Origin of the sequence: Methanobacterium alkalithermotolerans (assembly GCF_018141185.1) — an archaeon.
Taxonomy (GTDB): domain Archaea; phylum Methanobacteriota; class Methanobacteria; order Methanobacteriales; family Methanobacteriaceae; genus Methanobacterium_F; species Methanobacterium_F alkalithermotolerans.
On sequence record NZ_CP058560.1, the window covers coordinates 807399 to 1647500 of the forward strand.

At 37.0% G+C, this 840102-nt stretch carries 831 protein-coding genes, 26 tRNA genes, 1 other RNA gene and 3 pseudogenes (2 of these 861 running past the window's edge); 353 read left to right on the forward strand and 508 right to left on the reverse strand.

Features of this window, described 5'->3' with window-relative positions; all coding sequences use genetic code 11:
* Positions 1-551, forward strand: the final stretch of a protein-coding gene (locus HYG87_RS03845) for an ATP-grasp domain-containing protein (RefSeq protein ID WP_211533908.1). The gene continues 574 nt to the left of window position 1, outside the view; 551 of the gene's 1125 nt are visible here — the last part of the coding sequence; its start codon lies beyond the left edge, outside the window; its stop codon occupies positions 549-551.
* Here the strand turns inward: HYG87_RS03845 and HYG87_RS03850 are convergent, their stop codons facing one another.
* A complete protein-coding gene (locus HYG87_RS03850) occupies positions 552-701 on the reverse strand; it encodes a hypothetical protein (protein ID WP_211533909.1) in 150 nt (49 codons plus the stop codon).
* Between the two features lie 128 nt (positions 702-829).
* On the reverse strand, positions 830-1234 hold the full coding sequence (locus HYG87_RS03855; protein ID WP_211533910.1) for a DUF61 family protein: 405 nt from the start codon (positions 1232-1234) through the stop codon (positions 830-832).
* A gap of 75 nt (positions 1235-1309) precedes the next feature.
* Here HYG87_RS03855 and HYG87_RS03860 point away from each other — a divergent pair, with 75 nt between their 5' ends.
* Positions 1310-1648 (forward strand): hypothetical protein, encoded by a 339-nt coding sequence (locus tag HYG87_RS03860; RefSeq protein ID WP_211533911.1) that lies wholly within the window; start codon positions 1310-1312, stop codon positions 1646-1648.
* Positions 1649-1664: 16 nt separating this feature from the next.
* Positions 1665-2117: a hypothetical protein gene (locus HYG87_RS03865; RefSeq protein WP_211533912.1), complete on the forward strand. Its 453-nt coding sequence runs from the start codon at positions 1665-1667 to the stop codon at positions 2115-2117.
* A 103-nt stretch (positions 2118-2220) separates the two neighbouring features.
* Here HYG87_RS03865 and HYG87_RS03870 read toward each other — a convergent pair whose 3' ends face one another.
* From HYG87_RS03870 to HYG87_RS03940, 15 genes are all read right to left on the reverse strand, one after another.
* Positions 2221-2604: a DUF22 domain-containing protein gene (locus HYG87_RS03870; RefSeq protein WP_211533913.1), complete on the reverse strand. Its 384-nt coding sequence runs from the start codon at positions 2602-2604 to the stop codon at positions 2221-2223.
* Entirely contained in the window at positions 2604-3245 is a 642-nt protein-coding gene (locus HYG87_RS03875; protein ID WP_211533914.1) for a V-type ATP synthase subunit D, read from the reverse strand. The genes HYG87_RS03870 and HYG87_RS03875 overlap by 1 nt, the downstream gene beginning before the upstream one ends.
* Before the next feature lie 30 nt (positions 3246-3275).
* Positions 3276-4673, reverse strand: coding sequence for an ATP synthase subunit B (locus tag HYG87_RS03880; RefSeq protein ID WP_211533915.1), 1398 nt, complete (start codon positions 4671-4673; stop codon positions 3276-3278).
* A 2-nt stretch (positions 4674-4675) separates the two neighbouring features.
* On the reverse strand, positions 4676-6427 hold the full coding sequence (locus HYG87_RS03885; RefSeq protein WP_211533916.1) for an ATP synthase subunit A: 1752 nt from the start codon (positions 6425-6427) through the stop codon (positions 4676-4678).
* A complete protein-coding gene (locus HYG87_RS03890) occupies positions 6424-6744 on the reverse strand; it encodes a V-type ATP synthase subunit F (protein WP_211533917.1) in 321 nt (106 codons plus the stop codon). The genes HYG87_RS03885 and HYG87_RS03890 overlap by 4 nt, the downstream gene beginning before the upstream one ends.
* Complete coding sequence (locus HYG87_RS03895; RefSeq protein WP_211533918.1) at positions 6741-7898, reverse strand: V-type ATP synthase subunit C; 1158 nt, start codon at positions 7896-7898, stop codon at positions 6741-6743. Before HYG87_RS03895 ends, HYG87_RS03890 begins: the two co-directional genes overlap by 4 nt.
* Before the next feature lie 15 nt (positions 7899-7913).
* Positions 7914-8537, reverse strand: coding sequence for a V-type proton ATPase subunit E (locus HYG87_RS03900; protein ID WP_211533919.1), 624 nt, complete (start codon positions 8535-8537; stop codon positions 7914-7916).
* A gap of 4 nt (positions 8538-8541) precedes the next feature.
* Positions 8542-9030 (reverse strand): V-type ATP synthase subunit K, encoded by a 489-nt coding sequence (locus HYG87_RS03905; protein ID WP_211533920.1) that lies wholly within the window; start codon positions 9028-9030, stop codon positions 8542-8544.
* Between the two features lie 15 nt (positions 9031-9045).
* Positions 9046-11031, reverse strand: coding sequence for a V-type ATP synthase subunit I (locus HYG87_RS03910; RefSeq protein ID WP_211534204.1), 1986 nt, complete (start codon positions 11029-11031; stop codon positions 9046-9048).
* Positions 11032-11041: 10 nt separating this feature from the next.
* Positions 11042-11356 carry an ATP synthase archaeal subunit H gene (gene ahaH, locus HYG87_RS03915; RefSeq protein ID WP_211533921.1) on the reverse strand — a complete coding sequence of 105 codons (315 nt, stop codon included), beginning with the start codon at positions 11354-11356 and terminating at the stop codon, positions 11042-11044.
* 65 nt (positions 11357-11421) lie between these two features.
* Positions 11422-12279 carry a citryl-CoA lyase gene (locus HYG87_RS03920; protein ID WP_211533922.1) on the reverse strand — a complete coding sequence of 286 codons (858 nt, stop codon included), beginning with the start codon at positions 12277-12279 and terminating at the stop codon, positions 11422-11424.
* Positions 12280-12378: 99 nt separating this feature from the next.
* Complete coding sequence (locus tag HYG87_RS03925; protein WP_211533923.1) at positions 12379-13221, reverse strand: fumarate hydratase; 843 nt, start codon at positions 13219-13221, stop codon at positions 12379-12381.
* 65 nt (positions 13222-13286) lie between these two features.
* A complete protein-coding gene (locus tag HYG87_RS03930; RefSeq protein ID WP_211533924.1) occupies positions 13287-14192 on the reverse strand; it encodes a peptidase in 906 nt (301 codons plus the stop codon).
* 169 nt (positions 14193-14361) lie between these two features.
* Positions 14362-15750, reverse strand: a complete 1389-nt coding sequence (locus HYG87_RS03935) for an MmgE/PrpD family protein (RefSeq protein ID WP_211533925.1) — start codon at positions 15748-15750, stop codon at positions 14362-14364.
* Between the two features lie 80 nt (positions 15751-15830).
* A complete protein-coding gene (locus HYG87_RS03940; protein WP_211533926.1) occupies positions 15831-17093 on the reverse strand; it encodes a tRNA(Ile)(2)-agmatinylcytidine synthase in 1263 nt (420 codons plus the stop codon).
* Between the two features lie 21 nt (positions 17094-17114).
* On the opposite strand from HYG87_RS03940, the gene HYG87_RS03945 reads away from it, so the two are divergent.
* On the forward strand, positions 17115-18083 hold the full coding sequence (locus tag HYG87_RS03945; protein WP_211533927.1) for a transcriptional regulator: 969 nt from the start codon (positions 17115-17117) through the stop codon (positions 18081-18083).
* A gap of 75 nt (positions 18084-18158) precedes the next feature.
* Here the strand turns inward: HYG87_RS03945 and HYG87_RS03950 are convergent, their stop codons facing one another.
* Positions 18159-18908, reverse strand: a complete 750-nt coding sequence (locus tag HYG87_RS03950) for a hypothetical protein (RefSeq protein ID WP_211533928.1) — start codon at positions 18906-18908, stop codon at positions 18159-18161.
* Positions 18909-19154: 246 nt separating this feature from the next.
* On the opposite strand from HYG87_RS03950, the gene serA reads away from it, so the two are divergent.
* Positions 19155-20726: a phosphoglycerate dehydrogenase gene (serA, locus tag HYG87_RS03955; protein WP_211534205.1), complete on the forward strand. Its 1572-nt coding sequence runs from the start codon at positions 19155-19157 to the stop codon at positions 20724-20726.
* 191 nt (positions 20727-20917) lie between these two features.
* On the opposite strand, the gene HYG87_RS03960 is transcribed toward serA, so the two are convergent.
* From HYG87_RS03960 to HYG87_RS03975, 4 genes are all read right to left on the reverse strand, one after another.
* The gene (locus HYG87_RS03960; protein ID WP_211533929.1) at positions 20918-21349 is read right to left on the reverse strand and encodes a Mov34/MPN/PAD-1 family protein; all 432 of its coding nucleotides are present in this window, start codon (positions 21347-21349) and stop codon (positions 20918-20920) included.
* Between the two features lie 86 nt (positions 21350-21435).
* A complete protein-coding gene (locus HYG87_RS03965; protein ID WP_211533930.1) occupies positions 21436-22182 on the reverse strand; it encodes a tRNA(His) guanylyltransferase Thg1 family protein in 747 nt (248 codons plus the stop codon).
* 128 nt (positions 22183-22310) lie between these two features.
* Positions 22311-23075 carry an aspartate dehydrogenase gene (locus HYG87_RS03970; RefSeq protein WP_211533931.1) on the reverse strand — a complete coding sequence of 255 codons (765 nt, stop codon included), beginning with the start codon at positions 23073-23075 and terminating at the stop codon, positions 22311-22313.
* A 78-nt stretch (positions 23076-23153) separates the two neighbouring features.
* Positions 23154-23474, reverse strand: coding sequence for a PRC-barrel domain-containing protein (locus tag HYG87_RS03975; protein WP_211533932.1), 321 nt, complete (start codon positions 23472-23474; stop codon positions 23154-23156).
* A gap of 255 nt (positions 23475-23729) precedes the next feature.
* On the opposite strand from HYG87_RS03975, the gene HYG87_RS03980 reads away from it, so the two are divergent.
* Positions 23730-24455: a tRNA-binding protein gene (locus HYG87_RS03980; protein ID WP_211533933.1), complete on the forward strand. Its 726-nt coding sequence runs from the start codon at positions 23730-23732 to the stop codon at positions 24453-24455.
* Positions 24456-24478: 23 nt separating this feature from the next.
* Here the strand turns inward: HYG87_RS03980 and HYG87_RS03985 are convergent, their stop codons facing one another.
* The 5 genes from HYG87_RS03985 to HYG87_RS04005 all read right to left on the reverse strand — a co-directional run bounded on the left by HYG87_RS03985 (position 24479) and on the right by HYG87_RS04005 (position 28717).
* Positions 24479-25891, reverse strand: a complete 1413-nt coding sequence (locus HYG87_RS03985) for a lactaldehyde dehydrogenase (protein ID WP_211533934.1) — start codon at positions 25889-25891, stop codon at positions 24479-24481.
* A 57-nt stretch (positions 25892-25948) separates the two neighbouring features.
* A complete protein-coding gene (locus HYG87_RS03990; RefSeq protein ID WP_211533935.1) occupies positions 25949-26140 on the reverse strand; it encodes a class III signal peptide-containing protein in 192 nt (63 codons plus the stop codon).
* 10 nt (positions 26141-26150) lie between these two features.
* Positions 26151-27083: a type II secretion system F family protein gene (locus HYG87_RS03995; RefSeq protein WP_211533936.1), complete on the reverse strand. Its 933-nt coding sequence runs from the start codon at positions 27081-27083 to the stop codon at positions 26151-26153.
* Between the two features lie 116 nt (positions 27084-27199).
* Positions 27200-28207, reverse strand: a complete 1008-nt coding sequence (locus tag HYG87_RS04000; RefSeq protein ID WP_211533937.1) for an aminopeptidase P family protein — start codon at positions 28205-28207, stop codon at positions 27200-27202.
* Between the two features lie 54 nt (positions 28208-28261).
* Positions 28262-28717 carry an HIT family protein gene (locus HYG87_RS04005; protein WP_211533938.1) on the reverse strand — a complete coding sequence of 152 codons (456 nt, stop codon included), beginning with the start codon at positions 28715-28717 and terminating at the stop codon, positions 28262-28264.
* A gap of 127 nt (positions 28718-28844) precedes the next feature.
* Between HYG87_RS04005 and ercA the strand changes: the two genes are divergently transcribed.
* From ercA to larE, 6 genes are all read left to right on the forward strand, one after another.
* Positions 28845-30005: an alcohol dehydrogenase-like regulatory protein ErcA gene (gene ercA, locus HYG87_RS04010; protein ID WP_211533939.1), complete on the forward strand. Its 1161-nt coding sequence runs from the start codon at positions 28845-28847 to the stop codon at positions 30003-30005.
* A complete protein-coding gene (locus HYG87_RS04015) occupies positions 29995-31500 on the forward strand; it encodes a PAS domain S-box protein (RefSeq protein ID WP_211533940.1) in 1506 nt (501 codons plus the stop codon). Before ercA ends, HYG87_RS04015 begins: the two co-directional genes overlap by 11 nt.
* Before the next feature lie 123 nt (positions 31501-31623).
* Positions 31624-32214, forward strand: a complete 591-nt coding sequence (locus HYG87_RS04020; RefSeq protein WP_211533941.1) for a site-2 protease family protein — start codon at positions 31624-31626, stop codon at positions 32212-32214.
* 32 nt (positions 32215-32246) lie between these two features.
* Positions 32247-33434 carry a YcaO-related McrA-glycine thioamidation protein gene (locus tag HYG87_RS04025; protein WP_211533942.1) on the forward strand — a complete coding sequence of 396 codons (1188 nt, stop codon included), beginning with the start codon at positions 32247-32249 and terminating at the stop codon, positions 33432-33434.
* 32 nt (positions 33435-33466) lie between these two features.
* Entirely contained in the window at positions 33467-34111 is a 645-nt protein-coding gene (locus tag HYG87_RS04030; RefSeq protein WP_211533943.1) for a TfuA-related McrA-glycine thioamidation protein, read from the forward strand.
* 16 nt (positions 34112-34127) lie between these two features.
* Complete coding sequence (gene larE, locus HYG87_RS04035; RefSeq protein WP_211533944.1) at positions 34128-35189, forward strand: ATP-dependent sacrificial sulfur transferase LarE; 1062 nt, start codon at positions 34128-34130, stop codon at positions 35187-35189.
* A 29-nt stretch (positions 35190-35218) separates the two neighbouring features.
* Here the strand turns inward: larE and HYG87_RS04040 are convergent, their stop codons facing one another.
* The 8 genes from HYG87_RS04040 to rimI all read right to left on the reverse strand — a co-directional run bounded on the left by HYG87_RS04040 (position 35219) and on the right by rimI (position 44964).
* Positions 35219-35641, reverse strand: coding sequence for a hypothetical protein (locus HYG87_RS04040; RefSeq protein ID WP_211533945.1), 423 nt, complete (start codon positions 35639-35641; stop codon positions 35219-35221).
* 1 nt (position 35642) lies between these two features.
* Positions 35643-36479 (reverse strand): CBS domain-containing protein, encoded by an 837-nt coding sequence (locus HYG87_RS04045; protein ID WP_211533946.1) that lies wholly within the window; start codon positions 36477-36479, stop codon positions 35643-35645.
* An 86-nt stretch (positions 36480-36565) separates the two neighbouring features.
* A complete protein-coding gene (locus tag HYG87_RS04050) occupies positions 36566-36997 on the reverse strand; it encodes a universal stress protein (protein ID WP_211533947.1) in 432 nt (143 codons plus the stop codon).
* A gap of 10 nt (positions 36998-37007) precedes the next feature.
* Positions 37008-38159, reverse strand: a complete 1152-nt coding sequence (locus tag HYG87_RS04055; RefSeq protein ID WP_211533948.1) for an amidohydrolase family protein — start codon at positions 38157-38159, stop codon at positions 37008-37010.
* Positions 38160-38262: 103 nt separating this feature from the next.
* On the reverse strand, positions 38263-39915 hold the full coding sequence (locus tag HYG87_RS04060) for a PKD domain-containing protein (protein ID WP_211533949.1): 1653 nt from the start codon (positions 39913-39915) through the stop codon (positions 38263-38265).
* A 188-nt stretch (positions 39916-40103) separates the two neighbouring features.
* Positions 40104-43283: a carbamoyl-phosphate synthase large subunit gene (gene carB, locus HYG87_RS04065; RefSeq protein ID WP_211533950.1), complete on the reverse strand. Its 3180-nt coding sequence runs from the start codon at positions 43281-43283 to the stop codon at positions 40104-40106.
* Positions 43284-43353: 70 nt separating this feature from the next.
* On the reverse strand, positions 43354-44436 hold the full coding sequence (carA, locus tag HYG87_RS04070; RefSeq protein ID WP_211533951.1) for a glutamine-hydrolyzing carbamoyl-phosphate synthase small subunit: 1083 nt from the start codon (positions 44434-44436) through the stop codon (positions 43354-43356).
* Between the two features lie 66 nt (positions 44437-44502).
* A complete protein-coding gene (gene rimI / locus HYG87_RS04075; RefSeq protein WP_211533952.1) occupies positions 44503-44964 on the reverse strand; it encodes a ribosomal protein S18-alanine N-acetyltransferase in 462 nt (153 codons plus the stop codon).
* A gap of 18 nt (positions 44965-44982) precedes the next feature.
* Here rimI and HYG87_RS04080 point away from each other — a divergent pair, with 18 nt between their 5' ends.
* From HYG87_RS04080 to cobK, 3 genes are all read left to right on the forward strand, one after another.
* Positions 44983-45366 (forward strand): UPF0146 family protein, encoded by a 384-nt coding sequence (locus HYG87_RS04080; protein ID WP_211533953.1) that lies wholly within the window; start codon positions 44983-44985, stop codon positions 45364-45366.
* 296 nt (positions 45367-45662) lie between these two features.
* Positions 45663-48182 (forward strand): calcium-transporting P-type ATPase, PMR1-type, encoded by a 2520-nt coding sequence (locus HYG87_RS04085; RefSeq protein ID WP_211533954.1) that lies wholly within the window; start codon positions 45663-45665, stop codon positions 48180-48182.
* On the forward strand, positions 48179-48952 hold the full coding sequence (cobK, locus tag HYG87_RS04090) for a precorrin-6A reductase (RefSeq protein ID WP_211533955.1): 774 nt from the start codon (positions 48179-48181) through the stop codon (positions 48950-48952). Before HYG87_RS04085 ends, cobK begins: the two co-directional genes overlap by 4 nt.
* A 44-nt stretch (positions 48953-48996) precedes the next feature.
* Here the strand turns inward: cobK and HYG87_RS04095 are convergent, their stop codons facing one another.
* Together HYG87_RS04095 and HYG87_RS04100 are read right to left on the reverse strand one after the other, a co-directional pair.
* On the reverse strand, positions 48997-50406 hold the full coding sequence (locus HYG87_RS04095) for a sodium/glutamate symporter (protein WP_211533956.1): 1410 nt from the start codon (positions 50404-50406) through the stop codon (positions 48997-48999).
* Between the two features lie 94 nt (positions 50407-50500).
* A complete protein-coding gene (locus HYG87_RS04100; RefSeq protein ID WP_211533957.1) occupies positions 50501-51742 on the reverse strand; it encodes a molybdenum cofactor synthesis domain-containing protein in 1242 nt (413 codons plus the stop codon).
* Between the two features lie 209 nt (positions 51743-51951).
* Between HYG87_RS04100 and eif1A the strand changes: the two genes are divergently transcribed.
* The 5 genes from eif1A (at position 51952) to HYG87_RS04125 (ending at position 56800) form a co-directional block, all read left to right on the forward strand.
* A complete protein-coding gene (eif1A, locus tag HYG87_RS04105; RefSeq protein WP_211533958.1) occupies positions 51952-52251 on the forward strand; it encodes a translation initiation factor eIF-1A in 300 nt (99 codons plus the stop codon).
* Positions 52252-52443: 192 nt separating this feature from the next.
* Positions 52444-53211, forward strand: a complete 768-nt coding sequence (locus HYG87_RS04110; RefSeq protein WP_211533959.1) for a serine protein kinase RIO — start codon at positions 52444-52446, stop codon at positions 53209-53211.
* Between the two features lie 217 nt (positions 53212-53428).
* Positions 53429-53995: a KH domain-containing protein gene (locus HYG87_RS04115; protein WP_211533960.1), complete on the forward strand. Its 567-nt coding sequence runs from the start codon at positions 53429-53431 to the stop codon at positions 53993-53995.
* A gap of 182 nt (positions 53996-54177) precedes the next feature.
* On the forward strand, positions 54178-55749 hold the full coding sequence (gene top6B, locus HYG87_RS04120) for a DNA topoisomerase VI subunit B (RefSeq protein ID WP_211533961.1): 1572 nt from the start codon (positions 54178-54180) through the stop codon (positions 55747-55749).
* A complete protein-coding gene (locus HYG87_RS04125) occupies positions 55742-56800 on the forward strand; it encodes a DNA topoisomerase IV subunit A (protein ID WP_211533962.1) in 1059 nt (352 codons plus the stop codon). Before top6B ends, HYG87_RS04125 begins: the two co-directional genes overlap by 8 nt.
* Before the next feature lie 315 nt (positions 56801-57115).
* Here the strand turns inward: HYG87_RS04125 and HYG87_RS04130 are convergent, their stop codons facing one another.
* From HYG87_RS04130 to HYG87_RS04145, 4 genes are all read right to left on the reverse strand, one after another.
* The gene (locus HYG87_RS04130; protein ID WP_211533963.1) at positions 57116-57616 is read right to left on the reverse strand and encodes a TIGR00288 family NYN domain-containing protein; all 501 of its coding nucleotides are present in this window, start codon (positions 57614-57616) and stop codon (positions 57116-57118) included.
* Between the two features lie 197 nt (positions 57617-57813).
* Complete coding sequence (locus tag HYG87_RS04135) at positions 57814-58272, reverse strand: GyrI-like domain-containing protein (protein ID WP_211533964.1); 459 nt, start codon at positions 58270-58272, stop codon at positions 57814-57816.
* Between the two features lie 111 nt (positions 58273-58383).
* Positions 58384-58469: transfer RNA gene (locus HYG87_RS04140), tRNA-Ser, on the reverse strand.
* 354 nt (positions 58470-58823) lie between these two features.
* Positions 58824-58908: transfer RNA gene (locus HYG87_RS04145), tRNA-Ser, on the reverse strand.
* 242 nt (positions 58909-59150) lie between these two features.
* Here HYG87_RS04145 and HYG87_RS04150 point away from each other — a divergent pair.
* The gene (locus tag HYG87_RS04150; RefSeq protein WP_211533965.1) at positions 59151-59792 is read left to right on the forward strand and encodes a class I SAM-dependent methyltransferase; all 642 of its coding nucleotides are present in this window, start codon (positions 59151-59153) and stop codon (positions 59790-59792) included.
* Between the two features lie 464 nt (positions 59793-60256).
* Here the strand turns inward: HYG87_RS04150 and katG are convergent, their stop codons facing one another.
* The 9 genes from katG to HYG87_RS04195 all read right to left on the reverse strand — a co-directional run bounded on the left by katG (position 60257) and on the right by HYG87_RS04195 (position 69230).
* A complete protein-coding gene (gene katG, locus HYG87_RS04155; RefSeq protein ID WP_211533966.1) occupies positions 60257-62431 on the reverse strand; it encodes a catalase/peroxidase HPI in 2175 nt (724 codons plus the stop codon).
* Positions 62432-62666: 235 nt separating this feature from the next.
* A complete protein-coding gene (locus HYG87_RS04160; RefSeq protein WP_211533967.1) occupies positions 62667-63716 on the reverse strand; it encodes an AI-2E family transporter in 1050 nt (349 codons plus the stop codon).
* A 212-nt stretch (positions 63717-63928) separates the two neighbouring features.
* Positions 63929-65245, reverse strand: coding sequence for an alpha/beta hydrolase family protein (locus HYG87_RS04165; protein ID WP_211533968.1), 1317 nt, complete (start codon positions 65243-65245; stop codon positions 63929-63931).
* A 64-nt stretch (positions 65246-65309) separates the two neighbouring features.
* Complete coding sequence (locus HYG87_RS04170) at positions 65310-65849, reverse strand: flavodoxin family protein (protein WP_211533969.1); 540 nt, start codon at positions 65847-65849, stop codon at positions 65310-65312.
* Positions 65850-65926: 77 nt separating this feature from the next.
* The gene (locus HYG87_RS04175) at positions 65927-66358 is read right to left on the reverse strand and encodes a CPBP family intramembrane glutamic endopeptidase (protein ID WP_211533970.1); all 432 of its coding nucleotides are present in this window, start codon (positions 66356-66358) and stop codon (positions 65927-65929) included.
* 143 nt (positions 66359-66501) lie between these two features.
* Positions 66502-67338 (reverse strand): carotenoid biosynthesis protein, encoded by an 837-nt coding sequence (locus tag HYG87_RS04180; protein WP_211533971.1) that lies wholly within the window; start codon positions 67336-67338, stop codon positions 66502-66504.
* A 147-nt stretch (positions 67339-67485) separates the two neighbouring features.
* Entirely contained in the window at positions 67486-68190 is a 705-nt protein-coding gene (locus HYG87_RS04185) for a class I SAM-dependent methyltransferase (protein ID WP_211533972.1), read from the reverse strand.
* Between the two features lie 206 nt (positions 68191-68396).
* Positions 68397-68747 (reverse strand): response regulator, encoded by a 351-nt coding sequence (locus HYG87_RS04190; RefSeq protein WP_211533973.1) that lies wholly within the window; start codon positions 68745-68747, stop codon positions 68397-68399.
* A gap of 45 nt (positions 68748-68792) precedes the next feature.
* On the reverse strand, positions 68793-69230 hold the full coding sequence (locus HYG87_RS04195; protein ID WP_249164915.1) for a GNAT family N-acetyltransferase: 438 nt from the start codon (positions 69228-69230) through the stop codon (positions 68793-68795).
* Between the two features lie 283 nt (positions 69231-69513).
* On the opposite strand from HYG87_RS04195, the gene HYG87_RS04200 reads away from it, so the two are divergent.
* Positions 69514-69717: a tautomerase family protein gene (locus tag HYG87_RS04200; protein ID WP_211533975.1), complete on the forward strand. Its 204-nt coding sequence runs from the start codon at positions 69514-69516 to the stop codon at positions 69715-69717.
* Between the two features lie 103 nt (positions 69718-69820).
* Here HYG87_RS04200 and HYG87_RS04205 read toward each other — a convergent pair whose 3' ends face one another.
* The 23 genes from HYG87_RS04205 to HYG87_RS04315 form a co-directional block, all read right to left on the reverse strand.
* Positions 69821-70600 (reverse strand): YoaP domain-containing protein, encoded by a 780-nt coding sequence (locus tag HYG87_RS04205; RefSeq protein ID WP_211533976.1) that lies wholly within the window; start codon positions 70598-70600, stop codon positions 69821-69823.
* Positions 70601-70749: 149 nt separating this feature from the next.
* Positions 70750-71430, reverse strand: coding sequence for a M23 family metallopeptidase (locus tag HYG87_RS04210; RefSeq protein WP_211533977.1), 681 nt, complete (start codon positions 71428-71430; stop codon positions 70750-70752).
* A 119-nt stretch (positions 71431-71549) separates the two neighbouring features.
* Positions 71550-71634 (reverse strand) — tRNA-Ser (locus HYG87_RS04215).
* Positions 71635-71689: 55 nt separating this feature from the next.
* Complete coding sequence (rpsJ, locus tag HYG87_RS04220) at positions 71690-71998, reverse strand: 30S ribosomal protein S10 (protein ID WP_211533978.1); 309 nt, start codon at positions 71996-71998, stop codon at positions 71690-71692.
* A gap of 46 nt (positions 71999-72044) precedes the next feature.
* On the reverse strand, positions 72045-73286 hold the full coding sequence (tuf, locus tag HYG87_RS04225; protein WP_211533979.1) for a translation elongation factor EF-1 subunit alpha: 1242 nt from the start codon (positions 73284-73286) through the stop codon (positions 72045-72047).
* 169 nt (positions 73287-73455) lie between these two features.
* Positions 73456-75648: an elongation factor EF-2 gene (locus HYG87_RS04230; RefSeq protein WP_211533980.1), complete on the reverse strand. Its 2193-nt coding sequence runs from the start codon at positions 75646-75648 to the stop codon at positions 73456-73458.
* Between the two features lie 52 nt (positions 75649-75700).
* Positions 75701-76261, reverse strand: coding sequence for a 30S ribosomal protein S7 (rpsG, locus tag HYG87_RS04235; protein WP_211533981.1), 561 nt, complete (start codon positions 76259-76261; stop codon positions 75701-75703).
* Between the two features lie 4 nt (positions 76262-76265).
* Complete coding sequence (locus HYG87_RS04240) at positions 76266-76691, reverse strand: 30S ribosomal protein S12 (protein WP_211533982.1); 426 nt, start codon at positions 76689-76691, stop codon at positions 76266-76268.
* 72 nt (positions 76692-76763) lie between these two features.
* Positions 76764-77195, reverse strand: a complete 432-nt coding sequence (locus tag HYG87_RS04245) for a NusA-like transcription termination signal-binding factor (RefSeq protein WP_211533983.1) — start codon at positions 77193-77195, stop codon at positions 76764-76766.
* Between the two features lie 5 nt (positions 77196-77200).
* Entirely contained in the window at positions 77201-77497 is a 297-nt protein-coding gene (locus tag HYG87_RS04250) for a 50S ribosomal protein L30e (RefSeq protein WP_211533984.1), read from the reverse strand.
* Positions 77498-77507: 10 nt separating this feature from the next.
* Positions 77508-78656, reverse strand: coding sequence for a DNA-directed RNA polymerase subunit A'' (gene rpoA2, locus HYG87_RS04255; RefSeq protein WP_211533985.1), 1149 nt, complete (start codon positions 78654-78656; stop codon positions 77508-77510).
* 55 nt (positions 78657-78711) lie between these two features.
* Positions 78712-81324, reverse strand: coding sequence for a DNA-directed RNA polymerase subunit A' (locus HYG87_RS04260; protein ID WP_211533986.1), 2613 nt, complete (start codon positions 81322-81324; stop codon positions 78712-78714).
* A 45-nt stretch (positions 81325-81369) separates the two neighbouring features.
* Positions 81370-83181, reverse strand: coding sequence for a DNA-directed RNA polymerase subunit B (gene rpoB / locus HYG87_RS04265; RefSeq protein ID WP_211533987.1), 1812 nt, complete (start codon positions 83179-83181; stop codon positions 81370-81372).
* 50 nt (positions 83182-83231) lie between these two features.
* The gene (locus tag HYG87_RS04270) at positions 83232-84776 is read right to left on the reverse strand and encodes a DNA-directed RNA polymerase subunit B'' (RefSeq protein WP_211533988.1); all 1545 of its coding nucleotides are present in this window, start codon (positions 84774-84776) and stop codon (positions 83232-83234) included.
* 108 nt (positions 84777-84884) lie between these two features.
* Positions 84885-85118: a DNA-directed RNA polymerase subunit H gene (locus HYG87_RS04275; RefSeq protein ID WP_211533989.1), complete on the reverse strand. Its 234-nt coding sequence runs from the start codon at positions 85116-85118 to the stop codon at positions 84885-84887.
* A 44-nt stretch (positions 85119-85162) separates the two neighbouring features.
* Positions 85163-85236 (reverse strand) — tRNA-Lys (locus tag HYG87_RS04280).
* Positions 85237-85247: 11 nt separating this feature from the next.
* Positions 85248-85319 (reverse strand) — tRNA-Asp (locus tag HYG87_RS04285).
* A 311-nt stretch (positions 85320-85630) separates the two neighbouring features.
* Positions 85631-85704 (reverse strand) — tRNA-Tyr (locus HYG87_RS04290).
* 92 nt (positions 85705-85796) lie between these two features.
* Positions 85797-85871, reverse strand: a tRNA-Pro gene (locus HYG87_RS04295).
* Between the two features lie 39 nt (positions 85872-85910).
* A tRNA-Thr gene (locus tag HYG87_RS04300) sits at positions 85911-85984 on the reverse strand.
* 196 nt (positions 85985-86180) lie between these two features.
* Entirely contained in the window at positions 86181-87419 is a 1239-nt protein-coding gene (locus HYG87_RS04305) for a phosphoglycerate kinase (RefSeq protein WP_211533990.1), read from the reverse strand.
* Between the two features lie 75 nt (positions 87420-87494).
* A complete protein-coding gene (gene tpiA / locus HYG87_RS04310) occupies positions 87495-88175 on the reverse strand; it encodes a triose-phosphate isomerase (protein WP_211533991.1) in 681 nt (226 codons plus the stop codon).
* A 263-nt stretch (positions 88176-88438) separates the two neighbouring features.
* Positions 88439-89275 (reverse strand): pseudomurein-binding repeat-containing protein, encoded by an 837-nt coding sequence (locus tag HYG87_RS04315; RefSeq protein WP_211533992.1) that lies wholly within the window; start codon positions 89273-89275, stop codon positions 88439-88441.
* Between the two features lie 1403 nt (positions 89276-90678).
* On the opposite strand from HYG87_RS04315, the gene twy1 reads away from it, so the two are divergent.
* The 3 genes from twy1 (at position 90679) to HYG87_RS04330 (ending at position 94024) form a co-directional block, all read left to right on the forward strand.
* Positions 90679-91599, forward strand: a complete 921-nt coding sequence (gene twy1, locus HYG87_RS04320) for a 4-demethylwyosine synthase TYW1 (RefSeq protein ID WP_211533993.1) — start codon at positions 90679-90681, stop codon at positions 91597-91599.
* Between the two features lie 172 nt (positions 91600-91771).
* Positions 91772-92659 carry a DUF1002 domain-containing protein gene (locus HYG87_RS04325; protein WP_211533994.1) on the forward strand — a complete coding sequence of 296 codons (888 nt, stop codon included), beginning with the start codon at positions 91772-91774 and terminating at the stop codon, positions 92657-92659.
* A 282-nt stretch (positions 92660-92941) separates the two neighbouring features.
* Entirely contained in the window at positions 92942-94024 is a 1083-nt protein-coding gene (locus HYG87_RS04330; protein ID WP_211533995.1) for a hypothetical protein, read from the forward strand.
* 310 nt (positions 94025-94334) lie between these two features.
* On the opposite strand, the gene sucC is transcribed toward HYG87_RS04330, so the two are convergent.
* From sucC to HYG87_RS04385, 11 genes are all read right to left on the reverse strand, one after another.
* Positions 94335-95438, reverse strand: a complete 1104-nt coding sequence (gene sucC, locus HYG87_RS04335) for an ADP-forming succinate--CoA ligase subunit beta (RefSeq protein WP_211533996.1) — start codon at positions 95436-95438, stop codon at positions 94335-94337.
* Positions 95439-95498: 60 nt separating this feature from the next.
* Complete coding sequence (locus HYG87_RS04340; protein WP_211533997.1) at positions 95499-96047, reverse strand: 2-oxoacid:ferredoxin oxidoreductase subunit gamma; 549 nt, start codon at positions 96045-96047, stop codon at positions 95499-95501.
* A 1-nt stretch (position 96048) separates the two neighbouring features.
* Complete coding sequence (locus HYG87_RS04345; RefSeq protein ID WP_211533998.1) at positions 96049-96912, reverse strand: 2-oxoacid:ferredoxin oxidoreductase subunit beta; 864 nt, start codon at positions 96910-96912, stop codon at positions 96049-96051.
* 34 nt (positions 96913-96946) lie between these two features.
* Positions 96947-98071 (reverse strand): 2-oxoacid:acceptor oxidoreductase subunit alpha, encoded by a 1125-nt coding sequence (locus HYG87_RS04350; protein ID WP_211533999.1) that lies wholly within the window; start codon positions 98069-98071, stop codon positions 96947-96949.
* Positions 98064-98270 carry a 4Fe-4S dicluster domain-containing protein gene (locus HYG87_RS04355; RefSeq protein ID WP_211534000.1) on the reverse strand — a complete coding sequence of 69 codons (207 nt, stop codon included), beginning with the start codon at positions 98268-98270 and terminating at the stop codon, positions 98064-98066. Before HYG87_RS04355 ends, HYG87_RS04350 begins: the two co-directional genes overlap by 8 nt.
* 271 nt (positions 98271-98541) lie before the next feature.
* On the reverse strand, positions 98542-98934 hold the full coding sequence (locus HYG87_RS04360; RefSeq protein WP_211534001.1) for a dihydroneopterin aldolase family protein: 393 nt from the start codon (positions 98932-98934) through the stop codon (positions 98542-98544).
* Positions 98935-98974: 40 nt separating this feature from the next.
* On the reverse strand, positions 98975-99694 hold the full coding sequence (locus tag HYG87_RS04365) for a class E sortase (protein WP_211534002.1): 720 nt from the start codon (positions 99692-99694) through the stop codon (positions 98975-98977).
* Between the two features lie 86 nt (positions 99695-99780).
* Complete coding sequence (locus tag HYG87_RS04370) at positions 99781-100698, reverse strand: hypothetical protein (protein WP_211534003.1); 918 nt, start codon at positions 100696-100698, stop codon at positions 99781-99783.
* A gap of 56 nt (positions 100699-100754) precedes the next feature.
* Positions 100755-102155, reverse strand: a complete 1401-nt coding sequence (locus tag HYG87_RS04375) for a DUF515 domain-containing protein (protein WP_211534004.1) — start codon at positions 102153-102155, stop codon at positions 100755-100757.
* Positions 102145-102873, reverse strand: a complete 729-nt coding sequence (locus tag HYG87_RS04380) for an archaetidylserine synthase (protein ID WP_249164890.1) — start codon at positions 102871-102873, stop codon at positions 102145-102147. The genes HYG87_RS04375 and HYG87_RS04380 overlap by 11 nt, the downstream gene beginning before the upstream one ends.
* A gap of 175 nt (positions 102874-103048) precedes the next feature.
* Complete coding sequence (locus HYG87_RS04385) at positions 103049-103708, reverse strand: archaetidylserine decarboxylase (protein WP_211534005.1); 660 nt, start codon at positions 103706-103708, stop codon at positions 103049-103051.
* 583 nt (positions 103709-104291) lie between these two features.
* Between HYG87_RS04385 and HYG87_RS04390 the strand changes: the two genes are divergently transcribed.
* From HYG87_RS04390 to hemA, 14 genes are all read left to right on the forward strand, one after another.
* The gene (locus HYG87_RS04390; protein WP_211534006.1) at positions 104292-104921 is read left to right on the forward strand and encodes a hypothetical protein; all 630 of its coding nucleotides are present in this window, start codon (positions 104292-104294) and stop codon (positions 104919-104921) included.
* Between the two features lies 1 nt (position 104922).
* On the forward strand, positions 104923-105996 hold the full coding sequence (locus HYG87_RS04395) for a rod shape-determining protein (protein ID WP_211534007.1): 1074 nt from the start codon (positions 104923-104925) through the stop codon (positions 105994-105996).
* Between the two features lie 113 nt (positions 105997-106109).
* Positions 106110-106736, forward strand: a complete 627-nt coding sequence (rnhB, locus tag HYG87_RS04400) for a ribonuclease HII (protein ID WP_211534008.1) — start codon at positions 106110-106112, stop codon at positions 106734-106736.
* A gap of 195 nt (positions 106737-106931) precedes the next feature.
* Entirely contained in the window at positions 106932-107771 is an 840-nt protein-coding gene (locus HYG87_RS04405; RefSeq protein ID WP_211534009.1) for a MotA/TolQ/ExbB proton channel family protein, read from the forward strand.
* Positions 107772-107835: 64 nt separating this feature from the next.
* On the forward strand, positions 107836-108231 hold the full coding sequence (locus HYG87_RS04410) for an ExbD/TolR family protein (protein WP_211534010.1): 396 nt from the start codon (positions 107836-107838) through the stop codon (positions 108229-108231).
* 56 nt (positions 108232-108287) lie between these two features.
* On the forward strand, positions 108288-108890 hold the full coding sequence (locus tag HYG87_RS04415; protein WP_211534011.1) for an IMP cyclohydrolase: 603 nt from the start codon (positions 108288-108290) through the stop codon (positions 108888-108890).
* Positions 108891-109033: 143 nt separating this feature from the next.
* The gene (locus HYG87_RS04420) at positions 109034-109798 is read left to right on the forward strand and encodes a coenzyme F420-0:L-glutamate ligase (RefSeq protein ID WP_211534012.1); all 765 of its coding nucleotides are present in this window, start codon (positions 109034-109036) and stop codon (positions 109796-109798) included.
* A gap of 110 nt (positions 109799-109908) precedes the next feature.
* Positions 109909-110808 carry a 2-phospho-L-lactate transferase gene (gene cofD, locus HYG87_RS04425; protein WP_211534013.1) on the forward strand — a complete coding sequence of 300 codons (900 nt, stop codon included), beginning with the start codon at positions 109909-109911 and terminating at the stop codon, positions 110806-110808.
* A 2-nt stretch (positions 110809-110810) separates the two neighbouring features.
* The gene (locus tag HYG87_RS04430; RefSeq protein WP_211534014.1) at positions 110811-111566 is read left to right on the forward strand and encodes a GTP cyclohydrolase III; all 756 of its coding nucleotides are present in this window, start codon (positions 110811-110813) and stop codon (positions 111564-111566) included.
* Between the two features lie 93 nt (positions 111567-111659).
* On the forward strand, positions 111660-112379 hold the full coding sequence (locus tag HYG87_RS04435; RefSeq protein WP_211534207.1) for an MJ0144 family RNA dihydrouridine synthase-like protein: 720 nt from the start codon (positions 111660-111662) through the stop codon (positions 112377-112379).
* A gap of 253 nt (positions 112380-112632) precedes the next feature.
* Entirely contained in the window at positions 112633-114234 is a 1602-nt protein-coding gene (gene atwA / locus HYG87_RS04440) for a methyl coenzyme M reductase system, component A2 (protein WP_211534015.1), read from the forward strand.
* 126 nt (positions 114235-114360) lie between these two features.
* Positions 114361-114834 (forward strand): methanogenesis marker 9 domain-containing protein, encoded by a 474-nt coding sequence (locus tag HYG87_RS04445; protein ID WP_211534016.1) that lies wholly within the window; start codon positions 114361-114363, stop codon positions 114832-114834.
* 25 nt (positions 114835-114859) lie between these two features.
* The gene (locus HYG87_RS04450; protein WP_211534017.1) at positions 114860-115498 is read left to right on the forward strand and encodes a precorrin-2 dehydrogenase/sirohydrochlorin ferrochelatase family protein; all 639 of its coding nucleotides are present in this window, start codon (positions 114860-114862) and stop codon (positions 115496-115498) included.
* A 21-nt stretch (positions 115499-115519) separates the two neighbouring features.
* Entirely contained in the window at positions 115520-116725 is a 1206-nt protein-coding gene (hemA, locus tag HYG87_RS04455) for a glutamyl-tRNA reductase (protein ID WP_211534018.1), read from the forward strand.
* 17 nt (positions 116726-116742) lie between these two features.
* On the opposite strand, the gene HYG87_RS04460 is transcribed toward hemA, so the two are convergent.
* The 3 genes from HYG87_RS04460 to HYG87_RS04470 form a co-directional block, all read right to left on the reverse strand.
* Complete coding sequence (locus HYG87_RS04460) at positions 116743-117459, reverse strand: DUF4013 domain-containing protein (RefSeq protein WP_211534019.1); 717 nt, start codon at positions 117457-117459, stop codon at positions 116743-116745.
* 36 nt (positions 117460-117495) lie between these two features.
* A complete protein-coding gene (locus tag HYG87_RS04465; RefSeq protein ID WP_211534020.1) occupies positions 117496-118617 on the reverse strand; it encodes an AAA family ATPase in 1122 nt (373 codons plus the stop codon).
* 853 nt (positions 118618-119470) lie between these two features.
* On the reverse strand, positions 119471-120304 hold the full coding sequence (locus HYG87_RS04470) for a TIM barrel protein (protein ID WP_211534021.1): 834 nt from the start codon (positions 120302-120304) through the stop codon (positions 119471-119473).
* Between the two features lie 133 nt (positions 120305-120437).
* Between HYG87_RS04470 and HYG87_RS04475 the strand changes: the two genes are divergently transcribed.
* Positions 120438-121676: a BaiN/RdsA family NAD(P)/FAD-dependent oxidoreductase gene (locus tag HYG87_RS04475; protein WP_211534022.1), complete on the forward strand. Its 1239-nt coding sequence runs from the start codon at positions 120438-120440 to the stop codon at positions 121674-121676.
* Positions 121677-121765: 89 nt separating this feature from the next.
* On the opposite strand, the gene HYG87_RS04480 is transcribed toward HYG87_RS04475, so the two are convergent.
* Together HYG87_RS04480 and HYG87_RS04485 are read right to left on the reverse strand one after the other, a co-directional pair.
* Positions 121766-122077, reverse strand: a complete 312-nt coding sequence (locus tag HYG87_RS04480) for a DUF1801 domain-containing protein (RefSeq protein ID WP_211534023.1) — start codon at positions 122075-122077, stop codon at positions 121766-121768.
* Positions 122078-122161: 84 nt separating this feature from the next.
* Positions 122162-123175 (reverse strand): phosphorylating glyceraldehyde-3-phosphate dehydrogenase, encoded by a 1014-nt coding sequence (locus tag HYG87_RS04485; RefSeq protein ID WP_211534024.1) that lies wholly within the window; start codon positions 123173-123175, stop codon positions 122162-122164.
* A gap of 309 nt (positions 123176-123484) precedes the next feature.
* Here HYG87_RS04485 and HYG87_RS04490 point away from each other — a divergent pair, with 309 nt between their 5' ends.
* Entirely contained in the window at positions 123485-124000 is a 516-nt protein-coding gene (locus HYG87_RS04490; RefSeq protein ID WP_211534025.1) for a hypothetical protein, read from the forward strand.
* Positions 124001-124030: 30 nt separating this feature from the next.
* The gene (locus HYG87_RS04495; RefSeq protein ID WP_211534026.1) at positions 124031-124489 is read left to right on the forward strand and encodes a GyrI-like domain-containing protein; all 459 of its coding nucleotides are present in this window, start codon (positions 124031-124033) and stop codon (positions 124487-124489) included.
* Positions 124490-124551: 62 nt separating this feature from the next.
* On the opposite strand, the gene pscS is transcribed toward HYG87_RS04495, so the two are convergent.
* The 8 genes from pscS to HYG87_RS04535 form a co-directional block, all read right to left on the reverse strand.
* On the reverse strand, positions 124552-125685 hold the full coding sequence (gene pscS, locus HYG87_RS04500) for an O-phospho-L-seryl-tRNA:Cys-tRNA synthase (RefSeq protein WP_211534027.1): 1134 nt from the start codon (positions 125683-125685) through the stop codon (positions 124552-124554).
* 146 nt (positions 125686-125831) lie between these two features.
* Positions 125832-126647, reverse strand: coding sequence for a radical SAM protein (locus tag HYG87_RS04505; protein WP_211534208.1), 816 nt, complete (start codon positions 126645-126647; stop codon positions 125832-125834).
* Entirely contained in the window at positions 126622-127824 is a 1203-nt protein-coding gene (locus HYG87_RS04510; RefSeq protein ID WP_211533141.1) for a hypothetical protein, read from the reverse strand. Before HYG87_RS04510 ends, HYG87_RS04505 begins: the two co-directional genes overlap by 26 nt.
* Before the next feature lie 89 nt (positions 127825-127913).
* A complete protein-coding gene (locus tag HYG87_RS04515) occupies positions 127914-128327 on the reverse strand; it encodes a hypothetical protein (protein WP_211534028.1) in 414 nt (137 codons plus the stop codon).
* A 77-nt stretch (positions 128328-128404) separates the two neighbouring features.
* Complete coding sequence (locus HYG87_RS04520; RefSeq protein ID WP_211534029.1) at positions 128405-129712, reverse strand: TldD/PmbA family protein; 1308 nt, start codon at positions 129710-129712, stop codon at positions 128405-128407.
* Positions 129709-130377, reverse strand: coding sequence for a phosphoglycolate phosphatase (locus tag HYG87_RS04525; protein ID WP_211534030.1), 669 nt, complete (start codon positions 130375-130377; stop codon positions 129709-129711). Before HYG87_RS04525 ends, HYG87_RS04520 begins: the two co-directional genes overlap by 4 nt.
* A 33-nt stretch (positions 130378-130410) precedes the next feature.
* Positions 130411-131457 carry a hydrogenase formation protein HypD gene (gene hypD, locus HYG87_RS04530; protein WP_211534031.1) on the reverse strand — a complete coding sequence of 349 codons (1047 nt, stop codon included), beginning with the start codon at positions 131455-131457 and terminating at the stop codon, positions 130411-130413.
* Positions 131458-131619: 162 nt separating this feature from the next.
* Positions 131620-132060, reverse strand: coding sequence for an HIT family protein (locus tag HYG87_RS04535; RefSeq protein ID WP_211534032.1), 441 nt, complete (start codon positions 132058-132060; stop codon positions 131620-131622).
* A 290-nt stretch (positions 132061-132350) separates the two neighbouring features.
* Between HYG87_RS04535 and HYG87_RS04540 the strand changes: the two genes are divergently transcribed.
* Positions 132351-132491, forward strand: a complete 141-nt coding sequence (locus HYG87_RS04540; protein WP_211534033.1) for a hypothetical protein — start codon at positions 132351-132353, stop codon at positions 132489-132491.
* A gap of 349 nt (positions 132492-132840) precedes the next feature.
* On the forward strand, positions 132841-133584 hold the full coding sequence (locus tag HYG87_RS04545; RefSeq protein WP_211534034.1) for a class I SAM-dependent methyltransferase: 744 nt from the start codon (positions 132841-132843) through the stop codon (positions 133582-133584).
* A 116-nt stretch (positions 133585-133700) separates the two neighbouring features.
* Here HYG87_RS04545 and HYG87_RS04550 read toward each other — a convergent pair whose 3' ends face one another.
* The 4 genes from HYG87_RS04550 to HYG87_RS04565 form a co-directional block, all read right to left on the reverse strand.
* A complete protein-coding gene (locus tag HYG87_RS04550; protein ID WP_211534035.1) occupies positions 133701-134072 on the reverse strand; it encodes a type II toxin-antitoxin system VapC family toxin in 372 nt (123 codons plus the stop codon).
* Positions 134069-134251 (reverse strand): AbrB/MazE/SpoVT family DNA-binding domain-containing protein, encoded by a 183-nt coding sequence (locus HYG87_RS04555; protein WP_211534036.1) that lies wholly within the window; start codon positions 134249-134251, stop codon positions 134069-134071. The genes HYG87_RS04550 and HYG87_RS04555 overlap by 4 nt, the downstream gene beginning before the upstream one ends.
* A 173-nt stretch (positions 134252-134424) precedes the next feature.
* Entirely contained in the window at positions 134425-135189 is a 765-nt protein-coding gene (locus tag HYG87_RS04560; protein ID WP_211534037.1) for an ABC transporter permease, read from the reverse strand.
* 61 nt (positions 135190-135250) lie between these two features.
* Entirely contained in the window at positions 135251-136195 is a 945-nt protein-coding gene (locus HYG87_RS04565) for an ATP-binding cassette domain-containing protein (protein ID WP_211534038.1), read from the reverse strand.
* A 168-nt stretch (positions 136196-136363) separates the two neighbouring features.
* Here HYG87_RS04565 and HYG87_RS04570 point away from each other — a divergent pair, with 168 nt between their 5' ends.
* From HYG87_RS04570 to HYG87_RS04580, 3 genes are all read left to right on the forward strand, one after another.
* Positions 136364-137731, forward strand: coding sequence for an MBL fold metallo-hydrolase (locus tag HYG87_RS04570; protein ID WP_211534039.1), 1368 nt, complete (start codon positions 136364-136366; stop codon positions 137729-137731).
* Between the two features lie 102 nt (positions 137732-137833).
* The gene (locus HYG87_RS04575) at positions 137834-138304 is read left to right on the forward strand and encodes a pyridoxamine 5'-phosphate oxidase family protein (RefSeq protein WP_211534040.1); all 471 of its coding nucleotides are present in this window, start codon (positions 137834-137836) and stop codon (positions 138302-138304) included.
* A gap of 56 nt (positions 138305-138360) precedes the next feature.
* On the forward strand, positions 138361-138843 hold the full coding sequence (locus tag HYG87_RS04580) for a TspO/MBR family protein (RefSeq protein ID WP_211534041.1): 483 nt from the start codon (positions 138361-138363) through the stop codon (positions 138841-138843).
* A 319-nt stretch (positions 138844-139162) separates the two neighbouring features.
* Here the strand turns inward: HYG87_RS04580 and HYG87_RS04585 are convergent, their stop codons facing one another.
* Positions 139163-139843 carry a DNA alkylation repair protein gene (locus HYG87_RS04585; RefSeq protein WP_211534042.1) on the reverse strand — a complete coding sequence of 227 codons (681 nt, stop codon included), beginning with the start codon at positions 139841-139843 and terminating at the stop codon, positions 139163-139165.
* Positions 139844-140150: 307 nt separating this feature from the next.
* On the opposite strand from HYG87_RS04585, the gene HYG87_RS04590 reads away from it, so the two are divergent.
* Positions 140151-140789, forward strand: coding sequence for a hypothetical protein (locus tag HYG87_RS04590; RefSeq protein ID WP_211534043.1), 639 nt, complete (start codon positions 140151-140153; stop codon positions 140787-140789).
* A gap of 257 nt (positions 140790-141046) precedes the next feature.
* Entirely contained in the window at positions 141047-141775 is a 729-nt protein-coding gene (locus HYG87_RS04595) for a hypothetical protein (RefSeq protein ID WP_211534044.1), read from the forward strand.
* Between the two features lie 165 nt (positions 141776-141940).
* On the opposite strand, the gene HYG87_RS04600 is transcribed toward HYG87_RS04595, so the two are convergent.
* Positions 141941-143293 (reverse strand): RNase J family beta-CASP ribonuclease, encoded by a 1353-nt coding sequence (locus HYG87_RS04600; protein WP_211534045.1) that lies wholly within the window; start codon positions 143291-143293, stop codon positions 141941-141943.
* A 525-nt stretch (positions 143294-143818) separates the two neighbouring features.
* Here HYG87_RS04600 and HYG87_RS04605 point away from each other — a divergent pair.
* On the forward strand, positions 143819-144553 hold the full coding sequence (locus HYG87_RS04605; protein ID WP_249164891.1) for an alpha/beta hydrolase: 735 nt from the start codon (positions 143819-143821) through the stop codon (positions 144551-144553).
* Positions 144554-144643: 90 nt separating this feature from the next.
* Here the strand turns inward: HYG87_RS04605 and HYG87_RS04610 are convergent, their stop codons facing one another.
* Positions 144644-146887, reverse strand: coding sequence for an Ig-like domain repeat protein (locus tag HYG87_RS04610; RefSeq protein ID WP_211534047.1), 2244 nt, complete (start codon positions 146885-146887; stop codon positions 144644-144646).
* Positions 146888-147252: 365 nt separating this feature from the next.
* Entirely contained in the window at positions 147253-148101 is an 849-nt protein-coding gene (locus HYG87_RS04615) for a UbiA family prenyltransferase (RefSeq protein WP_211534048.1), read from the reverse strand.
* Positions 148102-148274: 173 nt separating this feature from the next.
* Here HYG87_RS04615 and HYG87_RS04620 point away from each other — a divergent pair, with 173 nt between their 5' ends.
* Complete coding sequence (locus HYG87_RS04620; protein WP_211534049.1) at positions 148275-148928, forward strand: diacylglycerol/polyprenol kinase family protein; 654 nt, start codon at positions 148275-148277, stop codon at positions 148926-148928.
* Between the two features lie 26 nt (positions 148929-148954).
* Positions 148955-149512, forward strand: coding sequence for a nucleoside/nucleotide kinase family protein (locus HYG87_RS04625; RefSeq protein ID WP_211534050.1), 558 nt, complete (start codon positions 148955-148957; stop codon positions 149510-149512).
* 51 nt (positions 149513-149563) lie between these two features.
* On the opposite strand, the gene HYG87_RS04630 is transcribed toward HYG87_RS04625, so the two are convergent.
* Entirely contained in the window at positions 149564-149980 is a 417-nt protein-coding gene (locus HYG87_RS04630) for a hypothetical protein (protein ID WP_211534051.1), read from the reverse strand.
* A gap of 118 nt (positions 149981-150098) precedes the next feature.
* Between HYG87_RS04630 and HYG87_RS04635 the strand changes: the two genes are divergently transcribed.
* Entirely contained in the window at positions 150099-150875 is a 777-nt protein-coding gene (locus HYG87_RS04635) for a metallophosphoesterase (protein WP_211534052.1), read from the forward strand.
* 71 nt (positions 150876-150946) lie between these two features.
* On the opposite strand, the gene HYG87_RS04640 is transcribed toward HYG87_RS04635, so the two are convergent.
* The 5 genes from HYG87_RS04640 to mmp10 (HYG87_RS04660) form a co-directional block, all read right to left on the reverse strand.
* Complete coding sequence (locus HYG87_RS04640) at positions 150947-153148, reverse strand: DUF4350 domain-containing protein (RefSeq protein WP_211534053.1); 2202 nt, start codon at positions 153146-153148, stop codon at positions 150947-150949.
* Positions 153149-153273: 125 nt separating this feature from the next.
* On the reverse strand, positions 153274-153450 hold the full coding sequence (locus HYG87_RS04645; protein ID WP_211534054.1) for a hypothetical protein: 177 nt from the start codon (positions 153448-153450) through the stop codon (positions 153274-153276).
* 200 nt (positions 153451-153650) lie between these two features.
* Entirely contained in the window at positions 153651-154730 is a 1080-nt protein-coding gene (locus HYG87_RS04650; RefSeq protein WP_211534055.1) for a pentapeptide repeat-containing protein, read from the reverse strand.
* Between the two features lie 33 nt (positions 154731-154763).
* Entirely contained in the window at positions 154764-155315 is a 552-nt protein-coding gene (locus HYG87_RS04655; RefSeq protein WP_211534056.1) for an FHA domain-containing protein, read from the reverse strand.
* Positions 155316-155459: 144 nt separating this feature from the next.
* Positions 155460-156725 (reverse strand): methyl coenzyme M reductase-arginine methyltransferase Mmp10, encoded by a 1266-nt coding sequence (mmp10, locus tag HYG87_RS04660; protein ID WP_211534057.1) that lies wholly within the window; start codon positions 156723-156725, stop codon positions 155460-155462.
* 271 nt (positions 156726-156996) lie between these two features.
* Between mmp10 (HYG87_RS04660) and HYG87_RS04665 the strand changes: the two genes are divergently transcribed.
* The 3 genes from HYG87_RS04665 (at position 156997) to HYG87_RS04675 (ending at position 160344) form a co-directional block, all read left to right on the forward strand.
* Positions 156997-157836 (forward strand): MBL fold metallo-hydrolase, encoded by an 840-nt coding sequence (locus HYG87_RS04665; protein ID WP_211534058.1) that lies wholly within the window; start codon positions 156997-156999, stop codon positions 157834-157836.
* 47 nt (positions 157837-157883) lie between these two features.
* A complete protein-coding gene (locus HYG87_RS04670; protein WP_211534059.1) occupies positions 157884-158822 on the forward strand; it encodes a hypothetical protein in 939 nt (312 codons plus the stop codon).
* A gap of 427 nt (positions 158823-159249) precedes the next feature.
* Positions 159250-160344: an inositol-3-phosphate synthase gene (locus HYG87_RS04675; RefSeq protein ID WP_211534060.1), complete on the forward strand. Its 1095-nt coding sequence runs from the start codon at positions 159250-159252 to the stop codon at positions 160342-160344.
* Between the two features lie 51 nt (positions 160345-160395).
* Here HYG87_RS04675 and HYG87_RS04680 read toward each other — a convergent pair whose 3' ends face one another.
* From HYG87_RS04680 to nifH, 10 genes are all read right to left on the reverse strand, one after another.
* The gene (locus HYG87_RS04680; protein ID WP_211534061.1) at positions 160396-162339 is read right to left on the reverse strand and encodes a molybdopterin-dependent oxidoreductase; all 1944 of its coding nucleotides are present in this window, start codon (positions 162337-162339) and stop codon (positions 160396-160398) included.
* 38 nt (positions 162340-162377) lie between these two features.
* Positions 162378-162563, reverse strand: a complete 186-nt coding sequence (locus HYG87_RS04685) for a 4Fe-4S dicluster domain-containing protein (RefSeq protein ID WP_211534062.1) — start codon at positions 162561-162563, stop codon at positions 162378-162380.
* A gap of 97 nt (positions 162564-162660) precedes the next feature.
* Positions 162661-162978 (reverse strand): NifB/NifX family molybdenum-iron cluster-binding protein, encoded by a 318-nt coding sequence (locus tag HYG87_RS04690; protein WP_211534063.1) that lies wholly within the window; start codon positions 162976-162978, stop codon positions 162661-162663.
* The gene (locus HYG87_RS04695) at positions 162975-164489 is read right to left on the reverse strand and encodes a nitrogenase component 1 (RefSeq protein ID WP_249164892.1); all 1515 of its coding nucleotides are present in this window, start codon (positions 164487-164489) and stop codon (positions 162975-162977) included. The genes HYG87_RS04690 and HYG87_RS04695 overlap by 4 nt, the downstream gene beginning before the upstream one ends.
* Positions 164476-165954 carry a nitrogenase iron-molybdenum cofactor biosynthesis protein NifE gene (gene nifE / locus HYG87_RS04700; RefSeq protein WP_211534064.1) on the reverse strand — a complete coding sequence of 493 codons (1479 nt, stop codon included), beginning with the start codon at positions 165952-165954 and terminating at the stop codon, positions 164476-164478. Before nifE ends, HYG87_RS04695 begins: the two co-directional genes overlap by 14 nt.
* Positions 165955-166018: 64 nt before the next feature.
* Positions 166019-167407, reverse strand: a complete 1389-nt coding sequence (locus HYG87_RS04705; protein ID WP_211534065.1) for a nitrogenase component 1 — start codon at positions 167405-167407, stop codon at positions 166019-166021.
* 125 nt (positions 167408-167532) lie between these two features.
* A complete protein-coding gene (locus tag HYG87_RS04710) occupies positions 167533-169005 on the reverse strand; it encodes a nitrogenase subunit alpha (RefSeq protein WP_211534066.1) in 1473 nt (490 codons plus the stop codon).
* A 75-nt stretch (positions 169006-169080) separates the two neighbouring features.
* Entirely contained in the window at positions 169081-169449 is a 369-nt protein-coding gene (locus HYG87_RS04715; protein ID WP_211534210.1) for a P-II family nitrogen regulator, read from the reverse strand.
* A 62-nt stretch (positions 169450-169511) separates the two neighbouring features.
* Entirely contained in the window at positions 169512-169829 is a 318-nt protein-coding gene (locus tag HYG87_RS04720) for a P-II family nitrogen regulator (RefSeq protein ID WP_211534067.1), read from the reverse strand.
* A 15-nt stretch (positions 169830-169844) separates the two neighbouring features.
* Positions 169845-170672, reverse strand: a complete 828-nt coding sequence (gene nifH, locus HYG87_RS04725; protein ID WP_211534068.1) for a nitrogenase iron protein — start codon at positions 170670-170672, stop codon at positions 169845-169847.
* Between the two features lie 431 nt (positions 170673-171103).
* On the opposite strand from nifH, the gene oadA reads away from it, so the two are divergent.
* The gene (gene oadA / locus HYG87_RS04730; RefSeq protein WP_211534211.1) at positions 171104-172825 is read left to right on the forward strand and encodes a sodium-extruding oxaloacetate decarboxylase subunit alpha; all 1722 of its coding nucleotides are present in this window, start codon (positions 171104-171106) and stop codon (positions 172823-172825) included.
* A gap of 104 nt (positions 172826-172929) precedes the next feature.
* Here the strand turns inward: oadA and HYG87_RS04735 are convergent, their stop codons facing one another.
* The 4 genes and pseudogenes from HYG87_RS04735 to HYG87_RS04750 all read right to left on the reverse strand — a co-directional run bounded on the left by HYG87_RS04735 (position 172930) and on the right by HYG87_RS04750 (position 176031).
* On the reverse strand, positions 172930-173451 hold the full coding sequence (locus HYG87_RS04735; protein ID WP_211534069.1) for a hypothetical protein: 522 nt from the start codon (positions 173449-173451) through the stop codon (positions 172930-172932).
* 178 nt (positions 173452-173629) lie between these two features.
* Positions 173630-174325: pseudogene (gene queC, locus HYG87_RS04740) on the reverse strand (7-cyano-7-deazaguanine synthase QueC); the annotation flags it as partial.
* A gap of 30 nt (positions 174326-174355) precedes the next feature.
* Positions 174356-175561, reverse strand: a complete 1206-nt coding sequence (gene larC / locus HYG87_RS04745; protein WP_211534071.1) for a nickel pincer cofactor biosynthesis protein LarC — start codon at positions 175559-175561, stop codon at positions 174356-174358.
* A gap of 131 nt (positions 175562-175692) precedes the next feature.
* Positions 175693-176031, reverse strand: coding sequence for an MJ1244 family protein (locus HYG87_RS04750; RefSeq protein ID WP_211534072.1), 339 nt, complete (start codon positions 176029-176031; stop codon positions 175693-175695).
* Between the two features lie 62 nt (positions 176032-176093).
* On the opposite strand from HYG87_RS04750, the gene HYG87_RS10980 reads away from it, so the two are divergent.
* The 3 genes from HYG87_RS10980 to HYG87_RS04765 all read left to right on the forward strand — a co-directional run bounded on the left by HYG87_RS10980 (position 176094) and on the right by HYG87_RS04765 (position 178800).
* Positions 176094-177194, forward strand: a complete 1101-nt coding sequence (locus tag HYG87_RS10980; RefSeq protein ID WP_249164893.1) for a phosphatidylglycerophosphatase A — start codon at positions 176094-176096, stop codon at positions 177192-177194.
* Between the two features lie 154 nt (positions 177195-177348).
* On the forward strand, positions 177349-178158 hold the full coding sequence (gene cobS, locus HYG87_RS04760) for an adenosylcobinamide-GDP ribazoletransferase (protein WP_211534073.1): 810 nt from the start codon (positions 177349-177351) through the stop codon (positions 178156-178158).
* 102 nt (positions 178159-178260) lie between these two features.
* Positions 178261-178800: a tRNA (cytidine(56)-2'-O)-methyltransferase gene (locus HYG87_RS04765; RefSeq protein ID WP_211534074.1), complete on the forward strand. Its 540-nt coding sequence runs from the start codon at positions 178261-178263 to the stop codon at positions 178798-178800.
* Positions 178801-178868: 68 nt separating this feature from the next.
* Here the strand turns inward: HYG87_RS04765 and HYG87_RS04770 are convergent, their stop codons facing one another.
* Complete coding sequence (locus tag HYG87_RS04770) at positions 178869-179918, reverse strand: PQQ-dependent sugar dehydrogenase (protein ID WP_211534075.1); 1050 nt, start codon at positions 179916-179918, stop codon at positions 178869-178871.
* Between the two features lie 197 nt (positions 179919-180115).
* Between HYG87_RS04770 and upp the strand changes: the two genes are divergently transcribed.
* Entirely contained in the window at positions 180116-180751 is a 636-nt protein-coding gene (upp, locus tag HYG87_RS04775; RefSeq protein WP_211534076.1) for a uracil phosphoribosyltransferase, read from the forward strand.
* Positions 180752-180754: 3 nt separating this feature from the next.
* Here the strand turns inward: upp and HYG87_RS04780 are convergent, their stop codons facing one another.
* From HYG87_RS04780 to rplJ, 4 genes are all read right to left on the reverse strand, one after another.
* A complete protein-coding gene (locus tag HYG87_RS04780; protein WP_211534077.1) occupies positions 180755-181249 on the reverse strand; it encodes a fumarate hydratase C-terminal domain-containing protein in 495 nt (164 codons plus the stop codon).
* A gap of 153 nt (positions 181250-181402) precedes the next feature.
* A complete protein-coding gene (gene mfnA, locus HYG87_RS04785) occupies positions 181403-182572 on the reverse strand; it encodes a tyrosine decarboxylase MfnA (RefSeq protein WP_211534078.1) in 1170 nt (389 codons plus the stop codon).
* A gap of 60 nt (positions 182573-182632) precedes the next feature.
* On the reverse strand, positions 182633-184921 hold the full coding sequence (ppsA, locus tag HYG87_RS04790; RefSeq protein ID WP_211534079.1) for a phosphoenolpyruvate synthase: 2289 nt from the start codon (positions 184919-184921) through the stop codon (positions 182633-182635).
* A 163-nt stretch (positions 184922-185084) separates the two neighbouring features.
* Entirely contained in the window at positions 185085-185567 is a 483-nt protein-coding gene (gene rplJ, locus HYG87_RS04795) for a 50S ribosomal protein L16 (RefSeq protein WP_211534080.1), read from the reverse strand.
* Positions 185568-185901: 334 nt separating this feature from the next.
* Here rplJ and HYG87_RS04800 point away from each other — a divergent pair, with 334 nt between their 5' ends.
* From HYG87_RS04800 to HYG87_RS04820, 5 genes are all read left to right on the forward strand, one after another.
* A complete protein-coding gene (locus HYG87_RS04800) occupies positions 185902-186681 on the forward strand; it encodes an ATP-binding protein (RefSeq protein ID WP_211534081.1) in 780 nt (259 codons plus the stop codon).
* Between the two features lie 37 nt (positions 186682-186718).
* Entirely contained in the window at positions 186719-186946 is a 228-nt protein-coding gene (locus tag HYG87_RS04805; RefSeq protein ID WP_211534082.1) for a KEOPS complex subunit Pcc1, read from the forward strand.
* A gap of 61 nt (positions 186947-187007) precedes the next feature.
* The gene (serS, locus tag HYG87_RS04810) at positions 187008-188576 is read left to right on the forward strand and encodes a serine--tRNA ligase (protein WP_211534083.1); all 1569 of its coding nucleotides are present in this window, start codon (positions 187008-187010) and stop codon (positions 188574-188576) included.
* A gap of 33 nt (positions 188577-188609) precedes the next feature.
* Complete coding sequence (locus HYG87_RS04815; protein WP_211534084.1) at positions 188610-189050, forward strand: B-box zinc finger protein; 441 nt, start codon at positions 188610-188612, stop codon at positions 189048-189050.
* A gap of 5 nt (positions 189051-189055) precedes the next feature.
* A complete protein-coding gene (locus HYG87_RS04820; protein ID WP_211534085.1) occupies positions 189056-189400 on the forward strand; it encodes a DUF2085 domain-containing protein in 345 nt (114 codons plus the stop codon).
* A gap of 94 nt (positions 189401-189494) precedes the next feature.
* On the opposite strand, the gene HYG87_RS04825 is transcribed toward HYG87_RS04820, so the two are convergent.
* Both HYG87_RS04825 and HYG87_RS04830 read right to left on the reverse strand, forming a co-directional pair.
* Entirely contained in the window at positions 189495-190289 is a 795-nt protein-coding gene (locus HYG87_RS04825; RefSeq protein WP_211534086.1) for a peptidylprolyl isomerase, read from the reverse strand.
* Entirely contained in the window at positions 190262-191383 is a 1122-nt protein-coding gene (locus HYG87_RS04830) for a nucleotidyltransferase family protein (RefSeq protein WP_211534087.1), read from the reverse strand. Before HYG87_RS04830 ends, HYG87_RS04825 begins: the two co-directional genes overlap by 28 nt.
* Before the next feature lie 123 nt (positions 191384-191506).
* Between HYG87_RS04830 and HYG87_RS04835 the strand changes: the two genes are divergently transcribed.
* Complete coding sequence (locus tag HYG87_RS04835) at positions 191507-192799, forward strand: dihydroorotase (RefSeq protein ID WP_320055115.1); 1293 nt, start codon at positions 191507-191509, stop codon at positions 192797-192799.
* Between the two features lie 47 nt (positions 192800-192846).
* Here HYG87_RS04835 and HYG87_RS04840 read toward each other — a convergent pair whose 3' ends face one another.
* Entirely contained in the window at positions 192847-202200 is a 9354-nt protein-coding gene (locus HYG87_RS04840) for an isopeptide-forming domain-containing fimbrial protein (RefSeq protein WP_211534088.1), read from the reverse strand.
* Between the two features lie 254 nt (positions 202201-202454).
* Here HYG87_RS04840 and HYG87_RS04845 point away from each other — a divergent pair, with 254 nt between their 5' ends.
* Entirely contained in the window at positions 202455-202634 is a 180-nt protein-coding gene (locus HYG87_RS04845) for a CooT family nickel-binding protein (protein ID WP_211534089.1), read from the forward strand.
* 191 nt (positions 202635-202825) lie between these two features.
* On the opposite strand, the gene mvhB is transcribed toward HYG87_RS04845, so the two are convergent.
* The 5 genes from mvhB to hmdC all read right to left on the reverse strand — a co-directional run bounded on the left by mvhB (position 202826) and on the right by hmdC (position 208855).
* Positions 202826-204064 (reverse strand): polyferredoxin protein MvhB, encoded by a 1239-nt coding sequence (mvhB, locus tag HYG87_RS04850; RefSeq protein WP_211534090.1) that lies wholly within the window; start codon positions 204062-204064, stop codon positions 202826-202828.
* A gap of 19 nt (positions 204065-204083) precedes the next feature.
* Positions 204084-205505 (reverse strand): F420-non-reducing hydrogenase subunit MvhA, encoded by a 1422-nt coding sequence (gene mvhA / locus HYG87_RS04855; RefSeq protein ID WP_211534091.1) that lies wholly within the window; start codon positions 205503-205505, stop codon positions 204084-204086.
* On the reverse strand, positions 205505-206431 hold the full coding sequence (mvhG, locus tag HYG87_RS04860; RefSeq protein ID WP_211534092.1) for an NADH-quinone oxidoreductase subunit B family protein: 927 nt from the start codon (positions 206429-206431) through the stop codon (positions 205505-205507). Before mvhG ends, mvhA begins: the two co-directional genes overlap by 1 nt.
* Before the next feature lie 14 nt (positions 206432-206445).
* Positions 206446-206874: a hydrogenase iron-sulfur subunit gene (locus HYG87_RS04865; protein ID WP_211534093.1), complete on the reverse strand. Its 429-nt coding sequence runs from the start codon at positions 206872-206874 to the stop codon at positions 206446-206448.
* Positions 206875-207322: 448 nt separating this feature from the next.
* On the reverse strand, positions 207323-208855 hold the full coding sequence (hmdC, locus tag HYG87_RS04870) for a 5,10-methenyltetrahydromethanopterin hydrogenase cofactor biosynthesis protein HmdC (protein WP_211534094.1): 1533 nt from the start codon (positions 208853-208855) through the stop codon (positions 207323-207325).
* A gap of 381 nt (positions 208856-209236) precedes the next feature.
* Between hmdC and hmd the strand changes: the two genes are divergently transcribed.
* The 9 genes and pseudogenes from hmd to HYG87_RS04915 all read left to right on the forward strand — a co-directional run bounded on the left by hmd (position 209237) and on the right by HYG87_RS04915 (position 217278).
* Complete coding sequence (hmd, locus tag HYG87_RS04875) at positions 209237-210271, forward strand: 5,10-methenyltetrahydromethanopterin hydrogenase (protein WP_211534095.1); 1035 nt, start codon at positions 209237-209239, stop codon at positions 210269-210271.
* Positions 210272-210411: 140 nt separating this feature from the next.
* Complete coding sequence (gene hmdB, locus HYG87_RS04880; protein WP_211534096.1) at positions 210412-211458, forward strand: 5,10-methenyltetrahydromethanopterin hydrogenase cofactor biosynthesis protein HmdB; 1047 nt, start codon at positions 210412-210414, stop codon at positions 211456-211458.
* A 34-nt stretch (positions 211459-211492) separates the two neighbouring features.
* Positions 211493-211969, forward strand: coding sequence for a DUF3236 domain-containing protein (locus HYG87_RS04885; RefSeq protein ID WP_211534097.1), 477 nt, complete (start codon positions 211493-211495; stop codon positions 211967-211969).
* Positions 211970-212028: 59 nt separating this feature from the next.
* Positions 212029-212835: an SAM-dependent methyltransferase HcgC family protein gene (locus tag HYG87_RS04890; RefSeq protein WP_211534098.1), complete on the forward strand. Its 807-nt coding sequence runs from the start codon at positions 212029-212031 to the stop codon at positions 212833-212835.
* Between the two features lie 21 nt (positions 212836-212856).
* Positions 212857-213603 carry a Nif3-like dinuclear metal center hexameric protein gene (locus HYG87_RS04895; protein WP_211534099.1) on the forward strand — a complete coding sequence of 249 codons (747 nt, stop codon included), beginning with the start codon at positions 212857-212859 and terminating at the stop codon, positions 213601-213603.
* Positions 213604-213986: 383 nt separating this feature from the next.
* The gene (locus HYG87_RS04900) at positions 213987-214646 is read left to right on the forward strand and encodes a hypothetical protein (RefSeq protein ID WP_211534100.1); all 660 of its coding nucleotides are present in this window, start codon (positions 213987-213989) and stop codon (positions 214644-214646) included.
* Entirely contained in the window at positions 214624-215169 is a 546-nt protein-coding gene (locus HYG87_RS04905; RefSeq protein WP_211534101.1) for a FeGP cofactor biosynthesis protein HcgF family protein, read from the forward strand. The genes HYG87_RS04900 and HYG87_RS04905 overlap by 23 nt, the downstream gene beginning before the upstream one ends.
* A 134-nt stretch (positions 215170-215303) precedes the next feature.
* Complete coding sequence (gene sufC / locus HYG87_RS04910) at positions 215304-216062, forward strand: Fe-S cluster assembly ATPase SufC (RefSeq protein WP_211534214.1); 759 nt, start codon at positions 215304-215306, stop codon at positions 216060-216062.
* A pseudogene (locus HYG87_RS04915) lies at positions 216044-217278 on the forward strand (SufB/SufD family protein). The gene sufC and the pseudogene HYG87_RS04915 overlap by 19 nt, the downstream one beginning before the upstream one ends.
* Before the next feature lie 191 nt (positions 217279-217469).
* On the opposite strand, the gene HYG87_RS04920 reads toward HYG87_RS04915, so the two are convergent.
* The 20 genes from HYG87_RS04920 to mcrB form a co-directional block, all read right to left on the reverse strand.
* Positions 217470-217739, reverse strand: coding sequence for a PRC-barrel domain-containing protein (locus tag HYG87_RS04920; RefSeq protein WP_211534103.1), 270 nt, complete (start codon positions 217737-217739; stop codon positions 217470-217472).
* The gene (locus HYG87_RS04925; RefSeq protein ID WP_211534104.1) at positions 217736-218329 is read right to left on the reverse strand and encodes a TIGR00454 family protein; all 594 of its coding nucleotides are present in this window, start codon (positions 218327-218329) and stop codon (positions 217736-217738) included. The genes HYG87_RS04920 and HYG87_RS04925 overlap by 4 nt, the downstream gene beginning before the upstream one ends.
* 54 nt (positions 218330-218383) lie before the next feature.
* Positions 218384-219865, reverse strand: coding sequence for a methanogenesis marker 14 protein (locus tag HYG87_RS04930; RefSeq protein ID WP_211534105.1), 1482 nt, complete (start codon positions 219863-219865; stop codon positions 218384-218386).
* Positions 219866-219991: 126 nt separating this feature from the next.
* Positions 219992-220429: a universal stress protein gene (locus tag HYG87_RS04935; protein ID WP_256438698.1), complete on the reverse strand. Its 438-nt coding sequence runs from the start codon at positions 220427-220429 to the stop codon at positions 219992-219994.
* Entirely contained in the window at positions 220429-221388 is a 960-nt protein-coding gene (locus HYG87_RS04940; RefSeq protein WP_249164895.1) for a calcium/sodium antiporter, read from the reverse strand. Before HYG87_RS04940 ends, HYG87_RS04935 begins: the two co-directional genes overlap by 1 nt.
* A 180-nt stretch (positions 221389-221568) precedes the next feature.
* The gene (locus HYG87_RS04945; RefSeq protein ID WP_211534107.1) at positions 221569-222003 is read right to left on the reverse strand and encodes a universal stress protein; all 435 of its coding nucleotides are present in this window, start codon (positions 222001-222003) and stop codon (positions 221569-221571) included.
* Position 222004: 1 nt separating this feature from the next.
* Positions 222005-222961, reverse strand: a complete 957-nt coding sequence (locus HYG87_RS04950; protein ID WP_211534108.1) for a calcium/sodium antiporter — start codon at positions 222959-222961, stop codon at positions 222005-222007.
* 191 nt (positions 222962-223152) lie between these two features.
* The gene (gene mtrH, locus HYG87_RS04955; RefSeq protein WP_211534109.1) at positions 223153-224085 is read right to left on the reverse strand and encodes a tetrahydromethanopterin S-methyltransferase subunit H; all 933 of its coding nucleotides are present in this window, start codon (positions 224083-224085) and stop codon (positions 223153-223155) included.
* A 21-nt stretch (positions 224086-224106) separates the two neighbouring features.
* The gene (gene mtrG / locus HYG87_RS04960) at positions 224107-224355 is read right to left on the reverse strand and encodes a tetrahydromethanopterin S-methyltransferase subunit MtrG (protein ID WP_211534110.1); all 249 of its coding nucleotides are present in this window, start codon (positions 224353-224355) and stop codon (positions 224107-224109) included.
* 5 nt (positions 224356-224360) lie between these two features.
* Complete coding sequence (gene mtrF / locus HYG87_RS04965; protein WP_211534111.1) at positions 224361-224564, reverse strand: tetrahydromethanopterin S-methyltransferase subunit F; 204 nt, start codon at positions 224562-224564, stop codon at positions 224361-224363.
* A gap of 15 nt (positions 224565-224579) precedes the next feature.
* A complete protein-coding gene (gene mtrA, locus HYG87_RS04970) occupies positions 224580-225296 on the reverse strand; it encodes a tetrahydromethanopterin S-methyltransferase subunit A (RefSeq protein WP_211534112.1) in 717 nt (238 codons plus the stop codon).
* A gap of 12 nt (positions 225297-225308) precedes the next feature.
* Positions 225309-225611: a tetrahydromethanopterin S-methyltransferase subunit MtrB gene (gene mtrB, locus HYG87_RS04975; RefSeq protein WP_211534113.1), complete on the reverse strand. Its 303-nt coding sequence runs from the start codon at positions 225609-225611 to the stop codon at positions 225309-225311.
* A gap of 11 nt (positions 225612-225622) precedes the next feature.
* Positions 225623-226426: a tetrahydromethanopterin S-methyltransferase subunit MtrC gene (mtrC, locus tag HYG87_RS04980; protein WP_211534114.1), complete on the reverse strand. Its 804-nt coding sequence runs from the start codon at positions 226424-226426 to the stop codon at positions 225623-225625.
* Positions 226426-227124, reverse strand: a complete 699-nt coding sequence (gene mtrD, locus HYG87_RS04985) for a tetrahydromethanopterin S-methyltransferase subunit D (RefSeq protein WP_211534115.1) — start codon at positions 227122-227124, stop codon at positions 226426-226428. The genes mtrC and mtrD overlap by 1 nt, the downstream gene beginning before the upstream one ends.
* 12 nt (positions 227125-227136) lie before the next feature.
* Positions 227137-228015 carry a tetrahydromethanopterin S-methyltransferase subunit E gene (gene mtrE, locus HYG87_RS04990; RefSeq protein WP_211534116.1) on the reverse strand — a complete coding sequence of 293 codons (879 nt, stop codon included), beginning with the start codon at positions 228013-228015 and terminating at the stop codon, positions 227137-227139.
* Between the two features lie 52 nt (positions 228016-228067).
* The gene (gene mcrA, locus HYG87_RS04995; RefSeq protein WP_211534117.1) at positions 228068-229720 is read right to left on the reverse strand and encodes a coenzyme-B sulfoethylthiotransferase subunit alpha; all 1653 of its coding nucleotides are present in this window, start codon (positions 229718-229720) and stop codon (positions 228068-228070) included.
* Between the two features lie 18 nt (positions 229721-229738).
* Positions 229739-230488, reverse strand: coding sequence for a coenzyme-B sulfoethylthiotransferase subunit gamma (gene mcrG / locus HYG87_RS05000; protein ID WP_211534118.1), 750 nt, complete (start codon positions 230486-230488; stop codon positions 229739-229741).
* Position 230489: 1 nt separating this feature from the next.
* On the reverse strand, positions 230490-231086 hold the full coding sequence (mcrC, locus tag HYG87_RS05005) for a methyl-coenzyme M reductase I operon protein C (protein ID WP_211534216.1): 597 nt from the start codon (positions 231084-231086) through the stop codon (positions 230490-230492).
* A 10-nt stretch (positions 231087-231096) separates the two neighbouring features.
* Entirely contained in the window at positions 231097-231534 is a 438-nt protein-coding gene (gene mcrD / locus HYG87_RS05010; RefSeq protein WP_211534119.1) for a methyl-coenzyme M reductase operon protein D, read from the reverse strand.
* 34 nt (positions 231535-231568) lie between these two features.
* Positions 231569-232900 carry a coenzyme-B sulfoethylthiotransferase subunit beta gene (mcrB, locus tag HYG87_RS05015; protein WP_211534120.1) on the reverse strand — a complete coding sequence of 444 codons (1332 nt, stop codon included), beginning with the start codon at positions 232898-232900 and terminating at the stop codon, positions 231569-231571.
* Between the two features lie 361 nt (positions 232901-233261).
* On the opposite strand from mcrB, the gene mmp10 (HYG87_RS05020) reads away from it, so the two are divergent.
* On the forward strand, positions 233262-234515 hold the full coding sequence (gene mmp10 / locus HYG87_RS05020; RefSeq protein ID WP_211534121.1) for a methyl coenzyme M reductase-arginine methyltransferase Mmp10: 1254 nt from the start codon (positions 233262-233264) through the stop codon (positions 234513-234515).
* A gap of 134 nt (positions 234516-234649) precedes the next feature.
* Here the strand turns inward: mmp10 (HYG87_RS05020) and HYG87_RS05025 are convergent, their stop codons facing one another.
* The 3 genes from HYG87_RS05025 to HYG87_RS05035 all read right to left on the reverse strand — a co-directional run bounded on the left by HYG87_RS05025 (position 234650) and on the right by HYG87_RS05035 (position 237325).
* Positions 234650-235729 (reverse strand): metallophosphoesterase, encoded by a 1080-nt coding sequence (locus HYG87_RS05025; RefSeq protein WP_211534122.1) that lies wholly within the window; start codon positions 235727-235729, stop codon positions 234650-234652.
* 88 nt (positions 235730-235817) lie between these two features.
* The gene (locus tag HYG87_RS05030; protein WP_211534123.1) at positions 235818-236729 is read right to left on the reverse strand and encodes a methanogenesis marker 7 protein; all 912 of its coding nucleotides are present in this window, start codon (positions 236727-236729) and stop codon (positions 235818-235820) included.
* Entirely contained in the window at positions 236714-237325 is a 612-nt protein-coding gene (locus HYG87_RS05035) for a hypothetical protein (RefSeq protein ID WP_211534124.1), read from the reverse strand. The genes HYG87_RS05030 and HYG87_RS05035 overlap by 16 nt, the downstream gene beginning before the upstream one ends.
* 233 nt (positions 237326-237558) lie before the next feature.
* Here HYG87_RS05035 and comB point away from each other — a divergent pair, with 233 nt between their 5' ends.
* The 4 genes from comB to HYG87_RS05055 all read left to right on the forward strand — a co-directional run bounded on the left by comB (position 237559) and on the right by HYG87_RS05055 (position 241589).
* On the forward strand, positions 237559-238230 hold the full coding sequence (comB, locus tag HYG87_RS05040) for a 2-phosphosulfolactate phosphatase (protein ID WP_211534125.1): 672 nt from the start codon (positions 237559-237561) through the stop codon (positions 238228-238230).
* Between the two features lie 210 nt (positions 238231-238440).
* A complete protein-coding gene (locus HYG87_RS05045; RefSeq protein ID WP_211534126.1) occupies positions 238441-239610 on the forward strand; it encodes a TraB/GumN family protein in 1170 nt (389 codons plus the stop codon).
* A gap of 159 nt (positions 239611-239769) precedes the next feature.
* The gene (locus HYG87_RS05050; RefSeq protein WP_211534127.1) at positions 239770-239982 is read left to right on the forward strand and encodes a DUF1922 domain-containing protein; all 213 of its coding nucleotides are present in this window, start codon (positions 239770-239772) and stop codon (positions 239980-239982) included.
* Between the two features lie 14 nt (positions 239983-239996).
* A complete protein-coding gene (locus HYG87_RS05055) occupies positions 239997-241589 on the forward strand; it encodes a GTPBP1 family GTP-binding protein (protein ID WP_211534128.1) in 1593 nt (530 codons plus the stop codon).
* Here HYG87_RS05055 and HYG87_RS05060 read toward each other — a convergent pair.
* Complete coding sequence (locus tag HYG87_RS05060; protein ID WP_211534129.1) at positions 241586-242443, reverse strand: TIGR00269 family protein; 858 nt, start codon at positions 242441-242443, stop codon at positions 241586-241588. The genes HYG87_RS05055 and HYG87_RS05060 overlap by 4 nt on opposite strands.
* Positions 242444-242481: 38 nt before the next feature.
* On the opposite strand from HYG87_RS05060, the gene HYG87_RS05065 reads away from it, so the two are divergent.
* Entirely contained in the window at positions 242482-242784 is a 303-nt protein-coding gene (locus HYG87_RS05065; RefSeq protein ID WP_211534130.1) for an MTH1187 family thiamine-binding protein, read from the forward strand.
* Positions 242785-243046: 262 nt separating this feature from the next.
* Here the strand turns inward: HYG87_RS05065 and HYG87_RS05070 are convergent, their stop codons facing one another.
* Positions 243047-244141: a DegT/DnrJ/EryC1/StrS family aminotransferase gene (locus tag HYG87_RS05070; RefSeq protein ID WP_211534131.1), complete on the reverse strand. Its 1095-nt coding sequence runs from the start codon at positions 244139-244141 to the stop codon at positions 243047-243049.
* A gap of 377 nt (positions 244142-244518) precedes the next feature.
* Here HYG87_RS05070 and HYG87_RS10985 point away from each other — a divergent pair, with 377 nt between their 5' ends.
* A complete protein-coding gene (locus HYG87_RS10985; protein WP_249164896.1) occupies positions 244519-245487 on the forward strand; it encodes a transposase in 969 nt (322 codons plus the stop codon).
* Positions 245488-245516: 29 nt separating this feature from the next.
* Here HYG87_RS10985 and HYG87_RS05080 read toward each other — a convergent pair whose 3' ends face one another.
* Complete coding sequence (locus HYG87_RS05080) at positions 245517-246422, reverse strand: CPBP family intramembrane glutamic endopeptidase (RefSeq protein ID WP_211534132.1); 906 nt, start codon at positions 246420-246422, stop codon at positions 245517-245519.
* 146 nt (positions 246423-246568) lie between these two features.
* On the opposite strand from HYG87_RS05080, the gene HYG87_RS05085 reads away from it, so the two are divergent.
* The 4 genes from HYG87_RS05085 to HYG87_RS05100 all read left to right on the forward strand — a co-directional run bounded on the left by HYG87_RS05085 (position 246569) and on the right by HYG87_RS05100 (position 250277).
* Positions 246569-247735, forward strand: coding sequence for a tRNA (guanine(10)-N(2))-dimethyltransferase (locus tag HYG87_RS05085; protein WP_211534133.1), 1167 nt, complete (start codon positions 246569-246571; stop codon positions 247733-247735).
* 278 nt (positions 247736-248013) lie between these two features.
* Positions 248014-248610: a DUF4013 domain-containing protein gene (locus HYG87_RS05090; RefSeq protein ID WP_320055116.1), complete on the forward strand. Its 597-nt coding sequence runs from the start codon at positions 248014-248016 to the stop codon at positions 248608-248610.
* 246 nt (positions 248611-248856) lie between these two features.
* The gene (locus tag HYG87_RS05095) at positions 248857-249336 is read left to right on the forward strand and encodes an Lrp/AsnC family transcriptional regulator (protein ID WP_211534135.1); all 480 of its coding nucleotides are present in this window, start codon (positions 248857-248859) and stop codon (positions 249334-249336) included.
* Positions 249337-249380: 44 nt separating this feature from the next.
* A complete protein-coding gene (locus tag HYG87_RS05100; protein ID WP_211534136.1) occupies positions 249381-250277 on the forward strand; it encodes an MBL fold metallo-hydrolase in 897 nt (298 codons plus the stop codon).
* Positions 250278-250287: 10 nt separating this feature from the next.
* On the opposite strand, the gene HYG87_RS05105 is transcribed toward HYG87_RS05100, so the two are convergent.
* From HYG87_RS05105 to HYG87_RS05115, 3 genes are all read right to left on the reverse strand, one after another.
* Complete coding sequence (locus HYG87_RS05105; protein ID WP_211534137.1) at positions 250288-250572, reverse strand: hypothetical protein; 285 nt, start codon at positions 250570-250572, stop codon at positions 250288-250290.
* Entirely contained in the window at positions 250572-251066 is a 495-nt protein-coding gene (locus tag HYG87_RS05110; RefSeq protein WP_211534138.1) for a DUF2953 domain-containing protein, read from the reverse strand. Before HYG87_RS05110 ends, HYG87_RS05105 begins: the two co-directional genes overlap by 1 nt.
* 188 nt (positions 251067-251254) lie before the next feature.
* The gene (locus tag HYG87_RS05115) at positions 251255-251662 is read right to left on the reverse strand and encodes a GerW family sporulation protein (RefSeq protein WP_211534139.1); all 408 of its coding nucleotides are present in this window, start codon (positions 251660-251662) and stop codon (positions 251255-251257) included.
* Between the two features lie 107 nt (positions 251663-251769).
* Here HYG87_RS05115 and HYG87_RS05120 point away from each other — a divergent pair, with 107 nt between their 5' ends.
* The 5 genes from HYG87_RS05120 to cofG all read left to right on the forward strand — a co-directional run bounded on the left by HYG87_RS05120 (position 251770) and on the right by cofG (position 256377).
* Positions 251770-252819, forward strand: coding sequence for a histone deacetylase family protein (locus tag HYG87_RS05120; RefSeq protein WP_249164897.1), 1050 nt, complete (start codon positions 251770-251772; stop codon positions 252817-252819).
* Positions 252820-252825: 6 nt separating this feature from the next.
* Complete coding sequence (locus HYG87_RS05125; RefSeq protein ID WP_211534140.1) at positions 252826-253512, forward strand: DUF2100 domain-containing protein; 687 nt, start codon at positions 252826-252828, stop codon at positions 253510-253512.
* A gap of 247 nt (positions 253513-253759) precedes the next feature.
* Positions 253760-254710 carry a GTP cyclohydrolase MptA gene (gene mptA / locus HYG87_RS05130; protein ID WP_211534141.1) on the forward strand — a complete coding sequence of 317 codons (951 nt, stop codon included), beginning with the start codon at positions 253760-253762 and terminating at the stop codon, positions 254708-254710.
* A 100-nt stretch (positions 254711-254810) separates the two neighbouring features.
* Positions 254811-255251, forward strand: a complete 441-nt coding sequence (locus tag HYG87_RS05135) for a DUF2120 domain-containing protein (RefSeq protein ID WP_211534142.1) — start codon at positions 254811-254813, stop codon at positions 255249-255251.
* A gap of 22 nt (positions 255252-255273) precedes the next feature.
* Positions 255274-256377 (forward strand): 7,8-didemethyl-8-hydroxy-5-deazariboflavin synthase CofG, encoded by a 1104-nt coding sequence (cofG, locus tag HYG87_RS05140; protein ID WP_211534143.1) that lies wholly within the window; start codon positions 255274-255276, stop codon positions 256375-256377.
* Here the strand turns inward: cofG and HYG87_RS05145 are convergent.
* The 4 genes from HYG87_RS05145 to HYG87_RS05160 all read right to left on the reverse strand — a co-directional run bounded on the left by HYG87_RS05145 (position 256362) and on the right by HYG87_RS05160 (position 264554).
* Positions 256362-257006, reverse strand: coding sequence for a DUF429 domain-containing protein (locus tag HYG87_RS05145; protein ID WP_249164898.1), 645 nt, complete (start codon positions 257004-257006; stop codon positions 256362-256364). The genes cofG and HYG87_RS05145 overlap by 16 nt on opposite strands.
* Before the next feature lie 106 nt (positions 257007-257112).
* On the reverse strand, positions 257113-259635 hold the full coding sequence (locus tag HYG87_RS05150) for a PAS domain S-box protein (RefSeq protein WP_211534144.1): 2523 nt from the start codon (positions 259633-259635) through the stop codon (positions 257113-257115).
* Positions 259636-259673: 38 nt separating this feature from the next.
* Positions 259674-263423, reverse strand: coding sequence for a PAS domain S-box protein (locus tag HYG87_RS05155; protein ID WP_211534145.1), 3750 nt, complete (start codon positions 263421-263423; stop codon positions 259674-259676).
* Positions 263424-263828: 405 nt separating this feature from the next.
* Positions 263829-264554 (reverse strand): class I SAM-dependent methyltransferase, encoded by a 726-nt coding sequence (locus HYG87_RS05160; protein ID WP_211534146.1) that lies wholly within the window; start codon positions 264552-264554, stop codon positions 263829-263831.
* 424 nt (positions 264555-264978) lie between these two features.
* Here HYG87_RS05160 and HYG87_RS05165 point away from each other — a divergent pair, with 424 nt between their 5' ends.
* From HYG87_RS05165 to comE, 7 genes are all read left to right on the forward strand, one after another.
* Complete coding sequence (locus HYG87_RS05165) at positions 264979-266070, forward strand: formate--phosphoribosylaminoimidazolecarboxamide ligase (protein ID WP_211534147.1); 1092 nt, start codon at positions 264979-264981, stop codon at positions 266068-266070.
* 231 nt (positions 266071-266301) lie between these two features.
* Positions 266302-266934: an archaeal proteasome endopeptidase complex subunit beta gene (psmB, locus tag HYG87_RS05170; RefSeq protein ID WP_211534148.1), complete on the forward strand. Its 633-nt coding sequence runs from the start codon at positions 266302-266304 to the stop codon at positions 266932-266934.
* A gap of 95 nt (positions 266935-267029) precedes the next feature.
* Positions 267030-268937, forward strand: coding sequence for a beta-CASP ribonuclease aCPSF1 (locus HYG87_RS05175; RefSeq protein WP_211534149.1), 1908 nt, complete (start codon positions 267030-267032; stop codon positions 268935-268937).
* A gap of 123 nt (positions 268938-269060) precedes the next feature.
* Positions 269061-270089, forward strand: coding sequence for a phosphoribosylformylglycinamidine cyclo-ligase (gene purM / locus HYG87_RS05180; protein WP_211534150.1), 1029 nt, complete (start codon positions 269061-269063; stop codon positions 270087-270089).
* Positions 270090-270183: 94 nt separating this feature from the next.
* The gene (comC, locus tag HYG87_RS05185; RefSeq protein WP_211534151.1) at positions 270184-271209 is read left to right on the forward strand and encodes an L-sulfolactate dehydrogenase; all 1026 of its coding nucleotides are present in this window, start codon (positions 270184-270186) and stop codon (positions 271207-271209) included.
* 22 nt (positions 271210-271231) lie between these two features.
* Positions 271232-271723, forward strand: coding sequence for a sulfopyruvate decarboxylase subunit alpha (comD, locus tag HYG87_RS05190; RefSeq protein ID WP_211534152.1), 492 nt, complete (start codon positions 271232-271234; stop codon positions 271721-271723).
* 32 nt (positions 271724-271755) lie between these two features.
* Entirely contained in the window at positions 271756-272334 is a 579-nt protein-coding gene (gene comE / locus HYG87_RS05195; RefSeq protein ID WP_211534153.1) for a sulfopyruvate decarboxylase subunit beta, read from the forward strand.
* A gap of 6 nt (positions 272335-272340) precedes the next feature.
* On the opposite strand, the gene HYG87_RS05200 is transcribed toward comE, so the two are convergent.
* A complete protein-coding gene (locus HYG87_RS05200) occupies positions 272341-274128 on the reverse strand; it encodes a DNA-directed DNA polymerase (protein ID WP_211534154.1) in 1788 nt (595 codons plus the stop codon).
* Between the two features lie 241 nt (positions 274129-274369).
* On the opposite strand from HYG87_RS05200, the gene HYG87_RS05205 reads away from it, so the two are divergent.
* A complete protein-coding gene (locus HYG87_RS05205) occupies positions 274370-274918 on the forward strand; it encodes a COG1361 family protein (protein WP_211534155.1) in 549 nt (182 codons plus the stop codon).
* Positions 274919-275023: 105 nt separating this feature from the next.
* On the opposite strand, the gene HYG87_RS05210 is transcribed toward HYG87_RS05205, so the two are convergent.
* From HYG87_RS05210 to HYG87_RS05220, 3 genes are all read right to left on the reverse strand, one after another.
* Entirely contained in the window at positions 275024-276085 is a 1062-nt protein-coding gene (locus HYG87_RS05210) for an AI-2E family transporter (protein WP_211534156.1), read from the reverse strand.
* Between the two features lie 103 nt (positions 276086-276188).
* Positions 276189-276998: a dihydroorotate dehydrogenase electron transfer subunit gene (locus HYG87_RS05215; RefSeq protein WP_211534220.1), complete on the reverse strand. Its 810-nt coding sequence runs from the start codon at positions 276996-276998 to the stop codon at positions 276189-276191.
* A gap of 74 nt (positions 276999-277072) precedes the next feature.
* A complete protein-coding gene (locus HYG87_RS05220; protein WP_211534157.1) occupies positions 277073-277978 on the reverse strand; it encodes a dihydroorotate dehydrogenase in 906 nt (301 codons plus the stop codon).
* Positions 277979-278082: 104 nt separating this feature from the next.
* On the opposite strand from HYG87_RS05220, the gene HYG87_RS05225 reads away from it, so the two are divergent.
* On the forward strand, positions 278083-279285 hold the full coding sequence (locus HYG87_RS05225; protein WP_211534158.1) for an NOP5/NOP56 family protein: 1203 nt from the start codon (positions 278083-278085) through the stop codon (positions 279283-279285).
* 69 nt (positions 279286-279354) lie between these two features.
* A complete protein-coding gene (locus HYG87_RS05230; RefSeq protein ID WP_211534159.1) occupies positions 279355-280020 on the forward strand; it encodes a fibrillarin-like rRNA/tRNA 2'-O-methyltransferase in 666 nt (221 codons plus the stop codon).
* A gap of 267 nt (positions 280021-280287) precedes the next feature.
* Here HYG87_RS05230 and coaBC read toward each other — a convergent pair whose 3' ends face one another.
* The 16 genes from coaBC to HYG87_RS05310 all read right to left on the reverse strand — a co-directional run bounded on the left by coaBC (position 280288) and on the right by HYG87_RS05310 (position 293319).
* The gene (coaBC, locus tag HYG87_RS05235; RefSeq protein WP_320055117.1) at positions 280288-281568 is read right to left on the reverse strand and encodes a bifunctional phosphopantothenoylcysteine decarboxylase/phosphopantothenate--cysteine ligase CoaBC; all 1281 of its coding nucleotides are present in this window, start codon (positions 281566-281568) and stop codon (positions 280288-280290) included.
* Complete coding sequence (locus tag HYG87_RS05240; protein WP_211534160.1) at positions 281474-281971, reverse strand: KH domain-containing protein; 498 nt, start codon at positions 281969-281971, stop codon at positions 281474-281476. Before HYG87_RS05240 ends, coaBC begins: the two co-directional genes overlap by 95 nt.
* A gap of 341 nt (positions 281972-282312) precedes the next feature.
* A complete protein-coding gene (locus HYG87_RS05245; protein ID WP_211534161.1) occupies positions 282313-282867 on the reverse strand; it encodes a PsbP-related protein in 555 nt (184 codons plus the stop codon).
* Between the two features lie 153 nt (positions 282868-283020).
* Positions 283021-283557 (reverse strand): PsbP-related protein, encoded by a 537-nt coding sequence (locus tag HYG87_RS05250; protein ID WP_211534162.1) that lies wholly within the window; start codon positions 283555-283557, stop codon positions 283021-283023.
* Between the two features lie 47 nt (positions 283558-283604).
* Positions 283605-284234: a hypothetical protein gene (locus HYG87_RS05255; protein WP_211534163.1), complete on the reverse strand. Its 630-nt coding sequence runs from the start codon at positions 284232-284234 to the stop codon at positions 283605-283607.
* Positions 284221-285030, reverse strand: a complete 810-nt coding sequence (pheA, locus tag HYG87_RS05260; protein ID WP_211534222.1) for a prephenate dehydratase — start codon at positions 285028-285030, stop codon at positions 284221-284223. Before pheA ends, HYG87_RS05255 begins: the two co-directional genes overlap by 14 nt.
* A 29-nt stretch (positions 285031-285059) precedes the next feature.
* A complete protein-coding gene (locus HYG87_RS05265; protein ID WP_211534164.1) occupies positions 285060-286298 on the reverse strand; it encodes an RNA ligase in 1239 nt (412 codons plus the stop codon).
* 39 nt (positions 286299-286337) lie between these two features.
* Positions 286338-287162: a CBS domain-containing protein gene (locus tag HYG87_RS05270; RefSeq protein ID WP_211532174.1), complete on the reverse strand. Its 825-nt coding sequence runs from the start codon at positions 287160-287162 to the stop codon at positions 286338-286340.
* Positions 287163-287252: 90 nt separating this feature from the next.
* A complete protein-coding gene (locus HYG87_RS05275; RefSeq protein WP_211532175.1) occupies positions 287253-288092 on the reverse strand; it encodes a CBS domain-containing protein in 840 nt (279 codons plus the stop codon).
* Positions 288093-288120: 28 nt separating this feature from the next.
* Positions 288121-289059, reverse strand: coding sequence for a CBS domain-containing protein (locus HYG87_RS05280; protein ID WP_211532176.1), 939 nt, complete (start codon positions 289057-289059; stop codon positions 288121-288123).
* 295 nt (positions 289060-289354) lie between these two features.
* Complete coding sequence (locus HYG87_RS05285) at positions 289355-290161, reverse strand: CBS domain-containing protein (protein ID WP_249164917.1); 807 nt, start codon at positions 290159-290161, stop codon at positions 289355-289357.
* A 7-nt stretch (positions 290162-290168) separates the two neighbouring features.
* Positions 290169-290732, reverse strand: coding sequence for a CBS domain-containing protein (locus tag HYG87_RS05290; RefSeq protein WP_211532177.1), 564 nt, complete (start codon positions 290730-290732; stop codon positions 290169-290171).
* A gap of 10 nt (positions 290733-290742) precedes the next feature.
* Positions 290743-291444: a 7-carboxy-7-deazaguanine synthase QueE gene (locus HYG87_RS05295; RefSeq protein ID WP_211532178.1), complete on the reverse strand. Its 702-nt coding sequence runs from the start codon at positions 291442-291444 to the stop codon at positions 290743-290745.
* A 77-nt stretch (positions 291445-291521) separates the two neighbouring features.
* Positions 291522-292016: a 6-carboxytetrahydropterin synthase gene (locus HYG87_RS05300; protein ID WP_211532179.1), complete on the reverse strand. Its 495-nt coding sequence runs from the start codon at positions 292014-292016 to the stop codon at positions 291522-291524.
* Between the two features lie 245 nt (positions 292017-292261).
* Complete coding sequence (locus HYG87_RS05305) at positions 292262-292840, reverse strand: DUF366 family protein (RefSeq protein WP_320055104.1); 579 nt, start codon at positions 292838-292840, stop codon at positions 292262-292264.
* A 98-nt stretch (positions 292841-292938) separates the two neighbouring features.
* A complete protein-coding gene (locus HYG87_RS05310; protein ID WP_211532180.1) occupies positions 292939-293319 on the reverse strand; it encodes a PPC domain-containing DNA-binding protein in 381 nt (126 codons plus the stop codon).
* 40 nt (positions 293320-293359) lie between these two features.
* Between HYG87_RS05310 and HYG87_RS05315 the strand changes: the two genes are divergently transcribed.
* From HYG87_RS05315 to HYG87_RS05330, 4 genes are all read left to right on the forward strand, one after another.
* Positions 293360-294382 (forward strand): DNA polymerase subunit beta, encoded by a 1023-nt coding sequence (locus HYG87_RS05315; protein ID WP_211534225.1) that lies wholly within the window; start codon positions 293360-293362, stop codon positions 294380-294382.
* Positions 294383-294514: 132 nt separating this feature from the next.
* Positions 294515-295807 carry a homoserine dehydrogenase gene (locus HYG87_RS05320; protein WP_211532181.1) on the forward strand — a complete coding sequence of 431 codons (1293 nt, stop codon included), beginning with the start codon at positions 294515-294517 and terminating at the stop codon, positions 295805-295807.
* Positions 295808-295878: 71 nt separating this feature from the next.
* The gene (gene cas4, locus HYG87_RS05325; RefSeq protein WP_211532182.1) at positions 295879-296712 is read left to right on the forward strand and encodes a CRISPR-associated protein Cas4; all 834 of its coding nucleotides are present in this window, start codon (positions 295879-295881) and stop codon (positions 296710-296712) included.
* Between the two features lie 137 nt (positions 296713-296849).
* Positions 296850-297125, forward strand: a complete 276-nt coding sequence (locus tag HYG87_RS05330; RefSeq protein ID WP_211532183.1) for a hypothetical protein — start codon at positions 296850-296852, stop codon at positions 297123-297125.
* A 14-nt stretch (positions 297126-297139) separates the two neighbouring features.
* Here HYG87_RS05330 and HYG87_RS05335 read toward each other — a convergent pair whose 3' ends face one another.
* The 17 genes from HYG87_RS05335 to HYG87_RS05415 form a co-directional block, all read right to left on the reverse strand.
* Positions 297140-297796: a DUF5612 domain-containing protein gene (locus HYG87_RS05335; RefSeq protein WP_211532184.1), complete on the reverse strand. Its 657-nt coding sequence runs from the start codon at positions 297794-297796 to the stop codon at positions 297140-297142.
* A 206-nt stretch (positions 297797-298002) separates the two neighbouring features.
* On the reverse strand, positions 298003-298266 hold the full coding sequence (locus HYG87_RS05340) for an energy-converting hydrogenase B subunit P (protein ID WP_211532185.1): 264 nt from the start codon (positions 298264-298266) through the stop codon (positions 298003-298005).
* Between the two features lie 76 nt (positions 298267-298342).
* Complete coding sequence (locus tag HYG87_RS05345; RefSeq protein ID WP_211534226.1) at positions 298343-299341, reverse strand: respiratory chain complex I subunit 1 family protein; 999 nt, start codon at positions 299339-299341, stop codon at positions 298343-298345.
* A gap of 86 nt (positions 299342-299427) precedes the next feature.
* Positions 299428-300561, reverse strand: coding sequence for a hydrogenase large subunit (locus tag HYG87_RS05350; RefSeq protein WP_211532186.1), 1134 nt, complete (start codon positions 300559-300561; stop codon positions 299428-299430).
* A 76-nt stretch (positions 300562-300637) separates the two neighbouring features.
* Positions 300638-301084: an NADH-quinone oxidoreductase subunit B family protein gene (locus tag HYG87_RS05355; protein WP_211532187.1), complete on the reverse strand. Its 447-nt coding sequence runs from the start codon at positions 301082-301084 to the stop codon at positions 300638-300640.
* A gap of 33 nt (positions 301085-301117) precedes the next feature.
* On the reverse strand, positions 301118-301615 hold the full coding sequence (locus HYG87_RS05360) for a 4Fe-4S dicluster domain-containing protein (RefSeq protein WP_211532188.1): 498 nt from the start codon (positions 301613-301615) through the stop codon (positions 301118-301120).
* A gap of 43 nt (positions 301616-301658) precedes the next feature.
* The gene (locus HYG87_RS05365) at positions 301659-303020 is read right to left on the reverse strand and encodes a 4Fe-4S binding protein (protein ID WP_211532189.1); all 1362 of its coding nucleotides are present in this window, start codon (positions 303018-303020) and stop codon (positions 301659-301661) included.
* A gap of 70 nt (positions 303021-303090) precedes the next feature.
* Positions 303091-303336 (reverse strand): energy-converting hydrogenase B subunit J, encoded by a 246-nt coding sequence (locus HYG87_RS05370; RefSeq protein WP_211532190.1) that lies wholly within the window; start codon positions 303334-303336, stop codon positions 303091-303093.
* A gap of 38 nt (positions 303337-303374) precedes the next feature.
* A complete protein-coding gene (locus HYG87_RS05375; RefSeq protein ID WP_211532191.1) occupies positions 303375-303821 on the reverse strand; it encodes an MnhB domain-containing protein in 447 nt (148 codons plus the stop codon).
* A 1-nt stretch (position 303822) separates the two neighbouring features.
* Positions 303823-304101 carry an EhbH gene (locus HYG87_RS05380; RefSeq protein ID WP_211532192.1) on the reverse strand — a complete coding sequence of 93 codons (279 nt, stop codon included), beginning with the start codon at positions 304099-304101 and terminating at the stop codon, positions 303823-303825.
* Complete coding sequence (locus HYG87_RS05385) at positions 304094-304432, reverse strand: energy-converting hydrogenase B subunit G, EhbG (protein ID WP_211532193.1); 339 nt, start codon at positions 304430-304432, stop codon at positions 304094-304096. Before HYG87_RS05385 ends, HYG87_RS05380 begins: the two co-directional genes overlap by 8 nt.
* 105 nt (positions 304433-304537) lie before the next feature.
* Complete coding sequence (gene ehbF, locus HYG87_RS05390) at positions 304538-306031, reverse strand: energy conserving hydrogenase EhbF (protein ID WP_211532194.1); 1494 nt, start codon at positions 306029-306031, stop codon at positions 304538-304540.
* Between the two features lie 128 nt (positions 306032-306159).
* Positions 306160-306522, reverse strand: coding sequence for a cation:proton antiporter subunit C (locus HYG87_RS05395; RefSeq protein ID WP_211532195.1), 363 nt, complete (start codon positions 306520-306522; stop codon positions 306160-306162).
* Position 306523: 1 nt separating this feature from the next.
* A complete protein-coding gene (locus HYG87_RS05400) occupies positions 306524-306757 on the reverse strand; it encodes a DUF4040 domain-containing protein (RefSeq protein WP_211532196.1) in 234 nt (77 codons plus the stop codon).
* Positions 306750-307028, reverse strand: coding sequence for a cation:proton antiporter (locus tag HYG87_RS05405; RefSeq protein ID WP_320055105.1), 279 nt, complete (start codon positions 307026-307028; stop codon positions 306750-306752). Before HYG87_RS05405 ends, HYG87_RS05400 begins: the two co-directional genes overlap by 8 nt.
* 1 nt (position 307029) lies before the next feature.
* Positions 307030-307287, reverse strand: a complete 258-nt coding sequence (locus tag HYG87_RS05410; protein WP_211532197.1) for a monovalent cation/H+ antiporter complex subunit F — start codon at positions 307285-307287, stop codon at positions 307030-307032.
* Between the two features lie 72 nt (positions 307288-307359).
* Positions 307360-307671, reverse strand: coding sequence for a monovalent cation/H+ antiporter subunit E (locus HYG87_RS05415; protein ID WP_211532198.1), 312 nt, complete (start codon positions 307669-307671; stop codon positions 307360-307362).
* 329 nt (positions 307672-308000) lie between these two features.
* Here HYG87_RS05415 and HYG87_RS05420 point away from each other — a divergent pair, with 329 nt between their 5' ends.
* A complete protein-coding gene (locus tag HYG87_RS05420) occupies positions 308001-308396 on the forward strand; it encodes a hypothetical protein (protein WP_211532199.1) in 396 nt (131 codons plus the stop codon).
* 72 nt (positions 308397-308468) lie between these two features.
* On the opposite strand, the gene HYG87_RS05425 is transcribed toward HYG87_RS05420, so the two are convergent.
* On the reverse strand, positions 308469-309146 hold the full coding sequence (locus HYG87_RS05425) for a metal-dependent hydrolase (protein WP_211532200.1): 678 nt from the start codon (positions 309144-309146) through the stop codon (positions 308469-308471).
* A gap of 118 nt (positions 309147-309264) precedes the next feature.
* On the reverse strand, positions 309265-310011 hold the full coding sequence (locus tag HYG87_RS05430; RefSeq protein ID WP_211532201.1) for a succinylglutamate desuccinylase/aspartoacylase domain-containing protein: 747 nt from the start codon (positions 310009-310011) through the stop codon (positions 309265-309267).
* Positions 310012-310376: 365 nt separating this feature from the next.
* Between HYG87_RS05430 and HYG87_RS05435 the strand changes: the two genes are divergently transcribed.
* Together HYG87_RS05435 and HYG87_RS05440 are read left to right on the forward strand one after the other, a co-directional pair.
* Positions 310377-311555 (forward strand): argininosuccinate synthase, encoded by a 1179-nt coding sequence (locus HYG87_RS05435; RefSeq protein WP_211532202.1) that lies wholly within the window; start codon positions 310377-310379, stop codon positions 311553-311555.
* Between the two features lie 64 nt (positions 311556-311619).
* Positions 311620-311889, forward strand: a complete 270-nt coding sequence (locus tag HYG87_RS05440; protein ID WP_211532203.1) for a pro-sigmaK processing inhibitor BofA family protein — start codon at positions 311620-311622, stop codon at positions 311887-311889.
* A gap of 21 nt (positions 311890-311910) precedes the next feature.
* Here the strand turns inward: HYG87_RS05440 and HYG87_RS05445 are convergent, their stop codons facing one another.
* Positions 311911-313416: an NAD(P)H-hydrate dehydratase gene (locus HYG87_RS05445; protein WP_211532204.1), complete on the reverse strand. Its 1506-nt coding sequence runs from the start codon at positions 313414-313416 to the stop codon at positions 311911-311913.
* 96 nt (positions 313417-313512) lie between these two features.
* Here HYG87_RS05445 and HYG87_RS05450 point away from each other — a divergent pair, with 96 nt between their 5' ends.
* Entirely contained in the window at positions 313513-315456 is a 1944-nt protein-coding gene (locus HYG87_RS05450) for a 3H domain-containing protein (protein ID WP_211532205.1), read from the forward strand.
* 51 nt (positions 315457-315507) lie between these two features.
* Here the strand turns inward: HYG87_RS05450 and fhcD are convergent, their stop codons facing one another.
* From fhcD to HYG87_RS05465, 3 genes are all read right to left on the reverse strand, one after another.
* The gene (gene fhcD / locus HYG87_RS05455; RefSeq protein WP_211532206.1) at positions 315508-316401 is read right to left on the reverse strand and encodes a formylmethanofuran--tetrahydromethanopterin N-formyltransferase; all 894 of its coding nucleotides are present in this window, start codon (positions 316399-316401) and stop codon (positions 315508-315510) included.
* 276 nt (positions 316402-316677) lie between these two features.
* A complete protein-coding gene (locus HYG87_RS05460; RefSeq protein ID WP_211532207.1) occupies positions 316678-317772 on the reverse strand; it encodes a sensor histidine kinase in 1095 nt (364 codons plus the stop codon).
* 146 nt (positions 317773-317918) lie between these two features.
* Positions 317919-318401, reverse strand: coding sequence for a metallophosphoesterase (locus HYG87_RS05465; protein ID WP_211532208.1), 483 nt, complete (start codon positions 318399-318401; stop codon positions 317919-317921).
* A gap of 359 nt (positions 318402-318760) precedes the next feature.
* On the opposite strand from HYG87_RS05465, the gene HYG87_RS05470 reads away from it, so the two are divergent.
* The 5 genes and pseudogenes from HYG87_RS05470 (at position 318761) to HYG87_RS05490 (ending at position 322879) form a co-directional block, all read left to right on the forward strand.
* Positions 318761-318982, forward strand: a complete 222-nt coding sequence (locus HYG87_RS05470; RefSeq protein WP_211534228.1) for a TRAM domain-containing protein — start codon at positions 318761-318763, stop codon at positions 318980-318982.
* 286 nt (positions 318983-319268) lie between these two features.
* Positions 319269-320699 carry a TrkH family potassium uptake protein gene (locus tag HYG87_RS05475; protein ID WP_211532209.1) on the forward strand — a complete coding sequence of 477 codons (1431 nt, stop codon included), beginning with the start codon at positions 319269-319271 and terminating at the stop codon, positions 320697-320699.
* Between the two features lie 113 nt (positions 320700-320812).
* Positions 320813-321211: pseudogene (locus tag HYG87_RS05480) on the forward strand (potassium channel family protein); the annotation flags it as partial.
* A 9-nt stretch (positions 321212-321220) separates the two neighbouring features.
* Positions 321221-321871: a potassium channel family protein gene (locus tag HYG87_RS05485; protein ID WP_211532211.1), complete on the forward strand. Its 651-nt coding sequence runs from the start codon at positions 321221-321223 to the stop codon at positions 321869-321871.
* Positions 321872-321931: 60 nt separating this feature from the next.
* The gene (locus tag HYG87_RS05490; protein WP_211532212.1) at positions 321932-322879 is read left to right on the forward strand and encodes a metal-dependent hydrolase; all 948 of its coding nucleotides are present in this window, start codon (positions 321932-321934) and stop codon (positions 322877-322879) included.
* 23 nt (positions 322880-322902) lie between these two features.
* On the opposite strand, the gene HYG87_RS05495 is transcribed toward HYG87_RS05490, so the two are convergent.
* The 3 genes from HYG87_RS05495 to HYG87_RS05505 all read right to left on the reverse strand — a co-directional run bounded on the left by HYG87_RS05495 (position 322903) and on the right by HYG87_RS05505 (position 323831).
* Complete coding sequence (locus HYG87_RS05495) at positions 322903-323520, reverse strand: MBL fold metallo-hydrolase (RefSeq protein ID WP_211532213.1); 618 nt, start codon at positions 323518-323520, stop codon at positions 322903-322905.
* Positions 323521-323578: 58 nt separating this feature from the next.
* Positions 323579-323720: transfer RNA gene (locus tag HYG87_RS05500), tRNA-Trp, on the reverse strand.
* Positions 323721-323759: 39 nt separating this feature from the next.
* Positions 323760-323831: transfer RNA gene (locus HYG87_RS05505), tRNA-Cys, on the reverse strand.
* A 354-nt stretch (positions 323832-324185) separates the two neighbouring features.
* Between HYG87_RS05505 and HYG87_RS05510 the strand changes: the two genes are divergently transcribed.
* Positions 324186-324857 carry a TIGR00266 family protein gene (locus HYG87_RS05510; RefSeq protein WP_211532214.1) on the forward strand — a complete coding sequence of 224 codons (672 nt, stop codon included), beginning with the start codon at positions 324186-324188 and terminating at the stop codon, positions 324855-324857.
* 28 nt (positions 324858-324885) lie between these two features.
* Here the strand turns inward: HYG87_RS05510 and hjc are convergent, their stop codons facing one another.
* The 8 genes from hjc to HYG87_RS05550 all read right to left on the reverse strand — a co-directional run bounded on the left by hjc (position 324886) and on the right by HYG87_RS05550 (position 326960).
* Positions 324886-325293, reverse strand: coding sequence for a Holliday junction resolvase Hjc (gene hjc / locus HYG87_RS05515; protein ID WP_211532215.1), 408 nt, complete (start codon positions 325291-325293; stop codon positions 324886-324888).
* A gap of 75 nt (positions 325294-325368) precedes the next feature.
* The gene (locus HYG87_RS05520; protein ID WP_211532216.1) at positions 325369-325668 is read right to left on the reverse strand and encodes a hypothetical protein; all 300 of its coding nucleotides are present in this window, start codon (positions 325666-325668) and stop codon (positions 325369-325371) included.
* Positions 325669-325827: 159 nt separating this feature from the next.
* Positions 325828-325903 (reverse strand) — tRNA-His (locus HYG87_RS05525).
* 52 nt (positions 325904-325955) lie between these two features.
* Positions 325956-326039: transfer RNA gene (locus tag HYG87_RS05530), tRNA-Leu, on the reverse strand.
* A 96-nt stretch (positions 326040-326135) separates the two neighbouring features.
* Positions 326136-326210: transfer RNA gene (locus HYG87_RS05535), tRNA-Glu, on the reverse strand.
* Positions 326211-326230: 20 nt separating this feature from the next.
* Positions 326231-326304, reverse strand: a tRNA-Ile gene (locus HYG87_RS05540).
* A gap of 4 nt (positions 326305-326308) precedes the next feature.
* Positions 326309-326381, reverse strand: a tRNA-Asn gene (locus HYG87_RS05545).
* Between the two features lie 153 nt (positions 326382-326534).
* Positions 326535-326960: a zinc ribbon domain-containing protein gene (locus HYG87_RS05550; RefSeq protein ID WP_211532217.1), complete on the reverse strand. Its 426-nt coding sequence runs from the start codon at positions 326958-326960 to the stop codon at positions 326535-326537.
* A 325-nt stretch (positions 326961-327285) separates the two neighbouring features.
* Here HYG87_RS05550 and HYG87_RS05555 point away from each other — a divergent pair, with 325 nt between their 5' ends.
* From HYG87_RS05555 to hisE, 5 genes are all read left to right on the forward strand, one after another.
* Positions 327286-328293, forward strand: a complete 1008-nt coding sequence (locus HYG87_RS05555; RefSeq protein WP_211532218.1) for a radical SAM protein — start codon at positions 327286-327288, stop codon at positions 328291-328293.
* Between the two features lie 125 nt (positions 328294-328418).
* Positions 328419-329771, forward strand: a complete 1353-nt coding sequence (gatB, locus tag HYG87_RS05560) for an Asp-tRNA(Asn)/Glu-tRNA(Gln) amidotransferase subunit GatB (RefSeq protein WP_211532219.1) — start codon at positions 328419-328421, stop codon at positions 329769-329771.
* Positions 329772-329796: 25 nt separating this feature from the next.
* Entirely contained in the window at positions 329797-330045 is a 249-nt protein-coding gene (locus HYG87_RS05565) for a DUF504 domain-containing protein (RefSeq protein ID WP_211532220.1), read from the forward strand.
* A gap of 14 nt (positions 330046-330059) precedes the next feature.
* Entirely contained in the window at positions 330060-330878 is an 819-nt protein-coding gene (locus HYG87_RS05570) for a CBS domain-containing ParB/RepB/Spo0J family partition protein (RefSeq protein ID WP_211532221.1), read from the forward strand.
* Positions 330879-330880: 2 nt separating this feature from the next.
* Positions 330881-331171 (forward strand): phosphoribosyl-ATP diphosphatase, encoded by a 291-nt coding sequence (hisE, locus tag HYG87_RS05575; protein WP_211532222.1) that lies wholly within the window; start codon positions 330881-330883, stop codon positions 331169-331171.
* Positions 331172-331191: 20 nt separating this feature from the next.
* On the opposite strand, the gene HYG87_RS05580 is transcribed toward hisE, so the two are convergent.
* The 5 genes from HYG87_RS05580 to HYG87_RS05600 form a co-directional block, all read right to left on the reverse strand.
* The gene (locus tag HYG87_RS05580; protein WP_211532223.1) at positions 331192-331782 is read right to left on the reverse strand and encodes an NAD(P)H-dependent oxidoreductase; all 591 of its coding nucleotides are present in this window, start codon (positions 331780-331782) and stop codon (positions 331192-331194) included.
* A gap of 19 nt (positions 331783-331801) precedes the next feature.
* A complete protein-coding gene (locus HYG87_RS05585) occupies positions 331802-332605 on the reverse strand; it encodes a methyltransferase domain-containing protein (RefSeq protein ID WP_211532224.1) in 804 nt (267 codons plus the stop codon).
* Between the two features lie 85 nt (positions 332606-332690).
* Complete coding sequence (locus tag HYG87_RS05590) at positions 332691-332840, reverse strand: hypothetical protein (RefSeq protein WP_211532225.1); 150 nt, start codon at positions 332838-332840, stop codon at positions 332691-332693.
* Positions 332828-333664 carry an isocitrate lyase/PEP mutase family protein gene (locus HYG87_RS05595; protein WP_211532226.1) on the reverse strand — a complete coding sequence of 279 codons (837 nt, stop codon included), beginning with the start codon at positions 333662-333664 and terminating at the stop codon, positions 332828-332830. The genes HYG87_RS05590 and HYG87_RS05595 overlap by 13 nt, the downstream gene beginning before the upstream one ends.
* 80 nt (positions 333665-333744) lie before the next feature.
* Complete coding sequence (locus HYG87_RS05600; RefSeq protein ID WP_211532227.1) at positions 333745-334500, reverse strand: class I SAM-dependent methyltransferase; 756 nt, start codon at positions 334498-334500, stop codon at positions 333745-333747.
* A 77-nt stretch (positions 334501-334577) separates the two neighbouring features.
* Here HYG87_RS05600 and HYG87_RS05605 point away from each other — a divergent pair, with 77 nt between their 5' ends.
* Positions 334578-335027: a nucleoside deaminase gene (locus tag HYG87_RS05605; protein WP_211532228.1), complete on the forward strand. Its 450-nt coding sequence runs from the start codon at positions 334578-334580 to the stop codon at positions 335025-335027.
* Positions 335028-335176: 149 nt separating this feature from the next.
* Here HYG87_RS05605 and HYG87_RS05610 read toward each other — a convergent pair whose 3' ends face one another.
* Complete coding sequence (locus HYG87_RS05610; protein ID WP_211532229.1) at positions 335177-335641, reverse strand: flavodoxin family protein; 465 nt, start codon at positions 335639-335641, stop codon at positions 335177-335179.
* 123 nt (positions 335642-335764) lie between these two features.
* Between HYG87_RS05610 and HYG87_RS05615 the strand changes: the two genes are divergently transcribed.
* On the forward strand, positions 335765-336187 hold the full coding sequence (locus HYG87_RS05615) for a DUF3788 family protein (protein WP_211532230.1): 423 nt from the start codon (positions 335765-335767) through the stop codon (positions 336185-336187).
* 69 nt (positions 336188-336256) lie between these two features.
* Here the strand turns inward: HYG87_RS05615 and HYG87_RS05620 are convergent, their stop codons facing one another.
* Positions 336257-336874 (reverse strand): GNAT family N-acetyltransferase, encoded by a 618-nt coding sequence (locus tag HYG87_RS05620; RefSeq protein ID WP_249164807.1) that lies wholly within the window; start codon positions 336872-336874, stop codon positions 336257-336259.
* 295 nt (positions 336875-337169) lie between these two features.
* Between HYG87_RS05620 and HYG87_RS05625 the strand changes: the two genes are divergently transcribed.
* Entirely contained in the window at positions 337170-337871 is a 702-nt protein-coding gene (locus HYG87_RS05625; protein ID WP_211532231.1) for a 4Fe-4S double cluster binding domain-containing protein, read from the forward strand.
* A 314-nt stretch (positions 337872-338185) separates the two neighbouring features.
* Positions 338186-338524, forward strand: a complete 339-nt coding sequence (locus tag HYG87_RS05630) for a winged helix-turn-helix transcriptional regulator (protein WP_211532232.1) — start codon at positions 338186-338188, stop codon at positions 338522-338524.
* Between the two features lie 15 nt (positions 338525-338539).
* Here the strand turns inward: HYG87_RS05630 and larB are convergent, their stop codons facing one another.
* Entirely contained in the window at positions 338540-339313 is a 774-nt protein-coding gene (gene larB, locus HYG87_RS05635; RefSeq protein ID WP_211532233.1) for a nickel pincer cofactor biosynthesis protein LarB, read from the reverse strand.
* Positions 339314-339526: 213 nt separating this feature from the next.
* On the opposite strand from larB, the gene hypF reads away from it, so the two are divergent.
* Complete coding sequence (gene hypF / locus HYG87_RS05640) at positions 339527-341827, forward strand: carbamoyltransferase HypF (RefSeq protein WP_211532234.1); 2301 nt, start codon at positions 339527-339529, stop codon at positions 341825-341827.
* 166 nt (positions 341828-341993) lie between these two features.
* On the opposite strand, the gene HYG87_RS05645 is transcribed toward hypF, so the two are convergent.
* Entirely contained in the window at positions 341994-342491 is a 498-nt protein-coding gene (locus tag HYG87_RS05645) for an ArsR/SmtB family transcription factor (RefSeq protein WP_320055126.1), read from the reverse strand.
* A gap of 148 nt (positions 342492-342639) precedes the next feature.
* On the opposite strand from HYG87_RS05645, the gene HYG87_RS05650 reads away from it, so the two are divergent.
* The 3 genes from HYG87_RS05650 (at position 342640) to dnaJ (ending at position 346537) form a co-directional block, all read left to right on the forward strand.
* The gene (locus HYG87_RS05650) at positions 342640-343227 is read left to right on the forward strand and encodes a nucleotide exchange factor GrpE (RefSeq protein ID WP_211532235.1); all 588 of its coding nucleotides are present in this window, start codon (positions 342640-342642) and stop codon (positions 343225-343227) included.
* Positions 343228-343348: 121 nt separating this feature from the next.
* Positions 343349-345208 carry a molecular chaperone DnaK gene (gene dnaK / locus HYG87_RS05655; RefSeq protein ID WP_211532236.1) on the forward strand — a complete coding sequence of 620 codons (1860 nt, stop codon included), beginning with the start codon at positions 343349-343351 and terminating at the stop codon, positions 345206-345208.
* A 192-nt stretch (positions 345209-345400) separates the two neighbouring features.
* Positions 345401-346537, forward strand: a complete 1137-nt coding sequence (gene dnaJ, locus HYG87_RS05660) for a molecular chaperone DnaJ (RefSeq protein ID WP_211532237.1) — start codon at positions 345401-345403, stop codon at positions 346535-346537.
* A gap of 229 nt (positions 346538-346766) precedes the next feature.
* Here the strand turns inward: dnaJ and HYG87_RS05665 are convergent, their stop codons facing one another.
* Entirely contained in the window at positions 346767-347264 is a 498-nt protein-coding gene (locus HYG87_RS05665) for a hypothetical protein (protein ID WP_211532238.1), read from the reverse strand.
* A 118-nt stretch (positions 347265-347382) separates the two neighbouring features.
* Here HYG87_RS05665 and HYG87_RS05670 point away from each other — a divergent pair, with 118 nt between their 5' ends.
* Positions 347383-347631 (forward strand): DUF2769 domain-containing protein, encoded by a 249-nt coding sequence (locus HYG87_RS05670; RefSeq protein ID WP_211532239.1) that lies wholly within the window; start codon positions 347383-347385, stop codon positions 347629-347631.
* A gap of 80 nt (positions 347632-347711) precedes the next feature.
* Here HYG87_RS05670 and rnpB read toward each other — a convergent pair.
* From rnpB to HYG87_RS05690, 4 genes are all read right to left on the reverse strand, one after another.
* Positions 347712-348016: RNase P RNA component (gene rnpB, locus HYG87_RS05675), an RNA gene on the reverse strand.
* Positions 348017-348240: 224 nt separating this feature from the next.
* Positions 348241-348315: transfer RNA gene (locus HYG87_RS05680), tRNA-Met, on the reverse strand.
* Between the two features lie 74 nt (positions 348316-348389).
* Positions 348390-348896, reverse strand: a complete 507-nt coding sequence (locus tag HYG87_RS05685; protein WP_211532240.1) for a hypothetical protein — start codon at positions 348894-348896, stop codon at positions 348390-348392.
* A gap of 3 nt (positions 348897-348899) precedes the next feature.
* Positions 348900-349325 (reverse strand): hypothetical protein, encoded by a 426-nt coding sequence (locus HYG87_RS05690; RefSeq protein WP_211532241.1) that lies wholly within the window; start codon positions 349323-349325, stop codon positions 348900-348902.
* A gap of 186 nt (positions 349326-349511) precedes the next feature.
* Here HYG87_RS05690 and map point away from each other — a divergent pair, with 186 nt between their 5' ends.
* Positions 349512-350438 carry a type II methionyl aminopeptidase gene (gene map, locus HYG87_RS05695; RefSeq protein WP_211532242.1) on the forward strand — a complete coding sequence of 309 codons (927 nt, stop codon included), beginning with the start codon at positions 349512-349514 and terminating at the stop codon, positions 350436-350438.
* 14 nt (positions 350439-350452) lie between these two features.
* Here the strand turns inward: map and HYG87_RS05700 are convergent, their stop codons facing one another.
* The 5 genes from HYG87_RS05700 to frhA all read right to left on the reverse strand — a co-directional run bounded on the left by HYG87_RS05700 (position 350453) and on the right by frhA (position 354295).
* Positions 350453-350827, reverse strand: coding sequence for a tetratricopeptide repeat protein (locus HYG87_RS05700; protein ID WP_211532243.1), 375 nt, complete (start codon positions 350825-350827; stop codon positions 350453-350455).
* A gap of 63 nt (positions 350828-350890) precedes the next feature.
* A complete protein-coding gene (gene frhB / locus HYG87_RS05705) occupies positions 350891-351736 on the reverse strand; it encodes a coenzyme F420 hydrogenase subunit beta (RefSeq protein WP_211532244.1) in 846 nt (281 codons plus the stop codon).
* A gap of 12 nt (positions 351737-351748) precedes the next feature.
* Positions 351749-352579, reverse strand: coding sequence for a coenzyme F420 hydrogenase subunit gamma (gene frhG / locus HYG87_RS05710; protein WP_211532245.1), 831 nt, complete (start codon positions 352577-352579; stop codon positions 351749-351751).
* Positions 352580-352581: 2 nt separating this feature from the next.
* A complete protein-coding gene (gene frhD, locus HYG87_RS05715) occupies positions 352582-353058 on the reverse strand; it encodes a coenzyme F420-reducing hydrogenase, FrhD protein (protein WP_211532246.1) in 477 nt (158 codons plus the stop codon).
* A 19-nt stretch (positions 353059-353077) separates the two neighbouring features.
* Positions 353078-354295: a coenzyme F420 hydrogenase subunit alpha gene (frhA, locus tag HYG87_RS05720; protein WP_211532247.1), complete on the reverse strand. Its 1218-nt coding sequence runs from the start codon at positions 354293-354295 to the stop codon at positions 353078-353080.
* A 450-nt stretch (positions 354296-354745) separates the two neighbouring features.
* On the opposite strand from frhA, the gene HYG87_RS05725 reads away from it, so the two are divergent.
* The 4 genes from HYG87_RS05725 to HYG87_RS05740 all read left to right on the forward strand — a co-directional run bounded on the left by HYG87_RS05725 (position 354746) and on the right by HYG87_RS05740 (position 356149).
* The gene (locus HYG87_RS05725) at positions 354746-355186 is read left to right on the forward strand and encodes a PepSY domain-containing protein (RefSeq protein WP_211532248.1); all 441 of its coding nucleotides are present in this window, start codon (positions 354746-354748) and stop codon (positions 355184-355186) included.
* Complete coding sequence (locus HYG87_RS05730) at positions 355186-355899, forward strand: proteasome assembly chaperone family protein (protein WP_211534231.1); 714 nt, start codon at positions 355186-355188, stop codon at positions 355897-355899. Before HYG87_RS05725 ends, HYG87_RS05730 begins: the two co-directional genes overlap by 1 nt.
* 53 nt (positions 355900-355952) lie before the next feature.
* A tRNA-Arg gene (locus HYG87_RS05735) sits at positions 355953-356026 on the forward strand.
* Between the two features lie 48 nt (positions 356027-356074).
* Positions 356075-356149 (forward strand) — tRNA-Arg (locus HYG87_RS05740).
* A 99-nt stretch (positions 356150-356248) separates the two neighbouring features.
* On the opposite strand, the gene HYG87_RS05745 is transcribed toward HYG87_RS05740, so the two are convergent.
* The 17 genes from HYG87_RS05745 to HYG87_RS05825 form a co-directional block, all read right to left on the reverse strand.
* Positions 356249-357412: a TIGR00375 family protein gene (locus HYG87_RS05745; protein ID WP_211532249.1), complete on the reverse strand. Its 1164-nt coding sequence runs from the start codon at positions 357410-357412 to the stop codon at positions 356249-356251.
* A 210-nt stretch (positions 357413-357622) separates the two neighbouring features.
* Positions 357623-358396, reverse strand: a complete 774-nt coding sequence (locus tag HYG87_RS05750) for a proteasome assembly chaperone family protein (protein ID WP_211532250.1) — start codon at positions 358394-358396, stop codon at positions 357623-357625.
* Between the two features lie 41 nt (positions 358397-358437).
* A complete protein-coding gene (locus HYG87_RS05755; protein ID WP_211534232.1) occupies positions 358438-358608 on the reverse strand; it encodes an RNA-protein complex protein Nop10 in 171 nt (56 codons plus the stop codon).
* Positions 358605-359384, reverse strand: a complete 780-nt coding sequence (locus HYG87_RS05760) for a translation initiation factor IF-2 subunit alpha (RefSeq protein ID WP_211532251.1) — start codon at positions 359382-359384, stop codon at positions 358605-358607. Before HYG87_RS05760 ends, HYG87_RS05755 begins: the two co-directional genes overlap by 4 nt.
* Before the next feature lie 42 nt (positions 359385-359426).
* Complete coding sequence (locus HYG87_RS05765; RefSeq protein ID WP_211532252.1) at positions 359427-359612, reverse strand: 30S ribosomal protein S27e; 186 nt, start codon at positions 359610-359612, stop codon at positions 359427-359429.
* 8 nt (positions 359613-359620) lie between these two features.
* Positions 359621-359902 (reverse strand): 50S ribosomal protein L44e, encoded by a 282-nt coding sequence (locus HYG87_RS05770; protein WP_211532253.1) that lies wholly within the window; start codon positions 359900-359902, stop codon positions 359621-359623.
* A 236-nt stretch (positions 359903-360138) separates the two neighbouring features.
* On the reverse strand, positions 360139-360888 hold the full coding sequence (locus tag HYG87_RS05775; protein ID WP_211532254.1) for a DNA replication complex subunit Gins51: 750 nt from the start codon (positions 360886-360888) through the stop codon (positions 360139-360141).
* A gap of 69 nt (positions 360889-360957) precedes the next feature.
* Positions 360958-361692 (reverse strand): proliferating cell nuclear antigen (pcna), encoded by a 735-nt coding sequence (gene pcn, locus HYG87_RS05780; RefSeq protein ID WP_211532255.1) that lies wholly within the window; start codon positions 361690-361692, stop codon positions 360958-360960.
* Positions 361693-361955: 263 nt separating this feature from the next.
* Positions 361956-362675 (reverse strand): hypothetical protein, encoded by a 720-nt coding sequence (locus tag HYG87_RS05785; protein WP_211532256.1) that lies wholly within the window; start codon positions 362673-362675, stop codon positions 361956-361958.
* Between the two features lie 15 nt (positions 362676-362690).
* Positions 362691-363005 carry a transcription factor S gene (locus tag HYG87_RS05790; RefSeq protein WP_211532257.1) on the reverse strand — a complete coding sequence of 105 codons (315 nt, stop codon included), beginning with the start codon at positions 363003-363005 and terminating at the stop codon, positions 362691-362693.
* A gap of 58 nt (positions 363006-363063) precedes the next feature.
* A complete protein-coding gene (locus tag HYG87_RS05795) occupies positions 363064-363495 on the reverse strand; it encodes an NUDIX domain-containing protein (protein ID WP_256438699.1) in 432 nt (143 codons plus the stop codon).
* Between the two features lie 52 nt (positions 363496-363547).
* Complete coding sequence (locus tag HYG87_RS05800; protein WP_211532259.1) at positions 363548-364144, reverse strand: endonuclease dU; 597 nt, start codon at positions 364142-364144, stop codon at positions 363548-363550.
* A gap of 67 nt (positions 364145-364211) precedes the next feature.
* On the reverse strand, positions 364212-364472 hold the full coding sequence (locus tag HYG87_RS05805; RefSeq protein WP_211532260.1) for a DNA-directed RNA polymerase subunit L: 261 nt from the start codon (positions 364470-364472) through the stop codon (positions 364212-364214).
* Positions 364473-364524: 52 nt separating this feature from the next.
* Entirely contained in the window at positions 364525-365094 is a 570-nt protein-coding gene (locus HYG87_RS05810; RefSeq protein WP_211532261.1) for an exosome complex RNA-binding protein Csl4, read from the reverse strand.
* Positions 365095-365259: 165 nt separating this feature from the next.
* Entirely contained in the window at positions 365260-366252 is a 993-nt protein-coding gene (dph2, locus tag HYG87_RS05815) for a diphthamide biosynthesis enzyme Dph2 (RefSeq protein ID WP_211532262.1), read from the reverse strand.
* A gap of 18 nt (positions 366253-366270) precedes the next feature.
* Positions 366271-366831 (reverse strand): hypoxanthine/guanine phosphoribosyltransferase, encoded by a 561-nt coding sequence (hpt, locus tag HYG87_RS05820; protein WP_211532263.1) that lies wholly within the window; start codon positions 366829-366831, stop codon positions 366271-366273.
* Positions 366832-367046: 215 nt separating this feature from the next.
* Positions 367047-367829 carry a class I SAM-dependent methyltransferase gene (locus HYG87_RS05825; protein ID WP_211532264.1) on the reverse strand — a complete coding sequence of 261 codons (783 nt, stop codon included), beginning with the start codon at positions 367827-367829 and terminating at the stop codon, positions 367047-367049.
* Positions 367830-368069: 240 nt separating this feature from the next.
* Here HYG87_RS05825 and HYG87_RS05830 point away from each other — a divergent pair, with 240 nt between their 5' ends.
* From HYG87_RS05830 to HYG87_RS05865, 8 genes are all read left to right on the forward strand, one after another.
* Complete coding sequence (locus HYG87_RS05830) at positions 368070-369398, forward strand: signal recognition particle protein Srp54 (RefSeq protein WP_211532265.1); 1329 nt, start codon at positions 368070-368072, stop codon at positions 369396-369398.
* 79 nt (positions 369399-369477) lie between these two features.
* Positions 369478-370707 carry a tRNA pseudouridine(54/55) synthase Pus10 gene (locus tag HYG87_RS05835; RefSeq protein ID WP_211532266.1) on the forward strand — a complete coding sequence of 410 codons (1230 nt, stop codon included), beginning with the start codon at positions 369478-369480 and terminating at the stop codon, positions 370705-370707.
* Positions 370708-370916: 209 nt separating this feature from the next.
* A complete protein-coding gene (locus HYG87_RS05840) occupies positions 370917-371207 on the forward strand; it encodes a 50S ribosomal protein L21e (RefSeq protein WP_211532267.1) in 291 nt (96 codons plus the stop codon).
* Positions 371208-371211: 4 nt separating this feature from the next.
* The gene (locus HYG87_RS05845; RefSeq protein WP_211532268.1) at positions 371212-371544 is read left to right on the forward strand and encodes an RNA polymerase Rpb4 family protein; all 333 of its coding nucleotides are present in this window, start codon (positions 371212-371214) and stop codon (positions 371542-371544) included.
* Between the two features lie 75 nt (positions 371545-371619).
* Positions 371620-372198 carry a DUF655 domain-containing protein gene (locus HYG87_RS05850; protein ID WP_211532269.1) on the forward strand — a complete coding sequence of 193 codons (579 nt, stop codon included), beginning with the start codon at positions 371620-371622 and terminating at the stop codon, positions 372196-372198.
* A gap of 58 nt (positions 372199-372256) precedes the next feature.
* Positions 372257-373099: a 16S rRNA (adenine(1518)-N(6)/adenine(1519)-N(6))-dimethyltransferase RsmA gene (gene rsmA / locus HYG87_RS05855; protein WP_211532270.1), complete on the forward strand. Its 843-nt coding sequence runs from the start codon at positions 372257-372259 to the stop codon at positions 373097-373099.
* Between the two features lie 81 nt (positions 373100-373180).
* Positions 373181-373774, forward strand: coding sequence for a HemK2/MTQ2 family protein methyltransferase (locus HYG87_RS05860; protein ID WP_211532271.1), 594 nt, complete (start codon positions 373181-373183; stop codon positions 373772-373774).
* Positions 373775-373822: 48 nt separating this feature from the next.
* Positions 373823-374209, forward strand: coding sequence for a DUF488 domain-containing protein (locus HYG87_RS05865; RefSeq protein ID WP_211532272.1), 387 nt, complete (start codon positions 373823-373825; stop codon positions 374207-374209).
* Here the strand turns inward: HYG87_RS05865 and HYG87_RS05870 are convergent.
* From HYG87_RS05870 to HYG87_RS05885, 4 genes are all read right to left on the reverse strand, one after another.
* Positions 374206-375168, reverse strand: coding sequence for a tetratricopeptide repeat protein (locus HYG87_RS05870; protein ID WP_211532273.1), 963 nt, complete (start codon positions 375166-375168; stop codon positions 374206-374208). The two genes, HYG87_RS05865 and HYG87_RS05870, sit on opposite strands and share 4 nt — an antisense overlap.
* 76 nt (positions 375169-375244) lie before the next feature.
* Entirely contained in the window at positions 375245-376219 is a 975-nt protein-coding gene (locus tag HYG87_RS05875) for a tetratricopeptide repeat protein (RefSeq protein WP_211532274.1), read from the reverse strand.
* Positions 376220-376336: 117 nt separating this feature from the next.
* Positions 376337-376999, reverse strand: a complete 663-nt coding sequence (locus HYG87_RS05880) for a tetratricopeptide repeat protein (RefSeq protein ID WP_211532275.1) — start codon at positions 376997-376999, stop codon at positions 376337-376339.
* A 181-nt stretch (positions 377000-377180) separates the two neighbouring features.
* A complete protein-coding gene (locus HYG87_RS05885; RefSeq protein WP_211532276.1) occupies positions 377181-377660 on the reverse strand; it encodes a DUF308 domain-containing protein in 480 nt (159 codons plus the stop codon).
* A 711-nt stretch (positions 377661-378371) separates the two neighbouring features.
* Here HYG87_RS05885 and HYG87_RS05890 point away from each other — a divergent pair.
* Positions 378372-381566, forward strand: a complete 3195-nt coding sequence (locus HYG87_RS05890) for a PAS domain S-box protein (RefSeq protein ID WP_211532277.1) — start codon at positions 378372-378374, stop codon at positions 381564-381566.
* A gap of 26 nt (positions 381567-381592) precedes the next feature.
* Here HYG87_RS05890 and dapF read toward each other — a convergent pair whose 3' ends face one another.
* Positions 381593-382465, reverse strand: coding sequence for a diaminopimelate epimerase (dapF, locus tag HYG87_RS05895; protein WP_211532278.1), 873 nt, complete (start codon positions 382463-382465; stop codon positions 381593-381595).
* Positions 382462-383748 carry a diaminopimelate decarboxylase gene (gene lysA, locus HYG87_RS05900; protein WP_211532279.1) on the reverse strand — a complete coding sequence of 429 codons (1287 nt, stop codon included), beginning with the start codon at positions 383746-383748 and terminating at the stop codon, positions 382462-382464. Before lysA ends, dapF begins: the two co-directional genes overlap by 4 nt.
* Before the next feature lie 161 nt (positions 383749-383909).
* On the opposite strand from lysA, the gene HYG87_RS05905 reads away from it, so the two are divergent.
* Positions 383910-384314: an NUDIX domain-containing protein gene (locus HYG87_RS05905; RefSeq protein WP_211532280.1), complete on the forward strand. Its 405-nt coding sequence runs from the start codon at positions 383910-383912 to the stop codon at positions 384312-384314.
* A 26-nt stretch (positions 384315-384340) separates the two neighbouring features.
* The gene (locus tag HYG87_RS05910) at positions 384341-385780 is read left to right on the forward strand and encodes an MFS transporter (protein WP_211532281.1); all 1440 of its coding nucleotides are present in this window, start codon (positions 384341-384343) and stop codon (positions 385778-385780) included.
* A gap of 74 nt (positions 385781-385854) precedes the next feature.
* On the opposite strand, the gene HYG87_RS05915 is transcribed toward HYG87_RS05910, so the two are convergent.
* On the reverse strand, positions 385855-387030 hold the full coding sequence (locus HYG87_RS05915; protein WP_211532282.1) for an acetylornithine transaminase: 1176 nt from the start codon (positions 387028-387030) through the stop codon (positions 385855-385857).
* Positions 387031-387205: 175 nt separating this feature from the next.
* Here HYG87_RS05915 and HYG87_RS05920 point away from each other — a divergent pair, with 175 nt between their 5' ends.
* On the forward strand, positions 387206-387631 hold the full coding sequence (locus HYG87_RS05920; protein WP_211532283.1) for a peptidylprolyl isomerase: 426 nt from the start codon (positions 387206-387208) through the stop codon (positions 387629-387631).
* Positions 387632-387675: 44 nt separating this feature from the next.
* Here HYG87_RS05920 and HYG87_RS05925 read toward each other — a convergent pair whose 3' ends face one another.
* Entirely contained in the window at positions 387676-388215 is a 540-nt protein-coding gene (locus tag HYG87_RS05925; RefSeq protein WP_249164809.1) for a GAF domain-containing protein, read from the reverse strand.
* 153 nt (positions 388216-388368) lie between these two features.
* On the opposite strand from HYG87_RS05925, the gene HYG87_RS05930 reads away from it, so the two are divergent.
* Positions 388369-388632, forward strand: coding sequence for a hypothetical protein (locus HYG87_RS05930; RefSeq protein ID WP_211532284.1), 264 nt, complete (start codon positions 388369-388371; stop codon positions 388630-388632).
* 14 nt (positions 388633-388646) lie between these two features.
* Here HYG87_RS05930 and HYG87_RS05935 read toward each other — a convergent pair whose 3' ends face one another.
* Complete coding sequence (locus HYG87_RS05935) at positions 388647-389261, reverse strand: hypothetical protein (protein ID WP_211532285.1); 615 nt, start codon at positions 389259-389261, stop codon at positions 388647-388649.
* 20 nt (positions 389262-389281) lie between these two features.
* Positions 389282-390262 carry a DNA glycosylase gene (locus tag HYG87_RS05940; RefSeq protein ID WP_211532286.1) on the reverse strand — a complete coding sequence of 327 codons (981 nt, stop codon included), beginning with the start codon at positions 390260-390262 and terminating at the stop codon, positions 389282-389284.
* A gap of 285 nt (positions 390263-390547) precedes the next feature.
* Here HYG87_RS05940 and HYG87_RS05945 point away from each other — a divergent pair, with 285 nt between their 5' ends.
* The gene (locus tag HYG87_RS05945) at positions 390548-390877 is read left to right on the forward strand and encodes a rhodanese-like domain-containing protein (RefSeq protein ID WP_211532287.1); all 330 of its coding nucleotides are present in this window, start codon (positions 390548-390550) and stop codon (positions 390875-390877) included.
* Between the two features lie 674 nt (positions 390878-391551).
* Here HYG87_RS05945 and HYG87_RS05950 read toward each other — a convergent pair.
* From HYG87_RS05950 to HYG87_RS05960, 3 genes are all read right to left on the reverse strand, one after another.
* Positions 391552-391935, reverse strand: a complete 384-nt coding sequence (locus tag HYG87_RS05950) for an SHOCT-like domain-containing protein (RefSeq protein ID WP_211532288.1) — start codon at positions 391933-391935, stop codon at positions 391552-391554.
* Between the two features lie 24 nt (positions 391936-391959).
* Positions 391960-392319, reverse strand: coding sequence for a DUF2089 domain-containing protein (locus HYG87_RS05955; RefSeq protein ID WP_211532289.1), 360 nt, complete (start codon positions 392317-392319; stop codon positions 391960-391962).
* A 285-nt stretch (positions 392320-392604) separates the two neighbouring features.
* Positions 392605-393096 (reverse strand): hypothetical protein, encoded by a 492-nt coding sequence (locus HYG87_RS05960; protein WP_211532290.1) that lies wholly within the window; start codon positions 393094-393096, stop codon positions 392605-392607.
* Between the two features lie 181 nt (positions 393097-393277).
* Here HYG87_RS05960 and HYG87_RS05965 point away from each other — a divergent pair, with 181 nt between their 5' ends.
* Positions 393278-393562 carry a hypothetical protein gene (locus tag HYG87_RS05965; protein WP_211532291.1) on the forward strand — a complete coding sequence of 95 codons (285 nt, stop codon included), beginning with the start codon at positions 393278-393280 and terminating at the stop codon, positions 393560-393562.
* A gap of 211 nt (positions 393563-393773) precedes the next feature.
* On the opposite strand, the gene hisF (HYG87_RS05970) is transcribed toward HYG87_RS05965, so the two are convergent.
* Complete coding sequence (hisF, locus tag HYG87_RS05970) at positions 393774-394598, reverse strand: imidazole glycerol phosphate synthase subunit HisF (protein ID WP_211532292.1); 825 nt, start codon at positions 394596-394598, stop codon at positions 393774-393776.
* 148 nt (positions 394599-394746) lie between these two features.
* Between hisF (HYG87_RS05970) and HYG87_RS05975 the strand changes: the two genes are divergently transcribed.
* Together HYG87_RS05975 and HYG87_RS05980 are read left to right on the forward strand one after the other, a co-directional pair.
* Positions 394747-395457 (forward strand): DUF4013 domain-containing protein, encoded by a 711-nt coding sequence (locus HYG87_RS05975; protein WP_211532293.1) that lies wholly within the window; start codon positions 394747-394749, stop codon positions 395455-395457.
* A gap of 89 nt (positions 395458-395546) precedes the next feature.
* Positions 395547-395622, forward strand: a tRNA-Arg gene (locus HYG87_RS05980).
* 215 nt (positions 395623-395837) lie between these two features.
* Here HYG87_RS05980 and HYG87_RS05985 read toward each other — a convergent pair.
* Positions 395838-397631 carry a helicase C-terminal domain-containing protein gene (locus tag HYG87_RS05985; RefSeq protein ID WP_211532294.1) on the reverse strand — a complete coding sequence of 598 codons (1794 nt, stop codon included), beginning with the start codon at positions 397629-397631 and terminating at the stop codon, positions 395838-395840.
* A 171-nt stretch (positions 397632-397802) separates the two neighbouring features.
* Between HYG87_RS05985 and cobI the strand changes: the two genes are divergently transcribed.
* Complete coding sequence (gene cobI, locus HYG87_RS05990; protein WP_211532295.1) at positions 397803-398501, forward strand: precorrin-2 C(20)-methyltransferase; 699 nt, start codon at positions 397803-397805, stop codon at positions 398499-398501.
* 12 nt (positions 398502-398513) lie between these two features.
* Here cobI and HYG87_RS05995 read toward each other — a convergent pair whose 3' ends face one another.
* Positions 398514-399293: a V4R domain-containing protein gene (locus HYG87_RS05995; RefSeq protein WP_211532296.1), complete on the reverse strand. Its 780-nt coding sequence runs from the start codon at positions 399291-399293 to the stop codon at positions 398514-398516.
* A gap of 199 nt (positions 399294-399492) precedes the next feature.
* Between HYG87_RS05995 and HYG87_RS06000 the strand changes: the two genes are divergently transcribed.
* Positions 399493-400716 (forward strand): FprA family A-type flavoprotein, encoded by a 1224-nt coding sequence (locus HYG87_RS06000; RefSeq protein WP_211532297.1) that lies wholly within the window; start codon positions 399493-399495, stop codon positions 400714-400716.
* A gap of 90 nt (positions 400717-400806) precedes the next feature.
* A complete protein-coding gene (locus tag HYG87_RS06005) occupies positions 400807-401223 on the forward strand; it encodes a ferritin-like domain-containing protein (RefSeq protein ID WP_211532298.1) in 417 nt (138 codons plus the stop codon).
* Between the two features lie 43 nt (positions 401224-401266).
* On the opposite strand, the gene HYG87_RS06010 is transcribed toward HYG87_RS06005, so the two are convergent.
* Positions 401267-402628, reverse strand: coding sequence for an FAD-dependent oxidoreductase (locus HYG87_RS06010; RefSeq protein ID WP_211532299.1), 1362 nt, complete (start codon positions 402626-402628; stop codon positions 401267-401269).
* A 139-nt stretch (positions 402629-402767) separates the two neighbouring features.
* On the opposite strand from HYG87_RS06010, the gene arsM reads away from it, so the two are divergent.
* The 5 genes from arsM to HYG87_RS06035 are packed head-to-tail and all read left to right on the forward strand — an operon-like array spanning position 402768 to position 405389.
* Positions 402768-403523: an arsenite methyltransferase gene (gene arsM, locus HYG87_RS06015; RefSeq protein WP_211532300.1), complete on the forward strand. Its 756-nt coding sequence runs from the start codon at positions 402768-402770 to the stop codon at positions 403521-403523.
* A 17-nt stretch (positions 403524-403540) separates the two neighbouring features.
* Positions 403541-403900, forward strand: a complete 360-nt coding sequence (locus HYG87_RS06020) for an ArsR/SmtB family transcription factor (RefSeq protein WP_211532301.1) — start codon at positions 403541-403543, stop codon at positions 403898-403900.
* Position 403901: 1 nt separating this feature from the next.
* Entirely contained in the window at positions 403902-404279 is a 378-nt protein-coding gene (locus HYG87_RS06025) for a putative zinc-binding protein (RefSeq protein ID WP_211532302.1), read from the forward strand.
* A gap of 9 nt (positions 404280-404288) precedes the next feature.
* On the forward strand, positions 404289-404726 hold the full coding sequence (locus HYG87_RS06030) for an arsenate reductase ArsC (RefSeq protein ID WP_211532303.1): 438 nt from the start codon (positions 404289-404291) through the stop codon (positions 404724-404726).
* Between the two features lie 12 nt (positions 404727-404738).
* Positions 404739-405389: a DUF166 domain-containing protein gene (locus HYG87_RS06035; RefSeq protein WP_211532304.1), complete on the forward strand. Its 651-nt coding sequence runs from the start codon at positions 404739-404741 to the stop codon at positions 405387-405389.
* Between the two features lie 3 nt (positions 405390-405392).
* Here HYG87_RS06035 and HYG87_RS06040 read toward each other — a convergent pair whose 3' ends face one another.
* A complete protein-coding gene (locus HYG87_RS06040) occupies positions 405393-406349 on the reverse strand; it encodes a calcium/sodium antiporter (protein WP_211532305.1) in 957 nt (318 codons plus the stop codon).
* A 93-nt stretch (positions 406350-406442) separates the two neighbouring features.
* Between HYG87_RS06040 and HYG87_RS06045 the strand changes: the two genes are divergently transcribed.
* The 5 genes from HYG87_RS06045 to HYG87_RS06065 are packed head-to-tail and all read left to right on the forward strand — an operon-like array spanning position 406443 to position 408336.
* Positions 406443-406817: a DsrE/DsrF/TusD sulfur relay family protein gene (locus tag HYG87_RS06045; protein ID WP_211532306.1), complete on the forward strand. Its 375-nt coding sequence runs from the start codon at positions 406443-406445 to the stop codon at positions 406815-406817.
* On the forward strand, positions 406818-407177 hold the full coding sequence (locus HYG87_RS06050; RefSeq protein WP_211532307.1) for a DsrE family protein: 360 nt from the start codon (positions 406818-406820) through the stop codon (positions 407175-407177).
* An 18-nt stretch (positions 407178-407195) separates the two neighbouring features.
* Positions 407196-407798 carry a (Fe-S)-binding protein gene (locus HYG87_RS06055; RefSeq protein ID WP_249164810.1) on the forward strand — a complete coding sequence of 201 codons (603 nt, stop codon included), beginning with the start codon at positions 407196-407198 and terminating at the stop codon, positions 407796-407798.
* Between the two features lie 16 nt (positions 407799-407814).
* Entirely contained in the window at positions 407815-408138 is a 324-nt protein-coding gene (gene tusB / locus HYG87_RS06060; protein WP_211532309.1) for a sulfurtransferase complex subunit TusB, read from the forward strand.
* Positions 408139-408153: 15 nt separating this feature from the next.
* Positions 408154-408336 carry a hypothetical protein gene (locus tag HYG87_RS06065; protein ID WP_211532310.1) on the forward strand — a complete coding sequence of 61 codons (183 nt, stop codon included), beginning with the start codon at positions 408154-408156 and terminating at the stop codon, positions 408334-408336.
* 28 nt (positions 408337-408364) lie between these two features.
* Here the strand turns inward: HYG87_RS06065 and HYG87_RS06070 are convergent, their stop codons facing one another.
* Positions 408365-409522, reverse strand: coding sequence for a site-2 protease family protein (locus tag HYG87_RS06070; RefSeq protein WP_211532311.1), 1158 nt, complete (start codon positions 409520-409522; stop codon positions 408365-408367).
* 148 nt (positions 409523-409670) lie between these two features.
* Positions 409671-410888, reverse strand: a complete 1218-nt coding sequence (locus HYG87_RS06075; RefSeq protein WP_211534234.1) for a molybdopterin molybdotransferase MoeA — start codon at positions 410886-410888, stop codon at positions 409671-409673.
* A gap of 176 nt (positions 410889-411064) precedes the next feature.
* On the opposite strand from HYG87_RS06075, the gene HYG87_RS06080 reads away from it, so the two are divergent.
* The 3 genes from HYG87_RS06080 to HYG87_RS06090 are packed head-to-tail and all read left to right on the forward strand — an operon-like array spanning position 411065 to position 414350.
* Entirely contained in the window at positions 411065-411976 is a 912-nt protein-coding gene (locus HYG87_RS06080; RefSeq protein ID WP_211532312.1) for an ABC transporter ATP-binding protein, read from the forward strand.
* A gap of 17 nt (positions 411977-411993) precedes the next feature.
* Positions 411994-413193 carry an ABC transporter permease gene (locus tag HYG87_RS06085; protein ID WP_211532313.1) on the forward strand — a complete coding sequence of 400 codons (1200 nt, stop codon included), beginning with the start codon at positions 411994-411996 and terminating at the stop codon, positions 413191-413193.
* Between the two features lie 20 nt (positions 413194-413213).
* Complete coding sequence (locus HYG87_RS06090) at positions 413214-414350, forward strand: ABC transporter permease (RefSeq protein WP_211532314.1); 1137 nt, start codon at positions 413214-413216, stop codon at positions 414348-414350.
* Positions 414351-414357: 7 nt separating this feature from the next.
* Here HYG87_RS06090 and HYG87_RS06095 read toward each other — a convergent pair whose 3' ends face one another.
* The 4 genes from HYG87_RS06095 to HYG87_RS06110 form a co-directional block, all read right to left on the reverse strand.
* On the reverse strand, positions 414358-414924 hold the full coding sequence (locus HYG87_RS06095; RefSeq protein WP_249164811.1) for a diacylglycerol/polyprenol kinase family protein: 567 nt from the start codon (positions 414922-414924) through the stop codon (positions 414358-414360).
* A gap of 23 nt (positions 414925-414947) precedes the next feature.
* Positions 414948-417098 carry a phosphoribosylformylglycinamidine synthase subunit PurL gene (gene purL / locus HYG87_RS06100; RefSeq protein WP_211532316.1) on the reverse strand — a complete coding sequence of 717 codons (2151 nt, stop codon included), beginning with the start codon at positions 417096-417098 and terminating at the stop codon, positions 414948-414950.
* Between the two features lie 152 nt (positions 417099-417250).
* Positions 417251-420400 (reverse strand): isoleucine--tRNA ligase, encoded by a 3150-nt coding sequence (ileS, locus tag HYG87_RS06105; protein ID WP_211532317.1) that lies wholly within the window; start codon positions 420398-420400, stop codon positions 417251-417253.
* A gap of 285 nt (positions 420401-420685) precedes the next feature.
* On the reverse strand, positions 420686-421894 hold the full coding sequence (locus HYG87_RS06110; protein WP_211532318.1) for a methionine adenosyltransferase: 1209 nt from the start codon (positions 421892-421894) through the stop codon (positions 420686-420688).
* Positions 421895-422168: 274 nt separating this feature from the next.
* Here HYG87_RS06110 and HYG87_RS06115 point away from each other — a divergent pair, with 274 nt between their 5' ends.
* A complete protein-coding gene (locus HYG87_RS06115) occupies positions 422169-422546 on the forward strand; it encodes a DUF192 domain-containing protein (RefSeq protein WP_211532319.1) in 378 nt (125 codons plus the stop codon).
* Positions 422547-422591: 45 nt separating this feature from the next.
* On the opposite strand, the gene HYG87_RS06120 is transcribed toward HYG87_RS06115, so the two are convergent.
* From HYG87_RS06120 to HYG87_RS06135, 4 genes are all read right to left on the reverse strand, one after another.
* Positions 422592-422984 carry a HEAT repeat domain-containing protein gene (locus HYG87_RS06120; protein WP_211532320.1) on the reverse strand — a complete coding sequence of 131 codons (393 nt, stop codon included), beginning with the start codon at positions 422982-422984 and terminating at the stop codon, positions 422592-422594.
* Positions 422985-423127: 143 nt separating this feature from the next.
* Positions 423128-423820 (reverse strand): dihydromethanopterin reductase (acceptor), encoded by a 693-nt coding sequence (locus tag HYG87_RS06125; protein WP_211532321.1) that lies wholly within the window; start codon positions 423818-423820, stop codon positions 423128-423130.
* 31 nt (positions 423821-423851) lie between these two features.
* A complete protein-coding gene (gene glyA, locus HYG87_RS06130) occupies positions 423852-425120 on the reverse strand; it encodes a serine hydroxymethyltransferase (protein ID WP_211532322.1) in 1269 nt (422 codons plus the stop codon).
* A gap of 236 nt (positions 425121-425356) precedes the next feature.
* Entirely contained in the window at positions 425357-427336 is a 1980-nt protein-coding gene (locus tag HYG87_RS06135; RefSeq protein ID WP_211532323.1) for a CoB--CoM heterodisulfide reductase iron-sulfur subunit A family protein, read from the reverse strand.
* A gap of 331 nt (positions 427337-427667) precedes the next feature.
* Here HYG87_RS06135 and HYG87_RS06140 point away from each other — a divergent pair, with 331 nt between their 5' ends.
* Both HYG87_RS06140 and HYG87_RS06145 read left to right on the forward strand, forming a co-directional pair.
* Positions 427668-428795 carry an FIST signal transduction protein gene (locus tag HYG87_RS06140; protein ID WP_211532324.1) on the forward strand — a complete coding sequence of 376 codons (1128 nt, stop codon included), beginning with the start codon at positions 427668-427670 and terminating at the stop codon, positions 428793-428795.
* A 19-nt stretch (positions 428796-428814) separates the two neighbouring features.
* Positions 428815-430233: a sensor histidine kinase gene (locus HYG87_RS06145; RefSeq protein WP_211532325.1), complete on the forward strand. Its 1419-nt coding sequence runs from the start codon at positions 428815-428817 to the stop codon at positions 430231-430233.
* Positions 430234-430263: 30 nt separating this feature from the next.
* Here the strand turns inward: HYG87_RS06145 and HYG87_RS06150 are convergent, their stop codons facing one another.
* The 3 genes from HYG87_RS06150 to HYG87_RS06160 form a co-directional block, all read right to left on the reverse strand.
* The gene (locus tag HYG87_RS06150) at positions 430264-431172 is read right to left on the reverse strand and encodes an AEC family transporter (protein ID WP_211532326.1); all 909 of its coding nucleotides are present in this window, start codon (positions 431170-431172) and stop codon (positions 430264-430266) included.
* Between the two features lie 188 nt (positions 431173-431360).
* Positions 431361-432296, reverse strand: a complete 936-nt coding sequence (gene radA, locus HYG87_RS06155; RefSeq protein WP_211532327.1) for a DNA repair and recombination protein RadA — start codon at positions 432294-432296, stop codon at positions 431361-431363.
* Between the two features lie 37 nt (positions 432297-432333).
* On the reverse strand, positions 432334-434706 hold the full coding sequence (locus HYG87_RS06160) for an OB-fold nucleic acid binding domain-containing protein (RefSeq protein ID WP_211532328.1): 2373 nt from the start codon (positions 434704-434706) through the stop codon (positions 432334-432336).
* A 529-nt stretch (positions 434707-435235) separates the two neighbouring features.
* On the opposite strand from HYG87_RS06160, the gene hacA (HYG87_RS06165) reads away from it, so the two are divergent.
* From hacA (HYG87_RS06165) to mmp11, 7 genes are all read left to right on the forward strand, one after another.
* The gene (gene hacA / locus HYG87_RS06165) at positions 435236-436486 is read left to right on the forward strand and encodes a homoaconitase large subunit (protein ID WP_211532329.1); all 1251 of its coding nucleotides are present in this window, start codon (positions 435236-435238) and stop codon (positions 436484-436486) included.
* A 46-nt stretch (positions 436487-436532) separates the two neighbouring features.
* The gene (locus HYG87_RS06170) at positions 436533-437018 is read left to right on the forward strand and encodes a 3-isopropylmalate dehydratase small subunit (protein ID WP_211532330.1); all 486 of its coding nucleotides are present in this window, start codon (positions 436533-436535) and stop codon (positions 437016-437018) included.
* 32 nt (positions 437019-437050) lie between these two features.
* Entirely contained in the window at positions 437051-438043 is a 993-nt protein-coding gene (locus HYG87_RS06175; RefSeq protein ID WP_211532331.1) for an isocitrate/isopropylmalate family dehydrogenase, read from the forward strand.
* Positions 438044-438198: 155 nt separating this feature from the next.
* Positions 438199-439398, forward strand: coding sequence for a cysteine desulfurase (locus HYG87_RS06180; protein WP_211532332.1), 1200 nt, complete (start codon positions 438199-438201; stop codon positions 439396-439398).
* Between the two features lie 126 nt (positions 439399-439524).
* A complete protein-coding gene (gene ribH / locus HYG87_RS06185; RefSeq protein WP_211532333.1) occupies positions 439525-439935 on the forward strand; it encodes a 6,7-dimethyl-8-ribityllumazine synthase in 411 nt (136 codons plus the stop codon).
* Positions 439936-440212: 277 nt separating this feature from the next.
* A complete protein-coding gene (gene hisF / locus HYG87_RS06190; RefSeq protein WP_211532334.1) occupies positions 440213-440977 on the forward strand; it encodes an imidazole glycerol phosphate synthase subunit HisF in 765 nt (254 codons plus the stop codon).
* A gap of 53 nt (positions 440978-441030) precedes the next feature.
* Positions 441031-441963 carry a methanogenesis marker protein 11 gene (gene mmp11 / locus HYG87_RS06195; RefSeq protein WP_211532335.1) on the forward strand — a complete coding sequence of 311 codons (933 nt, stop codon included), beginning with the start codon at positions 441031-441033 and terminating at the stop codon, positions 441961-441963.
* Here the strand turns inward: mmp11 and HYG87_RS06200 are convergent.
* Positions 441960-443684: a glycosyltransferase gene (locus HYG87_RS06200; protein ID WP_211532336.1), complete on the reverse strand. Its 1725-nt coding sequence runs from the start codon at positions 443682-443684 to the stop codon at positions 441960-441962. The two genes, mmp11 and HYG87_RS06200, sit on opposite strands and share 4 nt — an antisense overlap.
* 230 nt (positions 443685-443914) lie before the next feature.
* On the opposite strand from HYG87_RS06200, the gene purE reads away from it, so the two are divergent.
* Positions 443915-444925: a 5-(carboxyamino)imidazole ribonucleotide mutase gene (gene purE, locus HYG87_RS06205; RefSeq protein WP_211532337.1), complete on the forward strand. Its 1011-nt coding sequence runs from the start codon at positions 443915-443917 to the stop codon at positions 444923-444925.
* Positions 444926-445417: 492 nt separating this feature from the next.
* Positions 445418-446698: a UbiD family decarboxylase gene (locus HYG87_RS06210; protein ID WP_211532338.1), complete on the forward strand. Its 1281-nt coding sequence runs from the start codon at positions 445418-445420 to the stop codon at positions 446696-446698.
* Positions 446699-446713: 15 nt separating this feature from the next.
* Here the strand turns inward: HYG87_RS06210 and amrS are convergent, their stop codons facing one another.
* The 4 genes from amrS to HYG87_RS06230 are packed head-to-tail and all read right to left on the reverse strand — an operon-like array spanning position 446714 to position 449636.
* Complete coding sequence (gene amrS / locus HYG87_RS06215; RefSeq protein WP_211532339.1) at positions 446714-447721, reverse strand: AmmeMemoRadiSam system radical SAM enzyme; 1008 nt, start codon at positions 447719-447721, stop codon at positions 446714-446716.
* Between the two features lies 1 nt (position 447722).
* Positions 447723-448784 (reverse strand): thiamine-phosphate kinase, encoded by a 1062-nt coding sequence (gene thiL / locus HYG87_RS06220; protein ID WP_211532340.1) that lies wholly within the window; start codon positions 448782-448784, stop codon positions 447723-447725.
* A gap of 38 nt (positions 448785-448822) precedes the next feature.
* Positions 448823-449266, reverse strand: a complete 444-nt coding sequence (cfbA, locus tag HYG87_RS06225; RefSeq protein ID WP_211532341.1) for a sirohydrochlorin nickelochelatase — start codon at positions 449264-449266, stop codon at positions 448823-448825.
* Positions 449238-449636 carry a Zn-ribbon domain-containing OB-fold protein gene (locus HYG87_RS06230; RefSeq protein WP_211532342.1) on the reverse strand — a complete coding sequence of 133 codons (399 nt, stop codon included), beginning with the start codon at positions 449634-449636 and terminating at the stop codon, positions 449238-449240. Before HYG87_RS06230 ends, cfbA begins: the two co-directional genes overlap by 29 nt.
* A 455-nt stretch (positions 449637-450091) precedes the next feature.
* Between HYG87_RS06230 and HYG87_RS06235 the strand changes: the two genes are divergently transcribed.
* Together HYG87_RS06235 and HYG87_RS06240 are read left to right on the forward strand one after the other, a co-directional pair.
* Positions 450092-451039, forward strand: a complete 948-nt coding sequence (locus HYG87_RS06235) for a hypothetical protein (RefSeq protein ID WP_211532343.1) — start codon at positions 450092-450094, stop codon at positions 451037-451039.
* Positions 451040-451059: 20 nt separating this feature from the next.
* Complete coding sequence (locus tag HYG87_RS06240) at positions 451060-452034, forward strand: hypothetical protein (RefSeq protein WP_211532344.1); 975 nt, start codon at positions 451060-451062, stop codon at positions 452032-452034.
* A gap of 7 nt (positions 452035-452041) precedes the next feature.
* Here HYG87_RS06240 and HYG87_RS06245 read toward each other — a convergent pair whose 3' ends face one another.
* From HYG87_RS06245 to HYG87_RS06260, 4 genes are all read right to left on the reverse strand, one after another.
* On the reverse strand, positions 452042-453403 hold the full coding sequence (locus tag HYG87_RS06245) for a magnesium transporter (RefSeq protein WP_394357450.1): 1362 nt from the start codon (positions 453401-453403) through the stop codon (positions 452042-452044).
* A gap of 35 nt (positions 453404-453438) precedes the next feature.
* Positions 453439-453987 carry a potassium channel family protein gene (locus HYG87_RS06250; protein WP_211534236.1) on the reverse strand — a complete coding sequence of 183 codons (549 nt, stop codon included), beginning with the start codon at positions 453985-453987 and terminating at the stop codon, positions 453439-453441.
* 133 nt (positions 453988-454120) lie between these two features.
* Positions 454121-455179, reverse strand: a complete 1059-nt coding sequence (cobJ, locus tag HYG87_RS06255) for a precorrin-3B C(17)-methyltransferase (protein WP_211532345.1) — start codon at positions 455177-455179, stop codon at positions 454121-454123.
* Between the two features lie 31 nt (positions 455180-455210).
* Entirely contained in the window at positions 455211-455741 is a 531-nt protein-coding gene (locus tag HYG87_RS06260) for a hypothetical protein (protein WP_211532346.1), read from the reverse strand.
* A 393-nt stretch (positions 455742-456134) separates the two neighbouring features.
* Between HYG87_RS06260 and HYG87_RS06265 the strand changes: the two genes are divergently transcribed.
* Both HYG87_RS06265 and HYG87_RS06270 read left to right on the forward strand, forming a co-directional pair.
* Positions 456135-457775 carry a DNA-directed DNA polymerase II small subunit gene (locus tag HYG87_RS06265; RefSeq protein ID WP_211532347.1) on the forward strand — a complete coding sequence of 547 codons (1641 nt, stop codon included), beginning with the start codon at positions 456135-456137 and terminating at the stop codon, positions 457773-457775.
* A gap of 83 nt (positions 457776-457858) precedes the next feature.
* Complete coding sequence (locus tag HYG87_RS06270) at positions 457859-458437, forward strand: class II aldolase/adducin family protein (RefSeq protein ID WP_211532348.1); 579 nt, start codon at positions 457859-457861, stop codon at positions 458435-458437.
* A 54-nt stretch (positions 458438-458491) separates the two neighbouring features.
* On the opposite strand, the gene HYG87_RS06275 is transcribed toward HYG87_RS06270, so the two are convergent.
* From HYG87_RS06275 to HYG87_RS06285, 3 genes are all read right to left on the reverse strand, one after another.
* Complete coding sequence (locus tag HYG87_RS06275) at positions 458492-458746, reverse strand: UPF0147 family protein (protein ID WP_211532349.1); 255 nt, start codon at positions 458744-458746, stop codon at positions 458492-458494.
* A 161-nt stretch (positions 458747-458907) separates the two neighbouring features.
* Entirely contained in the window at positions 458908-459930 is a 1023-nt protein-coding gene (locus tag HYG87_RS06280; protein WP_211532350.1) for a cobalt-precorrin 5A hydrolase, read from the reverse strand.
* Between the two features lie 89 nt (positions 459931-460019).
* Positions 460020-461033 (reverse strand): cobalamin biosynthesis protein, encoded by a 1014-nt coding sequence (locus tag HYG87_RS06285; RefSeq protein WP_249164814.1) that lies wholly within the window; start codon positions 461031-461033, stop codon positions 460020-460022.
* A gap of 26 nt (positions 461034-461059) precedes the next feature.
* Between HYG87_RS06285 and HYG87_RS06290 the strand changes: the two genes are divergently transcribed.
* Together HYG87_RS06290 and HYG87_RS06295 are read left to right on the forward strand one after the other, a co-directional pair.
* Positions 461060-461554: a DUF2299 domain-containing protein gene (locus tag HYG87_RS06290; RefSeq protein WP_249164815.1), complete on the forward strand. Its 495-nt coding sequence runs from the start codon at positions 461060-461062 to the stop codon at positions 461552-461554.
* A 1275-nt stretch (positions 461555-462829) separates the two neighbouring features.
* Positions 462830-463978, forward strand: coding sequence for an orc1/cdc6 family replication initiation protein (locus tag HYG87_RS06295; protein WP_211532351.1), 1149 nt, complete (start codon positions 462830-462832; stop codon positions 463976-463978).
* Positions 463979-464019: 41 nt separating this feature from the next.
* Here HYG87_RS06295 and pyrB read toward each other — a convergent pair whose 3' ends face one another.
* The 3 genes from pyrB to HYG87_RS06310 all read right to left on the reverse strand — a co-directional run bounded on the left by pyrB (position 464020) and on the right by HYG87_RS06310 (position 468077).
* Positions 464020-464940, reverse strand: a complete 921-nt coding sequence (pyrB, locus tag HYG87_RS06300; RefSeq protein ID WP_211532352.1) for an aspartate carbamoyltransferase — start codon at positions 464938-464940, stop codon at positions 464020-464022.
* An 83-nt stretch (positions 464941-465023) separates the two neighbouring features.
* On the reverse strand, positions 465024-465755 hold the full coding sequence (locus tag HYG87_RS06305) for a tRNA (adenine-N1)-methyltransferase (RefSeq protein WP_211532353.1): 732 nt from the start codon (positions 465753-465755) through the stop codon (positions 465024-465026).
* Between the two features lie 39 nt (positions 465756-465794).
* Positions 465795-468077 (reverse strand): DEAD/DEAH box helicase, encoded by a 2283-nt coding sequence (locus tag HYG87_RS06310; RefSeq protein ID WP_211532354.1) that lies wholly within the window; start codon positions 468075-468077, stop codon positions 465795-465797.
* A 241-nt stretch (positions 468078-468318) separates the two neighbouring features.
* Between HYG87_RS06310 and HYG87_RS06315 the strand changes: the two genes are divergently transcribed.
* A complete protein-coding gene (locus HYG87_RS06315; protein WP_211532355.1) occupies positions 468319-469509 on the forward strand; it encodes a cation:proton antiporter domain-containing protein in 1191 nt (396 codons plus the stop codon).
* Between the two features lie 15 nt (positions 469510-469524).
* Here HYG87_RS06315 and HYG87_RS06320 read toward each other — a convergent pair whose 3' ends face one another.
* From HYG87_RS06320 to HYG87_RS06335, 4 genes are all read right to left on the reverse strand, one after another.
* On the reverse strand, positions 469525-470712 hold the full coding sequence (locus HYG87_RS06320; RefSeq protein ID WP_211532356.1) for an aconitase X: 1188 nt from the start codon (positions 470710-470712) through the stop codon (positions 469525-469527).
* 147 nt (positions 470713-470859) lie between these two features.
* Positions 470860-472191 (reverse strand): single-stranded-DNA-specific exonuclease RecJ, encoded by a 1332-nt coding sequence (locus HYG87_RS06325; RefSeq protein ID WP_211534239.1) that lies wholly within the window; start codon positions 472189-472191, stop codon positions 470860-470862.
* Positions 472181-472582 carry a 30S ribosomal protein S15 gene (locus tag HYG87_RS06330; RefSeq protein ID WP_211532357.1) on the reverse strand — a complete coding sequence of 134 codons (402 nt, stop codon included), beginning with the start codon at positions 472580-472582 and terminating at the stop codon, positions 472181-472183. Before HYG87_RS06330 ends, HYG87_RS06325 begins: the two co-directional genes overlap by 11 nt.
* 54 nt (positions 472583-472636) lie before the next feature.
* Entirely contained in the window at positions 472637-473203 is a 567-nt protein-coding gene (locus tag HYG87_RS06335) for an XTP/dITP diphosphatase (protein ID WP_249164816.1), read from the reverse strand.
* A gap of 296 nt (positions 473204-473499) precedes the next feature.
* Between HYG87_RS06335 and HYG87_RS06340 the strand changes: the two genes are divergently transcribed.
* Positions 473500-473862 carry a hypothetical protein gene (locus HYG87_RS06340; protein WP_211532358.1) on the forward strand — a complete coding sequence of 121 codons (363 nt, stop codon included), beginning with the start codon at positions 473500-473502 and terminating at the stop codon, positions 473860-473862.
* Positions 473863-474054: 192 nt separating this feature from the next.
* Here the strand turns inward: HYG87_RS06340 and HYG87_RS06345 are convergent, their stop codons facing one another.
* Positions 474055-475689: a bifunctional N(6)-L-threonylcarbamoyladenine synthase/serine/threonine protein kinase gene (locus HYG87_RS06345; protein WP_211532359.1), complete on the reverse strand. Its 1635-nt coding sequence runs from the start codon at positions 475687-475689 to the stop codon at positions 474055-474057.
* A gap of 423 nt (positions 475690-476112) precedes the next feature.
* Between HYG87_RS06345 and HYG87_RS06350 the strand changes: the two genes are divergently transcribed.
* The 4 genes from HYG87_RS06350 to HYG87_RS06365 all read left to right on the forward strand — a co-directional run bounded on the left by HYG87_RS06350 (position 476113) and on the right by HYG87_RS06365 (position 483424).
* The gene (locus tag HYG87_RS06350) at positions 476113-480711 is read left to right on the forward strand and encodes a DUF11 domain-containing protein (protein ID WP_211532360.1); all 4599 of its coding nucleotides are present in this window, start codon (positions 476113-476115) and stop codon (positions 480709-480711) included.
* A 155-nt stretch (positions 480712-480866) separates the two neighbouring features.
* Positions 480867-481937: a nicotinate mononucleotide-dependent phosphoribosyltransferase CobT gene (gene cobT / locus HYG87_RS06355; protein ID WP_211532361.1), complete on the forward strand. Its 1071-nt coding sequence runs from the start codon at positions 480867-480869 to the stop codon at positions 481935-481937.
* 21 nt (positions 481938-481958) lie between these two features.
* A complete protein-coding gene (locus HYG87_RS06360) occupies positions 481959-482525 on the forward strand; it encodes a LemA family protein (protein ID WP_211532362.1) in 567 nt (188 codons plus the stop codon).
* Entirely contained in the window at positions 482525-483424 is a 900-nt protein-coding gene (locus tag HYG87_RS06365; RefSeq protein WP_211532363.1) for a M48 family metallopeptidase, read from the forward strand. The genes HYG87_RS06360 and HYG87_RS06365 overlap by 1 nt, the downstream gene beginning before the upstream one ends.
* A 129-nt stretch (positions 483425-483553) precedes the next feature.
* On the opposite strand, the gene uppP is transcribed toward HYG87_RS06365, so the two are convergent.
* Both uppP and HYG87_RS06375 read right to left on the reverse strand, forming a co-directional pair.
* A complete protein-coding gene (gene uppP / locus HYG87_RS06370) occupies positions 483554-484378 on the reverse strand; it encodes an undecaprenyl-diphosphatase UppP (RefSeq protein ID WP_211532364.1) in 825 nt (274 codons plus the stop codon).
* Positions 484379-484511: 133 nt separating this feature from the next.
* Positions 484512-485435 (reverse strand): branched-chain-amino-acid transaminase, encoded by a 924-nt coding sequence (locus HYG87_RS06375; protein WP_211532365.1) that lies wholly within the window; start codon positions 485433-485435, stop codon positions 484512-484514.
* A gap of 269 nt (positions 485436-485704) precedes the next feature.
* Between HYG87_RS06375 and HYG87_RS06380 the strand changes: the two genes are divergently transcribed.
* A tRNA-Val gene (locus tag HYG87_RS06380) sits at positions 485705-485776 on the forward strand.
* 39 nt (positions 485777-485815) lie between these two features.
* Here HYG87_RS06380 and HYG87_RS06385 read toward each other — a convergent pair.
* On the reverse strand, positions 485816-486610 hold the full coding sequence (locus tag HYG87_RS06385) for an EFR1 family ferrodoxin (protein ID WP_211532366.1): 795 nt from the start codon (positions 486608-486610) through the stop codon (positions 485816-485818).
* 114 nt (positions 486611-486724) lie between these two features.
* On the opposite strand from HYG87_RS06385, the gene HYG87_RS06390 reads away from it, so the two are divergent.
* Positions 486725-486796: transfer RNA gene (locus tag HYG87_RS06390), tRNA-Val, on the forward strand.
* Between the two features lie 89 nt (positions 486797-486885).
* On the opposite strand, the gene HYG87_RS06395 is transcribed toward HYG87_RS06390, so the two are convergent.
* Entirely contained in the window at positions 486886-487674 is a 789-nt protein-coding gene (locus tag HYG87_RS06395; protein WP_211532367.1) for a restriction endonuclease, read from the reverse strand.
* A gap of 226 nt (positions 487675-487900) precedes the next feature.
* On the opposite strand from HYG87_RS06395, the gene surE reads away from it, so the two are divergent.
* The gene (gene surE, locus HYG87_RS06400; protein WP_211532368.1) at positions 487901-488674 is read left to right on the forward strand and encodes a 5'/3'-nucleotidase SurE; all 774 of its coding nucleotides are present in this window, start codon (positions 487901-487903) and stop codon (positions 488672-488674) included.
* Between the two features lie 208 nt (positions 488675-488882).
* Here surE and HYG87_RS06405 read toward each other — a convergent pair whose 3' ends face one another.
* Positions 488883-489029 carry a hypothetical protein gene (locus HYG87_RS06405; RefSeq protein WP_211532369.1) on the reverse strand — a complete coding sequence of 49 codons (147 nt, stop codon included), beginning with the start codon at positions 489027-489029 and terminating at the stop codon, positions 488883-488885.
* Between the two features lie 192 nt (positions 489030-489221).
* On the opposite strand from HYG87_RS06405, the gene HYG87_RS06410 reads away from it, so the two are divergent.
* Positions 489222-489425: an LSm family protein gene (locus HYG87_RS06410; protein ID WP_211532370.1), complete on the forward strand. Its 204-nt coding sequence runs from the start codon at positions 489222-489224 to the stop codon at positions 489423-489425.
* An 88-nt stretch (positions 489426-489513) separates the two neighbouring features.
* Here the strand turns inward: HYG87_RS06410 and HYG87_RS06415 are convergent, their stop codons facing one another.
* From HYG87_RS06415 to HYG87_RS06430, 4 genes are all read right to left on the reverse strand, one after another.
* The gene (locus HYG87_RS06415) at positions 489514-490527 is read right to left on the reverse strand and encodes a methanogenesis marker 12 protein (RefSeq protein WP_211532371.1); all 1014 of its coding nucleotides are present in this window, start codon (positions 490525-490527) and stop codon (positions 489514-489516) included.
* Between the two features lie 33 nt (positions 490528-490560).
* The gene (gene ilvC, locus HYG87_RS06420) at positions 490561-491547 is read right to left on the reverse strand and encodes a ketol-acid reductoisomerase (RefSeq protein ID WP_211532372.1); all 987 of its coding nucleotides are present in this window, start codon (positions 491545-491547) and stop codon (positions 490561-490563) included.
* A 191-nt stretch (positions 491548-491738) separates the two neighbouring features.
* Complete coding sequence (gene ilvN / locus HYG87_RS06425) at positions 491739-492236, reverse strand: acetolactate synthase small subunit (RefSeq protein WP_211532373.1); 498 nt, start codon at positions 492234-492236, stop codon at positions 491739-491741.
* A 1-nt stretch (position 492237) separates the two neighbouring features.
* Positions 492238-493977, reverse strand: a complete 1740-nt coding sequence (locus tag HYG87_RS06430; RefSeq protein ID WP_211532374.1) for an acetolactate synthase large subunit — start codon at positions 493975-493977, stop codon at positions 492238-492240.
* A 419-nt stretch (positions 493978-494396) separates the two neighbouring features.
* Here HYG87_RS06430 and purD point away from each other — a divergent pair, with 419 nt between their 5' ends.
* The gene (purD, locus tag HYG87_RS06435; RefSeq protein ID WP_211532375.1) at positions 494397-495710 is read left to right on the forward strand and encodes a phosphoribosylamine--glycine ligase; all 1314 of its coding nucleotides are present in this window, start codon (positions 494397-494399) and stop codon (positions 495708-495710) included.
* A 274-nt stretch (positions 495711-495984) separates the two neighbouring features.
* Positions 495985-496887 (forward strand): ornithine carbamoyltransferase, encoded by a 903-nt coding sequence (argF, locus tag HYG87_RS06440; RefSeq protein ID WP_211532376.1) that lies wholly within the window; start codon positions 495985-495987, stop codon positions 496885-496887.
* Positions 496888-496980: 93 nt separating this feature from the next.
* Here argF and argS read toward each other — a convergent pair whose 3' ends face one another.
* The 3 genes from argS to ilvD form a co-directional block, all read right to left on the reverse strand.
* Positions 496981-498699, reverse strand: coding sequence for an arginine--tRNA ligase (argS, locus tag HYG87_RS06445; RefSeq protein WP_211532377.1), 1719 nt, complete (start codon positions 498697-498699; stop codon positions 496981-496983).
* A 93-nt stretch (positions 498700-498792) separates the two neighbouring features.
* Complete coding sequence (locus tag HYG87_RS06450) at positions 498793-499218, reverse strand: signal peptidase I (RefSeq protein WP_211532378.1); 426 nt, start codon at positions 499216-499218, stop codon at positions 498793-498795.
* Between the two features lie 40 nt (positions 499219-499258).
* Positions 499259-500914 (reverse strand): dihydroxy-acid dehydratase, encoded by a 1656-nt coding sequence (gene ilvD / locus HYG87_RS06455; protein ID WP_211532379.1) that lies wholly within the window; start codon positions 500912-500914, stop codon positions 499259-499261.
* A 184-nt stretch (positions 500915-501098) separates the two neighbouring features.
* Between ilvD and HYG87_RS06460 the strand changes: the two genes are divergently transcribed.
* On the forward strand, positions 501099-502340 hold the full coding sequence (locus HYG87_RS06460) for an MgtC/SapB family protein (protein ID WP_211532380.1): 1242 nt from the start codon (positions 501099-501101) through the stop codon (positions 502338-502340).
* Positions 502341-502367: 27 nt separating this feature from the next.
* Here HYG87_RS06460 and HYG87_RS06465 read toward each other — a convergent pair whose 3' ends face one another.
* From HYG87_RS06465 to rd, 3 genes are all read right to left on the reverse strand, one after another.
* Positions 502368-502691, reverse strand: a complete 324-nt coding sequence (locus tag HYG87_RS06465; protein ID WP_211532381.1) for a cupin domain-containing protein — start codon at positions 502689-502691, stop codon at positions 502368-502370.
* Positions 502692-502766: 75 nt separating this feature from the next.
* Positions 502767-504077 carry a hydroxylamine reductase gene (gene hcp, locus HYG87_RS06470; RefSeq protein ID WP_249164899.1) on the reverse strand — a complete coding sequence of 437 codons (1311 nt, stop codon included), beginning with the start codon at positions 504075-504077 and terminating at the stop codon, positions 502767-502769.
* Between the two features lie 96 nt (positions 504078-504173).
* Entirely contained in the window at positions 504174-504329 is a 156-nt protein-coding gene (rd, locus tag HYG87_RS10990) for a rubredoxin (RefSeq protein WP_249164818.1), read from the reverse strand.
* A 184-nt stretch (positions 504330-504513) separates the two neighbouring features.
* On the opposite strand from rd, the gene HYG87_RS06475 reads away from it, so the two are divergent.
* From HYG87_RS06475 to HYG87_RS06490, 4 genes are all read left to right on the forward strand, one after another.
* Positions 504514-505302 carry a TrmB family transcriptional regulator gene (locus tag HYG87_RS06475; protein ID WP_211532382.1) on the forward strand — a complete coding sequence of 263 codons (789 nt, stop codon included), beginning with the start codon at positions 504514-504516 and terminating at the stop codon, positions 505300-505302.
* A 229-nt stretch (positions 505303-505531) separates the two neighbouring features.
* Positions 505532-507364, forward strand: coding sequence for a threonine--tRNA ligase (locus tag HYG87_RS06480; RefSeq protein ID WP_211532383.1), 1833 nt, complete (start codon positions 505532-505534; stop codon positions 507362-507364).
* Positions 507365-507515: 151 nt separating this feature from the next.
* On the forward strand, positions 507516-508289 hold the full coding sequence (locus HYG87_RS06485; protein WP_211532384.1) for a ParA family protein: 774 nt from the start codon (positions 507516-507518) through the stop codon (positions 508287-508289).
* A complete protein-coding gene (locus tag HYG87_RS06490; RefSeq protein ID WP_211532385.1) occupies positions 508289-508642 on the forward strand; it encodes a hypothetical protein in 354 nt (117 codons plus the stop codon). Before HYG87_RS06485 ends, HYG87_RS06490 begins: the two co-directional genes overlap by 1 nt.
* Before the next feature lie 7 nt (positions 508643-508649).
* Here HYG87_RS06490 and HYG87_RS06495 read toward each other — a convergent pair whose 3' ends face one another.
* Entirely contained in the window at positions 508650-509765 is a 1116-nt protein-coding gene (locus tag HYG87_RS06495) for a radical SAM protein (protein WP_211532386.1), read from the reverse strand.
* Positions 509766-509889: 124 nt separating this feature from the next.
* Between HYG87_RS06495 and cfbB the strand changes: the two genes are divergently transcribed.
* The 5 genes from cfbB to HYG87_RS06520 all read left to right on the forward strand — a co-directional run bounded on the left by cfbB (position 509890) and on the right by HYG87_RS06520 (position 515019).
* Complete coding sequence (gene cfbB, locus HYG87_RS06500; RefSeq protein ID WP_211532387.1) at positions 509890-511236, forward strand: Ni-sirohydrochlorin a,c-diamide synthase; 1347 nt, start codon at positions 509890-509892, stop codon at positions 511234-511236.
* Positions 511237-511277: 41 nt separating this feature from the next.
* The gene (locus HYG87_RS06505) at positions 511278-512438 is read left to right on the forward strand and encodes an oligosaccharide repeat unit polymerase family protein (protein WP_211532388.1); all 1161 of its coding nucleotides are present in this window, start codon (positions 511278-511280) and stop codon (positions 512436-512438) included.
* Positions 512435-513505 carry a hypothetical protein gene (locus tag HYG87_RS06510; protein ID WP_211532389.1) on the forward strand — a complete coding sequence of 357 codons (1071 nt, stop codon included), beginning with the start codon at positions 512435-512437 and terminating at the stop codon, positions 513503-513505. Before HYG87_RS06505 ends, HYG87_RS06510 begins: the two co-directional genes overlap by 4 nt.
* Positions 513506-513612: 107 nt before the next feature.
* Positions 513613-514026, forward strand: coding sequence for a C39 family peptidase (locus HYG87_RS06515; RefSeq protein WP_211532390.1), 414 nt, complete (start codon positions 513613-513615; stop codon positions 514024-514026).
* A gap of 162 nt (positions 514027-514188) precedes the next feature.
* On the forward strand, positions 514189-515019 hold the full coding sequence (locus tag HYG87_RS06520) for a F420-dependent methylenetetrahydromethanopterin dehydrogenase (RefSeq protein WP_211532391.1): 831 nt from the start codon (positions 514189-514191) through the stop codon (positions 515017-515019).
* Between the two features lie 192 nt (positions 515020-515211).
* Here the strand turns inward: HYG87_RS06520 and HYG87_RS06525 are convergent, their stop codons facing one another.
* Both HYG87_RS06525 and HYG87_RS06530 read right to left on the reverse strand, forming a co-directional pair.
* Positions 515212-515613, reverse strand: a complete 402-nt coding sequence (locus HYG87_RS06525) for a 4Fe-4S dicluster domain-containing protein (protein WP_211532392.1) — start codon at positions 515611-515613, stop codon at positions 515212-515214.
* A gap of 88 nt (positions 515614-515701) precedes the next feature.
* Positions 515702-518137: a 4Fe-4S dicluster domain-containing protein gene (locus HYG87_RS06530; RefSeq protein WP_394357442.1), complete on the reverse strand. Its 2436-nt coding sequence runs from the start codon at positions 518135-518137 to the stop codon at positions 515702-515704.
* Positions 518138-518213: 76 nt separating this feature from the next.
* Here HYG87_RS06530 and cdhB (HYG87_RS06535) point away from each other — a divergent pair, with 76 nt between their 5' ends.
* Positions 518214-518726: a CO dehydrogenase/acetyl-CoA synthase complex subunit epsilon gene (cdhB, locus tag HYG87_RS06535; RefSeq protein ID WP_211532394.1), complete on the forward strand. Its 513-nt coding sequence runs from the start codon at positions 518214-518216 to the stop codon at positions 518724-518726.
* Between the two features lie 431 nt (positions 518727-519157).
* Positions 519158-523657 carry a cobaltochelatase subunit CobN gene (locus HYG87_RS06540; RefSeq protein ID WP_211532395.1) on the forward strand — a complete coding sequence of 1500 codons (4500 nt, stop codon included), beginning with the start codon at positions 519158-519160 and terminating at the stop codon, positions 523655-523657.
* Positions 523658-523783: 126 nt separating this feature from the next.
* On the opposite strand, the gene hisB is transcribed toward HYG87_RS06540, so the two are convergent.
* The 8 genes from hisB to HYG87_RS06580 form a co-directional block, all read right to left on the reverse strand.
* Entirely contained in the window at positions 523784-524359 is a 576-nt protein-coding gene (hisB, locus tag HYG87_RS06545) for an imidazoleglycerol-phosphate dehydratase HisB (protein WP_211532396.1), read from the reverse strand.
* Positions 524356-524559, reverse strand: coding sequence for a 4Fe-4S binding protein (locus tag HYG87_RS06550; RefSeq protein ID WP_211532397.1), 204 nt, complete (start codon positions 524557-524559; stop codon positions 524356-524358). Before HYG87_RS06550 ends, hisB begins: the two co-directional genes overlap by 4 nt.
* 55 nt (positions 524560-524614) lie before the next feature.
* Positions 524615-525310 carry a TOBE domain-containing protein gene (locus HYG87_RS06555; protein WP_211532398.1) on the reverse strand — a complete coding sequence of 232 codons (696 nt, stop codon included), beginning with the start codon at positions 525308-525310 and terminating at the stop codon, positions 524615-524617.
* A 92-nt stretch (positions 525311-525402) separates the two neighbouring features.
* Positions 525403-526974: a flippase gene (locus HYG87_RS06560; RefSeq protein WP_211532399.1), complete on the reverse strand. Its 1572-nt coding sequence runs from the start codon at positions 526972-526974 to the stop codon at positions 525403-525405.
* A 154-nt stretch (positions 526975-527128) separates the two neighbouring features.
* Positions 527129-527728 carry a flavodoxin family protein gene (locus HYG87_RS06565; RefSeq protein WP_211532400.1) on the reverse strand — a complete coding sequence of 200 codons (600 nt, stop codon included), beginning with the start codon at positions 527726-527728 and terminating at the stop codon, positions 527129-527131.
* 25 nt (positions 527729-527753) lie between these two features.
* The gene (locus tag HYG87_RS06570; RefSeq protein ID WP_211532401.1) at positions 527754-528080 is read right to left on the reverse strand and encodes a hypothetical protein; all 327 of its coding nucleotides are present in this window, start codon (positions 528078-528080) and stop codon (positions 527754-527756) included.
* Complete coding sequence (locus HYG87_RS06575; RefSeq protein ID WP_211532402.1) at positions 528044-528208, reverse strand: hypothetical protein; 165 nt, start codon at positions 528206-528208, stop codon at positions 528044-528046. The genes HYG87_RS06570 and HYG87_RS06575 overlap by 37 nt, the downstream gene beginning before the upstream one ends.
* A gap of 89 nt (positions 528209-528297) precedes the next feature.
* Positions 528298-529872: an MFS transporter gene (locus HYG87_RS06580; protein ID WP_211532403.1), complete on the reverse strand. Its 1575-nt coding sequence runs from the start codon at positions 529870-529872 to the stop codon at positions 528298-528300.
* Between the two features lie 202 nt (positions 529873-530074).
* Here HYG87_RS06580 and HYG87_RS06585 point away from each other — a divergent pair, with 202 nt between their 5' ends.
* From HYG87_RS06585 to HYG87_RS06600, 4 genes are all read left to right on the forward strand, one after another.
* Positions 530075-531280 (forward strand): cation:proton antiporter, encoded by a 1206-nt coding sequence (locus tag HYG87_RS06585; protein ID WP_211532404.1) that lies wholly within the window; start codon positions 530075-530077, stop codon positions 531278-531280.
* 17 nt (positions 531281-531297) lie between these two features.
* Positions 531298-532128 carry a pirin family protein gene (locus HYG87_RS06590; protein ID WP_249164819.1) on the forward strand — a complete coding sequence of 277 codons (831 nt, stop codon included), beginning with the start codon at positions 531298-531300 and terminating at the stop codon, positions 532126-532128.
* Between the two features lie 101 nt (positions 532129-532229).
* Positions 532230-532616 carry a hypothetical protein gene (locus HYG87_RS06595; protein ID WP_211532405.1) on the forward strand — a complete coding sequence of 129 codons (387 nt, stop codon included), beginning with the start codon at positions 532230-532232 and terminating at the stop codon, positions 532614-532616.
* Positions 532606-532983, forward strand: coding sequence for a DUF2283 domain-containing protein (locus tag HYG87_RS06600; protein WP_211532406.1), 378 nt, complete (start codon positions 532606-532608; stop codon positions 532981-532983). Before HYG87_RS06595 ends, HYG87_RS06600 begins: the two co-directional genes overlap by 11 nt.
* An 84-nt stretch (positions 532984-533067) precedes the next feature.
* Here the strand turns inward: HYG87_RS06600 and HYG87_RS06605 are convergent, their stop codons facing one another.
* The 14 genes from HYG87_RS06605 to HYG87_RS06670 form a co-directional block, all read right to left on the reverse strand.
* Entirely contained in the window at positions 533068-533583 is a 516-nt protein-coding gene (locus tag HYG87_RS06605) for a PH domain-containing protein (protein ID WP_211532407.1), read from the reverse strand.
* A 39-nt stretch (positions 533584-533622) separates the two neighbouring features.
* Positions 533623-534144: a hypothetical protein gene (locus HYG87_RS06610; RefSeq protein ID WP_211532408.1), complete on the reverse strand. Its 522-nt coding sequence runs from the start codon at positions 534142-534144 to the stop codon at positions 533623-533625.
* Positions 534107-534595 carry a hypothetical protein gene (locus tag HYG87_RS06615; RefSeq protein ID WP_211532409.1) on the reverse strand — a complete coding sequence of 163 codons (489 nt, stop codon included), beginning with the start codon at positions 534593-534595 and terminating at the stop codon, positions 534107-534109. The genes HYG87_RS06610 and HYG87_RS06615 overlap by 38 nt, the downstream gene beginning before the upstream one ends.
* Before the next feature lie 26 nt (positions 534596-534621).
* Positions 534622-535173: a PD-(D/E)XK nuclease family protein gene (locus tag HYG87_RS06620; RefSeq protein ID WP_211532410.1), complete on the reverse strand. Its 552-nt coding sequence runs from the start codon at positions 535171-535173 to the stop codon at positions 534622-534624.
* Positions 535174-535210: 37 nt separating this feature from the next.
* Positions 535211-535666, reverse strand: a complete 456-nt coding sequence (locus HYG87_RS06625; protein WP_211532411.1) for a restriction endonuclease — start codon at positions 535664-535666, stop codon at positions 535211-535213.
* A 59-nt stretch (positions 535667-535725) separates the two neighbouring features.
* Positions 535726-536109, reverse strand: coding sequence for a winged helix-turn-helix domain-containing protein (locus tag HYG87_RS06630; RefSeq protein WP_211532412.1), 384 nt, complete (start codon positions 536107-536109; stop codon positions 535726-535728).
* Positions 536110-536172: 63 nt separating this feature from the next.
* Positions 536173-539250 (reverse strand): type I restriction endonuclease subunit R, encoded by a 3078-nt coding sequence (locus HYG87_RS06635; protein WP_211532413.1) that lies wholly within the window; start codon positions 539248-539250, stop codon positions 536173-536175.
* A gap of 118 nt (positions 539251-539368) precedes the next feature.
* Positions 539369-540700, reverse strand: coding sequence for a restriction endonuclease subunit S (locus tag HYG87_RS06640; RefSeq protein ID WP_211532414.1), 1332 nt, complete (start codon positions 540698-540700; stop codon positions 539369-539371).
* Between the two features lie 3 nt (positions 540701-540703).
* Positions 540704-541558 (reverse strand): hypothetical protein, encoded by an 855-nt coding sequence (locus tag HYG87_RS06645; protein ID WP_211532415.1) that lies wholly within the window; start codon positions 541556-541558, stop codon positions 540704-540706.
* On the reverse strand, positions 541542-543080 hold the full coding sequence (locus HYG87_RS06650) for a class I SAM-dependent DNA methyltransferase (protein WP_211532416.1): 1539 nt from the start codon (positions 543078-543080) through the stop codon (positions 541542-541544). The genes HYG87_RS06645 and HYG87_RS06650 overlap by 17 nt, the downstream gene beginning before the upstream one ends.
* A gap of 147 nt (positions 543081-543227) precedes the next feature.
* A complete protein-coding gene (locus HYG87_RS06655; protein WP_211532417.1) occupies positions 543228-543680 on the reverse strand; it encodes a hypothetical protein in 453 nt (150 codons plus the stop codon).
* A gap of 99 nt (positions 543681-543779) precedes the next feature.
* Positions 543780-545000: a bifunctional 5,6,7,8-tetrahydromethanopterin hydro-lyase/3-hexulose-6-phosphate synthase gene (locus HYG87_RS06660; RefSeq protein WP_211532418.1), complete on the reverse strand. Its 1221-nt coding sequence runs from the start codon at positions 544998-545000 to the stop codon at positions 543780-543782.
* A gap of 169 nt (positions 545001-545169) precedes the next feature.
* Entirely contained in the window at positions 545170-545445 is a 276-nt protein-coding gene (locus HYG87_RS06665) for a hypothetical protein (RefSeq protein WP_211532419.1), read from the reverse strand.
* Between the two features lie 199 nt (positions 545446-545644).
* On the reverse strand, positions 545645-546937 hold the full coding sequence (locus tag HYG87_RS06670; protein WP_211534242.1) for a TrpB-like pyridoxal phosphate-dependent enzyme: 1293 nt from the start codon (positions 546935-546937) through the stop codon (positions 545645-545647).
* A gap of 226 nt (positions 546938-547163) precedes the next feature.
* Between HYG87_RS06670 and HYG87_RS06675 the strand changes: the two genes are divergently transcribed.
* From HYG87_RS06675 to albA, 8 genes are all read left to right on the forward strand, one after another.
* On the forward strand, positions 547164-548195 hold the full coding sequence (locus tag HYG87_RS06675; protein WP_211532420.1) for a DUF1786 domain-containing protein: 1032 nt from the start codon (positions 547164-547166) through the stop codon (positions 548193-548195).
* Positions 548196-548455: 260 nt separating this feature from the next.
* The gene (locus tag HYG87_RS06680) at positions 548456-549400 is read left to right on the forward strand and encodes an IS5 family transposase (RefSeq protein ID WP_211532421.1); all 945 of its coding nucleotides are present in this window, start codon (positions 548456-548458) and stop codon (positions 549398-549400) included.
* A 189-nt stretch (positions 549401-549589) separates the two neighbouring features.
* On the forward strand, positions 549590-550252 hold the full coding sequence (locus HYG87_RS06685; RefSeq protein ID WP_211532422.1) for a CehA/McbA family metallohydrolase: 663 nt from the start codon (positions 549590-549592) through the stop codon (positions 550250-550252).
* Between the two features lie 27 nt (positions 550253-550279).
* A complete protein-coding gene (locus HYG87_RS06690; RefSeq protein WP_211532423.1) occupies positions 550280-551071 on the forward strand; it encodes a DUF63 family protein in 792 nt (263 codons plus the stop codon).
* 195 nt (positions 551072-551266) lie between these two features.
* Positions 551267-552784, forward strand: coding sequence for a 2-isopropylmalate synthase (locus HYG87_RS06695; protein WP_211532424.1), 1518 nt, complete (start codon positions 551267-551269; stop codon positions 552782-552784).
* Positions 552785-552840: 56 nt separating this feature from the next.
* Entirely contained in the window at positions 552841-555648 is a 2808-nt protein-coding gene (locus HYG87_RS06700) for a PAS domain S-box protein (RefSeq protein WP_211532425.1), read from the forward strand.
* Positions 555649-555671: 23 nt separating this feature from the next.
* A complete protein-coding gene (locus HYG87_RS06705) occupies positions 555672-556436 on the forward strand; it encodes an ATP-binding response regulator (RefSeq protein ID WP_211532426.1) in 765 nt (254 codons plus the stop codon).
* A 230-nt stretch (positions 556437-556666) separates the two neighbouring features.
* Complete coding sequence (gene albA, locus HYG87_RS06710) at positions 556667-556942, forward strand: DNA-binding protein Alba (protein WP_211532427.1); 276 nt, start codon at positions 556667-556669, stop codon at positions 556940-556942.
* A gap of 152 nt (positions 556943-557094) precedes the next feature.
* Here albA and HYG87_RS06715 read toward each other — a convergent pair whose 3' ends face one another.
* From HYG87_RS06715 to HYG87_RS06725, 3 genes are read right to left on the reverse strand one after another with little or no spacing between them, the layout of a single operon-like run.
* Positions 557095-558294, reverse strand: coding sequence for an ABC transporter permease (locus HYG87_RS06715; RefSeq protein ID WP_211532428.1), 1200 nt, complete (start codon positions 558292-558294; stop codon positions 557095-557097).
* Between the two features lies 1 nt (position 558295).
* A complete protein-coding gene (locus HYG87_RS06720) occupies positions 558296-559303 on the reverse strand; it encodes an ATP-binding cassette domain-containing protein (RefSeq protein WP_211532429.1) in 1008 nt (335 codons plus the stop codon).
* A gap of 14 nt (positions 559304-559317) precedes the next feature.
* Positions 559318-559821 carry a PadR family transcriptional regulator gene (locus HYG87_RS06725; protein ID WP_249164820.1) on the reverse strand — a complete coding sequence of 168 codons (504 nt, stop codon included), beginning with the start codon at positions 559819-559821 and terminating at the stop codon, positions 559318-559320.
* A 226-nt stretch (positions 559822-560047) separates the two neighbouring features.
* Here HYG87_RS06725 and HYG87_RS06730 point away from each other — a divergent pair, with 226 nt between their 5' ends.
* Positions 560048-560797: a sugar phosphate isomerase/epimerase family protein gene (locus HYG87_RS06730; RefSeq protein ID WP_211532430.1), complete on the forward strand. Its 750-nt coding sequence runs from the start codon at positions 560048-560050 to the stop codon at positions 560795-560797.
* Positions 560798-560809: 12 nt separating this feature from the next.
* Complete coding sequence (locus tag HYG87_RS06735) at positions 560810-561448, forward strand: TMEM175 family protein (RefSeq protein ID WP_211532431.1); 639 nt, start codon at positions 560810-560812, stop codon at positions 561446-561448.
* A 1-nt stretch (position 561449) separates the two neighbouring features.
* Here HYG87_RS06735 and HYG87_RS06740 read toward each other — a convergent pair whose 3' ends face one another.
* Entirely contained in the window at positions 561450-561797 is a 348-nt protein-coding gene (locus HYG87_RS06740; protein ID WP_211532432.1) for a DsrE family protein, read from the reverse strand.
* Positions 561798-561948: 151 nt separating this feature from the next.
* On the opposite strand from HYG87_RS06740, the gene HYG87_RS06745 reads away from it, so the two are divergent.
* Positions 561949-562176, forward strand: coding sequence for a hypothetical protein (locus HYG87_RS06745; RefSeq protein WP_211532433.1), 228 nt, complete (start codon positions 561949-561951; stop codon positions 562174-562176).
* A gap of 3 nt (positions 562177-562179) precedes the next feature.
* Here the strand turns inward: HYG87_RS06745 and HYG87_RS06750 are convergent, their stop codons facing one another.
* The 5 genes from HYG87_RS06750 to HYG87_RS06770 all read right to left on the reverse strand — a co-directional run bounded on the left by HYG87_RS06750 (position 562180) and on the right by HYG87_RS06770 (position 565816).
* Positions 562180-562974 carry an HAD family hydrolase gene (locus tag HYG87_RS06750; protein ID WP_211532434.1) on the reverse strand — a complete coding sequence of 265 codons (795 nt, stop codon included), beginning with the start codon at positions 562972-562974 and terminating at the stop codon, positions 562180-562182.
* Between the two features lie 113 nt (positions 562975-563087).
* On the reverse strand, positions 563088-563726 hold the full coding sequence (locus HYG87_RS06755; protein ID WP_211532435.1) for a LysE family transporter: 639 nt from the start codon (positions 563724-563726) through the stop codon (positions 563088-563090).
* A gap of 47 nt (positions 563727-563773) precedes the next feature.
* A complete protein-coding gene (locus tag HYG87_RS06760; RefSeq protein ID WP_211532436.1) occupies positions 563774-563938 on the reverse strand; it encodes a hypothetical protein in 165 nt (54 codons plus the stop codon).
* A 72-nt stretch (positions 563939-564010) separates the two neighbouring features.
* Positions 564011-565003: an alanine dehydrogenase gene (gene ala / locus HYG87_RS06765; protein WP_211532437.1), complete on the reverse strand. Its 993-nt coding sequence runs from the start codon at positions 565001-565003 to the stop codon at positions 564011-564013.
* 108 nt (positions 565004-565111) lie between these two features.
* Positions 565112-565816, reverse strand: a complete 705-nt coding sequence (locus HYG87_RS06770) for a methyltransferase family protein (protein WP_211532438.1) — start codon at positions 565814-565816, stop codon at positions 565112-565114.
* A 245-nt stretch (positions 565817-566061) separates the two neighbouring features.
* Between HYG87_RS06770 and gatA the strand changes: the two genes are divergently transcribed.
* Together gatA and HYG87_RS06780 are read left to right on the forward strand one after the other, a co-directional pair.
* A complete protein-coding gene (gene gatA / locus HYG87_RS06775) occupies positions 566062-567444 on the forward strand; it encodes an Asp-tRNA(Asn)/Glu-tRNA(Gln) amidotransferase subunit GatA (protein WP_211532439.1) in 1383 nt (460 codons plus the stop codon).
* Positions 567445-567504: 60 nt separating this feature from the next.
* Entirely contained in the window at positions 567505-569016 is a 1512-nt protein-coding gene (locus HYG87_RS06780) for a nucleotide-binding protein (protein WP_211532440.1), read from the forward strand.
* Positions 569017-569019: 3 nt separating this feature from the next.
* Here the strand turns inward: HYG87_RS06780 and HYG87_RS06785 are convergent, their stop codons facing one another.
* The 4 genes from HYG87_RS06785 to sepS form a co-directional block, all read right to left on the reverse strand.
* Positions 569020-569748 carry an ATPase domain-containing protein gene (locus tag HYG87_RS06785; RefSeq protein WP_249164900.1) on the reverse strand — a complete coding sequence of 243 codons (729 nt, stop codon included), beginning with the start codon at positions 569746-569748 and terminating at the stop codon, positions 569020-569022.
* A gap of 109 nt (positions 569749-569857) precedes the next feature.
* Positions 569858-570535 (reverse strand): 3,4-dihydroxy-2-butanone-4-phosphate synthase, encoded by a 678-nt coding sequence (gene ribB, locus HYG87_RS06790; protein WP_211532442.1) that lies wholly within the window; start codon positions 570533-570535, stop codon positions 569858-569860.
* A gap of 64 nt (positions 570536-570599) precedes the next feature.
* Positions 570600-570974: a DUF120 domain-containing protein gene (locus HYG87_RS06795; RefSeq protein ID WP_211532443.1), complete on the reverse strand. Its 375-nt coding sequence runs from the start codon at positions 570972-570974 to the stop codon at positions 570600-570602.
* Positions 570975-571222: 248 nt separating this feature from the next.
* Positions 571223-572821 carry an O-phosphoserine--tRNA ligase gene (gene sepS, locus HYG87_RS06800; RefSeq protein WP_211532444.1) on the reverse strand — a complete coding sequence of 533 codons (1599 nt, stop codon included), beginning with the start codon at positions 572819-572821 and terminating at the stop codon, positions 571223-571225.
* A 284-nt stretch (positions 572822-573105) separates the two neighbouring features.
* Here sepS and tfrA point away from each other — a divergent pair, with 284 nt between their 5' ends.
* Positions 573106-574755 carry a fumarate reductase (CoM/CoB) subunit TfrA gene (gene tfrA, locus HYG87_RS06805; protein WP_211532445.1) on the forward strand — a complete coding sequence of 550 codons (1650 nt, stop codon included), beginning with the start codon at positions 573106-573108 and terminating at the stop codon, positions 574753-574755.
* A gap of 6 nt (positions 574756-574761) precedes the next feature.
* On the opposite strand, the gene HYG87_RS06810 is transcribed toward tfrA, so the two are convergent.
* Positions 574762-575445 carry an HAD family hydrolase gene (locus tag HYG87_RS06810; protein WP_211532446.1) on the reverse strand — a complete coding sequence of 228 codons (684 nt, stop codon included), beginning with the start codon at positions 575443-575445 and terminating at the stop codon, positions 574762-574764.
* A gap of 12 nt (positions 575446-575457) precedes the next feature.
* On the reverse strand, positions 575458-576753 hold the full coding sequence (locus HYG87_RS06815) for an amidohydrolase family protein (RefSeq protein WP_211532447.1): 1296 nt from the start codon (positions 576751-576753) through the stop codon (positions 575458-575460).
* Between the two features lie 147 nt (positions 576754-576900).
* Between HYG87_RS06815 and hisG the strand changes: the two genes are divergently transcribed.
* The 4 genes from hisG (at position 576901) to HYG87_RS06835 (ending at position 580575) form a co-directional block, all read left to right on the forward strand.
* Complete coding sequence (gene hisG / locus HYG87_RS06820) at positions 576901-577761, forward strand: ATP phosphoribosyltransferase (RefSeq protein ID WP_211532448.1); 861 nt, start codon at positions 576901-576903, stop codon at positions 577759-577761.
* A gap of 42 nt (positions 577762-577803) precedes the next feature.
* Complete coding sequence (locus tag HYG87_RS06825; protein ID WP_211532449.1) at positions 577804-578946, forward strand: ABC transporter permease; 1143 nt, start codon at positions 577804-577806, stop codon at positions 578944-578946.
* A complete protein-coding gene (locus tag HYG87_RS06830; RefSeq protein ID WP_211532450.1) occupies positions 578939-579634 on the forward strand; it encodes an ABC transporter ATP-binding protein in 696 nt (231 codons plus the stop codon). The genes HYG87_RS06825 and HYG87_RS06830 overlap by 8 nt, the downstream gene beginning before the upstream one ends.
* Before the next feature lie 161 nt (positions 579635-579795).
* The gene (locus HYG87_RS06835) at positions 579796-580575 is read left to right on the forward strand and encodes a fumarylacetoacetate hydrolase family protein (protein WP_211532451.1); all 780 of its coding nucleotides are present in this window, start codon (positions 579796-579798) and stop codon (positions 580573-580575) included.
* A 36-nt stretch (positions 580576-580611) separates the two neighbouring features.
* Here HYG87_RS06835 and HYG87_RS06840 read toward each other — a convergent pair whose 3' ends face one another.
* The 4 genes from HYG87_RS06840 to HYG87_RS06855 all read right to left on the reverse strand — a co-directional run bounded on the left by HYG87_RS06840 (position 580612) and on the right by HYG87_RS06855 (position 585253).
* Entirely contained in the window at positions 580612-581010 is a 399-nt protein-coding gene (locus tag HYG87_RS06840; protein ID WP_211532452.1) for a hypothetical protein, read from the reverse strand.
* A 68-nt stretch (positions 581011-581078) separates the two neighbouring features.
* Entirely contained in the window at positions 581079-583943 is a 2865-nt protein-coding gene (gene leuS / locus HYG87_RS06845; protein WP_211532453.1) for a leucine--tRNA ligase, read from the reverse strand.
* Positions 583944-584084: 141 nt separating this feature from the next.
* A complete protein-coding gene (gene cutA / locus HYG87_RS06850; protein ID WP_211532454.1) occupies positions 584085-584408 on the reverse strand; it encodes a divalent-cation tolerance protein CutA in 324 nt (107 codons plus the stop codon).
* A 50-nt stretch (positions 584409-584458) separates the two neighbouring features.
* The gene (locus HYG87_RS06855; protein ID WP_211532455.1) at positions 584459-585253 is read right to left on the reverse strand and encodes an NAD+ synthase; all 795 of its coding nucleotides are present in this window, start codon (positions 585251-585253) and stop codon (positions 584459-584461) included.
* Positions 585254-585484: 231 nt separating this feature from the next.
* On the opposite strand from HYG87_RS06855, the gene HYG87_RS06860 reads away from it, so the two are divergent.
* The 3 genes from HYG87_RS06860 to HYG87_RS06870 all read left to right on the forward strand — a co-directional run bounded on the left by HYG87_RS06860 (position 585485) and on the right by HYG87_RS06870 (position 588150).
* Positions 585485-586465 carry a TRC40/GET3/ArsA family transport-energizing ATPase gene (locus tag HYG87_RS06860; RefSeq protein ID WP_211532456.1) on the forward strand — a complete coding sequence of 327 codons (981 nt, stop codon included), beginning with the start codon at positions 585485-585487 and terminating at the stop codon, positions 586463-586465.
* Between the two features lie 240 nt (positions 586466-586705).
* Positions 586706-587731, forward strand: coding sequence for a H(2)-dependent methylenetetrahydromethanopterin dehydrogenase-related protein (locus HYG87_RS06865; RefSeq protein WP_211532457.1), 1026 nt, complete (start codon positions 586706-586708; stop codon positions 587729-587731).
* Positions 587732-587889: 158 nt separating this feature from the next.
* Complete coding sequence (locus tag HYG87_RS06870; RefSeq protein WP_394357451.1) at positions 587890-588150, forward strand: cupin domain-containing protein; 261 nt, start codon at positions 587890-587892, stop codon at positions 588148-588150.
* 28 nt (positions 588151-588178) lie between these two features.
* Here the strand turns inward: HYG87_RS06870 and HYG87_RS06875 are convergent, their stop codons facing one another.
* On the reverse strand, positions 588179-588811 hold the full coding sequence (locus HYG87_RS06875) for a cobalt-precorrin-7 (C(5))-methyltransferase (protein WP_211532458.1): 633 nt from the start codon (positions 588809-588811) through the stop codon (positions 588179-588181).
* Between the two features lie 145 nt (positions 588812-588956).
* Between HYG87_RS06875 and HYG87_RS06880 the strand changes: the two genes are divergently transcribed.
* A complete protein-coding gene (locus tag HYG87_RS06880; protein WP_211532459.1) occupies positions 588957-590144 on the forward strand; it encodes a redox-regulated ATPase YchF in 1188 nt (395 codons plus the stop codon).
* A gap of 104 nt (positions 590145-590248) precedes the next feature.
* On the forward strand, positions 590249-591322 hold the full coding sequence (locus HYG87_RS06885; protein WP_211532460.1) for an NAD(P)-dependent alcohol dehydrogenase: 1074 nt from the start codon (positions 590249-590251) through the stop codon (positions 591320-591322).
* A 6-nt stretch (positions 591323-591328) separates the two neighbouring features.
* Here HYG87_RS06885 and HYG87_RS06890 read toward each other — a convergent pair whose 3' ends face one another.
* From HYG87_RS06890 to sfsA, 3 genes are all read right to left on the reverse strand, one after another.
* Complete coding sequence (locus tag HYG87_RS06890) at positions 591329-593440, reverse strand: phage holin family protein (protein ID WP_211532461.1); 2112 nt, start codon at positions 593438-593440, stop codon at positions 591329-591331.
* Positions 593437-594294, reverse strand: a complete 858-nt coding sequence (locus tag HYG87_RS06895) for a metallophosphoesterase (RefSeq protein ID WP_211534245.1) — start codon at positions 594292-594294, stop codon at positions 593437-593439. The genes HYG87_RS06890 and HYG87_RS06895 overlap by 4 nt, the downstream gene beginning before the upstream one ends.
* A gap of 130 nt (positions 594295-594424) precedes the next feature.
* Positions 594425-595162 carry a DNA/RNA nuclease SfsA gene (gene sfsA / locus HYG87_RS06900; RefSeq protein ID WP_211532462.1) on the reverse strand — a complete coding sequence of 246 codons (738 nt, stop codon included), beginning with the start codon at positions 595160-595162 and terminating at the stop codon, positions 594425-594427.
* 197 nt (positions 595163-595359) lie between these two features.
* On the opposite strand from sfsA, the gene cfbD reads away from it, so the two are divergent.
* The 9 genes from cfbD (at position 595360) to HYG87_RS06945 (ending at position 603674) form a co-directional block, all read left to right on the forward strand.
* Complete coding sequence (gene cfbD / locus HYG87_RS06905) at positions 595360-596445, forward strand: Ni-sirohydrochlorin a,c-diamide reductive cyclase catalytic subunit (RefSeq protein WP_211532463.1); 1086 nt, start codon at positions 595360-595362, stop codon at positions 596443-596445.
* A 135-nt stretch (positions 596446-596580) separates the two neighbouring features.
* Complete coding sequence (locus tag HYG87_RS06910) at positions 596581-597585, forward strand: sugar phosphate nucleotidyltransferase (protein WP_211532464.1); 1005 nt, start codon at positions 596581-596583, stop codon at positions 597583-597585.
* A 71-nt stretch (positions 597586-597656) separates the two neighbouring features.
* Entirely contained in the window at positions 597657-598253 is a 597-nt protein-coding gene (hisH, locus tag HYG87_RS06915) for an imidazole glycerol phosphate synthase subunit HisH (protein ID WP_211532465.1), read from the forward strand.
* 186 nt (positions 598254-598439) lie between these two features.
* Positions 598440-599804: an AIR synthase-related protein gene (locus HYG87_RS06920; protein ID WP_211532466.1), complete on the forward strand. Its 1365-nt coding sequence runs from the start codon at positions 598440-598442 to the stop codon at positions 599802-599804.
* Between the two features lie 16 nt (positions 599805-599820).
* A complete protein-coding gene (locus tag HYG87_RS06925; RefSeq protein WP_211532467.1) occupies positions 599821-600258 on the forward strand; it encodes a hypothetical protein in 438 nt (145 codons plus the stop codon).
* Between the two features lie 146 nt (positions 600259-600404).
* Positions 600405-600476 (forward strand) — tRNA-Arg (locus tag HYG87_RS06930).
* Positions 600477-600559: 83 nt separating this feature from the next.
* Positions 600560-601915: a coenzyme F390 synthetase gene (ftsA, locus tag HYG87_RS06935; RefSeq protein WP_211532468.1), complete on the forward strand. Its 1356-nt coding sequence runs from the start codon at positions 600560-600562 to the stop codon at positions 601913-601915.
* Between the two features lie 73 nt (positions 601916-601988).
* Entirely contained in the window at positions 601989-603242 is a 1254-nt protein-coding gene (gene truD, locus HYG87_RS06940) for a tRNA pseudouridine(13) synthase TruD (protein ID WP_211532469.1), read from the forward strand.
* Positions 603243-603266: 24 nt separating this feature from the next.
* Entirely contained in the window at positions 603267-603674 is a 408-nt protein-coding gene (locus HYG87_RS06945; RefSeq protein WP_211532470.1) for a DUF126 domain-containing protein, read from the forward strand.
* A 14-nt stretch (positions 603675-603688) separates the two neighbouring features.
* Here HYG87_RS06945 and HYG87_RS06950 read toward each other — a convergent pair whose 3' ends face one another.
* The 3 genes from HYG87_RS06950 to HYG87_RS11000 form a co-directional block, all read right to left on the reverse strand.
* Entirely contained in the window at positions 603689-604084 is a 396-nt protein-coding gene (locus HYG87_RS06950) for a DUF5518 domain-containing protein (RefSeq protein WP_211532471.1), read from the reverse strand.
* A 112-nt stretch (positions 604085-604196) separates the two neighbouring features.
* Positions 604197-604373: a hypothetical protein gene (locus tag HYG87_RS10995; RefSeq protein WP_249164821.1), complete on the reverse strand. Its 177-nt coding sequence runs from the start codon at positions 604371-604373 to the stop codon at positions 604197-604199.
* The gene (locus tag HYG87_RS11000) at positions 604349-604546 is read right to left on the reverse strand and encodes a DUF5518 domain-containing protein (RefSeq protein ID WP_249164822.1); all 198 of its coding nucleotides are present in this window, start codon (positions 604544-604546) and stop codon (positions 604349-604351) included. The genes HYG87_RS10995 and HYG87_RS11000 overlap by 25 nt, the downstream gene beginning before the upstream one ends.
* 419 nt (positions 604547-604965) lie before the next feature.
* Here HYG87_RS11000 and HYG87_RS06960 point away from each other — a divergent pair, with 419 nt between their 5' ends.
* Both HYG87_RS06960 and HYG87_RS06965 read left to right on the forward strand, forming a co-directional pair.
* On the forward strand, positions 604966-606198 hold the full coding sequence (locus tag HYG87_RS06960) for a metal-dependent hydrolase family protein (RefSeq protein WP_211532472.1): 1233 nt from the start codon (positions 604966-604968) through the stop codon (positions 606196-606198).
* 233 nt (positions 606199-606431) lie between these two features.
* A complete protein-coding gene (locus tag HYG87_RS06965) occupies positions 606432-606722 on the forward strand; it encodes a hypothetical protein (RefSeq protein ID WP_211532473.1) in 291 nt (96 codons plus the stop codon).
* 73 nt (positions 606723-606795) lie between these two features.
* Here the strand turns inward: HYG87_RS06965 and HYG87_RS06970 are convergent, their stop codons facing one another.
* The 5 genes from HYG87_RS06970 to HYG87_RS06990 form a co-directional block, all read right to left on the reverse strand.
* The gene (locus tag HYG87_RS06970) at positions 606796-607713 is read right to left on the reverse strand and encodes a hypothetical protein (protein WP_211532474.1); all 918 of its coding nucleotides are present in this window, start codon (positions 607711-607713) and stop codon (positions 606796-606798) included.
* Positions 607714-607854: 141 nt separating this feature from the next.
* The gene (locus tag HYG87_RS06975) at positions 607855-608163 is read right to left on the reverse strand and encodes a hypothetical protein (protein ID WP_211532475.1); all 309 of its coding nucleotides are present in this window, start codon (positions 608161-608163) and stop codon (positions 607855-607857) included.
* Positions 608164-608294: 131 nt separating this feature from the next.
* Entirely contained in the window at positions 608295-609644 is a 1350-nt protein-coding gene (gene purB / locus HYG87_RS06980) for an adenylosuccinate lyase (protein ID WP_211532476.1), read from the reverse strand.
* A 50-nt stretch (positions 609645-609694) separates the two neighbouring features.
* Entirely contained in the window at positions 609695-609853 is a 159-nt protein-coding gene (locus HYG87_RS06985; protein ID WP_211532477.1) for a preprotein translocase subunit Sec61beta, read from the reverse strand.
* A gap of 202 nt (positions 609854-610055) precedes the next feature.
* The gene (locus HYG87_RS06990; protein WP_211532478.1) at positions 610056-610697 is read right to left on the reverse strand and encodes a DedA family protein; all 642 of its coding nucleotides are present in this window, start codon (positions 610695-610697) and stop codon (positions 610056-610058) included.
* 194 nt (positions 610698-610891) lie between these two features.
* Here HYG87_RS06990 and polC point away from each other — a divergent pair, with 194 nt between their 5' ends.
* The 4 genes from polC to HYG87_RS07010 all read left to right on the forward strand — a co-directional run bounded on the left by polC (position 610892) and on the right by HYG87_RS07010 (position 618874).
* On the forward strand, positions 610892-614185 hold the full coding sequence (gene polC, locus HYG87_RS06995; protein WP_211532479.1) for a DNA polymerase II large subunit: 3294 nt from the start codon (positions 610892-610894) through the stop codon (positions 614183-614185).
* Between the two features lie 225 nt (positions 614186-614410).
* Positions 614411-616720: an anaerobic ribonucleoside-triphosphate reductase gene (gene nrdD, locus HYG87_RS07000; protein ID WP_211532480.1), complete on the forward strand. Its 2310-nt coding sequence runs from the start codon at positions 614411-614413 to the stop codon at positions 616718-616720.
* A gap of 163 nt (positions 616721-616883) precedes the next feature.
* Positions 616884-618380 (forward strand): phytoene desaturase family protein, encoded by a 1497-nt coding sequence (locus HYG87_RS07005; RefSeq protein ID WP_211532481.1) that lies wholly within the window; start codon positions 616884-616886, stop codon positions 618378-618380.
* Positions 618381-618403: 23 nt separating this feature from the next.
* Positions 618404-618874: a nucleoside deaminase gene (locus HYG87_RS07010; RefSeq protein WP_211532482.1), complete on the forward strand. Its 471-nt coding sequence runs from the start codon at positions 618404-618406 to the stop codon at positions 618872-618874.
* Positions 618875-618911: 37 nt separating this feature from the next.
* Here the strand turns inward: HYG87_RS07010 and HYG87_RS07015 are convergent, their stop codons facing one another.
* From HYG87_RS07015 to HYG87_RS07040, 6 genes are all read right to left on the reverse strand, one after another.
* Positions 618912-620042 carry a hypothetical protein gene (locus HYG87_RS07015; RefSeq protein ID WP_211532483.1) on the reverse strand — a complete coding sequence of 377 codons (1131 nt, stop codon included), beginning with the start codon at positions 620040-620042 and terminating at the stop codon, positions 618912-618914.
* Positions 620043-620051: 9 nt separating this feature from the next.
* Positions 620052-620573 (reverse strand): UGSC family (seleno)protein, encoded by a 522-nt coding sequence (locus HYG87_RS07020; RefSeq protein ID WP_211532484.1) that lies wholly within the window; start codon positions 620571-620573, stop codon positions 620052-620054.
* 31 nt (positions 620574-620604) lie between these two features.
* The gene (gene lysS / locus HYG87_RS07025; RefSeq protein ID WP_211532485.1) at positions 620605-622182 is read right to left on the reverse strand and encodes a lysine--tRNA ligase; all 1578 of its coding nucleotides are present in this window, start codon (positions 622180-622182) and stop codon (positions 620605-620607) included.
* Positions 622183-622528: 346 nt separating this feature from the next.
* Positions 622529-623830 (reverse strand): phosphomethylpyrimidine synthase, encoded by a 1302-nt coding sequence (gene thiC, locus HYG87_RS07030; protein ID WP_211532486.1) that lies wholly within the window; start codon positions 623828-623830, stop codon positions 622529-622531.
* A 331-nt stretch (positions 623831-624161) separates the two neighbouring features.
* Positions 624162-625076 (reverse strand): carbohydrate kinase family protein, encoded by a 915-nt coding sequence (locus HYG87_RS07035; RefSeq protein WP_211532487.1) that lies wholly within the window; start codon positions 625074-625076, stop codon positions 624162-624164.
* 134 nt (positions 625077-625210) lie between these two features.
* Positions 625211-626074: a helix-turn-helix domain-containing protein gene (locus HYG87_RS07040; RefSeq protein WP_211532488.1), complete on the reverse strand. Its 864-nt coding sequence runs from the start codon at positions 626072-626074 to the stop codon at positions 625211-625213.
* Positions 626075-626283: 209 nt separating this feature from the next.
* On the opposite strand from HYG87_RS07040, the gene hxlB reads away from it, so the two are divergent.
* Positions 626284-626868 carry a 6-phospho-3-hexuloisomerase gene (gene hxlB, locus HYG87_RS07045; RefSeq protein ID WP_211532489.1) on the forward strand — a complete coding sequence of 195 codons (585 nt, stop codon included), beginning with the start codon at positions 626284-626286 and terminating at the stop codon, positions 626866-626868.
* A 75-nt stretch (positions 626869-626943) separates the two neighbouring features.
* On the opposite strand, the gene fdhD is transcribed toward hxlB, so the two are convergent.
* The gene (fdhD, locus tag HYG87_RS07050) at positions 626944-627699 is read right to left on the reverse strand and encodes a formate dehydrogenase accessory sulfurtransferase FdhD (protein ID WP_211532490.1); all 756 of its coding nucleotides are present in this window, start codon (positions 627697-627699) and stop codon (positions 626944-626946) included.
* 64 nt (positions 627700-627763) lie between these two features.
* Complete coding sequence (locus HYG87_RS07055; protein WP_211532491.1) at positions 627764-628081, reverse strand: carboxymuconolactone decarboxylase family protein; 318 nt, start codon at positions 628079-628081, stop codon at positions 627764-627766.
* A 233-nt stretch (positions 628082-628314) separates the two neighbouring features.
* Here HYG87_RS07055 and nuoE point away from each other — a divergent pair, with 233 nt between their 5' ends.
* Both nuoE and HYG87_RS07065 read left to right on the forward strand, forming a co-directional pair.
* A complete protein-coding gene (gene nuoE, locus HYG87_RS07060) occupies positions 628315-628779 on the forward strand; it encodes an NADH-quinone oxidoreductase subunit NuoE (RefSeq protein WP_211532492.1) in 465 nt (154 codons plus the stop codon).
* Positions 628780-628809: 30 nt separating this feature from the next.
* Entirely contained in the window at positions 628810-630666 is a 1857-nt protein-coding gene (locus HYG87_RS07065) for an NADH-quinone oxidoreductase subunit NuoF (RefSeq protein WP_211532493.1), read from the forward strand.
* 18 nt (positions 630667-630684) lie between these two features.
* On the opposite strand, the gene HYG87_RS07070 is transcribed toward HYG87_RS07065, so the two are convergent.
* Positions 630685-631530 (reverse strand): hypothetical protein, encoded by an 846-nt coding sequence (locus tag HYG87_RS07070; protein ID WP_211532494.1) that lies wholly within the window; start codon positions 631528-631530, stop codon positions 630685-630687.
* A gap of 380 nt (positions 631531-631910) precedes the next feature.
* Here HYG87_RS07070 and HYG87_RS07075 point away from each other — a divergent pair, with 380 nt between their 5' ends.
* The gene (locus HYG87_RS07075; RefSeq protein WP_249164823.1) at positions 631911-632435 is read left to right on the forward strand and encodes a DUF2115 family protein; all 525 of its coding nucleotides are present in this window, start codon (positions 631911-631913) and stop codon (positions 632433-632435) included.
* A 146-nt stretch (positions 632436-632581) separates the two neighbouring features.
* Here HYG87_RS07075 and moaA read toward each other — a convergent pair whose 3' ends face one another.
* Positions 632582-633508: a GTP 3',8-cyclase MoaA gene (moaA, locus tag HYG87_RS07080; RefSeq protein WP_211532495.1), complete on the reverse strand. Its 927-nt coding sequence runs from the start codon at positions 633506-633508 to the stop codon at positions 632582-632584.
* A gap of 52 nt (positions 633509-633560) precedes the next feature.
* The gene (gene mobB, locus HYG87_RS07085; protein ID WP_211532496.1) at positions 633561-634253 is read right to left on the reverse strand and encodes a molybdopterin-guanine dinucleotide biosynthesis protein B; all 693 of its coding nucleotides are present in this window, start codon (positions 634251-634253) and stop codon (positions 633561-633563) included.
* 281 nt (positions 634254-634534) lie between these two features.
* Here mobB and fdhF point away from each other — a divergent pair, with 281 nt between their 5' ends.
* The 8 genes from fdhF (at position 634535) to HYG87_RS07125 (ending at position 643502) form a co-directional block, all read left to right on the forward strand.
* On the forward strand, positions 634535-637231 hold the full coding sequence (gene fdhF / locus HYG87_RS07090; RefSeq protein WP_211532497.1) for a formate dehydrogenase subunit alpha: 2697 nt from the start codon (positions 634535-634537) through the stop codon (positions 637229-637231).
* Between the two features lie 237 nt (positions 637232-637468).
* The gene (locus HYG87_RS07095; RefSeq protein WP_211532498.1) at positions 637469-637924 is read left to right on the forward strand and encodes a 4Fe-4S binding protein; all 456 of its coding nucleotides are present in this window, start codon (positions 637469-637471) and stop codon (positions 637922-637924) included.
* Positions 637924-638970 (forward strand): tungsten-dependent formylmethanofuran dehydrogenase subunit FwdF, encoded by a 1047-nt coding sequence (gene fwdF, locus HYG87_RS07100; RefSeq protein ID WP_211534247.1) that lies wholly within the window; start codon positions 637924-637926, stop codon positions 638968-638970. The genes HYG87_RS07095 and fwdF (HYG87_RS07100) overlap by 1 nt, the downstream gene beginning before the upstream one ends.
* Before the next feature lie 16 nt (positions 638971-638986).
* A complete protein-coding gene (locus HYG87_RS07105; protein WP_211532499.1) occupies positions 638987-639232 on the forward strand; it encodes a 4Fe-4S binding protein in 246 nt (81 codons plus the stop codon).
* A complete protein-coding gene (gene fwdD / locus HYG87_RS07110; protein ID WP_211532500.1) occupies positions 639232-639615 on the forward strand; it encodes a tungsten-dependent formylmethanofuran dehydrogenase subunit FwdD in 384 nt (127 codons plus the stop codon). Before HYG87_RS07105 ends, fwdD begins: the two co-directional genes overlap by 1 nt.
* 33 nt (positions 639616-639648) lie before the next feature.
* Positions 639649-641370, forward strand: a complete 1722-nt coding sequence (gene fwdA / locus HYG87_RS07115; protein ID WP_211532501.1) for a tungsten-dependent formylmethanofuran dehydrogenase subunit FwdA — start codon at positions 639649-639651, stop codon at positions 641368-641370.
* Entirely contained in the window at positions 641367-642182 is an 816-nt protein-coding gene (gene fwdC, locus HYG87_RS07120) for a tungsten-dependent formylmethanofuran dehydrogenase subunit FwdC (protein ID WP_211532502.1), read from the forward strand. The genes fwdA and fwdC overlap by 4 nt, the downstream gene beginning before the upstream one ends.
* A 21-nt stretch (positions 642183-642203) precedes the next feature.
* Positions 642204-643502, forward strand: coding sequence for a formylmethanofuran dehydrogenase subunit B (locus tag HYG87_RS07125; RefSeq protein WP_211532503.1), 1299 nt, complete (start codon positions 642204-642206; stop codon positions 643500-643502).
* 52 nt (positions 643503-643554) lie between these two features.
* On the opposite strand, the gene HYG87_RS07130 is transcribed toward HYG87_RS07125, so the two are convergent.
* The 3 genes from HYG87_RS07130 to HYG87_RS07140 are packed head-to-tail and all read right to left on the reverse strand — an operon-like array spanning position 643555 to position 646448.
* Complete coding sequence (locus HYG87_RS07130; RefSeq protein ID WP_211532504.1) at positions 643555-644328, reverse strand: ABC transporter ATP-binding protein; 774 nt, start codon at positions 644326-644328, stop codon at positions 643555-643557.
* Positions 644325-645362, reverse strand: a complete 1038-nt coding sequence (locus HYG87_RS07135; RefSeq protein WP_211534248.1) for a FecCD family ABC transporter permease — start codon at positions 645360-645362, stop codon at positions 644325-644327. Before HYG87_RS07135 ends, HYG87_RS07130 begins: the two co-directional genes overlap by 4 nt.
* A gap of 15 nt (positions 645363-645377) precedes the next feature.
* Positions 645378-646448, reverse strand: coding sequence for an ABC transporter substrate-binding protein (locus HYG87_RS07140; protein ID WP_211532505.1), 1071 nt, complete (start codon positions 646446-646448; stop codon positions 645378-645380).
* Positions 646449-646732: 284 nt separating this feature from the next.
* Between HYG87_RS07140 and HYG87_RS07145 the strand changes: the two genes are divergently transcribed.
* Together HYG87_RS07145 and HYG87_RS07150 are read left to right on the forward strand one after the other, a co-directional pair.
* A complete protein-coding gene (locus tag HYG87_RS07145; RefSeq protein ID WP_211532506.1) occupies positions 646733-647548 on the forward strand; it encodes a DUF11 domain-containing protein in 816 nt (271 codons plus the stop codon).
* A gap of 440 nt (positions 647549-647988) precedes the next feature.
* On the forward strand, positions 647989-648693 hold the full coding sequence (locus tag HYG87_RS07150; protein ID WP_211532507.1) for an ABC transporter substrate-binding protein: 705 nt from the start codon (positions 647989-647991) through the stop codon (positions 648691-648693).
* Positions 648694-648899: 206 nt separating this feature from the next.
* On the opposite strand, the gene HYG87_RS07155 is transcribed toward HYG87_RS07150, so the two are convergent.
* From HYG87_RS07155 to HYG87_RS07165, 3 genes are all read right to left on the reverse strand, one after another.
* On the reverse strand, positions 648900-649964 hold the full coding sequence (locus HYG87_RS07155) for an ABC transporter ATP-binding protein (RefSeq protein ID WP_211532508.1): 1065 nt from the start codon (positions 649962-649964) through the stop codon (positions 648900-648902).
* A 1-nt stretch (position 649965) separates the two neighbouring features.
* A complete protein-coding gene (locus HYG87_RS07160) occupies positions 649966-650652 on the reverse strand; it encodes an ABC transporter permease (RefSeq protein WP_211532509.1) in 687 nt (228 codons plus the stop codon).
* A 72-nt stretch (positions 650653-650724) separates the two neighbouring features.
* On the reverse strand, positions 650725-651651 hold the full coding sequence (locus HYG87_RS07165; protein ID WP_211532510.1) for a substrate-binding domain-containing protein: 927 nt from the start codon (positions 651649-651651) through the stop codon (positions 650725-650727).
* 124 nt (positions 651652-651775) lie between these two features.
* Between HYG87_RS07165 and HYG87_RS07170 the strand changes: the two genes are divergently transcribed.
* Entirely contained in the window at positions 651776-651985 is a 210-nt protein-coding gene (locus HYG87_RS07170; RefSeq protein WP_211532511.1) for a TOBE domain-containing protein, read from the forward strand.
* A 2-nt stretch (positions 651986-651987) separates the two neighbouring features.
* On the opposite strand, the gene HYG87_RS07175 is transcribed toward HYG87_RS07170, so the two are convergent.
* The 8 genes from HYG87_RS07175 to HYG87_RS07210 all read right to left on the reverse strand — a co-directional run bounded on the left by HYG87_RS07175 (position 651988) and on the right by HYG87_RS07210 (position 661675).
* Positions 651988-652659 carry a BUD32 family EKC/KEOPS complex subunit gene (locus tag HYG87_RS07175; RefSeq protein WP_211532512.1) on the reverse strand — a complete coding sequence of 224 codons (672 nt, stop codon included), beginning with the start codon at positions 652657-652659 and terminating at the stop codon, positions 651988-651990.
* Between the two features lie 35 nt (positions 652660-652694).
* Complete coding sequence (locus HYG87_RS07180; protein WP_211532513.1) at positions 652695-655181, reverse strand: hypothetical protein; 2487 nt, start codon at positions 655179-655181, stop codon at positions 652695-652697.
* A 122-nt stretch (positions 655182-655303) separates the two neighbouring features.
* On the reverse strand, positions 655304-656305 hold the full coding sequence (fwdF, locus tag HYG87_RS07185; protein ID WP_211532514.1) for a tungsten-dependent formylmethanofuran dehydrogenase subunit FwdF: 1002 nt from the start codon (positions 656303-656305) through the stop codon (positions 655304-655306).
* Positions 656306-656309: 4 nt separating this feature from the next.
* Complete coding sequence (locus tag HYG87_RS07190; protein WP_211532515.1) at positions 656310-656501, reverse strand: 4Fe-4S binding protein; 192 nt, start codon at positions 656499-656501, stop codon at positions 656310-656312.
* A 185-nt stretch (positions 656502-656686) separates the two neighbouring features.
* On the reverse strand, positions 656687-656974 hold the full coding sequence (locus tag HYG87_RS07195; RefSeq protein WP_249164824.1) for a DUF2097 domain-containing protein: 288 nt from the start codon (positions 656972-656974) through the stop codon (positions 656687-656689).
* A gap of 126 nt (positions 656975-657100) precedes the next feature.
* A complete protein-coding gene (locus HYG87_RS07200; protein ID WP_211532517.1) occupies positions 657101-658807 on the reverse strand; it encodes a DUF128 domain-containing protein in 1707 nt (568 codons plus the stop codon).
* An 81-nt stretch (positions 658808-658888) separates the two neighbouring features.
* On the reverse strand, positions 658889-660220 hold the full coding sequence (glnA, locus tag HYG87_RS07205) for a type I glutamate--ammonia ligase (RefSeq protein WP_211532518.1): 1332 nt from the start codon (positions 660218-660220) through the stop codon (positions 658889-658891).
* 510 nt (positions 660221-660730) lie between these two features.
* Positions 660731-661675 carry an IS5 family transposase gene (locus tag HYG87_RS07210; protein WP_211532421.1) on the reverse strand — a complete coding sequence of 315 codons (945 nt, stop codon included), beginning with the start codon at positions 661673-661675 and terminating at the stop codon, positions 660731-660733.
* Between the two features lie 375 nt (positions 661676-662050).
* On the opposite strand from HYG87_RS07210, the gene HYG87_RS07215 reads away from it, so the two are divergent.
* Positions 662051-663295 (forward strand): ammonium transporter, encoded by a 1245-nt coding sequence (locus HYG87_RS07215; protein ID WP_211532519.1) that lies wholly within the window; start codon positions 662051-662053, stop codon positions 663293-663295.
* 14 nt (positions 663296-663309) lie between these two features.
* Complete coding sequence (locus HYG87_RS07220) at positions 663310-663648, forward strand: P-II family nitrogen regulator (RefSeq protein ID WP_211534249.1); 339 nt, start codon at positions 663310-663312, stop codon at positions 663646-663648.
* 249 nt (positions 663649-663897) lie between these two features.
* Here HYG87_RS07220 and HYG87_RS07225 read toward each other — a convergent pair whose 3' ends face one another.
* Complete coding sequence (locus HYG87_RS07225) at positions 663898-664650, reverse strand: HesA/MoeB/ThiF family protein (protein ID WP_211532520.1); 753 nt, start codon at positions 664648-664650, stop codon at positions 663898-663900.
* Between the two features lie 291 nt (positions 664651-664941).
* Positions 664942-665050 (reverse strand) — tRNA-Met (locus tag HYG87_RS07230).
* A 136-nt stretch (positions 665051-665186) separates the two neighbouring features.
* Between HYG87_RS07230 and HYG87_RS07235 the strand changes: the two genes are divergently transcribed.
* On the forward strand, positions 665187-666017 hold the full coding sequence (locus HYG87_RS07235; protein ID WP_211532521.1) for a methanogenesis marker 8 protein: 831 nt from the start codon (positions 665187-665189) through the stop codon (positions 666015-666017).
* A 46-nt stretch (positions 666018-666063) separates the two neighbouring features.
* Here the strand turns inward: HYG87_RS07235 and HYG87_RS07240 are convergent, their stop codons facing one another.
* Positions 666064-666444, reverse strand: a complete 381-nt coding sequence (locus HYG87_RS07240; protein WP_211532522.1) for a CBS domain-containing protein — start codon at positions 666442-666444, stop codon at positions 666064-666066.
* 47 nt (positions 666445-666491) lie between these two features.
* Here HYG87_RS07240 and thiC (HYG87_RS07245) point away from each other — a divergent pair, with 47 nt between their 5' ends.
* From thiC (HYG87_RS07245) to HYG87_RS07270, 6 genes are all read left to right on the forward strand, one after another.
* Positions 666492-667763 (forward strand): phosphomethylpyrimidine synthase, encoded by a 1272-nt coding sequence (thiC, locus tag HYG87_RS07245; protein WP_211532523.1) that lies wholly within the window; start codon positions 666492-666494, stop codon positions 667761-667763.
* Positions 667764-667894: 131 nt separating this feature from the next.
* Positions 667895-668173 carry a glutaredoxin family protein gene (locus tag HYG87_RS07250; RefSeq protein WP_211532524.1) on the forward strand — a complete coding sequence of 93 codons (279 nt, stop codon included), beginning with the start codon at positions 667895-667897 and terminating at the stop codon, positions 668171-668173.
* Positions 668170-668688 (forward strand): ferredoxin-thioredoxin reductase catalytic domain-containing protein, encoded by a 519-nt coding sequence (locus HYG87_RS07255; RefSeq protein WP_211532525.1) that lies wholly within the window; start codon positions 668170-668172, stop codon positions 668686-668688. Before HYG87_RS07250 ends, HYG87_RS07255 begins: the two co-directional genes overlap by 4 nt.
* Before the next feature lie 173 nt (positions 668689-668861).
* Positions 668862-669671: a helix-turn-helix transcriptional regulator gene (locus tag HYG87_RS07260; RefSeq protein ID WP_211532526.1), complete on the forward strand. Its 810-nt coding sequence runs from the start codon at positions 668862-668864 to the stop codon at positions 669669-669671.
* A 282-nt stretch (positions 669672-669953) separates the two neighbouring features.
* The gene (locus HYG87_RS07265) at positions 669954-671609 is read left to right on the forward strand and encodes an ATP-dependent DNA ligase (RefSeq protein WP_211534252.1); all 1656 of its coding nucleotides are present in this window, start codon (positions 669954-669956) and stop codon (positions 671607-671609) included.
* A gap of 135 nt (positions 671610-671744) precedes the next feature.
* Positions 671745-672143 (forward strand): OB-fold nucleic acid binding domain-containing protein, encoded by a 399-nt coding sequence (locus tag HYG87_RS07270; protein ID WP_211532527.1) that lies wholly within the window; start codon positions 671745-671747, stop codon positions 672141-672143.
* A gap of 10 nt (positions 672144-672153) precedes the next feature.
* Here HYG87_RS07270 and HYG87_RS07275 read toward each other — a convergent pair whose 3' ends face one another.
* Together HYG87_RS07275 and HYG87_RS07280 are read right to left on the reverse strand one after the other, a co-directional pair.
* A complete protein-coding gene (locus HYG87_RS07275; RefSeq protein ID WP_211532528.1) occupies positions 672154-673161 on the reverse strand; it encodes a UPF0104 family protein in 1008 nt (335 codons plus the stop codon).
* Positions 673158-673841, reverse strand: a complete 684-nt coding sequence (locus HYG87_RS07280; protein ID WP_211532529.1) for a glycosyltransferase family 2 protein — start codon at positions 673839-673841, stop codon at positions 673158-673160. Before HYG87_RS07280 ends, HYG87_RS07275 begins: the two co-directional genes overlap by 4 nt.
* A gap of 138 nt (positions 673842-673979) precedes the next feature.
* Between HYG87_RS07280 and HYG87_RS07285 the strand changes: the two genes are divergently transcribed.
* Together HYG87_RS07285 and glmM (HYG87_RS07290) are read left to right on the forward strand one after the other, a co-directional pair.
* A complete protein-coding gene (locus HYG87_RS07285; RefSeq protein WP_211532530.1) occupies positions 673980-675398 on the forward strand; it encodes an STT3 domain-containing protein in 1419 nt (472 codons plus the stop codon).
* A gap of 78 nt (positions 675399-675476) precedes the next feature.
* The gene (glmM, locus tag HYG87_RS07290) at positions 675477-676835 is read left to right on the forward strand and encodes a phosphoglucosamine mutase (RefSeq protein ID WP_211532531.1); all 1359 of its coding nucleotides are present in this window, start codon (positions 675477-675479) and stop codon (positions 676833-676835) included.
* A 50-nt stretch (positions 676836-676885) separates the two neighbouring features.
* On the opposite strand, the gene HYG87_RS07295 is transcribed toward glmM (HYG87_RS07290), so the two are convergent.
* The 21 genes from HYG87_RS07295 to HYG87_RS07395 all read right to left on the reverse strand — a co-directional run bounded on the left by HYG87_RS07295 (position 676886) and on the right by HYG87_RS07395 (position 699624).
* On the reverse strand, positions 676886-678190 hold the full coding sequence (locus HYG87_RS07295; RefSeq protein ID WP_211532532.1) for a GMC family oxidoreductase N-terminal domain-containing protein: 1305 nt from the start codon (positions 678188-678190) through the stop codon (positions 676886-676888).
* Positions 678191-678207: 17 nt separating this feature from the next.
* Entirely contained in the window at positions 678208-678810 is a 603-nt protein-coding gene (locus HYG87_RS07300; RefSeq protein WP_211532533.1) for an L-2-amino-thiazoline-4-carboxylic acid hydrolase, read from the reverse strand.
* A gap of 7 nt (positions 678811-678817) precedes the next feature.
* A complete protein-coding gene (locus tag HYG87_RS07305; protein WP_211532534.1) occupies positions 678818-681625 on the reverse strand; it encodes an SDR family oxidoreductase in 2808 nt (935 codons plus the stop codon).
* Positions 681625-682875 (reverse strand): polysaccharide pyruvyl transferase family protein, encoded by a 1251-nt coding sequence (locus HYG87_RS07310; RefSeq protein ID WP_211532535.1) that lies wholly within the window; start codon positions 682873-682875, stop codon positions 681625-681627. Before HYG87_RS07310 ends, HYG87_RS07305 begins: the two co-directional genes overlap by 1 nt.
* 110 nt (positions 682876-682985) lie before the next feature.
* Positions 682986-684281, reverse strand: a complete 1296-nt coding sequence (locus HYG87_RS07315; protein WP_249164825.1) for a threonine/serine exporter family protein — start codon at positions 684279-684281, stop codon at positions 682986-682988.
* Between the two features lie 96 nt (positions 684282-684377).
* The gene (locus HYG87_RS07320; protein ID WP_211532536.1) at positions 684378-685022 is read right to left on the reverse strand and encodes a YkgJ family cysteine cluster protein; all 645 of its coding nucleotides are present in this window, start codon (positions 685020-685022) and stop codon (positions 684378-684380) included.
* 50 nt (positions 685023-685072) lie between these two features.
* Positions 685073-686206, reverse strand: a complete 1134-nt coding sequence (locus tag HYG87_RS07325; protein ID WP_211532537.1) for a tetratricopeptide repeat protein — start codon at positions 686204-686206, stop codon at positions 685073-685075.
* 41 nt (positions 686207-686247) lie between these two features.
* Positions 686248-686946, reverse strand: coding sequence for an anaerobic ribonucleoside-triphosphate reductase activating protein (locus HYG87_RS07330; protein ID WP_211532538.1), 699 nt, complete (start codon positions 686944-686946; stop codon positions 686248-686250).
* A 69-nt stretch (positions 686947-687015) separates the two neighbouring features.
* The gene (hisC, locus tag HYG87_RS07335) at positions 687016-688122 is read right to left on the reverse strand and encodes a histidinol-phosphate transaminase (RefSeq protein ID WP_211532539.1); all 1107 of its coding nucleotides are present in this window, start codon (positions 688120-688122) and stop codon (positions 687016-687018) included.
* Between the two features lie 132 nt (positions 688123-688254).
* Positions 688255-688731, reverse strand: coding sequence for a gamma carbonic anhydrase family protein (locus HYG87_RS07340; protein WP_211532540.1), 477 nt, complete (start codon positions 688729-688731; stop codon positions 688255-688257).
* Positions 688732-688803: 72 nt separating this feature from the next.
* Positions 688804-690081, reverse strand: coding sequence for a bifunctional sugar-1-phosphate nucleotidylyltransferase/acetyltransferase (gene glmU, locus HYG87_RS07345; RefSeq protein ID WP_211532541.1), 1278 nt, complete (start codon positions 690079-690081; stop codon positions 688804-688806).
* A 77-nt stretch (positions 690082-690158) separates the two neighbouring features.
* A complete protein-coding gene (glmM, locus tag HYG87_RS07350; RefSeq protein ID WP_249164826.1) occupies positions 690159-691535 on the reverse strand; it encodes a phosphoglucosamine mutase in 1377 nt (458 codons plus the stop codon).
* Between the two features lie 2 nt (positions 691536-691537).
* Entirely contained in the window at positions 691538-692770 is a 1233-nt protein-coding gene (locus tag HYG87_RS07355) for a 2,3-bisphosphoglycerate-independent phosphoglycerate mutase (protein ID WP_211532543.1), read from the reverse strand.
* 20 nt (positions 692771-692790) lie between these two features.
* On the reverse strand, positions 692791-693468 hold the full coding sequence (locus tag HYG87_RS07360; protein WP_211532544.1) for a TIGR00297 family protein: 678 nt from the start codon (positions 693466-693468) through the stop codon (positions 692791-692793).
* Between the two features lie 43 nt (positions 693469-693511).
* On the reverse strand, positions 693512-694099 hold the full coding sequence (locus HYG87_RS07365) for a 30S ribosomal protein S3ae (RefSeq protein ID WP_211532545.1): 588 nt from the start codon (positions 694097-694099) through the stop codon (positions 693512-693514).
* A 465-nt stretch (positions 694100-694564) separates the two neighbouring features.
* Entirely contained in the window at positions 694565-694897 is a 333-nt protein-coding gene (locus HYG87_RS07370) for a NifB/NifX family molybdenum-iron cluster-binding protein (protein ID WP_211532546.1), read from the reverse strand.
* 23 nt (positions 694898-694920) lie between these two features.
* Positions 694921-695655, reverse strand: coding sequence for a class I SAM-dependent DNA methyltransferase (locus HYG87_RS07375; protein ID WP_211532547.1), 735 nt, complete (start codon positions 695653-695655; stop codon positions 694921-694923).
* A gap of 19 nt (positions 695656-695674) precedes the next feature.
* Positions 695675-696244 carry a flavodoxin family protein gene (locus HYG87_RS07380; RefSeq protein ID WP_211532548.1) on the reverse strand — a complete coding sequence of 190 codons (570 nt, stop codon included), beginning with the start codon at positions 696242-696244 and terminating at the stop codon, positions 695675-695677.
* 423 nt (positions 696245-696667) lie between these two features.
* Positions 696668-697438 (reverse strand): S-methyl-5'-thioadenosine phosphorylase, encoded by a 771-nt coding sequence (gene mtnP, locus HYG87_RS07385; protein WP_211532549.1) that lies wholly within the window; start codon positions 697436-697438, stop codon positions 696668-696670.
* 128 nt (positions 697439-697566) lie between these two features.
* A complete protein-coding gene (locus tag HYG87_RS07390; RefSeq protein ID WP_211532550.1) occupies positions 697567-699015 on the reverse strand; it encodes an RtcB family protein in 1449 nt (482 codons plus the stop codon).
* A gap of 153 nt (positions 699016-699168) precedes the next feature.
* Complete coding sequence (locus tag HYG87_RS07395; protein WP_211532551.1) at positions 699169-699624, reverse strand: archease; 456 nt, start codon at positions 699622-699624, stop codon at positions 699169-699171.
* 223 nt (positions 699625-699847) lie between these two features.
* Between HYG87_RS07395 and HYG87_RS07400 the strand changes: the two genes are divergently transcribed.
* Positions 699848-700027 carry a hypothetical protein gene (locus HYG87_RS07400; protein ID WP_211532552.1) on the forward strand — a complete coding sequence of 60 codons (180 nt, stop codon included), beginning with the start codon at positions 699848-699850 and terminating at the stop codon, positions 700025-700027.
* A 54-nt stretch (positions 700028-700081) separates the two neighbouring features.
* Here the strand turns inward: HYG87_RS07400 and HYG87_RS07405 are convergent, their stop codons facing one another.
* Positions 700082-701209: an ORC1-type DNA replication protein gene (locus HYG87_RS07405; protein WP_211532553.1), complete on the reverse strand. Its 1128-nt coding sequence runs from the start codon at positions 701207-701209 to the stop codon at positions 700082-700084.
* Between the two features lie 84 nt (positions 701210-701293).
* On the reverse strand, positions 701294-702028 hold the full coding sequence (locus tag HYG87_RS07410) for a 6-hydroxymethylpterin diphosphokinase MptE-like protein (RefSeq protein WP_211532554.1): 735 nt from the start codon (positions 702026-702028) through the stop codon (positions 701294-701296).
* 320 nt (positions 702029-702348) lie between these two features.
* Between HYG87_RS07410 and HYG87_RS07415 the strand changes: the two genes are divergently transcribed.
* Positions 702349-703503 (forward strand): pyridoxal-phosphate-dependent aminotransferase family protein, encoded by a 1155-nt coding sequence (locus HYG87_RS07415; protein WP_211532555.1) that lies wholly within the window; start codon positions 702349-702351, stop codon positions 703501-703503.
* A 42-nt stretch (positions 703504-703545) separates the two neighbouring features.
* On the opposite strand, the gene HYG87_RS07420 is transcribed toward HYG87_RS07415, so the two are convergent.
* Positions 703546-705156: a thiamine pyrophosphate-binding protein gene (locus tag HYG87_RS07420; RefSeq protein WP_211532556.1), complete on the reverse strand. Its 1611-nt coding sequence runs from the start codon at positions 705154-705156 to the stop codon at positions 703546-703548.
* Positions 705157-705406: 250 nt separating this feature from the next.
* Between HYG87_RS07420 and acs the strand changes: the two genes are divergently transcribed.
* Positions 705407-707359 (forward strand): acetate--CoA ligase, encoded by a 1953-nt coding sequence (acs, locus tag HYG87_RS07425; protein WP_211532557.1) that lies wholly within the window; start codon positions 705407-705409, stop codon positions 707357-707359.
* 31 nt (positions 707360-707390) lie between these two features.
* Here the strand turns inward: acs and HYG87_RS07430 are convergent, their stop codons facing one another.
* Together HYG87_RS07430 and HYG87_RS07435 are read right to left on the reverse strand one after the other, a co-directional pair.
* Positions 707391-707849 carry a dCTP deaminase gene (locus tag HYG87_RS07430; protein ID WP_211534255.1) on the reverse strand — a complete coding sequence of 153 codons (459 nt, stop codon included), beginning with the start codon at positions 707847-707849 and terminating at the stop codon, positions 707391-707393.
* Between the two features lie 178 nt (positions 707850-708027).
* Positions 708028-708540, reverse strand: coding sequence for a type 1 glutamine amidotransferase domain-containing protein (locus HYG87_RS07435; protein WP_211532558.1), 513 nt, complete (start codon positions 708538-708540; stop codon positions 708028-708030).
* A gap of 100 nt (positions 708541-708640) precedes the next feature.
* Between HYG87_RS07435 and dmpI the strand changes: the two genes are divergently transcribed.
* A complete protein-coding gene (dmpI, locus tag HYG87_RS07440; protein WP_211532559.1) occupies positions 708641-708829 on the forward strand; it encodes a 4-oxalocrotonate tautomerase DmpI in 189 nt (62 codons plus the stop codon).
* Positions 708830-708851: 22 nt separating this feature from the next.
* Here the strand turns inward: dmpI and HYG87_RS07445 are convergent, their stop codons facing one another.
* On the reverse strand, positions 708852-711164 hold the full coding sequence (locus tag HYG87_RS07445) for a PAS domain S-box protein (protein ID WP_211532560.1): 2313 nt from the start codon (positions 711162-711164) through the stop codon (positions 708852-708854).
* Between the two features lie 168 nt (positions 711165-711332).
* On the opposite strand from HYG87_RS07445, the gene HYG87_RS07450 reads away from it, so the two are divergent.
* Positions 711333-712034 carry a class I SAM-dependent methyltransferase gene (locus HYG87_RS07450; protein ID WP_249164828.1) on the forward strand — a complete coding sequence of 234 codons (702 nt, stop codon included), beginning with the start codon at positions 711333-711335 and terminating at the stop codon, positions 712032-712034.
* Positions 712035-712128: 94 nt separating this feature from the next.
* Here HYG87_RS07450 and ftsY read toward each other — a convergent pair whose 3' ends face one another.
* The 14 genes from ftsY to HYG87_RS07520 all read right to left on the reverse strand — a co-directional run bounded on the left by ftsY (position 712129) and on the right by HYG87_RS07520 (position 720039).
* Positions 712129-713370: a signal recognition particle-docking protein FtsY gene (gene ftsY / locus HYG87_RS07455; protein WP_211532561.1), complete on the reverse strand. Its 1242-nt coding sequence runs from the start codon at positions 713368-713370 to the stop codon at positions 712129-712131.
* Positions 713371-713796 (reverse strand): prefoldin subunit alpha, encoded by a 426-nt coding sequence (pfdA, locus tag HYG87_RS07460; RefSeq protein WP_211532562.1) that lies wholly within the window; start codon positions 713794-713796, stop codon positions 713371-713373.
* 4 nt (positions 713797-713800) lie between these two features.
* Positions 713801-714031 carry a 50S ribosomal protein L18Ae gene (gene rpl18a / locus HYG87_RS07465; protein ID WP_211532563.1) on the reverse strand — a complete coding sequence of 77 codons (231 nt, stop codon included), beginning with the start codon at positions 714029-714031 and terminating at the stop codon, positions 713801-713803.
* Positions 714028-714702 (reverse strand): translation initiation factor IF-6, encoded by a 675-nt coding sequence (locus HYG87_RS07470; RefSeq protein WP_211532564.1) that lies wholly within the window; start codon positions 714700-714702, stop codon positions 714028-714030. Before HYG87_RS07470 ends, rpl18a begins: the two co-directional genes overlap by 4 nt.
* Positions 714703-714718: 16 nt before the next feature.
* On the reverse strand, positions 714719-714964 hold the full coding sequence (locus HYG87_RS07475) for a 50S ribosomal protein L31e (protein WP_211532565.1): 246 nt from the start codon (positions 714962-714964) through the stop codon (positions 714719-714721).
* Positions 714965-714975: 11 nt separating this feature from the next.
* Positions 714976-715131, reverse strand: a complete 156-nt coding sequence (locus tag HYG87_RS07480) for a 50S ribosomal protein L39e (protein WP_211532566.1) — start codon at positions 715129-715131, stop codon at positions 714976-714978.
* A gap of 68 nt (positions 715132-715199) precedes the next feature.
* Positions 715200-715790 carry a DUF7411 family protein gene (locus HYG87_RS07485; protein ID WP_211532567.1) on the reverse strand — a complete coding sequence of 197 codons (591 nt, stop codon included), beginning with the start codon at positions 715788-715790 and terminating at the stop codon, positions 715200-715202.
* 9 nt (positions 715791-715799) lie between these two features.
* Positions 715800-716123, reverse strand: coding sequence for a DNA-binding protein (locus tag HYG87_RS07490; protein ID WP_211532568.1), 324 nt, complete (start codon positions 716121-716123; stop codon positions 715800-715802).
* A gap of 44 nt (positions 716124-716167) precedes the next feature.
* Positions 716168-716605, reverse strand: coding sequence for a 30S ribosomal protein S19e (locus HYG87_RS07495; RefSeq protein ID WP_211532569.1), 438 nt, complete (start codon positions 716603-716605; stop codon positions 716168-716170).
* A 14-nt stretch (positions 716606-716619) separates the two neighbouring features.
* On the reverse strand, positions 716620-716913 hold the full coding sequence (locus tag HYG87_RS07500; RefSeq protein WP_211532570.1) for a YhbY family RNA-binding protein: 294 nt from the start codon (positions 716911-716913) through the stop codon (positions 716620-716622).
* Positions 716846-717217, reverse strand: coding sequence for a ribonuclease P protein component 4 (locus HYG87_RS07505; protein ID WP_211532571.1), 372 nt, complete (start codon positions 717215-717217; stop codon positions 716846-716848). The genes HYG87_RS07500 and HYG87_RS07505 overlap by 68 nt, the downstream gene beginning before the upstream one ends.
* A 239-nt stretch (positions 717218-717456) precedes the next feature.
* A complete protein-coding gene (locus tag HYG87_RS07510) occupies positions 717457-718014 on the reverse strand; it encodes an adenylate kinase family protein (RefSeq protein WP_211532572.1) in 558 nt (185 codons plus the stop codon).
* Positions 718015-718075: 61 nt separating this feature from the next.
* Positions 718076-718852 carry a sulfide-dependent adenosine diphosphate thiazole synthase gene (locus tag HYG87_RS07515; RefSeq protein WP_211532573.1) on the reverse strand — a complete coding sequence of 259 codons (777 nt, stop codon included), beginning with the start codon at positions 718850-718852 and terminating at the stop codon, positions 718076-718078.
* A gap of 92 nt (positions 718853-718944) precedes the next feature.
* Positions 718945-720039, reverse strand: a complete 1095-nt coding sequence (locus HYG87_RS07520; protein ID WP_211532574.1) for an OBG GTPase family GTP-binding protein — start codon at positions 720037-720039, stop codon at positions 718945-718947.
* Between the two features lie 155 nt (positions 720040-720194).
* On the opposite strand from HYG87_RS07520, the gene HYG87_RS07525 reads away from it, so the two are divergent.
* Positions 720195-720572, forward strand: coding sequence for a CBS domain-containing protein (locus tag HYG87_RS07525; RefSeq protein ID WP_211532575.1), 378 nt, complete (start codon positions 720195-720197; stop codon positions 720570-720572).
* Between the two features lie 301 nt (positions 720573-720873).
* On the opposite strand, the gene HYG87_RS07530 is transcribed toward HYG87_RS07525, so the two are convergent.
* From HYG87_RS07530 to HYG87_RS07550, 5 genes are all read right to left on the reverse strand, one after another.
* Complete coding sequence (locus HYG87_RS07530) at positions 720874-723462, reverse strand: STT3 domain-containing protein (RefSeq protein WP_211532576.1); 2589 nt, start codon at positions 723460-723462, stop codon at positions 720874-720876.
* Between the two features lie 264 nt (positions 723463-723726).
* A complete protein-coding gene (topA, locus tag HYG87_RS07535; protein ID WP_211532577.1) occupies positions 723727-725871 on the reverse strand; it encodes a DNA topoisomerase I in 2145 nt (714 codons plus the stop codon).
* Positions 725872-726017: 146 nt separating this feature from the next.
* Positions 726018-726197 carry a hypothetical protein gene (locus HYG87_RS07540; RefSeq protein ID WP_211532578.1) on the reverse strand — a complete coding sequence of 60 codons (180 nt, stop codon included), beginning with the start codon at positions 726195-726197 and terminating at the stop codon, positions 726018-726020.
* A 77-nt stretch (positions 726198-726274) separates the two neighbouring features.
* Positions 726275-727765: a phosphoserine phosphatase SerB gene (serB, locus tag HYG87_RS07545; RefSeq protein WP_211532579.1), complete on the reverse strand. Its 1491-nt coding sequence runs from the start codon at positions 727763-727765 to the stop codon at positions 726275-726277.
* A gap of 11 nt (positions 727766-727776) precedes the next feature.
* Positions 727777-728322 (reverse strand): TATA-box-binding protein, encoded by a 546-nt coding sequence (locus HYG87_RS07550; protein ID WP_211532580.1) that lies wholly within the window; start codon positions 728320-728322, stop codon positions 727777-727779.
* 532 nt (positions 728323-728854) lie between these two features.
* Here HYG87_RS07550 and HYG87_RS07555 point away from each other — a divergent pair.
* The 6 genes from HYG87_RS07555 to fen all read left to right on the forward strand — a co-directional run bounded on the left by HYG87_RS07555 (position 728855) and on the right by fen (position 734328).
* Positions 728855-729268 carry a hypothetical protein gene (locus HYG87_RS07555; RefSeq protein WP_211532581.1) on the forward strand — a complete coding sequence of 138 codons (414 nt, stop codon included), beginning with the start codon at positions 728855-728857 and terminating at the stop codon, positions 729266-729268.
* 86 nt (positions 729269-729354) lie between these two features.
* A complete protein-coding gene (cyaB, locus tag HYG87_RS07560; protein WP_211532582.1) occupies positions 729355-729891 on the forward strand; it encodes a class IV adenylate cyclase in 537 nt (178 codons plus the stop codon).
* Between the two features lie 317 nt (positions 729892-730208).
* Positions 730209-731384, forward strand: coding sequence for a homocitrate synthase family protein (locus HYG87_RS07565; protein ID WP_211532583.1), 1176 nt, complete (start codon positions 730209-730211; stop codon positions 731382-731384).
* A 90-nt stretch (positions 731385-731474) separates the two neighbouring features.
* On the forward strand, positions 731475-732728 hold the full coding sequence (gene hacA, locus HYG87_RS07570; RefSeq protein WP_211532584.1) for a homoaconitase large subunit: 1254 nt from the start codon (positions 731475-731477) through the stop codon (positions 732726-732728).
* A 63-nt stretch (positions 732729-732791) separates the two neighbouring features.
* Positions 732792-733328, forward strand: coding sequence for a chorismate pyruvate-lyase family protein (locus HYG87_RS07575; RefSeq protein ID WP_211532585.1), 537 nt, complete (start codon positions 732792-732794; stop codon positions 733326-733328).
* Positions 733329-733341: 13 nt separating this feature from the next.
* Positions 733342-734328, forward strand: a complete 987-nt coding sequence (gene fen, locus HYG87_RS07580; RefSeq protein ID WP_211532586.1) for a flap endonuclease-1 — start codon at positions 733342-733344, stop codon at positions 734326-734328.
* Positions 734329-734351: 23 nt separating this feature from the next.
* On the opposite strand, the gene HYG87_RS07585 is transcribed toward fen, so the two are convergent.
* From HYG87_RS07585 to HYG87_RS07610, 6 genes are all read right to left on the reverse strand, one after another.
* Positions 734352-736367 (reverse strand): IGHMBP2 family helicase, encoded by a 2016-nt coding sequence (locus HYG87_RS07585; RefSeq protein ID WP_249164829.1) that lies wholly within the window; start codon positions 736365-736367, stop codon positions 734352-734354.
* A gap of 27 nt (positions 736368-736394) precedes the next feature.
* On the reverse strand, positions 736395-737042 hold the full coding sequence (locus tag HYG87_RS07590; RefSeq protein WP_211532587.1) for a DUF2119 domain-containing protein: 648 nt from the start codon (positions 737040-737042) through the stop codon (positions 736395-736397).
* Positions 737043-737080: 38 nt separating this feature from the next.
* Entirely contained in the window at positions 737081-738334 is a 1254-nt protein-coding gene (ahcY, locus tag HYG87_RS07595; protein ID WP_211532588.1) for an adenosylhomocysteinase, read from the reverse strand.
* A gap of 296 nt (positions 738335-738630) precedes the next feature.
* On the reverse strand, positions 738631-740823 hold the full coding sequence (locus HYG87_RS07600; protein ID WP_211532589.1) for a CDC48 family AAA ATPase: 2193 nt from the start codon (positions 740821-740823) through the stop codon (positions 738631-738633).
* 248 nt (positions 740824-741071) lie between these two features.
* On the reverse strand, positions 741072-742376 hold the full coding sequence (locus HYG87_RS07605) for a prephenate dehydrogenase (RefSeq protein ID WP_211532590.1): 1305 nt from the start codon (positions 742374-742376) through the stop codon (positions 741072-741074).
* Positions 742377-742434: 58 nt separating this feature from the next.
* Entirely contained in the window at positions 742435-742797 is a 363-nt protein-coding gene (locus HYG87_RS07610) for a hypothetical protein (RefSeq protein WP_211532591.1), read from the reverse strand.
* A 253-nt stretch (positions 742798-743050) separates the two neighbouring features.
* Here HYG87_RS07610 and HYG87_RS07615 point away from each other — a divergent pair, with 253 nt between their 5' ends.
* A complete protein-coding gene (locus HYG87_RS07615) occupies positions 743051-744112 on the forward strand; it encodes an mRNA surveillance protein pelota (protein ID WP_211532592.1) in 1062 nt (353 codons plus the stop codon).
* A gap of 87 nt (positions 744113-744199) precedes the next feature.
* The gene (locus HYG87_RS07620) at positions 744200-745081 is read left to right on the forward strand and encodes a cell wall biosynthesis protein (protein ID WP_211532593.1); all 882 of its coding nucleotides are present in this window, start codon (positions 744200-744202) and stop codon (positions 745079-745081) included.
* A 10-nt stretch (positions 745082-745091) separates the two neighbouring features.
* Here the strand turns inward: HYG87_RS07620 and HYG87_RS07625 are convergent, their stop codons facing one another.
* Positions 745092-746771, reverse strand: a complete 1680-nt coding sequence (locus tag HYG87_RS07625; RefSeq protein WP_211532594.1) for an ABC1 kinase family protein — start codon at positions 746769-746771, stop codon at positions 745092-745094.
* A gap of 187 nt (positions 746772-746958) precedes the next feature.
* Here HYG87_RS07625 and HYG87_RS07630 point away from each other — a divergent pair, with 187 nt between their 5' ends.
* Positions 746959-748017, forward strand: a complete 1059-nt coding sequence (locus tag HYG87_RS07630; protein WP_211532595.1) for a glycosyltransferase — start codon at positions 746959-746961, stop codon at positions 748015-748017.
* A 166-nt stretch (positions 748018-748183) separates the two neighbouring features.
* Here the strand turns inward: HYG87_RS07630 and HYG87_RS07635 are convergent, their stop codons facing one another.
* Positions 748184-749497, reverse strand: a complete 1314-nt coding sequence (locus tag HYG87_RS07635; protein WP_211532596.1) for an FAD-dependent oxidoreductase — start codon at positions 749495-749497, stop codon at positions 748184-748186.
* 242 nt (positions 749498-749739) lie between these two features.
* Between HYG87_RS07635 and HYG87_RS07640 the strand changes: the two genes are divergently transcribed.
* Positions 749740-749994 (forward strand): HypC/HybG/HupF family hydrogenase formation chaperone, encoded by a 255-nt coding sequence (locus HYG87_RS07640; protein ID WP_211532597.1) that lies wholly within the window; start codon positions 749740-749742, stop codon positions 749992-749994.
* 126 nt (positions 749995-750120) lie between these two features.
* On the opposite strand, the gene HYG87_RS07645 is transcribed toward HYG87_RS07640, so the two are convergent.
* Complete coding sequence (locus HYG87_RS07645) at positions 750121-750624, reverse strand: amino acid-binding protein (RefSeq protein WP_211532598.1); 504 nt, start codon at positions 750622-750624, stop codon at positions 750121-750123.
* 174 nt (positions 750625-750798) lie between these two features.
* Between HYG87_RS07645 and trpE the strand changes: the two genes are divergently transcribed.
* From trpE to trpD, 7 genes are read left to right on the forward strand one after another with little or no spacing between them, the layout of a single operon-like run.
* On the forward strand, positions 750799-752166 hold the full coding sequence (gene trpE, locus HYG87_RS07650) for an anthranilate synthase component I (protein ID WP_211532599.1): 1368 nt from the start codon (positions 750799-750801) through the stop codon (positions 752164-752166).
* Positions 752163-752783, forward strand: coding sequence for an anthranilate synthase component II (locus HYG87_RS07655; protein ID WP_211532600.1), 621 nt, complete (start codon positions 752163-752165; stop codon positions 752781-752783). The genes trpE and HYG87_RS07655 overlap by 4 nt, the downstream gene beginning before the upstream one ends.
* Complete coding sequence (locus HYG87_RS07660) at positions 752780-753664, forward strand: indole-3-glycerol phosphate synthase TrpC (RefSeq protein WP_211532601.1); 885 nt, start codon at positions 752780-752782, stop codon at positions 753662-753664. Before HYG87_RS07655 ends, HYG87_RS07660 begins: the two co-directional genes overlap by 4 nt.
* Positions 753657-754484 carry a phosphoribosylanthranilate isomerase gene (locus tag HYG87_RS07665; RefSeq protein ID WP_249164830.1) on the forward strand — a complete coding sequence of 276 codons (828 nt, stop codon included), beginning with the start codon at positions 753657-753659 and terminating at the stop codon, positions 754482-754484. Before HYG87_RS07660 ends, HYG87_RS07665 begins: the two co-directional genes overlap by 8 nt.
* Positions 754477-755658, forward strand: coding sequence for a tryptophan synthase subunit beta (gene trpB / locus HYG87_RS07670; protein WP_211532602.1), 1182 nt, complete (start codon positions 754477-754479; stop codon positions 755656-755658). Before HYG87_RS07665 ends, trpB begins: the two co-directional genes overlap by 8 nt.
* Positions 755655-756518 carry a tryptophan synthase subunit alpha gene (gene trpA / locus HYG87_RS07675; protein ID WP_211532603.1) on the forward strand — a complete coding sequence of 288 codons (864 nt, stop codon included), beginning with the start codon at positions 755655-755657 and terminating at the stop codon, positions 756516-756518. The genes trpB and trpA overlap by 4 nt, the downstream gene beginning before the upstream one ends.
* Complete coding sequence (gene trpD / locus HYG87_RS07680) at positions 756493-757560, forward strand: anthranilate phosphoribosyltransferase (RefSeq protein ID WP_211532604.1); 1068 nt, start codon at positions 756493-756495, stop codon at positions 757558-757560. The genes trpA and trpD overlap by 26 nt, the downstream gene beginning before the upstream one ends.
* 85 nt (positions 757561-757645) lie before the next feature.
* On the opposite strand, the gene HYG87_RS07685 is transcribed toward trpD, so the two are convergent.
* The 13 genes from HYG87_RS07685 to comA all read right to left on the reverse strand — a co-directional run bounded on the left by HYG87_RS07685 (position 757646) and on the right by comA (position 768728).
* Positions 757646-757718, reverse strand: a tRNA-Ile gene (locus HYG87_RS07685).
* A 221-nt stretch (positions 757719-757939) separates the two neighbouring features.
* On the reverse strand, positions 757940-758482 hold the full coding sequence (locus HYG87_RS07690; protein WP_211532605.1) for an AAA family ATPase: 543 nt from the start codon (positions 758480-758482) through the stop codon (positions 757940-757942).
* A gap of 9 nt (positions 758483-758491) precedes the next feature.
* Positions 758492-758785 (reverse strand): metal-sulfur cluster assembly factor, encoded by a 294-nt coding sequence (locus HYG87_RS07695; protein WP_211532606.1) that lies wholly within the window; start codon positions 758783-758785, stop codon positions 758492-758494.
* 160 nt (positions 758786-758945) lie between these two features.
* Positions 758946-759854 (reverse strand): DUF5591 domain-containing protein, encoded by a 909-nt coding sequence (locus HYG87_RS07700; protein ID WP_211532607.1) that lies wholly within the window; start codon positions 759852-759854, stop codon positions 758946-758948.
* Between the two features lie 95 nt (positions 759855-759949).
* Positions 759950-761713 carry a thiamine pyrophosphate-dependent enzyme gene (locus HYG87_RS07705; RefSeq protein ID WP_211532608.1) on the reverse strand — a complete coding sequence of 588 codons (1764 nt, stop codon included), beginning with the start codon at positions 761711-761713 and terminating at the stop codon, positions 759950-759952.
* Positions 761714-761860: 147 nt separating this feature from the next.
* Positions 761861-762379: a TIGR00295 family protein gene (locus tag HYG87_RS07710; RefSeq protein ID WP_211532609.1), complete on the reverse strand. Its 519-nt coding sequence runs from the start codon at positions 762377-762379 to the stop codon at positions 761861-761863.
* A gap of 69 nt (positions 762380-762448) precedes the next feature.
* Positions 762449-762985, reverse strand: a complete 537-nt coding sequence (gene tfe / locus HYG87_RS07715) for a transcription factor E (protein ID WP_211532610.1) — start codon at positions 762983-762985, stop codon at positions 762449-762451.
* Positions 762986-763265: 280 nt separating this feature from the next.
* Positions 763266-764468, reverse strand: coding sequence for a transposase family protein (locus tag HYG87_RS07720; protein WP_211532611.1), 1203 nt, complete (start codon positions 764466-764468; stop codon positions 763266-763268).
* Between the two features lie 187 nt (positions 764469-764655).
* Positions 764656-765519 carry a coenzyme F420-0:L-glutamate ligase gene (locus tag HYG87_RS07725; RefSeq protein WP_249164831.1) on the reverse strand — a complete coding sequence of 288 codons (864 nt, stop codon included), beginning with the start codon at positions 765517-765519 and terminating at the stop codon, positions 764656-764658.
* An 86-nt stretch (positions 765520-765605) separates the two neighbouring features.
* Complete coding sequence (locus tag HYG87_RS07730; RefSeq protein ID WP_211532612.1) at positions 765606-766301, reverse strand: (Fe-S)-binding protein; 696 nt, start codon at positions 766299-766301, stop codon at positions 765606-765608.
* 60 nt (positions 766302-766361) lie between these two features.
* Complete coding sequence (locus HYG87_RS07735) at positions 766362-767060, reverse strand: GTP-binding protein (protein ID WP_211532613.1); 699 nt, start codon at positions 767058-767060, stop codon at positions 766362-766364.
* Positions 767061-767160: 100 nt separating this feature from the next.
* Positions 767161-767952: an ATP-binding cassette domain-containing protein gene (locus HYG87_RS07740; RefSeq protein ID WP_211532614.1), complete on the reverse strand. Its 792-nt coding sequence runs from the start codon at positions 767950-767952 to the stop codon at positions 767161-767163.
* Complete coding sequence (gene comA / locus HYG87_RS07745; protein WP_211532615.1) at positions 767952-768728, reverse strand: phosphosulfolactate synthase; 777 nt, start codon at positions 768726-768728, stop codon at positions 767952-767954. Before comA ends, HYG87_RS07740 begins: the two co-directional genes overlap by 1 nt.
* A gap of 355 nt (positions 768729-769083) precedes the next feature.
* Here comA and HYG87_RS07750 point away from each other — a divergent pair, with 355 nt between their 5' ends.
* The 9 genes from HYG87_RS07750 to alaS all read left to right on the forward strand — a co-directional run bounded on the left by HYG87_RS07750 (position 769084) and on the right by alaS (position 777949).
* The gene (locus HYG87_RS07750; protein WP_211532616.1) at positions 769084-769647 is read left to right on the forward strand and encodes a pyruvate kinase alpha/beta domain-containing protein; all 564 of its coding nucleotides are present in this window, start codon (positions 769084-769086) and stop codon (positions 769645-769647) included.
* A 203-nt stretch (positions 769648-769850) separates the two neighbouring features.
* A complete protein-coding gene (gene ftsZ, locus HYG87_RS07755; protein WP_211532617.1) occupies positions 769851-770987 on the forward strand; it encodes a cell division protein FtsZ in 1137 nt (378 codons plus the stop codon).
* A gap of 352 nt (positions 770988-771339) precedes the next feature.
* Positions 771340-771519, forward strand: a complete 180-nt coding sequence (locus HYG87_RS07760) for a protein translocase SEC61 complex subunit gamma (protein WP_211532618.1) — start codon at positions 771340-771342, stop codon at positions 771517-771519.
* Positions 771520-771818: 299 nt separating this feature from the next.
* Positions 771819-772286, forward strand: coding sequence for a transcription elongation factor Spt5 (locus tag HYG87_RS07765; protein ID WP_211532619.1), 468 nt, complete (start codon positions 771819-771821; stop codon positions 772284-772286).
* Positions 772286-772768, forward strand: a complete 483-nt coding sequence (locus HYG87_RS07770) for a 50S ribosomal protein L11 (RefSeq protein ID WP_211532620.1) — start codon at positions 772286-772288, stop codon at positions 772766-772768. Before HYG87_RS07765 ends, HYG87_RS07770 begins: the two co-directional genes overlap by 1 nt.
* Before the next feature lie 114 nt (positions 772769-772882).
* Positions 772883-773521 (forward strand): 50S ribosomal protein L1, encoded by a 639-nt coding sequence (locus HYG87_RS07775; RefSeq protein WP_211532621.1) that lies wholly within the window; start codon positions 772883-772885, stop codon positions 773519-773521.
* Complete coding sequence (locus HYG87_RS07780; RefSeq protein ID WP_211532622.1) at positions 773521-774531, forward strand: 50S ribosomal protein L10; 1011 nt, start codon at positions 773521-773523, stop codon at positions 774529-774531. The genes HYG87_RS07775 and HYG87_RS07780 overlap by 1 nt, the downstream gene beginning before the upstream one ends.
* Positions 774532-774613: 82 nt before the next feature.
* Positions 774614-774919 carry a 50S ribosomal protein P1 gene (gene rpl12p, locus HYG87_RS07785; RefSeq protein WP_211532623.1) on the forward strand — a complete coding sequence of 102 codons (306 nt, stop codon included), beginning with the start codon at positions 774614-774616 and terminating at the stop codon, positions 774917-774919.
* Between the two features lie 324 nt (positions 774920-775243).
* Positions 775244-777949: an alanine--tRNA ligase gene (alaS, locus tag HYG87_RS07790; protein WP_211532624.1), complete on the forward strand. Its 2706-nt coding sequence runs from the start codon at positions 775244-775246 to the stop codon at positions 777947-777949.
* A gap of 21 nt (positions 777950-777970) precedes the next feature.
* Here alaS and HYG87_RS07795 read toward each other — a convergent pair whose 3' ends face one another.
* On the reverse strand, positions 777971-778582 hold the full coding sequence (locus tag HYG87_RS07795) for an FmdE family protein (RefSeq protein WP_211532625.1): 612 nt from the start codon (positions 778580-778582) through the stop codon (positions 777971-777973).
* 227 nt (positions 778583-778809) lie between these two features.
* Here HYG87_RS07795 and HYG87_RS07800 point away from each other — a divergent pair, with 227 nt between their 5' ends.
* The 3 genes from HYG87_RS07800 (at position 778810) to fbp (ending at position 782593) form a co-directional block, all read left to right on the forward strand.
* Entirely contained in the window at positions 778810-780066 is a 1257-nt protein-coding gene (locus tag HYG87_RS07800) for a methanogenesis marker 16 metalloprotein (RefSeq protein WP_211534262.1), read from the forward strand.
* A gap of 15 nt (positions 780067-780081) precedes the next feature.
* Entirely contained in the window at positions 780082-781242 is a 1161-nt protein-coding gene (thiI, locus tag HYG87_RS07805; protein ID WP_211532626.1) for a tRNA uracil 4-sulfurtransferase ThiI, read from the forward strand.
* A 253-nt stretch (positions 781243-781495) separates the two neighbouring features.
* Entirely contained in the window at positions 781496-782593 is a 1098-nt protein-coding gene (fbp, locus tag HYG87_RS07810; protein WP_211532627.1) for a fructose-1,6-bisphosphate aldolase/phosphatase, read from the forward strand.
* A 56-nt stretch (positions 782594-782649) separates the two neighbouring features.
* Here fbp and HYG87_RS07815 read toward each other — a convergent pair whose 3' ends face one another.
* The 3 genes from HYG87_RS07815 to pgsA form a co-directional block, all read right to left on the reverse strand.
* Positions 782650-783327, reverse strand: a complete 678-nt coding sequence (locus HYG87_RS07815) for a DUF434 domain-containing protein (protein WP_211532628.1) — start codon at positions 783325-783327, stop codon at positions 782650-782652.
* A 113-nt stretch (positions 783328-783440) separates the two neighbouring features.
* Entirely contained in the window at positions 783441-783674 is a 234-nt protein-coding gene (locus tag HYG87_RS07820) for a DUF357 domain-containing protein (protein ID WP_211532629.1), read from the reverse strand.
* A gap of 24 nt (positions 783675-783698) precedes the next feature.
* Positions 783699-784277 (reverse strand): archaetidylinositol phosphate synthase, encoded by a 579-nt coding sequence (gene pgsA, locus HYG87_RS07825; protein WP_211532630.1) that lies wholly within the window; start codon positions 784275-784277, stop codon positions 783699-783701.
* A 49-nt stretch (positions 784278-784326) separates the two neighbouring features.
* Here pgsA and HYG87_RS07830 point away from each other — a divergent pair, with 49 nt between their 5' ends.
* From HYG87_RS07830 to HYG87_RS07840, 3 genes are all read left to right on the forward strand, one after another.
* The gene (locus tag HYG87_RS07830; protein WP_211532631.1) at positions 784327-784929 is read left to right on the forward strand and encodes an L-threonylcarbamoyladenylate synthase; all 603 of its coding nucleotides are present in this window, start codon (positions 784327-784329) and stop codon (positions 784927-784929) included.
* Between the two features lie 142 nt (positions 784930-785071).
* On the forward strand, positions 785072-785779 hold the full coding sequence (gene radB / locus HYG87_RS07835; RefSeq protein WP_211532632.1) for a DNA repair and recombination protein RadB: 708 nt from the start codon (positions 785072-785074) through the stop codon (positions 785777-785779).
* 333 nt (positions 785780-786112) lie between these two features.
* Positions 786113-787270, forward strand: coding sequence for a pyridoxal phosphate-dependent aminotransferase (locus tag HYG87_RS07840; RefSeq protein WP_211532633.1), 1158 nt, complete (start codon positions 786113-786115; stop codon positions 787268-787270).
* A 136-nt stretch (positions 787271-787406) separates the two neighbouring features.
* Here HYG87_RS07840 and HYG87_RS07845 read toward each other — a convergent pair whose 3' ends face one another.
* Positions 787407-789185, reverse strand: a complete 1779-nt coding sequence (locus HYG87_RS07845; protein WP_211532634.1) for a ribosome biogenesis/translation initiation ATPase RLI — start codon at positions 789183-789185, stop codon at positions 787407-787409.
* Positions 789186-789568: 383 nt separating this feature from the next.
* Positions 789569-789775: a histone family protein gene (locus HYG87_RS07850; RefSeq protein WP_211532635.1), complete on the reverse strand. Its 207-nt coding sequence runs from the start codon at positions 789773-789775 to the stop codon at positions 789569-789571.
* Between the two features lie 265 nt (positions 789776-790040).
* On the opposite strand from HYG87_RS07850, the gene pth2 reads away from it, so the two are divergent.
* From pth2 to HYG87_RS07875, 5 genes are all read left to right on the forward strand, one after another.
* Positions 790041-790382 carry an aminoacyl-tRNA hydrolase gene (gene pth2 / locus HYG87_RS07855; RefSeq protein WP_211532636.1) on the forward strand — a complete coding sequence of 114 codons (342 nt, stop codon included), beginning with the start codon at positions 790041-790043 and terminating at the stop codon, positions 790380-790382.
* 93 nt (positions 790383-790475) lie between these two features.
* Positions 790476-791132 (forward strand): amino acid kinase family protein, encoded by a 657-nt coding sequence (locus HYG87_RS07860; RefSeq protein WP_211532637.1) that lies wholly within the window; start codon positions 790476-790478, stop codon positions 791130-791132.
* Positions 791133-791294: a zinc finger domain-containing protein gene (locus HYG87_RS07865; protein WP_211532638.1), complete on the forward strand. Its 162-nt coding sequence runs from the start codon at positions 791133-791135 to the stop codon at positions 791292-791294.
* Positions 791295-791491: 197 nt separating this feature from the next.
* Complete coding sequence (locus HYG87_RS07870) at positions 791492-791761, forward strand: elongation factor 1-beta (RefSeq protein ID WP_211532639.1); 270 nt, start codon at positions 791492-791494, stop codon at positions 791759-791761.
* Between the two features lie 11 nt (positions 791762-791772).
* On the forward strand, positions 791773-793020 hold the full coding sequence (locus tag HYG87_RS07875) for a tripartite tricarboxylate transporter permease (protein ID WP_211534264.1): 1248 nt from the start codon (positions 791773-791775) through the stop codon (positions 793018-793020).
* A gap of 66 nt (positions 793021-793086) precedes the next feature.
* On the opposite strand, the gene HYG87_RS07880 is transcribed toward HYG87_RS07875, so the two are convergent.
* Positions 793087-794106, reverse strand: a complete 1020-nt coding sequence (locus HYG87_RS07880; RefSeq protein ID WP_249164832.1) for a 50S ribosomal protein L11 methyltransferase — start codon at positions 794104-794106, stop codon at positions 793087-793089.
* Positions 794107-794337: 231 nt separating this feature from the next.
* Between HYG87_RS07880 and HYG87_RS07885 the strand changes: the two genes are divergently transcribed.
* Entirely contained in the window at positions 794338-795750 is a 1413-nt protein-coding gene (locus tag HYG87_RS07885; RefSeq protein ID WP_394357452.1) for a CpaF family protein, read from the forward strand.
* A gap of 108 nt (positions 795751-795858) precedes the next feature.
* Complete coding sequence (locus tag HYG87_RS07890; protein ID WP_211532641.1) at positions 795859-796917, forward strand: type II secretion system F family protein; 1059 nt, start codon at positions 795859-795861, stop codon at positions 796915-796917.
* Between the two features lie 34 nt (positions 796918-796951).
* On the opposite strand, the gene cbiQ is transcribed toward HYG87_RS07890, so the two are convergent.
* From cbiQ to cbiM, 3 genes are all read right to left on the reverse strand, one after another.
* Complete coding sequence (gene cbiQ / locus HYG87_RS07895) at positions 796952-797743, reverse strand: cobalt ECF transporter T component CbiQ (RefSeq protein WP_211532642.1); 792 nt, start codon at positions 797741-797743, stop codon at positions 796952-796954.
* Between the two features lie 85 nt (positions 797744-797828).
* Positions 797829-798113 (reverse strand): PDGLE domain-containing protein, encoded by a 285-nt coding sequence (locus HYG87_RS07900; RefSeq protein WP_211532643.1) that lies wholly within the window; start codon positions 798111-798113, stop codon positions 797829-797831.
* The gene (cbiM, locus tag HYG87_RS07905; protein ID WP_211532644.1) at positions 798106-798747 is read right to left on the reverse strand and encodes a cobalt transporter CbiM; all 642 of its coding nucleotides are present in this window, start codon (positions 798745-798747) and stop codon (positions 798106-798108) included. The genes HYG87_RS07900 and cbiM overlap by 8 nt, the downstream gene beginning before the upstream one ends.
* A gap of 390 nt (positions 798748-799137) precedes the next feature.
* Here cbiM and cdhA point away from each other — a divergent pair, with 390 nt between their 5' ends.
* The 7 genes from cdhA to HYG87_RS07940 are packed head-to-tail and all read left to right on the forward strand — an operon-like array spanning position 799138 to position 807421.
* A complete protein-coding gene (gene cdhA / locus HYG87_RS07910) occupies positions 799138-801540 on the forward strand; it encodes a CO dehydrogenase/acetyl-CoA synthase complex subunit alpha (protein WP_394357443.1) in 2403 nt (800 codons plus the stop codon).
* Positions 801541-801559: 19 nt separating this feature from the next.
* Positions 801560-802072 carry a CO dehydrogenase/acetyl-CoA synthase complex subunit epsilon gene (gene cdhB / locus HYG87_RS07915; RefSeq protein WP_211532645.1) on the forward strand — a complete coding sequence of 171 codons (513 nt, stop codon included), beginning with the start codon at positions 801560-801562 and terminating at the stop codon, positions 802070-802072.
* Positions 802073-802124: 52 nt separating this feature from the next.
* On the forward strand, positions 802125-803519 hold the full coding sequence (cdhC, locus tag HYG87_RS07920; protein ID WP_211532646.1) for a CO dehydrogenase/CO-methylating acetyl-CoA synthase complex subunit beta: 1395 nt from the start codon (positions 802125-802127) through the stop codon (positions 803517-803519).
* A gap of 52 nt (positions 803520-803571) precedes the next feature.
* On the forward strand, positions 803572-804336 hold the full coding sequence (locus tag HYG87_RS07925) for an ATP-binding protein (protein WP_211532647.1): 765 nt from the start codon (positions 803572-803574) through the stop codon (positions 804334-804336).
* Positions 804337-804358: 22 nt separating this feature from the next.
* Positions 804359-805516 carry a CO dehydrogenase/acetyl-CoA synthase subunit delta gene (gene cdhD / locus HYG87_RS07930; RefSeq protein WP_211532648.1) on the forward strand — a complete coding sequence of 386 codons (1158 nt, stop codon included), beginning with the start codon at positions 804359-804361 and terminating at the stop codon, positions 805514-805516.
* 32 nt (positions 805517-805548) lie between these two features.
* Positions 805549-806922 (forward strand): acetyl-CoA decarbonylase/synthase complex subunit gamma, encoded by a 1374-nt coding sequence (acsC, locus tag HYG87_RS07935; RefSeq protein ID WP_211532649.1) that lies wholly within the window; start codon positions 805549-805551, stop codon positions 806920-806922.
* Between the two features lie 34 nt (positions 806923-806956).
* Positions 806957-807421 (forward strand): 4Fe-4S binding protein, encoded by a 465-nt coding sequence (locus HYG87_RS07940; RefSeq protein WP_211532650.1) that lies wholly within the window; start codon positions 806957-806959, stop codon positions 807419-807421.
* A 90-nt stretch (positions 807422-807511) separates the two neighbouring features.
* On the opposite strand, the gene HYG87_RS07945 is transcribed toward HYG87_RS07940, so the two are convergent.
* From HYG87_RS07945 to HYG87_RS07960, 4 genes are all read right to left on the reverse strand, one after another.
* Positions 807512-808861, reverse strand: a complete 1350-nt coding sequence (locus tag HYG87_RS07945) for a HEAT repeat domain-containing protein (protein ID WP_211532651.1) — start codon at positions 808859-808861, stop codon at positions 807512-807514.
* Between the two features lie 102 nt (positions 808862-808963).
* Positions 808964-811534, reverse strand: coding sequence for a glycosyltransferase family 39 protein (locus tag HYG87_RS07950; RefSeq protein ID WP_211532652.1), 2571 nt, complete (start codon positions 811532-811534; stop codon positions 808964-808966).
* A 280-nt stretch (positions 811535-811814) separates the two neighbouring features.
* Positions 811815-812963 (reverse strand): geranylgeranyl reductase family protein, encoded by a 1149-nt coding sequence (locus HYG87_RS07955; RefSeq protein WP_211532653.1) that lies wholly within the window; start codon positions 812961-812963, stop codon positions 811815-811817.
* Positions 812953-813129: a 4Fe-4S binding protein gene (locus tag HYG87_RS07960; protein ID WP_211532654.1), complete on the reverse strand. Its 177-nt coding sequence runs from the start codon at positions 813127-813129 to the stop codon at positions 812953-812955. Before HYG87_RS07960 ends, HYG87_RS07955 begins: the two co-directional genes overlap by 11 nt.
* A gap of 155 nt (positions 813130-813284) precedes the next feature.
* On the opposite strand from HYG87_RS07960, the gene HYG87_RS07965 reads away from it, so the two are divergent.
* From HYG87_RS07965 to HYG87_RS07985, 5 genes are all read left to right on the forward strand, one after another.
* Positions 813285-813367 (forward strand) — tRNA-Leu (locus tag HYG87_RS07965).
* 142 nt (positions 813368-813509) lie between these two features.
* A tRNA-Thr gene (locus HYG87_RS07970) sits at positions 813510-813582 on the forward strand.
* 151 nt (positions 813583-813733) lie between these two features.
* Positions 813734-814540: a metallophosphoesterase family protein gene (locus HYG87_RS07975; protein WP_211532655.1), complete on the forward strand. Its 807-nt coding sequence runs from the start codon at positions 813734-813736 to the stop codon at positions 814538-814540.
* 185 nt (positions 814541-814725) lie between these two features.
* Positions 814726-815367: a hypothetical protein gene (locus tag HYG87_RS07980; protein ID WP_211532656.1), complete on the forward strand. Its 642-nt coding sequence runs from the start codon at positions 814726-814728 to the stop codon at positions 815365-815367.
* 28 nt (positions 815368-815395) lie between these two features.
* On the forward strand, positions 815396-816325 hold the full coding sequence (locus HYG87_RS07985) for a phosphate signaling complex PhoU family protein (protein WP_211532657.1): 930 nt from the start codon (positions 815396-815398) through the stop codon (positions 816323-816325).
* Positions 816326-816343: 18 nt separating this feature from the next.
* Here HYG87_RS07985 and HYG87_RS07990 read toward each other — a convergent pair whose 3' ends face one another.
* Together HYG87_RS07990 and HYG87_RS07995 are read right to left on the reverse strand one after the other, a co-directional pair.
* Positions 816344-816613, reverse strand: a complete 270-nt coding sequence (locus tag HYG87_RS07990) for a 2TM domain-containing protein (RefSeq protein ID WP_211532658.1) — start codon at positions 816611-816613, stop codon at positions 816344-816346.
* 263 nt (positions 816614-816876) lie between these two features.
* A complete protein-coding gene (locus HYG87_RS07995) occupies positions 816877-817671 on the reverse strand; it encodes a citryl-CoA lyase (protein WP_211532659.1) in 795 nt (264 codons plus the stop codon).
* A 188-nt stretch (positions 817672-817859) separates the two neighbouring features.
* Between HYG87_RS07995 and HYG87_RS08000 the strand changes: the two genes are divergently transcribed.
* The 8 genes from HYG87_RS08000 to phoU all read left to right on the forward strand — a co-directional run bounded on the left by HYG87_RS08000 (position 817860) and on the right by phoU (position 824141).
* A complete protein-coding gene (locus tag HYG87_RS08000; RefSeq protein WP_249164834.1) occupies positions 817860-818678 on the forward strand; it encodes a phosphate ABC transporter substrate-binding protein in 819 nt (272 codons plus the stop codon).
* A 217-nt stretch (positions 818679-818895) separates the two neighbouring features.
* Entirely contained in the window at positions 818896-819723 is an 828-nt protein-coding gene (locus HYG87_RS08005; RefSeq protein WP_211532661.1) for a phosphate ABC transporter substrate-binding protein, read from the forward strand.
* Positions 819724-819813: 90 nt separating this feature from the next.
* A complete protein-coding gene (pstC, locus tag HYG87_RS08010) occupies positions 819814-820692 on the forward strand; it encodes a phosphate ABC transporter permease subunit PstC (protein WP_394357453.1) in 879 nt (292 codons plus the stop codon).
* 86 nt (positions 820693-820778) lie between these two features.
* Positions 820779-821588, forward strand: a complete 810-nt coding sequence (pstA, locus tag HYG87_RS08015) for a phosphate ABC transporter permease PstA (protein ID WP_211534268.1) — start codon at positions 820779-820781, stop codon at positions 821586-821588.
* Positions 821589-821591: 3 nt separating this feature from the next.
* Positions 821592-822344 carry a phosphate ABC transporter ATP-binding protein PstB gene (pstB, locus tag HYG87_RS08020; RefSeq protein WP_211532663.1) on the forward strand — a complete coding sequence of 251 codons (753 nt, stop codon included), beginning with the start codon at positions 821592-821594 and terminating at the stop codon, positions 822342-822344.
* Between the two features lie 4 nt (positions 822345-822348).
* Entirely contained in the window at positions 822349-823017 is a 669-nt protein-coding gene (locus HYG87_RS08025) for a phosphate signaling complex PhoU family protein (protein WP_211532664.1), read from the forward strand.
* Between the two features lie 16 nt (positions 823018-823033).
* On the forward strand, positions 823034-823480 hold the full coding sequence (locus tag HYG87_RS08030; RefSeq protein WP_211532665.1) for a DUF2226 domain-containing protein: 447 nt from the start codon (positions 823034-823036) through the stop codon (positions 823478-823480).
* Between the two features lies 1 nt (position 823481).
* On the forward strand, positions 823482-824141 hold the full coding sequence (gene phoU, locus HYG87_RS08035) for a phosphate signaling complex protein PhoU (RefSeq protein ID WP_211532666.1): 660 nt from the start codon (positions 823482-823484) through the stop codon (positions 824139-824141).
* 30 nt (positions 824142-824171) lie between these two features.
* On the opposite strand, the gene HYG87_RS08040 is transcribed toward phoU, so the two are convergent.
* The 7 genes from HYG87_RS08040 to porC all read right to left on the reverse strand — a co-directional run bounded on the left by HYG87_RS08040 (position 824172) and on the right by porC (position 828921).
* Positions 824172-825011, reverse strand: coding sequence for a fumarate hydratase (locus HYG87_RS08040; protein WP_211532667.1), 840 nt, complete (start codon positions 825009-825011; stop codon positions 824172-824174).
* A 145-nt stretch (positions 825012-825156) separates the two neighbouring features.
* Entirely contained in the window at positions 825157-825588 is a 432-nt protein-coding gene (locus tag HYG87_RS08045; RefSeq protein ID WP_211532668.1) for a 4Fe-4S dicluster domain-containing protein, read from the reverse strand.
* A gap of 10 nt (positions 825589-825598) precedes the next feature.
* Positions 825599-826093, reverse strand: coding sequence for a 4Fe-4S dicluster domain-containing protein (locus HYG87_RS08050; protein WP_211532669.1), 495 nt, complete (start codon positions 826091-826093; stop codon positions 825599-825601).
* A gap of 12 nt (positions 826094-826105) precedes the next feature.
* Entirely contained in the window at positions 826106-826972 is an 867-nt protein-coding gene (gene porB, locus HYG87_RS08055; RefSeq protein ID WP_211532670.1) for a pyruvate synthase subunit PorB, read from the reverse strand.
* A gap of 2 nt (positions 826973-826974) precedes the next feature.
* A complete protein-coding gene (porA, locus tag HYG87_RS08060) occupies positions 826975-828123 on the reverse strand; it encodes a pyruvate synthase subunit PorA (RefSeq protein WP_211532671.1) in 1149 nt (382 codons plus the stop codon).
* Positions 828123-828365: a pyruvate synthase subunit PorD gene (porD, locus tag HYG87_RS08065; protein WP_211532672.1), complete on the reverse strand. Its 243-nt coding sequence runs from the start codon at positions 828363-828365 to the stop codon at positions 828123-828125. The genes porA and porD overlap by 1 nt, the downstream gene beginning before the upstream one ends.
* A 25-nt stretch (positions 828366-828390) precedes the next feature.
* Positions 828391-828921 (reverse strand): pyruvate synthase subunit PorC, encoded by a 531-nt coding sequence (gene porC / locus HYG87_RS08070; RefSeq protein ID WP_211532673.1) that lies wholly within the window; start codon positions 828919-828921, stop codon positions 828391-828393.
* Positions 828922-829009: 88 nt separating this feature from the next.
* Here porC and HYG87_RS08075 point away from each other — a divergent pair, with 88 nt between their 5' ends.
* The 8 genes from HYG87_RS08075 (at position 829010) to HYG87_RS08110 (ending at position 835295) form a co-directional block, all read left to right on the forward strand.
* Entirely contained in the window at positions 829010-830584 is a 1575-nt protein-coding gene (locus HYG87_RS08075; RefSeq protein WP_211532674.1) for a dihydropteroate synthase-like protein, read from the forward strand.
* Between the two features lie 140 nt (positions 830585-830724).
* Positions 830725-831654 (forward strand): TIGR00269 family protein, encoded by a 930-nt coding sequence (locus HYG87_RS08080; protein WP_211532675.1) that lies wholly within the window; start codon positions 830725-830727, stop codon positions 831652-831654.
* Positions 831655-831778: 124 nt separating this feature from the next.
* A complete protein-coding gene (locus HYG87_RS08085; protein ID WP_211532676.1) occupies positions 831779-831979 on the forward strand; it encodes a MoaD/ThiS family protein in 201 nt (66 codons plus the stop codon).
* A 74-nt stretch (positions 831980-832053) separates the two neighbouring features.
* Positions 832054-832914, forward strand: coding sequence for a damage-control phosphatase ARMT1 family protein (locus HYG87_RS08090; protein ID WP_211532677.1), 861 nt, complete (start codon positions 832054-832056; stop codon positions 832912-832914).
* 63 nt (positions 832915-832977) lie between these two features.
* On the forward strand, positions 832978-833427 hold the full coding sequence (locus HYG87_RS08095) for a thioredoxin family protein (protein WP_211532678.1): 450 nt from the start codon (positions 832978-832980) through the stop codon (positions 833425-833427).
* 39 nt (positions 833428-833466) lie between these two features.
* Positions 833467-834081 carry a cytochrome c biogenesis CcdA family protein gene (locus HYG87_RS08100; RefSeq protein WP_211532679.1) on the forward strand — a complete coding sequence of 205 codons (615 nt, stop codon included), beginning with the start codon at positions 833467-833469 and terminating at the stop codon, positions 834079-834081.
* A gap of 100 nt (positions 834082-834181) precedes the next feature.
* On the forward strand, positions 834182-834997 hold the full coding sequence (locus HYG87_RS08105) for an NAD(P)-binding domain-containing protein (RefSeq protein ID WP_249164835.1): 816 nt from the start codon (positions 834182-834184) through the stop codon (positions 834995-834997).
* A gap of 91 nt (positions 834998-835088) precedes the next feature.
* Entirely contained in the window at positions 835089-835295 is a 207-nt protein-coding gene (locus HYG87_RS08110; protein WP_211532680.1) for a hypothetical protein, read from the forward strand.
* 97 nt (positions 835296-835392) lie between these two features.
* Here HYG87_RS08110 and HYG87_RS08115 read toward each other — a convergent pair whose 3' ends face one another.
* From HYG87_RS08115 to HYG87_RS08125, 3 genes are all read right to left on the reverse strand, one after another.
* Entirely contained in the window at positions 835393-836688 is a 1296-nt protein-coding gene (locus tag HYG87_RS08115; protein WP_211532681.1) for an adenylyltransferase/cytidyltransferase family protein, read from the reverse strand.
* 152 nt (positions 836689-836840) lie between these two features.
* On the reverse strand, positions 836841-837320 hold the full coding sequence (locus tag HYG87_RS08120; RefSeq protein WP_211532682.1) for a DUF308 domain-containing protein: 480 nt from the start codon (positions 837318-837320) through the stop codon (positions 836841-836843).
* Positions 837321-837415: 95 nt separating this feature from the next.
* A complete protein-coding gene (locus HYG87_RS08125; RefSeq protein ID WP_211532683.1) occupies positions 837416-838477 on the reverse strand; it encodes an archaeosine biosynthesis radical SAM protein RaSEA in 1062 nt (353 codons plus the stop codon).
* Between the two features lie 396 nt (positions 838478-838873).
* Between HYG87_RS08125 and HYG87_RS08130 the strand changes: the two genes are divergently transcribed.
* Positions 838874-839677, forward strand: coding sequence for an SPL family radical SAM protein (locus HYG87_RS08130; RefSeq protein WP_211532684.1), 804 nt, complete (start codon positions 838874-838876; stop codon positions 839675-839677).
* A gap of 82 nt (positions 839678-839759) precedes the next feature.
* Here the strand turns inward: HYG87_RS08130 and mer are convergent, their stop codons facing one another.
* On the reverse strand, positions 839760-840102 hold the 3' portion of the coding sequence (mer, locus tag HYG87_RS08135) for a 5,10-methylenetetrahydromethanopterin reductase (protein WP_211532685.1). The gene runs 623 nt beyond the window's last position; only the last 343 of its 966 coding nucleotides appear in the window; its start codon lies off the right edge, out of view; it ends in the stop codon at positions 839760-839762.

Here is an 840102-nt window from a genome sequence, read left to right on the forward strand (position 1 = left end):
CCGGTACTCAGTCACAGGCAATCCTGAGTAGCAAACAATTGTATGCTGAGGAAAACCCGGCATTACCCGAATTCATTTATGGAGGTAATATTACACCCTATCCCGGTGAGGATTCGGTTTTTAAAAAAGTAGCCCAGGAAGTTGTAGATGAATTGAAACTCACCGGTTCAAATGGAGTAGATATGGTAATTGCCAATGATGATATTTATATAATTGAAGTAAATCCACGACTACATGGAACTTTTGAATGTGCAGAAGCTGTCTTGGGAATAAATATGATGGAAGCCCATATCAGGGCCTGTGAAGGAGAATTATTATCAGTTTCTTCTCCTGAAAAATATGCCATAAAAAAGATTTTATTTGCAAAAAAAAGGTCATTAGTAGGGAATTTGAAGTACAACGGGGTTTTTGATCTACCTCTAGAAAATACCATTATAGAACCAGGACAACCACTGGTTACTCTTATTTGTTCCAGTGAAAACTTGTATAATTGCCTGGAAAAAATTAATAGAGCTACTTCCCATGTTGAAGGTAAGTTAAAAGAATTTTAATTAAATAATACCCAGAGCCAGTAAAATAAAGACAATGGTACCTATCACAATTAGAATAGTAGTTAAAACCATGGCAGCAGATAAAGCCAAAAAGGCCTTTGCCCTTCTATCAGGATCTTTTAAGTATTCCTTTATAGGATCTTTGCTCATATTATCACCAGAATTAATTAAAATATCTTTTAAAGAATAGATGATTGTATCAATTTAAATAATTATTCTAAAATTTATTTATAAATTATTAATAATGCAGCATCCTATTTAAAATAAATCATGAATATTTATTTTAATAAAAAAATGTACTGGGTAGTGGAGGGAAGTATTTTCCTTAAATTTTTTAAATCCGCCCTATATATAAACAAAGGATCACTGCATTCTTCAATCTTTAAAATTTTACATACAATCTCTGTTTCTAATTTACCAGAGATTTTTGCACCAGAATTCACTGACTGTATTTCCATATATATCGGTAATTTTAGTTTTTTTATATCCGAATCATCTAAGATTTTTTTTAGTAAATTTATTTCATCCTTTTTAAAACGGTGCCGGGTTCCATCGGATCCCACAACATGGGGCCTGTCTTCTTCCAATAATAATTGGAGTGTTTTTCTCCTTTTAGGGAGGTGTCGATTTAAAATTAAAATCTGTTTTTTTAATAATCGATGGGATCTATCATCCTCATTCATGTTTACATTTTAGAACTCTCTATATTAACTATTTTTATATGCCAGTAAGTACTTATAATAGAAGTGGTGGTCCTTGTGGAAATAGACCTGGAACAGTGCCGGGAAAATGATAAAATTAAAGAAATTATTAGTAAAAGCCAGCTCCCCATAAAATATATTAAATTGCTTTTAAGGCTTTCTGATGGAATATATCTTAATGCCATTAATTATAACGTGGCAATTAATAACAAAACTATAATAATTACTTTAATATCATCAAAACCAGATAATGAAAATGGTTTTTTTAATACTACTTCTTTAACCAATATATTTTATAAGTTAAGGGAAATGGAAAGGGAAAACCATGAAATTCAAACCAGCTGCCAAATTGATAAAGACCTCATAAATTTAGTTATAGAAATAAAAAACTCATAAAACTTAAGGGATTTAGATGGATATAGACGATTATAAAAATATTATTGCCGAAGTGGTAGATTTTGAAATAGAGATGTCCACCCTGGTACAATCCCGAAAAACCCTTTTAGAATTAAAGGAAAAGCGAGAAATATTGCTGGAAATGAAAAAGGATGTTGCAGAAGATATTCGATCTATAGAATTAGAATATTTGAAGCGTAGATGTAACATCCGTTCTCAGTTTGAGGATGAAGAAACATCCCGTATAACAAAATTTTTTAGCAGGAGTTCATCTCCAAGCCAAATGCGAGCCCGGGCTATGCGTCATCTGGAATCTGAAAGAAATACCAAACTGGAAGCTTATGAAGAAATTAAATTCACCACGGAGGATCTTATAGAACAAATCGAAGACGTAATGGTAGAAGTTTATACTTCCATGAAAAATATACTGGGAAATGTAGAAATAGAAATGGAAAGGAGTCCCACCTAAATAACTATTTTTAAATTAATATTTTAATGAGATTTTATATTTTTGTAGTTAAGGTTAATAATCCTCGTATTTTAATAAAAATTTAAAAAAAAAAATAAGGAACTCAGTGTGTGAGTTCCACTGGTAAAAGAATCAAAACACCCAGTAAATCTTCCTTTTGTATAGATCCATCCATTGCAGCTACAAAAGTAGCATGGTCCATGTTTCGATCCATACTTAAAGGTAGGGGAGTTTCCTCACCTGCAGCAATGGTGTGCCCCAGTTGGTTGGCGGCATAAGCACACATGAACGCAATATGGCTACCTGGTAAGGAGATTTTTTTGATTTTAATGGGTTTAACTTCTCCTGCTTTTATTTCCATATCTTCATCGGCAATTATGGCCCTCAGATTACCGGAGATTGTACCAATCTTAAAATCTACCAGCTCATCACGATATTGTTCCATGTCTTTTTTAACTTCACCCAGTCTGGTTAGAATTCTGACCATTACTCCATCTCCATGGATTTTTTAATTACTTTTAATCGAACGAAGTTTTCCCTTTCCATCTCTTCCAGTCTCATTTCAATGTATTTGACTGTATTTTCCAGACGGGGAATGATTATGTGTTCCAGGGCATTTACCCTTCGTTTGGTAGATTCAATTTCACCAGCTAAAAGTACAATTGTCTTCTCAATCTCACCCAGTTCGATGATAAGTGCCAGAGACTCTTCAAACTTTTTAGCAGCCTCATCCAGTTTTACAGATGTGTCAACAAAACTGTATCCCCTTTCAACTACTGTCCTTGAAGAAGATGTGGAATCCAGTACCGGTACCACCACTCCCATGATACTACGGGAGTCGATATCCAATTCAATAGACTCTTTAACTGACATGGCAGCTTTATTTACTGCTAAGTCACCCATTAATATTTGAGCGGTAGTAAGGTCTTCAAAAGCTTCCTTCAATTTTTCTTCTACATTTTCTCGGGATCCTTTTACCCTTTCCAGTATATTGAAAAACTCCATAATAAGAGCGTTACGCTTTTCTTTTAAAAGACTGTAACCTTTAATTGCGAGTTTTTCCCTATCTTTAAGCTTTAAAAGCTCCATCCTGGTAGGGTTAATCCCTTCAATCATTTCCTGTGCCATTTTATCCCTCTAAAAAGAAAATAGGAAATGTTATTCTTTTTCATAGTTAGGCAGGTATTTTGGTATATGTTCTTCCCGAACCCGTTTAAGTTCAGAAACAGGTAATAAACTCAGAAGTTCCCAACCTAAATCAAGAGTTTCCTGTATAGACCTATCTTCATCTCTACTTTGAGTAATGAATTGTTTTTCGAACTCTTCAGCAAATTTTAAGAATTTTTGATCCCTTTCAGTAAGTGCTTCTTCACCTACCACTGCCATCAGGTCTCTTAAATCACGGCCTTCTGCATAGGCAGAGTAAAGCTGATCAGAAACACCGCTGTGATCTTCTCTGGTTCTTTCATCACCAATACCCCCACTCATAAGCCGAGATAGGGAAGGTAGAACATCTACTGGAGGATAGATACCTTTACGGTGCAGATCCCTGCTTAATACTATCTGTCCTTCGGTAATATAACCAGTCAGGTCCGGAATAGGGTGAGTTATATCGTCTTGAGGCATTACCAGAATAGGCATCTGAGTAATGGAACCATCTTTACCATCTAAACGTCCTGCTCTTTCATATATACTGGATAAATCAGTGTACATGTAACCAGGATAACCTCTTCTTCCGGGTACTTCTTCTCGTGCTGCAGAAATTTCCCGTAAAGCTTCACAATAATTAGTTAAATCGGTTAATATAACCAGTACGTGCATATTATGCTCAAAAGCAAGATATTCTGCTGTGGTTAATGCCATACGTGGAGTAATAATCCTTTCGATGGCAGGGTCATCTGCCAGGTTCATGAATACTGTTACTCTTTCCAGTGCACCGGTTTGTTCAAAGTCCCGCATGAAGTAGTTAGCTTCTTCGTGAGTAATACCCATAGCAGCAAATATTACTGAAAATTCAGTTTCCTGGGCCAGTACCTTTGCTTGTCGGGCAATTTGAGCTGCCAGTTCATTGTGAGGCAATCCTGATCCAGAAAAGATAGGTAATTTCTGTCCTCTTACCAGAGTATTCATACCATCAATGGTTGAAATACCAGTTTCAATGAATTCTGCAGGGAATTCCCTGGCAGAAGGATTCATAGGACTACCATTTATATCCAGTTCCTTCTCAGGGATAATTTCTGGTCCACCATCAATAGGCTTTCCAGTACCATTGAATATACGGCCCATCATATCCAGGGAAACACCAATCTTAGCTGTTTCACCTGTGAATCTAACCTTGGTGGTGGCGGTATTCAAATCACTTGTCCCTTCGAAAACCTGAATTACTGCCAGATCCTCTTTAACTTCCAGAACCTGCCCCCTTCTATTTTCACCAGAAGGAGTTACAATCTCCACTATCTCACTGTAAGCAACACCTTCTACACCTTCCACTATCATTAGAGGACCAGCTACTTCAGTAACAGTGGTGTATTCTCGGGTTTTAATATTAACATTCATTTTTATACCTCACTGCATTGTTTTACAATTTTTTCCTGGATTTCTTTAACTTTGGCCTCGAATTCGGCTTCAGGAACAAATTTCATCCTACCAATATCTTCCTTAACCTGTAGATTGATGATGTCTTCTGAAGCAGCTCCTCTTTCAAGAGCAGCAATAGCTTTCTCCTGGAACATTATAATGGTCTGAAGCATTTTGTATTGTTTACCTGGAGAACAGTAAGTATCCACTTCGTGGAATGCGTTCTGTTGTAAGAAATCTTCCCTAATCATTCGGGTGGTTTCTAGAGTTATCCTTTCCTTATCAGGAAGTGCATCAGGTCCTACAAGTTGGACAATTTCTTGAAGCTCTGATTCTTTTTGTAATAGAATCATGGCCAAGTCCCTATTGGATCTCCATTCTGCATCAACATTAGCCCACCATCCCTGTACACTGTCTACATAAAGCGAGTAGCTCTGTAGCCAATCAATTGAAGGGAAGTGACGTTTATCAGCAAGAGAGGCATCCAGTGCCCAGAATACTTTGCATATACGCAAAGTGTTTTGAGTTACCGGTTCGGATAAATCCCCTCCCGGAGGTGAAACCGCCCCAACAACAGATACTGATGAAACTTTTTCTTCAGTACCCACAGTAGTCACTCGGCCAGCCCTTTCATAAAACTGAGCTAATCTGGAAGCTAAATATGCAGGGTAACCTTCTTCACCAGGCATTTCTTCCAAACGTCCGGATATTTCCCTCATAGCTTCCGCCCATCGGGAGGTTGAATCTGCCATTAAAGCCACGTCATATCCCTGATCCCTGAAGTACTCTGCGATAGTTATACCGGTGTATACACATGCTTCCCGAGCTGCTACTGGCATGTTAGAAGTATTTGCAATAAGTACCGTACGATCCATTAAAGGTTTACCTGTTTTAGGGTCTTCCAGTTCAGGAAACTCCTTGAGTACCTCTGTCATCTCGTTACCCCTTTCACCACAACCAACATAAACCACAATATCTGCATCGGCCCACTTAGCCAGTTGCTGTTGGGTAACTGTTTTACCTGATCCAAAAGGCCCAGGAATAGCTGCAGTACCACCTTTAGCAACAGGGAAAAAGGTGTCCTGTGCTCTTTGTCCAGTTATTAGTGGTATGTCTGGATCAAGTTTCTTTTTGTAAGGTCGGCCTTTTCTTACCGGCCATTTCTGCATCATTTGAACTTTTTCAACACCTTTTTCGGTTTCCACTTCAGCGATGTCTTGGGTAACCGTATATTCCCCTGGGGAAGCTATGGTTTTTAAAGTTCCAGAGATAGTAGGGGGTACCATGATTTTTTGTAAAACCGCAGAAGTTTCCTGAACTTCTCCGATAACGTCTCCACCCTGAACTTTATCTCCTGCACTGGCCAGGGGTTTAAAGGTCCATTTTTTATCCTTAGGCAATGATGGAACATCCACCCCTCTTTTAATGTAATCCCCGGCCACGATTTTAATTTTTTCTAAAGGCCTCTGGATTCCATCAAAAATAGATCCAATAATACCTGGTCCCAGTTCTACTGAAAGAGGACCCCCGGTACTTTCTACAATTTCTCCGGGTTTAAGACCGGCAGTTTCTTCGTAAACCTGAATGGTAGCGGTGTCGCCTTCCAGCTCAATTATTTCACCAATAAGTCGGTCTCCACCTACTTTAACCATCTCATACATCTGGGTTCCCTTCATCCCATCAGCGACGATAACAGGACCCGCTATTTTAATAATTTTTCCTTCTGTAATCATTTTACCATCTCAACCCCAATAACTCTTTTAATCAATTCCCTCATGGGATCTGTGGCCCTATCTGATGGGCCGGATTTATCTGGAATCTCAATTATCATAGGTAGTGCACTTGATTTGGTGAATTTTTCAATAACCTCTCTTAGTTCTTCACCTATTTTTTCGGTGATTATGATTATGGCTGTTTTTTCCTTAATCAGAGTGGTTAGAGTTTCTTCAGCCTCTTGTGTTGATTCAACAACGTAACCTTCTTTAATGCCTCCTAATTTGAAGCCAGTTACGGTATCAGCATCTGCTACTACTGCAATTGATGATTTCATATTAACATCTCCTTAATCACAGAGACAGGAAATCCAGATTCTCTTTTGCCCCGGACAATGACTTTTAAATTCTTAATTTCTACTTCCTTTCGGCTTAAGAAACCTATCATAGGACCTATTCCAAATGGTTTTTTTAATGATAGGGTTTTTGCAGTTTTTTGAATATATCCAGATAATGCTGCTTCAAAGGGAGCTATAGAACCTGTTTTATTATATTCGGCTAATGCATCAACCATAATAGTAGAATAATCCGTTCCTTCCAAGGCACTAATAACACCAGAGACATCTTCTGATTCCATAAGGTCCTTTAATTTCCAATCTCTAATTTGATATCCTTTAGAAATCATGTAAGGACTTATATCATCATATTTCAGTCCGTCGGCTTTGGCTCTGAGAATTATTTTTAGATTTGAAGCATCTACCTGGGTACCAATATATGGATGTAATAAGGTTGTGTTTGCATCAGATGGATCGGATACTGCTTTTAATAGATTTTCTAAATAATATTTATCCAGAGCAGCTTCCAGGGGTAGAACCATCCCTTTTTCTTCGTAATCTGTTAGGGCGTCTTCCAGTATCTGAGAGTATTCTGTACCCTCTAGACCTATAATTACCTCAGTTACAGATTTAACTTCCACCAGCTTTTCCACTACATCACTTATTTCACCAAAGGGAATTAATAGTTCCGCGGTCTTTTCAGGGTCAAGTCCTGCTTCTTTAGCAGTAATCAATGTTTTGATGTTACTTATATCCCATTTTTTAAGTAGAACGCGGAATACGTCTTTAATACCCCCCGGAGCTATCCTGGCAATAAGATCATGTGTTTCTGCCATTTGAATATCCAGCGCTTTTTCCAGTGGATATTTATCCACATATTTGGAGTACTCTGGAAAACCACGCAGGTAGTTTTTTACCTCTTCCAGATTTTCTGATTCGAGAATCTCTGAAAACTGTTTTTGGGTTATTAAACGTCCGATTCTTGCTCTAACTCTGGCATTAGGGTATGCGTAAGGGAACATTTCAAATACTGGCTTTATGGTAACTATAACTACAATAGCCCCTATAATGAACCCTGCTAATAATAAAAGACCTATAAAAGATTCAATAGAGGAGAAACCCATTGAGGTTACAATTGCACTAATGCTATCTGCCATAATTTATCTCCCCTATTATTCGAATAGTACCTTAGCAACTTCATAACGTAATGTTTTCTTGAAACGTTGCATTCTGGCCTCGATAGTATTATTTACCTCTATTTCACCATTTTTAGTTTTTAAAATGGCTCCTCCGATGGTATTTATATTATCACCAAGTTCCAGAGTGGTTTTCGTGCCTGTTTCTTTTTCAACTACAGCTTCAATATCGTTAAGGGAATCTTTAACTTTATCAACATCATCTACTTTAATTAGAACCTGTAATTCTCCTCCCCCACATTCCATAGAAGCTTCTGTAATAATCTCGATTAGAGATTGCTTGTATTCTGATGAAGATGTGGAAGCCAGAATCCTTAATTTTTCAAAGGCTTTCTGGAATGATTCCTCAATTACTTCTTCTCTAGCCTCCAGATCTGCTCTTCGAGCATTCATTTTAGCTTCAGAGATAATTTGCTGATATTTCATTCGAGATTGTTTCTGGGCATCATCCAGAATTTTTTCTTTCTCCAACTGGGCTTCTTTTTCTCCAGCCTCAGTTATTGAATTACTTTCTAATTGTGCCTCTTGAATGATTTCATCAGCTTTGCTCTGAGCTTCTTGAATTATGCTGGAGACAATTTTATCTGCCCCGGCGGTCATTTTATTAAGCTCCTAATATTCCACCAAATACCATCAACAGTATAGCAATCAGGAAACCATAAATAGCCTGAGTCTCAGGCAATGCAGTAAACAAGATACCCTGAGAGAACATGTCCGGATCTTCAACAACTGCTCCAACAGATGATGCAGCAGCCATACCCTGACCCATACCTGAACCTAAACCCGCAAAACCTATAGCAGCACCGGCACCTACAGCTACCAGACCTACTTCTACAGGTAAAGCAGTTTCTCCACCCAGTATTCCTCCAAATACCATTAACAGTATAGCAATCAGGAAACCATAAATAGCCTGAGTCTCAGGCAATGCAGTAAACAAGATACCCTGTGCAAACATATCTGGATCTTCAGCAACTGCACCTACACTTCCTGCTGCAGCCATACCCTGACCTAAACCTGAACCTAAACCCGCAAAACCTACGGCAATACCTGCGCCGATTGCTGCTAAAGCTGTACCTAATGCAATATCAACCATTTTTTTTCCTCCAAATTAATTCCTAACTTTTGTAAACTTTCTTTTAGCCTGGAAAGCTCTGAATTTAGAACTTCCACCAATGTAAAATTGTGCAAAGAATTCAACATAATGTAAACGAAGAGCATTAATAAATGCCCCTAAGGTCTGGAATGCCCCATTAGCAATATGTCCCAGAACGAATATTATGGGAGCTAAAATAAATCCAATATAAGGTACCATTTCACCAATTAAGCCTGTTAATATGTTAACAGTCATGGCAATACCTCCAGTAGCCAGTGCCAATGCAAGTAACCTGGCATAGGATAGTATGGTTCCTAAAAATCCGGAAATATCCATTAAACCGAACATTCCATTTAAGTAAATTAGCATAACAAAAGCCACGGCTACTATCGCTCCACCAATGTAGATGGAACCAAAGCCAGCCAAGTAACTGGCACCTAAAAGACCTACACCTAAAAGCATTAATAGCCACACAATCTGGCTTCCCACTGCTTGTTTGGTTTCTCCTCTTTTAAAGTTATTGTATGCCCCTAAAACCAGGCCCACAATGGTGTAGATAACACCGACAGTTAAAGCCATTATTAAGATGTTTTGAGGATACTTAAAAGCATCGACAGCCTCTATAACGGTGGGTAGTTCCCATACCAAGAAACGAGGGAAAAAGTCCCCTAGAAGCGAATTGGTAACCAGTCCCAGTACCGTGGCCCATATACCACAAGCAACCAGCACCAGACCCATATTTTTCATGGTCTGATTAACTTTGCCCATTCCCCGGTACAGAACCAGCCCCGCCAGCACAATTACTACTCCATAACCAGCATCTGTTAAACAGAAACCAAAGAAAAAGGGAAATACTAATGCTACCAGTATGGTTGGGTCAATTTCCCGGTAACTGGGAGAAGAATACATCTCTACAAATAATTCATATGGTTTTGCAAACCGCGGATTATCCAGATGAACCGGTACATCGTCCCCTTCAGGGTTTTCAACATCAACCACAGAATGGCCTTGGGTAGATTGTTCAATAGTCTCCAGGGCCTTATTCTCTTTTTTAACTGGAACCCAAGCTTCCAGCATCACAGTTTTTTTGGTTTCCCCGAAAGCGGAGAATATTTCATTTCTTTCTTTTTCAATTTCCAGTTGTTCTTTTAAGACCAGAAGATCATCTTCCCACTTTGAGGCAATATCTTTTAGGTCATTTAAAACAGAATTTCTCTCTTCTTTTAAGGCCTCCAGCCTATTATTTGACAGTTCAATTATTTCATTAGGCCTACCTGAGAGGAGAGAAATCTCATATCTTTCAAATTCAAGCCGCCTTAATACCCCGGCAATCTCTTCAGATAATTCTTTGAGAGATATGATCAAGATATTTAAGTCGGTTTTTGATTCTCCTGAGTCAGTATAGACCAGTATTTCGTCTTTCGATTGAGCGTATTCATCATGGAACTTTTGGTAGGCTTCTGTGGAAATTTTACCAGTTATCACTGATAAATATCTGGAATTTTTTAAATCATCAAAATTAATATCGAAGTTTATAAGTTTTTCAGCCGTTTGCAGCGCTGCTACTTTTTCATTTTTTTCAGCATCTATCATGGCTAATTTTTCTTCTATATTTCTGGTTTTACTTTCCACATTGCTGAGCATTGACTCAGCTTTATCCAAGAGAGCTTCGGCATCAATATCTTCAACTTCTCTTTTATCAAAGACTTCCGGACTGATGAAACCTTTCACCATATCTAAAATCCCGGCATCTTCCGAAGACACAGTTCCCAGAAAATCAACAATTCCAGTAGTCTTCATTAAAAGAGAGGATATTTTACCAGTATAGCCAGTAACCTTGGATGGTTTTAAAATTTGTGCCCACTCAGCGTCCTGTTGAATTCGCTCAGATATATCATGGATCTGCACAATTCCTTCCTCGTGCAAAGAGCGCACGACAGAATCAGAGTACTGATCCAGAGTTATTATTTTGAGTTTATGCATTCTCGCTGGTAAGAACATGGCACTCACACTACAGTACACTTTTTACAATAATATCTGAGGCCTCATCAACCTTGCTTAAGGAATTATTTTTGGTTACCCCAACTTCCTTTTTTGCCTGGTTAACAATATTCAAGGCCTCTTTTTTGGCTGTGGTTTCTGCATCAAAAATAAGTTTTTCAGCTTCTTCTTGAGCTTCCTTTTTAGCAGTTTCCATCATTTCCATGGATTTTGCCTTGGCCTCATCAATCATTTGAGCTGAATTAGTTTTAGAATCATTAATTAACTTATCAGCATCGTTTTCAGCTTTTTTAATCGTTGTAATAGCTTCCGATATCGTTATCATTTAATCACCATGGTTATGCAAAATCTATTTTGAGATATATTTATCTTTTACTATTTAGTTTTCTATTAATCCACCAATCTAGGAATACTATTTAAGGTTGCCATATTAATTTCATCAGCTGACCTGTTTTCTGCCCCATCATAATATATCTCTTCAATATCGAAAAATTTCCGGAAATCTGGTTCCCGGACCTTTTCTTCGTATACATGAGATATAAGGCCGGGTAATCTACCTATCATGAAAATTCCAGTGCCAGTTCTCCAGTTAAAGCCCATATCGGATAAAATACCTGAATTTGCCCCATCAATATTCATTTTGATGCCTTTTTTTTCCACCATAACCTCCTGTACTGCCATTGCCAGCCGGGTGTGATCTCCAATACAATCATATTCCTGTGCCAGCTGGATAAGGCGGGTAGCCCGGGGATCTTCAGAATGATATCGATGGCCAAAGCCCGGCACTTTATTTCCTTTTTCAATGTAATTATTCACAAATTCCTCTGCCATTACTCTTATATCAGTTTCTGGTTTTGAATTTTGAATAAATTCCTGGAAAGCCCTCATTGACTTCTCAATTGCTCCTGCATGATTTTTTCCAAAAGCTAAAAGACCTCCAGCAATACAAGCATGTACTTTCGATCCAGCAGATGCCATTAGACGGGCAGCCTGAGTACTGGGAGGAGTAACTCCATGATCACAAAATGAAACCAGTACGGCACTTAACATCTCTGATTCCTTTTTTTCAGGTATCTCACCTTTTATTAGTAAATAAACCATTTCTGAAAAAGAAATATTGCCAATGAGGCTCTCTTGAGAATAGCCCCGGGTAACGATATTATTAGGTTCAACTTTGGTGATGGATGTCCTCCATTTAGGGTTATTAATTTTGAATACATTCTCTAGTGATTCTCTTCCAATTGCCATTACTACGCACCTCTTATTAATAGGTGGTGAATTTATAAATCCAGATAAAAATTGAAATAAATATAATCTATTTATTGATAAAGCAACTTCCATCCTTATTTAAAACTCTATAATTGCTCTTCTAGGCTCCATACAACAGCAAGGCCTCATAGAAACAATTCTAACTCCGCTAGCCCTTTGAGGGCCAACCTTAACAAAGGAGCCCAACGCAGTTGCTGAGCCACCCAGGCCCAGAGGACCTACTTTAGTCCGGTTTATAGAATCAGTTATATAATTTTCTACAGGAGACTGTTGAGTTAAATCCCCATAAGCCATTGCCTTTAGCATTAAACTTGTAGCTTCAAAATGAGTTCTACCAATGCCTACTGCAGGGATACATGGAGTGCACCCTAACATTGAAACCTCTTTTTTCATCCATGTAACAACTTGCCCAAATACAATACTATTATCTCTCTTGTGGAAAACCCTATAAGTACTTGACCGTATTTCTGGCCCGCCCCCTAACATCAATATATGGATTTTAATCTTATTTCCTCGTATTGAATCAACTAAAAAGGCAGGAGGAGTTAGTTTTCCAGGATCTTCAAAAAGTCCCTTACTCTGTTCAATTCGCTGAATATCATCTCCTTTAACTGCCATGGGCCGTGCAGGCAGGTTTTGAAGACCTTTTTCTATTCCTTTACTTATATCTTCAAAAAAATTAACCGGTAAGGTGGTTTCATTTCCAATTTCCACTATTACATGAGGAATTCCCGTATCATCACACAAGGGAAGGTCCTTTTTTTCTGCAATTCTAGCATTTTCGAGCAAAATTTCTAGGGCCCAGATGGCATTTCCATTAGATTCTGCTTTAAGGGCATTTTGGTAGGCATTTATCTGATCCTGGCGAAATGTGGTGCTTGCTTTTATGACTGCTTTTTGAACCTGATTTATAAGAGTCATGATACCTCCTTTAATATTTATAAAAATTTCATAATAACCAAAATTTAAGGGAATTATACCTGCCATTAAAGAGGTATGGCCAGATCAGATGGCCCTTTTTTTGAAATTATGGCTTCCGGATAATATCGATCAATCATGGATTTCACCAGTGACACCTGTCTAATGCGCTCACGAGCCTGGGATTTAGTAGTATCCCAGCCGTGATGTCCTGCTACTGAGCCCCCAGTTTTAAGATAAACCGGTGCTGCCGCCTTAATTATATCCGGAACCTCGTAATGGCGAATAAAGCCCCCTGATGATTTGGGGTTTTCAGTATGTACATCAATGGAAATATCAATGGAATCTCTTAATGAGGCCAGCATGGGTATCTGCAAGTCCCGCACAGGATTAAATGAATCCGCCCCCAATTCTTCTAAAAGTCTGGCTGAGGCAGGATTACCATGGCCGGTGTGGGCCGATATTTTAAAGTGTACTTCAGAGGGTATTTCTCCATCAGCCCTTAATTTATTCAAAATCCAGAGCAATCCCTCGTCATAAATTACTATTCCCCTGATACCCAGATTTATGGCCCTTTTCACATCTTCAATAGCATAGACCAGGTTTTCATATCCTCTCAAACGATATCCTATTCTAGCTCCTTCTTTAGTTTGAGCAGATGCACTGGTATCATATGTGGCCCGGGGGCCAACACTTAAAAAAAGTTCTATACTTGCTTCCCTGGCTAAGTCACCCATTTCTTCTATTTCAGAATCAGTAAGTAACATTATCCCCTTGGTCTGGGTCACCCGGTGAACAACCAATTCATAATCATCTAAAGCATCAATTAAAGAATTTAAAGCTTCTGGTTTTTGAATTCCAGGAACTTCAAAACGGTACTGTGCCCCATCATCAAATCTCTTTTTTGATTCCACCATATTCATTGAAAACGATTTAATTCCCATCTTTTCTAAATATAACCTGGTTTTATTCATAGATTCACCTCCATATTCATTCCAAATGAATAAGTTAAAAATTTTTTAATTTTAGAAGAATAACTACTAATGCCTGATGAGATATGAGTAAATTTAGTCTAATTGCGAAAATGAAACTTTTCGCCAAAATTCGAATACTCACTACAATAAAATAGGGTTACCCTTTTTATCAATTAAAGTTACCCATAAGATACCGAATGGACAATGATTCCATTTCATTTAGGATTTCCAGTTTTCGAATATCATATCCGGAATTAAGAAACTGAAACTTATGGAGTATTTCTTCTTTGGTAAATGGATTTTCTGATTCTCCCTGAGGTAAAAGAGTAGTTTTTTCAATAGAATATCTATTTAATTCGTTTCCACCCATATTAATTTTATTATAGGTCACTGCAACTCTAGATGGTCTTTTATGAGGTTGAAGATGGTCTAATTTTTCATCTAATTCAATAGCAATTTTTTGACTCAATGCCCTGACTTCAGGTGAAATTTGACTAATTGCTTTCACATCATCCACCCCTAAATCACCCCCGCAAAGGGTAATGGCTATGGAAAGGGGTAAACTCTGTCTTAAAGATTCAGGAGTTTCCGGATAATAATTATCATGTTCAGCTGCTGTTTTATATGTTCGAACTTTTATATGATCAATCTGGTTAATATTAATTCTTTTTAATTGTAATTCTTTATAGATTTGACGGGCCGAGTCAATAGAAGAGTGTAAATGGCGACAGACAGGATATCTCTTTAAATAAACATCTTTAATATGAAATTGGCCTAAAAGAGAAGTTACATTATCTACTAAATCTTCTTTTTCTTTAATAGTTGAGCACATACACTTTAAAAAACCTTCTTTCCCCTCTAAAATACTGGATGGTCCTGTGAATCCTCTTTGGGCTAATAAAGCAGATATTACTCCAGAATGTGCTGCATGCCCTGCATGAAGATGTTTACCCATGCTACCAGAGTGACCTGATTCCAAAAGTCCTGCTGATTGAGTACCGGCCAGTCCCAGAGCATTGACAGTCTCTTCAAAATTCAATCCCAGAATCTTAGAAGCAGCCGCCGCTGCACCAAAAACTCCCAGGGTAGATGTACTATGAAAACCCTTATTCCGATGCACAGGATTAACCATAATACCAAGAACTATTGCCACTTCATAGCCAGCAACCATGGCCTCCAGAAATTCTTTTCCAGATTTATCATGATATTCTGCCAAGGCAAGAGCAGCAGGTATAACAGAACAACCAGGATGGAGCTGAGCAATTCTATGACCATCATCCAGATCCAGAGCATGAGCTGAAATCCCATTAATCAAACAACCTTCCAGTAATCCACCTCCACCATGTCCCAGCACAGTAATTTCTTTAGATAAATCCCCAGGGGATAATTTAATGGATTCCATTGTATCCCAGATAGCCTGTGAACTTTTTTCTCTGGAACCTCTCAAACTAACTCCTAAAAAGTCAGTGAAACATAATTTAGCTTTTTCCAGAGCAAAAAGAGGTATTCCATCGATATGGAGATTAATTATAAAAGATGCTAGCGAGGTGGTAATCATATGATGGTAATGATTTAAAGAAGTGAATAAAGTTTTTCATTTAAATTCCAGTAATGGATACAACATAATTAAAAATAAAATTAAATTTTAATATTCATTCTTATGAGAGGTTTAGAAAGGTGCCGGCGGGCAGAAGGAGGCACCTCATAAAAACCAGTTTTTAGGTCCCTTGCTATTTCATTACGTAGCTTTAATTCACTCCTGATTTTCTTGCCACAGCGGGGACATTTGTATCCTTTACCACAACCTGCCGATTTCATACGTTTTCCACAATCACATAATGGATTTTTCTCAATGTATTCTGGAGCTAATGATTTAATCTGAATTTTTTCCAGGTTTAAAGTTCCCTGGGAACCAATACCTCCATAAGCAGTTATATGGTCTCCAGGGCGTAATTTTTTAATTAGCTTCCGGAAGTCTTTGGTGGGTTCATAGGCGGCACATTGTATGCTTCCCGAATCATCTTTAAGTTTGAAAAAAACATGCCCTCCTTCAATATTCCATGGCATGTCTTCCACTTCTCCCGAAGCAATATAGCACCCGAATTTTTCCATTTCACTGATTTTTTTTATTTTCTGGAGATGGATATCCGTATGCTGATTTGTTTTAAATATACAATACCTATCCAGTGGTTCATCTATTTCTACCAGGTTATGGGCCTCGAGAACAGCTTCGGGACTTTCTCCACGAATCCCATATAAAATAGGACATGGAGTATGAGGTTCAATGGCCATGTATCCTCCATCCAGATTATCAAAGGTTTGAGGATATGTTTTTTGATCCATTACTTTAACTGATTGGGGATTTATCCTTCTTTTGGAGCAGTAATTTTTACTCTGGCGATAAGATAATAACTCATATGTAATGTCATTAAGAGGGCATCCAATCGCTGATAAAGCCCCTATAATTCCCCTACCTTTTTTAAAGCAATAAAAATCAGCTCCTATTTCTTCTGCCAGGCTTTTTGCTTCTTTTATGGTTATTATGCTGCGTATGGCCTTCAGAGCAAATGATTCTAGTTTTTGGTTTACGGCTCCCTGATAAAAAACCACCCCTGGATTGGTATTCTCGTTTTCCAGGCATGATAATTCTTCCACTTTTTTTAAAATAATTTTTTTTGCTTTTTCTATCTGATTGATAGAATCCAAAACCATTTTAAATGATGTGGCACCATTCCCCCTTGTTTTAAATCTGGCAAAAGGATTAAGCCGGATTAGCCTAGGATGTCCCTCCACTTTGAAACCACAATATTTAAGTTCATCAATAATTACACAAGTAATATAAGTTGTGCACATTCCTTCTGGGGAATCTGTGTCATCTATTCCCACGTAAATTTCATACATTTAGTCATCACCGGTGATCTTATGAATAATCCTGAAAGGATTCATGTACTTCAAGAAATAAATAATCTTTTATCCAATCATGGATTTGAAACTTCTCATATATATGATAGAAGTTGCTTTGATATGGTGGCCCGGAAGAAGTTATTGCTTCTCTTATTAAAGGTTTTAATTAACATTGACAGTATTAATGGATTGCAGGCAGATGCTATAAAGAAAGTTTCCAGTACTTTTTTGGGTTCGCCTCTTATTGTAGGTCTTAAATCCAAAACAGAATACCTGGAAGAAGATGTGGTTTATGAAAGACACGGCATCCCGGTTATTGGACTGGAAACCCTAAAAAATATGATTATCGACGAAGATTACCCTGAAATACTGGCAGATAGGGGAGGATACTACGTTCAAGTTAATGGAGAGGCCTTAAAAGATGTTCGTGAAGAATATAATCTTTCACTCAAAGATTTAGCTAATCTAGCCCATGTATCCCGTGAAACAATCTATAAATATGAACATGGTCTGGTACGGGCCTGTCCCGAAACTGCCATGATGCTGGAAGATATATTAAATCTCAAAATAACTATTTCTATTGATTTATTTAAAGTTCCAGATCAAAAAATTTGTGCAGATTCTCTGGAAAAACAAAATGAAGGAGAATCAAACTTGCTAATTGATCTGGGTTTTGGAGTTATGCCCACCCAGAAAACACCATTTGATGCCCTGGCCACCATGCAAAAACCCACTATTTCCAATAATAGAAATCCTCTAATTACCAATCTGGATAAAAAAAGAAACCAGAAAACGCTGCAAAAAATGGCAGTTAATTTAAAGGATCTTTCCATAGTCACTGGTTCGGATGCTGTTTTCATTATGGACCGTAAAAAGTCTTTTGAGTCTCTGGATGGAATCCCGGTGGTTAAAAGCTGGGAAATTGGTGAAATGGAAACTCCTCTAGAACTTATTAAATTAATAAGGGAAAGGAAAGAGTGTAGTTAAAAACCTCTCTTATGTAAAATTAGTTAATTATTTTTAAATTGGGATTTATATAAGTATAAAAAAAAGAATGGTGAGTTATTCATTAAATAACAGACTAAATGTCTGTTCTGCCTCTTTTTTAGATGCTATGCCCAGAGCAACAGCATCAACATAATCCAGTGTTTTTAAAAATTCAAAGGCATCTTCTGGAGTTAATATTCCTGCAGCCAGTATTTTTTTAGCAATTATTGTTTTATCAAGTTCCATAACCAGATTTCTAAGCTGTGATCTTTGATCTGGCAGGAATTCTTGAGTATCCATTAAATATCCCAGTTTATTGACTGGCATGAGATAAATTTCAAAATCATTTAATATAGGTGATTCTAAAAGAGATTGAGTGGTTTTAAAGGGAGTATGGGTAACCAGACCAGGGATTGAATTTGTATTTTTTATAATATCCAGATATTCTCCTAACTCTTCCCATTTACAGTTATCAGTTATATCAGCATGGAGTAACATTACGCTTGCTTTAAGGGATGAAAGCATTTCAATATCCTCCATTTCATGACCAGGGCGTATGGTTCCCACCACATCCATATAAAATCCATCATTCCCTGCCAGTTTCAGGGCCTGGATTACCGGCTCATAGGGTAGAAGCTGAATTCCCCGTATACCCATTTCATGTGATTTTTTAATAATTTCAGCCATGTTTTCAGGCTGGGAATACAAATCAAGTTGATAAAGACGGGCGCGATGTCCAAATTGAGCCGCGCCAATAAAAGGAGAAGTTCCTAAGAGTGTTTGAGGGATTTTTTTATTATTTACATGCAAGTAATCTTTGAACATATATTTAACTTCCTTTCATGGTTTTTAAATTAATTTTGAGTCATATTTATTTATATTCACTCAGTAGGGTGATGGATTAATAGATTTAAACATCAGATACCTTATTAAAGATATGATCAATTCCCCCTTAAATATAGCCCTATTGATTAAGGGAGTGAATTTTTAATAAATATAAAATGACATATTTAAATGTCTGCTTATCAATACCAATATTTAGAGAAAATATATGGTGAAATTATGGACCAAATGAAGGTAATTATTGCCGATTCAATAAATGAAAAAGGAATTTCCGATCTCAAAGAGGTAGCTGAAGTAACAGTAGCGACCTCCATTACTCCAGAAGAACTGGTAGAAGTCATAAAAGAATACGACGCTATTGTAGTTAGAAGCAGAACTAAAGTGACCCGTGAAGTAATTGAAGCAGGTTCTAAACTCAAGGTAATTGCTCGGGCAGGTGTGGGGGTGGATAATGTTGATGTTCAGGCCGCCACAGAAAAGGGGATAATGGTGATTAATGCACCTGAATCTACTTCAATTACAGTTGCAGAACATTCCATGGGTTTGATGATGTCCCTGGCCCGGAAGATATCTATAGCAGATAAATCAGTTAAATCAGGACAATGGGAAAAAAGCAAATTTATGGGTATTGAATTAAATAATAAGACCCTTGGTATAGTGGGAATGGGCAGAATAGGTTCCCAGGTAGTTATAAGAGCAAAAGCATTTAACATGGAAATTTTGGTTTATGATCCCTATATCAGTAAAGAAGCCGGGGCAGAAATGGGAGTAAGTGTGGTTGATCTGGAAACCCTGCTTAAAGAATCTGATGTCATTACCATTCACGTGCCATTAACTCCTGAAACCAGACACTTAATTTCCACCAGAGAAATGGAAATAATGAAAAACACCGCTTTTATCATCAACTGTGCTAGAGGAGGAATTGTTGATGAAGATGCTCTTTATTATGCTTTAAAAAATGACATAATAGGTGGAGCCGCTCTGGATGTATTTGAAAGTGAACCACCCCAAGAAAGTCCACTTTTAGAACTGGATAATCTGCTGGCCACCCCTCATATTGGTGCTTCCACTGCAGAAGCCCAGCGAGATGCAGCTTTAATTGTGGCCAATGAAATAATTACAGTTTTCCAGGGAGGTTCACCACGCAATGTATTAAATATGCCGGTGATGGATTCTAAGAATTTCAAAATCATGAAGCCCTATCTGGATCTTTCTGAGAAAATGGGAAGCTTTATGGAACAGGCCACTTCAGGAAACATAAAAAATATGGATGTAACCTACTGTGGAGAACTATCAGAAATGCCCCAGCAAGATATTTTAACCAGGACTATGCTGCAGGGTATTTTAAACCCCATACTAACTGAACCAGTAAATCTGGTAAATGCACCTTCTATAGCTCAAAATAGAGGAATTATAGTTACCGAAGGTAAACGCTGTGAATCAGAAGGTTATAAATGTATTATAAAATTAGAAATCAAGACCGATAAGGATGAATTCTCATTAGATGGAACTTATGTGGATGAACCGAAAATCATTAAAATCAATAATTACTGGGTAGATGTTAAACCAGAAGGAACCATGGTTATTGCCAAGTATCAGGACCTTCCAGGAACCATAGGTGCAATTGGTACCAAACTGGGAGAGCACGAAATTAACATTGCCACCATGCAGGTTGGACGCAAAGAAGTAGGTGGAGAAGCAATAATGGTTCTGAAAGTCGACCAGAGCGTTCCCCAGAGTGTAATTGATGAAGTTAAAAAAATGGACCATGTGGAAGATGCCGTGGCCCTGGAATTTTAATTAAATCCCATTTAAAATTCCAATACCTATTTTTTTAAAATAAAAATTTATTGCCTAATAATGTAGTTAAATAATTATAAATTCTTTTTTTTGTTAATTAAAGCTTAATATATCTCAATATATCATTTAACCATTAATATGCGAATAATTAAGAATAATTAGCATTAATCATTTTAGAATGACTGCTAAAATTAAACCACCTTAAAATCAGTTATCTCCCCAAAGGTATTATAGGCCACCATGCTCTCCAGAGTATAGGGTTGGGCAATTATCAGATGAAAAAATCCATTTTTAGAAAAAAAGATTAAATCTGCCCCAGAAGGATGAGCTGAAAATCCAGGATGGGAGTGTACTGATCCAACTGCCCCAGACATGGGTGGTAGCATGAAAATCTTCATAACTGCACCTTCATTAGATGTTTCTCCCGGTAGAAAAATCAGGCCATCAATATGTAAAACTTCATTTCTAATTTTCCCTGCCAGAAGAGCCACGAACTCCAGAGGGGCTGTTTTTTTTGATATCTGAATAATTTCATCCACAACTTCCTGATCTAAATGAACTTCATTGAATTTTTGTTTATTATTTCCAAAAATAAAGCTGAGTAAACGGTCCAGTATTCCCATGGTAGTACCTTAATAGTTTTTTTAAATTAGATAGGATTTAAGTGTAATAAAATTTATTGTAATTTAATTTTATGAAGGATTAAAACTCACATTTCCTGAAAAAAGTTCTGATTAAATACCGGAAGGTCCCAGTCAGTTATAATTTTTTTCCGGGTGGTTAATACCTCCTCCTTATGGAGGGGATTGTATCCTTTAATTTCTATTTCTCCCTTATATATCCCTACCCCTTTTCTTTGCCAGGCAGGTACTTTTGATATATTTATTCCTCTTTCAAATAATAAATCATGTATTTGGGCACTTTTTAGACCCTTTAATTGTTTCATAGCCTGATTTTTATCCATTTCATCCCTCAAGGTCCAGTAAGCATATCCATTAAGGCAATTTCTCCAGGATTCATCCTGCCGGGATTTAAAGTACTCCATTACCATCTCCGAAGAAAGAGAAATTACACGTGAATCAAAAGAAACTCTATTTAACATTCTGGGTTTAGATTTTTCTTCACCTGATTTTAATAAGTTTTTATTAAAGTTATGTAAAAATGACGAAGCCGTGAAACTGGCAAAAACTGAATCCATTTTTTCAACCCGGCCCGAGAATGGAACCTGATCCAGCAATACGTTGAACTCATCAGAAAAGGTATAGATAAAAGAAGGGCTGAATTCTCGCATGATAAATATGGCAGTATTCACCATGGCATCAACAAAAAGAGAGTCATATGGTTTTTCCAGTCCAAATTCATTAGAAAGTCTATGAAAACCCCTTCCATCCAGCCTTAAAATCAATTTAGACCCGCAAGGTACTTTCAAGTTGGAAAAAATTTCACATTCTTTCATAAAATACTAATTCCTGCTATATTTTAGTTATTGTAAATTTATAAAATACTGGATATATTTTTGAGATGAAATATAAATATGTGCTTTAAATTGATTTAGATTATTATAAATAAAAAGTACAATTAAAGTTAGGTTCCCACAATAAAATTTTCATTCAAACCCTTAAGAAGTTTTATAGCAGAATATGCAGCTAGAACACTTGTTTTAGGATTTATAGAACATCTAATATTCTTAGTGGTGGTTTTAAACTCCCCAAAGTCTCCCTGTACATTTACTTCATGTTCATTTCGATCCACATCCGGATCCACAATTATTTTAACATCCACGTCTATTTCGCAAGCTATGCTCAGGGCAGCAGCCACATTAATGTTTACAGGAAATCTTTGTACAGCCTCTGATGCTTTGCCCTCATATAGTATTTTTTCTTCATCAGTTTCAATCCCCAGTGACCGTGGAGGCTTTCTGGTGATGAGGGTTGCTTTATTTATATGGCCAATCGAAGCAGCTTTGATACCATCCAATCCAACTATGGCTCCGGAAGGGGCGTAAATTTTTGCATTATTTTCTTTGGCTTTCTTAATAAGCTCCTCTTTAAGGTTTTGATCCATTAATGCCCCTATGCTCATAATTATAACATTTTTACCCTTTTCCAGTATGAGAGGTACAATTTCACGTACCGCCAGGGGAGATGCAGATTCAATTACCACATCCACCTGTTCCAGCATATCTTCCAGATTTAAAACTACTTTGCCATTGATTTGTGAAGCTAAATTTTCCGCCCTTTCAAGGTCACGATCAAAAAAATATCTAAGTTCAACACCCAGTTTACCCTCCAGGGCAAAATTGGTAATGATATTCGCAATGGCCCCACAGCCCACTATTCCCACTATCATGAAATCACTGTTTAAAATGCATATTAATAGAATTAAGTTTTAGAAAAAAAGGGAGATGAAAAAATTATAAAAATAATATTATACTGGATTTGGTGCTTTTTCAGCCATTGCCGGAGATATGATTAATATATCACCTACAGCCTGGACCCTATCATAAGCAATATCCATCACACCTTCTTCTTTTAGTGGTCTGATTTCATCTGTTTCAGGAACTATCCTGATGCTCGTTCTAATTACTTCTTTAAGGCCCACATTTTTCTTATCCATTTTCATGGCCTTAACTTTAAGATTAGATACTCTACCCTTTTTAATATTCAGCACCACATCCTGTACTCGTCCCACATATTTTCCTTTAATTGTGTATATATCTAAACCATAGAGATTGGACAGCTCAACCATTTTTACACCACCAAATTTTAAGTAATTGATTCTCCTGGAGAAAATTTTAACCATTAAAATCCTTTATTATAAGATATTTTATCAATTAATACTTTAAATACTTTAGTATTGAAAATAGCAATTTATTTCCAGCAATATAATAAATTATGGTAATCTAATATAATCAGAATTTATAATATGGAATAAGGAGCATTAACTTCACAGGGAAGGTATGCTAATTAATAATTTATTTTAAAAATAATAAAAGGTGAGAACATGTGGGATACCAGTAAAGATTACCGCCTCCAGGTAGCCGAAAAATCTATTGAATTATTTTTAAGGACTATTGAAGGAAGAAATTTCAAGGGGCACTGGAATAAAAAAATGGCCAGAGATACAGCCCAGGAAATGGCCCGTGAATTAAAATATTTATCTTATTCTTATATGGAACCAGAAGCCATTGCAAAATCGCCTCAAATGGTTTCTCTTGAAGAGCAAGTGCATTCCATAGTTAATTATATGGGTGGAGAAAAATGGAAAGTGAAATTTTTAGATCAATCCACCCGGGCTGAGAGGGAAAAATTAGAAGAAAATATTGCAAAAGTTAGTTTTTTCTTTAATACTATTATGGGACTTAAAAAACGTATAATGCTGGGAAAAATCAAGGACCCCATTATAGGCATAGATATTAAGGTGGGGGAAATTATGAGTGTATCCCAGCACCCCCAGGCGGATAATTTAATTATATGTAATGTAAATTTAGGAGATAAAGCCATAACCGTAGTTACTAATGATATGGAAGTTCAAGAAAGTAATAGAGTTGCTGTTTCCATGTTACCCCCCAGTACTTTTATGGGTATCACCAGTGATGGTATGTTTTTAGGAGCTGGTGAAGGAATTTTAAAGGATGTTAAAGGAGCTAAAGGAGAAATGCCCCAAGGAATACCGCTAGAAGCGCTTAATGAATCCCGTAATATAGTGGAAGGATTTTTAAAAGAATAAAGTATAAGTAAGATATTGTCCATCTAAATGGTATTAATTACCACCAGTTTGGTGCGAACCATATCCTCCACCGCATATTTTACCCCTTCTTTACCCATTCCACTCATTTTAAATCCACCAAATGGCATATTATCCGTTCTAAAAGTAGATTGTTTATTTATCATTACCGATCCCGCTTCAATCTCTTTTGCTGCCTGCATAGCATGGTGGATGTTGCTGGTGAAAATACTGGACTGCAAACCATAAGGAGTACTATTGGCAATTTGAATGGCTTCATCTACTCCATTAACCCGTATTATGGGAGATATAGGGCCAAAAGTTTCTTCACTTACCAGTTTCATAGAAGGGGTAACCTGGTCCAGCACGGTGGGGCTGTAATAATTACCCTCCCTTTTTCCACCACATAATAACTCGGCACCCTCATTTAATGCCTCAGCAACTACTTTTTCCACATCAGATGCAGCTTTCTCACCAATTAGTGGACCAACATCGGTTTTTGGATCTAATGGATCTCCTATTTTCATTTTTCTGGTTTCTTTTACCATAAGTGCTGAAAACTCATCCGCCACTTTTTCATCCACAATTAACCTTTTTACGGCAATGCAAACCTGTCCTGCATAAAGATAGGAACCTCGAACAGCTCCTTCAACCGCTTTTTCTAAATCAGCATCTTCAAGAACAATCAAAGGATCGTTACCCCCTAACTCTAAAGTAATTTTTTTCATGGACGCCTGCCGGGAAATCAATTTACCCGTTTCTACACTTCCGGTAAAAGAAATTTTATCAATATATTCACTGGTAACCATTTCCTCTCCAATTTCACTTCCCCTTCCAGTAACTGCATTAACCGCCCCATCTGGAAAATATGGATACATAATTTCTAAGAGTTTAAGAATAGAAAGAGGTGCTTGAAGTGATGGTTTTAAAATTACAGCGTTTTTAGCAGCTAAAGCCGGGGCCAATTTATGGACTGCTAAATTTAATGGATAGTTAAAGGGAGTTATAGCTCCCACCACCCCTAAAGGTATTTTTAGAGTAAATCCAATGAATCCTTTGCCTCCAATTCCCGCATCCAGAGGGATTGTTTCACCATATATACGTTTAGATTCTTCTGCAGATAATTTTAAAGTTTCAACAGATCGTTTAACTTCATCCCGGGAGGCTTTTATTGGTTTTCCAGATTCCAGAGTTAATGATTTGGAGAAATCTTTCCAGTTTTTTGATAGTTCCTGGGCAATATCATCCAGGGCCATAGAAATTTTACGGGACGATATTTCATTTAAATCTTTTTTTGCACGGTTTGCCGCCATGATAGCCTTTTTTAAATCATTCTTATTCCCCAAAGGCACTTGACCAACTACTTCATCATTTGCAGGGTTAAAAACTTTTATTTTCTCTTTTTTATCTACCATCTTACCATCAATTATCATCTGCATAATTATTCCTCTAAAGGCTAACATGAAAAAAAAATAATTTAAAAAAAAAATCCGCAATTAAAATTTTTTTGTCAGGTTATTAATTTGATTGGTGACATTTTCCACATCAGTTTTTATAATCTCATCACCTAATCCAGTTAGATAGTTCTGATAATAAATTGCAGCCACAATCACTATTACTATCATCCCTCCAAAAATAAGGATAAGTTCTGCAGACCCTTGACCTTTTTCATCTATAATGAATAGCATTTAAGCACCTCTAAAATCCTACTAAAAGAATTCCAAATGTTCCGATAATATAAAATATGGCATAAGCTACAATAGCCAGAGGTATGGCAAATTTAACTCCTTTTTTTGCACTTCCATACATAATAATTCCAATTAAGAGTCCGGCTATAATGGAGTGAATAATAATGTATCCTCCCGCTGCCATGGTGGCTGCACCAGCTAAGGGGTTTTCTTTACCAACAGACTCCATAAAGTTAGCATAAACTCCAATCATTCCCAGAGCAAATGGTGCAGCTACAATTGCAGCTATAATTAAAAACATCACAGACATCATCACATTAGCTTTTCTTTCACGTTTTAATGCCAATACTGCTCTCAAATCTTCCGCCACAGTTTCAATAATATCTGAAAGACTTCCCCCTGCTCTTCTACCTTCCAGTATCATTCTAAAAGTCCTATCCAGATTTTTAGATTGTAATCGTTCACCCATGGATAGAATAGCATCATCAAAAGTTCTTCCGATTTTTATTTCAATTACTGCCCTTTTTAATTCATCAGTAAGTGGCCCACTGCCGTGTTTAGAAACATCCTCCAGAGCCGTTTCTACTCCAACACCTGCCCTTAAAAGGGAAGCAATTTGCCTCAAAAAGTCAGGAGTATTCTGTTCAATAGCATCTACCCTTTTTTCCATCATATAAAAAATATAGCCCCCCATAATGGCTGGAGGAATAAAAAATCCAATTATTCCTGCAATTAGAGCATTTACACCCACCAATGCTGAAACAAGTACAGCAAGGATGCTAATTCCAAAGCTGGCAATTAAAGCTAGAGTAATGACATCAGAAGCTTTTACATACATTCCGGTTCTGATTAAAATTTCTTGAATCCTTACCATGAATTTTTCTGGAATTATACTGTCTATTGCACCGGAAACCGGAGATAATATTTTAGGGATTGCAGCCACTTCATACACCTGACTCTATTCTATAATAATATTATGGTATTAAGTTATTTATATATACAGGTTTGAAATACAATTACAAAATTTCATATAAGATCAAGAGTTGTATCCATTGATATTTAGTCATTTATCACTGGAGGGAGCTTAGATAATTTACCTGCTTTGTTTTTTATTAAAACAATATCCTCAATCCTCACACCCCATTCACCCTCTAAATATATTCCCGGTTCTATGGTAATAACCATGTTTTTTTCCAGAGTTATTTCTTCCCGGGAGGATATGGAAGGTTTTTCATGAACTTGCAAACCTACACCATGCCCAGTTGAATGAATAAAGTTATCTCCATACCCATAGTCCTTGATTACGCTTCGAGCGATGTTATCTATTTCACAGGCAGATATTCCAGGTTTTATTGATTTAATTGCTTCTTTTTGAGCTTCAAGACAAATATTTAATACTTCTTCCTGTTTTTCAGTCTCAATTATGGTACGGGTGCAATCAGATGAGTAATTATCCCAAACAGCACCCCAGTCAATAAGTAAGGGATATTCCAGTTTATTGGAGGTAGGAAGGGCATGGGGAAGGCTTGAACGTGATCCACTTGCAACTATAGTTTCAAATGCTTCTTTTTGAGAACCATTCATTCTCATTAAATATTCAAGCTCAGCTGCAAGTTCCCATTCATTTTTTTTAAATTCTAGTTTATTAAATGATTTTTCAGCAATAGAAATGGATTTTTTTATGGAATTGATCTCATGTGATGTTTTTATCATACGAGATCTTTCAATTAGATCAGTGACTTCCATATTATAATTATTTTTTATCTTATTATAAAATCCAATTTTCATGGATTCCTCAATTCCCAGTTTAGATAATTTAAGCTCATTTAACATATTTTTCAAATCTTTAAATGAATTGAATTCCTGTAAAGGGATCCTGGAAGTTTCATTTGCTTCTTCACTATCCATTTTTGATACCAGTAACAAAGGTTCATCTTTTAGAACTAAAATTGAAAATCCTGAAGGTTTAAAGCCACTCATATAAAATATGTTTTCTTCTTGTAGTAACAACATAGCCGGGATTTCTTCTTTTAGCATCTCATCCAAAATATTATTTACTCTATCCATGTAAATAGAACTCCTTTTTATGAATAATCCTAAAATTAGTTTTAATATTTTGATTTAAATTAGTTGTTTTTGAATTAAATTTTTCAATTTAAGATGTGTTTTTTCAGGTATTATCCGCTGCACTGGCTGAGGAATATAACCAAAATCAGGGTCCTGGAAGTCTATATCATCGAATTTGACTTTTTTTTCATATCGGGGTATGAAATGCCAATGCACTTCTGGTTTTGGATTTTTAGACCGAAAAGCAGAATTTTTAAAGCAGCTCCAATTAAATAAAGTAGGATTAAGAGTTTTTGAAACTGCTTTTTCCAGCAAGATTACTAATTCTCCAAAATCAATCCATTCGTCTTTATTTAATTGATTTAAATCTCTGCAACTTCTTTTCAATGCAACTACACATGTTCCCAGGTATCTCTGAGAAGGGGCCAGGTAAATAATCCATTTATGGCTTTCATATATTTTTTCACCATAAAACCCCTCCCTCCCACAATATTCACAAGAGGTATGCATTAAATCACCACTACTTTTAATAAATGTAATTATTTAAACCATTCCCCTATCAGATAATATAATTATATCAATAAATTAATATAAGCATAGGATACAATCAACATGTAAAATCACTAAGGTGTAATTTATGGTTCAAGAAAGTTATCTCCGAAAATTTGTGGCACCTGAATTTATCTATGGATCAGGGGCCCGGCTTCTTGCAGGCCGATATGCAAAAAATTTGGCTGCAAAAAAAGTCCTTATTGTAACCGACCCGGGGATAATGAATCTTAATATCTTAGGTGACCTGGAAGAGGTTTTAATTGAGCAAAACCTGGAATATGAAATATATTCCAGCATATCGCCTAATCCTCGTGATGAAGAAGTTATGGATGGTGCTGCGGTTTTCAATAGCGAAGAATGTAATTTAATTATTGCTCTGGGAGGAGGAAGCCCCATGGATTGTGCTAAAGGTATTGGAATAGTTTCCTCTAATAGAGAGCATATACTTGATTTTGAAGGAGTCGATCAGGTCCCCTTACCTTCACCTCCTTTAATATGCATCCCCACCACAGCCGGCACATCTGCTGATGTTTCTCAGTTTGCTATTATTCTAGATTCTATAAAAAAAGTAAAAATTGCCATTATAAGTAAAACCATGGTTCCAGATGTGGCATTAATTGATCCATTTACCACCTTAACCATGGATAAAAAATTGACTGCCCATACTGGATTTGATGCACTGGTACACTCATTTGAAGCCTATGTTTCTAATGCCAGTTCCCATATTACCAATTTACATGCCCTTGATTCTGTGAGGCTAATTTCATCTAATATACTACCAACTATCCATGACCTCCAGAATCAAAAGCTAAGGTCAAAAATGATGATGGGAAGTTTAGAAGCGGGTTTAGCATTTTCAAATGCAAGTTTAGGTTTAATACATGCAATGGCACACAGTTTAGGTGGATTGTTGGACTTAGCTCATGGAGAATCCAATGCCCTGCTCATGGAACATGTTATTGATTATAATTTCTATTCCGTTCCTGAAAAATACCTGAAAATCGCCCGTGTCATGGGATTGAATCTAAAAGGCATTAGTTTAGATGAAAAAAAAGATTCTCTATTGAAGCATATTACGGACCTTAAAAATCAAGCAGGAGTAAATACTAATCTAAAAAAAATGGGTGTGAATAAAGATGATATCCATTCTCTAGCACTTAAAGCCATAAACGACCCTTGCATTGTTACCAATCCTCGAAGGCCTTCTGTAGAGGATATTGAGGAGATATACCATAATGCCTTCTAATGATTACCAGGAGTGGGATACCCTCCGGGAAAAAATTATTGGGTTAGGAGAACGTTCCATACAAAAAAGTTATTATCCCAAGTTACAGGAACAGTTAAAAGAATTGGAAAGGTTTAAAACTTTGCTTGATCACTCCAATGATGCCATATTTCTTATTGAAGTTAGTTCCGGGAAATTAATGGATGTGAACCAATCGGCATTTAAGCAATTAGGATACAATTATTCTGATATTATTGAAATTAATATTTGGGATTTAATTATTAACCCGGACCATAAAAAATTAAAAAAAATATTTGCCATCAGTGATAATAAAAAAAAATCCAGATGGACACTGGAAACAGAATTCATAAAAAAAAATGGCTCTATCATTCCCATGGAAGTAAGTTTAAATTTGGTACTTTTTAGTGGTGAAAAATATTCTGTGATGGTGGCCCGGGATATTACTGAACGATTAATTACAGAGAAAGCTCTTAAAAAATCAGAAGACTATTACCGAACTATATTTGAAAATTCAAGTGCCGGAATGATTATCCTGGAAAAAGATACCACCATATCTCTGGCTAATAGCAAAATAGAATCTCTTACCCATTATTCCCGAAAGGAGATTGAGGGGAAAAAAACTATTAAAGATTTCATATCCCCTGAAGATAGGGAAAAGATTATAAAAATCCACCAAAAAACACGTCAAGATTCGTTTAAAGTTTCTGAAGAGTATGAAACCGATATTATGGACCGTGAGGGAAACAAGAAGCATGTATTTATAACTTTAGCTTCTATTCCAGATACTAGTAAACTTCTAGTATCGATTTTAGATATTACTGATCGTAAAAAAGCAGAGGAAAAAATAAAAAGCTCCCTTAAAGAAAAAGAAGTTTTATTACAGGAAATCCATCACCGGGTCAAAAATAATCTGCAAATCATATCCAGCCTGCTTAATTTACAGTCATCTAATATCCGGGATCCTGTAGACTTAGAAATATTCCAGGAAAGTCAGTACCGGATTAAATCAATGGCTCTAATCCATGAGCAGCTTTACAGATCCCGTGATTTAGCCAGTATAAATTTTGCTACATATATAAAGCAAATCATGTCACATTTATTCCATTCCTACAGTTTTGATAATAAAAATATCAAATTGAATTTGGAACTGGAAGACATTAATCTGGAGATTGATACTGCAATTCCCTGTGGACTCATCGTCAATGAAATTGTGAGTAACTGCCTTAAACACGCATTTAAAGGCCGAGATAGTGGTGAAATAAAGATTGTATTTAAAGAAAAAAAAGGATTGTATCATTTAACCATATCCGATAATGGAATCGGATTTTTACTTAAAAAAATGGAAAATAGTTCATCTTTAGGTTTAAAACTGGTTCAAATGCTGGTTGATCAAATTGAAGGAGAACTGGAAATTGATAGTAAAATGGAAGTGGCTGATTCAGGAACTTCTTTTCATATAAATTTCCAGCAAGTGCAATACAAAAAGAGAATATGATTAATTATTAAAAAAGATTATCTTAAGGTAATATTAAAAATTATTTCAAATTGAAATATTGGGCAATTATAAACCCTGCCCCATAGAAAGCATTATATGTTAAAAATTAGTTTCTATTAATATATGGTAAAATTTAGTTCTAGAGAAATAAGAGATATAATCATTTCCATGCTGGTTATAGCAGCAGTGTTTTCATATGTCCTTTCCGGGAGAAATATTGAAATCGCAACTCAGTATTATTTTATAAGTTTAATTGGAGTAGGTTCTGGATTTGTACTCCATGAATTAGCCCATAAAATAATGGCCATTCGATATGGTTTCTGGGCAGAATATAGATTATGGATAGAAGGTTTATTCCTGGCTTTAGTTACTGCATATTTCGGATTTGTATTTGCCGCACCAGGAGCAGTTTATATCCATGGGACTTATATAAAAGACGAGGAGAATGGTAAAATATCACTGGCAGGACCAGTAACAAATATTATTCTGGCACTATTTTTCTTTGCCTTAATTCCCCTCTTCCCAGCCAATTCAACTGTGGGAGCCATAGCCTTTTTAGGCTACTACGTAAATAGCATTTTAGCACTCTTTAACCTGATACCATTCAGCGTGCTGGATGGTGCAAAAATATTTCGATGGAATCCTCTGGTATGGGTTTTAGCTGCAGGAATAGCTTTCTTCATGACATTTAATGCCATGTTTAATATAATCTAATTCAAATTCAAAAAAAAATAAGGGGATTGTTCATGTTTTCTGATATTCAGGTTAAATATTTTGGATGTACTCATCGAGCCCTGAAACCTTCCCAAACCATAAAAAATGTGGAAAAAAAATTAAAAACCGCAGGGGTTACCCGTGTAACTGAAATTACTCATCTGGACCGGGTAGGAATTCCAGTTTACTCTGCCATCCGCCCTACTGCCCAGGAAGGTGCAGTAAGCATATATGCAGGTAAAGGAGCAACCACCCAGCAAGCTAAGGCTTCAGCTATGATGGAATCCTTTGAAAGATATTCTGCAGAAAAGCAAGTATCAGATAAAAAAAGAATTGTCAAAGGTAGTTATGGGGACATTTCCAATAGTTTAAATCCCGAATCACTTATTTTACCCCATAAAATATCCTTAAATGAAAATTTAGAATGGATAGAATCACAGGATATCTTCTCTGAAGATAAAATTATGATTCCCGCTAATTCTGTTTTCCATCCGTATGAATGTAACCATGCCATTAACCTATTTAAATCCAATACCAATGGATTGGCTTCAGGCAATGTGCTGGAAGAAGCTGTATTCCATGGAATTACCGAAGTAATTGAAAGAGATGCCTGGAGTATATTTGAAGTTAAAAAAGAAAGTACCACTGAAATTGATTGTGATGGTGTTGATAACCCCATAATAACCGATTTAATGGGCAAATTTAAAAAAGCAGGGATTGAGATTAAGTTGATGGATCTTACTGCCGATATTAAGGTTACCACTATGGCGGCTGTAGCAGATGATGCTGTATTAAAAGATCCTGCCCTTTTAACCCTGGGAGTGGGAACTCATCTGGACCCTGAAATTGCAGCAATAAGAGCTATTACAGAAGTAGCCCAAAGTAGAGCTACGCAGATTCATGGAACCAGAGAAGATACTGTTAGAGCTGTTTTCATGAGAAAAGCCGGCTATGAACGTATGAAAAGAATAAATAGACATTGGTTTGGTGAATCAAAAAAAATAATTTGTCTGGATGAACTAAAAAATAAATCCTGCTCTTCTTTTAGAGAGGACATAGAAATTGCCACCAAAGAAATAAAAAAATGCGGGATTAAAAAAGCTTTTTATGTTGATTTAACCCGAGATGAAGTAAAAGTCCCTGTGGTTAGAGTTATAATACCTGGAATGGAATTATTTTCAGTGGATCCTGATAGGAAGGGAAAAAGGTTAAAAAATTAATTATTTAAGGTGTAATTGATTAGAGTGAAAAAATGCCAGTTTCTTCTCTAAAAATCATAGTTTTTACCGGGCCCTCTCTAAATTCTAAGGAGGGGATGAAGATTCTCAAAGCGGATTACCGGCCACCAATAAAAAGGGGAGATGTTTTAGAAGCATTAAAAGAATCTCCAGATATTATAGCTATTATCGATGGAGTTTTTCACCAGCAGCCTGCTGTGTCCCATAGAGAAATAATAGAGGCCCTTAATGCCGGGATTATGGTGGTGGGGGGGTCCAGTATGGGTGCGCTTAGAGCATCGGAACTGAATGATTTGGGAATGATCGGCATAGGATATGTTTATTCCCAATATAAAAGTGGAAAAATAGAATCTGATGATGATGTGGCTGTGGTTTTTAGTCCAGAAAACTGGGAACAGTTATCAGATTCACTGGTAAGTATTGATTACAATCTAAAAATAGCCTGTAAAAAAAAAATTATATCTAAAAAACACAGGGATAAGATATTAAATACTGCAAAATCAATTTATTACCCTCATAGAACTTATAAAAAAATATTTAAAGAATCTAAAATTGAATCTGATGTTATAAGAGAACTTTCAAATTTTTTAGATAGTCACCCCTGTGATATTAAACAAAAAGATGCCTTAGAAGTCTTAAAATATATCAAATCATTATAATTTTCAGGTGTTATTTATGGAATTAGAAGCCAAAATAAATACCATTCGGGAACTGCTTAAAAATAAAAAAATACTTTTAGCTTTTTCAGGTGGAGCAGATAGTACTGTGGTGGCAAAGATTGCATCAGAAGTAGCTAAGAGTGTTCTAGCTGTCACTATTGATAATGGGGTAATGCCTTCTAGTTGCATTCAGAATGCAGAAAATATTGCCCGGCAGATGGGAATAGATCATATGGTTATAAGTGAAGATTACCTTCTAGATGAACATTTTAAAGAAAATAAACCCAATAGATGCTTTATATGTCGAAATAAAATGTATAGTAAATTAGAAACAGTAGCCCAGGAAAAGGGATTTAAATGTCTGGTGGATGGTACCAATATTAGTGATTTACTTGAAGATCGACCCGGTATTATGGTAAATTATCAGAAAAATATTTTCAGCCCATTAGTAGAATCAGGTATGACACAGGAAGATGTTTTAGATTTTCTGAAAAAAGAAAATTTGGAATTTTCTACCTCCACCACCTGTTTAGCCACCAGAATATCCACCGGAAGTGAGATAACTACTAAAAAAATTAATCGAATTTCTTATGCTGAATCTTTAATTAAGAACTTATCTTCGGCAAATTTTATTCGTGTTAGAGATCAGGGCGATATGGGTATAATTGAAGTGGATTCCTATAGCAGTCTGTTAAATCCTAATACTCTCCAGCATATAGATAGTGAACTAAAAGCAGTAGGTTTTAAAAAAGTTGTTCTGGATATTGGAGATTCCAGTAAGAAGAAGAAAGATTTAGTGGTCTACAAGCCCTGCAAAGATGAATTAAATAAAATAATGTTTGAAACGGAACTGCCCTATCCTATTAATATTGAATTAACTTGCATTGAACTTGAAAAAATGGGAATTGTTAAATGTTCTCCTGGTATGGGTATCGCCATGCTGGAAGTGGAAGGTAGGAATGTTACTATCTTTAAAAAAGGAAAAATAGTTGCCAGAAGAGTTAAAGATCAAGAAGATGCTCAAAAATTATTAATTAAAGTTTTACCCAAAATCAGGCGTTTTGTAAGTGAAATATAGGTTTATACTGCCCTTAGGGATTAAAGAGTTTAAATAGTTTTTTGGATATTTTCATTTAGTTTGCGCCTGAAGCTACTTAACCTGGAAAAAGATCCCCTATCATCAGGCCCTTTTAGAATTAGAATATTTTCTGGCATGTGAAATTCTACATTATCTGCATATATCTGATTAAAAGTGATTTTTACCTGGGAAGATTTTTCCAGAGAATCATTAGTTTCCAGATTGTAATCTAAAAAGAGTTCCTGATGAGGTAAAACACCATGAATCGCTTTTTTGATCACAGATTCCAGTAAATCAAGGAAGGATTCAATTGCCGGTTTTTCCTGCCACCAGCAGTATCCCCATAGAAGTTTAAGCTGGATGGTGTGAAAGAATACTTCTCCCTGGCTTTTTGAGGCTACTTTGATTAAGCCAGTAGAAGTACTAATTTTTAATAGATTTGAGTTTTCCATCTTAATCAGTCAATGCTTTTATAAGATCGTTGGCTCTTACTAAACCCACCAGTTCACCTTCAACATCAATTATAGGGACCTGTTCGATATTGTTCTGCCTCATCTTCTTAGCACAATCAGAAACTGTAGTTCTAATGGTAGCCGTGACAACTTCAGAGGTGGCCACATCCTTAACTTCTTTATCAGAAAACTTAAGATGATTTTTTATAACATATAATACATTGGTACTATCCCATGACCATTTATCGCCCTCGGTCCCTACAGAAGTATTATGTACTGTACTTTCAGAAACAACTTCACTTTCATTGATGAAATCCGTTTCAGTTAGTATTCCTGATAATTTTCCATTATTATTAAGTGAAAATAAAACTTTTAAATGGAAGTACCGCATAATTTCAAAGGCTATATTTAGAGGTGTTCTCTCCCAGGTAGTAGGTGTGGTTTTTAGCATATAGCTTTCCAGAGGCTCATTAACCTCAATTTGAGATAAAGCTCGAGCCACCAGATCATATGATGTTATTATACCTACTAATTCCCCATTTTCAACTACTGGAACTCTCCTAATATTATTTTCCAACATTTTAGTCGCAACAACATTTACTTCTTCATCGGGAGAAGTTGTTATTGGATTTCTTGTCATTATAAGTGCTATTTGTTCTTCGTCAGGGTTTTCAACTAAATCTGTCCGGGTTACAATACCCACCACTTCCATAGTGCCTTCTTTGACCACTGGCACTCCAGAATAATTAGTCTCCCTCATGAGACTTAGAGCACTGGTTCTATTACCCGGTACTTTAATATAGTGTATTTCATCAGACATAACGTCCTTTACTAGCATTATTACACCAACTATCCTTAATTATCAAATATAATTATAAAAGAATTTTTTTATTTAAAATAAAATTAGTATAAAAGATTAATTCATTAGTGAACCACTAAAACCGGACAGCTGGATGATCGAACAACTTTTTCAGCTACACTGCCCAGTAAAAATCTATCCAGACCATGTTTTCCAGAAGTTCCAATAACCACTAAATCAATATCCTCCTCTTTGATGGTCTTCAATACTACATCTGCAGGAGAACCTTCTTCAGTTTTTAATGTTATCTTAACATCATTTTGGTCCTTTTCAACGATTTCATCAATCTTATCCAGAGATCTTTCAGCTTCTTCTTCCAGCATTTCCTTAATCCTTACAATCAAGTCATCAGCAGGAAGTCCTACTAAAGAAGATGTTTCCATAACTGCTAAGGCAATTATTTCTGCACCACTAGCTTTGGCAATCCATTGTGCGTGTTTTGCAGCCTTGTTAGCATACTCCGAACCATCAGTAGGCAATAGAATTTTCTTGTACATTGGTTCACCTCTAATATATTATGTTACCTTTTATTATCAGACATATTATATTTTTCGATTCAGTCCTATTTATAAGGGACAGATATGGGTGGGATGATAGCTGTTTTACTATCATTAAATCTGCTAATCTTCCTTCATCTAAAAACCCGGAATCTATGGGCAAGGCATGGGCAGCATTTGCGGTGGCCATTTTCAAAATATCTGCAGGGGAAAAATGAGATTTATAAAAGCCTCTGGTTAATTTTAATGCATATTCCATCTCTCTAAACATATTAGGGGAGTTGAACATTAAATTATCCGTCCCCAGGAGGGTGTTTATTTTATATTTCTGAAAATCCAGTAAAGGAGGAATACCTACTGCCAGTGCCCCATTAGAACGGGGACATGAAACCACCGGGACATTTTTTAAAGAAACTTCTCTTAGATCCCCAGATACTGGAGAATTTAAATGAATTAATAATTTAAAACCGCAATCCAGAGCCCTTTTAACCTCGCTTTTGCCGGTTTCTTTCACCGAATTATCCTGAACATCTTCATATTCTGCAACATGAATAGAAGAAATTTTACCCTGCTTTTTGCATTCCTGGGCAATTATAGATGCCACTTCTTCTCTTATTTCACCAAAACCACTGGGTGCCAGACCATCACAATACTTTAATAAATTTCTGGCCACTTTTTTAACTTTTGTTAAACTTGCTTCATTATCAAAAAAGATATCATCCCTGCCCAGGATGATTTTATGTATAGGGATATCTTTTCCTGCTTCTTGCAGAAGTTTTATTCCAGCAAGCCCCCCCTCCCGATAATCAACGAAAGTAGATGTTCCTGTGGATAGCATTTCCATCATGGCTTTTTTCATGGCCTGAATGAGATCATCTGAGCTTGAATTAGATAAAATCTGATGTTTAAGGCCATGCGGAGGTTTAACTATTTCTGCAATGCTTTTGCCATCCCCTACATCCATTGCCACCGCATCTCCAATATGTACATGAGCATTAACTAAAGCAGGCGATACAATGCACCCTGTCGCATCGATTTTATGTGATGAATGGACTTTTCTGGTGGTTTTTTCTATTATAATACCCTCTTCAATAATCAGATTAGCCTTTTGAGGATCTAAATTTTCCCCCCACAGTACCAGCCCATTTTCTATAACCAGCATAATCCACCATTTTAATAGATTCTAATCATGCAATATCATGAAATGTTTTTTTTTGATTTTTTAAAAAATATAAAATTTCCGGTTTTAAATCCTTGAATATTAATTAGAATTTCCTGAGATTATTATTTTCATTGCTTTCAGAAACTTTATTGAAAAAATCAACCTTTATACTGCCATTTTTATAAGAATAAGGTACTTTCAATGTTACAGAAGCCCCTGAAGCCAGACTGGAAGTATAGATATCTTTATAGTTTTTAGAGGAAGATTGCCCATACCATGCCCGGGTGTGGAAGTTTTTAGCAATAGCCGAACCCTGATTTTTGATGGTGACATATAAATAACGTCCTGATTTGCGAGAACTGGTTATTATTAAATCTGGTTTAGGAGTAGCTACTACTTTAGGAGGATTAATGGTAATTTTAGTAGATTTTGAACTTGATTTTCCAAAACTATCTGTGGCAGTGAGGGTAACTGTGTAGTTTCCACTTTTATTATAGCTATGGGTTAGGGAAGGTCCGCTGCCACTGGATCCGTCACCAAAATTCCATTTTAAAGAATTAATACTATCTCCTGTATCAGGGTCATAGGATGAGGATAAAAAATTAATAGGAGTTCCCGGAAAAAGATTAGAAGCATTGAACTTAAAATCAACAATAGGATTGCGATTTATAACTTCAATAGTCCGGCAATAGCTGGCACTCTGATTCTGATTATTCCAGACCGTATGATTAACCACGAAAATTCCAGGAGCATTATAAGAATAGTTAATGTTGTGAGGTGTATCTGAATAAAGAATATTTCCATCACCCCAGTTCCAGATATATTTTATCAGTGCATAAGGTGTATCATGGGATTTTTCAAAAAAAGTTATATTCTGGTTAATGTAATAAGGGCCTTTACTTACATCAAAAAAAGATACTGTAGAGCTTTTAATCCGTTTACTATTGTACCACTCTTCTGCTGCCTGGTTATCATAGGGAGTGGTTTCTATTGCAGTAGGAAAAGTCCCTTTCCAATCACCTACAAAAGCAGCATATCCTCCGGTATTTTTCCAGATAAGTGTTCCATTAAAAAGAGTACTTCGGGTTATTGTTTCCCAATTTTGAAGATTGGCCTCTTTAAAGTTTTCAGCACCATTTAAAAAGTCGTAAATTATTTCTGCACCATTCCATGCCGTAGCATAATAATTTGCTCCAGAACCAGTGAACATGCGGGAAAAGTTGTATATGGTTTCAATGGGATTGGCTACTTCATAGTTTTCTACCCATCCTGTAGAAAAGCATGCATGGAGAAATATAACCGGTATACCTGGTTTAAAGGGAGCATAAAATAATTCACCATTCCATCCTTCCCTCATTTTATCTTCCACACCCCATATCCATTTATAATCAGAATCAGAGGTGACTATAGCAAAGGGAGCTTTAGCAGAACCGCCCTTATTATTATAATTGCCAGTTTGATATCCACCATGACCGGCATAAATTATGGCATCAGCATTGAACATTCCCTTTAAAATATTTTTAGATGTAGCATTTTCCCTATAAAGTTCTAAAACTTCATAACCTCTAGATTTTAGAGTTTGTGCAAGTTTATTTGTCTCAGAATAAGAAAGTGGATAGTCATTAAAAGAATCCCCAATTATAAGTATATGGGCATCTGCTGTAGAAATGTTAAATGCTAAAGATGAAGCAAAAATAGTCACTATGAGTATAAAAGAAATTATTAAAGTTTTTATTTTTCGAGAATTATTCCACATTTTAATACACCGGCTGATAATCAAACCCTGATTAATCAATAATATTTGACTATATACCTAATAAATTGATGTTAGAATATTACTATTCCGAATAGAAAATTCTCTGGAGAGAGCATACCCCTATGAGCAAATATATAAAAAAGAAAAAAACACCCTGAATGGTGCATTTTTAAAGTATTTATCCAAATCTAGAGATTATGGTACTCTTTAAGAGACCTTACAGTAATTTTTCCGTTTTTAACTTCATTTATAGCATTTAAAGCCGCTCGAGCTCCGGCCAGAGTAGTTACATAAGGAATACCCAACTCTACGGCCATTCTTCGGATTAAATATCCGTCATCTGCAGATTGCTTGCCTGAAGGAGTATTTATTATCAGTCCAATCTCACCCTTGTTAATTGCATCCTGGATATTAGGTGATCCCTGACTTACTTTTCGTATGATCTCAATTTCAAGTTCATCTTCTACTGCTCGAGCAGTTCCACGGGTAGCCACTATTTCAAAACCCAGTTCATCGGCTTTTTTTACAATGTCTGTGATTTTATCCTTATCTGCATCCCGAACACTTATGAATATTTTACCTGTAGTAGGGAGATCCATATTAGCTGAAAGCTGGGATTTATAATAGGAGAGTCCGAAATTTTCATCTATCCCCATGCTTTCCCCGGTGGATTTCATTTCAGGACCTAAAACTGAATCAGATTCCGGTAACTTAATAAAGGGGAATACAGATTCTTTTACTGCCACGTGATCAATTTCTATCTGGTCTTTAAGACCATAGTCTTTTAATTTATGGCCCATCATAAGCATAGCTGCTATTTTTGCCAATGGAACTCCAACTGCCTTACTAACAAAAGGAACTGTTCGGCTGGCTCGAGGATTAGCTTCCAGGATATACAGTTTGGGCTCTTCATCAAGTTTAACTGCATACTGTATATTCATTAAGCCCACTACTCCCAGTTCAAGGGCTAGTTTAGTGGTAAAATCTTTTATATCATTTAAAATTTCTTCAGGAATAGTTTGAGGAGGTATAACGCATGCAGAATCTCCAGAATGAACTCCTGCCTCCTCTATATGCTCCATTATTCCACCTATAAATACTTCTTCTCCATCACAAAGAGCATCCACATCCACTTCGATGGCATCCTGCAGGAATTTATCAACAAGTATAGGGTGTTCTGGAGAAACTCTTACTGCTTCTTCCATATATTCCCTCAGTTCGTCATCATCATAAACTATTTCCATGGCTCTTCCCCCCAGGACATATGAAGGTCGAACCAGTACCGGAAATCCTATTTTTTCTGCTACACCCCGGGCATCTTCAAATGATTTTGCAATTCCATATGCTGCCTGGGGAATTTCAAGTTTTTCTAGTACCTGAGAAAATCTTTCCCTATCTTCAACTTTATCTATGCTTTCATGAGGAGTTCCCATTATTTTAACACCTTCTTGAGCCAGAGGCACCGCCAGATTAATGGATGTTTGTCCTCCGAACTGTACCACCACTCCCTCAGGTTTTTCTTTATCCACAATGTTTAAGACATCTTCCAGAGTTAATGGTTCAAAATAAAGTTTGCTGGATATATCATAGTCTGTACTCACCGTTTCAGGATTATTGTTGATAATGATGGTTTCAATGCCCTGTTCTTTTAAAGCCATGGCCGCATGAACGCAGCAGTAATCAAATTCTATACCCTGACCAATTCGAATTGGTCCGGCACCTATTATTATCACTTTTTTATTAGAAGAAACATCTACTTCATCTGCCAGACCATAGGTGCTGTAATAATAAGGTGTTTTGGCTTCAAATTCAGCAGCGCAAGTATCTACCATTTTAAAAGTAGGGATAATGCCCTCTTCATTTCTCAAGTTTCTGACTTCTTTCTCATCAACCTTACATATTTCTGATATGATCCTATCTGAAAAACCCATCTTTTTAGCTTTTAATAGCATCTCAGAGTCAAGAAACGGTTTAGATGATATTTCATTTTCTAATTCCAGGATATTCATTAATTTATAAAGGAAAAATTTATCAATAAGGGTAATCTGATGAATTTCATCCACTGAGATTCCCTGTTTCAAGGCAGTATAAACCTGAAATAGTCTTTCATCAGTAGGGTGGGCCAGCTGATCTTTAGTAAAGGGAACATCTTCAAATCCATAACGACCAGTATCAAGAGATCTGATGGCTTTATGTAATGCCTGCTCTATGGTACGACCTATTGCCATCACCTCACCGGTGGATTTCATCTGTACCCCTATCTCTTTACTGATTCCTTTAAATTTATCAAAGGGCCAGCGAGGTATTTTAGCCACCACATAATCAAGTGCAGGTTCAAATGATGCCGGGGTTTCTTTAGTTATATCATTTTGAATTTCATCCAGGGTCATTCCAATGGAAATTTTAGCAGAAATCTTGGCAATAGGATATCCTGTTGCCTTGGAAGCCAGGGCACTGCTCCTACTTACCCGGGGATTAACTTCAATCACCTTATATTCTCCGGTTTCAGGATTAACTGCAAACTGGATATTGCAACCACCCTGAATATTTAAAGCCCTTATGATCTTTATAGAAGCATCCCGTAGTTTATGATTTTCCAGATCACTTAGAGTTTGTGAAGGGGCCACTACCACACTCTCTCCGGTGTGGATTCCCATGGGGTCAATATTTTCCATATTACATATGATGATACAGGTATCGTTTTTATCCCGCACGACCTCGTATTCAAATTCTTTCCACCCTAAAACTGACTGGTCAATTAGTACCTGATTTATAAAACTCATATCCAGTCCACGGTTGGCAATTTCCCTAAGTTCGGCTTCATTATAGGCCACTCCTCCACCAGTACCTCCTAATGTAAATGCGGGTCGTACAATAACCGGGTAACCGATTTCTTCAACAGCTTTTATAGCTTCTTCCACAGATTCGACTGCTTTAGCTTTGGGTACCGGTTCATTGAGTTTTTTCATAAAGCTATCAAAAAGATCACGGTCTTCTACATTTCGTATAGTTTCAATACTCGAACCAATAACTTTTAATCCTTTCAGGGCACCTATTTGTTCCAGTCCAGTGGCAACATTAAGACCCGTCTGCCCCCCCATGGTAGGTAGTATTGCATCAGGTTTTTCCTTTTCAATGATTTTAGCCACGATTTCTGGGGTTAATGGTTCCACATACACGCTGTCTGCCATATCAATATCAGTTTGAATGGTAGCAGGGTTACTATTTACCAGAACTGTTTCTATTCCTTCATCTTGTAGTGATTTACAAGCTTGAGATCCAGAATAATCAAATTCCGCCGCCTGCCCTATTTGTATAGGTCCTGATCCTATTATGAGTACTTTTTTTATAGTCTGATCCTTTGGCATTACTATCCCCGTTTTTTCTTTTTTAAGAATAATTTTTATTATGATATTTAAATTTTCATAGATCGGTTGCCTAATATTCTTTCATTATTTTTATGAAGCTATCAAAAGTATATTTGGTGTCATTTGGTCCAGGCCCGGCTTCCGGGTGGTACTGAACCGCAAATATTGGTAATTCATTATGGTTTATTGCTTCAGGAGTCCCATCATTAAGGTTAATTTGAGTTATTTCCAGGGGTTGATTCTTTAGTGAATCAGGATCCACGGCAAAGCCATGGTTTTGAGAAGTAATAGAAACTTTTCCAGTAATTAAATCTTTTACCGGTTGATTAACTCCCCGGTGACCAAACTTCATTTTATAAATTTTTGCCCCAAATGCCAGAGATATTATTTGTAGGCCAAAACAAATCCCAAATATAGGTAATCGTTCTGAGAGTTTTTTTACAGTGCTTATGGATTCTCTCACCCTATTAGGATTACCTGGTCCGCTTGAAATTAGAACAGCATCAGGATCATAATCCATGATATCTGCAGGATCCGTATCATATGGTAAAACCACCACCCCCACTTCTCGATCAAGCAGGGCATTAATACTATTATTTTTTATACCACAATCCACAATAACCATTTTTTTCTTAAAGTCTTCACCCAGGATTTTAGGTTCGCGAACCCCCACCTTATCTACCAGATCCATATCCACAATGCTGGGCTGGGCTCTAGCCATCTGCAGCAATTCTTCATCGCCAATTTCCTCAGTACTGATTGCTCCCTTCATAGCCCCATGTTCTCTGATTTTAATGGTTAAAAAACGGGTGTCAATCCCACTTATTCCGGGAATTTCATATTCTTTTAAAAATTCAGATAATCCTTTTTCAGAAAGCATATGGGAAGGGTGAGTACATTCCTCCCTTACCACAAATCCTTCTGCTTTAATTCCATCGGATTGGTACCAATCCTTATTTATTCCATAATTACCCTGTAAGGGGTAAGTATTCATTAAAATTTGACCCTTATAAGAAGGATCAGTTAAAGATTCAACATACCCTGTCATTCCAGTGGAAAAAACAACTTCACCGGTTTTAACAGTTTCAAAGCCAAAACCTTCTCCTTTGAGTATTGTACCGTCTTCTAAAGCAATTTTTGCTTCTTTTGCCATTTAATCACCATTAGTTTAAATTTAGTTGGTTTAAAATAATTTAAGTGGATTTTTCAGATTAGATAGTTATTTCATATTCTGCGAAATAGAGTTATTATTGAGATTTTTATTCATTACAATTGCATTTTCTCCATCTTCATAATAAGCTGTAATTATTTTCTCTTCATTAAATCCCATGCTTTGATAAAAATTTCGAGCACCTTTATTTTCAGCCCTTACCTCTAATTTTATATTTTTCAATCCATACTTGGTAAACATATCCTCGGCCATGCCCACCAGTTGACTTCCCACCTGGTTTCGACGGTAATTCTGATCCACTGCCAGAGAAATAATATGTCCTTCATCTTCAAACCTGATCCAGAATATAATATAACCCTGTATTATATTATCTTGCTGGGCAACCAGGAATCCCGCCCCCAAATTATATATGTCTTTGAGTATACTTGGTGGATAAGGATCATCAAAAGACATTTCTTCGATTTCTAAAATCCTTTTAAGGTCTGGAAGTCTAAATTCCCTTATTATCATTATATCTCCGGCGATATCATGTGGAAAGATTTTGCAGTTTACATAACAAACAAATGCTCACCCTCGGATAAAGTAGTGGAAGTGGGGGTGGGGAAATTTAATCAGGTTTCCAATTACTTGAAAGAACATTATAAAATGAATATTATTTTAACTGATATTAAACCTTCCCATCAGGGTGTGGTGGAGGATGACATTACCAAACCCCAGCAAAGTCTATATGAAAATGCCAGTTTAATATATTCTATACGGCCCCCTGGAGAATTACACCAACCTTTAATGGATATAGCCGATAAAACGGGAGCTATTCTAATAATAAAACCACTAGCAAATGAGGATATCCTTACCAGTGAAAAAATGAGGTTGGTTAATTATAATAAAGCTTTTTTTTATATTTATCCGTAAACAAAAACGTTTTACCAGACTACTATTATTTTTTTAATTATAATTATGCGTTAAAAAGATCTTAAATAAGGTAGATACTAAATATGAAACAGAAAATTTCAGGATAAATAGGCATTAATAATTAAATCTACAGAAGTATTAATAAGTGATTACAGCAAATTATTAATAATATATAAAAGAATTTATAGAATCTGCCTCAATTAATAACTAATTATAATTTATCCTTTAATTCAATTAATCCTAATTTTAATGGGAGTGTATTTTTTATTAGTACCAAATGAAAAAAAGTGTTAACTATGAAATGGGAAAAAATGAATGTTAAAGATGTATTAAACACTCTTAAAACCAGTTTCGATGGTTTAAGTATAGATGAAGCCCGGTTACGACAGGAAAAGTACGGGAAAAATGAACTGGTAGAAGAAGAAAAAGATAGTCCCATTAAACTATTCTTAATGCAATTCATGGATATTTTAATTATCCTGCTGATACTGGCAGCTATAGCCGCCTATTTTGTAGGGGATGAACTCGATGCAGTGGTAATTCTAGCAGTGGTCATATTAAATACATGTATAGGATTCATACAGGAGTATCGAGCTGAAAAAGCCATGGAAAAACTGAAAGGTTTGATATCCAGTGAAGCAGTAGTTATAAGAGATGGTCAAACCATGGAAATTCCCACTTCTGAATTAACTCCTGGAGATCTAGTGGTGATTGAAGAAGGGGATAACATACCCGCAGATATTCGTTTAATTGAAACTTCTGAATTACTTATTGATGAATCATCTCTCACGGGAGAATCAGTTCCAGTTTCTAAAATCACCGAAATAGAAAATAAGGAAAATGAAAGAGAAGTAATGGCTTATATGGATTCATATGTTGTTTCTGGTCGTGGGAAAGGTGTGGTAATAGAAATAGGAATGAATACCTCCATTGGTAAAATTGCAGAAATGATACAGGAAGAAGAAGGTAAAACACCCCTCCAGGAAAAGATAGCCAGTCTGGGAAAAAGTTTAGGTCTGATTGCCCTTTTGGTAAGTGCAGCAGTATTTATAATTGAATTTTTCAAAGGAAGTCCTCTGGTGGAGACCTTCACCACAGCAGTATCCCTGGCTGTGGCTGCAGTTCCAGAAGGATTGCCGGCGATTCTTACCCTTACCCTGGCTTTAGGAATGCAGAGAATGGCGAAAACTAATGCCGTGGTAAGAAAACTTCTGGCAGTGGAAACTTTAGGGTCCTGTACAGTAATATGTACCGATAAAACCGGTACCCTTACCTTAAACCGGATGTCCGTCAGAGATACCTGGCTTACTTCACCAGAGAACGCCCTTAAAATCTGTGCTTTATGTAATAATGCCCGTTTATCTGAAGGGAAGGTAATTGGAGATCCTACCGATGGGGCTATACTTTTGTATGCTGAAGAAGAAGGGTATTCTCCAGAGGAACTTGAGAAAAAATATCCTCGAATTATGGAAATTCCATTGGATAGTACCCGAAAAAGGATGAGTACCATAAACCAGATGGATGATGAGAATTATTTGTTAACTAAAGGGGCTCCAGAAATAATACTGAAACATTGTAAATGGATAGAAAAAGATGGCGATTTAGTGGAAATGGGGCCTCAAGATCAAGAAGAAATAATGGGACTTCTAAATAAAATGACCCGCAATGCTTTACGGGTTTTAGCACTTTCATACCGTAAAATCAGCCCTGATGAAAATTTAGAAGAAAAAGACAGTCTGGAAAGAGATCTTATCTTCGTGGGGCTGGTGGGAATGATGGATCCTCCCCGCCAGGAAGCAACTGATGCCATAGAAGTGTGTAAAAAAGCAGGTATAAGTGTGGTTATGATTACTGGAGACCATCGAGACACCGCTGCAGCCATAGCTAGAGAAATCGGAGTCATTGAAGATGGAGGAAGGGTTTTAACTGGACCTGAATTAGAAAAACTTAGTGAAAGCGAATTTGAAGATATAGTAGAAGAAGTAAAGGTCTATGCCCGGGTTTTTCCAGAACAAAAAGTGCGTATTGTAGAAGCCCTGCAAAATAAAGATAACGTAGTTTCCATGACTGGTGACGGAGTAAATGATGCTCCCGCATTGAAGAAAGCAGCCATAGGAGTTTCTATGGGAATAACAGGTACTGATGTTGCTAAAGAATCTTCAGATATGGTATTGCAGGATGATAACTTTGCTACCATTGTACATGCCGTTAAAGAGGGGAGGACTATCTTTGATAATATTCGAAGATTTGTAAAGTTTCAGATTTCAACCAATGTGGGGGCCATTTTGACCATTGTTTCAGCCTCAGTATTGAATCTCCCTATTCCCTTCAATCCTATCCAGATTTTGTGGATAAATATTATAATGGATGGACCTCCAGCTCAATCTTTGGGGGTGGAACCTCCAGAAAAAAATATCATGCTCCGTAAACCAGACAAGGAAAATATTTTACCCCGCAAGAATTTACTACATATTATAATTGCCGGCCTGGTGATGGCAGTAGGGACTCTGGGTTTATACATATATCAGCTTTCTATAGGTATTAGTGAAATTCAAGCCAGAACCGTTGCTTTTACCGTATTTGTGATGTTCCAGATATTCAATGTCTTTAACTGTAAATCAAAAACTGGTTTTTCAAATCGTTTCTTAATAATTGCTATTAGTGTATCTTTTTTACTACAATTAATGGTAATTTACGTCCCTTTTTTGCAGGATATATTCCGTACAACTGCTATTTCCCCGGTAGACTGGGCTTTAATAATGGTGATATCCTCCTTAATTCTGGTTAGTGAAAAAATAGTGGAGAAATTTACATGAAAATCCTGGTAATGTCAGGAACCAGAGATGCCTTTGAAATTATAAATACACTTAAGGAGAATCCTCAGCTACATATTACTGCCACTACCACCACATCTTATGGATCCCAGATGGCAAAAGATTCCGGGGCTAATGAAGTGGTGCCCCACGGCCTCAAAAAAGGGGAATTGATAAATTTAATTTCAAAAAATAAGATTGATGTTTTAATTGACGCCACCCACCCTTTTGCTGCAAAAGCAACCATTAATGCCCTAAGTGCATCTAAAGCTACTAAAACATATTATATTCGATTTGAAAGACCCCAAATTGAAATCAAAGATAATCCATTAATTATTAAGACTTTTTCATTTAAGGAAGCATCCCGGGTAGCCTCCACTATGACTAAAGGTAATATAATGCATTTAGCAGGTGTATCAACATTAGGTGAGGTTCTATCCCACAATGACCATGATAAAGTGTTTATAAGGGTTTTACCTGTTCTTGATTCTGTGGAAAAATGTTTAAAAATGGGCCTTGAACCAAGCCACATAATAGCAATGCAGGGTACCTTCAGTGAAAATTTTAATAAAGCATTGCTGGAGGAATACAAAATTTCACTGATAATCACCAAAGAAAGTGGAAAAACCGGTGGAACTCCTTCTAAAATAGCTGCTGCACTGGAACTGGGCCTCAAGGCAGTTATTGTTATGCGGCCTTATATAAAAGAACTTGAAAATGAAAAAGTAGTTCAGAGTAGGGATGAGCTTTTAAATATTCTGGATAATAAATGATATTAATATTCAATATTCTTTTTTACACCGGGATAATAAATTTTCTATTTTTTTCTAAAGTAAAATAGCCCGATACCCATCCATAAGATAAGCATTATCAGGCAAAATATAAGTACTATTACCGGGCCAAATTGGAATATTAACGCTACTGATGCGGCAGTAAAAATTCCCCCTCCTACTATGGGTTCAAAAAGTAATTGTTTATATCCAAAGCCTTCCAGAGAAGGAGACTGGTTATCAGGGTCCGCCAGTTTCATTAAAAGAATTCCAGTGGCAGTCATACCCATGGATTGCCCGAAGTTACCTGAACCCCGTTCAAACCAGTAACTGGGAAACATGAGTGGACCCAAATAAATAAATGCAAACAGATTCCAGGTTATACCCACCAGGGCCAGAATAAAAAAGGGTATGATGTTTTCTCCAATAATGCCCAAAGAAAGGGTAGCAATGGCACTGACAATTAACACATCCAGTGAAAATCCCTGTATTCTTACAATTAAATCCCGGTCTAAAGTGCGGTAAATATCATATTTCTCCAGAAACATTTGCAGTATAATTCCCCCGATCATGGCAAAAGGGAAAAGGGGGATAAATTCTAAAACATAGGTTCCAGTTGAAGGGCCCCAGGTTAAATTTTCCATTAAAACCAGGGACTGTTGCATGATATACCCCAATCCAATGGCCACCCCCACATAGGCAAAATGCAGTGATAAGGGCTCTATAGATTCTGTTCTAGTAGTTAATTTACCTGCAGAAACTCTATTATCAAATTCAACAATTCCTGCCTGTTCTTTGAGAGATATTTCCCTAGCATTAGTAATAATTTCAGTTTTACCTTTTTTTACAGCGTAATTCATCAATATAATTCCCAAAATCACCCCAAAGATTAGACCTATGGTGGCCAGTCCCAGTGCTAAATCAGATCCACCTGCAAATCCTAATTCTTCAAATGTTCCAGCCATGCCTGCAGCAGTACCATGTCCTCCCTCAAATCCAATTTCTATTAAAGCCCCGGCCATAGGATCCAGGGCAAAAAAAGGTGTTAATATGAGCAGGGTAACCAGTATACCAAACACGTATTGTCCCCAGGCAATGGTTTGCCCATGGGCAATTTGTGGTCCAGCTATGCGCCAGAGTTCACGGATATTTGGAAGTTTATTACCTAAGAACAAAGAAGCAAATATTATATTAATAAAAAGACCGGGTAAGACAGCCCATACCAATAAAAATTCCTCGGGGAAAATTCCATTAGATAGAACTGAATTTCCAAACCCCAACCAGGTTATCATATTTCCCAGAACTTCAGGGCCTAAAAAAAGAGCTAAAAAACCTCCAATAATGGAACTAGGTAAAAAAAGTTTCTGAAGTGGTCTAGATCTTATCCTGATCCACTTGCCGATAAGTAACACTACCCCCAGAATTAGAAAACTCAGTGCAATCATGTTGGGTGACATGAAAAAAGATTCTATTTCATCTACTATAAAAAAAATATGATTCCTGGATCAGGATTAAATTTTTAGATATTTAAAATCATATAAGGCATTAATATTAATGGATTATATCATCAAAGAAGTAAACCTCTACTAAATCACCTTCAAGAATCATTTCAGTTGTTTTAGGAATTTTAATATACCCATCAGCTTCAGATAAACCAGTGATAGCTCCAGAATTCTTTAAAATAGGATTAACTTGACCTCCTACTATTTTAACCAGCAAGTATTCCATTCTACCCTGGGCAGAGTGAAATCTGGACGCCATGGGAAGTTTTATTTTGTCTGAAGGTTTGTAATGGGCCGCGCAGCCTGAAAAATTCTTTAAATAAGGGGCAATTAAAACATCAAGGACAATTAAAGCAGCAGTAGGATTTCCAGGAAGACCGATCACCATTTTATTATTGACCTCTCCAATTATAGTTGGTTTACCTGGTTTTATTGAAATTCCATGAACCATTACCTCCCCCATATCATCCATAACCTCTCGGAGTACATCTCCTGCCCCGGCAGAAGTTCCTCCTGAAGTGATTATTAAATCTGCATCTTCAAGAGAATGTTTAATTGCATTTTTAACAGCCGCGTATTCATCAGGGATTATTCCCTTTAATAGGGGATGGACACCATATGATTCCAGAGCACTGTAAATGGTGGAAGAGTTTACGTCATAAATTTTACCATATTCCAGATCTTCTTCAGGGAGAACAAGTTCATTTCCAGTTGAAATTACTGCCACCTTAAGTTTAGAACGTACTTCCACTGTAGAATATCCCAGTGCCGCTAAAACACCAATTTTGTCCGGGCTTAAAATTGTTCCCGCTTTAAGTACCAGTTCCCCCTTTTTAATATCCGATCCCCTTGCTGCAATGTGTTGACCGGGGTATGAACCAGTAAATAGTTCTATGTTTTCTTCATTTTTTTGGGAAAATTCCACCATTACCACCCCATCTGCTCCAGGAGGTATAGGGGCCCCGGTAGTTATTTCACTACAAAATCCAGATTTTATTTCTTTTTGAGGAGTACTGCCTGCCCTAACTACTTCTACAAGTTTTAACATGGCAGGATTTTCTTCAGTGGCGCCGAATGTATCCTGAGATTTAACCGCATAACCATCCATAATGGCCCGATTAAATGGAGGTAAATCCATATGAGCATGGATATCATGGCTTAAAACTCTAAATAAAGCTTCATTTAAAGATATTTTTTCAACAGATATGGGACTATAAATTCTCTCAAATAAATTTTTTACCACATTATGTGCCTTTGAAACATCTATTATTTTTAAAAACTCAGTTCCCATTATTAGTTCTCCTGAAGTTTAAGAATTTGCTTAAAATTTGAAAAATCATTTTATATCTAGAGAGAATTTTCCTAAAGACAGGGAAAATTGAAATAGCATACACGTTATATAAATCATTATATAAGTTAGGAATATTATAATTATTAAATCTGTACTTACGTTAAATAGGATTAGTTATATAAATTTTTATAAAATTAGGAGGAGAGTTTTTGAGTAGAGGATATGTACCCCAAGAACCAAGAAGAGTTAGAACCCCGCGTAGAGGAGAAATTCCTGCTGTGGTAGAACAAATATTAGGGCATGGTAAGTTAAGAGTTCGTTGTACCGATGGAAAAATAAGACTAGGCCGTATACCAGGAAAAATGAAAAAACGAATTTGGATCCGTGAAGGAGATGTGGTTCTGGTAAAGCCATGGGAATTCCAAAGCGATGAAAAAGCAGATATTGTTTGGAGATATACTAGAAATGAAGCGAACTGGTTAGAAAAAAGAGGTTACTTAACTCTTTAACCTTGAATCTTTTTTCACTTAAATTCAAAGAGATTTTTTAAAATCTAATAGAATTCTTCATTCATTAAAATTCATCATAGCAATTTTATTCCTCAGGCAGTAATTAAGATACTTGAATTGCATATAATATTCTATTTGCTTTTAAATTTCATTCTATATTAATTGTGATTAAATCTATAAGGAAACTATTAAATGGACCCGAAAGTATCCCGAGCAGATCGAGACCTTAGAAAAATGCTATCCGAAAAACGCATTAAAAGTGTTGAAGATCGAAGTGTGGGAAGTGAAATTTTTGACCAGCAGACTCTTAAAACCCTGTATAAAATGGCCAACAGTGGATATTTGAACATCTTAAATGGAGCCATAAGTACTGGAAAAGAAGCCAATGTTTTAAAGGGTATTCATGAAGATGGTCATTTCCTGGCAGTTAAAATTTATCGTATCAATACTTCTGATTTTAAAAAGATGCAGTACTATATCCAGGGAGATCCCCGTTTTAAAGTTAGAACTACCCACAAACGGCAATTAGTTTATGCCTGGGTAAATAAGGAATACAGGAATCTGAAACGTTCCCTGGAAGCAGGTATTGTGGTTCCAAAACCCATTATATCCCAAAATAATGTTCTGATCATGGAATTTATTGGGGATGACGATGGAAATCCTGCCCCTATTTTAAGGAATAAGGCTCCTGAAAATCCGGAAAAAGCATTTGAAAGCGTGGTAACGTCCATGAAAAAATTATACCATGAGGCTAAACTGGTCCATGGGGATTTATCAGGTTTTAATATATTAAATAACAATGAAGAAATGGTAATTATTGATATGTCCCAGTCGGTTGTGGTTGATCATCCCATATCCCGGGAACTTTTAGAAAGGGATATAGATAATATTATCCTTGATTTTAAAAAATTCGGTGTTTCTGCGTCCCATGAAGAGGTGAAGCAGAAAATTTTAGGTTAAAATCAAGAAAAATTTATAATGCTTTATTTACAGAATATATTCTGTGAATTAATTTAATACTCTAAAAAAGAGTTTTAAATCCATTTTTATTAAATCTTAAATTTTATAAAAAAAATTATACCTTTTTAGCCCCAATAAAAGGGCAGAAAATGAAAATATGTTGAAATTATATTCATCAATTAATTTAATAATCAAAAAAATTTCATGAGGTGAAATTATGCCCACCACAGAATATCTTAAAATTCCCCGGGAACGAGTAGGAGTATTGATAGGGAAAAAAGGAGAAGTAAAACAACATATAGAAAAATTAAGTCAAACTCAGCTGGATATAGATAGTGAGGCAGGTAATGTCTCCATAACCCCTCAGGAAGAAATGGAAGATCCTTTATCAGCCTGGAAAACACGGAGCATAGTCAAGGCCATAGGTAGAGGTTTTAATCCAGAAATTTCTCTGCGACTTCTTAATGATGACATGGCCCTGGTTGTAATCAAACTAAATGATTATGTAGGTAAGTCTAAAAAAGCTATGGCACGGCAAAAAGGACGAATAATTGGTAGAGATGGTCGAACTCGTCAAATCATTAAGGAAATGACTGATGTGGATATGTCCGTGTATGGAAAAACTGTATCTTTAATTGGAGATTTAGAAAGATTGATGATAGCTAAAGAAGCTGTGGAAATGATTTTAAATGGTTCTCGCCACAAGTCAGTATATGCTTTTCTGGAAAAGAAAAAACAGGACATGAAAATGAAGGCATTTAAAGAGACTATTCAATTAAAATAAAGTACTTAATTTAACCTTAATTTAATTACTTTAAAATGCAAGTATTTTAATAGTGTTAATCAGTTAATTATAATCAGGTCTAATTGGTATATATGAAATAAATTTATAATAATATTATTTTACAGTTAAAAATTAGTCCTGAAATTAAATTCTAAAATTAAAAAATATTTAGGAGGGTAATTTTGGCTAGACAAGCTGGAGAACTCTTTGAAGAGTTTCAAGAATTAACTGCATCAGAATTTTTCCGAAAGAATAAGCAGATGCTGGGATTTTCAGGTAAAATAAGATCTCTTACAATTGTTTTTCATGAATTAATAACCAATAGTTTTGATGCTGCTGAAGAAGCAGGTATACTCCCTGTAATAAAAATTGATCTTAAAAGAGTAGACAAAGATCATTATATTTTAAAACATATCGATAATGGTCCTGGAATACCGGAAGATTTTGTAACCCGGGTATTTTGTACCATGTTTGCTGGATCAAAATTCAGGAATATCCAATCAAGAGGTCAGCAGGGTTTAGGTTGTAGTGGATGTGTTTTACTTTCACAGATGACCACCGGTAAGCCCGCGAAAATTATCTCCGGATATAAAGAAAATGGTAAGCTTAAAGGCGTTCAGATGACCCTTAAAATGGATGTCAAAACTAATAAGGGACTCATACTGGATAAAAAAGAAGTTGAAGTTACTGAAACCGGAGTTTGTGTTGAATTACAGTTCAAGGATGTTTCTTACTCCTTATCTGAACAGGGAGCCTTTGAATACATCCGAAGAACCATGATTGCCAACCCTCATGCCCAAATAACCTTCCGGGACCCCACCGGACATAAATATATATTTAATAGAGCAGCGGAAATCATTCCTCCCCTTCCCAAAGAAGTTTTACCTCATCCCAGAGGAGTAACAGCAGATGATCTAATTTTCATGGCAAAACATACTGATAAGCGTCGTTTCAGAAGTTTACTCACCAGTTCTCTATCCAGAATGTCCACCAAAAGGGTAAATGAAATTGAAGAAATGACCGGTATTGACCTCAATAAACGCCCCAAAGATATGAAATGGGATGAAGCCGAGAAGATAGTGGAATTATTCGCTAAAATGGATTTCATGGCACCTCCTACTTCTGGTTTAATACCTATTGGGGCAGAACAAATAGAAAAAGGTTTAATTGAAATTCTTAAACCAGAATTTGTAACTGCCACCACCAGAAAACCAGTTACCTACAAAGGAGGAGTAGCTTTTATTATTGAAGCCGCCATTGCCTATGGAGGGCAGGCAGGCAGAGTGGTAGGAGAACAACGAAAAGCAGAAATAATGCGTTTTGCCAACCGGGTGCCACTCACCTTTGATCAGGGAAGTTGTGCCATAACTGAGTCTTTAAAAAGTATTGACTGGAAGAGATATGGTATAAAAGATCTGGAAAATGCACCGGTAACGGTATTTGTAAATATCGTGTCTACCAATGTGCCCTATTTATCCACCGGAAAACAAAGTGTAGCCCCTGAACCTGAAATTTTACATGAGGTACGTCAATCTTCCATGAAAGTAGCCAGAAAACTTCAAAAATATTTAAGGGCAAAAAAAGCTGCTAAGGAAGAAGAAATGCGTTCCAAAATTTTCGAAACCTATGTGCCCATTATTCTTAGAGAAGCTGCCAATCTGGCAGGCACCTCAGTTCCAGAATATGAAGAAGTCCTGGCCAAGGTAACCCGCAGGGCTAAGGCAGAACTACTGGGGGATACTTTAGATGAATAAAAAAGAAATCGCAGCTAACAAGCTTACAAGTTTAGGAACCAGTATCATTGAAGATGTAACTAAAAACAAAATCCCTAACATCCAGGTACCATCCAGAGGTACATCCAATATTGTTTTTGATGAACAAAAACGTCATTATGTATTAGGAGATCGGTATGGTAAACGTTCCCTGGGTAATGTGAAACAAATTAAAAAAATTGGCCAGATGGTTTACATGGCCAATTTCTGTAAAGATCTGGTGCAGCGTGAAAAAACCGCCACTTTAAGGGAGTTGTACTATGTTTCTGAAGGTTGGGACGTGGAATTTGGAGATCAGCAAGAATCTAACATTATTGGAGAGGATCTGGAGGTTACTCTGGGTATGACCCGGGAAGATCTTGGTCTGATGCCTGAGGAAGATGGAGCATCCGTATATGGAAAGATAACCCTTCAAGAAGACGACATTGAAATCAATGCCCTTCGCTCGGGTAAATCAGGTTACACCATATCCCCTACCATTGATGAGGTGGAATTTTTAGATCACGATGTAAAACGAGTTATTGCCGTGGAAACCATGGGTATGTTCCACCGGATGGTTCAGGAAGAGGCTTACAAAAAATTTGACACCCTGATTGTAGGATTAAAAGGACAGGCCGCCCGTGCTACCCGAAGATTCTTGAAAAGAGTGAATGAAGAGCTTAAATTACCAGTTTACATCTGTAACGACGGAGATCCATGGGGATTCCACATTGCCATGGTTATAATATCCGGTAGTGCTAAACTAGCCCATGTAAATCATCAACTGGCCACCCCCAATGCCAAGTTCCTGGGAGTTACTGCCAGTGATATCATCAATTACGACCTTCCCACTGATCCTTTAAAGGATATTGATGTGTTGCGTTTAAAGGAACTCTTAAAAGATCCTAGATACCGGGATGAAACCTGGAAAACTGAAATTAAAAAAATGCTTAAAATTGGTAAAAAAGCAGAACAGCAGTCTTTTTCTAAATATGGATTGGAATATGTTGTTGATACCTATTTCCCTGAAAAATTAGAGTCTATGGAAAATTAAAACTAAATTAACCTATGCCCTATATTTTAAGGGGCATTTTTTTATTTTTTTTAAATAATTTAATATTCAATTTTTGTTTTTAGTTGCTATTAAATAGATTTTAAACCTGAAAATTGATCATCCTAGAATAGGAATTTTAGAAGTTAAACTCATGGGAAGGATTTTAAGTTATACCTCTAAAATCATCCAGAAAATGAATAAGATTCATTAAGTGATTTAAAAAAAATGCAGAGTAAAATAAGTGATGTGTTTTTTAAATTTAAAATTATTAGTGTTATTAATGTCCCAAATTTAAATTTAGTGAAGCAGGGATTTCTAATGAATATTTTTATTAGGAATTTTTGAGTCAAATACAATTGCACTATCAGCTGAATTTTTTAAAGCAATACTTAATCCTGGTTCAGCTCCCACCAGTATGGTTTCTTTACCTTTTTCTTTGGCAATGTTTAATAATGGTAAAAAATCAGCATTACGGGTCATTAAAGCAATAATATCAATATGAGGATTGTAAATAAGTTCAAAAGCTTCAACTGCCAGTTGAACATCAATATCTCCCGCTACAATTAAAGGTGAAAATCCCTGATTAACAATGGCTTCAATTAGTTTATCAGAAGCATACTGGTTTAAAAGTACTTTACCAACTTTAATATTTCCACTTTCACTAATTAAATCTTTTACAGTCTCTAGATCAAGGTTAAATTCCTTTCTTAGCATATTAGGCCCATCAACAAGTAAACCCACATTTTTGCCCCCGGATTTCTTGGTTTTTAAAGGCAAATACTCTTTAAAGGAGGTTAATTTTTCCAAGTTACGCATTTTCATCCTCCATTTTATTTAATAAACTATTCAGACCCAAAAACAATGAAAAATTAAATTCCCTTATAAAAAAGCAAGGGACTGAATTTATAATAATTATATATTAATATTCCCCCCAGATATTAAATACCTATGCATAAATCTAGCCAGAATCCTGATTTTTGAAAATAGGAAAAAATAAAAGAGATTTTTTTATTCTACTTTTTATTAACCGGAAACTGAACTTCAGTTAGCAGATCCTCTGGTTTTTCCATAGATGGATCATTTAGATAGATTTCAGTAACAGGCCCCACGATTTCATAACTATTTTTTACAGCATAATCCGCCAGACCATGGATAACCGGCCCCACATCAGTATAAGGGCCTTTATGGATGGCACTTAGCACATTTTGAGGTTGTATTTCCTTAGTTTTAAATTTATCATCATGAGGAGCTTTCCCTTTAAAAGAAAACCCGATTTCATACTCCAGTTCTTCTTCTGGAACTTCTTCTGGAGAGTTGTAATATGTTCCATATACCATTCCCGTCATGGTTAAATTGTTCTCCATCAGCCAGCGGCCTACATCCTGGATATAGTCTGGAATTTTCTCATAGCTTCCCTGGCACATCCGATAGACCACTCTTACCTTTTCCCTGTATTTTTCCTTAATTTCCATTTAAACCACAATATTAATATGTTGATTCCAGTTAATATTTTTTCCCTGAGCAGTTAAAGAATAAGAAAAATCAATCCATAGTTTGCCCGGATAATTCTATTAAAAAATAAGCGCCGAGACTGGGATTTGAACCCAGGACGAGCAATAGCTCAACAGGATTTCGAATCCTGCGCCTTACCATACTAGACTATCTCGGCAATATTTTTATGTAAAATATAAGTTATATCTTCTTCAACCATATAGGTTTCCTTTAATAAATATAATATAAAAAAGGCCTATTCCCCTAATATTTTATAATATATTAGCTATTTGTATTCATTTTTAATAAAGCCTGCCCCCTTATCCTAAAAAATAGAATTAAAAAGGGGCGGATACAATAATACCTTCAAACCCCCACATAAATAATTTTTTTTCAATATAAAGTTCAATATCTTTTTGCATTAATATGGGGATAAAAATAAGGAAGTATGGATAGGAAGATATGACCTGGTTCAGGTAGTTATATTAATCCTGTACATTATATTAAATTTTGAATGGTAAAAAGTAAAAAACGCCGGGACTGGGATTTGAACCCAGGCGGAGCAAAGCTCCACAAGATTTCCAGTCTTGCGCCTTACCAGGCTAGACTATCCCGGCTAATAATCTGCTTAACTAAGAATTTCTGTTCATCTTATAAAAATATTTTCATTCAGGTCTTACAATCCTTATCTTCAAAAAAAAAACAGGTGCAAAACAATGCCATAGGAAAGTTAGGGCGGATGATTCATACAGAGAGGGGGCCTGATAAAAAAAACTTTAAAAATCCGAAATTAGATATAGAATTAAAATTAGGAATAATTTCAGGGTAGGAGAGATATTATATTTAATGGAGGTTTGGAGTGCATAGTCATAACCAGAAATATTACTGGGATAAAGTAGCAGAAGAAAAGGAATTCCCCACTCCCTTCCAGTTTGCTGAATTTAAAAAATATGTCTTAGAGGATATGAGTATTCTGGATGTGGGTTGTGGTTATGGAAGGACTCTGGCTCAACTAAAAAGTAAAGGATTTCATTATTTAAAGGGCATTGATTATTCCCAGGGTATGATTAACCGGGGTATGCGTCTTTATCCAGATTTAGATTTGATTAAAACTGATGGAGAAAAAATACCATATGGTGATGCTGAATTTGATGTGGTGATATTACTTGCAGTTTTAACATCCATTTATCATGATGATGATCAGAGAAAATTAATATCCGAAATTCAGCGGGTTTTAAAAAGGAAAGGAATATTGTACATCAATGATTATCTATTAAATCAGGATCAGAGAAATATGGATCGTTACAAAAAATATAAATCAGATTATAATATTTATGGAGTCTTTAAGCTTTCAGAAGGTGGTGTTTTCAGACACCATACTACAGAACATATTTTAAAACTTACTAAAAGCTTCAATCCTTTAGTATTTAAAAAAACAGTTTATGATACTATGAATGGACATAAATCAAATGGATTTTATTATATAGGTCGGAAAAAATGATTAATATTTAGACACAGAATAATATTGCAATTATAATTTTTTGATAAATCCCCGGATTTATGCGTTTTAGTCTTAAAACTATGAACCTGTGATTTAATAAATGAATTAATGCTTTTTTATCAGTTAAATAATATATATCTGACCAAGAGCATCTTAAAATTGAAGCAGTGTGCTTTTGGCTTAATGTGATGATTAATGTTTCTATATATGTAGGTCTTCCCTGGGCATTTACACTCTCTTCTTGTAAAGTAGGCCTATATAGAAATATGGTTGCAGTATTTTAAAGGTATTGCTAAAGACATCGTAATTTTAACATCGTGCAGGTAATTAAAATAATAGTTAATTCTCGATAGAATTTGTTTTGGAATCTATTCTACCTATTTTGGCTAAAATATTTCAGGCATTTTCATATTCTATTGGAAAAATAAAAAAAGTAAAAAATAATTGGTAGAATACCGACTTTTTTACGATAAGTCCAGATCGAACCTATCCAGATTCATAACTTTGTCCCAGGCCATTATAAAATCGTTTATGAACTTCTCAGAGTAGTCATCACATGCGTAGACTTCTGCCAATGCCCTGAGTTCGGAATTAGAGCCAAAGATTAGGTCTACACGAGTAGCGGTCCACTTGAGTTCTCCTGTTATCCTATCCCTACCTTCGAATAGATTTTCATCATCTGCAGATGCATCCCATATAGTGCTCATATCAAGCAAATTCACAAAGAAATCATTGGTAAGTGCTTCTGGTTTTTTTGTGAATACTCCATTTGGAGATTGTTCAAAGTTGGAATTCATAGCACGTAAACCACCAACTAGAACCGTCATCTCCGGAACAGTCAATGTTAGTAATTGCGCTTTGTCCACCAGCAATTCTTCAGGTCTAGCAGCATATATGGTCTTTTGATAGTTGCGGAATCCGTCAGCAATTGGTTCAAGATAAATGAATGAATCAACATCAGTTTCTTCCTGTGAAGCGTCCATTCGTCCCGGTGTAAAGGGTACCTTCATATCATAACCAGCATTTTTAACAGCCTGCTCCACCCCTGCACAGCCTGCTAGAACAATTAAATCTGCCAGAGAGACCATCTTGTCGCCTGACTGGGTCTGGTTAAATTCAAGCTGAATTCCCTCAAGAATATCCAGCACTTTGGTTAACTGGAGGGGTTGGTTTACTTCCCAATTTTTTTGTGGTTCCAGGCGAATACGGGCACCATTAGCACCACCACGTTTGTCTGAGCCACGGAAAGTAGACGCAGATGCCCATGCAGTGTAAACCATCTCTGGAATAGTCAAATCAGAATCCATTATCCTGTCCTTGAGGGTGTTAATGTCTTCTTCATTAATCAATTCATGATTTACTGCAGGGATAGGGTCCTGCCAGATGAGTTCCTCTTCTGGTACCTCTGGGCCAAGATAGCGTGACAGTGGTCCCATGTCACGGTGGGTAAGTTTAAACCATGCCCGGGCGAATGCATCTGCAAATTGATCTGGATTTTCATAGAAGCGCCTTGAAATTTTTTCATAGTCAGGGTCCAATCGTAAAGAGAGGTCTGTGGTTAGCATACCTGGAGTTCGACGTTTTGATGAATCATGAGGATCAGGAACAGTACCAGCACCCGCATCACCCTTAGGTTTCCACTGGTAGGCACCGGCCGGACTTTTTGTCAGCTCCCATTCAAATTCAAATAATATCCGGAAGAAGTTATTGTCCCATTTAATAGGGGTGTTGGTCCAGATAACTTCCGGTCCGCCGGTAATGGTGTCGTTGCCTTTTCCCGTGCCAAATTTGCTCTTCCAGCCAAGACCCTGCTCCTGAAGGGGAGCTGCTTCTGGCTCTGGACCCACTAATGATGGATCACCAGCCCCGTGGGTTTTACCAAATGCATGGCCACCTGCAATCAGGGCCACTGTTTCCTCATCATTCATAGCCATACGAGCAAAACTCTCCCTGATATCACGAGCAGCAGCAATAGGGTCTGGCTTTCCATTAGGTCCTTCCGGGTTAACATAAATTAAACCCATCTGAACAGCAGCCAGGGGATTTTCAAGTTCACGATCGCCAGTATAACGTTCATCTTCCAGCCATTCGCTCTCTGAACCCCAGTATATATCTTTTTCTGGCTCCCAAATGTCTTCACGCCCACCACCAAAACCAAAAGTCTTAAAGCCCATGGATTCCAGGGCTACATTTCCCACAAGAATCATCAAGTCAGCCCAGGATATTTTCCGGCCGTATTTCTGCTTAATGGGCCACAAAAGTCGCCTTGCTTTGTCAAGGTTTGCGTTATCAGGCCAGCTGTTTAGAGGGGCAAAACGCTGACTACCACTTCCTCCTCCACCACGGCCATCACCAATACGGTAAGTACCGGCACTATGCCAGGCCATCCTGATGAATAAAGGCCCATAATGACCAAAATCAGCTGGCCACCAATCTTGTGAATCAGTCATAAGTTTATGAAGGTCTTTTTTTAAGGAATCTAAGTCAAGACTCTTGAATTCTTCAGCATAATTAAAATCTTCACCCATGGGATCTGACTTAGAGGAATGTTGACGCAGAATATCAAGATTTAATCTTTCTGGCCACCAATCAATGTTAGTCATACCACCATTTACCCTTTTTATAGTTTTTTTATGCATTATTTCACTCTCTTTTTACCCTTTCTACTCAATCAGGTTAATTGCAGAACCTTTGGATTTTATGTTTTAGATTTTAAATTATTTTATAGCATGTCATTTAATATGTTTTGAATTTTATAATAGTTTTTCCAATTATTATTATTTACCACTTTTATTAAAAAATTTTTATTAATTATTATTTCATCCCGACCATAAATGTATTTAAATCTAATGAATTTCTCCTGAAAAAATGGTTTTAGCTATTATTTTTATCCTTAACCCTTTCATCCCGGTAAACCTTTAAGGCCCCATAGGTTATTCCCAGTATAAGAGGACCTATAAATAGTCCTGGCAGTCCCATGGTTACTGCACCATAGATGAATCCCAAAAGAAAAACCAGGGGATGAACTTCTGAGTATTTAACTGAAATTTTAGGCCTTATATAAAAATCTGTGCTGGTTTGAATAATCCAGCCCAGTGCAATCACCATGACCCCCTGGAAAGTGTTGCCCAGGAGTATGCTCACAATTCCTATTAAACCATACACTATCCAGGGCCCGATTATGGGTATAAACATGGCCACTCCACTAACAATAGCCAGTAAAATAACATAAGGATATCCCAGTAAGTAATAGATTATACCAGATAATATCCCCAAAATCACCGCGGGAATCACATTACCTGCTATGATGCTTTTAAGGACGTCTTCAGCGCTTTTGACGAGTTTCTTATAAAATTCGCGATCACCCACAGGTACCATGTCTTTAATAAATTTAATCACTTTGTGTCCGTCCCGGGCAAAGTAAAATGTTGAAAAGAGTAATATGAAAATTTGAGCTGCCAGGGCAGGAATAGAGCTAAGTATGGAAATGGTCTGGCCATATAAAAAGGATATAAATTGTATGATTCCCGACTGTATTATATCCAGGACTTCTTCTGAAGCCCCGTTAAGGGGAGATAAGTTGCGCAGGGTAGTTCCAATTCTGCTGCTATTGGTTAAATCTGGTGAAGATCGAGGTATTCCTTCTACAATATATCCCCCTATGGTCAAGAACTCACCAAAGGTGAAATAAAATAGTACCAATAACGGGATGGCCAGTATGATAATCCCCAGGCTAATGGACAGGGACTCATATTTAACATAAGGCTGGATTTTTTTGGAAATAAATCGAATATAGTAGGCTAAAATTGCTCCAAAAATTACAGTGGAGAGTACAGGAGTTAAAATAGCAAATGAAATAATGAATAATACTAGTAACAAAGGTATAATGGTTGAAAAAGATATTTTTTGAAAATGGGGAAACATGTAATCACCTTATTTAATTAGATTTAAAAAATATTCTCTGAAGTTAAAATATAGGAATAAATTTAAGAAAAATCAATTTTTAATGAAATTTCTAAAATGTTATTAGTGCTTTATCCCATAAAGATTTGCGGATTTTTAAAATATTTTAAAGAAATGTTAATTTTAATTAAAATCTCAAATCCTATTTTTAATCCGGGATTTATTTTTGTAATCTAATAAGGGGTTCTCTGGAAAGTTAAATCTAGCCAGTCCAGAATTTTTTTATTGGACAAGGGTAAATTACCCACCTGACAGTGATCTCCTGCCCCTTCTGCTGTTTTAAAGAGTAAGAATGTTTTGGGGCATTTAAGTTGATGATATAGCATAGGAGCCTGGCCCTTCATACTTAAATCATTTTCAGAATCACAAATAAGAGCAGGAGATTTTATTTTATCGGCTGAATCGATCATATTACACTCTGAATACTTCACCAGGAAGTCAGCAGGAGAATCTGCTTTAAAGGTGTACATTCCATTTTCAAAAAACCAGGCCATCAACGTACTATTTTCCATACGGCTCTCGATTTCAGCATTAATTTCTTCAGGATTATTTTCAATATATTCCATTAATTCCTCCCGGGTAATGTTAAGATTATGGGCCATTCCCCTGACAGGATCATAAACTCCACCATTGGCAATCACCGCTTTTATTCTAGGATCATGGGCCGCCGCCCGGGGGGCCATGTATCCCCCAAAGCTCAGGCCATAGAAAGCCAGTTTTTCAGGATCCACTTCACTACGAGATAAAGCATAACTTACCACAGGTTGTGCTACTTTTTCCCAGTCTGGTCTAAAGGGTAGACCCTGTACCCGAATGACCCTTCCCTGCCCCGGTCCTTCAAAAGTTAAAACATTATAACCCCTCTGGTTGGCTGCCACCGCATATACATAGAGTTCTTCCTGAGTACCATCAAAGCCTGTCTGGATAATAAGAGTGGGCCGTGATTTTCCGGATTCATCTACCTTATAAAAATAAGCAGGTAAGGTGGTATTTTCATAGGGTATTTCCACGGCCTCTATTTCAGGTTTTGATAATCCCGCCGCTATCTGAAAACATTCATGGCTTTTATTCCAGCTGGCAATTATTCGGGGATCTTCTGGATTACCATGCAGATAAAACTCACTAACCCGGTAGTAGTTGCCTGCCATTAGGTACTCTTCCCTGGCTTTATTGTTTTTTCCTTGGGAAAGACTGCTATTGGCTTTTTTTTCAGTTTTCAGGGCAAGCTGGTGCCAGGCACTATACCAACTTTCAGTATCCCCTGATTTAATATCAGAAGCAGCTTCCAGGCATTCTTGAACCGAAGATGTGCCATAGGCCGATTGGCCTACAATACGTATGAATTCAAAGTGAAAAGAAGAATCATTGAATAGAACCACTTCCGAATTATAAACTGTGAATTCTCCCATTGTCCAACCCGGATTAGAAAAAGTAGCAAAAAAAGTAATTAAAAATATGAGCAGTACTAGGAGGTAGTTTATTTTATTCATTCCTGCACCTGATATGGAATTTATGCCAGATAGGCAATTTGATCCTTCTAAACAAAAATTTATCTTACAATAACCGGACTATAAATTGGGAATATTTATTTTTATCCCCGGCCCCCCATACTGTATGCCCAAATTTAGTGGATAATTTAACCTTCATATTTTTATCTTCCAGTGCCTGGGCCATGATTGTATTAGAATCCTGATCTTCGCTTCCAGCCAGCGTATAAACAGCAGTAATAATATTTTCAGTGGGTTTTAAATTATTTAGATAGGTTTCCACAGGTCCGGTGGGTTTGGCACCATAAGTGGGACTTCCCACAATCAAGAGATCATATCCAGAGGTATTCAGTGCTACAGCAGATCTAACTCCAGCTAAAGTTACTTCATAGCCATTTGATTTTAGTTCTTCAGCCATATATATCGCTGCGGTTCTAGTTCCACCGGTCAAGCCAGGATCATAAACAATCAAGGCTTTTCCCCTGATATCTCCAGAAGGTTTTATAAAGTGGGAACTTTTACTTCTAATAACCCCTATTAACCATGATATGATCATTATAAAAATTAATAAACCTATAAATACCCCTAAAATCATTAATATGTCCATTTTTTTACCTCCACTAAATTATTTTAATCATTATGCAATAATAAATTTTTGATAAATAAGGCAATAATTTATAAATTTTAATATTCATATACGGCAGGAGACTTTGATGGTAGTTTATTCCACATTTTATCTTTTAAAATAACTATTAATGCTGCTGAATTGATTAATATCAAGAAAGCTAACTGGTAGGCAACTCCTATTGACGAAGGAATGATTATTAAAGTACCCATAGTGTTTACACTGGTATGGAATAGAGTGGTCATTAGAAGGCTGCCCCGGGTATGGTTATAAATCCAGGTTAATAGGAAGGTTAGGGGAATATTCCAGTAAAATCGGCCCATGAACCCCTCCAATCCACCAGGATAGATTCCATTTACATGAAGTGGTAAATACCATAGCATCCATATCAAAGCCAAAATAAGTGTTCCTATCAAGGGAGAGTAAATATTTTGCAATCGAGGTAAAGCAAAGCCCCTCCATCCTATTTCTTCCCTTAAAGGCCCTCTCACCAAACAAATATTATCCAAAGGAAATAATAAAACCCGAAAGAGTAATTTGTGAAATAGGGGACCATAACTCATTTTTCAACAGGTATCGATATCATATTAATACATCTTATTTTCTTTTGTGTTATCTTAAGTATGATCTATTTTTAATCTAATGAATTATTATTCCATATATTGATTAAAGCCAGTAAAGTTACAAATATCATGGTAAAAAACGTGATTAGTGCCATAGAAATAGTGATGTCATTGTACTGGTAAAATATTGAAAAAATAGTACCCAGGGCCATAATACCATAAACAGCTGCTGCTTCGGACCAGTAGAACTTATTAGATGATTCATGATTTTTAGGGAGTTTAACGCAGTCATATCTAGAAAGGTACAGGGCAAAAATCTGGAAGAATAAGTATACCACCAAAAACCATCCAAAGAAGTTAGAGATGGGAACTCCAAAATAAGCTCCTGGAGTAGTCCAGATCCACAGACCCTGCAAAGTTGATGATATAGGGTCCACAGTCAAATCCCACATTACCATAAGAAAAGCCGCAATTAATGGCACTATAAAAGCTTGCTTTCCTCCTAATTTTTGGCCATATTGGCCGGTTAAAACATGGGCTAACATCCAGGAAAGATAACCTACGGCAAAATAGGCAAATATTATAACGAGAGGAACATTCAATAATCCCAGGGTGGGAGAATAATGGTAAAAACCAAAAGGAAACCCTGTGATTATACTCAAATTTTCAAAAAAGAAGCTAACTGCCCAGGTAATCAGGAAAAATACCAGAATATTTTTTTTACCATATCGTTTTAGTCCATGAAAAATGACGAATATGAATATAAGGGCAGTAACCAGAAAAGAGTCTATAGCCAGCAAATTAGGATTTTTATAAGTGAACATAAAAAGAATATTAACTATTAAAAAAGCAAGAATCAAAGACCATCTAAAAAGGTTAAATTTTTTAAAATCTTTTTCTTTCAGCATAATAGCCCTTCTGAATCTTATAATGCACTTAATCTATTATTTAAATAATATTTAATCTTTTCAAAGTGTTTTAGGAAAAAAATGAGGAATACTTTATTATTCTTGGGTTTGCCTGGTGATAGATTCTGGTAGAATAGTTATGGTGATTTAAATCTTTGAACAGATATATGTGACAAAATTTTCGGTTTCAATTACTTTAGAATCTATTGAAAATCCTGTTTTTTTGAATAAACCCTCCATAATCCAGTCATAAGTGCTGAACTCTTCTTTTATATGGATGATAGTCTCCTGAACCATGGATTTACTGGCTGTTTTTTTCATATTATCTATCATCTGGTTTAGGGATATTTCATATTCCGCAGGAGGAATGGTAAATACCAGATCAGAAAAATAAAGTTTCCCCCCCTTTTTTAAGCAATTTGACATCTTAAGAAGAGCTACTGATTTCCAGAAATCAGGTAAGTGATGCATGGCAAATTTAGAAACCATTTTATCTACTTTTGCACCCTGATGCTGGTAGGTTAAAAAACCGGTGCAGTGAGTTTTTATATTATGAATCTGCTTATATTTAGCCTTTTTAGTTAATAATTCCAGCATGGATGGGGAAATATCCACTCCAATGACCTCTTTAGCATGAGAAGCTAGTTCCAGGGTAATTTCTCCTGTCCCACACCCATAATCAAGTACCACCTCTTTTTTAGTTATATTTAGTTTTTCCACCATGTCTTCTGCTTCTTTTTTAAAGTCTCTAAATTGCTGGTGCTCAAAATCATATTCTGAGGCAATTTCAGACTCTGAGTAATCCACTCCTATCTGTTTTTCTGCAAAATACCATTTTGGATTTGTTTTCATTTTATGCTCCTTCTATTTTATTGATAATTGTTAGATAGAAAAAGATATTATATATTGATTAAATTGTTAAATCCGGATTATTTTTCAATATTCGGGTATTGAGTTCTGCCATATCTAGATTAAGCTTTTCTATCAGGAATTATTCTATTGAATCCATTAGTGGTGATATTCACAGTTTATGTAATAAAATTTGATATTCAATTACTCTAAAAAGCTCGGGAGATACAATATTCTAAATGATCCTGTTTTATGGGCATACTTAAAATTATAGCGTTTTCTGGTAGTTGTAAGGATTTATTTAAACAATTTTTAATAAAAACAGCAATAAAGATTATAGGGATTTTGAAATGTTCTATCTGTTGAAACACTTCCACACCACTCATTTTACCTTTTAATTGAACATTGATTAAAATTAGATCAGGATTTAAATCTTTTATATATTTAATGGCCTCTTCTGCGGTAGAAGTTACGGCCACTACATTATGGCCTAATTTTGACAGGTTAAATTTTAAATCAGAGATAATGGATGTTTGATCTTCAATAATAAGGATATTCATAAAATCAACAACATTACATAATATTAATTGCTTGTTTAGCTATGCTTAATTTTTTAAAGATTTTTTAAAACCTTTATGTGTATTTGGGTTAAATCCTAAATACTCATAAAAAGCAATTGCATCAGTTCTATCGTTTTCAGTGATTAATAAAATCTGGTAACAGTTATTTTCAATTGCTATCTTCTCAATCTCAGTCATTAATGCTTTTCCCGCGCCTTTTCTTCTGTATTTATGATCAACGACTAAATTTTCAATTAACATAAATGGTTTACATTCACCATAGAGTTCTTCACATATGATCCCAGATAATGACCCAATCAAATGATTTCCTTCCAAAGCACTTAAAAAAATATATTTGGAATCTTCTTCTAACTCTATAAACTTTCTTTCCATTAATTCAGTTGATGAATCTTCATTCCAAAAATCCTTATACAGCATTGCTAAGGCAGGTATATCTTGTTTAACCATTCTTTTTATTTCCATTTTCAAATTCCGTCCCTTTATTTGTTAAAAACTATGCAGTAGGTGAAATCATCCCTAGCAGCACTTTGAATTTAAAGTAGTGGTCACTCTGACCCCGTGGACTAAGATATTTTTAGTATAATTAAGAACCCATATAGCCATTTATTTTAATTAAATTTTAGTAATTTTTTATAATTGAATTCTGCCAGGTGAAACGATTGCTGTGGAGAATGAAAAATAATTATACCTCCAAATATAAAACAAATTTAATGTCTGAATAATCAATAAATAAGGAGATGAAAATATGCCTTTAATAACGATTGAAGCTGGAAAAATGCCAGATGATGTGAGAATAAAATTAATGAAAAAATTAACTGAAGTATCTGCTGAGATTACTGGAATACCTGAGGACTCATTCTGGGTATTTGTAAAAGAATTGGGCCCAGATAGTACAATGATTGGGGGAAAAACTCTATCAGAGGTAGTAAAAGAACGTGAAGGTAAATAATTGTCAATTTTACTCATTTTTTTATATTCTCTAAATTAATCTAAAGTTATAAGGGAGTTTATATCCCCACTTACTAATACTCGAATAATATGATTATTGCAAATTATTCAAGTGCCTTTTTCATAATATTTTCAAATCTGGTCTTGCTAATAGGATGATAACTTAATATTTCTCCATTATAGATAAGACAAAATGAACCAAAAGCACAGGGAGAATTTTGAACATCACAGGCATCATTTAAATCAATCAGATTGGTTTTTAGTTTATATTTATCGTGGGCTGATTCGATAATGCTTTTAACATTTTTTTCAGTATAGGGGCATTGTACTGACCGTAGGATGGTTAATCCCTCAGAATATTTTTTTAAAGATTCCTCCATATCTGCTTTGAACTGGGGATCCTGTGATTTTTCATCAAATTTTTTAACCATTAAATTAAAATCTACTTTAGCACTATCCACCACCGCAAAACCTTTATTCAGGAATATATCATTACCTGCCATGAATGGGCCTTTTCTGGTGACTACTGCCACCCCCAACATGTCCTTATCCTGTGCTTCTTTGATACACTCATCCAGTAACAGGGAAGCCATTCCCTGCCCTTTAAATTCTTTACGAAACCCCACAAAAATGCAGTGAATAAACATGTATCCCTCAGCCTCAACTGGACGGTGGGCATATTTTCCGGGAATATATTCCAGCATTCCCTGATAGCCACCCTTTTTAGACATTACTATCTTTATTCTCAATCCTTTAGGATAATATGCTTTAAACCACTCAATTTTTTTCCTTAGTTCTTTGTGTTTTTTTAAGTCTTTATACCCGCAAACACCATAATCTGCGATATTATCAGGGTTTAAGTCTATTATCTCTATTTCAGGCATATAATTTCTCCAGAATTGTATATTAAGAATTTTAATTGAATTTCTTATGTTGTGATAAGATAGGATATTTATTTTTCAATTAGCCACTAAAATTGGATATCACGAGGAAGAAAGCTTTTATTTTATGAATTAAAAATGTTTTAATAAGTTTAAAAGCGAATTCTATCTTTATTTTTTGGTATTCCATTTTCTACCTTAATCCAATTGTTATTATCATTTAATTCATATTTTTTAAAACAGCAAGGAATACCTTTAGCAGTATTTGGATCGGGGCTATCCATGAGCTGAAAATGGAGGTGAGGAGCAGTTGAATTACCAGAATGACCGATATTTCCAATTAAATCTCCTGATAAAATCTTATCACCCTTTTTTACTTTTATGGAATCTTTTTGCATATGTCCTAGAAATGTAAATGCTTCATCTCCTTCGATAATAATATAATTGCCTGCAATATCCTGGATGTTCTGTTTTTCCGGATTGAAAAGCCAAGCATTCTTTAAGGCAATTGAGATATCATGAATAGGTTGTAACGGGTCCCGTTCAGGGTATCCATCCTGAGCTTCCACTACTATGCCTGAAATGGGTGCATAAATAGGTTTTCCATAACAGTAGCAATCACTTAAGTGAACTTTACCCAATATATAACTTAAAGTACTATTTTTATGGAATTTAATACGTTTATGGGTCCAATCAACCTGTAAAAAATCGAATGCATAAGTTTGGGCAAAATAATCCGTGCCATGGCTGGGAACTTTAGTACCGGGACTATTTATGACCATCCACTCCCCCTTTAATGGAGATTCCACAGGTATAGTTTCGATATGTTCCATAGGATTTATCTGATTAAAAGTAGTATTTAGTTTTAATGTGATTAACAATATCTGGAATTAATATAAGATTAATTCTTAAAGATTTTAAATTCAAAAATTAATAAGTAAAAAACAATAAACGCCGGGACTGGGATTTGAACCCAGGCGGAGAGACTCTCCACGGGATTTCAAGTCCCGCGCCTTACCAGACTAGACTATCCCGGCTAGGAATTATATAATAAAAAATAGGGTTTGGCTATTTTGCAACCCTGGTTGCAATTTAGCTCTTTAATTCAATCTCAATACTTACGTTATCCGGTACATTAACCTTCATAACCTGTCGCATGGCCCGCTCATCCGCTTCGATTCCCACTAATCTTTTGTGGATTCGAAGTTCCCATTTTTCCCAGGTAGCCTTTCCTTCACCATCAGGTGATTTTCGGGTAGGTACTACCAGTTTTTTGGTGGGTAGAGGAATTGGTCCAGATAAATCGACCCCAGTTCGTTCAGCTATTTTTTTAAGCTGATCACAAACATAGGCCAGTTTTTCAGGGTCGGTCCCGGTAAGTTTAATTCTAGCATTATGCATTTTAATCCTCCATAAAAATAAAAAGAAGGTAGGAAAGTAATTAAACCTATTTAGCGGGTACCAGATCAATACACATTCCTGCAGCCACGGTTTGACCCATGTCCCGGATAGCAAATCTACCCATATGAGGAATGTCTTTGATTTTCTCGATAACCATAGGTTTAGTTGGTTTAACTTTCACTATTGCAGCGTTACCAGTCTTGAGGAAGTCAGGATTTTCTTCTTCTACTTGACCAGTAGCTGGGTTCATCTTGTTTACTAATTCTAAGAAAGTACATGCTACCTGAGCAGTGTGACAGTGGAATACCGGAGTGTATCCAATGGTGATAACACCAGGGTGTTGTAGAACCACGATTTGAGCGGTGAATTCCTTGGCTACACTTGGTGGAGAATCAGGATGTCCTGCAACATCTCCTCTTCTAACATCGTTTTTACCCACACCTCTTACATTAAATCCAACGTTGTCACCAGGCTCAGCAGAATCGAGCATTTCGTGGTGCATTTCAATGGATTTAACTTCTCCAGTAACACCAGCAGGTTCAAAGATAACATTGTCCGCTTTTTTCATTATACCAGTTTCAATTCTTCCTACTGGAACAGTTCCCACACCAGTGATGGAATATACATCCTGGATAGGTACTCTTAGAGGAAGTTTGGTTGGTTTTTCCGGAGCAGTGAATTCATCCAGAGCTTTTACTAAGGCAGGTCCTTTGTACCATGGGGTGTTGTCACTGTTAGTGGATATGTTGTCTCCTTCAAAGGCAGATAGTGGGATGAAGTGTACATCGCTTGGTTTGTAACCTACAGTTTTAATCAGGTCACCCACTTCTTTTTTCAGTTCATTGAATTTGCCTTCGTCGTAGTTAACCAGGTCCATCTTGTTGACACCGATGATGATCTGATTTATACCCAGGGTTCTGGACAGGAATATGTGTTCTTTAGTTTGTGGCATTACACCGTCGTCAATAGCTACTACCAGCACAGCAGCGTCAGCCTGTGATGCACCGGTAATCATGTTTTTAACAAAGTCACGGTGACCAGGACAGTCCACAATAGTGAATTCATATTTAGGTGAATCGAATTTAGCATGGGCCAGGTCAATGGTTACCCCTCTTTCTCTTTCTTCACCTAATTTATCCATTACAAATCGGAACTTGTTTTCTCCATCAGCCAGTTGCTGTTCAGCAATAGCTCCAGCCTGGAGCAATAAGTGACCTACAAGGGTAGATTTACCATGGTCTACGTGTCCGATAAAAGCCAAGTTCATATGTTCTTTTTCTTTAGCCATTATAAATACCTCCATTTATATGCGTCAGCAAATTTGATTAGCATTTGAGCTTAGGTTTAGATTAGACTTCACCCTTTAAATACATAATTGCTGGTGGTTACCACTAGGGTATATCCACCTGCATTTTTTTTATGATTTTTAAGAGCTGTCTCCTATCCCCAGAATATACTCAACCTAAATAGTGATCAGGTCCATATGGTTCAGGACTTAATCCCTTCCTATCCCTGATTTCTTTTATAATTATTTTCTGCAGTTCACGAGGCAGTCTTTCGAAGCCTGCGTTTTCAGTGGACCACAAACATCTTCCTTCAGCAGCAGAACGGATGTCTCCCGCGAAACCAAACATTTCTGCTACAGGAACTTTTGATTCTACTGTGGCCATGTCTCCTTCCTGGGACATGTTCACGATTTGTCCTCTTCTATTTTGGATCTCTCTGGTAGAGGAACCCATGTAATCTTGAGGCACATTGATAAATACTTTCTGGATAGGTTCCAGTAAGGTAGGTTCAGCCATCATCAAAGAACCGTAAACGGCCTTTCTTATGGCAGGTAGTACCTGTGCTGGTCCACGGTGCACTGCATCTTCGTGTATCTTGGCATCCATGAGTTTTATTTTTATACCCATGACCTTTTCTTTAGCAATGGGACCATCATCCATGGCACTTTCAAAACCTTCCATTAAAAGTTCCTTAATTTCATCCAGGTACTGAATACCCCGGGTCATGTTAACAAATAAGGAACGTCGGTAAACATCCCAAACTTTTCTGGCCTGATCCTTAGGTAAACCTAATTCAGTGAGGCTAGCAGCCATTTCTTTACCTTTAACCCGGCCTTCCTTAATACTTCCGTCCTGTATGGCCTGGAATATTTCATCTTCTAACGGTTCAATTTCAATATAGAAACGGTTGTGTTTGTTAGGAGATTTACCTTCCACCGGACCAGCAGTTCCAGAAATGGTTTCCCGGTATACCACAATAGGTTCAGAGGTTTCGATTTCCACGCCCTTTTCATTGATACGGTAGGCAATGATTTCCAGGTGAAGCTCACCCATACCAGATATCAGGTGCTCACCAGTTTCTTCATTAATCTCAACTTTTACTGTAGGATCCTCTTTACCAACTTGCCTTAGAACTTCGATTAGTTTAGGCAGATCTTTAGTATTTTTAGCCTCTACAGCAACTGTAACTACCGGTTCACTTATGTGTTCTAAACCTTCAAAGGCCTGTATTTTACGGCCTATATCACAGATAGTTTCCCCGGCAACTGCATTTTTAGCTCCTGTAATAGCCACAATGTTACCGGCAGGAACTTTGTCTGTGTTTATCCTTTCGGGACCCATATAGACTCCTACTTGCTGGATTCTATTTTTACCATGAGATCCTACAAAGAATATTTCACTACCCTTTTCCAGGGTCCCACCGTAAACTCTTCCAGTGGCTATTTCTCCGGCGTGTTTATCAATACTTACATCTGTAACCATAACTGCCAGAGGTCCATCTGGATCAGTTTTAATCATGGTTTGTCCTTCTTCGCTTTCTAGATCTCCAGACCATATGGTAGGGACCCGGTAAGCTTGAGATATATCCGGACTGGGTAAGTGTTCAACTACCATTCCCAGAAGTACCTGGTGTATAGGTACCCGGTCTGCTAGTTCTTTCTGGTTATCGTCTTTACAGTAGTTGTAAATATCATTGAAATTTATTTCAGTTTCCTGCATGATAGGAACATTGATAGCCCAGTTATGGTAAGCAGAACCAAATGCTACACTTCCATCTTCTACCCGAACCTGCCATTTATCTTTAAGTTCTTCTGGAGCCATATTTTTAATGAGTTTGTTAGCACTGGCTATGACCTTGACAAATCTGTTCTGGAGCTCAGTGGCATCTAACTTCAATTCATTAATAAGCCTATCAACTTTATTAATGAAAAGTACCGGCCTTACATTTTCTTTAAGGGCCTGTCGGAGTACAGTTTCAGTCTGAGGCATGATTCCTTCTACTGCACAAACTACCACTACTGCACCATCCACTGCTCTCATAGCACGGGTTACGTCTCCCCCGAAGTCCACGTGTCCCGGGGTATCAATAAGGTTGATCAGGTATTCATTGTCATGATATTCGTGCACCATTGATACGTTTGCTGCATCAATGGTAATACCTCTAGCCTGTTCTTGTTCATCAAAATCCAGGAACCTTTGATCACCGGCCAGTTCAGATGAAATCATACCTGCACCTGCTAAAAGGTTATCAGACAAAGTAGTCTTACCGTGGTCAATGTGAGCCACAATACCGATGTTCCGAATAAATTCGGGTTGATACATCAGTTCTTTAATCTTACTAATCATTTTATCTCGTCTACTCACCACAATCACCTGGTAAAAAAGATTAATCTATTCATTATTTTTTTTATTATAATTAGTGGGCAGATCTAGCTATTCTTTCTTTTTCTTCTTTTTTCTGAATAGCAAAACTTCTGGTATCATATTCTGCTGCTAACAACAGTTCATCTGCCAGAGCTTCTTCTAAAGATCTTTTACTTTTAAAAGCAGATTGCATGGCACCACGGGTAATGAATGCCAGAGATAAATCAACTCTTCTTTGAGGAGCAATATCCACTGCTACCTGGTAACCAATTCCACCATACTTAATTCTGGTAGTTTCTTCCCGAGGGGAAGTATTTTCCACTGCCTTTACCAGTACCTGTACTGGATTTTGTTTAGAACGTTTATTAATTATTTCTAAAGAATCCTGGACTATTTTATATGCTTTATTTTTTTTCCCAGAGTTCCTTTCAGTTCTCATAATTTTATTCATTAATCTTTCAACTATAGAAACCTTTGACTTGGCAAACTGTCTTTTAACATGTCTACCCATGGTGTGAGGAACCAGTATTTCGTCCAGACATAAATAATTAACCAGACCCAAATCCTCTACTTTCACCTCGTCCAGATCCCATTTATCAAATATTTGACTCATGAAATTACCTCACTGGTTTTTCAATTTTACCTTTAACCATCTGTTCTAAGGAAACGTTGTTAACTTTTGTTACCTTCCACCTTACTCCGGGAATATCTCCCATGGATCTGCCAGAAGGTCCGCCAATACCTGCAATGAGCACTTCATCGTGTTCATCAATAAAACCAATAGCTCCATCACCAGGGGCAAAAGCCGTTAATTGTTTACCATTTTTGATAAGTTGTACCCTTACACATTTTCGTATGGCTGAGTTAGGCTGTTTAGCCTCAATACCCACTTTTTCTATAACAATTCCTCTAGCTTGAGGTGCGCCCTCTAAAGGATCAGCTTTTATATCCAATCGTAAAGCTTTTCGTTTATATTCAGTATCTTTCCATTTGAAATTTTGTCTATTTTTTTTAAGCTTTTTAGCTGCAAAAAGTCCTGGCAAATAAGATTCCTCCTTAATAAAATTCAAATTAATTGTTATCCCTAAAGTTAATTAGCATAATCAACTATGAAATCACTTAATAACAATATTACTTATATTATGTTGCCTTTTGGCCACTAATCTGGCCCTTTCAATATTTTGGCCGCCTTTTCCAATAGCAGTCCTTTTATTTTTAGCATCAGTTTCTACAGTAGCAACCTTTTCCCCGTTTTCCTTTTGAAGTATTCTAATACTCCTTAGTTTTGCCGGGGCCATTAAATTAGATATGAACTCCGCTGGGTCTTCAGAATGTTCTATGACTTCCACACCTTTATCTACAGCTTTTTGAACTTTAGATACCGTGCTTCCTCTTTTACCAATTGCCAAGCCCATATCGCCTTTTTTTACTATAAAAGTAATTTTACCATTTTCATTATCCACAATACAGTCCTTGACCATTGCACCAGTCATACTTTCAAAAAGTGCAATATATCCTATTTCATTGGAAGTGAATTTTATCGTCACAGAACCTACCCCATTACTTCTAGTATGGTGGAATCACCTGGTTCATTAATTACCAGAGTAGCCACGGTAAATGGTTTACCACATACCGAGCCCAGTTCAACACTGGTTCCATCATAAGTGTAAACAGGAATATCTGAAAGTCGGGCATAATATGCGACATCTTCTTTGATGTCTTCCGGGCTGTTTCCAGCCACAATGGCTAGCTTACCCTTACCTAACTTTAATGCTTGTATTGATTTTTCTGATCCTAAAGTTACAACGCCAGTGTCTACAGCGACTCTAATTAATCTATCTATGTCCATTTACTGCCTCCTATTTGTTTTGTTTCATTACGACACCAACAGATCCTGTTCCCAGAGGTATTGGTTGTCCTATAATAATGTTCTCAATTATACCAGAAAGGTGATCAATTTCCCCTCTTATGCTGGCTCGTAGAAGATGTTTTCCAGTTTCCTCAAAAGAAGCCCGGGCAAGAACACTTGCTTTCTCACCACTAATACCATGTCTACCTATGGACTTGACCGAACCATCAGCAGTCATCATATCTGCAACCAGCATGATGTGTCTTACATCAACAGTAAGACCCTGTTCATCCATGGTACGCTGGGCTTCATGAATTATGGCATTTCTAGCCGCTTCTATGCCCAGAACTTTTTCTACTTCATGAATATCATTAGTTGTGGTTCGAACTTTGTCCACACCTTCCATTTTAAGAACAGCTCCAAGGTTTGAACCTTCAGTGTGTATAACCCATTCGTCCTCTTCTTTTCGAATAACGACTTTACCAATGTTTTTAACACCACTAATTTGTAAATCACGGATTTTATCCGCTAAAAGTCTTAATTCTCTTATATTAGATTTAGAAGGTTCAAATCTTAGTATATTGTTATCTATTTGTGCTTTCTTAAAAGCTTTTTCTACACGATTTATAATGTCAGTATAGTCCAGCCTTTTGTCTTTAATTTTTGTTTCATCCAGCTCCGCCACCACATTCATCTCAGCGAAGTTAACATGGAAATCCTGCAGGATGTCATTTACATTACTTTTACCAATTTTATTGGCAATGGTTCGGACAAATTCCTCATCATTTTTGAATTCATCTTCAAAATAAATGGCCATGGTAGGTGTGGATATTTTCTTTCTGGCATCCACAATCTCGATTAGTCGAGGAAGACCCAGGGTAACATTAAGTTCTGCTACCCCGGCATAGTGAAAGGTACGCATGGTCATCTGAGTACCAGGTTCGCCTACAGATTGAGCAGCCACCGTTCCTACAGCCTCTCCTTTTTCAACTTTAGCCCTTTCATAGGCTCTTTTTACTCTCCTTACCAATTCATCGAGTTCATCATCATCCAGGTCGTGCCGTTCTGCAGCCAGGGCTATATCATGTATATAACTTTCTGGAAACTTAGCCCTCTTTTTCTTCACGACTTTTGTAACTTTTTCTATTGTTTCTTGCACCTAATCACCTTAAACCCAATTTAATTTAGCTGCCAGATAATAATTATACTATCCTTCACTTCCCGGATTTTATCCTCATTTCATCAATGAGTTTGTCCAGATCGACTACCTTACCATAATCACTTTTTGCCGGATCTACACCATCTTCTCCATAGGTGGTTTGAATGATAACTCCCCGGTTATCCATGACAGTGCCGTCTTCTTTAACATTTAAATCCTGCAGAGCATTAACCAGCCTTCTTTGCATATAACCACTTTGAGCAGTACGAATAGCAGTATCTACCAGACCTTCTCTTCCACCCATGGCGTGGAAGAAAAATTCTATAGGATCCAGTCCTTCTTTGTAACTGGAATGTACAAATCCTCGTGCTTTAGCACCTAATTCACCTTTTCTAAAGTGAGGTAAGGTTCTCTCATTATAACCCCGGTCAATACGACCACCACGAACAGATTGCTGCCCTACACAGGCCGTTATCTGAGTCAAATTTAGCATAGAACCACGAGCACCAGTAAGGGCCATTATAACTGCATGATTTTCATTTATATCAAAGTAACTTTCAGCTATTTCCCCTGATTTATCCCGGGCTTCCCCAAGAACCTGCATGATTTTCATTTCCAGAGTTTCCTCCAGACTTCTACCAGGTAGGGCTTCCAGTTCATGGTTTTCATAAGCTTCGATTAACTGATCCACTTTTTCTTCTGCCTTTTGAAGATGTATTTCAATTCTTTCTTTGGCTTCTAAGGGTATTTCTTCATCATTGGTACTGGTGGTAAAACCCGCTTTCATGATTCCAGATATAGCTAATTTAGTGGATGCATCCAGGAATTCACGTGCCCTATCGGTACCATATTCTTTTACTATATGGTCCAAAATTTTACCGGCAAACGCCCCGTATGCTTTTTCGTCCATTACCCCGGAAAGTAGTTGCCCATCCTCAATAACTACATAGGCATCGTTTTTGCACTCTCTTTTCAAACATTCATCGCATTTACGGCAGATTTCTGCCTTGTAAACCATGTTCAAGTCATTAGGTAAGAGTAAACTGAATATCTGTTTACCAGACCAGGTTTCACCAGTTCTATCAGGTAGAGGCATTTTAGCTTTTCTTAGAATTTGGAATACTTGTTCTTCAGTATATGTTGCACTTTGCCGGGTTAATAAATAGGCTCCTGAGATGTGATCATGTATTCCTCCAATAATAGGCCCTCCAAAACGAGGAGACAATATATGTTCCTGCACCCTCATGAGGGTTTTGGCCTCGGCTCTTGATTCTTCAGTCTGGAAGACGTGCATATTCATTTCGTCCCCATCGAAATCAGCATTGTAAGGTGGGCAGACACAGAGGTTTAAACGGAATGTTTTATAAGGTAAAACCCTTACCTCATGAGCCATCATGGACATTCTGTGTAATGATGGCTGTCTATTGAATAATACAATGTCTCCATCTTTAAGATGCCTTTCCACAATATATCCAGGTTCCAATTTATCAATGACCGCTTCTTTAGTTTCTTCGTAAATCCTTATCTTCCTATCATCCGGCCTTATAACGTAGTTAGCCCCGGGGTGAACATTTGAACCATTGCGGATGCACTCTTTCATCTCTTCCATGTTCCATTCTGTTACATGAACCGGTACTGTTACTTCTTTAGCTATTAAATCAGGGACACCAACTTCGTTAATACTAATATATGGATCAGGAGATATTACTGTACGGGCAGAGAAATTAACCCTTTTACCAGATAGATTACTTCTGAACCTACCTTCTTTACCTTTAAGACGCTGAGCCAGAGTTTTTAGAGGTCTTCCTGACCTGTGACGTGCAGGAGGAACACCTGAAGCTTCATTATCAAAATAAGTGGTAACGTGGTATTGTAATAACTCCCAGAGGTCCTCTACAATTAACTGAGGCGCACCAGCTTCCATATTTTCCTTCAAACGCTGGTTAATACGAAGAATATCAACTAATTTGTGGGTTAAATCGTCTTCTGAACGTTCACCTGTTTCCAGAGTAATGGATGGCCTTACCGTAACCGGAGGTACTGGTAGAACAGTTAAAATCATCCATTCCGGCCTTGCTACTTCAGGATTAACCCCTAATAACAAAGCATCTTCATCAGGTATGATTTCTAACCTTTCCCGGACTTCACTGGGGGTGAGCTTATAATTACCCTCTACAATTGAAACCGGTTTATCTATTTTAACGTCTTCCTGTTCCTCTTCACAATGAGGACATTTATCCCTTCGGGCAACGGTATAGATGTCTTTGATGATATTGGTTAAACTATCCTCATTATTCATCAAATATTCAATTTTATCTTTATAGTCAGCTATCTCACTGGCAGTAAGAAGAATTCTACCGCAACTATGACAGGTAGACCGGAGTATCTTGTGAATAGTATCAGCAAAACCTACATGAATAACGGGCCTGGCCAGATTTATACTTCCAAAGTGACCCTGACAGTCACCTCCTTTAGATCCACACGATCTGCATTTCAAACTGGGGTCTATAACACCCAATCGAGGATCCATTAAACCATTTTCAATGGGATAGCCATCCTCATCATAGGTATCCGGGGTTACGATTTTGGTCACAGACATTTTTCTAATGTCCTCCGGAGACATGAGACCAAAATTAATCTGGGAAATTTTCTTTAAAACTCCTTTCAAGGTATTCTCTCCTTCAATTATGCTCCTTTAATCCCTATAATTGCCTTATGCTTTATCTTCAAGAACAAGTTTGGGGAATATACACAGGCTTTTTAGTTCGTCCAGTAAAAGTTTGAATGCGTATGAGATTTCTATAGGGAATGAATCCGAATCACCACAGATAGGGCAGTATGTTTTATCCCTTATCCGATCATATACTGCCACCATTCCACATTCACCACATACAATAGCTTCATATTTATCCGATTCATCCAATAATCTTTCTTTAAGTGCTAATGCGGCACCATGGGCAATTAAACAATCCCTTTCCATCTCACCAAATCGAAGACCGCCTTCCCTGGCTCTACCTTCAGTTGGTTGCCTGGTTAATACCTGTACTGGTCCTCTGGAACGGGCATATACTTTGTCCGTGGTCATGTGGTGTAGCTTCTGGTAGTAAGCTACCCCTACAAATATTTCTGCCTCGATTCTCTCACCGGTGATTCCATTATATAATGATTCCACACCTGCTGTTTCAAATCCATTTTCCTTTAAGGAATCTTTAATATCAGATTCCATTTCACCTGTGAAAGGAGTACCATCAACGCGTCTTCCATCCATACAGCCGGATTTACCTCCTAACATTTCCAAAACCTGTCCCACAGACATCCTGGAAGGTATAGCGTGAGGGTTTACCACCAGATCCGGGACGACTCCCTCTTCAGTAAAAGGCATGTTTTCCTGGGAGACTATTAGTCCCACTACCCCTTTTTGTCCGTGCCGAGAAGCAAATTTATCTCCAAATTCAGGTTGCCTCTGATCCCTAACTCTTATTTTGGCCAGACGACTACCTTCAACAGTTTCAGTGAAAAGTACGGCATCTACAACTCCTTTTTCACCATGCCTAACTGTTACTGAGGTCTCTCTTCGACGTTCAGCCACGGTACCGAACTCATCTATTTCTTCTAAAAATCTAGGAGGTGAAGTTTTACCAATCAACACATCTCCGGATGAAACATAAGATTCAGGATTCACCACCCCATCTTCATCCAGGTGCCGGTAAGCTTCTTCAGACCTGTAGCCTCTGACACCTTTTTCCGGGATCTCAAACTTGTCTTCCTGTCCACCAGGGTATCTTCTTTCAGAAGCTTCATAAGATCTGAAAAATGATGAACGTGAAAGGCCTCTTTCTATGGAGGCCTTATTCAAAATAAGAGCATCTTCCATGTTGTAACCTTCATAAGACATTACTGCTACCACGAAGTTCTGTCCAGATGGCCTTTTATCGTAACCAGTGGCATCTATAATTCTGGTTTTAACAATAGGTACTTGAGGATGGTGTAAAAGGTGAGCACGTGTATCTGTACGTAATCCATAGTTAGAAACATAAAGACCCAAGGCCTGTTTAGTCATCCCTGCTTCCATGGTATTACGTGGAGATGAATTATGGTTAGCAAAGGGAATAATACCTGCACAAATTCCCAGCATGGTGGAAGGATCTATTTCCAGGTGAGTATGATCTTCATTTAAATAGTTCAAACCCATGGCTATATAGGCGTTTTCTTCCTCTTCTGCATCCAGATATTCGATAATTCCTTCCGTTAAAAGTTGTTCCCAGTTCAGTTCCCCCTCTTTTATAAGAGATATATGTTCTTCTTTTAAGGCAGGTTCTCCTTCATTAACTACTATAAGTGGCCTTCTGGCTCTTCCAGGATCATTGAATATGTAAACTTCATCAGTTTCAGAATAATGAGTAATGTTCATCTCATGGGAAATTTCTCCAGATCTTCTTTTTTCCCTCATATCCTGGACAAAAGATTCCGGATCGTTGCAGGTTCCTATGAGTTTCCCGTTAATAAAAATTTTAGCTTTTCTCACGAAATTGCCTCCAAAATTAAAAAATTAGATAAAATAAAAAATTGGTGGATTTAATTAAGAACCCCCATTTTCTTAATGATATTTTCGATTTCCTCAGGATCTGAGCCTTCAGATATCTTGGACATTAAAGCCAGGTTTTTCACCAGCCCACAGTTAGGGCCCTCCGGAGTTTCATTGGGACATATTTTACCAAATTGAGTTGGATGCAGATCCCGTGCTTCAAAGTGAGGTTGGCTTCTACTTAATGGAGAAACTACCCTCCTCATATGGGAAAGTGTTCCCATATAACTGGTACGATCCAGTAGTTGGCTTACTCCTGCTCTTCCACCCACCCAGTTACCGGTGGCTATGGCGTGTTTAATATTTTCAGTTAAAACATCAGATCTTACAGCCTGTTTTACAGAAGGTTCTTTTCCTCTAGCCAAGCTCCTTTCTAATTGATAAGTCATGTCTCTTGTTAAACTTGTAAATGCAACCCGGAATAAATCTTCCATCAAATCTCCAGAAACCCGGAGTCTTTTATTAGTGTAATGATCCTTATCGTGTGGTTCTCTCTGCTCGGAAATAACCTGAAGTAGCATTTCTGTCATTTCAGCCAGATAAGTGGCTTTATCTTCTCTTTTATCAGATTCAACACCCATATGGGGAAGTAGGTACCTATCAATAACGTCTTCTGCTCTTCTTATCCTGTATTCTTCAGTCATCCCTTTGGCAACCCGGTTACCAATGTATTTAATGGCACTTTTAGTTAGATATTCTCGACGTTCTTCAGTAGATAGTTCTTCCATTTCCTGAGCTTCAATCTTCAGGGCCTGCTCTGAAACCTGTATATCATCCGCCACAATCATCTGGAAATTAAAGTCATCTGAAATATGAGTAATGATTTCTTCATCAGTGGCCAGCCCCATAGCCCTCAGTAATATTACCAGAGGTATCTCTCCGGGAACATAAGGGAAGGAAATTCTTAAGAAGACCCCAGTTTTTCTTGGTTTCCGATATTCCAAAGAAATTCTAGCTCTGAAACCACTTTTAATGGAAGTAACTATAGCTTTAGCTCTTCTATCATGAATTTCACCTATTCTTTCCAGAATAACTTTATTAGGTGCAATTTCTTCCATGGTAACAATAGCCCGTTCTGATCCATTGACAATGAAGTAACCTCCTGCATCTTGAGGATCTTCACCTTTATCCTTGAGTTCTTTTTTATTCAATCCTGCCAGGTGACAGATATCGGACTTTAACATTAAAGGAAGTTCCCCGATATACACCTTTTCAAAATCAGGAGCAGGTTCTTCTTTTTTAATAAGCCTCATATCCAGATACATGTGAGCAGAATAAGTTAAATTCCTTAAACGGGCTTCAGTAGGAAATATTAAACTTTTGGAACCATCGGCTTCCTTGGTAAAAGGTTTTCTAATTTCCAGTTTTCCGGTTTCAACCGAATATTCTCCCTGTTCTAAGACAATGGACTCAGTTATATCAATTATGTCTTGTATACGATGATTTACAAAATCATTATATGAATTTATGTGGTGATCTACCAGATTATATTCATCAAAAAACGCGTCTACTAATCCCCATGTGCTCTTTTTCATGGACTTCCTCCAAAAATAATACCAGTTAATAATTTAGTCAAATATTCCTCAAATATTTTTATTGAGTTATTTTTGAACTATGAGAGTAAAAATAACTAAAACGATAATTTAATCCTTTACAAGCCTATAAGTAATAAATTTTCCTGCTGTAGAGCTTTTTCTAGTAATTTCAAGAATGTCTCCCTCTTTTGCCCCAATAGCCTTGGCTACAGGGTCATCAGATTTTATTTTGGGGAGTTGCTCCAGGTGAATATCCATCTTTTTAAGTACCTTATTAAATTCGGATTTCGACAAAACAGCATGATCTGGTACCATTTCATGTTTTAAGATGTCCTTCTTCACAATTTATCCTCCAGTAAAAAATCCCAGTAAAAAAATCAGTAAAACGGGCCCGACGGGAATTGAACCCGCGGCCACTTGGTTAAAAGCCAAGCGCTCTGCCAGACTGAGCTACGGGCCCTAATAGTGGAACGCCCTGGCCGGGAATTGAACCCGAGTCGCGGGCTCGACAGGCCCGCATGATAGCCCCTACACCACCAGGGCACTCTTAAAATTAGAGCATATTAGGGTTTACTTCTACTTACTTAAATACTTTTTTATTTAATTGGGCATATACTCTTATTTAATTCCAGCGCTGATTTTAAAATCTTAGGAGATATATACTTCATCTATTTTTCTAGTATTTAAATTAGTAAGGTTACTTGATCTCACCATTAATTTTTATGACATAAATCAAACAAGATAGTGGTATGACTGTTTTATTTTTTGCATCCAGCTTCTTCATCTGATCTATAAGACATAATAAAAAGGAATATTATCTCAAATCCTTTTCATTTTAAATAGAAAGATCAAAATCCCGCCTGCCGGACTTGAACCAGCAACCCTCGGATCTACAGTCCGATGCTCTGCCAAATTGAGCTAAGGCGGGTTTAATATCTTATTTCAATACTTCAATTTAAGAAGTACAGAATATAAATCTCTGAGAGATTCATATTTGAATTAAGTTGTATATATATTAGATGGGACCACCCGGATTTGAACCGGAGTCTCAGGCTCCCAAAGCCCAAAGGATCGACCAAGCTACCCTATGGTCCCTAATGATAAAACATCTAAGTTTTCTAATCTCCAACTTAGAGCCCCGGACGGGAATTGAACCCGCGACCACGAGATTACAAGTCTCGCGCTCCACCAGACTGAGCTACCGAGGCATTTCCATTTTAGGCAGTATTAGCTTAAATACTTTGTGGTAGATTTCCACTTAAAAATGATCTGGTGAATAATCATAGATAATTTTTAATAATCAGATTATGTATAAAAAATATTTAAACATTAACCATTATTAATTTTCCCGGTTTCAAATTTTTAATATTTGACCGGTTATCTACACATTAACAGTTTTATTACTTAAAGATTGTCATTTAATTTTTTAAAATAAGCATTTTTCAATGCCTCCACCGCCGGTAATTTTTCCCCGGCCAAAAGATTTATACACGCCCCACCACCACTACTTATATGATTTATCTCTTCTTCAAAGCCCATTTGAATTGCAGCAGCTGCTAAATGACCTCCTCCAATAATAGAAAAACCTGAGGAAGATGCGATTGAATTTAAAATATCTGCGGTTCCAATACTAAATTCTGGATTCTCAAAAACGCCTGCAGGGCCATTAGCAAAAATAGTAGAAGATTTACGTATGATTTGTGCATATAATTTAATGGATTCTATACCAATATCATAAATGGGAGCATCTGGAATTTTTTCAACAGAAATATCAATTCGTTTATTATCCTCACATATGGCTACATCAACAGGAATTAAGATCTTATCCTTAAATTTAGTTATAAGGTCACCAGCAACATCAACATATTCATTATATCCTTTATTCTCAATAAAATTGTGATTGGTGGTTCCAATTTCAATACCTGATGCCTGGAGAAAAATGTTAGCCACCAGCCCGGTGGTTAAAATGTAATCTGCACTACCATTTTCCAGCACATTTTGCATAACATGTATGGAATCATCAGCTTTAACTCCCCCTAAAACATAAGTACAAGGTTTTTTTACATTATCCATAGCACCAGTCAATATTTTGAGCTCTTTTTCCATTATTCTACCTGCAGCAGATGGTAGTTTAAATGTAAATCCTATTAAAGATGGCTGAGATCGGTGAGCGGCTGCAAAAGCATCATTTACAAAATAATCAACCACCGGGGCTAATTTATTGACCAGGTGGGTTGCTGATTGTGGGGAAATCTCTCTTTTTAACACCTCTTCAGAATAAAAACGAACATTTTCTAAAAGAAGAATATCTCCCTTTTTCATATGGCCTATGGTTTCCCGGGCAGCACATCCAAAAATGTCCTCAACATAGATAACACTATGATTTAATATTTTAGACATAACATGGGCATGTTGCTCCAGGGTAGTAAAATCTTTTTTACCAGGTCGGCTTTGATGAGCTAATATTACAGTTTTTGCTCCTTTATTAGATAGCTCTTGTATGGTTTCTGCATGTAACTTCATCCGGGTATCATCTAAAATGATTCCACTATGGGGGTCCACAGGAGAATTGATATCCACCCTGATAAGAACAGTTTTGTTATTAAGTTGAAAATCATCCAAGGTGTTTAATTTAAGGGACATTGTACGCCTCCCTGCTAAATCCAGATTATTATAGATGCATTTTTTAAAATAAATGTTTATTACAAATATTATAAATCAAATTTTACTTACCAAATCTAAAAGAGCTTTTTCAGGATTTTTAGCCATTATAATGCCTGAAGCTAAAAGAACTCCTTCAGATCCCAGTTCCAGGGCAGCTTTCATGTCATCTCCAGTGGATATTCCCGCACCGCAAAGAACCTTGACTTGGGGATTTATACGTTTAACCTGTTCCACTGTTCCTTCCACCACTTCTGGTTCAGCCTGGGAAACAGGTATGCCTGATCCAATAAGTTCCGGAGGCTCTACTGCAATGAAATCGGGATTTAAAGATGCTACTGCAGAACTAGTTTGAACATTATTGGTACAAACCACATTAATCATTTCTTTCTCAGAAGTTCTTCGAATCAAGTAGTCAATATCAGCCAGGTTTATACGTTTTTCAGAATGATTAATTAAAGAACCACTGGCTCCTGAATTTTGGGCACATTCTAAAAGGATACTTCCAGTATGCCCTCCAGGATTTAGGGGATCAATATGCTGAGCTAAAACAGGTATATCTACATTATGAGCTATCTGATAGATATCCATATGTTGTGGAGCAGCAATCATATTTATTCCCGTTTCAGTGGAAACTTTTTCCAGAGCTTTAGCCAAATTTAATGCATTCTTTCCAGTAGATTCCATATAAGTTTTAAAATTTAATATAACAATAGGGGTGTCAGTAATTGACTTCATACAGGTCCTCCCAATTAACACAATTATTTCTATAATAAAATATGAGGGTGCACTATAAAAATATTTTGTTGAGTCTAAATACCTCTTTAGATATAATGAACAGTTTATTTAAAACAAAAGTAATGGAAAAAAAGACTTAATGGCCATAATATAATATTTAGTCTTTAAATCAAAAAAAACGAGGAAAAACAAGATTAGAATAAATTTTCAAATATTATTTTCTTTAAAAAAAAAAAGAATGGTATTTAAAAAAAATCAGAGTTTTAGTTGTAAGTCACCACAATATCTCTAACTGAAGCACAGGTAGCGCTGTAGTGTTTACTGCCGTAACGTTTGGTGACTAGAGATGGTTCGAATGATATCCATTTACCATTAACCATTACATTTAACCATCGATGATTGTATGAGTAAGAAGTAGCTCCCTGTACAACTCTAACTGTGTATCCGTTAGCACTTAGCACTCTAGCTGCCCAGTCAGACAATCCCCAGCAATCTCCAAAACCAGTACTTTCGACACCAGCAGCAGTGGTTGCTGCTCCATCTCTATGATTCAGGTTTTGATTGATATATCTGGCCAGGGTTTCCAGACCTGGAGTTCCTTGTAAACCATTCAACTGACCTTTTCCAAGGTTAGTAACTGAATTTTGAATAGTTGATGCACTTACTGTAACGAAATTTGCCAGTCCATTGTTCTGGTATTCAAAGGCCAGAATTCTGGAATAGTAAAGAACCAGTGATTCATAGTTGAGTGTTCCAAGAGAAGTAGACTGTGATTCAGGAGCTTTGCCTGTAGATTCCATGTGAGTCTTAATAAGATTGGCAATTTGCAAGTATTCAGGAGCATTAATGCGTCCTGCTATGTTATTTGAAGGTTTATTTGCTGGTTTCTGTGGATTAAACTCTTGAATTGCACCATTTATACCTTTGTTAGTATTATCCAGACTGGTAGCCATCATGAGTAAAAATGAAGACATTTCCACTCTCTTTCCAGAGATGGTTACAAAATTGGGTAATACACCGTTGTTGTTTATAAAGTTTCTAACTCTTACCGCAGCCTCTCCAATTTGAGCTTTAGTAAATGAATTACCAACTGCAGTCAATTGACTCGGGTTAGAATTATTAGTTGCTGGCTGTGGTGCTGGCTGTGGTGCTGGCTGTGGTGCTGGCTGTGGTGCTGGCTGTGGTGCTGGCTGTGGTGCTGGCTGTGGTGCTGGCTGTGGTGCTGGCTGTGTAGAAACAGGTTTAGTTTCTTGTTGTGCTGCGTTGGCCGGTGAATCAGGCAATTTTTGCCCATTCCATGGTGCAATGTTTGCAAAATTAGGCATAGTTTTTTGATTCCAGTTAAAGGCAACTATTCTAGAATAAAGATAGATCACTGATTCGTAACTTAGAGTACCTCTTGATGAGGTAACAAAAGGTGTAGCTTGAGAAGTAGTTTCTATGTGAGTTTTTATGTCTTTAGCAAGATTCAAATATTCTGATTTTTGTATAGTACCAGTTGTAATTTGATCACGACTATGTACAGGTTCTTGAATGCTGTATTGAACCTTCTGACCATTTTTTCCATCATTTACATCTAGAGTGGTGGTACTTAAGATAAGTAAAAAATCACTCATAGGTACTCGTTGATTAGAAATGGTCACAAAGTTAGGCAAAGTTTTATGAGTTTCAATAAAATTTTTTACCCTATTTGCAGCATCTCCCACCTGAGCCGTTGAATAAGAATTACCGGTAGGTACTAATTCTTTTTTAATATTAGAATTGTCTTCTAACTGATTATTAATATCCGAACCTGATGATTCAACATCAGTTCCATAGCTATAGTTTACGTTGAGCAATGCCGCTGCTGAAACAAGTAGTAGCATTGCTAGTATAAAGCTTCGCTTAATTGTACCGCCTCCACGCCTAAATAATAAAAAAAGTTTATTTAGGCCTTTGGTAACAATATAAACTATTCACATCACCTTACTATATAAAGGTTTTGTTCCCCACATCAACAAAAAGGATTATATGTAGCTTTTTTTAAGTTTAAAGGCAGGAAAAAAGGAATTGCTAAGCGCACCTCAAATTTCAAATAAAAGAAGCCTTTTGCCTTAAAGAAGTCTTAATAAAAGATAAAAAATGAAATAAAGTAAAAAAAATAGTTCTTAAGATAAAATTCTAAATAAAGATTGATATGCTTTTAATTAAAACTATAAACCCTTAAAATCGTTTTAATATTAAAAATAATAATTAGTTATCCTTTAAAAATTTTAGTTCAGGAAAAATAAAATCTTAATAATTTTATAAATCAGGGTCGCATACTATAATTCAGGAAAATTTTTATTATTCCCCATTATATATTTGAATAATGTAAATTACATATATCAGCAAATCTACCTTCTGTAATTCTTACCTTACACTGAAATAATAGTTACTTAATTACCAGAATAATAATTGAGATTATGTAATTGAAATCTGATTAAAGAATATCTTATTAAATAATAATTAATGAATGATTAAAATGGCACTTTCTAAAGAAAACTTAAATAAGCTGGAAAAAATGGGATACCGTTTTGTCGGACGGCAAGGGCATGCTGCTGCAAAAATTTGTCACTGGACTAAGAAAAGTATCCTTAATGAAGGAGTTTGCTATAAAGAAAAATTTTATGGGATTGATAGTCATCGATGTTTGCAGATGTCTCCCAGTATTCCTTTTTGTCACCAAAAATGTTTATTTTGCTGGAGAGATTTTTCAGCCACTGAAAGTCAATGGGAAGGGAAATATGATGAACCCGGCGAAATTATAGAGGGATGTATTGAGGCTCAAAGAAAGTTATTATGTGGTTTTTTTGGAAATGAGAAATCTAACCCTGAAAAATTAGCCCAGTCACAAAACCCTAACAATGCCGCTATTTCACTGGCAGGCGAACCCCTGCTTTATCCGGTAATAGAAGATTTAATAGATGAATTTCACCGCAGAAGCTTCACCACCTTTTTGGTAAGTAATGGCATGAGTCCTGAGAAATTAAAGAATTTGGAATCTGAACCCACACAGCTTTACATTTCTCTGGATGCTCCTGAAAAAAAAATATTTAATGATCTTTGCCAACCCCAGATTCCAGGATCATGGGAAAAACTTAATGAATCACTAGAAATCCTGCCCAGCATAGATTGCAGAACAGTTATAAGAACCACATGCGTTCAAAAAAGGAATATGGTTAACCCTGAAGGCTATGCCCGTTTAATTAAAAAAGCAGATCCTGATTTTCTGGAAATCAAAGCCTATATGTTTGTAGGGTATTCCCGGCAGCGCCTGGAAAAAGAAAACATGCCAGATTTTAAAGAAGTAAATGAATTTGCCAGTGCAATAGGGAATTTATGTGGAATGGAAATAGTAAATGAATCTCCAGAAAGTCTGGTGGTACTTTTAGGAAATAAATAATTATTTTTTTAGAACTCTCTTTAATTGAATGGCTAAATAATCCCTTAAATCAGGTTTACTTAAAATGGTTTCAAATTCCATTTAGACATCTTCTTTCTTTTTATATTATAATTGAAGGGTATATGAAAAGTATTTAATCAAGTTCAACCCAAGCTGATTATGAGGTGATGCTGTGAAGAAATATTTAGCAGGATTTTTATTAATTTTAATATTAGTTAGCCCCCTATATGCTGAATCAGCAGAAGTAATTGGTTTTTCTGTAACCCTTGGCGAAGCAACCAATAGTAATGCAGAATATAAAAATGCTATGCTGAATTATTTCCAAACAAAGACCGATAAAAATGTTTCAGAAATCCCTGTTAAAGTAATAACCGCTTCGGAAGTAAATGATATTTCCCAAAGCATTACTGGGAGGACATATGGTCCCAGCCAAATTTTCTCCTGTGCCATGGTGGATTTAAGTTATTCCCCTGACATTAAGGTAGATGTGGATAAAAGTAAGGTTACTGTGGTAACTCCCCAAATGTATGCTACTGCACTGCAATCTTCTGGAATTGATAAAGGATACGTGGTGGTAACATCTCCTGTGTCGGCCTCAGGGGAAGCAGCACTGGCTGGTGTTTTAAGATCATATGAGATAGCTGTGGGAACTCCTATTCCAGAAGAAGCTAAAAAAGTTTCCACTGAAGAACTTTATTTAGGAACCCGTTTAGCCAATGAAACGGGAGAAAGCCAGGATAATATTGCAGAATTATTCAGTGAAGTGAAAAATCAAACCCAAAAACAGGATTTAGAAGATCCTTCTCAGATAAAGGGAATTGTGGAAAATGTGTCCAGCGAACTAAATATAAATCTCTCAGAAAACCAAACTCAGGAAGTGGCAGATTCTGTGGCTAATTCTCAAAAAGTACAGGGCAGTTTAACTGAATTTAAAGATCAGTTGAATAACATAAGTCAACAGCTCTCCACACCAGAACCAAATCAGGATATTTTAAGTCAGATATCAAGTTTTTTACAGTGGGCGTTTGAATATCTCCAGAACTTAATATCCGGACAATAAAATCTGAGGATTAATCTAAAAATATTAATCTTTAAAAATCCCTTTTTTTAATTTATTTCATTATTTTTTAAAATTAAGATTAATAATTTACAGATTTAACTATTTTTATTTTTAATTGCTTCAAAAATTATTTAAATTAACTCATGTTTTTTTTTTAAATTTTTAATCCATAATCTAACTGCAGGTAATAAAAATAACCAAATCTTACTTTAATTTTCCAAGTAAACACTTGAGAACCATAATATTTATAATAATGTTAATCAAAACACTTATTTGATAATCATGTTTATTGCCCAAAATAACCTTCAATTAATACTTGAAGTAGCATTCATAATCCACATCGTGGTACTTCTACTCTTTAATATCATAGCTCTACCACTGAGTATGGTTCTATTTTTAGGAATAGTTCTAACGGTATTAATTGGAAGCCTTCTTTTAGTGGATGTTGCCTTCCTTTTTCTGCCTCTATTGTCCCATCATGAATTTACCCACCCCTTCGGATCCCTGGCTGTATTTGCCTGGGTTACCATTGCTGCAGCAGCCAATCTATTAACTGAAGTGGGGATCAAATCAACTTCAATTAAAACCCTCACCATTATCCTATTTTTTATAATTGCCGTGGCAGGGGGTTTAATGCATCGTTCCTTTTTGATACTATGGTTTTTAGGTTGGGCACTGGGTTATTTGATAATGTCTAAAAGTTTCAAAAGAAGCACCAATATCACTTCCAAGTCCATTATAGGATGGACATTAGCTGGTGGTCTTGGATTTGTAATAATGGAATTATTATCCCGTTTCCTGGATAAACCAATAATAAGTCCTCTTTTAAGAGTTTCAAGAATTGAACACTATTCCATCTCCAGTTTAAAGATGGTAATACAGAATACTACATTATGGGGGCATGTGCAGGGGTCGTGTTATTGGGGAGTTGAATGCTTAGGAGGAGCAGACGGATACATTACTCTACCTATGAGCCTCATTCAGTCATTTGGATTGCCATATCATTTATTTTATGGTGTACTGGTTAATAGGAAAGATGAAATAGATTATATGTTGCCCGGTATATTTGCAGTAGCCTTTGATGCCGGATATGCAGGCATAATATTCCTTTTAACCTGGATAATGATTGTAAGTTGTACCGGGTTTTATGTTCTACGTAAATACCGCAGTAAAAGAAAAAGCGGAAGTAAAATGTATCTGGGAAAGGAAGCCTTATTGATTGGAGCATTATCTGCATTTTTAGCCCAGAGCATAATTGGTTTATTCATTTTTAACCGTTCATTTAATGGATCGGCTATGCTAGCTTATATAGTACTTTCTGCTCTGGTAATGGCCCATATAGCCACCTTGAAAAGGAGCATATGAGGTTTTTTTTTATGACCCGGAAAAGAAAAATAAGCTTCCGGTTTAAATTAAACGAAGAAAATTGGATGATGCATCCAATCGTAAAGTTTGTGGAGTAGAAATACTGCTCTAACTTTTTTATTGATTGCTTTTTAGAGTAGAGTTTGGTTAGAGTAGTGGGCCCTAATTTCCATTACTATAGCGATACTTTGGACCTATGTAAATCCCAGAACCAGATCGATAGAAGCATTTACCTGGTAAATTATTAAAATTAAAATTTAAGGCTGTTTCCTGTAAAAATAAAAATAAGAAAAAATTTCTTTAAAACTAGTTAAAGGGATTTACAGATCTCTACTGCTTTTTTAGCAGCATCTTCCATAGATGTCTCATAAGAAACACCTGCATCAGAAAGCAACCTTTGCCCCTCTTCTTCATTAGTGCCGGTAAGGCGTATAACCAGAGGAACATTCTTTGGAGTATCCTTAAGAGCATTTATTACACCCCTGGCAACATCATCTGCCCGGGTGATACCTCCCAATACATTTAGGAATATTACTTTCACTGGAGTATGAGCTAAAACCAGATTAAGTGCTTTTTTAATAATTTCTGGTGAGGCGCCTCCCCCAATATCTAAAAAGGTTGCAGGTTCTCCTCCATTAAGTTTAATCATATCCATTCCGGTGAGGGTCAACCCTGCCCCATTGCCAATAACAGCAATATCTCCCTCTAATTTAACAAAGGCAAATTCTTCAGATTCAAACTCTTCTAAATCCTTTAATTCAGGGAGTCTGTAAATAGAATCATCATCCAGATCTAGTTTGGCATCTGCTGCCAAAACACCTTCGGGAGTGACTACCAGCGGATTTATCTCTGCCAGATGGGCATCATATTTTTGGAATACCTGAAATAATTTCCAGATAATTGCACCCACAGAAGAAATAAGCTCACTACCCACCCCCATTTTACGGGAAATTTCCCGGGCCTGGTATGGTAAAAATTCCTCCAGAGGATTTATATAATATTTTATGATTTTTTCAGGGTTATTAATTGCAAGATCCTCAATATCAACCCCTCCTTCTCCACTAGCCATAATCAATGGTTTTCGGGAAGAACGATCCATGGCTATGCTTAAGTAAAATTCTTTTTGAATTTCAGCTTTTTGTTCCACTAAAACCATGTTTACTGCTTCGCCTTTTATCTGGGTTTTGAGTAATTCCCGGGTAATTTCTTCAGCTTTTTGAGGATTATCTGAGAATTTTATTCCCCCAGCTTTACCTCTACCTCCCACCAGGACCTGAGATTTTATAGCCACTGCTTTTTCCATTTTTGCAGCAATTATCTGGGCTTCTTTCCCACTTCGGGCTACTTCACCCGGCGGTATGGGTATGCCTTCTTTTTGAAAAATTTTTTTAGCACTATATTCATAAAGTTTCATATTAACCCCCTATCCTCATTTATAACATACAATATCTCTTGAGAAGTAAATTGAAGTTATTTAATCAAAAATGGCCATACCTGCTTCAAAAGCTGCCAGGTTTTTATCTTCAGTACCGGGTGGCACACTATCTTTGATTGCATTTCTTGCTGCTTCCTCAGATATTATATTTGTTGCACGGGCAATGGCACCTATCATGACAATGTTGGCTACTATTTTAAGGCCGATTTTATCTTCAGCAGTGCGGGTTACCGGGGCCTTGAAATAATTGATATCGTGTTTCTGGATAAAGGGCATTATATCTTCTTCTATGATCATATCCGGATCAGCAATTAAAATTCCGCCATCTTTCAGGTCATCCAGGTATGCCATTAAAGCAGGATGAGACATTGCCACCAGTATATCTGGCTTTTGAACTTTGGGGTAGTCAATTTCCTCAGAACTTATAACCACTTCTGCCCGGGAAGCACCCCCCCTTGCTTCAGGCCCATAAGATTGAGTCTGCACGGCATATATCTGGTCATATAAAGAAGCAGCTTTACCAATAACTATTCCTGCCAGGATAATACCCTGGCCTCCAAATCCTGCGATTCTTATTTCCTTGCGCAATTTAATCCCCCATGTATGCAGATTTAATAGATTTGAACCTATCTCCACTTTTGTTTTCAATGAGGTCATATAATTCCTGTGAATATTCCGCCTGGTTTTTATTAACAAATTCTCCTACAATTAATTTTCCAGCCAGTTCCTCAGGATTCATTTTATCAGCTTTCCTTTTATTTATGCTATTATCTTTCATCCATCTGAGCATTTCCAGAGGAGACTTCATCTTATTTTTACGTCCATAATAGGTATGACACTGGGAAACCGCTTCAACAAATGAAAATCCTTTATTATTCAATGCATTTTTAATAGCATTTGCCAGTTGAAGTGGCTGAGCTGTGGTCCATCTAGCTACATATGTAGCTCCTGAAGCTGAAACAAGTTCAGCAAGATCAAAAGGCTTTTCAAAGGCACCATAAGGAGCTGTACTTGCATAACTTCCCAGGGGTGAGGTGGGACTTATTTGTCCTCCGGTCATTCCATAGATACTGTTGTTAATACAAATCACGGTGAGGTCAATATTTCTTCTGGCGGCATGAATAAGATGATTACCTCCAATAGCAGCCGCGTCGCCATCACCAGTGAATACTACCACATCCATATTCGGATTTCCTAATTTAATGCCTGTTGCAAAAGAAATAGGCCTTCCATGAGTAGTGTGTAATGAATCGCATTTGACATATCCTGGTATTCTAGATGAACATCCAATACCTGATGCCATATTTATATTATTTAAATCCATTTGAGCCATTTCCATGCCTTTAAAAAAGGCATTTAATACGGTTCCATTACCACAACCAGCACAGAAAATATTGGGAAGCCTATCCTTTCTAAGATATTTCATGAAAGGACTTTCATTGGTTTCTTCCATTGTTTAAACTCCTTAATTATATTATATGAAAAATTTAGACTGATTTAATTTTAGATAATATTTCAGCAGGTTTGTGTATCTCCCCGCCAATTTTAGGATGTAGATAAACCTGAGATTGTCCAGCAGCAACTCTCTGTACTTCATAAAACATTTGACCTAGATTCATCTCTACTACTATAAGTTTACTTGCAGATTCTGCTGCTTTTTGAATCTGTTTTTCAGGGAAAGGCCACGGAGTATCTATTTTAATGTATCCTGCTTTAATACCCTCCTCCCTGGCATTTTTTACTGCAGTAGTAACTGATCGGGAAGGGGCCCCATAAGATATCAGGATTATATCTGCATCTTCACAAAATTCCTGTTTTACTCGGGTTATATTATCTCTATTTTTTAATATTTTATCACATAGTCGATTAACCAGTTTAGAGTGTTGTTCTGGTCTAGATGCATCAGGATATCCCTGATCATCGTGAGTAAGTCCAGTTACATGTAAATTATAGCCTTCTCCAAATGGCGGCATTTCAGGAGTATCTGTGGGATCGGCCTTAAATGGTAGAAAATCTCCTGGAGATTTAGATGGCATTTTACGACTAATTAAATCAGTTTCTTCTCCTATGGATATTTTTTCCCTCATATGTCCCACTATCTCATCTCCCAGAACTATAACCGGTACCCTGTACTTTTCTGATAAATTAAATGCCTCCACAGTAAAGTCAAAACATTCCTGGACAGAAGATGGTGATAGGGCTATTATTTCATAGTCTCCATGAGATCCCCACCGGGCCTGCATCATATCGCTTTGAGAAGCCATGGTGGGCTGTCCTGTTGATGGAGAGCCTCTCTGAATATCAGCTATTACTAAAGGGGTTTCAGTCATAGCAGCATAACCAATATGTTCCTGCATTAAAGATAGTCCCGGGCCGGAAGTGGCGGTCATTCCTTTAACCCCCGTCCACACCGCTCCAATAACTGATCCCAATGCTGCGATTTCGTCTTCCATCTGAATAAAGGATCCTCCTTCTTTAGGAAGAAGTACAGCCATGCTTTCTGCTATTTCAGTTGAAGGTGTAATGGGGTATCCTCCAAAAAACATACACCCTGCTTTTATGGCTCCATGGGCACATGCTTCATTGCCCTGAATGAAATATTCATTATTCATCGTCTTCCTCCACCTTTATAGCTTGATCAGGACACATCAAAGCACATAAATTACATTTAGAACATTCATCCTGATTTTTTGGTATGGGGATGTGCACTCCCTTCTTATCCAAAGTTTTAGATTGCTCATATACCTTTTTAGGACAGAATTCCATGCAAATATTGCATCCCTTACATAGATTAGGGTCTAGTTTTATCATGCTAATTCGTCTCATTTTTTTTATTAGATTTAAAAATAGTTTAGATTTATTTATTATAAATAATTAATCATTATAATTATGCTCAAATATCATGTTTTAACTTTAGTTTCCAAGGATTTTTTTGAAAATTCTTAAAAAATTAGAGTATATAATAATTAGATTGATTTGGGGATTTAAATAATTTTTTTATTAGAAATTCAACTTAAAGAATATTATCGCAATCTAATAAAATCCTTTGATTAAGGAGATGGCAACCTATAAAAAATTAATATTATTCTTCCTTTATGCTCTCCACATACATTAAGGGATAATTCAGATCAGGGATAAAATTCATTCTAATTACCGCCCTGGTTTTTTTAAAATCACAATGGAGTTCCACGTCCAGCATATCTCCTGTGAGGGAAGTATATTCAAATTCCGTATCTAATTCAGCTAATATATGAGGATTAATCCGGACTTTAATCTTCTTGACTCCTGGCTGTAATTTAATACTTTCTTCAATGGCTTTTTGAAGAGAATCCGCACTTTTCAAACTTACCGGAGTTCCTATGAATTGGTGGAAAAGTGCACCCATGCTTATGGCCCCCTCAAATATAGCCCTCTCCCGGGAAGATAGATTGCTGAAATATTTTTCATTTACTTTATCTTTATCATTGATATCCATAAAAACACCTTTATTAAATGAAATCAGGAGTTAGATTACATTAAATACCAAATAAATTATTTATATCAGATAACTTTCCAGTAATAAAATCAGGAGGAATAGGGAAGAGATAGGCCAGTGTTAAAAATAGTGTTAAGGCGATTACCACAAATAATACTATTTTTTTATCCTCATTTACCGGGTAAAAGTAAGTCAGTGCCAGTCCACCAATTAAAAACCCCGCGATCATTAAGATTGCATAATAGTTCTCAGGATTATCCTGAGTAAATGTTTCATTTAAGGGTGTTAAACTAACTAAGTCTGTTTCAACTATCAAACGTTCCCGGGCAGAGCCTATAGGATGACAAGTAATTAAAAATAATTTTTCACCCTGTTCCACTGATATTCGGTAGGAAGCCGGGACAATAAAGGTATTGTTAACCCTATATTCACCTTTTCCCACCCCCGGCCATTCCAGGAAAACAGAATCACCTGCTTTTAATCCATCCAATTTAAAAAAAGGTGATCCATACATGGTACGATGTCCAAAAAGAATAACAGTTCCATTTCCAGGTTTCATGGATTGAGGTTCATGATATACACCATAGGAAACAGATTTATTATTAATATTTTGAGTAACATCAATAGAGGGCATTACCACAACCGCAGTGGTGGTATTGTTTTCCATTACAATTTGGGATGCATAAAAACTTACATCAATTAAAAAATAAAGGGATATGATCAACATTCCCACTACAATAAAAAAGGTAGAGATTCGCATAGGTTATTTACTCATTAATTCTTCTGAAATATAAATATTTTTAAATTTTAAAAAAAGGATCAAGGGGTTAAAATAAAAACCCCGGTTTAATGGCGCATAAACTTAGCGTAAACTACACCGGCACCAGCTACTAATGCACCTACTATAAATAATCCATAGGGAACACCAGTATCTCTGGTAGGAACTGAAGTAGTATTTTCCTGAGCACCTGCTGTTGGAATAGAACTGGAACGCCCCTGGGTGGCGCTGGATGAGCTTCTACCCATTGGCCATTCATAGACGTAGTTGAATACTCGAGAAGCACCTGGTTCCATTACTACATCCCAGGAAGCAATTTGAGTATCAACCGCAAGTTCGTCATCTAAGAATGTCACCCGTGGATTACTGTGTGTTAATTTAGAGTCAACAGGGACAATAGGTGCTCTTACTATACCGGATACCCTGGTGGAGTCCACATTGGTTAGGCGGAAGCTGAAGTTTCCTTTCCACCGTAATATATCCAGATTAGGATTTAAAATTTCCAGTTCATTAGGAACAAACCAGGAAGCCATAAGGCCAGGTTCTGGTACCAGTGGCCAGTATACACCATCATCGGAATCCGCCCTTATAATATACGAGGGTATTTGTCCCATTTGTCCCACAGCAGATAGCTTGAAACAAACAGATTTAGTTTCCCCGGGCTGAATCTTCCAACCATAATCTCCTCCCAATTCAGGATATCGAGATTTGACCATTTTTACTGCAGCAGGGCTGGTCCAGTCAATAACCCAGAGTATGGTATTGTTTTCTGCTTCAGCCAGACTACCCTGATATGCCTGACTTATTTTAAAGTATTGCACATGATCATTGTTATTTTTAATTGTTACCAATATTTCCGCGGATAAATCCGAAAATTTATAGCTGGTAGCCTCTGGATTTTCCACTACCCAAACTTCTGATCCCCAGGACATTCCGGCAAAAGCCAGTATCAATATTAAAACGATGCAAATTTTATCCACTTTCATTTTAAGTCCCCCTTTTTGAATTAGAGTATAAAAATAATAAAGTGGTTGAGGGGTAATCAACCATATATGGTTCTTAATTCATTAATCATCCAATTTGGAGCTTGCTGAGTAGGAACTGTTAGAATTATGCTGTCCATATTCTGTATTAAGAATAAAACATTTTCTCTAGGTACTTCCAGCAAGAGTAAGTACTGTGCATCCAGTTCACCAAGATTGGATGTTCTCTCAAAGTCAGATAACTTGATTCCATAGTTTTGGAGTAAAGCCCTTGTTTCAGCTTCATTAAATCCTCCTGATGCAGCTGCCCTTAATAGTTGTTCCACATCAGCAGAAGATGTTTGTTCTCGTTGGCTTTGGGAAATCAGTTCATTAACTGAAAAACTCTGGCCACGGGTCACCCTGGCATCAATAGTTCCACTGTCTTTAGCCCTTAATATTGCCAGAACAGTAGCTCCACTAATTTGAGGAGTTGAACTTTCAGGTGTCTGAGTTGTTTGAGCTGGTTGTGCTTCTTCTCCCTCTTCTGTTTCATTTTGTTCAGGTTGTGCTTGTTGTTCCTGCTCCGGAGAAACCCTCAGATAAACATCCACCATATTACCCACACTAATTAGGCCCCCTGCCGCCTGTAATCGAGATATAATTATGGGTACTGCCACGGTATCCGGGGTTTGAATTTCCATATTAGCCAGAACAGTAGCATCTGCCTGGGAAATAAATCTTTGGGCATCACTGGCCTTCATGATTACATTTTTCTGAGAACCAGAAGTATCCTGTTCAGGTGCAGACGGATCAGTGGAATAAACAATCATTACCCTGTCAAAAGGATCTTTTTTGCTATTGAGTTGCTGGTTTTGATATGTTCGCCAGGAATTAGTAGCCGGGCCAATCACATCCACCGACAGTACCTGCTCAGGAGTTACTCCTGCATCAATATCAGCTAGAAGAGCCTGTTTTTCAGGGTCTACAGCTAATGGACCTTTAAAATAGGCATTAATTTCATTTAATTTGGTTGCCTTAGCATCCTGCAACGTTTCTTGATAAGGAGCATAAACAAGGAAATAATAACCAGAAGCTACCAGTATTATCAAAATCAGACCGAAAACCGCCGCACCAATAATCGTCCTTTGATCATCATCATCGCCAGGCAATTTTCTTCCGAAAGGACCCCCACCAGAAGCAGCTTTGGCCCCTATAGGCTTTTTAGCTTTATCTTTAGGTTTAAGCCTGATTTTTTCATCGCCCTTAGGCTTGATTCTAGGTTTAGGCATTGGTCGAGCTTTCTTAACTGGACCCCTCGAAGGTTTTTCTTCACTCTTATTCGCTTTTCCAGATATCTTACCAACCAGATCTTGGATTTTGCCTCCCACGTCAGACGATTCTTTCTCGCCGTTTTTCCTCAGATCTGGAGGAGAATCTTTATTGTTTTTCTTTTTACTACCTTTCAACTTATCTAACATGTGGACCACTTCTTAGATTCGTGAATAAGGCCAAAATGGGCATAAATATTATGAAAGTCATGGTTAGGATGAATAAAATCATGGCCGGGATATTCATCAAACTTATTTGAATGTTTTGAGGCAATGAAACTGTCAGTATTAATATTAAAGACAGTCCTGCAGTTTTAATGCTTCTTATTTTAGGATACTCTAGGGTACTAATCATTAATAAGGACACGATAGTCATTATCAGGAGAGCTATGTCCTCCCTAAACATACCGGTAAGATAAAATGATGCCAGCACCACAGCAGTAATAGGTATGGGCAATCCCACAAATTTATCTTGTGGAGTTCCAATTTGTGAAATGACATTGAACCTTGAAAGCCTCAATATACCACATATTACTATTAAGAGACTTACTAATATATTAATGTATCGTATATCATATGATAAAGTGGCTGAATACAAAAAGATTCCCGGCGCAACACCAAAGGATATAACATCACATAATGAATCCATATTTTTTCCAAATCCTAATTTATCATCCCTATTTATTTTTCGTGCCACCCATCCATCAATAGAATCAAAAATTACTGCAATTAATATTAATTGAGCAGAAATTATTAAATAACCGTCCATGGCCATTATAATAGCCATAAATCCGAATACAGCATTAAAAATGGAGAAAAGGTCTGGAAGAGAAAAGTAATCTTTTATTCGCATAGTTTCTAGACTCATTATTAGACTCCCTGGTAATTAAATTGTAACTAAAGACTAATATAAATATTATAGGAATATTCTGTAATTAGAGTTACCTACTACTGAAATAATGCCCCAAAAATAAAGATAGTCGTATATTATTAAATCATCCTATTAATTTAATATAAAAATCTGATTAAAAAAAGCTTAAATATCACTTTAAAGAGGCCATAACTGTTTCTCCAGCCTTGGGTTTATCTCCTACTTCTACCATTACCTTAAATTTTTCATAGGGTACTATTAAATCAACACGGGATCCAAACCGGATCATGCCTAAACGACTCCCTATATTTACCTCATCCCCCACCTGAACATATTGGACAATCCTGCGAGCAACAAAACCGGCTATCTGAATAACCCCTATTTTCCCATATTCAGACTCAATAACAATCAGATTTTTTTCATTTTCGGTCTTCACATTACCAAAGGCCACCTTGAATTTTCCCGGGCAATATTTAGTTTTAACCACCTGGCCTGATACAGGAGCACGATTAACATGAACATCAAAAGGAGACATGAAGGTGCTAATTAGAATTCCTTTTTCGTTTTTTTCCAGAACATACTCCATTAAAGGGTAATCATAATCCACCTGTTCTATACGATCAATTTTGCCCTTTAAAATTCTGCCATCTGCTGCTGCCACCACAATTCCTTTATCCATTGGGGAATTTCTATTTGGATCTCTAAAAAATTGCATTAAAAATGCTATAAAAGAAAAAAGAAGAAAACTTATTATAAAATAACCAAAAAGGAATGGTAAAAGTGCTAGGGTAAATAGTATACTTGCTTTTTTGAAAGTTCCTTTGACGAACATGTGCACACCTGGTGATTAAGAGAATATTAATGAAGTAATTTTTTTAATTAAATTTATAGATTATTTAAGTAGATAATGATTATTTTCTATTAGCACCTTGCGATTGATAATAGCATATAAAGTATATAATCAGTTATGTGCATTACCGCCTATTTAATTTCCCTTGAAATTAGTATGATATATAATAATAGATAAATTAATTATATATTTCAGCATTGCCTTGAAATTTATTAATATAGATAAAAATAGATTTAATAAATCTTATTATAATTACGTTTTTTATATTTTAAAATAAATAAGGGCATTATAACTAGATATAAAGACCTGAGAGGAAATATATGAAATTTTATTTTAATAGGTGTGGGAACATATTAATTAATGAAAAGTTTATATTAGCACATATAATATATAATCCAGAATCAATTAAATATTTGGTTGATAATTAATGGAAAAAAGAAAAATGGTTAGTTGGGATTACATATAAACATCTATAAATTAATATTTTATAAAATGTTTTTTAAAGTAATTTAAAATGAGTATTTTTTTAAATTTATAACTATTACCCTCCTGCGAAGTGGTATTAATGATAGAAAGTAAAATAAAAGTTCTTAGAAAGGCAGCACAAGTATCTACTGCCCAGGATTCAGATAAAATATGGTGCGTTATTGCCGGTAATGAAGAAATGGTTAATAATGTAGCATATGCCGCAATATCTGCTAAAGAACGAGTTAAAATAGTTTTTCGAGAGCATGTTAATTTAAAAGAGTCATTTGTTCGAAAAAAATTTGATTTTATCATGTTACATGGCGACAGCAACATTATAAGAGAATTGAGTTTGATTTGTAAAGAAAATGGTGGAGCTTATCTAAAAATAGCCCCATATTACGTTAAAAATGAATCAAATCTAATATTGCTGGTGGCACCAGATAATGCTATAAAAAAATTTGCAGGAGATGCTGAAAAAGATAATATTAAATTTTCATTTATACTGGAAGATAAAACGACTGGTTTTATAGAAACTGATGTTTCCATAACCAATCACCTTCCTAAGCTACTGCGTGATGTGATAGATCCCTTATTCAAACTGACAGATATGGTTCTGTCAACCATACTCATCTCAACTGATGAGCAGTACATTAAACAGATAAAAAAAGTTGCTAATTCTAACCAGATATTCGTTGTAGAGTTCAAAGAAATTATTGAGGAGGAGTAATATGTTCTCATTTGGAAAAAAGAAGAATAATGAAGAAGTAAGAAAAAAATCGCTTAATGATACTTTAGGAATTGATTTAGGTACTTTAAACACCGTGGTGGCCAAGCCATCAGGGGATAAATTTGATTTATATAAAATTCCATCAGTAGTAGCCGTGAAAAAAGAAGACCCGTCCTATGTTCTGGCTGTAGGTGAAGAAGCAAAGATGATGCTGGGCAGAACTCCAGAAGACATAGTGGCCGTAAGACCACTACGAAAAGGAGTTATTGAGAGCGTAGCTCAGGCAGAAGCCTTGCTGGTCTATTCAATTGAACTGGGATCAGGAGAAGACAACACAAGTATTGACCGTATAGTAATTGGAATACCCGGAGATGCTTCTGAAGTAGAAAGAAATGCTGTAGAAGAAATTGGTAGAAAAGCTGGAGCCAGTTATGTACTGGTAATCAGTGAAGGACTTTCAGCTGCTATTGGTGCAGGTTTACCTATTGCAGAAGCTACCGGAACTATGGTTATTGATATTGGGGCCGGTTCCAGTGATATAGTTGTAATTTCACTAGGGGGAATCACCGACATAGAAACCATCCGCTGGGGTGGAGACGATATTGATGACAATATCGTGGACCAGGTAAAGGAAAAGTATGAAGTGGAGATAGGTATTCACGAAGCAGAAAAAGCCAAAATAGGGGTGGGAATGGTACATTCCAATATAGATATGGAACTGGATAAAACTACAGTTATAGGAAAGTGCATGAAAACCAATAAGCCTAAGGAAGTAGAGATTGACTCCAATATGGTGGCAAATGCTGCAGAGCCAATAGTAGTAAAAATTGTTGAAGCATTAGCGGTAGTCCTTGAAAGACTATCCCCTGAATTAATATCCGGAGTATACCAAAAAACGGTGGTTGTAGGTGGAACTTCACAATTAAAAGGCCTTAAAGAAAGGATTTATGAAGAAGTGGGAATTCCAGTAGAAATATCTGATGACCCTATGACAGTAGTGGCTAAAGGAGCAGCCATTGTAGCTGCAGAACCCCGTGCATTAGAACCTGAAGTGCGATTGAAAGCCATGAAATAATTCCTTTTCTAAATTTTTTATTTTTTTTATTTAAGTTTTTTTTATTATTATTGAAGATTAAATTAAAATTTTAAAATCCTGCTATAATTAAAGAAATAATTTGAGATACTAACATGAAAATATTAGGCATTGATGAAGCCGGGCGTGGACCAGTTATAGGTCCTTTAGTAGTCTGTGGAGTTCTAGTTTCTGAAGATCAGTTGGAACTTATGGAAAAAATGGGCATTAAAGATTCCAAAAAAGTAGCTCCAAAAAAAAGAAATCTCCTGGCCCGTAAGATAAAAAAAATTGCAGAGTGCTTTGTGGTAAAAATTTCTGCCAGGGATATTGATAATATGCGGGCAAAGGACATAAACCTCAATGAGATTGAAAAAATTGCCATGATGAAGATTATAAAAGAATCCCAGGCACAGTCAGTGATTATTGATTCAGTAGATGTAAATCCTTCCAGATTATGTAGTGAAATTAGTGAAGTATTAGGCCCGGAGATTGACATTAAGGCAGAACATGGGGCAGACGATAATTATGTGGTGGTAGCAGCTGCCTCAATTGTGGCCAAGGTGGAAAGGGATATGGAAATAGAGAAATTAAGTCGCCAATATAGAAAATTAGGCAACCTAGGATCTGGGTATCCCAGTGACCCCCGTACCAAAGCCTTTTTAAAAAATTTTAAATACGACAATATGCCGGAATTTGTACGTAAGTCCTGGGCAACTGTAAAGAAAATGAAGGACAATTAAAAAATTGTAAAAATTAGAAGATTAATAAGGACCCCCTTAATTTTATGAACTTATGTTTATCTAAAAACACATTCTATGAAAGTATTTAAATAGAGACCTCTAATCAAATGTTAGGAGCAGATAAGTTTATAAGATAATAACCCAATATGATTTGAATTAAATTAAATACAATTTCTAATAATAAAAGATGATAAAATGATTCTGGATTTTTTTACCAATACACTGGGAACTATCCTGGAAATGTTTAAAAGTGGAGGCATAATCACCTACCTCATTGCTATAGTAGGTATATATGGTGTATTTACCTCACTGGAAAAAATTGTTTATTTAAAAAAAATATCAAGAGTAAATACTGCTCAGATAATTGGAACCGTTAATGATTCTATGGAAAAAGGAGGGTCACTTGAGGCACTAAGAGCCATCGGCCAATTCCAGAACCCTATATCCAAGATTATTTCTGAAGCCCTTAAAATTGGATACCGGAATAAGGGTGAAGTGGAAGATGCTATGGAAAGGGTATTCATCGTGGAAATGGGTAGGATGACCAAGGGCATGGAAACCCTGAAAACCATTATTGAAATAGCTCCCCTGATGGGTTTGATTGGTACAGTTATTGGTATGTTTTATACCTTCCGGGAAATTGGAATGAGTGCCGAACCTGCTGCCCTGGCTGAAGGGATTTACATCGCATTAATAACCACCATTATGGGTTTAAGTGTAGCCATTGTACTGGTACCCTTCTATTCATATATAAAAAGCCATATTGATAAAGAAATGGACAGCATTGAACTTGCCAAAAAAATGACTAACTGGAGCTATGCTGTAATGAAAATAAAGGTGGATGCAGATCTTGAAGAGGCTATAGAGGCCTTACAGGTATCAGAAGGGATTGTTAATGTAAAAAAGATAAATGATCCTGAGGCTAATATCTGGGTGGCCTTCAAACCCAGTATGCTGGAAAAGAGTATTAACAATATCATACTGGAAAAATGCAATACTAATGCCGAAATTGTGATGAGTAAACTCAAGCAGTAAAACATCCACTATCCCGGCATTAAAATAGAAACTTTCCTAAAATAAATAAAAAAGGGTTTTTTACATGACTATGGATATACAAAAATACCGTAATCAACTAAACAGTAGTAGCCCTAAATTTAATATGGTTCCTTTCATTGACATTCTTTTTACCATATTAATCTTTTTAGTGGTTACCAGTACATTTCAGGTTGCGGATCAATCAGCGGCAGTTACCGGTAAACCAGAAATAGATGAAAATGCAGGTCCATCTGAATATTATTTAATACCGGTGGCGGGTTTAAGAGAAGTACTAGTTAATGGGGAAGATATGTCCCGTTTTATTAGAAATAGTGCGATTGCAGTGCATACCCGGGTGATTGATGAAGGTGAGCTTATTATAAAACCCAAGGAGGGTAAAATAATAATTACATCCCCACCAGACCTGCCTACAAATAAAGCAGTTAAATCTCCAGAATAGTTTAAAAAAATAATTCCCGGAAAAAGGAATATTATTCGAATTATCAGGTGAAAAAGATGTATCTTGGAAGAATATTAGCATTAGGAAGTAATGAAAATGGAACATTTGTAGCCTACCGGGTTTCCAGCAGATCTTTTCCAAATAGAATGGCTAAAGAATTTGAAGGAAGTGCTGCCATCATTCCGAAAGAAGGCTATGAAAAAGACATATTTGAAAGTCCTTACATTGCCTACAACTGTATTAAAATTGTGGATGATGTGGCCGTGGTATCCAATGGATCCCACACGGACGTAATAGCTGATAAAATATCTTTAGGGATGAATATAAGGGATGCTATTGCACTTTCTCTTCTGGCCATGGATTATGAAAAGGATGATTATAATACTCCCCGAATTGCAGGGGCAATTAAAAAGGAGGGAGAAGGCTTTATTGGAATCGTGACTCACCAGGGCATATTGGTGGAAAAAATTCCTGCCGGTGAAGTAAGATACATTTCAACCTACGAACACATCGCCCCTCAAAAAGTACAATTTGAAGCAAAAAATTCTAAAGAGGCGGCAGAATTTATAATGAACCAGGGAAAATTTGAAGAATTCAGTAATGAAGTTACCTCAGCCGCTGCTTTTGCTGGTGCTAACTGGGAATTAAGCACCATCTAGTATTTATCTAAAATTAAAAATAGCCTCTTAATCCTTTTAAATTCTAAAAATCCAGCGAATAAATCTAATTAATTAAGAATAAATAAATTTATTATATTTTTATTTTGAAACACAAATTTTGCCAGTTTTATATGGGTGGGTTAATGAAAATAGAATTAATTGGTCTTGAAAATTTACCTTTAGTAAAAAAAGATGATGATTTATCATCTTTAATTGTAGATGTTGCCTTTAATCAGGGACTGAAGTGGAAAGATGGGGATATTATTGTTATAGCAGAAACCATTATATCCAAAGCAGAGGGAAATTATATAAACCTGGATTCAATTAAACCCGGTAAAAAAGCAAATCATCTGGCCCAAAAAACTGGTAAAAGTCCAGAATTAATGGAAGCTATATTAAACCATTCCCGAGAAATAGTAAAAGTAGGAAATGATTTTATAGTAACTGAAACCAATCATGGATTTATTTGTGCAAATGCCGGAATAGATGAATCCAATGTTGAAAAAGGTTGGGCTACTCCTTTACCCCTCCATCCAGATAAAAGTGCCAAAAATCTAAGAAAAAATATAGAATTAAAAATTGGCAAACAATTAGCAGTTATTATTTCTGATACCCAGGGAAGGCCCTTCCGGGAAGGTGCTGTGGGAGTGGCCATTGGAAGTTCCGGGATAAAAACTATCTGGAATCGGAAAGGTGAGATTGATCTTTATGGGCGTAAATTAGAAACAACTCAAATCGCAGTTGCCGATGAATTAGCAGCCTCAGCCTCATTAATAATGGGCCAGGCTGATGAAGGTATGCCAGTAGTGGTTGTAAGGGGTTACTCTAGTTTTGAAATTCTAAAAGATCCTGAATCTGGAGCTCAAGATCTAATCCGACCTAAAAAATATGATGCATTCCGCCAATAAAAATAATTTAGATAATACCAGTTTAATTTGCCTCCATCCATATCAAATATTTTTTTAGAATAAGGCTTGTTAATCACAAAGTATATTTAAATCTTTAGATGAGAGTTATTATGATCACAGTACTTTCTGGTGGTACCGGAACCCCCAAATTAATTCAGGGTATAAAAAAAATAGTTGATCCGGAAAAGATTAATGTGGTAGTAAATACGGTGGAAAACGATTATTTTTCAGGAGTTTATGTTGCTCCTGATATCGATACCGTGCTTTATACCCTGGCAGATATCATAAATGAAGATACCTGGTATGGGATTAAAGACGATACATTCATAACCCACCATAAGTTAAGTGAATTGGGAACACCAGAACTCTTAAAAATTGGGGATAAAGATCGGGCTTTTAAAATACAAAAAACTAATTTAATGGAAAAGTACGATTTATCCAAAGTTGTTGATATTCAAAGAAGTAGGTTGGGTATAGCTTCCCGGGTTATTCCCATGAGTAATCAGCAGTCCCGGATAAAAATTATCACTCCCTCCAGGGAAATTAGTTTTCATCAATTTTTAGTTCAGGAACAGGGAAAAAGTCCTGTAAAAGATGTAGTTTACAATCAGGTGGAACCTGTACCTGAGCTGGTGGAAAGTATAGAAAATTCAGAAATAGTGATTATTGGGCCTTCTAATCCTGTAAGTTCGATTGGGCCAATAATATCTTTAAAAGGAGTTAAAAAAGCTTTGAAAAATAATTATGTTGTGGGAGTATCCCCCATAATTGGAAATAATCCAGTAAGTGGGCCTGCAGCTAAATTTATGGAAGCTCTTGGTTATGAAGTATCGTCCTGGGGAGTCAGTACCATTTATTCTGATTTTTTAGATAAATTTATTATTGATGAACAAGACGCTGCTTTAAAAACTAAAATAGAAAAACTAATTAAAGAGGTTATAATAACAAAAACCAAGATGCGTAACATAGGGGATAAAATAATGTTAGCCAAAGTAATTTTGGGTGAATAAATATGATACAGATGACTCTAATTCAAATTGATAATTACGGGCCCTGGACAGTTACTCCAGCTCCAAGGACCGAATCCGATCTACAAATTCTACAGGCAGAACTTTATGCAGATTTGCAGAGGCAGTTTGCTGCCAAGCAGGGACTGGTTTTTTTCACCCGATTTGACAATATGCTGGCTGTAACCAATAACAGTGATGTGGAAGACCACCTCCGAATTCAAAGATCCATAAGGAACAGATACCCTATAACTGTCAGTATGGGAGTAGGAGCGGCTGAAACACCCTATGATGCACAAAGAAATGCTTCTAAAGCCCTTCAAAATTATGGTGGTGCCCAATCTGAGGATAGAAGTGAAATCCTGGCTGTTGATGGTCTGGTTAATAAAGAAGAAAGTTTTGTACAGTTAGCCCATATTGATATTAATGGTATTACCGAATCCCTGACAGACATAGTCCCTGCTTATGATACTTCTTTTATTGTTAATAGAGTACAGCATTTTTTAATGAAAAAGTTAATTGAAAAAGGGTCATTGCTATTTTTCATTGGGGGAGACAACTTCATGTCCCCCTGCAATGGACTTGAACCAGAGGGTTTACTTAAAATTATTGAAGAAATCGAAGCAGAGATAAATGTGGCTTTAAAAGCAGGTATAGGAAAAGCCCCTACAGCTGAAAAAGCAGCTAATCTAGCTGATTTAGCTTTAGAAGAAATTCGTGATGGCTTTACTTATGATCTGGTTCATGTGATGAAAGAATGAACATTTTTCTATTTTTCAAAAAAAAGTCTAAGATTAAATAATTCCTTAAAATTTATTTTTGTGAGTGTGAGTTTTATTAAAGTACTTGCTCCTATGGCTGGAATAACCAATGCGGATTTCTGTTTAAAACTTATCCCCTGTGGATTTGATATGGTGACACTAGGAGGATACAATGCAGATAAACCCACCATCCATGCTGGGAAAAAAATAATGGAAAGGGGAAGGCTGGAATTCGATATATCTGAAGGGGAATTAATAGACAAGATTAAAAAAGAAGCCGATGAAATTAAAGAAAATTGGGATGGTAAATTATCAGTTAATATTCGTTCCCTTACCCCGGATCCAATAATTGAAATATCTAAATTAAAGAAGGTGGATGTGGTGGAAATAAATGCCCATTGCCGTCAAAAAGAAATAACATCCATTGGCTGTGGACAGGCTTTACTTAGCAATCCCGATTTTATGGAAGAATTTGTCTTGCAGGTGGTAAAAAAAGCTAAAAGCAAAGTTTCTGTTAAGATAAGAGCCCATGTACCCGGGGTAGATGAGTTGAAAATAGTAAATATTATAGAAAATACCGGGGCAGATTTTATCCATGTGGATGCCATGAAACCAGGATATAAAGAAGCAGATCTGGATTTAATCACAAGAATCAAAGATAGATGTTCTATTTTTATAATTGGCAATAACTCCATAACTGATTTAGATTCTGCCCAAAAAATGATTGATTCCGGTGCCCAGGGGATATCCATTGCCCGGGCAGCCATGGCAGGTAAATTGAATTTTGATTTGTCAAAAATTAGATTAAGTTAATTTTTTTTTAGTTGAAAATTATTTTCAGGAAAAATTAGAATGATAGCTTAAAAAAATTCTAAGTAAAAAAAATAAAATTTAATAAGCTATTGCATATTATAGTTATATTAATTATAATTAATTGTCAAAATCGAAGTGTGATTATATTTAATTATAAAAATTTAAGCTGCATAAAATAATTATATTAATAATAATTGTATGTGCAGAATTAATAAATAGTATTTGATAATAAATATTTTTAAAAGGTGGTTCAATGTCTTTTATTGTGCTGGAAAACATTACCAAGAGTTTTAAAGGAGTTCCTGTTTTAAAAAACTTGAATTTGACCATAAATGAAGGTCAAGTCCTGGGTATTTTAGGTAGAAGTGGTTCAGGAAAGTCAGTCCTCATAAATATGTTAAGGGGGATGAAGGATTATAAACCTGATGAGGGTAGTATCACCTATAATATAGCAATCTGCCAGGAATGTCTGCGTGTTGAGCCGCCATCTAAAGTCGGCTCAGTTTGTGGATGTGGATGTGGTAGTGAATTTGAAGCACAGAGTGTTAATTTTTGGGACTCTGATCGTAAGGTTTTCGCTGCAATTAAAAGAAGAATATCCATTATGCTGCAGAGAACCTTCGCCCTTTATGAAGATGACACCGTAATTGATAACGTTATAAAATCCATGATTGACGTGGATTATGAAGAAAGTACTTATCGGGCCCTGGATATTCTTGAATTAAGCCAGATGACTCACCGAATTACCCATATTGCCCGTGATTTAAGTGGTGGAGAAAAACAAAGAGTAGTTTTAGCTCGTCAAATAGCAAAAGACCCTATGCTCTTTCTAGCAGACGAACCTACCGGTACTCTTGATCCTAAAACTGCCGAGTTGCTACATCAGGCCCTGATTGAAGGGGTTAAAGAAAAGGGCGTGACCATGGTGGTAACCTCTCATTGGCCAGAGGTAATGAAAAAACTTTCAGATTATGTAATCTGGCTGGAAAAAGGGGAAATAATTGCAGAAGGAAACCCTACTGAAATTGTGGAAAAATTCATGGCACAGGTCCCCTTGCCAGAAAAGGGAGAAGAATTTAAATCGGATGCCCCTATAATAGAAATGAAAGAGGTTAAAAAACATTACTACTCCATTGATCGAGGGGTAGTTAAAGCTGTAGATGGAGTAAATCTCACCGTGGATGAAGGTGAAATCTTTGGAGTGGTAGGCCTTAGTGGGGCCGGCAAAACCACCTTATCCCGGATATTATTCGGCCTTACTGATCCCAGTTCCGGTGAAATTATGGTAAGACTGGGAGAAAACTGGATCGATATGACCCAAAAAGGCCCGGTTGGTAGAGGGAGAGTTATGCCTTATCTTGGAATTTTACACCAGGAATACAGCCTTTATCCCCACCGAAATGTTTTAGGAAACCTGACTGAAGCTATAAGTCTGGAATTGCCTGCAGAATTTGCAAAAATGAAGGCCATATACGTATTAAAGGCAGTAGGATTCGATGATGAATATGCCGAATCAATTTTAAAAAAATCTCCAGATGAGTTAAGTGGTGGAGAACGACACCGGGTAGCTCTGGCACAGGTACTGATTAAAGAACCCAATATTATAATTCTAGATGAGCCTACCGGAACTATGGATCCTATAACCCGGGTTCAGGTTACCGATTCCATAATTAAAGCTCGAGAAGAACTGAATCAAACCTTTTTAATTATTTCCCACGACATGGAGTTTGTGCTGGATGTTTGTGACCGGGCCTGTCTCATGAGAGGGGGTAAAATACTTAAAATAGGGGAGCCGGAATCTATTATAGAGGAGCTAACCCCTACTGAAAAAGAGAAGATGCTGGGTGAAGAATAAATTTTTTTTTATTCTATTATTTATTTAATTTTCTAATCTTTTTCTTAAATTTATATATTTTAATAACCAAACTAAAAAAATCAATTAAATTTAATTATTTAAATCAAGATAATGGAGGATTTTTATATGGAATGGGAAGATGCACCATCACACGTATGTCGCGGAGGAGATAAAAGAGCACTTGCTTTTTGTTGTCCTCCTGTGAAACCTTGCCCTATATTACACGCTTTAGAAGATTCTAATCGTACACCACAGGAATATATAAAAATAAAAGAGGAATTCGGGAAAAAAACAGCATTGGGACAGGGAGAAGGAACCTGTTTCGGGTCTTTAGTCTGGTGTTGTAAACCATCTAAACCCTGCCCCTTAAGGGATATGGTTATGCGCCGAATTGACATGAGTACTGACCAATACATGAAACTGAAAAAAGAATTATCAGAAGAATTGGTAGGTAAAGATGATTATTCCGATGAAGAAAGTATTAAAGCCCTTTCAGATACATTTAATGTTTCAGAGGGAGAAGCAAGTAACATTCTAAAGGAATGTGGCAATGATTTAAGAACCGCCATGAAAGTCTTAAGAATGAAGAATCTGGAATAATTATTAATTTCTGGAGTTAATTTTTATGGGCTGGACTTCGCTTTTTCTGAATATGGAAAAAAAGAAAGTTTTAATCGTTGGATCAGGCGAAGTAGGCCAAAGAAGAGCACTTAAATTTCTTGATGCTCATTCAAAAGTGATTATAACTGGGGGAACCGTCCCTGAAAAACTATTGAAGTTAGGTGCCATTGAAAAGCCAGTTAATGAAATAGAAAAATGGATTAAATGGGCAGATCTGGTGGTAGTAGCTAGCGGCGATAATGAATTAAATAACAAGGCAGCTTTACTTGGTAAAGATAAACTTTTAAACCGGGCTGACTATCCTTTAGAAGGCAATGTTATAGTTCCCACCAGCTTTTTTTTGGGAGATGCTCAAATATCAATTTTTACAGGTGGAAAAAGTCCTTTAATGGCCAGAATACTTAGAAAAAAAATTCAAGAAGCTATTAAAGATGAGGATCTACTTCAAATTGAATTACAACACTATGCACGGCAATTACTTAAGGATAAAATAAGTGATCAAAAAAAAAGAAGAATTCATCTCTACCAAATATTAAATAACCCAGATATAATTAAATTATTAAATGAAGGCAAACTGAAAGAGGCTAAATCTCAAGTAAGGGAATATTTAACTAAAATTAATGGAACAACCCATGGTTTCTAATTATAATAAGGAGGGAAGTTCTTGATTCTGAATATAAGAGTTGATCACAAAATCGCTGATATTAATACTATGGAAAATTCTACTGCTACCTTAGAAGACCTTATTCAGGATTTAAGTAAAAAGTATGAAGTTCAGGAATCTATCTCCCTCAATACCTGCAACCGGGCGGAATATTACCTGGTACTTAATGAACTTAAAGATGTAGATATGGACTGGAATGGTTATGAAAGTAATTTTATAATAGAAAAAGACGAAAAAGCCCTTAAACATCTTTTAAAATTGGCTTCTGGTTTGGAATCAATGATTATTGGGGAAGATCAGATACTGGGCCAGATAAAAGATGCAAAAAAAGCAGGTTTGAAGGATGGAAGTTGTGGAACCGTCCTGGATTGCGTTTTCAACAAGGCCATCCATGTAGGTCAGTCTGTTCGACATAAAACAAATATAAATAGGGGTTTTGTTTCTATTGGATCTGCTGCTGTTGAGCTGGCAGAATCTATACACGGAGATTTAAAGTGTAAAAAGGTTCTGGTAGTTGGTGCCGGTAAAATGGGAACTCTCGTGGCTAAAGCGCTGGTTGAAAAACATTTAAAAGCCATAGTTGTTTCTAATAGGACTTATGATCGTGCTGTAAAATTAGCTAAAGAATTAGGTGGCTATGCCATTCATTTTGACCGTTTTATGGAAGCTATGTCCGATGCAGATGTGATTATTAGTGCCACCGGTGCCCCCCATCCCATATTGACTTATGATAAGGTAAAAAAAGCAGTTCCTCCTCATAGAAGAAACTCGCTGGTAATGGTGGATATAGCAAATCCCCGAGATATTGAAGATAGAGTAATGGAATTAGGAGTTAAGGTATTTAATATTGATGACTTACGAGGTATCGCTAATAAAAATAAAAAATTACGTGAAAAAGAAGCTCTCCAAGCAGAAAAAATTGTAGAAGAAGAGTTAGATCTTCTTTTAAATTCATTAAAGCATTTTAAAATTGAACCAGTCCTGCGGGATATTAGAAAGAAAATGGAAATAGTCAGAACTAAAGAAACCCAGAAAGCTTTGAAAAAGCTGGGAGACTTGCAGGGAAAAGAACATGTAGTGGATAATCTTACCAGATCAGTGGTGGATAAGATACTATATGATATGATCCTGAATCTTAAAAAAGCCGCAGAAGAAGAAGATGAATCTCTGATTGAAACTTGTAAACTTCTTTTTTCAGTCGAATAGTTTTTTTATTTATTTTTTTAATAGCGATCCATTATACCTAAAAACCGGCTGGTTAAAATAGCCAGGTAAGGGGCAATTATTACGTCTATAATAGCACCTAAAGGATAATCAATGGAATGTGCCACATCTTCCAGGAAAAAAGGTTCTAAAAGCCAGATAATTATCCCGGTTAAAATGCAGGTAATTACGAATTTTTGAATTTTGACTCTTTTTATTCTTAAGTAAATCTCTTTAAAATTAAAAGCAGATCTGAATCTTCCTTCATGGTGAGCCATATTAAGAATAGCTCCTTGAAATAATATGAAAAATATTAGGGATCCTGCAGTTAAAACCCAAAATAATAGTTCATTATTAGAAAATACTTCTACTGTCCAGTTTGAGGAGTCTGCTATTAAAAATATTAAAAAAAAGATTAGTGGAAAAGAAAGATAAATGGTAAATACCACTGAATCCTTTACACCATGTTGGAATAAATTTTTAAGGTTATTAAAATGGGGTAATTGATCATGGCCCTTCACTGAAAACTCTATTATTCTAAAAATATATCCCGCCTGGATGAAAAATAAAATAATCCACACCAGAAATACCAACCAGATCCAATCTAAAAATGATTTTTCCAAAGATAGCCTATCTAAAAAATCAGTTAGAACAAACAGTATCCCTAAAGATATGAATTTAGTCCAGTCTGAAGCAGCATATCTGCTGGAGTCTAAAAACATTTCTTTGATATTCATGGATTTACCGCCATTTATAAGTTTGAATTAAATAGACTAGGCAAACATGTTCTTGGGCTCATTCTTTTCTGTTTGATAATTTTTAAGGGCGTATTCAATATCTTCCCTGTCCACTGTAGATTTATCCTCAGAAATGGCCTTGTGCAGAGCGGTTTTAAGTAATTTTTCTTTAATATCTCTTCCTGACATTCCTTTGGATGATTGGGCTAATTTAGTACGGGATACTTTTACCTCCAGAGGCATGGATTCAATATATTTTTCAATCATTTCCCTTCTTTCATTCTCATCTGGTAGTTTAAATTCAATTTCCTCTTCGAATCTACTCCGGATGGCATAGTCTAGAAGTGAAGGATTATTAGTAGCTCCAATGGTAACCACCCCCAGGTTATCTTTAATTCCATCCATTTCAGTTAGAAGGGCATTAACAACTTCGGATACATCCCCTCTTAAAGACTGGAATTTACGATCAAGGGCAATAGCATCAATTTCATCAATAAATATCACAGAGGGTGAAGTTTTTGAAGCCAGATCATATAAATCGTGTATTTGTCGAGATCCATCCCCCACATGATCTCCAATTAAACTGGTGGCCTTTATCAGGTATAGAGGAACTTTTAGTTCCCCTGATAGTGATTTAGCCAGCATGGTTTTACCTGTACCGGGAGTACCATAAAATAGCACATTCCGGGGGGCCCATCCCTTGAAGTGTTCCGGGTCCTTCAGGTACTTTTGTATAATCTTACATTTCAATTTAGCCTGTTTTTGGCCAATCACATCTTCCATTTTGATGTCAGTTTCCATATTTTTAATTTCATTGATTTCCTGATTATCAATCAAAATAATAGATGTTGAGGAAGTGATTTTAGAGTTATCAGGATGGGCTTTTATTACTTTAAAAGCAAAGTCGGGCAATATTTTTTGATCAAATAAAAATGAACCCTCCACTGCATTAAAGCCCTCCCATTGTTCCCGGGCATAAATTTCAAAAAGTTGTTTATCAAATACTTCTATTTTGGGAGTATCAATTAAATTACAGCTGAAAGGGTACCCTACGGGTTGTAAAACAACCACTTTAGATTCTTTCAAGGAATCCCTGGAATTTATGGATGATTTATTTTCAATAATATGTGAATCATAAACTATATTGTTAAATTTCACTGCATCACCTGAATTTAAAAAAAAGTTAAAATATAATGATAATTGTTTTGTATTAAAGACATATATGCTTTTGGAAGACTATATATTTTTTCAAAAAGAGATTAGATTAATATCTTGAGGGGATATAAATTCCCATGAGGATTTAAAAATAATATTCAAAAGTTGAACCCGGGGCAGAAATAGATACATTTGGCTAAGGATTAGAGGTTGATACCCACCCCAGGACAACGATTGATAGAAACCACGAAACATTGCAAACACGAAAAATGATAATTTCATGGTATAAAACAACCCCATAAACATCTAATCAATTCAAAATACTTAATTTTGAAAAGGCAAAAGCCTTAAATGAAACAAAAGTTGAACCCGGGGCAGAAATAGATACATTTGGCTAAGGATTAGAGGTTGATACCCACCCCAGGACAACGATTGATAGAAACCACGAAACATTGCAAACACGAAAAATGATAATTTCATGGTATAAAATTCTTTATTTGACACTGCATTTTGAAATTTTATTTTTCATTAATACATAGATTAATAGCATGAACAAAAGTTGAACCCGGGGCAGAAATGGATACATTTGGTTAGGATTAGAGGTTGATACCCACCCCAGGACAACGATTGATGGAAACCATGAATCAGCAAAAAATCCCTGGATAAGAAGGTTTTTTGGCAGAAGAACATTAACCAGGGTTTTGCTAGATTGGATGAAAAGTAGATTTTTTAGGTATGCCTAAAAACTCTATAGTTTAATGTGGATGTTTCCCATATATAAAGTTTAGGTATGCCTAAAACTACTTAATTAGAGGTAGGCTTTTCTAGTATATAAAAGTTTAGGTGTGCCTAATTTTTATTTCATATTATCAAAACAATTTTTAAGTCGCAGTGCATCCTGATCAATTAAAGGAGTCTCACAGATGATGGTTGAATTCCAACCACTCTCTTTTAAAACTTCAAGTAATGGCTTTACCGGAGGTCCATATTCTTTTTCAGAGAGAATATGGTGTTTTTTTTCACCTGAATCGCCAAATTCAATGCGGGTAAAATGGCAGTGCAGATGATCTATATCCAGTTCATTGTCCAGTATATCTAAAATTTGATGATAGTCCTCTCTAGATTTAATTTTCCCACCACTCCGGGCATATAAATGTGCAAAATCAATAGTAGGCTGGAATTTATCCAGGGACTGACAAATATCAATAATTTCTTCTAAGGTACCTAACTGAGATTTTTTTCCAGTGGTTTCCGGGGCAAAAGTGAAATTTTTTATTCCTTCTGCATCCAGTTTTTCAAGTACTGTTTCTAAAGATTCCTTACATTTTTTAAGGGCTTCTTCAGGAGTATATTTGGTATAAAATCCTGGATGGAAAACAATACGATAAGCTCCCATCCATTCTGCTGCCCGGGCAGACTGGACTAGTCTTTCAATGGACCTTTCGATTACTGCTGGATCAGCTGAGGAGAGATTAACATAATAGGGAGCATGCATGGAAAGCAGCACCCCGTTTTTTATAGAATTTTTTTTAAGTTCCTGTGCCGGATTTTGAGAAATACGCACCCCATAAGTGGCCTGGTATTCATAAGCATCCAATCCTTTATCAGCTAAAAAATCACATACCTGAGGAGTCTTGCCTTTATATCCAAGGGGGTTTCCTGCTGGCCCAAATTTAACTTTTTTAGTCATTTTAATCATCATTCATATTACGAAATAATTTTCATTTTTTAGAATATCTTAGCAGCAAACTTAGATAAAACTATTATTCATTATATACTATTATATTTTATAAAAAAGGAATTAATAAAAAAAGAGATAGTTTATGGAAATATATGATTTAGCCATAGTAGGAGCCGGGCCAGCCGGTTGCATGGCCGCCATAAAAGCTTCACAACTAGATAAGAAGGTAGTTTTGCTGGATAAGAATAATTTAATAGGTCGAAAGCTTCTTTTAACAGGCAATACAAGGTGTAACTTCACTAATACCGCCAGTCTGAAAGTTTTCCTGGAAAAATTCGGAACAAATGGTGCATTTTACCGGGATGCCTTCAATAAATTTTCTAATTGGGATCTGATAGAATTTTTCAAAGAACAAGGGCTGGATTATAAAGTGGAAGATTCAGGACGAGTATTCCCCATTACTGAAAAGTCTAAATCAGTTGTAGATATTTTAAAAAAAGTTTTAAAGGAATATCACGTGGAAATAATATATGAATATGATTTAAAAAATCTTAATAAAAAATCTGAAATTTTCCAGTTATCTTCCACGAAAAGTAAAGTAATTAACGCCCATAAAGTAATTATGGCAACAGGTGGATCAACTTATAATGTAACTGGATCAACTGGAGATGGTTTTAAGTTTGCAAAATCATTAGGACATCAAATAACTGAATTAAAGCCAGGTGGAGTTCCACTCATAGTTCAGGAAGAATGGATTTTCAAATTAAAGGGTGTTACCCTGGAAAATGTGGGGATGAGTATAGAATACCCGGGCAAAACTAAAGATTTGCCTCGTGGAAACCTTCTTTTGACACATTTTGGTATTTCCGGGCCAGTTATTCTTGATATGAGCCATGAAATTGTGGAAATTATGGACAAATATGGAGATTTAAAGCTCAAAATTGATTTTAAACCAGATATGAATCAAAAATCACTAGAATCCTATTTAATGAAAGATTTCCAGAAATACCGTAAAAAAAGTTTAAAAAATTATTTAAATTATCATCTACCCCAAAGCACTATTTTACCATTTCTAGCAACCATAAACCTTGATTCTCAAAAAAAGTTGAATCAAATAACTAAAAAAGAAAGATTGGATTTAGTTAAGATTTTAAAAGGTCTTCCTTTGACCATAGTTGGTCATCTTCCTTTGGATAAAGCACTGGTTACCTGTGGTGGGGTTTCAAAAAAGCAAATAGATCCCCGCACCATGGAATCAAAATTGGTTAAGGGCTTGTACTTTGCCGGGGAAATAATTTCCGGTTGTGGGCGTCGGGGAGGATACAACCTTCAACAGGCCTTTTCCACAGGTTATGTGGCGGGAGAGAACGCCTCAAAATAAATTTAAATCCATTAAAAAATAGTTATAAGATATTATCCCTGTTTTAAATGGATTTTATCCTTGATTTATAATTTCCAGGCAAATTAAAATCATGGCTTTGAATCTAAAGAAATAGCCTGTTTAATAAAATCTTCCAGATGAATATTTATATCATCTTCATTCCTGATTTTATAGTGCCTGATTTTTTTACCGGTCCCCTCAATAAGATTATCAGGGTCTTTTAAAAGTGTTCCCTGCCAGAATTCCAGGTTTATATGATTTTTATGTATTACAATACCAAATAAAGGTCTTTTTTTGCGGTAGGTGAGATTGTTCCATTTAATTTCTTCGTCCAGATCAGAATCAATATCAAATATTTTTTTTTCTGATTTTAAGAGCAATCTTTTTCTGGGGAAGATCATATGATGTTAAATATTCCTGCACATCTACTCTTAAAGGCAATTTCTTCACCTTAAGTAACCCGGATTAAAAAAATGGGAATTAAATTATAAAATTCCCATGGCTTTATTGGTTTTTTGGATAGATTTTTCTGCATTGTCTTCTATTTCCAGCATGGCCCTTATGGCATCCACATTTTCAGGTACCACATCAGACTCCTGGTGAACAGCCTGCATATAATATAGTTCTCCATCCACAATATTCAGGGACTCCTGCCAAACGGGTATTTCAAATAAGTCATTTCGAGATCGTCCTAATTCTTTAGCATATTCCATTATCTCTGCGGTGGATCCTAGACCTTCTTTGGCTTTTACCAGCATTACCCTGGAAGTCTTATCCAGAGTTTCTACAATATCGTCCACTTCAACTTGATTTTCCAGTTCCACCATTAAGTTATGCTGGTGCATGAGGGTGGTGGGTACCAGAAGGGCCACCGTATTGATATTAACATCATACATAACTGTTTTAAGATCCGGTCCATGGTGGGAGGGCACAGTAGGAGGGTTAGGAACCACTGCATTGATGGGGCCCTTATTTACCTGTGAAGGATCGCCTCCTCTTCTTACCATTACGGCTCTCACCTTTTTAATTCCACATAAATCATGAATGGGTTTTAATGTCCTGCAAAGACCAGTAGTATTGCAGGATACCACCCTCACATGATCTTTCCCCCAGGAATCATCGTAATTAGCAAAGGAATTAAAGGATAAACCTACATTGTCGTGCTTTTCTCCGCCCTGAAATATGGCCTTAATTCCTATTTCTTTGTATTTTAGTAAATTTTGGGCTCCAATACCCTCAGGAGTGCAATCCACTACAATGTCTGCATCATGCAGCATTTCATCCACAGTACCACTAATTTCTATCCCTGCTTCCTGGAATAATTTTTCCCTCTCAGGTATACTGATGTACAACTCATAGCCCTTTTCTACCGCCATACGAGCTTCAAAGTCAGGTTTTGTTTTACTAACCCCGATTATTTTAAGGTCATTCTGGGCAGAAACTGCATCTGCCACCCTCTTTCCAATAGTTCCGTAACCATTTATTGCAACCTTTTTCATAAAAATACCTCCCAAATTCAGGCTAAGATTTCAGGTCCCATAATACATTTGAGTAGATTAATTGATTTTGAGAAAAACAATTTATATCATGGAATTTTTTCACCATAAGGATATGGATTCTATTAATCAAATTTATAAGATTATTTTATTGGATAGTGAATATAAATCTTATCCAAATTGGTTAAATTACAAAATAATTATAAAAATTTAGTTCTAGACTATAGCTATTCTTCCAACTATAACACAATAATAAATACCTCTTTTTATAAATAATATATAAATTATTAAATTTAAAAAGTAGGTGTTTAAATGGAGAGAAACGATTACGGTTTAATAATTTTAATTGTGGCCATAGTAGCCCTTGCCGGGGGCCTGATTTATTTCATGACCACTGCCACCACTAACTTTGAAGAAGGAAAATTAAACTTCCAGATGCAGGGAGGCTGGGCTCAAAGCCAGGTCATAGGGGATTTCAATAACACGGTGTATTCTCAGGTAACATTTACCCGACAAATTAGGGATCAGTCTGGAGAGGATCAGCAGGCATTTATAAATGTGGAAGTTAGAAAAACTGCAGGGACCGTTAATAATACCCTTTTCCAGGAAACACTACTCAATCAATCAGGATCTTCTATAAGTAATGTTGAGATAAATGAATATAACTTCAGGCAGTATCAAATAGTCAGTAGCCAGGTGGCCCATGAAATATCAACCATGGAAATCAATAATTTCATGATTATGGTGGAATATATTTGCCCCCCATCTATTCAAAATGAAACTGAAGAAGCATATAATTCAATTTTAAGAAGTTTAGAGATCAAGTAACCAGTTATTGTTATTTAAAGGGTGATTTATTTGGATATAGATGATAAAATTGTTCCAGAAGAAAAATTAGCACTAATTACCAAGATAGGGCCTCCAGAAATGATAGGTGTATTGATTGAAGATATAGCATACTGGGCAGGAGCCAATAAAGTTAAAATAACCGGCCCTCCATTTGCTATTTATTACTCAAACCCACAGAGTGTTCCTCCAGAGGAATTTAAATATGATGTGGGTTTTCCTATAGAAGGAGAAGTTAGTGGAACTGACAAAATAATGATTGTAACCATACCTGAGCACCGGGTTGTTTATGCTATGCACAAAGGTCCTTATTCTACTTTAAGTCAGGTTTATGATAGTATGGTGGAATTTGTGCTGGCCAATAATTATGATGTTATTGGTTCTCCCAAGGAAATATACATAAATAACCCTGAAGAAGTACCGGCCAGTGAATTATTAACAGAAATTCAATTTCCAGTTATAAAGATGTGAGGGATTCCTCCACTTTTTTATCTTTTTTAGCATGTTTTTTACAAAAAATAGATTATCAGGAATTAATTTATTCCTGCAATCTCATGGAAAGCATTAACCAGATAGTCCACCTGCTCTTGAGTCATACCATAAACACTGCATTTAAACCATTCTGTTTGTCCTCTTTTAATCCCCACAATTTTACGTTTTTTCAATTCTTCATAAAGGAAAAATCCCCGGCGAGGATGATTCTGGGCAATTTTATGAAAGGCAGGAGTTTCGAATCGTACCAAATCATGAAGGGTGGGTTTAATTCCAAGTTGATTTACTCCTTCAATTTCTTCCATTTTAGCTGCAAAATATCGTGATATTTTCAGGTACTCATCCCATTTGCTTACCCTTTCCATTACATAAGGCAAAGAAGCCATCAGGGTGGCCAGGGGTGCACCCCTACTGGTACATCCTAACATTTCCAGTTCCTTTTTTTCATGACGTGAGGACCGAGAAAGAACCAGATCGGCCCATTCTTCTTTAAGGCCTAATACTCCTATTGGTCCCGAAGCTGCCATGCTTTTATGTCCGCTTCCCACCACAAAATCCATATTAAATGCTTTAGCATCAATGGGTAATCTGCCCATGGAATAGGCACAATTTAAAACCACCGGAACACCGGCATCCCGGCATATTTTACCAATTTTTGCAGCATCAGCAAGATTACCATAATTACCATCCACATGGGTTAAAAGAGCTAATTTAATTTCTCCTTTTTCATCTAAAGCTGTCTCCAAAACTTCTTTATATTTTTCTGGAGTTATACGATATTCCGGATGTGAATTGGATGGTACTTCTATCATATTTAACTTATTGCGCTCTGCTGATAGATGAGTGGTGTAATGGGAATTTCCATCAACCACAATAGTATCCCCTGGTTCACAAAGTGCATGCATAATAGCAAATTTCCCTTCCCTGGCCCCATGAACAGTTCTGACTGTATCAGCATTAATAAATTGGGCCAGATCATCTAAAAATCCCCGAATATTTGGTTTTGGGATTTCATCTAATCTTCCGGCACAGTAATCACACACACTGTAGCCATCTCCAAATTCATAAAGGGCTTCACGGGCAGCTGCCGGTAAAACTCCGCCACGTTGTAACGGGTTAAGATTAAGATTTTCTCTTTCTAAAGTCCGGTTAATACCATAATTTTGACATTCCATCCATAATCACCTGAATAAAATAATTAAATAAATATGAATCTATTTTTATAATGTAATTAAATCCCTGATTATATTTATTGATAAAAAACCAAATTAAATCTTCTATTGGTTAGTAGTTCTATTAATGATTAAATTAAAACCTTTTTTTATATCAGATTTTTCAGCCCCACCTTTTTAGCCCATCGAACTGCTTCTTCTATCTCAGATGAGAAAGGTATTCGAGATATTTCAGGGTATTGATGAGCATAATAGTCAGGATGGTACTGTCCCATGATATTTACGACCGTATCTGGGCCCAGATGCTCAGCAATCCAGCTTAATATAGGTTTAGTGCAGCACTCCACATGCCCGGGAAGTATCAGGTGCCGGATAATTAAATTTCCAGATTCATTAGCCATTAAATGATTTCTGGTTATCGTATTCCAATAATTATCTGCAGCACATAAACGAGAAGCGCACTCATCATTGCCGAATTTAAAATCAGATAAATATAAATCCACAAACCCCTGCAAAATCCACATTGATTCTTCACTCATGAAAAAATTACTATTCCATATAACCGGTAAATTTTCTTTGCAATAAGACAGGGTGCGTATAATAAAAGGCAGGTGGGGTGTGGGTTCACCTCCTACAAAGTTAACATTGATTGATCCCTGTTTTCTTCTGGCATCTATTATACTGGCTAATTTTCTTTCACTCAGGTGAATACCTGCATTGATTCTCTGACTGATATTCCAGTTCTGGCAGAAAACGCAATGAAGAGTACATCCGGTGAAAAATATAGTATGGCTGGGTATCAGAGGAGCTTCTTCACCAATATGTAAGAACTCAGAGGCAATAACTGGTTTCTGACAGTTACAGTAGCCTGATTTATCAAAAAACCTGCTTTTACGATTAACTCCGCAACTTTTTTCGGCTCTGTCAAAAACTTGGGGGTTAATTGTCGAAAACCTTTTTCTGATACTGAATTTCTTTTCTGATGTTTATTCGTGACATTACACCATTTTTAATCTTCATTAGCTTCTTAACACTTTTAGGAAAGGTTTTTTGAAAGATGTTTTCTATTTTGTTAGATGTTCGCTGGATATTTTTATCATCTAAGAACGCGAAGAAAGTTTTAAAGTAAGGACGCAACGAATTAATGATAATAAATTGAATAATCTTCGAATACTCTTTAATTTTAACTAAAACTTGGTTAAATTTATTTCTAGCATTTTTTAATGATCCAACTTGAAATAAATTGAATATTTCTTCTTTTTCTTCTTTTATTTTGTTTATTTCTTCTTTTGATACTTTATTTTGTTTAATATAGTTCTTTATGATTTTGTTAAAGTTTTTAAATGTGTGAAATAAACACCATTGGTGTTTAAACCCTAATTCTTCGATAATTGGTTTATATTTCTCATCTAAATCAGTGGTAATGGCAATTCTATTTTTATTTCGAGTATTTTGATCTAAAAACTCTTTGATGTTCTTAGAATTCTCTTTAGAGTATATTTTGTCTGCAACAATAATATCCTGTTTACTGTCGATTAAAGTGAATCGGTAATTCCATACACCTTTAATTTTAACCCACTCTACATCAAAAATGTAATATCCCGAATAACGATATTTAGAATCTTTTTTTTTATTTTTATATTCAAGGATCCAGTTTTCAATTGTTTGATGTGAAATATGGATTCCTGTGTCTTTTTTAACTTTATAAGCAACGTTACGCAATGATCCAAAGAATAAACCTACTAATTCAAGACATTTACTCTTAAAATCACGCGTGAAATTACTATTATTCTCAATAAGTTCTGATATATCTGTATTAAATTTTTTATTACATTTTTTGCATTTATATGCTTGAATTTCGGTTTTAATCTTTTTTTTATTATAAAATATGAGTTTTCTTCCTTTAACACCATTTTTGATCACGGATCTGGTGAAACATTCCGGACAAAAGGCTTCCAACATCTCAATATGAAAAATATCTTTTTTATGCCATGTTTTTAATGTTTTAGATACTTTATATTCTTTTTTGCAGGATTTTAGTTGATTTTCAACATATTTTGACAAACCTTCGCAAAAATAGGAAAGTTTATAACTTGGATCAAACAAATCAGTAATTGGAGCAAGTGTTTTTGTTTTTTGCATGCAAAATACTATGCTCCATTTATTATAAAAGTTTTTAGGTTTCTATTTTATAAAATAACGGGTTTTTAGAAGAATTTAAAAATTTTTTATCAAAAACATAAAATCAAAAACCCCCAAGTTTTTGACAGTGCCCTTTTTTCACATAAATAGCATGATTCTGATATTTTTTCAGCAATTTCCAGTTTTAAATCCAGCAAACTTCTTCGGGGAGTTTTAGAAGCATTTATTTTCTGGTAATAGGATTTAAAAGTATCCGGATCAGGTGCTGCTTTTTTTTTACTATAAATTTTCCGGAAAAATGAATAATATCTTTGATGCTGCTCCCATAGATCATTTAAAGAGGTTTTTTGTAGCGTATTTTTTTCCTCATATGTTTCAATAAAATATGCCAGCTTAAAGCGAGCTAATTTAAGATTTTTACTTATTTCTAAATAGTCCCTAATTACCCGGGATATACTGTTACTCCATTTTTTGTGTTTATCCAGTGGTTCTGGCCGCCACATTATCCCATCACCCCCCGATCAGGGATTAATAATGTTACTTAAAAGACAGTAAAAAATTTGTGATATATTAAAATTTATTAGTCACCCACCACTCGCAGTTCCTGGATTAAGATTTTTGGTAAAATAAATGGTCCGAATTGTTTTATTTTAGATTCCAGGGCATTCATTTTTTTCAAAGAATCAAAAATATTTCCAGATAACATTGATTTTTTAACTGGATGGATAATCTCTCCATTCTTAATTACAAATGCATTGTTAGCTTCCACTGAAAAATCACCAGAAATAGGGTTAGCAGTATGGGCCCCCAGAACATCACTCACCATTAGGGCATCATCTAACTGAGAAATATTAATATCCTCTTTAAAATCCATTATGATGTTAGTGGGGCCTACTGAAGGATTTTCATTAAAAGATGACCGTATACCATTACCGGTACTTTTTGATTGGCCCTTGTGGGCATTATATAAGTCGTAAATAAATCCCTGGAGTATTCCCTCTTCAATTAGTGGTGTTTTTGCAGTGGCGGTACCTTCTCCATCAAAGGAAGAAGAATTCATACCACCTCTAAGAGTGCCGTCATCATAAATATTTAATGTGGAAGAAGCTATTTTATGGTTCAATTTATCTGCTAATATTGATCTGCCCCGGAGAACATTATCCGCATTTATTGCATTCAGGAAGGTACCTAAAAGACCAGATGCTGCGTGATAATCTAGTATAACTTCCATATCCCGGGTTTTAACTTCAACACCACCAACAGAATCTTTAGCAATCTTACAAGCGTTTTTAGCTATTTCTTCTGGTTTTATATCGAAAAATCGCGAGGATTCAGATTCATAAGCTGTTGATTTTTCACCATTTTTTTCAGCATTTACCGCCACATATCCTGCAAATCCAGTGGATGATTCCATGCCCTCCACTTCATTACTATTCATGATTAAAATCTGGGATTTGCCTGAAGAAAATCCTCCGGAAGTCGGCTGGCAATTTTCTTCTTTTACTGTGTCAATCATGGTCCGAGCAAATAATAGAGGTTCCTGGATTTCCATGTTATCAAAATCAGGATCATGAATATCTTTTACCTTTTTGTAATTTGAAGGATAAGCTAAAGAGAAGTTTTCATCCTTTTGGTTGGCTTTAGAGTTAAATACTGCTCTTTTAACTGCATTTTTTATCTCATCCATGTTGGAAGTATAAGAAAAGCCCATTTTTCCATCTATAATGACCCTTATACCCATACCCAGATTAGATTCTTCTTTTGCAAAGTCCAGGTTGTCTTTTTGAAATTCGATTTGCATTATCTGCTCTTTTTCCAGATATATCTCCGCTTGATCTGTATATCTTTGAGCTTCTTTTAGAGCTTTTTGAGCCATCTCTTCCATCATAATATAAACCTCTCTATAGCCTCTTTTACCCCATCACCATATTTTTTAGTGGTGATATAATCAGCCATTTTTTTTAACTCATTATCTCCATTGGCCACAGCCACTTTAAGTCCGGCCACCTTTAAAAAATCAATATCATTTTCACTATCTCCCACCGCCATGATATCCCTGGTTTTAATACCGAGTTCACCGGTAATTAGCTCCAGAGAAGATCCCTTATTCACCTGGGGGTCAGTAAGGTGCAGGGCAAACTGGGTGTCATATACCTCAATATCAAAGTCTTTAAGAGTATTTTTAACCTGATTAACCGGTACAGTACGACGTAATGCAATCTCAGAGACTCTTAAATCTGAAAATCCAACCTTTTCCACGTCTTCTTTAGATTTAAGATAATCAAAGGCTAATTTTGATTTTTCATAATCACCCAGTACCTTTACTTCATCCCGGGATATAACCACCCCTCCATTTTCAGCCACTAATCCTCCGGAGGCCCCTAATAAAACAGAAGTAGCCATGGTAAAGCATAAAATATTCCCTGTTACAATTATAACCGGTATACCCTGTTTTTCAACTTTTTGTATGGCTTCTGCTGCACTTAAACAAAGTTTCCGAGTAGGATCGGTTATAGTACCATCTATATCCAGTGCCACTGCTTTAATATTCATCTTCATCCCCGTAACAGGGTTTAATATTTTTAATCATAATGAGCTGTAGCGGTAGGCAATATGGCAGGTGCCCTCTTTAGAGACCATGCAGGCCCCAATAGGATTTAAAGGATTGCATTCTTTTTTAAATAAGGTACATTCTTCGGGGCGAGCAACCCCCCGTAATATAGGCCCACATATACATCCAGTAGGTGCCTCTTTAACCTCTTTTACCTGAATATCGTATTTTTTCCGGGCATCAAAGTCTGAAAATTCTTTTCTGACCTCATATACGGATTCTGGTATTTGGGGAAAGCCCCTCCATTCCCTGCTGGTTATTTCAAATACATCTTCCAGTGCCTGTTGAGCTTTTATATTGCCCTCATCCTTTACTGCTCGTTTGTATTCATTTTGAACTTCTGCTTTACCCTCTTTAATCTGACGCAGTATCATATATACTGCCATTAATATATCAAGTGGATTAAATCCAGCGATAACCTGTGGTATTCCATATTTTTCAGAAAAAGGAACATAAGGATGAGTTCCAATTATGGTGGAAACATGCCCTGGTTCAATTAAGGCATTTAGATTAACTTCTCCGGATTCTATTAAAAATTCCAGGGCCGGAGGAATCAGCCGGTGGCAGGATAGTATAGAGAAATTCTCAGGAGGTCCTGCCAGTAATTCAGAAGCAGTGGTAGGAGCGGTGGTTTCAAATCCAGCCGCCATAAATACCACATCATTATCTGTTTTTTGTGCTATCTCAACGGCATTGTTAACCCCATAGACAATTCTAACATCAGCTCCATCTTCCCTGGCCTGTTGCAGTGAGCTATCTGATCCTGGAACCCGTAGCATGTCCCCAAAGGTGGTGATGGTCACTCCTTTTTCAGCCAGCTGCAAGCATTCATCTATTTCCCGGGCAGGTACACAGCAAACCGGGCAACCAGGCCCAGCTACCACCTGTACTTCTTTTGGAAGCAGAGTACGTAATCCGTGCTGCATAATGGTGTGTTCATGTGATCCGCATACATGCATAATCTTTACTGGTCTTGAAATCTCCTGAATACGTCCAATAATTTCTTTGGAAAGGTTTTTCATGTTGTCACCTGTTATTAATAGCATAATTAAGTTATAATTGTTTAAAATAATGAATTCAATTATAGCAGAATCTGGAATTCATATGATACTGATTATATCCCATCATATTATATTAAATAATATGAAATGAATCTGCCCCTGGAAAAATAGTTAGGCTTAAAATCAAATATTCAGGTTTTCCCTGATTTTGCTTATTATTTTATTCCTTAAGCTATAAGGTAGGATTAATGTTTCTCCACATATTTGAATGGTGCTTTTACCAAAGCAAGGGTCTGAAAATGATTTTTTCTCAAATTCAAGTTTCTGCTGGTAGCGAGGTATTACATGCCACTCCAGATGAAGTAGTTTATTCTCTTCAATTTCACTTAAAAAACAGCCCCAATTAAATAAAGTGGCTTTGAAAGCTTTTTTTATGCTTTTTTCCAGTTGATAAACAATTTTTATAAATTCCTGCCATTCAGCAGGCTTTAAAGAAGAAAGATGACCTGATTCCCTTTTTAAGGACACTATGCAAGTTCCCAGGTTTTTCTGGTCAGGATCTAAGAAAATATACCAGTATCGGGTCTGGGTTATCAGGTCCCTAGGATGGGGTTCTGTTTCCATGGAATAATATAGAAAGAAGGGATATGATAAAGATACTGATGACAGACCAAGTAATTGCAATGGAAATATTTTTTTGTAAATTAAAGGATTTATTTCACATAATATAGCTAAAAAATAGTTAATTTCATAATATGAAATTAAATATAACTAATAGGATTAATGGTGTTTGAGTTAATGATATTTAAGACTCCATTAGGATCTTCTATGAAGTCCCGGGTCCCCATGTTATGGGAATAGGTTCCCTGATGATTTTGGCACCTTTAGCTTTTTAGTTCTTTATGGTGGTTTCTATGTCTTCAACGTCTATTCCCACCGAAAAAAGGCCAGTTTCATCTACTGGATTTTTAATAAGTTCTATTATAGTTTCTCCTTCACCTTTTAGTAGTGTAATTGTCCCTGCTGCTCCAATATTGTATTGGCTATCATTTTGAATCCCATAACTTCTGTGTAGAGTTTAATTGAATCTCATATCCTTAACTATCATAGTAGTTTATTTAATTTTCATATCATCACCATGCCATCTTAACACTCTTAATTACATTTTATTCAAATTTTTGATTTTTTTTGTGTTTTTCCTTTTCATATCTTCGTTATAGAATTGTTAAACGAAGTTCATAATTATATCTAAATTGTGAAACCTGATGAAATTAGAATAATTATATGAAACTATTTATTATTCCCTTAAAGTAGATTAACATTAATCATCATTTTAATTTTAACATAACTTCATTAATGGGTTATTATAAATGTTATCATAATTGAGGTAAATGGAGTTAAGTCTTGTCTGGCAATAAAATATGGTTTTTAGGTAGGGGTTTTGAGGAATACTTGTTAATGTTCAATTTAAATTTAAATAACCTGAAAAACTGTCGCATATTGGATTGTAATGCTGGTGCCAGTTCTTTTACCACGCACATGCATAAGAGGGGCTATGATGTCACTGCCGCTGATATGCTATATGGCCCTAATCCCGAGGATATAGAAAAAATAACTTCCCATGATTTTAAAACTTTGATGGATGCCCATAAGGGTCTGGAAGATAAGGTTGAGTGGGGTTTTTTTAAAGACCTGGCGGAAATGATGGCTTACCGTGAAAAATGTTATAAAGAGTTTTACCAGGACTATAAAAATTCATTTAATCATCGCTATGTCCCGGAAAAACTTCCTGATTTAAATTTCCCAGATAAAAGTTTTCATCTAGTTTTATCTTCCCATTTACTATTTTTATATGATGATAGGCTCGATTATGAGTTTCACCTGGATTCTATTAGAGAAATGCTCCGGGTTAGTAGGGATGAAGTCCGTATATACCCCATTATAAGTATCAATGGTAAAGGAAAGCATTCAACCTATTTAAAACAAATCATAGAAGACCTGAGTCCTGACTATTACCTGGATATTCAACCGGTAAAATATCAGTTCCGTAGAGGTGCCAATGAAATGCTATGTATTAAAAAAATAAATAGGAATAGAGATAGCTGTGGCCTGGTAACCTATGATGCCATAAAAGTAGAAGGCAAATAAGTTACAAAATAAATGAAAAGCCCATTATTAGTAGAAAGTGGTGTTTTTTAATTGATCAGTATATATGTATAGATTAAAAGTAGGTTATTTCTTTAAGTTTTAAAAAAATATTATTTTCATTTATTGTTTTCCATAAACTGCCGGGTACTTTCCACCAGGATTATATCGGAATATTCTTTTTCAAGATTACTGATTAACATTACATCCTGTGATGAAGCAGTAGCAAGTCCAGCCAGATCCATAGGATTTTTTTGTGAAGATGCTAATTTAATAGCTTCTTTTACTTCTTTTTTCCCAAATGGAACTACTTCTATATTCATTTCTGACAGGAATACATCCACCATGGTGGGAGTGTTGCCATTATTCAACTGCCAGGAGAGGTATTCCAGGTAAGATAACGCAGATAAATAACATTCTTCTTCACCTTGAAGTAGATACTGGCAGAAATCTTTATCAAATAAGGCAGATTCATCAATAACTATTTTCATGGATCCATCTCCCCATTGGCTGATTCCAACATTCGTTTAGTAAGAGCAGTTATAGTCATAAGTTCCCAGTTTCCTTCCTGATTTTTAACAAAAACTATCCTATCTCCCGATTTAATATTAAGATCCTCCCTTACTTCCCGGGGGATAGTCACCTGAAATTTTTTTGTAACACTTACCATTATTTCACCTTGCACATTATTGTAATGTAATACCTATAAAGTCTATGTAGGAAATTAATTTAAAGTACTCCATCATAATCAGTTTTTGAAGAGGTTTCATGTGCAGTGTAATTTTTATTGAGTTGTAATCTAAACTATTTTTTAAATACTGATGGTATTTTTCTTAAATAACATCACATTAAGCTCTGTTCTTTCTTACTAAAGAGTAGTGAAGATACTAAAACCATCATTACTGCAAAAGCAGAAATCACAATTATACTAACACCCAGGGGTAAAGCCGATTCACCTAGAATGGCATATCTTAAAGCGTCTACCCCATAGGTTAAGGGGTTTAAGTAAACACCAGTCTGGAGCCAGGAGGGTAAGCCCGTAATGGGAAATAATGCTCCACTTAAAAGGAACATGGGCAATACAATAAAACTCATTATAAGATTGAAACCCTCCATACTATCAGTAAAAGCTGCGATAACCAGTCCCAATCCCCCCAATCCTACTGACATAACTAAAGCAATCCCCATGCACAGTATGAATACCACCGGAGTCATAGGAACTCCCACAATAAAGGATAATATGAGCAATATAGTGGCTTGAATTACTGCTGCTGTGCTTATACCCAGGGCCTTGCCCATTACAAGTGATGGTCGTGAAATAGGAGCTACCAGAATTTCTTTTAAAAATCCATACTGCCTATCCATAATTACGGAAAGTCCAGAAAAAATGGAGGTGAATAGAATGGTTTGTCCAATAATTCCCGGATAAATGAAGGCCTCATAGCCTCCCGGCATATTCCCAAAGCGCACTGCTGCTCCCAGCCCTGTTCCAAATATTAAAAGCCATAGCATAGGAGTTACCACTGAGGTTACAATCCGGGAGCGGTATCTGAAAAATCTCTTGGTTTCCCTCAACCATATGGTGTAAATTCCTTCCAGTTCTGCCATTATAGATCAACTCCTTTAAAAAAAGGATTTCTACCTATTTTATAAGAGAATTTGATTAACATTATTGGCCCTCACTACTAATCTTAGATCCTGTGAATTTTATAAAAACATCCTCCAGGCTGGGATGTTCCAGTTCCACCGATTTTATAGGGAATCCTTCTCTACTGGCAAACTCCACCACTTCAGGTATTAAATTTTCCCCCATCTCCACCAGCAATTTAACCTCCCCATCCAGTAAAAATGCTTCCTTTATGAATTTTAGGGACCGAACCTTAATTATAAATTCTTCGGGAGAATCAACATTGAGGGTGAGGGTATCTGCTTTTAATTCTCTTTTCAAATTTTTAGGAGAATCCGCGGTAATGATCCTCCCCTGATTAATTATAGCCACTTCATCACAGAGCTTATCAGCCTCTTCCATATAATGTGTGGTTAAAAGTACAGTGAGATCCTGGGCCTGGTTTAGTTCTTTGATATATTCCCAGATGCTTTCTCTAGTTTGAGGGTCCAGACCCAGAGTGGGTTCATCTAAAAATAAAACCCGGGGGTGGTGAATTAAGCCTCTTCCAATTTCCAATCTCCTTTTCATTCCACCAGAATATGTTTTTACATATTCATCTGCCTTTTTGCCCAGGGCAATCAAATCCAGTACTTCCTCAATTCTATCCTGACGCACATTCCCCGGCACTCCATACAAAGAAGCATGCATTTCCAGATGCTCCCTACCAGTTAAAATATCATCCAGGGCCCGGGACTGAAAAACTATTCCTATGGATTCTCGAACCTCTTTGGCCTGTTTTTGGATATCATAACCATTCACACTACCGGTACCTCCAGTTGGTTTAAGTATGGTGCATAGCATAGATATAAGGGTTGTTTTTCCCGCTCCATTCGGCCCTAGAACACCATATACACTGTTTTTAGGAACCTTGAGATTTATAGAATCCACTGCAGTGAATCCATCATATTTTTTGGTTATGTTTTTGGTTTCAATTATAAATTCCATGGAATAAACCCCAAAAATTAAGTCTTTGCTTCTTAATGTTTCCTGAATTTAATTTATTAATAGATAATGTTAGTTTAAAGAAAAACTTTCCTATAACTATTTGGATTGAAGTATTTAATAAATTATATTTAATTTCAATCCCATATATTATCCTACAGGAGGGGCATCATGATTTTAGAGATGGTTAAATCTGAGGGAATATCCCATAATTCATATGTTATAGGATCTAAGGGGGAGTTAGCAGTTATTGACCCTAGAAGAGATGTAGATATCTATCTGGAATTATCCCGAAAATATGATTCTGCAATTCGCTATATTTTTGAGACCCATCGTAATGAAGATTATACTGTTGGTTCCCTGGAGCTGGCATCCCGGGTAGATGCAGAAATACTACATGGACCGCATATGGATTTTAAGTATGGTAACGCAGTTATAGACGGGGATAGCTTTGACTTAGGTTCTCTGGAACTGGAAGTTATGGAAACCCCCGGACACACCATGGAAAGCATAACCCTGGTGGTGCGGGATAAGGATATCTCAAATGATGTTTATCTAGTTTTTACCGGAGATGTGATTTTTGCTGGAGAAGTGGGTAGGGTGGATTTTTTTGGTGAGTCCAAAACTCCATCTATGGCAGAATTATTATATAATAGTATCCACCAGAAGATACTGCCCCTGGGAGATAATGTGCTTATCTACCCGGCCCATGGAGCGGGTTCTGTTTGTGGAGCAGATATAAGAGAACAGGAATTTACCACCATTGGTTATGAGAAAAAAACTAATCCGCTGCTCCAGCTAAAAAAAGAAGAATTTATCCAACATAAAGTGGAGGAGAAATTATACACCCCTCCCTATTTTAGTAAAATGGAGGAAAATAACCAGAAAGGAGCACCCCTTTTAGGTTGTTTGCCTGAATCTAATCCTTTAAATCCAGAAGAATTAGTTGATTTAATGAAAAATGAAGTCCAGGTGGTGGATATTAGAAAACCCACCAGTTTTGGAGGGGGCCATATCCCCAGGACATTGAATATTTGGAAAGAGGGTTTCCCGGCATATTCTGGATATTTTTTAAATTATGAAGATCCGATAGTAATCATAGATGATAATGAAGGCCATATACCAGAAGTAGTCCGCTATCTAGTTCGTCTGGGTTATGATAATATTTATGGACATCTCTCTGGAGGTTTCCCTTCATGGTATATGGCTGCCCAAATGGTAGGGCAGCTGGATATGTGGTCAGTGCATCATTTAAAGGATGTGATGGAAAAAGAAGAAGACATATTCTTACTGGATGTACGAAAAGTTAATGACTATGAAAAGTTCCGTATTGCGGGTTCTCATCATATATGGGTGGGAGATCTTCCCCATAAAATAAATGAAGTGCCCCGAAATAAAAAAGTGGTGGTTTATTGTGATTCTGGATATAAATCCACCACGGCCTGCAGTATACTGAAAAATGATGGTTATGATGATGTGAGTAGTGTTCTGGGTAGTATGGGGGCCTGGTTGAATGCCTCTTACCCGGTGATTAAATAGGGCTTGTATTGCCGGGTTATTTCAGATTTTACATAAAAAAAATAGAAAGATTAATTTTTGAAAAGAAGGATATAATTCATATCTGTTAAAAAGGTGGTAATGGTGAGTCTGTATAAAATACCCTTAATGGAAAAAGAAGAGTACGATGAAGTTATTAAATCCAATTTTATGAGTAGAATTGCATTTAATGGAGAATACCCGTATATAGCCCCTTTTTTATATGTTTTTGATGAAAAGTATATTTATTTTTTATCCACCAAGTATGGTAAAAAAATTCAGCGCTTGCAGGATAATCCGAAAGTGGCAGTAGAAATAGAGGAATATACTCCAGATTTATCAGAATATAAGTTTGTTTCACTTAGGGGACGTATTGAAGAAGAAACTGACCCTCATAAAAAAAAAGAAATACGTTCCAAGTTTGCAGAGCTAATTAAAGATAGAGAGCTTTCTAAAAAAATTATGGCTGCCCTGGGACATGACCCGGATGACCCTCTAGCCTGCCTGGTGGAAATGGAATGCTCCTTTGTGTGGAAACTTGTAGATGTAAAAGAAATTATCGCCTTAAAAAATTAGAATTACCGGTTTTTGTAGTCGCTCCATGTTATTAGAGTCATTTTAGGAGGATGAAAATGAATAACCGTAGTCGGGATCTATCCTTAGTGACCTTTTTTGTAATTGGATGTTTGCTTGTAGGAGGTATAAGTGGATTTTTTACAACAGGTGCGGTGGATACCTGGTATCCCTCCCTGGTTAAACCTGATTGGAATCCTCCTAGTTGGCTTTTTGGTCCGGTGTGGACCATTTTATATGCCCTTATGGGTGTGGCGGCATTCCTCATTTACAGGGAAGGGTTTGAAAAAAAAGAGGTTAAGATTGCCCTGGGAATATTTTCAGTACAGTTGGGCTTGAACTTTTTATGGTCCATCCTGTTTTTTAACTATAAAAATCTATTTGCCAGTTTTGTGGAGATAGTTGTATTATGGGTAGCTATATTAGCAACCATCATCAGTTTTTATCGTATATCCCGCCCTGCTGCACTGATTATGATCCCTTATTTACTGTGGGTGAGTTTTGCCACCATACTTAATTACACCATTCTGGTATTAAATTAATTTAATACCCTATTTTTTAATTTATGCAAATGGAAGTAATTTAAACCAAACAAAATGAAATAACTAATAATTAATAATTGATAAAAAAAGAATTATTAAGGGTTTGCTTGTAAGAGGATAGATCAAATGTAGCTATTTCTTGGGGGGATATGGCTAGCATCTATCAATATCCTCTTACAAAACTTGGTACCCTTAACTATAATCTTATGTTCACCTGCATATATCCTTAAAAAAAATTTTGGTGAGAAAGCGCACAAAAATATATTATGTAAGTTTCTGCCTTTTTATATTAAAGCCTTGAAAAGATCCCGGGCTTTTTTCACTTGTTTTGCAGCCTATTCTGTATTTTTTCACTTTCCAATTCTTTTAAGGCATCTTTAGCAATCCATTGGGCGCTTTTTGAATCCATTTCTTTCATTTTTCTTCCAAATTCAATTGCCTGTTTATTTAATTCCAAATTTCTTTTTCCAATCTGTCTTAAAGCCCAATTAATTGCTTTTTTTACAAAATTCCTTCCATCAGTTGATTCTTTAAGGATTAAAGGAAAAAAATCCAGAAATACATTATCTGATGCTTTTTTATCATGAACAGCTAATGTGGCAATCAGCACAAAAGCTGCTCTTTTAACGAATTCTTCCTCCTGATTGCTCCATTCTCTAATTTTTTGGTAAGCAAAGGGTGTTTTTCGGAATAAATTCATACAGCACTGATCACAGATATCCCACGTGTCAAAATCATGAGCCCATCTATCCATTTGTCTAGAGGTAACCATTTCTGGAACTTCGATTATGCTGGCTATAATCCTGGTTTCTCTATATCCTGCATCCCATAATTTTTGGGCCAGTAAATGGTCTTTACCCGCCTGTTTTGCAATTTTTCGCAGTTCAGGTATCCTTACTGCAAAGGTTTTTTCAGGATTTATACCAAAACGGGCCATGCCCTCTACTTCCTCAGGATTAGAGAGATCCTGTAAATTTTTAATAATTTCTTCAAAATCCATTTAAAAATCTCCCATTAGATCAAATACTTTTGAACTACCTTTTTATGTTAATAAAAATTAGTTTGTTATAAAAATAAGTAAGTTTCTCCTGAGATTACTTATTTATTTTAGGAGGAAATAGTATTAATTATTATAATAGGAGTTATATATTAATACCAGGTTTAGGAACCAGTGACCTCCATTCAGTTCCCCAATAATAATTCAATCTCTTTATGATATGGATAAACATGAAATATTCTCATTTAATAACACTAGAAATTCTCACTTGTTTAGGTTCCTTCACAAAGAAATAAAAAGAGGTGAAAAAATGCGAAAACCAGCAGCAATATTTTTAATGGCAATATTACTAACCTTAAGCCTAGCCGGAGCAGTATCTGCCCAGGAAGTTGACGTATTTGTAGAAGATATGGAAACTGGTGAACTGGTAGATGAAGCCTGCGTCGGCAGCGAAGTACTAGTAAATGTATGGGCATTTAATGATGGTAATGAAACATTAGAAGACCCAGCAGTTTTAGTTTATGTTGAACCTGAAATGGCCCTTCTTTTAAATCCAGATGAAGCAGTAGCCGATTTTAACGGGAATGTATTCATTAACGACCCATTTGATCCATTCTTCTACTGGGACGACGACTTTAATTCATGGGTATTCTGGATTGGATGGTATGATTATTTCATGGACCCTGATGACTATGCAGGGCTTTTTGTGCCAGCTACTGTAACTCAAACCGGTGAAATAACCGTATACGCTGAATTCTACGAATGGCCGGAGCAATTTGAATTCCCTATTTTACTTGCAGAAGACAGCTACACATTTTATGGTATAGAATGCCCAGTTGAACCATCAGCAGCAACCGTACCCATGCAAAAAACCGGGACACCACTAGCCGTAGCCGCACTAGGAATACTATCCCTCATCGGAGGAGTAGCCTACAGCAAACTCAGATAAAAAAACTACTCATTTTCTTTTTTTTATTTTAATATAATCTGTAATTATTATTATATTCTGTGAAGATAACCCCATTATCGTTCTAAAGATTATTTAATGAGATTAAACTCAATTCACATAAATAAAGATGAAATGAACCGAGGATATCCACTGGTACTAGTTTATCATATTAGAATAATATATATAGATTAATTAATAAAAGTAATACTAACTTAAGGAATCAATCGGACCAGCCTGCCATTCAAAAAGAATTAATAATGCCAAAAAATGGAAATTCAAAATCTGGATCAATAAATATTCGGACCCACATGTTTGATTCCAGAAGATTAAACATAAAGGAGGTGAAAAACATGCGAAAACCAGCAGCAATATTACTAATGGCAATATTACTAACTTTAAGCCTAGCCGGAGCAGTATCTGCCCAGGAAGTAAACATAGCAGTCGGAAATGAAACCGATCCTTTCATTGACGAAGCTTGTGTCGGTAGCGAAGTTATAGTGTTTGTAGATGTCGAAAATACTGGTAACACCACATTAGAAGATCCTTTTGTTGACGTATATACTGACCCAGATATGGCATTACTATTTAACCCGGATGAAGCAGTAGCTGATTTTAACGGAAATATCTTCACAAACGACCCATTAGATCCATTCTTCTTCTGGGACGACTTCGAAGAAACATGGGTATTCTGGATTGGATGGTACAGCTACTTCATGGAACCCGGTGACTATGCTCTTCTTAGCGTACCTGCCACCGTAACACAAACTGGCGAAATAACTGTATGGGCTGATTTCTATGAATGGCCAGATAACCTTGACTTCCCTATTTTCCTTGATGATGATAGCTACACATTCTATGGAGTAGAATGCCCAGTTGAACCATCAGCAGCAACCGTACCCATGCAAAAAACCGGAACACCACTAGCCGTAGCCGCACTCGGAATACTATCCCTCATAGGAGGAGTAGCCTACAGCAAACTCAGATAAAAAAAAAACTACCCTTTTATTTTTCTTTTTTTATGAAATTAGGCCCGAATTTAGTTTTTTATAATTTAATTTATCTTAATTTTAAATTCAAACATAGAGAACCTGATTAAAGTAAAAAAATAGAAAATAATTTTATTTTTAAGATTAGTTCCAATTAATCCCTGATTATTTTTTTTCTTTATTAAAAACCTGGGCCTGGCCATTACGTAATAGATGGATGTTGTGACCTAATCTGTAGCCCTCTTCTTCTGCCAGTTCAGCATAAGCAGTCAACATTCCCAGGTTCCCATGAGAAGGTATCAGGTGTTGGGGTTGTAGCATTCTTAAGAAGTCCCGGTGATCTTCCCTTCCTGCATGGCCAGATACATGAGCATTGGTGAATATGCGAGCACCCTTGCCTTTCAATCTACGCTCCATAAGGTTACGGTTGGCTTTATTGAGAGGATTGGGAATTATTGGTGCAGATATAATAATGTTATCTCCTTTTTGTACTTCAAAAAGAGTTTTATCATTTGCAATTCGAGGTAAAAGTGCATCTGGTTCACCCTGGTGTCCGGTGGTTACCAGAACAAAATCTGATCTTTTTTCGTTCGCCCTGGCTAGAGCCCGGTTAATGGCCTTGGGACTACCATAAACACTGGCATTTTCTGGTATTTTAAGTAATCCCATGTTTTCAGCCAGGCTGCAGTATCTCTCCATGGATCTTCCTAAAAGCAGGAGCTGTCTGTTGCTTTTAGAAGCTATATTACAGATAGCCTGAATCCTTTCAATATGAGAGGCGAAGGTGGTGATTATTATTCCATCATCTTCTTTTAAGGGTTGTTCCATGATGTCCTCTAAAACTATACGGGCTATTTTTTCAGAATGAGTTTTAACCTGGTCAGGCTCTGCAGCACGGGTAGCGTCGATTATTGCTGCTAGTACACCCTTTTCTCCCAGTTCCCTGAACCGCTGGTAGTCTGGTGGTGGGGAAATGGTCTGATGGTTATCAAACTTGAAATCATTAGAATATACAATTACTCCTTCTGAGGTATGCAGGACCGGAGTAACCGTTTGAGGTATACTGTGGGTGGTGTGCACAAATTCCAGAGTTATTTCGGGAGAAATCTGACATTTCTCGCCAGAATTCAATACCTGAAGGGGGTTATCAAATTTAAATTTCCGCTCTCCTTTAATGGTTCTTTCTATTAAGGCCATGGTGTAAGGAGTGGCTATTAAAGGAGCATCATATCTATGGGCCAGTTTAGCCACTGCCCCAATGTGATCCAGGTGCCCATGGGTAAATACAATGGCTTTAACCTTGCCGTCTACATCTTTCATGAGGGTATCGTCCGGTATGACCCCTCTTTCAATTAAATCCAGACTATGCATTTTCTCTATATAGGTATCTTCATGAATATGAAGCCGGTCCAGATGGATTCCCATATCAAATATTACAATATCCTTTCCCACCTTCACTGCGGACATGTTTTTTCCTACCTCTTCATATCCTCCGATGGCTATTATTTCAGTACTCATATATTATCTCCTGATTATCTTTATTCTTGATAAAAAGTAGTAAATTTTTACTACTTTAGAATATTAATGTCTAAATAAATCTTTTAAGAATTTTAATGCTTTTAAATAGCTATTAATCAGTAGTAAGGAAAAAAAGATTTTATGATATTAATTAATGAATTTCCATTTTTTTATTAAAAAATGAATCTATAATATTATTATTAAATTCATTAATTTCCTGCATAAGGCAAGTGGCAAAATGTTTTATATCTTTTAAGATTAAAAAAGTTAAATCTAATTTTAAATTATTTACTCTTAATAATCTCACTTATCTTTTTAAAAAAGGCCAGAAACTATTAAAGGCCTTTTCCCCTTACTAATTTGTAGCAATTGATTTCGTTTAAATGCTTCTTGAATCAATTAACATACAAAAATAGCTACTGGAACTGATAAATTAAATTCTATTTCAGTTCTCTTCTACTTCTTATTTCACTATGTAATCACATATATAGTTTGGGTATGGATAAATAATGGATAGTGAATAAAATGGCATCAAAAAAGAAGTTAGTTTTAATATCTATTCTGGGATTATTCCTGTTAGCCGGAGCAGGGTTTAGTATTTATGTGGCTGATTATTATCCAGCAGATAATGAAGCTATAGCAGCACTTAATTCCAATGAAAAATATGAGGTAATTAATAGTGATAATAGCATTACCTTTAATCCACGTGCCAGTAATAGTTCGCGGGGTGTTATATTTTATCCAGGAGGAAAGGTTGAAGCAGAAGCATACAGTGTAATGGCTGCAGGGCTAGCAGAAAATGGTCATGCCACCATAATAGCCAAAATGCCTTTTAATCTGGCATTTTTTGGGGCTAACCGGGCTGATGATATTATAGAGGATCATCCAGAGATAAGTTCCTGGGTGATGATGGGTCACTCCCTGGGTGGAGTATTTGCCTCAGATTATGCAGTTAATAATCCGGATAAGATAGAGGGAGTTATATATTTAGCAGCCTATCCCTCTTTGGATGCTTACCCTACATCATTAAAAGGACTTTCACTGAGGGGATCAGAAGATGGTTTAACTACGGCTCAGGATCTGGAGGATAATAAATCAAAATTTCCCGCAAATACTAGTTTCATGGTAATTGAAGGAGGTAATCATTATCAATTTGGTAATTATGGGATCCAGCAAGGAGATAATAATGCCACCATCACCAGGGAAGAGCAGCAAAAACAGGCCCTTGAATTTATACTGGAGTTTTTGAAAAGCCTTTAAAAAAAATAATTAGCCTTCTGGTTTTAAAATATTAAAAAATAGATTTAATTTCATCTAAAAATTAAAAAAAAGGGATTTTAATCCCTAAAATTATTTCTTTTTCCAAAATGCACCGGCAAGTACTGCTAAGATTCCAGCAAGTAGGGGAGCTAACGGAGTTCCAGTTTCCTGCATGGGCACAGTTCCTGCATGGGCACTGCTTAATACCTCTAAGGTTGCCTCAGCAGATGATGCCTGGTAGCATTCAAATCCTCCAAATACTGCACTTATGGTGTAAGTTCCTGCATTCTGAGTTATGGTGTATAATAAAGTGGCTACGCCGGCTGCATTGGTTAAGGCAGATCCCACATATACTCCATTCACATAGAAGTCAATGTTTTGGCCAGGTAGAGGTATTCCATCCTCATCAGTTAGAGTAGCTCTTAGAGTAACCTGATCCCCTTTACTTCCTTTTACATTATTCAAAGTAAGTATGGTTGGGAATTCATCTGGAGTCACGTTTAAAGTAGAATTAGCATCTACTGCTGCGTATTCACTGTCTCCTTCAAATAGAGCATTGACGTTATAGGTTCCCAGTGGTAAAGGATCAAATATCCCCAGAGCTATACCCTGAGCATTGGTAACACCTTCAGTTTCAGGATTAATAGAAAACTTAATGGTTCTACCAGGTAAAGGATTACCCTCCAGATCAGTTAACTTGGCAGTGACAATAGGTTTACCTAACGGACAAATAGTCACATTTTCTACTGTAATTAAGGCTGTAGAAAATTCAACATCCAGATTGGCGTAGTCTGTTGAAGCTAAATAACATTCGTATCCTTCAAATACTGCTTTAGTTGTATATTGTCCCTTAGTTTGAGTAATTATGTATTCTAAAGTGGCTAATCCCTCTGAGTTAGTTATGGCTGATCCAACGAGCGTATCATCCACATAGAAGTCAATGGTCTTTCCTTCCAGGGGTATTCCATCATCATCAGTAAGAGTTGCCTTTAAAAGAACACTTTGGCCTTGATTACCCTGTACATTGTCCAGAGTTAGTATGGTTGGGAATTCATCAGGAGTCACGTTTAAAGTAGAATTAACTGTTGCAGCTTCAAACTCGCCATCTCCTTCAAATAGAGCATTGACGTTATAGGTTCCCAGTGGTAAAGGATCAAATATCCCCAGAGCTATACCCTGAGCATTGGTAACACCTTCAGTTTCAGGATTAATAGAAAACTTAATGGTTCTACCAGGTAAAGGATTACCCTCCAGATCAGTTAACTTGGCAGTGACAATAGGTTTACCTAACGGACAAATAGTCACACCATCTACTGTAAGTACAACTCCATTAAACTCAACATCCAGTTCACCTTCACCTTCTGCACCACGGAAACATCCTTCAGTTTCAAATTCTGCAGTGATGGTATATTTTCCCTGGGTCTGGGTTATAGTGTAGGCCAGAGTGGCAACTCCCTGGGCATTGGTTAGGGCAGATCCCACATATACTCCATTTACATAGAAATTCAATGTTTTTCCTGCAATAGGTGAACTGTCTTCCTCTTTGGTCAAGGTGGCACTCAAAATTACCTCATCGCCCTGGTTACCTGCTACATTTAATACAGCTATTTCAGTATCAAATTGTCTTACCAGAATGTTGAAGTCAGTTTGGGAATATTCGTAAATCTCGTCTCCGGCAAACCAGGCCAGTACATTATAGCGGCATTCATCAGGCCCACTAAATGGACATTTAGGTAGGCCGCCAACAATAACATATTCTGCCCAGCCATCCTCATCGGTGGTGGCATTGGCACACATTGTTTGTGGGTTATTTATATCCACATTGGTAACCCAGCAGAAGGTAATTGTTTTTCCCTCCAACGGTGTTCCTTCGACATTTTCAGTTAGCCGTGCACGTAAAGTAATGTCAGTCTTAGGACAAACCCTTACGTTATCAGCTATTAAACTGGTTGGGGTTCCTTCTACTTTTACACAATTAGCACTACTAAGAGCCAGTATTCCTGCAGGAGTATATACAAAGTGCCAGTAACCCTTATATCCCGGAGGACAGTTACTTAAATCTGATTTTTCTCTTCCCTGTTGGCCCCAGTTAACTGTGCTGCAATTTGACAGAGTTAAAGTTGCATTGGTTGCATTGGCGGGTGGTCCTTCCACATCAAAGTGGAGTACTGGTGAAGGGCTATCCCTTTTGTTGACGCAAATTTCGGTTCCAGGAGTGTTATTGAATTGTACACATAATTGTTCTTCACAGGAATCATCAGTAGCACTTACTGCTCCCATCAACAAAAGGGCTAGTATGAAGGTTGCACTCAATATAATCGCTTGTTTTTTCATATTTTCACCTCCTTTACGCTTTTAGCGAATCATGTTTCTAAACTAATATAAACTTAGTATTACAATTACTATTATGAACATTGTAGCATATTAAGTTATCTAAGGTTATAAAATATAATAATGATCAGAATATCCAATTAATATTAAAAATATTTTAAAAATATAAGCATATTCTCATATTATTTTCAATCAGAATACTCGCTGATAGTTATTAAAACACTTCATATCTTCCTTAAATCATGATTTTTTTAATTCGTAGATATAAGAATTATTAGTATATTATAAAACAGATTGGGGAAGCTTCAAACTAAAAAATAAAAAAATTAAAGAAAATCAATCACTGGTTTTTGTGATAAAATTAAATTTTAATTCAGAATATTAAAGAAAGATGAAATTAATGGAGACCCCAGGGCAAAGGCCAGGAAGGTGATGGCCATACCCTTTTTAATCTGCCGGGAAATACTTCTAGTATTATCCTGTGACTGGTCCTGGAGCAGGGAAAAGGCACTTTTTATAAAAAACCATAATGACCCTAAAAGTACCACCAGGTAGAGCAGGTTAAAAATATCCATAAAGTACAATAATGGGCTAGTTATACTGGCCAGTATTATGAAAAAAACCGCCATATGAGCAGAAAAAAGTTTTCCCTTTACCAGAGGCAATGTACGGGCTCCTTCTTTTTTATCCCCCTCCATATCCTCCATATCTTTTACTATCTCCCGGGCCATGGTCATGAGAAATGCAAATATTCCCAGGTAAATAGAAATAATAATCTCTCCAATTACCACTCCCCCCAGTACAAAACTAAGCCCGGTTAAAAATGAAATAGTGATATTTCCAATCAAACACTTTTTTTTAAGATTCTGAGCATAGTATATCATTAAAAAAGAGCTGGAAAGCACTATGAATCCAGGAATAATTCCAATTGAAAATCCCAGTATGGTGGCCAGGGCAAAAAGCAGCATGGAATAAATACCTGCATTTTTAAGGGAGATTCTGCCAGAAGGTATAGGTCTCTCCGGCCTATTAACTGCATCAATTTTATAATCAAAGTAATCATTAATGGTGTTTCCTGCCCCGGTTGCAATAAATACAATTGCACAAGCTACTATGGCATCTGCAGAGAAAGTTTCTCCAATAATCATCATAAGCAATATGGTTATAACCGCCATAAAGGCGTTTCCCGGTCTTAGTATTTCAAAGTAGGCATTCATAGTAATCATTTATAATAGTTAACTGGTATTTAAAAAATAACATTATGGCTCATATTGTGATGTCTTAAAATATGTCTGTTTCTATTAGGGATAAATATTAAATTCTTTGAATTTCCAGCCAACCTCACAATCAAATCCAAATTCACTTATAGGTAAAACTACTTCATAAATTCATGGAATCAAGTGACTTACTGGGGCTGCTATTTGTTTATGGCTATGTGGCTCTGTTATTAATAATAAGTGAAAAAATACTAAAAAAGTATCCTAAATTCAGCAGGAAATTTTTACATATCATGGTGGGGAATGTTCTTTTTATTTTACCTGTTTTTGCCACCAGGGAAGCCATGACCTTCCTGGCAGCAGCGCCTTTCATATTTTTAACCTTTTTAATGAGCCCCTATTCACCTTTAAAATTAAAAACCAGAGTTTCCACCTCAGGTCATGGTCTGGGCCTGGTATACTATGCCATATCATGGACAGTTCTGGCCTTTTTCTTCTTTCAGGAGCCCTGGATTATTGCCGTAGGTATTGCCGCCATGTCCTATGGTGATGGAGTGGCCTCCATAATGGGTGAGCGGTATGGTAAAACCAAATATAACATATTTGGAGATAATAAAAGCCTGGAAGGTTCTCTTTCCATGTTCCTGGTGCTAATATTAACTTTATCCGTTATTCTATATTATTATGGCCAGGTCATTAATCCCCTGACCATTATAACCGTATCTCTGGTAGCTACCCTGCTGGAAGGAATCACACCTAAAGGTTTGGATAATTTGACGGCCTGTTTTGGGGCAGTAGGTGCCTATCTCTTAAATGGTTTTATATAGTTATTAACTAATTCATCAGGTGTACAATGAAATTTATAGTAATAGATGGACTGGATGGTGCCGGAAAGGATACCCATGCGCAGCTTATCGAGAAACGTTATCAGGAACAAGGAACGGTTATACTTAGAACTCATCCGTCATCAGATAATTATTATGGAATTAAGGCAAAAAATGCTCTTTTAGGGCGAGGAAAGTTAAATAAAATTAAAGCATCATTCTATTATGCTCTGGATGTTATACGATCTGTCAGGCTATATTATGGAAAGGCCGATACAGTTATCTTTGTTAGGTATTTGATGGGTGTGGCTTATCTGCCTCTGCCCCTGGCCAGAGTTTTTTACTGGTTTTTCACCATCTTTTTACCTACCACACCCTACATGTTCTTTTTGGATCTGGAAGAGGAAGAAGCATTAAAAAGAATAAGTAATCGTGATTTTGAGGAAATCTTTGAAAATAAAGAAGATCTGATAAAGGTACGTAGAAAAGCCTTGCAGCTGGCTAAAAAATGGCATATAGTAAATACTAAAGGTAGTATTGAAGATGTTCAGTCCACTATAGATGCTATTTTAAATGAAAATAGTTAAAATCTAGATTAGCACCAAGCAGACAAAGAATCTAAACCCCCGGTAAGGTTATTATCCTAACCTGTCAAAAAAGAAACCTTTTTTATATTGCATGGAATTTATTAGAAATTCATCTCTAGTAATTTTTTTAGCTACAAAATCTTTTCTTAATTGTTCCTGCTCATCAATAAGGGATATCTCCTGTTCATATAATTTTCTTTGGAATACTATATCTGATTCATCAAACTTTCCAATCTGAAACCAGTATTTAGTATTCAGAAGGAATAGCATGAATTTATTTTTTGCTGTTATCCTCTCTTTGATGCTCTCGTTTTCGATTTGAGAAATTAAAAAAGAGGAAGATGCATCATTTTCAGCAGAAATAATGAGTTGCTGATCAAAATCTAATTGAGGATAAGCAAAAATAAGGATTATGGTAAAAAAAAGTCCTGTGCCCCCCAATATAGCCCCTAATCTTCCCCAATGCAAGGAAAGCCCTCCTAGTTGAGAAATTATATTACTTAGAATAATCTTTGTAGTTAATCCCTAAAAAATTTTTAGCTGCCCAAAGTATTAATAAAATAAAATTAATAATAAATATGATAGTATGCATAACTACAGAGGTAGTCTGGTGGAATTATCAGGAAAAGGGCATGTTTTAATAATAACAGATATTCATGGAAACTGGAGTGATTTTAATAAATTTATTAATATATGGGATGATTTTAAAGGGAATAATAATCACCTGGTCATCACCGGGGATTTTATCCATAGCATGGGACTAGTTGAAGACAAGTCTATTGAAGTTTTAGAACAAATACAGTACCAGTTTGAAAGTGACCAGAACTTCCATGTACTCCTCGGAAATCATGAATGGTCCTTAATATCCAGTGTTGTATTATTTAAAAATCGTGAAAATTTGAGTTTCAAATTTGAAAATTTATTAAAAAAGAGATTCCCCGGCTCCTGGAAAGAGAAGTTAGAAATATACATTAAATTTTTTAAAAAACTTCCAGTAGCAGTTAAAACTAATAATAAAGTGTTTATAAGCCATTCTGGCCCATCAAAAAATATAAAGAGTATTGAGGATATCATTAACATAAGTGATTCAGGTTATGTTGAAAATAAAATCCTGGAAGAATTTTTATGGAATCGTTATGGGGACTATAACTTAACCGACATTGATAACTTTTTAAAAAAAGTTGATTGTCGAGCTATGGTTGTGGGGCACACCCCGGTAGATGGGGCTAAGTTAGTTGGAAAAAAACAATTAATTATATCATCAAGCTATACTGGAGGAAGTAAAGCTTATTTAATACTTGATTTGGAAAAAAAAATAAATGATGCCACGGATCTTATGAAAATGGTAAAGTTTTTGGATTAATATTTGTGGAGTAAATTTTAAAATGGGGCTTTTTAAAAAGTTAATTAATAGAAATGAGTTTTTCAGAATATTTATTTATCAAATAAAGTAGTCTCCAGGGTGCGGGTAGTCGGTTTATAGTAATCTTGAAGATCCTCCATTAAGGCCTCAATAGATTCATATCTTTCATTTTTGTTCTTACTCAAGCACTTTAATACAATCTTTTCAACTATATCTGCTTCTGGATTAATCAAAGAGGGTGGAACCGGATGGGTATTCAAGATAGAATCATATATATGTGAAATTTCTCCTTTGAATGGAAATTCCCCTGTAAGTTGTTCATAAAATACAATTCCCAGCTGATATATGTCTGTTCTTTTATCTGCTTTCCCAAATTCACGGGACAAGTGTTCCGGTGCAGCATATTGTGGAGTTACCCCGGAAAGAGTAACAGATTTATCAGTGTGGAGTTTGCTTAAACCCCAATCTGAAATTTTGTAAACATCATGACATGACATGATATTAGAGTTTTTTATATCCCCATGAATGATATTCTTCCTGTGAGCATAATTTAATCCTCTTGCCACTTCATATATGATGAATACAACCTCTTGCACCGGTTTTGGTCCTTTAAATAAAGAAGATTTGCAATATTCCATTTCCAAGTAGGGAATGGGTAAAATTTTATAATCATATAATTTTACTATATTCTGATGTTCTAAATTTTCCCAATTAGAAACCTCGCTGATAAAAATCTTCTCTGACCTTTTATCAAAGCTTTTTGGTATTTTTATGGCCACAACCTGACCATCATATTTTTTAGCCTTAAAAACACGGCCAAAGCCACCTTCTCCAATAAAAGAAGATTCTTCATAAACCGAATGCAATTCATAGGGCAATGATTTAAAGGAAAGTTTCTCCAGCCGGTTGAATTCTTTGCCTTTAATGATTATCTCTGATCCATAAATATGGTTAATGATTAGATTAAACAAAAAAGGCAGGATTAAAAATAAGCCCAGGCCGCTGAAAATAGTGACCATGGGAAATGAGAATATATCCCCCAGTATAGCAGTAAAACCTACTCCCAAAAGAAGAATAAAAATTATCAGATAATTGTAGTTTACCTTAATTCTTAGATTGGCATATAGATTATAAAGAATTAAACTGAACAAGAAAACAAATAAAATTCCACTAGTTAGCAGGAAATAACCAAAATTAGGATCATAGATGGTCATTTCTGATACATCAAAAAGAAAAATATTGGAAGGTATAAAAATTAAAATCCCCAAAATCAAAAATGCTGCATTTAATCCCATTAAAAAATTATACTTCCAGTTTTTAATGGTTTTAAGTCGTTTTAATGCTTTATCTTTACTATTACTACGTAATTTAAAGATTAAAACACCCAGGAGAATCACAGTATAAATTAAAAATCCCATAATATAATATTCTAAATCAGCCATAAATGGTGATAATAGGCCTGATTCATTATAAATAGTGGGTGGTGGTTGATTTGCAAGCCAACTTACACTATTAACACCTAATTTCCAGTTATCGCTCCGATAAATCCAAAAATTGGCTAGACTTTTAGCTGCACCAAAAAATACCACTCTTCCCTTCCCATAATTTAAAGTAGAGATGACAGGAAGTGGACCAGAAGTTTCATTTAAATCCTGTTTATAATTGGGCATGGAATATCCCTGATCAGTAAATGATAACCAATCACCCCATGAATCCGAACTTGAATAGGCTAAAACTTCTGATGATCCTGTATTCTGGATATAAGGGCCTTGTAAGTAGTGAATTTCTTTCAGATCAGCAGTTAATGGGCTTGATTTAATATCAGAAATTTTAATAAAATCTTGAAAGGCGATATTGTTTTTGGGATCCACGATAATCTGGTTGGGAGAATAATTTAAGCCAAAACTATGGGCAATTTGATTAAATGCATAATCTTCATTGCCATCTTCCACCCCCCAGCCATCTGCAACTAAGAACAACCCCCCTCCACTAGACACGAATTGATTAATGGATTTAATCTCATCTGCAGTATAATTGCGTCCAGGAGCCATTAAAATTAAAACATCATATTTCCGGAGATTTTCATAAGTTATAGGAGAATTTTTTAGCCGTGAAACATAAAATCCATTAGTTTCAAGAAGATTAGCAAAAATAGAAGACCCCTGCGGAGCTATATTAAAAATGGTGTACATATTGTAGTATGGGCCAGTTTCATCAAATATAACAGCTGTTTTTTCTCTGGTAGCCCCTACTGTAGTTAAACTAACTAACAAAATAAATACTAAGATAATCAGATATTTTAACTGACCCACACTATGGGCCTTAGATAGAATTTTAAAACCCCACAGTAATTTTTAGCTAAATATGTTCCGGTAATTATATATACAATTTTTTTTAATTACCAGAATGGTCTGGCCAAAATACCTCTGTTGATCATTTCCACTTTAGCTTTTTCCATTTCTTTTTCTTGTAATTCAAAGACTTCCTTCATGGCCGCCATGTATCCATCCGCAAAACCAGATTTGTAGCCTTTACGGAAATCTTCCAGATTTTCAATCTCTTCTTTTTGATTCAAAAAAAGCCCCCCAGACTTATGAATTATAATATATAAGGACTAATATTAATAATTAACTATTAGCTTTAAATTTTTCTAGTTTCTAATTTAAATAGATATTGGTTCTAAATGATTTTTTAGATATTAATCTAATGGGAAAGAGATTAGTTGTTTTAAGGGGTTATTATTTACAATATATTATCTTGACTAAAACTCAGCAATTATCGCATGTATTTTCGGGCAAAGGTTACAATAAATGTTGGCCAAGTAAATGCCCCTATTACTGCTTCTAAAATCGTTAAAAAACTATATAATCCAGTTTTAGCATTTATAACCCCATAAGCCGGGACTATGAGAGTTAAGAAACTAAATCTTAGTTTATTCAATAGAGAATCAAGGGAAAATAAACCTTCCATAACCCAGTAACTAAAGGCAAATAGTAATAACAGAGTTATGAATGAAAAAAGCAAACGAGAGGGATGCACCCCATAACCAAAAAGATACTGGACAATTATTTCAGGATATCGGAAATAAAAAGGTTTCTGTTTTCTTTTAGCCTCCATTTCATGGTAAAAACTATAATCTGCTTTTTCTCTATCACCAATTTTCTCCCATATTATTTTAGCACTACGGTGTGCTCTTTCCTGTCCTTTAACATTTTCAAACGTGGTATTAAAAAAATTTAAATTTCCATTTATTTTCAAACGATCAAACCATGCTTCTCCCATTATATGAGCCCGGTTAAACCATACATTACCCTCAATTTCCGCAGCGTAAAAAGAAAGATTTTCAGTTATTCTTGCATCTTTGAATGAAACACTGGCCCCTATAATAGTATAATTAAATGACGCTTCACCAGCAATGGTTGCATTTTGGAACCATACATAATTTCCAATGATGGTGTGATCAAATAAAATATTTCCATAAATTTTAGCCTTAAAAAAAGAAACACTACCATTAATATGGGCTAATTCAAAACATAAATTTTCACCAATATCAACATTATCTCCCCAAATATCAGCCTGGATTTTAGAATTCTCAAAATTAAGATCCTTTTTAATGTAAGCACCTGTTAAGATAATATCCTGCTGTGTTTCAAATCCCTTAAAATTTGCATTAACAAATATCGCTCCTTTGAAGTTGAGATTTTGACTTTTTTTTCTGTTTTCTAGCTTTTCTATTTTTAGCTTCTCTATTCTCTTAAAAGTTTCACTACTCTCGTCATCAGGTAATTCAAGGTGTAGAATGCATAAATCTTTATGTAAAACCTTTTCTTCACAGCCATGTATTTTGCATTTCATTTTCTAAATTTCAGGATCTAAATTTTAATAAAACTAATCCACATTTTCTTCTAAATATCTGGCATTCATAACTCTGGCCACAGTAATGGAATCCTTGTTTTTTAGTTTTATCATACCCTGGCCTTTTATTTCTTTTCCATTTACACGTGTTCCGTTTTTAGTGTCCATGTCTTCAATATAAAAGCCATCATCCAGATGTGTAATTCTGAAGTGCTCTTTACCTATAAATGACAATTCATCAATAAGAAGAATCCCTAAAAAATCTTCCCGGCCATAAACCCGTTCATAATAGTCAATAAAAATCTTCTTATTAACGGATAAAACTAGTTTTGCCTTTATTTTACGGGGTTTTTTAAATCTAGTCGTTTTAGAAAACCGGGAATGATAACTTAATCTACGATAAACATACTCAATAGAGAACCCCAATAGAAATGATAATAAAATAGCAATAAGAAGAATTATAAGTAGGCCGGTTACCCATTCCAGATCTATATTTATGAATTGGTTTTGGAAAGACACCACCAAAAGTAATATAGAAAAAATAGCAAAAATGGCGATGATTAATATTATTCTGGTAATGGACATGCACTTAGCCCCTCAAAGACCCCTCCATGTTAAACAATAACAGTATACTTGATAAAAAAAATCCAGTGATACTAAAATAATGTCCAGATATAGTTAGTATTATATATTTTTAAATTAATTAATCTATTGATTAAGAAGAGGCCATTAAAGTTTACCATTATTAAAAGAATTTATAATATTGATTAACTTTTTAAATGATTCCATCTCAGATTTTATTAATTCAAACTCAGATAAATCTTTTTCTTCATAATCAGGGTTAGTTAAATAGAGAGGGCCCCGCGATATTCTTCGCTGCACCCCGTCTTTACATAAAATTTGTTTTACCTTTTGGTTATGAACCAGTGCTCCCTTAGGGATAATTACATTGGGCTTTACCTTGCTAAGATCTATTTTTTCCAAATCAACCGCGGTAATTAAATCCGCTATTTCTTTATCCAATGCAATTACATTTACCTGTTGAGAATCATCGACGGATTGGAAAAATTTTTCCAAAAAAGTTGCAGCCAAGCTACTGGTTATAATAGAAGCTTCTGATTTTATTTCAGGCATTTTTTCAATTAATTCTTGATTTTTGCCTTTTAAAAGGGCAAATGGAAAATTTATTTTAGGGTCATGGTAAGGAAAGCTAATTACTTTAAAAGAAAATTCATTTTGAACTTTGCCCACTAATGATTGGAATTCTTCATAGGTATGAGGGATTATACCTTTAATTAAAGGTTTTTCGTTCATTATTAATCCCTGATATTCAAAATTAGCAAACCTCCGTAAAGCAAATGATTTTACTCCCCATTTTTCTAGTTGGTCGCATGTTTCCCATAAATCATAGCCATCATTTACACCAGGGATAATTACGGCGGAGGCATTAAGATCTATGCTCTCACCAAACATTTCACAGGCTTGAATGGCCTCTTTGGATGTTTTATCCCCCATCCACTTTCTTCTCTTTTCAGGATTGGTGGAGAAAACTGAAAAACTGATCTCGTCCACCCCCCATGAAATAAGTTTCTCAGCCATGATTTCATTTTTTATAGGTTTTCCACTGGTATATCCCAAATGAAGGGAAAAAGGTAGCTCTTTTATTTTCAAAACCAGTTCTTGCAATTCAGGGTAGTTAAGTATATCTGCACCGCCAATTACCAGGATCTGTAAATCCTCAGGACGCAACATACTCCAATTTATCTGAGAAAATTTTTTCACCAGGTCTTCTAAGACTTGATAAAGAGGTTTATAATTCTGAGATACTCTATCTGCAATATTTTTACAATAATCACAACCTACTTCATAGGGAGGGCAGTTTATGCACCCTGTTGGTTTTAAATTATTGAAGTCCACGTTTTTATAAAAACAAAACTCACAAAACCCTCCACAATCTATGCCACATCTGCCATGCACATCGGTAAAAATTTGCATTTTAACCCTACAATAATTATATCTGACCTCCCAATAATACTTTTTCCCAAAAATGAATCTTAAGAGTACTCCATTATAATCTAAGTAAATATGAGTAAAATTAATAATAATGATAATAAATAAGTACTGTTTAAGATATTACCCGATTTATAAGAATAATAATTAAATTGAAGGGCCCAGATTCTCCATTGCATTATTGTGAGAGGTCTGGATTTATATAATTAGAAGCATCATAACATAATCACTATTAATTAGTTATGAGGTAAACCCATTGATTATCAGCACTTTAATGGATGATAAAAAAAAGGAAGGATCTCCTTTAATTAATGAACATGGGCTGTCTTTTCACATCCATAAAGAAGAATATAATATTCTTTTTGATATGGGGGCCAGTGAATATTTTGCCTATAATGCCCAAAAAATGGGTATCGATCTAAACAATATTGACCTGGCTGTTATCTCCCATGGACATTATGATCATGGAGGAGGATTAAAAACTTTTTTTAAAGAAAATAAAAATTCAGAAGTTTATTTAAAACCATTAGGGAAATATTATAGGATAAATGATCCCCTATCCCCCCAAGAAATTAATCTGGATATTGATGTTCTAGAAAAAAATAGCTTACGATTGAAATACATAAGAGAAAATAGGGAAGTTTTGCCAGGAATACACCTCATTAGCTCCATTATCCAAAAGTATGATTCTCGCCAGGATAATAACGGTTTATATAAGATGAAAAATGGAAAAATGGTCCGGGATGATTTTGATCATGAATTATTAATGATATTGGAAGAAAAGGATAAGATAATCATTATAAGTGGATGTTCCCATCAGGGCATACTTAATATGATAGAAACCGCCTGTAGTCTTTTCCCTCAAAAACATATCAAGGCTATTATTGGTGGTTTTCATCTAATTTATCCCACTGAATTTAGCCAAAAAAACGATTATTCCACTCATATTAAAAAAATTGGGGAAAAAATAGCAGAATATCCTGTAGAAATGATTTATACTGGACACTGCACCTCCGAAAAATCTTATAATATTTTAAAAGAAGTTTTAAAGGACAGGTTGAATTATGCTTACACCGGTACGGTGATTTATCTGTAGATTGTTAAGCCAAATATTTATTAAATATTTAATATAAAAATAATAATATGAACCAGAGGAATGATTTTAAAAAGGCAACATTTATAATTATTTTAATTATTTTTTTATCCCTATCTTTTTCCATTGCTCACCAGCCTCGTTTAGCCAGCGATAGTAGTTCCCTGGAAAACCCTATTGTGGTGAGTAATCCTGAGATTTCCCAGGCATTTTATGGAGATCTTAATGGAAATCCAGCTTATTATAAAATAAGTAGCAAGGAAGAATTCAGATTATATGTTAATTTGCTGGTTCCTGATACTCCCGGATCCGGTGAGAAACTGGTATCTGCTGAGATTTTAGATGAAAATCAGAATATACTGGCCAGTTTAGATGGAAATAATTTTGATTGGGAAGTCTTTTTTGAACCTTTTGGAGGAGATAGTTACCTTCAAGGTCCTGAATTTAACCAGACCGTCCCGGCAGGCACTTACTACATTAAAGTATTTAATAATGAAAATCAGGGCAGTTATTCCCTGGCAATAGGAGATATTGAAACTTTTCCCCCAGATGAATCATTAAATGCTATTTTACTATTACCCATTTTAAAAGCTGGTTTTTTCCAGGTCCCGGTGGTGGAAGTCTTCCCACAATTTTTAGGAATTATTATAGCACTGGGAGTATTTATGGTGATCTACACTCTGCTAATTAAATCCCGAAAATCAGATGAAACACTCCAGGTAACCCTTAAGGTTATATCTTCAGTTAATACCCTACTGAGGGTGGGGATAATTATTACCGCAGTTATTTGGATATTCAGTTACTCCCAAAATCCTCGAAATATTCTAGGAGGTATTGCCACCCTTTTGCTTCTCTTTATCGTGATACTCCACTGGAATTTGAATTCTAATTTTAAAAGTATTTCCCCTGAATCACTTCCCCTTAAAAAAAGTACTATTTTAATGATATTCTGGTGGTTATTTGTATTTTTAAGGGTAGTTTTAATCTAGAAAATGAAAATATAGAATTAATTAATCCATTAATTTGGTTCGTGATTTAAACCTATAAATTAATGGAGTATTTTTTTTAAAATAAACTAATTATTTAGAGATTATTTCCAATAAAAAATAATTATAATAATAAAATAAATTAAATCTGCTGTTATTATCCTCCTTAATAGCCTATATTAAAAAACAGGTTTAATCGAAACATTTAATATTTGATACAGCAGATTAGGAAGTAAATGATTTATATTTGACCATAACTATTATATTGTTCTAAATAAAAACTAAGTTAATAAACATTTTTAAGGGTAAATTATATCTTATCATAATATAAAGTAAATCAAATGGAATTTAGATTAAAATTAGAAGCTTATATTTATGATATTAATTTTAGAATTACATGCGCATTTTTTAAGAGATTAAGGTGTTTCAATTGGATAAAATAAAAATAGCAATAATCGGTGTGGGTAATTGTGCAAGTTCCCTCATCCAAGGAATACATTACTACCAGGATAAAGACGCAAGAGATGCCATTGGACTCATGCATTGGGATATAGGAGGATATCTTCCCAGTGATATAGAGGTGGTGGCAGCTTTTGATGTAGACAAACGAAAAGTAAGTAAAGATGTCAATGAGGCTATTTTTGCCCGACCCAACTGCACTGAGGTTTTCTGCGATAATATACCCTCCAGTGGAGTTAAAGTATCCATGGGGCATATTCTGGATGGTGTGGCCACCCATATGGATAACTATGAAGATGATTACACCTTTTTAGTTGCTGATGAAGAACCAGTTGATGTAGTGGAAATTTTACAAAATAGTGGTGCGGAAGTAGTATTAAGTTACTTACCGGTGGGATCTGAAGAAGCCAGCCGCTACTATGCCCAGTGCTGTCTGGATGCAGGTGTAGCTTTCATTAACAACATGCCTGTTTTTATAGCCAGTGACCCCCAATGGGCTGCTAAATTTGAGAAAAAAGGCATTCCTATTGTGGGAGATGATATTAAGGCCCAAATTGGAGCTACCATTACTCACCGTACCTTAGCCAATCTTTTCCGGGAACGAGGAGTGAAATTAGATCGTACTTATCAAATAAATACCGGTGGAAACACTGATTTTCTAAACATGCTTAATCGGGATCGCTTAGATTCTAAAAAAGAATCAAAAACAGAAGCTGTCCAATCAGTATTAGGCGAAAGGATGGATCCCCATAATATCCATATCGGTCCCAGTGACTATGTGCCCTGGCAGCAGGACAATAAGATATGTTTCCTGCGAATGGAAGGTAGAACCTTCGGTGATGTTCCCATGGAAATTGAGCTTCGCCTTAGTGTAGAAGATTCCCCTAACTCTGCAGGATGCGTAATTGATGCTGTAAGGTGCTGTAAATTAGCTTTGAATAGAGGAATAGGCGGTGTTTTAACATCCATATCATCATATACCATGAAACACCCCCCAGAACAGTTTACAGACGATATAGCAGCAGAAAAAGTTGATAAATTCATTGCAGGAGAATTGGAAAGATAATATTCCTTAAAAAATATTATTTTTCCCATAAACTGTAAAATTACGAATTATTTAAAAAACTAATTTTTTCATTCTAACTCTGGTTTCATAAAAAGGAGTGCCCTGTCCTTCCTGGCTTATCATATCCCTGGTTAATACGTTTATTCCTTTATTATATTTTACCCAGCCACCCCGGTAAGTTACCACCACATCTTTTCTGGTGTTTTTGCTGGCATTTACTCTGACTTTAAGCTTACCTGTAGGGGACTCCAGAATTATTATTTCTCCATTTTCTATTCCATGTTTATCCAGCAGTTCAGGATGGATCATTACCTCTAAAAATTCTTTTCCATGTTCACCATTTGGTATCTCTGAGCCAACCCACCAGGAAGGCATTATAGATAATAAATGCAAATCATATTCTTTTTTTGAAAAATCCTCTTCAGGAAGTTCCGATACAAACTCAAATTTACCAGAAGAAGTAAAAAATTTTTTATTCCCATAGGGAGTAAATGGAATCTCTGGCAGCCTAACTGGTTTTTTTAGAAGATCATCCAGAATAAAACCTTTTTCTATAACTGGACGGGCTATCCTTTTTAGCCAGAAATAGGGGCTTCCTTTCATTTCATTTTTAAAACCAAGTCGATTAGCAAGTTCCTGAAATATCCATAATTCTGAACGGGCCTCTCCCCGAGGGTTTACCACCGGATTAAGGGGTGAAATGTAATTATGACCATAGCTCCCCACCAAATCCATATCTTCCAGAAAGGTGGTGGTGGGTAAAAACAAGTCTGCTTCCTGGCCGGTGTCATTTATTACCTGGTCCATTACCATACAGTATTCTACCTTTTTAAATGCTTTTTTAACCTTAGTGGAATTCGGGGCCATGGCCAGAGGATTGCCAGCAGTAACCACAATCATTTTTATAGGGGGATTTCTGGCATTTAAAATAGCCTCACCAATAATAGGCATGGATATTTTACGGGAATTTGTGGCCAATTCATCTCCTTTCCATTTTTCATCAAAATAAACGTATTCATCAAATCCCTGGCTTACTCCCCCTCCAGAAACACCAATATTGCCACTGAGGGCTGCCAGGGCATCCATGTACCTTAGACTGAGATGCCCCTGATAATAGCGGTGCACCCCCCAGCCGGCAATGATGCTGCTTGTTCCAGAAGCATATATATTGGCCAGTTTAATGATTTTCTCCAGGGAAACATCACAATGCTTAGATAGTTCTTCTAAAGAGTAGTGGTCAAATAATTTTTTGAATTTAGAAAAATTAATTGTGTGTTTATCAATAAATTCCAGATTATGCCGGTGGCCTTCAACTATAATCCGGGATACTGCCAGGGCAAGATAGGGATCTGATCCAGGTTTGGGTTGAAGGAATAAATCACAGTTGCAGGCACTGATGGTTTTAACCGGATCAATAACCACCAGGGACGTGCCCTTTTTTCTGGCTTTTAAAAGGATTCTCCATAAATGAATATCAGTTACAGCCGGATTACGACCCCAGACTATAATGGCCTTACTATTTAGATGATCCAGAGGATCATGGGATATTCTAAGGCCCATATCCATTTCTTGTCCGGCCTGACCCGTCCCACCACAAAGAGTCCCATTAAGAGTGCTTACTCCTCCCATTAAATTGAAAAACCGATTGTTAAGTAATCTAAGAGCAGTTCTAGCCCCAAAGCCCTGATAATATAAAATAGAATTACTACCATATTCTTCTGCAATATCCTGAAGTTTCATGGCAGCTAAATCAAGAGCTTCATCCCATTTTATCTGTTCCCATGAATCTTCAACTTTTTTTAATGGATTTAAAATACGTTGGTGACTGTAAAAACGATTTTGAAGATAATGAGCCGTATTTATACATAAAAAACCTGCAGTTATGGGATGTTTCCGGTTTCCATGCAAAGATTTTATTTTTCCTTGATCTACCCGGGCCTCTATGCTGCAGGAACCCGGGCAGTCCCTGGTGCAGGTAGTATAAATTTTTTTCATAAAATTAATTAAAAATTTATTTAAAAAATGAAAAAGTATTAGTTTATTTCAATGCAGTCCTCAGGACATACATCCACACAAACTTCACATTCATTACATTCTTCTGCATTTTGTACTTTTATTTTATCCCCATCAACTACCAGAATTTCCATAGGACATACATCCACACATTCTGCGCAATCTGCTCCTTCACAGTCTTCATGATCTATAACTACTTTAGCCATAATATCTCTCCTGTTAATTAGATTTTAGTTTTTTAGAAATTAATAATATAATTTAGAATTTTTGAACTATAGTAATATAAGGATTTCTGTTAAAAAATTATTTAGCAAATGATGCTGCCTTTAAAATAGCACTTTCAAGATCGCCTTCATATTCTAAAATATTTATACCTGATTTTTTAAGCTTGATAAATGGTTCGTTACCTATTTTAGAACATACAATCATTTGGCAATCTTTCAATAGTTTGTATCTTATATTGAAAATATCATCATGATTTTTATGTTTCTCCGGTCCTGTATTTCTTATTTCCAGGAAATTTACCTTCATATTTTCTAGTTCGAAAATCAAAAAATGGGGAGAATTTCCAAAGTGATAATCTACCTGCTGGCCATTGGAGGATGCTACTGCTATTTTCATATTTTATCATCCCTTCCCGGTTCATAGTATCTCTCTATGATGGTGTTGGTTATCGTATCCAGGAGATTCAATCCAGCCTGGTAGCCAGTTATGTTGATTCTTTGAGCACCTATCCGGTCAAAAACAGGAAATCCCACTCTGATTAAAGGAATATTTTTTTCTGAAGCAATTCTGGCTGAATAGGAGTTTCCCAAAAGTAGTTCTACGTCTTCTTCTACTATTTTTTGTTCTAGATCATAGAGGTCTCCTCCAGATATTATCTGGATATCATGACCATGTTCCCTGGCAAGAGACTCAATTTCATCCTGGAATATATTGCTTTGTGTTCCGGTACATACTACCACCGGATGCATTCCCAATTCACTTAAGAATCTAGTGAGTCCAGTCACCATGTCTGGCTCACCGTAAATGGCCACCCGGCGTTTATAATTATAAGCATGGGCATCCACCATAGCATCCAGTAGCTGGCCCCTCTGTAAATTTATGTTTTCTGGTATTTTTTTATTTCCCACAACAGATAACGTCTCAACCAGATGGTCAGTGGCACTTAAACCCACTGGTAATGGAATATTAATTAATTTAACCCCGAAATTTTTTTCCAGAAATATTCCTGCAGAATCAGCATGCCGGGATATACATATAGTGGCCCTGGAATGAATTGTATCTTTTATTTGAGCAATGGTGGTCCCCTGTGAAGGAATAAAATTAATTTCACCATTTAAAGGCAAATGAAGTGATTGGGAAGTATCTGTTAGAATAATGCTTTCCAGTCCCATTTCCTGCAAGAGAATTTTCATACTAAAAACATCAGAGGGAGATATCAATCCCGTTATCAAATTTATTTTGCCATTATAATTTTTATTCGTATATTTAGGGTCTCCTCTTAAGTTATTCAATTTTTTATCAGTGTAAGTGGATCCAATGGTTGATTTTTCCCCGGAATGACGCACAGAAACCGGGTTTACTAATTTTTCTACCAGGGCCCTCAAGGCCTGATTATAACCTTCCACATGAGATCCAGTATAACTGGGAGTGGAGATGGGAATTACTGGAAAATCATTATTACTTTTAAGGAAATTAGCAATTATTAGTTCCATATCATCCCCTATAGTTTCGGTAAGGCAGCTGGAAGTAACTCCAATAAGTTCTGGTTTATATTGCCGGGTTATGATGTCCAGTGCTTTAATAAGATTTTTCTCGCCCCCATAAACCACTGTACTTTCACTCATGGAAGTGGAGGAAATATTTATAGGTTCCCGGAAATGACGACATAGCTGGAACCGCATATAGGTACTGCATCCCTGGGACCCATGTATCAAAGGCATAGCACCTTTTACTCCTAAAAGCGCATGTACCGCCCCTAAAGGTTGGCACATTCGAGCAGGGTTAATAACTGCAAACTTCTTATCCGCCGATGGAGAAATCATTCCCTTCCAGGCGAGAGAATTTTCCACATCTTTAGTGGAAAAACCTCCACAGCCATCCTGTAAGTTGTTTTCAGATTTTGGCATTTTTAACCCCATTAAATTCATTAATTCTAGTTTTAAGTTCTTTTTTAGTATAATTCCATACCGGACTGGATACCGCCTGATCCAGATTTTTAGCAAAATTTATATATCCCTGAAACCCAGAAAAAGAGGTTATGCGGTCATGATTAAATTCACAAAAGGGTATTCCCATTTTCAGGGCCATATATTTTTCTTTAGCACCTGAAATCACCAGGTCAGGCTTATATTTTTTCAGTAAATGGTAAAGTTCCCTGACCGGCGCATCATCCACGATCAATGTTCCCTCCTGTACCGTGTCTCTGATTTTCTGATAATCTTCAGGTAGTCCATTCTGAGTCCCGGTCATAATCACTTCCATGCCCAATTCCTCAAAGGCTCTTACAAGGGACCATGCTTTATTTCCTCCCACATAAACCGCTACTTTTTTGCCTTTTAGTATTCTATGGTAAGGTTTAATAGCATCTTCTACCCTATTTATTTCCTCTTTTATTAACTGTTCTGTCTTTTTTAACATTTCAGGATTATTAAAAAACCGGGCAATCGATTGCAGTGAGCTTACGGTATCCTCTATTCCAAAGAAGTTAACCTTGAGATAGGGAATATCATATTTTTTTTCCATCTGCCGGGCAATGTAATTAGAGGACTTCTGGCACTGAACAATATTAAGATGGGCCTGATGGGATCGTGAAATATCCTCCACCCGGGAATCTCCAGTTAGGGTAGAAAGTACATGTATGCCCATTTTTTCCAGTAATGGTTTTATGCCCCATAAATCCCCGGCCACATTAAATTCTCCCACAATATTCAGGGTAAAAGGGTGATTCTGGGAAGCTTTAGTGGAAGTACCGATTAAATAATCCAGTAATGCATCACCGGCTAATTGATGCCCCAGCGACTTATTGAAGCTTCTGAATCCTTCTGATTGAACCGGTATTATTCGAGTTGAAGTTTTTTCTTGAGCCAATTCACATACTTTTTTAAGATCGTCTCCAATGATACCCACCACACAGGTGGCATAGACAAATATAGCAGGAGGGTGATATAACCTGTTTATTTCCAGGAGGATATCCATAAGTTTTGTTTCGCCCCCAAATACTATGTCTTTTTCCTGTAAGTTAGTAGAAAATCCGGTTTTGTATAATTTACTGCTGGAACTTAGGCTCCCTCTGATATCCCATGTGCAGGATGCACATCCTATGGGTCCATGGACCAGGTGCACTGCATCGGTAATGGGCATCAACACCACCCGGGCCCCACCATAAACACAGGATCTCTGGGTAACTGCCCCTGGGATGGATGATTTATTACAATCAGGGGCGGATTGTTTCCCTTCTTTTTTAAAACAGCGGTGTTTTTCACGTGATTTAAGGGTATCTATAACCTTATCCGGAAGGGGAGAAAATTCTAATATCCTCCCATTTTCACCATTTTTAGTAGTATCTACCTTTTTATGTTGTTCTTTTGCCATTTAATGACCTTTAGGTTGCTAATAAATAAAATGGAAAAATTATATTCCATTCTTTTAAAATAATTTATTGTTGTAGTTTCCAGTGAACTGGATCATAGTACTCTTCCAGTACCGTATTGGTTATTCGGTCCAGGAGGTTTATTCCCCCCCTATAACCTACAATAGGAACTCTATGATAACCTACCCTGTCATAAACCGGGAAACCAACTCTGACTAAAGGTATGTCCAGGTCTCTGGCTATTAATCTGCCATCCGAATGACCAATTATGATATCGGTTGGTTCTTCCTCCAGTCTTACTTCCATGGACCTTAAATCCTGGCCATACATTATTTCAACCTTGCCATCTGCTTTTTTGGAAACTTCTTTCATGTCATCTACAAATTCCTGGTTTTCGACTCCAGTACATACCAGCTGAGGGGTCATGCCCAGCTCACAGACAAATCCAGCAATTCCAGTAACCATATCAGGATCACCATAAATAGCAGCTGTTTTTCCAAAAAGATAACGGGAAGTAATATCTGCCATGGAATCAACCAGTAATCCTCGTTCATCCAGTAATTCATCAGTTATTTCCGCATCACTGAACTTTTTAACGTTTCTTAGAAACTGATCTGTATTTTGTAGTCCAATGGGAAAGGGACCTATAGTGGAAGGAACTTTATATTTTCTTTCCAGTACCCCGGCTGCCTGGGCACCATAATTACACAAGGATATGGTTCCTGAACTATTTGAACAATCTTCCAGTTCCTGAACAGGAGTACCTCCTTTGGGATAGTATGGTTTAAACTGCGTAGAGCCGGGTCTTAATGGAGAATCAAATGGATCAGAGGTATCGGTAAGCATTATACTTTCTTGACCCATCATATTCAGTATGTGCTTTATCTCTCTGATATCCCCCGGATTTACTATTCCCGGTATAATATTCAATTTATCATTACCATTAGCTGGTTCTAGGGCCACCTGATCTACCATAGCCTTTATGGCATTATCGTATCCCCGGTAGTGGTGTTCCACAAAACTAGGAGTGTTAATAGCAACAATTTTTATTTTTTCCGCTGCATTTTCCCCCAGGCTTTCTTTGATTTCCTGTCGGGCAGTTTTAATAAAACCATCCACATCATCTCCAATTATTTCACTAGAACAGGTAGTAACCACACCAATCAAATCAGGAGTAAATCTGGATGCTAAATTTCCCAATCCAGATATCAGATTTCTTCTTCCCCCAAATACAGCCGCATCTTCATGCAAAGAAGTTACTGCAATTTCAGATGGTTCCCGAAAATGACGGGAAAACCCATATCTAACAAAGGTAGAACATCCCTGTGAACCATGGACCAGTGGAAGACCCCTGCTTATACCTGCTACTGCAAACATAGCCCCCAGTGGTTGACAGGTTACCAGGGGATTTATAATAACATTCCTCTCTCTTTTAGTTACTTTTACCTCACTCATTTAATCATCACCTGTAATTGAAATCCTTATATCCCGCCTCCACCAGCGATTATAATATAGGATCATCAATATCCTTTAAATTTTCCATCCCAGTATTAATGAAATATATTAATAGATTTAAAACCTTATTTTGCCTTTAATTTTATATTATCACCTGATTCAACTTCTTCAATTAATTTCGGGGTTTTTTCTACCTCTTCCTTGAACTCCACCAGATCCCACACCGGGTTGTAAATTGAAGCATAAATATCCTTTGCCAGATTTATAAATCCTTCAAATCCGATGTAAGGTCCGTTTTCATAGGAATGGATAAGTACGCAGGGTAATTGTAGTTTATGAGCCAGATATTTTTCTTTAACCCCGGATAACATTATATCCGGTTGATATTTTTCTACAATCTCTTCCATTTCCAGAGAGTTAGGGTCATCCACAATAACCGTATCCTCCTTTACCCTTTCTTTGATTTTTTCATAACCATCTTCATGTTCAAACATGGTGGATACGGCCACCACTTCCATCCCCAGGCATTCTTCCAGTGGACGGGGAAGGTGCCAGTTTTTAGGACCTCCTGAAAAAACCCATACCTTTTTACCCTGCAATTTTTCCTTATATAATTCTAAATCAGGCTTTATCTTATCCATACGATCTTTTATTACTGCCTCTGCCTTATCTTCTAGTCCAAAATGCTTTCCAATGGCCCTTAAATTTTCAGCACAGTAAGTAGGGCCAAAAAAGTCCACTTTCATGTAGGGTACGCCGTATTTCTTTTCAATGAGATCTGCTATGTAGGTGGCTGATCTCTGACAGCGAACCAAACTTAGTTTTGCCCGGTGCATCCAGCAGATCTCGTCATGACAGCAATCCCCGGTGAAAGTGCTGAGAATATTAATCCCCATCTCCTCAAAATAGGGTTTAAGTATCCACAAATCTCCGTCAATGTTGTATTCTCCAATGAGGTTAACATCATAAGGTGTGGTTTCCGGGGGTTCTTTAGTCCCCACCAGGTGCTGGAAAAGAGTGTGGTTACCCACATGGTGTCCTTTGGACTGGGTGGGTCCTGAAAATCCAGGGGCATTGAAAGCCACCACATCTTTTCCCAATTCCTCAGATAGTTCTTTAACCACCCCATCCATATCATCCCCGATTAAACCAGTGGTACAGGTAGCATAAGCATATATGGCATTTGCTTCAGGAAATTCTTTTGCAGCTTCTAATATGGATTGCCTGAGTTTTTTCATACCTCCGAACACCACATCCGATTCTTTAAGATCTGTTCCCATAATATATTTCAGATTAAAGTTTTCCAGAGGAAATTTCCCACCATCAGGCATGTCTGGAGTGGTTGGATATCTTTTAGTTCCATATCCATAGGCGGTGCATCCTACTGGTGAGTGTACCACGTGGGCAGCATCCTTTACGGCCCCAGTAATAACTCCCTTAACCCCGGCAAAAGCACATCCCCTTTCAGTCATGCATCCCGGGATGGTTTTGGTGTTACAGGAAGGAATTTCCTGATCAGGGTCGGCATTATCTTTAATATAAATGTGTTTTTTTCTTTCAGGAATAGATTTATCCACTTCAAAAAGGTCATGAGGCATAATTATTCTCCTAATTTTCTTAAAAAGTTTTTATAATTTTTATTTTATTTTGATAAGTCATTTAATGGATATTTATTAGCTTATGGCTTCAATTCCGTTTTCTTTAGTTCTAACCCTTACTGCTTCTTCAACAGGCAATACAAAGATTTTCCCATCCCCTCTATTTCCTGTTTGATTAACCCTCATTATGGCTTCTACCACCAGAGAAGCATCTTCATCATCCACAATTAGAGACAGTAATCTTTTGGGAATGTAACGCATGGTTCCCTCTTCGTTTAAGAGTTCTTTTTTTTGGATCTCAAATGATACTTCTCCAATTATGGCTTTTTGTTTACCCCGGCCCATTACTCGATTAGCAGTCATAGCTGGAAATCCAAGGGCATTTAAAACCTCTTTGGTATCAGTCATTTTATTAGGCCGAATAATGGCAATTATTTCTTTTATTTTGATCACCTGCATTGATTTTAAGGCAATTTATTGAATAAATGAAAGTATTTTCTAAATATTCATAATCCCCTGGTTCTAGTTCTAACGGTAAATGCATCATCAACTGGGCTTACAAATATTTTTCCATCTCCAAAATTTCCAGTGTAGGCAGATTCTGTTATCAAATCAATTATTTTTCCGGTATCTTCATCTTCAGTTACCAGTAGCAGCATCACCTTAGGTAGCTCATCATAGTAAACCTGGTCCAGCTGTATTCCTTTTTGTTTTCCACGACCTATTACATCCATTTTAGTAAGGGCTACATGTCCTGCTTCTGATAAAGAATCCACTATTTCTTCTGCTTTATCTGGCCTTACAATTGCTCTAATCATTTTCATCTGACTTTCTCCTTTTTAATCCAGGGCCCCGTATTTAACCACCAGTTCTTCCATTTCATCCATGGACATAGGGGTGGGGATTACGAAATTTTTATTTTCAATTATTTTGCGTCCCAGTTCTTTGTATTCCATGGCCTGGTTACATTCCGGATCAAATTCAATAACTGATTTTTTATTGAATTCTGCTTTTTGGACAATATTATCCCGGGGGACAAAATGAATAAGCTGAGTCCCAATTTTTTCGCAGAATTCTTCCATTAATTCCATTTCACCATCCACATTACGACTATTGCATATTATTCCCCCTAATCGTACCCCGCTTTGATGGGCGTACTTTACCATACCTTTACAGATGTTATTAGCCGCATAAAGAGCCATCATTTCACCAGAAGCGACTATATATATTTCTTCAGCTTTTCCATCTCGAACAGGCATGGCAAATCCTCCACATACCACATCCCCCAGTACATCAAAGAATACAAAATCAAGGTTTTCCTCATATACTCCATGCATTTCCATAAGGGATATGGCGGTGATTACTCCCCGGCCAGCACAGCCCACCCCTGGTTCTGGCCCTCCAGATTCTACACATTTTATTCCTTTAAATCCAGTTTCAACCACTGCTTCAGGTGTACATCCTTCTTCCCCCAGTTCTCTTAAGGTATCCATCATGGTGGTCTGCATTTTTCCACCCAATACCAGCCGGGTGCTGTCTGCTTTTGGATCACAGCCATGTATCATTACATTTTGATCCTGAAATTCTGCCATAGCAGCAGCAGTATTCTGTTGAGTTGTAGATTTTCCAATTCCACCTTTTCCATATATTGCAATTTTTCTTACCATAGCAAACTCTCTTAAAATTTTTTAATACAAACCGTTATCGGAATACGGAAGCATATTTCCGATTAAGTTTGATAGGTGAAGGTTGTATGACCTGCCATATAAATTTTTCTATAGATTCAATCAAAAGTTGAAAAAAGTAAGCTATTGCTGATTAATTAATGATCAAATATGCACCTTATTCTTATTAAGATATAATATTTTTCAATTAAAATCCTTGCGAAATTAGAATATTATTCAAAATCTTACCCTGAATAAAAGGGATGAAAAAAATAATAATATAAACTGATAAATTATAAATATCCTTAGTATAAGTATAAGAAACTAAAAAACCGGGGCATGGATTTTTGAGAAGTATTTAAGGTAGTACTTACTAACTATATAAAGATATTCTAAGTTTTGAATTATTTAAAGTATTTCTTGTGAGGGTCATGATGAAAAAAATAAAAATCGTAGAGACTGCATTTCGGGATGCACACCAGTCACTTCTGGCTACCCGGATGAGAACCCGAGATATGCTTCCCATTGCAGAGGAAATGGACAATGCAGGGTTTTATTCTCTGGAAGCCTGGGGTGGTGCCACCTTTGATACCTGTATAAGATATTTAAATGAAGATCCATGGGAAAGGCTACGTAGCCTCAAAGAACATGTTAAAAAGACCCCCCTACAGATGCTTCTACGGGGACAGAACCTGGTAGGTTATAAACATTACCCGGATGACATAGTAAAAAAATTCGTGGAAAAATCTTATGAAAATGGTATTGATATTTTCAGAATTTTTGACGCTTTAAATGATATAAGAAATATGGAATACGCTATTAAAATAGCTAAAGACCAGGGAGCTCATGTACAAGGAGTAATAAGTTATACCACCAGCCCTTACCACACTATGGAAAAATATGTGGAATTTGCCCAGGAATTAGAAGCTTTAAACTGTGATTCGGTGGCTATTAAGGATATGGCAGGTCTAATTTCACCCCATGATACATTCGAATTGGTTAAAACCTTAAAAGAAGAAACTGATTTAATGGTGAATTTACACTGTCACTGTACCAGTGGTATGACTCCCATGAGTTATTATGCTGCCTGTCAAGCAGGGGTGGACATAATTGATACTGCAATTTCTCCATTGTCCTGGGGAGCTTCTCAGCCACCTACAGAAAGTATTGTGGCTGCTCTAAAAGATACCCCCTATGATACGGGTATTGATTTAAAAACTTTAACCCGTATTAAAAAGTATTTTGAAGAAATCAAGAAAAAATATAGCAGTCTTCTGGATCCTATTGCTGAACAAATTGACACCGATGTATTGATTTACCAGATCCCTGGTGGAATGTTATCCAATCTGGTCTCCCAGTTAAAGGATCAAAATGCTCTGGATCGTTATGAAGACGTCCTGGAAGAAATGCCAAAAGTAAGGCAGGAAATGGGGTATCCTCCTCTGGTAACTCCGACCAGTCAGATAGTTGGTATCCAGGCTGTGATGAATATTTTAGGTGGAGAAAGGTACAAAATGGTTTCCAATGAAGTAAAGGAATACTTCAAAGGGTTCTATGGAAGGCCACCTGCCCCGGTGGATAAAAAAATAGCAAAAAAAATCATAGGGGAAGAAGTGCCTATTGATACCCGACCTGCTGATATTCTGGAACCACAATGGGAAAGATATAAAAAAGAAGGGGAAGAAGCAAATATAATCTCTAAAGAAGAGGACATCATTACTCTGGCCCTCTACCCGGCCATAGCCCCTAAATTTTTAAAAGGAGAAGCTGAAGAAGAAATTTTAGCCCCTCCTGAGGATTCCGCAGGATACTCTGGACCAGTAGAAATTCCTTCAGAATATAGTGTGGAAGTAGATGGAGACTTATTTGATGTAAAAATAGTCCCTACTGGTTTTATCTCAATTGAAGAAACAGGAACTGCATCCAGTAACAATGGCCCTGTAGAAGGAGGAGTTACCTCTACCATGCAAGGAATGATTCTTAAATTGAAGGTGGACATAGGAGATAAGGTTAATGAAGGGGATGTGGTAGCAGTTATTGAGGCCATGAAAATGGAAAATGATATTCATGCCACCCACAGTGGAAAAGTGAAAGATATATTAACTGCTGAAGGTGAAACGGTAAATGCCGGTGACACCCTGCTAGTTATAGGTTAGGTATCTGAAATAATTCATGTTTTAGATACAAATTTTTATTTTTTTGATTAAATCTCCTATTTTTTAATATTTCTAAAAAAAATTTAATTCTATTTTTAAACAATTCAGTTATCAATCTTTTCTATGTAAACTGTCCTTACCAGAGGTATCATTTTCTCTGGTGATAAATCTTCATCATCACACCTTCCTGAAAATTGCCCATAAGCAGTAATGTTATCACCTATCTGGAAAGGCATATCCTGAGAATAACTCAAGTAAATGTAATGATATCCTGGAATTTCAGAAACTTTTAAAATAATATCAACGGTGCCATCATAATTTATACGTTTATTTGTAATTTCACCGGTTACCTTTACTTTTTCCCAGGACTCATAATCAATAATAGATTGGTTTAAAGTAATAGCAGAAGCTTTATATTCTGGAACTTCTTCAGATGGAATAACAGGTAAATAAAAGTTAAAAATGTCCAATAATCCCCCACCTGACCCTGAAATAATATCATCTGAATTAAAATTAAAGCTTTCATCCAGCATGATACCCCAATCAGTTAAACCTGTTGATTGTAACCCTAATCCCAATAAAGCTAAAATTAGAATGGGTAGTAGTATCTTATTTTCCTGCTCCATATTCCATTCCCCTTTTGATTGATAAGTATGATAATTATAAAATATTAATTTAGGTATTATATGGGATAACACTTTGTTTTCTATTACTCATAATTAGAATAAAATAATTTAAAATATAAAATAACGCTAATATGCTTGGGATTCTATTATAGATATTTATGAAAATAAATTATTTACATTACTCATAAATAGTTTTATCTTCAATATTAGAATTTAAAAATGCCCTCTTTCTTCTCATACATGATTCGCATGTTCCACAGTGATGTTCAGTCCCCATATAACAGGAATAACTAAATTCCATAGGCGCGGCTATTTGATGCCCCAGCTCCACTATTTCTTTTTTGGATAGATCAATTAATGGAGCTGCAATCTGTACTCCTTCCAGGGTACCTATTCCCAGGGTCTGATTGAAAGCATCTAAAAACTCCCGAGAGTTGTCAGGGAAAGTAGTTGCTTCTTCCTCATCCCAACCAACTATAATTATCTCTGCATCCTCAGATTCAGCAAATGCAGTTGCAATAGCAGTAAATACAATGTTCCTTCCAGGAACCCATACTTTTCGGGCCGTATCATCACAAATTTGTTTATCATCCAGTTCTTCATTTTTAAGACTCGGTACCTCCCTATCCTGAGAAGTTAAGGCCGATTTTCCCAGTTTACCCAGCCAGCTTAAATCCATGACGGTGTGTTTAATATTTAGCTCCTTACATATTTCTCTGGATGACTCTATTTCCCGGTTAGAACTTCTCTGTCCATAATCGAAAGTCAGGGCATGAATTTGGTATTGCTTATGGAAGTATGTTGTGGCCACAGTAGAATCCAGTCCCCCCGAAAGTACTGCAATTGCTTTTTTTTTAGATGAATGCATGATAACTCTCCTTAAAGTTAAATAAAGTAAAAATTTTTATTTATCATTATCAAATTGCTTTTTAAAGGCCTCGTTAGCCTGAACCATCACATCATTTAAAGGGATTCCTGTTTTTGCGGATATGTGGCGGGCATCCTCATACTCCACCCGGGCAGTTATTATTTTAGAATCCCGCATTCCCACTTTAAAGTTCATCTGGTGCCTGCCATTAATATCAACTTCCAGAGGTATGATCTTTCGCTGCAGTACACTGCGGTGAATTAATGGAAAGGTTCTCACCCCCAGGGTCCCTGTTTCTTTGAATATAGATTCTGTAACCCTATTTGAATCTTTAGATTTACATATCACCCTTAAAAGCTGACCCGGTCTGTTTTTCTTCATTATACTGGGGATGATGGATACATCCAGAGCTCCCTCGTTTTTTAATATTTCAAAGAGGTGGCCCATTACTTCTCCACTGAGGTGGTCTAAATTGGTCTCCAGCAATGAGATTTTATCCTGTTCCACAGGTAAAGAGCCTCTTATTATACGAAGTACATTGGGGAAGTCCAGATCCATGGTTCCTGCACCATAACCCACCTCGGAGGGTGAAAATACCGGATGGAATGTTTTAAATTCGTCTTTCATACTCATTAAAATAGATGCTCCGGTAGGTGTGGTCAGTTCACTGTGAACCGGCCCCCCCATGGTTAAAGCTCCTTTTAAAATATTTAAAGTAGCAGGGGCAGGTATGGGCATTCTTCCATGAGCCCCCTGGATAGTCCCACCACCCAGAGCCACCGGGAGTGAATATATTTTTTCATGATGGAGTTTTAATTGATGATAGGCAAAACTGGCCCCTACAACATCTGCTAAGGCATCTGCTGCTCCTACTTCATGGAAATGGGTATTATCTAAAGAAGTCCCGTGGGCTTGTGATTCACCAACAGCTATTCTATGGAATACTTCCCTGGCAAAATCAATTACCTGTTCATCCAGCAGGTCATGATTAATATTGTCCAGTTTTTTCTTAAATTCATTATAGTAAATAGGTTTAGTATCTTTAGCATCAACCTGTACATAGGTGGATTTGATTCCTGCTTTATTAATAGAAGATATTTTTACTTCAACTTCCCCTAATAGGGAAGCAGAGTATTCCATTATTTCTTTAGTTTCATTTAAGTGGGCCCCCAAATCAAGTAAAGCACCTAAAACCATATTTCCAGATATTCCTGCATTTTGAGGATCAATTATTACTACCATGGCCAACTTTCCTTTAAAGAGTTATCTTACTAGCTTAATAATGTATTTAATTGAAAAATAATAATATTGCAGGCTTAGGTAGTTATCAGGCTTCCCTTATTCCCTAGCCTATAAAAAAATAATTTATTTAATTATATATCCTTAGCTCCCTTATTTACAATAATGCGCCGGATGGGAATTTCCACAATGGTATATTTTTCATCCTTCAAAATCAACCCGATTTCATCGATGATTGGTTGTACCTTTTCTTCATCAAGTACTGAACAAACCTGAACTGCATCCCTGGCATAGTCTTTTATAATGGATATGGCTGATTCAGGATCTTCTTTGATATTAAATCCCTGCCATTCCTGAGGTGAAATTCCCCTGTATTCCACTATATAAAACCCGGTGACCCCTGATTTAGTCAGAGAATTCATCACCTTTCCCAGGTTCTCAATTTCCACAAAAACCCGTAAATGAACTTTCATATTAACACCCTTTATTAAATATGTATTCCACATTATAATATTATTGGTGATGGAGTGACTATATGGAAAAGATCAATATAAGTGATGTTTTAATCTATAAAAACCCTCAAAAGATAATTATTAACAGAAAGAAAGGTTTTTTGGTTATGGGAATATGTGACATAGGGGGCGGATTAAATAGAGTTCAAAACATCATAATTAATCAGACCGAGGAAAATAAAACAAATTCCCTGAGAATCGCTGAGTTGGAATCATTACTGAAAGAGAATAACATTGAAGGAAAATTTTCACTTATTAATCACCCCTTTGATGAAGGTTTATTTATTACCTCTACCGACAGGATTAGTTTAATTACTTTTAAGGCAAATTCTATTAAATTAAATCCTATTTCAGACTCTTTAAACCTTATTTATCAAGAAGGTAGTGATTATTTACCCTGGTCCTTACACCACCTGCTAATCATACATGAAAACCTGACTTCTGCTGCACTTTTAAAATGCTTTAAGACTGCAGTTGAGACTAAAAAACAAATAGAAAATATGAAAGGTGTCCCTTTATTAGTGGAAAATCATGCAGATGATGATTGTCTGGTGGTAGCTTCGGTTATAGACAATGAAACCTGTTCTTTGGAAGGAAATCCTGTTGAAAATCTCTCTTTTGAAAGAGAGCTATCAGAATCAATTAAGCACATTATGGTTGAAAACAGTAAAAAAGCTTTTAATGAGTCTAATTTCTCAAAAGGAATCCTTGATTTTATTTATGAATCTGGTGTTACTCTGGAAGACCTGGTGAATGCAGGAATGGAGCTTTGTGTGGGAGTAGAGATTAGTCCTGAGCTAAAAGAAGCCCTGGGTAAACAAATTTTAAAATCTTTAGCAGACATAAATGTGATAGCTCTTATCATGGCCGGTATCAGAGTGGAAGAGGATTTTAAGCATCATCGTTTAAGAGAAGTAAATGTAGATGATGATCCCGCTTACCTTTACAGTGATGAGGTATTGGGAATGGCCATAGCCAATCAAATTGCAGGAACAAAAGCTATTTTCAATTTTAAGCGTTATGATGAATTAAAGCCCGGTATTTTATCCACTTTAGGGCCTATGCTGGATGATGTATTTGCCGGTCTGGTGGCAGGATGCATGTCTAAAATATTTGAAGAATAGGATGAATATACTGAGATTTTGAAAAAATTGAATTTAAACCAGGTGGAGAATATATAAATTAAATTATAAAAAAGCTATGGCCAGAATTAATGATTATAGATCAAAACCCTTACGATTTTTTTATTTAAGTTATTGAACACCGGGAGAATAATAAATGTCCACCCCTGATAAGCCAGTTAAAAAAACCCCAGTAACAGATAATAATCTAAAAAAGACAGCATGGTATATAAGTATAGCCGGACTTTTATCATTTTCCACAGTAATACCTCTGAATATCCATACCAGTATAAAGGATATGGCAAGATATACCTGGATGTGGCCCTTAATTGGTGGCTTAATTGGAGCATTGGTAGGGTTAGTGGGATTGGTCCTGCAGAATATTATGTTGCCTCCACTTATAATCTCCACCATAGTATATAGCTTCGCCCTATACTTCACCGGTTTTCATCACCTGGATGGACTTATAGATATGGGAGATGCTCTTATGGCACATGGAGCTCCTGAGCGAAAGATTGAAATTATGAGAGATCCCCGCATAGGTACCGGAGGGATTTCTATATTTTTTATTGTGGCAGCCATAACAGTGGCCACTATAGCTTCTCTGCCCGGTATGAACCTATTTTATGCTCTTGTTATATCAGAAATAGGGGCCAAACTAGGGCTAGTTAGCTGCTGCACCATCTCATCCCCCGAAGAACAGGGCACAGGTAAATATTTTATTAAAGCTATGAACCCTTATTCAATGAGCATAATAGTCATTATAAGTGTTTTAATTGGTTTCCTGCTCTTAGGAAGTGTAGGAATGGTTGGAATCATATTTAGTATTCTGGCGGGAATTTATGTAGCCCTTATGGCCCGAAAACATTTTAAAAATGCTACTGGTGATGTTTTAGGGGCTACCAATGAAATAGCACGTATGGTTTCACTTTTAAGCATGTTAATTGCATTTATGTGGATAGGTTAAGTTTGACTTGTTCAACTAAAGTTATGTGTATTAGGCCGGAATGGAGATAAATTTCCGAATCAACCCATATAATAGAGATTTTAATTACTGGTGGATTATAAAATGAATATAAGTATTTTAAGATTGGATCATCGTAGAAGAAGAGATGCCAGAATCACTACCCATGTTTGTCTTACAGCAAGGGCATTTGGAGCATCTGATATTGTTTTAAGTGGAGAAAAAGACCAGAAATTAATGGAAAATGTAGAAGATGTGGTTAAAAGGTGGGGGGGATCTTTTTCAATAAACTATAAGAAGAACTGGGATAATTATATGGAAGAATGGCAAAAACAGGGAGGAGAAGTAGTCCATCTTACCATGTATGGTTCTCCAGTACAGGAAGTGGTAAGTGAAATTCAAAAAACAGGTAAAAAAAAGTTAGTAGTGGTGGGGGGTTCCCGGGTTCCTACCAAAGTTTATAAATCTGCTGACTGGAATGTTTCCATCACCAATCAACCTCATTCAGAAGTTTCATCCCTGGGGGTTTTTTTACATATGTTGATGGAAGGCAAAGAATTTGAACTGAAATTTGAAGGAGCTGACTTAGAAGTAGTCCCTAAGGCAGAAGGTAAAGAGGTTTTAACTAAAAAAAATGATCCTTGATATTTTTATAAATTAAATGGATTATTGAATTTTTTATAAAAAATAAAGCCATATTTTATGGCTTTTAATCAATTAACCTTTATACGAATTATTTTATCATCATCCACTTTAGGAACACCCCTCCCATCACGATTACTAATGGAAATATAAAGGTAGTCCTCATGAACCACTACATCCCTGATACGGCCCAGATTGGTGAATAGTGCATTTTCTTCCAGAACAGATCTCCCATCAGCAGATAGTATTATCTGTCGGAGTTGATTACCCCTTAATCCAGCCACATACAATTTACCCTGGAAAAATGTCAGGCCAGATGGGGCCAGTGTGAAATTATTGTAACAGCTTATAGGTTGAATAAACTGGCTTTCAGGACTATCACATTCTTCTAATGGCCATCCATAATTTCCTCCTTTAATAATAAGATTAACTTCATCATTTTGTCGGGGTCCATGTTCAGCAGCATACATCAGCCCGTTTTCTGTATTCCAGGTTATTCCCTGGGGGTTTCGGTGGCCATAGGACCATACATAATTTCCAAATGGATTATCTTCAGGTATAGATCCGTCTTTGTTTAAACGAAGTATTTTTCCAGCCAGGGAATCGATTTGTTGGGATAATTCCGTTTGACCCGCGTCACCGGTAGTGGCATATAGTTTGCCATCAGGGCCAAATTTAAGGCGGCCCCCATCATGAATGGGATTAGCCGGAATGCCCTCCAGAATCACGGTTTCATCTTCCAGCTGGTTACTTAGAGTGAAGCGTGAAATACGATTATCAGTAGTGCTGGTGTAATAAAGATAGATATAATTATTTTCATTAAATTCAGGATCAACTGCAATTCCCAAAAGCCCGGATTCGCTCTGGGCCACTACATCTATAGTCCCCACCTCCTGCAGGGATTCACCATCCCATATACTAACTTTTCCCTCCCTTTGAGTGAATATCATCCGCCCATCCGGGAGAAAATCAATAGCCCAGGGAATGTTAAGTCCATCCACCACTACCTCTGGTTGGAATCCTTCTTCTTCAATTGTCTGTGGCCACACTAAAAATAAGGCCACTCCTAGAACCGCCAGTAATCCCACAATTAAAATTATTTTTTTGGAATTCACCCTCATACCCCTTTTAAACAATAGTTTTTCTATTTAAGAATCATCTTTCTTTGAATATTTTTTTAATTAAAAGCCCATATAATTTCCTATAATACCTCATTTTAGAATTTTATTACAATCTAAGGGATTATAAATACAACAAAAGCTATCAAGCATAGCCAATATAATTAAGTTATTGCTATCTAAATCACAGGAACTAAAATATGTTAAAAATAGTTAATCATTTACTGGTTCAGGAACGTTTAAGCAAAATAAGAAGAAAAGGAATTGATTCCAGTCATTTCAGAATGGGAATCATGGAAATTGGTAGATTGATATCATATGAATTTGCAAATACCCTCAATACCAAATCAATAGAAGTAGAAACTCCCCTGGGTGTAGCTGATGGAATAAAGATTAAGGAAAGGGAAGATATGGTAATAATCAGTGTGCTCCGAGCATCACTACCCCTTAGTTATGGAATTATGCGAATTTTCCCTGAAGCTCAAACCGGAGTGATTGGTGCCTGGAGGGAAGAAAAACCCCCTTTTCGGGTTAAAATGGATTATGTTAAGATTCCTGATTTAAATCAAAAAATAGTAATCGTGGCAGACCCTATGCTGGCCACAGGTAATACCATGGATCTGATTTTAAAAGTGCTGGAGAGGTATGGTAAGCCAAAAAGAATGGTCTTGTTTTCAGTTATTTCTTCCAGGATTGGTTTAGATAAAATAAAGAGTAAATATCCTGATTTAGAGATTTACACTTGCTCGGTGGAAGAAGAAGTCAATGCAGAGGGTTATATAATACCCGGAATGGGTGATGCAGGAGATATAGCATTTGGTAAACCATCCCCATAATAATTAATAAATAGATTTTCCATGAGCAATAGCTACAATTGCCGGGATTTCTTCCACTTTCAAGTTGTGAATAGCTTCCATTCCCTCTTCCTGGAAGGCCACTACTTTTTTAGATATGACTTTACTACTTAAAAGGGCAGCTGCGGGAGGGGTGACTGCAAATATGGCCCTATTTTCTTTTAATTCATTAATTGTTTCTTTCCCCAGAGCACCCTTACCCAGGTGAATGCGAACCCCTTGACGGGATAGTTCCCCTATAGAACCCTCTATTTCCTCTTTATTGCTGGTGGTAGGGGCTATTCCGGCATCACTAACTGCAGTATGCATGATAACTGATCCCGATAATTCTAAAAGTTTTTCTCCTCTTTTTATAGAAGAAATTAATTTCGGAAGGGCCGCATCCCGGCCAGTGAAGATTTCACCACTTATTAAAATCTGGTCACCGGCACTTAATTTTTCAAGTTCCTTCAATTCAACAGGAGTTTTTATTTTTATCATAAGAATCACCATAAAAGTTTTAAGGTTATGGAAATTTATTTATATTTTCACAGGACTTTTATCGAATAGAAGAATCTGGTATTATATAATTAAAAGTCATTTTATCTAAAATTAGGTCATTTTAAATGGATATATTATTGCCAGGACGTAATTTTAAAGAGCACTTTTTTGAATAGACTTAAGGTCATCCATGAATTCCACTATATGTTCCTTCCTTATATGGGGCATGAGTACAATCCGGATAGCAGGAGGACAGGCTGATACAGAAACCACCCAACCTTTTTGTTTGAGTTTAGTTGAAAGTTCTTTTGCAGGGATTTTCCCGGAATTAAAAGCCACTATATTTAATTCAGGCTCACTTACCAATTCAAATCCAGAACTAGTTAATTCTCTTGCTAAAAAATTTGTAACCTCCATAGTACTGCTGGCAATTTTCATATATCCTTCTTTACCCATATATTTTAAAATAGCCCAGGTAGCAGCTGCTGAAGCTCCAGTTCGAGTTCCTACTATGGTGGACTGTTGTTTTTCAGTCAGATAGGGAGTTTCAATGCTCATTACATCCAGAAATTTTTTTTCCCTGAAGAGGATGCATCCTGTGGGAATGGGAGTTAAACCCAGTTTATGAGGGTCAACCGTTATGGAGGATACACCACTTAATTTAAAATTAAATTCAGGTATTTTAAATCCCATTTCTTTTAGGAAAGGTATTATGAAACCACCAAATGCGGCATCAACATGCAGATAGATATTTTTTTCATTACAAATCCGGGATAACTCCCCAATAGGGTCCACCTTCCCCAGTTCAGTTGTTCCTGCTACTCCTACCACTGCTACAGTTCGGGAAGATATTAATTCTTGAACGGAGTCTAAGTCAATTTTGTAGTTTTCATCTAATTCTGCTTCCATTAATTTAAGGCCCAGAATATCTGCTGCTTTTTTAAAGGAAAAATGAGCCGATTTAGGTACAATTATTTCCGGCGAGGAGGTAGGTGAATTAATCCGGGCCATGTTGCGGGCAGCACGAATAGCCATAAGATTACCTTCAGTCCCCCCTGTTATAACATGACCATATGCAGATTTACAACCTAAAAAGGACCCTAAAAGAGATATAACCTCATCTTCCAGTGCTTTTGTCCCTTTAAAAAGTCCGGGATCCCCTAAGTTAGACTCTAAAAAATCACAGTATGCTTTTTTCGCAACAGGATGGGCGCAGGTACACATAGACCCAAGTATGCGACCCGATTTGTAGTCCATGTCATTTTCCTGGAATTTTTTGAGTTTATCAAATACCAGCCCCGGGCTGAGTCCTTTTCTATCCATAAAATTACCTGAAAATAGATTAAAAAAAATACAGGATATAAAAAAAGAAAAAGAGTATATTTACTCTTTAACCAATTTTCTAGCAGCTTTAAGAAGTAATTTTTGCTCACTACGGGCTACTGTTCGACGCACTTCGTTTACAGCGTCAGTGTTAGCAGAAACACTGCTTATACCCAATTCAACCAGTTTTTCCACTATCTTAGGTATACTGCCTGCCTGACCACAGATACTGGTCTTTACACCGGCAGCTTCACATTTTTTAATAACCCTTTCAATTAGTTTTAAGACCGCCGGGTGACCTTCACTATACAAACCGGCAACATGTTCATTATTCCTGTCAATAGCCAGTGTATACTGAGTTAAGTCATTGGTTCCGAAACTTACAAAGTCAATTCCCACGTCAATAAAGTCTTCAATGATTAAGGCAGCTGCTGGTGTTTCCACCATTATTCCAAACTCTATATCCTTTTGAGGTTTGAGTCCCACTTCTTCAGCTATTTTTTTAGCTTCCTTAAGTTCATCAGGGTGCTGAACCAGAGGTATCATGATACCTACATTGGTGTATCCCTGTTCATGGAGTTTTTTAATAGCTTTAAATTCCGCTTTAAGAATTTCAGGTTCATCCAGTTCCCTTCTAATACCTCTCCAGCCCAGCATAGGATTGTGTTCATAGGGTTCATCCTGCCCACCATCCAGTGTTTTAAATTCATCAGTGGGGGCATCCAGAGTACGGTACCATACCGGGCGGGGATAGAAGACATCCACTACTTTTAGAATATTCTCCACCAGAATATTAATCAGTTCAGCCTCATTTCCATCTTTAATATATTTTTTAGGATGTACTCCAGTGGCCAGCATCATGTGTTCTGTTCTTAAAAGGCCCACACCATCTGCTCCGGTAGCTGCGGCTTTTTGAGCAGCTTCAACCATGCTAACATTTACTTTTACTTCTGTAACTGTAAGTACCGGTGCTTGAGATAAAGCAGGAGCCTCTACTTCTTCTTTTTTGGTAGAAACTTTTAGTTTTCCCTCATAGACAATTCCTTTATTACCATCCAGAGTTACCACCTGATTTTCATCAAGGATCTGACTAGCATCAGTAGTTCCCACCACACAGGGTATTCCCAATTCCCGGGATACAATAGCTGCATGACAGGTAACTCCTCCTTCATCAGTGATTATTCCGCTGGCCCTTTTCATAGCAGGGACCATGTCTGGAGTGGTCATAGCCGTTACCAGAACATCTCCGGATTGTATTTTATCCAGCTCATCAATACTCCTGATTATTTTAACTGCTCCTGAAGCCATACCCGGACTGGCACCTAAGCCTTTAGTAATAATATTCCTTTCAGCTTCTTCTGATTCATCAATGAGAGCATCAGGCCCATTTAAAGTAGTAACTGGTCGAGATTGGAGCATGAAGACTTTTCCACCTTCAATAGCCCATTCAGTATCCTGAGGGAACTGATAATGGTCATGAATTTTTTTACCCATGGCAGCTAATTCTGCTAATTCCATATCAGAGAGAACTCTTCTTTTTTTAAGTTCATCAGGGACTTCTGTTTTAATGGTTTTCCCCTGTTCTGGATCTTTGTGGAACATGATGTTTTTTTCACTTATGGTTTCTTCCAGAATTTCGCCAGTTTCTTTATCCACCCAGTAGGTATCAGGAGTTACTGTTCCAGATACCACGGCCTCTCCCAATCCCCAGGAACCTTCAATAAGTATTTTTTCTTCCCCGGTGGAAGGGTGTACCGTGAACATGACTCCTGCCTTTTCAGCATCCACCATTTCCTGTACTACCACTGCAATGTAAACTTTGGAATGTTCAAAGTTGTTTTCTTCTCGATAGAATATGGCCCTGGCTTCAAAAAGAGATGCCCAGCACTTCTGAACATATTTTAAAACATCTTCTGCTCCTTTAATATTAAGGAAGGTATCTTGCTGTCCAGCAAAAGAAGCTTCCGGTAAATCTTCTGCAGTGGCAGATGAACGGATAGCTACAAAAGTGTTTTCTGTTCCTACTTTATGGCATAGGGCATTATAAGCCTCAATTATAAGGGTGTTAATGTCTTCTGGAATTTCAGCATTTATAATGGTATTTTTAATATTTTTAGAAGCTTCCTGTAATTCTTTATTGTTATTAACGTCTAAAGAATCCAGGTACCCCATTACTTCTCCATAAATTCCAGTGTCTTTCATGAATTTATCATAGGTTTCGGATGTTACCACAAATCCGGAAGGAACAGGTATACCTGCCTGGGTAAGTTCACCCAGATTAGCTCCCTTTCCACCAGCAATGTCAACATCTTCCTTGTTTAGATCTTCAAAGAATGCCACATATTTCATTTTATCCCCTTAAAATTTCTTGCTTATTTAGATAAGTTAAATATGAGATTAAATTCTATTTAATTTGAAAATGAATTTATATCAGAATTTATAATTTTTAAAAAGTTAATAAGAGTATAATAAAATTTTAACCGGTTATGAACCGGTTAAATCCATTTTCATATTATTTTACCAGTTCTTCTCCTTTTTCAATAATGAAGCTGCAAGAAACTGGTATTTTCATAGCGGCTCTTCTCAGGGCCTCTTTAGCATCCTTGAAGTTTTTCTTATTGGTTTTAACCGTTAATATTTTCTGTCCCTTTTTAACCAGGGCAGTGGAACTAACTGGCTTACCAAAAGCTTTCCTCATACCATCCTGTACACGGTCAGCACCGGCTCCAGTTGCCATAGGATTTTCACGAACAATGTGATGAGGGTAAACTCTTATTTTCAAATGATAACCCATTCGTCCTGCTTTCCTCTGCATATACCTGTTTGAAGCAATCCTGGCCGCTTCTAATGCATTATGTGAAATGCTGGCTGGACCCTTAACTGCTATACTTACAGATACTGGAAATTCAGCAGATAAATTACCCATATCATATTGAACAATCCGTGAACCGGGGATTCTTCTAATGTACTCTTTTCTTGTGTACGCTCGAACCATAAATAATCCTCCTTAAAAATTTCATTAATAAATACTAGAAAATTGTAGAGTGATAACTTTGATTAAGTTAAGTTCAATTTCTAAATAACCATTAATAAATATTGCCTTTACATATTCTTATAATGATTCTGGTAAATATATACCATAACCTTTACCATTATTATAATTGAATTAATTTATTAATTAAAAGGTACTTAAAAATGTAGTGAACTATTAAGAAGAAAGATAAAAAATACATCTTAATCATCTTAATTAGTGAAAGCTCCTTTAAATTAAATTAAATAGCTATTCGAATTAAATCCATGAATATAACCTTAAATGAAGGTGTTATCAAATGAAAATTGCTATAACTGGAAAAGGAGGGGTGGGTAAAACAACCCTTTCAAGTACTTTATCCTGTATATTTTCCCGGACATATAAAGTATTCGCCATTGATGCTGACCCGGACATGAACCTGGCATCCAGCCTGGGCATCACTAAGAATATTACTCCTATATCAAAAATGAAAGAATTGATTAAGGATAGAACCGGTGCTGAACCCGGTTCCTCTTTTGGGGAAATATTCCGAATAAACCCTAAAATAAGTGACCTTCCTGAATCTCTTTCCATTAATTATGATCCAGAAGGGAGACTGAAACTGCTGGTTATGGGTACTGTGGATAAAGGAGGGGATGGTTGTATATGTCCTGCTTCTGTTCTCCTTAAGGCTATTTTAAGGCATATGATCTTAAAAAAAGATGAAATAGTGATTCTGGATATGGAAGCCGGGATTGAACATTTAGGGCGAAAAACCGCTGAATCCGTTGATATGATGATTGTGGTGGTTGAACCTGGTTTAAAATCCCTGGAAACCGCCCATAGAATAAAAAAACTCGCCGGAGATATTGGAGTACAAAATATACAGGCAGTGATTAATAAGGTCTCCACTAAAGAAGAAGAATCATTTGTTCAACAGAAGCTAAAAGAACTTGATATTGGAGTAATTGGAAGTATACCTCGTGATCAGATGGTTATAAAGGCAGATATGGAAGGAAGACCATTAACGGATTATGATGACTCGCCAGCACTTGATTCTATAGAAAAAATAGCAGAAAACATCTTAAATATGGAATAAATAAGACCATTAATTAAAATCAATAAAGGTTCTCATAATGAATTTTAAAGCAGATATCAAACTGGAATATAAAACAAAAAAGCAGGCCCAAATTGCTTTAGAATCTTTAAAACCAGATAATATAAATTATGTAAATTCCAAAATACAGGGAAGTACGTTAATATTTAAATTATCTGGTGAATCAATTCGCAGTTTCCTGGCTAGTGCTGATGACCTCATCTTCTGCGAGATGGTAGTGGAAAAAATGTTAAATGAGATGAAATGAATTTGAGTTCCAGTTTAAGAATCTTTATTGATTATGCTTAAAATGATAACAGGTGAAAGTAATGAAATTCATACTTCAAGGCGAAATAAGTTTCTCTAAAGATGCCGAAAATGCTAGAGAAGACTTAAAAGAGTTTATAAAAGAGGCTAATAGTGAATTACTGCTCCGGGGTGTTCCTGAAAATCAGAAAAAAGAAGGGGCTAAAATCACCAGCTGGAATATTGAAGGGGCCTTACTAAAACTACAAATAGATTCAGGGCACAGAGTCAGGGCATATGACGCCCTTTTAAGGATTAAAAAACCATTAGGTGAACTTCTAGGTAAAAAATATCATCTGGGTATAAGGAAGATGCATGTTAACTGCTACCAGATTATTATACCTACCCGAGAAGGTAGTTATGATATAGATATGGAACTGGCCCGGAGTCTTCCTCAGATTTCTGATTTTAAAATAGAAGAAAATAGAGTGGTGGTGGAGCTACATAATCTCTCTGAATCAGAACTAAGAAAACATATCGTCAATCGGATTATTAAGCATGTTACCCTGGAAAAGCAGGAAGAAGAAGAATCTTCTGCAGAAAAACCTACAGATATTCTAACCCGCCAGGTAACCAAAGCCACCCCTGGAGAAATAATAGCACGTAGTAAAAAAATTAAGCCGCTTTTTAAAGGAGATCCCACTGAAGAAGCTGTAAAACAGGGTTGGGTTAAAAAATTCCCTGGTCGTGGCCAGTGGTTCTACGGCCCCCAGCTGGTAGCTCTACAGAGAGCCCTGGAAGAGATATTATTAGAGGAAATGGTGTATAAAATGGGTTTTATGGAATGTCTATTCCCTAAATTAATCCCCATACCCATAATGCATAAAATGAGATACCTGGAAGGGCTCCCTGAGGGAATGTATTACTGTTCTGCTCCAAAAAGAGACCCGGAAACCTTTGAAAAATTCAAAAATGATCTGATAATCAATAAAGAAGTTCCCATTGATCTTTTAAAAGAAGGACTAAAAGACCCATCCTATGTTATAGCTCCCGCCCAGTGCGAACCATTTTATGAATTTTTAAGTCACGAAGTGGTGGATGAAAAAGAGTTACCAATAAAATTCTTTGATAGAAGTGGATGGACCTACCGCTGGGAAGCTGGAGGGGCCAAAGGTTTGGATCGGGTTCATGAATTCCAACGAATAGAACTGGTATGGTTAGGTACACCTGAACAAACCAATAATATCCGGGATGAATCCATTGATCTTTCTTATGAAATCGCCGATAAAATGGAATTGGAATGGTACAATGAAGTAGGAGACGACCCTTTCTATCTGGAAGGGCGAAAGGTGGAAGATAGAGGTATTGAATTCCCGGATGTGCCTAAATATGAAATGAGATTATCCATACCTGGACAGGAGAAAGGAGTGGCAGTTGTTTCTGCTAATGTCCATGGGACTCATTTTGTAGAAGGATTTTCTATAAAAGAAGCCCGAAAACAGAATATATGGACAGGATGTACGGGAATAGGAGTTTCACGATGGGTATTTGGTTTCCTGGCTCAGAAAGGTTTTGATATGGAAAAATGGCCAGAAATAGTTAAAGAAAGGGTGGAAAAAATTAGAGTACCGAAAATGGTAACCTGGCCCTGAGGGATTTTTGATCTTTTAAAAAGGTGAGTTAGAATGAAATGCGAAAACCATCCAGATAAGGAAGGAGTGGCCGCCTGTGTAAGTTGTGGTAAAATACTCTGTGCAGATTGTCGTTTAAAACTGGTTGGAAAAAATTACTGTCAGGAATGTGCCGATGACCTGGTAACTTTGTATAGTGATAAAAAAGAGGTAGCTTCAGAATCAAAACCCATAAAAGCAGGTTATGGTAAAGTAAAACCCCAAAGCAGCCCTGCTATGGATAACAGCTATGAAAAAGCCAGACCAGTTAAAAAAGATTCCTCCAATAGATTCCTGCTATTTTGCCTTATTTTCCTGGTGGTCCTGTTTTTTATTGCTCTGGGGCTTTACATAATTTACCTGTTGTATCTGGCTCCTTTTTATGGTGACCTGTCAAATGTAATAAATATTTTGCTCACCGACCCTCAGAGGATAATTAACTTTTTAATAGGTTAAAATGAGTGGATTTATTGACTGACCCCCAATACCCTAAATTTTTACCCCTGTGCCATCAAAAAGAAGATAGGAGCATTTATTTTAAAAATAAACCTCTCCCCCTTTGTGCAAGGTGTACTGGTATTTTTTTAGGAATATTCACGTTGCCTTTTTTTCATATAGGCCTTATAGATCCATCTATTTTAGCCTTATTATTCTTAACCGCACCGGCAATAATTGATGGAGGTACCCAGTATCTGGAATGGAGAGAAAGTAATAATTTGCTCCGTTTAGTTACTGGTTTTATGTTAGGGTCGTCTCTGGCAATTTTAGTGGTGATAACCGGTAGAATAATTGTTTATAGCCTGTAAAAATAAATTATCTTTTATTAAAATTAATAATCATATAAAATTTTAAAAATAAGAACTATAATAATACTAAAAAAAAAAATATAAAAAAGAGAAATTAATCCTCTTTTTCTTTTTTTACCTCGGTGAGAACTTCTTCAGCAATTTCTTCTACTTCTTCTTCAGTTACTCCGCCTTCAGGCATTTCTTTTTTCTTTTCAAAGACATCGGCAAATTCCACTTTTTCCAGGTTTTCAATGTTTTCCCAGATATCTTTGGCTATTCTAAACCGGGCAAAGGTAATGTCCATGTAAGATTTCTGGTCAAACCGGCTAAGTTCATCCATAATAATGGTTACTTTACCATCCTGGATGTTTACTTCAGTCTTATCCATGTTAATTTTAGGATTAGGATAGTGGAGCTGGATCATGCTCTTAATTTTATCCACATCGTCTTCCAGAATCTCTTTAATTTCCACCTGATACTCCAGGTTCTTTCCAGCTAATTCATGATTAAAGTCCAGACGAACTCTTCCACCACTTATGCTTTGAATTCTGCCATTGTGACCTTCTACCGTAATATTCATTCCCACATAAGGTTTTATGTTCTGTTTTTTGAACTCCTTCATAGGAACCAGTTGCACCAGTTTAGGATCCCTGTCTCCAAAACCATCTTCAGGAGTCAATTCAATTGTTTTTTGTTCTCCTGCTTCCATATCAATAATAGCCTGGTCGATTCCTTTTAAAAGGTGACCTCCGCCTACAATTATAGGTATGGGTCCATATACCTTTTCATCAATTTTAATTCCGGCTTCTTCAGCCACTTCTTCTATGGTGGTATCAAAGACATCACCAGTCTCTTTGGTTCGTCCTGTAAATTCTAATCTTACGAAATCTCCTTCTTTAATTGCCATATCTCTAGCCTCCTGTGAGGTATTCTATTTTTAAACTCTTGTAAAACGTGTTTATCTTTATAATTTAATACACGAATAAGAGAAGGGTAATTTTCTATATACTTAGAAATTGTTTCCTTATCAACTTTTGCCTCCAGAGAAGATAAAACCCTATGTTGAAAATGGGTGGAAAACCCCCGGGAGATACATTTCTGAATTTGATTCAAATTTTCAAAAGGCCTCTTTGTTAATAGTTTTTCCACAGTATTCTCATCTACTAAGGATAAGGATAATAGTTCTTCTTTACGGTATTCATTAACTGTTTTTAAAATATTTTCTATATCCCTTAAATCATGTAAAGGGGCCCTATTTAAAGTCATTTCCTGTTCCAGAACCTTAATAGTTTCTGGAGGTAACATGTCCCTGGCCTGACTAAGTTCCCCTTCCAGGACGGCCTGGCGAATGATGGTTCCACTCACATCAGGAATGCGTTTAACAAATATGAATTTATTTTTAAAATCAAATCCAATTTTAGTAAGTGACCGGGAAAGAGAAGCAATAACATAGTTGTCTTCTTCCAGCTTGCCCTCCATTACGATTTCCCGGGTATTCATATCCACCATTTTATATGGTTTGGGAGCCACTCCATGTCCTTTACTGATTCTTTCCATTATTTGATCAAATCCCTCCACTGGTTTAAAGCCACGTGGAATGTAATCTGCATCCAGGGCCTGGAACATGCGGGCCAAACAAAGAGAATATTGACCAGACCCCATAATGCCCATAGGAGGCCCTTCCACCACTATATCTGCCCCGACATTTACTGCGGCTCGGGCCCGGGCTTCCCGGGTCATGATGTATGGCAGGCCCCGGCCACTGCGCTCAGTTGGTCCTGGAACCACCGCCACAAATAATCCTTCCGGGACTTTTTTTTTCGCTTCCATCATACAATGCCGGTGCCCCTTATGTAGTGGAGAATATTCCGTGAAATCAGCAATAAGAGGCCGCATGCTCTTATTTAATTTTTTATATGCTGGTTTTTGGGAAGCATCATGGTAGATAATATTTCTATCCCTTTCCAGTATGGCTGTGATTAGATTTTCAGAAGGTGACATGTTATCATTATTTTAATTTTAGGATTCAGTATTTGGTTAAACAATAACCTAACAACACAAATTATTTGATTACCTTTTAATAAAACTTATGGCTGATGCAAAAGAACAGAACTGGTGCAAGTTATGATATATGATCTATGTTTAAAAGACTGTAAACTCCACCCCCGCAAGGGACTGTATAATGTGGGTATTGAACAGGGCAAAATTATGGCCCTGAAAAAAACACCTCTGGTGGCAGATAAGGTGATTGATATTAAAGGGAAGGTGATTTTGCCTGGTTTAATAGATGTGCATGTCCATTTTAGAGATCCCGGTTTAACCTATAAGGAAAATTTTAAAAGTGGTTCCCAGGCAGCGGCCCATGGGGGGTTTACCACCATTATGGATATGCCCAACACTATTCCTCCCACCAGTACCGCCCGTTTTTTTAAGGAAAAAAAAGAAATAGCCTCCAAAAAATGTATGGTTGATTTTGCACTGCATGCCGGAGCAGGTGATCTGGTGGAAATTGAAAAAATTGCTCCCCAAAAACCAGCTTCATTTAAATTATTTATGGACCTGTGCAGTGATGAATTTTTAGGTCAGGTTTTTGAAAAGGTATCCTCCTTAGATTCTGAAATTCCACTGACCCTTCATGGAGAAAATCAAAAAATGGTTAATGATTGTACCAAAAAGCTTCAGGATAAAAATAAAAACGAAGCATTTGATTACAGTCTGGCCCGGCCTCCTAAAGCAGAAGTATTAGCAGTAGATCAGGCCCTGAATCTTTCCCGAAAGTTCCAGCAAAAAATACATATTTGCCATGTAAGTACCTCCCGGGCTTTAGAGTTAATTAATTCTAAAAAAATAGAAGGTGTGCCGGCAAGTTGTGAAATTACACCTCATCATCTTTTACTTGATTCTTCAGAATTTAAAAAATGGGGTAATCTAACAAAAACCAACCCTCCTTTGCGGTCTAAAGAGGAGGGTATTTCTTTTCCACTGCTGGATAAAATAGATATTATTGCCACAGATCACGCCCCCCATACTCTGAAAGAAAAAGAAAAAGGTGTTTGGGAGGCAGCTCCCGGTATTCCCGGTCTTGAAACAGTTCTTCCTTTATTATTAACCCAGATGAATAAAAATAATTTAACTCTGAATCAAATTAAAAATCTTTTATGTGAAAATCCATCGAAAATATTCAATTTAGAAAATAAAGGGTATATAAAAGAAGGGATGGATGCAGATATGGTGGTACTTGACCTTAAGTTAGAGGGTAAGATTAATCCCGATGATTTTTATACCAAGGCAGAGTATACTCCTTTTTCAGGATGGGAATATAAAGGGGCTCCAGTTATGACCCTATCCCATGGGAATGTTATTATGGAAGAAGGGCAAATTATGGAAAACAAAGGACGCTATGTTTACCCTGATTAATTTGATTTAAAAAAAAAGCTTAATAGAATATTTTTTTTATCAATATTCTATTTTTTTCTTAGAGGAACTATTAATCCTCCCACTATGAGAATTAAAGCCATTAATATTGCTGTTAATGGTATTCCCGTTTCCTGCATAGGTACTTTTCCATCATCATCTGGTTTTGGTTTTGGTTGCTGGACTTCGATGGTAACTGAAGATACTGTATCATCCAGGATAGGATCATAGGTCAGTGATTCCACTTTAGCAGTGTTGGTAATGTTGCCCGTGCGGGTCACAATGGTGGTTATTGTAAGCTCGGCAATAGCCCCTCTTGGCAGGTTTCCAATACTCCATATACCGGTTATAGGATTGTACGAACCATAGTTAGCCACAGAAGATACATATTGTAAACCGACAGGCAGTACATCTATCACCCGGGAATCTACTGCAGTATCAGGGCCTCTATTTTGTACGATATAGGTAAAGAAGATGGTATCATATAGTATTGGCCTGAGATCATTTACTGTTTTAGTAATGGCCAGATCTGCTGCAGGTGGGACTTCAAGGGTTACTGAATCCTGATCATTATCAGGGTTAGGATCGTATTCGTTTTCTGCAGTTTTAGTAGCCGTATTGGTTATGTTTCCAGTTTGTACCACTTTAGCAATTATATTTAAAATTGCTGAATTTCCAAATTCCATGGTTCCTATCTGCCAGATTCCAGTGGTGAAATCATATACTCCTTGAGTGGTTATAGATGAAATGTAATTTAAGCCATCTGGAAGCAGATCTGTTATTTCCACTCCGGTGGCCTGATCTGGCCCATGATTAGTTACCGTTATGGTGAACATTATCTCGTCCAGGTAATTAGGATTGAGTTTACTGGTATCTTTTTGTACCCCTATATCTGCTGTTTTTATTTGGATATCCGCCGTGCTGGTATTGTTTTCCAGATCGGGATCAAATGTATCTGAAGTTACATTGGCCGTGTTTCTGATGGTGCTATTGGCCTCTGCTGAAACCAGACCCTGTATGAGAACATTTATTGTTTGTCCCGGGGTAAAATTGCCCAGGTTCAAACTACCTGTCCAGTTAAACCATGAAATGCCCCCATCTATGGAGTATACAGGGTTTAGTATCACCGGAGGTAGTATATCATACAATATTACATTTCTAGATACTGATGGGCCATTATTGCCTACCAGAATATTGTAGGTGAGGTTTTCATGTCCAGCCAGTACGGGATCTGGAGTGCCGGTTTTTATCACATATATGTCTGCAACTGTTTCCACATCCGTAACTGTACTGGACGTATTATTCTCCAGGAAAGGATCAAAAGTACTGGAATTAACCAACGCCGTATTATTCAAAACACCCAAAGCATCAGACGAAAGCAAACCACGAATCCAAACCTCGACACTATTACCCGAACTCAAATTACCCAAATTCAAACTACCCAACCAAACATTCCAACTAACACCAGAATCCACAGAATACTCCGGATCAAGAATAAAACCAGGCACATCATCACTCAAAAACACATCCCGAGCAACAGACGGACCCACATTACCCACAACAATAGAATACTCAACAACATCCTCACCCGCAACCGCACTAACAGGACCATCCTTAACCACAAAAACATCCGCAACCGTCAACACATCAGTAACCACACTAGACGTATTATTCTCCAAGAAAGGATCAAAAGTACTGGAATTAACCAACGCCGTATTATTCAAAACACCCAAAGCATCAGCAGAAAGATCTCCCCTTATACTAACATTCCAAACCTCACCCGGCAACAAATCACCAATAAACAATGAACCCAACCAAGACAACCAGGCACCACCATTAACCGAATAAACCGGACTCAGTACAAAACCAGGAACAACATCAACCAAAAACACATCCCGAGCAACAGACGGACCCACATTACCCACAACAATAGAATACTCAACAACATCCTCACCCGCAACCGCACTAACAGGACCATCCTTAACCACAAAAACATCCGCAACCGTATCCACACCAGTAACCGTACTGGACGTATTATTCTCCAAGAAAGGATCAAAAGTACTGGAATTAACCAACGCCGTATTATTAATCTCACCTAAAACATCAGCCAAAACATCTCCCCTAATCAAAACCTCCAGAATAACACCCGGACTCAAATCACCTAAAACCAACATACCCGTCCATCCAAACCAATCCAAACCACCATTAACCGAATAAAACGGATTAGCAACAGACGAAACAACCACATCAACCAAAACAACATCCCGAGCAACAGACGGACCCACATTACCAACATTAACCGTAAACAAAATCTCCTCACCAGCAACAACCGAAAACGGAGCCTCCTTAACCACAAAAACATCCGCAACCGTCAACACATCAGTAACCACACTAGACGTATTATTCTCCAAGAAAGGATCAAAAGTACTGGAATTAACCAACGCCGTATTATTCAAAACACCCAAAGCATCAGCAGGTATTAGTCCTCTTAAAAAGATGGTGGTTATAGATGCAGGGGTTAAGTTGCCCAGGTTTAAGGAACCTGTCCAGGTAAACCAGTTTATATCATTCAGGGAATATTCTGGATTTATGAGGAAACTAAGGTTATCATAAAGGATAACTGATTCTGCTGTGGAGGGGCCGTTATTGCCTACCACCAGAGTATATTTAATAATATCTTCACCGGCAGTGCCACTAGCAGGGCCCATTTTATTTACGAATATGTCTGCTATGGTGTTTACATTGGTAATTACAGTATCTGTATTGGGTGTGGGGTCGGGTGTGGTGGTGGTAACCGTCACTGTATTATTAAGATTGGTTCCATTAGGAGTGGATGGATTTACAGTACCTCTAAGCAGTATAGATCTGGTTTCATTTACAGTGAGTATTCCTAAATCAATATAGCCTAATGCTGGCGGCCAGTTAATCCAGTTAATACCACCATTTACAGAGTACTCCACATTGATTAATTGAGGAGGTACTGCATCAAATACACGAACATCCAGGGCATCAGAAGGTCCATTATTTACTACAATGATGGAGTATAAAATTGTATTTCCGGCAACAATAGATGCAGGGCCATTTTTAGTTACATTAATATCTGCCTGAGTATTTACCAGGGTTGTGGTAGAATCTGAAGCAGGGGTAGGATCTGGTGTGGTGGTAGTGGCGTTCACCGTATTATTTATCAGAGTTCCATTAGCCACCGACGATAAAACATCTCCTCTAAGGAGTATTTCCTGTGATCCTCCAGCTGAGAGTGTGCCCAGGTCAATGTAGCCTAATGCTGGCGGCCAGTTAATCCAGTTAATACCACCATTTACAGAGTACTCCACATTGATTAATTGAGGAGGAATTGAATCTGTTACCTGAACATTCTGCGCATCAGAAGGTCCGTTATTAATCACATTGATGGTGTAATTAATTTTTTGACCAGCCAGTATAGTGGAAGGCCCTGTTTTTGTTACATTTAAATCAGCCTGTTGATTGACCTGTGTAATCGCCTGAGCAGTATTATTATCTGGATCCGGATCAGGAGTATCAGATGTAACTTGGGCAGTGTTATTTATGGTTCCCAGTGGAGCAGCAGATGATAAGTTTCCTCTAATCAGTATAGTTATAATTTGAGAAGTTGAAATATTTCCCAGCGCCAGGTTTAATGGATTAGAGAAGGCATACCATGTTCCGTTCAGGTTATATTCAACTCCAGTAAGGAGAGAGTACCATGCAGGATCTATCATATCGTTTAGAATCACATTTACTGCTGTATCCGGACCATTGTTACCAATAGTCAGAGTGTAGTTAATTTGTTGGCCGGCGAAAATATTTGGAGGTCCGGCTTTATTAATATAGATATCTGCACCCAGTATGTGAACTATGGCACTGTCGGTAGTGTTGTAAGTTCTCTCATCCGGGCTTGGTCCGCTTAAAGAAGTGTAAGTTAAATTAGCAATATTGATTAAGTCCTGTCCTGCCAGGGAAATATTGTTGTCCACCACACAGCGGAATATTATGGTGGCATTATCACCCAATAAAAGTGAAGGTCCGGTAAATCTTACCAATCCAGGTAATAGGGTGGTGTCTACAAGCCATCCTGCAGGAAGAAGTGTGGTATCCAGATAAGTCATACCCCCCGGTATGACATCATCAAGTACCAGATCATAGGCATTGCTGGTACTTTGATTAGTGTGGTTTATCTGAAGGGTGAATTCAACGGTGCCTCCCGGATTCACATTGGTAGAACCAGTTTTGATTAATTGCAGGTCAGGCTCTATAACCCTTACCGTGCTGGTGGCAGAACCTCCATTTATTTCAGTTGCGCCATTAAAGTAGAAAACCGTGGCGTTATTTATTAAATTAAGCCCATTTTGATTGGATAGTATATTTTCTACCAGTACAGTATAGTTAATGGTGATATTTCCAGGAGCAGTTGCATTAATTTCTCCAAAGTCAAATTCCCAGGTATTGCTGGTGGAATTAAACACAGGAATAGGATCAGGATACTGTACCGATAAGGAAGGTGAAATTATATAGGTAAAGTTGCTGGCTACTAGTCCCACAGGCATGCGGTCCGTCACCCTTAATCGGATGGTGGTTCCCTGAGGGACAGCCACTATTATGGTTTGATTTGCAGTGTCTCCAATGGTACGGTTTACCAGTGGTAGGCCTTCTGAATTTTTTATAATTGATGGAGAGCGGGAAGTTACATTTACCGTGGATGTAGCCCAGATATTATTTACCGTGCCCTGGCTTGGATCTCCAGTTCTCTCACCGGTTTCAGTACCTGGTGCTCCTGGAGTAACGCCCCCAGTTCCATTAGGACCGGGTAAACTGGTACCGGTTACATTGGCCGTATTGGCTGTGGTGGTATTGAATATTATATCTTCTTTTAAATCAGCAATGAAGCTGATAGTGACATTTTGACCCTGTAAAAGCCTATCAATATTAACTGTAAGGTTATTTCCAATTAAAGTGTAGTTGGCCGTAATGGTAACGTTGCTGGTGGTAATGGTAACCTGGTTTAAGGTTCCATTTAAGGCCCGTATATTTATAAAGTTAGGATGGATTATGTCTGTGACCACCAGATCATATACCGGGGCAATATTAGTGCCTGCAGTATTACGTACCACTATATTAAAGGTTACAGGTTCTCCACCCTGCTGGATGGTAGGAGTGGCAGTTTTATTAATGGTAAGAACCGGGCGTCTAACAGTAAGACCCGGAGCACTACTGGAAGTAGATAAAGATTGTCCTGCCTCATTAGTATAATTTAAAGTTCCAGTATTTGGTATGGTCCCATTTACATTATTTGAAACATTATTTTTCACCACTACATCAAATAGAATCCGGATGGTTTCATTTCCAAGCAGATTATTATTGGTAATGTTACCCAGGAAAAATATCAAAGGATTGGTGCTGGTAGGAGTAATTGATTGGAAGTCTGTCAGACCAGTGGAAGTGAATATAAACCCATCAGCAAAGACATTACTGCTGCTTCGGCTGATTAATGCTCTCCCACCAATATAAGCCAGTCTGGTATTAATTATATCCGAAATATTGACATTGGCAGTGGTCCCGGAAGGTATGGTGATATCAACACGGTAGGTTACTACTTCCCCTATAAGGACGTTGTTGCCAGTAGAATCCGGTTCAGATGTATTAAACACGCCTTTTACCACTGCTGGTGCAATGGTACGAAGATTAGTACTACCTTGAGATGTATATTCTCTATTATTATCTCGAGGAGTAGTAGTTGAACTTAAAGAGTCGTATGTGGCGGTAGCTGTATTTAAAAAGGTGGAGTTGGATTTAACATCATCCATTATATTCACATTAAAGGTGAAATTTAGAGATTCTCCCGGATTTATGTTACCTCCAATATAGGTAACTATTCCACTGGAACTATTATAATTAAAGGTGAATCCTGGAGGGGTTATTGCTGAGGTGACTGTGGTCCAGTTAAAGGCAGTTCCATTTAAAGGATCCACTATAACCACATTATAAGCTGGTGATAATCCAGAATTGCTGAGATTCAATCTTACAGTTGTCTGCTGGCCCCCGGAAACCGGGTTGGGTAAGATGGTTTTAACCACATTTAACCAGGGCTGTAAAACATTGAAATTATAGTTAGCACTTACCGGTGCTGCAGGGTTTTCATCCCAGTCCAGCCTCACTGTGTTGGTTTTAGGCAGAGATGAGGGGGTTCGGGGATTGGTTGTTTCATTATTTTCCACCACCAGATCCACATCTATATAAAAGCTGTTAGTTTCATTCAGATTATCCGGGTTAACGATAGTAGTTCCATTAAAGAGGAAAGTGATGGTGTTTCCCACACTGGTCACAATCAAGTTACCCAGAGTTCCATTAAATCCAGTTAAATTTAAAACGTAGTTGCCGGTGTAAATTATTCCTGCAGGTAGTAAATCGGTGATGGTTAAGTTTGTCATTTGACCTTCAGGTAACGTAATCAGGAATCGGAAGGTTCCTAGTTCCCCTATGGTCAGATTATTTCCACTGGTACCTGGATCGGTACTATTTACCAAATCCTTAGAAATGGTAGGATCTGCTATAGTTACCCAGGCTTGATCCTGGAATAAAGACTGATCTTGAACAAAGTTGGGTCCATCAGGTGTGGAAGCAAAGTTTAAAATTTCCGCAGTATTATTTATCACCTGTCGGGGATAAACATCCGGAGCTATATCAAAGGTGAAGGTTATGAAAACCGTGTCATTTCCATAAGGAGGTCCTTTGGTACCGTCATTGCGGTAAAGTATGTTGTTGAGTATTAGTCCACCAGCAGCAAACAAGTTACCAGTGAAGTTGGTGATGGGGGTTCCGTTTCCGTAAATTACACTAATTAATGTGGGGTTTATTAATCCAGCAGGGATGTTGTCCCTGATTATAACATCATAGGCATTCCAGCTACCCTGGTTTTCCACGGTGATAACATATGTGACTTTATCGCCTGCATCTGCACCATTTAAATCTCCATTTACAGGTAATATGCTGGGATCTGGAGTAATGGTTCCCGAGCCGGTAGTGCCAGATATTCCTTTGGTAATAACAAGTACTGGTTGCTGGGTGATAAACTGTATGATGGCGTTATCCGAGAACATGTCCCCGGGAGAGTTATCATACATGATATTCATCTGATTGGTAAGATAGAGTTCATCGGCCATGGGCTCATTGGTGGCTGTGACTGTGAAGAGTATATGTACCAGCCGGGTTATTTGATCAGTACTATTTACCAGACCATAATTAAATATCAGGTTATTATCCGTGGCGTTGGTGGTTAAGGTGGGTAAGAATCCCAGGAAAGTGCTAAGTGTATCATCAGCGGCCAATCTCCACTCTCCTGCTCCGGGAGGTGTGTTTCCCTGAGCAATATTAGTTGTTACTTGAGTGGCATTAAAGAAGGGTATGGGTAAAAAGTCCACAATGGAAAAATTCTCCAGGTTGGTGGTGGGTACCCAAACCTTTAAAGAAAAGGTCACATCATCCCCTGGTTTTAAAAAGTAAGGAGGGTTTCCAATGGTTGTGTTGCCATTAATGGCATATATGGATTTTTCAATAGTTGGTGCCACAATTACAACAGAAGTACCACTTCCATCACTTACAGGGTGGTGGTTATGAGTAAGGTTTGCATTAGCAGTAACCTGGTTGGTGGTTACATCGTTAGAAGTTAGTAAAGGATCCCCCGACGGGAAGTTAGCGGGATCTTCATATTCAATATCAATAATAGTACGGAAGGTTATGGTTCCGGTAGTTGGTCCCCGGTTATCAGTGCGATTGTTATATAAGCCCCCGGTAAGAACCTCATCCAGGCCCCAATCCAGGAGCTGGTTGGATACATAAAATATTATGGTCCAGGTTCCAGTGATATTGTTATGAGTAACTTCATAGTTACTTGGAACGAAGGGAAGATTAGTGGTGGTTCCATTTTCAGTTATTCTTAAAAGAGGAATAAAAGATGAGAGGAAGCTTTGACCATCCCCCACTACATCGGTTAGGGTTACGTTACGGAGTTGGAAGTAATCCGATACTTGAAAGTTTATGGTGTATTCTAAAGTATTGGTAGGTCGGGTAGGTGGACCACTTAAGTCACTGACAGATTTTTGCACGGCCAGAGATTTTAAAGTCACCGTGTATTCTGTTGAGGGACCATCTGAAGTTACAGTAGTTCCATTATAATTTCCTTGGGCAGTAGAGTTATTAAAGGAGGGTACAGGAGCACCAGTATTGGGATCGATTACAGGCTGAAGGGTGTTGTCAAATTCAGGAGCATATACCTGGTATGTGATTACCCGGTCCACTCCAAGTACACCTGTAATTGATGGGAAGTTGATAGTCAAGTTCCCTCCCGGTATGGTCAGGGAGGGCGTATTGATTATGGTTCCTCCGGCAGCATCTATAACCTGTATGAATTGTAAATTGGATGGAAGTAAATCAGTAACATTAACATTGGTTAGTGTGGCTCCATCTGCTATGTCTAAAATTAATTGGTAAGTGCGAGGATAATTTGGTCCAGTGGCAGTTTCATCTTCAGGCATTATAGCATTTTTAGTAAGACGAATAACAGTAGGAGTTACAGTAGTAACCACAGTGTTACCATGTATTGGAGGATCAGTAGTGGGGTCATCCAGAGGCGTATTACCAAATCTGAAAATGGGGTTGGTAGTCACATTTAGTGGTACGCCCAGGGTGGCATTGGCAGCCATGGTGAAGCTTGCCAGGAGAGTTGCTGGTGGTTGGTCCGGGGTGAAGCTACCAAAGGGATATTCCAGGACCCATAAGCTGAATCCAGGGGTTCCAGTTACCATTTCCCTGGTGAGAGGATTTAATAGTTCTCCTGATAGGGGAAATATTCCTAAGTTAGTAGATCTTATAGCAGATCCCAGATAGGTAGCTGCATTGAAACTTATCTCGGGGGGGAGTATAAGTTCCAGAATAGGGCCAAATCCGGTACTGGTGGCCTCATTATTAAAAGTAAAGCTCATCTGAAAATTTTCATTAATGAATGTTTCTCCAGGGGATGTTACCGTGACTGCTGGTTGTCCCAGATGGAAATTTACCTGGGCAGTTTTAATTTGATTAATATTTTCAACTTCTACTTCCTGGCTGGGGGAAACATGGCCATTTAAAGAAGCTATTACATTGAAAATAGAATCATTGCTGGAAAAAGAAACCTTATATAAACCATGGGCATCGGTCTGGGTGCGTCCCATTTCCAGGCCCTGCAGATTCTTAACCAGAATGGTAACATCAGGTAAAGGTTCATCAGTTTTACAATCCTGAACCAGACCTGAAATTTCAACTAAAGGAGTAAGATTAGAATTATCAGTGTTATTCGAATCAATATCTAATATTTTTGTATCATTAACTATTGAAAAATCATCATCTGCCATGTTATCCGTAGCTGAGACAGATGAAATTGAAAAAAATAAAAGGACTAATGCTAAAATTAAATACTTTTTATTAATGGTTTTCCCCCCAGAGTATCATTTAATCATATTAATGAAATGTAAATACATTCACTATATTTTATTCATAATATGAGATTAAAATATATATAAATCTTGTTGTTTGTGTTTACCGAAACATTTATTCCGCACATTAGAAATAATAGTATGAAAAAATAAAAGAATGAATGGTGAAAAAAATGTGTGAATCAAATGCTTATCAATCTGATGGTACTCTCATTATGGAAGATGTATTAAATATTAAAATAGATGGTAAAAAAATAGAGTTAGTGGATATTTTAAACCAAAAAAAGAATTTAACAGGGACTATTTCTGAAATAGATTTGGATAAACACAGTATATTCATAAAATTAGAATAAAATTCCATTTTCTATAAATTTATTTTATATTATTTTGAAATTTGAATACTTCAATTTATTTTTACAGATAAATTAATATTTTATAAAACCTCTAATTTTTATAAAATTAACAATTCAAAAAAAAACTCCCCAAAAAACCAAAAAAAAAGTAAAAAAGTAATAGGTGACCTGCACCTATTAAACAGTTTTTTTTATTTTAAATACAATGCATTCTTAGGACAGGCCGGTATACACTGATCACAGAGTATACAGAATCCTTTAAGAGGCACCTTTTCGTCGGTGAGTTTCAACATGTCGTAAGGACATACATCTATACAGTCTCCACACTCATTACATAGAGAGGGGTTGTACTGCACTCTTTTCCTTTTAGCTACCTTACCATCAATTACCTTATCCATATCCACCAGGGATAAAGCCCCTTCTGGACAGGATACGGTACATGCACCACAACGGGTACACATATTAAAGGACGGATCTTCATCCACCTTCACCTGATCAGGTAATTTCATGCCAGTTTTGGTAACCACGCGAATGGCATCATTAGGACAGATATTAGCACACCCACCAATAAAGTCACACTTTTCGGCATCGTATACTAATCCATCCTCACTGGCTGGTTTGGCTGGTCCCAGTTCAACTTCCAGATCAATGGCATCCACCGGACAAATATTCTCACACAAACCACAAGCCGTACAAATTGCGGGTAATTCCACCGTGAGATTAGACTCCTTAGGAACAATAAAGTCACCAGGACAAGCTTCCACACAAGTGTTACAACCAATACAGGTTTCCTCATCGAGTTCGAATTTCTTCATCTCTTTAGAACGCTTATCAGGTTTCTTACCAGAGATGTAGACCGCATTCCAGGGACAGGTTTGAGAACAAACACCGCACTTGATACATTTATCGGCATCAATTTCAATGGATCCACCGATTTCTTCCAATGTAATAGCATCCACCGGACACTCTGGAACACACATATTGCATCCCACACATCCAGTGATGAATATAGGTCCCTCAATTTGGACATCCAGTTTGGCTGGTTCTTTAACACCATCCACCCCGATAACATCCACCGGACAGATATCCACACACTTCTGACACATCACACAGAAACCCTGTAAAGGTATCTTCTTAACCTTACCTTCTTCCAGCTTAAGAGTCTGAGGAGGACAAACATCCACACAATCCCCACACTCATTACACTTCTCAGGATTAAAAACAATCCTTCCCAGGGTGGTTCCGGATTCATCCATCACCATATCTTCTAATTTTAATGCATCCTGCGGGCAAATATCCACACACTTAGGTGCTCCTCCACAAATATCACAGTAAATCACATTTTCAGGTGTTACTTGGATAGCTGTAGTAGGGCAAGTGCCCTCACAAGCGCCGCAACGGATGCAGTCTTCTTTATTGACTACTATCATTTTACCACCTCAGGCAAAATTAAATTTTATTGACCAGATTTCCATCATTGTCAAATACTTCTAAGGTGGCTAGTCTCATTTGACTGTCAATGGTGTGAGTAGCACAGGATAGACATGGATCGTATGCTCGAATAACCATTTCCATTAAGTTGAAGATTTTGTCGTCTACTTCCACACCTGGTTTGATGTAATCTTTAGCAACCTTCTGGATACCCATTTCCATAGCAGGGTTGTTCTGGATAGTGGCTACTACAATGTTTACATTGGTCATTAAGCCATCATCATCAGTTTTGTAGTGGTGGATTAAAGTTCCTCTTGGGGCTTCTACTATTCCAACACCTTCACCTGCAGTTCTTTCGATTTCATCAGGGAATTTTTGTCCAGATAAATCTTCTTCCAATGCGCTTGCGGCCAGTTCAGATGAAGCTAGCATCTCTATGAGTCGGGCCCAGTGGAATAATAAAGTCTGTTGAGGCATATCTCCAAAATTGCTTCTGAATTCTTTTAAGTAGTCGTTAGCTTTAACTGCTACTTCGGGGAATTTGTCAGCAACATTTAATCGGGATAAAGGTGCAACCCGGTAAATACCTTCAGGGTATCCTAATTCTTTAATGTAGGGGAATTTCAACCAGGAGTAAGGTTTTACATGTTCTGCAACGGTATCCAGGTAATCTCCAGATTGGAATTCACGGAAAATACTACCATCTTTGTCTTTTATTCGCACATCACCGTTGTAAACATCCCATAGTCCTTTATTAACTAGACCGGTATGTCGGGTTTCAATGTTGCCCAGGGAATTTACCAGATCAATGTTTTCCTCGAATATAGGTATAGCGGTTTGTAGAGTGGCTTCTGCCAGTTCTATATTTTGGGCTGCCTTTTGTTGCAGGTCTTTTTGAGTTTCATCATCCAGTTCAGTGGATATACCGCCAGGTGTGGATGAAGTAGGGTGAATAGGTCTTCCACCAATTTCTTTTACAATATCCAGACCATTTTTACGAATTTGTATAGCTTGTAGAGCTAAGTCTGGAGCATCTTTAATAATCTGGAATACATTTCTGGTTTTTCTGTCTTTACCAGCAATGAAATCCGGTGCTGCCAGGAAGTAGAAGTGTAGAGCATGGGAGTGCATGAATGAACCCCAGTTCATAATTTCTCTCATCCGGTAGGCAGTAGGTAAAATTTCATCATCCTGGAATCCATAACACTGATCTGCTGCCTTAGCTGCAGCTAAGTGGTGTTGTACATCACAGATACCACAAATTCTAGGTACGATCCGTGGTGCTTCTTCCACAGGTCTTCCTTGCATGAATTTTTCGAAACCTCTAAATTCCATAACGTGTAAACGAGTGTCTTCCACGTTTCCTGCATCATCCAGGTTCACAGTAATTTTAGCGTGACCTTCAATCCTGGTTACAGGTTCCATAGTAAGTTTAACCATTATTTACCCTCCTTCCTCATTTTTACGGGTACTAACGCCGCAGGGAGTGTGTAAGTATAAAATGTGCCCACAATATCATCTAATTGATCGGCCACTTCTTCCGGGTCAACAGTTTTATCCTGTTCTACCCCGTAGTCAGATGCAATAGCACTAATCATCTTGGCACCTTGATCTTGAACCTTAGGAGTAGGTCCGTAGCAACCTCTGCACTGAATAGCTATGCTGGGGCATTCTGCTCCACAGATAGATATAGTTGCGGGTCCCATGCATATTAATCCCTGGGGGATTAAGCACATTTCTTCTTCAGGTTTACCAATTTCAAACTGCCTTTTTATAAAGTCCATAGCTAAACCTTCTGGTGGTTTTTCTCTTGGACAAACTTCGCAAAGGTTAGTAGATGGTAGTTCTACAGGTTCTCCTTTTAATAAAGCGAGAACTGCCTGAGCAACCACATCAGATCTTGGTGGGCAGCCAGGTACAGATAAGTCCACATCGATTACTTCGTTTAGTGGTCTTACTCTGCTTTCTAAGTGAGGTACTTCTTCATTAGGTATGATACCTTCTTCATTAGGAGTACTTGGTGAATTAATGTAAGCTTCCTGGATCAATTCATCAGGAGTACTTAAATTTCCTAAACCCGGAATTCCTCCATAAACTGCACAGGTTCCGTAATTTATTACGAATTTGGCTTTTTTACGTAGTTCTTCTGCCAGTTCCCGGTTTTCATCATTACGGATTCCACCTTCAATGATTACTACATCCAGTTCAGGAATTTCATCGTATTTGGTGTCCATTAATACCGGGCTGAATTCAAAGTCTGCCAGTTCCATTACATCCAGTAGAGCTTCGTGAAAATCAGCGATGGAAAGGTGACAACCTGAACATCCACCCAGCCACATTGTTCCTATTTTTGCTTTATCGGCCATTTTTTTTCCTCCGCTTAAGCTTCAACATTTATTTGTTCCTTTAAAGGAGATGCGCCTAAGGACTTGATTCTTTCAACCATCATCTTAACGGTTTCAGCAAATTTTTCTCCTTCTGAAGCAGAAATCCAGTCGTGGTAGATTCTTTCTTTACCAATTCCCATATCTTCTGCCAGCTTGTAAACCAGTCTCATTCTCCTATCAAGTTTGTAGTTTCCTGCATCATAGTGACAGTCACCGTGGTGGCATCCTGCTACAATAACACCATCTGCACCTTCTCGGAATGCTTTAAACACAAATTGTGGTTCAATTCTTCCAGAACACATTACTCTTATTACCCTTACATTGGGAGGGTATTGCATCCTTGCGGTACCTGCAGTGTCAGCCCCACCGTAGGAGCACCAGTTGCAACAAAACATTACAATTTTTACGTCATCCTCAGCCATAGAGTTTCCTCCTTGAAATTACATAAATGTACCATCAATTGTACCATGAAAATGTACTATTAATTGTACTTGTTATATGGATTTAAATGAAGTTAGTATAAAGGTTACTTATGGACACAAGTCGAAAATTTTATATATAAGATTAATAATTTTTTTATTGGTATTACTTAGAATCACATACCTTTGGGGGGTTTTCAAAAGTATTGGAAGCTCAATTTATCTTAAAAAAATAAAATAATGAATTTTAAATTGTTATTGCTAATAAAAAGATAGATATAGTCATAATTTCCGGAAGTCAATGATATCCAGTAATACTTATTATGTATTTTATCATAGTTAGTGGAAGTGGTGATCCTGCCCTGAAAAACAGTTAATGTGGATATTTATATTAAAAAGTAAGTAGGGAGTTGGAATTTTTTGTCTAGGATTAAAAAAGTATTTTTTATTTTTAAACCAGACTTATAGTGCCCTGAAAATTTTTAGATAGTTTTTGGGCCAAACCAGGAATAGTAGAAGTTACAATTGAGGTTTGAGCACTATCATGAGCCTTTTTATCATTGGATTTGGCCCTTGAAATATCTGATTTTAAGGCAGAATTCAAATTATCTACCGTTACCCTTTCCACCCAGGGATCAATATCACTGATTATAATCTCATCAACCAGTCCATCCAGTGCAGAGGCCATGGCCCAGGAAACAAATCTGCCCCCCATTAGAGCTACGTTATCTTTAATTTCCCCATTTTCTGCCATTTTTACTATATCTGAAGTGGTATGTTGAACTCTGGCCTTTGAATATAATGGAGATTGGGCAATACAAACCCAGTGAGCATCGCCCAGGACAGAATCTCCTATTTTTTTAGGATAAACATTTTCAGGACCAACAACTTTTACTGCAGCGGCCAGTGCTTCTAATTCTTCTTTTCCAATAGGTGCTCTGGTTTGTTCACCACAAGCACATGCAGAATTTATTTCTTCTCTTATGATTTGCATTACCCGTGGTAGTCCAAAGTTACCTCTTTTGGCAGTTCCAGGGGAATAGCCACACATATAACCATGATGATTTTGTGGAAAGCCTGTAATTATGGCATTTAATCCGGACCTTAAACCTACCCGGCACTCATCTTCATAGGCCCCATTGGTGGCCACCACCTTACCTGGAGCAAGTATACGGGCCATAGCCACCGCTTTTGCAAAATCATCGAGTCGATGAGATGATAAGTTAAATGGTCCGCCTTCCAGAACAATTACATCTGCCTGCATATCCAGAGCAGTGCTAAATCCAGTTATTAAATCTTCATAGCCATCTCCAATGAACATAATCGCTTCTATGCCTTTACCATATTTTTTGGCCATTTGGGCAACGATTTCTGCTTCTTTTAGAGGAGCCGCGTGTCCTTCTCCACCCTGGGCACTGGTAAGGTTGATAGCCACACTAGAAGCTAGTTTTATCCATTCTTCACAGTCAAATAAGCCTTCTTTTTCTTTTTCCAGAAGCCTGGAATGTATTCTGCCCCGGGGACATTCTTTAAGTGATGGACCCTGATAATAACAATCTCCACTACACCTTACAATATTTGAGGGGAATCTCATGGGGCCATATTTACCAAAATGGTCCAGATCAATAGGAACATCAGTGGATTCTCTTATCTCTTTAAATAAGTCCAGAGGCTTCATTCCATAATTTTCAGCAATATCTGCAAAAGCGTATGCACAGACATGAATACCATGCCCCATTATGTCTGCCACTCTACAGTTACCCATTAAATCAATTTTTTCTAAATCTGAAGCACAGGTTCCAACCAGTATTTCAGTTAAATCACATCCCAGGGGAAATTTTTTAAAATTTTTGCCCAGTTGCATGGATTCTTCTCTACTAAGACTCGAAATGGCATCCACGATAGATATAACATCTTTTTTAGATTTACTCAATTCCAGTGCCACGTTCATATCATTTATTGCTTCCTTTACCATTTCATGCATTTAAGACACCATTATCCTCATTAAATATAATTTTCTATAAAGTTATTAAAAATCGGAAATCTAATTATTTATAGGTATTGTTTTAATGCTCTACGATAAGTATAGTAGTTTTAGAATCTTTTTTTATGATTATTTTCGTTATAGGAATTCCCCATATTTAAATATGACTAATTTAAAATATAGTATTATTACTTATAAATAGAATTAGATATGAATTGTAATAATGCTTAGTTTAATATTTAAAGAATTAATAATTTTTATTTAATTTATTAAAAGAGTATTATTACTTTAAAAAGATTTATATGAGATTAAATTTATTTTTATTTGTACTACAAATTAACATAGTAGTATTAAATAATTAATGAAAAAAGGTGTTTTTGTATGAAAGTTGCCATATTAGGAGCAGGTTGTTACCGAACCCATGCTGCCAGTGGAATAACCAATTTCTCACGGGCATGTGAAGTAGCAGAATCTGTAGGAAAACCAGAGATAGCCATGACCCACTCCACCATAACCATGGGTGCTGAGCTAAAAGAATTATGTGGAATAAAAGATATAGTAATATCAGATCCAGTATTCGAAAATGGAATAATGTTTATAGATGATTTTGAATACGAAAATGTAATAGAAGCTCATAAAGAAAATCCTGAGAACGTGATGCCCGATATAAGGGCTAAGGTAAATGAAGTAGCTAAAGACCTACCCAAACCACCTAAAGGCGCTATACATTTTACAGACCCTGAAGATCTTGGTTTAAAAATAACTACTGATGATGTGGAAGCTGTTGCAGATGCAGACTGGATTATGACCTGGCTCCCCAAAGGGGACATGCAAATGGGAATTATTGAAAAATTCGCAGATAATATTAAAGAAGGTGCTATTTTAACCCACGCCTGTACCGTTCCCACCACCATGTTCCAAAAAATATTTGAAGACCTCACCAGCGCAGAAATGAATATTGCACCTAAAGTAAATGTTTCATCATATCACCCTGGTGCTGTGCCAGAAATGAAGGGACAGGTTTACATTGCCGAAGGATATGCCAATGCAGATTCTATAAATAAATTAGTAGAATTAGGTCAGACTGCCAGAGGAAATGCATACACATTGCCAGCAGAGTTATTAGGACCTGTTTGCGATATGTGCTCTGCACTTACAGCCATTACCTATGCCGGAATACTGGGTTACCGGGACTCAGTAATGGATGTTCTGGGAGCTCCCGCAGGATTTGCTCAAATGATGGCTAAAGAATCATTAGAACAGATCACTACCCTTATGGAAAAAGTGGATATAGATAAAATGGAAGATCATTTAGATCCTGCAGCATTACTGGGTACTGCTGATTCTATGAACTTCGGAGCAACTGGAGAAATCTTACCAACCATCTTAGAAGCTTTAGAAAAAAGAAGTAAATAATACTTCTTAAATTTCTTTTTTTAGAAAAAATTTTTTTAATAGATGTTTAATACTTATCATGAAAAATATTATAAAATATAAAAAATGAAGTATTTAGAAGCTCATATAATATCATATTAAGTTTATCCTGCGGTGTTAAATTGATAAATAAAATCTTAAAAAAAGGATTGGATGGGGAATATCTGGAAAATAATGAAATATTGGAGTTATTTCAGGCTAAGAGTAATGATGATTTAAATAACATGTTTGATACAGCAGTTGAAATACGAAATAATAATATAAACACCATTAAGCTTACTTCCACCGTGCATATGACCAACAAATGTCAAGTTATTCCTAAATGTAAATACTGCGGTTTTGCTGCAGGTACATCTCAGGAAGGATATTATAATTCTTTTTTTAAACAGGATGAAGAAATACTTGAAGCTGTTTTGAATATAGAAAAATCAGGCATACCTCGTGTTAGCTGTTCAGGCGCACATGGCTTTGAAGGAACCCACGCACTCCGGGCAGCCCAGATAGTTAAAGAAAACACCTCCCTGGAACTACTTATAAATGTTGGTTCAGATCTAACTGAGGCAGTGGTGGAAAAATTAGCAGAGTATAAAGTAGATACGGTGTGCTGTAATTTAGAAACCATCAATAAAAAATTATTTTTTTATTTAAAACCCGGCGAAACCTTAAAACAAAGAATAGATATATGTGAAATGATTTCTAATGCGGGAATTGAGCTTTCTTCAGGTATTCTCATTGGTCTGGGAGAAACTTATCAGGACCGCATAAATCATCTAAAATTTATTAAAGATTTTGAAACACTGGGTGAAATACCTCTAATGGGTTTTAATCCATATAAAGGGACTCCTATGGAACACCACCCGCCCTGTTCTTTAAAAGAACAGATGAAAACCATTGCCATTACCCGAATATTATTCCCTGAAATAAGAATTACCGTACCCACCCCTACCATTGGCCCAGAAAATGTTAAATATTCATTGATGGCCGGGGCAGATAATCTGGCCACGGTGATACCTGAAAATTACCCTCATCATTTAAAAGGAGTAGGAAATCCAGTTTTTAGTAATTTAAGGGATGTTTTAGCATCCATAAATGAAATGGGACTTAAATCTCAACTTAACGAAAATTTAAATTCTAATTACTGTCCGGGAGAGATTCTTCAAAGTGAGTAGGCTATATTTATAATAATTGATTTAAGGTGTAGGGATGCAGCTGGAAAATTTAATTAAAAATGCTTATCAGGAATCTGCTGACGGAATTAGAAAAGGAGATCTAATAAAAGAGGTAGTGGGAATAAGGGAGTATATCCTTAATTCTAAAAAAATTATTGTGCCTAATTGGAATAAAGCTAAGTTAGATGTAATAAATCAAGTTTTAAAAGAATTTGGGCTCCGAAAAGCCAAACATCTTGAATTTCATACCAGTTCCTGTGATCTTACCCGGATGCCTGCCATTAACAAGGCAATCATGGCCCTGGATATTGCTCCCTGTGATCTTGTTATTGCACGTGGGCGGTTAGGAGTTCCTGGATCCGGTTCTATGCTGGTAATAATCGATAATAAAGGTCGATTACTTTCTGCAGCAATATCTCCCCCGCACATTATTCATGGTAAAACTATTAAAGACGCGGTTTATTATGAAATGACATTGGCCCTGGAAAGGTTGGGCTTTACCAGAAAATAAATATTTTTTTATATGCCGTATCTCTCTAATAATCATACTCAACCTCAGAAGGGGAAAAAATGGCCTATAACCAAAAATCAGATTTTAAACCCAAATTTGAACAGGGTATCACTCCCACAGTGCAAACTATTTTTTCTCAAATAACGGTGAAAGATATAATTAATTATATAAGTAGCCTGAAAGCACAGGCCATTATTTCCTGGATGGAAAAAACCAATTTAAGTGGAAAAATACTTATTTTTGGGACTTATATAACTGGATTTAAAGTTGCTAATTTACTGGTGAAAAATTACCAGGTTACAGTGGTGGATATACATCCCCACCTTAAGTATTTTCTAGATGAAAAAGTATCTTTTAGAAAAGATATAACCGAATTAGATTCTGCAGAAACTTTTGAAGTTATAATAGACACCACCGGGATTGGAGGCATTGATTTAAGTATATTAGATTTTTTTAATGCTCCGAAAGTGCTCTTAGTAGAGAATCCAACTTCTGATGGTAGTGATAACCTTATAAAAAGTTTTGATGAAACCCTGAGTCGTTTGAAGCATTCTTCTGCCTCACGTAAAGGATACCTATTTACACATGGATTGAATTCCAAGACCTCCGGAACCATGACTCTGACCATGGAAGTTCTTAGAAGATCCATGAGGGATGTATTATGCAAAGAAGGGGTACTTTATGCAGTTCCCTCCCTGGATTTTTATGAAAGAATACTTTTCCAGGAAAAGAACCCTGAAAAATATTTAAAATCAATTCAAAGGCCGGCTATGGTAGTTTCATCCCTGGATAGGGTGGATTGTGATCATATAATAAGGGAAAACCTGGAAAAAATTAATTCCGTGCTAGTTGAATCAAAGGATTAATTTATACTGAGTTGAGGTAGAATGAAAGCTTTGGAGTTATTTAAAAAGATTGAAGACGAAATTCCCAAAGACTTAGCTTTAAAAGATGATTTTGTAGGTTATATTGGGAAATCAAGTAATTTAAGCTATGATATAGAACGAGTTCTAATTTTAATGGATTATGTTCCCCATTTAAATGATATTAATTACAGTGATTATGATCTATTAATATTACACCATCCTCCTTTTAACCATCCTAACAATTTCAAAGCCCCGGAATTGGAATTACCCACCTATGTTATTCATTCTAACTGGGATATTATTAAAGGAGGGGCCTGTGATGCTCTGGCAGATTCATTAAATATTGACATAACTGGCATTTTAGATCCACAAACCGGTTTAGGTCGTATAGGGATAATAAAAAATGGTCCAATATCTGTAACTGAATTTGTAAATAATGTATCCGCTGCATTGAAATTAAATCAGCTGAAAACGGTTAATAATGATAATGCTTTAATAGAGAAAATTGCCCTGGTGTCTGGTTTTGGTCTTAGTCCTTCCTATATACAGAAGGCATATGATAAAAACGTGGACTTATACTTATCAGGAGATCTTACTCATGCTGGAGCAATAATGGCTAAAAAAATAGGTATAAGATTATTAGATGTTAGCCATCATGCCAGTGAAGTCCCGGGTCTGTATAGATTAGGGGAATTAATTTCCAGGATGGGTGTGGAGGTAAAGGTAAAAGATAGTGGAATCCCCTGGAAAGCATATTATTTTAAATAGATGTTTACAGGTATCTCTATTAAGATTTTAAAATTGAAATTAATCTGTTTTAGATGTTATTTGAAGAATTAAGTAATTAATACCAAGTAAATGAAAACCATGGATTTAGTAATACTTTTTTATAGAAAAGTATTTATAGGTATTAATTTATACCAATCTTATCTACTGGTGGTCCTTCCAGTAGAATTAGTTACGCAATTAATTTAAGCAGGGCATCTAAACAGTTCATGATATTTTTCGCTCAAATGTTACCCGCTTGTTTTGATGCCCTTAATTGTTTTTTAAAATGAAAGTAAAAGTGTCAATAATCTGATATACATATAATAACAATTGTTATAATAATTAAATTAAGAAGGTTATACATAAATTATCAGGTGAAAGAAATGAGTAATATAATTGAGATGGAAAATAAAAAAGTTGCTCTGGGTGAAGTTTCGCTGGTAGGCCTGGGAAGATTGGGGCTTAGAACCGCCTTAAACTTGATGCAAGTTCATCGCGGTGGTCCACAAACCATTTATGCCCTGGATGGTCAAAAAGTTTCTATTGATGATCTCATATTTAGAATGTATGGGGCCGAATTAGGAGAATATAAAGTAGAATTCCTAAAAAGATTAGCTGGAAACAGATTTAATAAACAAATAATCCCCCTATCCAAAAACATCACTAGAGATAATCTCGATTTAATAAAAGGAGATGTAGTTTGCGTGGAAATAGCAGGGGGAGATACCCTTAAAACTACCACTAACATAATTAAAAGAGCACATGATATTGGGGCTTTTACTATCAGCACTTGTGGAGTCTTTGGAATAGGCGGAGAGAATATTATATGCCAGGATATTTCAAAAATGGATGAGGATCACCCTATAGTAGGATTTTTGAAAAAAGAGGGTATTATCAAAAATCACGTGCTGGTAGGAACTGGAAAATTAATTCGGGACTGGGAACCAGTTACTCCCTATATGTTAGACCAGATATCCCAGGTGATGACCACTGAAATATTAAAATTACTTAAAAAGAAAAATGACATCAAAAAGTCCGATTAAAATTTCCTGCGCAGAGTGTTTTACCCATGGAAAAATTGCCCGGGAAATACATTCCTTTGCCAGAGGGTATCCCTCACAATACCACTGGAATATTAAACCATCCCAGATTAAAATATCACTTGTTGGCGGAGTTTTCGCACCCACCATAAATAGTGTGGAATCTTTACTTAAAATAAAACCATTGGATCCAGTTTTAAATCTGGATGGTATAAAGGTCTATAAAGAAAAAGAGGACTTGAAAATGGCCACTATGATGGCTCAAGCCGTCCTGAAGATTTCTAATTCAGATATAGGGATTGGAACAAGTGCCGGTATAGGAAAAGGAGGAATTTCAGTTTGCAATGATAAAATAATCCTATCATGCACTTCTGAAATCCATGCCGATCTTAGGAACTCTCCTGTCAATTTGATTTTAGAAAGACAAAAATCAGGGATTGAAAAAGCACTTTTTTTACTGGAAAACCTTATTAATGGCACCATAGACTCACTGTATTCTGAAAATATAATAATAAGATATAAATGATCATTCATTTTTTTATATTATAGTTTCAAAACTTTCAGGAAATAATAATTCTATTTAATTAATTTTATAAGCTTATAAACCATATTATTAACCATACAATTTTAGAAAATAATCAAAATAAGGTGGTGGTTAAGCTGCTTCTTGAAATAAACGATTTAGCAGTTGAAGTAAGTGGAAAACAGGTTCTAGAAGACATTGATTTGCATATAGGTGAAGGAGAAACACATGTTTTACTGGGGCCAAATGGTTCAGGAAAAAGTACCCTTTTTATGAGTATTCTAGGATTTCCCAAGTACAAGGTCACTAATGGGGAAATAATATTCAAAGGCGAAGATATTACCAATCTCAACACAACAGAAAGAGTCAAAAAAGGTATTGGAGTTAGTTTTCAGAACCCTCCCGCCATTAGAGGGGTAAAACTAATGGATCTACTGAAAGTAGAAAGTGGGCAGGCCATAGAAGATGACGAGCTCTCACCAGAAATGATGGAACTATCCTATAAAATGAAACTGGATGAACGTTTCCTGGAAAGGGATGTTAATCTGGGATTTTCAGGGGGAGAAGTGAAAAGGTCAGAGATACTGCAACTTCTAGCACAAAAACCTGATTTTATAATGTTTGATGAACCAGACTCCGGAGTGGATATAGAAAATGTGGAGTTACTGGCCGAACAAATCAATATTCTTCTGGATAAGCATAAAAAACCAGGTTTGAGAGAAAAATCAGGTCTTTTGATCACTCACCTGGGATACATACTGAATTTTGTCAACGCCGATACAGCCAATGTGTTGATGGATGGGAGAATAGCCTGTTCAGGAAGCCCTGCAGAGATTATGGAAGATATTAGAAAAGAAGGATTTAAAGGGTGTGTGGAATGTTGCAAAGTGCATTAGAAAAAGCAAAAAAAGCCCGGGAAAAAAAGCCCTTTATGGAGAAGATATTGATCTGGAAAAATTCATCAAAGAAGAAGCAGACGAACATGAGCGATTAAATAAAGCCAGCGAAATACCTAAAAAAGTTCAGGAATCTCTATTAAAAGTAGGAGTGGACCCGGAAGAAAAGGAAAGGGCCGGTACCTTTATCCAGGTAGATCAAAGTGGAGTATGCAGTACCTGCGAGTCTGAATCAGTAGAAATAATGGGCATGAATGTGGCCACAGAGAAATATGGCTGGTTAAAAGATTATATGTGGAAGGCGGTAGCAGTTGATGCTGATAAATATACCGCACAAACCGCCCTTAGAGAATCTGAAACTGGAGAAAAAAGTGGATACTTTATAAGATCTTTACCCGGTTCCAAAGAAGTTTTCCCCCTCCAGGCCTGTATGTTTATTGGTGATGAGAAGGTAATGCAGACCACCCACAATGTAATCATAGCCGAGGAAAATTCTGAACTGCATATCATAACCGGGTGTGCTACCGGAGAAGATGTTAGTTCAGCTCTGCATGTAGGTGTTTCTGAGTTTTATTTAAAAAAAGGAGCGAAAATAACATTTACCATGGTGCATAACTGGGCAGAACAGGTAGATGTTAGACCTCGTACCGGAATTATGGTGGGAGACGATGCTACTTACATGAGTAACTACATCCTTACCAGTCCGGTAAGAAGCATACAAACCTATCCCACCGCCTACTGCCCGGGTAAAAACTCAAGGGTAGTTTTCCAGTCCATACTGGGCGGTCAAAAAGATTCCATTCTGGACACCGGATCCAGAGTATTATTGGAAGGAGAAGGATCCAGTGCCGAAATGATTTCTCGAGCAGTATCAAAGGATCAATCCCAGTTATATGCCCGGGGGCATCTGGCAGGTAGAACCCAGAATGTTAAGGGACATCTGGAATGTCACGGCCTGGTATTATCTGATGATTCCATGATTTATGCTGTTCCTGAGTTGGAAGGCAGTGCTACCGAACTGGAAATGTCCCACGAAGCTGCTGTAGGTAAAATTGCTGAAGAGGAAGTACAATACTTAACCTCCCGTGGGCTCAGCGAAGAAGAAGCCGCATCCATGATTGTGCGAGGATTCTTAAGCATGGATATTACAGGACTACCTCCTGAACTGGCTTTAGAAACTAAAAAAATGCTAGATATGAGTTTAAAGGGAATGTAAGTCATTCCCCTATTATTTTTTTTTTAATTAAAGTATTTTTGTAAATCCTGCCAAAAATTAGTTCTAACATATTTAAATGGATTAAGGAATCCTTCAGGCATCTAAGCCTTAAAAAAAAATATATGAAAGTAAGTCTTAGAGAAGACCAGGATTAGTCTTAAAATAGAAATTAAGTAAAAAAAATTTGTAACTTATTCGGAGATTATAATAAATTCCCCGACTTTTTCCACTTTACCAAAAGGAACCAGTAAAAACTCGCCTTTTTTCTTAGCTCCCTTTACATTAACATTTCGACCTTTTTCAACCTTAATAACCACATCAGTAATCTTTCCCGTCTTATCATTGATAATTAATTCTTCCAGTTCTCCTAAAATCCTGGCGTTGCTGGTGGCTACCTGATATCCCTTAATTTCACTCCAAAATTTTTCTTCCCCTTTAATGAGTTTCCTCTCTTCTATCATTCTATCACCAATAATCTCTCTAAGACTTTTATGTCATGACAAGTATTAATATTTAAGGCAAGTTCAATTTTAGGAACTAAAATAACTTCCTCATCTTGTATCTTATTTAAACTCCTTAATATATTTACTCCTGATGGTACTATGCCCTCCCATACAAAAGAGGGTTTCAAATCATATTTATTAAAAATTTCCAGAGGAACCGCCACACACATGGCAGGCAGGTGGGATTCATGGTATCTGCTAAGAATTTCATCTATAATTTCACCTTTTACCATGGGAAGATCAGAACTAATAAATAATAAAACTTCTGATGGATCTTTTGCTTCAAAATAAGAAAGAATAATCTTAAGATCTTCTAAATATCCATTTCCAGGAGTTTTGATTATTTCCATGCCCCTATTTTCCAGATATTTGTGGGTTTGGGGAGTATGTTTGCTGGTGGCCACCACCAATTTTTCTATAGATGATTTTTTCAGATTTTGGATGACCCAGTCAATCATGGGCCTATCCTTTAATTTTAGTAAAGGCTTCTCGCCATTTAATTTTAGTCGGGTGCCCTTACCACCGGCCATAATCACTGCAGTTACCATGTAAATCTATTATATTTTTAATGAATTAATTTAAGAGGATTATAAAGTTTTGTCTTAATCAATCCATTTATCATCTTTTTTCTTTTGTATTTTCCTTCTAGGGCCTAAAATACAGGGTCCTCCCTGCCTTCCACCAATAGGAATATGAGGAGTTCCAATTGAATTCATACACCGGGCCATTATAGCGGCTCCCATGGCCAGAGCATCAGAAACAAAGATACAATCTTTCAATCTGCCATTGGTATGTTCCATAATTAGTTGTGGCTTTCTGCCAGTAATTCCAGCTCTACCAGTAACCCCCAGTATAGAACCATCCTCAACCACTCCTTCATCAAATGCTTCATCAATTAATCTTTTAACTATTAAGGCACTCACATGATCCAGGGTGGCGAATAATGTATTCATACCATCTTCTTCAAAGATTTCATGTCCTAAAATAGTCAATTCATCCAGCTTATCGCCATTTTCCCCTACATCACAACCAATTAACGTTGTTCCTGCTTCATATGCTGCTTCAGGATCAACAGGTACCGTACCAAAACGTGACCTGTTTTCAGGAACTTTTCCAATATCAATTAATTCATGAACTCTCTGTGCATTAAGCTGGGCCTTTTTCCAGTCTGCATTTTTTAGAATATCTTTACGGTATAAATCCAGTGCTGCTCCACCTCTTTGATCTACCTTTTCTGTGCCCCTTATTAAGGCATCAGAAACTGCCCCTGCCAGGCCACAAAAATTACCTATAGTGCGGGCGTAAGGTTCCTGGTTATTAACTATCCTACCTGCCAGGGTGGTTCCAAAATCCAGCGAAATGCAGGGATTTCTAAAGTCTATATTGGTCCATTTAGCCCCCAGTTTTATTCCCGCAGTTACCAGTTCTCCTTCCATCTCATTTGCCACCACTTCCTTACCAGTAGGAGGAATAACGCTCACAACCGCGCCATCAAAAACCACCTTTTCCAGTAGGCTGAATTCCTGTAATCTTTCCGGTAGGTTGTCTATAGAAAGTGCAGGGGCCATTTTTCGAGGGGGGATGCCTGCTTCTAAGCATCCATTTGCCAATGAAATTATAAGTTGACCTACCTCTTCAGGGGATGCAAAGCCAGCTGTTACTCCAGTTGATCTTACCACAAAATCCAGGTCCTTATCAATGTCAATTTTGGCTTTTTTTACCGATTCCAGTATAGTATTTTTAACCATTTCTGATACAGATTCCTTAGTAAGTTCCACGCCCCATACTGTACTTCCAAAAACCTTTTCATCCTTTTTTGGTTCCCTGATATCCCTGGTCATTTTAACTGTTTTATCCAGAAGATAGCTACGAGAGGTATTCAAATTGGTGGCAGTAAGGATACATTTGGTGGTAGTGTTACCTAATTCCACCGAAGCCACAATATAATAAACATCTGGCCGCATGGAATAACCTGATCCAACGGTTTTTTTAGTAAATGGCGCACTTTTTACATCTTCAATGGTTATATATCTACTTTTAGCTATTACTGGTTTAGGACCAAACAATCTTTTCAAGAACGACAACTAATTACCCCCTAGTCAATAGGAATAGTCTATTAAAGGTAGATATAAATCTTTATAAAAAAATCTAAAAAATAATTAAAAAAAGAAATTTAATAAAAAATGCTTATTCAGGAAACTGAATTTTATTTAAACAGTGCGAACCAGAAGCACAGTGCAGGGAGCCGAATGTACTACTTTTTCTGAAACACTCCCCAGGAGGTGTTTATCCACAATACCTTTACCGGTACCCATCACAATAACATCCACCTCTTCCTTTTCTGCAATTTTAACAATTTCATCAGCAGGATTACCTTCCACCATTATACTCCTGAAATTAACATTAGAGTCGGTGGATTCTTTAATTCCTTTTTCCATATCAGCGAGGATTTCCTTGCCCCTGGAAGTTAATTCTTCTATCATCATCTCCTTAACTTTCTTGGGGGTTAAAAATGGTACGGATGTTTCTACCACATAAACACATAAAATTTCCGCTTCACGACCTCTAAAAAGGTCTACGGTGTGTTCAATTATTTCGTCCATATATTCTCCCATAGTAGTGACCAATATTTTCTCATACATTTCCATCACGCTAGTAAATATATTCTGGATACAGCATAAACTACATAAGTACTGATTAAAATTATTCCCCCCACCCTATTTAACTTCATGCCCCCTTTTTTAATGAGCAATAATACCAGTACTATCACCAGGATCATTACCGGAGCATCAAAACTTAAAGAAAGGGGTTCAACTGGAATATTCATAAAAAGAGCCGGTACTCCTATTCCAATCAGGATATTGAAGGTGTTACTCCCTAAAACCGTCCCGATAGATAATTCATGCAGGCCTTTCATAGCAGAAGATAAAGTTACTACCAATTCAGGGATGCTGGTACCTATAGCCAGAGTAAATAGCCCCATGATCATTTCAGGTATTCCTGCAATCCGGGCCAGTTCCACCCCGGCAAATACTAATATTCTGCATCCCACAATTAATCCTGCAATTCCCAGAATAGAAAAAGCTATCATTTTTTTAGTTATAGGTTTCTTTTTGAAGCTTTTTTCAGGGGTTTTTGTATCCTGGTATTCTTTTTGTGCCTTAATTAAAAGCCATAAGTAAAACAAATAAAACAAGATCATTACTATTGATGCAATTCTGGTTATTTCCCCCCATAACATGAAAAATATTAAAATAAGGCCTGTTCCCAGAGTTACCAGACCATCCCGGGTGATTCCCTTAGGATTGGTACCAATAACACCGGCTACAGTAGCAGATATTCCCAGTATTCCCGCGATATTCCATATATTAGAACCTATAACCGTCCCCACTCCAATTTCAGTGCTGCCTGATAAAGAGGCAATCATAGCTGAACCAAATTCAGGTAGTGAAGTTCCAATAGCTGATGCAGTAACCCCCAGTATAATCTGAGAAATACCCAGAGTTGCGCCTATTTCTACTATGTTATCCACAAATAGGTCTGATGATTTTATCACAATAATTAAAGATAAAACTAAAGCCATGAGAAGTACTACAATTTCTAACAAAATATCACCACTTGAATATTATTACGCAAACCCGTATAACTTTTAAACTATCAAACTGGAGATTTGAAGTAATATTTGAAATTTTTTTAAATAATAATGTTTTTTTATAGAATAATAATAATAATGTAGATATACTTAACATTCCAATAACTAAAGCTTGTATTTCTATTATAAGCGTTATTAATTGATGGTCCTCACCAGCATAATAGTACAGGGTGTAGAGTGAACTACCTTTTCAGAAACACTCCCCAGGAGGTGTTTATCCACAATACCTTTACCGGTACCCATCACAATGATATCCACCGCTTCTTCTTGAGCTATTTCCACAATTTTATCTGCAGGGTTTCCCTCTACCATCATCTTTTTAAAGTTCACCATATAGGTTTGAGGTGTGTGAAACTTATGGGATAATTCTTCTAGAATTTCCTCTCCTTTAATAGTAAGTTCATCTTTAATCATTTTTTTAATCTTGGAAGGGGTGAGAAATGGTGCAGAAGTATCCACCACATATAGTCCTATTACTTCTATCTGTTTTCCCTGTACCAGTTCCATAGTATGATCCACTAATTCATCCAGATATTCCCCCATAACAGGGAGTAAAATTTTTTTAAACATTTTAAACCGTCCAAAACATTCTTAAAGTAATATATGCTGCATAAAATACGATTAAAATTAAACCTTCCCTTCTAGTAAGTCTATGGTTCCTGCGCATTAATAATAAAAGAGTAAGGGTCATGAGAATCATCACCGGAGCATCATATAAGATGGCAATGTTCTCCACCGGTATGGTCACCAGTAAAGCCGGTACCCCTAAACCAATCATGATATTGAAGATATTGCTCCCCAGCACAGTCCCTATGGCCAGATGGGATAGTCCTCTCCGGGCTGAAGTAAGCACTGTGAAAAATTCAGGGGCTGTAGTTCCAAAAGCAAGTAGTATACCAGCAAACATCTCCGGTATGGTGAAAATATCAGAAAGCTCCACCGTACAGTACACCAATATCCGGCACCCAATAGCCAGTCCCAATATACCTGCTAATGCCCACATGGTTTTTTTACGGAGATTCTTAGGATTTTTTTCATTTGATTTGGATTCAATATTTTTCTGATTTTCTTTTTTCTGTCCCTGAATCAAATAATAGAGATAACCCAAATAGACCACGATGAGTACAATACCTGCCCAAATATTTACACTTCCAAAATAAAGCAAAAATAGAAAGAGAATAATCGCAGTAACTAAGGACATGGACCCATCACGTTTCAGGTAAGCTTTTTTAGTAGTTATCATCCCGGAAAATACTGCAGATATACCCAGTATTCCTCCCATATTCCAAATATTAGCCCCCACAACAGTTCCCACACCAATCTCAGGATTTCCACTTAAGATTGCTATAATGGCTGAACCAAATTCCGGAAGCGATGTTCCCATAGCAGCAGCAGTTACACCTAAAATGACCTCTGATATTCCTAAAGAGGATCCTATTTCAACTAAATTTTCAACAAAAATATCTGCAGCCTTAATAACTGCTATAAGGGAGATTATGAGTACAATTATCAGGATTAACCATAGCATTATTTCACCGGAACAATGTTTCCTTTTTCCCACGTATATATTTTGTGTAAAAATCTGTTAAATCTTAAGTAAATTCCAAAATGAGAATATCTTTTAGGGATTAATATAGTTATGGAAAAGTAATTAATAAAAAAATACCTGAAAATGAGTTTCTTAAAAAAATAAAAAAAAATAAGGCGATTGACGCCTTTTTAAATCAGTTTGAACATAGGATGTTCTTCTACAGCTTCGGTTCCTATATCCTTAGCAGCTTCAGCTATGAATATATCTGCCATAGCACATGCAGGGAATGCCATTTTAGAATTTTCAATAGGACCAAATAGTACGAAGTCACCACCAGCCATTTGTTGAACCAGATTAGATCCGATATCACAAACAGGCCATGCTTCTGGATGTTCTTTTTTATATCCACGTAGCCAATCCCAGGCAGAAGGTACGTTGTGTATACCACTACCAACCGGGTAACCCCATTTGCTCTTAACTGCAAAGGAAGTTCTACATGCTGGGCCTGCACCCTGACCTAATGGAGTAATTGCTACATCCATGAATGGTTTGGTGATCCCACATTCTTCAGACATTTCCAGTAATCCCTTGTCCAGAACACTTCCACCGTTTTCCCAGATGTTAATTTTACCTTCCACACCAGGTTCCATTGGGTTGAAACCCAATACGATAGAAGCAGAAATATCGGTCTCTTTAACTGCATCAAGTTCATTCTGTTCAGAAGACATGTTAATGGAGTTATAAATAGCTCTTTCAGCTAATCCTGCTTCCTGGGCGTAGTTTGCACCTGCGATTTTTGCTTCAGCTGAAGTAGAGTCAATCATGAATGGTGCTTCAGTAATATCACCCACAAATTCCAGGTATTTTACAATAGCTTCCGGTGTAGCACCAAAAGTCTGTACAATACAGGGGTTCCCAGTAACATCTGACATTTCTTCCATACTTTTTATCAAAGCTTCTGCTTTATCTTTATCAAAAACACCAGCTTTTTCATCACTAATAATGCTATGTCCGCCATAAAATATAGTTCCAGCCAATACAGTTGGATATTCGCCAGGCTGGCCTCCAACCTGAACTCCGGCAACATCTATTACAACTTGTTCTTTATCAAACCTAAACATACGTAAACCTCCAAATCCAATCTATATGCCTAATAAGGACAGAAATGCCCCAATGGCTAAGACTTTGTACGCTATCAACAGGATTATAAGTCCTATTATTAATCCATATAAAATACCTACATCTCTACCTACTTGTTGACCTAGTCTCTGGTAATATTCACCAACAGTGAATTCTACCTTCTCTTCAATTTCATCCAATTTAACATTGGCCTTATTGAATTCATCTGCAGAGACCAATACACGGGGTATAGTAGTTTTTTCATCGGACATTCATATCACCCCATCATCAATTTCCATATGATTGGTAGACCCACCAGAGCTAGAGCCAGTAGAAATCCAATAGCCATACCACTTATACGGGTGGCTATTAGACCGGCAAATAGTCGACCGTCACGACCAATCAATTGAGTTCGATATTTTATATCTTCTACTACGTTTTTAACGCCGCGTACGTTTGGTTTATTTGATAGTATAATCATTTAGAAACCTCCCGCCTATAATAAGAGTAGTATACCCAGAGTTAGCATAAATGCTAATCCGATCATAATACCCTGCACTTTACCAGAGTACATACCCGCAAACATACGGTTAGCAGTACCAACCAGTTTGACTTGAGTCTGGATATTACGCATTCTAGCTTCGATAAGAGCGGTTTCAGGAGCGACAGGCCTTACTTCTTCGCCTTCTTCTTCATCTCCTCCTTCTTCCACTTTAATTACCATAGCTTCTTCTTCGAATGCTCCAGGATCCTTTTCAACACACTCTTTTACTTTAGATTGTATAGCGGCAGCGTCTTCCACGTCAATCAAGTTTACAATTTCCAGTTGTTGCTGGAATCGTTCAATACCTTCATCAGGTATGTTTTCGACGTATGGAATGGCACCAGTAGCGCCTACAATACTTCTTTTTTCTGGATCTACACCATTCTGGTGGAGAGCTTCAATACTTTGACCAGTAATATGTCCCTGTACTTCAGATCCGCACAGAATGAGGAATCTGATGTTAGGGTTGGATATAATATTGGCCATCATCTTTTCTATACCGAGGTTTTCGGTTTTGCAAGGTCCGGCAATGGCAGCACCAGCATCTACAGGTACATCTTCTATGTGAGAAGCAAGAGTAGTAGCAGCTACTGGGCTTTCTGGATCCCCGACTATGTAGTCCCCATTGATTACCGGCCATCCTTCTGCAGGTGATTTTTTATCAGACACTTATAACACCTCCTAAAGCAGTATGGCAATCAGCAAAATTAGACCCAGTATGAACCCGTACACCATATTAGTCAATTTACCTGCAGTAAGGTATACTCCTTCCCTTCCAGGGTAGGAACCCTCGCAAGTAGTGGAAGGGTCAAGTGAGTTCATTAAGTCATCTGCTGTAGCCTCTAACGTAGCTATTTCTGTGTTTATATCATCCATTGATAATATTAAGACCTCTCTGCCTAGAGCAGCTCCGATCATACCAGTGGAGGGATCTAAAGTTAAGTTAGATTCAGGAACTATTTTAACTAAAGGTAACATTTCCATTTTGATTCCTCCTATTGCTCTTCCTTAGGCCAGAGTCCAGCCCATTTTACTGATGCTGCTTCTTCCAGGGACGCGGTTATGTAAGATCTGATGGCTATGAACCAAGCTAAAGCACCAATTATGGATATAACCCACCATGCACTGGAAAAGCCTATTGCTAAAAGTCCAATTATGGCCATGGATAAAAATCCAGTGGATGCGGCTAGTTTTAAGGTTCTTACCTGATTTTCATTTGGTCCCAGACAGGCATTGAAAGGGTGTTGGATGGCCATGGTGTTCAATATGAACAAGAGGCCAATGTATCCAGTGGCTATTACTGAGGTTAATATGGCCTGCATGGAATAAGTTCCTGCAATAGCAGCAGAAAATCCGAGAACGGATAGTACTGCAGCACCAGATAGCTCAGCGGTACATTGTTCCAGGATAGGAATTTTCATTTTTACAATTTTCTTACCAATAAGCGCTACAATGGTACCTAAAACCATGGCTATGATTAATGCCAATACCGGACCAATTGGTAAGTCTGGCAATAAAAATGCACCGGCTAAACCACCAATAGCACCTACAATACCTATGGCCAGTGACATGTACCCAATAGAAGGCACACCAGTACCTAGACCATAGCTAGCTACTCTTCGAATCGCGTCAGCACCCCATACTATAGCACAAACTGCACCCAGTGCAGAGACCAAAGGTCCTAAAACAGGGTTCAAAGGAGCGGCATATATGCCCACAAGTCCTCCCACAATCCCCAGGGCCATTAGTTTACCAGGAGATATGGCGGCACCGGCGGGTCCTCCAGCTGCAACTGACATTAGAAGACACCTCCGTTAGTTAAGAGTAGTGAAATAGCTCCGATTACCACCGAAGCAATTAAACAAGCAATTATTCCCCGTCCAATTCTTTTGAATTTTGGATCGTGGAATCCTTCAATAGTACCTCCTATATTATAAGAGGCAATTACTGCGTTAATAAAGAATATGCCAACAGCTAATATTGCGGCTAGTTCAATAGCACCAATGAAAAAGGCTGAACCTTTTAATGCCTCATAAAGGCCCCAGTAGATTAATCCTCCACCGATTCCACCTAATGCCGCACCAATTAAACCACTTATGAAACAAACCGTAGGAACTCCGTGTCCTTCAGTACCAGGAGTAACATATTTTTCCTGATTCAATTTGGTTATAGGGTCTACATTTACTTTAGCTGAAGCAGGTACACATCCTACACCATAAACGTATATTAAGTTACCTACCAGCATGGTAATTCCTATCATTAGCATGGCACCAACTGCACCAGCAGCCATAATCATTATTGGTGATTGACCAGTCATAGCAGCAGCAGTGATTAGTCCAGTTAAACCAGCACCAGCAGCTAGCATAGCTGTACCGGTACCTACACCTGTAGCAGTTGCTATAGCTGCAGGAGCTCCACCCACAGGTACGAAGTGTACTCCTCCGCCTATGAGGACTCCGCCCACAGTTATAGCTCCGATTAATGTTAATGGATCCATCTTATATCCTCCTTAATCCTTGTATGGTCCATAATTAGTTCTAGCGAACATTTCTACTCTGTTATTGAGTATTATCAGTATTAGAACTATTATCAAACCTGCTATTATTCCTCCAGTTAACCCGAACACTACTGTAATCCAGAAACTGAAGAAAACAACCGCTCCGAAAGCAAAACCAGTTAATGGACCTCCGTACTTAGCACAGAAGTTTACCACATCAATGGAGTTTCTTGCTCCCATTTCGGCTTTAGTTACAATGTCACCGTGAATAGCTACTGGAACTCCTCCACCGAAAGGATATTGTTGGTATTCCCTTTCAGCTCCGTAATGAACGTCTCCAGTAGATGAACCAATAGCTCCAATAGTTATTCCCCATAGCACAGCCAGTAAAGGAAGTGGGAATGGGTGAGCTGGTTGTAAGGCTGAAATCATCAGGTATGATAATCCTACAATACAAAAAGTAGTTATAAATCCATGTCCTGCTATTGGTCCTAAAGATTGAACCAGAACATCCATGAATAAAGGTTGATTGAACTGAGATTGACTAACAATCCGTCCCATGTGAGATGTTGCTGAATATATAGTATGGACTAAAGCGGCTATAAAAGCCCCTACAGCCAAAGCCATAATCACTGGTAGATTTAATGCTCCTATCATTACAAATGTTACAGAACCAGCAATACCACACCAGGCACCATAAGCCACTGGTTCACCAGAAACAGCTTTGTTTATCATCCGGTGCAAGTGTCCCATCTGAGGTGCTAGCTGAACTTGTGAGTTAGGATTACTTTGTGAACCTACATCGGATTCTAAATCCTCTGCAGCCCCAGCGATGGTTGCGGCAGCTCCCATAAGAGCAACAACACCTAATCCTGTTATCATAGGGTCCATGTATTTTCCTCCTTATGTTTTAAATAAAAAAAAATAAATAGGTGGGTTAGACCTATTTAGCGGGAGAAATAAGTGCTCTTTCTCCGGCAGGTTCGAATTCACGTAGTGCTCCTTTAGCGAACTCTCCTCTGACGTTAGTAAAGTCAAAGACTAAGTTGTCGTCAGCAAATGCAATTTTAATCAGAGGATTAAATGCAAATGCGTCTCCACGAGCAGCGTGTGGGGCCTGGGAAATACCTGCGTATTCACCCTGGTGACCTACATTCATTGCGTAGTTAGGATAGTTTGGTCCTCTCATTTCGAGTGGTAATCCTTCATCGTTTCGTATGGAGAATACGTTAGATGCACCACACTGATCTTGCAAGTCGTAACCATAGAATCCAAGCCTGGAGTGTTGTTCTTTGTGCAGGTACATAGATAAGTACCATCCACTTAGACCAGTTTGAGCATTAGCTGTAGCAAATGCAGTGGATGCACCAGCAGCTGCAGCTACGATGGAAGCTCTTTGGGATCCACCGAAGATGGTTTCTAATAGTGCTGGGTATTCTTCAAACTGTTCCAGGGCATAGAAGGTAACTTCTGAACCTACATCCAGAACGGTGTCCATGGTGTTTGGTGCTTCACACATACCAAATTTGTCTTCTACGTATTCTTTACCATAGTAGGTAAAGTCATCGAGAATGTTGTCAGTGTAAGCAGCGGTTGCGTATTGGGTAAATCCTACACCACCAGACATGTAAGAACCGAGCCAGATTTGGTCGTAAAGCATTGCTCCTGTAGCTACTACGTCCAGTGTAACTCTTACAGGGTCTTCAGCATTTACTCTGGAGGACTGACATATGTCAGCCAGGTAACCGAATGGTATTCCACCAGGTTCGTTTTCTCCTCTTGCCCTTCTTACTGGGAGAGAGGTACCCATGTGAATAACTTCTGCGTGTTTTGCAGCGTATGCGAAGTCCCCGGTTGCGGCTTCTCCTGCTGCTTGTTTGTATGCAGAAATCATTGACATACCAATCTGCATAGCAGACCATCGGGAAGTGGTACCACCGTCACAGGTTCGGGATACAATGGTTGGTATCCGTACTACTTGCCAGATTCCGTCTCCTACTTCAGCTTTTAAGACTTCAGCCTGGTCGTCAGGGAACATTTTGTTAATGTCAATGACGTAGGCAGGGTCTATTTCTTCGGCAATTTCATCATTACCGGTAAAGACTTTTACGTAACTGTCAGCCACTAATGCAGGGTGGGTTTCCACCATGTGCTCTTGTACAACAGCAGCACCAGGCATAGCGTGGTTTACAGTTTCCAGGTAATGAGTTATAGTTTCGGGGGAAACCTCTTTACCTAATCTTTTCTCGATAACAGTGTGTGCGGTATTTAAACCCACAACTACAGTTCTTCGAATGTCATCCCACATTTGCTGCATGGCAGCGTTGTTAACAAAGTGCAGGTCGTCACCTTCCACAAAGGTATCGGTAGTTGATACCTGGTAAGGCATTAGAGCCCTCTGTCCTAGAGGTGTACCTACATCAGGGTTATATTGTGGAACTCCCCTTTTTGCAGCTACTTCTTTACCTGCATTTACAAACTCAGTTTTCCTTTCAGATTGTTTCCAACCACCATAGTCATAAAAGTGAGTTTTCTTTGCATCGGGGGATTCTTCGAATTTTTTCTTTAATGCGTTTATGAACATTTTGTCAGCCATAATCATTCCTCCCCTTAATTATTCTGGACTGTATCCTCCCTGGGATCTCAAGACGTGTATTCTGTGTAATACTTCTACAGCGTCTGCGTCGTCCTTGTAGGCTTCACCATCTACTCTGTAAATAGTGGTTTTGTCCATTAGAGTCTCTTCGTCCATTGGTTCACCTAGAACCACAGGTTCGTCGAGCTCTTCTCCGATCTGGTTTTTGACTGCTTCAACCATTCCAGTGTCTTTGTTTAAGACCTGTCTTCTGAGCATGTCAAACATCATACCATCTTCATCCAATCTCAGAGAGTGTCCGTGTACAGACTTTCCTCTGAAACCTGACCGGGCAGGGTCAAAGTATTCTGTTTCCAGAAGTTCTTTGGAGATTTTCTCCAGGTCTCTTTCTCTGGCTTCAATAATTTGTCGTCCAGATAGGGTACCTGCGTCAGATCCTCTGTATCGGCATAGGTAAGATCTTGCCCTTACAAATGGTTGAGCTGGAGCAAAGTACATAGAGTCAGCGAACTGGATGTATCGTACCCTGTCACCGGCTTTTGCACCATCTACTGCTTCCACCATTTCTCTTATTGAGTCTTCAGGTTCGTCCATTTCTTCTAGTGGTGGGTGGACGCTTGGATATTCTTCACCAGGAGCTCTGTGACCTAGGATCTTTACAACATCCTCGTCAGAGATCTCCCTCATCTTTTCTAAATCATAATCAGGGTCACAGAAATTTCTTCTATTTTGTGCAACCTTTGTTGTTCCGGGATAATATTGTGCCATATCATGCACCTCCTAATGCTAACTTAACTTTTCTAATAATCTCATCCAGCTTTTCCTGGGGACAAGTTTCTCCTCTTATGACACCACTCACGATGTCAACGATTTTTCCTTTAGTTTTGGGGATTTCAGGCATTACTACTCTTGTTTTAACTCCGATTTTTGCAAAATCTTCAAAGTCAACTGGATATTCGCATATAATAACACACGGACGGTTTACATTTCGCAATATCAATCTGGCCTTGTAGGTTATGTGGTATTTAACTCCACCCAGATGAACTACCAGGACCTGATGTCTTTTCATTTGCTCAATCTCATTTGGAGTGAGTCCAAAAAGACTTCCTGCACCTGCGCTGGGAGTGTCCTGAGGTACACCTGCACCAGCATTTAAAACCAGAGTACTGGTCATTATATTTGCTTCTCGCAGTGCAAAAGTGATTTCACATACCGGTTTGGTAATATGGCGCCTTCCAGGAGACATGGCTACAGCCAGTACTTCACTTCCACATTCTGCAAAAGTGCCCCTTTGGGCAATACCGCCTCCTTCACCCATCCCCATGGTTTCGCGGCAGTCTACAACATGAGTGCATTTGCCAATCATCTTCAGAGTCCTATTGATTTTTTTTAATAATGCTTGCTCTTTCACTGAGTGGGGCATTCTGATCAGTTAATCCCACCATTTCAGCAGGTATATTATCCAGATCATCGCCGTATTTGATTTCGTCAGTTACTGTTTTTTGATATCTGATAAAAGTTCCAATATGAACATTAAATCCAAAAGGTAATACCTCTTCACATACCTTTTTAACGTTCTCTATGGTTTCTTCAGATTCAATTTCCAATAGAATTCGGCCTGTTTTAACTTGCAGGTCTATTTCTTCGCCTTTGACAACAATAGTTCTTCTATCAGGATGTTTGGCACTTGCAGGAGGAAGTCTCTGTCCATGAATAACCATTCGTTTGATACTATCAATTTCTTCCAGGTTATTCAATAGTTTTTCAGTTGTATCTGCACCTAAAAGTCTATGTGGGAATATTTCTATGTCCATTTGTAGTTTTGCCCCCAAAAAATTGTGAGATTATTTAAATGTCGCCTTTTATGTTGGCAGCTGCCTCCACAACATATTTTAGTGGCTCTCGGAATTCGTCCACTTGGCTGAACACTTCTTTAATTAGACCAGAGGTTGCTTCAGGGGAGAACATCTGGGTACCTGCGTCAAGAGCCATAGCGGCTGATACGCAAGGAATAGCAAATCCTTTACTGTGTCTGGTTACAATGTGGTTTCCGTTAAAGATACCAGGACCTCCACCACCGTAGATGGAGTGACTGAAGAATGAGAATCCTACAGCTACACCTTCGACTCTACCAAAGTCCACACTTGGTAATCCGGTTTCAAATTCAATTAAGTCGTTGTAGTATAATAGGGTGGATGATACACCTTGAGCAGCTCGAGCAGCACCCTGGTTAACCATGGTAGCGGCCATTTGACCAGCTGCAGCGTAAGCATTCCATTTAGCTAAGTCATCAGTTCCGTAGACATTGAATCCGTTTAAGTCTTTTTCTACTCCAATAACACCGTCAGCAGCTGCTCTTTCAACCAGATCAGCTATTACAGATCCGACGGTACCTTCAGCACCATTTGCTTTAACCAGGTCATATACCAGGTTGTCAGCGTTCATACCTTGGTAAGCTAATCCCAGTAAGTGCATTCTTTCAAATGCTCCTACAGCGTCTCCCATTTCAAACATGGCAGCTTGTTCTAATATACTGGATAAAGCAGCAGATTGCATGGTGTTTTTCAAAGTGGCAGCAACCACGTGGTTCACCATAACATTTCTCAGTGAGTAACCTGGTCCTTCCAGTTTCTGTGGAATATCCAGCATGGTAGCAATATTTGCACCCATATATTCTACAGATTGTGGGTATCGTCCTAGAACGGCAGCTTTGATCATGTTTGCGTCATACATGGAGACGTCAAACTCGTTTATTATGGCCTGAACAAATGCAGTGGCAGTAACTAAAGGAGCAGCAGAATATTCTGCGGCAGCTTCAAATCTTTCACTTGGAATTTGCACTAGAGCTCTTTTTCCACCAGCAAGTAACTCCACTTTGGTGTCGTCATCTGCAGTAACCTGGATCATTTCTTTGGCAGCAGCAGCAATAGAATCTGCACTTCCAACCACATCTAGATCCATTTCTCTTCCTAAAATCTTACAGGCAGGGCCACCAACTTTGGCAGCCTTTAAGGCATTTTCAATACCTTCTAAGTTTACAGCTACTGTCCTTTTTATACCTTGGATAATACTTTTTATAGCTGGGTTTCGTAGTGGACTTAAAGCTTCTAGTGGCACCTGAGATTCAACTAGATTGCCTCTGTCGTCGTATAAGTCAACCTTATCATCAAACTTCGCCATTTTTTCCCTCCTAACAGATTATGTAGTATACCAGCCTCAAGAGCAATAGCAGCAATTTAATGCTTATAAAAATAGCTCACTCCCGAGAAAGTTGCATAAGCACCTTTTAGTGGTATACGAGCAGTGTTTTGTTAAAGGTCATATATTTAAACTTTCTTCTTGAACTAAGTAGAAAGATTTATAAAGAATAAAAAGTTTTTTATAAAGAAGTATAAGAAAAGATAGGTTAATACTTTTTTTACTTAGAATAAGCCTTATTTTTCTCCCTAATCTTTGATATCTGATTAATATTGTTTAGCCCTTATCCCTTTCCCAGTGCAATACAAAATTATTTATTTCTATAAAAACCTAAAAAATTATTATGCAAATTATAGCAGATGTGGGTGGTATTCCTGGAAAAGACTGCCGAGGATATTGTAAATATTGTTATTTTCGAAAAATAAAAGAATTTCAGCCTTTAGGATGTAGAAGTTGTTCGCCCGGGAAAATAGGATGTGAAACCTGCACCTTTGGTGTATCCGAAACAAAAAACGAGTTTATCCCTCCCTTTTTTGTGGCCAGTAATGTTCAAAACAGCTTAATGATGGGACAATTTCGTGATAAAAACTTAAAAATTAATATCAGCGGAGGAGGAGATATAAGTTGCTATCCTCATTTATTAGAGCTTACTTCAAGCCTTCAACAGATGGGAACACCTATACATCTGGGTTATACCAGCGGTAAGGGAATAGATGATTCTAAAATGGCTTCAGATCTAATTTCTAATGGAGTAGAAGAAGTAACCTTTACTGTTTTTTCCACTGATGCTCTCCTTAGAAAAAAATGGATGGGTGATCCCCATCCAGAAGAGTCATTAAAAGCCCTTAAAATATTTTCCGAAAATATTGAAGTCCATGCTGCATCAGTTATTATTCCAGGAGTAAATGATGGGGAAAAATTATTTGAAACCTGTGCCCAGCTGGAAGAATGGGGTGCCCGGGCATTTATTTTAATGCGTTTTGCCAATTATGAAAACCAGGGCCTCATACTGGGAAATGAGCCGATAATAAAAGGCGTGGAACCGCACACCATCTCTGAATTTGAAAATCTGGTAAGAAAAATAAATAAAGAATTTAATTTGCGGGTTAGTGGTACTCCTGTTTGTGACCCTGAAAATGATGCTCCTTTTGCCATTTCTTTAAATAAAAATAAAGTATTCTTGCAGTTTATTCCAGAAATTAAAGCAGAGGCAACCATACTCACCAGCCAGGTAGCAGCTCCCTATATACAAAAGATAGTAGATAACCTTGAAGCCCAGGATATGGTAGATGTATATGCTGTGGATAAGGATATTGGCTGTTTAATTACCAGAAAAGACCTGGAAAAAGTTAATTTAAAGGAAATTAAAGAAACAGTGATCATACCCGGGCGAGCTTTTGTGCATGACAAAGATGCCAATGAAATTTTGAGTCGGGACGGAGTAGATCGTTTAGTAGCCCGGGGCCCAGATAAATTAACAGTAGATGGCGAAATGAGTGGTACTCTAACTGATGAAAATGTAATTGAAAAAGAATTAGAAGCCTTCCGAGAATTAGTAGCAGCCATCAACTTCTTTGGAATAAAAAAAGAGAATTAATGTATTAAAAACCCTGAAAAGTTTAATTGCATTTAATAAACCCGTGAAGTTAATTTTTTTAGAGGTTTATTCTTAAATTTTTTTTTTAGGATTTTTTCCAAAAGATCTATTTACCAGAATAATTCTAAAGACAATTAATCTGGAATTAAATCAATAACAGTAACCTCATTTCTAGATCCCCATCTCAAAGGAGGCCCCCATGTTCCCGTACCTGCAGAAACATAGAGATAGCTTTCACCATTCTTATAGAGTCCTTTAAAGTAAGGGAAAATGAACCTCACCAGTAAATTTATTGGATAGAATTGCCCGTGATGTGTATGGCCGGAAATTTGCAAACTTATACCGTTTTCCCGGGCTGATTCCCATTCAGATGGTAAATGGTGCATTAAAATTGATGGAATATCCCGATCAAATTCCAGCTGGCTTAAAAGTGGACCTAACATCTTCCTCTGCATACAGTAACCTATACCCACAATCTGCAATCCCTTGAAAACCACAAAATCGTGGTTAATCACCTCGATTTCTGCAAAATTTAAGGCTTCTTTGACTTTACTCCATTCCACGTAGGTATCATGATTGCCACTGACAAAATATATGGGCATTTTTAGAGATTTAAATGGCTTAAAAGATTCTTGGTGAATAGGGGAACTCCCATCAGCCAGGTCACCTGTAATTAAAACCAATTCAGGTTTAATCTCCTCAATTTTAGTTATCAGTCTTTTCAAGTAACCCGTATTTCTAACCGAGCCCACATGAATATCTGAAAGCTGTAAAACTCTGACCGGGTTTTTTAAATTTTTTAATGGAATTTTAATGTTTTTTTGGTGAAAATAATAGGCATTTACCCCCGAATAAATAGTTATAATCAGTACCAGAGATGTTAATAACAATACTGATAATTTTAAAGGAATTTGAATCCATAATTGGATTATTTCCAGCAATATGAATCCCCATAAGAAAAATAGGGCTATTCCCAACCAGGTTACTGAAAAAGTGTATAGTGTTCTAATAACTATATGATCCTGCCTTTGACCTATAATCATGGAAAGAGGAAATGAAATAGAAAATATTCCAATTAAAGAATAAAGAATATAATTATTAACCATGCTAAAAATAGAATTTAAAGTGGATAATATGAAATAATTTAGAGTTAGATAAGCTATAAAGAAAAAAGAAATAAATAAAGAAAGCTGTAAAACTCTGATTTTATCCATAGTACTCCCATGAATATTTTTTTTATTGATTAAAAAAATTACATGATTTTTTTATTCCAACACTATGAAAAAATTTAATTTAAATTTATTAAATTATGGAGCTTTCCGGTAAGAGCTTCACTAAAGTGTAATCATACATTTTAGATTTATTTATATCGGCAATGTCCTCCAGAGTATATTTATAAATTTTAACCTTCCCTATTTCCTCATGGAACTCCTCATAGTTCAGTTTTACCCTTACTCCATCCAGCTGACTGGTTACAGGAGTAGGTGAATAAACATCATTCAGGGCAGGTACTTGATTTTCAATTTCGGTTTTAACAAGTATGGATGGTATTAAAGGAGGATCCTGTGCCATGTCCCTACGTCGCTGGTCTAAAATATCTTCCACCACGCTAACCAGTTTTTTTAACGCCCTAATATCTTCTCCTCTTTTTAATCGTCTAGGAATCCTTCCTAATCCGGATACATATGCATCCGCACCAGGTAAGTCATTTACATCCATTTCAGGAGCCCCCGTTACCACTACAGGGATATTTATATCCTCGAAAAGATGGATTTTATCCTTAATGCACTGTTCAAAACTACCCAGAGCAAATACTGCCAGATCATGTTCATCTATTAATGTTTTCTCATCTTCACTAATCCTGGAGATGCCCTTTCCTGCTCCCCTGGCCAGACCAATCATGTTATCTTTGGCCCCGAAACGACGTAAATATTCAGAAATATCACAGGCCGAATGAGGTAGATGATGACGAGCCAGAGTGGGAGAAACAATAGCTATTTCCGTTCCAGCCATTGGGGCAATTTTAACCGTTCCCAGTAATTGTTTGGCTTTTTCCTGTATTTTAGGCACATCTTCAAGAGGTACCGCCAGAGTAAGAACCAGATCCATTTGCAGCATGTTCTCCTGAAGAACAAATCCTCCCAGGTCCTCAATAAGTTCGGTCATTTCCTCATGCTTGTGAACACCACCAGCATAGGTTAGGGTTTCATACATAATTTTTTCTCCAACAAGTTGTATCTAAAGTGAGCCCTCTTAACAGGATTTAAACTTACATTCCCATGGGAGGGAACCTTTATTAATTTATCGCCAGTCAATTTTTTCTCCAGCGCACTTTCCAAATAATCAGGATATATTATAAAGTCTGGTTTATCATTAACTATACTGTATCCCATGTCTTTTACTATGTCTTTTAAAAAGTTTGAATATACTGTGACTTTTATTTTTCCATTCAATTTTCGGGCCTTAGTTCTATAATCATTATCCAGCCACTTAGAATCCACTTCCCTAGGCGAATTTTTTAAATTAAAATTATTTAAATAATTATTTTTAGAATTTTCACCATTTGAATCCCGTTCTGAAAAATTACTTGAATTTTCAATCCCAAAGGCATTCTGAAGCATATGCACACTTTCCTGAATTTGAGAAAAGGTATTAAGCTTAATTTTTATGGATTTCATGCGAGTATTTGTTTCAGAGAGTACTATGGCCACATCCGCCTCTTCTTCATCTGGATTTTTATTTACCTGGTATTCATCTATACCCGCCCATTTTAAAATTGGTTCACACATGGGGGTGGTGAGGATTCTCATCAGATCACATTTTGTTACATGTTAAGTATATTAAACTCGTGGATTTTATGAATATAACTAATTTATAGTTTTTAATTATAATTATAGTTATGACGATATAGATGAATTTTTCTTAAATATTTAAATAAAAAGATTATTAATAAGTGACATGGAAAATATACGTAATTCCATACTTAAGGCCGTTAATAATCAAATATACAGTAATAGGTCATATTTTGATAGGGGGACTTTCCATGAAAGTTAGTTTGAGTTTGGAAAAATCTTATTCTGATGATGTATCCATAATGGTAGATGTATTGAGGGCCAGCTCAACCATAACTATTGCACTGGATCATTTCCAGCAGGTGATACCGGTTATAGACCATGAAAATGCCAGAGCACTATCTAAAAAATTAAATGCTGTCCTGGCCGGGGAAAGAAGAGGTGCAACTCTAAATGGATTTAATGCCGGGAACTCCCCCTGGGAAATTCAAAGATTCAATGGAGAAACTCTGGTTTTAACTACCAGTAATGGAACCAGAATCATGGAAGGTATGAATTCCCGGGTTTTAATTGGTTGTTTTAATAATGCTAAAGCCGTGGCCCGTGTTGCGCAAAAAATATCCCTTAATCATATAGAAATGGTGATGGCCGGGGTGGAAGGAAGGTTTGCCATAGAAGATTTCCTGGGAGCAGGTTTCATAATGAAATATCTTCCTGATGATGAAATGGATGAATTTGCCAGATCAGCTGTTTTAGCAGTTGAAAATCCTGAAAAAGTAGATAAATCAATATTAAATTCCCGTTCTGGTCAAAGATTAAAGACTTTAGGCTTTGAAAAAGACATTGAATTCTGTTTAAAAAGAAATATTTCAAAAAATGTTCCGGTATTCCACCAGAATGTGATAACCAGCTACCAGAAATAAATATGATTGTAATAAATATGAATCCATTAATCGTGATTATTGCCAATTACATTTAAAGAAGAATTAATGGGATCATAATTCATTTTTCGTAATTATGTTAAACATAACTCCCATCAATAATTATAATAGTATTATAAATAAAGTTTAATCACTTAAAAAATTTTATGGAATTATAAAATACTTCGCCTTACACTCATAATAAATAAAATAGTGGAATATATGAAAATAGAATCCCTCAAAATTATTGGAACCGCCCATGTTTCCCAAAAAAGCGTTGAAGAAGTAAAAAGTGCTATATTAGAAGAAAAACCTGATGTAGTAGCTGTAGAATTATGTGCAAATAGATATCATCGTTTAATGCAGGAAAAAATGGGGATTGAAGAAAAAAATAATATTTCAATTTCAGATGTAATTAAAGAAAATAAAGTAGGCCTTTTCCTTGTAAGTGGGTTTTTAACCTATATGCAAAAAAAGATAGGTGATGATCTGGGTGTTAAACCCGGAGCTGAAATGTTAGCAGCTATTGATGCCTCAGAAGAAGTAGGTGCCCGGGTAGCTTTAATAGACCGGGATATATCATTAACCTTGAAAAGAGCTTTAAATGCCATGAGCGCCTGGGAAAAAATAAAATTCACCTATGGCATCATTTATTCCTTTTTCAGTGGGGAAGATGAAATCGACGATATAGAAAGTCTTAAAAAAGGGGATGCCCTCCAGGAAGTCATGAATTATTTCCAGGAAATGTCACCACAAGCTTATAAGGTCCTGGTGGATGAAAGAGATGCTTACATGTCCCATAAACTCCTTGAAATTCCGGAAGATAATGTAATTGCTGTTATTGGGGCGGGGCATAAGCAGGGCATAAATAATTATCTGGAACACCCTGAAAACTTACCTCCCTTAAGCAGTCTTTTAATTGAAAAAAAGTCAGGAGTCCCCTGGATTAAAATATTACTATCATTAATTCCTATCTCTTTTATCATAATATTCATTTTAGCATTTATTAGAGGGATTAATATTCAATCTGGTTTAATACAGTTTATATTGTTAACCGGGGGACTTTCATTTCTGGGTTCTATTTTAAGTGGATCAAAAATCCTTTCAGCAGTTACTGCTTTTTTAGTAGCACCTATAACATCACTACATCCATTAATCGCCGCAGGATGGTTTGCAGGTTTAGTTGAAGCGAAATTAAGGCATGTTGGGTCAGGTGATCTGGTTGATTTTGGTAAGTGTGAGGATCTTAAGGATTTGTGGAATAATAACTTATTCCGGGTACTTTTAGTGGTGGCAGGTGCTAATATTGGATCAATTATAGGAAGTTTTATTACTATACCTCAGGTTATATTGCCTCTTTTTGGCAAATTATGGGGAGCATAATTAAAATCAAGATTAATATTCTCAGTAATTCCTATTTTCTAAATAATCTCATATTACGAGTACAATGAAGTTATTTATCTCTTCAGATGATTTATAAAAAAATTTACAGAAGAAATCAATAAATAATGTTTTTAGAAATTAGTGCAGGTGGAGTAACTAATGTACCTTATATTTCGTTGTGATTGTGGTCGGGCCATGTATTCCAAGGAAGGGGTAGTAACCCGAAAATGTGTCTGTGGAAAAAGTATCAGGGTTAAGAGTAGAAGAATCTTAAAAAAAGCTGAAGATTTTCAAAGTGCATCCCAGGCAGTACGGGATCTGCAGGAAGAAAGATATGGAGGAACCGGTTTTACCACCGCCAATAAATTATAAATTATTGAAACCTTATGATAAAAGATCTGCGTTCTTTTACCCGGAAGGGCGAAAGGAAGAATATTGAATTTAAAGTGGGTTTATCTCCTGAATTTCATCTCAAGGAAGATCGTAAGCAACGATTATTGTCCCAGATGAAATACCGTATGGAAAAAGGAAATGGAGAAGCTATTTATCTTTTAGGCGTGGAAGATAATGGAGAACTCCTTGGTTTAACTGAAACCCAATTAAAAGAATCAATATTCGTCTTGGAGAGCATATCTTACCTTATTGGGGCTGAGGTTAAAATTTCAGCACTCTATCCCATTAATGGTAAAAAAATAGCCCATTTAAGAATTTTAAAAGTTCAAAGCCCGGAAAAAGAGCACTTGCTGGTAGGGGTTGCCGGGCACGTTGATCATGGTAAAAGTACCCTTCTGGGAACGTTGACCACAGGAAATCTGGATGATGGGAGTGGTAAAAGCAGGATTTTTCTGGATGTGCAAAAGCATGAAATAGAGCGAGGTTTATCTGCAGATCTATCATTTGCCCTATATGGGTTTTGTAACAAAAACGTTTATTATATGAAAAATCCATTGGATAAAAAAGAAAAATCTGCTTTAATGGAGAAATGTGATAGGCTGGTATCCTTTGTAGATACCGTAGGTCATGAGCCATGGCTTAGAACCACTATAAGAGGAATTGTAGGACAAAAATTGAATTACGGGCTTTTAACTATTGCTGCAGATGATGGACCTACCCATATTACCCGGGAACATTTAGGGATAATTTTAGCCATGGATCTTCCAGTACTGGTAGTTATAACCAAAATTGATCTGGTTACTCCAGAAGAATTAAAGTCAGTATATGGAAAAATAGCAGAACTGCTAAAACTGGTGGGAAGAATCCCATATCAAGTAAAAGCCAAAGAAGAAGCGTATTTAGTTGCCAAAAAAATGAATAAACATCTGGTGCCAGTGTTTAATGTTTCATCAGTTACAGGTGAAGGTTTAGATCTTTTGAATAATTTATTTTTAAACATTGAAATCCCTATAAATCTGGAAGACCAAAAAAAACCGTTTTTGATGTATATTGATAAGGTTTATTCCGTTAAGGGGGCGGGTACTGTTGTTAGTGGTACCATACGTCAGGGTCAGGTGCAAAAAGGAGATCGGCTTTTGATTGGTCCCACCACCTATGGTGAATTTAAGGAATTAACTGCCAGATCCATTGAAATGCATCACTATAAAATTGGCTATGCCAAAACAGGAGATGTGGTTGGAATATCTATAACTGGAGTTGATATGGATCAAATTTCTAGAGGTGCGATTTTATGCCATCCTGAATATAAACCAGAATCTATTAGAGAATTTGAAGCAGAAATTACAATTTTAGTCCATCCCACCACCATTAAAAGTGGTTATGAAAGTGTTACCCACATAGAAACCATTGCCGAGACTACCCAGCTGGAACCTCTGGATAAGAAATATATGTCCGCTGGAGATAAGGGTAAGGTACACATGCGCTTCAAATACCGACCTTATCATGTGAAAAAGGGACAAAAATTAATTTTAAGGGAAGGGCGCAGTAAGGGAATTGGTATCATAACCCGTACCATATCAGATTAGGTTTTTTTATAGTCAGATATTATTTTTTTCATTTCGCAAGCCTTGCAGATGGTTGAAGAAGAAGGTTCCCCACATAATTTGCAATCCTTTAATTCTATTATCCCTGGCTTTATATTCAGGCTTTTTATAAAGGAATCCATTACGGCTTTTTTAGTTCCTGGTTTTTTGGACTCCGCCCTATTTAAAAAATCTTTTGTTTTAGCCCTTAAGGAAAGCTCCGAATAAGGACACTCATCAAAATGAACTTCAATTTCATTTAGAACAGCCCAAATACCTACTTCCCTTTCAGGAGTGTTCCAGAGTGGTTTAATTCGAGGTATCAGTCGGGGGTGAATAACCTCCAGCCGGGGGCTAAATTTCGAAAATTTCAGCACATCCCCCCGGGCAAAGCTCATCAGGAAGGACTGTATTTCATCATCTAAATTATGGCCCGTGGCAATTTTAGTAGCACCTATTTCAAATGCAGTTTTATTGAGTATGTGTCTCCTGAAAACTCCACAAGGTATGCAAGCACTCTTAAAACAGGAATAAACCTCATCCAGTGAAAATCCCATTTCAGTTTTTAATGACTTTTTGATTAACTCTATCCCTAATGATTTAGCATTGGATTTAGCAGATTCCATACCCTGTTTTCTATATCCTTTAATCCCTTCATCCACCGCAATGGCCACCATATCAAATCGCATTTCTTTTTGGAAATTCTTCAAGATATGTAAGGTTAAAATACTGTCTTTTCCACCAGAAAGAGCGATTGCAATTTTATCCCCCTGTTCAATCAGTTTATAGTCTTTTATTAACTTTTCAGCCCTATTTTTAATCATTAGATTGAATTTTTCCTGGTTCAGGGGTTCCATGAAAAAGATATATAATTTAAAGTACATATATAATTATCATGATAACTGCTGAATTAACCGTAATCCCTGTTGGAACTTCCAGCACAAGTTTGAGTAATTATGTAGCTGCTGCAGTACTGGCTTTAGATAAAACAGGGATAAAGTATAAAATTTCAGGTATGGGAACCCAAATAGAATCAGAAAATATGGAAGATCTCTTTAAAGCCATAGCAAGTGCTCATGAAGCTGTAATAAAAGAAGGTGCAAATCGGGTATCTACCAGTATTAAAATAGATGATAGGAGAGATACCAATCGTGGGCTGTCTGATAAAGTAGCATCAGTTAAAAAAAAGCTTGAATGATTTTATCCGGGATTTCATGGAGAATATAAAGCCTATTTATAATTTTTTTAGATGAGATTATAACTGAAAGATCATTTCTTACATTGGCTAACTTAATGTTATTTTGATTTAAGTCAGGTTAGTATATTAATTCTTAAAAAAAAGCCTTTAAAGTTAGTTTAATTGGGCATTTAATCCCATAAATGTATTTATTTTTTTAAAAAAAAAGATAATTGAAGAATTTAATATATTGATGGCCATTTCCTGCTTTAAAATAAAAAAATTATTGGAAGTTGTTGCTGGTGTCTTCCAATGCCTGTACTATTACTTCCAAATCTTCTACCTTTAATTGAGGATGAACCGGGATAGAAATAACTTTTTTAGCAGCTTTTTCAGCTTCCGGGCACTTGTCTTTAAATCCTAATTTTTGATACAATTCCTGGTGGTATATGGCTTTAGGATAGTGAATACCGGTACCTACCCCCTGTTCATTGAGGCATTTTATGCAATCATCTCTTAGGTCGGCATCCACCTGAATGGTATACTGGTGGAATACGTGTTTAACATCGTCCTGAATATAAGGAGCAGCGATTCCATCCAGTTCATTGATATGTTCCGTTAAATAATTTGCATTTTCTATTCTTTTCTGGTTGAAGCCCTCCAGGCGCTTTAACTGAACCAGGCCAATGGCCGCTGCAATATCAGTCATACGGAAATTATAACCCAAAACCACATGATTATATCTCTCTTTTTCTCCATGGGCCCTTAATATACGAGCTTTTTCTGCAAATTCGGAGTTATCAGTGGTTATGATTCCTCCCTCGCTGGTGGTCATATTTTTGGTAGGGTAAAAGCTGAATCCTGCCATGTCACCTAATGATCCCACTTTTTTTCCATGATAAACAGCTCCATGGGCTTGAGCTGCATCTTCAATTACATATAAACCATGATCATCAGCTATTTTCTGGATAGGTTCCATGTCAGCAGGTTGTCCATACAGGTGAACCGGCATGATAGCCCTGGTTTTAGGAGTTATGGCTTCTTCTATTTTTTCCGGGTTTAAATTATAAGTATCAGGATCAATATCCGCGAATACTGGTTTTGCTCCAGTATAGAGAACCACATTACCGGTAGCAGCAAAACTAAAGGGTGTGGTAATAACTTCATCGCCAGTACCAATCCCTGCTGCAAGTAAAGTAAGATGAAGTGCAGTGGTTCCAGAGCTGGTGGCTATGGCATGACTGGTATTTGCATATTCAGCAAACTTTTCTTCAAATTCAGCCACTTTAGGGCCCTGGGCAATAAATCCAGATTTTAAGACTTTTACTACTTCTTGAATTTCTTCATCTTCTATAAAGGGATTGGCAATGGGAATCATATCTACACCTGTAAACACTAATTTAAAAATATTATTTAGTTGAATTTTTAAGATATACCTAAATTCTTATTTCCAACAGCATAATTACATAATTGATTTTATATTTGATATTTAATAAATCCAGATTAATATCAGAAATCATTAATCTGATTATTTTTTTGTATATAAAAAATATTCTAAAAATTTATTAAAAAAATGGCTTTGTAGAAACCCTTATTTTTTTTTTATTTGAAGTTGAGGTTTTTTGTAGATTTTTTTGTAAAAAAAATTTTTTAGTTTTAAGTTTCGTTTTTCCTGTTTTCACTTGAAATTACAGCTACATATTTTTAAAACAGGCTGCTAAAGTATTTATAATTAGAAAGGGGAATAATATTATTATGATTAGCGAAATCTATTATTCCCCTGTTTATAGTGGAGTTTCAAAGCAGTTAAATCTTTTGGATTTTAGTTTTAAAAATTCTAATATTCAACATTTAAAAAGTGTTTTAAACAAGAATAGTGAATTAAAAGAAAATAAACTGGTGAAATTCATCGAAAGAACGTATTATTATGTTAAAATAGCGATAAATAAGTATTCTAATGCTTTTTCAAACCATTTATATTCACAACATACTTTATTCACGATATTAGCAATGAAAATTTACACAAAATCAACATATCGTGAAATCATTGATTTTATTGATGTATCAGACGTAATTAAGAAATATTTGAGAATAAAAAAGGTTCCACACTTTACAACGATCCAAAAATTTTTTAAAAGACTACCTTCAAAACAAATTAGAGAAATTAACCATTTAATATTATCATTAAACGATATTAAAGCAGATATAATAGCATTAGACGGCTCTGGTTTTACGAATGATTATGCAGACAAATATTATGCAAAAATACGGCAAAAGGAAAGAAAAAGCTACATAAAAAACCATTTAACAATAGACGTAAAAACACGCCTTATTTTATATTATCAAACATCACGCGGACCAAAATACGACACACAATTTGCAAAACCCTCATTAAGACAAATCAAAAAGTATAAACCACAATACATAGTAGCAGACAAAGCATATGACACAGAACCAATAAGAAAATGCATAAATGAAGAACTCAAAGCATTTGACCAAATACCCCTCAAAAAAAGAGCAAAAAAAGGACAATACCGACTAAAAAGCCCAACAATATTCCGAAACAAAATATACACAACAAGAAACAATATAGAAAGCATATTTTCAACAATAAAAAGAAAATTCAACGGCATAAACCACAGCAGAAGCACACAACTATCAAACAAAGAAACCCAACTCAAAAACACAATATACAACATCTACAGAACAACACAAATCAACTAAAAAAAAGGGTTTCTACAAAACCAAAAAAATTAATTAAATACTGCCATTAAATCCTCTTTTCTATTTCTAAATAGAATCACCAGGAGTAGTATGGAAGCTGCTATCAAAATTAAAGGAGAAGCATAGGGATTAATGGGAGTGGTAATTAATGAAGGTAATTCACCCAGTCCTCCCTGAGGGGAAGAATGGATTACACTCACATATAGATTGTTGATTATGTGCACCCCGATAGCCATTTCAATGCCGTTATCTGCCAGGGTAATTATTCCCAGCACCAGTCCCACAATGAAAGTAGATAGAGTAATAGATGCGCTGAGCAATATTGTTTCCCCATTCAACCAATGCATGGCTGCAAAAATGATTGAGCTAATTAAAAGTACATTTACTGGTTTTTTTAATTTTAATGCCAGTCCCTGCATTAAGTATCCTCTAAAAAATATTTCTTCAAATGAAGCCTGTATAGGGAAGGCAACTAAGCTTAAAAGTGCCAGAATCCAGAAACGGGAAGGGTCAAAAGAAATTTGAAAACTGGAAGGATCGATTAAAAAAGATATGAAATCCAGCAGTATTATGATTAATAGCCAGGCCCCCGCCCCAATACCTATCTTTTTCCAGTCAGTCCGGTTTTTCACATTGATGAGAGACTGGAATGTCCTATGATGAATGAACTTTATACTGATATACATGAAAATGAAGGCCAGGCCAAAGCTAATTAGTGCCAGGAAGATTAAAAATAAAGGACTTTCTAAAATTAAATTCATGTTGGCTAAATTTAAGGTTTGGGAAGAAGAAAATAATATAATCAATATAATGAAACCTGCAATCAACCCGGCTAAAAAGCTTGATGCACCCCAGGTAAGTATTATGGTTGAAAAATAAGTCCACCATTTATTTTTCCCGGTTTTTCCATTATCCAAAAATGGTATCTCTGACATTTTTCCTCCGATTTACATTGCTTTTTTTATTATTAGGCTAAAATGTTTATTATATTAATCAGGCAAAATGATATTTGTTTACAGAAGTTACTTAACTGGATATACTATAAATTTTTTTATATCATAATTTTAACGCTGGTGGTAAAATGAAAGAAATAGAAATTGAAGAAGGGCAGATTAAAATAATCATACCGACTTTTGAAAAGGTATCTGCCCGGGCACCGGTATTTTACAATCCAGTAATGGAACTAAACAGAGATATTTCTGTATTGGCCCTGCAACAGTTCCGAAAAGAGAGGGATGCTGATATTAAAGTGTGTGATGCCTTTGGAGGAAGTGGTATTAGGGGAATCAGATACTCACAGGAAGTAGATGGTGTATCAGAAGTTTTGGTTAATGATATTAGTTCCCTGGCCCTGGAATTTGCCGAAAAAAATCGTCAGTTGAATGGCGTGGACAATATGGAATTAAGTCATGACGATGCTAATCTTGTTATGAGAAATAATCGAGGTAAGTTTGATGTCATAGATATTGATCCTTTTGGAACACCTTCCTACTTTATAGAATCTGCAGCCAATTCACTTAAAGCCGATTCAATGCTTTGTGTGACTGCCACTGATACTTCTGCATTATGTGGAACCTACAAAGAGCCTTGTATTCGTAAATATAATTCCTTGCCCCTGAAAACTGAATACTGCCATGAAAATGGTATACGTATCCTGATAAGTTTTGTGGCCCGGACTTTTGCCAAGTATAAAAAAATGGTGGATGTGAAGTTGTCCCACTCCAGTGAGCATTATATGAGGATTTACTTTAAAATAGATAAAGGAGCCGCTAAAACTGATAAGTCACTGGAAAATTTGGGATTTATAATTCATTGCAGGAAGTGCCTTTTTAGAGATTCGGTGCCCGGTATAGCGCCCAGCCTTCTGGAAGAATGCCCCCTATGTGGGGAAAAATTATTAAGAGGAGGTCCTATGTGGCTGGGTAAGATACAGGACCATTCCTTTATAAATTCCATGCTGGAAATGATATCAGAAAAAAGTCTAAACCAGGAAAAAAAAGTGATAAAACTCCTTAATCTTTGTATGGAAGAGTATGATGCGCCGCCTGGTTTTTATGACCTTCATGTAATTACTAAAAAACTTAAAATCAGCTCGCCTCCATTAATGGATGTTTTAAATGATTTAAAACGTGAAGGGTACAGTGCATATCGCACCCATTACCGGCCTACAGGAATTAAAACCGATGCCCCTCTTAGTAAGATAGAAAAAATAGTTCTGAGTTTGAATAAGAGACAATTCATGAGTTAATATAGAAATAAAAGCATCATTTCCGGTTAAAATAAACTGTAAATTAATGCCCCTCATAAATTATTCAAAAAAATAATTAATTTTATAAAAATGATATTATTTTAAAAGGCCCTTAGCCATTTTTAATAGCCATTCCATGAATTTATTAATAAGAATGAACATAAAAATCAGTGGCTTAAAGCCAATATATAAAAAATTGAGGTGAAATAATGGATATTGGAGAAATCTATTCAGATGCTATTCAATACCCTTCTTCGGACTGGAAAAAAGTCATAATATTGGGACTTCTATCAATAATAAGTTTTTTAATTGTTCCAATTTTTCTAGCCATGGGATACATTTTTAGAGCACTCAAAGCTTCTATAGCAGGCTCTGAAGAACTTCCTGAATTCGATGAATGGGGAGATATGCTTGTTGACGGGCTAAAAGTATTTGTAGTACAGTTTGTTTACTTTTTGATTCCAGCAATAATAATGTTTATAGGTATAGGTGGATCAATTTTTGCTATGACTCCCACAGGAGACCCCACAGCATTTTTCGCACTTTTTGGTGTTACTACTCTAATTGCTGCAATAGCCGGTATTATCTTAGGACTTGTAGCAACTATAGCTCTGGCAAATATGGCCTATTATGATAGTGATCTTGGAGCTGCCTTCCGTTTTAGTGAAATTCTGGAAATAATTTCTCAGATTGGATGGGTGGACTACATATTATGGTACATTGTCTTAGTAGTGGTAGGTGCAGTAGGTGGATTCATTGCCAGTATATTAAATTTTATACCAATTTTAGGTACTATAGTTGCAGTAGTAGTAGTTTATCCTTACCTATCTCTGGTTTACAGTAGAGCACTAGCACTGATATACGCTTTTGAATAATTAAAAAATCTTTTTTTATTTTTTTATTTTTAGTGTCAATTTTATGCCTGATTAATATTTTATAGCATGTGAAAGATTTTTTATTTATTAAGACAATTTTAAACTTATTTTATCAATTAAGATTAAATTATCCAGCAAAACGAGTATGTTCATTATTACATAGCAAGGTGCACCTTTATTAATAAACAAACCTAAAAACAATAATATAATTAAACAATGTTCATAAATTTATTATTGGTGACCTCTATGGAAATTAAAGAAGACCAGGAACTTATCAAAATAGACCAAGTTGATGAAAAAATAATAAGTTTACTAAATGAAGACGGTAGAATGTCCTATAGAAAAATATCCCGAGAATTAGATATTTCAGTAGGTACCGTTCACAATAGAGTGGAAAAATTAATGAAAACAGGGGTCATAAAAAAATTTGCTCCAATAATCGATCATTCTCGTTTAGGTTACAAATTAACCGCCATAATTGGAGTAAGGGTTAAAGGTGGCCTTTTAAAAAATTGGGAAAACCGTACCGCTTATCATAAAAATGTTCTGGCAGTTTATGATGTTACAGGAGAATATGACGCCTTCCTGATAGCTAAATTTAAGGACACCAATGGTCTGGATGAATTTGTCAAAGGATTATTAAAAGAACCTGATGTGCAAAGAACCTACACTCAAACTGTTTTAAATGTGGTTAAAGAAGATTTAGGATCTCCTAAAATGCTTTAGTGTAATTATTCATTATTCCATTAAAAGCCAGCTAAAGGAAAATAATGAAAATCCTTCCACTTGGATTTGAAAGCATGGGGGTGCGTTCTATGTGCACCTATGTGGAAACTGATCAAAAAATATTAATTGATCCCGGTGCAGCATTAACGCCCTTTAGATTCAAATTGCCTCCTTCTAATGAAGAATTAATTGCCCTTAAAAAAACCAGAACCTCCATTAATGAGTGGGCTAGTTTAGCCAACATAATCACCATTAGCCATTACCACCATGATCATTTTACTCCTTTTGAAGAAAATATTTACCTGGAATCAAAAATAGAAGATGCTAAGACTCTTTACTCTGGAAAAAAAGTTTTTTTAAAAAATCCCCAGCATAATATCAATCAGAATCAGAAAAAAAGAGCTAAAAAGTTAATAGAAAATTTGAATATTCTTCCTGACTGTGAACTAATATATAGTGAAAAGGGATCTAATCCTAAATCTTTTAAATCCGGAGAAACTAAGCTCACTTTTTCCCCTGCACTGCCTCATGGAAAAAAAGGAAGTCCTCTGGGTAATATAGTGGCTGTTAGCATAACTTACAATGGCCAGAAGATATTGCATGCATCAGATATGCAGGGCCCCATTTCAAAAAATAGCTTTGAATATATTTTAAAGGAATCACCAGATATTTTAATTATAAGTGGGCCACCCCACTACTTAAAAGGATATATTTTATCAGAAAAGGATTTTAGTAAATCTCTGCAAAATTTGAAAGAAATAGGAAATCATATACCTCAAATTATAGTTGATCATCATCTATTAAGAAATGCGGAGGGTTTGAAGATTATTAAGGCCCTGAATAAAAGTATAAGTGGTATGTTGATGCCTGCATCCCAATTAGTAAATAAAAAACCTCTTTTATTGGAATCCCGGCGTAAAAAATTATCCCTGAAAAAATAGAAATATTAAATTATTTCAAATGCTCTTCAAAGTAATTAAAAAGAGTTTCCGGCTCTTTTTCAAATTCTCCATCAAAGAGGAGTATATATTTTTCAGCGGATGCTTCAATATCCTCGGAATTTCCTTCATGTACCAGCCAGGCCATGGGATTAATGGAAACCGTGGTTAAACCAGATTCGGTATAAAATATAGATAACCTAACCAGGGGATGAATTTCACGGTTATTTATCTGAATTTTTTCCAGAATTAATTTCTCTTCATGGAAATTAAATCCATTTAAGTCGTTTTTTATCATTATTTCATCTTCTTAAGATTCCATAGCAGCGATCTAACTGGTTTTTTTGTTAAAAGCCATAATATTCCCAGGAAAGGCTTTATTAACTGAATTTTAAATTTCAAAAAAGCGTTACCATCTATTCTTTCTTTTGAAAAGTCAGGGCGGGCTGAAAAATCCAGTGCGGGAAATATTGCCAATATAGCCATTGCAGACCAAATATACCCCATGGTAATAGCAGTATCCACCGGGCTGGACCAGCCCAGAATGATATGTAACTTAAATTTTTCCAGGGAAAATGAATGCCATACCATCTTAAAAAATTTTAAAAAATATTTTCTTGATTGCATAAGGAGTAAAAGAGTTTTGGTGAAATCTTCCCGGGAAAATTCAGATTTTTTTTCTTTATCTTCCTCGTCTTTATCTTCTTTTTCATCCTTATCTTTTCCTTTTTCAGGGAATTTTTTAGTTATAAGGGTGATTTTGAGCCATTTTATCTTAAATGTTCCTTCCATAAGTCCCCCAGTTTTATTCAAATTTAAAGAGATATGGAATGGGATTATCAGTATCATTAGCAGGATAAATCCCAAAATAAGTAAAATGGTGGGGATTAATAGCAATTATATCCACCTGTCCAGGAGTTTCCTGATTATACATTAATCTAAAAATATAATCCGAACTCTAATAAATCTTCAAAAAAAATTTATTCCGCGGCTTCTTCCTCTTTAGCTTTTTCTTTTTTAGTTTTAGTACGGGTCTCTTTTATTACATCGGTGATTACTGTACCAATCTCGCCAATAGCCTTACTCAAAGGGCCACCGGAACTGAGATTAAGTACCCTTACCCCTTCTGGTCCAGGAATTCCTTTTAAAATAACTACCATGGCCACTGGCTCCACCCCGGCTGCAGCACCAGCACCACTACCCATACCTCCACCTTCACCAGATGGAGCTTCACCTTTACCCATTCCAGCTCCAAAACCCATTCCCATCTTCATTACAGGGATTAACATTTTATCCTCTGTTTCAATTGGTTCTCCTACAAAATTATTTATTTCCAGGAGTTTTCTGAGTTCTTCCACTGTTGTTTTTATGGGATCTTCTATTTTCATATAAATTGCCTCCACTTATACTTTCTACCAGTTAATAATATTATTAAAAAACAATAAATAATTATCTATATATCCATAATACTAATGAAATTCAGGATGAGTTTAAGGTGTTAATCCATTCTAAAGATTATGAACTACATCAGGAACCCTATCATATTGAAAATAAAGATAGAACGAAATCCATAATGCAAAAGTTGCATGATAAAAATATTTTATCCCGGTTAACTGTATCTCCTCCAGAAAAGGCATCAAAAGAAGATCTGCTACGGGTTCACTCTCCCGGGCACGTGAACTTTATTCAAGAATTTTGTAGGAAGGGAGGAGGTTATCTGGATAATGATACCTATGCTTCTTCTCAAAGTTATCAGGTGGCACTTTTAGCAGCAGGAGGGGCGATAATGGCTGCAAAAAAAGTTATACAAGGAGAAAAATGGGCTTATTCCTTGTCAAGACCCCCCGGACATCATGCTATACGAGAAAGAGCTATGGGTTTTTGTTTATTTAATAATGCTGCTGTTGCTGTGGAAAAAATTCGTGCAGAAGATGATAAAAAGCGCTTTTTAATCTTTGACTTTGATGTTCACTATGGCAATGGAGATGCAGATATTTTCTATGATGACCCGGAGGTAATGTATGTATCCATCCACCAGGACCCCTATACTCTATTCCCGGGAAAAGGATTCGTGGAAGAAATAGGTTCCGGCCCGGGAATGGGTTTCAATTTGAATATTCCTATGATTCCAGGATCAAATAATGCAGATTATATATGGATTTTAGATAAAATACTGCCTGTTGTAATAAATGGATTTAAAGCAGATCTTTTGCTGGTAGAAGCGGGTTTTGATGCCCATCGTGATGATCCCCTATCTCAGATAAATATTGATGAAGATTTTTATTCCTGGGTGGGAGGTTATTTAATGGGGCTGCAGGGATCCATGGCAGTTCTTTTAGAAGGAGGGTACAATTTAAGTGCCCTGGCCCAATCCAATACCGTTTTTATAAATTCTTTATTGGACCATAAATTACTTCCTTTAGGGGAATATAAAACTCAAAAAGAAATAGAGACCCAATACTTAAATAAAGATAAGGTTTCAATAAACACTCTGGAAACTTTTAAAGAAATTAAAGATACTTTTTCACCATTTTGGGGATTGTGATATCACATGGATAATATAAGGACTAAGCAAGCAGAAAATCTAATTAAATTAGCAGGTAAGACTTCTCAGGGTACTGAAATTTTAAAAGATGCTAAAAAAGGTTTTATAGATGTTAAAGCCTATGAAAGAGCCTTAAAAGATCTTATTGCTGCTGAAGATTTTATTTACACCAGTTTACCATCCCATGGTTTATCAGCCCGGGAAGCCGGTGATTTTACCAACAAACTTTTGGATGCCCGGGAAAATATTCATAGTATGCTGGCTGACTTTGGAGTAATGGAAAAAATCAGCTCACAAAATCAAGTCCATGAACTTTCAAAAAAATGGATAATTCTAACCACCAAAAGTAATTATAAGAAGATGCTGATGAAGATGGGGGTGAATGTACAGCAAATAGTGGTAGCGGGGGTTCCACTAAAAGTAGAAGATATGAAACAATTAAATCCTAAAATACCTGATGCTGCCCTTAAGTCCATTGATAAGAAAATAACACATGTGAAAAATGATATTTCCCGAAAAATGGAAAAATTGAAATTAAAGAATATTTTAGTAATTGCAGAATCAGATTTAAATGGAGATATTTTAGGTAAAAATGCATCAGAATTGTATGGAGCCCGTGTAGTATTAGAAGGTAATTTAAAAGATCTCAATGATTCAAAACTGGTTGATATTCTTTTAGAGTTAGAAAATTAAGGTTTTTATAAATAAAACATTTATGATGGAAATTTAATTTCCGTTTGCATTTATAAAAAAAATTCCTTGTAAATAATCAAAAGTTTATATCTAATAATGATTAATCTAGATTTGAATAAATAAAAATATTTTAGAGATAATTTTTGCTTGTATTATCAGTGATTAGAATTTTATTCTGGTCATTTTTAATTTAAGTGATGATTAATGGTAGAATTAAAATGTTTATCAGGATATTCGGGGTGAAAAATTGGGTTTAGTTTGCTTCCCTGACACACAAGATAATATTCCCATTATTCCAGTTCACCTTACCCGGGTGGGAGTAAGTGGGGTAAAAAAACTATTAAAAATAGAAAGAGACGGAAAAAGACCTATAATACTTTTACCTACTTTTGATGCTTTTGTGGATCTACCCAGTACGCAAAGAGGTATCCACATGTCCAGAAATCCAGAAGCCATAAGTGAGGTCCTGGAAGAGATGGTGGAAGATACTGCATTAGAAGTGGAGTCATTATGTGCAGAAATTGTTAACAGCCTCCTTAAAAAACATAAGTATGCTAAAAGGGCAGAGGTGAGCATGAAAAGTGACTTCATGTTCATGAAAAAGTCGCCAGTTACCGATAATAAATCCCAGGAAATGACCAAGATCATGGCAGATGCCATTGGATACCGGGATGGGGATGAGGTTTTAATCCGAAAAATGATTGGGGCTGAAGTTGTGGGTATGACTGTATGTCCCTGTGCCCAGGAATCAGTTAAAGAAACTTCAAGACAAAAGTTGGCAGAATTTTTAGATGATGATACCCTTAAAAAAGTTTTAAATACGGTTTCTTTTGCCTCTCATAATCAGAGAGGGAGGGGAATGATCATGATTGAGGTTCCTCAAGATCATACCATCCGGGGAGAAGAACTAATCCGTATCATTGAAGAGTCCATGAGTGCCAGCGTTTCAGAACTTCTAAAAAGGCCAGATGAAAACGCCATAGTGGTAAAAGCCCATAAGAATCCCATGTTTGTAGAAGATTGTGTGCGGAACATGGTGCATAAAATAGTAAAAGAGTTTTCATTTTTACCGGATGATACTATGGTAACCGTACGCCAGGTCAATGAAGAAAGCATCCATAGACATGATGCTTTTGCAGAGAAAGTAGCCACCATGGGCGAATTGAAATATGAAATTGAAGGGATGGACCATATTTAAAATATAAATCCCTTTAATTGCTTTAATTTATTTTCTTTACCTGAATATAATAATAATTAAGCAATATAATCTACTATAACACCTTTAAGGAGGATGTATTTTGATAAATCTTCATAAAGTTGCCGGAAATGTAATGGAATATATGGAAGCATTTGATGGTTCCCGACCGGCTTTAGATGCTGAGCAAATATTAATAGTTAGAGGCAGGTCTAAAAAAAGAATTGACGCTAACAACATGAATTTAGAACTGGAAAGTTTATTTAAGGTACTGGGAGCTAAAGAAATAGATATGTTCTCTGATGATGCAGCTTCACTTATAACCTTGATGGACAAGCAAATAAGAGATAGTGTGGAAATCCAGGGAGATACTGATCCTGGAGGAATCCACAAAATGAAAGAATCTTTAGAGTCCATGAATTTCCTGGTGGAATACAAACTGGGATTTTTAGAAAACATAGGATTTTTCATTGTTTTATGGAAAGACAAAAGTGGCATTGGTCCCTGTTTTGTTGAAATTGTATTTTCCAATGCTGAATGTTAAAAATTAAATAGGGGAGAATTGAATGTCCCTGAAATCTTTTTCCAGGCACGAAATAATAAATTTATTAAGTTCTAAAGGGGGAGAAGTGTTAAACTTAATGAAGGATGCTAATTCTAAAAGAGAGCACCCCCATATTACTTTTTCTAAAAACGTGTTTTTGCCCCTTACTGAACTATGCCGGAATGATTGTGGTTACTGTACATTTAAAAAAACTCCAGATACAGTGAGTAAAGATATTCTAATGTACCCCACTAAAGTATTGCTTAGTTTGAAAAAAGCAGAAAAATATGGTTGTAAAGAAGCTTTATTTACATTTGGAGAGCGTCCAGAAGAAATAAACCCTTTAAAAGAAGTTCTTAATAAATTAGGTTTTGCCAATATGGTGGAATATCTCTATCATATCTGCCAGGAGACTTTAAATAAAACCAGTTTATTACCCCATTCAAATCCCGGAACAATCTCTTATGCTGATTTGAAAATGCTTAAAGAGGTTAATGCCTCCATGGGTTTGATGTTAGAAAGTAGCAGCCAGCGCCTAATGTCCACCATTGCCCATGAAAAAAGTCCGGGTAAAAATCCCTGGTTAAGGCTTCAGACTATAGAAAACGCAGGAAAACTTAAAATACCCTTTACTACCGGGATTATAGTAGGTATAGGTGAAACCCTGCAGGAAAGGGCAGAATCTCTCCTGGAACTCCGCAGGATTCAGGACAAATACGGGCATATACAGGAAATAATTATTCAAAATTTCCATTCTAAACCAGGTATTGCTATGGAAAAACACAAAGAACCCTCTATCTTAGAGATGATTAAAACAGTTTGTGTTGCCAGATTAATTTTTCCAGATATTAGTATTCAACTACCCCCTAATCTCAATCCCGAAACTGCACAGATTTTTTTGATGTGTGGCTTGGATGATTGGGGAGGTGTTTCTCCGCTAACCCCTGATTTTGTGAACCCGGAAGCGCCCTGGCCTGAAATAGAAGAATTAAAAAAACTAACCACAGAAGCGGGATACCTCCTTAAAGAAAGATTAGCTGTTTATCCCCGGTATATGCACCCTGAATATCTAAGTGAGCAGATACTGGAAAAAATAGCTGATTTAAAATTTTATAACTTAAAGTAGCTAGGAAAAAAAGTATTCATATCTCTATCAAAATTAATTTCGGTTTCGGGTATGATTATGGTTCCTTCTGAAGGGTCGCCCAGCTCTTTAAATTTTTCAAAAATATAATAAACACCGGTTAAAGCAGCAAGAGCAGAATCTATTTCATGGTTAGTTAATTCATCAGCTTTTTTATTTACCCAAAAAAAGTTATTTAAAGCATTAAATGTAGTTTGTTTATCCTGCCCTAAACCCATTATTTTTCCTGATGTTCGGGGATGGGTTTCTATAATTTTAAGTTTTAAGTTATTGCCCATGACTGTTTTTATAGATTTTTTAAGTTGAATGCCCCGATGAGTTAATAATTTCATTCCATAAAAGGTTAAAGGTAAAACTCCTCCAAATTTTCTCATTTTTTTATCAGAATCCCTAAAATGCCCTCTTATGCTACATTTGCACTCTTTTTCCAGGCAGCATCTGCCCTTAGGCAGTGAGAGGGGAGCATCAATAGCCACCACCACCGGACCCTCATTTATTATCTCAGTTAGAATTTCCTCATCTGAAAATACTGTTTTAAAAAATAATTTATTATGGTGGATAATGGTTATTCCCGTATCGTTTTCTGTTTTAGCAGATAAATCAATTCCCATAATCTTAATTTTAATCACGTGTTTTTTTTTAATTGCCTTAGGTGAGATAATTTATTTTGAAAAAATTTAGTTGCAGATAAAAGATGCAATATATTTTAAGTTTATTCTAAGATTTTTTAAAATTAATATTAAATTTAGTTCCATTGGAAGAATCTAGACCTATCTCCCCACCTAATTGAGATACCAGAGTACATACTATCTGTAAACCCAGTGTTTCAGTGTTTCTAAAATCAAGATTCCCGGGCAAACCCGGGCCATTATCTGCAATATTTAAAAAAATTTTATCACCTCGGGAATAAAATTTTATTCCCATTTTAAAGTTTTGGTTATCATCTTCAGAGTTAAAAGCGTATTTAAAGCAATTAGAGGCCAGTTCATTGATAATTAGCCCACAAGGGATGGCCTGATCAATTTCCATTAATACTTTTTTGGCCTGGATATCTATCGCAATAGACTTACTGATATGGTTATAGGAACTTTTCAGTCCCTCTATCAGGTTTACAATGTATTCTGAAAATTCTACTGCTTCCATGCTTTCTGATGCATATAAAATCTCATGTATTAAAGCCAGAGACTTTATACGGTTTTTACTATCCTCGAACATTTCTCTGGTTGCAACATCATGTATTTGTTCCGACTGCAAGCCAATTAAACTGGATATTAATTGCATGTTGTTTTTAACCCGGTGATGTACTTCTTTTAGTAGTATCTCTTTTTCATTTAAAGACTTCTTAATCTGGTTTTCCATTTCTTTACGAATGCTTATATCTCTTAAAGTAGATATAAATCCCTTAGGAGTACCTTGATAATCATGGGATAGTGCAAAATTCATTTCGCCTGTGAATTTAGTTCCATCTGTCCTGATGAAGTTATATTCTATGTTGTGCAGATAACCATCCACAATAATTTTTTCCATGTTTTCCTTAATAAGCTGGTGTTTAGAGGGAGATACAATATCAAAAATTGTTTTGGAGTGATAATTTATGGTTTTATCTCCTCCTAAAATTTCAATAGCTTTTTGAGACAGGTGAGTGATATTTCCTTCCAGATCCATAGCAATAACCCCATCTAAACTGGCCTTCAAAAGGGTGCTGTATATTGTTTCAAGATTATTGCGGGCTTTTTCTGCCATTTTATGTTGAGTAAGATCTTTTATATTTAAAATTATCCCTTTAACTGCAGGATCATTTAAAAGGTTTTGGGCAACCACCTGACATACCATCCATGATCCATTTTCATTTTGGAACCTGATCTCAAAGTCAATACTCTGTTTTGATTTTTTTAGTTTCTCAAATAGTGCTTCATTGGCCAGGGAAATATCCTGGTAAAAGACCAAATCAAGAATATTGAAGCCCAGTATTTCATGAACTTTGAATCCAAAAGTTTTTTCCACAGAAGGGCTGGCATAAGTTATATCGCCCTTTTTATTTAAAACCAGTATTAAATCCAGTGCATTTTCAATTAAGGATCTAAAATGTCTTTCAGAAAGCTTTAAAGCTTCATTTGCCTTTTTTAATTTAGTAATATTTCGGGCTGCAGCAAAAACTCCCTGTACCTTACCTTCATTATCCCTATATACTGTGGCATTATAGAGTACATCCATGGTTTTTCCAGTAATGTGTCTCAAAGTTAAAGGATAGTCTTTAAGGGACCCGTAAAACAGTGTCTTTTGATAGCCCCTCATGGCTTTTTCCGGGAGAGTAAAGTACTGGGAAAAGTTAGTTCCAATTAATTGATTTCTAGGAATTCCGGTAGCATCTTCAGTGGCTTGATTTACATCCATTATCTTCCCACCCTGACTAATAGTTACCATAGGATCCAGATTGGCTTCAATTAGATTTCGGGAGTAGTTCATGGCATATTTAAGTTCTTCCTCTACTTCAATCTGGTCATTTATCTGCCTACTACTAAAAATAGCCCCATTAAATTGGCCTTCATCACTAAAAAGAGGAGTTAAAATACTTTCAATCCAGGTATAGTTCTGATGAATATTGAAGAACCTGCTTCTTATTTTTATAGATTTTTTATTATTTCCACATTCTTTAAAGGCTTTTAAAGTTTTTTCCAGGTCTTCTGGATGTATAAATTCAAAAATAGGCTTTCCTAAAAATTCAGAAGGATTATAGCCCAGCGTTCTTTTTATAGAAGAAGAAACAAAAGATATAATGCCTTTTTGATTCAAACGACCCACATAATCATCCATAGTTTCACTGATGAGATTAAGGTTGTTCTGTGATTTGAGGAGTTTTTTTTCCATATTTTTTCGATGGGAAATCATTTCCAGGGCAAATCTCAATTCCATATCATCAAATGGTTTCACTATATAATTTTGAGGTTCAGTTAATCTGGCCCTTTCCATGGTTTTTTCATCAGCATAGGCCGTTAAATATATAATGGGCACTTCAAGATTTTGTAAAATTATTTTTGCAGCACTTATACCATCCATATTTCCTTTTAAAATAATATCCATCAATATAACATCAGGTAGAGTATTTAGTGCCATCTCTACTGCTTCATCACCTGAAGAAGCAATGCCAATAACTTGGAAATTCCAGCTCAAGAGTTTCTTTTTTATTTGAAGAGCCGTTATATTATCATCTTCAGCAATTAAAACTTTAAAAGGGGTCATTTTAAATCTTTTCCATTGAATTAATTATAATTAATGATTTAAAATATTTTAGAAGGGAAATATAGTTCAAATAGTTTTTTAGAGGAAGTACCTATCTTTAATCGGCCACCTATCTCCAGGGATAGTGCTTTTATAATTTGGAATTCAGCATCATGTTCTACTTCAAGTGTTAAATCAGTAATCATGTCCAGTCTATTTTCCTTATCATAGGGAGCAATTATGATTTTAAGTTCACCAGATCGTGAAGGGGATTTTTTAATTACCAGGGATAACATTTCACTTAATATTAAACCTAAAGTCAACCAGCTATCTTCATTTAAATTTATTGTATTGATTTTAATATCAATTTTAAATTCATCAGGTTTTAAATGGTTCTTATTGATGAAATCTTCAATTATGCTTTCCAAATATGTATTTAAATTTTCAGAACCATTAGAGTAAGAAATTGATTGATTATAAAGTTTTTCACTGGCAATAATTGCTTCTTCCATCTGATTCTGCTTTTCTTTGATGTCTTCTAATAATTTTTCCCTGAAAATTTTGGAATTTAATTTAAGAATATTTTTCAATGATTTAAGGTTATTTTCAAAGCTTTTTCTTTCCTTATCAAATAATTTATTTTTTTCTTCAAAAAGGGCTTTCAATTCATCCTGCTCATTCATTATAGAATCTAATTTTGAAAGATTGTCTGCCTTTTCCTTTTCCAGTTTTTCTAAATTTTTCCCCATATTATGAATTATTTCAGTTTTTTCTGCCATTATCGATTTAATTTCCTGATTAATTGAATTCAAACTTCTTTTAAGCTCTTTATTTTCTTTTTCAAGTTTATTTAAAGATTTTTTTGAACTTTCTTTGATTTTGGAATATTTATCCAGCAGTTCTCTCTGGCTCTTTTTTAGATTATCATTATCAATCTCCAGTGATTGATGTAATGATTGTATATTCTTAATATCCTTCATCAGATTTTCTTTTTCATTTTTAAGAAATGATTTCTGATTTTTTAAAGTTTCCAATTTGTTATTAAGCTCTTTAATCTTTTTATCCTGTTCTAAAGATTTTTTATCGGATTTTTCTTTAATTTTAAGATTATTTTCTTCTAAAGATTTTTTAATATCCTTTAATTGGGATAATTTATTTAAGTAATATTTTTTATCTTTTTCATGATTCTGGTTATCCTTTTCCAGGGCCATGACATGACTTTCTAAGTTTTGAAGAGAATCTATCAAGTTTTTTTGTTCCTCAATCAAAATGTTATGACCATTTTTAAGTAATTCCTGTTCTTTAATAGAATTTTTTTCAAGTAAAGTGTACTCTTTTAATAAAGAATCATTTATCTGTTTTAGCTGGGCAATATCGCCCTTAAAGTCTCCTATTTGTCGGTTAAATTCCTTTTTCATCTCTTCTGAATCTTTCTGGTTTCTGGATTTTATAAATTCTAATTCTGCAAGCTCCCTTTGTAAAAGTTTATTGTCTTCTGAAAGTTTATTAGCCTGTTTTACTGAATTTTCAAGATTTTTTTTGAGATTTAGGTTATATTCATTTAACTCTTTTATCAAAAGGTCTGATGATGGCTCATTTTCATCTATTTTGGCCATGTTCTGAGTTTCTTCTTTTAGTTGTTTTAACTCGTTTTTTAGATCATTTTTGGCTATTTTAAGCTGATTAATTTCCAGATTCAGTTTATATGAATCAATTTTTTTTGATTTTATTTTTTCCTGGATTTCATTTTTTAAATCTTGATTTTCCTGTAAAATTTCTAATCCACTTTTTTCAGCTTTTTCCAGTTTTTCCTCCTTTTGAGCCAGTTCAGTCTGTAGATCTTCTTGAATTTTTATTAAATCCCTGTTTTTTGCATTCAGTGCTTCTATTTCGTCCTGGTAATTTCCTGCAATAGACCCCACTGCCATAAATTTGCCCGGGGCAGAGTCAGCCAGAGGCACTATATCCCAATTTAGATTAATTTTAGAATTAGATAATTTTAAAGGATTATTTTTTAGATTTATGTTATTGGGATTGATCTTTTTTAAGAATTTCTCTTCAAATTCTTTTTTATTTTCCAAAGAAAGTAGATATTTGAAATTAGAAGGATTTTTCAACTTTTTAAAGCTGTTATTGGTAAAAATAATGCTCCCCAGTTTATCCATAACACAAACCAGATTCTTTTGTTTTTCAAGTAGAGATTTAAAAAAATTCATTTCATTTTTTAAATCATTTTCTACATTTTTATTTTCAGAAACATCCCGAATAAGAACAGCAACCCCCCCTGCTGAAGGATAAGCATTTATTTCATACACTCTGGTGCCATTAGAATTAGGGTATTCATCTATCAGGCTCTGAGGAGTTTGGGATTTAAGTGCTGTTTTATATAATTCTTCCACTTCTATCCCTTTTAATTGAGTAAATATATCGTATATTGATTTACCTAAGGCTTGCGACCTGGATACACCAGTTAAATTTTCAGCATAGTTATTCCAGTAAATACAATTAAAATTCCGATCTATTGCAAAAAAAACAGCATTTATGGTATTAAGAATTGGTTCAAATTTATACTCCATGACTTGAGCCGCTTTTAATTTATCTTCATTAGAGATTAGTTCCGGAGAAGTTTTTAAGGTATTTACAACTCGGACTGAATGTTTTTCCGGAGTTATTTTGCTGGATTTTTCTTCCTTTTTATTCAATTTAAGTAAAAATCCATCAATATTATGTGAGTCATCTGTATACCTGCTTACAGTTAATTTAACTTCCATTTTATTATCCAGTTGGGGTTTACAAATTAAACAACTATTGGAAGAGGAGGAGATAGTTTGGCTGTAGCTTACAGAGTTTTCTTTTTCCAGTTTTAATAATAAATCATCATCCATTCCCATGTCCCTAAAAAGATTAAAATTATCAATTTCTAAATCGTCTGCCATTATCCCACAAAAGCCAGTGGTGCCTTGAATAAAGTTTCCTTTATAATCAAAAAAGGCAGATACTGGTGAAGAATTGCGTAAAATTTTTTTTATCAGATTATCAATGGCTTCTTCATCCACCACATGGGTTATGTCTTTAAAAATAAGGGTGGAACCTACTATATCCACCTCCGAATCTTTAATAGGGGCTATCATATAGTCAATTGGAACATAGGATCCGGAAATTGTTTTTAGCCATGATCTACCCTTTATTTCTGCAGTTTTATTTTTCAAAAGATCCAGCACCGGATTTTTACTTATACTGGCAGTTTTTTTACGATGTAGTTCAAATATTTCATCAATTTTTTGCCCAATACCCTCTTCTTTATCCCAGCCGGTAATATAAGAAGCATTGTAATTCATGAACTGGACAATTCCATCTTTATCAGTTATTATTACTGCCCCTCCCGTTTTTTTAATTTTTTTATCTAGAAAAGGGTCTTTTTCCATGGTTTTATCCAGATGGTGTTGATACAATGCCTGATCGATGTTTTTTTGTAGTTCCTCTTCATCAAATGGTTTTAAAAGATAGGCATAAGATACCGTATTGCCTGCTCTTTTTCGAGTATTATCATCCCCATGGGCAGTAAGATAAATAATAGGAATATCTTGATGTTTTGATATTTCTTCAGCAGCAGTTATACCATCAATTTGTCCTTTCAAAATAATGTCCATTAAAATTAAATCTGGTTTAAGTTCTTCGGCCTTAATAATAGCCTCTCTTCCAGAAAAAGCAAAGGTGGGTACATCATAACCCATTGATTTTAGTTTCCTTTGAAGCTCCATTGCTGTGAGTCCTTCATCCTCTACAATTAAAATACGCGCCGCAGGCATAAAAACATCCTCCCCCCTTAACTGGATGTTGTAAAATAGATCAACTTAAAACGCCAGTATAAGTTTCCTTACCCCTTTAAATTAAATTATTAAAAAGCTTCCAAATAATTATTACAATTTTACTGGTTTTTGGTTAAAATCCCGGTTAAATAGTCCTTATGCCAGTATAACTTTTAATAATTTATTATGATTTATCCTATTTAATATTAGTTATTAAATAAAAGAATTTTTAGATTAACCATTATTTATCCCTTTAAATCGTTATTAAACAATTGAGGACTATATGAGGTAAATTAAAAGATAATAAATTAAAAATGTAATCTATTTAAAAATCTAAAAAGAAAAATTCTAGATATTAATTAAATAATACTAATCATAACCTGAAAACCCCAAGCAGATTAAAAACTAATCAATCTTAGCATCCACCACTACATGAACCACTCCGGGAGAATACTTTTTAATAATCCTCTGCTTAGTAATATTCACATTCCTTTCCCCAGCCGCCTTTTTTATTCGTTCTATGGGCCTTTTAGACATTATTTTTTCTGGGACCGTTTCATGATAATGAATTACTCCACCTTCATTCACACAATCCATAGCTGATTGAAGGTAGTCCTGAGTATTCCCAATATACCCCATCAATACTCTATCTGCAGATAAATTAGGAGCTATCTCCATAGAATCGCCTAAAAAAGTTTTTACTTTCGCTTGAATTTTATTTAATATAATATTTTCATTTAAATAATGAAAAGCTTCGGGATTGATTTCAATAGAATACATCTTTTTCAGCTTAGAGTGAACTGCTAGTGGTACAGAAAAATAGCCTATTCCGGCAAACATATCCACCACTATTTCGCCTTCTTCCACCAGGCGGGCAATCCTAATTCTCTCAGCAGTATTGCCCTTAGACCACATCACCCGTGAAACATCCAGCTTAAAAAGGCAATTATTTTCCTTATGGATTGTTTCTGTCTGATTCCCATACAGCAGTTTAACGTCCGGTTTACGGGTTTTTCCATTAATATTACCCACTTTGACTACTGTATTTACGCCCGGAATTTTTAAAAAATTAGAAACATCATCTAAATCTTCATTTATTACCACAACGTGGCCTATTTGCTTCCATTTCATATATATGACCTTAAAATAAAATTAAAATGATTTATGAAATTGTATATTATTTATGCCTATAAGATTTTTGGTTGGAGGATGCTTAAGTTGGGAGTTTAAAGTATTTTATTCAAATTTCAAATTAAATGTCATTTGATAAAAAGGGTATGAGCAAATTAGATAGTGATTATCATTTCCCAGCTTAAATTTGCAATCTCGTTTTAAACTAATATTGTTCGATAGGCGGAATATAAAAAGGACTTATTAAAACATAAGACTTAGTATCAAGACAAAAAAAATATCTATTAGTATAATCCAATACACATCAACTAATATTTTGAGTATTAAATCCGGTTTAATTGGCACCAGAGTTTCAATTAGAGAACATGGTGCTATGGCTGGCCTAATTGATTAAATGTGAATTAAATTAATTAAGGGGAATTTTATGAGCAAAGTAAACCAAGATGAAATTTCAAGTATCCTTGAAGGATACGATAAAGAAGAAACAACTATAGCAACTTTAGGAAGCCACACATCACTACATATACTTAAAGGGGCTAAAAAAGAAGGTTTCAAGACTGCCGTGGTCTGTGAAAAAGGAAGAGAAGTGCCTTATCAGCGTTTTAAAGTAGCAGATGAATATATACTGGTGGATAAATTTAGTGACATTGTAAATGAGGAAGTACAACAACAATTGAGGGATATGAACAGTGTAGTTGTTCCCCATGGCTCTTTTGTAGCTTATGCCGGATTAGATAGAATTGAAAATGATTTTCACGTCCCCATGTTCGGTAACCGGGATATTTTGAGATGGGAGGCTGAAAGGGATCTGGAGAGAAAATTAATAATTGAATCTGGAATAAGAATGCCTTTCAAATATGATAATGCAGAAGATATTGATCGGGCCGTAATGGTTAAGTTTCCCGGTGCCAGAGGAGGTAAGGGATATTTTGTAGCATCTTCGCATGAAGAATATGATGAAAAAATTGCATCCATGCTCAAGAGAGAATGGATAGATGAGGATGATGTTCCTAAAGCCCATATCGAAGAATATGTTTCAGGAACCAACTTCTGTGTGCACTTCTTTTACTCCGTACTCAATGATGAAGTAGAAGTGCTTGGTATGGATAGTAGATTTGAATCAAATATCGATGGTCTGGTAAGAATACCTGCCAAAGATCAATTAGAAGTAGGTTTAAGTCCATCCTATGTAATCACCGGGAACCATCCTGTGGTTATGAGAGAATCCTTACTTCCCCAGGTATTTGAGATTGGGGATAGCCTGGTAGAATCTGCTAAGGATCTGGTGCCACCAGGAATGAATGGGCCCTTCTGTCTACAGACCATGTGTACCGATAATCTGGAGATTGTAACCTTTGAGATGAGTGCCCGGACAGATGGAGGAACCAACACCTTTATGAATGGTTCTGCTTACAGTTACCTGCTATTTGATGAAGAAATGAGTATGGGGCAAAGGATTGCCCGTGAAATAAAAAATGGTCTTAAGGAAGATAAGTTAGATAACTTAATAACTTAAATAAATATATAAATCCCTCTTCCTTTTTATTTAATGCCATCTTTTATTTTTTAATTAATAGTTTAATGTTGGTTTAGTAACAGAACCTACCTCAATTTAAGAATCCCTTAAAATTATTAAATTTAATAATTAAAAATAGTAAGAGCATACCGAAAATATTTATATAACATGAAGGCAAATGTAGGGTTAGAACTGATTTTTTACTATTATTTTTTATCTCGAGGTGTATTTATGGATGATAAAAACACATTAAAAGGCACTACAACTGTAGGTATTACTTGTAAAGACGGAGTTGTTTTTGCCACAGAAAGAAGAGCCAGTATGGGTAATCTAGTTGCCCATAAGGTTGCAGAAAAAATTTTCAAAATAGACGATCATATCGGAGCAACCATAGCTGGATCTGTTGCCGATGCTCAGACTCTTATGAAATACATAAGTGCTGAAGTAGTATTATACAAAATGAGAAACGGCGAAAAAATGAGTATCGAGTCGGCCTCGGCCCTGGCTTCAAATATTTTACATTCATCAAGATTTTATCCCTACTTTGTTCAGACCCTTTTAGGAGGGGTGGATGATACCGGGGCTAAGATTTATTCTCTGGATCCTGCAGGAGGAATGATTGAAGACAAATTCATTTCAACCGGATCAGGTTCTCCATTTGCCTATGGTGTTCTGGAAGATCGTTACAGTGAAGACCTTTATGTTGAAGAAGGGGTTGACATTGCCATCAGAGCACTTAAATCCGCCATGGAACGTGACACCTTCTCTGGGAATGGCATACTGATAGCCATCATAAATGAAGAAGATGGATTTAAAATGCTTGCTGAGGAAGAAGTAAAAAAAAGAATTGAAGAAATAAACTGATTTTTTCTCTTTCTTATTAAATTTTATTTATAATAACTTAAATTTTTAGTGTAAACTAAGTTTATACTATTTTCTATTTTTTTAGAAGTGATTGTATGGTTTCAGCGATTCTTGAAGAAATCAAAAAGACAATAGTGCATGGATTACCACCAAGGGTACAGGTGGCCAAAGTAGAGTTCGAAGGCCCGGAGGTGGTGATATACACCAAAAATCCGGAAATTATAACTGAAAACGGAGATCTTATTAGAGATTTGGCCAAAGATATTCGGAAAAGGATAATTATTCGTTCAGATCGTTCCGTACTGAGTGAACCTGAAAAGGCCATTGCTAAGATTCATGAAATAGTGCCGGAAGAAGCAAAGATTACCAATATTTCATTTGATGAAGTTACCTGCGAAGTGATTATTGAAGCCCGGAAACCAGGGCTGGTTATTGGGAAATACGGAAGCACATCTAGAGAAATTGTAAAAAAAATTGGTTGGGCTCCTAAGATTTTAAGAACCCCTCCTATTTCTTCAGAGATTATCCAGAGAATCCGTAGAACTTTACGCCATAATAGTAAAGAAAGAAAAAAAATATTACAAGAATTGGGAAACAGAATCCATCAGGGCATTAAATATGAAAATGACTGGACTCGTTTAACATCTATGGGAGGTTTTAGAGAGGTAGGACGATCTTGTTTATTTTTGCAGACACCCAATAGTAGAGTACTGCTTGACTGCGGAGTGAATGTTGCAGGAGGAGATGAAAAAAGTTCTTATCCCTTTTTAAATGTTCCTGAATTTGTTCTGGATGATCTAGACGCCGTTATAATATCTCACGCCCATCTGGATCACTCCGGATTTTTGCCGTATCTTTATCACTATGGATACGAAGGGCCGGTTTACTGCACCACTCCCACCAGGGATCTGATGACTCTCCTGCAGCTGGATCATATAGATATAGCTCATCGAGAGGATGAACCATTACCATTTAATGTAAAGCATGTTAAAAAAAGTGTAAAGCATACTATTACTCTGGATTATGGGGAGGTAACCGATATTGCTCCCGATATCCGATTAACATTACATAATTCCGGCCATATCCTTGGTTCTGCAATGTCCCATATGCATATTGGAGACGGACAGCATAATATGGTCTATACCGGTGATTTTAAATATGAGCGGAGTCGTCTTTTAGAAACAGCAGTAACCAAGTTTCCCAGAATAGAAACCCTGGTTATGGAGAGTACCTATGGAGGGCATGAAGATGTGCAGCCTTCCCGAAACACCGCTGAAAAGGAGCTCATGAAAACAATTTATCATACCCTGCGACGTGGAGGTAAAATATTAATTCCAGTATTTGCCGTGGGAAGGGCCCAGGAATTAATGATTGTGCTGGAAGAGTATATGAGGAATGGCTTAATAGAAGACGTGCCCATATACATTGATGGGATGATCTGGGAAGCCAATGCTATACACACCGCCCGGCCAGAGTATTTGAGTAAAGATTTAAGAGATCAGATATTCCATATGGGGCGTAACCCATTCATATCAGAAGTATTTCATAAAGTTAATGGCCTTGATGAGAGAAAATCTATTGTAGAAGGAGAACCTTCCATCATTTTATCCACCTCAGGTATGCTTACCGGTGGAAACTCGGTAGAATACTTTAAATGGCTTTGTGGAGATGAGAGAAATTCTCTGGTATTTGTAGGTTATCAGGCTGAAGGTTCTCTGGGTAGACGGATACAAAAAGGATGGAAAGAAATTCCCCTTAAAGAGGAAGGTAAGACCAAGGTATTCCATGTAAATATGGGAATAAAAACCATTGAGGGATTCAGTGGTCATTCTGATCGGCGCCAGTTAATGGACTATGTAAGAAGACTGAGTCCAAAGCCGGAAAAAATCCTTATATGTCATGGAGATAACTATAAAACACTGGATCTTGCTTCCAGTTTATATCGTAGTTATAAAATAGAAACAAAGACCCCGATGAACCTTGAAACAGTGCGAATACAGTGATTAGGGTAGAGGATTAAAAAAATGATATATTAATTGTTTTTTAATTTATTATTATTATTATTATTATAATTTCATGATTTAAAACAGTAAAATATGCAGGAAATAAGTAGATAAGGTGATTAAATGGTAACCTATTCAGACTCAGGAGTAGATATTGATTTAGAGGAGGAAACTGTTTCTCATCTAATATCTAAACTAAAAGATACCCTAAAATTTAGAGATGTAATTACTGAAAGTGGTCATTTTGCTGCTCTGGTACGCCTGGGTGATAAAGCTATTGCCATGAGTACGGATGGGGTGGGAAGTAAAATCCTGGTGGCAAGTATGCTGGGAAAATATGATACGGTAGGTATAGACTGCATAGCCATGGTGGTGAATGATATACTGTGTGTAGGGGCAGAACCAATAGCCCTGGTAGATTACCTGGCAGTGGAAAAACCAGACCCGGAGGTGGCAAACCAGATTGGTGATGGGCTTGCTAAAGGTGCAGAAATATCTAAAATTGCCATAATTGGAGGGGAAACTGCTTCTTTACCTGAAATAATTAAAGATTTTGATCTGGCAGGAACCGGTATGGGTATCGTAGATGCAGATAAAATAATCACCGGTGCGAATATAGAGGAAGGAGATCTGCTTATTGGAATAGAAAGTAGTGGAATTCACAGTAATGGCCTTAGTTTAGCCCGCAGAGTTTTTTTTGAAGATGCTGGTCTCGATGTTAGTGATCCCCTACCAGGATATCCTGAAAAAACGGTGGGGGAGGAACTCCTCGTGCCTACTGCTATTTATGTGGAACCTATCATGGAACTTCTAAGAAGTGATGTGGAAATTCATGGATTGGCGCACATTACGGGAGGTGGTTTTACTAACCTCAAACGTTTGAAAAAGGGTACCGGTTATAAAATAGATTCTCTTCCTGAACCACACCCCATATTTAAATCTATTTATTCGTTCCATGTCCCTCTGGAGGAAATGTATCGGGTTTTCAACATGGGTATTGGATTTGTAGTAGTTTTAAAAGGTGAAGATGTGGATAAAGCCCTGGATATCATACGAAAATATGAAAAAGCCCACCTTATTGGTAAGGTAAGGAATGATATAGCAGGAAAAGTTGAAATTAAGACCTTTGAAAATAAGACCCTGCTACTATGAATTTTTAATATAAAATACTTAAATTATTTTATATTGATTAATTTGCCTTAAATTCATCAATGGATAGCACATATGCTGACAAAGAGGTTTTATCATGAAAATAACGGCGGAACAAGAAAAAATAATAATCACTCAAATACTGACTAAAATGGATGTTTCTCCAGAATATGCTCACATCGTTGCTGAGGTAACTATGGATGCCGATTTAAAGGGGTTCTCTTCACATGGAATAGGAAGGTTTCCCCAGTATGTGAAAGGTCTTAAATATGGAACTATTAAAGCACAGGGCGACATTGAAATCGAAAATGAAACTGTTTCTACCGGATTAATAAATGGTAATCATCTTTTTGGGCATGTAGTAACCTATAAAGGTATGGAATTAGCACTTGAAAAAGCAAAAGAAACAGGTATAGGTGCAGTAGGAATACATGATTCTAATCATTTCGGTGTGGCCGGATACTATACGGATATGGCTATAATGGAGGATATGGTGGGAATTGTTATTGCCAATACTGAACCTGCTGTGGCCCCTATTGGAGGTAAAGAACCTATTCTGGGTACCAACCCTCTGGCCATAGGAATACCATCTAACCACCACTATGTATCGGTGGACATGGCCACCTCTGCCTCTGCCCGGGGAAAACTTTTAGAAGCAGTGCGCAGAGGAGAAAAAATTCCAGAAAATGTGGCTCTGGATGCAGAAGGTAACCCTACTATTGATCCGGAAGCGGCTCTAAATGGATCCATATTGCCTTTTGGCGCCCATAAAGGTTATGCTCTTGCCTTCATGATTGAAATACTTGCAGGACCCATGGTTAAAGCTGCTTTTGGAAAAGGAGTGAGAGGAACTGCTAATCCAGAAGAAATATGTACCAAGGGAGATCTTATAATAGCCATAGATCCTTCTAAATTTGGAGACCTGGAAATATTTAAAACCCAGGTGGATGCATTTATTGGGGAAATTAAATCCACCGATAACGTATTCATACCAGGAGATATGGAAGTTATGAATGTTAAACAGAATATGGATAAAGGTATAGAAATTGATGATGTTCTCTATCAGCAATTAAAAGAAATTGCAATAGATTTAGATATTAATCTTGATGAATTAATTTCATAAATAGTTATTTCAGGACAATAATATGAATTCTAGTCAGGCAGTTTATCAGGGTATGGTGGATGCAGGGATAGACTTCGTGGTTAGCCTGCCCTGTGTAAATCTGGGGGAGGTAATGGAAATGGTGGAATCCGATCCACATATAGTCCATATACCGGTTACCCGGGAAGAAGAAGGTCTGGGAATATGTGCCGGGGCATTTTTAGCCGGTAAAAAACCAGCCATATTAATGCAGAATTCCGGGCTGGGTAATTGTGTTAATGCTCTGGCATCACTCTTTGAGTTGTACCATCTACCTCTTCTTCTGGTTATGAGCCACCGGGGTACCCTGGGAGAGAGAATAAATGGTCAGATACCCATGGGTAAAGCCACCCCTAAAATTTTAGATGCACTGAATATACCTTATTCCCGGCCAGGTCGTCCTGAAGAAGCCCTTGAAATCATAGTCAAATCATGGGAACAATCCCTTACAGGGGGATTTCCAGTAGGGGTTTTGCTGGATAATCAGTACTGGTAATTATTTATTAAGGTTTAAAAGAAGTGATAAAAATGGATCGAATAGAAGCCATATCCCGGATAATTGATGAGTTGAACCAGGAACTGGTGGTCTGTAACATCGGGTTTCCATCACGTGAACTTTGCCAGCTGCAAGACCATGCCAAAAATTTTTATATGCTGGGTTCCATGGGCCTGGCTTCATCTATTGGTCTGGGATTATCCATATCTCTTTTAAAAAATGCAGAAACCAGAGGTAAAGTCCCCCGGAAAGTGGTAGTTTTTGATGGCGATGGGTCTATTTTAATGAATTTAGGTAGTTTAGTTACTATAAGTGCTCAGGCCCCTCCAAATTTAATTTTAGTTGTCCTGGATAATCAATGCTATGGTTCTACTGGTTCTCAGTGCACTTACAGCGAAGAAGTGGACTTATCACTTCTGGCAGAATCGGCAGGTTTTGAAACAGTACTGGTTTTTCAAGAAGAAATTGACTTTAAAAAAGCACTCCAAAGTAAAGGTCCTGTTTTTGTACATATGAGAGTTAATCCCGGGAATGCAGATGTTCCCATTATTGATCTAGATCCAGATGAAATTAAATACCGATTCATGAGAGAAATAAAAAGTAATCTTTAATGGTAATTATTTTTCTTTTTCTTCAGGATGGTAGGTAGCATAAAATCCATCCGTGTCGGCATAGATACTGTGGAAGCCAAATTTTTTTGCCTTTTCCATGGTTTTTTTAATATAGTCCCTTCCCCATGCAGTAATGGCCTCGGCACATTCAATAGAATACCACCGGAAACGTGAATATCCATAAACACCATACATGGTATTGGCCAGTCTTTTTAATGCTTCCTGCTGCACATTAAGTATCTTTTTTTCCATGGGATCCTCTGATTTCTGCATTTTTCTTTTAAGACGGGATCTTTCATCTAGAACCTGCCCTATAACCGACGGTATGAATCCAGGAGGTTCTTTTAAAAATTTATAGCCACTCTCCGGTGCTATGTAACTATTTTCTTCATCCAGAGTAATGGTATCTGGGGAGATATTTTTGGATATTATTATGCTGGGATAGAGGCTTCTAAAATCAAATTGAACAATGTTTTCATGTAATCCTTTTTCAGGTTCTTTAACATAGCCCCCCTCCACACTTTTTCCTCTTCTTTGGGAGTGCTGCAAATGAGAAGGTTTATTAGGTGCAATTTCCCCATATTCGTGTGATTTTCTCATAAAAAACCATTCTGCTTGTTGTCCAGTGGTCATGCGTGTCAGGTCAAAAAATGGTTGGCCTACAATTCTGCTTAGTTCTAAATTTAAGGGAAGTATTTTCTCTCCTATTTTATAGGTGGCCTGCACATCATCCAGGGAATATCTGAATAGTTGTTCTAGAGATTCACCTCCCGCATCCCAGTATTGCCATAATTTATCCCCTGGAAGATCAAATTTTTCCTCGCCAAATAACTCCTGATAAACCCGTTCTAAGGTATATCGATCCAGATGCATATAACGTCTCATTACCAGGTAAAGATCCACGTGGATTATACCCTTAATAGATGCTGAATTGGCAAAACCTCTTCTCAAGAATTTTAATTCAGATCCATCAACTCCTAAGTCCAGTTTAACCCCCAGCAGTTTGGCCCGGTCTTTTATATAGGGGAAGTCAAAATTATCAGAATTGTAACCCACAATAACATCTGGTTGGTAATTTTTTACAATTTCAGCGAATTTTTCCAGAATTTTCTTTTCGGTATTTACTTTTTCTACAAAGTCCAGATGCTGACCTTTGGTGGATATGACCTTATCCAATCCCATGTTCCCTGAAATGCCCACCATAATTATTTCGTCTTTTTCTGCATTAGGCATTCCATCAGGATTTCTAACCTCAATATCAAAACTTAAAATCTTTAATTCTGGAAAGTCAGATTCCAGTTTTTGGGGAGGTTTTTCAATTTCCAAAAGTAGAGTATTTTCTGAAGCGGAAAAAACACAGGGTGATGATTCAATAATATTTCCTTCAATCTTTATTTGAGACATGGGAAAAATTCCTTTATCAATTAAATATCTGCGATAAAAAGGAATATCATGTTCTCTAATTTCTTTTACCTGACTTAAATTCCATATATCGTCTCGAAGTTCGGGAACATCCTGAGGATGTTTTAATGTGACCTTTAATATTTCCCTATTCTGGCCCAGATCTTTTTTTTGAATTCTTTCAATTTTGTCCAGCCCTAAGTTTTCCAGTTCATGTTGACATAGTCCTATATCATAGGGTATGACATAAATGTAAGGTTCAAATGTTTTATCCAGAGCTATGATTGTATTATTATCATTTGAGCCTTTGTCTTTTCCAAATAAACGGATTACTGGTTTAGAATCCTGAGTAACATAATCAATATCCAGTAGCACCATATTCCTGGTTTCCATAAGAATGATTTAGATGTGTACCATATATAATGTGATGGGTTGAGATAAGAAAAACAAAAAGAGTAATAATAAGGGCTAATTGAAAACTAGGTAGATATATTAAAAGGATTTTAATCTCAAAAGTCAATTATATCTCTTTAAATATTTTAAATTATTAAATAGTTTATTCCGGGAAAAATTTATTAATAATAGAGTCCTAACTAAGTAATAATTAAACAGATAATTTATCTGGAGGGGTTTTATGAAAAAAAATGTTTTACTGGGAATATTTTTTATAATTTTCATCACCATAGTGGGGGCCACATATGCCCAGAATATCGTAGCCACCCAAAGAGGACCTTTATCCGCCAGGGAAGGGGAGAATATTACTATAACTTACACGGTAGCCAATAAGGGAAATAATACTATTTATAATGTAAGTGTGGCTGATCAAAATTTTTACAAGTTCCTGGGAAATATTAGTCCAGGAGGTAGTCAGAGTTTTACCGAAAAGTTATATATTCCCACTGATGCTGAAGTAAAAGAAGAGTTTGGTGAAGATGCCATTGTATCAAATCCCTACTTCATAGGTGGCTTTGCAGTAACATATCAGGATGATGATGGAAATAAATACGCAGTCAATTCCAATACACTTAGCATACCTCTAATTTCAAGTAAAGTAGCTAGTCCAGTAAATGTGGCAGAATATGCTGCAGCTAGTACCACACCCCAGGGAATATGGCAGCAAATTATGAACCTGATCCAATCCCTGATAGCTTATATCCAAAGCTTGGTTACCACCGGTTCTTAAATAAAAGAATTCAGAACTAAATTTATTTTTTTTATATTTTTAAAATAAAAATCCTTTAAGAAATATATTGGGGCATTTTTAGAAAGCATAGTTAATATAACATAACTAGTCTTCAGCGGAATTTTTTTCCAGACCTTCCTTTTTATAAGCCATTAGTCCAGCATAGGTTACTCCCAATATAAGAGGTCCCAGTATAAATCCTGCCAACCCCCATACCAGTGGTCCGCCTAAAAATCCCGCCAGAAAAATCAGGGGGTGGATATCAGCGTATTTTCCAGATATTTTAGGTCGGATATAAATATCACTACCACTGAGTACCACACCTAAAATCAGCACCAGTACTGCCCGTAAATAATTCCCCATTAAAATATCATAAATTAAAAGAACCGTATAGGTGGGCCAGGGACCTATAATGGGCATGAATTGTAAAAATCCCGCCAATATTCCTAAAAATAAAGCATACGGATATCCCAATATATAAAATCCGGCCACTGCCATTAAACCAATGACAAGAGAAGTTAAAAAATGGCCATAAAAAATACTTTTGAGAACTTTTTCTGTTTCATCATACATTATGTGGAAAAAGCCCTTTCTTTTAGCAGGAATAGCAGAATTAATATATTCCCAAAGTTTATCTCCATCACGGGCCAGATAAAAAGTAGAAGCTATGAATACCAGTAACTGCAGAGCCAGTAAAGGTAGTGAAGTAACCATTTCCAGCAAATAATTAAGAATTCCTACAAAAATATCTTTAATGAAACTATTTAGGGTTCCCCCAGCAGAAGTGATGAATGATTGAAAATTATCAGGAATTATAATGGTTAAATCTGAAAAAGTAGAGTTTAAACTTTGATTAATTTGATTAGATGAAGCAGAGCTTTGAGCAACACCCAGCACATTAGGTAAGACCTGTATTAGTGATTCAACACTGAATATTATAAGAACTATTAGAGGTAAGATTATAAGTACCATGGCCAGGATAATGGATAAGGAATTAAAGCGCAGATAGGGTTCCATTTTTTGAGATAGTGGTCTTAGGCCATAGGCAAAAATAGCCCCAAGGATAATCATTTTTAAAATAGGAGACAGTACTACCAGAGATAATAAAATTAGAATCAAAACCAGAAAAAGAGAAGATGTGAATGTTCCCTTTAACTTATAAATCATTAATTATCATTCCTGATTATCCGGTGTAAATTACATTTAATTTCATGATCTTAAAAAAAAACAGGATTTGTTTATCCCTAATAACCCTGTAATTTTATTAAGATTAAAATGGTTTTGCAGTTCCTGATGAATCCCGGTGGTATTTTCCAAATTCAGTTATCATTTTTATTTCATGTCCCCAGAAAACAGGGCCCTCCACACAAACTCGCCAGCCAGTATCATCCACACAGCATTGTCCGCACAAACCCATGGCGCACTTCATCCAACGTTCCATGGAAAATTGAGCAGGGATGTGGTGTTCTTCAGCCAGTTCCAGAATGCCTTTCATCATGAGCTCCGGTCCACAGCTAATAATAAGGTCATATTTTTGATTCTCCAGTAATTGTTTCACCCGGTCGGTAGCAAATCCTTTAAATCCACAGGTGCCATCATCAGTACAACTTAAAACATTAGCCCCTGCATTTTTCATCCGTTCTATGAATAATAGTTCATTTGAAGTAAGAGAAGCACTTATAACATCAACTGAAACGCCCCTATCCCGAGCATGGTCTACCATGGTAGCAACAGGAGCCATACCTATTCCTCCCCCGACAGCCAGGATTTTAGATCCTTTTAAATCAAAACCTTTGCCATAAGGACCCCTTATGCCTAGTTTATCACCTTCTTTGAGGGAGTGAACCTGGCTGGAAAATTTACCTATTTTTTTGATGGAAATGCCCAGTTCTTCTTTCAAGGGGTCTATTAATGATATGGACATGGGTTTTTCATCTTCAAAATTCCATATCATCATAAATTGACCTGGTAACGGATAATCGTATTTATTCTCCACTTTCCAATCAAAAATAAAAGTTTTAACCGATTCAGATTCTTTTATTATTTTTTTTATTTCCATTACATTTGGAACGTGCTTTATATCTACCATTTAATCCCCTCGGTTCCTTAAGTCTTCTTAAGATGCTTTTTTATAAAATTTATTTGATTAGTTAATTAGATTTTATGGGAAATGCCCACCATATCATCCACCTGAGAAAATCCTTTCTTTATCATGAATTTTTCCAGACCCACAGCAATTTCATTGAAAATCTCCGGCCCATAGTGCATAATAGCGGTACCCACCTGAACAGCACTGGCACCAGCAAATAAAAACTCCACCACGTCATGATAATTGAAAATACCCCCCACACCAATTATAGGAATTTCAACCGCCTTAAAAACTTCATATACGCATCTAAGTGCAATTGGTTTAATAGCAGGTCCAGACATTCCTCCGATCTGGTTTGACAATACCGGCCGGCTGGTTTCCAGATCTATTTTAAGTCCCGGGCCCAGTGAATTTATTAAGGTAAGTGCATCTGATCCTGCATCAGCAGCACTGATTGCTATTTCAATTAAATCCGTTACATTAGGAGTTAGTTTGGTTATTACCGGTATTGAAACTGACTTTTTAACTGCTTTAACCACCTCAAATGTAAGTTCCGCGTCCTGTCCAATAGCTGCCCCGCATCCACCCATGGCATGGGGACAGGACACATTAAGTTCCAGTAAATTAACCTTTTTTTCTACTTGTGAAGCTACCTCAGCAAATTCTTCAGGTGAAGCCCCATAAATAGATGCGGCTACTTTAACCTGTGGATCAAGTCGTTTGAGCTCTTTTTTAAATGTTTCCACTCCCGGATTGGAGAGGCCTATGGCATTTATGATGCCCCCTTCCACCTCCACCGTGGTAGGATTATTATAACCTTTATTTGGTTGGCTAGAAAATGATTTAGTGACAACCGCCCCTGCACCAGAACGATATACCCAGTTTAATGAAGATGCAGTACTTCCCATTACACCCGCAGCTAACATGGTGGGATTTTTTAATTTAATATCGCAGATTTTGATTTCCAGCATTTTTCACCCTCATGAATTATGTTTCCCTATCCTTAAAGATCAGGGCCCTATGGTAAATATGAAATTTTTAAATAATTATAAATCAGGTCAGACAAACTAACTATATGAAATGTTATCTCACCAGTTGTCTGGCTGGTTTTATGGCCTTTAGTGAAGATTTGATTCTCTTGGATTATGAACTTTTCCCACCCAGTAAAATATCTTCCCGGCTTTTAGATGTACAGGAAGGTAATTTAGTAAAGGAAGAAGAGTTTCTACTTAAAAGAATGGTAAAAAATCACGAAAAGATAGTAATCGAAAATTCCAGACGTGTTTCTAATTATAAAAACCTTAAAAATAGTGAAAAATTTGAATTCCAATCACCCCACCAGGGGGGAGAACATTTAAGATATAATTTAACTTCTATCCTAATAGATGTGGGATTTATAGATTCCCCAATAGATTTTAATCCACGAATTAGTAATATTTATCAAGAATTGGTCCTTAAAAAGATAAGAGATTCATCTGAATCTGAAGATAAACTATTAATGCAGGCAGTTAGTTCCATTGAAGAATTGGATGAGTCTATAAGTAAATTATCTGAACGCATCAGAGAATGGTATGCCATCCACTTTCCAGAAATGGATGCTATGAAAAGTCATGAGACATATGTGGGTTTAATTGCTGAATACGGACACCGTGAAAAAATTATAAAAAACCTCAAAAAATTTAATTTAGATATAGAATCCAGCATGGGTGCTGAAATAGAAGAAGAAGACATTTTAATTCTCCAGAATTTTGCATCCTCACTTAAATCATTGCAAGATTCTCGCAAAGGCATAGAGAAGTACGTGGAAATCAAAATGGGCAAAATCGCTCCTAATTTAATGGATCTTTGTGGTGCCACCCTGGGGGCTAAACTCATAGCCCACGTGGGCAGTATTAAACAGCTTGCTATTTTCCCTTCCAGTACGGTGCAAATATTAGGTGCAGAAAAAGCTCTTTTCAGGCATTTGAAAACAGGAGAACGTCCCCCTAAGCATGGGCTAATATACCAGCACCCTGAAATTCGAGGGGCGCGTTGGTGGATTAGAGGAAAAATAGCCCGGGCATTTGCTGCTAAAATATCCCTTGCAGTTAGAAAAGACCTTTTTTCAGGAGAATTTGATCCTCATATTAAAGAACAGTTTTTGGAAAAGGTTGAGGAAATAAAAAAAGAAAATCCATTTCCAAAAAAACCCTCCCGTTCTAAAACTATTAAAAAAGAAACCTCCCGTAAAAAGCCTAAAAAGTATGGAAAAAAGAAAAAGAAGAAAAGCCGAAAATGATTTAAAAAAATCATTCAGTTTATTTAGGTAAATTCCTTAAAAGGGCCAGTTAACTAAAATGTGATTATTATGGAAAAATTAACTAAATCAAGTGAAATCTATATCATGGATCATTCGCTGGTTACTCCTAACCTCGCCCCTGAAGTAAAAGTGTATGGAGAAAAATTAGTGGATTTTAAAGGAAAAGAATATAGAATATGGGATCCTCGACGTTCTAAACTGGCTGCGGCTATTTTAAATGGGATGGATACCTTGGAAATATATAAAGATTCCAAGGTTTTATATCTGGGGGCCTCTTCTGGTACCACCCCTTCTCATATTTCTGACCTGGTAGTAGATGGTTTATTGTATGCAGTAGAGTTTTCACCCCGGATGATGAGAGAGTTGTTAAGGGTATGTGAAAAAAGAGAAAATATGGTGCCTCTTCTAGAAGATGCCACCCGGCCACATCGTTATCTGAATCTTTTAGAAAAAGTAGATTTAATATATTGTGATGTGGCTCAACCCCAGCAAAGTGAGCTTTTCATGGAAAATATGAGATTATTTTTAAAAAAGAAGGGTAGGGGAATAATCATGATTAAATCCCGAAGTATTGACGTGACACAAAAACCTCAAAAAATATTTAAAAATGAGGAAAAAAAACTTAAAAGTGCAGGATTTAAAATTCTAGAAAAAGTTAAATTAGAGCCATATGAAAAAGATCATCTGGCCATGGTCGTAGAGTTAAGTTTTTAATCTATTTTTATTTACTGGTTTTTTAATAAGAGAGAAAGTTTTAGGGGAATAGAATAATTTCTTATTTTGTTGAACTGATACTTTTATATTATAGAAGGTACATAAAAAAATAATTGCCCATACATCATCTAACATGTGGCCATAATTTCACCTCCAGGGGTTTTGCAAATATTGATATACTCCCACATAATGCAAAAGCTCTGGAGGATGAAAATATTTATTTTAAGTTCAATTATTTGATTAATCTTTAAATTGTTAACTTGCTTATTATTTTAGCTTTGTTAGAATTTTGTTAAAAATGATTTTTGAAATCTCTTTTTTAGTTAATAATGGATTTTCTTCCACATTTTCTTTATCAATTATTAAAACCTGGTTAAAATCTGATCCAAATCCTGCACCATCAATTGAAACATCATTTGCAACCACTATATCTGTGGTTTTAAGTTGAAGGAGTGATGATTCAATCAATTCTTCTCTGGAAACACCATACTCTGCTTTAAACCCCACCAGGAATATATCTGGATTAATAATTTTAGCCTTCTCTATGATTTTTGGAGTGGGCTTTAGATTCAGTAGTAAGTTTTTAGAGGAGCTAATTTTATTTTCTTCAAAATTGGTGGGAGTAAAATCAGCTACAGCTGCAGCGGATATGAATATATCATAATCTATAATAAGATCCTGGATTTGGGTTGCCATTTCTCCTGTAGAAGATGTGCATATAGTTGGTATAACCGGGGGAATATTTACCTTCATTTCTCCTGCCAATAGCATTACCTCTGCACCACGAATATATGCTTCCTTTGCTAACTCCAGCCCCATCTTACCCGAACTACGATTGGAAATTCCCCTTACTGGATCAATGGCTTCATAAGTACCTCCAGCAGATATTAATACTTTTTTCCCTTTTAAATCACCGGCTGATGTTTCTCTAAGTACTTTTAGCACTATATCCTCCATATGGGGAAATTTAGCTTTGCTTTCTTCGATGCGCGGTGCAATAAACTGGATTCCTTCATTTTCCAGCTTTTCTATGTTCTCCTCCACTGCCTGATACATGGCATCATGCATGGAAGGAACCATTATAATGGGAGTTTTTTGTCCAAAGGCAGTTATTAAAAGAGAGTTAATGGGATTATCTGATATTTTAAAGGCAAATTTGCTTATGACATTAGCTGTAGCTGGAGCAACCAGAATTAAATCCGCAGAAGCATATTTAACATGTTCAATGGCCCCGGTTATTTCTAAAACCACCTTTTCTCCTGTAGCAAATTCCATGGAATAGGGGTGAATGATTTGACAGGCACTATCACTCATGAAACATTTAATATCAAATCCCTGTCTTTTAAGCTCCCTGGCGAGCTTTACTGACTCTACGGCGGCTACACTTCCAGTAATGCACATAATTATATTCATAATTTTTACCTTCTTAAATCCCTTTTTTTTATATAACTTTTTATTGGTCATCCAGTACAATAATTGTTTCTTCACCAGTAAGTAATTTGATAAGGGCATTAAGTTGCTCTGGTTTTCCCGGTAGCCGGTGGGCATCTTCTCTCCTGACCCTTATTTTATATCTTTCCTGGCCGTCCCGACCATATACTATATTTATTCCAGAAATTCGTGCAGGAGCAATTAAATCGCTTGAAACAGATTTTAAATCAGATCCTTCACCTACAACCCTGATTTTTTTTCCTATTTCTTTGGATATGGCCCTTACAATTTTCCCTCCCTTACCAATGAGTTGACCAACTTGATTTTTTTCTGTGATAATTATAGTCTCTTCTCCCCCATCAATAATCCGTTTAAAATCTAGTTTGCCATCCCCAAGTTTAAAAATTATTTTTGCAATGCTCAGCTCAGTTAGAGTAACTTCGCCATTTTTAAGCTTTTTTTCACAGCCCGGACATAATATCCCACTTTTTAAACAGACATCACATATTGGCAATACCATTTATAGTTCCTCCTTTTTATTTTTATAAACATGACTAAAGTTTTAAGAAGGCTTTCTCCCATTAAATCCTCTTTTTAATTTTAATTAATTTAATAAGACAAAATATTCAAGAAAATGTATTTTTTGAATGCCGATAGACTATTTAATTCCTTAAAGGGAAGTAAAATAAAAAAACGGGCCATGAATGATATCAGGTATGAAATTTAATCATAATATTACAGTATGCCACTCTTACCTGACTCTTTTAGATAGTTTAAATTTTAAGAATATAAATTTATGCCCCTCATAAAATCTAAATTAAAACTCTGAAAAAAAGAAATATGGAATAAAAAAAATATGGTTTACTGGATTTTGAAAGTGTTTATTATTAGATCAAAGTTTTTCTGTTGAGCATCAAAATCAGCAGGTAAAGCTCCGCAGAGAATCACATATATGGTGCCATTTTTTTCCAGCCATACCGCTCTTTCCTGTTTTTGAACACCATCCACATTAATTCTATGGATGTTTTCATAAGCTTCTACCCCATTTAGGGTCAATGATCGTTGTGAAATTGACTCAAAGTTAGGATTAGATTCGGCTGTAGAATAAGTAGCATCAAAAGTGTCTTTAAGGGTTTGTCCTGAAGGTAATGGTGTAGATTGAATAACTACTAAAGTAGTTATGCTGCCATTAGCATCCTGTGACTCAGGATCACCTACCACTACCAGTGAATTAGGAGTTTCACTTTCTAGATCAGATGTCCATGATTCCGGATATTCAAAGGAAATTCCGCTTCCAGAAAAAGTTTTAGAGGGTATATCTGATGTTTGGCTTGTTCCTTCCTCCCCTGAATCTACACAACCTGCTGCAAATACCACCAGAAGTATGATGGTTAGTATGGGAAAATATTTTTTCATGATTACACTCCGTATAATATTATAATATATACGTATATTTTCTAGAAAAATATATTTATACCTATTGTTCTTGCCAGACAATAAAAAACAATGAATTCCGGCGATTAGAACTTAAAATGTAAAAAGAATAGAGGATAGTTGTATATTAAAAAATTAGTTGATTATTTTAAAACTATTCACTATCAAATCAAAATTTTGTCTTTCCCTTTCAAATTGGTTTATAAGTGCGCTACACAGGATAACATAAATCTGGTTGCTGTCCTCTATCCAGATGGCACGTTGTTGTTTGAGAATACCATTATCATCCACAGTGTAAACATTCTCTCTGGCCTGAACATTACCCATAGTAATATTGCTTTCAGATACTCTCTGATAGCTGGAATTATTGAATAATGTAGCATAATTTTGATCATACATGGAATTGAAAGTTCCAGTTCTATTTATTCTTTGTATAGTAACCACAGTTTCAGCAAAGCCCGTAGCAGTATTTACTGACCGGGGATCGGCGACTGAAGCTATAGTGTCATTAGCTTTAGATGTGGCAACTACCCATGTTCCGGGATAATCAAATGAAACACCATTTTGAGTTAATGTTATGGTTTCATTTGTTCGTGAATCGGAATTAGAAGTGCATCCCGCAGTAAAAACGAGAAACAATATCACTAATAGTGCTATGAAATATTTTCTCATAAAATCTACCTCATTAAAAAATTTAAAAAATAGATGATGGTTTTAAGTTATGGGGCAGGAGTTTCAGGAGGAGTACCTCCCCCGCCAGTATTTCCACCATCCCCTGGAGAATCCCCATTACCTGGAGAATCCCCACCATTAGATGGAGTATCTTCCGTTGGAGATTGGGTTACAGTAGTTACCTGAGTATTTTGAGTAATATTAGCACTATTTTCAAAAGTAGGGAAGGCAGTATCATTTACCAGTACCGTGCCATCAGTGGCCGTGGTAGGTAAATCCAGAATATATACTCCAAAGCCAGAGCCTATAAAAAAAGCCAGAGCCAAAAAAACTGCGGCCAAAGCCCCTATTTTAGATTTTGAACTTTGAGAATTATTTTGATGAGTTCCAGATGTTTTTGGAGTAGTCACGTATTTTTTTACGAGTTCTTCTTCTTCTATTTGATCCTTTTCCGCTTTATTTTTTTCTGCCCAATGATCCAGGGATTTTTCCGCGTTTTTTTGACCCCGCATCATTTTAATTCTATCTGCAGCCTCTAGAGTTTCTAGTTGCTGAGAATATTCTCTTTTTTGAGACTGGTACTCTTTTTTAGATATATTACCTGCTTCCAGGTCTTTTTCCAGGTCTCTGAGAATTTTTAAAATTTTATCATTTTGACTAATATTAATCCTCTCCATAAGTAGGATATGAACCTAAAACTTTTACAAAGGGAGTTTTATTTTTGATGGTATTTAAAATATTCTCTACCTTGCTATCATCACAGTGGCCTTCAAAATCTATAAAGAATATATATTTACCCAGACCTTTCTTGGATGGCCTGGATTCAATTTTAGTTAAATTAATATTTTCCCTGGCAAAAAGCCCTAAAACATCATATAATCCTCCTGGACAATCTTTAGATAAAGAAAACACTATGGAAGTTTTATCATTACCAGTGGATGGTTGCTTTTTATGAGAAAGAACAACAAAACGAGTCATATTATTATCATAGTCCTGGATATCTCTAGCAATTATTTCCAACCCATATAACTCAGCAGCACGGTTAGTGCCAATAGCTCCGGCGTTTTTTTGGCCTTTAATAAATTTAGCTGCTGCAGCAGTACTGGAAGTGGAATGAGTAATTATGTTCAGGTTTTCCAGGAAAATGCGGCACTGTGACAATGCTTGTGAATGAGAATAGACCGATTTTATATCTTTAATACTGGTGCCGGGGTTAGCCAATAAATTATGACTTACAGATAAAACAATCTCTTTTTCAATTATTAAGTCATAATCCTGGGCTAAAAGATCCAGGGTGACTCCTACAGGACCTTCAATAGAATTTTCAATAGGGACCACGCCTTTATCTACTTTTTTGTTTTTAACTGCATCTAAAACTTCTATTATGGAATCATAAGCAATTAAATCCCCTTTTAAAGTAGCAGCAGCCTCCTCTGTAAAGGTTCCTTTAGGTCCAAAAAATGCCAGAAAAATATCTCCCTCTTGTTTTGATTTAGGTATAATTAATATAGCCCTCCTTTAAGATAATTCCTTATCTTGTCATTAGTGGATTGATGTATTCTTCTAATAACTGCCTTTCCATCATTATAATCTTCAAGAACAGCACTTACTCCCAGATCATGTAAATGGCGCATGAATTCCTCGGCCTCATCCTGATTATCCACTTCGATAATAGTATCTTCTATAGCAGAGTCTCCTTCTGCTATGTCCTGAATAATTTTAAGCATAGGGTAGATAATGGATTCACCCATCCTCTGAGCTCTTTTTCTAAGTTCTTCCGGGGAATCTTCCATTTCATATGCCTGAAAACCCTCCCTTATAACTCTTGAAAAGAAAAATGCCCTTCCAAAATCAAAAGGAAAATTAAATGCGTATTTTATTTCTCGATTATGAGCCTGAGAAGAAGTATATTTAAGAGGAGATAATTCCATCTCAGGTTGTTTCATTACCACTCCTTCCCTATTTTCCAGCCCTATTTGTTTAACGATCTCTTTAATTTTTTCTGATGCCTCTTTTACAGGGAATATCCCATACAATCTTACAACAGGTAGGCCATAATCCTCCAGAAGCTTTCTTTTTTTATCCAGAGATAATGGTTGATTGGTCAGTTTTTGTCGGATATCAAATACTCGGAATCCCAGATTTCCGATTTCTTCATAGTGATGGGAAACATAGGGATTGGCCGTTCCAACCATTTCTCCACAAAGTACCAGGTCAGGATTGTCCTGAAAGAATGTAGATAAGTCCATTAATTCCTGTGCTTTTTTGGTGGTGAAAGGGCAAATATATCCTCCTCGAGTAAGTGCAATTATGGTGATATCATCTTTAGAGTCTGATTCACATTCCAGGCAGGCCAGGCGGACATTATATCCATTCATCTTTTCTTCTACTGCTACCTGGTCTGGAAAATAATTCTCCAGTGAGGGAGATAAAAGTAAAGTTCTTCTTATTTTAGGAAAACCCCGGATAACCTGGATATTATTAGTAAGGTATATTACGGTGCCTTCTTCAATTTTACCCAGACCCTTTTTAAATTGAAGTGTAGGAATATTTAAGGAATGATAAAATTTAATAGTGCCTTTCTTAATTGCTTCTTCCAGTTTTTCTGATTTGATACCAACTTTTTGGTGTATCTTTTCCTCTAAGAAGTTTTCAATGGAAATTTCTGAGATTAAATCACATTGAGGACATAGATAAAAAAAGTGGGTAAGGGAGTTATTTTTCCTCCAATCGATTTTCATGGAAGAATTGCATTTAGGGCAATTAATTTCTGGAAGAATTTAGTTAACCCCCTCCATTTCAACAATAAGGTCCATTAAATCTGTTTTAGTTATAATGCCCAGCAGATGATTATTTTCATCTATAACTGGAAATCCGCTGAATCCTTTATCCAGCATCAGTTGGGCAGCTTCAGCTATGGTGGACTGAGGGGAAATAGTATGCACATTTTGAGTCATAACATCCTGCACCAGTAGATTCCTTATACGTGCTGCCTTGTGTTTATCTGGTACTATCTTTCGGAAGGATATTAAAGATTCCGCGATATCTTTAGCAGTTATTATGCCTGCAAGATCTTCCCCTTCCATTACCAGTAACCTGCTCACCTTAGAATCTATCATTAACCTCCTAGCATGGACAATTCTTTCCTGTGGATCTAAAGATAGAATTTCTGTGCTCATAAAGTCCTCTACCAGCTTGTTCTCGTAAGCTTTTCCCCGGCAGTTGTCTATAAAATCAGATTTGGTAATAATACCAACCATTTCTCCATCTTCCAATACCGGAAGACCGCCTAAATAATTTTCAAGCATTTTATTAGCTGCTGTCCCCAGGTCCATTTCAGGATGGGTAGTGATAAGTTCCGTGGTCATAACCGTGGAAAGATGAAAATGGGATGGGGGTAGATTACCGTATTTAGAGGATCCCAGTTTTTGAGCAATGTCTTTTTCAGTTACCATTCCTACCAGTTCTTTAACTTTATCATTATTGGTGTTAACTACTGGTAGTCGGGAAACTTTATTTTTTTTCATGATTTTAAGTGCATCGTGCAGGTTTTGATCTTTATCAACCACCACGATATCGGATGACATTATATTTTTTATTTGCATAAAAATCCCCTGATTAAATATTTTCCTTAATCTATACGAATTTTTTATAAATACTGGTTTAATTTCTAAAAAAAAAAGAAATTAATCAGTTTACTGAATTCCTTTTATTATATCTGTTTTAGTTATTATTCCCACTAACTCTTCGTCTTTTACAACAGGCATACCACTTATATCCTTTTCCAGCATCAATTTAGAAGCTGCTGCTGCATCTTCATCAGCATCCATTATCACCAGATGATTGGTCATTAAATCACCTGCAGTTAACATGGAAACCATTCTCACGTTCTTTTTTTCTGCTCCCTCAACTGGCCGGATGAAGTAAATTTTTTCCACGTTGATCCCTGTTTCCGGGTCTTCAATCTGGGCAAAAGAAATGTTTTCAGTGGTTATAATTCCAACCGGGTTGCTATCTCGAATAACAACTATTCGGCCAATCTTTTTTTCTTCCATGAGAGATATTACATGGTTTATTCCATGGTTTTCATTTACAGTTACCACTTCGGAACTCATCAAATCAGAAATCTTCCATTTCCCTGTATATTTATTACCATATATTTTAATGAGATCTGTTTTGGTTATTATCCCTGCTAATCCCTCTTCATCAACCACTATTAATGAGCTGATATCCTTTTTCAGCATCATTTCTACCGCTTCTTTAACATTTTCTCCGGGGCTAATGGTAATCAAATCAGTATTCATCACTCTATTTATGGAAATTTTATCAATAGGTCTTCTTTTCCAGTTGGGGCCATTGCCTCTCATTTTATGAGTTATATCCCTTTCTGTTACAATACCCACTGGATGGCCTTCTTTATTTATTACCACAATGCGACTGAATCCATTTTTTATCATGAGGTTTCTAGCATAGGCTACCTGGTCAGTATCCTGGATAACCACCACTTCCTCAGTCATTATGTCTTGAACTTTCATTGATCATCACCTGAAAGATATACCTGAATTATTTTATTGCATTTAAAATATCCTTTTCAGTAATTATACCTACTAATTCATTATTTTTGACCACCGGCAATCCACCGATTCCCTTTTTTTCCATTATTTCGCAAACTTCCCCTAAATTATTTTGGGGGGTGGTGGTAATTACCTCGTTTTCCATTATTTCAGTGATTTTAGTATTCAGTATTTCTTCTGCACTATTAGAAACCATATTATTGAAGGCCTTGCTTTCACCTAAAAATTCCAGAATATCAGTGGAAGTTATCAGTCCTACCAACTTTTCATGTTCAGGGTGCGGAGTTTTCCTATCTTCGCCCACTATAGGTATTCTTCGTAGTCGATTACGAACCATTATTTTAGAAGCGCTCTCAATAGGAGTTCCAGGTGTAGTAGAAATCACCGGAGTGGACATATAATCCTCCACCAGCTCATCAGTTAGTACTCCTGCCATTAAAAGTGCAAAATCCCTTTCTGAAACCATTCCCACAATATTCTCATCAGAGTTTATTACTGGAAGTCCGCCCACACCAAATTCGGTCATTTTACTTACAGCTTCACTAATAGAGTCCTTATTAGATAAATGATAAACATCCCGGGTCATTATTTTTTTCACAGACTCGTTGATTGCAGCCAGGAAATTATCTTCATATTTTTCCTCCACAATTTTAAACTTGTCTCCACCTCCTAAAAAGTTTAAAATATCCATGGAGGTAACAATCCCCAGAAGTTTTCCTGTTCCCGGATCAGTAATAGGTAGTCTCCGGAATTTATTTGCTACCATTATTTCTGCAGCTTCCTTTATAGTGGCAGTTTGAGGGATGGTAACCACATCTTTTTTAGCGATGCTCATTATATCACCCTCATGCTGGGAAGCTCGACTTTCAAATTCTACGGGCCCGCGGTCCATAGATTTTACTCTATTTATGGTATCTTTTCTTCTCATCAATACACCTCTCTAGGAGATAATGGTACTAAATGAATAAATTTTACATTTAATAACAAATTTAAAGCTTTTATAAACGTTTTGAATATAGCTTTATTCTGGTTTAAGTAGCCTGAAATAAGCAAGCAATAGTCGGGAAAACTCATGTTTTTATTTTTAATAACTTTACATAGTTTTTTCATACTAAAGTAAGTATGGCCCCCTATACAATATGAAAACATCAAACTGGGCTCAGGTTCAGGGTAAAAAATATTTTTTTTTGTTCCTGACCTTATTGTGCGGTTTTTTAAAATAATTAAGATAAATAAGACCCCAAAATGTCTTCTCTTGAAACTATACCTACTAATTCAGATTCTTTAGATCTATTTGGCTCTTTTTTTACAAATACTGGATTTTTAACCACAGGTAACCGTCCGATATCATTTACGATCATTAGATTAGCTGCTTCATCCACCAGCATATCATCAGTGCCCACCAAGGTAGGAGTCTTCATAACTTTCTCCACCTTGATTGAACGCTTTCCATGCTCAGTTTCCATCCCAGTACTTATATGACGAGCTTTAATTAGATCTTTCCTGGTTATAATGCCAATTAATTTGCCATTTTTTAAAACAGGTAGACCAGAATAACCAGATTCGTCCATTTGATTCCATACCTTGGAAATCAAATCGTGGTAGTCACAAGATACTACATTTTTGGTTTTGATGTCCCCTAAAGTTTTTTTATGGGGTTCTGCGCCTTCTTCTTTCAATCCGCGCAGAATATCAACCACACTAACAATTCCCACTAAATTCAAGTTATTATTTGACTCCACCACAGGAGCCTGTATTTCTGCTGCAGAAAGAATGTTATAGGCAGCTTTAAAAATATTCATTTCAGGTGTTAAAATAACCTTTGGCTTTTTCATAATGCCCCTGGCTTCTATATTAGATTTGGTTGTAGAGATATTCAGCATATTTCCTCTGGTAATTAAACCTTCTAAATGATCCCCATTAAGCACAGGAATGCAACGGAAGTCCTCATCCCGAAGAATAGATCTTACCCGTGTTGCACTGGTATCTAAAGAAACACTGACCGGATTAGAGGTCATTATATCTTCCACATTCAAATTAATCACCCTCTAAATCTTCTTTACATTCTTCACACACAAATTTACCATCAATTTCATCCAGATATTCCATGAAATTTCCACAGAGTTCACATGCTCCGGGAAATGGTCTTTCATCAGTGGGGAAACCCACCTGATTTTCCTGAATACGCGCATTTACCACCAGTATTTCAGTTAATTCAGGAGAAACAGCCATAACATCACTAGAGGTCAATATTCCCACCAATGACCCATCTTTAACAACAGGCAACCTCCTTATGTTATTTTTAGCCATTAAACGAGCTGCTTCGTTCAATTCGCTGCCAGGATCTATATTTATAAGATTTTTAGTCATGACCTGGCCAATAGTAATATCACTGGCCGCGATATTTTTTGAAACAACCTTTCTTATAATGTCACTTTCAGTTATAACTCCTTCTGGTCCAGCCTTAGTCTTTACTATTAGACTACCTACTTTCATCCGGGTCATCAATAGTGCCGCATCTGCAATACTTAGCTTATGGTCTACGGTTACAACATTTGAAGTCATGGCGTCGTGTACTGTCACTTTAGTTTCCATTTCCATCTAAAACCTCCTATCTGACCTTTAGAAGTTTATGTATCTGGGGGATGGTTAAAACATCCATGTGTTTTCCTGCTTTTTCAGACATTTTAAAGAGTTTAGGACTATGCTTAACCCAATAATCAACAGGACTTGCAGGTTGTATTACCAGTGGAACTTTTGAAGGTAGGTTAAGTTCTTTTTTGATGTGTTTGGCAATTAGTTCCACAGTGTCCACTTTGGTAGTGGGAAGCACTACAACTTTACAATAACTATTTGCTCCTTTTTCTATTAATATGTTTAGGGAATCCACTTCCTTTTCCCATAAATCACCCTTATTATCACTGGCAAAATGTTCCGGCAGTTTTATATCCACCGAAGCATAATCAATTAATCCGGCGATTTTCTTAATCTGTGATGGTAAAGACCCGTTAGTTTCCAGCATAGATTTAAAATCATTTCGTTCTAAAAATAATTTGATAAAATCTGCCTGAAGTAATGGTTCTCCCCCTGTAAAGGAAATAGAATGGAAATCAGGGGTCAGCAAATGGCTTACAGTTTTCGATAACTCTTCAATTGAAATTTCGATACCATTGGCTGCATTTTTGCTTTCAGGAGTATCGCAATAGATACAATCCAGATTGCACCCTGCAAAACGAATAAAAATTTGTCTGCGACCAATGAGCTTGCCTTCACCTTGAATACTTGAAAAAACTTCCATGATAGGTGCTTTCATAGGAATACCTGATTTATAAATTAATTCTTATTTAAACTATTTTTTTATTCAGAGATATATTTAGAATTTTTTTGTACTTAATAATTTTCGCAGTTCCGGTTACGACTATAAAAAGCGCCCTGCCCAATGCCTTCATTAACACAAATCTGAACCACCGAAACATCGGCTCCCTTTTCTTGTAACTTTTCCCACAGTTTATCCACAAAATATATGGATAAATCCTCTGCAGAAGTGGAAGGTAAAGGAAGGAGTACACAGTCCTGAAGAGGTAATTTATATTCCTTGCCATCAATACTAAATTCAACAGAGTTTTTTACTGACTTGAACTCAATCAATGGACTTTCTAAAGGAATTAATACCTTATGATCCAATTTTTTACATATGGTCCTTACAATGCTTTTAACTTCTTTAAAGTCAACCACAAATCCAAATTTACCTGATCGCTGGCCCTCCAGCTGAACATCCACATGATAGGAGTGTCCATGAATACAGCCACATGATTCATGTTCAGGAATCATGTGCGCTGCAGAGAACCTTAAGTTAGCATGAATGCCATTAATAATAATTTTCATTTTTTTACCTGTATTATATTAAATTCCAGTCCTTAAAATTAGTAATAAATATGCTTCAAAAATTTGAATCTCTATCCTGATATTCTAGAAAGGTTATGTAGAGCACTGCTATTATAATTTATACCTCAATATAAATCTTGGCACGTGACCTCCTTTTTAGAACATCTAACTCATACTGGCGAAATAAATATCGATTTCATAAAGATAGTTTCAATTCCAGGATAATCCGGCCATTGTTAACCGAGTTAAAAAATTCTTGTTTTGGCTATATCTTCTTCAATTGAATAAATTTCATTTATATATCTTTTTGATGTATCTTTCATTAGTTTAATAACACTTTTCATGCCCATATCGTGATTATTATCTATAAGACTGCTGGTTTCAACATCATGTGGAGTTCCCTGATTTTTCACATTGATGCCCAGATGAACTTTCATGCTGCTAGGGGTAACCGTGGCAATGGAAACCGACAATTTAGCAGAATTTATATACAGGTCGTCTCCTTTTCTGGTACAAGGAATATTCCAATTACTTAATTCATCTTTTAAAATCATCACAAGTATCCTTTGGCGATGATAAGCCATTCTTAAATCTGCTGGTTGGCAATCAAAGTGTTCCACAATAAAATGGGCCATTACATCAGATTTGATTTCTAAATCTACATCCTCATAATCAATTATTTTGTCCTTTTTAATAAGCATGGGGCCAATCCAGGTTATTATACTGGATCCCTTAATACCATATTCTTTTAAAGCCCATGCTGGTTCTATGGGAGTTCCATCATAATTTAAGTTCTCATTTAAATGTTTATGAAGCATTTTCATGCTTATCACCATTGTTTTTTTTTACATGATTTAAGCTCTGAAAAATGAATCTGAGCCGTAAATGTATTTATGTTACGGAAATATGATTTTAAGAGAGCTCAGTTTAAAATTACCAGTTCTTTAAAGCCAGTTTCAGGATCCATAATTCTCTTAAAAGTTCCTTCATACTCCAGAATAGACAATTCCACAGTAGTATTTACCAGGGACCCTTCTTTTAAATGCCCCCCAGTCATTTTTCCAGTTTTATCTGCCACCGCCAGATGTAAGTGTATACCCTCCGGAGAAACGGTCCCATTAGCACATATTATTTCCAGAGGACCCTCAATATCAATAATTTCTTCATCAGCTAACCTTAAAGCTGCTTTTTGCAGACTGCCTACTGCGCCAATAATTATTCCTGCTTCCAGGTTGTTCTTTTTTTGTATAGACCCTATTTCGTTTTTGAGATCTTTGCCCGGAGTGATTCTGAATACTAACATGTCAACTAATATATTTAATAGGGTCTTTTTACATTTAATAATTATGAAAGCCCGACCTCGAGATTTCATATACACTACTGATGATCTTTACTTTGCCACAACTTCCTATCTGCATCCTGAAGATAGGATACTCTCTTTCCTGCGTTATATCCCTCACAAAAATGGGGATCGTTTAAAAAATGGGAAGAAGTATGCTAAAGTAGATTCAGTTCAAGCCTATAATTATCTACAGGAAAATTATCCAGAGTATCTATTTGAATGTGAAAATAGCCAGACATTTATGATGGGGGTTCCTTTAGATCGGGTTAAAGAAATATTAACTCCCCATGACCGTTTAAAAGAGATAATGAAAGAAGATCAATCAATTCCATTATTGAGAAAGGTGGTGAAAGTTGGAGAAACCTTCCATGAAAAGGCAAATATCCCTTATGAAAATATGGGAATCTCTGGTTCCATCTTACCCGGGCTGTATAATATTGAAAGTTCAGATATCGATTTTGTGATTTATGGGCTGGAAAATCACCGTCGTGCCCGGGCAACTTTCAAGGATATTAAGGACCAGGATATTTTCCAGAGTATTGGTGATGATTACTGGGATAAGATATTTAAAAAACGAATTAAAGATTCGGCGCTATCTTTTGAAGAGTTTTGCTGGTATGAAAAACGTAAAAATAATAGAGGGATTATAGATGGAACTTTATTTGATATTTTAGCCACTAGAAATTGGGAGGAAATAAAAGGTTCCTGGGGAGACATACGTTATGAGAATCATGGGCATGTTACCCTGGAAGCTACTGTAAAAAGCGCTCTGGCATCATTTGATAACCCTGCAGTATATGAAGTAACTGATGTAAAGATAATGGAAGGCCCCCCAGTAACAGTTGATAAAGTTGCCTCTTTTACCCACACCTATGCTGGTCAGGCAGAGGAAGATGAAAGAATAATAGTTAAAGGTAAATTAGAGCGTGTTATAGGCTCTAAAAATAGTTATAGGGTTGTTGTGGGTACTACTAGAGAATCTATAGATGAATTTATAAAAATAAAAGATTTACATATGGATTAGGTGTTTCTTGAAGTCTTTTGAATAAAAATTTTTTAAATAATAAATAGATAATTATTTAAATAATACTTTATTATATTATTTTTAATAATAAATATTTATAAATATTATCAGATTATCCCCTGAGGAGATTTTATGAAGAATGATACGGTTAATATTGGCCTTATAGGATTTGGAACTATTGGTAGCGGTGTAGTTACCATACTAAAGCAAAATATGGATTTAATTGAGAAAAAATCACGTAAAAAGATTAATTTAAAGAAAATAGTTGATCTGGATATTAGCACTCCCCGGGGAGTGGATGTGGATCCTGAAAAGTTATCAACCAATGTAGATGACATTCTGGAAGATGAAGATATAGATATCGTTATAGAACTTATTGGGGGCTATTTACCCGCTCTTGATTTTATTTTGAAGGCCCTTAACAAAGGTAAGCATGTGGTTACAGCCAATAAAGCCCTTTTGGCCAAACACTGGGACGAGATTATATCTGCTGCAGAGGAAAATCAGGTTAAAATATCCTTCGAAGCAAGTGTTGGTGGAGGAATACCCCTTTTACAGCCTCTAAATGAGAGTCTAGCTGCCAATAATATCCAGTCCATCTATGGAATAATAAATGGTACGGCTAATTACATACTTACTAAAATGACCCAGGAAGGCTTAAATTTTGATTCAGTATTAAATGAAGCTCAAGATAAAGGATATGCAGAACAAGACACAACTTTTGATGTGGAAGGACATGATACTGCTCAAAAATTAATTCTACTCACCATACTAGGATTTGGAAAATATGTAAAAGAAGAAAATTTCCATGTAGAGGGTATTCGCAATATAACCCCGGAAGATATCATTTTTAATCTAGAAGAGCGAGGATATGTTATTAAGCTACTGGGTATCTCCAGAAAAACAGATAATGAGCTGGAAGTAAGGGTCCATCCCACCTTAATTCCTCAAGACCACCTTTTAGCCTCAGTAAACGGAGTTTTCAATGGAGTTTATATTGAAGGTGATGCTGTGGGTCCAGTAATGATGTATGGCCAGGGAGCAGGGAGTATGCCCACGGCAAGTGCTGTAATTGGAGATTGTCTGGACATTATTAACAATCCGCAAAAAGAAATACCTTTCGGGCCATTAAAAGAAAATCCTGCCTCTTTAAAAAGTATTGAAAATGTAAAATCCAAATACTATATTAGATTGAAAGCCCTGGATCATCCAGGAGTACTGCACTCCATAGCAGGTATTCTAAGCGATTTTAATATAAGTATTGAGTCCGTAAGCCAGAAAAAACTCGATGATGGGCCGGCAGTACCTATTTTTATAGTGACGCATAAAGCATCAGAAAATGATTTAAGGAGTGCTTTAAAGAAAATAGATGAATTAAAAGACATAAAAGAAAAAAGTATGTTTATCCGAATTTTAGAAGAATGAACAAAACCATATTATTTTTTTTAAAAATTTAGTAATAAAAATTTATTAATTGATAGGAAAAAGGTGATTAAATGACCATCAGAGTATATTGTATATCCCAATTTCTATTCTGCCCCTATAAACTACTATTAAGCCAGGTACATGATGAAAAAAAATTAGCTGATTCCAAAAACCAGTCCAAGTCCAGAACCATAGTTACTATATCCAAGCACTTGCATCATGATTTTGTGGATATGGTTAGAATGAATATGTGGTCGGTGGAAAGAGGTATGAACAAAGAAGAAGTTATAGAAAATTTATTAAATGGAATTCCTTCTTTAATTAAAAATGCTTCAGAAAACGTTACACATTTATGTGATTGCTATGCTGGGGAACAGCTGGAAAATGAATGGGCTTCTAGAATAAAAATAGAAATAGAGATTTTAGCACTTAAAATAATTAAAATTATGAATACTACCCGAAAATCCGGGCGCGAATTAATTGAAATGATGTTTCCTCCCTCTTTGAATAGTTATTTAATTTATGATAGCTATCTGGATCTGGTGGGTAAAGTAGATAAAATAGAAATTATGGATGGTAACTATTTCCCGGTGAAAATAAAATATGGTAATCCTCCTTTAAGAGGGGTTTGGGATTCTGATGCTCTGGAAGTAGTTGCTTATGCTCTTTTAACTGAAAGGGAATTTGAAACTGATGTTAATGTGGGTTTTGTTGAATATGTTACTTTAGGAGAGAAAAGACCAGTAATAATAGATTCCGAAATTAGAGAAGGGTTTTTTCGGGTGATGGATGAAATAAGAAATATTATATATGAAAATGAAGCTCCTGAAATTGTAATAAACCCCAGAAAATGTGAATCATGTGAATATATCAATACATGTGAATACGGTGGTCTATTATCATAAATTAAGTAAAAATGATGGCAAAAAGAGCCTGAATTTAGAAAATTAAAATTCTAAATAATGTTTTTAATTGTCAGAATAAGATACCAAAATATAAATTCTAAGAATAATAGAATATAATCATTATTATCGGTGATAAAATGAGCCAAGAAGAACTCTTAAAAAAATGTGAAGGTATGGAAGATGCAAGTGTAATGGGTGCTTGCAGAGTAATGCTGGAAATGATGGCCAAAAAAGAGGTGCAAGTTGAAGAAGAAGGTCCGCAAACTTACCTGGAAATGGCAGAAAACCTTAAACCAGCTGATGTATCTAAAGTACTGCAACTGGCATTGAAAATCAGAGAAAGCGGAGATGTGAAAGACCCCGAAGTATTGAATGCAGCGAGCAGAATAATAAGAGCCATTGAAATGAGCTAATTAAAGTATTAAATTTAAAACTTTTTTTCCCCTACTTTTTTTATATCAAAAATTGCAGTATCAGCTATAGCCATAACAGCCATTACTCCTGCTTGAATAGGATCAGTAACCACCAGATCTGCCATTTTAGTAACGCTCCCTGGCATAGATAAACTTATAATTACTACAGAATGTTGTTTTTTTATCTTTTCTACTTCTTCGGTTATTTTGCCACCCATCAGAGATCCGGCCAGTACTAAGGCACCTACTCTAGGCAGTCTGCCCACAGCAGAAATGGCTTCTGCCAATTCCATTTCCCCTACAAGAGGTATGGTATCAATACTTATTCGTTCCCCACGTATATTATGGCGATCAGCCTCACTTATGGCCCCCATAGCAACATGGGCTACTTGAGCCCCACCACCAATTATAATGATTCTTTTTCCATATATTTCATCCAGGGACCGATGAACTTTCACTTCCAGTACAGAAGGGGATTTTTTAATGGCACCTATTAATTCATCAATATTATTCACATCTTCCAGTTCCAGATAAATAGATCCAGAATAATCTTTTTCCACGAAAAGGTGAGTGTAACTAATATTAATGCCACAGTTAGCCATCATTTCAGTTATATCTCTTAATACTCCTGGCTTATTAATGGATTTGATGGTAATGGCAAATTTTTTCATTTAAATCACAACTGCTATAGGGAATACTATGATAAATCCCCAATATTAATATTTTAGAAAAATGAATATTTAATAGTACTTATCCTGGTTTAAAATATTATTCAGTCTATGAATATTTAATAGTACTTATCCTGGTTTAAAATATTATTCAGTCTATGAAAATTAAATTTAAGAAAAATTAAAAAAAATAATATATAAAATAATGGTTAAGCAGATTCTGCTTTTATTTTCTCTAATTTAGCCTTTTCTTTACGCCACATGGCCAGATAATTATCCTCATCTTTTACTGGAATTATTTTAAGGCCCAGATTACGATGTTCTTCAATCCACTCCTCATCAAAAACAGGGATTTCAATTTTTATGGGTTCCGGGGTGGGGTTAACTACAATAATATTGCGGTAGGGGAATTCTAGTTCAACAATGTAGCCACCTAGACTCAGAATATGATGAGCTCTAACTATAAATTTCATTTAATCACCTTAATTAGGTTTTTATTATATGCCCGCTCTATTTTATTAATTTACTATAAAGTTTATAGGACTTAAGTTATACAAATGTAGCCAAAATAGCCAGTACTCCCAATAAGGAAACACCTGCTGCTACCGGATAAAATTGTTTAAAGGTAAATATAGGTGAAAAAGCACTCATAAATGCACTTAAAATAGGGAAGAGTAAAGCCACTAAGATATTCACCAGAATGCCCCAGCTTAAAATATTCGGAGGAATGCCCAGGAATAGTACAGAAAAGAGTGCCCCTAAAGTAAACATTAGAAATCCACGGGTTAAATAAGTATAGGACCTGTATTTAGCAGCATATTCCATATAAGGGCCTTCAATTACATCTGCTTTGGTCTTTAAGATGGCGAAGGGATACTCATTTAAGAGGATCATGTATCCTATGAAATATACTATGGCTCCTAAAATACCGGCTAGTGAAAAGAGCACCGGTCCATTTAATTGCTGGTAAGCTACAATATCCCCCAGGAAAATGCTTCCTGCCATGGCTACCGGGACAAATAAAGCAATATATAGTGGGAAGGATCCAAATGCAATTAATCTAAAAGCCCTAAGGGAACTCAGGTCCTCTAAAAAAGACTTTTTGATGTTAGGATGTGCGGCGCCTTTTATTACATCAGGAAAAGGCATGCTTAAAGACATTATTGATCGTGAAAAAGAACCCATAAAGACATATATTACTTCTTCTATTTTTAAAAGGCCTACAATGGCAATTATACTGGTTAATGCACTTAAAAAATACATTTCAGGTATCAAGAACAGGAATATAAATAATACTATTATTATTCCCACCAGAGGAAGTGCATTATACAGCCGGGGGAGTGGAGAGTTAGGATTTATGGTTTCCTTGAAGAAAAACTTCAAAGGAGCCATAATACCCGGGCTGGAAATAGGGGGTCCTATTCTTTGTTGTATTCTAGCCTGGACAAACTTTCTCTCAATTCCAGGAAGCCAAATGCTTATAATAAATGCCACGATTATGGTTCCAATCACTGCTGCTGTTGAATATATGATAGTAGAAGCTTCCATTGACTTCATCTCCTTATTAAACCCTAAACTCCAGATATTATCCAATTAACCCATAAACTTCATAAAGATTTAAATATTTAATTAATTCAAAGCTTGATTATCTGTATAGCCCGATCGGTGCAGGTAAAGCAGGGGTCACACTGCACAATACCCAGCTGAGCATCAGTTATGTGATGACCAATACAGGCATACTGCATAGCCCCTATGTTGGACATGGACGGTGTTCTAACTATGGAACCTCTAACCCTGCCCTCTTCTAACCGGTAGGAGTGATATAGCCTACCACGTGCTGCTTCAACATAGCTTTTTATAACACCAGTGTCCTGCATTTCCCAGGTACGGTCTGTTATAGGTCCTCCCGGAAGATTTTTAATAGCTTGACGGATGATTTTTATGGATTCTGGTATTTCCAGAACCCTCATAAGCAAATTAGCCTTAACATCTCCCCCTTCCAGAGTAATTACATCAAAATCAAAGGGGTCATAACATTCCATATCCCGGCGAAGATCCATATCCACTCCAGTTGCCCTTAAAGAAGGTCCAGAAACCGCCAGTCTCAGGGCTTCTTTTTTAGGTATGGGGCAGACTCCAGTTATACGGGACATTATCATTGGATCAGAAACAAAACGATCGGCGAATTCAGCTACTTTTTCTTCAATAAAATCCATACCTTCTTTTATTTTTTGAATACGCATTTCATCCAATTCACAGCGAGGCCTGACCCCCCCAATTATAGAAACACCGTACTGCACCCGGTTTCCACCAATCATCCTTAAAAGTTCCATGACAGTTTCTCTAATGTAAAAAATTCTCATGGCAAAGGTTTCATGTCCCAGTACTTCGTTTCCATGGGCCAGGTAAAGTAGATGGCTATGTAATCTTTCCAGTTCTCCCATTATAACCCTGATATAGCTGGCTCTTTCAGGGATTTCAATTTCCAGCCCTTTTTCTGCCACCATGACAGAATTCCAAATATGTACATTCGAACAAATTCCGCAAATTTTTTCAGTTAAACTGTTAGCCTTTTCCACCGGGAGTCCTTCCATAATACGCTCAATACCCCTGTGATTGACTCCCACTGTTATTTCAGCATCTTTTACAATTTCATCCTCTACAAAAAGTCTGACCCGGTAGGGTTCTAATGCGGCAGGATGGACTGGCCCCATGGTAATTTCAGTCTCAATAACATTCCTTCCGCTTGATTTTTTATTTTCATCCATTTGTAAGCACCTTGAATATTTCTGGTGTTAGATTATTTACGCATTAAAATTTTTATTAATATTATAAGATTTAGAATTATTTAGCTTCCAGTAACTTGGGTAAAGCTGCAACAGCCCCTGATAAAACATCTTCAGGGCGTACTGCACAACCCGGTACCCGAGCATCAACCGGTATGATTTTGTCCACCGGTCCCATTATCTCTTCTGAGGGTATGTCACCATGAATGTTTTTATAAACCCCTCCCATTAAAGCACATGCTCCTGCTGCAATTACTGCTTTTGGTTCAGGAATTGCATTATAAATTTTTTTAAGTGGTTCTTCATTGAATTTGGTAACCGGTCCTGTAACCACCAGTACATCTGCTTCCCTGGGATTCCAGGTTAAAAAGATTTTATATTGTTCTGCATCGTATTTTGGAGAGAGTATACTGTTTACGATTTCTATATCGCATCCATTACAACCTCCAGTATATACTAACATTACATGTACCGCTCTTGCCCTTGAATATGATTTGAGGCTCATTTGATCCCTCTTATTATTAATACATACGTTTAATTAACTAGATTTTTTAGTTGTTTTTTTCTTAATTATGGATTTATCTGCTAAAAATTGAGCTATAAAAGCCAGTTTATCTTCAGATATCTTTACTGGTTTTTCCAGCAGTTTTTCAATGTCTGATTCAACTTTACCGACATCATTAGGATGTATGGTTCCTGCTTCTCCAAATAAAGCATATAGTGGGCAGAAATCATGACAGTAATAGCAATTTACGCATTTTTCACTATTTAGAACCGGTATTTGTGTTTTAACCCAGCCTTCCATGAGCTCTACCGGTTCTTCCAGGTCGATCATTTCCACTGCTTGGGTGGGACAGACATTAGAGCATCCAGCACAGCCAATACATGCTATATCGGCCACTTTATCAGTAGGTAAAACTCTTCCCTCCAGGATGCTGCTTCGAAGCTCCATATCCGTGACCCGGTCTGAGGCAAAAATTATCCTCTTGAAATTGATGTAAGTCCCTTCCAGTATTATTCTAATAAAGTTTTTCATTTTTATACCTCAAGGCCTGTTTTATATTTTTTTATTAATTAAGCTAACTGGACAGCTCAAATTCCCGATCGAATATCACTGCTCTTGCAGGACAAGCATTAGAGCAAGCACCACAATAAATACATTTGGATTCATCCACAATCATTCTTCCATCTGCATCTGGCGATATGGCTTCTTCAGGACATATCTTGGCACAGAGATTACATTTCATGCACAGTTTGTCATCAATCAAAGTAAATCCGTCTTTGATAGATTTTTTACGCATGGTAGTACGTGGAATAGCATCTACTGGACAATGAATGCCACATTTTTCACATAGAATACATCTATCTGGATTAACTTCAATAGTGCCTCTTTTAAGAGTGATAGCATCTTTGGGGCATAGTTCAGCACATATTCCGCAGGATATGCAATCAGAAGAAACACTTCCATCCCAGGTGACCTTTTTAAAGCTTCGGGCTTCATTGATATCGCATGCTTTAACACAGCGCCCACATGATACGCAGTATCCTTTTATGCCAGGTCCAAATTCAAAGGAGGATTTTAGAGTCCCTACCGGACATATTTCCTGACATTCCATGGTTTCACAGTCTTCACAAATATTAGGGTCGCATCTTATTTTACCATCAACCAGTTTCAAAGCACCTTTCTGACAGGCTTCAACACATAGCCCACAGTTCAAACAGGATATAATGGTTCCACTTAATGATTCTTCATCAGTTAAGTGTTTAATTTTGACCTGGAAATCATCCACATAAATGGCATTATTAGGACATTCTTTAACACATTTTAAACATAATGTACATTTTTCAGGATCAATGGTGGTGTCTTTAATAGCGTCAGCAGGACAGATATCCTCACAAACCCTGCACTCAGTACAAACCCCTTTTTGATCCACATTAACCATTATGGCTTCGGTGGGACAGTAATATTCACACCTACGGCAGAGAGTACATTTATCCAGATCAGTTACCACATTTACCCGTTCCACCTGCTTACTTTCTGGACTTAGTTTGGGTGTGCTGGGGATGGCGATGTTAAGTGATTCTAAAAACTTAAGTTTCCTATCTTCAATGATATCAAAGGCATCAATCCTGGCGTCCAGTGGGCAAACCTCTGTGCAAATTCCACAGCGAGCACATATACCTTTAACCAATCCATCTTCTATGTTAATACTATTTACAGGGCAGGTAAATTCACATACTCCACAAGCATTACATTTAGCACGGTCTACCACATACCCCCCATACTTATTTTTAAAGATAGCCCTATTAGGGCAAGCTTCTGCACAGGCCCCACAGGTAATGCAACTGAAAGCTTTGCCTTCAACTAATCTTATGGCTTGGGTAGGGCATTCTTTAATACATTCTCCGCTTCCCTCACATTTTTTGGTTGATAAGAACATGATAATTGACTTCCTATTCCATTTTATTTTTATTTTAATTAGATTTTATGCAATACATTTATAATCATTTTCAGCGTCCCAGTATCACTTTTCCAGCTATTATCCCTATTATAGTGGCGAAAAAGCCGGAAGCAATTATAGAATCTGTGTAATAAGGGAATGGACCCAGTTGCCAGGCCATAAATAATGCAACCAGCAGTACCACCAGGTAGGTGGAAATAGGGAATTTTATTTTGCTGTCTTTGTCACTTTTTATCCGGGTTCCCAATATAAATCCCAGTATAAATCCAAATAATGTAGGGCCAATATAAACCATCTTCAACTCTCCATGATAAGTTCCATATTAATTTTGTCCTATTTAACTTCCAGAAAGGCTATAACTACCGCGCTTAAACCCACTAACACCTTTATACCCACCACAATGTTTAGATAAGGAATTATCCCCGCATTAGTGGGATCTGGATAATTAAAGAAGTTTTGAATAAAGGTAGGTATTATTTGGTTGAGGTCCACTCCCAGGTTGTAGAGGAAAAATCCAGAAAAGAATAATCCGGATAGGCCCAAAATCAAAAACCCTAGAGCACCTATACTCTCCATGGAAGCCAGGAAATTGTGGGAAAACTTAAAAGGGTTTTCTTTAAGGCCGTAAACTACCGCGCAAAATATGAACGCACCTGCAATCATTGCACCACCCTGGAATCCTCCTCCAGGAGTTATATGTCCTCCTAATATGATTAAAACACCCAGACACATTATTAACAATGCTGCCGGGAAGACGAATATTTTTAGTATGGTGCTCATTTTACTTGCCCCCCATTTCCACTTTTCCCCTTCCAAATACCAGTAAAGTTATAACAACTGCTGTAACCAGTATCAGAGCCTCACCTAAGGTATCATAAGCCCTCCAATCAAAGATAACGTTGGTCACCATATTAGGGGCAATGTTGGTTCCCACATAATTGTAAATATAACTTATTCCAGGGAATATAGAATTTTTGAAACCTATTATGACATCTATGAGAGTTGCAGCAAATATAGCAAGAGCAATGGTAGCTAAAAGATTTCTTATTCCTTCAGACATTTCTAACACCCCAGTAGAATAGAGTTATGATAATGGTAAGTGCCAAAAGAACATAAAATATCATGCTATTAAAAGAATCACTCTGTTCTTTTTTTAGTCTAGGCATAATCGGCATAGCTGCTATTAAAGCTATAAAAAGAGCCAGTGCCACCACTATCATAAGAATATCATTAATTTTTCTGAGCATGATTGCTGCAATCAGAACCGTGGATATTAAAGTTATCTCTGCTGCCAGTGTAGCAGAAGCAGATAAATTTGTGACAGGTTCTTTATCCGTGCTTAATTCCTGGATTTCCCGTATTCGGTTGACTACTATATCATATAATCGCATAGAATCCCTCAATTAACCGATCATTAGTGATGATAAATGATAATCCCTCATTAAAACTATTAAGGAGAATATGTTTATTAGTAAAGTTTATTCTCTCATCAACCATTATATCAGCCCCTGTGCAAGTTGTTCAAGTTGTCCTGTTACTATTTGAGGGAATAATCCTAGAATCAAACATATTAACAGTAGAACTACCAGAGAGATGATGGTTGCCCGTGGTATTTCTTTATTTTTTATTTCCAGTTCGGAAGGTTTTGGGCGAAGATAAATGGTATAAAATGCTTTCATAAATGTCATGAAAGTTACAATACTTAATAAAACCATTATAATACCTAATTCAGGTAACCCTGCAGTAATTGAAGCTTGAACAAGCTGTAATTTACTCTGGAAGGCGTTGAGAGGTGGAACCCCTGCCATGGCAAAACCAGATAGCATTACCAAAAGGGCCACTTTAGGATTTTCAACCATTAAACCCCCTAATTTATTAGTATCGGTGATTCCAGTTTTATATAAAATGGTTCCAAACCCAATGAAGATAAAAGCGGTGATTATGGCCTCATTTACCGCCTGGAAAAGACCAGCAGTAATCCCTAGAGCAGTTCCTAAACCCAGGCCTATGCCGATATAACCAAGCTCTCCTACAGCCAGGTATCCAATCATTCGTTTAAAGTCGGTCTGCATCAGTGCCATGGTTATTCCCAATACCATGGCCAGGAGTGAAACGACAATAATGGCCACTTGGGTAAAGGGTAAAAAGGAAAAAATCCTGAGAATAATGATACCTAATCCAACAAAGGTGAAAACTGAAAAAGCCTGTAAAAGTGCTGCCCCATGGGGAAGGGCTTTACTGTAAACAGCCGATTTTATACTATGGAAAGGTGGTAAACCTGATCCATAAAGCCAACCAAAGAAAATCAATCCGCAGGCCATTAGAAGTGCCGGGTTTTGTGGATCCACCAGGCCACTGTTGATGGCATATATTATATCAGTTATATTCACATTTCCGGTAAGACCTAAAAGGAAAGCTATTCCCAGTAAAAGCATGGGAGCAGCGATAGCAGCTAAGAACAGATATTTGAGTGCAGTCTCATAACTTTTTTCAGTTCGGGATGCGATGATTATGCCCACCTGAGATAAAGCTGCAATCTCAAAGAAAATATAAAGATTGAATATATCATCAGAAAGAAGAATAGCAGTTACTGCTGCTGTTCCCATGAACATCAAAAAAGCATAAACGCCTGATGCTTTTTTAATTTCACTTAATGAAGTAAATATAGCTAAAAAGGCTATTAAACCAAGTATAAAGACGAATATTTTTTGAGCACTGGCAAAGGAATAGGTGATGGCAGGATGATATAAATTAAGTGCAGATTGAGTAATCATATCTGGAAGTCCCTGGGCCATTTGAGGATTATCTATTAGAGGACTGTAACCTCCAAAATAATGCATGCCATAATTTGCTAAAAGAGGAATTGCAGGTAAAGCTATTCCCACGATGATGGCCAAAATTTTTACACTGCGTTCTTTAGTATGGATCAAGTTAAGTAAAAGAGCACATGTAATTGGTAATATAACCATTATAGGAATAAGGGGGTTCATTTTGCTACCTCCAGCCTTAAGTGTGTGAGAATTGTAAATAACTCTTCAGGATTATGATGGTAGTTTTTTTTAGTAAGGTTTTTGATTGAAAATTTTAAGTATTTTGAAGACATCCTATTAACTCCCGCCTAATCATCCAGTATCTTCTTTGAACTGATGGTACCGTGTTTTTTATAGAGCATTATAATAATTCCCAGCATTACTGCCAGAGTACTGGCCCCAATAACAATGCTGGTTAGCACCATAGCATAAGGAAGAGGATAAGAAGCACTCTGGGCAAATGTATCTGCTGACATTCCAGGTAAGAAAATGTAAACTATGCCCCCTGGTTTAAAACCCAGTGTAACCAGAAACAGATTAACGCCATCACCAATAAATGCCAGCCCAATAACTTTTTTGATAAGGTTATCCAGGAATAGTGCTGCAAATAAACCCAGCACAATCAATGCTGCTGCTGTAAAAAATGATGCTAGTTGAATGTCAATGATCATTTTATTCCTCCGTTCTCCGGGTTTTATAAACCGCTAATGCAAAAAAAACTGGAATAATGGCAGAGCCAACAATAGCCTGAGTAAGAGCCACATCAGGAGCCATCAAATATTGATAAAGGAATGCAATTGAAGCTCCAGGTATTCCAGTCAATATGGCCGATTTTAAAAGATCACGCTGTATTAAAGCTAATAATGCCCCTAAAACAGCAGTTATCATGAGAATATATTCAATCATGCTTTTCCTCCCCATAATTATATGCATTTGCAATAGCATGAGATGCAAATGGAACCAGTATTAGATAAGTCACCGCCAGTAAGGGTTCATATAGAGCCAGAAGGGCCAGAATACAGGCCACATCAGCAATACCCAGGATATGTATCCTGGCGTAGAGAACTTTTTTTCTATCATCCTTGAATCTGATGATTCCAATAGCACTAAGAATAACTAATATGGAAGCGAAAATTAAAATAGCTGATCTTATCAAAGTAATTAAATCCCACATCATATCATCCCCGAAGAACCCTGGCAAAGGCAATTGTACCTACCGGGCCCAGTATTACCAGTGCATAAGCTATATCTCTACTGAATCCCAATCCATAAATATTCTGAACCAATATCAAAATAGTGGCCACTGCAATGCTTAAACCAGAAATACCCACCATTCCCATAGCAATGGTTTTTCTGGTGGCAATCCTGATAGATGCCAGCGCAAAAAGGGCCAGTGAAGCCAGAAGAATATATTCTGAAATTAATAAAATATCCATAATATTTCCCTTCCTGTGGTTTTTGTTAGTTTTACTTTATTCTGATGGAGTATAATACCTTAAATTAGTTTATTATTCCAGCATGCCTTTGATATAAGATTCAAATGGAATTATATCTTCTTTTTTTCGTGGGACAATTGAGGCCACCTTAATTACCTGGCGATCTGAATCCAGGTCAATAGAAAGTGTTCCAGGTGTAAGGGTAATACTATTAGCCAGAATAGTCTGAGAAACCGGCCTTTTTAATACCGTTTCTATCTCCACCACAACCGGATCTATATTACCGTTTAAGGTCCTTAAGGCAACATCCATAGTGGCTTTGAATATTTCAAAGATTAAAACAACGAAATAAGCGATACCAAAGAAAATTCTCATGAGGAACATGGTTAGCAATCTCCTTTACTTAATAGGTGATTAATATTAGAATTAACATGAATCATGGAAATATATGTACAATGCACTTTCCAAAATAGTACATGCCAATATAATCCATCATTATAAAACATGATATATAAAGATAACGAAATAATTTTAAGTGGGTTGGAATTCTATATTATTTTAAACTTTTAAAAAAAGCCTCATATTATTGTAAAAAGAATAGGCTGATTAAATAAAAAATAAATAAAATCTACAATAAATACAATTATCGTAATAAATGATTAATTATAGTTTTATGTAGAATTCATGATAAAGCACTACAGGGTCGAATTTAAATGGAATTGAAAAAACTCCTAGATCTTGCTGAAAAATTTATTTCAATTTTAATAATCATTGTAACCTGTATACTGTTTTCCATATCCATCTATACTCTTTTATCCAGTATTGTGTTGGCTGATGCTATTACCAATGATTTGATATTCCAGTTAACCAACCAATTCCTGCAAAGTGCTTTATTATTTATAATTGGGCTTGAAATAGCACTTACTCTTGTAAAACACAGTTTTGTTAATGTAATTGAGCTTTTAATATTTGCCATGGTTAGGAAAATACTCCTGGCAAGTGAAAGTTCTCTGGACGTAGTATTAGTAGTTTTAAGCATTATAGCACTCATACTGGTTAGAAATTACATCAAAAAAGAAACCCTGGAATCATTGCTAAGAGAAAGTTAAGTAGTTGATATCTTATTTATATAAAATAAGAATTGATCAACATATTTCAAATTTTTTTTATATTTTACTTTATTAAAATAGCCGGGATAAAGAATAAAAGGACAATAATATCCAGACAACTATGAAGAATAATCCTAATGGTTTTTTAAACTTATTGGCCACAAATGGTCTTAAAAACTCCACTCCGCTGGGATTGAACATGTCCAGTATACTATGGCTTAAGAAACCTAAAAATATAGGCCCAAATACATTATACAGATTCAAAAAATTATAAGCCGGCAGAGGTATTAAAAAAATTCCTAAAAGAGATATAAATAAAAAAGGAATTATTATACGCTTGTTAACTGCTAAAACTCCTAAAAATAAAACGATTAAAGCGAAAATAACCTCTTTATCCAGGCCCCAGGTACTCATAAAAAAGTAAGTGGAAATCACCAGAATGGTTAAAAAAAGAGATAAAATAATTATCCCCATAAGAGAGTGAGTGAAACCTCTGTGTCGGGATAGATAAAAAATCAAGGCCATGTCCATTAAGATAATGCCTATGGTGTAGGGTAAGGCCAAAAGATAGGTTATCACCGTCAGCAGAAATCCGGTTATAAATAAAATAGAAATATTTTTTTTCTTAAGATCATGATCAAAGTCAGGTAAAGATGCACCTATTACAGCTAGAGCAAGAGAAAAAATGTTAAAAAAAAAGGGTAATGTGAATATCAGTGCAAATATTGCGTGTTTTTTATAAGATGGCATTGTTATCTACCAGGTGAAGTGATGTTATATTTAGTTCATTACCAGGCCCATATATTAGGCTAAAAATTTTGTATATTCCCTTCCATCATATAAAGTTTGATGAAATAGATTATTCGATTTAACGCAGGATTTTGAAATGTTTTAAAAACATCTTCATTTGTAAAAAAGAGCGTTCTATGCTTCCCGGATTAATTTTTCCATTTTCGGAAACCACTTCACATGTTACCGAGGGTATATTCCTCAGGTTACATTCATCTTCCAGGGCTCCCTTGTACATGGATCCTGCTTCATCATAGCAAATCAATTCAGAAGAAGTTTTTTTTGTAATGTATTGGGCAATATTATAACTGTTTATGCAGGGTTTTTTTGTACAAAAAACACTTTCCCTTCCAGGATTGCTTTTAGGTTTAGTGGAGTGAAAGTCCGCCACTGCATCCAAATTAAGCATTTGAATAAATTTTAAGATCATATTGGTTATGGATCCCTCACTGGAAGAGGCTCTATTTAGGTCTGATCCTTTAAACCATCTTGTATTTTCCATGGTAGCCCCTGGTGCAGCAAATGGTATTAAATAGACTGTACCCCATAATGACATGTTTTTAATATGTTCCATGAGATTTAAGGCTGCTATTTGAGGTGGAAGTTCGTTTCCATGTACTCCTGCTACTACCATTACCTTGGGTCTGCCTTTGCCTAATTCAACAAGAGGGGTGCCCATTTGGGCGGATTTAATAATCAAATCAAAACCATTATCTGAAAAAATATTCTTTTTCAGGTAGGGATTATCCTGAATATTGCCTCCTGAATGGGGAGATAATATAGAAATTTTTCCACCTGAAATGATATCATTGTCTTTAAAATTCATTTAAATACCCTGAGCTGTCACTGAAGCCTTTTTGAAGAATAGAATCCATTAAAACTGCTTATAACTTCTAAAGATGTATATTATAATGATTTATTAGTTAGTACGTGGAAATTTAATATCTATTTATATATAAACTGGCTGAATTTAGTACTATATCTATTTTAATAAATTAATTAAATAAATTTTCTATTTGATTTTCTTTAACCAGAGCTACTATTTCCCAATCCATACCATATTTTAATCACATTTAACTAAAAAACTTATAAATCAGTTAGTTCATAGGGATATTTTTAAATGAATTTGATTAGATAGATAAGTTATTATAACTCTAAAATTTATTGAATAAAACTCAATTAGGTGATAAAATGGATAAAGTGGTTCTGGCATTCAGCGGTGGTCTTGATACTTCAGTTTGTATTAAATTACTTGAAGAAAAATACAACATGGAAGTGGTGACTGCTTGTGTGGATGTAGGGCAACCCCGGGAAGAAATTGAAAGGCCAGCAGCTGTAGCCATGGATATTGGAAATTATAAACATCATACCATTGATGCCCGAGAGGAATTTGCTTCGGATTTTATATTTCCTGCTATTAAAGCAAATGCATTATATGAAGGGTACCCCTTGAGTACAGCCCTGGCAAGGCCCCTTATTGCCATGAAAATTGTGGAACTAGCCCATGCAGAAGGTGCAGATGCTATTGCCCATGGATGCACCGGTAAAGGAAACGATCAATTCCGATTTGAGGCCATTATACGTTCTTTATCTGATTGTAAGATAATCGCCCCAATAAGGGACTTGAATTTAACCCGGACTGAGGAAATGGATTATGCCCGTTCCTGCGGTATACCTCTACCTTCAGACAAATTGTACAGTATAGATGAAAATTTATGGGGAAGGGCAATTGAAGGGGACATATTAGAAGACCCTATGGTTGAACCTCCGGAAGATGCATTCAGCTGGACCCGATCCAGTGCAGATGCCCCTGAAAAGAGTCAGACCATAGAAATGGAATTTCAAAATGGTGTTCCTATTGCCATAAATGGAGATAAATTAAATCCCCTGGATTTAGTGGGCAAATGTAATGATCTTGCAGGGATGCATGGTATTGGTAGAGTGGATATAATTGAAGATAGGATAATAGGGCTTAAAAGCCGCGAAATATATGAAACACCTGGTGCTTTCTTAATTTTAGCTGCACATAAAGCCCTGGAACAGATGACTCTAACCAGAAATGAACTTAAATTTGCAGAAATTGTTAGCAATACTTATTCCGAATTAATTTATGATGGTATGTGGCATGAACCATTACGAGAAGATCTGGATCATCTATTAAGCCACATGCAGCAAAGGGTAAGTGGAATTGTTCGCTTAAAGCTGCATAAAGGAAGTTTACGTGTGGTGGGACGGAAATCACCGAATAGTCTTTACAATCAAGAAACCGTGTCTTTTGAAGATAAAACACTTGATCAGCGAGAAATGACAGGTATGGTCAAGAATTATGCCATGCAAGCTGCCATATACCAGAAATTATTTAAAAAATAAGAAAATCCCTTTCTTTTTTTAAGTAATCTTATAAAATATAACAAAAGTTTGTGTGAGAAAAAAAATGGACATCTTATCATTCATAAATCTTCTGGTTATTGGGCTATTTCTGGTTCTTTTAGGGATAGTTGGAATAAAAGTACTCTTTAAAATTGGAAAAACAGTTATTGGAATAGTATTCAATATGTTAATGGGTTTTGCCGTGCTTTTTTTAGCGAACCTGTTGCCCTTTATCAATATCCCCCTTAACATTCTCACCATTGCGGTGGCTGGTTTTGGAGGTATAATGGGAGTGGGTCTTTTGATATTTGCCCAGGTTTTAGGATTTTTTTAATTAATTAAAATGAGTAAAATATCAGTACTGCATGGCTTCAGCTAAAAGCGGGATCATCATTGCAGCAGTAAAATTTGGCCCGTATTTTTTTTCAGCTATTTCACCAGCTCTCCCATTAATAAATGCTCCTAAACATCCTGCATCAAAAATAGAAATGCCCTGAGCCCTTAAATTTGCCACTACTCCTGCCAGGCAGTCTCCTGTTCCACCCACAGTCATTCCAGGGCTTCCTGTTTTGTTTAATCTAAAGTGGTCCTGCTGCATAATCACATCCACTCTCCCTTTTAACAGTACCGTCCCTTTAATGGTGGGGGTAATATTTTTTAAAGCCTTTATTTTTTCTTCCAGTGTTGAATTGAAATCAACCTCTTCTCTGAAAAATGCATTAAACTCGGATGAATGAGGAGTTACAATCAGATCTTCATAGTTTTTAACTATGTCCTTTTTCACGAGTTTTAAAGCATCCGCATCCAGTACCAGGGGTTTATCCATTTTTTCCAGAATGTAATTAAATGTTTTTCCGGTTTGTTTATCCTGAGAAGCACCACATCCCATTAAAACGCAATCTACCTTATGGGCCATTTCCAGGATATCATCCACCATCCCCTCATGAATAACCTCCCCTTCCAGGCCTCTTACTATCAAATCAGGAGAGTAGGATTTTAAAGGTAAAGCAGCACTTTCTGGACACAGCACATATACCAGGTCCGCCCCTGTATTTAAAGCAGAAAGCCCAGCTAATGCAGGAGCACCAGTATAATCTTTGCTCCCTCCTAAAACCATAATTCTACCATTTGCCCCTTTATGAGCATCTGGATTTCTTTTTTTTATGCGTAAAAGATCTCCTTTGCCTAAAAATAATTCTGCCTGTTCCGGTATTCCAATATCACATATCCTGATTTTGCCCGTATATTCTGAATTTAAATCCAAACCGGTTTTAACTTTATGAAAAGTAATGGTGTAGTTTGCTTTTACTGCCAGATCTTCTATTTTTCCATTTAAAGTATTTAATCCACTGGGAATATCAACAGCTATTTTAATACCTGGCATTCGATTAATTAATTTGATGGCTGAGCGAGAAGGTTCTCTAAGTTTTCCTTCAATTCCCGTGCCCAGAATAGAATCCACAACCACTGAATTATCAATATCTTTTATAATAAACTCATCTAACTCCTTTGAATCATTAATATAATTGATTTTTAAACCAGGAGCATATACCGACATATTTTCCAGTATTATGTAGTTAGATTGGCTTTGTGAAGACCTGAAATTACAGGGATGATTTAATAAAAAAATTTCTACCTCATACCCATAATTTAAGAGGTGGCGCCCCGCAACCAGACCATCACCCCCATTGCCTCCAGAACCTGTAAAAATAATTACCCTTTTTGGTGAGGGATTTATGGTCCCTGCAATAGAGGATATGTGACGGGCCAGACAGCTGCCTGCATTTTCCATTAAAGATAATCTGGAAAGTCCCATGTATTCTGCATTAAGGTCGGTGACCATCATGTCCAGCGGATTCATACTATCACTAGTTATAAATTACAGTACAAGATATTTAATTATAACTAAAAAGTAAATACTCTCCAAAATATTAATCGCATCACTGCAGGTGTTTTAATGGCCCCTTCCCCCATTCCAAAACTTCCTCCTTCTAAAAATTTAACTGAAGCTCCTTTATCCATATTTTATTATGCAATGCTGGCCTTAATAGGACTTATATTTTATGGTTGGATCGGGTCCATATTAATAATGAAATTGGATCCCATTAATGCCCTTTATTTTACCATAATCACTGTGGCCACAGTAGGATATGGAGATATAACTCCTGTAGGAGCTTTTCAAAAATTTTTTTCATTGACACTGGCCATAGGGGGGGTGGGGCTTATTGCTTATGTTTTCAGTTTGAGTGTATCGGTGGTAACCATGACCTTTCAGGAAATAGCTTCTGGTTCAAAAATTAGGAAAATGCTGTCATCTACAGAGAATCATTTTGTATTATGTGGTTATGGTCGAGTAGGGGCTGCAGTTTTTGAAGAATTAAAAGAGCGAAATCAAAAAGTGATTATTGTTGAAAAAAGCAGGCAACTGGTGGAAAAAGAGTTATGGGAAGATCCTGATATTCTGGCCATACCTGGAGATGCCACTGATGAGAATGTAATGAGGTATGCTGGAATTGAAAGGGCTAAAGGAGTAATTATCACCACCGGAGACGATGTGAATAATCTATTCATTACCCTGGCTTCCCGTGAAATACAATCAGAAATATGGATCGTAACCCGTGCCAGTAAAAAAGAAAATATAAAACGTCTTTACAAATCAGGGGCAGACAGGGTTATTTCTCCCGAGATAAGCGGAGGAGAAGACATTTATTTTGCAGCAATTGAACCCACCATGATGAAAATCACAGTTAAGCATGATGTGGGAAGCATTGAAAAAGAAGCTAAAATCATTCTAAAATATGGTTGTACCCTGGAAGACATTGAATATCATTTACCTGAATTTAAAGCTCCCCTATCCAGAAAAATAGGTGTATCCCAAATAGAACAACTAAACAGGTTTATGGATAGTTTGAAACAGGATGTTAATCGTAAAAATTCCCTGGAAAAGATATATGAATCTGTGAGTGGTATTCATTCCCACTGGATTTCAGGGCCAGATAAAAAAAGCCTGGAAAAAGTAGTAAATGAACTGGATAAAGAAGGCTTGCTTTTAGGAGTTAATTTAGAGGATCAGGAAATAAAAAAAATTGCCAAAAAATATGGTCGCCTGGTGGAAGTGGTTATTAAACCAGAAATGCTGATTGTGGAAAATCATGGCGTAGATGATATCGCCCAGGAAGCAGAGATAATATTCAAGGCAGGAGGTAAGCTGGAAGATATAGAATATTACCTGCCAGGTTTTGGAGAACCATTGCAGCGTAAAATAGATTCCTCAGATATGGGTGATGTAAGTCATTTTTTAGATAACTTGAAGAAAAATGCCTCTCGTAAAGATGCCCTGGATAGAATTTATACATTATCCGGAGTAGGAATACATTCACACCGGGTATCTGGCCCAGATACTAAAACTTTATCCCGAATAGAAAAAGATCTTGAAAAAAGCGGATTTCTATTAGGAGTTAATTTATCTAAAGCGGAAATAAAGGAGATAATACAAAGATCTGGTCGGGTGGTGGAGATGCTGGTTAAACACCAGGTAGGGGAAATAGATGATAAGAGGATAATTATTGAAATGGGAGGCCGTATACTGGATTCCAAGCATTATTTACCCGGAGTAAGGCAGGTGGTTACCCGGAATTTAAATATTAAAACCAAAAAAGACCTGGAAAATTGTGAAAAAGAACTGGAAAAGGAAGATGCTAAAAGATCTTTAACTGCCCTGTATGAAATATCACGTCATATTCATTCTCATACCATAGCTGCGCCTGAGGAGAAAAAAATTAAACAAATAGAGGATAAATTATATAAAAAAGGAGTATTGCTCGGAGTTAATTTAACTGAGGATGAAAAGTGGAGTATTGTTGAAAAGGAGAATGTTAAAAAATTCTGTATAGAAAAATAGAAATATCCCAGATTATATTTTAAAATTAAAAGAAGAAAAAGGAATTAAATATTAAAATAATTCCTGTAATTTTATCTGATAGGCACCCAGGCTGCCGCCATAATTACCGGCACTGATTTTTTTGATTCCTGTAACTGTACAGGCTGCTTTTATTCCTTCTTTCATTGCTTCTTTAACAGCTTCTTCATTTACACCATCAATAACTATTTCATAAATACCATTAACATCTGCTGGAATTTCAGTGTCTTCTACTTCATCTTTTAGAGTTACACACATCTTTTCATTGGTGGATGCATTTAAAAACTTGTACTTGTTGGAGCCAACTTTAGATCCAGAAGCAACCATACCTCCCGGGAAAGGAGTTATTGTTCCTTCAACTGACATTATAGCATCTACAGCTGTTTCAGCTGCTATTAATGCAGAAGCAGGACTATCTCCCAATATAAAGAAATTTCCGCCAGCTACACCCTTTTTGATTCCAAATTCGCTGTCAATCAGGAAATCCCCAGACATGATAGGAATTGAATTTACCATTCTTCCCCCTACTTCCACCTCTTTTTCAAATCCGTCCCCAAAGAATTTGAGTTTGAATCCTATTTTTAATTTTTCATCAGCATCGTCAAGTGCATCGAAAACTGCGGTGGTAGGAGCGGTTAAAATTCCCATACCAATTCTTTCTAGAAGTTCGTGGTCCAATTTTTTCTGGGTGGGATTACAAATCATTATAGTGTATCCCGGCCTACCATCAGGAGTATCCTGTGGAGGAACATAGCCATCTATACCTGCTTCAGCCGGACAACCAATAACAGAGGTTCCGTAACCTGTAGCTTCAGTTGCTGCTATTTTAGCCAGTTTTTTAGTTGCTGCCGTTACCAGTACACGAGAAACCTGTATTCCAAAAGCTTCTGCAAAAGTATCTTCAATTTCCACACCATTTATTTCCATTTATTATCACCGAATCATAAGTAGGCCAAGTATTTTTATATAGTTTTCGATTTAATTCAGCATCTAATAAGCTCCTGAAAAAATAGATAATCTAAAAAGGCATTAATGTAATTTAAATATTATATTTAATGATTAAAACCGGCTTTAAGGCTTAAATTAACCAATTTAAAGTTATAGAACCTATTCTAAATTAAAAAAAGTTAAAAAATTTAAGCCCGGAGGGCGTAGATGGTTAAACTCTAAAGTAATATTATTCTATAAATAGTTAGTATGTATTTATTTTCTGGGAACTTCAATTAAAATATTGGTTCCTGAAGAAACATTGCTGTGCATAGTGGCATCCATTTGGTTTACCAGGCTTTTAACCAGCTGCAGGCCTAAAGATTGAATATCATCAAATTTTGAACCTTTAGGAAAACCTTTGCCATTGTCTGACACTTTAAGTACGTATTTTTCAGGAATATCCTGAAAAATTACTTTAATTTCCCCGGGTACCTGGGGCATAAATGCATGGCGGAAACTATTGGATACCAATTCACTTATAATCATTCCCAGAGGGATAGCAGTATCCATTTCCATTAAAACATCATCTAATTCTAAATTCAGAGCTATGTTGCCAGGTTCAGGATAGTAAGTGCTGAGTAGACCTGAAATTATACTTTTAACATATTCTGAAAAATTGATACTGGTTAACTTATGGGAGTGATGTAATTTTTCATAAGCCTTGCGAATAGATTTTACCCGATTATGTGTATCCTGTAGGAGTTCTGCATCTTTATTATTTTCCATGTAAGATTTTTGGAGATTCATCAAACTGCTTACAATCTGTAAATTCTTTTCTATCTGACGATAAATTACTCCAATCAACTCTTCTGTTGATTCATGTTTACTTTTGAGAACATTTTCACGAGCTATATGTCTCTCATAATCATTAACCGATGCCAAAATCAATTTATAATTATCTGTATTCAATACAGAAGTTTTTACCTCCACATGAACTAATTTACCTTTCCGGGTAATGAATTCATATTCATCCGGGCCACTGGAAAGACCCTGCACATTCTTTCCCAAAATAATCTTTGCCCGGGATCTTTGTATAAGGGGCATTATCTTCAGTCCCAACCAATTTTTACCCAGTAAATCTTCCTTTTTATAACCTAAAAGTTCTTCAAAAGAATTATTACAATCGATAAGGTTTCCTTTAAAATCATAAATATAAAGGGGAGAGGGTATTTGATCCAGAATAGTATTTAGTATCGAGGGCGAATTTCTAATTTCCTCACGAATTTCATCTAATTTTAATAATCGCTCTTTTTGGGGCAAATTATTAAAAATAGAATGATTGACTTCTGAATAATAATCTTCCTGCATTTAAATTCCTCTAGATAAGCGCTCAATTACCTAAAAAAAAAGGATAATAGGTGCAGATGGAAATGATATTTTTCTAGCATTTCACTACTCTATCTAATATTATTTTATTTTTCAACAATAAATAATATCTATTTTATTATTATGAATTAAAATTCCACCATTTCATAGCTAAGGTCATGGGGATCAATTAAGACCAGGGATTTTTTCCCAGTTAGATACCCACAGCATTCTCCAGGATTTATAAGCATGGTTTTACCATTAGAAATCTCAAATTGATGTGTGTGACCCCTGATTACAATATCATACTTTCCGCAATGGACTAAGGAGTCCACCAGAGGAGGCAGATGGCCATGTATTACTGCAATTCTTCGTTTTCCATAGGAAATATCCTTAAAATCCTCCAATATACATAAATCTGAAAAAGCTGTTTTAAGGCCATCTCTTTCCCCATCATTATTTCCATAAATAGCCTCCAGAGGAGCATGAAGTTTTAAAAATTCACCGGCAGTAAAAGGTGAAATCAAATCACCTGCATGAATTACCAGCTCTACTTGATTTTTATTGAATATCTTTACAGCCTTTTTTATGGCGGTCAGATGGTCATGAGAGTCTGAAAGGATACCTATCATCCTATAACCTCCAAATACTAATTATTCTAAAAACTTTATAAAATCTGGTTCCTTAAATTTTCTTAGCTGTTTATATTTATTTAGTAGTTGCTATCTTAAAAGATTTGAAAAATGTCTAAAGAAATATTTCAAAGAAAGTTGATAAATAAACTGGCTTCAGGCAAAGAACTCTTTAAAAGCTTTGCTAATTGAGTTAATTTTATATATGAAAATTATTCAACTTAAATTTATGTGCCAATTAAATCAGGATTATTCAGGATATCCTGAAACATGCCCCCTGAGGCTCTGGCACATACACTTTAGTTATATTGGCTTAAAAGCTCTGCTTTTATGTCATTTTGACTTTAGGACGTGATGGTTTGTTTGAAAATGATTACGATAGAAAAGAAAGTAATTCAGCCCCTATTAATATTGGGGACGAGTTTGATGTAAAAATAGAGGATCTTGGTCGAAGTGGCGATGGGATCGCCAGGGTAGAAGGTTTTGTAATATTTGTACCTGGCGCTGGTGTAGGTGATGAGGTAAAAATTAAAGTAAATGCCGTCCGGGAGAAGTTTGGATTTGCAGAAATAATTGAATAATTAAAATTCTGGAAAATCGTTGAATTAGATTTTCTTTAATAATTATTATTTTTTTAAATATGCTAACCTAAAACTTAAAATTGTATTTTTTAATATATGCTTTAAATGATTTTTTTGTTGTTACAGGATAAAAATAAGATATTTTTTAAATAATTGAGAATTATTCTAAAGATTAAGATTAAAAAAAGATTATAAGATACTTTAAACTTCAATTAAACTAATATTACCTCTTCCTCTCAAAAGCCAAAATATTTATGTATAGCTGATTATCTTTTATACGGTATTAATGAGATATGTTGGAAAAAGAGATTTAAAAGTTATCCTGGAACATTTAGGCATAATAATGCAAGCCATTGGTTTTGTAGTATTGCTACCCATATTTGTAGCTTTAATATATGGTGAAGGAAATTATATTGGTTTTTTGATTCCCTCTGCCATTTCCATAACCATAGGAACCCTTCTTAAAAAATTTATTTCTGGTTCCGGGCCAGTAAGACTTAAACACGGTATGATGGTGGCCGGATTAGCCTGGCTATGGGCAGCCCTTATTGGTAGTATGGTCCTTATGCTTTTAATTGATATTGATTTTGTTAATGCCTATTTTGAGAGCATATCTGCCTGGACAGGTAGTGGTCTGACCATTTTCTCTGATGTAGAGATTTTACCCAAATCTGTTCTATTTTTAAGGAGTTTGGAACAGTGGATTGGTGGATTAGGAGTGGTTATCGTAGTAATAGGTATATTAATCCGCCCAGGAACTGCAGCATCCCGTCTTTATAAATCTGAAGCCCGTGAAGAAAGAATCAAACCCAGTATCAGCAACACAGTGAAAACCATATGGTGGATTTACCTATTCTATACCGTTTTGGGAGTGGTGCTCTATGGTCTGGCAGGTATGCCCTTATTTGATGCCATTAATAACACCATGACCAATTTATCCACCGGTGGAATGTCCATCAAGAATGATAATATTGGATCCTATGGTAGTGATTTAATATACTACATTACTATTTTTTTAATGATAGTGGGCGGTACCAGTTTCTTAGTACATTACAAAGTATTTAAAGGAAAATTAACCCGTGTTTTTAAAGACATACAATTTAGAGCTATGTTAATAATCATTATCCTTTTTTCGGCACTTATTATAATAAATAGATATTTATTACCTATAGATTCTGTTTTCCATGTTGTTTCTGCTCTTACCTGTACTGGATCCAACATACAAACCCTGGCTGAGATGCAAGGTTGGGCAGGTTATGTCAAAATCATTATAATTATGGCCATGATTATTGGAGGTGCTGCTGGTTCCACCACCGGTGCCATAAAGCTTATCCGATTAGTTACCATATTTAAAGGAATTTACTGGGAAATTATGCGAATAGTGACTCCCGAAGGATCAGTGATTCCCCGGAAGATTTCTGGGAAATCCGTAAGTGATGTGGAAATTAGGGAAGCCAGTGCTTATACCTCCATTTATTTCATATTCATTTTTATTAGCTGGCTTTTGCTTTCCAGTTATGGTTATGATACTCTGAATTCCTTATTTGAGGTAGTTTCAGCCCAGGGAAATGTGGGACTTAGTATGGGCATAACTACAGCAGAAATGCCTGTTATTCCCAAGATATTTTTAATGTTCAATATGTGGCTGGGCCGTTTAGAGATTATTCCAGTTATGGTTCTATTTAGAGCATTTTTAGAAGTTTTCAAGAGAAATTGAAATTTGAGAAAAGCTTATTAAGGGGAATATTCAAAGAATTTCACCTATTAAAATATATTACATCCTTAGCCAATTACCTTAAAACCCATTAATTCTTAAAAATAGGTGCATAAATGTATGTGGTTATAATAGGTGCAGGAGGCCTGGGTTTAAACCTGGCCAAGCTCTTAACAGCCGATGGTCATGATGTGACCCTTATTGAAAAGGATAAAACTACCTGTGAAAATGCAGCATTAGAAGTGGATAGTCTGGTAATATGTGGTGATGGAACTGATCCCCATACCTTGGAAGAAGCCAATATAAAAACCGCAGACGTATTCATAGCCGCTACTAGAAATGATGAAGCAAACCTCTTATCCTGCATACTGGTACGCGAATACAAAATCCCTAAAATCATAGTCCGTGCCAGCAACCCGGAGCATGAAGAAGCATTCCGAAAAGTAAAGGGAATTAAAGAGGTTATTTATCCAGAACATGCGGCAGCATTAGATTTAGAAAAGCTAATTAAAAAAGGTGTATGAATGTATATTGTTATAATGGGAGGCGGTCGGGTGGGATTAACCCTGGCCAATCTTTTAATATCTGATGGTCATGATGTGACCCTTATTGAAAATGATGAGTCTTTATGCGGTAATGCTGCAGTGGAGCTGGATGCCCTGGTAATATGTGGTAATGGAACTGATACCAAGACATTAGAAGAAGCCAATATAAAAACCGCAGACGTATTTGTGGCAGCTACAGGAAATGATGAAGCAAACCTCTTATCCTGCATACTGGTACGCGAATACAATCTTTCTAAAATTATAGCCAGGGTAAGTAACCCTGACCATGAAGAAGCATTTAGAAAGGTGGGTATTGACGATGTTATTTCCCCAGAACGCGCAGCTGCTGGATATCTGGAAAAACTAATTACCCGACCTAAAGTTGCTGATTTGATAGTCATGGGGCATGGAAATGCCGAAATACTGGATATGACTGTTAAAAATAAGAAGATTATAGGTAAAAGCGTGGGAGATATCAGCCCCACCGAAGACTATCTGATTGTGGCCATTTATAATAATGGAGAAATAATCATACCTCATTCCAGTATGATTCTGGAAGAAAATACCAAGGTATCAGTACTGGTAAAAATAGATGCTGTAAAAGCAGTGACCAAAATCTTCACCAGTTAATATTTGTTTCTGCATTCTAAAAAGCAGATTATATATATTAGACTTATCATTCTATTAACTATGGATTTATTTACCCATTTTATTGTTCCCTTTATCCTGCTCTTTTTTTTAAAAAGCAGATATAAACTGGAAGGAGCCTTTGGTGGAATATCCGTTGACTTTGATTTTTTTATAATTTTTGTGGGAATATTGTTTCCCCAGCTTTTTGTATTCACCCACCGGGGAATTACCCACTCTTTTGTTTTTGGATTTGTATCTGCCGTGATATTTTTGTTTATTATAACCCGGGTCCCGGTACAAAAAACCATTGGCAGGATGATTAAACGTGATTTGAATCTCACCTTTACATATAAAACAATATTAATAGCTTATTTTGGTGTTTTAATTCATTTGTTGCTTGATTTTCTAACAACAGGAGGTATACCTCTTTTTTATCCCTTTAGTCTGACCCGTTTTAGTGGAGAGTTGTATTATTATACTGATGCAATTGCCACCCTGGCGGCTTTAGTAGTGTTGGGATGCCTTTACTTTAAAATTGACCCGCGTTATAAGAAAGGGGCCATGATATTGTTTATGGTTTTATTAATTTCTATGGGCGGAATCCGGGCCGGGGAAAAAAATAATGCACTAAATAGTTTTGAATCAGAAATTGAAGGAAATTTTGCTTATATTGCTGCTTACCCTACCAGTGACATGTTTACCTGGAACGTAGTTTTAAGAAGTAGTGATAATCAAAGATATGCTCTTTATGAATATCAGGGCAGACGTGGAGAGAAAATATTCCAGGGCAATTACAGTGCACTTACCATAAAAAATGGAACATATACTTCCGCCATAACAGCAATTAAAAAAGCAGATGAGCTAAGTGTTGTGGAAAACTTTAAATGGAGATCGTTTTATACTTGCATTGAGGCATCTTATGAGAATGGTCAATGGAAATTAACTTATTTTGATATTGTAGGCAGTTACGCCACCCGCAATAATTTAACAGTTTATATTAAAAACTAGAAAATTTTGAAGAAATAAAAAAATTAATACATATTAATCATATCACAGGCTAATTCTATATGTTTTTGGCCGTTATCAACCCAGGGCCCATGCCCGGGTAGAAGGTATTCCACTCCCAGATCTCTTAGTTTATTAATAGAATTCCGCATATCCCGCTGATTCCCACCTACATCCATGCGCCCCAGGCCACCATTTGCAAACACGGTGTCTCCAGATATTAATATTTCCCCATCCCAGAGGCATATGCCTCCTGGAGTGTGACCCGGCGTATGAATGATCTTAAAGTCGCCAATTTTATTTCCCTCTTTCAATTTATGGTCTATTTTCACTGGTTCCAGATGTTTGCCAAATATATATGAAACAGTGGCCATCTGATCTCCGCTTTCCATGGCAGGAGCATCCAATTCATGAATGGCTATTTCTGCTGAAAATAAACTATTGCCCCCTACATGATCGTAGTGGCAATGGGTATTAACTATACAGGAAATATTCTCAGGGGAAGTGCCGGCCATTTTTAGCTGGGAAAAAAGATATTCTTTATTATTTCCTGTTCCAGTATCAACCAGAACATCCCCAATTAGATAGATATTAGAGTCGTAGCCATATCCTTCAATAAAAAATACTTCATTAATTTTTTCCATATTTTCAACCTGAACTTTAGAATACTAGTTGGTAAATTAGAATTAAAAAAAATAGGAATGGGGTCACCGGGATTTGAACCCAGATCCTAGGATTTCTCTTGTCTCAGTACTCCAATTGGTCATCATACTGTCCTTCAGAGCGCGCGTTTCTTCAAAGACAACTGGAGTCCCAGATGATAGCCTGATTACACTATGACCCCTGAATATAATTTAGTTGAAAACTCTTTATCTGAATCTAAAGCCAAGGGTGAGATTTGAACTCACGTGTAATGGATCTGCAGTCCACCGCTTCGCCTCTAAGCTACCTTGGCATAGTAAATAACTAGTAGATTAATTTGATATTTAAACCTTGCGGCTAATTTTTAAAGTGGTAAATATCTGAATCAAAGACCTGATCTCTAGTACCTATAGATCATGAAAATAACCTATGCCTTAAACAGCATCTTAATCTTTTAGTAAAGAAGATATATACGGTTATGTCTAATTTTAGCAGCATATAACAAGAATCCGTTTTATAATCTAAGAGATTGGTTAAAATATATTTAAGAATATTTCATTCTTTTTGGAAGATTCCTTAAATTTAAAGTATATTATCTACTATTTTAAATTAATTATTATCTGAATAAGAGGAGATAATTGAAATTTTTTTATAAAAAGGTGAAAAAATGGATTATGAAATTTTATATCAACCATCCTATTCTCTATTGAAACTGGATTTGGAAACTGCAGAAGAAGTTAATGCTGAAGCTGGAGCCCTGGTAAGCATGTCCAGTAATATTTCCATAGAAACTGGAATAAAAGGAGGTCTATTTGGTGGCCTTAAAAGGAGTTTGCTTGGAGGGGAGAGTTTTTTTATAAATAAATTTACAGCCCGTAGCCCCGGCGAAATCACCATGGCTCCACCCTTACCGGGAGATATACACGCTATGGATATGGAAGATCAAACCATTTATGTTCAGTCTGGATCTTTTATGGCCAGTACCATAGGAATAGATATTGATACCAGTTGGGGAGGTTCTAAAACATTTTTCTCAAGAGAAGGTTTGTTTTTGCTCAAAATCGAAGGAAGTGGGAAATTATTCGCCTCCAGTTTTGGTGCTATCCATCCAGTTGATTTACAAAGTGGGGAAAATTATCTGGTAGATACCGGGCACGTCGTAGCTTTTGAAGAGGGCATAGGTTACAATGTGAAAAGGATTGGGGGAATGAAATCTACTTTATTCAGTGGGGAAGGTTTAGTGGTGGAACTCACTGGACCGGGTAGAGCCTGGATACAAACCAGAAGTGAAGATTCCTTTTTATCCTGGCTAATTCCTCGTTTACCAAAACAAGGATAAATATAGAAATAGTCTTATCCCACTATTTTTATAGCTTAAGCTGTTTAGATTTACCCAGTAATTCATCAAGGTCTAAGCCCTTATTAAATGCTAGGTCTAAATCTAAACGGTAATTTTTATTTTTAGTGAGAATGAGATCTTCAGGAGATAAAAAAAGCCATTTTTTATATTTAAATTTAATTCCCACATAAGGCTGGGCTCCAAAAATGCCTGAAAATTCACATAAGCCCCCTATCTTTTCAGAATCAATATAGATTCTTTCTTTTGAAGTGGTTTTAACTTCTATGGCCAGATAGATCTTACCATTACCTGCCAGTACATCAGGAAGAGGTTTTTTAGTTGCTCCGCCTGAAGCCGGGGCCCTCATAGCTGCAAAATCCGATTCCCATAGTAATCTAACCAGGTCTCTTTCTTCTTTGGAACCTTTTTTTACCATAAAACCATCTTATGATTATAATATAATATTCAACATTTATGTAAGCCAAATTATCTAAATTTGAATGATTAAATTTCAAATATGGCTTTCAATGCCCTTGGCAGTGAATGTTCCACTTCCAGTTGGTTCCTTTATCCAATCAATCTTAGATTCTTTGATTAAAATCCCTTTATCTGGAAATATAACATCTACCACGATTCCACAGCGCCTGTGATGGGGATCTTTGGTTAAAAATCGGGTGAAAGTTCCGGTGAAGCGATATTTATTTTTTACAAACCACTGTGTTACATATACTCCTTCCATCGAACCAATTTCCTGACCCTGGTACATCACTCTGGCTCGCATGGATCCACAGGTTCTTTCCATCTTAATCATCAGAATCAATCCCACAATAAGTGTTATAATGTTACTCATCATATAATAAGTAATTTTCTGATTAAATAATTAAAAGTGAGCTTATTAAAATAAGAATAAGCCGTTTAATTTAATAATATTTGATTTTATAATATATATTAAAAAAAGAATAGATTATAATGGGGCCGGGGCCGAGATTCGAACCCGAGTCGCGGGATCCACAGTCCCGTAGGATAACCACCTACCCCACCCCGGCAATTGATAATTGATTTTATGATCCTGAATTATAATTATGAATATGTTTTCAATGCGGGGGCAGGGATTCGAACCCTGGTAGGCCTACGCCAACAGGTCCTAAGCCTGTCCCCTTTGGCCAGCTCGGGCACCCCCGCTATTAAAGGAAAGGCAAAATCCTTAAGGATTAAAAGGTAAAAAGTACATTCTGTAGAATTGTAAAATAGAATGCAAATTTACTAAAATATTAAAAATGCTCCGGCCGGGATTCGAACCCGAGTCTTCGGCTCGAAAGGCCGAAATGATTGGCCGGACTACACTACCGGAGCAACGAATTTTTGTGCTTTAATGGGCCCAATGGGATTCGAACCCATGGCCGCCCGGTTATGAGCCGGGCGCTCTACCTGGCTAAGCTATGGGCCCAAGACGCCGCCGACAGGGCTCGAACCTGTGACCAATCGGTTAACAGCCGAACGCTCTACCTACTGAGCTACGGCGGCACTTGCCAAGTAAAGCCTGTAAAACAGGCTACAAAGGGCACCTATGTTTACAGTCTTTTAAAATATAGCACTTTAATCGAGTACACTTAGATTGATAGTCATCATATATAAACGTTTGGTAGTGGCATGAAATATATTCAGCTCTGGTTTTCATCAGGGTGTAAAAAAAGCCCAGATTAAAGCAGCAATAAAAAAGGTTAAGGGTAAAGCCACCACTAAAGTGGACTTTCTGCGAGTATATATTAATACATAAACTAGAGCCATGAAAATTGCTATAAAAAGCGATATTTGAGGTAAAATCATGATTAAAATCCCATCCAGAATAATAAGGATTAAAGCACCCCATAACACCACATCCCATTCTATTGAACTTTCTGTTTCATCCTCAGGCTCATTATAGGTCTGGCTTTCATAATAGATATCTTCCGGATCATGAAGATTCGAATCCTCCTTTAAAACTTCAATTCTTGATTTTATTGGTTTAGAAGAATATTGGGAATTCTTTAGAGCTTCCCCGCAATTTTTGCAAAATTGAGAGCTGTCTTCATTTTTCTCTCCGCAGTTTGAGCAGTAAACCATGATTTCATCCTGATCTTATAATTTGATTTTAAGTAAAAGCTTTTTTTATAAAGAATTACTATTTTATCAAGTTTAGGTATATTAATTAAAGTTTATGGATATAAGTCTACTTATCTTTAATTCCCATTACTTATGATTATGAGCTTAATTATTTTACTAAATGTAAAAATTAATTATTGATTATTCACCATGGAACAATTATAAGCTAGTTTAAAATTATAATATTTTCCCAGGATTAGGAGAAAAATTTCGGCATTGGAATAATATGGAGGATAGCCGTAATGGAAATTCTATTCCGAGGTATTTTGAATAAGTAAGGTGCAATATGAAAGTTATAGATAGTTTAGAGAATTTTAAAACATTGGAACTTATGGAAAAGGCCAATAAAATCCATTTAAAACGGCATGGTAAAGATATAACCCTGGAAAGGGCCGTTTTTCTTTCCTGGTGGTGCGATAAAGGGGATTGTGCCTTTTGTTATATGAGTACCCAGAAGCCCAAAATTAAAGATCCTTTGAAGGCCCGTAGAAGTATTAATTCCATTTTAGCAGAAGCAGAGTTATGTAAACGTTTAGGATGGAACATAGAATTTTTATCAGGAGGCTATGGATCTTTTAGTACCTCTGAAATAAAAAAAATAGCCAGCAAAATATATGAAATCACCAGCCATCCGGTATGGTTAAATACCGGTATTAGTACAAATCTGGCAGAATATGGAGAAGAAATAGTAGGAATTACCGGGGCAGTGGAGGTAGTTAACCCCAAACTGCATGATAAAATTTGTCCCAGTAAAAGTCTGGAAGATATAGAGAATATGCTTGCTATGGCCGGTGATCTGGGATTTAAAAAAGCAATAACTATCATTTTAGGATTGGGGGAAACCCCTCATGATCTTGAATATTTATTTGAAATGATAAGAGATGGGGGAATTCAGAGAATTACTTTTTATTCCTTAAATCCCCACCCGGGCACACCCTATGAGAACCAGCCCTCCCCCGCGTCTTTGTATTATGCAGGGATAGTGGCCGCCGCCAGGATTACGTTCCCTGATCTGGAAATAATATGTGGGACCTGGATAGATAACCTGGCCAATATAGGGCCATTAATTCTTAGCGGTGCCAATGGTTTGACCAAATTTCCGCTTTTTAAAATGTTTGGAACCCGTTATGGGAAGAGGGTGGAGGAAGAAGTATTCTGGTCTGGAAGAAATCTAAAAGGAACTTTCAGTGATTATAATTTATTATTAGATAATTCCAGCACCTCCCCTGAATTGGATTCTTATGTAAAAAGATACATTGATAAGTGCCTTAATAACAAATCTCTAAGTGAGTAAATAAAGGGATTAGTACCATAAATATTAATCCTTATGCATAAGAGTACTTACATACCTCGTGCTAAATTTAATATAATCTATAATAACTGCTTTAAATTTTTATAAGAGGAGGAATTGCCATTAAGATGAAATGCGGATTGGAAATTCACGTTCAACTGGAAACTGATTCTAAGCTCTTTTGTGATTGTCGCACTAATTACCAGGATACCCCGGCCAACACTAATATTTGCCATGTTTGTTTGAATCAACCAGGGGCCAAGCCCTATCCCACCAATGAGAAAGCTCTGGAAGGTGCCCTTAAAATTGCATTGATGTTAGACTGTAAGATAGCCAAAGAAGTCACCTATTTTATGCGAAAGCATTATAACTACCCTGATCTTTCATCTGGTTATCAACGTACCAGCATACCCATTGGATATGAAGGGGATCTTAATGGGGTAAGAATCCGGGAAGTACATATGGAAGAAGACCCTGGACAGTACAAACCAGATACTGGTACAGTAGATTTCAATCGTTCTGGAATTCCATTAATAGAAATTGTAACAGAACCCGACATGAAATCTCCTGAAGAAGCTCGTAAATTCCTTAGAGAACTAATAAGAGTATTGGAGTACAGTGGAAATGCCCGTGGAGAAGGGACCATGCGTGCAGATGTTAATATATCCCTGGAAGGGGGTAAAAGGGTGGAAATTAAGAATGTTAACTCCATCAAAGGAGCTTACAAAGCTCTTAAATTTGAAATGGTTCGGCAAAAGAATTTACTAAAAAGAGGGGTTGAGGTAACACAGGAAACCCGTGCCTTTCTGGAAGCACAAATGATAACAGTTTCTATGAGACTAAAAGAAGAAGCTGAAGATTATCGATATATACCTGATCCAGATTTGCCCCCTATGAAATCAGATGACAGTCAGGTGCAGGGTATCAAAGAAAAAATGCCAGAGCCGCCTCATATAAAAACCAAGAGATTTATGGAAGAATACCATCTGGCGGAAGAACATGCTAAAGTATTGACCTCTGAATTAGAGCTGGCAGATACTTATGAAGATGTTGTAAAGGAGATTGAAGCTGAATTTGCTGCATTATGGATGAGAGATGAATTAAAAAGGGTCATTTATTACAATAAAATGACTTTCCAGGAAAGTGAAATAACAACTTCCCAGATAGTAGAACTTTTGCAGATGCTTCAGAACAAAGAAATCACCGCCAAAGCAGGAAAGCGTATCATAGAACAGCTCCCCCATAGTTCTAAAAGTCCCCGGTTTATAGCAGAAGAAATGGGTCTGGTGGGAATTGTTAATGAAGATGAAGTATTAAATGCGGCAAAAAAAGCCATTGAAGAAAACCCTGCAGCAGTGGAAGATTATCATCAGGGAAAGAAAGCATCCATGAATTTCTTAGTTGGGCAGGTGATGAAATTAACCCGAGGAAAAGCAGAACCTGGAAATACGGTGAAAATATTGCGTGATTTGCTTAAGTAAGAATTCCAGCAGTAGTTGATTAGTTATGGCCAAAAGTATCTTAAATCTTCTGATGTGGCATCCAGAAAAAAAATTATCAACCTGTAAAATAACATATATCCATCGAGGCAGCCCTTACAATTTAAAAACCGTTCCGGGTTCTAAAATAAAAAAAATTGAAAAAGGATTTTTGGTTCTAAAAGAAGATATACAGATACCTTATCATCGCATAATAAAGATTGAGTGTCCAGATAATTTAATATGGAAAAAATGTGTTTCTAAAAGTAATATTTAATTGAAGGGATAAATATGAGTAATAAAGCCCTGGTAAAGGACTACATGACTAAAGAGGTTATCAGTGTTAAAGCAGAAACCCCTAATGCCAAAATCATTCAGCTAATGAAGGATACTGGACACGATGGATTCCCAGTAGAGGAAAATGGTGCTGTAATTGGGATGGTTACTGCTTTTGATCTACTCTTAAAAAGAAGGGACAAATCAGTGCAGGACATCATGTCCACCAATCTGGTGGTGGCTAATCAGGATATGTCCATTAATGATGCTGCCCGGGTAATGTTTAGAATGGGAATATCCCGACTGCCCGTTATAAATAAAAAAGGAGATTTAGTGGGCATTATAACTAATACCGACATTGTAAGATCCCATATTGAGCGTTCCACCCCGATGAAAGTTAATTATTTTAAAAAAACTCTGGAACAGCTCTATGGTATTCAAACTCAAATTAAAAGAACTAAAGTGCCCACTAAAAATCTTCGTCCTACCCAGAACAAGGTTTTTGCTGATGAGCTCCAAGGAAGAACATATGAACTAAAAAGAGGGCTGGCTGAGCCTACTATTGTGGTGAAAACAGGTGATCGTTACGTGCTGGTAGATGGGCATCACCGTACTCTAGCTGCCCTGAAATTAGGATGTAAAGAAATAGATTCTTATGTAATATATCTGGATCAGGAAATAAAATTGGGAATGGAGAAAACTGCGGATTTAAATGGAATATACTCCTTTAAAGACATAGAAATAATAGATGATGCCCAGCACCCGCTTATTGCTATAACCCGCAGTATGAGAAAAAGTAAAATGAACAATAACCATCGATTAGGCGGAGAATAGTAATGAATAGTAAAGATGTATTAGAAGAAATTTATGAAGTTTTAAAAGACCGTCGAGATCATCCTAAAGATTCATATACTTCCCAATTGATGCAAAATGATAAAAAATCTGCAGAAGATAAAATACTGGAAAAAATTGGAGAAGAAGCTACTGAAGTTATAATCGCTTCTAAAAATGATGAAAGATTGGTCCAGGAATCGGCTGATTTAATCTTCCACACCATTTTATTGCTGGTTTATAAAGGAATTGAACTGGATGACCTTTTAGATGAATTTAAAAGTCGAAGAAAGTAATTAGGAATATAGGAGATATTTCAGGGGAAAAATTCATTAACTATTTTTTTTGTTTCACTTAACCATGCCTTACGTTCTTCAGGAGTACTGCCGGATATGGTGCGAAAAATTTTTCGATAAACCTGATAAACTCCACAAAAGTCAAAAACACAATCTTTCCATATTCTCTCCAGGGGATCACCAAATACTTCTATTTCCCGTTTCTCAGGAGTATTAGAAGTATTGAACACCAGGGCTGTTTTTATTTTTAAAAGTCCATGGGGAACACCCGACCCATCATCACCCTCATCAAATTCGTAGGCTATGCCTGAGCGAAGCACTCGATCCATCCAGCCTTTTAATATGGCCGGTGGTTGGCCCCACCAGTTAGGATGGATTATGATTAGGCCTTCTACTTTTTTTATTTCTTCCCGGTGTTGAATAACCAGATAATCTTTAGTTTTACCATTAGCCAGTTCCGTTCCAGTTAAAATAGGATTGAATTTTTCTTTATAAAGATGGTGAGCGTAAACATGGTGCTGGTTAGTGTGCAATGATTTAATCACGGTTTGATATAGAGCATGATTAAAACTTTTTTCATAAGGGTGGGCCACAATTACCATTATCTCCATTTGAATCAATCTCCCTCATTTATTTTCGGGCTACCGCCTTAAAAAAATTATAAAAGAAAGTTCCATCTTTCTCGGCAGATTTATGCAAGTCTTCCATACCCTGATCCCATTCTCTTTTTTTTATTATCCCTGAGTCTATTGCCTGATTTTTCAATCCTTCCACCATGGCAATTATGGTCTTTTTTATGAATCCCTCCCCCATGTGGGGTTGGCTATTATCCACATAGACCACCAGGGGAGTTACCACTATATCCTCAAAACCAGCCTCACTTAAAATAGGATAAAGTTTCCTTCCCAGCAGCGGATCTCCACCTAAATCTTTCTGGGCTTTAATTAAATATTTCCATGTCTTTAAAGCCTGTTCACTTTCTGGATGGAAGTAGCAGGATCCATGATCCCCTTCAATAACCGTGATTGTTCCTCCGGGTTTTAGAACTTTATTAAGTTTTTTCAAGGTTTGAATCGGGTCCAGAGTATGCTCTAAGACAAAGCAGACAAAAATATGGTCAAAACTTTCTTTCTCAAAGGGAAGATCCATAATATCTGCTTTTACAAATTCAACATTTTTTATTCCCTCTTTTTTAATAAGACTTCGAGCCTGATTTAAGGATTCTTCAAAAAGATCTATGGATATAATCTGGGCATCTGGACTGTTTTTAGCCAGCAATATAGTTTGAGCACCTACTCCACAACCTGCTTCCAGTACTCTGCTGCCTGCAGGGAATTTAATATTATTATGAAGTAAATCAGACAAAGTTTTTGCCTGATCATGAAGTCTGGTAGCTTCCTCATTAGAATATCCATGTACATAATCATTTTTCATGCTTTAAACCTGATTTATTTTAATATTGTTTTAGATAAAAAGTACGGGTTAAGTCAAGCCCCGGGTGAATAACTTATACCTGGCTTCATTTATACATTAGAACATTTTTAAGTATTTTATAGTCCAGATCATTAATTTTATAATCAAAAAAGTCAATAACTTCACCGGATTCCAGATAACGGGATAAATCCCTACTCTGGATATTAATTGCATAACCCTGATTTAGGATTCCCATAGTTTATTTAAGTCAGAGTAAGGATATATCCAATCAGTTTTAACAAATTCCAAGAGCTGATCTTTTTTTAGATATTTAAGAGATTTCTGGATAGCTTGCAGACTTGAAAATAACAGTAAAGTAGGTAAACTAACCCTTTCCACTCCACATTCAACCAAATCCCCGATGGAGAACTGATTAATATTATAATTCATACCGGCTGCAATACTCACCGGGCCTTCTACTTCTGATTTTATTTTTTTAACTTCATCAAGAGTTTCTACATAGGGAATAAATGCCAGATCCGCCCCGGCCTCCAAATATTTGTTGGCACGATTAATTGCAGTTTTCAGTCCTTTATTTCTATTTTCTGTAGATTTTAAAGCATCAGTACGACCGTTAATTATAAATTCAGGAAAATCAAGAGCTATGGAAGTTTCTCGGGCTATTTTAATCTTTTTAATCATTAACTCCTCATCCACCAGAGTCAGAGGATAATTAAAATCAGGGATCTGATCTTCAATATTAAGACCCGACACCCCTACCCGAATAAACCGGTTTACAGTTTCTATTACCTTTTCAGGACCCCCATATCCATCTTCAGCATCAGCCATAACCGGTATATTCACTGCATTAACAATGCATCGTGTCCACTCTAAATTTTCATCCAGAGTCATCTCACTTTCCTTTTTATAGCCCGCTACTGTAGAAAAACTAAATCCTGAACATTGAACCGCTTTAAAGCCTGATTTTTCAATTAATTTAGCACTGATGGCGTCATAAGCATCAGGCATTATTAGTGTTTTTCCTGAATTTAAAAGCTTTTTTAGTTCATTTCGATCCATAATATCCCTTTTTACCTCAGATAGGGGGACAGTCTTTAGCCCCTTTAAGCCATGAATAATTTCATTAGTTAATTCTATAATTAGATGGTGGCAATAACCAGCATTTCATAATCTTCAGTATCCAGTGTATTTTCTCTGCTGAAATTGCCTAATTCACACCCATGAATATCTATTTTAGAAAAATTTAGAGATTTTAAAAGCCAGGTTATCTCTGAAGGAACATAGTATCTTTCATTACATTCCAGGGTCATCACTTTACCATCATCGTCTTTTATATCCAGCTGGCATTCATCCCTGAAGGTCATTAGATTAAATTTATTTTCTGAATTAAGTTGAGTGGTGGAATTAGAATTTATAAAGTCTTTTACAGAATGGAATAAAGGATAAAGACCATTTAAAGTTGTAAAAATTAATTTTCCTGGAGTTTTAAGTGCCCGCGCAGCATTTTCTAAAATCTGAAAGTTCATTTCATCAGTTTCCATTAATGGAAAAGCCCCCTCACAAATCATGATTACCAGATCAAATTCATCCTGGAAGGATAGATTACGGGCATCAGCTGAAATAAAATCAATTTCAACACCGGCCTCAGATGCATTTTTTCGCGCTCTATTCAACATATTTTCCGATAAATCAACCCCAGTTACATTATATCCTCTTTTAGCAAGTTCTATGGCATGTCTACCGGTACCGCAACCTATATCCAGTATTTTTGTTTCCTTATTTTGATTAATTTCCATCTCAATAAAATCCACTTCTCCACTGGTGCCGTGAACAAAAGATTCGGATTCATATTTTTTTGAATAATTAGAAAATAATTCTTGATACCATTTTTGCATTTTATCACCGTTTTAACTAATTAGGCCACAGCCCTAAAAAATATTTTATTTATTCCAGGACTAATAAGATTAAGGGAGTGAGTTATATAGATAAATTTTTTAAATTAGCTGTTGAAGAAGCTATAAAAGGGTTAAGTGAAGGAGGAATTCCTGTTGGTTCTGTTCTGGTACATGACCAGATAGTGCTTGGTAAGGGCCATAATCGACGCCTGCAGGATGGGAGTGTTATTTTACATGCCGAAATGGATGCTCTGGAAAATGCAGGTAGATTAACAGAAAATATTTATTCAGAATGCTCACTCTACACCACTCTTTCTCCCTGTGTAATGTGCAGTGGTGCGATATTACATTATAAGATTCCCCGAGTTATAGTGGGAGAAAATAAAAATTTTAAAGGTGAAGAAGAACTTTTAAAATCCCGAGGAGTCAGGATAAACGTTTTACAGGACCCTGATTGTATTAAAATCATGTCAGACTACATAGCTGCTAATCCCAAATTATGGCAAGAGGATATTGGAATAAGTTAGTTTCAATGACCCTGAAAAAGGATAAAGGAAGAAATTTGAGCTGTTTTAAAGTAAATAGTTTCAACAAGTTACAATAATTATTTCACATCATTCTATTCTTTAGGAAATTAATGGAATTCCGGAAATAATCCTTTCATGTATTTATTATACTAGAACAATACACTAAACTGACGAATCATGTTTTCTATTTTTTTATCCACATCCCCTCGCCAGACCAATATATCAGTTCCCACGATTTTGCCTTCTTTAGACTGGCAGATCTTTTTCATTTTACCAATGGCCTGATTGCCCCCGGTCCAATTAAAGGGAAGTGATTTAGTAACAAAAAGAGCTATTTTTTTATTTTCCACAAGTGGAATCTGATCCAGATAGGAAGCCATGGCCGGTGCTAGAGTAAATGCATGCACCGGAGAACCGAATATCAATCCATCGTATGGAGTAATATCAGGTATATTTTCCAGATCTACATTTTTAGCACGGGGGGCTGTTTCCCCCCGGATTGTTAACCGTTCCAATTGTACTTCATGCCCCTTTTCTATCAGTTTTTCTTTAAGTTTTAAAGCAGTTAAATACGTATTTTCCGTTTGAGAGTAAATTACTATCCCAATTTGCATAACTTAAAACACCCCTTTTACAGCTATATTTATAAAATAAGCATAATATAATTTTCATTAATAAATATGGTTTTTAAACATGTTAGTAAATGATTTACTCCAGTAAGTATTTAGGGTGAAATAATGTTCGATGATAGTTTTAAAAATAAAAATATGGTTCCAAACACTTCCAGTATTCTCAAATATTGTGGTCCATGGGCAGAAAAACTATTAGAATGTGTAAAGAAGTATAGTAATGATTTGGAATGGAAATTCTATTCTAAAAAAATGGGATGGACTTTGAAGCATCTATTATCAGGTCAAACACTTTGTTTTATTCAACCGCATGATGGAGATATTGAATTTGTGATTAACCTCAATAAAAAGGATGAAGAGAATATAAAGGAATCTGCGCAAATTAAAGCGCAGGTGAAGAGGGAAATAGAAAATTTAAGGCAGTACCAAGAAGGTAAGTCTTATAGATTCATGGTGGGTAGTAGTGCAGATCTGGAATTGGCTCAGCAGTTAATGAAAATCAAGTCCAGACACCTAGTTAAAAAGAATTAACTATAATCCCTGAATCAGAGTATTATTAATAGATTAGCTTAATTACTCACTATAAGGTATTATATTAGTTCATAGCATATATTCCATGTTTAATACTCCTTTTTCTCCACCAAACCAGGGTATTCTATTTTTATTAAATACCTTGAAGCCCATTTTTTGGTATAACCTATAAGCCCCCTTATTGTCCAGATCAACATCCAGAACAACCCTTTCAAAACCATTATTTTTGGCAATTATACATGACTCCTCCAGAATAAATGAACCTATTCCCTTACCCCGGGCCAATTCATCCACCGCCACACAGGCCAGATAGAAATCTGATTTATTTAAATCAGCCAGAAAATGATTATCCCACCATTCCATCAGTGAAAATTTAATAACATCCCACCAATTGAAGTTTTGGCGTAGAATTTTCATTTCATCCATTTTTTCTGATTCCGGGCCACAAGAATATACCATTATCCCCTGCACCTCATCTGAAGCTGCAGGAGTAACCACTTTTATTCTTTCATGGCCCAGAGTATTGTTACCAGAGCGAACTAGTTTTTCAATTTTATGAGCCGTGTTTTCTTTATTTTTAAAAAAAAAGTTGAATAAATTAGCATCTGTTTCGTAAATTAATTCAGCCACTTTAAAGGTGTCATGCTTATTAAAATCAAGTTTTTGCATCTTCATTGTTTCATTCATGAAAAAATCCACTCATTAATTTAAGTAAAATTATTAGTTCTAACCTAATAAATAGGTTAAATCTAAGAAGGAGTATTATGAAAATTATTCATTAAACATTTTTGATGATTGTTTATCTAGTTATAATGGACAAATTGTACTTATTTACTTTTTTAGATATTATCTGCCTTTTATATTCTGTTTTTAAATTTTAGTGATATAATATTCTGATTCAGATTAATTATTGAATTAAAATAAATAAAGATAAATATTAATGACCTTAAATGTTAAGATATTGATACTTTTGAGGGCTAATATGGCGCTTTATGAGAAAATAAAAGAAATAGCAGAAAATGATGGTGTAGAGTTTGTGGGTGTAGCTGATTTGACCCCTGCCCGGGAATTTATTCAGAATTATGCTCAAGATATGCTGGATTCTTATCCCAAAGCCATAACTCTGGGTATAAGGCTACTGGATGATGTAATTAACCCTTTAACTTTAAAAGAAGAAAAAGCAGTGGCAGTTAATTATTTGCATGCCTATGAAATAACCAATCAGCGACTGGATATCATTTCCTATAAGATAAGTAATTTTCTGCAAAAAGAGGGTTTTAGGGTTTTGCCTATTCCTGCTTCTAAACGTTGCGATGATGAGCGTATAGCTGCTCTTTTTTCCCATAAATTAGCCGCCCACCTGGCAGGTATTGGATGGATTGGTAAGAGTTGTTTATTAATAAGCCCTGAAGCAGGGCCCCGGGTTAGATGGATAACTGTATTAACTGATGCTCCTCTGGAAGCTACCGGAACTCCACTGGAAGATTCCTGCGGAGATTGTAATAAATGTGTAGATATTTGTCCGGTTAATGCCTTTAGTGGAAGACCATTTAAAGCAAATGAACCTCGTGAATCCCGCTATGATGCCCATAAATGTGAAAAATATTTTGAAGACCTGGAAAAATCAGGAGAAATGCCAGTTTGTGGACTTTGTATTCACGTTTGCCCCCATGGCCAAAAATGAACAGATCTTTTTAAAAAATATTAATGTCTGGATAAAAGAATTAAAAAAAGAGCATATAAAAAATAAATAAAGGTTTAAAAACCTTTATTCTTCTGCATCTAACATTTCACCGTAACTAACTTCTATTTCACAGCCTTTAGGGCCACAACAGAAATGTTGTAAATCAAATTTTGCTTGCATTTTTTCACCTCGATAAGCATTACAATATACCATAGGTACCAATAGTATTTAAAGTTAGTACTAACACGAATAATACATAGGTATCTTTATGATACATACTTACAAAAGGTATACTATGAACTGGAGGAAGGATCATGGTACTTTGTGAGGATATAGATGAAGAAAAAAGCGAAGAATACATCTGTGCAGTGGAGTCTGCCATTAATGAAATTGGTGGAAAATGGAAACCGCTGACACTTTACACTTTAAAAGAAGGTAAGCTTCGTTTTAGTGAGATTAATAGAAAAGTACCTGGAATTACCCCGCGCATGCTTACCAAAACTCTTAGAGAGCTGGAAAATGATTCTATAATCCATAGGAAAGTATTCCCTCAGGTACCGCCCCGGGTAGAATACAGTCTCACCCCTAAAGGAGAATCCGTTATTCCGATTTTAGATTCATTGTGTGAATGGGGAAAAGAGTACTGTGAATAGGAGAGGATTAAAAAATTATTTTTGCAGGGATTGATTGGCGACTGCTAGTGCAAAAACTGCTGCTCCAAAGCCATTATCAATATTTACCACGGCTATGCCGGGAGCACATGACTGAAGCATAGAATAAAGTGCAGTAAAACCTTCCTGGGATACTCCATAACCTATAGAGGTTGGAACTCCCACCACAGGAATATCAACCATTCCCGCCACCACCGAAGGAAGTGCACCCTCCATTCCCGCCACCACTATTAGAATCTGTACATTTTCCTCTACCATTTTTCTTAAATGGGGAAAGAGACGGTGAATGCCCGCTACTCCCACATCATAAGCCACCAATACCTCACACCCTGCTTCATGGGCAACTATCCGGGCTTCTTCTGCCACACTTATATCTGAAGTTCCTGCAGTAATTATTCCTATTTTACCTGCCGGTGATTTTGTTTCTTCTTTGCTTTTTATAACCAGAATTCTTCCACGAGGATGATATTCAATAATGAATCCACGGCTATTGAGAGGTTCTATTTCTTTTTTAATTTTTTCAAAACGTTCTTCTTCCAGTCGAGTTACCATCAGGTGATGATTATCCATACAATTTAAAATAATCTCTACTAGTTCCTTATCCTGCTTTCCAGGGGCAAATATGGCTTCAGGAAATCCAGTGCGTGATTCCCGTGAAAGGTCAATTTTGGCAAAGTCTTCTACTTCTTTTATTTGATTTAATTTGATGAGTTTTTCTGCATTCTTCAGAGAAAGTTCACCATTTACTAATTTCTCCAAAATTTGTCTCATGTTTTATCAACTCTCCTAGATGAATATATAAGGAGGAATATTTAAAAAGAGTGATAAATACACTTGAAACCCATGTGTGAAAAAAGACCAAATGAAGATTAAAATAGATTCATTCCTATTTAATGATTGAATTTAAATAAAAAAGGTAATTATATTGATTTTATTTTCTAAAGAGAATTGATTAAAATTAAATGGGATATAAGAGGTGTGAAATTGGTTAAAGCACGCATATTAGTGGAAGGAATTGTGCAGGGAGTTGGTTTTAGACCCACTGTTTACCGGCTAGCCAAAAAATCTAATCTTCCCGGTTATGTGCGTAATTTAGGGAATATTGTAGAGATTGTACTGGAAGGGAATACACCAGCCATAGAAAAATTTGTGAAAAATTTAAAATCCCGGGCCCCTCCCATATCTAAAATCTCTTCCTTGAAAGTGGAATGGTTAGATAATGAAGAAAGTTATTTAGATTTTGAAATAAGAGAAAGTTCTTCTGATTTTTCAGGATCATCAGTCATACCTTCTGATGTTGCTACCTGTGCTGCCTGTTTAGAGGAATTACATCAAGAAAATAATAGAAGATACCATTATCCATTTACTGCCTGTGCAGACTGTGGGCCACGTTTCACCGTCATCCAATCAGTTCCTTATGATAGAGAAAGAACCAGTATGGAGACATTTCCCTTATGCCCCTCCTGTGAAAAAGAATATCGTGATGTGGAAAATAGACGATATCATGCCGAAGCGACTTGTTGCAGTGAGTGTGGGCCTTCTGTTTTCTTATATAAAGAACAAAAACTGGAAGTAGATAACCCTGTAAAAAAAGCAGCCCAACTGCTGGATAAGGGGAAAATATTGGCCATAAAAGGCATAGGTGGAACTCACCTGGTATGTAATGTTAATCAGGAAGATGTCGTCATAGAAATGAGAAAAAGATTAGGGCGTTTTAACCAGCCCTTTGCCTGTATGTCTCCTGATCTTAAAACCGTCCAAACTTTTGCCCAGGTATCAAAGCTGGAACAAAAGGCCCTGGAATCCCGAAGAAGACCCATTGTGGTATTAAAAAAAAGTGAAAATTATGACTTTGCCCCTTCAGTAGCTCCGGATCTGCATAACATAGGGATTATGCTGGCCTATTCCGGGCTTCATCATCTTCTCTTTAGCCACAGCTCCCAACCAGCGTATATCATGACTTCTGCTAATCTACCCGGAGAGCCCATGTTAATCCATAATCATGAAATTATGGAAAATCTGGAAGGTGTTGCTGATTATTTCCTCTTACATGATCGGGAGATAATAAACCGCTGCGATGATTCAGTGGTACGTTTTAGAGGAGATGATATGGCCTTTATTCGCCGTTCAAGAGGATATGCTCCAGAACCATATGATCTATCCTCCCTAACACAAGACCTGACAGTCCTGGCTTTAGGTCCTGAAATAGATGTTACTTTTTCTCTTTTAAAGCAAGGTCGCTGCTATTTATCCCAGCATATAGGGGATACCACTAAATATGCCACCTACCTGTATCTGCAGGAAGCCATAGAATACCTGCTGGATATAACCAAAACAGAAACTGTGGATATGGTAGCCTGTGATTTGCATCCCCAATTTTTCACCACCCAGCTGGCAGAAAAATTATCTGAAAAGTTCTCCTGTCCGGTGCTGCCTGTTCAGCACCATCATGCTCATGCTGCCGCTCTTTCAGTGGATGTAAATGAAAGTGAAATGATTTGTATTGCTGCAGATGGAGTAGGATATGGTGCAGATGGAAGTGCCTGGGGAGGGGAAATATTATATACTAATGAAGATTCCTACCAGCGCTTAGGTAGCCTTATGCCTCAAAAAATGGCCGGAGGAGATTTATGTACCCGTTATCCTGCCAGAATGTTATATTCCATGCTTGAGAATCAATATTCGGAAGCTGATCTTTATGAATTAATGGTAAATAATTATAAGGAATACTTCCCCCGGGGAAAACCAGAAATTGATATTTTAAAGCAGCAGCTGGATCGTGAATTTAATGTAGGAATCACCAGTAGTACAGGAAGAGTGTTGGACGCCATATCCACTTCCCTCCATATCTGCGGGGAACGTACTTACGAAGGGGAGTGTGCTATGAAACTGGAATCAGTGGCATTTTATGGGGAAGAAAAGTTCCAGATACCTTTTGAAATAAAAAAAGATCAGGGAAGATATGTGCTGGATACTTCAGTTCTTTTAAAAGGAGTGATGGATAAAATCCAGGCAGGTGAAATGAAAAAGAATATTGCCTTTGCTGCTCAAAAGAGTTTGTCCCATGGACTGGCTGCCCTGGCCATTAAATCTGCTGATAAAAAAGGATTAGAGGTTATTGGAGGATCGGGAGGGGTTTTCTATAATGAAGCTATCAGTCTGGCCATAAAAAATTATGTGGAAACACGTGGATATAAATTTGTTCAGCACCAAAGCTCCTGTGCAGGAGACGGATCAGTATCATTAGGTCAGGCCGCCATAGCTGCTTATAAATATGGAAAATAAGATATTCATAATTTTATATATTTTAAAAGCTATTTAAATAAAAAAGATATTAGTTGAGGTTTGTGGCGAATAAAATATTCCTTAATATCGTTTTAATCCAGGCCCCACAAACAAAAATCAATTAATATGTCCCCTTTCCAGAATTTAAATTAAAATAATTACTTATTTAATCATCCTTAGAACCTTCAATTTCCAATAAAAGATCTTCTGCTCTTTTTTTTAGAGTTTCATATAATCTTATTAGGCTTTTTAATTCTTCTATAGCTTCCCATTGCCCCATACGTATTCTTTTTTCTATGTTGAGTAGTTTTGACCACTCTTCACCTGAAGGAAGTTGTTTCCTGCTCAGGGCTTTTTCAGTAATATCCACTTCAAATGAAGTCTGATTAATGATTATGTTCACAGTAATATCCCGGGACATGTCATAATACTTACGGGGCCTGCCCCTTTCAATCTTTTTGAAAGAAGACCTGAGAATTCCAAGAGATTCCATAGCTCTTAAATGTTCTATAATTGCTTTTTGTCCAATTTCAAGCTCTTTAGATATTTGGCTCACGAATCTAGGTTCTTCTCTTAAAAGAGTAATTATTTCACGCCTTGTACGGCAGCCCATAACATCAAGTATGGCCTCTATATCCATCTCATCAAATGAATTTTCAGTCATCAAACTACTATTGTAGAAAGGTTTATATAACCTTTTGTAACTATAATCATAAGAGGACATAGTATAACCTCTGGTAACTTTAATTCCAGAAAGTTATTTGAAGAGAGAATCATTTTTATTTTATTTAAATCATGGAAAAGGTGAATTAATGTGGGACGATAAGGATATAAAAAAACTCAAAGCTGAATTAAAAGAAAAAGAATCTCTTATAGAAGAAAAAGATAGCGCCCTTCAAGAAGCACTGGTCCAGATAGAAGAAATGGAAAAAAAGCTAAAAAAAAATGAAGAAGAGCTTAATAAAGAAGAAGAAAAAAGTTCAGAATATTATTCTCAATTACAAAGGATACATGCAGATTTTGATAATTATAAAAAACATTCTGCAAAACAACACGCCCATACCATTGATTACGCAACTGAAGGACTTATTTTAAAAATTCTGGATGTTTATCAGGATTTTGAACGTGCTTTAGAGAGTTGTCAAACTGAAAAAGACCTTAGAGAAGGATTAGAACTAATTTACAGCAAACTTAAAACTATACTGGAAAAGGAAGGATTAAAAGAAATACCTGCTCAGGGTGAAAAATTCGATCCATTTAAACATGAAGCATTAATGGCAGAAGATCATTCTGAATTTGAAAATGGTATGGTTATAGATGAATTAAGTAAAGGATACATCTTAAAAGATAAGGTAATTAAATATTCCATGGTTAAAGTTTGTAAAAAAAATGATTCTTAAGAGTTTATTATATTAAAATTTATTAAGAATTTGATTTATAAAAAAAAGACCAAATAAGATATTTTAAAAAAATCAGTGTTTTAAATTAATTTAAATCAATTTAAAGATTTGAGGTGAATTTATGGCAAATAAAAAAGAAAAAATTATTGGTATTGATTTAGGAACAAGTAACTCTGCAGCTGCCGTTCTGGTAGGGGGGAAACCAACCATGGTTCCTGCTGCAGAAGGTGCATCCCAGTATGGTAAAGCTTTCCCCAGTTACGTGGCATTTACTGACGATGGTCAGAGGTTAGTAGGAGAACCAGCCCGAAGACAGGCAGTTACTAACCCCGAAAATACCATCAGTGCCATTAAGAGGAGTATGGGAACCAGCCGTAAGGTAAATATAAAAGGTAAAGAATACACTCCCCAGGAAATTTCCGCATTTATCCTGCAAAAAATAAAAAAAGACGCTGAAAGTTTCTTAGGAGAAGAAGTTAAAAAAGCAGTGATTACCGTACCTGCTTATTTTGATGATAACCAGAGGACTGCTACTAAAGATGCAGGTACCATAGCTGGTCTGGATGTGGTGAGACTGGTAAATGAACCTACTGCAGCCAGTTTAGCATATGGTATTGACCGGGAAGAGGATGAAGAATTAGAAATCCTTGTATTTGATTTTGGAGGAGGTACTCTTGATGTTACCATAATGGACTTTGGAGGAGGAGTTTTTGAAGTTCGATCCACCAGTGGTGATACTAAATTAGGTGGAACCGATATGGATAACGCCATTATGAAGTACCTGGCTGATGAATTCAAAAAGGAAACTGGTATTGACCTCATGGTAGATGACCAGGCTGTGCAAAGGCTAAGGGAAGCTGCAGAAAAAGCAAAAATAGAATTATCCACCACCCTCACTACCGAAATAAACCTTCCCTTTATTACGGTAGCAGCTGATGGTCCTAAAAACTTAATTCAGACTTTAAGTCGGGCAAAACTGGAAGAATTGGTTAACCCCATCATTAAAAAATGTTCCGGGCCCATGGAACAGGCTTTAGCTGATGCTAAAATGAGTAAATCTGATGTGGATAAAATCATTCTGGTAGGTGGACCTACCCGTATGCCTGTAGTTCAGAAATTTGTGGAAGACTTTGTAGGAAAACCTGTAGAACGTGGAATTGACCCTATGGAATGTGTGGCCATGGGTGCTGCTATTCAAGGTGGAGTGCTGGCTGGAGAAATTAAAGATCTGGTTTTACTGGATGTTACCCCCTTATCTTTGGGTATAGAAACCATGGGAGGAGTAGCCACCAAGCTGATAGAAAGGAATACCACCATACCTGCTAAAAAGAGTCAGATATTTTCCACAGCAGCTGATAATCAAACATCAGTAGATATTCATGTCCTTCAGGGTGAAAGACCTATGGCTGCCGATAATTCTACTCTGGGTAGATTCCAGTTAGTGGGAATACCCCCGGCCCCTCGAGGTATCCCTCAGATTGAAGTGAGTTTTGATATTGATGCTAATGGTATCATGAATGTATCTGCCAAAGACATGGGAACCGGTAAAGAACAGGCCATTACCATTACTGCACCTAATAAATTATCTGACGATGAAATAGAACAAAAAGTCAAAGAAGCAGAAATACATGCTGAAGAGGATAAGAAGAAACAGGAAGAAATCGAAGTGCGTAACAATGCAGATTCCATGATCTACACTTCTGAAAAGACCCTGGAAGAACTGGGAGATAAAGTGGATTCTGATAAAAAAGAGTCTGTAGAAAAATTAGTGGCAGAGCTTCGAGAAATGGTAGCTGGAGATGATATTCCAGCCATAAAAGCCAAAACAGAAGAGTTAACCAAATTGGTACAGGAAATAGGTGCCGCCATATACCAGCAAGCTCAGCAAGAACAGGCTCAACAGCAGGGTGAAGCAGGATCACAAGAAGAACCTAAAACTGAAGATGAACCTATTGACGCCGATTATGAGGTTAAGGATTAAATTAAAAGGTGAAATAATCACCTTAATTTATTATTTTTTTATATTGAATTAAGCAACATATGGACTAAAATCATTTTATACTTCAGTAAACTATAATTACTATTTACCGTGATTAATATTAATTTATGATTCATATCATTCTAATTATTAAAATAATTCATCCCCAATCAATCTAATTCAGGTGAAAAATATATGGTAGAAAAGCGTGATTATTATGAGGTTCTGGGCGTAGATAAAGGATCCGATAAAAAAGAGATAAAAAAGGCCTATAGAAAACTGGCTATGAAGTATCATCCAGATGTAAGTGATGATGCTGAAGCAGCAGATAAATTCAAAGAAATCAGTGAAGCCTATGCTGTACTATCTGATGAAGAAAAAAGAAGTACTTATGATCAGTTTGGACACTCCGGGATGAATGGATTTTCCCAGGAAGATATTTTCAATAACATCAACTTTGATGATATTTTCCGGGGTTTTGGATTTGATGTTGGAAATATTTTTGATATTTTTGGATTTGGAGGGGGTCACCGGCAGGGACCGCAAAGAGGTAGAGATGTCTACTATGACATGGAAATAGCTCTTGAAGACGCAGCTGCCGGTTTAGAAACCGATATTCAGGTCCCTCATACTAAAACCTGTCCGGTCTGTGATGGTTCCCGGGCTGAGCCCGGTACCGGTACCCGTCAATGTGAAAATTGTGGTGGAAGCGGGCAGGTACGGCAAATAAACAACACCTTCCTGGGTCAGATGGTAAATATACGCCCCTGTCCTACCTGTCAGGGGGAAGGAAATATTGTGGAAGAACCATGCAAAAACTGTCATGGGCAGGGAATTGTAAAACAAACCAGTAGTATCCATATCAAAATACCCCCAGGTGTTGAAACCGGTTCCCGATTAAGAGTACCTGGTGAAGGAGAAGTGGGACCCCATAATGGTCCTCCTGGTGATCTTTATGTTATGATAACTGTAAAAGATCACAAATTATTCCAGAGAGAAGGGGCCAATCTGTACTATGAAAAACAAATAAGCTTTGTCCAGGCCGCTCTGGGAGATAATGTGGAAATTCCCACTTTGGAAAGACCAGTTGATTTCAAAATACCCTCAGGAACCCAAAGTGGAACTACCTTTAGATTGAAAGGTCAGGGAATGCCCCATCTACGTTGGAGCGGTAAAGGAAATCTTTATGTGAAAGTTAAGGTTGTTACTCCCCGTAAACTAAATCCCAAACAGAAGGAGTTATTGCAGGAATTTGCAGATATTAGTGGGGATGAAATAAAAAGTGATGATAAAGGATTCTTTGACAAGGTTAAGGATGCCATCAGTCATTGAATAATATAGCTTTATACTTCTATTAAAAAGAAGATAAAAGCTAAACCCCTTATTTAATTTTAGTTGTTTTTAATTAAAATAGTAGGGTTTTCTAAATCCATTAATTGATGTTACGATATGCACATATATCGCAACATTCTAATCTAATTCATCAGAAAACCTAAATTTAATTCTTTTAAACTTATTTTATTACACTGTATCCGGATAGTTAAAAATAGAATTTAATTAATTAACTTTTTTTTGTTTTTAAATCCGGGGCATTATTATATTTCAAAAAATAATGGAAAAATAAGGAAGCTACACCCAGCTTTAATAACCCTGAGAGTGAATTTTCTAAAGTTAAACCCATATTAAATGAGGAATAAATGGATTCTAATCCAATTATAAGGGAAAAAAGACCAATGATGAAAAAAGAAATTGGTTTTTTAACAAGCCGGGTCAATATGCCTGAATAAAGTGGCTCAAGAGCACTTAAAAAAGTTAAACTCCCTATAATAGAACTGATAATAGACCCTATAAATCCTAAACCGGCTATTAAAGGAATGAGTAGTGGATTTATAATCACCAGAATTACGATTAAAGCAGCGAATAACAGCCGGAATCTGCTTTCTTTTTCCAATTTTTGTTCCATGTCATGGAATAGATTCTTGCTTCTTTTTTTATTATTTTTAAGGTCCTTTTTGATTTTATTAACTATATTACTTAATTTTTTCAATAGGGAAGACATAAACTCCATGAATTAAAATTATCTTGAAAGGGGATAAATTTATGGCCAATAGGACTAATATATAATCACCGCAAAAATGATTATTAGTGGAATTTATTTCTAAAAAAGAGGGAGTAATATGACTGAAAATGATGATAAAAAGTTGGTGGTGCCCCCTACTCAGGAGAATAAACAAAAATGCCTTTGTCCGGATTGCCCCTCCTATAACCAGTGCATGCAGGATAAGGGAGAAGTTTTATTTTGCAGTTCTGGTGCAACCAGCTGTGAGCTGGAAAAATGGGGTTGTCCCTGTGTAAGATGTCCAGTGCAGTTAGAATATCATAATATTGGTTTATTTTACAGCGAAAAAGGGGCTCTAAAGAAATAAAAGCCATTATTTAGGAGTTAACTTTAAAAAAATCTAAAATTAGCCTTAATAGTGATACTTCTTAAAATTAAAGAGTGATGGCATGCCGGGAGTAACCCACCTCCTGTTTCGGCAGCATTCATCTAGGCGGACTACCTCTGCCTCATACAGTTTTCATCAGCAGCATTTGCCCTTGCATCCCACGGATTGGCCGTTTCACCGTTCCTTTTAGTGTCTTTCTGCTTCTTTAGATGAAGCTTCATTTTCATTCACCAAAAGACGTTTCGTTTCTGCTCCAGAGTCCAGCTTCTCAGCAGGTGCCTCACAGCACCGTGGATCTGTGTGATGGGTGGAGTTTCCTCAGTTTGAACCCTTACGGGAAACCGGTGGCTGCCCTTCGGCTTGCCATCAATCTAAAACCTTAAATTAGTATATTCTCTATTAAAATTGCAGGTTTATAAATGTTACTTCTATTTTAAAATTCCTGCTTATAGTTGATCTTTCAGGATTTACAGTTTATGATAAAAAGTAATGAACTTAAAGTAATATATAAAAGGATTAAAACTAAAAAGATCATTGCACCGTAATTATTTTAAATGGATTTAGTTATTTTAAAAATAATAAGAAAAATAGCGGGGCCTAGATTTGAACTAGGGCTCTCGGGGTTATGAGCCCCGCGGGATCACCAGACTACCCCACCCCGCTGTAACTTAACATTAGTGGTATTCCTATATAAAGCTTTGCCCCATGAATCATAAAATTAGAAAAAATTGAAGAAATTATTCTTCAGGTTCTTCCAGAGCTTTCAGTCTCTCATCAATAGAATCCAGTTTTTTATTGGTAAATCCGCGATATTCATTGAATCTTTTTTCCAGTGAGTCGATATCCCTGGTAACCACATTCATTCGTTTTTCCAGGCCTTCAATATCAGTTTTGGTGGCTAATGACCAGTCTTCTATTAATTCATCACTTTTTTCATCTAGAAAAGCGTCAATTTTATTGGATAAAATATCGGTACTGATAGGAACATCTTTTACTTTGCCCATTATTTTATCACTTACTCCAGATACTTTTTCTCCTACTCCTGACATTTTTTCACCAACACCTGAGAATTTTTCACTTGCTTCAGAAACAGTTTCCTGTCCACTAACCTTATCTCCTAATTCATATACCTGGCTTTTCATCTTGCCCATGCCTGCATAGCCATTATTTTGCAGATAATAATACAGTAGCACTACTATGGCACCGGCTAAAATCAGTATGGCTAAAAGTTCTATGGGAGTCATTAATTATTCCTCCTTAATTTTTTTAGTATTTTTATCCAGCTTTTTTTCTTTTTCTTCAATTTCGTTTAATAGTTTTTGAAGTTTTTTAAATTCACTTTGAGCTTCCAGACGGGCCAGTCGTTCACTGATTTCACTATGTAAAAATCCCACCTCGTGCATAAGATCAGAGGTATTTTTCCGAATTTGGGATAGTTTTTCCTGCTGGTCTTTAGGAAGAGGTATGGTGGTTTCCATCAGCCTTTTAGATTCTAAATCCTTCTCAACCATGGAAATTTTTTTAAGTTCTATCTGCCTATCCATGATAAGAACATCGTTTTGAGTTTCCCTCACCTTTCTCCACTGGACTACCACTACAATTATTGCTATTAAAGCAATTATTCCTATGGCCAATAGAAAAATATTTTGGGGTATTGCTAATAATTCAGCCATTTTTAATTCCCTCCCTTTACTTTTTATTGTAGAAGATATATAAAAATTGCCATAAAGTTGATACTTACTTAATCCCTGTTTTATAAATATTTAGAATAATAATTTTAAATCTATTCCTTTGATTTATAAATGATTTACAATAAATGCCAGATTGAATTTTAAAATTAAGAGAAATTTGTGATATTTATGTTAGAATCTTATGAAAAAGCCGGTGAAATCGTCTCAGAAGTAAGAGATGACGCAGTTAAACTAATTAAAGATGGGATGCCAGTTATAGATTTGATAAATTTTGTAGAAAGTCAGATAATTGAACGGGGCGGGGCACCTGCTTTCCCATGTAATGTTTCAATTAATGAAATAACTGCCCATTATAGCTCTCCTTTTAATGATAAATTGTTGATCGAAGCAGGTGATCTACTTAAATTAGACCTGGGAGCCCATATTAATGGTTACATTGCAGATACAGCTACCAGTATTCTGGTTCCAGGATATGAAGAATTAAATAAAGAGGAATACCCGGAAGAAAAAGTTCATCACCATGAAAAAATGATTGATGCTTCTCATGAAGCACTGCTAAATGCCATCAGTACCATAAAAGACGGAGTTGAAGTGGGAAAAATTGGTGCAGTGGTGGAAGAAACCATTAAAAGTCACGGATTTAATCCGGTGGCCAATTTAACCGGCCATAGTATGGACCAATGGATACTGCACTCTGGTTTGTCCATACCAAATGTAAAGGAAAAGAATAGCCATAAGCTAGAGGAAGGGGATGTTCTGGCCATTGAACCATTTGCCACCGACGGGGTAGGATTAGTTACTGATTTAACACCCACCTACATATTCCGGTTTTTAAGAGATCGGCCTTTACGTATGGTTTATGCTCAAAAAGTGTTAAAAACAATTAAATCACAGTACAAAGTTCTCCCCTTTAGTCCGCGCTGGTTGACTCCTGGTTTTGATGAAAAAAGATTAAATGCAGCCATGCGACTGTTAATTCAGTCCCGGGCAATATATCCCTATCACGTTTTAAGAGAGAAAACCGGGGCCTGGGTAAGTCAGAGTGAACATACAGTAATTGTGGAAAAAGAGGGCTGTCAGATAATAACAGAGTAAGTCCACCTATTCCTCTAATTTTTAATTTCAGTTATATGGGAGTATATTTTTTCTATACCTTCCTCGTTCCCTATTTTTTCATAATAATGTAAAGATTCATTTAAAAATTCCATAGCACTGTCAGGTTTTCCATTGCTTTTCAATATCAGTGCCATATAATACAGGCTTTCCGCAGTATTTTCCAGGTCACTGGATTTTAGAGATAATTTATATGCTTTTTGAAAATAATTATAAGCCCTATCTAATTTATGCTGGTGAAACGCTGTAACCGCCTTAATCATAATATCTGATCTGTTTTTTTCAATTTGTTTCGATTTGTTATAAAAATAAAGGGTCATCATATAAACACAGACCATCACCATGGATCCTAAAATAATTATTGTATCCATAATAATCCTCCAGGAGTAATCCGGAGATAAATAAGATAATTAAAATAAAAAAAAAGAAGAGAATTAGAATGGAACTGGTAATCCCATTTCTTTTCTCTTGTCGATTGTTTTCTGGTTTTTATCCTTCTTCTGAGCAGATAATTTTTCCAGAAGATCCAGACCAGGTTTGACATTGGCCATGTCTTTGGTCTCGAATGCTCCGGCTTCAACTGCTTGTTGGAAGATGGAATTTCCATCATCGGTTCTGGTTATGACTGTGGACCAGCCATCAGGTGAACCTACAGATCCAGTGGATACGTCACCCAGTTCAGCCACATAATCCAGACACACATTACATCCGCTCTGTTCGTAACCATGGGTTTCTTTGAGTGGTATGCTTAAGACGTCATCTTGAGTGTATACCCAGAATTTACCTTTACCGATGTCCATTTTTTCTACCAGTTTGGGGTCAACTCCCATCTTTTCAGATATGAAAGTCTGTAGTGATGCAAATGGGAAGTTTTCCATACAGTAAATACCTACCAGTAATTTTATTTTATCGGCCAGGAATCTGACACCGAAGGGGTAGGACTGCATTTTTCTAATACCCATAGTCTGGCATGGAATAGCCACCGTACCCAATTTTTCAATACCGTACTGTCGAACGGCTTTTTTCAGCATCATCACATTAGGGGAGAAGGTGTACTTGGTACCGGCAGCTGCTATTATTTCATCAGCAGACATGGCTACCATTGGTTCTGGTTTCCAGAAGTCTTCTCCTGGGCCAGCCACTACTGCTCCTTCAATGATTTTTTCTTCCAGGGCAAATGCTAGAAGGCCGGTTACAATTCCTCCATCCTGTGAGACTTTTTGGATTTGTTTATCGGTTGATCTTGCAGAAACTATTTCTTTGTAAGTACCTAAAACCATTTTCTCAACCTCCTATAGTCCTAAGTCCTTTTTGACTTGTTCTTCAGGCCACCAGCTTCGCGGACACTGTACGTAACAGACTCCACATTTAACACAGCGGTCTGTGTTTAATTCTGGTCGGCCCTCGGTCATGTCGAGAGCTCTGGTTTGGCAAGCCATGGCACAGGTTCCACAACCAATACACAGGGCCTGATTCACTACTTTTAGTTGTAGATCGCAACCACATGCTTCAGTCATTCCAGCCAAGTCAATCATGGGCTGTAAGTAGTCCATGTCACCGTTTATTAAAGCTACAACTGTTTTTGCTATAATTTCAGGGGATGGTGGGCATCCAGGTATAGCACAGTCTACTTTAATCAAATCGGCAATAGGCACGAATGATTCATGAGCTGGTTGTGCTTGCTGTCCACCACGGGAGAACCGGGTGAAACATCCGGTAGCAGAGCAGGAACCAAAAGCACATACCATTGCTGCTTTTTCCCTTACTTCCATTAATTCATGCAGGCTGTGTTCGTCCTGCAGACATACAGACCCTTCAACCAGGGCCAAATCCATTTCTGGCATTTCCCATAGATCTACCAGGGTTTGTCCATAAACAATATCCACCATATTGGTGAGTAATTCAGCGAGAATGTCGTAATTTTCACTTAACGACATAACATCTCCAGTACATCCACTTAAATGGATGTAACCAATTCTTGGTTTTGCATTTTCTTCAGCCACTTTTTCAACCTCCTGTTTCGAAGCTCCAGTATCTGCTGATTTAGCAGCGTCTGGTTTGGCTTCTTTATCCGGTTTAGCCTCAAATCCTAAAAACTGCTTAATTCGGGCGATCAAACTCATTGCTAAACCCCAATTTCCTTTAAAATTATTTTAATGGCCTTGGGAATAGCTTTTTCAACTGGGGGCGTGAGGCCCATTTCCACATCAGGTGCAGAGACTTCTTTTGGCTTACATCCAATAACCATGACATCAATTTTTTCATTGAGTTCATGTAATGGCTGGTTTACTGGCCAGGAATGCATGTTTTCATATGATCCTTTAGGAATTTCGTCAACTTCAAATTTTCGTAATTCTCCGGGTTCCGCCTTATACTCTACAACATCCACCACAATCATCTTTTTCCATGATTCATGAGGTAATGAAAATACAAAATGAGGGCCTCCCGTACCAGCATCAATAAACATAACATTATCTGGACGTTCTTCTTCATGTTCCTTGAAGTATTCCTCAAGGGCCTCTATAACTGCTGGGCCAAATCCATCGTCTTTAAATAAGACGTTTCCACAGCCCACAACTAAAATCTCCGCATCGTATGGCATGTTATTCCCTTAAACTAGCTTAGAGTCTGACCATTTCATTTTTAATGACACTGTTATCTTCATCGTCTACTACCAGTACGTGAGTAGCACAGGATAAACATGGGTCATAAGCGCGGATAACGTGAGGTCCGTATTCGTGGTGGAAACCTTCAGTTGCTGGACCCATGGTTGGTATATTCCAGGTGGTAGGTACCAGTGCACTGTAGAACTGGGTCTTACCATTAGCTACCTGAGCCATGTGTACATCCAGTCCTCTTGGTCCTTCAATCGCACCGATTCCAAGTTTATTGGTACCGGTTACATCGAAATCAGCTCGTGCAGGAGCAGAAGTGTCCAGTTCATCCAGTATAGCAATAGCCCGTGATAGAGCAGATTTCATTTCTAATGCTCTGGCAACGTGTTGAGCTACTACACCTGTGTCTTTGAATCCGTGGAATACAGATGCTCTTGCTCTTGGACCTACTTCCACATTTACGCCATCATATAATGGGATGGTGGAACATGCCTTTTTAGCAATTTCTGCATCATCATACCAGCTCTCAGGCATGATCTCGGTGAATCTGTCCAGGTCAAATTTAGTTCGGTCACCATACAGGTGGTGGCTGGCCAAAGTAGGCTGACCGTGCACACCTAAACCTTTTGGTAGGCCTTTGTCTGCAACTAAACCAATGATCAAATCAACGTGTTCATCTAATTTTGGTTTTAATTGTTTAAATCTTGCATATAGCCTTTTACGGGCTAGTTCGCTGATGTTGTCCGCCATTCCCCCAATCCTTACATCGGATGGGTGAATACCTTCACCAGCAACCATGTCCACTGCATATTGTGCTGTTTTTCGTATTTCAGAAACAGAGTTAATGGCAGCAGCCATTAAGTTTTCTGGTACAAAATCAGCAGCTATCAGGAAATGGTGTATAGCGTGGCTGTTTATATCGTGAGCAGCTAAAGTCAACTCTCGTAATAATCTACCTGCTTTAGGTATTTCAATACCCAGGGAGTCATCCATTGCTTCCACAGAAGCCAGAGTGTGAGGGATTGGACAAACACCACAAATTCTTTGCACAATAACAGGTGCAGTTTCGGGAGCTTTACCAGTCACTATCTTCTCTAGACCTCTAACAGGAGTAATACTGAAGTATCGCCCCTTGGTCACGATTCCTTCATCATCGACTTCCATGACAAGTTCTGCGTGTCCTTCTTGTCGTGATGTCGGCGATATAACAATCCTTTCGCTCAAATGTATCACCTCTTGTTTTTAAAGTTTAATAACTAACATTTATATTGACTGTATCATAAGTTATAAGTTTTTCAATTGAAAATAAAATGAAAAGTATTTATATAACCTCTAATAGGGGCTAACTAAGATTTTCATAACTCCGCTGAAATTTGTTAAATATGAAAAAAAGAACCAAAGAGAGAATATAAAATATTAGAAAGATCTTATTAGTAATAATTAAAATTGTATTAACTTTTTCTAGTATTATTAAAATACGAGGAGGGATAACTTTATAAAGTACCTTAACAATACTATGTTATCCTATTGGATATCCCATTAGGAATATGAATTTTTAGTTTTTTAGTTAATAAATTTCTTTAAAAGAAGTTTTAAAACTAAAAAATGGAATATATAATAACCCTGAATCACAAATATAAATGTGATAATTAATTTAATAACGAAGGTGAGTTAATGATAAACTCAAAGATTTTAGTATCGGTCGCTATAGTATTGATCATAGGAGTGGCGGCTGCTGGCTATCAAATTAGTCAGACCCCTGGCCTATGGCAAGTAACTGACCTAAATAACCCAGATCCTGTACAACAAGATGCTGATGTTTCTGTTACTACTGGAGATGCCGATGGAAGTTCTGGCAGTTCTAGTGGAAGTAGTAGTGGAAGTGGAAGTACTGGAGGAAGTTCAGGAGGTTCAAACGTGATTTCAGCCTCACAGGCTAGAAGTAATGCTCAGAATAATATTTTAGAGCCAAGCGCAGTTGCTGGAACTCCTACATTGACTACCATGGCTGGTAGACCAGTATATGTAGTACCAGTAATGGTGGGTAGTACTAGAGTAGGAGAAATACATATAGATGCAGTAACTGGAAAAAATGTAGGTGGAGCCGGGTTTTGATGATGGTTGAAACCAAAACCGAATGCTGTACCATACTCTCTGAAGAAATCAAAGACGCTGTTGTAATAGAAGCTTCACCCGGAGTGGGCCTTATAGGAAATATTCTAGGCTGGCTACTGGTGGAAGACCTTAAAATGAGGGAAATAGGATATATTGATTCCAAATATTTCCCTCCTTTAGCAGTTCTATATAAGGGAGTGGCCATCCATCCCTTCAGAATATACGAGGGAGAAGGAATAGTAATGTTCCTTTCTGATTTCATTGTCCCTCCCAATGTCGTATATGACATGACCAATGCCATAGTAGACTGGATGCAAAAAAATAACTCTAAAGAACTGATTACTTTCAACAGCTTGATGGTGCGTGAAAAAAGCCACCGTGTAGCTGGTGCAGGTAATAGTAAAGAGTTATCAAAAAAGCTAGCAGAGATGGAAGTGCCGGTAATTCCATTTGGAAACATTAATGGAATATCAGGAACTCTTTTAACTCGTTGCGCTTCACAAGACATTCCTGCAACCTGTTTATTTGCAGAAGTTTTAAACCAGTACCCGGATCCTCGAGCAGCAGCAGAAGTCATTGAAGTGTTAAACAAGATGCTGGATAAAGATATTGATGCTGAGCCACTACTAAAAGAAGCACAGGAAATTGAATCCAGGTTAAAGAAACTGGCTGAAAGTGTTCAGGTAGAACCAGAGTCACCTATATATATGTGAAAATCTAACAACAATAAAAACACAACTTAATTATATTTTTATCATTTTCAAACGGGCCCGTAGCCTAGTTGGATAGGGCGTCGGACTTCTAATCCGAAGGTCCCGGGTTCAAATCCCGGCGGGTCCGTCAAATAAACTCTTTTTTTATTAGAATCATTTAAGCATAAATAAACTAGGGCCCGTAGCCTAGCCAGGATAGGGCATCAGACTCCTAATCTGAGGGTCCCGGGTTCAAATCCCGGCGGGTCCGTTATTTTTAAAATTTGAAGTCTATTTTTTAATTAAATCCCGGATTAAGTGTCCTCATAAAAAAAATAGTAATAAAAATAAAGGGCTGATTTAAAAAAAGTTATAAATATTTATCCAGATTATTTTCTGGAAATTTTATCTCCCCGTATTTACCCCCGCCTCCCGGCACCATGATTAATGTTTTATCACGGAAAGCTTGAATTGCAGGTGAGATCTCTTTATCAATATTTTTTATTTCATCCATAGGGGCATTAATCATCACTTCAATTTCATTGCCAAATTCCTGTACCAGTGATTCCCATATACTCTGTACTCCTTTAGTGGTAACCCCCCGGGAATAGGTTAAGGCAATTATTTCAGCTAAAGGTAAAATATGGATGTAAGGAGGCCTGTGATACGGGTGATGCGGTTTATTCCAGGTGGCAATTTCAGATATGCGATAATCAACTCCTTTTTTAATGGTACCATTACATTCTGGACACTTCATTTTGAGTTCAAGCGCTTTTTTAGGATTGAATATCTGATAACATTTAGTACAGGCCGTTAAATGGTATTTACCCAGCCGGGGATCCATACCATAATTTGCCTTTATTTTTTTCCTTTTCAGAGTATTCTTCAGGGAAGAAAAAGAAATATCTTCCACTTCCATTTGATTAAATTCGCGTCCCAGTCGATGAGGCCATGGAGAATGGGCATCCGAGTTGGTTAAAAAAGGCACATCTTGCAGTTCCTTAATGACATCTGCCATGTTAGTATCTGCTGAGAGCCCCAGTTCTAAAAAATCAGGTTTTTTGCCATAACAATCCTGATGACTATCATGGGCCTTGTACATACTGGTCCAGGGTGTAAATGCGTGGGCCGGTCCAATTAATCCATCATAATCATGGACCAGATCCATGATTTCTGCCCCATTCATCCGTACCCGGGGACGTCCCTCTTTTTCTTTATCCACCGATACCATTTTTTCCCTTAACTCATGTGCCGTTTCCAGAGAGGGTAATATCAGGAGGTGGTGCACTCTTTTATTATCTTCTACTTCAGCGGTGATGATGAAATCACAGTCTTCTGTGGAGTAAATTCCATCACCCTGAGGAGTAGTGCTATCTTTTATTATCTCTAACCAGCCAGGATGAAGCCCATCTCCAGTTCCCACCAGATGCAGTCCTTTTAATTTTGCCTGGGGGGCTATGGCATCAATAACCATATTGTTAGAAGTGGCCCGGGAAAAACAGCTGTGAATATGCAAATCAGCATTGATTATCATATAGAAAGGTTAGCTGATATTTGTATATATAATTAAAGCTAAAATGAATGAAGTTTTAGAATTATAGTCGCAGGATTTTAAAAAAATAATCCATAATATTGAACTTAAACAAAAAAATGATCCAAAATAAAATTTTTAAATGGAAAATAAAAAAAATGGGGCAATAATAAAAAATAAGGAGTTTGATGGGGTTTTATCATAAAAAATGATTTATCCTATATAACGAAGATCTTCTTCTCCTGGTTTCAGGGTCATGCGCTCCATCATTTCCTGTTCCATCTGTTGAGCTTTTGAAATCATTTTACGGGTTTCTTCTGCTCTTTCATCCAGTTTTTCTGTATCAACTTCTAATTTTAGAAGTTTTATCAGCACATTGAGCATAGCTTTGGCAGCTTCAGCATCAATGAAATAGCCTGGTGTTTCACCCATGAGGCAGGCGCCTTCCATACCGCGAAGAGTTCCCATGCCCAGTAGTAATCCTGAAGCTCCAATAATACCCCCATCAGCAGAACGCATAGTTACATCATGTTCTTTGAGTTTTTCTGCAAATTCCTTGTTGGTGGCGGCCCCGAAAACCTTTGTTTTTTCAACTGCTTGGCCAGTAGCCAGTCCGCCCAGGGTATAAATTTCTTTTACACCATGATTTTCTGCCAGATCCAGTATAAGACCACATATTTCATACTGGCCTTCTGGAGATAATCCCTGCGTATTACCTACCAGGAAAAGGTAGTCTCTCTCTTCTTCACCTGCAGATTTGAGATAGTAAAACTCATTTTTCATGGTTTCAATTATCCCTTCCTCATCTACCATTACTTGAGGAGGAAAAGAAGGGGAGTATATTTCAGCGAATTTGGTAGCTCCCAGTTCATCTATTATGTGATCTGCTGCCAGTTTTCCTACATGACCTATGCCGGGTAGGGCTTCTATGAAAATTGGTTGGTTCAGATCCACTTCTTCCAATATATTAATAATGGTTTTTTTCATGTTGATCCTTCCTTGGGCTTCCCAATAATTAAGAATGAATTTTATTCTTTTTTAAGCATCTGCTTTTTAAGAATTCTACGGTACTTTCCGTATTTATCCTCAGGAGAGTATTTAGCCGGGAAAATTACTCCCACCTCACCCCCACAATGAGGACAGATGTCCTGTAATGTGTATTTAAAACAGGACTTACATTTTTTCATTTTCATTTTTATTCCAGTTCTCGATAGAAAGTACCTTCACCTTCAGAAGATTCCACCACTTCTATACATTTTTGGGCTGCTTTTTTAAGGTTCTTTTCAGCCTGAATATAGTCTGTGGAAGTAACTATGAGCCGGTATCTAGGAGCACCTACACACTGGATTACCACGTTATCTTCTTCTGCACTTTGTAGGGCGTTTTTAATAATATCCACACCTTCCGGGGCATAGGATTTAAGGTCAACATATCCTGTAATCTGAACTTCAGGAGGAGTGATATTTTTCTTTGCTATTTCAGCAATGGCTTTAGCCCATTCAGGATCAACACCTTCTTCAATTAAGGCATTTTCTCCTTCTTCTGCAGCTATTTCAAATCCGCCATAAATGTCACCAAATCTTTCCATGAGTAAATAACCCACTTCATCATAGGATGCATCCAGATCTTTATCCATGCCTTTACCAACCAGTTCCAGGAACTTCTCCGCTTTTTGTTCTATTTTCCAGGACTGGATTTTTTTGGTTCTCTGATCCTCACGGATCCGTTTCATGGACACATCCACATGTCCCTTTCTAGGGTTTACCCTTAAAACACGAGCCACAATTTTCTGGTTTTCTCTGACATAATCCCTAATATTCTTTACCCATCCTGAGGAAACCTCTGAAATATGGATAAATGCCTCTTTGCCCTGATATTCTTCAAGGCTGGCAAAAGCACCGTAGTTTAGAACTTTGTGTACAGTTCCTACAATGAGTTCACCTTCATCAGGCCATTGATTTTTTCTTCTTACCATGGGAAACACCTAAAATAAAATAAAAAATGAATTAAAAAAAAATTAATCCAAAACTTCTACAATTTGAGCAGTAATCTGTGACTTTCCACCCTGGGGTTTTACCAGAGTTTTTCCACAGATAATGCACTGAACAACAGAAGCCGCCTTATCGAATACTACCTGCTGATTTCCACAGTCCATGCATTTTACTCTAAGAAAATTACTCTTTTTATTGGAAAAAACTGCCATATTAACACCTATCTAGCTATAAATTCCACTTTTCCAGGTCGGAAAGTGTGTTTTTTGATATGTGATTTACCACATTCTTTACACTTGAATCTCAAGTCCAGCTTTTTTACTGGTTTATTACCAGAAGGAAGTGGACGAGGATATCCCCGGTAACCGCTGGTTACCCTTCTGAATTGCCGTTGTCCCCATTTAAGCTCACTGGCTTTCCTTTTTTTTGATACTAAAACTTCATGAGCAGTATGTTTCTTGCAACTTGGACAGTAAGTTCTCCTTTCTTTAGGAATCTTCATATAATCACCTCTATTGTAAAAATAAATCCACATCATGAATTTGATCTGAATTCTATAAAATGGTCAATCCCCTACCCCGGGGTAGAAAAGATATATTATATCTGTTTATAATTAGAATCTCTATTTATATGTTTGGATTAAAGGGGGTTTCCCCTTAAATCAAAAAAAAATGCAAAGTAAATGCAGACTCAATTGAACATCAAAATTTCAATAAAAATTTTATTTGAGTCAAAAAGTTATGAACGTATAAATCTACCCTTCCTGGTCTTCAGGAGTATTTGAGCATTGGGTTCAGGTAATATGATTACATCTTGAGGATAAAATGGGCCATAAACTTTCTGATCTACCCCTAAAATTGAAGGTAGTTCTTCAAAAATCACCATGGTCTTGAAATCAAATTTAGGGAAATCTGATGTATTCTCCTTACTTGTTATATCCTTTTTTTCTTTAATCTGGTTATGTAACTTAGCTATATTTCCGGGTAGTAACGAAGCATTTGAATCTGTTTCTGGTGTTGTTTTTTCAGGGGTAATGGATTTCTTAGTAGTGGAATTGATTTGGGGTTTTATTTCCCCAGATTGGCTATCGATTTCATCCAGGGAAGGTATAATTCTTCCCCTGTGGCTCTTTAATATATCTATAAATGAGAAGTAAAGTTTCTCTTCCTCCGGGGTGAGATTTAAAGGAGTGGTATCCTGCAGGTCAAACTGGGGTTTTCCCTTAAAAAGATGATAGGAACGTTGTATATTCATAACTGCACTATCAGCTATTTTATGCTCCCGTCTTTCGCAGATTTCAGTGGCTATACGTTGAGTATCCTTCAGCAGATCATATTCCATGGTAAAGGGATCATTACCCACAGTATCCATTAACTCTTCCAGGTAGCGATGAACCCGGTGGTAAAAATCATCCCCTACCCGTGCCAGACCACTGTTGCTGCGTTCATTCTTTTGTATTTTCCTTAGCTTCTGGAAAAACTCATCCAACACTATTCCTCACTTAAATCCTCGGTTTATATTATTTTAAAAAAGGGAATTATTATCGATAACAGATCATTATTCTTCTGCCTCAATCCGGGGGGCCAGTAAAAAGCTGAGTTCACCTTCATCTGCTACCATTTTTAATTTCAGGTTTAAGGGCATGTCATCCCCTAAATTAATGGTGGCAATATCGGAAAATTTATCTGCCTTGAGCATTTCCTTTATCTTTTCCAGAGAAAATACAGATCTAGCTTCAGACTCTATTTTTTCCCCATGCAAATACTCCACATTGGCATCTCCAAATTCTCCTTCTGCAGAGGCGATGAATTTATCAGCATCCACCATCATGGCTATTTTATCAGAGAAGATGTCAATATCTTGAATGGAATCTTTTAGTAAGCTGAAAGGAACTTCAAATTGGGTAGGGTATTCCAGTTGAGGAGGGCTGGGAGCTTCATATTCTATATCAATAAGTCTGATTTTAAATCTTCTTTTAGCCTCTCCTTCGAAAGTAATAATGAAATTTCCTTCATCCAGAGACATATAAACTCTATCATCACTTTTTGAACGTTTTAAGACTTTCATTAGTTCTTCAGTGTCCACATTAATTTTTTCAGGTTCGTCACAGAGATATTCATCAAATAGGCTGGCCTTCAGTTCAAGATGCACAAATGTGATGTGGCTTCGGTCCAGGGCATCCAGTCTCATTCCTTCACTATCAGTTTGTATTTGCACTTCATCCACAATAGAAGAAATAGCATCAAAACTGGTTTTCAATATGTTAGGGTCGCTTAATTCTGCTTTAAACATTTACATCCTCCTTCTTCACATCCGAAAAGTAGATGAAATTAATTACATAATCCTGCACTATTTACTTTTAAATTAATTATTCCCTTTTTTATTATTAAAATAGTATATTCCCTTATTTATAATAAAGCATACCTTCTCAAATCAAAGTGAAGTGCATTATAATCAGTATATTGTCATTATCATTAATTCTTAATTTTAAATAATTATGAAAATAACAATTTTAAGCTAAGAAAACTTATTGATTAAAGGAAGTTTATAGATAATCATTTATTTTTAGGATCAGAGTCTTTATCATTCTTAGATTTGGGTTTTCCTTCCGCAATTTTTACTTCACGGTAGAGATTGTCTAATGAAGTTTTACTGGCAATTCGCTGGGCAAGAGATCCTGTGATTATTAAAAATCCTATAATTATAAAAAATGCGGCAATAACTGATCTTTCACCAAATACAACATTATCTACAACTCTTTCCGAAGACCCCAGTAGAGTTAGAGCCCCGGCTATAATAAAAATACTCCCTAAAGATATACCAGCAATTTTAATGATTTTTTCACGATCATCCTGCCAGTGTTTTTTAAATTTCTTTTCAAGTTTGTAGAAATAATTCAATAAAGCAAATTCAGAAGATTTTGGGGGAGAATCAGTTGATGACTCATCTGAAGAAACCCTAGTGATCTTTTCTGAGGAAGAATCAGTTGATGACTCATCTGAAGAAACCCTAGTGATCTTTTCTGAGGAAGAATCAGTTGATGACTCATCTGAAGAAACCCTAGTGATCTTTTCTGAGGAAGAATCAGTTGATGACTCATCTGAAGAAACCCTAGTGATCTTTTCTGGTTTTTCCTTATTATCATCATTGCTCTGAGTATCTAAATCAGGATTAAAAGTTTTTATAATCCCTTTAAATGATTTAAAAGCCTTTTTAATAATACTGTTATTTTCAGATGAATTATCTTTATCTGATTGTTTTTTCTCCCCTGACATTAAATCCCCCCATATTTAATCGTACTCCCTCCACGTATGTTTGCAAGAAGTACATCTTAAAAACCGGGTTTCAGATTCATCAGCTCTTCTGGTCTGTTGTAACCACCAGTAAGCTACTTTATTGCCACATTTTTGGCAAATAGATTTAGTGGTGGGTAGGGTAGGAATATCCTCCCCGGTGAATATTACGGTATCTTCGGACTCTATTTTCTCTGAAAGTTCATATTGATGTTTCAGGTCTTTGGTAATCTCCTTTTTAAAACCACACTTGCATTGGAAAGTATCGTCTTTAGGAAACATTATTGCTCCACATTTGGTACAAAATTCCATGGTGTTCCTCCTGTAGGTGGATAAGTTTAATATTATAAATATAATCAGGTTTAATAATTTAATTGCCTTTTAATTGATAAATATTTGCAGCATCATCTAAAATTTTTTTATGATCAAAAGCCAGTTCCATGTTTAACAGATTTTCTAAGGTGAATTTAGAAACTTCCTGTGCATCACTAGCTGCTTTCAATTCTCCTGAAACAAATTGAGCCATATAGCATATAGTAACTACATGAGCACGTGGATCTCTATTTGGATTAGAATAAACCCCTAGAAGTTGGTTTAACTCAATATTAAGTCCAGTTTCCTCCCAAGCTTCTCTAAGAGCTGCTTCTTCTACCCTTTCCCCATACTCTACAAATCCTCCAGGCAACGCCCAAAACCCTTTATAAGGATTATTTTTCCTTTTAATCATTATAATGCAATCATCTGGACAGGTTATAACTACATCTACTGTTAAAAGAGGGCTTTTTAATTTTTCAGAAGTGATCTAATCACCTTATAATTGATAATATAAACAGCAGATATAATAAAACTTAGACTCATGCCCTACCCTTTGATTCTCCTTCTTTTACTCCAGCAGCAATTAAATGAGCAGTTCGAACTGGTTCAGGTAAAGCACTATGGGTAGTGGATAATTTAACAATTTTCAGAGCATCATCCACTTCCATGCCGTTTATCTGCATGTAAATTGTTTCTTTAGATTTCACCGGATATATGGGGCCCGCCTTCTGGATAATCTCCCATTTTTGCTTTCCATCAGGAAAGTTGTCCAGGGCCTTTTTAATTTTATCAAAATCAGGAGTTTTTCTCATTACAGCAATTACCGGTACTCCTGTTTTTTCAAATATCTCCTTAATATCCGCCACATTGAATCCTCCAAAGGTAATGCCATCCAGCATCATAACTCCCAGCTGACCCCGGTGCCGGGATTTGTTTACCATGGAGATTATTTTAGAAGTGGCATCCTGGCCATCCACCTGCAAATGGGTGGTAATTACTCCATCCATCCATGAACCTCCTCGAAAAATAGTTCCCACCAGTAAAACTTCGCCCTGATGATGTGGGAGGAAGGGAGCGTCATCAATACCCAAAATTCTTATTTCCCTTTTAATTTGTCTGAATGTCTTATTCTTCATAAGATGGTGGCATATTTTAAAATTTAAAAACAGAATATGTGTTAATTTAATTCCAGCTGACTGCAGGTTATTCAATGGACTCCAATAGTCCCTTGAATTCTTCACATCTTTCTTTTAAAGTTTCTGCAGCTATCTTAAGAGATTTTTTTGGGCTCTTGGCTTTAATATAAAGTTTAGGTTCTCCTACAATAGGGTGTTCAATAGCATAAGCTGCAGATTTTACAGTTTCATCTTCCATTAAAATTTTCCTTAAAGCATTACACAGGGTGTGGGTTTCCCCTTCCACCAGTATTTCCAATTCATATCTTTTGCTGGTAATAATTTCCATAGTTATACCTCGATTAGTTTAAAATTTCTAAAAATAATTTAATTAAGATTTATTAAACCTGATAATTACTGGATAATTTTCTTTTTTCACGATTATCACAGTGGGGACAGGTTACATCATTTTTACCGGTTTGTTTCATAAAGTGACGGCAGCGGGTGCACATGGCTTTAATAACCCCAAGTTCATTTTGTGAGGTTTTAAGATCAATACTATCCAATCCAACCATTTTGGTTATTTTAGCTTCAATTATATCCCCAATATGAAATGCATCAGTTAATTTGGATAAATAACCTTTTTTAGCCTGAGATACATGTATTCCCCCTACAAATGAAACCGGCAGTTTTCTTCGATTGCCTTTAATGGAATCGATTTTAACCAACGCCCTCTGACCCCTTACTTCCATAATCTGACCCATAATATGAGTATCATTTTTCAATTCTGCTGGAGAATCAGTCTGGGGAACTACTGATATTCTTTTATTTTTATCGTCTCTAGAAACTACACCTACAACCAGAGATTTAATTTCTCCTTCATCATCATACGTCCATTCAGCAGGTATAAATTGCTCACTGACTCCTAAAATATCTCCTGGTAGAACAAAATCTCCAGATTTAGCTTTCATTCCCTCACCTCAATTATAAAAAAGTGCAATGATAAATTTTAAACATTAAAATATGATGTTAGTTTTTATATTATATATTACTTGTTATGGTTACTATAAATTATACCTTTTGAATTTATGAGGGGTAATAAAAAAAATTTGGTTTAGAAAAATCCAGAATTTTTTTTATTCCAGTAAAATTTCATCCAGTTGATAGTCATCCCATTTGCGTATATCCAGAACTATTTCAAGCTCTTGAGGAGTTATCAAAGGTTTTTTATACATATGGGAGTCATCAAGAGCTATTCTAGGGCAGGCAGTAACCACAAAAGCATCTAAATCCATGAAGGGCAAAAGAAGATCTGGAGAAATATTATCCATCATAATCAAATAGGCTTCATACCCTTTATCTTCCAGAAGAGCTTTTAATTTTTGTGCTAATTCCATCCGGTACTGGCCCTCTTTGGAAGATACCAGAACACCCCATTTTTTGGCATTCTTAGAACGAGTTATACGGGCAAATCGTATCCTTAAAATCCGGTCGGCAAATTCTTCAATGTCCCGTGCCTCCCCCCGGTAGGGATCTGCTATAATTACTGCTTTATGGGTAAAAAGTTTGATACCTAATGGATGGAAATTACCGCTTCCCAAATATAGATAAGCCGGAGCATCTACTTTTTTGATGGAGGAAAAATTGCATCCTAAGACCTGTCCCAACTGACTACCTTTACCAGAATCCAAAAAAACTTCTTTTCCTTCTTTTTCCAGGAAGGATTTAACTTCATCCAGAAGATGCAAATGCTGAGTAGTGGTGGCCAGTGCTATTTTATCATAATCCTGAAGAAGTTTAATGGCCTCATGCAGAGATTTATCCACTTCAACCTTAGAATAAGCCTCTACAAATAGAACCGGTATGGCATAATCCAGAGGTAGAGGAGTATGTCCATAATGAACCAGGATATCCACCAGACCTTTCATTTTCTTATCAGAAAGGTCACAAGCCCCAAAACAGGGATCAGCAGATATTATAACCCTGGCCCCGGTTTCTTTTTCTATACGATCTGCTACTTTAATTGCATGTATTTTAAGGCCTTCTGGAAACTGCAAGCCAACATTTTCTGCCTTTAAATCCTTGATTTTATTTATTACCCTTTGGAATTCCAGGTTGTAAAGTGACATATTAAAACCATTATCTATCTATACTTCTTCCAGCACTACCTTACCTTCCACCACATCCACTTTAACCAGACTCTTTACAGTGCAGCCGGTGCTCTCTTCCACAATTTTTTTACCATTACCTTTTTCTATTACTGCAATTACCTCCACAATCTCTACCTCCATCTGCTGCAGGGCATTTAAGATTCCCTTCATGGTACCTCCGGTACTTACCACATCGTCGATAAATAAAATCCTATCCCCTTTTTTTATACCATTAATATAAAGTTGGCCCTGACTATAGCCGGTGGTCTGGTGTACTGCTACTTCTCCTGGAAGACCGTACTGCCTTTTTCTTACCACTACAAATGGAATTCCAGTTTCAATGGATAAGGCGGTAGCCAGGTGTATACCCATGGCCTCAGCACATACTATCACATCCACCTCCAGGTTGAATCTTTCTTTTATGGCTCGGGAAATTTCCAGAAGTACCGCACTTTCTACCCAGGGGATTCCATCAGTAACGGGATGTACGAAGTAATCATAATCCCCTTTTTTTACTATAGGAGCATTTATTAAGCTTTCTTTAAGTTTTTCGAGCATGATACCACCATATAAAATATAAATAAGATCAGTTATTAGTTATAAAAATTTTTATTAAAAAGATGCCTTGAAGCTTTTTAAATTAATTAGAGACAATATGAATACCTTTTGAGTATCTCTCCGCCTTTTTTTAATAATTAAATGAAATAAGGTTTTAGTGGGAATAGGTGGGTCACCTTTTTCATAATAAATATAGTATTATAATTTTAAATTTTTCATGATTTTCCAATAAGCATAACAGAACAGGTCAAGCTGTTTTCCATTGATTCGTTTTCCTCTTCTTGTGCTTTTATATAATTCTGGAAAAGGGTTTTTTTATCAGGGTATTTATCCTCCAGTTCCCTGGCTCGATTTTTAATAGTTTTAAAGATTTGATTATTGGATTTTTCTATATAATCTTTATCCATGATCAGTTCCTGAATTATATTCATTCCGGCATGGGATATTTGTTTTAAAATTTCAGATTTTCTTAAAATCAGTGGATGGGATGCATCACCATCATTATCCACATAGGCATCATCCATAATTACCATACCATTTTTTTTTAATAAGGGGGAGAGTAGAGTAAGAGTAGTATAATAATCCCCCAAAACCGGACCAATAGCCCCTAATATGACAATATCAAACTCGGCCAAATTTTTTATTTCCTGCCGGATATCTCCCACAGAAAAATGGCAAATTTCTGAGACTTGATACTCTTCTGCTTTTTTAATGGCATAGTGAATGAATTCTTCCACCGCATCAATACCCCAGCACTGACAATTGAATTCTTTAGCTATTTTTATAGATACTGGTCCTTTTCCGCATCCTAAATCCAGTATTTTTAGTTTAGAATACTCTTTTTGGTGCTGGTAGATAAGTTTTATGACCAGTTCTGCATCGGTGCCAAATTCCCATAAATCCTGTACCAGATAGGGTATAAAAGGAAATATATCTTTTTCCTTACCATCCATGGCCACCACCACACTTTCTATAACACTTTCATCTGTCGTTTTCATATAATACCTATACTGTAAATTATGCATTTTTTACTGGAATTTTATTGGGGGGTCCCTAATCCTATACTTATTTTCAGGATGACCCGTTGATACATACTATATATTATGGATGTCTTAACCCATAGATATATGGGAATAGAAATTAAATAATAGAAAGTTATTAAAGAAAAAATAACCGGTCTTAGTAATTTATTTTTATAAAATATCCTGATAATAAAATAGCTATCCTGAGGGTAATTAATGTTAGGCAATCTCGGAAAAAATTTAACCAAAACCATGAAAAAGCTGGCTGGAATGTCCATTGTGGATGAAGAAGTGGTTAAAGAAGTTATAAAAGAAATCCAGAGGGCTTTAATCCAATCTGATGTGAATATCAAACTTGTATTTAAATTATCGAAATCCATAGAAGAAAGAGCTTTAAAAGAAGAGCCCCCAAAAGGAATAACGCCTAAAGAACATATAATTACCATTGTATATGAAGAAATGGTAAAACTGCTGGGTGAGAAGGCACATGAAGTAGAAATAGATCAGAAACCATATAAAATTCTATTTTTAGGACTTCAGGGCAGTGGTAAGACCACCACCATAGGTAAACTTACCAGATATCTTCAAAAAAAAGGTTTTCACCCGGCAATTGTTTGTACCGACACCTGGAGGCCTGCTGCATTTGAACAGCTAAAACAGCTAACCCAGGAAATGAATGTGCCCCTTTATGGAGATCCTGAAAATAAAGATGCTCTGGATTTGGCAAAAAAAGGTTTAAAACAATTTAAAAAACATGATATAGTTATATTTGATACTGCAGGGCGACATAAAGATGAGAAAGATCTCTTACAAGAAATGGAGGAGATTTCTTCTGTGGTGGATCCCACAGAAGCTATACTGGTTATAGACGGTACCATTGGTCAGCAGGCCAAAGACCAGGCACGGGCTTTTTCCCAGGCCACCCCGGTGGGTTCTATTATAGTCACCAAACTGGATGGTTCCGCCAAGGGAGGTGGGGCTCTTTCAGCTGTGTCTGAAATAGGGGCCCCCATTAAATTTATTGGAACTGGAGAAAGGGTGGATGATTTTGAAATCTTTGATCCTGAAAGATTTATTTCCCGTCTTTTAGGAATGGGAGATATAAAAACCCTGATGGAAAAAGCAGAGGAAGTGGCAGAAGAAGAAAAGGTTGCAGAAACCATGGACGCCATGCTATCTGGAAAATTTACCCTGAAGGATATGTACACTCAGTTTGAGATGATGGGTAAAATGGGACCCATGCAACAGGTGATGAATATGATGCCTGGAGTGGGAAAATTACCTAAAAATGCATCTCAAATTACTGAAGAAAAAATTGGTAAATATAAAATCATTATGAGTTCCATGACCCATTATGAAATGGAGCATCCTGAGGTTATAAAACAATCCCGTATTAAAAGAATTGCCCGGGGTTCTGGAATGAGAAATGAAGATATAAAAGAACTGCTTAAATATTATAATGTTACAAAAAAGGCCATGAAAGGTTTTGGACGTAGGAAAATGAGTGGACCGATGGGCCAGCTCATGCGCCAGTTCATGCGCTAATAAAAATTATTAATTTATTGCTCTTTTTTATGTTAATTGATACATCAAAACTACTAATTACTATTCAGGTAGATGAAAAATGGATTCTAAATTAGAAAACGCTTTAAAAATAATGGAAATAACAGATGGAAAGATATGTGATCACTGTCTGGGCCGTAAATTTTCTAATGAAGTGGAAGGTCCTGGAAATCCCTTAAGAGGTGAAAAAATAAGTAAAATGCTTCTCCAGAATGATATAACTTTTGATAAAAATTCTAAATGTGCCGTATGTCATGATATCTTTTTTGATATAAATGAAGAGTTGGCGGAGAATGTTGCACAAAAAATTAAGGATCTAGATCTGGAATTTGATGGCTTTGTGGTAGGTAGCAAACTGGCAAAAGAAGTGGTGGAAAAAGACCAGTCATTAAATCAGGAATTAGGGTTGGAAGTAGAGGGCCTGAAAAAGGAAGTGAATCGTGAGCTGGGTAAGCTTCTGGAAATAAGTTTGCATAAAGAGGCAGATTTTGATAATCCCCACCTGGTGATTATGGTGGACTTTAAAAAAGAAATCCCATCGGTTAGAATACAGATAAATCCTTTATTTTTAGAAGGAAGGTATCGAAAACTGATTCGTGGAATTCCTCAGACTAAATGGCCCTGTAGAAAGTGCAAAGGTCGAGGATGTGAAGAATGTAATTTTACAGGTAAAATGTATACAGAATCAGTAGAAGAACTCATCTCTTCCCATGCATTGAAAATTACCAGAGGTCGTAGTTCGAAATTCCATGGCGCAGGAAGAGAAGATATTGATGTGAGGATGTTAGGAACAGGCCGTCCTTTTGTTCTGGAAATAAAAGAGCCCCGCCAGAGAACCATAGACCTGGAAAAGCTAACCCATCAAATTAATCAAGAATCCGAAGGTAAAATAGAGGTTTTGCAATTAAAATACTCAATAAAATCCAGAAAAGCCAGTATCAAAACTTCGTCTCCAGATACTTTCAAGACCTATCAAGCTCAGGTGGAATTAAAAGAGCCGGTTTCTCTTGAAAAATTAGAAAACCTGCAATCAATGAATATCATAAATCAAAGAACCCCTCTCCGGGTATCCCATCGACGTGCAGATAAAGTAAGGATTCGGGAAGTTAAAAGTATTGAGGCAAAAATAATCAATCCCCATCATATTGAATTAATAATAAAAGGTCAGGGTGGCCTTTATATTAAAGAACTAATTTCAGGAGATGGCGGAAGGACTTCACCCAATGTAAGTGATGTTTTAGGTACCCCTGCTTCTTGTGTGCAGCTGGATGTGCTGGAAGTTCAGGGATGAAATCATAAATACACTTAATAGTGGGGGAAATATATATTAGTACCAATCAATAATATGAATTTCAATAGGTTTGATGACCCATTTTATTTGTCATCCGAATTTTCTCATAAAAATTGTTATTAGCTGCATTTCAAAAGAGAGGATAAGACCTATTTAAATTGATAAATATTATATTTACCGGCCAGAAGGCCATTATGGAGGTTAAAAAAATGAGAAGATCAAGAGGTTCTAGAAGTAAAACAAGATATAAACTTCAAAATACTAATAGGGCGGGAAGAACAAATCCCATAACTAAAAAAATCCAGCAATTTGCTGAAAATGATATGGTTCATATTATAATTGATCCCAGTGTCCACAAAGGTCAACCTCATCCCCGGTTCCATGGAATGACAGGTAGAGTAGTGGAAGGAAGAGGAAGAGCATATATCGTTGCCTTAAATGATGGTAACAAAGCTAAGCAAATTATAGTACGTCCAGAACACTTGAAAATACAAGAGTGATCCCATGATAGGGAAAAAGATCCTGGAAACCAATCCAATTTCCATTAGTGAAATAAAAGAGACTCTGGAAGATTTTGCAAAAGAGCATGAGCTTAATTATGAACAGAATCTCACCCTGGATCATGTAACTAAATTCTCTAAGCTGGAAATGGAAGAAACTCAAAAATTAATTGGGGAACTGGAAGAACTGGTTAAAAAGAAATATGCGGTTCGAATAGCAGATATGCTACCTCAGGATCTGGCAGATTTAAGATTACTTTTTGCCAAGGAAAGGATACCAATTAAAAATGAGGATATGGAACAAATATTAAAAATAGTGGATAAATACAGATTATAGTATTTATTCCTTAAATACTGAATTTTCAGGGCAAAATTTATTCTGCTGATTAAAAGACTTATGGTTTGTGATTGGATGGAAGATTACGCAATTATCCTCGACTACCTGCCACTGGGCTATATCCAGGAAGGTATGTCTAATTTTAAAAGAAAGCCTGTAGCCCAGGCCATTGGCAAAGAAGAATTCACTTTGCTGGAGTTGACTCCTCAAGAAGGAGTAGATATTGAAATACACCAGAAAGTATACATTGGTTCTGGGAAAAGGGATGAAATCTCCCGGGTAAGTCGTCGTCTAAATTATGATGATTTAACTGCCACCGCCAGGGTGGAGCTCAAATATGTTATAGAAGAAATTATAAAGGCTAAAGAGGATAAATTTGTCCAGTTTTTTAATGAAGCAGGGCCAGTAAGTACCCGACTTAACCAGCTGGAGCTTTTACCAGGCATAGGTAAAAAGCACATGTGGGATATTATAAAAGCACGGGAAGAGAAACCCTTTGAAAGTTTTGAAGATATAAAAAGTCGAGTCCCCATGCTTTCAGATCCAGTTAAAATACTGGTAAAAAGAGTGCTACTGGAACTGGATGCCGATAAGGATAAACGGGGAAAGAAAAAATATATCTTGTTCACCCGGCCACCAGCCCGTCGAAGATAATATACCTATTTTTTTTAATTAATTTTTCAGGAGAAATATTTTTGGGGGACGGGAAAACATGGATAAAATTTCTCTGGCCCGGGAAACCAAAGAAATATTAAAATCCCAGGGCATTACCCTAAATCGTCGTTTAGGTCAAAATTATTTGATTGATGATTTTAAACGTAAAAAGATACTTGGATTTGCTGATTTATCTCCTGAAGATACTGTGCTGGAGATCGGTCCGGGGATCGGGACTTTAACCATCCCCCTATCTTTTAAAACCCATAAAGTGGTGGCTATAGAACAGGATCCTGTAATTGCCCGTGTTTTAGAAAAAAGATTGGAAGAATTGGGCCGGTACAATGTGGAGATAATAACCGGAGATGCTTTGAAAATTGATTTTCCCCCATTCAATAAAGTTGTCTCCAATTTACCCTACCAGATATCCTCTCCCATTACCTTCAAATTGTTAGAACATGACTTTAATCAGGGAATATTGATGTATCAGAAAGAATTTGCTGAGCGTATGAATGCCCCGGTGGGTACTAAACATTATTCCCGTTTATCAGTAATGCTTCACTTTAAAGCAAGAGTTGAATTACTGGATAATGTATCACCCCAATCATTTATTCCCCCTCCCCGGGTAGACTCCGCCGTAGTTAGACTGGTTCCAAAAAAAGATAAGGAAATTGATAATTTTTTTACCCAGGTATGCCGGGCACTTTTCCAGCACCGCCGAAAAAAGGCAGCAAAGTCTCTTTTAGAATCATTTCATGAAATAGGTGACCTGGATAAAAAAGAAGCCAGATTAATAATCCAAAAACTGGATCCTGATTTAAAAGAAGAAAGGGTATTTAAACTCACTCCTCAACAGATTTTAGATATATCAAATAATTTAAAGAATTTGTTGAACCACTAAAGATAACTTAAAAATTACAAGGATATAGTTTGAAATTTAAATGCCATGAAAGATTTTTTTAAAATAAGTTATATTGATAAAATGATGAAGTATAAGGGATTAAAAATTGAAAGCTGTGACCGGGTCTATACCCCTTCAGAAGACACTTTACTATTAGCCGATAATTTAAAATCCGAAAAAAATGACTATGTTCTGGAAATAGGTACTGGAACGGGTTTTATAGCTCTAACAGCATCTTTGATAGCTAAAAAAGTGGTGGCTACTGACATAAATCCCCACGCAGTAAAGTGTGCCTGGAAAAATTTAAAAATAAATAATATTTCTAATATGGAGGTAAGGCAGGGGGATCTTTTTAAACCAGTTGAAGGGGAAAAATTCGATCTTATAATATTCAATACGCCTTATCTACCTAGCAGCGAAGATGAAATCATAGAAGATGACCTGGATGCTGCGTGGAATGGTGGAATAGATGGCAGAAAAGTCATAGATGTTTTTCTGGATGATTTAAAGGACTATCTTTGTAAAAAAGGAAGAGTGCAACTGGTACAAAGTTCATTATCAGATAATAAAAAGACCCTGAAAAAATTGGAAAAAATGGGATTTAACGCAGAAATAACTGCTATGGAGCGGTTCTTTTTTGAAGAAATAGTGGTGATTAGTGCTGAATTAAAATAAACACTGATTATAAAAAAATTATTTAATTTAAAATACATATCTTATTTGATGATAAAAATTAAACATGTAGCTCAAATTCCTGAAAAGGAAGATGGTTTTAGAATACTGGTGGATAGAACCTGGCCTCCGCAACTTTCCGCAGATAGTATTAAAATTGACTGCTGGTATAAAGATTTAGCACCTACAAAAGATCTTGATATCTGGTTTTCCAAAAATAGGCAAAAAGAGAAGGAATTTAAGGAAAAATACCACCAGGAATTAAAAAATAAAAAGAAATTAATAGATCAGATTAAGTTTTTAGAAAGGGTAAAGAAAACTTTAACCCTGATTTACATCTCAGATGAAGAAATAAATACTATCCACTATTTAAAAGATTTTCTGGATGCAAAAAGCAGGATTATAAGAAAGGCCCCGGGAAGGGTGCATGGCAGTTAGTTGTTCATTTTAAGGCTTTCATTTTCTTTTAAAGCCTCTTCATTATCTGGTGAAATTTTAAGAACTTTATCCAGGGATTTTTTTGCGTTTTCCAGCATATTTAATTCTTTATAAACATTAGCTAGATTGAGATAAGCTGCAACATATTCGGGAGATGATTTAATAGCTCTTTTGAATGATGTGATGGCCTCTTTACTTTTTCCCAGGCTGGAGAGTACACAGCCCTTGTAATTCCATGCTTCAGGAGAATCCGGATTTTGAATTAGCGCCTCTTCAAAATAATTGAGGGCATCTTCAGGAAGATCCATGAAAAACAGTACATTGGCCTTATAAAGCAAGGCTTTAAAGTTTTCTGGATCTTTTTCTAAAAATTTATTCAGATATTCCAGAGCTTCAGGATAGTTACCACTATCTGCCAGGGTGGTTCCCATATTATAGATGGCAGATAAATAATCCGGATCAATTTCCAGGACCTGTTGAAAAGAATCCAGTGCCTTTTCATCATTTTTTAAGATGCTATAAATAACTCCTTTATCATTCCACGCCTGCTTAAATTCAGAATTAAGTAAAATAGCTTCATTTAAACTTTTTAATGCTAATTCAAATTCTCCTGAATAAAAATGGCAGCTGGCAATATAGAAGTAGGCCCATTCATTTGGCTCTATATCCACCACTTTTTGGAAATATAGCATGGCATCCGTATATTCCTGCAAATGATAAAGGGTTAATGCCTTACCATAAAGTCCATGTGGAGTTATTTTAATATTTAAAGAACTGTCAAAAGATTTTAATGCTTCTTTGAAATCTTCCATATTCCCATATACATATCCCCTTTCAGTATGGGCTTTATAACAGCCAGGGTCTATTTCCAGGGCTTTTTGAAAAAGAATTAGAGCCTCCGGGTATTCCTCTTTTTTTTGAGATTTGATTGCCTGCTGGTAAAATTTTCTTGCCTTCAATTTATCTCCTTTTAGGGTTTTGTGGTTTTTCCATTAAAAAATTAGATATAGTTTAAAGGGGCTTTCATAGCATTTATTATGCCCCATATTCTAAAAGCATCTCCATTAGATTACGGGCTTCCTCATTTTCAGGGGCAATTTTCTGAACTTTTTCCAGTAAATCCCTGGCATTTTGCAGTTTACCCAACTCCAGGTAGACCTGAGCTAAATTTAGATGAGCAGAAAGTTGTTCTGGACAAATTTTGATTGCTTTTTTAAGTGATTCTATGGCTTCGTGATTTTGGCCTAAGCTGGACTGAGCATAGCCAAGATAATTCCAGAGCTCTCCCTGATTTTTTTCAAGTATTAAAGCTTCTTTGAAGTATTCTATAGATTCTTCTACTTTATCCAGATAATATAATGCATTTCCTTTGTAAAATAGGGCCTTAAAGTGTTTTTCATCCTGATCCAGTACCTGGTCCAGATATGGCAAGGCATCTTCATAATGGCCACCATCAACCAGTGTGGCCCCCAGATTATATATGGCCGGTAGATAATTTTCATCTATTCGTAAGGACTGTTCAAAACATTCCTGAGCATATTCATGTTCATCCAGAATACTGTGCGCTACTCCCATATCATTCCACGCCTCTATAAAGTCATTATCTATGGATATTGATATATTAAACGAATGTATGGCCTCTTCCGGGTCATCATCCAGTAGCTGGCAACTTGCCAGGTAGTACCATATATCTTCGTTTTCACCCAATTCCAAAGCCTGTAAAAATGATTCAACCGCTTTTTCATACTTATTCATGAAAAATAATGACATTCCTTTACCAAAAAATGCAGGAAAAGAATTTTTTATCTCTAATGCATTTTCAAATGATTTTAAAGACTGATCATATTTCTCCAGGGTCCCTAAAAGATATCCCATTTCCAGATGGGCCTCCATACAATGAGGATTTGCTTCTACTGCTTCTCGATAATAATTTAATGCTTCAGGATACTTTCTCTGAATTAAAAGTTCACTTCCCTTTAAATAAAGCTTTTTTGCCTGATTAACCGTCAAAATATTGCTCTCCATAAATTATAAAATTGGATTTAAAAAATTAGTTTAAACCAATAGTATGTCTTACTCCCCATAAAAAGTATTGTGAAGAAAAATATTGAATTTGATAATAAACATCTAATCCCATTTTTCAAGCCTTTTCTTTGTTTTAGAATCATCTGGTTGTAGTTGGTGGGCTTTCTCAAAGCATTTTAATGCTTTTTCATGATCCCCCTCCCCTAAAAAGATTTCCCCTTTATAAAAATAAGGTAAGTAGAAATCCGGATCCATTTCAATGGCCTTATCCACACATTTTAAAGCTTCTTCCAGGGAGGATAAATGATAAAGAGAGTATCCTAACTTACACCAGGACTGTAAATCATCAGGATTGGTTTTAAGATGTTTTTTAAAGTATTTAGCCGAATTTTCATAATCTTCCAGGCCAAAGTAATTATAGGCCCTTCCATAGTAAGTTAAATCTTCCTCAAAGCCCTTCTTCAAAGCCAGATCAAAGTAAGAATTAGATTCTTCAAAGTTTTCTAAATCAGAAAGAAGACTGGCTTTAAGATAGTACAGTGAATCATATTCCGGGTATTTTTCCAGCATCTGATTAATAAATGCCAGTGAATCATTTAAAGATTTAAGTTCGGTTATAGCAAAAGATTTATAGGCCATAGCATTTTCAAACCCAGGATCAATTTCCAGGGCTTTTTCGAAAAATTCCAGGGCTTTTTCATATTCTTCATCATCAAAGTTATCCAGGCCTTTGTCAAAGTAATCCCATTTCATTTGTTGTTTCATATTTTTTCCTCATGTTCATTTATGAAAATTAAGGATATAAATTTCTCTAAAAAATAGTTTAGGGAAATAAATCATGAAAATAATTCAAAGCCCTAATAAAAATTGAGCTGCTTATAATTAGAGTATAAGAATAATTCTATAATTATAAATAAGGGGGAATGGTTCAGGGATTATTAGATTTTTATTCTTTAATAAAAAGCATTAATATTCCGGTTATTAATAGCCATAATCCTATTAAAACCCCTAAAATAATAGGATCTGCAATAAAAGTTCCCACTGTTATGTATAGAATACCTATTATTGCGGCAATAACACCGTTCCACCTGCTACCACCTGTTTTTGAAAATATTCCAATAATACCTGCTATTATCAGGAATAAACCAACTATCCATACTATGAAACCAACTAGCCAGCTGAAGAGTCCTGGATTGAATATGAAGCCAATACCTAAAACCAGGGCAATTATTCCCAGAAGAATCTCTACTATTCCTATAGACGCACTTTCACCCATTTGGGCTACTCCACCTAATAGAAGACCTATACCTAAAAACAAAACGATAAACCCTGTAATCAAACTCAAGGGAATAATCCCTAATAGAGGGAAAGCTAAAACAATGAGCCCCAATACAATCAAAATCAATGCACTGCCATTTTTTTCCATAATGATCTCCTCCTTTAAATTTGAACCATCACCCCGGATTAATCTTAAAACTCCAATATGCTTCCTGATTTTTAGCTTAACTTTCTATCCCTATCCCCCCCCATAAATTTAAAATACTATACATAATTATTTATCCTTTCCAGATATTATAAATCCTTAAAAAGAATTTTAAATGAATAGACACTATCTTTATATTTCATTTCCCATCCAGTTGTCTTACCTACCGCAAAATGAATCCGGGCTAATTCAAAAAGAATCCATTTATTTTCTTAATTTTTCCCTATCAATAAATTGGTGAATGGCAGGTGGTTATTTTTAAAACCTCCAGGGATTGATAAAAATTATGATACTCCATTTAATAACTGGGTCAATTTAATAGATATAATTATGTAATTAATACAACGGAGTATACTAGTCTTCATTATGATTTGAATATTCTAGTGTATTCGGACTTCTTTAGTTAAAATTAGGGTCCGTGAAGTATTAATTATAAGAGTTAATTCATGGGATTATAAGTATTATGTTAAAAATTTAAGTTACAATATTCACATTAAATTAGGGTAAAATTATTATAGAGGGAAAATATATTAAATAAATGTAACTTTTTATTATTAAAATTAAATAATTTATTAATATTTATTCCGGTTCAGCTATCCAGGAGGGTTTATATTCCTTAAAAAAAATCCATCATCTGAAATTGATATCAAAAAATTGCTTCAGAAAGTAGATAAACTGGAAAAAAAAGTTATTGACCAGGACAAATTGATTGGAGATATTTTAAGCACTGTGAGTGAGGGTGTTATTTCTGTAGATAATAATCAAAATATACTTTTTTTAAATAATGCCGCAGAGAAAATACTCCAGCGCTCTTGTGGTGAAGTATTAGGAAAGAATATATTTGATAGTTTTCCTGAATTTAAAGATTCATTGCTGGATGAATATTGCTCCCAGGTATTAAAGGATAATATTGATATCTCATTTGAGAGTTATTTTGAAAAAAATTCTTACCCCGGATGGTATGATATTAGATTAACACCAGAAGGCCAGGAGATATGGATTTTTTTTAAAAACAGTGCTAAACAAAATGAAGTTATTAAATCACTCCAAAAAAGTGAATACCAGTATCGTAAAATAGTGGATTCCAGCTATGAAGGAATAATGGTGGTGGATAACGATTTAAATATTACACTGGTTAATTCCCAGATGGCTGAAATTTTAGAAAGTAGTGTGCCGGAAATCAGTGGTCAAACCATTTTCAAGGTTTTAGATAATGATTTACATTCAATTGCCTTGAAAATTGTGGAAAAAACTAGAAAAGGCTTAACTCATAAACAGGATTTAAGCTTTTATAATAAAAAAGGATCTCGGGAATGGATAAGGATATACAGTTCCCCTATTTTTGGTGAAGCTCAGGATTTACAGGGGGGATTAATTCTTATTAATATCATAACCACACAAAAGGAAGTGGAAAAAAAATTAAAAGTGCAGGCCCGGGAACAAGAAGCAGTGGCCCTTTTAAGTCAACTGGCTTTATCCTGTAGTTCTCTAAGCGATCTGATGAATAAATCTATGGAAATGGTAAAGGATGTGCTGAATGTAGATTATACTAAAATAATGGAATTAACCTCAGGAGGAGATAAATATTACCTGAGGTATGGTACTGGATGGAACACAGGATGGGTTGGGGAAAAGTTAAAACCTGTTTTAAAAGATTCTCAGGCCAGTTACACCCTTAATTCTAAAATTCCAGTGGTGGTTAATGACTTTTCACGGGAAAAAAGATTCAAAATAACTCCTATCCTAAAAGAGCATGGCGTACAAAGCGGACTTAGTGTGACCATAGGAGATAAAAAAGAGCCTTATGGGATTTTAGGAGCCCATTGCTCCCATATAAGAAAATTTAATAATAAGGATGTTCATTTTGTTCAGTCTGTAGCCAATATACTGGCCTATGCTGTTGAAAGGGAATTGATGGAAACCCGTCTGCGGGAAAATGAAAAATTGTACCGATTGCTGGCAGATAACGCAGTGGATATGATTTCAACCCACGATATAGAGGGTAAATACACTTATGCCTCCCCTTCCAGTTTAAAACTCCTGGGATATTCACCAGAGGAGCTTGTAGGATTAGATGCATTTAAAATTATCCATCCAGAGGATATATGTGCCCTTCAGAGTGTTATGGCAGATATGTTCTCACAAAGAAGTTTAATTCAGGTGAATTATCGTTTAAGGCAAAAAGGAGGGGATTATATTTGGGTAGAATCCACCGCTAAAGTGGTGGAAAAAGACCACCCCGGGGAATTGATGGAAATAATTGTTATCACCCGGGATATCAGTGACAGGGTAGATACTGAAAGTGCCCTTAAAGAATCAGAAGCGTATTACCGAACGATATTTGAAAATTCAGGTACAGCCAATATTATAGTAGAAGAAGATCGTTCCATTTCACTGGCTAACTCCCAATTTTCAGCACTTTATGGAGCTTCTAAAAAAGAAGTGGAAGGTAAAATAAAATGGCCTTCTTTTTCTCATGCAGATGAATTAAAGAAGATGGAAGAATATCATATCCATAGATCAATTAACCCGGATAAAGTGCCAAAAAGTTATGAATTCAAATTTGTGGATAAATATGAAAATGAAAAAGATGTTCATGCTACAGTTTCTTTAATTCCCGGAACCAGAAAGAGGGTGGTTTCTTTAATAAATATCACTGAAGAGAAAAAATCCAGAAGATTACTGGAATGGGAATTGAAGGTAAATAAATCACTGGCCAGAATATACTCTCCCCTGGTATCCATGAATACTTCATTAGAAAAAATTGCTTCTAGTGTATTAAAAGAATCGCTGGATTTAACCCACAGTTCTGTGGGATGGATAGGGAAATTAAAAGAAAAAGAAGGCGAAATGGACATTTTAGTCATGGAATCTGCTTCAGAAAAGGAATATGGGAAAACTAGCTTAAAATTAGGCTTAAAAGAAAAATTAAATCCTTTTTTTGAAAATTCTATGGTGGAAAAATCAGGTTTTTATGATAACCATTTCCAGCAGGTATTTACTAAGGAAGGTTTAACTGGAGAACTTTTTTTAGATAAGATTCTTTGTGTTCCCATTATTCTGGATCAGGAAATTGTAGGGCAGATAGTAATTTCTAATCCAGAAAAAGAATATGCAAATCATCATTTACAGGCATTAAGGAGGTTAGGAGAATTTTATGCACTGGCTATCCAGAGAAAGCAGGCTGAACAAAAAATTGAAGAATCCCTGCAGGAAAAGAAGGTGTTATTAAAGGAAATTCACCACCGGGTAAAAAATAATCTGCAGATAGTATCCAGTCTGCTGAGTTTACAGTTGCACTATGTTCATAATCCAGAAACACAGAACATTTTTATTGAAAGTCAAAACCGGGTACGTTCCATGGCCCTGATCCATGAAAAATTATACCGATCCAGTAACTTAGCTCGTATAAATTTCTCCAATTACGTGGAGAGTCTGGTAGAAGGATTAATAAGTAGTTATTCTAAAATTCCCGGCCAGATAAATGTTATAATTGATATAGAAGATATATCTCTGAATATAGAAACTGCCATGCCCTGCGGACTTATAATAAATGAACTGGTTTCTAATAGTATAAAACACGGATTTAAAGATCAGCTTTCAGGTGAAATTAAAATTAAAATTCAACAAGAAAAAGGAATATGCACTATTTTAATTTCAGATAATGGTTCTGGTTTTCCAGAGGATATAGATTTTAAAAATACTAATTCCCTGGGAATGCAGCTGGTGACAAGTCTGGTTAGTCAAATAGATGGAGAAATAGAGCTAAGTACCCACAAAGGAACCTGTTTTAGAATAATATTTGAAGAAATATTCAAAAAAGAAAATTTAAGTAATTTAGATTCTTAGGATCTTAAAAAAATAATAAAGGACCTTTAAAGGTCCATTACCATAATACCATCAAATACCAGTTTAGCATCACCCTCCATGAAAGCTCCCAGATCTTTTTTTTCCTGATAAACCTCAATTTCAAGTTCGCCACCCGGTAGATGTACCAGTACCTTTTCTTCTAATTTTTCCAACTTATTTCCTGCAATTACGCAGGAAGTAGCCCCTGTCCCACAGGCCAGGGTAGGTCCTGCTCCTCTTTCCCAGGTGACCATAATAATCTCACCAGGAGATACTATCTCCACAAAATGAACATTGGTGCGTTGAGGAAATGCAGGATGGTTTTCAATAGCCGGACCCCATTTATCCAGATCCACCTGGCCAGCATCATCCACAAAAATAACGGCATGAGGATTTCCCACACTAAGAGCAGTCATTTGTAAGGGATTGTCTTCTACTTTTAAGAACAGATCAATAAATTCATCTTCCACTACATCCATGGGTATCTGATCTGTTTTAAAGGTGGCTAATCCCATATTTACTTTCATGGCAACTGCCTGTCCTCTATCAATTTCCAGTTCCACGGTTTTTATTCCTGCCATGGTTTCTACTTTAATTTCATTCTGTCGGAAGATGCTGTTATCATATACGAATTTTGAAAAACAGCGAATACCGTTGCCGCACATCTCAGCTTCGCTTCCATCTGCATTAAAAATCCGGAACCGTATATCACCATCTCCCTGAGGAGGAGAAACAAATATGACCCCATCAGCCCCCACAGAAAAACCTCTACGGCATATTTCAGCCGTTACTTCTCCTTTTTTATCTTCTTCTATGCATTCTGATTGGCTCTCATCAATAACTACATAGTCATTGCCCAGTCCATGCATCTTAGAAAATAAAATGGTTTTTTTGCTCATTTTAAAAGCCTCGGAGGGAGTACCTGTTTATTTAATAAATCAGCAAAAGTTTCTCTTTCTCGTATAACATCAGTTTCACCATCTTTAACCAGTACTTCTGCTGGGCGTGGACGGGAGTTGTATTGAGATGCCATGGAAAAAGCATAAGCTCCTGCATTCATTATGGCTAATAAATCTCCTTCTTTTATTTCAGGCAGCAGGCGGTCCCTGGCAAATAGATCCCCGGACTCACATACATTCCCGGCGATATCTATCTGTTCTTTTGCCGGGGCCCGGGCCTGGTTAGCCACCACGATATGGTGATAGGAACCATACATGGAAGGCCTTAAAAGTGTGTTAAAACCAGCGTCAACCCCTGCAAACTTACGATAGCTCTCTTTAATGGTATTGACTCTGGTTAGAAGGTAAGATGCATTCCCTACAATATAGCGACCTGGTTCCAGGCACATGGTTGGTTTTCCCAGACCGTAGTGTACCAATTTTTCCTTGAATAGTCCGGTAATTTCCTGGGCAAAGTTATCCAGATCCAGTTCCTCTTCATCAGGATGGTAAGGAATCCCTAATCCTCCCCCAAAATCGATGAAATCAAATTCAATCCCGGTACCCTGGGCAATGTTCCCTGCAATATCCATCAGGGTCTCCACAGCCAGCATGAATGGTTCACTCTCCAGTATTCCAGAACCAATATGGCTGTGAATACCCACCGGGTTAAATCCTAAATCCAGGGCCATTTGATATACTTCTACTGCTTCACTTTCTTTTATCCCAAATTTACTCATTTCCCCCCCGGTTATGCAGTGTTCATGGTGACCGGCTCCTACCATAGGATTAACCCGGAAGGATATTTTAAACCCATCAGGATCCACTATTTTGGCTAATCTTTTTAATTGAGATACTGAATCCACATTGAGTCGAATTCCAGCTTCTATTGCAAACTGCATCTCCTGGTCTTTTACATTGTTTCCAGTGTATAAAACCCTGTCACCCTCAAATCCTGCCAGAAGAGAAGTGTAAATTTCCCCTGGTGAAACCGCATCTATTCCACTACCTTCTTCTTCCAGTATACGCATTACAGCCAGGTTAGTATTGGCTTTGCAGGCATAAAATATCTGAAAATCAGAATAATATTTGGAAAAAGCCTGATAAACCTTCCGGTAGTTTTCCCTGATTTTCATCTCATCAATAACATATAATGGAGTTCCATACTCCTCTGCTAACTTAGTAGAATCTGCTTGACCAATCATTAGATGGTCTTTTTCATTAATATCTAAATCAAAACCCATTTGAAATCCTCCAGAATAATAAAATTAAGAAGACATTAAATCTTTAAACTTCTTAATATATATATTTAGAAAAAAATTATGCTTCATGAAAATTATACCCTGCAAGATAAGTTATAGATATAATATTTGATAAAAATTAGTTGTGTTATGAGGAGATATTTATGAAAAATCATCCCTTTAGGCTGGTGGTGCGAGCACTTATTAAAAATGAAAAGGAGCATATTCTAGTATTAAAGCGTTCAAAACACTCCCGAAGCAATCCGGGGCTCTGGGAATTACCTGGAGGGAAAGTTGAACCAGGAGAAGACTTTGATAATGCACTTGTTCGGGAAATAAAAGAAGAAACTGGTCTGGATATTTTTCTTATAAAAGCCCTGGGTGTGGCTCAGCAGGATCATCCCCATCGACATTCAGTACATATAATCATGCAGGTCCAGGTGGAATCTGGAGAATTTAAAATAAGTGAGGAACATGAAGATTTTAAATGGGTGGCCTCAGAAGAAATAAAAACATTAAAACTGGCCAACTGGCTGGATACTTTTCTGCAAAATAATTGCCTGGATTAAATCAATGATTTTTATTAAATTAGAATATGAAAACTGGTAAATATTCAGCCAAATGGTTGATACTGCTTAGTATTGCCTTAGGAACCATTATGGTGCCAATAAATAGTAGCATCATTAATGTATCGTTGCCTTCTATAACCAGTTATTTTCAAGTTTCTATCTCCAGCGCTGAATGGATTATAACATCCTATTTACTTACTCTTTTAAGTACCGTGCTATTTTTTGGACGTTTAGGAGATTGGTGGGGACATGAAAAATTATATCTAACCGGACTTATCAGTTTCATGTTAAGTTCTATTTTATGCTCTACTGCCCCTACCCTGGAATTTCTAATTATATTCCGCGGATTACAAGGCTTGGCGGCTGCCATGATGATATCAGTTTCTTTAGGTATTGTAAAAGAAGCTTTTCCTAAACACCAGCGTGGAAAAGGATTAGGAATATATGCTGTGGCCATTGCTGCAGGACTTACCCTGGGACCCCTAATTGGTGGAATTTTAGACAGTTTGGGAAGTTGGAGATATATTTTTCTGATAAATATTCCTCTGGCCATTTTAAGTTTCAGTTTATGTTACCAGATACTAAATAGAAAACCGGGATCTAGCACCCCCTGGGATACATCAGGTACTCTCTTGCAATTTCTATCCCTATTTTTTCTGGTGTATGGGCTTAATGGATTAAAGAACGGAATTCATGGCTTAAGTTTTATTATAATTATCTCGTTTTCCGCAGGATTTCTGGTTTTATTTATCATAAATGAAATACGCATCTCCCATCCTCTTATAAACCCCCGCATCTTTAAAAATAAAACTTTTTCTGCATTTAACCTGGCCCTATTATTCAATTATATGTGTATGTACATGTTACTATTTATAATGCCTTTTTACCTTAGTAAAGTACTTCATTTTGAGTCTCAAACTATGGGTATCCTTTTAACAGTACCGGCAGGAATGATGATGGTTTTAGCACCTGTAAGCGGGCATATTTCTGATAAAATAGGTCCACGCCCCCTGGCAGTTAGTGGTTCAGTGATCTCCATTTTTTCTTTTTATCTTTTATCAGAATTGACCATCTTCTCCAATTTTTATGATGTATTATGGAGAATGATGTTGGTAGGTATGGGCACTGCTCTTTTTCAGGCACCTAATAATAGTGCAATTATGAATCTAGCCCGCAATGACCAGCAGGGAATTGTATCTAGTATTGTAGTTACCATGCGAAATTTAGGAATGATTTTAGGAGTTACCATTGCGGGAATATTCATAGACTGGACCATAAATCCTCAGCTTTTAGCACAGGATTTATTATTTAATCTTCAAGCATATGACTTTATTCTAGGTTTGAAGATGGTAGTGATATTTGCTTCGTTTTTAAGTTTGATAATGGCCCTGATCTCTTTAGTAGGCATACCTCGTAAAAAGATACGTCAAGCACGGATTAAAGTATTAAAAAAGATTAAAAAATAATTACCTGAATTTCCAGTAAAAAATTAGCACTGGAAGAAATAATTAATTTTAAGAATTAAATCCCTGGTTAGAAATCATGACATTTCAGCAAATACTTCATCGAGTACATTCACCACTTTATCCACCTGAGTCATGTTGATAATAAGAGGAGGAGCTAAACGTATAACCTTCCCTGCAGTGCAGTTAACCAGAACACCTTTTTCACAGGCTTTTTTAACCACATCCGCGCAATCAATTGTGAGTTCAATTCCTATTAAAAGACCACACCCACGTATTTCTTGAATAAATGAATATTTTGATTTTAATTCTTCCAGTTTTTTCTGCAGGTAATTTCCCATTTCTTTGGATTTACTTACCAGATTTTCATCCAAAAGAACTTCAATAGCAGCCTTGGCTGCTGCACATCCTAGAGGATTACCACCAAATGTGGATCCATGATCTCCTGGATTGAAAGCTTCTGCTATCCTGGTATTGGCCATTAAAGCCGCTATAGGATATCCTCCCCCCATGGCCTTGGCCACAGTAGTGATGTCCGGTTGTATTCCCTCGTGCTGGGAGGCGAACATTTCACCGGTTCGGCCAAAACCAGTTTGAACCTCATCCAGTATTAATAAAACATCCTTCTGACGGCAAAGATTCTCCACGTCTTTTAAATAACCTTCTGGAGGCATTATAACTCCGCCTTCGCCCTGAATTGGCTCTAATATTATAGCAGCAGTATTTTCCGTGATGGCCTGAGCCAGGGCAGATATTTCACCATAGGGCACGTGTTTAAATCCATCAGGTAATGGTTGGAAGGGCGTCTTATATTTTTCCTGACCGGTGGCCGTTACCGTGGCTAAGGTTCGACCATGAAATGAATTATCAGTGGCAATAATTTCACCTTTGCCCGTGTATTTTCGGGCCAGTTTAATAGCACCTTCATTGGCCTCTGCTCCACTATTAGCTAAAAATACCTTATCATGAGGAGATATCTGAGTGAGTAATTGGGCCAATTCAGCCTGTTCCTGGGTGTAATAAATATTGGAGCAATGGATCATTCTCTGAGCCTGATGGCAAATGGCTAAAGTCACTTTAGGGTGAGCATGTCCCAGATTGTTCACTGCCACCCCGGCAAAACAATCCAGATAACTGTTTCCTTCCACATCCCAAACTTCAGCTCCCTTTCCATGAGATAAAGCCAGCTTTTGCCGTCCATACGTTTGCATGACAAACTTTTGATCCATATCCATAATTTCTTGCGTATTCATCACACCACCTAAATCATGATAATGATATTATTTAAGGAATTCCTAAGATTGATTTATAATAATTGTCTCTGGTTATTAATAAGTGCTGCTGTAATAAATACTAGTTATCTAAAATATTAAGTACCGCTAAGTACTTAGCCTGAATATTAAATAAATCAATTATCAAGGTGATACTATGAAAAAAGCTATTATTGAAACTAAAAAAGGAATTATTGAACTGGTTTTATTTGAAGAAGACGCCCCTAACACCGTGGCCAACTTTGAAAAGTTAGCCAATGATGGATTTTATAATGGATTAACTTTTCACCGGGTTATTCCTGATTTTGTAATTCAAGGCGGATGTCCTAAAGGTAATGGAACAGGAGGACCGGGTTACACCATAAAATGTGAGATAAACCCTAATAAACATGTTAAAGGGGCATTGTCAATGGCCCATGCAGGTAAAGATACCGGTGGAAGCCAGTTTTTTATAACCCACTCTCCTCAACCTCATCTGGATGGAGTGCACACCGTTTTTGGCAAAGTCACCAGGGGAATGGAAGTGGTGAATGCCATAAAAGAAAATGATGTTATGACTTCTGTGAAAGTAATTGATGAATAAAATATTCATCTACCCTGTTTTTTTAAAAAAAAGATATAAATTTATTACAGCATTTTATCCAGGGCCAATGCATAGATACTGGCTATTTCATCTGCAATTTCCAATTCATATTTAGAATAATCCTTTTGAGGGTTAGCCAGCACAATTTGACCTAAAATTTCATCCTGGTATTTAACTGCCACTGACAAAAACTGATTAATTATCTCGTGTCCAGGAGGAATGCCATGGGCCACCGGATGATTAACCGGGTCATGGGTAAAAAAAGATTCCCCGGTATCTAAGGAGTATCCTAAAAGCCCGCCATAAGTTCCGTCCTTTCTAATTTTAAAACGAGCCTCTCCTAAATCAGCATAATACTGGCAGCCACCAGTAAGGTGTGAAAAAGAAATACCCACGCTATCCTTATTTACAGGATCAACAACAGCCACATAACAGTAATCACTACCCGTAAGCCGGGTGGCTTCTTCTAAAACCAGATCAGATATTTTTTTAAGAGAAGAATCTTCTATCATCTGAGATACTCGCATATTTAATTTTTTTAAGTCCTCTGATATTTCTGGAGTTAGATTATGATTTTTTTCCATCTTACTTCCCCCTAGATTATTAGCCATCTTTCTCTTAGTAATCCATTTAACTTATGCCCGGTAGGTTATAAAAAATATTATTATTTATTCGCAGGGATAAAAGTCCCATAATTATTTAATTCTCATAGACATATAAGTTATCAGGGGCATTTTATGGGGGTAAAATCAGATAAAAATCTCATAAGCGAATATAAACAAACTAATGCAGTTTTAATAGTTATAAGTATACTTTTAGCCACATATTCTATGGATGTTAGAGGAATTAATGCTACACTCACCCTGGTAGTGGCCCTGCTGGCGGGTATTAATGGGGCTTATAATTACTATAAAAAAGAAGGAAGATTTGGGCTTTTTATCCTTATAATCATCACTCTATGGGCTTTAGGGTCTTTAATGAAGAATTTGAACTTTTTTTAAAAAAGAAGTTACCCTTAAAAATAATCCATAAGAGGATCATCAGGGCCTAATTTTTTTAAAACCAGCCCTAAAATAAATTCCATAGAAACTGTAGTTCCATCATCCAGTTTAATATATCTAAAACCGTTTTTAGTAAATATTTTGTTAATTCGGGCTAATTTAAAGGGAATCACTCCCACCAGTTTCATCCGGGAAAACCAGTAAGTGGATAAGGGACACTCCTGAGGTAAAAGCACCATGTCCTGTACTTTAACCGTGGAAGGGTTTTTCCGAACCAGTAAACAACAATTTTCATCCTCAGATGGTTTAATTTTTTCTTTTAGCTTTATAATGGATATTTCATCATATTTCAGAGTCCTTTGTAGTTTATTATTATTTTTTTCCAGATATTTCACCACTAAAAGGTCCAGGTTCCCTTTATCCGCATCAGGAACTGATTGTTTTATAGCTTTTTCCAGGGCCAGGTTGAGACTTATCCATGCTTCCACTTTATGACAGTAAGTTTTTTCTTTATTCGAGCGCTGAGGACATTTCCAGCAGTATTCTTCATCCAGAATCTGGATTATCCGGGAGTAATATTCTTCACCAAGGGATTGGAATTCAAGAAGGCACTCTTTTAGATTTCCCATAAGGTTTATCCTGTAATTTATTATTTTTTAAGTGGTTTTAGTTTATTTAGAAGTCCTGATTTTCGGGCATAATGGAACAGATAAAGCTGGGTGTAACCGGCATATTCTCCGAATTGATCCTGGCCAAATTCTCTTATTTTGTCCACTTTAACATCCTTTCCCTCAAAGTAAAGATGAGAAATTATCCTTTTAATCCATACATCAGTAGGAAAGGCCTCACCCCTACCATAACCATAAAGAAGTATGCAGTCGGCTACTTTAGGCCCCACACCGGGTAAGTCCAGTAAGGCTTCAAATGCTTTTTCATAATCCATCTGCCCTAATTTAGGTAAAGATATGTTTTCGGTGACTATTTTAGCCGCTTCTTTCATATATTTACCCCTGTAACCTACCCCGCAGGCTTTTAAGTTGTGAATGCACTCTTCTAAGTTTTTTTCCCCGCCACACATCTCCATTTCTTCAATTTCGTGTTCTGGTAGTTGGAGAATAGTTTCAGGAGTAGGAAAGGTGTAAAACCTTCCAGAAGGTAAGATATAAGAAACTCCCCATTTTTCCTGCATAGCGCGTATGGATCTACTCCAGCGGATAATAGAATTGTTAGCCGAACATATAGATGAAATCAAACATTCAAATATGTTATGGGCTTTGAATAATCTTAAACCCTGGCAAAAATCAATGGTGGGGGCCAGAGCAGGGTCTTCTTTTAGAAATTCATAAAAGAGAGTTAGATTAAAATTCAGGTCAAATATTCGGCGAATTTCTCCTATTACTTGTTTTAGAGAAAATTCATGACTGGATTCCAGCTCCACTAACACTGCCCCGGAGATTTCATCTGTAGAAAGACTTACCAGCACTGCTTGATTATTTACAATTAATAGTTCCTTAAAATGGTTCTCCTCATTTATCCAGGCGGGTTGGGAGGTTTGGCCACTGTTAATGGTAATATCCAGATCAAGTGGTCCTTTAAATTCCTCATTAGGAATCGAAGATTTGATTTTCATACTATCAAATATTAAGCCTTTTTATAGTCTATCCATTATTAAAACCATTTTATATCCCTTGACCTGCAAGAGAGCATATAAATTTTGAATGATGATAATAAAAAATTTATTTAAAATAAATATATAGACTTAGTTCTATATAGATATGTATCAGAAAAATTAATATTAAATATGGGAATGGATGAATAGAAAAAAGGATTCATTTAACAGGAATATAAGTTCATTAACCGCCCCCGGAGTGATAATTTTTCTTTTATTATTTGAAAAAATTAATGAGATTTTAATATGCCACAGTTTAAAACCATACCTCCTCAGGAAGCACTTAAATTAATAAAAGAACACCCTGAATTTACCATAATAGATATACGTCCTCAGGAAGATTTTGAAGATGAACATCTGCCTGGTGCCCAGAATCTGGATTATGACGGCCACCAGTTTCAAAAAAAAGTAGAAAAATTAGATAAAGAGAAGGAATATGTAATATATTGTAAAAGTGGAGTGCGGGGAGAATACTTCATGGATAAAATGAGAGAATCTGGATTTAAAAAAGCATACAATATACAGGGCGGTTTTGTAGGATGGAAAATAAAAAAATTACCCCTGGTTAGTGATTAGATTTGCTGTTTAAAATAAGTCAGGCTAAAATTAGAATAAAATTATAACATGATTCTAATTTTAAAGTAAAATTAAAGTCCTGAATAATTCTAATTTAAAATAAAGTCAAAAAAAAGTCAATATTTTTGCTATCACTATATAGAGCGACTTATCAAAAATAGTTAAAATGAATAAAATCTTTTTAATTTTAAATTAAAGATAGTAAATTATTTATTTTGCCAAAATTTGCTCAGAAAATTATTAAAAAATAATGGAATCATTATTAGAATAGTAAAAAAATGATTATCATTTATAATTAGAAAAAAAAGTCAATATTTTTGCTATCACTATATAGAGCGACTTATCAAAAATAGTTAAAATGAATAAAATCTTTTTAATTTTAAATTAAAGATAGTAAATTATTTATTTTGCCAAAATTTGCTCAGAAAATTATTAAAAAATAATGGAATCATTATTAGAATAGTAAAAAATGATGATCATTTATAATTAAAAAAAAAGTCAATATTTTTGCTATCACTATATAGAGCGACTTATCAAAAAATGAAAGGTGCGCCTAAAATTCCTTTTTTTTGATTATGAATTATATTATTTCTTATTTTGCAATTATTTCCTTATTAAATCTTTTAATCATCATTTAGAAGGAGTTTTAAAAATAAAAAATAATTAAAGTTTAATTACTCCACATATACTTTGACCTTGGTCTGATTTTCTTCATCATCCACATCCACAATTTCACCATGGGCCCCGTTTTTTACAGCCTCCACAATCTCATCCAGATCCACCTGGTTGAGAACTTCCTCATCCAGCTTAGGATCAAACTTTCGAGCCAGTTTCAATCCCACATCCACCAGAGCAAGAGGTATATTCACCGTAACTTTAGGATTGTCATCCATGGTTCTTACACGGATTCTTAACCATTTGGCTTTCTTTTTTGAATCATTTTTTTCTGGATTACCTTCCAGAGCATCCAGTAACTCCAGTCCTTCTTTAGTATTAATTTTTCCTTCTTCCACCATTTCTAAAATCTGCATTCTCTCATCAGTTATATCTTCACTCATAAAATCCCTCCAGATTTAAAGATTTCAACTATTTAACAACTTTAAAGCCTCATCCTTGCTAATTTCTCCTTTTCTGAGCTTATCTAAGATGATTTTTTTATCAATAACAGGTTTGTCCACCTGATGTCCTAAAACTGAAATGACTTCATCCAGTTTATTTCTCACAGTAGGATAGGATATTCCCAGCTCCTTTTCAATCTCCTTAATATTACCTCTGTTTTTAATGAAAGCCTCCAGGAAATATTTCTGGTTTTCATTCAAACGACAGAACTTGCATAATTCAAATTCTCCCTGAATCACCGTTTTACATTCCTTGCAGCGCACTTCACTAACTTTGATTTCGCTCTGACATACCGGACAATTACCTGGCACTTCCCGCTTCATATATTCACCTCCACTTAAATTCCACCGTTTCCTTCAAAACTGTTTTTAATCTATTTTTAATTTTTTGGTGTTAATTTTAGTAACTTCTAAAACTTCTACATCAATATAATCCATGCCTAAATTAATATTGTTAAGTCATGGCATATAAATATATTGAATTATTTAATTTAAAAATTAAAATAATTAAAATCAATATTGAGATTTTTAATTGGAGCTTGTATTTGAGGGGATTAGATATAAAATTCTTATTTAAAAAAAGAGTTAATGTTGTAAAATTAAAAATAATTATGAATTTTGAAAATCATCCAGTTTCTGGCTGATGTGCTGGTATATTTCCCTGGTTACCCCTACACTGCTTATAAAATCATTAGAATACCTTATATCTCCTCTTCGAGGGTTATCCTGACGCATTACATACATACAAATGGCAGTTACAATCATCAAGGGGTCGGTTTTTCTACCCTTACCTCCCCGGTAAAGTTTACGGAAATCTGTTTTTAATATTATTTCCCTGGCCCGGTCCTTCTGGCCGCCGCCCACCGGACACATGACTTCGTCTCCTTCTTCCCTTTTAGTCAAAACCAGGGTGGGGCTGTGGCCAGTCATCATGAAATTACTGGCTACCACACTAAGCATGGCCATCTTTTCCTGCATCCGGAAATCTTCATCCACAGTTTTAAGGCTGTGTGGTTTGTAACGCTCGTATTTTTTTATTTTCCTTTCCATGATGGCGACTTTTGAAGTTTCATCCAGGAAAATGTGTTTTCGTTTTTGCACGTTGGGGCCTTCTAAAGTTCTGTATTTAGTCTTTTTTAGTGGAGGTGGTTTATAATGGTTATTGATATGAAAAATTAATTAGATTAAAGAACAAAATAATAGTAAACTTCGTTAATGTTTAAGTTTATTCTGGAGGAATAAAATATCTGTGAATTAGGGAAAATAGAAAGAGGTTTGAAAAATGCTTAAAGATGAGGTTATAGAAAAAATAGAAGAATGTGGATGTTTTGAGGAAACTGAATATCCTGAAGAAAATATGATCGGGAAAACTTTTAATGTTAAAACTGAACCAGTAAGCTTAATAATTAATAAAATTACTATTGGGCCTGTGGTTTCTGTAGATAGTATTGGTAAAGCCCTTCATATATGGATTAATCCCTATTTTTTAGGATCTGATTTAAATGAACCAGTGCTGGCCGTGGCTGTAAATTATGAGGAACTGGATAGTTTTGAGGTTGTTGATTGATTACCAGCTCATCTTTTATTGGAGTGATATTTTCAAAATAACTCATAAAACTAAATTTATTTCGTAAAATATAATGATAAGGCATGCATTTCTTGATTAAAGCACTAATAGGTTTTTTATCAAAATTGGATATTTCTATTGATAAAATATTGGATAAAAATAGTAATTTGTTAAATTAGAAATAGAACCTGGATTTTAAGATCAGTTACTTTTAATCCCTAATCACAACCCCCTTTTCCTTCAAGTACTCTTTAACCTCAGGCACAGGGTACTCATTAAAGTGAAAGATACTGGCAGCTAAAGCAGCGTCTGCTTTACCCAAAGTGAAAGCTTCCAGAATATGTTGCGGATTACCTACACCACCCGAGGCAATTACTGGAATATCCACACTTTCACTTATAGTCCGGGTCAATTCCAGGTCATATCCATCTTTGGTACCATCCCGATCCATGCTGGTTAGAAGGATTTCACCTGCCCCCCGGTCTTGACATTCCATGGCCCAGGAAATAGCATCAATTCCTGTAAATTCTCTCCCACCATAAATACTGCAATCAAACCAGGCTAAACCTTTTTTAGTTTCTACAATGATCTTATCCTTGGCTTCGCTTTCGTCCTCAATGTATCTTCTCTTGGCATCAATACCAATAACACAGGCCTGGGAACCTACAATTTTAGATGCTTCATTTATTAGATCCGGGTTATGGATAGCTGCCGTATTGGTGGAACATTTATCTGCTCCAGCTTTAAGCATGTTAACGTAGTCCTGGGGTTTTCTGATACCTCCCCCTACACAGATAGGAACAAAGACATTCTCGGTGGTGGCCCGGATTACATCAGCCATGGTTTCCCGGCGTTCATGGGAGGCGGTGATATCCAGGAATACTATCTCATCAGCACCTTCATGGTAGTATTTGGTAGCCAGATCCACCGGTTCTCCCGCATAACGTATTTGTTTAAATTCCACTCCTTTAACTACCCGTCCATAAGGTACCTGCAGGTCACAATCCAGACAGGGAATGATTCTTTTGGCTAGCATGAAAATTCTCCGATTAGGGAATAATATTTGATATCTAAAAAATGGTCACTTATACTACTTAAAAACCCCTATGAAATTAGGGTTAAGACTTAGTGCTTTAAATAATAAAATCCCCTATTTTATTATCATAAAATAAGGAGATGGAAAAATGAATTTAAGTGAAATATTATCTGAATCATTTAAGTATCCCCTTTCCAATTTAAAGCGCATGCTTATACTGGGAATACTCTTGGCCTTGAATATTTTGATTATCCCCGCCATACTGAGTATGGGGTATTATATCAGAATAATTGAAAGTAGTTTTCAGGGTTCTAATGAACTTCCCCCTTTTAATGAATGGGGTAAGATGTTTGCTGACGGCCTGAAATATATAGTGGTTTTATTAATTTATCTGGGAATTCCTGCATTTATAGGATCATTTATTGGTAGCATGCTAATGTTTTTCATTATTTATACTGATTTAAATCAGACTATGGGAATATATACATTTATGGCCATATTATACTCCGTGATTATCCTTATAACTATTGTGCCCTATTTTGTGAGCTTTATGGGAATAACCAGAATGGTAAGAGAAAATAGTCTTAAAGCCGCCTTTGAATTTACTCCGGTTATTAATGTAATTAAAGGATTTGGAACCATGCGTTACATCGCCGCTATAGTCTTTATTTCCATATTAAACTTCGCCTTGATCTTAATATCATTAATTTCCCAGCTAGTTACCACTAACCTGATAATCATTTATGGAATAAGTATAGCAATGTCCCTGTTTATTAATTCTTATTTATGGGGATTTCAGGGTCGTTTAATATCCAATATTTACCAGGAAGGTTCAAAAGAGTATAATCTTACTGAATAATTATTTTTTATTATTTTTTATTTAAGATAACTATCGGCGAATACTTTATAAGGGAAAACCTTCTAACAGTTATTTTGTCTAATTTATATGGGCCCGTAGTCTAGCCTGGAATATGACGTGGGACTTCGGATCCCAAGGTCGGGGGTTCAAATCCCCCCGGGTCCGCTATTATCTTTCATATTTATTAAAAAGTTCTTTATAGAGGCCGATTTTCAGTTAAGTTGAAAAATCAATCCTTTCGCACTTATGGCCTCTTGAAAGAACTAAATATAAAAATTCTATTTTTAATGAAATTTTAATGCAATTGATTTTGTAAACTTTATGCATTTTAAAAAAATAGCACTATAATAACTTTAATCCTGCAAAAAAGAATTTTATAATTATTCATCAGGAATAACCGCTTCTTTAAAGAATTCCGGGATTAACGAACGGTAGAGGGGACTATTAAATAACATTTTAATATTTTCATCCAGGATGTAAGTGTAGCATTCATCGTCTTCGGCACGCATTCCCCGGCCATAAGCCTGCATTAGTGTCATGACAGTTTTATAGGCATACCATCTTTGATCACGCTTTCTGCGCATGTTAACCTGTTTATCTCCCAGATAAGGGAAGGGAACTTTATAAATTACCTGAAACCTGCATTTATCATAGGGTAAATCCACTCCTTCACTCATGGAAGGACTTATTAAAACCAGAGGATTGTGGCTGGTTTCAAAATTATGTAAAACCATTTCTCTATTCATGGAATTATGATCTATGAGGCGGGAATGGGGTAATTTATTCATGATATATTTCTGGCACTGATAATTATGGGTGTGTATCAGGCCCTTATCATGGCGATGCCTTTTTAATATTTTAGTTAAAATAGGAAGGGTGTCCGGGGCGGTTCTTTTAATTCTATTTTTAGACATCTTGCCTGCCAATTTTAACTCTATGGGTCTTTTAGAGGGAGGGAAAGGACTATCCACTTTCACAAAATATACCTCCCGGGGATCCATCCCTAACCAGCGACAAAACATTTGATGAGAAAGTATGGTGGCACTCAGGAATATACAAGCATCCGCATGCCTAAATAGGTGTTCGTAAGCATAATGATGTACCCGGAGAGGTTTGAAGGAAACTCCGTCAGGGGCAGTATCCATTACCCAGTTTTTAGGTTCCTTGGCCAGGTTATCCTTTAATTCATCCAGGCGGAATATGGTGCGGTTTATACGATCTGCCTTATTTTTAGGCAGATCTTTAAGTTTTAAATCTTTATAAGCATCAGAAATTGCATCTATCTGCAAAATCCACTCTTCAGGATCTAATTCGCCCATCATTCCGGAAGGAATGCCTTTTTTAATATCTTTTTCCACTCTTTTCCGGGATAAGGTTACTTCCAGTCTACGCATGAGTTTATCTTCGATGTTATGGGCCTCGTCCAGAATAAGTAGCTTCCGGGAGCCGAAATGTCCCACATGGTTTAGTTCCAAAAGGGCGTAATCATAATTCATCAGGGTGATGGGACTGTTTACTGCATCGGCCTTTTGATCCCAGTAATGGCAGTGATCTGAGGACTGAAAATAAATAGGGTTCCCATGAGAGTCTTCAAATGCTTCTATAGCTCCTAGAGTAGATGATTTACTTACTCCATAGGGACAGTGGAATTTTTGAGAACTGGGGGTGGTTTGACAGGTTCCTATATCACAGCCAGACTCCAGATCATCCGTTTTACACATGAAGTTTCCCCTTCCTTTTACCTGGGAAAAATCAAATTCATGGGCATACTGATTCTGCAGCTGCTTGGTCATGGTGAGGATGTAGGCCGGCTCATACATGCGGCCCAGTGTGGTGGCTATTCCTGATTTTCCTGTACCAGTTCCTGCTTCAAGCACCACATAGCGAAAACCATCTTCCAGGGCCTGGTGGATATCTGCTATTATATCCAGCTGTCCTTCCCGTGGATGGGGGAAAGGGAAGTTTTCAATGATTTTTTCAGGTATGTGGGGATTTTTACGCTTGATTTCTTTTTGCCGGGCAGAGGATAAGGTAGTTTTTTTAATGATTTCTCCAGAATCCTGACCTTTTAAATTGTTTTTAGAATTTTTTCCAGCCTTATTTTTACGTTCAGGTCCACAAATGCAACGGTTTCTCATCATCCCGCAGTCCGGGCAAAAAATAGGTAACACCATGCCACCATATTAGTAGATGATTATATAAAAAGGTTATAAGAGACCAGATGGCAACTATTTTTCTGGCTCAAAAGTTTTTATATTATAAAAATCAATCCAAAATTGAAGAATGCTAAAAGTAATTGTCCAGTATTATTTTAGATAAGTTATTACCATTTTAAAGGTGTTTTTATGATAAAAGGAAAGTTAATTGGAATAGGAACCGGTCCCGGAGACCCGGACCTGCTTACTATTAAAGCGCATAAAGTTTTATCTTCAGTAGATGTTATATGCGCCCCTCGTTCAGCAAAAAATCGGCCCAGTATTGCTCTATCAATAGTAAAAAACGTACTGGATCTTCGTGAAGATAGCTTCCATGTTCTAGAGCCGGTGTTCCCCATGAAAGAAGATTTGGATTTACTGGAAAAACACTGGGACACTGCTGCCAATCAGGTGGCATCATATCTGGATAAGGGCCAGGATGTGGCTTTTGTTACTCTGGGTGATCCTTCCATTTACAGTACCTTCTCTTATATACAGCGAAAAATTGAAGATAGAGGATATCTGGTAGAAATGGTTCCAGGTATAACCTCTTTTACTGGTTGTGCCTCCAGTGCAGGGATTCCTCTGGTAGAAAAAGATGATATACTGGTTATTGTGCCTAAAGTAGATAACCGGCTGAAGAATATCCTGGAAGACGGAGATACCTTCGTTATTATGAAAACTTCCCGGCACAGTGCATTGCTGGAAGAAACCATTAAGGCTGACCCCCGGGAAAAAGAAATTATTTCTATTAAAAACTGCAGTATGGATGATGAAGAGGTAAAATCTGGTTTTGTAGACCATAAAAAATATCTATCCACCACTCTGGTGAAATTCTATGAAAAATAATTTTTATATTTTTTAGATAATTTCAAAACAGCAGTACTCATCTCCCCGGCTATAACATTTGGTTTCAGTGACATTTACTTTTTTAGCCAGATGTATAGAAAAAACAGCCTCCAGTATCCCTGAATCCAGTGCACATGCTGATTCTCCAATTTTAGGTAAAAGTTCGCATTCGAAACAATCATAAGCCCGGATAGTGAGAGGATCCATATTTTCCAATTCAATCTGGCCCAGACCATTATTTTTCCAGAAATTAGAGAGATTGTGGATTAATTTATCGGTTTGATCATCTTTAAGTTGATGATATATGGTTTCGCCTATCTTTATCCCGGTTCTATTGAGAAGGGGGTCAATATTAATCCCTTCCTGTATAAGTTCCACCCGGAAGATGTGGAACATCATCTGAAAAAACTCATGAGGATTGCCCTGGTTCATCATATGGTCTGTTAAAAATTCCACAGAGTTTTCTTCCCTTTGTCCCCATTTTTGGGGTATGAAGCGTCCCACATAGCGTGAATTAAGATAAAATATTTTTTTTCTTTTATCCTCACTATCTATGCGGGAATCAATTATCCCCTCATCAACCAGATCCCGAAGATGTACCGAAATGGTGGATTTGGATTTTTCCGTTATTTTTACAATTTCATCAAAACTAATTTCTTCATTTAGTATCAGTGAAAGTATGAAAGATTTAGTGGGACTTTGAATAACATTGAGGCCTTTTGAAGTAGAAAAAACCAGAATATGTGTTTCATCCTCATTTTTAATGTTTTTAATTTTTTTAGAATATTCCATAGATTAACCCCTGTATCAATTTCCCCCACATTAAATAATATATGTAATATTTTATTTAAATTCGATCTTTTAAGAATGTTCGTAAAAGCCCTCCCAAACAATGACTCCTAAATAATGTTCGTCTTAAAGCAAACAGAAAATAATATATAGGACTAAGCTCTTATGATTGATTTGTGTCTATACGAACAATGGTGAAATAATGAAAGCAAAAGCAAAAAAAATCAGCCCCGGAGTATACTGGGTAGGGGTCCTGGACTGGGATATAAGATCCTACCATGGATACACCCTGAATGGAACTAGTTATAATGCATATCTTGTTTTTGGAGATGAAAAAGTAGCACTCATTGACAATGCTTATCATGGAAATTTTCCAGAATTAATGGCCCGGATAGAGGATGCATTCGCCCAGGAAGAAAGAGAAGTTAAGATAGATGTACTGGTACAAAACCATGTAGAAAAAGATCACAGCGGCCTTTTGGTAGAATTACATAGAAAATTTCCCCAAGCCCCTGTTTATTGTACCGAAATTGCTATCGATGGACTTAAAAAACATTTCAATGGTCTTCAAGGCGTAAATTTCATCAGCGTTGGTACCGGGGAAACCTTAAATTTGGGTGGAAAAACACTGGCCTTTTTAGAAGCATTTCTGCTGCACTGGCCAGACAGTATGTTTACCCTGCTTATGGAAAATGGAATACTGTTTCCTAATGATGCATTTGGCCAGCACCTTTGTTTTGCTCAGAGATATGATTCAGAAATACCAGAATATGTGCTGATGGATGCTACGCAAAAATTTTATGCCAATTTAGTAACTCCCCTGTCATCTCTGGTACTCAAAAAATTTCAGGAAGTTATTGATCTGGGGCTATTAGATAAAATTAAGATGATTGCTCCCTCACATGGGCAGATATGGACTGATCCCCTGAAAGTAATTGATGCTTACACCAGCTGGGCCAGTGGCAAATGTAAGGATAAAGTGACTATTATCTATGATACCATGCATTACTCTACCCAAAAAATGGCACATGTTCTTGCAGAAGGAATAATAAGTGAAGGAGTGGATGTTAAGCTTTATTATCTGCATGAAGATGAGAGAAGTGAAATTGTAAAAGATATTCTGGATAGTAAAGCCATAGCCCTGGGTGCACCCACCATCTATGATGAACCATTTCCCAGTGTGGGAGATTTAATTTACTATCTCAGAGGACTTAAATTCAACCGTACAGGTTATGAAAAAATAGCAATAACATTTGGTTCCATGGGCGGTCGTGGAGGGGCACCTAAAACCCTATCTCGTGATTTAAAAGAATGTGGATTTCAGGTACAGGAAGAATATGAAATCATGTATGTACCAGATGAAGACGAGTTAAATAAATGTTACTTCATGGGGAAAAAATTAGCTAAAGAATTAAAATCTGTTTAAATACGTATTAGAGACTTTAAAATTAAATGTGAATTTGAAAAAAATTTTTATAGAAAATTAACTCATATATAGTAGTGGAGGAATAAAAAAATGGATTTAGTAAATGAGCATCAAATAGGAATTTGTAAAGGAACAGATATGGAAAAAGCAGTGCAGGCTAATTTTAATGGGGAATGTCAGGAAGTAGGAATGTATCTGGCCATGGCCCGTTTAGCCCAAAGAGAAGGCATGCCTGAAGTAGCAGAAGTTTTGAAGACCATCGCCTGGGAAGAAGCAGAACACGCATCTCACTTTGCAGAAATGAACGAAGTAATAAAACCCACCCTGAAAGAAAACCTGGAGATGATGCTGGAAGGAGAAACCATGGCTAATAAGGAGAAAAAAGCCGCTGCAAAAAAGGCCAAAGAATGTGATATAGATGAAGCCCATGATTTCTTTGATGAAAGTTCCCGGGATGAAGCAAGACACGCTAAAATGCTAAAGGGACTGCTGGAGAGATATTTCTAAAGAGAAATATTTCTAATTTTATTTTTTAAAAAAAAGATAATTTCTATTTTTTATGGTTGTTATTTAATTTACTCAATTTTTCACATGCATCCTCAGCAGCAAGTATTATAGGATCTATAACCATGGATAATGGAGGAGCATACGAAAATTCCATATTAGATAGCTTCGAACAGGTTAATTTTTGAGAAATGGCCAGGGACATAGTATCCACTCTTTCGGCTACTCTCTCTTCAGCAATTATCTGGCAACCAATAATCACCCCTTGAAGATTGCATATCATTTTTATATCAATTCTTTTTGCCCCGGGATAGTATCTGGCCTTGGTAAGTGCTCTACTTTTACCAGAAATTACTTCTATGCCATTTTGAATCGCAGAAACCTTGGTTAATCCCACTGCTCCAAATTCAAGGTTGCCGATTTTAGAAACCATAGAATTTAATACCGGTATAAATTCCGCCTTTTTCCCCACTATATTCTGAGCAGCCACTTTCCCCTGCCGGACGGCAGTGGTTCCTAAAAGGGATTGAGTATTATGGCCCGTAATTGCATCATATACTTCCACACAATCTCCCACTGCATAAATATCAGGTACTGTAGTTTGCATTTTTTCATTAACTGATATAGACCATCTTCCTAATTCACAGCCAGCCATTGTGGCCATTTTAGTTTCAGGTCGCACCCCGGTGGCCATAACCACCATATCCACGTCTATACATTGATCTCCAAAGACAGCCCCTTCCACTTTAGTGGTGCCTGCGATTTTTTCAATGGGATGTCCTAAAATTAGATTAATGCCTTCTTTTTCCAGATATTTTTGAACAATCAGGGCCATATCCGGGTCCAGTGAACGGGGAACAATCTGAGGTAACATTTCAGTAACGGTTACATCCAGCCCTCTTTTTTTTAACCCGTAGGCAATTTCAAGGCCGATTAGTCCTGCGCCAACTACCACTGCTTTTTTACTTTTTTGAGCCCATTTGGTAATTTCCTGACCATCAGCGATAGTTCTTATTTTAAAAACGCCTTCTAGATCCGATCCTTCCACCGGAGGAATGAAAGGAGCTCCTCCTGTAGCTATTACCAGGTAATCATATTCCATTTCTTTAAGGTCTTCTTTTTGGTTTAGCAGATAATAACCAATCTTTTTTTCACTAGCTTTTACCTCAAATACTTCTGCCAGGGTTATAACTTTTATATCTCTTTCCAGGTAATCTTCGGCCTGGTGCATGATAATATTTTCAAAACAGTCCACTTCCCCACACAGTACGTAGGGTATAGCACAGGGAGAGTAAGCAATATTCTCGTCACGAGTTATTACCGTTATTTCAGCATCTTTATCATATTTCCGTATATTGGAAGCAGTGGAAAGTCCACCTGCCCCTCCACCAATTATAACTATTTTCATTTATCTGGTCCACCTTGAAACATTAACAATCAAATATTTGTCCCTCTTAGCAGGTTAATATTTGCATGGTTTAATCTTGCCAAAAATATATATATTATATCCATAAATTTAGATATATAGAACTAGGGGAAGGGTAACTTTGAAAGAAGATGAAATTAAAAAACTGGTTAAAAATCGCTATTCTAAAATCGCTTCTAAAGAAAAAAATAGCTTTTCATGCTGTTCTACAGATAATAGTATATATGAACAGGCTAAATCAGCAGGTTATAGTAGTGAAGAACTAAAATCAATTCCCGAATCAGCAATCTATGGTCTGGGTTGTGGTAATCCCACTGCACTGGCCGGATTAAAAGAAGGTGATGTGGTCCTGGACTTAGGATCTGGAGGAGGAATTGACGTATTTTTAGCAGCCCATAAAGTGGGAAAACGGGGAAAGGTAATTGGAGTGGATATGACTCTGGAGATGGTGGAAAAGGGTAGGGAAAATGCTAAAAAAGGAGCTTATGAAAATGTAGAATTCCTGTTAGGAGAAATTGAAGCTTTGCCCTTGAAATCCAACGAAGTGGATGTTATTATCAGCAATTGTGTAATTAATCTGACTCCTGATAAATACCGAGCCTATAAAGAGTCTTACCGGGTTTTAAAACCATCGGGAAAGTTGATGGTATCGGATCTGGTTACTGATGGTTATTTACCGGAAGATATTAAACGAAATTTCCAGGCCTGGTCGGACTGCATCTCTGGAGCCCTGGAAAAAGAAGAATACCTTAATATCATAAAAAAAGCCGGTTTTAAAGATGTTAAAGTATTAAAACAGCATTACTTTAGAGAACCAGAGATGGATGAGAGATTAATTGGTAAGATAATCAGCATTCAGTTAAAAGCCAGCAAATAAGTATGAAGGAAGATACTATGCCAAAATTGGATAAAAATGAAAATTGCTACCTGGAAAAAAATAAATCAGCTCCTTTAAAACTGAAAATTCCTCCAGAAACCATGCTGGAAAATTTATCTGGAAAATTTAAGGCACTTTCTGATCCCACCCGCTTAAAAATACTGTATCTCCTGGAAGAAGGAGAACTATGTGTTTGTGAATTGATTCTGGCTCTGGATAAACCACAGTCCACCATATCACATCATTTGAATGTATTAAAAAATGCAGGTTTTATTGTAGGACGTAAAGAAGGGCTGTGGATCCACTATAAACTTAAAAATCCTCAAATAATACCCCTGGTTAATGAATTAAATAATATAAATCGTCAAGGAGATTAAAATGAAAAGTGAAAAGATAGCCCTGTGTCCCTGTAATGGTATGAGCCCCTATGGATTAATAGCCCGGGCTGCTAGTTCGGATATGGTGGAAGAATCTTCCGATATAATATCCATATGTATCACCGCCACCTCCGCAGATAAAGAAAGTTTCCGCAACCTGATAAAAAAATATCCTATAATGGCAGTTAATGGATGTGAACATGGATGCGTGGATAGCATCCTGGAAGGTAAGGGAGTGAAAGTAGCAGAAAGTATGAATGTAATGACTCCTCTCCAGGAAAAGGAAATGAAGCCAGGTTCTGTAGCCCGGCTGGGAGAATCTGGAGAAAGATGTGTGGTGGAAATAAAAAAGAAAATTGAAGATTTATTAGAAAAATGAGGTGAAGCTATGTCGGATGCTAATTTAAAAAGAGTTTTATTTATCTGTAAAAATAATTCTGGAAGATCCCAAATGGCAGAAGCAATTCTAAAACACCTTTATGGTGAAAATTTTGAAGTTAGTAGTGCAGGAAGCCATCCACGTCCTATCAATCCCCTCACCATTGAAGTTTTACAGGAAATTGGAATTGATGCCTCCTCCCAGGAATCTAAAAATCTGCAGAAATTCCAGGGCCAGGAATTTGATCTGGTGGTGAGCCTGTGCGGTGATGAAGATGAAGCCTGCCCGGTATTTTTAACTGGAAAAAAATATGCCCATCAGGGCTTTAAAGATCCTGCCGGAATTAAAGGTGATAAAAAATACCAGTTAAAATTGTTCCGGGAAATACGGGATTCTATATTCCTGTGGATAGAATCTGAATTTCAGGATGATAATATTTTAGAATAAAGGAGGTAGATTATGCTAAAAGTTGCCATAGTAAGTGACGGGCCTTATGGGGAACGGGCCTATGAAACCATTTCTCAGGAATTTGAAACCAGTTTTATTCAGGTAGAAGCACCAGCAGGTATGTTTGTGGATGAGTTAGAATTGGAGCCGGGATTGGTGGATAGACTATCTAAGTTTGATTTGATTATCACCTACATACTGCACCCGGATTTAACCCAGGAACTGGTAGAACAAATTCACCAGCAGGTAGGATGGATTATTGTGGGGGCCTGGAGAGGAGAAGGGTTTAAAAAACAGCTAACCCAACTGGGCAATGTCACTGCACCGGAGAATATGTGCGACCTGGAAGAAAATGGTAATCCTGTTTTTGATGAGTTCGTTTCCCGTTTTGGGCGGCCAGAAGTGAAAATAAACTGTCAGGGTAATAAAGTGGTGGATATAGAAGTTAAAAGATGTTCTCCCTGTGGGGCTACTGCTTTTGTGGCCCAGGAGATGAAGGGAAAATCCATTGAAAATTTACCTATTCGTGCCGGATTGAAAATCCAGCACTACCCCTGTCGGGCCCCTAAGATGCGTTTATTTACTGATGATGAGTGTAAAAAGGAAATGGCTGCTAATTTACATAAAGATGCCTTTGAAAAAGCACTTAAAAAAAAGGAATAAATTTCAAGAAAATACTATTATTCTCAAAAAGGCGTATACAGCATAAATTCCCAGGAGTAGAGATCCCTCTACTCGAGTCAACTTCATATCACTCCTCATAAAATAGAGTAGTAGTGAGGTCACCCCTATTAAAACCGGGGCATCCAGAGCCACTGATAAGGGATCTACCGGTATTTCTATAAAAAGAGCAGGAATACCAATACCCATCAGTATATTAAAGATATTGCTGCCTAAAACTGTCCCTAAAGATAAGCTGCACATTTTTTTCATGGCCGAGGTTATGGCCACCGCCATCTCAGCTAAACTGGTGCCTATGGCCAGGGCAAATAGTCCCACAATCATTTCCGGAATATTGGCTAACTGGGCCAGTTCCACTGCACTGTAAACCAGCAAACGGCAGGAGATGATAAGACCAGTAAATCCCAGTATGGTCCAGACTAATTGTTTGTAATTAAAAGTTTTTTCAGGTGCTTTATCCACATGGTGATGCAGGTTATAATACTTCTGCTGATTTTTGATTAAAAAATACAAATAGGCCCCGTACATTAAAATTAGGACTATTCCTGTTATTTGATTGATAAACCCCAGTAACATGAATGAGATCAGGACAAGAGCGGCCAGTAACCCCATGAATCCATCTCTTTTTATTTCCTCCTGATTGGTGGTTATAAAGCAGGATAATAGCGCGGAAACCCCGATTATCCCACATATATTCCATATATTGGATCCAATAACCACTCCCACCCCCATATCTGGATTTCCAGTGAAAACTGAAATTATGGCTGATCCAAATTCCGGTAAACTGGTTCCTGCTGCTGCCACAGTGACCCCCAGTATTATAGGGGAGATTCCTAAAAAGCGACCAATTTCAACCAGATTATCCACAAAGACATTGGCAGATTTAATTACTATAACCAGGGCTATGCAGAATAAGGCCACCAGAATTAACCAAAAGAACATAAATTATTATTTAGGTTGCATATACTTAAATAATATTCGTCATTATTAATTCCTGAACAATTATTTATGTTGGCTGAACTAATATGCTATATTATGGAGGAATCTCCCCCTAAAATGTTGACTATACTGCTAACAGAGGGCCCTTACCGGTCACAGTATGCAGATATGGCTTATGAAATAGCTAAAAGTGCTTTAAATAATAATTATAGGGTAAATTTATTTTTATATATGGATGCTACTCACATACCTAAAAAAGAGCAAAATCCTAATTCTTTTCCCAATGTTGCTCATAAATTCCGTATTTTATTAGAAAAAGGTGCCAATATTAAAGCCTGTGTGCGGTGTTCTACTGCCAGAGGACATAGTTGTGCCCAGGATCCCTACATTAAGGGAGTAGAAATTAAAACTGTCTATGAACTGGCCGCTTGGATTGGTAAAAGTGATCAGGTTATAAATTTAGGTGGTTGAATGGATAGCGTGCTGTTAATTATTGATAAAGCCCCTTATGGGTGGGAAGACGCCTTCAGTGGCTTTTACGTGGCCATTGCCTGTTTAAATATTGGGCTTCCCGGTGATGTTCTGCTTACAGGGGATGGAGTTTATGCTGCTCTTGAAGGTCAGGACAGTGAGAGCAATATTGGTTTTCCCAGTGTGGAGGAATTAACCTATCTCATATTTCCAGAAGGCAATGTAATGGTACATGGACCTTCACTGGAAAGCAGAGGTTTTACAGAACAAGACCTGGTGGAATCAGCCGATCTGATTAGTGAGGAGGAATTATATGAATTTTTAACCTCCCGCCATAAAACCGCTTTTATACGTATTTAGGAGAGGAATATTTTGGAAATGAAAGAAATAAAATATGAGGTCTTAAAAAAAGGGTCTCTGGTAAAATCAGTTTCCATTAAAAATATAAAACCCTGTATAGCAACTGAAGGGAAGGTAAGGGTTTTAATGGAATTAGATTCTCCTCTGGGTGAAGTATTACCTCTTCTAGCTTCCAACTATCCTCCCGGTAAAACCAGTTACCTGGAAAAGAAAAAAATATTGACCTTATCTTTATTTAACCGTTTAATTACCATTTATCCTTCAGGTAAAGTTACCATGAATAAAACCCTGGATAAAGAAGATGCCATTGAGGTTATATCACAAATTATGAAGGATATTAATCAGGTTTATGACCATCGGGAAGAGGCAGATTCATCTGAGCATTTGAAAAGTCCTTCCAAACTGGGACCTCTGGATATTCATCGTTGTTTGCCCCAGACTAACTGTACTGATTGTGGTGAGAGCACCTGTATGGCCTTTGCCTTTAAAATATTATCTGGAGAACAGAAACTCAATAACTGTATTCCTCTGCATGAACCCTGGAATCAGGAGCAGTTGAAGTGTCTAAAAAAAATCCTGGGATCAACCCTCATGCAGAATTTAGGTTGGGAAGGTTACTAATCAGGGGGAATAAATTATGAATATCGCTTTTTTAGTAACTAAAACCCCTCAGGAAGTGAGTTTTAAAAATTTTGTACAGATTTTAAAACTTTACTCTGAGGAGCATCAAATTCATCTTTATCTTATTGGAAATGGAGTATATGCATCCGTGCCCGGACATGATTATACTTCCCTAATAGCGCAGGATGGTACAAATTTAAGGATAAGTGCTTTTTCAGGAGATCTAAAAGCCCGGAGTATACATCCCGATCGGATGATTTCTTCTGTGGAAATTTTTGATAACTATGATGAACTGGTGGTGGATTTGATGGAAAAAACTGACCAGGTATTTAGTTTCTAATGAGGGGGAAGAATTTTGCATCCTAAAGCCCGAAAAAAATCTAAAAAAATGGTGGGTATACGTTGCCAGTGTCAGGATAGACCCGTAGCTATTAAAAAAGAAAATTTACATACCGTGCAGTGCCCGGTGTGTCTTAAAGTTTACAAATCTAACCGTCAGGACCCGATTTGTTTTTCCTGTAACTCTAAAAGAAGGTGAATTATTATAAAAAAAGAGGTAGTTTTATTTAAAGTAACAACATGATTGACCGCCCCAGTCCGTATATTATACTGATGATGACTATGGAAGCCAGAACCAGGGATACGGAAAAGAGCAAAGGTCTGGCCTGATTATCAGATAATTTAAATTTTAAAAGTTCTTCCAGCATCAATCCGCCATCCAGTGGTTTAATTGGTAATAAATTAAACATCCCCACCCCTAGATTCAAGATCGAAATCCAATAGAACACATAAGCCAGATATAGCCAGGCCCAGGGTAAAGTTTCACCATAGGTAGCAGCCACATCTTCTTTTATTATCTGATTAGAAGTACTCCGAATACCAATATAAGGTGCGCTTTCGTTATTAGGATTTTGTCCCAGCCTTAGATTGAAAGTGCCCCCGCTGGTTACAATAGTAGCTTCCTGGCCTGCCTCCAGAGTTTCAATGGCTTCCTGAAAATTGGTGGCATTGCTAATAGAATAACCATTAATGCTCTCCAGTATCATTCCCTCTTCTAGAATTCCTTCTGCCGGGCTTCCGGGAACAACACTGGCAATTACAATTCCTTCATCCTGGAATGTTGCAGGAAAAGCAAATCCAGTTATCCCTGTAAATACTAGAAATGCTATTAAAGCCAGCCCTAAATTAAAAAAAGATCCTGCAGCCAGAATTCTTAATCTAGGGATTCTTTTTATTTTCTGGATTTGTTCTTCATCTGGTTCTACAAATGCACCCGGCAATATGGCCACTAGTAAAACTCCAATAGATTTAATTTCAACCCCTTCTACCCGGGCTAGTATCCCATGGCCAAACTCATGCACAATCATCACCGTAGCCAGGCCCAGGATTCCATATCCTAAAGGCACTGTAAACGGTGAACCTGGTAGATCTACTCCTGGAATAATAAGAGTGACTTGAGGAGCCACAAAAAGAGTCTCCAGGGATTGTATTAGTATAAATACAATGGCAAACATGGCCAGAAAGGTTATGGGTATCCCCAGATTAAGCATCCATCTCCATAATCTGGTGTGCCTCTGGGCAGTCCGGTCAATAAATCCCTTCATTTTCTGGGTTTTACGCATAATGATTGGACCCTGAATATCTATTTTAAGTTTATCTCTGAAAAAGAAAGCCATTATCCAGATAACTGCAAAGGCAATGGCGTAGAACCATAAAGCATTCATTATATCACCTTAAATCTCGTAAGTCTTATAAGAAAATATTTAATTAGATATTAATTCCAGTTTTTTTTAGCACTCAAACTTAAGTATAGGACCTTAAACTTATAAAACATTTGCCTGCATACTATCAAAATAATTATTATAAGGTACGCTAGTACCTTACAAAAGAATCAAAAAATAAGACCTCACATTCTTCCCCTGCTGCTATTCCTTCTACTTCTGCATCTATTACAATGTAACAATTAGATTGTACCATGGAGCGGATAACTCCTGATCCTTTACTTAAAACGGGATCCACATTTTTTATTCCTGCATGGGCCCGTATATAGTCTGTACGCCCTAATTTGGATGGAATTTTCTGGGTGGCTTTTCTTTTAACTGTGGGTGGAAGGGGGGCTAATTTTTGCATTTTTAAAAGATAAGGCCTTACCAGGATATCAAACTGCACCATGGCTGCCACCGGGTATCCCGATAACATGAATACTGGTTTTTGATCCACCCTGCCAAAGGCAACTGGTTTTCCCGGGCGAATACTGACCCCGTGGAATAAAACCTCTCCTATTTTTTCCACCACATCCACCACCACATCACCCTTACTTATGGCGGTTCCTCCGGTGGTTATAATCACATCACAGCTTTTAGCAAATTTTTTTATCTGTTGTTCTACCTGATTAGCATCATCCCGGGCATGGGTTACTAACGGTATTGCTTTTGTACTTTCTAGTAGAGATTTTAAGGTATAGTAGTTAGAATTTATAACTTCAGCTTCCTTTATTTTGCTTTTATCCATTACCAGTTCATTTCCTGTTGTAATTACGCCTACTAATGGTTTTTTAAATACTTTCAATTCATTATAGCCTGCAGAGGATATAATCCCCACATCCTGGGGCCTTAATTGATGAGGGTGTTCTAGTAGTAAATCTCCTTTTTTGAAGTCTTCCCCGGCAGGGGATACGTTTTCACCAGGAGTTATGCTAAATAATACTTCTAAATCATCCCCTTTTTCATAGGTGTACTCTTCCATAACTACCCCATTAGCTCCTTGAGGAATAGGGGCCCCGGTGGCAATTTTAATAGCTTCTCCTTTTTTAAGAACGAATTTTGATTTTTTCCCAGCGCCTATGCGATCAATAATTTTTAAATGAGCAGGGTTTTCCTGAGAAAATCCAAAGGTGTCTTCTGCGTGTATGGCAAATCCATCCATGGCGGATCTATCAAATCCAGGGGAGTCCAGTAAGGCCTGAATATCTTGCGCCAGAACCCTCCCATATGTCTGTTCCAGTTTTATTTTTTCGGTGATATAGGGGATTTTTTCCTGATTTATTATATTTAAAGCCTCTTCCAGAGGCATTAATTCGGATAAGAACATGTTTCTACTTCCCTGATAATCTTTTAATAGGGTTTGATAATGGTAATGAGTATAGCTTATACCTTTATTTCTATGGGAGTTTCCTATATTTAATTCGTTGTTTAGAGTCCTTAAAAAAATCAATATTATGGTATATTGGATAAAATTTAATATGTCATAAATTCAAGTAAGTATAGATGATAAAGATAAGCTCTTTAACCAAATACTTTGGCAAAATACGTGCTCTGGATAATTTAAATTTAGAAATAAAAAAAGGAGAGCTTTTAGGATTGATTGGACCTAATGGTGCCGGGAAAACCACCGCCATCAGAATTATTTCCTGTATTCTCCAGCCAGATGAGGGCCAGGTTATGGTGGGAGGTTACGATGTTTTGAAAAATCCTCTGGAAGTAAAATCCATGATTGGTTATTTGCCTGAGGAACCTAACCTTTATGAACGTTTCCGGGCCTATGATCTTTTGAAGTATTTTGGAGAGTTGTATGGTGTTCCATCCACCCAACTGGAATCACGGATTGAGGAGTTACTGGAACTGGTGGGAATGAAGTCCCGGGCCCAGCATAGAATCAATACTTTTTCCAAAGGCCTTAGACAGAGAATCGGGATTGCCCGGGCTCTGGTGCATGACCCTGATATTATTATTTTTGATGAACCTACCATGGGATTGGATCCTGCCACTTCCCTGGCAATCCGGGACTTTATTGAGAGTCTTAAAGGAGATAAAACTATTCTACTGTGCACCCATTACATGGATGAAGCCGATGCACTGTGTGATCGAGTGGCCATTTTAAACCAGGGACAGATACTGGATATGGGCAGCCCTGAAGAATTAAAATCAAAAATACATGGAGATATAATTTTAAATGTGTCTTTAAATGATCCGTCCCAGGTGGATCTGAATGATTTTAAAAATATGGATATGGTGGAGAAATTTACTTTAAAAGAGGACAAATTAACGTTGTCTCTCCAGAGCAGAAGAGATATTTCCCGGATAATAGAAGTAGTAGGTACCAATTTAAAAGCAGTTAATACCAAAGAACCCACCCTGGAAGATGTTTTTATTCAGAATGTGGCTAATCTAAATAAATAGTTATAACAGGTTTTACCATGGGCTCCTGGACCATCACCAAATGGGAATTAAAAAATACCCTCCAAAATCGAAAATTTATTCTAATATTCTTTTTACAATTAGTGGTGCTTTTAATGATGGTACTATTTTTTAGTAGCTTCATGGAAGGAATAGAATCAGAAGAAGGAATCTCACTTACACCTTCCCTGAACCAGTTTGCATCACTGGATATTTATGATCCTCAGAATGTTTTAATTAATCAGTTGAATCCAGAAATACTTGAAATTAATTCAAATGAAATAGATGTGGCTTTAAGTCGTTTGGAATGTGGTGATGTTACAGGGGTGGTACTTTTACCTTCAGCAGATGATTTTAATCTGGAAGAAATAAAACCTGTCCCGGTGAAGTTATATATAGATTATAAAGACCCTAAAAGAAGTGTGATTAAAGATGAAGTTGCTGCCGCCGGAAATAGAGCATCAGACCTTATATCCCAAAGATGGATTGAAGATTTAACTCCCCCCGAAGAAATCCAACCTCAGATTCAGGAAGAAACTCAGGGAGAGGCACTTCCTCTGCAGCTAATTAATAAAGTAATGACTGCCATTTTGTTATTTTTACCTTTATTTTTATTTGGAAACCTGATTGTGGACAGTATTGTAGGTGAAAAAGAAAGAAAAACCGGGGAAATATTAATAGCAATGCCTCTTTCCCGATCAAATATTATACTGGGTAAAAGTACGGCGGTGATAATCACCATGGCCCTGCAGGTAGCATTATGGATGGTATTAATGATTTTAGCAGGTTATTCTATTGAAAATCCCGGGCTGGTATACCTGATAGTGGTTACTACTGCCTTACCTATTGTTGGTTTAACCAGTATTATTGCTGCTTTTAGTAAAAATTATAAAGAGGCCGGAATTGGGATAACTTTTGCCTATGTGGCCATAATAGGATTTTTAATAGTGCCTGCTCTGGCTTACATCTCCCAGCAGGGAAGATATGTTAGTACCTCTACCATGACCCTGGCTATTAAGGTTTTCTCCGGTGAACCTCTTTCTCCAGGTGATATCATTGTTCCCTTTACCTCTCTACTCTTAATTAGTTTAATATCCTATTACATTACCATATGGCTTTTTAAAAGGGATGATATAGTATTCGGTCCTCGTCCAGGATTATTAAGATTGTTGTACGAATTTACAGCTTTAAATAAAGTTGTCAATTATTTTAAAAAATGAAATGTTTGTAGAGTGAAATAATGAAACTTCTCTCTCTATTTAAAAAAGAAGCAAAGGATATCCTTTCCAATAAGATTTACCTATTGGTGGTATTTGTTCAGCTTTTAATAATTTTAGGAGCTTATGGATTGGCCCTTACCAGTTCTGTGGTGACTGATCCTGATCTTTTAGATGAATGGGGAGGTTCAACTGCCATTAAAGTGGGGCTACCTCAAAATCTGCAGGGATCTACTTTAGAAGAAAGCCTTATAAATCAAGATTTGACCCTGATGTATTTTCCAGATGTGGAATCTGGCCTAAATCAAGTGGGGAAAGAAGTGGTAGCCCTGGTTTATATATCCAATGAAGAAGAAGATATAGGCCTTCAAATTGATAACACCAACGTATTTTACCCTGTTGCCCGGGATAAAATTAATAAAGCACTGGACTATTATCAGTTAGAAGAAAGGCTTTCCAGTAGAGGATTAAGTGTAGAAGAAATAAATATCATTCAGAATCCACTGGATATCAATGAAATTGAGATAAATAAGGAATCTGCTTCTCCTCTAGCCCTGGAGAGTTCTTACTTTGTGGAAATAATGTACGGGTTCATCGTGCCTTTTATATTGCTTTTACCCTTTTTCCTGGCCAGTAATATAGTTACCGATAGTGTGGTAGGTGAAAAGGAAAGAAAAACATTTGAAGTGCTATTAATGACCCCTCTATCCGGGCCCATGGTAATTGCAGGTAAAATACTTCCCATACTATTATTTTCTCTTATGCAAAGCGGTGCCTGGATTATGTTGCTGTATTTTCTACAGGTTCCTGTTTATAATCCCCTGCTTCTGATGGTTCTTTTATTTTTTGTGGGCCTGGGCTTTATTGGTATGGGCGTATTAATCTCCATGCTGGTGGATTCTACCAAAGAAGCAAATTCTGCGGTGACCCTTTTATTATTTTTTGCCACATTCATACTGTTTTTACCTCTTTTTATGAATATTCCCACATTATCTGGTATTTTAAACACCATTCCCACGGTTATTATTGTTAGAATGTCCTCCGGACCTTACCTGAATCCTATCTGGATATTAGAATTTTTACCATCTGTTTTAGTTTCCATGGTAATATTTGCGCTTTCCATCTTCTACTTTAAACAAGAAGGAGCCATAAGGCTTTAAGCATTTATTAGAAAAATAAATAGATTATCAATGTGATTGCCGTTCCACTTACCACGGGTATGGCTATATTATCATCCAGAGGACTGTAAGCCTCAGTAATGGCTCCAGCCAGTGCCCCTATAAAGGCCGGTGCCAGGGGAACTTGAGTAGCAGCCCCTATAAAACTTACCATAAAAAAGCTAAAGCTCCCCTGCCAGCTTTTTTGTAAGTGATGAGGTAGTTTATTTTTTCCAATTTTTTTCCCTACCAGGGTGGAAGTAGCATCTCCTAAAACCAGTATAATTATGGCGGCATTGGCTATGGCCATATTAAAACCGAAAAAAGCCAGGGTTAAAGTCAGACCTGAGAAAAAATAAATAAATCCTTTCTCTTTTTCATCCCGTCGGCAACTTCTTAAAATTTTAGAAAAAAAAGGAATGTAGTATTTTTTATCAATCTGGAAGATTAGTTCTCCAGAAACCATAGCCACCAGAGATAATAGGATAAGGTAAGGTACTGGTAAATAATTTCCTAAAAAAATAAATAAAATACCTGATGCATGTATAAGCTGCCGTATTAACTCTCTTTTATACACTAAAGACACCAGGTTTTAGTATTTTAGGCCATGAATTCTTCTATTACTCCATGGTATGCCCTTTGCAGTTTATCAACATCTAAATCAAGGAGATTTTTAATGACCAATTTATCCCCTTTTACTTCTCCCACTGCTGCTGCAGGAACTTTAATTTTATCCAGAACTTCTTCTACTTTATCCGGAGTTACAGTGATGATATACCGACCATGGGATTCTGATAAGAGTGTTTCAAATTCAGTGGCTTTATTTCCAGGGGCTTTATTTAAATCCACTTCAGCACCTATTCCTGATTTTAAAGCCATTTCAGAAAGGGCTATGCCTATACCTCCTGCTGAACAGTCGTGGATGGCAGTAATAGCCGGGGCAAGATTGCTGTTTAGCAGTTCCAGTATGCTTTCTGCGGATTTTAATTCATCATCCATCCTGATTTTAGGAGCATCTCCCTGTACCAGTTTATGGATGTTCCGGTGGTATTCTGAACCCTCCAGTTCAGGATAGGTGTTTCCCAGGACAATGATTTTATCCCCTTCATTTTTGAATTCCATGGTCCTTATATGGGGTATTTTTACCACTCCTACCACCCCTACCACCGGGGAAGGATTTACTGTTACCCCTTCTGTTTCGTTATAGAAACTAACATTCCCACTTATAACAGGAGTATTGAATTTCCGGGCCAGATCAGCCATGCCCTGCACACACTGGGAGAACTGCCAGAAAACCTCTGGTTTTTCCGGGTTTCCAAAGTTAAGGCAGTCCACCACACAACGAGGTGTAGCCCCCATGGAAACCACATTTCTTAATGCTTCAGCTAAAGATCCCGCCCCCCCATGGTAAGGGTCCAGTTTAGTGTGAATACTGTTACAGTCCACACTTAAAGCCACAGCAGTTTCTTCATCCACCCTTAATACTGCTGCATCGTCTCCTGGTTTTACTATGGTTCTGATTTGAACTTCGTGGTCATACTGGCGGTAAACCCATCTTTTACTGGCAATATTCTGGGAGGATAGAATTTTTAGTAGTGCTTCTTCTGCCGGAGGATGTTCTACTTCTACCTCTTCATGGTTTTTTTCTATTTTTTGGGCTTTCCTTTCCACCACTGGTGGATCAGCCAGTAAATGGGCGGGTAAATCTGCTATAATTTCTCCTGCATCTTTTACCACCATCTGCCGGGTAGAAGTTACCTCTCCCACCACCGCCGCAGGTAATTCATATTTTTCACATATTTCCATAACTGCTTCTACCTGGGAAGGCTTAATTACAAAAACCATCCTTTCCTGTGATTCAGATAGCATTATCTCATAGGGAGTCATCCCTTTTTCTCTAAGTGGTATGGCACCTAAATCCACCTGAGCTCCGTTGTTACACTTGGCTGCTAATTCAGATATACAGCAGGTTAAACCCCCTCCACCTAAATCCTTAACTCCTGATACTGGAATTTGTTCCATTATTTCCAGACTGGCTTCCAGTACCATTTTTTTGGTAAAAGGGTCTCCAATTTGGACCGCAGGACGATCTTCGATTTCAGAAGAGGTGGTGAGTTCTTCACTGGCAAAGGTAACCCCATGGATACCGTCTCTTCCCGTCCTGCCCCCCATGAGCAGGAATAAATCACCGACATCCGGGGCTATTCCCCGGACAATATCCTTTTTAGCAACCAGGCCGGCGCACATTACATTTACCAAGGGATTTAGCTGGAAATTGTCATCAAATTCAACTTCTCCACCCACAGTAGGTATTCCTACCCGGTTTCCATAATCCGAGATACCCTTAACCACATGTTCAAACAGGTACCGTGATTTCTGGTCTTGGAGATATCCAAATCGTAGAGAGTCTAAAAGCGCAATAGGCATGGCACCCATAGAAATTATGTCCCTTAAAATACCACCAATACCCGTTCCTGCCCCACCATAAGGTTCTATGGCTGAAGGGTGATTGTGGCTTTCAATTCCCACTGCCAGTGCCAGTTCATCAGTTATTTCCACCAGTCCTGCATCATCACCAGGTCCCAAAATAATTTTTTCTCCTTCTGTAGGGAAAAGCCGGAGTACAGGGCGGCTACTTTTATAAGAGCAGTGTTCCGAGAACATTATATCCAGCATGCCGTATTCCAGGGAGTTAGGTTCCCTTCCCAATTCTTTTTTTATATATTTCTCTTCCGAATCTGTTAAAACCATTTTAGCACCCTTAATAAGTTTATAATATGAGAAATCATTTTTATGTAGCGGTTAAATTAGATGTTTAATAATGCTTTATTTTATTAAACATTAATTTATTTCTATGTTACCCTTATGTAAAAAAACTAAAATAAAATAAAAAATAAAGAAAATTATGCTTTTTTTATTGAAACAGAAAGATTTTCATCTTCTATTTTCCATTCTTTAGTATATTCTCCTTTATTTTCTCCAAAAATGATTTTTTGTGCCCTTACTTCATGGGCCATGAAATCATAGTGAGGTTGTACCAGGTTCTGTAGTGAGGTACTGCAGCTTACTTCCACCTCAATATTAGACTCCACATCCAGATCCATATCTTTTCTCATGTCCTGGATTCTTCTTATTAATTCCCGGGCCATGGATTCTGATAGTATATCAGGTGTGATTTGAGTGTTTATGAATACACTCCCTCCTTCAAATTCAGCACTTACCACATCTTCAGGGAGCTCAGTTTCATATACCACATCTTCTGGATTTAATTCTATGACTTTATCTTCCAGTTCTATTTTTAAGATGTTTTTCGTTTCCATTTCCTTTTTTATAGTTTTTCCATCCTGTTTTCTTAGTTCAGCGGCCACCAGCGGAACATCCTGACGCAGTTTAGGGCCCAGTGTTTTCATATTAGGCAGGACATTAATTTTTAATTCTGGAAATTCCTGATTAGTCAATACTTTTTTTGTATTGGCCTGCTCCATAATTACCTTTTGAAGTGATTGGGCAGCTTTTAGAACATTTTCATCTTCAGATACCACTATGATTTCACTTACTGGCCATCTGAGTTTGTATCTAGCCACATCCCTTCCACGAGCCCCTGCCTCAATGATATGCCTTACTACATCCATTTGGGACTCTAATTTCTCATCAATAAGTTCCTCTGAATAATTCCAGTCCAGCATATGCACACTTTCTTTGGATTGAGGGTTCACCTCTTTAATGAGATTATGATACATTTCTTCACTTATGTGGGGAGCTATAGGCGCCATCATGGTAATAAGCATTTTCAGTACAGTGTAGAGCGTATGATAAGCCCCTAATTTATCAGGATCATCTTTTTCTACCCAGGTACGTCCCCGTATTAGTCTTACATACCAGCGACTTAAATCCTCCAGAATGAAATGATTGAGGCTCCGGGTGGCCTTATGGAAGAAAAGGTTATTAAGGGATTCTGTAACTTCCCGGGCCACTGAATTAATTCGGGAGAGAATCCAGCGGTCTTCATCCCTTAATTGAATGTTTTCGGGAGTGCATTGAAGTGGGTTAAAATTATCCAGGGCCATATAGGTGGTGGAAAATACATATACATTCCACCAGATATTGAACATTTTACTTACATTCTTAAGCTCATCCCAGACGAATTTAAGGTCGTCCCATGGTTTATTTGCCCATAAAAGATAAAAACGGAGGATATCTGCACCGTAATTTTCTATAACCTCTTCTGGCTCCACCACATTACCCAGGGATTTACTCATCTTCCTACCTTCTTCATCCAGGGTAAACCCATGCATGAGTACCTTCTGATAAGGTGTTTTATCCAGGGCAATTACCCCGGTACCCAGTTGAGAATAGAACCATCCCCTGGTCTGGTCATGACCTTCAGTAATAAAGTCATAGGGGAACCATTTTTCAAATAAATCCTTTTTTTGAGGATAATGGAGTGATGCCCATCCTGCCACCCCGGAATCTATCCACACATCCAGTACATCAGGGGTACGTTTCATTATTCCTCCACAGGCGCAGGGCAGGGTAATATCGTCCACATGGGGCCGGTGAATAAAGTCTCCCTGTAGATTGTTTTCATTGGCTTTTTCTTTAAGTTCGCTTACCGAACCCAGTACCGTTATTTCATCACAGTCCTCACAGGACCAGATAGGGATGGGTATTCCCCAGTACCTTTGTCGGGATATGGTCCAGTCCCGGGCATTCTCAATCCAGTTACGGAACCTGCTTTCTCCCGCCCAGGAAGGAACCCATTCCACTTTATCCAGTTCACTGAGCATCTGATCCTTGATTTCGGTTATCTTTAAAAACCATTGCTGGGTAGCCAGGTAAATAATGGGAGTTTTACATCTCCAGCAAAACCCATAACGGTGATTAATAGTGCCTTCTTTAAACAAAAATCCATGCGCATCCAGATCAGCAATTATAAAAGGATCCGCATCTTTAACAAATTGTCCCGCATATTTTCCTGCTTCTTCTTTAAATAATCCCGCATCATCCACCGGGCAGAATATAGGTAGCCCATACTCTTTCCCGATTTCAAAATCCTCTGGCCCGTGCCCAGGAGCAGTATGTACACAACCTGTACCTTCAGTAAGAGTTACGTGTTCTCCTGGAAGAATCAAATGAGTAAATTCCTTTTGTTTGGCTATTTCCTTATTTAAAGGATGTAAATATTTTTTTCCTTCCAGGTATGATCCTTTTACTATCTTCAGGATTTCATAGTCTTCTTCCCCAAAGAGAGAATCCACCAGTGCTTCGGCCATTACATATACTTCGTCCTTTATTTTCACATAGGCATAATCAAATTCAGGATGCACACATACCGCCATATTAGCAGGAAGAGTCCAGGGAGTGGTGGTCCATATCATGACAAATTCTTTGCCATTTTCAGCAATTTCAGGATTTTTAAAAGGAAATTTAACGTAAATAGAAGGATCATCCTTATTTTCATAGTCAATTTCCGCCAGGGCCAGGGCTGTTTCGCAGCGAGGGCACCAGGTTATAACCCGCAGATCATTTACCAGCAAATCTTTTTTATGGGCCTGTTTAAGGGTCCACCAGCAGGATTCCATATACTGGGGATCAAAAGTTACATAGGGATCATCCCAATCCATCCATATTCCAATTTTTTGGAATTGTTCTGTCATCATAGCCTTATTTTCAATAGCAAATTCCCTGCATTTGCTGATGAAGTTTTCAATCCCTATTTTAGTTTCAATTTCTTTCTTGCTTTTAAGGCCCAGCAGCCCTTCCACCTTGTGTTCTATGGGAAGGCCGTGGGCATCCCAGCCGGCCTGGCGCCTGATATTGAAACCATTCATGCTTTTAAAACGAAGATGGGTGTCCTTAATAATTTTATTCCAGGCTGTTCCCAGGTGTATTCGTCCACTGCAATATGGAGGGCCATCTAAAAATGAATAAGTGGGCTGGTCTTCTCTTAATAGTTTGGTTTTATTATAAATTTGATTTTCAATCCAGAAGTTCTGGATTTTATCCTCTATGATTTGAGGTTGATATGATTTTTCTGCCTCCTGGATGGGCATATAAACTCTCCTAATGATTGATGAAATAATTATCAGATTACTAATAGTGTATGGTGGTGATGATATAAAACAATTTTACCATTAGGGGAAATAATTTTCAGTTATCCCCTTCAAGTAATTAATTAAAAATATTTATTCTGCTGCATCAGCTGATATGTATAAAAAAGATAAGGGATGGAATACCCACAGTATTCTCATTTAGGAAAACCCGGCTTGATTATTAACAGAAGACCTTATTAAAATAAAGTTAGTAAGATCAACTTATAATTTTAAGTGAGTTTATTATTAAAAGGTTCGGAGCTTTCCTTTTACCAGCATTTCAGTGATGCTGGATGTATCTTCTAACCAGTTATCCATCACACTTTCCACTTTTTTCTGTACATCTTCCATACTGTAACCCGGTTGTAGAATTATCTGGGAATTAGCAGCCTTGGGCTGGTCAATAGGTTTACCTATCTGAGATAAAATCATTATATGGGCCTGTTGAACCCCTTCCACCGCTTCTACAACATCTGCCGCCATCTGAGTGGACAGGAGGTTATAGATTTTACCCACGTGATTTATGGGGTTTTTACCAGATGTAGCTTCCATAGACATGGGTCGGTTTGGTGTAATAAGGCCGTTAGCCCGGTTACCCCTCCCAACTGATCCATCATCTCCCATTTCAGCAGAAGTACCGGTGACGGTAATGTAAACAGAAGGTGTTCCATCTTCTTCACAACGGTCAGCAGTATTTACAAACACTTCTAAATCCCTTGAAGTAAACTGGCTGGCAAGCTGATAAACCTCTTCTTTAACTACAGCTACCATTTCCAGGTAAGCATCCAGATCAGCCACATATTTATCCACCATGGCCACAGCCACAGTAAGAATAATTTTATCTCCTTCCCTAAGACCCATGACTTTAATATCTTCCCCTACAGCAGGATATTTCTTTTTAAACTGAGGAGAATTTAAAAGGTATTCTGCTTCCATTACAATGGTTTCTGTTTCAGAAAAAGGAGCAAATCCCACACCAAAAGAGGTATCATTGGAAAGAGGAGCTTTTCCTTTTCGGGCAAATACGTCTCTTAAATCTCCTGACCCGTGTCCAATTTTACATTCCACTACAGCACAGCTTTCCACATCCAGATTAATAATATTCTCTTTGAGGTAGTCTTTTGCTGCGGTGATGGCTATTCTATCCAGGCCTATTTTTTCGCCATCTATTTCAGATATTCCCCTCCCGGTTAAAAGGATATCCATAGGTTTGATTACTTCCCCCCCACCAAATACCGGGTTAGATTCACCGGCAGTAATCTGAACTTCATCAGTATTATGGTGCATTATGGTTCCAAATCTCTCCAGGTACGCATTGCAAAGAGCCCTGCTTACGGATTCTGCAATTCCATCACTTATACTATCTGGATGGCCTATACCTTTTCGCTCCACTATTTCTATGTCCTGCTCCTCAATGGGAGTTTGATTAAGTTTTTCTACAATAATATTCCTCATAAAGATAACCTCCCAATTAATAAATAACTGTGGATAAATGTTAACTATCCGGCCTAGCTCCCTTCATAAATAGTAGGTAGTAGAATAACTGTTAACTTAAATTACAGTCAAATTGATAATTGGTATTATAGTAGATAGTGCTTGGAACTGATAATATAAATAAATTTCTTATGAATATAATAATATTAAAATGAATATCTTAAATAGGCCACCCACCTAACCAATCGCCATGTAATTCTATTTAAGGACAAATAATTAATTTTAAGGTGTTTAAATGTCTTCAAAGATGAATTTGATTAACCATACCCAGAAAAAGATAATTGGTCCAGTTGAATTTGCAGACAGTTTTTTTTCTCGTTTTCGAGGTCTGATGTTAAAAACAAAAATAGAATCCGGTTTGGTGCTTAAAATTCCTGCCGGAAGAGGTAAAAGAGGTTCTGCCATACACATGTTTTTTATGCGTATGCCTCTGGATGTTATTTTCGCAGATAAAAATAAAGAAGTGGTGGATATGGTCTCATTAGAACCATGGAAAACTTATACCCCTAAAGCTCCGGCTAGATATGTTATTGAACTGGAAAAAGGTATTCTGGAAAAAACTAAAGTGTCTCTGGGAGACCGCCTTGAATTTAAAAAAATAGTTATTAACTAGCCCCCTAGAGGATTACTCCTTATATGGATAGGGCTTAAAATAAATTTATACTCGCTTTCTTATTTCATTGAGGGCCATATTAGCTGCTTTTTGCACCACTTTATTTTCATCTTCGGTAGCCCTTTCCAGAGGTTTTATCGCCCTTTTATCCCCCAAAATGGATAAAGCCAGAGCAGAACCATATCTTACTCCTGATTTTTCATCACCCAGTAATTTAATCAGGGGATCTATTGCCTCCTTACTATCAAAGGTAGCCAGTGCCAATGCAGCTGCTTCCCTTACATGATAGTCCTCATCTTCCAGGGCTTTTATCAGGTATTCAACTGCTCTTGGATCCCCAACCTCAGCTAAAAGTTCAGCAGCGTCTTCTCTTACCACCCAATCTTCATTTTCCAGTTTTTTAATAAGAAAATCTATCCGTTTTGTTTGTTCTGCCATTAATACCACCTTTACTATAATTCTGTAGGATGATGATAATAATTATTGGTATTTTTTACAGGAAAAATATGATAAATTAGGTTTACATTTATTCTAAACCCTGTAAAAAATAAGTATATGGTTTAAAAAGACACGCCCACAGATTATAAATTATCCTGTATATGGGAAGGGTATCTTAAAATGGAAACGCCCTCTAAATGAGTTAATTTATGGGTATTTTCAACATCAAGCTGTCTCATATAGATGGTAATAATTTTACCCCCAGATACTGCCCCAAATGGGCAGGCAATTTGACAGGCTCCGCAGCCAGAACATTTCAAAAGATCAATCTCTAATCCAGGAATTATGGCGTCTTTAGGGCAGGCTGCGGCGGATTTACATGTTTGGCAATCTTCACATTTATCACGTTCCAGTTTAGAAGGCAGCACTGTTTCCACATCTCCTGCTTCTAAATCTACAGGTACGATCAGGGTTTTAATTTTCCCTTTTCCAGCCTGGGCCACCGCATTGGTAACCAGGGTATCTGCTATACCATGCACTATTTTGGCAATGGTATTGGAAGTGGTGGGGGATACTATGAAAAGATCATAGCGACCCATGGATAATCGACCGGTAATGGGAAAACTAAATTCTTGATCTTTTTCCCGGGCTAATTCCCGGTAATATCCCCCGGTAACATTTTTAACCCGATCATAAAGACCATACATTTTTAATACTTCTTCCCCAGCTTTAGATAACAGTACGGTAACTTCATGGTTTAAGGCCAGTTTTTCCAGTTCTTCCACACTCTCCAGAAGCAGATGCCCTGCCCCGGTAAATGCCCAACCCACACGCATATTAATTCCTCAAGATGATGGAAAAAATTTATTATAACTCCACGTATTTATAGGCCTCATCAAGGGTGAAAGCGTAGTGAACCTGAGTATACTGGCTCATAAAATGAGAAATATCTTCTCTAAGGTCCAGTCCGTCTACTGCTACTTTTTTGATGTACTGGGCAACTTCACTCATATGAGACTCTTTGAGGCCCCTGCGGGTAATTTCCTGAGTACCCACCCTGATACCAGAAGGATCATCGGAACGATTTACATCATCCCAGGGAAGTAAATTTTTATTTAGAATAATGTTGTTAGATTCCAGAATTTTAGATAGTTCTGATGCCCTTCCCACATCAGAAACATCCATTACTACTTGATGAGATTGGGTGAATCCGGAATCTTCACACAACACATTGAATCCCAGTTCATGAAGACTCTGGGCCAGTGCCTGAGCATTTTTAACTATCTGACGAGAATAAGCTTCACCAAATTCCAGCATTTCCGCAGTGGCAATTCCCAGCCCGGCCATGTGGTGGAGGTGGTGGTTACTTACCACTCCAGGGAATACTGCTTCGTCGATTTTTTCACTTATTTCATCCTTGCAGAGGATTATACCTCCCTGTGGTCCTGGAAATGTCTTATGGGTACTTCCCACCAGCAAATCCGCCCCTTCTTTAAGAGGGTCCTGGAAGTGCTTGCCTGCTATTAGTCCCAATACATGGGCCCCGTCATACATTACTTTCGCCCCTACTTCATCTGCAGCTTCACGAGCCTCTTCTACAGGATGAGGGAATAAAAATAGGCTACCGCCTAAAAGAACAATTTTTGGCTTAATTTCCAGGATCATCTTCTTCATGGCTTCAGCATCGATATTCATTTTATCAAAATCAAAAGGATGAGTATAAACCTTTAATCCCCTAATACCTGCAGCACTAACATTGGCATGAGAAATATGACCTCCATAAGGTACTTCCATGGCCATTATAGAATCTCCAGGTTTAGTAAATGCAAAAAAAGATGCCAAATTAGCTACAACGCCAGAAGTAGGCTGTACATTGGCATGCTCTGCATTAAAAAGTTTTTTGGATAAGTGTACCGTCAAATCCTCGATACCATCTATACACTCACAGCCCTCATATAGTCGGCACCCTGATACGCCTTCAGCGTATCTATGGGATAGGTCCGATATACTGGCCTCTTTTACCAGCGAGCTGGTAATGTTTTCACTGGCAATGAGGTTAATACTATTTTCCATCCACTGATTGTGCTCTTTCATGAGATTTTTAATTTCCTGAGCATAAATTTGATTTTCAGACATTTGTATCAGATCCATATAAATTATCAAGTGCTTCTCCATAGATGATATGAATAAGGGAATATAAATATTCAGTATAAAAAATTTAATTTTTTCTAAAAAAAAATAAATCAAAAGTCCTTAAAAAATGCCCTAAATTAGTTTTAAAACCCTTGAGAATGTTGAAATATAATAAAAAATATTGTTTTAGTTAATTTAAAAAAAATAATAAAAAATAAGGGAGATTATTAATCTCACACTTATTTTGCGTCTTCATTCATGGCTGCTTCAATTTGGGCCATGATTTGATCGGTTTTGAAGTGTTGCTGGTCCATAGCTCCAGATGGGCAGGCACCTACACAGGTTCCGCATCCTTTACATAGAGCCACATTAATGGCAGCCTGTTCATCTTCAATTTGTAGTGCACCATAGGGGCATAGCTCAATACAGACTTCACATCCACCACATACATCCAGATCGTTAGTAGCCACAATAGGTTCAATGGAAACTTCTCCTTTGACCATAGGGATAGCTGCTCGAGCAGCTGCACCAGATGCTTGTGCTACAGCGTCAGGAATATCTTTAGGACCTTGTGATACACCAGCGAGGTATACACCATCAGTTAAGGTATCTACTGGTCTTAGTTTAGGGTGAGCTTCCATCAGGAATCCATCTGCAGATTTAGATAGACCAATGGTCTGCCTTAGTTCTTCAGCTCCTTCAGGAGGTATTAAACCTACACCTAAAACCACCATATCATACGCATATTCTGTTGTTTTTCCAATTAAAGTATCTTCTCCCCTTACAGTTAAGGTAAGATCAGGGTTTTCTAGTACTTCAGCTGGTCGTCCACGGATAAACTTGATTCCATATTTTTCCTGGGATCGTTTGTAGAACTCTTCGAATCCTTTACCAAATGCTCGAATATCCATGTAGTAAAGAGCTACATCAGTATCTGGCATTTTATCTTTGATTAGCTGAGCATTTTTCATAGCATACATACAGCACACACGGGAACAGTATGGTTTACCCACCTGCTCATCCCGGGATCCTACACAGTGGATGAAAGCTACGCTTTTTGGTTTCTCACCATCAGAAGGCTTAACTACTTTACCTTCAGTTGGCCCGGATGCATTAATCTGCCTTTCCAGTTCCATACCAGTAATCACATTGGTGTGGCTTCCGTAACCGTATTCCAGTTTTTCAGTAGGGTCGTAAGGGTCGTAACCAGTAGCCACAATAATGGTACCTATATCCATTTCAATTTCTTCTGGTTCCTGGTCGTGCTTAACTGCTCCCCGTTCACAAATCTGGTCACAGAGTTTACATTCGATACAGTAATCTTTATCAATGGTAGCACACAGTGGTACTGCTTGAGGGAATGGTATGTAAGCTGCTTTAACCATACCAATACCTTCATCGAAGTAATTTGGCATTTCAATTGGGCATACTTCCACACATGATCCGCAACCCACACATAGTTCTTCGTCTATGAATCGTGGTTTTTTCTCTACTTTGACTTTGAAGTTACCAATGTAACCATCCACTTGTTTTACTTCAGCATATGTTATAAGCTCGATGTTTTCGTGCTTTCCTACATCCACCATCTTAGGAGCAAGGATACACATGGAACAATCCAGGGTAGGGAATGTTTTATCCAGTTGTCCCATTCTTCCACCAATGGTAGGTTGTTTTTCTATCATGTAGGTTTTGAATCCCATATCTGCTAAATCAAGTGCAGCTTGAATACCTGCTACTCCTCCTCCAATAACCATCGCTTTATCAGTTACACTTACTGTGGATGATTCTAGAGCTTCCAGTAATCTTGCCTTAGCTACTGCCATTCGAACTAAATCTTTAGCCTTTTCAGTAGCAGCTTCTGGTTCATTCATATGTACCCAGGAATCGTGTTCCCGGATGTTAGCAAATTCAAAGAGATAAGGGTTCAGTCCAGCTTCTTCCACACATCTTCGGAAAGTTGGTTCGTGGAGACGAGGGGAACAAGCAGCAACAACAATTCGGTTTAATCCCTTTTCTTTAATGTCTTTTTGAATTTCCATTTGTCCTGGGTCAGAACAGTAGTATTTGTATTCATTAGCCAGAACCACATTTGGTAGAGACTTAGCATATTCTTCAACTGCGGCAATATCTACAACACCACCGATGTTTATACCACAGTGACACACGTAAACTCCAATTTTTGGTTCTTCCATGGTTTCTTCTTTCTTTTCTTCTGCCATTAGATCACCTTGTACAAGTTGATAAAATCTAATTTAAACTAATAGTTTAGATGATTAAGGTGTATCACTCGCACATATAAACATTTCTATCAAAAATTTTGAGTAAAGTATTTATATGATAATATTAAATCCCGGTTTAAGCGTTTCTAGATAGTATATAATTAGTTTTGTATCCCTATATGGAATTTTGAATAGATATAAATCCATTGATTATAAAATATAGTATATCCTCTAAAAAAAGTTTTGATTGTTCCCTTTTTTATCAGATTTTTATCAACATATTCAATTAGATTACTAATGATTAAATAAAATAAATAATAGATATTTTTTTATGATAGCCGCTGGTGGATATAGTGAACTTAAAGATTCAGTTGATGCCGGAGAGCAGGCCATTACTAATGCGTTGACTGGAATGAATAAGGATCCAGACCTGGTTTTTTTGTTTACAACTGATTCTTATAATCAGAAAAAAGTATTTAATGCAGTTAAATCTCGAATTGGAAATTCTAAGTTGGTGGGCTTTTGTGGTGGGGGAATTATTACTCCTAAGGGTGTCCTCAATCAGGGTGTAGGTGTGCTCTGCTGCAGTGGGGATAAAATGGAAGTAAAAACATCACTGCAAAAAAATGTGGAAGAAAACTCCTTTCAGGTAGGAAAATCTGCAGGTCAGGAACTTTTATCCAGTGGAATAAAAAAGGGAACTATTTTTATATTTCCAGAAGGATTTGCATCCCATTTATCCCATTTAATTCAGGGCATGTATCACTCCCTGGGGCCGGAATATAAATATGCCGGTGGCGGAGCAGGAGATAACCTTAAGTTTTTCAAAACTTTTCAATTTACAGAAAAAGGAGTAGAAAGTGGTGCTCTGGCATCAGCACTGGTAGGAGGTATTGATTTAGAAATTTACCTGGGGCATGGATGGAAACCAAAAAAAGATCCCATGGTAATTACTGAATCTGAGGGTAAAAAGGTTATTCAAATAAATGGTATTAGTGCCTTTGATTCCTACTCCCGGCAGCTGGGTTCAATAGATAAGGATAATTTTTCACAGTATGGTATGAAATATCCGCTGGGCTTCCCGGATTTATCTGGAAATTACCTCATACGGGACCCCATAAATCTAAATCCGGATAATAGCATTGAGTTTGTAAGTGAGATTCCAAAAAATGCAGTGGGTAATGTAATGGAAGGAGAAATTGGGGATTTAATTAAAACTGCAGGAGAAATAGCTGATCAGGCTAAGTCTAAAATTGAAAAACCAAAATTTATACTGTTATTTGACTGCATATCCCGATACCTGTTAATGCAGGATAAATTTCAGGACGAGGTGGAGCTGGTACATCAAAAAATTGGAAGGGAAGTTCCTCTTATTGGTGCCCTTACCTTTGGGGAAGTAGGATGCTATAGTGATGTGCCCCTCTTGCACAACAAAACCATGGTAATGGTGCTGGGATAAAAATAATGAGGAATATTATATGGTAAAATCTGACTCTGAACTAATGATTGCTGAATTATCAGCCCTTTATGAAATTTCATCTCTGCTATTTTTAGATTCAGAAGAAGATATTTTAAGGGAATCCTTAGAAAAAGCAGTTCGGCTATTTGGAGTGAGATATTATCTTTTATTTTATGTTAAAGAGGGCGATATAGAAGTTATAAGTAGCTGGGGGTTTAGAAATCCTGAAAATTTTAATCTGAAAAAATTAAAACCCAATCAATTTTATCATTCCTTTAATCAGGTGACTAACTTAAAGATATTTATGGAACAATCTTCACCAATTGACCAGCGCCAGCTACGTATATATAATCTATTTATTAATAGTCTGGAAAATTCTCTTATAAAGGCCCGTAATATTCTAATGAGGGAAAAAGCAGAAAGAGCGCTGAGAGAATCAGAAATAATGTACCGGACTATATTTGAAAATACAGGTACAGGTACTCTAATTTTAGAAGAAGATGGTACCATATTGCTTGTAAATAGTGAATTCGAACGTCTTTCAGGTTATGTAAAAGAAGAAGTTCAAAAAAAGAAAAACTGGAAAGAATTCTTATCACCAGAAGAAAAGGAAAAAATAATGGATTATCATAAATTACGCAGAAATGATCCTTCTGCAGTTCCCCAAAATTATGAATTTCAGTTCCAGGATAAAAATAAGAATCTAAGGGACTTTTATATAAATGTAGCACTCATACCCGGTACCTCTAAAAGTCTGGTTTCCCTGCTTGATATAAGTCCCCTTAAAAAAACTGAGAGGGAGTTGAAAATATCCTTAAAGGAAAAGAAGATGCTTTTAAAGGAAATCCATCACAGGGTAAAAAATAATCTAATGGTTATATCCAGCCTGCTGAATATACAGTCCAGGAAAATTAATGATGCAGAAACCAGGGATATTTTTAAAGAAAGTCAGAATCGAGCCAAGGCCATGGCCCTGATTCATGAAAGATTATATCGCTCCAGCGACCTTAAAAAGATAAATTTTGGAGAATATGTACGTTCCCTATCCACAGATATATTCCATACCTACATGTCCCATGATAATCGGCTGGATTTGAAGTTGCAAGTGGAGGATATTATGCTGGATATTGACACCATTGTTCCTCTGGGGTTGATTTTAAATGAATTAGTATCCAATTGCCTCAAACATGCCTTCCCCTCAGGTAAAGAAGGTGAAATAAAAGTTGATTTCCATAAAAAAGGAGATCAATTTGTTTTAAAGGTCATTGATGATGGTATTGGCTTCCCCAATGACCTTGACTATAAAAATACCTCTTCACTGGGCCTGCAATTAATATATAGTTTGGCTGACCAAATTGATGCTACCATAATTTTTCATAGAGGACCTGGAACTGAATTTGATATATTATTTAGGGAAATGGCCATCGAAAAGGAGTAATATTCTTTCAATTGGATTTCATTCCTATTTTTAAATCAAAGCCATGATTATAGGCAGAGTTACTAAACTCAAAATGGTGGTGAAAAATACGCATGATGCAGTTAATTTTAGATCGAGTTCATAATTTATGGCCAAAACCATGGATAGCATGGCAGAAGGCATAGCCGCCTGAATTATAGTCACAGTTCTTTCTAAGCCACTCATTCCTATCATATATACAATTAAAAAGGCTATAGCAGGAGATATTATTAATCGGATGATACTGGTTATGGTTGCCGCTTCAATATTTTCTTTTATACCCTTCAATTCTAAAGATAGTCCCAGGGATATCATAATTAAAGGTATGGCTGCCCCTGCCAGATAACCAAGCACATCATCCACCAGGAACCCCAGTGGAATTGTCCAGTAGTTGGCTGCTGTTCCCAGAATGATGCCCCATAACGGAGGGAATATTATGGCTCTTTTAAGTATATCCTGGTACCTGCCTCCGAAAATAAAAAGCAAAATGATCCCAAATCCAATGAAAACCAGTATAGATCCCATGTCGTAGAATATTGCCCTTACCAGTCCATCTGTTCCAAAAACGCCAAGGGCAATTGGATAACCTAAAAAGCCGGAATTTAGCATTGCTGCCGGTATGATGATGCTCCATCTTGTTTTTTGAGGTAAATTTTTGCTACGGGTCCATATATAGGCAAGAGTCCCGGTAATGGCAGCTACCATGATACATACAAGAGGTATAGGTACTAGTATAGGAATTATGGATAAATCAGCACCGTACATTGCCAGGAAAATCATGGACGGTATGGCTAAATTGACCACTATCTTATTAAGGGACTGGGCATCCTTTGCCTCTAGAACTCCCCAACGGCGTATGAGGTATCCCAGGATTACCATTACAATTATAGATAGTACAGTTTCTACTGATTTTAAATCCATTATGGTTCCCTCAGATAAGATTGAAAATCCAGCCCCCTGATCTTTTATCCCCCCAAAAATAGTCACAGGAGTCTAAATAGATGGTGAGCTAATTTAATTCCTGGTTAAAAATAGTTTTTAGCCCACTAAAAATTTTTGGGTGGGCATCAAGATATGGTAAAAATAAAAAAATAGTTGATTGCTGAGTATCAGTCAACAATACCCTCGGTGGTAATCTTAAATACGCTTTCACCCTCTGGAAGATGGGGACTATCCACCAATCGAGCAATTCTTTTACCTGCCAATCCTTTTTTGAGCCATATCCTGTAAGTAGCCGCGTGGCCCAAAACGTGGCCGCCAATCGCCTTGGTAGGGCTTCCAAAGAAAGCATCAGGACGGGCCTGTACCTGGTTAGTTACAAAAACAGCGGTGTTATAGGTATTGGCAATATTCTGTAAAGTGTGCAGGTGCTGATTTAATTTTTGCTGGCGATTAGCCAGTGATTCCCGTCCCACATATTCTGCCCGGAAATGGGCAGTTAGAGAATCAACTATTAATAAGCGAATATTAACTCCACTTTGAATCAATTCATTTACTTTTTCCGCCATTAATATCTGATGGTTAGAGTTAAAAGCCCGTGCGATGTGTATTTTTTTTAAAACCTCTTCTATGTCCAGTTCAAATCCATTGGCAATTTGTTCTATTCTTTCTGGACGGAAGGTATTTTCAGTATCAATGAAGACACATTCTGCATCAAGCCCTCCCTTTTCGGGAGGTAACTGAATAGTTACTGCCAGTTCATGAGATATCTGACTTTTTCCTGATCCAAATTCTCCAAATACTTCAGTTATGGCCTGAGTTTCAATCCCTCCTCCAATCAGTTCATTGAAAGCTTCGCTACCCACAGTAATACGGCCCACATCTTTACGTCTTTCCATAACATCCAGTGCCGTTTCGAAATCAATTTGTTCTGCTTTTCGAGCAGCTTCAATTACTTTATCAGCTACTCCCTCGCCAATTTCAGCCTTAACAGCTAATTCTTTCCCAGTAGCTGTGGCCAACCTCATCATATCTCCAAATCCAGCATCACGAAGTTTTTGAGCAGTTTTTTCGCCTACATTCGGTAAATCTTCAAGTTCCACCATTTTAATCTCCCCTGATCATTTGATAACCCATTGAAAGTTATAATTCTATTTTAACAATTTTTTTAGGGTTTAGCCTTACTTCTTCATTGTATTCATCGAAATTAGCATCTCCGATGATTGTTATATTCCTACCATTTAAATCTTCGACTTTTTCCTCTAAAGCACCTTCATCAGCACTTTTAGCAATTACATCTGCCACTTCCTGAGTACTCATTTCCAGGAGTTTTTCGGCCTGTTTTCCAAAGAAAGTAACTCTTATATCTCCAGTATCATCCTCAATTCGAGCGGGTACCATAAGGAGGTAGCGAGGTTCATCTGTTTCTTCACCACAAAAATCACATATGTACTCCTCTTCAGAAGATTCCAGGCGATTATTACAGTTAGGGCACCGGTAGGATAAAATTCTTCCACCAAAGGCTTCAGTAAGTTCTCCTGATATTTTTACATTACGGTCTTCCTCTTCCAGATTTTCAATGGATTTAGGAGTATAAATCATGTCCTCTAATTCTTGGAAGGTGGGTAATGATTCAAGATCTTTATCTTTGGCTCTGTTGATTTGAGTGTTTCTACCTATAGAGAGTTCCAGATGATCATTACGGAATTTAACCTGAGGGTTTTGAATAATAATGGCATCCCCTATATTTAATGGAATTTCAGCCTTATCATCCCATAATGAAGCCCTTATGGATCCAGTATCATCTCCTACTTCCATAGAACGAACTATTCCCGGGCTTCCATCATCTCTCTGGAATTCATTAGGATCATAAAGGTCAATTACACGTGCCACTAGCTTTAAGTTTCGGTCATCTTCCTCCAGGTCGTCTATTTTCTTGCTGGTGTAGATGATGTCTTCCAATTCTTCAAAGGAAGGTAGATCCTTTAAGTCATCTTTTTGAGGTTCCAGTAACCTTGAAGTTTTACCAATACTTAAGTCCACACTGTATAGGCCTAATTTAGTTCTAGCATTTTCAATACGAATTGCTTCACCTATTTTAAGACCAGTGTGGGCTTTATCATCCCAGAGGGATATTTTAACCACTCCCGTCTCATCAGCAATATCTGCTGAACGAACCAGACCTGTACTTCCATCTTCTCTCTGGAATTCTCTAGGTTCGTTTATACTCACTATACGCCCCACAATATCTATCTCTTCTCCTTCATCCTGTATGTCAACAATATTACCTATTTTAACAGGTTCCAAATGTTTTTTATATTCATTGAGTAATTCCACCAGTTTTTTATCAGATTCCGGGTTTATGACTATTCTACTATTCCAGTTGGTGTTGATGCGGTATCCTTCTGCTGCATATTCATCAAATTCCACATTTCCACCCATAATTTTCAGAATATCGCCTTTATTTATATTCAAAGAAGTGTCGTCATTCCATAGAGTAACTCTTATTTTTCCAGTATCATCGGCAATTTCAATAGATTTTACTGATCCGGCCGATCCATCTGATCTTTCAAAGGTAATGGGGTCCTGTACCTTGGTTACCAATCCAATTACACTTATATCCTTTTTTTCGTGAGCGTCCCCTATCTTAAACATTTTTTCTTCAATTTCAGGGACATCATAGTCCCCTTTTATAATTCTACCTACCCATGAATGAGTAAGAGATATTTCACCTTCTCTACTTCGGCTTTGTGCCCCTAAAATTTTAACCGGGTCATTTTCCTGTAGATCCAGGTCTTTTATCAGATCTGTGTCCCGGTTCCAGAGAGTATATGTAATTTGTCCTGTTTCATCCTGAAGTTCAAGAGAAGCCACTTTACCCTCATTTCCATCCCTATCAAAGGTCCTGATTCTGGAAATGCGCACTATTCGGGCTATAATATTTACTTCCTGGTCCTCCTCAATAGAGTTGATGGGAGTTATTTCTTCATGATAAACCGGTAAATTAGCATCCTCATCAAGCACGTCAATGGTTGATCGGGGTTGCAGATGAATTTCTTTTCTTCCCCGATATCCCTCTTTTACACTTACCCCGTGGATGTGGATTACATCCCCTTCTTTAATTTTTTTTAGTAATTTGATGTTTTCTGTCCAGAAAACTACCCTGACATCTTCTGTTTCATCAGCAACTACAAGATTAGCTACTTTACCCTCTTTTCCTTTGCGGGTAGTGAATTTTTTAGGATTTGAAATCTGCATTACCCTTCCCTTGAGTGTCAGTTTGTCGGCACCCTCTTCCATTTTGGATATTTTATCCATTTTATGATCTTTTTTATCTGCAAGGGGTTCATTTTTTTCTTTAGTGAATTCAGCCACTATCATGCGGGCCATATCAATATCATTCATGAAGCTTACATCTTCATATTCTTTTTTCATTCCTTCCATGCGCTTAAGGAATTCCTCCTGGGAGATTTTATCCTTTATTTTAAGGTATTCCTGCTTTATTTCCTTATTCATTTGTAGTCCCTCACTATAATGATATGACTCACCTATGTTATTTATAAACTTGGTGAGCTTTTGACAAGTAATAAACCATGCCTGCTACCACTTGTAATTTAAACTAAGTATTACTAAGTATATAAATATTATTATTAGAATGGAGTTTATGATAATTGTAGGAAGTGACAATATAATCTGAAATCCTGCCCCTTAGATGATTGCAGTAACCTTTGAAATCCTTAAATCATGCCCTCTGAATAACTTATTTATAACATGAACATAGTTATAAATATAAATAAAGAACTTTTTTAAAATAATATATTTAGTACATTTTATATGGATTTTGAAGTTTAAATCCTAAAATAATGATTTGCAGGTTTCAGATAGGGATTATAAATTCCAATCAAATAGTAAAGACTAAAAATACTTCCCCAGCAGATAATTGATAGTCCTTAGTATTTCCATTGGCCGATTTTTATGATTTAAATGGAATATGAGTTTGAAAATAAAAAAATTATGATATTTAGGGTATAAAGGAGGATTATGCATGACCATGACCATGGCAGAAAAAATACTGGCTAAATCCGCCGGTAAAAAAGAAACTGAAGCAGGAGAAATTGTAATGGCAAATATTGACGTTGCAATGACTCACGATTTAACCGGACCTCTTTCAGTAGAGTCATTTGAAAAAATTGGAACCCCCCAGGTATGGGATCCTGAAAAAATAGTGGTCATTTTCGATCACCAGGTCCCTGCTGATTCCATTGATGCCGCTAATAATCACCTCATCATGAGAGAATTTGTAAAAAGTCAGAATATAAATAATTTTTACGATGTAAATGAAGGAGTTTGCCACCAGATATTACCTGAAAAAGGACATATAGTACCAGGAGAATTGGTAGTAGGAACAGACTCCCATACCTGTACCCACGGTGCTTTGGGCGCATTTTCAACCGGAATTGGATCTACGGATATGGCCATGGTATTTTCCACCGGCCAATTATGGTTTAAGGTTCCTGAAACAATTCGATTTGAGATTGAAGGAAATCTAAAACCCCATGTGTATGCTAAAGATGTAGTACTGGACATCATAGGAAAGGTTGGAGCAGATGGAGCCACCTATAAATCATGTGAATTTGCAGGAGAAACCGTAAGCAACATGTCTGTATCGGACCGTATGGTAATGTGTAATATGGCCATTGAAATGGGAGGTAAAACCGGTCTGGTGGAACCTGACCAAAAAACACTCCAGTATGTTCAAAATCACTCCTCCAAATCTTATGAAATTATGAAAACAGATTTAGATGCCCCTTCCCTGGAGAAGATGTATATTGATGTGGACGAACTGGAACCTCAAATCGCCTGTCCCCACAATGTGGATAATGTTAAGGGAGTAAGTGACGTGCAGGGAATAGAAATTGATCAGGTTTTCCTGGGATCCTGTACCAATGGAAGGATAAGTGACCTTCGTGATGCTGCAAAAATATTGAAGGGTAAAAAAGTAAATAGTGGTGTAAGAATGCTGGTAATCCCTGCTTCCAGAGATATATACCGTAAAGCACTGGATGAAGGATTAATGAATATCTTCGTAGATGCAGGAGTCCTGGTATGTAACCCCTGTTGTGGACCATGCTTAGGAGGTCATATTGGACTGCTGGGTCCTGGTGAAGTAAGCTTATCCACCTCTAACCGGAATTTTAAAGGGCGTCAGGGAAGTGCAGATGCAGAAGTATACCTTTCATCTGCAGCAGTAGCTGCTGCTTCAGCAATAACAGGGAAAATAACTGATCCCCGGTAATTAGCTGTTTGAATAGGAGTATGTTAAAATAATAAAGGTGTTAATTATGAAAGGGAAAGTATGGAAGTTTGGAGATGACATTGATACAGACATCATAATTCCAGGGCGCTACCTGGTTATGAGAGACCCTGAAGAACTGGCTGAACATGTAATGGAAGGTTTAGATCCTGAATTTAATAAAAAAGTTAATAAGGGAGATGTTATATTAGGCGGTAAGAATTTTGGATGCGGTTCATCCCGGGAACACGCTCCGCTGGCTCTTATCGGGGCAGGGATATCCGCCGTCATTGCCGAATCATTTGCCCGGATTTTCTACCGGAACTCTATAAATGTGGGTTTACCCCTCCTGGAGGCTCCTGGAATATCAAAACATCTGGAAAATGGAGACGAAATAGAAATTGATATGGAAAAAGGTGTTATTCGAAAAATAAATTCTAAAGAAGAATATCCCTTCCAGAAGTTGCCAGAGTTTATGCTTGAAATTCTGGAAAAAGGTGGATTAATCCCCTATGTTAAGGAAAAGATGGACTAGTTTAGATTATTTGATTTAAAAGGTGAGTTTATATGTATAAAATATCAGTTATACCTGGAGATGGAATTGGAAAAGAAGTAATGGAGGCTACCCTCCATGTAATGGAAGCTTTAAATCTGGAATTTGATTATGTCTATGCTGACGCCGGAGATGAATATGAAGAAATTAGTGGCATAGCTTTACCTCCGGAAACCATCGATATCGTTAGAAATTCACAGGCATGTCTTTTTGGAGCTGCAGGAGAATCAGCAGCAGATGTAATTGTTAAGATGAGGCAAGAGCTGGATTTATATGTTAATTTAAGACCAGTGAAATCTTATCCCGGTACCAAAAGTGTTTTTGATGATCTGGACTTTGTTATTGTGAGGGAAAATACAGAAGGAATGTACATCGGATTAGAGGAGTATACTGAGGAGGGTGCTGTGGCCAAGAGGGTTATTACTCGTCGGGCTTCAGAGAGGATATCCCGGTTTGCCTTTGATTATGCTAAAAAAACCGGGCGAAAAAAAGTAACCGCGGTACACAAAGCCAATGTTCTTAAAAAAACAGACGGTGTATTCAAAGATAGTTTCTACAAAGTAGGAGAAGAATACCCTGATTTGGAAAAAGAAGACTTCTATGTGGATGCCACCGCCATGTACTTTTTAACCAAACCACAAATATTCGACGTACTGGTTACCACCAACCTCTTTGGAGACATACTCTCAGATGAGGGAGCCGGACTGGTAGGAGGACTGGGACTAATACCATCAGCCAACATAGGAGACAAACAAGGACTATTCGAACCAGTACACGGATCAGCACCACGCCACGCAGGTAAGGGAACTGCTAACCCGGCAGCCATGATGCTTTCTGCAGTTTTAATGCTTGATTATTTGGAAGAACATGATGAAGCACGTAAAATGGAAAAAGCTCTAATTGATGTGCTGGCTGAAGGAAAAGTGGTAACTGGTGATTTAGGTGGAACTGCTTCTACCATGGAAATGGCAGCTGAGGTGAGAAAAAAATTGGAGTCCCTCTCTTAATTTTTTAAAACCCTTTATTTTCTCTTTTTTAGCTTAACTTTAAAATCCATTGATATTCATTTTAATTTGTTTAAAAGCAGGATATTTATATTCCATGAACATTATTTAATTAATGAGTTAATTAAGTATGAAATAATAAATTGTAGGTAAAAAATATGGAAACTGCAGATGTACGTCAGGATATTCCCTTATTGGAAGATTTAATATATTTAGACGCAGCCAGTACCACGCCCACACCCATACCCGTAGTGGAGGCAATGTGTGATTACTTTTATAAATATAATGCTAATACTGGACGGGGAGCGTACTCCATGGCAGTTAAAGCCACCCAAAAAATGGCAGAGTCCCGGGGGAAAGTGGCGGGATTTATAAATGCTCTCCCGGAGGAAGTTGTTTTTACCAAGAATACCACCGAAGCCATAAATATTGTGGCCCAGGGGCTTTCATTTAAAAAAGGAGACTCTCTGGTAGTACCAAATATTGAACATCACTCCAATTTCCTTCCCTGGTTGAATCTTAAAAAAAAGGGAGTGGATGTAAGAGTAGTTAAAGCTGATGCAGATGGTATTCTGGATCCTTCGAAGATTGAAGATGCAGTGGACCATACTACCCGGCTTATAACCCTCACCCATGTTTCCAATGCTCTGGGATCACGGCAAGATGTGGAGGAGATAGGTAAAATTGCTGAAGAAAAAGGCAGCCTTTATATGGTGGATGCCGCCCAGTCAGTAGGCCATATAAAAATCGATGTAAAAAAAATGAAAGCAGATTTTGTAGCTTTTCCCGGGCATAAAGGAACTTTAGGTCCGGTAGGAACAGGATTTCTGTATTGCAACCCTGAAGAAGCTCTTAATCTTGAATCAACCATCCTGGGAGGAGGTACAGTAAGTGATGTATCTGAAAGTGGTTATGTGTTAGAAGAATTTCCAGCTCGTTTTGAAGCAGGTACTCCCAATATAGCTGGTTTTATTGGTTTAGGAGCATCTATAGATTATATTAAAAAGATAGGCCTGGAAAAAATTGAAAAGCATAGCAAAAGCAGTACCCGCTTACTCTATGATTCTCTGGTAGAATTGAAAAATGTGACCTGTTATGGTGACCCCCAAAACATTTATGGTATAGTATCCTTCAACATTAATAATATGAATCCACATGACGTGGCCAAAATACTGGATGAAGTTAAAGGAATCTGTGTGAGAAGTGGTTATCACTGTGCCATACCTGCAATAAAGCATGTTGGTGCTTATGAAAAAGGAGGAACTGTGCGTGCCTCACTGCATTATTACAATACCTTGGAAGAAATCCAGGTGCTAGCAGATACGGTGGAAGAAATAGCAAAAACGTTTGGAGATTAAAAATGGATAAAGTACAGATTATAGCACTTATTTTCATATTTTTAATGGTTGTAAGCAGTGTTGGAGCAGTTATTCTCTATTTATAATATCTGAAGTAGGGATTCTCTAATTAAAGGAGGGAAATTTATGGTTAAATTTAAATTAGGAGCAGTTGTAGCTGAATTTAATTATGATATAACTCATATGATGCTTGAACTGGCTAAAGAACATGCTAAATTTTTAGATTCGGAGATTACTAAAGTAATAACCGTTCCAGGAGTTTTTGATATGCCTCTGGCAATTAAAAAGCTTTTAAAGGAAGAAGACATTGATGCAGTAATAACTCTTGGGGCCGTTATTGAAGGTTCAACTGACCATGATCAGATAGTGGTGCAGCACGCTTCGCGTAAAATAGCAGATTTAGCCCTGGAATATGATAAACCAGTGGCTTTAGGAATATCAGGTCCTGGAATGACTCGTTTAGAAGCTCATCAGAGGGTTGAATACGGTAAACGTGCTGTAGAAGCTGCAGTAAAAATGTGTGAAAGGTTGAAGTAAACCCTACAACCATTTTTTTATTTTAAATTAATTTTTTTATTCCGGTCTATCCTTAGAACCTTTTTCTGATTTTATGTCCTGCCCTTTTGTTGTTTTTCTAAAAAAAATAATTTTTTTTAAGTTTTTGAATTTATGATTAGTGCCAGTATTTAATCCCGAATAGACTAATCAGTTATTTAAATTATAAAGAGGGAAATAATAAATATAAAAAATAATGTTTTTATTTAGATTTTAAAGTTTGATTTGATGATTTAATTAAACTATAGAAGGTTAAAAAATGAGTACCATAAAAATTATGCCCTGCCTGGATATGAAAGACGGGCGGGTGGTAAAGGGAGTAAACTTTGTGGAATTAAAAGATGCAGGAGATCCGGTGGAAAATGCCATTTTCTACCAGGAAGAAGGGGCAGATGAACTGGCTATCCTGGACATTTCTGCTACTCTTGAAAACCGTAAAACTCGTCTTGAATGGGTAAAAAGTGTTTCAGATGTGACAGATATTCCTTTAACCGTGGGGGGAGGAATTTCATCTTTAGAAGATATAGAACTAACTTTTAAAGCCGGTGCTGACAAGGTGTCCATAAATAGTGCAGCGGTAAAAAATCCAGAGCTTATAAAAGAAGCTTCTCAAAAATACGGCCCTGAAAGGATAACTGTGGCTATTGATGGTATTCGTAATAGTAGTCTTCCATCAGGATTTGAAGTGGTGGTGGCTGGAGGTAAAAAGCCGGTGGGTCTGGATGCTGTGGAATGGGCCAAGAAATGTGAAACTTTAGGTGCAGGAGTTATCTTGCCCACCAGTATGGATGGAGATGGTACTAAAGGCGGTTATGATCTTGAATTTACATCTGCTATATCTAATGCTGTTAAAATTCCAGTTATTGCCTCTGGAGGAGCAGGTAAATTAAATGATTTTTATGATGCTGTTACTGAAGGCGGGGCGGAAATATTGCTTGCTGCTTCAGTATTTCATTACCGTATATTAGGTATCGGTGAATTAAAGGAATATTTAAAGGATAAAGGGCTGGATATATCCCTTTAATAGTTATTAATTTGAATGGAATCCTTAAATTATTATTTCTGGGAGATTTTTATATGGAGATACTTACCCCTAAAGATTTAAAAGAAAAATTCGATGACCCCTGGATTGCCCCCTACCAGAAAGTGCTTACCCTGGTAGATAAGGATCTGGTGGAGATTGTAGAATACCATCCCTGTGTATCTGGTTCCCACTGGGTGGTAAGTCAATACCAGCGCAGCAGTGATTTAATCCTGTCCTCATTTCGGGATGGTAATAAACATGTTTTCCTGGCCAAAATAGGAAAAACACCCCTGGAATTAAAGGCCAGTGTTAATGCTGCCGGTATTGAAGAAGTTTCTGTGGATAAAGACGAGGTAAAGGTAGTTCATGCTGGTCTGGCTGGTGCGGGTGTAGGTGCTGCCATGTGCCGGGGAATGGCCCAGGGAGTAAAAAGAATAGAACTTTATGAAGTAGGAGGAGGCTCTAAGCTGGGTAAAGCAGCGGTGGTAACTCCTAGAATGGAAAAGGTAGTTATAGGTGTAGATGATACTGATACTAAAGAGGAAGGAGCTACCTGGACCATGGCCCATAATATGGGAATGGAGCTGGCTAAGCAGGGATTCCATTATTTGGACCATGTAATTATTCAGTTGTATCCACATAACCCCCATAAAACCCAAAACTGTGTTTCAGTGGCTCTAACTTTTGGAGTAAATCCTGGTGAAAAGGAAAAACTGGTTGAAAAAGCGGTTGAAATCTTAAAAAGGAATACTCTATCTGATAAAACTGCCATAGCAGTACTAAAAGGTATTCAGGTTCCACAAGATCTGAGAATTTATGCAGAAAAGGCTAAAAAATCAATGATTACTGTGGAAGAATCTGAAAATGTGGCTGATAATCTAAATATAGAATTGATAGAAGTTACAGGAGCCCAGGGAAAAATTGGGGCTCTGGCTGCTTTAGGACTGTATGATGATGTAGAAGAGGCAGTTAAAGTTTATTATTAATTATTAAAATAAAAATTCAAAAACCTCCCCTGGGAGGAAGTAGCAAACTCCATGTCTGAATTTACTGTGTTTAAAATTTCTACCCTTAATTCGTGACTGCCCCAGTAGGCATAGTAAGTTAGTTGGGGATTATCTTCATTCCAGGTAATGGTTCTAACCCTCACCTCATTAATGAATATATTGTAGGTGCCATTACGGAGTATACCCCGGGTAGACGTTATTTTTTCCCCATTCATGTAAATATCAATTGTTCTGGCACTTTGAGTGTTGGTCTTAATGATAACACCTTCTTCCAGGGTTAAATTTTCAGACACATTTCCCTGCAGAGTCAAAGCTTTTTGAACATATAAATTATCAAATACTTTGCGTATATTTCCATCAGGTATGGTCTCTCTTATTTCTACATTAAGGTTTAAGCGGGCTTCCCGGGGGATTCGAAGAATATTCTCTTCTCCAGGTCGGGGCTGTTTTAGAACATAGCCCTGTCCATTAATAAATAATTTATCATCATTTTTGAGTCCTAATGTATCTAAAGCTTCTTTAGGGGAACGTATAATTGTATCTTCATTTTCCAGGGCGCTATCCACTGTATAAGGTCCCCTTACATCAAAAGTCCGGTTATCAGTGGTATTTCTCCAGATTATAAGGTTTCTGGAAGCAGGTTCAATTGATATTTTCCCTTCATCCACACTAACTGCTCCCAGTAAAGTGGAGAGCATGGCCAACAGTATAAGGCTGGAAACCAGAATAGGAAAATGCATATAAGTAAATGATTTTAAAGACTGGGTACGGCCATCCTTTCTCCATAGAATATTTAAAGATCTTTTAATAAGTTTTACAATATAATACGCAGCAATTACCACCCCAATCAGACCTATAATAATTCCTAAAGCAGGGGGAACCTGTCTGATAAAGAAAAGTGAAAAAACACCTAATGATGCCAGGGAAATGCCTAAAATACCCATTCGGATATATCTTCCCAACGAATCCATCATGGTGACCCTTCCATATTCCAGGGCCCGGTCTACAATAGTGCGTACCACTTCATTAGCCACCACATTGAGTTCCGTTAAGGTTGACATGTCATGATGAATACTGCCAATATCCACTTCTTTTATTTTAAGACCCTGTACATCAGCATCCAGTACTATACCCACATCAACCCCATAGTCTTCTTCAAAGCGTATTTTGCTTAAAGATGTTCTTTTACCTGCAAATTGGCCACTTAAAGGTTGATCAAATTTGATTTCAGGAAAGAAAAAATTTAAAAGGGGTTTGGCCGTAAGTTCTGTCACCCTTCCAGCTTTTCTTTTAAACTTGGTTTTGGTAATATCTGCTTTTCCTTCTAAAATGGGCTGGATTATTTTTTCCACCTGTTTTGGAGAAATATTTTCCAGATCAGCGTCAATAAATGCAATTATGTCGCCTTTTGAAACTTTAAAGCCAGTTTTTATAGCAGAACCTTTTCCTAGATTTCTCATATGAGAAAAAACTTTAGCTCCTGCATTTTTTGCCAGCTCACCGGTGTTGTCCTGGGATCCATCATCAACTACTATTACTTCAGTAACATAGTCCAGGGAAAGAGCAGCCTTAACCACATTAGCTACAGTTTTACTCTCATTAAATGCAGGAATGACCACTGATACTGTCATTTCTGCAGATGGTTTTTTGTTTTTTAATGAAGTTATCAGAAACAATAAAATCAATATAAACCAGGACAATTTTGCACCTCAAATAATTAAATAAAAGCTTCCTTGAAATTTAAATATTTTAAAATTCTTGCTTTTAGAAGTAAGTTACTAGTAATTTATTCCACTTAAAATATTAATTTATTTCCCTTGACTATTGATTGGTAACTAACTTAAATAATACCAGATATATAAATATATCTAGAATTTTTAGTAGATGAAATCTCTTTTATATTAAAAAATGTATAAGGTGAATCTAAACCATGAAACCTAAAGTAATGATACTTCTAGGCAGTGCTTCTGATTATAATATTGCAGAAAAAGCACTCGATATTTTAGAACAGCTGAAAATACCATATGATTTAAGAGTAGCTTCTGCTCATAGAACACATGAAAAGGTAAAAAAAATCGTATTAGAATCTACCCGCCAAGGAGTAGAGGTTTTTATAGGGATTGCAGGACTTTCTGCTCACCTTCCAGGTATAATTGCCGCCAATACTCACCGCCCGGTGGTGGGGGTTCCAGTTGATGTTAAGGTAGGAGGGCTGGATGCCCTTTTTGCATCTTCACAGATGCCTTTCCCCGCACCGGTAGCCACAGTAGGAGTTGACCGTGGGGAAAATGGTGCTCTTCTGGCTGCTCAGATAATAGGTATAACTGACGAAGAAGTCAGAAAAAGATTTAGTCAGTTAAGAGAAAGCTTCTATAGTAAAGTAGAAAGAGATGAAAACCAACTATTGAATAATATGGGAGGGAATTACTATTTCCCCGCAGATATTGATTTCACCTCAAAAGAGGAAGTGAAGATTACAGAGGAATCTGCTTCAACAGATACTCCGATGGTAGCAGTTATTCCAGGAAGCTATTCAGATATGAGTGTAGCCAAGAAAACCACGAATTTTTTGGATAGAATGGATATAACCTATGATTTAAATGTTATCTCACCAATACGCTATCCTGAACGTTTTGAAAAGTACATGGAAAGAATGAAGGATGTTAAGCTATTTATTGCCATAACCGGTCTTTCAGCCCATGTTACAGGAGCGGTGGTGGCTTTAAGTGAAAAACCAGTTATTGGAGTACCCTGTCCTTTAAGGATGGGTGGACTTGACTCTCTTCTTTCCATGGTCAATATGCCTCCTGGTGTACCGGTTGGTACAGTGGGAGTGGCTAATGGTGGAAATGCTGCTATTTTAGCTGCTGAAATGCTGGCCATTGGTAATAAAGAGCTTGATAACCGGGTTAAAAGGTTGAAAAATAAGGCGATAGAATAATCATCCTTTATTTTTTTTTTACTTATTTTTATAAAGAATTAAAGCCCCAGAAGCAGCCACTATTATAATTAAAGTTAATATAAGCAGATAGTTTTTAGAATTTTTTGTATAGCTAGTAGATTCATCTGTTTTAGAGGATACATCATCAATTGAATCAACTTATGATGGGGATAGTTACTATTTTATTCAAAAGCCCATAAATAGTAGAGAACTATTTTAGGTGCACAATTTTAGAATCATATCTTTTCCAGGCTCAGTTGAAAAGCAGTTTCTATAAAGAATTTTTTATTTAGCATTTACATTGACCCGCTAGTGGTGCTCCATAGGAATCAGATGAAATTAAAAGAGATTAATTCAAATAGATATCCATAAAGTAGGGGTTAATAGTGAGAATAATTTAATAACTCCTCTTAATATATTCAGAAAGTGAAGTTTTTTTATTATCTACAGGACATTTATCAAACTATAAAATTATTTGGTAAGGTGGTGCATATGAAAACCTTTTTAAATCAGCTAGAAGAACAATTTGACTTTATTAGAATAAATCAAGAAATTTCCACCCATCTGGAAGCATCTGAAATTTTAAGAAAGCATCCTAAAGATGTGGTTATTCTGGAAAACTTGAAAGAATCCTCTATACCGGTAGTATCGGGTATATGTAATACCCGGGAAAAAATAGCCCTGGCTTTAAACTGTGAAGTGGGGGATATCACTTCTAAAATAGTACAGGGTATGGAAAACCCTCATCCAATCCACAATATTGAAAAAATATCAAAAGAATACACATCTTCTAAGGCTGATTTAAGCAAACTACCTATATTAACTCATTACAAGCGTGATGGAGGACCATATATCACTTCAGGAGTTATAATAGCCCGAAATCCTGAAAATGGAACAGGTAATGCATCCATACATAGGATGCTGGTCCTGGACAATAATAATCTTACAGTGAGAATTGTACCCCGGCATCTGTATACTTATTATCAGCAGGCAGAAGAGCAGGGAGAAGACCTGGAAATTGCCATAGCCATTGGAATGAATCCCGCCACTCTTCTGGCCACCACCACCTCTATCCCCATAACTGCTGATGAAATGGAAGTGGCCAACAGTTTTCATGGGGGAGACATGAAGCTCTTGCAGTGTGAAACTGTGGATCTGGAAGTTCCAGAAGCAGAAATAATAATGGAAGGTAAAATATTGGCGAATGAAAGGGCTAATGAAGGGCCTTTTGTTGATTTAACTGATACTTATGACATTATTCGTCAAGAACCGGTTATAGAACTGGAAAAAATGCATATTAAAAATGATGCCCTGTATCATGCCATATTCCCTGCTGGTTTTGAACACCGTTTATTACAGGGACTTCCCCAGGAACCCCGTATTTATAATGCGGTTCAAAACACAGTGCCCACCGTTAAAAATGTGGTTTTGACTGAAGGAGGATGCTGCTGGCTTCATGCAGCAGTATCAATAAAAAAACAAACTCAGGGTGATGGTAAAAATGTCATTATGGCAGCTTTGGCAGCCCATCCTTCTTTAAAACATGTGGTTGTTGTTGATGAAGATGTAGATATCTTCAATCCTGAAGATCTGGAGTATGCTATGGCCACCAGAGTTAAAGCTGATGATGATATTTTAATTGTGCCTAAAGCAAGAGGATCGTCCCTTGATCCCGCCGCACTTCCAGATGGTACCACCACCAAGGTGGGAGTGGATGCCACCAAACCAATAGATAAGTTAAAGAAATTTGAAAGGGTTAGTTTATCTGAATAGAACTTCTTTATCTTATTAATTTATTATATCTATTTTATAACCACATTCTGGACATTTATTTGTTTTTTTCAGCTTATTTATTCCAATGCCATATCCATTTCTTTCTAAAAGTAGTTCCCCACAATTCCAGCAACAGGTATTTTCACCATTAATACCTGGAACATTGCCCACATAAACATACTTTAATCCTGCATCTTGAGCGATTTTACGGGCTTTGAGTAAAATTTCTAAAGGGGTAGGAGGTACCTTATCCATTTTATAGTGGGGCATAAACCGGGTAAAATGCAGGGGAACCTCCTTTCCAACTTCTTGAGTCAAAAAATTCACCAGATCAGATATGTTCTTATCCGAATCATTATAACCGGGAATTATAAGGTTAGTAATCTCCAGATGTATGCCTTGATCATACATGGCAATAATATTTTCCAGTACAGGGTCCAGACGGGCCTGGCATAGTTCCTGGTAAAATTTATCTGACATTCCTTTTAAGTCTATATTAGCCGCATCCAGGTGGGGCCCAATTAATTCCAGAGCTTCAGGTGTCATATAGCCATTGGTAACATATATAGTCTTTAAATTATTTTTATGAGCTAATTTGGCAGAATCTATGGTGTATTCCAGCCACATGGTTGGTTCGTTATAGGTCCAGGCGATGGATTTACAGTTGTAAGTTTTGGCAGTAGCTACCGCATTTTCAGGGGAGACATATTTAGTTTTAAAAGAATCAATACGGGCCTGAGATATGCTCCAGTTTTGGCAGTACTTACAACTAAAATTGCAGCCTACTGTCCCCAGGGAATAAACACGGGATCCGGGATAAAAATGAAATAGAGGTTTTTTTTCAATAGGGTCAACTGCCAGGGATGATGCTGCAGCATAGTTTAAAGTGTATAAAGTCCCTTCAATGTTCTCCCGGGTTAAACAATATCCTCTTTTACCAGTGGAGATGGAACATCTGCGCTGGCATACTTTACAGTGGACTGAGTATTCTTTTTTTTCATAAAGTAGAGCTTCCATTTTCATACTAACCCTCCAGGTGCTGGTAGCCTCCTGGTGGTAGTATATTTATATTTCCCTTCTTATCTACTATTTCCATGTTTCCAGTAGAAGTTACTTCACCCACCACCATAAGCTTAATTTTATCTTTTAGGGAAGCTAAAGCATCTTTTTTAATACAAAATAATAATTCGAAATCTTCACCATAATGTAAAGCCATGTCTAATGGTTTTTTAGAGAAAAATTCCCCGATTTTTTTTACTTCGTCTGGTAGGGGTATTTTATCTTCATATATCCTGATACCCAGTGGTAAATCGCTGGCCTTCAATATTTCTTCCAGTTCACTGGCCAGGCCATCTGTAATATCTGTAAGAGCGGTAACATTACCAGATTGTGCTGCAATAATCCCTTCTTTAATTTTAGCTTGTGGTTTCAGGGCTTTTTGTATGACTTTTTTAATAATTTTTTCCGGCAAAATTGATTTAATTTTATCCTGATCCAGGGTAGAAGATAATAATATTTCAAATCCAGCGGCTGCTAATCCTAAATCACCAGATACTGCTACTATATCTCCAGGCCTGGCCCCACTTTTCATCAGTGCCTTTGATTTTTCCACCGATCCAATAATAGTTCCAGAAAGAACCATTTGAGATGATTCATTGGTATCACCTCCAAGGAGGGGTATGTGGTAATAGTTGCAGGCTTCCAGAACTCCGTCCATCAATTCATCAAATTGTCTGATTTCCATGTCCCCTGGCAACCCTATAGATAAAATAAGTCCCTGGGGAATGGCCCCCATGGCAGATATATCACTCACATTAACCGTTACTATTTTCCATCCCCTTTCTCGGGGACTCATCTGGGAGGGGAAATGTGTTTTGGCCAGTAACATGTCCGAACTAACCACTAAAAAATTTTTAGAAGGTCCTATTTCGGATAGATCCATTAAAGCAGCGTCATCTCCTAAGCTTTTTTTAATTAGAGGATGCTTAGAATAATAGTCCTGTTGAAGATTGTGTGTTTTTTTTATGATTCGATGGATGAGCTTTTTTTCGCCCAGATCAGAAATAATATGTTTTTTAGAGGGCATTATTCAGCCTAAGGAATTAATAAAAATAATAAAAAAAATTATAAGGAATGGTTAACCCTATCCTTAATAATTTCAACCACCCGGGGATCTGCACCTAATGGTTCGGTATATATGATCTCCCCGGAAAAATCAATCTCTTCATCATCTTCATGGTGCTTGTGTTTATGGCTATGGGAGTGGCCAGTCTCATGGCCATTATCCAGTCCCAGAATATGAGGTATGTCCTTTTTGGTATGTACTCCATGGGCTAAAAATACAGGAGTGACTATTATTTTTTCTACTCCCTGCCGGGCCAATTCATTTACCGCAGTAGGAATAGTGGGTGTGGTCATTTCCATAAAGCCTACACTTACCAGATAATTTTCTTCTTTTTTATATTTTTCTGCCAGTTGATTGATTACTTCTTTTCCATAGGGAAGTCGGCTTCCATGTCCTACCAGTACTACCCCTATCTTATTTTTTGAGCTTGAATTTGAATCCATATGAAATCACTCCATCATCGCCTTGTTCTCTAATTTTTCTAAATACCATCTCTACTTCATCCCCAATTTGAATATCTTCAGGTCCACAGTCAACAATTTGAGTAGTTACTTTAGCTCCTTCATCTAATTCAACAATAGCTACCGCATAGGGTGCTATTTCTTTAAATTCATCAGTAGGTGTATTAATTACAGAATAAGAATATACTTTTCCCTTGCCAGATAATTTTATGTTTTCCAGTTTTCCCTTTCTCCTGCATTCCGGGCAGACTATACGCAGGGGGAAGAATACCTTATTGCATTGTAAACATTTAGATCCTATGAGGTTGTAGCGTTGTGGAATATGACGCCATGTTCTAACGGTCTCTGTCATTTAATTCCTCCGTTATGTGATTTAAAAACAGTTGTATCTATCAGAAATACTACTATTGTTATGATTGGTTTATTAATTTTTAGTAAATATTTATATTAATAGGGGGTATTAGCCAAATATCAAGTAAAATCCTATTTCATTTTATTTTTGAATTCATGGTAATTAAAGCCTTTGGTTATATTACATCCAGAAGGATATTAAGCCACTGCGGGTAATTAATCCACCATATAGTAATATTTTTTAGCAATTTAAAGAAAATAAGCCTCAATAAGATAGCTGAATAATTTAAAGAGTTATTAACTATTTATTTTGTTTTTTATGTTTGAAGAGGATTTAAAAAATATTAAAATTATAATTATTTTTTAATAAATTTATTAAATATAGTAATATTTTTATATGTGTATTACTTAATTAGTAATAAATTATTAAAATAATTGGAAATTCCAGGTGAAATAATGGATCAAAAAGGATATATAATAAGTGGATTATCGCTTTTACTTATGGTACCCGCTATGGTGCTATCAATTTGCTTGTTAAATATATTTAGTATGGGAAATGATATTAAAGAGCAGACCATTCAATCAGATAAAATATATTATGCCTCCCAGGACCTCCAGAGAAATATTCCCCTTTTAGCCTTAGAAGTGTTGAATGAAACCGGAGAAGAAGTAAAAATTAATAATTTGCCTTATTCAAATAGCCCCCGGTATATAAAAGATGAATTACAATCCCGAATAAATAAATTTACCTCCAACCATGAACTTCAAAGTGATCTGGAAATTAAATGTACCATTAACTCGGTGCACCCTGGTAAGGATCCCTGGTATGTGGAAGTTAATTCCACCCTATTTTTAAGTCAAAAAGAGTTTTATCATGAAGAAAAGGTGTCTAATCAGGTTCCCATAACCCAGCTGGTTGATCCCCTTCCCTTTATAAAATGTGGGGTTTATGGAGATTTAAAATACACTGAAAACCGTATTTTATATGATACTTTGTTAAGTGAATATCTTCAGAATCAGGGCGAAGCCAATTCCAGTTATTATACCAATGCCTCAGCCCCCCTTCTAATTCATAAATGTCCTTATGAATCATATATTATCCATGGAGATGAAAATACCAGGAATAGCTGTATAAATAATGGATTTTATCATTACAGTGCTGATGGAGCATGTTATTTATGTCGTTTAGAAGGAAAAGCGGTTTGCATCCATCCTGGACTTGAAGTATTTATTTTGGTCCCTTCTTTAAATGATTCCCTTCCTTTAAGTGCTATTTCATCCATTGACCATGTTATATTCAGTGATGATATTTATCCCGGAGAATACATTCCTTTAAAATTTTTAGGGTTTGATTATGGATTATTTTTGGATAGTGCTCATCGTAGTAAGTATGGAATTCCATAATCCTGAAAATGAGGTATTTTATGTCAAATATAGTCCGTGAAAATAGAGGATTTATTTTTTCAACTGACCTGCTACTGGCCCTAATAGTAGTAAGTATAATATTGGGCTTATCAGCAGAAATAGTGGATACGATCAGCTATAAGATGCAGAATTATGGTTCACGTAATTCTCTGGAGAGATTAGCCCATGAAGGAGCAGATATTTTGATTAAAAGCCCGGGATCTCCAGATAACTGGGAAGAACTAAATGAGGGTGAAATTAAATACCCCGGTTTATCCAGCTTAGATAATGATCATTCCCCTCCTAAGGGGCATTTATTATCCTATAAGAAGATATTAAAGTTAAAAAAAGATTATGAAAAGATAATCCCTGGAAATTTTTTCCCAGGTTATGTGGATTGCAGCATGATAATTTATCCTCTGGATAAAACCTTAGATCCCCTGGTAATATATGATAGTCCTCATCTATCAGTAAGTAATGAAGTGGTGGTGGTAAATCGGAGTGTTTTATGTGATTATAGAAGTCAGGGGTGCTTGCTTTATCTAAATATCAGACCGGATTCATTAAATTCAGAATCCATTTTTTTAGAAAAGTGCCACCAGCTGGATCATGGGATAGAAAATGGTGAAGAATACTGGATATGTCGTAATTTTAGAATAAACAGGTCCCAAATGAAAAATCACAGTTATTATCTAATCAGCACCAGTAATGCAGCACAATTTCAGTGGATAATGGATCAATCCTGCAATAAATCTAATAATAGGAGGGAATTTACAAATAATCCCCTTAAACTGGATGGAGATATAAAATCTCTATCAAATAATATGGATTATGAAGTTTTTTTCCTGCATATAAATTTAAAAAAAGGATTTTCAGGTAGTTTTGAAATAATGGTGGTGGAAGTACCTATAGATACTCCTTTAAAAGAATTAAAATCAGAATTTTTCAAAATTCAGCCCTGTAATTTTGTATTAAAAGCCGGAATAAAAAATTAAATTAGTATTAATAAACCATATTACCCAGAATAGTAACAACCACCAGCACCAGGCAGGTATTAGCCAGGGGATCTGTTAAACTAGTGGTTAATGGTATCACAATGTTGTCAGGATCCAGACCATTTCTATGGGAGGCTATACTTAAATAAAAGGTAAATAACAGAATTAAAGGTAGTAAAAACATACCAGCCAGGGTACTGATAGTAACCATTTCCTGCAAACCTATAGAAGGGATCCCCAGTAAAGTGGTGGCAAAATGTGCCATCAGTCCAATTAAGGGATAGAGTATTATGGCCAGAAGAATTATAATCCCGAAATTTCTAATTGCTTCTTCAGCTGGTTTTATGTTTGCTTCTATATACCCAGAGTGCAAACCAGAAGATAAACGAGCCCCTAATATACTGGTAAGATTTCCTCCCTGGTCTGAAAAGAGAGGTACCAAGGCTAAAATACTGGGATTATTAAGAATGATTCCCAGGCGGCTATTTAAAATGGTACCGGCGGTGGTACCTAATAAAGAACATATCAACAAGGTAGGGACACTTTGCTTTACAATTTTCTTTAAATCAGCTTCCCCTCTAATACCAATAAACAAGCCGGCCAGGCCCATTAAAATGAAAAAGGCGAATAAAATGAATTCTAGTAAGGTGTTCTGGATTAAAAGCATGATCCAAACTCCTAAAAAGAGGGAAGGTATGGTGAAAATATCCCCGGCGGTGGTTATAAGAGGAGTGGTTACGTTATCTGGATCCCAACCATTTTCATAACTTTTTAGGGAAATAAGAGCAGTAAGAGGTAATAAAATCATGCTGGAGAATATACCTCCTAAAACAGATATCACCGTAAAATCGATAATATTCATGGATTCAAATCCCAGCAAAATACAAAGTCCCTTAGCCATGAAAGCTAGAAATATGGACATTAAGATGGTTAAAATTAAGGAAGCGGCTATGTTGTAATTTAAAACATGGGATTTTTTTAGTTCCGGTGATAGCGTACCAATATGTAAGTTAGATGCCAGTCTGGAACCCAGAGCCCCGAAAATATTACCCCGCATACCAATAGCACCGGGTATGAGTACCAGTAATCCGGGAAATGCTTCCAGTTGCTCGGTCATCATACTCAGGAAAACCCCGGCAATAATGCCCCCGAAAATGCTGATGAAAATTGCTACAAAACTTTCACCCAGCACTCTTTTAATATCATTATAAAAAATAGAAAGCTTTTTAAACACTGCCAATGGAATTGAAAATAGTTTTATTAAACTCCGGGACATTATTATAACTATTTTGACTATAAGAGTCAGTATAATTTCCATGAATTCTTTGATCTTTAGTAAAAATCGTTCTATGCTCCTCAAATGGATCACCAACTGACATGAGTTATTCACCTAAGTTTTTTTTATTAGAGATCTTCTAATTTCATCTCGTTTTTGGCCAGTTTTTCCAAAAAATCGGCCCCAGCTTCGTTTCCTTTAGCTATAAGGGTATCTTCCTCGGAAAGTATGGTGTTTCTATCTGGACCATAAATCCATGACTCATTTCTTCTAATAGCAATTATTCTCATACCGGTTCTGGTGGCCAGTAAAAGGTCACCCAGTGATTTTTCAGATAAATCTGAGCCACTTCCAATAGTAACTCTGACAATTATTTCATCAGACTCTTCCATGACCATTTTAAATACAGGGTGAGGTTTTATACCTTTAAGTACCAGATCTGCTATGTCTTTTGCTGAATTAGCTATGGATTCTGCAGCTTCGCCTACTTCCAAAAGAGCGGTTAATTTTTCCGCATCCTCCACTGATCGAGCTGCCAGTAAAGACTCTTTTTTGATTTCATAATTAAGTCGATTAACCTTATTTTCAAGTTTAATTACTTCTTCAGCAGCATCTTTGCTATTGAAAAGTAGTGCTGAGTATGACAAGTCCACCATTAGTTCTGAGAGATTTTTCATTTCAATTAATATATCCTTAACACTTTTTGACACCTTTCATCCTCCCTTCTATCGAGTATTGATGTAGTGTGGATTGAATAAAATTATTTATTAAATAATTATGTGGAAAAGATTACATAAAACTTTAGTGATGCTATCTTTTCATAATACATTCTCTTCTAAGTTTTAAAAGATCTTTTTTCTTCTTTTTTAAATCCTCGGTCTTTTCCAGGATATCTGGTATTTTTTCCATTATACAATCCACGGTGGAATTTTTATGTATCCATTCACATCCCTGGCAACTCCAAACTCCCTTATCCTTTATCCATCGGCCTCCTGTAGAACCATCTCCGCAGGGATAAAAAGGACAGTAACAGAAGGTGCAATTTTGTGGATGAGAGTGACAGGGGTAATATTCACAACTGGTATTAGGGCCAGTTGTCTGTTCTCCTTTAATAAATTTCTGGTAAAATTCCTGGGAAAGAGGGTGGATGGGACCAGAAACCACATATCCCCGGGGAGTTATCATGAAACCTTCCTCCACATAAGTGGTGGAATTACCCACTATCAAAACGGTGGACATATTAATCATGTCTTCTTCCAGGTCTTTTAAATTAATAATATTGACTTCAGGCCCGGAAACAGTAGTCTGGACAATTCCCAGTGGTGTTTCAGGGCTCAGATGCTCTTGTAAAATTTTCTGAGCCATTTTAAATGGTTTAATACGGGTCTTACTCCGTGGGTTATATAAAGCTATGATTAAATTCCCCTTAACTGCATGCTCAATTTTATTTTTTATTTCTCCAAGTGGGGTTAAAATATCCGAAAGGCTGATAACCGCAAAATCATGGAGTGGTGCCCCTAATAAGGAAGCTGCATAATTAGCAGCTGTAACCCCGGGAATCACTTCCACTTCCAGGTCACTGTATTTTCCCACCAGCTGGAAAAAAACATTACCCATTCCAAATATACCCGGGTCTCCTGAGCTAATAATGGCCACTTTTTTACCTTCCAGGCTTTTTTGTATGGCCATTTCTGCCCGGACAATTTCATCCCCCATTCCTTTTTTAATTATTTCTTTTCCATCCAGAAGATCATTTACAGAATTCACATAAGTTTTGTAGCCAATAACCACTTCTGCTTTTTTTATGGCCTCCAGGGCTCGCAGGGTTATATCATCTCTGGTAGGGCCGATACCCACTATACTAATCATGAAATCACCATGTTTTGTAAAATAAAATATTCTAGTTGGGGTTTACTGCTTGATTATATATTCGGCCTATAGAAATAATTTTAATGGTCAGTATATCAATTTCTAAACCCTGACTTCTATATTTGGCCATGGCGGTAGCTTTAACCATGAAATCTGAACTGGGAGTAATAACTATCTGTCCCCCGGAAGAATTTCCCCCACTTACATCCTCTTTATATCCCATGGCCGTAATATTAACCAGGAAGGGTTCATTACTTCTATCAGCATAAGTGGTTATATTAAGTGTGTTTAAATCAATACCATCCAGCTGACTTTTACTCTGTAATTCCTGCCCTACTTGATTAGTATTTGTAATATTCAAAGCCTCAGGAGGCTGAGTTAAAGCGGAAGTCACATCCTCCCTGATATCAAAAATGGCCATTAATCGGTTAATTTGCATATCTATTAACTTACCTACATCTGGAGGTTCAGAAGTTACAATGGTATAGGAACTTATCAAACCTGCTTCAAAGAAAAATATGAAAAATCCTAGAAAAAGTATAAATTTGACTATTCTTGACAAAAAATCACCTTATTTTAATAAAAAGGACCTTATATTATTTAATTTATTTTAATTGTTTAAATTTATTATCCGACCAGCTAATTAGCCTGAATTTTCTTGATAAATTTTAAATAAAGATATATGAGTCAATAGAGAGTAAAAATTGCCCTATTTTTTAAATTTTTTTAATCCCAATTAGAGTTCATCCCATATAATATGTGTAGATACTTTTAAAATTTTTTGTATTTATATGATTAGGTGATATTAATAATTTGGGCTCTAAATATCAGATAATAAGAGGAAAAATTAATTTAATTAATAAACCATAATATTTTTAATTATAAAAATTTTATCTTACCTTAAGTTACACCTTAATGAGAGGTAAGTATTATATTTAACAGGTGAAGATACCCTATGAGTCCCGATATTATTTTTAAATTTGCCAATGCCGGAATACTGGTAAATGAAATTGCCTATGAAAAAATCAGTCTCTATGATGATCCACTGAGTCTGAGTTCTTCCCTGATAGCAGATCTATCCCGTAACTATAATAAAAAGGATCTGGTCATCGTAACCGGGGACATGGTAGATAAATTCCTGAAAGAAAATGGAAATTCCCCTGATGAACCGGTGGGGGGAAAGGTAAAAACTGAAATAAAGCTTGAGCCCCCTTCTGGTATTTTAAATTCTAATTTAGATACAGAAACTTTAGAAAAGCCAGGATTAGGAACTTTTAATGAAAATAAAATTTTAGAGAATATTGAGGAAACAGAAGATTTAAAGGAAGATATTATAAGTCAAAATTCAGATGAGGTTGAATTGATTTTAGAAAGTGTTGATGATGCTGATTTTGATTTTAAAATTTTAAAGGACACCAGTAAAAAATCATATACCAGTGGGAATATAAAGGATATAGTTTCTTATTTTTCCAGTAGATATCATAAAATACGGGATTTTCTTAAAAAAAGAAAAGATCTTAGTGATTATTCACCTATAGCTGACATCTACCAGTCTCAGGATGTTGTAAAAATTATTGGAATGGTAAAAGAAGTACGCACCACTAAAAATAATCATAAAATAATTGAATTAGAGGATGAAAGTGGGGAAATCAGTGTTCTGGTGCATAACGAGAACCATAAGCTATTTGATAAATCAGAAACTCTGGTTCGAGATGAAGTACTGGGAGTGGTGGGAAGTCGTAAAGGAAATCTGATTATTGCTTCAGAGATAATTCATCCTGGTGTTCCCCGTGTAGAAGAAAAGAAAATGGATTTTTCAGTGGTATTTATTTCCGATGTGCATATTGGAAGCTCCACCTTTTTAGAGGACTCATTTAATAAATTTATTCAATGGATTAATGGTGATTTTGGCAGCCCGGAACAAAGAGAAATCGCAGCTAGTGTTAAATATCTGGTGGTGGCAGGGGATATTGTAGATGGAATAGGAATCTATCCCCATCAAGATAAAGAATTAACTATAAAAGACATTACCTTGCAGTACGATGAAGCCGCCCGTTTATTTGGGCAGATTCGTCAGAATATAAAAATTATAATAGCCCCGGGAAACCACGATGCCTCCCGGGTAGCAGAACCCCAGCCGGCAGTACCGGAAGAATATGCCGGAGCCCTTTACAAGTTAAAAAATTTGGAATTTGTATCCAATCCTGCTCTGGTTAGCCTGGATGGATTAAAAACTCTTATCTACCATGGTAGAAGTTTTGATGACATGGCCATGACAGTAAAAGGAATGTCACACGAACAATCCGACCTTATCATGAAAGAATTGATGGAAAAAAGACATATTGCCCCTATATATGGAGAAAGAACTCCTTTAGCATCAGAATTAGAGGATCATCTGGTTATTGATGAAATCCCTCATGTGCTGCACACCGGTCATGTGCATATAAACTCCTATAAAAAATACAAAGGGGTGCATCTGATTAATTCCGGTACCTTCCAATCCCAGACGGAATTCCAGAAGATATATAATATTGTTCCTACCTGTGGAGAAGTTCCGGTACTGCACCAGGGAGTATTTAAGGTGTTAAAATTTTAATAAATAAGATTGATTAAATTATAATTATGATTTTTTTTTAAATCGTTTAAGGCATGCTAATTAATGTTTATGAGGATTAAAATATGATAGAACTCTTTAAAAATGTGTTAGATACATCAAAATATGTTTTTGATAGGAATCTTGTATCTGGAAAAGCAGGAAATATTAGTGCTAGATTTAAGGATCCTCAGGGAGACGTGGTGGCTATTACCCCTACAGGGGTTTCCCTATCTCAGGTAAATAATAAAAATATTGCCATGGTGAATATGAAAGGTGAATCCCTCAATAATTGTAAACCCTCCTCTGAATTATTTTTACATCTTAAGATTTATGAAGCACGTCCTGATATTCAGGGAATTGTTCATACTCATTCCCCCTATGCCACCGGATTTTCATTTTCAGAGAAAAAAATTAAAAGAATGGAAGGTTTTGGACCTGTAATTAAACCTTACCTGGCTGAAATTCCCTATTACACCCCTGGTAGCAAAAAATTAGCAGAGAATGTTTCAAAAATAATAAAAAATGAAGATGTTATTATCTTAAAAAACCATGGTGTAGTTGCTGTTGGAAAAGATACGCAAGAAGCTGGAGCTCTGGCTGAATTTGTAGAAGAAATTGCCAAAACTCAATTTATCTGCCATCAACTGGGAGGCAAAATTTAATTAAAAAGTTAATTCCAGGTTAAAATAAGCTAAAAACTAATTAAAATATAAAAATCAGTTTCTAATAGACTCTAATTCACTTAGTATCTCCCATACTAAAGTTCGGGCATGTATAGGGATATTAGGATCATTACTGATTTCATCCAGAATAGATATAACCGTACTGGCCCGTACTGTTGCATCTTCATCTTTTTTACTTAAAATATCATTGGATTCTTCTGCTGCTCTTCTTATATTCCGGGGGACACTGGTGTCTTCCATAATATGCTTTAATATTTCAGAAACGCGATTAAATGTACTGTTACTCATAATAACTCCTCCATATAAAATCTAGAAAAATATTAAATTAATTTTAATTTAATTAGCGTATATCCATTGTGGTTTATATAACATGATTTAAAAAGGTTTTGGTATAAATTTAATCCGGGTTAAGGCAGCCTGAAAATAAAAAATTTAAGATAGAAACTGATTTAATTAGAAATAGCAACCGCAACCGTAACTTTATAACGAGCAACCTTTTTAATGATTAGTTTTGATTTTTCACCAGCTGCTATAAGAGCCGATGGCTCACATACCCCTTTTATTCCAAACTTATTTTTCACCAGAGGTGAAGTGGAACACTGAGGAGACTTACAAGCTTTAAGTTCATTAATAGACACAATTTCCAGAGGAACCCCCAGATAGGAAGCTGCCTCCATAATTCCTTTTTCATTACTCTTCATTTCCCCGGTGGCAATTAAATCCACCCTATCTAAGGGTAATTTTAGATTCTCCAGAGTTTCTTTCATGGCCTGAAGTACCTGGTAGCAGGTGACTCCTTTTCTACTTCCCAAACCCACCACCACCTTTTTAGGGGTTATGTTAAGTATTTTATCTTCAGCTAGGGCTCTTATCTGATTATGTTTAATAGAAAGGTAATTATGGTCCCTGATTTTTTTTTTATTTACTAAATAATAGCTTCCACCCACCTGAGGATTATCAAAAAGATAGCAAATACAGGAATTGGTTAGTAATCCAATTTTTTCTCCCTGGAGGAGAGATTGATTGAAATCAACAATAAGTTCCGGGTTTTCAATTTCCCAGAAATAACGGGAAGCCAGAGTATCTATGCCTATTATTTGATTAATATCGGTTGCAGTGGTTATAACTGCTTGCGCTCCGATTAATGATGCAATTTTTAAGCTCAGATCATTTGCTCTACCTAAGTGACCTGATAAAAGACTTATGACATGTTTACCTTTTTCATCCATAACCAGGATACCCGGATCGGTTGTTTTACTTTTAAGAAGGGGACAAATGGATCTAATCATTATTCCCGTGGCCATAATTCCCACTATAGAATCATAAGAAGCAATGATTTGATTTAAATTATCTTTCACATTTTTATGAAAGGTATCCACTTTAATTACCACAGGATCCTCTAATAAAATGTTCTTTATTTTTAGAGCCAGTTTTCTCCCGGGAGAGGTAACACTTACAATTGCAATTTTCATCTTTCCAATAATTTATAGCAGGGAGTATATAATCCCTGCCTACCAGGGATAATATATTTAACTAAAAATTCGATTAACTATTTTTTAAGTTAAATAAAAGCCTTATTGAAAACTAAAATCAATAAAATAAGTTGTAAAACTATTAATAAAATTATAGAAATGATTATAGTTAATTTTGTTAGTTTTATAGCATCATTAATTGTTTCTGGATTTAAATCCCTTTGAGGTGATCCCAGTTTATACACCCCTGGTTTAATCAGACTTACCTCGAGAGCACCAGCTACTGCTGCCATAGTATATCCAGAATTAGGACTGGGTGTATTTCCCGCATCTTTAATCATCACTTTCCAGCTGTTTTTCCAGTTAAATCCTAAAATTAATGATGAAACTACCAGTATAATTCCTGTGAAGCGTGCTGGAATATAATTTAAGATATCATCCACTTTAGCGGGGAAATATCCAATTAAATAGTTTTCTTCATCTTTATATCCCACCATAGCATCCAGAGTATTGATTATCCTGTAAATAAAGGCTCCGGGAATACCAAATAGCACTGAGTAAAATAAGGGGGCTACCACTGAATCTGTTATGTTTTCACTTAAGGTTTCTATGGCTGCAGAAACAATCTCCTCTTTTTTGAGTGATTTTGTATCTCTACTTACCAAAAATGACATTGATTGGCGGGCTATTTCTAAATTACATTTTAAATCTTTTTTAATGTCCTGAATAGAACTTATAAGGAATTTAATAGAAAAAGTAGTAGAAAGGATTACCAGAGAAAAAAAGATGTAGATTATTAGATTAAAACTCAGGATCTTTAATAATAAAATTAAAGGTACTATAAATAGTATTAGGAGCAGCATAGTGAGAATAAATCCGGAAAATTTAGAGTTGATCTTAATTAAGAAAGTTTTTAGATAGCTTATCAATTTTCCCATCCATACTACAGGATGTATGTTTACTGGTAATTCTCCCATTGTCAAATCAAGTACAATGGCACCGAAAAATATTATTAAAAAGATTAGTTCCATACACAATTTTTTAGAGGGCAGTACCTTATTAAGGCTATTGCTAAAATGTATATGAGTGGAGATAGAAATCATATTAATAAGCAGGATGTGGTGAGTGAATGTCAAATATGGAAAATACAATTTTAAAATGGCTGGCTGATGAAGGTTTCTTTAAGAAAAAAATACCTGATGAGAATTCTAATTTTCATTTTATTGTCAATTACCCGGAAGGACATGTAATAGATGTCATTCAACCCAAGGGTAAAGATGACATGGTGGTAATTGGATGTGCTACTAATGTAAGTCCAGAGCATACCTCCCAAATTCAGAACCTGAATAATAAAGAAAAAGAAAAATTCATCTGGGATTTTAGATTCTCTTTAAATAATTTCCTGGTGGATTTCCAGCTTCAGCACCCGGATAACGTATTACAAAGCTACGTTATAAGTGATCAAATTTATGAAGATGGTTTAACTAAAGACAGGTTGATACTCGTTATAAAAAAAGTTTTCAGAGCGAAGTTGCAGGGACTCTGGAAAATCCAGGAGAGTTTTGGATCTGCTGAGGCTAATGGTCCTGGAAAATCCCAACCATCAGATAGTATGTTTGTTTAATTAAATATTTTATATTTTTTTATTTTAATATTCATTTTTTTAATTAAAACCTGATTTCTCGAATATTTAGTATAGGGAGAGGGTCATTGCAAGTGAAACTGATTTTAAACCAATCTAAAATCCTAAGTGAGAGGTACATTGCAAGTGTAAAATAAATTAGAAATAAGTTTTCTTTATTTTAAATTTATTTTAAAGCTTAATTTAGTACTAAATTCCTGGAAAAAAATTTAACAATTCTTTTTATAAAAAACAATGGTTTTATATAAGATTTTTACCTGGGAATTTATAATTTTAAGAGAGTGGTACATTGCAAGTGTAAAAAAATATTTAATCCTGAACTAAGTTGGAAGAGAGAGGTAGGTTTCCAGTGTAAAATATGAAACTGTATAATGAAATTATTAAAGAGATGTATTGCAAGTGTAAAAAAGGTACTATATGCAGAAAAAAGACATAGGTTGCAAGTGTAAAAAATGTCTATAAAATTTTTTTATATTAAATTTTTTTCAATAAATTCAAATATTATTATACAAATCATTTATAATAATATTTTTATGATCTCTACTTTAAATTTAAATATAGCAATAATCTAATTTTTATTTATTTTAAAGTATTAATTAACTTTAGATCTTAAATTTAACTATTCTAAGCATTTTTTAAAATTATTTTGATTTTTTTTAAATAATTTTTTTACAGTGGAAATACATGTCTTAAATTCGCTTTTAATATGTTTTTTATTTATAGTGGAAATACACCTCTCTCTTTTAATTTCCACATTATATTTTTTTATTTACAGTGGAAACAGGTGTCTCTATCTTTTTTAAATTAATCTAATTTTTAATTACACTGGAAATCAATGTCTCTCTTATATTTTTTTATGGATTTTTTTGGTTTTACAGTGGAAACAGGTGTCTCTATCCCTATTTTTTATAGAAGATTTTTATTTTTTACACTGGAAATATAGGTATCCTTTTATGGTTAATATTAAAGTACTGAAAAAATAATAAAAAGTTTTATTTGATAGTTCATCTAATGTTTTTACACTTGAAACATACCTTTATATTGTCATCAGTTAATAGGATAAACAGGATTTTTTAAATTAGAAATAATATTTATTATAATTTTTATTTCTAAAAAAGGAATTAAAAGCTTTCAATTAATATCTTAACATATTTAAAGGTATTTTTTAGTTATTTGAAATTATTTCAGTTTTTTGTGACAATAGTCCGGGGGTTCTATTGTTTTTTTGTTAGTAATCAATTGATTTAGAGTGGTCGTATGAATATATTTGAAGAGTTAGGAGAAAAAAAGACAGTTTTTGCTGATAAACAATATTTAGATCACAGGTTCCTACCTGATAATCTACCTCATCGGGAAGAACAAATTAAATCAATTGCCAAGTACTGGATTGAGGCTTTGAATAATGTAACCCCGCCAGATATCACTATTTATGGTAAAACCGGTACCGGTAAAACAGCAGTGGCGAAATTTGCCATGAAGCAACTTAAAGAAGCAGCTAAAAATAATGATTTGAATATTAGAACAGAATATATACGATGTACAGATTATACCACAGAATACCAGGTTATTGCCCGTTTATGTCAACAGATGGGTAGAGATGTTCCCTACCGGGGATGGACTAAAGCAGAAGTTATCAATACTTTTCGTAATCTGTTTAAAAAAAATGCATTTGGAAAGGATCTTATATTACTGGTGGTCCTGGATGAAATAGATATACTTCTTAGAAATGATGGTGATGGTTTACTTTATACTTTAACCCGGACGGACAATGTCTCTATTTTATCAATAAGTAACTATGTGGACTTTAAAAAATTCATTAAACCCCGGGTTAGAAGTAGCTTAAGGGACCGGGAAATAGTATTTCCTCCCTATGGGGCTCAACAACTGGTGGATATATTAGAAGAACGTTCCAAATTATCATTTAAAGAAAACGCTTTAGGGGATGATGTTATACCCTTATGTGCTGCTTTAGCAGCAAAAGAAGAAGGAGATGCTCGTTATGCTCTCGATCTTTTAAGAACTTCAGGAGAACTATCTGATGAGAAAGAATCAGATATTGTACAGGGTGACTATGTCCGGGAAGCTAAGGATTACATTGAACATAATAAAATAACTGACATAATCATGACCTTACCCAGTCAGCAGCAGCGGGTGCTGGAGTCCATACTCTATCTTACCAAACGTAAAGAAGAAATAACATCAGGCAGGCTTTTTGAAGTATATAAAGATGTTTCCAGAGGAGATAGTGTTTCTTACCGTAGAATATTTGATTTCATAAATGAACTGGAAATGTTAGGGCTTATATCCACCAACACCGTTTCTAGAGGTAGAGCTAAAGGTCGTACTAATATTATTGACCTCCAGTGTGATACCACTGTACTGGAAGATGCTATCTGGGGTATGTAAACCCCTTTTTTTTAGAAGAAATATTTTATAATAATTATTTTTTAAAATGATTTAATCAGTGACTCTAAAATGGCCATTCTCACCGGTACTCCATAAAAAGCCTGTTCAAAATATTTTCCATAGGGTGTATGGTCCACTTCATGGGCAATTTCATCCATTTTAGGAAGAGGATGCATTACAATTAAATCTTTTCCTTTAATTAAATCGTAATCAATTCGATAGGCACCTTTTATCCGGGAATATTCCTCTGGATCGGGGAAACGCTCTTTTTGGATCCGGGTAACATACAATACATCCACCTCATCCAGAACTTCGTTAATATCTGAAGTTTCCTGGGCCACCACGTTATTTTGATTTAAATCATGCACTATACCCGGGGGCATTTTCAACTCATCAGGAGATACAAAGCTCATTTTTACTCCATACATACCCAGGGCATAAGATAAAGAATGAACTGTTCTTCCATATTTTAAATCACCAATTAAAGCCACTTTCAATCCTTTTATTTTCCCCATTATCCTCTGCATGGTGAAGAGATCCAGCAGGGTTTGGGTAGGGTGTTGACCTGCCCCATCACCAGCATTAATCACCGGAACATCCACCATATCCGATACATAACGGGCCGCGCCCTCCAGATCATGCCTTATCACCAGGGCATCTGCATATTCTGCAACCATCCGCGCAGTATCAGCTAAATTTTCACCTTTAGTCACTGAACTAGCACCAGTTTCAGCAAAACCAATCACTCCTCCATTTAATCGTTTCATGGCGGTTTCAAAGGATAATCTGGTTCTGGTAGAGGGTTCATAAAACATCATCCCCAATATTTTTCCAGTAAGACTATCTGATTTTTCTTTGGATCGGGCCACCGCTTCTAAACTTTCAGCAGATTTAAGAATTTCATTTATGTCCTTTTTTGAAAAATCTTTAATAGAAATAATATTTTTTAGAGTAAAAGACATTTTTCGACTCCCTGAAGAAAACATTTTTTGATTAATTTTTTTATAACTATACCCTTAATAAATCTCTCCAATCATATATTAATTTATAATTTACGGGAAAACACCAGATAACCAGTATGGCCCACCATCCTGGTTTTAGGTCGGGTGCCCTTTACTTTAACTTCAATTTCTCTTAATATACATTCTAAACTATTGAAATTTTCAAAACCAGCATTTTTGCATATTTTCTTTAGAAGCTGGACCTGTTCAATGTAGGGTGCATATACTGCTAACCATCCTCCTGTTTTTAAAGCTCCAAATGCTATATCAACAGCTTCCCATGGTTTAGGTAGATCAAAGAAAATTAAATCCACATCACGTTCTTTAATTCCTTCTTTTACATCCTGATTCTTCAGCTCAATATTTTTTATTCCGAATTGATCCAGGTTTTTTTGGGCAATTATGGAGAAATCTTCCCTTATTTCATAGGAATAGACCATTCCTTTTTCTCCCACCACATTGGAAAAATGCAAAGCTATGGCTCCGGCCCCGGTACCAGCATCCACCACCCTATCACCACACCCTAAACCGGTATAGGAAATAACTATCCCAATATCTTTAGGAAGTAAGATAGAACATCTCCTTTCCATAAGCTCAATAAAATCATTTACATTGGATTTAATTACTTTAAATTCCCGGGATAGATGACTAAGCAGGGTATCTCCTGGTTGGGCCTCTTCCAGGGCTTCTTTTTTTATGATTCCCAGATCGCTCTGGAAATCTTTTTCTGCATTAACCAGGTACTTTTTACCTCTCTCATCAATTAAAATTCTCAAATTTGATCACCTAAATAAAATTTATAAGAAAACTAGGTATTATTTAATAAGACTTTGTTCCGGGTCTTTATTTATTTTTTTAAAACTACTATCCACTACTTTTTTAATATTTCTAGCTATTTTTTTACCAATCCCATCTACCCTTTGCAAATCTTCAATGGAGGCATTAAATATTTCCTTCACCGAACCAAACTCTTCCATTAATTTTCGGGCATTAACCGGTCCAATACCAGGCAAGGATTCCACCACATAGAGCTGCTGTTCCCATAAAGTCAATGGCTTTTTATCAGTTCTAACCTGGATTTCTGGTCTATTATGCATCTGTTCTCTTATAGCAATCCTGCGTATCAAGGCGGCAGTATCCCCTGGGGAACGGGTGGGTATTATAGGGATTCCAAAATCCAGAGCCACTGCTGATAGAGCTCCTCTAATTGAATTAGGATTTATAAATCCAGAATACAGATTATCCCCCTCTAAAATCAAAAGAGGTTTGTTGAATTCTTCCACCATCTCTTTGGCCTGCTTATTCAGTCTCTGGTCTTTAATAGAGCTAACAAAATCCGAAGCTGTTTTTCTTTCAATGGCTACTTCTTCACTAATCTGGTAATCAGCCACTGCCAGAGGCTTTATTTTTACCTGAACATCCAGTTTATCAAGTTCACGCAGCACCCTGGAATTGATTTCCCGGGAGTCAGCATAGATTAAGGGCCGATCCTGCTTTTCTATTAGTTTAGAATTTTCCTTAATAGAATTCAGGGCGGAATCTTTATTCATATCCACCAGGTTTCCTGAGTTCAATTCCAGATTATCTAATAGTGCCGTTTTACCAAGTTCTTCCTGCATTTTCCTTTCTTTATGGACACTGGACCAGTAATAAGCTTCATCTCTAGTTTTTTCAGTAATAAGTACCATCATACGTCCGCTTTCTTTTCGACCAGTACGGCCACGACGCTGGATCATTCTTATTTCTGAAGGAACCGGCTCATACATCACCACCAGATCCACCGCCGGGATATCAATACCCTCTTCGGCCACACTGGTGGATAATAAAACCTCATATACTCCCTTACGGAAACCCTTTATAATCTCTTTTTGTTCTTTTTGGGTTAGTCCTTTTTCCCCATTACGCTTTCCCTGGCCAAAAAATTTAACTGCATTTATACCCTCTTTTAAACAACTCTTATGTATTAACTCCAGGGTATCCCGATACTGGGTAAATACAATTACTCTAGCTCCCTCATTTTTTAGTTCTTTAGTTAGAATTTTAATTAATTTATCTAATTTAGGATGTTCCACACCCTTTTCTAATGCTTTGCGGGTTAGAGTAACTGCCGGCCCAAAATCAGCATCCACCATCAGACCCCGGGCTGCTTTAGTATTCTTTTTCTTTAATCGTTTAAAGTACTCCTGGAGGGTTTTGATGCCCTGGGTTTCTAAAAGTTCCAGAGCATGCTGCACATTAAAAGCTGCAACTAAAAGTGAAATGGCTTTATAACATTCTTTAGGAGGGGTGGTACTCCGGGCAATACGATTTTGTACTTTATTTCGGGCACGTAAAAGATCTTTTTTACTAACAGAGATGGTAGGAATTACCTCCATACTTTTAAGCATTTTCAAACGGTGCTTAAGGGCCTTATCCAGGTGAGTTTTAATTTTTTCCATTTCCTCACCCATTTTCACCCTTACCCATTCTATTTCCACTGGATTAAAATATGGACTAACATCCGGGTCTTTTTCCCCCTTAATCATTACTTCCTGAATAAATAAATTATCACAAACAGACTTTATTTTATCCTTATCTGATCCTGGAGAAGCAGTAAGCCCCAGTATAAGAGGATTTTTAGCTTCCTGCAAATAACGCCCCGCCAGATAAACATAGGCATAGGATCCCACTCCCCGGTGGCACTCATCAAATACCAGAAGAGAAACATCTTTTAGAGTATAGCGATTATTAAGTAGATCTGATTCAACTGTCTGAGGGGTAGCACATATAACTTGCGACTCCTGCCACCTTTTTTTCCTATCATCAGTTTTTATAGCCCCGGTTAGGGAGGTGGCTGTAATGGTTAGAAAATCCCGAAAACTCTCTTCATGCTGGATTACCAGGGGTTTACTGGGAGCTAATACCAGCACTTTGGATCCTTTATATCTATTTAACCTATCGGCTGCCACTAATGCTGCTACAATAGTCTTACCTAAAGCAGTAGGGGCCACTATCATAGAATTACCCTTTTTTAAAACATCTGCAGCTAATAATTGTTGATAAAGCCGGGACTCAATTTTATCTACTTTAATCAGTGGATGTGCAATGTATTTTCCCATGATGAATTATATTTAAAACGAGAACATATAATGATTTATATATGGTAAAAAATAGACTTTAAATTACTTATAATGGTGATGTGAGTTCCACCAATAGTCTCTTTTTTAAAAGATGATGATTCCTGCTTAATAAAAAAGGAAAATTTATCCCTTGGGATTATAATTTCTTAATCAGTCCTTTTTTTTAATCAATTTTATTAGTATGCAATAATTAAAAATAATATTATAAATGGTGGAAATAATGGAAGTCTTAGCATTAACTCTGGCCTTGATTATATTACTGGGCCTTTTAGCCAGCCGATTTTTTTCCAGGATAGGATTTCCCGGACTATTTGGATTACTATTACTGGGAATACTGATAGGACCCTCCGGACTAAATTTAATCAGCGAATCCTTTTTAAATCTATCCGAGGATATACGGGTTATTGCACTTATTATTATTCTTTTACGGGCGGGTCTGGGACTTCACCGGGAAGCTATCCGTAAAGTTGGTTCCCATGCCCTGAAAATGAGTTTTATACCCTGTGTTATTGAAGGGGTGGCTATCATCTTCATATCTCAACAACTACTGGGATTATCTTTTTTAGAAGCAGGGATGCTGGGTTTTATCCTGGCCGCATCTTCTCCGGCCATTATTGTAACCCAGATGCTGTCCTTTATCTCCCAAAAAAAAGGAACCGCCAGAGGAATACCCACTCTCATTCTGGCCGGGTCTTCTGCTGATGATGTGGTATCTATCACTCTTTTTTCAGTATTTTTAGGGGCATACACTGGGGCTAATATTGATTTAACCTACCAGATTCTGGGAATACCCTTATCCCTGATATTGGGAGCAGCAGGTGGATTTATAATAGGTATTGGTTTGTTAAAACTCTTCCACTACTGGAAAATAAATGCCACCGAAAAAATATTCCTCATCCTGGCAGCAGCCATACTCCTTAAAGCATTGGGGGATCTTTTGAAGGGAACGGTACCGGTGGCCGGATTACTGGGAGTGATGATCATTGGCTTTGTTCTGGTTGACCGGGAGCCTAACCTGGGATATAAATTATCCCAAAAATTTGCCCGTATATGGCTTTTAGCGGAAATAGTACTTTTTGTACTGGTAGGAGCACAGGTGGACCTTTCCCTTTCATTTCAGGCCGGATGGGTGGGCCTGATTATAATTATGGGTGGTCTTTTAGCCCGTAGCTGTGGGGTTTACCTATCCTTACTGGGAAGTAAACTCAACTTAAAAGAAAAAGTATTCTGTATGGTTTCTTATACTCCTAAAGCCACGGTTCAAGCAGCTATAGGGCCCTTACCATTAGCTGCAGGGGTAATATCTGGGGAACTCATACTGGCTATTTCGGTTCTGGCTATTCTAATAACTGCACCCCTGGGGGCGGCGGCCATAAAATTCACCGGGGAGAGATTTTTAAGTTCTGATTAGTCTACCTGAAATAAATTAATCTAAATCAAGGAGGTTTTCTATTTCATCAAAAACCACCTCCAGGCCACACATACTGGGTACGTAGTTGGCGGCCTTAGCTGAATCCACACCAATAACCTCATAATCCAGCTCTTCAATAGGAGCCACCACCATACATGTATCAAATACCAGTCTGCCACCAGATTGTTCTATAATTTTAGTATAGCCCATTCTATCTGCGGCAGTCTTCATATTTATGGAAGTACACAGCCACAAATCATTTTTAAGTTTTTTACCCTTCAGGATTTCTGCCACCTTCCTTATTTCTTCTAAGGAAGCATGAGGACATCCCAGACATACCAGGTCCGGTTTAAGGGAGGTGGTAGATAATTTCTCTTTTACTTCCTCCAGATTATTTCTATCCACAAACAGTGTATCATCTGCTTCTTCAGGAAGAGCATCCTTATACTCTGGAGTGATTCCTTCTATATGGTAAAGGGCCACCGCACCAGAAGAAGCTAAAGCTGCACCCAGTCCCTTTAAATTATCATTAAGGGGACGGTTTTTTAATTTAAAATAGGGTTTACCTTCTTTAACGGTCTGTCCCACCAGGTATCCCAGGGCCCCATAATCTGTGCCCTGTATTTCACATTCCAGCTCCACCACCAGGTCACTTTTCCGGTTTTCTGGTAAATGATAACCATAACAGGCAGTTTTACCACATATAGCTGCAGCAAGTGCACCTGGTCCTCCTTCACGGTTGCTCATAGCACCTAAAATGGAGTTAGCATAGGCCACCGCAGAAGACTCTGACCAGGCAATATGGGAACCTTTTAAAGGTACGTTACCAATAAGATAAGGGGTACAGGTACAGGTGGTCATCACATCCATTTTACCATAGGCTTCCACTATCCTATGCTGCTGGGTGGTGAATTCTGGTGAAAAACCTAATTCTTCCCATTTTTCCAGATCCACCCCGGCAGGGTTCAGGGTGGAGGCCACCCTGGTTCGAGCCTGGGTATCCCGGGCCAAATCTTCCAGATACTCCAGTCCCGCATCCCCTATGGTTTTATATGATACTCCTGAAACCTGGGCGGAGGTGATGTTTACCAATCTTTCTGCCTGATATATATCTCCCAGGGCTACCAGAATCTCCATACTTTTTTTAATGGTTTCTCCATATTCGCCCTGGTACATTTTTTCTTCTTCACCGGTGAGGTACATAGTAATCCCTTTAGTATGAATAAATAAAATTATTTTTTAATTAGAATATATCTTCCCTGGCCTTAATATTTTTTAAAAAAAGTAAATTTAAAAATTAATTTTTTCTAGTTAATACTATAAAATAAAAAAAAATAAGAATAGGAATAACTACTCTTCCAGCTGATAACTGGTTATTTCATCAACCAGTGATAGGAAGTTATCCATTTCCTTGTAGGGTATCATAGCTCCGGCAGCAATATCATGCCCTCCACCGGTACCTCCAAAGCTTTTGGAAGCATCATCCAGGGATTTTCCTAAATCCACGCCCCTGGAAATCATTTCCCTGGTGGTACGGCCGGATATTTTAACCATATTATCCATACGGGCCAGAGCTAAAAGGGGTTTTTCTGGATCCAGGGTTTCCATGGAAAGGGCTATACTGGATATGGTTCCCAGCACACTTTTACGGAGCTTATCTTCGGTGTAAAGGTACTGTATATTTTCCAGGACCATGGAACCTTCCCTTTTTATCCAATCCAATCCTTTAACTAGATTTTCCCGGTACTTGCGCTGCAAATCCAGGGCCACCTCCAGAGCATCACTTTTTTCTCCCAGACAGATTCCCATTCCCAGACCATATTTTTTATTTTTTCCACAGGCATCCAGCACCCGGGAGAGGTCTTCAATATTTTTCAGGGAGGGCCGCTCATGGGGGTTAGAATAAACATCCCCAAAGATTTCTGGATTAAGACGAACAAGTTCCTCTTTCAGGATATCCCTTTCTTCATTCCCTAAATCTGCGAACTTAATCCCATAGGAGAGTCCCATCTTTTCCAGAAATGCCATGGAACCTTCCACATCACCGGTTATACCCGGCAGGATCGGCTGGAAGGTATAGGCCAGAGATTTATAAATTGGCTCTTCAGCCTTGGATGCAATTTTCAGGTCCTGATGAATTTCAACGGACCCCGCTTCCAGTCCTTCTTCTAAAATCAGCTTATTTGGTCCTATAAATCCATCATAATACTGCATGTCGCCAAAAGCACCAGCCAGGGCCAGACCAGCCAGGGATTGTTTTTCCATTCCACGCATACACAGGTAGGCCACACCAGAAGCACTGACCTCCTTACTACCATCCACTCCAAATAAATGGGGATTGACGTGGGTGATTTTTTCAGGGACCTCAAAATCAGATGGTTGATGGTGATCAGCTATAATCACCTCTCCTTTTATACGGGAGATGGCCTCCACATAGGCACTGCCCATATCGCAGAAAAAGAATAACTGATATTTATCCCGGGCGAGTTTCTGGATGAAACTTTCTTTAAGCCGGGGTATGATGGTGAGGTGGTATTGACCGCCTTCCTGGGTGATGGTGTTGGCCACCACCCCGGCTGCAGAAAGGCCGTCGGCATCATTATGGGATATCAGCCGGACGATATTACCCTGCTTTAGATGCTTTTTCAGGATCTCACAGGCTTCATCAGCCTTATTTAACAAGGAGCGCTGCTTTTTGTGGGTCATATCTCCAGCCTTCTGGTAAAACGCCTTCATTGACGTAGTACCTACCCAGACGCCTGATCTGAGACTCTATTATCTGTAATCCCCGCTTGGTATGCAGATCCTTATGGTTTTCCTTAAGGTGGTCCCGGATATTTACTGCTTTACGGATGAGGTTCATGATATCCTCAGGATATTCTTCCTTTTGCCCGTGATCAGCTAAAATCTGGGTGATTTTCTTACCAGTAACCATTTTAACATTAGGTATACCGTACTGGTCCCTTAATATTATTCCTATTTTACTGGTGGAATTTCCTTCTTTATTGTATTTTAAAATTAGTTCTTCTATTTCTTCATTGGAGTATTCAACCCATTCAGGTTTAGTTACCATATCTATTCACCTCTAAGTTAGATAATATTTAGCTTGAATAATTTTTTTTAGACCTCAATCCCGGGATTGGTTTTTATACCACCTGGCAAATTGCTCCAGGGAACGACTACGATGAGAAAATTGATTCTTCTTATGAGTAGTTAGTTCTCCAAAAGTTTTATCCATATCTTCCGGATAAAATAGGGGATCAAATGCAAAGCCTAAATTTCCTTTTTCTATATTAGAAATCCGTCCTTTAACCACACCTAAAAAAATCTTGGGCTCGGCATTGGGGGCGCAGTACCCAACCACCGACCTGAATTCGGCATAGCGGTTTTTGACGTTTTCCATTAATTTTAAGATTCCCTTATTACCTAGGGTGTCCTGCACATAGGCAGAATAAGGACCAGGAAACCAATTCAAAGCTTTTATAAACAGTCCGGCATCTTCCACAATAACCGGTTCTTCTAATTTTTGGGCAGCATATTTTGCACCGAACCGGGCCACTTCCTCCAGGGTCCCCTGGGGTTCCATATAACCCAGATTCATATGCTGAATTTTTAATCCAAATTTCAGAAAGATTTTTTCTGCTTCTTCTACTTTGTGTTTGTTACCGGTTATAAAGTTAATGGCAGGGGGCACTTTAATCACTCTACTTACTTATTATATTTAGGAATATTTTTTCGACAAAATGATTTTATTTTTAGATAAAGGGGAATATATTATTTTTATTACCTCTCAATTAATCTTAAGTGCTACTTTTCCTGGAAAAAACCTTATTAAAGAGTGAACTATGAATTTATACTATTGGATCAGGTATATGTTATGGGGCGAGATAATCCAGAGTTTATTATCATTTGAGTCATGATAAACAAATGTTATGAGGGAAATACTTCTATTAAACTTAGCGGACGTTAATATAGATGGAGTGAATTATTATGATAAAATATAAGAATATAATTTATTATACGAGTATTGCAGCGATAGGTGTATTTTTATCATTCTTGATTACAGGAAACCCTCTTCAATTAGGGTTTTTTATATTAATTAGTTTTGGGTTATTAATGCTCTTAGCCTTAAATAATTGGAAAAATTACACATATTATCTTCCTCTGGCATCCCTGTTAATAATAGAAGCAGTGATACTATTTTATTTAGCATGGAATAAATCGATTTACCTTAATGATTCAGTAGATCTTATATCCTTTTTAATCCAAATTCCAGGTTTAATTCTTTTTAGCATAATATATATCTATTATTATCGCCATAGGGATAAATTAATAGTATCCTGGAATAAATAAATACAAAAATAATCTTTTTTTAAGAAATAGACTTAACTAATCCTGAATTAATATAAACATAAACCGTGGAGGGGATATACTTAAGTGCTAGTTTACTATGTAATAAACTAACTTTCATTAATAGGTCATCCCCGGCACCATAATTAACTCACTTAAGTGAGTTTTAAAAATTATTTTTACTAAAAAAACTTATCACCAGTACCTTCCCCGACTTTCTATTTCTTCAATCTTCCTCAGGACCTTCTCATAATCTGGAGCAATCTCATAACCTTTTAAAATTTCTTTAAAGCACTCTGCACTGATTTTATTATGTATTCCTGAAATTGCTTTTTTAAATACCAGTAAATCCACACCCTTATCCTCTACCAGATCTGAAAACCGTCCCAGACCAAAATCAATGAAAACCACATCATTATCACTTAAAATCAGGTTGGAAGTGGTTAAATCCCCATGGATTATCTCTGCCGAATGCAGAAGGCCGATTTTACGTCCTATTTCCTGGCATAAGTTTCGCCTCCGGGATTTTTCCAGGTGAGGGAGTACATCCTTTACCATCTGCCCGGAAATCTTCTCCATATACAGGGCTTTTTCTTGTAAATCAATATTATATAAAACCGGGGTTCTAACCCCCTGTTTTTTAGCTTCTCCAATTAAACGGGCTTCCCTTTTGCTTCGAGATTTACGTAAATAATCATCCAGCTCCTTAATACGGTATCCTTTAGGGATTCTTTTTTTAATTAAAATGTCCTGGGAAAGCCATTCACCTTCCAGGATATTGGCCTCTGCACCTTTGGCCAGAAGTTCTTGGGGTAATTTTAGGCGCTTTTTAGAGCTTTCCATCCAGGGAACATCCACCTGATCGGTACGGTAGCGCTGAATAACTTTAGTATCCTTCAGTTTCTGACCACCCCTATCTTCATATACCAGCTGCCCCATCCAGGCAATCATGGCCCCATTATCCCCACAGTATTCTCCTGGGGGTATGAAAAAATCAGCATAATGCTCCTTACTCATTTGGGATACCATATCCCGCAGGCGCTCGTTAACTGCCACCCCACCACAGAGCATCACTTCTTTTTTCTGCGTATGGGCCAGGGCCCGTTCAGTTACCTCCACCAGCATCCCAAAGGCAGTTTCCTGTAAACTGTAGGATAGGTCCTCCAGGGAGGCACCTTTCTCTCTTTTTCGCAGTGCTGCCGTAAGTAGTCCTGAAAAAGATAAATCCATACCCTTCACTGTATAGGGTAGCTGGATATAATTTGAAGATTCCCGGGATAGTTTTTCTACCTTAGGACCTCCCGGGTGTCCCAGACCCACTTCCCGGGAGAATTGATCCAGGCAGTTTCCCAGGGCAATATCCAGGGTCTCTCCAAAAACCCGGTAGCGACCTTCGGCAAAGGCAATAACCTGGGTGTTACCACCACTCACATACAATGAAACCGGATCTTCTGCCCCGGTGGTTAAGCGACCTATCTCCACATGCCCCAGGCAGTGATTAACCCCTACAATAGGTATTTCTAAGGACAGGGATAGGGCCCGGGCTGCAGTGGCGGTGGTTCTAAGGGCAGGTCCCAGACCAGGTCCCTGGGAAAATGCTACCAGATCCAAATCTTTTAAACCTATTTTAGCTTTTTCAAGGGCCTCTTTTACCAGCACGGGAATCCAATACGCGTGGTGCTCTGATGCTTCCCGGGGATGAATACCCCCTGCAGGGGGAATTAATTGTTTTCCCACCGAGGATAGTATGTTACCCTGGCTATCCACAATACCCACCCCTGTTTTTTCTGCGGTTCCTTCTATTCCCAGGGAAATTATTATTTTATCCATACCCATAAATCCTAATATTTTTTTTAATAAGCTAGTCCTGAAATTCAAAATTTTTTATTTAAATTAGTTTCATTATTTCTTTTAACCTTATTTAATCTTAATACAATAACTAATTTTTTCAACTTTTACACTTGCAATCTACCTCTTTATTATTATTTTAAACTAAGATTATCTTAAAAAAAAGCCGGTATTTTACTTATTTAATAATAATTTTAATTAATATCCTGTTATAATCTTTAATTCTATTACATACAACTGATATTACTCCTGAAAGCTATATTAGACATTTTTTAATTTTTCACGTTTTTCAGGAGAGTTTTTAGATAAATCCGGACTTTTCAATAAAAAAAATAGAAATATTTTAGTATATCTTAGGATATATAATTGGAGTGCATATCCAAAATTGCATAGGGAGGTGATAATGTGAAAAAAGATATGCATAAACGGCTAGCGATCATTACTGCCACTCTTTTTTTAGTCCTTGTGCTGGCTGGTTCAGTTTCGGCAGCAAGTGACATTGGGGTTGAAAAGATGGTGAATGATACCACCCCTAATGTGGGGGATTCTGTTGATTTTGCCATTACTGCTACAAATTATGGACCAGATGCAGCTTCTCAAGTAGTTATACAGGACTACATGAGCAAGGAAAGTAATGGATTTGAGTATGTGAGCCATACTGCTACTCAGGGTACCTATGATCCCTCAAATGGACTGTGGATTATAGATAATTTTGCCAATGGAGCTACTGCTACCTTGAATATACAGGCACTGGTAATGGACTCAGGAAACGTAACCAATATTGCAGCCAAACTACTACCACTACCCAGTCCCTTAGGGGATGATCCAAATCCTGCCAATGATGTGGATTCTGTGACCATGGAAGTACCACCGGCGGCAGATGTGGGTGTGGAAAAATGGGTGGACAACGATCGACCCAATATTGGAGATATTCTTAGATTCTATATAGAAGTATTCAATAATGGACCAGACAATGCTGCCAACATAACGGTGGTGGATTTACTACCTATTGATGTAGGTATTAACCCGGGGGAAAATTTATTTGTATACCAGGACTGGATACGCTTACCAGATGACTTTACATCAGCAAGTTTAATTTTTGACGATGTTACCAACACCTGGACCATCTTCTTTGCTAATATAAATCCTGGCGACTACGGATTAGTGTATCTGGATATATTACTAAACAATACCGGTGATGCAGGAAACTTCTTTACCAATACTGCAACTAAAACCGCTTCCAGTCCCTATGATTGGAACACTACTAATGATCAGTCTTCAGTGGACTTTTATATACCACGGGCAGACTGGACCCTGACTAAAACGGTGGATGATGTTACTCCTAATGTGGGTGACCTGATTACCTGGATAGTAACCTATACCAACACCGGACCGGACAATGCCACAGGAATCATTATCAATGATGTAATACCTGCTGGTTTGAATGTTCAAAGCCTGGTTTTATCTACTGGAACTTACGATGCCATGACTGGTGATTGGAGTATTCCTTTCCTGACCAGCGGAGCAAACGCCACTTTAACCGTGGTAACTGAAGTAACTTCTGCTATTGCCGGAACCGTAACCACTAACGTGGCTACCAAAACGGCACAAAACGAGTATGGTGAAGGCCCGGACTTTGCTGCTCAGGCAATATATGTACCGGTGGCTGATGTGGCCATAACCAAAACCGTTAATAACACCACTCCCAATTACTGGGATTCTGTAATCTGGACGGTAACGGTAACCAACAATGGTCCGGACACCGCAGAAGATGTGGTGGTACTGGATGTACCAAGCTCAGGACTGGTAATTCTGGATGCGGTAGTATCCCAGGGTAGTTTATTTGGAACCACCTGGTTTGTAGGAAATCTGGCTAATGGTGCCACTGCTACTTTAAACATAACCACTCTAATTAATGCTACTGGGGTGTTAAATAACACGGTTTATGTGGGTGCTGAAACCTATGACAACGACACCACCAATAACCAGGACACTACTTCAGTGAATGTTCCACCAGCTGCAGATATTGCTGTGGTTAAGACTGCAGATAATTATACACCTAATTACTGGGATATTGTGACCTTCACCATTGAGGTGACCAACAATGGACCAGATGCTGCACCAGGAGGACCAGATGCTCTTCGTATCAGAGACTTCTTACCTGCCGGCATGACCTTTGTGGATGCCTGGGCCAGTGTACCACTGGTATGGGACCTGAATGTAGCCGGTGATGTGGTTCGATTCAGAAACTTTGCTGACGACCTCTTACCTGGTGAAACTGTATATTTATATGTACAGGCTCGTGTAACTCAATCCAATACTACCATGAACAATACCGCCAGTAGAATACCCAACACCAACGACGTATATGACCCGGATCCATCCAATGACTCTTCCACCATTACCTTAACTGTACCACCAGCTGCAGATGTAGCGGTATTTAAATCTGTAACAGGAGCTAAAGAGGTAAGTAGAAACTACAACGATGTACTATGGTTCTGGATAGATATAATTAACTATGGACCAGATACGGCCAATAATGTGGTGCTTACTGATTTCTTCCCGGCTGGGCTGGAATATGTGAGCCATGGTGTGGCCCAAGGTACCTTTGATCCCCTCACCGGAATCTGGAATGTGGGAACAGTACCATCAGGGGCTTATATTATAGGAGACTTCTACTACCGCATCGTGACCAGCAATACCACCATCATAAACTTCGCCGAGGTAATCGCCGATGAATATGATTGGAACATGACCAACAACATATCCAACGCCACCATCAATGTACCACCGGCAGTGGATATCGAGGTTAATAAGACAGTGGATAATCCCACTCCTAATTACCTGGATACTGTACTGTGGACAGTTAGTGTAACTAACAATGGACCTGATGTGGCCAACAATATAGTTATTGGGGATATACCTGATGCAGGATTAACCATTACTAACTTGGTGGTAACTAAAGGTGTATTTGGTGTTAACTGGGTTATTGATACTTTATCCGTGGGTGAAACAGCTTACATGTACATAACCACCCTCATAACCGCTTCCAACACTACTCTAAATAACACGGCTTATCTTATAAGCGTGGATGAGTATGAATGGGACGAAACCAATGACTCAAGCACCGCCAGTGTGGATGTAGCTGCTGCTGCGGACTTACTGGTTAGTAAAACTGCCAGTACTACTACGCCAAGCATTGGACAAATTGTTCAGTTTGTAATTACTGTAGTGAATGCTGGACCAGATAATGCCACCAATGTAGTGGTTAATGATCTCTTGCCGGCCGGTTTAACCTTCTTTGCAGGAAGTACTACCAAAGGTACCTACAACGTAGTTGATGGTATCTGGACTATTGGTGACCTTAATGTTTTAGAAGCTGCTCAGTTAATCATCTTTGCAGTGGTTGAGCCAGCCATGGGAACTAATGTGACCAATACCGCCGATATAAGTGGTGATGAGTACGACCCATTCCTTGAAAACAATCATAGTAGTGTAACCCTTCAATTACCTGTTAGTGACTTATCAGTGACAAAAACTGCTGACAATACCAGTGTGAATGTGGGAGATACCGTCATATGGACGGTTACTTTAACCAATAACGGCCCGGCTAATGCCACCAACATTGAATTAACTGATGTTCCTCCAGCTGGTTTTGCCATTAACAGTGTGACTCCTTCTGTGGGTACCTTTGATGGTATGACTGGAGTATGGAGTATTCCATCACTTTTAGTCGGTCAAATAGCCACTCTGGTTATTGATACTACTGCCCAGGCTTCTGCAGCTGGAACCAATCAGACCAACACCATCACCGTAACGGCCCTGGATCAATATGATCCCAGCCCAGCTTCAGATAGTGCTACGGTGTATGTGAAAGCTGCGGATGTTGCTGTAACTAAAACAGTAAATAACGCCACTCCTAACTACCTGCAAAACGTTACCTGGACGGTAACTGCAACCAACAACGGACCGGACACGGCAACTGGCGTACAGATTACGGATATTCCACCAGCAGGCTTAAATGTACTTTCTGTGACTCCGTCACAGGGTACCTTTGATGCTATGACTGGAGTATGGAATGTAGGTACTCTGGCCAATGGTGCTTCTGCCACTTTAACCATAATTACCCAGGTTACCATGGCCAACACCACCATTACCAACACCGCTACTAAAACTGCGGAAAATGAGTACGACCCTAATCCCGCCAATGATAGCGACTCTGCTACCATCACCGTGCCTCCATCAGCGGATATTGGAGTGACCAAAACGGTGAATATGAACAATCCTCTGGTTTGTGAAAACTTCACCTGGACGGTTACCGTGACCAATAATGGTCCTAATGATGCAACCGGGGTACAGGTTACTGATATTCCACCAGCCTTACTTAATGTGGTTTCTGTGACTCCGTCACAGGGTACCTTTGTAGGTGGAGTATGGTCAGTGGGCACTCTCCTCAATGGAGAATCTGCAACTTTAACCATTGTAACCAACGCTACTGCTGCTGCATCAGGTCAAACCATCACTAACACTGCTACTAAAACCGCGGCCGATCAATATGATTGGAACCCGGCCAATAACAGTGACAGTGAAAGTGTTTCTGTGCCTGCTAATAAGACCTTCACTTTAAATGTAAGGAATAATGGCAGTGCCCGGATTCATGGTATCTACTATGTGACGGTTTACCGCCCTTGCGGAGCACCGGCAATCTTCAATAAGTACGAGTTCTACTTGAACCCTGGTCAATCTATTTCCTACAATGTAGGAACGTTTGCGGTGGGTACCCGTATCAGTACCGATCAGTTCATCTACAATACGGCTACAACTGCCCGGACGGTTAGTGTGACCAATACCTGGGGATCCACTGGCGTGCCCTCATATGTGCAAAACTATGTGGTAGCCAATGTACCAGGTAATCAGGCTCGAGCTGCTCTGGCCCGATACCGGTTTACCATGAACCGTAACAATATTGGAGTAGAGGTTGTAAGACTACCCGCAATACTATAAAAAAACTAATTTACCCCTTTTTTTCTTTTTTTTAAATAAACTAAGCCCTGTTTTTAATACATCTTTTTATAATCTTCATCCCTACAGATTCCATAAAAAAAAGCATATAGGGTAGGTAAGTTAATCTCATATTAATTTAGCTAATGGTGATGATTATGTATGATGGATTAACTAACTATGGTAAAACTGATTTCCTATCCCAATTACAAAATAAAAAAACACTATTTTTATGTGCCATTGCCACCACCGCCACCTCCCGCATACCCGGGATAACCGGGGCGGGGGCCACACCAGAATTAACGGAATACACTCCTGCTGCAGATGTGGAGCTCATTGTACATGGTAAACCACTTTGTCTTCCTGAAATCCCCCAGACTATTATAAAAGGTGAAGCGGCACCTACCCCGGCAGTAATTACCAAGGCCGCCCTGGAACTTTCAGATATTCCTATAATTGTTGCTGATGCCGGTGCCAGAATAAAACCAGATATTCCTTATATTAAACTGGGCAATAAACCAGGAGAAGATGTACGAACTGGAAAAGCGGTTGTAAATGCAAAAGAGATATTTGAGAAAGGAGTAATGCTGGGGAAAACTTTATCCAAATTAACCAATCATCTTGTAATTGGAGAAAGTACTCCTGCAGGCACAACCACTGCTTTAGGCGTTTTAACCGCGTTAGGCTACGATGCAAAGGAAAAGGTAAGTGGCAGCATGCCTGAAAACCCCCACCATTTAAAATATGATGTGATACAGGAAGGACTTAAAGCTGCAGGATATGAGGAAGGAGAAATTGTGGAAGATGCCCTGCGGGCGGTTGAAATCGTGGGAGATCCTATGATTGCATCTGTAGCAGGGATGGTGATGGGTTCAACGGTACCGGTTACACTGGCAGGAGGTACCCAGATGACTGCCGTGTGTTCTGTTATTAAAGGCATGGAAAACAAATTTGATTTTTCTAATTTATGCATTGCAACAACTATTTTCGTTGCAGAAGACGAATCAGCGGATATTAACCATATAACCCATCAAATTGATGATATTCCCATTTTTGCAGTTGATCCTGAATTTGAAAAATCATCAGTTCCAGGGCTAAAAAGTTACTTAGATGGCTCTGTAAAAGAAGGAGTAGGTGCAGGTGGAGCAATGATGGCTGCTATGCTTCAAGAAGTTCCTATTGATAATATAAGGTTTAAAATTGAGGAATTATGTAATAAGATTTTTTAGTTTAGCTACTACGGTGGAAAAATGGACATTTCGTATATTATACTGGCAATACTAATCCTAATAATTGTTTACTTAACTTATAGTTACAATCGCCTTATAAAAACGCGAAACATGGTTGATACTGCTTATTCAAATATTGACACTCTCTTACAAAAGCGTTTTGACCTGGTTCCCAATCTGGTGAGCACAGTTAAAGGGTATATGAAGCATGAGCGTGAACTTCTGGAAACTGTCACCAGGGCTAGAAGTGACTGGATGAATGCTTCCACTATACAGGAAAACGCAGGAGCAGATAATATTGCAAAAGAAGCCCTTAAATCTATTTTTGCTGTGGCAGAAAATTATCCGGACCTTAAAGCTAACCAGAATTTCTTATTACTCCAGGAAGAACTGGTGGGAATAGAAAATAAAATAGCCTATGCCCGACAACGCTATAACCGAACTGTTCTGGATTTAAATAATGCCATTCAACAGTTTCCAACTAATCTGATTGCCCACTTTTTCCGATTCCAGAGCAGGGAATTTTTTGAAGTTGAATCACTAAAAGCACGGGAAGTCCCCCAGGTAAAATATGATGGTGATGAATAATGGATCCTATTTATAAAAGTATCGCAGCTAATAAAAGATGGACCTATCTTTTCTTTTCTTTTTACGCTATCTTACTTGCTATAATAGGATATTCAATCGGATTATACTTTAATTCCATTACCCTGGGCCTTTTTATTGCTGGTATAATTTTTGCCCTTGCTCTTGTGGTGAGCTACTATGGAGGACAAAGTGTAATTACCAGTATGGCCGGTGCAAGGGAGGTATCCAAACAGGAAGAACCTTACCTTTATAACACTGTAGAAGCTTTGAGTATAGCAGCTGGTCTTCCCCTGCCCAAGTTATACCTGATAGACACTGATGTGCCCAATGCTTTTGCTGCGGGTCGTAATCCTGAAAATGCCAGCATCACAGTTACCACGGGTTTAATGGAACGACTGGACCGTCTGGAGCTGGAAGGGGTTATAGCTCATGAGATGGCACACATAAGAAATTATGATGTTCTACTTGCTACAGTAGCAGTTGTTTTAGCAGGGACCATTGTATTCTTAGGATATATGGCCCGTTATTCTGCTTATGGAGGTTTATTTCGAGGAAGGGATCGTGGAGGCTCAGCCGGGATAATATTTTTAATTCTTACCCTGGTTCTAATTATCCTGGCTCCACTATTTGCACAACTACTCAAATTTGCAATCTCCCGTAAACGGGAGTTCCTGGCAGATGCTACTGGAGCGGATCTCACCGGATACCCGGAGGGATTGGCCAGTGCTCTGGAGAAAATTAGTACCATGCAAAAACCCAAAAGTAAAATTCAAAACACAGCTCTTAATGGTATTTATATTATAAATCCAGCCATCGGCGCTAATACAGTCAGTAATCTTTTTTCTACTCATCCTCCCACCGAGGAGAGAGTCAGAAAACTACGTGAAATGGAGTTTTAAATTACAAATAAATCTTAAAAAACCATTACAATTACATTATAAGCAGCAGTTTCCAGTGATAAAAGAAAAAATGAATTGAGGTTTTATTTGCTAGTAATTAATTCCAAAAAAAAAGAATATTTTTTTTGTTTAATATAAGATGCTAAATATTATAGTCAAGAGCCCTACTATCCAGCAGTAATAGGCGAACATCATTAAACTTCTTTCTTTAATTATTTTTAACAATAATTTTATAGCCAGATAGGCTGCCACTGCCGAGGCAATAAAACCGGCAATAAAAGCCGCGGCATTATTATCCAAAACTGAACCAATTTCCTGTACCTGTATTAGCCCGGCAGCTATGATAATAGGTATGGATAGTAAAAAACTGTAACGGGCTGCTAATTCCCTTTCTAGGCCTAAAAATAGGCCTGCGGATATGGTGGCACCGGATCGGGAAATCCCTGGAGCAATAGCACATCCCTGGGCAATACCTATTATCAGTGAAGTTTTTAAGCCCATATCTTTCACAGATCTATCCCCGGTACTGACTCTCTCTGAACCCCAGAGCAGCAAACCAGTTACTATTAAAAAAAATCCTACAGCAAGTAAATTAGTAAATAAAGATTCAAAGAAGTCTTTAAATAATAGTCCCATTAATCCCGCCGGTATGGTACCGAAGAGTATAAGCCAGGCTAATCTTTTAAAGGGATCTTCCTGAATTCCTTTTTTAAATTCACCCCGGGGCAGGTCCTTTAAGCTGGATAAGAAAGACCGAACCATATGTAAAAGGTCCTTACGGAAATAGCTCACCACCGCTACCAGACTGGCCAGATGCAGCATGGTATCAAAGGCCAGAGATTCCTGAACTCCTAAAATATTTGTTATAAATACTAAATGAGCTGAACTGCTTATAGGGAGAAATTCTGTTAGTCCCTGAACTATTCCAATAATTATTGCCTGTATAACATCCATTAAATCACCATTAATTGAATAAAAATTTAAAATTGTCTATTTCTCTGGAATACCCTGTTGTTCAGGATTACCATATATATTTTTGTTATAAGTTATAAGTTATAACTTATTTCTTACAACTTATAAGTTATAATCACTCCAGGTAAGTTAACCATCCCCAACGATCATCCACTTCAGCACGGAGTATCTGGAAGAAAGCCTGTTGCAACTTCTCTGTCACAGGCCCCCTCCCACCAGAACCCACATTTATTCTATCCACAGACCTTATAGGGGTTACTTCTGCTGCAGTACCAGTTAAGAAAATTTCATCAGCCACATATAACATTTCCCGGGGCATCTGCTCTTCCCTTACTTCTAAATCCATTTCTCTGGCCAGAATAATCACGGAATCACGGGTTATACCCTTTAAAAGAGAAGAAGCAAGTGGCGGAGTGTAGATAACCTCATCTTTTATTAAAAATATATTTTCTCCACTACCTTCACTAATCATACCCTGGTAGTCCAGTAATATTCCTTCATCATATCCATTTTCCAGTGCTTCCATTTTAACCAGCTGGGAATTCATGTAGTTGGCCCCTGCTTTGGCCATATTGGGCAGTGTATCTGGAGCCATACGCCTCCAGGTGGAAACACCCACATCCACTCCTACTTCCAGTGCTTCCTGTCCCAGGTAACTGCCCCATTTCCAGGCAGCAATCACCACTTCCAGAGGACTATTTAAAGGGTTAACTCCTAATTCCCCTTGACCTCTAAATACCACAGGACGGATATAGCACTCCTTTAAACCATTGGTTTTAATGGTTTCCCTTATTGCCTGAGATATTTCAGCGGGAGTATAAGGAATTTCCATACGGTAGATCCGGGCAGAATCAAATAATCTTTCTACATGCTCCTCAAGACGGAAAACTGCTGAACCCTGTTTATTGTGGTAGCAGCGTATTCCTTCAAATACACTGGAACCATAATGAACCACATGTGATAGAACATGTATATTTGCGTTTTTCCAACCTACTTGCTCTCCATTAAACCAAATTTTTCCATTTTTATCCCAGGCCATAATAAAACCCTCAGTTTAAGCTTATTGTAAATTTTTTATCATTATCTAAAATAGATTGGTGGTACCTGTTTTTAAATATATTCAACTATTTTTCTTATAGCCCCAACCCTCCCCCCAAAAAACTGAAATTTTATCCCGATATTTATAAACCACACCCAACCGGGAGTTTATGTATACTTATTTAATTATAAGTAAAATTACACTGTTTCCAGGGGATGCTTTTTGGAAAAGTTTATATAGGGAGGGGTGCAAAGTGTGATGTACGCGAGGGGCCGGTGGTCTAGGGGTATGATACCTCGCTTACAACGAGGTGATCACGAGTTCGAATCTCGTCCGGCCCATTTATCTCATTTTTTTAAATTAATTTACTAATTTGAAACTTATTTTCGTTCTAAAAACACGCGAGCTTCCACAGCCTTGTAAGTTTTTCCCTTATAATTAAAAGGACATTTTATGGCGTTATATGGACAAAAAGAAGCACATCTTAAACAGTATTCGCATTTAAGACCGTGTTGAGGATATTCATTTTTTTCTATTTTCCGGTTACCCACGGGACATAATTTAACACATATCCTGCATTTTTGACACAAATCATAATAGGTGGTAAGAGGTAGCAGGTTCTGATTTATTCTACTTCGGGTTAGGGCCAGACCAAAGATGGAAGCCAGGTACATGGCATCACTAATAAGAGGTACTCTTCCCCATCTTGCAGTTCCCTTTAAAAGACTCAGGGCATAATGTTCTGCTTTTAAGAGACCCTTTTCAATTTTTTCCTGGCATTTTTTCTCCGGGGCTATGTAGAATATATTGGAGGGCATGATAATCTCACAGGCCCCCAGGGGATGGTATCCTTTCCCGGTAAGTAGTTTTTTGAGGGGTCCAACTATACCTCCTGAAAAACTTCCCATGGTATCTACCATAAATATGGCTGTTCCTGGGGATTCTGGAAGTCTTTTAATAAAATCCCATACAAAATGGTAGGTTGATTGTTCTGCAACAGGAAAACCAAGACCAATTACATTGTTTAGATTTATCTTTTCTGGATTTGAATTTTCCAGGGGAAATAAATTAACTTTTAAGCCATGCTTTTCCCAAACCTCCTTCATCTTATGCACCACGAGATAGGTGTTACCTGTTCCTGAAAAGTAGTAAAAATCAATTTTATCATTTATCATTTTTTATTCACTATCCCTTCCTAAGAAGAATTATTTGAACTTGTTTATAGGGTTAACCTCGTTTATGGTAAAGAAACTTTTAACCATAAAAAAATAAATACTATAACTCACCAGGGGCCGGTGGTCTAGGGGTATGATACCTCGCTCACACCGAGGTGATCACGAGTTCGAATCTCGTCCGGCCCATTTATTCTAAGATTAAAAATTATTTTTATAAAATTAGATTATAAATTCTATTTAATTTTAAAAAAGAATATATGGTTCATAGTGCCTTTTTACAGGAATATAATTTGAATTATCAAGGCCAGCAATGATACAAAAAATACAGTGGTTCCTTTAACCAGTATTAAGGCCCCTTTTCTATCCAGTAAAAATACCAGTCCATAGGATAAAACCACACTGAGCAGTATTTTTATTATACCCAAAGTGCTGCTATTTAATGTTATGAAATACCCTATTAAATTGGCCAGTAGATAGGAAAGCCCGATTACCAGTAAAATTAAGACAATAGTGTTACTGAGTATACCCTGTATAAGGGGCCACCACTCAGTTTTAAACTGATCACGTTTTCTATTGAGGGATCCTTTAGAATCACTGTGGAAAAACGAACTTCTGGAAGATTCTGGGGGATTATATGAAATTTCAGCTCCTTCATATTCTTCCTCACCATATTCCTCTTCGACCATCATTTCTGGTGATCTTTTAGAGAATTTCTGGGCCAGTTTCAATAAACCATCCCTATCAATAAGCTTAATATTTCTACGGGCAGCATAATTTACAGCCTGGGAACTGTAAGCGGAAGTGGTCACAATTACTACTTTGGAGGCCTTTAATGTCTTTGCCACCATTTCCATTTCTTTTAAGATGTCTAAACCCACATTCCACTTTTCATCATAGTTTTTACAGGACACTACTACTCCAAAATCCCCCAGCACGGTAGGTAGAATACCATAAATATCTATAAGATGCCTTGAAGTTCTAAAGTCTTTGTAGACTTTAAAGCCAGATTCCTCCATTATCTTTGCTATGAATTCAACCAATCTGTTTTTTTGCAAGTTACCCACCTTCTGGAGATGAAAATTTATGCCCTAATTAAGAGATAATCTTTAATCCTTAATATTATTATAAACAGGTTATAATTAATATTTGCTTTTATAGTAGATAAGTACTCATCTGATTTTTAGCATTTCTTACATTAATATTCACCTTGTGGAGAAAATTAACCATTTGAAATACTCTCTTTAACTAGATTCCACAAAGTATTAAAAACTTCATACATATAAGTTGTATATGCAAATTTTGATAACCAACGATGATGGAGTAAATTCGTCCGGGATTATTGCCACCAGAAAATCAGTGGAAGGTTTAGGGGAAATATCAGTGGTAGCTCCTGCCACACAGCAAAGTGGAATAGGTCATGCACTTACCCTTTTTGAGCCTATAAGGGTTACAGATACTAATTTAAGGGATGGAAGCAGGGCTTTCTCAGTTTCAGGAACACCAACTGATGCGGTTATTATCTGGATCTTTGAATTAGCACAAAAAAAGCCAGATTTAGTTATATCTGGAATCAATGTAGGGGAAAATCTTGGAAAATCTGAATTAACTACTTCGGGAACAATAGGGGCTACCATGGAGGCGGCAACACATAAAATACCTTCCCTGGCAGTATCCTTACAGGTTACCCGGGGAGATATTAAATTCCATGATGGGCATGTGGATATCGACTTTTCCTTTGCCCAGAAAATAACCCGTAAGGTGGTTAAGCAGATTATAAAAAAGGGCATGCCTCAGGGCGTTGATTTCATGAATTTAAATATACCTGCCCATCCGGAAAGTGATGAAATTGTAATCACCCGGCTGGGGGAGAGAATGTACAAGGCTCACATCCAAAAGCGTCTTGATCCCCGTGGTAGGCCTTATTACTGGTTAGATGGTGATCCCGTTGAAGATGATAAGAAAGGAACCGATGTGCATACTCTTAAAGTTGAAAATAAGCCCAGCTTAACTCCACTTACTCTGGACTGTACCTACCCTCTGGAAATAAATAACTGGATGGAATAAAATCTATCAATTTACCTGTAATTTTTCTACCAGGCATATGCTAAGTAAGAGACCGTATTTACATACTTTATTATTAGTAAGGCATTTGCTTAAAGCTGAATCTATTTAAACCATAGTCTCCCTACATAGGTGATACCTTGGCCCTATATGGAGATAGGCCAATCAATTAAAACCTAATTAAAAATTAAATTATAGAGATTTTCTTTCATCAAAGTATATTAAGTTCTCTTAAAAGTCTATCTCTTTCTTTTCGAAGTTCTTCCAGTAATTCAGGATCGCAGTTTCCTAATTTTTCAAGATGGGCGATGGTAATAGTCACCGCTTCCAGGTTGGTTTCGATTTGGTTTACAGACATTAAATGACTCCGTTTTAAGATTTATTTAATTTAAATATACCATACTGTATAGGTACTGGTATCACCTAATGGTTTTATATATTTACTTATTAAATCATAATAATTATTTAATAGTGATAAAGATTTCTTTAGGGAAAAGTATATGCTATTCCGGCATTAAATTATGTTAAGAAATTAATAAGAGAGGTTAGGATGTCAAAACCAGATAGTGATTTTCAAGTAAATCGGCAGTTTCTGCGGTTTAAAGATAAGGATGTAGTAATAAGTTTAAAAAACAGAGAAGAAGATGAAGGTAAAGTTATAGCATTAGATAACTATCTAAACACTGTTATAGAGACAGATAATGGTATAAAATTCATAAAAGGCACTAAAATTGCATTTATTGCTTTAAAATAAACTATTTAAAATGCATTAGTGGAACCCTGTTGATTTTTAGATTTTTTTAATTTTAAAGTTCCCCAAATAAAAATGTTTTAAAATGAGTTCAGGGATAATATCCCTCAACTTTAATCCCTAAAATTTCTTTTTGGCCATTATAGATATCACGAGCAATCTGGGCACTGCCCATGGAACCGGAAGTAGGGGGAATGTGTATTACTGGTATCACTTCTTCCAGGTAATCCTTGAGGGCACCATAAAAATTTACAGGTTCCTGCAGGGCACCTATAGAACCGGTGAGTACCACCCCGTCCACTTTCTGGGCAATACCCAACAATCCCCATATCTCCATGACGATCGTCATGATCATGGTATCCAGTGCCAGGATGGCGGAATCATCCCCGGCCTGGAATTTTTCCAGTATTTCCTCTTTAACCTGGGAAACGGTGGTGTCCACTCCTGCAATTTTCACTGCTCCTGCATGGGAAAAGCAATCATTAGCGGTTCGATGTCCATCATCAATACTTCTTAACATTTCCAGATCCAGAGGACCATGCACCAGCCCCATAGCTCCTATACAGGCATCCATAGCTCCTCTGATTTTACATTTTTCCACTAAAAGGGTAACGGTATTAGAACTGATATCGGCCACAATCATGTTTTCCCATCCACTTTCCAGATAGGCATTATAGGCAATACTTACCTTTTCTGCACTGGCATGATGGGAATAAGCTGCCTTAAAACGAGGATCCATACAGGGGGTGTTTTTATGCAATCCCGGTATAAGCAGAATAGGAACTCCTGAGTTTTCCAGTTCACCATAAACCAGGGTACCTCCCCCGGTAACCTTGCCTGCACCACCAATGGATATAATTCCTCTTTTTTCCACCATTTCCAGGGGTTGTATGGTGTTAATACCATCTCCCATGGCATAGGTGATGGCCATGAGCTTAATTTTATCCAGGGGTACCCGGGAGGATAGTTCTTCCAGGGCAGATACTTCACCGGTAGAGAGTACTTCACGACTGATTTTAAAGTGTTCTACCTGCTTTTCATCTTCAGAAGGTAGAATGGTAAAGGATACTCCGGTAGTGCCGTGATCCATTCCTACAAATACCAATATATTCACCTTTTTTTATTGGAACTGGAAAAATTATTTTTCCAGTCCGCAGAGTTTTCTTAGCTTGGAGCCCTTCTTTTCAATCTGAAGTTCGCTTTCAATGTCCCTCATTCTCTTAAGCATAGGATTTCCGGCCTGATTTTCCAGGGCCCATTCCCGGGCAAATTTACCTTCCTGAATTTCTTTTAATATCCGGGCCATTTCCTCCTGGGTTTCAGAAGTTATGATTCTAGAACGTCGGCTTAATCCTCCAAACTCGGCGGTGTTACTTACATCGTGCCACATTCCGGCAAATCCTTTTTCATAAATCAAATCCACAATTAGCTTTAATTCATGGCAGGTTTCAAAGTAAGCCACTTCTGGTTGGTAACCAGCATCTACCAGGGTTTTAAATCCGGCCTTAATGAGTTCAGTTACCCCTCCACATAACACTGCCTGCTCTCCAAAGAGATCAGTTTCGGTTTCTTCCTGGAAAGTGGTTTCTAATATGCCTGCTCTGGCCAGTCCGCAGCCTTTACCCATGGCTAAAGCCATGTCTCGAGCATTTCCAGTGAAATCCTGTTCTACAGCAACCAGACCCGGGATTCCAAACCCTTCCAGGTAGGTCTTACGAACCATGGCCCCGGGACCTTTAGGAGCAATCATGGTCACATTCACATTTCCAGGGACCTTAATGTATCCAAAATGGATGTTGTATCCATGGGAAAATGATAGGGTGTTACCTTCTTCTAAATATGGCTTTATGGATTGTTCAAATACCGCAGACTGTATTTCATCTGGGATAAGGATATGGATGATATCCGCTACTTTTGATGCGTCTTCTATAGTCATGACCTTCATACCATCGTCATGGGCTGCCTGCCAGGAACTACCACCTTCTCTTAATCCAACCACAACATTTAAACCACTATCGGCCATATTTCGAGACTGGGCCATCCCTTGACTACCATATCCGATTACTGCAATAGTTTTATCTGCTAAAACCTGTGCATCTACATCTTTTTCATAATATATCTTCATTTGCCATCCTCCTAATAATAATTAAGGCAAAAAACTACCTTTTTTTTAAGTTAAAAATCATGATAACTAAGTTATGATTTAGTTATCATATAAATTTTAATTAAAGAACTTTATTTTACTAAAAAAATACTAATTTATTAAATTAATGGGAATACAGTTATTTTAAAAAATTAAAAACAGGGTTTAAACCATCAAATGGTTTTAATACCCCTTGAAATGGCAGTAGGCCCTGTACGTGCCAGTTCTTTAATTCCAAAATTCTTTAATAGATCAATAAGGGCCTGGATTTTTTCCGGGTCTCCGGTAATTTCCACGGTCAGGGTTTCCGGGCTCACATCTATGATTCGCCCCCGGAAAATACTGGCATACTGAATAACCTCGGAGCGAACTTTTTCCTGGGGAGCGTGCACTTTAATAAGGCACAGTTCCCTTTTAACCGTACTTTCCATTTCCAGATCTCGGACTTTTATCACATCAACCAGTTTATTTAATTGCTTGGTGATTTGTTCCAGCACCTTGTCATCACCCTGGGCAATGATGGTCATACGGGCCAGTTTTTCTTTTTCTGATTCTCCTACAGTTATGGTATCTATGTTAAATCCTCTACGGGTAAATAATCCAGCCACACGTTGTAAAACACCCGGCTTGTGTTCTACCAGGGCACTGATGATATGAGTTCTTTCATCCATCCTAATCACCTTCCGCCTTTTTAGCAGGATTTTTATAAGTAACTTCTCCCGGACGCTCTCTTTCCACTTTATATTCACCTATAATCTCGGTTAAGCCACATCCCGGGGGAACCATGGGTAAAATTTCATCAGGATCAATTATGATATCCAGCAATGTTGGTTCCCCTGATTTAATAGCATTTTTAAGTGCTTCTTGTGTTTCGCCGGGTTTTTCTACCCTTTCAGCCCGTACTCCAAATGCTTCAGCTAACTTAACAAAGTCTGGTACTTTTCCCAGGTGGGTGTGGGACATACGTTCATCATAGAATAGTTTTTGCCACTGGGCCACCATACCCAGGAAACGGTTATCCAGTACACAAACCACCACCGGAATGTCGTACTCTTTAACGGTGGCCAGATCCTGGCACACCATTAAAAATCCACCATCTCCACAAACAGAAACCACATCATTTTCAGGAAGAGCCACTTTAGCCCCTATGGCTGATGGGAATCCGAATCCCATGGTTCCCAGTCCTCCGGAGGATATGAATTTACGTGGTTTTTGGGTCCGGTAAAAATGAGCCATCCACATCTGGTTTTGACCAACATCGGTGGTCAATATTGTTTCATTGTCAACTGCATTCATGATCTCTTTAATAACCTGCTGTGGTTTAAGAGGAACGTCATTTTCAAAGGATAAACGGGGGATACAACTTGTTTTAAATTCACAAACGTGATTAAACCATTTTTTATTATCAATGGCTTCATTTTTCTTTAAAAGAGGCATTAGTTGTTGCAGGACTGTTTTAGCATCTCCTACAATGGGAACTGCTACCTCCACATTTTTACCTATTTCTGCAGGATCCACATCTATATGTATTATCCTGGCGTTTTTTGCAAATTCTGCAATATTGCCGGTGGTCCTATCTGAGAAGCGGCATCCTACTGCCACCAGACAATCACATTCATCCACGGTTATGTTGGCCACCTTTCTCCCATGCATACCCAGCATACCCATGGAGGCGGGTTCATCTTCAGAAAAAGATCCTTTACCCAGAAGGGTGGTGGTGACCGGTGCATTAATTAACTCAGATAATTCTTTAATTTCTGGAGATGCACCAGAAATTATTACTCCTCCACCTGATAATATGACTGGTTTTTTGGCTTTTTTTATGGCCTGGGCTGCTTTTTTAATTTGTAAGGGGTGGCCTTTTAAATTAGGTTTGTAACCAGGCAATTCCAGTGATTCAGACCGGTATTCATCCAGTTCCTGTTCCTGGATATCTTTAGGTAAATCAATTACTACTGGACCGGGTCGACCAGAAAGTGCAATTTCAAAACCGGATTTGATCATACCTGGAATTTCATTGGCATCACTGGGCTGGAAATTGTGTTTGGTTATGGGAATGGTAATCCCGATCATGTCCACTTCCTGAAAGGCATCATTTCCAATTAAATGGGTAGGTACCTGTCCGGCAATGGCCATTACCGGGGCAGAATCCATATTTGCCGTGGCAATCCCGGTAATCAGGTTGGTGGCACCAGGGCCAGAAGTGGCAATACATACTCCCACTTTTCCTGAGGCACGTGCATAACCATCAGCAGCATGAGCAGCGCATTGCTCATGTCTTACCAGAATATGTTTTAAATCTGAATCATATATCATATCATAGAGAGGTAATAGCTGACCTCCCGGGTATCCGAAAACAATGTCTGCTCCTTGATCTATTAGCGACTTTATTATTGCTTGCCCGCCTTTCATATAAACACCTGTATTGATTTAAGGGCAATTAATATCTTTAATGATAAAGACATCTTTAATTGCATAAACTTTTCAATTGTTATATATTAAATTTCAATCTTTTTAATTTGATATTAAGTATAGTTATATTTAATCTTGCTTAATTTTAAATCATCACCTTTAATCTTCTTACCTCTTAAAGGGGAATATTCCAAAAAAGCAGTGATTTATTATGAGTTAAATCGACAATTATATAATTCTTAAAATGGAATAGATATTTATCATTTTAAATTTATGATTATATACACGGGTAATGAGTTAACTACATGGAAAACCGTATATAAATAATTAATTTATCAGTTTTTGGATTAATAGGATTTAAATTAATAATTAAACTATTATAACCAGTTTTTTCAATTTTAGATTGCGGGAGGAATTAAATGAAAATATTAGTGGTTGGTACTGGAGCCAGGGAACATGCTATTTGTGAATCTTTAAAAGAAGACGCGGAAATTTATTCAATTATGAGCAATACAAATCCCGGTATTGCCCGTATTTCTCAATTTCAAGTGGCCAGTGAAAGCGACATGGATCAGGTTAAAAATTTCGCCCTTAAAAATAAGGTGGAAATGGCCATAATTGGTCCGGAATCTCCATTAGAACAAGGTATTGTTAATGTACTTGAAAATGAGGGTATAAGTTGTGTGGGACCCAGCCAGGAAGCAGCAAAAATAGAAACAGATAAGGCCTTTATGAGGGGATTATTTGAGAATTATAAAATCCCTGGATCTGTGGCCTACCAGGTATTTGATAATTATGATAATTTAAGCTTATTTCTGGACGAATTTAATAAAGATGTGGTGGTTAAGCCGGTGGGACTCACCGGTGGAAAAGGGGTAAAAATAGTGGGAGAACACCTGGAGGATAATCAGGAAGCAAAAGGATATGCCAAACACATCATGGAAACCCGGATGGGAGGACACCCCCGGGTGGTTATTGAAGAGAAGTTAGTGGGAGAGGAATTCACGGTACAGGCCTTTTCTGATGGGGAACATGTGATACCTATGCCTGCAGCCCAGGACCACCCGCATGCCTTTGAAGGGGACCAGGGACCAATAACTGGTGGAATGGGGTCTTATTCTGATAAAGATGGATTATTGCCCTTTTTATCTCAAAAAGATTATGATGAATCCGTGAAGATTATGCAACACACGGTGAATGCTATAAAAGAGGAAGCTGGTCCTTATAAGGGAATTTTGTATGGTCAGTTCATGCTATGTAAAGATGGACCTAAACTGGTGGAATATAATGCTCGATTTGGAGATCCTGAGGCCATGAATGTATTACCTCTTTTAAAAACTAGCATGGTGGATATTTGCCAGGGCATCATTCAGGGTAATCTACGTAAAGCGGATTTTGAAAGAAAAGCAACGGTTTGCAAATACATCGTACCTCAAGGATACCCGGAAACTAAAGCAGCAGGGGAAAAAATCCAGGTAAATGAAAAGGAAATTGAAAAGGCCGGGGCTTTAGTCTATTACGCTGCTGTTAACCAGGAAAATAAATCCATATACACCTCTTCTTCCCGGGCACTGGCACTGGTGGGGCGGGGAGATAACATCCAGGAAGCAGAAGAAATCTGTGAGGAAGCCACCCGCCATGTCACCGGAGATCTCTACCATAGAAAAGATGTGGGGACTGCTGCTCTTTTACAAAAAAGAATAGATCACATGAACCATTTAAGGGGTAATTAATTCCTTGGATTATCTGAAACTATAGCCTCATGCACACTATGAATATGAAAATTCAAATTGGGGCGGATTTATTTTAAAAAAACTCTAAAATCCGATGAAAAATTAAAAATAAAGATATATAAACAGTAAAAAGCGCTTTTATAATATGAAGGTGAGAATTAAAATTATTTAATTCTGTCCTCGGACTGCATAATCACATAGCAACTCTGGATAGGATAATGATTATATGTTCACTTACCAATATCAATAAATATTTTTTGGAGATGGAATTTAAATGAAACATCTTTTATCGATTTGCGATATTCGGCATCAGATTTCACCGTTACTGGAAATAGCAGATAAATTTAAAAAAAACCAGATGGAAGAAAATCCATTACAGGGAAAGACCCTGGCTATGATATTTGAGAAATCATCTACCCGTACCCGAATTTCTTTCGAGGTGGGGATGAATCAGCTAGGAGGTACCGGACTCTACCTGTCCACTGATGATTTGCAGATTGGTAGAGGGGAGCCCATTTCAGATACGGCCCGGGCCATGAGTCGCTATGTGGATGGAATAATGATCCGGGCCAGTAAGCACACCGATGTAATAGAATTAGCTAAAAATTCAACTGTGCCTGTTATAAATGGCTTAACTGACCTGGAACATCCCTGCCAGGCCCTGGCAGACATGCAGACCATCAAAGAACATAAGGGAAATTTTAAGGGTAAAATAGTCTTTGCAGGAGATGGGAACAATGTTTGCAATTCTCTGCTTTTAATCTGTGCTATTTTAGGGATGGATATGGCGGTGGCCTGTCCCGTGGGTTATGAACCTCCGGCGGAAATAATAAAAAAAGCCACCAGCATGGCTTTGGAATCAGGGGCCCATCTGGAGATAACTCCGGATATAACATCTGCAGTAACTGATGCCGATGTGATTTATACTGATGTTTGGGTGAGTATGGGGGATGAATCCCAGATAAAAGAACGGATCGAATCTTTTAAACCATATCAGGTTAATGAGGAATTGATGTCCATGGCAAGAGAAGATGCTATTTTCATGCACTGCCTTCCCGCCATTCGGGGTCAAGAAACCACAGCAGAAGTAATTGACGGCCCCCAGTCAGTGGTATGGGATCAGGCCGAAAACCGATTGCATGCTCAAAAGGCGATTTTGTATTCCTTTTTAAAGTAATTTCTTAAAAAAAGAGGGTTTTTAAAAATCTTTTTTTAATCCCCTTAAATTTACTTAATTTTTAATAAAAATATGGCTTAACGCCCTTTTATATTACATGGATTCCGGGGCAGATATACCCAATAAATCCAGACAGTTGCTGAGGGTTATTCGGGAACGATCCACCAGCATTAGCCGGGCATTTTCATGAGGTGAATCAATAACAGGCAGGGCCTTGTAAAATTTGTTAAAGGCACTGGCCAGATCCTGGGCATACTGGGCCAGGTTGTGTACCCTGAGAGCGCTTGCAGATTCATGGACACGCTTAGGGAACCGGGATAATGTCCGTATTAATTCCAATTCCACTTCGTCCATATCCCAGCCGGCTTCAATTTCACTTATATCTAGCCTCAGGGTTTTGTCTTTAAATTTACCTGATTTTTCCAGTAATTTACAGGAACGAGCATGGGCATATTGTATAGATGCACAACCCCTTTCAAAGCTCAGGGCTTCGTCCCATTTGAATACTATATGTTTTTCCGGGGAGAGCCGGGCAATATAATATCTTATGGCCCCAATACCAATTTGTCGGGCAATTCTGTGTATCTCTTTTTCATCAAGATCAGATCTTCTTTTTTCTATTTCTACCAAAGCCCGGTTGGTGGCTTCCTCCATTAAATCATCCACTGAAATAAAGACTCCGCGCCGGGTGGACATGGAACCTTCTGGCAGAGTTATAAATTCATAAAATATAACTTCCGGGGTTTTACCATCCAGGAGATTCATGGCAATCTTTATTTGATCAATGGCCAGTTTGTGATCTGATCCTAAAACATCTACCACCCGGTCACTTTCTTCTGATTTTTCCTGATGGTAAGCCAGGTCTCTGGTGGAGTAAAGGGAGGTACCATCTGATCGGGCCAGTACCAGTTCTTTTTCCAGTCCGAATTCCTCCAGATCCAGGTAAAGGACTTCATTTTCCCGGGTATAACCACTTTCTTTTAATTTCTCCACCACCTGGGAAACGGAACCATCCCTTACAAATTTTCCCTCCCATACAAAGGTGTCGTGATGGACATTAAGTTGGTTTAAGGTAATCTCCATTCCCTCCAGGCAATTTTCAACCGCCCTTTCAAAGGCCAGGTTTAGATCATCTTCCCCACCATTTTCATAGCGCCTTATGAGGTTATCTATCTCTTCTTTTAAGTCTGGATTTTCTTTAAGGGCTTCATTAACTTTAAAGTATAATTTACCAATTTGATGGTCCTTTTTATCATTTTCGCTGTATTTTGAAAGATCAAAACCAAAATTTATAAGCCCCCATACCACCATGGCAATCTGCCGTCCCATATCATTCACATAATACTGGGTTTCCACTTCAAAACCAGCTTTAAGTAGAACTCTTTTCAGGGAGTCTCCTATAATTGCATTCCGAATGTGTCCAATATGTAGTGGTCCATTAGGGTTAGCCGAGGTATGTTCTAATATTATTTTCTCATTCACCGGAGGTAACCGCCCGTAATCTTCACCCAGGGCATCTAAAAGCAGAGGCGAAAATTTTTTATAATCAACAAAAAAGTTGATATAGGGTCCTTTAGATTCCACAGATTTGAATAAATCTGGAACTTCCAGGGCCTGAAGCAGGGAACTGGTGATTTCCATAGGAGATTTTTTTAGTTCTTTGGCCAGACTAAATGATATGGTAGATGCTAAATCTCCCATCTGAGGATTAGGAGGTTCTTCCATTTTTATTTCAGAAGGTACAGGATATCGTAATTTTTCCAGAGCCATTTTTAAAGCATTAACGGCTTCCTTTTCTATTTCCGAATACATAATTTCACCTTATAAAAATTTAAAGTATCACTGTAAAATAAATAATCATAAAACCAAGTAATAAAATAGTTTATAATAAATAAGTGGATTAGATTACAATCCTCTAATCCACAGGGTAATGTATCCAATTCTAGGCAAAAATATTGGTTGATTACCAACAGTTATCACCCGGGATTTAACCTGTTCGGGATATACCGGACCCTGATCAGGAGTGGGATTATTATCTCCCTGGGTTACATAAAATTTTCTCCCCTCTCCATCGGTTCTTACATCTATTATGCGGTGTATAACTGGCTCAGGGAACCAGGTGGCATTATAAATCACTATTTCCCCTACATTAAGTTGGGCAGGGTCAAACTCCTGGATTCCAAGGAAGTTAGATTTCTGGATTATGACGATGTCTCCCCGGTGGAAAACAGGCTCCATACTTCCGGATACCACTACATTCATGTGCTGGGCGGCAATTATACCTACCATTATTATAACTATATAAATGATTATTTCCCGGTTGATGTTCATTGATTCACCTTTTTTTGGACTTCTAAGATTTATAAATATTTTATCTTAAAATAGCTCCTTTGTCAGCGGAGGTGGCCAGTTTCTGGTATCTTGCTAACCAGCCTTTTAATTTCCGCTGAGGTTTCTGGATGGATGCCATCCTTTGTTCCATCTCCTGGGGTGATAGTTCTATTTCTAATAATCTGGCAGGGATATCTATATGTATTATGTCTCCCTCTCTAACTGCAGCAAGAGGTCCATCTGCCATGGCCTCAGGAGAAACATGGCCGATGCATGGGCCCCGGGTACCTCCTGAAAACCTGCCATCTGTAATAAGGGCCACTGATTCAATACCCATTCCTGAGATGGCTGAGGTGGGGTTTAACATCTCTCTCATTCCTGGACCACCCTGGGGTCCTTCATAACGGATAACAATTACGTCTCCCTCTTTGATTTTTCCCTTAAATATGGATTCCACGCACTCTTCTTCTGATTCAAATACCCGGGCTGGTCCACTATGGGTCATCATATCTTCTGAAACCGCACCCTGTTTTATTACAGATCCATCAGGTGCCAGGTTACCTTTTAAAACTGCAATACCTCCTTCTTTATGGAATGGATTATCTAAAGGCCTTATAACACTTTGGTCTTTAACTTTCGCCGTTTTAATATTTTCATGGAGGGTTTTACCTGTACAGGTAATGGTTTCCAGATCCAGTTTACTCTCCAGCACTTTTAAAACTGCAGGTATTCCTCCGGCCTGGTGCAGGTCGATAATCATATGCTCACCTGCAGGACTAATGGAGGTGAGGTGAGGTATATTTTTACTCATCTTATCAAAAAGGGACAAATCCACTTTTACTCCCTTATCCTCCAGTTCACTGGCTATGGCCGGTATATGCAGTGCAGTATTACTGGAACCACCTAAGGCCATGTCCAGGGCTACGGCATTTTCAAAAGCAGTTTGATTCATTATTTTTGAGGGGGTGAGTCCTTCAGCAATCATTTCCACAATTCGGGCCCCAGAGGATCGGGCTATTCTCATTTTTTGTGCATCCACTGCGGGAGTGGTGGCACAATCTGGTAGACTCATTCCCAGACCTTCGGTCAGACAGGCCATGGTGTTGGCGGTAAATAAACCAGCACATGATCCGGCTCCAGGACAGGCACAGCGTTCCAGTTCATCCAATTCTTCCAGACTCATCTTACCTGCTGTTACTGCACCCACTCCCTCGTAAACATTGATGAGATCCACTGATTTTCCTTTGAATTTACCGGGAAGCATGGGGCCTCCGGTAACCACTATACAGGGAATGTCCAGTCGGGCAGCAGCCATCAACATCCCGGGCACCACTTTATCACAGGTAGGTAAGAGTACCAGACCATCCAGGCTATGGGCCTGGGCCATACTCTCCACCGTATCGGCGATTATTTCCCGGGAGGCCAGTGAAAAACGCATCCCGGCATGGTTCATGGCAATACCATCACAGATGGCCATGGTGTTGAATTCAAATGCAACACCTCCTGCCTGGTCTATTCCTCCTTTAACTGCTTCAGCCAGTTCTCTAAGGTGGATGTGTCCTGGAACAATGTCGGTAAAACTATTGGCTATTCCAATAAATGGTTTTTCCATGTCCTCATCAACCACACCACAGGCCCTTAGCAGGGATCGGTGAGGGGCCCTTTGTAGTCCTTTTTTAATATTATCACTTCTCATTAAAATCACCCTAATTGGATATCATAATGTAATTGGAGATTCCAGTAATGGTAGATATAACTAAAATCCATTACAGATTATTATCTCACCATCTTATATTTAATACTTTTTACTTTGAAATTAATATTACTTTTTATAATCCTTTTTGAATATTATTTAATAGTTGAAACTTATATAATTAAACATGGATACTCTCCTTTTTATAAAAATTGTTACTGCTCTGGCCATAGGGGCATTAATTGGAATTGAAAGGGAAAGAAAATCCACTAAAACAGAATTTGCAGGCGTAAGAACCTTTATTTTAATAGCACTCTGGGGAATCCTTTCTGCCTATCTCTCAGAATTATTTCCTTATTTTATCCTGGCTTCGTTTATGGCACTTTCAGTGTTGATTGGCCTGGGCTACTGGCTTACGGTAAAAGATAGTGGTGATTTGGGTCTTACCACCGAGGTGGCAGCATTATTAACATTTATATTAGGGGCTTTATGCTACTATGAGGAAGGATACACAATCTCAGTAGTACTCTCTATTCTGGTAACCACCTTACTGGCACTAAAACCAGTTTTACATAAACTGGCCCAAAAAATCAGTGAAAAGGAAATGATTGATACCCTGAAATTTTTAATCATCGCCTTTGTTATTTTACCCCTGCTTCCCAATGAAACCCTGGGCCCCTGGGATGTTTTTAATCCTTACCAGGCCTGGCTAATGGTAGTTTTTATTTCAGGTATCAGCTATGCCGGATATATAGCCATGCGTTTTATGGGACCTCAGCGGGGATTGGGGATTACTGGAATTATAGGGGGACTGGTATCCAGCACGGCGGTGGTAACTGCCATGGCCGCCAGGGTTAAAGAATCGCCTTATCTTTTAAGGGCCGGTGTTTTTGCCACGGTGGTTGCCAGTTCTATGATGTTTTTAAGGGTTTTTTTTGAAGTACTGATAATAAATCCTGACCTGGCCCCTTCATTGGCTGCCCCAATGATTATAATGGGGGTACTGGGCATTTTACTGGGGTGGCTGGTATGGCGCAGATCTGCAGTTAAAGAAATTGATTCAAAAATCAAACTGGATAACCCCTTTACCCTAAAACCCGCCCTCATATTCGGAGCCTTATTTATCGCCATCTTATTTTTAAGTAAAATTGCCAATATATACCTGGGTAGCAGGGGTGTTTATCTGGCCAGCATAATTTCCGGGGTGGCTGATGTGGATGCCATAACCATCAGCATGGCTTTTTTAGCTCGGAGTTCCACTTTATCCTCAGATACTGCAGTCACCGCTATAACCCTGGCTACCATATCCAATACTGCGGTTAAATTTGGCATTGCACTATTACTGGGAACTCGCCATTTTGCCCGAAATGTAGGGATCCTATTTGCAGCTATTGTTACCGCAGGTATAGTGGCGGTTATTTTAATTTAATCCAAAAATAAATAAATTTTAATAATTTTAAGACCGTATCATGGTCAAAATCATCTTATATTTTTCCACAGCATGCAGGGCATGGGGTTCATTTGCCGGCATGATAATCATCTCCCCTTTTTTAAGGAGATTCTTTTCACCGGATATGGTTATTTCTGCTTCTCCATCCACAATCTGTACCATAGCATCAAAAGGAGCAGTGTGTTCACTCAAACCCTCTCCTTTATCAAAGGCAAAAATGGTAACTGTACCGGTTTCTTTTCTTATAATTTCCCGGCTAACCACAGCTCCTGCTTGATAGTCAATTAATTCTTCAACACCAATTACTACAGATTTCAAGTCTTCTTTCATCTAATCACCGTTATTATTATGCCCATGATTTATAAAATATTAACCTGAAAAATAAATAAAATTTAGGGTGGTTTATTACCCTAAAATTTGTTTAATATCTTCTTCTGGATCTCCTATTGGGCGCAGGTCGTAGTTTTCCACCAGAACTTTTATTATATCGTCGTTAGCCCATCCCGGTAGTATAGGTCCCAGGTAAATTCCCTTAATATCCAGGGCCAGCAGGCTCCATAAGATGGCTGCTGCTTTTTGTTCCATCCAGCTGCAGACGATGGTGAGTGGCAGTTCATTTAACTCCACACCAAATAGTTCGGTAAGAGCGACCGCTACATCCACAGCTACAATGGCGTCATTGCATTGCCCCACATCAATTAGTCGAGGTACTCCTTCAATGTCCCCTAAGTCCATTTCATTGAATCGGTACTTACCACAGGCCAGGGTGAGGACCACCACATCTTCGGGCAGTTTTTCCACAAATTCAGTGTAGTATTTGGCCTGGGCCAGTGGGGAATCACAGCCTCCCACCAGGATGAATCTTTTAATTTTTCCATCTTCCACCAGTTCCTTGATTTTTGGCGCCAGGGATAAAATGGTTGAGGCCCCAAATCCAGTAGTTAAAACCGTATCTCGAGGTTCTTCTTCCAGATCCCCTAGTTCCAGTGCCTTTTCAATTACCGGGGTGAAGTCATAGTCTTCTATATGTTCTACTCCGGGTAATTCGGCCACACCACTGGTGAACATTCTTTCTTTGTATTCATCCTGTGGAAGGAGTACGCAGTTACTGGTTCCCAGTATGGCTACCGGGTACCTGGAAAAGGTTTGTCTTTGATCAAACCATGGCCCGCCCAGCTGACCCACCAGGTGTTTGTATTTTTTAAGTTCTGGATATCCATGGGCAGGTAATAATTCAGAGTGGGTGTAGACATTTATGCCCTTACCTTCGGTTTGCTTTAAAAGTTCAGCTAAAGCCTTCATACTGTGACCGGTGGCCAGAATCCCGGGACCTTTAACTGCCCCTACAGGCACTTCGGTGGGTTCTGGTTCTCCATAGGTTTCAATATGAGCTTTTTTAAGTAAGGCCATGGTTTTTAAATTCATGTGTCCTGCTTCTAAGGCCATTTCCACAAATCGACCCGGATCGAAATTAACATTGGTTAAGGTAGAGTAGAAACCCCGCTCCAGAAAGGCATCCACCTCTTCATCGGTGTAGCCCAGCTCCCGGGCATGGTAGAGATAGGCAGATATTCCCTTCATGGCAAATAACAGGTTATCCTGTAATCGGGCCACAGTGGGTTCTTTTCCACAAACTCCTCGTACCGTACATCCTGTACCCCGGGCGGTTTGGGAGCACTGGTAACAGAACATATCTAAAGCATCTTTTTTCTCCATATTATTTCCTCCATCTACTTCAGGATTATTATCATCCCTTTGATTTTTGCCAAATATACGATCTAAAAATTTCATTTTAATCTCATTTTTAAATTATTAGCATGGTTCGAACTGATCTTTCCCTACGAAACATAAGGGACAAACCCAATCATCAGGTAAATCCTCAAAAGACGTACCTGGTTCAATTCCAGACTCAGGATCCCCGTCCTGGGGATTGTAGATGTATGCGCATACAATGCATCTATATTTCATGAAATGCCTCCACAATTTTTTCCTGTTATAACATGTAAACAGCAAACTATAAATAATTTTTGTCACTAATAGAGTATAAAATAAAACAAATAAGTGGAAGGTAGATTTTTACTAAAAATAATGGATTTGAAAAGATTTAAAATTTAAAAATGGGGAACTTTCAACGATTAAAAGGTGATTATAATTGTCGGTAGATAAAAAAACATGGAATGCACTGCAGATAATGGGATTAAATGACTACCAGGCTAGGACTTATCTGGCCCTAACTTCTCTTATTTCTGGAACTGCCACTGAAATAAGCCTCCACTCCAAGGTGCCTCGCTCCCGAATTTATGATATACTAAAAGAAATGGCCAAAAAAGGGTTTGTGGAAATTGAAAGAGGCAGACCTTTAAAATATTCGGTGGTATCCCCCCTGGAAGTATTTCAGAGAAATAAAAAAAGACTACTAGAAGACATGGAGGAGGCAGAAAGGGAACTAACAGCCATATATGAAAGCCAGATTTCCCAGCTACCTGCTCCCATCTGGCTCATACATGGACCAGAGAAGATTATAAAAAAGGAACTGGAAATCATTGCCCGGGCTAAACAAAACATCAATATCAGGGCAGGCTTCATGTTTAAAGGCGAAATAGAATTATTAACAGAAAAAATTAACCAGGCTGCTAAAAAAGGGGTCTTAACTCGAATAATGGCAGCTCCCTATACCATGCTCGATCACCAGAAGGTGGATATGGCCCAGGAACTCTCCGGGATATCGGCGGAAGTTAGAACCTATCAGATACCTTTTGTTAAGATGATTGTACGGGATGGAGAAGAAATGATGTTAATCTTTTCCAAGTTCTCTCCCGAAGACAACCAGGTGGTACCGGTTAGTTCCATTGGGGTATGGAACCAGTATAAGGAAATAGCCCAAAATTATGCTCAGGTGTTTGAGGAGATGTGGAAAAAAGATATGCCCCGGCGGGGATAACCAAATAACTTACGATTATTTTTTTAGTTAATTATTTATGAACTTCAAAAACTCAAGGATAAATGGACACAGCCCCAAACTTGAGGGTGTTTGTAAATTTTGGGGAATAAACTTAAAAACCAGGATAATATTATACCATATAATTTATAATTAAAAGAGTAGTACATATGATTTAATCATATTTCCAAAGGATAACCATTACATATCAAATTTTTATTAAGGTGATTGCATGCGCGTACTGTTAATTCATTCTGATTATTTAAAGTATCAAACTAAAAATAAAACCCGAATTGCTGAGGAACTAAGAGAAGATCAAAAGGAAGGATACTTCACAGATTCCCTGGTGGTTTTTACTGCGGTAGAAGCAGAAGATGAGGAAAAACCCCAGGAAATTGTGCAAAATGTGGTAAAAGAAATAGAAGATGTTTTTAGTAAAATAAAAGCTGAAAACATAGTAATATATCCATATGCTCATTTAAGTTCTTCTTTGAGTTCTCCTGATACTGCTAAATCAGTATTAATGGAAATGGAAAAAGAATTAAAAAATAAGGGGTATGAAGTTGCCCGGGCACCATTTGGATGGTACAAGTCTTTTGAAGTATCCTGTAAGGGTCATCCCCTTTCTGAATTATCCCGGACCGTCACCACTCAGAAAATTCCCCAAAAACCAGAGGAAGGGGAAAAAGAAGAATCCCAATGGTACATCCTGGATGAAGGTAAACTCATCTCCCCTGAGGATTTCAAATTTGAAAATGAGGAGCTGCGTAAACTAACCATGTATGAGCTGGGAAAGACGGAATCCAGTGGAAAAGAGCCACCTCATGTAAAACTCATGCGGGAGAAAGATTTGGCGGATTATGAGCCTTCAGCTGATGTGGGACACCTCCGATGGTATCCCAAGGGTAGATTAATTCGGGATTTACTCTCAGACTACGTATATCTCCTGGTTACAGAAGAAGGGGCTATGCCGGTGGAGACCCCTATCATGTATGACCTGGCTGATGACGCCATTCGGGTGCATGCTGAGAAATTTGGGGAGAGGCAGTACCGTATGGGAAATAACAAGAAGGAGTTAATGTTACGCTATGCCTGTTGTTTCGGCGCTTTCAGGGTTTTATCTGATTCATTTTTAACCTGGAAAAATCTTCCTGCCAGGATCTATGAACTATCCACTTACAGTTTTCGTATGGAGAAAAAAGGTGAAGTGGTAGGATTAAAAAGACTAAGGGGGTTCACCATGCCGGATCTGCATACGGTATGCCGGGATCTGGAACAATCTCTGGAGGAATTTGACCGGCAGATTGATATGTGTCTGCAAACCGGGGTGGATTTACAGGTAAATTATGAAGTTATATTCCGGGCCACTGCGGATTTCTATGACAAATACCAGGAATGGATGCATCAGGCAGCCCGAAAGATTGGTAAACCGGTCTTAATGGAGATATTACCTGAGAGAAAACATTACTGGATTTCTAAAATGGATTTTGCTGCTATTGACTACCTGGGAAGACCTATTGAAAATCCCACTGTACAAATTGATGTGGAAAGCGGGGAGAGATTCGGTATCACTTATCTGGAAGAAAACGAAGAGGAAGGATACCCTATAATTATTCATTGCAGCCCTACCGGTAGTATTGAACGGGTAATTTGCAGTTTACTGGAGAAGACGGCTATTGAAATGAATGAAAAAGCCCCCATGCTTCCCGTGTGGCTTTCACCTACCCAGATCCGGGTGTTACCTGTAACTGAAAATCATCTGGACTTTGCCCTGGAGGTGGCCCGCAAACTAAAAGATCAGAATATAAGGGTGGATGTGGATGACCGGGGGGAACGGGTTGGTAAAAAAATCAGGAATGCTGCCCAGGAATGGGTTCCCTATGTGGCAGTTATTGGAGATAATGAAGTAGAAAGTGGTAACCTCACCATAAATATTCGTAAAACTAAAGAAAAAAAGACCACCGACCTGGAAGGTTTGGTGGCCATGGTTCGTGAGGAAACTAAAAATATGCCTTTCCGGGCTTTACCTCTTCCTCTTTTATTATCCCAACGGATAGCATTTTGATTCTTTTTTTAAATTTCTTTTTTTTTATTTATGGTCTACAGTACTCTGCTATTTTTCCTCTTCTAAGTTATAACTTATAAGTTATCAGAAAAAACTTATAACTTATAATTAAAATATATTTTATAAATGATTACAGGGAGGTATTTTTTAGATGGGAGAAATAATTTCAATAATAAATCAAAAGGGGGGCTGTGGTAAGACTACCACTACGGTGAATCTATCCACTGCCCTGGCCCTCTTAGATAAAAAGGTACTGGTGATTGACATGGATCCCCAGGGTAATGCCACCACCGGTTTTGGTATTCAAAAAGCGGACCTGGAAAAAACCATATACACCGTACTAAGCCGGAAAGATGCCACCTCAGAGGCTATAATCCCTACCATGGTGGAGGGACTATATATCCTGCCCAGCAATATCGCCCTTTCCGGGGCAGAAGTGGAACTGAGTAGAGAAATAGGGTATCATTCCATTTTAGAGGAAACATTAAAGGAAATTAAGGAACTTTTTGACTACATACTGATAGATGTACCTCCCTCCCTGGGCATACTAACCTTAAATGCTCTTGTGGCCTCTGATAGTGTTATTATACCCATACAGGCTGAGTATTATGCCCTGGAGGGAATGGCGGATTTAATTAAAACTATGAATCTTATTGAAGAGCGATTGCAGAGTCCATCTCCTATTAAAGGTATTTTAATGACACTTTATGATTCCCGCACCCGTTTAGGTCGAGATGTTCACCAGGAGGTTAAAAACTTCTTTGGTGAGAGGGAGTACATATTTAAAACCACCATACCCCGTAATGTACGTTTAGCTGAGGCCCCCAGTTATGGAAAACCCTGCATACTCTATGACTCCGAGAGCAGTGGTACCATTTCCTATATGAAACTGGCCCAGGAACTCCTTAAACTGGAGGAAGAATAATGTCCCGGAAAAAATCTAAAAACACCGGCCTGGGGCTGGGCCTGGAGGCTTTGATTAAATCCAAAACCAGGGAAAAAGTAGAAAATGAAGCACCATCTTCTCCAAAAAAATTAGAAAAAGAGGATAAAGAAATATCTCCTGGTCCTGATGAGTCAAATCTAAAGATGGTGGCCAGTGAAGTTAAAAAAAATCCAAGGATAACCTTATGGTCTGCCCGATCAGCTGCGGTGCTCCGTTACCTAAAAAAAACCCGGCCCGAATTTAGTATAAGTAAAGAAGCCTCTAAACTAATAGAAGACGCAGTCCAGGAGAAATATCCGGAAATATGGGAGATGTTCTCTGATATCAAATAATTTAGCTTTAGAAACTATCCAGGGAGGACTGATAGTTTCCTTCCAGTTTTATAAAGGGCTCTGCCCGATGCACCACCACTCCTATTTTTTTTAATTCTTCTAATTTTTTAAAGGGATGTTTTTTTCTAATGGAGATTATTCTACGGGCAGATAAGGTCCCTATTCCCGGTACCCGGATTAAATCCCTATAAGGTCCCTGATTAATTTCCACTGGAAAAATATCCATATTTATAGCAGCAGCATATTTAGGGTCTAAAGTAGAATCCAAAAATCCATCTTCCTGGAAAATTAATTCATCCACCTTAAATTTATAGGAATTTAACAGTGCATCGGCCTGATAAAGTCTGGAAGAACGAATGGGATTACCAGGGGGCCTTTTTTCTAGAGGAGTTTCTTCTAAGGGTTGAAAGGTACTAAAATAACTTCTTCTTACATCCATCTTATCATAAAGCCACTTCACCCTTTTTAAAATATCGGCATCACTTTCATCATTGGCTCCTACAATTAGCTGGGTGGTTCCACCTGAAGGGGCACATTCCGGATTTTTTTTATGAATAGCCCGTATCCACTTCAAACGCCGGATGATGTCAGTGTGGTAATCCTTGGTGGAGCTAATTTCAGACAGGCCGGAAGGGGTGGCGGCTTCAATATTAACACTCACCCTATCAGCCAGCCCCATAGCCCTTTTAATTATGTCCCGGGAGGCTCCGGGAATAATCTTAAGATGGATGTAGTCCTGGTATCCATGCTCCAGACGGAGTAATCGGGCTACCTCCACCACCTTTTCCATGGAAGAATCTATATCTCCTGAAATCCCGGAACTTAAAAATAAACCATTCACATATTTTTTTTGATAGTAATGGAGAAAAACCCGGGTTAACTCACGGGGAGTTAACTCTATCCTGGTGAAATTTCTTTTACTGTTATTGATACAGTATTTACAATCATTACAGCACTTATTGGTCATTAAAACCTTAAAAAGGGGTATTGTACATCCTGAACTGACGGTACTATGGTATATTCCTGGTAGATTAGCTGAAGAACTGGTGTGGCGATTTACATAATCGCAAAGGTCGTACTGGGCAGAATCACTAAGGACCTGCATCTTGTGCATGGTATTCATTAATTAATATTTTATTTGACTGGACTTATAACTGCTTTTCCTTGAGCAAGTGAAAAGTATTATTCCTGAATTTTATTTTTTTTAAGAACCAAATCTTAAATAAAATGGGCTATGATTATTAATCATGAGAATAGTGCTGGCCGGTACAGGAAGTGCCGTAGGGAAAACCACAATTTCCACAGGAATAATGAAAGCATTAGCTGAAGAAATGAATATTCAACCTTTTAAAGTGGGCCCGGATTACATTGATCCTACCTATCACACCCTGGCCACAGGAAATACATCCAGAAACCTGGATTCCTTTTTCATGTCTGATGGACAGATAAGAAAAGCATTCGCCCAGGGATTAAAATCTTCTAACTCTAAAGCAGGTATAATTGAAGGGGTTCGGGGTTTGTATGAAGGAATCAGTCCCATAGATGATGTGGGAAATACGGCATCCATTGCCAAAGCCCTCAATGCTCCGGTAGTTCTTATTATGAATGCTCGCAGCCTGGTTAAAAGTGCAGCAGCAGTGGTACTGGGATTTAAGACCCTGGATCCTTCTGTTAAAATAGAAGGAGTTATCTTAAATCAGGTTAAAAATAAGCGTCATTATCTAAAGGCCAAAGAAGCAGTGGAAACCCTTACCCAAACCAGTGTAATTGGGGGTATCCCTCGCAGTCCGGATTTAACCGTGGAACAAAGGCACCTGGGCCTGGTACCGGCGGTGGAAAGGGAAAATTTGAAAATATTTATTGATAAATGGAGCCAGGTGGTGCAGGAGAATATAGACCTGGATGCCCTCCAGGACATTATGAAAAACTCAGGCAAGATACCCTCTCACCAGGAGGAACTCTGGAAAAAAGAAAAGGGACCTAAAGTTAAAATCGGAGTAGCCCAGGATGAAATATTTACCTTTTATTATCAGGAAAACCTGGAATCACTCCAGGATAATAATGCCTGTCTGGTGCCTTTTAGCCCTTACCATGATTTGGAATTACCTGATGTGGATGCCATCTATATTGGAGGGGGATATCCTGAAATATTCTCCCGGGAACTGGAGGCCAACCATTCCATGCGGGATTCCATTGGAAAATTCCACCAGGAAAACCGGCCTATTTATGCCGAATGCGGGGGATTAATGTACCTCATGGATTCTATTAACCAGCATAAAATGTGTGGAGTGTTCCCTTACCCGGCGGAGATGACCTCCCAGGTACAGGGACTAAGCTATGTTATAGCCCGGGCCCAGAAAGACAACATTATAACCCAAAAGGGGGATGAGTTCCGGGGGCATGAATTCCACTATTCCCGGGTCCAACTATCAGATGAACCGGTATTTGCCTTTGAAATATTAAGGGGAAAGGGAATAACTAATTCTAAAGATGGTTTAATGGATAAAAATGCCCTGGCCAGTTATGTACATACTCATGCTGCGGCCTGCCCTGGATTTGCCTCTAACTTCACTCGAAATGCTGCTGAACTTTAAATAAGATACTGGCTCTAAATAATTATTATAGATGAGATTAAATGAACCTAAAATCCACTTTTAAGCAAATAGATCTATTCTCCCCTTACCTGGTCCTGGTGGGAATAGCACTATACCTTTTACTGGCCTTAATCGCCTTTCATTATCAGATCAGGGGCCTGGAATCACCTTCTAATGAGGTTTACTTCTATTTTTTATATGGATCCCTGTTCTATCTCCTGGGTATTCTGATACCTATTATTATTTATAAGGGCTTTAAATTAAAGGGATTTAAAGAGTTTTTAGCAAAGTCGAAAGAATTAACCATTAACCATTATCTGGGTGAGAAGATACTACTCCTGGTGGTTTTAATAGGCTTAATTCTCCAGTTCTGGAATATATATTCTTCAGGAGGCATTCCTCTTTTAAGTGGATACCTGAAGGCCAGTTCCGTAACCAAAGTTTGGCTATTATCGTATGTCTTATTTTTACCGGGAATTAATATTTTACTGGCCACATACCCTAAAAAATCTTATTACCTTTTACTGGGCCTGGGAATATTGTTTTTTGCTCTAACCGGTTACCGTACCACCCCCATTGTCATTTTATTATCTTCATTCATTACCCTTTACTACACCCGTAAATTCCCGGCCACCTACATCCTGATATTTGCCGTAGTCTTATTAATCTCTGGCCTCGTAGTGGGCTATGTGGCGGTTCAATCAATTGAATGGCAACAATGGGCCTTAAATCCTCTGGAACTATTTGTTTACCGGGCAGGTTATACTTTAAGTGTATTTGACCAGCTTTTACCTCTTAAAGGATCAACTCAATGGTCTTTATTTTATTACACCCTTACAGGATATTTTCAGGCTGCAGATCCCCGGGCCCTGGTAGGGGAAGTGGTACTGGGCTACCGGCACTCCACCACCTCCACCATATTTGGTCCGGCCTTACTGGACTCCGGGAACATGGCCCTGGCCCTGCAGATGTTTATTTTAGGGGGGATATTAAAAATTATGCATACTCTACAAATATATAAAAAAGGAATTTTCACCGCCTTCTACGGGATTCTGATGGCTCAGACCCTGGTATGGATTGAAACCGGCCCTACTGATTTAGTGGTATGGATATTCTTTTTAATGGCCCTGGGTTTAATTATATACCTTAGTTATACCTGCAAGGACCATTTTTCTCTAAATAATTCTGGTGATAATTTATGAAAATAGCAGTGGCAGCTGAAGCTGCACCAGCACGGACCCTGGCCCCTATTTTAGAAAAACTGGAAGCCGAATGCCTGGGTTTAAGTCATGGTCCCGGGGCAGCTGATATTTTAAAGCCGTTTTGCAGTCATATCTATCCTATAGGAAGCAGCCGGGGTAATCCCCTTCAAAAAAGATCCCGGACCCATATTGCATATCTGGTGGCCGGGGACACTTTAAAGGCGGTAAAGGCCTTAAAAGGGAAAAATATTGACCTTCTTTTAAGTTGTGGTAATGCCGGGGATGTTAGAAAGGGAATATCTGCTGCTAATATTTTAAGAATTCCGGTTTTGCACCTGGAACAGGATATATACAATCCTATAGAAATGATTGCCTTTGCAGGGCAGATTACAGCTCCTTCCAGTAGGTATAAAAAATATCTGGAAGATAACTACCTTCTTAAAAATATTGAAAATATTGGAGGATACCCTCTGGCTTCTTACATAAATCAGATGACTTTAAAACATCCACAAGATGTTAAAAATACTTACCAGATGGATGATTTTATCTTACTTGCCCTGGGAGGGGATTTAAAAGGAAGTGATATCCCCGGGCTTATAAAAACCATGGAATTATTAGAAAAGCCAGTATTAATTGTTCCCTTTCGCTTTAATTCTCTACAGGTAAGGAAAATGGTTCAATCCTCATTAATCAAGGTGGTGGATGGTTTTGTGGATTTGCCCTCCCTTATGGGGTCCTGCCAGGCCATGGTATACGGGGCGGGTATGGGCATCACCCTGGAAGCAGGAGTTTTGGAGGTTCCCTCTATCAAAATAAAAGGTTTCCATCATGAACACTCCAGCGTGGACCTGGCCCGGGATCTGGGGATTCCGGTGGTGGATATAGAGGATATTCCTTCTGCTTTATCTACTCTTAATAAACCTCAATCAAAAAATCTGGTTAAAGATGCAGAAGTAGCTATAGATAAATTTATTAATCTACTTTATAATTTTAAGAGTGAAGACACTTCTAAATCAGGATGGGCTGCTTTTAATAAGATATGGAAGGCCCGTTCTAAATTTAGATAAAAAAGATTTTTTTAATTACCTGCTCCTTTTACCTTATTTTTGTAATAATTTTAGAATAATTAATATTAAATAGTAGTTTACTCCATTTCTTATTATTACTATTTGAGGTGATTAGTATTAAATTAGAGGAACTACTAAAAGAAAATATTGTAAAACAAAGCACCACTTATAATTGCGGTCCAGCAGCACTGGCTACGGTGATTAAGGCCCAGGGAATAGATTGTACAGAAATGGAAATTGCAAAGATGGCAGGGACTGATGAGAGTGGAACCAGCATGTATGGATTAATACAGGCAGCCCGGAAAAAAGGCATAGAGGCGGTAGGTATGCGTCTGGGACTGGATAATCTCCAGCCCCATAACATAGTCTTTATTAAAATAAATGGCACTGCTCATTACAGCGTGATTAGAAAAATAAGCCGGAATAAAGTATTCTTAGCTGACCCTTCCCTGGGGGAAATTGAAATCAATAAAGATACCTTTATCCAGATTTATAGTGGTAATGCCCTGGTGGTTAAATAGCGCAAATACTATTTAAGGTTTAAGAATTTCACCTAAAGAACTGGCTTTTATGTTAATATGTATAAGGCCGGTTCCGGAATGGTCATCATATAAAAACTTAATTAAAATAATTAAATCAAAAAGTACTTAATTATATGAGTATTAACATTTTTTGGTGATATAATGGTAGTAAAAATTGGTATAGTTAAATGTGGTAATATCGGTACATCTCCTGTCCTGGACTTATTACTGGATGAGAGAGCAGACCGACCTAATATAGATGTTTGTGTAGTGGGCTCCGGGGCCAAGATGAACCCGGATGAGATTGAAAAAGCCGTACCATTAATGCTTGAAATGGATAGGGATTTTGTCATATTCATAAGCCCTAACCCTGGTGCTCCAGGACCTGCTAAAGCAAGAGAATTATTATCTGCTGCAGATGTACCAGCCATCATCATTGGTGATGCTCCTGGACTACGATCCAAAGACGAAATGGAAGAACAGGGTGTAGGTTACATCATTGTTAAAGCCGACCCTATGATAGGTGCTAGAAGAGAATTCCTGGATCCTACTGAAATGGCTTCCTTCAATGCAGATGTAATTAAAGTATTAGCTTTAACCGGTGCTTACCGTGTAGTACAAAATACTATAAACGCTGCAATTGCTGCTGTTGAAGCTGGAAATGAAATCGAATTACCTAAAGTGGTAATCTCCCGGGACGTAGCTGTAGAAGCTGCCCAGTTTGCCAGCCCTTATGCTAAAGCTAAAGCCATGGCTGCCTACGAAATCGCTACTAAAGTAGCGGATATTGATGTAGAAGGATGTTTCATGGTGCGAGATGCTGAAAAATACATACCTATTGTAGCATCTGCTCACGAAATGATTACCGTTGCTGCAAAATTAGCTGAAGAAGCTCGAGAAATCGAAAAAGCTAATGACACTGTCGTTCGAACCCCACACGGTGGAGACGGACAGACCATGTCCAAAGCAGACTTAATGTCTAAACCACAATAAATTAAATAACAAGTGGTCCCTTGAGGGACTGCTTACTTTTTGTTTTTTAATTTAGAATTAATCCTGATTTTAGTTAGTTTTGACTTTAAAAAAATAGCTATTTATTTTAAGACTTTTTTAAATGGAAAACAGTTTTAAATTTACTAAAAAATCCCTTAAAAAAATATATATGCAGGAAGCCTGCATAGACTTTTATTCTTTTTCCATTCCTTCTACTTCATCACAGTTGATGACCAGGGCCTTGTTAGGACAAGCCTCCACACAGGCCGGTATTAAAACATCAGCATCAAGACAAAGAGTACATTTACGGGCTATTAAATCTTCCACATAAAGACTCTTATGAGGACAGGCATCTATACACTTTTTACAGCCCACACACTTATCCTGATCAACGATGGCTATACCATCCTGAAGATAGATGGCACCCACATTACAGGCCTGTTCACAGGGTGCATCTTCACACTGGATACAGATATGAGGTACCGAATCCACCTTTTTGATACGGCTCTGACCATGGGTATCAGCACACCTAACAGAACATATATTACATTTGGAACATTTAAGAGGATCTAGAAGATCTATATGAGGGTTCATAATTTATCAACTCCTATTTTTTTTGGAGGCTATATCATTTTTTTTGGGGGTGATAGGGCCGGGTGGCACACCCGGCCCGGGTAAATTTTTAAAGTATGGATGGTTCCTGAGCCGCCATCCGGGGCTCCCATCCTGCATCTTTTAACTGGTTTAAAATTTCATCTTTGTATTTAAAGGGTATCTCCTTTTCATCTCTGATGTAATGCACCAGATCCGAAGGCAAGATTCCATAGTACTTCTGGTGAATATCCACGTAATTGGTTAACTTTATTAGCCGCCCCTTAGGGGTGTCATTGGGCCTTATGCACATTTTGGCAGTCATGACCATACATTCGTTCATACTCTCGGCCGAATAAGCCAGATGCACCGGGGCAGGTTCAGAAACCACCGTACTGCCATCCCTTTTATCTTTAATGGTTCGGGGTTCTTCCTCATTTCCCAGATACAATCGGCGGTATTTGGATGCCTGAGGACCGATGATGGTGGGTATTCCCCAGCGGTTGGCACCGGTGGCAATGGCAAAGGCCTTCTGGGACATGGCCCCCCAGGCAATGACACAAACACCAATCCGGTTGAGGATATAGTCCGATATATCCACGAAGTTTTTCTCCAGAGGTACCCGGGCAAAGATATTGGCAATCTTAATGGCACTGCCTATGGCATGGGCATTGGCCACACAGGGCCCCAGATTCAAAAGACCACCTTTATCAAAGCGATCACTGTACTTTTCATAGAGGGTTTCCCCGTCTTCGTCCTTATACAGGGCAATATCCATGGCGGCACATCCTGCTGCCACCACAATATAACCTCTTTTCAAGTACTCTTCGGCAATAAGGGCTACTTCCTTTTCACCCTGACTGTAATTGGAACAACCTGCCAGTGCCAGCACTCCAGGTATGTCCCCGAAGACGATGGGTGCTCCCACCCGGCGTATTTCCACATCCTGAATAGGGCCCCTTCCAGAACGTATCAAAAATTTTTCTGCTTCGATTTTATCCTGGGCTGCCCAGCGGATAAGATTCACCATAGGCATATCCTGGCTGCACTCTTCGCTGCACTTACCACAACCCACACACTTACCATAGAAACTGGCCATTAATTCTTTATCATCTGTTTTAGCATCCTTTATAGCCTGGGTTAATGGTAACATAACAGGACATACTCGATCACATTGGCCACATTCAATACATTCTTCTATAAGTGCTTGAGGATCTTCACACTCTTGCCCGGCAAAGTGTTCAGTGAGGGAAAGGGTTTCACCCTCACAGTCAGTGCCACAGGAACTGCAGATGTAACAGCGTCCATTGGACTGGGTAAGTTTCAGATCCTCTGGAGATCTGGTTTTCATTTCCTGGGCGGTTTTCCGGCACTCTTTAACCTGATGGGAGAGTTCTACTGCCACCTGGCCCACCTTTTTAACATCCCTAATCAGCACTCCTGGCAACTCTCCTTTTAATATTTCATTGATAATCACTGCAGGAGCTTCATCAGTTTTATCTGGAAGTCCCAGGGAGCATTTATCACTGGTGGCGATTATGGGGATGTGGTTTTCGGCACATAACTCGAATATATCTGCCCGGATACACTGTTCATCCAGCACCACCACATCCGGTGCTCCGGATTTGATGAACATGAGCTGCCGGGATATAGGCCCCACTATTTTGGATCGGGCGGAAGTACGTCCCAGTTCAATGGCACTGCAGCAGAGTCCACATATCTCCAGGTCCTCTTCCATTTCCATTTTTTCAGCATAATCTATTATCTCCGTACCAGGAGCAATACTGTGGCCGATGGCCAGTATAACTGGTTTTTCACGGTCAATAACACCCATACCGATTTCTAAAAGGGGAGTGTCTTCCTGTCCCTTATTCAAATCGTAAAGATTAATCTGGGCGATTTCCGCTATTTCCAGGCTCAAATTATCTATCATACCGGCATGAAGAGCTTTGGATTCAAAATCCAGGTAATCTCCCTCCTGCCCGGTATGGGCGGAGGCCATGAGGTTGGTTAATTCCTTTTCCACACAGGCCATAATCTGGTCCAGGTCAGAGGCGTTTTGAGGAATTATTCCTGTAAGGGTGGTAATGATGGGGGAGGTGATATCAATGGAACTATCGTATTTTAATTCCCTTTCCGGGTCATGTTCCAGTAACCGGTCCACCATGTCCCGGGCATGGGCAGCATGGGTGGAGGCACCTATACATGATGTGAGGAGCACTAAACGGGACTGCTGTTTTTCCAGGTTTATACCGCAGGCTCCTTTTTTATTTTCAGATAAATCACATTTACCATAGGTACACATGCAGCACATATCACATAAGGGTGCATAAAACGGCTTAAAATGAGATAGTAGTTTAAAATCCCATTCTCGTAATTTGGGATAATCTAAGGATATACTTTTTGCATATGCCTTACTCACTTCTTTTTTTTCTTTTATATAAGAGTCTATATCATCAAAATCCACATTCAACCCTCGAGCTGAAAATGAACTGCCATCTTTATAGTTACTTGGGGGCAAAAACATCACCTTTAAATACTATCATTATTAATCATTATATATGTACTGACAACACATTGTATTTAAAGGTATGGGTGATATAATGTCTGCATGGAATCCGGCACTATCATGTGCAAATGAGGCCCAGGTCTGGCCCTCCAAAATGGCGGCCCTGACCATAAAACAAGCCAAAAGACCCTTATTTATTATGGGATCATTGTTAAATGAAATACCACAGGATATAACTGATAAATCTTTGAAAATAGTTAAAAAAAAGAAAATTCCGGTAATAGCCACCGGAGGATCCAACCTGGCTCTGGACCGGTCCAATTTTAAACCAGCTAAAACTATGGGCGTAATTGAAATAATAAACCATTTGAAAAATCCCAACTGGAAGGGACTGGATGGAAAAGGTAACTATGATCTGGTATGCTTTATAGGTGTTCCCTATTATCTGGGGTCTCAGGGACTGTCCACCCTGAAAAATTTCGCCCCTCATATAAAAACCATGACTCTGTGTCGCTTTATGCACCCTAATGCGGACATGAGTTGCCCAAATGTGGGGTATGAGGATTGGTTGGTCTGGCTGGATGAAGTGGCCCGGTATCTGGATTAAGTTTTAATCCAGAACTGATAATTTTCTGGATTTAATTATGCCTGCTGGTAATAATAATGAGTATTACTTTTCATGAAAAATTTAAAATACTCATGAGGGCTCATTTCACGATTCTGGAGCTTCAAATATCTATTTTTTTTTTAAATTTAACATGGAATAAATTTTTTATATATTTAAAACTTAATAAGTTGTTTAAAAGTATATAATTCTTTATTAATCTATTTTTATTTTATCGCGGAAATAATACTGGCTTAGTTACTTTTCTGATATTCTGGCGGATTTTAAATGATTATTATTACGATTTTAGGGCTATATTGCTTTTAAGTATTCATTTTCTGAGGGGATTATTACTAATTCTCTTATTTTAAGCTAAAACGTATTATTAAATAAGTAATAATTAGTATTAAATAGGACTTATAACCATTGTTATTGTGTTTATAAATTACAAAGGAGGTGAAAAGATAAGAAAACAAGTAATTTTACTAGTAATAACATTTGTTTTCGCACTTACTCTCTGTGGAGCAGTATTCGCAGAAGATAATATAACTCCTGAGGTGATGCAATCTGATACTCCATTAGGGGATCTTCCTGAAAGTGATGATGTTTTACCTGAAATAAAAATCTCAGGTATTGTTCTGGACTGTGAAACTGGTGAACCCTTTTCAAATGTTACTGTAAAAGCAGAGGGAAATGGTGAAGTTTTAGCCACTACTACCACTGCTGCTGATGGAAAATATGAATTGATATTCCAGAGCCTTTTAACTGAATTTACAGTTACAGCCAGCCATCAGGGACATAAACCTTCCTCCACTATAGTAAGCCCTAATTCCAGTGAATCTGATGATTCAAATATTTATGGAACTGCAGATTTTAAACTTGGTAAACCTAAGGCTTTGTTTCTATTTCACACCAGCATAGACCCCATATTTGGTACTGCTGTAGTGGACTGTGACTTCTTAGAAAGTGACATGCGCTTAATAAGAAACCTTCCAGTAACATTCACAGATTACGATCTTGTTTTTGTTGACTGGCTATCGGGCACATCACCTAATCTTGCCCAAATCCGTACATTAATGGAGGAAGCAATAAAAAAGGGAATACCTGTTATTGTAACTATAACCTGGACAGAACTTCCAGAGGGAGTTATAGTAGCAAATGGACACACTAATCATCAATATATCCGGAATTACTGGACTAACAGGGCCAGCACAATAAATTCAAGGGAGCTTTTAAAGTATCTTGGAGTAGAATTTCTTGGATTAAATCTTGGAGAATTAAATCCTCCCGTTTCTGTAATAAAAACTGGAATTTACCATCCAGATACCATGCAATTGTTTAACAGCCTGGAGGATTATATAAACTGGTATGGCTCAATAGGAGGTCAAAAAACGGTTGGAATTTTATTCCACGAGACTGACTATCTAAAGGGTGACCTTGAAGCTGTAGATGCGTTAATCAGAGCCTTTGAAAATGAAGGTATAAAAGTGATTCCCTATTTCTATGAACATGAGGGTAAGCCTAACATCGAAAGATTTCTTATGAAGGACGGTAAATCTGCTGTAGATGTAATAGTTCACTATAAGATGTTTGGATGGTCTCCGGGGTGCTCAACAGAGGATGTTGTAGTCTCACTTGAGAAACTAAACGTTCCGGTAATCAAAGCTCAGAAATTTTTTGGAACTTATGGGGAATGGTATAATGGCACAATGGGACTTCAACAATCTGCAATTGCAGCCACCGTCGTGCCATCAGAGAGGGATGGAATGTTTGGTTCCATTGTAATATCAACAAGGGAGCAAGACTCAAAATATTTGCTGCTGCCTTTTGAAGTGACTTTCTTCAAGCCAATTGATAGACAGGTTAATTGGGTCGTGGAACTCGCTATTTCCTGGATAAATCTAAGATACACACCTAACTCGGAAAAGAAAGTTGCCATACTATATTGGCATAGTCCGGGTAAGGCTGAAGGAGCAGGAGCAGGACATTTAGATGTCTATGCCAGTTTGATTAATATTTTAGAAGCCTTGAAAAAGGAGGGATATTATGTTGGTGATAGCCCCCTACCTACTGAGACAGATCTGGTGAATCTCATAAGAAATCAGGGACTAAGCATTGGCTTGTGGGCCCCCGGAGAATTAGAAAATCTGGTAAAGAACAATCCAGTAATTAAAATTCCTTTAGATGATTATATGGAGTGGTTCAACGAATTAAACGAGGCAAAAAGAAAAGAAGTCATTGATATGTGGGGAGAACCCCCTGGAAACATCATGGTTTATGAAAACATGATAATACTCCCTGTAATCCAGTTTGGGAATATTATCCTTGCTCCTGAGCCTGCCCGTGGATATACACAAGACCATGGGGCACTTTACCATAGTGGAGACATTCCACCTACACACCAATACCTGGCCTTCTACTTCTGGCTAAAACAGGGCTTTGATGCTGATGCTGCTATAAACCTGGGAAGACATGGAACAGTGGCCTGGTTGCCTGGTAAGACCGGACCGGGTTTAGATCGTGAAAACTGCTGGCCAGCTATAGTAAGCCAAGACATACCGGTGATCTACCCCTTCACAGTGGAAGGTGGTGAAAGTCTGTTACCAATAAGACGGCAGGTAGCATTGATGATCAGTCATCTTATACCACCAGTTACCATTGCTGGTTTATATGGTGATTTAGCTGTACTGCACATGAAAATGCATGAATATGATTCAACTTATGATGAAAGTGTAAAGGAAGAATACCGGAAGACCTTAATTGAGATAATTCGAGAATTAAGGCTCCATGAAGATCTGAATATTGACCTGGATGCCATAAATGACTTTGAAGCATTCATGGACGACATCCATGAATATTTACATGAGCTGGAGAATGCTTTCATTAATAATGGGTTGCACGTATTTGGTATAGCTCCTGAAGGTGACCGGCTTTTGTATCTGGTGCAGTCTTTATTAGGCTATAATTTCCAGGAATATCTCGATAAAGAATTTATTGGTGACCACCATCTAGTAGATGATCATGAGATGATACAAGAAAAGGTAAAACAACTTCTCCAAATGGTAATATTTGAAAATAAAACTCCTGAAGAAGCACAATTAGCAGTACTTGGTTCATCTACCTCAAAACTCAGCGAATACCTAAGCCTTGCAATTAAATACTCAGAATACATCAATCAATCAAATCAGGAAATAAAAAGTCTTTTAAAAGCTCTTAGTGGGCAATACATAACTTCAGGCCCTAGTGGGGACCCCGTAATCAATCCAGAAGTACTTCCCACTGGTAAAAATCTCTATTCCTTTGATCCAAGAATAATGCCTACTCAGGAAGCATGGAATGTAGCGGTGAAACTAGTTGATGATTTAATTGACCGTTATATGCAGGAAACTGGCGAATACCCCAAAAAAATAGCATTCGTGCTATGGGCAACCCACACCCAACAAGACAGGGGGGTGATGGAGGCTGCAATACTATATCTACTTGGTGTTGAACCAGTACCCGACCCGGGATTTAAATTCCATTACACTGACGTTAAACTGATAGAAGACCTTAACCGGCCAAGAATTGATGTTGTCATAACTACCACTGCCCTATACTTAAACATGTTCCGATGCAGATTAGAGTTACTGGATAAAGCCATTAGACTTGCAGCAGGCTCTAAAGATGATAAACATCCCAACTATGTCTGGGAAAACTCTGAAAAAATTTATCAGGCTCTTATAGAAAATGGTTTAAGTGAAGAAGAATCTAAAAAACTCTCAATGAGTAGAATATTCTCCCAGGCATCTGGAAACCATCACAATGCCATGCAACATGCACTGTTAATGAGTGACACATGGGGAGACGAAGGAAAGCTAGCAGAGACATATATTGGAACATTTGGTCATGTATTCAATGGACTAGAAAAAGATCCAATATTTTTACCAGACCTATATACACTTGCCTTAGATGGAAGCGAAATTGCATTGTTTAGAAGAGTTACTAATGTAAATGACTTACTTGGTGATGACGACTACTATGGATACTTTGGTGGACTTGGCCTTACAATTAGAAGTATAACTGGCAATGATCCCCTGATGTGGATTATGAATGTTGAAAACCCAGCTAATCCTCGGATAGAGTCTCTAACAGAGTCTCTATGGAAAGATCTTAGAACCTCATATTTCAATCCTAGATGGATTAAAGCGATGCAGGAACACAATTCAGCAGGCGCACGAGAACTAACACATTTCTTGAAACATATGGTTGGTTGGACTATCACTTCGCCGAACTCAGTAACAAAAAACATGTGGGATGAGGCTTACAGTGTTTATGTAATGGATAAACACAATTTAGGCCTTAAAGACTGGTTTAACCAGAGCAATCCCTATGCTTTGGAATCTATGTATGCACAGTTTATGGAGACCAGCCGTAAAGGGTACTGGCAGACTGATGTTGCTACGAAAACTCATCTGGCTAATGAATGGGCTAACTCCATTATTCAAAACGGTGTATCCTGCTCTCCCCCTACCTGTTCTAATTTAGATATGGTGGAATGGGCCATGCAGTACATGGATGCGAATTTAGCTTCTCAATTTAAAGAACAGATGTTTAAGGCTACAGAGAATGTCATGTTTGCACCGGGTGGAATTGATCCTGGTGTTACACCGGGTACTCCTGGAACCACTCCAGGTACTCCTGGTGAGACTCCTGCTGGTGGTTCTAATCAGGGTAGTTCGTCTGGTCACTCTCATGAGGTTTCTGCTGAGGCTGCACAAGAATCTGCAGAATCTGCTGAAGCTGGTGAAGAGGGCGCTAAGTCCTATGAAGTTAGCACTGCTGATTCTCCATCTTCCAGTCAGGATAATTCCCTGATCTATACATTGATTGGCATTATATCTATCCTGGCTCTGGTTGGTGCGGGTTTCTACTTTGGACCTGGTAGAAGAGGTTAAAATAAAATCTATTTCCCCTTTTTTTTCTTTTTTATTATAGGAGAAATAAAACTGGATTATTTTTTCAGGAACTAAATTTTAAAAATAAATAATAGAATTAATATTTTCTAGAAAAAAAAATATTGTTCACAGTACTCCCTTGGTACTGGGTATCATATCATGCTCCACTGTAACTGCCTCTTTAAGTGCACGGGCGAGCGATTTAAATAATGCTTCAATCTGATGGTGGTCGTTTTCTCCTTCAAGCTTTGCATTTATATTGATGCCACCATTTTGAGCAAAAGATTTAAGAAAATGGGATACATTCTCGGTGGATAAATCACCCACCTTCTGTTTTTTAAATTCCATATCCAGCACGCAGTAGCTGCGGCCACTTATATCCACTGCCACGGTGGCCAGGGCCTCATCCATGGGAATTATGGCATGGGCCATTCTTCTTATGCCTTTTTTATCTCCTAATGCTTTTTTAAAGACTTCTCCTAAAAGCAGGCCTACATCTTCCACCGTATGGTGGTCATCCACCCCTACATCACCCTGGGCTTTTACCTTTAAATCAAAAAAACCGTGCCGGGCAAAGGACTCCAGCATGTGGTTAAAAAACTCCACCCCGGTATCTATATGGTATTCACCTTTACCATCCACATTGAGCATAATCTGGATATCGGTTTCCGAGGTCTTACGACTCATCTTTTTTTTTCTCATCTTTTACCATCTCTTATGATTTCAATGGCCCCTACCGGGCACTTGGCAGCACATATGGTGCATACATGGCAGAATTCTAAATTATCGGCCTGGGCTTTTTTGGATCTGCGATCCACATGCCAGATCTGCCCCCCCTTGGGACACTCTGTTACGCATATTCCACAACCGGTGCACTTTTTTCGGTCTACTTTAATCTGCATGAATATACCTCTTTTTTTGATAAGTTATAACTGATAACTTATAAGTTATAATTAATTATATTTTTATAACCCGGGGTGAAGTGGCTTTAAAACCAGCAAAAACCTGACTACCTAAATCCAGATTAAGTTTTTCCCAGGAATAAGGAGTAATATCCACTAAAAGCGCGACATTATTCCCTAAATCTAATTTAATCCGGACCATCTTATTTTTAAGTTCCATGCCCACTATCTTTCCCGGTAGTATATTACGTACACTGGACTCCTGCAGTTCCAACATGATAAAAATATCCTCAGGACTTAATAAAATCAGGGCCTGATCTCCAATCTTCAGATCATCAGATAGGGGCAGCATAACTTCATGATTCCCTACCTGCATACCCATCACCTGATTTTCTTCATCCCGGGTAATGATATGACCTTCAATTTCATTCAAATGGCTGTGTTTTTGCAGAATTTCATTCAGTTTCTGGTATTCTTTAATAATCAACTTTCCGGTGGGGGCAAGTTGGCTAGCACCACCTCCACCTTTACCTCCCCTCTGGGTGTGAACCACTGGTGAACCTACCACCTTCTCCATAATTTCTATATATTTCAGGGCAGTACGATAGGGTACCTGTGTCTGTTGGGAGGCTTGCCTTATGGAGCCACAGCTATCTATTTTTTTTAGAAGATTGAATTTTTTATCATCAATTAATAGATAATGGTTATCTATTTCCAGTTGATATTCTGGCTGGTCCCTTACATTTGCCATAAGATGTCTCCTAAAAATATGGTATGTACTAAAAAGTAATTAAATATTTAGCATTAAGCCGGGATAAAAAATTTTAATCTTTATCAATCCACTTATTCTGATGCAAATCTATCAATAACCTGCATAATACGTTCTAAAAAACCAGATAATGGTCCGGTTTTTCGGGCAACCTTACGTAATAAACGCACATCCCTTTTTTCAAAACCCCTCAACAGCAAAAGAGACAGGATGTATACTACTGGAGCGATGATAACTGCCAGCAGGAGCCCCAGCAGGGTCTGGGGTAAAAAGAATATTGCTGCGCCCATAACCAGCGATGCTCCAATTATTTTACCAAAGGCCCTGAAAGGAGGATTAATTTTAGTTATTTTATAAGTCTGGAAGAGTATGGCCAGCATGATAATGAATGCGGCAATGGTGGTGGCCAGTGCTGCTCCTTCAATACCATAAACCGGCACCAGAGCCAGGTTCAAGGCCAGGTTCAATCCGGCCCCAGCTATGAGGATATACATGGGGTGGCGGGGGTAGCCAATACCCTGCACAATACTGGAAGCCACCATAAAAAGGGTGTAAAAGGTCATCCCAATAACCAGGATACTCAGTGCACCAGAACCAGCTGTAAACTCACTACCAAATAATTGTCCCAGTATGGGCTGGGAGAAAAGGGCAATTCCCACACACATAGGCAGCACCAGTAAAATAACCATACGATAGGACTGCACCATATAGGTGGTTAAAAGTTCCCTATCCTTAAGGGCAAATGCTTCTGATGCTGCTGGTAAAACAGCAGTGGCCACAGAAAGTGATATTACCAGAGGTAACCTGGCTAAAGGATCAGCGGCAGTATAATAACCAATATCCTGTAAGGCCATATAAACTCCCATTACAAAAATCCCAATATCATAAATGGCCATTTCCGATAGGGCGGTGATTATAACGGGAATAGAAAAGCTAAGTAGGATCTTAATTAAACCCAGCTCCTGGCGGAAACTAAAACGGTGTTCCGGATCTATTTCTGGTAAGTACTTCCAGAGATATTTTTTAAATATGATATAAGCACTAAGGGCTGAAGCTGCAAATCCTATGGCTGTTCCTAAAACTGCTCCCGCAGCATAAAAACCAGCCATAACCAGCACCACGGCAAAGGTGATCATAAATACCTGTTCTACTGCCCGGGTGGCCACAATGTATTCCATTTTATATAAACCCTGGAAAGCGCCCCGGAAGGCCCCTACAATCACACTAAAGGGGGTGATAAGGGCCACAGCTTGCAGGGGATAAGCCACCAGTGGCTTTCCAAAGACTTCATTGGCCAGCCAGGGAGCACTAAAAAACATTACTATGGAAAAAAAGATCCCCAGAAAAATCATAAGTTTTAAGGAAGTAAATACCACCTGACGGGCCATCTGATCTTCACCCAGGGCCTTATGTTCTGCCACGTATTTGGCTATAGCAGGGGGCAGGCCTCCTGCAGACAATATCTGGAATATTCCCTGAAAAGGAAGAGTTAAACCCAACAAACCATACCCCTGGGGACCTAAAAGTTGGCCCATGAGCATACGATAAATGTAACCTCCGAAACGGAAAATGAGGTTACTGATAATGATAAGGAAACTTCCCTTAACCAGTTTAGAGCTAGCACTTGAACCATTAGATGAAGACATTATAATCACCGCTAATATGAAAGAATAACCAGTATTTTATAAAAACAAAAATATCAGGTGAATTAGATATTATTTAGAATAATAGCTTATATACTTAATTCCTTAAAAAGATTAGAATAGCAAATTATGGCCCTATTTTATAAAAAAAATTTAATTAAGGGGCTTCCCCTCCACCATATCTCTTCAGGTAACGGCTAAACATATTAACTGTTTTTTTAAGTGTTCGGAAACCCTCTTTATCCTCTTTTAATCCTTCTAATGTGTCCTGAGACCATAAACACGCCCCTAAATTAGCACCAAAAGAACCCCCACTTACGGGTATCATACCGGAGAGGATGTAATAGGTGTGAATCTGCTGGATGGCTAATTCCTGACCACCAGAGCGATCTCCCCCTACGGCGATAGCCATTCCTATTTTGCCCCGGAGTGAATCATAGTCTTCTGCTCCCAGAGCCCGGCATCGATCCATGATGGCCTTTAACTGAGCACTGATAGCACCATTGTACATGGGACTGGCCATTATTATACCGTCTGCTTCTTTTAAAAGTTCAAAAACAGGTACCATATCGTCTTTCAGGACGCACTCCTTATTTTTCAGGCAGTAGTCGCAGTGGCGGCAGGGACCTATGTTTTTACCTCTAACTGGGAAAAATTCAGTTTCAAAACCTTTTTCTTCCAGCTGGGCTAATGCATTTTTTAAGGCGTAATCCGTGGCTTTTTTTCTTGGACTTCCACATATTCCTACTATTTTCATGAAAAAACTTCCTTTAGATATAATTTCAAAGTTTATTGATATAATAAGCTATTTCCTGTTCTATTTCATTTTTATTAGGATTTCCTAATTGATCCATCCAGTTTATAGCATACCATTTATTATTTTTCTCAAAGCGCAGTATTCCATTAAATTTAACCGGAGTATTATCTTCATAAAGAAGGTAGTAAGTATTGTAGTAGGCGGTAATTCCAGCTATCTGAGTAGTACCATAATCTTCAAGCTTACTGTATCCTGTTTCATTGTATATTTCCAGGTCATTTATTTCTGCTTCAGCTTTAGCTTCATTTAAAGATTCTATAAACGCCCCCTGGTTAAAACTTCCACGGACCACTCTCCATTAAACTCACTACGGTAACCCATTTCTGTTTCAGTTCTTTGCAACTTATCCGGGCTGTCAGATACACATCCGGATAGTGATACTATACTCAGTATGAGCAAAAAAATGATAAGATTTTTCATGATACGTGTAACTCCTTGAGGATGATTGATAGTTATGATGATTTTTTTTATTTTGTTACTTAAATTATTTTATACTGGCTTTTTGATTATCATTTTTCAGGGAATGTGGCATCCTGGGCCTGGTATTTTTGAAGCAATTCCCGTTCTTCCTCCTTTTTAGGGAACATGAAAAAGATTAACGCCCCTCCCAGGAGAATGGCCAGTATACCCGCCAGGTGGGCCCAGTGCTCCCCGGCCAGGAAAGAATTTTTAGCAGCATTCATGATAGGGGTGGCATATTCAGGATATCTGCGGGCCAGTTCCTGGGCACTGGAAAATGATTTTTGCAGGGTGGCCACCACACTGGCTGATATCTGTGCTTCCTTCTCCGGGGGCAGGCCACTGATTTCTTGGGCAAAGGACCGGGCATATCCGGCGGTGAGTAACGCCCCGAATATAGAGGTCATAATGGCCCCTCCTAAATCCCGCTGTAAATCAGCAGTACCAGAGGCCATACCCACCCTTTGAACTGGAACCGAACCAGTGAGAGAATGGGATGCAGGGGTACCGGCCAAACCCACTCCAATACCAATAAGGGCATAGGTTAAACCCACCATCCAGTAGGGTATCCCTTCTTTCCATAAAAAGAGCATGGTTAAAAAACCTAAAAGACAGAAAAAGTAGCCGGATAAGAGGGTGAAACGAGATCCATGAGAGTCCACCAGCTTAGCCGATTGGGGAGCAACCACCACCATGAACACCACCGCGGGCAAAATGGCCACCCCTGCTTCCAGGGTAGAGTAAGCCAATACATTCTGCAGATACTGCTGGCCAATATACATGGCCCCCATCAGGGACCCGAAGACGATTATCCCTGCTGTGGCCGCCACCCAGAATATACGCCGGCTGGCAACTTTCAAATCAAATAAAGGATTTTTAACCCTTTTCTGGCGGATGATGAAGAATAATCCAGTAGCCAGGGTTATAACCACCAGTATCAATGCCAGGTTCAGTTCCTGGGGTACGGGAAGCAGGTTAATGGCCAGTACCAGTGTTCCCAGCATGATAAGTGATAGCAAACCCCCCAGATTATCCACCGGAGCAGTGGTTTCATTCACATGGGAGGGAATATATTTCCAGGACATTAATATGGCTATAAACGCCAGAGGTAAGGTTATTAAAAAAACCGATCCCCATGGACGGAAAAGCAATAAATATCCAGAGATTATTGGTCCTAATGAGGCAATAGCCGCCCCCACACCGGACCATAAGGCAATGGACCTGGTCTGAGCATAACCTGTCCATAAAGCAGCAATCAATGCTAAAGTGGTGGGAAAAGCCATTCCGGCAGCTAAACCACCTATTATGCGGGCTAAAATTAAAATTTCGATGGTGGGGGCAAAACCAGCCAGTATAGAAGCAGGAATGGCCAGTATGGTTCCAGCTAGAAGCATCAGTTTCCTTCCATGACGGTCCCCAATTGCCCCGAACCACAGTACTGAGGCGGCCAATCCCAGAGAGTAACCCACTGCCACCAGGTTCAGGTGTATCTGGGAAGTATCAAAAGCCAATCCTATGGACGGCAGGGCCACATTGGCCACAGAAAGATTTAAATTAGCTACAGCTGCCACCAGAATAAGAGTGGCCAGTACCACTGTACCGGGGTTATCTACTTGCTTTTCCATCTTCAGACTCCTTTCTATAATTTTAATTAGGAATGATTTACAGATTATATATTCATATAAATGATTTTCTGATTATTAAGTATTGGGAATTACTCCCGGGCCTAATTCAGCATAGTCAATTGTAAGTTAAAGGAGAAAAAAATAAATGAAACCCTGGATTTGCAATCCTGCTGGCTTTAATCATATTATGTGGGGGATGTAGTTGATAGAAGTACTATTATTTTTCCTCATACTTTTACTGGTGGCACTGTTTTCCCGCCGGATTGATAATCTACCTCTTAGTCCTCAGCTAATATTTATTCTGGCAGGGATTATCACCGGATGGCTTTTCACCGGAAATCTGGATGTAAAACAAGCACCCTTATCCACCACCATATTATTAATTGCAGAAGTAGCCCTGGTGCTTTTGTTATTTACTGAAGCCTCCCAGGTTAAAATAGGAGACCTTAAAACCAATCACCTGCCCCGGAGACTCCTGAGCATAGGCTTTATTTATACTATGGTGCTGGGGATTTCCCTGGCGGCTTTAATTTTTTCCAATCTCAGTTTCTGGGAAGCAGCCATTATAGGGGTGGTGTTAACCCCCACCGATGCTTCACTGGGAGAGGTGATATTAAAAAATAATAAAATCCCTGATAAAATCAGGGAAGCCCTGGAAGTGGAAAGTGGATTAAAAGATGGATTTTCAGTTCCTTTCCTACTGGTTTTTATTAGTGTGGGGCTGGCTGAAGAATTCTTCTCATCTGCCACCTATTTTGTGGAAATCGCCCTGGCCCAGGTGGGACTGGGGATACTGGTAGGTATCCTGGTAGGGTATATGGTATCTAAACTGGTGATAAAATCCAAATCCCGGGGATGGATAACTCCGGAATACCAGCGCCTGGCTTACCTGGCCCTGGCCCTTCTATGTTTTCTTTTGGCCCATGAAATAGGGGGAAGTGGTTTTGTAGCAGCATTTGTAGGAGGCCTTACTACTGCCTATGTTACCCGGGATGCAGGTAAAGCTCTCCTGGACTTTGCCGAAGCAGAAGGGCAGTTTTTAAATTTAACTGTATTTTATATATTGGGGATAATCATTGCGGGTCTTATTCCTTCTATTACCTGGGAGATTATTTTATATGCCTTTTTAAGCCTTACTGTTATACGCATGTTGCCGGTGATACTATCCCTTATGGGAAGTGAAGTAAACTGGCACTCAGCATTATTCATAGGATGGTTCGGTCCCCGGGGCCTGGCCTCCATCGTACTGACCCTCATTGCCCTGGAAACAGTGGACGTATTCCCTGGACAGGATACCTTTATCCTGGCGGTTTTTATCACCGTATTCTTTAGTGTGGTGGCCCATGGAATAACCGCAGTACCATTATCCCGATTATACCTGGAAAAATCCAGGGAAAACCATGAATAAAAAGGAGATGTTTTACCATGTTACGTAAAGTGATGGATATAATTGAACCGGTATATGTTCGTGAAGGAGCAGGTGTTTTACTCCGCAGAAGTATAGCCACCTCTCGATTAAATTACCTGGATCCCTTCCTGCTATTTGACCACTTTGGATCAGATGACCCCCGGGACTATCTGGCGGGATTTCCCCTGCATCCCCACCGGGGAATAGAAACAGTGACCTACATGCTGGGTGGAAAGATAAACCATAAGGATAGTCTGGGCAATCAGGGAACCATTGGTAAAAGGGATGTGCAGTGGATGACCTCTGGTTCAGGAATCATGCACGAGGAAATGCCTCAAAAACCAAAAAGGGGCAAAATGGAAGGATTCCAATTATGGGTTAATCTACCGGCCCGGCTGAAAATGACTGATCCCCGGTACCAGGAAGTAAAAGCAGATGATATTCCGGAGGTTAAAGTTAATGGGGCAAGGGTTAAGGTGATAGCCGGGGAATACCAGGGAGTAAAAGGGCCGGTTAAAGAAATATATGCCGATCCTGAATATCTGGATGTATTTTTATCTTCTGGTGGGGAGTTTAAACAATTTATTACTCCCGGGCACAATGCCTTTATTTATTTATATGAAGGAAGTGGTCTGGTTTCCGGGGCGGAAGTATCCAGCACCTGTCTTCTGGTACTGGGGGATGGAGATTATTTAGAGGTAAATGGTAAGGAGGATATGCGGTTTCTTTTGGTATCTGGTAAGCCTTTAAATGAACCCATTGCCCGGCACGGGCCCTTTGTGATGAATACCCGGGAGGAGATCCGGGAGGCCCTGGAAGATTTGAGGAAGGGGACTTTTGTTAAGTAATACTTAAAAAAAAAGTTTTGATTAATAATCTTAAAATTGGGCTATTTTTTTAATCTATTCATAACATTTATAAATAGTGTAATACTATTATGATTGATATTTTGAGCAAAAATTTTTCAATAATATATTTTAAAATTGTAGGGGATGTTTTAATTCGTGATTGGGATATTGGCCAAATATGGGAAATTTTGGACAATCTAAATTATATTAACGAAGAAAATGTTAGAGAATCTCGCCATGCCATGACTTCTTTTTCAAAAAGAAGTAGTTTGCTTAACAGGGAGATTATTTATGATTCATTAATTAATAAAAAACCAGTATCCCTAAGTAAAACGAGTCATGATACTTTTAAAGTGATATATGAACATCCTTCTAGAACTAGTCAAGATTTATATTTGATACTCCAATTTGATGAAATGGAAAATATTTTAATAGTTACTGTATATACCAATAGCATTGAGAGGAGGGTACGTCACCATGCCCGTTAAGGCAGATTTCGAAGTTGATTACAAATATGATAGCAAGGTAGATGCACTATTTATTCATGTTAAAAAGGACTATGAATATGATACTTCTATTGAACTGGATAATGATATAATACTTGATTTTGATAAAAAAGGTGTTCCAGTAGCTCTTGAATTATTGAATGCTTCACGTATTCTTAAATCTCCTAAATATTCCTTAAATGATATTCGTAATATTAAAATGAGCATTGAAGTGGATGAAAAATCCATTAACCTCCATCTACAAATGGGTGTGATTATTCATAATAAAAACCAAACCCAATCTATGGATACTTTCACCTCTAATGATATGGGCATTCCCAGTATTGAAACGGAACTGGCCAGTGCATAGATTCTATAATTAATATTTTTGCTGATATATATATTTTAGGAGTTTTTGCGTGAAAGCGCTATTAATTAAACTTCTGCAGATGGTTTATATTTCCTCTGCAGTTTTATTTTCTAATATCTTCTTTTTCAGCTGTTTTAAGAAATTTTCAGGATCTGTGGGAGATATAAATAGCTTACCTCCGTAAATCACGGATTTATCTGTTTCGATTAGTATCCCTTCATTGCTGGTGAATATAGCGTAAAACTTCCCGATTTCCCCATTCGAGAAGCGGCCCCCGAGCATGGATATTCCAAATCTTCTGATGCTGGTATGGGGAATTTTATGGGCTTTAAAATCTTTAATTTTTTTATATTCTATGTTTTTTGTTCCAAAAAGCCATTTAGCTTTGAGGCTTTCTTCTCTTAGTTCGTATCGAATTTGATAGCCGCTGTAGAATAGAATGGCTAGGCCGATGATTATAACCAAAAAGATGACTGTAAGCCGGACTTCTTCTCCAGATAAAAACATGAAAATGGCTATAACTAAAAAGAGGGTTATTAATCCTCCATTGAGAGCTTTAAAAAGTGGGGATATTTCTGATTTGTATACTTCGTTTGTCATTATAACACCTCAAACTTAATGGATAAAACATATTTTACACTATGGATTTATTATTTCCACTTCAATATCTCGCTTTTGGCATACCCATTCCAGAGCGGGATCAGCTCCAGTGCATAAAATAACCATATCAACCTTTTTGGGATTATATTCCCGCATAAACATATCATAACCGGCAATAACCTGGCCAATTACTAAGCGGTTAAGTCTCTTTTTAGCTTCTATTAATTCTACTGATTTATGGGAGACTTCTTCTTTGAATTTTTTATAAGAAAACTCTTTCTGGGGGTAAATATGGCTGGAATTAGTGGTTTTGAGTGGAAATTTTACTGCATCTATCCTCCTGATTCTGGATTTAGGCGGCCAATTACCATTCTTACTGGATCCAATAGGGACTTCTAAATAATAAGTTCCCTTATTTTCAAGGGAATAACTATGTATAAGTTTATCTTCCAGGGTTCTGGGAGTCCATTGTTCTTTTAAAATCATATTAAAGTCCAAAAGCTGCTCATATTGCACTATAGATTTACTCTGATTCTGGATAATTTTTCTCCAGCAAATCATTTATTTCTGTAATCTGATTCAGGATGGATTCCACAACTACTGATTTATCCACACCTAACTCCAATTTTAAGGGTATTAATGCCACATCATCACCGGTAAAATATAATTTTTCTTCTAATTCTAGTTTCATAAGCGCTTTTTTTACCTTAGGTCTCTCTTCTACTGCACTTAACCATCCTTTTCCATAACACATTAACCAAAAGGGCGTATTCTGCACATTGTACCAATTTCCATAATGCAATTGAATAAAATAATGATTATCATGGATATAGAAGAATCTTCCATAATAATCTTTACCTGGTGCCGATCTGCAACCTTCTGTTGAATATATTTCCCGAGCAACCCCGGTAGTAACTACTTGATCAATAATATCAGAAAAATCTATATTCCGGCGAGCAATCATGGGAGAAATTTCCTGAGAATCAAGGGGTAAAAATGTTTCTTCATCCATTTGCTCACATAAACCCTTCAACTGGATTAAATCTGCCCGGGTAACTTGATCATTATATCTAATTGGGCTTCTATAAAAGCTAATAATGAATTCCAGTCAGTAACCGCTAGATAATTTTTTTCACTTACCTTAGCATTAATATATGATTTACCTCTAATTTCCTTATCCAGAATAATCCCTGCTTCCTGGCAGCGATTTTTAAGTTCCAGCCAGATGGACTGGAGTCTTCGGGAGGGAACTAGAAACAATAAGATGGATGTTTTTTCAGAATCTAACCGTTTTAAATAATTAATGGGCTGATTTTCAGTTAACCCGGCCCAAAATTTGGATTCAATTATACATGTCCTGCTACCTTCATCATCTAGTCCCACCAGATCCGGAATGGAACCATCTTCTCCATAATCCTGGGTTTTGAAATATAGGTTTTTTTCCATTTCCGGATCAATCATTCCTAAAAACCGGGAAATACTCATTTTAGCATCAGCAGAACTTGAAATAATATAATTCAATCCTTCTGTTGCAAGATTCTCTGCCTGCGATGTAAAATTCATTATTATATGGCCGAATAAAGTTTTCATATAATTTGACTCCTTTAAAAACAATAAAAGTTAATTTTTATTCTTCGGAGAAATAATCGCTGTCAATTTTTTTAATATCATAGGATTTTTGTTTAGAAACCCCTATATCATGGTCAATCATGAGTTGGGCCAATCTATTTCCATCTATTAAGACTACTTTACTATCAATTATGGAAGCGTATTCTAGGGCTCCTTTGGAGAAATTGGATGTGGTCAGGAATACGCCTTTTTTGGCTTTCTGTCCCTGTAGTGCTCCGGCAAATTTTTGTATCTCTGGTCTCGAAACCGTATTTTCCCATCTTTTAGCCTGGATATAAATGGTATCCAGTCCCAACTTATCTTCATTGATAATACCATCGATTCCACCATCATTACTTTTGCCAATGGCTTCCCCGGCATCTTTACGGGAACCACCATAACCCATATTTAATAATAAATCAACCACCAGCTTTTCAAAAAATTCAGGAGAACAATTTTTAATATTTTTAATCAAATCTTGAGCTACCTCATCCCTGAGGCTCTGGTAACTGTATTCTAAAGATTCTTCGGGGGTTAGTTCTTCCCGGATAGTTTTTTTGGCACATTTTTCTTATTACCTGCTCTAAACTTCACAAAATCAGGAAACTGCATTAGAAAATCAACATCAATTTTATCTAGGCTTTGCTCTAAAACTTTCAATCCTTCTCCCGTTATATTGAAATAACCTCTTTTCCGGGATTCAACCAGCCCTGCTTTTTTCAGGTATGTTCTTGCCCATCCCACACGATTTTCAAATATAGGTTGCGTACCACTGGGTAAAAGGTCATTTTTTTCTTCTTCAGTTAATTGAAATTGATTGGCAAGTTGTTCGAAGGTATTTCTCATGGAATGTTCTTTTTTATCACCTGCTAACTTTAAAAAAGGCAACATTATTGATTGATAGTCAGGTATTGGCATTTTTCATCCTCCTAAACTTCAGTTCCATTAATTAGATATCTAGATGTTTTCCTGCTGTTTTTTTTAAGAATGTGCTTCAGCCCACTCTTCACAGACCACTTTCGCCTGCTCCAATACAATTTCCACAGCCTTTTGAGTCTCTTCAGAAGGATATTTATGCTTTTTAAGTATTCTCTTAACAGCCACTCTCATTTTGGCTTGAACATTTTCCCTTAAGGTCCAGTCAATAGTTAAATTACTTTTTATGGTTCTCACCAGTTCCATGGCAATATTCTTCAACTCATCATCACCTAGAACTTCTCCAGCTTCTTTATTAACCATTAAAGCATCATAAAAGGCCAGTTCATATTCACTAAGGCCCAGATTATCTCCCCTTTCGTCAGCTTCTCTGATTTGTTTGGCTATATCAATGAGGTTCTGAATTATTTCCGCACTGTCAATATTACGGTTTCTATATTTTATTAAGGCATTGTCCAGCATTTCTGCAAATGATCTTCCTTCCACTACATTTTTTCGTGATCTGGTGCGTATTTGTTCCTTTAAAAGTTTCTCCAGTAATTCTGCGGCCAGATTCTTCTGGGGCATGGCACTTACTTCTTCTAAAAAGTCATCAGAGAGAATAGAAATATCCTGATTTTGTATTCCACTACCTTTTAGATCCTTAGTTCCAGTTAATGGAATAACTCCTTCCGAGGTTATGGCATCAGAAACAATCTGTTTAATAGCCAGCTCCATCTCTTCTTTACTGAGTTTAGGGCCTTCTTCCTCATCATCATTCTTCATTAACTGGGCCTTAACTGCTTTAAAGAATTTAACTTCGTCTCTTATTGCTAAAGCTCGTTCATGAGGAACAGATAGGGCAAATGATTTGGAGAGTTCATTTACATTTTTTAAGAACCTATTTTTACCATCAGATAGTCCCAAAATGTGATCCATGCTTCTTAATAGAGTTCTCAGTTGTTTAGTAGTATCTGGAGTGAAATAATCATTATAATCAAAGTTATGGAACATGGATTTAACCACATCGTATTTTTCCAGCATTAAACCCACGGCCTTGTCCTGATCAAAGGCGGGTTTTCCTTTACCTCCACCTACCGTGTAAGAATGAATTGCCTTTTTTAATTCGGCTGCTATGCCCAGATAATCAACTATAAGTCCCCCTTCCTTGTTAGGATAGACTCTATTAACTCTGGCGATGGCCTGCATCAATCCATGGCCCTGCATAGGTTTATCTATGTACATGGTGTGTAAATTAGGCACATCAAAACCAGTAAGCCACATATCCCTTACAATTACCAGTTTAATTTCTGAATCTGGATCTTTAAAGGTTTCACCCAGTTCTTTTCTTCGCTGCTTGTTACGGATGTGTTTTTGCCATTCTTCACCATCAGCAGCAGAACCAGTCATAACTACCTTTAAAAAGCCCTTATCATCTTCTTCATTTTCCCATTCTGGTTTTAATTTGATTATTTCGTTGTAGAGGTCTATGCAGATTCTTCTACTCATACCTACAATCATTCCCTTACCATCCTGGGCATCTAATCGGGAAGTGAAGTGATTTACCACATCATGAGCCAGTTCTTTTATTCTTTTTTCACTGCCCACTATGGCCTCGGTACGGGCCCATTTACTCTTAAGTTTTTCCTTTATTTCCGCTTCTTCTCCTTCGGTAACATCCTCAAAGTCAGGGTCGATTAAAGCCTTTCTGGCTTCATCCATGTCCAGTTTAATGAGACGGTTCTCGTAGTAAATGCGTACCGTGGCCCCATCAGCCACAGATTGTTCTATATCGTATATATCTATGTAATCTCCAAAGACCTGGATGGTATTTTTATCTCCCAGTTCAATAGGAGTTCCTGTAAATCCAATATAAGATGCATTGGGTAGAGCATCCCTCATGTGCCGGGCAAAGCCGTCAATAAATTCGTACTGGCTTCTATGTGCTTCATCAGCAATAACTACAATGTTAGTACGGTCTGATAGAAGTGGATATTTGGTATCCTTTTCTGGTAGGAATTTCTGGATGGTGGTGAAGACTATTCCTCCAGAGGCAACTTTTAAGAGTTCCTGGAGTTTATCTCTACTGTCGGCCTGCTGTGGTTCCTGTCTTAAAAGGTCCTTTGATTTGACGAAGGTTCCAAATAACTGGTCGTCCAGGTCGTTTCTATCAGTTAAAACCACTATGGTGGGGTTGTCCATTTCTAAAACTAATTTACCTGAATAGAAGGCCATAATCAGACTCTTACCTGATCCCTGGGTGTGCCACACCACTCCACACTTCCTATCTCCATCTGGTTGGGATGCTTCTATGGTGGCGTCCACTGCCCTGTTTACAGCGTGGTACTGGTGGTAAGCAGCCAGTTTTTTCTTAATTTCCTTTTCCCGTTCAAAAATGATGAAGTGCTTTATTAAATCTAAAATAACTTCCCTGTTGAGCATTCCCCGGAGCATGACTTCTAACTGGAAAGTGTCATCGGTTATGGTCTTACCATCAATGGTCTTCCAGGGCATGAAACGTTCCCAAGAACTGGTTAAAGTTCCAGCTTTTGCTTTCATACCATCAGAAGTTATAAGAATTTCATTAAACTGGAATAGAGAAGGAATCTCGGCCTTGTAAGTTTGCAGTTGTTTAAAACCAGTTTTAAGGGTGGCCTTCTCATCAGCCGGGTTTTTCAGTTCTATTACTACCAGTGGTAGGCCGTTTATGAATAGAATAATATCTGGCCGGCGTTCATTTTTGTTTTCTTTCACCGTGAACTGATTAACTGCTAAAAAATTGTTATTAGATGGCTCCCGAAAGTCGAACATGTAAACTTTATCGCCTTTTAATCTATCATTTTCCCTGTATTCTACATCAATGCCTTCGGTTAATAACTGGTGAAATAAGAGATTATTGGATAAAAGATCATTGGACCGAGATCTCAAGACTTTTTTCAGGGCTTCTTCTATGGCAGAAGAGGGGATTTCGGGGTTTAGTTTAGTTATAGTATCTCTGAGTCTTTGTTCTAATATAACATCTGTGAATTCATTCCTTTCTGGAGAACCTCCACCCGGTGAAATATTATTCCCATGAACATAATCATATCCTAAACTTTTTAAAATATCTAAAGTATTATCCTCTACTTTTTCCTCATTTAACATCCCTTACTCCCCTTTTAAGCATTAGTCCATAATCTTATATTCATAAGCCATTTCAGAAATTATTTCAGTCCGCTTCATAAATTCTTCTTTATTCCAATTGTTTATATTTAAGAAATAATCATTTAACTGAATGTGACTTTTTCATAGATTTCTTCTTTTTAATGTTAATTACTCTTATTTTTCCTGACATTATTTTGGGTAAAAGTGAATCTCTAATTTTGGACAAATTACGTGATTCTACATTATTATTTATTATAAGATCAATAATTGGAGTCATGATCTTATTAAATTTAGAAAATAGTTCATTTGATGGAGCTACTACTAAAGCATCTGACAAATCTTTTCTTTTTATATGGCCCATTGTAGTTGTTTTATCAGCAGCTGTTTGTCTAAAAGTTTCTAAATGATATTTTGTCCAATAATAATAGAACCATTTAGGATATTTTTCAGAAGAAACTTTGAAAAGGTGTTGGTTTAATGCTCCTTTTCCTCCACACCATAAAACAACTTCTAAACTTCCAGACCAAGAAAATATTACATCTCCATCATCAATGATATAATTAGAATCAATTTTTGAGCTTGCTTTATCACTTGCAGCAGTAATACCTTGTTTAAGTTCCCTTATTTTGATTACAGGGAGATAATCATCTTTTTCTGGTGGGAATTTTTGTAAAGCTAAACCATTCAGATAGTTTGCTATTTTATCCAGTGATTTTACTTCCCAACCTTTAGGTATCTCTCCTAACTCAGAATCAACCATTTCACCGCCACTTGATTTGTAAGGTTTTCTTTCTTCATTGGGAAATTCATAATGGACAAACCAGTGCTTGAAAATGGCCTGGCCGATTCCTTCCAGGGTTCGGTTCATTTTTTGGTTGATTTCAATTTTTTGCTCAATATCTGATAAAATTTTGGCAATTTTTTCTTGTTCATATAGTGGAGGAAGAGCAATTTCAATTTTTAATATCCTAGAAGGCGATGTATGTTTAACCGTCGTACCTGATGCTGTTGCTAAGACTAAATGTCTGTAATCGTGATTTCTTAATTTCCAATATAAAAATTCTGGTGTAACTTCCTTTGACTTAAATTTCAGTAATCCTAAACGTTGATTATGCAAATATTTTTTGTCGTGGGAAAATGGAATTTTAGCAGGATATCCTAATGTATCCCCTTCTTTACTTAAATCAGTCATTGTTACGATTATATCGTCCTTTTTAAGAATATAATTCTCTGGAATTTCACCAGTGTAATATTTAAATTTAGAATCATTAAATCCCCCACCTATTTTGAAATTTCCGGGGGTTAACAATATATGTTGGGTTTCTTCCTCTGAAAAAAACTTCCCTTTAAAAGCAAACCCATGTTTAATAGCGATTAAATCTCCTAAAGAAACTAATTCCCATGCTTCAGGAACCAATCCTATTTCTGTTTCTTTATATTTTGAATTCATAATTTAAACCTGCTTAAAATGGTTTAAAAGAGCTATTTGATACATTCTAATCAAATCAAACAGATCCAAGGAGTACCTTACAATAATATCCTTTTCAATTGAAGGATCGTGGCAAACAAATTGACTTCCACCTTGTCCATTAGGATGAGGAAAAACTCTACCATCATGCACAAAGATGCTCCTTTTTTGGTACAAAAAATTAAGAGGTAATTCAATAAATCCATCAGTACTGTCGATGTCCTTCAAATAACATCCATATTCCGGATAACATTTATCGTAGTCAATATAACATTTTTTAAGTCTGTAACAAGCCGGAAGGAAAGAGTTAGTCTCTATTTTTTTTATTTTTGAGTTTGGATTAGATCTAACTCTAATCAAATCAGTACTGTCTAAAGTATATTTTGCGTCCTTACTTTTAAAATTCGACACGATTTTAATTCTTTCTTCAATTGGAAGATTATCTTTAAAAAATTTTTGAAAAAGTAATGTTTTTTTCTTATTTTGATTATATTTGAACCTAGTTGCGGCTTCTATTGCAATACACAGATATAAAAACTTATCACATTCATCTCCGATATTTTCTATCCGTAGATAAATTAAAATCGATCCTAAAAATTTTCTATAAGCATTCAAATCATCAAAATTTTCAATTAAATCTATGTAATCCTTCTTCAAATCAATAGGAATATCATCTAAGAATTTCTCTAGAACTTCTTTATCTCCTTCAATTTCAGGATTAGGATCAAGAAAGATACTAAAAGCAGCTTGTTGACTTGGATTAAATTTATTTTTTTTTGCTGCGTATTCATCTTCAATTTCTTTTTGAATTTTTAAAGGAAAATTAAAACTGTAATTCATAACCAATCCCCCTTAGGTTAGCTTTAATCTCTTCTTCTAATTTATCAGATTCTTTAAACTGTTCAGCCAAATCAGAAGTCAGCCTTTTCATCTTCTCCTCAAATTCTTCTGGATCTTCTTCTTCCTCGGCAAAACCTACGTAACGGCCAGGTGTGAGTATATAATCACTTTTTTTAACTTCTTTCAGTTTCACAGACTTACAGAAACCTCGAACATCCTCATATTCACCAGCTTCCTCTTCACCTCTCCAGGCATGATAAGTATCAGCAATCTGGGCCACATCTTCCGTATTTAATTCCCTATGGGTCCTATCAGCCATAGTCCCTAATTTACGAGCATCAATAAACAAAACTTCCCCTTTTCTATCCCTGAATTTCCCATTCTCCTTATCCTTGGCCAGAAACCACAAACAGGCCGGAATTCCAGTATTATAAAACAACTGGGAAGGCAGGGCCACCATACAATCCACTAAATCATCCTCAACAATCTTCTGACGGATTTTACCTTCCACCCCACCAGCAGACATAGATCCATTAGCCAAAACAAAACCAGCCACACCATTAGGCCCCAGGTGATGAATAAAGTGCTGTACCCAGGCAAAGTTGGCATTTCTAACCGGTGGCATACCATAAGTCCACCGTACATCATCCTGCAGTTGATCGGCCTTCCAGTCCTTGTCATTAAAAGGTGGATTGGCCAGTATATAATCGGCCCGGAGGTCGGGGTGTTTATCTTCAGTGAAACTGTTTCCCCACTGGATATTGGAGTCTATCCCTCTGATGGCTAAGTTTATTTTACATAATCGCCAGGTGGTTTGGTTGGATTCTTGTCCATAGACTGCAATATCATCCAGTTTTCCTTCGTGGGCCTCTACGAATTTTTCACTCTGGACAAACATTCCTCCTGATCCACAGCAGGGGTCGTATACCCGGCCGTGGTAGGGTTCAATCATTTCCACCAGAATCTTGACAATGCTCCGGGGAGTGTAAAACTGGCCTCCCTTCTTACCCTCAGCATTGGCAAACTGGCCCAGGAAGTACTCATACACCCGGCCCAGAATATCCTTGCTCCGGTTTTCCCTATCTCCCAGACCTATTCCACTAATTAAATCAATGATTCCGCCTAAGCTCTGCTTGTCCAGGGCTTCCTTGGCATAGTCTTTAAATAAAACACCTTTAAGATCAGAGTTTTCCTTTTCAATGGCATCCATGGCTGAATCAATTAATATTCCAATATCTGGCTGTTTTGCCTTGCTCTGTAAGAACTCCCACCGGGCTTCTTGAGGCACCCAGAATACATTTTCAGCTTTGTACTCATCTTTATCCTCGGGATCGGATAGGCCTTCAGGATCGTTTTTTAGTTCCTGATAGACCTCGTCAAAGGCATCAGATATGTATTTAAGAAATATCAGTCCCAGTACTACGTGTTTGTATTCAGCAGCATCCATGTTGTTTCTTAGTTTATCAGCCGAAGCCCAGAGTTTCTCTTCAAAACCTAAATTAGCGCCATTGTTTTTAGCCATTCATAACACCCTAAATAAGAATTATATTATGGCTTTGTTTTTCAATAGCAAACCTTAAATTTTGCTATTTAATCCTGGACAAAATAAGTTTATGATATACTATTGGTGCAATTAAAAAAACAAAATATGTTTTAAATCATCTAAACCCTACAACCCCAAATTCCTCAAAATCCTCCTCACCAACACTATCGTGGTAAGTAAACGACCAATCATGGTCCCAGCGATAATAGACAAAGTTACAAGCAGTAAAGGCGTCCCCTCAAAGTAACCTCCCAGGAAAAACCGGCGGTAGATAACCACCACTACATAAAGAAGGATTACCACCACTCCTATCCGGTCCACATTACTAATAACCAGTTGGGATTCATCATCCCAATGGAGATGGAAGATGCGGTTGGAGAGGATACCAATCACCACCCCTGATAATATGCCCACTATAGCCAGAAAAAGACTGAAATACCCTAAAATTACTTCAATAGTCACTATAACCAAAAAAATCAGTGCTATGCCCCGGTAACCTTTAAGGCGTTTGATTATATTCTCATCCATTAATTCTTTGAGGGAGGCTCCACTCTCTCCTGTTTTCTCCAAAAGCCACATGGTATATAGTATGGTAAAAAGAACAATTAATTTTTTGGGGAGAAAAAGCTGGAAACTTCAAAAAAATTATCTAAAAAAGAAAAAATTAAAGAATCACCATTAAAGTGATTCATCCTCATCTAATGCTAAACGCATGGTATCCGGGTCCTGGGGCATGTGATCCAAAAAGTCCTCAGCAGCCCGGCGAACATCACGGGAACCAATAATGTATCGGCCTACCACAATGATATCGGCAGAACTATCCAGGGCTTCACCCACTTTAGAAGGAGTGATACCTCCAGCTACTGCTACCAGACCATTTTTACCAATTAGTTCCTTGATCTCCTTGATGTTACCCCATTCGGTCATCTCAGATTGTGCTTCACCACGTTCAGCTTTAAGGGTTTCCAAATCAACGTTACGGTGCAGCAACACAATATCTGGCTTGTAGTCCAGATTATTTAGTTTTTCAACAAAGTTCTCCACATTCATCATATCCAGGATAGAGTAAATGCCCTGTTTTTGTGCTTCGTGGATGGCTTTTTCAATGGATTCGGTGGTTCCCAGTCCAGAGATGGCTACTGCATCGGCAGTTTCATCTGCTGCCATTTTCACTTCTATCCGGCCCACATCCAGGGTCTTTAAATCAGCAATGATGAAGGAGTCCGGCCTTAATTCCCGGATTTTACTGACAATACCCACTCCGAATTTTTTAACCAGAGGCGTACCGGCTTCTAAGAGTATCCTTTCCCGGTCAGGCAAGCTGTTGATGATTCGTTCCATTTCATCCATGTTATCCAGATCCAGGGCCACCTGCAGGTAAGGCGGACTCCATAATCTTACCACACCAAAGCCCATGATAGGGTGAGATCCACGGTCTTTTTCAGCCAATACTTTACCTACTTCAGGGTATTCGCCTACAGCTCTTCTTATAGCCAATCTGGTAGCTCCATAATTGTATTGATAGATTTTCCGGTAATCTTCTGCTTCGGGATGGATAAATACACTCACCACCAGAACCAGGTCTTCCACTTTTTCTTCAGGTATTAAACCTTCTTCTACGGCATCGGCCACGGCTCTTCCCACTGCTGCCTGGGCTGGTCCGAATATCTTCTCAGCATCCTTCAAATCTCCCACAGTTACCTTGGGTACAATGAGGGTGGCGGGTTTGGTCATTAAATTAGGCCGAATAACTGACAACACCGGGGTATGACCCAGTGAAAGTTGGCTAAGGCCGTTAGCAAATGCTGTACCGGCTGGACCTTCTTTATCACCGATAATTAAATCAATATGAGCGATTTCATTTCCGCTTCCAATCAAAGCTTCTCCTATTTTATACATACAAGTCCTCCTAACTGATAATTCTATAATTTTGATTATATAATCCTAACTTATCCCCGGAGGGTAAGTGATTTAAAATTCTCCTTAAATATATGGGAAAATTACAATTTTTTTCCATTCCCTTATTCATTAGCTATATGCTAAAATCAATTTTTAATAAAAATAAGTTTTAAGAGCTCTGGGTATTATTTTCTCCATCATCTACCGGGGTGGTATTGCCTGTACCTGCATTATTATTGTTTACGGGAGGCCGGGTGTGACTCACACTTCTCTCAGGAGAGGTATTGCCTATACTAAAGCTGGTGCTTCCATTATCTGCAAAACGAATCTGAGTCATATTATTAGTTTCATCATCCTGGTTTTGCATATTCATGGCCACTACATAACCTGAGAGTAAAATTACCACCACAGACATGATGACTATGAGAACCGTCTTATAATTCATAAAATTCACCTGTTAAATTAAATAACAATAGATGAATTTTCCTTTATTTCCTATTTATATCTATCGCGTAGTAATTTTAAATAAAATAAATAGCACCAAAATTCCCTAATAAAAAAAAAATTTAAGGAATATTATTAAGCAAATATTCCTTACAAGAGATCTAATTAGTATTCTATTATAGAATTTAATCAATATCTCTTTAAACGATTTTACCATTTATGTAATCGTCGTAGCCCTGTAAATCCAGCATTCCATGGCCGGAGAAGCTGACCACAATGGTTTTTTCCTCTCCGGTCTTTTTGCATTCCCGGGCTTCATCCATAGCTACCTTCAGGGCGTGGGTGGTTTCGGGTGCAGGGACCACTCCTTCGGCTTTGGCAAAGTCCAGTCCGCTCTGGAAGGTGTGCTTTTGATGTACAGATCGGCCTTCTACCAGTCCTTCATGAACCAGTAAGGCTACCTGAGGGGCCATTCCATGGTATCTTAAGCCACCTGCATGCACTGATGGGGGCACAAAGTCATGGCCCAGGGTGTACATCTTCATAAGGGGAGTCATACCGGCGGTGTCTCCAAAGTCATAGCAGTATTCTCCTTTAGTCAGGGTAGGGCAGGAGTGGGGTTCTGCTGCTATGAATTTACAATCAATTTTCCCATCTATCTGATCTTTTATAAAAGGGAAAATAGCCCCTCCAAAGTTACTTCCTCCTCCCACACAGCCAATCATAACATCCGGCGTTTCACCAGCAATCTCCAGCTGTTTTTTGGTTTCCAATCCAATCACCGTCTGATGCAACAATACGTGGTTTAAGACACTTCCCAGAGTGTAGTAAACATTATCATCATTTAGCGCATCCTGCATAGCCTCTGAAATGGCTATACCCAGTGAACCAGGATGGTCAGGATTTTCAGCTAACATTTTCCTTCCAAACTCGGTTTTATTACTGGGGGAGGGAATGACCTCTCCATCATAAATCTGCATAATGGTTTTTCTAAAGGGCTTCTGATTAAAGGAAACCCGCACCATGTAAACAGTACAGTCCATGTCCATCATGGAACAGGCCAGCGAAAGTGCAGTACCCCATTGACCAGCACCGGTTTCGGTGGTTAAACGTTCCACACCGTCTTTTTTAGCATAATAAGCCTGGGCTATGGCGGTGTTCAATTTATGGCTTCCGGTGGGGGAGTAATCTTCCCGTTTATAGAAGATTTTAGCCGGGGTGTCCAGGATTTCTTCCAGGCGTTTGGCCCGGAAAAGAGGGCTGGGCCTACCAATCATTTTATAGACTTCTCTTACTTCTTTTGGGATTTTGATCCATCTTTCCTGGGACATTTCCTGTTCCAGCACACCTTTAGAGAATAATTTAGGTAAGTTTTCTAAATTTCCTCCCTCTTCAGGATTTTTAGGAGCAGGGAGGGGTACAGGTAAATCAGGGTTTATATTATACCATTTTTTGGGTACTTCATCAGAAGGTAGTGTTATTTTGTGCATTATATCACCATATTTGTTCAAATCTATTCCTTAACAGGGATTACTTACTAGGAATCTATACTTAATGTACTATTTAAATCTTTTTTGTACACTTATGTACATTGAATTGTTTTTCACCTTACTTACATTAAATCAGGGGAACATATAGTTTTAACCTTTTAAAAAAAATCCATGATACTCAATCTCCATCACATAAATCTTATAATCAACTCCCTCCCAAGTAGATAATATGAAATTTTTGGCAATAGATGTGGGTACCGGTACCCAGGATATCATGCTATATGATACGACGGAACCAATGGAAAACTCCATAAAGCTGGTTCTTCCATCTCCCACCCGGATAATGGCGGGCAAAATCCGTAAAACTAATACAGATATTTTCATGGATGGGGAGACCATGGGGGGAGGTCCTATAAATCGTGCTCTCTCCCAGCACATAGATAAGGGATATCAGGTGACCATGACTAAAAGGGCCGCCCTCACAGTAAGGGATGATTTAGAGCGGGTGAGGTCCATGGGAATAAAAATCGTGGATTCTAAAAAAGATCTGGAAACAACCCATTTTAAAAATATAACCCTGTCTGATGTGAATTTAGAAGCTCTTAAGAGTAGTCTGGCACCATTTGATGTTAAACTGGACTTTGATTACGTGGGGGTGGCGGTGCAGGACCATGGATACAGTGCCCACATGGGTGACCGGAATTTCAGATTCCTGAAAATCAAAGAAAAACTACAAAAACCCCTCTTTCCAGAGGAATTTGCTTACACAACTCACATTCCTCCTTACTTTTCCCGGATGCAGGCAGTACAAAGAACCTTAAAAGATAAACATCCTCTGGTAATGGATTCTAAATTTGCAGCAGTTTGCGGTGCCACCTGCGACCCGGAGGTCCAAAAAATGGATAGCTACGTGGTAATGGATGTGGGTAATGGTCATACCCTGGCGGCTTCTATTGAAAAAGGGAAAATCAGAGGGATCATGGAACACCATACCGGGGCCCTGACCCCGGAAAAAATTGAAGACTATGTGGAAAAAATGATTAAGGGTACCTTAACCAATGAAGAAATATATAATGACCACGGCCATGGCGCCTGGGTTTTAAAACCGATAAATAAGCTTCAAAAAGTAATTTTAACCGGACCCCGTCGATCTATAGTTGAAAAAACTAATCTACCCTTTTATAATGCCTCCCCTGCCGGGGACGTGATGATGGCCGGACCGGTGGGACTAATTAAAAGTATAAAATATAAAAACAGATAATAGTTCAGGCAAAAACAATTACTAAACTTAAAATTATTTTCAAGGTAAAAAAATTACTAAACTTAAAATTATTTTCAAGGTAAAAAAATTACTAAACTTAAAATTATTTTCAATGTAAAAAAATTACTAAACTTAAGAGAATTTCTATTATCTCTTGATTTTTAATTCTTTTAAATTTTGAGGAAGTTGAATTCGTGATTTTAATGTGTTTAATGGGGTTTAGGTATATATTTATATAGTTTTATGGTTATAGGAGTATTATGAAGTCTTTTGAGAATTATTTCATGAATAAGCAGTATGATCGCGTGAAACAGCTGGGTGATAAGCTTGCTGAGATTGATCCTCTTATTGATTGGGAAGCTTTCAGACCTGTTATTCGAGATATGTATTATAATCAGTCTGAACGTGGTGGTAGGCCTAATAATGATGAAATAGTTATGATAAAGATGTTGGTTTTGCAATCATGGTATGGTTTATCTGATCCTGAGCTTGAAAGACAAGCTAACGATCGAATATCCTTTCAAAAGTTCTTAGGATTCCCTGAAAGAATCCCAGACCGTTCCACGGTCTGGGCATTCAGAGAACGATTAATTGATACTGGTAAAGACGAATATATATGGAAAGAACTGCAAAGACAAATCGATTCCAAGGGACTAAAGGTCAAAGAAGGCGTTATACAGGATGCTACTTTCATTACAGCTGATCCTGGTCATCAAAGAGTTAATGAACCTCGTGGACCTGAAGCCAAAACCAGACGTAATAAAGAAGGAGAATGGTCTAAAAAAGGCGGTAAATCCTATTTTGGATATAAATTACATACACTGGCCGATAAGGATTATGATTTGATACGTAGACTGGAAACTACAACGGCTGAGATCCATGATAGTCAAATTGACCTCAGCAAACCTGGTGAAGTAGTTTATCGAGACCGTGGATACTTCGGAGCAGCCTGCAAAGGATATGATGCCACTATGAAACGTGCAGTGCGTGCACATCCATTGGGAATCCGGGATAAAAATCGCAACAAGCGAATCACCCGAAAAAGATCCGCCGGCGAACGGCCTTACGCCGTAATTAAAAACATATTCAAGTCAGGTCACCATTTAGTAACCACTACACTCAGAGTACACACCAAAAACCTGTTTTCATGCTTCTGTTACAACTTACTACAACTAAAAACCCTGCAAAAAATAAACACAACCTAGCGAACGCTAACCCCAAAAAACCCTGAAATAGTGGATAAAATAGAAAAAAAGAACTAAAAAGCCCTAAAAAAATATAAAAATAACTAAAAAATTACAAAACAAAAATAAATAAATTAAAAAAACAAAGTTAATAGAAATTCTCTTAAAATTATTTTCAATGTAAAAAAATTACTAAAATGGTTGAAAATCATGATAATTGACCCTCATATTCACAGTGTTTATTCTGGAGACGCCACAGGCACCCCCCGGGAAATCATAAAAAAAGCCCGAAAGATAGGCCTGGATGCCATAGCCATAGCAGACCATAACTCCCTTAAAGGTTCACATATGGCCCTTAAAGAAGTAAAAGAATTTAAGAACCTTATTATCATACCTTCCATGGAGGTAACAACTTCCAGGGGCCATATAGTAGCACTGGGAGTTAATCAGGAAATAAAAAAAGGGTTAACTCCTGAAGAAACCATGGAAAAAATACAGGAAGCTGGAGGAGTATCCATTGTACCTCACCCCTTTGTAAGGTACCGGGACGGTCTTTTAGCCCGGACCAACACCCTTAAAATGGATGCTATAGAGACCCTGAACTCTCGCTATATATTTGGTTACTCCAACTGGCGGGCCAAAAAACTGGCCCAGGAAAAAAACATCCCGGAAATAGGATCCAGTGATGCCCACTTTGTGGGAGCCATCGGGAGCTGCGTTACAAAGGTACAGGCTGATTTTTCAATAGATAGTATTCTGGAAGCCATAAGAAAAGGTAAAACCACACCTCAGGGGGGGAGAACTCCCCTACCTTTAATCATTAAAGAAGTGATTAATAAAAAGATAAAAAGGGTGCAGGAGTACCAGGTTTAAGATTTCATTTTTCTGGAGCTAATAACCATGCTGGAACAGATTTCCCAATTCATTCAGGAGCACTTTCTCTATCTACAACCGGGCTACACCTTGCTTAACACCATAGTATTTGGTCTGATACTGGGGCTGGTGGTTTTAGGATTAATTAAAATGTTTAAATGGATTGATAAAGATCCCCAAGATCTCTTCCTACCCCTCATACCATTTATTTTCCTGGGATCCAGTACCCGGGCTCTGGTGGATAACGGTATCTATCCCCTGAATCTCTTACTGGTAACACCGGGTATTTATGTATTGGTGGGCATCCTCACCCTTTTGGTACTCTTTGGGACCATTTTACTGGAAAAAAGAACTGGCAGAGACTACCGCCAGGTCATGTTTTTAATGGGGATGATACTGTGTTTACCCAATATTTTCAACATGGGCCACATTAATTTCCAGGCATTTGCGGCTATTATTGGAATATGGTTACTATTTACCGCTCCTTTTTTTCTTTTAGGTAAAAAATGGAAGTTATTATCAGATAAATTTAATCTGGCAGCACTATCAGCCCATTTATTTGATGCTTCCTCCACCTTTGTGGCGGTGGATTATTATGGCTACTGGGAACAGCACGTCCTGCCGGCCGCCCTTACCGATATGATGGGAACTGCATTTATCATGTTCCCCTTAAAAATAGGGGTTATATTAGGGACAATTTATTTTATTGACTCTGAAATAGAGGATAAAACCATTAAAAACATGCTGAAACTGGCCATATTTATCCTGGGATTGGCCCCGGGTTTGAGAAACTTTTTAAGTTTGATTATGGCCACCTGAAACTCATTTTTAATCCTACTTCTACTGGCTAGATTAAAAAAACCAGAATTTTTTAATACTTTAAAAAAGTGGAGGAGTTTTTAAATTTTACAAATATTTTTATTGAGTAATAGAAAATAGATTATTCATAGATAAAATTCCAGTAATTATAGATGGAATTTTTAAACTAAAAGCCAAACCCTTGAGGATAAGTCTATGTACATAGAAAAAGTAAAAAAGAACATGAATTTACCGGAAACGGTGCGTATATTTGATACCACCCTCCGGGACGGCGAACAAACACCTGGTGTGGCCATAACGGTGGATGAAAAGATAGGCATAGCTAAAAAATTAGACCAGCTAGGTGTAGATGTTATTGAAGTGGGGTTTCCTGCTGCTTCTGAAGGTGAAAAAGAAGCAGCAAAAGCAATTTTAGATCTGGGATTGAATGCGAAAGTCTGTGGTTTGGCAAGGGTTTTGAAAAATGATCTGGATGCAGTCCTGGATAGTGATGTGGACTACATTCATACCTTTATTGGTACTTCTCCTCTGCATCGGGAATACAAATTGAAAATGAGCCAGGAACAAATACTGGATAAAGCAGTAGAGGCAGTGGAATATGTGAAAGACCATGGGGTGCTGGTGGAATTTTCCGCCGAAGATGCCACCCGGACCGAATTCCCCTTCCTTAGTGAAATATATCAGTCGGTGGAGGATGCCGGGGCAGATTACATCAATGTACCTGATACTGTGGGGGTCATGGTTCCCAGTGCCATGCACTGGCTCATAAGTAAACTGAACAAGGACATTAACATTCCCATCAGTGTGCATTGTCATGATGACTTTGGACTGGCAGTGGCCAATTCTCTCTCCTCAGTGGAAGCCGGGGCCCAGCAGGTACATGCCACCATAAATGGCCTGGGTGAAAGGGCAGGTAATGCCTCTTTAGAAGAAGTGGTGATGGCCCTCATAACTCGATATGACCTTCCACTGGATATAAGGACCTCTCAACTGGTTAATTTATCCGATTTTGTTTCCCGCATTACTGGAGTTAGAATGCCACCTAATAAGGCCATTGTAGGTGAAAATGCATTTGCTCATGAGGCAGGAATCCATGTGCACGGGGTCTTAGAAAAGGCAGAAACCTATGAACCCATCACTCCCGAGATGGTGGGACACACCCGGAGAATTGTACTGGGTAAACACACTGGAGCAAATGCTCTGCGCTCTAAACTGGATGAATACGGTATTGAAATGAGTGAAAAACAATTCTGCACCGTCTATGATCAAATCAAGGATCTGGGTGATAAGGGCAAAAAGGTGACTGACGCGGATTTAAAGGCCATTGCGGTAACTGTACTGGGTCGGGCTAAAAAAGAAACAGTTAAATTGGAAGGATTTGCGGTTATGACTGGAGAAAATGTGATGCCCACCGCCACGGTGAAACTACGCATCCACGAGGAGTTAAAAACCGCTTCCAAAACCGGGGTGGGACCGGTGGACGCCGCCATAAATGCCATACATAGTCTGGTTAGTGAAACAACCGATATTGAACTTAAAGAATATAATATTGAGGCTATAACTGGCGGTACCAATGCCCTGGCTGAAGTATTCGTGGTGATGGGAGATATGGAGGGTAACCATGCCACCGGTCGTTCTACCCGTGAAGATATTGTTATGGCCAGTGTGGAAGCGGTTTTAGATTCTATAAACAAAATATTAATGGTAAAGTAGTAAAAAAGAAGATGATATGTGGATTTTAAATAAAATCTTTATATTTTAGGGCATTTATGAATCTTCGAAAAAAAACACTGCTCATGATTGGGGCCACCTTACTGGCCCTGGTCCTGATTTTATATGCCACTTCTCAGATTATCCTGGTAACGGGGCTAACCAATCTGGAAGAAGACAACATTAAACAGGATGCTGCAAGATTTGAAGAAGCTATTTTAATAGAGGAACAAAATTTAAATGCCTTCACCCGGGAAATGGCCTCCTCTGATGAGACTTATAACTTCATGCTTAATCAGAATCAACAATTTATTGACCATAATCTGGATGATAACTTATTTTCCGCCATGGGAATCGATCTAGTTCTTTTTTTCGATAACCAGGGCCACATAATATATGTTAAAAGATTAGACCAGGAAAATCAGGCACTATCCACTCTTCCCGAAGGTATGGGAGACTATAATTCCTTAAAATCTCTTTTTTTTAATAATTCCACCCCCTCATCAGGGGGCATACTCAATCTCCCGAATACACCTCTATTAATATCTATAAGTCCGGTAACTGGTTCTAATACCAACAGCACAGTTCGAGGAACTGTTTTAATGGGTCGGAATTTAAATAAACATTTTATTTCATCCTTTTCTAACTTTACCCAGTTGCAACTGGAACTCTCACCATATAACCTCCCTGAAGCTGGAAGAGATTTTCAAGATGCTCAGGCGGCTTTTAATAGGAATGAAAATATATTTATTACTTACAATGGTAGCGAAAGTATTTCAGCCTATGGATTTTTAAATGATATTGAAAATAACCCGGCAATTATTTTTAAAATTACTGATTCCCGTCTTTACTATGCTAAAACATTAAATAGTATCTATTATTTCATGGCCATGATTATTATTGCTGGTTTTATTATGGGATTTTCAATTTTAATCTATCTGGATAAATCAGTCCTCTCCAGTCTGTCTCAGTTAGGTGCCAATATAAAATTCATTGGAGAAAAAAAGGATTTCTCAGCCAGGTTCCCGGTTAGTGGTGATGATGAGTTTTCTCTACTTACCCGGTCCTTAAATAAAATGATGGAAAAACTGGAAAATTCCCACCGGACTCTTCAAAAAAGCGAAACAAAATTCAGGCAACTGGCAGAAAATATTGATGAGGTCTTTGGCATATACGACCTGAAAAAGAAAAGATTCATTTACCTTAGCCCGGCCTTTAAAGATATCTGGGGCAGAGACCCCCAGGAACTATATGATGATCCCCGTAAGTGGAAGGACTACCTGGATGGCCGGGATAAGGTAAAGGGAATAGATGTATTTTCTAAAATCAAAAATAATAATTTAAATGAAGAAGAGAAAATACAATTCCCTATCAAAAGACCGGATAATTCCATAAGGTGGATTGAAGCCCGTTTATCTCCAGTCAAAGACCATTCGGGGAACGTAAATCGGGTGGTGGGTATAGCCACCGATATCACCAGGGATAAAGAGGCAGAATATCAGCTAAAAAGCACTAAAAAGCGGCTGGATTTTCTAATTTCTGCCACTCCGGCCATCATATACACCCTGAGTATTCATCCTCCTCATAAAACTACCTTCATCAGTAACAATGTAAAAAAACAAACAGGTTATTCTCCTGATGATTTTTTAAAAGATTCTTACTTCTGGATGGACCGGATACATCCTGATGATGTTTCCCATGCCCTGGCAGATTTAGGGACCTTACTCCAGAAAGGCCAGCACTACTATGAATACCGTTTCCAGAGGAGGGATGGTAAATTTATCTGGATGAGAGATGAAGCCAATGTAATTATGGATGATAAGGGGCAGCCGGTGGAAATTGCCGGCTACTGGATAAATATCACTAAAAGAAAAGAAGCAGAAGAAGCTCAAAAAGAATCTGAAAGAACATATAAAACCATATTTGAAAATACAGGAACTGCCACGGTGATAATGGATAAAAAAATGGATATAATGCTACTTAATACTGAATTTGAAAAATTATCTGGATACTCTCGGGAAGAAATCCAGGCAGGGATGAATATGAGAGAATTCACCCTGCCCGGGGATCTGGAAAACTATTATAATCTTTTAATCCAGGTTAAAAATACTCCCTATTCTCATGAATCTAGTTTTAAAACCCGGGAGGGAAAAATTAAAGAGGTTATTGTCACACTGGCTTTAATTCCAGGTACAGAACTTTATGTATCATCTTTTCTCGATATAACTGACCATAAGATGGCGGATAATAAATTAAAAGCTTCACTTAAAGAAAAAGAGGTACTGCTCCAGGAGCTGCATCACCGGGTTAAAAATAATCTGCAGGTGATTTCCAGTTTACTGTCTTTACAATCCCGTTACCTCACTGATAAGAAAAGCCAGGAATTATTTAATGAGAGCCAGAACCGGGTGCGCTCCATGACCCTGATTCATGAAATGCTCTATAAGTCACCGGACCTGTCCCAGGTGGGTTTCAAGCAGTATATTAAGGAACTCTCTTCGGTGCTTTTAAGTTCCTATGGGGCTTCTAAAAACCAGATTTCATTTAAAATGGAGGTGGGAGACATCTATCTGGATATCAATAAGGCTATTCCCTGTGGACTTATCCTCAACGAATTAATCACCAATTCCCTTAAACACGCCTTTGGGTCTGGTCCCGGGGAAATAAAGGTTTCTTTCCAAAAAAAAGAACCGGGAACTTATGTGCTGGAAGTAGAAGATAATGGGGTGGGTATTCCAGAGGACATAGATATAAATAAATCTAAATCCCTGGGCTTGAGACTGGTTAGAACCCTTACCCAACAGTTAGGAGGATCATTATCCCTGGAAAAAGTTCAGGGCACAAAATTTAAGATAATATTCAAATAGATTATTTAAAGAAGGTGTTAGATATGAGTGGCCCCAAGATAATGGTTGTTGAGGATGAGAGAATAACTGCCGAAGATATAAGGGATGGTCTGGAAGAAATGGGTTATCAGGTACCGGCCCTGGTATCCAGTGGTGAAGAAGCAATAGAAAAAGCAAAAGAAATATTTCCGGATTTAATCTTAATGGATATAAAACTGGAGGGAGATATAGATGGTATAGATGCTGCAGAGGAGATAAGGAGCCGATATGGCATACCGGTAATATATTTAACTGCATATTCTGATGAAAATACTGTGGAAAGAGCTAAAATAACTGAACCCTCCGGTTATATCCTCAAAGGGGCCAGTGGATTTTTAAATAAACCTTATGAGGAGGGTGAACTTCATGATGCTATTGAAATAACCCTGCATAAGCATAAAATAGAAACCAGGTTAAGGGAAAACCAGAGATGGCTGAATACTATTTTAAAGAATGTTTCCGATTCAGTTATTGCCACTGATCCTGATTTTAATGTTAAATTTTTAAATCCAGTAACTGAAAATCTCACCGGATGTCTCCGGGAGGATGTACTGGGAAATCATCTCTTTAAATTACTTAATCCTGTATCGGATCTTCTTGAATCTTTAAAAAAAGAAATAACTTCTGAAACATTGCCTTCTAAGGTAACCTTTGAAGAAGGAATTAAAACCAGAGATAATCTCCAGATACTAATTCAGGGCTCAATAACTCCGGTTATCAATGAAAAAGATGAAATTGAAGGGTTTTTACTGGTATTCACTCCCCGTTAAATATTCATATTTTTTTTAATCCAGTAGGAGACATGATATTAATTTAAGCTTTTAAACATATCTAAAAAGCCTTTTTATCTTTTAAAGTCTTTAAAATTAAAATATTATAATTTTAATTATTTTAATCCTAAATTAAATCTTATTCCTCTATTTTAGGAATAATAACACAAAATATATATAATATTTAGTTACTCAAACATAATATAGTCATTCTTACGGAGGTCGAAGTGATGCCAGAGGAAAATATTGTATACATCGGAAACAAGCCTGTAATGAACTATGTATTAGCTGTTGTGACCCAAGTGAATGGTGGAACTGCTCAAGTTGTTTTAAAAGCAAGGGGAAGGGCTATAAGTAGGGCCGTAGACGTTGCAGAAATAGTTAGAAACAGATTCATACCAGAGATTGAAATTGAAAACATTGACATATCTACAGAGGAAATCGTAGGAAATGAAGGCGGAGCCACGAATGTTTCTGCCATTGAAATCCAACTTCGAAAAGAATAATAAAAGATTAAAAAATTAATCTTTACTTATTTTTAATATTTCTTTAAGCCAGTCTATTTAAGTTAATTTTTTTTAAACCTTATTTATAATCTTTTAATCTTATCTAGTTCTTTCTTTTAAAAAATAAGGGGATTAAAAAAACTATCCCTAGTTTAAATATCCCGGTTGAATTTGGTCACACCCAGGGCAAAAAATAGCGCAGTGAAACCCACCAGGACCAGCACTTCCAACCATATATCTCCTATCCCGGCCCCTTTTAACATCACTGATCGCAAGGCGTTATTTGCATAGGTTAAGGGAACCAGATAGGCTATTTGCTGAAATATCCAGGGCATGGTTTCCAGAGGATAAAAAACTCCAGATACAAACATCATGGGCATGGTAAAGGGCATTACCATCTGCATGTAATCTTCCTGGGTTCCTACCCGGGCGGAAATCATAATCCCGAAACCTACAAAACAAAGGGCGGATAGTACCAGTAATAAAAGGGTCAAGCCCATCCCTCCCTTTATAACTATTCCAAAGAGAATTATGGCGGCTATTATAAGTATCAAAGCTCTACCAGTTTCTATTATGAGCTTGGATATGATCTTACCTCCGACTACGGTACTAACACTGGTGGGGGTCATAAATAATCGGGCCAACTCTCCCCGTTCTCTCTCACCGGCAATGGATTCTCCCATACCAAACATGCAGGAGAACATGACGGTCATGGCCAAAACCGCCGGGACCAGAAAGTCAATATAATCTATATCCCCATATAATTTATCTATCTGGAAATTAATGGAATAGAATACATTCTGGAGACTGGTAGATAATCCCGGGGCCTGGTTAGGATTTACCGGGGTGGAATTAACTCCAATACCGCCACGGGCAGTACCCATGCCCATCATCTCCATCCTTTTTATACCCAGCTCACTGGAAATCCGGTTGAAAAGGCCTTGAGTGGCGGGTATAATTGCCTGGCTGGCCATTTGATCGGATGAATCAACATACAGTACCACGTCCTTTGGTGAAATATTTTGAAGATCTTCATAATCAGGAGGAAGTACTATGGCTGCTTTGGCTTCCCCATTTTCCACCATTTCCCTGGCCTTGTCCGGGTCATTCATCACCGCCTTAACATCATACAAACTCATATTCTCTATGGCCTGCATGGTTTGTTCTGTTACTGGACCTTCACTTTGTTCCACCAGCACCACCGGTATGTTTTCCAGAGATCCTCCCATACCATAACCAAAAAGGGTGATCATGATTATGGGGAAGAGTAAAAGGGACATTAAACGAGGTTTATGCCTCCACAGCACCATCAAGTCTTTTTTCAGCATCCACATAATTTTTTTCGTTTCCATATTATTCCCCCGGGTCCTTACCAGTCACTTTCATAAAAACATCTTCCAGGGAGGGGTCTCTGGTGGCTATGGAAGTTATATTGCCCTGGTTTTTAAGCACGGTTTCTATAACATCATTCACTGCACAACTGGAGCTATCCTCCATATCCATAATTATACGTCCTGATGAATGTTCTTTTAATCCACAAACTGCAGGTAAACCTTTAATTTCTTTTATAAGGTCTTTATTGAGGTTGGTCACCATAATGCTCATCTGCTTATTTTCCACTTTTTCTTCTTTGTCCGGGTTGGAAATATTTTCAAGTGGTATATCCCGGGTATTTTTTTCTATGAGTGAATCTTTTAGGCTCTGAGGGGTGTTAAATGCGGCCAGTTTTCCCTGATTGATTATACCTACATTATCACACAGCAGCTCCACTTCATACATGTCATGGGAACACAGTACAATGGTATGTCCCTTTTCATTCAAATCATAAATCAAATCCCACAGGACCCTTTTGGTGCTGGGATCCAGCCCAATGGTGGGTTCATCTAAAAATAATATATCTGGTTGATGCACCAGACTGGCCACCACCGAAACCTTTTGTTTTTGCCCCCCGGAAAGTTGCTTCACCATTTTATCCTCAGCATATTTAATATCCACCAGTTCCATTAATTCCACAATTCGCTCTTTTTTCAACTCCCGGGGCATGCCATAATAATCGGCACAAAGCTCCACATTTTCTCTAACTGTAAGATCTCCATAGAGACTCACCAGCTGGGGAACCATACCAATTTTTTTACGCACCTCATTGGGGTTCTCCCGCACGTCATAACCAGCCACCCGGGCAGTGCCCTGGGTGGGCTGGATAAGGCAGGTTAGCATTTTTATGGTGGTGGTTTTACCTGCACCATTGGGCCCTAAAAAACCAAATATGCTTTTTTCTTTGATTTTCATATTAAGGGCATCTACTGCTGTGAAATCTCCATAGTCTTTAGTAAGGTCAAAGGTTTCAATAGCATACTTCATTTCAAGTTCCCTCCTCATTTATCTTTATCCGGGGCGAACATTTCACCCCAGAAATCCTCCCATAAAGGGGCTATTTTACTTTCAATAACATTTTTTATCCGCTGGATAGTAGCCTCACCATCAGGGGTTATTTCATAATACTTCACTTTCCTTTTTCCCTGGGCTTCCCAGATTCCTTTAATTAAACCTTTTTTTTCCAGATCATGCAAAATGGGATATATTACACTGGGACCTGGTGGTTTAAGATTAGCATGGGCTTCTTCCAGGGAATAGTAATGGTGGAGTTTATTCATGATTTCATATCCATGCAGCCTGTTTTTACTAATCATCCATAATACCATGGTTTTTCCAAATCCTCGCATAAAACTCCTGATCATTTTCTGGTCAAAACCCTGCAGGGGGATTTCTTCTGGAACTTTTTTTTTATCAGAGTCCATATTTTCCTTATCTTCTTCCAAAAATTCATCTCCTTTTACTTTAAGGTGAATAAAAATACAGGGACTGTAATCAAAAAACATCTATAAGCACTATATCGCGGCCCAATATATCCATTTACTGATATATCAATTTTTGATATAAGTTAGAAGTTTTTTTCCATATATAAATTTTTCCAAAAACAGGCTCCTGATAAATTATATCCTGCCGGGAATATATATACAGATACAATTTTATCATTCTTTAAAATAAAAAATAAAGAGCTTACTATCCACCTTAGAAAATAATTTAAGAATACGAGGAATTATAATGAAAATAGGTTTTTCTACCCTGGCTCTCTTTATGAAATCCTTTGAAGATATGCTGGACCAGGCCTGGGGGGATGGCTTTGATTTAATGGAGATACTCTGTGAAGGACCCTACTGGCCTCGAAATATTCTGGAAAACGGATTAAAGGAATTGGAAATTTTCCAATCCTATGATATAACCATATTCCTCCATTCTCCCACCATTGATTTAAACCCGGCCAGTATAAACCCGGGTATCAGGGAAGAAAGCAGATTGCAATTAAGGGAAACAGTGGACCTGGCGGCGGAAATAGATGCTCAAACTGTAACCACTCATCCCGGGCTTATCCGGCGCCAGGATCCGCATGTGCGAAAATTTGCCCTGGAACACGCCATTGAAACCCTCACACTCTGCACCGACTATGCTAAAGATCGGGGAATTAATTTTTCAGTAGAAAACATGCCCCACCGATTTTCTTATATCTGCAACAGTGCACCGGAACTTCAAAAAGTAATAAATGAATGTGGATGTGGAGCCACAGTGGATATGGGCCATGCCAATACCAGTAAAAATCCAGAAGATTTCTTAAAGATACGAAATACTTTTTATTACCACCTGAGTGATAATGATGGCGTTAAAGACCAGCACCTGCCCTTAGGGGAGGGAAAAATGGATTTAAAACTTTTGAATAATATTGATAAGGGTATAATTGAATTAAATAACTATGAAAATGTCTTAAAAAGCAGAGAACTGATTAAGACTATAACCTGATGGGGATAGAATATGGAATCAAAAAAAATCCCGGAAAAAGAATGGATGAGTACCAGCCGTATACAAACCCTGACTGATGGAATCTTCGCTATCGCCATGACTCTGCTGGTTTTAAACCTGGAAGTACCTGATTTTCCCTCCAGTGTAACTGATGCGGAATTTTCCACCTTTTTAATAGGTATGATCCCTAAGTTCTATGTTTATGGCCTTAGTTTCATACTCCTGGCTGTTTTCTGGAGGATTAATCATGCTCAATTCCATGTTATAAAAAAAGCAGACATGGGTCTTATTCGGATAAATATCTTATGGCTGCTTTTTGTAGCGTTGGTACCCTTTTCTACCATACTTATTGGTGAATATGGGGAACTTCCCTCTGCGGCTCTTTTTTTTAACTCTAACATGTTTATTATTGGAGTATTATCCTTTATCAACTGGTATTATTCCTATAAAAAGGACTTAACTAGCACGGATAAGAGCTCCCGAACATTTCGACGTTATATGGGAATCAACCTCATGTTTCCTATTTCTGCACTCCTGGCTATGGGAGTAAGTTTTTATCATCCCAGTCTGAGCACAGTTGTCTATGCCACCATACCCTTTATTAAATACCTGGATAATGTATTGCAAAAAAAATATGATGATGGAAAATAATTCAGGGCCTGATATAAATCCAGCCCTGATGTTGCTTTTTAACCAGCTCTCCCACACCAGAAGGGACCACCTGCACTGAATCCAGAAGCTCACTAACTGCAATACCCATTCCCTTGATGGTATTACCACAACCTGCAAAGATAACTCCTTTCCCCGCTAAACTTTCCATATGGGGGAAAAATGGAGAACCCTTTAAAAAAAGTTGCAAACCCGGCCCATATGCCACCAGTTCCAGTTCCAGATTTTCACCAGCCATATCTTCCATCAAATTATTCAGATTATTTAAAACCAGGTTAATCCGCTGGGGGTTGTTTTCATCTAAATGGAATATCACCTTATAATCTACCATTTCTCATCACCTAATTTATAGTAACACCACAGCACCGTTAATTTAGCCTTCAATTTTCTTTTTCTAAGTGCTAATGATATTTTCATTAAATAATACTTCATATATACGTCCGGGCATAAATTTATTACCATTAATTTAGAGAGTTCATATTATGAGTTGCTATTTAAGACACATGAAGGCCATTTTAGCGGATGCCGGGATAGAACCTCAAAATAAAGAGGAAAGAAAAGCTGTTGATTTGGCAATACGCCAGGCTACAAATCAAAAAAAGAATGAAAAATGCAACATAGTCTGGAAAGAAGTTAAAAACTGGATACAGGATGAAAAGAAAAAAACACGCTTATCTAATTCCCTTAAAGAATGGAATAGCCCAAAATAATATTTAAAAATCCAGATTCTTTATTTCTTCTATATTTTCTATTATCACATCTGCTGCATCATAAACCTTCTGCGGAAGATCTTCCTTTTGCTGGGTAGTTAAAACCCCTAAATCTGCTTCCTTTAAAGCTAAAATATCATTGGATCCATTACCCACCATCATCACCTGGTACTTTTTTTTAAGTTCTGCCACAATCTCCTTTTTCCGACGGGTATCTGCGGTGGGAAATACATTTTCCGGGGGAATGGAAAGGTAACTGGCCAGTTGTTTAAGGGATCCTTTACGATCTCCTGAAGCAATAAAAATACTCACCTCTTTCTTCTTAAGATATTCCACCACAGATCGAACTTCCGGGAATATCCTGCCTCCGGAACTGATGGTAAATTCCACCTGGCCCCGGGCCATATCTATGATGAAACCAGAACCACTGCATATTTCCACATCATAGTCTTTATCTACAACGGCCTGAATGGTATCCTGAATATCTTTTAAAGTTGAATTATCATTTTCAAGTGCTTTTAATACTTCTTTTTTAGTATAATCCTGGTAAGAATAACTTATATCAAAACTAACCTTGTTACGGGTTATGAATTCATAAATAGTTTGCCTGGATTGGGCATTAAGAAGACATTTACCTGGATCAGTCTGCAGCACCACCAGTGCCAGATCAGGGGTATAATCAATAACGTCCATGGAATTCAGATGATCGCAAATCTCTCCAGTTTTTATATGTTTCAATACCCGATCCCTTCTAATAAGGGTTCCAGAGTTATCAAAAACCACTGCCTGGGGCTTCATATATAGGAATGGGATCACCTCATTTAAAAACTATACTCACTTACTCTGAAATAGAAACTTTAATAAAAAGTCTTAAAAATTCCAGGGAATCTTAATTACTAAAAAATGAATAATTAAAAACTTATTTTAAATGCATTTAAAATAAAATAAGCACCGATAATCACTAGAAAAAGTCCACAGACCTGGAGAATGTTTTGGTGGGTCTGGGGTTTCATTTTACGGGATCCCCGTGAACTTAAAAAAGACACGGTACTGTACCATAATAAATCCGAAGACCAGTGACCAATTAAAAAGCCTGAAATCCCCACCAGGCCGGCTAGAGCAACCCCCTGGAATAAAAATGCACCTCCAATAGTGGCCCACCATATAAAAAAATAGGGATTACTTATGCTGCTTAATATACCCTCTAAAACTGAATGGGATTTAGATTTCAATTTTAAATTCCCTTCCGGGACTTTGAGGTAGGGTTTGCTTTTTACCATCTGAAGACCCATCACTATGAGTACCAATCCGCCTATTAATCCTATTATAAATGTCGCTGGAGCAGAACCAATCAACCATCCTAAGCCGGCAAATAAGAGAATTACCAGGATGATTTCACTTATAATATGGCCGGAAATTATCAATGGTCCGGCTATAAATCCTTTTTCTACAGAATCGGAAATGGTAACACTTAACATAGGCCCCGGGGCCAGTGCTCCGGATAGTCCCACTAAAAAAGAAGTGGCAGTAAATAAGGCCAATTCCATCATAAAATCACTAATCTTATTTTTTTAAAATGAATATTTGATTAAATTATTTAATTGCATTTATTGAGTATCATGGTAATCTGGTTAATATGATAATCAATCTCTTCTATCTGATCTTTTCTAAGTGATCTGGTACGACTTAAATGTCTGAAGCGCTCCAATACGTGGTTCATTTTATTTAAGACTTCCAAGAGGTAGACTCCTTGCTGATACATAAAATCACCACATATATATTGGCCCTTCCTGAATATAAATATGTATTTTTTTAAAAGATACCCGAAAATGGATTATTCCAGCAGATTTATCTTATGGCCCTTTTTACCTGCACTTGCTTTATTATAAATTGTCCAGGCGGTGGTAATATCCTGTACAGCTAATCCGGTGGAATCAAAAATAGTTATATCCTCATCAGACATTCGGCCAGGTATTTTACCGTTAATCACATCCCCTAATTTTCCCTTCAGGTCCTCTTTTTTCAGGATCCCCTGGGATAGAGGGACATTTATCTCTCCACTATGGCTGGCCTGATCCCAGCAATCAATAAATACTCGGGATTTAACTAAAATTGATGATTCTAACTCCTGTTTTCCAGGTGCATCTGCCCCCATGGCATTTATATGGGTCCCGGGAGATATCCATTCACTTTTTATAATGGGATCATCCACCGGGGTTACGGTGACCACCGCGTCTTTATTTTTAACCGCATTTTGAATACTGTCCACCGCTTTAACCGGGATATCATATTTTTCTGTCATGTTCCGGGCAAAATTTTCACGGGAAGAACAGGTACGGCAATACACCTGAGCCTCTTTAATATCCATCACTTCATTAAGGGCCATAAGTTGAGTATAAGCCTGTTTACCTGCTCCTACAATCCCCACTATTTCCGAGTTATCCCGGGCCAGGTGTTTGGCCGCTACTCCTCCAGCCGCCCCGGTACGCATATTGGTTATCCAGGTACCATCCATTATGGCCAGGGGAAAACCAGTTTCAGGATCCACCAGCTCAATTACAGCCATAACCGTAGGAAGATCATGTTTTTGGGGATTCTCCGGGTGGACATTAACCATTTTAACTCCTGCTTTTCTCATTTCTTCCAGATAACAGGGCATTATTCTGAGATCTCCCTTAAATTCATTAAAATAAAGATATTCTTTAGCTGGCATCTGGATGTTTTTCCGGGAGTGTTCCACATAGGCGGTTTCCACATCTTGCAAGACGTCTTTCATTTCAACTAGCTGTTTAATTTCACTTTGATTTAGAATAATAGTTTCAGGCATGATGTCATCCTTCTTAGGGGGTATAAAACCAGGAGGTAGTTTTTGAGTATTATTCCTAAACTTATAAATTTAACTATTGGTGTATAATAGTTCACTTTATGAGAATATTCAAATCAGGAAAGGCACTTTCTTTTTATACTCCTCATAGTCTGGATTTTCCTTTAAAATTTCTTCTTCTTCCTTTTTAGAGACCTTTAAATACTTATAAATTAATATTGGACTAAAAATCAGGGTTAAAGGAGTGGGCCACCCATAAAACCATCCCAGTATAACCAGTATAAATCCCAGATACTGGGGATGGCGACTGTAAGCATAAATTCCTTTATCCACCAGATTATCATCTTTAGAATTACGGTAGAGGGTAATCCAGCTTATGGTAATCAGTAAAGTTCCTCCTATGATTAAAATGGAACCATATAACATGGCCAGGTCCATGCCCAGCTCCACCCCCATAAAATTAATTACCAGCAGATTAGGAGGTAGCTGGGTTCCCGGCACAAAGAAATACTTAGAGGCCAGTAAAATGGTTAAAGGGATCCCATACATTTCCACAAATAAAGAAACAAAAAATGCAGTTACCAGACCATATTCCACCCATTGGGCTTTCCGGCGATAAGATAATGGTATTAAAAATGCTAAAAAGATTATAATAAAAAAAACCACCACCTGCCACTGTTGGGTGATCACCATGGTTATGATATTACTGCTCAGGTAGACCTGAAAATGCAAATAGAAATCTGAAACAAAAAATAAGGGCACCGAAAGTAGCATAATCAAAAAAATCTTAAAACCCGGATTGCGCGGTGTTTTCATAGTATCTGACCCTGGACGCACTCTATATTCTTAAGGTAGGAATTTAATTTAATTTAAATCCTTCATGAGCATATATTAACTACATATTATAAGAATTATTTTATAAGTTCCATGGTAAATTTATCTATTAGCAACCTTTTATTATCTGGAAAAAGTATAACATATTATTCAACTTAGTAGTCTTAAGAATCTTATATGATATTATAACCTTCAAAATTCAGTAAGGACATTTATAAGGTGTTATTATGAATATTCTGGAAAAATCAGAATTAATAAAAAATCAGGAACTCACAGCCCGGGAAAACGTGGAAAGATTTTCAGAGATAATTGACCAGAAAAACCCTCAAATCAATGCTTTTCTGGAGATTAATAAGGAACAGGCCCAAAAAAAAGCTCTTGAAATCGATCATCGCCTTAAAGAGGGGGAGAAAGTTGGTAAACTGGCCGGACTGGTTATTGGTATTAAGAGCAATATCAATGTGGAGGATTTCACCATATCTGCGGCCTCTCCCACTCTGGAAAACTATCTGGGGAGCTATGATGCGACCGTTGTAAAAAGGATAAAAGAAGAAGATGGCATAATAATGGGAATGACCAATATGGATGAGTTTGCTGCTGGTAGTTCTACTGAAAGTTCCTATTATGGTCCTACCAACAACCCGGCTGCACCAGGTTTAATACCCGGAGGATCCAGTGGAGGGAGTGCTGCTGCTATTGCCGCTGGCATGTGTGACCTGACCCTGGGATCAGATACTGGAGGATCTATTCGTAATCCGGCTTCCCATTGTGGAGTAATGGGATTTAAACCCACCTATGGTGCGGTGTCCCGGCAGGGATTACTGGATCTGGCCATGAGCCTGGATCAAATCGGGCCTTTTGCTGATGATGCATCTGGAATTGCACTTATGCTGGAGAGTATCGCGGGATGGGATCCTCAGGAATGCACTTCCATGGAGTGGGAGGTACCATCTTTTAGTAATCTGGTGGGTGAAGATGGAAAAGAAACACTAAAAGGAATGAAGCTGGGCATAGTAAAACAATTCCAGGAGGTCACGGATAAGCCCATAGTTAAAATTATTGAAAAATCCATTGACCAAATGCAGGAGATGGGGGCAGAAGTAGTGGAATTAAGCTTCGATTATATAGATTTATGCCTGCCTACTTACTACCTGATAAACTATGTGGAATTTTTCTCTGCCACCCGAAAGTACGATGGCCGAAAATATGGTTCCAAAATAGAAGAAGTGTGTGGAGATGAAGTACTCCGTAGAATTCACATGGGATCCTACATATCTCAGAAAGAATTCAGTGGAAAATACTATAAAAAAGCCCTCCAGGCCCGCTCTTTGATCAGAAAAGAAATAACACGGCTCTTGAAGGATGTGGATTTACTGGTAGGTCCCACTGTACCTAAACTACCTCATAAGGTGGGAGACACTCTGGAACCTCTGGAAATGTATGCTTATGATGTGCTGACGGTTATGGCCAATCTGGCAGGTATACCTGCCGGTAGCCTCAAAGCAGGAGAAGTTAAGGGAGTGCCGGTGGGATTGCAAATGCAGGGTAAACCACTGGAAGATGCAAAGATTATACAGGCCATGGATGCTTTTGAAAATATAAATAAATAAAACTTATCTCTTAAACCCCCCTATTTTTTTTTAAAATATGACCACTAATAAGGCTAAAATATGAAAATCGGACTGGTATATGTTAAAGGAGCGGTTCCTGGTTTTGAAGACTTTGGATTCTTACCAACTCACCTGCTTAAAGGCAATGGTATGGTTAAAGGCGAAAAAGCCCATAAAGTATTAGATGGCCTGATAATACCCGGAGGCAGTATCATGGAATCAGGAAGCCTGACTGGTGAACTGGGAGAGGAAATCCACCGGATGAACCAGGAAGGTAAATTCATTCTGGGTATTTGTTCTGGTTTCCAGGTACTGGCCCAAAAAACAGATATCGGCCGCCGGTCACCCTGTCCCATCATAAAAGAAGGTTTAGGGATTCTGGATGTTAGCTTCAGCCCCCTGATAAGCAATGACCAGGTGGAGGCCACCATTGTGGATGAATCTTTTCTAACCCGGGGACTGCGTGGAGAAACCATATCTGGATTTCACTGCCATACCTATGGTCAACTGGAAGGAGAAGGCCCAACTATTTTAAAATCAAAAATAAAACGGGTTAATTATTCTGATAGCCCTCAGGAAGTAGTTGCTGGTGTAAAAAATCTTGAAGGAAATGTGGTGGGTACCATGCTCCATGGGTGTCTGGATGAAAATCCTGCTCTGGTTGAAAACATACTGGAATTTTTAGGAGCCAGTGAAAAACAAGTTCAGGGCATTTATAATGATAATAAAGAATTATTAAAGAAAATAAAACAGGAAGTAGGAATAGAAACAGGATTAAAGCCATCTGAAAATGTTAATAAAACCATGAATAAATTCCGGGAAGGTGCAGATAGGATACCCCCTACTTTAATGATTGCCAGCACCGGATCAGATTCAGGAAAAACATTCATATCCACTGGCCTGGCCGGAGCTTTATATAAAAAAGGACTTAAAGTAGCTATTTTGAAGGTGGGGCCGGATATCCGGGACATAGTACCGGCCCTGTACCTCACCAAGGGAAAAATGGAGAAATATTCCTCCATAAAAATAGGGCATCTGGGCTGGATGGAACTTACTTTAGCCCTTGAAAATTTAAAAAAGAATCAATTTGATCTGGTTATTATAGAAGGTGTCATGGGAGTCTTCACCGGGATTTTAAATGAAAAAATACCATACTCTGGGGCAGAAATTGCCCTTGCTGCTAATATTCCAGTTATTATGGTATCCGGGTGTAATAAAGGCGGAATAGAGACTGCTGCTGTGGATGTGGTGTCTCAGGTTAAGCTCTTAGAAAAAATGGGAATAAAAGTCCCGGGAATAATCCTTAACCGGGTTTATAATCAGGATATCTTCCACCATGTAAAAAAATATATTAAAAAAGAGACCCGAACCCGGCAGGTAATGGCTTTACCTAAAGTCAAAATGAAACAAAGGGGCACCACCCCGGAGGTGGAAATAAAACTAGAGGAATTTTGTATTTCTGCACTTAAAACTGCGGAAGAACATCTGGACCTTAATAAAATATTAATGATGGCCCACGAACCTGAATTTAGTGGATACTTAACCCGGGAAGATATTGAAAACTTTTTTTAAATTCTAATCCTCTATTTCTTCTTCAAATAGATCTTCCCCATCATTGTGTATCTCGATACCATTACTGCCAATACCATAGGATAAAAACTGGGTGGGGGTTTTAGTGCTCCTCATTTTTATAATGTCCATCACTCTCTCCCTACGTCCTGTGTAGGGGTTTTCCCGTCGGGCTAATTTTATAGCACCATAAACTGAAAAAAGGGCCAGTTCATTGAATTCATGGGATGTGGCTGAGTCGAGTATTAACACCGAGGTAATTCCCCTTTGCTTTAATTCATAAACCAAAAGATCAAACTGGTTACGGAAATCATAAGGGGTTAACTTAGCAGTATATCCTCCTAAACTATCTATAATCACCACTTCCGTTTCCGGGGGTATGTCATGTAATATTTTGGTAAAATTACCCTTCATAGGATCCATATCCATACTGATTTCTGCTTCAGTTATTCTGGCCCGGATCCCGGTTAATTCAATAAAGGTGAGCATTCCTTTTTCTTCCAATTCCTGGGTATTCCAACCAAATGAATTAGCCTGCACATGCAAATCATAGGAATCTTCTTCAGCAGTAATATAAGCAGTACTATAACCCATATCACAGCTGCTTTTGGCAAACCTCAAACCAAATATTGTTTTCCCACAACCAGCGTCCCCGGTTATAAGAACTGATCTTCCTGCTGGAAAACCTCCCAATGCCTCGTCTAATCCATCTATGCCTGTTCCAATCCTCTCCATCATACCATCCCTCTTAATATTTCCATAATTATCAATTTTTCAGTATTTAACTAAAAGATCATCTAAGTTTTTAAGATTGCTTATTATATTAGGGGATATTAATTCCCTCTTAATCTTTTAAATATTTCTTGTAAGATTCTATAACGTCATCCCCATTTAAAAATACCATCTTATGCTTTTCGGCATATTTCCGGGCATCAGCAGTACTTAAAGATTCCCCATTTTCATCATCCATCATTTCACAGCAAACCGCCACCGGGGTAAGGCCAGCCATCTCCATAAGGGCAATACTCATTTCAGTATGGCCTTTTCTTTTAAGCACATGTCCTTCTGCCGCCCGGAGGAGGGTTACATGACCCGGTGCACGGAATAACTTACCTAAATCTGCTTGATTTTCATTTTTACAAAGCTTAGCCAGTTCCTTGATGGTGAAAGCCCGGTCATTATCAGTTATACCGGTGAAGGTTTCCCGATGATTCAGGGTAATTGAAAAGGCAGACTTCTCATCGTAAGGGATGTCCGTTGGCGACAATTCATTTAAAACCGGATATTTTCCAGCAGCAACTTCCATTATATCGGTCATAAAAGGTATGCCTAATTTTTGGGAGTGTTCTGAGGAAATAGGTACACATACCAGACCCCCGGCATCATTCCGGATACGGGTCATATGGGCACTGGTCATAAACTCCGCAGCAACAATCATGTCTGTTTCCCGTTCCCGGTTATCATTATCAAAAACTAAAACTATTTCTCCGTTTCTTAAGGCTTCTAATGCTTTTTGAATCATATAATCACTTGATAAGTTTTCAAATTAAATAAGGGTTGATTTTTCAAAGAATAAAATATTTTTATTAGAAAATAAGGCTTACTTCATCTCCATCCCGCAGATGCAGGGTTTTTCTAAGATTATCCCGGGCAATGAATTCTAAAAATTCTTCCGGGTGATGGGTCTTTACTGGAAAAATAACCGCCCCTTCCACCTTATCTTCCAGACGTGCTTTAAGCAACAAAACATCTCCAAACTTATCAGAACCATTAATCATCACTGTTTGCTGTTCTTTAGCTGGCTGGAGATTTTCTAAATTTTCTTCATCAATTAAAATATTTAAAGTTCCTTTAAATGGATTAAAACCTAATATTTCCTTAAACTGGGAGGAATATACTTCCTGTGACATGAAATACATGCCTTTTTGCGATCCAGATGTAACAAGACCTTTTATTTTCATAATAGCTTCCTCTTAATCCTTAAACAGTAATAAAATCTTAAGAATTACTATAATTCTAAACCAATTAAAATTACTATACTTATTACCCCATACTATTTAAATAATCATATACCGGTGAGGATATTAAAATATGTTATATTTAACTCACATTTAAATGACCCTTACCGGGATGACCTGAAAACTATATCCTCTCTAATGTCTTTTTTTAATTATTCATTTCTTCATCTTATCTAAAAATTATTTTATAATCATCTCTCCAGATGAGCTTCTATGGTGGAGAAGATAGGGCCCCGGATATCAATTTGTTTGTTATTTCCAGTGATGTAATTTAAAGCCACCTCATCCAGCAGGAGATTAATATCTGATAGCGAACGGGCAATGGTGCTTTTTACTTTAATCTCCTCCCTATTTCCCACCACCATTTCTTCTATGTGGTAGGCTGCCTGGGCGGCCAGGGATTCCATGTAACTTATCCTGGTAGATATCCCTTTTTCAACCGCCTTTTTAATAAAAGGATTGTCCAGCTGTCCTTCAGGAGGTATGCCCACAATATTTCCCTGATAAATGTATACCTGGTTTCTAGCAGCAGGGCCCAGTAATCTGGTGTTTTCTTCCTCTTCCCGGGCAATCACCTGGATATTTTTTCCTAAAAATTCTCCGGAAAATACCCGAAATTCACAGGGGGATGATGCAGATGCATTTTGATCCCATACCTTCAGAATGAGGTTCATAAGATTTTTACCATCCTGTGTAGCAGGATAATAATTTATAAAGAGCATGGTGGCCAGATCACGATCAGAAAGTTCCCATTTTCGGTATAATTGGGGATAAACCATTTCCCGGATATCCTTTTCCTGATGCAGCACCATAGCCATACGTTCTGCCCCCACACCCAGGTTCATTACTTCTTCTTCAATTCCATACCGGGCCAGGGCCAGGGGAGAGTACAATCCAAAGGTAGCAATTTCCACCCACTCTTTAAGCAGGGGATGGTAACCATAAACCTCGGTCTGGGTCCCTGGAATGTAATACTTGGATTTTTTCTCATCAGGAATATACTTGAATTTTTTAAATCCAAAATATTCCAGCAAACTTTCAGATACAGCTTTTCCCATATCCAGAGAAATTTCATCATCCACCACAACACAGGAAGCAGAATGATAGGTCATTAAATGACTTGAATCTTCTTTTTGCTCTCTTCTAAAGCACCGGTCAATTGAAAATAATTTTAAGGGTAATTTGGATCGATTATGTATATTCTGAAGTGAAATAAACCATCCGGAAGTCATATGGGATCGGAGGGTGGTTCTACCAGCCACGGGTTTCAACTGCTGAATTTCCGGGAAAACATGTTCCAGCACCCGTAACCCGATATGGTCTTCTGCTTCCAGGGAAGCAGATACATCATGCACCAGGTCGTCCCCACAAAGTTCCCCTTTTTTATATCCCCGGAATACCTTTTGAAGATCCTTTAAACGATCTTCATTCACTTCCACTCCCAGATTTTCAATTTTTTCTATTTTATCTATTCCCAATCCTATATCTGGCCGGGGTAGCCCTGCCAGGTAGAAACAACGGTCCAGCACCGCAGGAGCTTCTGGTCCAAACTGCTGATAAATATGATCTTCTTCAATAAAAACCGGGTTAATCATTTCACTAAAACCCAATCGTAGATAGGCCTGCCTTATCTCTCCGATGGTATCATATAAAAGGTGAGACTTGCCAGTACTGAGCCTCAACCGGGGGTACTGCTGGTCATGGTGGGGTTTTTTTAAAAGTTTTCCACTTTCAACCCAGGCCTTTTCAAAATCTTTTTTAGAAAGTTTAATAATCTTTTTTTTGTTCAAATTTCCACCCTCAAACTGGATTTTAATTTAGAATCAGTATTAATGCTTATAATAAATTATTTCTTTATTAAATATTAAAAAGTGAAATAATTACTTATGAGTTCATCATGATTTTTAATTAAATCTAAAATGCATGAGTTCACTATTTTTTTTAATGCACTTGAACATTAATTGGTTTTACTATCTTTATATTGATTTTCATATCATTATATTTTAAAATTGAGTTTGATTTATCGGGCCATCTATCACAAATTTAAATACCCATTATCATCAATTATCAAAACATGGAAAGCAAAATATATGAATGTGATGTGCTTATTATTGGGTCGGGAGGAGCTGGATGTAGGGCAGCCATAGAAGTCTCAGACCATAATTTAGAACCTTTAATAATTTCTAAGGGATTATCATTCAAATCAGGATGCACTGGGATGGCTGAAGGAGGCTATAATGCTGCTTTTGCCTTTGTGGACTGTGATGATAACCTGGATATTCACTACCAGGACACACTTCGAGGAGGAGGATACCTTAATAATCCGGAACTGGCCCGTATTTTAGTGGATGAATCTCCAGATCGTCTGGTGGATCTTGAAAATTACGGGGCTCTTTTTGATCGTCAAAAATCAGGTGAGCTGGATCAAAGACCATTTGGAGGCCAAAGTTTTCGCCGTACCTGTTTTCAAGGAGATAGAACCGGGCATGAAATCATAACTGCTCTTAAAGAGGAGATATACCGCCGGGAAATCCTCACCCTGGATGAAATAATGGTTATTTCTCTCTTACTGGATGATGCCCGGAGCAAAGTGCAGGGTGCGGTAGGCCTTTCTTTAAAGGATTCTAAATTAATCATATTCAAAGCCAGATCAACCATACTGGCCACTGGCGGGGCAGGACAGATTTATCCAGTAACCTCTAATACTATGCAAAAAGGAGGGGATGGTTTTGCCCTGGCCTGGAATGCAGGGGCAGATTTAATAGATATGGAACAGGTACAATTCCACCCCACAGGAATGGTATTTCCTGAATCACGTAAGGGAGTGCTGGTAACTGAAGCGGTACGGGGTGAAGGGGGTATTTTACTCAACAACAAAAAAGAACGCTTCATGGGAAACTATGATGATAGGATGGAACTGGCCACCCGGGATGTAGTAGCCCGGGCTATTTATAATGAAATCCGGGAAGGAAGAGGCACGGAAAATGGAGGGGTTTATCTTGATGTAACCCATCTCCCGGCAAAAACTATCCAGGATAAACTGGAGACCATGCTACTCCAATTTTTAGATGTGGGAGTGGACATACGCCAGGAACCCATGGAAGTTGCCCCCACCGCCCACCACTTCATGGGTGGAATCAAGATTGATAAATGGGGAAGAAGTACAATCCCTAATTTATTTGCTGCAGGGGAGGTATGCGGGGGAATACACGGTGCTAACCGCTTAGGAGGAAATGCCCTGGCAGATACTCAAGTTTTTGGAAAAAGAGCTGGAAAAGCTGCTGCTTTAAATGCCTTAAAATCCTCACTTAAAATGGACCGGCATCATGTTAACACAATTAAAAACCATTTATATGAAATCCAGAAAGAAGGGGATATTCCTCCCCATCAAATTAAAAAGGAACTCCAATCCACCATGTGGGAGCACGTGGCCATTATACGTAATGAAGACGGCTTAAAAAATGCACTGAAAGTTTTAAATAATCTGGAAACTCGCCTGAAGCGCATGAATGTCCCTGACGGATCCCACTATAATGTTTACCTGCAACAGGCCCTGGAAGCAGAAAACATGGTTCAAATAGCTAAATTAGTCACTAAATCTGCTTTACTCCGTAAAGAAAGCAGGGGTTCCCATTTCCGCGAAGACTTCCCGGAAATGATGGATGATTACAAAAAGAGCATTATTTTAAATAAAAATAAGGGATTCAGCTTCACTAATCGTTAGAAATAGTCATCTGGATTTTATAAACCCCATAAATTCTTTTTTATATTGTAAGCTTTCCAGTACAAAATCCGCCCCGGCATCTTTAAGTTCCCGGGGGGAATATATTCCGGTGGATACTCCGATGGTACCAGTTTTGTTTTCTAAACCAGCCTTTATATCCCGGGGGGTATCTCCAATCACAAAAGCAGGGGAATTATCCGGGCTAAAATTATATTTTCGGCTGGCTCTTTTCAGGGCAGTAGATACCAGATATGGCCGGTGGTAATTATCACTTCCAAAACCACCTAATTTGAAATATTTATCCAGGTCCACCTGTTTTAGTTTTGCCCGGGCAATTGATTCCAGGTTACCGGTGATTAATCCTAATAATATGCCCTGACTTTCCAGTTCAGTCAATAAATCCCTTACTCCCTCCAGCACCATAATATGGTCGTCTTTAACATTTAAAATAAAATAAGAGGATAATATCTCTTTAAATTCATCTAATTTCTTTTTTATAAGATTTTCATCAAGACCCTCTTTTTTTAAAACTTCACAGGTTATCTGGGGGTCAGTTTTCCCATGGTAATTGATAATATCAATATCTGTGTTCACCTGAAAGACTTCCTGGAAGGCATGACTAAAGGCACGGTGATGGCACTCGGAACGATCAATCAGGGTTTTATCAATATCAAAAAGCAATAAAATCATGTTATAAACCTGCTAATTTTTGGAAAGCATTTCTTCAGCTGCGTTTTCAGCCAGCTCCAGAACCTGATTTTCTTTTATAAACTGAAGATTTCGGTTTTCCATGAGAATGTTACCATTACAGATAACGGTATCCACATCACCACCCTGGGCAGAGTACACCAGGTGGGATAAAGGGTGCCTGAAAGGAGTTAAATGTGAGGTTTTAATATTAATAATCGCCAGATCGGCTTTTTTACCTTCCTTAATGGTTCCTATTTCCTTTTCCATCCCCAAAGCAGAGGCACCCTGTATGGTGGCCATCTGGAATACTTTTTCTGCCGGGAGGGAAGTGGGATCTAAAGTATGGACTTTCTGCAAGAGAGCCGCCAGCTTCATCTCTTCTAACATATCCAGATTATTATTAGAAGCAGCACCGTCAGTTCCCAGTCCCACCACAACCTCATTTTTAATTAATTGATCCACTGGGGATACTCCTGAAGCTAATTTCATATTACTGGCTGGATTGTGGGATAAATTCACCTTTCTTTTTTTGATAATATTTATTTCCTCAGAAGAAAGCCACACCCCATGGGCTGCCAGAACATCTTCTTTTAAAAATCCTATTTCATCCAGATATTCAAAAGGTCTTTTACCCTGGGCATCTGTAACTTGTTGAACTTCGGTCCGGGTTTCACCAACATGAATATGTATGGAAATGCCTTTTTTAGTGGCTTCCTCCCGGACCTGTTTAAGCAGTTCTTCAGAACAGGTATAGGGTGAATGAGGACCATAAGCCACCTGGATTCTTCCACTGGCGCTGTTATGACATTTTTCAATCAGATGATGTGTTTTTTTAAATTCTTCTTTTCGCTTATGGGCATCACCTAAATCAATCATTCCATGGGATAAGATGCAGCGCAGACCGGATTCTTCCACTGCCCGGGCTACATCCTCCATATAGAAATACATATCATTGAAGGTGGTGGTACCTGACTTTATCATTTCCACACAACCTAAAAGGGCACCGGCATAACAGTAATCCTCATTTAAACTAGCTTCCATAGGCCAGATATGGTCATTCAGCCAGGTATCAAGGTCCAAATCATCGGCCAGACCCCTTAAAAGTGTCATGGAAAGGTGGGTGTGGGTATTCACCATGCCGGGTATTACTATTTTTTTAGAACCATCAATAACTTTGTCTGCTTCTTTTTTATTGATGTCCTTAGATAATTCTCTTATTTTATCATTTTCAATTAAAATTGATCCCTTTTCCATTTTCTCCCCATCTAAAATCAGGGTATTTTCAATCAGAATACTGTTACTTTCCATGGTCACCACCTTCTACCATCTTACTTAAAAGGTCTAATATGTGGGGGCTACAATGTATATACATCGAAGATAAGAATAGACCTTGAATAGATATAACTATAAATAAAGATTATCATCATCAGGTAATAAACTATCTGGAGTATAAAAATGAAGATTAGAATTGCCATTCCCTCTAAAGGAAGAATAAGCGATCCGGTGGTTAAACTTTTAGGCAAAGCCGGAATCGGTTTAAAAGATACAGTTAATAGGAAGCTTTTTTCAGATACTCATCATCCGGATATCAGTGTAATGTTCACCCGTGCTGCGGATATACCAGAATTTGTAGCTGACGGGGCAGCTGATATGGGAATCACCGGACTGGACCTCATTCAGGAGAAGGGAAACCGGGTTAAAATCTTAGAAGATCTGAATTTTGGAAAGGCCAGCCTGGTATTGGCTTCTCCAGAAGAATCCTCAATAACTAATCTTAATGATGTAAAAGATGGTATGGTGGTGGCCACTGAGTTTCCCAATCTTACCTATCGTTATCTCCAGGAAAATGGTGTAAATGCTAAAATAGTGGAACTGAGTGGTTCCACGGAAATAGCACCATTTATTGGTGTGGCCGATTTGATTGCGGATTTAACCAGCACCGGCACCACCTTAAAAATGAATCATCTTAAAATTGTGGACACCATACTTGAAAGTTCAGTTAAACTGGTGGCCAATCACCACAGTTATAAGGATAAGAATAAAATCATGGAGGAAGTGCGCACCGGTATAAGGGGGGTTATGGATGCTGAGGGTAGAAAACTGGTCATGCTAAATGTGGAAAAAAACAAGCTGGAAGAGGTTAAACAGGCCATGCCGGGAATGACCGGTCCCACTGTTTCCCAGGTTTTATCCAGTGAGAATATGGTGGCCGTACATGCCGTGGTAGGTGAAGAAGAAGTTTTTAATCTGATAAACCGCCTGAAAAAAGTAGGGGCCCGGGATATACTGGTCATGCCTATTGAAAGGATAATTTAATTTTTCTTTAATATTTCCCCTTCAGAAGCAGGAGATTTAATAATGAATTATGTGGGATTGATTATAAAAAATCCATTCAGGAATAAAACCAGAACTTCCCTGGCCATTATAGGCATTGCCATAGGCATTGCCACCATAGTAGCTCTGGGTCTTGTTACTGGGGGACTCAAAGAATCCACCGAAAGCACCCTTAAAGCAGGGGGAGCTGAAATAACTGTAATACAGGCAGGTACCGATGGTTTCCTGGCAGGGAATGTTCAAAAAGAACGCATCACTGATATTCAAAATATAAACGGGATTCAGGATACAGCAGGTGTTCTCCGGACCAGTGTTCGTCTGGAAAATGGTTCCAGTTCCAACTTTGGCCCCAGTGGATTCATAGTGAATGGTATGGAGGTCACTAAACTTAATCTGGCCGGCATAGAAAGTATTGATGGGGCTTATTTTTCAGATGATGATGCCAATGAAATAATTATAGGTAAAACTGCTGCTCAGAACCTCAATAAAACGGTGGGGGATTCTATAAAAATTTTTAATGAGGATTTTAAAATCACCGGGATTTTCGAAACAGGAAATATCATCACCGATGCTGGAGCATACCTTTCCTTAAGTAAACTTCAGCAATTAACCAATACTGAAGATAAGGTCAGTATAATACTGGTTAAGATAAATGAAAATGCCAACGCTACCCAGGTAGGAAATGATATTGAAGAGGCCTATCCAGATGAACTGGCCACCACTTCTGCTGCTGATCAAATAGGAAGGATAAATCAGGGATTAAGCTTTATCGATACTGCCACCTGGGCAATATCATTACTGGCCATAGTTATAGGAGGGGTGGGAGTTATAAACACCATGATAATGTCTGTTTATGAAAGAACCCGGGAAATCGGGGTCTTAAAAGCGGTGGGATGGAGAAGTAGAAGAATATTAGGCATGATTTTAGGTGAATCCATAGTAATCACTCTTTTGGCTGCCCTGGTTGGTATTGTGGTGGGAATTATTGGGGTGGAACTGCTTTTATCCCTCACTACCGAAACCCAGGGCATAATCCAGCCAGCATATTCTCTGGAACTATTTGCCCGGGCTTTAGGAATAGCATTCCTGGTAGGAATAATCGGAGGTATTTATCCTGCTTACCGGGCCAGCAGACTAGCTCCAACCGAGGCACTGCGCTATGAATAAACCAGATTACTTTATTGAAATACAAAACCTTAAAAAAAGCTATGATGAAGGGACCATAAAGGCTTTAAATGGCATAGACCTGAAAATCAAAAAGGGGGAATTTGTTTCTATTATGGGGCCTTCAGGTTCTGGTAAATCCACCCTCCTCAATATGATAGGGGCTCTGGATAAGGGAGATGAAGGTTCTCTAAAGGTAGCCGGTATTGATTTAATGCAAAAAAAGGATTTGAGTCAGTTCCGGTCTTCTGAAATTGGATTCGTCTTTCAGCTGCATAACTTAATTCCCAACCTCACGGTAGTGGAGAATGTACAGATTCCCATGCTGGAAACTCCAATTTCCAGTAAAAAAATGGAAAAACGGGCACTTGATCTATTAAAAAAAGTGGAACTGGAGGATAAAATTAACCAGAGACCAACCAAACTTTCAGGGGGAGAAAGACAGAGGGTGGCTATTGCCCGGGCTTTAGTAAACCACCCCTCTATTATATTAGCCGATGAACCCACAGGTTCTTTAGATTCCAAAACAGGGGACATAATTCTGGGCCTACTAAAAAACATCCATAAAAAAGAAAATGTAACACTGATTATGGTAACACACGAATCATACGTGGCTAATATGGCTGATAGAATTATTAATGTACTTGATGGTAAAATAAGGGATGATTCAACTAATAATATTGTGTCCTAACCCTATAATGGATCAAATCACTAAATATTTTCCAGAAAATGGCAATTAAGGAACCATATACACCCTCATTATACTGCCTTTTTGAAGAATTGTTAAAATTTCACTGTTAATATTTATTAATTTGCTTTCTAAATAAGAACTAAATGCACCGGGGATTAACTATGAAGATTATGCGATTTATAGTAGATCGAAAAGAAAAAACAGGCTTAATTGAGGATTCTAATATTATAGAACTTAGCTGTTCAGTTGTGGAAGCACTTAACGCTATTAATCTTGATAAATTCAAAAAAAACAGTTATTATACTTTAGAAAATATTAAAATTAAAGCACCGGTCTCACCTTCCAAGGTGGTGTGTGTGGGTCTAAATTACCAGGACCATGCTGCTGAACTAAACATGGATATTCCCGATGAACCCATCCTATTTTTAAAACCCCCCAGTGCAGTTATTGGGCATCAGGAGCCCATCATTTATCCTGGTTCTTCAAATCAAGTTGATTATGAGGCAGAAATGGGAATAATCATTTCCAAAAAAGCAAAAAATATAAAGGAAAATAATGCCCGGGAATTTATAGGGGGATACACCATCCTTAATGATGTGACTGCCCGGGATCTGCAAAAAAAAGACGGGCAATGGACCCGTGCTAAGAGTTTTGATACTTTCGCCCCGATAGGTCCGGTTATTGAAACTCAAATGAATCCTGATAATCAAAATATATTCTTAAAGCTTAATGGAGAAATTAAACAGGATTCTAATACTAAAAATATGATATTTGAGGTGGAAGAACTCCTGGAATTCATATCTCATATTATGACTCTTAATCCGGGAGATATTATTGCCACAGGCACCCCACCCGGGGTGGGTTCCCTGCAACCAGGGGACCGGATTGAAACCGGGGTGGAGGATATAGGTGTCCTGAAAAATCAGATTATAAGGCCTTAATCATTAATAGGCCCTAGAGTAAATATTACTAATAGATTAAGGGGAGGATAATCTTTCTAATTTTATTTCATATTCTTTTTTCAGGCTGATTATTAAAAATATAATGCTTAAAATCAGTAAAAGAGCAAAAAGACCTACCATAAACCATTCTCCCTTTTGGATATAGTAACCTGGACTTAAAATCAGGGTGTATATTAACATGCCCAGACCAATGAGATTAAGGTTGTACCCGGATCTTTTTTTATATAAAAGACTTATGCCTGCAATTGTAAGTAGAATAGCAGTTGAAAATTCCGCTATAAGATGCAAAACGATTTCTGCGGGGCGGGTAGTAAACTCAGGCACCATACCTGATAAGAGAAAAAAGGCCCACATTACTATCATCAAACTACCAATAAAAATAGAATAAATCGCTATAATATTTCTTAATGTCATTTTAATCACTTTTTTTCATGAGAATTAATATCATTAGCTTTAAAAAAAGGAATAGAATATTAGGAATTCTATTCCAGGAAAATAGCTGGTTTATAAGGCAGGGCATTACGGGCTTTGTTTTCGGGATCATAATCTGCATCCTGATGGATTACTATCTCTGCTTCTGTTACCTTTTGTAAATAATCTCGGGCATCAGATAGTATCTTATATTCCTCCAGGTGACCCACATAATTTACCCGGGTAATTTCTCTACTTATTTTTTGGGCAAACTCAGCTATTTCTTTTTTATCATCATGCAACTTTTTCTGGATAGTTTGGCCAATTATACGGCCAATATCTGGCCTTCCTACTTCTATTGCTATATCAAAAACTTCCCATTTCCATGAAGGGGCCAGATAGATATGTATCTTTTCAGGGTCAACGCCCACTATCTTTTTAATCTCGGTTATGTCATTAACCAGATCCTGAATAATCTCCTCGGCCTTTTGAATTTTTTCATCTATGAAACCAGGATCATATACTGGCCAGGGAGCTTCTGATACCAATCCCTCTCCACCATATTCTTCCCAGAGCTCTTCGCAAGTATAAGGTGTAAATGGCGATAGAAGACGTATCCATGATTCCAGGACCAGGGATAATACCTGAGAAATTTCTTCCTGATACTTTTCATCATCCTGATAAGAATGTATCCGGTGGAAGTAATGATCCACATCCTTTTTTAAAAGGAATAGGGAATCTTGAACTGCTTTTCTGGTCTGAAATCCTTCTAAAGCTTCAGTAGCATCTTTTATTCTTAGATGGAGCTGACCTAACATCCATTTATTAATAAAACTTTCCAGGGGAATGGAAGAGTTATTTCCCACGTCCTTAAGCAGCAGGGATTCCTGGTGCAGGGTGTTTACTTTTTTAGCAAATTCCACAAACCATTCCAGTCTTCTGCGGGTTCCTTTTACTTCCTTTTCCCTCCAGTCAAAGTCCTGCCATGGCTCAGCAGAAGACATTAAAAAGAGCCTTACCACATCAGCACCGTGCCGGGTGAGGGCATCCTCCAGAAGAACCACATTCCCTTTAGAGGAAGACATTTTATTTCCTTCCAGAAGCCCCATTCCAAATACAACTATTCCCTGAGGCCTTTTATCTTCCGGGAAAATGGCCGTATGGTGGAATATGTGGAAGGTGAGGTGGTTTCCAATAAGATCCTTTGCCGAAAGCCTCCAGTCCAGAGGATAGTAGTAGTTGAATTCATCCTTTATCTGTTTTATAAGACCTTCTTCCACTTTAACCGGGCCGGGCTCATCTAAAAATACCCGGGAGAAAAACTCATCATCCAGGTCATCAGGATCTATTTTATTAAGATAGGGGGCTATAGTATAGTAAGACATGTAGATAGTGGAATCAGTTAAAGGCTCTATAATCCACTGAGGATCCCAGGGAATCCTGGTACCCAATCCTATTCTACGAGAACATGCCCAGTCATGCAACCATCCAATATAATAATTGAAATTAGCCCTTACTTCTGAAGGTATTATTTTCATTTTTTCCAGAGTATCACGGGTGTTTTTTTTCCATTCCTCATCAGAATATGTGATAAACCACTGGTCTTCCATTATTTTAACCACGCAGCGATTGCCGCATCGGCATATAACTGGTCTTTCAGCAAAATCATACATTAAACTGGCTTTTTTCTCTCCCTTTAAACTGGAACTGATGGTTTCCCGGATCAGGGAAACTTTCTGACCACTGTAAATTGGTATATGTTCGCTCATTACTCCTCTGGTGTGTTCCTGTTTGTAGAGTTCATTGGTGGCTTCCTGCAGGTGGGGATCTTTCTGATTTTTAATTCCCATTTTTTCAATAATTTCCTGGGCAGGGAATTTTCCATAGCCTTTTAAGGTGATTACATTGATGGGCTGGAGGTTTTTTACAATTTCCTCCAGTTGATATTCCTTTAAAAGTTCAGAATTATTCTTCAAATCATGCAGTGCCATGTAATCTGCAGGAGCATGACCTGGAACTGAAAAAACAACCCCACTACCATATTCGGGATCAACAAAGCTGGCAGGTAAGATAGGGTGTTCTTCACCAGTAACAATATTCTTCACCATCCGCCCAATCAGAGGGCGGGGATCTACTTCTTCCAATATTTCCAGATTTTTCTGGTGGGAAAGGTTATCATAAGCCTCTTTACTGATTAACCATTTTTCACCATCTGCCATAACCTTCACATAATTTGATTCGGGATTTAACCAGAGATTGGTAGCACCATAAATTGTCTCCGGGCGAAAGGTTGCAGGAACCAGATAAAATCCATCTATTTCAAATTTAAGGAGGGTTAATTCATTTATACTCACACCTTCCCCTTCCAGAAGGTCGTGATCCCCCACCGGGTTTTCACATTCTCCACAATATTTTACCGGGTGGGCCCCTCTTCTTACCCGTCCCTTACTTTTGAGCTGACGGATTTGCCATTCAATAAATTTTTTATAAGCCGGATCAGTGGTTCTAAATTCCCTTCTCCAGTCAATGGAGTAACCCATTTTTTCCATAACCTGGTGGTATTCACTGCTGAAGTACTCTACAATATATTCAGGATTGGTGAATTTTTTTAGTTCCTCTTCTGGAACTTTATGGATGTTTTTATAGATATCCAGGGTCCAGGGGTCCTGCCGTTGTATTCGCCGGGCTATCCCTATAACCGGGGCCCCGGTAACATGCCATCCCATGGGAAATAATACATTATATCCTTGCATTCTTTTAAAACGAGCATATACATCTGGTACTGTGTAGGTTCTGCCGTGCCCAATATGCATAGCTCCACTGGGATACGGATAAGCTACTGTTAAAAATAATTTCTCCCTTTCATCGGGATTGGAATGAAATATTTTAGATTTCTTCCATCTTTCCTGCCATTTACTCTCCACATTACTTTTCAATAAAATCACCGTCACCATTACTTGAATGATAAATAAAATTTTAATATAATTGTATTTTGGGTTAAAATTAATTTATAAATTCAGGGAATTAAAAGATTAACTACTCAACTTAGAAAAAATTGATAAATATATTTTTTTTATTTAATTAGAATCTCTTTCCATTTCCTCATTTAACCAGTTTAAATATTCAGGGGAACCATTTATTATGGGAAGAGCCACTATGCATGGATTTTCATAGCTATGCAATTCTTTTACCCTTTTTATGATTTTTTCCACTTTACTAGTTTTAGTTTTAACCAGCAGTACAGATTCTGTATCTTCCTCTATATTTCCCTCCCAGTAGTAGAATGATTTCACATCATTCGGAATATTGACACATCCGGAGAGTCGTTCCTGGACCAATTTTTTACCAATTCTGGTTGACTCTTCCTTACTGGAGGTGGTAATGTAAACTATGGCAAACATGGGCTGCCTCCTTATTTTTTTCATGGTTATCCTCATTTAATTCATTAATTTTATCGAATAAGAGGAATTTCAGGGAGATTTATTTTATGATTAGATAAATTGACCCTTTTTTTTATTCTTTTTATCTCCTGAAGTGGTAAATCCATTTTTTGAGCTATTAAATCAGGGGATAAACTTTCATCAAACATTAGATGCAGAATCTTATCCAAAGTTATATAATCTATTCCCAGTTCTTTTTCATCAGTTTGGCCCGGCCACAGACCGGCAGAAGGAGATTTGTCAATTATTTCCCGGGGAACACCCAGCAGTCGGGCAATTTCCCATACCTGGGTTTTGTAAAGGTCTCCTAAAGGTAAAATATCTGCTCCTCCATCTCCGAATTTAGTGAAGTAACCCATCATGAGCTCACTTCGATTTCCAGTCCCTACTACCATCCTATTTAATGAATTGGCGTGGTAATATAAAACCATCATTCTGATCCTGGGTTTTAAATTGGCCAGAGTCATTTCATCAGGAGGGTGATGGCATAAAAGAGGGAACTTTTCTATTAAGGGGTCTATGTTAATCACTTCAGATTCTATTTTAAGTATCTCTGCCACCTGTTGACCATGCTCTAAATCCTGAGCTGTGTTGGTTTTACTGGGCAGGAGGAGTCCCAGTACTTTAGATGGACCCAAAGCCTGTTGACATAGAAAAGCCACTACTGCAGAGTCAATTCCACCACTCAGTCCCAGAACAACTCCGGAAGAACCAGATAATTTCACCTTATCTTTAATAAATCCTTCTAATTTTTTAATGGCGGGCTTTCCCTCCAGCTGTGGAATTTTAATATCTCCCTGATTCATTAAGCATCCCCTTTTTTTATCAAAATCATTTTAAGTATGACTACCCTCATTTTTATTTTATGGTCTCCCTATTAAAAATAGGATTTAATATTCTGCTATTAAATTATACTCTTTATATAAGATAAGTTTAAAAGTAAGGATAATATAGTCAGATATAACTTTTTATCAACTGATGATAAATAAAAGTTTATTCTAAATTATTCAACTTAATAGAAATTTAGGAGGAATATAATGGCATTTAAAGATCTTTTTAAATTTAATAAGGGAAAAACCACTTTTGTATTTGTGGGAGGAAAGGGAGGAGTAGGTAAAACTACTGTTTCAGCTGCTACTGCCTTATGGATGGCTAAACAAGGCAAAAAAACTCTGGTCATATCTACTGATCCGGCTCACTCCCTGGCGGATTCTCTGGAAAAACCAATTGGACACCTGCCCACCCCGATAATGGAAAACCTTCATGCGGTGGAGATTGACCCTGAAGTGGCAATGGAAGACTATCAGGTCAAAATGAAGGAACAGGCTGCTGCAAATCCTGGAATGGGAATGGACATGCTTCAGGATCAGATGGACATGGCTTCCATGTCCCCTGGTATAGATGAAGCCGCTGCCTTTGATAAGTTCTTACAGTACATGACCACTGATGAATATGACATTGTGATTTTTGATACAGCACCTACCGGACACACTCTGCGTTTACTATCTTTTCCAGAGATTATGGATTCCTGGGTAGGTAAAATGATTAAAATCAGAAAACAGGTGGGCAGTATGGCCAAGGCCTTTAAAAATATCATGCCCTTTATGGGTGATGAAGAAGAAGAGGACCGGGCTCTAGAAGATATGGAAGTAACCAAGAAGAAAATTAGGGAAGCAAGGGCGGTTATGGCTGATCCAGAAAGGACTTCTTTTAAAATGGTGGTTATTCCGGAAGAAATGTCCATCTATGAATCTGAAAGGGCTATGGAGGCACTGAAAAAATATAACATCTACTCGGACGGGGTTATTGTAAATCAAATACTACCTGAAGAAACTGATTGTGAATTCTGTCAGGCCAGACGGACCCTTCAACAAAAAAGACTCAAACAAATCCATGAAAAATTCCAGGGGCAACTGGTGGCTGAACTCCCACTTTTAAAAGAAGAAGCCAAAGGATTGTCTACCCTGGAAAAAGTGGGCGAATTACTCTATGGTGATGTGAAACTGATTTCAGAGTAATTTTTCTGATTTTTTTTTATTAGATTTAACTTCTTTTTTTTTATTTGCCAATAATAACGTCATAGTGAAAGTATTAATCTTAAATAAGAGTTGGCCAGGACATTTACTAATGGAGGGATGCCCCGGGTTAACGAGAATATAATCCTTATATAATAAAAGTATCTATATTCCTATAAGAACTTCAGACCATGTGGGTAAGTTCACATAATATGACTAAAAATAATAATTGTGGTGAAATACATGAAAATTGCAGTTTATGGTGCAGGAAACCAGAATCTTTATGTTAATCAACTTAAGTTGCCGGAAAAGTACGGAGGAGAAGCTCCATATGGTGGAAGCCGAATGGCCATCGAATATGCTAAAGCAGGACATGATGTTTATTTGGCTGAACCAAATCGCAGCATGCTGGATGATGGCCACTGGAAACAGGTGGAGGATGCAGGAGTTACTGTAACTTCTGATGATGTGGAAGCAGCTAAACATGCAGAAATAGCAGTTCTATTTACTCCCTTTGGTAAAAAAACCTTTGAAATTGCCAAGGAAATTACCAAACATATTCCAGAAAACGGAATAATCGCCAATACCTGTACTGTTTCTCCCATGGTTTTGTACTATGTTCTGGAACGGGAACTAAGAAGAGACCGTAAGGATATAGGAATAGCTTCCATGCACCCGGCAGCAGTACCTGGAACTCCTCAACATGGTCACTATGTAATTGGGGGACACTCCAGCAATGATATTGACATTGCCAGTAAGGAACAGATACAAAAATGTGTTGAACTCTCAGAAAGCTGTGGAAAGGATGCTTATGTGGTTCCTGCGGATGTTTCTGCTGCTGTAGCCGATATGGGATCTCTGGTAACTGCGGTGACTCTGGCAGGCGTTCTGGATTATTATTATGTGGGTACTCAGATTATTAAGGCCCCTAAAGAAATGGTAGATAAACAGATTTTAATGACCCTGCAAACCATGGCTTCTCTGGTAGAATCTTCTGGAACCCAGGGCCTGGTAAAGGCCATGAATCCAGAATTACTGGTTAAAACTGCTAAATCCATGCACCTTTTAGAAGAACAGGAAGAACTGGATGCAGCTATAAGTACACTGGCTAAATTAGATTCAGAGGTCATGGACTGGGCTCAAAAAGCAGAGATAAAACCTACCAATCTGGTGGCAGCTCAGGCACTGGCCACAGAATTACAGAACCTCATGGGCGAAAAAGCAGCTGAAGGTACCATCAGGCGCTGTATGAGGAAAATGTTTGAATAAATATTTTTCCTTTTTCATTTTAAAGATTAACGAACGGTGGTTTTATTCTAATTCGAGACTTAAAAACTGCTACTTATTTTGAAACTACTGACGGCACTTTTATATGTGAATTATTACATCCTCACCGGGAAGAAAAAGATATAAAAATCAATTTTAGTATTGCCCATGCTATACTCGGCCCGGAGGAGTCATCCCATCCCCATCGCATTAAATCTGCAGGGGAGATTTATTTTATTCTGGAGGGCAAGGGTTTGATGCATATTGATAACCAGCAGGCACTTTTAGAACCAGGGCAACTGGTTTACATTCCCCCGGGATCAATGCAATTTATAAAAAATGTTTCCTCAAGTGAATTGAAATTTTTATGTATGGTATCTCCCCCCTGGAGGAAAGAAGACGATGAAATTTGTCTGGAGTAAAAAAAATATTAAAGCAGCTTTTTTTTAATTAGTAGATAACCATAACGCACATGTAAGTAAATTCACTTTCTGCTACTTCTTTTAAGGTAGTTTCCACCACATTTTCCTCAGGATAACTCAGCCTCTCGCAGACTATCACTTTTCTTTCTGGGGAAATACCATTCTCCATTAAGAATCTTGCCATATCTGCCGTACTGCGGGAAGGAAGGGCAATGGTAGGCTGACCATTATCCAGGATAGGAAGAATTTCCTGAAAATTTTCTCTACCATGAAATGTCATGAGATCTGCCTTATCCCAGGGTATTTCAACCCGGGCAGCACAAAGCTGTAGTGAACTTATACCGGGAATCACTTCCAGTTCAATATCATAACCTTTTTTTTTAATAATTCGCTGCACTGGACTTAAAACACCTGAAAAACCAGGATCTCCTGTGGAAAGAATGCATACATTTTTCCCGCTATGGACCCGGTCCACCCCATATTCTAACTTTTCCTGCACATCCTTTACATTTAAAAGTACAACTTCCTGAGATTCAGGGAAAAGATCCAGGGCTCTTTTACTTCCAATTGTGATATCTGATTTTTTAACCACCTTTCTAGCAGCTGGTGTTACAAAATCCTCTGAACCAGGGCCTATTCCTGCGATATAGAGTTTTGACAAATTATGACCTCTTTTTAAAATTTTTTTTTATTTCAACCTATTTCTCCGGGATAGGGAACCTATTTAATTAATTAGTTAATAAATACCTTACTAAGTAACTTATTAAATTCTTATAATTTTTTTCAATTTAATATGATGTGATACCATGCTTCAGATTGCAGTTACCGGAAAACCAAATGTTGGAAAATCTTCATTCTTTAACTCAGCCACCCTTTCCCAGGCAGAAGTGGCAGGATACCCCTTTACCACCATTGATGCCCATAAAGCCGTGGCCCATGTGGACACTGATTGTCCCTGTAAGGAGTTGGAGGTGGTTTGCAGTCCTAATAATTCCAGCTGTGTAGAGGGCAGGCGTTTAATTCCAGTGGAACTTATTGATGTGGCCGGTCTGGTTCCTGGGGCCCATGAAGGAAGGGGATTAGGTAATAAATTCCTGGATGACCTGCGCCAGGCCAGGGCATTTATTCATGTTATTGATGCGTCGGGGTCCACTGATGAAGAGGGAAGGCCTGTGGAGGCAGGAACGCATGATCCATTGGAAGATGTGGAATTTCTACAAAAGGAAATAACCATGTGGCTTTATGGTATTATACAGCGAAACTGGGAGCGGCTGGTTAGAAAAGCTTTATCTGAAAGATTGGATATGGGTAAAGTAATCCATGAACAGCTTTCCGGGACAGGTATAATGCTGGAAGATATTATAGAAGCCAGAAGGAAGATGGAAACTGATTATACTCAATGGGAAAAAGAAGAACTCATTCAATTTCTGGATAAACTTTTAAGGATTGCCAAACCCATGTTAATTGTAGCTAATAAGGCTGATTTACCTTCTTCTTCTGAAAATATCAAACGATTGAAGGAAAAATACTCCAAAGTGGTACCTGCATCTGCAGAATCAGAACTAGCTCTCACCAGAGCAGCTAAAGCTGGCCTTATTAAATATCAATCGGGTGAGGGGGACTTTGAAATAGTAGATGGAGTAAATTTGAATGAAAACCAGAAAAAAGCCCTGGAATATATCCGGGAAAATGTACTGCAAAGATATGGGAGTACCGGGGTTCAAAAGGCTTTAAATCAGGCAATATTTCAATTACTCGATATGATTGTGGTTTATCCTGTAGAAGACGAGCATAAGCTTTGTGATCAAAAGGGGAATATTTTACCTGACGCTTTTTTAATTTTAAAAGGTTCAAAACCCCGGGACATGGCCTATGTGATTCATACAGATATTGGAGAAAGATTCCTGCATGCAGTAGATGCCAGAAAAAACATGCGGGTTGCTAGTGATCATGAACTGAAAGATGGAGATATAATCAGTATAATTTGCCGATAGGAACATATAAAAAAATTAAGGGGATATTTCCTCCTTTTTTGATTGAATAATATGCTGAATGTTTCCTCTTTTTACTTACTTATAGTTTAATCATGGTGAGATAAATGAAAGGTTTGGCAATGTTAAAAATAGGGGAAATAGGATGGATAGAAAAGGATAAACCAAAATGCGGACCATCAGATGCAATTATAAAACCATTAGCCATAGCACCCTGTACTTCTGATGTCCACACCGTATGGGAGGGTGCAATAGGCCAAAGACATAATATGATTTTAGGACATGAGGCAGTAGGAATTGTAAATGAAGTAGGTCGTGAGGTTAAAGATTTTAAACCGGGTGACCGGGTAATAGTACCAGCTATAACTCCAGATTGGGGTTCAGAAGCAGCACAAAGGGGTTTTCCATCACATAGTGGTGGTGCTTTAGGGGGATGGAAATTCTCTAACTTTAAAGACGGTGTTTTTGGAGAATACTTCCATGTTAATCTGGCAGACAGTAACCTGGCACTTTTACCTGATAAAATTCCTTTAGAAGCAGCAGTAATGCTTCCGGATATGCTGAGCACAGGTTTCATGGGGGCTGAAAATGCTAAGATTGAAATTGGATTTAGTGTTGCTGTTTTAGGAATTGGGCCGGTAGGACTTAGTAGTATCGCTGGTGCAAAATTAAAAGGTGCTGGGAGAATATTCGGAGTGGGTACCAGACCAAAACTGATAAAAATTGCCAAAAAATATGGCGCCACAGATATAATTAATTATAAAAAGGGAAATACCTCCGAACAAATTATGGATGCAACAGAGGGGGAAGGAGTGGACGCTGTTATTGTAGCGGGAGGAGGTCCTGATATTCTTATCGACGCATTAAATATAGCTAAACCAGGAGCAAAAATTTCAAATATTAATTATTTTGGCAGGGGAATTGGCGAGGGTGATATTATTCCTATTAGTCGTTCAGGATGGGGCTTTGGTATGGCTCAAAAAGATATAGTTACTGGTCTTTGCCCTGGTGGAAGACTTAGAATGGAAAGATTAGCACAAATTGTAATCCACGGTCGCATGGATCCTTCTCTAATGGCCAGCCATGTTTTCAAGGGTTTTGATCATCTGGAAAAAGCCCTGCTTCTAATGAAAGATAAACCACAGGACTTAATAAAACCAGTAGTTCTATTAGATGGATAATTCATTTCATTTCATATCTCTTATTCTGTTTATTTTTTCTTTTAAAACCCGGTGGAGATGTTCTGCCCCTATAATTTCATCATCCTCCAGATTCCAATGGGAAGGATACATAATAAATGGTTTGCTTTGGCCACCACCTAAGCCACCATGACTTCCCACCAGTTCTTCAAAGGCGGCCACTTCATTTTTATCTGGATTATAAAAACTATTTACCAGGATATCAGGTACGTATTCAAATTTGTGGGTGCGTAAAAGGTGATGGCGAGCATTTTCTCCAAAATCCCGTAAAGGATTATCTCCTTCAATCCTATCACATTTTAAGTAATATATTCCCTCTTTTCCTATGGCAAGAGGCCCCCATTCAAGGGAGTGGACCATTATAAATCCTATTCCTTCATGTTGAACCAGTCCGGGAATCAAATCCGGGAATAATTTTTTTATTTCTTCATAAGATAACCTTTCAGTCCACTGTGTAAGATAAATCAGTCCTAAATTTCCAGAAGCCAGTACAATCACTTCTGATTCTTCGGCTGTATATTTTAATGGTTTTCGTGATATTTCATAATCCTGGATGTATTCTAATACCTTTCCCTTTCCTACCGGACTTTTTTTAATGTTATCCAGAGTATTATCCACCAGATCACGACTCTTTTTTACAGTATAATCTTTTTTATCTTTAAGATATGATTTACTAGAATCAATAGGACGGGTAAAAGCCTGACCAAAGTGGTCTTCATTGGAGGATAATTCACTGTAAATAATTAATTCTTCAGGAAGCAGCTCCCGGACCAGGTCTTCTAAAGTAATCCCATAACGTTGTTTGAAGGTGGCACCATTGGTTTGTCCATGATCAGACTGCACCACCAAATAATACGGCCTTTTAGTATATTTTAATGAATTCTGGAGCCTTTTAAATTGTTTATCAATACCACGAAGGGCATAAAAAGCATCTGGATCCTGTACTCCCGAGTGATGGGCAATTTCATCGTATCCTAAATAAGTGGAATAAGCAATATCCATATCTGAAGCTAAAATATCTCCAATCAAAGTGCAGGTATTAACTTCACGCATAAAAACATTGGCCCCGGCCCGTACAAAGGGATAAACAAAACCTCTGTGTATTCGAGGTTTTATATTTTTAATCCAGTGTATTAACTGGGAAATAAAATCCATTAAAGCATCAAAAAGGAATAGAAGTAATATCCTGGCAAAATTAGAAGGATTGGAGTAAAAATAGTACCAGGTATCATTGTAAAATTGGCGAATATTTATAAGCTTGCTGTAGGTGAATATGGCATTTTCTGCATCTCCTGAGAAAAGATTGGATCTGCTGGCCCCATTAAATGATAATAATCCTTTACCATCTGAAATACGCTTTTCAATAACCGGAGCATCATGTAACCCGGTGGAAACCATTATCTTATTATTATTGCCCTTTTCTACCCAGCGGAATGCCGGGAGGTTATGGTTGTTGCCATGCAGTATCCCCGCCTGACTGGCCCCGGTTTGACTGGATAAATCAGTTTCCCAGGAAGTTACTTTATGGCTTTTAGAATCTAACCAGCTCTTTAAAGTAGGCATATGTCCATTTTCAATTGCTTTATTTAAAATATCTTCAGATAAACCATCTATTTCTAATAAAATTACTCCTGGATAATTCTTTGTTTTTTTATTTGCCTTTTTTATAGTTCTATGTAGAACTAATCGATAGTAGGAGGTTTCATCATCCAGGGTAACCACCGCTGAAAGCAAGGTGGTAATAAGAGACATACCCACTGGAGCTAAAATCAGGGCCCATCCTTCAATAATTATTCCTGGAACGAAAATACTGATTAACCATATCAGAAAACCATTTATTAAAAGAGATCCTATGCCCACGGTGTAAACAAGGAAGGGAAGAAAAATACGGGATAAAATTGGCCATAAAAGGGCATTTATCACACCTAAAATACCAACCACAATCAGGGCAGTTTCCCAGGAATTAATGGTCAGCCCTACCGACATATCGGCTATGATTATAAAACCAATAACTTCCGCAATCCATATAACAATGGTACGAAAAATAAATTTAATAAAAGAAGGTTTTTCTGGAGATTCAGTTTCCACTTGTTTTGTCATTCCATAGCACCCGGGCTTTTGAGGTTTATTATGCTAATTTCAGGCGGACAATTTATTCTAAACCAGAAAATATTGGTCCCTACTCCCCTACTGGTGTACTGGGTCATTTCTCCCACCTTATATTCTCCCGAGGGATACTTCTTAAAATGAGGTCCCCGGATGATGGTATCTTCCCATCCTGGAATTGTACACTGGCCTCCATGGGAGTGTCCAGAAAGCTGGAGAGAGAATCTACCGGTGGCTGAACTGATATCTGCGAAATCAGGTTCATGCACCATCAATATAGCTGGGCCTGATTTTGGTACTTTACTCATAACTTCATCTAATCGATGTTGATTAAGCATAACACTATCCAAACCCGCCACATGTAAAGATGCATCTTCCCGCTTAAGGGTGTAAACCTGGTTGCTTACATCAATCACCCCACTGTTTTTCAGAATATTCCTGATTTTCCCCGCACCTAACCAGTGGTCGTGATTTCCTAAAACTGCCAGGGATACATCCAATGGTTCCAGGTTCTTTAAGCATAGGGTTAAATCTTCTTCATATCCTTCCAGCAAATAAGAAACATAATCTCCGGTAAGAGCTACCAGATCCGGGTCTTGCTCATTGACCAGTTCAATTATTCCCTTTAGATGGTAAGGGGTTATCCACTGACCCAGATGAATATCAGTTAATTGTACTATTGTGTAATTGTGGAAGAGGGGATCCAGGTTTTTCACCGGCACTTCTATTTCCGTAATTTCAAAATCATGGGGTCGAAATATTCCACTACCCACTTTTTCTCGATGACGGGTCATGAATCTTTGCAATTTCTGCCGGAGGACCATTCCCTTTGGTTTTTTACTCATAATACTTAATTTATTTAAGATTTTATAACAGAATTACTTAAACTTAATATGAGCCACCAGATATTTGTATTTTTTTATATGCTTTAAAAATCAACTAAAATTGAAACTAACTAATCTCAGGATACCACAATTATCACTGCTTTTTAAAGATAAGTTTAACCAATTTCCAGGGCTTAATTTCTAGTGAATTATCTTTAAAATGAGTTTTAAACACCAGGGGGAATATTGAAACATTTTTTTGGGAAGCATCTTGCAGGGTACAGGAAAAATCAGGATCAGTCTTGAAATTAGGTGAAAAAACCAGAGCATCTTCTTTCAGAATTAAAAAAATTACTCCTGAGGCAAATCCCTGTTTTATGCCTTCTATTAATTCTTCTAAGTGCTTTTTGCCCCTTATGGTGGGGGCATCTGGAAAAAGAGCCTTATTATTTTCCACCAGGGTACAGCCCTTCACTTCCAGTAACATTTTCCGAGATATATTCGGGGAGATATCCTTATTATGTTTTAATGATAATAAAAAGTCTAAACGGCTTTTTCCAAAACTATATTCTCTTTTCTCCACACCATAATTTTTTAAATCGCCTATAATTCGGGATTTTATGGCTTCTTCAGCCAGATCACTATGGAAACCAGAATTTATAAGAACCCAACCCCGGTCTTTAAAAACAGCCACCACATCATATTTTGTTTTTCTGTTGGGATTATGAGGAACTTTTTTAACTAAAAGATCAATTCCAGGGATTAATAGTTCTTTTAATCGTCCGGGATCTTTTAGGTGGCCTAAATGTTCCTTATTATGGTAATGGAATTTCACGGTAAAACGATTAGGTCTTTCCACAAATTTTACCTGGATTAAATCATCTAATCGCATCACATACCTCCACTTATTCCAATTCAATGAATACCTGAAAATCCCGGCTAATCATAAAATTCCTTCTGGTAAAAAATAGGTTTATGATATTAATTGGTGTTTATAAGATATAACTGGCTAATAAGATTATAGAAAATTTGATTCGTATGACTTACTCTGAGGAAATTCTAATTAATAACATTGCTTGAGGTGAAATATTGCATCCTAGACCTAGTCCAATTGCTGCTTCTTTATATACTTTAAGAGACATGAATGCTGATGTTGTTATTCTTCATGGCCCCCATGGCTGCTGTTTTCGAACAGGGAGGCTTTTGGAAAACGATGGGGTTAGAATAGTTACCACTGCCATGTCGGAAAACGATTTCATTTTCGGGGCAGGGGAAAAACTGGAAGAAACACTCCTTAAAGTGGATAAAATGTTTTCTCCGGCTCTGGTGGGGATAGTGGGTACCTGTGCCAGTATGATAATCGGGGAAGATCTTAAAGAAGCTGTACAACGAGCAAATATAAAAGCAAAGGTTTTGACAGTGGAATCACATGGTGGTTTTGGTGAGGGGGATAATACTGAAGGAGCTATCATGGTACTGGAAGCGGCAGTAAAAGAGGGAATAATACCTCCTGAAGAGGCAGAACGCCAAATAAAAATGCTAAAAATGGCCACTCAAGTTGAAAAAACCAGGGGAATGGCCCAGGGGGAATATATAAGTCCTTCATTTGGGGATGATAAGGAGGAAGTTGCCCGGGAATTATTAAATCAAATAGAATCAGGGAAAAAAGTGGCCCTGGTTCTCAATGCAAAAAAAGAAACCTCTTACCTCTTTGGAGATATATTAAAGCTACCTTATTATCTGGCCAATCCAGAAAATCCACCTATTATTATAGCTAACCTGGATGAGGATACGGGACTGGACCGTATCAGATCACATGCCCGGAATATTGTAAATGAACTCAAAGAAGATGAAATTCACGTTGATTTTATTACTGGAGGCCTGGATGAGTATCCTGAAACCGGAAAATCAGCGGTGCAGCTATTAAAAGAGGAAAAAGTTGATCTGGCGGTGATTGCTGGTGTGCCCCATGCACTCCCTATTGAAGAACTGAATTTAAAAACAATAGCAGTAACTGACGGGCCTCGCCTGGTGGAACCTCTGAAAAAACTGGGCTATGATATGGTGGTGGCTGAACTGGATGCCCATGCTAAAACATTAGGAACAGATTCTATTGTCTCTTCTGATTTTGGAGAGACTATTAAAAAAGTTCTCAAGGAATATAAATTAAAATAACTTATCCATTCTACTTTAAAAAATTTCTTAATATCAAAATAAAAAAATAGCAAGGATTAATTAATCTCAAAGTCTTTATATTAAATGTAAAAAAAGTATCTCGAAATCTTTTTTATTATAATATATGGTGATAAAATGAGTAAAACAGCAGGGATGATTCTTTGCGGTGGATTTGGTAAAAGATTACGTCCTTTAACAGAAACAGTACCTAAACCTCTGGTTGAAATCAAAAAAGGCTACACTATTCTGGATAAACAATTATTTGACTTTAAAAATGCAGGAGTAGATCAGGTATTTCTCCTGACTGGATTTTTAAGTGATAAAATCCAAAAGAGATATGGCGATGAATATAAAGGGGTTAAAATTGAATATGTGGAAGAAAAAAAGCCTCTAGGTACTTTAAATGCAATTAAATTAGGAATGGATGTAATTGATGGTAATAAACAGTGCATTATTCGTAATGGGGATGTAGTTGCAGATTTAAACTTAAAAAAGATGATCTATCTGGGAGAACGTTCAGATTATCCTCTTTCAATTTTTATAACTAAAATGCAGTCACCCTATGGTATTGTGGAAGTAAGCGGGGATCGGCTGGTTTCTTTTAAGGAAAAACCAATTCTGGATTATTACATAAATGGAGGGGTTTACTTCTCCCGGGGTTCCCTTGATTTTGGAGATTTTGATGTGGGGGATATTGAAAAAACATTATTCCCTATGATGGCCAAAGAAAATCACCTGGGCTACTATAAAGAAGATGGATTATTTTGGATGGCCATTGATACCTCTAAAGAACTGGAAGAAATCCAAAAAGAATACCAGAACAGGGAAGATAAGCCCTGGGGGTATGAAAAAGTTTTGATCAATACTGATAAATACCTTACCAAAGAATTATTCATTAAAGAAGGATATCAGACTTCATTCCACTACCATGAAAAAAAAGACGAGACCATGTATATCGTTAATGGGGCGGGATACATAGAGTTTGAAGACCGTAAAGAATACTTTGGTAAAAACGACACGATACGTATTGAACCTGAAAAACGCCATTCCATAGTGGCCATGGAAAATACCATATTACACGAGGTATCAACACCCCACCTGGATGACACTGTCCGTATTAACGATTTCTATACTCGATAGCCTCCCCACGATACTTATTAAATTTGATTTTAAATTTTTACCTTATTTAAAAGCTAATGAAGGATAATTGCATGATAACCATAATCAATTATGGCAGTGGAAATCTGAAAAGTATAAAAAACGGATTTTCAAAAATAGGCGCTGATTCTCTCTTTACAGATAATGCGGATATGATTAAAGATGCAGAAGCACTGGTCCTACCGGGGGTGGGGGCCTTTGGTACAGCTATGGGAAATCTACTAAAATTTCAAGATCTTATATTGGATCACATAGACTCGGGAAAACCATTTTTAGGTGTCTGTCTGGGACTACATCTTCTTTTTTCCCACAGTGAGGAGAGTAACAACATCCCTGGCCTCAATGTCTTCCCCGGGGAAGTGACGCGTTTACCTTCCGGTAATAAAATACCTCATATGGGCTGGAACCAGCTTAAAATTATTAAAAATTGCTCGATTCTGGAGGGCATTGGTTCGGAATATGTTTATTTTGTACATTCTTACTATGTGGTCCCTGAAAATAAGGATGTGGTGTCTGCGGTGGCAGAATATGGTATTGATGTACCTGCAGTATTATGCAGGGATAATATATATGCTACTCAATTTCATCCAGAAAAAAGTGGAAAAACTGGTCTGGATATTTTAAAGAATTTTGTAAAGCTGGTGGAATGACAAAAAACACTTATTTTAATGATATTTTATTTTTAAGGTAAGATTAATAAAGCCCATTACTTAATACAAAATATTTTTATAGTATTACTAATATAACTAGCACAGTTAATATTGAGGATTTTACAATAGCTTACCTAATCTATAATTATCAGGAATCTATGGCAATTAACATAAAATGGTGGTTATATGGATATCGAGGGATTTGTAAGGCGTGAAATAAATATAAAGGATCAAAAAACTATTGAAAAAATACTATCAGAGAGAATAATTGAACATAAAGACCTTAATCCTGAAAAAGCCTCTAAAATGGCACAAGCGGTCATAGAAGAAGTTAAAAATACTCTAAAAATCCAGGGCCTGGAAGATGAATTTTTAAAAGAATTAATGGAAGTGCATGGGGCAGACATTTCCATGGGAAAGATGGGTGTAGGATCCCGGGGTGCAGGGGACTTTTTTGTACACCGTAAGATTGCAGAAATAGTGGCCAGCTCCTCCACTTCCTCTTTTATAAATCCCACTGCCCAGGATGATGGGGGAGTGGTGAAAGTCCATGCACCTGAAGATAAAATGTTCATAACCACTGCGGTGGATGGAATACATTCCAGGCTTAGTGAATATCCTTTTTTAGGAGGTTTCCATGTGGCCCGGGCTGCGCTGCGTGATGTATGTGTTATGGGCTCTGATCCGGTGGCCATTATAAGCGACCTTCACCTGGCTGATGATGGGGATGTGGGAAAACTTTTTGATTTCACCGCAGGTGTAGCGGCCATATCTGAACTGGTAAAGGTGCCTATTGTTGCCGGAAGTACCCTCCGGGTAGGAGGAGACATGGTTTTAGGAGATCGCCTGGTAAGTGCAGTGGGGGCTATAGGCGTATCACCACATCCTCCCACCGCCAGAAAACGAGCTGAAGCAGGAGATATTATTCTGTTAACTGAAGGATCAGGCGGAGGCACCATTACTACCACCGCCATCTACCACGGCCTTTTTGATGTGGTGGAAGAAACCATGGATATAGACTTCATACTGGCCTCTGAAGCCATTATGCAGGAGGGACTTCTACCTCAGGTACATGCCATGACTGATGTAACCAATGGTGGATTGAGAGGGGATGCCCATGAAATTTCCACCACCACTGGTCTGGGCATGGAATTTTATCAGGAAAAAATAAGAAAAATGATAAATCCCCGGGTCCTGGAAATGCTTGAAAAACTGAATATAGACCCATTAGGGGTTTCAGTTGACTCTTTAATGATCATAGCTCCTGAGGAGGTGGCCTTGCAATCTAAAAAAGTCATTAGAAAAGCAGGTGTAAAGGTAGAAGAGATAGGCGTGGTAAATAACAGCGGATCCCCTATTATGATTAAAGAAGATGGAAGCAAAGAAGAACTAAGGCCCCTTTTTAGAGAAGCAGCATATACCAAAATAAAAAAACTGGTGGGAGATACCACTCCAGAAGACTTTGAGTTAATGAAGCAAAAAGTACAACAGGCCGCACAAAAATCTATAGCAAAAAAGGACAGGGTGGTCCAATCCATTAAGGGTAATTAAAAATGCAGGGATTTTAATGGATGAAAGAGGATTTATTGCTTCATTAGATGCAGTATTGGGATTACTGGTGATTTTAATTATCATAGGGACCCTCTCTTTTCATTCCAACCCTATTTCTAATCCGGCCTATACTGAAAACAAGATTATGGCCCAGGATATAATGGAAATTATGGCCATCCTGGAACCTTACCCTGGGGAGGGCTCCTTACTGGAAAAAATGGCAGGAATCCTGGATGAAGGAAACTGCAGCCAAACCTCTCAAAATCAGGCAGGATTACTGGCCACAATCTTTTTAGATAAAACCTATCCGGATATTAACTATAACCTTACTGAAATTAATCATCTTAAAGGGAATACATTATGTGCAAATGCTCCCATGCAGGACGCAGCTAATATTAACTCCGCCCAGAGGAATTGGAAAGGCTACACTTTCCAGTTATATGTGTGGTACTAATTTTTTAAAAATTTGCTTTAGGAATACTAGATTCTAATCCGGCAGGGTATGAAAATTTTAAATACTAAAAAATTCTAACCATATTAATCGGGGCTAAATAAGTCTCTGACTTTTTCCATGAAAATAGCATTTAAATTAATTTAAGGGCCCTGATAGTGTAGTGGATATCACGTAGGATTGCGGATCCTATTACCCGGGTTCAAGTCCCGGTCAGGGCATCTTTAATACTTAAATCTTCTTTTTTTTATAGAATAAAAAATTTCAATTAATTATTTAGCAGGGTAATCACAAATCATATTATATGACAGATATAGGCTATTTTAATGCAGAAATTGAAACCATGGAACGGAGTAATCTGGATGCTCTGGTTGAAGAAAGGATAAAATACACCATGAAATATGCCTATGAAAACTCTCCTTTCTATTATAAATGGTTTAAGAAGAATAATATTAATTTTTCAGATATAAAAACCCATGAAGATCTTCAGGAGCTACCCATAATTACAGGAAGCACGGTAAGAGATAGACAACCTCCTGAGACCAAGGAATTTGAATTTAAATGCGGGTCATGGGATGATATATACACTATTCATGAAACCAGTGGAACCAGCGGCCGGCCAAAATCCTTTTTTTTAACATGGGAGGACTGGCAAAGGTACGCTGAAAAATACTCCCGGGCTTTTACCTCACAGGGCTTTGGAACAGGGGATAGGGTGGTGGTATGTGCATCCTATGGAATGAATGTAGGGGCAAATACCATGACACTGGCTGCTAAAAATATTGGTATGACCATCATCCCCACTGGAAAATGTACCTTCCCGGTGCGTCTGATGCAGAATTACAAACCTACCGGAATCGTGGCCAGCATATTTAAACTTTTAAGACTGGCCCGTCGTATGAAAAAAGAAGGACTGGATCCTCAAAATTCTTCTATTAAAAGATTAATTGCGGGAGGGGAGAGCTTTTCACCTGAAGCACGTGATTATGTGGAAGAATTATGGGGTGTTAAAATTTTCAATACTTATGGCAGTACCGAAGGAACCATGTGTGGTGAGTGCCATAAAAGGGTAGGGCTGCATGTTCCAGAAGATATGGTCCACCTTGATGTTTACAATCCTCAGATGAAAGACTTTGTGCCTGATGGGGAATGTGGCAGAATAGTTTTAACCACTTTATTGCCGGTAGGGGGTAAAACCGGAACATTGCTATTAAATTATGACACAGATGATACCACTGTGGTAGTTTCCAGGGATAAATGTGCCTGTGGCCGAACCCATATGCGGATTATGAATCCTCAAAGAGAAGCTGAAACTTTCTGGATATCTGGGAATCCTTTTAACCGGGTAGATGTGGAACAGGGAGTTTTCCAGAGGGAAAATATGGAGTACCTCACTGGAGAATATGAGTCCTTTATCTATGGTGATGAGGACGAGGGAGAAATCACCATGCGGGTTAGTGTGGAGTGTGAAACCAGTGATAAATGTGACCAGGAACTAATTGAAAATAATTTTATAAAATCTTTCTTCCAGTACAAACCCGGCTTAAAACAGGCTTACTCTGAGGGTAGTTTTGATTTGATATTTAATTTCACCGGACCAGGAGGCCTGGAATTCTACCGCATAAAAGGTCGGCCGCGAAGAGTGGTGGATCGAAGGTAGTCCGGTTAATTTAAATACCTTAATTTACTTATTTTTCCAGAAAACAAATTAACTTAATTTTTGAGGAAATCAAATGCTTAATGCTGAAACTTTTATTACCCCTACTAAAGGAACGGGAGGAACCATCCGGGTAGAGTATGAGGATTTCTATGTGGAAGAAATTCCTGAAACAATTCCCACCGGTGAAGGCCCCAATACATGGATGTGGATTGAGAAAAAAGGACGAACTACCCTGGACGTAGTTCTGGATATTGCCCGGGATTTAAAGTTGTCCCGTAAAAGAATGGGATTTGCAGGAATGAAAGATAAAAAGGCGGTGACCCGGCAGTGGCTGGGTATAAGTAACTTCGAATCTAAAGACCTGGAACCCATCCTGGATAAATATCACCATGTGAAATTTATTAAAGTCACCCAGAACCAGAAAAAACTTCGCATGGGACAGTTATTGGGCAATAAATTTCGCATACTAATCAGAAATATAGAAAATCCGGATGAATCTGCTTTTGAAGCCCAGAAAGTCTTAAAAAAGTTAGAAGAGGTGGGTACTCCTAATTACTATGGCTGGCAGAGATTTGGAAAACCCCGCAGCAACACCCATCTGGTGGGAAAAGCACTTACCAAAAATAGCCTAAAGAAAACGGTGGGGGCATACATTGGAAACCCCTATGATGATGAACCAGAACACATCAAAGCTGCTCGAGCAGCATATGATGATGGAAACCTGGAAAAATCATTTGAATTAATGCCCACTGGGATGCGTTATGAGCGAATGATGCTTAGAACACTCTTAAAGGAAGAAAAAAAGAAGCAAACCCTGGATGAAGAGTCTTATCGCAAGGCCCTCTATAGCCTTCCTAAACCATTAAGCCGGATGTTTATTCATGCTTACCAATCGTTTTTATTCAATAAAGCAGTTAGCAAAAGATCAGCTCTGGGAATAAACCAGTACCATGAAGGGGACATAATTATTGATAATGACGAACATTTAATACATGATGGGTCACCGGAAGATATTCAGGAGCAAATGGATAATTTTCAGGCCCACCCCACTGCACCACTTTTTGGAAGTAAAGTTCCTTTAGCTGGAGGTAAATTAGGGGAAATGGAACAGGAAGTTCTGGATGAAGAAGGCCTATCCCTTGATGATTTTAAATGTCCTAAAATGCCAAAATTAGGTAGCCATGGATTAAGGAGAGCTATAAGATTTAAAATATGGGATGTATCAGCTACCGCCACACCGGAAGGAATTTTAACTGAATTTTCCATACCCAAAGGATGCTATGCTACTGCCGTATTAAGGGAGATAATGAAAACTGAGGCAGTCTAATAAAAAAACCAGGGAGAAGTTATTATGCAGGTATTCAAGTGTCGAGTAATATCCCGGGGCAAGGCCCGGGGAAAAATCATCCACAGCAGTCAACCACTTAGTTTTTTAGGAGGGGTAGATCCCGATACCGGTAAAATTATGGATATTAACCATCCTTTACAGGGCGAAATTATAAAAAATAAGATCCTGGTTATCCCTGGAGGAAAAGGATCTACTGTAGGGTCTTATGTGATTTTTCAGATGTATAAAAATAATACGGCCCCCCGGGCTATAATCTGCCTGGAAGCAGAACCCATAATCGCCACCGGAGCCATCATGGCAGGAATTCCCATGGTGGACCATATACGTCCAGAAGTCATGGATATACTTGCCCAGGCACTTGAAGTGGAGGTAGATGGGGATAATGGTGAAATAAAAGTTTTCAATCATTAAAAAGAATCCTTCATCTAATTAATACTTTTTTCTCTCATATTTTCAGCTAAAACTCCACCCAAGGCCCCTAAAACTACAAAAATAATCAATATAATGGAGGTAAACAGAATACCGGCTAAAATTCCAATTAAACTAGCTATATCTCCTAGATTAGCGGAAAAAAGTCCAATTAATGTGCTCAATATTCCTATGCCTGCAAAGGAAATTAAACTAATAACCACCCCTCCAACTAATCCGGAAAGAGCACCATCTTTTACTCCATCCATTTCATATTTTTTAGTTAGATATATGCTTAGATAACCTCCTGCCAGAGGACCTAGAAAGAATAAGGGAAATATGGAGATTCCCAATGCCAAAGTCAGTGCCGCTGCAAAAAGACCTCCGGCAGCAATGGCTTTAATATCACTCATAACATAACTCCTGCAACATGTTTTAATGAATTATTTATTTGAAAAATAATAAAGGTAACCCTTTCAAAATCTTACAAATTATTTAAAAAAAATAAAAAAAATAGGGTTTGATTTATCTGCTGGCTATAACGGTACCTATGACTCCGCCTATAGCTCCGATTATACCGTTGATTATGGCTCCGATTATGATTGCAATTAATCCTACGGCGGCTCCAGCGGCTCCAAGTAGAATTCCTAATCCTATAATGGCCAGAATACCTACTATTAAGGCGGAAACAAGACCAACCATGCTCCATGGATTGCTCCATTCATATAGTCCCCACCAACAGTATAACCGACATATATTGTTGCTAATAAATATCCTATAGTTCCTCCCCATTCTCCAAGGATTACACTAAGGATCAAACCTAATACTATCGCTAATACCAGACCAATAATCACTGTTTTCCAGTCGATGTCCATCTTTTCACCTCCCCTTCAATTATATACTTTGATACTTGTCTTATGGCATATATTTTTTTCTTTTTTTATCTAAGGATATATTTTCTAATCTATTCTTATACCAACGAATATTATCAATTCAATTTTACTGGAATTAGAAATAAAACATTATTTGATTTATTATAGCTACATTACCTTTTAAAAATTTACAAGACATTTATGCATAAATTAACTATGACTTAAAAACAAGTATCCAGATTATTAAACCTCAATAATTAAATTAATCAGGTTGCGATTTTTAATTGATTTAAAAAGCACAAAATAATATAATTGATATCTAAAATTAGAATTTTCCCTTACTTTTTTTAATAATGGAAAATATCAAATACATCCAGACCAAAGTAATATCATATTCAATTCTTTATCTTAGAGGTTTACCCATGAAAAATGTGCTCATTACCAATGCTATAATAATAGATGGAACTGGTAAGAAACCCCTGGAAAACAGGGACATTCTGGTGGAAAAAAATATTATAAAAGATATTATTCCCTCCAATTCCCTTAATAATCCCGAATTTGAAATTATTGATGCACAGGGTTCCTTTATTCTACCTGGATTTATTGATACCCATACTCATGTAATGGCCAATGGCTTTAAAATGGAGGATACCATGCAAAGGCCTCTGGCCTTACATTTTTATAATGCCCTGGAAAACATGGATAAAACATTAAATGCCGGGGTTACCACAATAAGAGACGCAGGTTTAGCTGACGCAGGGGTTAAAATGGCTGCAGATAAGAATCTTTTTCCAGCACCCCGTATGCAGATATGTGTCATGCCCCTTTCCATCAGTGGAGGACACTTTGACTTTTTCTTAAAATCTGGATTTGATATGAAGTTATCCTATCCCGGCCTCCCGGATAGCATATGTGATGGAGAAGCCGAAGTTAGAAAAAGAACCAGGGAAGTTTTAAGATCTGGAGCTGAAGTTATAAAGGTAATGGCCACAGGGGGAGTAATCAGTGCCAATGATAGTCCGGAATTTGCCCAGTTCACCATTAAGGAGCTACAGGCTGTGGTGGAAGAAGCAGATTATAAGGGCGGTTTAAAGGTAATGGCCCATGCCCATGGTACCGACGGCATAAAAAATTCACTTAAAGCAGGTATCCACTCCATTGAACATGGTACCTATCTGGATCAGGAAGCAGCAGATATGATGGTAGAAAATAATGCTTACCTGGTTCCCACTTTTGTGGTAACCAATCTCAATAAGAAGAAAGCTCAGCAGGGCGAATTACCAGAATATAGTCGCAAAGAAGCTATTGAAATATCCCATGTACACCAGGAAAACATGGAGCTGGCCTATCACTCCGGGGTGCAGATAGTAATGGGAACCGATTGTGGAGTGGTGGAACATGGTAATAATCTTCTGGAACTGAAATATTTATGCAAAATGGGGATGGAGCCCCAGGAAGCCATTATGGCGGGGACTTTAAAAGCAGCCCGGTGTATGGGATGGGAAAAAAAGCTAGGATCAATTGAAAAAGGTAAACTGGCTGATCTGGTTATGGTAAAAAAGAATCCCCTGGAAGATATAAGTTCCCTGGCCCGGGAAAAGAACATCTCAATGGTAATAAAAGATGGAAAAATAGTTAAAGATATTCGAAAATGATTAAGATAACTTCCCTTGAGACATTATTTATATTATGATCACTTAAACTCAATTAATTGCATGGGGAAGATGTGTATCAATTAAAGCAGATTCATCTTTTTAAATATGCCTTTAGCTCAGGTTGCTATAAAGTCCTAAGAAAACATATCTTATAATCACCACCTGCATAAAGAGATGAGCCCTCTTTAATTTAAAGGCAGGTAGTATCACTGGAATAAATGGAGTGGAAAATTATGAAGATCTCCTGGAGAAATTTAAAAATAGTGGTGTTACTGGGCCTGGTAATGGGGGTCATGATTTTAGTGCTTTACTTGACCTATAACTTTTCCTTGATGTGGCAGGCAATGTCGGCAGGGATAATCATCGGAATTCTATTAATATTATTATTTTTAATGGCATCGGGGTTAATATATCTGTTTTTAAGGGTTCTATGGATTGGTAGAGAGCTTAATAAGTGCATTAATCAAAAGGAATTACTTAAAAAGAAACTGAAGGATCGGGAAAAACTGGAAGAAGATTCTTAAATTACTGATTTCTTATTTTAAAAAAAATAGGTTAGAATAGATAAAATCTATTCTAAGTATATCTTTTACTGCTTTATTCTAATTGTATTTTGAATGAACCAATCTTTGGTGAGAGTACATTGTAGATAAGTGCAGTTAAAGCATAGGCGATGAATACAAGTATAAATCCACCTATTACATAAGTCAGTAAGATCAGTATGCCGGCTTCTATAGATCCAAGGGCAGCAAATAATATCAGGAATATGATCCCTAATATAAGTCCCAGAACAGCAGCAATAGCACCGGTTATTAATCCGATGGCCACAGGATTAATGCTTTCTACACCAAAGAAGTTATCTGTCATTTGAGCTAATTCTACTTTCATTCCTCCTAGTTTAGGGGCCAGGAAATTGTAGAGTAAGGCGGCTATAGCAGCACCTATAAATACGAAGATGAAAGTTATCAGTGGGCTGAGTATAATATTCACTATGGCGCCTAATGCTCCGGCACCACCCATGGCGGGTAGTTGTCCGGTAGTGGCATTTGTAGCAGCCAGTGCCAGGGTACCAATACCTCCGATAAGTTCAATCAAAACTGCCTGCAGGGGAGCAATTACCAGTTGCATTATTAACTGGAATACTGCAGTTACTCCGGCCAGTATAAGTGCAAAAGGAACTACTTCTGCCCTGGTTACTTCAGTCATTTCCTCTAATTCAATCTGGATTCCACCAAGTTTGGGTACCAGTAAATTGTAGAGTAATGCCTGTAGAAAAGATGGCATTATACTTAATAAGAAGGATCCAACCGGGAAAACAATAAGACCGGCTACTGAAATACCCAGTATAACTCCACTTAAAGGAGCAAGTTCGGTTCCAGATAGCAGCGAGGCAAATGCACCTCCAAATATCAACAATATAATTGCAAATATGAAACCCCATACTGCATTAAGAGCAGCATTCATAATAGTATAGGGTACTATTTTTATCGATTTCAATTCTTTCATAGTTTTCATCTAAAAGCACCTCCCTAGGTACTATTAATATTATGTTAAAAGGAGCATAAATAACTGCTACCTTTTTTAAAAAATAATTTAGAATTAATTGAAGGCTTTAACCTGATAAGCATTTAAAATAAAATAAAAAAAATAGAGAAATTATTCCAATTCTAATTTTATTCCACCCAGTTTAGGAGCAAGGAAATTGTAAATCAAAGCTATGATGGCGTAAGTTATAAATCCGGCCACAAAAGCCCCTATAGTTGCAAATATAATTAAAAAAATAGCTCCTAAAAGCCCTCCGGCTACTGCTGCACCTACTTCCTGGGCTGGTACCAGGGCCAGAAGGGACGCCCCAAATATTATCACTACCAAAGACCATATGAAACCTAATACTCCTCCTATAGCCCCTATCATTAGGGCAAATGGCATCACAGGTATGGATTTTATTTCTTTGGTTTCAACCATTCAATCACCTCTTCTTTTTAGTGGAAAACTCCACCTGATTATTATTTAGGTGAGTGAAGTATAAGCTTTTTTCTAAAACAATATATCCTAAAAAAAGTAATCAAAAAAAGAAAAAAATAATTATTTATAATTTAAAACCAGTTTTTAGAATTTTCCAGCACGTTTTCCACCATCAAAACCGCGGATCCAATATAGGTACGGGGGTTCATGATTTCATCAACGTCTTCTGGGGAAAGATACTCTTCCAATTCGTTTTGGGTTAATATAACTTCAGATAATAATTCATTATCCTTATTAGCTTTAATAGCACACTTTCTTACCAGGGCGTAAGCAGTCTGGCGTCCCATTCCTTTACGGGTAAGTTCAGCCATGAGCCTTTCAGCCATAATCAAACCACGGGTAAGATTCAGATTTTTTTCTATATTCTCTGGATAAAAAACCAGATTACCCATTAATTTCAGGGATAAATTTAGAATATAGTCTGTTAGAATGCAGGCTTCCGGGAAAATTATTCTTTCACAGGAGGAGTTTGTCAAATCCCTTTCATGCCATAATGGATTATTTTCCATAGCAGCTACCACATAAGAGCGCACCACCCGGGAGACTCCACATATTCTCTCGGCGGTTATGGGGTTCATTTTATGAGGCATGGTACTGCTTCCCACCTGCTTTTCAGGATCGAATTTTTCACCTATTTCCATGATCTCTGTTCGCTGCAGGTTACGAATCTCCAGGGCGATTTTATCCAGAGTGGTGGCTATATTGGCCATAACCATCATGAACTCGGCATGGTTATCCCTTTGCACCACCTGATTGGATATAGATACCGGTTCCAATCCTAAAATTTCTGAAACCTTTTCATGAACCCTCAGGCCTTCTACTCCCAGGGCAGCTGTGGTACCTACTGCTCCTGTCATCATACCCACACAGAGTCTTTTTTGGACTCCATCTAACCTTTCTTTTTGTCGGTACATCTCTTCAGCCCACAGGGCAAATTTCATACCATAGGTGGTGGGTAGGGCATGCTGTCCATGGGTACGTCCAATACATACATTCTCTTTATTCGATTCTGCCAGCTCCAAAAGTAATCTGGTAAGTCTTTCAATTTTTTCCTGGAGTACAGCAATAGACTCCTTAAAAAGTAATGATTGGGAGCTATCCACAATATCATTAGAAGTTGCCCCAAAATGGACATATTCACCTGCATCTCCCTGACATTGCTCGGCTAAAGCTTTAACCAGAGAAGCTATATCGTGATTGGTCTCTCTTTCTATTTCATTTACTCTTTCCAGGGTCACATACTGGGTACTGGCCTTATTTTTTATTTCTTCTCCAGCAGATAAAGGAATTATACCTAATTCTGCTTCAGCCTGAGCCAGTGCTGATTCAACATCCAGCATTTTTTGTAACTTATTTTCCGATTCCCAGATATTTTTCATTTCAGGGGTACCATAACGAAATTCAATAGGATGGATAGCCATAAAAATCACTCCTTAATTAAAAGATTAAAAAAAATTAAAAAATAACTTATTTAAGCGGAAAAACGAAGGGCCAGGCAGAATATTGCTAAAATAACGGTCATTACCACTACCTGTTCCGGAGATAATTTAGGACCTTTGGTTTCTTCTTCAAAATACCTTACTAAACCTGCACCACTGGGGGGCAGGGTTTTTTTATCTTTTTTTGCCATTTTATCACCATGAAATTGAATTAATTAAACTTTGTATAATTCATAATTTTTAATTACTAACAATATATTCCCTTATTCTCTTTAATTAATTTTTATATATACTTCCTGATATACTTAAAGGAGAATTATTCTGAGAATAACTTCTAATCTATATTTATAATTAAATTATTGGTAGTAAATCAATCAAATATTGCGACTAATTTTAAATTTTAATTTTTTCCCGATTCTTTTTTAAAATAAAATATAAAATAATCAGCACTATCATTACTGTTACCAGATTATCTATAAAAGATATCTGGGATTTAACCAAGAGGTAGATATTTCCTGAAAACCAGCCCATCAAACCCCAGAAAAAAATCTGCACTGAGGTTCCCAGGAAGGTTATAACTATATAATTCCTGAAATTATATTTTATTAATCCACAGAAAATATTAACTGCCACACTGGGAATAATAGGGAGGCAGCGGGCCACAAAAATAAAAAGATGTTCATAACGACTTTCTTTAAATTTATTTTCCACTTCCTGAACATCTTCTGCCCCAAAACCCATATAACGACCAATTTTCTCTATAAATGGAATACCTGCCTTATAGGCTATTATATAAAAAACCAAAGATCCAATAGTTATTCCTATAGAAGCAGGTATCACAATATTAAATATTAAAACTCCTAAGGAGGTTACTGATAAATCAACCCCTTTAAGTGTTATCACACTGGAGGTTAAAACAATCAGACTGGCCGGGAGGGGGACTATAATCTGTTCAATCACACCTCCAAAAAAAACTGCCCAGGCACCGTAAGTATTGAAAAATACTTCTATATTGTTTATGATGGAATTTAACATGAAAATCAGCATATTTGCATGGTGGATTTAATTTCTTTCATTTTTTTCTAATCAATCCAATAATTAAATATCACTTCTAACATATGTATAGCTAATTATTTCCGGTGCTAGTTCACTCTTAAAAATATAGAATATAATGGATTTTTAAATTAATTAATACTTAAAATCTTCAAAATACTTTTAAAGGGATTATAATGGATTATTTTGAAAAACTTGAAAAAGAAACTAAAAAATTGTATGATCTGGCTGCTAAAGCAAGATCCATGGGTCGTGATGTACATACGGAAATTGAGATACCCCTGGCCAAGGATTTAGCTGAAAGAGTGGAGGGACTGGTGGGTCCGGTGGGTATTGCCCAGAGAATAAAGGAACTGGAAAGTGAAATGAGCAGGGAAGAAGCAGCATTTAATATTGCTGCTGAAATAGCCTCGGCGGATTTAAAGGACTCTAAAGAAGATGAAATGACCCAAAGAGAATTAATGGCAGACCAGGCTCTACGTACTGCCCTGGCTATACTGACTGAAGGAGTGGTGGCTGCCCCTTTAGAAGGTATAGCTAAAGTAAAAATTAAACAAAATTTCGATCGTACCAATTACCTGGCAGTGTACTTTGCTGGACCGATAAGAAGCGCAGGAGGGACTGCAGCAGCACTTGCAGTTCTTATAGGAGATTATATACGATGGGCAATAGATTTAGCACCTTATAAACCTACTGATACCGAAATTGAACGTTATGTGGAGGAAGTAGAGTTATATGAATCAGAAGTAACCAATTTGCAGTACTCCCCTAACCCGGATGAAGTACGGCTGGCAGCCAATAATATCCCGGTGGAAGTAACTGGAGAACCCACTGATCAGGTGGAAGTCTCTCATAGGGATCTGGAAAGGGTTGAAACTAATAATATCCGGGGTGGAGCGCTTTTAGCTATGGTGGAAGGAGTTATACAGAAGGCTCCCAAGGTATTTAAGTACGCCAAGAAATTAAATCTGGAAGGCTGGGAATGGCTAGAAAAGTTTTCAAAAGGCCCTAAATCTGAAAAAGAAAAAAAGGGCCAGGATCTGGTTAAGGCCGACGATACTTATATTAGGGATATCATAGGGGGAAGACCAGTACTTGCCAATCCTTCTGAAAAAGGAGCATTTCGGCTACGTTATGGCAGATCTCGTAATACAGGGCTGGCTGCTATGGGAGTTAGCCCTGCTACCATGGAACTTTTAGAATTCCTGGCGGTGGGTACCCAGATGAAAATTGAAAGGCCTGGTAAAGGAAACTGTGTGGTGCCGGTGGATAGTATTGAAGGACCACTGGTAAAATTAAAAAATGGCAGTGTGGTTAAGGTATCCACAGTGGAGCAGGCCCGCACTCTGAAGGGTAAGGTGGACGAAATACTATTTTTAGGGGATATGCTGGTTGCATTTGGCGAATTTCTTAGAAACAACCATGTACTGCTTCCTGCAGGATGGTGCACGGAATGGTGGGTGGAAAAGATAGCTCAATCATCACAATACGATCTCAAAAAGGATCCACTGGATCTTAAATCTTTAGAAAATAAATCCATTACAGCTAAAGAAGCATTTGAAATATCTGAAAAATATGAAGTTCCCTTACATCCGGATTATACTTACTTTTATCATGATCTCTCTTGGGATGATCTTAATATGCTACAGGATTGGATAATGGGAAAAAAAGAAGATTATCAGGAAGGAAAGGAATTTAAAATTGCAATAGCTCCTCAAAAAAGAATCCTGGAGATTTTAGGGGTTCCGCATATATTAAATGATTCTCAGATAATTATTGATGCCCATGATGCTTATGCCCTCTTTAAAACCCTGGAAAAACCACTGGGGGAGGAGAAACAATCCACTCTACTGGCATTAAATAAGGTTTCACCAGTGCAGATCATGGCCAAAGCCCCCACTTATATTGGGACCAGGGTGGGCAGACCAGAAAAAACAAAAGAACGCAAAATGAAACCTGCTCCTCATTCTCTTTTTCCCATATCTAATTTTGGAGGCAGCAGGCGAAATATTGTGGAAGCTGCTAAAAAAGGAAAAATATCGGTGGAAATCAGTCGTTCCAAATGCACTCAATGTCAGATTAGTTCCTTTCAGTCTATTTGTCCTCATTGCGGATCACCGACGGTTATTACCGCCCCAGGAAAGAAAAAAATTAATTTATCTGGCTTATTGAGGAAGGCTTCTGAAAATGTGGGAATCAGAAAGATCGATGAAATAAAAGGGGTCCAGGGAATGATTTCCGAAGAAAAATTCCCGGAACCTTTAGAAAAAGGTATTTTAAGGGCAAAAAATGGAGTATTTGTCTTTAAAGATGCTACGATTCGTCATGATTCCACGGACCTGCCTCTTACTCATTTTACTCCTCGAGAAGTGGGGGTGAGTATTGAAAAACTGCAGGAACTGGGATATGAAAAAGATTGCTATGGTCATGAATTAGAACATATAGATCAAATAATTGAAATCAAGGTACAGGATGTGGTGATTTCTGATAACTGTGCCCAGTACCTTATCGGGGTGGCAGGGTTTATTGATGATCTTTTAGAAAAGTTCTATGGTCTGGAACGATTTTATCAGGTGAAAGATAAAAAAGACCTGGTGGGTCAAATGGTAGTGGGATTAGCTCCACACACCTCTGCAGGAGTATTAGGCAGGATATTAGGCTTTACTAAAGCTGCAGCATGCTATGCCCACCCTTACTTTCATTCTGCTAAAAGAAGAAATTGTGATAGTGATGAAGACTCTATCATGCTTTTAATGGACGCCCTTCTTAATTTTTCCAAATCATACCTACCCAGTAGTCGGGGAGGAAGTATGGATGCCCCCCTGGTTTTGTCCTCCCGGATTGATCCGGAAGAAATAGATGATGAATCCCATAATATAGATGCCATGGCATCTCTACCCCTGGAATTTTTTGAAAAATCCACACAATATGCTAAACCTTCAGAAGTGGTACATATTATGGATAATGTTCAAAAAAGACTGGGCACTGCTAAGCAATATCAGGACATCATGTTTTCTCACCATACCCATAGCATACATCAGGGACCCCGGGTCTGTCTTTATAAATTGCTCCCTACCATGAAAGAAAAGGTGGAATCACAGGTGGAACTGGCTGAAAAAATAAGGGCAGTGGATCAAAAAGGGGTGGTGGAAGGAGTACTAAGTTCCCATTTCCTCCCGGATATGATGGGTAATGTAAGGGCATTTTCCCGGCAAAAAGTCCGCTGTACCAAATGCAATAAAAAATACAGGCGAATACCACTTACCGGGGAGTGTAAATGTGGAGGCAATCTTATATTGAGTGTTTCCAAGGGTTCGGTGGTCAAATATCTGGAAATTTCAAAGAATCTGGCTAATAGATACCCTATAAATCCTTATTTAATGCAAAGAATAGAAATTCAGGAATTTGGAATTAATTCTCTCTTTGAGAGTGATAAATCAAAGCAGAGTTCTCTGGATGTATTCTTATAGGTTCCATAGGAAATCTTAAAACCGGATATGTATGGGCCTAAAGGGGAATATTTTTTTAAAATCCATATAATTGGTTCAACTACGAACAGAATAAACAAACTTTTTATACCTTCATTTACAAAGAATAGTGTAGTATTTACATTCGGTTCTCTTTGTAAAAGGACTTATGTTGCTTTTTAGGAACAATTTGTTCCGGGCCAAAATATTTCAGATGGTGATGATGTGATGAGGGACGCGCGTATTATTGCGGCTTTGCCCACCAAGGCAGAGACATGTGTATTAAAAAATAATGGCATATATGAAAAATTCAGTCACGAGAAAATAGTTAAATCTCTTTTAATGGTTGGTGCTCCTTTATGGGCTTCAGAGAAAATCGCATCTCAGGCGGCTGCTGCTGCTTATGATGGGATTAGTACGGCAGAAATAAAAATGCTGGTTTATGATGCTCTTTGTGAAATTAAAGAGGAAACTGCTGATCGCTATCTGGCGGCCAACAAGCTGAGGGTTCGTACCAGCCGTGATAAAATTGAAACTTTTGACCAGACCAAAATAGAAGATACTTTAGTCGTGGAAACTGGCGCCTCCCGTGAATTAGCATATAGCATTGCTTCTGATGTTTGGAAAGAACTTAAAAAATTAAATGTAGAATATTTAACTGCACCCATGATCAGGGAGATAGTTAACACCAAACTGGTGGAACACGGCCTGGAAACACTAAGGAAAAAATACACCCGTCTGGGTATTCCAGTGTATAATATAACTTCCCTTATTCAAAACGGGTCCCGGGATAATGCTAACATGATCCACAACCCGGAAACCGTTCATAAATACGTGGCGGATGAAGCCCTCAAACAATACGCCCTTCTAAATCTCCCCAATGAACTGGCTGATGCTCACATGTCAGGGGATATTCATATACATGATCTAGAATTTTTTGCTGGAAGGCCTTTAAACTGTATGCAGCACGATTTAAGACTTTTCATCAGGCACGGGCTTAAAGTAGATGGCACTGGAGACCATACCTCGGTGGCAGGACCTCCCAAACACATGGAAACTCTCATGAACCATGCCGGGGAGATAATGCTAGCTGCACAACAGAATATGAGTGGAGGTCAGGCCATGAGTCTGTGGAATATATTCGTGGCCCCTTTTGCAGCGGGAATGCCTTATGAAAAAGTAAAACAGGCAGTGCAGATGTTCATATTCAATTTGAATATGGCCTATGCTGCCCGGGGATCTCAAGTACCTTTTACCAGTATTAACCTGGAATTTTCAGTTCCTAAATTCCTCCAGGATGAACCAGCCTATGGACCTAAAGGCAAACTGGTAGGTACTTATGGTGATTTTGAAGAAGAAACTCGCTTACTACAAAGAGCTATAACTGAAACTCTCATGGAAGGAGATTCTGATGGAAAACCGCACCTTTTCCCCAATACCATTTACACTATACGTAAAGAGTCCTTAAAGTCAGAAATGGAAGAGGATCTCATGAGGGTTCATGAATTGTCTGCTAAATATGGATCCGCCTACTTTGTGAATATGCTGGCCAGTTACCGGGGTAATATGGCCAACTATATGGGATGCCGAACCGCACTTCAGGATAACTGGACTGGTGAATGGGAAAAAGATTGTTTTAGAACAGGAAATTTGGCCTATGTAACCTTGAACCTGCCAAGAATTGCCTACCAGTCCCGGGACGATACTGAAGTATTCGAATACCTGGATTCCTATATGGACATGGCAGTTAAGGTCTTGAATTTGCGCCGGGAATCGGCCCTGAATTGTCTAAATAAGTATAACATGTTACCTTTCCTCCATCAGGAATTTGAGGATGAAATGTATTATCGTATTGAGAATTCCACCATGTCCTTTGGATTTGTAGGATTAAATGAAATGCTTCTTTCTTATTTAGGAAGGGGAATTGAAGATTCCGAATCCCATAAGATGGGAATTAAGATTCTGGAATACATAAATAACCGTACAGCTGAATTGAAAAAGGAAACTGGACTAAGGTGGTCCGTACTACAAACCCCTGCAGAATCCACTGCTTACCGTTTTGCCAGTCTGGATAAAGAGAAATTCAAGGAAGAGGCTATCACTCAGGGTGATAGAGGAGCCTATTACTACACTAACTCTTCCCATGTACCGGTGAACTCTGATGTACTGCTACCAGAAAAAATACGCCTGGAAGAAAAGTTCCATCCCCTCACACCCGGTGGACACATATTCCATGCCTTTATGGGAGAGTCCTATTCCAGTCCTGAATCCCTGATGAGTTTAACTCATAAAATGGCTAAAAAATCCGACATAGGTTTCTGGGCATATAGCTCTGCTTTAAGCTTCTGCATTGGATGCAAGACCCTTATGAAAGGATTAAATGAACAGTGCCCTACCTGTGGGGAGAGAGATGATGTGGAATGGTATGACCGGATAACTGGATACGTGCAACAAGTTGGCCGGGCAAAATCTTCATCCGGGGGATGGAATAAGGGTAAAATGCAGGAATTAAAGGATAGGCGTAGATTTGAACAATAAATCTTTATTTTTTATTTTATTCTTTTTTAAAGTAGTCCTTAATCTTTAATTTTACAATATGATCCGTTAAAACTTTAATTCTTAAAAAATTTTAATAGAAAATCAATTTCCTAAAAAAAAGATTTTAATTTTTAATAGGTAAATTGAAATACGCCGTGATTTTATGAATAAAAATAATAAAAAAATTATAATCATTGGTGGGGGCATTGCCGGATTATCAACCGGGTGTTATGCTCAAATGAATGGATTTGATGCCATTATTTTTGAGATGCATAATAAACCAGGGGGTTTATGTACTTCATGGAATCGTAAAGGATTCACTTTTGATTACTGTATCCATAACCTGGCCGGGACAGGAAATTTAAAACTGGCAAAAATGTGGCAGGAGCTGGATGCTTTTAATAATGAGGATATAATCCAGCACGATGTTTTTGTAAGGGTAGAGGATGAAAAAGGCCAGAAATTAAATATTTACACCGACATCCAGAAACTAAAAAAACACCTTAAAACAATTTCTCCTGAGGATGAAGATGTTATTGATGATTATTTAAATGCAGGGCAATCCCTAGTAAGAGCGGATTTTTTTTCTATGGGTATGAATGGTATTTCCAGTAAATTACGTATTATTCCCCAAGCTTATCAGATAATTAAATGGAGTAACATAAATCTGGAAGAATATGCCCAGCGCTTCAAAAACGATTTTTTAAAAAAGGCATTTCCACATGTACAATACAATATGGATGGATCTGGTATTCCCTTGTTTCCCCATTTACTATTCATGGCTGGCTTTGAAGCAGGAGATCTGGGATGGCCTAAATATGGTTCACTGCAATTTAGCAAAAGAATAGAAAACAGATTCAAAAAACTGGGAGGAGAACTTAGATATAATAGCCTGGTTAGTAAAATAATTCTAAATGACAATCGGGCCGTGGGAGTTATTTTAAAAGACGGTACAGAACATTACGCTGATATAGTTATATCTGCCGGGGATGGTTACAATACCATTTATAATCTTTTGGAGGGTAAATTTACCAGTGATTTTATTGATTCTTATTATCAATCCTATGATGAGAGTCAGGAATTTGGCTTACAAGTTTTCATGGGACTAAATCGGGACCTCAAAGGAGAACCTCATGCTATTGCACTCTTAATTAATCAGGATCTGGAAATTGAAGGCATGAAAAGAGATTCTCTTTATGTGGAGATATTCGACTCGACTACAGGCCTCTCAAGTGAAGGAAAATCAGTAATAAAAGTAGTGATGCGAGGGAATTATAATTACTGGAAAAAGTTGAAGACAGATAAAGATTCATATCAGCAAGAAAAGGATATGGTTTATCATAAGGTGATAAATCTACTTGAAAATAGATTTCCCGGAATAAAAGAAGATGTGGAAATATATGATGTTACCACACCATTAACCGTGGAAAGATATACTCATAATTTCCATGGCTGGCAGGTTTGGAGCCCTCCTCACGGTATGATGAAGATAATGTTTCAGGGACTAAGCAAGACTTTACCCGGGCTTCAAAATTTTTATATGGTGGGTCAATGGGCAGAAGCGATGATTGGAATACCCACCGCAGCTTTAAGTGGTCGTAATCTGATTAAAACTCTGTGTAAAAAAGATGGTAAAAAATTTCGCACACAAGAAAAATAATTTTTCAACAGGGGGTTATAACTATGGTTGAACACCAAAAATTCATGAAAGAAGCCATAAAAGAAGCTAAAAAAAGCCTTAAAGAGGGCGGAATTCCTATTGGTGCAGTTCTGGTAGAAAATAATCACATCATAGGTCGCGGCCATAACCGCCTATTACAAAATCAATCAGTTATTCTACATGGGGAAATGGACTGCATGGAAAGTGCCGGAAGGCTACGGGGAGAAGATTATCAACAATGCACTCTTTACACTACTTTATCTCCCTGCACCATGTGTTCCGGGGCTGCACTACTTTATAAAATTCCCAGGGTAGTTATAGGTGAAAATAAAACTTTATCTGGTCCAGAACAACTTTTAAGAGATAATGGGGTGGAAGTTATTGATTTAGAAATGGAAGAGTGCTGGGAACTCCTGGAAGATTATATCCGGGAGAATCCTGAAACCTGGGAATCAGAACTGGAACGGGTTGGAGGAGAAACTAACTTAAAATAAAGTCCTGCAGGACTAAAAAAATTAAATATCCTGGTTTTTAATCCAGAGGGAGGGTTACTGATTCACAGGAAGTACCGAAACCATGGGCCAGCATGCTGTGCCTTCCCGGACCACCTGCCACCACTATCACCACATCATCTATTTTTCGGGTAATGGGGACCATATTTTCTTTACACCATATCTCATCCAGTTTACGACCACCTCTATCAGCTAAATTTACCGGAACCATCGCATGCTGGTGTATATATTTTTTAACATCTTTTTTTCCCCATCCCTCATTGGAAATGGTTCGAGCATGTTCTGGACTCATAATAACCAGTAACTCTCCAGGTACATGACTATTATTACAACCTGCCGTGGAAGCAGTATGTACTATACTATCCAGCAAATCCTCGGCCTTTTGACTGCGGTGGTCATTAACATTATGGGGAGCTTCCATCCCCAAAAGGGTAAGTGTACCTGAAGGGGAAGCATAGCCTCTTTCCACATGCAAAGCATCCCAGGGACTTTCTTCCTCATTTTCCGCAAAGCAGTAACTGTACTTGGAAGCCGAACCCATGGTGGCGTGGTCCCCTATTCCTGGAACCGCTCCAGCAATATTCATTAAAAAAAAGCGAATAGCTCGACCAATACTTGCATTGGCCAGGTTGCCCGGACCTAAACATCCAGTTTTACTATTGAATTCTAATTCATTTCGCACAGGACCATTTATGAGGGTACAAACCGCCACAGGATGGGTGGTAGCATTTACACCTGCCAGGTTGAATTTTTCATCCCCCAGGCCCATTACTGCCTTCTCCAGAAGAGGCATAAACTGGGGCAGACAGCCGGCCATGACCCCATTTACGGCGATCTTTTCCCTGGTTGCTTTTCCCTGGAGCGGGGGTAGAATGGCCAGCACTTCCTGAGGATCCCCCTCAGAGTATTGATAAAACTTATTGACCCTGTCAGGGGTGGGGGGTATAATTGGCAGACCATCAGTGAACTTTTTTTGATAATAATCCAGGCTGATTTTTTCCACATCAGGATCAACCATGATACTCTCTTTTTTATTGTAATCTGAATTTTCAGGTTGCCTGCTGCATTTTGAATCCTCAGATTCAGTTAAAATATCTTCAATTAAACACCCACAGGACTTATCAACATTATCGGGAATCTTTTCGGACATTAAATCGCCTCAATCAGACTTATAAAAGATTTTTTCAATTTCAGGAATTATAACATTTGTTTTTTCTTTCACTTTGTCCGGGTTTAAACCTGCTACAGGGTGTTCAATTTCAAATATTCTTAAATCAGGAGCACCATGTGCCTTAGCCAGTTTACGGGCAAAGGGTGCAAATTTATGGGAACAAATGGATAGGGTGGGCACTCCTTTTTTTTCCAATCTTATAGCATCTAAAATAACCCAGGTAGTACAGGAACCACAGTCCCCCAGTGCCAGAATGGAAACATCACCTTCAGCAGCTTTTTCAAGCTGGAACTTATTCGCACCAGCTCCTGCAGGTTTTTTTGATTCTATTACTTCTATGGACTTTAAACTGGCTTTTATGATATTTAATATAATATCTGCCCCGGGTTTGGTATTATCAAAAAGAGATATGTGGTGGATAGGGGAAGGTATATCATTTATAAATATACTTTCCTGGCTGGATTCGGCCAGAGGATCCAGAACCCCTCTTTCTACTAAGTTAAGCTTCATTTAAATCACAAGTCTGTAAATTTTTCTGGATCTATTCCTGCATTCTCAATCTTTTAATCACAAAATCCTTATCAAGAGATAATATAAATGAAGCTGCTCTTGGCCCCATTTTTTTACCAATTATGACTTTGTAAAGTGCTTGAAATGCTTTTTGAGGTTTTAAATCATGTTCCCTTAATAGGGCGTACATTTGGTCATGTAACTCCTCGGGATTTAGATTTTTTTCTTCAATTAGGGTGGCCATATCCCTTAAAAAACTTTCCTGTTCCGGTGATAATGTCACAGACGGTATTTTTTTCTGTACTTGGAACTTTACAAAACCGGGGGCATACTTATCCAGCCAATTTTTAACCTGACTTACTCTTTCTGCTAACTGATCTTTTTGAGAGTCAGATAAATCTTCAAAAGATAGAATTGCCATCTTATCACTTAACTGGGAATTCCTCTTTAGTATCTGGTATATATTTTCCAGGTCATCCCCTGCTATCTGGTAGGCCACGGTGAGGAATCGGTAAGAAGGCCTAAATGGTATTTGGCTATGTTTTTGAATTTGGGATACCTGGTATATTTTTTTAAGCTTTTTTTCTTCCTTTTCTGATGCAGCCTGTTCTTCTTTAAAGTAAATCTGTTCTACCCTATCAAACTGCTCAATGAAATCCAGAAACGGCATTTCAGGATTGAAATCTTTATGTTTCATGGGTTTGCTTCGGAATAGGAAGTAATAAAGACTCTCAGCCGGCCCGATTTCCAGCCACTCTCCAGGGGTGAAAAATACTCCCTGAGATTTACTCATGGCATCTCCTTTAAGGGTTATCCACTCATAGGGAACTGGATAGGGTGCTTTATAATCAAAAATTTCCCTAGAAATGATGCTACTCACATCATAGGATCCTCCACTCGCTGCGTGGTCTTTACCAAATGGTTCACAGGTTATATTAAAAATTTTCCAGCGAGCAGCCCATTCTACCCTCCAGGTTAATTTTCCATCCCCTGATTTTATATCCATGGTTCCATCAAATCCACAAGTACATCTATAAGAAACCTCATCTTCCTGATAACTGTAGGCATAAGTGGTATTTACCCGTCCGCAATCTTTACATATGGGGTTATATGGTAACCAATCTTCTTTTAATGGATTTTCACGATATTTATTAAATATTTTCCTGATTTCAGGAGCTTTTTCAAGTGATTTGCGTATGTAATCGTTGTAAAGACCATCTTTATACATCTTGGCCCCAGAATAAGCCTCCAATTCTATGCCAAAATCATCCAGGGTATCCAGGAATGGTTTCTGGAAGTGTTCCACAAAACTTTCACAGCACCCTTCTGGACAGGGTATCTGGGAATAAGGTAACCCCAGGTATTTTTCGTAACTTTCTGGAAGAGGATAAGGAACCTTACGTAAGGGGTCATGGTCATCTGCTATCCATATGGTTCTGGATGAACTTTCCTTATTAATAAGAGCCTTGCTTACGGCATTGGCTATAAAAACGTCACAGGAGTTCCCAATATGTATTGATCCTGAAATGGAGGTTCCACTGGCTACTACGTGATTATCCACATCCCAATCTTTTAATTCATCTGCTATCCTTTCTATCCAGTGTTTCAATTAAATCACCTTTTTTTAGAGTAAATAATGTAAATATTCCCTATTATACCCAAGGGCAGGTTCTAATCTTTTAGCCCTTTTATATAAAACAGTTTAATAATTATTTTAGTCTATCAGGGGCACTAAAAATAATGCTGTAAATATCATTATAAATCTATTTTATTTTAATATTATGTTATGAAATGTGTCATATGCTAAGGGTTTAAGTACAATATGCATTTTTTAAGGCCCTTATAGAGTTTTATATGATTTTATTTATTTAAAATAAAGAATATAAAAGTAATATTTGTTAAAATAATTTCTTTAAATAGAATTAAATAAAATAAAAATGGTTTAATTAATTAAATTAATCAAACACATCCACTTCGGCATTGTCCAGCCATTCATTCACAATTTTAACAGCACAGTAGTCACCGCACATGGTACATGTATCAGGGTCTTCTGGTGGTCTTTCATCTCTTTTTTGCCGGGCTTCTGCTGGACATAGTGCTGCATCATATTGTGCTTCCCAGTTTAGTTTTTTACGGGCATTGGCCATTACCAGATCTTTTTCCCCATTATGAATGCCTTTGGCCATATCTCCCACATAGGCACCTATTCTGGTGGCAATAACCCCTTCCTTCACGTCATCAGGGTAAGGTAATGCCAGGTGCTCTGCAGGAGTCACATAGCATATGAAATCTGCTCCAGCTCCTGCAGAAGCAGCTGCACCTATTGATGAAACGATATGGTCGTATCCGGCCCCAATATCAGTCACAATTGGTCCTAACATATAGAAAGGAGCTCCCCGGCAAAGTTTTTTCTGCAGGGTGACATTGGCTGGAATTTCATTTAAAGGTATGTGGCCTGGTCCTTCCACAATAGTTTGCACTCCCACTTCCCGGGCTTTATCCACCAGTTCTCCTAATATAATTAATTCCTGGACTCCGGCCCGGTCAGTTGAATCTGCAATTGCACCAGCCCGCATGGCATTGGCCATGGACATTACAAAATCATGTTCTTTGGCTATTTCCAGAATGTAATCATAGTTTTTGTATAAAGGGTTTTCAACTTCATTTTCCACCATCCAGGCGGATACAAAGGCCCCTCCCCGGCTCACAAGTCCTCCTTCACGGCCCTGTCTTTTTAATCTTTTTAAGGTTTCCCGATTCACACTACAGTGTATGGCCATAAAGTCCACACCATCTTTGGCCTGTTTTTCAATGGCCTTGAACATGGATTCTTCTTCCATGTAAATAGCAGAACCCTTTTCCTGAATGGTCTCTACCGCAGCCTGATAAATAGGAACACTTCCCACTGGAATATCAGACATTTTTAAAATTCTCTGTCGGATTTCATTCAAATCTCCCCCCACAGAGAGTTCCATCAAAGTATCAGCATTATGGGCCATGGCCACTTTAGCTTTTTCCTCTTCCAGATCGAAATCACAGATGTCGGTTGATGTTCCAATGGTAGCATTTACTTTAGTTCTGAGCCCTGCTCCAATACCCACCGGTTTTACTCCTTCCCGGTTTAGATTGCTGGGAATAGCTATGGTCCCCTGAGCTACAGATTTTCTTATGAATTCTTCAGAAACGTTTTCAGCCTGGGCCACCGCTTTCATTTCCTCTGTTATTATGCCTTTCTTTGCGTCATCCATTTGTGTCATAGAATCACCATGTATTTTTTAATATTTTTACCCTTAGCTTTTCTTGATAATTATAATCAAAATCATCAAAGCCTAAATATGTTGAATCAAAATTTATCAATATATTCTAATAACGAATAATGATAGTATCCTTTTCATATACTATCATGATTTCATTTTTAATATTGTATTTCTTAATAAAAGATATACTGTTTTAATTTTCCTTTATATATAAATAAAATGATTAGGCACAAGGGCTTACATATAGTTATTAATTCACCCTTATATTAACAATAGTTATGGTAACTAATCCCTATTTATAAAATGCCCTCCAAACAAAAAATAATACGTATTAAACTTTTTTTCCCTCCATACGACTTTTAACCATATCGTAATCTGGAACATTGGTTTGACAACCTTCAGCTTCAATAATAAAAGAAGCAACAGCTGATGCAAATCTTCCACAGTATTCTAAATCATTATCATCTAAATAGGCCGTTATAAAACCCGCCCGGTAGGAATCACCTGCACCGGTAGGGTCCTGAACTACACTTTTTGTGGCATCTATCTTAATTTTTTCAGGAGTATAAATGGTGCTCCCCTGGGAACCATAGGTCTTAACCACAATTTCCGGACCATTTTCCATTATTTCCTTTAGACTCATCCCCAGAGTGTTTTTTATGCGATCAATTTCAAAATGGTTACCAAATAATATATTACATAGTCCCACCACTTCTTTTAACTCCTGGGGGGAATACATGTAAAGGTCCTGACCAGGATCAAAGGAAATTAATTTTTCCTGTTCCCGGGCAACCTCACCACATTTCCGGTTGAACTGGGGATCTCCCGTTGCTAAATGTATGGCCTTGGTTTTCATAATTGACTTAAGTGGTACTTCCGAATTTTTGAAGTTTTTAGCAGCTCCCCAGTAAAAATAACTTATCTGATCGTCATTAGAATTGGTTAAAACAAAAGCAGTGGGGGTTGTGTCCTCTTCCACTACTATCATATCTGCGGTGTCAATTCCCAGTTTATTTAAGACTAATTGATATTCTGAACCGGCAAAATCACCACCTACAGCAGATACCAGGGAAGTATTAAGTCCTAATCTGGATCCCACTACTGCTACATTAGCAGCGGCTCCGCCATGCAGGTTTTTCATTTTTTCTATGGCAGTGGAGGAGTTAGGATCTGGGAACTCCCCTACCTGGATAATATAATCAAAAGCAGTGTGGCCAATTGCCAGTAAATCCCTTTTTTCACTCAATAAATCACCGGCCCTATGTTGATTTTAGAAGTACTTAAAATTTTTCTAGCCATTTTAAATAAGATTTTAACCTGGTGAAATTAATTAAAAACACTATCAATCGCTTTTTACTATGAATATCCCCCTAGTTATAACTATAAAGTCCCGAATCCCTGTTTTTTTACAATTTTCTGGCCAGGGCCAAGTATATAATTAATAAATTCTTCTATCTGTGGATTAAAGTCTCTAAAATTCACCATACTAATAACGTGGCGGGTTTCCTCTTTAAGTAAATCTTCGCCCTGAAAGAAACTACCATTAAGAAAGGTATGCAAATTATTTGAGTTTTTAACTATTTTAAAGGCTTCGTAAGGAGATTTGACTTCACCATAAATTTCAAATGGCACGGAATTATCTTCCAGAGTTTTCCAGGCCAGCCTCTGGGATGAACTGGAAACAGCCACAAACTTTTGATTTTTAAGTTCTCTAATATCACTTACTTCCCATCCCGGACTGGATATTAGTACCAGGTAATCATAAGCAAGGGGAGTAAAATCTAAATCATTTTGAAATGCCAGAAGGGGATCATCCAGGCTCATAATATCTAATAAATCTTTTTTTGCCAGATAAAAAGCACTTTCATCATCGCTACTGTAACATGCTACTTCCAAACTACTCTTTGCAGCTAAAACCTCTAATAACCCGGATGAAATATGGCCTCCGCTAATCAAAAGGCGATTACTATCTTTAATTCTACTAACATAACGGTTATATTGTTCCAGTATGCTTATTCCTTCAGAAGTTAGTTCTGAACCGGCCCCGGTTGTTTTTAATATCTGAAAACCTAATTTATTCTCAGCATCCAGAATGCGACGATTTAAAACCGCAGGGGATACTCCCAATTTAATGGCGGCTTTTCTCTGGGACCATGTTTGGGATACACATTTTAAGGTCTGAAAAAATTTGTAATTAAATTCATGACCATTTATATTCATTCCCAGGCGGGGATAAAATTCCATAGAGTATCAAAACCTTATATATAATATAAAATTTCGCAATTACCATTATTTCAAGTTCTTTAATATCAAGCACACCCTACTAAAAAATAAATATAGGACTTGCAGATATATTATGCTGTTTATGTATTTCAGTTAACAGGATTAAATGTATTACATAAAATTTTAATTTCCTTAATTCCATTTATTTAAATCAACTTTAGGTGAAATATATGATAATCAATGATGCCATTGCGGAAATCCTGGAAAATGTTAATCAAGCCTCTCAATCACTGGATCAAGATAATCTAGAAAAGGCAATGGGGGCGCTCATTTCTTCAGCAAATGTCTTTGTTATGGGTATGGGCCGGTCTGGCCTGGTGGCCAAAGCATTTGCCATGCGTTTAATGCATCTGGGAATCAGTGTATATGTGGTGGGTGAAACCATCACTCCGGCTATAAATACAGGGGATACTCTCCTGGCTATAAGTGGATCCGGCCAAACCAGTACTATACTTAGCACTGCACGAATAGCAAAAAAGAGAGGGGCTAATATTATTGCCATAACTTCTTACCCCGAATCCCTTCTGGGGGATCTTTCTGATCATATAATAACTATTAAAGGAAGAACCAAAATAGACTCTGAACAAAACTATATTAAAAGACAGATAAATGGTCGACATCAGTCATTGGCCCCTATGGGGACTCTTTTTGAGATAACATCCCTTATATTTCTGGATGGTTTGATTGCCGAGCTCATGCATAAAATGGATAAAACTGAGGATGACCTTAAAGAGAAACATAATGTGCTGGAGTAATCCAGAGATTATAATTGCATATTCCCTTTACTCCAACCAATTAAAAAACTTAAACTACTTTAAAAAAGATTTAAATCAATCTATCACTACCCGGTGGGGATGGGTATAAATATTGAATCTTTCGCCTCTAACAAATCCAACCATGGTTATTCCTGCTTCTTTAGCCACAGCATATCCGGAAGTAGTGGGAGCTGCATTGGATGCTATGATGGGCATTCCCACCCGGGCAATTTTTATGAGCATATCTGCGGGCATCCTGCCACTGTAGGCAATGTAACTATTTTTAAAGTCCACTTTTTCCAGTAAACCCGCCCCGATAACCTTATCCACCGCCACATGTCGACTAACATCTTCCCTGGATAAAAATTTATCTTTATAAATCAAGGCAGCTACATGAGCCCCTCCCGTTTTCTGCCAGGTGAATGCATTATCTTTTAACTTTATAAAAGATTTAAGTAGCTTTTTTTTATCTACTGTAAATTCCGATTCAACTTTATCTATAAATTCGATTTTCTGGCGCCATCCTCCAAAACAATCAGAACCCACCACCAGTTCCTGGACTATATCGAAGTCTTCCATATCTACCTGGACCTTTACAGTGTTTTCCTCAATTGAAATTTCTTCAACATTCTCTAATGAACGAATAAGGCCTTCCCCTAAAAGATATCCCATTGCAAATTCTTTTAAAGAGTCAGGGCTAATTGAAAATTTACGAGTTAAGGTTTTATTTACAATAAGTTCTATCTCCGCGTCTTTGACGATTTTTTCCTGTACTGATTTGCTAGTTTCACGGACTGCCAGGGCAGATACTTTTTCATACATAGTGGACATATTAGCACCATTATTAGATTATAATAACTTAATAATTAAAAAGAAAGTAAGATTAAATTAAGAACTATTTATCCATTAATATATCATCCGCCCATGATATAGCTGCTGCTACACTGGGAAATCCTATAATGCTGGTTACTAGCATAATGGCATGATAAATTTCTTCCGGAGTTGCCCCAGCATTAATGGCTCTTTTTACATGGCTGTGAACTGCTCCTTCAGACTTTATGGCTGCAGAAGCTGATAACTGAATTAGATGTGAATGTTTATGATCAATGGGTCCGGATTTTCTTACAACTTTACCTAAATCTGATAAAATTGAACTGTATTCTGGATACCGGGATCTTATACTAACGTGATGATCTGGATATTTTTTGGTCATTTTTTCCCACCTCTTTAATTATAAAATCGACTTAAAACTATACATTAATTTATATACTGGAAGACCATAATAAATTTTATTAAAAAATCAATCCCAGTGACTTAAATCCCTTTTAAATACTATTTTTATGAATATTCAAAGCATGTAAGTACGAATTTTGTGGATATAATGTTGTTAAATCATTAAATTTGATATTAATTATCAACCATCAAGCTAAGTAGAGGGAAAGTTATATGAAAGTCTTGAATAAAATTTTATCCAGATATTCTGGGAAAAAATCGGATCTGGTTCCTTTACTACAGGAAATACAATCAGAATACGGTTATTTATCAGAAGAACTCATGAAAGAGGTATCTCATTTCACAAATGTACCTGAAAGTGAAATATATGGTGTGGCCACATTTTATACTCAGTTCAGATTTATACCCAAAGGAAAAAAGCACATATCTGTATGCACTGGAACAGCCTGCCATGTAACTGGCGCCCAGCAGATAATAGAAGGTATGGAAAGACATTTGAATATAAAAGAGGGCGAAACAACTCCTGATGAGGAATATTCTTTAGAATCTGTGGGATGTTTAGGATGCTGCGCTTTAGCACCAGCAGCAATGGTAAATGACGAAATAAAGTCTAAATTATCCTTAAGAAATATAAAAAAACTATTCAAGGGATACAAACCTCCAGAGTCATCAAAATAAAATTTATCATCAGCATCAATGGGGTCAATTATGAAGTTTGAAGAAATGGTCCAACAGGAAAAAAAGGACTACAATTTATTATTTTCTGATAAAACAGCAGTCTTTGTAGGCTCGGCAACATGTGGAAATTCTGCTGGGGCTCAAACTGCAAAGGATATTATAAAGTCCGAATTATCTGATTTTGAATGTGAAATTATAGATGTGGGCTGTATTGGCTTATGTTATGCTGAACCAATTATAATGGTGGTAAAACCACAGCAGCCTTCTGTAATCTATGGTAATGTCACTAAAAAAGTGGCCCGTAAAATTACCAGATCTCATATAATTCAGGACACACCCCTTCCCGATTATGCCCTGGGGAGTTGGGGAGAAGGTAAAATTGAAGGAATTACTCCTTTATTTGAACAAAAATCCATGAAAATGCAGGAGAGAAGAATACTAAGAAACTGTGGATTTATTGATCCCACTAATATAGGGCACTATCTATCCCAGGGGGGTTATTCTGGATTTATGCAGGCATTAAAAATGGAATCATCTGAAATCATTGAGGAAATAAAAAAATCAGGCCTGAGGGGAAGGGGAGGGGCAGGTTTCCCCACCTGGATGAAATGGCAGTTTTGTCTGGATTCTGGTAAAAAAACCAATTACCTGATTTGCAATGCAGATGAAGGTGATCCCGGAGCATTCATGAACCGTTCACTCTTAGAGAGTGATCCCCACTCGGTACTGGAAGGTATGCTCATAGCTGCTAAAACCATCCATGCCGAGAAAGCATACTTATACTGTCGAGCAGAATATCCACTGGCTTTAGAAAGACTCAAGACCGCAATTAACGAGATGAAGGAGAGAGGATTTCTAGGAAAAAATATCATGGGATCTGGATTTAATCTGGAAATCATTATTAAAGAGGGTGCAGGAGCCTTTGTTTGTGGTGAAGAAACTGCTCTTTTAGCATCAATAGAAGGTGAAAGAGGAACTCCCCGCACCCGACCCCCATTTCCCACAACAGAAGGCCTTTTTGGAAAGCCCACAGTAATAAATAATGTGGAAACTATGGCCAGCGTTGCTCTAGTTATGCAGCAGGGTGCTGAAAAATACTCTCAGATGGGAACCAAAGAAAGTAAAGGTACCAAAACCTTCTCCCTGGTGGGTCAGGTTAAAAAAACAGGTCTGATAGAAGTACCGCTGGGAACCACCTTAAAAGAAGTAATATTTGATATAGGTGGAGGCATACTGGATGATGGGGAATTTAAATCAGTTCAAATCGGAGGCCCTTCCGGGGGATGTGTTCCTGCCCAGCACCTGGACACTCCCATTGATTACAGTTCTCTATTAGAAATAGGGGCCATGATGGGCTCCGGGGGTCTGGTAGTAATGGACCACAGTACCTGTATGGTGGAAGTGGCCCGTTACTTTTTGGAATTCATTCAAAAAGAATCCTGCGGAAAATGTGTACCCTGCCGTTTAGGGACTAAACAGATGCTGGATATTTTAACCGACATAACTGTGGGTAAAGGAAAGAAAAAAGATCTGGATGTGCTACCTGAATTAGCAGAAGCAGTTAAACTGGGATCTTTATGTGGTCTGGGTCAATCAGCACCTAATCCCATATTAACCACCATGCACTTTTTCATGGAAGAATACCAATCCCATATAGAAGACGGTATTTGCCCTGCTCTGGATTGTAAGGATTTCATTACCTATACTATTGATTCTGAGAATTGTGATGGCTGCATGGCTTGTATTAAATCCTGCCCGGTAGGTGCCATATCTGGTGAAAAAGATAAGGTTCATTTTATTGATACCCTAAAATGTGTTAAATGCGGCACCTGTCTGGATTTATGTAAAAAGAAAAAAAATGCAGTTATACTGGCCAATATTTGCTAATTAGGGGCTAGAAATATTTCAGATGAATTTTTCACCAGTATTAACATTATAGAGGTGTATCTGGATGAAATTGCCTTTATCCACCCATTTTCCATTTTCCAGATAAAAGGGACCAGTCCATATTGAATCAAATTCATCCCGGCTAGAATCAACAAAGGTTAAACTTACTGTAACATTAACTTCATTATTTGATACCTTATTTAAACGATCTATTTTCATACTGTTGAGAATATATCCTGTTTTAACCCCATCATAATTAAATAAGGTGTTGAAATCTTTGAAAAAATCTGATAATCCCTGTTTTACATCTTTTTCCAGTTTTTCGTCTTCTGAAATTTGGCTGGTTGTATTTTTTGAGGGGGCAGCTTTTTCATCAGAAACATCTGTTTGGGCAGCATCCATAGGAACAGCAAATATGCCCCAAATAAGTAACAGTGCTAATAGTAAGGTGCCAATAACTGGCACGATTTTATTACGATAGGGATTATTTATCCATACCAGAACGGGATTAATGCGAGGATAAGCAATAGATTTTCTTTTATTTAAATCATAGCTGGATCCTATTTCCTGTTGAAGTAAATACCGATTTAAGAAAACCCCTAAAAATCCCCCTAAAAAACCTAAAAATATGAAAATTGGACTTACCCATAGCAGCGAAATCAATGCTGAAATTAATCCAATTATCATCCCCACAGGATATTCAATTTCATTTGCAAAAAATACGGATAAAGAACTGCTAAGCACAGGTAAAAGTAGCAGGGCATAGATTCCTATAAAAAATTTAAGAATAAGTGTTATAAGCAGGCTTATTAAAACTGCTATAATTATGGATATCCCCACGCGGTTAATTAAATACTTCCCCACAGCCGATCCTCCCTTTAAAGATATGTACTATATTATCTATTTTAATTTTTATTATATAATTAATTATAATACTTATAAAATTATCACTATTTAAAAGAGGCCTGCAATGTATATTTTTTCCCAGCTTTTATAAATTTAAGGGAAAGATTTAAAATTTTCTGTGGAGGAAGATTAAAATAAATCAATCAAAGTTAAGATAAATAGATTAATGCTAAATATAGTGAATTTAATGCCCTAGTAACCTGATCATGAGCAGAGCCTGAACAGAATATGCTTTCTAGGCTGAAAATCTGATTCAAATATCGGCAAACTGCTTTTTTTTAAGAAAGGTAATTAGAATAAATAATATTAAAATAACTCTATAAATTTTAAGAATAAAAATGTTAGAAGAAATAAACCTTTCCCGGAAAATTAAAAAACAGGAACTCCTTACTATTCTAAAAAAGGAATGTTCTGGGATCGATATATATGATTTGATTGCATACTATGTGCACCTTTGTCATGAGGGCAGGTATCTGCCTGAAAACTACTTTAAAGATTATTTGAAGGCATATGTCATGGGATTCATTATTAGAATAAAGGAAATTAAGGATAATTCTGAGTTTTATGATGGATATGTGGATCGGGAGGAGTTAAAAAAAGCCTTAAATCTTTTAAATCGTCAGGAAGATAATGTAAAAAAAATAAGGAGATATCCCCGTTCATTTAAAATATATGCACTTATCAGTATTTACACTACTTTTATTCTGGATGAACCAATTCACATGGTGGGTACCCTTTTTCCCGGGGGATTCAGGGTTAAATATGAGGATAATATCTACTATTGCCCGGTAAAAGATGGCCAAAAAAATAACCCCCACGCTGTTTGTGCTTTCTGTATTGCCTTACAGGATGAGGCTGTTTAGAATATAATTCTGTGATATTAATTACATAATTATAATGAATCATTTTTTTATAATTATAATTTTTTAATAGTATATTTAATACATTTTTTGGGGGGATTAGTTACTGGGGCCTCTAATAATAAAAAATAATATATAAATTTCTAATCTCAACATCCACCATAAAAAGGTTCTCTATTCTCAATAGCATCAATAAATATCTTTTTTAAGTCCTCCATACTTTTACCGGAACGAATAGCACCAATTATATCCACTAAGTTATCATTACGTAGTAAACAGGGTTTTATTTTACCATCCGGGGTTATCCTTAAACGGGTACAGTTTTTACAAAACTCCGTATTGTCCATGGGCTTTACAATTTCTATTTCTCCATCATCCACAAAGTATTTTTTCCTATCCTGCATAAAAGCCCGGGTTTTCACTTTGTCTGCCCTATTTGTCAATTCATTTTCTAATTGATTCATTTCAAAATGATACTTATCTATGAATTCTGTATCCGGACAGCTTTCTGTTTTTAAAAGTTCTATTAGCTGCAGTACCGCCCCATTTTTTTTACAAAATTGAAACATATCCCATATTTCCTGATGGTTGATGTCCTTCATAACTACCATATTAACCTTAACCGGGTCCAGTCCCGCCTGGGCGGCAGCCTTAATTCCTCTTTTAGCACTATCCAGATAATTTCTGCTGGTAATAAATTGATAAGTATCTGGATTCAAAGTATCCAGACTCACATTGACTCTTTTTAATCCGGCATCAACCAGTTTTTGAGCATAACGTTCCATTAAAGTTCCATTGGTGGTTATGGAAACATCTTTAAATTCCAGGGTGGATATCTTCTCCACAATTTCTACAATATCCTTTCTTATAAGGGGTTCCCCTCCAGAGAGCCGAATCTTTTTAATGCCTATATCCCGGGCCACCTGAGCAATTTTAAATATCTCATGGGCGGTCATCTCATTATCCTGTGGCATTATACCGTCATGGTGACAATAAAGACACTTTACATTGCATCTGCTGGTTATAGAGATTCTTAAAGAGATTATTGGCCTCTGGAAACTATCATGGGTAAGCATATTATCATTTGTAGTTTAATCTGATGGTTTGGGGTCTTGGAAGTGGTGTTACTTAATCTTTATTATGCAATACTATTTTTATGGTATCAATATCATCTGAATCTTTATCCAGAGAATTTATCATCCCTGTAATGGTTTTAGCAATTATATTCTGTACAAATGGGTTTAATGGTATCCTTTTACCATTAACTTCCAGCAATGCCTGTTTAAACTGGCTTTTACAGTCAACTTCAGGAGCTAAACCCTGCAATTTGGCCTGAGAAAAGTCTGCACAGGATTCAAATCCACATTTTTTACAATTCAAATCCTGCAATAGACCATAACTTCTTTTTTCAATAATTTCCACTAATTCATCCATTTTTTCATCATTCAATTTTTTTACATCCACTTGCCGGATAGTATAATTGTCTTTTAATGATGAAACAGATATTTTTGCAAATCTTGAGCTTTTAAATCCTTCCATGACTAAAAAATCAATTTCATCATAGGATTCAATGGTTGAAATTACGTTTTCCACATCAAGGGGATGGTCCCAAAGAATAAAAGTCTCTTTTCCAGTACCAACCACGATTTTAGCCCCGGCCTGACGGTGCTTTCCTGTATCCTTATCTGCCAGATCAAAATGAACATGGCTGAATTTCATTGTTCCTACGCTGTATCCTTTCTGTGAAAGTTTTTCCACCAGTCTGGTCACCAGAGTTGTTTTTCCAGTGTCTTTAGTCCCTATGATAGATATTATTTTCATTTACAAGCACCAACTGTACTTATTTCTACTCTCTAATTATTTAAAAAAATAAAGGAATAGATTATATTAATAAGAATATAGTAGTTAAATTAAATAGTAGTAGTAATAGTAGTTAAATACATTATGTTGTTTATCCCCAATTTATTAAAATGAATTATTTAAAATAACTTTACCCTATTTTATTCCTAAATTCTCTATTTAATATAATATCTAATAACGTATATTTGCTAAAAACTAATTGAATTAACGGCTAATTTTTTAAAAAAAATTTCAAGGATACCATGAAGAAAAAGATCAAATTTTTAATGGATGGATTGGAGTTTGAAGCAGATGAAGGAACCACTATCCTTCAATCAGCCATAGAAAATGATATTTATATTCCTCATCTTTGTTATAATTCCCAGCTAAAACCATATGGTGCCTGCCGCTTATGTCTGGTGGAAAATGCTGAGGGAAGGCTTATAACTTCCTGCGAGAATCAGGTGGAAGAGGGAATGGAAATTAAAACCCACAGCATGAAATTAAACCGGGTTAAAAAGATGTTAATATCTTTACTTATTTCCAATCATGAAAAAAACTGCCTTAGCTGCACTCAATCGGATAATTGCAAGCTTCAAGAAGCAGCATCCTATTTGCAGGTAAATGAGAACGAACTGGAAAACTTAAGACAATCAGTAAAGGATGTCCCCCGGGATGAGTCCAATCCTTTTTTTATCCGGGACCTTAAAAAATGCATCCTCTGTGGAATATGTGTCCAGGTATGTGCCGATATAATGGGAGTAAATGCTATTGATTTTGGGTTTAGAGGGTATGATACCAGGATAACCACCTTTGGTGATAAGGATATTCTGGAATCTAACTGCGTATCCTGTGGCGAATGTGTGGAAGCATGTCCGGTGGGTGCTCTGGTTTCCCGCAATTCTTTAACTCCTGCTCGCGAAGTAAAAACCATCTGCCCCTATTGTGGGGTAGGTTGCGGCATCTATCTGGGAATCAGGGGGGGTGAAATAGTAAGTGTAAGAGGGGACCCTGAAAGCATGGTAAATCAAGGAAAACTCTGTGTAAAGGGTAGATTTGCTTATGAATTTATTAACCACCCTCAAAGACTTAAAAAACCCTTAATAAAAAAACAGGGCAAATTTGAAGAGGTCGGATGGGATGAAGCCCTGAAACTAATTGCAGATAAATTTTCAAAATATTCCGGGAATGAATTTGCATCCATTGCCTCGGCCAAGTGTACCAATGAAGAAAATTATCTCTTACAAAAGTTCACCCGGGGGGTAATGGAGTCTCCCCATATAGATCACTGCGCACGCCTGTGCCATGCTCCCTCGGTAGTGGGACTCTCTCGGAGTATTGGAAGTGGGGCTATGAGTAATTCCATAGCAGAAATTGGGCAGGCTGGCTGTATAATGGCTATAGGAACCAACACCACTGTAAGCCATCCTGTACTAGCCCTTCAAATAATTAAAGCAGTTAAAACTGGTTCGAAACTCATAGTGATTAATCCCCAGAAAATTGAACTGGCAAAGCACGCAGATATATTTTTACAGCATAATCCGGGAAGTGATGTGGCTCTTTTAATGGCCATAGCCAAGGTAATAGTTGATGAAGGCCTCTATAACCAATCTTTTATAGAAGAAAGAACTGAAAACTTCTTAAAACTTAAAAAATCACTTGAAATTTTATCTTGGGATGAACTAGAACATATAACTGGAGTGGAAAAGGAAAAAATTAGACAAACGGCTTATATGTATGCGGAGGGAGATCCATCTTCCATCTTATATGCCATGGGAATTACCCAGCACTCCCACGGAACTGACAATGTACTGGCTGTTAGTAATCTGGCCCTTCTTACTGGCAACCTGGGAAGAGAATCTTCTGGAGTTAACCCCCTTCGGGGCCAAAATAATGTACAGGGGTCCTGTGATATGGGAACCCTTCCCAATGTATTCCCGGGATATCAATCAGTAGAAGACCCTGAAATTGTTGAAAAATTCCAGAAGGCATGGAATATGCATCTTAAACCGGTAAATGGCATGATGTTATCTGAAATTTTTGAAAAAGCTCGAAGTGGGGATCTCAAGTCATTATATATCATGGGTGAAAATCCATTGCTCAGTGAACCGGATATACAGAAGGTAAAAATGGCACTGGAAAATGTGGAATTTTTAGTAGTTCAGGATATCTTTTTAACTGAAACTGCACGCCAGGCTGATGTGGTACTCCCTGCTGCTTCTTTTGCAGAAAAAGAGGGAACTTTCACCAATACCGAAAGAAGGGTGCAGAGAATAAAAAAAGCTATAATCGCACCGGGAGATTCTAAATCAGATTGGGAGATAATCTCGGCCATTGCAAAGAAAATGGAAAAATCTGGTTTTGATTTTAAATCAGCTGAAGAGATATTTTCTGAAATGACAGCTCTAACTCCTATTTATGGTGGAATTTCTTATGATAGATTAGAAAATCAGGGTTTGCACTGGCCTTGTCTGGATATTGATGATCCCGGAACCCCTATACTGCACCAGAATCAGTTCAATACTCCCTCCCATAAAGGAATATTTCATCCACTGGAATATATTCCCTCGGCGGAAATCCCGGATGAAGAATATCCTTTCATACTCGGAACCGGCCGAAGCCTCTATCAATACCACACCGGATCTATGACTCGCAAAGTTAATGGTTTAAATTATATTGATGGAGAGGAGTTTTTAGAGATTAATCCTGATGATGCATCTAATTTGAATATAAAAGGGGGAGAATGGCTGGAAATATCTTCTAGAAGAGGCACCATACGTGCCAGATCCAGAATAAACCCTGGTTTATTGTCCGGTTGTGTTTCTATGACTTTTCATTTCCAAGAAGCACCTGCTAATTGTCTTACTCAGACCGCCCGGGACCCGGTTTCAGGCACCCCTGAACTAAAAATTTCAACTGTAAAAATAAGAGTTTTAAGTGAGGATGAAATAGATATTTAGAACTGATCTAAGGATATTATTTGAATTAAAAAATATTAATATTCTTTTTTTTATCTAAAAACACTTTATTTATTTTTATTAATAGCATTAAAATTTTTATAATGCTTACTTTTAAATTTTCAAAAGCATTTATGTGGAGGAACTACACTCTTATATTTATAACTTCCCATATGTTTCTAGTAGAAATGTATTTATAAGGAATGCTTAAAAAGTGTTATTAACCCACATGGTGAACCAATGCCCAAACATATCGTTTCTGGATTAAAGTACATGGCAACAGTAAAGCTGAGGAAAAAAGGTCAAACTCAACGGGAGATAGCTCAGGCTCTGGGTATGGATAGATCTACAGTTTCTCATTATTTAAATGGTAGAAATCTGTCTAAGGATTCTATAGAAGTCGCAAAGCTGGTAGTTAATATGTGCCCTAAAGACTTTTTACTTTTTACTCATACACTGCTAAAGGATAAAGATAGAACCAGAATCATTATCCAAACTTGCCAGAAAAATCGATATGAAGGCAAAGTAAAAAATTCCTGTATTGGATGTGGTCTCTGTGTGGATACCTGTCTGATGAAGGCTGTCGTGTTGAATGACTTAAAGGCACAAATAGATTTTGAATGGTGTTGCGGATGTTTAATCTGTGTGGAGATGTGCCCAACCAACTCGATAGAAATTAAGGAGGTAGTAGATTGATGGAAACAACTGAATATAAAGACGGTAAGGATATTACCGTGGAAAGAGCAGGCGAAGAAGATCGAAAATTGCTCTTTAAAGATGATCTATGCGCGGTTTGTGGATTATGTGAAAAAATTTGTCCAGTAACTGCAATTGAGGTAAATCCTACTGGTGCGATGATTCGTACTGAACAAGACGTAAGTAAAATAGATATTGATGAACATAAGTGTGTTTTATGCGGTATGTGCAGTAGTATCTGTCCTTTCCAGGCTCTGGATTTAAAGATAGATGGAGACAGCATAAAAGACCTTCAGTATCCTCAAATTATAAAATCAGCAGAAATCTCTGATGAGGAGTGTATCCAGTGTAAAGCATGTGAAACTGCATGTCCTCAGGATGCAATTACTATTACTCGTGAACTGCCTAAAAGAGCAGACCTCATAACAGGTGAAATCGAAATAGATAAGGAAACCTGTATTTACTGTGGTATGTGTGAAGAAATGTGTCCGGTGGATGCTATTGATATAGCACACCAGGTCCCTACTTCGGACAATCCGGCAGTGGCTACTGACATCAATGTAAATGAAGACAAATGTGTCCACTGTGGAATCTGTAAGAGAATCTGTCCGGTAGACGCTATTATGCAGGTATGCAGAATCTGTCCTTATGGAGAATACGAAATTGAAGTACCAGAAGTCACTGGAACCTCCTATATTGACCCTGAACTATGTGTAAACTGTACCTGGTGTCAGGAAATTTGTCCTGTGGATGCAGCCAAAGTAAACAAACCTTTTGAAGGTGAATTGACCATAGACCAGGACACCTGCCAGGCCTGTGAAACCTGTGTAATGGTTTGTCCCTGCAATGTGTTATCTTTCCCTAAGGCGGAGAAATCAGGTGCAAAGCCGGAAAAACTGCATAAAGATGAAAGGTTCTGTATTTACTGTGGCGCCTGTCAGAAATCCTGTCCGGTGGATGCCATAGATGTTAAGAGGACTAAAATTAACTACACACCAACCAAATCCAAGGCTTGGGTAAAGGCCTTTGAATCCTTGAAAAACTGAATATGGAGGCTATTAAATGGCAATTGGACTAAAAGCTTACCGTGATATTTGTCACGGATGTGGAAACTGTGTTATAGCTTGCCCGGTTAACGCCCTCCGAAGCGAAGATGTCGCTGCAGGAAAGGGACCAAGCGAACTGTTGGACCTGATAATGATAGTAGAAGACGGAGCAGTACAACTAAAAAACGTGGATCTGTGCGGAAAGTGCGGAACCTGTGTAGAAAGCTGCCCGGTAGAAGCTATTAGACTGGAGGAATTGTGATGATAGTTAATCTAATCACAGGAAGAACTGTATGGCAAGGACAGGCAATTGAATCTGGAAAAGATCTGGAAATGTACATCAATGCTGCAGCTATAGCCCATATAAGTGATGAAATGATGGCTCAGATGGGCATTAAACCTGGACAAAACATTAAAATAATAGCGCCTGATGGTGACGTGGTGGTTAAAGCAGTGGCTACCAAAGAAACTCTCCCTGAAGACACAATATACGTCCCTATGGGTCCCTGGGCTAATAGAGTGGTTGATCCTACTACCAACTCCACTGCAATGCCCTCTTATAAAAATATACCTGTAGAGATTATGCCCACTGACGAAGAAGTACTGGACATGCCCACTCTAATGAAGGTATACGGAAAAGTGTAATATCCTACAACCAATCTAGGAGGATTAAATAAAATGGAACGTATAATCAAGAACGGTGTTGTTTACTGTCCCTTAAATGGAATTAATGGAGAAAAAATGGATATCTCCATAAAGGACGGTAAAATCGTTGAAAGTGTTAGTGATGATGCAGAAGTATTCGATGCTTCTGGACAAATCGTTATGCCTGGTGCTGTGGAGGTACACTCTCACATAGCAGGAGCAAAGGTAAACGTGGGTCGTATGATACGACCAGAGGACAGTAAAAAAGATGCAGAAGCTACAGTAGAAGCAACTCATCGTAGGGCCGGAAGTGGTTTTTCAGTGCCTTCCACCCACATGACCGGATACCGGTATGCACAGATGGGTTACACCACTGCCATGGAAGCAGCCATGCCTCCATTACTGGCCCGGCACACCCACGAAGAACTGCAGGCCACTCCTATCCTGGATCATGCTGCATTTCCCTTATTTGGAAACAACTGGTTTGTGATGGACTATTTAGGTGAAGGAGACATAGACTCCTGTGCAGCCTATGCTTCCTGGTTACTAAAAGCTACCAAAGGTTATGCTATTAAGATAGTAAACCCCTGTGGAACTGAAGCTTGGGGATGGGGAGGAAATGTGCATGGAATTCATGATACTGCTCCTCACTTTAAAGTAACCCCTGCAGAAATGATTAAAGGACTGGCTGAAGTTAATGAAAAATTGAGATTACCTCACTCCATACACCTGCACTGTAATGACCTGGGACACCCTGGAAACTATGAAACCACCATAGAGTCCTTTGAGGTACCTAAAGGAATTAAGGTTAACCCTGCTACCGGAAGCAGAGATACCATTGTGCATGGTACTCATGTCCAGTACCACAGTTACGCTGGTACTTCCTGGAGAGACTTTGAATCTGCAGCAGACAAAGTGGCGGATTATGTAAATAAAAACGACCACATCACCATTGACATTGGTCAGGTTACCCTGGATGAAACCACCACCATGACTGCTGATGGACCGATGGAATACGATTTACACTCTCTAAATGGTCTAAAATGGGCTAACTGTGATGTGGAAATGGAAACCGGTTCTGGAGTAGTTCCTTTCATCTACTCAGCTAAGGCACCAGTACCTGCTGTTCAATGGGCTATTGGTATGGAACTATCCTTACTGGTTAAGGATCCTGCCAAAATATGTCTAACCACCGACAGTCCTAATGCAGGACCATTCACCAGATACCCTAGAATATTTGCCTGGCTCATGAGTAATCAGTACCGGGAAGACATGCTGGAAAACAAACTCCACAAATGGGCTCAAAAAAGAAGCAGTATTGCTACCATTGACCGTGAATTCTCTTTCTACGAAATTGCACAGGCTACCAGGGGCACTCCCGCCAAAGTACTGGGCCTAAGCGACTTAAAAGGACACCTGGGTGCAGGTGCTGATGCGGATGTGGCAGTCTACAACATGAACCCGGACACCATAGACCCATCTAGTGACTACATGGCCATTGAACAAGGATTCCAGAAAGCAAGTATGGTATTCAAAGACGGTGAATTGGCTGTAAAAGACGGAGAAGTAATCAATACTGGATTAAAAGGAAAAACCTTCTGGGCCGATACTCAAGTGGAACAAAACTCCTACAATGCGGTCTTAAAAGAAGTGGAAAGACAGTTTGTTAAATACTACTCCATTGGATTCAAAAATTACCCGGTAGAAGACGAATACATCTCCAAGTCAGCTCCCATTAAAGGGGTGATGTTATGAGTGAAATAATACTAACTCCTAAAGAACAACCACAGGTACCTCTGGAAACTCCCAACATTAAACCAGACGTATTTGCAGGAAAAACCATTGATGAAATCAAAGAACTGGAAATCGACCACGGAAAAGAAACAGTTAAATTAGCTGACTTTTTTGATGTAGAAGGAACTCCTGGTGAAACTGCAGCTGAAATCAAAATCATTATCGATGGTGATGTAAGCAACACCAAAAGAATTGGACAGGAAATGACCGCTGGCGAAATCCTGGTAAAGGGCGATGTAAACATGTACGTCGGCCTGGAGATGGAAGGTGGAAAAATCACCGTCCAGGGTGATGCCGCTGCCTGGGCTGGCCAGAACATGAAAGGAGGAGAACTGGAAATAATGGGCGACGCCGGAGATTACGTAGGATCATCCTACCGTGGTGACTGGAGAGGAATGAGCGGAGGCCTTATAACCATCCATGGTAATGTCGGTTACGAAATTGCCGAGTACATGGGTGGAGGAAAAATAGTGGTTAAAGGAAACGCTGATCAGATGCCTGGAGTACACATGAGTAATGGTGTACTGATTATCGAAGGTAATGTAACCTCCAGAACTGGTGGAGAAATGAGCGGTGGAAACATCGTGGTAAAAGGTGTGGTTGGAGAATTCCTGCCAGGCTTTAGTTACTGGGGTGTTGAAAAGAACATAGAGGTAGGAGGGGAAGATATACCTGGAGTGTTCTATAAATTCACCGGTGATAACGCCATAAAAGGAGCTAAAGGAACAGTATACGTAGCTGTAGCTGGCAACAAGCACATAGCTCCAAAATAATAAATTAAAGAGGTAATATTTATGGAATTAGTAAACAACGTGGTTTGTCCTTTCTGTGGAACACTTTGTGATGATATCATATGTAAGGTAGAAGATGATGAGATCGTTGGAACCTACAATGCATGTATCATTGGACACAGTAAATTTGTCCACACTGAAGGCGCCATGAGATACAAAAAACCCCTTTTACGTAAAAATGGGGAATTTGTGGAAATAAGCTATGAAGAAGCTATTGATAAAGCCGCCCAAATACTGGTGGATGCTAAAAGACCTCTAATGTACGGATGGAGCTGTACTGATTGTTCAGCTCAAGAGTCAGGTATGGAATTAGCTGAAGAAGTAAGAGCCGTGGTGGATAACACTGCATCAGTATGTCACGGACCTTCTCTTTTAGCTGTACACGATACTGGTTATCCAGTATGTACTCTGGGAGAAGTTAAAAATCGAGCCGATATAGTGGTTTACTGGGGATGCAATCCTTTCCACGCTCACCCCCGTCATTTATCCCGACACTCCTTTGCTCGTGGATTCTTCCGGGAGCGAGGACGTGCTGACCGGACCATTATTGTGGTGGATCCTCGAAAGAGTGACACCTCTAAACTAGCCGACATACACCTGCAACTGGACTACAATAATGACTATGAACTGGTAGATGCTATGAGATCTGCCTTAAAAGGTCATGAAATCTTATATGATAAAGTAGCAGGAATACCCCGTGATGATATTGTGGGAGCAGTAGAAGCACTCAAAAAAGCCCAGTTTGGTATTCTCTTCTTCGGTATGGGTATCACCCACTCCCTGGGTAAGCACCGAAACATTGATACTGCCATTATGATGATTCAGGAACTCAACCAGTTTGCCAAGTGGACCCTTATCCCTATGAGGGGTCACTACAATGTGAATGGATTTAACCAGGTATGTACCTGGGAAAGTGGATACCCATTCTGTGTGGACTTTGCCACTGGAACTCCTAGATACAATCCGGGAGAAACTGGGTCCAATGACATACTTCAAAATAGAGAAGCAGACGCCATGATGGTAATTGCTTCTGATCCTGGTGCTCACTTCCCACAAAATGCGCTTCATGTCATGGCTGAAATGCCGGTCATTGCCATAGAACCTCACCGAACACCTACAACTGAATTAGCAGATCTTATTATTCCTCCTGCAATTGTGGGGATGGAAGCAGAAGGTACTGCCTATCGTATGGATGGTGTTCCACTGAGAATGAAAAAAGTGGTTGAATCTGATCTACTTTCTGATAAAGAGATCCTGGATAAGATTCTGGAAAAAGTAAACCAACTAAAAGCATCTAAATAAATAAGTTAAGCCCTTCGGGGTTTAATATTTTTTTTTTTTAATTAAAATAATTCTATTTTAATGCAATACAAGCTTTTCTATCCATTATATCTATTATTTTTACATCAATACCATAAACTTTTTTCATGTTCTTTTCGTTAATCACTTTTTCTGGGGATCCCATATCAATTAAGGACTTTCCTTTCATTAAAGCTACCTTTTTAGCTGAAAGAAAAGCATGATCTGGAAAATGAGAAGACATTATTATAGATAGTCCTTTTTTAGCCAGCTGGTCAATAATGCTCAAGGTTCTGATCTGATTTCCAAAATCCAAATGAGAGGTAGGTTCATCTAAAATTAAAACCTCTGGCTCCTGAGCCAATACACGAGCAATAAAAACCAGCTGCTGCTCACCTCCGCTTATTTCTGTATATGCTTTATCCTTCATATGGTAAATTTTAAGATCTTTTAAGGATTTTTTGGCTATTTTAATATCCCGGGTTGAGGGAGAAGAAAAGGTATCAATATGGGGTGCCCTCCCCATTAGTACTACGTCTAAAACTGTAAACGGAAAGGTTGAATTATGCATCTGAGGTATATATCCCATACTTTTAGCTATTGTGGAAGCTTTAAGGCCTTGAATATTAATTCCATTCAGTGCCACTTTCCCCGAATCAAGCCGAATCAGACCATTTAAACATTTAAGCAATGTTGTTTTTCCAGCACCATTAGCACCTAAAATGCATAAAACATCCCCTTTTTTCAACTTAAAGCTTATTTTTTCAAATATATTTTCCTGTTTATTATAGGAGAATGTTCCCTCAATCATTTCCAGCAAGTAACTCATGCCCACACCTCTTTACTTTTCCTTAAAAGATAAAGGAAGAAAGGTGCACCTATTATTGCGGTTAAAATTCCCAATGGAATTTCGGTGGTGGTGATTGTACGGGCAACATTATCTATTAAAAGTAAAAAAAACGCACCTAGAATGATGCTGACTGGTAAAAGTACTTTATGATCTGGACCAACAATCATACGCCCTACATGTGGTATTACAAGTCCAATCCAGCCAATTATTCCACAAATACTCACTGCTGATGCAGTAATGATGGTACAACACAGGATTATGATTCCCTGCAGTTTTTTAGTATTAACTCCCAGGGTCTGGGCTTCTTCCTCTCCCATAGAAATTACATTTATTCTCCAGCGTATCAGTAAAAGGATAATAGATCCTATTATTATGGGGATACCCATAATGAATAAATCTTGATTATTAACTGCAGCTAAACTTCCCATTAACCAGAAAACTATGGTTTGGAGTTGCCCATAAGGGTCAGCCACATATTTAATAAGCGATAAAAGTGCTGAAAACAATGATGCAATGGCAATACCACATAAAACCAGGGTTAGAATGGACGTACCCTTGAATGTCCTTCCTAAAACATAAGTTAACCCTACAGCGGTTAAACCCCAGAAAAATGCAGAAAATTGTATCATGAATACACTTGCTGAAAATAGAATAGCAATGGCGGCTCCAAAACCAGCACCAGCAGAAACCCCTAATTTATCTGGAGAAACCAGAGGATTTTGAAATAATCCCTGGAAACAAGCACCCGCTAGAGATAAAGAACCACCAACCATCATAGCGGCCATTATACGGGGTAACCTAATGTCAAAAATGATGGTATTTACAGTAGCAGGTAAGCTAGATTCCAAAAAAAATATTTTGGAAATTAATGCTACAATTACATTATAAGGGGAAACGGGATATCTCCCAATAAGAAACGAAAAGAAGAATAAAATAATAAGTAGGATTGAAATTAAGGCGGCTGCTGATATTTGGTGCGTTCTAATTCTTTCCTGAATATTGATTTTTATCATCATATGCACCACCATTTAGAAGTCTTTTAGACCAGATTGCCTTAAAATTTCTGTAACTTCAACATCAGTAAGATTGTAATGATAAAACTCAGCATAGAATTCTTTAGTAAGGCTTTTTATATCAAGGTCTTTGAATTGGTCAGGATAAATAACTTTAGCAGTCCAAGGAATTCCAATTATGGTGTTAGCTCCTGGTGGACCCTCAAACCAGTTGAAAGGAGACTGGGGAACCAGGTATACTTCTCTGTTTTTCACTGCATCGATATTCTTCCATTGAGGATGGGAATATATACTTTCATAGAACTGGGAATCACTGGTTATGATTACCTCCGGATTCCATTTTAATATTAACTCCATGGAAACTCCCACTCCTCCTTTTGTTATAGGAGCTTCCACTACATTCTTACCTCCGCACATAGTTATTAGATTGGCATGCTGAGCACCAGGGGCATAAGTCTTTAAACCATCAGGGTCTTTTCCATAATAAACTTTTTTTCTTTCAGCTTCAGGAATAGATGCAATTGTACCATTTACCTGACTTAAAACTTTATCATGGAAATTTATAAGCTTTCTTGCTTTTTCAGGCTCTTGCAAAATGTCTCCCATAAACTCAATCGAAGGGATGATGCTGGTTAAATTATTATCCCCTTCTACATCCAATACCGGTATCTGGCCAAATTTATGTTGTATTTCTTCCACAATTTCTACAGTACCTCCATGCCCCACCAGGATGATGTCTGGATGAGCAGAAATAATGGACTCATAATTCGCATCTTTTTTTCCACCGCCCAAAACAGGGAGATTTTGATATTCTGGAGTCATGTACTGATTTTCTTTTTCTCCTCGACCAGTATCCCATCCTACCATCTTATCTGGAGCAAGCATGTAAAGCTGGACTGTGGTTGAAGAACTCAGTGAATACACTTTGCTTATATTTGAAGGCACGGGAACTTTTCTGTCTAACATGTCTGTAATATGATTACTTTCACCATAACCCTGGGGGTCCTGGGTTAAAAATGATCCAATAAAACCGACAGACATGAGAAATATTATCAATGATGCCATTATGATTTTTTTAGTTACCATGAAAACGACTCCTAAAATAGATTTTTCTTATCGATATGAATTTATAAACTTATTGAAATTTAACTTTATTTTACACAATGAATGCCTTAAATCACTTTATCATATAAATTATCAGTATCGATATGTATATATATACATTACTAAAAAACTAAAATAATACTCATGGAGAATTTTGCATAATTTAAATGAGGAGAAGGTAGATGAAACAAAATCAACTTAAAAAGATGTTAAAACTTATTATAGATTCAACTATTCCTTTAATTAATCAAATTGGGGTTGAATGAATGAATAAATCAATAATTAAGTTTTTATTAATCATAATAATAGTCTCCTCCATATCTGGATTGACTTTCGCATCAGAATCAGACAGTATAAATGAAACTTCTAATGGAACCAGCAGTGGAAAAGCCAGTGCTAAAATTAGCATCAATTTTGATAGAAGTGAAGCAAAAGTAGGAGATACAGTAATTATCACTGTTGCTATTATCAATGATGGAAATATAGATTTAACCAATATAATGGTTTTAGTACCCTTGCCCGAAGGCTTACAGTATTTATCACATGCAACTGATACTAGTAAGGCACTTTACTCCGCTGCGGGAGTATGGGATGTGGGAAATTTAAGAACAACTTCCCGATTGGGGGGAGTTAAATATCTCTATCTCACTGCAAAGGTACTACCTTCTGCGGAGGGGAAAAATCTGATTGCCAATGCAAGATATTTGAGTATTGAACCAGAATCTACTGATACTAATTTTCAAAAACCTGGCACGGCCAGCTCTACCTTGAGAATTGAAATAATCGAAGAAAGCGGGAATGGGAATGCCACGGGAAATGGAACTGGCAACATGACTGGAGGAAATAGTAGCACGGGCAATAATCAAGCCATCATCAACGAACTTAAAAATACCACATCAAAAGGTGGTTTGGAAACTTTAAAGGACTTGAGCAATCTTCAAAATGAAGGAAAAGCATATGAAGTAACTAATGATACTTCTTCAACTCCCTCTAATGATCCCGGATCAATCTATGCCATAATAACCGGATTTATATTCTCGCTACTAATATTAGTAGGATATTTCAAAGGAGTCAGGGGATAATAATATTATTTACAACTTTCACGGTTTTAGTTTTCAATAGAGGGTCATGGATTTTAAGAGTAGCCCCGGGTTAATCAAAATTGACTAATAAACTCTTTAATTTCATGATGTACTTGATTATAACCCGGAGGGTTGTTTATGAAACATACCTCTTATGGATTAATACTAAATTTGATAAGATTATTTGAGCCATATCCAAACAGGATTCTTCTAAATCATGAAAATGACAAAGCAAGTTAACTATCTACTCTAACTAAGAAAATGCACGGAATTAATAAATTCTTCGCAATGGGAATACATACGGGGAATACTTTGCCTCTTAAATTCTTTTAAGGCCCATTTAAAAATTTTAATAACAGGGAATCTATCATCCTATCTCAGGGGGATGGATTATGATTAGTCGATTTATTGTTTTAATAATCAATAATCAGGGGATTAAAATGAGTATATACATTGGAATAGATGATACTGATAATTTAAATTCTAGAGGAACAGGAAGACTAACCAGAGCAATAGCTGCCGAAATTTCTAATATATGTCCGGTAAAAGGTGTAACCAGACATCAGCTTTATTATCATCCGGACATACCCTATACTTCCCATAACAGCTGCGGGGTTATCCATGTCGAATCAGAAGATGAAGAACTGGTTCCCCACCTCTTCAAACTAGCTCGGGAAGAAATACTTAATGATTTTATTGAAGGCAGTGACCCTGGTTTAGTAGTAGCTCACCATAGCCAAATTTTACCTCCACTAGTGGCTTATGGAATCGATGCCAAGTCTACTATTTTAAATCAGGAAAAGGCCAGGTTACTGGCTGGGAATTTAGGAATACTTTTGGAAGGTTTGGGAGGAACTGAAGATGGGGTAATTGGAGCATTGGCAGGTGTTGGCCTGGCCTTTAATAAAAATGATGGAAGATTTTTACAAATTGGAAATATAAGGGAACTTACTGGCACGCAAAGCGTGGAAAACTTACTAAAAGCAGGTGTGGAAGCGATTTTCACTACAGACGGACAGCAGATACTCGAAGGAGATATTTTCAATGAAGAGAATAAATCAGTTAAACCCTGTCCGGTAAATGGAAGACCGGTTTTATTTGTAGAACATATAAATGGGTGCTTAAAAGCAGTCAAAAGGAATTAATGAGGTATCTCTTTAAATTTCTATTTAAAATGCATAATGATAATGGATATCTCCTTTGCTACTTTAATTATTAAATGAAGATTAAATAAAAACACGCGTTGATTATCGTTTCTAAAATTTAATTAAGTCTTATTTAAAAATAAAGAGAATAATCTCTTTTAATTCATATTTTCTCTGATTTTATGTATAGGTATTAATTCATATTTTCACTGAAAAAGATGAACTGCAGTTGCTTTGAATTCCATCCATAGTTCAGATCCGATATTGATTTTCATATCCAGGAAGGACTTGCGGGTCATATAAACTGTGAATAATTCTTTTTCTGCTTCTATTTTAAGATGGATAAGAGCCCCTTCATCTATAATTTCAACCACTTTTCCTTTTATTTCATTCAAAGAACTGGTTTTAACTTTATTACATGATAAAGTAATATCTTCAGGACGTATTGATACAAATACCTCGCCTTCTATTTGTTCTGAGGAATAAATGTCGATATTTCCACTTTTTATAAGTGTCAATCCTTGTGGCTCTTTACGGGCATGGCCTTTAATTACATTTTTCACGCCTACAAAGTCCGCCACAAATTGATTTTTAGGTTTTCTAAAAACATCCTCAGGTTTTCCTATCTGGAAAATTTTTTGATTTAATATGGCAATTTCATCTGAAAGGCGCTGGCCCTGAACCAGATCGTGGGTGGTCATAATTATGGTGGTATCCCTTTCTTTTTTAAGTTGCAGAATTAAGGACTCTATTTTTTCACGGGACAGGGGATCCAGGTTGGAAGTAGGCTCATCCAGAAGAACTAAATCTGGTTCGGTAACTAGCACTCTGGCCAGGGCCATTCTTTGAGATTCACCCCCGGAAAGGCTACTTGCATTTTGATGCGCATAATCTTCCATTCCCAGTAATTCTAAATTTTGGTAAACCTTATTTTGTATATATTCCTTATCATAACCTCTGATATTCAATCCATATGCTACATTATCATATACGGTTCCTTTAAAGGCCAGGGGCTTTTGGAATACCATCCCCATTCTACGACGAATATGCAGATTTCTTTTTTTTTTTGAAATTTCATGGCCATCAAATATGATTTTACCTGATGATGGAGTTTCTAAAAGATCAATTAGACGCAATAAAGTCGTTTTACCACAGCCGGTAGGACCAATCAATCCCAGGTTGATCCCGGTTTTTACCTTTAAATTGATATCCTCTAGAATAGTTTTGGATCCATATTTTTTATTCAGATTTTCTATTTCCAGCAGGTACATACTATTTCTCCTGGATGTAATTCAGTATCAGGTTGATTATAAGTGCAATAACCAGTAAAATTATTCCTAACGCTATTGAAAGAGCTATATTCCCCTTGGAAGTTTCAAGAGATATGGTAGTGGTTATGACTCTGGTGAATCCTCTTATATTTCCACCTATGAGCAAAGCCACTCCCACTTCCGATATAGCCCGACCAAAACCCAGTATTATAGCACCTATAAGGGCGTAACGGGCTTCTTTCATAATGGTGTAAATGGTCTGAAAATCACTTGCCCCTAAAGATAAGGCCAGGTCTTCTATATTTTTTTGAACTCCACTTAAGGAGTTAATGGTAAATCCAACCAGTAAAGGAAGTATAAGTATACTTTGACCAATAATCATACCGGTGGGGGTGAACAATAGGTTGAATCCACCAAATATACCTGAACGGGATAACAAAAGAAACACAAAAAGCCCCACCAGCACGGTAGGCACACTATAAAGGGTCTGAATCATATTTATTAGTCCTCTTTTACCCTTAAATGCTTTGAAATGAATCAATCCTCCCAGGGGAACTCCGATTAAGGTGGCAACCAGGGTAGAAGATAAGGAAATATATAGAGTACGCAATGTAATTTCGACCATTTCCGGGTCTAATGTGATTATGAGATTAATAGCTTGATAAATACCGTCTATAACAGGGCTCAACAAAATCACCAAAAAGCTAATTTAATAAAAAAAGTTAGAAAGGGATATGATTTCCCTTTTATTTAAATATATTTAAGCTGCTAGTTCAGATTGTCCTACTAAAAATGAACTAAATAATGCAGTAGGCTCTGGACCACCATTTAATGCAGTAAACAAATTTTGACCGTATTCTTCTACTCCAAACTCTGCAATAATCTTCTGTCCTTCACTGGATAGTAAAAATTCAACCAGCTTGTTGGCAGCATCATTATTGGTAGTAGAAACCTTATCGGGGTTCATAGGGATAGCAGAATAAACATTTAATAAATCAGGGCTTTCTGTAATAAGGGCCTCCAGACTTATTTTATCTTTAAAGGCTAAAAATGTTCCAGAATCTGATATGGTGTAGGCTTGCTTTTCATCAGCTATGGTTAGAGTATCCCCCATTCCCTTACCACTTTCCACATACCATGGAGCATTCTGGACGGTATTGTTATAATCGAGTCCTGCGGCTTTCCAGATTTTTTTCTCACGGGAGTGGGTACCTGAATCATCTCCTCTGGATATAAATTCAACGGCTTCAGGGTCTTTTTCACCTTCTTCCTGTATTTTTTCAAATGCTTCAGCTGCATCCATGCCTTTTATATCGGCGGGGTCATTGGAAGGCCCCACGATGTAGAAATAATTGTAAGCAAAAGGATTTCTTTTAGTTCCTATCCCCTCTTCAATTAATTCTTCTTCACGGGCTTTATCATGCACCAGAATTATATCTGCATCACCATTTTTACCATATTCGATGGCTATACCGGTACCACCAGATATTACTTGCATATCAATGTTAGGGTACTTTGCTTCAAATGCGGCTTCTATTTCTTCTAATAATCCAGTGTCTTCTAAGCTGGTGGTGGTGGCTACAACAAGGACCTCTTTTCCATCCATTGCACCACTGTATACATAGGTTCCAACACCCAGTAAAACCACTATTAATATTAAAACTGCTGCTAATAGTCGGTTATTCATTTAATACCTCCTGTCATATTAAAACTATATATTTTCGACATGTAATATTTATACATATCGCCTTGTGATGATGTAAAAATAATTTTATATCCTTCACTAAACATAATTATAAATGGTGTATAAAATGCAAATTAGTGCCAGAAATGCAATAAAAGGGAAAGTGGTTAAGGTGGATGTTGGTGCGGTAAATGCTACTATAAAAATCGAAGTAGAAGCTCCCCACACTATAACGGCCACTATAACTAAAGAATCTGTGGAAGAATTGAAGATAACTGAAGGCGAAGAAGTAATGGCTATTATCAAATCCAGTGAAGTCATGGTAGCTAAAAAATAGTACTAGTGCTCTAAACTATCTTTTTTTAATTTTCTTCTTTTTTTGGCATTTTTGAAACTTTGATTAATGAATTTTTCTAAGTGGGATATTTTGTTTCCAGAACAATTTTCATAGGCTGTTATGAATTTTTTAATCATTTCCCATCTGCCCGGATCCTTTGAATGGACGTCCAGTATAAAAAAACAAATTTCTCCCAGGTCAAGGCGAGGATCGCCGTAAATCTCTTCTTCAAAGTCAAGGCCATATATTCGATTTTTAAAATAAATAAAATTCCTTAAATTACAGTCTCCTTTTAAAAAAACATATTTTTTATTTTTTGAAGGAATGTTGTGAATTTTATGCATCCATTCTGCTAATGCTACAATCCAGGAACCCTTATTAATATTTAATCCCAGTTCACTTACAGGGGTTCCAGGAATATATTCTATTATTATGAAATTAAGGTTAGTTAAAATTAAAGAAGGTACGTTAATTTGATATCTCTGAAGCATATTTAAGATTCTGCTCTCTGTTTTAATTTTTTCTAATGGTTCGGGTTCAGAATAAAATTTTATAACCACGGGTTCTGAATGAAATCTTCCTGATTTTAATAAAAATACATGATTGCGGCGACTGAAGAACTTATTCATTGAATTATCCGGATTATTATTTCTTAATTTATTAATAGAACGCATAATAATCAAAATAAAAAAATGTAAGCAGGATAAACCTACTTACCTAATCGTTCGGATTTTTTAATGGCTGCGATGACACTGCTTTTTCCAAAGTACAATCCTACTCCTATAATTGTAATAAAAATTACAATTAAAAGAGTATATAGTGGGATACCACTACTGGCTGAGGATGTAATAGGGTCAGTTTTTGTATTAGCAGCTTCAGTTGATAGTTCATCATTGCTGATATTTTCTGTAATTGCATTAACAATTGAAGGGATTTGACTATAGGCATTTTCTGTATTTCCAATTAACTGATTATCTGGATTTATCAGGTAATCATCTCCTGAATCTATAGGATCTGTGATTGGGTCAGTTGTAGGGTCTGTGGGATCTGCGATTGGGTCTGTGGGATCGTTTATGGGTATTTCATATTCCTGAATAAACAATACCGGATCTCCACCTGCAGACAACATTTTACTTAACTCCGTTTGAGTTATTGGTATTTCTCGAAGTACACTGAATGCATCTAAAGATTCCGCATACCTTGATTGTCCCGGAAATGCTGATTCAATATACCATAACGCCCAGTACATGGTCCGATAATAATAATTATTAGGCCCAAAATCCTGGTCTTGCATAGTATTAATAATGCTACGATCCATATTCAGTAGCAGAGCTGTACCGGTCTGACTAAAATCATCCCATATTACGAATATTCCAGCTAGATTAGGATTCAAAGCATAATTGGATAATCCCATAGTATAGTAAGTTCCTAATGCGGCCGATACTCCTAAAGAATCTTTTATGACCTGTTCTTTACAATGTGCTGGAATACTAATTGTCATGTATTTTTGACCCGGTGCTAAAGGGTAATTAGTCAATACATAATTGGCTATTAAATATCCCTGAGATAAACCAGATCCTGGACATCCTCCACCTACACCTGATATTTGATAGTTGTAGGGGGTTTGAATAGCCCACTGATTGGCAAGGCTTATGATATAGTAGTCCTGCTGGAAATAAGGATTATCTGCTTCGCCACCAGAAAAAACTTTAGACATAGCCTGGGCATGTTTATCATTCTTTAAAGCTTCCCCGGAAATATCATAAACAGGGCTGATTTCTAAATTTCCATTGATATATTTCACAATCACTGCATTTAACTGACCATTTAATTCTTTTTTAATGAAAGTAAACCATAATGGTTGCCAAATCGCTCTTTTCAAATTCATTAGATTATCCATTGTAGTTCCAGTAATGCTGCTTAATCCATCCAAAGCACCTTGGGTTGAATAGCCATTTAAAAGCACAAAGCCGGCAGAACTTATTACTCCTAAATTAGAATCTCCTTTCTGATAATCTAATGCACTTTGCGCCATTAAAGCGGCATTTTTTCCCATGGAATACATTTGATCATAGTTTACCTGAGTAACAATGTTTTCTATTAGATAGGTATGGGTTTTATTGGACATATAATTGTCCAGGTAGTCCATATCAATTCCATTGGCCCATAAATAATCAAAATCATCCTTATTCATTTGTTTTAACATTTCTACCTGTATTAATGAACCGGGATCATTATTTAATTTATCTAAGAGCCAGCTATTGAACTGAATTTCGCTGATTGTTCCTTTTATTAAGCGGATACCATTTTCTGTTTCGAAAACATTTTCCAATTGGGAAGAACTCATTAAAGCCAAAACACCGTTCTGGGTTAATCTGTTCCACCACATATAAGCGGCTTGATTAGGGTTACCATTATCCATAGCCATGTAATTGAAGTAAGTTACTCTATTACTATCTCTTACCCATTTTAATGGACTTAACTCTAGCAAATATTCTGGGACATTATCATCCCCTCCTCCTGGAGTAGTAATCACATGATAAGACTCTTCAGCACTTAGCAGAGGATAGTTATCATAGAAACTTTTAGACATTACATATCCACTAATTAGTCCTTGTGATACACCTCCACTTGATCCCGCTATTTTTAGAAGATCAATTGGTGCACCTGAAGCCCAAGCATTGGCAATGCTGATTATTTCAAACGAATTTTTTCCAAATACATGTTCTAATTCGTTCCACTGAGAAGAACTGATGTAACTACTAATTTCAACTGGTTTTCCTGAAGAGAGTGTAAATGAAGAATCAGTACTAATGACTTTGTATTGCTTTGCCATTATTTGGGTTCCTTTTTTAGCCACGAATGTAAAGGATAAGTCGCCTAATGGATCTAAAAGACCTATTAAATTTCCTTTTCCAGTTGTTATCTTCTGGCTATTTGGTAATTCACTGGTAGTGTCAATTATGGCCTGTAAACTATTTTCAGTGGTTAAATCATTTAAGAATGCGGATCCTCCATTTGATATGCATAAAACGTCATCTGCATTTGAATAACCTAAATCTGGATCAGAAATAGCATCTTGAGTTATTAATTCTCCTATGGTGTATGGTTCTGCTGCAGAAACTGTTCCACATATTGATATTACTGCAAGGAATGCCATTGCAATAAATAAATACTTATTTTTAAAGCTTTTCACATTTTCACCTCCTTTTAATGAAATAAAATAATATTATCGATATGCATATTTATACATATCGATTATCAATAAAAGTTGGATGCAATTAAAATAAAAATTAAAAAGAAATAAAAAAAGAAATATCAGGATTTAAGACTACTAAAACGGGCATTCCATGCCTTGGAACGTACATTTGTTAGATTTAAATCCTTTCGTTTAATAGATATTCCTTTTTGTGGACAAACTCGGCTACAAGCCCCACATAAAACACAAAACTGAGGATTGATATAAGAATGATTATCTACCATACTAATTGCATTACAGGAACAAACATCTGCGCAGGCATGGCATGAATCTCCTTTACATTCAAATTCTTCTTCAAAAAATATTTCTCCAGAAAAAGGCTTGGTAATATGTGCAGCTTCTACTGGACAAATTTCCTGACACCAGCTACAATTTATACATTTTTCTTCATCCATTACGATGTTACCCGATATTTGGGGATCAGGAATTTCATCGGAATACATGCAAGTGGTGCAAACAATTTTTATGGCATCTTGAGGACATATCCTTCGGCATATACTGCAATAAATGCACTTAGATTCGTTTATCTTTGTGGAAGTACCAATAGATGGGTTACTTGAGTCGGGATTAATTTTTTCAATATTTATGGCATCTGCCGGGCAGGATTCTTCACACATGCCACAGAAAATACATTTATCCTGGTTTACTTCTGTCTCACCACTAACCAATTCTTTTCTATCAGGTAAAGTCCTATTCATAAAAATAGCGTCTCTAGGACATGCTGTACTGCATTTTCCACAATAAATGCATGTTTCTTCATCAATTTCAGAGCTATGGTTCCATTTAGGATACATATCCATGTTACGACTGTTTTCACCATCAATAGTAAATTTTAATGCATCAAAAGGGCAAGCAGAAGCACATAATCCACATAAACAACATTTGTTATTATCAATGGCCACTAAATCTCCTTGCAAAATTCCCCGGGCAATAGGCAACAAGGGACCTGTTCTCAGAGCATTGGTAGGACATATATCTACACATATCCCGCATCCTAAACACTTTGAATTTCGATGCTCCAGGCAACGGGTTTCTTTACCTTTTCTTTCAATTTTAGGCATTTTATCAGTCCTTAACTATTGCTTGATTGGGACAATTTTGAATACATAGATCGCAATCATCACAATTTTCTTCAATAAGAACTATATGGTTGCTATCACTTTCTAAGGCACCTTTTTCACATAATTTTATACATAAACCTTCTCCAGGGCAGGAACTAATTCCACCACATTTATCTTGATCAATTTTGACTGGCAAATGATTACCTCCTTAATCGTTTATATCAGAATATACGAACTGCATATATAAACATATCGATAATAAAAAAATAATATTTCAGTCGGTGGCATGTCTGTTAAGAAAACCAGTTATCAAGGACACCACCACAAAGCTTATTATTATTAACCCCAGAACTTGAATAGCCATTTCCACAATATCACCCTTTAATCGTCTTTAGCTTCTAAAATACATATACTGTCGGCACATTCATGTTCCAATTCAATCAGATCTTTTTTAAGTTTATTAACATCTATGGTGGTTAAACCTTTTATGATCTCACTATCAATTTTTATCTGAATAACACCTTCATTGTTGTTAATAACGGTCCCAGGAATATATACTCTTCCAATGGATAACCGTACTTCATCTCCTGATTTGACTTCATCTTTAATATAATGGCAAATTTCATCACAAGTAGCACTAACATTTTCCTTTTTTTTCAAAGTTATCACCTGATAAATATATGCTTATATTTTATTTATTCAACTATTTAAAACATGCCATATGGAATAAAAAAAGATTATCATGTCTTTTTTAATGAATTAAGAAAATATCTAATGAATAAAAAAGATATTGCTCTATAATTCCTCCATATCTCTTAGCTCAAGTAAAGTTTCAACTGCTTTAGGCTGAATATTTATTCCCTTCTCTTTGATTGCAGCTATGGGATTTAAACCACCAGGAGTTACAATCCCTACCCGATACCTCTCTACTTTAGCATTATAGACCAGTTCGCTGGGCTCCCCTACTTTGGAAATGGATAACCCAATATCTTCAATTTGCTTTAAAATATCCAGTGCCTGGGGTCGTGCCAGGTAGGGTATTTCCTTTAAACTGGCTAAAATACGCCCTATTCCTTTTAATGACTCATTTACTTCAGTCATATCCTTGGAAATATATATTTCATGCGGATCCAAAGAAGAACCACTATACGCTGTCAGTTCTACAAATCGAGGGCCTTTCTTTTCAATTTCTAAAATTCCTCCATATTTGGGAACAGACATAATTCCATTTTTAATTAAAATACCATCCACACTCAAACTGCAGATAGTGGCGATGCCCTTCTTGCTTTTGTCATCTGGATGAGAAATCACTTTAAAGAATCTGCTGGTGCAGTATTCCGGGCTGATTTTATATACATTATTGATTATTTCCAGAGCATCATCCAGATCATAATTATCCACATAAGATATATTGGCAATCAAGTGACCTTTTTGTGATTCCGGATCAAAATCAACATTCTGTATAAGATTCCAGGCTTTGGATAATAAAAAACGAACTTTGTGGCCGGTTTCAGGACCAGAAGACTTTATAACATTATTAACATCCGTTATTTTATTCATTTCCTGCAAATCCAGTAAATTTTCAGCAAGTTTAATATTAACTGCAAATCCTGCCTCTTTAGCAGCACATAATGGAGCTATTCCTCCGGTTATAGCTATTCCAACCATGTTATCTTCTACAGGAATTCCCAAAACATTTTCCCCATCCTTACCCATTTTAAGAAGTCCGGATATTCCTATTTTTTCCAGATTCTGGAATAATTCTACAGCCCGGGATCTTGATTGAGCAGGTATTACTCTGAAGTTGGCAGGAACCATCCCGCTTCCGCTAGTTGCAACATCCAAAACGGAAGTCATCTCTTTGGCATTGAATGCCTCCAAAGGAGTCATGGAAGTTTTTTTGTAGGCAATCAATTCTGTAAATCTCTGGGGTATGTAATCTTTTACCTTAACCAGCCCTCCATACTGAGGGATTACCGGTATGCCTGCACCTAATAATAGACCATCAATGGTGGTTCCACAAACTGTTTTTAGCAGTATTTCCTGGCTTGAAATATCGTCTTCTAAGGGTTCATCAATTTTTACAAAAGAACTAACTGCCAGACCCTTTTCAAATACTTCCTTCAGGGTTTCCATAGCCTGGTCTTCTAAAAGAATACTGGAAGTATTCACCACCACTTTACCATGACCTGTTAAAGGGTCTAAGGTAGTCTGGTAAATCATACTTTCAAATTTAGAAAATATAAAATCAACTTGATCGTAAACAAGGCCTTTTTTTAATTCTTTATGCCCGTCTGCGGTTATTTTTCTACCAGCGTATCCCATACGCTCTGTAAAACCTTTTTCGTCCAGGATGCGCATATGGTAACGTACTGCACGCTCTCCCAGATTATAACCTTTTTTTTTAAGTTCTTCCGCGATGGTTTTTGCTCCCAGAACCTGCTCTTTCTCAGAGAGTATTCTCAGAATTTCCATCATCTTACGGTCTGTTTCATCTGGCATCTATTCACCAACCATACATTATGGGCGGTGGTATTTAAAATTAACATAAAAAAATTTAAAAAATAAGTATAAAAAATGGGGTTAGATAGATAGGTAACGGTCTAACTCATACTGGAAGACCTGTACCCGGTAATCATCCCATTCTTTATGTTTAAGTTTCATGAAATTTTCAAATACATGATTTCCTAAAGAGGATTTAACCACTTCATCTGCTTCCAGGGCATGATATGCTTCCCATAAGCTGGATGGTAACACATCTATTCCCATCTGGCTTAATTCATCCATACTCTTTCCAAATACGTCAATTTCAGTTGGCTCTCCGGGATCAATCTTGTTTTTTAAACCATCCATACCTGCTTCTAAAACTGCAGCAAAAGCTAGATATGGATTACAGGATGGATCAGGCATTCTTAACTCCACACGGGTACGTTTTCCACGTGATGCTGGAATCCGGATAAGTGTGGATCTGTTTTTAAGACCATAGGCCACATATACTGGGGCCTCGTATCCAGGTACTAAACGTTTGTAAGAGTTGACAGTAGGGGCACAAACAGCAGCCAGAGCTTTGGAGTGTTTTAAAAGACCTCCTGTAAAATGCAATGCCTCCTGGGATAACTGGGTTTCAGTGTCGGGATCATAGAATATGTTTTCACCGTTTTTAAACAGGGACTGGTTTATGTGCATACCGCTTCCATTTTCTCCAAAGAATGGTTTGGGCATGAAGGTCACATAGTAGCCCATGTTGTCGACAATGGCTTTTATGGCTTGTTTGAAGGTGATTACTGCATCAGCAGTCTTTAAAGCCTTATCAAACTTAAAATCAATTTCGTGTTGCCCGGGAGCTACTTCGTGGTGAGATACTTCTATATCAAATTCCAATGCTTCTAAATCCATTACCAGTTTTCTTCTAAAGTCAGTTCCTTGATCTACTGGTTCTACATCAAAATAAGCACCATTATCATGAGGGATTATATTTCCTTCTTCGTCCTGATCTATAATGAAGAATTCTGGTTCAGGTCCCACATTGTATTCATATCCCTGTTTTCTTACTTTTTCTAAAGCATTTCTCAGGACATACCGGGGATCTCCTTCAAAAGGTTTTTTGCCATCTGGCCAGTATACATCACATATAAATCTGCAGGTACCTCTCTCATCTGGCCTCCAGGGAAGGGTGGAGAAAGTATCAGGGTCGGGTTTTAAGATAAGATCGCTGTCATTAATGTCAACGAATCCCGAAACAGAAGAACCATCAAACAACAGTCCTTCTTCTATAATATCTTCTATCTGATCTGGCCTTAAAAGAGGCACAGCCATATTTTTAGGGGTTCCGTGTATATCCACGAACTGAAGACGTACGAATTTGACATTGCAGTCTTCCATTTTTTTAATTATCTGTCCTATTTTATCTGACATTCATTTTCCCTCCGTAAATTCTATGATTTACAGATAAGTTTCGCCGGAAAGATGTTTCCTTTTTCTTACATATAAATGTTTTGAAAACCACATTCAGGGGGTTTTAAGTAATATATTTCATCTTAGTATACTGCTATTCTATGGATTACATTTAAATATTTTTCAATATATTATATTTACTTTACTCTAATTAAAACTATATGCCCATATTTATTAAAAAATGTTTATATATTCTTAAAAAATACTGAAATATTTTCATTTAACTTATAGACTTACCTTAACCCTAAAATTTATTATTTGCTTACAAATTTGGTGCCACTTTTATTATTAAAATTGAAAATAAAAGAAATTTCCATTTAGTATATCAAGAGAATTTCTATTAACTTTGTTTTTTTAATTTATTTATTTTTGTTTTGTAATTTTTTAGTTATTTTTATATTTTTTTAGGGCTTTTTAGTTCTTTTTTTCTATTTTATCCACTATTTCAGGGTTTTTTGGGGTTAGCGTTCGCTAGGTTGTGTTTATTTTTTGCAGGGTTTTTAGTTGTAGTAAGTTGTAACAGAAGCATGAAAACAGGTTTTTGGTGTGTACTCTGAGTGTAGTGGTTACTAAATGGTGACCTGACTTGAATATGTTTTTAATTACGGCGTAAGGCCGTTCGCCGGCGGATCTTTTTCGGGTGATTCGCTTGTTGCGATTTTTATCCCGGATTCCCAATGGATGTGCACGCACTGCACGTTTCATAGTGGCATCATATCCTTTGCAGGCTGCTCCGAAGTATCCACGGTCTCGATAAACTACTTCACCAGGTTTGCTGAGGTCAATTTGACTATCATGGATCTCAGCCGTTGTAGTTTCCAGTCTACGTATCAAATCATAATCCTTATCGGCCAGTGTATGTAATTTATATCCAAAATAGGATTTACCGCCTTTTTTAGACCATTCTCCTTCTTTATTACGTCTGGTTTTGGCTTCAGGTCCACGAGGTTCATTAACTCTTTGATGACCAGGATCAGCTGTAATGAAAGTAGCATCCTGTATAACGCCTTCTTTGACCTTTAGTCCCTTGGAATCGATTTGTCTTTGCAGTTCTTTCCATATATATTCGTCTTTACCAGTATCAATTAATCGTTCTCTGAATGCCCAGACCGTGGAACGGTCTGGGATTCTTTCAGGGAATCCTAAGAACTTTTGAAAGGATATTCGATCGTTAGCTTGTCTTTCAAGCTCAGGATCAGATAAACCATACCATGATTGCAAAACCAACATCTTTATCATAACTATTTCATCATTATTAGGCCTACCACCACGTTCAGACTGATTATAATACATATCTCGAATAACAGGTCTGAAAGCTTCCCAATCAATAAGAGGATCAATCTCAGCAAGCTTATCACCCAGCTGTTTCACGCGATCATACTGCTTATTCATGAAATAATTCTCAAAAGACTTCATAATACTCCTATAACCATAAAACTATATAAATATATACCTAAACCCCATTAAACACATTAAAATCACGAATTCAACTTCCTCAAAATTTAAAAGAATTAAAAATCAAGAGATAATAGAAATTCTCTCAAATTATTTTATCTATATCTGTTAATTATTAAGAAAGAATCTTAATTTTAGATTTATTTATTAAAATTTTATTGTGGTATCAGGATCAATGCCCTAACCGAAACTTTTATATACCATGGACAACTTTTTTAGTATATCGGAATAAGGCTTCCGGTATCCGCAAAAACTTGAAGCCTGATTTTCTCCGAAATATAGAATTATCATACTATTGACTTTGTATTTCAAAAATTTTAATTATGGAGGTTCAAAATGGCAACAGCAGAAATAATTGGTAGCGCTACAGATGTAAACTCCATTGTAGCAGCTTTAAATACCATAGCTAATTCCAATGATGTCCTCTTCCTGGTTGTATTTGGAGCCCTTGTGTTTATGATGCAGTGGGGATTCCTGATGCTGGAAGGTGGACAGGTTAGGAAAAAAAATGTAAACAACGTGATGATGAAAAACGTAGCCGACTGGCTAATTGGATGTGTGAGCTTTTTACTTATAGGTTACGTACTTACCACATCTCTGGATCCATCAGCATTTACGGCCTGGTGGGGTAAAATATTTGGAACCGCATCATTTTTAGCAGATAATGGATTGGAACTGGCGACCTGGTTCTTTGGTCTGGTATTTGCTGCAACTGCGGCCACCATTGCTTCTGGTGGTGTTGCGGAGAGAATGAAACTTAAATCATACTTAATTGCTTCAGCAATAATCACGGGATTATTATACCCCCTATTTGTGTACATCGGACCATGGGGATCAGAACTTCTGGTTTTCCACGATTATGCCGGTAGTATAATGGTACATGCTCTGGGTGGGTTCCTGGCACTGGGATTAATCATTGCCCTGGGTCCACGTATAGGAAGGTATGTTAAAGGAAAAGCCATACCTATGCCGGGTCACAGTATACCTATGGCCATGTCCGGTGCATTCATCCTGGCAGTAGGATGGTATGGTTTCAATGTAGGTAGTTCTCTGGCAGTAGGAGAAATATCTGGCCTGGTAGCTGCAACCACCACTCTGGCCATGGCGGGAGGGGGATTAGGAGCACTTTTAGCATCTAATAAGGATGTTCTCTTTACTCCTAATGGTCTGGTAGCAGGTCTGGTAGCAATATGTGCCGGTACTGATATTGTAAGCCCTATTGCTGCTCTGGTAATTGGTATAATAGCAGGTATACAGGTGCCTCTGGTCTTTAAATTCCTGGAGAAAAAAGGTATTGACGATGTTTGTGGTGTAGTCTCTGTGCATGGAACTGCAGGTATAATTGGAGCTATATGTGCCGGTATATTTGGTTCAGCGGCATTAGGTGGAAGTGGAGACGTAAGTCTCATAAACCAATTAATAGCAGTGGTAGTAGTGGTACTCTATGGTACCGGTTTCGGACTGTTACTGGGTAAAGTAATAGGCTACTTCACTGGAGGAATACGTGTAACTGCAGAAGAAGAGAAATTAGGTTTGGATTTAGCTGAACACCATCTATCAGCTTATCCTGAAGAAGACTAAAAGGAGGTATTTTGGTGAAAGAAATTGTAGCGATTATCCGGCCAGAGAAATTACAAAAGGTAAAAAATGCCCTGGAAGATGCAGAATGCAATGGGATTACGGTCACCGAAGTAAAAGGCCGTGGTCGACAATTGGGAATTACAGAAAGTTACCGGGGATCCAACTACAAGGTGGATTTATTACCTAAAACTAAACTGGAAGTCATTGTAAAGGATGAAAATCTGGATAAGTTAATAGAGGTAATAGTAAAAAATGCCCAAACCGGAGACATTGGGGATGGAAAAATATTCATTTCCAATGTGGAAGATGTGGTACGTATAAGAACTAATGAAAGAGGGGAAAACGCGGTTTAACCGACTTAAACCTCTAATTTTTTTTTTTTAACATTTAATTAATAAAATATTTTTAATTTCATACTAACATTATTTCTTAATTAATTACTTGCTTATTTTAACCAGGGATTTAAATTTAAATCCGAAATTGTTTGCGCTGTTTTTAAAAAAATAAGAATTAAATATAATTTTAATAATAATTCTAAAATTACTTGATTTTAAATTTCAAGATTTAAATTACGTTCTCCAAATCTAAAAAGCTAAATATATTTAGAATTTAACAATGGAAAAAGGATCCTTACCTAACAGATCAAACATCAAAACATCAGGGGCCATGATGGGCTCACCTTCCATAGTAATGAGTTTAACAGCTTCAAATGCCTGTAAACAACCAACTATATTGGGGACAGGACCTATTACTGGTGGAACTTCAGATCCCATTTCTTTTAACTTTTCTATCACTTCTTCATTTAATTTACTTCCAATGGAAGGTAACTGAAACAGTTCTTCGTAAGAAGGTGTATCCTGGTTAAAAACACTTACCTGCCCCATGGTACCATGTATGGCTCCATGAATAAATGGTATATCAAATTTCAAAGCACATCTACTCACTATAACTCTGGAAACAAGATTATCCAAGGCATCTATTACTAAAGTACTACCTTTAACAATTTTTTCCACATTTCTGGAGTCTAACTCCTCTTCAAATGACATTACTTTTACAAAAGGATTTATGGAACGAATGATATCCTGGGTCACCCTGGCTTTTGACTGGCCCACAGTGTAAAAACTACTCATCAATTGACGATTTATATTGGAAACATCAAAATCATCTTTATCTATGATTCGCAGTGAGCCTACGCCCATACGGACTAACATCTCCAGAACTGCCCCTCCAATCCCTCCACACCCAATCACAGTAATTTCAGAATCTTTAAGTCTAAGTTGCTGACTTTTAGTCAGAATACCCATTTGTCGAGATACTATTTCCCAGTAAGTCATTCCTTCGTATCTTTTCGGCATAAAAACACCTGTAAAATCATTATTTAAATCTACTATTATCTAAATAAGGGTAACTACATACTTTATGGCTCATGATAATTTAATATACTTCCTGTTTATTTAAAAAAGTTGTTTGGAAAAGCTCCATTTTTTAGGGAATTCGTATATTGAAAAATAAAAATTCGATAAAATAATTTAAAGGAATTGATTCACTAATTCTGTAAAAAATAATAAAAAAGAACCACTATAAATAATAATATTGGGCAATAAATAAAAAAAGCTTTTAATTTTTCTGGAAATTAAAAAGTGAAGTGCCGGGAGCGGGATTCGAACCCGCGGCCTCACGGTATCCCAGGAAAAAGTCAGAGCACTGCTTAATACCCTATGAGCCGTGCGCTCTAACCAGCTGAGCCACCCCGGCGCGTGACTTATAAAACGTCAGTTTTCATATAATTTAAAGTTTTCTATTATCCTGAAATAAATATTTTAAAAATAGCAATTTATAAATACTTCGCTGCTGTAATAGTTGAATTAAGAAGTTCAATATAGGTGATTTTATGGATGAGCATATTCTAGAAGCTATGGGTAAATCTAAAATTGTAGTTAAAAAAGGCCAGGTGGTGGAAGTGGGAGAACCACTTATCCAATATTGCCCTTTATTTCATAAATACCGGGGCATAGAAGAGTTAGATAAAAAAACCATAAAAGAGAACATAGAATTTAGAATAAATGATTTTGGGATGTGCACTCCCCACCGGGACGTAAAAATGAAAGATTTTCTTTCATTTGGTATATCGGAAACATTATCCACCCTGCTAGTTCATCATATAATTGACTGCGCGGTAATGGTCTGTGAAGGTGCAGGAACTATAATTATAACCGATCCGGAGGTTTGTCAGGGTGCAGGGGGAAGAATATCTGGTATTATTAGTACCAGTCCCATAAAAGAGATAATAAATAGTTTGGGATATGATAATGTACTTGATCCAGAAAATGCGACTATAAATCAAATAAAAGGCGTGGAAAAAGCCATAAAAAAGGGCTATAATTCTATTGCAGTTACCGTGGCATCTTCGGAAGATGCGGTAAATTTACGAAAACTGAACTTAGAAAATGACGGAGTGAATATTTATATTTTTGCGGTTCATGTCACCGGCCTGGATGACCAGGAAGCACAAAAAATGTTTGATCATGCGGATGTTATTACTGCCTGCGCATCTAAAACCATCCGGGAAATTGCAGAAGAAAAGGCTATTTTTCAGGCAGGATTATCCATACCCATATATGCTGGCACTGAAAAAGGAAAAGAGTTTCTTTTAAAAAGAATAGATGCCATTGGAGGATTAAAACAAAAGAAAGATTTTAAAATTCCGGATCCATTGATTTAATTTCTGTTTAATCTATATGGAATATCTAAGGCATAAGGTCTACCAATCAATCTAAATAATCAGCAACAGCCTTTATTATGCAGCTTTGGGTTATTAAACCCACTAATTTATCGCCTTCTACTACGGGAATTCTCTGGTAACCAGTTTCAGCCATTATTTTACTTATATCTTTGAGGTGAGTTTTTTTATTAACCACCTTCAAGTCTTTACTCATAAGATCCTCTACCTTTAATTTCAGGGCCTCACTACCAGCTAATAAAATATCTCTATGAGTTATAAGCCCGATTAAGGTTCCATTTTTAATTACAGGGACTCCCCCTATATTGGCTCTGACCATTTTGAGCTTAGCTGCTGCTACCAGATCTTCAGGAGCAGATACAATTACATCCTTAATCATCATGTCCTGGGCAAGCAGTTTTTTTATCATATACTTATTTGTATGCACCACCATATATTAAAATTGAGGGATGAAAATTGACACAGATGGAAAATGCTAGAAAAGGTCGCATAACTGCTGAAATGGATTATGTGGCTAGAAAAGAAAATATTGATATTCAAAAACTCATAAAAGGCGTAGCCAGTGGTAAAATTGTAATACCAAAGAATATTAACCGGGAATCATCTCCTTGTGGTATTGGCAAAGGACTGAGCACTAAAATAAATGCCAATGTAGGTTCTTCTTCTCAGAAAGAGGATATAGATCTGGAAGTAGAAAAAGCACTCCTGGCGGTGCAGTATGGTGCTCACGCTGTAATGGATTTATCCACAGGGCCTGCTCTAAATGAAGTCCGTAAAAAAATATTAGAAGTAATTGATGTTCCTATAGGGACGGTACCTATTTATGAAGCAGGTGTCGCTGCCCGTTCCCGGGATGGTTCAGTTATTGATATGGATGAAGATGACATGTTTCGGGCCATTGAAAATCAGGCCAGAGAAGGGGTGGACTTCATGACCATCCATAGTGGCATCACCATGGATACAGTAGAGAAACTTAAAAATTCAAATAGGCTTATGGGAATTGTAAGCCGTGGAGGGGCATTTTTAGCAGCATGGATAATGCATAATCAGCAGGAAAATCCATTATATAAAAACTACGAATACCTGCTGGAAATAGCTTATGAACATGATGTTACTCTTTCTTTAGGGGATGGACTTCGACCAGGATGCCTGCAAGATGCATCGGACATTCCTCAGATTCAGGAACTTATTGTTTTAGGTGGTCTGGTGGAAGAAGGCAGAAAAGTGGATGTACAGTGCATGGTGGAAGGACCAGGACACGTTCCTCTGGATCAGATTTCGGCTAACATGAAAATTCAAAAAACAATCTGTAAAGAGGCTCCCTTTTATGTTTTAGGTCCTATTGTAACGGATATGGCTCCAGGATATGATCATATAACTTCTGCTATTGGAGGGGCTTGGGCGGCATTTTCTGGTGCAGACTTCCTTTGCTATGTTACCCCGGCAGAACATATGGCAATTCCAGGCCTTGAAGATGTTAAAGAAGGAGTTATTGCATCAAAAATTGCTGCTCAATCTGCTGATGTGGCTTTGGGATTAAAAAATGCCTGGGAAGATGAAATAAAAATGGCTAATGCTCGCCGCAATTTTGACTGGGAAGGACAATTTGAACTGGCATTTGATGGTGAAAAACCTAGAAACTATCGTCAAAGCTGCCCGGTGGAAGAAGAGGATATGTGTTCTATGTGTGGGGAGTACTGCGCCTTAAGGTTAGTTCGCGAGGACTAAAATTTCACCGTCTCCTTTATTTATTGATTGACATACTATTTTTTTACTTTTTCTAATTTTTTCGGATTACTAATCTTAAAAAATATATAATAACATCCCCATATATTAACACAGTTTTAAGGAGGAATAAAATGGCTCTAGAACATGTGGATGGACATAAAAAAGGAGAAATTATTCTTTTTGCATTAAGCACCTGTGGGTGGTGTAAAAAAACCAAGTTACTGCTGGATGAGCTGGGGGTGTCATATGACTATATCTATGTGGATTTAACCAGGGGCAGTGAAAGGGATGAAACACTGGAAAATCTAAAAAAATGGAACCCCTCTTTATCATTCCCTACACTGGTTATAAATAATGAAAGAGCAATTATTGGATTTGATCGCACCTCAATTGAGGGGGCCTTAGGTTGAGTGAAAATCCAGTTGAACAGGATCGGGTGGAAAGATATTATAAAAAATTAAAAAAAAATGCCGAAAAATCAGGATATCATCTTAATGCCGATGAAGACTTCACCAAAGAGCTTTTAGAAAGTATACTGGTTAATAAAGATAGGTACGGGTATGAATCCTGTCCGTGTCGTCTGGCATCAGGAAATATCAGTGACGATCAGGATATTATCTGTCCTTGCGACTATAGGGATCCGGATTTGAATGATTTTGGGGCATGTTACTGTGGCCTTTACGTTTCTTCTGATATCTTAAATGGTGAAAAAGAATTAACTCCTATACCAGAACGAAGGCCCTCATTAGATAACAGATTAAAATCTTTGGAATCGGACATAAATAGATTTGAAGACATGAAATCTTCACTTAATTTTCCAGTATGGAGATGCCGAGTTTGTGGATACTTATGTGCTCGTGAAAAGCCACCAGAAGTATGTCCCATCTGTAAAGTATCTCAAGATAGATTCAGTCGTTTTATGTGAGACTAAACCACTTTAAATTTTTTCATTATTTTTTACTGGACTGGACTCTTTTAGAATTTAAGGTAGTATATTATTTATTTGAGTTAATAAAAGCTTTTAAATAAGTTTAAGTATAACTATATATACTAAAGGTTCAAAGTTCTATAATTATTTTAAAATAGAGGAGCATAAATTTGCCAAAAAATGAATACATCGAACTTTATGACAATTTAAAAGTAGATATGAGATTTTTTGTAAGTTCAGATGTACGTTCTAAAATAATGATTAGTCTAAAGGACGGGCCTAAAGATTTGGCAGCACTCCGGAGAGACTTAGGATTTAATTCTTCCACTATTCTTCATGGAATGTATCAGCTTGATGATAAAAATCTTATTTTTCGAAAATCTGGAATATATTCTCTGTCCCAAACAGGGGAACTGGTTATATTAAAAATGATTAATGTTATGGAGTCCCTGTATTCTCTTTTGGAACTTGAAAACCTGTTTTTAAATCATGATATTCAATCCATACCTCCTCATTTACTGCACAGGTTGGAGTGCCTTAAAAAAAGCCAGGTTGTGGAATCAGATTCAAAAGACTTGATGAAGCCTTACAATACGGTTAATAACTTAATTTCTAATTCAAAAGAGATAAATCTTTTATCATCAATTTATTATCCTTTTTATAAGGATATTTTATTGAATTCTGGTTCTAAACATGATATTAAACTTATTGTGACACCTAGAGTTTTAGATACTATATTTTCAGTTCATGGGGAAATTAAAGATGATTTTAATACTAATAATATTCTCTTATGGGAATTAGAAGAAGATATTAGACTTTCCCTTACCTTAACTGATAAATTTATGGCAATGGGATTATTTTCATCAGATGGAGTATATGATCCTAACCGTTTTTTGGTGGCAGACGATCACCATGCATTAAAGTGGGGTAGTGATTTATTAAAATATTACCTAGATAAAGCAACCCCTTTTAAATTATAGCAGGAATCCATAATAATTGCTGATAATTTTTAATGTTCAGGGAGTTTTTAGTTACTATTAAATAATATACTATTTTTTTTATTTATCTAAAGATATTGCTTTTTAAAGATAAGATAAAATAATTTATTAAATTCCCTTCTTTACAATATAAACTTGGCATTTAAGACCAATTAATTAAAGGTGTAAATGCATATTAGTTTTAAGAATACTAATAAAATTTCTATAATCAAGGGATAGATAGTATAAAATAATTTTGGGGATTAAATGTCACAAAAAGTGGAAATGAGATATAAAGTGCTGGTAGATGTATATGAAGCTCTGGATGCTACCACTAAAAGATTGGAAAAAACCGATATTTTGGCGGATTTCTTTTCCAGGGTTGAAACAGGTTTACTGCCAGTAGTAACCATCATGGCACTGGGAAAGGTTTTCCCGGTTTGGAGTGAGAAGGAGCTGGGTATTGGTTCTAAATTACTTATGAAAGCCATAGCTCTGGCAGTGGGGGTTACAACATTGGAAGTAGAGGACCAGATACGGGATCAGGGAGATATAGGATCTGCCACTGAAATATTATATAAAAAAAGATCTCAGACCACCTTTTTTTCAAAGCCCCTGACCATAGAAATGGTTTATACTAATTTAAGGAAATTAGCCAATATTTCTGGAAATAAAGCGCAATCACGTAAAATTGATATTATCCTGGAATTATTGTCACTGGCATCGCCTCAGGAAGCAAAATACATTACTCGCACTGTTCTGGAAGAATTAAGGGTGGGGGTAGGCGAAGGAACTATCCGGGATTCTATTTCACAGGCATTTGGGGTTGATAAAAAACTCCTGGAAAGAGCCCACATGCTAACCAATGATCTGGGTATGGTGGCTAAAGTGGCCCATGCTGAAGGGGAAAAAGGACTCCAATCACTATCTCTAAAACCTGGAAAACCAGTTAAGCCGATGTTAGCTCAATTAGCTGACGGAATTAAGGAAACGGTATTGGAAATGGGGCGTATCTATTGTGAAACTAAATATGATGGTATACGTGTACAAATTCACCGCAAGGACTCTCAAATAATGATTTTCACCCGCAGACTGGAGAATATTAGCAATGCCCTGCCGGATGTTATCCAGTACATAGAAAAAGCCCTTCCTCCTCAGGATTTTATAGTAGAAGGGGAAATAATCGTTACCAAGCAGGGAAAACCTATTTCCTTTCAATATATTCTCCAGAGAGTGCGCCGTAAATATGATATTGAGAAAGTAATGGAAAGTGTTCCCCTTACCCTGTATCTTTTTGATGTTTTATATTACCAAGAACCTTTAATTGACGCTCCCCTGGAAATAAGAAGAGAAACTCTGGAAAAAATCGCTAAAACCATGGATAATCAGGTGGAACTCTCCAAACAGGTAAAAGTATCCGGGGATAATATTGAAGATGCAGAAAACCTTTTTAAAGAATCTATTGAATTAGGCCATGAGGGTATAATGCTCAAGGATCCCCAGGCACCATACATCCCCGGCATCAGGGGTAAGAAAATGCTTAAATATAAGGCTGAACCAGAATCCCTGGATCTGGTAGTGGTGGGAGGTACCTATGGTAAAGGTAAGAGAGCGCACGGGATAGGTTCCTATTTACTGGCCTTAAATGATGATGATGGTGAATTAAAAACCATTGCTCATGTGGCCACTGGCCTGGATGAAAATACCCTCCTGGAACTATCAAATCGAATGGAAGAACTGGCCATAGAAAGAAGGGGAAGGCAGATTAAAGTAAAACCCCATATTATCCTGGAAATTTCATATAGTGAGATTGTCAAAAGCCCGGAATATGAGAGTGGATACTCACTCCGCTTTCCGGTGGTTAAAAGAATCAGGGATGATCTCAGTATAGAAGATATTGATACGGTGGCCCGGGTAAATTCCATGTTCAAGAGGCCCTGATTATTATTAATATATTTAATGATAATACTTATTTTAAATTATCAGGGCACATCTTATTACTTTTTAAGGTAAATTTATATAATATAACATACTAATTTTAATTAAAGTAATACTAAATTATGTCCGGGTATTTTAATGCAACTTACAGATCAACAACTTTTTAAAATTGCTTTTTTAACTGCCATAATTGGAATGGTGGGGATGATAATCTTTGCTGGTGAAATAAGTCCACGTAGCATTAAAATTATAGAAATTAATCCGGGTATGCTGGATGAAGAAGTATGTATTGAGGGGCTGGTGGAAAAAGTAGAAAAAGCCTTTAAAAGTGATACATATTTTCTAACCATAAATGATGGCACAGGTAAAATTAGAATTGTGGTTTTTGAGAGCACGGTTAATGAAATAGAAAAAAATGGTTTTAATGTTCAATATTTTGATAAAAAAAGAATAAAAGTCACGGGAAGGGTCAATGAGTACAGAGGTAATATGGGTTTAGTTTTAAAAGATGCTAAAAGCCTTAAAATTTTAACATAGCCTGAATTTTTCAAGACTTTTTCATACCTTTGCTATCCAGAGTATATTTTTTGATTTCATCCAGTATTTCATGGGCATAGAATGAAGAAAATATTAACCCCAGGAAACTAACTATCCAGAAGGATAATAATCTATCTGTTAAAGCAATAATCCCTGCTAAATCTCCAGAAACACCAAAAAGAACAAATAAACCAGTCATAGATAATTCTATTGAACCAATACCTCCGGGCAGCGCACTAACAACTCCTATGAAATTGGCCAGTAAAAAAATTATAATCACTGATACCAGACTAATTTCCACATCAAATGCATAAAAAACAACTAAAAGCCTCAGACATTCTATTAACCAGCAGGATATAGATAAAAAAATCATTATACTCATATTTTTAAAACTGGTAAATGACCGGGTATATTCCACCATACCCTGGAGCCCTTTAATGGCTTTATTATAAAAATTATCTATAACCTCTGCTTTAATGGGCAGCTTTTCCAGAAACGGATGAATTTTTTTATAAATCATTATACTGCTACTTTCTCTCCAGTTAACCACATAAATCAGGGCAACCATTCCCAGGGAAAGAATTGCCCCTATTATGGAAAGAAAACGTATTTTTGGTATTAAAAAACTGGAAGCTATTAAAAAGATTCCCACAATCACCAGGTCAAAAAATCTCTCAGTCAAGCCCGCTGATAGGCCTTCTGAAACTTCAATTTCATTTATTTTTTTTCCAGCAAGAGCAGTAACTGGCTCTCCAGCACTTCTTACTGGTGAAAAATTACCTGCAAAAAGTCCTATGGTTTTTACCACAAAATTATTTTTAAAATCCCAGGGCTTATTTATAATAAAACCCCATCTAAACGCCCTTAAACCAACTCCCAAGAGGTGAATAATTACTGCCAGTAAAAGCAATAACCAGTTAGCCGATCCTATCTCCTTTAATAAGTTCAGGGGACCTATCCATAGGATAAGGACTGCTACTAAAATTAAACTAAGGGACAGGACATAATAACGCTTCAAGAAAAAACTCTCCTTTTAAATTTCCTCAATATGCGTTTTATTACAAAAAACAAATATTTTAGAGCGTGTTTACTGGTTACATAAGACTTTTCTTCCCCATAATAACAGGGTATATTTACCTCCTCCAATTGCAGATTATTTTTATAGGCCATATATAACATTTCTGACTCAAAAATATAATCATTGTACCCTATATTAAGAAATATATTCCCTGCTGTAGATGATAATGCCCGAAAACCACTCTGACTATCAGTCAAGGTGTAACCAGTTAATTTACTGATGATAAAAGTGGTGAAGCGGTTAGAAATTCTTCTTTGAATTGGCATGTACTGAGGGGAGCCCTCTTTAAAACGGGATCCAATAACCAGATCATTTCCATTTACTTTTGAAGATAGAAGAGGTATCAAATGAGGGTCATGTTGGCCATCTCCATCTATAAATACCATTGTGCCATAATCATGATTCTGCGCATATTTAATACCTGTTTTTAATGCAGCACCCTTACCTAAATTATGGGGGTGGCTAATTACAATAGCACCTGCATTTTTTGCCAAAAGAGCAGTATCATCCTCTGATCCATCATCAATAACCAGAACCTCTGAATACTTCAAAGATTCTCTGACCACCTTAATTATGGCTTTTTCCTCATTATACGCCGGAATAATGGTTATTAATTTCATATAAGCAGTCCTGATATTTTACTATAACTATAAATTCTTTTAAATCTCAAATAAAACCTGTATTTAATAGGCCACACCATGCAATTACTTATATTTAAATATTGAATATATTTAATTTAAGCTAAGAATGGTGATTTATTGCATTTCCCTATCATGCCTAAAATTAAAGAAAATAAGAATATTATATTTATTTTTATTCCTGCACTTATAACATTTTGCTTGATACTCATTCCTACTTTTAAATATCAATGGCCGCTTAGCTGGGACATATTTTATCATATACATATCAGTCAACTTTATTTAGAAAACGGGCTTATTTTTTTTGATGATTTAACTTATGCTCCCTATGGACGGCCAATATTTTATCCACCTCTTTTTCATTTCTTACTTATTTCCTTAAAAGAAATATTTGGATGGACTTTATTTGACTCAGCCCGATATATCCAACCAGTTCTGGGCTCTTTAACCATACTTTCATTTTCTTTTGTTGCTTACAGGATGTATAATGCAACTACTGGCTTTTTAACCGGTATTTTTGTGATGTTCACCACTTTTTTTAGCAGAATGATTATTCCCATACCGGAAACCATGGCCTTAATACTATTGCCTCTACTGGCTTATTTTTATTACATTTCACTGGAAAATAATAAATTATTCCCGGCACTTTTAGCAGGGATACTGCTGGGTATGGTATTATTAACCCATTTACTTTCATCAAGCATTATAATCTTGATTATTCTTATATACACCATTATTATAGGTTTGATTCAAAAAGAACCTGTATTAAAACAATTTTTAGTTTTATTGGCCACTTCTATGGCTATAGCTGCGGTGTGGTATTTGCCCCTAATTTTAAGCTATGGCTTTTCATTTAAATCTCCTCCTGCCCAGGGAATAGAACTTTTTAAATATTTAACCCTTTTCGGAATAGTCCCCTTAATATTTTCATTTATAGGCTCTTTTTATGCATCCAAAAGAAGAAAAAAACAGGATTTACTTATATTGGTATGGACAATAGCTATACTCCTTTTCAGCCTGGCTCATTTTATAGGAATCCCGGTATTAAGTGAAAGAATCTTAAACTTTGCGGTTTTCCCTTTAATGCTTTTGGCAGCATTGGGCATCCAATGCATAACTGTAGAGGGTGATAAAAGACCAGCATATATTTTAATGGCATTAATTATTATTTTCGGATTCAGTTTTGGCTACAGTACAGTAAACTCTGCATCTCCTTTCATAAAACCGTCTGATTTTGAATTATCTAAATGGTTTAAGGATAATGGGGATAAAGAGAGTTTAGTGGTGTCTTATAACTATGAACTGGATCCTTTAATTGTATCCATTTCCCGGCAGCCGGTTTCTGCAGGGGGCTATGCTCCGGGTATGCTCCGGGGATTGAATATATTAAAATATTTACAGGGTGATTTTAATAGAGATGATATCCGGCAGGATCAGGCAGGATATATAATTTTACCTCGAGGTGTGGCAGAACCACCATATTCTAGATTAGTTTACTTAAATAAAAATTATAAAGTTTTTGAATTAGAAAAAAATTAATATATTTCCTTTAAAAAACTTTTATATGAATATCAGGGGATTAATTTAAAAATAAAATAATTAGAAGGAATCGATAAAATGAAAAGATTATTTGGTACATTTGGTGTTAGGAGAATTGCTAATCATGAATTAACTCCGGAATTTGCTTCTAAGCTATCATCCGCATATGGGACTCTAATTCAGGGTAAAATTGCGGTAGGTGGAGATCCTCGAACATCAACACCTCTGATAAAAATGTCGGTAATGGCCGGTCTTTTATCCAGTGGATGTGATGTGATAGATCTGGGATTATTACCCACTCCGGCAGTTCAATATGCAGTCCGGAATTATTATGATGGGGGAGTCATTATCACCGCTTCCCACAATCCTCCTGAATACAATGGAATAAAATTCGTGGATGAAGATGGTATTGGAATTTCCGATGAAATGGAGGAAAAAATTGAAGATATTTTCTTCAATGAAAATCCAAAAAGAGCTAGCTGGAAGAATTTAGGTGAATTCAGTACCCGGCCGGGACTGGTGAAGGAATATCAAGATCAGGTACTACAGCGGGTTAATCAAGAGGCAATAAAAGATGCTAACTTAAAAGTGGTGGTTGATTGTGGATCAGGAGCAGCATGCTTCACAGCACCGTATATTTTAAGAGAATTGGGCTGTGAAGTTTTAACTTTAAACTGTCAGCCAGATGGATTTTTCCCGGGAAGAGACCCGGAACCAGTTGAAAATAATCTGAAAGAATTGATAGAAGTGGTTAAATCCACTGGAGCGGATTTAGGTCTGGCCCATGACGGAGATGCAGATAGAACTATTTGTATTGATGAAAAGGGAAACTTTGTATTGGGTGATAAAACTTTTGCTTTGGTAGAAAAACAGCTACTTAAGGAAAATAATGGGGGAATCATAGTTACCACCGTGGCTACTTCTTCTGCCATCTATGACATAGCACAACAAAATAAGGGGGAAGTTATTACCACGGCAGTGGGGGATTTGCTGGTTGCCAGAAAACTCAAAGAAAAAGAAGGCCTCTTTGGAGGAGAAGAAAATGGAGGCCTTATTTTCCCCGATTTTGTATATGGTCGGGATGCAGCACTCTCGGCAGCCAAGATAATTGAAATAATTTCTCTGGAGAAAAAACCACTATCAGAACTGGTTGCAGAATTACCCGTATATTATTCCGAAAAAATGAAAATAAAATGTCCAGATGATCTTAAAAATAAGGTGATGCAGCTCATTGCCGATGAAATTAGCCAGGACAATCGTAAATTTGAATTAGATACCACTGACGGAGTTAAGATAATTACTCCAGAGGGATGGGTTATAATCAGGCCTTCCGGGACTGAACCAATTTTCAGGTGTTTTTCAGAGTCGGATAGTCCTCAAAATGCTGAAGAAATGGCCAACTGGGGAATTTCCCTGGTGGAAAAATATTTAAAATAATTATTTACTTTAAATTTTTTAATATTTTATTAACTCCTTACCTATTCTTTTCATTTTGCAGCATCAGGCATGCTTTCCAGTATTTTTCGGGCTACTCTAAGTCCTATAGCTGCAGCAAGTAACATGGTGGGCATTCCCTGCGATCGGGGGACCAGAGATAAATCTCCCACCCATAAACCTGAGGGTAATTGCTCTGACCTCATATTTTTCACATCAGCTGCTTCTAAGGGGAAGGTCCCTCCTAAATGCCCTCCATTATACATGCCCTGAATATAAGGTCCCTTTACGCCGGATTCTTTCATAATAAGACTGGCCATTGAGCTGGCTTTTTTTAGAGTATCCCGGTCTTTAGGGGATAAGTTTTTATCCACCTTTCCCTGTTTGTCTACTTTTCCCTCCTCTGAATCTGCCAATTTAACCATCATCCCCACCCGATCATTTATTGATACTTTTCGCCAGGGCTTATGAAACCAGTGGGATAGTATATCCACATAAGGAGATAGAATATAATCTTCCTGTTTACTGTACCAGACCATGGGGGGCTCTTTAAGCATCTTAGCATTTTTAAATATTCCTCCCATAGTAAGAACCACATCTGCCCATAAGTGGGGGGAGGTTTCTATACCTGAATTTTCCAGAATCTGGGCACTGCCAATTCCTCCGGCAGCCAGCACTACCAGATCACTTTTATAAGTATTTTTTCCCAGGATAGAACCTGTTTCTACTCCCTTAACTATTCCCTTCTCTATTATTACTTTTTTAACCGGAGAATTTATTTTAATAGTGGCGCCACCAGCACAAGCATCATCAATAAAATTTCTAGAATCCCAGCGAGCCCCTTTAACACACCCCAATTCACATAGTCCACAGGAAATACATTTTTTCTCATTAACTGCCTTAGGCGTACTTTCAGGATCAAGACCTAACTTTACCGCGCTTTTAAACATTTCCCGACTTAATGGTCGCCATCTATTTTCCGGGAAAGTTTCCACTTTAATTAAATTTTCCAGTTCCTGAAATTCAGATTCCAGCTTAAGGCCTATGTGGTGGAGACCTTCCTCGGCACGAACCAGATTACCGCAGGTGAGAACGGTGCAACCTCCAGTGGTAATTCCTCTAAAAAGTGCCAGATCAGGGGATGATTTTATAGAATTCATAGGTGGGAATATCTTATTTATATTGGATGCACTTCCTAAAATTCCTAACTTTCTAAAAGGCTCTGACCAGGAAACGTGACGAGTAAATGGTTTGAAATTTCCACCTGCTTCTAATATTAATACTTCTAAACCGTTTTTTGATAGTTCGCGAGCTATGGTAGCACCTGATGCTCCACTACCCACTACAATGGCCTTCATTTAAATCTCCTTTCATTTTAATTTTTTAATTTCAACCGGGCCTTACAGCAGGAAGCCCCTTCGGTAATTCTTTTAATAAATTTCATTTCAAAGGCAGGATTCAAACCTTTCAGAACTCCTTCATCTGCCCCACTTAAAATATGGCAAGATAAGGGGGAATAATATGATGCAAGCTCACAATGACTTATAATTATATGCGGATCTGTTTTATTATCCTGAAATTCAAATTCAATTCCTAAAACCTTATAAAGAATATGGGCGGCAATCATAACTTCTTCAAGATCATCTTTAATACTCAATTTTTTTTTAAATTCTAATCCCAGACGATAACCCACTTCAAACATAGCTGGCCGGGCCAACTCAATACTTCTTTCTTTGCCTATCAAATTTTCCAGTGCTTTGACCCGAATTTCATGACCTTGAATCATTTTAAGGCGTATATGATTTAAATTTCCCTTTAATGGAATGGATAAAGGATTTATATTTTTTAAAGAATCCGGGTCATGTTTTTTAAGAATATTATCCAGTTCAGCAATGGTTAAACTGGCCAGATTATTAAGTTCCTTTTTTAAAAAATATTCTGGTATCCACCAGGATGCCAGCAATAATCTAAGGTTCATCTAAAACTCAAAACTCCTTATTTGCTATCCCCATATGTAATATATCCTGACTTTTATTATCTGATTCCTCAGCATGGTACAGATTTTCTATGGTTTTTTCAAAACGTTGCATAATATTATTTCTTTTAAGTTTCAAATTAGCAGTCAAATCCCCGGCCTCAATGGAAAGATCATTTTTCAAAACCACCCATTTTTTCACTTTCTCTGGATTGGCCAGATTAGAATTAAGCTCATTAATTTCATCATCTAATTGTGCAGGTGGCTTTAAAAATTCATCACTCCACAAAAGTGCCACACAATATGCCCGGCTATCTCCTATCAGAAGAGCTTCATCTATACCGCTCAAAGATTTTAAACGGGTTTCTATTTTAAGGGGATTTATAGTTTTACCATAAGCATTTATCAATACTTCTTTTTTACGTCCGGTAATTACCAGGCTTTCATCTGAATTTAAGTATCCATAATCTCCGGTTAATAACCAGTCTTCCTGGAATAAAAATTTAGAATCATTATTAAAATATCCTGAAGTGGTTTGAGGTCCTTTAACCATGATTTCCCCATCTTTTGCAATTTTAATTTTGGTAAATGGTAATGGCTTTCCCACAGTTTCTAAATTATTATCTCCCCACCGATTAATGGTTATTAATGGCGCTTCAGTTAGGCCATATGCATTGTGAATTTCAATTCCCAGTTTTCTATAATCATAAAGGAGCTTTTCACTTACCGGGGCAGAACCAACTATCAGCTGCGCACAATTCTTTAAACCCGATTTTTTCAGTAAACTTCTTCTTAATATTCTTCTTAAAATAGATTTAAGCAGGGATTCATCTATTCTCAGATATAGTCTGCCCAGCCAGTTTTCTTCCAATTTAGTCCAAAGTTTTTCATAAAACCGGGGCACGGAAAAAAATATGGTGGGATTAATCCGGGGCAGTGCCTGGGATAAGTCATGGAATTCCTCCATAAAATACAATTTTAAGGGTGCAGGAGCATAATATGGAGAATAAGTACCTAAAATTCCTTCTACAACATGATTCATAGGTAAAAAAGATAAATAAGATACTTCTTTTATACGGTCTTCCCAGGGAGGCATGGAAGCTATAAATTCTCCCATCCACCGAAGATTCCCATGATTGAACTGAACTCCCCGGGGGGTTCCTGTGGTACCGGAGGTGTAACGAATAGTGGCAGCACTCTCAAAGTCGACCGGTGCATTTATATCCTTTTTATCATGATTTCCCATTTCCATAAACTTTTCCCACGGTATGATGTCCTCTTTAATCAATTCAGAATTAGAATCACGGGTAAATGATATTAAGGGGATGTTCAAATCCAGTTTAGATGATTCTTTTAATAAATCAGGGGTTCCTATAAATAGTATTCGAGAACCGCTGTCTTTTACCATTTCTTCAATTTCTATAGGAGGACTGGTATAATAGATGGGCACGGTTATTACCCCGGATAATCCCAGGGCCACATCTAAAATGAGATAGCGGGTACTGTTATAACCCACCAGTGCTACCCTATCTCCAGGGGTGATTCCTAAATATTTCAATGCCTGGACGGCTTTTATAATTTTATTTCTAATGTTAATTCCATTTTTACACTCGAATTCTCCATTCACCACGTCATACAAAGTAACCGGGAATGTTTTGCTTTTCAGGCGGTGCATAATTTGTTCATGCACGGTACGATCTGATCGATGAAAAAATCCGGCATAAATTGCATAGTTCAACAGGGGACCCATGAAGTCTTTCCAGGAAAGTGAATATGGTCCGGATAATAAATCCGTATTTCGGCGACTAAATCTTCGATTTTCTTTTATATATGGGGTTAGATGACTTAAAACAGATATTTGAAATCCTTTTTGATTTTTTAAGAAGTATCCTGCAATATCAAAGAATTTTTTAACAGCACCCATAGGTAGGCCTAAAAAAAGAGGAGCAGGCAAATGGATATTCCATTTTTCATTGGCCCACTGCCGGGTAAAATCCACTAATTCTCGAATAGAAGGTAATGATTCATCAGGGGCGGTTAGATGGAAAGTTAATTTCTCTGCTTTTTTCTTGAGGCTTAAATCAACTATGGTTTTGGAAACATAATCTACAGGCACCATATTTATTTTATTAAGGGGTGAAACAGGTATTAACTTCAATTTACCATTAAAATACAGCCTCAAAGGAACATAGATGGTATTGAAATTTTTAATGGCCCCTGTTCGGGAGTCTCCCACAATCATCCCGGGTCGGAAGATGGAGTAAGGGATTCCAGATTTTATAACTTCTTTTTCCGCTTCATACTTACTTTGCTCATAGTTACTGGAAAATCCGCACCGATCTGATAAATCATCTTCAAGGACTTCTCCTTCACACTTTCCGGCAACATAAGCGGTGGATACATGGGAAAAACGTTTAAAAGCATCTTTTTTGCAGTTTTTTGCCATTTCAAGCATATTAATTGTGCCCTGAACATTCACTTTTCTAAGTTCATCCAAAGGAGCATTTAATCTTAAATCAGCTGCTGCATGGATTATATAATTAGTTTTTAAGGCTAAATCCTGGTAAACTGTCTCATCCATTCCTAAATGATTCTTTTCCACATTTCCTGAAATTAATTCCACCTGATTATTCTTCAGGGCTTCTAATAACTCTGGAAATTCCCACCAGGCTCTTTTCAAACGAGTTTCAGCATCTTGATTAGTTCTACTTCTTACCAGGGCTATTATTTTTAAATCACAACTAATAAGCTTTAAAGCTATTTGTGTTCCTAAAAACCCATTGGCCCCACTTAAAAGAACATAATCTCCCTGGATCATTATTTTCCTCCTTTAAGAAATGATTTAAGGAGACTTCGATTCTGGAGAGAACGGGAATACTGATTTTCAAATCCACTTTCCAGCAATCTTTGGGTTTTAGCTGGATTTTCTAAAATCTCATCTACTTTATTTTCCACTTTTTCCCATAAATCAGGATCATCGTATTTAAAAAAATAATCCGGATACATTTTCAGCTCTTCATACAATATTTCCAGGCGGCGGTCATGTCCTATTGCTATTTGCGGCACCTGATGAGATAAAGACAATATGGAAGCATGATAACGAGAAGTAATTAAGATATCTAAATTTTGGAGTAACCCTGTCATTTTGGATGCATTTAAATCTTTAGAAGAAAAAATTTGGGCATTCTCTTTATTTTTCATATAAGATAATACCTGGTGAGCCAGGCCTTCATCCAGGTCTTCCATACAGATTAATGCAATATTCTTGTGGTGGATGTCCACCAAACGATCTGCCTGCTTTGCCCATGATCTGGCCAGTTTTTTTTCCAGCTTTTCTCTTTTTTTAGAATGTGAAAAATAATAGGGCCATTTATATTCATCTTTTTTCTTTCCAAAGGGCCTTAAAACCACAGGCCATAAATAAAAATTCACCACCGCCATGCCGGCTAACCCTCTATGTGGAGAGAAGTGTTCTACAATTCCATTAAGGGTATGGGATTCAAAATTTAAAGCACAATCTGCAGTAATTTTAATAGGGGCAGTCACCCCTACAGATTTTAGAATTTCTGCAGATTTATAGTTACGGGTTATTATGAGGTTACTTTTACTGGCTTCTTTTTTCACCAAAAACTTGTTTAAGGGAGATAAATCTCCCGCATCGACAGCATAAGCCAGGCAAGGTTTTTTAAATGTATGAGCACACCGGGTAGCCCATAGAAACGCCCATAATAATGCAGAAGTCCAGGTATCCATATAACAGCTACCTTCGATTAGCAATATAAAATCATGATTTTTTACCAGTTTTCGCAAACTTAAAAAATAAATAGAAGGCAATGGTACAATTTTAAGGTTTTTTTCTTTTTGCACATATCTTTTTAGCTTTTCTTCATTAAGGGTGGGTATGGTTAGCCGTACCTCTGGTCCTAAAGCCCATCGAATATCCTGGATAATGGACAGCAATCGGGATTCTGAACCAGTATTATTTGCACCATTATATCCTACAAGTAGAACCCGCGGACTATTATTATGTCCCGGGGTATATGATTCAGCTTTTTTTATAGGGAGCATATGATTTCCAGAATTAATTTTTTCCAGGACTCCTAAGACCTCTTTTATAAATTAGGGAAGGATACATAAAAATTCTCAGGATGAAGACTAATTATTTCTATATCCCTGACTTATTTTTTAAACTTTTTTAATTTTATTTTTTGCAACTTCAGAGGTTCGGCAATAACTGCTCCAATTAACAGACCTAAAGATATAGCCACAACACTCATAATTACCTGAATTACATCAGCAATTCCACTGGAATAGTTGGGCCCTATTAAATTTGCCAGTGTTATGAACCCCAGAGAACCGGGAACCAGTAGCCAGAAGGCAGAAAGAGTGGATACAAAGCTGGGTGTTCTCATGGGGGAACGCCCTATTAAGGCTCCACTGATGGTCATAAGCAGTGAACCAAAAAATGCCCCGAAAAACCCACCAATAAAATAATTACCCAAACTTTGCCCTAAAAAAGCCACATAAAGCACTATTATTACCCATGGAAAGTCTCTATTCCGCATGGACAAGAAAAGAAACATCCCTATACCAAAAAGCATAATCCCTATATAGGGAGCCCACCATCCAATGGTATTGGCCGCTGCTACCACCAGTAAATCTTCTTGAGGAAGCCCTATGATTTTAAAACCATTTAAAACCCCAAAAAGAAGCAAGAATAAAATGGTTATGCCATAAATCACCCTGCTTGCTCCTGAAATTAAATCTCCAGATGCTAATTCAAACATTCCGGTGGTCAGGGTGGCACCAGGTAAAAAATATGCCAGGGCAGGTATAATTAGCAGTATGGATCCGGTAAGGAACCCATTTTTCACCCCCCAAAAAAATATAATCGAAACCAGGAAAGAACCTATAACTGGTTTTATAAGAGCTAAACGGGGCTTATCTTGGGTGAAAATTAGTAAAATTCCTACTAAAAATCCCAGTATTCCTGAAACAATTAATTGCTGAGAGTTGGGTTGCAATAATAATCCTAAACCCACTGCAAAAAAAACATAGCCAATTAACATCCCGATTTTTCCAAAACGGTGCGGATGCGCATTGATTTTTTTGAGGCATTTAATACCTTCTCTAGGGGTTATTTCTGCTTTTTCAACTTTATAAATCAGTTCATAGAGCTCTGAAATAGTATTTAATTGCGATAGTCCATATATTTGATTTACAGTAGTTAAGGGGGATGATTCTTCATCCCCCACTTTGATAATTATGAATGTGGTAAAAACCAGTATCTCGGCCTTAACCTGATAGGCCCGGGCAACATTATATAGAATGGATTGGATGGTGGTTACTGATATGCCGGTGGAACTCAGGGCCTTTCCCAAACCAGCTAAAAATGTCAGCATATCTTTTAAGAAGTATTCATCCTGCAGATAGGGAATTAAACATACTTTTGATTTATTGGTTTTTATTTCCATAGTTAGAACCCATTAACAAAAAGGGGGAGATTAACTATTTATGAAAATTTTGTTTATACACTACTTATTTTTCAGATTTAGATATAATATTATTAATTAATTAGAATTTAATTTTTTCAGGGATTCATCAAATAATATCATGGACTTTTCCAGAACTAAGGAGATAATATAATTACAATCTGGCTGCAAGTGGGGGATGTAATGTGGCTTGTTTTCTACTTCAACTAGAATCAGAGGATAACTTTGACAGACCTGGGGTCTGCTGTCATAAATTGAACATTTTTTATCTTCAATGTCATGGAATTTGCAGGGAAGGTCCTCTTTAAACTTATAATGTTCTGGATAAGCAGGGTTAGCTATAATTTCATTTTTTAAATCAGGATTAAAAAGTAATAAGGGGTTTAATTCGTCCCGGTGTATGAATATGGGGGTGGATTCTCTACAACATTTCCCACAATTATTACACCATTCAGGGTGGTTTTGGATGATTTCAAAATCAGAAGGACCTCCAAAAAATTCTAAACCGAGGAGTTGCGCCATTTCTATTATTTCCTGCAGATCTTGCCGGGTTACACCATATTTTCTGTATTTTTTAACAGATCTCTTTTTTCTTAATTTTTTCAAAACCAGCTTTTGAATTAAATTTCTACTAATTTGAGTACTCTCTCCCTTTTCCTTTTTTAAGGATTTCTGGAGAACTTTTTCCCATAATTCCTCGGGTATTAAAAGATCCCTGAACATTTTCATCACCAAGAATATGATATTTTCCTTACTTGAAAAAAGATTTTAAATTATAAATTTTCCAGACATTCATCTTTTAATACCCGGGCATCATCATTAGAAGGATCGATTTGTAAAACTTTATTAAAACATTCTACTGCTTCATTAAAACGATTTAATTCCATTAAAGCCACGCCTTTATTGCTCCAGAAAATATAATTATTTTTTTCCAGAGCCAGAGCATCATCATAACATTCCAGGGCTTCTTCAAATCGTCCTAACTCTAAAAGAGCATTTCCTTTTCTATTGAATGCTACTGAATCACCTTCATCTTCTAAACACAATTCTAAGGCCTTATCATATGATTCTAATGCTTCTTCTGTTTTACCTATCTCACTTAATAAATTTCCCCGGGCGTTCCATACCTCCGGGTTCTGGTAATCTAATTCTAGAACTTTATCATATGCTTGCAGGGCATCTTTATATTTTCCTAACATTTCTAAAATAAATCCCTGCCAATACAATATCACTGAATTATCTGGATTAATCTCTAATGCTTTTTGGCTTGATTTTAATGCTTTTTCAGGGTTCCCGGAATTTAAAAGAGCCAGGGCTTTGTTATTCCATACGAATTCATTTTCAGGATCTATATTTAAAGCCTGGTTATAACATTTAATTGCCTCTTCAAATTTACCTAAACGGCTTAAATTATCTCCTTTTTTATTTAAGAGATAAATGTCCCGGGGATCAAATTTCAAAGCAGCATCGTAGCACATAGCCGATTGATTATATTTTCCAGAATCAAATAAAATATCGGCTCTCTGGGTTATCATAGCTTTTTCATCAATTTTTTCCCCTTCCCATAATTCTATAGGCAATTTTCGAAATCTAATCACCTGAAAAAGAGTATCTTTTTTGAGCTCCTCGATATACATTTTATGAAACTCTGTTTTTAATTCTTTAGAATCCTTAAAACCTTCTTCCAGGATCAGATCATCTCTTTTTAAGAGTTCATGGAAAGTTAATATTTCCACATCTATAACTTCTGCTTCAAAAACTTTCTCCCTTTCTTTAGAAACCAGATTCCAGTAACAATGAAGCCTATCTCCTTTTTTAACAGGCTTTTTCCATAACTTCCTGATGGTCATTGTTTTTTTACCAGTAATAAGATCAATATTACGGCTTCCAAAGGATAATATTGGCATTTAATCACTCTAACTTATTTAATTTCATCTTAAAAGTAGTTTTATATGATTTCTTCCCCAAACTCAGAGGTTTTTATTTTTACTTTATTTAGAAGAGGCTTTATTTTTTTTGCCAGTTCCCCTAAAAATTCTCGGGAAGGGCTGGGAACAGATTCAAGAGATGGATCCAGAACTATTCTATTCCTGAATTGCTGCAATGTATATAAATCGCAATTTATTTCTCTTGAAATCTGATGAATATCTTTTTCATTAAGAAGGGTAGGTACATAGGTCGTTCTGCATTCTAAAAAAGTATTCGGAGAATTTAAAACAATTTCCATACTTTCTTCTACGTCTTTTCCGATATCTAAACCAATCAAATCTCCATACCTGTCGAAGGGAGCTTTTATATCCAGACTAACATAATCTACCAATTCAATAACATGCTGCAGCCTATCTGGAAAACATCCATTGGTATCCAATTTGGCTAAGAGGCCCTTTGAACGTACGTATTTCAAAATTTTCTTTATAGCAGTACACTGCATTAAGGGCTCTCCTCCGGTAATTACCACTCCATCCACAAATTCAGAAGCATCTTCAATTTTTTTAAAAATTTCATCTAAGCTTACTTCATCTCCACCATTAATTATTTCCGGGTTATGGCAGTAGGGACACCTTAAAGTACAGCCTCCTGTAAAAATAACCAGGGACATTTTCCCTGGAAAATCAAAGGAAGATATATTGGTACCACCAATTTTCATTTAGCCCACATTTTTTAATTAATTAATTAATAAGACCCTGCATCTCTAAATCATATTTAGTTTCTAATTTCAGCTTTCATTTAGTATATTTTGCAATACTTCAATGAATCTTTCATCCTCAGGAATGGTACCTACACTAACCCGGATCCAGTAGTCATCCAGACCTTTAAATGACTTACAGTCTCTAACTATTATCCCTTTTTCCAATAGTTTTTTTGCTATTTGGGACGAATTCATGCCGGTCTTACGCACATCCACCAGCAAGTAATTTGCTTTAGATTTAAAAACCTTCAAATGATTTATCCTGGAGATTTTTTCATATAGGAATTCTCTACTTTCAACAGACACCCGGGTTGATTCTTCCAGATAATCAGTATCTCTAAGTGTGGCCAGAGCCGCAATGTGTGATAAGTTAGTCAAACTAAAAACAGGCTTCACCCGGTGCATGTACTCAATTATTCTGGGATTAGAAAGCCCATAACCAATCCTCATACCTGCCAGCCCCATTACTTTGGAGAATGTACGGAGTATAAATAAATTTTCATATTTGTCGATAAGATCAATATTATTTACTCCTGAGAATTCAAAATAAGCTTCATCCACCACCACCAGAGCATCAGTAGAGCTCAATATGGTTTCAATATCTTCCTTATCAATTAAACCACCAGTGGGATTATTTGGGGAACAAAGAAATATTAATCTGGTTTCAGGAGTTATAGCACCAAGCACAGACTCAACATCCAGCTTATTTTCTTCCACATCCCAGCGTCCATAAACAGGGATGGCCCCATGAGTGCGCAGGGTGAATTCATAGTACATATAAGATGGCAATGGAACTATAAATTCACATCCGGGATCTAAAAATGTTTTTCCCAGAACATCAATTATTTCGTCAGCTCCGTCCCCTCCAATAATAACTTCCTGGGCAGAAACACCAGAATATTTTGCTATTTCTTCTTTAAGGTCTCTTAATCCCGATTCAGGGTACTGGCTAATTAAATCCAGCTCTCCCTTTATGGCTTCTATGGCCCGGGGTGAAGGACCCAGGGGATTTTCATTGGAACCCAATTTTATTATATCTTCTTTTTGGAGCGAATATTCACTAGCAATTTCTTTTATGGATCTACCAGGAATGTAAGGGTCTAATTCATTGATAATTTTCCGAATTTTAACCATATAATCACTTAAATTATTTTTTGATATATTCTATACTAAAATAACTACTAAAAATATCCTTAAAGCCTAATCTCTCATTTAACTAAAGATATATTTTTAAAAAAATTTACATCTGGCACATATCCCATCATATCATGGGCTTTCGTGGGAAAGAACACTATATCTTAAAGCATTTTCTTTAATAGATCTAATTTCTTCCTCATTAAGCTCTTTAATTAGACGGGCAGGCATTCCTATAATCAGACTTCGGGAGGGGAATTTTTTTCCTTCAGTGACCACCGCACCGGCCCCTACCACAGAATCTTTCCCTATGTGGGCTCCATTCAAAACAGTGGCATTCATGCCAATCAGCACATTTTTATCTATGGTGCATCCATGCAATACGGCAGCATGTCCTACTGAAACGTAATCTCCTATTTTAACTGGGTAATCTGCTGAGGAATGTACCACGCAGTTATCCTGAATATTGGAGAATTTTCCGATTTTTATAGGTTCTATATCTCCTCTTACAACTGCATTGTACCACACAGAAGAATTTTCATCAATTTCAACTTTTCCCTGGACATGGGCACCGGGAAATAGACGAACAGTGGAATGAATTTTTTTCATTTTAACACCCTTTTAATTAAATTAATGTTAATAAATTCATTTATTGTGAGGGAGACATATTCTGGCAATAGATTATTTTTTATTTTTATCAATTATAAGATGTTCCTGTTTTACCATGACCAGCTTTTCAGAATCAATATTCTTATGTATAACTGCTCCTGCCCCAATAGATGAGTTGCAGCCTACGGTCACTCCCGGGTTAAAACTGGAATTTATACCGGTCTTCACCCCATCAGCAAATACCACTCCAAATTTCCTTCTGCCGCTATCTACCTTTTCGCCTTTTATATTCAGTTTAATGGTCTTATCATCAAAACGAAGATTAGCAATATTGGTTCCAGCCGCAATATTACATCGTGATCCTATAATAGAATCCCCTATATATGAAAGGTGATTAACATTAGTGTGATCCATTATAATTGAATTTTTAATTTCAACTGCATTTCCTACTCTTACATCATTTCCAAGGAAGGTATACTTTCTTAAATAACAGTTAGGGCCTACATCACAGTTTTTTCCAATATGCACCGGCCCCTGAATATAAGAACCAGCTCGAATTACACTGCCATAACCTAAGACCACTTCTCCTTCCAGGGTGGCTCCTTTTTCCACCTCACCCTCTATTTTACCTTCCATATTATTTAAAAAGTCTTCATTAATTTTTAGAAGTTCCCATGGCTTGCCTATATCTATCCATTTTTTATTGGAAACCAGCCCTGCTACTTTTTTACCTTCTTCCATTTGGATCTTTAAAGAATCAGTTATTTCATACTCGCCCCGACTTGATTCGGGAGTTTTTTCAATACAGGAAAAAATATCAGGGTCAAAAATGTATATGCCTGTATTAATTAAATTACTTGGGGCTTCTCCAGCTTTTGGTTTTTCAATAATCTCTGTTACCTTATCTCCGTTTAACATCACCACACCAAAAGAACAGGGATCCTCTACTTCAGTAAGCACCATCATTGACCGGGCATTAAAGTCTGAATACTTTTGAATTAAGTCATATAAAAGCTGAGGGTCAATGATAATATCTCCATTAAGAACTATGAATTGTTCTTTAATAAATTCACGGGCATATCCTATGGCGTGTGCCGTACCTAAACGGCTTTTTTGAGTTATGTAAGTAATTTTAACTCCCAGGTCCTTCCCATCTTTAAAATAGTCTCGCACCATGTTTTCCTGATAACCCACTATCATTAGAATCTCGCTTATTCCTGCATCTCGAAGTGCCTCAATATTATATTGTATTATAGGCTTTCCTGCGACTGGAAGCATTGTTTTAGGACGGGTAAGAGTTAAAGGACGCATCCTGGTACCCTCTCCCGCAGTTAAAATCACCGCTTTCAAAATATTTCCTCCTTACTTGAACTGGATTATGATAAAATAGATAATAATTATTTCTCAGAGGTTTATTATTAATAAATTCATGCAAGTGCAGATTTAATAAACTCCGCTGAGATCTGTCTGATTTGCTCGGCCATTTTTTTGGTTTTGGCTTCCAGAGTTATACGAATATATGCTTCAGTTCCAGAAGGTCTTACCAGAACCCAGCTACCATCTTTAAATGAAATCCGGACCCCGTCAATATTATTAACATCCACCACATTGTCAAATTGATTTTCCAGAGAAGAATTTACCATTTCCATAACTTTATTTTTATCTTCACCAGCGCATGGTATTTTTTCCCGGATACTGGGATAATCTGGTATGGATCTTAATAATTCAGATAAATTTCCGCTGGTGGAAACAAGTTCTACCACTTTTAATGCCGATAATATTCCATCAGGGCACATGCAAAAATCAGGATGTATCCATGTACCGGAGGGTTCTCCTCCAAAAGTAGCCTGATTTTCCACAATTGACTGGGCTACATGCACGTCTCCCACTCTGGTTCTGATTATTTCCCCACCTACCGCAGCTAAACATTCATCCATACACAGCGAAGCATCCACGGTGGTGATTATTTTTCCACCAATGGCCTGTGAAATTAAGGCCAGTAACTTATCAAAGTCCGCCATATTTCCTTTTTCGTCAACTGCAACCATTCGATCCCCATCTCCATCGTGAGCTATTCCTAAATCGGATTTGGTCATTTTAACAGTTTTCATAAGGACATCCAGGTTTTCTTCATTAGGTTCCACTTTACGACCTGGAAAGAATCCATCAGGTTGGCAATTCAATGAAATAACTTTACAGCCTGCTTTTCTTAAAATAATAGGGGATAAATAAGAAGCAGCACCTGAACCGCAGTCCACCACTACCTTTAATTCCTGAGGTATTTTCACCATTCCCAGCACTTCGTTAATATACTGGTTTATTATTTCCTCTTCTTTTTCTATTGAACCAAGATGATCCCAGCTTTTATTCAGGAACTTTTGCTGGTGAAGCAAGTATTCTATTTCTTGCTCCTGTTTGATAGTATAAGCCATTCCATCCCTATTCCACAATTTAATTCCATTATCTGGGGATGGATTATGAGAAGCAGTAATCATCACTCCCGCATCTGCATTTAAACGGGAAGCGGAAAATCCAACCACAGGAGTAGGCACCATTCCCAGTTCCAATACATTGCATCCACATTCCAGTAAACCTGCGCATAACGCTTTTTCCAGCATATGGTTTGAAGTACGGGTATCATAACCCACTACAACTTTGCCTTTTCCACCTAAATAAGTACCTAAAGCTTTTCCAACATCTAAAGCCAGCTGAGTGGTAATATCCGATCCTATTTTACCTCTTATTCCTGAAGTACCAAAAAGACGAGGTATTTCTTCTGGGTTTTCTGCAGACTGATTTGACATTTTCATGCCCCAAATTTTTCAGATTTGTTCATTAAATCCAGCAGGATGTTCATCACATCCCTTCCCCTGATGCGACACAATCCTCCTTTGGTGGCGGAATTTTCATTAAATTTCTCCACTTCATCCACCCTTATTTCAGGGCCATTAATTACTATGGGGACCGGGTCGCCGGTGTGGTCCATAACAGATATGGGGGTGGAATGATCGGCAGTGAGTATGAAATAGGCTTCAGGTATTTGCCTAATTTTTTCCACCACTTTATCCACCTTTTCAATAAATTTTATTTTTTCCTGAAGATTTCCATCATGACCAGCTTCATCTGCTCCGTCAATATTTATAAGAATGAAGTCATAATCTTTTTTCGCATTTTCAATGATGCTTTTGGTGATATTATCTAAATTAGTGTCTATTCCACCGGTGGCACCATCTACCTCCACCACATCCATTCCAGCTAATCGTGCAATTCCTTTTATTAATCCAGTTTCTGCAATACAAGCTGAATTAAGTCCATATTTTTCATTAAATGGCATTACGTCAGGCACAGCCCCTGCACCACGGGGAAGTATTATATTGGCTGGATTTTCACCATTTTCCCTGCGCTTCATATTAACCGGATGGTCTTTTAACAGTTCATAGGATTTTTTCACTATTTTATTCAAAACAGCAGCTGTTTTAATAGCTTCTGGTGATGAATTCAAGGCTAAAACTTCTTTAGGAGGTTTACCATCATATTTTGGGTCAGAATCAGATACCTGATCAGATAAACCTTCTCCCCTCAACAGGAGAACCGCCCGGTGCCCGGTGGATTCTTTAAAAATTACTTCCACGTCTTCAAAGCCTTCTATCTCCATGGAATTTAGAGTGGATGCAATTTCATCTGTGTTTTGCCTTATTCTACCTGCTCTTCTATCAGTTATTATTCCTTCTTCATTAGAGGTGGAAAAATTACACCGGAATGCAATATCTCCGGGCATGACATCCAGACCAACACCGGCAGCTTCAAAAGGGCCTCTTCCCGTATAAACCTTATAAGGATCATATCCTAAAATGGAAATGTGAGAGGTATCACTACCTGCCCGGATGCCTGGTTTTATAGGATCCATGATTCCATTTATACCGGATTTAGCCATCTCATCCATATAGGGAGTATGGGCTGCTTCCAATGGAGTTTTATAATCAATTTCTTTCAGGGGACGATCTGCCATCCCATCAATTATCATTATTATCCCTGTCATGTTTTCACCTTTTCATGGCATTAAACCAGCAAAATTCCCAGAAAAGCACCGGTAAGGGTGGCTAATAAATTTACATGTTCATTATTTAGATAATTTCTTCGCTCTAAAACTGCACCCAGAATACTATCCATAAAACAACCGACGGTACCTGCAATTATGGATATCTTCAATGAAATCAGGGGATCTGGATAAATTCCTAAAATATAGGCAAAAAATCCGATAATTCCTGCTCCTACAATTCCGGCAACGGTTCCTAAAACTGATATTCCTCCATCAGTACCGGGATTAACTTTTTTTAGAGTGGTAATCAATCTAGGTGTTTGTACCACACCAACTTCGCTGGCCAGGGTGTCGGCTGTGGCAGTGGCTACAGAACCAATAAATCCCCCTACAAATCCGTCATAGGAACCAAATGCGGCCATTACAAAGGGAACAATCCCATTAGAAATAACGTTCTTGGCACTTCTTCTTCCTTCGTAAACACCAATTTCTTTTTTATACTCATGACGGTATTTGGTTGATACAAAACCTAGAATAAGAAAAATTAAGATTAAAACAAGCCAGTTAAAACCGGCAGAAAAAATAATTATGAGACCCATGACAACCATAAAAATAGATCCCCATAGATCCAGAGCACCTCGAATATAAGTTACGAGCCCTATTATCAGACAGAGGATCACATATAATGAGCTTATCATGTTGGTCCCAATTTTCCGGTTTTTAAATTAAATACTAAAAAAATTATTGTGGTTCTTCCAAGACCTTGGTTTTTATAATTTCAACTCTTTTGAGAGGATAAATCTTTTTAGCACGGTGATAAATTTCAGATGCTATTTTACCAGTTACCACAGCTTCTACCAGTTCAGTGAAACTTTTATCTGCAACAATTTTCTTTAAGAGTTCATCTATAGTTTCTCGCATGAACTTTTGCTGGGATGACTTGGCCCGGCGAGTGGTAATGGCCAGCACATGCAATTTTATTTTATAGCCTTCTTTGGTTTCCACAATAACCGGAGCATCTATTCGGCTGCTTCCCCGCCTAATCATGCTTCTTACATAATCAGTGGTCACTTCATGCCCGATGAACTTGGTATGTGCAGTATCTCCCACCACATTTTTTACCTGGAACTTTAATTTTACATATTGTTTGGAAAAGTCACCAGCTAACTCTCTCATGGTGGCTTCCACTTTCCTTTTTACTAGAAAATCAGGGTCTCTTGAAGGAGTAATTCCTATTTCATCTTCTCCAAATCCTTCTGGACTAATTATTCTGTACCATTGTTTTTCTTTCCATGTATCTCTTACTCTTCTTCGTCTAGCTTTAGCCATTATTAATCACCTTTAATTTGTGAAATATGGGGATAAAAAAATTTCCAATTGTTATTCAAGAACACTTAAAATTATATTTTAACATATAAATTATTCGCAATATCGAAATTCTTTTATAAATCCTTTATTTATAGCTTATAAATTATTTAAGTGCTTCTTATATTTCAAGGTTCAGATGCCTGCGTTAAACATCTATTAAAATAAACCTATTATTTATTGTCTAAATTTTCAGGAAGTTTATCCTTATTATAATTGAGAATTAAATCAAAAACCCGCCCAAGGGGTACCTTAACTTTTTTTATTCCTAGTATTTAAAAGTGTGGTACCGGACCCTATCAAAATCATCACTAACTTAAAATAAATTAAAAGCAATATTTACTAAATATGATTCTAATTAAAAATAATTTGGTATTTTAAATATTTATCTATCTAATTCTTAAAAATATATTATTAAATTTAATAGAATTATAATGGTTTATTCATAAATTCCACATGTTTTCTATATCTTTCCAGCACTTCTTCTGTACTTCCTTCATCCAGAACTACCTTTATCCCGGCATTTTCCAGACCAAATTTAGCATTCATCCCTGCCTGGGCACAGATTACCACATCACAATCTTTTATCATATCCAAAAGCATGTTCCATTGATGTTTCATAGAAACATCTATCTGTGATTTTCGATTTTCTAAAAAAGTTAATTTAAGATTTTTTTCATCAAATTCATATATAGGTAAAATTTTAGCCTTTCCAAAATGAGATACATTGTTTCCATCAGAAGTAGTAACTGCAATTTTCATTAAATCACCTTAAAATCATTAAATTATTTTAAACCTACAAAAACCGGGATTTGCCCAGAATCAGGATTCCAAATGTCTTTAGAAAATTCTCTGTATATGGAAACTGAGAAACCAGTATTTTTCATTATTTCTGATATCTGCTCTAATTCAAAAACACCAATGTCATGGCAGTCTATATCAAAATCAACCTTTCCTTTTTCTTTTATCAAAAAAACAAAATTGGCATGGAATATATTATCTTCTAAATGTGACTGGCATATTCTGGCTAACTTTAAATTGTCTTCCACTACAGTGTCAACCGATACCCTTCCTTCTACCCAGTTATTTTTATTTATTCCCAGATCAAAAATTACCAACCCTCCCTCTTTAAGATGGCTATAAAAATTTTGCAGAGCGGTTTTAAAATCTTCCAGACTTAAATTATAGTTCATCGCACTAAAAAGGCAGGTTATAATATCAAATCTTTTATCAATATTCAGATTCTGCATATCTCCTTCTATAAATTCAACATCAGGTGATTTTTGCCCGGCAATATCAATCATTTCTTTGTTAATATCCAGTCCCATGACTTTGAATTTATTTTTGAGTATATTTACATGACTTCCAGTTCCACAGGCTACATGTAAAAGAAGATTTCCTGTTATCTGCTTTTTCTGGGTAATCCATTCAATAAATTCACATTCTCGCCTATAATCCTTTTTTGAGTATATTTTATCATAATATTTGGCTAAATTTTTATATAATTCCTGACCGGGCATGCCTCCCACCTGGCAATAATTAATCTTTTATTTTCTTAATCAGAGAAGCCACGTTATTTCCAAAGCGCCTTATAGTTTCCAGGCCTTCTTCATCTTCTTCTACTTCTCCAGGAGCCCAACCAAATACCATGTTCCAGTAGGTGGATCCAGGAACAATCATATCATTAATAAAAAAGAACATGAGCATTTCCTGAATGGTGGCAGTATGTCCTCCTCTTCGGGCTACCGCAATAGGTCCTCCTACCTTCCAGCTTAAAAATTTATCAGTGGCTCGAGATACCATTCCGATTCTCTGTAATGCGGCCATAATGGATCCTCTTGCTGTCCCGAAATAAACCGGACTTCCCACAATGAATCCATCAGATTTCCTGATTTTTTCTATTATTTCATTTAGCCCGTCATCTATTTTGCACTTTTTTATTTTAGCACATTTAAGACAGGCATGACAGGAATCAATATTCATATTTCTAAGTGATATGATCTCTGCTTCCAGACCATTTTGCTCTATTTCTTTTGCACATTCTTCAAGAACCTGCATGGTGTTACTTTTTTTTCGAGGACTGGCACATACCAAAAGCACTTTTTGCATAAAATCACTCCTTTAAAAATATTCTATTTATTTTAATTTATATAACTTAACAAAAATCTTTAAAATAATATTTCCATCTTTATTAGTTACCATATCTCTAATTTGTATTTTTAAGCTGATTTTAAGTTTTTGAATACTTTTTACAGGATATGCCAAAAAACACCTTAAAAAGAAAATAATCTCCAATTTAAGAAATAACCAATAATATGAATTTTTACCTTCTGGTGATGTTATAAAAATTCAAAATCAGGCATAAGAATCTTTAGAATTAATAGTGGGGTTATAAACTGAAGCCCGGGAATTTTATGGCTATTTTTTTTATAAAGGCCCTGGAGGCCCATATTTGCCCCAAAATTCTAATCAAATAAAAAATAAATATTCCCGGTTAAAAATCTTTTTTAAGAGTGCTTTAAAATATAAACATCATAATTCATCCACTTCGGCACCGGCTAAAGCATGCTGGCAGGGACAATCTTTATCATAACTCAAGGACTTAATTGTGGATTCTATAAGATCAACCAGGTTATTTTTTCTTTTATCCATTATTTCAAACACTTCATCTATGGTTAATTTGTAAGGAGAGATAGATGCTGCATAATTGGAAACCAGGCAGATACTTGAATAGCACATTTCCAATTCTCTAGATAGTATAACTTCTGGTATTCCGGTCATGCCTACCAGAGTTCCGCCCAGGATTTGAAACATCTTAATTTCAGCAGCAGTTTCAAAACGAGGCCCTTCGGTACATACATATACTCCCTGATCTACTACCTTACCTGAAGATATCAAAACCGATCTTAAATGACTACAGTAAGGTGAAGTAATATCTATGTGGACGGTACGTTCATCATAGAAAGTCCCGGGGCGCATTTTAGTAAAATCCAGAAAATCATGAGGTATAACAAAATCTCCCGGTGCAATTGATTCTTTAAGTGATCCCACGGCATTGGTTGCTAAAATTTGAGTTACTCCTATCTTCTTCAAGGCCCATAGATTGGCCCGGTAATTAATCATATGGGGAGGATAATCATGATCAGATGCATGGCGAGGAATAAAAGCTATGTCCTTTTCCTGGAATTTAAATAATGATATCTCGGGAGAATTACCATAAGGCGTTTCAATTATCTTTTTTTTTATGTCCTGTCCATGTTCTGTAATTTCATAAACTCCCGTACCACCAATAATCCCTATCATTAATTCACCACCAATTTGATTATGATCATATCAAAATAATAAAAAATCCACTAGTGAAGTGGATATTATATAAATTATGCATGGAATGTTTTCTAAACTAATCTACATTAAAAAATAAATTAAGGGAACTAACCTTTGGCTACACCTAAAGGAACCATTTTAGCAACTAATTTAGAGATACCTGCCTTATGGACTGTTTCTACAACTTCATCAACGTCTTTATAGGCTCCAGGTGCTTCTTCAGCCACCACGGGCATGGAAGTCGCCCTTATGACAATGCCTTTACTTTCCAGGTATTTTTGAACTTCTTCTCCCTTATACTCTCTTTTGGCACCGGCCCTACTCATCTTTCGGCCAGCCCCATGGGCAGTTGACCCGAATGTTTCTTCCATAGCAGTCTGCGTACCATGGAGCAGGTAAGAAGCAGTTCCCATAGTACCGGGAATCAATACTGGTTGGCCAGTTTCCCTATAATCAGAGGGTATTTCTTTTCTACCTGGTCCAAATGCACGGGTAGCTCCTTTACGATGCACATATAACCTGGTGGCTTTCCCCTTTATTTCATGGACTTCTTTTTTGGCAATGTTATGGGCCACATCATAGAGCACACTCATTCCCATATCTTCTGCACTTTTTTGGAAAATTTCTTCAAAGGATTCTCTTACCCAGTGTAATATCATTTGTCGATTAGCCCAACCATAATTAGCTGCTGCTGCCATGGCCTTAAAATAATCTTGAGCCTCATCAGAATCTACAGGTGCACAGGCAAGTTGACGATCAGGTATATTTATTTTATGCCGTTTATAAGCTTTATCCATTATTCTTAGATAATCTGAGCAGACCTGATGGCCACAACCCCGGGACCCGGAATGAATCAGCACAGCTATTTCTCCTTTACTGATTCCAAATTTTTCAGCAGCAGATGGTTCGAAAATGCTTTCAACTTTTTGAACCTCTAAAAAATGATTTCCAGAACCCAATGAACCTAATTGGGGAATACCTCTTTTTTTAGCCTTTTCACTGACCTTTTCTGAGTCAGCATCTTCCATTTTCCCATTTTCTTCCAGATATTTTAAATCTTCTTCCCATCCATAACCATTTTCCACAGCCCATTCTGCACCCTGGTTAAGTACTTCATCAATCTGGCCTCCAGCAAGCCTTAATTTTCCTTTACTTCCTACTCCAGATGGAACATTTTTAAAAAGGGTATTTATGAGTTCTTTGATTTTTGGCTGGATTTCTTCCTGGGTGAGATTTGTTCTTACCATTCTCACTCCACAATTTATATCGAATCCAACTCCCCCTGGACTTATAACTCCTGTCCTGGCACTGAATGCACCTACTCCTCCAATACTGAAACCATATCCAAAGTGGATATCCGGTAATCCTATGGAAAACTTTTGTATTCCCGGTAAAGATGCCACATTGGCCACCTGATCCACAGCACCTTTTTCCAGATCTTTTAGTGAATTATCATCCAGAAAAATTCTCCCTGGAACCCTCATACTTTTTTTATAGTCGCTGGGAACTTCCCAAACACAATCTCTAACTTTGTTTAGAACTTCTTCCATACTCATAATAACCCTCTATAAATTTTTTTAAATTTAACTACGCCCTGATGGATATAATCTGCCGGAAATCATTATTTAATAAAATATAACTCTAAATAAAATCAATAAAAAAACCATCTGAACTTTCTATTCTTCTTTAATCTTTGATAAAGACACTTTTCATAAATCTAATATGACTCTCACCCTATATCCATTTTCCTCTATTACTTCCATCATATGGAATGTCACTGCTTTTACTTCATCCCGTCTTTCATGAATTTCAGGATTGAATTTTTCACCACGGAACAAACCATGGAGAATATAATCTTCCCCCTCTTTTTTAATATTCACCTTAAAATCTGAAAACACCATAAATTCCACGTCATGTAAAAATATGAGTTCTTCCAGGTAATCATAAAGAAGAGATACTTTATCTTCTGATTTAACTTCAATTTCTCTTTTTTCCACTTTCTGAATCTGAGAAGTACGGGTCATCACTTCGAACATGGCCAGGCCCGCATTTTCAAATGACTCTTCTAGGGTAGATCCATAAGCAAGGTAACCCGCATCTGCTGTTACATCAAAAAATTCGAATTGGGGTCGGGATCCATTACCTGAATCAAAATTATTATTCAAAATATAACACTCCTTATTAAGGTTATTTTATTGATTATAGATGATTAAATGGTTTATTAGCCTTATTTTAATTTATTAATGTTTATTAGTCCTATAGGGGTAGAATCGATTATTTATTATTGATATATGCCTGTGCTAATACCACTGATTACTTTTCATACGCTCTCTATCTCTTTTTTTAAATAGTTCTTTAAACAAGTATGCTTATGTGGAAGTGATTTTAATGTTTAAACTTAGCAAATCTGACTCAATTCCAAATTTAAGAAAAAAAAGGTCTTTAATTGATTTAGGACCTATTGACATTCAATCATGCATGGTGATACTCTTTATCACTATATTAATTCTGGCAAGCATAGTTTATGCCACTGCCATCCCTAACTCGAATTTCCCGGCAGGAGTATAAACTTACAAGACCTCCTAAAAATTTCCTGCCAAAGCCCCCATATTAATTCATGATTTAGAGGGTAACCATGCATTTATTGATTTCCTCCTGGTTGAATCTTAAAATAATCAGCCGGGAGTTTCCCCTCATTCCTTTTCCAGTAAATTTGGTGTCTATCAATCTTAAAAACTCTAATTTATCCAGCATCCTATTAAAGGAGGAATAACTACTTCCTCCTTTTTCCTTAAAAACCTTATACAAATCTCCCGCAGTTAAATTATCATCATTACATTTACTTATAATTTTAAGAAGATCCGATTCTGCAGATGATAGTGATTTAAGGGTATGCATGAGATTCACTGGCCCGCTGCTTTTTACTGCTTTTTCTAAATGCTTTTTTTCTATAGCACGTGAAGCTTCTGCCTCTGCAAGATTACCACATACTCTTAAAAGATCAATACCTACTCTTAAATCTCCATTTTCTGAAGCATAGTTTGCTATTTCTTCTAAAATTTCATCTGAAATCACGTCGGGATAGAAACCGGTTTTCACCCTGTCCTTTAAAATGTTGAACATTTCATGGTGACTATAAGGTGAAAAAACAATTTCCTGGGGAATAAAAACTGAGTTCACATTTTTGTCCAGAGCATATCTGAACTCTATATCGGATAGAATAGCAAAAACTCCGGTTCTAACTCCGGGAAACACTTCATATGCTCTTAAAATATCATAAAATATTTTATTGGCATTTTTACTGTGGAAAAGGTAATTAACATCATCTAAAGCAATTACCAGAGCTTTTTTATCAGACGCCAGTTTTTGCATAATACTGTGATATATCCTTGAAAATGGAACTCCTGTTTCAGGAGGATAATGTCCGAAAATCTTATGGTAAATCTGGGAAAAAATTCCAAATCGGGTGGTATGAAGCTGACAATTTATATAACAACAAACTATCTGTTCAGAACTGCTTTCAACCATTTCAAAGACTTTTTTAATTGCAGTGGTCTTGCCGGTGGCACATGAACCAAGTATAACTGAATTAACTGGTCTTCCTTCTTTTAAAGCAGGACGGATACAAATGGCAAGGGCTTCCATCTGGGAATCTCGATAATTATAATTTTTAGGAACATAATCCGGATTAAAGGCATTAATATCCTTAAAAATGGTTTCATCATGTAGCAGGATGTCTTTTATATCCATAACATTACCTTTGTTTTACCTGATATAAATTCTATTAAATAATTGCCTCATGGAAAATTTTAATTTGGCTGTTTCTGCAATACATTACTTTAATTCTAAAAACTTTTCTAAATTTGAATGCTTCAAATTACATACTTCAACTTTCTCGTTTTTTATTATCCATTGAATTAATTTTTCAGCATATTCCAATTTTAATTCTTTAATAGGTCCCGCGGGTCCTACTTCAGAATCTATTTCTGGCCGGGAATATTTGCTAACTACCTTCCCAAAGTCCATTCCTGCTAAAATTAATTTTTTAGCCCCTAATTGCACTGCTAAAAAAACTGCCCGATCTCCATCAGTAAATCCTCCAAAATTATGAACATATTTCAAAGGAACACTTTGGGTGGTTCCTATAACTTTTTTTAAGGAACCGGAATATTTTAAAATATTTTCCAGATTATTTCCATGGGCATGTACCACCATAAATGCATTTTTATTATTTGCAATTATTAAATCATCTATATTGCCATCTAAATCAGTTACAATTATATGGGGAACCATATCTTCTTCTAAAAGGGCAGTAGTAGCTCCATCAGCAGCAACCAGAATAAAATCCGTGGAGTAAACCTTTTTTATAGATTTAACATGTTTTTTAAGGGAGGGACCTGCTCCAAATACAATGAAATTTTCACCTGAAGGCAATTCGGAAAGCGAAAGTGCCTTTCCTTTACTTAATATTTCATTTAAACGCCGGGCGGTTTTTTCATCATCTTCTTTGTTGAATCCAAATTTTTTTAGAATTTCCTCATACCAGCCCATCCACACTTCAAGTTCCATGTAATTAAATTAAATAGATATCCTAAATAAATTTATCATAATCTCCAGACCACACATATTCCATAAATCATTTAATGAATCCGGACCAGGTATTTTAAAAGGGCTAAAAAAATGAGTTAAACTGCTTACTACTTCCTTTTTCTTTAGAAAAAAATTTCAAAATACTTGCACCGAATATTAATTTTATGATTTAATTGATTAAGAATAAATCTTTTTATAATCCAAGTTATAAATGGTAGATTAAAATTTAATAATTCTTTGAAACTAAAAATAATCTAAGATCAAAATCCTAATTATGATCTGGTTGGAGGTTTGTTAAAATGAATGAAACATTACTAATGATTCCCGGACCCACCCGGGTAGCACCCCGAGTATTGAAGGCCATGTCTGAGAATATAGTAAACCATAGAAGTGCTCTTTTTGGTAAAATTCTAACTGAAACTACACAGATGATGTCTGATGTATTTAGAACCAGCAATAAATCTTATTTAATCACAGGTTCTGGTACTGCAGCCATGGAAGCGGCTATGGCCAATATTATTCAACCTGGTGATAAAATATTAAGTGTGGTTGGAGGTAAATTCGGTCAGAGGTTCATGCAAATTGTGGATGCTTTTGGTGGTGAACCTGAATCCATCGAAGTGGAATGGGGAGAAGCAGTAAACCCGCAGGAGATAAAAAACTATTTAGATAATAATCCGGACATAAAAGCGGTTACTGTGGTCCATAACGAAACTTCAACTGGTGTTGCAAACCCCATAAAAGAAATAGGAAAAATTATGCAGGATTATGATGCATTATATGTGGTGGATACAGTTTCTTCTTTAGGGGGAGATGAAGTTGACGTGGATGGATATGGAATTGATATCTGTGTCACCGGATCTCAAAAATGTTTAGCTGCACCTCCGGGTATGGCAGCCATTACCTTAAGTGACGATGCCTGGGAAATAGTAGATCAGATTGAGCCCCAGAGCTACTACTTAAATCTGAAAAAGTACAGAAAAAGTGGGAATGCAGAACCTCCTGAAACACCTTATACTCCTTCTGTATCTTTAATGTATGCTATGCACGAAGCACTAAATGTTATAATGGAAGAAGGTTTAAATCAGAGAGTAAAAAGACATCAATTAGCTGCTAAAGCAACAAGAAATGCAATAAAAGCCTTAAATTTGGAATTATTCCCTAAAGAAGAAGTATCTTCCACTACTGTTACGGCCATCAATATTCCAGAAGGGGTCACTGATGCCGAGCTACGGGGTACCATGCGTAATAAGTACCATGTGGAACTGGCTGGAGGTCAGGATCACCTTAAAGGCAATGTCTTCCGGATTGGTCACATGGGCAATATAACTCATAGGGAACTAATAACTACCATATCTGCTTTAGAAATGACATTAAGAGAATTAGGATTTGAAATTGAAATGGGTGAGGGTGTAGCTTCTGTTGCAGATGTTTATCTCCCAGAAAACCTCTGAATTTCTTTTTTAAACCTTTTTTAAATTTAATTATTTTTTTTCTTATTCCCGCATTTGTGAGGGTAAGGGAATATTTTCCTGGGGATCAACTATAATCTCAACTAAATAGGGCTTATTTGATTTTATGGCTTTATCAACTGCATTAAATACGTCATCTGAAGATTCTACTCTAACCGAATCTATTCCATAAGATTTACCTAACATAACAAAGTTCGGGTTTTCCAGTGCCACCTGAAATGCACCCTGATAGAAGGTATCCTGCCACTGGCGAATTATTCCCAGGCAGTGATTATTAAGGACACATATCACCACCGGTATGTTTTCCTGTTTGATGGTGGCCAGTTCCTGCAGGGTCATTTGAAAACCACCATCTCCGGTAATAACTACTGTATGTGATTGTGGACAGGCCAGAAAACAGCCTATGCTGGCAGGCAATCCATAACCCATAGGACCAAATGAACCAGAAAATATAAGTGAACCGGGTTTTTTAACTTTTTTTAGAAGAGTAACCCAGGTGGTATGGGAACCAGCATCATTTACAATGGTAGAATCACCTGACGCTTTTAAAATTTGTTTAATAGCTTCCTGTGGCTTCAAAGGCCCTTTTTGTATTTTATGTTTTGGTTTTAAATACAAAGAATCAGGGAATTTTTTTCTAATTTCACTTAACCAGGTAGAGCTATCTGGAAAATCTAAGGATTTAAACTTATGCAGGACGTTTTTAACATTACTCTGAATATTTATATGGCCTTTTAATACTTCTGAATCAATATTGACATGTATTATTTTAGCATCTCCTATCCCCACCAGGGTACGTTCTGATAAGCGGCAGCCCAGGGCAATTATCACATCAGAATTTACCCCGGCATAATTTGCCCGGCCTGTTCCGCGGGTCCCTATCATGCCTAAAGATAAGGGATCATATTCACTTAAAACACCTCTTGCAGGATAAGTGGTTGCTACGGGTATTTTATTATTATTAATAAATCTTCTGAAGTCTTTCACCGAATGAGACCATATAATGCCTGATCCTGCAATCACTAAAGGTTTTTTACAATTTTCAATAGCATTAACTGCCTGGGAGAAATCATTAAATTCGTTTTCAGAGTAATATTTTACATTTTCTGCTAGTAAACTGTAATCTAGTTCCTCTTCCAGAACATCTTTAGGGATATTTATATGCACCGGACCGGTGGGGCCATATTTGAGCATTTTAAGTACTAATTTAAGCTTTAAAATTGCATCTGGAGCATTTTCAGCATAAAAACTTTCCAGGGTGATATTTTGGAATATATTGCACAATTCCACATCCTGAAATCCACCTTCACCTTTAAGATAGGTGGGTACATCTCCAGTAATAACCAGCATAGGCACTGCATCTTTGTAGGCAGTAGCAACTCCCATTACCAGGTTTAAAGCTCCGGGACCTGCTGTAGCAACACAAACTCCGATTTTACCTGATGAACGGGCATACCCATCTGCAGCATGAGCCGCCGCCTGTTCGTGCCTTACCAGGATATGCTTTATTGTGGAAACACGAAGAGCATCATATAAAGGCAGGACCTGTTCACCTGGGTGACCGAATATATATTCCACCTGTTTTTCCTGGAGTAGTTTTACAATTGCAGAACTACATTTGATAGGATGGTCCATTTTTTCATTAATTATAAAACCCTCTTAAAATTTATACCACTAATTCAATGACTATGCTATTTATTCTGGTGGATTAAAAATTTTTGCAAAACTAAAACTTCTAAAATCAAATTTCTTAAAATAAACACTGATAAAAAATCCATGTTAATTCCCTCCCTTTAATTAAAAATAGAAAATTATTCAAATATCCCCTTACAAAATATGAATCAGCTAAATTATTATTTAAGTAAATAATAAAGGCGGGGATTTAATGGGGAAAAATTTAGATGCATTGCTTAAAGAAGAACGTATTTTCAAGCCAGATGAAGAATTAGTATCCAACAGCAATATCAAGCAATGGATGGATATGCATGGCATTAAAAATTACGATGAACTTTTAGAAAAATCAGCTGCTAATCCAGAATGGTTCTGGGATGAGATGGCCAGGGACCTGGTTTGGTTTGAAGATTATAATGAGGTTTTAGAATGGAAAGCCCCCCATGCTAGCTGGTTTTTAGATGGAAAATTTAATATTGCCTATAATGCTCTGGATAGACATATTAAATCAGGTAGAAAAAATAAACTGGCCTACATCTGGGAGAGTGAGAAAGGGGAAGTACGTAAATTTACTTATTTTGAATTGTATCGTGAAGTTAATCGCCTGGCAAACGCTCTTAAAAAAATGGGGATTAAAAAGGGCGATAGGGTTAGTATATACTTACCCATGATTCCAGAACTGCCTATAGCAATGCTGGCATGTGCCCGTATTGGTGCAGTGCATAGTGTGGTTTTTTCTGGCTTTTGGGCTAAAGCATTTCAGGAAAGAGCTAAGGATGCTCAGTCAAAGGTAGCCATAACAGCGGACGGATTTTACAGGAGAGGTAAACTTTTAAAATTAAAGGATACTTTAGATGAAGTAATGGAACATATACCTTCTCTAGAAAAAGTGGTGGTGGTAAAAAACACCCACTGCGATCTGGATATGAAGAAAGGAAGAGATGTATATTGGGAAGAAGTCATCCAAAATGAAAGTATGGAATGCTCCTGTGAAGAAATGGATTCAGAAGACCCCTTATTTATTCTTTATACTTCTGGTACTACTGGAAAACCCAAAGGAGTCCTTCATACTCATGGAGGATATGCGGTGGGAGCCTCTACCACACTTAAATTTGTATTTGACATCAAAGATCAGGATATCTGGTGGTGTGCAGCAGATATAGGATGGATCACTGGTCATAGTTACATTGTATATGCCCCTTTAATACTGGGTGCCACTTCGGTGATGTTTGAGGGAACACCGGATTATCCTGATCCAGGAAGGTTCTGGGAAATTATTGAAAAATATGGGGTAAGTATTTTTTATACAGCTCCCACTACCATTCGCCTGTTCATGAAATATGGGGAAAAATGGCCCCAAAAATATAACATGAACACTTTAAGGATTTTAGGTTCTGTAGGAGAACCCATTAATCCTGAAGCATGGATGTGGTACCACCAGCACATAGGAAATAGAAAATGTCCTATTATGGATACCTGGTGGCAAACTGAAACAGGTATGCATCTAATAACTCCCTTACCTATAACTCCTTTAAAACCAGGGTCAGCAGTTAAACCTTTTCCCACCATTAAAGCAGAAATAAAAGACGATGAAGGAAATACTTTAACTAAAGGGGGCGGACATTTAGTTATTAAAAATCCCTGGCCGGCTATGTTTCGGACACTTTTTGGAGAACCAGAAAGATATGTGGAATCTTACTGGAGTAAATTCCCTGATACTTATTTAAGTGGTGATGTGGCCCGCCTTGATCAGGATGGTTATTACTGGATTCAGGGAAGAGAAGACGATGTTTTAAATGTGGCAGGACATAGAATAAGTACTGCTGAGGTTGAATCTGCTCTGGTTAGTCATCCTTCTGTGGTTGAATCTGCGGTGGTTGGAAAACCAGACCTGCTTAAAGGTGAAGAAATTTCTGCTTTTGTGGTGCTTGGTGAAGAATACCAGGCTGACCCGCAATTAAAAAATGAACTTAGAGACCATGTTAGAAAAGAGATAGGGCCTATAGCAAGTCCATCATATATTGGTTTTGTGGATGACCTTCCTAAAACCCGTTCAGGAAAAATTATGCGCAGGGTTATTAAAGCAAAGGTTAAATCAGAGGATGTGGGTGATACAAGTACCCTGGCCAATCCAGAATCAGTTGATGCACTGGATAGGGCCATTTAATTTTTATTTTTCCTTAACGGATTAATAAAAATTATAATTCTGATTCCTGGTAAGAGCCATTATATTCTCCAGATCCTCTTACTTCAAATACCACTCCCTGAGCAATACGCTCCCCCTGCTTTAGCTGATAATCAAATTCACCATAGTTATATAGCATGAATTGCAAGGTTCCATAAAATCCAGGGTCACCTACAGCAGTATGTACTGATATGAAGGACCTTAAAAGGGTAGATCGAGGGAGATAAAGCATAGAAAAACCCTTTGGAATCTTAATTTTCCGATCAATAGTGGCCAGATAGGCGGTTTTTGGCTTCAGAATATAAATAGGGGGTTCTAATTTTTTCAGTTCTGGTAAATTTTTTTCATTATCTATTAAAGATCCAGGGCTTTTTTGAAGGTATATTTCATCCAAGGGAAGATCTATTCCTGAAGGCTGCACATGTTCTTTGAAATTAGGAAATAGTTTAATAAGTTCTTTTTCGCCAATTATACGTATTCCTCCGTTACTACTATGATTTAATTATCTGTAATCGCAGATAGCTATGATTTTACATTTGTGAGACTATAGGGTTAATTTTTAACAATTATCCGCATATGTATTTTACATTTAACAATTAACTAAAATTGATTCAAGCTGTTTTATAAAGACACTGGACAGTTTGATTTGGTTAAGGGGTTTTAAGTTTTTTAAGTGTGGCTTTTATAAATTCAGGGATATCACCCGGATATCTACTGGATATGATGTTAGCATCTTCTACAACTTCCTGGTCAAGATATTCTGCACCTGCATTTATTATATCCTGTTTTATTGATTTCCATCCGGTTATCTTACGGTCTTTTAGAACTTTTGCTGTTATCAAAAGCTGTGGGGCATGGCAGATAGCAAATACCGGCTTACCACTTTCTACAAATTCCCGGGTAAATTTTACTACATTTTCATTTACTCGCAAAATATCTGGAGAGAAACCACCTGGTATCAGAAGTGCATCAAAATCTTCAACATGGGTTTGTTCTATATCCTGGTCAATAAGAACTGATGTATCTTTTTTTCCTTTAACCATAGTACCTTTATTAATACCAATATGAACCAGATCATGCCCTTTATTTTTAAAAGCAGATGCAGGCTTGATGTACTCAACGTCTTCAAATAAATTATCAATTAAAACTGCAATTACACTCATTAAAACCACCATTTTAATATATATTAGAATTGTGTTAAGTAAATTTATATGATAATATTAATAAATTATAGTAAAATAATTAAAAATGAAGGGTGATAAAATGCCGGTTATTCATATTGATAGTAATAAATTATCTCGAAAACAAAAAAGAGAACTTGTAAAAGTTATAACTAAGGTTTCAAGTGAAATAATGAAACTTCCTGAGAATGCCATAACCATTATTATCCGGGAAGTAGAAGCAGAAGATGTTGGCTTGGGGGGCCAGCTGCTTTGTGACAGAGATCTTTAAGTATCTCACTAATTTTTTAGAATCAAACCCTTTTTTGATAAACCAATTCTTTAAAAATAATTTTAAATTCAGTTCCACTATTTTGATCCATGTAAATTTTACCATTAATCTGATTTACCAGGTTAATAACCAGACGCATACCCAGGGTCTTTGTATTTCTAAAATATATATCTTCAGGAAAACCTATTCCATTATCACGGATTATGAGAACATAATCTTCTTTTTCTTGGTACAATTCAATTGTTATTAAACCCTTTCTTTTAGAGGGGAAGGCATGTTTTAAGGAGTTGGTCACCAGTTCATTGATTATTATTCCGCAGGGAATACCGGTTTCGATATTTAAATTTAGTTTTTCCAGAATAAAATTTAATTTTATACTTTCTGGATTAGAGATATAAGTATAAAATAAATAATAAACCAGATCTCTTATATATTCTGCAAAATCAATTCTAGCCAGGTCTTTGGAACGATAAAGTTTTTCATGGATTAGTGCCAGTGACTTAACCCGATTTTGACTTTCAATAAATAATTCACGGTCTTTATCATCTTTTAAGTGGGGATTTTGAAGATTTAATAAGCTAATTATAATTTGCATATTATTTTTTACCCGATGATGTATCTCACTAAGCAGCAATTCTTTTTCTTCTAAAGCAGATATCATTTTTTCTTCATATTCTTTCTGATAACTGATGTCAGTTACCATAGCAAAGGAACCATTAAAATTATTTTCATCATCAAGTAACGCAGTAGCTGAAACAATACTCCATAAAGTACTACCATCTTTTTTTCGGAACTTTCTTTGATACCTATCAGAGAAACCCTTTAATCTATTTTCCATTAAACTATCATGGTCTTCCAGTTCATCTTTAAACATAAAACTGGTCACGTTCCTGCCTATCATTTCTTCCGCCTTGTAACCTAACATATCTGCCATTTGTGGATTAACAAAGGTAGTCACGAAATTTTTATCCATGGACCATATTCCTTCATGGGCGGTTTCTACGAAATTCCGGTACTTTTTTTCACTTTCTTCCAGGGCCATTTGAGTTTTTCTGGATTCAGTTATGTCTTTGAAAAAAACCGCGGCTTTATTCTTGCCAGTATGAACCACATTAATATCAAATATCCCTATAATGTCTCTTTCTTCATATTCAAAACGTTCTTCCTGGTATTCTCCACCTTCAAGAGCTATGTTATAATATATTTCTGGCAACCGGGTACCAGTTAATCCCGGGAAAGCATCTTGTATAGGAAGATGGAGGAGGGGTTGGTGGTCAATTTTTAATATTTGGTCTGCAGCATTATTATATCCGATAAATATTAAATCCTCATTTATTATTTCGTAACTATGAGCACCAAAGGGAGCAGAATCTATTATTTTTTTAAGCCTTTTTTCATTATTTTTTAATTCATTAAAAAAATCATATCTCTCTTTTTTAATCTTCTGAGACTCTAAATAGAATGAAATGTCTCCTGCCAGTTCATTTAATAGTTCTAATTCTTCGGAATCAAATGCATCAACTTCATCTGAATAAATATTCAATGATCCTATTACAGCATCATCAACAAAAAGAGGCAGGGCTGCTGAGGAGTTATATCCTCTTTTAACTGCTCTTTCTCTCCAGGGTATAAAATCAGGGTCTTCAGGTATGTTACGGGATAAAAATATTTTTGAATTTCTTATAGATTTTCCAATAGGGCTTTGTCCATATTTATTGTCCCCCCAGCTAACCTTTAAAGAATCAAGGTATCCTTCATTAAAACCGTACTGGGCTATGGGTTTTACGGATTTAAATTCATCATAATTAGCCATACCTACCCAGGCCAGCTTATAGCCTCCTTCATCAACGATTAAATGGCATAATTTATTTAGAAGAATATCCTGATTACTGATACGTACAATGGCCTGATTACAATCACTTATCATCCGCAATGCCCGGTTAACCTTCTTCAATTTCTTGTCCAGCTGGTGTTTGTAAATTGCAGATTCTAATGCAAAGCGCAATTCCTGATCATCCAGTGGTTTTATGAGGTAACCATAAGGTTCGGTGTACTTTGCTTTTTCCATTACTTTGTCTTCAGAATGAGCAGTTAAATAAATAATGGGAATATCAAACTGGTTTTTTATCTGTTTTGAAGTTTCTATACCATCCATATCTCCTCTTAAAACAATATCCATTAAAATAATGTCTGGATGTAATTCTCGGGTTAATTTCAGGGCTTCTTTTCCACTATGGGCTATGCCCGTAATCTGGTATCCCCAGTATTCTAGCTTTTTTTTAATATCAATTGCTGTAATAGCTTCATCCTCTACAATCAGGACGTGGTGGGCCATAGAAATTCAGATATATAGATATTTATAAAATTCTTAAGAAAACTACATTTCTTAATATGTATTTTTTTTAATGAGTCCTAACATAATATTTTTTCTATTTAAAAAAATATTAGAGTAGTAAAATTATAATTTAAATATCTTTTAAGACCTTAATTCAATGTGATTTCAATGCAATCTTCTGAAAATTCCCTGGAAAAAATTAAAAAACATTTTGATGACGAAGCTGAGGAATATGATAAGCTCATATTAACTCTAATTCCCCATTACCATGAAATGATTGATGCTTTAATATTATCCATTCCCTTTGCCCCTGAATATGATATTAAAGTTCTGGATCTGGGATGCGGTACGGGAAATATTTCTAAAAAGGTGAAAGAAAGATTTCCCCAGGCCCATATAACCTGTGTTGATATGGCAGAAAAAATGATTCACATGGCTAAAAATAAACTTTCAAAATATTCTGATATTTCGTATGTATTATCTGACTTCCAGAACTTAAAAATTGAAGAGGAATACCAAGTTATTATTTCTTCACTGGCCCTGCATCACCTGGAAAATAACCAGGCTAAAATTGATTTTTATAAGGTTATATATCAATCTCTGGTAAGAGGAGGAGCTTTTTATAATGCCGATGTGGTTTTAGGATCTACAGATTATTTGCAGAATCTTTATCTGGAAAAATGGAAAGAATTCATGGCTAAAAATTATTCTGAAGAAGAAATCGAAAATAAATGGTTACCTGTGTATCGTCAGGAAGATAAACCGGTGGAAATGAGGTGCCATATAGAATGGCTTAAAGAATGTGGATTTAAAAAGGTAGATGTGCTATGGAAATATTATAATTATGGGGTCTTCGGTGGATTAAAATAAGGTAAGAAAAGAATTTTTAAGAGAATGTAAATTTCCTGCCCTCTCTAAAATTTTATGATTAATTAAGGAATTTAGAAAAAATAATTAAAAATAGCTAAATTAATTGATCAACCATCCAGTCTGGTCTGAATTCAATTAAATCATCATAAGATTGACCGGTACCTAAAAATAAAATTGGCTTTTGTATCACATAACCAATAGACAGTGCCGCACCACCTTTAGCATCGGCTTCGGCTTTGGTTAGAATTATACCATCCAGATTTACGGTATCATTGAACTTCATGGCCTGTGCTACTGCATCATTACCGGTAAGGGAATCTCCCACAAATATTATTAAATCTGGTCGGGACACCCTTTTTATTTTAGCCATTTCATCCATCAGATTAATATTAGTTTGCATTCTCCCTGCAGTATCAATCAGCACTAAATCTTTTTTCTGGGCTTTAGCATGTGAAACTGCATCGAAAGCTACTGCTGCTGGATCAGCACCTTTCTTGTGCTTAATTATTTTAATCCCAATGGTTTCAGCGTGATGGGTAATTTGTTCTATGGCCCCTGCACGGAATGTATCCGAAGCAGCAATTACCGGAGTGTATCCTTTCTTAATAAAATAAGTAGATACCTTGGCAATGGTAGTGGTTTTGCCGGTACCATTAATTCCCACAAACATAATGATTAATGGTTCCCCCTGAGCTTTCTTTTTATTAATAAGATGCTCAATGTTTATACTTTCCACATCTAAAATAGTAGAAATAGCATTTTTCAGGGCCTGGCGGGTATAATCTTCAACATCACTACTTCTTTTTATTTTTTTACCCACTAAATCATTTTTAACAGAGCTAATTATTGTTTCTGCAACTTCTAAAGCTACATCACTCTCTAATAAAGACATTTCAAGTTCCCACAAAATGTCTTCCACATCTTTTTCAGATAAGGTCTTTTCTCGAATAAAGGAAAAAATGCTGGATTTATCGCCATCCAACTCTTCTTCTTCAATAGATTTATCCTGAGTGGTGGGTTTTACAGATTCAACTTCTTTTTCATCTTTCTGAATAGATTCTTTTGATTTAAAACGTGAAAAGAAAGATTTAGATTCGGATTTTACTTCTTTTTCCTTTTCTGAAGGTGGGAGTTTAGATTTTTCTTCTGCTTCAACTTCTTTCAAGTCATCTTCTACAGAAGAAATTTTTTCAATCTTATTTTCCCTACTTAAAGTTGCCGATTGTTCTGAAGGTTTATCTTCATTTTTTAAGCCTTCTGATTCTGCTTCCCTGGAAACTTTATCAGTAAGCTTACCTACCGTGCTATTGAACTTTTTTTTAAGAGCATTGAACAATTACTGTTCACTTCCCCTTACTTTTTGCATAAGTTCCTCAGCTTGAGGAGATAATGTAGCAATAACTTCAGAAATCTTTTGCAGGTTTTCCACCATTTGATTCATAGCTTTGCTTAAGTCCTCTTTTTGGGTGGTAATGGTTTGTGAAGCGTCTTCAAATTTCTTTTTTATAGCTACACCTGCACCCACACTCATAACTATCTCATCAGTGTTTTTTAATTCTGCACTAACAAAAGAACCAGCACCGACCGGGACCAGAGCTTCCAATTCTTCCCCATCTTTAATACTTTTTAAAGTATTCTCTAAAATTTCTAGCTCATTAAGAGATGCTTTAACTGATTCAATCTGCTGCTGCAAAAATTCAGCCTGACTCTGGTACATATTTAGTTCATTTGCAATTTCCTCTAAACGCTGCTGGTCTTCCATAAAATCACCCGTTGGACATAGCTTTAATCATAGGATCCTGCGCTTCTTCTAGAGAAATTTCTTCTATTTCTTCGATTTGGATTTGTTCTCTGCTAATATGGTGCTTACTTCCAAATTCAGAATAAATCTTTTCGTAAATGTCTTCTTCTTTTATGGCTTTAAGTTCCTTGGTGAAATGTTTTAATTTTTCTCCCATCAAAAACTTGCCTTGAATCTTAAATATCTTTGTTTTCATAAATATCCCTCAAGAAAGCCAAATGCTTCTTCAATTCTTGCCATTTCAGGACCAGTAGTATTTTCACTTACTATTACTCCATTTGAGTTGGCAATAGAACACGCCCCTACCAAACTCACTCCCTTATTAACGGTTCCCACATCAGCAGGAACTTTTAGAACTTCTTCTACTAATTTTAAATCTTCAGGAGATGTATGGGGATGTAATAATGCGCCTTTATTAGTTGCTGTAGCCACAGATCCTACAATGTCGAATCCTGCTATTGTGGCTCTTTGAGCATCAACCTCTAGAAACGTATTAATCAATTCTAATGATTTATCAGATAGAAGAGGACTAACCAGGGCACCGTTATCATTTACTATCATAATATTTCCTAAGGCGGTGTACTTATCTGGAATTTTTTCCACTTCAATCCCTGCATTTCTCAGTGCCATTATTTCTCTATCCATGGTATATGGAGAAACCAGGAAACCCTGAGAATTGCCTGCAGTGAGTGCGCCTGCAAGGCTGCTTCCACCAATGGAAGTTTGAAGAACTTCTATTTCCAATGCTTCTTTTATGGTATTGAGCACTACATCGGAAATATGCAGGGGTACCAGAGCAACTTCATCAGTCACTGATAAATAAACTCCTAGATTGGGGTTTCCATTGAGATTGATTCTCTTAATCATGCTTCACCGATTTAAGTTATTCAACCAGGGTCACTTCAACAATGCCGTCTTCTTCTTTAGTTGCTTTAACTTTAATTTTTGGGGGAACTTTTTGAATTCCTCTTTCCCATATTTTTTCATTTACAGAAGCATCTATTTTTACTTCTTCAGCTTTCATATGCTTCTGTATGAATTCTTTAACTAAACGTACTGCTTTAGGACTTCTAATGGTCCGGGGAACGTTTTTAACTTTTCTAAGCGGTATAATGTAAACTCTTTCCATATGAACCTCTCCTATACCTTTAAACTATTCCTTCTCCAGTGCCTCATTTTAGGATGAGTTCGCACTTTACGGTTAGTCTTAAGCATGGTCCACATAGGAACCTTTCTATTTTGTTTATTTGCTTTAGCAAGTCTTAATTTTTTAGCTAATGGTTTATTTCTACTCATTTTTTTTCCACCAGTAAATTTTAATCAACATTTAAATTTTAAAGGACAAATCAGCATGACCTGAAGATTTACTTTTTCCATCCCATAACTCTGGTTTGATAGTGGAGGGGAAATATACTATGGGAAGTTCCTTTACCATGGATCTGATCCAGTAGACACCGTACTTCTATTTCATAGTCTGAATTATTTTCCAGGCTGCTTTTTTCTTTTTTAAATTCAAAAAGATTAGATGAAAGTCTATCAATGGTTCGATATCCAAAACCCTTCAAATTGATATACTCCACCTGTTTCCTATCTTCGAAGCTTCTTATTTCACTTGATTGAATTTTAGGGATTTTATCGTCTCGACGGGTACCATCTCCAATGATAACATACTCTTCAGCTAGCAACTCTAAAGCAGCTTTATGTATCAGATTTATGCCATTATTAGGAAACCCATCTTCTTTTATAATTTTAACTGCTTTTTCAAGTGTTTTATATTCTGCGTCCATAACTCTATGTTTAAAACCCAAAAGAGAAGCCGATTCAAATGCTGGTTTCCAGGAGGGATAGATTCCAAAGTTTAAAGTCACCAGTTCCACTTTTAAACCCATTCGATTAAGAATTACGGCCATTAAGGAACTGTCCTTACCTCCACTGTATAATATACCTGCTTTCATTTTAGTGATTTATCTTCGAGTTATATTGATCTCTCTTTTAGGTCCTGAAACCTTTTTTAATAACTCTTTCAATTGATTGTCATCGATTTTAGATTGAACCCTACCCATCTGGGCTAGCTGAATTAATTGAACTTCTATTTGATCTACAAATTCAGGTTTGGTTAATCTAAGATTGGCTAACCTGCTGCGAGCTTCAGGAGTAAGTATCTGCATCAAAACCTGCTTTTTCTGCATTTCCATTTCTTGACGTGCTTGTTCCTGGCTTTCAGCATTCGCAGATTGCTGCTGCAATTCCTGCATTCTTTTACGACGTATTTCTTCTAAGTCGCTCAATATTTAGCCTCCGGGTCAAATGATAAAAATGTTGATTTATCAGCTTAATATTTAGCCAGTTCAGGAACTTCTTTTTTTACCAGGACTGATGTTTTATCCAAAAAAGACCTGCCTTTAGAAGTGACTACTCTACCGCCTTCCACTTTTTCAACGAATCCAGCATCTTCTAACTGGTGTAGAGCCCCTCGAATTATGGCTCCACTTCCCCTTCTAAACTTTTCAGGGCTGGAACCTAAATCTTTTTTACCACCATACTGGGTTCTCAGGCTGTTTACACCTACGGGTCCATCTATATAAACTCTTCTAAGGATAGCAGCACTTCTAACATACCACCAGTCATTGTTTTCTGGCCGACGTTCTTTGTGCACACCTGTTTTTACAAAGTTAGCCCATTCAGGGGGGTTAACTTTTTTTTCTTGGCTTAATTCTTTTGCAACTTGATTTATAAGTAAATCTGCAGGCACATCATAAACTGTACTCATATTTGGCCTCCTAATTAACGTTTTTTCTTAAATATTACCGCAACGTTTCCTCTTAAATCTATGAGCTTGGAATTTGATTTTTCCACTATTTGGGTAATATAATTTTCTTTTTCTGAAGATATGTTTTTAGCAAATTTCAGCTTTACCATTTCTTTGGCCTTAAGCTGTCTTTTGATTTCTTCTATAACATTATCATTTATCCCTGCCTTTCCAATATTAATGGTCAGGGCTGAAAGGGATCTATTCATTAACTCTTTTTTTGACAAGGTAAGACTCAATCTTATTTCTCCTTTTTTGCTTTTTCTCATTTATATATGGCAATCGCATCAGTTTTCCACATTCTAAACATTTGAAATGTATTTCACCATTAGAAAGTCTTATTACACTATTTTGCCCTGGTTTAAGGAATTTATAACAACTTTTACAAAATCTACGCCGCCACTCCAGTGACATTTTAATATTATATTTCGTTGATATATTCCGGGCCAGTTTAACATAACGATGCGATCTTTCTGGATGCTGGGAGAATTCTTTTTCTGCCAAATTAAAGAGGATGTCTATTCGTTCTTTACCTAATTCAATCATCCATTTTGGCCTTCTTCCTCTACTCAAGGTCGAACCTCTTTTATTAGACAATACAATTTATATATCAGAAAATTCATTCTGATCTTTCTAATTGACCAGAATTAACCTGATTAAAAAGATATTCATAAATTTAATCTAGGACTTAGGTACAAGAAGAATATTATAACTGGTTTGTATTTATCTATTTAAAAACCTTTTCCATAATTTAATATTAAAAGGCAAAAACTAGATTCTTATCATAATTATATTTTAATATTATATAATAATTATTTTTTTACCATCCAGTGCAGATAGTCCACTTTACCGGGAGGATAATATATCTCCTTATTGATGATTTTAATTATTTCATCTGTTACTTCTTCTAAAGATAATTTTGTGCTATCAATCTCTTGAACCTTATCTGGATGCAGTTCATATGATTCTATTAAACAAACACCCAGGGCTTCGGCTTCCAGATTTTCATGAATTTTTAAGGGGCTATATCCTCTTTTTTTCAGTCTTTGTTCTAAAAAATCAGGATCCAATCTTAATACAATTACCAGATCAGTTCTTGGACAATAATGACTTAAATGGCCATCTACCAGTATCATGCCTTCTTTATTGGATATTTTAGAAGTTAATTCCTTACATAAAGCAGGTAAGTCTACTATTTTATATCCTTTATCTGGTTCTTCGCCCTGAAATAATCCTTTTTCTCTAGCAAGTTCATTAATACTGATTAAATAAGCAGATAATTTTTTTTGTAGTAAAGACGAAACTGTACTTTTACCTACACCTGGTGTTCCAGTAATAAAAACTACTTTTTGCTGACTGTTGCCTTTCATTTTACCATTAATTTCAGGGGGATTGTCACCTAAGAAAAAAATATTAAGATAATTTATTAATCTATTTAAGTTTTTCAATCAACATATGGGCAATTTTCTCTCCTGAAAGGAGCATGCCTCCAAATATTGGTCCCATCCGGGGAGCACCGTAAACTGCATTACATGACATTCCAGTTACATACAATCCCGGGTAAACTTCTTTCGTATTCTCTAATATGGATGGCTCCCCTACATCGGCCCACATAGGTTTTTCACCCATTATCTTTCCGGTTTCGGTATTTAATTTAGCACCCATTTTATCCTGTACCACTTTAACTATCTCACAAGGGTGGCCGGTAGCATCTATTACTGCTTTGGAACGAATGGTAAGGGGATCCACATGTAATCCTCCCATTTCAACAGAACTCCAGTTTAAAACCAGCCCTTCTACATTATCCCCACGTATCATCACATCTTCGATACTCATCAAATTAAAAACTTTAAGTCCCGCCTGGCAGGCTTTAGAACAAAGGGTGGATACTGTTTCTACAGAATCTGAAACATGATAATTATCTTCATAGTTATGGGATTTAATGCCAAATTCATCCAGTATTCGTTTTCCTTCATCCTGGACTACTATCTTATTGAACATCATTCCTCCCCCCCACATTCCACCACCTACGGAGAGCTTTCTTTCAAATAAAGCAACTTTTAGTCCGGCTTTGGCTAAATAATAACCTGCTGTAATTCCGGCAGGACCTCCTCCGCCTATGGCTACATCTATATCCATATAATCAATGAAATCATTCATGAATTCTTCTACAATAGCTTTGGATATGGTTATATCATCTAATTTCATTTTAACACCACTTTTTTTTTATAATTATTCTGGTGCTTTGACACCATGAAATTTAGGAAATAATAATAGGGGGAACTCCCCTACCATAAAAATCATTTTTTTATTATAATTCGTAGCACATCTTCATCCAAAAGTACATGATCCGGTCCCACTTTTTGACCTTCAAATTTAACAGATTCTCCCCATACCTTGGCATGGCGAAATTTTTTTACAAAATCTCTATGCAATTTACTACAAACATCTATAACTGAAGACCCTGATTTTATAATAAGCGGTTCTTCATAATCTGTTTTCTGCCCCTGGGGCTTCATGTATACTCTTATTAAATTTAAATGATGGAATATTTCTTCTTTAAGATTTTCTATATTCATTTTCTGGTTGGCAGAAATAAGAATGGCATCAGGGAATTTCTCTTTTATCTCCTGGAGATAACCTTCATCAACCAGATCTATTTTATTTAAAACCACCAGTGCAGGTATGTAAGTACGGTTGGATTCCAGGGCATCAATAAATTGATCTATGTTAACATCATCTCTAATTAGAACATCTGCATTATGCATTCCATATTCATTGATAATGGAACGGATGGTCTTTTCATCTAAATGAGTCAGTTCGGTTGTAGCAGATACATGCACTCCACCTAACTTCTTTCTTTTAATAGTAACATCAGGTGGATTTTCATTAGGACGTATTCCCACGTCTCGTAGTTCTTTTAATATTATGTCCAGGTGATTGGGATTGAAAACATCCATTACAATAATAATTAGATCGGCATTACGGGATACTGATAAAATTTCCCGGCCCCTTCCTTTACCTCCCGCAGCCCCGGTGATTATTCCAGGTATATCAAAAATTTGAATTTGTGCACCTTTGTATTCCATGACTCCTGGAATAATATCCAGTGTGGTGAACTGATAGGACCCTACCTTTGATTCAGCATTGGTAATTTCATTTAATAAAGTGGATTTACCAACTGAAGGAAAACCTACCAGAACTACGGTGGAATCTCCTGCTTTTTTAACATGAAATCCTTTTCCTTTACCTGAGGAACCCTTCCTCTGCAATGATTCTTCCTTTAGTTTAGCCATCTTGGCCTTTAATTTGCCTATGTGGTGGGATGTAGCCTTGTTATAAGGCGTTTTTTGAATCTCATCCTCAATTTTCTTTATTTTTTCGTCAATGTCCATAAAACTCACTGAAAATAGCCTGAAACATAAAAATAGATTAAATATTATCTAATATACAACAATATGTTTATTAAAGACTATTATTAATCTTTTCCTATTCATTCAATGTAATATTTTTATAGGGATAAATATAATAATTTATTTGAGGCGATAATATGATTGTGCGGGATGTGATGATAACCAATATGGATACCATAGATGAAAATGAAAGCCTGGAAGAAGTCCTTAAGAATGCAGTAGAGGATGGAAAGGGTAGCTTTGTGGTAACCAAAGAAGGTATGAAGTCGGGAATTGTAACCACCTGGGATGTACTGGAGGCCATTGCCCAGGGTGATGATTTAAGTGAAGTCAAGGCATGGGAAGTAATGGAAAGGGATTTGGTAACCATATCGCCATCAGCAACGGTGAAAGAGGCTGCTCATCAAATGGTCAATCATGTGGTTTGGAGGCTTCTGGTAGAAGAAAAAGATGAAATTATTGGCATGGTCAGTGCCACAGACATATTTCGGGTAAAAATGGCAAAAAGATATTAAGTATTCTCCTCTCTATTATTCTCTCATCTAGATTAGCTATTAGCTTTGAAATAAGTTATAAATTTTAAAAAGAATCCGTTTTTTAAGTATAGTGATATTTTAAGAAAACAGCTTATATTCTATTTTTAATTGCTGGGGAGTATTTCCCGAATAATTGGCATATTCTATTTTTAATTGAATTATATCCGGTTATGTTTCCTTCTAATTATTTAAAAATTAATATTTAAATTTAAAAAAAAATTTCGGGGTAGAGACAAAAGCCCTCCCCCTTTAACCTTCCTACCATTTTCAAAAAACTATTTTACACCGGTCTCCATAGCACCACTCCTGGTTCTTGATGGATGAATTCAAAGGAAGTCTGGTTGAAACCACCCATCAGGAATAGTTTGGTAAACATGGAGTCCTCCAGGGCTTTATCCATTATAATGGTGGTGTAAGACCCTTTTTCTCCAATAACCACCAGACTCAACTCACTTTCGCTATCCACAATTTCATTTTTAAGAATCTGATTGCCCTGGATAATTATTAATTTGTGGGGATTAATGGCCTGGAATGTTTCATTTTCTCCTACGGCAATGGTAGCATTAACCTCATCAGCAGATTCCTGTACAATTACACCTACCATGGTATCACCAGCCATGGTATTGAGAGTCTGGATAACGGTAGTGTTATTAACCTGTTGTGGTTGAGAAGTTGCCATGGCAGGGAAGTAACTTGATCTGGTTCCTTCATTTTTATTAAAGTCCCAGCTTCCAAAGTAAGCCCACCATCCTGATTTACCTAACATGTCTGCACTGGCTACAAATACAGATGGTGAAGGATTTTCTGGATGAGAATATTGTAAAACATCCCTTGATTGTTCCCCTGTTAAATTATATTCGGTGGTCATTATCTCTAAAGCTGATTCTCTATCCACTCCCAGAGTTTGGGTTAGTATTTCCGCACTTTTACCTGAATCATTGGTATAGTTATCCAGAGTCAGGTAAGCATCGTCACCACTGGTGGCTAACATTTTGAATATACCTGCAGAAAGAGTTTCATTGCTGGTTAACATAGCTTTTCCAACCCAGTATGCCCGGGGACTGTTTTGAGATCCTCCATCAAAGGTAACGGGCCGTTCAGCTACTGCAGCAAAAAGGTGACCAAAGTCCCACCAGGAGGTGATAACTGTATTTTCAGAGGTGTTATTGTTAATCCATTCCATGGAATTAAACATACCATCATCGGTTCCAGGCACTACTGAAGAAGCTATAACATAAGCTCCGGCTATTGGTGCGGAAATAACTGCCAGAAGTACCAGAATCATAACTATGGTTGCTCTTAAATTTGGTTTTTTAACCAGGTAAACCACACCACCTAATATTAATCCTATAACCAGGATAATAATGGCATTTAATCCTAAGGGGAAGGCAATTAAGGCACCGGCAATGAATGCAACCAGAGCCAGGGTACTGGAACTGGTGAGATTATCCCGAATATATTCCACTGCATAGCCTACGAAAATTCCAGCACTAAGAGCTATCGGGACTGAAAATTCTGCCACAAACCTGAAACCTTTAGTTGAAGCATAAGCAGTCATCAATACCCATATTGATAATAAAACTAAATATAAAAGCGACTCTCTTTTTATTTTCAATACTTGCTGGGGTGATAAAGCCACAGTATCCTTTTTAACCGGAACTTCTTCTTTGTTTTCAGAATATCTATTTTTTCTTTTAGATTTAGGAAGTTTCTTTTTTGATTTTTTAGCTGACCTGGAGCTAGAATTCATTCTCATTTTTAATATGAGAGTTACCAATCCTCCAATTCCACAAAGGAATACTAAAAGACCCCCCACGCCCCCTACCATCGAGGCCTGGTTGGGTAATAAAACACCACCTGCACCACCAGCCAGGGTAATAAAAGAAGGCACCTGTAATTCAGAAACTGATACGTAAATATTGGGATAGGCAGTACTTTGTACCAGGGTCTGGATTTGAGTGGCACCTGCTAATTCCAGTAAGGAGTTTATGATGGAGGAAAAACCATTGAATATTCCCACCATAAAAACACCCACTATTAACAATGTGGCTAAGGAAACCAGTTCTTTTTGATCCAGGAACCATTTCAATTTGTCTGGATATTCGGAAATAGCCTTCTGATTAATTTTAATTATATATCTTGAAATTAAGAAGTAGGCAATTACAAAAATCACCACCAGCACCAGATAGAATATATAACCTACCCAGGCCAGGGAGAACAACAGAAGACTCAAGGCTGACAAAACTCCAAAAATAACCTGCTTTTTAAGGTTAGGTGCCAGTATACTCTCTACTAAAAACCATATCACCAGTAAGGGTAGCAGTATGGTAAACATATCGGTATCAAAGAAACCGGCAAAAGTATGGGAAAAATAAGTAGGAGCAGTGGCTACTAAAATTCCCGCAGCTATGCCTCCATAATCATTACTGATTTTACGCACCAAAAAGTAGGCCGGTATTACACAAAGTGATGCTATTAAAGACCCGGTCCAAAAGGCCACCACAGTAAGGGGCACGGTTGCAAATATATTTGCCAGATAATAAAATGCCGCTGTCAAATAAATTATAAGCGGCGGATAAGCTACCTCTCGCCCAGGAGGATAGTAAGAATGGAGATCCCAAGCCTCTCCATTTTTTGTGGTATCTCCAATAATTCCATTTTCAATGAAATTTTCGGTTAAACGGTAATTATAATATGAATCCATTTCACTAAAATAGGGAAGACCCGTATCATCTTTGTAAAAATCTTTTGACTCATCAGGGACTCCTGAAATGTTGTAAGCCTCTGCTCGAAGGACAAATACAACCGAAAAAAGCAAAAGAATTATGATAACAGGTTTAAGTTTGGATAAATTATCTTTAAAGTTCATAGAACCTCCTCTATATAAGTACCTATTACAATTTTTCTTATATTCGATTTAAATTCATATTTACATCTATTTAACTATTATCATTATTTTTCAATTATTAGTTTAGACTTTATTTAAAAAAAATTAATCCTCAATTTTTTAAAGGAGGTGATAATGGGGAATATTTGATAAAAAAATAAGAGTAAAAAAGAAAAATAATTCGATTAAAGAAGAAATAAGAAAAAAATCTGGATTTATTACTAAAAAATTCTAATTATATATTTTCTATCCGGATTTATTGGCCTCTTTTTCTTCAAGTGACTGGGTAAAACGACATTTAGGAAAACCACTACATCCTATGAACTCCCCATATCTTCCAGAACGCTTAAGTAATTGTTTACCACATTCTGGACACTTACCTACTACTTCTGGTTTGGTTTCCTTACCATCCTGGCCACATTTAGGATCTAAACAGGCTCTTTGGCGGGGTTTACCAAACGAAATTAAAGGAAGACTGCACTTTTCACATGTTGTCTTTAAAACACTGGCACCTCGAGGTAAAGAGTAGGTAGCTTTACAGTCCGGGTAATTAGAACATCCTACAAAGGTACTTTTATTTCGGGGGGAGTATTTTAGTACCAGATTTCCCTTACACTTACATTCCCCCACAATGCGGCTTTCCTGATAAGCATCGTAAATCTTTTGACCTATCTTCAGCTTACTTTTTTCCACATCCTCCAGAATAGAAATTACTTCTTTTTTAGCATCATCAATCACCTTTTCTTTGGTAATTTCTGCCGCCATTATTTCCTGCAACTCATTTTCGAATTGCCGGGTTAATTCTTCACTGGTAATCTGGGGGGAATACTCCCGAAGAGTATCAATGATATTTTCACCTAACTGGTTCACCGTAATTTGTTTTCCATAGATGTACTTTCTATCATATAAAATGGCTATTATGTCTGCCCGGGTAGATTTTGTACCCAGACCTCTTTTTTCCAGTTCTCTTATTAATGATGCTTCGTTATAACGGGCAGGAGGTTTGGTTTCTTTTTCTTCAGACCGTATTTTTTTTACTTTAAGCCGATCACCTTTTTTGATATCTGGAAACTCATCATTTTCCACTTTACGGAAAGGATAATGTTCTAACCACCCCATATATGAAATACGTTTTCTACGGAATAGAAAATCTTCTTCACCAATTTTAAGTTCGGTTTTCATGGTTTCTAAAGTTGCATCTTCTCCAAAAACGCTTATAAATCGATAAACGATAAGTTCATAAAGTTTACGGTCATCAGTACTTAATTTTTTTGGCAATACTCCAGTAGGGTGAATAGAAGGGTGAGCTTCGTCCTTTTTTTTACCTTCATTAGGTTTTAAAGGGGTGGGAAGTTTTTTAATTTGTTTTTTAAAGGCAGAATCTTTAGAAAGCTTTTCTAATATGCCCTCATATCCAATACTTTTAGGCAATTTTTGAGATGATGTACGGGGGTAGGAAGTATAACCTTCAGTGTAAAGATTTTGAGCTATTTGCTGAGTTCTCTTAGGACTAAATCCAAAAACTCCGTAAGCTTCTGACTGTAAACTCCCTAAATCAAATGGAAACGGTGGTTTTTTAGTAGTGTTGAGCAATTTTATATGGTCCACCACAGCATCATTACCTTTGCAATTACTAAGAACTGCTTCTGCTTCTTTTTTATCCCATATCTTTCCTTTTTTATTATCTGCAACTATGCCTTCTTCTAAAAGGGCCTTTATCATCCAGTAAGGAACCGGTACAAATTCACGGATCTCTTTTTCGCGATCTACCAGTATGGATAAAGTAGGAGTTTGCACTCTCCCTGCTGATAACTTAATAAAACGTGATGTGGATTCACGCACAGATTTCATCAATGCTTTGGAAATATTCACCCCAAAAATAAAGTCCAGTACATGCCGGGCGATTCCACTATCCACCTGATTAAAATCTAAATCTATGGGTTTGTGATAAGCATTAAGAACATCTTCTTTAGTCAGAGTCGAAAATTTCATTCTAAGGGCATTTTCCACACTTTTATCGCCACAAATATATTTTAAGGCATTATAACCAATTAAAGTACCTTCTATATCATAATCACAGGCATGAATGAATATATCTGCACCTTTTCCGAATTTTTTAATAGCATTTACGTAATCTTTAACATAAGATTTTTTTTTATCTATATCATAAAGTGGGATCCATTCCAAATCAAAAAAATGTTCATTTTTCGAATTTAATGGCTTTAAAGAATACAGGTGTCCCACAGCAGATAAAACGGTGGTCTTTTTCCCTTCTTCCTCAAATTCCCAGTATGCTACTTTTTTATAAGTTTTTTTCTCCGCATGGGGAGATAAAGCTTGAGCTATTTTCTCAGAGGACTTGGGCTTCTCACAGATAATGACCTCATGCATAATATCACACAAAATTTTCCTAATTTATATAACTGAATATGATTGATGTTATTTAAAAATAAGCCCCATAAATAATAAAATTATTAAATAATATACTTTATTTTATTACTCTATTCTGCTACTAAAACCTAATTCACGAAATAGAGCTATTTATAAAATCCGTAAAACTGGCTGCAGTAGTCACACATGGGATATTTACCATAATGGTAGTGACTAAAATCATCTGCACTAATGTCGAATTTTTCATTGCAAGTATAACACGTTTCGATTTTCTTTTCTTTTTCATCAGATTTAGATGTTTTAGATTTAGAATTATCTTTTTCCATAAACACACCATTATCTAATTAAAAATATATGGAATAAATGGGGAAGAGGTTTTTAAACCTCAAAAAAATCGCAAATATTAGAAAACGTCGTGTTTTTGTAGAAGTAATAACTCATCAGTAGATAGTTTTTTACCTTCTTTGAATTTGCGATAAATTTCTTCGGCTCTTTCCTTTTCTTCCTGATTTTTCTTCCGGGAAGTCCTGCTTTCCATATCTCTTCTTCGTGATTTTATGCCACCCAACTTTTTATTAATTTTGTGAATGTCCCCCAGGACGGATTTAAACTCCTCATGCTTTTGGGAGGCCTGGTTTTTATATTCAACAAATTTTTTGTGGGATTCATCGGCATTAGTCCTTATTTCATCTGTTTTACGGAAATATTCCAGCATTTTTTCGTGGAATTCCTGTGCCTGCTCTGAAAGTTCAACCACTTTTGCATGATATTCTTCAGATACTTTTTTAAGTTCCTGAGCTTCTTCTTGAACTTTTTCATCTTCTTGAAGTGCCATTAACTTTTTCCTGAGTTCATTAGCATCTTTTACAAGTTGATTTTCTTTCTTTATATCCAGGACACGGGTTTCGATTATCTTATCGATTTTCTTTATTTCATTTTCGATTTTAAATCTTTCCTTTCTTCCAGAAGTCCATTCCATCTTTTTGAGTTCGTTGTTAGCATTATCCCGAAGTTTTTTATTTTTCTCAACTTCTTCGTTTATCTTGTTTCTTTTATCTCTAAATTCGATGGCAACATTGAGATTTTCTTTAAGGCTAGCATTTAATTCATCTCGAATTTCTCTTTGCTTCTTAGCCTTTTGGTTAAGTTTATCTCTTTCTTCGGAGATATTAGAAAGAACTTTTTCATACTCATCCTTTTTTTCTATGGCATTATCCATACTACCTTCCATGATTGATGAAATTGCTTTTTCTTTTTCATCAGCATTGGATTTTTCCAGTAGAGGAACTAATTCGCCAAGATCCTGATTCTCAATGGAAACATCTGCTATTTCTACTAAAGCAGGCTTTGCATTAAATGCTATTCCTAATTTCGCCGCTTTAATCATGGAAATATCATTTGCACCATCACCAACTGCAGCACATTCTTCGAGAGTAAGCCCTTCCTCTTCAATTATCTGGCATAAAACATCATATTTAGATCCTTCTACCAGAGGACCACTTACTTCGCCGGTTAGAATACCTTCTTCTTCGTGCAATACATTGGAGAATGCATAATCCATACCCAGCTTTTCTTTAATAGGGTTAGCTATCTCTTCAAAGCTTCCAGATATTATGGCCAGTTTATAGCCTTTTTTCTTTAGATCTTTTATAGCCTTCTCTGCACCGTTCATCAGGGGCATTTTATCTGCTAAAGCAGAAATTTCATCTATTTTAGCACCTTTAAGAAGTTTAACTCTCTCTTTTATTGAGGTTTCAAAGTCCATGTCGCCTTCCATGGCCTTTTTGGTTATTTCCATTATCTGGTCTTGAATACCCATTAACTTTCCAATTTCGTCTATGGCTTCACCATCGATAATAACGTTGTCAAGGTCAAAAACTACAAGTTTAATCAAAATATCACCAATTAAATCAAATCCAGCTCTTCGAGCCGGTCTCGAGTTTTAGCGACACCTAGTTTGGCATCTTCTTTGCTCTTGGCTCCAGTGCATACTACTTTACCTGATCCAAAGAGCAGTAAAACCACTTTTGGTTCACCTAAACGATAAACTAGCCCAGGGAACTGTTCTGGTTCGTATTCAGTATTTTCTAATCCTAATGCAACTGCTTCCAGATTTAAAGTTTTCATTAAATTAGCAGAAGCAACTATGTTTTGAATTTTTATTTCAAATTCTTCAGGAATGTCCGGATCCATAGTTCTCATTTGGTCCACAGTAATTTTTATGGCCAATTTAGAGTCGTCTATAGATTTTGCCCCGGTACATACCAATTTCCCAGAACCAAAAATCAATGCAGCAGTTTTAGGTTCTTTAAGTTTGTAAACCAAACCAGGGAATTGTTCGCGGTTAAAATCAACACCTTCAAGTGCTTTAGCAACAGTAGGAAGATCAATAGATTTTCCAAGAGTAGCCGAGGCAACTATGTTTTCCACTTTAATTTCCACATCGGTCAATTTAATATACCTCCCAGTAGTTAGAATAATCTTATTTATATAAAATGTATAAAACTGTTATTTATATTAGATTAATGCAGTACTTAAAAAGTAGTGGTTATATTCTATTTTTTTAAATATCAGATTTAATTATTAATAGTCCCTAATTTTTTATCATTCTGTTATTATCTCTATTTAAGGGAATAATTTAAAACAAAATAAATGAAACTATTATTATAAAATGTTATGGGCTATGCTTATATAAATGTTATCCTGTTTTTGATGATTTCGATATCAGGAAGGTAGTATACCTTAGTAAAAAATATTTTAATTAATTGCCCCTGCATCCTTTTTTTATTTATCTTCTAATCTTAAAACATTAATTTAGTAATTAAGGTACTAATATTTAATTCAAATACAAAAAAGTTTATACTTAAAAATAAAAGTTATAGCTGGGGATTATTCAAATTGTATTCCAGGTTATAATAATTAAAGCTTTAATCCGCACCTTAATTCCATTTCCCTCTGAAATTTTATAAATGGGTGTATAATTATGAATCCCAAGTTTTACCAGAAACAAATAGCAGAAGTAGGCGTAGATGGTATGAAAATTGAACCATCTTCACTGGCTGAAGCCATGTCTTTACTTGTAAAATTAAGAAATTATAAAAAATTACTGGAAAAAATCAAATTTAATTTACACATGGATATGAGATCCATTCGCAAAGAATATCTTGAAAAAATACAATCTTTGAAAGAAGAGCCTTCCCGAAGAGGGCTTTTTAGAAAAAATTTAACTGAAAAAGATAAAAGATCTACCAAAAAAAACATCTACGAAGAAAGAGACAGAATTTTAGCTCCATATGAAGCTCTTGAAAGATTAATTGAGGATTATTTGGATCAAATAGAAGATTCAAAAACTTATTTAGAGTTATTTATTCAAAAAGAAACTGAATACAAGAAATAAGACTCTAAAACAGGTAGTCTTATAGGTTAATGGGCCTCTAATTTTGAGGGGCTATTTTATTTTATAAATATATTAGAGGTGATGGGGTGCTAGAAGTAGAAGTAAAGGCCCGAATAGACGATTTTGAAGGCATCAGAAAAAAATTGATAAGTATGGGGGCTAAAAATAAAGGTATACAACGGCAGGATGATACTTACTTCAATGCTCCTCATAGGGATTTTGCTAAAACCGATGAAGCGTTACGGATTCGTAAAATACCTTCTGATGATGGCATGAAAGTATACATGACTTATAAAGGTTCGAAAATGGATGATTTAAGCAAAACCCGGCTTGAAGTGGAAGTAATGGTAGAGGATTCAATTAAAACTGCCAAGATATTTGAATGCCTGGGCTTCAAGGGAGAAAAAAAAGTAACCAAAGATAGGGAAGTATACCATTTAAAGGACATGATAATAAGCCTGGATACCATCCATAATTTAGGCCAATTTATTGAAATTGAAAAGGAAATTCCAGAAGGAGATGACTATGAAAAAGTCAGGGATGAAATTTTCCAGATATACGAAAAATTAGGTGTATCTGAAGGATTTGAGCGTAAATCATACCTTGAACTTTTAGATTTGTAGTTTAAAGATTTAAAGATTAATTTATTATTAAATTAGCTTTAAAAGCATATAATCTAATAAATAACTAAATATCCTGGATTAAAAAAAATTTTAATTAACGTCCTATTTTCTAATTAAACTTTAAAATATACAGCTTTTATGATACTCCAACCGGAAGATAACTGCAGTGATAATGTTTATAGTGCCTGATAAAGAAATTAGGAAATTAATTAAATTAAATTTCATAATATGTAACAATGTATACGCCAGGATAATGCTGGATTATTATTCAAATCAAATTCTTATAAAAAGAATATAAAAATTAAGGTGGGAAACACTTGAAATATTACGTTAGTCCTTTTAATAAGGAAGCTAAACTTAAATTTCCAAAAAATATCACTATATACGATACTACTCTTAGAGATGGAGAACAAACTCCCGGAGTTTGTTTGGGGACCCCTGAAAAATTAGAAATAGCCAAAAAATTAGATGAATTAGGAATTCATCAAATAGAAGCAGGTTTTCCAGTAGTATCCCAACAGGAAAAAAATTCAGTGCGCAGCATAGTAAATGAAAATCTGGATGCAGAAATACTGGTTTTGTCCCGTACCAAAAAAGAAGATATAGATGTGGCTATTGATTGCGGGGTGGATGGGGTAATAACCTTTATGGGAACTTCTGATTTGCATTTAGAACATAAATTGAAGCTCACCAGGGAACAGGCACTTAATGTATGTATGAAATCCATTGAATATGCCAAAGATCATGGGATATTTGTTGCATTTTCAGCTGAAGATGCCACCCGTACTGACCTTGATTTCTTAAAAAGAATTTATAAAAAAGCAGAAGAATATGGAGTGGATCGTATACATATTGCTGATACCGTGGGGGCTATTAATCCTCAGGGTATGGATTTTTTAATTAAAGAGCTAAGATCCCACTTAAAAACAGACATTGCATTGCACTGCCATAATGATTTTGGTATGGCCCTTTCTAACTGCATATCTGGACTTCTAGCTGGAGCAAACGCTATTTCTACTACTATGAATGGAATTGGGGAAAGAGCAGGGAATACTTCCTTAGAAGAAATGGTAATGGCCCTTAAGATAATGTATGGTGTGGATCTGGGATTCAATATAAAAGTCTTTTACGAACTTTCCCGTCTGGTAGAAAAGCATACCAAAATGGTGGTACCTCATAATAAGCCAATTGTAGGTCGAAATGTTTTCAGACATGAATCCGGCATTCATGTGGATGCCGTGATTGAGGAACCACTAACTTATGAACCTTTTTTACCGGAATTAATTGGCCATCATCGCCGAATAGTTCTGGGCAAACATTCCGGTTGCAGGGCGGTCAAGGCCAAATTGGAAGCATGTGGAATTGAAGTTTCAAAGGATGAACTATGTAAAATAGTGGAAGAAGTAAAAAAAAGTAGAGAAGAAGGCAGATATATAAATGATAAGCTCTTCAATCAAATTGTGAAGACGGTAAGGGGCCCTGTAGATTTATAATGATTAATTACCTTTTCAGGTATTTTAAATACTAAATTTTTATATAATTCCAAATTCTGGATTAGCCTGATTTGATAACGAGGAATAGAAATGAATATCACAGAAAAAATTTTAGCCAGGGCTGCAGGCAAAAAGGAAGTTTCTCCGGGAGAAATAATAGAAGCAGATATAGACCTGGCCATGACTCATGATGGAACTTCACCCCCTACCATTAAAACTTTTAATAAAATAGCAGAAAAAGTATGGGACCCTCAAAAAATAGTAATAGTGTACGATCATAATCTACCTGCTAATAATATAGGCTCTGCCGAATTTCAGCGCATAACTCGACTTTTTGCTCGGGATCAGAATATAACCAATTTTTATAATCATGGGGAAGGAATATGTCACCATGTTTTACCTGAAAAAGGCTTTGTAGAACCTGGAAAGGTAATTGTAGGGGCTGATTCTCATACCTGTACTTATGGGGCTTTTGGAGCATTTGCAACAGGTATGGGGGCAACTGATATGGCCCTGGTTTATGCAACAGGAAAAACATGGTTCATGGTTCCGGAATCTTATCGTCTGGAAATAAATGGATCTCTGAATTACCATACCACACCTAAAGATGTCATATTGAAGATAATTGGAGATATGGGGGTAGATGGTGCCACCTATAAATCAGTTGAATTTTGTGGAGAAACAATTGAGAGCATGGATGTTGCCGGCAGAATGACTATATGCAATATGGCAGTGGAAATGGGGGCCAAAAATGGCATAATGGAACCTAATAAACCCACTTTAGAATTCTTAAACGAAAGGATTTCCCACAAATTTCAGATTTATACCAGTGATCGTGATTATGAATATGAAAAAGAATACTATCTGGATGTAAATTCCATGGAACCTCAGATTGCTTGTCCCCATGATGTGGATAATGTTAAACCTTTAAATAATGTTAAAGGGACCCATATTGATCAGGCTTTTTTAGGGTCATGCACTAATGGCCGCTTGGAAGACCTGAAACAAGCTGCAGACATATTAAAAGGTAAAAGGGTCCATGATGATGTCAGGATGGTTGTAGTCCCTGCGTCAGCAGAGATATATAATCTTGCAATTCAAAAAGGAATAATAAGCATTTTCATAGAATCTGGAGCCATAGTTTGCAATCCGGGTTGTGGGCCGTGTTTAGGGGCTCATATGGGTGTTTTAGCCCCCGGAGAAGTAAGCATATCCACCACCAACCGTAACTTCAAGGGACGTATGGGTGACCCTGAATCAGAAGTTTACCTGGCAAATCCGGCGGTGGTTGCCTCTTCGGCAATCCAGGGGGAAATATCTGATCCTTCAGATTTTATTAAATAAAACACCTTTATTACATCCTGGATACCATCAAATTCAGGTTTTCTTTATTAAAGGGGGAAGTTAATGGATGTTAATGTAATGGACGAAGTTAATCGGCTGGAAAAAATTATGGGCACATTGTCCAATACTCAAAAGATTCTTTTGTCTACAGATGGTTCGGTAACCACTATTCTGGATGTTTTGACCGGTGGAAGAGTCAATATAAAAACACTAACTCAGGAATTCATACCTGCAGACCATAAAATATCCCGGGAGCTGGCTATTCCTCAGGGGGATACAGTTAACTATAGGGTGGTGGTTATTGGCCATGAGGATCCATTAATCCATGCCATATCATATATTCCCCTAAATAGGATTGATAATGATTTTAAAGAGGACATTATACGGGCAGATATCCCTATTGGAAGAATTTTAAAGAAACATCAAGTAGAATCCCGCCGTGAAATCAAATCAGTGAAACTGGAAGAACCTTCTGCGGATTTAAAAACAATTTTCAATACAAATTCCATGATGCTCACCCGAACCTATAATATCATTCATAATGATGAAATCCTCATTAGAATCAAAGAAACGTTTCCAGTAACTCTTTTTGATAAATAATCTGGTGTTTGCTATGGGAGTAAAATTTAAAGATATTATTTCTGCGGAAAAAATTATCATTAAAGATTTAGATGGTAAAATAGTGGCTATTGATGCTGCTAATAGTTTATACCAATTTTTATCCAGCATACGACAAAGAGATGGCACTCCTCTCATGGATGAGAGTGGAAGAGTAACTTCTCACTTAAGTGGAATACTTTACCGGACTTCTGCCCTGGTGGAAAAAGGTATAAAACCGGCATTTATTTTTGATGGAGTTTCTCACCAGCTCAAAGGAGACACTATTAGTAAAAGGATTGAAGTTCGGCGAGAATCAGAACAAAAATGGAAAAATGCTTTGGAAAAAGGCGAAATTGAAGAAGCCCGTAAATTTGCTGTTAGATCATCAAGAATGTCCCCTGAAATAGTTAAAAGTTCAAAGAAACTCTTAAATTTAATGGGAATTCCTTTTATCCAGGCTATTAGTGAAGGTGAAGCTCAAGCATCTTATATGGTTCAAAAAGGAGATGCATGGGCAGTTGCTTCTCAGGATTATGATTGTTTATTGTTTGGAGCCCCTCGTATAGTGAGAAATCTTACCATCAGTGGCAATTTAGCAGACCCTGAGCTTTTAAAACTGGATAATATCCTTAAAAATCTAAAAATATCCAGGGAACAACTCATAGACGTTGCTTTACTTGTTGGAACTGATTTTAATTCAGGTATAAAGGGTATAGGTGCTAAAAAAGGTATTAAAATAATAAAGAGCAATGAAAGTCTCTTAAATGCTATTGAAAATTTAAACCTGGATCTGGAATCAGACCCTCACATATTAAGGGACATTTTTTTAAAGCCAGAACTTAAGGATGATTATGAATTGAAATGGCATGCTCCTGATGAAGAAGGGGTAATTGATTTTTTATGTGGAGAACATAGTTTTTCAGAAGAAAGAGTCGCAGGGGCCCTTAAAAAATTAAAAAATCTGGATAGTACTCAAAAGAGTCTGGAAGACTGGTTTTAATAACTTTAAATCATTTATTATTCCTATTTTTTATTATTTATATGGATAAGATCCCGGGCATTTTCATAAAAATCGTGTTCTTGGAGGTACTCCCTGAATCGATTATAAGTGGGGTGGCTACCTAAGGTAGAAAAATCTCCTAGAATGATTAATTTTCTTTTTGCCCGTGTTAAACTCACATTAAACCTCCTCAAATCCTTTAAAAATCCTATTTCTCTTTTTTCATTGCTTCTGACCAGAGATATTATAATTATTTCTTTTTCCCGGCCCTGAAATCCATCAACAGTGTGCACCTCTGCAGGAGTGCGAGGATTGATTAGCTTTACCTGGTTATCATAGGGACTAATAATGCCCACCGCTTCGGATTTTATACCACTTTTTATCATGATATTTGCGATAATAATGGTTATATCGGCTTCTATAATATTTTTTATGGAGGTTGAGCCAGGGGATCGCTTTTCTTGATGATGAGGTAGACTGCAGGTATCTAAAAATAACAAAGGTTGTGGACTTAAAATCTTTTTTATTAAATCCTCAAATTTTTTATTCACAGATGTATTCTCTTCTGGATTTTTTAATCCCAGATCAGCCATATTAATTTTTTCCACTTTTTTTGAGGCCTTAATTTCATTTTCATAAAATTCCTGATTAGGGAATTGCATTAACACCGGATTCATCCGGTACTGAATATTTAACATACGTGATTTTTCAGGATAAATTCTAATTAACTCCTCAAAAAGAGTTTTTTCTAAGGGCTTGCATTGCGGGTTTAATATGGTGGGTGGTAGCTGGCGATGATCTCCCGCTAAAATAAATCTTCTAGCTTTAGAAATGGGTATGAGGATGCTGGGTATGGTGCTTTGTGATGCTTCATCCACCACCACCACCTGAAACTTAATACCCTTTAGATAATCAAGTGCAGCAGACGAATTGGTACATAAAACCACTTCACTTTTTTTAATAATGTCGGCTACTATATTTGATTCTATCTTTCGAAGTTTAAGATGGTACTCATCCACCTTTTTATTTAACTCTATCCATCGGGCCATGGATATTATCACATTAGGGGATATTCCTCTAATACCTCTTCTTTTAACGGCATTTAACATTATTTGGGTATCACTAAGACCTCTTTTTAATCCAGGGGAAGGTTTATGGTTTTGGTCCCTTTTAGATATTATTTTTTCAATTTCTTTTTCTATTTCCTTTATTTTAGAGCGCTGAGGATGATTTTCAACTTTATAGGCCAGTGTTTTTTCTATATTTTTACGGGATACTCTTTGGGGATGGCCCAGGCGCACAGAATTTATATCATCCCCTAAACCTTCAACCAGATTATCCACTGCAGTATTGCTTTCTGCGGTAGCCAGAACTTTATGGCCTCTTTTTATTTCTTGAACAATTATTTCTTGCAGTGTTCTGGTTTTACCTGTTCCAAAAGGCCCGTGTATTAAAAAAAAATCATCACTGTTCATTGCCATAGAAATAGCTGTTTTTTGAGAGGCATTAAGATTTTTATCAATATCTAATGATTTTGATGATTCAGGTACTTCCCGGGAATAAGATTTTATGGGATTCAAGAAAAATTGCAGGGCTTTTTTAGTGGGAAGATTCAACTTTTCCAGATTTTCTATCATTCTCCGGAAAGTTATATCATTAACATATAAATCAACCCTTATTTCTTTTAAAGCCCACCGGGGGACTTTTTCCAGGGCCACTATTATAAAACGGTTTCCCTTTTCAGTTACAGTTCCGGTGAGTTTACTTTTAGCAGGATCTCCCTTACTTATAAGAACCAGATCCCCGGCATTTATTTCAGTTTTGAATTGAGATTTCCTGCCATATTTTACCAGATTAAAACCTAATTCCTTTCCGGTTATCTTTCCATTAAGGTGGTTTATAGCCCGGCCCACCTTTTCTCTTTTTAGGGGAGAGAGATATTTAATCTCCCTTAACATGGCATTTATTTCTGCTTTTTTTTCTAATTCCACCAGATTAATCAGCTGCTTTATGTAATTATCAATACTAATTTTTCCCACTCCAATTAAAAAAAATCAGGTTATAAATTAAAAAGGAGGGTATTCTCCAAAAAAAGCACGAGCATATTCCCGGGCTTTTTCTACCTGCAGCGGATACTTTTTACTCATTTTTTTTTCCAGATTTTTCCGGGTACTGGAAGCGGCCAGGGTTTTTAAAAGTTTTGTATACAATTCCAGTGATAAATCGGGATGAGGTGCAGGTTCTAAATCCATATAATTATTTTCTTTATGAATACAGGGCATTTCCAGGGTTAAACAAACATCTTCTCTTTTAAATAAACTGGTGCGTATATGAGGTGAGACCGAACCAATAAGCACTCTTTTTTCCAGCTCTATTAAGGGGGGAACCCCTATCCTTTTTTGACGTTGTAGATCTGTTAATCTATTATAACTATCCGGCCGGTAACAATGGGGTTCCACATACACTTCAGGTTTATAATGGTGTATCAGTTCCACTATATATTTCCCTAAGGGAGTATGGTAGTATCCTTTATCCAGGGTGGAAATGTATTTAGTTGCATCACAATTGTATATTATCAGTTTTCCCTTTTTAACATCAGAACTCTGAATTTTTTTTAAGGCATGGATTGTGGTTAAACCTTCCCTACCATGCACACCACCTACAAAAAGCCGGACAGGACCTTCTCCTTTATCAATAAGGCGGAAAAAACTCATTATAACTCCATATATGCTTTTATTTTAAAAGAAGAAATTCAGGTTCCTTCATCCCAATTATTTAGATATTCTATTTGGCGGGAACTCAACTCATCAATTTCCAATCCCATGGCTTTAAGTTTTAGCTGGGCTATATGGAAGTCAATTTCATCTGGAGCTCTTAATACTCCGGGATCCACTTTCTCATCTAACAAGTATTTTGCAGAAAGAGCCTGCATGGAGAAACTAAGATCCATGATTTCTGCAGGGTGTCCCTGGGCTTTTTCAGTAGCTAAATTAACCAGACGACCTTCAGCCATTAGATAAAATCTTCTTCCATCCTTCATTAAAAACTCTTCAATATCTTCTTTAACTTTTGTATGGGACTGGCAAATTTCCACCAGATGGTCCCGATTGATTTCCACATTGAAGTGCCCGGAATTAGCCATGATACAACCGTCTTTCATATTCTGGAAATCTTCTCCCGAGACCACATCAATATTTCCAGTAGCAGTAATCAGGATATTCGCATGTTTAACTGCTTCTAAAACTTTCATTACTCTGAATCCATCCATCTTTGCTTCCAGTGCCCTTATAGGATCAATTTCAGTTACTATTACATTTGCTCCCAGACCTGAGGCGCGCATGGCAATTCCACGACCACACCATCCATATCCGCAAACTACGGCAGTTTTACCTGCAATAAGCATGTTGGTAGCACCCATAATAGAATCAAAGGTGGACTGACCGGTACCATATCTGTTATCAAATAAATATTTGGTATAGGCATCATTTACTGCCATAACTGGAAATTCAAGTGCATTATCTTTGGCCATGGCTTTTAATCGGTGAATTCCTGTGGTGGTTTCTTCACAAGCACCTTTTAATTTTTCAATAAGTTCCCTTCGCTCTCTATGGACCAAAAATATCATATCTGCCCCGTCATCAATAAGAATATCCGGCTGGTGGTCCAATACCCGGTGGATGTTTTGATAGTATTCTTCAGTATTTTCCCCTCTCCAACCATACATATTCAATCCCAAAGCAGCACCTGCTGCTGTGGCATCATCCTGGGTCGATAATGGGTTACATCCAGTCATGGCCACTTCTGCCCCTCCAGCTTGAAGTGTGAGGCCTAAATTTATAGTTTTAGGTTCTAAGTGTAAGCAAGAAGCAATAGTTATCCCTTCAAAAGGTCGGGTTTTTTCAAATTCTTTTTTAATATGCTCCAGAACCGGCATATGATTCTGAACCCATTTTATCTTTTTTTTACCCTGAGGGGCCAGGGACATGTCTTTTACTTCATAGGGCATTATATCACCATTTATTTATAATTATCAGATATATTCAATATAACAATATTCAAAATAGTTAATTAAGTTGAATTTAATTTATTAATATTAAATAAATTTCTTAGAATTTATAATATACTGATTTGAAAAGTTAGATTAATATAACTTTGTTTTTAAGATTATAATCTGGTAGATTAAGCTATTTAATCAAATAATAAAAATAATATTTAATTTAATCAATATTTTTTCATTTAAAAATAAAAAAAATGAAGAGATTTTTAAAATAAAAAATAACCTCTTCTTATAAATCAACCACTTTAATGGTACTGCACCAGATCTTCTTCTCCAGATTTAGGCTTAACCTTTTCCATGGCCTTTTTGAAATATTTCATTTCAACCGTTTCTGCTTTTAAATTATCCCTTAAAGTTAGCATGGCGGCTTCTCTACATACTGATTCAATATCTGCTCCGACATATCCGTCTGTTTTTTGGGCGAGTTTTTCAATATCCACATCATCTGCCAGGGGCATTTCTTTAGTGTGTACTTTGAAAATTGCCAGTCTACCCTCTTCATCAGGATCATCTACTTTAATATGCCTATCAAATCTTCCGGGCCTTAAAAGTGCCGCATCAAGCATATCTGGTCGATTTGTAGCAGCAATAACTGCTACATCCTGTAATTCTTCCAGACCGTCAATTTCAGTTAGTAACTGATTAACCACTCTTTGAGTCACTCCAGAATCTGAACTGGAACCACTACGGGTGGAGGCAATGGAGTCTATTTCATCAAAGAATATCACTGTAGGGGCGGTTTGCCTGGCCTTACGGAATACTTCCCTTACACCTTTTTCAGATTCACCCACCCATTTTGAAAGCAGTTCTGGGCCTTTAACTGCTATGAAATTGGATTGACTTTCATTGGCCACTGCTTTTGCCAGTAATGTTTTACCAGTTCCAGGGGAACCGTAAATTAGAACGCCTTTGGGGGGGCGCACTCCAAACTTTTCAAAACTTTCTGGATACTTAAGGGGCCATTCCACCGCTTCTTGTAGTTCTTGTTTGGCACTTTGGAGACCTCCAATATCATCCCATTTAATATCAGGGACTTGAACCAGCACTTCTCTTAAAGCTGATGGTTGAATTTCTTTAAGAGCCTCTTTAAAGTCAGATTTGTTTACAATCATCTTTTTTAAGGTCTCTTTTGGAATTTCTTCATCTGCTTTTATATCAGGTAATACTCTGCGTAAAACCCGCATGGCAGACTCTTTACAAAGGGATTCAAGGTCGGCTCCAACAAATCCATGGGTAATGTCCGCTATCTCATCCAGATCCACGTTATCATCCAGAGGCATGCCTCTGGTGTGTATCTGGAGGACTTCATTTCTTTCTTCTTTATCAGGAACCCCTATTTCTATTTCCCTATCAAATCTACCAGGTCTTCTTAAGGCCATATCCAGTGCATCTGGTCGATTAGTAGCTCCAATCACTACTACCTGGCCTCTGGATTTCAGGCCATCCATTAAGGTTAGTAATTGAGCTACGATCCTTCTTTCTACTTCTCCACTAACTTCTTCTCTTTTGGGAGCAATAGCATCCAGTTCATCAATAAATATGATGGAGGGGGCATTTTCTTCTCCTTCTTCAAAGAATTCCCTTAATCTCTCTTCAGATCCACCCACATATTTACTCATAATCTCTGGGCCATTGATGGTTATAAAATGGGCATCACTTTCATTGGCTACTGCTTTTGCCAGCAATGTTTTACCTGTTCCAGGTGGGCCGTGCATCAGCACACCTTTAGGGGGAGAAATTCCCAGCCTTTCAAAGAGTTCTGGGCGCTTCAGGGGGATTTCTATCATTTCCCTTACTTTTTTCACTTCTTCTTTGAGACCACCAATGTCTTCATAGGTCACATCCACCAAATTTTTAACCCCTTCTATTTTAGATAAATCCACCGGGCTGGTTTGGACTTCTACCTCACTTTGGGGGGTTACTTTTACTACTCCGGCTGGCTTGGTGGAGACAACTGCCAGCTTAATCTCACCCAGGGGGGAAACATCACCCATTTCTCGGAAAAATTCGTCAAAAAGTCCTCCTCTTACGGGTTTTTGTTGTCTAAATCCAGAAATAATGATATCTCCCTGTGCCAGGGTTCTGTTAATAAAAGCAGACCTTACATCTCCTCTTATAATGATTTCTTGATCTACAGGGGCCAGCACAATCTTTTTTGCTTCTTTTACATCGGCTCTTTTAACACTTACTTCTTCTCCAATGGATGTTCCTGCATTTTTCCTCATGTATCCATCTATTCTGATTATTCCCAGACCGATATCTGATTGTGATGATACTACTGTTGCTGCAGTAATCTTTTTACCCTCTATTTCTATTATATCTCCATCTAGAAGGTCTAATTTTTCCATACATGCTGGATCAATTCGTGCTATAGAACGACCTACATCTGATTGAGCTAAAGCCTCTGCAACTTTTAACTTCATATTTTTATTTTCCATAAACAAACACCCCACTTTTGGTTACTACTTGGCTATTATTTATTATTTTTATTGGAAATAATTCTTTGTATCAAAATCATTCTTTTAGTAAACTTTGGTTACTATAATAAAGAAGTAATTTATAATATATAAATGTTTCGGTAACTATTAATAACATGTCATAAAATTTATAATTAAAACAAATTTTGAGATTCATATATATGAAAATAGCTAATTTAACTTAGTATAATATAAAAAAAATCGATAAGCTACCTTATTTTAGCTCCAAAACCTTTAATCAGTTTTTCCACTTCTTTAATTTTAGTTCTCTCCAGAACTTTAATTCGAAATGTCATGCTGATCATTCCTTCATTAATAGGGGGGCCCTGATAGGTATCAAGGATCTTTACCTGGATTATTCCGTCTAAACTTTCTAAAACTGAAGAAATAACTTTTGAATCACTTGAATTGGGAAAAACTGCAGAAATGTCATATTCTCTACTATCCTGGTTATTTATTTTCCAATTCCACATTTGTTTTGAATCGAGGATTTCAATATTGGAAATTTTAAGCATTATATTCCGTTTTCCTGTTTTCAAAAGGAGAAAATCCGGTTCAAGAGATTTTAAAATACCAATATGGACTTTACCAGAATATATATGCCTTAATCCTACTTCTTTACCAATTGATTTTTTTAATATAATTATTTCTTGATTTAAAGCAGATATGGCTTTATCTGATCTTCCCAGAGCTGCTTCCAGATCATTAAGATTTTTAGCAGCTGAACTCATAGCTTCAACAAATTTATCCTGGTTTTTAACATCTAAATCCTTTTCTAAATCCTTAACCGTCTTTATAAATGCACTGCGAGCTTTATTAGCGTATTGGTTTTGTGTCTGGATGGAGTAAGCCAGATAAGGATTCTGAGCCACTATCCGGGATATGGTATCCACCATCAAATTATAAATAGGACTGGCAAATTTACGGGATTCTTTCACATTAACTTCCAGCTTTTCAATGGTAGAAGCAATAGAAATATAGGCAAAATGAGTTAATACCTGCACCACGCTCATCATTTCATCATGCTTTTTCGGGGTGGTAACTAAAACTCGAACTTTTTCATCTTCAAGGAAATCTAAAACCCTTTTAAACCAGCCATTTTTTTGCAAAGGGGTTAAAACAACTACCTGGCCTTCCAGAGAGCGAATACGAGGACCAAACATGGGATGGGTTGGTAGAAAGTCCACCCCTTCTTTAATTAAATCTTGCATTAAATAGGAGGGCATTTCTTTTACAGAAGTAACATCCATAATTAGGGAACCTTTTTTCAGGGAAGGGGCTACTTCTCTAATCACATATTCAGTATGTTCTATTGGTACGGCAATAATCACCACTCTACATTGAGAAGCTGCTTTTTTATTATCGGGACAATATTCCACTCCTATTTCACGGGCAATTTTAGTCCCGAAATCAGAATCACGACTGGTAATAACAATTTCAAATTTTTTTGATTTTAAATACTGGGCAATCCACCTTCCCAGCCCCCTGGTACCACCTATAATCGCAATCTTCATTTTTATCACAATTTAATAATATTATTATAATCATGCAATTAAATAGTTTATAGGGCTCCTAGTAACCGGGACCATCTCTGGCAACTTTAGTAGCTATATATCCTCCCAGGGCCCCTAGAGCCATGCTCAATAAACATATTAATGTCAATCCCACTAAAAAACCTCCAAAATCAAAGTTTACCAGTCCTGAAACTCTTGAAGGCAATTCGGGATTTACTATAAACCCGTAGGAGAAAAATAAAACTCCTAAAATTAAAGAAGCAATTAACCCTACTGCGGTACTCCTTTCTTCATAATTAGTTAGATAAGTGGCTAAAAATCCAGTAAAAGTGAAGGTGAAAATCGCATCTAAAAAAATCGAAAGAATAATTCCGGCAATAATACTCATGAAAACTGCAAAAGTGGAACTTTGATTGGCCATAGCGACATTACTCCTGTTTTAAATCATATAAAACTTAAGTGGTACAGAATAAATTAGGGTTCTTATAATATAGTTATATTAAATCTAAGCTTAATATTTAAGTTGTGATATGAGGTTATAAAAATACTTTTAAAACTCGAAATTACTAAATTATTAATAAAGATTATTCAAAATAATAAATGCCTTTAAATTAACATTATTTAGCTAATTATAAAGAAATGGATATTTAAAATTTGCTACAGGGGGCATTATAATGCGAATTACTTATCAGGATAAAAAAAGAGGAATCATAGAACTGATGCCTGAAACCCTGGATGATTTATGGCACTTATCACATATAATTGAAGAGGGAGACGTATTATCTTCAAAAACAACTCGTAGAATTCAGGATACTACTGGAGATAAATTAAGAAGTGACCGTGGAATAAAAAAAACGTTTTATTTAGGGATACGCGTAGAAATCATTAATTTTCATATGTATACTGGTCAATTGCGAACCACAGGAATCATTGTAAAAGGTCCAGAGGATTTAATTCCTTTAGGGTCTCACCATACTCTGGAGATAAAATTAAATGTCTCCATACGTATAAAGAAAAATAAATGGAGTAAATGGACTCTTAAAAGACTAAAACAAGCTATAGAATCTTCGAAAAAGTTATCTGCTATAATACTGGTTCTGGAAGATGATGTGGCCGACATGGGGTTAATTCGCCAATATGGGGTGGAGTATTATGGTCCTATTGTGGGGAATATATCTGGAAAAAGAATTGTAGAAAAAGATAGAAGAAAAAATGTGATTAATTTTTATGAAAAGATTGTTGAGGCCCTGAAAAAATTTAAAGAAGTGCAGAATTTGCTTATTGCTGGTCCGGGATTTGTTAAAAGTGATTTCTATTCTTATTTAAAAGAAAAATATCCTGAAATTGCAAAAAATTCTATTTTGGAGAGCACTGGAACTGGGGGCAGGGTAGGAATATCTGAAATTTTAAAAAAAGGCACCATAGAGAAGATGACTTCTGAAAACCGTGTGGCAGGGGAAATGAGATCGGTAAACAAAGTACTAGAAAAAATAGCTAAATCATCCCCTAAAGTAGTTTACGGTAAAAAGATGGTTATTAATGCAGTAAATGCTGGAGCTGCAGAGGAATTACTTATTCTGGATAAAATGGTGCGCCAGGAAAACATGGAAAAGACCATGGACATAGTGGAAAATATGAAGGGCAAAGTTACCATGGTAAGCAGTGAACACGAAGGCGGAAAACAACTGGAGGCTCTAGGTGGAATGGCCGCACTTTTGAGATATGGTATCAACTAAAAAATCGAAAATAAATAATGAGGGATACTAATCATGTCCTGAAAATTTTTTAAAGGCCGGACTATAATTAATTACAGGTTAAATAAAATGTATAACGCGATTATAGGAGCATTAATTTTATCAACATCACTAAGTATTATTCTGGCTTTGATATTGACTAAACTGGGAGAAAAAAACCGGGCTGGAAATTTATATGTGATGGTGCGGGGAGGAACTCCTCGAGCAGTTGGTTTAGCACCATTTATAACTTTACTATTATTTTTACCATACCCTTTTAAAGACTTAGTGGCAGTAATGGGTATTTTGGCCTTTTTAGACGATGTTTTAGGCAGAAAAAAATCATCCAGAATCCCGGTAGAATGGGGTCAGATTTTCCGGGGGATGGGTATGATACTGGTTGTGATTATAGGTTATCCCTATCTGGGAATAGCAGCTATACTTGTGGCTTTAATGATTCAACCCATGAATATTGCAGATATGCAGCCGGGATCTGCATGTAGTAGTATAATTGCAATGTCCTTATTGGTAATATTTTTAATGATCTTCCAGGGCAACACCACTTTTTTACTTGTTCCTTCCCTCTTGCTGGCGGTGTGTGTGGGATATGCTCCTTTAGATTATAAAGGTAAAGTTATGCTGGGTGAAGTGGGAAACCATTCTATGGCCATTGTACTGGGACTGTCTTTTTTCTTATTAGGTGGTTTAAGTGGATTAACAATAATGTTTCTGGTTAATGTTATTTGGATAGCATTTCTACGTCGCAAAAATCTCCATATATTCCTGGAAAAGAAACTTTCAATTAAAAATCCCACCGGGGGGGATTATTTTATGGATGTACTCACCGGTGGAGGTATGGTGGATTTAATTAGAAAAATAGTACTTAAGAATAAACAAATAATCATTAAAAATCGATTTTTAATAAAATTAGGTTTCAGGAGACTATTATATAATCCATTTGCCCGGGAATAATTTTTAATTTTTATATTTTTCTCATTCTAATTATGGATATAATCAGGGCCAGTGCAATTAAAAAACTAACTAAAAACCCTACTATTCCTAAATATGGAAAATTTTGGAGTATTAAAGCTTCATTAGGCATAATAACTAAAGAAGATCCAATTATCAGGGATGAGATGAGCAAAGCCATTGATATACGGTTGGTAATTCTTTCCAGGGTTTCAGTAAACTTATCCAGGTCTTTGTGTTCCAGTTCCATTTTAAAATTACCCTTTTCCAGCCTCATTAAACTGCGAGTTATACTCTGGGGCAAATCACGATAAATATGTTCCAGATTAATAAGGGCACTGGTGGTGTTATCTAAACGGCGTAAAGGATTTAAACGATCTTTAATAAGCCTTTTGACCATTTTTTTGGCTATGTGCAGACCATTAAAATTAGGATCCAATCTTTGCCCCAGGTCTTCTGCCATACTCATCACTCTTCCCAGCAAAATAAAGTCCCGGGGAACTCTAATTTTATGTTTAATAAGCAGGGTAGGCATACTGAATTCACTCATCAGTTCCCCCACCTGATTCATATCTGCCCCATAGTAACGATCCAGCAAATCCATAAGATCATATTTGAGTGATTCTATATCTGTGCTATCTGATATCATATTCATGTACTGCAACTGGTTTATCATTCCTTTGACATCATAGTTTACCATAAAAACAAAAAGTTCTGCCAGGTTATCTCTGAAATCCTGATCAAGGTTGCCCATCATACCAAAATCTATAAAACAAAGCACATTACCATTTTGAACCAGTATATTTCCGGGATGGGGATCGGCATGGAAAAAACCATTTATAAATATTTGCTTGAAATAACATTCTGCTCCTCTTTCTGCTATGGTCCGGGCATTGAATTTTATTTCAGAATCAATAATTTCGGTTAGTTTGACCCCCTCCACATATTCCATGGTAAGAACCCGGAGGGTGGAAAACTCCCGATAAATCGCCGGAGCATAAACTGTTTCATCATCCTCAAAAGAAGCCCGGAACCTTTCAGCATTATTTGCTTCCTGATTGTAATCAAGTTCTTTTTTTATAGCCCTTTCAAATTCATCCACTATTCCCGGAAGGTTATAATATTTAAGGCTGGGCATGCGTTGATCAACCATTCCAGCCAGATAGCGCATGATAATTATGTCCTTATTAATTTGATCCACTATTCCCGGGCGCTGAACTTTTACCGCGACTCTTTCACCATTTTTTAGTATGGCTTCATGAACCTGACCAATTGATGCAGAAGCAACAGGTACTTCTTTAAATTCTATAAATGTTTCTTCAAATGGATTATTTAATTCCTGTTCCACCACTCTTTTTACTTCAGTAAAATCAAAAGGAGTAGCTTCGTCCTGCAATTTAGATAGTTCTTCTGCAATATCCTTACCAACCAGATCAGGACGGGTACTTAAAACCTGCCCTAACTTGACAAAACTGGTTCCTAACTCTTCCATAACCAGACGGACCCTTTCGGGAACACTACTATCAAACTCTTCTTCAGGATCCCTTAAATGCAGATTCAAAGTAAAAAATAACTTATTTCTCAGCCCTAAATCGTCCAGAACATTTCCAAACTGGTATTTTGCCAGAACGCTAACAATTTCTTTGATTCTGTTCATATCTGGCCTTTTAGATTCAAATGGACTGAATTTCATATTAAATTAATATCTTCTTAATTAATATAATACTTTAGTTAAATGTGGGCTAATTAATTAAAATCATTTATATCTGATAAGGGGAATATTTTCACCAAAACGGTAAATATATTTTCAGTTATCCTCAGAATAACGGCATATAATTAAATGATTAACCCGAATAAAGTTCCTATAAAGAGGTGTTTTAATGAAAGCATTACTCATGGTCACTGGTCGTGGAATGGGAGGCGATGCAGTCACGGCCCTTAATATTTCAAAAGCATTAACCAAAAAAGGAGTAAAGTGTGAATTTGTATTAGATCGTAGTGCACCGGGCATACTACTGGAAAAAAATGGTATCAAATGGCACAAAATCCGCATACCTCAAGCAGGAGGACATGCAGCCACCAAACTTAAATTGACCAAAGCTGGTCTTAAAACTTCAATCGCGGCCATGGAGGCAGTTAAAGTCATTAGAAAATCTAAAGCGGATGTTGTAGTGGGAGTAATTGGTGGGGGAGCTATAATTGGGTGCATTTCTGCTAAAATAGCCCGGGTACCGGGGGTGGGTGTACTTAATACTCCTACTGATACCAGGGTATGCACCCGGCTTAATGCCAGCATAATCCTTCCAGAATCAAACATATTTTCACAAGATTCCCTTCCTGAAAATTTATATAAATGTTATGGTCCTGTAAATCCTGATATAATAGCGGGAAACAAAGAAGAAGCACTAAAAAAAATGCCGGAATCTTTTGACCCTACAAAAAACACAATTATTTTTTCCTCAGGGTCTTCTTTATTTGAAATGATGGCCCAGGCTGCAAAAAATATTTCTCTAGGTGAAATTGATGCTAATATCCTGGTGGTGGGCCATCCCCTGAAAGAGGAATTCTTAAATTTATTCCAAAATACCAATATAATTTATCTGGGCTATGTGGACTGGGTGAATGATTTACTAAATTTAGCCGATGTGGCGGTGCTATCTGATGATGGGGTAATGATTCACGAAGCCATAGCTTGCAAAGTACCTATAGTGGCTTTAAATGGAGTCAAGTATGGTAGATATCATAATATGTCCCGTATCTTTCCCGGGGCACTAATGGAATCGTCACTGGAAAATTTGCAGGATACCTTAAAAGAAGCCCTATCTCATATAGGGGCCATGAAAAAACAGGCCCAGAAATATGGGGACGATGTTCTCCATTCAGCAGATAAAATTGCGGATATTGTTATGGAGGAGGCTAAAAAAGGAAGAAGAAAATAAGTAAATCCCCATACCTTATAAATTCTTTTTATCATCTGGCTATCTTTTCTTTAAACTGATTTTCACCGGAGTCCGGAACCCTTTCATAAGTCCTCTAAAAAAAAAGGTTTCACATCTTTAAACTTTTAAAATTTTATCTTCAATTTTAGATTTTATTCCACAATCCTTAATATTTGGCAAAAAAGCGCATTAATTTATAAATGGAATCTGTGGAAGGATGAGTTTCCACAAAATGATCAAAATCATAAGTTTTACGGTGAATTCTCATTAAAAGGGATAGATAGGCCATATTATAACGGGCACCAGGGGCAATGGAGGATAATTCCTGGATTGAGCCGGTTTCAATATCCACCATGGTTTTTGTAAATCCTGTGTTACTTGATAAGACTCTCCAGAATGATCCAGGACCTGCAGAACCAGGTATTTTACCTTCAACCATCTGGGAATAATTTTCTCCATCAAGGGAGGACTTTTTTCCGGAACTTAAAAAAGCGACATCATAATCCAGGGAAATAGCATATGGTAAGTGCTCATAATTAGCTTTTTTTTCAATACCGGCTGCATTATGGGCGGCTACAATTCCTTCCATGCGGGCTACCGGCGTAGTTCCCATCCCTCCTATTACATCACCAGCGGCATATATTCCTGGAGCACTGGTTTCCATCCTTTCGTTTACAACTATTTCTCCTCTTTTTCCAGTTATTACTAAATCTGAAACTAATTGGGAGTTAGGAACAATTCCAGTGGCCAAAAGAACCAATCCTTCCATTTGTCCCCGGGAAGTAAGGGCACCCGACCTGGTTATTTTAGTAGTATCTACTTTTTCATGGATTTTTATGTCTTTTAAGAGGTTTTTAACCACATATTCTTTAACTTCTTGATCTAAATTACTTAAAAAGTTATTTCTACATAGAATATGTACTTCTGAACCCATAGAAGAGAATATGGATGCAAATTCAGTAGCAATTATTCCACTTCCCACTATTAATAATTTTTCAGGAACTTCCTCCAGATTCAGTATATCCTGATAAGTTATGGCATTTTCAGCACCGTCTATAGGTGGTATAAATGGCCGGCCCCCGGTGGCTATTATTAATTTATCATATTCTATAGGTTCTCCCTCAACATACAGCAGCCCTTTTTGAAAATAAGCAGGAGCATAAATAATTTTAACACCTGCTTCCAGAGTTTCTTTCTCTGTAATATGCCTTATTTTACTTAAAGTGGTTTTTATTCCATGGGCCATGTTTTTATATGAAAATTTATAGTTTAATTTTAGGACTTCCTGGTTTTGAAAGTTAGCTGCATCATTCAGGAACCGGGCTACATCATTTAGCCCACAAACAACCATACATCCTTTATTAAGGCAGGTTCCTCCTAGATCGGATTTTTCTATAAGAATTACTTCATTTTCCAATCTGGCTAATTCTAAAGCTGCTGCTCTTCCGGCGGGCCCACCACCAATAATTACCATTTTCATTTTTATAACCTGCAATTTTCCCCATATTTAATAATTTAATACTACTTTTTAGAATCCTCTTCTTACATATCTTTATATGTAAGTTTCTTTACTAAAAATTATATTAACTTATCTTAAATTTTTGAACTACATGTAATAAACGTGTTACAGATTGTATGTGAATTTTAAAATTTAAAGATTAGGGACTTCTCAGGTCTTCATATTCTTTAAAATTGTTTTATAAAAATTGGAGAGATATTTAAATGTGCATTGCGGCACCTGCTCAAATAATTGAAATCAATGATGATGATAAAATTGCTGTTGTGGATTTTGGCGGAGTTAGACAGCAAGTAAAACTGGATTTAGTAGAAAACGTAGAAGAAGGACGATATGTTTTAGTCCATTCTGGATATGCCATTGAAGTTATGAGTGATCAAGCTGCCAAAGAATCTTTAGAAGCATGGGATGAACTTTTAAAGGCTTTGGACGAAGAAGACAAATACCAGTCAACTCAATAGCTCCTATTTTTGTTGAAACAAATTATTTTATTTTATTTTTTTTATAGATCTCTAAAAAGTCCAGATTATAGTTTCAGGGTTATTTCCTGGCATTAAATTATTAAAAATTAAATTTTATTTATTATCTCAATAGATGGAAACTCTTTTTACATTACTGATTTCTAAAAATTTACTTAACAATTTCCCGGGTATTGGTTTTTCAGTAATTATAGTTAATCGGGGATTTTCTTCTAATTCTGGATCTCCAGCATGTGCCTGGCGAATACTAATCCCCTCTGCGGATATAAGGCCACTGGCCTGGGATAGAATTCCGGGATTTCCTGCTTCTGCTTCAATTTCAACAATCCCAAAATCAAGGCTGCGCGCCACATTTTTTAATAAAGCACCTGCCGGAAGAATGTTTTCAAATATTTCAGATAATTGTTGATCTTTTAGAATAACATCAACCGTTGATTTAATAGTGCGCCTGTCCACACCAACCGATCGGGAAAGTGCTACATCACTTATTAAAACATCTTTACAATATATTTTTCCTGTCTTATCCACTCTCAAGCCTAAATCTACTATTTTTCGGGCTACATTCATACGAGCAGGATATTTCTCGAATTTATGGCTAATTTTTTTCCACATAACATCTCCTTTAATCTATTAATTGCACTATTATATAAACTTGAGTATAAATGTACATAAATATACAACAAAGCTATTTATAGTACTTTAAAGTATAGAATGAGCAGGGTCTTGGAGGAAGATCTGGAATTTCAAACTAAATTAAAAAATTAAAGGTGAAAATTATGATAAGGAGTGAATATTTTTGGCGATATAAATTTAAAGCCATTAAGTACAGCTGCACTGGATTATGATAATCCTTTTGACTTGTTTCAAAAATTATATTTTAACTATCCTGATACCTTTTTACTGGAATCAATGGAAAGTGATACCGGCCTTTCCCGGTACTCTTTTCTGGGATTTGACCCGATAATGAATTTAAAGGTCAATGATAATGTTTTAGAAATAGAAAAAGATGGCACCACTGAGGAAATTTATACTAAAAATCCTTTTGATGAAATAAAATCTATTTTGAATAATACTAACGGAAAAAAAGGGTTTTGTGGAGGTTTGGTGGGCTATGTTTCGTACCAGGCAGCTAAATATTTCACTCCACTTGACCTGAATAGGGGCAAATACCCTGAATTCGAATTTGGATTATTTTTGGATGGAATAATTTTTGATAAGCTCTCCCAAAGATGTCGTTACCTCACCAGGGGGGAATCCCGATTAGAAGAAATCAAGAGTATTATGAAAGAGGATTATTCTTCTCTTCCTGCCATGTCTTTTTCAGATAAGGGAAAATTTTTCTCTAAAAACCAATACGAAAAAATGGTTTTAGAGGTTAAAAATAGAATAAAAGATGGTGAAATCTTTCAGGGAGTTCTATCAAATGCTCAAAAATATAAAATAACTGGTAATAAACTGGATTTTTATAATGCCCTTAGAAAAATAAACCCTTCTCCTTATATGTACCATTTTAAGCTGGGAGAAAAGGAAATAATAGGTTCCAGTCCGGAAATGTTAGTAAGAGTGGAAAACCGACAGGTAGAAACATATCCCATTGCGGGGACCCGCCCCCGGGGAAAAAATAAATTAGATGATGAAAAACTGGCTAAGAATCTACTGGATGATGAAAAAGAAAGAGCAGAACACATGATGCTGGTAGACCTGGCCCGGAACGATGTAGGGAAAGTTTCAGAATTTGGAAGTGTAAAAATCCCAGAATATATGGCTATTAAAAAATTTTCCCATGTTCAACACATTTTGTCCCATGTCAAAGGAAATTTGAGCCCTACTAAGAATGCAGTGGATGCTTTTACATCTATTTTCCCTGCAGGGACGGTATCTGGTGCACCCAAAATAAGGGCCATGGAAATAATAGAAGAAATGGAAAAAATCCCTCGAGATGCATATGCTGGTGCAATTGGATATTTTTCCTTGAATGGAAATGCAAATTTTGCCATCACTATACGGTCTTTAATCTGTGATGGTCATCAGGGCAAAATACAATCTGGAGCAGGTATTGTACATGATTCAGTGCCTGAGAAAGAATTTTTTGAATGTGAAAATAAGGCCAAAGCACTCTTAGATTCTTTAAAAATTTCAGGTGCATTATCATGATACTAATTATCGACAACTATGACTCGTTTACCTACAATCTCTATCAAATGGTGGGCGAAATTGTAAATAATCCCTTAAATAATTTTTCTAAAACTAATTCTAAAATAATGGTCATTAAAAATAATGAAAAGAACCCTTTTCAGATTCAGGATTTACATAAAAAAGAAGAAATTAACCACATAATTATTTCACCTGGCCCGGGAAATCCAGAAAATAAGAGGGATTTTGGAGAATGTAAAGCAATAATCAAAAAATTTGGCCCAGAAATACCAATTATGGGGGTCTGCTTAGGACATCAAGGAATATTTTCTACATTCGGAGGAAAAATAATTCACCAGGAACCGGTGCATGGAAAACAAACTCAGATAAATCATAATAATCAGGGAATCTTTCAGGGATTGAAAAATTATCTCCTGGTGGCACGTTATCATTCACTAAGCTGTGATCCAGAAACCATACCCGAATGCCTGGAAATAACTGCCAAAACAGATGAAGGAATCATAATGGCCTTAAAACATAATATTCATCCAATTTATGGTTTACAATTTCACCCGGAATCTATTGGAACTCCGGAGGGCATGAAATTAATTGAAAATTTTCTTAAGGTGGAATCATGAACTCTGATTATTGCAATACTGCTAAAGGGAATAAAATAGATTTCAATTTTATCCTACAGACCTGCCAGAAAAACCTGCAAAAAACTAAATTAAAAGTGCCATTATCCGCCATTAAAAGGCAGATAAAAGATTCACCTGATCCTATTAATTTTAAAAAAGCACTTCAAAAAACGGACCGATTCCCATTAATAGTTGAATATAAACCAGCTTCCCCTTCCCAGGGGCACATTTCTTCCCGGAGTCTGGAAGATACTATAAAATCCTTTGAGGTAGGGGGAGTTAGTGCTATTTCTATACTAACTGAAGAATCCTTTTTTAAAGGCAAACTTGATTATATTAAAAAGGCTTCTAGCTTAAGTTCCTTGCCAATTATGAGAAAGGATTTCATTTTAGATGATTATCAAATCTATGAAGCTCGAGCATATGGAGCCAGTTCAGTACTTTTAATGAGTGATGTTTATCCCCATATTCCTGATGGAATAAAAACTTGCCGGGAAATGGGCATGGAACCCCTGGTAGAATGTAAAAATTCTATCGATGTTTATAATGCCTTAGATGCAGATGCGAAGATAATAGGAATTAATAACCGGAGCTTTAAAGATTTCTCCATTGATTTTAAACGCACCAAATCCCTTTATCCTTTGATACCTCCTGATAAAATCATGGTGTCTGAAAGCGGGGTTAAAAATACAGAGGATGTGGAAGAATTATGCCGATATGGTGCAGACGCCCTGCTTATTGGTACCACTATTATGCAATCTTCTAACATAGAGCTTACCATCAAGAAAATGAGATTTGCAGCAGAAAGATCCAGAAAAAGATTTTTTAAAAGTGGCCCTTTGAAAAGTACCTCAACTAGCGGAGGGTTAAATAGTGATTAATTCCTCCCCGATTGATATAAATAAACTTAAAAAAGAATGCAGCTTATTTAAAGAGGACTTGAATAAAAATTTAACTCTAAAAAAAGGTGATACTAATTTAAAGATTAAAATATGTGGTATAACTTCTAAAGAAGATTTAAAAGCTGCAGAAAACTACGGATCCGATCTTATAGGTTTCATTCATGTAAAAAGATCAGTCCGATATATTGATATAGAAACAATTAAATCACTTTCCCGCATCCTGACAGATAATAATAAAGGAGTGCTGGTTTTAGAACCAGATAATGTGGAAGAAGCTTTAAATGATATACTAAATTCTAATTTGAGAAATATTCAGCTGCACTCCCTTTTGCCAGGGGAGATAAATGAACTTATTCAAAGTCTATTTGCTGATGAATATGAGAAGGAATACCACATCGTTCGGGCAATAGGCATATCTCAAGACGGATTATCACTGGAAAAAATTAAAGAAATAAGGTCATTTGCTGAATTATGTCAGGGAATTTTATTTGATTACCAGCACCAGGGAAAAACAGGTGGCACTGGTAGGGAAGTTTCTTTAAAAACAGCTATTAAAGCAGCAAAAATTTCAAGATCTTTTAATCCCCACCTGGAAATATATCTGGCGGGAGGATTAACTGCATCACGTATTAAAAAAGAGGGGCTATTAATTAAAGAATCATTTGACTTTGTTGATTTTAATTCCGGTCTGGAGGATTTTCCTGGCAAAAAAAACCACATTAAAATTAAAAATGCCATAGAAACGGTAAAAAAAGATAAAATATTCATGAATTTTATTAAAGGTGATTTAATTGATTGAAAGTGGAAAATTTGGTAAATATGGCGGTATTTTCGCCCCTGAACTTCTTATCCCTGCTTTGGAAGAATTAGAAAGTGCTTTCTTAAAATATAGGAATAATAAAAAATTCAATCAGGAATTAGAATTTTATTTAAAAGAATTTGCAGGCCGACCCACCAATCTATATCTTGCTAAAAACCTGTCTGAGAAACTGGGATGCAGGATATATTTAAAAAGAGAGGACATGCTACATACCGGAGCCCATAAAATAAACAATACTCTGGGGCAGGGATTGCTGGCTAAATATATGGGTAAAAAACGTTTAATTGCAGAAACTGGAGCGGGACAACATGGAATTGCCACGGCTGCTGTAGGTTCTCTTTTTGGAATGCCTACTGATGTTTATATGGGCATGGAAGATGTTGAAAGGCAGAGATTAAATGTATTCCGGATGGAAATATCTGGGGCAAAAGTAATTCCGGTTGAAACGGGATCTAAAACCTTAAAAGATGCTATAAATCAATCTATGAGAGATTGGATGACAAATGTGCAGGATACACATTATTTAATAGGATCTACCATGGGTTTCCATCCTTACCCCACCATGGTAAAACATTTCCAGAGAGTAATCGGACAAGAAACTAAAAATCAGATTTTAGAAAAAGAAAAAAAACTTCCCGACGCGATAATAGCCTGTGTGGGAGGAGGAAGCAATGCCATAGGTATTTTTTCAGAATTTATTCCAGACTCGGAAGTGGAATTGATTGGTGTGGAAGGAGGAGGGCACGGGATTGAGAGTGGAAATCATGGTGCAACCCTTTGTGCAGGTAGTGAAGGTGTTCTTCATGGATCACTATCCTATGTACTTCAAGATAAAGATGGACAAATTTGTGAAGCGCATTCTGTTTCAGCTGGTTTAGATTATCCTGGAGTAGGCCCGGAACATGCTTACCTGCATACCCGGCGCCGGGCAAGATATGTTAATGTAACGGACTCCGAAGCACTCCGTGGATTTCAACTACTATCCCGCTATGAGGGGATAATGCCTGCCCTGGAGAGTGCACATGCCATTGCCTATATGGAAAAATATGCCCAGAAACCTGAAAATAAAGGGAAAACTATAGTGGTCAATCTTTCTGGAAGAGGGGATAAGGATATGTTTCTTGCAGCAAGCATTTTAGGGGTGGAAGTATGAATCTTAAAAAAGAAAAACAGCCTCCTGAAGAAATTAACTCCTCTGAAAAACTAGAAACTTATGATGAAATGTTCAAACGCTTAAAAAAGAACAAAAAAGGAGCATTTGTACCTTTTATTGTTGCAGGAGATCCTGACTTTGAAACATCTCTTGATATAGTGAAAACACTCCTGGAAAGTGGTGCAGATGCCCTGGAAATTGGATTTGCATTTAGTGATCCGGTAGCGGATGGTCCCACCATTCAAGAATCAGATTTAAGAGCATTAGCTTCGGGTATGAATACTCAAAAATCCTTTGAATTTATTAAAAGAATCAGGGAATTTACTTCTATCCCTATTGGGCTTTTGGTATATTATAATCTAATTTATAAAAAAGGAGTTGATGAATTTTATAAGGAAGCCAAAAAATGTGGAGTAACCAGCATATTATCTGCGGACTTACCTCCCGAAGAAGCTGAAGAAGCACTCCAGGCAGCAAAAAAATACAATATTAATCAGATATTTTTGGTAGCCCCCACCACACAAAAAAATCGTCTGGATAAAATTTGCCAGATAGCTTCAGGATTTATTTATCTGGTTTCAGTAATGGGAGTCACCGGGGCCAGAAAAAAAGTCCAAAACAGTACAGTTGAGTTAATTAAAAGAATAAGAAATAGTAGTGATTTACCGGTAATGGTGGGATTTGGTATTTCTAAACCATCCCATGTAAAAGATGTAATCCAGGCAGGTGCACAAGGAGCCATTGTAGGCAGTGCTATTATTGAAATTATTTCAAAAAATCTGGATAAACCGGGAGTAATGCTACCAGAAATAAAAAAAGACATCAGCAAAATGAATGAAGCTACTCAGGGAAGTGACTGATTTGCAAAAGTTCATTCGAAAATTAGCTTCTGGAAATGATCTTACAAAAAAAGAAGCTTTCATGTGCATGGAAGCCATGATTTCTGGTGAGGCCACCCCCATTCAAATGGCGTCTATTTTGTCTTTACTTACTCTTAAAGGAGAAAAAGAGGATGAAATAACTGGTTTTGCTAAATCTATGCGAAGAGCATGCAAATCTGTCAACTTTTCTCATTTAAAAGTGGTGGACACCTGTGGGACGGGAGGAGACAAATTTAAAACATTCAATGTCAGTACTGCTGCGGCTATTATTGCTGCAGCTGCCGGTGTTCCTGTAGCCAAACATGGTAATCGTGCTGTTACCAGTTCCTGTGGTGGAGCAGATATACTGGAAGCAGCAGGTATTAAAATTGAGTTATCTTCTAAGGAAGTTTTAGAATCTATGGAAAAGCTGGGGATAGGCTTCATGTTCGCCCCTAATTTTCATCCTGCCACCTGGAATGTAATGCCGGTAAGAAACGAATTGGGTATACGAACTGTTTTTAATTTGTTGGGACCTCTTACTTCTCCTGCTAAGGCTCCCATACAACTTATAGGTGTCTTTGATCCCTATTATGTGGATTTAATAGCCCGGGTATTAAATAATATGGGAATTGAAAAAGCCATGGTGGTACATGGCTATGATTCCAATGGAAATCCGGCTATGGATGAAATATCCAATATTGGCCCTACTCTGGTGGCTCTGGTGGAAAATGGTGAGATATCTATTCAAAAATTAAATCCAGAAGACTTTGGGGTGGAAAAATCACAACCAGAATTAATAAAATCTCCTGAAACCATTGAAGATAATTTAAATATATTTTTATCAGTTCTTGCTGGTGAAGAGGATTCTCTTAAGAAAAAAGCCAGGCTAGAACTAGTTTTGGCTAATGCAGGGGCTATAATATTTTTAGCAGGCAAGTCTAACTCTCTGGAGGAAGGTACAAAAATAGCCAGAAAGACGGTAATTTCAAAAAAAGCCATGAAAAAATTGGAAGAATTCCGGCAGATATTTGCCAAATAAAGATAATTTTATTATTCAGGGTAAAATTTACTTGATAAATTTTTTTTAATAATTTTTAATACCATATTTAAAAAATAAGAAAAAGTGGGCCCGCTGGGATTCGAACCCAGGGCCTCACGGTTATCAGCCGTGCGCTCTACCACCTGAGCCACGGGCCCCACATATATGGCCAAATTAATGTTTAATAAAACCTTATCTAAATTTAACCTGATTATTTCAGAATAAAAAGGGGTAATTCCAACTTTTAGTTTTTCTCATATATATCCTTTACGATTATTTATAATATTTTCAAGGAACCGGAGAATAATTCTAAAAAAAATGAGATAACCATCAATCCAGTTATAAAATAACATATTTTCTAGAATTCAAATTAAAGATATCAGGATAATAAATCTATCAGATCTTTTTTTGATGTTTCAAAGTCATTATTTTCTAAGTGATAAACTAAACTTCCGGAAAAGACAGAACAGATAACCATGCTCATCTTAAGCATCTTTTGATGGGCGATTAAACTTTTAAAATCATCTTTAATTCTTTCTTTGGATTTATCATCTTGCCGGCGATTTAATATCTTTTCTGGAGATGAGTCCAGTATTACAATAAGGTCCGGTGAAATGATTTCCAGAGGCATAGAAATTATATAACCCTCTGGAGATTGATCCAGGCCATGCAAATCTACCAGGATATTTTGGTGCTTACTAATTTCATTAGCTGCAGCTTTCCAGATATGGTACTGCACATCCAGATCCTGGGCAAACATTTCTTTTTGGCTGTGGGCTATATTTTTTGCCCGGGCAATTTCAAGCATTATTTCTCCATAATTTAAATGCTCACATCCTATTTCCCGGGCAGCAACATGGCACAGGGATGTTTTTCCAACACCTGGAACACCGACAACAGCGGCCATGTTCCAGGATAGCATTAAATGCACCTATTTATTAACCATTTCTGTTATGGCATCGGCCATCATATGTCCGGCAACAGTAACTTCGGCTTTATCAATGCCTTCTACTTTTTCAGACATGTTCCGGGCATCCATAGCCATACGAGCTGCGCTCATGCAACCCGGATTGGTTGGCCTGATAACAATTTTAGCAATAGTTTGATCTTTTTTGTCGATATCTATGCTTTCAACTAGCCCCATTTCCACGATACTTATTCCCATGTGGGGGTCTGCTACCTTGGTTAAAGCTTCCTTGACTTTTTCAACTAGTTCTTCTGACATAATTAATTACCTCGAAATTGTAATTATGGGCCGGTATAATTTAGCCCATTTGATGGATTATACCACCTGAATTAAAAATTTAACAATATTTTTTTTCAATGTCTATTAGTTAAGTGATTGAATATTGTCTGTATTGGTCTATTTAAAGTTTTGCAAAGTATTATTTGATCCGATGCCGAATACGGACAGCCACTCCTTTAGAAGCCCTTACCATTTCTTCACCACTTAAAATTGATTTTCCAACTCCCACCAGTTCACCATTTCTAACAATAACTACTTCATCCCGTGGAATTATATTTTTATCTGCATTTATTACTCCCGGGGCAAAAAGAGTGTTTGTTTTAAGTTCAAAATCTACTTCAACACATTTTATGCCTTTTTCTGCTAGAAGCTGACCTCCAGCCAGGTTAAGAGAGAACAATCCATTATCCATTAGTAAAGTGGCCAGCTGCTCATTATTGTAGAATATTCTTTTATTAAAACGCCCCCGGGCATGGACATCATCAGGTATAAGTGCATCACCACCTTCTCCAAATTGATAAAGGGCAATGGATTTAAATCCTTCTATTAATTTTTCGCGAGGTTTTATTCTTTTAAAATGTTTAACTTCATTTTTTAGATTACCCATAGATGAAGGAGAAAGGGGTCTTCCATCTTCACAGGTGTAAATAACATCTTCCAGATATTCTTCACATACTTCCTGGTAACCCCCGGCTACATGGGCTATCACTTTTTTTTCCTGAACATATTCTTTCAATAATTTTCCAACCACATTTATTTCCTCAAAAGACCAATCTCCTGTAGTTGTTACATCATAAGACTGTATGGGGAAGGTGTTCTCCATTTCTCGAGGACATATGCCAAAGGGGGAGGTTAAAATAACTTCCTGTATTCGGCGAGAGGCCTGCATGAATATTTGATGGGATTTTGAACGGGAATAGGGCTTTCTCATACTGCAGGGAAGGATTACTAGAGCATCACCAAGTGGCTTAAGCAACTTCATTCGTTGTCTCCACCTTACTGCTTCTGGCCGATATAGGGACTCTTCACTGGAACATAAAACTTTCATGATACTCCTCATTTAATAATTATTTTAGAATTTAACAATCAGAATATTCTAGACCATTATAGATAATTAATGTATCTAAATTTTCAGTTATTTAATCAATGAAATCTACGGGGATCTGTTTCGATGTCCACCAGAACCGGCTTATTTAAAGATAAAGCTTTTTCTATTGCAGCAGTCAATTCTTCTGATTCAGTTACTTTTATACCTATTCCTCCACAATTTTTGGCAAAAGCAGCAAAATCACAATTAAAAAGCTCGGTTTGCCAGTTAGGATATTTTTCTATTTTTTGTTCCTGCTGGATCATAGCTAACTGGTGGTTATTAAATAAAAGCACGGTAAGGGGCAATTGATATTTAACTGCTGTTAAAAAATCAGCCATAACCATTGAAAAACCACCATCACCAGTTATGCATATAACCTGTTTTTCAGGGTATTCTATTTGTGCAGCCAAAGCAGCTGGAAGTCCAAAGCCCATACTGGCCAGGTGACCCGAAAAAACAATTTTCTGTGAATTTTGCACCGGGAAGTTTCTACCAAACCACCAGGAATTTTCACCCACATCCAGTGCAAAAATAGCTTCTGGATCAGCCATCTCTTGCAATACTTTTAAAATGTAAGGGACTCTCAAGGGACTTTTTTTATCATTTGCCTCTCTTTCTATGATATTTTCCCAATCATTTTTCAAATCCTGAATTTCGTCTCGATAGGAATCTCTTTTTACTTTTTTTACATTTTTAATTAATTCTGGCAATATTTCTGCACTATTTCCTAAAAGACCTACTTCCACCGGGTAACGTCTTCCAATCATCAGGGGATCTATATCTATTTGTATGGTTTTTTTTTCAGGTATCTGGGTCATATCTGAAAAAGAAGATCCAATTACTATTAATAAATCAGACTTACGCACCAGGGAAGTGGCAGCTGTAGAGCCAATGGTACCATGACTCCCTACATAAAGCTTTTCATCTTCGTTAATTACCCCTTTCCCTCTAAAAGTGGTAACTATCGGTGAACTTATTTTTTCGGCTAATTCTAACAGGTTCAATCCTTGATCCATTGCACCAAATCCGGCTATGATCACGGGCCTATCAGCAGAGTTAATGATTTTAGCAGATTTTTTTATTAAATAATCTGGAGCGGATATGGCCATATTTGTTATTTTACCTTCCAGGGGCATTATTTCTGTATCATAAACTTCTTTCTGGATGTCATTAGGGACTGAAATATGTGAAACTCCTTTTTTAAGCAAGGCATTTTTAATGGCCAGAGTAACCAGATTGGTGGTTTGATCCTGAAACATCAGGGATTGATTAAAAACAGAAAAGGGTTCAAAAAAGGAGTGCTGATCTATTTCCTGAAAAGAACCTGGGCCAATTAGTTCTCTAGTAACCTGGCCGGTTAGGGCTAAAACTGGTGATTTATCCAATTTTGCATCGTATAATCCTGTAGTTAAGTTAGTAGCTCCGGGTCCTGCTACAGTAAGGCAAGCTGAGATATTTCCTGTTAATTTTCCATAGGCTGATGCCATGAATGCGGCGGTTTGCTCATGACGCACCTGAAAATATGTTATGTGGTCCTGGTTTCTCAATGCTTCTAAAATACCCAGAGAAGATGTTCCCGGGATTCCAAAAACATATTTAACTCCCCATTCGGCCATTTGTTTTATTATAATATCTGAAACTGTTATTTTTTCAGCTGATTTTTTGGAAGTCTGTAAATCTACCTTTAAAACAACAAAAACTTTTAAAGGAGAGTTGCAAACCGGACAGGTCCAGGATGCAGGTAGATTAGAAAACTGAACCTCCTCTTTTTCTTCGTCATATATATAATTACATACGGTGCACCGGAATTTAGTCATAAAATCCCCCTCATTTATTATTAAATTAATATATGGTTTTTTTCAAATTTAAATTTAAATATAATCAAAAGAAAACAACCTTATTTTTTTTAGAATAACTAATTCCCCTACCATTCCGGGTTTAATTTTCTAAAATTTCACACAGATTTAAAACGAGTTCGGGGTGATAATTAATTCGTCGTGCAGAATTTTTAATCTCTCCAGTGAGGGATGATTTTTTCCCAGCTTTTTTTCCCATTTCTCAACTACAAAATCAATATTTACTTCTGTAGATCCATCCAGTAAGTTATCAGAATGAGACACTATTTTTTCTTCAATAGCAATAGGGAAATAATTTTTTGGAGGAAGGCCCATTTTTTCTGCTTCTACTCTACTTATACCGGCACCGATATGTCTTTCCACAATACGGACAATGTTTGAGGGAAATTCCAGTTCCTCTAAAATCCGGGCTCCAATTACGGCATGATCTGTACCATTACTTTTGGAGCGTCCAATATCATGCAATAATGCCCCGGCATAAACCAGTTTTAGATTAACAGGAAAATTTTTGGAAATGATAAGTGCCTTATCAGCTACTTTCTGGCTGTGATCAATTACCCAGGGGGGGCATTTAAATTCTTTTAAAAGAGATATACAATCCTCTTTATTGATTTTTTCCAGGATCATTGCCTTTCAATAAAATAAGTTAACTATAAAAAAAATATTCCAGACGATTTTTTAATGCAAAATAAATATTTAAGAGTTACTTTCTGCAACCCCAAAATCAATTTCAAAGCCATGGCTTTCATAAAGACTTAATTCTTCTTTAATTTGCTTTATCACCGGAGTGTTGTCCATATATTCCATTTCACCATTACATTTAGGACAGATAAAACCATTTTCAGAAGCTTCCTCAAAACTACAGCGACAGTCATTACTTTTACATGCAAAGAACATGTTATTTTCTTCATATTCTAATATTTCTTTTAACTGAGTCACTATTTCCTGATGACGACGCTTAATCATGTCATTTACCCTTTCAGTTTCGAATTTCCAGGTATAGGTATACCATTGGGTTTCAGGGTCTTTACTTCTTTTATAACTCGCTAATCCTGCATCGTAAAGTTTATATAGGACTCTTCTAACAATATTTAATCGGAGCTCAGTTGTTTCGGCGATTTCTTCGTCAGTAACTTTACCTTTAATTAAGCATTCGACAATGGAAATACTTCCTTCATCTTCCTCGTCGATTACATCATTAATTAATTCCAGGACTATCGGATCATTAAACATTCAATTTCCTCCTTAGTAAAAGGCTAAGAATCATTTAAAGCTATATCCTCTTATATTATTTAGCAATAAATTGATGATTCTACAACCATGTGAGGTTAATACAACACAAAGTAATGGAAATGCAAATTAAAAAAACTTCTATTATAAAGAAATTATTTATTCCGTAATTATAATATCAAAAATGCATTCACTATACCTATTTTATGGGCATTCTTAGTTTATTAATCTTATGGTATTTAAATTTTTTTTCCAAGAGGGTTTGTAAAGTTTGTGGGTGTTGTTATTTTTTTATGTGCTTTTTTGTCCAATTTTTCATTTTGTAGTGTAGATAAGTGAGTATTCCTTTTTTGGTTTTGTATTTCTTTTTTATTTGTTCTGGTTCTGTTTGTCTGTAGTAATTTTCCACAGTATTAGATGTTCGTGGTATTTTATTGTTTTCCATGAACGTGGTGAGTCTTTTATAGTCTGGAATGATTTTTTGTTTAATAAAACGCTGTAATAAACGTGGAATTCTATTGAAATCGTTTAATAGTTTTTCTAGTCTTTTTTGACTGGTTTTTGAGTTGTATGTGCGGAATATGTTTTTGATATCGGTGAAATATAGGCATAAACTGATTTTTTCACGTTCTGTGACTTTTTTACTGCGTAATTTTTTGTATAATTTGTCACCAATCATTTTAAACAAGTGAAATACGCATAATTGGTGTTTAACACCAATATAATCCATTATATTTTTATAAAGTGGCATATGGTCGGTGGTGACTGATATTAATGGTTGATTAATAGTTGATTCTTCTATAAACTGTGTAATGGCTTGTGGTGTTCTTTTAGGGACTATTTGTTCGGCTATTGGAATGTTGCGTATTTGATCGTATAATGTTAATCTGTACATTCTATGGCCATTAATTCGTAAAAATTGCTCATCATAAGTGTAATATCCTGAATAAAAGCGTTCAGTGTTTTTGATCATGTTTTTATTGTTTATGGTAAGCCAATTTCTGATGGTTTGGTGTGATGGTGAATTTTCCAGGAAGTTCTGCAGATCTTTCTGAGTTTTTCGAAGCGAACGGTAACCTGTCTCCAAAAAACATTCTAATTTATCTTTAAATAAGTTAATATATCGTTTATAAGGTTTTATAATCGATTTAATGTTTGTGGTGAATTTTCGCCCACAAGTTTTACACAGATATCTTCTTAAATAAACATTTAAAGGTTCTTTATCGTCAATTAACAGTTTTCTTTGACGATATTCTTGTTTAATAACATTTTTTGAACCACAATATGGGCAAAGTAGGTTAATATATTCGAAATGATTATTTTCATGGAGATAAAGTTTCTGATTAATATTTTGAGTGTTTTTAACCGGTTTTAATCTATCATTGAGAATTGTTTCAAAATCATTTTTTCCTGTGAAAAAATCGGAAAGTTTAAGTTGTATGGAGTCAATATTACAATTGAGAGTAGTTAATATTTGATTTCGCATGATAATATATCTACTCTCACTTAATACTTATATTTAACCTCTTTAATTTTGAATTATGGGGTCAGAGGATCTAGAAAATAAGATTTTAAAATTTTTTTCCGCAAACCCTCAACACCCATAAACTTTACAGTCTCTTCCAAGAGCAATATTGCTCACCAGTAACAATATATTTTATTTTAAAAAAAATTCAACTGATTCTTTTTATTATTACTGCAGGGGTATGGTTCAGTGAATTTAGCATATCTACTGTAATTTCATTTGTATTTGCATTAAAAGATTCTTGCATTTTATAGACCGTTTCAAGATTATTTTTTTGCGATTTTTGATATTTTTCAGCTAATTCTGCCATTTTCAGGGCTTTTTCTATTTTCACTGGAAATGAAGATCCCAGAGGGGTCGGATTTTTATTTTTACTCATTCTTCCCAATAAATAACCTATAATTCCCAAATTTGATTTTATTCCTCTCATGGCAGTGGGTAAACATGTAAATCTAAAATTACCCAGCTGGTAAGTAGCGTCTGTATCAATAATCAGCACCACTACCTCCTTTTTCCACCGATTTTCAATTTTTTTAGCAATCTCCCGGGCCACTTGAGAGGATTTTTCAGGCAAAAGAGATACAAAATTTCCCGGCACATTACTCAGATCTATTCCGGCCTCTGAAGCAGGTTTCAAGGCGTGTAAAATGCCATAATATTTTAAAACAACTTCTTTATGGGCCCGGGCTTCTTTTGGAAGTTTTCTTAAGTTTTTAATAGTGCGGGGTTTTATTCTTAAAATAGGGCCTAGTAAATAACCCCAGATATATTTAGACCACACATCTGATAGAAAAATAGCAGTTAAGCCCGGTTCAAATAAGGATTCATCCACCAAACGCTCTTGTGAAACAGAAACAGGAGTTTCAGATATAACTAAAAAATCCCCATTTTCTAAATAGGGACCTGCATTATTAATGATAATATCTAAACTCGCACCGGGCTTAATATAGCTGGTATTTACTGGTATTAACTTATAAGGGGGCATAAAAACAGGAATTATAGTTTTAGACATTGCTCATCTTCCATTTAAACATCTAATTACTTTTAATAATTCTAAATAAAAAAAGCATTAATATAAAAATAATACTTAAGATTCATCTACCTTTTTCCTTTAATCGGCGGTGCCCAAACTTTAAGATCTATCCCTTCAATCAGTGCTTTTTTTCCTTCTAATTGCACTACTACTCCGGAGTGCACTTTCTGCATCATACAGTGCTTAGGAAGAAAACGGACCGTTTCTCCCACAGCAGGTAATTCGCCTTCTATTAGGCCTTCAAATCCGCCTACCATACATATGCCTGCTTCTTTAAATTGGAAATTTTCAGAACCCTTTTCTAATCGGTGACAGGGCCCTACCATATGGACAGTTATTAATCCATGACTCTCATCAATTATCTCTGCAAAGTGGGTTATGGGGCATCCCAATGGACGATAACGAATAATATCTCCTTTTTTAAGCTCTTCCCTGGTAAAAGGATATAAAATTTCCCGGCAGGATTTTTCATTAACCAGTGGCTTTAAAATAAAGTCTGCTTCATATCCATCCAGCAGGCCAATTACTGGCTTTTCTTCCACCAGTACATTTTCATTTTTCAGGACATCCTTCAATTGATTTAGATTTTCAAGAAAGAGTTCCTGGTATAAAAATCTACATTTTTCCAGAGTAGTATGTTTTTTTAGAAGTGCTCCTGCAAATTCATCACAACGAGCATAACCGCATATGCCGCAGTTGTAACCAGGAAGCAGATTTCCTATTTCTTCTTTAGGATTTACATATTCCGATTTATCTGTCATTAAAAAGAACCTCATAAAATTTATTAAATAAATTTTTTAGAATTTAAAGTAAAACATGTTTTATTCCCCTTCATAGCTTTCAAAACCATCGATTCTACGCAATATTCCCCGATGATGTTTCTTATTTACCCTGGTTTCACCTACACACAGGGTACAAACTGCTAAAGGAGCGGAATGACGAAGTTCTTCCTCTTCTGATACTTTTTTGGCTTTTAACATTTCATCAGCCAGTTCCATACAACCTTGGCCACTAAGACCATTAGCTTCGATTATCTTGGCCTTAGGATTTACTTCAAGTATCTTTTCCCTGAATATTTCTCTTTCGGCCTGGGAAATCATATCTCCTTTGGTAACCACGGCAATATCTGCGGTGGATAGAAAAGGGCCCACTTTAAGAGGAGTATTGGGGCCGCTGGTTGCATCTATAACACACACTCCTAATGAATTTATGGTATAAGGGGCACATCGATGACATAAACCTGCAGTTTCCACTATTAAATAATCTGAATCATGGGAACGGGCCCAGCTGAGCATATCTTCCAGATTGTATATGGCATAATGGTCCGGGCACATATCCATGGAAAGCCCTAATTTAACTGGAACTCCCACCCTGGCGAATTTTTTATCATCATCGGTGTATAAACAGTCTATTTTAACTACTGATGATTTTAGATTTTTAAGGTTTAAACTTTTAAGGGCATGTATTAAAACCGCAGTTTTCCCGGAACCTGGAGTTCCAGCCACAATTACCATTTTCATTTTTTCACTTCTCCACTAAAGGGGATAATATCGAATATAAAAATAATTCCGCCATTATTGATTTAATATAGTTCCCGTGCTTTTAAGTGCATATTTTTTACTATTTTCTGTTATTCCTTAATTCCAGATCATCTGTATTTAAATCCTCTACTAATTCTCCCCTGCGCACTTTTTCCCGCAAGTGGAGCATTAATTCATCGATTTTATTCAGCCTTTCAGAGATTAATTTTTCCTGAGTGCTGGTACTTACTATTTTTTCCATTCCCCCATTTTTCATTACAATTCGTTTATCCGTCATCAAAGCCAGCACCGGGTCGTGGGTGACAACCATAACAATTTTTCCATGTCCGGAAAGAACTTTTAATGCGTCGTGTTTTCTTATACCTGCATTTTCAATTTCATCAATAAGAACTATGGGAGAATCGCTTATAATGGCTACATCTGCCACCATAAGTGCTCTGGATTGACCTCCAGAGAGTATGGTAAGCTCGTGTTCTTTCTTAATCGGTTCTCCCGTAAGGGTATTGGCCAGTTCTATAACTTTATTCACGCAAGCGTTCTTAGCCCCTCTACATTTTGCATGAAGGGTTAAAAATTCCCCTACCTCCATATCTGCTAGAAAATTCATATTTTGTGATAGCTGAGCTACCATTTTTTTTCGGGGGTTGGTTCTATCTTCATAAGTGGGCTCTCCCCCATTAATCAGAATTTTTCTCTTAGAAAAAGTATCTTCCTGGGCTAATTGCTCAATATCTCCAATTAATGAGCTTTTACCACTTCCAGTAGGTCCCACCACTCCAAAAATTTCCCCTTTTTGAATAATTACTTCTTCTACTGGTTCTTTATTTCCCTGTTTATCATAACCGCCGATAACAGTTATTTTATCTATCATTAAAGGCCCACCTTTCCTATAGTATCTCCCCGAAGCCCTAATCTAAGGGTTTCAAGAGCAGTAATTTCTTCTGGAGTGATATTTCCCAAATTAACATCAGTTCCGATTTGTAGTATGAAATGAATCTGCTGATTCTTTTTCGGGGCTTCCCATATTAATTTATCAACCGGAATGTTTTTTATTAAATAATTAACCTCTTCAACTTTCACCTTTCCCTCTTTATCAAACATTCCAATATTTTGACCACTCTCACGGGCTTCAACCAGCACTTTATCTGCACCTGCATCTAAATCCATCTTTATTAAATTAACCCTATCTTTTAAGCTTAATTTAAGGTCCTCTGCAGGGTCCTTTTTACCAACTTCGGAAATTACTTTAAAACCTCTTTCTTTAGCTTCTGCTATTATTTTTGATTTATCTGCAGGATTAATTGTAGTTGAACCATCTGATATCTCTAAAGTTCTAAACCCCAGCTTTTCAGCCTCATCAAAATATTCGGGGAGCTTTTCTTTTCTGAAGGCTATTTCAAATAAAGTTCCACCGGGATAAGGGTCCACATCATATTTCTGATACATCCTAATTTTTTCTTTAATCAATTGCCGGTTATGAATGGCGATGGTTCCCCACCCAAACTTAAGGAGGTCAACGTACTCTCCACATATTTTCATAAGGTCTTCTGCAGTATGTAAACCCATCCCTTTATCTAAAACCATGGTAATTCCATTATCACGGGGTTTTTTTTGCCTTTTTGGCGCTAAAAAGTTAAAAGCATTCATATTACCACCTGGTAAAAAAATAAAATCTGACTATTATCCACCTGAAAATTCTGCTAAATAAATTTTTTGCGTTTTTCTTAAATAAGGAAATTAATTTAAATTTCTACTTACTTTTCCGCTTAATTAATAATATTTCAATTTAAATATTTAGATTTTTTTAATATTCTAAGTACTCCCACTGGAGATTATCTCATTAATATTTATTTATTCCATCTCTTCTAAAAATAATTTCTTATAATTTAATAATTACTTCTAAGCGCAATTATTTAATTTAGGATTAGATCCACTCTTAACTACTAAAGCTTAAAAATAATTATTTTAATAAAGTTGAATAAAATGTTGACTGGTGCTATATATGGAAAAAAAAATTTACTATTTTGAAAATCCAGGGGAACAGAATACCGACAAATTAATAGATCTGGTTAAATCCAGACATGAAGATTCAGAAATAAATAATATCGTGGTTGCATCTGTTTCAGGAAGGACTGCTCTTAAAGTTTCTGAAGCTATAACTGATTCTTCAATTGTAAGTATCACTCATCATGCTGGATTTCGCGAAAAAGGAAAACTGGAAACTGATCCGGATGTGGAGAAAAAATTAAAGGAATTAGGCATACCTACCTATACCAGTTCACATTCATTGAGTGGGGTAGGAAGGGGAATATCCAATAAGTTTGGAGGGGTTACTCCTGTGGAAATTATGGCTGAAACATTAAGAATGATTTCTCAGGGAGTTAAAGTTTGTGTGGAGATTAGTATCATGGCTGCGGATGCAGGGCTAATACCCATGGACCAGGAGATAATAGCCATAGGTGGAACGGCTTGGGGAGCCGATACTGCAGTTATACTCACCCCCGCACATATGAATAGCATCTTCGATTTGAGGATACATGAAATAATTGCCATGCCACGACCTTGAACCGATTCAATTTTTATCAATTAATTTTTGGTTCAAATGCACCCCATGAAAATTCTATAAAGTTGAGGTGACATCCAACATTTGACTATAACCTCAAGGGTCAGAAATGTTGTCGAGCCAAGCAAATTATTTGCAATTAACCGTTGCTTTTAAATATTAGTTAGTGCCATAACACATTCCATAGATTAATGTGGGGGTAGTAAGTGAAATTCATAAACGATGCCATAAAGGAATCTGAAAAGAGAATGGATAGACAACGTCCCAAGCAGACGAACTCGGAAATTGACGAAGACCTGAGAGGAATTATTGAACAAAGCAGAGCAAAAATATTTGTTATTGGAAGTGGAGGGGCTGGTAACAATACTATTTCCCGTCTTACTGAGATAGGAATTGAGGGTGCCGAAACACTTGCCATAAATACTGATGCCCAGGATCTGTTCTATAGTGAATCTAATCATAAGCTTCTAATTGGAAGGCAAACTTGTGGTGGTCTTGGTGCCGGCGGTGTTCCAGAAGTGGGAGAAGAATGTGCTGAGGAAAGTGAAGACGACATCCGGAATAAGTTAGATGGTGCGGATATGGTCTTTGTAACCTGTGGGCTAGGTGGAGGCACCGGTACTGGTTCTGCACCAGTAATATCCAAGATGGCTAAAAAAGCAGGAGCATTAACTATAGCAGTGGCCACAATGCCTTTTAGTGCCGAAGGACTAAAAAGAAGAGAGAATGCAGAAAAAGGTTTAGAAAAACTTCAAAGTGCTGCAGACACAGTAATTGTAATTCCCAATGATAAATTATTGGAAGTAGCCCCAAATTTGCCTCTGAACAAGGCATTTATGGTGGCAGACGAATTACTGGGAAGAGCAGTTAAAGGTATAACTGAACTAATAACTCGCCCGGGCCTGGTTAGTCTGGACTTTGCAGATATAAGAAGTATCATGAAAGGGTCAGGAATGGCCATGATTGGTATGGGTGAATCTGAATCTGGTGACAGAGCTTTAGAATCTGTTCATGAGGCTTTAAATAGCCCATTACTTGATCTGGATATTTCTAATGCTAAAGGGGCTTTAATTAATATTTCCGGAAGTTCTGATCTAACCTTGCAGGAAGCTGAAAAAATCGTGCAAATTGTTGCTGATGAACTGGATGCTGATGCCAATATCATTTGGGGAGCTCAAATTCAAGAGGACCTTCAAAATGTTATTCGGACCACTATTGTGGTGGCTGGAGTTAAATCTCCTCATATTTTCGGGACCCCAGCAGAACGAGAATTTGCAGAAGAAAGGCAACGTGAATCTGTTAAGGAATCTGCACTGGAAGAATTTATAGATGGAGTATTTTAATAGAAATTCAAATATAAGATTCAAATCTCAAATCTTAAGTCTTATCATATTGTGTTAGCAAGGGCCAACTTTTATCTTAAGGCCATAATTTCAGGGCCATTGCCCCGGGAATACAGGATCTTTTAGTAAAAAAATTCATGATATTAAGATTTGAGTATTCTTATATAATATACTGATGCTATAGTGATAATTTTCACTCGTTTATTAAAATTAATACTTTCTTACTACCCCATCATACCGTGGGAAAGGAAACCTTTATAAATCTTGAAAATAACTACTATACCATCTGTTAAAATTAAATAATTTCATTCCTTATTTTTATTATTGTTACCATTATTAAGGTAGGGATTTAATGAATTTAAAAGAATCTACTCTCCGTTTTATAAAACAATGTAGAAGAGTATTGCATGTTTCAAAAAAACCAGATAAGGTTGAGTATATCAACGTGGCAAAAATAACAGGCCTGGGAATAATAGTTATAGGTATTATCGGGTTCATAATCAGTATAATAGCCCAATTATTAGGCGCATAACTAAAAATTTCTAAGGATATGTGTTCAACTAATGGAATTATGCTAAATCAGATACTATAAAAAAATTGAAGTATATATAATAGATAAAAGTATATGAATCATATTTATTTAAATAAAAATTACAGTTTTTATTTAGAGTATTTTCAGATGATATTTATCCAGAAGTATTCAATCTGGTCTTGGTGGTATGGATAACTAAAAAATATTATTTATAGATGTTTTAAATTAGACCATATTTATCTTAAGTAATAGGCCAAATGAACCAAACCTATGGAATTATATATAAGGTTGTGTGGTTAATGGAAGATAGTATAAACTCCATATATGCTCTCAAGACCTCTGTTGGTCAGGAGAAAAATGTGGCTAGAATGTTAGCTCGGAAGGTAAAAGATAGTGGTATTGAAATCAATGCTATTTTAATCCCGGAATCTTTAAAAGGCTATGTATTGGTGGAATCATCCTCCAAAATAGACATGCAGAATCCTGCTATAAAGGTACCTCATCTTCGAGGTATGGTAGAAGGCAAAAGTTTAATAACCTTTGAAGAAGTTAGAAGATTCCTTAAACCCGAACCAATAATTGCTTCTATACAGAAAGGAAGTATTATAGAGCTAATTTCAGGCCCTTTCAAAGGAGAAAAAGCAAAAGTGGTTCGTATTGACGAATCGAGGGAAGAAGTAGTTTTAGAACTTATCGAAGCTGCTGTTCCTATACCTGTAACTGTTAAAGCTGATCAAATTAGAATAATACAAAAGGAGGCAGATTAATGGCTAAAGATACCGTTGAAATTCTTATAGAAGGCGGAAAAGCCACTCCAGGTCCACCTTTAGGTCCTGCGATTGGCCCGCTAGGAATTAATATGATGCAAGTAGTGGAGCAAATAAATAGTAAAACCTCAGATTTTGCAGGAATGAAAGTACCTGTTAAAATCATTGTGGATGGTGACACTAAAGAATTCGAAATAGAAATAGGTACTCCACCTACCACGGCACTGATAATGGATGAATTGAAAATTGAAAAAGGTTCCCAGGATCCTGGATTGGATAAGGTGGCTGATTTGTCCATAGATCAGGCAATGAAAATTGCCCGAATGAAATTTGATTCTCTTTTAGCAAACGACTATAAAAGCGGTGCTAAAGAAGTTATAGGTACTTGTGTGAGTATGGGATTAACTGTAGAAGGTAAAGATCCTCGTGAAGTACAAAAAGAGATCGATCAGGGCATTTTTGATGATGTGCTCCTATCATAATTATATTCATAAATAATATTTATGTGATTAATTACTTACTTGATCACTTAAAAACCTTAAAAAAATTGTCCCTTTATGGTGAACTTTTTATTTGAAAGTTCATGGAGGATTTATATGAAACAAGAGATATTGGAAGCGGTGAAGGAGGCTACGGAACAATCCCAGTCGAGAAACTTCACACAATCCATTGATGTGATTATCACTATCAAGGATTTAGACGTCAATAAACCAGAGAATAGATTTGACGAGGAAGTTTCTCTACCAAATGGCCGCGGAAAAGCTGTTAATGTGGCTTTTATCGCAGATGGTGAACTGGCTGTTCAGGCTAAAAATGCTGGCGCAGATCTAATAATCAATAAAGCAGATTTAGAGGATCTGGGTAAAAACAGAAAAGAAGCCAAAAAACTCGCTAACCGACACAACTTCTTTGTAGCTCAGGCAGATATGATGCCCCTGGTAGGTAGATTCTTAGGTCCGGTTTTAGGTCCCAGGAAAAAAATGCCCAAACCAGTTCCAGCATCTATCAAGCCAGATCCAATACTGGAAAGGCTACGAAGCACAGTTAAGGTTAGAATTAAAGATCAGCCTATTATTCAAACAATGGTAGGTACTCAGGATATGGATGCGGAGATGGTTGTAGAAAACATTGAAGCAGTTCTTAATATTCTTGACCGCAACTTAGAGAAAGGAAGAAACCAAATAAAGTCCATGTATATTAAGACCACCATGGGTCCAGTAGTGAGGGTGATTTAATGGCTCACGTTGCTGAATGGAAAAAAGAAGAGGTCAAAGACCTCAAAGAACTGATTAATGGTTATGAAGTGGTTGGAATAGCTAACTTGTCTGATATTCCTGCCCGGCAACTGCAGAAAATGCGACAAAATCTGCGGGATAAAGCCACCATCAGGATGTCCAAAAAAACTCTAATCAGTTTGGCCCTGGATGATTCTAATAATAAAAAGGATAATATAAATATCCTGTCCAATCACATGGATGGTCAACCTGCTTTAATATTCACCGACATGAATCCCTTTAAGCTATTTAAAATCCTGGAAGATAGTAAAACAGCCGCACCTGCCAAAGCCGGTGCTGTTCCTTCTGAAGATATAGTAGTTCCTAAGGGTGATACTGGATTCCCTCCAGGTCCGATTCTAGGTGAATTGCAGCAGATAGGCATACCTGCAAAAATTGACAAGGGTAAAATTGTAGTACAAAAGGATCAGGTAGTGGTTAAAGCTGGTGAAGAAGTATCAGCAAAAGTAGCCGGTATACTGACCCGACTGGACATACAACCCATGGAAGTAGGAATAGACCTTAAAGCAGCTTATGAGAATGAAACTGTTTATACGGCAGATCTTCTAACCATAGATGAAGAACAGACCCTTTCAGACATTCAAAGAGCATTTGCTCAGGCATTCAACCTTTCAGTTAATGCAGTTATTTTCACTAAAGAATCTATGCCTGCTATCATACAGAATGCAGCAACTAAATCACTGAATCTGGCATTCAACGCCTCAGTACTGACTTCTAAGACTACTGAAATGCTACTATCTAAAGCTTACTCTCAAATGTTAGCAGTAGCAGCTGAAGCATCTGGAAAAGATTCTGACGCCGTTGATGAAGAACTTCTTGAAAAATTAGCTTCCACTGCTACCTCAGCACCTGAAGCTGAAGAAAAGAAAGAAGAAAAGCCTGATGAAGAAGAAGAGGAAGAAGAACAAGAAGAGGATGCCGCAGCTGGCCTAGGGGCCCTTTTCGGATAGTCCTTTAAATTTACCATCTATTATTGCAAAAAACAAATGTTTTTAGCGAAATAAATTTGATTTGAGAAATTGAGGTGATCATATGGAATACATATACGCAGCAATGTTATTGCACACCACTGGTGAGGAAATTAATGAAGAGAACGTAAAAAAGGTATTAGATGCAGCTGGAGCCGAAGCAGATGATGCTAGGATCAAAGCTTTAATCGCCGCTCTGGAAGATGTGGATATTGAAGAAGCTATGGAAAAAACCGCCGTAGCCGCTACCGCAGCTCCTGCAGCAGCAGCTGCTCCTGCAGCTGAAGAAGCTGAAGAGGAAGAGGAAGAAGAAGACGAAGAAGAACAAGAAGAAGAAGCAGCAGCCGGTTTAGGCGCTCTCTTCGGATAAACTTCCTTTTCTTTTTTTACTTTCTTAAACTCATAAAGAAGAATTAAATTTAATTTGCAAATATCTTTTTTTTAATTAGTCTCAGGCTTAATTAGCCCTTAATTTTTATTTTTTAATTATTACTTATTTTAGCTTGAAATATTGATTTTAATTTTTACCATTACTAATTAAATTCTAAAAAAAAATGATTTATCAGGTTTTATAAGGGTCCCCTGGATTAAAGCTTTAAAAATAATAAAAAAGTTTTTTAAATCATAACATAAACCTATAATCATATTTTATAATTCTACATTTTAAAAATTAATAACCTTTTAACTGATTACTATGTCTCACCAGCTTGAAGAACTTGGATATAAAAAGAAAAAGTGTGTAACCTGTGGTAATGATTTCTGGTCTATAAATGATCGCCATACTTGTGGGGACGCCCCCTGCGATAAGTATGAATTTATAGGAAATCCTGCCACTAAAAAGAAATATGACCTCTATCAAATTCAGAAAACTTTCCAGGAATTTTTCCAGAAAAACGAACATACTCCTATAAAACGATATCCGGTTCTGGCTAAAAGGTGGAGGGATGATGTTTTCCTGGTAGGGGCATCTATTTATAATTTCCAGCCCTGGGTATCTTCCGGGATGGTAGAACCACCGGCCAATCCATTGGTAGTTGCCCAGCCATCTATTCGGTTGAACGACGTGGATAATGTGGGAAGAACTGGCCGTCACATGACCTGTTTTACCATGGGAGGTCACCATGCATTTAATACCCCCGATAATCAGGTTTACTGGGAAGACGAGACAGTTAAATACTGTCATGATTTCATAAAACATGTGGGCATCAATCCGGATGAGATAACTTTCATAGAATCCTGGTGGGAAGGAGGAGGAAATGCAGGACCCTGTTATGAGATCTGTGTAAGGGGGGTGGAACTGGCCACCCTGGTTTTTATCCAGTACCGAACCTTACCTGGTGGAAAAAAGGAAGAAATACCTTTAAAAATTGTTGATACTGGCTACGGATTGGAGAGATTTGCCTGGATTTCACAGGGAACCCCTACTGCATATGATGCTTCTTTTGGCCCTATTATTGATCAGCTAAAGGATCTGGCCAGTGTGGATGTAGATAAGCAGATACTGGCTGAAAATGCACAGGTAGCGGGCATGATGGATATTGAAACTTTTGCTGATCTTAGAAGTTTGAGAAAGCAGGTGGCAAATCGGCTGGGATTATCAGTTGAAGAACTGGAAAAATCTGCTGAACCCATGGAGGCAGTATATGTGGTGGCAGACCATACCCGGTGTCTGGCTTTCATGCTGGCTGATGGAGTGATTCCTTCCAATGTTAAAGAGGGATATCTGGCCCGACTGGTATTGCGTAGAACCATACGTTTTATGCAGGAATTAAATATGCGAGAATCTCTTTCTGATATTATGAATATTCAGGCTGACTTTTTATCTTCACACTACCCTGAAATAAGGAAACATCAGGATCATATTCATAATATAATTAGCCTGGAAGAAAAAAGATATACTAAAACGGCTTCTAAAGGAAAAAATCTGGTAAAAAAGAGCATAAAACATCTTAAAAAAGAAAATAAAGATGAAATACCTCTAGAAATGCTTATAAAACTTTATGATTCCCAGGGAATACCTCCGGAAACTATAAAAGAAATTGCAGAATCTATGGACTTTTCAGTATCAGTTCCAGATAATTTCTATACTCTGGTGGCCAATGAACATGAAGAAGAAGTTCCAGAAGAAACTGTTCGGGTGGAACTGAATTATCCTCCCACCCGGCTCTTATTCTATGACGAGTTTGATAAAACCAGTTTCCAGGCTAAATTTTTGGGCCTCTATGAAAACAACATTATCCTGGATCAAACCATCTTTTATCCAGAAGGTGGAGGACAACCTTCAGATACAGGATTTATAGAAATAGAAGGGGAAAAAATCAGGGTTAAACACGCTCAAAAGTTGGATGAAGTGGTATTACACCAGATAAGTCCAGAAGATATTCCCTCCCTGGATAAACTGACAGGTAAAGAAATTAAAGGAGGTATAAACTGGGAACGGCGTATGGCACTGGCTCGAAATCATACTGCCACCCACCTTATAGTGGCTGCTGCTCGAAAGGTATTAGGAGATCACATATGGCAGGCAGGAGCACAAAAAGGAGTAAAAAGATCCAGAATAGACCTGTCCCATTACAAGAGAATCACTACTGATGAGGTAAATCAAATTGAAAAACTGGCTAACCAATATGTGATGTTGAACTCTCAGGTAAATATAAGCTGGATGAATCGTACTGCTGCTGAGAAAAAGTATGGTTTCATACTGTATCAGGGAGGAGTGGTGCCTGGTTCTTCTATTCGGGTTATCGATATTCCTGGAGTGGATGTGCAGGCCTGTGCAGGAACCCATATGAATCAAACTGGGGATATTGGAATTATAAAAATTAATAAAACCGAAAGAGTTCAGGATGGAGTGGAAAGGGTGGATTTTTCTGCCGGTGAAGCTGCCGTGGAATCCATGCAGCAGAATGATTATTACCTGCGCTCCAGTGCAGAAGTATTCAAGGTAAATCTGGATCAACTTCCCAAAACATGTGATAGATTCTTCACAGAATGGAAAGCATTTAAAAATGAAATAAACCGCCTGAAACAGGAAATGGCTGCTTTAAAAATGGAAAACATACTGGGAAAAGCTGAAAAACTGGGAATGTTCCAGGTATTAAAATACCAGCTAGAAGCAGACCTTCCCGAGATGCAGAAAATGGCTCTGGATTTAACCCGGGAAGAAGGGAATTTTGATGTGGTTTTTTTGGGCAATATGGATGGTAAAATAGTAGGATCTGCCTCTAAAAAAGCCCAGGAATCTGGTGTGAAAATAAATGAGATTATAAAAGAAGCTGCAACCCTTTTGGGTGGGGGAGGTGGAGGAAGACCAAACCTGGCCCAGGGTGCAGGACCTAAAACGGATAAAATGAATGAAGCTCTGGATAGTGCCTTTGAGAGTCTGGAAAACAAAATTTAATCTTTAAATTAAAAATTTTTTCTAATTTCGAGAATATTCACTAAAACAGGGAATACAACTAAACTGTCCATTTTCAACTCTGGCCCGGTGCTCGGCAACAAATTCTCCACATTTAGAACACTTTACTGAAGCGAATATCCGGGCCGCTTCAGGAATTTCCAGATCAATATTTTCTATTTTAAAGAGTTCAGCAGCATCCATATCCAGAATTTTTTGAGATAATTCATCCTTTCGTTTTTCAAAATTAACCTTATCCTGTGCACTTGATTTTTGTGAAAAAGCTTTTTTTCGCAGATTTGAAAATTCAGGGTCAATCTCGTCAACACTCTTACTTAAGGATAAACGCAAAACATCGCCACTGGTTCGGTTTATAAAGGTATAAACATTTTTTCCATAATCTTTGAAAATTAAATTGCCTTTACCAAAAGTACACCCGGTTAACACCTGAATAGCATCCACACTGCAGCTATCATTTTCTACTATGGCCAGAAATTCCTCATCAACTGCCCGGGAAGAACTGAGTTCATTTATAGCTATTTCACCAGCACGATATCCTATGGCAGTTCCGGGACATACATGACCATGGAAACGAGTAACTTCCGAAAAGGGGAGTATTTTTTTACTTTCTTTCATTTTATCACTCTCTTAACATTATTTTTTTATCAAATGAACCTGTTACTTTCTCTATTAATAAATTTAACTAAAGTGAGATAATTACTAGCAGGATGGTTTCAAATTTTCTTTGAATATGGAAGGTTCTAATTACTAAATCAAATAATTTAATCTACAAATCCCGGTAAAACTTTATTAAAAATAGCAGCCATATGAATATTTAACCATGAAACTTTTCCAAGAGGGATATATTGAATCGCAGTATAGAAGAAATAAATCAGAAAATTTCCCAAGGTGAAGCCCGTGTTTTCACAGCAGAAGAAGTTACCAGAATGGTTGTTGATGGCGAAAAACCATCTGCCAGTGAAATTGATGTAGTTACCACCGGTACATGTGGTATAATGTCTGGTACTGCTGCTCTACTTCATTTAAAGGTCGATGAACCAGGATCATTTAAAAAAGCAAAAAAAATCTATTTAAATGGTGTTCCTGGATTTCCAGGTCCATGTCCCAATGAATGGCTGGGCTCTGTTGACTTAATTATTTATGGAACTGCCCACAGCATCCATGATTCTGATTATGGTGGTGGTTTTTTATTCAAGGATATGGTGGCCGGTAAGGAAATTGAAATAAAAGTGGAATCAACTCATGGTGAGATAATTGAATCATCCACCACCTTAGAAGAGATGGGAACCGCCCGGATGATTGGAACGCGTATGGCATTTAAAAACTACACTGCATTTGTAAACCCTGATTCTAAACCAGTGTCTTCCATATTTAACGCCATAGATATGGAAGGTCCTTTCCAGGGACTATCCTTTTCTGGTTGTGGAGAACTAAATCCTTTACAAAATGATCCGGTGATGAAAACCATCTGCATGGGATCTCGAATACTTTTAAATGGTTCTGAAGGTTTTATAATGGATCATGGAACCAGAAGTACTTCAAAAAAACCTAATTTGATGCTAACTGCAGATATGCATGATATGAATTCTCACTATCTGGGAGGTTTTAAAACTGCTGCAGGTCCAGAAGTATTTGATTCAGTTGCTATAGCCATTCCCATAACCAGCCAGGAAGTTCTGGAGCAGACATTCATTAAAAATTCAGACATTAAGTTACCGGTTGCAGATATAAAAGGAAGACACCTACCTCTGACCGAAACTGACTATGGAAAATTATGGAATGGAACTGAATCAAGGCCAACATATTACCCTGAAAAATGTATTAATTGCGCCACCTGCCTGGTAAAAGAAAGGTGTCCCACCCTGGCCTTTAACCAGGGCCTTAATAGAAAAAAATGTTTTGGCTGCGGTATGTGTGCCTATTCCTGTGATCAGGGGACTTTTGAAATGAAAACTGGCAGTGTGGAACTTGAAATAGAAAAACAGATCTTTGATGTTCCTATTGCCTGCCGACAGTCTGATTTAAAAAGAGCCAGGGAAATAACCCGGGATCTTACCCGGAGAATAGAAAAAGGACTTTTTTCTATTTACAAATGTTAATTTAATAAAGGGGATATGATGGTAAAATACGACTTAATAATTGCCAGATATGGTGAAGTGGGATTAAAAAGCCCCAAAGTTCGCAGTAGATTTGAAAAGAAACTATTATCTAATATTCGGAGTGCTTTTGATTGTGAAGTTAAGGTTAGCCAGGGTAGAATTTTTATTAATCCTTCTAACTTTAAAGAGGCCTTGCAGGGTCTGGGGAAGATTTTTGGGATAGTATCTTTTTCTCCGGCCATTGGCCTTAAAACAGACCGGGATGAGATTACCTCTAAACTGGAGGGTTATGTGGATGAACTGGAAGCGGAAGGAGCCATATCTTCTAAAACCAGTTTTGCCATTCGCTGTCGCAGGGTGGGTGAACATGAATTTACCAGCCAGGAATTAGCAGGATATGCTGGTTCACTGGTTATTAAAAAAACAAATTCTCCGGTGGATTTAACCAATCCTGAGCTGGAGATTTTCCTGGAAGTAAGGGATAATGAAACTTTCATCTATCACCAAAAAATATCCGGACCGGGAGGATTGCCGGTTGGAACTCAGGGGAAATTAGTGGCTTTACTCTCAGGAGGAATTGATTCTCCTGTAGCTACTTATCTAATGATGAAAAGAGGTTGCCAGATAATTGCACTTAATTTTAATAATGATCCCTTCACCAGCCAGGTGTCCCTGGAAAAAGTTCAAAAAATAGTAGAAAAATTAAGAGAATATTCTCCAGGAGTAAAGCTTGATTTAAAGGTTGTAGAATATGGGGAATATTTACAAAACTGTAAAGCTAAGGCACCAGAAAGAATGACCTGTGTTCTTTGTAAAACTGGAATGTATCGTATTGCCGAGATGGTGGCCAGTAGAGAAGGGGCCATGGGTATTGTGGATGGAAGTAGTATGGGCCAGGTGGCATCTCAAACACTTCCTAATTTGATGGTTACCCGACATGCAGTTAAAATACCAATTTTAAGTCCCTTGATTGGTATGGACAAGGTCGAAATTGAAAATATGGCCAAGGAAATAGGTACCTATGATATTTCTATTATACCTGATGGGGGGTGCACTGCAGTTCCACGATATCCAGAGACCAACGCGGATCTAGAAAGGGTTCTGGATGCCCAGGAATCCATGGACATGGATGGAGAATTAAAAAATGCATTAAAATCTCTGAAAAAAAAATTATAAATTTTTCCACAAGCCGGATATTATTAAAGGGACTAACCCTCTCATTTTTTTTAGTTATTATGATTTTTATAGAGGGATAAGTTTTTAAATCATAATAAAATAAATACTAAGTATATAACTCAAATTAAACTATTTTCAGGTAGATATGTTTTGAACTTTGATTTCCATTCTTTAACCATATGGTTTGAATTTTATAAAAATATATAAAAAAAGATTTTTTGGAAAAACCTGATACTTATGGAGGTGTTTTTACATGAAAACAACTATTAGTGTAATAAAAGCAGACGTAGGAAGTGTAGCCGGACATGGACTGGCCCATCCAGCATTACTTGCAAAATGTGAGGAATTTCTTGCAAAAGCAAAAGAAGAAGAACTTCTTACAGATTATTATGTAACCAACTGTGGAGATGACACTGAATTAATAATGACCCACAAAAATGGTGAAGAAAGTGAGGAAATTCACAAATTAGCATGGGATGCATTCTCTGCAGCAACTGAAGTTGCCAAGGAACTTAAACTTTATGGAGCAGGTCAGGACTTACTTTCTGATACATTTTCTGGAAACATAAAAGGAATGGGTCCTGGTGTGGCAGAAATGGAATTTAAAGAAAGGCCCAGTGACCCGGTAGTTATATTCTGTATGGATAAAACAGAACCAGGAGCATTTAATTTACCTTTATTTAGAATGTTTGCAGATCCATTTAATACTGCAGGGCTAGTTATTGATCCTTCTCTACATAATGGGTTTGAATTTGAAATATTCGATGTAATGGAACATAAAAAAGTGACCATGAGCTGTCCTGATGAAATGTATGATTTGCTGGCACTTTTAGGTACCACCAACCGCTATGTGATTAAACGTATACGCAGAAGAGACGATAATGAAATTGCTGCCGCAGTCAGCACCGAAAGATTAAATCTTATGGCAGGGCAATATATTGGTAAAGACGACCCTGTAGCGATTGTAAGATCACAGTCCGGTTTCCCAGCAGCAGGAGAAGTTGTTGAACCATTTTCATTCCCTCACCTGGTGGGTGGATGGATGAGAGGTTCTCACAATGGTCCACTAATGCCTGTTGGACAAAAAAATGCTTATCCAGTTAGATTTGACGGACCTCCAAGGGTAATGGCCCTGGGATTCCAGATTGCTGAAGGTAAACTGGTGGGACCTGCCGACATGTTTGATGACCCGGCTTATGATAGATCCAGAAACCTTGCATCTGAAATTGCAGAATATATGAGAAGACACGGTCCCTTTGAACCACATCGCTTACCCAGTGATGAAATGGAATACACTTCTTTACCTGGTGTAATGGAAAAATTAGAAGGTAGATTTGAAGATATTGATTAATTTAATCAATTATCTTTATATTTTAAATTTGAGTTTTTTTTAGAGATTTAATTATTTTATTTTCTAAAATTACTTTTATTCCAGTTTTTACAAACCAGTTCAGGAATATCAATAACCTTTTCCACCTGATCAATTATGGCTCCATCACTGGTACCTATTATGGCCTGATATTTTTTCCACTCTCTTTTTAAATCATAATCCACTTTTTTGGAGAGAATTGCCACACCATTAATATTTTCTTTTAAAAGAGATTGGTTGATTTTATTAGCCAATTCACCACTAAAACTAACCTGTTTATCAAAAATAAACTTCAATTTTTTAGGATTATATCTTTTTAAATTATAAAGAATTAAATCCAGCGAATAATCAGTTACTAAACTTAATTTATATTTTCCAAATACAGAAGCATTGTCTCTTAAAAATCCATCATCACTTAAAATAAGCCTATTTTTTGAATTCTTAGATTTATTAAAATACTTTACAATACTCTCAACAGTTATAAGTACATTATAACCATCAATAACCACGTATTTCCCTTTTAAATCATATTCTTTGATTTTTTTTCCTTTTCTTTCCTTTGACTTAACCTGGGAAAAGATCTGACGAGATAAATAATTTCTCTCATCTTTATTTAAAAGATAATGATTACCTACAAAATTCAGGGCAATTTTTTTTCTATATCCCCTATTAAGTAAAAATCTTAAATCCGTTCGGGCGGCATTCATTTTATTCATGGTAAAACTTACATGGGTTATCAATGATTGGTAGAGTTTAAAAAATTATATGTTTCTAATAATTATGAGGAGTATTTATATGCTTCATTTTTTTCTTCATGTATTATATTTTTTTAAATTAAATCATAAATAATTCTTAATGAATCTATAAGTCCGTGAGCATATGTAATGCATCCAAAAGAAGTTATAAAATCTTTTTTTTCCAGATAATATAGGGTATCCTCCTGATAATTTTCTGCCCTTTCTATAATTTCTTTTTCTTTTGCAGTAAAATCCAGGGATTGAATCTCTTTTAAATTTTTTTTAAGAAGATCCACATCTTTTTTTATCCTTTCTTCATATTCCATCTAAATTCCTCTAGGAATGATAAGCTATTTTAAGTCTTTATTCATTTGTTTCCAGGTGTGATATATTCGCTGCCCTACAGTCATATATCCCAGTACTATTACCAGTAGCATAGCAATTAACATAACTTCCGGCCCAAATAAAACTCCTAAAAAAGCTCCAGACATTATAATAACTAATCTTTCAGCTCTCTCAGCAATTCCAACTCCACATGGAATTCCTTCAACTTCTGCCCGTGCTCTAACATAACTGACAGTTAAAGAGGCATGCAGGGCTAAAATTCCAAAAATCCAGTTTACAAATCCTCCATAAACTATTCCAATTATTATCAAAGCATCTGATAACCGATCGACTGTTGAATCAAGGAAACCTCCAAAGGGGGTGATTGAAGAATTATTACGTGCTACTGCTCCATCCACAATATCTAAAAATCCACTAAGGGCAATTAAAATTCCCCCTAATAATAAATTACCTATTGCAAAACTATAAGCTGATAAAAAAGCCACTATAAGCCCAAAAATGGTTATTAGGTTGGGGTTTATCTTGATTTTCCTGGCCAAAGGGTCTAGAAACCCTTTAATAGTTGGTCTAAATCGGTTAAGCATACTGCTAATTTATAAATCTAATTAATATATATTTGTATAGGGAATTTTTATGGAAATTATTAATATTCAAGCTCAAAATCCAGATAAAGAAAAAACAGCACGGGCCATTGAAGTTTTAAAGCAGGGTGGAATTGTTTTGTATCCTACTGATACTATTTATGGCCTTGGCGTTGATATAAACAATGAAAATGCCATAAAAAAATTGTATTCACTAAAAAAACGGCCATTTAATAAGCCGGTTTCGATATGTATTTCTGATGTAGCTGAAATGTCTAAATTTGCACATATCAATCCCGGCATTCAAAAAACTGTATCTAAACTTTTACCTGGCCCTTTTACCATAATTTTGAAAAAAAAATCATCAATTTCTTCACTACTTACAGCAGGAAGTGAAAAAATTGGAATAAGAATTCCAGATATTAATTTATGTCATGATTTATGTCTGGAATTTCCCATAACATCTACCAGTGCAAATATTTCCGGCTTAAATCCAGAAAAATCTATTGAGGGAATAAGATATCAATTAGGTGATAAAATAGATCTCATATTGAATGCAGGACCTTTGAAGAATAATCAACCCTCCACTGTAATCGATTTTACTTTAAACCCTCCTCAAATTTTAAGGCAGGGAGCAGGGAAATATCCGATTTAATGAACTTAAAAGACATGACTATCAGTTAGGGAATAATAAACTATAATAATAATTTTAATACTAAGTATTAACAATATATCTTGCTTTATAAAAATTAAAAATCATAAGAAATCCTAATTAAAATAAATCTTCTGAGGAAATCATGAAACTTTTATCTAATATCAAAAAATCATCTAAAATTCAGACCGGATGTTCCATTGATAGTATATTAGGGGGAGGGGTTGAAAAAGGGAATTTAACTCAATTTTACGGTCCTCCTGGCTCGGGAAAGACGAACATAGCTCTTAAATTAGCGGTTCAGAGTGCTAAAAATGGGGGTAAAGTGATTTATGTGGATACTGAGGGAGGTATTTCCATAGAAAGAATAAAACAAATTTCGGGAGATGATTTTGAAAATATAGCACCTAAAATTGTGGTTTTTGAGCCCACATCCTTTGCAGAACAGGATGAAACTCTTAGAAAAATAGATTCCATAATGGAAAACCAGGGCGAAGAATTTGATTTAATAATTCTGGATTCAGCTGTTGCGTTATATAGATTAAAAGATGGAGAATCCTCTAAACTGAACCGTGATCTGGGCAAGCAAATGGCATCACTTTCTAGAATTGCCCGAAAACATGATCTGGCGGTTGTTTTAACCAATCAGATTTATTCTCTTTTTGATGGAGAAGGTAACGGAGTCCCTGAACCGGTGGGGGGAACTATTCTGAAGTACTGGAGCAAAATAATTGTTGAACTTACTAAAGGAGATATTATCGGAGAAAGATGCGCAACTCTTAAAAGGCATAAAAGCAGGGTTGAAGGTATAAAAACTCGATTCAGAATTGTGGATAAAGGTTTGGGTAGTTAAATTATACTAAATAGTTTTTTTAGTAATCATAGTCTCTATAATTAATAATTTTTTTCTTTGTACCAGAATAAGGGCAGGATACAGATGAGGGTCCTAAATTTTATTAAGGGGTGGGATAAATATTCAATATAATTATAAAGATTCAAAATCAGTAATCATTTTTTATGAGGCAATCTTACTCGTAAAAAAAAATATTAATGATAACTTATTTGAATAATTTACCGGTATTATTAAAGTTTGAAGCCCCTTAACTGTTTTGAGCCAAACTTTATATTTTAAAATTTATCAGAGTATGTTAATTTGATTGCACTTAGAACCTGAATATGTGATAAAATGATTTCACCTAAAAAATATGCCAAGGCTGCTAAAATACCGCCTAAAGGATTTAAAACATCTAATGATTTTTTTAATTACGTTTTCAAAGATAAAGAAATGATATGGATGGGTCAAAATACCAATCATCTCCATCAGGATAATAAAATTAATGATGCTATGATTGATTGTGTTGAGAGCCGTGAATATTGCAAATACCCTCCACCTGAAGGGTTTCCAGAGCTAAAAGATTTAGTATTAAATGACCTGGGTTTGCAAGATGATTTTGAAATCCTGATTACTGCAGGGGGAACAGAGTCTCTTTATCTGTGCATTAATAACATCCTGGAACCAGAAAATAACATGATTACCTGTGACCCGGGTTATCTGATTATTGATAATTTTGCCAGCAGGTTTGCAGATCAGGTCATATCTGTACCTATTTACCATAAGGAATGCAACTATAAATTAACCCCACAACTCGTTAAAGAGAACATGGATGAGAATACTAAACTCATTTCTCTTATAGACCCCTTGAATCCATTAGGGTCCTCTTATACTAAGGATGAGATAAAAGAATTTGCTAAAATAGCACAGGAAAATGACATATATCTCTTACACGACATAACCTATCGGGACTTTTCCCGGGAACATCACCTTGTGGCCAAATACGCTCCAGAACACACTATAACTATTTATAGCTTTTCAAAAATATTTGGAATGGCCGGCCTTAGAATAGGAGGAATTATTGCCACTCCCGATGTACTAAACTCTGTACGGAGTATACTGATAAATGACCTGGGGACCAATGTAATTTCTCAAGCAGGGGCAATAGCTGCTCTTAAATCCAAGCAGGAATGGATTGATGATATAAAAAATCAGACTCGAAAAAACCAGGATATTATAAAAAAAGCTGTTGATCAAGTTGAAGGCGCATTTTTACCAGTTTATCCTTCTGATGGTAATATGATAGCCATAGATTTGAAAGAAACAGGAATAGACCCTCAAGTAATGGCTGACTACTTAATTGATAAAAAAATTTTTATTCGCCAGGGTGCCTACACCAGTAAGTTATTTGGGGACCGCTATATCCGCATAAGTTTTTCAGTTCCAGAATACCAGGTAAAAATATTTGCTGAAAAGTTTATAGAAGCCTGTGACAGATTAAGGCCCCTTTAATTATTAAAGGGCCGAATTTTTTATTTTAAACTTCTTTAGTCACTTTTTTTAAATTTTTAATAGACTGCTTTTTTTTAAAAAATTAATAGATTTATAATTAAATAGAACGGAATTTAAGAGATATCAGATTAAAAGATTATTCATCTTTTAAATAGTAATATTCTCCTATTTCTTTTTGATTACGGTCCAGATAACTATCTAACTTGTTAACACGTGGTCTTCTGGTTTCTTTGTCTCTACGGAAGGTTATACCCACATCTTTAAGGAAACTATTCATGGAAGATCTAAGTTCAGTTGGTTTAGTGGCATGTCCCTCCTGGCCGGGAGTCCCGTAAAATACCATCGCCCTATCTGAAATATAGTCAATAAATACTATGTCGTGATCAACAATAATTGAGGCTGCATGTCGGTTTTCAATAATCTTTCTGATGGCTCTTGCAGTTACCAGACGTTGCTCAACATCTAAAAAGGCAGTGGGCTCATCAAAAAGATACACTTCCGCTGGTTTAGAAAGAGTAGTGGCCACTGATAGCCGCTGTAATTCGCCTCCACTCAAATCTTTTACTTTTTTTTCTAAAATTTCTTCAATGGCAAATGGGCGCATTATTTCACTTTTAAAAATATTGGTTCCATAGGTGGGGGCATGGGTGTATAAAAATTCTTCCACACTTCCTTCAAATTCTGAATCCAGATACTGTGGTTTGTAGGATATGGTGACTTTCTTTTTTATCTTTCCAGCATCAGGTTTTATCACTTCTGCCAGCATTTTAGCAAAGGTAGTTTTCCCAATACCATTAGGCCCAAATGCAGTAACTATCTCGTTATAATAAATTTCACCTTCTTCGGCATCAAGTTTAAATCCATCATATGATTTTTTCAAAGAGGAGTAATCTGCTATAACCTGTCCTTCTCCTTCCGGGGTAGGGGGTCGGACTTCAAATTCAATGGCCCGCTTTCTAAATCTAACATTTTCTTCTCTAAGGAATCCGTTTATATATGCATTGATTCCCACCCGGACTCCTCTCAAGTGAGAAACAACACCATATCCTCCTGATTGACCATATAAAACATGAACATAATCTGAAATAGCATCAAGAGCTGCTAAATCGTGTTCTATGACCATAACTGACTTTCCTTCATTTGTCAATTCTCTTATAACTTTAACTGCATTCAGGCGCTGTCTCACATCCAGCCAGGAGGTTGGTTCGTCAAAATAATAGAAATCAGCATCTTTTAAAACAGCGGCGGCTATGGCTATTCTTTGCAGTTCTCCACCACTTAACTTGGATAATTCACGATCCATTATAGGCTTTATATCCAGAGTTTTAACTACACTTTCCAGGGCTCCCCTTTCATCTACCTGTTCTAGTAAATTTCTTACCTCACCTTTAACATATCGAGGTAACAGGTCTACCATCTGGGGTTTATGCACCACTTTTATCTGGCCTTTTGATAATTTATTAAAATAGTTCTGTAGTTGTGATCCTTTAAAATAATTGATAATATTCTCCCAGGAGGATTCTTCTTCATAATTACCTAGATTGGGTATCATCTCTCCGGATAATATGCGGATAATTGTTGATTTTCCAATACCATTCGGCCCTAAAATACCCACCACTGATCCGGGATTGATAGTGGGCAAACCAAATAATTGAAACATATTTTGCCCATAGCGATGAATGGGATCTTCTAAAGCTTCTGGAAGATTAATAATATCCACCGCATTAAAGGGACATCTTTTAGTACAGATACCACAACCGGAACACAGTTCTTCAGATATAATTGGCTTTTTTGTTTTTTCATCAATTACAATGGTATCCTCTTCCATCCGTACTCCGGGACAGTATTCAATGCATACATAGTTACATTTTTTGGGTTGACATCTATCATGGTCTAATATGGAAATTCTACTCAACTTTATCACCGGTAAAATCAAATAAAGTAATCAGGAAAACAATATTTTGAATCCTTTAATTATTTTAATATATAATTAATTTACTAAAATTCCATTACAATGAAAATCTTTCTAAATTCATTTTAAAGATATAATTTTATTCTTATTAGTACTAGGAGATTACATCACTAATTAGTTTATCTAATCAGAAGGTTAATTAATATGATTATGTCTTTAAATCATAATATGTGTATAGGGTATGCTTTAGGTTAGTTAATTTCAAAATTAAAAAAGTGATAATATTTACAGACTAAATCTTAATTTTTAATCCTATTAAAACAAGCAAAATTAATATTAGAAGACTAATAACTTAAAAATAGAAAAAAGAAATGGGTAGAATTAGCTTAAACTTTTTTAACAGCTAATTCGATATCTGATGCTTTAACAGTCTTTCTACCAGCGTGCTTTGCTAGTTTAACAGCTTCTAAAGCTAAGTTTTCGCCCATTTCTTCTAAAGCTTTTGCCAAAGCTTCTCTTGCATCATCACTTATTCTCATGGCACCGGCGTTTTTTATGATTCTCCCGACTGGTGCTATAGGTAATTCAGCCATAATATCACCTCAATTTAATCTGATACTCCATACTATTTAAATTTATCGTTTTTTTGGGCATCATCGTGACCTATATCTGGTTTCTGACACCATGAAATGTGTGTATTTGATGGGTGTCACCCGCGACATCCAGTTGTTAGTTAGAATTAATTTAAATTTATATTCTACATTTTATACTCCCGATAGATATCTGTATAAAAAATTAATATGCCATAATCTTCAAATAAGGATATAGAAAAATTTCTATTTTTTAAAAGGTGTAATAATGAAACAAGTCATAATCATGAGAAGCGATCTGAATATGAGTCGTGGTAAAATAGCTGCCCAGGCATGCCATGCCTCATTGGGGTCATTTAAAAAAAGTGAATCTTCAAAATTAAAAAAATGGGAAAAAGAAGGCGAAAAAAAGGTAGTACTCAAAGTTGGTAGTCTAGAAGACCTTTATGAGATCTATGAAATAGCCAAAAAGAGCGATGCAGCTATTTATTTGGTTAAGGATGCAGGGCATACGGAAATACCAAGCTCAACTGTTACCTGTTTGGGAATTGGCCCGGATGATGATGAAAAAATAGATAAAATAACAGGGGACTTGAAGCTACTTAAATGACGATAAAATATAATTCAATGTGGGGCCATGTCTACAATTAATTATAATATCTATTTTTATTTTAAGCAAAGATTTTTTTGATGGAGGTATTTAATGGAATGGGTGGTAAAAGTCGGTGGAAGTCTTTTTCCTGAAAATGCAATTAAACTACTTCATGCCCTGGAAGGAAAGGAGGTAATGATAATTTGTGGCGGGGGCAATTTCGCCAACATGATCAGAGATTATAACCAGGAATTAAAATTTTCAGATGATGCTTCCCACGAAGCGGCAATTTTATGCATGGATATCATGGGAAAGCTTTTAGCAGATAAGGTACCTGGCGCCCAATCATCAGATAATCTTAATCAGGTTAATAGGATACTGAAAAATAATAAAATCCCGGTATTTCTCCCTTCCAGACTAATTCATTATTTGGATCCATTGGAACATTCCTGGAATGTTACCTCTGATTCAATTTCAGTTTATATTTCTCACATTTTACAAGCAAAACTTTTAATAGCAACAGATGTAGATGGTATATATACCCGAAAACCATCTTTCAAAGATGCTGAATTTATTAATGAAATAAGTGCTAAAAAACTACTATCTTTTGGTGAAACATCAGTTGATACTGCTTTGAGTGAGCTTTTAATCAATTTCGGGTCTAATTGTTACGTGGTAAATGGAAAATACCCTGAAAGGGCTCTCTCTATTATTGAAGGCAGATTTAGCAAAAAAAATATACAATATACCCTTGTTAGAGGTGATTAAATGGAAAAAATAGAGTGTACATCATGCAAACAAGAAATACCTCTGGTAGAACCTTATGTTAAATTTGAATGTCCGACCTGTGAAGAAATGATCTATCGCTGTGAAAAATGCCGCACATTTGCCCATATATATCATTGTAAATGCGGATTCACCGGACCTTAATCTTAGAATTTATAATAAAGGATTTAAAATCCTGTAAATCTATTTTTTGCATTCTGATTTTCATACTATAAATTTATATAGTATTAAATACACATTAAGTATTACTCAAGTGACATATATTAATACTAATTGAGTAATTTTATGCATTATAGAATGCAAATAAGGATTAAAAATTCAATTTAATTGGAGGTTAAATCATGGGAGATGTAGTTGCTACCATTAAATTAATGCCCGAGAGTCCGGAAGTGGATCTCGAAAATATAAAAAAGAACATTGAAGATTCTATGCCTGAAAAAGCTGAATTACATAAGATAGAAGAAGAACCTATTGCTTTTGGTCTGGTTGCTTTGAATGTAATCGTTGTAGTGGGAGATGCTGAAGGTGGAACTGAAGCAGTAGAAGAAAACCTATCAAAAATTAATGATGTGGGCAATGTAGAAGTAACTGATATTCGACGACTCATGTAAGGGTGAGGCCTATTTTTGATCTCATCCTGGCATGTTTTGCCGGAATTTTTTGTGGTGCGATCACCGGCCTTATTCCCGGTATTCATGTTAATACGGCTGGTGCAATTATTTTCGCATCATCTGTTTTTCTTTTAAATAATTTTTCTCCTGAGTTTTTAGGTGTATTTCTGGCTTCAATGGCCATATCTCACGCCCTTTTAGAATTCATCCCGTCTATTTTACTGGGTGTTCCTGAAGAGTCAACGGCATTATCTGTTTTACCTGGACATAGGATGGTTTTACAGGGAAGGGCAAGAGAAGCCATTCGCCTGGTGGCGTTCGGCGGGTTTGGGGCCATATTGATAACCATTTTATTATTGCCTCTTTTTATAATGATCTTACCTCCTTTTTACTATCTAATAAAACCTTATATCTGGATTTTACTGATTTTTGGATCATTTTACATGATAATCAGACTCAGTAAAGATCTAAAGACTTTTTTCTGGTCTTTAGTTCTGTTCCTTTTTTCGGGAATTGTGGGTTGGGTGATGCTGGAAACCCCTATGTCTGCTAATCTTTCTTTAATGTGTCTTTTCACCGGATTTTTTGGAGTCAGTACTCTAATTTATAGCTTGAATGAGAATTCTTTTTTACCTCATCAGAACAAATTTTCAAAATTAAATTTTAATGCATCATTATTCCGGGGCATCATCTCCGGAGGAGTATCTGGCACTATTTTAGGCTTTTTGCCCGGCTTTGGACCAGCTCAGGGAACCATAATTGCCCAGGAATTAAGTGGTGGTGGGACAGAAAATAGCACGGAGAAATTTTTAACATCCATCAGTGGCTTGAATACGGCAGATACTTTATTTTCATTAGTAGCTATTTTTTTAATTGGAAATCCGCGTAGTGGCATCGCTGTTTATATATCTCAAATAATTCAGGATTTTACTTTAAGTCATCTACTATTTTTTATATTTGCATCACTCACTTCTGTTTCAGTGGCACTTATCTTGTGTTTAAAAATAGGGGATTGGCTAAGTGATTCATTACAGGGAATAAACTATAATAAACTGACCCTGGTGGCCATATCTTTGATGGTCACCATACTCATGATTTTTTCAATTCTAGAACAATCTAATATCCTTTTTATCATTTTAGCACTTCTAACCTCCACTGCGTTAGGCTTGCTTCCCCATTATCTGGGAGTAAGTAAATCACATTTAATGGGTGTTTTGATTGTGCCGGCCATAGTTATCTATTATATTAAGTTCCATTAGAAAAATTAAGAGAATCAAACATTCAAAGTTTCCAGTAATTATAAAAAAATTAAAAAAATCCGGGAATTAGATAATCAATGTCTTTTTAGCTAATTTTCGGGTGGCATTCACAAATTCTTTAGAATCGACCCCCGGGAAGGGGTCTATGATACACAAATCAAATTTTTCTTCTACAAAAGAATCTATTTTTCTTATATCTACATTATAAATCTCAAAATTTTTACCATAACTCACTTTACAATTTTCCAGTTTTTCATCAAAAAAATCAACTTTAAATCCATTTGATTCCAGATTAAAGGTGGTCATGGTGGTGGCAGGTTTCCACAGGTCATTGAATACTACTTTATCTGCCCCGGCCTTAAGACAAAATATTCCCAGTGTCCCTGGTCCGCAGGTGGCATCCAAAACTTTAAAATCAGAATTCAGGTTATTATTTTTTAGAAATAAAGAAAGAGAGGTTATTTTGGGGGAATGCTGGCGGGGAACTTCAATATGAATCTGGCTTTGCTTTTTGTGAATACCTATAGGGCCAAGGGGAGTACTCAGGATATCACAGCGGAGATCACACCCTGCCAAAAGATCATAAACATGAGGAGAGGACGAAAAATCTTTAATACCAACAGTATTATTTATTTCACCTTTTAATACTCCTTTAACCTCGCTTACTTCGCTGTAAATTATTTCAGCACATTTCTCATTCATTTTGGAAGCTAAAACAATTAAAGAATTATCTCCCAGGTAAGGCTCATTTTTTAAAGGATAGGCCGGAGTTATTAATGGCACAGCAGAACTTCTAAGTTTACTTTTTTCATCTTGAATTTCTTCCCTAATCATAATTTTTAGAATATGGGCCATCACCAAATCCATATGCCGTTTACCACACTCACATCTACCCCACTGGAGGTTAATTGAATCTAAATTAAGTTGATCTTTTAAAGGACGGAATTTCTTTAATTTAATGGTAGAACAAATAGGGCAGGGGCTATGTGCAGCATCTATTTCTAATAAAATTTCTTCTGAGTTCTTTAGGCATGCTTCACCACACTTACATTCCAATTCCATATGCTTAAATATTGGTTGTTTCATATTAAATAGTTGAGGCTTATGAAACAGAAACGGAAAGATATACTAAAGGAACTTCTAGGGGAATTCGGTTCTGATGAAGATTTAGAAGAAATGGATAGACCTGATTCTGAGGTGGAAACTCAGGAAAAATCTGAAAAATTAGAGCCTATTTTTGAAGAAGAAGAAGAGGATTCTTTTAATATTGATAATATCATGGAAAAAACATCCAGCTCTCCAAAAACTATTAAAAGAATGACTCCTGATATTAAAACGGAAATTATAGAAGAGGAATTAATACCTAACTATAATGTGAGTGTTCCTAAATTTAGTGATAGGGAAAGAACACTGCTTAATGAAATCCGGGAAAAATTAGTGGAAGTTGCTGTTTCTAAAGGTGATGAATTCCGGGTTGATGAAGAAAGCTTTACCAAAGAAGTTAAAGAATTCTTAAGGATTAAAGGGGTACGTAATATTGATAAACTGGCTTCACAGATATCTCAGGAAATGTTAGGATATGGTGAACTGGACCCCATGATTAAAGATGATGATCTGGAAGAAATCATGGTTATTGGAATAAATAAGCCTGTTTTTGTTTATCACCGAAAAATCGGTATGATGATTTCCAATGTTGCTTTTGAGCAGGATTCAGATATTAAAGCATTGATTGATGTTATTGCTCGTCAGGTTAATAGAAGAATTGACCAGCAAACCCCTATTTTAGATGCAAGGCTACCTGATGGTTCCCGGGTAAATGCCACCATACCTCCTGTTTCTGCAGATGGTTCATCTCTTACTATTCGTAAATTTAAAAAAGATCCCTTAACTGTTATTGATTTAATTAATTTTAAAACCATGTCTTCCCATCTGGCGGCATTTATGTGGGTATGTACTGATGGACTGGGAGTAAAACCCTGCAATGCGATTATTGCAGGAGGTACCGGGTCAGGTAAAACCACTACCTTGAATACAGTAGCAGCATTTGTTCCACCTAGAGAGAGAATAATCACCATTGAAGATACTCTGGAACTTCAATTGCCTCATTCACATGTACTGCGGATGGAGACCCGACCACCTAATATTGAAGGTAAGGGTGAACTGGACATGGATACTCTGGTAAAGAACTCCTTACGTCAGCGTCCCGACCGGGTAATTGTAGGAGAAGTAAGGGGTATTGAGGCTATTACTTTATTTACAGCCCTTAATACAGGGCACGCTGGTTTTGGAACCCTTCACTCTAATACGGCCCGGGAAACTATCACCCGGCTGGTTAACCCTCCCATGAATGTTCCTAATATTATGATACCTGCTCTTGATTTCATTATAATGCAAAACCGGATGTACCGACCACAGGGAGGTTCCATACGTCGTATAACTGAAGTAGCTGAAGTAGTAGGTATGGAAGAAGGAAATGTACAGCTAAACCGGGTTTTTGAATGGAACAATGTTACTGACAAGGTGGAATATGTGGGAATTGCCAGTCAGACCGTGCGAGCCATTGCTGATTTAAGAGGAGTCAGTGTGACGGAAGTAGAAGAAGAAATAGAAAAAAGAAGACTTGTACTGGAATTCATGGCTGATAAAGGAATACGGGCTATTGAAGAAGTTGGAAACTATATCAATGAATACTATCGCGACTCAGACGAATTATTAGAACGCGTACTTTGATGATATATTAAAAATATACTAACTAATTCCTTTAAGTTAATATATATTTGAGCAATTAAGATGTATTTTCAAATATTAAATTATTCATTCAGATAATGGAGATTAATAATGGTTTTAAAAAGTATTAAGAACCTCTTTGATAAAATTGGTGGAGCTACTCTAGATTCCAGTAAAAAAGTGGGCGAGGGTGTTCAAGTTCCTGTAAATAAACTGGGAGGAATAAAAACAAATAGCTTTAAATCAGGAGGTTTTAATAAAGGTGGGTTTAAACCCCGCGAAACTTCTTCCCGCATTATCAAACGAATGAAAATGAGTCAGGAAGAAATAGAGGTTTTTAAAGGCTTGATTGAATCTGAAAAAGATTTAAAAAAACCTTCTGAAGATGAAAAAATTAAAAAAGAAGCATTTCAAAAAGCTTCTCTTGAAGAAATCTTAAAAGAAGAGGATAAAGAGGGGCTGGATCCTAAACTTATTATAGGTATGGGATTAGGGTCTGGTGTTATTATTTTTATTGCTATTATAGCATTAGGGTTTGGAATAGAAATAGGTCTGGCTTTACTTTTAATGGTTGTTTTGATGTCGGTAGTAATTTTATTTTTACCTAATCTGCAAAAAGGTAAAAGATCATCTGAGGCTTCACGGGAGCTACCCTATGCTCTACGTCAAATGGCTACAGAACTCAGAGCAGGATTAGGTCTACATGATAGTATGCGCTCTGTGGCCATGTCCGGGTACGGTGCTCTTTCAGAAGAGTTTGCCCGAACACTGGAGGAAATCAAATATGGTGAAACCACTGAATCGGCTTTAATAGATATGGGCGAACGTATCCAATCTGATGGTTTAAAAAGAGCAGTTTATCAGATAACAAGAACCCTGAATAGTGGAGGGGATTTGGCCAAGACTTTAAATGTAATTGCCGAGGATATTGCTTATGAATTACGGATGAAATTAAAAGATTATTCCCAGAAGCTAAACTCCTTTACCATGATCTATATGTTCATTGCCATTTTAGGTCCAGTTATATTGTTGATTATGCTTTTAGCGGCTTCAACTGTTATGGGTGAAATAATGCCTCCCATGGCTATAATGGTGTTGTATTTATTCCTCTTCCCTATGGTGGTTGGATTTCTGGCTTTCATGGTAAAAAGACTGGAACCACAACTCTAATTATTATTTCAAAAAAATTAGGGTTACTATTTTTTTAAATAAAGTAAAAGTATCGGATTAATTCGATAGCAAGAATTAAAATCAGGGTTAAGACTATGAAGAGGTAATCATTAAAACTCATCTTCTTTTTTTCCCGGTACATATCGGATTCCCCGGTATATCCCCTGCTTAACATACTGAAGTATACCTTCTCCCCCTGTTCATATGATCTTAAAAATAACATTACTATGGTATAGGCAATTTGTCGCAGTCTCCACATATAAGATGTTTTTTTATTCCATATATCAAAGCATCTAGTTTTTTGAGCATTCCGGATTCTTTCTAATTCATCATAAAACATGAAAAGATAGCGTATGGTTAAGCTCAGTATAAGGGCCAGCTCTCGAGGAAAGCCCATTCGTCTTCCAGAATTAACTATTTCTTGAATGGGAGTTACTGAAGATAATAAAACCACTGCGGTTAAACATACTATTAAACGGGAGAGTAAAAGGATTCCAAATATGGCCCCTTCATAGGTAATAGTTATATCCAGGGGTAGAGTGTATATAACTACGCCGGGCACTATAAATGGTTGGAAAAGAGCTATGAATCCCCCAAACGGTAAAATCAGAAGCACCCTTTTAATGGCATAGGAAAATGAAACTTTTGATACTAAAATGAGTACTAAAAGATACAGCTCCATTATCCATAGAACCGGTATTTTGGTAGTGTATACTGCATAAATAATAATGCATAGGGTTATAATTAACTTAATACGACCATCAAGGCTGTGGATAATACTTTTTTTACTGCTTTCACTTTCAATCTGGCTAATTCCAACGTGCATTCTTTTCCTCGATAATAATTTGGATTATAAAAATTAGATTTATTCAAGGTATATAGTTTTCCAAAAAAAATAAGAAAGAAATAATTTAAGTTTCTTTCTTTTTCAGGATATAGCCCAGACCATAGGCCAATCCAAATACCACTAAAACTCCTATTATTATGGCCACCACTCCAGAAACAGGGTCTTCCCCTAAAGAGGGTATAACATAATCAGGCATAGGTGACTCTAAAACGGCTTCATCAGAGACTTCGGGATTGATTATTTTTTCTGCTGCGCTTTCCAACCCATCAGGGTCACTGGAAGCCAGGTAGGGGGCCAGGATGGCTATTAATATGGCCACCACTAAACCGCCTAATACAAATTTATCCATGAGAACCCACCTCCTCCCCGGAAATAAGATCTGGTCTAACTCCTTTAATAGCCAGGTAGGCTATGGTAGTTATTAATCCTTCACCAACCACACCGATTACAGCGTGATAGAGTCCCATGAAGTACAAACCAAGAGTTAAAGGGAAGGTACCGGCCAGGAATAATTCAATGGCACAGGCAATAGCGGCTAAAAATATAGATGCCCAGGCAGCTATAAATACTGCAGGAACTTCACTAATTACTGGTTTTAACCATTTGAATCCATAGAAACCAACCCAGCTAGAAATTATGGCCATGTTGAATATGTTGATTCCCAGGGCGGTAACTCCTCCGTCTCCGAAGAATAATGCCTGGATTATAAGTACGGTGGTTAAAACTAAAAATCCTGCAAAGGGACTACCAATGACAATTGCCACCAGGGCGGCTCCCACCATATGGCCGCTGGTACCCCAGGGTATGGGTATATTCATGGCCTGAATAGCGAAAATACCTGCTGCTAATACAGCAAGTAGGGGAACTTTACGTTCATCAAGACTGGTGCGGGCCCATCTAATAGAATAGAAACCCACTATAATGGCTATGATGTAATAAATTACAGCCTGCCATAAGGGTATAAAACCATCAGGTATATGCAAATTATGCGCCTCCATTTATTTAATAGGGAGAAGGTTGAATCAGCAATTAAATCTGTATTATTAGATTTCATCTTGCTGGGGAAGTTTTTAAAAATTTTATACTTTTTTTAAGGATTTATAAAAATTAATTAACTCCTGCAGTGATTCATTATTTCCTCCCTGAATAATTAAAAGTATTATATAATATTAAGCTTTACGATTGTATTACTTTCCTGGACCATATGCACTGGAAATTATTACTTTATTAATACCATTTCAGGCAGTTTTACTAAAAATTAATACCAAAAATATATATACCGTGATGCAAATAGGACAAACATCATTATAAATCATTAATAATTAATTTAATTGGCAGATTAATACCTTTTATATATATTGTAAAAAAGATTGGTGATACATGTGGCACCTAAAGAGTTAAAAAATGATTTTTGGAAATCTAAAGATATCAAAATCTCCTTTGGGGAGATTATTCATGATGGAGAAGATTCAGAAGAAAAAAAATCTGAATTAGAAATGGGACCTACTCCCAAGCCTAGTGTAACTGACCTTAGATCTTGGGATATGAAATTGTTAGATAGATATGAACCGTTTTATGCTCCTTTCTGTGATATGTGCTGTTTATGTACTTATGGGAAATGTGATCTAACTGATGGTAAAAAAGGAGCGTGCGGGATAGATATCAAAGCCCAACAAGCCAGGATTGTTCTATTAGCATGCTGTATTGGCGCTGCTGCACATTCTGCTCATGCCCGGCACTTATTAGAACATTTAATAGAAAAAAAAGGGAAAGACTTCCCTATTGATTTGGGAATGAATATTGAGATAGAAGCCCCTATCATTCGAACGGTGGTAGGTATAATTCCTAAAACCCTGGGTGACTTGAGGGAAGCCATGGACTATATGGAGGAACAAAATCTGCATCTTCTTTCAGCATGCCATACTGGTCAGGAAGGAAGCAATATAGATTTCGAATCCAAAGCATTACATGCAGGATTAATGGATAACCTGGGAAAGGAAATAGGGGATATTTCCCAGATTGTAGCACTTAACCTTCCTAAAGGTGATGAAGATGCACCGCTGGTGGAACTGGGCATAGGGACCATTGACCGTGAAAAGCCAGTGGTATTATGCATAGGGCATAATGTGTCCTCTGGAGCAGGCATACTTGATTATGTAGAAGATAATTCCCTGGAAGATAATATGGAAGTGTGCGGTATTTGTTGTGCTGCAATTGACATATCCCGATATAATCAGCATGCCAAGGTTGTGGGACCCATATCCAAACAACTCAAATTCATCAGGAGTGGAGTAGCCGATGTAATTGTGGTGGATGAACAGTGTATACGTACGGATGTACTGGAAGAAGCCCAAAAAAACCAGGCTAAATTAATTGCCACTACTGATAAAAGCTGCATGGGATTACCGGACATGACTGATGAAGATCCAGATAAAATAGTATCTCAAATGGTTAATAATCAAATCGAAGGGGCTCTTATCCTGGATCCAGATAAAGTAGGGGAAGTGGCCACTAAACTGGCCCTGAAAATATCTAAAGATCGTAAAGCATTAAAACTTTTACCTGAAATGGATGAAATTCAGGAAATGGCCAGCGAGTGCACCGAATGTGGATGGTGTACCAGGGTATGCCCTAACAGCCTTCCTATGATGAGTGCCGTACTGGGAGCAGGTAGGGGTGATTTTTCCCAGATGGAAACATTATATGACAATGATATATGCTACAGTTGTGGTAGATGTGAACAGGAATGTGAAAGGGATCTTCCCCTTATGTCCATGATGGCCCGGATTGGAGAAAACAAGATCAAAGAACAAAAATTCAATATTCGGGCAGGAAGAGGGCCTATTCAGGATGTGGAAATAAGGAAGGTGGGGGCTCCTATTGTACTGGGAGACATACCAGGTGTTATCGCATTTGTGGGTTGTACCAATTATCCTGATGGTGCCAGTGACGTGGCCATGATGGCCCAGGAGTTTCTGGAGAGAAATTACATAGTGGTTACCAGCGGCTGCGGAGCCATGACTATTGGTGAATACCGGGATGAAGATGGTAAGACACTTTATGAAAAGTACAGTGGAGATTTTGATGCAAAAGGTCTGGTGAATGTAGGATCCTGTGTATCCAATGCTCACATACCTGGTGCATGCATAAAAATCGCCAATATCTTTGCTAAAAAACCACTGGAAGGGAATTTCGAGGAAATTGCAGATTACATTTTAAACCGGGTAGGGGCATGCGGGGTGGCCTGGGGAGCATACTCTCAAAAAGCTGCAGCAATCGCCACCGGAGTAAATAGATGGGGAATACCAGTTGTTTTAGGTCCCCATGGAACAAAGTACCGTAGACTATTCCTGGGTAGAACTGACCTGGATGAAAAATGGAAAATCAATGATATGAGAAATGGAATGGTGGTTCAGGGAGAGCCAGCTCCAGAACACCTTTTGTATGCTGCTGAAAATAGAGAAGAAGCAACAGTTGCCATAGCTAAACTATGCTTAAGGCCCAATGATACTTCTAAAGGTAGACAGCTCAAATTAAACCACTACATTGACCTTCATCGCAAATACTTTGGAACAATTCCTGAAGACGTATATAAATTTATCCGGGTAGAAAAAGACATACCCATAACCTATAAAAAGGACATTAAAGCGATTCTGGATGAGAGAGGATGGCAACCAAAGAAAATAACCTCGGAACCATCTATAAGAGATTTTAAAGACGAACCATCACTCGAAAATTTTAAAAATAAATCACATCCCAAAGCTGATGCAAAATAGCCATAATGAGGTAGATTAGATGTATGAGAGAATTATCCCCTGGCAACCAACTGTAATTGCTGGACCTAAACAAGCTCTTTTGGTAACTCCTAAAACAGCAAAAATGATGATTAAAAGAGCAAAAAGGCCTCTTTTTGTGGTGGGACCAATAATAAAAGAAGACCCTCTTCTAAAGTTAACTATAGACATTGCAAAAAACTGGAATATACCCATTGTAACTACGGGAGATGCTTATAAAACCCTAAGGGATAGGGACCTGGATTCCAATCCCTATGGAATTGTAGAGATTACTAATTTATTAAAAGATCCTGAATGGAAGGGTGTAAATGGTGAAGGCCAGCATGATCTGGTAATGTTTATAGGGTGCATTTATTACATTGCTTCCCAGGGACTATCCACTTTGAAGCACTTTGCACCACATCTTAAAACTTTAACCATTTGTAAATTTTTCCATTCTAATGCAGATGCATCTTTTCCTAATATGAAGGATGAAGAATGGTTAAAATATCTTGAAAAAATGAAAACTGCTTGAAGTTAAGTCATGTAAATTATTAATATTATTAGGTGTTTAATGGAGGAATTCAATGTTTGAAGATATACCTGTTGATGTAAGCCCTATGTATGAAGGGGAAAGGATAAGATCCGCCAACATGTTTGTCGAATTGGCAGGTCCCAAGTCTATTGGTGCGGAACTGGTTCAAGTTGAAGATAATGTGGAAGATGGGAAAATTCAAGTTATAGGCCCGGAATTAACTCAAATGAAACAGGGAGATATTTTCCCATTTGGTATAAATATCCAGATCCAGGGTGAAAAACTGGAAAAAGAACTGGAAGGTGTTATTGAAAGAAGGATACATGAACTATGTAACTATGTTAAGGGCTTCATGCACCTGAATCAAAGAGATCAAATCTGGTGCAGGGTAAGCAATGAAGCGCTAGAAGCTGGTTTTAAATTAGAACACCTGGCTAAATCCTTATCCATATTGTTTAGAGAGGAATTCCCCATAATAGAAAAAATTTCCGTCACGATTTTTACTAATAAGGAAGAAGTAGAATCTTTTTTAGAAATGGCCCGTGATCAGTATACTCAAAGAGATGCCAGATCTAGAGAGCTTTCTGATGAAGACGTGGATGTATTCTATGGTTGTTTAATGTGCCAATCCTTTGCACCATCCCACATGTGTGTGGTTACCCCGGATAGAACTGCTCTTTGTGGAGCTATAAACTGGTTTGATTGCAGAGCTGCAGCAAAAATGGATCCAGATGGACCTATATTCGAAATTGAAAAAGGGGATGTTATAGATGCTGAAAAAGGAGAATATTCCAATGTAAATGAAGCTATAGCAGAACATTCCCAGGGAACTACTGACCGGGTATACATACACAGTGTATTCGAATATCCTCACACTTCTTGTGGATGTTTTGAAGCAGTAGCATTTTACATACCCGAATTGGATGGTATTGGCATAGTTGACCGTGATTTCAGAGGTGAAACTCCTTTAGGTATACCTTTCTCTGCTATGGCCGGACAATGCTCAGGTGGAAAACAGGTGGAAGGTTTCACCGGCCTTTCCCTGGAATATATGAGATCTCCTAAGTTTCTTCAGGCAGATGGGGGATACGGTCGGGTAATATGGATGCCTAAAGCCATGAAAGATTCGGTAATGGAATTCATGCCAGAAGAAATGAGAGATAAGATTCCCACTGAAGAAGAAGCCACCAGTATTAATGAAATTAAAGATTTCATAACCCAGCACCAGCACCCGGTACTGGATCTAATAAAACAATCTGAAACAGAATCAAAAAAGGAAGATATTGAAAAAGAAACCCCACCGGAAACAGAAGAAACAGAATATGAAACCATTCCTTCCATACCGGTTATGGCTCCGGAGCTTTCCATGCCTGCAGCAGGGGGAGTTAAAATTATCTTCAAAAACGCTAAGATATATGCAGAAAAAGTTATAATCAAGAGAAAATAGTCTAATGCTTATTTTCTCTTAAATTTAATTTAAAACACTTTGATGTGATTATGTGATAATAGCAGTAAGTGGAAAAGGAGGAACAGGTAAAACAATGGTATCATCCACTCTGGTGAAACTATTGTCTACCACTGGTAAAGATGTTCTGGCTATTGATGCTGATCCAGATTCTAATCTTCCAGAAGCTTTAGGGGTTATAGTAGATAAAACGGTAGGTGACGTAAGAGAAGAATTAAAAAAAGACACTGCCGCAGGTAACATACCTCCTGGTGCCAATAAATGGGATATTCTGGACTATAAAATTATGGAATCAGTAATTGAAACCCGGGGATTTGATCTTCTGGTTATGGGAAGGCCGGAAGGTAGTGGATGTTATTGTGCCGTAAATAACATGTTACGTAAAATTATAGAAACCCTTTCTTCCAATTATGACTACATAGTAATTGATACTGAAGCCGGACTGGAGCACTTAAGTCGTAGAACTACCCACAATGTGGACATCATGCTGGTTGTTACAGATCCATCACATCGAGGTATATTAACAGCAGATAGAATTGCGGAATTAGCCAAGGAATTAGAAATTAACTTTAAAAAACTATTCTTAATACTGAATCGACTTAAAAAAGAAGATGAAGCAGATTTAAAACAAAAAATATCACAGATTGGCCTGGAACTGGCAGGGGTAATTTATGAAGATCCGCTAATATCCGAGTTTGACATGGCAGGCAAACCTTTAATTAATTTACCAGATGATTCTGATTCAGTTAATGCAGTAAGAAGGATATTAGAAACGGCCTTAAATTTTAATGAGGAATAATTTATGAAAAGGATGTGGGTTTATGGATAAAATGACACAGCTTCTTAAGCTACTTGAAAATACTAAATCAATAGAAATAAATGATTTCAGGATGGATTTTGATGAACTCGAGCTACAACTATTGCCAGCTGTCCAGCAAGTAGTTCAACAGGCAGTTCAAACCAGAAAAGCTGCTAGTGAAATTTTACCAATGGAAGATTTTAAACCACCGATACAGGATTATCCGGGAAAAGTTGCTGAAGTTCAGCTGGGTAAAGGAAGCCGAAAGCCAGTGTATCTAGGTGGTCAACAGGCTTTATACCGATTTGAAGAAGCACAACCCAATGCTCCCGTGGTAACTTTTGACGTGTTTGATATTCCCATGCCGGGACTGCCCCGTCCTATAAGGGAACATTTCGCGGATGTTATGGATCATCCGGGAGAATGGGCCAAAAAAGCAGTGAATGAATTTGGGGCTAATATGGTAACCATTCACCTTATCGGAACCGGGCCTAAAGTTATGGATAAATCACCTCGAGAGGCAGCCAATGATATTGAAGAAGTACTCCAGGCAGTGGATGTTCCCCTGGTAATAGGGGCTTCTGGGGACCCGGTTAAAGATCCATTGGTATTAGAAAAAGCTGCTGAAGCTGCCCAGGGAGAAAGATGTCTATTAGCATCAGCTAACCTTGATCTGGACTATCAAAAAGTAGCACAGGCTGCGGTAAATAATGACCATGCCGTACTATCCTGGTCCATAACTGATGTTAATATGCAAAAAACCCTGAACCGCTATCTCTTAAAAGAAGGACTGACTCAAAATGATATTGTCATGGACCCCACTACCTGTGCTTTAGGTTATGGTATTGAATTTTCCATTGACATAATGACCAGAACCAGATTAGCAGCATTAAAAGGAGATAAGGACCTGCAGATGCCCATGTCATCCGGAACCACCAATGCCTGGGGATCCAGAGAAGCATGGATGAAAAAAGATGAATGGGGACCTACTGATTATAGGGGACCTATCTGGGAAATATTTACTGGTTTGACCATGATGCTCAATGGAGTGGATATCTTCATGATGCTCCACCCGACTTCAGTTAAATTACTCCGGGAAATAGGGGAAACATTTGTAAAGGACTACATGACTACAGATCTCCCTGATATAAGTGATTGGATAACTCAACTGGAGGGCTAAAGCTCAAAGTAATTGTAAAGGAGGTTTAAATTTTGAAAGTTACTGCTATGGATATTTACAAACTTCTACCTAAAACCAACTGTGGGGACTGTGGAGAGGCATCATGTATGGCATTTGCCACCAAACTATCAGAAAAAGAAACTGATTTAAAATTATGCACTCCCCTTGATCCAGAAGGAATGGAAAAACTGGAAAAAATACTCGCCCCTGCTGTAAGGGAAGTAAAAATTGGAAAAGGGGACAAACAGGTAATTATTGGTGGAGACGAAGTACTATACCGGTATGAACTAACTTACTATAATCCCACTGCCCTGGTAATAGATGTTCACGATGAATTAGAAGAAAGTGAACTGGAAGAAAGGATAAAAATAATAGAAAACACCGAATTTGAAAGAACCGGTGAATTACTGACCCTGGATGCTATTGCAGTACGTAATAAATCTGGAGACAAAAATAAGTTTATTAAAACCGTATCCCGCCTTAAAAATTCTATTTATCCTTTAATCTTGTGTACTCTGGATTCAGATAACATGAAAGCTGCATTGGAAGTGGTGGGAGACGAAAAACCATTAATCTATGCTGCTACTGAGAAAAATCTAGAAGAAATGGGCCAACTGGCCCTGGATTATCAATGCCCGGTAGCATTGTTCGTACCAGGGGACCTGGAAAAGATGAAACAACTCTCCCACAGCCTGAGGTCCAGGGGAATTAAAGACATAGTGCTTGATCCCGGAACATTTGTAGGGGAGGGAATGGGAGATACCCTGGATAATTTTGTAATGATTAGAAGACTGGCTGTGGAAGAAAAAGATGAAGATTTCCGTTTCCCTATTATGGGAATACCGGCATTAATGAGGTTAGATAATACAGATGACCCGGTCACTAAGGGTATAAAAGAGGCTACTGTGGCTGCTACTATGCTCAATAAGTATGCTGATATTTTGATATTCAATGGAACTGATATATGGGAACTAATACCCGTACTTACCTTAAGACAAGGATTATTTACTGATCCCCGAAAGCCACAGACTGTGGATGCAGGACTCTATGAGTTTGGAGATGTAAATGAAGATTCTCCGGTGCTATTAACTACTAATTTCGCTCTCACTTACTACACAGTTGAAGGGGATTTAAAATCAGGAAAAGCTAATACTTACCTCTTGGTTCTGGATACAGAAGGACGAGCAGTTGATGTTTCACTGGCTGGCGGACAATTAAATGGTAAATCGGTTGCAGATCTTATTAAAGAGACTGATATAGAGAATAAGGTTAATCATAAGAAAATGGTTATCCCTGGCTTAGCTGCACCGGTAAGTGGTGAAATTGAAGATGATAGTGGTTGGGAAGTAGCAGTAGGACCAAGAGATTCTTCAGCAGTACCAGACTACCTGCTGGAAAAACTTTAATTAGTTTTCCTTTTTTTAAATAACCGGTGATTAAATGAAAACATTGATGGTACTTAATCCCAAACGATGCAGTGAATGCCAGGATTGTATTAATGCCTGCAAAAGAGAACATGGAGTGGCCAGAGCAAAAAAAATAGGCAATATGCCTGTTTTCTGTTTGCAATGTCACCCTGAAAAGGCACCATGTGCCCGTATATGTCCCACCGGGGCCATAAAAGAATACGATAAATCACTGATGGTTGATGAGAAATCGTGTATTATGTGTAGACTATGCATGATTGCCTGTCCGGTGGGGATGCTGGTAACTGATGAAGATAAAAAATCCGTTCAAAAATGCACTCTCTGTCTGGACTCAGACAAGATAATTCCTGCCTGTGTGGATGCCTGTAAAGATAATGTTCTGAAAGTATTCTCCATTGAAGAGCTGGAAGAACTAAAAAAAGATATAAAATTTACAGAGATATTAGAAGAAGCCATGAAATCATATAAATCCAATTAATATGATTAGCCACTTCTTTTACTAATCCCCTACTCATTTTTTTTTAAATTTTAAAAATCTATTTAATTTAAACTAATTTTTAACTTAATACTACAGCTTCAGGTGGAAGCTATTTAAAGTAATTTTGATGTATTTTGATGTATTCTTGATATCACTGGGCTTTCCTGCAAACCATAAGTAATATAAATCACCGTTACTGCGGAAGATATATACTGATGTTCTGGAGGGGGGATCAACTTCAAAATTATCACTTTGTACTTCATATCCCGAATAACCTGCTATATTTAACGGCTGCTTGGTAACTTTTAGAGCATTCTGCTCATTAAAAACATCTATTATAACATCTGCAAACTCATCTGCAGTTAAATCTTCCACATCCTTTTTTATATTAAGGGAAAATTTAATATTATTTTTAGAACAAAAACCAATCAATAACTTACCTTTTTGATTAATTTCAGATATCAGCCAGGCGTTATGGTAGTCAAAACTGAAAAATTCGTTTTCATAGTGTTCCAGTTCCGGGCTAATTTCTATCAAATCAAGAGCATCTTTTGCTCTTTTTCTTACATATATATATTTTTCTTCCAGAGCCTTTTCCAGATAGGGTATGGCACGCACATCTCCAATCCTGCCCAATGCTTCAGCTGCTTTTCCCCTAACATAACGGTTTTCATCTCTTTTTCTACTATTAGAGAGTGCTTTAGCCAGCGGCATGGTAGCCTTTCTATCCCCAATCCGGCCCAGTGCATCTGCGGAAATAGCCCTGGTCTGCCAGTCAAAATCATATAATTTTTCTAATAAGGGCTTTATAGCATGTTTTTTCATTTTTTCCAGGGATATAACTGCTTGACGTCTTACATCAACATCTTCATCATTTAGGACGTTTAAAAGTGGCTTTAATGCTTTTTTATCTCCAATTCTACCCAGGGCCTGAGCAGAACTTTTTCGAACTGCCCATTCTTTATCCTTAAGTGCATTAATGAGACTGTCTGTTGCCAGTGGATCTTTTAATTCACCTAATGCCCTGGCTGCAAATTTCCGCACATATTCATCTTCATCAGTTTCAAGGGAGTAAATCAATGATTCTAAAGCCTGCAAATCTTTTATTTTTCCTAATGACTCGGCAGATTTCCACCTTACTTCACTATCTGGATCTTCTAATGCATCTATAAGTCCATTAACTGCTTTTTTATCTCCAATACGGCCCAAAGCTTCTGCTGCATAGGCTCGGACCGATCCCATGACTGAGTATTCCTCTTGCCAGGAATCATACCTTAGGGTTTCAACTAAAGCATCAGTAGCCTCTTCATTTCCAACATATTTTAATGCACGACTAGCTTCTTTCCTTAATACCAAGTCTTCGTGAAATAAAGCTTCAATTAGTCCTTCAACATCATCATTAGCCATTAATTTATCTATATCTGGTTTATATATGGCCATCTTTTACTCCCCCTCTAATAAAGATGCTTTGTAAATTAATAGTGTCATAATCATAATTGATTCTATATTATTTTCTTTATTCCATTAAAAGTTTATTAATAATTAAATGACCTGGGATGCCATTTCCAGAGCACTTTTTTCGCCATAAATTAGACTTAAATTTGAATAAAAAGTTAAATAAGATTTTAAGGGATTGATATCTTCACTTAGATTTAATTTATTTATATACTCCAGGGTAAGTTGTGCTGAGTTTTCGTCACCTGCCACAATATAAATATAAAAAGCATCTGCATAATGGTTCATACCATAGGGCTGGGGAATTCCATCATCTTCAAAACTACCAGAGGCATCCTGATGATCTTTTAACCACAAAGAACCTTTTTTTATGGAATCTAAAACACTTTCATCTCCGGTGGATTCATAATACAGGCAAAGGCCTTTAAGAATTCCTATATTCTGGTAGGAAAAAGAACTCCAGGATCCATCACTCTCTTGAAGTTCTAATACTCCCTGAACTATAGCTTCTTTATTATCGGGATACATACCACTAACCAGGGCATTGGTTTTAAGTTGTATATAATTATCTTCAAATATTCCGGGACCATCATCTGATGGAGAAATTTTTATATTATTTGCTCCAGTTTGCTTATTAACAAATTTCAGGCCGTTTTCTGTTATTTTTTGACTTTCTGAAGTTTCCATTTCCATCAAAGGAAATATGGTTTCCATGGTCCCCAAAGTATATTCTCCAGGAGGCGTTTCTGAGGGGAATGCTCCTCCTGGCATCTGTTTATATTCTAACCACTTTAAAAGATATGTGGAGCGATCTGAAACTTCTTGATTACTACTTTCAATGGATATAAAGTTAAACAGGTTAGATATTTGGGCATTTAATGGATAATTACCCTTGAAACTACCTCCAAATTCCAGGTCAATAACCGGATTTCTATAATAATTTCCCCCGGCATCAGAGTAAGAATATCCATTCCAGAACTTCTCAATAAATTGCACGGTGCGGGAGTAATCATTATCTCCGGTGATATTCAAGGCCTTTCCAGGTGATTCTAGGGAGGGGTTACTTACATATTCATATACTGATGCATCACCTGTAATATAAGATGTTTTAAAGTGAGTATCTGATGGCAAATAATTTAATAATCCATATTTAGATCCCGGGGCATTGTACATGTTTCGTCCCACAAAAATATAATCCACATTATACTTTTCCAGTAAAAAATAGGCTTCCCCGGGCAGGGATGTACCAAAAATTATATTTACCTCATTCTGGGTGTTTATGGTTTCAGCCACTGATGGTGCTTCTCCCATGAATCCCTGATAAACTACCTTCCATAAAAGAACATCCCTTCGGTTGGTATTACCTATTAAAAGATAGGCTTCATCACGAAGGGTAAGAAAAATTGCATCAACAGGTGTGTTATCTTTTATCCATTCAAATGATTCTATTTCCTCGGGACTGGGCTGAACCACAAAGGAATAAGCACTAAATGCTCCCTGGGCAACAGGAGTTATAACCAGAATGAAAATAAATAAAAATCTAAAACCTTCTTTAAGATTCCTTTTTCCTAAGGAAAAATTGTACTTTTCTATGACTTTATTCAACTCAGGTAGGATTATTTTAGAAAAAACATAACCTCCCATTAATGCTAATGCTATGGCCGAATAAGGATCTCTGAATCGGAATGAATAACTACCAATGAGCAGGAAAAGCAAACCCCAAATTGCCAGAAATCGGTATAATGGATTTTTTGATTTAATAAATACATAAGAACCGTACAGTCCAAAAATTAACTGCAATAAACCTACCCATTTAGGGAAACCCAGCACACTAACCGGTACTATTTGGAGCCGTGCAAAATAAGAGGCCACATCCAGGACATAAAGCATTATTAAAATGAGTAAGGATATCCCCATACATTCCACTGGCTTTTTCTTGAAAGAGGGAAGTGCAAAGGTAAAAATTAGTATAAATAGGACTATAACTAAAAATACCCATCCACGATGATTAAATAGGTAAAATATCCCCAGGATTCCGGCCCCTATCAGATATCTGTAATCCCCTTTGAATATTTTTAAAAAGCCTTTTAGAGCAAAATTATCCAGATTATGGTATCCGGGAATACTTTTAATGTATTTTACCACCAGAAACAGTATCCCTACTGATAAAAGGATTCCCAGAGATTCAGGTATAAATACTGAGGTACGGGTTACAAAGGAGGGGATAAATGCAAATAATAAGGTGGAAAGTAAAGCAGCTTTTTGATTATTAAAAATCTCCTGGGCTAATTTATATAACACTCCGATACTCAAAACACCCAGCACAGGCGGCAAAAGGAAAAATACCAGATCTGTTTGAAAAATTTGGTAAAGCACAGTACCAATTATATGGTATAAGGGAGGATATCCATAGGAAGCTAAACCAGTTAAAGATCGGGGATCATTTGAAATTATTCCAAAACCCTCTTCCACCATACGCATTACAATATCATGATGCAGGTAAGCATCGTTACCGGCAAATGAAAGATTTCTACTGGGAATAAGCCGGACAAAAAAAGCTGTAATTAAGATTAAACCCAGATAAATCTTTTCAATCGAAGAGGGAATAATTTTTATATCTGTTTTGTTATTAGAAGGGGAGGATAAATCTTTAATCATTAATACACCAGATTTTTTATATAGAGTATAATAGAAAATTTATTTTTAATTAATGAATTCCTGAAAAAGCCAGAAAGCTTATTTAATATTAAAACCCTTTTTCCCTTAAATTAGTTATATAATTATTGATTCTGCTTTAAAAACTAATTCTATTTTTTTTTCAGGAATTAGAATAAAGAAAACATTTTGGATTTTAATTAAAAAAAGAATTGAATAATTAGTTAATTTTTTAATAATAAGGCTAATAAATCCATAAAAATAAACTAATAATGATCTAAGTTTATAAAATATTTTTCAATATCCGGAATAACTTAGGATACTCTCGTGCCAGTTTTAGAATAGATAAACTGGATAAAGATTTAAAATCATTGGTATTTAAGAATTTAATCAGGCCATTTAGTTCCTCATCATCCAGCTTATCGAAAATGGTCCGGTATTTAAGTGATTGCTGTAAATTTTTCCCAATTCTTTTTTTCCATTCTTTTTCATATCGGGAAAGATATGAGGAACTTAAATTTTCACATATAACTGCATCTGCTGCTATTTTTCCGGCTAAACTGGAACATATTGCGGATAAGTGCATACCTCCTCCAGTAACTGGGTCAACATGTCCTGCAGCGTCTCCAGTTAATAAAATACCGGAGGAATAAGTTTTTTTTAAAGGACCACTAATGGGAACGGCGCCCACATTTAACTCCACTATTTTTCCCTTTAAGGATGAAACAAATTTGTTTAAATGATAAATAGCTGGATTATCTCCATATCTTATTCCCAGGCCGATATTGGCTCTATTTTCTCCCTTGGGGAAAATCCAGACATATCCTCCTGGAGCCTGGTTATATCCAAAGTGGAATTCCAGAAGTTCTGGATGAATATCCACACCAACCATTTCATACTGGGCACATGAAACCAGATCATGTGGATTATAACCATCATGCAGGCCGGCCATGCGGGCTATTTGGGATTCCACTCCGTCAGCACCAATAACAATTTTGGATGGGATTTCTATTAAATTACCCTGGTGGCGAACTATAACTCCTTTCACCTGACCTTTTTCTATTATCAAATCTTTTACCTGGGTTTTAAGCATTATTTCTGTGCCTGCTTCAGCACTCTTAATGGCCAGTGTTTTATCCAGCATTTTACGCTCCATAATATAACCCTGGAGCATGCTGTTTTTAGTAATAAATTTTTCTCCATTAGGAGCATGAAGCACTGCACCTTCAATTTCAGAGCATATTAATTTTTGGGGAGGTTTCATTTCCAGGGTTTTAAAAAAAGATTGACTTACTCCTCCTGCACACTGAACAGGAGTTCCTATTTCCTGATTTTTTTCAATCATTAACACGTTAATGTCTTGTTTAGATGCATAAAGTGATGCTATGGATCCTGAAATTCGTCCCCCTACCACCACCACATCATATTTCATCTTTTTCCTCCTGGAATGCTCCTAAAGGACAAATATAAATGCAATTTTTACAATTATTACATCCTTCGAGAACTTCAATTTTATATCCATTAAGTTCTATTATTCCTAAGGGACACACACTAGCGCATGCACCGCAGTAACCACATAATTCTGCCTGGAATATCATTTAAGCACCTTTTATAACCAGCCCGGGAGATGGTTAATCTCTTGAGTTATATTATAATAATCATAGATTATATATAAAATACCATCAGGAAATTTATAAAATCATGACCATAACCGTTAAGTTAATATATGATATTGTACAATCTACGATAGTATGCAGGGGTGCCCGAGCGGCCAAAGGGGGAGGACTTAAGATCCTCTGGCGTAGGCCTTCGAGGGTTCGAATCCCTTCCCCTGCACTTATAATATTTTATTTGTCATTAGATGGGTTCTAATTACTGTTTTGACATTAAAAATTATATTTAGTTGTGATATTAGGGTAAAGTATATATGTGGGATAATATAAATTCATGAAAATCTAACTGATACATATTTTATCACGCCTTAGTGGCTCAGCCGGTAGAGCGATGCCTTGGTAAGGCATAGGTCGGGGGTTCGAATCCCCCCTAAGGCTTTATATTGACATTTATTTTTCTGATTTATTATTTTGGTTTGATTCTATATTTTTTTTGATAACAGCAAATTTTATATATGGTTTACAAGTAATTGGTTTTTTCTGATAATGTAACCTAATTTTTAAATTAAAATAATCAGGTGAAACAATAATGGAAAAAAAGATAGCCCAAATATCTGATATTCACTTTGGGGAAAAACATTTTTCTGGTGATTTGAAAAAAAATCTGTTTAATCAGCTTCAGGAAGACAATCCTGATCTGATTATCGTGGCCGGTGATTTAACTACCTGGGGTTATCATTCCGAATATGAAGCTGCCGGTGAGTACATAAAAGAGCTGAATACTATTGCAAAAACATTCACCATACCAGGGAACCATGATGCCCGAAATGTGGGCTTATTGCATTTTGAAAAATTGATTGGAAACCGTAAATTTGTCCATATTGATAAAAAGGGAGGATTTGCAGTAATAGGTCTTGATTCATCTGAACCAGATATTGATGATGGCCAGATTGGATTGGACCAGAGGGAATGGCTCAAAAAGGAACTGGAAAAAATTCCATCCAGCCTGTGTAAAATTGTAACCTTTCACCATCATCTCCTTCCTATACCTCAAACTGGAAGAGAAAAGAATATCTTGCTGGATTCAGGAGATTTATTACATATTTTTGATATATATGGTGTTGATTTTGTCTTGAATGGCCATAAACACGTACCAAATGTTTGGATGATAGAAAAAATGGCTGTTGTCAATTCTGGAACTGCAACCAGTTACCGGCTCAGAGGCAATACTTTCCCCTCCCATAATGAAATCTTAATCCGGGAAGGAGATATCCAAATAAATCTCATTAATACTGAAAATGGAGATAAAAAAGAAATGGCTAACTATTCAGTAAAAATGGACCAGGAAGAGTATTTAATTTGTTCTTATAAACACATGAGGCATAATATCCTCTAAATAATTATAATCTTATACTGTTGATCTTTTGTAAAACATCTTTATTGTAAAGTCATCCCCTATAGGATTTTGTTCCTTAATAGAGAAAATAAATACCTAATGTAAGAATATATATTTGATAAAAATAAAAACTTATCTGATAAACACTCAAGGAGAATTATTAAATTGAATTTGTATGTGATAAAATGAGCAAGGCATTTGATGTAGCAATGGCAGGAGTAATATCTGGAATTGTGGCTTTCACCACTTCCCAAATTGGAGTGGGGGGAACCATAATTGGTGCAGTACTGGGATCAATGCTCTATCAGATTATGTCTCACTATGTTAAAGAACCTCTGGAAAAAGTTGATACTCAAAAAATAGAGACCAGAATAGTTTATGCTATTCCCCTAATACTCATCCTGGCCATTGAGATAATATACGTACTGGCCCCCCTCTACTGGAAACCTCAGGAAATACTTTATTTTTTACAGGGAGCCACTAACTGGAATCTTTTTAGATCTATTGGAACGGGATTAATTGTAATGGGAATTTATCCTATTATTCAACCGGAAAATATTCAAAAAAAATATGGATATGTGGTTTTAAGTATGGGAATAGTGATATTACTCCGGGGCTTTTTAGATGCGGCTTCTCCCCTGGTAGAACTCTACTCTGGATTTTTCATTGAATTTGCTATTCCATTATCCATAATCCTTATTCTGGCCTTATCTTATGTAATCCTGTCATTATTTAAGGAATCCATAAACATTAGAAATAAAGATGTATCTAAAAAGATGGAACAAAAATTGGAAAATGAAGAAATCAGTACACAAGAAGAAGATTAGATAAATAATATTTTAATTAAGGGATATAATGACTAAAAAAAGCAAAAATAGTACTCTTAAAGAGGTATTGGACATAATTCTTTATGAAAATCCATCCACTCAAGATGAAATTGCAGAAAAGCTGGGCATTACCCGAAGATATGTGACTAAACTCCTGCAGCCCATGGTAAAAAAGGGAATAGTTCGCAGGGCATATATACTTGATCTTAAAAAATATGATGATTTTTCAGAAATGTTTGAGGAGGAAAAAACCTCCCGGGAACACGCCGGAAGCTATCTGATAAAAGATCTGCTTAAAAATATGTCAGAACACGTATGCAAACAATTAAAAACATCTTTTGAAGCATTACTCACCCATAAAAAGGATCAGGCCAATGACGCATTGAAAATGGATTTCATCACCAACAATATGCTGGAAAAGGTTCGCTCATCAGTGGATACGGCCATAGCCATAAATCCTTATTCCGAATTTAGCAAAACCGTGGTTTTTGGCGAAATAGCCTATGACCTGGAAAGGATTGGTGACCACTCCGGCATAATAGCTAATTTTACCATGCAGGAGTCTTATGAAGTGGATACTGAGATGATGGACTATCTAAAAGAAATGTATAAAACCTCAAAAAAGATGGTTAGCTGGTCCATGGATGCATTTTTAAATGAAAAACTGGATTTGAAAGAGGAAGTAATGAGTTGTGAGGATAAACTGCACCAGCTCCAGAAGAAAGCATTAAATTGTATAGCTACCCAGATGGCGGAAACACCTTTTGAAGATAAAGACCGTTCCACTTATTACCTTTCTTTATCCCGGGTGGTCAAAGCTTTTGAAAGGATTGGGGATATTTCAATTGAGATAATAGATACCGCAGGTGAATTTTATCATAATATTCCCCGAACTACTACTCCTGAAAGATTCAGAAGAAGAGAACAGAAAATTGAAAAAGCACGTAGAGAAGAGTAGATTAAGAAAAATTATTAATTATTTTTTTTCCTTTTTCATATACTCTTCAATTTTTTTATCTTCCCACTCTTTTCCTAAAAATTTGTTTTCATTAAGGAATCCAAATGCATGCCACAGCAATCCTATTCCCCAGAATATGGTAACCCAATAAAACCACCACATACCGGGAGTGGATATTAAATTTATTATAAAAAGGGTCACATTTACCAGTATATAAGCAAATAAATGATTATAAAAATCCTTTAAATCTTTTACTTTTCTTCTGGCCTGTTCATATTCTTTTTCCATACTATAACCTCTTTAAATCATTACTAATACAAATTAACTAGGTTGTTGTAGTTAATTATTTGACCAGCATAATAATTAAATATTATTACTTATTTTAATTAACTTAAAAAGTTTACAGGGATTTATTTTTGATTTTAAGGATTATTAATAAATTTAGTTAAAATTAATTAAAAGGCCGTCATATATTATAATTTCAAAAATGTTATTAATTTAAAAAAGCCCTTTTTTATTATCCGTATTCAAAAATAGGTATTATAATTATTTTATTCCTTTCCATCGTAATAGATTTCTTCTATGTGGAAGAACTTCCGGAAAGGAGATTCCCTGCTAATTTCTTCATAGGTATGGGCCAGAATTCCAGGTAAGCGCCCAATCATAAATATACCGCTTCCTAATCTCCAGTCAAATCCTAAATCCGAAAGAATACCGGCATTAGCTCCATCTATATTCATTCTTATATTTTTTGATTTATGCAATAATGATTCAATGGATAGTGCTAATTCGCTGTGTCGTCCCAGGCATTCCATTTCCCGGGCCAGTTCCATAAGTCGGGGAGCCCTTGGATCTGCATTATGATAACGGTGCCCAAAACCAGGGATTTTTTCCTGACGACTCATATATTCATCCACCAGTATCCGGGCAGTATCATCCAGGGACTCTTCTGGCGGAGTCCTCGCTACCCCTTCCTGCAATAAATGCATGGAATTTTCAATAGCCCCTGCGTGGTTTTTTCCAAATGCCAGTAAACCACCTGCCATGCAGGCATGCAGGGGCGACCCGGTGGAGGCCATTATCCTGGCGGATTGGGTACTGGGTGGTGTAACTCCATGATCACAGAAGGATACTAAAACCGATTCTAACATTTTTGATTCAGATTTAGAAGGCATTTTGCCCTTAACTAGTAAATAAACCATATCTGAAAATGAAGTGTTACCCACCAGTTCTTCCTGTAAGTAGCCCCTGGTTATGAGCCGGTTGGGTTCCACTTTGGTAATAGCAGTCCTCCACTTAAGGTTGTGTGGTTTGAATACACTTTTTAGTATTTCTTCTGTTATCATAATGTCTTCCTATATCCAGCCACCATTATTTAAATTTAACCTTTTAGTGTTGTATAGTTCCTATTTTATGAATTAATGGGGTCTGCAGATAGATAGAAAATAAGTTATATTTCACTAAATGTGTAACCAAGTACCTAAATAGTAACATTTAAATACTCTCCCAACAAGGTATGAATCGAGGTGATAATTTGGACACCAAATACATAATTGGAATAATAGTTGCTATAATTATAATAGCCGGCGCATTTTTAGCGTTCGGAGGCGGAAATAGTGGAGGGGACACAACCATCGAGGTTGTGGGTTCAACTTCTGTTCAGCCTGTTGCAGAAAAATTAGCTGAAGAATATATGAAATCTCACCCTGATGTTAAGATAAATGTTCAGGGGGGCGGTTCCAGTGTGGGTATCAAGAGTGCTCAGGATGGAATTGCAGATATTGGAACTAGTTCCAAGAATTTAAAAGATGACGAAAAACAAGGCTTAACTGATTACCTGATTGCTAAAGATGGTATAGTGGTGGCAGTTAATGATGAAAACTCAGTCAGTGACTTAACCCTGGATCAGATAAAAGACATATTCAGTGGCAAAATCACCAACTGGAATGAAGTGGGTGGAAGTGATGCTCCCATTAATGTCATTACCCGTGAAGATGGTTCCGGTACCTTAGATGCATTTAAAGAAATAGTCATGGGAAAGGAAACTGAAATAAAAGCTGATGCTATTGTACAAAGTTCCACTGAAGCAGTAAAACAATCTGTTGCCCAGGATCCTAATGCTATTGGGTTTGTATCCTTTGCCGCTATGAGTGATGATGTAAAAGCACTAAATATTGGTGGAGTAGAACCTACTGAAGCAACCATTGCTGATGGTTCTTACGAAGTACAACGACCATTCTTCTTTATAACTAAAGGAGATGCTCAAGGTGCAGTTAAAGAATTTATTGACTGGGTATTAGGTCCGGAAGGACAAGAAATAGTTAAGAGTGAAAAATTAATACCTGCTAAATAAATTAACAAATTGAAAAATCATGAATATGTGGTATTTCCTTCCACATTATTCATTTTTATTTTATTAGATTCCAAAAATGAAATGATTAAAATAATTATTTCTTAGATTTTATTCAGAATATTTTTTCTAAAATTTATCAAATATATAATATTGGTGGCGATGAATTTCTATCAATATTTAAATAAGGTGAAGATGAACTATTGTCCATGGTGAAGCTATGGACTCAAAGTATAAAATTGGTATAATAATAACTATAATCATCCTGGGCACTTATTTCATGGTCAATCCTGGATCTGGTCATGAAAGTATACAGATTGCAGGATCAACCTCAGTTCAACCGGTGGCAGAAAAATTAGCCCAGGAATATATGAAATCTCACCCTGATGTTAAGATAAATGTTCAGGGTGGGGGTTCTGGTCTGGGTATCAGAAGTACTCAACAGGAGATCATAGAAATTGGAACCAGTTCTAAAAAACTGAATGATCATGAAAGTAAAGATTTGACAGAATACATAATTGGTAAAGAAGGAATTGTAGTCGCAGTAAATAACAAAAATACGGTAGATGATCTGACTATTGATCAAATAAGGGATATTTTCAGTGGCAAGATTAGTAACTGGAAAGAAGTAGGTGGTTCTAATCAGGAGATACATGTGATTGTCCGGGAGGAAGGTTCCGGAACCCGAACTGCTTTTGAAGATATAGTTATGGATGAAGAGGATATCAGTCCCGAGGCCATAGTTCAAAGCTCAACTGAGATGGTTAAACAAGCGGTTAAGCAGGACCCTCAAGCCATAGGATTTGTATCTCTAGCTCATTTAGGAGATGATGTTAAAGCATTAATGGTTGGTGGAATAGCTCCTACAGAACATTCCATTTCCAAAGGCACCTACCCCATTCAAAGGCCATTTATTTTTTTGGTAAAAGGAGAACCGGAAGGCAGTTTGAAAGAGTTTATACGTTGGATTTACAGCAGCGAGGGCCAGGAAGTTATTCGTAGTGAAAAAATAGTGCCTTTTATTGCCAATGTGTCTGATGATTCTTAAAATAAAACCAGAAAAACATACTTTTAATTTGGGAGGATAATCCTCCTTTAAAATTCTAAAAATTAAAAACTCAAGAAATAAAAGAGGTGAATCATGAATAACCGTTTAGAGGAGTATTTAATAGAAAAAGGTCTGTTTATTACCGCCATATCCTCCATAATAATCATTTTGCTTATAATAACTTTTATATTCATTGAAGGATTTCCAGCAATAGAAAGTTATGGAGTTTTAAACTTTGTATTTGGATCAACCTGGGCTCCTCTAAAAGGAGATTTTGGTGTTTTAACCATGATTGTAGGAACTTTAGGGATTACCTTTTTGGCCCTAGCCATGGCAGTACCTCTTTCCCTTTTATGTGCTATTTTCATGGCCGAAATTGCCCCCTCCAGTATGAGAAGAATACTAAAACCAGTGATTGAAACCCTGGCCGGTATACCTTCGGTAGTTTATGGGTTTTTTGGGCTGATAATACTGGTACCCTTTATGAGAGAACAGTTCGGAGGCACAGGGTTTAGTATGCTTACTGCCTCGGTAATATTAACGGTAATGATTCTTCCTACCATTATCAGTGTTACAGTGGATTCTTTAAGGTCAGTACCCTATGAATATAAAGAAGCATCACTGGCTTTAGGTTCCACCCAATGGCAGACTATCCGGAATGTTATATTCCCTGCAGCCCTTCCTGGAGTAATCACCGGTATAATTTTAGGAATGGGCCGGGCCATAGGAGAAACTCTGGCAGTTATCATGGTAGCCGGAAATGTGACTCAATTTCCCACTTCCGTCATGGACCCGGTAAGAGCATTAACCTCTAATATAGCTCTTGAAATGGGCTATGCTACAGGTATTCATTATAATGCTTTATTTGGAACTGCAATAGTTTTATTTTTCATGATAATGATTCTTCTGGTGGCAGCTAATTACTTACACTACAAAAAGAAGGTGGTTATTGGGGGTGGATACCTGTGAATACCTGTCACTTTCTGGAAAAATTATTAAAAGGAGGTATATGATTGTTATTTAGATTTATATCTCCAAAAACTTCCCAAAAAATAATGAAAACTGTTTTCTGGGCTTCTGGAATCCTAACCATAATCATATTGATTATTATAATTGGTTATATACTCCTGGAAGGAATGAAGGTAATAAATCTGGAATTTTTACTATCCAATCCAGTGGATTCGGGAAGAGAAGGTGGAATATTCCCTATGATTATTTCCAGTCTTTATGTGACTCTCATATCCGGACTGGTGGCTGCCCCCTTGGGGGTGGGGGCTGCAGTGTACCTCACCGAATACTCCCGGGAGGGCCATGTGATAAAACTGATAAGATTTGGTGCAGAAACCCTGGCATCCATACCTTCTATTGTTTTTGGTCTTTTTGGTCTTTCCTTTTTTGTGGTATTTCTGGGTTTAGGTTGGTCTGTGTTATCTGGAGGCCTTGTACTGGCATTAATGGCTTTACCCACCATATTTAAGGTTGCTGAAGTTTCCATTGATGCAGTACCTGAATCTTACAGGGAAGGCAGCCTGGCACTGGGATCCACCAAGTGGCAAACGGTATACCGGGTAGTATTACCTGCTGCTGCGCCGGGAATAACCACTGGTATAATTTTAGGAATGGCCAGATCAATTTCAGAAGCAGCAGCTATACTATTTGCGGTGGGGGCAGCCATTACAGTTCCCATATCTATTTTTGATCCAGGAAGACCTTTACCTCTACACCTTTATATAATGGCCACAGAAGGCATATCCCTGGAAAATGCATATGGAACCGCAGCGGTACTGGTTATAATTGTACTTATAATTACCATTGTAACCAATACCCTGGTTGAAAGATACCAGAAAAAGATGATGGGGCGTTAAATCATGAATAGAATTGAAGTAGAAAATTTAAATGTTTACTTTGATGAAGCACACATTTTAAAGGATGTCAATATCAAAATACCTAATAATACAGTTACCTCCCTTATTGGACCTTCAGGATGTGGTAAATCCACTTTCATTAGAACTCTAAACCGGATGAATGATTTGATATCCGGGTTTCGTAAGGAAGGATCCATATTTTTAGATGGAAATGAAATTTATGAACCCAGTGTGGATGTAGTTGAACTTAGAAAAAAAGTAGGTATGGTATTTCAAAAGCCCAACCCCTTTCCTAAATCTATTTTCGATAATGTAGCTTATGGTCTGAAGGTACACGGCATAAATGATAAAGACGTGGTGGAAGAAAGGGTAGAAGAGAGCTTAAAATCCGCTGCACTCTGGGAAGAAGTTAAAGATAAACTGGATAAATCCGCCATGGGGCTTTCTGGAGGACAACAGCAAAGACTCTGTATAGCACGTACTATAGCCATAGAACCTGAAGTAATTTTGATGGATGAACCCTGTTCCGCCCTGGACCCTATTTCAACCACCAAAATTGAAGATCTCATTCATAAACTAAAAAAAGAGTACACAATTGTAATTGTAACCCACAATATGCAACAAGCTACCCGGGTTTCAAAATACACTGCTTTCTTTTTGCATGGAGAAATAGTGGAAAGTGGGCGCACTGAAAAATTATTCATGGAACCAGAAGATAAGCGGACTGAAGATTATATTACCGGCAGATTCGGGTGATCTGATGTTTGGGGTGATACTGGATAAGAAGCTATCTTCACTAAGTGGAGAGGTACTGGACTATGGAAACCAGACAGTTGAAAGAATAGATTATTCGGTTAACAGTTTTATAGATGAAAATATAATTTTCGCTCGTGAAATAATTGAAAAAACATCCCAGGTAAATGAAGCCAGTTACCGGTTGGAACAGGAATGCCTTAAGATACTGGGCCTGCATCAGCCAGTAGGAAAAGATTTACGAACCGGGGCTGCCTTATTAAGAACTGCCATAGAACTGGAGAGAATCAATATACTGGCTGCTTATATATCCCGTCACGCCATCGACCTTAAACAAAAAGAAAGCAAACTTCATAAACCTCCTCATTTACTCTTCATGTCACAAAACGTTCAGGGAATGTTAAAAGATGGAATGGGAGCTCTAATAAATAAGGATATACAGCTATTAAAAAGGTGTACTAAAAATTATGTCACTATACAGGATCTATATAATCAGATGTTTGCTGAATATGATGAGGAAACTTCTGGGCTTCCCACTACTTATCTAATGCTGGTTGGGAGAAATTTACTTAGTATGGGTCATCATGTTATGGGAATGGCCGATAGAATAGCCTATATGATTGTGGGAAAACAGGTAATGCATCACAAGGTGTTTTACAATGTTCTCATGAAATAATTATGGGGATGATTAAATGTGGCTCCCGGCAAACCAGCCAATAGAAACGATTCAGGGAAATCTTAATACTTCAACCTTTCCACATGCAGGATACATCCGAATCTTAAATCCGGATGATGAATCGGTATTATTCATAAGCCAGAAATTGATTATTGGAGCATGGACCATGGATATTGTCAGTTTTAATGAATATTATGAAAACCATTCTATGAAAAGATTTAAAATTTCATCTGAATCTAAAATAGAAGTCTATGAAGTTGATAAAAATTTTTTTAATACATTAATTGAATTAAATGAAGAATGCAAATTATCATTACCTGTTGACCTGGATTTACTGGCAAATGATAATGAAATATTAGATATATCATCTCGTGAAGAAATCTTATCTAAATACCGGATAAAAGAACCTTCTGAGGATGATTTAGAATCTTTATTAAGTAATTATAAATTTCAGGAGGATTAGCATGGAAAAACGCTACCCCCGGATATTATTCCGTAAGAGACTTAAAGAATTGAGGAAAGATGTGGACAGTATAGGGCAACTAACCATTAATGCCCATAAAAATGCGGTGAATACCTTTGCCAACTATGATAAAAAGAAAGTGGAAGAAGTAATAGCCACCACTCAAGAAATTGATGAAATGGTTTTTAACCTGGAAAGGAAATGTATTAGTGTTATTGCGGCAGAACAACCTGTAGCTGGTGATTTGAGGTTCATAGAAGCATGTATTAAAGTAGGAAGCCACTTAAAAAGGATAGGTCATTTGGCAGCGAATATTGCCAATGCATCAGAATACATTAAAGATGAAACTATTCCTCATAAACCCCAGGAAGACCTGAAACACATGGCTGATTTTGTACAGATGATGCTCTCTAAAGGAATTTATGCCTTTTTAGATCAAAACATGGACATGGCCCGGGAATTAAGACACGATGATGACAAGGTAGATGATTTATTTGATCAGTCCCTGGAGCATATAACCAGCAGTATGTTCAAAGATAAGGATTCTATTTCTTATCTGGTGCACCTCTTATTTGTGGCACGTTACATGGAAAGGGTGGCAGATAGGGCAGTGAGTATCGGGGACAGGACTATCTTTATGATAACCTGTGAAAAACCCTGATTTTTATTTTTCCCTAAAAAATAGAAATTTTTAAGGCATCAATCTTTTAGTAGCATGCCTTCCGGCCCAACACTGAATACATACTCCAATAGGGAGCCCTGCAGTATGTGTATGGGCCGTTTTGATTTTTACATCCAGTGCAGTTGTATTTCCCCCTAAACCCATGGGACCAATTCCGGAATCATTAATTTCTTTTAGTATTTCCTGTTCCAGGGAGGCTATTTTTTTATCCGGGTGACGCTTTCCCACCGTACCTAACAATGCTTTTTTAGCCATTTTCATGGCCAGATCAGAAGATCCACCAATTCCCACCCCTACTATTACCGGAGGGCAGGGTTTTCCCTGGGCAGTAATTACGGTATCCACCACAAATTTTTTTACTCCTTCTATCCCTTCACCGGGCAGGGCCATTTTAAGGGCATTATTATTTTCAGAACCAAAACCCTTGGGAAATACGGTAAATTCCAGATAATCCCCATCCACTATCTCCACATCCACCTGGGGAATGTTTTCACCGGTATTATCTCCCGTATTTTCTCGAGTAAAAGGATGCACCACATTGGGCCTTAAAGGAATTTCATGGGTTGCTTTTCTTACTCCCTCTCGTATTCCTTCAATCAGGTTTTCCACCGGCACATTGCCCAGTTTTACAAAAATTATAGGTAAACCAGTATCCTGACACATGGGTATTTCCATTTCCTCAGCAGATTTAATATTATCTAAAATTGCTTTTAGATTCAGTTTTCCCATTTCGGTGGTTTCATCATGATAGGCCTTTTTTAAAGCATGTTTAACATCATCAGGAAGCTTAATGACTGCTTCTTTAAAGAGTTCAAATATGGTTTCTTCTATCTCTTTTTGGGTAATCATGAATAACACCTGTACATTTTAAATAAATTCATAATGGATATTTGGTAAACATACTAAAAAGTAGTGGGGGTATATATTATATGGGGAATATTAATTCAATGGAAAAATTAAAAAAAAATAAAGGATTAAAGCTTTTAGGCAGAATTTAATGCTTCATAATGCCTTTTAGACGCTCTAATTCCTGAGTAATTTTCTCTCGTTTTTCTGAGATTATTTTTTCAGAATCAACAAGTAAGGCCTTAGTAGGACAACTTAAAACGCAGCATGGTTCTTCTAGATCAATACAAAGGTCACATTTACTTGCTATGCCCTTTTCATCCATGGTTACTGCCCCTATGGGACAGGCATCACGGCAAAGTCCACAACCAATACATTTATCTTCCAGAATTACTATGGCTCCATCTGCTTCAGTTATAGCTTCTTCGGGACATATATTCAGGCAGGGTGCTTTTTCAGGAGCACAATGCATGCAAAAGATAGGCACACCATTGATAACTCTAATGGCATTTTGAGGGCAATTACGCTCACATTTCATGCATTCGTTACATAATTCTGGCCTTGAAACTAATTCTTTCATGCTGTGTCTCCTATTGGAATACTTTCTTTGCCCGGGATTTGGCAGTTAACAGGGTCATAATATCCGAACCCTTTTTAGTTTTTTTACCAATTCCAGACATCTTAGCAATGTGTTGTTCTTGTTTTTCAATCTTAAGCTTTTCTGTATCTATAATAGAAATAGCTCTCTGGGAACATGCTTTTATACATGCCGGGGTATCCAGATCAGGACACTGGTGACATTTTTGTGCTTTGCGATCTTCCATTACCACTGCACCAAAGGGACATACTAACATGCACAGCCCACAGCCAATACATTTTTCAGGTAATACGTCCTTGTCTTGAATGGCATCAGTAGGGCATATAGTTTTACAGGGAGCATCCTCGCATTGTTGACAAATTATAGGATAGTAAGCTCCTCCTATTTCCCGAATCATTATTCTGGATGCTCCGTGAAGTTTTGCACATGCTTCTTCACAGTCCATACATCCATCACATAAATCGGGTTGAATTATTAATTTATCCAAGGTCTATCCCCCTTATATTTTCAACTCAGCACACATCTTGTCCACATATTGCTGTATTTTTTCTTTTTCATCGTCTGCAAGGTGCTTAAATCTTTTTTGAGCTTCCAGATATTCATTAACAGGTTTTCTTTGCATAGGTCGATAAGTTACTTTAAACTCACCATCCACTATCTCATAAAGAATCCATGAACCGGTTTCTACAGCTAAACGGCCTAATTCAATAGTTTTAGAAGTATCAAAACCCCATCCGGTGGTACATGGTTGGTGTAAATGGATGTATGCAGGCCCTTCAACTTCTGAAGCTTTTTTAACCTTTTTCATAAAATCTTCGGGATAAGATATGGAGGCGGTGGCTACATAAGGAACTCCATGGGCAGCCATAATCATGGGGATATTTTTCTTTGGTTTATTTTCCCCAAAACTCTCTTTACCATGTGGTGAAGTAGTAGTGGAGGCACCGTAAGGAGTTGCACCACTTCTCTGGATCCCGGTATTCATGTAAGCTTCGTTATCATAACAGATGTAGATGAGGTTATGTCCTCTTTCCATAGCACCGGATAATGCCTGCATACCAATATCTGCAGTACCTCCGTCTCCAGCAAAGACTACCACATTAACGTCTTCTTTTCCCTGTGCTTTAAGGGCTCTTTCTACCCCAGAAGCCACTGCCCCTGCATTTTCAAAGGCTACATGTATCCAGGGAATTTCCCAGGCTGTTTCTGGATAGGGAGTGGTAATAACTTCCAAACAGCCGGTAGGTGAAATAGCCACCGTATTTTTTCCCAGCATTTTAAGTGCTAACCTGACACCAACAGTGGCACCACATCCGGCACATCCCCGGTGACCCGGGGCAAGGAATTCTTCTTCAGGTATTTTCATTTTTAGACTTCCTCCTTTAGTCCAATCCAGGTTATTTCTTTAGTCGGATTACGAGTCTTATTTACGATATCCTCAATATGTTCAGGAGTGATGTCTCTACCTCCTAATCCTACAATGAATCCACAACTTTCCACATCAATGTTGGCTTTAATTTCGGTGTAAAGAGCACCACCCATTCCAAAGCTGATATTTTTGTCTAAAACAGCCACGCGGTCTGCATTTTTTACAGCTTCGTATATTTCCTTTTTAGGGAAAGGCCGATAATTTCTTACTTTTAAAAGACCTACTTTTTCGCCCCGGCCTCTCATATCATCCACAACATCTCTAATGGTACTGCATATGGATCCCATAGCAATTAAAATAATTTCTGCTCCTTCACAACGGTATTGCTCTACAACAGAATAGTCACGACCAAAAATTTCACTGAATTCCTGGTTAACCTTTTCAATGACCTTCTTAGATTTTTCCATGGCCACTTCCATCTGATATCGGGCTTCCATGTAATAATTGGGATCGGTGAAGGTACCTAAAGAACGCGGATTTTCCGGGTCCAGGAATGATTCTTGAGGTTGATATTCGGGTAAAAAGCTATCTACTAATTCCTGGGAAGGTATATCCACTGGCTCCACAGTATGGGTCAGAATAAAACCATCCAAGCACACCATGCTGGGTAAAAGAACATCTTTGTCTTCTGAAATTCTGTAACACCTCAGTATGGAATCCAAAGCTTCTTGCCCATTCTCCACATAAATCTGCATCCATCCCGTATCTCTCTGGGATATGGAGTCCTGATGATCATTCCATATGCTTAAAGGAGCGGCTAAAGAACGATTAGCATTGGCCATTACAATGGGGTTTCTTAAACCTGCTGCGGCAAAGAGGATTTCATGCATCAATGCTAAACCCTGGGATGAAGTGGCGGTAAATACTCTTACTCCTGTTCCAGAAGCACCCACAGCGGCACTTATGGCGCTGTGCTCTGATTCGACCATTATGTATTCTGAGTCGAGATCCCCATCTGCCACAAATTTGGCCAGATATTCCGATATGGAGGTTTGGGGGGTTATAGGGTAAACGGGAATAACTTGAGGTTTGGCCAGCTTTGCTGCATGGGATACAGCATTGTTGGCGGAAATAACTTTAACAACCATTATTCTCTCTCCATTTTAATGGCTTTTACCGGGCATTCTACTTCACATATGCCACAGCCTTTACAGTAGTCATAATCTATATCATAATCTTTGTTAATACAACCTTCTGGACAAAAAAGGACACAGTTATCACATTCGATACATTTTTCTTTATCCAGTATGGGTTTAAAAGTTCTCCAGCTTCCTGTCTTGTTGATTCTGGTACTTCCCGGTTGCTTAACAGTTCCTCCGATGGAATCCATACTAATCACCTTTATTATTAATAATTTATTTAATTATATGTTCATAAGCTGATTTAGCGGCATCAGCATTCTTCTCCCCTATCCTTCCGGGGAAGGTTTCTTTTATAATCTTCACAATTGAATCCAGAGTTACTTCACCGGTTGCACCTGCAAAAGCTCCTAACATGACGGTATTTACTATGGGGAGCCCTAATTTTTCTAAGGCTATGCTGGTAGCATCTATGATTTCTGTTTTAGCTACTGGATTTGATGGAGCTTCTTTATTTGTGTTTAAGATTACCTTTCCTCCATTTTCAATTCCAGAATACACTTCTGCAACTTCTAAAAGACCATCATCCAGTACTACAACGTAATTTGGATTATAAACTTGATATCTTCTTCTTATAGGTTTATCATCAATTCTGGTGAATGCCATGACAGGAGCGCCCCGCCTTTCGACGCCGAAAAAAGGAAAAGCTTGTGTATATTTTCCATCTTCAAAAGCAGCCTTTGCTAGAATCTCAGCTGCTGTAACGGCACCTTGCCCGCCACGTCCGTGAAATCGAATTTCGATCATTTTTTACCTCCATTCCTCATAGTTAATCATTATAAATTTTTAATATATATACGTGATGGTCACCATCTTTTAGTATAGAGGCATAGTTATGAAAGTTCTGATAATCACTGGAAAATTAGCTAGCCAGGTAGTAAAGAAAGTATCTGCGCGTTCTAAGCAAAATGTAGAGATACACGTAGCCAATACTCCCATAGCTGCTTTTTTAACTCCTAAAAAAATAATTAATGAGCTTAATTCCCGAATAGATCTGAATCTTGATGATATAGATATTATAATTATCCCGGGACTTATAAGAAAAGATGCCACCTATATCCAGGAAAAAACAGGTATCCCTTCATTTAAAGGCCCTACTGATGCGGCTGATTTGGATATTGTCCTGGATTTACTGGAAGAACTGGAATTATCTCCCAAAACTTCAGCTGATAAACTAATTGAAGAAGAACAAAGAAGAAAAGCTTTGGAATTTATAGAAAACTTTGAAAAAGATGAAAATTTAATAAAAAAGCTCTTAAAAAAAGATGAAAATATTCTGGTGGGCCAGCTCCCGGTGGGAGAAGATTTTCCTATGAGAGTGCTGGCAGAAATAGCTAATGCTCCCTTACTCACTAAGGATGAATTATTAAAAAGGGCCGAATATTTTGTAAAATCCGGTGCAGATATGGTGGATTTAGGTATGGTGGCCGGAGAAAACTTATCTTCGAAAATACCGGGAATGGTATCTTTAGTAAAAGAACATCTGGGTGATATCCCGCTTAGTATAGATTCCCTTAACCCCCGGGAAATAGAAGTCGCTGTTAATTGCGGGGTGGATATGGTACTCAGTCTGGATCATGGTAATTATGAAGAGTTATTACCTCTCCTGAAGGAGAAAGAAATCCCAGCTGTAATATTACCTACAGATTATAAGCGGGGATGGGTACCGGAAACAGTAGAAGAGAGGATTGATTCTTTAATTGATCTTAAAAAGAAATGTAAAGGCATAGATGTGATTGCTGATTTGATTCTTGATCCTCTGAATAGTAGCAGTATAGTTGATTCCATCCGGGCCATGGGCGATTTTTACCATAAAGAGAAATGTCCCTTATTTTTTGGGATAGGAAATGTCACAGAACTTTTAGATACAGATTCAGTGGGTGTTAATGCTCTTTTATCTGGAATATCCATGGAGTTAGGTGCCAGTATATTATTTACACCAGAAGAGAGTGGTAAAACTAAAGGAAGTGTTTATGAACTGGCAGTATCCTCAAAAATGATGTTTTTGGCTAAAAACAGGGATTCTGTTCCTAAAGACCTGGGTATTAACCTGGTATTTTTCAAAGATAAAAGAAAGGGAGAAAAAGTTCGGGAAAACTTAAAGGTTCCAGTACTTAAAGCCAAGGAAGCTAATAAATTTAGGCAGGATCCCGCCGGAAGTTTTAAGATAATGGTAGATGACGGTCAAATTAAAGTGGTTCACTACTTAGACACCGAACCTACCCTGGCCCTGATAGGTGAAAACGCTAAAATTTTATATGAAAATATATTGGGGCGCAATCTGGTCTCAAATTTAGAACATGCAGCATATCTGGGATCTGAACTTCAAAAGGCCGAAATAGCTTTAATAACTGGTAAAAATTATATTCAGGATTTCGAATTATTCAAAAAACCATTTCTATTACATTAAGCCATGCTAAATGCCTTAGATCATTAATTCACCACTTCATATTTTTAATTCAACATAACTATTAATTTAATATAAGGCGGTTGTACCTTAAAACTTGAAAATAGGGATGTTTTACAATAACCATCCCCTGGAGACTAATAATGAATTGCACCAAATGCGGTAAAAAAGAGGTAATGATGGAGAGGAAACACTCCGGTCAGAGGCTATGCCCCGAATGCTTTATTTCAGGAATCCAAAAAAAGGTTCTAAAAGATATCCGCAAATATGGCCTTATTGAAAAAGGGGATAAGGTTATGGTGGCTTTATCTGGAGGCAAAGACAGTGTCATGCTACTGGATATTTTAAGCTCCCTTCAAAATAGAGGAATAATTGATTTGATGGCTGTTACCATTGATGAAGGAATTCAAGGATACCGTCAGGACGGAATAAAAATTGCAGAAAATCATGCCCGCCGGCTGGGGATTGAACACCGGGTTGTCAGTTTTAAAGAATACTTTAATATATCTCTGGATGAAATAATGGCCCTTCCCTTTCCCCGGGGAGCCTGTACCTACTGCGGAGTTTTCCGGCGATGGCTTATAAATAGAACTGCGCGAGAAATGGGTGCCACTAAAATTGCCACCGGACATAACCTGGATGATGAAACCCAGTCCATTATGATGAACTATCTGGAAGGAAACATTGAAAACCTCAGGAGAATTGGTCCCCGTTCCCATCCTAAAAGTGATAAGTTCATTGTCAAAATCAAACCAATAGGTGAAATTCCGGAAAGGGAGGTGGGATTATATGTGGTGGCCAAAGGACTGGAAGTACATTTTGCTGGATGTCCTTACTCCCAGGAATCATTCCGGGCTGAAATCGGGGAAATTATAAAAAATTTATCAAAAAACCATCCCACCATAATGTATTCTACTTTACGCGGATTCCATAAGATAAAAACCGCCCTTAAAAAGGAAGATTCCCGAAATTTCACCATGGATAATTGCATAAAATGTGGAGAACCATCTGCACAGGAACTTTGCCGGGCCTGTGTATTCTGTGAAGAACTGGAAAAGAAAAAAACTCATTAAATTACAACAGGGCATGTGATCTTCATAAAGAGAGTATGCTCAAAAGGTGAATAAGCAAGTTAACATTTAAGTTACCATACCGTTAAATTTCATTAATTACTGGTAATTAGTAGAGAGGATAAGAATGAAATTTACTCTTATAAATAATAAAAAAACAGAACAACTTTCATTTAAAAATAACTTAACCATAAAAGAATTACTGGATCAAATTGAAAAACCATTAGAAACAGTTGTAATTAAAAAAAATGGTCAGATTGTCCTGGAAGATGAGATAATTCAGGAAGGAGATATTATTGAGGTTATCCAGATAATTTATGGGGGATAACTTTTGATTCTGATGTTATCAGGATTATTTTATTTTAAATTAATTAGATTCACTGGATATCGGGAGTTATAAATATGAAAGTTTACTATGAGTGTGCGTCCTGTTTTTTACGACAGTCCAGAGAAGCTCTGGAACTGGCCACAGATGATGAAAACTTAAAAATAGAAATCACTGAAAAGATTATTCAATTACTATCAGATGAATTCAAAAAAGGCGCACCATCCAATGTAATCGGAACCAGGATGCATCGCCTGATAAAGGATTTGAGTGGGAATCCTGATCCCTATTTACAGGAGAAAAAAAGAGGAAATCGTATAGCTGAAAAATTCCAGGAAGAGGTTGGTTATTTACTAAAAAAGGATTCTTCTTTAATAAATTATATTAAAGTCGCCATTGCAGGTAATTTACTGGATTTTGCTGCTATGGGAGTAAATTTTGACCCTTCAGCAGTGATATTAGAAAAAATTGCAGAGCCCTTAATAATAGACCATAGCTCTTATCTGGAAGAGGCCTTACATGAAGCGAACTCCTTACTCTATCTGGCAGATAATGCTGGTGAAATTGTTTTTGATAAAATGCTCCTGGAAAAACTACTAGAATACAATCTGGATATAACGGTAGCAGTCAAAGAAAAACCTATCCTCAATGACGCCACCATGGAAGATGCCCTGGAAATCGGTCTGGACCGAATGGTCAAAGTGATTAGTACCGGAACCGATTCAGTTGGCATAATTTATTCTCAAATTTCTCCAGAATTTAAGGAATTGGTGGATGGGGCAGAACTTATAATCTCCAAGGGCATGGGGAACTATGAAGGACTTACCGAAATGGAACTGGGAGAAAAAAAAGTATTCTGTCTTTTAAATGTAAAGTGCAGTGCTATTTCCAGGGATATAGGGGCCGAAGAAGGCTCTGCAGTGGTTTTGAAACTTTAAGTGAATTAATTTTTTATTAGTATAATGCAAAACTTAAATTAAGAGAATATTCTAAGAGTTATCATGAAAAAATGGATATTATTTGCGGCTGTTTTTACCCTGGTTATGGTGGGTATTTTCGCTTTTATTGGATCACAAATGTCCCCTGATACTAATGATGCAAATTCAGAAGATATATCACAGAGTAATGCGGAATTCAGATGGTATACGGATTTAAATTCTGCTATTTCCGCAGCCGAAAAAACCAATAAACAAATATTCGCAGTTTTTACTGCAGACTGGTGTCCGGCCTGTGTGGAGCTGGAATCAAGAACTCTTTCTAAACCGGAGGTTCAAAAGGAAATGGCTCGAAAGTATATTCTGGTTAAGATTGATGTGGATAGCAACCCTCAACCCTCCTCCCAATATAGAATATTTAGCCTACCGACTATGCTGATAATGGATTCTAATGGAAATGAAATAAGAAGAATAGAAGGCTACATTACTGCAAATCAACTTTTAAGCCAATTATAATTTAGTTTTTCCATTTTTTAAATATATTTGAGGTTCAGTATGGAAATAGCCCCCTTAATATCATTTTTGGCAGGTATGGCTTCAGTCGCATCTCCCTGCGTACTGCCGGTGATTCCCTTACTGGCAGGATATGTACTCACCCGGAATAAAAAACTTGAAATTTTATTCTTTGTTCTGGGCTTAAGCACCATTTTCCTGGCAGTGATTACTTTAACCCTTATATTCACCGCCGCAGTAAATTATTACCTTTATTACATCCGCATAATCGCTGCTTTAATACTCATAGTTATGGGAGTCTTGTTTCTCTCAGGGAAAAATGTATTCAATCTATCAGTAAATGTAAGTCAAAATTCAAAAAAAGGGATATTTGGTTCTTTTATTTGGGGAGTTATAGTTTCCCTGGCATGGGCTTCATGTTACACTCCCTATTTAATCTCCCTGATTGCTTTTAGTGTTTCTACAGGAGATACCTTTTTCACGGCTTTAAATTTATTATCCTATGTATCTGGATTTTTTATAACCCTTTTATCCCTTGGTACTTTAATTTCATTTATAAATATCACCAAACTGGCCAATTATTCCCGGCCTATAGGTTTAATCTCAGGATTATTAATTATTTCCACCGGTATGTATCTTTTATGGCTGATTATTTAATAAAATGAACTAAATCAGTTTTTAAGGTGCTAAAAAATTACCTAACTAAATTTTCGGGGAAAGTAAGCATATACCTAAAGAGGAGGGACTTCAAATTAAAGTGGGATTTATTGGATTTGGAGAAGTGGCATCGACTTTAACTATAGAACTACTAATAAACGGGGCAGAGGTTTTCACCTGTGTGGAAGGCAGGAGTGATTTTAGCCGGAATTTAGCCCAGGAGAAAAATGTTAACACCGTTCCCACTAATGAGGCGCTGGCTCAAAAAGTAGATATTATCCTATCTGCAGTTACACCTGCGGCTGCTATTGATGCGGCTGCATCAATTGGTACTAACTTCAAGGGGACCTATGTGGATATAAATAATGTCTCTCCTGAGGTGGTTAAAAGTGCACTGCAACATATAAAACAGGGTAAAGTGGTAGATGCAGCAATAATAGGGAGTGTGAACCGAAAGAAAGTACAAATACTGGCTTCCGGAAAAGATGCTCCGGAGTTTGCCCAGCTGAATGATTTTGGATTAAATATTAAAATTATTGGCACAGAAATCGGCCAGGCTTCCGGGATTAAGATGCTGCGAAGCTCATATACTAAGGGTGTGTCTGCTCTTTTATGGGAAACATTTTATGCCGCCTATAAAATGGGAGTTGATGAAGAATTATTTGATGTTATTGGAAATACAGAAGGGTCTGAATTTAAAAAATCAGCAATATCACGAATGATAAGTACAGCATTCCATGCTTCAAGGCGCCAGGAAGAAATGAAAGAGGTGCAATTAGCTTTATCCCTTTTTGAGGATCCTGTTTTGGCTAAATCCACCGAAAGAAAATTCCACCAAATAGCTCAAAAACTAAAAAGACTGGATAAAAAACCAGATACTTACCGGGAAGCCTTTTTATTATGGGAAAAATTATAAGTTCTCTATTAATTATTATTAAAAAAGCTTATTTTAGAGTTAAAACATAATCATTATACGTAGAGATAGTTACTAAAAGGAGGATTTATTCATGACCCAACAAGAACAACTCCAGGACTGCAAAAAAACACTGGAAGAATTGGTGGGTAAAAATGTCAAAAATGTAGAATTTGAATCTTCAGAAGATTGCTGGAGGATATATATACACACTGACCAGGGTAAAATTGTAATGTCCTTTTGTAAAGGATGGGCCTGTCCGGTGGTGGAACACAGATCACTTAAAACTAAAAAAAAATAAGTAATTAACCGGGTGTTATTTTATTCTTTCCAGGTTTGGTTAAATGGCAGGATATTTTTTTTTTGGCTAGTTGATGGTAAACATATATTAAAATTGTTTAATTTGATTTACCCACATATATTCGGATTCTAATTCCTCTGGCTTTTTTAATTACCCTGGCACTTACTGGTATAAACTGGGAATCAAGTAAAAGCCTTAAATAGGTTACCATTACTCCTGGAAGTTTTAAAGGGCTTTTAATTTTCTTACCCTCTGTTCTTAGTTCACAGGCCAGGAGCCCATTTTGATCCACATAGATATTAGCTGGTAAATCATCTTTTAGATAATCCACTTCAAAACTTCTCACACTTAATCCTGCATCAAAGGCCAGGGGTGATGAATCTTTTATTTTTTCACCATTCATGAATTTTTGATGAGCTTCAGATGATTTAAAACCTTCTTCACTTTTTTTAGCCACAAACCATGATCTTTCAATAACTTTTTCTATGGTCTGATCAGGGGGTACTATTCCCTTCTTCTCATAACTCCTTATAAGATGTAGAACTTCCTCTTTGGATATATCTTCTTCCAGTGCACTTATAGCCAACCGGGTCAATACTGGCCCATATCCTGCTCTTCTAAAGGCAGCCCATATTTGATCTTCCTGTCGGTACACTCTTCCTTTAATAATGGAGTTTATGGCATCTGCATTTAAATGTGCAATTTGCATCAAACTGGACCGGGAATAGGTATTCATTCTCTTGGTTATAGCTTCCAGATTTCTCCCGGGGGCCACATTACCCTTTTTTATTTCCCTTTCCAGAATTTTAGTGGTGGTGTGGGGAAGAAGGCTTTTTACTTCTGGAGGTATCTTCATATCATTTTCCACAATAGCTCTTCTTATTTCCCTTCCAGATATCTTACCTCCCATTTCCAGTTCAGGTATGATATGAAACTTCATCTTTTTTTTATATTTTTTATATAAAAATTCATTAACTGCAAACCAGCGAATAACATTTCGGTTAGGAAGATTACGGGGTATCCCACTGAATATTTCTTTTTTTGCAAATTTTTTAGCATGTTTTATGATGGTGGGGGTGGATACATTGGCAGCATCCACATAATCTACTACCCCATCTTCAATCATCATGGCAATACGGATAGGAACGGTATAAGCCAGGGTTAATCGGTGGTGCAATCCTTCAATGGGAACCACTCTATCTGCCCCTGCTTCAAGGGCCATTTCTTTTCGGGCCTCATAACTAACAAAAAATGGAGCATGGTTAGCACTAAAGCCCTTGTTGAGGTATATTACTACCTCATCCCCGGTTTCTTTCCCTATTTCTTTTCCCTTTTCAATCAATTTCACATGACCCTTATGCACCGGGTCAAAATCGGCACTAATTCCTATCACGATTACACTTCACAAATCTGGATATATATAAATTCAATCATTATTCATTCTTAATTTATTATTGGGAAATATATAAGACACCTTATCTATTTTTTCTACTTTAACTGTTATTAAAACCTGATTTAAAAATAAAAAAAGGGGTTTGTATTTATTTATTCAAATATTCGAAATATTCCCGTAACTATTAACCAGATTCCAATTAACATACCTAAATACATGGGATCAAAGGCATAGGTACCGAGAATTATATAAATTATACCTAAAATAATTCCGATTACTCCAGGCCAGATACCGATTTTAGATTCTTTACTACCAATTAAGGCTATAAAACCAGCAATTACCAGTAATATACCTGCCAGATACAGGATAATAGCCGCCACAAAACTGAACAAGGCGGGATTAAATATTAAACCTATGGCTAATATGAGAGTTATAATACCCAGCACCAGGTTAAGCAATCCTCTGGTAAAACTCAAATCAAGACTGGCCATACCCAGGGCCATAAACCAGACGGCCAGTATAATCAAAGAGAAACTCACTATCACACTGACAGTTACAACTCCTAAAAGAGGAAAAGAAATTACAATTAGACCTAAAATAATGGCTAAAATTCCACTTACCGTATTTTTCATTTTTCCACCTCCACTACAATTAACAAACCCCTGATTTTTTATTCTAGCCGATGTGGTTAATATGATTTTTTAAAAGTGGATGAATTTAGTGAAATTTAATATCTTATTCTGGTTGTAGAACGACCAATATCACAAAAACTACTTTCTACTTGCCATTGATTTTTACAGTCACATTCTAATTCTTTTACCGGAATTTGATCCAGATTAGAATCAATTATCATTTGCTTTAGCTTAGAATTACATTTTTTGCAGTTATAAGGGCCTCTTCTACTTCCAAAACCAGAAGTATCCATTATAGCAGGAATATTAACTTTTTCACGGACCTGGTTTATGATTTTAATAGTGCTCCATATCCATGGCGGTTGATAAGATCCTTTACGCCATAGTTCTTCAATTAAAGTACCTTTGTGGATGGTAGCCGGACAAAAAGAAATCCTATCTATACCTGCCTTTTCGGCATAAATAGCACTATCAATTGCTTCTTGTATGCCCTGCTTTTCTGAAGTTAAAATAGGCTTCACAAGAATATAGGCTTTTGATCTTACTTTATATTCTGATTTAAGGTCTTTTATTATTTCAACTGCTTGTTCAAAGTCTTTTTTGGAAAAACCTTTATTTATTTTATATTCCCGGGTATGGTCGCTGGCGGATTCAAGCCCCATACTGATTTCAAATATTTTATCAGGAAGATAAGAACAGCACTCCTTAATTATCTCTCTATTCACATATTCTGGTCGGGATTCTACCACCACTTCTGCCACGTTTTCAATTTCACCCAGGGTTTGCAAAATCTCTCTCCGGGCTTCAACAGGCATCTCATCAGGATTCAAGAAACTACCGGATGTGAAAATTTTAACTGCAGTGGGTTCTTCCAGGGTATGTTTATCCATTATTTCATGGAATAGGGGGATAATATCTCGTGCAGGAACATTTTCTACATGGGAATCATTAATATAACTGCACATGGTGCAACCACCACTTTCAGATAAGGCCCAGGAACATCCACCGGTGGGCAAAATCATGAAAAGGGTAGGGCCTCTTCCCTGGTATAATAAGTCTTCCTGATACCAGCTGGTAGATAATTCTTCAGGGGATCGCTTTTTAACTTTTTTTAGAGATTTATTTCTAATTTCTCTGGTTAATTTTTTTATTTGCATGGTTTTTTACCTGATTTAGAATGATCAGCACCCTTCTATATTAGTACGATGTAATCATTATCTTATTTTTTAATTAATTTATCCTTACTTCTAAAATTAAATAATTATTTATTAGAAAAATAAGCCGAAACTATAAAGGACACTATAATTATTCAGTTTTTAAACTTAATAAAATATATTTAACTATCTTTATTATTATTCTATATAATTTTAACAATAATTATATTAATTTCCGTAATTAAAATATGTTTATATATTATCCCGATTTTCAGCATCCTTCAATTAATTATTTAAACTGGGGGTCTTTAATTTAAAAAAATAAACGTTAAATCAGTTTTAAATAAGCACAAACATCGTGATAGTCTTTTTTTAGAAGACTACACTTTAAATCCTTATATGGGCTGCTCTTTTAACTGCGTATATTGTTATATTCATGGTAGCAAATATGGTGAACATATTCCCTCCCAGCTTACTGCCAAAATTAATGCCCCTGAAATTCTTTATCGTCAACTAAAAAACAGAGCTCGAAAAAAAGAACATGGAATTATTGCCCTGGGTTCTGCAACAGATCCATATTTACCCCAGGAAGAAAACCTGAAAATTACCAGGGAACTTTTAAAAATCATCCATCGCTTTCATTTTCCATTAAACCTGTTTACTAAATCCACCTTAATTTTCCGGGACCTTGAAATTTTAAAAAAAATTGATAATTCTGCTCATTTACCTCCGGACTTGATGCCTCAATTAAAACAGGGGGTCATAATATCTTTTTCCTTTTCCACTGTTAATGAAAAAATTGCTGCTATTTTTGAACCAGATGCACCATCTCCCTGGGAACGCTTAGAAACCATGCAAAAGTTTAAAGAAGAAGGCTTCCTTACCGGGGCTTGCTTAATGCCACTTTTACCCTTTATTTCTGATTCAGAAGATCAACTGGATATAATGATAAAGTCGGTAAAAGAATATGGTGGGGACTTTGTAATTCCCGGGGCCTTGACTCTTTTTGGTGATAAGCCTCATGATTGCAGGGTCAGATATTATGAGGTGTTAGAAGAATATTTTCCAGAACTGATTCCTAAAACCAGGTCTATATTTAAATCTAAATCTTATCCTTCTTCTAAATATCAGATTAAAATTTATAATATGGTGGCAGATATTGCTAAGAAGCACAGAATACGCAATAAAATTATTTCAGAATAAATATTAATACTTTATGGAATTGATAAAGACTTTAAAAAAAATAAAAAGAGAATAGAAGAATCAAAAAGATTCTTCATTAATTTTAGAAGGTTTTAATTACTTCTCCCATTAATTTAATGGATTTTTCCTTGTCAGGTCCTATTGGGGAACCAACCACATACTGGGTTACTCCTTGTTCACCTAAAGCTTCAATCTTAGGTATTAAATCATCAGGAGTTCCTACAATAGAGAACGCTTCCATCAAATCGTCAGTTACAGCTCCAATAGCTCCACCGAAGTCACCTTTACCTATCATTTCTCCGATTTTTGCTCCGGTGTCTGGTGCCAGTCCGTGTCTTTCTAAAACAGGTGGTGGTGATCCTGCAGCAATAAATGCCACCACAATCTTGGCAGCTCCTAATGCTTTTCCTGCGTCATCATCAATG

What these genes read in the sequence shown, in the direction of transcription:
- HYG87_RS05590 (WP_211532225.1), bottom strand. Translation starts at nt 332,840, where the DNA reads ATGGGAATCCTAAATCAGGGTTATGCAATTAATATCCAGAGTAGGGAT.
- HYG87_RS06750 (WP_211532434.1), bottom strand. Translation starts at nt 562,974, where the DNA reads ATGAAGCCCCAGGCAGTGGTTTTTGATAACTCTGGAACCCTTATTAGA.
- HYG87_RS04045 (WP_211533946.1), bottom strand. Translation starts at nt 36,479, where the DNA reads ATGCTAGTAAAGGACGTTATGTCTGATGAAATACACTATATTAAAGTA.
- HYG87_RS07360 (WP_211532544.1), bottom strand. Translation starts at nt 693,468, where the DNA reads ATGATAAGCTCATTATATGTGATCCTCTGTCTGATAATAGGGCTCGTA.
- HYG87_RS06010 (WP_211532299.1), bottom strand. Translation starts at nt 402,628, where the DNA reads ATGAAAATAGTTATAATTGGTGGAGGGGCAGGTGGACTTTCCACTGCT.
- HYG87_RS03910 (WP_211534204.1), bottom strand. Translation starts at nt 11,031, where the DNA reads ATGTTCTTACCAGCGAGAATGCATAAACTCAAAATAATAACTCTGGAT.
- mvhB (WP_211534090.1), bottom strand. Translation starts at nt 204,064, where the DNA reads ATGATAGTAGTCAATAAAGAAGACTGCATCCGTTGCGGCGCTTGTGAG.
- HYG87_RS04420 (WP_211534012.1), top strand. Translation starts at nt 109,034, where the DNA reads ATGAAAATAGAATTAATTGGTCTTGAAAATTTACCTTTAGTAAAAAAA.
- rpsG (WP_211533981.1), bottom strand. Translation starts at nt 76,261, where the DNA reads ATGAGTCAAATATTTGATAAATGGGATCTGGACGAGGTGAAAGTAGAG.
- HYG87_RS06495 (WP_211532386.1), bottom strand. Translation starts at nt 509,765, where the DNA reads ATGAATACCATGCACAAGATGCAGGTCCTTAGTGATTCTGCCCAGTAC.
- HYG87_RS06675 (WP_211532420.1), top strand. Translation starts at nt 547,164, where the DNA reads ATGAAATTTTTGGCAATAGATGTGGGTACCGGTACCCAGGATATCATG.
- HYG87_RS07660 (WP_211532601.1), top strand. Translation starts at nt 752,780, where the DNA reads ATGAACTCTGATTATTGCAATACTGCTAAAGGGAATAAAATAGATTTC.
- HYG87_RS05995 (WP_211532296.1), bottom strand. Translation starts at nt 399,293, where the DNA reads ATGGAATATTCTAAAAAAATTAAAAACATTAAAAATGAGGATGAAACA.
- HYG87_RS04805 (WP_211534082.1), top strand. Translation starts at nt 186,719, where the DNA reads ATGAATTTTAAAGCAGATATCAAACTGGAATATAAAACAAAAAAGCAG.
- HYG87_RS04490 (WP_211534025.1), top strand. Translation starts at nt 123,485, where the DNA reads ATGGAGAGAAACGATTACGGTTTAATAATTTTAATTGTGGCCATAGTA.
- HYG87_RS05865 (WP_211532272.1), top strand. Translation starts at nt 373,823, where the DNA reads ATGATAAAAATTAAACATGTAGCTCAAATTCCTGAAAAGGAAGATGGT.
- ppsA (WP_211534079.1), bottom strand. Translation starts at nt 184,921, where the DNA reads ATGAAATATGTGGCATTCTTTGAAGATCTAAACAAGGAAGATGTTGAC.
- tfe (WP_211532610.1), bottom strand. Translation starts at nt 762,985, where the DNA reads ATGTTTAATGATCCGATAGTCCTGGAATTAATTAATGATGTAATCGAC.
- cdhB (WP_211532394.1), top strand. Translation starts at nt 518,214, where the DNA reads ATGTCTGCATGGAATCCGGCACTATCATGTGCAAATGAGGCCCAGGTC.
- topA (WP_211532577.1), bottom strand. Translation starts at nt 725,871, where the DNA reads ATGCATGAGGTCATTATCTGTGAGAAGCCCAAGTCCTCTGAGAAAATA.
- HYG87_RS04015 (WP_211533940.1), top strand. Translation starts at nt 29,995, where the DNA reads ATGCCTTCTAATGATTACCAGGAGTGGGATACCCTCCGGGAAAAAATT.
- HYG87_RS04770 (WP_211534075.1), bottom strand. Translation starts at nt 179,918, where the DNA reads ATGAGGGTGAATTCCAAAAAAATAATTTTAATTGTGGGATTACTGGCG.
- cobK (WP_211533955.1), top strand. Translation starts at nt 48,179, where the DNA reads ATGAAAATCCTGGTAATGTCAGGAACCAGAGATGCCTTTGAAATTATA.
- HYG87_RS07340 (WP_211532540.1), bottom strand. Translation starts at nt 688,731, where the DNA reads ATGAAAAAAATTCATTCCACTGTTCGTCTATTTCCCGGTGCCCATGTC.
- HYG87_RS04350 (WP_211533999.1), bottom strand. Translation starts at nt 98,071, where the DNA reads ATGAATAATGAATATTTCATTCAGGGCAATGAAGCATGTGCCCATGGA.
- trpD (WP_211532604.1), top strand. Translation starts at nt 756,493, where the DNA reads ATGAAGCTACTCAGGGAAGTGACTGATTTGCAAAAGTTCATTCGAAAA.
- HYG87_RS05940 (WP_211532286.1), bottom strand. Translation starts at nt 390,262, where the DNA reads ATGAAAATCAAATCTTCGATTCCTAATGAGGAATTTAAAGGACCACTT.
- trpA (WP_211532603.1), top strand. Translation starts at nt 755,655, where the DNA reads ATGAATCTTAAAAAAGAAAAACAGCCTCCTGAAGAAATTAACTCCTCT.
- ribB (WP_211532442.1), bottom strand. Translation starts at nt 570,535, where the DNA reads ATGATTCAAAAAGCATTAGAAGCCTTAAGAAACGGAGAAATAGTTTTA.
- HYG87_RS04625 (WP_211534050.1), top strand. Translation starts at nt 148,955, where the DNA reads ATGAAATTTATAGTAATAGATGGACTGGATGGTGCCGGAAAGGATACC.
- fwdA (WP_211532501.1), top strand. Translation starts at nt 639,649, where the DNA reads ATGGAACGTATAATCAAGAACGGTGTTGTTTACTGTCCCTTAAATGGA.
- HYG87_RS04710 (WP_211534066.1), bottom strand. Translation starts at nt 169,005, where the DNA reads ATGCCTCATGACCTTTTTGAAGTGGATAAATCTATTCCTGAAAGAAAA.
- HYG87_RS04185 (WP_211533972.1), bottom strand. Translation starts at nt 68,190, where the DNA reads ATGAAAACAAATCCAAAATGGTATTTTGCAGAAAAACAGATAGGAGTG.
- HYG87_RS07540 (WP_211532578.1), bottom strand. Translation starts at nt 726,197, where the DNA reads ATGGAAAAAGATAATTCTAAATCTAAAACATCTAAATCTGATGAAAAA.
- HYG87_RS05585 (WP_211532224.1), bottom strand. Translation starts at nt 332,605, where the DNA reads ATGAAAAATGATTATGTACATGGATATTCTAATGAGGAAGCTACCAGA.
- HYG87_RS05725 (WP_211532248.1), top strand. Translation starts at nt 354,746, where the DNA reads ATGATAAACTCAAAGATTTTAGTATCGGTCGCTATAGTATTGATCATA.
- HYG87_RS07295 (WP_211532532.1), bottom strand. Translation starts at nt 678,190, where the DNA reads ATGAAGGCCATTGTAGTGGGTAGTGGAGCATCAGGTGCTACCATAGCT.
- fwdC (WP_211532502.1), top strand. Translation starts at nt 641,367, where the DNA reads ATGAGTGAAATAATACTAACTCCTAAAGAACAACCACAGGTACCTCTG.
- HYG87_RS07695 (WP_211532606.1), bottom strand. Translation starts at nt 758,785, where the DNA reads ATGTCAGAAGAACTAGTTGAAAAAGTCAAGGAAGCTTTAACCAAGGTA.
- cas4 (WP_211532182.1), top strand. Translation starts at nt 295,879, where the DNA reads ATGACCATCAGAGTATATTGTATATCCCAATTTCTATTCTGCCCCTAT.
- HYG87_RS06135 (WP_211532323.1), bottom strand. Translation starts at nt 427,336, where the DNA reads ATGGCAGAAGAAAAGAAAGAAGAAACCATGGAAGAACCAAAAATTGGA.
- purD (WP_211532375.1), top strand. Translation starts at nt 494,397, where the DNA reads ATGAAAATATTAGTGGTTGGTACTGGAGCCAGGGAACATGCTATTTGT.
- HYG87_RS06810 (WP_211532446.1), bottom strand. Translation starts at nt 575,445, where the DNA reads ATGATTTTATTGCTTTTTGATATTGATAAAACCCTGATTGATCGTTCC.
- glmM (WP_211532531.1), top strand. Translation starts at nt 675,477, where the DNA reads ATGAAAAGATTATTTGGTACATTTGGTGTTAGGAGAATTGCTAATCAT.
- HYG87_RS07940 (WP_211532650.1), top strand. Translation starts at nt 806,957, where the DNA reads ATGAAAACATTGATGGTACTTAATCCCAAACGATGCAGTGAATGCCAG.
- HYG87_RS05150 (WP_211534144.1), bottom strand. Translation starts at nt 259,635, where the DNA reads ATGACCCCTTTTAAAGTTTTAATTGCTGAAGATGATAATATAACGGCT.
- HYG87_RS05915 (WP_211532282.1), bottom strand. Translation starts at nt 387,030, where the DNA reads ATGAATACGCAAGAAATTATGGATATGGATCAAAAGTTTGTCATGCAA.
- HYG87_RS07530 (WP_211532576.1), bottom strand. Translation starts at nt 723,462, where the DNA reads ATGAACTTTAAAGATAATTTATCCAAACTTAAACCTGTTATCATAATT.
- HYG87_RS04170 (WP_211533969.1), bottom strand. Translation starts at nt 65,849, where the DNA reads ATGGACATATTAATGATTTTAGGGGTATTTATAGGTTTATTAATTTTT.
- HYG87_RS06315 (WP_211532355.1), top strand. Translation starts at nt 468,319, where the DNA reads ATGGAAGTCTTAGCATTAACTCTGGCCTTGATTATATTACTGGGCCTT.
- HYG87_RS05555 (WP_211532218.1), top strand. Translation starts at nt 327,286, where the DNA reads ATGAAAGTTATAGATAGTTTAGAGAATTTTAAAACATTGGAACTTATG.
- HYG87_RS07390 (WP_211532550.1), bottom strand. Translation starts at nt 699,015, where the DNA reads ATGAGTATGGAAGAAGTTCTAAACAAAGTTAGAGATTGTGTTTGGGAA.
- HYG87_RS05165 (WP_211534147.1), top strand. Translation starts at nt 264,979, where the DNA reads ATGAGCAAAGTAAACCAAGATGAAATTTCAAGTATCCTTGAAGGATAC.
- HYG87_RS06115 (WP_211532319.1), top strand. Translation starts at nt 422,169, where the DNA reads ATGTCTTCAAAGATGAATTTGATTAACCATACCCAGAAAAAGATAATT.
- HYG87_RS05750 (WP_211532250.1), bottom strand. Translation starts at nt 358,396, where the DNA reads ATGAAAAAAACCATTATTAATATATTGGAAGAAGTGGATCTGAACCAA.
- rnhB (WP_211534008.1), top strand. Translation starts at nt 106,110, where the DNA reads ATGAAAATATTAGGCATTGATGAAGCCGGGCGTGGACCAGTTATAGGT.
- HYG87_RS07135 (WP_211534248.1), bottom strand. Translation starts at nt 645,362, where the DNA reads ATGATAAAAATCAATATTCAGGAAAGAATTAGAACGCACCAAATATCA.
- HYG87_RS04095 (WP_211533956.1), bottom strand. Translation starts at nt 50,406, where the DNA reads ATGTCACCCAACATGATTGCACTGAGTTTTCTAATTCTGGGGGTAGTG.
- HYG87_RS05025 (WP_211534122.1), bottom strand. Translation starts at nt 235,729, where the DNA reads ATGGATAAAATCAGAGTTTTACAGCTTTCTTTATTTATTTCTTTTTTC.
- HYG87_RS06855 (WP_211532455.1), bottom strand. Translation starts at nt 585,253, where the DNA reads ATGAATCAGGGAGATATTAAAATTCCACAGCTGGAGGGAAAGCCCGCC.
- HYG87_RS07635 (WP_211532596.1), bottom strand. Translation starts at nt 749,497, where the DNA reads ATGAAAATGGTAATTATTGGTGGTGGGCCCGCCGGAAGAGCAGCAGCT.
- HYG87_RS04435 (WP_211534207.1), top strand. Translation starts at nt 111,660, where the DNA reads ATGGCTGGAATAACCAATGCGGATTTCTGTTTAAAACTTATCCCCTGT.
- HYG87_RS07055 (WP_211532491.1), bottom strand. Translation starts at nt 628,081, where the DNA reads ATGACCAAAAAATATCCAGATCATCACGTTAGTATAAGATCCCGGTAT.
- HYG87_RS04520 (WP_211534029.1), bottom strand. Translation starts at nt 129,712, where the DNA reads ATGATGGAAGAGATGGCTCAAAAAGCTCTAAAAGAAGCTCAAAGATAT.
- larB (WP_211532233.1), bottom strand. Translation starts at nt 339,313, where the DNA reads ATGAGACAAATTTTGGAGAAATTAGTAAATGGTGAACTTTCTCTGAAG.
- carA (WP_211533951.1), bottom strand. Translation starts at nt 44,436, where the DNA reads ATGGCAAAAGAAGCAAAAATTGCTTTAGAAGACGGTACAATACTCAAA.
- HYG87_RS07400 (WP_211532552.1), top strand. Translation starts at nt 699,848, where the DNA reads ATGTTTAAACTTAGCAAATCTGACTCAATTCCAAATTTAAGAAAAAAA.
- HYG87_RS05225 (WP_211534158.1), top strand. Translation starts at nt 278,083, where the DNA reads ATGAAATGTTATCTCACCAGTTGTCTGGCTGGTTTTATGGCCTTTAGT.
- HYG87_RS07645 (WP_211532598.1), bottom strand. Translation starts at nt 750,624, where the DNA reads ATGTGGAAAAAAATTAGCCATAAATTCGAGAAATATCCTGCTCGTATG.
- phoU (WP_211532666.1), top strand. Translation starts at nt 823,482, where the DNA reads ATGGAAAAACGCTACCCCCGGATATTATTCCGTAAGAGACTTAAAGAA.
- HYG87_RS04605 (WP_249164891.1), top strand. Translation starts at nt 143,819, where the DNA reads ATGGCATCAAAAAAGAAGTTAGTTTTAATATCTATTCTGGGATTATTC.
- HYG87_RS04160 (WP_211533967.1), bottom strand. Translation starts at nt 63,716, where the DNA reads ATGTTTCCCCATTTTCAAAAAATATCTTTTTCAACCATTATACCTTTG.
- HYG87_RS07850 (WP_211532635.1), bottom strand. Translation starts at nt 789,775, where the DNA reads ATGGCTGAATTACCTATAGCACCAGTCGGGAGAATCATAAAAAACGCC.
- HYG87_RS06340 (WP_211532358.1), top strand. Translation starts at nt 473,500, where the DNA reads ATGATAAAATATAAGAATATAATTTATTATACGAGTATTGCAGCGATA.
- HYG87_RS06510 (WP_211532389.1), top strand. Translation starts at nt 512,435, where the DNA reads ATGAAAATAGCAGTGGCAGCTGAAGCTGCACCAGCACGGACCCTGGCC.
- HYG87_RS06250 (WP_211534236.1), bottom strand. Translation starts at nt 453,987, where the DNA reads ATGAAAAATCTCTCAGAACTAATGGTGGACTTGTCATACTCAGCACTA.
- HYG87_RS07125 (WP_211532503.1), top strand. Translation starts at nt 642,204, where the DNA reads ATGGAATTAGTAAACAACGTGGTTTGTCCTTTCTGTGGAACACTTTGT.
- ercA (WP_211533939.1), top strand. Translation starts at nt 28,845, where the DNA reads ATGGTTCAAGAAAGTTATCTCCGAAAATTTGTGGCACCTGAATTTATC.
- HYG87_RS05100 (WP_211534136.1), top strand. Translation starts at nt 249,381, where the DNA reads ATGAAAATCCTTCCACTTGGATTTGAAAGCATGGGGGTGCGTTCTATG.
- HYG87_RS05310 (WP_211532180.1), bottom strand. Translation starts at nt 293,319, where the DNA reads ATGTTAGTATTCAGAATCACTCCGGGCAAAGATCTCAAAAACGAAATA.
- HYG87_RS07330 (WP_211532538.1), bottom strand. Translation starts at nt 686,946, where the DNA reads ATGAAAATTGGTGGTACCAATATATCTTCCTTTGATTTTCCAGGGAAA.
- pth2 (WP_211532636.1), top strand. Translation starts at nt 790,041, where the DNA reads ATGAAACAAGTCATAATCATGAGAAGCGATCTGAATATGAGTCGTGGT.
- HYG87_RS05435 (WP_211532202.1), top strand. Translation starts at nt 310,377, where the DNA reads ATGGATAAAGTGGTTCTGGCATTCAGCGGTGGTCTTGATACTTCAGTT.
- HYG87_RS06700 (WP_211532425.1), top strand. Translation starts at nt 552,841, where the DNA reads ATGAATCTTCGAAAAAAAACACTGCTCATGATTGGGGCCACCTTACTG.
- cbiQ (WP_211532642.1), bottom strand. Translation starts at nt 797,743, where the DNA reads ATGCACGTTGGAATTAGCCAGATTGAAAGTGAAAGCAGTAAAAAAAGT.
- thiI (WP_211532626.1), top strand. Translation starts at nt 780,082, where the DNA reads ATGATGGTAAAATACGACTTAATAATTGCCAGATATGGTGAAGTGGGA.
- HYG87_RS03935 (WP_211533925.1), bottom strand. Translation starts at nt 15,750, where the DNA reads ATGATTACCACCTCGCTAGCATCTTTTATAATTAATCTCCATATCGAT.
- nifE (WP_211534064.1), bottom strand. Translation starts at nt 165,954, where the DNA reads ATGGCAAAAGAACAACATAAAAAGGTAGATACTACTAAAAATGGTGAA.
- HYG87_RS07170 (WP_211532511.1), top strand. Translation starts at nt 651,776, where the DNA reads ATGCAAATTAGTGCCAGAAATGCAATAAAAGGGAAAGTGGTTAAGGTG.
- hcp (WP_249164899.1), bottom strand. Translation starts at nt 504,077, where the DNA reads ATGGAGAAAAAAGATGCTTTAGATATGTTCTGTTACCAGTGCTCCCAA.
- HYG87_RS04590 (WP_211534043.1), top strand. Translation starts at nt 140,151, where the DNA reads ATGCGAAAACCAGCAGCAATATTTTTAATGGCAATATTACTAACCTTA.
- HYG87_RS03990 (WP_211533935.1), bottom strand. Translation starts at nt 26,140, where the DNA reads ATGCTATTCATTATAGATGAAAAAGGTCAAGGGTCTGCAGAACTTATC.
- HYG87_RS06210 (WP_211532338.1), top strand. Translation starts at nt 445,418, where the DNA reads ATGAAAACCTTTTTAAATCAGCTAGAAGAACAATTTGACTTTATTAGA.
- HYG87_RS07130 (WP_211532504.1), bottom strand. Translation starts at nt 644,328, where the DNA reads ATGAGTTACTTGCTGGAAATGATTGAGGGAACATTCTCCTATAATAAA.
- HYG87_RS04050 (WP_211533947.1), bottom strand. Translation starts at nt 36,997, where the DNA reads ATGTACAAGAAAATTCTATTGCCTACTGATGGTTCGGAGTATGCTAAC.
- HYG87_RS07985 (WP_211532657.1), top strand. Translation starts at nt 815,396, where the DNA reads ATGACTAAAAAAAGCAAAAATAGTACTCTTAAAGAGGTATTGGACATA.
- HYG87_RS04480 (WP_211534023.1), bottom strand. Translation starts at nt 122,077, where the DNA reads ATGATCTTCCCCAGAAAAAGATTGCTCTTAAAATCAGAAAAAAAAATA.
- mtrF (WP_211534111.1), bottom strand. Translation starts at nt 224,564, where the DNA reads ATGATTATACTATCAAATAAACCAAACGTACGCGGCGTTAAAAACGTA.
- nrdD (WP_211532480.1), top strand. Translation starts at nt 614,411, where the DNA reads ATGAGGGACGCGCGTATTATTGCGGCTTTGCCCACCAAGGCAGAGACA.
- HYG87_RS05425 (WP_211532200.1), bottom strand. Translation starts at nt 309,146, where the DNA reads ATGCCATCTTATAAAAAACACGCAATATTTGCACTGATATTCACATTA.
- HYG87_RS05240 (WP_211534160.1), bottom strand. Translation starts at nt 281,971, where the DNA reads ATGGTATTGCCAATATGTGATGTCTGTTTAAAAAGTGGGATATTATGT.
- HYG87_RS06145 (WP_211532325.1), top strand. Translation starts at nt 428,815, where the DNA reads ATGGTAAAATCTGACTCTGAACTAATGATTGCTGAATTATCAGCCCTT.
- polC (WP_211532479.1), top strand. Translation starts at nt 610,892, where the DNA reads ATGGATTATTTTGAAAAACTTGAAAAAGAAACTAAAAAATTGTATGAT.
- porC (WP_211532673.1), bottom strand. Translation starts at nt 828,921, where the DNA reads ATGATCGAAATTCGATTTCACGGACGTGGCGGGCAAGGTGCCGTTACA.
- HYG87_RS06550 (WP_211532397.1), bottom strand. Translation starts at nt 524,559, where the DNA reads ATGCAGATTAAAGTAGACCGAAAAAAGTGCACCGGTTGTGGAATATGC.
- HYG87_RS05730 (WP_211534231.1), top strand. Translation starts at nt 355,186, where the DNA reads ATGATGGTTGAAACCAAAACCGAATGCTGTACCATACTCTCTGAAGAA.
- HYG87_RS04690 (WP_211534063.1), bottom strand. Translation starts at nt 162,978, where the DNA reads ATGAAAATAGCAGTAGCATCCTCCAATGGCCAGCAGGTAGATTATCAC.
- uppP (WP_211532364.1), bottom strand. Translation starts at nt 484,378, where the DNA reads ATGGATGTTATACAGGCAATAATTATTGGAATAGTTCAGGGACTAACA.
- HYG87_RS05340 (WP_211532185.1), bottom strand. Translation starts at nt 298,266, where the DNA reads ATGAAATTTATAGTTAGAGCTCATCATATTCTGAGTCTAGGTGGCTAC.
- HYG87_RS05975 (WP_211532293.1), top strand. Translation starts at nt 394,747, where the DNA reads ATGAATTTAAGTGAAATATTATCTGAATCATTTAAGTATCCCCTTTCC.
- cobI (WP_211532295.1), top strand. Translation starts at nt 397,803, where the DNA reads ATGATAAAAGGAAAGTTAATTGGAATAGGAACCGGTCCCGGAGACCCG.
- comD (WP_211534152.1), top strand. Translation starts at nt 271,232, where the DNA reads ATGAATTCTAGTCAGGCAGTTTATCAGGGTATGGTGGATGCAGGGATA.
- HYG87_RS04085 (WP_211533954.1), top strand. Translation starts at nt 45,663, where the DNA reads ATGAAATGGGAAAAAATGAATGTTAAAGATGTATTAAACACTCTTAAA.
- comB (WP_211534125.1), top strand. Translation starts at nt 237,559, where the DNA reads ATGAAAGTTAGTTTGAGTTTGGAAAAATCTTATTCTGATGATGTATCC.
- HYG87_RS07750 (WP_211532616.1), top strand. Translation starts at nt 769,084, where the DNA reads ATGGAAAAAAAAATTTACTATTTTGAAAATCCAGGGGAACAGAATACC.
- cfbA (WP_211532341.1), bottom strand. Translation starts at nt 449,266, where the DNA reads ATGGATTCAAATTCAAGCTCAAAAAATAAGATAGGGGTAGTACTGGTA.
- mmp10 (WP_211534057.1), bottom strand. Translation starts at nt 156,725, where the DNA reads ATGCAAATTTTTACCGATGTGCATGGCAGATGTGGCATAGATTGTGGA.
- fbp (WP_211532627.1), top strand. Translation starts at nt 781,496, where the DNA reads ATGAAAACAACTATTAGTGTAATAAAAGCAGACGTAGGAAGTGTAGCC.
- HYG87_RS07005 (WP_211532481.1), top strand. Translation starts at nt 616,884, where the DNA reads ATGAATAAAAATAATAAAAAAATTATAATCATTGGTGGGGGCATTGCC.
- HYG87_RS06840 (WP_211532452.1), bottom strand. Translation starts at nt 581,010, where the DNA reads ATGACATTAAGAAATATTATAGCGATTTATTCTATTTTTATTGGTAGT.
- thiC (WP_211532486.1), bottom strand. Translation starts at nt 623,830, where the DNA reads ATGACACAAATGGATGACGCAAAGAAAGGCATAATAACAGAGGAAATG.
- HYG87_RS05400 (WP_211532196.1), bottom strand. Translation starts at nt 306,757, where the DNA reads ATGATTGAATATATTCTCATGATAACTGCTGTTTTAGGGGCATTATTA.
- HYG87_RS07300 (WP_211532533.1), bottom strand. Translation starts at nt 678,810, where the DNA reads ATGAACCTTAGATTATTGCTGGCATCCTGGTGGATACCAGAATATTTT.
- HYG87_RS05930 (WP_211532284.1), top strand. Translation starts at nt 388,369, where the DNA reads ATGGGGGTAAAATCAGATAAAAATCTCATAAGCGAATATAAACAAACT.
- HYG87_RS04210 (WP_211533977.1), bottom strand. Translation starts at nt 71,430, where the DNA reads ATGGAACATATCGAAACTATACCTGTGGAATCTCCATTAAAGGGGGAG.
- rpsJ (WP_211533978.1), bottom strand. Translation starts at nt 71,998, where the DNA reads ATGCATAATGCTAGAATTAAACTTACCGGGACCGACCCTGAAAAACTG.
- HYG87_RS05630 (WP_211532232.1), top strand. Translation starts at nt 338,186, where the DNA reads ATGGTACTTTGTGAGGATATAGATGAAGAAAAAAGCGAAGAATACATC.
- ahaH (WP_211533921.1), bottom strand. Translation starts at nt 11,356, where the DNA reads ATGATAACGATATCGGAAGCTATTACAACGATTAAAAAAGCTGAAAAC.
- HYG87_RS06735 (WP_211532431.1), top strand. Translation starts at nt 560,810, where the DNA reads ATGGAATCAAAAAAAATCCCGGAAAAAGAATGGATGAGTACCAGCCGT.
- HYG87_RS05145 (WP_249164898.1), bottom strand. Translation starts at nt 257,006, where the DNA reads ATGGGAATTGATTTATCTGCTAAAACAGAAAACGATACGGGAATAACC.
- HYG87_RS06975 (WP_211532475.1), bottom strand. Translation starts at nt 608,163, where the DNA reads ATGGTTGAAACCAAAGAAATAAAATCCATACCTGTGATGCCATTTGCC.
- HYG87_RS04125 (WP_211533962.1), top strand. Translation starts at nt 55,742, where the DNA reads ATGAATAAAAAAGAAATCGCAGCTAACAAGCTTACAAGTTTAGGAACC.
- HYG87_RS06275 (WP_211532349.1), bottom strand. Translation starts at nt 458,746, where the DNA reads ATGAGTAACAGTACATTTAATCGCGTTTCTGAAATATTAAAGCATATT.
- HYG87_RS04060 (WP_211533949.1), bottom strand. Translation starts at nt 39,915, where the DNA reads ATGTGGAATAATTCTCGAAAAATAAAAACTTTAATAATTTCTTTTATA.
- HYG87_RS06610 (WP_211532408.1), bottom strand. Translation starts at nt 534,144, where the DNA reads ATGATTTGCTGGAGAAAAATTATCCAGAATCAGAGTAAATCTATAGTG.
- HYG87_RS04380 (WP_249164890.1), bottom strand. Translation starts at nt 102,873, where the DNA reads ATGAGTCTAGAAACTATGCGAATAAAAGATTACTTTTCTCTTCCAGAC.
- HYG87_RS08095 (WP_211532678.1), top strand. Translation starts at nt 832,978, where the DNA reads ATGAAAAAATGGATATTATTTGCGGCTGTTTTTACCCTGGTTATGGTG.
- HYG87_RS03920 (WP_211533922.1), bottom strand. Translation starts at nt 12,279, where the DNA reads ATGGCAATTGGAAGAGAATCACTAGAGAATGTATTCAAAATTAATAAC.
- HYG87_RS06830 (WP_211532450.1), top strand. Translation starts at nt 578,939, where the DNA reads ATGAATAAACCAGATTACTTTATTGAAATACAAAACCTTAAAAAAAGC.
- HYG87_RS07815 (WP_211532628.1), bottom strand. Translation starts at nt 783,327, where the DNA reads ATGAATAAAATGAATGCCGCCCGAACGGATTTAAGATTTTTACTTAAT.
- HYG87_RS03970 (WP_211533931.1), bottom strand. Translation starts at nt 23,075, where the DNA reads ATGATAGTGGGAATAGTGGGCTGTGGGGCCATTGCGAATATCATTACC.
- HYG87_RS06055 (WP_249164810.1), top strand. Translation starts at nt 407,196, where the DNA reads ATGAAAGAAATAAAATATGAGGTCTTAAAAAAAGGGTCTCTGGTAAAA.
- HYG87_RS07600 (WP_211532589.1), bottom strand. Translation starts at nt 740,823, where the DNA reads ATGGAAAATAAAAATATGAAGTTAAAAGTTGCAGAGGCTTTAGCTCAA.
- HYG87_RS03890 (WP_211533917.1), bottom strand. Translation starts at nt 6,744, where the DNA reads ATGAAATCATCAATTGCAGTAGTAGCAGATGCTGATACCGTAACTGGC.
- HYG87_RS04540 (WP_211534033.1), top strand. Translation starts at nt 132,351, where the DNA reads ATGTCTTCAACGTCTATTCCCACCGAAAAAAGGCCAGTTTCATCTACT.
- HYG87_RS05570 (WP_211532221.1), top strand. Translation starts at nt 330,060, where the DNA reads ATGAGTAATAAAGCCCTGGTAAAGGACTACATGACTAAAGAGGTTATC.
- HYG87_RS04765 (WP_211534074.1), top strand. Translation starts at nt 178,261, where the DNA reads ATGAATATAAGTATTTTAAGATTGGATCATCGTAGAAGAAGAGATGCC.
- purB (WP_211532476.1), bottom strand. Translation starts at nt 609,644, where the DNA reads ATGGCTATCCATCCTATTGAATTTCGTTATGGTACCCCTGAAATGAAA.
- HYG87_RS07730 (WP_211532612.1), bottom strand. Translation starts at nt 766,301, where the DNA reads ATGACAGATAAATCGGAATATGTAAATCCTAAAGAAGAAATAGGAAAT.
- radB (WP_211532632.1), top strand. Translation starts at nt 785,072, where the DNA reads ATGAAACTTTTATCTAATATCAAAAAATCATCTAAAATTCAGACCGGA.
- cfbB (WP_211532387.1), top strand. Translation starts at nt 509,890, where the DNA reads ATGAGAATAGTGCTGGCCGGTACAGGAAGTGCCGTAGGGAAAACCACA.
- HYG87_RS05950 (WP_211532288.1), bottom strand. Translation starts at nt 391,935, where the DNA reads ATGAGTGAAGATATAACTGATGAGAGAATGCAGATTTTAGAAATGGTG.
- HYG87_RS07075 (WP_249164823.1), top strand. Translation starts at nt 631,911, where the DNA reads ATGTTAGAAGAAATAAACCTTTCCCGGAAAATTAAAAAACAGGAACTC.
- HYG87_RS05290 (WP_211532177.1), bottom strand. Translation starts at nt 290,732, where the DNA reads ATGGAAATGGAAACTAAAGTGACAGTACACGACGCCATGACTTCAAAT.
- HYG87_RS05080 (WP_211534132.1), bottom strand. Translation starts at nt 246,422, where the DNA reads ATGTCAGAGATACCATTTTTGGATAATGGAAAAACCGGGAAAAATAAA.
- ileS (WP_211532317.1), bottom strand. Translation starts at nt 420,400, where the DNA reads ATGCCCATCCAGGAGGCAGAAAAATCATATCAACCTCAAATCATAGAG.
- HYG87_RS04780 (WP_211534077.1), bottom strand. Translation starts at nt 181,249, where the DNA reads ATGATAAAAATAAAAACTCCTGTTGAATTGAAGGAACTTGAAAAATTA.
- HYG87_RS03895 (WP_211533918.1), bottom strand. Translation starts at nt 7,898, where the DNA reads ATGGCAGATAGCATTAGTGCAATTGTAACCTCAATGGGTTTCTCCTCT.
- rplJ (WP_211534080.1), bottom strand. Translation starts at nt 185,567, where the DNA reads ATGGTTCGAGCGTACACAAGAAAAGAGTACATTAGAAGAATCCCCGGT.
- HYG87_RS06720 (WP_211532429.1), bottom strand. Translation starts at nt 559,303, where the DNA reads ATGAAGTATGCTATTGAAACCTTTGACCTTACTAAAGACTATGGAGAT.
- HYG87_RS05450 (WP_211532205.1), top strand. Translation starts at nt 313,513, where the DNA reads ATGGCCCCTTCCCCCATTCCAAAACTTCCTCCTTCTAAAAATTTAACT.
- HYG87_RS04415 (WP_211534011.1), top strand. Translation starts at nt 108,288, where the DNA reads ATGTATCTTGGAAGAATATTAGCATTAGGAAGTAATGAAAATGGAACA.
- fen (WP_211532586.1), top strand. Translation starts at nt 733,342, where the DNA reads ATGGGAGTAAAATTTAAAGATATTATTTCTGCGGAAAAAATTATCATT.
- HYG87_RS05415 (WP_211532198.1), bottom strand. Translation starts at nt 307,671, where the DNA reads ATGTTCCTCATGAGAATTTTCTTTGGTATCGCTTATTTCGTTGTTTTA.
- HYG87_RS06270 (WP_211532348.1), top strand. Translation starts at nt 457,859, where the DNA reads ATGATAGAACTCTTTAAAAATGTGTTAGATACATCAAAATATGTTTTT.
- HYG87_RS04445 (WP_211534016.1), top strand. Translation starts at nt 114,361, where the DNA reads ATGGAATGGGAAGATGCACCATCACACGTATGTCGCGGAGGAGATAAA.
- pscS (WP_211534027.1), bottom strand. Translation starts at nt 125,685, where the DNA reads ATGGAATGTCAAAATTATGGTATTAACCGGACTTTAGAAAGAGAAAAT.
- hisF (WP_211532292.1), bottom strand. Translation starts at nt 394,598, where the DNA reads ATGCTAGCCAAAAGAATCATTCCCTGTCTGGATTGTGACCTGCAGGTA.
- HYG87_RS04470 (WP_211534021.1), bottom strand. Translation starts at nt 120,304, where the DNA reads ATGACTAAAAAAGTTAAATTTGGGCCAGCAGGAAACCCCCTTGGATAT.
- HYG87_RS07065 (WP_211532493.1), top strand. Translation starts at nt 628,810, where the DNA reads ATGAAGTTTGAAGAAATGGTCCAACAGGAAAAAAAGGACTACAATTTA.
- argS (WP_211532377.1), bottom strand. Translation starts at nt 498,699, where the DNA reads ATGTATTCGGAAATAGAAAAGGAAGCCGTTAATGCTTTAAAAATGGCT.
- HYG87_RS07145 (WP_211532506.1), top strand. Translation starts at nt 646,733, where the DNA reads ATGAATAAATCAATAATTAAGTTTTTATTAATCATAATAATAGTCTCC.
- purL (WP_211532316.1), bottom strand. Translation starts at nt 417,098, where the DNA reads ATGGTTTTAACAGATTCGGAAGAGAAATATATAAAAAAAGAATTGGGA.
- HYG87_RS07630 (WP_211532595.1), top strand. Translation starts at nt 746,959, where the DNA reads ATGAAAGCATTACTCATGGTCACTGGTCGTGGAATGGGAGGCGATGCA.
- HYG87_RS07720 (WP_211532611.1), bottom strand. Translation starts at nt 764,468, where the DNA reads ATGCGAAATCAAATATTAACTACTCTCAATTGTAATATTGACTCCATA.
- HYG87_RS07710 (WP_211532609.1), bottom strand. Translation starts at nt 762,379, where the DNA reads ATGATCCTGGAAAAAATCAATAAAGAGGATTGTATATCTCTTTTAAAA.
- HYG87_RS03980 (WP_211533933.1), top strand. Translation starts at nt 23,730, where the DNA reads ATGTGGGATACCAGTAAAGATTACCGCCTCCAGGTAGCCGAAAAATCT.
- HYG87_RS06755 (WP_211532435.1), bottom strand. Translation starts at nt 563,726, where the DNA reads ATGATGGAATTGGCCTTATTTACTGCCACTTCTTTTTTAGTGGGACTA.
- comE (WP_211534153.1), top strand. Translation starts at nt 271,756, where the DNA reads ATGGATCGAATAGAAGCCATATCCCGGATAATTGATGAGTTGAACCAG.
- HYG87_RS06170 (WP_211532330.1), top strand. Translation starts at nt 436,533, where the DNA reads ATGAAAGGGAAAGTATGGAAGTTTGGAGATGACATTGATACAGACATC.
- HYG87_RS07475 (WP_211532565.1), bottom strand. Translation starts at nt 714,964, where the DNA reads ATGGAAAGAGTTTACATTATACCGCTTAGAAAAGTTAAAAACGTTCCC.
- sfsA (WP_211532462.1), bottom strand. Translation starts at nt 595,162, where the DNA reads ATGCGATTAGATGATTTAATCCAGGTAAAATTTGTGGAAAGACCTAAT.
- cofD (WP_211534013.1), top strand. Translation starts at nt 109,909, where the DNA reads ATGATCACAGTACTTTCTGGTGGTACCGGAACCCCCAAATTAATTCAG.
- mmp11 (WP_211532335.1), top strand. Translation starts at nt 441,031, where the DNA reads ATGGAGATACTTACCCCTAAAGATTTAAAAGAAAAATTCGATGACCCC.
- HYG87_RS04680 (WP_211534061.1), bottom strand. Translation starts at nt 162,339, where the DNA reads ATGAAAAAAATTTATACTACCTGCACCAGGGACTGCCCGGGTTCCTGC.
- HYG87_RS04705 (WP_211534065.1), bottom strand. Translation starts at nt 167,407, where the DNA reads ATGAGTGAGGTAAAAGTAACTAAAAGAGAGAGGAATGTTATTATAAAT.
- hmd (WP_211534095.1), top strand. Translation starts at nt 209,237, where the DNA reads ATGAAAGTTGCCATATTAGGAGCAGGTTGTTACCGAACCCATGCTGCC.
- hisB (WP_211532396.1), bottom strand. Translation starts at nt 524,359, where the DNA reads ATGAGAAAAAAAAAGATGAGTCGTAAGACCTCGGAAACCGATATCCAG.
- HYG87_RS06235 (WP_211532343.1), top strand. Translation starts at nt 450,092, where the DNA reads ATGGATCAAAAAGGATATATAATAAGTGGATTATCGCTTTTACTTATG.
- HYG87_RS06945 (WP_211532470.1), top strand. Translation starts at nt 603,267, where the DNA reads ATGCAGGTATTCAAGTGTCGAGTAATATCCCGGGGCAAGGCCCGGGGA.
- HYG87_RS07950 (WP_211532652.1), bottom strand. Translation starts at nt 811,534, where the DNA reads ATGATTAAAGATTTATCCTCCCCTTCTAATAACAAAACAGATATAAAA.
- HYG87_RS04180 (WP_211533971.1), bottom strand. Translation starts at nt 67,338, where the DNA reads ATGCTGAAAGAAAAAGATTTTAAAAAATTTAACCTTTTTAGATGGTCT.
- upp (WP_211534076.1), top strand. Translation starts at nt 180,116, where the DNA reads ATGTTAAAAATAGTTAATCATTTACTGGTTCAGGAACGTTTAAGCAAA.
- HYG87_RS06020 (WP_211532301.1), top strand. Translation starts at nt 403,541, where the DNA reads ATGCCAAAATTGGATAAAAATGAAAATTGCTACCTGGAAAAAAATAAA.
- HYG87_RS06490 (WP_211532385.1), top strand. Translation starts at nt 508,289, where the DNA reads ATGTCCCGGAAAAAATCTAAAAACACCGGCCTGGGGCTGGGCCTGGAG.
- HYG87_RS05460 (WP_211532207.1), bottom strand. Translation starts at nt 317,772, where the DNA reads ATGCAGGAAGATTATTATTCAGAAGTCAATCATTCTATTTTTAATAAT.
- HYG87_RS05925 (WP_249164809.1), bottom strand. Translation starts at nt 388,215, where the DNA reads ATGGAAAAAAATCATAATCTAACTCCAGAAATATCAGAGGACTTAAAA.
- fwdD (WP_211532500.1), top strand. Translation starts at nt 639,232, where the DNA reads ATGATAGTTAATCTAATCACAGGAAGAACTGTATGGCAAGGACAGGCA.
- HYG87_RS07280 (WP_211532529.1), bottom strand. Translation starts at nt 673,841, where the DNA reads ATGAAATTAATAACCATTATTCCGGCGTATAATGAGGAAAAAGCCATA.
- HYG87_RS05320 (WP_211532181.1), top strand. Translation starts at nt 294,515, where the DNA reads ATGAAGAATGATACGGTTAATATTGGCCTTATAGGATTTGGAACTATT.
- ilvN (WP_211532373.1), bottom strand. Translation starts at nt 492,236, where the DNA reads ATGGATGAAAGAACTCATATCATCAGTGCCCTGGTAGAACACAAGCCG.
- HYG87_RS07375 (WP_211532547.1), bottom strand. Translation starts at nt 695,655, where the DNA reads ATGCCCGGTCAGGAATTATATAAAAATTTAGCCAAATATTATGATAAA.
- mmp10 (WP_211534121.1), top strand. Translation starts at nt 233,262, where the DNA reads ATGCAAATTATAGCAGATGTGGGTGGTATTCCTGGAAAAGACTGCCGA.
- HYG87_RS07320 (WP_211532536.1), bottom strand. Translation starts at nt 685,022, where the DNA reads ATGTTCAGGGATCTTTTAATACCCGAGGAATTATGGGAAAAAGTTCTC.
- HYG87_RS07310 (WP_211532535.1), bottom strand. Translation starts at nt 682,875, where the DNA reads ATGCTCCCTATAAAAAAAGCTGAATCATATACCCCGGGACATAATAAT.
- HYG87_RS06705 (WP_211532426.1), top strand. Translation starts at nt 555,672, where the DNA reads ATGAGTGGCCCCAAGATAATGGTTGTTGAGGATGAGAGAATAACTGCC.
- HYG87_RS04410 (WP_211534010.1), top strand. Translation starts at nt 107,836, where the DNA reads ATGACTATGGATATACAAAAATACCGTAATCAACTAAACAGTAGTAGC.
- HYG87_RS04270 (WP_211533988.1), bottom strand. Translation starts at nt 84,776, where the DNA reads ATGAAAAAGAGCACATGGGGATTAGTAGACGCGTTTTTTGATGAATAT.
- HYG87_RS06970 (WP_211532474.1), bottom strand. Translation starts at nt 607,713, where the DNA reads ATGAAAACTATGAAAGAATTGAAATCGATAAAAATAGTACCCTATACT.
- HYG87_RS05810 (WP_211532261.1), bottom strand. Translation starts at nt 365,094, where the DNA reads ATGAAAGCTAAATCTGGAGATTTTGTTCTACCAGGAGATATTTTAGGA.
- HYG87_RS06035 (WP_211532304.1), top strand. Translation starts at nt 404,739, where the DNA reads ATGCTAAAAGTTGCCATAGTAAGTGACGGGCCTTATGGGGAACGGGCC.
- HYG87_RS03940 (WP_211533926.1), bottom strand. Translation starts at nt 17,093, where the DNA reads ATGTATGAAATTTACGTGGGAATAGATGACACAGATTCCCCAGAAGGA.
- HYG87_RS04600 (WP_211534045.1), bottom strand. Translation starts at nt 143,293, where the DNA reads ATGAGTACTGAAATAATAGCCATCGGAGGATATGAAGAGGTAGGAAAA.
- HYG87_RS07765 (WP_211532619.1), top strand. Translation starts at nt 771,819, where the DNA reads ATGGAAGATAGTATAAACTCCATATATGCTCTCAAGACCTCTGTTGGT.
- HYG87_RS07365 (WP_211532545.1), bottom strand. Translation starts at nt 694,099, where the DNA reads ATGGCTAAAGCTAGACGAAGAAGAGTAAGAGATACATGGAAAGAAAAA.
- HYG87_RS05355 (WP_211532187.1), bottom strand. Translation starts at nt 301,084, where the DNA reads ATGAGCCTCAAATCATATTCAAGGGCAAGAGCGGTACATGTAATGTTA.
- HYG87_RS05395 (WP_211532195.1), bottom strand. Translation starts at nt 306,522, where the DNA reads ATGATCATTGACATTCAACTAGCATCATTTTTTACAGCAGCAGCATTG.
- HYG87_RS06680 (WP_211532421.1), top strand. Translation starts at nt 548,456, where the DNA reads ATGAAGTCTTTTGAGAATTATTTCATGAATAAGCAGTATGATCGCGTG.
- HYG87_RS08025 (WP_211532664.1), top strand. Translation starts at nt 822,349, where the DNA reads ATGTTTGGGGTGATACTGGATAAGAAGCTATCTTCACTAAGTGGAGAG.
- HYG87_RS06660 (WP_211532418.1), bottom strand. Translation starts at nt 545,000, where the DNA reads ATGTATAAAATAGGAGAAGCTTTGATTGGAAGCGGAAATGAAATCGCT.
- HYG87_RS07775 (WP_211532621.1), top strand. Translation starts at nt 772,883, where the DNA reads ATGAAACAAGAGATATTGGAAGCGGTGAAGGAGGCTACGGAACAATCC.
- HYG87_RS07615 (WP_211532592.1), top strand. Translation starts at nt 743,051, where the DNA reads ATGCGAATTACTTATCAGGATAAAAAAAGAGGAATCATAGAACTGATG.
- HYG87_RS04450 (WP_211534017.1), top strand. Translation starts at nt 114,860, where the DNA reads ATGGGCTGGACTTCGCTTTTTCTGAATATGGAAAAAAAGAAAGTTTTA.
- HYG87_RS07880 (WP_249164832.1), bottom strand. Translation starts at nt 794,106, where the DNA reads ATGAAACAACCAATATTTAAGCATATGGAATTGGAATGTAAGTGTGGT.
- cdhC (WP_211532646.1), top strand. Translation starts at nt 802,125, where the DNA reads ATGTTTGAAGATATACCTGTTGATGTAAGCCCTATGTATGAAGGGGAA.
- mtnP (WP_211532549.1), bottom strand. Translation starts at nt 697,438, where the DNA reads ATGATAGGGATTATTGGTGGTACGGGAGTTTATGAAATTACAGAACAT.
- HYG87_RS04515 (WP_211534028.1), bottom strand. Translation starts at nt 128,327, where the DNA reads ATGTGGCGGCCAGAACCACTGGATAAACACAAAAAATGGAGTAACAGT.
- HYG87_RS06885 (WP_211532460.1), top strand. Translation starts at nt 590,249, where the DNA reads ATGAAAGGTTTGGCAATGTTAAAAATAGGGGAAATAGGATGGATAGAA.
- surE (WP_211532368.1), top strand. Translation starts at nt 487,901, where the DNA reads ATGCAAATTTTGATAACCAACGATGATGGAGTAAATTCGTCCGGGATT.
- HYG87_RS07860 (WP_211532637.1), top strand. Translation starts at nt 790,476, where the DNA reads ATGGAATGGGTGGTAAAAGTCGGTGGAAGTCTTTTTCCTGAAAATGCA.
- HYG87_RS07900 (WP_211532643.1), bottom strand. Translation starts at nt 798,113, where the DNA reads ATGGATAAATTTGTATTAGGCGGTTTAGTGGTGGCCATATTAATAGCC.
- radA (WP_211532327.1), bottom strand. Translation starts at nt 432,296, where the DNA reads ATGGTGGAACTTGAAGATTTACCGAATGTAGGCGAAAAAACTGCTCAA.
- pfdA (WP_211532562.1), bottom strand. Translation starts at nt 713,796, where the DNA reads ATGGAAGACCAGCAGCGTTTAGAGGAAATTGCAAATGAACTAAATATG.
- HYG87_RS06565 (WP_211532400.1), bottom strand. Translation starts at nt 527,728, where the DNA reads ATGAAAATAGTAGGAATATGTGGAAGTCCAAGAAAAAAAGCCACGGAT.
- HYG87_RS05360 (WP_211532188.1), bottom strand. Translation starts at nt 301,615, where the DNA reads ATGAAAAACTTTATTAGAATAATACTGGAAGGGACTTACATCAATTTC.
- HYG87_RS07520 (WP_211532574.1), bottom strand. Translation starts at nt 720,039, where the DNA reads ATGGACATTGACGAAAAAATAAAGAAAATTGAGGATGAGATTCAAAAA.
- HYG87_RS06925 (WP_211532467.1), top strand. Translation starts at nt 599,821, where the DNA reads ATGGATGAAAGAGGATTTATTGCTTCATTAGATGCAGTATTGGGATTA.
- dnaK (WP_211532236.1), top strand. Translation starts at nt 343,349, where the DNA reads ATGGCAAATAAAAAAGAAAAAATTATTGGTATTGATTTAGGAACAAGT.
- HYG87_RS05955 (WP_211532289.1), bottom strand. Translation starts at nt 392,319, where the DNA reads ATGAAGCGGGAAGTGCCAGGTAATTGTCCGGTATGTCAGAGCGAAATC.
- HYG87_RS04430 (WP_211534014.1), top strand. Translation starts at nt 110,811, where the DNA reads ATGATACAGATGACTCTAATTCAAATTGATAATTACGGGCCCTGGACA.
- HYG87_RS06265 (WP_211532347.1), top strand. Translation starts at nt 456,135, where the DNA reads ATGAGTCCCGATATTATTTTTAAATTTGCCAATGCCGGAATACTGGTA.
- HYG87_RS05685 (WP_211532240.1), bottom strand. Translation starts at nt 348,896, where the DNA reads ATGACTCCCATAGAACTTTTAGCCATACTGATTTTAGCCGGTGCCATA.
- cobT (WP_211532361.1), top strand. Translation starts at nt 480,867, where the DNA reads ATGTATGATGGATTAACTAACTATGGTAAAACTGATTTCCTATCCCAA.
- HYG87_RS06140 (WP_211532324.1), top strand. Translation starts at nt 427,668, where the DNA reads ATGATAGCCGCTGGTGGATATAGTGAACTTAAAGATTCAGTTGATGCC.
- HYG87_RS05275 (WP_211532175.1), bottom strand. Translation starts at nt 288,092, where the DNA reads ATGAAAGTTCAAGACATAATGACTGAGGAAGTGGTGGTTATCCAGGAT.
- frhG (WP_211532245.1), bottom strand. Translation starts at nt 352,579, where the DNA reads ATGAGTTTGATCGCCCGAATTAAGCAGTTTTTAGGATTTGAGGCTAAA.
- HYG87_RS05095 (WP_211534135.1), top strand. Translation starts at nt 248,857, where the DNA reads ATGGAAATTAAAGAAGACCAGGAACTTATCAAAATAGACCAAGTTGAT.
- HYG87_RS06795 (WP_211532443.1), bottom strand. Translation starts at nt 570,974, where the DNA reads ATGAAAATAAAAGGTCTTGTTACATCTGGATCGCAAAAAGGCATGTAT.
- HYG87_RS05035 (WP_211534124.1), bottom strand. Translation starts at nt 237,325, where the DNA reads ATGAGAATCCTCACCACCCCCATGTGTGAACCAATTTTAAAATGGGCG.
- HYG87_RS07415 (WP_211532555.1), top strand. Translation starts at nt 702,349, where the DNA reads ATGAATGAAACATTACTAATGATTCCCGGACCCACCCGGGTAGCACCC.
- HYG87_RS06715 (WP_211532428.1), bottom strand. Translation starts at nt 558,294, where the DNA reads ATGGAAACGAAAAAAATTATGTGGATGCTGAAAAAAGACTTGATGGTG.
- HYG87_RS07265 (WP_211534252.1), top strand. Translation starts at nt 669,954, where the DNA reads ATGAGATATAAAGTGCTGGTAGATGTATATGAAGCTCTGGATGCTACC.
- HYG87_RS06655 (WP_211532417.1), bottom strand. Translation starts at nt 543,680, where the DNA reads ATGTGGCTTTTGGAGAAAACAGGAGAGAGTGGAGCCTCCCTCAAAGAA.
- HYG87_RS04460 (WP_211534019.1), bottom strand. Translation starts at nt 117,459, where the DNA reads ATGAATATCAAAGAAATGTTTTTAGACTCCAGCAGATATGCTGCTTCA.
- HYG87_RS05305 (WP_320055104.1), bottom strand. Translation starts at nt 292,840, where the DNA reads ATGAAAATGCTTCATAAACATTTAAATGAGAACTTAAATTATGATGGA.
- hisH (WP_211532465.1), top strand. Translation starts at nt 597,657, where the DNA reads ATGATAACCATAATCAATTATGGCAGTGGAAATCTGAAAAGTATAAAA.
- HYG87_RS05880 (WP_211532275.1), bottom strand. Translation starts at nt 376,999, where the DNA reads ATGAAACAACAAATGAAATGGGATTACTTTGACAAAGGCCTGGATAAC.
- HYG87_RS04895 (WP_211534099.1), top strand. Translation starts at nt 212,857, where the DNA reads ATGAAAGCTTTGGAGTTATTTAAAAAGATTGAAGACGAAATTCCCAAA.
- purE (WP_211532337.1), top strand. Translation starts at nt 443,915, where the DNA reads ATGAAACCTAAAGTAATGATACTTCTAGGCAGTGCTTCTGATTATAAT.
- HYG87_RS06150 (WP_211532326.1), bottom strand. Translation starts at nt 431,172, where the DNA reads ATGGATTTAAAATCAGTAGAAACTGTACTATCTATAATTGTAATGGTA.
- HYG87_RS07795 (WP_211532625.1), bottom strand. Translation starts at nt 778,582, where the DNA reads ATGAAAGAAAGTAAAAAAATACTCCCCTTTTCGGAAGTTACTCGTTTC.
- HYG87_RS07770 (WP_211532620.1), top strand. Translation starts at nt 772,286, where the DNA reads ATGGCTAAAGATACCGTTGAAATTCTTATAGAAGGCGGAAAAGCCACT.
- HYG87_RS04655 (WP_211534056.1), bottom strand. Translation starts at nt 155,315, where the DNA reads ATGTCCATTACCAGAATAATATTAATCATCGCCATTTTTGCTATTTTT.
- cobS (WP_211534073.1), top strand. Translation starts at nt 177,349, where the DNA reads ATGTCCACCCCTGATAAGCCAGTTAAAAAAACCCCAGTAACAGATAAT.
- HYG87_RS05510 (WP_211532214.1), top strand. Translation starts at nt 324,186, where the DNA reads ATGGATTATGAAATTTTATATCAACCATCCTATTCTCTATTGAAACTG.
- HYG87_RS05440 (WP_211532203.1), top strand. Translation starts at nt 311,620, where the DNA reads ATGGACATCTTATCATTCATAAATCTTCTGGTTATTGGGCTATTTCTG.
- HYG87_RS06175 (WP_211532331.1), top strand. Translation starts at nt 437,051, where the DNA reads ATGTATAAAATATCAGTTATACCTGGAGATGGAATTGGAAAAGAAGTA.
- HYG87_RS06120 (WP_211532320.1), bottom strand. Translation starts at nt 422,984, where the DNA reads ATGGCAGAACAAACAAAACGGATAGATTTTCTTATTAAAAAACTGGAA.
- HYG87_RS04025 (WP_211533942.1), top strand. Translation starts at nt 32,247, where the DNA reads ATGTTTTCTGATATTCAGGTTAAATATTTTGGATGTACTCATCGAGCC.
- HYG87_RS06780 (WP_211532440.1), top strand. Translation starts at nt 567,505, where the DNA reads ATGAAAATCGGACTGGTATATGTTAAAGGAGCGGTTCCTGGTTTTGAA.
- HYG87_RS07525 (WP_211532575.1), top strand. Translation starts at nt 720,195, where the DNA reads ATGATTGTGCGGGATGTGATGATAACCAATATGGATACCATAGATGAA.
- HYG87_RS06530 (WP_394357442.1), bottom strand. Translation starts at nt 518,137, where the DNA reads ATGTTTTTGCCCCCAAGTAACTATAAAGATGGCAGTTCATTTTCAGCT.
- HYG87_RS05270 (WP_211532174.1), bottom strand. Translation starts at nt 287,162, where the DNA reads ATGCAAATAAAAAATATAATGTCATCCGATATCGTGGTGGTTGATAAA.
- HYG87_RS04250 (WP_211533984.1), bottom strand. Translation starts at nt 77,497, where the DNA reads ATGGACATAGATAGATTAATTAGAGTCGCTGTAGACACTGGCGTTGTA.
- serA (WP_211534205.1), top strand. Translation starts at nt 19,155, where the DNA reads ATGAAGGTAATTATTGCCGATTCAATAAATGAAAAAGGAATTTCCGAT.
- HYG87_RS04375 (WP_211534004.1), bottom strand. Translation starts at nt 102,155, where the DNA reads ATGTTAGATAAGTTGAAAGGTAGTAAAAAGAAAAACAATAAAGATTCT.
- HYG87_RS05845 (WP_211532268.1), top strand. Translation starts at nt 371,212, where the DNA reads ATGATAGGGAAAAAGATCCTGGAAACCAATCCAATTTCCATTAGTGAA.
- HYG87_RS07590 (WP_211532587.1), bottom strand. Translation starts at nt 737,042, where the DNA reads ATGAGTTTTTTCCGCCTTATTGATAAAGGAGAAGGTCCTGTCCGGCTT.
- tpiA (WP_211533991.1), bottom strand. Translation starts at nt 88,175, where the DNA reads ATGAAGTCAATTACTGACACCCCTATTGTTATATTAAATTTTAAAACT.
- HYG87_RS06080 (WP_211532312.1), top strand. Translation starts at nt 411,065, where the DNA reads ATGATAAAGATAAGCTCTTTAACCAAATACTTTGGCAAAATACGTGCT.
- HYG87_RS03930 (WP_211533924.1), bottom strand. Translation starts at nt 14,192, where the DNA reads ATGAATAAAACCAGGTTATATTTAGAAAAGATGGGAATTAAATCGTTT.
- HYG87_RS07270 (WP_211532527.1), top strand. Translation starts at nt 671,745, where the DNA reads ATGCAACTTACAGATCAACAACTTTTTAAAATTGCTTTTTTAACTGCC.
- hisC (WP_211532539.1), bottom strand. Translation starts at nt 688,122, where the DNA reads ATGGTTAAAATTCGGAAAATTATCAATGAATTAGACCCTTACATTCCT.
- HYG87_RS06045 (WP_211532306.1), top strand. Translation starts at nt 406,443, where the DNA reads ATGGAGGAATCTCCCCCTAAAATGTTGACTATACTGCTAACAGAGGGC.
- HYG87_RS04550 (WP_211534035.1), bottom strand. Translation starts at nt 134,072, where the DNA reads ATGAAAATAGTTATTGATGAATCTGCCTTATTTGATAAAGATTTCTGC.
- moaA (WP_211532495.1), bottom strand. Translation starts at nt 633,508, where the DNA reads ATGCTTACCCATGATAGTTTCCAGAGGCCAATAATCTCTTTAAGAATC.
- HYG87_RS04565 (WP_211534038.1), bottom strand. Translation starts at nt 136,195, where the DNA reads ATGGAATTTATAATTGAAACCAAAAACATAACCAAAAAATATGATGGA.
- HYG87_RS07515 (WP_211532573.1), bottom strand. Translation starts at nt 718,852, where the DNA reads ATGAAATTAGATGATATAACCATATCCAAAGCTATTGTAGAAGAATTC.
- mtrD (WP_211534115.1), bottom strand. Translation starts at nt 227,124, where the DNA reads ATGGATCCATTAACATTAATCGGAGCTATAACTGTGGGCGGAGTCCTC.
- HYG87_RS04100 (WP_211533957.1), bottom strand. Translation starts at nt 51,742, where the DNA reads ATGGGAACTGAGTTTTTAAAAATAATAGATGTTTCAAAGGCACATAAT.
- HYG87_RS04405 (WP_211534009.1), top strand. Translation starts at nt 106,932, where the DNA reads ATGATTCTGGATTTTTTTACCAATACACTGGGAACTATCCTGGAAATG.
- HYG87_RS06030 (WP_211532303.1), top strand. Translation starts at nt 404,289, where the DNA reads ATGTCGGATGCTAATTTAAAAAGAGTTTTATTTATCTGTAAAAATAAT.
- HYG87_RS06480 (WP_211532383.1), top strand. Translation starts at nt 505,532, where the DNA reads ATGCGCGTACTGTTAATTCATTCTGATTATTTAAAGTATCAAACTAAA.
- mtrH (WP_211534109.1), bottom strand. Translation starts at nt 224,085, where the DNA reads ATGTTTAGGTTTGATAAAGAACAAGTTGTAATAGATGTTGCCGGAGTT.
- HYG87_RS06050 (WP_211532307.1), top strand. Translation starts at nt 406,818, where the DNA reads ATGGATAGCGTGCTGTTAATTATTGATAAAGCCCCTTATGGGTGGGAA.
- HYG87_RS07945 (WP_211532651.1), bottom strand. Translation starts at nt 808,861, where the DNA reads ATGGCCATATATAAACCAGATATAGATAAATTAATGGCTAATGATGAT.
- HYG87_RS07020 (WP_211532484.1), bottom strand. Translation starts at nt 620,573, where the DNA reads ATGAAGCTTAACTTAGTAGAAAGAGGGGTTCTGGATCCTCTGGCCGAA.
- HYG87_RS04595 (WP_211534044.1), top strand. Translation starts at nt 141,047, where the DNA reads ATGCCAAAAAATGGAAATTCAAAATCTGGATCAATAAATATTCGGACC.
- HYG87_RS06520 (WP_211532391.1), top strand. Translation starts at nt 514,189, where the DNA reads ATGGTAGTAAAAATTGGTATAGTTAAATGTGGTAATATCGGTACATCT.
- HYG87_RS04735 (WP_211534069.1), bottom strand. Translation starts at nt 173,451, where the DNA reads ATGGAGCAGGAAAATAAGATACTACTACCCATTCTAATTTTAGCTTTA.
- HYG87_RS07740 (WP_211532614.1), bottom strand. Translation starts at nt 767,952, where the DNA reads ATGATAGATAAAATAACTGTTATCGGCGGTTATGATAAACAGGGAAAT.
- comC (WP_211534151.1), top strand. Translation starts at nt 270,184, where the DNA reads ATGAAAATAACGGCGGAACAAGAAAAAATAATAATCACTCAAATACTG.
- cdhD (WP_211532648.1), top strand. Translation starts at nt 804,359, where the DNA reads ATGGATAAAATGACACAGCTTCTTAAGCTACTTGAAAATACTAAATCA.
- HYG87_RS07095 (WP_211532498.1), top strand. Translation starts at nt 637,469, where the DNA reads ATGCCCAAACATATCGTTTCTGGATTAAAGTACATGGCAACAGTAAAG.
- HYG87_RS06560 (WP_211532399.1), bottom strand. Translation starts at nt 526,974, where the DNA reads ATGTCTTCATCTAATGGTTCAAGTGCTAGCTCTAAACTGGTTAAGGGA.
- HYG87_RS06295 (WP_211532351.1), top strand. Translation starts at nt 462,830, where the DNA reads ATGAATATATTTGAAGAGTTAGGAGAAAAAAAGACAGTTTTTGCTGAT.
- HYG87_RS05600 (WP_211532227.1), bottom strand. Translation starts at nt 334,500, where the DNA reads ATGCAAAAATGGTATCAAGAATTATTTTCTAATTATTCAAAAAAATAT.
- HYG87_RS05175 (WP_211534149.1), top strand. Translation starts at nt 267,030, where the DNA reads ATGGTTTCAGCGATTCTTGAAGAAATCAAAAAGACAATAGTGCATGGA.
- acs (WP_211532557.1), top strand. Translation starts at nt 705,407, where the DNA reads ATGGGGAAAAATTTAGATGCATTGCTTAAAGAAGAACGTATTTTCAAG.
- HYG87_RS05580 (WP_211532223.1), bottom strand. Translation starts at nt 331,782, where the DNA reads ATGGAGATAATGGTAATTGTGGCCCACCCTTATGAAAAAAGTTTTAAT.
- HYG87_RS05085 (WP_211534133.1), top strand. Translation starts at nt 246,569, where the DNA reads ATGAAAGAAATAGAAATTGAAGAAGGGCAGATTAAAATAATCATACCG.
- HYG87_RS07175 (WP_211532512.1), bottom strand. Translation starts at nt 652,659, where the DNA reads ATGCGTTCTATTAATAAATTAAGAAATAATAATCCGGATAATTCAATG.
- HYG87_RS05060 (WP_211534129.1), bottom strand. Translation starts at nt 242,443, where the DNA reads ATGGAACCCCTGAACCAGGAAAAATTCAATCTAATGATTAAAAATAGG.
- HYG87_RS06740 (WP_211532432.1), bottom strand. Translation starts at nt 561,797, where the DNA reads ATGGTAGATTATAAGGTGATATTCCATTTAGATGAAAACAACCCCCAG.
- cutA (WP_211532454.1), bottom strand. Translation starts at nt 584,408, where the DNA reads ATGTTTGCCATAGTTTACATTACCACCTCCAGTAAGGAAGAGTCAACC.
- HYG87_RS06645 (WP_211532415.1), bottom strand. Translation starts at nt 541,558, where the DNA reads ATGAATTACAGTTTTAATTTTCCTTTAAAAATTCAAAAAGAAATTGAA.
- HYG87_RS05200 (WP_211534154.1), bottom strand. Translation starts at nt 274,128, where the DNA reads ATGGAAACCAGGAATATGGTGCTACTGGATATTGATTATGTTACTCAG.
- truD (WP_211532469.1), top strand. Translation starts at nt 601,989, where the DNA reads ATGCTTAATGCTGAAACTTTTATTACCCCTACTAAAGGAACGGGAGGA.
- HYG87_RS07960 (WP_211532654.1), bottom strand. Translation starts at nt 813,129, where the DNA reads ATGATATTCCAGGCAGAATTATGTGGTTACTGCGGTGCATGCGCTAGT.
- HYG87_RS03850 (WP_211533909.1), bottom strand. Translation starts at nt 701, where the DNA reads ATGAGCAAAGATCCTATAAAGGAATACTTAAAAGATCCTGATAGAAGG.
- HYG87_RS06040 (WP_211532305.1), bottom strand. Translation starts at nt 406,349, where the DNA reads ATGTTCTTTTGGTTAATTCTGGTGGCCTTATTCTGCATAGCCCTGGTT.
- HYG87_RS07010 (WP_211532482.1), top strand. Translation starts at nt 618,404, where the DNA reads ATGGTTGAACACCAAAAATTCATGAAAGAAGCCATAAAAGAAGCTAAA.
- HYG87_RS06025 (WP_211532302.1), top strand. Translation starts at nt 403,902, where the DNA reads ATGAAAAGTGAAAAGATAGCCCTGTGTCCCTGTAATGGTATGAGCCCC.
- HYG87_RS05485 (WP_211532211.1), top strand. Translation starts at nt 321,221, where the DNA reads ATGTATATTGTTATAATGGGAGGCGGTCGGGTGGGATTAACCCTGGCC.
- HYG87_RS05520 (WP_211532216.1), bottom strand. Translation starts at nt 325,668, where the DNA reads ATGATTAAGATGGAAAGAACCTGTGGATCCATGCGAGCCAGAGTGATG.
- HYG87_RS07865 (WP_211532638.1), top strand. Translation starts at nt 791,133, where the DNA reads ATGGAAAAAATAGAGTGTACATCATGCAAACAAGAAATACCTCTGGTA.
- HYG87_RS06005 (WP_211532298.1), top strand. Translation starts at nt 400,807, where the DNA reads ATGGATTTAGTAAATGAGCATCAAATAGGAATTTGTAAAGGAACAGAT.
- HYG87_RS06965 (WP_211532473.1), top strand. Translation starts at nt 606,432, where the DNA reads ATGAAGATCTCCTGGAGAAATTTAAAAATAGTGGTGTTACTGGGCCTG.
- HYG87_RS05800 (WP_211532259.1), bottom strand. Translation starts at nt 364,144, where the DNA reads ATGAAGAATAAGACATTCAGACAAATTAAAAGGGAAATAAGAATTTTG.
- HYG87_RS04535 (WP_211534032.1), bottom strand. Translation starts at nt 132,060, where the DNA reads ATGGAAACAGAACCCCATCCTAGGGACCTGATAACCCAGACCCGATAC.
- HYG87_RS05295 (WP_211532178.1), bottom strand. Translation starts at nt 291,444, where the DNA reads ATGAAAGCACCTATCATGGAAGTTTTTTCAAGTATTCAAGGTGAAGGC.
- HYG87_RS06685 (WP_211532422.1), top strand. Translation starts at nt 549,590, where the DNA reads ATGATAATTGACCCTCATATTCACAGTGTTTATTCTGGAGACGCCACA.
- HYG87_RS06345 (WP_211532359.1), bottom strand. Translation starts at nt 475,689, where the DNA reads ATGGATAAAATAATAATTTCCCTGGGAATAGAAGGAACCGCAGAAAAA.
- HYG87_RS04305 (WP_211533990.1), bottom strand. Translation starts at nt 87,419, where the DNA reads ATGTCCCTTAAATTAAACACCTTGGATGATTTTCAACTTAATAACAAA.
- HYG87_RS05220 (WP_211534157.1), bottom strand. Translation starts at nt 277,978, where the DNA reads ATGCTGGAAATCAAAATCTGCGATATTAAATTAAAAAATCCCACCATG.
- HYG87_RS06640 (WP_211532414.1), bottom strand. Translation starts at nt 540,700, where the DNA reads ATGAATTCAAAATATAAAGAAACAGAAATAGGATTGGTTCCTGAAGCA.
- HYG87_RS07410 (WP_211532554.1), bottom strand. Translation starts at nt 702,028, where the DNA reads ATGGAACTTGAAGTGTGGATGGGCTGGTATGAGGAAATTCTAAAAAAA.
- HYG87_RS05825 (WP_211532264.1), bottom strand. Translation starts at nt 367,829, where the DNA reads ATGAAAACGACAGATGAAAGTGTTATAGAAAGTGTGGTGGTGGCCATG.
- HYG87_RS04890 (WP_211534098.1), top strand. Translation starts at nt 212,029, where the DNA reads ATGGCCTATAACCAAAAATCAGATTTTAAACCCAAATTTGAACAGGGT.
- HYG87_RS10980 (WP_249164893.1), top strand. Translation starts at nt 176,094, where the DNA reads ATGGAAAAGATCAATATAAGTGATGTTTTAATCTATAAAAACCCTCAA.
- coaBC (WP_320055117.1), bottom strand. Translation starts at nt 281,568, where the DNA reads ATGCCCACCGGCTACCGGGAAAACCAGAGCAACTTAATGCCCTTATCA.
- HYG87_RS08005 (WP_211532661.1), top strand. Translation starts at nt 818,896, where the DNA reads ATGGACTCAAAGTATAAAATTGGTATAATAATAACTATAATCATCCTG.
- HYG87_RS06620 (WP_211532410.1), bottom strand. Translation starts at nt 535,173, where the DNA reads ATGAAAACTTTATTCGGCCATATAATAATGAATTTTACATCGCAGGCA.
- HYG87_RS05840 (WP_211532267.1), top strand. Translation starts at nt 370,917, where the DNA reads ATGAGAAGATCAAGAGGTTCTAGAAGTAAAACAAGATATAAACTTCAA.
- HYG87_RS06600 (WP_211532406.1), top strand. Translation starts at nt 532,606, where the DNA reads ATGCCCGTTAAGGCAGATTTCGAAGTTGATTACAAATATGATAGCAAG.
- HYG87_RS07435 (WP_211532558.1), bottom strand. Translation starts at nt 708,540, where the DNA reads ATGAGTGTAATTGCAGTTTTAATTGATAATTTATTTGAAGACGTTGAG.
- HYG87_RS06460 (WP_211532380.1), top strand. Translation starts at nt 501,099, where the DNA reads ATGGATACTCTCCTTTTTATAAAAATTGTTACTGCTCTGGCCATAGGG.
- HYG87_RS11000 (WP_249164822.1), bottom strand. Translation starts at nt 604,546, where the DNA reads ATGGACATCGACTGGAAAACAGTGATTATTGGTCTGGTATTAGCGATA.
- HYG87_RS04800 (WP_211534081.1), top strand. Translation starts at nt 185,902, where the DNA reads ATGAAAATTGCTATAACTGGAAAAGGAGGGGTGGGTAAAACAACCCTT.
- HYG87_RS05385 (WP_211532193.1), bottom strand. Translation starts at nt 304,432, where the DNA reads ATGCGATTATATGATATAGTAGTCAACCGAATACGGGAAATCCAGGAA.
- rpl18a (WP_211532563.1), bottom strand. Translation starts at nt 714,031, where the DNA reads ATGAAAACAAAGATATTTAAGATTCAAGGCAAGTTTTTGATGGGAGAA.
- HYG87_RS05700 (WP_211532243.1), bottom strand. Translation starts at nt 350,827, where the DNA reads ATGGATACAATAATTATTTTAGGATCCATGGTGATGGTCTGTGTTTAT.
- HYG87_RS04635 (WP_211534052.1), top strand. Translation starts at nt 150,099, where the DNA reads ATGCATAACTACAGAGGTAGTCTGGTGGAATTATCAGGAAAAGGGCAT.
- HYG87_RS03880 (WP_211533915.1), bottom strand. Translation starts at nt 4,673, where the DNA reads ATGAATGTTAATATTAAAACCCGAGAATACACCACTGTTACTGAAGTA.
- HYG87_RS05760 (WP_211532251.1), bottom strand. Translation starts at nt 359,384, where the DNA reads ATGGTAAGAAGAAAAAATCAATGGCCTGATGAAGGTGAACTCATTGTA.
- HYG87_RS07305 (WP_211532534.1), bottom strand. Translation starts at nt 681,625, where the DNA reads ATGATCCAGGGAGATTATGTTCTTTTAAGTGGGGCCAATGGGTTTTTA.
- HYG87_RS07610 (WP_211532591.1), bottom strand. Translation starts at nt 742,797, where the DNA reads ATGGCCAATCAAAGTTCCACTTTTGCAGTTTTCATGAGTATTATTGCC.
- hpt (WP_211532263.1), bottom strand. Translation starts at nt 366,831, where the DNA reads ATGCTCGAAAAACTTAAAGAAAGCTTAATAAATGCTCCTATAGTAAAA.
- HYG87_RS07495 (WP_211532569.1), bottom strand. Translation starts at nt 716,605, where the DNA reads ATGAGTACAGTTTATGATGTGCCTGCAGATTTACTTATAAATCAAGTT.
- HYG87_RS05245 (WP_211534161.1), bottom strand. Translation starts at nt 282,867, where the DNA reads ATGAAAAAATATTTTCCCATACTAACCATCATACTTCTGGTGGTATTT.
- HYG87_RS06990 (WP_211532478.1), bottom strand. Translation starts at nt 610,697, where the DNA reads ATGTTAAATTCCATCATAAACAATATAGAAGTATTTTTCAATACTTAC.
- HYG87_RS10985 (WP_249164896.1), top strand. Translation starts at nt 244,519, where the DNA reads ATGATTAGCGAAATCTATTATTCCCCTGTTTATAGTGGAGTTTCAAAG.
- HYG87_RS05835 (WP_211532266.1), top strand. Translation starts at nt 369,478, where the DNA reads ATGGATTCTAAATTAGAAAACGCTTTAAAAATAATGGAAATAACAGAT.
- tfrA (WP_211532445.1), top strand. Translation starts at nt 573,106, where the DNA reads ATGGAAAGCAAAATATATGAATGTGATGTGCTTATTATTGGGTCGGGA.
- HYG87_RS04620 (WP_211534049.1), top strand. Translation starts at nt 148,275, where the DNA reads ATGGAATCAAGTGACTTACTGGGGCTGCTATTTGTTTATGGCTATGTG.
- HYG87_RS07315 (WP_249164825.1), bottom strand. Translation starts at nt 684,281, where the DNA reads ATGGAAATAAAAACCAATAAATCAAAAGTATGTTTAATTCCCTATCTG.
- hypD (WP_211534031.1), bottom strand. Translation starts at nt 131,457, where the DNA reads ATGAAAAACCTTTCCAAAGAAATTATTGGACGTATTCAGGAGATTTCA.
- HYG87_RS07690 (WP_211532605.1), bottom strand. Translation starts at nt 758,482, where the DNA reads ATGCTATCCTGGAACATGGCCGCTGTTGTCGGTGTTCCAGGTGTTGGA.
- HYG87_RS07625 (WP_211532594.1), bottom strand. Translation starts at nt 746,771, where the DNA reads ATGAAATTCAGTCCATTTGAATCTAAAAGGCCAGATATGAACAGAATC.
- tusB (WP_211532309.1), top strand. Translation starts at nt 407,815, where the DNA reads ATGAATATCGCTTTTTTAGTAACTAAAACCCCTCAGGAAGTGAGTTTT.
- HYG87_RS04360 (WP_211534001.1), bottom strand. Translation starts at nt 98,934, where the DNA reads ATGGATATCAATGATAAAGATAAAGTAAATGAAAAATATTTCAGCAAT.
- HYG87_RS04905 (WP_211534101.1), top strand. Translation starts at nt 214,624, where the DNA reads ATGACATCAAAAAGTCCGATTAAAATTTCCTGCGCAGAGTGTTTTACC.
- HYG87_RS05920 (WP_211532283.1), top strand. Translation starts at nt 387,206, where the DNA reads ATGAAAAAAGCTATTATTGAAACTAAAAAAGGAATTATTGAACTGGTT.
- HYG87_RS08100 (WP_211532679.1), top strand. Translation starts at nt 833,467, where the DNA reads ATGGAAATAGCCCCCTTAATATCATTTTTGGCAGGTATGGCTTCAGTC.
- HYG87_RS05850 (WP_211532269.1), top strand. Translation starts at nt 371,620, where the DNA reads ATGGAAGATTACGCAATTATCCTCGACTACCTGCCACTGGGCTATATC.
- HYG87_RS04345 (WP_211533998.1), bottom strand. Translation starts at nt 96,912, where the DNA reads ATGGAAGAAACCAATGAAAGTCCTTTCATGAAATATCTTAGAAAGGAT.
- HYG87_RS05805 (WP_211532260.1), bottom strand. Translation starts at nt 364,472, where the DNA reads ATGGAAATTATTACCAGCAAAAGATATGAATTGGAAATACTGGTGGAA.
- HYG87_RS07885 (WP_394357452.1), top strand. Translation starts at nt 794,338, where the DNA reads ATGACTCCTGATATTAAAACGGAAATTATAGAAGAGGAATTAATACCT.
- HYG87_RS08075 (WP_211532674.1), top strand. Translation starts at nt 829,010, where the DNA reads ATGAAAGTTCTGATAATCACTGGAAAATTAGCTAGCCAGGTAGTAAAG.
- HYG87_RS06950 (WP_211532471.1), bottom strand. Translation starts at nt 604,084, where the DNA reads ATGAGTGATATTAAAGCCATTGCTGCCGGAGGTCTTTTTGCAGCGGCA.
- mtrG (WP_211534110.1), bottom strand. Translation starts at nt 224,355, where the DNA reads ATGTCCGATGAAAAAACTACTATACCCCGTGTATTGGTCTCTGCAGAT.
- HYG87_RS06745 (WP_211532433.1), top strand. Translation starts at nt 561,949, where the DNA reads ATGAGTTGCTATTTAAGACACATGAAGGCCATTTTAGCGGATGCCGGG.
- HYG87_RS05345 (WP_211534226.1), bottom strand. Translation starts at nt 299,341, where the DNA reads ATGGAAGCTTCTACTATCATATATTCAACAGCAGCAGTGATTGGAACC.
- HYG87_RS06960 (WP_211532472.1), top strand. Translation starts at nt 604,966, where the DNA reads ATGAAAAATGTGCTCATTACCAATGCTATAATAATAGATGGAACTGGT.
- fdhF (WP_211532497.1), top strand. Translation starts at nt 634,535, where the DNA reads ATGAAGAAAAAGATCAAATTTTTAATGGATGGATTGGAGTTTGAAGCA.
- HYG87_RS04395 (WP_211534007.1), top strand. Translation starts at nt 104,923, where the DNA reads ATGTTCTCATTTGGAAAAAAGAAGAATAATGAAGAAGTAAGAAAAAAA.
- HYG87_RS04485 (WP_211534024.1), bottom strand. Translation starts at nt 123,175, where the DNA reads ATGAAAAAGGTTGCAATAAATGGTTACGGAACTATTGGAAAGAGGGTG.
- HYG87_RS06230 (WP_211532342.1), bottom strand. Translation starts at nt 449,636, where the DNA reads ATGACAGAGACCGTTAGAACATGGCGTCATATTCCACAACGCTACAAC.
- HYG87_RS07500 (WP_211532570.1), bottom strand. Translation starts at nt 716,913, where the DNA reads ATGAGAAAAAGCAAAAAAGGAGAAATAAGATTGAGTCTTACCTTGTCA.
- mcrC (WP_211534216.1), bottom strand. Translation starts at nt 231,086, where the DNA reads ATGATTGGCAAATGCACTCATGTTGTAGACTGCCGCGAAACCATGGGG.
- HYG87_RS05670 (WP_211532239.1), top strand. Translation starts at nt 347,383, where the DNA reads ATGACTGAAAATGATGATAAAAAGTTGGTGGTGCCCCCTACTCAGGAG.
- HYG87_RS04030 (WP_211533943.1), top strand. Translation starts at nt 33,467, where the DNA reads ATGCCAGTTTCTTCTCTAAAAATCATAGTTTTTACCGGGCCCTCTCTA.
- HYG87_RS03950 (WP_211533928.1), bottom strand. Translation starts at nt 18,908, where the DNA reads ATGTTCAAAGATTACTTGCATGTAAATAATAAAAAAATCCCTCAAACA.
- HYG87_RS07235 (WP_211532521.1), top strand. Translation starts at nt 665,187, where the DNA reads ATGGATGAGCATATTCTAGAAGCTATGGGTAAATCTAAAATTGTAGTT.
- HYG87_RS04945 (WP_211534107.1), bottom strand. Translation starts at nt 222,003, where the DNA reads ATGTTTAAAAAAATTTTACTCCCTGTTATGGGGGAATATCTGGATGAA.
- HYG87_RS04370 (WP_211534003.1), bottom strand. Translation starts at nt 100,698, where the DNA reads ATGAAAGTGGATAAAATTTGCATCGTTTTAATATTGATACTGGCTTTT.
- HYG87_RS07015 (WP_211532483.1), bottom strand. Translation starts at nt 620,042, where the DNA reads ATGTCCGAAAAGATTCCCGATAATGTTGATAAGTCCTGTGGGTGTTTA.
- mvhA (WP_211534091.1), bottom strand. Translation starts at nt 205,505, where the DNA reads ATGGTTAAACTTACTATGGAACCTGTAACCAGGATTGAAGGTCACGCT.
- HYG87_RS05125 (WP_211534140.1), top strand. Translation starts at nt 252,826, where the DNA reads ATGGATAATATAAGGACTAAGCAAGCAGAAAATCTAATTAAATTAGCA.
- HYG87_RS05885 (WP_211532276.1), bottom strand. Translation starts at nt 377,660, where the DNA reads ATGGAAAAAAATGGCAGTGCATTGATTTTGATTGTATTGGGGCTCATT.
- HYG87_RS07370 (WP_211532546.1), bottom strand. Translation starts at nt 694,897, where the DNA reads ATGAAAATTGCAGTTACTACTTCTGATGGAAACAATGTATCTCATTTT.
- HYG87_RS07870 (WP_211532639.1), top strand. Translation starts at nt 791,492, where the DNA reads ATGGGAGATGTAGTTGCTACCATTAAATTAATGCCCGAGAGTCCGGAA.
- HYG87_RS07380 (WP_211532548.1), bottom strand. Translation starts at nt 696,244, where the DNA reads ATGCAAAAAGTGCTTTTGGTATGTGCCAGTCCTCGAAAAAAAAGTAAC.
- HYG87_RS05860 (WP_211532271.1), top strand. Translation starts at nt 373,181, where the DNA reads ATGATGAAGTATAAGGGATTAAAAATTGAAAGCTGTGACCGGGTCTAT.
- HYG87_RS04935 (WP_256438698.1), bottom strand. Translation starts at nt 220,429, where the DNA reads ATGGAAATGTATGAGAAAATATTGGTCACTACTATGGGAGAATATATG.
- HYG87_RS04135 (WP_211533964.1), bottom strand. Translation starts at nt 58,272, where the DNA reads ATGGAAATTAAGGAAAAATACAGGGAAAAGGTAAGAGTGGTCTATCGG.
- HYG87_RS05430 (WP_211532201.1), bottom strand. Translation starts at nt 310,011, where the DNA reads ATGAATTTTAAAGACAATGATATCATTTCAGGTGGAAAAATTTCTATA.
- HYG87_RS04830 (WP_211534087.1), bottom strand. Translation starts at nt 191,383, where the DNA reads ATGTCACCTTCTGAAAATCTAATCACAGCCATACTGGAAAGGGATAGA.
- HYG87_RS05230 (WP_211534159.1), top strand. Translation starts at nt 279,355, where the DNA reads ATGGAAAAATTAACTAAATCAAGTGAAATCTATATCATGGATCATTCG.
- HYG87_RS06695 (WP_211532424.1), top strand. Translation starts at nt 551,267, where the DNA reads ATGTACATAGAAAAAGTAAAAAAGAACATGAATTTACCGGAAACGGTG.
- HYG87_RS07210 (WP_211532421.1), bottom strand. Translation starts at nt 661,675, where the DNA reads ATGAAGTCTTTTGAGAATTATTTCATGAATAAGCAGTATGATCGCGTG.
- HYG87_RS05965 (WP_211532291.1), top strand. Translation starts at nt 393,278, where the DNA reads ATGCTTAAAGATGAGGTTATAGAAAAAATAGAAGAATGTGGATGTTTT.
- HYG87_RS03865 (WP_211533912.1), top strand. Translation starts at nt 1,665, where the DNA reads ATGGATATAGACGATTATAAAAATATTATTGCCGAAGTGGTAGATTTT.
- HYG87_RS06385 (WP_211532366.1), bottom strand. Translation starts at nt 486,610, where the DNA reads ATGATAAATGATAAAATTGATTTTTACTACTTTTCAGGAACAGGTAAC.
- HYG87_RS05365 (WP_211532189.1), bottom strand. Translation starts at nt 303,020, where the DNA reads ATGTTCTTATCAACCAAAAAATGTGAGGGAAGCGGAGAATGTATTAAA.
- HYG87_RS03870 (WP_211533913.1), bottom strand. Translation starts at nt 2,604, where the DNA reads ATGGTCAGAATTCTAACCAGACTGGGTGAAGTTAAAAAAGACATGGAA.
- HYG87_RS07325 (WP_211532537.1), bottom strand. Translation starts at nt 686,206, where the DNA reads ATGCCAATATTATCCTTTGGAAGCCGTAATATTGATCTTATTACTGGT.
- HYG87_RS06860 (WP_211532456.1), top strand. Translation starts at nt 585,485, where the DNA reads ATGGCATTTAAAGATCTTTTTAAATTTAATAAGGGAAAAACCACTTTT.
- HYG87_RS04055 (WP_211533948.1), bottom strand. Translation starts at nt 38,159, where the DNA reads ATGCTGGTTATAGAAAATGGGCTGGTACTGTGGGGGGAAAATTTAGAT.
- HYG87_RS05055 (WP_211534128.1), top strand. Translation starts at nt 239,997, where the DNA reads ATGATAAAAGATCTGCGTTCTTTTACCCGGAAGGGCGAAAGGAAGAAT.
- HYG87_RS05155 (WP_211534145.1), bottom strand. Translation starts at nt 263,423, where the DNA reads ATGCCTGCGGCGCGTATTTTAATTGTAGAGGATGAAGGACTCACAGCA.
- HYG87_RS06310 (WP_211532354.1), bottom strand. Translation starts at nt 468,077, where the DNA reads ATGGGAAAATACATTGCACATCCACTGATTAAAGTAGATAAAATTGAG.
- HYG87_RS08040 (WP_211532667.1), bottom strand. Translation starts at nt 825,011, where the DNA reads ATGATTACCCAAAAAGAGATAGAAGAAACCATATTTGAACTCTTTAAA.
- HYG87_RS08130 (WP_211532684.1), top strand. Translation starts at nt 838,874, where the DNA reads ATGGGCTGCTCTTTTAACTGCGTATATTGTTATATTCATGGTAGCAAA.
- HYG87_RS04000 (WP_211533937.1), bottom strand. Translation starts at nt 28,207, where the DNA reads ATGGATAGAGTAAATAATATTTTGGATGAGATGCTAAAAGAAGAAATC.
- HYG87_RS04950 (WP_211534108.1), bottom strand. Translation starts at nt 222,961, where the DNA reads ATGCTATGGTTAATCCTGATAATTGTACTCATAATCTCCCTTATAGCA.
- HYG87_RS04020 (WP_211533941.1), top strand. Translation starts at nt 31,624, where the DNA reads ATGGTAAAATTTAGTTCTAGAGAAATAAGAGATATAATCATTTCCATG.
- HYG87_RS07555 (WP_211532581.1), top strand. Translation starts at nt 728,855, where the DNA reads ATGAATCCCAAGTTTTACCAGAAACAAATAGCAGAAGTAGGCGTAGAT.
- ilvC (WP_211532372.1), bottom strand. Translation starts at nt 491,547, where the DNA reads ATGAAGATATATTATGAAAAAGATGTAGATGCACAGGTTTTAGCAGAT.
- hxlB (WP_211532489.1), top strand. Translation starts at nt 626,284, where the DNA reads ATGATAATCAATGATGCCATTGCGGAAATCCTGGAAAATGTTAATCAA.
- HYG87_RS05935 (WP_211532285.1), bottom strand. Translation starts at nt 389,261, where the DNA reads ATGGGAAATCTAAAAGAGTGCCTTCTTGAATTCCAATCCCTTGGTGAA.
- HYG87_RS03945 (WP_211533927.1), top strand. Translation starts at nt 17,115, where the DNA reads ATGAATAATCCTGAAAGGATTCATGTACTTCAAGAAATAAATAATCTT.
- HYG87_RS07155 (WP_211532508.1), bottom strand. Translation starts at nt 649,964, where the DNA reads ATGTACCTGCTGGAAATAGAAAATCTGAATAAAAAATATGGATCCAAA.
- mtrC (WP_211534114.1), bottom strand. Translation starts at nt 226,426, where the DNA reads ATGTCAGTTGCAGCTGGAGGACCCGCCGGTGCCGCCATATCTCCTGGT.
- HYG87_RS04115 (WP_211533960.1), top strand. Translation starts at nt 53,429, where the DNA reads ATGCCCACCACAGAATATCTTAAAATTCCCCGGGAACGAGTAGGAGTA.
- HYG87_RS06665 (WP_211532419.1), bottom strand. Translation starts at nt 545,445, where the DNA reads ATGAATTATAAGACGGTTCTCATAGTCATCATGTCTGTGGTGGTAATT.
- dapF (WP_211532278.1), bottom strand. Translation starts at nt 382,465, where the DNA reads ATGAGCAAAAAAACCATTTTATTTTCTAAGATGCATGGACTGGGCAAT.
- HYG87_RS07990 (WP_211532658.1), bottom strand. Translation starts at nt 816,613, where the DNA reads ATGGAAAAAGAATATGAACAGGCCAGAAGAAAAGTAAAAGATTTAAAG.
- HYG87_RS08030 (WP_211532665.1), top strand. Translation starts at nt 823,034, where the DNA reads ATGTGGCTCCCGGCAAACCAGCCAATAGAAACGATTCAGGGAAATCTT.
- HYG87_RS05745 (WP_211532249.1), bottom strand. Translation starts at nt 357,412, where the DNA reads ATGATAATCAATGCTGATTTGCATATTCACAGCTGTTTTTCCCGGGCC.
- tuf (WP_211533979.1), bottom strand. Translation starts at nt 73,286, where the DNA reads ATGGCTAAAGAAAAAGAACATATGAACTTGGCTTTTATCGGACACGTA.
- HYG87_RS06180 (WP_211532332.1), top strand. Translation starts at nt 438,199, where the DNA reads ATGGAAACTGCAGATGTACGTCAGGATATTCCCTTATTGGAAGATTTA.
- rd (WP_249164818.1), bottom strand. Translation starts at nt 504,329, where the DNA reads ATGAAATATAGATGCATTGTATGCGCATACATCTACAATCCCCAGGAC.
- mcrA (WP_211534117.1), bottom strand. Translation starts at nt 229,720, where the DNA reads ATGGCTGACAAAATGTTCATAAACGCATTAAAGAAAAAATTCGAAGAA.
- HYG87_RS07890 (WP_211532641.1), top strand. Translation starts at nt 795,859, where the DNA reads ATGGTTTTAAAAAGTATTAAGAACCTCTTTGATAAAATTGGTGGAGCT.
- HYG87_RS04110 (WP_211533959.1), top strand. Translation starts at nt 52,444, where the DNA reads ATGGACCCGAAAGTATCCCGAGCAGATCGAGACCTTAGAAAAATGCTA.
- HYG87_RS06525 (WP_211532392.1), bottom strand. Translation starts at nt 515,613, where the DNA reads ATGAACCCTCATATAGATCTTCTAGATCCTCTTAAATGTTCCAAATGT.
- cdhB (WP_211532645.1), top strand. Translation starts at nt 801,560, where the DNA reads ATGTATGAGAGAATTATCCCCTGGCAACCAACTGTAATTGCTGGACCT.
- HYG87_RS03885 (WP_211533916.1), bottom strand. Translation starts at nt 6,427, where the DNA reads ATGATTACAGAAGGAAAAATTATTAAAATAGCGGGTCCTGTTATCGTC.
- HYG87_RS07445 (WP_211532560.1), bottom strand. Translation starts at nt 711,164, where the DNA reads ATGGCCCACCACGTCCTGATTGTAGAGGATGAAGCTATTACAGCAATT.
- HYG87_RS07995 (WP_211532659.1), bottom strand. Translation starts at nt 817,671, where the DNA reads ATGATAACAGAAGAAATACTAAAAAGTGTATTCAAACCACACAACCTT.
- mcrG (WP_211534118.1), bottom strand. Translation starts at nt 230,488, where the DNA reads ATGGCACAATATTATCCCGGAACAACAAAGGTTGCACAAAATAGAAGA.
- HYG87_RS07200 (WP_211532517.1), bottom strand. Translation starts at nt 658,807, where the DNA reads ATGCCAGATGAAACAGACCGTAAGATGATGGAAATTCTGAGAATACTC.
- dph2 (WP_211532262.1), bottom strand. Translation starts at nt 366,252, where the DNA reads ATGTCACTTTACAACCTGGAATTCCAAAGGGTAATAAATAAAATCAAG.
- HYG87_RS04200 (WP_211533975.1), top strand. Translation starts at nt 69,514, where the DNA reads ATGCCTTTAATAACGATTGAAGCTGGAAAAATGCCAGATGATGTGAGA.
- HYG87_RS05160 (WP_211534146.1), bottom strand. Translation starts at nt 264,554, where the DNA reads ATGAAATGGAAGCAAATAGGCCACGTTGTGGTAATAAATGAAGATTTA.
- cobJ (WP_211532345.1), bottom strand. Translation starts at nt 455,179, where the DNA reads ATGATTAGTATAGTGGGTATCGGCCCTACCAGAGATGATATAACCCTG.
- HYG87_RS06760 (WP_211532436.1), bottom strand. Translation starts at nt 563,938, where the DNA reads ATGTATCAGCAAGGAGTCTACCTCTTGGAAGTCTTAAATAAAATGAAC.
- HYG87_RS04885 (WP_211534097.1), top strand. Translation starts at nt 211,493, where the DNA reads ATGCAGCTGGAAAATTTAATTAAAAATGCTTATCAGGAATCTGCTGAC.
- HYG87_RS07355 (WP_211532543.1), bottom strand. Translation starts at nt 692,770, where the DNA reads ATGACAGGGATAATAATGATAATTGATGGGATGGCAGATCGTCCCCTG.
- HYG87_RS06485 (WP_211532384.1), top strand. Translation starts at nt 507,516, where the DNA reads ATGGGAGAAATAATTTCAATAATAAATCAAAAGGGGGGCTGTGGTAAG.
- HYG87_RS03905 (WP_211533920.1), bottom strand. Translation starts at nt 9,030, where the DNA reads ATGGTTGATATTGCATTAGGTACAGCTTTAGCAGCAATCGGCGCAGGT.
- HYG87_RS06000 (WP_211532297.1), top strand. Translation starts at nt 399,493, where the DNA reads ATGAAAGCAAAAGCAAAAAAAATCAGCCCCGGAGTATACTGGGTAGGG.
- HYG87_RS08080 (WP_211532675.1), top strand. Translation starts at nt 830,725, where the DNA reads ATGAATTGCACCAAATGCGGTAAAAAAGAGGTAATGATGGAGAGGAAA.
- HYG87_RS06615 (WP_211532409.1), bottom strand. Translation starts at nt 534,595, where the DNA reads ATGGATGAAGAAACATTTTTACCCCTTGATTCTCAGGAAATTTCTCCC.
- HYG87_RS04580 (WP_211534041.1), top strand. Translation starts at nt 138,361, where the DNA reads ATGAATAACCGTAGTCGGGATCTATCCTTAGTGACCTTTTTTGTAATT.
- HYG87_RS07450 (WP_249164828.1), top strand. Translation starts at nt 711,333, where the DNA reads ATGCAATCTTCTGAAAATTCCCTGGAAAAAATTAAAAAACATTTTGAT.
- HYG87_RS04510 (WP_211533141.1), bottom strand. Translation starts at nt 127,824, where the DNA reads ATGCAAAAAACAAAAACACTTGCTCCAATTACTGATTTGTTTGATCCA.
- HYG87_RS07240 (WP_211532522.1), bottom strand. Translation starts at nt 666,444, where the DNA reads ATGATAAAAAAACTGCTTGCCCAGGACATGATGATTAAGGATGTAATT.
- HYG87_RS03985 (WP_211533934.1), bottom strand. Translation starts at nt 25,891, where the DNA reads ATGCAGATGATAATTGATGGTAAGATGGTAGATAAAAAAGAGAAAATA.
- HYG87_RS05070 (WP_211534131.1), bottom strand. Translation starts at nt 244,141, where the DNA reads ATGATTCCCATTGCCAATCCCTTTATAGAAGATGAAGAAATTCAAGAA.
- HYG87_RS06580 (WP_211532403.1), bottom strand. Translation starts at nt 529,872, where the DNA reads ATGGAAAAGCAAGTAGATAACCCCGGTACAGTGGTACTGGCCACTCTT.
- HYG87_RS07150 (WP_211532507.1), top strand. Translation starts at nt 647,989, where the DNA reads ATGAGTATATACATTGGAATAGATGATACTGATAATTTAAATTCTAGA.
- fwdF (WP_211532514.1), bottom strand. Translation starts at nt 656,305, where the DNA reads ATGCCTAAAATTGAAAGAAAAGGTAAAGAAACCCGTTGCCTGGAGCAT.
- mvhG (WP_211534092.1), bottom strand. Translation starts at nt 206,431, where the DNA reads ATGGCCGATAAAGCAAAAATAGGAACAATGTGGCTGGGTGGATGTTCA.
- HYG87_RS04080 (WP_211533953.1), top strand. Translation starts at nt 44,983, where the DNA reads ATGTGGAAAGATTTTGCAGTTTACATAACAAACAAATGCTCACCCTCG.
- HYG87_RS05265 (WP_211534164.1), bottom strand. Translation starts at nt 286,298, where the DNA reads ATGAAAATCGATTGGAGGAAAAATAACTCCCTTACCCACTTTTTTTAT.
- HYG87_RS07725 (WP_249164831.1), bottom strand. Translation starts at nt 765,519, where the DNA reads ATGTCTAAAACTATAATTCCTGTTTTTATGCCCCCTTATAAGTTAATA.
- HYG87_RS07105 (WP_211532499.1), top strand. Translation starts at nt 638,987, where the DNA reads ATGGCAATTGGACTAAAAGCTTACCGTGATATTTGTCACGGATGTGGA.
- HYG87_RS08125 (WP_211532683.1), bottom strand. Translation starts at nt 838,477, where the DNA reads ATGCAAATAAAAAAATTAACCAGAGAAATTAGAAATAAATCTCTAAAA.
- purM (WP_211534150.1), top strand. Translation starts at nt 269,061, where the DNA reads ATGGTAACCTATTCAGACTCAGGAGTAGATATTGATTTAGAGGAGGAA.
- gatB (WP_211532219.1), top strand. Translation starts at nt 328,419, where the DNA reads ATGAAATGCGGATTGGAAATTCACGTTCAACTGGAAACTGATTCTAAG.
- HYG87_RS07980 (WP_211532656.1), top strand. Translation starts at nt 814,726, where the DNA reads ATGAGCAAGGCATTTGATGTAGCAATGGCAGGAGTAATATCTGGAATT.
- HYG87_RS05945 (WP_211532287.1), top strand. Translation starts at nt 390,548, where the DNA reads ATGCCACAGTTTAAAACCATACCTCCTCAGGAAGCACTTAAATTAATA.
- HYG87_RS04815 (WP_211534084.1), top strand. Translation starts at nt 188,610, where the DNA reads ATGAAATGCGAAAACCATCCAGATAAGGAAGGAGTGGCCGCCTGTGTA.
- HYG87_RS05030 (WP_211534123.1), bottom strand. Translation starts at nt 236,729, where the DNA reads ATGTATGAAACCCTAACCTATGCTGGTGGTGTTCACAAGCATGAGGAA.
- HYG87_RS06290 (WP_249164815.1), top strand. Translation starts at nt 461,060, where the DNA reads ATGTCAAATATGGAAAATACAATTTTAAAATGGCTGGCTGATGAAGGT.
- amrS (WP_211532339.1), bottom strand. Translation starts at nt 447,721, where the DNA reads ATGAAAATGGAAGCTCTACTTTATGAAAAAAAAGAATACTCAGTCCAC.
- HYG87_RS06465 (WP_211532381.1), bottom strand. Translation starts at nt 502,691, where the DNA reads ATGAAAGAAGACTTGAAATCTGTAGTAATTGGTGTTGAAGAATTAATT.
- HYG87_RS07830 (WP_211532631.1), top strand. Translation starts at nt 784,327, where the DNA reads ATGGAAATTATTAATATTCAAGCTCAAAATCCAGATAAAGAAAAAACA.
- HYG87_RS04610 (WP_211534047.1), bottom strand. Translation starts at nt 146,887, where the DNA reads ATGAAAAAACAAGCGATTATATTGAGTGCAACCTTCATACTAGCCCTT.
- rpl12p (WP_211532623.1), top strand. Translation starts at nt 774,614, where the DNA reads ATGGAATACATATACGCAGCAATGTTATTGCACACCACTGGTGAGGAA.
- HYG87_RS04835 (WP_320055115.1), top strand. Translation starts at nt 191,507, where the DNA reads ATGATATATGATCTATGTTTAAAAGACTGTAAACTCCACCCCCGCAAG.
- katG (WP_211533966.1), bottom strand. Translation starts at nt 62,431, where the DNA reads ATGCATAAAAAAACTATAAAAAGGGTAAATGGTGGTATGACTAACATT.
- HYG87_RS05595 (WP_211532226.1), bottom strand. Translation starts at nt 333,664, where the DNA reads ATGGATCGAAATGAACTAAAAAAGCTTTTAAATTCAGGAAAAACACTA.
- gatA (WP_211532439.1), top strand. Translation starts at nt 566,062, where the DNA reads ATGAATATTCTGGAAAAATCAGAATTAATAAAAAATCAGGAACTCACA.
- ehbF (WP_211532194.1), bottom strand. Translation starts at nt 306,031, where the DNA reads ATGAACCCCCTTATTCCTATAATGGTTATATTACCAATTACATGTGCT.
- dnaJ (WP_211532237.1), top strand. Translation starts at nt 345,401, where the DNA reads ATGGTAGAAAAGCGTGATTATTATGAGGTTCTGGGCGTAGATAAAGGA.
- HYG87_RS07040 (WP_211532488.1), bottom strand. Translation starts at nt 626,074, where the DNA reads ATGGAATTTTATCCCCGCCTGGGAATGAATATAAATGGTCATGAATTT.
- HYG87_RS06285 (WP_249164814.1), bottom strand. Translation starts at nt 461,033, where the DNA reads ATGATTTCTATCTCCACTCATATACATTTTAGCAATAGCCTTAATAAG.
- HYG87_RS06910 (WP_211532464.1), top strand. Translation starts at nt 596,581, where the DNA reads ATGAGTAAAACAGCAGGGATGATTCTTTGCGGTGGATTTGGTAAAAGA.
- porD (WP_211532672.1), bottom strand. Translation starts at nt 828,365, where the DNA reads ATGGATTCCATCGGAGGAACTGTTAAGCAACCGGGAAGTACCAGAATC.
- HYG87_RS06835 (WP_211532451.1), top strand. Translation starts at nt 579,796, where the DNA reads ATGAAGATTATGCGATTTATAGTAGATCGAAAAGAAAAAACAGGCTTA.
- HYG87_RS04685 (WP_211534062.1), bottom strand. Translation starts at nt 162,563, where the DNA reads ATGGCTAAAGTAGTTATAGATCATGAAGACTGTGAAGGAGCAGATTGC.
- HYG87_RS07405 (WP_211532553.1), bottom strand. Translation starts at nt 701,209, where the DNA reads ATGGATATAAAAGACATCCTGCTACATGATGAAACCATTTTTAAGGAT.
- HYG87_RS05330 (WP_211532183.1), top strand. Translation starts at nt 296,850, where the DNA reads ATGAGCCAAGAAGAACTCTTAAAAAAATGTGAAGGTATGGAAGATGCA.
- frhB (WP_211532244.1), bottom strand. Translation starts at nt 351,736, where the DNA reads ATGGTTTTAGGTACTTACAAAGAAATAGTTTCTGCAAGATCAACCGAT.
- HYG87_RS06365 (WP_211532363.1), top strand. Translation starts at nt 482,525, where the DNA reads ATGGATCCTATTTATAAAAGTATCGCAGCTAATAAAAGATGGACCTAT.
- HYG87_RS07165 (WP_211532510.1), bottom strand. Translation starts at nt 651,651, where the DNA reads ATGAATAACCGACTATTAGCAGCAGTTTTAATATTAATAGTGGTTTTA.
- hisF (WP_211532334.1), top strand. Translation starts at nt 440,213, where the DNA reads ATGAGTACCATAAAAATTATGCCCTGCCTGGATATGAAAGACGGGCGG.
- map (WP_211532242.1), top strand. Translation starts at nt 349,512, where the DNA reads ATGTTAGAATCTTATGAAAAAGCCGGTGAAATCGTCTCAGAAGTAAGA.
- mcrB (WP_211534120.1), bottom strand. Translation starts at nt 232,900, where the DNA reads ATGGCGAAGTTTGATGATAAGGTTGACTTATACGACGACAGAGGCAAT.
- porB (WP_211532670.1), bottom strand. Translation starts at nt 826,972, where the DNA reads ATGAAAATACCTGAAGAAGAATTCCTTGCCCCGGGTCACCGGGGATGT.
- comA (WP_211532615.1), bottom strand. Translation starts at nt 768,728, where the DNA reads ATGAATGCTTTTAACTTTTTAGCGCCAAAAAGGCAAAAAAAACCCCGT.
- HYG87_RS05650 (WP_211532235.1), top strand. Translation starts at nt 342,640, where the DNA reads ATGTGGGACGATAAGGATATAAAAAAACTCAAAGCTGAATTAAAAGAA.
- HYG87_RS04615 (WP_211534048.1), bottom strand. Translation starts at nt 148,101, where the DNA reads ATGAATGCCTACTTTGAAATACTAAGACCGGGAAACGCCTTTATGGCG.
- atwA (WP_211534015.1), top strand. Translation starts at nt 112,633, where the DNA reads ATGTCTTTTATTGTGCTGGAAAACATTACCAAGAGTTTTAAAGGAGTT.
- HYG87_RS08045 (WP_211532668.1), bottom strand. Translation starts at nt 825,588, where the DNA reads ATGAAAGAATTAGTTTCAAGGCCAGAATTATGTAACGAATGCATGAAA.
- mtrE (WP_211534116.1), bottom strand. Translation starts at nt 228,015, where the DNA reads ATGGACCCTATGATAACAGGATTAGGTGTTGTTGCTCTTATGGGAGCT.
- twy1 (WP_211533993.1), top strand. Translation starts at nt 90,679, where the DNA reads ATGGCACTTTCTAAAGAAAACTTAAATAAGCTGGAAAAAATGGGATAC.
- HYG87_RS05905 (WP_211532280.1), top strand. Translation starts at nt 383,910, where the DNA reads ATGAAAAATCATCCCTTTAGGCTGGTGGTGCGAGCACTTATTAAAAAT.
- HYG87_RS04570 (WP_211534039.1), top strand. Translation starts at nt 136,364, where the DNA reads ATGATTTTAGAGATGGTTAAATCTGAGGGAATATCCCATAATTCATAT.
- HYG87_RS04355 (WP_211534000.1), bottom strand. Translation starts at nt 98,270, where the DNA reads ATGATAAAACTAGACCCTAATCTATGTAAGGGATGCAATATTTGCATG.
- HYG87_RS05420 (WP_211532199.1), top strand. Translation starts at nt 308,001, where the DNA reads ATGGAATTGAAAAAACTCCTAGATCTTGCTGAAAAATTTATTTCAATT.
- HYG87_RS05300 (WP_211532179.1), bottom strand. Translation starts at nt 292,016, where the DNA reads ATGAAAATTATTATTAATGGCATTCATGCTAACTTAAGGTTCTCTGCA.
- HYG87_RS05110 (WP_211534138.1), bottom strand. Translation starts at nt 251,066, where the DNA reads ATGGAAGGAACATTTAAGATAAAATGGCTCAAAATCACCCTTATAACT.
- mobB (WP_211532496.1), bottom strand. Translation starts at nt 634,253, where the DNA reads ATGAAAATAATATCTATCATAGGGACTAAAGACACTGGAAAAACAACT.
- HYG87_RS06160 (WP_211532328.1), bottom strand. Translation starts at nt 434,706, where the DNA reads ATGAATAAGGAAATAAAGCAGGAATACCTTAAAATAAAGGATAAAATC.
- HYG87_RS04920 (WP_211534103.1), bottom strand. Translation starts at nt 217,739, where the DNA reads ATGATAGAAGAGAGGAAACTCATTAAAGGGGAAGAAAAATTTTGGAGT.
- HYG87_RS04720 (WP_211534067.1), bottom strand. Translation starts at nt 169,829, where the DNA reads ATGAAAATGATTAGAGCAATTGTAAGGCCAGATAAAGCAGAAGAAATA.
- HYG87_RS06375 (WP_211532365.1), bottom strand. Translation starts at nt 485,435, where the DNA reads ATGGCCTGGGATAAAAATGGAAAAATTTGGTTTAATGGAGAGCAAGTA.
- nuoE (WP_211532492.1), top strand. Translation starts at nt 628,315, where the DNA reads ATGAAAGTCTTGAATAAAATTTTATCCAGATATTCTGGGAAAAAATCG.
- HYG87_RS05770 (WP_211532253.1), bottom strand. Translation starts at nt 359,902, where the DNA reads ATGAAGATTCCTAAAGAAAGGAGAACTTACTGTCCAAGTTGCAAGAAA.
- hacA (WP_211532329.1), top strand. Translation starts at nt 435,236, where the DNA reads ATGACCATGACCATGGCAGAAAAAATACTGGCTAAATCCGCCGGTAAA.
- hmdC (WP_211534094.1), bottom strand. Translation starts at nt 208,855, where the DNA reads ATGCATGAAATGGTAAAGGAAGCAATAAATGATATGAACGTGGCACTG.
- HYG87_RS04865 (WP_211534093.1), bottom strand. Translation starts at nt 206,874, where the DNA reads ATGGCTGAGGATGACGTAAAAATTGTAATGTTTTGTTGCAACTGGTGC.
- carB (WP_211533950.1), bottom strand. Translation starts at nt 43,283, where the DNA reads ATGCCAAAGGATCAGACTATAAAAAAAGTACTCATAATAGGATCAGGA.
- HYG87_RS05785 (WP_211532256.1), bottom strand. Translation starts at nt 362,675, where the DNA reads ATGTCAGGGGAGAAAAAACAATCAGATAAAGATAATTCATCTGAAAAT.
- HYG87_RS05665 (WP_211532238.1), bottom strand. Translation starts at nt 347,264, where the DNA reads ATGTCTTCCCTATTGAAAAAATTAAGTAATATAGTTAATAAAATCAAA.
- HYG87_RS05910 (WP_211532281.1), top strand. Translation starts at nt 384,341, where the DNA reads ATGAAAACTGGTAAATATTCAGCCAAATGGTTGATACTGCTTAGTATT.
- HYG87_RS07140 (WP_211532505.1), bottom strand. Translation starts at nt 646,448, where the DNA reads ATGGTAACTAAAAAAATCATAATGGCATCATTGATAATATTTCTCATG.
- HYG87_RS07510 (WP_211532572.1), bottom strand. Translation starts at nt 718,014, where the DNA reads ATGAAAGGCAACAGTCAGCAAAAAGTAGTTTTTATTACTGGAACACCA.
- oadA (WP_211534211.1), top strand. Translation starts at nt 171,104, where the DNA reads ATGAAAAAAATAAAAATCGTAGAGACTGCATTTCGGGATGCACACCAG.
- pyrB (WP_211532352.1), bottom strand. Translation starts at nt 464,940, where the DNA reads ATGTCTTTTACTCTAAAAAATATTATTTCTATTAAAGATTTTTCAAAA.
- HYG87_RS06825 (WP_211532449.1), top strand. Translation starts at nt 577,804, where the DNA reads ATGAATTATGTGGGATTGATTATAAAAAATCCATTCAGGAATAAAACC.
- HYG87_RS04390 (WP_211534006.1), top strand. Translation starts at nt 104,292, where the DNA reads ATGATAGAAAGTAAAATAAAAGTTCTTAGAAAGGCAGCACAAGTATCT.
- HYG87_RS07215 (WP_211532519.1), top strand. Translation starts at nt 662,051, where the DNA reads ATGGCAACAGCAGAAATAATTGGTAGCGCTACAGATGTAAACTCCATT.
- HYG87_RS07420 (WP_211532556.1), bottom strand. Translation starts at nt 705,156, where the DNA reads ATGGACCATCCTATCAAATGTAGTTCTGCAATTGTAAAACTACTCCAG.
- pstB (WP_211532663.1), top strand. Translation starts at nt 821,592, where the DNA reads ATGAATAGAATTGAAGTAGAAAATTTAAATGTTTACTTTGATGAAGCA.
- HYG87_RS06605 (WP_211532407.1), bottom strand. Translation starts at nt 533,583, where the DNA reads ATGACAAACGAAGTATACAAATCAGAAATATCCCCACTTTTTAAAGCT.
- nifH (WP_211534068.1), bottom strand. Translation starts at nt 170,672, where the DNA reads ATGGTAAGAAAAATTGCAATATATGGAAAAGGTGGAATTGGAAAATCT.
- larE (WP_211533944.1), top strand. Translation starts at nt 34,128, where the DNA reads ATGGAATTAGAAGCCAAAATAAATACCATTCGGGAACTGCTTAAAAAT.
- HYG87_RS06280 (WP_211532350.1), bottom strand. Translation starts at nt 459,930, where the DNA reads ATGAAAATTGCAATTGTAAGTGTTACCTCTCCCGGGAGAAAACTGGCT.
- glmM (WP_249164826.1), bottom strand. Translation starts at nt 691,535, where the DNA reads ATGTCAAATCAGTCTGCAGAAAACCCAGAAGAAATACCTCGTCTTTTT.
- mcrD (WP_211534119.1), bottom strand. Translation starts at nt 231,534, where the DNA reads ATGGACATAGAAATATTCCCACATAGACTTTTAGGTGCAGATACAACT.
- HYG87_RS06090 (WP_211532314.1), top strand. Translation starts at nt 413,214, where the DNA reads ATGAAACTTCTCTCTCTATTTAAAAAAGAAGCAAAGGATATCCTTTCC.
- hacA (WP_211532584.1), top strand. Translation starts at nt 731,475, where the DNA reads ATGAATATCACAGAAAAAATTTTAGCCAGGGCTGCAGGCAAAAAGGAA.
- HYG87_RS03855 (WP_211533910.1), bottom strand. Translation starts at nt 1,234, where the DNA reads ATGAATGAGGATGATAGATCCCATCGATTATTAAAAAAACAGATTTTA.
- alaS (WP_211532624.1), top strand. Translation starts at nt 775,244, where the DNA reads ATGTCTCACCAGCTTGAAGAACTTGGATATAAAAAGAAAAAGTGTGTA.
- HYG87_RS04695 (WP_249164892.1), bottom strand. Translation starts at nt 164,489, where the DNA reads ATGCCAAAATCTGAAAACAACTTACAGGATGGCTGTGGAGGTTTTTCC.
- HYG87_RS06450 (WP_211532378.1), bottom strand. Translation starts at nt 499,218, where the DNA reads ATGAACATCAACCGGGAAATAATCATTTATATAGTTATAATAATGGTA.
- HYG87_RS05210 (WP_211534156.1), bottom strand. Translation starts at nt 276,085, where the DNA reads ATGATTTATAAGTTAAAGGGAACATTCACATCTTCTCTTTTTCTGGTT.
- HYG87_RS04040 (WP_211533945.1), bottom strand. Translation starts at nt 35,641, where the DNA reads ATGGAAAACTCAAATCTATTAAAAATTAGTACTTCTACTGGCTTAATC.
- HYG87_RS05205 (WP_211534155.1), top strand. Translation starts at nt 274,370, where the DNA reads ATGAAAAAAAATGTTTTACTGGGAATATTTTTTATAATTTTCATCACC.
- HYG87_RS06690 (WP_211532423.1), top strand. Translation starts at nt 550,280, where the DNA reads ATGCTGGAACAGATTTCCCAATTCATTCAGGAGCACTTTCTCTATCTA.
- HYG87_RS07705 (WP_211532608.1), bottom strand. Translation starts at nt 761,713, where the DNA reads ATGACTAAATTCCGGTGCACCGTATGTAATTATATATATGACGAAGAA.
- HYG87_RS06865 (WP_211532457.1), top strand. Translation starts at nt 586,706, where the DNA reads ATGAAAATTGCAGTTTATGGTGCAGGAAACCAGAATCTTTATGTTAAT.
- HYG87_RS05115 (WP_211534139.1), bottom strand. Translation starts at nt 251,662, where the DNA reads ATGAAAATAGAAGATCCCATAAAAACAACAGTGGAAGAACTCAGAAAA.
- HYG87_RS07250 (WP_211532524.1), top strand. Translation starts at nt 667,895, where the DNA reads ATGGCTCTAGAACATGTGGATGGACATAAAAAAGGAGAAATTATTCTT.
- HYG87_RS04925 (WP_211534104.1), bottom strand. Translation starts at nt 218,329, where the DNA reads ATGGTAACTGCAGTGATTATGGCCGGTGGTAAGGGCACCCGACTAAAA.
- HYG87_RS07480 (WP_211532566.1), bottom strand. Translation starts at nt 715,131, where the DNA reads ATGAGTAGAAATAAACCATTAGCTAAAAAATTAAGACTTGCTAAAGCA.
- HYG87_RS04205 (WP_211533976.1), bottom strand. Translation starts at nt 70,600, where the DNA reads ATGCCTGAAATAGAGATAATAGACTTAAACCCTGATAATATCGCAGAT.
- HYG87_RS08120 (WP_211532682.1), bottom strand. Translation starts at nt 837,320, where the DNA reads ATGAAAAATACGGTAAGTGGAATTTTAGCCATTATTTTAGGTCTAATT.
- HYG87_RS06240 (WP_211532344.1), top strand. Translation starts at nt 451,060, where the DNA reads ATGTCAAATATAGTCCGTGAAAATAGAGGATTTATTTTTTCAACTGAC.
- HYG87_RS05550 (WP_211532217.1), bottom strand. Translation starts at nt 326,960, where the DNA reads ATGGTTTACTGCTCAAACTGCGGAGAGAAAAATGAAGACAGCTCTCAA.
- fhcD (WP_211532206.1), bottom strand. Translation starts at nt 316,401, where the DNA reads ATGGAAATAAATGGTGTGGAAATTGAAGATACTTTTGCAGAAGCTTTT.
- HYG87_RS05645 (WP_320055126.1), bottom strand. Translation starts at nt 342,491, where the DNA reads ATGACTGAAAATTCATTTGATGAGATGGATATAGAGGCCATACTTGAT.
- psmB (WP_211534148.1), top strand. Translation starts at nt 266,302, where the DNA reads ATGGATGATAAAAACACATTAAAAGGCACTACAACTGTAGGTATTACT.
- hisG (WP_211532448.1), top strand. Translation starts at nt 576,901, where the DNA reads ATGAAGATTAGAATTGCCATTCCCTCTAAAGGAAGAATAAGCGATCCG.
- HYG87_RS07470 (WP_211532564.1), bottom strand. Translation starts at nt 714,702, where the DNA reads ATGATTAAGAGAATCAATCTCAATGGAAACCCCAATCTAGGAGTTTAT.
- ftsA (WP_211532468.1), top strand. Translation starts at nt 600,560, where the DNA reads ATGACAGATATAGGCTATTTTAATGCAGAAATTGAAACCATGGAACGG.
- HYG87_RS05410 (WP_211532197.1), bottom strand. Translation starts at nt 307,287, where the DNA reads ATGGATATTTTATTAATTTCAGAATATATTCTTCTGGCTTCACTGGCC.
- rsmA (WP_211532270.1), top strand. Translation starts at nt 372,257, where the DNA reads ATGGATAAAATTTCTCTGGCCCGGGAAACCAAAGAAATATTAAAATCC.
- HYG87_RS04195 (WP_249164915.1), bottom strand. Translation starts at nt 69,230, where the DNA reads ATGGAAATAAAAAGAATGGTTAAACAAGATATACCTGCCTTAGCAATG.
- HYG87_RS07780 (WP_211532622.1), top strand. Translation starts at nt 773,521, where the DNA reads ATGGCTCACGTTGCTGAATGGAAAAAAGAAGAGGTCAAAGACCTCAAA.
- HYG87_RS05250 (WP_211534162.1), bottom strand. Translation starts at nt 283,557, where the DNA reads ATGAGAAAATATTTCATAGCACTATTAGTGATATTGTTTCTCGTTTTT.
- mfnA (WP_211534078.1), bottom strand. Translation starts at nt 182,572, where the DNA reads ATGGATAGAAAAGGACTCAGCCCGGGGCTGGTATTTGATAAACTCAAA.
- HYG87_RS06075 (WP_211534234.1), bottom strand. Translation starts at nt 410,888, where the DNA reads ATGTTCTTATCCGAATTAATGCCTCTGGAAGAGGCTTTAAATATAATA.
- HYG87_RS05610 (WP_211532229.1), bottom strand. Translation starts at nt 335,641, where the DNA reads ATGCAAATTGGGATAGTAATTTACTCTCAAACGGAAAATACGTATTTA.
- serS (WP_211534083.1), top strand. Translation starts at nt 187,008, where the DNA reads ATGAAATTCATACTTCAAGGCGAAATAAGTTTCTCTAAAGATGCCGAA.
- HYG87_RS07840 (WP_211532633.1), top strand. Translation starts at nt 786,113, where the DNA reads ATGATTTCACCTAAAAAATATGCCAAGGCTGCTAAAATACCGCCTAAA.
- HYG87_RS03975 (WP_211533932.1), bottom strand. Translation starts at nt 23,474, where the DNA reads ATGGTTGAGCTGTCCAATCTCTATGGTTTAGATATATACACAATTAAA.
- HYG87_RS05490 (WP_211532212.1), top strand. Translation starts at nt 321,932, where the DNA reads ATGGATTTATTTACCCATTTTATTGTTCCCTTTATCCTGCTCTTTTTT.
- ilvD (WP_211532379.1), bottom strand. Translation starts at nt 500,914, where the DNA reads ATGAGAAGTGATAATATTAAAAAAGGACTACAAAGGGCCCCTCACCGA.
- HYG87_RS05565 (WP_211532220.1), top strand. Translation starts at nt 329,797, where the DNA reads ATGGCCAAAAGTATCTTAAATCTTCTGATGTGGCATCCAGAAAAAAAA.
- HYG87_RS06730 (WP_211532430.1), top strand. Translation starts at nt 560,048, where the DNA reads ATGAAAATAGGTTTTTCTACCCTGGCTCTCTTTATGAAATCCTTTGAA.
- HYG87_RS06880 (WP_211532459.1), top strand. Translation starts at nt 588,957, where the DNA reads ATGCTTCAGATTGCAGTTACCGGAAAACCAAATGTTGGAAAATCTTCA.
- HYG87_RS03960 (WP_211533929.1), bottom strand. Translation starts at nt 21,349, where the DNA reads ATGGGAATACTGGACCGTTTACTCAGCTTTATTTTTGGAAATAATAAA.
- HYG87_RS05405 (WP_320055105.1), bottom strand. Translation starts at nt 307,028, where the DNA reads ATGATGTGGGATTTAATTACTTTGATAAGATCAGCTATTTTAATTTTC.
- larC (WP_211534071.1), bottom strand. Translation starts at nt 175,561, where the DNA reads ATGGTAGTAATAATTGATCCTCAAAATGCAGGAATATCTGGAAATATG.
- HYG87_RS07760 (WP_211532618.1), top strand. Translation starts at nt 771,340, where the DNA reads ATGAATTTAAAAGAATCTACTCTCCGTTTTATAAAACAATGTAGAAGA.
- HYG87_RS04525 (WP_211534030.1), bottom strand. Translation starts at nt 130,377, where the DNA reads ATGAATATTAAAGCAGTGGCACTGGATATAGATGGTACTATAACCGAT.
- HYG87_RS03900 (WP_211533919.1), bottom strand. Translation starts at nt 8,537, where the DNA reads ATGACCGCCGGGGCAGATAAAATTGTCTCCAGCATAATTCAAGAAGCT.
- HYG87_RS06125 (WP_211532321.1), bottom strand. Translation starts at nt 423,820, where the DNA reads ATGCGTGTGGGTTGGGCATTTACCGGGGCAGGGCATCTGCTTCTGGAG.
- HYG87_RS07640 (WP_211532597.1), top strand. Translation starts at nt 749,740, where the DNA reads ATGTGCATTGCGGCACCTGCTCAAATAATTGAAATCAATGATGATGAT.
- HYG87_RS06070 (WP_211532311.1), bottom strand. Translation starts at nt 409,522, where the DNA reads ATGAATGCTTTATGGTTCTACGCCATTGCCTTTGCAGTTATCTGGATA.
- HYG87_RS06920 (WP_211532466.1), top strand. Translation starts at nt 598,440, where the DNA reads ATGGATATCGAGGGATTTGTAAGGCGTGAAATAAATATAAAGGATCAA.
- frhD (WP_211532246.1), bottom strand. Translation starts at nt 353,058, where the DNA reads ATGCCATACGATGCGGAGATTTTAGTTGTGGGCTGTGGAAACGTCTTA.
- HYG87_RS06320 (WP_211532356.1), bottom strand. Translation starts at nt 470,712, where the DNA reads ATGTACCTCACCGGTGAAGAAGAAAAAATGTACCAGGGCGAATATGGA.
- HYG87_RS06085 (WP_211532313.1), top strand. Translation starts at nt 411,994, where the DNA reads ATGGGCTCCTGGACCATCACCAAATGGGAATTAAAAAATACCCTCCAA.
- HYG87_RS04840 (WP_211534088.1), bottom strand. Translation starts at nt 202,200, where the DNA reads ATGGCAGATGATGATTTTTCAATAGTTAATGATACAAAAATATTAGAT.
- HYG87_RS06410 (WP_211532370.1), top strand. Translation starts at nt 489,222, where the DNA reads ATGTCAAAACCAGATAGTGATTTTCAAGTAAATCGGCAGTTTCTGCGG.
- lysA (WP_211532279.1), bottom strand. Translation starts at nt 383,748, where the DNA reads ATGGGTTTTGATTTAGATATTAATGAAAAAGACCATCTAATGATTGGT.
- HYG87_RS05985 (WP_211532294.1), bottom strand. Translation starts at nt 397,631, where the DNA reads ATGGTGTTACCTATTTTTTGCCCGGACTGCGGGATGATGAGAAACCGT.
- pstA (WP_211534268.1), top strand. Translation starts at nt 820,779, where the DNA reads ATGAAAACTGTTTTCTGGGCTTCTGGAATCCTAACCATAATCATATTG.
- HYG87_RS06630 (WP_211532412.1), bottom strand. Translation starts at nt 536,109, where the DNA reads ATGCCAATACCTGACTATCAATCAATAATGTTGCCTTTTTTAAAGTTA.
- HYG87_RS06330 (WP_211532357.1), bottom strand. Translation starts at nt 472,582, where the DNA reads ATGGTAACTAAACCTGAATGGGTTGAATACTCCAATGAAGAAATAGAA.
- fdhD (WP_211532490.1), bottom strand. Translation starts at nt 627,699, where the DNA reads ATGTCCACTATGTATGAAAAAGTATCTGCCCTGGCAGTCCGTGAAACT.
- HYG87_RS05065 (WP_211534130.1), top strand. Translation starts at nt 242,482, where the DNA reads ATGATAACTGCTGAATTAACCGTAATCCCTGTTGGAACTTCCAGCACA.
- thiL (WP_211532340.1), bottom strand. Translation starts at nt 448,784, where the DNA reads ATGCCCTCTAAAAAACATATTATTTCTGATCTGGGCGAAAAAAAGCTC.
- HYG87_RS04825 (WP_211534086.1), bottom strand. Translation starts at nt 190,289, where the DNA reads ATGGCAATTAAAGAAGGAGATTTCGTAAGATTAGAATTTACAGGACGA.
- HYG87_RS04385 (WP_211534005.1), bottom strand. Translation starts at nt 103,708, where the DNA reads ATGTTCGTCAAAGGAACTTTCAAAAAAGCAAGTATACTATTTACCCTA.
- HYG87_RS06985 (WP_211532477.1), bottom strand. Translation starts at nt 609,853, where the DNA reads ATGGCAAAAAAAGATAAAAAAACCCTGCCCCCCAGTGGTGCAGGTTTA.
- HYG87_RS05495 (WP_211532213.1), bottom strand. Translation starts at nt 323,520, where the DNA reads ATGGAAAAAATTAATGAAGTATTTTTTATTGAAGGATATGGCTACGAC.
- HYG87_RS05475 (WP_211532209.1), top strand. Translation starts at nt 319,269, where the DNA reads ATGAGATATGTTGGAAAAAGAGATTTAAAAGTTATCCTGGAACATTTA.
- ahcY (WP_211532588.1), bottom strand. Translation starts at nt 738,334, where the DNA reads ATGCCCTATGAAGTAAAAGACATGTCCCTGGCCCCTCAGGGTAAAAAA.
- HYG87_RS05445 (WP_211532204.1), bottom strand. Translation starts at nt 313,416, where the DNA reads ATGAATCCGCTGGACATGATGGTCACCGACCTTAATGCAGAATACATG.
- pcn (WP_211532255.1), bottom strand. Translation starts at nt 361,692, where the DNA reads ATGTTTAAAGCAGAATTAAGCGACCCTAACATATTGAAAACCAGTTTT.
- HYG87_RS04670 (WP_211534059.1), top strand. Translation starts at nt 157,884, where the DNA reads ATGAACCAGAGGAATGATTTTAAAAAGGCAACATTTATAATTATTTTA.
- HYG87_RS04650 (WP_211534055.1), bottom strand. Translation starts at nt 154,730, where the DNA reads ATGAAATGCAAAATACATGGCTGTGAAGAAAAGGTTTTACATAAAGAT.
- HYG87_RS05375 (WP_211532191.1), bottom strand. Translation starts at nt 303,821, where the DNA reads ATGAGCACCATACTAAAAATATTCGTCTTCCCGGCAGCATTGTTAATA.
- glnA (WP_211532518.1), bottom strand. Translation starts at nt 660,220, where the DNA reads ATGTCAGATAAAATAGGACAGATAATTAAAAAAATGGAAGACTGCAAT.
- sucC (WP_211533996.1), bottom strand. Translation starts at nt 95,438, where the DNA reads ATGAAACTTTATGAATATAGTGCTAAAAAAATTTTTCAAAAAGAAGGC.
- ala (WP_211532437.1), bottom strand. Translation starts at nt 565,003, where the DNA reads ATGCCTGAAACTATTATTCTAAATCAAAGTGAAATTAAACAGCTAGTT.
- HYG87_RS05690 (WP_211532241.1), bottom strand. Translation starts at nt 349,325, where the DNA reads ATGGCTGAATTATTAGCAATACCCCAAAATATTTTTCTATTGGCCATA.
- HYG87_RS06635 (WP_211532413.1), bottom strand. Translation starts at nt 539,250, where the DNA reads ATGTTAAATGAGGAAAAAGTAGAGGATAATACTTTAGATATTTTAAAA.
- HYG87_RS04560 (WP_211534037.1), bottom strand. Translation starts at nt 135,189, where the DNA reads ATGGCAGAACTGGAAGGAATTTACACCATATGGTTGAGGGAAACCAAG.
- HYG87_RS06590 (WP_249164819.1), top strand. Translation starts at nt 531,298, where the DNA reads ATGTTACGTAAAGTGATGGATATAATTGAACCGGTATATGTTCGTGAA.
- HYG87_RS05765 (WP_211532252.1), bottom strand. Translation starts at nt 359,612, where the DNA reads ATGGCAGTTTTTTCCAATAAAAAGAGTAATTTTCTTAGAGTAAAATGC.
- HYG87_RS07605 (WP_211532590.1), bottom strand. Translation starts at nt 742,376, where the DNA reads ATGAAGATTGCGATTATAGGTGGTACCAGGGGGCTGGGAAGGTGGATT.
- HYG87_RS05790 (WP_211532257.1), bottom strand. Translation starts at nt 363,005, where the DNA reads ATGGAATTTTGTACCAAATGTGGAGCAATAATGTTTCCTAAAGACGAT.
- HYG87_RS05830 (WP_211532265.1), top strand. Translation starts at nt 368,070, where the DNA reads ATGTTAGGCAATCTCGGAAAAAATTTAACCAAAACCATGAAAAAGCTG.
- HYG87_RS04365 (WP_211534002.1), bottom strand. Translation starts at nt 99,694, where the DNA reads ATGCGAATCTCTACCTTTTTTATTGTAGTGGGAATGTTGATCATATCC.
- rimI (WP_211533952.1), bottom strand. Translation starts at nt 44,964, where the DNA reads ATGATAATAAGGGAATTTAGACTTCCAGACCTTAAAAGGATTTTAGAA.
- mtrB (WP_211534113.1), bottom strand. Translation starts at nt 225,611, where the DNA reads ATGGAAATGTTACCTTTAGTTAAAATAGTTCCTGAATCTAACTTAACT.
- HYG87_RS07955 (WP_211532653.1), bottom strand. Translation starts at nt 812,963, where the DNA reads ATGAAATATGATGTGGTGGTGGTAGGGGGACGAATTTCAGGATCCATA.
- albA (WP_211532427.1), top strand. Translation starts at nt 556,667, where the DNA reads ATGCCAGAGGAAAATATTGTATACATCGGAAACAAGCCTGTAATGAAC.
- HYG87_RS06770 (WP_211532438.1), bottom strand. Translation starts at nt 565,816, where the DNA reads ATGAAAACACCGCGCAATCCGGGTTTTAAGATTTTTTTGATTATGCTA.
- HYG87_RS05625 (WP_211532231.1), top strand. Translation starts at nt 337,170, where the DNA reads ATGGCGCTTTATGAGAAAATAAAAGAAATAGCAGAAAATGATGGTGTA.
- HYG87_RS07700 (WP_211532607.1), bottom strand. Translation starts at nt 759,854, where the DNA reads ATGAAAGTTTTATGTTCCAGTGAAGAGTCCCTATATCGGCCAGAAGCA.
- HYG87_RS05380 (WP_211532192.1), bottom strand. Translation starts at nt 304,101, where the DNA reads ATGTCTGAAGGAATAAGAAATCTTTTAGCTACCATTGCTCTTGCTATA.
- HYG87_RS07735 (WP_211532613.1), bottom strand. Translation starts at nt 767,060, where the DNA reads ATGAAAATGGTAATTGTGGCTGGAACTCCAGGTTCCGGGAAAACTGCG.
- HYG87_RS05280 (WP_211532176.1), bottom strand. Translation starts at nt 289,059, where the DNA reads ATGAGAAGAAAAGATACCATAAATAGAGTAAAATCTATGGACCGCGGG.
- HYG87_RS06430 (WP_211532374.1), bottom strand. Translation starts at nt 493,977, where the DNA reads ATGAAAGGCGGGCAAGCAATAATAAAGTCGCTAATAGATCAAGGAGCA.
- HYG87_RS06555 (WP_211532398.1), bottom strand. Translation starts at nt 525,310, where the DNA reads ATGGCAAATGTAAGGGACCAGCCAGAATATCAACTGGAAATAGATAAC.
- HYG87_RS07975 (WP_211532655.1), top strand. Translation starts at nt 813,734, where the DNA reads ATGGAAAAAAAGATAGCCCAAATATCTGATATTCACTTTGGGGAAAAA.
- ribH (WP_211532333.1), top strand. Translation starts at nt 439,525, where the DNA reads ATGGTTAAATTTAAATTAGGAGCAGTTGTAGCTGAATTTAATTATGAT.
- HYG87_RS04005 (WP_211533938.1), bottom strand. Translation starts at nt 28,717, where the DNA reads ATGCATACCTCTTGTGAATATTGTGGGAGGGAGGGGTTTTATGGTGAA.
- HYG87_RS06890 (WP_211532461.1), bottom strand. Translation starts at nt 593,440, where the DNA reads ATGACAAAACAAGTGGAAACTGAATCTCCAGAAAAACCTTCTTTTATT.
- hisE (WP_211532222.1), top strand. Translation starts at nt 330,881, where the DNA reads ATGAATAGTAAAGATGTATTAGAAGAAATTTATGAAGTTTTAAAAGAC.
- cofG (WP_211534143.1), top strand. Translation starts at nt 255,274, where the DNA reads ATGTCCCTGAAATCTTTTTCCAGGCACGAAATAATAAATTTATTAAGT.
- HYG87_RS04585 (WP_211534042.1), bottom strand. Translation starts at nt 139,843, where the DNA reads ATGGATTTTGAAGAAATTATTAAAAATTTACAGGATCTCTCTAATCCT.
- HYG87_RS05615 (WP_211532230.1), top strand. Translation starts at nt 335,765, where the DNA reads ATGTTCGATGATAGTTTTAAAAATAAAAATATGGTTCCAAACACTTCC.
- HYG87_RS07575 (WP_211532585.1), top strand. Translation starts at nt 732,792, where the DNA reads ATGGATGTTAATGTAATGGACGAAGTTAATCGGCTGGAAAAAATTATG.
- hjc (WP_211532215.1), bottom strand. Translation starts at nt 325,293, where the DNA reads ATGGTAAAAAAAGGTTCCAAAGAAGAAAGAGACCTGGTTAGATTACTA.
- HYG87_RS03965 (WP_211533930.1), bottom strand. Translation starts at nt 22,182, where the DNA reads ATGAAAGAATGTGAAATTTTTTCCAACTTGAAAGTACCTTGCGGGTCT.
- glyA (WP_211532322.1), bottom strand. Translation starts at nt 425,120, where the DNA reads ATGTCTGAAAATCAAATTTATGCTCAGGAAATTAAAAATCTCATGAAA.
- HYG87_RS04165 (WP_211533968.1), bottom strand. Translation starts at nt 65,245, where the DNA reads ATGAATAAAATAAACTACCTCCTAGTACTGCTCATATTTTTAATTACT.
- HYG87_RS05370 (WP_211532190.1), bottom strand. Translation starts at nt 303,336, where the DNA reads ATGGTTTATATTGGCCCTACATTATTTGGATTTATACTGGGATTTATA.
- HYG87_RS06505 (WP_211532388.1), top strand. Translation starts at nt 511,278, where the DNA reads ATGAACCTAAAATCCACTTTTAAGCAAATAGATCTATTCTCCCCTTAC.
- dmpI (WP_211532559.1), top strand. Translation starts at nt 708,641, where the DNA reads ATGCCGGTTATTCATATTGATAGTAATAAATTATCTCGAAAACAAAAA.
- HYG87_RS05350 (WP_211532186.1), bottom strand. Translation starts at nt 300,561, where the DNA reads ATGGATGAAAATAAAAAATCAAGCGGAAGGAATGTTATTGAGACTGAA.
- HYG87_RS06110 (WP_211532318.1), bottom strand. Translation starts at nt 421,894, where the DNA reads ATGAGGAATATTATTGTAGAAAAACTTAATCAAACTCCCATTGAGGAG.
- fwdF (WP_211534247.1), top strand. Translation starts at nt 637,924, where the DNA reads ATGGAAACAACTGAATATAAAGACGGTAAGGATATTACCGTGGAAAGA.
- HYG87_RS07225 (WP_211532520.1), bottom strand. Translation starts at nt 664,650, where the DNA reads ATGCCGAAAAGATACGAAGGAATGACTTACTGGGAAATAGTATCTCGA.
- HYG87_RS04750 (WP_211534072.1), bottom strand. Translation starts at nt 176,031, where the DNA reads ATGAAAGTTCATTTACGGGTTTTTGTGGAAATTGAGAACCTGGGAAAG.
- pgsA (WP_211532630.1), bottom strand. Translation starts at nt 784,277, where the DNA reads ATGCTTAACCGATTTAGACCAACTATTAAAGGGTTTCTAGACCCTTTG.
- HYG87_RS06815 (WP_211532447.1), bottom strand. Translation starts at nt 576,753, where the DNA reads ATGGAAAGTAACAGTATTCTGATTGAAAATACCCTGATTTTAGATGGG.
- HYG87_RS04845 (WP_211534089.1), top strand. Translation starts at nt 202,455, where the DNA reads ATGTGTGAATCAAATGCTTATCAATCTGATGGTACTCTCATTATGGAA.
- HYG87_RS06725 (WP_249164820.1), bottom strand. Translation starts at nt 559,821, where the DNA reads ATGTTTTTTGATTACAGTCCCTGTATTTTTATTCACCTTAAAGTAAAA.
- HYG87_RS06360 (WP_211532362.1), top strand. Translation starts at nt 481,959, where the DNA reads ATGGACATTTCGTATATTATACTGGCAATACTAATCCTAATAATTGTT.
- HYG87_RS06575 (WP_211532402.1), bottom strand. Translation starts at nt 528,208, where the DNA reads ATGAAAAATCTTATCATTTTTTTGCTCATACTGAGTATAGTATCACTA.
- HYG87_RS04330 (WP_211533995.1), top strand. Translation starts at nt 92,942, where the DNA reads ATGTTTATTGCCCAAAATAACCTTCAATTAATACTTGAAGTAGCATTC.
- HYG87_RS07485 (WP_211532567.1), bottom strand. Translation starts at nt 715,790, where the DNA reads ATGAAAGCAGGTATATTATACAGTGGAGGTAAGGACAGTTCCTTAATG.
- HYG87_RS06405 (WP_211532369.1), bottom strand. Translation starts at nt 489,029, where the DNA reads ATGTCTGTAAACCAAATCGAAACCAACCTGGAAGCGGTGACTATTACC.
- HYG87_RS05335 (WP_211532184.1), bottom strand. Translation starts at nt 297,796, where the DNA reads ATGAAAAAATTTGCCATTACCATCAAATCCATTAATAAGCCAGGAGTA.
- HYG87_RS07820 (WP_211532629.1), bottom strand. Translation starts at nt 783,674, where the DNA reads ATGGAATATGAAGAAAGGATAAAAAAAGATGTGGATCTTCTTAAAAAA.
- HYG87_RS05465 (WP_211532208.1), bottom strand. Translation starts at nt 318,401, where the DNA reads ATGATAGGTATCCTTTCAGACTCTCATGACCATCTGACCGCCATAAAA.
- HYG87_RS08110 (WP_211532680.1), top strand. Translation starts at nt 835,089, where the DNA reads ATGACCCAACAAGAACAACTCCAGGACTGCAAAAAAACACTGGAAGAA.
- HYG87_RS08085 (WP_211532676.1), top strand. Translation starts at nt 831,779, where the DNA reads ATGAAATTTACTCTTATAAATAATAAAAAAACAGAACAACTTTCATTT.
- HYG87_RS05050 (WP_211534127.1), top strand. Translation starts at nt 239,770, where the DNA reads ATGTACCTTATATTTCGTTGTGATTGTGGTCGGGCCATGTATTCCAAG.
- HYG87_RS10995 (WP_249164821.1), bottom strand. Translation starts at nt 604,373, where the DNA reads ATGGTTGGTCTTGTTTCCGCCTTAATAGTAGGTATTCTGGCCATTATA.
- porA (WP_211532671.1), bottom strand. Translation starts at nt 828,123, where the DNA reads ATGGTTGTTAAAGTTATTTCCGCCAACAATGCTGTATCCCATGCAGCA.
- HYG87_RS06785 (WP_249164900.1), bottom strand. Translation starts at nt 569,748, where the DNA reads ATGGAGAGGATTGGAACAGGCATAGATGGATTAGACGAGGCATTGGGA.
- HYG87_RS08090 (WP_211532677.1), top strand. Translation starts at nt 832,054, where the DNA reads ATGAAAGTTTACTATGAGTGTGCGTCCTGTTTTTTACGACAGTCCAGA.
- HYG87_RS04900 (WP_211534100.1), top strand. Translation starts at nt 213,987, where the DNA reads ATGAGTAATATAATTGAGATGGAAAATAAAAAAGTTGCTCTGGGTGAA.
- HYG87_RS07655 (WP_211532600.1), top strand. Translation starts at nt 752,163, where the DNA reads ATGATACTAATTATCGACAACTATGACTCGTTTACCTACAATCTCTAT.
- HYG87_RS04555 (WP_211534036.1), bottom strand. Translation starts at nt 134,251, where the DNA reads ATGGTAAGTGTTACAAAAAAATTTCAGGTGACTATCCCCCGGGAAGTA.
- HYG87_RS04130 (WP_211533963.1), bottom strand. Translation starts at nt 57,616, where the DNA reads ATGCGTAACTTGGAAAAATTAACCTCCTTTAAAGAGTATTTGCCTTTA.
- HYG87_RS05620 (WP_249164807.1), bottom strand. Translation starts at nt 336,874, where the DNA reads ATGAATGAAACAATGAAGATGCAAAAACTTGATTTTAATAAGCATGAC.
- HYG87_RS04190 (WP_211533973.1), bottom strand. Translation starts at nt 68,747, where the DNA reads ATGAATATCCTTATTATTGAAGATCAAACATCCATTATCTCTGATTTA.
- HYG87_RS06650 (WP_211532416.1), bottom strand. Translation starts at nt 543,080, where the DNA reads ATGGCTAAAAACAATGGCGCTAATTTAGGTTTTGAAGAGAAACTCTGG.
- argF (WP_211532376.1), top strand. Translation starts at nt 495,985, where the DNA reads ATGAAACATCTTTTATCGATTTGCGATATTCGGCATCAGATTTCACCG.
- HYG87_RS05255 (WP_211534163.1), bottom strand. Translation starts at nt 284,234, where the DNA reads ATGGAGAGGATTAATATTAGTCAAAATGATAAAATTTTAAAAATTCTC.
- HYG87_RS04475 (WP_211534022.1), top strand. Translation starts at nt 120,438, where the DNA reads ATGGAAATATATGATTTAGCCATAGTAGGAGCCGGGCCAGCCGGTTGC.
- HYG87_RS07620 (WP_211532593.1), top strand. Translation starts at nt 744,200, where the DNA reads ATGTATAACGCGATTATAGGAGCATTAATTTTATCAACATCACTAAGT.
- HYG87_RS03925 (WP_211533923.1), bottom strand. Translation starts at nt 13,221, where the DNA reads ATGACTCTTATAAATCAGGTTCAAAAAGCAGTCATAAAAGCAAGCACC.
- HYG87_RS03875 (WP_211533914.1), bottom strand. Translation starts at nt 3,245, where the DNA reads ATGGCACAGGAAATGATTGAAGGGATTAACCCTACCAGGATGGAGCTT.
- HYG87_RS05105 (WP_211534137.1), bottom strand. Translation starts at nt 250,572, where the DNA reads ATGATAAAAAACGACTTAAATGGATTTAATTTCCATGAAGAGAAATTA.